The sequence below is a fragment of the Pseudomonas sp. BP6 genome (assembly GCF_017875935.1).
GTDB classification, from domain to species: Bacteria; Pseudomonadota; Gammaproteobacteria; order Pseudomonadales; family Pseudomonadaceae; genus Aquipseudomonas; species Aquipseudomonas putida_Y.
On sequence record NZ_JAGINI010000001.1, the window covers coordinates 850,050 to 1,759,623 of the forward strand.

The 909,574-nt window shown below is 61.7% G+C and carries 804 protein-coding genes, 28 tRNA genes, 3 rRNA genes, 14 pseudogenes and 2 riboswitches (2 of these 851 only partly in view); of the genes and pseudogenes, 495 read left to right on the top strand and 354 right to left on the bottom strand.

The genetic code is table 11. The features are described 5' to 3' along the window. From J3A98_RS03875 to J3A98_RS03885, 3 genes are all read left to right on the top strand, one after another. Positions 1-111, top strand: the 3' portion of a protein-coding gene (locus J3A98_RS03875) for a glycine betaine ABC transporter substrate-binding protein (RefSeq protein WP_176685030.1). It extends 750 nt beyond the left edge of the window; only the last 111 of its 861 coding nucleotides appear in the window; its start codon lies beyond the left edge, outside the window; the stop codon is at positions 109-111. 224 nt (positions 112-335) lie between these two features. Then, on the top strand, positions 336-647 hold the full coding sequence (locus tag J3A98_RS03880; RefSeq protein ID WP_010952786.1) for a DUF485 domain-containing protein: 312 nt from the start codon (positions 336-338) through the stop codon (positions 645-647). After that, entirely contained in the window at positions 644-2,308 is a 1,665-nt protein-coding gene (locus J3A98_RS03885) for a cation acetate symporter (protein ID WP_176685031.1), read from the top strand. The genes J3A98_RS03880 and J3A98_RS03885 overlap by 4 nt, the downstream gene beginning before the upstream one ends. 115 nt (positions 2,309-2,423) lie before the next feature. Here the strand turns inward: J3A98_RS03885 and J3A98_RS03890 are convergent, their stop codons facing one another. Continuing rightward, on the bottom strand, positions 2,424-2,576 hold the full coding sequence (locus J3A98_RS03890; protein WP_003252624.1) for a DUF3309 family protein: 153 nt from the start codon (positions 2,574-2,576) through the stop codon (positions 2,424-2,426). Positions 2,577-2,782: 206 nt separating this feature from the next. Between J3A98_RS03890 and J3A98_RS03895 the strand changes: the two genes are divergently transcribed. Then, entirely contained in the window at positions 2,783-3,592 is an 810-nt protein-coding gene (locus J3A98_RS03895; protein WP_209964131.1) for an SDR family oxidoreductase, read from the top strand. A 120-nt stretch (positions 3,593-3,712) separates the two neighbouring features. Continuing rightward, positions 3,713-3,892, top strand: a complete 180-nt coding sequence (csrA, locus tag J3A98_RS03900; RefSeq protein ID WP_176685033.1) for a carbon storage regulator CsrA — start codon at positions 3,713-3,715, stop codon at positions 3,890-3,892. 14 nt (positions 3,893-3,906) lie between these two features. Here the strand turns inward: csrA and J3A98_RS03905 are convergent, their stop codons facing one another. From J3A98_RS03905 to mnmC, 5 genes are all read right to left on the bottom strand, one after another. Next, on the bottom strand, positions 3,907-4,134 hold the full coding sequence (locus J3A98_RS03905) for a YheU family protein (protein ID WP_004575803.1): 228 nt from the start codon (positions 4,132-4,134) through the stop codon (positions 3,907-3,909). Between the two features lie 83 nt (positions 4,135-4,217). Continuing rightward, the gene (locus J3A98_RS03910) at positions 4,218-5,402 is read right to left on the bottom strand and encodes an osmoprotectant NAGGN system M42 family peptidase (RefSeq protein ID WP_176685034.1); all 1,185 of its coding nucleotides are present in this window, start codon (positions 5,400-5,402) and stop codon (positions 4,218-4,220) included. A gap of 167 nt (positions 5,403-5,569) precedes the next feature. Continuing rightward, entirely contained in the window at positions 5,570-7,315 is a 1,746-nt protein-coding gene (gene ngg, locus J3A98_RS03915; RefSeq protein ID WP_176685035.1) for an N-acetylglutaminylglutamine synthetase, read from the bottom strand. Positions 7,316-7,318: 3 nt separating this feature from the next. Then, on the bottom strand, positions 7,319-9,106 hold the full coding sequence (locus J3A98_RS03920; RefSeq protein WP_209964134.1) for an N-acetylglutaminylglutamine amidotransferase: 1,788 nt from the start codon (positions 9,104-9,106) through the stop codon (positions 7,319-7,321). A gap of 130 nt (positions 9,107-9,236) precedes the next feature. After that, the gene (gene mnmC / locus J3A98_RS03925; RefSeq protein WP_209964137.1) at positions 9,237-11,201 is read right to left on the bottom strand and encodes a bifunctional tRNA (5-methylaminomethyl-2-thiouridine)(34)-methyltransferase MnmD/FAD-dependent 5-carboxymethylaminomethyl-2-thiouridine(34) oxidoreductase MnmC; all 1,965 of its coding nucleotides are present in this window, start codon (positions 11,199-11,201) and stop codon (positions 9,237-9,239) included. 136 nt (positions 11,202-11,337) lie between these two features. Between mnmC and pap the strand changes: the two genes are divergently transcribed. Further along, positions 11,338-12,831 carry a polyphosphate:AMP phosphotransferase gene (pap, locus tag J3A98_RS03930; RefSeq protein ID WP_209964140.1) on the top strand — a complete coding sequence of 498 codons (1,494 nt, stop codon included), beginning with the start codon at positions 11,338-11,340 and terminating at the stop codon, positions 12,829-12,831. Between the two features lie 291 nt (positions 12,832-13,122). Then, a complete protein-coding gene (locus J3A98_RS03935) occupies positions 13,123-14,076 on the top strand; it encodes a DMT family transporter (RefSeq protein WP_209964143.1) in 954 nt (317 codons plus the stop codon). Positions 14,077-14,191: 115 nt separating this feature from the next. On the opposite strand, the gene J3A98_RS03940 is transcribed toward J3A98_RS03935, so the two are convergent. Further along, positions 14,192-15,586 carry a class II fumarate hydratase gene (locus J3A98_RS03940; RefSeq protein ID WP_209964147.1) on the bottom strand — a complete coding sequence of 465 codons (1,395 nt, stop codon included), beginning with the start codon at positions 15,584-15,586 and terminating at the stop codon, positions 14,192-14,194. Positions 15,587-15,740: 154 nt separating this feature from the next. Between J3A98_RS03940 and J3A98_RS03945 the strand changes: the two genes are divergently transcribed. From J3A98_RS03945 to J3A98_RS03975, 7 genes are all read left to right on the top strand, one after another. Then, positions 15,741-16,265 (top strand): DUF2059 domain-containing protein, encoded by a 525-nt coding sequence (locus tag J3A98_RS03945; protein WP_176685042.1) that lies wholly within the window; start codon positions 15,741-15,743, stop codon positions 16,263-16,265. Between the two features lie 10 nt (positions 16,266-16,275). Then, complete coding sequence (locus tag J3A98_RS03950) at positions 16,276-16,572, top strand: BolA family protein (RefSeq protein WP_010952797.1); 297 nt, start codon at positions 16,276-16,278, stop codon at positions 16,570-16,572. Between the two features lie 227 nt (positions 16,573-16,799). Continuing rightward, positions 16,800-17,732 carry a rhodanese-related sulfurtransferase gene (locus tag J3A98_RS03955; RefSeq protein ID WP_209964150.1) on the top strand — a complete coding sequence of 311 codons (933 nt, stop codon included), beginning with the start codon at positions 16,800-16,802 and terminating at the stop codon, positions 17,730-17,732. A gap of 3 nt (positions 17,733-17,735) precedes the next feature. Next, positions 17,736-18,368 (top strand): DsbA family protein, encoded by a 633-nt coding sequence (locus J3A98_RS03960; protein ID WP_209964154.1) that lies wholly within the window; start codon positions 17,736-17,738, stop codon positions 18,366-18,368. Beyond that, positions 18,361-20,193 (top strand): ABC transporter ATP-binding protein, encoded by a 1,833-nt coding sequence (locus tag J3A98_RS03965; RefSeq protein ID WP_209964156.1) that lies wholly within the window; start codon positions 18,361-18,363, stop codon positions 20,191-20,193. Before J3A98_RS03960 ends, J3A98_RS03965 begins: the two co-directional genes overlap by 8 nt. Before the next feature lie 289 nt (positions 20,194-20,482). After that, entirely contained in the window at positions 20,483-22,939 is a 2,457-nt protein-coding gene (locus J3A98_RS03970; RefSeq protein WP_209964159.1) for an EAL domain-containing protein, read from the top strand. A gap of 30 nt (positions 22,940-22,969) precedes the next feature. Further along, positions 22,970-23,755 carry an iron-containing redox enzyme family protein gene (locus J3A98_RS03975; protein ID WP_010952802.1) on the top strand — a complete coding sequence of 262 codons (786 nt, stop codon included), beginning with the start codon at positions 22,970-22,972 and terminating at the stop codon, positions 23,753-23,755. 118 nt (positions 23,756-23,873) lie between these two features. On the opposite strand, the gene J3A98_RS03980 is transcribed toward J3A98_RS03975, so the two are convergent. The 3 genes from J3A98_RS03980 to ubiG all read right to left on the bottom strand — a co-directional run bounded on the left by J3A98_RS03980 (position 23,874) and on the right by ubiG (position 26,144). Next, positions 23,874-24,614: a YciK family oxidoreductase gene (locus J3A98_RS03980; protein WP_176685048.1), complete on the bottom strand. Its 741-nt coding sequence runs from the start codon at positions 24,612-24,614 to the stop codon at positions 23,874-23,876. Between the two features lie 157 nt (positions 24,615-24,771). Beyond that, positions 24,772-25,443: an N-acetylmuramic acid 6-phosphate phosphatase MupP gene (gene mupP / locus J3A98_RS03985; protein ID WP_176685049.1), complete on the bottom strand. Its 672-nt coding sequence runs from the start codon at positions 25,441-25,443 to the stop codon at positions 24,772-24,774. Positions 25,444-25,445: 2 nt separating this feature from the next. Next, positions 25,446-26,144, bottom strand: a complete 699-nt coding sequence (gene ubiG, locus J3A98_RS03990) for a bifunctional 2-polyprenyl-6-hydroxyphenol methylase/3-demethylubiquinol 3-O-methyltransferase UbiG (RefSeq protein WP_012271034.1) — start codon at positions 26,142-26,144, stop codon at positions 25,446-25,448. Between the two features lie 110 nt (positions 26,145-26,254). Here ubiG and mtnA point away from each other — a divergent pair, with 110 nt between their 5' ends. The 27 genes from mtnA to J3A98_RS04125 all read left to right on the top strand — a co-directional run bounded on the left by mtnA (position 26,255) and on the right by J3A98_RS04125 (position 68,779). After that, positions 26,255-27,331: an S-methyl-5-thioribose-1-phosphate isomerase gene (gene mtnA / locus J3A98_RS03995; protein WP_176685051.1), complete on the top strand. Its 1,077-nt coding sequence runs from the start codon at positions 26,255-26,257 to the stop codon at positions 27,329-27,331. 365 nt (positions 27,332-27,696) lie between these two features. After that, positions 27,697-30,468: a DNA gyrase subunit A gene (gene gyrA / locus J3A98_RS04000; RefSeq protein WP_209964162.1), complete on the top strand. Its 2,772-nt coding sequence runs from the start codon at positions 27,697-27,699 to the stop codon at positions 30,466-30,468. 214 nt (positions 30,469-30,682) lie between these two features. After that, the gene (gene serC, locus J3A98_RS04005; protein ID WP_176685053.1) at positions 30,683-31,768 is read left to right on the top strand and encodes a 3-phosphoserine/phosphohydroxythreonine transaminase; all 1,086 of its coding nucleotides are present in this window, start codon (positions 30,683-30,685) and stop codon (positions 31,766-31,768) included. Next, positions 31,761-32,864, top strand: a complete 1,104-nt coding sequence (gene pheA, locus J3A98_RS04010) for a prephenate dehydratase (RefSeq protein WP_010952807.1) — start codon at positions 31,761-31,763, stop codon at positions 32,862-32,864. Before serC ends, pheA begins: the two co-directional genes overlap by 8 nt. A 197-nt stretch (positions 32,865-33,061) precedes the next feature. Next, positions 33,062-35,269 (top strand): bifunctional prephenate dehydrogenase/3-phosphoshikimate 1-carboxyvinyltransferase, encoded by a 2,208-nt coding sequence (locus J3A98_RS04015; protein ID WP_339535341.1) that lies wholly within the window; start codon positions 33,062-33,064, stop codon positions 35,267-35,269. Then, the gene (gene cmk / locus J3A98_RS04020) at positions 35,266-35,952 is read left to right on the top strand and encodes a (d)CMP kinase (RefSeq protein ID WP_176685055.1); all 687 of its coding nucleotides are present in this window, start codon (positions 35,266-35,268) and stop codon (positions 35,950-35,952) included. Before J3A98_RS04015 ends, cmk begins: the two co-directional genes overlap by 4 nt. Positions 35,953-36,076: 124 nt before the next feature. Then, on the top strand, positions 36,077-37,753 hold the full coding sequence (rpsA, locus tag J3A98_RS04025) for a 30S ribosomal protein S1 (RefSeq protein WP_003252673.1): 1,677 nt from the start codon (positions 36,077-36,079) through the stop codon (positions 37,751-37,753). 1,813 nt (positions 37,754-39,566) lie between these two features. Further along, positions 39,567-39,869 carry an integration host factor subunit beta gene (gene ihfB / locus J3A98_RS04030; RefSeq protein ID WP_010952810.1) on the top strand — a complete coding sequence of 101 codons (303 nt, stop codon included), beginning with the start codon at positions 39,567-39,569 and terminating at the stop codon, positions 39,867-39,869. A gap of 19 nt (positions 39,870-39,888) precedes the next feature. Continuing rightward, positions 39,889-40,152, top strand: coding sequence for a lipopolysaccharide assembly protein LapA domain-containing protein (locus J3A98_RS04035; protein ID WP_135192843.1), 264 nt, complete (start codon positions 39,889-39,891; stop codon positions 40,150-40,152). Between the two features lie 102 nt (positions 40,153-40,254). Beyond that, entirely contained in the window at positions 40,255-41,688 is a 1,434-nt protein-coding gene (locus J3A98_RS04040; protein WP_209964166.1) for an MBL fold metallo-hydrolase, read from the top strand. A 387-nt stretch (positions 41,689-42,075) separates the two neighbouring features. Further along, positions 42,076-43,119 carry a Wzz/FepE/Etk N-terminal domain-containing protein gene (locus J3A98_RS04045; protein WP_209964170.1) on the top strand — a complete coding sequence of 348 codons (1,044 nt, stop codon included), beginning with the start codon at positions 42,076-42,078 and terminating at the stop codon, positions 43,117-43,119. 48 nt (positions 43,120-43,167) lie between these two features. Beyond that, the gene (locus J3A98_RS04050) at positions 43,168-44,418 is read left to right on the top strand and encodes an oligosaccharide flippase family protein (protein ID WP_209964173.1); all 1,251 of its coding nucleotides are present in this window, start codon (positions 43,168-43,170) and stop codon (positions 44,416-44,418) included. A gap of 48 nt (positions 44,419-44,466) precedes the next feature. Then, positions 44,467-45,468: a glycosyltransferase family 2 protein gene (locus J3A98_RS04055; RefSeq protein ID WP_209964177.1), complete on the top strand. Its 1,002-nt coding sequence runs from the start codon at positions 44,467-44,469 to the stop codon at positions 45,466-45,468. A gap of 3 nt (positions 45,469-45,471) precedes the next feature. Next, a complete protein-coding gene (locus J3A98_RS04060; RefSeq protein ID WP_209964181.1) occupies positions 45,472-46,497 on the top strand; it encodes an EpsG family protein in 1,026 nt (341 codons plus the stop codon). A gap of 66 nt (positions 46,498-46,563) precedes the next feature. Beyond that, positions 46,564-47,775, top strand: coding sequence for a glycosyltransferase (locus J3A98_RS04065; RefSeq protein WP_209964184.1), 1,212 nt, complete (start codon positions 46,564-46,566; stop codon positions 47,773-47,775). Continuing rightward, positions 47,768-48,802: a polysaccharide biosynthesis protein gene (locus J3A98_RS04070; RefSeq protein ID WP_209964186.1), complete on the top strand. Its 1,035-nt coding sequence runs from the start codon at positions 47,768-47,770 to the stop codon at positions 48,800-48,802. Before J3A98_RS04065 ends, J3A98_RS04070 begins: the two co-directional genes overlap by 8 nt. A gap of 4 nt (positions 48,803-48,806) precedes the next feature. After that, complete coding sequence (locus tag J3A98_RS04075; protein WP_176685062.1) at positions 48,807-49,925, top strand: capsular polysaccharide biosynthesis protein CapF; 1,119 nt, start codon at positions 48,807-48,809, stop codon at positions 49,923-49,925. A gap of 22 nt (positions 49,926-49,947) precedes the next feature. Further along, the gene (gene wecB, locus J3A98_RS04080; RefSeq protein ID WP_176685063.1) at positions 49,948-51,078 is read left to right on the top strand and encodes a UDP-N-acetylglucosamine 2-epimerase (non-hydrolyzing); all 1,131 of its coding nucleotides are present in this window, start codon (positions 49,948-49,950) and stop codon (positions 51,076-51,078) included. A 14-nt stretch (positions 51,079-51,092) separates the two neighbouring features. After that, positions 51,093-52,343, top strand: a complete 1,251-nt coding sequence (locus J3A98_RS04085) for a glycosyltransferase family 4 protein (RefSeq protein ID WP_209964190.1) — start codon at positions 51,093-51,095, stop codon at positions 52,341-52,343. After that, entirely contained in the window at positions 52,343-53,308 is a 966-nt protein-coding gene (locus J3A98_RS04090; protein ID WP_209964193.1) for an SDR family oxidoreductase, read from the top strand. The genes J3A98_RS04085 and J3A98_RS04090 overlap by 1 nt, the downstream gene beginning before the upstream one ends. After that, positions 53,305-54,315: a glycosyltransferase family 4 protein gene (locus tag J3A98_RS04095; protein ID WP_176685066.1), complete on the top strand. Its 1,011-nt coding sequence runs from the start codon at positions 53,305-53,307 to the stop codon at positions 54,313-54,315. The genes J3A98_RS04090 and J3A98_RS04095 overlap by 4 nt, the downstream gene beginning before the upstream one ends. A gap of 64 nt (positions 54,316-54,379) precedes the next feature. Further along, positions 54,380-56,377: a nucleoside-diphosphate sugar epimerase/dehydratase gene (locus tag J3A98_RS04100; RefSeq protein ID WP_209964196.1), complete on the top strand. Its 1,998-nt coding sequence runs from the start codon at positions 54,380-54,382 to the stop codon at positions 56,375-56,377. Between the two features lie 169 nt (positions 56,378-56,546). After that, positions 56,547-57,617 (top strand): dTDP-glucose 4,6-dehydratase, encoded by a 1,071-nt coding sequence (gene rfbB, locus J3A98_RS04105; RefSeq protein WP_209964199.1) that lies wholly within the window; start codon positions 56,547-56,549, stop codon positions 57,615-57,617. Next, positions 57,614-58,519 carry a dTDP-4-dehydrorhamnose reductase gene (rfbD, locus tag J3A98_RS04110; protein ID WP_209964202.1) on the top strand — a complete coding sequence of 302 codons (906 nt, stop codon included), beginning with the start codon at positions 57,614-57,616 and terminating at the stop codon, positions 58,517-58,519. Before rfbB ends, rfbD begins: the two co-directional genes overlap by 4 nt. Continuing rightward, positions 58,516-59,397 (top strand): glucose-1-phosphate thymidylyltransferase RfbA, encoded by an 882-nt coding sequence (rfbA, locus tag J3A98_RS04115; RefSeq protein ID WP_176685070.1) that lies wholly within the window; start codon positions 58,516-58,518, stop codon positions 59,395-59,397. Before rfbD ends, rfbA begins: the two co-directional genes overlap by 4 nt. A 520-nt stretch (positions 59,398-59,917) precedes the next feature. Continuing rightward, positions 59,918-67,417 (top strand): type I polyketide synthase, encoded by a 7,500-nt coding sequence (locus J3A98_RS04120; protein WP_209964205.1) that lies wholly within the window; start codon positions 59,918-59,920, stop codon positions 67,415-67,417. A 9-nt stretch (positions 67,418-67,426) separates the two neighbouring features. Continuing rightward, positions 67,427-68,779 (top strand): aminotransferase class I/II-fold pyridoxal phosphate-dependent enzyme, encoded by a 1,353-nt coding sequence (locus tag J3A98_RS04125; protein ID WP_176685072.1) that lies wholly within the window; start codon positions 67,427-67,429, stop codon positions 68,777-68,779. 9 nt (positions 68,780-68,788) lie between these two features. On the opposite strand, the gene J3A98_RS04130 is transcribed toward J3A98_RS04125, so the two are convergent. From J3A98_RS04130 to J3A98_RS04170, 9 genes are all read right to left on the bottom strand, one after another. Continuing rightward, on the bottom strand, positions 68,789-69,244 hold the full coding sequence (locus J3A98_RS04130; RefSeq protein ID WP_209964207.1) for a transposase: 456 nt from the start codon (positions 69,242-69,244) through the stop codon (positions 68,789-68,791). Between the two features lie 1,517 nt (positions 69,245-70,761). Then, positions 70,762-71,805 carry a phytanoyl-CoA dioxygenase family protein gene (locus J3A98_RS04135; protein ID WP_176685666.1) on the bottom strand — a complete coding sequence of 348 codons (1,044 nt, stop codon included), beginning with the start codon at positions 71,803-71,805 and terminating at the stop codon, positions 70,762-70,764. A 3-nt stretch (positions 71,806-71,808) separates the two neighbouring features. After that, positions 71,809-73,953 carry a capsular polysaccharide biosynthesis protein gene (locus J3A98_RS04140; protein ID WP_209964211.1) on the bottom strand — a complete coding sequence of 715 codons (2,145 nt, stop codon included), beginning with the start codon at positions 73,951-73,953 and terminating at the stop codon, positions 71,809-71,811. After that, the gene (locus J3A98_RS04145) at positions 73,953-74,519 is read right to left on the bottom strand and encodes a GNAT family N-acetyltransferase (protein ID WP_121162019.1); all 567 of its coding nucleotides are present in this window, start codon (positions 74,517-74,519) and stop codon (positions 73,953-73,955) included. Before J3A98_RS04145 ends, J3A98_RS04140 begins: the two co-directional genes overlap by 1 nt. A 4-nt stretch (positions 74,520-74,523) precedes the next feature. Next, positions 74,524-76,059, bottom strand: coding sequence for an LTA synthase family protein (locus J3A98_RS04150; protein WP_209964214.1), 1,536 nt, complete (start codon positions 76,057-76,059; stop codon positions 74,524-74,526). A gap of 7 nt (positions 76,060-76,066) precedes the next feature. Further along, entirely contained in the window at positions 76,067-76,843 is a 777-nt protein-coding gene (locus tag J3A98_RS04155; protein ID WP_209964217.1) for an SDR family NAD(P)-dependent oxidoreductase, read from the bottom strand. Beyond that, positions 76,840-78,159, bottom strand: a complete 1,320-nt coding sequence (locus tag J3A98_RS04160) for a capsular biosynthesis protein (protein ID WP_209964220.1) — start codon at positions 78,157-78,159, stop codon at positions 76,840-76,842. The genes J3A98_RS04155 and J3A98_RS04160 overlap by 4 nt, the downstream gene beginning before the upstream one ends. Beyond that, positions 78,099-80,120, bottom strand: a complete 2,022-nt coding sequence (locus J3A98_RS04165; protein ID WP_209964223.1) for a capsular polysaccharide biosynthesis protein — start codon at positions 80,118-80,120, stop codon at positions 78,099-78,101. The genes J3A98_RS04160 and J3A98_RS04165 overlap by 61 nt, the downstream gene beginning before the upstream one ends. Positions 80,121-80,421: 301 nt before the next feature. Next, on the bottom strand, positions 80,422-81,651 hold the full coding sequence (locus J3A98_RS04170) for a phosphotransferase (RefSeq protein ID WP_348635613.1): 1,230 nt from the start codon (positions 81,649-81,651) through the stop codon (positions 80,422-80,424). A gap of 257 nt (positions 81,652-81,908) precedes the next feature. Between J3A98_RS04170 and J3A98_RS04175 the strand changes: the two genes are divergently transcribed. Together J3A98_RS04175 and J3A98_RS04180 are read left to right on the top strand one after the other, a co-directional pair. Next, complete coding sequence (locus J3A98_RS04175; RefSeq protein ID WP_209964226.1) at positions 81,909-82,841, top strand: KpsF/GutQ family sugar-phosphate isomerase; 933 nt, start codon at positions 81,909-81,911, stop codon at positions 82,839-82,841. 175 nt (positions 82,842-83,016) lie between these two features. Next, positions 83,017-84,132, top strand: coding sequence for a right-handed parallel beta-helix repeat-containing protein (locus J3A98_RS04180; protein ID WP_209964231.1), 1,116 nt, complete (start codon positions 83,017-83,019; stop codon positions 84,130-84,132). Between the two features lie 124 nt (positions 84,133-84,256). On the opposite strand, the gene kdsB (J3A98_RS04185) is transcribed toward J3A98_RS04180, so the two are convergent. Together kdsB (J3A98_RS04185) and kdsA are read right to left on the bottom strand one after the other, a co-directional pair. Beyond that, positions 84,257-85,543 carry a 3-deoxy-manno-octulosonate cytidylyltransferase gene (gene kdsB / locus J3A98_RS04185; protein ID WP_209964234.1) on the bottom strand — a complete coding sequence of 429 codons (1,287 nt, stop codon included), beginning with the start codon at positions 85,541-85,543 and terminating at the stop codon, positions 84,257-84,259. 29 nt (positions 85,544-85,572) lie between these two features. Beyond that, complete coding sequence (kdsA, locus tag J3A98_RS04190) at positions 85,573-86,415, bottom strand: 3-deoxy-8-phosphooctulonate synthase (protein WP_209969732.1); 843 nt, start codon at positions 86,413-86,415, stop codon at positions 85,573-85,575. A 263-nt stretch (positions 86,416-86,678) separates the two neighbouring features. On the opposite strand from kdsA, the gene J3A98_RS26795 reads away from it, so the two are divergent. Beyond that, a complete protein-coding gene (locus J3A98_RS26795) occupies positions 86,679-87,410 on the top strand; it encodes a YqiA/YcfP family alpha/beta fold hydrolase (protein ID WP_209964239.1) in 732 nt (243 codons plus the stop codon). Between the two features lie 39 nt (positions 87,411-87,449). Here J3A98_RS26795 and J3A98_RS04200 read toward each other — a convergent pair whose 3' ends face one another. The 8 genes from J3A98_RS04200 to J3A98_RS04235 all read right to left on the bottom strand — a co-directional run bounded on the left by J3A98_RS04200 (position 87,450) and on the right by J3A98_RS04235 (position 98,081). Next, positions 87,450-90,368 (bottom strand): glycosyltransferase, encoded by a 2,919-nt coding sequence (locus J3A98_RS04200; RefSeq protein ID WP_209964241.1) that lies wholly within the window; start codon positions 90,366-90,368, stop codon positions 87,450-87,452. Continuing rightward, complete coding sequence (locus J3A98_RS04205) at positions 90,349-91,806, bottom strand: mannose-1-phosphate guanylyltransferase/mannose-6-phosphate isomerase (RefSeq protein ID WP_209964244.1); 1,458 nt, start codon at positions 91,804-91,806, stop codon at positions 90,349-90,351. Before J3A98_RS04205 ends, J3A98_RS04200 begins: the two co-directional genes overlap by 20 nt. A gap of 31 nt (positions 91,807-91,837) precedes the next feature. After that, positions 91,838-92,929 carry a polysaccharide biosynthesis/export family protein gene (locus J3A98_RS04210; protein ID WP_209964247.1) on the bottom strand — a complete coding sequence of 364 codons (1,092 nt, stop codon included), beginning with the start codon at positions 92,927-92,929 and terminating at the stop codon, positions 91,838-91,840. After that, the gene (locus tag J3A98_RS04215; RefSeq protein ID WP_209964250.1) at positions 92,922-94,028 is read right to left on the bottom strand and encodes an ABC transporter permease; all 1,107 of its coding nucleotides are present in this window, start codon (positions 94,026-94,028) and stop codon (positions 92,922-92,924) included. The genes J3A98_RS04210 and J3A98_RS04215 overlap by 8 nt, the downstream gene beginning before the upstream one ends. 57 nt (positions 94,029-94,085) lie before the next feature. Then, positions 94,086-94,739, bottom strand: coding sequence for an ABC transporter ATP-binding protein (locus J3A98_RS04220; RefSeq protein WP_209964252.1), 654 nt, complete (start codon positions 94,737-94,739; stop codon positions 94,086-94,088). Positions 94,740-94,752: 13 nt separating this feature from the next. Further along, positions 94,753-95,544 carry an ABC transporter permease gene (locus J3A98_RS04225; protein WP_209964256.1) on the bottom strand — a complete coding sequence of 264 codons (792 nt, stop codon included), beginning with the start codon at positions 95,542-95,544 and terminating at the stop codon, positions 94,753-94,755. A 521-nt stretch (positions 95,545-96,065) separates the two neighbouring features. Beyond that, positions 96,066-97,427 (bottom strand): phosphomannomutase, encoded by a 1,362-nt coding sequence (locus J3A98_RS04230; RefSeq protein WP_209964259.1) that lies wholly within the window; start codon positions 97,425-97,427, stop codon positions 96,066-96,068. A 360-nt stretch (positions 97,428-97,787) separates the two neighbouring features. Then, the gene (locus J3A98_RS04235; protein ID WP_245354943.1) at positions 97,788-98,081 is read right to left on the bottom strand and encodes a hypothetical protein; all 294 of its coding nucleotides are present in this window, start codon (positions 98,079-98,081) and stop codon (positions 97,788-97,790) included. A 770-nt stretch (positions 98,082-98,851) separates the two neighbouring features. Here J3A98_RS04235 and J3A98_RS04240 point away from each other — a divergent pair. Continuing rightward, a complete protein-coding gene (locus J3A98_RS04240; protein ID WP_209964262.1) occupies positions 98,852-99,589 on the top strand; it encodes a hypothetical protein in 738 nt (245 codons plus the stop codon). A gap of 203 nt (positions 99,590-99,792) precedes the next feature. Here the strand turns inward: J3A98_RS04240 and J3A98_RS04245 are convergent, their stop codons facing one another. Both J3A98_RS04245 and wecB (J3A98_RS04250) read right to left on the bottom strand, forming a co-directional pair. Beyond that, complete coding sequence (locus J3A98_RS04245; protein ID WP_176685649.1) at positions 99,793-100,068, bottom strand: DUF3077 domain-containing protein; 276 nt, start codon at positions 100,066-100,068, stop codon at positions 99,793-99,795. A 773-nt stretch (positions 100,069-100,841) separates the two neighbouring features. After that, on the bottom strand, positions 100,842-101,984 hold the full coding sequence (gene wecB / locus J3A98_RS04250) for a UDP-N-acetylglucosamine 2-epimerase (non-hydrolyzing) (protein ID WP_209964266.1): 1,143 nt from the start codon (positions 101,982-101,984) through the stop codon (positions 100,842-100,844). Between the two features lie 429 nt (positions 101,985-102,413). Here wecB (J3A98_RS04250) and J3A98_RS04255 point away from each other — a divergent pair, with 429 nt between their 5' ends. Next, entirely contained in the window at positions 102,414-102,749 is a 336-nt protein-coding gene (locus J3A98_RS04255; protein ID WP_209964270.1) for a helix-hairpin-helix domain-containing protein, read from the top strand. A gap of 91 nt (positions 102,750-102,840) precedes the next feature. Here the strand turns inward: J3A98_RS04255 and J3A98_RS04260 are convergent, their stop codons facing one another. Continuing rightward, positions 102,841-103,008, bottom strand: a complete 168-nt coding sequence (locus tag J3A98_RS04260) for a DUF2897 family protein (protein ID WP_209964273.1) — start codon at positions 103,006-103,008, stop codon at positions 102,841-102,843. A 183-nt stretch (positions 103,009-103,191) separates the two neighbouring features. Between J3A98_RS04260 and pyrF the strand changes: the two genes are divergently transcribed. Next, the gene (gene pyrF / locus J3A98_RS04265; protein WP_010952851.1) at positions 103,192-103,893 is read left to right on the top strand and encodes an orotidine-5'-phosphate decarboxylase; all 702 of its coding nucleotides are present in this window, start codon (positions 103,192-103,194) and stop codon (positions 103,891-103,893) included. A gap of 1,246 nt (positions 103,894-105,139) precedes the next feature. Here the strand turns inward: pyrF and J3A98_RS04270 are convergent. After that, entirely contained in the window at positions 105,140-106,141 is a 1,002-nt protein-coding gene (locus J3A98_RS04270) for an NADP-dependent oxidoreductase (protein WP_209964276.1), read from the bottom strand. A 177-nt stretch (positions 106,142-106,318) separates the two neighbouring features. Between J3A98_RS04270 and J3A98_RS04275 the strand changes: the two genes are divergently transcribed. Continuing rightward, entirely contained in the window at positions 106,319-107,080 is a 762-nt protein-coding gene (locus J3A98_RS04275) for an SDR family oxidoreductase (RefSeq protein ID WP_209964279.1), read from the top strand. Positions 107,081-107,223: 143 nt separating this feature from the next. On the opposite strand, the gene J3A98_RS04280 is transcribed toward J3A98_RS04275, so the two are convergent. Continuing rightward, positions 107,224-107,967, bottom strand: a complete 744-nt coding sequence (locus J3A98_RS04280) for an outer membrane beta-barrel protein (protein ID WP_176685809.1) — start codon at positions 107,965-107,967, stop codon at positions 107,224-107,226. 405 nt (positions 107,968-108,372) lie between these two features. Between J3A98_RS04280 and J3A98_RS04285 the strand changes: the two genes are divergently transcribed. Beyond that, positions 108,373-110,313, top strand: coding sequence for a methyl-accepting chemotaxis protein (locus tag J3A98_RS04285; RefSeq protein WP_176685808.1), 1,941 nt, complete (start codon positions 108,373-108,375; stop codon positions 110,311-110,313). Between the two features lie 104 nt (positions 110,314-110,417). Here the strand turns inward: J3A98_RS04285 and J3A98_RS04290 are convergent, their stop codons facing one another. Further along, a complete protein-coding gene (locus J3A98_RS04290) occupies positions 110,418-111,608 on the bottom strand; it encodes a benzoate/H(+) symporter BenE family transporter (protein WP_209964282.1) in 1,191 nt (396 codons plus the stop codon). Positions 111,609-111,752: 144 nt separating this feature from the next. Here J3A98_RS04290 and J3A98_RS04295 point away from each other — a divergent pair, with 144 nt between their 5' ends. The 6 genes and pseudogenes from J3A98_RS04295 to J3A98_RS04320 all read left to right on the top strand — a co-directional run. After that, positions 111,753-112,355 (top strand): glutathione S-transferase family protein, encoded by a 603-nt coding sequence (locus tag J3A98_RS04295; protein WP_176685806.1) that lies wholly within the window; start codon positions 111,753-111,755, stop codon positions 112,353-112,355. A 150-nt stretch (positions 112,356-112,505) separates the two neighbouring features. Next, positions 112,506-112,571: pseudogene (locus J3A98_RS04300) on the top strand (glutathione S-transferase family protein); the annotation flags it as partial. A 154-nt stretch (positions 112,572-112,725) separates the two neighbouring features. Then, positions 112,726-112,791: pseudogene (locus J3A98_RS04305) on the top strand (glutathione S-transferase family protein); the annotation flags it as partial. Between the two features lie 163 nt (positions 112,792-112,954). Further along, positions 112,955-113,020 (top strand): annotated as a pseudogene (locus J3A98_RS04310) (glutathione S-transferase family protein); the annotation flags it as partial. Between the two features lie 163 nt (positions 113,021-113,183). After that, positions 113,184-113,249 (top strand): annotated as a pseudogene (locus J3A98_RS04315) (glutathione S-transferase family protein); the annotation flags it as partial. Between the two features lie 163 nt (positions 113,250-113,412). Next, a pseudogene (locus tag J3A98_RS04320) lies at positions 113,413-113,478 on the top strand (glutathione S-transferase family protein); the annotation flags it as partial. A gap of 143 nt (positions 113,479-113,621) precedes the next feature. On the opposite strand, the gene J3A98_RS04325 reads toward J3A98_RS04320, so the two are convergent. From J3A98_RS04325 to J3A98_RS04345, 5 genes are all read right to left on the bottom strand, one after another. After that, positions 113,622-113,993, bottom strand: coding sequence for a glutaredoxin (locus tag J3A98_RS04325; RefSeq protein ID WP_010952857.1), 372 nt, complete (start codon positions 113,991-113,993; stop codon positions 113,622-113,624). Between the two features lie 59 nt (positions 113,994-114,052). Continuing rightward, entirely contained in the window at positions 114,053-114,598 is a 546-nt protein-coding gene (gene folE / locus J3A98_RS04330; protein WP_003252789.1) for a GTP cyclohydrolase I FolE, read from the bottom strand. Positions 114,599-114,668: 70 nt separating this feature from the next. Continuing rightward, entirely contained in the window at positions 114,669-115,229 is a 561-nt protein-coding gene (locus J3A98_RS04335) for a Smr/MutS family protein (RefSeq protein ID WP_176685831.1), read from the bottom strand. Positions 115,230-115,403: 174 nt separating this feature from the next. Further along, positions 115,404-115,724, bottom strand: coding sequence for a hypothetical protein (locus J3A98_RS04340; protein ID WP_176685830.1), 321 nt, complete (start codon positions 115,722-115,724; stop codon positions 115,404-115,406). Positions 115,725-115,809: 85 nt separating this feature from the next. Then, positions 115,810-116,400, bottom strand: a complete 591-nt coding sequence (locus J3A98_RS04345; RefSeq protein ID WP_176685829.1) for a cysteine hydrolase family protein — start codon at positions 116,398-116,400, stop codon at positions 115,810-115,812. A 181-nt stretch (positions 116,401-116,581) separates the two neighbouring features. Here J3A98_RS04345 and prmB point away from each other — a divergent pair, with 181 nt between their 5' ends. Beyond that, entirely contained in the window at positions 116,582-117,490 is a 909-nt protein-coding gene (gene prmB / locus J3A98_RS04350) for a 50S ribosomal protein L3 N(5)-glutamine methyltransferase (RefSeq protein WP_021783085.1), read from the top strand. A 193-nt stretch (positions 117,491-117,683) separates the two neighbouring features. Here prmB and J3A98_RS04355 read toward each other — a convergent pair whose 3' ends face one another. Beyond that, positions 117,684-118,466 carry a hypothetical protein gene (locus J3A98_RS04355; RefSeq protein ID WP_209964285.1) on the bottom strand — a complete coding sequence of 261 codons (783 nt, stop codon included), beginning with the start codon at positions 118,464-118,466 and terminating at the stop codon, positions 117,684-117,686. A gap of 65 nt (positions 118,467-118,531) precedes the next feature. Continuing rightward, the gene (locus J3A98_RS04360) at positions 118,532-119,494 is read right to left on the bottom strand and encodes an alpha/beta fold hydrolase (protein ID WP_176685827.1); all 963 of its coding nucleotides are present in this window, start codon (positions 119,492-119,494) and stop codon (positions 118,532-118,534) included. 314 nt (positions 119,495-119,808) lie between these two features. On the opposite strand from J3A98_RS04360, the gene aroC reads away from it, so the two are divergent. The 3 genes from aroC to J3A98_RS04375 all read left to right on the top strand — a co-directional run bounded on the left by aroC (position 119,809) and on the right by J3A98_RS04375 (position 122,733). Continuing rightward, positions 119,809-120,900: a chorismate synthase gene (aroC, locus tag J3A98_RS04365; protein ID WP_129933735.1), complete on the top strand. Its 1,092-nt coding sequence runs from the start codon at positions 119,809-119,811 to the stop codon at positions 120,898-120,900. A gap of 142 nt (positions 120,901-121,042) precedes the next feature. Then, a complete protein-coding gene (locus J3A98_RS04370) occupies positions 121,043-122,197 on the top strand; it encodes an MFS transporter (RefSeq protein WP_209964288.1) in 1,155 nt (384 codons plus the stop codon). Beyond that, complete coding sequence (locus tag J3A98_RS04375) at positions 122,197-122,733, top strand: oxidase (protein ID WP_209964293.1); 537 nt, start codon at positions 122,197-122,199, stop codon at positions 122,731-122,733. The genes J3A98_RS04370 and J3A98_RS04375 overlap by 1 nt, the downstream gene beginning before the upstream one ends. Positions 122,734-122,856: 123 nt before the next feature. Here J3A98_RS04375 and J3A98_RS04380 read toward each other — a convergent pair whose 3' ends face one another. Beyond that, entirely contained in the window at positions 122,857-123,129 is a 273-nt protein-coding gene (locus J3A98_RS04380) for a DUF3509 domain-containing protein (protein ID WP_021783091.1), read from the bottom strand. Positions 123,130-123,395: 266 nt separating this feature from the next. Here J3A98_RS04380 and J3A98_RS04385 point away from each other — a divergent pair, with 266 nt between their 5' ends. Then, positions 123,396-123,920 carry an ankyrin repeat domain-containing protein gene (locus J3A98_RS04385; RefSeq protein ID WP_209964296.1) on the top strand — a complete coding sequence of 175 codons (525 nt, stop codon included), beginning with the start codon at positions 123,396-123,398 and terminating at the stop codon, positions 123,918-123,920. A gap of 60 nt (positions 123,921-123,980) precedes the next feature. Further along, the gene (locus J3A98_RS04390; RefSeq protein ID WP_014591973.1) at positions 123,981-124,511 is read left to right on the top strand and encodes a hypothetical protein; all 531 of its coding nucleotides are present in this window, start codon (positions 123,981-123,983) and stop codon (positions 124,509-124,511) included. A gap of 123 nt (positions 124,512-124,634) precedes the next feature. Here J3A98_RS04390 and J3A98_RS04395 read toward each other — a convergent pair whose 3' ends face one another. Further along, entirely contained in the window at positions 124,635-125,573 is a 939-nt protein-coding gene (locus tag J3A98_RS04395; RefSeq protein ID WP_209964299.1) for a ZIP family metal transporter, read from the bottom strand. A gap of 126 nt (positions 125,574-125,699) precedes the next feature. On the opposite strand from J3A98_RS04395, the gene J3A98_RS04400 reads away from it, so the two are divergent. The 4 genes from J3A98_RS04400 (at position 125,700) to J3A98_RS04415 (ending at position 128,979) form a co-directional block, all read left to right on the top strand. Further along, positions 125,700-125,891: a PLD nuclease N-terminal domain-containing protein gene (locus J3A98_RS04400; RefSeq protein WP_004577083.1), complete on the top strand. Its 192-nt coding sequence runs from the start codon at positions 125,700-125,702 to the stop codon at positions 125,889-125,891. Between the two features lie 139 nt (positions 125,892-126,030). Next, positions 126,031-128,088 (top strand): LTA synthase family protein, encoded by a 2,058-nt coding sequence (locus J3A98_RS04405; RefSeq protein WP_176685644.1) that lies wholly within the window; start codon positions 126,031-126,033, stop codon positions 128,086-128,088. Positions 128,089-128,232: 144 nt separating this feature from the next. Next, positions 128,233-128,469, top strand: a complete 237-nt coding sequence (locus J3A98_RS04410; RefSeq protein ID WP_021783096.1) for a hypothetical protein — start codon at positions 128,233-128,235, stop codon at positions 128,467-128,469. Between the two features lie 177 nt (positions 128,470-128,646). Then, positions 128,647-128,979: a ribonuclease E inhibitor RraB gene (locus J3A98_RS04415; RefSeq protein WP_003252824.1), complete on the top strand. Its 333-nt coding sequence runs from the start codon at positions 128,647-128,649 to the stop codon at positions 128,977-128,979. Positions 128,980-130,079: 1,100 nt separating this feature from the next. Here J3A98_RS04415 and J3A98_RS04420 read toward each other — a convergent pair. Continuing rightward, the gene (locus J3A98_RS04420; protein ID WP_209964302.1) at positions 130,080-130,880 is read right to left on the bottom strand and encodes a cytochrome c; all 801 of its coding nucleotides are present in this window, start codon (positions 130,878-130,880) and stop codon (positions 130,080-130,082) included. Positions 130,881-131,407: 527 nt separating this feature from the next. On the opposite strand from J3A98_RS04420, the gene J3A98_RS04425 reads away from it, so the two are divergent. Continuing rightward, positions 131,408-132,142 carry an amidotransferase gene (locus J3A98_RS04425; RefSeq protein ID WP_209964305.1) on the top strand — a complete coding sequence of 245 codons (735 nt, stop codon included), beginning with the start codon at positions 131,408-131,410 and terminating at the stop codon, positions 132,140-132,142. A 101-nt stretch (positions 132,143-132,243) separates the two neighbouring features. On the opposite strand, the gene J3A98_RS04430 is transcribed toward J3A98_RS04425, so the two are convergent. The 3 genes from J3A98_RS04430 to J3A98_RS04440 all read right to left on the bottom strand — a co-directional run bounded on the left by J3A98_RS04430 (position 132,244) and on the right by J3A98_RS04440 (position 134,885). Continuing rightward, complete coding sequence (locus tag J3A98_RS04430; RefSeq protein ID WP_084852262.1) at positions 132,244-133,215, bottom strand: magnesium and cobalt transport protein CorA; 972 nt, start codon at positions 133,213-133,215, stop codon at positions 132,244-132,246. Positions 133,216-133,282: 67 nt separating this feature from the next. Further along, positions 133,283-133,996 carry a 1-acylglycerol-3-phosphate O-acyltransferase gene (locus tag J3A98_RS04435; RefSeq protein WP_021783099.1) on the bottom strand — a complete coding sequence of 238 codons (714 nt, stop codon included), beginning with the start codon at positions 133,994-133,996 and terminating at the stop codon, positions 133,283-133,285. A gap of 199 nt (positions 133,997-134,195) precedes the next feature. Beyond that, positions 134,196-134,885, bottom strand: a complete 690-nt coding sequence (locus J3A98_RS04440) for a crotonase/enoyl-CoA hydratase family protein (RefSeq protein ID WP_028698250.1) — start codon at positions 134,883-134,885, stop codon at positions 134,196-134,198. 198 nt (positions 134,886-135,083) lie between these two features. Between J3A98_RS04440 and J3A98_RS04445 the strand changes: the two genes are divergently transcribed. Then, positions 135,084-135,173: transfer RNA gene (locus tag J3A98_RS04445), tRNA-Ser, on the top strand. Positions 135,174-135,374: 201 nt separating this feature from the next. Here J3A98_RS04445 and J3A98_RS04450 read toward each other — a convergent pair. The 4 genes from J3A98_RS04450 to J3A98_RS04465 form a co-directional block, all read right to left on the bottom strand. Next, a complete protein-coding gene (locus J3A98_RS04450) occupies positions 135,375-137,507 on the bottom strand; it encodes a TonB-dependent siderophore receptor (protein ID WP_209964308.1) in 2,133 nt (710 codons plus the stop codon). Between the two features lie 60 nt (positions 137,508-137,567). Then, complete coding sequence (locus J3A98_RS04455) at positions 137,568-138,005, bottom strand: hypothetical protein (protein ID WP_209964310.1); 438 nt, start codon at positions 138,003-138,005, stop codon at positions 137,568-137,570. Positions 138,006-138,050: 45 nt separating this feature from the next. Further along, positions 138,051-138,431, bottom strand: a complete 381-nt coding sequence (locus J3A98_RS04460) for a hypothetical protein (protein ID WP_003252855.1) — start codon at positions 138,429-138,431, stop codon at positions 138,051-138,053. A 214-nt stretch (positions 138,432-138,645) separates the two neighbouring features. Further along, positions 138,646-139,833: an MFS transporter gene (locus J3A98_RS04465; RefSeq protein WP_209964312.1), complete on the bottom strand. Its 1,188-nt coding sequence runs from the start codon at positions 139,831-139,833 to the stop codon at positions 138,646-138,648. Between the two features lie 105 nt (positions 139,834-139,938). Here J3A98_RS04465 and J3A98_RS04470 point away from each other — a divergent pair, with 105 nt between their 5' ends. Next, positions 139,939-140,823, top strand: a complete 885-nt coding sequence (locus J3A98_RS04470; RefSeq protein WP_209964315.1) for a LysR family transcriptional regulator — start codon at positions 139,939-139,941, stop codon at positions 140,821-140,823. A gap of 39 nt (positions 140,824-140,862) precedes the next feature. Here J3A98_RS04470 and J3A98_RS04475 read toward each other — a convergent pair whose 3' ends face one another. Next, the gene (locus J3A98_RS04475) at positions 140,863-141,612 is read right to left on the bottom strand and encodes a 3-oxoacyl-ACP reductase family protein (protein WP_209964319.1); all 750 of its coding nucleotides are present in this window, start codon (positions 141,610-141,612) and stop codon (positions 140,863-140,865) included. A gap of 118 nt (positions 141,613-141,730) precedes the next feature. Between J3A98_RS04475 and J3A98_RS04480 the strand changes: the two genes are divergently transcribed. Continuing rightward, a complete protein-coding gene (locus J3A98_RS04480) occupies positions 141,731-142,669 on the top strand; it encodes a LysR family transcriptional regulator (RefSeq protein ID WP_176685637.1) in 939 nt (312 codons plus the stop codon). Between the two features lie 114 nt (positions 142,670-142,783). Here the strand turns inward: J3A98_RS04480 and J3A98_RS04485 are convergent, their stop codons facing one another. Next, positions 142,784-143,254, bottom strand: a complete 471-nt coding sequence (locus J3A98_RS04485; RefSeq protein WP_084852255.1) for a GreA/GreB family elongation factor — start codon at positions 143,252-143,254, stop codon at positions 142,784-142,786. A 2-nt stretch (positions 143,255-143,256) separates the two neighbouring features. After that, positions 143,257-143,655: a hypothetical protein gene (locus J3A98_RS04490; protein WP_209964321.1), complete on the bottom strand. Its 399-nt coding sequence runs from the start codon at positions 143,653-143,655 to the stop codon at positions 143,257-143,259. Positions 143,656-143,784: 129 nt separating this feature from the next. On the opposite strand from J3A98_RS04490, the gene earP reads away from it, so the two are divergent. Together earP and efp are read left to right on the top strand one after the other, a co-directional pair. Continuing rightward, a complete protein-coding gene (earP, locus tag J3A98_RS04495) occupies positions 143,785-144,918 on the top strand; it encodes an elongation factor P maturation arginine rhamnosyltransferase EarP (RefSeq protein WP_209964324.1) in 1,134 nt (377 codons plus the stop codon). 48 nt (positions 144,919-144,966) lie between these two features. Beyond that, positions 144,967-145,536 (top strand): elongation factor P, encoded by a 570-nt coding sequence (gene efp, locus J3A98_RS04500; RefSeq protein ID WP_003252871.1) that lies wholly within the window; start codon positions 144,967-144,969, stop codon positions 145,534-145,536. Positions 145,537-145,760: 224 nt separating this feature from the next. Here efp and J3A98_RS04505 read toward each other — a convergent pair whose 3' ends face one another. From J3A98_RS04505 to J3A98_RS04515, 3 genes are all read right to left on the bottom strand, one after another. Then, positions 145,761-146,189, bottom strand: coding sequence for an organic hydroperoxide resistance protein (locus tag J3A98_RS04505; RefSeq protein ID WP_209964326.1), 429 nt, complete (start codon positions 146,187-146,189; stop codon positions 145,761-145,763). Positions 146,190-146,329: 140 nt separating this feature from the next. Beyond that, positions 146,330-146,785: a MarR family transcriptional regulator gene (locus J3A98_RS04510; protein ID WP_020192084.1), complete on the bottom strand. Its 456-nt coding sequence runs from the start codon at positions 146,783-146,785 to the stop codon at positions 146,330-146,332. 58 nt (positions 146,786-146,843) lie between these two features. Further along, on the bottom strand, positions 146,844-147,797 hold the full coding sequence (locus J3A98_RS04515; protein ID WP_010952891.1) for a LysR family transcriptional regulator: 954 nt from the start codon (positions 147,795-147,797) through the stop codon (positions 146,844-146,846). Positions 147,798-147,910: 113 nt separating this feature from the next. On the opposite strand from J3A98_RS04515, the gene J3A98_RS04520 reads away from it, so the two are divergent. Further along, the gene (locus J3A98_RS04520) at positions 147,911-148,660 is read left to right on the top strand and encodes a sulfite exporter TauE/SafE family protein (protein ID WP_209969736.1); all 750 of its coding nucleotides are present in this window, start codon (positions 147,911-147,913) and stop codon (positions 148,658-148,660) included. A 28-nt stretch (positions 148,661-148,688) separates the two neighbouring features. Here the strand turns inward: J3A98_RS04520 and J3A98_RS04525 are convergent, their stop codons facing one another. Then, entirely contained in the window at positions 148,689-149,540 is an 852-nt protein-coding gene (locus tag J3A98_RS04525; protein WP_209964328.1) for a LysR substrate-binding domain-containing protein, read from the bottom strand. Between the two features lie 96 nt (positions 149,541-149,636). On the opposite strand from J3A98_RS04525, the gene J3A98_RS04530 reads away from it, so the two are divergent. Next, entirely contained in the window at positions 149,637-149,855 is a 219-nt protein-coding gene (locus tag J3A98_RS04530; protein ID WP_209964330.1) for a DUF1127 domain-containing protein, read from the top strand. Between the two features lie 466 nt (positions 149,856-150,321). Here J3A98_RS04530 and J3A98_RS04535 read toward each other — a convergent pair. Both J3A98_RS04535 and J3A98_RS04540 read right to left on the bottom strand, forming a co-directional pair. Continuing rightward, positions 150,322-150,414: pseudogene (locus J3A98_RS04535) on the bottom strand (3-deoxy-7-phosphoheptulonate synthase); the annotation flags it as partial. Positions 150,415-151,104: 690 nt separating this feature from the next. Then, positions 151,105-152,451 (bottom strand): 3-deoxy-7-phosphoheptulonate synthase class II, encoded by a 1,347-nt coding sequence (locus tag J3A98_RS04540; protein WP_209964332.1) that lies wholly within the window; start codon positions 152,449-152,451, stop codon positions 151,105-151,107. Between the two features lie 116 nt (positions 152,452-152,567). On the opposite strand from J3A98_RS04540, the gene J3A98_RS04545 reads away from it, so the two are divergent. Together J3A98_RS04545 and J3A98_RS04550 are read left to right on the top strand one after the other, a co-directional pair. Then, a complete protein-coding gene (locus J3A98_RS04545; RefSeq protein WP_010952896.1) occupies positions 152,568-153,323 on the top strand; it encodes a hypothetical protein in 756 nt (251 codons plus the stop codon). A gap of 317 nt (positions 153,324-153,640) precedes the next feature. Then, positions 153,641-155,354: pseudogene (locus J3A98_RS04550) on the top strand (DEAD/DEAH box helicase). Between the two features lie 141 nt (positions 155,355-155,495). Here J3A98_RS04550 and J3A98_RS04555 read toward each other — a convergent pair. Further along, the gene (locus J3A98_RS04555) at positions 155,496-156,263 is read right to left on the bottom strand and encodes a class III extradiol ring-cleavage dioxygenase (RefSeq protein WP_209964335.1); all 768 of its coding nucleotides are present in this window, start codon (positions 156,261-156,263) and stop codon (positions 155,496-155,498) included. A gap of 101 nt (positions 156,264-156,364) precedes the next feature. Here J3A98_RS04555 and J3A98_RS04560 point away from each other — a divergent pair, with 101 nt between their 5' ends. After that, positions 156,365-157,015, top strand: coding sequence for a thiopurine S-methyltransferase (locus J3A98_RS04560; RefSeq protein ID WP_209964339.1), 651 nt, complete (start codon positions 156,365-156,367; stop codon positions 157,013-157,015). Positions 157,016-157,193: 178 nt separating this feature from the next. On the opposite strand, the gene htpX is transcribed toward J3A98_RS04560, so the two are convergent. Continuing rightward, complete coding sequence (htpX, locus tag J3A98_RS04565; RefSeq protein WP_010952899.1) at positions 157,194-158,081, bottom strand: protease HtpX; 888 nt, start codon at positions 158,079-158,081, stop codon at positions 157,194-157,196. A 526-nt stretch (positions 158,082-158,607) separates the two neighbouring features. After that, a complete protein-coding gene (locus J3A98_RS04570; protein WP_003247100.1) occupies positions 158,608-159,819 on the bottom strand; it encodes a pyridoxal phosphate-dependent aminotransferase in 1,212 nt (403 codons plus the stop codon). 167 nt (positions 159,820-159,986) lie between these two features. Between J3A98_RS04570 and msrB the strand changes: the two genes are divergently transcribed. Both msrB and J3A98_RS04580 read left to right on the top strand, forming a co-directional pair. Further along, positions 159,987-160,382, top strand: coding sequence for a peptide-methionine (R)-S-oxide reductase MsrB (gene msrB / locus J3A98_RS04575; RefSeq protein ID WP_176685760.1), 396 nt, complete (start codon positions 159,987-159,989; stop codon positions 160,380-160,382). Between the two features lie 13 nt (positions 160,383-160,395). Continuing rightward, on the top strand, positions 160,396-160,884 hold the full coding sequence (locus J3A98_RS04580; RefSeq protein ID WP_209964342.1) for a glutathione peroxidase: 489 nt from the start codon (positions 160,396-160,398) through the stop codon (positions 160,882-160,884). Here J3A98_RS04580 and J3A98_RS04585 read toward each other — a convergent pair. After that, entirely contained in the window at positions 160,874-163,231 is a 2,358-nt protein-coding gene (locus tag J3A98_RS04585; protein WP_209964345.1) for a response regulator, read from the bottom strand. The two genes, J3A98_RS04580 and J3A98_RS04585, sit on opposite strands and share 11 nt — an antisense overlap. Before the next feature lie 203 nt (positions 163,232-163,434). Here J3A98_RS04585 and J3A98_RS04590 point away from each other — a divergent pair, with 203 nt between their 5' ends. Then, a complete protein-coding gene (locus J3A98_RS04590; RefSeq protein WP_176685763.1) occupies positions 163,435-164,322 on the top strand; it encodes an ATP-binding protein in 888 nt (295 codons plus the stop codon). Continuing rightward, a complete protein-coding gene (locus J3A98_RS04595) occupies positions 164,323-164,805 on the top strand; it encodes a GAF domain-containing protein (RefSeq protein ID WP_176685764.1) in 483 nt (160 codons plus the stop codon). It abuts the gene before it with no gap. A gap of 1,095 nt (positions 164,806-165,900) precedes the next feature. Here the strand turns inward: J3A98_RS04595 and J3A98_RS04600 are convergent. Continuing rightward, on the bottom strand, positions 165,901-166,668 hold the full coding sequence (locus J3A98_RS04600; protein WP_209964349.1) for a hypothetical protein: 768 nt from the start codon (positions 166,666-166,668) through the stop codon (positions 165,901-165,903). A gap of 333 nt (positions 166,669-167,001) precedes the next feature. Here J3A98_RS04600 and J3A98_RS04605 point away from each other — a divergent pair. From J3A98_RS04605 to J3A98_RS04625, 5 genes are all read left to right on the top strand, one after another. Continuing rightward, a tRNA-Glu gene (locus J3A98_RS04605) sits at positions 167,002-167,077 on the top strand. A gap of 2 nt (positions 167,078-167,079) precedes the next feature. Beyond that, positions 167,080-167,155: transfer RNA gene (locus J3A98_RS04610), tRNA-Gly, on the top strand. A gap of 92 nt (positions 167,156-167,247) precedes the next feature. After that, positions 167,248-167,323: transfer RNA gene (locus J3A98_RS04615), tRNA-Glu, on the top strand. 3 nt (positions 167,324-167,326) lie between these two features. Then, a tRNA-Gly gene (locus tag J3A98_RS04620) sits at positions 167,327-167,402 on the top strand. 85 nt (positions 167,403-167,487) lie between these two features. Further along, a tRNA-Gly gene (locus J3A98_RS04625) sits at positions 167,488-167,563 on the top strand. 168 nt (positions 167,564-167,731) lie between these two features. Here the strand turns inward: J3A98_RS04625 and J3A98_RS04630 are convergent. The 4 genes from J3A98_RS04630 to J3A98_RS04645 form a co-directional block, all read right to left on the bottom strand. Next, a complete protein-coding gene (locus tag J3A98_RS04630) occupies positions 167,732-169,222 on the bottom strand; it encodes a hypothetical protein (protein WP_245354942.1) in 1,491 nt (496 codons plus the stop codon). A 64-nt stretch (positions 169,223-169,286) separates the two neighbouring features. Then, a complete protein-coding gene (locus J3A98_RS04635) occupies positions 169,287-171,479 on the bottom strand; it encodes an autotransporter outer membrane beta-barrel domain-containing protein (RefSeq protein ID WP_209964352.1) in 2,193 nt (730 codons plus the stop codon). A 188-nt stretch (positions 171,480-171,667) separates the two neighbouring features. Then, the gene (locus tag J3A98_RS04640) at positions 171,668-173,677 is read right to left on the bottom strand and encodes a hypothetical protein (RefSeq protein ID WP_209964355.1); all 2,010 of its coding nucleotides are present in this window, start codon (positions 173,675-173,677) and stop codon (positions 171,668-171,670) included. A 76-nt stretch (positions 173,678-173,753) separates the two neighbouring features. Further along, positions 173,754-178,649, bottom strand: coding sequence for an RHS repeat-associated core domain-containing protein (locus J3A98_RS04645; RefSeq protein ID WP_209964359.1), 4,896 nt, complete (start codon positions 178,647-178,649; stop codon positions 173,754-173,756). Between the two features lie 195 nt (positions 178,650-178,844). Between J3A98_RS04645 and J3A98_RS04650 the strand changes: the two genes are divergently transcribed. Genes J3A98_RS04650 through J3A98_RS04675 form a run of 6 tightly spaced genes read left to right on the top strand, consistent with a single transcriptional unit; the run spans position 178,845 to position 192,857 of the window. After that, positions 178,845-180,650 carry a hypothetical protein gene (locus J3A98_RS04650; protein ID WP_209964363.1) on the top strand — a complete coding sequence of 602 codons (1,806 nt, stop codon included), beginning with the start codon at positions 178,845-178,847 and terminating at the stop codon, positions 180,648-180,650. A 38-nt stretch (positions 180,651-180,688) separates the two neighbouring features. Continuing rightward, complete coding sequence (locus J3A98_RS04655) at positions 180,689-183,154, top strand: hypothetical protein (RefSeq protein ID WP_209964366.1); 2,466 nt, start codon at positions 180,689-180,691, stop codon at positions 183,152-183,154. A gap of 59 nt (positions 183,155-183,213) precedes the next feature. Next, on the top strand, positions 183,214-185,562 hold the full coding sequence (locus J3A98_RS04660) for a hypothetical protein (RefSeq protein WP_209964369.1): 2,349 nt from the start codon (positions 183,214-183,216) through the stop codon (positions 185,560-185,562). Between the two features lie 4 nt (positions 185,563-185,566). After that, positions 185,567-188,461, top strand: coding sequence for a hypothetical protein (locus J3A98_RS04665; protein ID WP_209964372.1), 2,895 nt, complete (start codon positions 185,567-185,569; stop codon positions 188,459-188,461). After that, positions 188,458-188,952: a hypothetical protein gene (locus J3A98_RS04670; RefSeq protein ID WP_209964375.1), complete on the top strand. Its 495-nt coding sequence runs from the start codon at positions 188,458-188,460 to the stop codon at positions 188,950-188,952. The genes J3A98_RS04665 and J3A98_RS04670 overlap by 4 nt, the downstream gene beginning before the upstream one ends. Before the next feature lie 41 nt (positions 188,953-188,993). Next, complete coding sequence (locus tag J3A98_RS04675) at positions 188,994-192,857, top strand: RHS repeat domain-containing protein (protein ID WP_209964380.1); 3,864 nt, start codon at positions 188,994-188,996, stop codon at positions 192,855-192,857. 48 nt (positions 192,858-192,905) lie between these two features. Here J3A98_RS04675 and J3A98_RS04680 read toward each other — a convergent pair whose 3' ends face one another. From J3A98_RS04680 to J3A98_RS04705, 6 genes are all read right to left on the bottom strand, one after another. Beyond that, on the bottom strand, positions 192,906-194,000 hold the full coding sequence (locus J3A98_RS04680) for a fimbrial protein (protein WP_209964383.1): 1,095 nt from the start codon (positions 193,998-194,000) through the stop codon (positions 192,906-192,908). Between the two features lie 56 nt (positions 194,001-194,056). Further along, positions 194,057-196,546 (bottom strand): fimbria/pilus outer membrane usher protein, encoded by a 2,490-nt coding sequence (locus J3A98_RS04685; RefSeq protein WP_209964386.1) that lies wholly within the window; start codon positions 196,544-196,546, stop codon positions 194,057-194,059. 33 nt (positions 196,547-196,579) lie between these two features. Then, on the bottom strand, positions 196,580-197,332 hold the full coding sequence (locus tag J3A98_RS04690; protein ID WP_209964389.1) for a molecular chaperone: 753 nt from the start codon (positions 197,330-197,332) through the stop codon (positions 196,580-196,582). A gap of 80 nt (positions 197,333-197,412) precedes the next feature. Further along, positions 197,413-197,952, bottom strand: a complete 540-nt coding sequence (locus J3A98_RS04695; RefSeq protein WP_209964392.1) for a fimbrial protein — start codon at positions 197,950-197,952, stop codon at positions 197,413-197,415. A gap of 219 nt (positions 197,953-198,171) precedes the next feature. Continuing rightward, positions 198,172-198,582, bottom strand: coding sequence for a PA2817 family protein (locus tag J3A98_RS04700; protein WP_010952919.1), 411 nt, complete (start codon positions 198,580-198,582; stop codon positions 198,172-198,174). Positions 198,583-198,650: 68 nt separating this feature from the next. Next, positions 198,651-201,098 (bottom strand): acyl-CoA dehydrogenase, encoded by a 2,448-nt coding sequence (locus J3A98_RS04705; protein ID WP_209964394.1) that lies wholly within the window; start codon positions 201,096-201,098, stop codon positions 198,651-198,653. A 3,118-nt stretch (positions 201,099-204,216) separates the two neighbouring features. Between J3A98_RS04705 and J3A98_RS04710 the strand changes: the two genes are divergently transcribed. The 3 genes from J3A98_RS04710 (at position 204,217) to J3A98_RS04720 (ending at position 206,682) form a co-directional block, all read left to right on the top strand. Further along, positions 204,217-204,840: a glutathione S-transferase gene (locus J3A98_RS04710; protein ID WP_209964399.1), complete on the top strand. Its 624-nt coding sequence runs from the start codon at positions 204,217-204,219 to the stop codon at positions 204,838-204,840. A gap of 133 nt (positions 204,841-204,973) precedes the next feature. Then, positions 204,974-205,906 (top strand): ABC transporter ATP-binding protein, encoded by a 933-nt coding sequence (locus tag J3A98_RS04715; RefSeq protein ID WP_176685446.1) that lies wholly within the window; start codon positions 204,974-204,976, stop codon positions 205,904-205,906. Beyond that, positions 205,903-206,682, top strand: a complete 780-nt coding sequence (locus tag J3A98_RS04720) for an ABC transporter permease (protein WP_003247128.1) — start codon at positions 205,903-205,905, stop codon at positions 206,680-206,682. The genes J3A98_RS04715 and J3A98_RS04720 overlap by 4 nt, the downstream gene beginning before the upstream one ends. Here J3A98_RS04720 and J3A98_RS04725 read toward each other — a convergent pair. Next, positions 206,566-207,198 carry a DUF2062 domain-containing protein gene (locus J3A98_RS04725; protein ID WP_176685447.1) on the bottom strand — a complete coding sequence of 211 codons (633 nt, stop codon included), beginning with the start codon at positions 207,196-207,198 and terminating at the stop codon, positions 206,566-206,568. The genes J3A98_RS04720 and J3A98_RS04725 overlap by 117 nt on opposite strands. 142 nt (positions 207,199-207,340) lie before the next feature. Between J3A98_RS04725 and J3A98_RS04730 the strand changes: the two genes are divergently transcribed. The 8 genes from J3A98_RS04730 to murB all read left to right on the top strand — a co-directional run bounded on the left by J3A98_RS04730 (position 207,341) and on the right by murB (position 214,251). Then, positions 207,341-209,557 carry a DNA internalization-related competence protein ComEC/Rec2 gene (locus J3A98_RS04730; RefSeq protein ID WP_209964402.1) on the top strand — a complete coding sequence of 739 codons (2,217 nt, stop codon included), beginning with the start codon at positions 207,341-207,343 and terminating at the stop codon, positions 209,555-209,557. Between the two features lie 155 nt (positions 209,558-209,712). Further along, positions 209,713-210,348 (top strand): MotA/TolQ/ExbB proton channel family protein, encoded by a 636-nt coding sequence (locus tag J3A98_RS04735; RefSeq protein ID WP_176685449.1) that lies wholly within the window; start codon positions 209,713-209,715, stop codon positions 210,346-210,348. Continuing rightward, on the top strand, positions 210,345-210,779 hold the full coding sequence (locus J3A98_RS04740) for a biopolymer transporter ExbD (protein ID WP_176685450.1): 435 nt from the start codon (positions 210,345-210,347) through the stop codon (positions 210,777-210,779). The genes J3A98_RS04735 and J3A98_RS04740 overlap by 4 nt, the downstream gene beginning before the upstream one ends. Further along, entirely contained in the window at positions 210,779-211,780 is a 1,002-nt protein-coding gene (gene lpxK, locus J3A98_RS04745; RefSeq protein WP_209964405.1) for a tetraacyldisaccharide 4'-kinase, read from the top strand. Before J3A98_RS04740 ends, lpxK begins: the two co-directional genes overlap by 1 nt. 44 nt (positions 211,781-211,824) lie before the next feature. Beyond that, entirely contained in the window at positions 211,825-212,010 is a 186-nt protein-coding gene (locus tag J3A98_RS04750) for a Trm112 family protein (protein WP_003247142.1), read from the top strand. Further along, on the top strand, positions 212,007-212,771 hold the full coding sequence (gene kdsB / locus J3A98_RS04755) for a 3-deoxy-manno-octulosonate cytidylyltransferase (protein ID WP_176685452.1): 765 nt from the start codon (positions 212,007-212,009) through the stop codon (positions 212,769-212,771). The genes J3A98_RS04750 and kdsB (J3A98_RS04755) overlap by 4 nt, the downstream gene beginning before the upstream one ends. Beyond that, a complete protein-coding gene (locus tag J3A98_RS04760) occupies positions 212,771-213,235 on the top strand; it encodes a low molecular weight protein-tyrosine-phosphatase (protein WP_004575950.1) in 465 nt (154 codons plus the stop codon). The genes kdsB (J3A98_RS04755) and J3A98_RS04760 overlap by 1 nt, the downstream gene beginning before the upstream one ends. Next, the gene (murB, locus tag J3A98_RS04765; RefSeq protein WP_209964412.1) at positions 213,232-214,251 is read left to right on the top strand and encodes a UDP-N-acetylmuramate dehydrogenase; all 1,020 of its coding nucleotides are present in this window, start codon (positions 213,232-213,234) and stop codon (positions 214,249-214,251) included. The genes J3A98_RS04760 and murB overlap by 4 nt, the downstream gene beginning before the upstream one ends. A gap of 419 nt (positions 214,252-214,670) precedes the next feature. Here murB and rne read toward each other — a convergent pair whose 3' ends face one another. Further along, positions 214,671-217,943, bottom strand: coding sequence for a ribonuclease E (rne, locus tag J3A98_RS04770; protein ID WP_209964415.1), 3,273 nt, complete (start codon positions 217,941-217,943; stop codon positions 214,671-214,673). Positions 217,944-218,740: 797 nt separating this feature from the next. Between rne and rluC the strand changes: the two genes are divergently transcribed. From rluC to J3A98_RS04785, 3 genes are read left to right on the top strand one after another with little or no spacing between them, the layout of a single operon-like run. Next, positions 218,741-219,697 (top strand): 23S rRNA pseudouridine(955/2504/2580) synthase RluC, encoded by a 957-nt coding sequence (rluC, locus tag J3A98_RS04775; protein WP_176685456.1) that lies wholly within the window; start codon positions 218,741-218,743, stop codon positions 219,695-219,697. Between the two features lie 3 nt (positions 219,698-219,700). Continuing rightward, a complete protein-coding gene (locus J3A98_RS04780; protein WP_176685457.1) occupies positions 219,701-220,375 on the top strand; it encodes an HAD family hydrolase in 675 nt (224 codons plus the stop codon). A gap of 6 nt (positions 220,376-220,381) precedes the next feature. Continuing rightward, on the top strand, positions 220,382-221,371 hold the full coding sequence (locus J3A98_RS04785; protein ID WP_209964418.1) for a S49 family peptidase: 990 nt from the start codon (positions 220,382-220,384) through the stop codon (positions 221,369-221,371). Between the two features lie 225 nt (positions 221,372-221,596). Here the strand turns inward: J3A98_RS04785 and J3A98_RS04790 are convergent, their stop codons facing one another. Next, on the bottom strand, positions 221,597-222,175 hold the full coding sequence (locus tag J3A98_RS04790; RefSeq protein WP_209964421.1) for a nucleoside triphosphate pyrophosphatase: 579 nt from the start codon (positions 222,173-222,175) through the stop codon (positions 221,597-221,599). Positions 222,176-222,271: 96 nt separating this feature from the next. Here J3A98_RS04790 and J3A98_RS04795 point away from each other — a divergent pair, with 96 nt between their 5' ends. From J3A98_RS04795 to J3A98_RS04870, 16 genes are all read left to right on the top strand, one after another. Next, positions 222,272-222,799 (top strand): YceD family protein, encoded by a 528-nt coding sequence (locus J3A98_RS04795; protein WP_010952934.1) that lies wholly within the window; start codon positions 222,272-222,274, stop codon positions 222,797-222,799. 13 nt (positions 222,800-222,812) lie between these two features. Then, entirely contained in the window at positions 222,813-222,995 is a 183-nt protein-coding gene (gene rpmF / locus J3A98_RS04800) for a 50S ribosomal protein L32 (RefSeq protein WP_003247154.1), read from the top strand. Positions 222,996-222,998: 3 nt separating this feature from the next. Continuing rightward, on the top strand, positions 222,999-224,009 hold the full coding sequence (gene plsX, locus J3A98_RS04805) for a phosphate acyltransferase PlsX (RefSeq protein WP_209964424.1): 1,011 nt from the start codon (positions 222,999-223,001) through the stop codon (positions 224,007-224,009). 127 nt (positions 224,010-224,136) lie between these two features. Next, positions 224,137-225,075 carry an ACP S-malonyltransferase gene (gene fabD / locus J3A98_RS04810; RefSeq protein WP_129933675.1) on the top strand — a complete coding sequence of 313 codons (939 nt, stop codon included), beginning with the start codon at positions 224,137-224,139 and terminating at the stop codon, positions 225,073-225,075. Between the two features lie 15 nt (positions 225,076-225,090). Beyond that, complete coding sequence (gene fabG / locus J3A98_RS04815) at positions 225,091-225,831, top strand: 3-oxoacyl-ACP reductase FabG (RefSeq protein ID WP_003247160.1); 741 nt, start codon at positions 225,091-225,093, stop codon at positions 225,829-225,831. 203 nt (positions 225,832-226,034) lie between these two features. Then, positions 226,035-226,271 carry an acyl carrier protein gene (acpP, locus tag J3A98_RS04820; RefSeq protein WP_021784983.1) on the top strand — a complete coding sequence of 79 codons (237 nt, stop codon included), beginning with the start codon at positions 226,035-226,037 and terminating at the stop codon, positions 226,269-226,271. 187 nt (positions 226,272-226,458) lie between these two features. Beyond that, positions 226,459-227,703, top strand: coding sequence for a beta-ketoacyl-ACP synthase II (gene fabF / locus J3A98_RS04825; protein WP_010952938.1), 1,245 nt, complete (start codon positions 226,459-226,461; stop codon positions 227,701-227,703). Beyond that, positions 227,703-228,518, top strand: a complete 816-nt coding sequence (gene pabC, locus J3A98_RS04830; protein ID WP_209964427.1) for an aminodeoxychorismate lyase — start codon at positions 227,703-227,705, stop codon at positions 228,516-228,518. Before fabF ends, pabC begins: the two co-directional genes overlap by 1 nt. A 4-nt stretch (positions 228,519-228,522) precedes the next feature. After that, positions 228,523-229,713 (top strand): endolytic transglycosylase MltG, encoded by a 1,191-nt coding sequence (mltG, locus tag J3A98_RS04835; RefSeq protein ID WP_209964430.1) that lies wholly within the window; start codon positions 228,523-228,525, stop codon positions 229,711-229,713. 9 nt (positions 229,714-229,722) lie between these two features. Next, the gene (gene tmk / locus J3A98_RS04840) at positions 229,723-230,355 is read left to right on the top strand and encodes a dTMP kinase (RefSeq protein ID WP_209964433.1); all 633 of its coding nucleotides are present in this window, start codon (positions 229,723-229,725) and stop codon (positions 230,353-230,355) included. Continuing rightward, positions 230,348-231,334 carry a DNA polymerase III subunit delta' gene (locus J3A98_RS04845; protein ID WP_209964436.1) on the top strand — a complete coding sequence of 329 codons (987 nt, stop codon included), beginning with the start codon at positions 230,348-230,350 and terminating at the stop codon, positions 231,332-231,334. The genes tmk and J3A98_RS04845 overlap by 8 nt, the downstream gene beginning before the upstream one ends. 30 nt (positions 231,335-231,364) lie before the next feature. After that, positions 231,365-232,147: a TatD family hydrolase gene (locus J3A98_RS04850; protein WP_021784989.1), complete on the top strand. Its 783-nt coding sequence runs from the start codon at positions 231,365-231,367 to the stop codon at positions 232,145-232,147. A gap of 673 nt (positions 232,148-232,820) precedes the next feature. Beyond that, positions 232,821-233,456, top strand: coding sequence for a TetR/AcrR family transcriptional regulator (locus J3A98_RS04855; protein WP_021784990.1), 636 nt, complete (start codon positions 232,821-232,823; stop codon positions 233,454-233,456). A 239-nt stretch (positions 233,457-233,695) separates the two neighbouring features. Beyond that, positions 233,696-234,664 carry a radical SAM protein gene (locus tag J3A98_RS04860; protein WP_209964438.1) on the top strand — a complete coding sequence of 323 codons (969 nt, stop codon included), beginning with the start codon at positions 233,696-233,698 and terminating at the stop codon, positions 234,662-234,664. 66 nt (positions 234,665-234,730) lie between these two features. Next, positions 234,731-235,336, top strand: coding sequence for a DUF4823 domain-containing protein (locus J3A98_RS04865; protein WP_209964440.1), 606 nt, complete (start codon positions 234,731-234,733; stop codon positions 235,334-235,336). Between the two features lie 10 nt (positions 235,337-235,346). After that, positions 235,347-235,907, top strand: a complete 561-nt coding sequence (locus J3A98_RS04870) for a DUF1285 domain-containing protein (protein ID WP_209964442.1) — start codon at positions 235,347-235,349, stop codon at positions 235,905-235,907. A 345-nt stretch (positions 235,908-236,252) separates the two neighbouring features. Here the strand turns inward: J3A98_RS04870 and J3A98_RS04875 are convergent. Next, positions 236,253-236,328 (bottom strand) — tRNA-Asn (locus J3A98_RS04875). A gap of 62 nt (positions 236,329-236,390) precedes the next feature. After that, a complete protein-coding gene (locus J3A98_RS04880; protein WP_176685752.1) occupies positions 236,391-237,587 on the bottom strand; it encodes an amino acid aminotransferase in 1,197 nt (398 codons plus the stop codon). Positions 237,588-237,871: 284 nt separating this feature from the next. Between J3A98_RS04880 and uvrB the strand changes: the two genes are divergently transcribed. Then, positions 237,872-239,887, top strand: a complete 2,016-nt coding sequence (gene uvrB, locus J3A98_RS04885) for an excinuclease ABC subunit UvrB (protein WP_176685751.1) — start codon at positions 237,872-237,874, stop codon at positions 239,885-239,887. 127 nt (positions 239,888-240,014) lie between these two features. Here uvrB and J3A98_RS04890 read toward each other — a convergent pair whose 3' ends face one another. Together J3A98_RS04890 and J3A98_RS04895 are read right to left on the bottom strand one after the other, a co-directional pair. After that, positions 240,015-241,505, bottom strand: coding sequence for an MDR family MFS transporter (locus J3A98_RS04890; protein WP_176685756.1), 1,491 nt, complete (start codon positions 241,503-241,505; stop codon positions 240,015-240,017). A 49-nt stretch (positions 241,506-241,554) separates the two neighbouring features. After that, on the bottom strand, positions 241,555-242,610 hold the full coding sequence (locus tag J3A98_RS04895; RefSeq protein ID WP_209964444.1) for an HlyD family secretion protein: 1,056 nt from the start codon (positions 242,608-242,610) through the stop codon (positions 241,555-241,557). Between the two features lie 143 nt (positions 242,611-242,753). On the opposite strand from J3A98_RS04895, the gene gltX reads away from it, so the two are divergent. From gltX to J3A98_RS04955, 12 genes are all read left to right on the top strand, one after another. Beyond that, positions 242,754-244,235, top strand: a complete 1,482-nt coding sequence (gene gltX / locus J3A98_RS04900; protein ID WP_010952995.1) for a glutamate--tRNA ligase — start codon at positions 242,754-242,756, stop codon at positions 244,233-244,235. 280 nt (positions 244,236-244,515) lie between these two features. Then, a tRNA-Ala gene (locus J3A98_RS04905) sits at positions 244,516-244,591 on the top strand. Between the two features lie 72 nt (positions 244,592-244,663). After that, positions 244,664-244,739: transfer RNA gene (locus J3A98_RS04910), tRNA-Glu, on the top strand. A gap of 51 nt (positions 244,740-244,790) precedes the next feature. Then, positions 244,791-244,866 (top strand) — tRNA-Ala (locus J3A98_RS04915). Positions 244,867-244,908: 42 nt separating this feature from the next. Next, positions 244,909-244,984 (top strand) — tRNA-Glu (locus tag J3A98_RS04920). A 61-nt stretch (positions 244,985-245,045) separates the two neighbouring features. Then, positions 245,046-245,121: transfer RNA gene (locus J3A98_RS04925), tRNA-Ala, on the top strand. Between the two features lie 42 nt (positions 245,122-245,163). Next, a tRNA-Glu gene (locus J3A98_RS04930) sits at positions 245,164-245,239 on the top strand. Between the two features lie 171 nt (positions 245,240-245,410). After that, positions 245,411-245,950 carry a TetR/AcrR family transcriptional regulator gene (locus J3A98_RS04935; protein WP_176685749.1) on the top strand — a complete coding sequence of 180 codons (540 nt, stop codon included), beginning with the start codon at positions 245,411-245,413 and terminating at the stop codon, positions 245,948-245,950. Between the two features lie 15 nt (positions 245,951-245,965). Continuing rightward, the gene (locus J3A98_RS04940; RefSeq protein WP_176685748.1) at positions 245,966-246,847 is read left to right on the top strand and encodes an alpha/beta fold hydrolase; all 882 of its coding nucleotides are present in this window, start codon (positions 245,966-245,968) and stop codon (positions 246,845-246,847) included. Between the two features lie 104 nt (positions 246,848-246,951). Then, entirely contained in the window at positions 246,952-247,386 is a 435-nt protein-coding gene (locus tag J3A98_RS04945) for a thioesterase family protein (protein ID WP_003247186.1), read from the top strand. A gap of 51 nt (positions 247,387-247,437) precedes the next feature. After that, positions 247,438-248,409 carry a tRNA-dihydrouridine synthase gene (locus J3A98_RS04950; protein WP_209964446.1) on the top strand — a complete coding sequence of 324 codons (972 nt, stop codon included), beginning with the start codon at positions 247,438-247,440 and terminating at the stop codon, positions 248,407-248,409. Positions 248,410-250,444: 2,035 nt separating this feature from the next. After that, positions 250,445-250,888 (top strand): Hsp20 family protein, encoded by a 444-nt coding sequence (locus J3A98_RS04955; protein ID WP_019437397.1) that lies wholly within the window; start codon positions 250,445-250,447, stop codon positions 250,886-250,888. Positions 250,889-250,974: 86 nt separating this feature from the next. Here J3A98_RS04955 and J3A98_RS04960 read toward each other — a convergent pair whose 3' ends face one another. Further along, complete coding sequence (locus J3A98_RS04960; protein WP_209964449.1) at positions 250,975-254,271, bottom strand: PAS domain S-box protein; 3,297 nt, start codon at positions 254,269-254,271, stop codon at positions 250,975-250,977. 61 nt (positions 254,272-254,332) lie between these two features. Next, positions 254,333-255,211 (bottom strand): LysR family transcriptional regulator, encoded by an 879-nt coding sequence (locus tag J3A98_RS04965; RefSeq protein ID WP_176685815.1) that lies wholly within the window; start codon positions 255,209-255,211, stop codon positions 254,333-254,335. A 131-nt stretch (positions 255,212-255,342) separates the two neighbouring features. Here J3A98_RS04965 and leuC point away from each other — a divergent pair, with 131 nt between their 5' ends. From leuC to J3A98_RS05080, 21 genes are all read left to right on the top strand, one after another. Next, entirely contained in the window at positions 255,343-256,776 is a 1,434-nt protein-coding gene (leuC, locus tag J3A98_RS04970) for a 3-isopropylmalate dehydratase large subunit (RefSeq protein WP_003247191.1), read from the top strand. Then, positions 256,773-257,417, top strand: a complete 645-nt coding sequence (leuD, locus tag J3A98_RS04975) for a 3-isopropylmalate dehydratase small subunit (protein ID WP_003247192.1) — start codon at positions 256,773-256,775, stop codon at positions 257,415-257,417. Before leuC ends, leuD begins: the two co-directional genes overlap by 4 nt. Before the next feature lie 118 nt (positions 257,418-257,535). Further along, entirely contained in the window at positions 257,536-258,300 is a 765-nt protein-coding gene (locus tag J3A98_RS04980; RefSeq protein ID WP_209964451.1) for a class I SAM-dependent methyltransferase, read from the top strand. Between the two features lie 54 nt (positions 258,301-258,354). Next, positions 258,355-259,437 carry a 3-isopropylmalate dehydrogenase gene (gene leuB, locus J3A98_RS04985; protein ID WP_003247194.1) on the top strand — a complete coding sequence of 361 codons (1,083 nt, stop codon included), beginning with the start codon at positions 258,355-258,357 and terminating at the stop codon, positions 259,435-259,437. Positions 259,438-259,500: 63 nt separating this feature from the next. Beyond that, positions 259,501-260,613, top strand: a complete 1,113-nt coding sequence (asd, locus tag J3A98_RS04990; protein ID WP_021784927.1) for an aspartate-semialdehyde dehydrogenase — start codon at positions 259,501-259,503, stop codon at positions 260,611-260,613. 2,236 nt (positions 260,614-262,849) lie between these two features. Next, a complete protein-coding gene (locus J3A98_RS05005) occupies positions 262,850-263,854 on the top strand; it encodes an aspartate-semialdehyde dehydrogenase (protein ID WP_209964454.1) in 1,005 nt (334 codons plus the stop codon). Positions 263,855-263,925: 71 nt separating this feature from the next. Further along, positions 263,926-266,661 carry a FimV/HubP family polar landmark protein gene (locus J3A98_RS05010; RefSeq protein ID WP_209964457.1) on the top strand — a complete coding sequence of 912 codons (2,736 nt, stop codon included), beginning with the start codon at positions 263,926-263,928 and terminating at the stop codon, positions 266,659-266,661. A 194-nt stretch (positions 266,662-266,855) separates the two neighbouring features. Next, entirely contained in the window at positions 266,856-267,716 is an 861-nt protein-coding gene (gene truA, locus J3A98_RS05015; RefSeq protein WP_209964461.1) for a tRNA pseudouridine(38-40) synthase TruA, read from the top strand. Between the two features lie 61 nt (positions 267,717-267,777). Next, positions 267,778-268,398, top strand: coding sequence for a phosphoribosylanthranilate isomerase (locus tag J3A98_RS05020; protein WP_176685797.1), 621 nt, complete (start codon positions 267,778-267,780; stop codon positions 268,396-268,398). A gap of 222 nt (positions 268,399-268,620) precedes the next feature. Continuing rightward, positions 268,621-269,514, top strand: a complete 894-nt coding sequence (accD, locus tag J3A98_RS05025) for an acetyl-CoA carboxylase, carboxyltransferase subunit beta (RefSeq protein ID WP_021784489.1) — start codon at positions 268,621-268,623, stop codon at positions 269,512-269,514. Next, complete coding sequence (gene folC / locus J3A98_RS05030; RefSeq protein ID WP_209964464.1) at positions 269,514-270,821, top strand: bifunctional tetrahydrofolate synthase/dihydrofolate synthase; 1,308 nt, start codon at positions 269,514-269,516, stop codon at positions 270,819-270,821. Before accD ends, folC begins: the two co-directional genes overlap by 1 nt. Further along, the gene (locus J3A98_RS05035; RefSeq protein WP_209964469.1) at positions 270,805-271,449 is read left to right on the top strand and encodes an SPOR domain-containing protein; all 645 of its coding nucleotides are present in this window, start codon (positions 270,805-270,807) and stop codon (positions 271,447-271,449) included. Before folC ends, J3A98_RS05035 begins: the two co-directional genes overlap by 17 nt. 197 nt (positions 271,450-271,646) lie before the next feature. Further along, entirely contained in the window at positions 271,647-272,204 is a 558-nt protein-coding gene (locus J3A98_RS05040; RefSeq protein ID WP_176685794.1) for a CvpA family protein, read from the top strand. A 42-nt stretch (positions 272,205-272,246) separates the two neighbouring features. After that, complete coding sequence (gene purF, locus J3A98_RS05045; RefSeq protein WP_209964472.1) at positions 272,247-273,752, top strand: amidophosphoribosyltransferase; 1,506 nt, start codon at positions 272,247-272,249, stop codon at positions 273,750-273,752. A 16-nt stretch (positions 273,753-273,768) separates the two neighbouring features. Then, entirely contained in the window at positions 273,769-274,980 is a 1,212-nt protein-coding gene (locus J3A98_RS05050; RefSeq protein ID WP_021784493.1) for an O-succinylhomoserine sulfhydrylase, read from the top strand. Continuing rightward, entirely contained in the window at positions 274,977-275,750 is a 774-nt protein-coding gene (locus J3A98_RS05055) for an SDR family oxidoreductase (protein WP_209964475.1), read from the top strand. Before J3A98_RS05050 ends, J3A98_RS05055 begins: the two co-directional genes overlap by 4 nt. Positions 275,751-275,968: 218 nt before the next feature. Then, positions 275,969-276,044, top strand: a tRNA-Val gene (locus J3A98_RS05060). Positions 276,045-276,109: 65 nt separating this feature from the next. After that, a tRNA-Asp gene (locus tag J3A98_RS05065) sits at positions 276,110-276,186 on the top strand. 99 nt (positions 276,187-276,285) lie between these two features. Beyond that, a tRNA-Asp gene (locus J3A98_RS05070) sits at positions 276,286-276,362 on the top strand. Positions 276,363-276,503: 141 nt separating this feature from the next. Next, positions 276,504-276,580 (top strand) — tRNA-Asp (locus J3A98_RS05075). 198 nt (positions 276,581-276,778) lie between these two features. Further along, complete coding sequence (locus J3A98_RS05080) at positions 276,779-277,597, top strand: DUF2242 domain-containing protein (protein ID WP_209964478.1); 819 nt, start codon at positions 276,779-276,781, stop codon at positions 277,595-277,597. A gap of 291 nt (positions 277,598-277,888) precedes the next feature. Here the strand turns inward: J3A98_RS05080 and J3A98_RS05085 are convergent, their stop codons facing one another. From J3A98_RS05085 to J3A98_RS05100, 4 genes are all read right to left on the bottom strand, one after another. Further along, positions 277,889-278,929, bottom strand: coding sequence for an AraC family transcriptional regulator (locus J3A98_RS05085; protein WP_209964481.1), 1,041 nt, complete (start codon positions 278,927-278,929; stop codon positions 277,889-277,891). A gap of 4 nt (positions 278,930-278,933) precedes the next feature. Then, positions 278,934-280,052 carry a nitrilase-related carbon-nitrogen hydrolase gene (locus J3A98_RS05090; protein ID WP_209969741.1) on the bottom strand — a complete coding sequence of 373 codons (1,119 nt, stop codon included), beginning with the start codon at positions 280,050-280,052 and terminating at the stop codon, positions 278,934-278,936. A gap of 189 nt (positions 280,053-280,241) precedes the next feature. Further along, positions 280,242-281,885 (bottom strand): TULIP family P47-like protein, encoded by a 1,644-nt coding sequence (locus J3A98_RS05095; RefSeq protein WP_209964484.1) that lies wholly within the window; start codon positions 281,883-281,885, stop codon positions 280,242-280,244. Positions 281,886-281,910: 25 nt separating this feature from the next. Next, positions 281,911-283,143, bottom strand: a complete 1,233-nt coding sequence (locus J3A98_RS05100; RefSeq protein ID WP_245354941.1) for a TULIP family P47-like protein — start codon at positions 283,141-283,143, stop codon at positions 281,911-281,913. 326 nt (positions 283,144-283,469) lie between these two features. On the opposite strand from J3A98_RS05100, the gene J3A98_RS05105 reads away from it, so the two are divergent. Together J3A98_RS05105 and J3A98_RS05110 are read left to right on the top strand one after the other, a co-directional pair. Continuing rightward, the gene (locus J3A98_RS05105; RefSeq protein WP_209964487.1) at positions 283,470-285,506 is read left to right on the top strand and encodes an NADPH-dependent 2,4-dienoyl-CoA reductase; all 2,037 of its coding nucleotides are present in this window, start codon (positions 283,470-283,472) and stop codon (positions 285,504-285,506) included. Between the two features lie 277 nt (positions 285,507-285,783). Continuing rightward, positions 285,784-286,677 (top strand): pyridoxal-phosphate dependent enzyme, encoded by an 894-nt coding sequence (locus J3A98_RS05110; RefSeq protein ID WP_209964490.1) that lies wholly within the window; start codon positions 285,784-285,786, stop codon positions 286,675-286,677. Here the strand turns inward: J3A98_RS05110 and J3A98_RS05115 are convergent. Together J3A98_RS05115 and J3A98_RS05120 are read right to left on the bottom strand one after the other, a co-directional pair. Beyond that, a complete protein-coding gene (locus J3A98_RS05115) occupies positions 286,668-287,213 on the bottom strand; it encodes a cytochrome b (protein ID WP_209964494.1) in 546 nt (181 codons plus the stop codon). The two genes, J3A98_RS05110 and J3A98_RS05115, sit on opposite strands and share 10 nt — an antisense overlap. 223 nt (positions 287,214-287,436) lie before the next feature. Beyond that, the gene (locus tag J3A98_RS05120) at positions 287,437-288,459 is read right to left on the bottom strand and encodes a DUF1853 family protein (RefSeq protein WP_245354940.1); all 1,023 of its coding nucleotides are present in this window, start codon (positions 288,457-288,459) and stop codon (positions 287,437-287,439) included. On the opposite strand from J3A98_RS05120, the gene J3A98_RS05125 reads away from it, so the two are divergent. The 10 genes from J3A98_RS05125 (at position 288,458) to J3A98_RS05170 (ending at position 300,132) form a co-directional block, all read left to right on the top strand. After that, on the top strand, positions 288,458-289,348 hold the full coding sequence (locus J3A98_RS05125) for an NAD(+) kinase (protein ID WP_003247220.1): 891 nt from the start codon (positions 288,458-288,460) through the stop codon (positions 289,346-289,348). The genes J3A98_RS05120 and J3A98_RS05125 overlap by 2 nt on opposite strands. After that, complete coding sequence (locus tag J3A98_RS05130) at positions 289,348-290,319, top strand: metallophosphoesterase (RefSeq protein ID WP_209964497.1); 972 nt, start codon at positions 289,348-289,350, stop codon at positions 290,317-290,319. Before J3A98_RS05125 ends, J3A98_RS05130 begins: the two co-directional genes overlap by 1 nt. Then, the gene (locus J3A98_RS05135) at positions 290,316-291,203 is read left to right on the top strand and encodes a rhomboid family intramembrane serine protease (RefSeq protein ID WP_209964498.1); all 888 of its coding nucleotides are present in this window, start codon (positions 290,316-290,318) and stop codon (positions 291,201-291,203) included. The genes J3A98_RS05130 and J3A98_RS05135 overlap by 4 nt, the downstream gene beginning before the upstream one ends. 13 nt (positions 291,204-291,216) lie before the next feature. Then, the gene (locus tag J3A98_RS05140) at positions 291,217-291,477 is read left to right on the top strand and encodes a DUF1315 family protein (protein WP_003247224.1); all 261 of its coding nucleotides are present in this window, start codon (positions 291,217-291,219) and stop codon (positions 291,475-291,477) included. Next, positions 291,474-292,304, top strand: a complete 831-nt coding sequence (locus tag J3A98_RS05145; protein ID WP_209964501.1) for a DUF2797 domain-containing protein — start codon at positions 291,474-291,476, stop codon at positions 292,302-292,304. Before J3A98_RS05140 ends, J3A98_RS05145 begins: the two co-directional genes overlap by 4 nt. A gap of 13 nt (positions 292,305-292,317) precedes the next feature. Next, on the top strand, positions 292,318-294,975 hold the full coding sequence (gene pepN / locus J3A98_RS05150; protein WP_209964504.1) for an aminopeptidase N: 2,658 nt from the start codon (positions 292,318-292,320) through the stop codon (positions 294,973-294,975). A 271-nt stretch (positions 294,976-295,246) separates the two neighbouring features. Then, positions 295,247-296,287: a YCF48-related protein gene (locus tag J3A98_RS05155; RefSeq protein ID WP_209964508.1), complete on the top strand. Its 1,041-nt coding sequence runs from the start codon at positions 295,247-295,249 to the stop codon at positions 296,285-296,287. Then, a complete protein-coding gene (locus tag J3A98_RS05160) occupies positions 296,284-298,683 on the top strand; it encodes an RND family transporter (protein ID WP_176684485.1) in 2,400 nt (799 codons plus the stop codon). Before J3A98_RS05155 ends, J3A98_RS05160 begins: the two co-directional genes overlap by 4 nt. A 62-nt stretch (positions 298,684-298,745) precedes the next feature. After that, complete coding sequence (locus J3A98_RS05165; RefSeq protein ID WP_176684484.1) at positions 298,746-299,021, top strand: DUF5629 family protein; 276 nt, start codon at positions 298,746-298,748, stop codon at positions 299,019-299,021. Beyond that, a complete protein-coding gene (locus tag J3A98_RS05170) occupies positions 299,002-300,132 on the top strand; it encodes a lactonase family protein (protein ID WP_245354939.1) in 1,131 nt (376 codons plus the stop codon). The genes J3A98_RS05165 and J3A98_RS05170 overlap by 20 nt, the downstream gene beginning before the upstream one ends. Positions 300,133-301,305: 1,173 nt before the next feature. Here the strand turns inward: J3A98_RS05170 and J3A98_RS05175 are convergent. The 3 genes from J3A98_RS05175 to J3A98_RS05185 are packed head-to-tail and all read right to left on the bottom strand — an operon-like array spanning position 301,306 to position 306,775. After that, positions 301,306-301,899, bottom strand: a complete 594-nt coding sequence (locus J3A98_RS05175; RefSeq protein WP_209964514.1) for a glutathione S-transferase — start codon at positions 301,897-301,899, stop codon at positions 301,306-301,308. Next, positions 301,896-305,540, bottom strand: a complete 3,645-nt coding sequence (locus J3A98_RS05180; RefSeq protein ID WP_209964517.1) for an AAA family ATPase — start codon at positions 305,538-305,540, stop codon at positions 301,896-301,898. The genes J3A98_RS05175 and J3A98_RS05180 overlap by 4 nt, the downstream gene beginning before the upstream one ends. After that, the gene (locus J3A98_RS05185) at positions 305,537-306,775 is read right to left on the bottom strand and encodes an exonuclease SbcCD subunit D C-terminal domain-containing protein (RefSeq protein ID WP_176684480.1); all 1,239 of its coding nucleotides are present in this window, start codon (positions 306,773-306,775) and stop codon (positions 305,537-305,539) included. The genes J3A98_RS05180 and J3A98_RS05185 overlap by 4 nt, the downstream gene beginning before the upstream one ends. 488 nt (positions 306,776-307,263) lie before the next feature. Here J3A98_RS05185 and J3A98_RS05190 point away from each other — a divergent pair, with 488 nt between their 5' ends. After that, positions 307,264-307,695, top strand: a complete 432-nt coding sequence (locus J3A98_RS05190; RefSeq protein WP_003247236.1) for a DUF2628 domain-containing protein — start codon at positions 307,264-307,266, stop codon at positions 307,693-307,695. Positions 307,696-307,767: 72 nt separating this feature from the next. Here J3A98_RS05190 and J3A98_RS05195 read toward each other — a convergent pair whose 3' ends face one another. Genes J3A98_RS05195 through J3A98_RS05220 form a run of 6 tightly spaced genes read right to left on the bottom strand, consistent with a single transcriptional unit; the run spans position 307,768 to position 314,579 of the window. Then, a complete protein-coding gene (locus J3A98_RS05195; protein ID WP_209964519.1) occupies positions 307,768-309,399 on the bottom strand; it encodes a BatD family protein in 1,632 nt (543 codons plus the stop codon). After that, on the bottom strand, positions 309,396-311,114 hold the full coding sequence (locus J3A98_RS05200; protein ID WP_209964521.1) for a tetratricopeptide repeat protein: 1,719 nt from the start codon (positions 311,112-311,114) through the stop codon (positions 309,396-309,398). Before J3A98_RS05200 ends, J3A98_RS05195 begins: the two co-directional genes overlap by 4 nt. Continuing rightward, positions 311,111-312,187 carry a VWA domain-containing protein gene (locus J3A98_RS05205; RefSeq protein WP_209964524.1) on the bottom strand — a complete coding sequence of 359 codons (1,077 nt, stop codon included), beginning with the start codon at positions 312,185-312,187 and terminating at the stop codon, positions 311,111-311,113. Before J3A98_RS05205 ends, J3A98_RS05200 begins: the two co-directional genes overlap by 4 nt. Further along, a complete protein-coding gene (locus tag J3A98_RS05210; protein WP_003247240.1) occupies positions 312,180-312,674 on the bottom strand; it encodes a DUF4381 domain-containing protein in 495 nt (164 codons plus the stop codon). The genes J3A98_RS05205 and J3A98_RS05210 overlap by 8 nt, the downstream gene beginning before the upstream one ends. Beyond that, positions 312,671-313,615, bottom strand: coding sequence for a DUF58 domain-containing protein (locus J3A98_RS05215; protein WP_176684476.1), 945 nt, complete (start codon positions 313,613-313,615; stop codon positions 312,671-312,673). The genes J3A98_RS05210 and J3A98_RS05215 overlap by 4 nt, the downstream gene beginning before the upstream one ends. 4 nt (positions 313,616-313,619) lie before the next feature. Next, entirely contained in the window at positions 313,620-314,579 is a 960-nt protein-coding gene (locus J3A98_RS05220) for a MoxR family ATPase (protein WP_176684475.1), read from the bottom strand. Positions 314,580-314,807: 228 nt separating this feature from the next. On the opposite strand from J3A98_RS05220, the gene J3A98_RS05225 reads away from it, so the two are divergent. Beyond that, positions 314,808-316,118: a DUF2235 domain-containing protein gene (locus tag J3A98_RS05225; protein WP_209964530.1), complete on the top strand. Its 1,311-nt coding sequence runs from the start codon at positions 314,808-314,810 to the stop codon at positions 316,116-316,118. Positions 316,119-316,154: 36 nt separating this feature from the next. Here J3A98_RS05225 and J3A98_RS05230 read toward each other — a convergent pair whose 3' ends face one another. From J3A98_RS05230 to J3A98_RS05250, 5 genes are all read right to left on the bottom strand, one after another. Continuing rightward, positions 316,155-317,372, bottom strand: coding sequence for an MFS transporter (locus J3A98_RS05230; protein ID WP_209964533.1), 1,218 nt, complete (start codon positions 317,370-317,372; stop codon positions 316,155-316,157). Positions 317,373-317,431: 59 nt separating this feature from the next. Further along, on the bottom strand, positions 317,432-318,646 hold the full coding sequence (locus J3A98_RS05235) for a benzoate/H(+) symporter BenE family transporter (protein WP_209964536.1): 1,215 nt from the start codon (positions 318,644-318,646) through the stop codon (positions 317,432-317,434). 149 nt (positions 318,647-318,795) lie between these two features. After that, on the bottom strand, positions 318,796-319,683 hold the full coding sequence (locus J3A98_RS05240) for a dihydrodipicolinate synthase family protein (protein WP_209964537.1): 888 nt from the start codon (positions 319,681-319,683) through the stop codon (positions 318,796-318,798). Positions 319,684-319,727: 44 nt separating this feature from the next. Beyond that, positions 319,728-320,510 carry an aldolase gene (locus J3A98_RS05245; RefSeq protein ID WP_021784050.1) on the bottom strand — a complete coding sequence of 261 codons (783 nt, stop codon included), beginning with the start codon at positions 320,508-320,510 and terminating at the stop codon, positions 319,728-319,730. Between the two features lie 317 nt (positions 320,511-320,827). Next, positions 320,828-322,972, bottom strand: a complete 2,145-nt coding sequence (locus J3A98_RS05250; protein ID WP_209964538.1) for an HAD family hydrolase — start codon at positions 322,970-322,972, stop codon at positions 320,828-320,830. Positions 322,973-323,369: 397 nt separating this feature from the next. On the opposite strand from J3A98_RS05250, the gene J3A98_RS05255 reads away from it, so the two are divergent. Beyond that, positions 323,370-323,666, top strand: a complete 297-nt coding sequence (locus J3A98_RS05255; protein WP_004577437.1) for a DUF3144 domain-containing protein — start codon at positions 323,370-323,372, stop codon at positions 323,664-323,666. A gap of 18 nt (positions 323,667-323,684) precedes the next feature. Here J3A98_RS05255 and J3A98_RS05260 read toward each other — a convergent pair whose 3' ends face one another. Next, on the bottom strand, positions 323,685-324,578 hold the full coding sequence (locus J3A98_RS05260; RefSeq protein WP_003247268.1) for a LysR family transcriptional regulator: 894 nt from the start codon (positions 324,576-324,578) through the stop codon (positions 323,685-323,687). A 146-nt stretch (positions 324,579-324,724) separates the two neighbouring features. Between J3A98_RS05260 and J3A98_RS05265 the strand changes: the two genes are divergently transcribed. The 4 genes from J3A98_RS05265 (at position 324,725) to J3A98_RS05280 (ending at position 329,915) form a co-directional block, all read left to right on the top strand. After that, the gene (locus tag J3A98_RS05265) at positions 324,725-325,804 is read left to right on the top strand and encodes a 4-oxalomesaconate tautomerase (RefSeq protein WP_209964539.1); all 1,080 of its coding nucleotides are present in this window, start codon (positions 324,725-324,727) and stop codon (positions 325,802-325,804) included. Positions 325,805-325,877: 73 nt separating this feature from the next. Beyond that, positions 325,878-327,185, top strand: coding sequence for a dicarboxylate/amino acid:cation symporter (locus tag J3A98_RS05270; protein ID WP_209964541.1), 1,308 nt, complete (start codon positions 325,878-325,880; stop codon positions 327,183-327,185). Positions 327,186-327,293: 108 nt separating this feature from the next. Beyond that, the gene (locus J3A98_RS05275) at positions 327,294-328,598 is read left to right on the top strand and encodes a citrate:proton symporter (RefSeq protein ID WP_209964543.1); all 1,305 of its coding nucleotides are present in this window, start codon (positions 327,294-327,296) and stop codon (positions 328,596-328,598) included. A gap of 63 nt (positions 328,599-328,661) precedes the next feature. After that, complete coding sequence (locus J3A98_RS05280; RefSeq protein ID WP_209964546.1) at positions 328,662-329,915, top strand: OprD family porin; 1,254 nt, start codon at positions 328,662-328,664, stop codon at positions 329,913-329,915. Between the two features lie 52 nt (positions 329,916-329,967). Here J3A98_RS05280 and J3A98_RS05285 read toward each other — a convergent pair whose 3' ends face one another. From J3A98_RS05285 to J3A98_RS05330, 10 genes are all read right to left on the bottom strand, one after another. Further along, complete coding sequence (locus J3A98_RS05285) at positions 329,968-330,216, bottom strand: CsbD family protein (protein ID WP_209964548.1); 249 nt, start codon at positions 330,214-330,216, stop codon at positions 329,968-329,970. A gap of 129 nt (positions 330,217-330,345) precedes the next feature. Next, on the bottom strand, positions 330,346-330,825 hold the full coding sequence (soxR, locus tag J3A98_RS05290) for a redox-sensitive transcriptional activator SoxR (protein WP_209964551.1): 480 nt from the start codon (positions 330,823-330,825) through the stop codon (positions 330,346-330,348). Positions 330,826-331,061: 236 nt separating this feature from the next. Next, positions 331,062-331,799, bottom strand: coding sequence for a GntR family transcriptional regulator (locus tag J3A98_RS05295; RefSeq protein WP_209964553.1), 738 nt, complete (start codon positions 331,797-331,799; stop codon positions 331,062-331,064). A 93-nt stretch (positions 331,800-331,892) separates the two neighbouring features. After that, a complete protein-coding gene (locus J3A98_RS05300) occupies positions 331,893-333,407 on the bottom strand; it encodes a DHA2 family efflux MFS transporter permease subunit (protein WP_209964556.1) in 1,515 nt (504 codons plus the stop codon). Next, complete coding sequence (locus J3A98_RS05305; protein WP_209964558.1) at positions 333,397-334,542, bottom strand: HlyD family secretion protein; 1,146 nt, start codon at positions 334,540-334,542, stop codon at positions 333,397-333,399. The genes J3A98_RS05300 and J3A98_RS05305 overlap by 11 nt, the downstream gene beginning before the upstream one ends. A 207-nt stretch (positions 334,543-334,749) precedes the next feature. Then, entirely contained in the window at positions 334,750-336,168 is a 1,419-nt protein-coding gene (locus J3A98_RS05310; protein ID WP_209964560.1) for a TolC family protein, read from the bottom strand. A gap of 103 nt (positions 336,169-336,271) precedes the next feature. Next, on the bottom strand, positions 336,272-336,982 hold the full coding sequence (locus J3A98_RS05315) for a helix-turn-helix transcriptional regulator (RefSeq protein WP_209964563.1): 711 nt from the start codon (positions 336,980-336,982) through the stop codon (positions 336,272-336,274). A 169-nt stretch (positions 336,983-337,151) separates the two neighbouring features. Next, complete coding sequence (locus J3A98_RS05320) at positions 337,152-337,538, bottom strand: cupin domain-containing protein (protein WP_209964565.1); 387 nt, start codon at positions 337,536-337,538, stop codon at positions 337,152-337,154. A 108-nt stretch (positions 337,539-337,646) separates the two neighbouring features. Continuing rightward, a complete protein-coding gene (locus J3A98_RS05325; protein ID WP_209964566.1) occupies positions 337,647-338,471 on the bottom strand; it encodes an AraC family transcriptional regulator in 825 nt (274 codons plus the stop codon). A gap of 19 nt (positions 338,472-338,490) precedes the next feature. Beyond that, on the bottom strand, positions 338,491-338,934 hold the full coding sequence (locus J3A98_RS05330) for an acetyltransferase (protein ID WP_209964568.1): 444 nt from the start codon (positions 338,932-338,934) through the stop codon (positions 338,491-338,493). Positions 338,935-339,158: 224 nt separating this feature from the next. Between J3A98_RS05330 and J3A98_RS05335 the strand changes: the two genes are divergently transcribed. Next, entirely contained in the window at positions 339,159-340,127 is a 969-nt protein-coding gene (locus tag J3A98_RS05335) for a LysR family transcriptional regulator (protein ID WP_281067760.1), read from the top strand. On the opposite strand, the gene lysA is transcribed toward J3A98_RS05335, so the two are convergent. After that, positions 340,117-341,355 (bottom strand): diaminopimelate decarboxylase, encoded by a 1,239-nt coding sequence (lysA, locus tag J3A98_RS05340; RefSeq protein ID WP_209964573.1) that lies wholly within the window; start codon positions 341,353-341,355, stop codon positions 340,117-340,119. The two genes, J3A98_RS05335 and lysA, sit on opposite strands and share 11 nt — an antisense overlap. A gap of 124 nt (positions 341,356-341,479) precedes the next feature. Here lysA and J3A98_RS05345 point away from each other — a divergent pair, with 124 nt between their 5' ends. Continuing rightward, positions 341,480-342,385, top strand: coding sequence for a LysR family transcriptional regulator (locus J3A98_RS05345; protein WP_176684439.1), 906 nt, complete (start codon positions 341,480-341,482; stop codon positions 342,383-342,385). 66 nt (positions 342,386-342,451) lie between these two features. On the opposite strand, the gene J3A98_RS05350 is transcribed toward J3A98_RS05345, so the two are convergent. Continuing rightward, positions 342,452-342,805 (bottom strand): hypothetical protein, encoded by a 354-nt coding sequence (locus J3A98_RS05350; RefSeq protein ID WP_014591821.1) that lies wholly within the window; start codon positions 342,803-342,805, stop codon positions 342,452-342,454. Between the two features lie 275 nt (positions 342,806-343,080). Between J3A98_RS05350 and J3A98_RS05355 the strand changes: the two genes are divergently transcribed. Continuing rightward, positions 343,081-347,946 (top strand): NAD-glutamate dehydrogenase, encoded by a 4,866-nt coding sequence (locus J3A98_RS05355; protein ID WP_209964575.1) that lies wholly within the window; start codon positions 343,081-343,083, stop codon positions 347,944-347,946. 263 nt (positions 347,947-348,209) lie between these two features. On the opposite strand, the gene J3A98_RS05360 is transcribed toward J3A98_RS05355, so the two are convergent. Next, positions 348,210-349,028 carry a pyruvate, water dikinase regulatory protein gene (locus J3A98_RS05360; protein WP_021785502.1) on the bottom strand — a complete coding sequence of 273 codons (819 nt, stop codon included), beginning with the start codon at positions 349,026-349,028 and terminating at the stop codon, positions 348,210-348,212. Between the two features lie 191 nt (positions 349,029-349,219). Between J3A98_RS05360 and ppsA the strand changes: the two genes are divergently transcribed. The 8 genes from ppsA (at position 349,220) to J3A98_RS05400 (ending at position 357,555) form a co-directional block, all read left to right on the top strand. Next, on the top strand, positions 349,220-351,595 hold the full coding sequence (gene ppsA, locus J3A98_RS05365) for a phosphoenolpyruvate synthase (protein WP_019752139.1): 2,376 nt from the start codon (positions 349,220-349,222) through the stop codon (positions 351,593-351,595). Positions 351,596-351,697: 102 nt separating this feature from the next. Beyond that, a complete protein-coding gene (locus J3A98_RS05370; protein WP_245354938.1) occupies positions 351,698-352,690 on the top strand; it encodes an alpha/beta fold hydrolase in 993 nt (330 codons plus the stop codon). Positions 352,691-353,027: 337 nt separating this feature from the next. Further along, a complete protein-coding gene (rraA, locus tag J3A98_RS05375; RefSeq protein WP_003248652.1) occupies positions 353,028-353,519 on the top strand; it encodes a ribonuclease E activity regulator RraA in 492 nt (163 codons plus the stop codon). A 27-nt stretch (positions 353,520-353,546) separates the two neighbouring features. Continuing rightward, positions 353,547-354,542, top strand: a complete 996-nt coding sequence (locus tag J3A98_RS05380) for a zinc transporter ZntB (RefSeq protein ID WP_176684436.1) — start codon at positions 353,547-353,549, stop codon at positions 354,540-354,542. A gap of 87 nt (positions 354,543-354,629) precedes the next feature. Continuing rightward, positions 354,630-354,902, top strand: a complete 273-nt coding sequence (locus tag J3A98_RS05385; protein WP_028697557.1) for a hypothetical protein — start codon at positions 354,630-354,632, stop codon at positions 354,900-354,902. A 2-nt stretch (positions 354,903-354,904) separates the two neighbouring features. Further along, on the top strand, positions 354,905-355,729 hold the full coding sequence (locus tag J3A98_RS05390; RefSeq protein WP_003248659.1) for a mechanosensitive ion channel domain-containing protein: 825 nt from the start codon (positions 354,905-354,907) through the stop codon (positions 355,727-355,729). 113 nt (positions 355,730-355,842) lie between these two features. Continuing rightward, complete coding sequence (gene sigX / locus J3A98_RS05395; RefSeq protein ID WP_003248665.1) at positions 355,843-356,409, top strand: RNA polymerase sigma factor SigX; 567 nt, start codon at positions 355,843-355,845, stop codon at positions 356,407-356,409. A gap of 111 nt (positions 356,410-356,520) precedes the next feature. Next, positions 356,521-357,555 (top strand): OmpA family protein, encoded by a 1,035-nt coding sequence (locus J3A98_RS05400; RefSeq protein ID WP_176684435.1) that lies wholly within the window; start codon positions 356,521-356,523, stop codon positions 357,553-357,555. A gap of 85 nt (positions 357,556-357,640) precedes the next feature. Here J3A98_RS05400 and cobA read toward each other — a convergent pair whose 3' ends face one another. From cobA to J3A98_RS05425, 5 genes are all read right to left on the bottom strand, one after another. Then, complete coding sequence (cobA, locus tag J3A98_RS05405; RefSeq protein ID WP_209964581.1) at positions 357,641-358,381, bottom strand: uroporphyrinogen-III C-methyltransferase; 741 nt, start codon at positions 358,379-358,381, stop codon at positions 357,641-357,643. 27 nt (positions 358,382-358,408) lie between these two features. Then, positions 358,409-360,079: a bifunctional protein-serine/threonine kinase/phosphatase gene (locus J3A98_RS05410; RefSeq protein ID WP_209964583.1), complete on the bottom strand. Its 1,671-nt coding sequence runs from the start codon at positions 360,077-360,079 to the stop codon at positions 358,409-358,411. Positions 360,080-360,088: 9 nt separating this feature from the next. Next, positions 360,089-361,300: a nitrate/nitrite transporter gene (locus tag J3A98_RS05415; protein WP_209964586.1), complete on the bottom strand. Its 1,212-nt coding sequence runs from the start codon at positions 361,298-361,300 to the stop codon at positions 360,089-360,091. Between the two features lie 183 nt (positions 361,301-361,483). Further along, the gene (locus tag J3A98_RS05420) at positions 361,484-362,059 is read right to left on the bottom strand and encodes an ANTAR domain-containing protein (RefSeq protein ID WP_176684431.1); all 576 of its coding nucleotides are present in this window, start codon (positions 362,057-362,059) and stop codon (positions 361,484-361,486) included. A gap of 15 nt (positions 362,060-362,074) precedes the next feature. After that, positions 362,075-363,289, bottom strand: a complete 1,215-nt coding sequence (locus J3A98_RS05425; RefSeq protein WP_209964588.1) for a CmpA/NrtA family ABC transporter substrate-binding protein — start codon at positions 363,287-363,289, stop codon at positions 362,075-362,077. Positions 363,290-363,426: 137 nt separating this feature from the next. On the opposite strand from J3A98_RS05425, the gene J3A98_RS05430 reads away from it, so the two are divergent. Next, positions 363,427-364,449: a quinone-dependent dihydroorotate dehydrogenase gene (locus J3A98_RS05430; protein WP_176684429.1), complete on the top strand. Its 1,023-nt coding sequence runs from the start codon at positions 363,427-363,429 to the stop codon at positions 364,447-364,449. 147 nt (positions 364,450-364,596) lie between these two features. Here the strand turns inward: J3A98_RS05430 and J3A98_RS05435 are convergent, their stop codons facing one another. Then, a complete protein-coding gene (locus tag J3A98_RS05435; RefSeq protein WP_003248687.1) occupies positions 364,597-364,812 on the bottom strand; it encodes a ribosome modulation factor in 216 nt (71 codons plus the stop codon). Between the two features lie 561 nt (positions 364,813-365,373). Between J3A98_RS05435 and rlmKL the strand changes: the two genes are divergently transcribed. Further along, on the top strand, positions 365,374-367,566 hold the full coding sequence (gene rlmKL / locus J3A98_RS05440) for a bifunctional 23S rRNA (guanine(2069)-N(7))-methyltransferase RlmK/23S rRNA (guanine(2445)-N(2))-methyltransferase RlmL (protein WP_209964590.1): 2,193 nt from the start codon (positions 365,374-365,376) through the stop codon (positions 367,564-367,566). A 94-nt stretch (positions 367,567-367,660) separates the two neighbouring features. Beyond that, positions 367,661-370,051 carry a diguanylate cyclase gene (locus J3A98_RS05445; protein ID WP_209964592.1) on the top strand — a complete coding sequence of 797 codons (2,391 nt, stop codon included), beginning with the start codon at positions 367,661-367,663 and terminating at the stop codon, positions 370,049-370,051. Between the two features lie 103 nt (positions 370,052-370,154). Here J3A98_RS05445 and dacB read toward each other — a convergent pair whose 3' ends face one another. The 8 genes from dacB to J3A98_RS05485 form a co-directional block, all read right to left on the bottom strand. Beyond that, on the bottom strand, positions 370,155-371,609 hold the full coding sequence (dacB, locus tag J3A98_RS05450) for a D-alanyl-D-alanine carboxypeptidase/D-alanyl-D-alanine-endopeptidase (protein ID WP_176684426.1): 1,455 nt from the start codon (positions 371,607-371,609) through the stop codon (positions 370,155-370,157). Between the two features lie 201 nt (positions 371,610-371,810). Next, complete coding sequence (locus J3A98_RS05455) at positions 371,811-372,155, bottom strand: YggL family protein (protein ID WP_176684425.1); 345 nt, start codon at positions 372,153-372,155, stop codon at positions 371,811-371,813. 41 nt (positions 372,156-372,196) lie between these two features. Beyond that, positions 372,197-375,829: a transporter substrate-binding domain-containing protein gene (locus J3A98_RS05460; protein ID WP_209964595.1), complete on the bottom strand. Its 3,633-nt coding sequence runs from the start codon at positions 375,827-375,829 to the stop codon at positions 372,197-372,199. 7 nt (positions 375,830-375,836) lie between these two features. Further along, positions 375,837-376,454: a response regulator transcription factor gene (locus J3A98_RS05465; RefSeq protein WP_176684423.1), complete on the bottom strand. Its 618-nt coding sequence runs from the start codon at positions 376,452-376,454 to the stop codon at positions 375,837-375,839. Between the two features lie 282 nt (positions 376,455-376,736). Further along, positions 376,737-378,068: a deoxyguanosinetriphosphate triphosphohydrolase gene (locus J3A98_RS05470; RefSeq protein ID WP_176684422.1), complete on the bottom strand. Its 1,332-nt coding sequence runs from the start codon at positions 378,066-378,068 to the stop codon at positions 376,737-376,739. Positions 378,069-378,143: 75 nt separating this feature from the next. Beyond that, positions 378,144-378,473: a hypothetical protein gene (locus J3A98_RS05475; protein WP_014591805.1), complete on the bottom strand. Its 330-nt coding sequence runs from the start codon at positions 378,471-378,473 to the stop codon at positions 378,144-378,146. Continuing rightward, the gene (locus J3A98_RS05480; RefSeq protein WP_021785454.1) at positions 378,470-378,844 is read right to left on the bottom strand and encodes a phage holin family protein; all 375 of its coding nucleotides are present in this window, start codon (positions 378,842-378,844) and stop codon (positions 378,470-378,472) included. The genes J3A98_RS05475 and J3A98_RS05480 overlap by 4 nt, the downstream gene beginning before the upstream one ends. Before the next feature lie 9 nt (positions 378,845-378,853). Then, positions 378,854-379,168: a YqjD family protein gene (locus J3A98_RS05485; RefSeq protein WP_021785453.1), complete on the bottom strand. Its 315-nt coding sequence runs from the start codon at positions 379,166-379,168 to the stop codon at positions 378,854-378,856. 312 nt (positions 379,169-379,480) lie between these two features. Between J3A98_RS05485 and J3A98_RS05490 the strand changes: the two genes are divergently transcribed. The 5 genes from J3A98_RS05490 to J3A98_RS05510 all read left to right on the top strand — a co-directional run bounded on the left by J3A98_RS05490 (position 379,481) and on the right by J3A98_RS05510 (position 382,852). Further along, complete coding sequence (locus J3A98_RS05490; protein ID WP_176684421.1) at positions 379,481-380,689, top strand: ammonium transporter; 1,209 nt, start codon at positions 379,481-379,483, stop codon at positions 380,687-380,689. A 73-nt stretch (positions 380,690-380,762) separates the two neighbouring features. Next, positions 380,763-381,002, top strand: a complete 240-nt coding sequence (locus tag J3A98_RS05495; protein WP_176684420.1) for a glutaredoxin family protein — start codon at positions 380,763-380,765, stop codon at positions 381,000-381,002. Between the two features lie 108 nt (positions 381,003-381,110). Continuing rightward, on the top strand, positions 381,111-381,542 hold the full coding sequence (locus J3A98_RS05500) for a D-Ala-D-Ala carboxypeptidase family metallohydrolase (protein WP_176684419.1): 432 nt from the start codon (positions 381,111-381,113) through the stop codon (positions 381,540-381,542). Positions 381,543-381,607: 65 nt separating this feature from the next. After that, positions 381,608-381,916, top strand: a complete 309-nt coding sequence (locus J3A98_RS05505) for a transcriptional regulator (RefSeq protein ID WP_103443928.1) — start codon at positions 381,608-381,610, stop codon at positions 381,914-381,916. A gap of 51 nt (positions 381,917-381,967) precedes the next feature. Beyond that, a complete protein-coding gene (locus J3A98_RS05510) occupies positions 381,968-382,852 on the top strand; it encodes a pseudouridine synthase (protein ID WP_176684418.1) in 885 nt (294 codons plus the stop codon). Between the two features lie 1,256 nt (positions 382,853-384,108). On the opposite strand, the gene J3A98_RS05515 is transcribed toward J3A98_RS05510, so the two are convergent. Continuing rightward, positions 384,109-385,674 carry a PAS domain-containing methyl-accepting chemotaxis protein gene (locus J3A98_RS05515; RefSeq protein ID WP_176684417.1) on the bottom strand — a complete coding sequence of 522 codons (1,566 nt, stop codon included), beginning with the start codon at positions 385,672-385,674 and terminating at the stop codon, positions 384,109-384,111. A gap of 249 nt (positions 385,675-385,923) precedes the next feature. After that, on the bottom strand, positions 385,924-388,665 hold the full coding sequence (acnA, locus tag J3A98_RS05520) for an aconitate hydratase AcnA (RefSeq protein WP_209964598.1): 2,742 nt from the start codon (positions 388,663-388,665) through the stop codon (positions 385,924-385,926). Between the two features lie 224 nt (positions 388,666-388,889). On the opposite strand from acnA, the gene rlmM reads away from it, so the two are divergent. The 4 genes from rlmM to pdxB all read left to right on the top strand — a co-directional run bounded on the left by rlmM (position 388,890) and on the right by pdxB (position 392,277). Continuing rightward, complete coding sequence (gene rlmM, locus J3A98_RS05525; protein WP_209964600.1) at positions 388,890-389,954, top strand: 23S rRNA (cytidine(2498)-2'-O)-methyltransferase RlmM; 1,065 nt, start codon at positions 388,890-388,892, stop codon at positions 389,952-389,954. A 658-nt stretch (positions 389,955-390,612) separates the two neighbouring features. Further along, a complete protein-coding gene (locus tag J3A98_RS05530; protein WP_209964602.1) occupies positions 390,613-390,810 on the top strand; it encodes a hypothetical protein in 198 nt (65 codons plus the stop codon). A gap of 21 nt (positions 390,811-390,831) precedes the next feature. Continuing rightward, on the top strand, positions 390,832-391,074 hold the full coding sequence (tusA, locus tag J3A98_RS05535; RefSeq protein ID WP_209964605.1) for a sulfurtransferase TusA: 243 nt from the start codon (positions 390,832-390,834) through the stop codon (positions 391,072-391,074). Positions 391,075-391,134: 60 nt separating this feature from the next. Further along, positions 391,135-392,277: a 4-phosphoerythronate dehydrogenase PdxB gene (pdxB, locus tag J3A98_RS05540; protein WP_209964607.1), complete on the top strand. Its 1,143-nt coding sequence runs from the start codon at positions 391,135-391,137 to the stop codon at positions 392,275-392,277. Between the two features lie 114 nt (positions 392,278-392,391). Here the strand turns inward: pdxB and J3A98_RS05545 are convergent, their stop codons facing one another. Beyond that, positions 392,392-392,565 (bottom strand): PA1571 family protein, encoded by a 174-nt coding sequence (locus J3A98_RS05545; protein ID WP_209964610.1) that lies wholly within the window; start codon positions 392,563-392,565, stop codon positions 392,392-392,394. Positions 392,566-392,777: 212 nt separating this feature from the next. On the opposite strand from J3A98_RS05545, the gene J3A98_RS05550 reads away from it, so the two are divergent. The 3 genes from J3A98_RS05550 to J3A98_RS05560 all read left to right on the top strand — a co-directional run bounded on the left by J3A98_RS05550 (position 392,778) and on the right by J3A98_RS05560 (position 397,821). Continuing rightward, entirely contained in the window at positions 392,778-394,541 is a 1,764-nt protein-coding gene (locus J3A98_RS05550) for an ABC transporter transmembrane domain-containing protein (protein WP_209964613.1), read from the top strand. Between the two features lie 171 nt (positions 394,542-394,712). Beyond that, the gene (locus J3A98_RS05555) at positions 394,713-396,329 is read left to right on the top strand and encodes a methyl-accepting chemotaxis protein (protein ID WP_209964615.1); all 1,617 of its coding nucleotides are present in this window, start codon (positions 394,713-394,715) and stop codon (positions 396,327-396,329) included. A gap of 181 nt (positions 396,330-396,510) precedes the next feature. Next, entirely contained in the window at positions 396,511-397,821 is a 1,311-nt protein-coding gene (locus J3A98_RS05560) for an IS4 family transposase (protein WP_209964617.1), read from the top strand. A gap of 61 nt (positions 397,822-397,882) precedes the next feature. On the opposite strand, the gene J3A98_RS05565 is transcribed toward J3A98_RS05560, so the two are convergent. Together J3A98_RS05565 and J3A98_RS05570 are read right to left on the bottom strand one after the other, a co-directional pair. After that, positions 397,883-397,959, bottom strand: a tRNA-Pro gene (locus J3A98_RS05565). Positions 397,960-398,039: 80 nt separating this feature from the next. Further along, positions 398,040-398,261, bottom strand: a complete 222-nt coding sequence (locus J3A98_RS05570) for a YgdI/YgdR family lipoprotein (protein ID WP_003248738.1) — start codon at positions 398,259-398,261, stop codon at positions 398,040-398,042. A gap of 187 nt (positions 398,262-398,448) precedes the next feature. Between J3A98_RS05570 and moaB the strand changes: the two genes are divergently transcribed. Then, entirely contained in the window at positions 398,449-398,988 is a 540-nt protein-coding gene (moaB, locus tag J3A98_RS05575) for a molybdenum cofactor biosynthesis protein B (RefSeq protein ID WP_014591793.1), read from the top strand. A 22-nt stretch (positions 398,989-399,010) separates the two neighbouring features. Continuing rightward, positions 399,011-400,198: a gephyrin-like molybdotransferase Glp gene (gene glp / locus J3A98_RS05580; RefSeq protein WP_209969745.1), complete on the top strand. Its 1,188-nt coding sequence runs from the start codon at positions 399,011-399,013 to the stop codon at positions 400,196-400,198. On the opposite strand, the gene J3A98_RS05585 is transcribed toward glp, so the two are convergent. Further along, complete coding sequence (locus J3A98_RS05585; RefSeq protein WP_209964619.1) at positions 400,187-401,434, bottom strand: glycosyltransferase family 4 protein; 1,248 nt, start codon at positions 401,432-401,434, stop codon at positions 400,187-400,189. The two genes, glp and J3A98_RS05585, sit on opposite strands and share 12 nt — an antisense overlap. Before the next feature lie 256 nt (positions 401,435-401,690). Here J3A98_RS05585 and yegS point away from each other — a divergent pair, with 256 nt between their 5' ends. Continuing rightward, positions 401,691-402,578 carry a lipid kinase YegS gene (gene yegS / locus J3A98_RS05590; protein ID WP_209964621.1) on the top strand — a complete coding sequence of 296 codons (888 nt, stop codon included), beginning with the start codon at positions 401,691-401,693 and terminating at the stop codon, positions 402,576-402,578. On the opposite strand, the gene J3A98_RS05595 is transcribed toward yegS, so the two are convergent. From J3A98_RS05595 to J3A98_RS05605, 3 genes are all read right to left on the bottom strand, one after another. Then, positions 402,562-403,221, bottom strand: a complete 660-nt coding sequence (locus tag J3A98_RS05595; RefSeq protein WP_176684839.1) for a response regulator transcription factor — start codon at positions 403,219-403,221, stop codon at positions 402,562-402,564. The two genes, yegS and J3A98_RS05595, sit on opposite strands and share 17 nt — an antisense overlap. Continuing rightward, complete coding sequence (locus tag J3A98_RS05600) at positions 403,211-404,107, bottom strand: sensor histidine kinase (RefSeq protein WP_209964623.1); 897 nt, start codon at positions 404,105-404,107, stop codon at positions 403,211-403,213. The genes J3A98_RS05595 and J3A98_RS05600 overlap by 11 nt, the downstream gene beginning before the upstream one ends. A gap of 366 nt (positions 404,108-404,473) precedes the next feature. Further along, positions 404,474-404,983, bottom strand: coding sequence for a histidine kinase (locus J3A98_RS05605; RefSeq protein ID WP_209964625.1), 510 nt, complete (start codon positions 404,981-404,983; stop codon positions 404,474-404,476). Between the two features lie 351 nt (positions 404,984-405,334). Between J3A98_RS05605 and J3A98_RS05610 the strand changes: the two genes are divergently transcribed. Beyond that, the gene (locus J3A98_RS05610; RefSeq protein WP_003248753.1) at positions 405,335-406,270 is read left to right on the top strand and encodes a chemotaxis protein CheV; all 936 of its coding nucleotides are present in this window, start codon (positions 405,335-405,337) and stop codon (positions 406,268-406,270) included. A gap of 55 nt (positions 406,271-406,325) precedes the next feature. Then, positions 406,326-407,129: an MOSC domain-containing protein gene (locus J3A98_RS05615; RefSeq protein WP_209964627.1), complete on the top strand. Its 804-nt coding sequence runs from the start codon at positions 406,326-406,328 to the stop codon at positions 407,127-407,129. Positions 407,130-407,240: 111 nt separating this feature from the next. Here the strand turns inward: J3A98_RS05615 and J3A98_RS05620 are convergent, their stop codons facing one another. Beyond that, a complete protein-coding gene (locus J3A98_RS05620; protein ID WP_209964630.1) occupies positions 407,241-409,166 on the bottom strand; it encodes a transglycosylase SLT domain-containing protein in 1,926 nt (641 codons plus the stop codon). A gap of 220 nt (positions 409,167-409,386) precedes the next feature. Here J3A98_RS05620 and J3A98_RS05625 point away from each other — a divergent pair, with 220 nt between their 5' ends. After that, positions 409,387-411,315: an ATP-binding cassette domain-containing protein gene (locus J3A98_RS05625; protein ID WP_209964632.1), complete on the top strand. Its 1,929-nt coding sequence runs from the start codon at positions 409,387-409,389 to the stop codon at positions 411,313-411,315. Between the two features lie 107 nt (positions 411,316-411,422). Here the strand turns inward: J3A98_RS05625 and J3A98_RS05630 are convergent, their stop codons facing one another. Continuing rightward, complete coding sequence (locus J3A98_RS05630) at positions 411,423-411,863, bottom strand: universal stress protein (RefSeq protein WP_176684846.1); 441 nt, start codon at positions 411,861-411,863, stop codon at positions 411,423-411,425. 109 nt (positions 411,864-411,972) lie between these two features. Between J3A98_RS05630 and J3A98_RS05635 the strand changes: the two genes are divergently transcribed. From J3A98_RS05635 to J3A98_RS05665, 7 genes are all read left to right on the top strand, one after another. Beyond that, positions 411,973-412,410 (top strand): hypothetical protein, encoded by a 438-nt coding sequence (locus J3A98_RS05635; RefSeq protein WP_003248762.1) that lies wholly within the window; start codon positions 411,973-411,975, stop codon positions 412,408-412,410. Positions 412,411-413,022: 612 nt separating this feature from the next. After that, positions 413,023-415,170: a fatty acid oxidation complex subunit alpha FadB gene (gene fadB, locus J3A98_RS05640; protein ID WP_209964635.1), complete on the top strand. Its 2,148-nt coding sequence runs from the start codon at positions 413,023-413,025 to the stop codon at positions 415,168-415,170. Positions 415,171-415,201: 31 nt separating this feature from the next. Beyond that, on the top strand, positions 415,202-416,377 hold the full coding sequence (gene fadA, locus J3A98_RS05645; RefSeq protein WP_010953128.1) for an acetyl-CoA C-acyltransferase FadA: 1,176 nt from the start codon (positions 415,202-415,204) through the stop codon (positions 416,375-416,377). Positions 416,378-416,453: 76 nt separating this feature from the next. After that, positions 416,454-416,705: a DUF1653 domain-containing protein gene (locus J3A98_RS05650; protein WP_021785428.1), complete on the top strand. Its 252-nt coding sequence runs from the start codon at positions 416,454-416,456 to the stop codon at positions 416,703-416,705. A gap of 100 nt (positions 416,706-416,805) precedes the next feature. Further along, the gene (gene topA / locus J3A98_RS05655; RefSeq protein WP_209964637.1) at positions 416,806-419,415 is read left to right on the top strand and encodes a type I DNA topoisomerase; all 2,610 of its coding nucleotides are present in this window, start codon (positions 416,806-416,808) and stop codon (positions 419,413-419,415) included. A 189-nt stretch (positions 419,416-419,604) separates the two neighbouring features. Continuing rightward, the gene (locus J3A98_RS05660) at positions 419,605-420,120 is read left to right on the top strand and encodes a DUF6586 family protein (protein WP_209964639.1); all 516 of its coding nucleotides are present in this window, start codon (positions 419,605-419,607) and stop codon (positions 420,118-420,120) included. 50 nt (positions 420,121-420,170) lie between these two features. Beyond that, positions 420,171-420,404: a hypothetical protein gene (locus tag J3A98_RS05665; RefSeq protein ID WP_003248777.1), complete on the top strand. Its 234-nt coding sequence runs from the start codon at positions 420,171-420,173 to the stop codon at positions 420,402-420,404. 50 nt (positions 420,405-420,454) lie between these two features. Here J3A98_RS05665 and sulA read toward each other — a convergent pair whose 3' ends face one another. Both sulA and lexA read right to left on the bottom strand, forming a co-directional pair. Then, positions 420,455-420,931 (bottom strand): SOS-induced cell division inhibitor SulA, encoded by a 477-nt coding sequence (gene sulA, locus J3A98_RS05670; RefSeq protein ID WP_209964640.1) that lies wholly within the window; start codon positions 420,929-420,931, stop codon positions 420,455-420,457. A gap of 13 nt (positions 420,932-420,944) precedes the next feature. Continuing rightward, positions 420,945-421,553 carry a transcriptional repressor LexA gene (gene lexA / locus J3A98_RS05675; RefSeq protein ID WP_010953131.1) on the bottom strand — a complete coding sequence of 203 codons (609 nt, stop codon included), beginning with the start codon at positions 421,551-421,553 and terminating at the stop codon, positions 420,945-420,947. A gap of 286 nt (positions 421,554-421,839) precedes the next feature. Between lexA and J3A98_RS05680 the strand changes: the two genes are divergently transcribed. Then, positions 421,840-422,547, top strand: coding sequence for a TetR/AcrR family transcriptional regulator (locus tag J3A98_RS05680; RefSeq protein ID WP_003248784.1), 708 nt, complete (start codon positions 421,840-421,842; stop codon positions 422,545-422,547). 183 nt (positions 422,548-422,730) lie between these two features. After that, positions 422,731-423,729, top strand: coding sequence for a beta-N-acetylhexosaminidase (gene nagZ / locus J3A98_RS05685; RefSeq protein WP_209969747.1), 999 nt, complete (start codon positions 422,731-422,733; stop codon positions 423,727-423,729). A gap of 1,783 nt (positions 423,730-425,512) precedes the next feature. On the opposite strand, the gene J3A98_RS05690 is transcribed toward nagZ, so the two are convergent. The 3 genes from J3A98_RS05690 to mfd are packed head-to-tail and all read right to left on the bottom strand — an operon-like array spanning position 425,513 to position 432,866. Further along, positions 425,513-428,830: a DEAD/DEAH box helicase gene (locus J3A98_RS05690; protein WP_209964641.1), complete on the bottom strand. Its 3,318-nt coding sequence runs from the start codon at positions 428,828-428,830 to the stop codon at positions 425,513-425,515. A gap of 4 nt (positions 428,831-428,834) precedes the next feature. After that, positions 428,835-429,407, bottom strand: a complete 573-nt coding sequence (locus J3A98_RS05695) for a CsiV family protein (protein WP_209964642.1) — start codon at positions 429,405-429,407, stop codon at positions 428,835-428,837. 9 nt (positions 429,408-429,416) lie between these two features. Further along, positions 429,417-432,866, bottom strand: a complete 3,450-nt coding sequence (gene mfd / locus J3A98_RS05700; protein WP_176684852.1) for a transcription-repair coupling factor — start codon at positions 432,864-432,866, stop codon at positions 429,417-429,419. A 167-nt stretch (positions 432,867-433,033) separates the two neighbouring features. Here mfd and J3A98_RS05705 point away from each other — a divergent pair, with 167 nt between their 5' ends. The 3 genes from J3A98_RS05705 (at position 433,034) to sthA (ending at position 437,274) form a co-directional block, all read left to right on the top strand. Continuing rightward, on the top strand, positions 433,034-434,497 hold the full coding sequence (locus tag J3A98_RS05705) for a glyceraldehyde-3-phosphate dehydrogenase (protein WP_176684853.1): 1,464 nt from the start codon (positions 433,034-433,036) through the stop codon (positions 434,495-434,497). Positions 434,498-434,676: 179 nt separating this feature from the next. Continuing rightward, positions 434,677-435,675: an FAD:protein FMN transferase gene (locus J3A98_RS05710; protein WP_209964643.1), complete on the top strand. Its 999-nt coding sequence runs from the start codon at positions 434,677-434,679 to the stop codon at positions 435,673-435,675. Positions 435,676-435,879: 204 nt separating this feature from the next. Next, complete coding sequence (gene sthA, locus J3A98_RS05715) at positions 435,880-437,274, top strand: Si-specific NAD(P)(+) transhydrogenase (protein ID WP_176684855.1); 1,395 nt, start codon at positions 435,880-435,882, stop codon at positions 437,272-437,274. Positions 437,275-437,322: 48 nt separating this feature from the next. Here sthA and J3A98_RS05720 read toward each other — a convergent pair whose 3' ends face one another. Both J3A98_RS05720 and J3A98_RS05725 read right to left on the bottom strand, forming a co-directional pair. Further along, positions 437,323-438,039, bottom strand: a complete 717-nt coding sequence (locus J3A98_RS05720) for a glycerophosphodiester phosphodiesterase (RefSeq protein ID WP_176684856.1) — start codon at positions 438,037-438,039, stop codon at positions 437,323-437,325. 31 nt (positions 438,040-438,070) lie between these two features. Continuing rightward, positions 438,071-438,655, bottom strand: coding sequence for a PilZ domain-containing protein (locus tag J3A98_RS05725; protein ID WP_209964644.1), 585 nt, complete (start codon positions 438,653-438,655; stop codon positions 438,071-438,073). 93 nt (positions 438,656-438,748) lie between these two features. Between J3A98_RS05725 and J3A98_RS05730 the strand changes: the two genes are divergently transcribed. From J3A98_RS05730 to J3A98_RS05740, 3 genes are read left to right on the top strand one after another with little or no spacing between them, the layout of a single operon-like run. Continuing rightward, a complete protein-coding gene (locus J3A98_RS05730) occupies positions 438,749-439,999 on the top strand; it encodes a lipoprotein-releasing ABC transporter permease subunit (protein ID WP_209964645.1) in 1,251 nt (416 codons plus the stop codon). 7 nt (positions 440,000-440,006) lie between these two features. After that, positions 440,007-440,690, top strand: coding sequence for a lipoprotein-releasing ABC transporter ATP-binding protein LolD (gene lolD / locus J3A98_RS05735; RefSeq protein WP_172402812.1), 684 nt, complete (start codon positions 440,007-440,009; stop codon positions 440,688-440,690). A 60-nt stretch (positions 440,691-440,750) separates the two neighbouring features. Continuing rightward, positions 440,751-441,992, top strand: a complete 1,242-nt coding sequence (locus J3A98_RS05740) for a lipoprotein-releasing ABC transporter permease subunit (protein WP_026031816.1) — start codon at positions 440,751-440,753, stop codon at positions 441,990-441,992. 39 nt (positions 441,993-442,031) lie between these two features. Here J3A98_RS05740 and cinS read toward each other — a convergent pair whose 3' ends face one another. Next, positions 442,032-443,384 (bottom strand): heavy metal sensor histidine kinase, encoded by a 1,353-nt coding sequence (cinS, locus tag J3A98_RS05745; protein ID WP_209964646.1) that lies wholly within the window; start codon positions 443,382-443,384, stop codon positions 442,032-442,034. After that, complete coding sequence (gene cinR / locus J3A98_RS05750) at positions 443,381-444,061, bottom strand: heavy metal response regulator transcription factor (protein WP_209964647.1); 681 nt, start codon at positions 444,059-444,061, stop codon at positions 443,381-443,383. The genes cinS and cinR overlap by 4 nt, the downstream gene beginning before the upstream one ends. Positions 444,062-444,263: 202 nt before the next feature. On the opposite strand from cinR, the gene J3A98_RS05755 reads away from it, so the two are divergent. Beyond that, a complete protein-coding gene (locus J3A98_RS05755) occupies positions 444,264-444,773 on the top strand; it encodes a cupredoxin family protein (RefSeq protein WP_209964648.1) in 510 nt (169 codons plus the stop codon). 68 nt (positions 444,774-444,841) lie between these two features. Continuing rightward, positions 444,842-445,672, top strand: a complete 831-nt coding sequence (gene queF, locus J3A98_RS05760) for an NADPH-dependent 7-cyano-7-deazaguanine reductase QueF (RefSeq protein ID WP_209964649.1) — start codon at positions 444,842-444,844, stop codon at positions 445,670-445,672. 30 nt (positions 445,673-445,702) lie between these two features. Here the strand turns inward: queF and J3A98_RS05765 are convergent, their stop codons facing one another. Further along, positions 445,703-445,966, bottom strand: coding sequence for a DUF4404 family protein (locus J3A98_RS05765; protein ID WP_003248815.1), 264 nt, complete (start codon positions 445,964-445,966; stop codon positions 445,703-445,705). 122 nt (positions 445,967-446,088) lie between these two features. Beyond that, on the bottom strand, positions 446,089-446,652 hold the full coding sequence (locus tag J3A98_RS05770; protein ID WP_176684865.1) for a phosphonoacetaldehyde phosphonohydrolase-related protein: 564 nt from the start codon (positions 446,650-446,652) through the stop codon (positions 446,089-446,091). Positions 446,653-446,853: 201 nt separating this feature from the next. Here J3A98_RS05770 and J3A98_RS05775 point away from each other — a divergent pair, with 201 nt between their 5' ends. Next, positions 446,854-447,561, top strand: a complete 708-nt coding sequence (locus tag J3A98_RS05775) for a VacJ family lipoprotein (RefSeq protein ID WP_176684866.1) — start codon at positions 446,854-446,856, stop codon at positions 447,559-447,561. A gap of 34 nt (positions 447,562-447,595) precedes the next feature. Here J3A98_RS05775 and J3A98_RS05780 read toward each other — a convergent pair whose 3' ends face one another. Next, positions 447,596-447,895, bottom strand: a complete 300-nt coding sequence (locus J3A98_RS05780) for a PilZ domain-containing protein (RefSeq protein ID WP_209964650.1) — start codon at positions 447,893-447,895, stop codon at positions 447,596-447,598. 270 nt (positions 447,896-448,165) lie between these two features. On the opposite strand from J3A98_RS05780, the gene rssB reads away from it, so the two are divergent. Continuing rightward, positions 448,166-449,350, top strand: coding sequence for a two-component system response regulator RssB (gene rssB, locus J3A98_RS05785; protein ID WP_176684868.1), 1,185 nt, complete (start codon positions 448,166-448,168; stop codon positions 449,348-449,350). Then, the gene (gene rssC, locus J3A98_RS05790) at positions 449,347-449,829 is read left to right on the top strand and encodes an anti-sigma factor antagonist RssC (protein WP_176684869.1); all 483 of its coding nucleotides are present in this window, start codon (positions 449,347-449,349) and stop codon (positions 449,827-449,829) included. Before rssB ends, rssC begins: the two co-directional genes overlap by 4 nt. Positions 449,830-449,977: 148 nt before the next feature. Here the strand turns inward: rssC and J3A98_RS05795 are convergent, their stop codons facing one another. The 3 genes from J3A98_RS05795 to dusA form a co-directional block, all read right to left on the bottom strand. After that, positions 449,978-451,828: an alkaline phosphatase D family protein gene (locus tag J3A98_RS05795; protein ID WP_209964651.1), complete on the bottom strand. Its 1,851-nt coding sequence runs from the start codon at positions 451,826-451,828 to the stop codon at positions 449,978-449,980. A 180-nt stretch (positions 451,829-452,008) separates the two neighbouring features. After that, positions 452,009-452,935 (bottom strand): transaldolase, encoded by a 927-nt coding sequence (tal, locus tag J3A98_RS05800; RefSeq protein ID WP_021785403.1) that lies wholly within the window; start codon positions 452,933-452,935, stop codon positions 452,009-452,011. A gap of 156 nt (positions 452,936-453,091) precedes the next feature. Next, positions 453,092-454,102: a tRNA dihydrouridine(20/20a) synthase DusA gene (gene dusA, locus J3A98_RS05805; RefSeq protein ID WP_003248827.1), complete on the bottom strand. Its 1,011-nt coding sequence runs from the start codon at positions 454,100-454,102 to the stop codon at positions 453,092-453,094. 103 nt (positions 454,103-454,205) lie between these two features. Here dusA and J3A98_RS05810 point away from each other — a divergent pair, with 103 nt between their 5' ends. Further along, positions 454,206-455,327, top strand: coding sequence for a site-specific integrase (locus tag J3A98_RS05810; RefSeq protein ID WP_209964652.1), 1,122 nt, complete (start codon positions 454,206-454,208; stop codon positions 455,325-455,327). Between the two features lie 436 nt (positions 455,328-455,763). After that, entirely contained in the window at positions 455,764-456,444 is a 681-nt protein-coding gene (locus tag J3A98_RS05815; protein WP_209964653.1) for a hypothetical protein, read from the top strand. A gap of 293 nt (positions 456,445-456,737) precedes the next feature. On the opposite strand, the gene J3A98_RS05820 is transcribed toward J3A98_RS05815, so the two are convergent. From J3A98_RS05820 to J3A98_RS05855, 8 genes are all read right to left on the bottom strand, one after another. Next, a complete protein-coding gene (locus J3A98_RS05820) occupies positions 456,738-457,286 on the bottom strand; it encodes a hypothetical protein (protein ID WP_209964654.1) in 549 nt (182 codons plus the stop codon). Between the two features lie 770 nt (positions 457,287-458,056). Next, positions 458,057-458,320: a pyocin activator PrtN family protein gene (locus J3A98_RS05825; RefSeq protein WP_056806571.1), complete on the bottom strand. Its 264-nt coding sequence runs from the start codon at positions 458,318-458,320 to the stop codon at positions 458,057-458,059. Further along, positions 458,317-458,697: a hypothetical protein gene (locus J3A98_RS26800; RefSeq protein ID WP_245354936.1), complete on the bottom strand. Its 381-nt coding sequence runs from the start codon at positions 458,695-458,697 to the stop codon at positions 458,317-458,319. Before J3A98_RS26800 ends, J3A98_RS05825 begins: the two co-directional genes overlap by 4 nt. Continuing rightward, positions 458,694-459,191: a hypothetical protein gene (locus J3A98_RS05835; protein WP_209964655.1), complete on the bottom strand. Its 498-nt coding sequence runs from the start codon at positions 459,189-459,191 to the stop codon at positions 458,694-458,696. The genes J3A98_RS26800 and J3A98_RS05835 overlap by 4 nt, the downstream gene beginning before the upstream one ends. A gap of 85 nt (positions 459,192-459,276) precedes the next feature. After that, positions 459,277-459,525 carry a pyocin activator PrtN family protein gene (locus J3A98_RS05840; protein ID WP_110740334.1) on the bottom strand — a complete coding sequence of 83 codons (249 nt, stop codon included), beginning with the start codon at positions 459,523-459,525 and terminating at the stop codon, positions 459,277-459,279. Then, on the bottom strand, positions 459,522-460,031 hold the full coding sequence (locus tag J3A98_RS05845) for a hypothetical protein (RefSeq protein WP_209964657.1): 510 nt from the start codon (positions 460,029-460,031) through the stop codon (positions 459,522-459,524). Before J3A98_RS05845 ends, J3A98_RS05840 begins: the two co-directional genes overlap by 4 nt. Then, entirely contained in the window at positions 460,028-460,198 is a 171-nt protein-coding gene (locus J3A98_RS05850; RefSeq protein WP_209964659.1) for a hypothetical protein, read from the bottom strand. Before J3A98_RS05850 ends, J3A98_RS05845 begins: the two co-directional genes overlap by 4 nt. A 137-nt stretch (positions 460,199-460,335) precedes the next feature. Further along, positions 460,336-461,040, bottom strand: coding sequence for a LexA family transcriptional regulator (locus J3A98_RS05855; protein WP_016485749.1), 705 nt, complete (start codon positions 461,038-461,040; stop codon positions 460,336-460,338). Positions 461,041-461,137: 97 nt separating this feature from the next. Here J3A98_RS05855 and J3A98_RS05860 point away from each other — a divergent pair, with 97 nt between their 5' ends. From J3A98_RS05860 to J3A98_RS05880, 5 genes are all read left to right on the top strand, one after another. Continuing rightward, positions 461,138-461,362, top strand: a complete 225-nt coding sequence (locus J3A98_RS05860; RefSeq protein WP_209964661.1) for a YdaS family helix-turn-helix protein — start codon at positions 461,138-461,140, stop codon at positions 461,360-461,362. A 129-nt stretch (positions 461,363-461,491) separates the two neighbouring features. Next, positions 461,492-461,980 (top strand): phage regulatory CII family protein, encoded by a 489-nt coding sequence (locus J3A98_RS05865; protein ID WP_061203477.1) that lies wholly within the window; start codon positions 461,492-461,494, stop codon positions 461,978-461,980. A 1-nt stretch (position 461,981) separates the two neighbouring features. Then, a complete protein-coding gene (locus tag J3A98_RS05870; RefSeq protein ID WP_061203592.1) occupies positions 461,982-462,185 on the top strand; it encodes a TraR/DksA C4-type zinc finger protein in 204 nt (67 codons plus the stop codon). Beyond that, a complete protein-coding gene (locus J3A98_RS05875) occupies positions 462,182-464,935 on the top strand; it encodes a bifunctional DNA primase/polymerase (protein ID WP_209964663.1) in 2,754 nt (917 codons plus the stop codon). The genes J3A98_RS05870 and J3A98_RS05875 overlap by 4 nt, the downstream gene beginning before the upstream one ends. Positions 464,936-465,260: 325 nt before the next feature. Continuing rightward, the gene (locus tag J3A98_RS05880; protein WP_209964665.1) at positions 465,261-465,809 is read left to right on the top strand and encodes a hypothetical protein; all 549 of its coding nucleotides are present in this window, start codon (positions 465,261-465,263) and stop codon (positions 465,807-465,809) included. A 148-nt stretch (positions 465,810-465,957) separates the two neighbouring features. On the opposite strand, the gene J3A98_RS05885 is transcribed toward J3A98_RS05880, so the two are convergent. Further along, the gene (locus J3A98_RS05885) at positions 465,958-466,329 is read right to left on the bottom strand and encodes a hypothetical protein (protein ID WP_209964667.1); all 372 of its coding nucleotides are present in this window, start codon (positions 466,327-466,329) and stop codon (positions 465,958-465,960) included. 47 nt (positions 466,330-466,376) lie between these two features. Between J3A98_RS05885 and J3A98_RS05890 the strand changes: the two genes are divergently transcribed. The 3 genes from J3A98_RS05890 (at position 466,377) to J3A98_RS05900 (ending at position 469,530) form a co-directional block, all read left to right on the top strand. Then, positions 466,377-466,724, top strand: coding sequence for a phage holin family protein (locus J3A98_RS05890; protein ID WP_209964670.1), 348 nt, complete (start codon positions 466,377-466,379; stop codon positions 466,722-466,724). 147 nt (positions 466,725-466,871) lie between these two features. Further along, positions 466,872-467,483: a terminase small subunit gene (locus J3A98_RS05895; RefSeq protein ID WP_209964672.1), complete on the top strand. Its 612-nt coding sequence runs from the start codon at positions 466,872-466,874 to the stop codon at positions 467,481-467,483. A 4-nt stretch (positions 467,484-467,487) separates the two neighbouring features. Further along, complete coding sequence (locus J3A98_RS05900) at positions 467,488-469,530, top strand: phage terminase large subunit family protein (protein WP_209964675.1); 2,043 nt, start codon at positions 467,488-467,490, stop codon at positions 469,528-469,530. A 3-nt stretch (positions 469,531-469,533) separates the two neighbouring features. Here the strand turns inward: J3A98_RS05900 and J3A98_RS05905 are convergent, their stop codons facing one another. Then, the gene (locus J3A98_RS05905; RefSeq protein ID WP_209964676.1) at positions 469,534-469,971 is read right to left on the bottom strand and encodes a hypothetical protein; all 438 of its coding nucleotides are present in this window, start codon (positions 469,969-469,971) and stop codon (positions 469,534-469,536) included. A gap of 281 nt (positions 469,972-470,252) precedes the next feature. Between J3A98_RS05905 and J3A98_RS05910 the strand changes: the two genes are divergently transcribed. The 26 genes from J3A98_RS05910 (at position 470,253) to J3A98_RS06035 (ending at position 493,211) form a co-directional block, all read left to right on the top strand. Next, positions 470,253-470,459 carry a hypothetical protein gene (locus J3A98_RS05910; RefSeq protein ID WP_014756562.1) on the top strand — a complete coding sequence of 69 codons (207 nt, stop codon included), beginning with the start codon at positions 470,253-470,255 and terminating at the stop codon, positions 470,457-470,459. Continuing rightward, positions 470,456-471,946 carry a phage portal protein gene (locus J3A98_RS05915; protein WP_209964678.1) on the top strand — a complete coding sequence of 497 codons (1,491 nt, stop codon included), beginning with the start codon at positions 470,456-470,458 and terminating at the stop codon, positions 471,944-471,946. The genes J3A98_RS05910 and J3A98_RS05915 overlap by 4 nt, the downstream gene beginning before the upstream one ends. Next, positions 471,943-473,088, top strand: coding sequence for a head maturation protease, ClpP-related (locus tag J3A98_RS05920; protein WP_209964681.1), 1,146 nt, complete (start codon positions 471,943-471,945; stop codon positions 473,086-473,088). The genes J3A98_RS05915 and J3A98_RS05920 overlap by 4 nt, the downstream gene beginning before the upstream one ends. After that, positions 473,085-473,432 (top strand): head decoration protein, encoded by a 348-nt coding sequence (locus tag J3A98_RS05925; RefSeq protein ID WP_056804571.1) that lies wholly within the window; start codon positions 473,085-473,087, stop codon positions 473,430-473,432. Before J3A98_RS05920 ends, J3A98_RS05925 begins: the two co-directional genes overlap by 4 nt. 60 nt (positions 473,433-473,492) lie before the next feature. Beyond that, positions 473,493-474,488 carry a major capsid protein gene (locus tag J3A98_RS05930; RefSeq protein WP_039613466.1) on the top strand — a complete coding sequence of 332 codons (996 nt, stop codon included), beginning with the start codon at positions 473,493-473,495 and terminating at the stop codon, positions 474,486-474,488. A 2-nt stretch (positions 474,489-474,490) separates the two neighbouring features. Continuing rightward, positions 474,491-474,805 (top strand): hypothetical protein, encoded by a 315-nt coding sequence (locus J3A98_RS05935; protein WP_209964683.1) that lies wholly within the window; start codon positions 474,491-474,493, stop codon positions 474,803-474,805. Beyond that, a complete protein-coding gene (locus tag J3A98_RS05940; protein ID WP_209964685.1) occupies positions 474,802-475,464 on the top strand; it encodes a hypothetical protein in 663 nt (220 codons plus the stop codon). Before J3A98_RS05935 ends, J3A98_RS05940 begins: the two co-directional genes overlap by 4 nt. Then, the gene (locus J3A98_RS05945) at positions 475,457-476,002 is read left to right on the top strand and encodes a hypothetical protein (RefSeq protein ID WP_209964688.1); all 546 of its coding nucleotides are present in this window, start codon (positions 475,457-475,459) and stop codon (positions 476,000-476,002) included. Before J3A98_RS05940 ends, J3A98_RS05945 begins: the two co-directional genes overlap by 8 nt. Then, the gene (locus J3A98_RS05950) at positions 475,983-476,549 is read left to right on the top strand and encodes a phage baseplate assembly protein V (RefSeq protein ID WP_039613462.1); all 567 of its coding nucleotides are present in this window, start codon (positions 475,983-475,985) and stop codon (positions 476,547-476,549) included. Before J3A98_RS05945 ends, J3A98_RS05950 begins: the two co-directional genes overlap by 20 nt. Positions 476,550-476,634: 85 nt before the next feature. Beyond that, a complete protein-coding gene (locus J3A98_RS05955; RefSeq protein WP_209964690.1) occupies positions 476,635-476,856 on the top strand; it encodes a hypothetical protein in 222 nt (73 codons plus the stop codon). 6 nt (positions 476,857-476,862) lie between these two features. Further along, on the top strand, positions 476,863-477,189 hold the full coding sequence (locus J3A98_RS05960) for a GPW/gp25 family protein (RefSeq protein WP_020192057.1): 327 nt from the start codon (positions 476,863-476,865) through the stop codon (positions 477,187-477,189). After that, the gene (locus J3A98_RS05965; RefSeq protein ID WP_209964693.1) at positions 477,186-478,076 is read left to right on the top strand and encodes a baseplate J/gp47 family protein; all 891 of its coding nucleotides are present in this window, start codon (positions 477,186-477,188) and stop codon (positions 478,074-478,076) included. The genes J3A98_RS05960 and J3A98_RS05965 overlap by 4 nt, the downstream gene beginning before the upstream one ends. Continuing rightward, positions 478,069-478,707, top strand: a complete 639-nt coding sequence (locus J3A98_RS05970) for a phage tail protein I (protein WP_209964696.1) — start codon at positions 478,069-478,071, stop codon at positions 478,705-478,707. The genes J3A98_RS05965 and J3A98_RS05970 overlap by 8 nt, the downstream gene beginning before the upstream one ends. Beyond that, positions 478,704-479,222 carry a hypothetical protein gene (locus tag J3A98_RS05975; RefSeq protein ID WP_209964697.1) on the top strand — a complete coding sequence of 173 codons (519 nt, stop codon included), beginning with the start codon at positions 478,704-478,706 and terminating at the stop codon, positions 479,220-479,222. The genes J3A98_RS05970 and J3A98_RS05975 overlap by 4 nt, the downstream gene beginning before the upstream one ends. Continuing rightward, a complete protein-coding gene (locus J3A98_RS05980; protein WP_209964699.1) occupies positions 479,212-482,052 on the top strand; it encodes a phage tail protein in 2,841 nt (946 codons plus the stop codon). The genes J3A98_RS05975 and J3A98_RS05980 overlap by 11 nt, the downstream gene beginning before the upstream one ends. A 50-nt stretch (positions 482,053-482,102) precedes the next feature. Next, complete coding sequence (locus J3A98_RS05985) at positions 482,103-483,677, top strand: phage tail protein (protein ID WP_209964701.1); 1,575 nt, start codon at positions 482,103-482,105, stop codon at positions 483,675-483,677. Between the two features lie 71 nt (positions 483,678-483,748). Further along, positions 483,749-484,909 (top strand): phage tail sheath family protein, encoded by a 1,161-nt coding sequence (locus J3A98_RS05990; RefSeq protein ID WP_209964704.1) that lies wholly within the window; start codon positions 483,749-483,751, stop codon positions 484,907-484,909. Between the two features lie 11 nt (positions 484,910-484,920). Then, positions 484,921-485,430, top strand: a complete 510-nt coding sequence (locus tag J3A98_RS05995; RefSeq protein WP_209964706.1) for a phage major tail tube protein — start codon at positions 484,921-484,923, stop codon at positions 485,428-485,430. Between the two features lie 11 nt (positions 485,431-485,441). Continuing rightward, positions 485,442-486,029 carry a phage tail assembly protein gene (locus J3A98_RS06000; protein ID WP_209964707.1) on the top strand — a complete coding sequence of 196 codons (588 nt, stop codon included), beginning with the start codon at positions 485,442-485,444 and terminating at the stop codon, positions 486,027-486,029. Positions 486,030-486,179: 150 nt separating this feature from the next. Continuing rightward, complete coding sequence (locus tag J3A98_RS06005) at positions 486,180-488,966, top strand: phage tail tape measure protein (RefSeq protein ID WP_209964709.1); 2,787 nt, start codon at positions 486,180-486,182, stop codon at positions 488,964-488,966. 12 nt (positions 488,967-488,978) lie between these two features. Further along, positions 488,979-489,857 (top strand): phage tail protein, encoded by an 879-nt coding sequence (locus J3A98_RS06010; protein ID WP_209964712.1) that lies wholly within the window; start codon positions 488,979-488,981, stop codon positions 489,855-489,857. Continuing rightward, positions 489,832-490,038 carry a tail protein X gene (locus tag J3A98_RS06015; RefSeq protein ID WP_209964713.1) on the top strand — a complete coding sequence of 69 codons (207 nt, stop codon included), beginning with the start codon at positions 489,832-489,834 and terminating at the stop codon, positions 490,036-490,038. The genes J3A98_RS06010 and J3A98_RS06015 overlap by 26 nt, the downstream gene beginning before the upstream one ends. Positions 490,039-490,062: 24 nt before the next feature. Beyond that, positions 490,063-491,106 (top strand): contractile injection system protein, VgrG/Pvc8 family, encoded by a 1,044-nt coding sequence (locus tag J3A98_RS06020; RefSeq protein ID WP_209964716.1) that lies wholly within the window; start codon positions 490,063-490,065, stop codon positions 491,104-491,106. Between the two features lie 35 nt (positions 491,107-491,141). Next, on the top strand, positions 491,142-491,711 hold the full coding sequence (locus tag J3A98_RS06025; RefSeq protein ID WP_209964718.1) for a glycoside hydrolase family 19 protein: 570 nt from the start codon (positions 491,142-491,144) through the stop codon (positions 491,709-491,711). Then, the gene (locus J3A98_RS06030) at positions 491,711-492,265 is read left to right on the top strand and encodes a lysis system i-spanin subunit Rz (RefSeq protein ID WP_209964720.1); all 555 of its coding nucleotides are present in this window, start codon (positions 491,711-491,713) and stop codon (positions 492,263-492,265) included. Before J3A98_RS06025 ends, J3A98_RS06030 begins: the two co-directional genes overlap by 1 nt. 151 nt (positions 492,266-492,416) lie before the next feature. Continuing rightward, positions 492,417-493,211: a DNA adenine methylase gene (locus J3A98_RS06035; protein WP_110159669.1), complete on the top strand. Its 795-nt coding sequence runs from the start codon at positions 492,417-492,419 to the stop codon at positions 493,209-493,211. A gap of 342 nt (positions 493,212-493,553) precedes the next feature. Here the strand turns inward: J3A98_RS06035 and J3A98_RS06040 are convergent, their stop codons facing one another. The 4 genes from J3A98_RS06040 to J3A98_RS06055 form a co-directional block, all read right to left on the bottom strand. Next, positions 493,554-494,951 carry a nucleotidyltransferase domain-containing protein gene (locus tag J3A98_RS06040; RefSeq protein ID WP_110159670.1) on the bottom strand — a complete coding sequence of 466 codons (1,398 nt, stop codon included), beginning with the start codon at positions 494,949-494,951 and terminating at the stop codon, positions 493,554-493,556. Positions 494,952-495,120: 169 nt separating this feature from the next. After that, positions 495,121-495,327, bottom strand: coding sequence for a hypothetical protein (locus J3A98_RS06045; RefSeq protein ID WP_209964722.1), 207 nt, complete (start codon positions 495,325-495,327; stop codon positions 495,121-495,123). Between the two features lie 213 nt (positions 495,328-495,540). Continuing rightward, a complete protein-coding gene (locus J3A98_RS26805) occupies positions 495,541-496,878 on the bottom strand; it encodes a YaaC family protein (RefSeq protein ID WP_209964724.1) in 1,338 nt (445 codons plus the stop codon). Between the two features lie 841 nt (positions 496,879-497,719). Further along, on the bottom strand, positions 497,720-498,514 hold the full coding sequence (locus J3A98_RS06055; RefSeq protein ID WP_053152181.1) for an aminoglycoside phosphotransferase family protein: 795 nt from the start codon (positions 498,512-498,514) through the stop codon (positions 497,720-497,722). Between the two features lie 1,244 nt (positions 498,515-499,758). Here J3A98_RS06055 and J3A98_RS26810 point away from each other — a divergent pair. Continuing rightward, positions 499,759-499,896 (top strand): annotated as a pseudogene (locus J3A98_RS26810) (site-specific integrase); the annotation flags it as partial. A gap of 251 nt (positions 499,897-500,147) precedes the next feature. Continuing rightward, entirely contained in the window at positions 500,148-500,456 is a 309-nt protein-coding gene (locus J3A98_RS06065; protein ID WP_012053142.1) for a chorismate mutase, read from the top strand. Positions 500,457-500,501: 45 nt separating this feature from the next. Here the strand turns inward: J3A98_RS06065 and J3A98_RS06070 are convergent, their stop codons facing one another. Then, the gene (locus J3A98_RS06070) at positions 500,502-501,128 is read right to left on the bottom strand and encodes a LysE family translocator (protein ID WP_176684876.1); all 627 of its coding nucleotides are present in this window, start codon (positions 501,126-501,128) and stop codon (positions 500,502-500,504) included. A 193-nt stretch (positions 501,129-501,321) separates the two neighbouring features. Here J3A98_RS06070 and J3A98_RS06075 point away from each other — a divergent pair, with 193 nt between their 5' ends. Then, positions 501,322-501,885 (top strand): TetR/AcrR family transcriptional regulator, encoded by a 564-nt coding sequence (locus J3A98_RS06075; RefSeq protein ID WP_209964728.1) that lies wholly within the window; start codon positions 501,322-501,324, stop codon positions 501,883-501,885. After that, positions 501,882-502,856 (top strand): DMT family transporter, encoded by a 975-nt coding sequence (locus J3A98_RS06080; RefSeq protein ID WP_209964730.1) that lies wholly within the window; start codon positions 501,882-501,884, stop codon positions 502,854-502,856. The genes J3A98_RS06075 and J3A98_RS06080 overlap by 4 nt, the downstream gene beginning before the upstream one ends. 71 nt (positions 502,857-502,927) lie before the next feature. Here the strand turns inward: J3A98_RS06080 and J3A98_RS06085 are convergent, their stop codons facing one another. Together J3A98_RS06085 and J3A98_RS06090 are read right to left on the bottom strand one after the other, a co-directional pair. Then, entirely contained in the window at positions 502,928-503,767 is an 840-nt protein-coding gene (locus J3A98_RS06085; protein WP_209964732.1) for an AraC family transcriptional regulator, read from the bottom strand. A gap of 128 nt (positions 503,768-503,895) precedes the next feature. Next, positions 503,896-504,285, bottom strand: a complete 390-nt coding sequence (locus tag J3A98_RS06090) for a GFA family protein (protein WP_176684880.1) — start codon at positions 504,283-504,285, stop codon at positions 503,896-503,898. Between the two features lie 189 nt (positions 504,286-504,474). On the opposite strand from J3A98_RS06090, the gene J3A98_RS06095 reads away from it, so the two are divergent. Beyond that, positions 504,475-505,083, top strand: a complete 609-nt coding sequence (locus tag J3A98_RS06095) for an alpha/beta fold hydrolase (RefSeq protein ID WP_209964735.1) — start codon at positions 504,475-504,477, stop codon at positions 505,081-505,083. A gap of 99 nt (positions 505,084-505,182) precedes the next feature. Here the strand turns inward: J3A98_RS06095 and J3A98_RS06100 are convergent, their stop codons facing one another. Further along, positions 505,183-505,887, bottom strand: a complete 705-nt coding sequence (locus tag J3A98_RS06100; RefSeq protein ID WP_209964738.1) for an SDR family oxidoreductase — start codon at positions 505,885-505,887, stop codon at positions 505,183-505,185. A 99-nt stretch (positions 505,888-505,986) separates the two neighbouring features. Further along, the gene (locus J3A98_RS06105; protein WP_176684932.1) at positions 505,987-506,880 is read right to left on the bottom strand and encodes a LysR substrate-binding domain-containing protein; all 894 of its coding nucleotides are present in this window, start codon (positions 506,878-506,880) and stop codon (positions 505,987-505,989) included. Between the two features lie 214 nt (positions 506,881-507,094). Between J3A98_RS06105 and J3A98_RS06110 the strand changes: the two genes are divergently transcribed. The 10 genes from J3A98_RS06110 to J3A98_RS06155 all read left to right on the top strand — a co-directional run bounded on the left by J3A98_RS06110 (position 507,095) and on the right by J3A98_RS06155 (position 518,191). Continuing rightward, positions 507,095-507,649, top strand: coding sequence for an XRE family transcriptional regulator (locus tag J3A98_RS06110; RefSeq protein ID WP_209964741.1), 555 nt, complete (start codon positions 507,095-507,097; stop codon positions 507,647-507,649). 27 nt (positions 507,650-507,676) lie between these two features. Further along, a complete protein-coding gene (locus J3A98_RS06115) occupies positions 507,677-509,023 on the top strand; it encodes a glutamine synthetase family protein (RefSeq protein WP_209964743.1) in 1,347 nt (448 codons plus the stop codon). Between the two features lie 72 nt (positions 509,024-509,095). After that, the gene (locus J3A98_RS06120) at positions 509,096-509,869 is read left to right on the top strand and encodes a gamma-glutamyl-gamma-aminobutyrate hydrolase family protein (RefSeq protein WP_209964745.1); all 774 of its coding nucleotides are present in this window, start codon (positions 509,096-509,098) and stop codon (positions 509,867-509,869) included. 69 nt (positions 509,870-509,938) lie between these two features. Continuing rightward, complete coding sequence (locus J3A98_RS06125) at positions 509,939-511,297, top strand: aspartate aminotransferase family protein (RefSeq protein WP_209964747.1); 1,359 nt, start codon at positions 509,939-509,941, stop codon at positions 511,295-511,297. 183 nt (positions 511,298-511,480) lie between these two features. Then, on the top strand, positions 511,481-512,035 hold the full coding sequence (locus J3A98_RS06130) for an XRE family transcriptional regulator (RefSeq protein WP_176684887.1): 555 nt from the start codon (positions 511,481-511,483) through the stop codon (positions 512,033-512,035). A 123-nt stretch (positions 512,036-512,158) separates the two neighbouring features. After that, entirely contained in the window at positions 512,159-512,674 is a 516-nt protein-coding gene (locus tag J3A98_RS06135) for a ProQ/FinO family protein (protein ID WP_176684888.1), read from the top strand. A 402-nt stretch (positions 512,675-513,076) separates the two neighbouring features. Then, the gene (locus J3A98_RS06140; RefSeq protein ID WP_209964750.1) at positions 513,077-513,559 is read left to right on the top strand and encodes a formate dehydrogenase subunit gamma; all 483 of its coding nucleotides are present in this window, start codon (positions 513,077-513,079) and stop codon (positions 513,557-513,559) included. Beyond that, positions 513,553-515,112, top strand: a complete 1,560-nt coding sequence (locus J3A98_RS06145; protein ID WP_176684890.1) for a formate dehydrogenase beta subunit — start codon at positions 513,553-513,555, stop codon at positions 515,110-515,112. Before J3A98_RS06140 ends, J3A98_RS06145 begins: the two co-directional genes overlap by 7 nt. Next, the gene (gene fdhF, locus J3A98_RS06150) at positions 515,109-517,991 is read left to right on the top strand and encodes a formate dehydrogenase subunit alpha (RefSeq protein WP_209964752.1); all 2,883 of its coding nucleotides are present in this window, start codon (positions 515,109-515,111) and stop codon (positions 517,989-517,991) included. Before J3A98_RS06145 ends, fdhF begins: the two co-directional genes overlap by 4 nt. Then, complete coding sequence (locus J3A98_RS06155) at positions 517,988-518,191, top strand: formate dehydrogenase subunit delta (RefSeq protein WP_021785376.1); 204 nt, start codon at positions 517,988-517,990, stop codon at positions 518,189-518,191. The genes fdhF and J3A98_RS06155 overlap by 4 nt, the downstream gene beginning before the upstream one ends. Before the next feature lie 114 nt (positions 518,192-518,305). Here the strand turns inward: J3A98_RS06155 and J3A98_RS06160 are convergent, their stop codons facing one another. Continuing rightward, complete coding sequence (locus J3A98_RS06160) at positions 518,306-519,169, bottom strand: universal stress protein (RefSeq protein WP_209964754.1); 864 nt, start codon at positions 519,167-519,169, stop codon at positions 518,306-518,308. A 154-nt stretch (positions 519,170-519,323) separates the two neighbouring features. On the opposite strand from J3A98_RS06160, the gene miaE reads away from it, so the two are divergent. Further along, a complete protein-coding gene (gene miaE / locus J3A98_RS06165) occupies positions 519,324-519,941 on the top strand; it encodes a tRNA isopentenyl-2-thiomethyl-A-37 hydroxylase MiaE (RefSeq protein ID WP_003248869.1) in 618 nt (205 codons plus the stop codon). Between the two features lie 22 nt (positions 519,942-519,963). Here miaE and J3A98_RS06170 read toward each other — a convergent pair whose 3' ends face one another. Beyond that, a complete protein-coding gene (locus tag J3A98_RS06170; protein WP_245354934.1) occupies positions 519,964-520,389 on the bottom strand; it encodes a DUF883 family protein in 426 nt (141 codons plus the stop codon). Between the two features lie 22 nt (positions 520,390-520,411). Between J3A98_RS06170 and J3A98_RS06175 the strand changes: the two genes are divergently transcribed. Continuing rightward, positions 520,412-520,675, top strand: coding sequence for a hypothetical protein (locus tag J3A98_RS06175; RefSeq protein ID WP_003248880.1), 264 nt, complete (start codon positions 520,412-520,414; stop codon positions 520,673-520,675). Between the two features lie 17 nt (positions 520,676-520,692). Here the strand turns inward: J3A98_RS06175 and J3A98_RS06180 are convergent, their stop codons facing one another. Next, entirely contained in the window at positions 520,693-521,175 is a 483-nt protein-coding gene (locus J3A98_RS06180) for an LEA type 2 family protein (protein WP_209964757.1), read from the bottom strand. A 131-nt stretch (positions 521,176-521,306) separates the two neighbouring features. On the opposite strand from J3A98_RS06180, the gene J3A98_RS06185 reads away from it, so the two are divergent. Beyond that, on the top strand, positions 521,307-522,431 hold the full coding sequence (locus J3A98_RS06185) for a sigma-70 family RNA polymerase sigma factor (RefSeq protein ID WP_209964759.1): 1,125 nt from the start codon (positions 521,307-521,309) through the stop codon (positions 522,429-522,431). Positions 522,432-522,659: 228 nt separating this feature from the next. After that, on the top strand, positions 522,660-525,086 hold the full coding sequence (locus J3A98_RS06190) for a TonB-dependent receptor (protein ID WP_209969755.1): 2,427 nt from the start codon (positions 522,660-522,662) through the stop codon (positions 525,084-525,086). A 420-nt stretch (positions 525,087-525,506) separates the two neighbouring features. On the opposite strand, the gene J3A98_RS06195 is transcribed toward J3A98_RS06190, so the two are convergent. Beyond that, on the bottom strand, positions 525,507-526,397 hold the full coding sequence (locus J3A98_RS06195) for a LysR family transcriptional regulator (RefSeq protein WP_209964761.1): 891 nt from the start codon (positions 526,395-526,397) through the stop codon (positions 525,507-525,509). Between the two features lie 102 nt (positions 526,398-526,499). Here J3A98_RS06195 and J3A98_RS06200 point away from each other — a divergent pair, with 102 nt between their 5' ends. The 6 genes from J3A98_RS06200 (at position 526,500) to J3A98_RS06225 (ending at position 532,033) form a co-directional block, all read left to right on the top strand. Then, on the top strand, positions 526,500-527,579 hold the full coding sequence (locus tag J3A98_RS06200) for an extracellular solute-binding protein (protein ID WP_103469263.1): 1,080 nt from the start codon (positions 526,500-526,502) through the stop codon (positions 527,577-527,579). A 25-nt stretch (positions 527,580-527,604) separates the two neighbouring features. Further along, complete coding sequence (speB, locus tag J3A98_RS06205) at positions 527,605-528,570, top strand: agmatinase (protein ID WP_209964764.1); 966 nt, start codon at positions 527,605-527,607, stop codon at positions 528,568-528,570. Positions 528,571-528,803: 233 nt separating this feature from the next. Further along, the gene (locus tag J3A98_RS06210; RefSeq protein ID WP_209964766.1) at positions 528,804-529,121 is read left to right on the top strand and encodes a hypothetical protein; all 318 of its coding nucleotides are present in this window, start codon (positions 528,804-528,806) and stop codon (positions 529,119-529,121) included. A 22-nt stretch (positions 529,122-529,143) separates the two neighbouring features. Beyond that, the gene (locus tag J3A98_RS06215; protein ID WP_209964770.1) at positions 529,144-530,289 is read left to right on the top strand and encodes a PQQ-dependent sugar dehydrogenase; all 1,146 of its coding nucleotides are present in this window, start codon (positions 529,144-529,146) and stop codon (positions 530,287-530,289) included. Positions 530,290-530,331: 42 nt separating this feature from the next. Then, on the top strand, positions 530,332-531,438 hold the full coding sequence (gene zapE, locus J3A98_RS06220) for a cell division protein ZapE (RefSeq protein WP_176684901.1): 1,107 nt from the start codon (positions 530,332-530,334) through the stop codon (positions 531,436-531,438). 13 nt (positions 531,439-531,451) lie between these two features. Beyond that, positions 531,452-532,033: a DinB family protein gene (locus J3A98_RS06225; protein ID WP_021785363.1), complete on the top strand. Its 582-nt coding sequence runs from the start codon at positions 531,452-531,454 to the stop codon at positions 532,031-532,033. Between the two features lie 74 nt (positions 532,034-532,107). Here the strand turns inward: J3A98_RS06225 and J3A98_RS06230 are convergent, their stop codons facing one another. The 6 genes from J3A98_RS06230 to yegQ all read right to left on the bottom strand — a co-directional run bounded on the left by J3A98_RS06230 (position 532,108) and on the right by yegQ (position 538,052). Next, entirely contained in the window at positions 532,108-533,106 is a 999-nt protein-coding gene (locus J3A98_RS06230) for an alpha/beta hydrolase (protein ID WP_209964772.1), read from the bottom strand. Positions 533,107-533,181: 75 nt separating this feature from the next. Further along, positions 533,182-533,619: a YqaA family protein gene (locus tag J3A98_RS06235; RefSeq protein WP_209964774.1), complete on the bottom strand. Its 438-nt coding sequence runs from the start codon at positions 533,617-533,619 to the stop codon at positions 533,182-533,184. Beyond that, on the bottom strand, positions 533,619-534,047 hold the full coding sequence (locus tag J3A98_RS06240) for a DUF411 domain-containing protein (RefSeq protein ID WP_176684904.1): 429 nt from the start codon (positions 534,045-534,047) through the stop codon (positions 533,619-533,621). The genes J3A98_RS06235 and J3A98_RS06240 overlap by 1 nt, the downstream gene beginning before the upstream one ends. 14 nt (positions 534,048-534,061) lie before the next feature. Beyond that, positions 534,062-534,946 carry a copper resistance protein B gene (locus J3A98_RS06245; protein ID WP_209964776.1) on the bottom strand — a complete coding sequence of 295 codons (885 nt, stop codon included), beginning with the start codon at positions 534,944-534,946 and terminating at the stop codon, positions 534,062-534,064. Beyond that, a complete protein-coding gene (locus J3A98_RS06250; RefSeq protein ID WP_209964778.1) occupies positions 534,939-536,639 on the bottom strand; it encodes a copper resistance system multicopper oxidase in 1,701 nt (566 codons plus the stop codon). Before J3A98_RS06250 ends, J3A98_RS06245 begins: the two co-directional genes overlap by 8 nt. 78 nt (positions 536,640-536,717) lie before the next feature. Then, the gene (yegQ, locus tag J3A98_RS06255; RefSeq protein WP_209964780.1) at positions 536,718-538,052 is read right to left on the bottom strand and encodes a tRNA 5-hydroxyuridine modification protein YegQ; all 1,335 of its coding nucleotides are present in this window, start codon (positions 538,050-538,052) and stop codon (positions 536,718-536,720) included. Positions 538,053-538,185: 133 nt separating this feature from the next. Between yegQ and J3A98_RS06260 the strand changes: the two genes are divergently transcribed. Beyond that, positions 538,186-539,247, top strand: coding sequence for an AI-2E family transporter (locus J3A98_RS06260; protein WP_209964782.1), 1,062 nt, complete (start codon positions 538,186-538,188; stop codon positions 539,245-539,247). 1,832 nt (positions 539,248-541,079) lie between these two features. On the opposite strand, the gene phnX is transcribed toward J3A98_RS06260, so the two are convergent. Together phnX and J3A98_RS06270 are read right to left on the bottom strand one after the other, a co-directional pair. Beyond that, positions 541,080-541,907, bottom strand: a complete 828-nt coding sequence (phnX, locus tag J3A98_RS06265; protein WP_209964784.1) for a phosphonoacetaldehyde hydrolase — start codon at positions 541,905-541,907, stop codon at positions 541,080-541,082. A 34-nt stretch (positions 541,908-541,941) separates the two neighbouring features. Beyond that, positions 541,942-543,048: a 2-aminoethylphosphonate--pyruvate transaminase gene (locus tag J3A98_RS06270; RefSeq protein WP_209964786.1), complete on the bottom strand. Its 1,107-nt coding sequence runs from the start codon at positions 543,046-543,048 to the stop codon at positions 541,942-541,944. Positions 543,049-543,160: 112 nt separating this feature from the next. On the opposite strand from J3A98_RS06270, the gene J3A98_RS06275 reads away from it, so the two are divergent. From J3A98_RS06275 to J3A98_RS06330, 12 genes are all read left to right on the top strand, one after another. After that, on the top strand, positions 543,161-544,024 hold the full coding sequence (locus tag J3A98_RS06275; RefSeq protein WP_176684934.1) for a LysR substrate-binding domain-containing protein: 864 nt from the start codon (positions 543,161-543,163) through the stop codon (positions 544,022-544,024). A 57-nt stretch (positions 544,025-544,081) separates the two neighbouring features. Beyond that, positions 544,082-545,104, top strand: a complete 1,023-nt coding sequence (locus tag J3A98_RS06280; protein WP_209964789.1) for an AraC family transcriptional regulator — start codon at positions 544,082-544,084, stop codon at positions 545,102-545,104. Between the two features lie 144 nt (positions 545,105-545,248). After that, positions 545,249-549,694, top strand: a complete 4,446-nt coding sequence (locus J3A98_RS06285) for an NEL-type E3 ubiquitin ligase domain-containing protein (RefSeq protein WP_209964791.1) — start codon at positions 545,249-545,251, stop codon at positions 549,692-549,694. 122 nt (positions 549,695-549,816) lie between these two features. Continuing rightward, complete coding sequence (locus J3A98_RS06290; RefSeq protein ID WP_209964792.1) at positions 549,817-551,463, top strand: acyl-CoA synthetase; 1,647 nt, start codon at positions 549,817-549,819, stop codon at positions 551,461-551,463. A gap of 13 nt (positions 551,464-551,476) precedes the next feature. After that, on the top strand, positions 551,477-552,244 hold the full coding sequence (locus tag J3A98_RS06295) for an SDR family NAD(P)-dependent oxidoreductase (protein ID WP_021785354.1): 768 nt from the start codon (positions 551,477-551,479) through the stop codon (positions 552,242-552,244). A gap of 11 nt (positions 552,245-552,255) precedes the next feature. After that, the gene (locus J3A98_RS06300; RefSeq protein ID WP_209964794.1) at positions 552,256-553,449 is read left to right on the top strand and encodes an acetyl-CoA C-acyltransferase; all 1,194 of its coding nucleotides are present in this window, start codon (positions 552,256-552,258) and stop codon (positions 553,447-553,449) included. A gap of 8 nt (positions 553,450-553,457) precedes the next feature. Next, positions 553,458-554,585: an acyl-CoA dehydrogenase family protein gene (locus tag J3A98_RS06305; RefSeq protein ID WP_209964796.1), complete on the top strand. Its 1,128-nt coding sequence runs from the start codon at positions 553,458-553,460 to the stop codon at positions 554,583-554,585. Positions 554,586-554,598: 13 nt separating this feature from the next. Next, on the top strand, positions 554,599-555,372 hold the full coding sequence (locus J3A98_RS06310) for an enoyl-CoA hydratase (protein ID WP_003250095.1): 774 nt from the start codon (positions 554,599-554,601) through the stop codon (positions 555,370-555,372). A 1,022-nt stretch (positions 555,373-556,394) separates the two neighbouring features. Then, positions 556,395-556,799, top strand: coding sequence for a TraR/DksA family transcriptional regulator (locus tag J3A98_RS06315; protein ID WP_003250099.1), 405 nt, complete (start codon positions 556,395-556,397; stop codon positions 556,797-556,799). Between the two features lie 179 nt (positions 556,800-556,978). Next, entirely contained in the window at positions 556,979-557,173 is a 195-nt protein-coding gene (locus J3A98_RS06320) for a hypothetical protein (protein ID WP_012271507.1), read from the top strand. Between the two features lie 345 nt (positions 557,174-557,518). After that, the gene (locus J3A98_RS06325) at positions 557,519-557,989 is read left to right on the top strand and encodes a hypothetical protein (protein ID WP_003250101.1); all 471 of its coding nucleotides are present in this window, start codon (positions 557,519-557,521) and stop codon (positions 557,987-557,989) included. After that, entirely contained in the window at positions 557,986-558,198 is a 213-nt protein-coding gene (locus tag J3A98_RS06330) for a hypothetical protein (protein ID WP_209964798.1), read from the top strand. Before J3A98_RS06325 ends, J3A98_RS06330 begins: the two co-directional genes overlap by 4 nt. A 12-nt stretch (positions 558,199-558,210) precedes the next feature. Here J3A98_RS06330 and J3A98_RS06335 read toward each other — a convergent pair whose 3' ends face one another. From J3A98_RS06335 to J3A98_RS06365, 7 genes are all read right to left on the bottom strand, one after another. Beyond that, positions 558,211-558,576, bottom strand: a complete 366-nt coding sequence (locus J3A98_RS06335; protein ID WP_003250107.1) for a Na+/H+ antiporter subunit G — start codon at positions 558,574-558,576, stop codon at positions 558,211-558,213. Continuing rightward, on the bottom strand, positions 558,573-558,851 hold the full coding sequence (locus J3A98_RS06340; protein ID WP_021783192.1) for a K+/H+ antiporter subunit F: 279 nt from the start codon (positions 558,849-558,851) through the stop codon (positions 558,573-558,575). The genes J3A98_RS06335 and J3A98_RS06340 overlap by 4 nt, the downstream gene beginning before the upstream one ends. Then, positions 558,848-559,336 (bottom strand): Na+/H+ antiporter subunit E, encoded by a 489-nt coding sequence (locus J3A98_RS06345; protein WP_209964800.1) that lies wholly within the window; start codon positions 559,334-559,336, stop codon positions 558,848-558,850. Before J3A98_RS06345 ends, J3A98_RS06340 begins: the two co-directional genes overlap by 4 nt. Beyond that, the gene (locus J3A98_RS06350; protein ID WP_176684920.1) at positions 559,333-561,012 is read right to left on the bottom strand and encodes a monovalent cation/H+ antiporter subunit D; all 1,680 of its coding nucleotides are present in this window, start codon (positions 561,010-561,012) and stop codon (positions 559,333-559,335) included. Before J3A98_RS06350 ends, J3A98_RS06345 begins: the two co-directional genes overlap by 4 nt. Further along, the gene (locus J3A98_RS06355) at positions 561,009-561,353 is read right to left on the bottom strand and encodes a Na+/H+ antiporter subunit C (RefSeq protein ID WP_003250128.1); all 345 of its coding nucleotides are present in this window, start codon (positions 561,351-561,353) and stop codon (positions 561,009-561,011) included. The genes J3A98_RS06350 and J3A98_RS06355 overlap by 4 nt, the downstream gene beginning before the upstream one ends. Continuing rightward, the gene (locus tag J3A98_RS06360) at positions 561,353-564,268 is read right to left on the bottom strand and encodes a monovalent cation/H+ antiporter subunit A (protein ID WP_209964802.1); all 2,916 of its coding nucleotides are present in this window, start codon (positions 564,266-564,268) and stop codon (positions 561,353-561,355) included. Before J3A98_RS06360 ends, J3A98_RS06355 begins: the two co-directional genes overlap by 1 nt. A 150-nt stretch (positions 564,269-564,418) precedes the next feature. Then, complete coding sequence (locus J3A98_RS06365; RefSeq protein ID WP_176684922.1) at positions 564,419-565,369, bottom strand: DMT family transporter; 951 nt, start codon at positions 565,367-565,369, stop codon at positions 564,419-564,421. 84 nt (positions 565,370-565,453) lie between these two features. On the opposite strand from J3A98_RS06365, the gene J3A98_RS06370 reads away from it, so the two are divergent. Continuing rightward, positions 565,454-566,017 carry an XRE family transcriptional regulator gene (locus J3A98_RS06370; RefSeq protein ID WP_176684923.1) on the top strand — a complete coding sequence of 188 codons (564 nt, stop codon included), beginning with the start codon at positions 565,454-565,456 and terminating at the stop codon, positions 566,015-566,017. A 48-nt stretch (positions 566,018-566,065) separates the two neighbouring features. On the opposite strand, the gene J3A98_RS06375 is transcribed toward J3A98_RS06370, so the two are convergent. Continuing rightward, on the bottom strand, positions 566,066-566,614 hold the full coding sequence (locus tag J3A98_RS06375) for a cysteine hydrolase family protein (protein ID WP_176684924.1): 549 nt from the start codon (positions 566,612-566,614) through the stop codon (positions 566,066-566,068). Positions 566,615-566,696: 82 nt separating this feature from the next. On the opposite strand from J3A98_RS06375, the gene J3A98_RS06380 reads away from it, so the two are divergent. From J3A98_RS06380 to J3A98_RS06390, 3 genes are all read left to right on the top strand, one after another. Continuing rightward, a complete protein-coding gene (locus tag J3A98_RS06380) occupies positions 566,697-567,689 on the top strand; it encodes a helix-turn-helix domain-containing protein (protein ID WP_209964804.1) in 993 nt (330 codons plus the stop codon). Positions 567,690-567,770: 81 nt separating this feature from the next. Continuing rightward, positions 567,771-568,151, top strand: coding sequence for an antibiotic biosynthesis monooxygenase (locus J3A98_RS06385; protein ID WP_209964806.1), 381 nt, complete (start codon positions 567,771-567,773; stop codon positions 568,149-568,151). Between the two features lie 217 nt (positions 568,152-568,368). Then, positions 568,369-570,177 carry an aminopeptidase P family protein gene (locus J3A98_RS06390; RefSeq protein WP_209964808.1) on the top strand — a complete coding sequence of 603 codons (1,809 nt, stop codon included), beginning with the start codon at positions 568,369-568,371 and terminating at the stop codon, positions 570,175-570,177. 39 nt (positions 570,178-570,216) lie between these two features. Here the strand turns inward: J3A98_RS06390 and J3A98_RS06395 are convergent, their stop codons facing one another. Both J3A98_RS06395 and rhtA read right to left on the bottom strand, forming a co-directional pair. Then, a complete protein-coding gene (locus J3A98_RS06395) occupies positions 570,217-570,498 on the bottom strand; it encodes a hypothetical protein (RefSeq protein ID WP_209964811.1) in 282 nt (93 codons plus the stop codon). Between the two features lie 191 nt (positions 570,499-570,689). Continuing rightward, entirely contained in the window at positions 570,690-571,577 is an 888-nt protein-coding gene (rhtA, locus tag J3A98_RS06400) for a threonine/homoserine exporter RhtA (RefSeq protein WP_209964813.1), read from the bottom strand. Between the two features lie 473 nt (positions 571,578-572,050). Here rhtA and J3A98_RS06405 point away from each other — a divergent pair. From J3A98_RS06405 to J3A98_RS06430, 6 genes are all read left to right on the top strand, one after another. After that, positions 572,051-573,587 (top strand): 16S ribosomal RNA (locus J3A98_RS06405). Positions 573,588-573,664: 77 nt separating this feature from the next. Continuing rightward, positions 573,665-573,741, top strand: a tRNA-Ile gene (locus J3A98_RS06410). A 6-nt stretch (positions 573,742-573,747) separates the two neighbouring features. Continuing rightward, positions 573,748-573,823: transfer RNA gene (locus J3A98_RS06415), tRNA-Ala, on the top strand. 234 nt (positions 573,824-574,057) lie between these two features. After that, positions 574,058-576,950, top strand: a 23S ribosomal RNA gene (locus J3A98_RS06420). A gap of 131 nt (positions 576,951-577,081) precedes the next feature. Beyond that, positions 577,082-577,197 (top strand): 5S ribosomal RNA (gene rrf / locus J3A98_RS06425). Together the 16S, 23S and 5S rRNA genes with 2 tRNA genes alongside form the textbook arrangement of a ribosomal RNA operon. Positions 577,198-577,428: 231 nt before the next feature. Further along, positions 577,429-579,237 (top strand): ABC transporter ATP-binding protein/permease, encoded by a 1,809-nt coding sequence (locus tag J3A98_RS06430; RefSeq protein WP_209964815.1) that lies wholly within the window; start codon positions 577,429-577,431, stop codon positions 579,235-579,237. A 93-nt stretch (positions 579,238-579,330) separates the two neighbouring features. On the opposite strand, the gene J3A98_RS06435 is transcribed toward J3A98_RS06430, so the two are convergent. The 3 genes from J3A98_RS06435 to J3A98_RS06445 form a co-directional block, all read right to left on the bottom strand. Continuing rightward, complete coding sequence (locus tag J3A98_RS06435) at positions 579,331-580,242, bottom strand: MBL fold metallo-hydrolase (RefSeq protein WP_209964816.1); 912 nt, start codon at positions 580,240-580,242, stop codon at positions 579,331-579,333. Positions 580,243-580,279: 37 nt separating this feature from the next. After that, positions 580,280-581,482, bottom strand: a complete 1,203-nt coding sequence (locus J3A98_RS06440; protein ID WP_209964818.1) for an NAD(P)/FAD-dependent oxidoreductase — start codon at positions 581,480-581,482, stop codon at positions 580,280-580,282. A gap of 163 nt (positions 581,483-581,645) precedes the next feature. Further along, positions 581,646-582,020 carry a response regulator gene (locus tag J3A98_RS06445; RefSeq protein WP_209964820.1) on the bottom strand — a complete coding sequence of 125 codons (375 nt, stop codon included), beginning with the start codon at positions 582,018-582,020 and terminating at the stop codon, positions 581,646-581,648. 202 nt (positions 582,021-582,222) lie between these two features. Here J3A98_RS06445 and J3A98_RS06450 point away from each other — a divergent pair, with 202 nt between their 5' ends. From J3A98_RS06450 to J3A98_RS06470, 5 genes are all read left to right on the top strand, one after another. Continuing rightward, positions 582,223-582,873, top strand: a complete 651-nt coding sequence (locus tag J3A98_RS06450) for a response regulator transcription factor (RefSeq protein WP_176683979.1) — start codon at positions 582,223-582,225, stop codon at positions 582,871-582,873. Positions 582,874-582,915: 42 nt separating this feature from the next. Further along, positions 582,916-588,012: a trifunctional serine/threonine-protein kinase/ATP-binding protein/sensor histidine kinase gene (locus J3A98_RS06455; protein ID WP_209964822.1), complete on the top strand. Its 5,097-nt coding sequence runs from the start codon at positions 582,916-582,918 to the stop codon at positions 588,010-588,012. 160 nt (positions 588,013-588,172) lie between these two features. Further along, positions 588,173-590,908, top strand: coding sequence for a cation-transporting P-type ATPase (locus tag J3A98_RS06460; RefSeq protein WP_245354933.1), 2,736 nt, complete (start codon positions 588,173-588,175; stop codon positions 590,906-590,908). 67 nt (positions 590,909-590,975) lie between these two features. Beyond that, on the top strand, positions 590,976-591,410 hold the full coding sequence (locus J3A98_RS06465; RefSeq protein WP_176683977.1) for a universal stress protein: 435 nt from the start codon (positions 590,976-590,978) through the stop codon (positions 591,408-591,410). Positions 591,411-591,669: 259 nt separating this feature from the next. Next, complete coding sequence (locus tag J3A98_RS06470) at positions 591,670-592,188, top strand: isochorismatase family protein (RefSeq protein WP_209964824.1); 519 nt, start codon at positions 591,670-591,672, stop codon at positions 592,186-592,188. 117 nt (positions 592,189-592,305) lie between these two features. Here the strand turns inward: J3A98_RS06470 and J3A98_RS06475 are convergent, their stop codons facing one another. From J3A98_RS06475 to J3A98_RS06485, 3 genes are read right to left on the bottom strand one after another with little or no spacing between them, the layout of a single operon-like run. Then, the gene (locus tag J3A98_RS06475; protein WP_103469250.1) at positions 592,306-594,093 is read right to left on the bottom strand and encodes an IlvD/Edd family dehydratase; all 1,788 of its coding nucleotides are present in this window, start codon (positions 594,091-594,093) and stop codon (positions 592,306-592,308) included. A 31-nt stretch (positions 594,094-594,124) separates the two neighbouring features. Continuing rightward, positions 594,125-595,513, bottom strand: coding sequence for an MFS transporter (locus tag J3A98_RS06480; protein WP_209964826.1), 1,389 nt, complete (start codon positions 595,511-595,513; stop codon positions 594,125-594,127). A gap of 52 nt (positions 595,514-595,565) precedes the next feature. Continuing rightward, positions 595,566-596,744, bottom strand: coding sequence for a fumarylacetoacetate hydrolase family protein (locus tag J3A98_RS06485; protein WP_209964828.1), 1,179 nt, complete (start codon positions 596,742-596,744; stop codon positions 595,566-595,568). A 114-nt stretch (positions 596,745-596,858) separates the two neighbouring features. Between J3A98_RS06485 and J3A98_RS06490 the strand changes: the two genes are divergently transcribed. The 4 genes from J3A98_RS06490 (at position 596,859) to J3A98_RS06505 (ending at position 601,873) form a co-directional block, all read left to right on the top strand. Continuing rightward, a complete protein-coding gene (locus tag J3A98_RS06490) occupies positions 596,859-597,803 on the top strand; it encodes a LysR family transcriptional regulator (RefSeq protein WP_209964830.1) in 945 nt (314 codons plus the stop codon). A 101-nt stretch (positions 597,804-597,904) separates the two neighbouring features. After that, the gene (locus J3A98_RS06495) at positions 597,905-599,488 is read left to right on the top strand and encodes an aldehyde dehydrogenase (NADP(+)) (protein WP_209964833.1); all 1,584 of its coding nucleotides are present in this window, start codon (positions 597,905-597,907) and stop codon (positions 599,486-599,488) included. 82 nt (positions 599,489-599,570) lie between these two features. Further along, the gene (locus J3A98_RS06500) at positions 599,571-600,938 is read left to right on the top strand and encodes an MFS transporter (protein WP_209964835.1); all 1,368 of its coding nucleotides are present in this window, start codon (positions 599,571-599,573) and stop codon (positions 600,936-600,938) included. Beyond that, on the top strand, positions 600,935-601,873 hold the full coding sequence (locus J3A98_RS06505) for a 2-hydroxyacid dehydrogenase (RefSeq protein ID WP_209964837.1): 939 nt from the start codon (positions 600,935-600,937) through the stop codon (positions 601,871-601,873). Before J3A98_RS06500 ends, J3A98_RS06505 begins: the two co-directional genes overlap by 4 nt. A 176-nt stretch (positions 601,874-602,049) precedes the next feature. On the opposite strand, the gene J3A98_RS06510 is transcribed toward J3A98_RS06505, so the two are convergent. Continuing rightward, on the bottom strand, positions 602,050-602,982 hold the full coding sequence (locus J3A98_RS06510; protein ID WP_209964839.1) for an NAD-dependent epimerase/dehydratase family protein: 933 nt from the start codon (positions 602,980-602,982) through the stop codon (positions 602,050-602,052). Between the two features lie 314 nt (positions 602,983-603,296). Here J3A98_RS06510 and J3A98_RS06515 point away from each other — a divergent pair, with 314 nt between their 5' ends. Then, a complete protein-coding gene (locus tag J3A98_RS06515) occupies positions 603,297-603,737 on the top strand; it encodes a MerR family transcriptional regulator (protein WP_021785530.1) in 441 nt (146 codons plus the stop codon). A gap of 61 nt (positions 603,738-603,798) precedes the next feature. Here the strand turns inward: J3A98_RS06515 and J3A98_RS06520 are convergent, their stop codons facing one another. Together J3A98_RS06520 and J3A98_RS06525 are read right to left on the bottom strand one after the other, a co-directional pair. Next, entirely contained in the window at positions 603,799-604,701 is a 903-nt protein-coding gene (locus tag J3A98_RS06520; protein WP_245355216.1) for an acetoacetate decarboxylase (ADC), read from the bottom strand. Between the two features lie 265 nt (positions 604,702-604,966). Then, complete coding sequence (locus tag J3A98_RS06525; RefSeq protein WP_209964844.1) at positions 604,967-606,403, bottom strand: coniferyl aldehyde dehydrogenase; 1,437 nt, start codon at positions 606,401-606,403, stop codon at positions 604,967-604,969. A 102-nt stretch (positions 606,404-606,505) separates the two neighbouring features. On the opposite strand from J3A98_RS06525, the gene J3A98_RS06530 reads away from it, so the two are divergent. The 4 genes from J3A98_RS06530 to J3A98_RS06545 all read left to right on the top strand — a co-directional run bounded on the left by J3A98_RS06530 (position 606,506) and on the right by J3A98_RS06545 (position 611,256). Next, a complete protein-coding gene (locus J3A98_RS06530) occupies positions 606,506-607,129 on the top strand; it encodes a TetR/AcrR family transcriptional regulator (RefSeq protein WP_209964846.1) in 624 nt (207 codons plus the stop codon). 77 nt (positions 607,130-607,206) lie between these two features. Beyond that, positions 607,207-607,905: a type 1 glutamine amidotransferase domain-containing protein gene (locus J3A98_RS06535; RefSeq protein ID WP_176683972.1), complete on the top strand. Its 699-nt coding sequence runs from the start codon at positions 607,207-607,209 to the stop codon at positions 607,903-607,905. Positions 607,906-608,355: 450 nt separating this feature from the next. Further along, the gene (locus J3A98_RS06540; RefSeq protein ID WP_209964848.1) at positions 608,356-610,590 is read left to right on the top strand and encodes a TonB-dependent siderophore receptor; all 2,235 of its coding nucleotides are present in this window, start codon (positions 608,356-608,358) and stop codon (positions 610,588-610,590) included. A 126-nt stretch (positions 610,591-610,716) separates the two neighbouring features. Further along, positions 610,717-611,256 (top strand): histidine phosphatase family protein, encoded by a 540-nt coding sequence (locus J3A98_RS06545; protein ID WP_209964850.1) that lies wholly within the window; start codon positions 610,717-610,719, stop codon positions 611,254-611,256. Between the two features lie 3 nt (positions 611,257-611,259). Here the strand turns inward: J3A98_RS06545 and J3A98_RS06550 are convergent, their stop codons facing one another. Together J3A98_RS06550 and J3A98_RS06555 are read right to left on the bottom strand one after the other, a co-directional pair. Beyond that, positions 611,260-612,045, bottom strand: coding sequence for a sulfite exporter TauE/SafE family protein (locus J3A98_RS06550; protein WP_176683969.1), 786 nt, complete (start codon positions 612,043-612,045; stop codon positions 611,260-611,262). A gap of 123 nt (positions 612,046-612,168) precedes the next feature. Then, a complete protein-coding gene (locus tag J3A98_RS06555; RefSeq protein ID WP_176683968.1) occupies positions 612,169-612,762 on the bottom strand; it encodes an XRE family transcriptional regulator in 594 nt (197 codons plus the stop codon). Positions 612,763-612,876: 114 nt separating this feature from the next. Between J3A98_RS06555 and J3A98_RS06560 the strand changes: the two genes are divergently transcribed. From J3A98_RS06560 to J3A98_RS06570, 3 genes are all read left to right on the top strand, one after another. After that, positions 612,877-614,019 (top strand): FAD-dependent oxidoreductase, encoded by a 1,143-nt coding sequence (locus J3A98_RS06560; protein WP_209964852.1) that lies wholly within the window; start codon positions 612,877-612,879, stop codon positions 614,017-614,019. Positions 614,020-614,031: 12 nt separating this feature from the next. Continuing rightward, on the top strand, positions 614,032-614,409 hold the full coding sequence (locus J3A98_RS06565) for a RidA family protein (protein WP_176683966.1): 378 nt from the start codon (positions 614,032-614,034) through the stop codon (positions 614,407-614,409). Between the two features lie 112 nt (positions 614,410-614,521). Next, entirely contained in the window at positions 614,522-615,586 is a 1,065-nt protein-coding gene (locus J3A98_RS06570) for a hypothetical protein (protein ID WP_176683965.1), read from the top strand. 53 nt (positions 615,587-615,639) lie between these two features. Here the strand turns inward: J3A98_RS06570 and mcpA are convergent, their stop codons facing one another. Next, positions 615,640-617,526, bottom strand: coding sequence for a methyl-accepting chemotaxis protein McpA (gene mcpA / locus J3A98_RS06575; RefSeq protein ID WP_209964854.1), 1,887 nt, complete (start codon positions 617,524-617,526; stop codon positions 615,640-615,642). Positions 617,527-617,668: 142 nt separating this feature from the next. Further along, positions 617,669-618,547: a LysR family transcriptional regulator gene (locus J3A98_RS06580; protein WP_209964855.1), complete on the bottom strand. Its 879-nt coding sequence runs from the start codon at positions 618,545-618,547 to the stop codon at positions 617,669-617,671. A gap of 102 nt (positions 618,548-618,649) precedes the next feature. Between J3A98_RS06580 and J3A98_RS06585 the strand changes: the two genes are divergently transcribed. Beyond that, positions 618,650-619,078 carry a PACE efflux transporter gene (locus J3A98_RS06585; protein WP_176683962.1) on the top strand — a complete coding sequence of 143 codons (429 nt, stop codon included), beginning with the start codon at positions 618,650-618,652 and terminating at the stop codon, positions 619,076-619,078. Positions 619,079-619,117: 39 nt separating this feature from the next. Here the strand turns inward: J3A98_RS06585 and J3A98_RS06590 are convergent, their stop codons facing one another. The 5 genes from J3A98_RS06590 to J3A98_RS06610 all read right to left on the bottom strand — a co-directional run bounded on the left by J3A98_RS06590 (position 619,118) and on the right by J3A98_RS06610 (position 623,596). Then, positions 619,118-620,164: a hypothetical protein gene (locus J3A98_RS06590; RefSeq protein WP_176683961.1), complete on the bottom strand. Its 1,047-nt coding sequence runs from the start codon at positions 620,162-620,164 to the stop codon at positions 619,118-619,120. Positions 620,165-620,315: 151 nt separating this feature from the next. After that, entirely contained in the window at positions 620,316-620,984 is a 669-nt protein-coding gene (locus J3A98_RS06595) for a GntR family transcriptional regulator (RefSeq protein ID WP_176683960.1), read from the bottom strand. A gap of 16 nt (positions 620,985-621,000) precedes the next feature. Beyond that, entirely contained in the window at positions 621,001-621,699 is a 699-nt protein-coding gene (locus J3A98_RS06600; protein ID WP_209964857.1) for an FCD domain-containing protein, read from the bottom strand. A 44-nt stretch (positions 621,700-621,743) separates the two neighbouring features. Beyond that, entirely contained in the window at positions 621,744-623,054 is a 1,311-nt protein-coding gene (locus tag J3A98_RS06605; RefSeq protein WP_209964859.1) for a C4-dicarboxylate transporter DctA, read from the bottom strand. Between the two features lie 227 nt (positions 623,055-623,281). After that, positions 623,282-623,596: a helix-turn-helix transcriptional regulator gene (locus tag J3A98_RS06610; RefSeq protein WP_003250216.1), complete on the bottom strand. Its 315-nt coding sequence runs from the start codon at positions 623,594-623,596 to the stop codon at positions 623,282-623,284. A 266-nt stretch (positions 623,597-623,862) separates the two neighbouring features. Here J3A98_RS06610 and J3A98_RS06615 point away from each other — a divergent pair, with 266 nt between their 5' ends. Both J3A98_RS06615 and J3A98_RS06620 read left to right on the top strand, forming a co-directional pair. Beyond that, positions 623,863-625,428: a PAS domain-containing methyl-accepting chemotaxis protein gene (locus J3A98_RS06615; RefSeq protein ID WP_209964861.1), complete on the top strand. Its 1,566-nt coding sequence runs from the start codon at positions 623,863-623,865 to the stop codon at positions 625,426-625,428. Between the two features lie 13 nt (positions 625,429-625,441). Next, positions 625,442-627,130 carry an EAL domain-containing protein gene (locus tag J3A98_RS06620; RefSeq protein ID WP_209964864.1) on the top strand — a complete coding sequence of 563 codons (1,689 nt, stop codon included), beginning with the start codon at positions 625,442-625,444 and terminating at the stop codon, positions 627,128-627,130. A gap of 93 nt (positions 627,131-627,223) precedes the next feature. Here J3A98_RS06620 and folD read toward each other — a convergent pair whose 3' ends face one another. Then, a complete protein-coding gene (gene folD / locus J3A98_RS06625; RefSeq protein WP_003250234.1) occupies positions 627,224-628,078 on the bottom strand; it encodes a bifunctional methylenetetrahydrofolate dehydrogenase/methenyltetrahydrofolate cyclohydrolase FolD in 855 nt (284 codons plus the stop codon). Positions 628,079-628,347: 269 nt separating this feature from the next. On the opposite strand from folD, the gene J3A98_RS06630 reads away from it, so the two are divergent. The 11 genes from J3A98_RS06630 to J3A98_RS06680 all read left to right on the top strand — a co-directional run bounded on the left by J3A98_RS06630 (position 628,348) and on the right by J3A98_RS06680 (position 638,004). Beyond that, positions 628,348-628,424 (top strand) — tRNA-Arg (locus tag J3A98_RS06630). A gap of 41 nt (positions 628,425-628,465) precedes the next feature. After that, a tRNA-His gene (locus J3A98_RS06635) sits at positions 628,466-628,541 on the top strand. 52 nt (positions 628,542-628,593) lie between these two features. Then, positions 628,594-628,678, top strand: a tRNA-Leu gene (locus J3A98_RS06640). 36 nt (positions 628,679-628,714) lie between these two features. Beyond that, positions 628,715-628,790 (top strand) — tRNA-His (locus tag J3A98_RS06645). A gap of 189 nt (positions 628,791-628,979) precedes the next feature. After that, on the top strand, positions 628,980-629,279 hold the full coding sequence (locus J3A98_RS06650; RefSeq protein ID WP_176683955.1) for a DUF6388 family protein: 300 nt from the start codon (positions 628,980-628,982) through the stop codon (positions 629,277-629,279). A gap of 247 nt (positions 629,280-629,526) precedes the next feature. Next, positions 629,527-630,840, top strand: coding sequence for a trigger factor (tig, locus tag J3A98_RS06655; RefSeq protein WP_209964866.1), 1,314 nt, complete (start codon positions 629,527-629,529; stop codon positions 630,838-630,840). 91 nt (positions 630,841-630,931) lie between these two features. Continuing rightward, positions 630,932-631,573, top strand: coding sequence for an ATP-dependent Clp endopeptidase proteolytic subunit ClpP (clpP, locus tag J3A98_RS06660; RefSeq protein ID WP_003259400.1), 642 nt, complete (start codon positions 630,932-630,934; stop codon positions 631,571-631,573). Positions 631,574-631,681: 108 nt separating this feature from the next. After that, a complete protein-coding gene (gene clpX, locus J3A98_RS06665) occupies positions 631,682-632,965 on the top strand; it encodes an ATP-dependent Clp protease ATP-binding subunit ClpX (RefSeq protein ID WP_003250242.1) in 1,284 nt (427 codons plus the stop codon). Between the two features lie 164 nt (positions 632,966-633,129). Next, positions 633,130-635,526 carry an endopeptidase La gene (gene lon, locus J3A98_RS06670; RefSeq protein ID WP_209964868.1) on the top strand — a complete coding sequence of 799 codons (2,397 nt, stop codon included), beginning with the start codon at positions 633,130-633,132 and terminating at the stop codon, positions 635,524-635,526. Positions 635,527-635,678: 152 nt separating this feature from the next. Next, complete coding sequence (gene hupB / locus J3A98_RS06675) at positions 635,679-635,951, top strand: nucleoid-associated protein HU-beta (protein ID WP_003250246.1); 273 nt, start codon at positions 635,679-635,681, stop codon at positions 635,949-635,951. Positions 635,952-636,132: 181 nt separating this feature from the next. Beyond that, positions 636,133-638,004: a SurA N-terminal domain-containing protein gene (locus tag J3A98_RS06680; protein WP_209964870.1), complete on the top strand. Its 1,872-nt coding sequence runs from the start codon at positions 636,133-636,135 to the stop codon at positions 638,002-638,004. Between the two features lie 115 nt (positions 638,005-638,119). On the opposite strand, the gene J3A98_RS06685 is transcribed toward J3A98_RS06680, so the two are convergent. Next, the gene (locus J3A98_RS06685; protein WP_176683952.1) at positions 638,120-639,160 is read right to left on the bottom strand and encodes a patatin-like phospholipase family protein; all 1,041 of its coding nucleotides are present in this window, start codon (positions 639,158-639,160) and stop codon (positions 638,120-638,122) included. A 177-nt stretch (positions 639,161-639,337) separates the two neighbouring features. Between J3A98_RS06685 and J3A98_RS06690 the strand changes: the two genes are divergently transcribed. From J3A98_RS06690 to J3A98_RS06700, 3 genes are all read left to right on the top strand, one after another. Further along, a complete protein-coding gene (locus tag J3A98_RS06690) occupies positions 639,338-639,616 on the top strand; it encodes a hypothetical protein (RefSeq protein ID WP_176683951.1) in 279 nt (92 codons plus the stop codon). 14 nt (positions 639,617-639,630) lie between these two features. Beyond that, positions 639,631-640,410, top strand: coding sequence for a CHAD domain-containing protein (locus tag J3A98_RS06695; RefSeq protein WP_176683950.1), 780 nt, complete (start codon positions 639,631-639,633; stop codon positions 640,408-640,410). Positions 640,411-640,487: 77 nt separating this feature from the next. Then, entirely contained in the window at positions 640,488-641,285 is a 798-nt protein-coding gene (locus J3A98_RS06700; protein WP_209964873.1) for a thioesterase family protein, read from the top strand. Positions 641,286-641,326: 41 nt separating this feature from the next. Here J3A98_RS06700 and J3A98_RS06705 read toward each other — a convergent pair whose 3' ends face one another. From J3A98_RS06705 to J3A98_RS06715, 3 genes are all read right to left on the bottom strand, one after another. Then, positions 641,327-641,695, bottom strand: a complete 369-nt coding sequence (locus J3A98_RS06705; RefSeq protein WP_176683948.1) for an Mpo1-like protein — start codon at positions 641,693-641,695, stop codon at positions 641,327-641,329. A gap of 75 nt (positions 641,696-641,770) precedes the next feature. After that, complete coding sequence (locus J3A98_RS06710) at positions 641,771-643,249, bottom strand: methyl-accepting chemotaxis protein (protein ID WP_209964875.1); 1,479 nt, start codon at positions 643,247-643,249, stop codon at positions 641,771-641,773. Between the two features lie 126 nt (positions 643,250-643,375). Beyond that, on the bottom strand, positions 643,376-644,173 hold the full coding sequence (locus tag J3A98_RS06715; RefSeq protein WP_176683946.1) for a TatD family hydrolase: 798 nt from the start codon (positions 644,171-644,173) through the stop codon (positions 643,376-643,378). A 157-nt stretch (positions 644,174-644,330) separates the two neighbouring features. On the opposite strand from J3A98_RS06715, the gene J3A98_RS06720 reads away from it, so the two are divergent. The 4 genes from J3A98_RS06720 (at position 644,331) to greB (ending at position 647,344) form a co-directional block, all read left to right on the top strand. Beyond that, complete coding sequence (locus tag J3A98_RS06720) at positions 644,331-645,737, top strand: transglycosylase SLT domain-containing protein (protein ID WP_176683945.1); 1,407 nt, start codon at positions 644,331-644,333, stop codon at positions 645,735-645,737. 112 nt (positions 645,738-645,849) lie between these two features. Then, positions 645,850-646,287, top strand: a complete 438-nt coding sequence (locus J3A98_RS06725; protein WP_010953281.1) for a DoxX family protein — start codon at positions 645,850-645,852, stop codon at positions 646,285-646,287. 248 nt (positions 646,288-646,535) lie between these two features. Next, positions 646,536-646,844, top strand: a complete 309-nt coding sequence (locus J3A98_RS06730) for a hypothetical protein (RefSeq protein WP_176683944.1) — start codon at positions 646,536-646,538, stop codon at positions 646,842-646,844. Positions 646,845-646,855: 11 nt separating this feature from the next. Continuing rightward, a complete protein-coding gene (greB, locus tag J3A98_RS06735) occupies positions 646,856-647,344 on the top strand; it encodes a transcription elongation factor GreB (RefSeq protein ID WP_209964877.1) in 489 nt (162 codons plus the stop codon). A 97-nt stretch (positions 647,345-647,441) separates the two neighbouring features. Here the strand turns inward: greB and J3A98_RS06740 are convergent, their stop codons facing one another. Together J3A98_RS06740 and J3A98_RS06745 are read right to left on the bottom strand one after the other, a co-directional pair. After that, positions 647,442-649,949 (bottom strand): FtsX-like permease family protein, encoded by a 2,508-nt coding sequence (locus J3A98_RS06740; protein ID WP_176683942.1) that lies wholly within the window; start codon positions 649,947-649,949, stop codon positions 647,442-647,444. Further along, positions 649,946-650,632 carry an ABC transporter ATP-binding protein gene (locus J3A98_RS06745; RefSeq protein ID WP_021782890.1) on the bottom strand — a complete coding sequence of 229 codons (687 nt, stop codon included), beginning with the start codon at positions 650,630-650,632 and terminating at the stop codon, positions 649,946-649,948. The genes J3A98_RS06740 and J3A98_RS06745 overlap by 4 nt, the downstream gene beginning before the upstream one ends. 10 nt (positions 650,633-650,642) lie before the next feature. Here J3A98_RS06745 and J3A98_RS06750 point away from each other — a divergent pair, with 10 nt between their 5' ends. From J3A98_RS06750 to J3A98_RS06760, 3 genes are all read left to right on the top strand, one after another. Continuing rightward, the gene (locus J3A98_RS06750; protein WP_176683941.1) at positions 650,643-651,248 is read left to right on the top strand and encodes an arylesterase; all 606 of its coding nucleotides are present in this window, start codon (positions 650,643-650,645) and stop codon (positions 651,246-651,248) included. 58 nt (positions 651,249-651,306) lie between these two features. Then, the gene (locus tag J3A98_RS06755) at positions 651,307-651,597 is read left to right on the top strand and encodes a hypothetical protein (RefSeq protein ID WP_003250283.1); all 291 of its coding nucleotides are present in this window, start codon (positions 651,307-651,309) and stop codon (positions 651,595-651,597) included. A gap of 113 nt (positions 651,598-651,710) precedes the next feature. After that, positions 651,711-652,688, top strand: coding sequence for a L,D-transpeptidase family protein (locus tag J3A98_RS06760; protein ID WP_176683940.1), 978 nt, complete (start codon positions 651,711-651,713; stop codon positions 652,686-652,688). A gap of 132 nt (positions 652,689-652,820) precedes the next feature. Here J3A98_RS06760 and J3A98_RS06765 read toward each other — a convergent pair whose 3' ends face one another. Continuing rightward, on the bottom strand, positions 652,821-653,072 hold the full coding sequence (locus J3A98_RS06765) for an Lpp/OprI family alanine-zipper lipoprotein (protein WP_003250288.1): 252 nt from the start codon (positions 653,070-653,072) through the stop codon (positions 652,821-652,823). Between the two features lie 507 nt (positions 653,073-653,579). Here J3A98_RS06765 and J3A98_RS06770 point away from each other — a divergent pair. Continuing rightward, positions 653,580-653,861 (top strand): GNAT family N-acetyltransferase, encoded by a 282-nt coding sequence (locus J3A98_RS06770; RefSeq protein ID WP_003250290.1) that lies wholly within the window; start codon positions 653,580-653,582, stop codon positions 653,859-653,861. Positions 653,862-653,930: 69 nt separating this feature from the next. Here J3A98_RS06770 and J3A98_RS06775 read toward each other — a convergent pair whose 3' ends face one another. After that, positions 653,931-655,007 (bottom strand): 3-deoxy-7-phosphoheptulonate synthase, encoded by a 1,077-nt coding sequence (locus J3A98_RS06775; protein ID WP_176683939.1) that lies wholly within the window; start codon positions 655,005-655,007, stop codon positions 653,931-653,933. A 232-nt stretch (positions 655,008-655,239) separates the two neighbouring features. Here J3A98_RS06775 and J3A98_RS06780 point away from each other — a divergent pair, with 232 nt between their 5' ends. The 3 genes from J3A98_RS06780 to cysB all read left to right on the top strand — a co-directional run bounded on the left by J3A98_RS06780 (position 655,240) and on the right by cysB (position 657,912). Next, on the top strand, positions 655,240-656,187 hold the full coding sequence (locus J3A98_RS06780; protein WP_209964880.1) for a putative 2-dehydropantoate 2-reductase: 948 nt from the start codon (positions 655,240-655,242) through the stop codon (positions 656,185-656,187). A 124-nt stretch (positions 656,188-656,311) separates the two neighbouring features. Further along, positions 656,312-656,809 (top strand): universal stress protein, encoded by a 498-nt coding sequence (locus J3A98_RS06785; RefSeq protein ID WP_176683937.1) that lies wholly within the window; start codon positions 656,312-656,314, stop codon positions 656,807-656,809. Positions 656,810-656,937: 128 nt separating this feature from the next. After that, positions 656,938-657,912, top strand: a complete 975-nt coding sequence (cysB, locus tag J3A98_RS06790) for an HTH-type transcriptional regulator CysB (RefSeq protein WP_010953293.1) — start codon at positions 656,938-656,940, stop codon at positions 657,910-657,912. Between the two features lie 168 nt (positions 657,913-658,080). Here the strand turns inward: cysB and J3A98_RS06795 are convergent, their stop codons facing one another. From J3A98_RS06795 to J3A98_RS06815, 5 genes are all read right to left on the bottom strand, one after another. Further along, on the bottom strand, positions 658,081-658,815 hold the full coding sequence (locus J3A98_RS06795) for a phosphoadenylyl-sulfate reductase (protein ID WP_003250299.1): 735 nt from the start codon (positions 658,813-658,815) through the stop codon (positions 658,081-658,083). A 78-nt stretch (positions 658,816-658,893) separates the two neighbouring features. Continuing rightward, positions 658,894-660,234, bottom strand: coding sequence for an aminodeoxychorismate synthase component I (gene pabB, locus J3A98_RS06800; protein ID WP_209964882.1), 1,341 nt, complete (start codon positions 660,232-660,234; stop codon positions 658,894-658,896). Between the two features lie 199 nt (positions 660,235-660,433). Then, a complete protein-coding gene (locus tag J3A98_RS06805) occupies positions 660,434-661,414 on the bottom strand; it encodes an alpha-L-glutamate ligase-like protein (RefSeq protein ID WP_176683935.1) in 981 nt (326 codons plus the stop codon). Beyond that, entirely contained in the window at positions 661,414-662,949 is a 1,536-nt protein-coding gene (locus tag J3A98_RS06810; protein ID WP_176683934.1) for an inactive transglutaminase family protein, read from the bottom strand. The genes J3A98_RS06805 and J3A98_RS06810 overlap by 1 nt, the downstream gene beginning before the upstream one ends. A 5-nt stretch (positions 662,950-662,954) precedes the next feature. Continuing rightward, the gene (locus J3A98_RS06815; protein WP_021782881.1) at positions 662,955-663,491 is read right to left on the bottom strand and encodes an ATP-dependent zinc protease; all 537 of its coding nucleotides are present in this window, start codon (positions 663,489-663,491) and stop codon (positions 662,955-662,957) included. 306 nt (positions 663,492-663,797) lie between these two features. Here J3A98_RS06815 and J3A98_RS06820 point away from each other — a divergent pair, with 306 nt between their 5' ends. The 6 genes from J3A98_RS06820 (at position 663,798) to prpD (ending at position 672,338) form a co-directional block, all read left to right on the top strand. Beyond that, positions 663,798-664,514, top strand: a complete 717-nt coding sequence (locus tag J3A98_RS06820; protein WP_176683933.1) for a GntR family transcriptional regulator — start codon at positions 663,798-663,800, stop codon at positions 664,512-664,514. Beyond that, a complete protein-coding gene (gene prpB, locus J3A98_RS06825; protein ID WP_012053054.1) occupies positions 664,511-665,401 on the top strand; it encodes a methylisocitrate lyase in 891 nt (296 codons plus the stop codon). Before J3A98_RS06820 ends, prpB begins: the two co-directional genes overlap by 4 nt. A 60-nt stretch (positions 665,402-665,461) precedes the next feature. Then, entirely contained in the window at positions 665,462-666,589 is a 1,128-nt protein-coding gene (gene prpC / locus J3A98_RS06830) for a 2-methylcitrate synthase (protein ID WP_021782879.1), read from the top strand. Between the two features lie 162 nt (positions 666,590-666,751). After that, a complete protein-coding gene (gene acnD, locus J3A98_RS06835; RefSeq protein ID WP_176683992.1) occupies positions 666,752-669,340 on the top strand; it encodes a Fe/S-dependent 2-methylisocitrate dehydratase AcnD in 2,589 nt (862 codons plus the stop codon). Between the two features lie 151 nt (positions 669,341-669,491). After that, complete coding sequence (prpF, locus tag J3A98_RS06840) at positions 669,492-670,682, top strand: 2-methylaconitate cis-trans isomerase PrpF (protein ID WP_209964884.1); 1,191 nt, start codon at positions 669,492-669,494, stop codon at positions 670,680-670,682. Between the two features lie 171 nt (positions 670,683-670,853). Beyond that, positions 670,854-672,338 (top strand): 2-methylcitrate dehydratase, encoded by a 1,485-nt coding sequence (gene prpD / locus J3A98_RS06845; protein ID WP_209964887.1) that lies wholly within the window; start codon positions 670,854-670,856, stop codon positions 672,336-672,338. 71 nt (positions 672,339-672,409) lie between these two features. Here prpD and acnB read toward each other — a convergent pair whose 3' ends face one another. Continuing rightward, entirely contained in the window at positions 672,410-675,019 is a 2,610-nt protein-coding gene (acnB, locus tag J3A98_RS06850; protein ID WP_176683991.1) for a bifunctional aconitate hydratase 2/2-methylisocitrate dehydratase, read from the bottom strand. A gap of 405 nt (positions 675,020-675,424) precedes the next feature. Here acnB and J3A98_RS06855 point away from each other — a divergent pair, with 405 nt between their 5' ends. After that, entirely contained in the window at positions 675,425-675,907 is a 483-nt protein-coding gene (locus J3A98_RS06855; protein WP_176683990.1) for a DUF1289 domain-containing protein, read from the top strand. Positions 675,908-675,917: 10 nt separating this feature from the next. Here J3A98_RS06855 and queD read toward each other — a convergent pair whose 3' ends face one another. After that, positions 675,918-676,274: a 6-carboxytetrahydropterin synthase QueD gene (gene queD / locus J3A98_RS06860; RefSeq protein WP_003250327.1), complete on the bottom strand. Its 357-nt coding sequence runs from the start codon at positions 676,272-676,274 to the stop codon at positions 675,918-675,920. A 445-nt stretch (positions 676,275-676,719) separates the two neighbouring features. Here queD and J3A98_RS06865 point away from each other — a divergent pair, with 445 nt between their 5' ends. After that, positions 676,720-677,451 carry a zeta toxin family protein gene (locus J3A98_RS06865; protein ID WP_209964889.1) on the top strand — a complete coding sequence of 244 codons (732 nt, stop codon included), beginning with the start codon at positions 676,720-676,722 and terminating at the stop codon, positions 677,449-677,451. Positions 677,452-677,754: 303 nt separating this feature from the next. Here J3A98_RS06865 and J3A98_RS06870 read toward each other — a convergent pair whose 3' ends face one another. After that, positions 677,755-678,834 (bottom strand): patatin-like phospholipase family protein, encoded by a 1,080-nt coding sequence (locus J3A98_RS06870; RefSeq protein ID WP_209964892.1) that lies wholly within the window; start codon positions 678,832-678,834, stop codon positions 677,755-677,757. Positions 678,835-679,071: 237 nt separating this feature from the next. Here J3A98_RS06870 and J3A98_RS06875 point away from each other — a divergent pair, with 237 nt between their 5' ends. The 5 genes from J3A98_RS06875 to J3A98_RS06895 all read left to right on the top strand — a co-directional run bounded on the left by J3A98_RS06875 (position 679,072) and on the right by J3A98_RS06895 (position 683,117). Continuing rightward, a complete protein-coding gene (locus J3A98_RS06875; RefSeq protein ID WP_209964894.1) occupies positions 679,072-679,380 on the top strand; it encodes a PepSY domain-containing protein in 309 nt (102 codons plus the stop codon). Further along, on the top strand, positions 679,380-679,694 hold the full coding sequence (locus tag J3A98_RS06880; RefSeq protein ID WP_209964896.1) for a PepSY domain-containing protein: 315 nt from the start codon (positions 679,380-679,382) through the stop codon (positions 679,692-679,694). Before J3A98_RS06875 ends, J3A98_RS06880 begins: the two co-directional genes overlap by 1 nt. Continuing rightward, positions 679,695-680,363, top strand: a complete 669-nt coding sequence (locus tag J3A98_RS06885; RefSeq protein WP_010953307.1) for a response regulator transcription factor — start codon at positions 679,695-679,697, stop codon at positions 680,361-680,363. It abuts the gene before it with no gap. After that, positions 680,360-681,679, top strand: coding sequence for a sensor histidine kinase (locus J3A98_RS06890; RefSeq protein ID WP_209964898.1), 1,320 nt, complete (start codon positions 680,360-680,362; stop codon positions 681,677-681,679). The genes J3A98_RS06885 and J3A98_RS06890 overlap by 4 nt, the downstream gene beginning before the upstream one ends. Before the next feature lie 283 nt (positions 681,680-681,962). Continuing rightward, positions 681,963-683,117: an HPP family protein gene (locus J3A98_RS06895; protein ID WP_209964900.1), complete on the top strand. Its 1,155-nt coding sequence runs from the start codon at positions 681,963-681,965 to the stop codon at positions 683,115-683,117. Here J3A98_RS06895 and J3A98_RS06900 read toward each other — a convergent pair. Beyond that, the gene (locus J3A98_RS06900) at positions 683,091-683,957 is read right to left on the bottom strand and encodes a LysR family transcriptional regulator (protein ID WP_209964903.1); all 867 of its coding nucleotides are present in this window, start codon (positions 683,955-683,957) and stop codon (positions 683,091-683,093) included. The two genes, J3A98_RS06895 and J3A98_RS06900, sit on opposite strands and share 27 nt — an antisense overlap. 178 nt (positions 683,958-684,135) lie before the next feature. Here J3A98_RS06900 and J3A98_RS06905 point away from each other — a divergent pair, with 178 nt between their 5' ends. Then, complete coding sequence (locus J3A98_RS06905; protein WP_209964905.1) at positions 684,136-686,025, top strand: propionyl-CoA synthetase; 1,890 nt, start codon at positions 684,136-684,138, stop codon at positions 686,023-686,025. A gap of 861 nt (positions 686,026-686,886) precedes the next feature. On the opposite strand, the gene zapE (J3A98_RS06910) is transcribed toward J3A98_RS06905, so the two are convergent. Both zapE (J3A98_RS06910) and J3A98_RS06915 read right to left on the bottom strand, forming a co-directional pair. Continuing rightward, positions 686,887-687,957, bottom strand: a complete 1,071-nt coding sequence (zapE, locus tag J3A98_RS06910) for a cell division protein ZapE (RefSeq protein WP_209964907.1) — start codon at positions 687,955-687,957, stop codon at positions 686,887-686,889. A gap of 132 nt (positions 687,958-688,089) precedes the next feature. Continuing rightward, positions 688,090-688,332, bottom strand: a complete 243-nt coding sequence (locus tag J3A98_RS06915; RefSeq protein WP_020193386.1) for a hypothetical protein — start codon at positions 688,330-688,332, stop codon at positions 688,090-688,092. A gap of 259 nt (positions 688,333-688,591) precedes the next feature. Here J3A98_RS06915 and J3A98_RS06920 point away from each other — a divergent pair. Further along, positions 688,592-688,666 (top strand) — tRNA-Gln (locus J3A98_RS06920). 116 nt (positions 688,667-688,782) lie between these two features. Here the strand turns inward: J3A98_RS06920 and J3A98_RS06925 are convergent. From J3A98_RS06925 to J3A98_RS06935, 3 genes are read right to left on the bottom strand one after another with little or no spacing between them, the layout of a single operon-like run. Further along, entirely contained in the window at positions 688,783-691,170 is a 2,388-nt protein-coding gene (locus J3A98_RS06925) for a hybrid sensor histidine kinase/response regulator (protein ID WP_209964909.1), read from the bottom strand. 13 nt (positions 691,171-691,183) lie between these two features. Next, positions 691,184-691,645 carry a response regulator gene (locus J3A98_RS06930; RefSeq protein WP_176683919.1) on the bottom strand — a complete coding sequence of 154 codons (462 nt, stop codon included), beginning with the start codon at positions 691,643-691,645 and terminating at the stop codon, positions 691,184-691,186. A gap of 15 nt (positions 691,646-691,660) precedes the next feature. After that, on the bottom strand, positions 691,661-693,907 hold the full coding sequence (locus J3A98_RS06935) for an ATP-binding protein (protein ID WP_209964912.1): 2,247 nt from the start codon (positions 693,905-693,907) through the stop codon (positions 691,661-691,663). Positions 693,908-694,174: 267 nt separating this feature from the next. On the opposite strand from J3A98_RS06935, the gene J3A98_RS06940 reads away from it, so the two are divergent. From J3A98_RS06940 to J3A98_RS06970, 7 genes are all read left to right on the top strand, one after another. Then, the gene (locus J3A98_RS06940) at positions 694,175-694,702 is read left to right on the top strand and encodes a spore coat U domain-containing protein (RefSeq protein WP_209964914.1); all 528 of its coding nucleotides are present in this window, start codon (positions 694,175-694,177) and stop codon (positions 694,700-694,702) included. Between the two features lie 30 nt (positions 694,703-694,732). Next, positions 694,733-695,269, top strand: coding sequence for a spore coat U domain-containing protein (locus J3A98_RS06945; protein WP_176683916.1), 537 nt, complete (start codon positions 694,733-694,735; stop codon positions 695,267-695,269). 18 nt (positions 695,270-695,287) lie between these two features. Further along, positions 695,288-695,821 carry a spore coat U domain-containing protein gene (locus tag J3A98_RS06950; RefSeq protein WP_209964917.1) on the top strand — a complete coding sequence of 178 codons (534 nt, stop codon included), beginning with the start codon at positions 695,288-695,290 and terminating at the stop codon, positions 695,819-695,821. 3 nt (positions 695,822-695,824) lie between these two features. Beyond that, on the top strand, positions 695,825-696,328 hold the full coding sequence (locus tag J3A98_RS06955) for a spore coat U domain-containing protein (RefSeq protein ID WP_209964919.1): 504 nt from the start codon (positions 695,825-695,827) through the stop codon (positions 696,326-696,328). Between the two features lie 40 nt (positions 696,329-696,368). Then, entirely contained in the window at positions 696,369-697,145 is a 777-nt protein-coding gene (locus tag J3A98_RS06960; protein WP_209964921.1) for a molecular chaperone, read from the top strand. A gap of 108 nt (positions 697,146-697,253) precedes the next feature. Continuing rightward, complete coding sequence (locus tag J3A98_RS06965) at positions 697,254-699,551, top strand: fimbria/pilus outer membrane usher protein (RefSeq protein ID WP_209969759.1); 2,298 nt, start codon at positions 697,254-697,256, stop codon at positions 699,549-699,551. Next, positions 699,548-700,519 carry a spore coat U domain-containing protein gene (locus J3A98_RS06970; protein WP_209964923.1) on the top strand — a complete coding sequence of 324 codons (972 nt, stop codon included), beginning with the start codon at positions 699,548-699,550 and terminating at the stop codon, positions 700,517-700,519. Before J3A98_RS06965 ends, J3A98_RS06970 begins: the two co-directional genes overlap by 4 nt. A gap of 88 nt (positions 700,520-700,607) precedes the next feature. On the opposite strand, the gene J3A98_RS06975 is transcribed toward J3A98_RS06970, so the two are convergent. The 5 genes from J3A98_RS06975 to dkgB form a co-directional block, all read right to left on the bottom strand. Continuing rightward, positions 700,608-701,756 carry a M14-type cytosolic carboxypeptidase gene (locus J3A98_RS06975; protein WP_209964925.1) on the bottom strand — a complete coding sequence of 383 codons (1,149 nt, stop codon included), beginning with the start codon at positions 701,754-701,756 and terminating at the stop codon, positions 700,608-700,610. Between the two features lie 142 nt (positions 701,757-701,898). Continuing rightward, entirely contained in the window at positions 701,899-702,672 is a 774-nt protein-coding gene (locus tag J3A98_RS06980) for a helix-turn-helix transcriptional regulator (protein ID WP_209964927.1), read from the bottom strand. Between the two features lie 36 nt (positions 702,673-702,708). Then, a complete protein-coding gene (locus J3A98_RS06985) occupies positions 702,709-703,941 on the bottom strand; it encodes an MFS transporter (protein ID WP_209964930.1) in 1,233 nt (410 codons plus the stop codon). Between the two features lie 240 nt (positions 703,942-704,181). Next, the gene (locus tag J3A98_RS06990; RefSeq protein ID WP_209964931.1) at positions 704,182-705,369 is read right to left on the bottom strand and encodes an MFS transporter; all 1,188 of its coding nucleotides are present in this window, start codon (positions 705,367-705,369) and stop codon (positions 704,182-704,184) included. Positions 705,370-705,374: 5 nt separating this feature from the next. After that, complete coding sequence (dkgB, locus tag J3A98_RS06995) at positions 705,375-706,178, bottom strand: 2,5-didehydrogluconate reductase DkgB (protein WP_176683907.1); 804 nt, start codon at positions 706,176-706,178, stop codon at positions 705,375-705,377. Between the two features lie 204 nt (positions 706,179-706,382). Between dkgB and J3A98_RS07000 the strand changes: the two are divergent. Continuing rightward, a pseudogene (locus J3A98_RS07000) lies at positions 706,383-710,571 on the top strand (NEL-type E3 ubiquitin ligase domain-containing protein). Positions 710,572-710,617: 46 nt separating this feature from the next. Here the strand turns inward: J3A98_RS07000 and J3A98_RS07005 are convergent. Both J3A98_RS07005 and J3A98_RS07010 read right to left on the bottom strand, forming a co-directional pair. Beyond that, positions 710,618-711,112, bottom strand: coding sequence for a DUF934 domain-containing protein (locus tag J3A98_RS07005; protein ID WP_003250391.1), 495 nt, complete (start codon positions 711,110-711,112; stop codon positions 710,618-710,620). Then, positions 711,096-712,748, bottom strand: coding sequence for a nitrite/sulfite reductase (locus tag J3A98_RS07010; protein ID WP_176683904.1), 1,653 nt, complete (start codon positions 712,746-712,748; stop codon positions 711,096-711,098). The genes J3A98_RS07005 and J3A98_RS07010 overlap by 17 nt, the downstream gene beginning before the upstream one ends. Positions 712,749-712,961: 213 nt before the next feature. On the opposite strand from J3A98_RS07010, the gene J3A98_RS07015 reads away from it, so the two are divergent. Continuing rightward, entirely contained in the window at positions 712,962-714,038 is a 1,077-nt protein-coding gene (locus J3A98_RS07015; RefSeq protein WP_209964933.1) for an ABC transporter substrate-binding protein, read from the top strand. Positions 714,039-715,593: 1,555 nt separating this feature from the next. Here the strand turns inward: J3A98_RS07015 and J3A98_RS07020 are convergent. Then, the gene (locus J3A98_RS07020; protein ID WP_004573790.1) at positions 715,594-715,809 is read right to left on the bottom strand and encodes a DUF2970 domain-containing protein; all 216 of its coding nucleotides are present in this window, start codon (positions 715,807-715,809) and stop codon (positions 715,594-715,596) included. Positions 715,810-715,920: 111 nt separating this feature from the next. Next, positions 715,921-719,628 (bottom strand): methionine synthase, encoded by a 3,708-nt coding sequence (gene metH / locus J3A98_RS07025; RefSeq protein ID WP_209964935.1) that lies wholly within the window; start codon positions 719,626-719,628, stop codon positions 715,921-715,923. A gap of 182 nt (positions 719,629-719,810) precedes the next feature. On the opposite strand from metH, the gene J3A98_RS07030 reads away from it, so the two are divergent. The 5 genes from J3A98_RS07030 (at position 719,811) to J3A98_RS07050 (ending at position 725,271) form a co-directional block, all read left to right on the top strand. Next, the gene (locus J3A98_RS07030) at positions 719,811-722,111 is read left to right on the top strand and encodes a fatty acid cis/trans isomerase (protein WP_209969760.1); all 2,301 of its coding nucleotides are present in this window, start codon (positions 719,811-719,813) and stop codon (positions 722,109-722,111) included. Between the two features lie 194 nt (positions 722,112-722,305). Then, positions 722,306-723,340: an acyltransferase gene (locus J3A98_RS07035; RefSeq protein ID WP_209964938.1), complete on the top strand. Its 1,035-nt coding sequence runs from the start codon at positions 722,306-722,308 to the stop codon at positions 723,338-723,340. A 58-nt stretch (positions 723,341-723,398) separates the two neighbouring features. After that, on the top strand, positions 723,399-723,983 hold the full coding sequence (gene nfuA / locus J3A98_RS07040; protein ID WP_003250416.1) for a Fe-S biogenesis protein NfuA: 585 nt from the start codon (positions 723,399-723,401) through the stop codon (positions 723,981-723,983). Positions 723,984-724,179: 196 nt separating this feature from the next. After that, on the top strand, positions 724,180-724,788 hold the full coding sequence (locus tag J3A98_RS07045) for an SCO family protein (protein ID WP_209964941.1): 609 nt from the start codon (positions 724,180-724,182) through the stop codon (positions 724,786-724,788). After that, complete coding sequence (locus tag J3A98_RS07050; RefSeq protein WP_209964943.1) at positions 724,789-725,271, top strand: copper chaperone PCu(A)C; 483 nt, start codon at positions 724,789-724,791, stop codon at positions 725,269-725,271. It abuts the gene before it with no gap. A 50-nt stretch (positions 725,272-725,321) separates the two neighbouring features. On the opposite strand, the gene J3A98_RS07055 is transcribed toward J3A98_RS07050, so the two are convergent. From J3A98_RS07055 to J3A98_RS07090, 8 genes are all read right to left on the bottom strand, one after another. Then, positions 725,322-725,549 carry a hypothetical protein gene (locus J3A98_RS07055; RefSeq protein ID WP_016393610.1) on the bottom strand — a complete coding sequence of 76 codons (228 nt, stop codon included), beginning with the start codon at positions 725,547-725,549 and terminating at the stop codon, positions 725,322-725,324. A 267-nt stretch (positions 725,550-725,816) separates the two neighbouring features. Beyond that, on the bottom strand, positions 725,817-726,662 hold the full coding sequence (locus tag J3A98_RS07060; protein ID WP_176683898.1) for an AraC family transcriptional regulator: 846 nt from the start codon (positions 726,660-726,662) through the stop codon (positions 725,817-725,819). Then, positions 726,659-726,973 (bottom strand): AzlD domain-containing protein, encoded by a 315-nt coding sequence (locus J3A98_RS07065; protein WP_020193370.1) that lies wholly within the window; start codon positions 726,971-726,973, stop codon positions 726,659-726,661. The genes J3A98_RS07060 and J3A98_RS07065 overlap by 4 nt, the downstream gene beginning before the upstream one ends. Beyond that, positions 726,970-727,662 (bottom strand): AzlC family ABC transporter permease, encoded by a 693-nt coding sequence (locus J3A98_RS07070; RefSeq protein WP_209964945.1) that lies wholly within the window; start codon positions 727,660-727,662, stop codon positions 726,970-726,972. Before J3A98_RS07070 ends, J3A98_RS07065 begins: the two co-directional genes overlap by 4 nt. A 147-nt stretch (positions 727,663-727,809) precedes the next feature. Then, positions 727,810-728,505 (bottom strand): sel1 repeat family protein, encoded by a 696-nt coding sequence (locus J3A98_RS07075; RefSeq protein ID WP_176683896.1) that lies wholly within the window; start codon positions 728,503-728,505, stop codon positions 727,810-727,812. 138 nt (positions 728,506-728,643) lie between these two features. After that, positions 728,644-729,726: a hypothetical protein gene (locus tag J3A98_RS07080; protein WP_176683895.1), complete on the bottom strand. Its 1,083-nt coding sequence runs from the start codon at positions 729,724-729,726 to the stop codon at positions 728,644-728,646. A 39-nt stretch (positions 729,727-729,765) separates the two neighbouring features. Continuing rightward, positions 729,766-730,392, bottom strand: a complete 627-nt coding sequence (locus tag J3A98_RS07085; protein WP_209964947.1) for a LysE family translocator — start codon at positions 730,390-730,392, stop codon at positions 729,766-729,768. 2 nt (positions 730,393-730,394) lie between these two features. Then, complete coding sequence (locus J3A98_RS07090) at positions 730,395-731,183, bottom strand: YqcI/YcgG family protein (RefSeq protein WP_176683893.1); 789 nt, start codon at positions 731,181-731,183, stop codon at positions 730,395-730,397. Positions 731,184-731,343: 160 nt separating this feature from the next. Between J3A98_RS07090 and J3A98_RS07095 the strand changes: the two genes are divergently transcribed. Beyond that, on the top strand, positions 731,344-732,264 hold the full coding sequence (locus J3A98_RS07095; RefSeq protein WP_176683892.1) for a LysR substrate-binding domain-containing protein: 921 nt from the start codon (positions 731,344-731,346) through the stop codon (positions 732,262-732,264). Here the strand turns inward: J3A98_RS07095 and J3A98_RS07100 are convergent. Further along, on the bottom strand, positions 732,245-733,141 hold the full coding sequence (locus J3A98_RS07100) for a LysR family transcriptional regulator (RefSeq protein WP_176683987.1): 897 nt from the start codon (positions 733,139-733,141) through the stop codon (positions 732,245-732,247). The genes J3A98_RS07095 and J3A98_RS07100 overlap by 20 nt on opposite strands. A gap of 117 nt (positions 733,142-733,258) precedes the next feature. On the opposite strand from J3A98_RS07100, the gene J3A98_RS07105 reads away from it, so the two are divergent. From J3A98_RS07105 to J3A98_RS07140, 8 genes are all read left to right on the top strand, one after another. Further along, entirely contained in the window at positions 733,259-734,449 is a 1,191-nt protein-coding gene (locus J3A98_RS07105; protein WP_209964949.1) for an MFS transporter, read from the top strand. A 66-nt stretch (positions 734,450-734,515) separates the two neighbouring features. Then, the gene (locus J3A98_RS07110) at positions 734,516-736,876 is read left to right on the top strand and encodes a DNA polymerase II (RefSeq protein WP_209964950.1); all 2,361 of its coding nucleotides are present in this window, start codon (positions 734,516-734,518) and stop codon (positions 736,874-736,876) included. Positions 736,877-736,954: 78 nt separating this feature from the next. Further along, a complete protein-coding gene (locus tag J3A98_RS07115) occupies positions 736,955-741,376 on the top strand; it encodes an NEL-type E3 ubiquitin ligase domain-containing protein (protein ID WP_209964952.1) in 4,422 nt (1,473 codons plus the stop codon). Between the two features lie 97 nt (positions 741,377-741,473). Beyond that, the gene (locus J3A98_RS07120; protein WP_209964955.1) at positions 741,474-745,967 is read left to right on the top strand and encodes an NEL-type E3 ubiquitin ligase domain-containing protein; all 4,494 of its coding nucleotides are present in this window, start codon (positions 741,474-741,476) and stop codon (positions 745,965-745,967) included. A gap of 227 nt (positions 745,968-746,194) precedes the next feature. Next, the gene (locus J3A98_RS07125; RefSeq protein ID WP_176683887.1) at positions 746,195-746,737 is read left to right on the top strand and encodes a DUF4174 domain-containing protein; all 543 of its coding nucleotides are present in this window, start codon (positions 746,195-746,197) and stop codon (positions 746,735-746,737) included. 174 nt (positions 746,738-746,911) lie between these two features. Further along, a complete protein-coding gene (locus J3A98_RS07130; protein ID WP_176683886.1) occupies positions 746,912-747,403 on the top strand; it encodes an EF-hand domain-containing protein in 492 nt (163 codons plus the stop codon). Positions 747,404-747,477: 74 nt separating this feature from the next. Then, on the top strand, positions 747,478-748,311 hold the full coding sequence (locus J3A98_RS07135) for a DUF692 domain-containing protein (protein WP_209964957.1): 834 nt from the start codon (positions 747,478-747,480) through the stop codon (positions 748,309-748,311). Then, the gene (locus J3A98_RS07140) at positions 748,304-748,999 is read left to right on the top strand and encodes a putative DNA-binding domain-containing protein (RefSeq protein ID WP_176683884.1); all 696 of its coding nucleotides are present in this window, start codon (positions 748,304-748,306) and stop codon (positions 748,997-748,999) included. Before J3A98_RS07135 ends, J3A98_RS07140 begins: the two co-directional genes overlap by 8 nt. A 33-nt stretch (positions 749,000-749,032) precedes the next feature. On the opposite strand, the gene J3A98_RS07145 is transcribed toward J3A98_RS07140, so the two are convergent. From J3A98_RS07145 to J3A98_RS07160, 4 genes are all read right to left on the bottom strand, one after another. Next, positions 749,033-749,521 (bottom strand): DoxX family protein, encoded by a 489-nt coding sequence (locus tag J3A98_RS07145; protein WP_021782826.1) that lies wholly within the window; start codon positions 749,519-749,521, stop codon positions 749,033-749,035. A gap of 14 nt (positions 749,522-749,535) precedes the next feature. Next, a complete protein-coding gene (locus tag J3A98_RS07150) occupies positions 749,536-750,153 on the bottom strand; it encodes a ferric reductase-like transmembrane domain-containing protein (RefSeq protein ID WP_209964959.1) in 618 nt (205 codons plus the stop codon). 169 nt (positions 750,154-750,322) lie between these two features. Further along, on the bottom strand, positions 750,323-751,609 hold the full coding sequence (locus J3A98_RS07155) for an ATP-binding protein (RefSeq protein ID WP_209964961.1): 1,287 nt from the start codon (positions 751,607-751,609) through the stop codon (positions 750,323-750,325). Further along, on the bottom strand, positions 751,606-752,346 hold the full coding sequence (locus tag J3A98_RS07160; protein WP_003250463.1) for a response regulator: 741 nt from the start codon (positions 752,344-752,346) through the stop codon (positions 751,606-751,608). The genes J3A98_RS07155 and J3A98_RS07160 overlap by 4 nt, the downstream gene beginning before the upstream one ends. 219 nt (positions 752,347-752,565) lie before the next feature. On the opposite strand from J3A98_RS07160, the gene J3A98_RS07165 reads away from it, so the two are divergent. Together J3A98_RS07165 and J3A98_RS07170 are read left to right on the top strand one after the other, a co-directional pair. Next, a complete protein-coding gene (locus J3A98_RS07165; RefSeq protein ID WP_004573749.1) occupies positions 752,566-752,841 on the top strand; it encodes a DUF2790 domain-containing protein in 276 nt (91 codons plus the stop codon). A 10-nt stretch (positions 752,842-752,851) separates the two neighbouring features. Beyond that, complete coding sequence (locus J3A98_RS07170) at positions 752,852-753,367, top strand: thioredoxin family protein (RefSeq protein ID WP_021782822.1); 516 nt, start codon at positions 752,852-752,854, stop codon at positions 753,365-753,367. A 118-nt stretch (positions 753,368-753,485) separates the two neighbouring features. Here the strand turns inward: J3A98_RS07170 and J3A98_RS07175 are convergent, their stop codons facing one another. Both J3A98_RS07175 and aroQ read right to left on the bottom strand, forming a co-directional pair. Continuing rightward, positions 753,486-754,334, bottom strand: a complete 849-nt coding sequence (locus J3A98_RS07175) for a shikimate dehydrogenase (RefSeq protein WP_209964964.1) — start codon at positions 754,332-754,334, stop codon at positions 753,486-753,488. Further along, positions 754,331-754,780, bottom strand: a complete 450-nt coding sequence (gene aroQ, locus J3A98_RS07180) for a type II 3-dehydroquinate dehydratase (RefSeq protein WP_003250469.1) — start codon at positions 754,778-754,780, stop codon at positions 754,331-754,333. Before aroQ ends, J3A98_RS07175 begins: the two co-directional genes overlap by 4 nt. A 263-nt stretch (positions 754,781-755,043) precedes the next feature. Between aroQ and J3A98_RS07185 the strand changes: the two genes are divergently transcribed. The 3 genes from J3A98_RS07185 to J3A98_RS07195 are packed head-to-tail and all read left to right on the top strand — an operon-like array spanning position 755,044 to position 760,667. After that, the gene (locus J3A98_RS07185) at positions 755,044-756,297 is read left to right on the top strand and encodes a TolC family protein (RefSeq protein ID WP_176683879.1); all 1,254 of its coding nucleotides are present in this window, start codon (positions 755,044-755,046) and stop codon (positions 756,295-756,297) included. Further along, positions 756,290-757,504, top strand: coding sequence for an efflux RND transporter periplasmic adaptor subunit (locus J3A98_RS07190; protein ID WP_103444101.1), 1,215 nt, complete (start codon positions 756,290-756,292; stop codon positions 757,502-757,504). Before J3A98_RS07185 ends, J3A98_RS07190 begins: the two co-directional genes overlap by 8 nt. Before the next feature lie 16 nt (positions 757,505-757,520). Next, positions 757,521-760,667, top strand: a complete 3,147-nt coding sequence (locus J3A98_RS07195) for a CusA/CzcA family heavy metal efflux RND transporter (protein ID WP_209964966.1) — start codon at positions 757,521-757,523, stop codon at positions 760,665-760,667. A 32-nt stretch (positions 760,668-760,699) separates the two neighbouring features. Here the strand turns inward: J3A98_RS07195 and J3A98_RS07200 are convergent, their stop codons facing one another. The 4 genes from J3A98_RS07200 to J3A98_RS07215 all read right to left on the bottom strand — a co-directional run bounded on the left by J3A98_RS07200 (position 760,700) and on the right by J3A98_RS07215 (position 765,264). Continuing rightward, positions 760,700-762,037 (bottom strand): MFS transporter, encoded by a 1,338-nt coding sequence (locus tag J3A98_RS07200; RefSeq protein WP_021782816.1) that lies wholly within the window; start codon positions 762,035-762,037, stop codon positions 760,700-760,702. A 180-nt stretch (positions 762,038-762,217) separates the two neighbouring features. Next, entirely contained in the window at positions 762,218-762,994 is a 777-nt protein-coding gene (locus J3A98_RS07205; protein WP_209964969.1) for a ParA family protein, read from the bottom strand. Between the two features lie 160 nt (positions 762,995-763,154). Next, complete coding sequence (locus tag J3A98_RS07210) at positions 763,155-764,726, bottom strand: sensor domain-containing diguanylate cyclase (RefSeq protein WP_176683874.1); 1,572 nt, start codon at positions 764,724-764,726, stop codon at positions 763,155-763,157. 58 nt (positions 764,727-764,784) lie between these two features. Next, positions 764,785-765,264 carry a hypothetical protein gene (locus tag J3A98_RS07215; RefSeq protein ID WP_209964971.1) on the bottom strand — a complete coding sequence of 160 codons (480 nt, stop codon included), beginning with the start codon at positions 765,262-765,264 and terminating at the stop codon, positions 764,785-764,787. A gap of 133 nt (positions 765,265-765,397) precedes the next feature. On the opposite strand from J3A98_RS07215, the gene J3A98_RS07220 reads away from it, so the two are divergent. Further along, entirely contained in the window at positions 765,398-765,895 is a 498-nt protein-coding gene (locus J3A98_RS07220; protein WP_176683872.1) for a GNAT family N-acetyltransferase, read from the top strand. A gap of 156 nt (positions 765,896-766,051) precedes the next feature. Here J3A98_RS07220 and J3A98_RS07225 read toward each other — a convergent pair whose 3' ends face one another. The 9 genes from J3A98_RS07225 to lpxO form a co-directional block, all read right to left on the bottom strand. Continuing rightward, entirely contained in the window at positions 766,052-766,486 is a 435-nt protein-coding gene (locus tag J3A98_RS07225; RefSeq protein WP_209964973.1) for a pseudoazurin, read from the bottom strand. Positions 766,487-766,503: 17 nt separating this feature from the next. Continuing rightward, positions 766,504-767,292, bottom strand: a complete 789-nt coding sequence (locus J3A98_RS07230) for an ABC transporter ATP-binding protein (RefSeq protein WP_209964976.1) — start codon at positions 767,290-767,292, stop codon at positions 766,504-766,506. Beyond that, the gene (locus tag J3A98_RS07235; RefSeq protein WP_209964977.1) at positions 767,289-768,305 is read right to left on the bottom strand and encodes an iron ABC transporter permease; all 1,017 of its coding nucleotides are present in this window, start codon (positions 768,303-768,305) and stop codon (positions 767,289-767,291) included. The genes J3A98_RS07230 and J3A98_RS07235 overlap by 4 nt, the downstream gene beginning before the upstream one ends. After that, positions 768,305-769,315, bottom strand: a complete 1,011-nt coding sequence (locus J3A98_RS07240) for an ABC transporter substrate-binding protein (RefSeq protein WP_176683869.1) — start codon at positions 769,313-769,315, stop codon at positions 768,305-768,307. Before J3A98_RS07240 ends, J3A98_RS07235 begins: the two co-directional genes overlap by 1 nt. 111 nt (positions 769,316-769,426) lie before the next feature. After that, positions 769,427-769,625: riboswitch (cobalamin riboswitch) on the bottom strand. A gap of 28 nt (positions 769,626-769,653) precedes the next feature. Next, positions 769,654-770,820 carry a DUF1624 domain-containing protein gene (locus J3A98_RS07245; protein WP_176683868.1) on the bottom strand — a complete coding sequence of 389 codons (1,167 nt, stop codon included), beginning with the start codon at positions 770,818-770,820 and terminating at the stop codon, positions 769,654-769,656. A gap of 109 nt (positions 770,821-770,929) precedes the next feature. Further along, positions 770,930-773,056 carry a TonB-dependent receptor gene (locus J3A98_RS07250; RefSeq protein WP_209964979.1) on the bottom strand — a complete coding sequence of 709 codons (2,127 nt, stop codon included), beginning with the start codon at positions 773,054-773,056 and terminating at the stop codon, positions 770,930-770,932. A 108-nt stretch (positions 773,057-773,164) separates the two neighbouring features. Further along, positions 773,165-773,373, bottom strand: a riboswitch (cobalamin riboswitch). A 156-nt stretch (positions 773,374-773,529) separates the two neighbouring features. Further along, complete coding sequence (locus J3A98_RS07255; RefSeq protein WP_209964981.1) at positions 773,530-774,099, bottom strand: GNAT family N-acetyltransferase; 570 nt, start codon at positions 774,097-774,099, stop codon at positions 773,530-773,532. Positions 774,100-774,177: 78 nt separating this feature from the next. Further along, positions 774,178-774,522, bottom strand: a complete 345-nt coding sequence (locus tag J3A98_RS07260) for a carboxymuconolactone decarboxylase family protein (RefSeq protein WP_014591592.1) — start codon at positions 774,520-774,522, stop codon at positions 774,178-774,180. A 119-nt stretch (positions 774,523-774,641) separates the two neighbouring features. Further along, on the bottom strand, positions 774,642-775,541 hold the full coding sequence (lpxO, locus tag J3A98_RS07265; protein ID WP_209964983.1) for a lipid A hydroxylase LpxO: 900 nt from the start codon (positions 775,539-775,541) through the stop codon (positions 774,642-774,644). A gap of 158 nt (positions 775,542-775,699) precedes the next feature. Here lpxO and thpR point away from each other — a divergent pair, with 158 nt between their 5' ends. Further along, positions 775,700-776,245, top strand: a complete 546-nt coding sequence (gene thpR / locus J3A98_RS07270) for an RNA 2',3'-cyclic phosphodiesterase (protein ID WP_209964986.1) — start codon at positions 775,700-775,702, stop codon at positions 776,243-776,245. 27 nt (positions 776,246-776,272) lie between these two features. Here thpR and J3A98_RS07275 read toward each other — a convergent pair whose 3' ends face one another. Beyond that, on the bottom strand, positions 776,273-777,178 hold the full coding sequence (locus J3A98_RS07275; RefSeq protein WP_209964988.1) for an AraC family transcriptional regulator: 906 nt from the start codon (positions 777,176-777,178) through the stop codon (positions 776,273-776,275). Between the two features lie 181 nt (positions 777,179-777,359). On the opposite strand from J3A98_RS07275, the gene calA reads away from it, so the two are divergent. Continuing rightward, positions 777,360-778,412, top strand: a complete 1,053-nt coding sequence (gene calA, locus J3A98_RS07280; protein WP_209964990.1) for a vanillin reductase — start codon at positions 777,360-777,362, stop codon at positions 778,410-778,412. A gap of 110 nt (positions 778,413-778,522) precedes the next feature. Here the strand turns inward: calA and J3A98_RS07285 are convergent, their stop codons facing one another. Then, complete coding sequence (locus J3A98_RS07285; protein ID WP_209964992.1) at positions 778,523-779,839, bottom strand: hypothetical protein; 1,317 nt, start codon at positions 779,837-779,839, stop codon at positions 778,523-778,525. A 205-nt stretch (positions 779,840-780,044) separates the two neighbouring features. Between J3A98_RS07285 and J3A98_RS07290 the strand changes: the two genes are divergently transcribed. Then, on the top strand, positions 780,045-781,244 hold the full coding sequence (locus J3A98_RS07290; protein WP_209964994.1) for a sugar transporter: 1,200 nt from the start codon (positions 780,045-780,047) through the stop codon (positions 781,242-781,244). A gap of 32 nt (positions 781,245-781,276) precedes the next feature. On the opposite strand, the gene J3A98_RS07295 is transcribed toward J3A98_RS07290, so the two are convergent. From J3A98_RS07295 to J3A98_RS07305, 3 genes are read right to left on the bottom strand one after another with little or no spacing between them, the layout of a single operon-like run. After that, positions 781,277-781,861: a LysE family transporter gene (locus tag J3A98_RS07295; protein ID WP_209964996.1), complete on the bottom strand. Its 585-nt coding sequence runs from the start codon at positions 781,859-781,861 to the stop codon at positions 781,277-781,279. Between the two features lie 50 nt (positions 781,862-781,911). Next, positions 781,912-782,742 carry an AraC family transcriptional regulator gene (locus tag J3A98_RS07300; protein WP_209964999.1) on the bottom strand — a complete coding sequence of 277 codons (831 nt, stop codon included), beginning with the start codon at positions 782,740-782,742 and terminating at the stop codon, positions 781,912-781,914. 48 nt (positions 782,743-782,790) lie between these two features. Further along, positions 782,791-783,714, bottom strand: coding sequence for a LysR family transcriptional regulator (locus tag J3A98_RS07305; protein WP_101196124.1), 924 nt, complete (start codon positions 783,712-783,714; stop codon positions 782,791-782,793). Positions 783,715-783,817: 103 nt separating this feature from the next. Here J3A98_RS07305 and J3A98_RS07310 point away from each other — a divergent pair, with 103 nt between their 5' ends. The 3 genes from J3A98_RS07310 to J3A98_RS07320 all read left to right on the top strand — a co-directional run bounded on the left by J3A98_RS07310 (position 783,818) and on the right by J3A98_RS07320 (position 785,497). Then, positions 783,818-784,471: an oxygen-insensitive NAD(P)H-dependent nitroreductase NfsB gene (locus J3A98_RS07310; protein WP_014591578.1), complete on the top strand. Its 654-nt coding sequence runs from the start codon at positions 783,818-783,820 to the stop codon at positions 784,469-784,471. 142 nt (positions 784,472-784,613) lie between these two features. Continuing rightward, complete coding sequence (locus J3A98_RS07315; protein WP_003250525.1) at positions 784,614-785,063, top strand: antitoxin Xre/MbcA/ParS toxin-binding domain-containing protein; 450 nt, start codon at positions 784,614-784,616, stop codon at positions 785,061-785,063. Beyond that, a complete protein-coding gene (locus J3A98_RS07320) occupies positions 785,060-785,497 on the top strand; it encodes an RES family NAD+ phosphorylase (RefSeq protein WP_209965002.1) in 438 nt (145 codons plus the stop codon). Before J3A98_RS07315 ends, J3A98_RS07320 begins: the two co-directional genes overlap by 4 nt. Positions 785,498-785,504: 7 nt before the next feature. Here the strand turns inward: J3A98_RS07320 and J3A98_RS07325 are convergent, their stop codons facing one another. Both J3A98_RS07325 and J3A98_RS07330 read right to left on the bottom strand, forming a co-directional pair. After that, a complete protein-coding gene (locus J3A98_RS07325; protein WP_209965004.1) occupies positions 785,505-786,659 on the bottom strand; it encodes an aminotransferase class V-fold PLP-dependent enzyme in 1,155 nt (384 codons plus the stop codon). 192 nt (positions 786,660-786,851) lie between these two features. Beyond that, positions 786,852-787,778, bottom strand: a complete 927-nt coding sequence (locus J3A98_RS07330) for a LysR family transcriptional regulator (RefSeq protein WP_176683856.1) — start codon at positions 787,776-787,778, stop codon at positions 786,852-786,854. Between the two features lie 140 nt (positions 787,779-787,918). Here J3A98_RS07330 and J3A98_RS07335 point away from each other — a divergent pair, with 140 nt between their 5' ends. The 3 genes from J3A98_RS07335 to J3A98_RS07345 all read left to right on the top strand — a co-directional run bounded on the left by J3A98_RS07335 (position 787,919) and on the right by J3A98_RS07345 (position 791,091). Continuing rightward, positions 787,919-789,148 (top strand): acyl-CoA dehydrogenase, encoded by a 1,230-nt coding sequence (locus J3A98_RS07335; RefSeq protein ID WP_209965006.1) that lies wholly within the window; start codon positions 787,919-787,921, stop codon positions 789,146-789,148. A gap of 163 nt (positions 789,149-789,311) precedes the next feature. Then, the gene (locus J3A98_RS07340; protein ID WP_209965009.1) at positions 789,312-790,709 is read left to right on the top strand and encodes a PAAR domain-containing protein; all 1,398 of its coding nucleotides are present in this window, start codon (positions 789,312-789,314) and stop codon (positions 790,707-790,709) included. Continuing rightward, a complete protein-coding gene (locus J3A98_RS07345) occupies positions 790,702-791,091 on the top strand; it encodes a hypothetical protein (RefSeq protein WP_064492459.1) in 390 nt (129 codons plus the stop codon). The genes J3A98_RS07340 and J3A98_RS07345 overlap by 8 nt, the downstream gene beginning before the upstream one ends. Positions 791,092-791,098: 7 nt before the next feature. On the opposite strand, the gene J3A98_RS07350 is transcribed toward J3A98_RS07345, so the two are convergent. Next, positions 791,099-792,163: a TerC family protein gene (locus J3A98_RS07350; protein WP_209965011.1), complete on the bottom strand. Its 1,065-nt coding sequence runs from the start codon at positions 792,161-792,163 to the stop codon at positions 791,099-791,101. 321 nt (positions 792,164-792,484) lie between these two features. On the opposite strand from J3A98_RS07350, the gene ahpC reads away from it, so the two are divergent. The 3 genes from ahpC to J3A98_RS07365 all read left to right on the top strand — a co-directional run bounded on the left by ahpC (position 792,485) and on the right by J3A98_RS07365 (position 795,496). Further along, positions 792,485-793,048 (top strand): alkyl hydroperoxide reductase subunit C, encoded by a 564-nt coding sequence (gene ahpC / locus J3A98_RS07355; RefSeq protein ID WP_176683853.1) that lies wholly within the window; start codon positions 792,485-792,487, stop codon positions 793,046-793,048. A 124-nt stretch (positions 793,049-793,172) separates the two neighbouring features. Then, on the top strand, positions 793,173-794,735 hold the full coding sequence (gene ahpF, locus J3A98_RS07360) for an alkyl hydroperoxide reductase subunit F (protein ID WP_209965013.1): 1,563 nt from the start codon (positions 793,173-793,175) through the stop codon (positions 794,733-794,735). 572 nt (positions 794,736-795,307) lie between these two features. Further along, positions 795,308-795,496 (top strand): hypothetical protein, encoded by a 189-nt coding sequence (locus J3A98_RS07365; protein ID WP_209965016.1) that lies wholly within the window; start codon positions 795,308-795,310, stop codon positions 795,494-795,496. Positions 795,497-795,500: 4 nt separating this feature from the next. Here the strand turns inward: J3A98_RS07365 and J3A98_RS07370 are convergent, their stop codons facing one another. From J3A98_RS07370 to nhaR, 3 genes are all read right to left on the bottom strand, one after another. Next, on the bottom strand, positions 795,501-796,148 hold the full coding sequence (locus tag J3A98_RS07370; protein ID WP_209965019.1) for a DUF480 domain-containing protein: 648 nt from the start codon (positions 796,146-796,148) through the stop codon (positions 795,501-795,503). An 88-nt stretch (positions 796,149-796,236) separates the two neighbouring features. Further along, positions 796,237-797,448 (bottom strand): serine/threonine transporter SstT, encoded by a 1,212-nt coding sequence (gene sstT / locus J3A98_RS07375; protein ID WP_176683851.1) that lies wholly within the window; start codon positions 797,446-797,448, stop codon positions 796,237-796,239. A 97-nt stretch (positions 797,449-797,545) separates the two neighbouring features. Further along, positions 797,546-798,439 carry a transcriptional activator NhaR gene (gene nhaR, locus J3A98_RS07380; protein ID WP_209965021.1) on the bottom strand — a complete coding sequence of 298 codons (894 nt, stop codon included), beginning with the start codon at positions 798,437-798,439 and terminating at the stop codon, positions 797,546-797,548. A 132-nt stretch (positions 798,440-798,571) separates the two neighbouring features. Between nhaR and J3A98_RS07385 the strand changes: the two genes are divergently transcribed. Beyond that, a complete protein-coding gene (locus tag J3A98_RS07385) occupies positions 798,572-798,811 on the top strand; it encodes a hypothetical protein (RefSeq protein ID WP_176683849.1) in 240 nt (79 codons plus the stop codon). A gap of 28 nt (positions 798,812-798,839) precedes the next feature. After that, on the top strand, positions 798,840-799,592 hold the full coding sequence (locus J3A98_RS07390) for a TerC family protein (protein WP_003250551.1): 753 nt from the start codon (positions 798,840-798,842) through the stop codon (positions 799,590-799,592). 131 nt (positions 799,593-799,723) lie between these two features. Here J3A98_RS07390 and J3A98_RS07395 read toward each other — a convergent pair whose 3' ends face one another. After that, positions 799,724-799,903, bottom strand: coding sequence for a hypothetical protein (locus tag J3A98_RS07395; protein WP_176683848.1), 180 nt, complete (start codon positions 799,901-799,903; stop codon positions 799,724-799,726). Positions 799,904-800,069: 166 nt separating this feature from the next. Here J3A98_RS07395 and J3A98_RS07400 point away from each other — a divergent pair, with 166 nt between their 5' ends. Continuing rightward, a complete protein-coding gene (locus J3A98_RS07400; protein WP_176683984.1) occupies positions 800,070-800,804 on the top strand; it encodes a peptidase C39 family protein in 735 nt (244 codons plus the stop codon). 89 nt (positions 800,805-800,893) lie between these two features. On the opposite strand, the gene J3A98_RS07405 is transcribed toward J3A98_RS07400, so the two are convergent. Then, positions 800,894-802,177 (bottom strand): FAD-binding oxidoreductase, encoded by a 1,284-nt coding sequence (locus tag J3A98_RS07405; protein ID WP_003250557.1) that lies wholly within the window; start codon positions 802,175-802,177, stop codon positions 800,894-800,896. 203 nt (positions 802,178-802,380) lie between these two features. On the opposite strand from J3A98_RS07405, the gene J3A98_RS07410 reads away from it, so the two are divergent. The 4 genes from J3A98_RS07410 to J3A98_RS07425 all read left to right on the top strand — a co-directional run bounded on the left by J3A98_RS07410 (position 802,381) and on the right by J3A98_RS07425 (position 803,984). Further along, positions 802,381-802,457, top strand: a tRNA-Val gene (locus J3A98_RS07410). 171 nt (positions 802,458-802,628) lie between these two features. Beyond that, a tRNA-Val gene (locus J3A98_RS07415) sits at positions 802,629-802,705 on the top strand. Between the two features lie 131 nt (positions 802,706-802,836). After that, positions 802,837-803,406, top strand: a complete 570-nt coding sequence (locus J3A98_RS07420; RefSeq protein ID WP_176683847.1) for an SPOR domain-containing protein — start codon at positions 802,837-802,839, stop codon at positions 803,404-803,406. A 152-nt stretch (positions 803,407-803,558) separates the two neighbouring features. Further along, positions 803,559-803,984, top strand: coding sequence for a GTP pyrophosphokinase (locus tag J3A98_RS07425; RefSeq protein ID WP_209965023.1), 426 nt, complete (start codon positions 803,559-803,561; stop codon positions 803,982-803,984). A 3-nt stretch (positions 803,985-803,987) separates the two neighbouring features. Here the strand turns inward: J3A98_RS07425 and J3A98_RS07430 are convergent, their stop codons facing one another. From J3A98_RS07430 to J3A98_RS07440, 3 genes are all read right to left on the bottom strand, one after another. Further along, on the bottom strand, positions 803,988-804,680 hold the full coding sequence (locus J3A98_RS07430; RefSeq protein WP_209965025.1) for an endonuclease I family protein: 693 nt from the start codon (positions 804,678-804,680) through the stop codon (positions 803,988-803,990). Positions 804,681-804,686: 6 nt separating this feature from the next. Next, complete coding sequence (locus tag J3A98_RS07435; RefSeq protein WP_004574330.1) at positions 804,687-804,929, bottom strand: DUF1654 domain-containing protein; 243 nt, start codon at positions 804,927-804,929, stop codon at positions 804,687-804,689. 215 nt (positions 804,930-805,144) lie between these two features. Further along, positions 805,145-806,233 carry an asparaginase gene (locus J3A98_RS07440; protein ID WP_021782780.1) on the bottom strand — a complete coding sequence of 363 codons (1,089 nt, stop codon included), beginning with the start codon at positions 806,231-806,233 and terminating at the stop codon, positions 805,145-805,147. Positions 806,234-806,634: 401 nt separating this feature from the next. Here J3A98_RS07440 and J3A98_RS07445 point away from each other — a divergent pair, with 401 nt between their 5' ends. The 7 genes from J3A98_RS07445 (at position 806,635) to J3A98_RS07475 (ending at position 813,570) form a co-directional block, all read left to right on the top strand. Next, positions 806,635-807,594 carry a sugar ABC transporter substrate-binding protein gene (locus tag J3A98_RS07445; protein WP_209965027.1) on the top strand — a complete coding sequence of 320 codons (960 nt, stop codon included), beginning with the start codon at positions 806,635-806,637 and terminating at the stop codon, positions 807,592-807,594. A 20-nt stretch (positions 807,595-807,614) separates the two neighbouring features. Then, the gene (locus J3A98_RS07450) at positions 807,615-809,168 is read left to right on the top strand and encodes a sugar ABC transporter ATP-binding protein (RefSeq protein ID WP_209965029.1); all 1,554 of its coding nucleotides are present in this window, start codon (positions 807,615-807,617) and stop codon (positions 809,166-809,168) included. Continuing rightward, on the top strand, positions 809,165-810,160 hold the full coding sequence (locus J3A98_RS07455; RefSeq protein ID WP_176683841.1) for an ABC transporter permease: 996 nt from the start codon (positions 809,165-809,167) through the stop codon (positions 810,158-810,160). Before J3A98_RS07450 ends, J3A98_RS07455 begins: the two co-directional genes overlap by 4 nt. A 4-nt stretch (positions 810,161-810,164) precedes the next feature. Beyond that, complete coding sequence (locus tag J3A98_RS07460; RefSeq protein ID WP_209965031.1) at positions 810,165-811,187, top strand: LacI family DNA-binding transcriptional regulator; 1,023 nt, start codon at positions 810,165-810,167, stop codon at positions 811,185-811,187. Positions 811,188-811,202: 15 nt separating this feature from the next. Further along, positions 811,203-812,111, top strand: a complete 909-nt coding sequence (rbsK, locus tag J3A98_RS07465; RefSeq protein ID WP_209965033.1) for a ribokinase — start codon at positions 811,203-811,205, stop codon at positions 812,109-812,111. Beyond that, a complete protein-coding gene (gene rbsD / locus J3A98_RS07470; protein ID WP_021782774.1) occupies positions 812,108-812,506 on the top strand; it encodes a D-ribose pyranase in 399 nt (132 codons plus the stop codon). Before rbsK ends, rbsD begins: the two co-directional genes overlap by 4 nt. Before the next feature lie 62 nt (positions 812,507-812,568). After that, a complete protein-coding gene (locus J3A98_RS07475) occupies positions 812,569-813,570 on the top strand; it encodes a nucleoside hydrolase (protein ID WP_021782773.1) in 1,002 nt (333 codons plus the stop codon). Here J3A98_RS07475 and J3A98_RS07480 read toward each other — a convergent pair. After that, positions 813,542-813,754: a hypothetical protein gene (locus tag J3A98_RS07480; protein ID WP_003250649.1), complete on the bottom strand. Its 213-nt coding sequence runs from the start codon at positions 813,752-813,754 to the stop codon at positions 813,542-813,544. The two genes, J3A98_RS07475 and J3A98_RS07480, sit on opposite strands and share 29 nt — an antisense overlap. 274 nt (positions 813,755-814,028) lie before the next feature. Between J3A98_RS07480 and J3A98_RS07485 the strand changes: the two genes are divergently transcribed. After that, positions 814,029-814,349: an I78 family peptidase inhibitor gene (locus tag J3A98_RS07485; RefSeq protein WP_176683837.1), complete on the top strand. Its 321-nt coding sequence runs from the start codon at positions 814,029-814,031 to the stop codon at positions 814,347-814,349. 201 nt (positions 814,350-814,550) lie between these two features. Here J3A98_RS07485 and J3A98_RS07490 read toward each other — a convergent pair whose 3' ends face one another. Both J3A98_RS07490 and J3A98_RS07495 read right to left on the bottom strand, forming a co-directional pair. Then, positions 814,551-814,763 carry a cold-shock protein gene (locus J3A98_RS07490; protein WP_003250656.1) on the bottom strand — a complete coding sequence of 71 codons (213 nt, stop codon included), beginning with the start codon at positions 814,761-814,763 and terminating at the stop codon, positions 814,551-814,553. Positions 814,764-814,925: 162 nt separating this feature from the next. Then, on the bottom strand, positions 814,926-815,231 hold the full coding sequence (locus tag J3A98_RS07495; RefSeq protein WP_176683836.1) for a hypothetical protein: 306 nt from the start codon (positions 815,229-815,231) through the stop codon (positions 814,926-814,928). 338 nt (positions 815,232-815,569) lie between these two features. Between J3A98_RS07495 and thrS the strand changes: the two genes are divergently transcribed. The 9 genes from thrS (at position 815,570) to J3A98_RS07540 (ending at position 823,056) form a co-directional block, all read left to right on the top strand. Continuing rightward, positions 815,570-817,492 carry a threonine--tRNA ligase gene (gene thrS / locus J3A98_RS07500; RefSeq protein ID WP_209965035.1) on the top strand — a complete coding sequence of 641 codons (1,923 nt, stop codon included), beginning with the start codon at positions 815,570-815,572 and terminating at the stop codon, positions 817,490-817,492. Beyond that, positions 817,492-818,043, top strand: a complete 552-nt coding sequence (gene infC, locus J3A98_RS07505; protein ID WP_012052879.1) for a translation initiation factor IF-3 — start codon at positions 817,492-817,494, stop codon at positions 818,041-818,043. The genes thrS and infC overlap by 1 nt, the downstream gene beginning before the upstream one ends. A 60-nt stretch (positions 818,044-818,103) precedes the next feature. Further along, positions 818,104-818,298 carry a 50S ribosomal protein L35 gene (gene rpmI / locus J3A98_RS07510; protein ID WP_003250667.1) on the top strand — a complete coding sequence of 65 codons (195 nt, stop codon included), beginning with the start codon at positions 818,104-818,106 and terminating at the stop codon, positions 818,296-818,298. Between the two features lie 27 nt (positions 818,299-818,325). Beyond that, positions 818,326-818,682: a 50S ribosomal protein L20 gene (rplT, locus tag J3A98_RS07515; RefSeq protein ID WP_003250671.1), complete on the top strand. Its 357-nt coding sequence runs from the start codon at positions 818,326-818,328 to the stop codon at positions 818,680-818,682. A gap of 109 nt (positions 818,683-818,791) precedes the next feature. Then, entirely contained in the window at positions 818,792-819,808 is a 1,017-nt protein-coding gene (gene pheS, locus J3A98_RS07520) for a phenylalanine--tRNA ligase subunit alpha (protein ID WP_176683834.1), read from the top strand. Between the two features lie 31 nt (positions 819,809-819,839). Further along, positions 819,840-822,221: a phenylalanine--tRNA ligase subunit beta gene (pheT, locus tag J3A98_RS07525; RefSeq protein ID WP_004574323.1), complete on the top strand. Its 2,382-nt coding sequence runs from the start codon at positions 819,840-819,842 to the stop codon at positions 822,219-822,221. A 4-nt stretch (positions 822,222-822,225) separates the two neighbouring features. After that, positions 822,226-822,528 (top strand): integration host factor subunit alpha, encoded by a 303-nt coding sequence (gene ihfA / locus J3A98_RS07530; RefSeq protein WP_003250679.1) that lies wholly within the window; start codon positions 822,226-822,228, stop codon positions 822,526-822,528. Beyond that, positions 822,509-822,865, top strand: coding sequence for a MerR family transcriptional regulator (locus J3A98_RS07535; RefSeq protein WP_003250681.1), 357 nt, complete (start codon positions 822,509-822,511; stop codon positions 822,863-822,865). Before ihfA ends, J3A98_RS07535 begins: the two co-directional genes overlap by 20 nt. A gap of 114 nt (positions 822,866-822,979) precedes the next feature. Beyond that, positions 822,980-823,056: transfer RNA gene (locus J3A98_RS07540), tRNA-Pro, on the top strand. Between the two features lie 81 nt (positions 823,057-823,137). On the opposite strand, the gene J3A98_RS07545 is transcribed toward J3A98_RS07540, so the two are convergent. The 29 genes from J3A98_RS07545 to J3A98_RS07680 all read right to left on the bottom strand — a co-directional run bounded on the left by J3A98_RS07545 (position 823,138) and on the right by J3A98_RS07680 (position 839,760). Beyond that, positions 823,138-824,286, bottom strand: a complete 1,149-nt coding sequence (locus J3A98_RS07545) for a tyrosine-type recombinase/integrase (protein ID WP_230685727.1) — start codon at positions 824,284-824,286, stop codon at positions 823,138-823,140. Next, positions 824,187-824,603: a hypothetical protein gene (locus J3A98_RS26815; protein ID WP_232905549.1), complete on the bottom strand. Its 417-nt coding sequence runs from the start codon at positions 824,601-824,603 to the stop codon at positions 824,187-824,189. Before J3A98_RS26815 ends, J3A98_RS07545 begins: the two co-directional genes overlap by 100 nt. Positions 824,604-824,804: 201 nt before the next feature. After that, on the bottom strand, positions 824,805-825,542 hold the full coding sequence (locus J3A98_RS07550) for a metallophosphoesterase (protein ID WP_209965038.1): 738 nt from the start codon (positions 825,540-825,542) through the stop codon (positions 824,805-824,807). A 349-nt stretch (positions 825,543-825,891) separates the two neighbouring features. Beyond that, positions 825,892-826,179, bottom strand: coding sequence for a hypothetical protein (locus J3A98_RS07555; RefSeq protein ID WP_209965041.1), 288 nt, complete (start codon positions 826,177-826,179; stop codon positions 825,892-825,894). Between the two features lie 43 nt (positions 826,180-826,222). After that, complete coding sequence (locus J3A98_RS07560; protein ID WP_209965043.1) at positions 826,223-826,648, bottom strand: hypothetical protein; 426 nt, start codon at positions 826,646-826,648, stop codon at positions 826,223-826,225. After that, on the bottom strand, positions 826,645-826,911 hold the full coding sequence (locus J3A98_RS07565) for a hypothetical protein (protein WP_209965046.1): 267 nt from the start codon (positions 826,909-826,911) through the stop codon (positions 826,645-826,647). The genes J3A98_RS07560 and J3A98_RS07565 overlap by 4 nt, the downstream gene beginning before the upstream one ends. Further along, the gene (locus tag J3A98_RS07570; protein ID WP_245354932.1) at positions 826,908-827,228 is read right to left on the bottom strand and encodes a hypothetical protein; all 321 of its coding nucleotides are present in this window, start codon (positions 827,226-827,228) and stop codon (positions 826,908-826,910) included. The genes J3A98_RS07565 and J3A98_RS07570 overlap by 4 nt, the downstream gene beginning before the upstream one ends. Before the next feature lie 84 nt (positions 827,229-827,312). Next, a complete protein-coding gene (locus J3A98_RS07575; RefSeq protein ID WP_209969956.1) occupies positions 827,313-828,137 on the bottom strand; it encodes a hypothetical protein in 825 nt (274 codons plus the stop codon). Positions 828,138-828,168: 31 nt separating this feature from the next. Further along, complete coding sequence (locus J3A98_RS07580; RefSeq protein WP_209965048.1) at positions 828,169-828,534, bottom strand: hypothetical protein; 366 nt, start codon at positions 828,532-828,534, stop codon at positions 828,169-828,171. A gap of 75 nt (positions 828,535-828,609) precedes the next feature. Next, positions 828,610-829,224 (bottom strand): hypothetical protein, encoded by a 615-nt coding sequence (locus tag J3A98_RS07585; protein WP_209965050.1) that lies wholly within the window; start codon positions 829,222-829,224, stop codon positions 828,610-828,612. 61 nt (positions 829,225-829,285) lie between these two features. Then, on the bottom strand, positions 829,286-829,648 hold the full coding sequence (locus tag J3A98_RS07590) for a hypothetical protein (protein WP_209965052.1): 363 nt from the start codon (positions 829,646-829,648) through the stop codon (positions 829,286-829,288). Then, a complete protein-coding gene (locus J3A98_RS07595; protein ID WP_209965055.1) occupies positions 829,623-829,970 on the bottom strand; it encodes a hypothetical protein in 348 nt (115 codons plus the stop codon). Before J3A98_RS07595 ends, J3A98_RS07590 begins: the two co-directional genes overlap by 26 nt. A gap of 41 nt (positions 829,971-830,011) precedes the next feature. Continuing rightward, the gene (locus J3A98_RS07600) at positions 830,012-830,206 is read right to left on the bottom strand and encodes a hypothetical protein (RefSeq protein ID WP_209965057.1); all 195 of its coding nucleotides are present in this window, start codon (positions 830,204-830,206) and stop codon (positions 830,012-830,014) included. Beyond that, entirely contained in the window at positions 830,203-830,709 is a 507-nt protein-coding gene (locus J3A98_RS07605; protein ID WP_209965059.1) for a hypothetical protein, read from the bottom strand. Before J3A98_RS07605 ends, J3A98_RS07600 begins: the two co-directional genes overlap by 4 nt. Further along, a complete protein-coding gene (locus J3A98_RS07610) occupies positions 830,706-831,335 on the bottom strand; it encodes a lambda exonuclease family protein (RefSeq protein ID WP_209965061.1) in 630 nt (209 codons plus the stop codon). Before J3A98_RS07610 ends, J3A98_RS07605 begins: the two co-directional genes overlap by 4 nt. After that, positions 831,322-832,266 carry a RecT family recombinase gene (locus J3A98_RS07615; protein WP_028697929.1) on the bottom strand — a complete coding sequence of 315 codons (945 nt, stop codon included), beginning with the start codon at positions 832,264-832,266 and terminating at the stop codon, positions 831,322-831,324. Before J3A98_RS07615 ends, J3A98_RS07610 begins: the two co-directional genes overlap by 14 nt. Positions 832,267-832,273: 7 nt before the next feature. Next, entirely contained in the window at positions 832,274-833,398 is a 1,125-nt protein-coding gene (locus J3A98_RS07620; protein ID WP_209965063.1) for a hypothetical protein, read from the bottom strand. Positions 833,399-833,686: 288 nt separating this feature from the next. Further along, positions 833,687-834,142, bottom strand: coding sequence for a hypothetical protein (locus J3A98_RS07625; RefSeq protein WP_209965065.1), 456 nt, complete (start codon positions 834,140-834,142; stop codon positions 833,687-833,689). Beyond that, a complete protein-coding gene (locus J3A98_RS07630) occupies positions 834,139-834,288 on the bottom strand; it encodes a hypothetical protein (RefSeq protein ID WP_209965067.1) in 150 nt (49 codons plus the stop codon). Before J3A98_RS07630 ends, J3A98_RS07625 begins: the two co-directional genes overlap by 4 nt. Next, positions 834,285-834,833: a hypothetical protein gene (locus tag J3A98_RS07635; RefSeq protein WP_209965070.1), complete on the bottom strand. Its 549-nt coding sequence runs from the start codon at positions 834,831-834,833 to the stop codon at positions 834,285-834,287. The genes J3A98_RS07630 and J3A98_RS07635 overlap by 4 nt, the downstream gene beginning before the upstream one ends. Then, a complete protein-coding gene (locus J3A98_RS07640; RefSeq protein WP_209965072.1) occupies positions 834,830-835,033 on the bottom strand; it encodes a hypothetical protein in 204 nt (67 codons plus the stop codon). Before J3A98_RS07640 ends, J3A98_RS07635 begins: the two co-directional genes overlap by 4 nt. Beyond that, positions 835,030-835,446 carry a hypothetical protein gene (locus J3A98_RS07645; protein ID WP_209965074.1) on the bottom strand — a complete coding sequence of 139 codons (417 nt, stop codon included), beginning with the start codon at positions 835,444-835,446 and terminating at the stop codon, positions 835,030-835,032. The genes J3A98_RS07640 and J3A98_RS07645 overlap by 4 nt, the downstream gene beginning before the upstream one ends. A gap of 281 nt (positions 835,447-835,727) precedes the next feature. Then, on the bottom strand, positions 835,728-836,360 hold the full coding sequence (locus J3A98_RS07650; RefSeq protein WP_209965076.1) for a hypothetical protein: 633 nt from the start codon (positions 836,358-836,360) through the stop codon (positions 835,728-835,730). Between the two features lie 280 nt (positions 836,361-836,640). Further along, positions 836,641-836,853 (bottom strand): hypothetical protein, encoded by a 213-nt coding sequence (locus tag J3A98_RS07655; protein ID WP_019751323.1) that lies wholly within the window; start codon positions 836,851-836,853, stop codon positions 836,641-836,643. A gap of 71 nt (positions 836,854-836,924) precedes the next feature. Further along, positions 836,925-837,176, bottom strand: coding sequence for a hypothetical protein (locus J3A98_RS07660; protein ID WP_209965078.1), 252 nt, complete (start codon positions 837,174-837,176; stop codon positions 836,925-836,927). A gap of 61 nt (positions 837,177-837,237) precedes the next feature. Then, complete coding sequence (locus tag J3A98_RS07665; RefSeq protein WP_114942260.1) at positions 837,238-837,423, bottom strand: hypothetical protein; 186 nt, start codon at positions 837,421-837,423, stop codon at positions 837,238-837,240. A gap of 388 nt (positions 837,424-837,811) precedes the next feature. Then, complete coding sequence (gene bamE, locus J3A98_RS07670; RefSeq protein ID WP_209965080.1) at positions 837,812-838,120, bottom strand: outer membrane protein assembly factor BamE; 309 nt, start codon at positions 838,118-838,120, stop codon at positions 837,812-837,814. A gap of 96 nt (positions 838,121-838,216) precedes the next feature. Beyond that, positions 838,217-839,218, bottom strand: a complete 1,002-nt coding sequence (locus J3A98_RS07675; RefSeq protein WP_209965082.1) for a hypothetical protein — start codon at positions 839,216-839,218, stop codon at positions 838,217-838,219. Positions 839,219-839,241: 23 nt separating this feature from the next. Further along, positions 839,242-839,760, bottom strand: coding sequence for a S24 family peptidase (locus J3A98_RS07680; RefSeq protein ID WP_209965084.1), 519 nt, complete (start codon positions 839,758-839,760; stop codon positions 839,242-839,244). A gap of 324 nt (positions 839,761-840,084) precedes the next feature. Here J3A98_RS07680 and J3A98_RS07685 point away from each other — a divergent pair, with 324 nt between their 5' ends. The 40 genes from J3A98_RS07685 (at position 840,085) to J3A98_RS07880 (ending at position 865,766) form a co-directional block, all read left to right on the top strand. Then, positions 840,085-840,318 (top strand): hypothetical protein, encoded by a 234-nt coding sequence (locus tag J3A98_RS07685; RefSeq protein ID WP_209965086.1) that lies wholly within the window; start codon positions 840,085-840,087, stop codon positions 840,316-840,318. 2 nt (positions 840,319-840,320) lie between these two features. Then, positions 840,321-840,632: a CII family transcriptional regulator gene (locus J3A98_RS07690; protein WP_209965088.1), complete on the top strand. Its 312-nt coding sequence runs from the start codon at positions 840,321-840,323 to the stop codon at positions 840,630-840,632. A gap of 1 nt (position 840,633) precedes the next feature. Continuing rightward, positions 840,634-841,617 carry a phage replication protein gene (locus tag J3A98_RS07695; RefSeq protein WP_209965090.1) on the top strand — a complete coding sequence of 328 codons (984 nt, stop codon included), beginning with the start codon at positions 840,634-840,636 and terminating at the stop codon, positions 841,615-841,617. Next, positions 841,607-842,410, top strand: a complete 804-nt coding sequence (locus J3A98_RS07700; RefSeq protein WP_209965093.1) for a hypothetical protein — start codon at positions 841,607-841,609, stop codon at positions 842,408-842,410. Before J3A98_RS07695 ends, J3A98_RS07700 begins: the two co-directional genes overlap by 11 nt. Next, positions 842,410-842,613, top strand: coding sequence for a hypothetical protein (locus J3A98_RS07705; RefSeq protein WP_182337185.1), 204 nt, complete (start codon positions 842,410-842,412; stop codon positions 842,611-842,613). The genes J3A98_RS07700 and J3A98_RS07705 overlap by 1 nt, the downstream gene beginning before the upstream one ends. Beyond that, positions 842,613-842,894 (top strand): hypothetical protein, encoded by a 282-nt coding sequence (locus tag J3A98_RS07710; protein WP_209965097.1) that lies wholly within the window; start codon positions 842,613-842,615, stop codon positions 842,892-842,894. Before J3A98_RS07705 ends, J3A98_RS07710 begins: the two co-directional genes overlap by 1 nt. Further along, the gene (locus J3A98_RS07715; protein ID WP_209965099.1) at positions 842,891-843,064 is read left to right on the top strand and encodes a hypothetical protein; all 174 of its coding nucleotides are present in this window, start codon (positions 842,891-842,893) and stop codon (positions 843,062-843,064) included. The genes J3A98_RS07710 and J3A98_RS07715 overlap by 4 nt, the downstream gene beginning before the upstream one ends. Beyond that, a complete protein-coding gene (locus J3A98_RS07720; RefSeq protein WP_209965101.1) occupies positions 843,061-843,237 on the top strand; it encodes a hypothetical protein in 177 nt (58 codons plus the stop codon). Before J3A98_RS07715 ends, J3A98_RS07720 begins: the two co-directional genes overlap by 4 nt. After that, positions 843,230-843,697, top strand: coding sequence for a recombination protein NinB (locus J3A98_RS07725; protein ID WP_209965103.1), 468 nt, complete (start codon positions 843,230-843,232; stop codon positions 843,695-843,697). The genes J3A98_RS07720 and J3A98_RS07725 overlap by 8 nt, the downstream gene beginning before the upstream one ends. Then, positions 843,694-843,993: a helix-turn-helix domain-containing protein gene (locus J3A98_RS07730; protein WP_209965105.1), complete on the top strand. Its 300-nt coding sequence runs from the start codon at positions 843,694-843,696 to the stop codon at positions 843,991-843,993. Before J3A98_RS07725 ends, J3A98_RS07730 begins: the two co-directional genes overlap by 4 nt. After that, complete coding sequence (locus J3A98_RS07735) at positions 843,984-844,580, top strand: recombination protein NinG (RefSeq protein WP_209965107.1); 597 nt, start codon at positions 843,984-843,986, stop codon at positions 844,578-844,580. The genes J3A98_RS07730 and J3A98_RS07735 overlap by 10 nt, the downstream gene beginning before the upstream one ends. Beyond that, on the top strand, positions 844,577-844,726 hold the full coding sequence (locus tag J3A98_RS07740; RefSeq protein ID WP_209965110.1) for a hypothetical protein: 150 nt from the start codon (positions 844,577-844,579) through the stop codon (positions 844,724-844,726). The genes J3A98_RS07735 and J3A98_RS07740 overlap by 4 nt, the downstream gene beginning before the upstream one ends. Continuing rightward, on the top strand, positions 844,723-845,409 hold the full coding sequence (locus J3A98_RS07745) for a hypothetical protein (protein ID WP_209965112.1): 687 nt from the start codon (positions 844,723-844,725) through the stop codon (positions 845,407-845,409). The genes J3A98_RS07740 and J3A98_RS07745 overlap by 4 nt, the downstream gene beginning before the upstream one ends. A gap of 131 nt (positions 845,410-845,540) precedes the next feature. After that, positions 845,541-845,804 carry a hypothetical protein gene (locus J3A98_RS07750; protein WP_209965113.1) on the top strand — a complete coding sequence of 88 codons (264 nt, stop codon included), beginning with the start codon at positions 845,541-845,543 and terminating at the stop codon, positions 845,802-845,804. 10 nt (positions 845,805-845,814) lie between these two features. Beyond that, positions 845,815-846,204 (top strand): putative holin, encoded by a 390-nt coding sequence (locus J3A98_RS07755; protein WP_064590629.1) that lies wholly within the window; start codon positions 845,815-845,817, stop codon positions 846,202-846,204. Further along, complete coding sequence (locus J3A98_RS07760; protein WP_064590627.1) at positions 846,201-846,518, top strand: phage holin family protein; 318 nt, start codon at positions 846,201-846,203, stop codon at positions 846,516-846,518. Before J3A98_RS07755 ends, J3A98_RS07760 begins: the two co-directional genes overlap by 4 nt. A 40-nt stretch (positions 846,519-846,558) precedes the next feature. Beyond that, the gene (locus J3A98_RS07765) at positions 846,559-846,789 is read left to right on the top strand and encodes a hypothetical protein (RefSeq protein ID WP_015269843.1); all 231 of its coding nucleotides are present in this window, start codon (positions 846,559-846,561) and stop codon (positions 846,787-846,789) included. 47 nt (positions 846,790-846,836) lie between these two features. Beyond that, on the top strand, positions 846,837-847,070 hold the full coding sequence (locus J3A98_RS07770) for a hypothetical protein (RefSeq protein ID WP_209965115.1): 234 nt from the start codon (positions 846,837-846,839) through the stop codon (positions 847,068-847,070). 224 nt (positions 847,071-847,294) lie between these two features. Next, entirely contained in the window at positions 847,295-847,900 is a 606-nt protein-coding gene (locus J3A98_RS07775) for a putative metallopeptidase (protein WP_209969762.1), read from the top strand. Further along, complete coding sequence (locus tag J3A98_RS07780; protein WP_209965117.1) at positions 847,900-848,421, top strand: NUMOD4 motif-containing HNH endonuclease; 522 nt, start codon at positions 847,900-847,902, stop codon at positions 848,419-848,421. The genes J3A98_RS07775 and J3A98_RS07780 overlap by 1 nt, the downstream gene beginning before the upstream one ends. Before the next feature lie 110 nt (positions 848,422-848,531). Further along, positions 848,532-849,053 carry a DUF2280 domain-containing protein gene (locus tag J3A98_RS07785; RefSeq protein WP_209965120.1) on the top strand — a complete coding sequence of 174 codons (522 nt, stop codon included), beginning with the start codon at positions 848,532-848,534 and terminating at the stop codon, positions 849,051-849,053. Continuing rightward, positions 849,028-850,308 (top strand): terminase family protein, encoded by a 1,281-nt coding sequence (locus tag J3A98_RS07790; RefSeq protein WP_209965123.1) that lies wholly within the window; start codon positions 849,028-849,030, stop codon positions 850,306-850,308. Before J3A98_RS07785 ends, J3A98_RS07790 begins: the two co-directional genes overlap by 26 nt. Next, complete coding sequence (locus J3A98_RS07795; protein ID WP_209965125.1) at positions 850,305-852,101, top strand: phage portal protein; 1,797 nt, start codon at positions 850,305-850,307, stop codon at positions 852,099-852,101. The genes J3A98_RS07790 and J3A98_RS07795 overlap by 4 nt, the downstream gene beginning before the upstream one ends. Before the next feature lie 8 nt (positions 852,102-852,109). After that, positions 852,110-853,243, top strand: a complete 1,134-nt coding sequence (locus J3A98_RS07800; protein WP_209965127.1) for a DUF2213 domain-containing protein — start codon at positions 852,110-852,112, stop codon at positions 853,241-853,243. 12 nt (positions 853,244-853,255) lie between these two features. Next, positions 853,256-853,741 (top strand): hypothetical protein, encoded by a 486-nt coding sequence (locus tag J3A98_RS07805; protein WP_209965130.1) that lies wholly within the window; start codon positions 853,256-853,258, stop codon positions 853,739-853,741. 18 nt (positions 853,742-853,759) lie between these two features. Then, entirely contained in the window at positions 853,760-854,719 is a 960-nt protein-coding gene (locus J3A98_RS07810) for a DUF2184 domain-containing protein (protein WP_209965133.1), read from the top strand. A gap of 12 nt (positions 854,720-854,731) precedes the next feature. Next, positions 854,732-855,112, top strand: a complete 381-nt coding sequence (locus tag J3A98_RS07815) for a hypothetical protein (protein ID WP_209965135.1) — start codon at positions 854,732-854,734, stop codon at positions 855,110-855,112. Positions 855,113-855,154: 42 nt separating this feature from the next. After that, positions 855,155-855,673, top strand: a complete 519-nt coding sequence (locus J3A98_RS07820; protein ID WP_209965138.1) for a DnaT-like ssDNA-binding protein — start codon at positions 855,155-855,157, stop codon at positions 855,671-855,673. Then, on the top strand, positions 855,670-856,671 hold the full coding sequence (locus J3A98_RS07825; protein WP_209965140.1) for a phage minor head protein: 1,002 nt from the start codon (positions 855,670-855,672) through the stop codon (positions 856,669-856,671). The genes J3A98_RS07820 and J3A98_RS07825 overlap by 4 nt, the downstream gene beginning before the upstream one ends. Before the next feature lies 1 nt (position 856,672). After that, complete coding sequence (locus tag J3A98_RS07830) at positions 856,673-857,056, top strand: hypothetical protein (RefSeq protein WP_209965143.1); 384 nt, start codon at positions 856,673-856,675, stop codon at positions 857,054-857,056. Next, a complete protein-coding gene (locus J3A98_RS07835; RefSeq protein ID WP_209965144.1) occupies positions 857,056-857,475 on the top strand; it encodes an HK97 gp10 family phage protein in 420 nt (139 codons plus the stop codon). Before J3A98_RS07830 ends, J3A98_RS07835 begins: the two co-directional genes overlap by 1 nt. Further along, positions 857,472-857,885, top strand: a complete 414-nt coding sequence (locus tag J3A98_RS07840; RefSeq protein ID WP_209965146.1) for a phage tail terminator-like protein — start codon at positions 857,472-857,474, stop codon at positions 857,883-857,885. Before J3A98_RS07835 ends, J3A98_RS07840 begins: the two co-directional genes overlap by 4 nt. A gap of 121 nt (positions 857,886-858,006) precedes the next feature. Next, positions 858,007-858,510, top strand: coding sequence for a KilA-N domain-containing protein (locus tag J3A98_RS07845; protein ID WP_209965148.1), 504 nt, complete (start codon positions 858,007-858,009; stop codon positions 858,508-858,510). 65 nt (positions 858,511-858,575) lie between these two features. Next, positions 858,576-859,739, top strand: coding sequence for a phage tail tube protein (locus J3A98_RS07850; protein ID WP_209965151.1), 1,164 nt, complete (start codon positions 858,576-858,578; stop codon positions 859,737-859,739). Between the two features lie 75 nt (positions 859,740-859,814). Further along, complete coding sequence (locus J3A98_RS07855) at positions 859,815-860,288, top strand: hypothetical protein (protein WP_209965153.1); 474 nt, start codon at positions 859,815-859,817, stop codon at positions 860,286-860,288. A gap of 17 nt (positions 860,289-860,305) precedes the next feature. Beyond that, positions 860,306-860,545, top strand: a complete 240-nt coding sequence (locus J3A98_RS07860) for a hypothetical protein (protein ID WP_348635635.1) — start codon at positions 860,306-860,308, stop codon at positions 860,543-860,545. 10 nt (positions 860,546-860,555) lie between these two features. Next, the gene (locus tag J3A98_RS07865; RefSeq protein WP_209965156.1) at positions 860,556-860,738 is read left to right on the top strand and encodes a hypothetical protein; all 183 of its coding nucleotides are present in this window, start codon (positions 860,556-860,558) and stop codon (positions 860,736-860,738) included. Positions 860,739-860,863: 125 nt separating this feature from the next. Then, positions 860,864-861,637, top strand: coding sequence for a hypothetical protein (locus J3A98_RS07870; RefSeq protein ID WP_209965158.1), 774 nt, complete (start codon positions 860,864-860,866; stop codon positions 861,635-861,637). Positions 861,638-861,686: 49 nt separating this feature from the next. After that, positions 861,687-865,352: a phage tail length tape measure family protein gene (locus J3A98_RS07875; RefSeq protein ID WP_209965161.1), complete on the top strand. Its 3,666-nt coding sequence runs from the start codon at positions 861,687-861,689 to the stop codon at positions 865,350-865,352. Positions 865,353-865,373: 21 nt separating this feature from the next. Next, the gene (locus J3A98_RS07880) at positions 865,374-865,766 is read left to right on the top strand and encodes a hypothetical protein (RefSeq protein ID WP_209965163.1); all 393 of its coding nucleotides are present in this window, start codon (positions 865,374-865,376) and stop codon (positions 865,764-865,766) included. Positions 865,767-865,784: 18 nt separating this feature from the next. On the opposite strand, the gene J3A98_RS07885 is transcribed toward J3A98_RS07880, so the two are convergent. After that, positions 865,785-866,000, bottom strand: a complete 216-nt coding sequence (locus J3A98_RS07885) for a hypothetical protein (protein WP_209965165.1) — start codon at positions 865,998-866,000, stop codon at positions 865,785-865,787. Positions 866,001-866,133: 133 nt separating this feature from the next. Between J3A98_RS07885 and J3A98_RS07890 the strand changes: the two genes are divergently transcribed. The 8 genes from J3A98_RS07890 (at position 866,134) to J3A98_RS07925 (ending at position 874,196) form a co-directional block, all read left to right on the top strand. Beyond that, positions 866,134-866,604, top strand: coding sequence for a transposase (locus tag J3A98_RS07890; RefSeq protein WP_209965167.1), 471 nt, complete (start codon positions 866,134-866,136; stop codon positions 866,602-866,604). Then, positions 866,601-867,080 carry a DUF1833 family protein gene (locus J3A98_RS07895; protein ID WP_209965168.1) on the top strand — a complete coding sequence of 160 codons (480 nt, stop codon included), beginning with the start codon at positions 866,601-866,603 and terminating at the stop codon, positions 867,078-867,080. Before J3A98_RS07890 ends, J3A98_RS07895 begins: the two co-directional genes overlap by 4 nt. 2 nt (positions 867,081-867,082) lie before the next feature. Continuing rightward, complete coding sequence (locus tag J3A98_RS07900; RefSeq protein WP_209965170.1) at positions 867,083-867,460, top strand: hypothetical protein; 378 nt, start codon at positions 867,083-867,085, stop codon at positions 867,458-867,460. Then, on the top strand, positions 867,457-870,516 hold the full coding sequence (locus tag J3A98_RS07905; protein WP_209965173.1) for a host specificity factor TipJ family phage tail protein: 3,060 nt from the start codon (positions 867,457-867,459) through the stop codon (positions 870,514-870,516). The genes J3A98_RS07900 and J3A98_RS07905 overlap by 4 nt, the downstream gene beginning before the upstream one ends. Before the next feature lie 55 nt (positions 870,517-870,571). Continuing rightward, positions 870,572-872,347 carry an SGNH/GDSL hydrolase family protein gene (locus J3A98_RS07910; RefSeq protein ID WP_209965174.1) on the top strand — a complete coding sequence of 592 codons (1,776 nt, stop codon included), beginning with the start codon at positions 870,572-870,574 and terminating at the stop codon, positions 872,345-872,347. 16 nt (positions 872,348-872,363) lie between these two features. Further along, the gene (locus tag J3A98_RS07915; RefSeq protein ID WP_209965176.1) at positions 872,364-873,107 is read left to right on the top strand and encodes a hypothetical protein; all 744 of its coding nucleotides are present in this window, start codon (positions 872,364-872,366) and stop codon (positions 873,105-873,107) included. A gap of 97 nt (positions 873,108-873,204) precedes the next feature. Continuing rightward, positions 873,205-873,687, top strand: coding sequence for a hypothetical protein (locus tag J3A98_RS07920; protein ID WP_209965178.1), 483 nt, complete (start codon positions 873,205-873,207; stop codon positions 873,685-873,687). Further along, positions 873,684-874,196 carry a DUF2514 family protein gene (locus J3A98_RS07925; protein ID WP_209965180.1) on the top strand — a complete coding sequence of 171 codons (513 nt, stop codon included), beginning with the start codon at positions 873,684-873,686 and terminating at the stop codon, positions 874,194-874,196. Before J3A98_RS07920 ends, J3A98_RS07925 begins: the two co-directional genes overlap by 4 nt. Positions 874,197-874,479: 283 nt before the next feature. Here J3A98_RS07925 and J3A98_RS07930 read toward each other — a convergent pair. Beyond that, positions 874,480-874,887: pseudogene (locus J3A98_RS07930) on the bottom strand (tyrosine-type recombinase/integrase); the annotation flags it as partial. Positions 874,888-875,198: 311 nt separating this feature from the next. After that, positions 875,199-875,561: an SH3 domain-containing protein gene (locus J3A98_RS07935; RefSeq protein ID WP_209965182.1), complete on the bottom strand. Its 363-nt coding sequence runs from the start codon at positions 875,559-875,561 to the stop codon at positions 875,199-875,201. An 89-nt stretch (positions 875,562-875,650) separates the two neighbouring features. Here J3A98_RS07935 and J3A98_RS07940 point away from each other — a divergent pair. Both J3A98_RS07940 and J3A98_RS26820 read left to right on the top strand, forming a co-directional pair. Continuing rightward, positions 875,651-876,140, top strand: a pseudogene (locus J3A98_RS07940) (hypothetical protein). Continuing rightward, positions 876,137-876,300: pseudogene (locus tag J3A98_RS26820) on the top strand (terminase); the annotation flags it as partial. The pseudogenes J3A98_RS07940 and J3A98_RS26820, both read left to right, overlap by 4 nt. On the opposite strand, the pseudogene J3A98_RS26825 reads toward J3A98_RS26820, so the two are convergent. The 6 genes and pseudogenes from J3A98_RS26825 to J3A98_RS26835 all read right to left on the bottom strand — a co-directional run. Further along, positions 876,277-876,678, bottom strand: a pseudogene (locus J3A98_RS26825) (site-specific integrase); the annotation flags it as partial. The pseudogenes J3A98_RS26820 and J3A98_RS26825 overlap by 24 nt on opposite strands. Positions 876,679-876,846: 168 nt before the next feature. Then, on the bottom strand, positions 876,847-878,142 hold the full coding sequence (locus J3A98_RS07945) for an FAD-binding oxidoreductase (protein WP_176684746.1): 1,296 nt from the start codon (positions 878,140-878,142) through the stop codon (positions 876,847-876,849). A gap of 34 nt (positions 878,143-878,176) precedes the next feature. Further along, positions 878,177-878,599: a RidA family protein gene (locus tag J3A98_RS07950; protein WP_176684745.1), complete on the bottom strand. Its 423-nt coding sequence runs from the start codon at positions 878,597-878,599 to the stop codon at positions 878,177-878,179. A gap of 31 nt (positions 878,600-878,630) precedes the next feature. Then, complete coding sequence (locus J3A98_RS07955; RefSeq protein ID WP_209965184.1) at positions 878,631-879,770, bottom strand: tyramine oxidase subunit B; 1,140 nt, start codon at positions 879,768-879,770, stop codon at positions 878,631-878,633. A gap of 320 nt (positions 879,771-880,090) precedes the next feature. Continuing rightward, positions 880,091-880,438, bottom strand: coding sequence for a hypothetical protein (locus J3A98_RS26830; RefSeq protein WP_245355193.1), 348 nt, complete (start codon positions 880,436-880,438; stop codon positions 880,091-880,093). Positions 880,439-880,605: 167 nt separating this feature from the next. Next, positions 880,606-880,884: an MFS transporter gene (locus tag J3A98_RS26835; RefSeq protein ID WP_245355191.1), complete on the bottom strand. Its 279-nt coding sequence runs from the start codon at positions 880,882-880,884 to the stop codon at positions 880,606-880,608. A gap of 5 nt (positions 880,885-880,889) precedes the next feature. On the opposite strand from J3A98_RS26835, the pseudogene J3A98_RS07965 reads away from it, so the two are divergent. Continuing rightward, positions 880,890-881,698: pseudogene (locus J3A98_RS07965) on the top strand (reverse transcriptase domain-containing protein); the annotation flags it as partial. 124 nt (positions 881,699-881,822) lie between these two features. On the opposite strand, the gene J3A98_RS07970 reads toward J3A98_RS07965, so the two are convergent. The 7 genes from J3A98_RS07970 to J3A98_RS08000 all read right to left on the bottom strand — a co-directional run bounded on the left by J3A98_RS07970 (position 881,823) and on the right by J3A98_RS08000 (position 889,718). After that, positions 881,823-883,133, bottom strand: a complete 1,311-nt coding sequence (locus J3A98_RS07970) for a hypothetical protein (protein ID WP_209965186.1) — start codon at positions 883,131-883,133, stop codon at positions 881,823-881,825. A gap of 184 nt (positions 883,134-883,317) precedes the next feature. Next, positions 883,318-883,758, bottom strand: a complete 441-nt coding sequence (locus tag J3A98_RS07975) for a heme-binding protein (protein WP_176684742.1) — start codon at positions 883,756-883,758, stop codon at positions 883,318-883,320. 11 nt (positions 883,759-883,769) lie between these two features. Then, a complete protein-coding gene (locus tag J3A98_RS07980; protein ID WP_209965189.1) occupies positions 883,770-885,257 on the bottom strand; it encodes an aldehyde dehydrogenase family protein in 1,488 nt (495 codons plus the stop codon). Between the two features lie 195 nt (positions 885,258-885,452). Then, complete coding sequence (locus J3A98_RS07985; protein ID WP_209965191.1) at positions 885,453-886,562, bottom strand: class II histone deacetylase; 1,110 nt, start codon at positions 886,560-886,562, stop codon at positions 885,453-885,455. Between the two features lie 17 nt (positions 886,563-886,579). Beyond that, entirely contained in the window at positions 886,580-887,731 is a 1,152-nt protein-coding gene (locus J3A98_RS07990; RefSeq protein ID WP_209969766.1) for an MFS transporter, read from the bottom strand. 31 nt (positions 887,732-887,762) lie between these two features. Then, a complete protein-coding gene (locus J3A98_RS07995) occupies positions 887,763-888,647 on the bottom strand; it encodes a transporter (protein ID WP_209965193.1) in 885 nt (294 codons plus the stop codon). Between the two features lie 111 nt (positions 888,648-888,758). Then, a complete protein-coding gene (locus J3A98_RS08000; protein WP_176684737.1) occupies positions 888,759-889,718 on the bottom strand; it encodes a helix-turn-helix transcriptional regulator in 960 nt (319 codons plus the stop codon). A 303-nt stretch (positions 889,719-890,021) separates the two neighbouring features. Here J3A98_RS08000 and J3A98_RS08005 point away from each other — a divergent pair, with 303 nt between their 5' ends. The 3 genes from J3A98_RS08005 (at position 890,022) to feaR (ending at position 893,148) form a co-directional block, all read left to right on the top strand. After that, positions 890,022-891,518: an APC family permease gene (locus tag J3A98_RS08005; protein WP_209965195.1), complete on the top strand. Its 1,497-nt coding sequence runs from the start codon at positions 890,022-890,024 to the stop codon at positions 891,516-891,518. Then, a complete protein-coding gene (locus J3A98_RS08010; RefSeq protein WP_176684735.1) occupies positions 891,499-892,083 on the top strand; it encodes a DUF3156 family protein in 585 nt (194 codons plus the stop codon). Before J3A98_RS08005 ends, J3A98_RS08010 begins: the two co-directional genes overlap by 20 nt. Positions 892,084-892,194: 111 nt before the next feature. Continuing rightward, complete coding sequence (gene feaR / locus J3A98_RS08015) at positions 892,195-893,148, top strand: transcriptional regulator FeaR (RefSeq protein ID WP_176684734.1); 954 nt, start codon at positions 892,195-892,197, stop codon at positions 893,146-893,148. Between the two features lie 66 nt (positions 893,149-893,214). Here feaR and J3A98_RS08020 read toward each other — a convergent pair whose 3' ends face one another. Further along, a complete protein-coding gene (locus J3A98_RS08020; protein ID WP_176684733.1) occupies positions 893,215-893,580 on the bottom strand; it encodes a cupin domain-containing protein in 366 nt (121 codons plus the stop codon). 29 nt (positions 893,581-893,609) lie between these two features. Beyond that, complete coding sequence (locus J3A98_RS08025) at positions 893,610-894,908, bottom strand: FAD-binding oxidoreductase (protein WP_176684732.1); 1,299 nt, start codon at positions 894,906-894,908, stop codon at positions 893,610-893,612. A 319-nt stretch (positions 894,909-895,227) separates the two neighbouring features. Between J3A98_RS08025 and tyrS the strand changes: the two genes are divergently transcribed. Together tyrS and hpaR (J3A98_RS08035) are read left to right on the top strand one after the other, a co-directional pair. Beyond that, positions 895,228-896,457, top strand: a complete 1,230-nt coding sequence (gene tyrS / locus J3A98_RS08030) for a tyrosine--tRNA ligase (RefSeq protein ID WP_209965197.1) — start codon at positions 895,228-895,230, stop codon at positions 896,455-896,457. Positions 896,458-896,530: 73 nt separating this feature from the next. Further along, the gene (gene hpaR, locus J3A98_RS08035; RefSeq protein WP_176684730.1) at positions 896,531-896,953 is read left to right on the top strand and encodes a homoprotocatechuate degradation operon regulator HpaR; all 423 of its coding nucleotides are present in this window, start codon (positions 896,531-896,533) and stop codon (positions 896,951-896,953) included. Positions 896,954-896,974: 21 nt separating this feature from the next. Here hpaR (J3A98_RS08035) and J3A98_RS08040 read toward each other — a convergent pair whose 3' ends face one another. After that, on the bottom strand, positions 896,975-897,568 hold the full coding sequence (locus J3A98_RS08040; RefSeq protein WP_176684729.1) for a TetR/AcrR family transcriptional regulator: 594 nt from the start codon (positions 897,566-897,568) through the stop codon (positions 896,975-896,977). Between the two features lie 252 nt (positions 897,569-897,820). On the opposite strand from J3A98_RS08040, the gene J3A98_RS08045 reads away from it, so the two are divergent. Both J3A98_RS08045 and J3A98_RS08050 read left to right on the top strand, forming a co-directional pair. Continuing rightward, positions 897,821-898,990: a p-hydroxyphenylacetate 3-hydroxylase oxygenase component gene (locus tag J3A98_RS08045; RefSeq protein WP_176684728.1), complete on the top strand. Its 1,170-nt coding sequence runs from the start codon at positions 897,821-897,823 to the stop codon at positions 898,988-898,990. Between the two features lie 78 nt (positions 898,991-899,068). Beyond that, positions 899,069-900,010 (top strand): p-hydroxyphenylacetate 3-hydroxylase reductase component, encoded by a 942-nt coding sequence (locus J3A98_RS08050; RefSeq protein WP_176684727.1) that lies wholly within the window; start codon positions 899,069-899,071, stop codon positions 900,008-900,010. 64 nt (positions 900,011-900,074) lie between these two features. Here the strand turns inward: J3A98_RS08050 and hpaI are convergent, their stop codons facing one another. The 8 genes from hpaI to J3A98_RS08090 form a co-directional block, all read right to left on the bottom strand. Then, complete coding sequence (hpaI, locus tag J3A98_RS08055) at positions 900,075-900,878, bottom strand: 4-hydroxy-2-oxoheptanedioate aldolase (protein WP_209965200.1); 804 nt, start codon at positions 900,876-900,878, stop codon at positions 900,075-900,077. Positions 900,879-900,887: 9 nt separating this feature from the next. Next, positions 900,888-901,691, bottom strand: a complete 804-nt coding sequence (gene hpaH / locus J3A98_RS08060) for a 2-oxo-hept-4-ene-1,7-dioate hydratase (protein WP_176684725.1) — start codon at positions 901,689-901,691, stop codon at positions 900,888-900,890. A 17-nt stretch (positions 901,692-901,708) separates the two neighbouring features. Continuing rightward, on the bottom strand, positions 901,709-903,016 hold the full coding sequence (locus J3A98_RS08065; RefSeq protein ID WP_176684724.1) for an MFS transporter: 1,308 nt from the start codon (positions 903,014-903,016) through the stop codon (positions 901,709-901,711). A 43-nt stretch (positions 903,017-903,059) separates the two neighbouring features. Beyond that, entirely contained in the window at positions 903,060-903,470 is a 411-nt protein-coding gene (locus J3A98_RS08070) for a 5-carboxymethyl-2-hydroxymuconate isomerase (protein ID WP_176684723.1), read from the bottom strand. Between the two features lie 57 nt (positions 903,471-903,527). After that, positions 903,528-904,451, bottom strand: coding sequence for a 3,4-dihydroxyphenylacetate 2,3-dioxygenase (gene hpaD, locus J3A98_RS08075; protein ID WP_176684722.1), 924 nt, complete (start codon positions 904,449-904,451; stop codon positions 903,528-903,530). Between the two features lie 91 nt (positions 904,452-904,542). After that, positions 904,543-906,003: a 5-carboxymethyl-2-hydroxymuconate semialdehyde dehydrogenase gene (gene hpaE, locus J3A98_RS08080; RefSeq protein WP_176684752.1), complete on the bottom strand. Its 1,461-nt coding sequence runs from the start codon at positions 906,001-906,003 to the stop codon at positions 904,543-904,545. 5 nt (positions 906,004-906,008) lie between these two features. Further along, on the bottom strand, positions 906,009-906,776 hold the full coding sequence (locus J3A98_RS08085) for a fumarylacetoacetate hydrolase family protein (RefSeq protein ID WP_209965201.1): 768 nt from the start codon (positions 906,774-906,776) through the stop codon (positions 906,009-906,011). Continuing rightward, positions 906,773-907,444 carry a fumarylacetoacetate hydrolase family protein gene (locus J3A98_RS08090; protein ID WP_176684720.1) on the bottom strand — a complete coding sequence of 224 codons (672 nt, stop codon included), beginning with the start codon at positions 907,442-907,444 and terminating at the stop codon, positions 906,773-906,775. The genes J3A98_RS08085 and J3A98_RS08090 overlap by 4 nt, the downstream gene beginning before the upstream one ends. 168 nt (positions 907,445-907,612) lie before the next feature. Between J3A98_RS08090 and hpaA the strand changes: the two genes are divergently transcribed. Both hpaA and hpaR (J3A98_RS08100) read left to right on the top strand, forming a co-directional pair. Beyond that, positions 907,613-908,518, top strand: coding sequence for a 4-hydroxyphenylacetate catabolism regulatory protein HpaA (gene hpaA / locus J3A98_RS08095; protein WP_209969769.1), 906 nt, complete (start codon positions 907,613-907,615; stop codon positions 908,516-908,518). Positions 908,519-908,701: 183 nt separating this feature from the next. After that, positions 908,702-909,124, top strand: a complete 423-nt coding sequence (gene hpaR, locus J3A98_RS08100) for a homoprotocatechuate degradation operon regulator HpaR (RefSeq protein WP_176684719.1) — start codon at positions 908,702-908,704, stop codon at positions 909,122-909,124. Between the two features lie 30 nt (positions 909,125-909,154). Here the strand turns inward: hpaR (J3A98_RS08100) and J3A98_RS08105 are convergent, their stop codons facing one another. Beyond that, positions 909,155-909,574, bottom strand: the final stretch of a protein-coding gene (locus J3A98_RS08105; protein WP_209969772.1) for an MsnO8 family LLM class oxidoreductase. Its footprint extends 465 nt past the window's final position; the window shows 420 of its 885 coding nt (coding positions 466-885); its start codon lies beyond the right edge, outside the window; its stop codon occupies positions 909,155-909,157.

The window sequence follows — 909,574 nt, forward strand, 5'->3', positions numbered from 1 at the left end:
GAGATTGGCGAGGTGATGCTGGCGATCCAGGAAGGGGCCAAGCCTGAAGCGGCGGCCAAGGACTGGGTAGCCAAGCACCCTGATCGTGTGAAGGAGTGGACTGGCAAGTAAAAGCCTTCCAGGGCCAATGTTGTTTCTTCGCGGGTAAACCCGCTCCTACAGGCCTGTGCAAGCCCTTGTAGGAGCGGGTTTACCCGCGAACAGGTTTTCACGTTGTTACGCAATCGGTAAAACACTGTTGCATCTAAGACTAAGGTCGTCTGGTTGGCGTCCATCGGCAGCATAAAGTAAGGGCGTGGGTTCCATCCCGTATCTGTGCTGCTAGGACAAAAACAATGAACGACAGCATTTACCTCTCGATACAAAACAGCCCCCGTTTCAAGGAGCTGGTCACCAAACGCGAGCGGTTCGCCTGGATTCTCTCGGCGATCATGCTCGGCCTGTATTGCGCCTTCATCCTCCTGATCGCCTACGGTCCCCATGTGCTGGGCGCCAAGCTCAGCCCTGAGTCATCGATTACCTGGGGCATTCCCCTGGGCGTCGGTCTGATCGTTTCGGCATTCGTCCTGACCGCCATCTACGTGCGCCGCGCCAACGGCGAATTCGATGAGCTGAACAAGGAAATCCTGAAGGAGGCGCAACAATGATTCGCCCTGTCAAAGCCCTGGCCGTACTGGCCTGCGGAGCTTTTGCACCCGCTGTGTGGGCCGCCGATGCCCTGACCGGCGAGGTGCAGAAACAACCGCTGAACGTTTCCGCCATCGCCATGTTCGTGGCCTTCGTCGCCTTCACGCTCGGCATCACCTACTGGGCCTCCAAACGCAACAAGTCGGCATCGGACTATTACGCTGCCGGCGGCAAGATCACCGGCTTCCAGAACGGTCTGGCGATTGCTGGCGACTACATGTCAGCCGCCTCGTTCCTGGGTATTTCCGCACTGGTGTTCACCTCTGGTTACGACGGCCTGATCTACTCGATCGGCTTCCTGGTCGGCTGGCCGATCATTCTTTTCCTGATTGCCGAACGCTTGCGCAACCTGGGCAAGTACACCTTCGCCGACGTGGCCTCGTACCGCCTCGGGCAAAAGGAAATCCGCACCCTGTCTGCCTCCGGTTCGCTGGTGGTGGTGGCGTTCTACCTGATCGCGCAAATGGTCGGTGCCGGCAAGCTGATCGAGCTGCTGTTCGGCCTGGACTACCATGTGGCGGTGGTTCTGGTGGGTATCCTGATGTGCCTGTACGTGCTGTTCGGCGGCATGCTGGCCACCACGTGGGTACAGATCATCAAGGCTGTGCTGCTGCTGTCCGGTGCCAGTTTCATGGCGCTGATGGTGATGAAGCACGTGGGCTTTGACTTCAACACGCTGTTCACCGAAGCGATCAAGGTACACGCCAAGGGTGAGGCGATCATGAGCCCCGGCGGCCTGGTCAAGGACCCGATCTCGGCGTTCTCCCTGGGCCTGGCACTGATGTTCGGTACTGCCGGCCTGCCGCACATCCTGATGCGCTTCTTCACCGTCAGTGACGCCAAGGAAGCGCGCAAGAGCGTGCTGTACGCCACAGGCTTCATCGGCTACTTCTACATCCTCACCTTCATCATCGGCTTTGGCGCGATCCTGCTGGTCAGCACCAACCCGGACTTCAAGGACGCCGCAGGCGCCCTGCTGGGCGGCAACAACATGGCCGCGGTGCACCTGGCCAATGCGGTGGGTGGCAGTGTGTTCCTCGGCTTCATCTCGGCGGTGGCCTTCGCCACCATCCTGGCGGTGGTGGCTGGCCTGACCCTGGCCGGTGCCTCGGCGGTGTCCCACGACCTGTACGCCAGCGTCTGGCGCAAGGGCAAAGCCAACGACAAGGACGAGATCCGCGTATCGAAGATCACCACTGTCGCCCTGGGCGTGCTGGCGATCGGTCTGGGGATTCTGTTCGAGAAGCAGAACATCGCCTTCATGGTCGGCCTGGCGTTCTCCATTGCGGCCAGCTGCAACTTCCCGGTACTGCTGCTTTCGATGTACTGGAAGAAGCTGACCACCCGCGGCGCCATGATCGGCGGCTGGCTGGGCCTGGTGAGTGCGGTGACGCTGATGATCCTTGGCCCGACCATCTGGGTACAGATTCTCGGCCACGAGAAGCCAATCTACCCGTACGAGTACCCGGCGCTGTTCTCGATGGCCATTGCCTTCGTCAGCATCTGGTTCTTCTCGGTCACCGACAAGTCCAAGGCGGCTGAGGATGAGCGCGCGCTGTTCTTCCCGCAGTTCGTGCGTTCACAGACTGGCCTGGGTGCCAGCGGGGCGGTCTCGCACTAACGTCATTAACCTGCACTGAAAAACGCCCCGCAAGTCGGGGCGTTTTTTATTTCATGCAGGCGACTCGCTTGCCACTCGCCTCAAGTGATTGTCTGAAGTGACTGTCCGCAGCGCGTCATATCATCCCAAGCAACAGTAGTACCAGCAGAATCACCAACACCACGCCGATTATGCCGGAAGGGCCATAGCCCCAGCTGCGCGAGTGGGGGAAGACCGGTAAGCCACCGATCAGCAGCAGAATCAGGATGATGATAAGGATCGTGGTCATGTCAAAGTCCTTGCGTGATTAGGGGGCAAGAGCCTGAGAATGCTGGCCTCTCGATAATTCGGACCGGTGCGGGTTGGTAAAGATTCCATCCCCGTGCAGCCGCCTACCCGGTCATGCCCGCCCATTCACTACCCTGATGAATCCTGCCGGATGGCGACGCCTTGATTAGACTCACCGGACTACTTGTCAGAACAAGGCCTGCGACCATGCAAAAACGCATCATGATCACCGGCGCCGGGTCTGGCCTCGGCCGCGAGATCGCCCTGCGCTGGGCGCGTGAGGGCTGGCGCCTGGCACTGGCCGATGTCAACGAAACCGGCCTGCGCGAAACGCTGGAGCAGGTTCACCAGGCCGGTGGCCGCGGCTTCGTCCAGCGCTGCGATGTGCGCGACTATAGCCAGCTGACGGCCCTTGCCCAGGCCTGCGAAGAGAAGTTCGGTGGGGTCGATGTGATCGTCAACAACGCCGGCATCGCTTCGGGCGGGTTCTTCGCCGAGCTGTCGCTGGAAGACTGGGACTGGCAGATCGCCGTCAATCTGATGGGCGTGGTCAAGGGTTGCAAGGCGTTCCTGCCGCTGCTGGAGCGCAGCAAGGGGCGCATTATCAACATCGCCTCGATGGCTGCACTGATGCAGGGCCCGGGCATGAGCAACTACAACGTGGCCAAGGCCGGCGTGCTGGCATTGTCGGAAAGCCTGCTGGTGGAGTTGCGCCAGATTGAGGTGGCGGTGCACGTGGTGTGCCCGTCGTTCTTCCAGACCAACCTGCTGGACTCGTTCCGCGGGCCGAACCCGGCGATGAAGGCACAGGTTGGCAAGCTGCTTGAAGGTTCGCCGATCAGTGCGGCGGACATTGCCGATTATATCCATCAGCAGGTCGCTGCAGGCGAGTTCCTCATCCTGCCCCATGAGGCAGGGCGCCAGGCCTGGCAACTGAAACGCCAGGCCCCTGAGCGGCTGTATGACGAGATGGCCGAAATGGCAGTGAAAATGCGGGCAAAAGCCCAGTCGCGATGATTGGTCTGTAGGAGAAGTTACTCAAAAGCGTAAGGGGCTTCTGAATCGCAGTGGAGCTATTGAGTAGCTGAATACCTACGGGGCAGGCTCCGGTTTTCCCTTTCGCAGGAGGATCGGAACATGCTGGTAATTGGGCGCGAAGTGGGGGAGGTCATCATGATTGGCGATGATATCCGGATCGTCGTGGTGGAGACCCGGGACGGCGTGGTGCGCTTTGGTGTGGATGCTCCGCGTGAGGTGCCGGTGCATCGAGCCGAAGTTCACAAGCGCATCAAGGCGTCCAAGCAGAGCAAGGCCTGAACAGGCCTTGCCTGCTATTCGAGCAGCTCGCGGGGCACATCATGCTTGGCCAGCAACTGGCATTGCTGGCTTTCCAGGTCGAAAAGGATGAAAGCCTGGCCTTTGGCCAACGCCTGGCGTACCCGCAGCACGCGGGTTTCCAGCGGGGTGTCGTCGCCGTTGTCAGTGCCGTCGCGGGTGACGAAGTCCTCGATCAGGCGGGTCAGGGTTTCGGCTTGCAATTGGTCGTAGGGGATCAGCATGGTCGGGTGGTGTCTGAAATAGGTCTGGGCATGCTACGCGAAACATTCGAGGTGTAGGGGCCGCTTTGCAGCCCCGTGGGCGTTTAGCCTTTGTTTCCGATCAGGCTGTCCACCGCCGGTACCCGCGTGTCGCTTTCCATCTGCGCATCATGCTCCAGTTGGTGGCTGAAGCGCTCGAGCGATGCATTGGCCGGCTGCGAGTCGCTGGCAAACACTGGCGGGCTCAGCAGGTAGGCTGACAACAACCGGCTCAGCGCTGCCAGGCTGTCGATATGGGTGCGTTCGTAACCATGGGTGGCATCGCAACCAAAGGCCACCAGCGCGGTACGAATGTCGTGCCCGGCAGTCACCGCCGAATGGGCATCGCTGAAGTAATAGCGGAACAGGTCGCGCCGCACCGGCAAGTCGTGGTCACCGGCCAGTTTCAGCAGGTGCCGGGACAGGTGGTAGTCGTAAGGCCCCGACGAGTCCTGCATGGCCACACTGACCGCATGCTCGCTGGAAGCCTGCCCAGGCGCCACCGGGGCGATGTCGATGCCGACGAACTCGCTGACGTCCCAGGGCAGGGCGCCGGCTGCTCCCGAGCCGGTCTCCTCGGTGATGGTGAACAGCGGGTGGCAGTCGATCAGCGGCTGGCGACCGCTTTCCACCACCGCCTTCAATGCCGCCAGCAATGCGGCCACGCCAGCCTTGTCGTCCAGGTGACGGGCGCTGATGTGGCCGCTTTCGGTGAACTCGGGCAAGGGGTCGAAGGCCACGAAATCCCCAATGCTCACGCCCAGTGCCTCACAGTCGGCGCGCGTGGCGCAGTAGGCATCCAGGCGCACTTCCACGTGATCCCAGCTGATCGGCATCTGGTCGATGGCCGTGTTGAAGGCATGCCCGCTGGCCATCAGCGGCAGCACGCTGCCACGGAATACCCCGGTATCGGTGAACACGCTAACCCGGCTGCCTTCGGCAAAACGGCTGGACCAGCAGCCGACGGGGGCCAGGGCCAGGCGGCCATTGTCCTGCAACTGGCGCACGCTGGCGCCGATGGTATCCAGGTGGGCAGAAACGGCGCGGTCGGGGGTGGCCTGCCGGCCTTTGAGGGTGGCGCGAATGGTGCCGCGGCGGGTCAGCTCGAAGGGGATGCCCAGTTCGTCAAGGCGTTCGGCCACGTAGCGCACGATGGTGTCGGTGAAGCCGGTGGGGCTGGGGATGGCGAGCATTTCCAGCAGCACGCGTTTGAGGTAGTCGAGATCGGGTTCGGGGTGTCGCTCGGACATGTTGGGGACTCCTTTACTCCTGTGCTGGCCTCTTCGCGGGCAAGCCCGCTCCTACAGGTACAGCGCTGCCTTCGCCGGTAAACCCGCTCCTACAGGTACAGCGCCACCTTCAAGGGCGGTGATATCCCTGTGGGAGCGGGCTTGCCCGCGAAGAGGCCGGCACGGGTTTACGCCAAAGGCCGGCTATGGGGAAACAGCAGGTCGATAAAACGCTCGGCCGTGGGCTGCGGTTCATGGTTGGCCAGGCCGGCACGTTCGTTGGCCTCGATGATCACGTACTCCGGCTGCCCGGCATCACGCACCATGAAGTCCAGCCCCACCACCGGAATTTCCAATGCGCGTGCCGCGCGCACGGCAGCATCGGCCAGCACCGGGTGCAGGCGTTCGGTGACGTCTTCCAGGGTGCCGCCGGTGTGCAGGTTGGCCGTACGTCGCACGGCCAGGCGCTGGCCGGCTGGCAGCACGTCGTCATAACCAACGCTCGCTGCGCGCAAGGTGCGCTCGGTTTCGTCGTCCAGCGGAATGCGGCTTTCGCCACCGGTGGCGGCCTGGCGGCGACGGCTCTGGGCTTCGATCAACTGGCGCACGCTGTGTTTGCCGTCGCCCAGCACCTGCGCCGGGTGACGGATGGCGGCGGCCACCACCTCGTAGCCGATCACCACGATGCGCAGGTCGAACCCGGCATGAAAGCTTTCCAGCAGCACGCGGCTGTCGAACTGGCGGGCGTGCGCCACGGCACGGGTGATGTCGTCGATACAGGTCAGGTTCACCGCCACCCCCTGGCCTTGCTCGCCATCGACTGGCTTGACCACCACCGCGCCATGCTCGTCGAGAAACGCCAGGTTGTCATCGGCATTGCCCGCCAGCTGTTGCGCGGGCACCTGCAGCCCGGCGTTGTGCAGGGCGTGCTGGGTCAGGCGTTTGTCCTGGCACAGGGTCATGGTCACGGCACTGGTCAGGTCGCTGAGCGATTCCCGACAGCGAATGCGCCGCCCGCCCAGGCTCAGGGTGAACAGGCCGCCAGCGGCGTCGTCCACCTGCACTTCGATGCCCCGGCGCAGGGCCTCGTCAACGATGATGCGTGCGTAGGGGTTGAGGTCGGCCTGCGGGCCGGGCCCGAGGAACAGCTGCTCGTTGATACCGTTCTTGCGCTTGACGGCGAAGGTGGGCAGGTTGCGAAAACCCAGTTTCTGGTACAGGCGCTTGGCCTGGCGGTTGTCGTGCAGCACCGACAGGTCCAGGTAGGCCAGGCCACGGCTCATGAAGTGTTCGATCAGGTGGCGCACCAGCACCTCGCCCACGCCGGGGCGGGTGCAGTGTGGGTCCACCGCCAGGCACCACAGGCTGCTGCCGTGCTCGGGGTCATCGAACGCCTTGGTGTGGTTCAGGCCCATGACGCTGCCGATCACCGAGCCGCTGTCTTCGTCCTCTGCCAGCCAGTACACCGGGCCACCCAAGTGCCGGGGGGTAAGCAGTTCGGCGTCGACGGGGAGCATCCCGCGCGCCTGGTACAGGGTGTTGATCGCCTGCCAGTCGGCGGGGTTCTGTGCCCGGCGCACGCGAAAGCCGCGAAATACCCGCTGCGCCGGGCGATAGTCGGTGAACCACAGGCGCAGGGTGTCGGACGGGTCGAGGAACAGCTGCTGTGGGGCCTGGGCCAGCACCTGCTGCGGTGCGGCCACGTACAGGGCGATGTCGCGTTCGCCCGGGTGCTCGTCGAGCAAATCCTCGGCCAGGGAAACCGGGTCGGGGTAGGTGTGGCCTATCAGCAGCCGGCCCCAGCCGCAGTGCACGGCACGCGGTTGGTCGTGGGGCTGGCTGCCGTCGCCGGCCAGGCGCGCTTGCAGGCGCTCGTAGGACGGCGCCTGGCCGCGCAGCAGGCGCTGACCATAAGCGATTTCATGGGCTTTCATCGGTCAGATTCCTTGTTCGCTCAACCACAGGTTAAGCGCTGCCAGTTGCCACAGCTTGGAACCGCGCAATGGCGTCAGTTGACCGTGCGGGTTACTCAGCAGGCGGTCGAGCATGGCCGGGTTGAACAACCCTCGGTCCTGGCTGGGGTCGGTCAACAGCTCACGTACCCAGCCCAGGGTGGCACCTTCCAGATGCTTCAGGCCCGGTACCGGGAAGTAACCCTTCTTGCGGTCGATCACCTCATGCGGGATCACCCGTCGCGCCGCCTGCTTGAGCACCTGCTTGCCGCCGTCGGGCAGCTTGAAGCGTGCAGGTATGCGTGCCGACAGTTCCACCAGGCGGTAATCAAGGAACGGCGTGCGCGCCTCCAGGCCCCAGGCCATGGTCATGTTGTCCACCCGCTTGACCGGGTCGTCGACCAGCATCACGGTGCTGTCCAGGCGCAGGGCCTTGTCCACGGCAGCCGGTGCGCCCGGGCGCGCGAAGTGTTCGCGTACGAAGTCGCCGGCGGCATCGGTTTCCAGCAGCCAGGGGGCCTGCACGGTGTCGCGGTACTCGGCGTGGCTGCGGTCGAAGAACGCATCACGATAGGCCGCATAGGCATCGTCGGCGCCGTCCACCTGCGGGTACCAGTGGTAACCGGCGAACAGCTCGTCGGCACCCTGGCCGCTCTGTACGCCCTTGCAGTGCTTGGCCACTTCCCGCGACAGCAGGTAGAACGCGATGCAGTCGTGGCTGACCATCGGCTCGCTCATGGCGCGGAACGCAGCCGGCAACTGGTCGATGATCTCGTGTTCGGCAATGCGCAGTTGGTGATGGCGGGTGCCGTAGTGCCTGGCGATCAGGTCAGAGTACTGGAACTCATCGCCGCGCTCTCCGCCGGCATCCTCGAAGCCGATGGAGAAGGTCGACAGGTCTTCCACCCCCACTTCGCGCAGCAGGCCGACCAGCAGGCTGGAATCGACCCCGCCGGACAGCAACACGCCAACATCCACAGCAGCCCGTTGGCGGATGGCTACGGCGTCCCGGGTAGCGTCGAGCACGCGGGTGGTCCAGCCTTCCAGGTCCAGTTCATGCTCGTCGGGGTGGGGGCCGTAGTGCAGTTGCCACCAGACCTGGCGTTCCACTTCGCCATGCTGGTCGATGCGCATCCAGGTGCCAGGCTCCAGCTTCTGCACGTTGGCCAGCAGGGTACGCGGTGCCGGTACCACGGCATGGAAGTTCAGGTAGTGGTTGAGAGCCACCGGGTCGAGCATCGGGTCGATGTCGCCGCCCTTGAGCAGCGCCGGCAGGGTCGAGGCAAAGCGCAGGCGCTCACCGTTGCGCGACAGGTACAGGGGTTTGACGCCGAGGCGGTCGCGGGCCAGGAACAGGCGCTGGTTGTCGCGCTCCCAGATGGCCAGGGCAAACATGCCGTTGAGCTTGGGCAGCAGGGCGGCGCCCCAGGCGTGGTAGCCCTTGAGCAGCACCTCGGTGTCGCCGTCGGACCAGAAGCTGTAGCCCAGCGCCTGCAGTTCCTCGCGCAGTTCGGGGAAGTTGTAGATGGCACCGTTGAAGGCCAACGACAGGCCCAGGGTGTTGTCGACCATCGGCTGCGCCGAGCCGTCGGACAGGTCCATGATCTTCAGGCGCCGGTGGCCCAGGGCGATCGGGCCCTGGCTATGGAAGCCCCAGGCATCCGGGCCACGCGGGGCCAGGTGATGGGTAATGCGCTCTACCGCAGCCAGGTCGGCTGGGCGAGGGGCTTGGTCGATGGGGGTGAAACGCAATTCTCCTGCTAATCCGCACATAAGTCCTTACCGGTTTTTCCGTTGGGGAGGTGATGCCCCGGATTAGGGCACCTTAATGAACTGACATGTTTGCTTTTTGAGAGTTTTAGACCTTTTGGTTATAAGTGGATGGGCATACAGCTTGATGCTATCACGTCCCTCGAATCAACCGGCGCAACCCAAACCGGTTCGGATGGCAGGCCTCCACCACCGCCCGCGGCAATGGCAGCGGTTCCCCACATACCCAGGCCGCCACCAGCTCGCCACTCAACGGCGCCGTGATCAACCCGCGTGAGCCGTGCCCGCTGTTCACATACAACCCGCCCAACCAAGGGCAGGGCACATCCGGTACCTGCCGTGCATCACGGCCCAGCACTGCGTAGGCTTCGGCAAACGCCTGCCCGTCGGCGACCGGCCCGACGATCGGCAGGTAATCCGGGCTGGTGCAACGGAACGCTGCACGCCCCTGCAGTTGCTCAGCGTCCAGTTTAGCCACGCCCAGCCGCTGCGCCAGATCGACGGAAATTTCGTCCAGCAGTGCCAGGTTGCCCTGGTGCTCGGCCAGCGTCGGCGCAAGGTCCTCACTGTGGAAGTCAAAACTTGCCCCCAGTGTATGTTCACCCTCGCGCGGCGGTGCCACATAGCCTTCCGCGCACACCACGGTACGCAGTGCCTGGCTGCTGGCGGTGGCCGGCAAGCGGGTGATCTGCCCACGGATGCGCTTGAGTGGTAACTGCGCGCAAGGGGCGAAGCGCCGCACATCCGCTGCACCGGCCAGGACCACCACTGGAGCGCTGGCTAACAGCTGGTCGCCAGCCCAGGCCTGCCACTGTTCACCCACTTTGCGCAGTTCGAGCACTTCCTGGTGGGTCACCAGGTGAATACCTGGGTGCTGCAACTGCTGCTGACACAGTGCCGGCGGGTGCACCCAGCCACCTTCGGGGTAGAACAACCCGCCGCCAGGCAACGCCACGCCGGCGATGGCTTCGGCCTCGGTGCGCTCCAGCGGGTGCAGCAAGCCGCGGTCGAAGGCGGCAGCCAGCTTGCCCTGGCGTTCGGCCTCCTTGCTGTCGAAGGCCAGTTGCAGCACCCCGCAGGCATCCCAGTCACGGCCACGCTGCAAGCGCTGCAGCTGGCGCCGGGTGTAGCCGAACCCGGACAGGATCATCTGCGACAGCGCGGTGCCATGGGCAGACAGCTTGAGGTACAGCACCCCTTGCGGGTTGCCCGAAGCTTCCTGGGCTGGGGCTTCGTGGCGCTCCAGCACGGTAACCTGCCAGCCACGCCGGGCCAGGCTGGCGGCGCTGCTGCTGCCGGCAAGACCGGCACCGATCACCAGCGCCTCGCGCGGCCCCTGTGCAGCAGCGAGGCGTGCGTACCACGGCGCGTGTGGGCCGGGCAGGGGGCCGACGTAGGCGCCGCTCATCACTTCCCACTTCTTGCCGATGCCTGGCACCTTTTTCATGGCGAAGCCGGCTTCGACCAGGCTGCGGCGTACCCAGCCGGTGGTGGTGAAGGTGCCCAGCACCGTGTCCGGATGCGATAGCCGCGCCAGTTGCGCAAACAGCGCCGGGGTCCACATGTCGGGGTTCTTGGCGGGGGCGAAGCCGTCGAGGAACCACACATCGACCTGCGCATCGAGCTGCGGCAGCTGTTCCAGCACATCGCCTATCAACAGGGTCAGGGTGACCCTGCCATCGGCGAAGGTGAACTGCTGAAAGCCCGGGTGCACCGCCACGTACTGCTCCAGCAGCGGCTCGGTATAGGCGGCCAGTTCAGGCCACAAGCTCACTGCGCGGGCCATGTCGGCGTGGCCGAGGGGGTACTTTTCGACGCTGACGAAGTGCAGGCGCGCGTCGCTGTGTGCGTGCTGGTCAAACAGCTGCCAGGCGCAGAAAAAATTCATGCCGGTGCCAAAGCCGGTTTCGCCGATCACCGTACAAGCATGCGGCGCCAGGTTTGCAAAACGTTCGGCCAGGCGGGTCTGACCGAGAAACACGTGCTTGGTTTCTTCGATGCCTTCGTTGACTGCGAAATAGACGTCGTCATAGTGCCGCGAATGGGGGCGGCCCTGTTCATCCCAGTCGATCTGGGCGTGCTGGAGGAGGGTGGGCATGGTTGGCTCGGTTGCAGCGGATGGCGGGATTTTATGCCATCCGGATGAGCTGTGGGAGCGCGTTCATTCGTGAAGAGGCCCGTACAGGCAGAAATGAAATCCGCTAGTCTTGCTTATCCATTGAAGGAGCCAGTGCATGTTCGAATCTGCCGAAATCGGCCACAGCATCGACAAGGAGGCTTACGACGCCGAGGTACCCGCTTTACGCGAGGCCCTGCTCGAAGCCCAGTACGAACTCAAGCAGCAAGCGCGTTTTCCGGTGATCGTGCTGATCAACGGCATTGAAGGCGCCGGCAAGGGTGAGACGGTAAAACTGCTCAACGAGTGGATGGACCCGCGCATGATCGATGTGCTCACCTTCGACCAGCAGACCGACGAAGAGCTGGCCCGCCCGCCCGCCTGGCGTTACTGGCGGGCCTTGCCGCCCAAGGGGCGGATGGGGGTGTTCTTTGGCAACTGGTACAGCCAGATGCTGCAGGGGCGTGTGCACGGGGTGTTCAAGGATGCCGTCCTCGATCAGGCCATTACCGGTGCCGAACGCCTGGAGGAGATGCTTTGCGATGAAGGTGCGCTGATCATCAAGTTCTGGTTCCACCTGTCCAAGAAGCAGATGAAGGCGAGGCTGAAATCGCTCAAGGACGACCCGCTGCACAGCTGGAAGATCAGCCCGCTGGATTGGCAGCAATCGCAAACCTACGACCGTTTCGTGCGCTTTGGTGAGCGCGTGCTGCGCCGCACCAGCCGCGACTATGCGCCATGGCACATCATCGAGGGGGTAGACCCGAATTACCGCAGCCTGGCGGTGGGGCGCATTCTGCTGGAAAGCCTGCAGGCCGCGCTGACCAATAACCCCAAGGGCAAGCACCAGGGCAACGTGGCCCCATTGAGCCATAGCATCGACGACCGCAGCCTGCTTGGCGCCCTGGACATGACATTGCGGCTGGACAAGGCCGACTACCAGGAACAGTTGATCACCGAACAGGCCCGCCTGGCCGGCCTGCTGCGTGACAAGCGCATGCGCCGGCACGCGCTGGTGGCGGTGTTCGAAGGCAACGACGCCGCCGGCAAGGGGGGCGCCATCCGTCGCGTGGCGGCGGCGCTGGATCCGCGTCAGTACCGCATCGTGCCGATTGCCGCACCCACTGAAGAAGAGCGCGCCCAGCCCTACCTATGGCGGTTCTGGCGGCACATCCCGGCACGTGGCAAGTTCACCATCTTCGACCGCTCCTGGTATGGCCGGGTGCTGGTGGAGCGGGTGGAAGGCTTCTGCAGCCCGGCCGACTGGATGCGTGCCTACAGCGAGATCAACGACTTTGAAGAGCAGTTGGTGGATGCGGGCGTGGTGGTGGTGAAGTTCTGGCTGGCGATCGATCAGCAAACCCAACTGGAGCGTTTCGAAGAGCGTGAGCAGATTCCGTTCAAACGCTACAAGATCACCGAGGATGACTGGCGCAACCGCGACAAGTGGGACGAATACTCCCAGGCTGTGGGCGACATGGTCGACCGCACCAGCAACGAGATTGCCCCATGGACGCTGGTGGAAGCCAATGACAAGCGCTGGGCGCGGGTGAAGGTGGTGCGCACCATCAACGAGGCGCTTGAGGCGGCGTTTGCCAAGCACAAGAAATAGCCGAAGGTGAGGTTGCCTGTTCTGGCCCTTTCGCGGGTAAACCCGCTCCTACCGGGGATCGCGTGCTGAGCTGCGCCCCGGATGTTGGACAAAAAATCCAACACCGGGGCGCAGCTCACGCTCCCGTAGGAGCGGGTTTACCCGCGAAGAGGCCAGCACAGGCAACACCTCCCCCCAGCCATGCCCCAAAAGAATGACCTGATGAATTCTTTTCTCGGCACTCTCCACCGTCCCCGTCCTCCAACCCCGTAGAATTCAACAACCCCCACTACGGGCTTGATCGAGGATTTTATGCACACCACTTCTGGCCGCTGGGGCTATGGGCTGTTCCTGGCACTTCTGACAGCGCTGCTCTGGGGCATCCTGCCGATCAAGCTCAAGCAGGTACTGCAAGTGGTCGACCCGATCACTGTCACCTGGTACCGGCTGCTGGTCTCCGGCGGCCTGCTGTTCGCCTGGCTGGCGGCTCAGCGGCGTTTGCCGTCCATCCGCAAGCTGGCGCCCAGGGGCAAGGGCCTGGTGCTGGTTGCGGTGCTCGGCCTGATGGGCAACTACGTGCTCTACCTGATCGGTCTCAAACTGCTTAGCCCGGGTACCGCACAACTGGTGGTACAGATCGGCCCGGTGCTGTTGCTGGTGGCCAGCGTGTTCGTGTTCCGCGAGCGCTTCAGTGTGGGGCAGGGCATGGGGCTGTTGGTGCTGCTGGCAGGGTTTGGCCTGTTCTTCAACCAGCGCCTGGAAGAGCTGCTGACTTCACTGGGTGCCTATACCACCGGCGTGTTGACCATCTTGCTGGCGACCAGCATCTGGGTGTTCTACGCCCTGAGCCAGAAGCAGTTGCTGACCGTGTGGCACTCGCAGCAGGTGATGATGGTGATCTACCTCAGCTGCGCTGGGTTGCTGACACCTTGGGTGCACCCGCTGGAGGTCTTGCAACTGACCCCGGTGCAAGGCTGGCTGCTGCTGGCCTGTTGCCTGAACACCCTGGTGGCGTACGGCGCGTTCGCCGAAGCGCTGGCGCACTGGGAGGCGTCGCGGGTAAGTGCCACGCTGGCGCTGACCCCGTTGGTGACCTTCGTTGCGGTGGCGCTGGCAGCATGGGTGTGGCCTGACTATGTGCATGCCGAGGACATCAACGCCCTGGGCTATGTGGGGGCGGTCACGGTGGTGTTCGGTTCGGCGCTGGTAGCGCTGGGGCCCTCGCTGGTGGCCAGCTGGCGGGCCCGCAGGGCGCGGTTGGCCTAGGTCTGTCGATTGCCTGTACCGGTCCTTTCGCGGGTAAACCCGCTCCTACAATGGATCGCCTCTCGGTGTAGGAGCGGGTTTACCCGCGAAAGGGCCGGTACAGGCTACAGAGCAGTCAGCCCTTGCCCCCCGGCGCCAGCATGTTCTCCGGCCGCACCCACTGGTCGAACTGCTCATTGGTCAGGTACTTCAACGCCAAGGCCGCCTCGCGCAAGGTCTTGCCCTCGCTGTAAGCCTTCTTGGCAATTTCCGCCGCCTTGTCATAACCAATATGCGGGTTCAGCGCGGTCACCAGCATCAACCCGCGCTCCAGGTGCGCGGCCATCTGCTCGGCATCCGGCTCGATACCCGCCACGCAATGCTGCTGGAAGTTGCGGCAACCATCGGCCAGCAACTCGATGGACTGCAGCAGGTTATGGATGATCACCGGCTTGAACACATTCAGCTGCAAATGCCCCTGGCTGGCGGCAAAGCCGATGGCCGCGTCGTTGCCCAGTACCTGGCAGGCCAGCATCGACAGCGCCTCGCACTGGGTGGGGTTGACCTTGCCCGGCATGATCGAGCTGCCCGGCTCGTTGGCGGGCAGGCGCACCTCGGCCAGCCCGGCGCGCGGACCGGATCCCAGCAGGCGCAGGTCGTTGGCGATTTTCATCAGGGCCACGGCCAGGGTCTTCAGGGCCCCCGCCAGGCTGGTCAGCGGTTCGTGGCCGGCGAGGGCGGCGAACTTGTTGGGCGCGGTGATGAGCGGCAGGCCGGACAGCGCCGCCAACTCGGCAGCGATGGCTTCAGCAAAACCCTGCGGGGCGTTGAGCCCGGTACCCACGGCAGTACCGCCCTGAGCCAGTTCGCACACCGCCGGCAGGGTGGCGCGTATGGCGCGCTGGGCATAATCGAGCTGGGCTACGAAGGCCGACACTTCCTGGCCGAAGGTAATCGGCGTGGCGTCCATCATGTGCGTGCGGCCGGTTTTCACCAGCTTGTGGTGACGCATCGACAGCTCGGCCAGTCCCGAAGACAATTCGGTGACGGCCGGCAGCAGCTTTTCATGCACCGCCAGGGCTGCCGCAATGTGCATGGCGGTGGGGAAGCAGTCGTTGGAGCTCTGCGAGCGGTTGACGTGGTCATTGGGATGTACTGGCGCCTTGCCGCCACGGCCTTTGCCGGCCAGTTCGTTGGCGCGCCCGGCGATCACCTCGTTGACGTTCATGTTGCTCTGGGTGCCGCTGCCCGTCTGCCAGACGACGAGCGGGAACTGATCGTCGTGCTGGCCATCCAGCACTTCATCGGCGGCCTGTTCGATCAGCCGGGCGATGTCGGCCGGCAGGTCGCCATTGCGGTCGTTGACGCGCGCAGCGGCCTTCTTGATCAGTGCCAGGGCGTGCAATACCGCGAGGGGCATGCGTTCCTTGCCAATGGCGAAGTTGATCAGCGAACGCTGGGTCTGCGCACCCCAGTAGGCGTCCTCCGGAACTTCGACCGGGCCCAGGCTGTCTGTCTCGATACGGCTCATTCTGTACTCACTCCTGTGTAGTTCGAAATCGCAGTTTAGGCCCTGATTCGACCGAGCGGTTCCGTCGCTCGTCGTGCCACTTGAGCACTTCGCCACCACGGCGCAGAATGCTCTACCCTGAGGTGCCCGCCACCCTCTCTTTGAAGGAAATGCAATGACCCGTCTCCGTGTCCTTTGTGCTGCCGTTGCCCTGGCTTGCGCCAGCGGCCAGGTACTCGCTGCCACCGCCAGCCACAACGCTGCTGCCGAGAAATTCCTGACCCTGGCCAACGCCGACAAGCTGGGCACCCCGGTGTACATGCAAGTGCAGCAGATGTTCGCCCAGCGTTTCGCCCAGACCAAAGCCCCGTCCGCCAAGCAGCCCGTACTGGAAAGCTACCAGGCCAAGGCCAATGCCGCGCTGGACAACGCCATCGGCTGGAAAAAGCTGAAGCCGAAGATGGTCGACCTGTACACCCGCACCTTCACCGAGCAGGAGCTGAAGGACCTGGTGAAGTTCTACGAATCGCCGCTGGGCAAGAAAGTGCTGCGTGAAATGCCCAAGGTCACTCAGCAGTCGGCGCAGCTGACCCAGCAGAGCCTGGAGCCAGCAGTACCGGTGGTGAACAAGCTGCTGGAAGACATGACCAAAGAGCTGGACCCGAACGCAGGCAAGGCCGCCGCCCCAGCGAAGAAGTGAGTACGCCGCAATGACCATGCAACAACGAATCGAACAGCAACTGGCCGCCCTGGCGCCGCAACATCTGGAAGTGCTCAACGAAAGTCACATGCACAGTCGTGGTCAGGAGACCCACTACAAGGCGGTGATCGTCAGCGAGCAGTTTGCCGGGTTGAACAGCGTCAAGCGCCACCAGAAGGTGTACGCCACCATGGGTGAGCTGATGGGCGAGATCCACGCCCTGGCCATCCATACCTACACCGCCGAAGAGTGGGCCAAGGTCGGCGTTGCACCGGCCTCGCCCGTTTGCGCCGGCGGCGGGCACTGAAACCTTTCTGTTGTTCTGGTAGAATCCTGCAAAATCCGGGGGCCGCTTTGCGGCCCTTTCGCGACACAAGGCCGCTCCCACAGGAACCGCACTAGCCATCGGGTTACGCGGTCCCTGTGGGAGCGGCCTTGTGTCGCGAAAGGGGTGCAAAGCGCCCCCATGCTTTTTCTGTACCTGTCAAACCCGGTCCGCCCCTTACGAGGGCAACCACCTGGAGATTCCGTTACATGTCTCAAGCCATCGTCGTCGCGGCGCTGTACAAGTTCGTCACCCTGGAAGACTACGTCGAGCTGCGCGAGCCGCTGCTCAAGACCATGCTCGACAACAACGTCAAAGGCACCCTGCTGCTGGCCCAGGAGGGCATCAACGGTACCGTTTCGGGCACCCGGGAAGGCATTGATGGCCTGCTGGCCTGGTTGCGCGATGACCCGCGTCTGGTCGATATCGACCATAAAGAGTCGTACTGCGACGAACAGCCGTTCTACCGCACCAAGGTCAAACTCAAGAAAGAGATCGTCACCCTCGGCGTGCCGGGCGTAGACCCCAACCAGGCCGTTGGCACCTATGTCGAGCCCAAGGACTGGAACGCCCTGATCAGCGACCCGGAAGTGCTGCTGATCGACACCCGCAACGACTACGAAGTGGCCATCGGCACATTCAAGGGCGCCTTCGACCCGAAGACCGAAACCTTCCGAGAGTTCCCGGAGTACATCAAGGCCAATTTCGACCCGAGCAAGCACAAGAAGGTCGCCATGTTCTGCACCGGCGGCATCCGTTGCGAAAAGGCCTCCAGCTACATGCTCGGTGAAGGCTTCGAGTCGGTCTATCATCTTAAGGGCGGCATCCTGAAATACTTCGAGGAAGTGCCTCAGGAAGAAAGCCTGTGGGACGGCGACTGCTTCGTCTTCGACAACCGGGTCACGGTGCGCCATGACCTGAGCGAAGGCGAGTACGACCAGTGCCACGCCTGCCGCCACCCGATCAATGCAGAGGAGCGCGCGTCCGAGCACTATTCGCCAGGTGTCAGCTGCCCGCATTGCTGGGACAACCTGAGCGAGAAGACCCGGCGCAGCGCCATCGACCGGCAGAAGCAGATAGAGCTGGCCAAGGCCCGCAACCTGCCGCACCCGATCGGTTACAACTACAAAGCCGAGGCTTGAAGCATGTCTGCACGCCTGATCTATGTGATGGACCCGATGTGCTCCTGGTGCTGGGGTTTTGCGCCAGTGGCCGCGGCCCTGATCGCCCAGGCGCGTGAGGCAGGCGTGCCCACCCACTTGGTACCGGGCGGGCTGCGCACTGGCGGCAGCGCCCTGGACAGCTCCACTCGCAAGTACATCCTGGAACACTGGCAGGCAGTGGCTGATGCTACCGGCCAGCCGTTCCGCTTCGAGGGGGCCATGCCTGACGGCTTCGTCTACGACACCGAGCCGGCCTGCCGCGCCCTGGTCACGGCCCGCGAGCTGGATGCCGAGCGCGTCTGGCCGCTGCTGGCGTCGATCCAGCGTTCGTTCTACGAGCAGGGCGTCGATGTGACCACCGCGCCGCAGCTGGTCGAGCTAGCCTCGCAGTGTGGCTTCGACCGTGCCGCGTTCGCCGAAACCTTCGCCCGTGCCGATACCCGCGCCGCCACCGCAGCCGACTTCGCCTGGGCCCAGGACCTGGGTATTGCCGGGTTCCCGACCCTGCTGGCCGAGCGCAATGGCCAACTGGCCTTGCTGACCAACGGCTATCAGCCGCTGGAGCGCCTGCAACCCTTGCTCGGCCGCTGGCTGCAGCAGGCCGCCTGTGCTTGATGTGCCTGGGTCACCCGACCCGGTACCGGGCAAGCCATACACTGCGGGCGATCGACTGAGCTGGGCGGAAATCCGCCGCCTGGCCCTGCATCACAAGAAAAACCTCTGGTCCGCGAACCTCATTGCGTTACTGGCGGCGTGTTGCAGTGTGCCCATTCCGCTGCTGCTGCCGCTGCTGGTGGACGAAGTGCTGCTCGGCCACGGCGATGCCGCGCTGAAGTGGATGAACCACCTGCTGCCGTCCGGCTGGCAGGTGGCGGCCGGCTACATCGGCCTGATGCTGGCGCTCACCCTGTGCCTGCGCCTGGCTGCGCTGGCGTTCAACGTGATCCAGTCCAAGCTGTTCGCCGGTCTGGCCAAGGATATTGTCTACCGCCTGCGCATCCGCCTGATCGAGCGGCTCAAGCGTATTTCGCTGAAGGAATACGAAAGCCTGGGCAGCGGTACGGTGACCACCCACCTGGTCACCGACCTGGACACCCTGGACAAGTTCGTTGGCGAAACCCTAAGCCGCTTCCTGGTGGCCATGCTGACCTTGACCGGCACCGCGGCCATCCTGATCTGGATGCACTGGCAGCTGGCCTTGCTGATCTTGCTGTTCAACCCGCTGGTGATCTACTTCACCGTGCAGTTGGGCAAGCGCGTCAAACACCTGAAAAAGCTCGAAAACGACAGCACCGCGCGCTTTACCCAGGCGCTGGCGGAAACCCTCGATGCCATCCAGGAAATCCGCGCCGGCAACCGCCAGGGCTACTTCCTTGGCCGCCTGGGCCTGCGTGCCCGCGAAGTGCGCGATTACGCCGTGGACTCGCAATGGAAAAGCGATGCCAGTGGCCGTGCCAGCGGCCTGCTGTTCCAGTTCGGCATCGACATCTTCCGCGCGGCGGCCATGCTGACCGTGCTGTTTTCCGACCTGTCGATCGGCCAGATGCTGGCGGTGTTCAGCTACCTGTGGTTCATGATCGGTCCGGTGGAGCAACTGCTTAATCTGCAATATGCGTACTACGCCGCAGGCGGTGCGCTGAGCCGCCTCAACGAGCTGCTGGCGCGTGCCGACGAGCCGCAATACCCAGCCGCCAGCGACCCGTTCGCCGGGCGCGAAACGGTGGGCATTGAAGTGCGCGACCTGCGCTTTGCCTATGCCGACGAGCCGGTACTCGAGCACCTCGACCTGTCCATCGCTGCGGGTGAGAAGGTGGCGATTGTCGGTGCCAGCGGCGGCGGCAAGAGCACGTTGGTGCAGCTATTGCTGGGCCTTTATAGCGCCCAGGCCGGGACCATCCGCTTTGGCGGGGCCAGCCTGCAGGAAATCGGCCTGGAAACCCTGCGCGAGAACGTCGCGGTGGTGTTGCAGCACCCGTCGCTGTTCAACGACAGCGTGCGTGCCAACCTGACCATGGGCCGTGACTGCAGCGATGATGCGTGCTGGCAGGCGCTGCGCATCGCCCAGCTGGATGCCACCATCGCCGCCTTGCCGCAGGGCCTGGACAGTGTGGTGGGGCGTTCAGGCGTGCGCTTGTCCGGTGGCCAGCGCCAGCGCCTGGCCATTGCCCGCATGGTGCTGGCTGAGCCCAAGGTGGTGATCCTCGACGAGGCCACCTCAGCCCTGGATGCTGCAACCGAGTACAACCTGCATCAGGCCTTGGCGCGCTTTCTCAGCGGCCGCACCACGCTGATCATCGCCCACCGGTTGTCAGCGGTGAAACAGGCCGACCGAGTGCTGGTGTTCGATGGCGGGCACGTGGCCGAAGACGGCGACCATCAGCAACTGATTGCCGAGGGTGGGTTATATGCCAAGCTTTATGGGCACCTGCAGCAGAGCTGATTATCTGGTTGCCTTCACCGTACTTGTGGAAGCAACTGTCTTGCTCAATTTCTAAAAGCTGGTGCGATCCCTGTGGGAGCGGGCTTGCCCGCGAACACGGGCGAAGCCTGTGCCATCCACCGCGGTGTCTTCTTCGCGGGTAAACCCGCTCCTGCAATGGCCAGCGCATACGCTGCATAAATCCCCCCGATTCCTTGTCATAAAAATCCCCTCCACAGCAATGGCAAATGGCCTACGCTGTGCTTGTCTGGGTCGATTTACGCCTTATCTGCTCTGTGACAGGGACTCCATGAAGGGAAATCGCACACTCGAAGCGCCAAAGTTGCTCGGCATCACATGGCCTTTCATCGCCGTAGTGGTCCTTCAGGTGGCGTTGGGCAGCCTCAGCCTTTACACGCTCTCGGCCGTGCGCGCCTATGTCGCGGGCGAAAGCCTGTGGTCCAAGGCGCAGAAAGATGCCATCTACTACCTCAGTCTATACAGCGAGACGCGTGACGACAGCACCTACCAACGTTATCGCCAGGCCATTACCGTGCCTCAGGGTGACCAGCGCCTGCGCGAGGTGCTCGACCTCCCCAACCCTGATCTGGACGCCGCGCGACAGGCGGTACTGCAAGGTGGCAACCACCCTGACGATGTCACGCGTATCATCTGGTTCTATCGCTACTTCCGCCATGTCAGCTATATGCAGACAGCCATCGATTACTGGGACATCGGCGACGACTATCTGGCCAAGCTGGATGTACTGGCCGGTGAAATGCGCCAGCGTTTTGCCAGTGGCCCGGTGGATGCAGACACTGTCAGCGAGTGGAAGGCCCGTATTGTCGCCATCAACGAAGGCGTGACCCCGGCGGCCAAGGCCTTCAGTGATGCCTTGGGCGAGGGCTCGCGCGTCGTGCTGCGGGTGCTGCTGATCACCAACCTGCTGACCGCGATGTTCCTGATTGCGATTGCCTGGGGCCGCTCCAGCAAGCTGTTGGCCCAGCGCCAGGCCTTTGCCAGCGCCCTGCAGCAAGAAAAAGAGCGTGCGCAGATTACCCTGCAGGCCATCGGTGATGCGGTGATCACCACCGATGTCGAGGGCAATATCGGCTATATGAACCCGGCCGCCGAACAATTGACCCACTGGCAATCCGGCCAGGCCCAGGGCCTGCCACTGTCGGCGCTGTTCAGCCTGGTGGATGAACACGCCGAGGATGACGGTCGCAGCCTGGTCGAACAGGTGCTCAGCGGCAGCCTCAAGGGCGGCTCCGAGCATGCCCGGCTGATCCAGCGCCTGGACGGCAGTACCGTGTCGATCAACCTGGTAGGCTCGCCGATTGTCAGTGATGGCCAGGTCAGTGGCATCGTGCTGGTGCTGCACGATATGACCCAGGAACGCCAGTACATCGCCAATCTGTCCTGGCAGGCGACCCACGATGCCCTGACCGGTCTGGCCAACCGCCGCGAGTTCGAATACCGCCTGGAGCAGGTGCTCAACGACCTGGCACGCCAGGCTGGGCGGCATTCGCTGATGTTCCTCGACCTCGACCAGTTCAAGCTAGTCAACGACACCTGTGGCCACGCGGCCGGCGATGAGTTGCTGCGACACATCTGTGCTGTGCTGCAATCCGGCCTGCGTGAGGGCGATACGCTGGCGCGGCTGGGTGGCGATGAATTTGGCGTACTGCTGGAAAACTGCCCGCCCGACCAGGCCGAGCGCATTGCCGAACAACTGCGTCAGCTGGTGCAGAGCCTGCACTTCGTATGGAAAGGGCGGCCGTTCGTGACCACGGTCAGCATTGGCCTGGTGCACATGGCCCAGGCCCCCGGCACCCTGGAGGCCTCGCTGCGCGCCGCCGACATGGCCTGCTACATGGCCAAGGAAAAGGGCCGTAACCGGGTGCAGGTGTACCACGCCGACGACAGCGAACTGTCCATGCGGTTTGGCGAAATGGCCTGGATCCAGCGCTTGCATGTGGCCCTGGAAGAAAACCGCTTTTGCCTCTACGCCCAGGAAATCGCCCCGCTTAAAACCTTCGAGGGCCCGGGCCATATCGAAATTCTGTTGCGCCTGCACGACGAAAGCGGCCGCACCATTCTGCCCAGCAGCTTCATCCCGGCGGCCGAGCGCTACGGCCTGATGACCGCGCTGGACCGCTGGGTGGTGCGCAATGTGTTCATGGTCATACGCCAGTGCCTGGAAGAAGGGCGAGAAGGGCCGTTGTCGACCTGTGCGATCAACCTGTCGGGGTCCAGCATTGGCGACGACAAGTTCCTTGAATACCTCCAGCGGTTGTTCGTCGAATACGCCATTCCGCCGCGAATGATCTGTTTCGAAATTACCGAAACCAGCGCCATTGCCAACCTGGGCAGCGCCATTCGCTTCATCAACGAGTTGAAAGGGCTGGGTTGCCGTTTCTCGCTTGATGATTTTTGCGCCGGCATGTCGTCGTTTGCCTATCTCAAGCATTTGCCCGTGGACTACCTGAAGATTGACGGGAGTTTCGTCAAGGACATGCTCGACGACCCGGTCAACCGGGCCATGGTCGAGGTCATCAACCATATCGGCCATGTGATGGGTAAACGCACTATTGCCGAGTTCGTCGAAACACCCTTGATCGAGCAGGCCTTGCAGGAAATAGGCGTGGATTACGCCCAGGGCTACCTGATCGAACGCCCCCAGGTGTTCACCTGTGACAGTCTGCAGCGCCAACGGATCGCCGCCCGGCCTCTGTTGCAGCGAGCACCTGGCACGTTTCGCTAGTTGGAAATCACAAGGATCAAGGAGCTGAAAGTGATTGATGCATTCGTTCGTATCGGGCCTTTGATGGACCCCGCCAGTTACCCTCAATGGGCCCAGCAACTGATTGAAGACTGCCGCGAGAGCAAGCGCCGGGTGGTTGAGCATGAGTTTTATGCGCGTCTACGCGATGGCCAACTGAAGCAATCGACCATCCGCCAGTACCTGATCGGTGGCTGGCCGGTGGTGGAACAGTTTTCGTTGTACATGGCGCATAACCTGACCAAGACCCGCTATGGCCGGCATCAGGGCGAGGACATGGCGCGGCGCTGGCTGATGCGCAACATCCGCGTCGAGCTCAACCATGCCGACTACTGGGTGAACTGGTGCCAGGCGCACGGTGTGCACCTGCACGAGTTGCAGGCGCAAGAAGTGCCGCCCGAGCTGAACGGCCTGAACGACTGGTGCTGGCGGGTGTGTGCCACGGAGAACCTGGCCATTTCCATGGCCGCGACCAACTACGCCATCGAGGGCGCCACTGGTGAATGGTCGGCGGTGGTGTGCTCGACCGACACCTACGCGCAGGGGTTCCCTGAAGAAGGGCGCAAGCGGGCGATGAAGTGGCTGAAGATGCATGCCCAGTATGACGATGCGCACCCGTGGGAGGCGCTGGAAATCATCTGTACCCTGGCCGGTGAGAACCCGACCCTGGGCTTGCGGACCGAGCTGCGCAGGGCGATCTGCAAGAGTTACGACTGCATGTTCCTGTTCCTGGAGCGCTGCATGCAGCTGGAAGGGCGCCAGCAAGGCCGCATGCGGCCGGCGTTGGCAGCCGGCTGATCGTTCGCCTGTAGCGGCCTCTTCGCGGGCTTGCCCGCTCCCACAGGTATGGCTCAGTCCTTGAGGGCTGCGCAGTGCCTGTGGGAGCGGGCAAGCCCGCGAAGAGGCCAGTGCAGGTTTATTGGGCGTTGAACGCCTGCCCGTTCACCCCTGTGCTGTCCGGCCCCATCAGGTACAGGTACACCGGCATGATTTCTTCGGGCAGCGGGTTGTTCTGCGGGTTCTCGCCGGGGTAGGCCTGGGCCCGCATCGCCGTGCGCGTGGCGCCTGGGTTGATGCTGTTGGAACGTACCGGCGCCACGCCTTCCAGTTCATCGGCCAAGGTCTGCATCAGGCCCTCGGTGGCGAACTTCGACACGCCATAGGCGCCCCAGTAAGCCCGGCCCTTGCGCCCGACGCTGCTGCTGGTGAATACCACCGATGCGTCTTCCGACAGCTTCAGCAGCGGCAGCAGGGTGCTGGTGAGCATGAAGGTGGCATTGACGTTGATGTGCATCACGCGCATGAAGTTGTCGCCTGACAGCTGTTCCAGCGGCGTGCGCGGGCCGATGATCGACGCGTTGTTGAGCAGGCCGTCGAGGCGGCCGAACTGGCCTTCGATCATCGCCGCCAGCTCGTCGTACTGGTGTGGCAGGGCGGTTTCCAGGTTGAAGGGGATGACCACCGGCTGCGGGTGACCGGCGGCTTCGATCTGGTCGTAGACCTCGTTCAGGTTGGCCTCGGTCTTGCCCAGCAGCAGCACGGTGGCACCTAGTGCGGCATAGGCCTTGGCAGCCGCGGCACCAATGCCACGGCCGGCACCGGTAACCAGGATGACCCGGCCTTGCAGCAGGTCGGGGCGGGCGGTGTAGTCGAACATGGTTCTGTCCTTCGAGTTCGTGTGGGCGGCCTGGGGCTATCGTAGGAGCGGGTTTACCCGCGAATGCGTCCGATCAGGCGCCAGTGTTGTCTGGGCTGGCGCATTCGCGGGTGAACCCGCTCCTACAAAGAGGCGGTGCCCGGTCATCGGTCTGGGTTCAGCAGCCGCACAGCGCGCTGTCGATCACTTTGCGCAGCTCCAGCGGGTGGTCCACCACCACGTCGGCACCCCAGTTGTTGGGGTTGTCCTCTGGATGAATATAGCCGTAGCGCACCGCCGCCGTGCGGGTGCCGGCGTCGCGGCCAGACTCGATGTCGCGCAGGTCGTCGCCGACGAACAGTACACTGGCCGGGTCCAGGTTCAGCGTCTTGCAGGCCAGGATCACTGGCTCGGGGTCGGGTTTGCTGTTTTTCACATGGTCCGGGCAGATCAACAGCGCCGAACGCTCGGCCAGGCCCAGTTGCTGCATGATCGGCTCGGCGAAGCGCACCGGCTTGTTGGTGACTACGCCCCACAGCAGGTTGCCTTTCTCGATGTCGGCCAGCAGCTCGGCCATGCCCTCGAACAGCTTGCTGTGCACCGCGCAGTCACGCTGGTAACGCTCGAGGAACTCCAGGCGCAGGGCCTCGAAGCCGTCAGCCTCCGGGTCCATGGCGAACGCAGTGGCAACCATCGCGCGGGCGCCACCCGAGATCACGCCGCGGATCAGGTTGTCGTCAACGGCCGGCAGCCCGCGCTCGGCGAGCATGGCCTGGCAAATGGCGATGAAGTCCGGCGCCGTGTCCAGCAAGGTGCCGTCCATGTCGAAGAGTACTGCTCGCAAACGCATGCTTATTCCTCGCGCAGGGTCTGGATCATGTAGTTGACGTCGACGTCGCTGTTGAGCTTGTAGTGCTTGGTCAGCGGGTTGTAGGTGAGGCCGATGATGTCCTTCACCTGCAGGCCGGCATCGCGGCTCCAGGCGCCCAGCTCGGACGGGCGGATGAACTTCTTGAAGTCATGGGTGCCGCGCGGCAGCATCTTCAGGATGTACTCGGCGCCGACGATGGCCAGCAGGTAGGCCTTGGGGTTGCGGTTGATGGTGGAGAAGAACACCTGGCCACCAGGCTTGACCATGCGGTAACAGGCGCGAATCACCGAAGACGGGTCGGGCACGTGCTCGAGCATTTCCAGGCAGGTGACCACGTCGAACTGTTCAGGCATTTCCTCGGCCAGGGCTTCGGCGGTGATCTGCCGGTATTCCACCTGCACGCCCGACTCCAGCTGGTGCAGCTGGGCCACTGCCAGCGGTGCTTCACCCATGTCGATACCGGTGACCGTGGCACCGCGCAGGGCCATGGCTTCGCTGAGGATGCCGCCACCGCAACCCACGTCCAGCACTTTCTTGCCGGCCAGGCTGGCGCGCTCGTCGATCCAGTTGACGCGCAGCGGGTTGATTTCGTGCAGCGGCTTGAACTCGCTTTCGCGGTCCCACCAGCGGTGGGCCAGCGCTTCGAACTTGGCGATTTCGGCGCGGTCGACGTTGCTCATTGAACAGTCCTCTGAAACTTCGCAAAATTGCGTCGGAGTATACCCGAGCGCTCGGCCCCGAGGGTCGCTATAATCGCCGGCTTTTGATATCCGAATGACGGGGAGAGGCAATGCGCGAGCGACTTTTGGCGGCGGAGAAGGTGACCGCGATCCGCTGGCAGGGTGGCGCCTTGCACCTGCTCGACCAGCGCCTGCTGCCGTCGGAGGAGCGTTGGCTGGCCTGCGACAATGTTGCGCAGGTGGCCGCAGCCATCCGCGACATGGCGGTGCGTGGCGCCTCGGCAATCGGTATTGCCGCAGCTTACGGCCTGGTACTGGCCCTTGAAGAGCGGCTGGCCGAAGGCGGCGATTGGGAAATGGACCTGGAAGACGACTTTCTGACCCTTGCCGAAGCGCGTCCTACCGCCGCCAACTTGTTCTGGGCGCTGAACCGCATGCGCGAGCGCCTGCAGCGCCTGCGGCCGGAAGAAGACGCTCTGGCAGCGCTGGAGGCTGAAGCGGCGGCCATTCACGAGAGCGACCGTGAGGCCAACCTGACCATGGCCCAGCAAGGTATCGAGCTGATCCGACGCCATCAGGGCAATGCCCAGGCCCTGCTCACCTTCGGCAATGCCGGCGCCCTTGCCACTGGCGGCTTTGGCACCGCGCTGGGGGTGATCCGTGCCGGCTACCTGGAAGGCATGGTCGAGCGGGTTTATGCCGGTGAAACTCGCCCTTGGCTGCAGGGCTCCCGTCTGACCGGCTGGGAACTGGCCAACGAGGGCATCCCGGTGACCCTTTGTGCCGACTCTGCGCTGGCCCACCTCATGAAGACCAAAGGCATCACCTGGGTGGTGGTGGGGGCGGACTGCATCGCTGCCAATGGCGACATGGCCGGCAAGATCGGCACCTATCAGCTGGCCGTCAGTGCCATGCACCATGGCGTGCGCTTCATGGTGGTGGCGCCGAGCACCAGCATCGACCTGAACCTGGCCACGGGCGAGGATATCCCGCTGGAGGAGCGTGACGCCGACGAGTGGCTGGACTTCGGCGGTACCCGGGTGTCGCCGGGTGTCGAGGTATTCAACCCGGTGTTCGATGTGACCCCGGCCGACCTGATTGACGTTATCGTGACCGAACGGGGTGTTGTCGAGCGCCCGGATACCGCCAAACTGGCCCAGTTGATTTGCCGCAAGCGCCTGCACTGATTTTGTATCGCCTCACCGGCCTTTTCGCGGGCTTGCCTGCTCCCACAGGGATATCGCATGGCCTTAGGGCTGTGGTGAACCTGTGGGAGCGGGCGAGCCCGCGAAGAGGCCGGTGCCGGCAATACAAAAACCAGGTTTCAAACGCGGCTGAGACCAACTGCCACCTCTCCCCACCGCCCCCGCGTTTGTGATAACATCCGGCAGTTTCCAAGACCGCCCATCACGGCGGCCTTCATTGCGCAGATCCATGGCACAACTCATTGATTTGTCGTAAGTCGTCGCACCCTTATGCGCTGCGGCGGCGAGCTTCGTTCGGCCCTTGATGGAGCTGCGAAGTTTCACCAGAAAAAGGAATCAGGCTTCTCATGGGCGAACTGGCCAAAGAAATCCTCCCGGTCAATATCGAAGACGAACTGAGACAGTCTTACCTCGACTACGCGATGAGCGTGATTGTCGGGCGAGCGCTGCCCGATGCGCGTGACGGCTTGAAGCCCGTGCATCGCCGCGTTCTCTATGCGATGAGCGAACTGGGCAACGACTGGAACAAACCGTACAAGAAATCCGCCCGTGTGGTCGGTGACGTGATCGGTAAGTACCACCCGCACGGCGACACTGCGGTCTACGACACCATCGTGCGTATGGCTCAGCCGTTCTCGTTGCGCTACCTGCTGGTCGACGGCCAGGGCAACTTCGGTTCGGTGGACGGCGACAACGCCGCAGCCATGCGATACACCGAAGTGCGCATGACCAAACTGGCCCACGAGCTGCTGGCCGACCTGCACAAGGAAACCGTCGATTGGGTGCCCAACTACGACGGCACCGAGCAGATCCCGGCGGTCATGCCGACGCGTATTCCCAACCTGCTGGTCAACGGTTCCAGCGGTATCGCCGTGGGCATGGCGACCAATATTCCGCCGCATAACCTCGGCGAGGTCATCGATGGCTGCCTGGCGCTCATCGACAACCCGGAAGTCACCATCGATGAGCTGATGCAGCACATCCCTGGCCCGGACTTCCCGACTGCCGGCATCATCAACGGTCGCCAGGGCATCATCGAGGCCTATCGCACCGGCCGTGGCCGTATCTACATGCGCGCCCGCTCCGAGATCGAAGACATCGACAAGGTTGGCGGCCGCCAGCAGATCGTGATCACCGAGCTGCCGTACCAGCTGAACAAGGCGCGCCTGATCGAAAAGATCGCCGAGCTGGTCAAAGAGAAGAAGATCGAAGGCATCACCGAGCTGCGCGACGAGTCCGACAAGGACGGCATGCGCATCGTCATCGAGCTGCGTCGCGGCGAGGTGCCAGAGGTGGTGCTCAACAACCTCTACCAGCAAACCCAGCTGCAGAGCGTGTTTGGCATCAACGTGGTGGCTCTGGTCGACGGCCGTCCGCGCCTGCTCAACCTCAAGGACCTGCTCGAAGCGTTCGTGCGTCACCGCCGTGAGGTGGTGACTCGCCGTACGGTATTCGAGCTGCGCAAGGCCCGTGAACGTGGCCATATCCTTGAAGGCCAGGCGGTCGCGCTGTCCAACATCGACCCGGTCATTGCCCTGATCAAGGCTTCGCCGACGCCGTCCGAAGCCAAGGAAGCCCTGGTTTCCACGCCGTGGGAATCCAGTGCCGTGCAGGTCATGGTCGAGCGCGCCGGCGCCGATTCCTGCCGTCCTGAGGACCTGCCGGAGCAGTACGGTCTGCATGACGGCAAGTACTTCCTGTCGCCGGAACAGGCCCAGGCCATTCTCGACCTGCGCCTGCACCGCCTGACCGGCCTGGAGCACGAGAAGCTGCTGGCCGAGTACCAGGAAATCCTCGAGCAGATCGGCGAGCTGATCCGCATCCTCAGCAGCGCCGAGCGCCTGATGGAAGTGATTCGCGAGGAGCTGGAGGCCATCCGTGCCGAGTACGGCGATGCCCGTCGCACCGAAATCCTCAATGCCAGCCACGACCTCAACTACGGCGACATGATCCCGGAAGAAGAGCGCGTGGTCACCATCTCCCATGGTGGTTATGCCAAGACCCAGCCATTGTCCGCCTACCAGGCCCAGCGCCGCGGTGGCAAAGGCAAGTCGGCGACCGGCGTGAAGGACGAGGACTACATCGAGCACCTGCTGGTCGCCAACAGCCACGCCACCCTGTTGCTGTTCTCCAGCAAGGGCAAGGTGTACTGGAAGAAGACCTACGAAATCCCCGAAGCGTCCCGCGCTGCCCGTGGTCGCCCGCTGGTCAACCTGCTGCCGCTGGAGGAGGGTGAGCGCATCACCGCCATGCTGCAGATCGACCTCGAAGCGCTGCAGCAGAACGCCGACCTCGACGAAGAACTGGAAGAAGCTGAAGACACCGTGCTCGAGGGTGAGCTGGTAGAGGCCGAGGAAGTCGACGAAGAAGACGGTGACACCCCGGAGTGGGTTGCAGAGCCGACCGGCGCGTACATCTTCATGGCGACCGCTTCCGGTACCGTCAAGAAGACCCCGCTGGTGCAGTTCGCCCGTCCGCGTTCCAACGGCCTGATCGCCCTGAAGCTGAAAGAAGGCGACACCCTGATTGCCGCGGCCATCACCGATGGTGCCAAGGAAGTCATGATGTTCTCCGACGCTGGCAAGGTCATCCGCTTTGCCGAGAGCGTCGTGCGTGAAATGGGTCGCAACGCCCGTGGTGTACGCGGTATGAAGCTGGGCAAAGGTCAGCAGATCATTTCGATGCTTATCCCGGAGTCCGGCTCGCAGATCCTCACCGCCTCCGAGCGTGGCTTTGGCAAGCGCACCCCGCTGTCCAAGTTCCCACGTCGCGGCCGCGGTGGCCAGGGTGTGATCGCCATGGGTACCAAGGGGCGCAACGGCTTGCTGATCGGTGCTATCCAGGTGCAGGAAGGCGAGGAGATCATGCTGATTTCCGACCAGGGTACGCTGGTTCGCACCCGGGTTGGCGAGGTATCCAGCCTGGGCCGCAACACCCAGGGGGTTACGTTGATCAAGCTGGCGGCCGATGAGACGCTGGTGGGCCTGGAGCGTATCCAGGAGCCGTCCGAGGACGAACTCGATGAGGTGATCGAGACGGACGAGGAGGGTGTCGAGGCTGTAGCGCCAGACAATGAAAATGAAGAAGCAGCGGGTACCGAAGAGGCCCCGCAAGAGTAATCAAGCGTGAAACCCGAACGGGGCGACCAAGGTCGCCCCGTTTGACTGATAACAGCTGGCAAAGCCCGACCTTGTGGGAGCGGGCATGCCCGCGAAGCAGACACTGCGGTAGATGGCACCGGCTTTGCCGGTGTTCGCGGGCTCGCCCGCTCCCACAGGGTCGCTGCTAACCCATGTGATAGTTTTTGTTCTATTTGGCAGAGCGAGAGTGGATGTGAGCAAACGAGCCTTTAACTTCTGCGCAGGCCCTGCCGCGCTTCCTGACGCTGTCCTGCAGCGCGCACAGGCCGAGATGCTGGACTGGCGTGGCAAGGGCTTGTCGGTGATGGAAATGAGCCATCGCAGCGACGATTACGTGGCCATCGCCGAAAAGGCCGAGCAGGACCTGCGTGACCTGCTGTCCGTCCCCTCCAACTACAAGGTGCTGTTCCTGCAAGGGGGCGCCAGCCAGCAGTTTGCTGAAATCCCGCTGAACCTGCTGCCGGAAAACGGCACTGCCGACTACATCGAAACCGGCATCTGGTCGAAGAAGGCCATCGAGGAAGCGCGCCGTTTCGGCAACGTCAACGTCGCTGCCACTGCCAAGCCTTACGACTACCTGGCCATCCCCGGCCAGAACGAGTGGAACCTGACCCAAAACGCTGCCTACGTGCACTATGCGTCCAACGAGACCATTGGTGGCCTGCAGTTTGACTGGGTGCCGCAAACCGGTGACGTGCCGTTGGTGGTCGATATGTCGTCCGACATCCTCTCGCGCCCGATCGATGTGTCGCAGTACGGCCTGATCTACGCCGGCGCGCAGAAGAATATCGGCCCAAGCGGCCTGGTGGTGGTGATCGTGCGCGAAGACCTGTTGGGTCATGCCCGCAGCAGCTGCCCGACCATGCTCGACTACAAGGTTTCGGCTGACAACGGGTCGATGTACAACACCCCGGCCACCTACTCCTGGTACCTCTCGGGCCTGGTCTTCGAGTGGCTGAAGGAGCAGGGCGGCGTTGATGCCATGGAGCAGCGCAACCGTGCCAAGAAAGACCGCCTTTACGGCTTCATCGACCGCAGCGAGTTCTATACCAACCCGATCAGCGTCAACGCCCGTTCGTGGATGAACGTGCCGTTCCGCCTGGCTGACGAGCGCCTGGACAAGGCCTTCCTCGCGGGCGCCGACGCGCGTGGCCTGCTCAACCTCAAGGGCCACCGTTCGGTTGGCGGCATGCGTGCCTCCATCTACAACGCCCTGGGCCTGGAAGCGGTAGAAGCGCTGGTAGGCTACATGGCTGAATTCGAGAAGGAGCATGGCTGATATGTCCGAACAGGAGCTCAAGGCGCTGCGCGTGCGCATCGACAGCCTCGACGAGAAAATCCTCGAGCTGATCAGCGACCGCGCCCGCTGCGCCGAAGAAGTAGCCCGGGTCAAGACTGCCTCGCTCAAGGAAGGCGAGAAGCCGGTGTTCTACCGTCCCGAGCGTGAAGCTGCGGTGCTCAAGCGCGTGATGGAGCGCAACAAGGGGCCGCTGGGCAACGAAGAGATGGCGCGGCTGTTCCGCGAAATCATGTCGTCGTGCCTGGCCCTGGAAGAACCGCTGAAAATCGCCTACCTCGGCCCAGAAGGCACCTTCACCCAGGCGGCGGCCATGAAGCACTTCGGTCACGCGGTGATCAGTCGCCCGATGGCGGCCATCGACGAAGTGTTCCGTGAGGTGGCGGCCGGTGCCGTCAACTTCGGTGTGGTGCCGGTGGAAAACTCCACTGAAGGTGCGGTCAGCCACACCCTGGACAGCTTCCTCGAGCATGACATGGTGATTTGCGGTGAGGTCGAGCTGCGTATTCACCACCACCTGCTGGTGGGCGAGAACACCAAGACCGACAGCATCACCCGCATCTACTCCCACGCCCAGTCGCTGGCCCAGTGCCGCAAGTGGCTGGACGCGCACTACCCGAACGTGGAGCGCGTGGCTGTATCGAGCAATGCCGAAGCGGCCAAGCGGGTCAAGGGTGAGTGGAATTCGGCGGCGATCGCCGGTGACATGGCGGCCAATCTGTACGGTTTGACCCGTCTGGCCGAGAAGATCGAAGACCGCCCGGACAACTCCACGCGCTTCCTGATGATCGGCAACCAGGAAGTACCGCCGACCGGCGACGACAAGACTTCGATCATCGTTTCGATGAGCAACAAGCCAGGTGCCTTGCATGAGTTGCTGGTGCCGTTCTATCAGAACGGCATCGACCTGACCCGTATCGAGACCCGCCCGTCGCGCAGCGGCAAGTGGACCTACGTGTTCTTCATCGACTTCGTCGGCCACCACCGCGACCCGCTGATCAAGGCGGTGCTCGAGCAGATCAGCCAGGAGGCTGTGGCGCTGAAGGTGCTGGGCTCTTATCCGAAGGCGGTGCTTTGATTCAGGGGCCTTGGGGCCGCGGCGCGGCCCTTCGCGGGCATGCCCGCTCCCACAGTGAGCATGTGATGCCGATCTCTGCGGGAGCGGGCGAGCCCGCGAAGGGCCGCGCCGCGGCCCCAATGGCCCTCACAGGCTACCTAGATTTCTGAACAGGGTTCGCACCAGTGGTAAATGCAGCAAAAACCAAACCCGCGCCCATCATCGACCGCCTGGTCGTGGTCGGCCTGGGCCTGATCGGCGGCTCGTTCGCCAAGGGCCTGCGTGAAAGCGGCCTGTGCCGCGAAGTGGTCGGTGTCGACCTGGATGCCCTCTCGCGCAAGCAGGCTGTGGCCTTGGGGGTGGTCGACCGCTGCGAAGAAGACCTCGCCGCCGCTTGTGTGGGCGCCGATGTCATCCAGCTGGCCGTACCGATCCTGGCCATGGAAAAAGTCCTGGCGCGCCTGGCCCTGCTAGACCTGGGTGATGCGATCATCACCGACGTTGGCAGCGCCAAGGGCAACGTCGTGCGTGAGGCGCGTGCCGTCTTCGGTGCACGCCTGCCGCGCTTCGTCCCGGGCCACCCCATCGCCGGGTCCGAGCAGAGCGGGGTAGAGGCGTCCAATGCCACCTTGTTCCGCCGGCACAAGGTCATCCTCACGCCGCTGGCCGAAACCGACCCCGCCGCGCTGGCCATGGTTGACCGCCTGTGGCGTGCGCTGGATGCCGATGTGGAGCACATGTCGGTCGAGCGCCACGACGAAGTACTGGCCGCCACCAGCCATCTGCCACACCTGCTGGCCTTTGGCCTGGTCGACTCGCTGGCCAAACGCAATGAAAACCTCGAGATCTTCCGGTACGCTGCGGGTGGATTCCGCGATTTCACAAGAATCGCCGGCAGCGACCCGACCATGTGGCATGACATCTTCCTCGCCAACCGCGACGCTGTCCTGCGCACACTTGATACATATCGCAGCGATCTCGACGCCTTGCGCGACGCGATCGCTGAAGGGGATGGGCACCAGCTGCTGGGTGTATTCACCCGCGCACGGGCTGCCCGCGAGCATTTCAGTAAAATCCTGGCCCGCCGGGCCTATGTGGACGCTATGAACGCCAACGATCTGATTTTCCAGGCCCAACCGGGTGGCCGCCTGAACGGGCGGATCCGTGTACCGGGCGACAAGTCGATTTCCCATCGCTCGATCATGCTCGGCTCGCTGGCCGAAGGTACTACCGAGGTCGAAGGCTTCCTCGAAGGCGAAGACGCGCTGGCGACCCTGCAGGCATTTCGTGACATGGGTGTGGTCATCGAAGGCCCCAACCACGGTCGCGTGACCATTCACGGCGTGGGCCTGCATGGCCTCAAGCCGCCACCAGGGCCGCTGTACGTGGGTAACTCCGGTACCTCGATGCGCCTGCTGTCGGGCCTGTTGGCCGGTCAGTCGTTCGATGTCACCATGACCGGCGACGCCTCGCTGTCCAAGCGCCCGATGAACCGTGTGGCCAACCCGCTGCGCGAAATGGGTGCTGTGGTCGAAACCGGCCCGGACGGCCGCCCGCCGCTGACCATTCGTGGTGGCCACAAGCTCAAAGGGCTGACCTACACGCTGCCGATGGCTAGCGCCCAGGTCAAATCCTGCCTGTTGCTGGCTGGTCTGTACGCCGAAGGCAAGACCACTGTCACCGAGCCTGCGCCTACCCGTGACCACACCGAGCGCATGCTGCGCGGTTTTGGCTACTCGGTCGACAGCAATGGCCCGGTGGCCTCGCTGCAGTCCGGTGGCAAGCTGACCGCTACCCGGATCGAAGTGCCGGCTGACATTTCCTCGGCAGCGTTCTTCCTGGTGGCAGCCTCTATCGCTGAAGGCTCCGAGCTGGTGCTGGAGCATGTCGGCATCAACCCGACCCGTACCGGCGTGATCGACATCCTGCGCCTGATGGGCGGCGACATCACCCTGGAAAACCAGCGTGAGGTGGGCGGCGAGCCTGTGGCCGACCTGCGTGTGCGCGGTGCCAAGCTGAAGGGTATCGACATTCCTGAAGCATTGGTGCCGCTGGCCATCGACGAATTCCCGGTACTGTTCGTGGCGGCTGCCTGCGCTGAAGGGCGTACCGTGCTGCGTGGCGCCGAAGAGCTGCGGGTCAAGGAGTCCGACCGCATCCAGGTGATGGCCGATGGCCTGATCACCTTGGGCATCAAGTGCGAGCCGACCCCGGACGGCATCATCATCGACGGCGGCCAGTTGGGCGGCGGCGAAGTGCATGGGCATGGTGATCACCGCATCGCCATGGCCTTCAGTGTGGCCTCGCTGCGCGCCAGTGCACCGATTCGCATTCACGACTGCGCCAACGTCGCCACCTCGTTCCCCAACTTCCTGGCGCTGTGTGCCGAAGTGGGTATTCGCGTGGCAGAAGAGGGCAAGTCGTGAATTCGCTGGCACCGGTTATTACCATCGACGGGCCAAGCGGCTCGGGCAAGGGCACGGTCGCCGGGCTGATGGCCCGCGAGCTGGGCTGGAAGCTGCTGGACTCCGGCGCGCTGTATCGCTTGCTGGCATTCAATGCGAGCAACCACGGCGTCGACCTGACCAACGAAGAGCTGCTGACCAAGCTTGCCGCTCATCTGGATGTGCAGTTCATCGCTGCCGAGCCCGGTAAGCTGCAGCAGATCATCCTTGAGGGTGAGGACGTCAGCAACGTCATCCGTACCGAAACCGTCGGTGCCGGTGCATCGATGGTGGCGTCGCTGCCGGCGGTGCGTGATGCGCTGCTGGTGCGTCAGCGTGAGTTCCGCGAAGTGCCGGGGCTGATTGCTGACGGTCGCGACATGGGTACCGTGGTGTTCCCGGACGCGCCATTGAAGGTCTTCCTCACCGCCAGCGCGGAGGAGCGCGCACGTCGCCGCTACCTGCAGTTGAAGGGCAAGGGTGAAGATGTTAGTCTGTCGAGTCTGCTGGATGAGATTCGTGCACGTGATGAACGTGACACCCAACGTGCAGTGGCCCCGCTGAAACCAGCGGCCGATGCCATTCAGTTGGACTCTACCGAGTTGTCCATCGAGCAGGTGTTGCAACGTATCAGAAGCGAGATCGCCCAGCGCGACCTTATCTGATAGCCAGGAAAGCAGGCAGGGGCACCAGTCAACGTCCTGCCGGCTTTCCTTTACTTAAAACGAACCCACATTGTCTGGAATGTGGTTATGGGCGTTTGTTTCGCCCGAATCTACAGGAATTAAAATGAGCGAAAGCTTTGCAGAACTCTTTGAAGAAAGCCTGAAAACCCTCAATCTTCAGCCGGGTGCGATCATCACCGGTATCGTTGTCGACATCGACGGCGACTGGGTTACCGTACACGCTGGCCTGAAGTCCGAGGGCGTCATCCCGCTCGAGCAGTTCTACAACGAAGCTGGCGAGCTGACCATCAAGGTCGGTGACGAAGTTCACGTTGCGCTGGACGCGGTCGAAGACGGCTTTGGCGAAACCAAACTGTCCCGTGAAAAAGCCAAGCGCGCCGAGTGCTGGATTGTTCTGGAAGCAGCTTTCGCCGCCGAAGAAGTGGTCAAGGGCGTTATCAACGGTAAGGTTAAGGGCGGCTTCACTGTCGACGTTAACGGCATCCGTGCGTTCCTGCCGGGCTCCCTGGTTGATGTCCGCCCAGTGCGCGACACCACCCACCTGGAAGGCAAAGAGCTGGAATTCAAGGTCATCAAGCTGGACCAGAAGCGCAACAACGTTGTCGTTTCCCGTCGCAGCGTGCTGGAAGCCGAGAACAGCGCCGAGCGCGAAGCCCTGCTGGAAACCCTGCAGGAAGGCCAGCAAGTCAAAGGTATCGTCAAGAACCTCACCGACTACGGCGCATTCGTGGACCTGGGCGGTATCGACGGCCTGCTGCACATCACCGACATGGCCTGGAAGCGCATCAAGCACCCATCGGAAATCGTTAACGTTGGCGACGAAGTCGACGTACGCGTTCTGAAGTTCGACCGTGAGCGCAACCGCGTTTCGCTGGGTCTGAAGCAGATGGGCGAAGATCCGTGGGTAGCTATCACTGCCCGTTACCCAGAAGGTACTCGCGTACAGGCTCGCGTTACCAACCTGACCGACTACGGCTGCTTCGCTGAGCTGGAAGAAGGCGTTGAAGGTCTGGTACACGTTTCCGAAATGGACTGGACCAACAAGAACATCCACCCGTCGAAAGTCGTTCAGGTTGGCGACGAAGTGGAAGTCATGGTTCTGGACATCGACGAAGAGCGTCGTCGTATCTCCCTGGGCATCAAGCAGTGCAAGTCCAACCCATGGGAAGACTTCTCCGGCCAGTTCAACAAGGGTGACAAGATCACCGGTACCATCAAGTCGATCACCGACTTCGGTATCTTCATTGGCCTGGACGGCGGCATCGACGGCCTGGTTCACCTGTCCGACATCTCCTGGAACGAAACCGGCGAAGAAGCCGTACGTCGTTTCAAGAAGGGCGACGAGCTGGAAACCGTCATCCTGTCGGTCGACCCAGAGCGCGAGCGCATCTCCCTGGGCATCAAGCAGCTGGAAGACGATCCGTTCTCCAACTTCGTTGCTGTCAATGACAAGGGCGCTATCGTCAAGGGCATCGTGAAAGAAGTTGACGCCAAAGGCGCCATCGTCACCCTGGCCGACGACATCGAAGCCACTCTGAAAGCTTCCGAAATCAGCCGTGACCGCGTTGAAGACGCGCGTAACGTTCTGAAGGAAGGCGAAGAGATCGAAGCCAAGATCATCAGCGTTGACCGCAAGTCCCGCGTTATCAGCCTGTCGATCAAATCGAAAGACGACGCTGAAGAGCGCGAAGCTATCCAGAGCCTGAAAAACGCTCCGGAAGCTGCTGCCGACACCACCATGGCTGCGCTGCTGCGCGAAGCAATGGCCAAGCAGAACTGAGTTCTGTTTGATCGGTAAAAAGGGCGACCCTCGGGTCGCCCTTTTTTATGCGTGCAATCAAGCGGCGCGGCGGTTGTCACCGCTGGACCACGCCAGCTTCAGGCTGGCACAACCCAGTGTACGGTGGATGACACCGGCATCGCCGGTGTTCGCGGGTAAACTCGCGCCTACGCCGATGGCGCCGGACCACGCTAACTTCAGGCTGACACCCCCTCCATTGTAGGAGCGGGTTCACCCGCGAATCAGGCGCCACGGTGGATGGCACCGGCATCGCCGGTGTTCGCGGGTAAACCCGCGCCTACGCCGATGGCGCCGGACCACGCTAACTTCAGGCTGACACCCCCATTGTAGGAGCGGGTTCACCCGCGAATCAGGCGCCACGGTGGATGGCACCGGCATCGCCGGTGTTCGCGGGTAAACCCGCGCCTACGCCGATGGCGCCGGACCACGCTAACTTCAGGCTGACACCCCCATTGTAGGAGCGGGTTCACCCGCGAATCAGGCGCCACGGTGGATGGCACCGGCATCGCCGGTGTTCGCGGGTAAACCCGCGCCTACGCCGATGGCGCCGGACCACGCTAACTTCAGGCTGGCACCCCCCATTGTAGGAGCGGGTTCACCCGCGAATCAGGCGCCACGGTGGATGGCACCGGCATCGCCGGTGTTCGCGGGTAAACCCGCGCCTACGCCGATGGCGCCGGACCACGCTAACTTCAGGCTGACACCCCCATTGTAGGAGCGGGTTCACCCGCGAATCAGGCGCCACGGTGGATGGCACCGGCATCGCCGGTGTTCGCGGGTAAACCCGCGCCTACGCCGATGGCGCCGGACCACGCTAACTTCAGGCTGGCACCCCCCATTGTAGGAGCGGGTTCACCCGCGAATCAGGCGCCACGGTGGATGGCACCGGCATCGCCGGTGTTCGCGGGTAAACCCGCGCCTACGCCGATGGCGCCGGACCACGCTAACTTCAGGCTGACACCCCCATTGTAGGAGCGGGTTCACCCGCGAATCAGGCGCCACGGTGGATGGCACCGGCATCGCCGGTGTTCGCGGGTAAACCCGCGCCTACGCCGATGGCGCCGGACCACGCTAACTTCAGGCTGACACCCCCATTGTAGGAGCGGGTTCACCCGCGAATCAGGCGCCACGGTGGATGGCACCGGCATCGCCGGTGTTCGCGGGTAAACCCGCGCCTACGCCGATGGCGCCGGACCACGCTAACTTCAGGCTGGCACCCCCCATAGTAGGAGCGGGTTCACCCGCGAATCAGGCGCCACGGTGGATGGCACCGGCATCGCCGGTGTTCGCGGGTAAACCCGCGCCTACGCCGATGGCGCCGGACCACGCTAACTTCAGGCTGGCACCCCCCATTATAGGAGCGGGTTCACCCGCGAATCAGGCGCCACGGTGGATGGCACCGGTATCGCCGGTGTTCGCGGGTAAACCCGCGCCTACGCCGATGGCGCCGGACCACGCTAACTTCAGGCTGGCACCCCCCATTGTAGGAGCGGGTTCACCCGCGAATCAGGCGCCACGGTGGATGGCACCGGTATCGCCGGTGTTCGCGGGTAAACCCGCGCCTACGCCGATGGCGCCGGACCACGCTAACTTCAGGCTGACACCCTCCATTGTAGGAGCGGGTTCACCCGCGAATCAGGCAGCGCTGGCCTGTCTAAGCGGTAGACCATTCTTGAATTACTTCAATCTTGAATTTTTTTATTAAGTCAAGATCCACCCTGTTCAAATCCTTCCCGGCGTGCTACAAACTGGTTAAGCAATGATCTAGCTGCTTGATAACGAAGGGAAAAATATGACGAAGTCGGAGCTGATCGAACGTATTGTCACCCATCAGGGGCTGCTCTCGTCCAAGGACGTGGAGCTGGCCATCAAGACCATGCTTGAGCAGATGTCACAATGCCTGGCTACCGGCGATCGCATCGAGATCCGCGGTTTTGGCAGCTTCTCGCTGCACTATCGCGCCCCACGCGTAGGCCGTAATCCCAAGACCGGCCAGTCGGTCAGCCTCGAAGGCAAGTTCGTGCCGCATTTCAAACCCGGCAAAGAGTTGCGCGACCGGGTCAATGAAGACGAGCATGAAGAGGCCCACACCTGATTCCCAAAGGAGCAATCTGATGCGTAACTTCAAGCGCGCCCTGGCGGCGGTCTTCGTGCTGCTATTGGCGGCTGTGGTGCTGTTCTTCGTGCTGGAGAACCAGCAAACCGTGTCATTGGTCCTGTTCGGTTGGGCTGCACCCGCCATGCCGGTTGCTGTCCTGGTATTGGCCGCTTTGGTCATTGGCCTGGCAGTCGGGCCATTGCTGGGGGCCTACGGCGTGCAGCGCAGCAAGCGCAAGATCAGGGCGTCTGCTCGTGAGGCGGCACTGAGCGGCAACTAAGGAAATGTCCTACACCTAATAAAGAAAGGTTCACCTATGCATGCGTCGGCCGTCATGGAGTAATAGTCCACTTCATTTTCGGTCCAGGCGAGTGTGCGCAGCATGGAATATCCCAGCCTTTCCCATCATGGTGGTACCCGCGGCGTCACTGGGTCCTGCCATCAGTTGCACCTTGATCCCTCCGTTAGCCTGCTGATTGATTGCGGCCTTGAGCAAGGGAATGAGGCGCCGTCGGATGCGGAGACCGCGGCGCTCGGCTTCGATATCCAGGGCATTCAGGCACTGGTCATCACCCATGTCCATCTCGACCATGTTGGGCGCATCCCTGCGCTGCTGGCAGCGGGTTACCGTGGCCCTATCCTGTGCAGCGAGCCCTCAGCCCGGCTGCTGCCGCTGGTACTGGAAGACGCCTACAAGCTGAGTATCAGCAGCAAGCCTGCGCAGGTGGCGCGCTATCTCGATTTCATCCGTGACCTCATCGTGCCGCTGCCCTTCGAGCAGTGGTACACGGTGGTCGAGCGCCCGGGTCTTGCCTGTCGTATTCGTCTGCAGCGCGCAGGGCATCTGCTGGGGTCCGCTTATGTCGAGTGCGATATGCAGCATGAGCAAACCAACACCCGGTATGTGTTTTCTGGCGACCTGGGCGCTTGCGGCAACCCGTTGCTGCGCCCGGTGCAGCCTCCGGAGCGCGCCGACGTGCTAGTGCTGGAAAGCACCTACGGCGACCGCCTGCACCCACAGGCAGGCGACCGCCGCCAGCGACTGGAAGACGCCATCGATCGAGCCCTCGCCGACAAGGGCACCATCCTGATTCCCGCATTCAGTCTTGGTCGTACCCAGGAGCTGCTGTATGAACTGGAAGATATTCTTCATCGCAAAGCCCTGCTGAACACTACCGGTCCGGCTCCGGACGGGGAGCCGATCGACTGGTCACAGTTGCCCGTCATCCTCGATTCGCCCTTGGCTCAGCGCATCACCAGCGTGTACCGGGAGCTGCACGAATACTGGAATGCAGAAGCCAAGGCGCGTGTTGAAGCGGGGCGCGATCCACTCGGCTTCAGTCAGCTGATCAGTGTGGACACCCATGCCCGCCACCAGCAGGTGGTCAACTACCTCAAGAGCACAGGGCGCCCTGCAATTGTAATCGCCGGCAACGGGATGTGTTCGGGTGGGCGTATCGTCAATTACCTCAAGGCCATGCTGGGGGATCCGCGGCATGAGGTGATGTTTGTGGGGTACCAGGCTAAGGGGACGCCGGGGGCGGTGATACAGGCGAGTGAGGGGGCTGAAGGGTTTGTGCAGGTTGATTTGGATGGGCGGATGTATGAAGTGCGGCTTAAGGTCATGACGATCGCTGGCTTTGCAGGGCATGCAGATCAGTTTGGGCTCGTGCGCTTCGCTCTGCAGGGGCGGTCTCCTGCAGGACGAGTGTTGCTTGTACATGGTGAGATCAGTGCCAAGCTGCAACTAATACAAGCATTGCGCAGCAGCGCGGCTGCTTCGAACCTCACATTGGAAGTTGGTATACCAAAATAGCAGAACAGATTAATGGTTTTTTTCTCCGGAACTTTTTGAACCAAGCGATCTCTACTTCAACCTTAAACGATCGTCCTGAATACGGTTACCAGATTTTAGATTTTTTGTATAGTCAAAATCCAAGTCTACTCAATTGATATTTATTCGCATTTGTGGAGGGCGTTGCAGTCACTCTTGCTATTGCTTTCGTATGGGATATTCTAGCTCTGAAGAGCCTGCTGGTATGAGGAGTGCATCGAGCAGCACTTTTGGGCAGTAAAATTTCCCCCCCCTTGCGGATGCTGTTCGACATCCGCTGTATTTATTTTCCCCCCGTTTTTGGGTTGCTGGCTCGGCGGTGGGGAGGGGCGAACGCAGCAGTGCAGGTGAAAACAAGGAAAAAATCGAATGGCTAGCGAGCTATACCGGGGTGGCGAGGAAGTTGATCTAAGCGAGCTATTTAAAAGCTTGTTCGAGCAAAAGGTTTTGATAATCGGGTTAACGATCGCATTCTTATTGTTGGCAGTACTTTACGCTTTTACACGTCAGCCTATTTATCAAGCTGATCTAGCAATCGTAGCGCCTTCCCATAACGATATTTCTGCCATAAATTATGGGCGCGGTGAAGCAGTTGGCCTGCCGTTAATTTCCGTTAGGGAGGTGTATGATTTATATGCGCGAGTACTATATTCGGAAAATGCGCGACGCAAAGTGTTTGAAGAAATCTATCTTCTCTCGCTTCCTGAAAGCGAGAAAGCGATGTCTCAGAATGTGATGTTCAGACAGTTTTCTCGTTCGTTTGTAATCAGCAAGGCAGGTGATGATGCGGCTGCACGCTATGTGATCAGCGTCTCTTATTCTGAGCCAGCGGTAGCGGCGGAGTGGGCAGACGCACTTGCGGATACCGCTGCTGAAATGACGAAGAACGAGTTGGTGAAAAATGCCGTTTCAGATGCGTCCTTGCGTGCCGCCATGTTGGGTAGAGAAATCTCCGGTAAACGTGAGGTGGCGCGCAAGGAGCGGGAAGATAGGCTGAGTAAGTTGAAAGAGGCGCTGGCAATCGCCTTGGCTGTTGGCTTGAAGAAGCCTCCTATCATTACGGGGAGTGCTTCGGAGTTGTCGGCGCGAATGGATGGAGATCTCGCCTATATGCGCGGTAGTGATGCTATTCGGGCCGAAATAGATAATATGGAGAGGCGTAACTCCGACGATCCATATATTGATAACTTGCGTCAGCTTGAAGAGCGTATGGCTTTTTATCAGAACTTTAAGGTTAGCGACGATGGCTTTCGTGTTTATCGGCGGGATGGCGTGCTTGCGGTGCCTGATCAACCCGTTAAACCCAGAAAAATTTTGATTATATTGGGTGGGCTCGTGCTGGGGCTAGGTCTGGGAATATTCATTGCACTAATTCGGTTTTTCGTGCGTGGAAAGAAAGAAAGATTTGCATAATGAACGGCTTGGCTCAGGTGCTGGCTGATGTGGTAAAAGGGGCGTAAATTGGACTTGGGTCAGGTTAAAATACTTTATAAGAACAACCTGAAGGTGGTTAGTAATTACCTGCATATGACGGTATTGCAGGTTATGAATTCTTTTTTTTATCTCATTATATATCCCTATGTTATTCACCGGCTTGGGGTGGAAAATTTTGGGCTGTATGTATTTGCATCCGGTGTTGCCATGTATTTCATGGTGTTTGTGAATTTTGGCTTCGATATTCATGCAGCAAAGTTAGTGTCGCTTGAGCAAGATAACAAGCTCGGGCATGGCAGCCTGATGGCTCGCGTGTTGTTGGCCAAAAGCTGGTTAGTCTGTGTCGCTACGGTAATATTCTTGCCGTTGATGATGTTTTTTGAGTTTATGCGTGGGCATTGGCTAGTGTTTGTCTTGGCCTATGCCAATGTGCTGTCCAGTGTGCTTCTGCCGCAGTGGTACTTCCATGGTATGCAGAAGATGAAGGTGTTGACGACTATTCAACTGGTGTTGAAATTGTTGTCATTGCCGTTAATTTTTCTACTTGTTACCCAGGAAGGGGATGTGGTGTTTTACACTGCGATTACTGTCGGGGTCAATGTGCTTGCCAGTCTGCTGGCATTTCTATTTGCAAGTCGGGGGTGCGAGCGCCCTGCGTTTCCGGCTGGTAAAGAGGTAAAGGCATTGTTGTTGGAAGTGCAGCCGTTTTTCTGGTCTACAGCGGCCAACACATTTAAGCAGAAAAGTATTGAAATTATAATTGGTAGTCTATTCGGTATGCGAGAGGTTGCGATCTATGACCTTGCGAACAAAATCTTTTCGGTGCCGAGTCTGTTGGCGTCAAATATTAATGCGGCATTGTTCCCTGTTCTGATTCGCAGCGCACGACGTGAGTTGATTAGCAAGATTATAAAGATCGAGCTCGGCGTAGGCCTGCTGTGTATCTTGTCGGTTGTAATTGGTGGGTATTGGGTGGTGGCGTTTATTGCGCCGCCTGGCATGGAGCAGGCATATTACCTGTCGATCCTGCTCAGCATCAGTATCTTGACTTACCTCATTGTCGGTAGTCATATTTATTTTATCTATGTGCCAAACCAGTGTTATGGTCTAGTGCTAAAAAATCAGATAGTTTCGATTATCTCATTCTATTGCTTTTGTGCGCTTTACTTGAGCGTCCATTGGGATATAAGTTCTGTTGTGTTCGGTTTGGTGAGCTCGGCCATGCTTGAGATTGCATACAGCTATAGCCTTGTAAAGAAAGTGCCTGAATATCAATAGTTTGTCTGGAATTTACGCCCGGTCAAGAAATGAAAGGTAGGCGATTTTATGGAAAGATTCGACGTTCCGGTGGCTTTGTTCTTGTTCAAGCGCATCGACAAACCCCTGGAAATCATCAAGCAGCTTGCCAAAATCGCTCCTGCGCGTCTCTATCTGCTCTCTGATGGTGGGCGAACCGACGACGAGCGGTGTCAGGTTGCTGAGTGTCGTGATGCGATTGAGCGCGCCATTACCTGGGAGTGCGAAGTCGTAAAGAAATATGAGGCTCAGAACGTAGGTGTTTACGAAAATATTGCTGGCGGCGCAAAGTGGGTGCTGCAGCGAGAGCCGTTTGCCATCTTTTTGGAAGACGATAATTTTCCGGAGATTACCTTTTTTCAGTTCTGCAAAGAGCTATTAGAAAGATACGAGAACGATACTCGTGTCTTGTGGATCTGCGGTACTAACTATTTAAAGACGTACGCGCCGCAAGATGGTTCCAGTTATGTATTTACCAAGAACATGATGCCATGTGGCTGGGCGTCTTGGGCAAGTAAGTTTATTCCCTTCTACGACGGTGAGCTTACCCTGTGGCAAGATTCCTATGTGCGTGATCGTATTCGTAAGGAATATGCATGCGAGAAACTCTACTATCAGGATCGGTACAATGTTGAGTATGAATTGGATGCCAAGGCTAAGACTGGGCGGTTCTATTCATGGGACTATCAAATGAGTTTTTCCATCCGTGCCCATAATTTGTATGGCATTGTGCCGGCGTACAATCAGATTACCAACATTGGGGTGGATAATGATTCGACGCACGGTGGCACATCAATGGAGGATGTAATGACCGAGCGATTCTGCGGTCTGCCAACACGGCCTATGGAATTTCCGTTAAGGCATCCAAAGGCGTTGTTGATTGACGATACCTTTGAGGTTGCCGTTGCCAAAATTATTCTCCACCCAAAGTTTTTTTCAGTAAAATCAAGGCTTTCGCGCACCGTTCGAAAGCTGCTTGGTATCCGTAAGACAGAAAGTATTCTTGGTTACTTAAAGAGCAAGTTAGCCTGAGCCATGGCGACGATGCAGAGCAGGTATCTCTCGATTATTTTGTCCATCCCAGTGTTCCTGCTGATGTGGGCGTTGTACGGGTGGAATACTTGGAATGGTGATCGCGATGGTTATGAGTTGTATTATAATACGCGTATTACCCTGGCTAGTTGGGGTAAGGAGGTTGGATATGGCTATCTTAATATAATAGCGAAGCAGGCTGGAATATCATTTGGTCATTTCCAGATTGCCCTTTCACTGGTTACGCTGCTGCTTGTATATCGCTATGTCTTGAAAAAAGCCATTGCGCCCGTGGCATCAATGCTGGCTTATTTCGTGTGCTTCTTCGCGTTAGATTTTGTTTTGATGCGAAATTTTCTAGCTTTTGCTATATGTCTGCAGGCGATGCTGTATTTGTATGAAGGGGGCTGGCGGGGGCGCCTCGCCTACGCGTTTCTAATTTTGCTGGCGACCAGTATCCATCAATCTTCGCTTGTTTACATGGTATTCGTGGTAATGCCTTTGGGGCGGGTGCTACCGTTGAATCGCCTTCTTTTTTTCTGCGGCATCTTCATATCTGCTTACGTCATGGTTCGCTATTTCGTAGCGCTTCCAGACTCGATAGCTGCGCACTTTAGTTACTATGCTACTTCATTGAAAAGTTCGCTTTTCAATTCGGCGGTTCACTTGCTCTCGGTGTTGTCTTTGGTACTGGTTGCGTTGAGTGAGCGGAAGAATTTGTTGCGTGGTGTAGCGGTTGATGAGCGGGATAGAGAGTTGATCTTTATCTGTAATGTCAATTGCTTGTCGCTGCTTTTTATTCCGCTGTATTTTGAGTCGGAAATTTTTATCCGGTTGCTCCGTTTTGTGCTGTTCTTCAATTTATTGCACTGCGTTAATTCACTGTTTATGTGGCGAAAGAGTTATTTTCTTATATTGTGTTATCTGTCATTCTTGATGCTTTACCTCATTTTATTTTTTTTGGTTCCTGTGGCTGAGTATTCGGTCATACCGCTATTTAAGAATAATGCACTGTTAGGGTTGGGTTGATGGGGCATACATAATGGAGCAGATTCTGTTGGGTGCAAGGGTCGACGTTCAGGTTGAGGCGCATTTATGAGAGTAGTATTTCTGGGAGGGGTGTTCACAGATACTGACCGTGAATCAATTGTCAGCTATTCGCAGGGTAGCATTCAGTTTGCGGCGGACACATTGCAGAAAAACTATATCCGTGGTTTCAGCGAATGCCCTGAGATCAGCGGGATAACGGTGGTCAATCTTCCGTTTATAGGTGCGTACCCGCGAAGGTATAAGGAAATTTTCTATTCGCCCGCAGTCGCGCTAGAACAAATGAATGGCGCCACTGTCAAAAACAAGCCCTTTTTCAACCTGACGATCATCAAGAACCTGCACAAGGTCATGGTTGCCTATCGAGGCATACAAGACAGCCTGCCAAAAGGCGGAGGGGAGCGCACGTTACTAGTCTGTTATTCCATGCACCTCCCGTTTCTTATTGCGTGCAGGTTGATCCGTGCAATACGTAAGGATGTGGATTTTTGCGTAATTGTGCCGGACCTTCCAGAGTATATGGCAGCTCGCTCCGGCCTGACTAAGCTTGTCTTTCAGGGTTTGGCGCGGATTTCATACCGAATTGTCAATGGGGCCGACAGCGTCGTCGCGATCACTGATGCGATGCTTGACGTATTTTCACCAAGACTCAAAAAGGTTGTTGTTGAGGGCATAGCAGACAGTGATTATGTCAGCCGTCCGTCTTCGTCCGTGCGCAAGCCCTATTTCTTGTATAGTGGTACCTTGGACAGACGATATGGTATTCGCAAACTGCTGGACGCATTCCTTGCATCCGGCGTTGAGAATTATGAGCTTTATATTTGTGGTGATGGCGATGATCGTGCCAATGTGGAAAGCGCTTCTGCAGAAAATGGTAAAGTGAAATACCTGGGTCAGTTGGACAGAAATGCTGTTCTGAAGTTGCAGCGAGAAGCTACGCTGCTGATTAATCCGCGTGATAATGAGTCGGCGTTTACTAAGTACTCGTTTCCATCAAAGGTAATCGAGTACATGTCTTCTGGTGTGCCGGTCATGATGTATGCGCTTGACGGTATACCTAAAGAATATTATCGTTTTTGCTACCTGGTTCCACCCGGTCCGGAGGGGCTGAAAGAGATGATAGCCAAGGTGGCCTCGTTCGATGTCGATGAGCTCAGCGAAATGGGGCGGTCGGCAAAAAAATTTATTGCAGATCATAAAATGCCCAGTGCTCAAATCGCCAAGGTGCTGGATGCCATAAAAGGGAAAACCTATGTTTGAAGGCAAGAAATTACTCATTACCGGCGGAACCGGATCGTTTGGCAATGCTGTTCTCAAGCGTTTTCTGGATACTGATATTGCAGAAATCCGCATTTTCAGTCGGGACGAAAAGAAACAGGATGACATGCGCAAGCGATATGCCAGCTCTAAGCTGAAGTTTTATATCGGCGATGTGCGTGATTATCAAAGCCTTTTGAACGCGACACGAGGTGTTGATTACATCTTTCATGCGGCCGCGCTGAAGCAGGTTCCGTCCTGCGAGTTCCACCCAATGGAGGCGGTCAAAACCAATGTCATTGGTACCGAAAACCTTCTGGAGGCCGCTATTCAGAACGAAGTACGTCGGGTTGTTTGCCTGAGTACTGACAAGGCGGTCTACCCGATCAACGCCATGGGTATTTCCAAGGCGATGATGGAAAAGGTGATGGTTGCAAAATCGCGTAACGTCGATGAGAAAAAAACTGTGATTTGCGGTACTCGCTACGGCAACGTCATGGCTTCACGCGGTTCGGTCATCCCACTGTTCATCGAACAGATTCGTGCCGCTCAGGCGCTGACACTGACTGACCCTAACATGACGCGATTCATGATGACATTGTCCGATGCCGTCGACCTGGTGCTGTATGCCTTTGAACACGGTAACAACGGCGATTTGTTCGTGCAGAAAGCGCCTGCAGCAACCATCGAAGTGCTGGCCAAGGCGCTGACCGAACTGGTTGGCAAACCGCAGCACCCGATCAATGTCATCGGTACCCGTCATGGCGAAAAACTCTACGAAGCCCTGCTGAGCCGGGAGGAACTGGTATGTGCCGAGGACATGGGTGACTACTACCGTGTGCCGCCAGACCTGCGTGACTTGAACTATGCGAAGTTTGTGGAAGAGGGCGAGACCCGTCTCTCAATTACCGAGGACTATAACTCCCACAACACCCAGCGCCTTGATGTTGCCGGAATGCAGCAATTGCTGCGCAAACTCGACTTTATTCGCGCCATAGAACGCGGCGAGCATGCCACCCCGGAGGAGTGAAGCGATGAAAGTACTGGTCACAGGGGCAAATGGTTTCGTAGGGCGCAACCTGCTGGTGCACCTTGGCGAGCGCAAGGACATCGAGGTAGTGCTTTTCACTCGGGAGCATGCCCTTGAGTCGCTGCGCGAAAAGGTTTGTGGTGTGGACTTTGTGTTCCATCTGGCGGGCATAAACCGGCCGAAAGACCCCGAGGAATTCAAGGTAGGCAATGCTGACCTGACCTTGGAACTGTGCCGGGCTATCAAGGCAACTGGGCGGCAGATTCCTGTCCTCTATACTTCGTCGAGCCAGGCTGAACTGGATAACGCCTACGGTGCCAGCAAGCGTGGCGCCGAAGAGGCTCTGTCAGAGTTACAGTCACAACATGGCTCGGCCGTGCATCTGTTCCGCCTGCCTAATGTGTTTGGCAAGTGGGCACGGCCGAACTATAACTCGGCTGTGGCTACGTTTTGCCACAACATCGTGCATGACTTGGAAATCACCATCAATGACCCTCATGCGCTTATCAACCTCGTTTACATTGATGATGTAATCAAAGCATTTGTCCAGGTGCTAGATGGAGTTAAATCCGGCACGCCGTTTGCTAAGGTAGAGCCGCAATACAGCATCACAGTGGGTGAACTGGCAGACCTACTACGTACCTTCCGCGACAGCCGTGCGAGCATGGTCACGGAGGCAGTGGGTACCGGCTTGATACGAGCCTTGTATTCGACCTACCTGAGCTACGTCCCCCCCGAGAGTTTCACCTATAAGGTGCCCAAGCATGGCGACCCGCGAGGCGTGTTTGTCGAGATGCTAAAAACCAAGGACAGTGGCCAGTTTTCCTACTTCACCGCGCACCCAGGCATCACCCGAGGCGGCCATTACCACCACACAAAGACCGAAAAGTTTTTGGTGATCAAAGGTAAGGCGTGTTTTCGCTTCCGTCACGTGGTATCTGGGGCGTTCCACGAACTGTTCACCTCTGGCGAAGAGCCGGAGATTGTCGAGACTGTCCCTGGTTGGACCCACGACATCACCAACGTAGGTGATGACGAGATGATCGTCATGCTTTGGGCCAACGAAATTTTCGACCGTGAGAACCCTGATACCTACGCTCGGCCAGTAGGCACCGAAGCCTGAACGGGCCCGAGAGGATGAACTGATGAAAAAACTGAAAGTTGTCACTGTTGTTGGCACCCGCCCGGAGATCATCCGGCTATCGCGCGTGATTGCGCGCCTGGATGAATACTGCGAGCACATTCTGGTTCACACCGGCCAGAACTATGACTACGAGCTTAATGAAATCTTCTTCCAGGACTTGGGCATCCGCAAACCTGATCATTTCCTGAACGCAGCAGGCGCGAGTGGGGCTGAAACGATCGGCAATGTGATCATCGCGGTAGACAAAGTGCTGGCTGAGGTCAAGCCGGAGGCCTTATTGGTCCTTGGCGACACCAACAGTTGCATGGCCGTGTTGCCTGCCAAGCGCCGGAAGATTCCGACCTTTCACATGGAGGCGGGCAACCGCTGCTTCGACATGCGTGTTCCGGAAGAAATCAACCGCCGCATTGTTGACCATACCGCTGATATAAATCTTACCTACAGCACCATCGCCCGTGATTACTTGCTGCGCGAAGGTCTGCCAGCCGATCAGATCGTCAAAACCGGCAGCCCTATGTTCGAAGTGCTTGAGCACTATCGCATAGGTATCGAAGCTTCGGACGTTTTGCAACGTCTTGGATTAGAGCCGGGTAAGTTCTTTGTCGTGAGCGCTCACCGCGAAGAAAACATTGATTCCGATAAGAATTTCCTCAAGCTGGTGGATGTACTTAATACCGTGGCGGCAGAGTTTGATCTGCCGGTAATCGTCTCTACCCACCCCCGTACGCAGAAGCGAGTTGATGCCATGGGTATCAACTTCCACGCCAACGTGCGTTTGCTGAAACCGCTAGGGTTCAAGGATTACAACAAGCTGCAGTCCGAAGCACGCGCCGTGCTTTCTGATAGCGGCACTATCAACGAGGAAGCCTCCATTCTAAACTTCCCCGCATTGAACATTCGCGAAGCGCACGAACGGCCTGAAGGGATGGAAGAGGCTGCGGCGATGATGGTAGGTCTCGAGGTAGAGCGCGTACTGCAAGGCCTGGGCATCCTCGAACGGCAGGCGCGGGGCGCTATACGGGACCTGCGTCTGGTTTACGATTACAGCATGCCAAATGTTTCCGACAAGGTTGTGCGAATTTTGCACAGCTATACCGACTACGTGAATCGCGTGGTATGGAAGCGCTACTGAACCGGAAGCTATCGATGCCAGCAGAAAAAATGCGCGTACTGGTTGTAACGCAGTACTTCTGGCCGGAAAACATGCGGATCAATGATATGGTCCGCGACTTCACTGCCAGGGGGCATGAAGTCACGGTACTGACAGGTCTCCCCAACTATCCAGAGGGGCGTATTTTCCAAGACTATAAAGCCAACCCAGAAGCCTATTCATTCTACGAGGGGGCGCAGGTTGTTCGTGTGCCGCTGGTACCCCGTGGCACACGTAGTGTGCAACTGGTGCTCAACTATCTGTCGTTCTGCGTGCTCGCATCTTTGATGGGGGCCTTTAAGTTGCGCGGGCGCAAGTTCGATGCCGTCTTCGTCTATGCCGTTTCTCCCATTCTCGCGGCCATACCCGCTGTTATAATCGGGCGGTTGAAACGTGCTCCGGTATTTGTCTGGGTTCTCGACCTGTGGCCGGAGACATTGCGCGCGGTTAACGTAATCCATGACCAACGATTGCTGGGGTTGGTGGGCAAGGCGGTATCGTGGATCTACAACCGCACTGACTACCTGCTGTTGCAGTCTCGTGGCTTTTTCGACAACGTGCGTCGGTATTGCACCCGGAATATCGAGGACGACCGGTTGGTATATTTCCCCAGTTGGGCAGAAGACGACTTTTCGGCCTCAATGGACAAGCCCTGTACCCTCATCGCTCAGGACAACTCTGTATTTACGGTCGTTTTTGCTGGCAACATCGGTGAAGCGCAAGATTTTCCGGCTGTCCTTGACGCCGCGCAGGCGTTACGTGGTGAGGTTCCTGTTCGCTGGGTCATCGTCGGGGACGGCCGCATGAGCGTCTGGCTGGCCGATGAGGTGCGCAATCGCGGTCTGGACAACGTGCATTTGTTGGGGCGCCATCCTCTTGATGCCATGCCGCCCCTATTTGCCCAAGCTGACGCCTTGTTGGTTTCCTTACGCACCAACGATGTGTTCGAGCAGACAATACCTGGCAAGGTGCAGGCCTATCTGGCTTCTGGTAGGCCGGTACTGGGCATGATCAATGGTGAGGCTGCTCGGGTCATCAACGAGTCTGGGGCAGGTTACGCCTGTGCATCTGGCGATGGCGAAGCGTTAGCAATCATTACTCGCAGGATGGCCAAGCTTGCACCTGAGCAGCGCCAGGCAATGGGGGATAGCGGTCGGCGCTTTTATGAACAGGAATTCGCTCGCCATGTGCTGCTGACACGTCTTGAGCAGTTGTTTGGCAGCGCCACCTTACGAAGGACAACCTGATGAACCACCGTGTATTTCTCACCGGAGCCAGTGGCTTCGTGGGCAGTGCCGTATTGCAAAGGCTGTTGGCCGACGGCATGCCCATCGTGGCTACGATTCGTCGCAACAGCACTTCGCTACCACCCGCGGTAGAGGCGGTGCCCTTCGATTCGTTCGAAGAAGCATGTCAGTGGGGTGAAGCGCTGCTCGGCTGCGATACCGTGATTCATTGTGCAGCTCGTGTTCATGTGATGAATGATACCGAGGCCGACCCGCTTGCTGCATTTCGCAAGATCAACGTGCAGGGCACCATGAGCCTTGCCCGGCAAGCAGTCGCAGCAGGAGTAAAGCGCTTCGTTTATATCAGTTCGATCAAGGTCAATGGCGAGGAGACTGCACTCGGGCAGCCCTATACCGCGCACGACCGTCCACAACCTCAAGACCCATATGGTATCTCGAAGATGGAGGCGGAGGCCGAATTGTGGGCATTGGCGAAAGCGTCCGGGCTGGAAGTCGTAATCATACGGCCGGTGCTGGTGTATGGTCCTGGAGTCAAAGCAAACTTCCAGGCCATGATGCGTTGGTTGAGCAAGGGGGTGCCATTGCCGTTCGGGGCCATTGACAATCGACGTAGCCTGGTTGCACTCGACAATCTGGTTGACCTGATAGCGATCTGCATTGACCACCCAGCGGCCGCAAACCAGGTTTTTCTGGTAAGTGACGGTGAGGACCTTTCCACTACTGCACTTCTGCGCCGCATGGCCCAGGCATTGGGCGCGCCGGCGCGGTTGCTACCCGTACCAGGCTGGCTACTCAGTGGTGGCGCCAACCTGTTGGGCCGGACGGCGCTTTCCAAAAGGTTATGTGGGTCATTGCAGGTGGATATCGAAAAAACGCGTAAGGTACTCGGTTGGCAACCCCCGGTGAGTGTCGACGCGGCGCTCAGGGCCACTGCCCAACATTTTCAGGAATCGTCGAACAAATGATGCTTTGGTGGCTTTTACCCGCAGTGCTGCTGTGCTCGTTAGCCATGACCGGCACATTGAGACGTTATGCTTTGGCCAAGAACATTATCGATGTCCCCAATGCGCGTAGCTCACATTCAATCCCCACGCCCCGTGGCGGTGGAGTGTCGATTGTCGTCGCATTTCTGTCCGCATTGGCAGTAATGGCATTCCAGCCGGAGGGGCAGACTGACGCGTTGGTTGCACTGGGCGGGGCGGGGGCGGTGATCGCAGCGCTTGGTTTTATGGACGATCATGGGCATATCGCCGCTCGTTGGCGGTTGCTGGGGCACTTTGCCGCAGCCATCTGGATTCTGTACTGGCTGGGCGGGTTGCCCGCACTGCAGGTGTTCGGTTGGTGGCTCGACCTTGGGTGGGCCGGTGCAGTATTGGCAGCGATATACCTGGTCTGGCTGCTCAACCTGTACAACTTCATGGATGGTATCGATGGCATTGCGAGTGTCGAGGCAATCACTGTTTGCCTGGGTGCCAGTCTGCTTTACTGGTTGAGTGGGCAGGGGGGGATGACGGCCCTGCCACTCCTGCTGGCCGCGGCTGTGGCGGGCTTTTTGTTCTGGAACTTCCCGCCTGCAAAGATTTTCATGGGTGATGCAGGCAGTGGTTTCCTTGGAATTATCCTGGGTGGGCTGTCCCTACAGGCAGCGTGGCTGTCTTCCCAGCTGTTCTGGTGCTGGCTGATCTTGTTGGGTGTCTTCATTGTCGACGCCAGCTATACATTGGTTCGCCGTTTGTTGCGCGGAGACAAGGTTTATGAAGCTCATCGCAGTCATGCTTATCAGTTCGCATCTCGTCGTCACGGCAGACACCTGCCGGTAACCTTGGCGGTCACCGCATTGAATCTATTCTGGCTGCTGCCGGTGGCGCTGTGCGTTTTGTTGTTGGGGCTAGACGGTGTACTGGGGCTAATCGTTGCGTACGTACCTCTGGCGCTGATTGCAGTCTATTACCGCGCGGGTAGCCTAGAATAACTGTTGTACAGCAGAAGTGTTGAAGAATCGGTTAATACAATCAGAAAAAGAACTCTGGGAGCCTATGAACAAAGTACGCAAAAAACTGCTCGGGTTACCGCGTAGACAGAAGCGTCTGTTGCAGGTGCTGACAGATGTAGTGCTGGTATGGATTGCACTGTGGATGGCATTTGTGGTGCGTTTGGGCATCGACGACATGGCCAACCCCTTGATTGACCATACCTGGTTGTTCCTTTGCGCACCTGTGGTTTCCATTCCTCTGTTTATCCGCTTTGGACTGTATCGCGCCGTCATGCGCTACTTCGGCAACGACGCTCTGATTGCCATCATCAAGGCCGTTACGCTGTCCGCGCTGCTTCTGGGGTTCATCATTTATTGGGCCAGCAACCACCAGAACGTCGTGCCACGCTCAATCACTTTCAATTACTGGTGGCTCAGCCTGATCATGATCGGCGGGCTGCGTCTGGCCATGCGCCAGTACTTCCTGGGCGACTGGTTTGCCGCAGCCGCGCAACATGTACCGTTCGCCCAACGTGACGATGGCCTGCCCAAAGTCGCCATCTATGGTGCAGGTGCTGCCGGTAACCAGCTGGTGGCTGCCTTGCGCATGGACCGGGCCATGCGCCCTGTGGCGTTCATCGATGACGATCCCAGTATCAGTGATCGCGTGATTGCAGGGCTGCAGGTCTACCGTCCAGAGCAACTTGACCAGATGATCAACGTGACGGGGGCCCAGGAAATTTTGCTGGCCATCCCTTCATCAACGCGCACCCGTCGCAGGGAGATTCTCAACTTCCTGGAAGGCTATCCGCTCCATGTTCGCAGTGTGCCGGGCATCATGGACTTGGCCAGCGGCCGGGTGAAAGTCGATGATATTCAGGAGGTCGACATTGGCGACTTGCTGGGGCGGGATACAGTGCCTGCCCAGGCTGATCTCCTGGAGCGCTGCATTACCGAGCAAACGGTGTTGGTGACCGGGGCTGGCGGTTCTATTGGTTCAGAGCTCTGTCGGCAGATTTTGGGGCAGGCGCCCAAGTACTTGCTGCTTTTCGATCACAGTGAATTCAACCTCTACAGCATCCTCTCCGAACTGGAGCAGCGCGTTGCCCGTGAATCCCTTGCCGTCAGCCTGGTACCAATCCTGGGCTCGGTGCGCAACCAGTCCCAGCTCCTCGACATCATGCGCACCTGGCACGTCGACACTGTCTATCACGCAGCTGCCTATAAGCACGTGCCGATGGTGGAACACAACATCACCGAAGGCCTGATGAATAATGTCATCGGCACACTGCACACTGCCCAGGCCGCGTTGCAGGCCGGGGTTGCCAACTTCGTGCTGATTTCCACCGACAAGGCCGTGCGCCCGACCAATGTGATGGGCAGCACCAAGCGCCTGGCCGAAATGACCCTGCAGGCGCTTAGCCGCGAAGTGGCGCCGGTGCTGTTTGGCGACAGCAGCAACGTTTCGCAGGTGAACAAAACCCGCTTCACCATGGTGCGCTTCGGTAACGTGCTGGGTTCATCGGGGTCGGTGATCCCACTGTTCCACAAGCAGATCAAGGCGGGCGGCCCGCTTACCGTCACCCACCCCAAGATCACCCGCTACTTCATGACCATTCCCGAGGCCGCGCAGCTGGTAATTCAGGCCGGCTCCATGGGCAAGGGCGGCGACGTGTTCGTGCTGGACATGGGCGAACCGGTGAAAATTGTGGAACTGGCCGAGAAGATGATTCACCTGTCTGGCTTCAGTGTGCGCTCCGAGCGTAACCCGATGGGTGATATTGCCATCCAGTTCACCGGGTTGCGGCCGGGGGAGAAGCTGTATGAAGAGCTGCTGATCGGCGATAACGTCATTGCTACCCGTCACCCGATGATCATGAGTGCCAACGAAGACTTCCTGCCCTGGGATACGCTCAAGGAGTTCCTACGCCAACTGATGGCGGCAGCGGCGGTTGATGACTTTGTGCGGGTACGGCAGTTGCTGCGCGAAACCGTGAGCGGCTATTCGCCGGAAGGCGAGATTGTCGACTGGATTTACCAGCAGCGGCGCCTGGAGCCTTGAGCTTGCTTCGCAGGTAAACTCGCTTCCACAGGGCCGCGATGCGGCCCCTGTAGCTCCGCCATTCCAGCCTGAATGTCACGTTGCCATCGTCTTCACTCTCGAATCAACCGCCGACAGTCTAGAATCCTGAAAGTGGAAGAGCAGACCCTGACAACGGAAGCAGACAAACATGACCATTCTGGTAACCGGCGGTGCAGGTTTTATCGGGGCGAACTTCGTTTTGGACTGGCTGGCCGGCGATGACGAACCCGTGGTCAACCTGGACAAACTCACCTATGCAGGCAATCTGCAGACCCTGAGCAGCCTGCAGGGCGACAAGCGCCATATCTTTGTGCATGGCGACATTGCCGATAGCGGGCTGGTCGCGGAGTTACTGCATGCCCATCGGCCCCGCGCCATCATCAACTTTGCCGCCGAATCTCATGTCGACCGCTCGATCCATGGCCCGCAAGCCTTTATCGAAACCAACGTCGTCGGCACTTTCCACCTGCTGGAAGCCGTGCGTGCATACTGGGGCGGCCTGAATGAACCGGCGCGGCAGGCATTCCGCTTCCTGCATGTGTCTACCGACGAAGTGTATGGCTCGCTGGCTGCCGACGAAGCGGCCTTCACTGAAACCCATCCGTACCAGCCTAACAGCCCGTACTCGGCCAGCAAGGCTGCCAGCGACCACTTGGTCCGTTCGTATTTCCATACCTACGGCCTGCCGGTGCTGACCACCAATTGCTCCAACAATTACGGCCCTTACCACTTCCCGGAAAAGCTCATCCCGCTGATGATCGTCAACGCCTTGGCCGGCAAGCCATTGCCGGTGTATGGCGACGGTCAGCAGATTCGCGACTGGTTGTACGTAAAAGACCACTGCAGCGCCATCCGCCGCGTGCTGGAAGCCGGCAAAACCGGTGAGGTTTATAACGTCGGGGGCTGGAATGAAAAGCCCAACCTGGAAATCGTCAACCGCGTTTGTGCGCTGCTGGACGAACTGCACCCTCGCACCGACGGCAAGCCCTACGCCGAACAGATCACCTACGTAAGCGACCGTCCCGGCCACGACCGCCGTTACGCCATCGATGCCCGCAAGCTGGAGCAGGAGCTTGGCTGGAAGCCTGCGGAAACCTTCGAAACCGGCATCCGCAAAACCGTGGCCTGGTACCTCGACAACCAGGACTGGGTGCAGAACGTGCAGTCTGGCAGCTACCGCGACTGGGTTGAAAAAAACTACGCAGGGCGTTCTGCATGAAGGTGCTGCTACTGGGCAAGGACGGTCAGGTAGGCTGGGAACTGCAACGCAGCCTGGCCCCACTGGGGCAGTTGCTGGCGCTGAACGCTCGCAGCCAGGCGTACTGTGGCGACCTGGGCAACTTGCCGGGCCTGGCCGAAACGGTCCGAGTCTACGCCCCCGATGTCATCGTCAATGCGGCGGCCTACACCGCCGTGGACAAAGCCGAGAGTGACCGTGAGCAAGCCTTCAAGGTAAACGCCGACGCTGTCGGCGTGCTGGCCCGCGCTGCCACTGACAGTGGCGCACTGCTGGTGCATTATTCCACCGACTATGTGTTTCCGGGGCAGGGCACCCAGCCCTGGCGCGAAGACGACGCCGTTGACCCACTGAATACTTATGGCGCCAGCAAGCTGGCTGGCGAGCAAGCCATCCAGGCTGCCGGTTGCCAGCACCTGATTTTTCGCACCTGCTGGGTGTATGCCGCACGCGGCAACAACTTCGCCAAAACCATGCTGCGCCTGGCTGCGGAGCGTGACAGCCTGGGCGTGATCGATGACCAGCACGGTGCCCCGACAGGCGCCGAACTGATTGCCGACATCACCGCCCACGCCATTGTCGCCACCCGCCGCAACCCATCCCTGGCTGGTCTGTACCACCTGGCTGCGGGTGGGGAAACCACCTGGTGCGGCTATGCCCGTTACGTACTGGAGCAAGCGGCGGTCCATGGCGTGCCGCTGAAAGCTCATGCCGAATACGTCACCCCATTGACCACAGAGGCCTACCCGACGCCGGCCATGCGGCCGGCCAACTCGCGTCTAGATACCCATAAACTGCAGAAGGCCTTTGCCCTGACCCTGCCAGACTGGCGCCTGGGTGTGGCTCGCATGCTGACGGAAATCTACGAGAAAGGACCACTATGAAGCGTAAAGGCATCATTCTGGCGGGTGGGTCGGGTACCCGCCTGCACCCGGCGACCCTGGCAATTTCCAAGCAACTGTTGCCGGTGTACGACAAGCCGATGATCTATTACCCGTTGACCACACTGATGCTGGCGGGCATTCACGACATCCTGATCATCTCCACCCCGCAGGACACCCCGCGCTTCGAGCAACTGCTGGGCAACGGCCACCGCTGGGGCATCAACATCACCTACGCCGTGCAGCCATCTCCGGACGGCCTGGCCCAGGCGTTCCTGATTGGCGAAGACTTCATCGGCAACGCCCCCACCGCGCTGGTGCTGGGTGACAACATCTATTACGGCCACGACTTCCAGCAGTTGCTGCGCAGCGCGATGGACCGCCAAGGCAGCGCCAGCGTGTTCGCCTATCACGTGCAAGACCCTGAACGTTATGGCGTGGTCGAATTCGACGGGCAGGGTAATGCCATCAGCCTGGAAGAGAAACCGGCCAAACCCAAGTCCAACTACGCCGTGACTGGGTTGTACTTCTACGACAATGACGTGATCGAGATTGCCAAAAGCATTCGGCCATCTGCGCGTGGTGAGCTGGAGATTACCGACGTCAATCGCGCGTACCTGGAACAGCACCGTTTGTCGGTGGAGATCATGGGGCGCGGGTATGCCTGGCTGGATACCGGAACGCATGACTCGCTGCTTGAGGCAAGTGGGTATATCGCGACGATCGAGCGGCGGCAAGGGCTGAAGGTAGCATGCCCGGAAGAGGTGGCATTCCGGCAGGGGTGGATCGATGCCCAGCAGTTGGAAACGCTGGCAGCACCGCTGGCCAAGAACGGTTATGGCCAGTATCTGCTGCGTTTGATTCAAGGCACGGTTTATTGAGGTAACAACCTAGGGGGCGGAACCGCCATTCTACGGGCGGTTCAACCCGCGAAAAGGCCGGGCTTGCTGGCCAATTTCCCAGGTCATTCACCGTCGCAGCCGCCACCGTATTCGCGGGTAAACCCGGCGGTGGCCCCCCATCGGAAGTCGAACACAGGACGTCGTAGGAGCGGGTTCACCCGCGAAAGGGCCGGGCCTGCTGGCCAATCTCCCCCCGCCATTCACCGTCGCAGCCGCCACCGTATTCGCGGGTAAACCCGCTCCTACGCCGATCCGTGAACCATCCCTCACCCCAGGGTTTTCCCACCCCGGCAACCCGCGTATCATCCGCATACACAAATCTGAACATTCCCACGCCAGTTCCAGACCATGAGTCTTGCGCCCCCTGTGGGCATGGCAGTTTCAGGTACCCAGACAATCATCAGTGACATATAACGACTGGCCAGTTTCGTGGCCGGGCCAGGCATGCCGGCTGTCCGACGGATGGGACGGTGCCCGATGAGATTTGAAGGAATAGGTTTTGATCAAGCGTAGAAAGGTTGCAATCGTTGGTTGTGCGTACCGTTTTCCTGGCTCTTCCAATGCAGGCTTCTGGCAAAACCTGATGGAGGGGCGCGACCTGGTGACCCAGGTTGACCCGTCGCGTTGGAACAAACGCGAGTTCTTGCACCCGGACAAGGCCAGCCCTGCAACCAGCTATACCTTCGCCTCAGGCACCCTGGGGGATATCAGCGCTTTCGACGCAGGCTTCTTCAGCATCTCGCCGCGTGAAGCCGCGATGATGGACCCGCAGCAGCGCATGCTGCTGGAAATGTGCTGGGAAACCTTCGAAAACGCCGGGGTCAAGCCGTCCAGCCTGCGTGGCAGCAACTGCGGCGTGTACCTGGGCATCGCCGGTGTCGAGCAGTCCTACCGCCTGCTCGAGGACCTGTCGGCCATCGATGGCGCCACGGCGACCGGCAACACCATGAGCATCGCGGCCAACCGCCTGTCGTTCTTCTACGACCTGCGTGGCCCGAGCATGGCCATCGACACCGCCTGCTCGTCGTCGCTGGTGGCCTTCCACCAGGCGTGCCAGGCCATCCTCAGCGGTGATGTCGACCAAGCCGTAACGGGCGGTATCAGCCTGCACATGCACCCGTTCGGCTTCATGATCTTCGCCAAGGCGACCATGCTGTCGCGCACCGGGCGCTGCCAGTCGTTCGACGAAAACGGCGACGGTTATGCCCGCTCCGAAGGCGGCGGGTTGTTCCTGCTCAAGGACTACGACCAGGCAGTGGCCGATGGAAATACCATTTTGGCGGTGGTGGCGGCCAGTGCGGTGAACACCGACGGGCGCAAGTCCAGCCTGACCCTGCCCAATGCCGAGGCCCAGGCGGCGTTGCTCAAGCGCGCCTACACCCAGGCCGGCATCGCCCCCGAGCAGTTGGACTACCTGGAAGCCCACGGCACCGGTACCGCCGTGGGGGACCCGATCGAAACCCGCGCCATCGGCGAGGCGCTGGGCCAGGCGCGCGGCGCCGGCAACCCGCTGCCAATCGGCTCGGTGAAAAGCAACCTCGGGCACCTTGAAGCCGCCTCTGGCGTGGCCGGCCTGATAAAGGCACTGAACTGCCTGGCCGAGCGCACCGTGCCCGCTACCATTGGCGTGCAGGCGCTGAACCCGAACATCGCGTTCGCCGACCTCAACCTGCAAGTGGTCACCGAGCCCCTGCCGCTGAAGGCCGATGGCCAGTTGACCGTGGGGGTGAACTCGTTCGGCTTTGGCGGCGCCAACGCCCACGTCATCCTGCAAAGCCCCGAGCCACAGGCGCCGGCAGCGCAAGCGGCCAGCGCCCCGCGGGTGCCGTTGCTGCTCAGTGCCAAGAGCGAAGAAGGCCTGCGCGCAACCGCTGAACGCTTTGCCGCCTACCTGGCCGAGCAGCCCCAGGCCGACTATTACGATGTGGCCTACCAGGCGATGTATCGCCGCGATGCACACAGCCACCGCCTGCTGCTGGTCTGCGACAACGCAGCCGAAGCCGCCCAGGCGCTGGACGACTATGCCCAGGACCCGACCCTCAGCGAACTGAGCGCAGTGCTGGAGGCCGGCCAGGCCCTGGACGGCGCCTCGGCACCGGTATTTGTCTATTCCGGCAACGGCTCGCAATGGCAGGGCATGGGCCGGGCGATGCTCGACCAGCCGCTGTTCGCCGCCGCCGTGGATGAAGTGGACGCGTTGTTCCAGCCCTTGGCGGGCTACTCGCTGCGCGCCGAGCTGCTGGGTGACAACGGCGAAGGCCGTTATGCGCGCACCGAAATCGCCCAGCCGGCGCTGTTTGCCCTGCAAGTGGCGGTTACCAAAGTGCTGGCTGCCGAGGGCATCCACCCGGTGGCGGTGATCGGCCACAGTGTGGGTGAAGTGGCGGCGGCCTGGGCCAGCGGCGCGTTGAGCCTGGAGGACGCCACCCAGGTCATCTACCACCGCAGCCGCCTGCAGGGCCTGACCCGTGGTACCGGGAAGATGACGGCGGTCGGCCTCTCGGGTGAGGCCACGGCGCAACTGATTGCCGAACTGAAACTGGACGGCCGCCTGGTAGTGGCTGGCGAAAACAGCGCCCGCGGTGCCACTGTGGCCGGTGAGGTTGACGCCCTGGCACTGCTGGAGGCGGCCCTGGAAGAGCGCCAGGTATTCGCCCGTCGCCTGGACCTGGACTACGCCTTCCACTCGCCGGCCATGGACCCGATCAAGCAAGCGGTTATCGACGACCTCGCGCATATCCGCCCGCAGGCTACGAAAATTCCGTTCTACTCCACTGTCGTCGGTGGCCAGTTGAACGGCGAACGCCTGGACAGCCAGTACTGGTGGCAGAACATCCGCTTCCCGGTGCTGTTCCAGGGCGCGCTGGCTGCCCTGGTGCGCAATGGCCTTAACCTGTTCGTCGAGGTGGGCCCGCATGCGATCCTGCGCAGCTACGTCAACGATGTGCTGGCCGAGTGCGAACAACCGGGGCAGGTGATTGGCACCCTCAAGCGCAACGACCACAGCCCGCTGCTGCTGGAACGTACCGTAGCCCGCCTGCAGATTGCTGCCGTCGAGCCACAGTGGCAGGCGCGCTTCCCGGTGGCCGGGCGCCCGCTGCGCCTGCCTAACTACGCGTGGCAGCACGATCACTTCAGCTTGCCGGTCACTGCCGAGGCCTATGGCCCGCTGAGCCACGAGCGCGTGCACCCGTTGCTGGGTTACCCGGTAACAGATCAGGCGCTGACCTGGGAAAACCGCCTGGATACCCAGCAGTACCCGACCCTGGCCGACCACAAGGTGGGTGAGTCGGTACTGTTCCCGGGGGCAGGCTTTACCGAGCTGGCCCTGGCGGTGGCGCAACTTCACCAGCCGGGCGAGTTCGTCGATATCGAAGAGCTGGAAATCCACAACCCTCTGCTGCTGAGCAGCGAGGTCAGCAAGAAAGTGCGCGTGCAGGTCGAAGAGGCCGACGGCACGTTGCGCATCAGCTCGCGCACGTTGATGCAACGCGAAGACTGGGTACAGCATGTGGTCGCACGCTTGCCGGGCGAGGCGCGCGGTGTGCTGCTGGACACCCGGGCACCGGCGTTGCCAGCCCGCCCGGCAGACTTCACCGGCGAGCAGCACCTGGCAATGACCAGCGCGGTTGGCCTGAACTACGGCCCCGCTTACCAGACCGTGGCCGCAGCCTGGCTGGAGGGTGAGCGCGTGCTGGCTCAGTTGGCCGTGCCTGCTGCCATCGAACACGAACTGGCAAGCCTGCACCTGCACCCGGCGTTGCTGGACGGTGCCTTCCAGCTGATTACCGAGCTGCTGGCCAGCCGCCAGGGGCATGACGATGGCCTGGCGTTCATCCCCGTCAAGCTTGGGCGCGTTGCCTTTACCAATGCTGGCGGTGTGCCGGTGCTGGCCGAGGTGCGCCAGCGCAAGCGCACCGCGCATTCGCTGCTGGTCGACTTCACCCTGTTCGATGCCAGCGGCGCTGCCGTGCTGGCGATCAAGGATGCGCGCATGCGTGCCGTGCGCCTGCAGTACGACCGCAGTGGCGATATCAAGCGTATGGGCCATGTAGGGCAGGCCGCGCCAGGCGCGGTTGTGCCTGTGCAGCGTAAAGCCGCGGCCTGCTCGCCGCTGGCCGAGGCCCTGCAGTGCCTGGCGGACGAGCCGGCGCAGGTGCGTTATCTGAATGAAGTGGAGCCACTGCTGGATGTGCTGTGCAGCAGCTTTGTCCTCGATGCGGTGGAACAGGCCGGCGGCTGCATCAGTGCCGAGCAAGTCGCGCAGTGGTCGCAGGGCCAGGGCGACTTCCTGGCGATGCTGTTGCGCCATGCCGAGCACGACGGCAGCCTGCAGCGTAGCGCTGACGGCGGCTGGCAACTGGTCGACCAGGGCGAGCGCCCGACCTCGCAGGCTATCTGGCAAGAGCTGTTCAGGAGCTACCCCGAGTACTTCCAGATTATCCATTCCGTTGGCCGTATCGGCCGTCATCTGTCGGCGTTGCTGGATGGCAGCCAGGCCTTCGACACCCTGCAACCGCGCGAAACCAGCGGCGCCAGCCTGGCGCGCCTGGTGCTGGGTGCGGCAGGGCAGCAGCACCTGCTCAGCGGCATTGGCCAGACCTTGGCCGCGCGCCTGGCGCAACTGCCGCCCGGCCAGCGCCTGCGCGTGCTGGAATTCGGCTTTGGTGGCGCTTCGTTCGCCGAGCTGTTGTACGCCGGTCTGGATTTCGATCGCCTCGATTATGCCTACTGCGTCGCCGAGCCTGAACTTGAGCAGCGCCTGCGTGACGATTGCCCGGCGCTGGAGGTCCTTGGCCTGGAGCAACTGGCCGACGCCGGTACGTTCGACTGGGTACTGGTGCCGACCGATTTTGGCCCCCTTGATACGCTGGGTGACGCCCTGCGCCTGGCCAGTGGCCGGCTCAACCCGCACGGCCAGTTGGCGCTGCTTGGGCAGTACCCGGCGCGCTGGGCCGATTTCGTCTTCGGTGCCCAGCCAGACTGGTGGCTGGCCGGCCCGCAGCAGGCGTTGTCGCGCCAGCAAGGCCCGGCGTTCTGGAGCCATGAGCTGCAGCGGCATGGCCTGACCGCATTGCGCACGCTGGAGGCGTTGCCGGGTAACGCCTGTGGTAGCTACCTGTTGCTGGCGGACAAGCCCGCCGGTGCAGACACTGCTGCACCTGTGGCCGTGCAGCGCTGGGCCGTACTCGCCGAAGCAGGGCAGGGCGCCGCCCTGCGCCTGGCAGAGCAACTGCGCGCCCAAGGCCAGCAGGTTGACCTGTTGCAGCCGGGTGACGCCCAGGCACTGGCCGCCCAGCTTGGCGCCTTTGCCCAGCCCCCTGAGCATGTGCTGCACCTGGCCGGTTTCGACAGCGGCACAGGCCTCGATGGCCAGGCCGAGCGCTGCATGCAAGCGGCCGCGCTGGTGCAGGCCTGTGAGTCGCTGACGATCGCCCCGCAGTGCTGGCTGTTCAGCCGTGGCGCTGCCGAGCACCTGCACAGCGTCGACACCGCCGCTGACGTTGCGGCCATCGGCGACGCCGCCTTGTGGGGCTTTGGCCGTACCCTGGCCAACGAATCTCCGCACTGTCGTATTCGCCTGCTCGATCTGGCCCACGCGGCAGCGGTCGAGCTGGCGGTACCCGCGTTGTTGCACGCCGACAGCGAAACCGAGCTGGCCCTGGACGGCGAAGGCCGTCGCTACGTGCCGCGCCTGCGCGTGCTGGCCGACCAGCCGCGCCGCGCAGTGGGCGATGCGCAGTGGGTGTGCCTGGGCTTCGACCTGCCGGGCCAGCTGCGCAACCTGCGCTGGGAAGTGCGTGAGCCGCGTCAACCGGCGGCGGATGAGCTGGACATTCAGGTGCGCGCGACGGGCCTTAACTTCCGTGACGTGATGTTCGCCCTCGGCCTGCTGTCGGACGAAGCCATCGAAAACGGCTTCTCCGGCCCTACCCTGGGCTTCGAATTTGCCGGTGTGGTGCAGGGCAAAGGCGCCGAGGCAGTGGGCGACTTCGCCCCGGGTGACCGTGTGGTGGGCTTTGGTCCCTGCAGCTTCGCCAACCGCCTGGTCACCAACGCCAACGCCGTTGCACGCATCCCTGAAGGGATGTCGTTCGAAGCGGCGGCGACCATTCCGAGTACCTTCTTCACCGTGTACTACGCGCTGCATCACCTGGCGCGCCTGGAGCCGGGCGAGAAGGTGCTGATCCACGGTGCTGCCGGTGGCGTGGGCATCGCTGCCATCCAGATCGCCAAATGGCTGGGGGCAGAAATTCACGCCACCGCAGGCAGCGACGAGAAGCGCGACTTCCTGCGCCTGCTGGGTGTGAGCCACATCTACGACTCTCGTTCGCTGGCTTATGCCGACCAGGTACTGGCAGCCACCGGTGGGCGTGGTGTGGACGTGGTGCTCAATTCGCTCGCCGGTGAGGCCATCAACCGCAACCTGCAGGTGCTGAAGCCGTTTGGTCGCTTCCTTGAGCTGGGCAAGCGCGACTTCTACCAGAACACCCGTATCGGCTTGCGCCCGTTCCGCAACAACATCAGCTATTTCGGTATCGACGCTGACCAGTTGATGAGCGAGCGCCCCGCGCTCACCCGCCGTTTGTTTGCCGAAATGATGGAGCTGTTCGAGCAGGGCATTCTGCATCCGTTGCCGTTCCGCGAGTTCGACGCCAACCAGGTGGTCGAGGCCTACCGTTACATGCAGCAGGCGCGGCAGATTGGCAAGGTCGTGGTGACTTACGCCAACCCCATCCAGCAAACTGTCGACACCCGTGTGCAGCCGGTGCGGGCACTGCAGCTTGCCAACGATGCCAGCTACCTGGTCACCGGCGGCCTGGGTGGCTTTGGCTTGCGTACTGCGCAGTGGCTGATCGACAAAGGTGCCCGTCACCTGGTGTTGCTGGGCCGTCGTGGCCCGGCCAGTGAAGAGGCCCAACCGCAACTGGCGTTGTGGCACGCCCAAGGTATCGATGTGCAGGCCGTGGCGTGCGACATCACTGACCGTGAACAACTGCGCGGTGTGTTTGATCGCATCGCCGCCAGCCCATGGCCACTGCGTGGCCTGGTGCATGCCGCGACGGTGATTGACGACAGCCTGATCCGCAACCTTGACGGCGAGCAGTTGCGTCGCGTGCTGGAGCCAAAGGCCAAGGGCGCGCAGTACCTGCATGAGCTGGCCCAGGGCCTGGCGCTGGACTTCTTCGTGATGTTCTCCTCGGCCACCACCTTGTTCGGCAACCCCGGGCAGGCCAACTACGTGGCGGCCAACCACTGGCTTGAAGCTCTTGCGCGGCACCGTCGTGCTCAGGGCCAGGCAGCCACCGCCGTGCTGTGGGGCGCCATCGACGATGTCGGCTTCCTGGCGCGCAACAGCCAGATCAAGGACGCCCTGCAGAGCCGCATGGGGGGCTCGGCGCTGCGGGCCGAGGCTGCCTTGGCACAGCTCGAGGCCATGCTGGTGCAGGGTGATAACGGCCATGGCGTACTGGAGCTGGACTTCAAGGCGCTGGCGCGCTTCCTGCCGAGCGCCACTACACCGCGCTTCAGCGAACTGGCCCGCGCCTATGGCGGCGACCATGAGGATGAAGGTGGCGGTGAAGACATCCAGCGCATGCTGGAGGAGCTTGACGATGGCGAACTGCTCGAACGCTTCGTAGACATGCTCAAGCACGAGGTGTGCGAGATTTTGCGCCTGCCGCCGGCACGCCTGGATGCCCAGCGCCCGCTGCAGGAAATGGGGCTCGACTCGTTGATGAGCGTCGAGTTGGTGGTGGCGCTGGAAGAGCGTTTCGGTATTCGCCTGCCGGTGATGGAGCTGAGTGACAGCTCCAGCATCGACAAGCTTGCCGTACGCTTGCTGGAGCTGCTGCGCGGTGAAGCGGGCAGCAGCGAAGAGCAACTGGCGCAGAATGTGCTTGCCCGTCATGGCAGCGAGCACAGTGCCGAAGAGTTGGCGCAGTTGAACGCAGCCTTGGCCGACAGCAACGCGGCACCCAACCGATTGATTGATTAAGAGTGCCAGATGACAGCCAGAACCCCGACCGGCCTTGGTGGCGATGCCAAGCAACGCCTGATCCAGCAAGCCCTCGCCCGACGCCGCCATGTGGCTGCCGAGGGCGAGCAGGGCGCCACCCTGGAGCAGGTGCAGCAGGCTGCCCTGAAGGTGCCCGAGGCGCACTATCGCTTTGACCTGCACCCGGGGTACCAGCAACTGCGGGTTATCCAGCAGAGCGCCATGCAACTGGGCGTGAGCAACCCGTTCTTCCGTATGCACCAGGGCACCGCCGGTGCTCAGACGCAGATTGGCGAGCGCGAGTTTCTCAACTTTGCCAGTTACAACTACCTGGGCTACTCCGGCCACCCGACCGTGGCCGAAGCGGCCAAGGCGGCGATCGACCGCTACGGCACCTCGGTGTCGGCCAGCCGCCCGGTTTCTGGCGACCGCCCGCTGCACCGCGAGCTCGAGCGCGAGCTGGCGCGACTGTACGAGGTGGACGATGCGGTGGTGATGGTCAGCGGCCATGCCACCAACGTCACCACCATCGGCTACCTGTTCGGGCCACGCGACCTGGTGGTGCATGACGAGCTGATTCACAACAGCGTGTTGCAGGGGATCCAGCTGTCGGGTGCCCGCCGTCTGAGTTTTGCCCACAACGACTGGCAGGCGCTGGACCGCCTGCTGGGCGAGCAGCGCCAGCACTTCGAGCGGGTGCTGGTGGTGGTGGAAGGCATCTACAGCATGGACGGCGACTACCCCGAGCTACCCCGGTTCGTCGAGCTCAAGCATAAGCACAAGGTTTTCCTGATGGTGGATGAAGCTCATTCGCTGGGGGTGATGGGTGCGACGGGCAAAGGTATTCGTGAGCATTTTGGGTTGGCTGGCGATGACGTCGACATCTGGATGGGGACCTTGAGCAAGACCCTGGCCAGTTGCGGCGGGTACATTGCGGGCCGCACGGCACTGATCGAGCACCTGAAGTTTCTGGCGCCGGGCTTTTTGTACAGTGTTGGCATGCCGCCGGCGGTCACGGCCTCTGCGTTGGCAGCGTTGAAGCTGCTGGCTGCTGACAGCGAGCGGGTAGCGCAAGTGCAGGCGCGAGGGGAGCTGTTCCTGCGCCTGGCGCGTGAAGCAGGGCTGGACACGGCGACCAGTACCGGGTTGGCGGTGATCCCAGTGATTACCGGTAGTTCGTTCAAGGCCGGCCGCTTGTCCAGCGCCCTGTTCGAGCGTGGCATCAATGCCCAGCCGATTTTGTACCCGGCGGTGCCAGAGCATTCGGCGCGGGTGCGGTTTTTTGTGTCTTGCGAGCATACCGAAGAGCAGATCAGGCATACCGTTGCGGTGGTGGCGGAGGAGATGGCGCGGCTGGGGTGATGGCCACGCCTACAGCCAGATGGCATCCCAGTGCGGGTATTCGCCGACATTGGGTGCCAGGCCGGCCCTGACCGGGTTGGCAATGATGTAGCGAGCGGCGTTGAGCAGGTCATCATCCTTGCGCATGGCGCGATCGCAGTAGCCCGCCTGCCAGATGGGGTTGGTTGTTACGCCGGCCTTGTGCAAGGCATGGCTGGACCTTGATTTGAAGCGGCGCATCAACGTGGCCAGCGTCACCTGTTTCAGTTCTATCAGCCAATGCACATGGTCGGGCATGACCACCCAGGCCAGCGTGACGCAGCTGTTTTCCCGGTCTGCCTGGCGCAAGTGATTGACCACCAGCCTGGCCAGGTTGAAGTTGTGAAACAGCGGGCGACGCTGGTGGGTGACGGTTGTCAGCATGTACAGCCTGCCGGGGTGTGAAACCCGGTGGCGGCGCAGATGGTGGGCATGGGCGTAGTGCATGTGGTCATCCTTGAGGCTTCGATAGTTCGAGCCAGCGTAGACGCCCTCATGATGCCAGCAGCGGTGCAACCATTGCAGAATGTGCCCACCGACCAGGGGGGGCGGTGATTGGCCAGGGATATTGGCCCGCAGGCCCGGCCCTTTCGCGGGTAAACCCGCTCCTACGACGGCGTATGTCCGACCACCGATGCGTTTTCACCCTCCGTGTAGGAGCGGGTTCACCCGCGAATACGGTGGCGGCAGCAACGGTGAACGGCAAGGGATATTGGCCCGCAGGCCCGGCCCTTTCGCGGGTAAGACGGTCGGCGCCCAACCCCCGATCTGTGCCCACCCCCGATCAGCGTAGGAGCGGGTTCACCCGCGAATACGGTGGCGGCGGCAACGGTGAACGGCCAGGGATATTGGCCCGCAGGCCCGGCCCTTTCGCGGGTAAGACGGTCGGCGCCCAACCCCCGATCTGTGCCCACCCCCGATCAGCGTAGGAGCGGGTTCACCCGCGAATACGGTGGCGGCAGCAACGGTGAACGGCCAGGGATATTGGCCAGCAGACCCGGCCCTTTCGCGGGTAAACCCGCTCCTACGACGGTCGGCGCCCAACCACCGATCTGTGTCCCCCCCCGATCAGCGTAGGAGCGGGTTTACCCGCGAATACGGTGGCGGCAGCAACGGTGAACGGCCAGGGATATTGGCCCGCAGGCCCGGCCCTTTCGCGGGTAAACCCGCTCCTACGACGGCCTGCGTTCAACCACCGATCTGTGCCCACCCCCGATCAGCGTAGGAGCGGGTTCACCCGCGAATACGGTGGCGGCAGCAACGGTGAACGGCCAGGGATATTGGCCCACAGGCCCGGCCCTTTCGCGGGTAAACCCGCTCCTACGACGGTCGGCGCCCAACCACCGATCTGTGCCCACCCCCGATCAGCGTAGGAGCGGGTTCACCCGCGAATACGGTGGCGGCAGCAACGGTGACCGGCCAGGGATATTGGCCAGCAGGCCCGGCCCTTTCGCGGGTAAACCCGCTCCTACGACGGTCGGCGCCCAACCACCGATCTGTGCCCACCCCCGATCAGCGTAGGAGCGGGTTCACCCGCGAATACGGTGGCGGCAGCAACGGTGACCGGCCAGGGATATTGGCCAGCAGGCCCGGCCCTTTCGCGGGTAAACCCGCTCCTACGACGGTCGGCGGCCAACCACCGATCTGTGCCCACCCCCGATCAGCGTAGGAGCGGGTTTACCCGCGAATACGGTGGCGGCGGCAACGGTGAACGGCCAGGGATATTGGCCCGCAGGCCCGGCCCTTTCGCGGGTAAACCCGCTCCTACGACGGTCGGCGGCCAACCACCGATCTGTGCCCACCCCCGATCAGCGTAGGAGCGGGTTCACCCGCGAATACGGTGGCGGCAGCAACGGTGACCGGCCAGGGATATTGGCCAGCAGGCCCGGCCCTTTCGCGGGTAAACCCGCTCCTACGACGGTTTGCGCTCAACCACCGGGCCGGGGGGGGGGACTGGGCGTGGGTCAGATATGCGGTGCCTCATACGCATTCAACTGCTCCACAAACCGCCAATGGCTCTTCTTGCCAAACCCCATCAACTGCTTCAACCGGATATCCCAACGCATGTGGTGGTTGGCAATCCATGGCAATGCAAACAGGTGCGCCCCGCGCCAGGGGATGAACGGGTTACGCCGCAGGCTGGCATAAATCTCGACGCGGTGGCTGGCCTGATGGCTCGCGCAGCGGGCATGGAAACCAGAGGTATCCGCCACCACCAGGGTGTTGGCTGGCACCGCAAAGCGACGGGGCGGCGGCAAACCGAGGGCAGCCAGCTCGGGCTCGTCGATACGGAACGAACCCTCACGGTGCATCTGCTCGCTGGAGCGCGCAGCCCCCAGGCTTTGGCGATACTCCCAGGCCAAACGCTCCGGCGTCAGGCGGTGCGACCCCGGCACATAACTGAACGGCCCTTGGTCATCCGCCACATCGTCCAGGAACAACCACGCCTTCGCCGTAGGGTGAAAGGTGTCAGCATGCAGGCGGGTCTGCGGGTCCTGGTCGGCATTGGCGGCGTCGATCACGATCGACTGCAACTGGTAGGTAATGCCACCGGTATTGGACGACGCATACGCAATCAGGTCGCGTACCCCACGGTCCGCCACAAACGCCGCACTGGCCGGGTTTTGCGCCAGCACGTCCTGGTCAAGGCTGACCCGGCGGGTAACCGCACGGCCCTGGCGCATTTCCCAGCCGGTGCTGCGCAATGCACCCAGCTCGGCGCGCAAGGCTGCAAACTGCTCGGCAGGCAGGGCGTTTTCACGGATGAAAAAACCGTTCTGCTCAAAATGCGCGCGCTCACCGGCATCCAGCCGCGAGGCCAGCGCATTGCGACGGTAACCTGCCATGGCCATCGCCAACTGACGACGCTGCACATGCAGGCCCAGGGCATTGAGCCGGGCGCTGCCCAGCACCGGGTTGTTCTCGAACGACTTGGCATGGGTAGCCAACTGCAGGCAATGCCAGGGGAGTGCCGCGTAACGGCCGATGTCCTTGATCGAAACAGGCATGATCTAGTCCTTTGATGGGGCCAATGGCCGGCCACAGCCGAGCATGGTCCGGGTATAGTTGAGCAACGGCGCCACTCGCCGATAGGCCACCCGCGCCGGGTGTGGCGCGTTGAGGCAGGCGAGGGCGTGCCAGGCATCGCAGGGCAGGTCTTGCTGGACGTCGGCATAGCGCGCATAGCGCAACAAGGCGCCGGCTACCAACTGGTCCAGGGTTAAACGCCGGGTGCGGCGCGGCAAGGGCTGATGGTCCTCGGTCAGGCCCCAGCCGGCATAGAACGGCGTGCCATAGGTGACCACCGGCAGCCCGCGCAGCAAGGCTTCGAAACCGGCGGTGGAACTGAGCGTATGCAGTGCATCGACCTGGCCATACAGGCTGGCGATGTCCACACCCGCCAGGACCTGATCGGCCAGCCCCATCAGCTGTGCCGGGGCAATGTGCCCGCGGCGCTTGCCGGCTTCCACGTCGGGGTGCGGCTTGTACAGAATCCAGGCATCCGGCAACCGCGCGCGCACCTGTTGCAGCAGCCGCAGGTTGCACCCGGCACCGCCACCGCTGCACAGCGCCGAGGCATCATCCTCGACCTGGCCCACCACCAGTACCCGCAGCTGCCCCGGCTGCGCCAGCAGGGCCGGGCGCACCTTGCTGCGCAGGTTGAACTTGCTGGTGCCGCTGGCAACGATCTGCGCCCGCAAGCGCGCCGCTTCTGCCAGGCATGGGGCGTCAAATTCGCCCTGCTGCAACAGCTGCTCCAGGTCGCTGGCAGACTGCGCATCGTAATGAATGCCACCCCGGTCCAGCACCAGTGACAGCGCCGGGCTGTTGGTTGCCCCCAACCCCGTGGAGCGCAAGAAACCATCCTCGACCCGCCACAGTGGCACCCCCGCCTGGCGCGCACGTTCGGCCAGGCCGGCCGGCTCGCGCGCAGCCCACACCAGCAGCCGGCCCTGTTCGGCCGCTACCTGGCTTATCAGTTGCGGGCTGTCCACGCTGAAACGCAACTGCCCCCAACGGCTTGCGAAAAACCGCCGGATGTTGTGCTGCTTGTGCCGCTTCACGCCCAGTACCGTGGTGGGGCCGGCAAACGCAGCATCGCGGGCTTTCTTGTTGGCCAGCTGGCGGGCAACGGTCAAGGCATCGGTCAGTTGGCCGCTCAATGGGTCGACATAACGGCAGTAGCGCACATAGGCCGCCGCCACCAGTTGCACAAGGTCTGGCCGGGCCTGCCGGCGAGCAATGGCCATGCGGTCATCGGTCAGCCCCCAGCCTGCATAGAACGGCAGCCCGAAACAGGTCACCGGCACGCCCTGGATCAACGCCTCCAGCCCGGCCTGGCTGGTGCCCACGTACACGCGCCGTGCACGCCGGGCCAGTGACGCCCAGGCTACCGGCCGCGCCTCCAGCGTGACCCCACGGGCCCGCGCGGCATCCAGCAGGCAACTGGGCTTTTGCCCGCCCAGGCAGTCCGGGTGAATGCGCACGCGCACGTCGGCATCCGGGTTTTCTGCCAGGGCCTCATCCAGCATTCGCACGTAGTCGGCTTCGCATAGCCCGCCACCCGGGATCGAATAATCCCCGGCAGTCTGGTCCACCACCAGCACCAGCGGTCGTTCACGGCCTAGCGGGTCGTCGTCGGGCAGGTCCTGGGCGTTGTTGTACTTGCCGATGCCGCTGCTGCGCATCAAGGCAATCAGTTCGCGGGCGCAATCGAGTTCGTATGCGCTGAGCGCCTCGGGCTGCTGCAGGATGTTTTCCAGCAGCGACGGGCGGTCTGCCAGATAGTGGATGCCCACCGGGTCGACCACCATGGACATCGGCGTATCGCCCTCGATGCCAAGCGAAGAAGAGCGCAAAAAGCCGTCTTCCAGCGCAATGTAGGGCAGCCCCCAGCGCTGGCACAGCACCCGGGCATGGGCCGAGGACTGCTTGTAGCCGATACCGGCAATGGCCTTGAGCCCTTTGGGCGCCTTGCGGCCGCGGCGCCACAGCCAGAAGGGCGGGCCTTCCGGGCCGAGGAACTGCGGCAGGTGCAGCACCTTCCAGGCCACCCATTGCGACATGATGCCGATCCAGCCGCTGCCGTCTACCAGGGCATCGGGCGGTACGTAACCTTCGGGCGGGTGGGGTACAAAGGGCGGTGTGTTGTGCATTACACAGCCCGCCACATGTTGCGCACCGGCGGGAACGGCACCCAGCGCTTGCGGCGCAGGGCAAAGCCATTATGCAGGTACAGGTGCTGCGCCCGATGATTGCTCAGCGGCACCTCCAGCTCGACCTGGGTAAAGCCCTGGCCGGCGGCGTGCGCGCAGCACGCCTGCACCAGCGCCGAGCCCACGCCTTGCTGGCGTGCGGCCTTGCTGACCCGCAGCCCGTACAGCAAGAACGGGTAGCGCCATTCGCGCAGCTCGCTCAGGCAGAACCCGATAAACCGCACCCAGCCACTCAACACGCCGAACTCACGCACGAACGGCCGCCAGTGCAAGGCAAACGGCCCGCGCCGGCCATGCTTGAGCGCGGCAAAGCCCAGTGCCTGCTCGCCATCGAAGGCCAGCAGCACACGGTCCCAGTGGATAGCCGCCCCCAGCAGGCGATAGCGGCAGGCCGTATTGCCAATCAGAAACGCCAGCGACCCCCGCCCCTCGGTCAGCAAACGGGCCAAGGCAGGGTCTGCGGCACGCTCCGGCGACAGGTCCGATCCCAAAACGATACGCACCACGTTGTCAGGCTACCCCGGCACTGGCCATAGGCGTGTCCTGGCGGGGTGCCGGCGCCAAGGCATGGGCCAGCAATGTGCTGGAAAGCTGCTGCACCGGCATTGGCCTGGCCCGGCAGCCAGGCTGGCGGCGGTTGGACCACACCAGGTAGTCGGTATCCCCCGCGGGCGCACCGACAGCCTGGTACACCTCGGGCAAAATCGGCACATGGTCGCCAAAGAAGCACAGCAGCGCCTCGTTCGGCTGGGCCAGCAAGGTTTCGCGCAGCATGCCCAGCATGCGGTCGGCATTGCCGATGTGCCGCAGGTAGGGCGCCAGGTCTTCCATGCCCGGTTGCAGCGGGCGGTCGAACCAGGCGGGCAGCTCGTGCGCGGCTACGCTTTCCAGGTGCAACGGGCCATGGTTTTCCATGGTGACCGCATGGATGAACAGCGGCTGGGTGCGGCCTGGCGCCTGCAGCAGCGCGCGGATTTTGTCTGCCACGGCGCAATCACCAATGAACGGCCCGGCCTTTTGCGAAGCGTTGAACGCCTTCACATCGATGAATTCATCAAAGCCCAAGGCCGGCAGCACCTTGTTGCGGCCATAGAAACCACCATCGTACGGGTGGATGCAAATGGTCCGGTACCCCTGCGCCTTGAGCCTGGAGGCGATACTGGGCAGGCCTTGGCGGGCCAGCACCCGGTACGGGTTGAAGCGGTGCACGCCCAGCCGGTCGGCGGGGATGCCGGTAAGGTAGGCGAACTCGGTACGCACCGTATTGGCGCCCCAGGCCGCCACCTGCAGCTTGCCCCGGGCCAGCGCCTGGCTGGCCAACAGGTCGTACTGGTCGAGCACTTGCGGGCGCACGCCAGGCCACAGCCCACGCACATCGAAGAACGACTCGCTCTGCACCGAGACCAAGTCCGGCAGCGCCTCGGCCTGGGCCGCTGGCGGCTGAGAAGAGGCTGGCACAGCCCCACCCGCAAACGGCGAGCCCAGCCCGTCGCGATCCACCGGCGCCCGCGCCGCCCAGAAGTACCGCCACAAACTGGCCGCCAGGCCCCAGCCGCGCACATCCCGCTCGGCATCAAAGCTCGGCCGCACAGGCCGATGCCCCAGGCGCAGCAAGCCCAGGCCCAGCGCCAGTGGCAGCAACGCCTCAAGCCGCGTGCCCGGCACCTCGAAGCTCAACCCCGCCCACAGGTAAACCAGAAAGCCCACCGCCAGCAGCGCGGCCTTGCCAAAGCCAAAGAACGGCAAGTACAACCGCGGAAACTTCACTGCATCGCTGAAATACTCGAAATCTGCACACACAAACGGCTCGCGCAGCGAGTGATACTTGGCGTTGCTTACCAGCACGATCAGCAGCCACAGCAGCAACACATTCACGCCACTGAACAACGGCCGCGCCGTCAGTGCATACAACAGCCCGAAGGCCACACACCACAGCCCCGCGTGCAGCAGCCAGCAATCGGCCGGGCGACGCAGGGCAGGGCGGGGAACCAGCAGGCGCTCGACCGCGACGGTCAAGCCCAGGCCGATCAAGGCGACCGGCAACATGGAAACATCAATCACTGTACTTCAACCCACGCAGGATCATCGAAGAAAGCCACTGCGGGATAAGCCCCAGCAGCCAGGTGCCCAGGTTGAGCGGGAACGGAAAGCTGATACGCGCCTGGTTCGCTGCCAGCCCGCGCTTGATACGCCTGGCCGCTTTGTCGGCGGTCCACAGAAAAGGTTTAGGCCCGGGCATTTCGAAGCACATCTTCGACTCCACATACCCCGGCACAATCACATTCACTTTCACCCCTTCCGGCGCCAGCCAGTCGCGGATGGCCTCGCCGTATACGCGGATGGCGGCCTTGCTGGCGCTGTAGGTCGGTGTGACCGGCAAACCACGCCAGCCCGCCAGCGAGCTGAACAGGGCGATCTGCCCGTCGCCACGGCTGCGCATGGCGGGCAGGGCAGCCTCGACAGTGGCCAGGGCGGCCATCACGTTCACTTCCATCAGGGCGCGGCTGTCGTCCCAGTCTTCCGCTTCGCCATTGGCGCCCACGGCGGTGTTAAGCCCGGCACCCACCAGCACCAGGTCGGGCTGATGCTGTTCGCTTATCCGGCGAACCATGGCCCGCAGGGCGTCCAGATCGCGCACGTCGAGGGCCTCCAGCAACACCTGGGCACCCAGGGCGCGGCATTGTTCGGCCATTTCGGCCAGGCGGTCCTGGCGCCGGCCTTGCAGGATCAGCGTCACCCCCGGGGCGGCGTAGGCAGGCGCCAACGCGCCACCGATACCGCCTGTGGCGCCGGTGATGAGGATGCAGCGGGGTGAGGCATGCGAACTCATAGGTATTTTTCGATTCTTGAGGTTTTCGCCATCAGCACTTCCAGGCAGTTGGCCACGGCCATGTCCATGCCGCAGGCGGTGTAGAAGCCGCCGTTGACCTGGGTGGTGTGGATGACGGTATTGCGGAAGCGTTGAAACAGCGTGTTGTCGGGCGCTTCGGGCTGCTGCCAGAAATCATCCAGCCCGCCCTGGTGGGTTAGCCCCGGCATCGCGTAGATCGGCTCGGCCAGCGTGCAGGTAGGGCGGTGGTGCAGCAATGCAGAAGCCCCCGCGGTACTGTTGACGGTGATCATGCCGGTGATGTGCGAGAGCAGCGTAGGCATGTGCCCGCTTTCCATGAAGTCGACACGCTCGGCCACGTCGTACTTACGCGCCAATTGCTCGGTCACCTTGCGGTAGTTGACCAGCCCAGGTGTCAACGGGTGGTTTTTCACCAGCAGGCGCGCATCGAAGGGCGCGTTGAGCGAGAACGAGTCGATCACATGTTCGATCACCTGGGTCATGTTCTGGAACGGCGAGTGGTCGCGGATTTGCGAATCGCTGTCCAGTTGCAAGGGCAGCAGGAACGTGGGGTGCCGTTCGCGGGCCACTTCGGCCACCAGCGCGTCGTCATGCACACGGGCACTCAGCAGGCGCATGCCCTGGCGAATGAAACCGGCGTACTCCACGGCTGCGTTGAACGGGGCATGGGTGCGGTAGCGTGGGAAGCACAGCCGGTTCAGCGCGCCGCCGGCGTGGTACAGCACATCGTGCGTGGCACGTGCGGCGAACGACAGCTTGAACGGGTTGCCATTCTGGTAGCGCGGAATGTACTTGCCCACATCGCGGTACCACTGTGGGTCACGTGGCAAACGCGAGTTGTTGTTGACCCCGTCGCGTTCCAGCGTCACCCAATACGGCCGAAAGTAGCCTTCCTCGAACACGTGCACGCGGATACCCGACAAGCGCGCCAGGGTCACGGCCGGGCGGTGTACCGGGCGACAGTCGCCGAATAGCACCAGGTCGGTGATACCCAGTTTGTGGAACACCTGTGAATACCAGGCCTGCATGTCTTCCGGGGCGTGCGGGCAGGTCAGCTGCGCGCCGCTGGGGCCATACAGGGCGTCACCGACATTGAAGCGCACACTGTGCACCCGCTGGCCGATATCCCGCAGCCCCTTGGCAAGGCGACTGAAGAAGGGCGAACTGACACCCTGAAGCAGCAGAAAATTGTGTGACGGGATACGCAGCAGCGGACCACGCGTCGCCCTTGCATTCAGTTGGTCGGGCGCTTCATGCCCAACAAACTGCTCAAGCGTCGTTTCAAGTCCTGCCATCGGGAGGGAGCTCCAGGCTGCGGTAAGGCGTGCCAATTTTGAAGTTCGTATAAGGTTCGTTCGGCGGTGGTGAAGCGGTTGGTCACCAGGCTTACGTAAGTGGGGTAGAGCAGCAGCGTGCCCGCTACCAGCTGGTCCAGCGTCAGTTGTCGGCTGCGCCGTGCCTGCACCGGTGCTTGAAGGTCCATGTCGCGGGTCAGCCCCCAGCCGGCGTAGAACGGCTGGCCGTAGGTCGTCACCGGCACACCGCGCAGCAGAGCCTCGAAGCCCGACTGCGAGGTCAGTACATGCAATTCATCGACCACTTCCAGCAATTGCTGCAGTGGCGTATCGCCGATCACTTCATCGCACCAGTGCACGGTTTGCGCTTCGTCGTCACCGCGGGCGCGCGTGCCGGCCAGTACCTCTGGGTGGGGTTTGTACAACACCCATGCATCAGGGTTTTGCTCACGCACGGCGCGCAGCAGTTGCAGGTTGCTGCGGATACGGTTGCCGCCAAAGCGGATGGACGCATCGCCCTCCACCTGGCCAGGCACCAGGATCACCCGTTGCGCATGCGCGGGGCGCTGCCAGCTGGCGCCGGGCAAGTTGTACTTGGTCAGCCCCGCCGCGCAGATGGCCAGGCGCAAAGCATGCGCGCGGGCTAACAACTGCGGGTCGAACGGCTCTTCAGCCAGGATGCGCTCCAGGCGCGAAGGCCGGGTGGCGTCGTAGTAAATACCCAGGTCATCGACCACCCACGACAACGGTCGCGCCTTGCCGGCGCCCAGGCCGACCGAGCGCAGGAAGCCGTCTTCCACTCGGTTGACGGGCAGGGGGTGGGCGCTAAGGTGGGTGTCGTGCTTGCAACCCCAAGACACCACGGGCAAGTCTTGCGCCAGCGGTTGCTCGGGCTTGACGAAGCGAATGGCCGCGCCATTGAAAAACAGGTTTGCCAGCGGTTCTTTCCAGCGGCTGAAACCCAGCATCTGTACGGTGCCTGGCAACACGCTGCGGTGCCGCCGTTGCAGGCCCAGCCAGTTGATCAGCACCTCTGGCGTACACGGCTGCCCACGTTCTGGGCAGACATAGCGCGGGTAGGCCACCAGGCTGGCATGAATCAGTTGCGCCAACGGCACAGGCTTGCGGCGCGAAGGTGCCGGCAAGCGATCGTCGGTCAGCCCCCAGCCGGCATAGAACGGCATGCCCCAGGTGTGCACCGGGACGTTCCAAAGCAGGGCATCGAAGCCCAGTTGCGACGTCATCACGAACACTGCACGCATGCGTGGCAGCAAATCGGCCGGGTGAACATTGTGGGCCAGTACCTGCACCCGCGGGTTGCTGGCCAGCGCTGCCAGGTCGAAGTGCCCGGCCTTGCGCCCGGCCACCACGTCGGGGTGCACCTTGAGCACGATGGTGCTATGCGGGTAGCGGGCCAATGCCGCCTCCAGCATGGCCCGGAAGTCGCCGGCCCCTGCACCTTGCAACGAGGCATCGCCACAGGTCTGGTCGGCCACCAGCACGCAGTCGGCCGGCAACGCTGGCAGTTCGATGCGTGCGTCGTTGTACTTCGACACCCGTTGCTGCTGCCACAGGTCACGTAGCGCCAGGGCACGTTGGGTTTGCTCGGCGTCTAGCGGTGTGGCGATCAACTGTTCGAGGCGGGACGGCTGGGAGGCGTCGTAGTACACGCCCACGTCATCGACGATCAGCGACAGGGGCGGCTCGTCGGCGCCCAGGCCCACGGAACGGATGAAGCCGTCTTCCAGCGTGAGAACGGGCTTGCCAGCCTTGTGCGCCTCGGCCATCGCCTTGATGGCGCTTGGCTTGCGGCCCCAGGCCATTACCCAATCAGCGAGCTCGACATCGCGCACGGCACCGCTTTGCAGCGCGAATTCGGGCAGCAAGGCAGGCAACGTACTGATGCGCTGGGCTCCTTTAGACAGGATCAGCAGGCGAGGGCGGGGCGAAGCGTCGTCCATATACGTGGAGCGGCATCCATTCAGCAAAGGGGCGGCATGGGCCTGTAGCCCTGCGGGTCCGGTGGAAACAAAGGATGGCGAATCTTAATACAAATTCACATTTGTAGGCGCGCCGCTGGGCAAAAATCGCGAAAAGAAATTAGACGATATGTGCAGATGATGACCTATGGCATCAGAATGATATCTGATCCCGACAAACTCCCCCGAAAACGCTGCGTACCACACACCGCTGGGGAACGTACGCACGCCTGTAGGAGCGGGTTTACCCGCGAAGCTTTTTCCCATGGGTACAAAAGCTCACCTACTCCTGATCCAGCATCTCCAGCAAATAGGTGTATTTTTCCAGCAGCAACCCCATCCGGTCGCGCTCCTTGTACTCAGCGACCGTTTCTGGGCGCAAGCAGTGGAACAGAGCCGTGAGGAGAAACACGTAGCGCAAGTTACCTAGCGCCTGTTCCACATCGAAGCGCTCCGGCAGGGCTGCCCGATACGTCTCGATGAACTCGGCCTGCGCTGCCAGGAATACCTTCATGTCCTTGCGCCGGAACAGGCTGCCCAGGTATGCACCGCCGTCAAAGCCTATGCGCCCAACCTTTACCTCGCTCCAGTCGATCAGGTGCAATTGGCCATTGTCGACGAACAGGTTTTTGCGCAGGTAATCCATATGGCTGATGCAGCGTGGGCTGCGTCGGGCCTGGGCTGCCATGCCGCGAGTCACTGGTAAAAAGGCCTTGAAACGCTCAGCCAGCCCTGCAAAGCGTTCGTCTTCGAGACCGAGTTGCGCCAGCGCAGGAAGGCAGCGGGCAAAATTGAAGCGTGGGCGCAGCAGGAACCAAGGCCTGAAGAAGTCCATGCTCCAATACAAGGGCGTTTTGGCGAGTGGTTGCGACTCCAGGTAGTCGTGGCTCAAGCTTTCAAGCTCGACAATGCCAAGCGCCAACTGTTTGGCGATCGCATGCATACGTGGAGGCATGCCGCGCACGAATTCGGTAAAGACCAAGCTTTCCCAAGGCGTATCGATCACGCCTATGCAGGCGGGGTAGTGAAAGTGCGTACTTCCCGCCAACATCCCTTCGGCGCGGTGGAAGCGCGCCTCCTGGCTGCTGATAAACGCAATTTTGCGGATGGACTTTTCCACTATTTCGACGGGTTGCCCGGTGCACGGATCCTTCAGCCGATGGTGACGCACGTAGTTAACGAAGGATGCATTTGCACCTAGGACTTCGGTAGTGATCTCCAGCGTTTTCTGGCCCCAGTGAGGGGCAAGGGCTTGGAGATGGCTCTCGAGTGAGGCGGCGTGCCAGCGGTAGAGGGTCTTGCCTGCTGCGTGCCGTCGTGTAGAGGGATTCATAACATCCATGTTGCCACTGCCATACGTCCAATTTGAAGCTGAGAAAGGGGGGTATGCTGCTGTATGAGCGGCCTGTGTACAACGAAAAGTTACAACAAGATATTGATTTGGAAGGGAAGAGAGGGCTGAACGCCCTGTGGTTCGAGGGTTGCCGCTGGCATCGGGCTTTGTGCAAGGCACCTCGTATAAGGCCCTCCTACGAAGTTAGTTAACTGGTTGCCGGGTGTAAAAGCCTGCAGAGGCTGGGGTGTGAAGAAAAAGATTAAATTTGATATCTCAATGCCATCATTGGCGCAAAGTCGGCGCTTAGTTCTCTGTTCTGCTAGCGTCGCCGCCAGTCAGATTGCTCTGAGACGGGGGCTTCCGCACTATGCTTCCAGCTGTAAAAACTTTAACATTCGCGCCTTCGTATACATTCGCTGTCGTCAGGGACGAAAATGAATCACCTCAGCATCGCCAAAGAAGCCCTTATCGCTCAAGCTCAAGCTGTTACTCAGTTGGCCGACCGCCTGGATGGCGAGTTCCAGAGCGCCGTTGAACTCATCCTTGGTTGCCAGGGGCGTACCGTTGTGTGCGGCATGGGTAAATCTGGCCTGATCGGCCAGAAGATGGTCGCCACCTTCGCATCCACTGGCACCCCCAGCTTTTTCCTGCACCCGGCCGAAGCCTTCCACGGCGACCTGGGCATGCTCAAGCCAATCGATGTGCTGATCCTGATCAGCTACAGCGGCGAAACCGAAGAGTTGATCAAGCTGATTCCTAGCCTCAAGTCTTTCGGTAACAAGATCATCGCCATGACTGGGAACGGCAAATCTACGCTGGCCAAGCATGCAGACATCTGGCTCGACATTTCGGTCGAGCGTGAAGTCTGCCCGAACAATCTGGCTCCCACCACTTCGACGCTGGCGACTATGGCCATGGGTGATGCATTGGCAGTGGCGCTGATTGAGGCTATCCAGTTCAAGCCAATGGACTTCGCTCGCTACCACCCCGGTGGCAGCTTGGGTCGTAAGTTGCTGACCCGTGTTTGTGACGTCATGCACTCGCCGGCGCCTGTTGTTGCCCCATCTACCAGCTTCCATGATTGCCTGCTGGTCATGACTCGTAGCCGCTTGGGCATGACGGCGGTGATGGATAACGACAAGCTGGTCGGTATCGTTACGGACGGCGACCTGCGTCGGGCGCTGCTGGAAGACGAGAGCGTTATTCAAGCCTCGGTTGAGCAGTTCATGACCGCCAGCCCACACACTATCCGCGAGGATTCTCAGCTTTCAGAGGCTGAGGCTTACATGCTGGACAACAAGATTAGAGCGTTGGCTGTGACCGATGCCGAGGGTGCTGTTGTGGGTGTTGTGGAGATTTTTGACTAAGGGTTCGTGCATCTATTCAGAAAAGCCGGCATGCGAAGCATGCCGGCTTTTTTTTGCATGATTTTTATGGTGTTGTTTGATTGATTGTAAATTACATGCGCAGCCGGCTTGAGGGTTAGTGCTGGTTTTTGAGGCTATACTTGTCAATTTTAAGTTGTGCTATGAGGCTGAGTGGATGAAGGGTGAAAATACTGGTCGTTTTATGTTTCGGTTTGCGTTGTGCTGTGGTTTTGCTGGTTGTATGCAGGCGGCGAGTGCAGGCGAAGTCAACTCTGTGTGCGAATTGCCTGGCGGGGGGGATATTAATGGGGATGTTAAATTGGATAGGAAGTGCACTTATAATCAAACGGTTAATATTTCCACCTCAAATACAAAGCTTGATTGTGATGGCGCAACTCTAGATGGAATGGGTAAGTTGAAAGACGGAGTTTCAATTTCTAGCCAGGGGCGGCAGTTGAGAAATGTATCGGTATCAAATTGTAATGTAAAAAATTTCGCAAATAATGGTGTTGCTGTTCGCTCTGGTGTTCCGGATTTTAAGCGCTCAGGTAGTCGTGATCATAATTATAATATTAGTCCAAGTGGTGTGGCTCTCTCTCACTTGCATGTTGAAAATAGTGGGGGGGTTGGGGTTTATCTATATAGCTATGTTTCGAATGTCACGTTGCGTGAGTCGGTAGTAGAAGGATCTCGAGGAGTTGGTGTGTACTTGGAGCAAAGTTCTCGGGAGAATAAGCTAATAAATAATATCATTAAAAATAACGGTGATATGGATGGCCCAAAATCGGGTCAGAGGGAGGGTGTGGCAGTTGATTCTTCCGCAAAAAATCTGATTGAAGGGAATAGCTTTATTGATAATTCTGCCGGAGGTATCTTTCTTTACAAAAACTGCGGGGAGAATTTTAGTAAAGGCATGGCGGTTTTGCGCTGGCAGTCAAGCAATGAAAATGTAATCAGAAATAACAAGTTTGTTGGGGAAAGCGTGGGTGTCTGGATCGCCTCGCGTCAAGGAAGGGACCTGTCACATAGAGACTGTGGTGACGCGTCACTGGATGGAAGAGGTAAATTTTATCGAGATTATGCGGATCACAATACTGTAGAGAATAATAAGTTTTGTGGTGGTGGGGAGGGTGTTAGGGTTGATGGAAATTTTAATATGGTTAGAAATAATAAATCAGATGTGCAAGGCAAATATTGGGTCGTACAGTCGAAAAATATGACGACACGACTAACTGGAGTGCCAGCTGAGGGTAATGTGGTGGAAGGGAATCGGTATGAAAGTTGCAATTGATTAGCTTGTCTTTTATGAGGTGCTAATGGTTAAGGTTCGGGGGTGGCGGGCTTTGTTTTTGGGGCGTTGAGTTTGATATTATATGTATTAAGCGGCAAGCTTCTTCGAGCTTGCCGCTTAATTATTACTGTGCCATTTTTGCCATTATTGTCGAGTATCCAGTGGCCGTGCCTAGTACTGCTTCTTTATTCTGCGCGAACAGAATTGCGTCGGCAACCTCCCTGAATGCGCCATTACCACCAAATGCATCAAGTGTTTGTGTGGCCGCAGCTCGGACATAGCTTGGTGCATCCGCCACAGCGAAGGACATTCCGCAAGCAGCAAAGGCTGGTAGGTCAATGCAATCGTCGCCAATGCAGGCAGTTTGCTTTGCTGTAACGCCAGCTTCAGACATCAGTTGTTCGCATGCGGCCATCTTGTCTTTTACACCGAACTGGCAAAGCGTGATTCCTAGGTCGCTAACACGTTTGCGCAAAGTTGCTGAGTCGCGACCTGATAGCACGGCGACCCTAACACCGTTTTCTTCTAGCAAGCGCATTCCCATGCCGTCTCTGACATGGAAGCGTTTTAGGCACTCGCCGGTGGCGTCATAATAAATTCCGCCATCAGTAAGGACGCCATCTACGTCTGTGATTACTAGCCTAATGTCAGCAAGTGAAGGCTTTGCTGCGGGCGGGCGCCCTGTCATAATTGCGCGAACTCGCTCTAAGCATTCGGGTGTATCAACGCCAGGGCCTGTAGCTTCTACTTTATAGGCGCGAATACAGTACCCGGCTGCAAGTAATCGCAATTGCTCCAACTTTTCAGCTTGCTCCATCATGGGTTGGTGCAAATCTGCGTACTCAGCCAAAACCTCTCTGCGATAAGCATATACGCCCACATGTTTTAAATAACTCGCATGCTCCCCATCGCGAGGATAGGGTATCGGTGAGCGGCTAAAGTAGAGCGCATTTCCATTTGAAGCGAGCACTACTTTTACAGTATTCGGGTTGTTGGCTTCATCTGTATCAATTGGGTGACACAGAGTGCCAACGTTAACATCTTTGTCCGCAAGCATGCCCGCGACCAATGCTTCGATGTCCGTTGGTCGTACGAGAGGTTCATCACCTTGCAGATTGATGTAAATATCTGCAGAGACGTGGCTCATAACTTCGGCCAGTCGATCTGTTCCTGATGGGTGATCAGGAGAGGTCATCACGCATTTGCCTCCGAATGCATGTACTGCAACAGCCACTCGTTCATCGTCGGTAGCAACAACCACTACCTGAACATTTGATACTTGCTGCGCGCGCTCATAAACATGCTGTACCATTGATTTGCCGGCTATATCGGCCAATGGCTTGCCTGGCAGGCGGGTTGAACCGTAGCGGGCCGGTATAACAATAGCGACCCGTTGTTCACAACTTGCCATGTCACAGTCCTTGTTACGTTAAGCCAAATTTACGAAATGGTCAGCGGTGCGAAGGACTTAACCAGATCGTCAAGCGCTTTGATCTGAGCGAGGAATGGCTCTAGTTTATCCAGCGGTAGAGCGCTTGGGCCGTCGCACTTAGCTTTATCAGGGTTCGGATGCGCTTCAAGGAACAGACCTGCCAGGCCAACACCCATACCGGCACGTGCAAGGTCTACAACTTGGTCGCGGCGCCCGCCAGATGCTGCGCCAGATGGGTCGCGGTTTTGCAATGCGTGAGTGACGTCGAAAATGATAGGCAGGTCATCGCAAGTGCGTTTCATAACGCCGAAGCCCAGCATGTCCACAACCAAGTTATCGTAACCCATGCAAGATCCACGATCACACAAGATCAGCTGGTCATTTCCAGCTTCTTTAAACTTGTGAACAATATTCTGCATCTGTGAGGGGCTGAGAAATTGTGGCTTTTTGATATTGACCGGTTTGCCAGTTTTGGCAAGAGCTACGACCAAGTCCGTCTGCCGTGCTAGGAAAGCTGGCAGTTGCAGCACGTCTACAACTTCGGCGACAGGTGCAGCCTGATAAATCTCGTGGACGTCAGTGATGATTGGCACGCCAAACTCAGCTTTTACCTTCTCGAAAATACGCAGACCTTCTTCCATTCCGGGGCCGCGGTACGAGTGGATGGACGACCGGTTGGCTTTGTCGAAGCTGGCTTTGAAAACGTAGGGGATGCCCAGTTTTTCTGTCACGCGGACATATTCTGCGCATGCTGTCAGCGCAAGGTCTTCGGATTCCAAGACGTTGATGCCGCCGAAGAGCACGAACGGGGAGGAGTTAGAGCACTCGATAGAAGGGGTCAGTTTCAAGATATCAGTCCATTATGCGTTGAATACTTCAAGTGCTACTTTAGTATTTTTTTCTCAATGAGTCTATATCGACGTGTATTCGAAATCAGCATTATCAGGAGGTTTTTGTTGATTTTTTGTTAATTTTGGTGTATTTGTGATGGCCGATTACGATTCGATTTCGCTATTGAGCTGCTTGTCGATTGTAAAATACTTGGTGGGTGTGGCGTCGCAAGGCTGGCGTGGTCGTCGACGTTGAAAAAAGATTGTATTGCTGGGGGCTGAGTGTGTCGACAGAGCTGGAAATTGATCTAGAGTATAAAAAAGTTGTAGCGGAACATACTAGGGTGATTCAAGGTGAGGAAGTCGTTTATATAGATCGTGGAAGGGGTAAGAATAAGCTTTTGGTGGGCTTGGCAACCTTGATGAACAAAGGGGTTTACGCCGGTGTCAAAAGTTATTACAAAGATTACCCTGGAGACGTACTCTGCTTGGTTGATCCGGATAATACTTACTATTTGCGTAGTGATCGTGGGTTGCACATCAGAAGTGTTGTCTCTGAGATCGTGAAGGATTATAAACCAGAAAACGTTGTGTTCTGTGGCGCGTCGATGGCGGGATTCGCTGCTATTGACCTGGCGCTTTTTTTTGATGCAAACGCAGTGGTGAATAATCCTCAGGTCAATCTTGATGCTACCTATGAAACAGCTTGGCCTAAGTTGCGGGAAGTTATTGATCAAATAGAGCAAAAGTATAATATTGATGAGCTATCATTTCGCTCTAGGTCGTCTGTGATCGGTGCTGCATTTGGTCAGCATCCTATGGATCTTGTTAATAGAGATGCCCTCTTCAAGCTCTGTGCGCGCACTCCTGGCGTAGGATTGATTTTTGGGAATTCTCATGATGTAGAGCATAAGTACTACTATCAGGGTATTAATGGTTTCTTGAAAATGGTAGATATGGTGTTTTCGCATCGAGAGTTGATGGTAGGGATACATTCAAAGTTCCCTCGCTCTTGAGTTAAATAAAAAAGGGGGCTGCAAATGCAGCCCCTTTTTTTATGCTACTGGGTAGAAGTATTCGTCTACATAGTACTCATTTGGTCCAAGAGTTTTTGGCTTTTTGGCCGTCTTGGAGGGTGTGATCACAATCTTTATAGTGCCACTAGCGAGCGCGACCTGGTCGTTGGCGCTTGTGATCAGTAACTCAGCTTTAGTAGACCTCGCAAAGTGACTTTGAATTAGCTCGTTTGTGAACACTGGGCGAGTATTGCCGTTGAGCCAGAGTCGAGCCTCTGGGTCTAAGGTGTTGCAGATAACAATCTTCTTCGCACCTTTAATGGCTTGGGTGAACGACTTATGTTGCTGCATGTAGCGTGCGGCCAGCTGAGGTGGCTTAGGCTCAGGTAGGGAGCTGTTCACAACGACGCCATTTTTCAGCAGAGTGTTAGCGAGCATTTCCTTGTTCGAATCAGAATCGTTAAGTCGAATCAGGCTGTTACTGAACAGCTGGTGAACGAGGGCTTCTGTACGTAGCGCGGCACCTGCATTGTCGAATTCAGCGCTTAATACCTTCCTAATCGCTGTCTCAATGTGATCCCGGTGGAATGCATCAAGAGTAATGCCCTTGCCAGAATAAACACTGTGTCCGAGTGCGATCGTAGGCTTGCCAAGCAGAATCGATTCAAGACCAACTGTGGAGTTGATCACCACGTTAGCGACTGCATGCTTGAGCATCGTGTGAAGGTGCAGGGAGTTGTCAAAGATTACACCAGGGTGCAGTGCTTTGAGTTCCTCGGGCGTCAGGGAGTACTCAGGGTGCGGCCTGCATACTACCTTCAAACCGGTGCGATTAGCGACTTCCTTCACATCCTCGATAACATCGGCCATTTTTTTGTAAATAGGCGAGTTGATGATGATGTTGGAGTCACCCTCAATTTGCATTGGGAAGAAGATGAACTTGGCTCTCGCCGGTAGACCGATCTTGCGATTTACCTCTTCGCTAGTCAGATCGCGATCAAGATTTTTTCCGACAATGGTCTTTCCTTGAGTGGAAAAATCTTTGATATATGCGCGAGCGACTTTTCGCTCCTCTTCAGTAATGAGGGGGAGGTAACTACCAGCGATATAGCTCTTGAAGTTTACACCCTGAGGGTCGAAGACCAGAGTATCCGGCAACAGGCCGCGCTCGACGTGGAAGACTGGCACGCTGGCAATTTTGGCGGCAACTTTCATCAGGAAGATGAAGTGCGGACCGTTGCCATTCCAGCCAACCAAGAAGTCAGGTGCGGTTTTGGAGATTCGGCGAAGAATCGAATCGAGGATTAACATGGCGTGCGCAATGACATCCACTACCTTCTTGCCTTCGAAATGCTCAGGGAACATATCTCGGTAGGTAGTGATTTCGTCGCTTATGTTCACGCCTTTAAGAGTGATTTCAATGCGGTCGCTTTTTTCAAATTGCTTGCGTAGTTCCGCCTTGATGTCTTCCCGTTTCTTCTTTTCCAGGTCTGGCCGGGTAGGGTGCGCCAAATAGCCTTCGGAAAGGAAGCGGTTGCAGCGAGCTGCATCCATGGTGACAAACTCGGAGTAGATACCCAGTTTTTTGAAGCTTTCAGCAAGCGACAGCTTATAGCCGATAAGGTAGTCTGCGTCAGAACTATAGATCAGTGCTTTGGTGCGCTTGGTGTTGGCCCCAACGGCAGCAGCAATGTGCTTCGCGGTGCTTGTCGCAATAATCTCAGGGCGATACGTGAAATCATTATTGATGATGGCGTTATAGCTACGTGCAGCAGTGGTGCGACTATAGTAGGTTCTGGCCAGCATGTAAGCATTGTGCGAAATTTTCTTGCGCAGTTCAGCATCTTTAAGCAGGTCAATGACAGCTTTGGCGAATTCAGCATTATCATCTTTGATGAAGCAGTTGATGCCATCTTTGCCTTCGATACCGTCCATTGAGAAGGCAGTGGCTACAATTGGCATGCCGTGCGAGAACGCCTCAATGTTTTTAACCTTCATCCCCGCGCCGCTCATGATCGGAGACACTACGATCTTGGATTGAGCGTAGGTTTTGGTGAGGTCGTCTACGCGGCCAAGATAAACGATGTTGTCGTTTTTCAGGGCTTTCACGGACGCGATGTTGCTGACCTCCCCTGCGATGGCAAGTTTAACCTTCGGGAAAGCCTTGCGAACGGCAGGGAAGGAATGCCGAATGAAGTGCTTGATACCTTCCGAGTTGAAGGGGGATGCTGAACCGACGAACAGGATGTCGTAAATTTCTTTGCCGGTAACGTGTTCTGTCTGGAAGTCGTTAAAGGCAGGGAGAGTCAGAATCTTTTGGTTAGGCAGCCGTTTCTGGATTTCCCGAGTTTCGTTTGGATTAATCGAAACGATAAAATCATAGGACGAGAGCAGTTGGAATTCGTCTTGTTCAAAGCTGACCAGATCGACTTTTTTCTTGTAGGTGCCAGCCTTGATTGCGGCCGAAATAATGCTTGTTTGAATGTCGTGTGTATCGACAATTCGCACACCCTTGTAAGACTTTGGAATGGCGCGATCAAGCTTTACATAGTTCACTAGGACGTGAGTTGGGCGCAATTGAGCGACCATCTGGTGGACAAGCTTTTTATAGGCTTCCGGGCAGGCGTCAATGTTGGACACCTGGTTCTTATCCGAAAGCTTCGCCAGCTTCTGAAGCAGGCTTGGTTTTGTTTCTTTGTTGAAGCGTGGGTGACGACGAACCTCCACCTCCCGAATGTTCGGGTAGTGCGCTTTTAGCTCTTGCTGAACGTGTGCCGATGTTCTGGCTTCTTGGTTAAAGTTCAGGACAGCAAGAGAAACATCATGGCCCTCCGCGAGAAGTACCTTGATGGTCTGGTCAATGCGGCTCTGATTGCCCTTGAAAACCGGGTAAGGGATTTCTGGCGTAAGGATGAGAATGTGTTTTTTCTGATCCATTTCAGTGGATTGCTGGTTCATTGTTCAGTACTTTTGCATCAGATTTTTGTTGGGGTGCGCGGCCGTATCGATCTTCAAAGCGAACAATGTCGTCTTCGCCGAGATAAGTGCCAGATTGAACCTCGATCATCTCCAGGGGGATTTTTCCTGGATTTTCAAGTGCGTGCACAACACCAATCGGAATGTAGGTGGACTGGTTTTCAGTCAGCAGGATTTCTTTCTCGGCAATGGTCACTTTTGCTGTGCCGGTGACCACGATCCAGTGCTCGGCACGGTGGTGGTGCATCTGTACCGATAGCTTCTGTCCAGGAGCTACAGTGATACGCTTGACCTGATAGCGCGGGCCATTGTCGATAGAGTCGTAGGCCCCCCAAGGGCGGTAGACTTTTCGATGGCTTGTGGCTTCGGTGCGCTTGGCTTGCTTGATACGATCTACCAGTAACTTGACGTCTTGGGCTTTGTCTTTCGAGGCAACCATTACAGCGTCAGCAGTTTCGACTACGACAACATCATCAAGGCCCAATACCGAGACCATGCGATGCTCCGCATGAACATACGCATTGCTGGTTGCTTCAAGGATTACATCGCCTTGAGTTGCGTTGCCTTGGGCGTCCTTTTCGGTAATTTCCCAAACGGCGGACCAAGAACCGACGTCGTTCCAGCCCGCATTCAGCGGAACTACTGCAACCTTGTCCGAGCGCTCCATGACGGCGTAGTCAATGGAGATATTTTCAGCAGCGCTGAATGCTGCGGCATCCAGGCGAGTGAAGTCGAGGTCGGTTTTCGCAGCTGCCAGTGCATCTTCAACGGTCTGCACCACTTGTGGTGCATGTGAGCGCAGTTGCTCAAGCATTACCGAGGCCTTGAACAGGAACATACCGCTGTTCCAATAGTAACGGCCGTCTTCCAGATATTCTTGGGCCTTGGCAAGATCAGGCTTTTCAACGAACGCTTCTACCGGTTGTACCGCTTGGCCTTTTTCTGCTACGCGGATGTACCCATAGCCAGTTTCGGCTTTGTTGGGGACGATGCCGAAGGTCACGATGTTTCCATCTCGTGCGGCAACGGCGCCTGTCTCGAATGCGCGTTGCAGGGCTTCGATATCTTCGATGGCGTGATCAGCTGGCAGAACCAGAAGTAGTTCATCCTTACCATCGCTGAGTGACTGAAGTACTGCGGCCGCAATGGCGGGCGCGGTATTCCTGCCGCAAGGCTCGAGCAGGATGGCGCTTGGCGAAACGCCCAAGGCCCTGCATTGTTCTGCGACCAGGAAGCGGTGGTCTTCGTTGCTCACAACGATTGGAGTCAGGGCTTCGCCCTGAATCTCAGCCAAGCGCTTCAGCGTCGACTGGAACAGCGAAAATTCACCGCCAATGGAGAGGAACTGTTTCGGGTGCATGGCACGCGAGAGTGGCCAAAGGCGAGAGCCGGAGCCACCGGAGAGTACGACGGGGATCATGTGATTTCCCTATGCCTGATCAAATTGAAATTTATTTGTAAGCGCCGGTCGCACGTCCCAATAGCATGGTCTGAACGATAGGCGAAATCACCTTCTGCCATTCGTATACAGCTGCGTTTGTTACGTAGATAGTGTCGTCCGGTTTCACAGCAATCTGCCGCGCATAAAACACAGCTGCAGGATCGCGCATGTTCAGTCGAAGTACAGTTGGCTTCGACTTGGGGTCGTTTGCCATCCGGAACACGAAAACACCTTCCGGATTGGCATTCGCTTCACGTAAGCCGCCTACGCTGCCCAGCGCATCCAACAAGCTGGTGTTCTGGCTCGGAAGGTCTTTCAGGCCTGGCTCTGCCACGGCACCCATCGCTACAAAACGCTGACGTGCACGATCAAGCACCACTTCCGAGTTCGGGCGTAGCACCATGTTGTTGCCCGATAAAACGTCTTCATAGTTGAACTGTTGAATCTGGGTGCCGGTACGTACAGTCACGTTGACCAGGTGTGGCTCCAGTACAGGGCCGCCTGCTTGGTTCACCGCATCGAGCAGAGTGAGTGGGCCTTGTAGGGTGCTGAAGCGCCCAGGTGTCTTGACGGCACCGGCAACCAGTACCGAGCCCGACAGGTCACCGACCAACTCAACGTGGGTTTGCACGTCAGTGGTAATGCCCTTCAGCTGTCGGCGAATCATGGACTCGACCTCATTGAGGGTCATGCCGGCCACAAACTGACGGCCCACATAAGGGAGCGACAGCATGCCTTGAGCGTCAATACGCGACTTCAGCTGAGTGCCGCCAGTTGCCAAAGGGGCAAACAGGGCGGACTCTGCCGGAGCGGTATCGGCAATCAGCACATTCAGGGTGTCACCTGCGGCCAAGCGTACTTCAGGTGGTTGTGGCTTGGTGACTGTAGCCAGCGAGGCGCGTGGGGCGCCTGCCAGGTATGGGCCGATGGTGCTGGCGTTGATGTCCACGAGGTTGTACGCCTCGTTTTTATTCTCAATCGTGCCCTTGTATGGCCCTGCACCAGACATGGTGCCGCCACAACCCGCCAGGCCCAAGGTCGCCAGCGCCAAAGCAGCCAGTTTCAAGTTGAATGTCTTGGAGACAGCCAGGGATTTAATCACGATGATCCTCGATCGAAGCCAGAATGAAGCGCGTGATGCCATACAGCATCAATAGGCCAAGCAAAATGGTTGCCAGGTTGTACCAGCGCTCTGGGTAGAGCGCGAGCTGGGGGGTGTTAGGGCTGACTACGGTTACCAGGGTGCGGATTTTCTTGCTTGCTTCTACGCGGGCATTATCGAGCGCGGCAACAGCGGTCTTGTAGGTTTCCTCGGCGATGCCGGCGTCCAGGGTCAGTTGCTGGAAGCGCGAGGCAACCACGTTGAGCTGCGAGCCTTGTGGGGACGAAACCAGCAAGCGCTTCTCTTTGGCCAACTGACGGACAATGGCTTCAACCTTCTGCTTCTGCTGGCGGACTTGCGGCGCGTCAGCGCGCAGCTTGAACGACATCTCGGTCAGAACGGCCTGTTCCTTGGTGTACTGGCCTTCCAGGTCGGCAATGATGGTGGCGCGGCTTTGTGCGGAGTTACCGCCGTCCAGCACCTTGTTTACATTTTGGAAGTCCAGCAACTGGGTCTTGCGCTTGGCGTAGTTGACCCGCGCGGTTTCCAGTTCGCCTTGGGCAAACTTCATCTGCTCACGGGCAATGTTGTGGCTGACTTCGTTGACGAAGTGTTCGCTGGCCTGAAGGATGATACGCAGCATTTTCTCGGACAGTTCAGGGGTGAATGCCTGAACCTCAACACGCAGCAGGCCGGTGGTTTCGTCGTAGTGGGCCGAAACCATGCGCTGGTAGTACTTCAGCAGGTCTTCGCGCGCTGCGTCCTTGTCCAGCCAGAAGAATACGTCGCTGCGCTGGGCTGCGAATTGCTCGATCCAGTGCACTTTGTCTTCGAGCAGCAGCATCATGTCCATCGACGTGATGTATTCGCGCAGGTAAAGAGTCTCTTCCCGCGAGGCCGGGTTGGTGCCTGTCAGCAAGGTAGCAAGGCCTGGCATCTGCGCACCTTGATTGTTGCCATCCTGGCGTACCACCACCTGGGCGGAGCTGACAAAGCGGTCAGCGGCAAATAGGCTGTAGTAAACCCCTGCCAGGATCATTGGCAAAACCACCATGGCGATCGCCAGGCGCCAGCCCTTCTTTTTACCCGTACTGCTCATAATTGGATGCATCCTTGAAGTCGAACGGTGCTGCTTAAAATTGGGAATGGGGTTTATTTAGCTGCTGTAGGCCTTGATGCCTTCGGACACGTCGTCGTACACCTGGATTTCGCCATTGCGCACCAGCAGGACCACGTCGCAGAGTTTTTCGACTTCGGACATGGTATGGGTCACTAGCACGACGTTGGACTTCTGCAGTTTTTCCTGGAAAACCTCGTTGCACTTGCGCTTGAATTGCGCGTCGCCAACCGACATCACTTCGTCGATCAGGTAGTAATCGAAGTCGAATGCCATGCTTAGTCCGAAAGCCACGCGTGAACGCATGCCGGAGGAGTAGGTCTTGATTGGCTCGTCGATCCAGTCGCCGATTTCGGCAAATTCCTGGACGTAGCGAATCTTTTCGCGCATGGCGTCGCCAGTTGCACCATAAACGCGGCAGACGAACTTTATGTTGTCGCGCCCTGTCATGCTGCCCTGGAAGCCCCCCGTCAAACCAACCGGCCAGGAAATGCTGCGGTCGGTAATGATGGTGCCAGAGTCGGGCACGTCAGCACCGCCAAGCAGGCGCATAAGCGTGGATTTGCCAGCGCCGTTGCGACCGATAAGCCCAATGTTCTTGCCCGGCGGGATGGCAAGCGACAGGTTGCGGAAGACATACCGCCGACCATTGGGCGTGAGGTACGACTTGGTTACGTTTCTGAGTTCGAACACGTTTGGCCTGTACTTAACCGTTCTTGGTGGAAATCAGGTGCATCCTGCGGGCGCGGTAGGCACCCAGAGATAGGAACAGCAATACCAGGGTGAAGCTGATTACATAAGTCTCGGAGACGCCATCGACCGGGGTGTAATGCGGCAGTACTTCGGCGCGAATCAGTTCGAGGATGTGCAAGAACGGGTTGAGCAGCAGCACCGGCATCATGGCCTGAGGCAAGTAGGATGCGGGAATCAGCACCCCAGAGATAAAGTACAGGGGGAAGAAGGCCATGCGGATGACGATCTTGACGCTGGGAAGGGCGTGAGTGACCAAGGCCAGCATCATGCCCAGACCAAAGGCGAACAGCAGGCCCAGCGACAGAGTGGCGACCCATTGCAGTGGGCTGTGGATCGACATGTCGAAGCCTGCCCAGGCAAAGCCGAACACCAGAATGGCGTACACCGTAACCGCAATGCAGGTTTCTACAATGACGCGGGCAATGTAGGTGTCCAGTGGTTTGATCTGTTTGTAACCGAACAGTGAGCGGTTTTCGCGAAGGCTGTCCATCAGGCGCAGCGCGGTATTGCGGTAGAGCAGGAAGGGCGCCATGCCGACGAGGATGAACACCGGGTATTCAACGCCGGATACTGTGCGACCACGCAGCATTGCAAACAGCAGCGAGAAAAGGAGTAGGTGAACCAGCGGCTCCAGCAGCATCCACAAGGCACCCAGGCGGGTGTCGCCAACACGTGCACGCGCTTCGCGCAGGACCAAAGCGAAGATGACCGATTTCTGTATCTGTAGAGACGAACGAGCTTTCAAGATGGCGACCGCAAAGCAATGCAGCGCGCCTAAGCACGCCGAAATTCATCTTCAGGAAAGGCTCGCCCTGAGGCGATTTCAGATGGTTATTCCGGAAACTTCCCTGTTCTAAGGGGCAGAAGGGTAAGCGTCCAAGGGTATAAGCGTCAAGCGAGGTGCCGCAAATGTGCTCGAAAGTTCCAATCCATTAGCCATAATCGAGACGAAAGGCAGCTGATTGGATGATGGCACAATGATTCCATTTTGAGAAGTGGTAGGTCCAAAGGTTTTCACAGTTGGGGTGCTTTGGAGCTTACGTTGGAGTGGTAATTGTGTAGGTGAACGGGTTCACATTGTGTAAAAAAAAGCAGGTACGTGATGGTCAGCCGCTGACTAGACGGTCTGCCCCTAATGCAGTGGTTAGACCGTTGGGGATGGGGAGGGAGCAAGACAAGGGGCTGCGAGGCAGCCCCCAGAATGCCGAGTTGTGTATGGCACGTGCTCGCGCACGCCCAGATGCACCAGCAATTCCCTCGCCCGGATTATTCCCGGATCAGGCGCGCGATTTCGGCGACGCGCTGGGCCACCAGCGCTTCATCGCCCCGGCTCTCGACGTTCAGGCGCAGCAAGGGTTCGGTATTGGAACCACGCAGACTGAAGCGCCAGTCTGCGAACTCGACGCTGATCCCATCGGTGCGGTCCACGCTGGGGTTGTGTGGCAAGTAGAACGCCAGAATCTTCTCGATGGTGCCCTTCACATCGGCCACTTCGTAGTTGATCTCGCCACTGCATGGGAACGCTGCAATACGCTCGTCTACCAGTTGTGCCAGGCTCTTGCCGGTGTGGCTCATCAGCGCGGCGACCAGCAGCCACGGGATGTTGCCGCTGTCGCAGTAGGCGAAGTCGCGGAAGTAGTGGTGGGCGCTCATTTCACCGCCGTACACAGCGTCTTCGGCGCGCATGCGCTCTTTGATGAAGGCGTGGCCGGTCTTGCTCTGAATGGCCTTGCCGCCGGCGGCACTGACTTGCTCGATGGTGTTCCAGGTCAGGCGTGGGTCATGGATGATCTTGCTGCCCGGGTGCTTGGCCAGAAGCATTTCGGCCAGCAGGCCGACCACGTAGTAGCCTTCGATGAAGCGCCCCTGATTGTCGAAGAAGAAGCAGCGGTCAAAGTCGCCGTCGAAGGCGATACCCATGTCCGCGCCGGTTTCCAGCACTGCTTGGCGGGTAAGATCACGGTTTTCTGGCAGCAGCGGGTTGGGGATGCCGTTGGGGAAGTTGCCATCTGGCTCGCCGTTGATGATGGTGATATCCAGTGGCAGGCGAGCCTTGAGCAGTTCCAGTACCGGGCCAACCGCGCCATTACCAGGGTCGGCCAGGACTTTCAGGGGCTTGAGTGCGCCCAGGTCGATGTAGGTCAGCAGGTGCTCAATGTAGGCGGACTTGTCGAACGCTTCGCGCACGTTACCCGGCGTGGCCGCTTGAGTGCCCAGCTCGCCTGCTTCGACGCGCTGGCGGATATCGTTCAGGCCCGTGTCACCGCTGATCGGGCGCGACTGCTCACGCACCAGCTTCATGCCGTTGTAACCCTTTGGGTTGTGGCTGGCGGTGACCATGATGCCACCATCTGCCTTGTAATGGCTGGTGGCGAAGTAAACTTCCTCGGTGCCGCACAGGCCGATGTCGATCACATCGGCACCGCCTTCGGTCAGGCCCTGCATCAAGGCACGGGACAGGCCCGGGCTTTCAAGGCGCATGTCACGACCGACCACGTAACTGCGTCCGCCCAGTTGGGCCACCAGGGCGCGGCCAATGCGGTAGGCGATGTCGTCGTTGAGGTCGGTCGGCACTTGGCCGCGGATGTCATAGGCTTTGAAGCAACGAGTTTGGATAGGTGCGTACATACATCTCTCATATGCGGTGCCGACTGCAGGCACCGTCTAGAAGGGGATGGTGGGCAAAATGATTAGCCGCATGAATTTTGCTGCGCTACCTCGTTGAGGCAGGTGTAGCCAGGTTGTAATAGCCAAGGCTTGGGTGTTGCCACGAACGGTCAGGCCCATGATGCAGGCGACGGAGCTACTCACGCTGAATGAGCCTTTGCTCTGCACATCGATCAGGGCCGAGGGCATCATAGCTGGACTTTCCAGAGGATGCTCGGGGCGCCGCCAGGTAAGCGCTGCAATTTCTGCCGCCTGCACTTTCGGAAGACGAGTGTAGGCGGCGTTCGGCCCGGCGTTAGGGGCTATAACGAACGTCACGTTTTAGTGAGCGATGTCCATGGGGCCTGACGAGGTGGGTCGGATAATCGCGATGTCGACATGGTAATTGGCATACTCGGTGGATCGGACATCCGTACGCAATGTGGCACTCAATACGACCTCTTGCTGACGGTTGATATCGCTCAAGTAATTCTGGAATTGGTGCTCCTTCACAATGATCAGGACAACGCAGTTTGCACCTTGTGAAAGATGGTCTTTCATTTCTGCTGCGCTGAACGCGACTGCCACGTTACGCTCGTAACTCTCTACCAGATCGCGAGTCGATGTGGTGTCCATAGTCAAAGCCCCAGTGAGTCCACGGCGATTTGCCATCTTGGATTGGGTTAAAACATGACTACACATTTGCAAAAAAAGCGACTCGTACCACTCCACAGCCTTCTCCCTGGGTCGAAAAGGCGTCATAGATACAGCAGATCGCATCAGGTTGCTAGCCTTACGGGATAGCTGGCGTTGTGCTGCTACGCGCAGGGGCTGCGGCTGGCTGAGGGCATGCTGAAGCAGTATAGGGAAGGCTGAGGGGCTATTTGTCTAGTTCATGATTCCTTGTTATGAGGTTAAGCAGGGCGTGAATATTTAAGTGAGGCCACTCATGCAGGTATGAGATCAAAAGGAGCGCTGCTGAGTACAAAATTTTATTTGTTCACCCTGAGCGGCGTTGTACGATTCTCTTTTGGCGCGTAAGAGGATGTATCGCTTTCTCAGATCAAGTCTGTAACCCCACGCAATAGTTTTCACCGCATACCAGCCTTAAGTCTCTGAGGCTATTAAGGGTGATCCACTGATTAAACTGCGTGATGGGTGATAGGGCTGCCAGGCAGGTCCGCTACCGAAGGGGCGCAGCGCGAATGCGAGTGGGCATCAACCGATATTGTCCTTGCGCGGCCGCTGGGTTATTCACTGGAGGGAGCGTAGCGGGCGCAGTGTGGGATGCAACATTGGTCGCGGAGTCTTTGTGTTTTCCAGCAAAATCCGCAAAATTATGGCACTCTGCCAGACCTCGCTAGCCTTCTTGGCTTGACTTGTATCCGTACCAGAGCATCCGCCCGATGCGCCTGCCTGACCGTGAAACGATGAACATCCCTAACTTCAAGAAGTTGTTTATGCCTGATATTTCAGCAGACGCAGCCAGCCTTATCCATGCCATAGCCTCTGCCACTGCGGTAATCGCTGCGCTGATCGCCGCCAGTGCGATGATCATTGCCCATATGACCTCGGATGTAAAAAACCAGCAAGCCGACGTGCCCGTTTCGCGGGGTGCGCAGGCGGTTACTGTCGTCCAGGAGTCGGACGTGCAGGCCAGGCTGGAGATCGAGCAACTCATTGAGCAGAACGACGCGCTCAGGGCCGAACTGGAGCGCGAGAGGGCCGAGCGGTTGAAGTTGGAAGCCAGGCTGAAGCCCAGAACGCTGACGCCGCAGGCACATGATGCGTTCATGGCATTGGCGGGCGAGCTGAAGGCTAAGACGCTGGCACCGGTGGTGCTGCTGAATATTCACAAAGACGACAAGGAGGCTGTGCGCTTTGCCAAGGAAATTGCCGTTGCGCTGACCAAGGCGGGTGTGCAGGTTCAGATCAAGCAGTTGCCCCTGCAGAAGCACAATACCGGTACCCAGGTGGTCGTTTATGGCGGGGTCGGCAGTGACGAGCTTGAGCAGGCGTTCAAGGCCGCTGATTTTGCTTCGGATATCAAACGCTCGGGGCAGAGCCCGCGGGTGAAGGTGGATGATGGGGATGCGATTGCCATTTCGGCGTTTATCAGTGTTTATCCGCGCACGTTGATTTGAGGGGCGGGGCTGGAAGGGGGCTCTGATTCTTTGCGGGATTGTTGGGGATGGCACCGGCTGTGCCGGTGTTCGCGGGCACGCCCGCTCCCACAGTGTGGGCTTGTTCAGCTCAGTGGCCTGCCCTCGGCAGGTCTTGCCTGATATTGCCCATTCCATCTGACTGCAAGCGAGGCATAGCCTCGCCTGGTCTCGCGTCATCCCCTTCAGGGATGCCTGTTCTTCGCAATCTCGATGTCGTTCATCAGGGCTTTTGCGGTGGCCAGCAGGTAATCCGCTGCGCCCAGCATCTTGTGGTCGTCTTCCATATCGCCTTCGCGTACCAAGTGCTTGCAGTAGCCCAGCAGGACCGAGACGTGTTCATAGGCGTCATCGATGGGGACGCCGGGTTGGACGCGGAGCAGGTTCAGGGTGGGGTTGCCGGCTTCGAGGAAGGTTTCGATGCCTGCGGTGAGGAGGGGGGATTGGTTGTGGTTTTTCATGGTGAGACTCCAGTGCGTTGACAGAACCCACCACCTCGATCTTTCTCACGGACAAAGGTGGCAGCCATTGCGCGGGGTGAGAAACCGATGCACTGAAACCGGCCAAGCCGAAGCTTGCCCGCGAATGGCTGCCATTGAACAGTAGAGCAGCAGTGCGCAACGGGTTCTCACACCCGGTCACCAACATGGCGACCCGGTGACGTTATCCCTGAGGCATTTCCCCGACAATTCAGCTGCTTCTGACTGGCGCGTAGGATAGTTCGCTTGGTTGTCCGAGCTGAAGGGGTGGGGCAGGGTTTCAGGAAAGTCTGACGTGCGGAATGTGCATCCCAAGGCAAATCTCTTCGCCGTGATTGTTGACCGTTGTTGGGGTGGGTTTACACGCGGAAGGGGGGCTGCTGGCCAGTTTTTACTGGGTGTTCAGCGGTGCTGCGGCTACCGTATTCGCGGGTGAACCCGCTCCTACGCCGAGCGGGGATGGGTTCAGGGCGGGGTGGGGCTGCTGGCCAGTTTTTACTGGGGGGCAGCGGGGCTGCGGCTATCGTATTCGCGGGTGAACCCGCTCCTACGCCGGGCGGGGATGGGTTCAGGTCGGGGTGGGGCTGCTGGCCAGTTTTTACTGGGTGTTCAGCGGGGCTGCGGCTACCGTATTCGCGGGTGAACCCGCTCCTACGCCGGGCGGGGATGGGTTCAGGTCGGGGTGGGGCTGCTGGCCAGTTTTTACTGGGGGGGCAGCGGGGCTGCGGCTATCGTATTCGCGGGTGAACCCGCTCCTACATTGAGCGGTGGGGGCTGTTCCAGGTGGCCAGGGCTTCGCGTATGCGCGCGCAGGCTTTGCCATCGCCATAAGGGTTATGGGCGAAGCTCATTTCGCGATACGCCGCCTCATCGGTCAGCAAGGTACTCAACGCCCGCACAATCGATGCCACTTCGGTGCCCACCAGCTTCACCGTACCTGCCGCTACGGCTTCTGGCCGCTCGGTTGTGTCGCGCATCACCAGCACTGGTTTGCCCAAGGCCGGTGCTTCCTCCTGAATGCCACCCGAGTCGGTCAGAATCACGTACGCGCGGGTCATCAGGTACACGAACGGCAGGTAATCCAGGGGCTCGACAAGGTGGATGTTGCTCACATCCCCCAACAGCCGGTTGACCGGCTCGCGCACGTTGGGGTTGAGGTGCACCGGGTATACCACGTCCAACTCGGGGAATTGCCGCGCAGTCTGCACCAGGGCCTGGCAGATGCGCTCGAAGCCGCCACCAAAGTTTTCGCGCCGGTGGCCGGTGACCAGCAACAGCCGGCGTTCGGCTGCCAGGTAGCTGAAGTGGCTGGCGAAACGGGCCTTCAGCGCGGGGCTTTGCAGCTTTTGCTCCACCTCCAGCAAGGCGTCGATCACGGTGTTGCCGGTGGTGAAGATGTGCGCCGGGTCGGTGCCTTCGCGCAACAGGTTGTCGCGCGAGGTGGGGGTGGGCGCAAAGTGCAGCGCGGCAAGGGCCCCGGTCAGGCGCCGGTTGCCTTCTTCGGGCCAGGGTGAATACAGGTTGTTGGTGCGCAGGCCGGCCTCTACATGGGCAATGGGGATTTGCTGGTAGTAAGCCGCCAGGCTGGTGGCAAAGGTGGTGGCGGTGTCGCCATGCACCAGCACCACGTCGGGCTTGAACGCGGCCAGCACCGGTCGGATGCCTTGCAAGATGGCAGTGGTCACACCGGTCAGGTCCTGGCCGGCTTTCATGATGTTCAAGTCGTAATCGGGGCTGATGCCGAACAGCTCCAGCACCTGGTCGAGCATTTGCCGGTGCTGGCCGGTGACGCACACGCGGGCTTCGAAGCGGCTGTCCTGGGCCAGTTGCAGGGCTAGCGGGGCCATCTTGATGGCTTCTGGGCGGGTACCGAAAACAGTCAGGGTCTTGAGGGGCACGGCAGTGATCCTCTTGCTCGGGTCCTTGAAGCAGGCCGGTGTCCATTGCTCAAGAAATCTAGCAGGCGGGCAATGGCGTGCCAGTTTGCCGGGGGGATGCTTACCGACTGGGGGAGGGCGGTTTACCGGGCGAGCCTTGTTCGGCGGGCGTTGTAGGACAATGGCCTGGCATGGGTGGGCAGCGGCTATCGGACAAACGGGGATTTGGCTACAGGCACAGGACCAGGGCCTAGTGCATTCAGGGCCGGGGCGAGCGGGGCGTAAACGGCCACGGTTGCTGGGTGGGCGAGGTTGAGCGTTTTGCTGACCGATTCGGTAACCATTCGCCGGGGGGGTTGGGTATTGTGCGGCCGGGTTACCCGCTAGGGTTGGTTGCGCAGCCGAAGGAAAGCGGTTGCTGGAAAATGACCAACCCAAGGAGTGTTGACCATGCGCAATAACGTTCTGTCGTACCTGCTGCTGCCGCTGTTCGCCAGTATGTCGTTCTCCCTGAGCGCCGCCCCGGCCAGCACCATGGCAGTGGCCGAACCGGTGCCGGTGGTGGCCCAGGCTCAGGCACAGCAGGCGCCGAGGCTGGACTTGAATACGGCGGATGCACTCACCCTGCAAAAGGAGCTGAATGGCATTGGCAAGGCCAAGGCGGAGGCTATCGTGGCCTACCGCGAGGCCAATGGGCCGTTTGCTTCGGTGGATGAGCTGCTGGAGATAAAGGGGATAGGCAACGCGTTGCTGGAGCGCAACCGGGACAAGGTGATGGTGGAGTAAGCGGGCAGGGGCCGGGGTGATGCCCTGGCCCGGCCTTTATGTGCCGGGAATGGGGGCTTCCACAGGCGCAGCGCCTGAAGGGCTGGGTGTTTTAACGGTCTTCTGCGTCCTTGGCATCCGCTTCGGCATTGCGCTCATGTACCTTGCGCAGTTGCTCTTCGGTCAGCGGCAGTTTCTTGGCCGTGTCGCGCAGCAGCATCAACCCGCCGACAATCGAGCCGAGGGCTATGATGAGTATCAGCCAGGCATACCAGGGCATTGTCGTTCTCCTTAGATCGGGCCGTGGGCAACGGTTACATGAATTTTGAGCAATTGCCCGTTCCGTTGGTTCAATTATAGGTGCCAGGCCGTGCTGGGCCAATTCCGTGACCTGCGGGCCCCCAAGCCTGCGTCACTTCGTTTACAATGCGCGCCGATTTCGACTTGCCAAGAGACCCTGCCCATGTCCGCCTGCCAGACGCCCCTGATCGTCGCCCTGGATTTCCCTACCCGTGAGGCCGCCCTGAAGCTGGCTGACCAGCTTGACCCTGCGCTGTGCCGGGTGAAGGTTGGCAAGGAGCTGTTCACCAGCAGCGCTTCGGGCATTGTCGAAACCCTGTGTGACAAGGGCTTTGAAGTGTTCCTGGACCTCAAGTTCCACGACATTCCCAACACCACCGCCATGGCGGTAAAGGCCGCCGCCGAGATGGGCGTGTGGATGGTCAACGTGCATTGCTCCGGTGGCCTGCGCATGATGGCGGCCTGCCGTGAAGAACTGGCCAAGCGCAGCGGCCCGCAGCCGTTGCTGATTGGCGTGACCGTGCTGACCAGCATGGAGCGTGAAGACCTGGCCGGCATTGGCCTGGATGTCGACCCCCAAGAGCAGGTGCTGCGTTTGGCGGCGCTGGCGGAAAAAGCGGGGATGGACGGTTTGGTGTGCTCGGCGCTCGAGGCCCCGGCACTGAAGGCGGCGCACCCGTCGCTGCAATTGGTGACCCCGGGCATTCGCCCAGCGGGCAGCGCGCAGGATGACCAGCGCCGTATCCTCACCCCGCGTCAGGCACTGGATGCCGGTTCGGATTACCTGGTGATCGGCCGGCCGATCAGCCAGGCCGCAGACCCTGCGCAAGCGTTGGCAGCGGTGGTGGCGGAGATCCGCGGGTAATTAACCTGCGGTTGTCCAGCAGGGGCCTGCGCCGAACCACCGATGTGGGCCCACCATCGATGCCTGTGTCGAACCCCTGATGTGCCTGCACCCCCGATGCGTGTGTAGGAGCGGGTTTACCCGCGAATACGGTAGCAGCGGCAACGGTGAACGGTTGGTGGAAATTGGCCGGCAGGCCCGGCCCTTTCGCGGGTGAACCCGCTCCTACGACGGGCTGTGCCGAGCCATCGATGTGTGTCACCGCGAATACGGTGGCGGCGGCAACGGTGGGCGGCTGGTGGAAATTGGCCGGCAGGCCTAGCCCTTTCGGGCCACCGATGCCTGTGTCGAACCATTGATGTGGCTGCACCCCCGATCCGTGTAGGAGCGGGTTTACCCGCGAATACGGTAGCGGCGGCAACGGTGAACGGCTGGTGGAAATTGGCCGGCAGGCCCGGCCCTTTCGCGGGTGAACCCGCTCCTACGACGGGCTGTGCCGAGCCATCCATGTGTGTCACCGCGAATACGGTGGCGGCGGCAACGGTGGACGGCTGGTGGAAATTGGCCGGCAGGCCCGGCCCTTTCGGGCCACCGATGCCTGTGTCGAACCATTGATGTGGCTGCACCCCCGATCCGTGTAGGAGCGGGTTTACCCGCGAATACGGTAGCGGCGGCAACGGTGAACGGCCGGTGGAAACTGGCCGGCAGGCCCGGCCCTTTCGCGGGTGAACCCGCTCCTACGACGGGCTGTGCCGAGCCATCGATGTGTGTTATCGCGAATACGGTGGCGGCGGCAACGGTGGGCGGCTGGTGGAAATTGGCCGGCAGGCCGGGCCCTTTCGCGGGTGAACCCGCTCCTACGACGGGCTGTGCCGAGCCATCGATGTGTGTTACCGCGAATACGGGGACGGGGGCAACGGTGGACGGCTGGTGGAAATTGGCCGGCAGGCCGGGCCCTTTCGGGCCACCGATGCCTGTGTCGAACCATTGATGTGGCTGCACCTCCGATCCGTGTAGGAACGGGTTTACCCGCGAATACGGTAGCGGCGGCAACGGTGAACGGCCGGTGGAAACTGGCCGGCAGGCCCGGCCCTTTCGCGGGTGAACCCGCTCCTACGATGGGATGTAGGAGCGGGCTTGCCCGCGAATGCGGTGGCTGCGGCGACGGTGCATGACTGGGGGATATTGGCCGGCAGGTCCGGCCTATTCGCGGGTAAACCCGCTCCTACGACGGGCTGTGCCGGGCCATCGGTGCCATGCAGGGGGGTTAAACCTTCAACACCAACTTGCCAAAATTCTCCCCGCTGAACAGCTTCAACAAGGTCTCCGGGAAGGTTTCCAGCCCTTCCACCACATCCTCTTTGCTCTTCACCTGCCCGCTGGCCAGCCAGCCGGCAATCTCCTGCGCGGCCTTGCCGTAATCTTTGCTGTAATCCATCACCACAAAACCTTCCATGCGCGCGCGGTTCACCAGCAGCGACAGGTAGTTGGCCGGGCCTTTCACCGCTTCTTTGTTGTTGTACTGGCTGATCGCGCCGCAAATCACGATGCGTGCCTTGAAGTTGATGCGCGTCAGCACGGCATCGAGGATGTCGCCGCCCACGTTGTCGAAGTACACGTCCACACCTTTGGGGCATTCGCGCTTCAGGCCGGCCAGCACGTCTTCGGCCTTGTAGTCGATCACGCCGTCAAAGCCCAGTTCGTCCTTCAGGTACTGGCACTTCTCGGCACCGCCGGCAATGCCGACCACGCGGCAGCCTTTGATCTTGGCAATCTGCCCGACAATGCTGCCCACCGCACCGGCCGCGCCGGAGATGACCACGGTGTCGCCAGCTTTGGGTTGGCCGACGTCCAGCAGGGCAAAGTAGGCGGTCATGCCGGTCATGCCCAACGCTGACAGGTAACGGGGCAGGGGGGCCAGCTTGGGGTCGATCTTGTGCAGGCCCTGGGGCTCGCCGGTGAAGTAGTCCTGCACGCCGAGGGCGCCGCTTACGTAATCGCCGGGCTGGTAGCCGGGGTGATTGGAGGCAACCACCTCACCGACGCCCAGCGCACGCATTACCTGGCCCAGGGCCACGGGCGGGATGTAGGACTTGCCTTCGTTCATCCAGCCACGCATGGCCGGGTCCAGCGACAGGTACAGGTTGCGCACCAGTATCTGGCCTTCGCCGGGTTGTTCGGCGGGTACGGTCTCGAAGCTGAAGTCGTCACGGCGCACGGCGCCGACCGGGCGTTTGGCAAGCAGGAAGCGGCGGTTGGTCTGGGTCATGGCGGGTCCTTGTGGGCTGTGGAGGGCGTAAGGCGTTCAATCTACCTTGTTGATGAAGGCGGTTGCTTAAAATCACTGACAAGCATGGTAGCCCAACCGTTGCTGTGATGATGCTGCCCGGCCGAGTGGTGGCTGACTATGCTCTGACCCCTACCCAAACCCTCACAGGAGCACGCGATGAGCATGACCTTTTCTGGCCAGGTAGCCCTGGTGACCGGCGCGGCTGCTGGGATCGGCCGGGCAACCGCCCTGGCGTTCGCCCACGAGGGCATGAAGGTGGTGGTGGCCGACCTCGACCCGGTCGGCGGCGAGGCCACCGTGGCGCTGATCCACGCGGCGGGCGGCGAAGCGCTGTTCATTGCCTGCGACGTTACCCGCGACGCCGACGTGCGCCAGTTGCATGAGCGCCTGATTGCCGCGTACGGCCGGCTGGACTACGCCTTCAACAACGCCGGGATCGAGATCGAGCAACACCGCCTGGCCGAAGGCAGCGAAGCGGAGTTCGATGCCATCATGGGTGTGAACGTGAAGGGCGTGTGGTTGTGCATGAAGTATCAGTTGCCCTTGTTGCTGGCCCAAGGCGGTGGGGCCATCGTCAATGCCGCGTCGGTGGCGGGGCTTGGGGCGGCGCCGAAGATGAGCATCTACAGCGCCAGCAAGCATGCGGTCATCGGCCTGACCAAGTCGGCGGCCATCGAGTACGCCAAGAAGGGCGTCCGCGTGAACGCCGTGTGCCCGGCCGTGATCGACACCGACATGTTCCGCCGCGCCTACCAGGCCGACCCGCGCAAGGCGGAGTTCGCCGCAGCCATGCACCCGGTGGGGCGCATTGGCAAGGTCGAGGAAATCGCCAGTGCCGTGCTGTACCTGTGCAGTGATGGCGCGGCGTTTACCACCGGGCATTGCCTGACGGTAGATGGCGGGGCCACGGCGATCTGAGTGGTTGCCGTGCGGGCTGCTTCGCGGGCAAGCCCGCCCTTTGCAAGTGCGATCACCAGGCCAAAGCCCACAATGTCGCGCATGGACAGGATGGGCGTGCCCAGGCCTTTCCTGAGCAAGCCGCGCAGGCAGCTGGCCCCCGGCTAAAAGCTGACGCCTATCTTCAAGCCATACTCGTCACGGGTTTGTTCGTCCGAGGCGGTCATCTGGAACTGCCCGTCCAGTTCATAGTTGTAGCGGCTGAAGTAAAGCGAAGCGTATACCGGCACAGTACCGTGTTGGTTGAAGAGCACGCTAAGTTCGGCAAAGGGGTTGGTGGTATCTTTCAAATCAACCTCTTCACTGCTGATGCCATGTATTTTCAATTGCGAGTCGCCATTGATGACCTGGCGTATGCCCGCTTCGAAACGCAGGGTGGCATTATTGAAGCGGTAATTGTACCCCGCTGCGAGCTTGGCGAATGGCGTGCGGTTGGTAAGGTCGACATCATGACGGCTGGTATTGGGTTCCAACCGGTTCCATTTGTAGCCGGCGCCCAGCAGCAGGTCGACTGAATGCCGTTCGGCCAGCGCCAGCCGCCAGCCCAGGTCCAGGTCGGCCTGGCCGTCCTTGAGCTTCTGGTCATGCTGTTTCGAGTACATGCCGCTGGCTTCGGCCTGGTAGACAAGGCCTTGCCTGGCCGTCATCTTGTTGCCGTAATTGATGAATAAACCACCTTCGGGCATATCTTCGGTGTCATCCTTGGGGCCGTTCAATTCCAGTTGGGTGTAGCTCCCTTGTAGGCCGAGGGTGAATATCGGTGCGGTGGAAGTATCGGCATATCCAACGGTTGGCACAGTAAACAGCAGCAACGGGGTGACCACAGCAGTAAACATGGCTGTTTTCATTACAAACTCCAGGGTGCACTGCAGGTCCGGAGAACGGGCCAGTTACCGATCACGATAGCGACGTTTTTAATGTGTGCAGGGGTATTTAAAAAAATTTCAGTACCCTCTGTTTGGCGCAAATTTAATGGCGTCAATAGTGTTTTATAAAGTGTGGATTGGAATAAATTAATGGCTTACTTGCGTCGATTTAATATGGGAAAGCACCGTCGCAGGTTGAGGGGCGGGCTATCATTGATGGCCTAGTGATATCGCTTACAGCGGGCACTGAAAGCGACCCCTTTGCAGCCAAAAACGACAAGACATAGCTATTTGACACTATTCTGGCGCCACCCCCTTGTTCATTGGCAGATAACGTTGCCACCCTTAGCCTTCGGGATAACCTCACTGGCTGAAAGGGGATCGGTGATGGGCGCGAGCAAGCACGGTGTGCTGGCCAACCTGGGCATGGCCCGCAAACTTGGCCTGGGCTTTGCCCTGGTGCTGCTGCTGACGCTGGCAGTGGCAGCTATCGGCGTTGTGGCGTTGCAAAGCGTTGGCCAGCGCTTCGACAGTTTGCGTCAGCTGGCCCAGTTCAATACCGACTTGCTGCGTTTGCGCGAGCATGAGCAGGCATTTGCCCTGCGCTCCGACATTCAGCAGGCCGACGCCTTGCGTGGCGGCCTGCAGGGTTTGGTCGAACGCGCCCAAGGCCTGCCGGCGCTGGCCGCGGCGCAAACCGATCTTGCCGCCTATGGCCAGGCATTCGAAGCCTTTGTCGAGGCTGTGCAGGCCAAGGAGCTGGCGCTGGACATGGCCAGCTGGTCGGTGTCCAACGTCTCCAATAACCTTGATGTGCTGCAGGCCGGCCTGGCCGATGACGGCGCATATACCCTCAAGCAGTCCCAAGGCCAGCAGGGTAGCGAGTTTCTTGAGCAAGCCGCGCAGGTGGCCCAGGTGTCGCGGCTGATGCTGCAGGCCATGGACGAAGCACGGGTGCGTCTGGATAAAAGCCGCAAGGGCGAGGAGGGTGTGAGCCAGGAGCGTATTGCCCAGACGGTGGAGGCCGCCGGCCTGGTCAGCCAGTTGCAGGGTGCGGTTGGCGATGCCGGTTACCAGAGCGTGCTGGGTGAAGTGGCTGGGCACATTGGCAGTTTCTCGGAAAAACTCAACGAATACACCGACCAGCTGGCCCGCGAGCAGGGGCTCAAGGCGCAGTTGCAAGCCAGCGCCGAGCGGGTGACCGGGCGTGTCGACCAAGCCTATCTTGGGCAAGAGCAGGCCCTGCAAGGCGAGCTGCAGCGTAATGCCCTGGCCATCGGCCTGGCCACGGCGCTGGCGTTGCTTGTAGGCGTGTTGGCGGCCTGGCTGATTACCCGGGCTGTGGTCGGCCCGTTGAAGCATGTGATTGCCCGCGCCCAGCGCATTGCGGCGGGTGAACTGGGCTTCGACGCCCAGGCACCGCGCCGGGATGAGGTGGGGCAACTGATGCAGGCCATGCAGCAGATGGCGGCGGGGCTTTCGGGCATTGTCAGCGGCTTGCAGCAGGGCATCGAACAATTGGCCGGCAGCGCCCAGGCGTTGTCGACGGTGACCGAGCAGACCAACCGCGAGGTGGGCAGCCAGAAAGAGGAAACCGAGCAGGTGGCGACCGCCATGCAGCAGATGACTGCCACCGTGCACGATGTGGCGCGCAATGCCGAGGAGGCGGCGCAGGCGGCCCAGGCGGCGGACGAGAAGGTCGACTCCGGTCAGCAGGTGGTGCGCCAGAGCATGCAGCGCATCGAGCAACTGGCGTCGGCGGCAGAAGCTGCCAGCGCCGGCATCGACAGCCTCAGTGCCGAAATCCACACCATTGGCGACGTGCTGGAAGTGATCAAGAGCGTGGCCGAGCAAACCAACCTGCTGGCGCTCAATGCCGCCATCGAGGCTGCCCGCGCCGGCGAGCAGGGGCGTGGTTTTGCCGTGGTGGCCGATGAAGTGCGCGCGCTGGCGCGGCGTACCCGGCAATCCACCGAGCAGATCGAAACCTTGGTGGCCAGCCTGCGCGGCAATGCCCAGCAGTCGGTGGCGCAGATCCGTGGTAGTACCGAGTTGGTACGGTTGGCCGTGGCCGATGCCCTGCAGACCGAAAGCGCGTTGGGCAGCATTGCCGCAGCGGTGTCATTGATTCAGCAGATGAACCAGCAGATTGCCGCAGCCGCCGAGCAGCAGAGTTCGGTGGCGGAAGAGATCAGCCGCAGTGTCACGCAGATTCGCGGCAGTGCGGACCAGGCGGCATTGGCGATGCAGGACAATGCCCGGTCCAGTGTCGAGCTGGCGCAACTGGGCACCGACCTGAAGGGCATGGTGGGGCATTTCAGGTTGTAATCTCGTTGTCTGTGGCGGCCTATTCGCGGGTAAACCCGCTCCTACAAAGCCCGTTGTAGGAGCGGGTTTACCCGCGAATAGGCCGCCACAGGCAACAACAACCCTCACCCCCTGCGCGGGTTAAGCATCACCAAGGCCAATACCCCCGCCACAATCCCCCAGAACGCTGAGCCAATCGAGAACAAGGTCAGCCCCGAAGCGGTCACCATGAAGGTGATCACCGCTGCCTCCCGCTCGCGCGCCTCGCTCATGGCCACGGTCAAACCGTTCATGATCGAGCCAAACAGCGCCAGTGCCGCGATCGACAGCACCAACTCTTTCGGCAATGCCGCGAACAGTGCCGCCAAGGTGGCGCCGAACACCCCGGCAATGCCGTAGAAAATCCCGCACCACACCGCCGCGGTGTAGCGTTTGTTCGGGTCTTCATGGGCATGCGGCCCGGTGCAGATCGCCGCGCTGATCGCCGCCAGGTTGACCCCATGCGAGCCGAACGGCGCCAGCACCAGCGAGGCGAAGCCGGTGGCCGAAATCAGCGGCGAGGCCGGTACCTGGTAGCCGTCGGCACGCAGTACGGCCACGCCGGGCATGTTCTGCGAAGTCATGGCCACCACGAACAGCGGAATGCCGATGCTGATGGTTGCCGCCAGCGAGAAGCTTGGCGTGGTCCACACCGGCTTGGCCACTTCCAGGTGGAAGCCGCTGAAGTCCAGCAGGCCCAACGCGCCGGACAATGCCGTGCCCACCAACAGTGCGGCCAGCACGCAATAGCGCGGCGACAGGCGTTTGACCAGCAGGTAGCTGAAGAACATGCCCAGTACCAGCAATGTGCGGTGCTGCGCGGCCACGAAGATTTCGCTGCCGATCTTGAACAGGATGCCCGCCAGCAGTGCCGAGGCCAGCGAGGCCGGAATGCGCTTGACCAGGCGCTCGAAGCTGCCGGTCAGGCCGCACGCCAGCACCAGCAAGGCACAGGTAATGTAGGCACCAATGGCCTCGCCATAGCTGACCCCACCCAGGCTGGTGATCAGCAGCGCCGCGCCGGGGGTGGACCAGGCGATGGTGATCGGTGTGCGGTAGCGTAGCGACAGGCCGATGCTGCACACCGCCATGCCGATCGACAGCGCCCAGATCCATGACGAAATCTGCGCGGTGGTCAGCCCGGCTGCCTGGCCGGCCTGGAACATCAGCACCAGCGAACTGGTATAGCCGGTGAGCATGGCAATGAAGCCGGCGACCACCGCCGACGGGGAGGTGTCTGCCAGGGGCCGCAGACGTGCGGAAGTGGCATCGGTCATGAACAAAATCCTTGTAAAGGTGTAAGCAGTTTTTTCAGACTACAGCGAGCAAGGTTGATCCTTGCCATACAGCGGCCATTGCTTTTAGCCGTACAGTCGCCACATATTGGGCGCAATTGCGAAACTGCTTTGCAGGGAGAGTCGATGTACAAGGTCTATGGCGACTATCAGTCGGGTAACTGTTACAAGGTCAAGCTGATGTTGAGCCTGCTGGGCCGGCCGTATGAATGGCACCCGGTGGACATTCTCAAGGGTGAGACCGAAACGCCCGAGTTTCTGGCGATGAACCCCAACGGCAAGGTACCGGTGCTGGAACTGGAAGACGGTAGTTACCTGTGGGAGTCCAACGCCATTCTCAACTTCCTGGCCGATGGCAGTGAGTTCCTGCCCAGCGAGCCGCGCCTGCGTACCCAGGTGTTGCAGTGGCAGTTCTTCGAGCAGTACAGCCACGAGCCGTATATTGCTGTGGCGCGGTTCATCCAGTTCTACCTGGGCCTGCCGGACGAGCGCCTGGACGAGTACCGCAAGTTGCACAAGGGCGGCTACAAGGCGTTGAGGGTGATGGAGCGACAGTTGCAGATGACGCCTTACCTGGTGGGTGAGCAGTACTCGATTGCCGATGTGGCGTTGTATGCCTACACCCATGTGGCGCAGCAGGGCGGGTTCGACCTGGCAGAGTACCCGGCGGTAAGGGCCTGGCTGGAGCGGGTCAGCAGCCACCCTCGGCATGTGCCGATGGTGGGCTGAAAACCGACCTGTTTTCCAGGCTTGTGGGAGCGGGCGTGCCCGCGAACACGGGCGTAGCCCGTGCCAACCACCGCGGTGCCTGCTTCGCGGGCTCGCCCGCTCCCACAGAGGGATCTGCAGCGTCAGTCAGATGGCAGCAAACCGCTTATTCCGGCGGTAAGGGCCTGGCTTGAGCGGGTCAGCAGCCACCCGCGGCATGTGCCGATGGTGGGTTGAAAACCGACCTGTTTTCCAGGCTCGTGGGAGCGGGCGTGCCCGCGAACACGGGCGCAGCCCGTGCCAACCACCGCGGTGCCTGCTTCGCGGGCTCGCCCGCTCCCACAGGGGGATCTATCTGCAGCGTCAGTCAGATGGCAGCAAACCGCTTATTCCGGCGGTAAGGGCTTGGCTTGAGCGGGTCATCAGCCACCCGCGGCATGTGCCGATGGTGGGCTGAAAACCGACCTGTTTTCCAGGCGCTTGCGCAATCCTTGTGGGAGCGGGCGTGCCCGCGAACACGGGCGCAGCCCGTGCCAACCACCGCGGTGCCTGCTTCGCGGGCTCGCCCGCTCCCACAGAGGGATCTGCAGCGTCAGTCAGATGGCGGCAAACCGCTTATTCCGGCGGTAAGGGCCTGGCTGGAGCGGGTCAGCAGCCACCCTCGGCATGTGCCGATGGTGGGTTGAAAGCCGACCTGTTTTCCAGGCGCTTGCGCAATCCTTGTGGGAGCGGGCGTGCCCGCGAACACGGGCGCAGCCCGTGCCAACCACCGCGGTGCCTGCTTCGCGGGCTCGCCCGCTCCCACAGAGGGATCTGCAGCGTCAGTCAGATGGCGGCAAACCGCTTATTCCGGCGGTAAGGGCTTGGCTTGAGCGGGTCATCAGCCACCCGCGGCATGTGCCGATGGTGGGTTGAAAACCGACCTGTTTTCCAGGCGCTTGCGCAATCCTTGTGGGAGCGGGCGTGCCCGCGAACACGGGCGCAGCCCGTGCCAACCACCGCGGTGCCTGCTTCGCGGGCTCGCCCGCTCCCACAGAGGGATCTGCAGCGTCAGTCAGATGGCGGCAAACCGCTTATTCCGGCGGTAAGGGCTTGGCTTGAGCGGGTCAGCAGCCACCCGCGGCATGTGCCGATGGTGGGTTGAAAACCGACCTGTTTTCCAGGCGCTTGCGCAATCCTTGTGGGAGCGGGCGTGCCCGCGAACACGGGCGCAGCCCGTGCCAACCACCGCGGTGCCTGCTTCGCGGGCTCGCCCGCTCCCACAGGGGGATCTATCTGCAGCGTCAGTCAGATGGCAGCAAACCGCTCATCCAGGTAAGCGATGATCGCCTTGGACTCGTACATCCAGGTCACCTTGCCGGCTTCTTCAATGCGCAGGCATGGCACTTTCACCCGGCCGCCACCTTCTTGCAGGGCCTGGCGGTGCACCGGGTCGTTCTTGGCGTCGCGCAGCGCCACCGGCACGTTCAACCGGTGCAGGGTGCGGCGGGTTTTGACGCAGAACGGGCAGGCGTGGAACTGGTACAGCGCCAGCCCCTTGGCCGCTTGCTCGATGCGGGCCTGGGCGGCGGCGTCGCGCTTGCGTTTGGCCGGACGGCTGATCCAGTCACCGAACACGATGAGCTGGCCGAGGCCAACCCGCAGGGCTTTGACGATCATGGACAACTCCTGAAATGCAAAAGCCGACCCTGAAGGGTCGGCTTGGGGCCAGCAACCAATCACTTGATCAGGCTGAGGAACTCGCTGCGGGTGGCGGCGTTATCGCGGAACTCACCCAGCATCACCGAGGTGATCATGGTCGAATTCTGCTTCTCGACACCGCGCATCATCATGCACATGTGCTTGGCTTCGACCACCACGGCCACGCCCGCAGCACCGGTTACCTGCTGCACGGCTTCGGCGATCTGGCGGCTGAGGTTTTCCTGGATTTGCAGGCGGCGGGCGTACATGTCGACGATACGTGCCACCTTCGACAGGCCCAGTACCTTGCCCTTTGGCAGGTAGGCAACGTGTGCCTTGCCAATGAACGGCAGCATGTGGTGTTCGCACATCGAATACAGTTCGATGTCCCGGACCAGCACCATTTCGCTGTTGTCAGAGCTGAACAAAGCGTTGTTGGTGACTTCTTCCAGTGTTTGCTCATAACCGCGGCAAAGGTACTTCATCGCCTTTGCAGCCCGCTTGGGCGTGTCGAGCAGGCCCTCACGGGAGACGTCCTCGCCAATCTGGCTGAGGATCTCGGTGTAGTTCTGTTCCAGGGACATGGATCTACCTGTGGGAAAAAATCGCAAAAACGAAGGGTACGGCGGTGAGGGCGGCGCTGCAAGCGCGGCGTTACTCGTCGCGGCCTTCGAGCATGGTTCGCTTCAGCATCACATACACCGCGCCAGTGCCGCCGTGGCGGGCACTGCACGAGGCAAAACCGAGCACTTGCGGGTGCTGGCGCAGCCAGGTGTTGACGTGGCTCTTGATCATCGGGCGCTTGCCGTCCAGGCGCGCAGCCTTGCCGTGGGTCACCCGCACGCAGCGGACCTCCAGTCTGGTGGCTTCGGCGATGAAGTCCCACAAGGTTTCGCGGGCCTTTTCCACCGTCATGCCGTGCAGGTCGAGGCTGCCCTCGAACGGGATCTGCCCCAGCTTCAGCTTGCGCAGCTGGCCTTCCTGTACGCCATCGCGGCGCCACATCAGCTCGTCTTCGGCGCCTACGTCGATGACGAACTGGTCGGACATGCCGTCGATGACCAAAGCCTTGTCACTGCGCACGGTTGCCGCCTGGCGCAGGCCGGCCAGCTTTTGGCGATCGGCCTTGGGCTTGCCGACTTCGGCACGATCGTGACGGATCGGTTTTACGCCGCGCACTTCGGCCTTGAACAGGGAAAAATCGTCGTCTTGCATGATGCCTCCACGTAGGCGGCGTAGTTTACGCGACTGTGGGGCCGTGTGCAGCCTGTGCGGGCCTCTTCGCGGGTGAACCCGCTCCTACAGGTACCCCGACGTCTTCAGGCTCTGTGACATCCCTGCAGGAGCGGGTTTACCCGCGAAGAGGCCCGCACAGGTTACGCAAAACCATCAATCGTGCTTCTTCATCAGGTGCGGCGACAGGTTCAGCTCCCGCCCGCGGCGCAAGCGGATACGGCTGCGCCGCCAGAAACGCACGCCCAGCCACAGCAGCAACAAGCCAGCCACGGTGAGGATGCTGGACAGTGGCTTGTTGGTGTTGAGTTCCTGCAGGGCAGGGTAGTTGCCCAGCAGGCCGGCGACGCCGGCCATGGCCAGCAACACGCCCAGCGTCGCCAGCAGGGCCGACAGGCCGGCCGCCAGGCGGGCGCCCCAGTTACGCGGTTCGCGCGGGCGCAGGCGCTTGGCGTCGAAACTGCCTTTAAGCTTCATTCCGCTCTCCTCGGTGGATATCCGGAATTCGACCTGCTGCTGCCCATCGGGTTCCGCCCGGCTGCCGGGCGGTCCTGCAAGCCGCTCAGATCAGGCTGGCGGTGGGGGCCACGCAAGCGAAGTTGTCAGCCATCACGGCCATTTCGCACTGGTGAATCTGCGCGGCCGGAATGACGCCGTCCTTGAATGCCAGGTCGCGGGTGGCCGACGCGTCTTCTACCAGGGTGCACCGATAACCATAGTCCTTGGCGCGGCGAACGGTGGTGCTGACGCTGGAATGGCTCATGAAACCACAGACGATGAGGTCCAGGTGGCCCAGCTCCTGCAATGTTTCGTGCAGCTTGGTGTTCTTGAACGCGTTGGGCATGCGCTTTTCGATGACGATTTCACCTTCCAGCGGCTCCAGCCCCGGAATGAACTCACCAGCCGGCCCCTGGGGGTCGAAGCGGCCCCCGACAGTGCCCAGGTGGCGAACATGGATGATCGGGCGGCCGCTTTTACGGGCGGCGTCGAGCAACCTGGCGATGTTGGCCACGGCCTCGTCCATGCCCGACAGCTTCAGGGGACCGTTGAGGTACTCCTTTTGTGCATCGATGATGATCAGGCTGGCGTGGCTCAGCTTGGCCGGCGGATAGTCGCGGCCAGTGAGGCGAAACATCGTGGTTGGAACGGACATCAAGGGCTCCTTGGATAGGGCTTTTGTATACCTATTCTCCCCTGCCTTGACGCCAATGGGAATGGTTGACAACGCAAGCGGCATGGTTACTGGCTTGTGGCTAGCCTTTGGGCAAGGCAAAGGAACAAATGTGCGGGTGGGGCTGTTAGACTTTTGTCCGGTCTGAAAATAGGAGTACCCCGTGATCACATCCCGTCTGCGCACGCTGCGCGACTACATCCGCTGGGCGGTCAGCCGCTTCCACGAGCATGATCTGTTCTTCGGTCACGGTGCCGATAACGCCTGGGACGAAGCCCGCATGCTGGTGCTCGGTGCCGTGCACCTGCCATGGGAGGTGGCCGACAGCTACCTGGACTGCATGCTCGAGGACGACGAGCGGGTACGCCTTCAGCACCTGCTCAAGCGCCGTATCGAAGAGCGTGTACCAGCCGCCTACCTGCTGGGCGAGGCGTGGTTCTGCGGCATGTCGTTCATCGTCGACGAGCGGGTGCTGGTGCCGCGTTCGCCCATTGGCGAGCTGATCGAAAAACGTTTCGAGCCGTGGCTGGCCAGCGACCCGGCGCGCATTCTGGACCTGTGCACGGGGTCGGGTTGCATCGGCATCGTTGCTGCCGACGTGTTCCCCGAGGCCGAGGTGGTGTTGGCCGATCTGTCGTTCCAGGCCCTTGAAGTGGCCAACCAGAACATCGAACGCCATGGCCTGGACGGTCGCGTGTACACCGTGCAGGGCGATGGCTTTGGCGGTTTGCCGGGGCAGCGTTTCGACCTGATCCTGTCCAACCCGCCGTATGTCGATGCCGAAGACTTCGACGACATGCCGGCCGAGTACCACCATGAGCCCGAACTGGGCCTGGCCTGCGGCAGCGACGGCCTGGACCTGGTACGGCGGATGCTGGCCGAAGCGGCTGACCACCTGACCGAGAAGGGTTTGCTGATTGTCGAAGTGGGCAACAGCCAGGTGCATGTCGAGGCGTTGTACCCCGAGGTGGACTTTGCCTGGCTGGAATTCGAGCGTGGCGGGCACGGGGTGTTCATGCTCACTGCGGAGCAGTGCCGCCAGCATCAGGAACTGTTCAAGGCCCGCGTTTAGGCTATTTGGGGCTGCTGTGCAGCCCATCGCGACACAAGCGTGTGGGAGCGGGTTTACCCGCGAAGAATACACCGCGGTGGATGGCACGGGCTTCGCCCGTGTTCGCGGGCAAGCCCGCTCCTACACGGATCGCGCCAACTTTTAGAAATTGAGCAAGACACAAGCGGCCCAATCTTTACCGGCTGGTGCGCTCTTAGCGGGTTGCAATCCAGATCAACAGCCCTGCCTGGAACACGGCAAACGCCACCAGGCAAGTAATGGTGAAACGCAATCCGCCGTCCTCGCGCTGGTATTTGGCCACGCGCTCATCCCGCTCGCGCAGTTGCCCTTCCTTTTCCAGCAGTTGCTGGTCCGCCTGCTGCAGCAGGTTGGCGGCATCCAGAATCTCCACCCGTTGCAGGCGCTCGCTGCTCCAGACGGCCTTCAGCTGGCCCACCGTCATATCTGCGGTACGGCCCTTCAGGTGCTGGCTGTCCTCGTACTGCACCTCGATACCCACCCCGCGCAAGCAGTGGTCACGGCGCAGGCGTGAGTCCTCGTTCAGGGCGTCCTTGCTAGGCAGCGCCATACCTTCCACCCGGTAGTGCGACCACTTGCGCTGCAACCACTGGGCGGCCTGGGCCAGCATGAAACGGCCGATGCCGCGGTTCACGGGCTCCACTTGCAGGCCATTTTCATTGCCAATACGCACCAGACGCTCGGCATGGTCGACGCGGATGTCCAGGCGGTTCTGCTCTTTGTGCACCTTCTGGCCCGGCAACTGGATTTCCATGCGCAGCAGGCTGTGCGCCTTGTCATGGCGCTCGGCATAGCCGAACTGCACAAAGCGCAGCGGCCGCGCGCCGGTGCTGCGGTCGGTCGGTAGTGCTGCCAGGCGTAGCAGCTGGAAATGTTCGGCGGTCAGCTCGCCCCAGGGCAGGGCGGGGGCTTCCTGGGGTTCTTCGGCCGGCTCGACGGCGGTGGGGGAGGTGGTCATCAGGGGTTGTCCTCAGCTATGCCTGCTGTATCGGCAGGCATGCCCGAGACCTGAGCCTGTTTGACTTACGCCGCAGGCAAATGCTGGATGAACGTCACAATTCGCTCACCCAGTTCGTGCGCCAGCGGCAGTTCGGGGTTGAGGTAGCTGTCGCGTTGCTGGCTCATGCCCTTGGGGCTGATGCGCAGCATGTGATTCATGCCATCGATCAGGACCAGTTGCGCATCTGGCTTGGCCGCTTTCAGCCGTTGGGCGTCGGTCACGTCCACCTGCACGTCATTGCGCCCCTGCACGATCAGCGCGGGCATGGGCAGGCGGGCAAAGGCGGCTGCCGGGTTTTGCTGGAACAGCGAGATCAGGTAAGGCTGCACGCTGGGGCGAAACACCTGGCGCAGCGGCGCTGGCACATCCAGGCTGGTCTGCCCGGCCTGCAGGCGGTCGAGCAGGGCACTGCCACCGGCCAGTTGCGCCGGCGGCAGGCGCTGGGCCAGTTGTTCGCGCAGTACCTCGGCCAGCGGCCGGCCGCTGCCGGCCAGGGTGATGACCGCGCTGGCGCCAGCCTGCTCGGCGGCCAAACTGGCAATCAGCGCGCCTTCGCTGTGGCCAATCAGGATCAGCGGGCCGAAGCGCGGGTCGGCTTTGAGCTTGTGGCTCCAGGCGACCACATCGGCCACATAGCGCTCCACGCTGAGGTCACGCTCGTCAGGCGTGGCCGGCTGGCTGGCGGCCACCCCGCGTTTGTCGTAACGCACGCTGGCAATGTGTTCGTTGGCCAGCAGCAGGGCCAGGCGCTTGAGGTTGTCGACCTTGCCGGAGGCCGGGTTGTTGCCGTCGCGGTCGGTGGGGCCGGAGCCGGCGATGATCAGCACCACGGGCGGCGGGGTGGCCTGTTGCGGCAGCAGCAGGCTGCCGTGCAGCACGCCCTGGCCGGTGTCCAGGTCGATCGGGCGTTGTAGCACAGTGGGTGCGGCGGCCTGGGCCAGGCCGGTGCACAGCAGGAAGAACAAGGCGACGAGGCGCGACATCATGCGGTACTACTTGGGGAGATGTGGGTTTGACCCACTGTTTGCGGGAAGGTTCTGGGGGGCGAATTGCAGGTTCGGCCCTTTCGCGGGCACGCCCGCTCCCACAGGTATTTCACAGCATTTGGATCTGTGGTGATCCTGTGGGATGCAGGTTCGGCCCTTTCGCGGGCACGCTCGCTCCCACAGGTATTTCACAGCATTTGGATCTGTGGTGATCCTGTGGGAGCGGGCGTGCCCGCGAAGAGGCCCGCACAGGCGATCAAACCATCTGTATACTGCTGCTTTCGTCCATTTCAGGCAGAACTCGCGGAGCGTCCATGTCCGGCAATACCTACGGCAAGCTGTTCACTGTCACCACCGCTGGCGAGAGCCATGGCCCGGCGTTGGTCGCCATTGTCGATGGATGCCCACCGGGCCTGGAAATTTCCCTCGCCGACCTGCAGCACGACCTTGACCGGCGCAAGCCCGGCACCAGCCGGCACACCACCCAGCGCCAGGAAGCCGACGAGGTAGAAATCCTTTCCGGCGTGTTCGAAGGCCGCACCACCGGCTGCTCGATCGGCCTGCTGATCCGCAACACCGACCAGAAGTCCAAGGACTACTCGGCCATCAAGGACCTGTTCCGCCCGGCCCACGCCGACTACACCTACCACCACAAGTACGGTATCCGCGACTACCGCGGCGGCGGCCGCAGCTCGGCCCGTGAAACCGCCATGCGTGTGGCCGCCGGCGCTATCGCCAAGAAGTTCCTGGCCACCCAGGGCATCACCGTGCGTGGCTACATGAGCCAGCTGGGCCCGATCGAAATCCCGTTCAAGACCTGGGAGTCGGTGGAGCAAAACGCCTTCTTCAGCCCCGATCCGGACAAAGTACCTGAGCTGGAGGCCTACATGGACCAGCTGCGCCGTGACCAGGATTCGGTGGGCGCCAAGATCACCGTGGTCGCAGAAGGCGTGATGCCCGGGCTGGGCGAACCGATCTTCGACCGCCTGGATGCAGAGCTGGCTCACGCGCTGATGAGCATCAACGCGGTCAAGGGCGTGGAAATCGGCGCCGGCTTCGCCAGTGTGGCCCAGCGCGGCACCGAGCACCGGGACGAGCTGACCCCGGACGGCTTCCTCAGCAACAATGCAGGCGGCATTCTGGGCGGTATTTCCTCGGGCCAGCCGATCGTTGCCCACCTGGCACTGAAGCCCACTTCCAGCATCACCACCCCGGGCCGCTCGATCGATGTCGATGGCAACCCGGTGGACGTCATAACCAAAGGCCGCCACGACCCTTGCGTGGGCATACGCGCCACGCCGATTGCCGAGGCGATGATGGCCATCGCGTTGATGGACCACCTGCTGCGCCACCGCGCGCAGAATGCCGATGTGCAAGTGAATACCCCGGTGCTGGGCCAGCGCTGATCCACCTGCACCGGCCTCTTCGCGGGTAGACCCGCGCCTACATTGGGATATCACTGCCCTCAGGTGCAGTGGCAGGGTGAAGTCCGCGTAGGAGCGGGTTCACCCGCGAAGAGGCCGGCCCAGGTCCCCACAAGGCCATCCCATGCAACCCGTCCCCTACTGGCGCCTGTCCAGCTTCTACCTGTTCTACTTCGCCCTGCTGGGCTCCACCGCCCCCTTCCTGGCGCTGTACTTCGACCACCTGGGCTTCTCCCCGGCGCGCATCGGCGAGCTGGTGGCCATCCCCATGCTGATGCGTTGTGTCGCCCCCAACCTGTGGGGCTGGCTGGGCGACCGCACGGGCCAGCGCCTGTTGATCGTACGCCTTGGCGCGCTGTGCACCCTGGCCACTTTCGCCCTGATTTTCTTCGGCAAAAGCTACGCCTGGCTGGCGCTGGTGATGGCCCTGCACGCGTTCTTCTGGCATGCGGTGCTGCCGCAGTTCGAGGTCATCACCCTGGCCCACCTGCACGGGCAGACGTCGCGCTACAGCCAGGTACGTCTGTGGGGGTCGATCGGTTTCATCCTCACCGTGGTCGGCCTGGGCCGCTTGTTCGAATGGTTGAGCCTGGACATCTACCCGGTGGCCCTGGTCACGATCATGGCCGGCATCGTCGCCGCCAGCCTGTGGGTGCCCAATGCCCAGCCGGTGGAGCAGGGCGGGCGCAGCAGTACGGGGGGCTTCCTGCAGCAGTTGCGTGCCCCGGGGGTGATCGCGTTCTACGCATGCGTGGCCCTGATGCAGCTCAGCCATGGGCCGTACTACACCTTCCTTACCTTGCACCTGGAGCACTTGGGCTACGCGCGTGGTGCCATCGGCCTGCTATGGGCGCTTGGGGTGGTGGCCGAGGTGCTGATGTTCATGGTCATGAGCCGCCTGTTCGCCCGCTTCAGCGTGCAGCGTGTGCTGTTGGTCAGCTTCCTGCTGGCGGCATTGCGCTGGCTGCTGCTGGGCAACCTGGCCCAGGAGCCAGCAGTACTGATCTTCGCCCAGTTGCTGCATGCGGCCACCTTCGGCTGCTTCCATGCCGCCAGCATCGCGTTCGTCCAGGCCAGCTTCGGCGCCCGCCAACAGGGCCAGGGCCAGGCGCTTTACGCAGCCCTGTCGGGTACCGGCGGTGCGCTGGGGGCGCTGTACTCAGGCTACAGCTGGAAGCTGCTGGGCCCCACCTTCACCTTTGGTATGGCCAGTGCCGCAGCCTTGGCCGCAGCCGTTATCATTGCCCTTTGTTCGCAACCGACCAGGACCCGCCCCTGATGAGCATTCTCAGCGTTTTCCACCCCGCCAGCCCGGCACTGCCGAACAAGGTGCTGACTCACCACGATGATATCGCCGCTACGTTGGCCGAGCAGGGCGTGCGCTTTGTGCATGCCGAACCTGGCCTGCGGGTGCGCCCGGGCACCGCCCAGGACGAGGTGCTGGATGTTTGCCGCGAGTACCTGGATGAGTTGATGACGGCGCATGGCAGCAAGGCCTTCGCGTTGCTCAACCGCGACGGTGAAGACCCGGCACAGGTCGATGTGCGTGATGAACATGTGCATGAGGTCGACGAGCTGTTCGCCGTGGTCAGCGGGCGGGCGCAAGTAGGCCTGCGGCTGGGTGACTGGGTGTATTCGGTGCTGTGCGAGAAAGGTGACCAGCTGCTGGTGCCGGCCGGGACGCGGCGCTGGGTTGAGCTGGGGGATGCACCGTTTTGCCTGGCGTTTCGCTTGTACGGCAGCGAGCAGGGCATGCAGGCGCGGTTTACCGGGGATGTAACGGCGCGAGCGTTTCTGGGGATCGACGAGTTGTAATGGCATTGCCGGCCTCTTCGCGGGTGAACCCGCTCCTACAGCGGTTGCGCCGCCCTTAGGCATCGCGCAGTCAATGTAGGAGCGGGTTCACCCGCGAAGAGGCCAGTTCAGGCAATACACCCCTCAGCGGTAAGTCGGCAGGGCAAACCGCTGCTGGCTCTGCAGCATCGAGATCACCGGCAATTCGCTGGCCTCTTCAGCCAGGTCACGACGGATGGCACTGATCGCCCAGGACAGCTGTTCGGCACTGTGCAGTTGCCCATAGGTCAGCACCCGGCGGGTAACCTTGCCATCCGCTGCGCGCAGGGTAAGCAGTACACCGCCATCGGGCCGGGCTTGGGTATTTACCTGATAGGCCGAAAATACCGAGGCGAACTTTTGCTGGATGAGGTCCATATCAACTCCTGGCTGGTGTGTGGCAGACATGAGTTGATGGTTGCAGTGACCGTGCCAGAATCCTGTTTGGCAAAAAACCCAGTAAATACAGGCTGTTACGGAGAATTTTCAGAAGCGGTATCGTGCAAGCTGCATGGTCATGCATTTTGCACAGTGCATTTTGCACGGGTCAGTACTTGCCTATCAGCCTTATAGAATCTGAACCTTTGACCACCATGGCATGCCTGACGAACACTTGGGCCATCAATTATGCCAGGAGGTTCCCTATGTCCAGCCAAACCGCGCCCGCCACCATGACCGATGACGAAACCGCAGCGTTCGCCGAGCAGGTGTTCGAACGTGCCCGCCAGGGCGATGCCGAAATGCTCGGGCGCCTGCTTGCCAGCGGCCTGCCGGCCAACCTGCGTAACCACAAGGGCGATACCCTGCTGATGCTGGCCAGCTACCACGGCCACCACGATGCGGTGCGTGTGCTGCTGGAGCAGGGTGCCGACCCGCTGATTGCCAACGACAATGGCCAGCTGCCGATTGCCGGCGCCGCATTCAAAGGGGACCTGGCGATGATTCGCCTGCTGGTGGAGCATGGCGTGCCGGTGGATGCCGCCGCGCAGGACGGTCGCACCGCGCTGATGTTGGCGGCCATGTTCAACCGCAGCGAAATCCTCGACTACCTGCTGGCACAAGGGGCCAACCCGACGCACCAGGATGCCCGCGGCATCACCGCCCTGATGGCGGCGCAAACCATGGGTGCAGCAGACACCGCCGCGCGCCTGCAAACGCTGGCCGGCTAACCGCCAGGGGGCATTTGCGGCTATCCTTGGCGCCTTTTCACCCGTCGCAGGCCCCCTTTCATGAAAACTCAGTTGCTTGAATTCATCAGCCTCATTGGCGCCGGCTGCATGCGTGAGGCAGACATCGAGCGTATCGCCGACGAGGCCGCCCAGGCCTACGCCGACCCTGTCGCCTTCCTGGCCGCCAACCCCGACATCAACTACGACGACACTTTCCCGATTCCTTTGGGTGAATGGGTGGTGCTGGGCAGCCTGCCGGATACCGTGGTGTTCCAGGCCGACAGCTATCAGGAGCTGTTCCAGCAGATCAGCGACTCGTTCGACAATAGCGTGCCGTTTACCCTCAAGCCCAAGCAATTGGCCCGTACCGAACCACTGACTGCGCTCAACCGCATCCAGGTACAGATGGGCGCGCTGAACAAGGAGGCGGGGGGGTATGTGCTGCTCAACTTCAGCCAGTTGCTGGATGACGAGCTGCAGATGGTCATGGTGGGGCAACAGGACCTGGCGCGGGTAATGGAGCTGGGTGCAGCGCTGGGCATCAAGGTCGAGCCGGCGCTGGAGGCTTTGAAAGTCGCCGTCCACATCTGATACCAGTGATTGCTTGTTCGCGGGCATGCCCGCTCCCACAGGTACTCCAGCGCATCAGGCCCTGTGATAACCCTGTGGGAGCGGGCGAGCCCGCGAAGAGGCCGGCTCACGAAACATCAATCTTCAGCCCAGCGCAGTGTCGAGAAACATCATCACCGCAAACCCGCCCATCAACCCCAGGGTCGCCGCTGTCTGGTGCCCATTGCGGTGGGTTTCGGGGATCACCTCGTGGCTGACCACAAAGATCATCGCCCCTGCCGCCAGCCCCATGCTGATCGGGTAGGCGAGGGCAAAGCCGGTAGAAATCCCCAGCCCGATCACCGCCCCTAGCGGCTCCATCAGGCCCGACCCAATCGCCACCAACGCAGCCTTCAGGTTCGAAAGCCCCGTGGCGCGCAAGGCCAGCGCCACGGCCAGCCCTTCGGGGATGTCCTGAATGGCGATGGCACTGGTCAGCGGCAGGCCGATGTTCATGTCGCCATTGGCAAAGCTCACGCCAATCGCCATGCCTTCAGGCAGGTTGTGCAGGGTTATCGCCAGCACGAACAGCCACACCCGGCTGATGCGCTCGGCTTCAGGCCCGCACGGGCCGGTGCTTTCGTGTTCATGCGGGGTGAAGCGGTCCAGGCCCAGCATCAGCAGCACACCCAGGCCCATGCCCAGCACCACGGTAAACGCGGCGGCCGGGCCGTTGCCGGTGATCTCGCGGGCAGCCTCCAGGCCCGGCAGAATCAGCGAGAACGAGCTGGCGGCCAACATCATGCCGGCAGCGAAGCCCAGCATCACGTCCTGGGTACGCGCGTTGACATCGCGCAGCACCACTGCCAGCACGGCGCCCAGCGCGGTGGCGCCAAAGCCGGACAACCCACCCAGCACGGCCAGGTGCAGGTTGTCGGCATGGTCGCCGTTCACCGCGTTCCAGAGGCTGGCGGCCAGCAGTACGCACACCGCCAGCAGGCTCAGCCCCAGGCCGGCGCTTAGCCAGGGGGTATCGGTGACCTGCTGGCGCCAGGCTTGCAGCAGTGAGGGTGGGGCGGCGCTTTGGCTGTGGGCGGATGTCATGCGAGCCTCGAATCAATGAATGCAGTCAGTCTACCGAGGGACCTGCGACATCCGCCAAGGATTCCCTTCTATTGGCGCGATAGCTGACTATGCTGTGCAGCAAAGCCTCTGGACAGGAATTCAGACATGGGATCTACCTTCAACAGCCTGGTCGGGCTGATCATTCTGGCGCTGGATATCTGGGCCATTCTCAACGTGATCAAGAGTGGCAGCGAGATGGGCATCAAGGTCTTGTGGATCTTGTTGATCGCTCTGTTGCCGGTGGTGGGGCTGGTGATCTGGGCGATTGCCGGGCCGCGGGGGAACGTGCGGCTGTAGGCGCGGTACCGACATAGCCAGTAATGGGACCGTGACACAATTTTCACATTGATTTAAACAGAATCCGCATCCGCATAATGCTGCGTTGGTCTAACGCCATCGCCTCTTCGCAAACCGCAATCCTAGGACCTTCCCATTCATGGCTAATACGGATGCCTTGAAGCAACAGGGTGCGCGAACGTCATTTTCGCCGACCCTGAAATCCCACCTGGCCTACACGCTGCTCAGCGGCCTGGTGATCATGCTGATGCTCAGCCTCGTGCGCCTGGCGTTGCTGGCCTACAACAGCGACATGGTCGGTGATACCCCATATTCGACTGTCGCCGAAGGCTTCCTCAACGGCTTGCGCTTCGACCTGCGGGTGGTGGTGTACATCAGCATCCCACTGCTGCTGGCCATGCTCAGCCCCTGGGCCATGGCCCGGCGCGGGGTGTTCCGTTTCTGGCTGACCCTCGCTTCGAGCGTGGTAATGTTCCTCGGCCTGATGGAAATGGACTTTTACCGCGAGTTCCACCAGCGCCTCAACGGCCTGGTGTTCCAGTACATCCAGGAAGACCCGAAAACCGTCATGAGCATGCTCTGGTACGGTTTCCCGGTGGTACGCTACCTGCTGGCCTGGGCCTTCGGTACCTGGCTGCTGAGCCTGCTGTTCAAAGGTATCGATCGCGCTACCCGTGCCGAAGGCCTGCACCGCGTTGCCCCGTGGTACCACCGCCTGGCGGTGTTCATGGTGATCTTGCTGGTGGCGGTGGCCGCTGCCCGTGGCACCCTGCGCCAGGGCCCGCCGATGCGCTGGGGTGACGCTTTCACCACGGACTCCAACTTCGTCAACCAGTTGGGCCTGAACGGCACCCTGACCCTGATCGACGCCGCCAAAAGCCGCTTCGACGAGGACCGTGCCAACATCTGGAAGCCAGTACTGGAGCAGGACGTGGCCACGCAAAGTGTGCGTGAGCAACTGCTCACCGCCAACGACACGCTGGTCGACGCCGACGAAGCCGCTATCCGCCGCGACTTTGTACCGCCGGCTGATCGTACCCTGCCGATCAAGAACGTGGTGGTGATCCTGATGGAAAGCTTCGCCGGCCACTCGGTAGGCGCGTTGGGCAGCCCCAATAACATCACCCCGTACTTCGACAAGCTGGCCAAAGAAGGCCTGCTGTTCGACCGCTTCTTCTCCAACGGCACCCATACCCACCAGGGCATGTTCGCCACCATGGCCTGCTTCCCCAACCTGCCTGGTTTCGAATACCTGATGCAGACTCCGGAAGGCGGCCATAAGCTGTCGGGCCTGCCGGCCCTGCTCGGCGCCCGTGACTACGACGACGTGTATGTCTACAACGGCGACTTTGCCTGGGACAACCAGTCCGGGTTCTTCGGCAACCAGGGGATGACCACCTTCATCGGCCGTAATGACTTCGTCGACCCGGTATTCTCCGACCCGACCTGGGGTGTATCCGACCAGGACATGTTCGATCGCGGCAACGAAGAGCTGGCCAGGCACGATGGCAAGAAGCCGATCTACGCGCTGCTGCAGACGCTGTCCAACCACACGCCGTATGCGCTGCCGAAGGACTTGCCGGTAGAGAAGGTTACCGGCCAGGGTCGGCTGGACGAACACCTGACCGCCATGCGTTATTCGGACTGGGCGCTGGGCCAGTTCTTCGAGAAGGCGCGTAAAGAGCCTTACTTCAAGGACACCCTGTTCGTCATCGTCGGTGACCATGGCTTTGGCAACCACCAGCAGGTTACCGAACTGGACCTGGGCCGCTTCAACGTGCCATTGCTGCTGATTGCCCCGGGCATTCAGGAGAAATTCGGTGCGGTGAACCACACCGTGGGTACCCAGGTCGACATCGTGCCGACCATCATGGGGCGCCTGGGTGGCAAGGCTCGCCACCAGTGCTGGGGACGCGACCTGCTCAACCTGCCCGAGGGTGACCAAGGCGTGGGCATGATCAAGCCGTCGGGCAGCGAGCAGATCGTCGGGCTGGTGCAGGGTGATCGCATCCTGATCGAGTCCAAGGACATGAGCCCGCGGATGTACCGCTACCAGTTGGGCAGCGAGTTCAAGGCCGAGCTGATCGAAAGCCCGGACCAGCCGGAAATGCTCAAGAAGCTGGAAGCGTATATCCAGACGGCGACCAAGAGCCTGCTGGATAACACCGCTGGCGTGGTGCACGGCACACCGAAGTAAGCGGGTGCCGCGTTGCGGCCCATTCGCGGGCAAGCCCGCGAATGGGCCCGGCACAATTCTCCCGGACTGAACATTCTCCCCGTCCCAAGGTCAGTTATTCAGGCATCACACACCTGGTGTTCGTTGACTGAGAGGGTCCGTTCAATGAAAGAGTGGGAAGTCATCTTTGCCGACCAGAAGGGCGAACCGTCCGCATTGCTCTTGCATGCCGAGCATTGCCCCAGCGAGGAAGACGCTGCGCGGGCCATCCGCTCACACCTGTTTCCGGTGATGGACGAGCTGGACCTCAACGACTTCCAGGACCGTATCATCTCCCCGACCGCTCGCTGGCTCAAAGAGCACAGTGGTGTGACCATCACCAGCATTCACGAAGCACCCTGAACCACTCGTTTGCGTGGTGCCTTGGCAGGCGCTACGCTGGTGGAGGGCCTGCCTGTTCTGTGGGTTGGCGCCGCCTCAATAATTCGCGTCTTGCATCAGCTCGAACTGCCCGGCCGTTGCCGGCAGGTGCGTAGTGCACGGAAAGTCTATCCATTGCTTTATTCAGGAGGACGATTCATGAGCAGCCAGAACGACGATATCAGCAGCAACGTCCTGCGCCAGATGAAAGCAGGCGGTTTCGACTTCACCCAGATCCACCCCATCGAGTTCTATGCCGTATTCCCGGACGAAGCAGGGGCCCGTCGTGCAGCCGGGCAGTTTCGCGGGGAATCGCTCAATGCCCAGGTGAAGGAGCTGGGCGACGGTGCCTGGCACCTGGAACTGAGCAAGGTCATGTACGCCACCCATGGCGGGATTGGCGACTTTGAAGAGGCCTTCGAGCAGTTGGTGACACCGTATGGGGGTGAGGTGGAAGGGTGGGGCGTCAAGCACGAACGGCTCACGGCCTGACAGTTTTGTGTTGGCCCCTTCGCGGGTTAACCCGCGCCTACACATTGATGGATGGTGGACACCACCTGCCGTTGTAGGAGCGGGTTTCACCCGCGAATACGGTGGCGGCGGCAACGATGAACGGCCAGGGATATTCGCCAGCAGGACCGGCCCTTTCGCGGGTAAACCCGATCCTACGACGGTCTGTGTTCAACCCCCGGTGTGTGTCCATCACCTTGTAGGAGCGGGTTCACCCGCGAATACGATGGCGGCGGCAACGATGAATGGCCAGGGGTATTGGCCAGCAGGCCCGGCCCTTTCGCGGGTAAACCCGATCCTACGACGGTCTGTGTTCAACCCCCGGTGTGTGTCCATCACCTTGTAGGAGCGGGTTCACCCGCGAATACGGTGGCGGCGGCAACGATGAATGGCCAGGGATATTGGCCAGCAGGCCCGGCCCTTTCGCGGGTAAACCCGCTCCTACGACGGTCTGTGTTCAACCCCCGGTGTGTGTCCATCACCTTGTAGGAGCGGGTTCACCCGCGAATACGGTGGCGGCGGCAACGATGAATGGCCAGGGGTATTGGCCAGCAGGCCCGGCCCTTTCGCGGGTAAACCCGCTCCTACGACGGTCTGTGTTCAACCCCCGGTGTGTCCATCACCTTGTAGGACCGGGTTCACCCGCGAATACGGTGGCGGCGGCAACGATGAATGGCCAGGGATATTGGCCAGCAGGACCGGCCCTTTCGCGGGTAAACCCGCTCCTACGACGGTCTGTGTTCAACCCCCGGTGTCCATCACCTTGTAGGAGCGGGTTCACCCGCGAATACGATGGCGGCGGCAACGATGAATGGCCAGGGGTATTGGCCAGCAGGCCCGGCCCTTTCGCGGGTAAACCCGATCCTACGACGGTCTGTGTTCAACCCCCGGTGTGTGTCCATCACCTTGTAGGAGCGGGTTCACCCGCGAATACGGTGGCGGCGGCAACGATGAATGGCCAGGGATATTGGCCAGCAGGACCGGCCCTTTCGCGGGTAAACCCGCTCCTACGACGGTCTGTGTTCAACCCCCGGTGTGTGTCCATCACCTTGTAATCGATAGACTCGCCCCCGCCGAGGCCCTCAAGGCTTGCGCGCTGCCATGTGCCCCAAATAGGCCAGCAGCGCATCCAGTTCCTGTTCACTCAACACACTTTCGGCAAACCCCGGCATCTTCGCCTGCGGCCATTGCCGCAGGCTTTGCGGGTCGCGTATCAACTTGCGCAAATAAACCGGCTGAAAATACTCGGTCGGGTTATGCGGCACATTCAAGTCCGGCCCCACCTGCCCATCTCCCGCCCCGTTCAACCGGTGGCACACCAGGCAGTTCTGCTGGAACAGGGCAAAGCCCTGGCGCACCGGGCTGTCGGCCGGCAGTTTCGGGTCGGGCAGCAGCGCGGGAAACCGTTGGTCCACCGGGGCCAGCTTGCGGAGGGTGGCAATCTGGAAGGGCCACTGCTCAGGGCGAATACCGCTGGCCTGCGGTGCAGTCCACACCAGGTAGAACGGCCCGGCACTTGGCTTGCCTTGGCCCAGTGGCGGCCACGGCTTGCCTGGGTCTTCCACGGCCAGCCAGGCGCGTGCCGGCCCTTGCTGCAACAGGGGCGCAGCGGGCATTTCGGCGGCAAAGCCATCCAGCGCCACGGCCTGCAGGTGATCGCTGGCGCGCACACCTTCCAGCAGCGTGGCCAGCGGCACCGCTCGATAGCGCATGGGGCGTTTGTAGGAAACGTCCTGTTCGATGCTGATGTCCTGGGCCTCAGGGTGGCCAAGCAGTTCGGCGCTGCTCCACTGGCGCGGTGTAGCGCCCAGTTCAAGGTGCAGTTGCGCCGCCGACAATGGCAGGCTCAGAAGCAACGCTAGCAGGGCAAGGCAGTGGCGCATAGGCAATCTCCGACCATCAAGGCCAGCAGGTTACCTGTGCGTTGCCCGTTGGCGCCACCGCCGCCGTCAGCCAAACAAACGTGTCAGGTTCGGCAAGATCAATAGCAACGTGGTGGCGAATAAAATGAGCCCGGCTTGGCGAATTTTCGATTGTCTGAACATGGCGGACCGCCTTCTTGTTGTTATTCCTGAATACCCGTTGGCTTCCTTGTCGCGTTTCGGGTCGATCACAGTGGCGTTGCGTGGCGCCTGACTGCTTGCCTCTTGAAAGTGGATATACATCCAACAGTAGGGTGTGCGTTATCCATGCTTGAGAACCCTTTGTTCTAACCAAGTGGTTAAACCATTTCTTCTGGCTATGAGGCCAAGTGCCAGCCAGCTGGCATGCTCTATCTAGACAGTGGCGCAAGTGCCAGGCACGCACCGACGAAATGTGACCGTTCGTCAGCGCAGCCTACTTGCTTGTACGTGCCTTTCGCGGCAGTCTCTACAGCAGATTCCCACCCATGTCGTTCAGGACTACCCCTATGTCGTTACGCATCTGCATCCTTGAAACCGATGTCCTGCGACCGGAGTTGACGGCGCAATACCAGGGCTACGGCAGGATGTTCGAGCAGCTCTTCTCGCGTCAGCCGATTGCCGCCGAATTTTGTGTGTACAACGTGATGCACGGCGACTATCCCGCCGACAGTGAAAAGTTCGATGCCTATCTTGTGACGGGCAGCAAGGCCGATTCGTTCGGTACCGATCCGTGGATCCAGACCCTCAAGGCCTACCTGCTCAAACTGTACGAGCGCGGTGAGAAGCTGCTGGGCGTGTGTTTTGGCCACCAGTTGCTGGCCTTGACCCTGGGTGGCAAGGCCGAGCGGGCCGAGCAAGGCTGGGGCTTGGGTATCCACCGCTACTCGTTGGCGGCGCATGCGCCGTGGATGGACCCGGAGGTGTCGGAGCTGACCTTGCTGATCAGTCACCAGGACCAGGTGACCGAGCTGCCGGAAGGCGCCACGGTGATCGCCTCCAGCGATTTCTGCCCGAATGCGGCGTACCACATTCGCGACCAGGTGCTGTGCTTCCAGGGCCACCCGGAGTTCGTGCACGACTACTCCCGCGCACTGCTCGATGCGCGCCAGGAATACCTGGGTGACGAGGTGTACCACAAGGCCATAGCCAGCCTGGCCACCGAGCATCAGGGCGATCTGGTAGGGGAGTGGATGTTGCGCTTTATCCAGCAGCCGTCAAAGGCCAGCGACAGCGCCGCTTAATCGGTGGCAACCCTTCGCGGGCACGCCCGCTCCCACAGGTTGCGCACAATGCTGAAAATTGTGAGCCACCTGTGGGAGCGGGCGCGCCCGCGAAGAGGCCATCAAAGCCAACCCGATTTCTTGAAGCTGGCATACAACCCGGCACACCCCGTCGCAATCACCCCCAGTACCGCGAAGTAACCATAGTGCCAGCTCAGCTCTGGCATGTTCTGGAAGTTCATGCCATAAACCCCGGCAATGGCCGTAGGGAATGCCAGAATCGCCGCCCAGGCCGCAAATTTGCGCTGCACGATGCTTTGCCGTGACGACTCCAGCAGCATGCCGATCTCGATAGTCTGGCTGGCAATGTCGCGGATGCCGGCCAAGTCTTCCATCTGCCGCGTCACGTGAATCTGCACATCACGAAAATACGGACGCATGTTCTTGTCGATGAACGGGAAGCTCAGGCGCTGCAGTTCTTCGCTCACTTCAACCATGGGCGCCACGTAGCGGCGCAGGCGCAGAATGTCGCGGCGCAGGCTGTGCAGGCGGCGGATGTCGTCTTCCTGCAGCGAGCCGCCCAGTACGCTTTCCTCCAGCTCTTCGATCTCGCCATGAATGGCCTCGCTGACCGGCTGGTAGTTCTCGGTGACGAAGTCGAGCAGGGCGTACAGCACGAAGTCTTCGCCATGTTCCAGCAGCAGGGGCCGAGCCTCGCAGCGCTGGCGGACCATGGCGTAGGATTTGGAGTGGCCGTTGCGGCAGGTGATGATGTAGCCGTTGCCCGCGAAGATATGGGTTTCGATGAATTCCAGCTTGCCTTCGTGGCGCACGGGCGAGTAGGTGACGATGAACAACGCGTCACCGAAGGTTTCCAGCTTGGGCCGGCTGTGTTTTTCCAGGGCATCTTCGATGGCCAGTTCGTGCAGGTTGAACTGGGACTGCAGGTTGGCCAGTTCCTCTGCATTGGGCTCTTCCAGGCCGATCCACACGAAATGCCCCGGCTTGCGCGCCCACTCGCTGCCTTCGTCGATGCTGATGTTGGTGACCTTTCTGCCGGCGCTGTACACCGCCGATGCCACGACTCGACCCATGGTTGTCCGCTTATTCGGTTGAACACGGATACAGCTTGGGCTGTACCCGGCGCCAGAGCAACCCGGATCAGGCCAGTTCTTTTTCCATCCGGTCAATGCACTGCTGCATTTGCCCCCGGCACTGCTCGATCAGCGCTGGCAGATCCTGCGGCGTCATGCCCGTCGTGGCAATGGGCGGCAGCGAACGCACGATTACCGTGCGCTGGCGCCAGCTGTTCAGGCTCAGACGCCTGGCATAGCGGCTGACGCAGACCGGCACGATCGGCACACCGGCCTCGATGGCCATGTGAAATGCGCCTTTCTTGAACGCCAGCAAATGCTCGCCGGCATTGCGGGTGCCTTCGGGGAAAATCCAGATCGAGGTGTCGTCCTGCAAAACCCGGGTGGTCTTCTGGATGGCCTTGCGCGCCTGGTAGGCATTCTTGCGGTCGACCAGCACGTTGCCGCCCAGCCAGAACAATTGGCCGAACAGCGGGATCCAGCCCAGGCTCTTCTTGCCGATGGCGACGGTGCGTTGCGGCACTACCTGGCCCAGCACGAACAGGTCGAAGTTGGACTGGTGGTTGGCCACGATCACACAGCCGGGCGGATGGTCCCACAATGGGCCGACTTCGGCCTTGACCTTGATGCGCATCAGCCAGGTGGCCGGCAAGCTGTAGAGCCGGGCAAATACGCGGCTGTTGTCAGGGTTGAAGGGGCGGCACAGACCAATGATCAGGCCCACGACGCCAACGGCTAGAAAATGCAGCCCCAGCAGGAACATACGCAATGAATAAAGCATGGTACGACTCACACCAGACAGTCGCCGGGCAGTGTACGGGTGTGCACTGGTTGGGGCAAACCTTGGTGCACGCCTGTTCCGGCCTTTTCGCGGGCAAGCCCGCTCCTACACAGGTTGCGTATGCCCGTTGAATTGCGGATTTACCCGCGTAGAGGGCGAATGTGCAGGCGCGGGCTTGCCCGCGAAAGGGGCCGTGCAGCTAGCCCATATGCTGCTGGTCCAGCTCGATCGCCTTGTCCAGCGCCTCCAGCAGCCCTTTGCGCACTTTCAGCTTGGTGTTCTTGTGCGCCAGCATGTTCAGCTTCTTCAGCTCCCGCGCCGCGGTCATTGCCGCTTCCTGCAACTGCTCGGCCGGCACCACCTTGTCGAGGAAGCCGGCATCCACTGCGCCCTGCGGGTCAAACACTTCGGCGTTGATCACCGAGCGGTGGAAGGCCGAGCGTCGCAGGCGGTCGCGGGCCAGTTCAATACCGGCGTGGTGCATGGTCATGCCGATTTGCACTTCGTTCAGGCATACCTTGTACGGCCCTTCGACACCAATGCGGTAGTCGGCCGACAGCAGCAGGAAAGCGCCCTTGGCCACGGCATTGCCGGGGCAGGCGACCACCACCGGGAACGGGTGCGACAGCAGCCGGCGGGCGAGGGTGGAACCGGCGGTGACCAGGCTGATGGCCTCTTTGGGGCCGCTGGTCATCACCTTGAGGTCGTAGCCGCCCGACAGAATGCCCGGCTGCCCGGTGATGATCACGACTGCACGCTCTTCGGTAGCGCGGTCCAGTGCTGCATTGAAGGCAGTGATGACGTCCGGCGAGATGGCATTGACCTTGCCGTTGTTCAGGGTAAGGGTGGCGATGCCGTCTTCGGCGTGGTAGGTAATCAGCTCGCTCATGGCAGAGTCCTTTTGTTGGCGTGGCGACGACGTTACCCAGCGTCAGGGGCGAGGTAAAGCAGCAAGGCTGACTGGTCGGTCAGCGCTCACGGCACCCCAAGTGCAAATACATGAAAAAATTGAAAAAAATGCTTGCCAAAGGGAAAGTCTTTCACTAAATTAGCGCACCTCGACGGGCCGCAAGGCTTGAAGAGAAACGGTGAAGTGTCCGAGTGGTCGAAGGAGCACGCCTGGAAAGTGTGTATACGAGAAATCGTATCAAGGGTTCAAATCCCTTCTTCACCGCCACATTCTACAAAAAGCCCCCGCGCTGAAAAGCACGGGGGCTTTTTGTTTTCAGGGCCATTGGGGCTGCTGTGCAGCCCATCGCAACACAAGCGGGCTTGCCCGCGAAGCCAACACCGTGGTGGATGGCACGGGCTTCGCCCGTGTTCGCGGGCAAGCCCGCTCCCACAGGTCGCGAAAGGGCCGCAGAGCGGCCCCGGCAACCTAGAAGCTGATCGAAGCCGAAAGCCGAGCGGTACGCGGTGCCCCCTGGAACAGGTAGTTATCCCCCAGGTAATCCCCCACATCGCGCCAGTAACGCTTGTCCAGCACGTTATCCACCGTCAGCCGCAGCACCGTGTCATACCCGGCAACACGGGTACTGTAGCGGCTGCCAAGGTCGAACACGGTATACCCGCCAACCTCAACATTGCCCGCCTGGCTCGCATACTTGCTGGCGCTATACCGCGCACCGCCCAGCAGCGCGAGCCCCGGAACCGGCAGGGTATATTCCGCATGCAGCGCCGCCCGGAATTTAGGCACGTTGATCGCCTGGTGCCCTTCATAGGCTTCGGTACCGCTGTTCTGCACCCGCGCCCGAATGGCTGCCGCACTGGCCTGTACCTGCAGGTTCGGGGTCACCCGGCCGCTGGCGCCCAGTTCCAGGCCGGTATTCTTCTGCTGGCCTTGCTGCACGTAGGTGAAGTTGCCGGTGCCGTCCGGGCGCGCGTACTGGTAAGCCTGGCGGATCTGGAACAGGGCGGCACTCAGGCTCAGGCCTTGCCAGTCGTGCTTGACGCCCAGTTCCAATTGGCGGGAGGTGGTGGGCGCCAGGATCTCAGCTGCATTGCTGGCGAACCAAGGGGCCGTGCCTCCGGCAGACAGGCCCTTGGCGTAGCTGGCGTATACCGTGGTGTTCGGCTGCGGCTTGTAGATAAGCGCAGCGTTGGGCAGCAGCTCGTACTGGCGTGTGTGGCGCCCGGCAACGCCGTTCTCGTTCCAGGTCTTTTCATCCAGCCGCACTTCACGGGCGCCCAGCACGGTCTGCCATTGCTCGTTGAAGCTGATGCGGTCGCTGATGAACAAGCCGTACTGGCGGCTGTCCAGTCGACGCTCGCTGGCGCCTACGGGTTTGTCGGACGGGGCGAATGCAGGGGCGCCGGTGTCGATGTTGCCGGTACCAAGCCACTCGTTGTAGTACGGGCGCTGATCCAGCGTACGCCGTTGCGCACTGGTACCGACGGTTAGGTCATGGCCCACGCCCAGCGCATCGAAGTGCCCGTTGAGCATGGCCTGTGCCTCGTCGGTACGGCGTGTATCGTCGGGGCTGCGAAAGTCATAGATGTCGTAGTCACCATTGCTGCCGAAAAACGCCCCCTCGCTCGAACCCCAGGCAAACGCGCTGTAGTCGTCGATCACCACTTTGCTGCGGGAGGCGCTCAAGGTGCCGGTCCAGGTATCGTTGAAACGGTATTCGAAGCGCCCGCCCAGGTTCAGCGAGTCGTTCTGCACGGGCTTTGCCCAATGCTGGTAGGCCAGGCGGTCTTCCGGGTCGATGCCGTGGGGCACTTCAGTGCCTCCGAGCAGTTGGTAACCCGGCACCGACGCCTGTTCGCGGTGCTGGTACTCGGCATCCAGCTGCAGGGTGGCATCCGGGCCGATCTGCCAGTCGAATGCCAGCGAGGCGAAGTCGCGCTTGCCGTCAGCGTGGTCGACGTAGGTGCGGATGTCTTCATGGGCCAGATTGGCGCGCAGGCCGAACTGTTTTTCGCTGCCGAACCAGCCGCCAAGGTCGGTGGCCAGATAGCGTTCGCCTTGTTCGTTGGTCGACACCGTGACGCTGCGTATGTCTTCGGCGCGCTTGGTCACATAGTTGATCAGGCCGCCCGGCTCCGACACACCACTCTGCAGCCCGGACAGACCCTTGAGCAGTTCCACCTGCTGCTTGTTCTCCAGGGCTACGTTCTGCTCGCCGGCAATGGTCTGGCCATTGATGCGATAGCTACTGGCGGCGTTCAGCCCGAAGCCGCGCACATTGAAGTTTTCGTAGTAGCCGATGGGCGCATAGCTTTCGCCGACTGACGCATCGCTTTGCAACACTTCGCTAAGCTTGCGGACCTGGCGGTCTTCCAGCAGCTGCTGGCTGAACACGCTGACAGAGGCGGGAGTGTCGAGCAGCGGCGCGGGCTGGAAACCGCCCACAGCCGCCTGGCGTGCCTGGTAGCCATCGCTGGCGAAGGTGTCGGAGACCTGCAAGGGGGCAAGCACCACGCTGTCTTCGGCAAGCACAAGGGGGCACTGCAGGGCCAGGCCCAGGCTGAGCAGGCTCAGGGGCAGGCGGGGGTGATGCGGGGGCATGCGGTTGGGGCTCCTGGATGCGCGATACCTGTACTGGCCCTTTCGCGGGTAAACCCGCTCCTACACCGGTTGGCGATACACCGGGTGGTGAAACACCGGTTGGCGATACACCGGGTGGTGAAACACCGGTTGGCGATACACCGGGTGGTGAAACACCGGTTGGCGATACACCGGGTGGTGAAACACCGGTTGGCGATACACCGGGTGGTGAAACACCGGTTGGCGATACACCGGGTGGTGAAACACCGGGTGGTGAAACACCGGTTGGCGATACACCGGGTGGTGAAACACCGGTTGGCGATACACCGGGTGGTGAAACACCGGTTGGCGATACACCGGGTGGTGAAACACCGGTTGGCGATACACCGGTTGGTGAAACGCCGGTTGGCGATACACCGGTTGGCGATACACCGGGTGGTGATACCCCAGGTGGTGATATCCCTGTAGGAGCGGGTTTACCCGCGAAGAGGCCGGCACAGGCCATGAAAAAGGCGGCATATTACCAGCCGCCTTCCCCATAAAACGATCAGGGCCCCGTGATAATCAGCCTGTCTTGATCGGCCGCTTGTGCTGCCGCCAGTTGTCATCGATCTTCGACCAGGTCTTGCCATCGGTAATGGCCATCAGCTTGCGTCCATCCTTGAAGGTGGCCAGGAAGGTCGCTTCCTCTTCCTTGCCACCCAACCACAGCCCGGCCAGCAGCCCCACTGGCCCTGCCACCAGGGCGCCGGCCACGCCCCAGCCCAAGGCGCTGCCAAGGCTGCGGTTGGTTTCCAGGCTGGCCAGCCGCAAGTCGCTGATGCGTGCCAGGGAAATCCGCTCACCGGGTGAGGGGCTGCGCGCAGTCTTGAGTGTGAGCGATCCGTTGCGATACTCGCCTTCACCTTGCAAGAAATCGCCGGATTGCACCGTGAGTCTTGTCATAAAGTCATCCTGTCAGGGAAAGGGCATTTTCCAGCGCTTACTGAGCGCTGCCCCGGCAAGCAAGTCAACGGCATTGCGACGGAGGGTAGTGCGGTACTTTGTCGCCGTGGCCAATGGCCTCTTCGCGGGCACGCCCGCAGGTGTATCACTGCCCTGAGGTTGGTGAGGCACCTGTGGGAGCGGGCGTGCCCGCGAAGAATCCAGTGGTCATTTATCAGGCCACCTGCAAGGTGTTCTTGCGCTTACGCTCGGCCAGGCCCCACACCAGCAATCCCAGCCCGCCAATCACCAGCCCGGCCACCACAATCCCCATCCAGCCCTGGCGCTGGAACAGCTGCGTGCCCAGCAACGACCCAAGCGCCCCGCCAATGAAGTAGCAGGTGATATAACCGGCATTCAGCCGCGTACGTGCCTCGGGCCGCAGGGCGATCACCGCGTTCTGGTTGCTCACATGCACCAGCTGTACCGCCAGGTCGAGCATCAGCACGCCCAGCAGCAAGGCGAGCAGCGACTGTTCGGCAAACCCCAGCGGCACCCACGACAGCAGCAACACCACCAGGCCCACGGTGGTACCCAGCGACCCCTTGCCACGGTCCGCCAGGCGCCCGGCCCAGTTGGCCGACAACGCACCTGCCGCACCGGCCAGGCCGAACAGGCCGATCACTGCATCCGAATAGTGGTAGGGGCCTTTTGCCAACAGAAACGCCAGGGGTGTCCAGAACAGGGCGAACAGGCTGAATGCCAACAGACCGAGCAGCGAGCGCAGGCGCAGCACGGGCTCTTCGATGAACAGGCGGAACACGGAGCCGATCAGCGCCGGATACTTCAGCCCGGCGTGGCTGTGGTGCTGTGGCAGGCTGCGGTACAGCGCCACGGCGGTAAGTGCCATCAGCACGGCGGCCAGCACGTAGATACTGCGCCAGCCACCCAGCTCGGCCATGAAGCCGGCAGCAGTACGCGCCAGCAGGATGCCCAGCAGCAGGCCGCTCATCAGCGTGCCGATCGCGCGCCCACGCTGATGCGGCTCGCTCAGGGTTGCTGCCATCGGCACGAGGATCTGTGCCACCACCGAGAACAGCCCGGTCAGCGCCGTGCCGAGCAGCAGCCAGGGCAGGCTGGGTGCACAGGCGCTGATGACCAGGCCCAGGGTGGAGACAACGGTCATCACGGTAATCAACCGGCGCTGCTCGAACAGGTCGCCCAGCGGTGCCAGCAGCAACAGGCCAGCGCCATAGCTGAGCTGCGCGGCAATCACGATGCTGCCGGCGCTGGCGGTGCTCAGGCCAAACTGCTGGGCGATGCTGTGCAGCAGCGGTTGGGCGTAGTAGTTGCTGGCCACGGCCAGGCCTGTGGCGGTGGCCATCAGCAGGATCAAGGCGCGGCTGAGAGTGGGGGTGTGCATACAATTCTCGTGGGGCAGTCGTGTGTGGTGATGATTATCAGCAAGTGCCAGGCATGACACCAATGTATAGTTTTCAACCTATTCATCTTGAAAGCAGATAGATCGATGAACCTCAAGCAGCTCGAATATGCCCTTGCCGTGGCCGACACCGGCAGTTTTACCCGCGCGGCGGAGCGCTGCCATGTGGTGCAGTCGGCGCTCAGCCATCAGGTGGCGCGGCTGGAGGCGCAGTTGGGGGTGAGCCTGTTCGAGCGTAGTTCGCGACGGGTGCGCCTGACACCTGCAGGGGAGGCCTTTGTGCTCAGTGCACGGCCAGCGGTGGAGGCGGCCCGGCGCATTGCCGATGATGTGGCGGCGGCCTGCGGCCAGGTACGCGGGCGGCTGGCGATTGGTGAAATCAGCTCGCTCACCGCGCTGGACCTGGTCGACCTGTTGGCGGTGTTCCACGGTCTTTATCCGGATGTGGATGTACGCTGGCTCACGGCCAAGAGCGAATCGCTGATCGCTGATGTGCTCGAGCGGCGCCTGGACGTGGGTTTTATCGGGCTGTGGCAGGGCGAGGTGGTGCAGGGGGTGCAGCATCGCTTGCTGGCCAGGGAAGAACTGGCCGCTGTGTTGCCGTTGGGGCACCGCTTGGCGGGCAGGGCACAACTGGCGCTGGCTGACCTGGCAGGCGAGGTGTTGGTGGATTTCCCCGAAGGCACCGGGGCGCGACGACAGACCGACGAGGCGTTTCAGGCGGTGGGGTTGCAGCGCAGGGTGCAGTTCGAGATCGGGCATGTTCGTCTGGTGGAGAAATTCGTGCAGCGGGGCATGGCCGTCGGCCTGGTGCCCGAGCGGGTGGCTCAGGGCATCGAAGGGGTGGCCGTGGCGCGGTTGGTGGATGCGCCGGTACGGCACTTGTATGCGGTGTGGTCGTCCAGCCCCACACCGGCTGCCCGGGCTTTTCTGGACGTGATGGAACAAGGCCTGGGGGCAAGGAAAGGCTAAGCCTGTGCCGGCCTTTTCGCGGCACAGGCAACCTTTCAATCAGGCTGCAAACCCACCGTCCACCGTCAGGCTGGCACCGGTGATATACCCGGCTTCAGGCCCCGCCAGGTAAGCGACAAAGCTGGCAATCTCCTCCGGCTCGCCGTACCGCCCAATGGCCATCAGCGGAACCAGGCTCTCGGCGAACTCGCCACTGGCCGGGTTCATGTCGGTGTCTACCGGGCCGGGCTGCACGTTGTTCACGGTAATGCCCTGCGGCCCGAGGTCGCGTGCCATGCCGCGGGTCAGGCCAACCAGTGCCGACTTGCTCATGGCGTACGGTGCACCGCCGGCAAACGGCATGCGCTCGGCGTTGGTGCTGCCAATGTTGATGATGCGACCCCCTTGGCCCATGTAGCGTGCCGCGGCCTGGCTGGCTACAAATACGCTGCGTACGTTTACGGCCAGCATGTGATCGAAGTCGGCCAGGTCGAACTCGGTCACCGGGGCCACTGCCAGCACACCGGCGTTGTTGACCAGGATATCCAGCCGGCCGAAGGCCTTCACGGTGTCATCCACCGCCAGTTGCACGGCTGCCGCATCAGCGCTGTCAGCCCGCAGGGCCAAGGCTTTGCCGCCGTTCTCGGTAATTTCCCGAGCCAGTTCTTCAGCCGGGCCGGCAGAGCTGACATAGGTGAAGGCCACTTGCGCGCCTTCGCGGGCCAGGCGCCGCACGATGGCTGCGCCAATGCCTCGGGAGCCGCCCTGAACCAGGGCCACTTTGCCTTCGAGTATAAGTTGCTTGGACATGCTGTTCTCCTGCTGGAAGCCAGGCCGAAATGCCTTGGATGGGCACAGTATCGGCGCTCGATTGCCTACTGATAAGATGGTAATCACTATCAGCAGAGTAAACCTTTGGTTGCTAATCATGGCCATGGAATCGTTCAGCGCGTTGGAATGCTTTATCCGCAGTGCCGAGGTCGGCAGTTTTGCCGAAGCCGCCAGGCGCCTGAGCCTTACCCCGGCCGCCGTGGGCAAGCACGTTGCGCAGCTGGAAGCGCGCCTGGGTGTGCGGTTGTTCCAGCGTAGTACCCGCAAGCTGACCTTGACCGAAGCGGGGCAGCGTTTTCTCGGCGAGGTCAGTGACAGCTTTCGCACCATTCAGTACGCCGTGGCCAACCTGGCCAGTGCAGAAGGCCAGCCGGCCGGGTCGTTACGGGTGAGCATGGGCACGGTGTTCGGGCGCTTGTACGTGCTGCCGTTGCTGGGGGAATTCTTGCGCCGCTACCCGGCGATTACCCCGGATTGGCATTTCGACAACCGCCAGGTCGACCTGATCGGCCAGGGCTTCGATGCAGCGATTGGTGGTGGTTTTGAACTGCCACCGGGGGTGGTGGCGCGCAAGCTGACCCCGGCGCACCGGGTATTGGTGGCGGCGCCAGCCTATCTGCAGCGGCACGCGCCGATAGAAGACCCGCAGGTGCTGCAACGCCATGACGGCATCCTGGTCCGGTCACCGCAGACCGGGCGGGTGCGCTCGTGGCCGTTGACCAGCCGTTGGCAGGCGCAGCAGCCGCTGCAATTGCGCCAGGCGATGACCATGAGCGATTCGGACGCGGCGTGCGCAGTGGCCGAGCAGGGGCTGGGTATTGCCCTGGTGAGCCTGCCGTTTGCCGTGCCCTACTTGCTGGCCGGTCGGCTGCTGCGGGTGTTGCCGGACTGGTATGTGGACGATGGGTATATCAGCCTGTATTTCGCCGAGCACAAGCTGTTGCCGGGCAAGACCCGGGTGTTCGTCGATTTTGTGGTGGAGCAGTTTGCCGAGCAGGGGCTGGCGGGGCGTTTCGATGCCTTGCAGGCCCTTTAGAGAATTATTGCCTGTGCCGGCCCTTTCGCGGGCCCGCCCGTTCCCACAGGGATATCACAGCCCTGAAGACAGTGGGAACCTTGTGGAAGCGGGCGTGCCCGCGAAGAGGCCGGTTCAGACAACATCGACAATGAACGATACCTGCGCCCCCAGGCTCACCTCGTCATCCACCCGCTTGCCCAGCAACAGCTGCCCCAGCGGCGATCGTGGGGTAATCACCGTCACCAACCCGTCCCCCTCGCCAATCTTCAATCCCGCTGCCTCAGGCCCGAGAAACAGCCGGCGCTGCCCGCCGTCTTCATCTTCCAGGGTCACCAGGTTGCTTACCTGCACGCCGCGCGCCGGGTCGTAGTCACGCAGCAGCAACTGCTGGTAGATCACCAGCGCCTGGCGGATCTCGGCACTGCGGCGGGCCTGGCCGGTGGCCAGGTACGAGGCCTCCAGGCCCAGCGTGTCATACTTGTTCTCGGCAATGTTCTCTTCGGCGGTGGCGGCCTCGTAGGCGGTTTGCGCCGCGCGGGTCAGCACGTCCAGGTCATGCTCGAGGGTGGCGACAATCAGCGCCAGCAGGTGGGGCTTATCCATGGTCAGTAACAGAACTCCAGCACGTTGGCCTGGCTTTTTTCGGTGGGCGCGGTACGGTTTTGCTGTAGCCAGAACTGGCACTTGGGGCTGTTGAGGTTGCGCGGGTTGCCCTGTGCGGCATCGGCGGCCTGTTGCAGCGCCTGTTTGTGCAGGATGTCCTTGTAGCGTTCGAACATCTCGGCCTGGCCATCCTGGGCAGTGGCCGGCGCGGGTGTTGCAGCGGCACGGTAGGCGTGGGGGGCTACAACCTGGGCCAGCGGTTGCACCTGCTGGGGCCACAACTGTTGTGCCAGCCACAGGCTCACGGCAATGGCCATGGCGCCCAGCCACAGGCCCAAGGCAACGCACATGATCAACGGCAACGGCTTGAGGGTGATCTTCAGTTCACGGTGGCGTGGCATGGCAGCCTCCTGGCAGCGTGGTAGGGGGGCATTGTCGCATGCGCTTGGGCATTTTTCTGCGCAGGTGCTTTTGTCAGCGCCAATTTATGCGCAGAATTCGCGGTTTTTGCACCAGCACGGGAGGGGCGCATGAAAGCCACCTGGGACATCTTCTGCAGCGTCGTCGACAACTACGGCGATATCGGCGTGACCTGGCGCCTGGCCCGGCAGTTGGTGGCCGAGCACGGCCTGGCGGTGCGCCTGTGGGTGGATGACCTCAACGCTTTCACGCCCATGTGCCCTGGCGCCGACGCCACGGCTGCGCAACAGTGGCAGCACGGCGTGGATGTGCGCCACTGGCCGGCAGCGTGGTTGCCGGTGGCGCCGGCCGATGTGGTGATCGGCGCGTTTGCCTGCCAGTTGCCGGCGGCGTATGTCGAGGCCATGCGTGCCCGTCCGCAGCCGCCGCTCTGGCTCAACCTCGAGTACCTGAGTGCCGAGGACTGGGTGGAGGGTTGCCATGGGTTGCCTTCGCCGCAGCCCAACGGTTTGCGCAAGGTATTCTTTTTCCCGGGCTTTACCGACAAAACGGGCGGTTTGCTGCGCGAGGGTTCGCTGCTGGCCCGGCGTGATGCGTTCCAGCAGTCGGCGGAGGCGCGCCGTGCCTTTTTGCAGGGGCTTGGTGTAGACCCTGTGCCGGGTGCGTTGCTGATCTCGCTGTTCGCCTATGAAAACCCACAGCTGGGCAGCTGGCTTGATGCCCTGGCCACGGCTGACCAGGCCTGCCACCTGTTGGTCCCGCAGGGGCGCATCGTCGCGGGGCTCAGCCAGTGGCTGGGCGAGGGGCCGCTGCACGTGGGTGATGTGCGCACGCGTGGGGCGCTGACCGTTCAGGTACTGCCTTTCGTCAGCCAGGACGACTTCGACCGGCTGCTATGGAGCTGCGATTTCAATGCCGTGCGTGGCGAAGACTCGTTCGTGCGTGCGCAGTGGGCGGGGCAGCCGATGCTGTGGCACATCTATGTGCAGGACGAGAATGCTCATTGGGAAAAGCTCGAAGCGTTCCTCGCGCATTATCGCTGCGGCCTGTCAGACGATGCCGATGCAGCCCTGTTGGGCCTGTGGCGTGCATGGAACATGGATTTCGACATGGGCCAGGCCTGGCGGGCGGCCCGCCAGCATTGGCCGGAACTGCAGCAGCATGCCCGCCGTTGGGGGGCGCGACAGGCCGCTCAGCCGGACCTTGCCGAAGCGCTAGTACACTTTTACCGAAATTCGCTATGATACGCGGCCTCGATTTTTATAAATCCATCCAGATTCGGATACTTCGTAATGAAAACTGGTAAAGAACTGAAACCCGGTACCGTACTGCGGATCGACAACGACCCGTGGCTGGTTCAAAAAGCTGAGTTCACCAAGTCGGGCCGTAACAGCGCGATCATGAAGACCAAGCTGAAGAACCTGCTGACCGGCTACAAGACCGAAACCGTGTACGGTGCGGACGACAAGCTGGACGACGTGATCCTGGATCGCAAAGAAGCGACCCTGTCGTTCATCAATGGTGACGAGTACACCTTCATGGACACCACCGACTACACCATGTACGAGCTGAACGCCGAAGACATCGAAGCCGTTCTGCCGTACATCGAAGAAGGCATGGAAGACGTCTGCGAAGCCGTGTTCTTCGAAGGCCGTCTGGTGTCGGTTGAGCTGCCGACCACCATCAGCCGTAAAGTTGTCTACACCGAGAACGCTGCTCGCGGTGACACCTCCGGCAAAGTCATGAAGCCTGCCAAGCTGGCGAACGGTACCGAGATCTCGGTTGCCGACTTCATCCAGATCGACGAGTGGATCGACATCGACACTCGCGACAACAGCTTCAAAGGCCGTTCCAAGAAGTAATGCTTCTTGCGAGACGCAAAAAACCCGGCGCAAGCCGGGTTTTTTTATGCCTGTGTGCTCGTGCTTTTGTGGGTGCAACTGTCGTGCTCAATTTCTAAAAGCTGGCGCAGATCCGTGTGGGAGCGGGCTTGCCCGTGAACACGGGCGGAGCCCGTGCCATCCACCGCGGTGTATTCTTCGCGGGTAAACCCGCTCCCATAGGGGATCGCGCAAGCCTTTGCGCCTTAGACGGTTACGTGCAGGCGCACATCCACATTACCGCGGGTGGCATTGGAATACGGGCACACCTGGTGCGCCTTTTCCACCAGCCCTTCGGCATCGGCCTGGGCCAGGCCCGGCAGGTTGATGTGCAGGTCGATGTCCAGGCCGAAACCGCCCGGGATCTGGCCGATGCCCACCTTGGCGGTGATCGAGGTATCTGCCGGCAGGGCTTTCTTCTCTTGCCCGGCCACGAACTTCAAGGCGCCGATGAAGCAGGCCGAGTAACCGGCGGCGAACATCTGCTCGGGGTTGGTGCCGTCACCGCCCGCGCCACCCAGTTCCTTGGGGGTGCTCAGGCTGACGACGAGCTTGTCGTCGCTGGAGCGGGATTTGCCGTCGCGCCCACCGGTGGAGGTTGCTTCTGCGATGTACAGCGGAGTGACCTTTTGCATCTTGAGCCTCGCTAATGTGCTGTGCACTCCCGTTTGCAGGAGGGCGGGGGTTGGTGTGGGATTTAAATTAGCGCGCAATTAGTTAGCGCGCAAGATAAATCATCGCCGTTCATCGGAACGGCCATTTCACAGCATAGCGTTCAGAGGTTTTTTTGCAGGTTGTCGCGCAGGATCAGCAGGTCGGCTTGCAGTTGCTGCAGCTGCTCCAGGCTGCGCCCGCTGGCCTTGAGAATGCATTGCGGCACCTCTTTGGCCTGCTGTTGCAGGGCGCGGCCCTTGTCGGTCAGTTGCACCATCACTACCCGTTCATCTTCGCGGCTGCGGTTACGCTGCAACAGGCCTTCGCTTTCCAGGCGCTTGAGCAGCGGGGTCAGCGAGCCCGGGTCGGTCAGCAGGTGCTGGCTGATTTCGCCCACGGTCAGGCCGTCACGCTCCCAGAGCACGAGCATGGCAAGGTATTGCGGGTAGGTCAGGCCCAGCGCCTGCAGCAGCGGCTTGTAGACCTTGGTCATCAGCAACGAGGTGGAGTGCAGGGCGAAACAGACCTGATTGTCCAGCAGCAGCTCGTCACAGGAGGCTTGGGTGTCGGCGTTCATGCAGGTCCTTGAAAGTGATCAATGGAAAATTCTGGCACGCTGATCATCAGTGCGCGAGTTAATCGCGCAGTTCACTGCGCAAGGCCAGGTCCCAGGGTGGAATCGGGCTGAATCGGCTCTTGAGGAATTCGAGCAGCAAACGGCTGCGAGAGTTCGTTTCATGTGCCAGGCGTAGCGCGTAAATGCCGCTGGTCTCGGCTTCAGGCAAGCCGCCGTCGCAGAACAACGGGATCAGCTCACCGCGCAGCAGGTATTCACTGATCAGCCAGGTGGGAAGGTGGGCTATCCCCAGGCCGGCGAGGGCGCCGAACAACAGGGTTTCGGCGTTGTTGGCGGCCATGCGCATGCGCGCGGGGCGATACAGGCGGGTTTGCCCGGCCACACTGAAGCGCCAGGCGAACGGCGGCGCCAGGCCATCCCAGTCGAGCCCGTCATGCCCGGGCAGTTCGCTGGGGCAGGTGGGGATGCCGCGGCTGGCCAGGTAGGCGGGGCTGGCGCAGGCGATGCGCACCATGTAGGCGAGCGGCGTGGCGACCAGGCGGGTGTCGGCCAAAGGGCCGGCGCGCAGCACCAGGTCGACCTCGCCCAGGTGGCTGCCCTGCAGGTCGACGAAGCTGTCGATCAACCGCAGTTGCACGTCCAGGCCCGGGTAGGCCACCAGGAAGTCGGCAATGGCCGGGGCCAGGTGGCGGCGGCCAAACGCGGCAGGTGCGTCGATGCGGATCAGGCCTTCCGGGGCATTGCTCAGTGACACCGCTTCAGCCCTGGCCAGGCGCAACTCCTCGATGATGCGCCTGGCCCGTTCGGCAAAGGCATTGCCTGCAGGCGTGGCCCGCACCGCGTGGGTGCTGCGGGTGAACAGGCGGCTGCCGACGGCGCTTTCCAGGTTGTCGATGCGCCGTGCTACCGCAGACGGGGTCAGCGGGTGGCGACGGGCGGCGGCAGAAAAGCTGCCGGTTTCCAGTACATCGAGGAACAGGCTCAATTGGTCGGTCAGGGTATCGGGGCTCATGGCTGCCTTGCTTTTGCGAAAAACGCACAGCCATTGTGCGCTGCTGTGCGTTTCCCCGCCAGCGCGCAATCGTTAGCATGCTCGCATTATTGGTACAGGCGGACGAGGCCCTGATGATCGAGTGGTTGTTGTATATCGTGCTGGGCGCAGCCCTAGGCACTATGGGGGGCTTGTTTGGCATAGGCGGCGGGCTGATTGCGATTCCGGCGCTGGGCGTGCTCTTCGGCCTGGACCAGCAGTTGGCGCAGGGGACCGCGTTGGTGATGGTGGTGCCGAACGTGCTGCTGGCGCTGTGGCGGTATCACCAGCGCAACCGCATCGCGTTGCGCCATGCGTTGCCGCTGTCGGCGTGCAGCTTCCTGTTTGCCTGGCTGGGGTCGATCTGGGCGGTGGGGCTTGATGCGCATTCCATGCGCCTGGGTTTTGTCGGCTTTCTGGTGGTGCTGGCGGTGTGGAACGTGGTGCGGATGTTCATGAAAGTGTCGCCGCCGAGTGCCGAGCTGCGTCATTCCTGGCCGTGGCTGGGTGTGCTGGGCAGCTTTGCCGGCACAATGGGCGGCTTGTTCGGGGTGGGTGGGGCCGTGGTGGCCACGCCGGTCCTGACCAGTGTGTTCGGCGCTACCCAGGTGGTGGCGCAGGGGTTGTCACTGGCGCTGGCGGCGCCGAGTACCGTAGTCACGCTGGTGACCTATGGCGTGCACCATAGCGTTGACTGGGGGGTGGGGATTCCGTTGGCGGTGGGGGGCTTGCTCAGCATCAGCTGGGGCGTGAAGCTGGCCCACGCGTTGCCGGAGAAGGCATTGCGGGCAATGTTCTGCGTGTTTCTGGTGGTCTGTGCGGTGATGCTGGGGTTTGAGCTGTGAGATTTTTGGGCCGCTTTGCGGCCCCAGATTACTTGAAACCCTCAACGATGTAGTCGGCCATGCAGTCGGTAATGGGCGAGGGGGTCTGGGTACTGCGCACCAGCATTACATTGGCCATCGGTAATTGCGGCAGCCCTTCGCTCTCACCCAGTACCCGGATGTTGCCCCCGATCAGGCTCTGCAACTGCGCGGTCACTGCCAGCCCGGCTGTGACGATGGCAAAGATTGCCGCCAGGCTCGGGCTGGTGTAGGCAATACGGTAGTCGATGCCCTGTGCCTCCAGCGCATTGCAGGTCCAGGCGCGACAGAAGCAGTCGGTGTTGAACAGCGCCACCGGCATCGGCCGTTGTTCGTGCGGGCAAAAGCCTTCTGCCGCGGCCCACACCAGGCGTTCCTGGCGCAGCAACTGGCCAATCTCGTTGCCGGGCTCGCGGGTGACGATGGTCAGGTCCAGATCCTGGCGCAGCATCAGATGCTTGGACGAGTCGCAATGCACTTCCACCTGCACCAGCGGGTAGGCCTGGGCAAAGCTCGACAGGATGGTCGGGAGGAAGCGCATGGCGTAGTCGTCCGGTGTGCCGATGCGCACCAGTCCAACCATGTGCGGCATGCGCAGGGTGTTGAACACTTCGCCATGCAATTTGAGAATGCGCCGGGCATACCCCAGCAGGACCTGGCCTTCGGCGGTCAGCCGCACCTGACGGCCATCACGTTCGAAGAGCTGGCGCTGCAGAACGTCTTCTTCCAGGCGTTTCATCTGCATGCTGACGGCTGACTGGGTGCGGTTGACCACTTCGCCTGCACGGGTAAAGCCGCCTTGCTCGGCAATGGCGACGAAGGTGCGCAGGACGTCCGCGTCGAGGCTTTGGTACTGGGACATTACATCAATCTCCGAGATGCATCGCATCAGAAACATTCGTTGGATTGATCTTATGCCTGGCGTGAGACTGAGGCCATCAACACGGAGGGCTTCACGATGAAAGGTCATGTCAGCAGCATCCAGCAACCTGCCTTTTCCCTGAGCTACCTGTGGCATGCGGCCCTGCAGCGTCCGGCGCGTTGGCTGGAGCTGTACCGTCAGCGTCAGGAGCTGGCCAGCCTCAGTGATGCAACCTTGCACGATCTGGGGTTGAGTCGGGCGGATATCCAGCAAGAGGCCAAGCGGCATTTCTGGGATGATCCACTGAGGAAGTGATGCCAGGCGTGGCAGTCGCTTCTGCTCCTGCTCTTGCTCTTGCTCTTGCTCTTGCTCTTGCTTTGGCTTTTGCTTCTAAGCGCGCGGTAGTTCAGGCGACGCAGATTGCGACTTCAGGAGGCCGAGCGCCGGTTCTGATCGGGCGTACAGTCCGTTTGCGATGGCGACGCCGACTCACCTTTCCGCCCTTACGGCGGGTCCCTTTTTGTCGTGGCAAAAAGGGACCAAAAACCGTCGGCTCCCATCATCCGGCCCCTGCGCTGCGCTCCGGGGTCCCCTCGCTCCGGCCTTGCTCCCAGGAGCACGCGCTGCAGGCCCCATCCATGGGGCCTCAGCGCTTGACGGGCATCCATGCCCGTCATCTCCCTCCGCAAGGCCTCCACTCGGCCTCCTGAAGTCGCAATCTGCGTCGCCTGAACTACCGCGCGCTTAGAAGCAAAATCAAAAGCGAACTCGGTGATCGGCCGGCACCGCCGATGCATTCGGTGAGGTTCTGCCCGGTCATCTGGATAAGGATATCGCCGGCATGGCTGCCCTCGGCCTGGTGTACTTGGAAGAACGCTGTTGCTCTTGCTTTGGCTTTTGCTTCTAAGCGCGCGGTAGTTCAGGCGATGCAGATTGCGACTTCAGGAGGCCGAGCGCAGGGCTTGCGGAGGGAGGTGACGGGCATGGATGCCCGTCAAGCGCTGGGCCCCAGGATGGGGCCTGCAGCGCGGTCCTCCCGGGAGCAAGCCCGGAGCGAGGGGACCCCGAAGCGTAGCGTAGGGGCCGGATGATGGGAGCCGACGGTTTTGGTTACTTTGGCCACGACCAAAGTAACCCGCCGGAAGGGCGGAAAGGTGAATAGGCGCCAACATCGTGAATGTATGTCTACTTGATGTGAAAGCGCACAACCCAAAGGCCCAAGAGCCCAAAGCTTTAGCGCTGGTTCTGATCGGGCGTACAGTCCGTTTGCGATGGCGACGCCAACTCACCTTTCCGCCCTTACGGCGGGTCCCTTTTTGTCGTGGCAAAAAGGGACCAAAAACCGTCGGCTCCCATCATCCGGCCCCTACGCTGCGCTCCGGGGTCCCCTCGCTCCGGGCCTTGCTCCCGGGAGCACGCGCTGCAGGCCCCATCCATGGGGCCTCAGCGCTTGACGGGCATTCATGCCCGTCATCTCCCTCCGCAAGGCCTCCACTCGGCCTCCTGAAGTCGCAATCTGCGTCGCCTGGACTACCGCGCGCTTAGAAGCAAAAGCGAAAAGCGCTCAGCGCCGCACTTGCTTGAGGGTTTCGGCAATCAGGAACGCCAACTCCAGCGACTGATCAGCATTCATCCGCGGATCACAATGAGTGTGATACCGGTCAGACAACGCATCCTCGGTGATCGGCCGGGCACCGCCGATGCATTCGGTGACGTTCTGCCCAGTCATCTCGATATGGATACCGCCGGCATGGCTGCCCTCAGCCTGGTGCACCTGGAAGAACTGCTTCACCTCATCCAGAATCTGCGCAAAATCGCGGGTCTTGTAACCGCTGCTGGCCTTGATGGTGTTGCCGTGCATCGGATCGGAACTCCACAGCACCTTGCGCCCCTCGCGCTCGACCGTGCGGATCAGCCCCGGCAAGTGGTCGCCAACCTTGCCCGCGCCCATGCGCACGATCAGGTTCAAACGCCCCGGGTCGTTGGCCGGGTTGAGCGTGTCGATCAGGCGGATCAGCTCTTCGGGGTTCATGCTCGGGCCAACCTTGACCCCAATCGGGTTGTGCACGCCACGCAGGAACTCCACATGGGCCCCATCGAGCTGGCGGGTGCGGTCGCCGATCCACAGCATGTGCGCCGAGCAGTCGTAGTAGTCGCCGGTCAGGCTGTCCTGGCGCACGAAGGCTTCTTCATAGTTCAGCAGCAGTGCTTCGTGGGCCGTGAAGAAGCTGGTTTCGCGCAGTTGCGGCGCACTGTCCAGGCCACAGGCACGCATGAACGCCAGGGTTTCATCGATGCGATTGGCCAACTGGTGGTACTTGTCGGCCAGCGCCGAGTTGGCGATGAAGTCCAGGTTCCACTTGTGCACCTGATGCAGGTCGGCAAACCCGCCCTGGGCGAACGCGCGCAGCAAGTTGAGGCTGGCGGTGGCCTGGTGGTAGGCCTGCAGCAGGCGATCCGGGTCCGGAATACGGCTTTTGGCGTCGAAACCTATGCCGTTGACGATGTCGCCGCGGTAGGCGGGGAGGGTGATGTCGCCGATGGTTTCATCGCCAGATGAGCGGGGTTTGGCGAACTGCCCGGCCATACGCCCCACTTTCACTACCGGGCAGCCGGCGGCAAAGGTCATGACAATGGCCATTTGCAGCAGCACCTTGAAGGTGTCGCGGATTTTTGCAGCCGAGAACTCGGCGAAGCTCTCGGCGCAATCGCCGCCCTGAAGCAGGAAGGCACGCCCTTCAGTGACTTCGGCAAACTGCCGACGCAGCTCGCGCGCCTCACCCGCGAACACCAGCGGCGGGTAGCTGGCCAGGGTCTGTTCAACCTTCAGCAGGTGCGCGGCATCGGGGTAGGTCGGTTGCTGCTGGATCGGCAGGGCGCGCCAGCTGTCGGGGCTCCACGGTTGGTTCATCTTGGGCTCGGTATTGTCGGTTGTAGGCTATGGGCCATGGTAACAGTTGGCGCTGCGCTTGTTGCATCCAGGGTGTTGGCGGACAATGCGCGTTTTTGCGCAGGTGGGTGGTGGACATGACGGCGGAACGGCAAGAGCGGCTGCTGGCACGGGTGGAGGATGCTTTTGGCGTCATCAGCGTGTACGAAGTAGACGACTACCGCTTTCTGGAGTTCGGCGATGCGATCGAGCAAAGCTGTGTGTTCACGGCCGACCCCAGCTGGCTGGAGTACGACTATACCCGCGCCATGCTGGTGGGGGCGCTGTGCCACGAATCGCCGGAGAGCGCGCTGTTTCTGGGCCTGGGCGCCGGCACGCTGACCCAGGCCTGCATGAAGTTCCTGCCGCTTGAAGACATCGAGGCCATCGAGCTGCGCCCGGATGTGCCGCGCCTGGCCATGGATTACCTGGGCCTGGACGACGACCCACGGCTGTATGTGCGCATCGGCGATGCCCTGGAGTTGCTGCCCACGGCAGAGAAGGCCGACCTGCTGTTCGTTGACTTGTACACCGACCATGGTCCTGGGGTCGGGCACCTGGCGTGGAACTTTCTGGAAAACTGCCAGCAACACCTGAACCCGGGCGGCTGGCTGGTGATCAACCAGTGGGCCACCGATGATGGCAGGCCGCTGGGCGCAGCGTTGTTGCGCGGGTTGTACCACCGGCATTACTGGGAACTGCCTGTGAAGGAGGGCAATGTGATTCTGCTGGTGCCGGCAGACCTGGAGCAGTCGCTGGACCTGGACGGTTTGAGAGCCCGGGCCGAAGCGCTGGCGCCCCGTTTGGGGTACAGCCTCGATGGGCTGATCCGCGAGATTCGGCCGGCTACCTGAAAGGCTCAACCGCTGCGATACCGAGCGCGCAAGGCTTCAGGGGATTATCGATTCAGCCTGTCGTGCTTGGTGGCCCGATGCTGGCCCTGCACCCGTGAAAATTTTCCTCACGTACGTGACTATTTCAGGTATAGTACGCGCCGGTCTTTTAGCGGACCTCAAAATCAGGTGGTGCAAATCCTCCGAGTCCAGCTTCGGCTGCGCGTCCGCTAGGCGGACCTTCCCAAGTTTTCTTTTTCAATCGTTTTCGCAAATCCCCGCCGCCAAAGCTGCCTGGGTGACCTGACGGTCTTTCAAGGCATGTGCAGCTTTGGAGCATGGGTCTTTGCGGATGCACCTAGAGGCAGACCCATGACCCAGGAAACCGGCGGCTTCGCCGCTCTCGATCTTAATCCGAACATTGTTGCTGCCGTTGTGGCTACCGGCTATGAAGAGCCGTCCGCCATTCAGCAACAATCGATCCCGATCATCCTCGCCGGTCACGACATGATCGGCCAGGCGCAGACTGGCACCGGCAAAACCGCTGCCTTCGCCCTGCCGATCCTGAACAAGATCGATGTGAGCAAGCGCGAACCGCAAGCCCTGATCCTGGCGCCAACCCGTGAGTTGGCGCTGCAAGTTGCTACCGCTTTCGAAACCTACGCCAAGCAGATGCCGGGCGTGAACGTTGTCGCCGTCTACGGTGGTGCCCCGATGGGCCCACAGCTGCGTGCGATCCGCAACGGCGCGCAAATCGTCGTGGCCACCCCGGGCCGTCTGTGCGACCACCTGCGTCGTGACGAAAAAGTCTTGTCGACCGTACAGTACCTGGTACTGGATGAAGCCGACGAGATGCTGAAGCTGGGCTTCATGGACGACCTCGAAGTGATCTTCGACGCAATCCCGGCTACCCGTCAGACCGTACTGTTCTCCGCAACCCTGCCGTCGTCGATCCGTTCGATCGCCGAGCGTCACCTGCGTGAACCCAAGCACGTCAAGATCCAGACCAAGACCCAGACCGTTACCGCGATCGAGCAGGCCCACCTGATGGTCCACGCGGACCAGAAGATCCCGGCTGTGCTGCGTCTGCTGGAAGTGGAAGAGTTCGACGCGCTGATCGCCTTCGTACGTACCAAGCAAGCCACCCTGGACCTGGCCGCCGCGCTGGAAGCCAAAGGCTACAAGGCTGCTGCACTGAACGGCGACATCGCCCAGAACCAGCGTGAGCGTGTGATCGACTCGCTCAAGGATGGCCGCCTGGACATCGTCGTCGCCACCGACGTCGCTGCCCGTGGCCTGGACGTACCGCGCATCACTCACGTATTCAACGTCGACATGCCGTACGACCCGGAGTCCTACGTACACCGTATCGGCCGTACTGGCCGTGCCGGTCGCGATGGCCGTGCACTGTTGCTGGTTACCCCGCGTGAGCGCCGCATGCTGCAGGTGATCGAGCGTGTAACCGGGCAGAAGGTTGCCGAAGCGCGCCTGCCGAATGCCCAGGCTGTGCTGGATGCCCGCATCAAGAAGCTGACCTCGAGCCTGGCGCCGCTGGTAGCCGAAGCAGAAGCCACCCACGGCGAGCTGTTCGACCGCCTGACCACCGACCTGGGTTGCAGTGCGCGTGCCCTGGCTTCGGCCCTGCTGCGCAAGGCCACCAATGGCCAGGCGCTGGACCTGGCGGCGGTAGAGCGTGAGCAGCCGCTGGTGCCGAGCTTTGCCCCGCGTGGTGAGCGTACCGAGCGCGGTGAGCGTGGCGAGCGCCCTGACCGTGGTGACCGTGAGCGTCGTGCGCCGCTGCCGTTGGCCGAAGGCCGCGTGCGTTGCCGTACCGCCCTGGGTGCCCGTGATGGCATCGCTGCCAAGAACCTGCTGGGTGCGATCCTCAACGAAGGTGGCCTGGCGCGTGATGCTATCGGCCGCATCCAGGTGCGCGACAGCTTCAGCCTGGTCGAGCTGCCGGAAGACGGCCTCGAGAAGCTGCTGTCCAAGCTCAAGGACACCCGCGTGGCTGGCAAGCAGCTGAAGCTGCGTCGCTACCGCGAGGATTGATCCTGGCGTAATGAAAGAATCCCCGGCTTAGGTCGGGGATTTTTTTTGCCTGTACCGGCCCTTTCGCGGGCAAGCCCGCTCCTACAGGTACTGAAATCTGTGGGGTACCTGTGGGAGCGGGCAAGCCCGCGAAGAGGCCCTTCAGTCGAACCGATAGATGTCCATCCCCAGCGCGCCCAGGGTAAACCCCTGATGCACCACGCCGAACTTGCTCCCGGCCCCGAGGGCAAAGAACAGCGGCAGCAAATGCTCATCACTGGGATGGTTGCGCAGCGCAAACGGCGCCTGCTGCCGGTAATCCAGCAACGCCGCCTGGTCATCCTCCTGCAGTCGGTCTACCACCCAATCCCTGAACGCCAGCGCCCACGGCTCGATCACATCCGGCCTTGCATGCCAGTCCAGCTCACCCAGGTTGTGGGTAATGCTGCCCGAACCCATCAGCAGTACATCCTCGGCACGCAACCCCGCCAGTGCCTGGCCCACCTTCAGCTGCAGCGCCGGCCCCATGTGGCTGGGCAGTGAAACCTGCACCACGGGAATGCGCGCATCCGGGTACATCAGCGACAGCGGCACCCAGGCGCCATGGTCGAATGGGCGTTGCATGTCCAGTCGCGCGGGTAACCCCGCAGCCTTCAATCGCTCACTGACCTGGCCAGCAAGCCCGGGCTCGCCCGGCGCCGGGTACTGCACTGCATACAGAGCCGGTGGGAAGCCGTAGAAGTCGTGCCAGGTTTCGGGCTGTGCGCTGCCGGTGACCAGCAGCTCGCGGCTTTCCCAGTGTGCGGACACCACCACGATCGCTTTCGGCCGGGGTAGCGCGTTGGCCAACCCGGATAGCGCCGGCCCGCTGGCGCCGGGTTGCAGGGCAAGCATGGGGGAACCGTGGGAAATGAACAGGCTGGGCAGCATGACGGGGTCCTGAAGGTTAAGATGCAACCATCTTCGATTAACTACAGATCGAAATCCAAACCAAGTTTTACCGACAAATCATCTAAAAATCGGGAGTGATCATGGAGCCAGCGTTCTGGCAACAACGGTGGGCCGACAATCAGATCGGCTTTCACCAGGCGCAGGTGAACCCCTATCTGCAGACGTACTGGCCCTTGTTGCAGTTGGCACCGGGCAGCCGCGTGCTGGTGCCTCTGTGCGGCAAGAGCCTGGACCTGGCCTGGCTGGCTGGGCAGGGCTATCGCGTATTGGGTGTAGAGCTGTCGCGGCGGGCGGTGGAGGATTTTTTCCGTGAGCACGGGCTTGAGGCCGAAGTGCGGCAGCAGGGCGCATTCGAGGTTTGGCGCAGTGGAGATGTGCAGCTGTGGTGTGGCGACTTCTTTGCCTTGCGGGCAGAGGATGTGGCTGACTGCGTGGGGCTGTATGACCGGGCGGCGGTGATTGCGCTGCCGGTGCAGATGCGTGCGCGGTATATGCAGCTGTTGTCGGGTTTGCTGCCGGCAAATTGCCGTGGGTTGGTGGTGACGCTGGAGTATGACCAGTCGTTGTTGGCCGGGCCGCCGTTTTCGGTCAGGGATGAAGAGCTGAGACAAGGGTTTGCGGAGTGGCAGGTGGAGCAGCTGGAGGCAGTGGAGGTGATTGAGGACAGCCCGAAGTTCATGCAGGCCGGGGCGTCGAGTTTGTTGGAGCGGGTGTATCAGGTCAGCCGATAAGCAGGTATGGCAGGCTGACGCGGCCCATGTGGGAGCGGGCGCGCCCGCGAAACAGGCGACGCGGTAGAAGGCACCGGCTTTGCCGGTGTTCGCGGGCGCGCCCGCTCCCACAGAAGGCTGCGTAAGGCCGGGAATAAAAAAGGGCGACCGAAGTCGCCCTTTGTTTTTAACAGGTGAATCAGCCGCGCTGACGCAGGGCCTCGATGCGGTCTTCCAGCGGTGGGTGGCTCATCAGCAACCCGGCCAGGCCGTGCTTGAGGCCGCCATTGATGCCGAAGGCCTTCATGGTGTCCGGCATGTGCACAGGCAGGCCTTGTTCCACGCGCAGGCGCTGCAGGGCGCCGATCATTGCTGCGGTACCGGCCAGCTGCGCACCGGCTTCGTCGGCGCGGAATTCGCGGCGGCGCGAGAACCACATCACGATCATGCTGGCCAGGATGCCAAGGATCAGCTCGGCAACGATGGTTGCGACATAGTAGGCAATGCCTTGGCCCTCTTCGTTCTTGAAGATCACCTTGTCGACAAAGTTGCCGATGATACGTGCAAAGAACATCACGAAGGTGTTCACCACGCCCTGTACCAGCGCCAGGGTGACCATGTCGCCGTTGGCAACGTGGCCGATCTCGTGGGCCAGTACCGCACGCACTTCATCGGGCGAAAAACGCTCCAGCAGGCCCTGAGACACCGCTACCAGCGCGTCGTTGCGGTTCCAGCCGGTGGCGAAGGCGTTGGCCTCGTATGCCGGGAAGATACCCACTTCGGGCATTTTGATGCCCGCTTCGCGAGACAGCTCTTCGACCGTTTGCAGCAGCCACTGCTCGTGGCGGGTGCGCGGCTGGCTGATGATCTGGGTGCCGGTGGTCATCTTCGCCATCCACTTGGAGATGAACAGCGAGACGAGGGAGCCGGCAAAGCCGAACACGGCGCAGAACACCAGCAGGCTGCTGAGGTTCAGGTCGACCCCGTTGGCGGCCATGAACCCGTTGAAACCGAACAGGCTCAGGGTAATGCTTGCAACCAGCACCACCGCGAGGTTGGTGGCTACAAACAACAGAATGCGCATCATGGTTGTTACGTTCTCCTGACGGATGAGTTGTCGCTTACTGCGGGGTATATAAGGGGCCTGCCGCGCCGATTCAATCGGGGGACTATTTCAAACTGTGTACGGCGGAGTATGGCAGAGGATGGCCTGCGGGCTGTGGGATAGAGCGTTGCAGGATGTAAGAAACATTCGGCTTGGGGGCTGCGTCATGGCCGCTGGGTGTTTGCCGCAAGTGGTGTGGCGCCTGTGAGATCGAGCGCCGCCCGCGCGGCGCTTCGCGGGTAAACCCGCTCCTACGTTTGTTTCAGGCCAATTATGCCTGTGGGATTTGCGCGCGAACGCCCTGGCGCATGGCTCGATATCGCGTCGTACAAACAAGGCGATCGCGCGCGCCTGGCACAGGATGGACTGGCCCGAAACAAACGTAGGAGCGGGTTTACCCGCGAAGCGCCGCGCGGGCGGCGCTCGATCTACGCCCCACCATCAACCTTTCGTCGAACCCCTCGTCGAAACTCTCGTCGAAACTCTCGTCGTCGCCCCCCGTCGACCCCTACTGCGAATAACCCTTAAGGAAATTGCCGATCCGGCCAATTGCCGCTTCCAGGTCATCCACCCGTGGCAAGGTCACCACGCGGAAGTGGTCCGGCCACGGCCAGTTGAACGCCGTCCCTTGTACGATCAGCAGCTTCTCCGACAGCAGGAGGTCAAGGGCGAACTTCTCGTCGTTGAGGATCGGGCAAACCTTCGGGTCGATCCGCGGGAACGCATACAGCGCCCCCATCGGCTTCACGCAGCTGACACCGGGGATATCGTTGAGCAGTTCGTAGGTGCGGTTGCGCTGCTCCAGCAGGCGGCCCGGTGGCAGCACCAGGTCGTTGATGCTCTGGTAGCCGCCCAGCGCGGTCTGGATGGCGTGCTGGGCCGGCACGTTGGCGCACAGGCGCATGTTGGCCAGCATGTCGATGCCTTCGATGTAGCTGTGTGCGTGGTGCTTGGGCCCGGAGATGATCAGCCAGCCGGAACGGAAACCCGCCACCCGGTACGACTTGGACAAGCCGTTGAAGGTCAGGCACAGCAGGTCCGGGGCCAGCGAGGCGGTGCTGATGTGCACGGCTTCGTCGTACAGGATCTTGTCGTAGATCTCGTCGGAGAACACCACCAGGTTGTGTTGGCGGGCGAGTTCCAGCATGCCCAGCAGCAGTTCTTTGGAGTAGACGGCGCCGGTCGGGTTGTTCGGGTTGATGATCACCAGCGCCTTGGTGTTCGGGGTGATCTTGGCCTTGATGTCCTCGAGGTCAGGGAACCAGTCGGCCTGCTCGTCGCACAGGTAGTGCACCGGCTTGCCGCCGGCCAGGCTCACGGCGGCTGTCCACAGCGGGTAGTCGGGGGCCGGGATCAGCACTTCGTCGCCGTTGTTGAGCAGCGCCTGCATCGACATGACGATCAGCTCGGACACACCATTACCCAGGTAGATGTCCTCGATGGTGACGCCTTCGATTTCCTTCTGCTGGCAGTACTGCATTACCGCCTTGCGGGCGCTGAACAGGCCTTTGGAGTCGCTGTAGCCCTGGGCGGTAGGCAGGTTGCGGATCACATCCTGCAGGATTTCATCAGGCGCCTCGAAGCCAAACGGCGCCGGGTTGCCGATGTTCAGCTTGAGGATGCGGTGGCCTTCCTCCTCCAGGCGTTTGGCGTGCTTGAGCACTGGGCCGCGAATGTCGTAGCAGACATTGGCGAGCTTGTTCGATTTGCTGAACTGCATGATGGGATCCCGATTGAGAAAACGCGCTACGCCCCGCCGAAAGGTTTGAAAGGGCAGGAAGCGGGTGCCAGACTGAACGCCTGGCACACGAAGCCGACTAATATACGTGCCACCCGCGCCCCGGAAAAGACGGTGTGGGGTGAAATTCAGCCTGCCGAGGTCCCTACATGAAAAAGATCGAAAGAACCCTGGACGAATGGCGGTCGATGCTCGACCCCGAGCAGTACCAGGTATGCCGCCTCAAGGGCACCGAGCGGCCATTCAGCGGCAAGTACAACAGCGAGCGCCGCGATGGCATCTACCATTGCATCTGCTGCGGCCTGGCGCTGTTCGATGCGCAGACCAAGTTCGACGCCGGCTGCGGCTGGCCGAGCTTCTACGCGCCGATCGAGGACAGTGCGATGATCGAGATCCGCGACACATCCCACGGCATGATTCGCACCGAAGTCACCTGCGCCCGTTGCGATGCGCACCTGGGGCATGTGTTCCCTGACGGCCCACCACCGACCGGTCTGCGCTACTGCATCAACTCGGTGTGCATCGACCTTCGTCCGCGCGACTGACCGGAGCCCGATCATGGCTGCAACGATGCTGAACATACCCTGCGTGACCCTTGGCGGCGAGCACAAGACGCTCGGCGACTTCCCGGGCAAGGTGCTGTTGGTGGTCAATACTGCCAGCCAGTGCGGTTTTACCCCACAGTACAAGGGCCTGGAGCAACTGTGGCAAACCTACCGCGACCGTGGCCTGGTGGTACTGGGCTTTCCGTGCAACCAGTTCGGCAAGCAGGAACCTGGCGATGCACGGGAAATTGCGCAGTTCTGCGAGCGTAATTTCGGCGTGACTTTCCCGCTGTTTCGCAAGGTCGAGGTCAACGGCCCGGGCGCTCACCCTCTGTTCGTCGAACTCAAGCGGCGCGGCCCGGGCATTCTGGGTAGCCAGAAGATCAAATGGAACTTCACCAAGTTTCTGGTCGACCCGGCCAGTGGCCAGGTCAAGCGCTATGCCCCCACCACCAAGCCACAGGCCCTGGAGGCGGACATCGAGCGTTTGCTCAGCCGCTGAAGGGTACCCAGTGGTCGACCAGGGCCAGTAGCTCTTCGCGGCGGAATGGCTTGGCCAGGTAGTCGTTCATGCCCGCCGCCCGGCAGCGTTCGCGCTCTTCGGGCATCGCGTTGGCAGTGAGGGCGACGATTGGCAACGCGGGCCAGCGGCCGCTTTGGCGGATACGCCGGCTGGCCTCGTAGCCGTCCATCACCGGCATGTTGCAGTCCATCAGCACCAGGTCGAATTCCTCGCGCTCCAGCAGCTCAAGGGCCTCCGCGCCTTGGGTGGCCAGTTGCACCTGGCAGCCGAGCTTGGCCAGCATGCCCTTGGCCACCAGCTGGTTCACCGGGTTGTCCTCTACCAGCAGAATCCTCGCACGGCCTTGCTCCTGGGGAATGGACGGGATGGCCAGCGGGTGTTCGGGCTCATGGCCTCGCAAGGTGCGGCGCAGGGTCTGGTACAGGGCGTTGCGTGCCAATGGCCGGGCCAACTGGTGCAGCGGGGCCAAGGTCAAGGACTGCTCGTTGGGCAGGAAGTTGCCGTAGGCAGTCACCAGCAGAATCGGGGTATTCAATGCCGGGCGCAGCTCGAACAGGTGCTCGACGTCGTCGGTGATCAACAGGTCGATCGCTCCGGCATCCAGCGTGGCGCAACTGTCATGGCGCTGGTAGGTCAGGCCCCAGGCGGGCAGCAAGTGCTGCAACAGTTCACTGAGCCCGCTGCCGGCTGCGCTCAGTGCTGCCACGCGGCCATGCAAGGGCGCCGGCGGGATGGCTTCGGTGTGCACGGTCAACGGCAACTCGGCGGTAAAACAGCTGCCAAAGCCTGGCTCGGAGCGAATGTGCAGGTGGCCCTGCATGGCCTTGCACAGGTTGCGCGTCAGCGCCAGGCCCAGGCCGGTACCACCGTACTGGCGGGTGATGCCGGCACCGGCCTGGGTGAAGGGCTGGAAGATGCGCGCCTGGGCGTCTTCGGGGATGCCGATGCCGGTATCCCGTACCTCCAGACGCACACCGCCGACAATGGCCACCAAGCGCACATCGACGCGGCCAAAGCGGGTGAACTTCAGCGCGTTGGACAGCAGGTTGCTGACGATCTGCCGCACACGCGTGGGGTCGCCGAGCACGCTGCTGGGGAAGTCGCTGGCGATCAGGCAGGTCAGCTCCACGCTTTGCGCGGTGTTCTGCGACAGCAGGTTGGCGGTGTCTTCCACCATCGAGCCCATGTCGAACGCAATGCGTTCCAGTTCCAGTTGGCCGGCATCGAACTTGGACAAATCGAGAATATCGTTCAGCAGCTCTACCAGCACCTTGCCCGAGTCATGGGCGATCGCCAGTTGCTGGCGTTGCTCGCTGGGCAGCGGGTTGTCCAGTGCCAGGGCGATCATGCCGAGCATGCCGTTGAGCGGGGTGCGGATTTCGTGGCTCATGTTGGCCAGGAAGGCGGCGCGTGCCTGGGCCATGTCCAGCGCTCGGCTACGGGCTTGTTCCAGCTCCTGATTGGACAGGCTCAGGCTGCTGTTGCTGGCCTTGAGCTCGTTGGTGCGCGCCGACACGATGTCTTCCAGCTCGTTCAGATACTGGGTCAGACGGTTTTCCGCGGTGCGACGCTGTTCGATCTCGGTGGCCATGCTGACGAACTGCTGGTTGGCGACCTTCACCAGCACGCCGATTTCGTCATGCTCGTGTCCGTGTGGGCATTCCAGGCGAGTTTGCCGGGGTTTGCGCGGGTCGCTGCCGCTGAGTGCGCCGATCACCGTCACCAGCGGCTTGGTCAGCATCATGTAGAACAGCGCCAGCAGGATGCCGGTCAGCACCAGGCTGCGGGCAAAACCATTGAGCAGGGTGATGCCGGCACGGTCGAGAAAGCGGCTGCCGAAGGCGAAGGTGTCGATGTCCAGGTACAGGGTGCCCAGGTACTCCTCTGGCATGTGGGTCAGGTACAGGCGTTCCTTGAACTGGCGCTGCTCGCCGAACAGGAAGTCGCTGAGTGGCCGGTAGCGGTCCTGAAGCTTTGGCCGCTCGACATCGGCCAGTACCGTTTCGTTATTGTCGATCAGCCGTGCGCGGATGACGGCCGGCGACTGCAGCAGGCCGCGGGTCAGCTCCAGCGCCAGCTCCGAGTCGATGTTGTAGGCGATGCGTGAGGCCGGGTTTTGGCTGATTTGCAGCAACGCGCTCACTTCACGGTTGATGGACGCGTCTTCGCTGGCATAATCGATGCCGATCTGGATGAGACTGAGCAATGTTCCCAGGATGAAGCCGACCAGGACTGTCAACCGGGCTTGCTTGTATGACAGGCGATTGGTGAACTTGATATCCATGAGTCCCGAGCCGGTTTCCCGTTCCTTGCGCTGCGCAAGCATAGCCGAATAGCCCCGGCTGCTGGTGGGTCTGTCTGTTCATTTCAGTTGATCGCCAAGCGGGGGCCGCTTTGCGCCCCTTCGCGGGCTTGCCCGCTCCCACAGGTACAGCTTAGCCCCAGGCTGAACGCAGCCCTGTGGGAGCGGGCAAGCCCGCGAAGGGGCGCGCAGCGGCCCCCAAAAAACTGAAATTGTTAGGAGTCGTCATGGACGCTCGCTTGATCGCTTTTCTGGACCGCGCCGAATCGGTACTGGCGCGTCTTGAACCCCTGTTGCCGGCACAGCGCCCGCACATCGACTGGACCACCACACTGGCCGCGCGCTGGCAGCGTGATGGCCGCAGCGGCTACCTGCTGCCACTGGAGGTCAGCCTGGACATCCGTCTGACCGATCTGATCGGCGTCGACAAACAGCGCGACCAACTGGGCCGCAACACCCACCAGTTCATCAACGGCCTGCCAGCCAACCACGCGTTGCTGTGGGGCTCGCGCGGTACCGGCAAGTCGTCGCTGGTGCGTGCTTTGCTGGCTGAGCACGCCAGCGCCGGCCTGCGCCTGATCGAAATCGAACGTGACCACCTGGCCGACCTGCCGCGGGTGGTCGAGCAGCTGCAGAAGCTGCCGCAACGTTTCATCCTGTTCTGCGACGACCTGTCGTTCGAAGCCGGGGAGGGCGATTACCGGGTGCTCAAGAGCGTGCTCGACGGCTCGCTGGAGCAGGCCCCGGACAACGTGCTGCTGTACGCCACCTCCAACCGCCGCCACCTGGTGCCCGAGAAGGAAAGCGACAACGAGAACTGGAAGCGTGTGGACGGCGAGCTGCACCCCAGCGAAGCGGTGGAGGACAAGATTGCCCTGTCTGACCGTTTTGGCCTGTGGCTGTCGTTCTATCCGTTCACTCAGGACCACTTCCTGAATGTTGTGGAGCACTGGATTGGCCAGTTGGCACAACCCGCGGGCCTTGTGTGGCAACGCACCGAAGAACTCGACATCCTCGCCGTGCGCTGGGCCACCGGCCGCGGTAACCGTAATGGCCGTTGTGCCTATCAGTTCGCCCGCTATTGGGTCGGGCTGCAATTGCTGGAGCAAAAGTAAATGATCGACCTCAATGCCAGTGGCGCCGGCCTCGACGGCTACAATCTGCTGGCGGCGCAAGTGCAGGCGCTGTTCGCCGACGAGCGTGACTTCATCGCCAACGCCGCGCAGTTTTCGGCGTTTCTGTATAACCAGGTGGACGACCTGAATTGGGCAGGGTTCTACCTCAATCGCAACGAAGAGCTGGTGCTGGGCCCGTTCCAGGGGCAGGTGGCGTGTGTGCGTATTCCGTTCAGTAAAGGTGTGTGCGGGGCCGCGGCGGCAACGCGACAGACCCAGCGGGTCGAGGATGTACATGCATTCCCGGGCCACATTGCCTGTGACAGCGCCTCCAACAGCGAGCTGGTGATCCCGTTGGTGAAAGACGACAGGTTGATTGGCGTGCTGGATCTGGACAGCCCGACGGTGGGGCGGTTCAGCGAAGCGGACCAGGTGGGGCTGGAGCGGTTGGCGGCGATCTTTCTGGCGTTGACTGACTGCTGATCGATGTTGCCTGTGCCGACCTCTTCGCGGGTGAACCCGCTCCTACGACGGCCTGTGTCCAACCAGGGATGTGTGTCCTCCCCGGTGTAGGAGCGGGTTTACCCGCGAATACGGTGGTGGCTGCAACGATGAATGCCCAGAAATATTGGCCAGCAGGCCCGGCCTCTTCGCGGGTGAACCCGCTCCTACGACGGCCTGTGTCCAACCAGGGATGTGTGTCCACCCCGGTGTAGGAGCGGGTTTACCCGCGAATACGGTGGCGGCTGCAACGATGAATGCCCAGAAATATTGGCCAGCAGGCCCGGCCTCTTCGCGGGTGAACCCGCTCCTACGACGGCCTGTGTCCAACCAGGGATGTGTGTCCACCCCGGTGTAGGAGCGGGTTTACCCGCGAATACGGTGGTGGCTGCAACGATGAACGCCCAGAAATATTGGCCAGCAGGCCCGGCCTCTTCGCGGGTGAACCCGCTCCTACGACGGCCTGTGTCCAACCAGGGATGTGTGTCCACCCCGGTGTAGGAGCGGGTTTACCCGCGAATACGGTGGTGGCTGCAACGATGAACGCCCAGGAATATTGGCCAGCAGGCCCGGCCTCTTCGCGGGTGAACCCGCTCCTACGACGGCCTGTGTCCAACCAGGGATGTGTGTCCACCCCGGTGTAGGAGCGGGTTTACCCGCGAATACGGTGGCGGCTGCAACGATGAATGCCCAGGAATATTGGCCAGCAGGCCCGGCCTCTTCGCGGGTGAACCCGCTCCTACGACGGCCTGTGTCCAACCAGGGATGTGTGTCCACCCCGGTGTAGGAGCGGGTTTACCCGCGAATACGGTGGTGGCTGCAACGATGAACGCCCAGAAATATTGGCCAGCAGGCCCGGCCTCTTCGCGGGTGAACCCGCTCCTACGACGGCCTGTGTCCAACCAGGGATGTGTGTCCACCCCGGTGTAGGAGCGGGTTTACCCGCGAATACGGTGGTGGCTGCAACGATGAATGCCCAGGAATATTGGCCAGCAGGCCCGGCCTCTTCGCGGGTGAACCCGCTCCTACGACGGCATTGATACGCCAGTAGCGAAGAGGCCGGTACAGGTTAACCAATCAGTCGTAGATCACCTTCTTCTTCCAGGTCTCTTCCTCATCGGTCTTGAGCCCATCGGTCAATTCGTTGTGCTCGCCTTCCGCCGGGGCCATGCGGTCCATCACCTGGGCATTGGCCCGGGCCAACAGTTTCTCAAGATACGTCAGTTGCTCTTCATACACCTTCGGCTCGGGCTGCTTGCGCAGATATTGCACGCCGCGCTCGAAGGCCAGGCGCGCCTGGCCAGGCTGGCCTTTCTGCAGGGCCTGCTGGCCCAGGTTGTTGAAGAACTCGATATGCAACAACACCAGGATATGGCGGATCTCCTTGACCCAGTGTTTGGCCTCGGTCGTTGGCAAGAAGCCTTCCTGTGCAGCGCGGGTCACCTGATTGTGCAGCGCCTCCAGCAGGAAGCGTACGTCCTTGGCCTTGATCTCGGTGTGGATCGGGTTAGGGGGGTTGTTGACCGGGATCTTGTCGCCCAGGGCTATCAGCCCTTCCAGTTCGGCGATGCGCGCCTTGAATTCGGCATTGTGCTTGTCCACCGCCAGTAGGCGCTGGTTGAGGTTCAGCTCCAGGCGGGTCAGCAGCAATTTGAGGGCCGGGGTCATGAACTGGCCAGGGAACGTCTCGGTGATTTCGCCACAGCGACGCAGGCGGTCGGCGAACTCGATCTTCGTCCGGGCGCGCTCAAGCTTGCCATTTTCGACCACATTGTTGAGGTAGCCGATCACGATCAGCAACGCGATGCCCGCCACGATGAGCAGGGTGATCAGAAGTGGTGTCACCGTTAATGCCTCATGAATAGGTTTGCATGATTGAGTGTAGGAGCGAGCGTGCTCGCGAGAGGCCCTGACAGCCATTCTCTTTTTCTATCGGCAAACTGTGCCATGACTGGATGCTGGCACATTAATGCTGACTTGACGCCAGAAAATCAACGGCAAACCCCGGCAGGCGCACCAAAACAGCGCTGGGTGTACCCGGAAGTCATTGATTTAAATAAATTTCTACAAAGGGGTTGACGCCTTCCCGAACCATCCATAGAATGCGCGCCACTTGCAGCGTAAAGCACACAGCGAAACGCAGCAGGGAGTGAAAGCAGGCAGTAATGCCAGCAGCGTGTCCCCTTCGTCTAGTGGCCTAGGACACCGCCCTTTCACGGCGGTAACAGGGGTTCGAGTCCCCTAGGGGACGCCAATGCGGGAATAGCTCAGTTGGTAGAGCACGACCTTGCCAAGGTCGGGGTCGCGAGTTCGAGTCTCGTTTCCCGCTCCAGTTTCTCCGGCACTGCTTAGCGGCGGGGCAGGAAAAGAAAATCCAGGCTGAATCGTGAGGTTCATGTTCTGGTGCACTGAAAAGTGTTGTGTGTCCCCTTCGTCTAGTGGCCTAGGACACCGCCCTTTCACGGCGGTAACAGGGGTTCGAGTCCCCTAGGGGACGCCAAATGCGGGAATAGCTCAGTTGGTAGAGCACGACCTTGCCAAGGTCGGGGTCGCGAGTTCGAGTCTCGTTTCCCGCTCCAGTTTAAATACTGTGGCGTCTATGCGGTGCAGTGGTGGTGAAGGTCGTCAAGGCGCTTCACGCCGAAAGCGGTAAAGTTTCACAATGCGGGAATAGCTCAGTTGGTAGAGCACGACCTTGCCAAGGTCGGGGTCGCGAGTTCGAGTCTCGTTTCCCGCTCCAAATCAAGATTTACAACCTTCCACGGAAGTCTGTAGATCCTCGAAAATAGACGCTTCGGCGTCTTTTTTCGTTTCAGTCAAAGCCATCGGGATGCATGGTCATCCCGACATTTGGCTTCAACTGCAAAAAACGCCACTCTTTCGGGTGGCGTTTTTTTTTTGCATCGGGCTACGGCTTGTCTTCCAGTTGGGCTGCCGCATCGGGAAATTTCAACCAGCTCAGCTTATCGTCGAACGACACTTCAACCGACACCCGGAACTGATAGTTGATTGCCAGCCTCAACAGTTCGGTTTTCGTGACGGTACCCAGCACCATAACGCCCGTTTCGCTGGGTACAGGCAGCGCGGTGGCAATCGGCAGCCTGATTTCCCGAGTGACGTTGCCGCTTTCCACCCCGTCGATCCAGGCGTTGACGAATTGCGACGTATGCCGGAACGGCCAGCTTTCCAGGGTAAAGGTGGTGCTTTCGCCCAGTGTGCGCAGGTTCAGTGCGCGGTTGCGGATATCACTGCACTGCACGATTGGCAGTCCTTCGATTTTCCGCACCGTGACATAGTGCGAAGGCGAGGGGGGCACGTCAGGCTTGTCGATTTGGTAATACAGTTCCACCCGGCCGTTCATGTGCGGCGGCACATATAGGCTGGGGATCAGGTATTCAAGTGCGCCTGGCGATATGGGCGTGTTGGTGGAGTAACCGCCGAGCGTCCCAGGTTGGCCCCAGAATACGGTGACAGTCTCATTCGGCCTGATGTCTGCATCGTCGGGTATGACGAATGTGACGCCGTCGGATGCATTGCCAGGTTCCAGCGTGCTGTAGTAATCGCTGCCCTTCGCCTCCTTGATGTGTGGCGGTGGCAATTCGCGTGGTGGTGGGGAAGGGTCGGACTCCAACGCGACCGCTAGCGCACGCTGGGGCTGTGTGCCAGCGCGGTCCTGCACTTCATAACGCACGTAACGCATGCCGTTGCCGGACTGGCGAATGAAAGCGCCCGGGAAGGTCAGCTCGAGCGGTTTGCTGGTGCCTCGCGGGCCCAGTGTTTCGATGTGCTCCTGGGTCAATGTCATCATGTCGACCATTTCCTGCCCGGCACCGTTTTCGCTGTAAAACCACTTCACGACATCGCCTGGCTCCGCACCAATGTACGAGGGGACTGTGCAGGCGAGCTTGTCGCCGTTGGCCGCGAGGTACTCCTCGGTGACACCTTCGCGAATAACGTAGTCGGGAAGCATCAATCGATCATCTGTGGGGAGCAGCGGCGCGGTCTTGTCGATGTAGATATCCAGTGGCCGTGAAGACACATGGGTATCGTTGTACAGCGTGACTGCGTAGTGCAGGCGGTGCGTGCCTTCAATAAGCTTGTCGACCGGTACCAATATGAACAGCTCTTCAGGTTCGATAGGCTTGCTGAAGGTCTTCTTGTCGACCAGTACGTCATTCCAGTAGAGGAAAAGGTATTCCTCATCTATTTCCGGGTGCGAATTTGCCCAGGGGTGGAACTCTACCCGCAGGGGGGAATAGGTTGCCCGGAACTCGACCGTGTTGGGTCTCCCCCCTTCAACATCGGGCACCACGCTTGGTACGGTTGGATGGACAAGAGGGGCCGAGTCCAGTTCAGGGGTTGGAGTTCTGCGGTTACCGGAGCGCTTGTTCTGTGTCATCGTCCTTCTCCATGTGTCACGCATGAATGCAAAAGGGAAGGCGCATTGGCCTTCCCTCGTTTTTTCACCAGTTGTAACGGACGCCGACGCTCACGCCCCATGGCTGTTCAAGCTTGCTGCCATGGCTATAGTCGAAGTCGGCGTGGGCCTGCCATTTTTCGCCCCAGGCGACCGCCACCCCTGCACCGAGTTCACCACGCGAACCGGCCAGGTTGTTGCCGAAGCGGTTGTCGTTGACCTTCACCTGGTTGTCGTTGACGAACTCATGAACTGCCGCCACCCGCAGGTAGGGTTGCACGCTACGGCCTGTGCCCGCGCTGAAGGTGCGCCCGACCGAGGTACCCACTTTGCCCAGCAGCGAGTGGGTACTGTTGCTGTTGGCGCGCATGCCATTGTCCAGGCTGTAGTCCTTGCCCTGGACCACGAGCCCGGACAGTTGAGCGAACGGTTCGAGGAACCAGTCGTCGGCCAGGTTCAGATGACGCCCCACCTCCAGCGAAACGCCAGCACCCAGGTTGCTGTAGTCACCCTTGGTCTTGCTGCCGTCACTCAGGCGCACGTCGGCCTGGTTGCGGAAACGGTTGATGCGCGCCACGGTGTCGATGTAATAGCCGCTTTCGGGATCGAGCCAGGTGGCGTAGGCACCGGCGTGGTAGCTGTCGACGCTGGCCGACGAGCCGCGAGCGAGATTCAGGTCGGAATTGCTGTAGCCGGCCGTGATCCCCACCAGCCAGTTGCCGTCGTCAGCTGCCAGGGGCGCATCTGCGCCGATCGACAGGCCTTGTTGCTGTTGCTGGTACGCCGCGCCAGACGTCGCCGAGACATTGAACCGGTTACCGTAGCTGCGTACCCAGCCACCGGCCTTGCCAGGGTTGCGGCGCAAGTCGCCCATGCGGCTGCGCAGCACGCCGAGCTCGCCGTACCAGATGGTCGGCACGACGTTGGCCAAGGCCATCACCGTTTGTGTGCCGGGGCTGACCGTACGGGTGGTCGCGTCCAGGTACCAGTCGTTGTCGCCGCGTTGCACCAGGTCGTAGGAATAGGCTCCCAGGTCCACGGAGCCACCCAGCAGCGAGAATTGTGAATCGCCAGCAGCGGCATGTACCACATGCAGGCTGTTGTCTGTCAGCGGATCGTTGCCGCTGGCGCTGATCAGCAACTGGTGGTTGCCGCTGGCGGTGCCCGTCACGTCGAGAAAGTCCGACTGCGAGGTGCTGAAATCGGCTTCCATGATGAAGGTGCCGTTGCCGGTGAGGTTTTCTACGGAAAGGGTAAAGAATTCGCCTGGCCCGCCGAAGCGCACGGCACCGTTATCCAGAGACAGGTCGGTCACCTGGCTGTTGTCGACCAGGGTCCATTCGCCGCCGCTGTTGATTCCCAGGCTTGCAACGTTATCCAGCCGGCCTTTGAGGGTGGCGAAGTTTTCCAGCAGCACGTTGGCGGTGCCGCCGTTGGCGGCGACGATATCGCCCACCAGGTGGCTGTTGTTGACACGCAGGTTGGCGGCAGCATCCTCCGCCACCTGCAGCAGCACGCCGTTACCGCCATTGAGGCTGGCACCGTTGATGACGTCGATCTGCGCCGATGCTGCAAAGCCGGCCCCTCGGCCGACGGCGATCGCTGGCCCGTTGCGTCCCTCGATCAGGCTGTTGTCGACCACCAGCGTAGAGCCGCGGCCGTCGTCCTCAAGAATGCGCGCGCCATAATTGCCGCCGCTGATGGTGCTGCCGTCCCTGGCAATCAGGGTGCCGGCAACCAGTCGTGCGCCCTCGCTGCTGGCGCCCGTGCCGCGTAGTTCGCTGCGCTGCAGTTCGGCAGAACTGGCATTGATGGTCGCGCCTTGTACGCCGCCTTCGATCATGCTGTCGTTGATCAAGGCGCGCGAGCCGTTACCCGCCCCTGCAGCACTCAGCGCCAGGCCACGGGCGTCACTGCGGATGGTCGAGCGGTGTACGGTGGCACTGGCACCATTGAGCGCCAGGCCATTGCCATTCGATTCAGCGGTGACCTGGCTATCCGACAGGTTCACGGTGGCGCCCGCCTGGGCGGCGATCTGTAACGTCGTCGCCCCGGTGGCTGTCAGAACGGCTGGGCCGATCACCCGGTAGCTGTCGAGTGTGCTGCCGGCATCCAGCTGAGTATCGGCATCTATGAGGGTTTCTGCCCAGCAGGCACTGGCGAAAAACAGCGGGCCTGCCAGCACGAGATGGGCGGGTGGTGAACAGTGGCGAAGGGTGTGAAAAAGGCGGCTCGGCATTCAGGGAAAACCTCGAAGTGAACAAATTTTTGTAAGACCGTTCTGCTTTTCGTTGGAGAACAATCCGCATACCGCGAGGCTAAGCGCGTTAAGTCGCAAAAAATGTAAGGAAATTCCTACTCTTAAATGGAAAATTCCTGCAAGTGGATCGGCAGCGGACGATTGCCAACGCCGCTGCCGAGGCTTGCTCAAGGTTGGCTCAGGTCACACGAGCCCCCCGTACCCTGATCGGCGACGCTGATCTTGTTGGCCGTGGTATTGGAGGTAATGGGTGGCTGCGTGTTGATGACGTAGCTCACTTCGGCCCGCCCGCCCGACGGCGCGGCGTCATAGATGGGCTTGATGTGCTGATCGTACGGCTCGACTCGCGTGACGAAACCGTTCGCGATCTGCTCGGCGTTCAAGGTCACAGTCCAGGTTTTCTCTACGCCATCGATCAGGTTGCCATCCACAATTTGGTCATACACCACCCACTTCAGTGTCATGGTGGTGTTTGGCGGCACGTTGAAGCGGCTGCAGGGCGGTACCTGCACCCTGATCGCCGGGGCGGCGGAGGGGTCATCAGGGTCCCAGAGGGATTGGCAACTCAGCCAGAGCCGGTCCGTTAAACCCAGGAACTCGAGATCGTCGGGCGTCATGTCGATGGCCGATACCTCTACGAACTGTGGAAGCGACTCCTGTTCATTGAGCGCGTTTTCGTCGCCCCTCACGGTGTAATGCACAGGCAGCCCCAACTTGTTACCTGCAGCCTCGATATAACTCCACGGAATCGTGACGGACTTGTCGGCACCGGGTGCCTCATCGACAACCCAGCGTGCCGGGGTCACCTGCGTGCCGTCCCAGTAGAAGTCCACTACCTGGGGGGCAGCGGCGCCCTCGAATACCGTGAAGGTCAGCGTGGCGTCTTTGCCACGGTCGGCCGGGGGAATGAGGTTCGTATCGCCGCTGAAACTGGTGATTGTGGGGGCGAGCATCTTGTCGTTGACCGGGTCCGGCCAGTCGGGGTCGGGATCAGGGCGTTCCGGGCCAGCAACGGAAAAGTCGACAGCGAAGTCATCGGCCGCCGGTCCGTAGGCGGCGTGGCCACGTAGCACCTGATAGCTGACAGGTGTCGCTACCTCCCCGGGAGCCTTGCCGTATTCGTTACGCAAGATATCGCTGGGTACGGGTATCGAAACAGGGAATGGGCGTGAGCCTACCTGTTCGACGATCAGGGGCGACGTGCCCCACTTGATCGCGATCTTGTCCTCTTTGCGGTAATTGGTGTAAGCCGGTATGTCCACCTGCACACCCGCCTGTGCATCTTTCAGGCTCAGTACGCCGTCATCTGCCGCTAGCGGCACCTCTGGCGGCAGCAGGTCCTTGGGCTCTGGTGTGAGCACCACATCGACCGTCGCCGGTAACCGGATGCGACTGCGGTTCTGGGCTTTGTCGAACAGGTAGTAGACGATGTAGAACCTGCCATCACCCAGGCTGCGTACCACATCTGCCGGAATGGTTATCTTGCGGTCGTCTGTGACGGTGCCATCGACGACAGGGTTATCGTAATCTGCATTTTCTTCAGGCCATTCCTTCAGATAGAACGCCTGGTAGGTATCTTTGGATGCACGTTCCGGGTACTCAGGTATACCCAGTTCAATGCCGGCCCGGTGGTTGGTCAGGTAGGCTTCGTTGATGATGTCCGTAGGCGCGGTCAGCGGGGGAGCAGGCTCATCCCCCCAGGGTGGAACGCTGTCGCAGATCAGCTCGATAGGGTGCGAAACATATTGGTCACCCTTGTGGTCGATGAGTTCGTAGCGAATCCACAGTTTGCCATTGCGTGGAATGGACGCCTGGGGAAAAGCCAGTGCTAACGGAAAGTCTCCTGGCACGAGGGGCGGGAGAAACTTTTCGACAGGGCCAATGGCCCTGAAGGTATTTTCGGCGCCAGTCAAGGTGAACTGCAGTTGTAACGTCGAGTAGTCATTTGGATCACTGCCCGGTGGCAGGTCAGACCATGCGGGGATCTCGACGGTCAGGTCAGTTTTCAAGCGGTCTTTGTGCAGCGTGCCATCGTCACTGTCGATGATGCCTTGGACATTGGGGGCGGTCACCGGTAACGGCGCTGTCTTGACAGGGGCATCTTGCAACTTCAGATACTTGCGCCGGGCTTTGGTGGCACGGTCAGTTTGCTGCGTGCTGAACGTTAGTGGTTTCATTGTTGTCTCCAACAAATATGACTACATGAGGTGTTGAACTGCAGTGACGTGTTTCGTGTTAGTTGCTTCGGGTTATTTAGTGTCTGATTTCTGTATACGGTAAATATATTTTACGGCCGACTGGTATATCCTCGGCTGTGGGGAAGAAATGCTTGGTTTTTGAGACTGGGACGGGGCTTCTTGGGTGGATGATTTGCCTTGCCATTTTTATTTCGGATAGGGTTTTCCCGCTGTTTATTAGAGGGTCATCGGTGATCGTTGTGACTGTATAACTGCCAGCGCGCCATGCAATATTTGGTATTTTTGCAACCAACTGCATCGCGCCCACCGCAAGCCCTAAGATAGCTGCCGAGTAATTCAGGATTGTCCCAATATTGTTCCGCGTTTCATGCCCCGAAAGTATCCCTTCCGTTTGTAGCGTCGTACCGGCGACTGACAACGTGGCTGCTGTCACCGTGGCCGCCAACTTGATGCCGGTGGCGAGCGATACGCTGGCAATCGCCCCGACGCCTGCCGAAAGTGCCGCACCCGTGCCACTGATGCCGCCACCGGCGGCTGACCAGGCAGCCGCCATTGCCGGCGCAGCTACGCCCCCCGTCACCACGACGGCCGCCACCGTGGCGATGGCGGCGAAGAGCATGCCCAGGCCCATGCCGATCCAGCCGATCGCCCCCAAGACCACGCGCGGCGAGATTCTGTGCCTCTGCAGATCTTCCAGCGATCGGCTCTGCCCGCTATAGCCGATGCTGTAATGCCCGGTCGGGTCGCGGAAGGTTATCGGGTTGCCTTGGCAATAGCCGTAGTAGTTCAGCCCCCCCGCGCCGAAGGGGCTGAGTGCGTCAGGGCTGTGAAAGCGCATCAGCACCGGGTTGTAGGCGCGGTAGCCGCTACCGAGCAGGTACCAGCCGCTGTCGGGATCGAGCGCTTCGCCGTTGTAGCCCAGGGTGCCGAGCAGTGGATCGTCGGCGTGCTGCTCGCCATAGGCGGTATAACGGACGGCGCGCGTGCTGCCGGCCTGGCTCTCGGCGATCACGCTGTGGCTGGCACTGGTGTGCAGCAGCAGAGGTGATTGCGCACCACTGCCTTTCTGCTGCTGGCCCAGCGCTTGTTCGTCATGATGCAGGTACAGGGTTTGCAGGCTGTCACGCACGGCCATGCGCAAACGCTGGCCGTCATGCAGCAGCAGCGTGCGCTCGCCGGCCTCGGGCCTGCTGACCAGCAAGCCGCCTGCGTCGTAGCCATAGGTGTCCGGGGCGCCGCTGTCGTTAAGGCCCAGCAACCGGTTCTGGCTGTCGTAGCGAATCGGCCGGGCTTGCTCGTCTCGGGTCAGGTTGCCATTGGCATCATAGCTGAACTCAGGATCGGGCTCGGTGCGCGGCGGTGTGTACTCGATACGCTGCAGCTGGCAGGGGTCGCGTTCGGCATGAATGAAAGTGGCGCGTTCAGCGGCCGGCCCACCTGTGAAGGAAGTGACGGTCAACTCGATGTTGTTGTAGGCATCGAAGTTGAACACCTGCATGGCGATGCTGCGGCCCAGCGCATCGCGAGGTTGGTCCGGCCCTGTGCAGTTGTACATGTTCAGGCGTGCATGGCTGTCGTAACCGAACTTTTCGACCAGTCGCGATACTCCGCCGACCTGCAGGGTGCGGCTGAGCAGGAGGTCATCCTTGTCCCAGACGGTTTCCTGCGTGCGTTCTGGCTGTCCGGGCTGACGCCAGGTGCGTTTGACTTCACGGTCCTGGTCGTCGTACTCGATCTCGGTTTCCAGGGCCTGTGCGCTGGCTCGGTCATGGCTTGTGATGAGTTCTATGCGGCCCAGATCATCGTATTTGAACTCGGCCTGCAGCTGCCCCTGAAGTGTTGAGACCAGGCGGCCCTGGGCGTCGTATTCATGGGTGGTGTCTTCACCATAGGGTTCGTGGGTGTTCTTCAGACGATCCTGCAAGGTGCTGCTATGAATACGGCTCCAGGTCTTGCCGTCGCGCTTGTTCTCCCAATGTTCGGCGGTCAGCTGGTTGGCTTTGTTGTATTCGAAGCGCCGCGCGCATTGCCGGTTGTCGTCGCTCAGCAATCGGGCGCTGACAGGGTCGTAGGCGAAGCTGGCGTGGTCCTCGGGTGCGGTGTTGCTGATCGGCTCATTGGTCAGCTGCAGGTTGTAGTCCAGCTCGATGGTCTCGCCAGCGGGGTTGATGCGTTGGCGCGGTATCGATTCACCGTCGCGGAACAGGAAGTACTCCGTCCGGTCACCAGTGGTGGTACCTATCAGGCGGTCCAGGCCGTCGAAGTACTGCGCACCGATCTGGCGGGCGGGCAACTGCACATTCGCCGGGGTCACCACCAGGCGGGTCGGCAGGTCTTCGGCAGAGTGTTCGGCGTAGGTGCGGGTGAGCAGGGTTTTATTCGGTTGCTCGGTCGTGAGCATCCGGCCCCAGGCGTCGTAGCTGAATGCAGTGGTGTGGTTGCGCTCATCCGTTTCGGTGAGCGTGCGTCCGAGGCCGTCATAGCTGTAGCGGCGTTCGCCAATCAGCTCCCCCAGCGCATCCAGGCGCTTGCGCAGTACCGGCTTGTTGAACAGGTTGAGCCAGGTCTCGGTCTTGCCACTGATGGCCCGTGCCTGGCGGGTGGATCGGACGTTCCTGCCGTTGCGGTTCTGCACCTGGGTTCGGGATTCCAGTCTCCCGCCTTCGCGCCAGCTGTAGCGAATGGCGCCCTGGTGATTGGCGTTGCCGATCGGGTCCAGTACGTTGTGCTGCTCCACGTCATCCGGGCCGATGGTGCAGCATTGCTCGCCCCAGTCGTCGTACCGCGTTTTTGTTACCAGGTGCAGGTACTGCTGGGCTTGCAGCCAGTCGGTAACGCTCTCCTGTACCCGGTTGCCGTAGGCATCGTACTGGATGGCCAGGATTTCGTAGAAAGCGCCCGGCCTCGCCTCGAGCACGTTGTCACGGCTCTCACGTGTCGGCCGTCCGAGGCCGTCCAGCTCGGTTTCGGTGGTGATGCCGCGAGCGTTGGTGACTCGGGCGCGGGCAATGTCGGCATCGCTGGCACAGAGTTCGTAGTCGTAGCGTTTTTTGGCCTCGAACGGTGTCTCTGGCGAAACCCTTTCCTCGGTGACTCGGCGCAGGGCGTCGTACGCCCATTGTGTGTGAACCCCGTTCTCGTTGAGTTCGTAGAGCTTCTCGCCATGCAGCAGCGAGCGCCGTTGAACGGTGGACCGTTGTGCGCCGTCGTAACCAAAGAGGGTCTTGCGGGTCTCCAGTACCTGATGGCCGGCCAGAGGGTCTAGCAGTGAATTGAACTGGTACTGGGTGGTGGTTTCCAGCTTGTTGCGCTTGACCACCTCCTGATAGCGGCGGCCATGCCGCAGGCTGGACTTGGGGGCGTCGAGGTAATAGTAAGTTTTCTCTTCCAGGGGGTGCGCCGGATCGTGCGCATGCGTCAGTGTTTCACTGTGCTCGACAATCATGGGGTTGAGGGTGATGGCGTTGCCTGCCAGTGGCGCCAGCGCCTTGTAGCGGTAGTGCTGAGTGAGAACAGGGGCTTGCCCCCGGCCGCTGCTCGCCGGGGTGGTGGTTTTGCTCTTCAGGTGACGAACGAAACCATTGGCATCACCGGGGTAGCCATCTTCCGCTTGCGTGCCATACCACTCTTGGGTCTCGGTCACGCCGTTGGCGAGTTTGCGCCAGATGATGTTGCCCGATGTATCGTAGGTGGTTTCGACGGTTTCAAGGCGGCTGCGCGTGATGTTGTCCGCCAGCGACCAGCGTGTCTGTTCCCTGATCGGCATTTGCAGGGTCGACACCTGTTGATCGAAGGGGGCGTCCTTGATGTTGTACTGCTTGGTGACTTCATGTACGCAGTTGTTCTGCACGGTTCTGGTCGAGGTCAGCAGATGGAAGCGGTTGAAGGTGCGGGTGATGTCGCGCAGTGCCGTTCCGTCCTCGTCGCGCAAGGTTTCGACCGTTTGATACTCAAAGTCGTACCGTTTCGACTCGTACAGGTTGTCCAGCCCATTGTCAGACCAACCGATCCCGGCGCCGTAACCCAGAAAGTTGTTCGAGCCCGGGTAGGTATAGGTTCGCTGGAACGCAGGTTGGCCACCGCGCGGTTCGATGACGTGCCGGGTCACGCGCGGCAGGGCTGGCCGGGCGTCACCGGGGAACAGATGGCCACGGTCCTGGTAATAGAGATATTCACGGGCACCGGTAGGTGGCTCGACCTTGCTCACGCACAACAGCCCGTTCACCAGGCGGTACTCCAGGCGCCAACTGGCCAGCTCACGGGTTGGCAGAACAATCGATGTGACCCAGTCCGTGTTGATCAGGTTCATCGCATAAAGGGCAACGGGCTGGCCGTTGTCACCCTGATAAGGCCGCTCGCGCAATTCGATACGGCCATCGTTGCGTTCGATTTCCAACAGGATCTCACGCTCGTCGCTGATCGAGCTGAGCATCATGTAAGACGAGTTGAACGGTTGGTACTGGAGGTCGATCCTGTGCCCCGTGGCCGAGTAGATCTCCACGGGCAGGGCGATACGCCCGATCGCGCTACCCATTTCTTCGAGGATTTCCACCAGGCCTGAACGGTGCACCACGCGATAGCGCGCGTTGCCGCCTGGCCCGGCAGGTTCGCGGTAGAAGTGAAAGTGCGCCAGCCGTTGCTCCTGCATTTGCAAGCGTGAACCCGAACTACCGGTCACTTTGAATGATTCACCGCTGTACGTGGTGATGACCTGTGTATGCGGTGCGAACTGCGTCAGTGACAGATTCCATCCCCGCCCCCAACCCGAATCAATCGTATTGAGCGGGTTGAAGTTTAGGCTGAGTTCAAGCTCGGGGCCGGAGAAGTAATTGGCGCCCAACTCGGGAAGTTTGATGGACAGTGTGTATTGTCCGGTGCGGCTGTCGACACCGCTTTCCATGAAACTCATGAAGTTAAGGGCGTTGGAATGCAGTGAAGATTCCGTACTCATAATGAACGTTCTCACTCTGCTTGTCAGGGGGCGGGCGCTGTAAGTCAGGGGTTGCGCGTGCCGAATACGTGTCGACAGTAGTGGAAGTTTCGTGTGTTGACACCTGTCAGTTTTGCTAGGTGTTCAGGTTCCGGGGCGGTGTTATATCTATGCCAACTCTCGAATCGGACATGTGCAAGGCGGAGATATTCATACATGGACATGCCAGATGTTTCACACCTTAATGAACGTATGAACTCTGTCGACCTGGACGCGCTTGGCAGTGCCGATCTGATGACTTGGATTAGCTATCCCGGCATTGCCGAGCACGACCTGGTATATATCAACTGGCGGGGGTGCAAGGCCGACAACAGTGCCGAGGACCTCTTTGGCGAACGCGAAGTATTGAGCCTGGATGCCGGCCGCGGGGAGATCCTGATCGATAACGCACTCGTCACCGCCTTGCGCGGTGGCCAGGTGTTCTATTCGTTCACGCGTCTGGACAACGCCGGCAATCCTGTGGGGCCTGAGTCCAAGCGTCGTTTCTTCTTCGTTGACCGGCCCGCTGAAGGCATATGGGCTTTGCCGGTCGCCCACTTGCAAGATGCTCATGAGGGGGTGATCGACGTCAACCTGCTCAAACCTGAAGGCATATTGCTGGCAACAGCGCCCTATGCCGCCATGGCCAAGGGTGACAAGGTTTTCCTGAGTTGGGAGCCCTGGTTCACCGAGTCCTTGCCAGGTGAGCCGTTCGAGCAAGTACTGGAAGTGCAGGAGTCTGATCCTGGCCGACCACTGCTGTGGCACCTGGATATCGGCGTGGTCTTCATGTATATCGGCGGGTTCGCCTTTTTGCACTATCGCATCGAATTCGCCGATGGCACCAGCAGCCGGTCGCCAGTGCAGCGCTTCGACATCGTTTCGCCCGCCGCCGGCGACCCACCGCCGGCACCTTTGCTGGCGGCGCCACGTATCCCCGGGGCGACGGATGGCGCGCTGGATCCTGATGACGAAACTTATCGCGCCGGCCTTCTGGTGGAGGTGGACCCCTATCCGGAGCTGGAATTGGGCGATTCGCTGGTGCTCTATGCCGTAGGGCCGGAGGTGACGCTGCGCAGCCTGCGTGTGGATGCGAGTTCGGTGGACAGCAAACGCTTGACCTTCCACCTGGAGCGGGAGTGGCTGCAGAGCGAGGTCAACCGCGGCAAGCGGTTCGCGTTCAGCTATGAGTTTTCGCGTCAGGGCGTGCAGATGCGCTCCCAAGTGCTGGATCTGGTCTTGCAGCGCAAGCTTTACCTGCCTTTACCGATAATCCCGGACGCCACGCAGGAAGACGGTGACGCGTCGTACCAGGGCGTGGTCCATCCGAGCAAGTTGGAGTCTGGCGCCGAAGTGCGAATCCCGGCTGAGGCCGAGCTGGGTGATGGCGAGGAGCCGGCGCTGACCGTCAACCTACATTGGGAAGGGCACGGCAGCACGGGGGCGGCCATCATTCCCCGGCCGTCCACTGGTGACACACGCCTGTTCACGGTGCCGCGGTCGGCCATGGCCGCCAATCTGGGTAGACGTCTGTGGGTGTACTACACCGTCACCCGCGCCGGTGAACCGCCACGCACATCAGAAAAGTTCGAGCTGCGGGTAAGCGATTTCGATCAGCGCAGCTACCCGATACTTCAGGTCAAAGGTGCCGAGAACCGGGAATTGAAACTGCACGAAGTTCCAGTGGATGGCGCTTTGTGCACGCTGACTTTTTGGACGTTCATGGCAGAAGGGCAATTGCTGGGTATCGAGGCGCTAGGCCGTTCGAAATCTGGCCAGGATGTCACGCATATTCTGCGTCCCCCCACCGAGGCGGTGACATACGACGAATATTCTGATGGCGTTATTGAAGCCTATCTGCCCAAACAGTTTCTCGGAAACCTGGAATTGGGCAGAGATTTCAGGTTGAGCGTATCTGCAAGTTTTGATGACGGCGAAACCTGGCGGGCATTTCCAATCGTTGATCTTAAGCTGGTTTCTTAAACAGACGCGCCTGCGTGTGTGTAAATGTGAGGTGATTTATGTCGAGCAATTCGAAACAGGATTTGCTGGAGTGGTTGCAGTCTGACTACCGGATGTTGGGGTGGAATACGATTTTCGCTATCCAGAAGGACAAGGCGGACACTTTGTTGACCCAGGAATATATACGGCGCTTCAAGACCAGCTCTTACCTTGACCCTATCAACGGTGAGACGGCGCCGGACAATGGTTACAAGGTTTATATGCAGAACTTTGTTCTGGATCACCCGCGGTTGTCATTCGATAATGCCGATATCACCGGTTCGCGTGCCAGCCTGCGTATGAAAATACTCGGCGGCAACCAGGTAGGGTTGAAGCAGGTAGGGGACCATTGGTACCCACAGCGGATCGATCGGATAGAGCCACTGGTCGGGCCAGAGCTGCGTCTGCGGCTGGAACTGTCCGACGTGCCTGGCTATGTCGCCGACAATGGCGCGTTGACGCTGGACTTGCACAACAGTGATGACTTTGTGGTGACCTTCTCGGATTCCAGGCGCGTTCGCGAGCTGGGGGGGGACTTCTTCAAGGAGCTGTTCCGCGGGTTGCCGGACCATCAACGCGTCTGGTCATTCGGCAGCATCGAACATGGCGAAAATGACCTGATGCGGCCCGAGTCGTTCATCCTGCGTACCCAGCGTAACCCCTCGGTCGCCCTGGCCCCGATGGAGAGCGATGACGCCGATGACGTGGACGGTGCGCTCGTGGGGCTGGTCGCCATGGGGCCCAGTAACGGGCCGCAGAATATGCCTGGCCCGGAATACCGTTACTTGATTCCCGATGACAACGGTGATTACTCGGCGACGGTACTGCTTGATAAAGCCTGGGTCGCGTTGGCTACCGTGTTAAGCAAACTGCCGTTGGAATTTTTCATTAATGTTGAATTTAAATTTGAACGTGCAGAAAACGGTGATCTGACAGCGACTGCCATTGCAGGTGTAATACCCTCAGAGACAGAAAGTTCTGTTCACCCTTACCATGAGCAAAACTTGCGCGGTAGTGTTGATTGTCGGGCGTACCTCGACCTCATTACCGATGAGCTGCCGCTCAAGGATGTGCTGAAGTTTCGGGTGTCAGGGGACCGTGTGGCCATGGAACTGGTCACCGTTCATACAGCCACTGCGGATTTTACCCGATATGAAGAAATCGTCGCCACGCCGCATTCCTGGACGTGGGGGCACGCGTGCGTGGGGCTCTGGCATGCTGAAATCGATGTGAAAATAACGGCTAGCTGGCAGATACAAGACCTGCAAGGCGCTACGTTGAAACTTGAGGAGTATAAGCACTATATATACCCCAAAGAGGACGGTTCCTTTAAATTTGAAGGTGACCCCTACGAAGATCAGATCAGGGCGTTGAGCCTTTTCCATGTACTGTGGGGGGTTGCAGTGCCAAATGTTTCCTTTGCCTCACTGGCTTCCGATCGCGGCCCCCTTGCCGCAGCAAGAGCCGCACTCGCCAAGGACCTTCGTTCAGACCTGTACATGGAGGAATTGATCGATAAGACCATCAAGCTGAACTTTGGTGGCGCGATACTCGCAGGTGAGCGGCACATGCCCCGCGACATTGCCTGTTTTGGCATCGTCGCTCCACAGCTGACCACCTTCGCCGTCACCCCTCTGGAAAAAGTCTTGACCCACGGCAGCACGTTGCAGCTTGCCACCGTCCCGGCGCAAGCCAACGTAACCTGGTCGGCCGAGTCGGTAGAGGGCTCCACGGATGACCCGGGCCATTTCGACCAGCACACCCATGGCCTGTATCTGGCGCCCGGGGCCGCGGGCATCGAAGGTGAATTTACCCGGGTGCGTGTCACTGCCACTGATCCAGGCTCAGGCTTTGCCAGCTCGGCCCTGCTCACCGTGGTCAAGAACGCGCTGCAGGTCAGCCCATTGCTGTCGGTCTGCCAGGTGGGCGATGAGGGTGTCAGCCTCAAGGCGGACAGTGTTGTTGAAGGACCGCTGCAATGGCGCATCCTCGGCGCTTCCCCCCATGGCAGGCTGGCGCAGGAATCGGGCACGGCCAATCGCTATGTCCCCGGCGAGAACCTGCCCGACAAGTCATTCATCGTCGAAGAAGTCGAGGTCCGTAACAACTTGACCGATGAGCACCGGACGCTGTGCATCGTTACCCAGATGACCCTGAAACGTCCCTCTGATGTGGTGGTGGACAAGCGCGATGAACAACACGCCAGGGTCTGGCTGTCGATCCATTTCAGCGGGGTGTCAGGTGTCGACCAGTTGACGGTGGTGCATGGCCCGGGGCAGATCGATATCGATGAAGACGGCAAGCCTTACTACCAGGCCGACGCCGCAAGCCCCGCACATTTCTGCGTGGTTAGCGCCGTCTGGAGGCTTTCCCCCGACTTACCCATCACGCTCGAGGGCTTCATCGTGCTGCCGCTGCCGCTGGGGCAGCACAGTCAAGCCTATCAGGCCCTTGAGCAGGCAGCGCAACGGGCAACGCGCAGGTAGTCAACCGGCGTTCACCTAAACCCATACCTTTCAGCACTCCAGTTGAGCGGGGCCACATCATGCCTACCAATTACCTCTCGGTCATCACGGCCTGGATGAAGCATAACCACAAGCACCTGAACTGGGACCTGACGTTCGCCACGCGTCCCGAGGCCATCAACGACCTGCTCACGTTGGCACATTGCAGCCAACCAGACAGTGCCCTGGGCGATATCGAAGGTGAGATCGCCATGCCAAATTCCGATGTCACCCACATCCTGACGGGCTACCGCATGGGGCCGCCCGCACTGGTGGATATGCAAGCGAACTACGCGTCACCCAAGGTCCGGCAAAGCCTGGCCTTGGAAGGCGGGAGCCATCTGGTCATGGACAAGACCGAGGGGCTGCTGAGCCTGTCGGTTCATGACCTGCTCGACCCGTTGCCGGTCACTCAGACACTGCTGCTGAGCACCGATGCCCAGGGTGTAAGCGCCGACCTGCGTGAAGGCACGGATACCGAGCTGGACCTGGGCGGTGGTTCGCCACTGACCGCCGGGCGATTCTTCAAGGAAGTGCTCAGCGGGTTGGGCAGCGCCCGGCAGGTCTATCCCTTGGTGGACTTCAAGGCGCTGTCTGGCAACCCCTACCTGGCGGTTCGGCACAGTGAAGTACGCACCCACGTCAGCAAAGCCGACGGCAAGTCCGCACTGGTGATATTCGCGGGTATCAACAATGGCTCTGTGGGCAACCTGCCCAGTGAGCAGTCCGATTACCCGTTCCTGCTCCCCGATGATCTTGCGCAACCGGTCGACAGCGCACTGTTGCTGACATCGCGCTTCCTGCACCGTGCAGCTTACGCCACGGGCCTGGCGCAGATGCTCGAGGGTGGCGCGTTCGATGCCCGGTTCGATGAAGACAATAACTTGCAGCGGCTGGATGCCACGGCCGGGCTGTTGGAGGTGTACCCCAGCACTTACGAGAGCGACAAGTATCAGTTTGCCTGCGAGGGTTTCAAAATTGCCGTGGACGCAGGGGCGCCGGCCGGCGATCAGGGGCGGGCTGCCCTGGCGGATTTCCAGCCCCTTCTGAGTGTCACCTTTGAACACGATGAGGTCCGCCAGCACTGGAAGTCCTATTGCACGCTGACGTTCACCTACAAGCCCAAGCCAACAGGTCCCCTTTACAGTCGAACGGCAACGTTCCAGTTCGACCTGCAAACCGTGTTCACCCTGAATGCGCCTGCATCACCTGAGGAAAGCGCTGGCTGTATGTTGCTAGGGCAGGTTTTGTGGCCGTGGCAGGCGGCCGAAGTGATGGAGGTCAGTGGCCTGCCCAGCGACACGCCACCGGCACTGCGAGAGGAGATTTATGCGTTTGTCGCCTTCCTGATCAAGCAGGCGGTACTTGAAGGGCTGGCCAGGGAGTTGACCGCCATGATCCCGGAACAGGTGATGGGCGGTCTGTCGTTGGTAGACGGCAAGCGCCTTGTACCGTTCGACTTCCAGTTACCCGATGGAATGGCTGTGTTCGCCAGCGGCTATGGCACGGCCGGCATGCGCATCGTCGATCGCCCCGTGACGCTGGCACCCGGGCAGCGGCATACGTTCAGCGTTGAACCGCCGCGTGAAGGGCTGACATGGTCCCTGGAGGCTTTGCCAGGCACTGTCGGTGATCTGGGGCGTATCGACCCCGCCAGCGGTGAATACCGGGCGCCGCCTGCGCACGCCATGGCGGAGGAACCCGTGCGGGTCCGGATCATCGCCACCGACCCGGGTACCAACAAGCAGGCCAGCAGCATGGCCTCTGTGGCGCCCGCGACATTGACGGTCAATCCACTGATCCGGGTCTGCTACTTCGACGACACACTGACCCTCACGGCGGGTGCGCTGACCGGAGACCTTGACTGGTCTGTGGTCGACGAGGGCGAAGAAGGACGGGGCTCGGTCGTCGCGCAGGGCGATGGCCGGCGTTGTACCTATACCGCAGGCAGCAAGGTGGATGCCAACGTGGCCTACGTGCTCGATCAGGTCAGGGTACAGAACCGGGAGACCAGCGAGTCGCGTTCAATCTATGTGCTGGTACGCCAGCGGCGGCCTGAACTGGTGATCGACGTCGAGCAGTTGCCCGATGGCGACCTGCAGTTGACGGGTATTTTCGAGGGTGTAGGCCAGCCAGACACCCAGTGGGCATTGCCTATTGCAGGGACTGGCGAGATCGATGAGGCCACTGGCCGCTATTCCCCTGCAGCTGCCGACGCCGATGCCCGTTTCGCGCTGATTACCGCCAAATGGGCGATTCCAGGTTCTGTCTTCATCCTCGAAGGCCACCTCATTCTGCCGCTGCCCCTTTCCTTGCACTTCGACGCCGCACGGCGCGCTGCCAGCCCGACAGGCCTGCGTGTGGCCACATCACCATCCATTGGAGGCTGAGACCATGTCCAATTCACTGGAAGAACTGCTCGAGCTCATGAAAAAGGGCTCAGTAACGCTAGGCTGGGGGGCGGTTGCTGCCTACAGCCGTGACCGGCTCAACCGCTTGCTGGAGCAGCAATACCTGACGCGTTTCAAGGAAAACCGCTACCTCCCGCCTTTCAGTCACACGTTCGCAGGCGTGGGGGTGAAGGAGGCCGTGAGCGTTAAGGCGCTGGAGTTCGGTACGCCGTTGCTGTCGTTCAGCAATGCGTCGACGAGCGATGCCAAAGCAACCCTGACCATGAACATCATCAAAGGTACGGTGAACAACAGTGGCAAGTTGGTCAGCAGCGTCGAGATCACCGAGGCGTCGGGGTACTGGCTGCAGATGGAGGTCGACCTGGAGACCGTGCGCGGTGAGGTTCACCCGTACGGCCTCGTTGCGCTCAACCTTGCCAAGGGGGGGCGGTTCAGCAGCAACCTGTTCGACGATAAACCCGAGCTTGCTCAGCAACTGATCGACGCACTGCAAGCCTGGATGGGCGAGATGCCTGGCCGTTGCGCCAGGTTCGAGCTGGGCACCGTGGACTTTTCCGGTTATGGCCCGCTGACACCTACAGGCTTCATCCTGCGCACCCAGGCGGCACCTGGTGCGCGAGTACGCGATGCCGTCAACTACGGCGATGGCGCAGTGCTGGTGTTCATCCGCCTGCGCGATAGCCTGGTCGATGGTCAGCCGCCAGGCACAAGCTACCCGTATCTGTTGCCCGACGGCGATTACTCGGCAACGCTGGTGCTGAACAAGGACATGCTTGGCCATGCCTCCGACGACGGCCTGGAGCTGCTCGCCCGACTGCTGTTCCCTGAGCTCAATGCCTTTGTCAAGAAGGTGGACAGTACGCCGCTGGACCGCGTCATGTTCGGCAATATCGACCCGTTGCGCACGCAGCTGACGGTGAAACCGACCTTGGGCACCGTGGTGACGGCCGGCAAGACGCAGCAGTTCCGGCTGTACGACGGCAAGGATCAGGTAATCACTGCCAGCGCCTGGTCGGTGATCAACCCGCAAAGCCATGATGACGCAGGGCATGGTTCGATCGATGGAAATGGCCTTTTCACGGCCCCGTCACCGGAAGTGATCGGGCAAGAAGTGCAGACATTCATCATCAAAGCTGAATACAAGCAGGGTGAGGAGACTTACCATGCCGCAGCCCGCGTGCTGGTGATCTCCGAGCCGGTGCTGGCGATGCCTTCCTTCGGCGCATATCGCCCGCAAGAGAGTGCGAACGGGATCGACCTGTGGAATGCAGGTAAAGGCAACGTCAGCTTTGAAATGCTCGGGCAGCCGCTGGGCCAGATAGCCAGCCTGGGCAATGGGCGCGCGCGCTTTGTGCCTGATCAGCAAGCCGGTCGGCGGATTCTGGGCGTGCAACAATTGCAGGCCAGTTCAACGGCAAAGGGCTACAACGCGCTTGTCCTGGTGAACAGCCAGCCACTGGTTTCGGTTGACCCACCTTTCGTACCCAGGGTCGGCCACGGTGAGGCCACCCAGCTGAGCGAGGTGAACCGTATCATGCCCAACGAAGCGCGGCGTTGGCGGATGCTGGCAGGGCCGGGCAGCGTCTCTCCATCGGGCCATTTCCGGGCTTCTGAGCTTGCTGTTTCGCAACCCAACGTAGTGACCTGTGAAGTGGTGCGCAACGGTGTCGTGTTCGCGGCGGGCTACAGCGTGGTGAAAGAGACCGCGGTCAAAGCAGTCAGCGGCTGGGTGGATCTGCAGCGCTTTACCCTCACGGTCGGCAAGAGCCCTGACGGTGTGACCGGCACTGTGGGTTCCAATGGTTACCAGCAACTGGAACTCGAGGTCACCGTCGAAACCATGCAGGCGAATGGCCAGGACTACAAACTGTGTCTGGACGAGATAGCCTCCATCGCGCTGTACGACAGGTCGGGGATGAAAATTCCTTTTCTGTGCGGGGACGGGATTGACTCGGGCTCTGGCAATGTCTGGCGCACAAACCTGAAGCCGAACGATTTCATCCGAGCCAATGAAAGTCTCATGGCGACTGAAGGGCACGGACCGCAGCCCGCAGCGCCACGAGGTGCGGAGGACCGAACCATCCGCCTGCAGCTGTTCTTGCACCGCCGCGGAACCACTTTCTCGGAAGTTTTTTACGCCGGTTTCCAGGCAAAGAGCGGGCGGTTTTTCTACTCGAATGACACCCCCCATCAGAATGCCCAAATCGAGGTCAAGGTACACACGCCGGCCGCCTACAAACCCACAGACTACACGTTGGTTCGCAAGCGAGTGGCGGGGGGCGGCGGTGACTCCGGTGGGGCAGACCCGGAGCACGAAGATTTTGACCTGCACCCGGTGACAGACGATTACTGGGTGTTGGACTACCGCGGCGGGACCTTCTACACGGCCGAATTCGTCAAGGCCAGCGAAAGTGATAACGACAAGGATGTGAATACCTCAATGGTGCGTTGGGAAAGTAGTTATATGGCCGAAAGTTTTTTCAGTTATACCGGGTACATTTTTCAGGCCTATGGCGAGAAAGAGCCTAAGTTCGTCTCGTTCGATCCCAGCTTGAAGGAAATATTATGGGAAGGCGCTTTTGCGCGGGAGGTGAGCACGCAGTATGAAGCCGGACCTCTGACAATTGCGAACTTCCGTAACTACAGAGTAGTGTTCGGCTCGATCTGTTCCAGGCCTGCCTTCAAAAAATTGTCCAAACCGTTACGTGTGCAATTGCGCGATGCTCAAGGCAATCTGCATCTGGTCCAAATCGATTATCTGGCCCCTGACACCATCGGCGATCGTAACGTCCTGGTCCACAGTGTGCCCGCGCGACCGACGGCCAGTGACGGTTCGATCATCCGGCTGAGCAATCACGAACAAGGAGCAAGCGCATGAAACGTTATTGCATGGTAACCCTTCTGACCGGTTTGTTTATCGGCTATCAGGGGCTGGGTCAGGCAGCACCTGTGCCTCCTAAGGGTACGATAATGTTCGCACAGAAAATGGACGCCCCGCAGATGCCCGGTGGCAAGCAGTGTTCGATTGCAGTGGAAGTGGACAAGCCCGTTACCGAAAATATGTCAGATACCGCATGTGGTAATGATGTCGTTAGCTTCTTCAGGTTCAATAATATCCCCTCATCGACACTTGTGAAATTGTCCGCGGATAAAGACTGTAAACATTGGGACTGGATATTTATCGTCGCTGCAATAAAAGAACCCGCCACCACGACCTGGGTGGGTATCCCAGACCTGCAGGGGTTCCTTAATGGCTCGATCGTGGTGCCGGGAATGATGCTTGATACTAACGGATATATTAAAGGTCATATCGAAGGCAAGCTGTCTTGTGTACAGATCTATCCAGCCTTGACCCAGCCCAATCCCTAGTTGCCCCGTAAGTGCCTTTGATATTTTGATGGAGCTAACTGATGAGCACATCCACTTCAGTGCATTCCAATGCCTTTAACTTTTCTTCCTATATTGAAAGCGGCGTTGATCCTCGCACCGGGCAATACACCGTGTCGATCAGGCTGCCTGAACTGCAAGGCAATGATTTGCAAGGCCCAGGTTTCGAGCTGGCGTTGTTCTACAGCCCTTTGAATGGCGAGGACTCCGGATTCGGCAAGGGCTGGAACCTGCAACTGACACAAGTACGCAAGCACATCGTGACGCTGAGCAGTGGTGAAACGTACAAGATTACTGGTAAGTCTTCGGTTACCGGGCGGCTGGAAATGAAAGAACAGAAGCTGCGGCAGTTCGATCTGTATGAGGATCCCCCTGGGCCCGGTGGGGCCGCACGTTTTCGCGTGGAGCACCGCTCAGGGTTGGTCGAGGTGCTGCAAGTGATGGGCTCGGGAGAGGGCGAAGTCGCTTTGCCCGTGGAGCTGCATTCACCGCTGGGGCACATGTTGCACCTGAGTTACCTGCCCTTCGGCAAGGGTCACATGCGTCTGAGCGAGGTCCAGGATGAAAGTGACGTGCTGCTGAGGCTGCAACGCAGCGACAACAGCCGTGTCGAACTGCTTTGCTACCCTTCCGGTGGTGATGATGGTGGCCCGCTGGCCCGGTATGCGATGACGTTGAGCGAAAGCGACAACCGGGTCAGTGAGATCATCCTGCCCACGGCCAATCAGGCCCGCTGGCGCTTCACTTATGAGGACGTGTTGGGGTACTTGTGCGTACGTGAGTGCACAACACCCTATGGTGGGGTGGAGCGCGTGTTCTACGAGGACGCCGGGCATGAGTTCCCACGCAGCGCAGCACGTGACAATCTGCCTCGGGTTACCCGCCATGAAACGGATCCACGCTTTGGTCAGGCGGCGAAAGTGGTGCGGTATGAGTACCCCGGCACGCACAACTTCATCGGCGGTGGCAGCAGCATCCCGTGGTCTGATGAGGGCCTGGACAATCTCTATGAGGTGTCGGAGGACTATACCTACCAGTCACTTCAGATACAGGAAGTGCGCAGGCAGCCGGTGCGTACGATCACGCGTACATTCAACCGCTTCCATTTGCTCACCGAGCAAGCCACCGCTCAGGGTGACAAGCTGTTGCAAGCCTTGACCCGTTACGCTGACAAGGCTGGCACGTTCGAGAGCCAGGAGCCTTATTTCCAGCTGCCCCATGACGAAACCCAGCGTTGGTCGCTGATCAGCAACCCCACCAGGCAGCGAGAAGAGAAGCGAGTCACCCGCTATGACAGCCACGGCAACGTGTTGACTCGCCTGTTGCCGAATCAGGTACTGGAAACCAATGTCTGGTACTCGGCCGAGGAGGAGGGTGATGAGCACGGTTTCGTGCGCAACCTGAAGACCCGGACCGTGCAACCCGCAGCGACAGGACACGGGGCGGCTGCCACCTTGACCCAGGCGTTCCAGTACCGGGCGCTGACCCCGTTGGGTAGCTACCTGAAGCAGCCCTGGCGCTTGCTGGAAAGCGAGACCCTGAGCGAATCAGGTAGCACGCCTGGTACGTTCCTGGAAAAAGTCAGCAAGCTCTACCAGGAAGAATCGGCCGAGCGCTTCAGCTATGGGCGAGTCAGGCAGCAAACCGTCAGTTACCCCGGTGTCGATGGGGGCAGCCCGTTCGACACCCTGACCCATTATGGCTACTCCCTGCCGGACGATGAGCGTGCACTGCAGACGTTGGAAAAGCTGGTGGGTGTTGACGGTGAGTCCAAGACCATCACCTTGCGACATTCCCTGGAAACGGGCGAGCCGCTGCTCAACCTGGACGACAACGGTGTCGAAATCCGATACTACTACGACGCTTTGCGTCGGGTAACACGCGAGGTCGTGGCGCCAGGCAAGCCTTTCGAAGCGGAACGCAATTACAAGTACTTCCTCTGCGCATACGACAACGAGCAGGCCCAGCAATGGGCCTATGACGTGAAGCAAGTCGAGACGCACACACTGCTCGACGGGCTCAGCCGACCCATCTTCGAAGAGCGCGCAGACAAGGACAGCGCGACGTATGCTGGTGCTTTGCGGCCTATCTACCGCGCACGTTACGACGAACTGGACCAGCTGGTCGAGGAAACCGAAATCGACTGGCTGGGTGATGGTTTGCTGGAATTGACCAGCCACATCAGTTACGACGACTGGGGCCAGAGGTACGCTGTCCTGAATCCGGATGGCACGACTCAAGTCGAGGAGATCGACCAGGTGGCGAGCAAGGACGGTCCGGTGCATCGCGCCTGGCGTGAGGTGGAGCACTCACGGGTCAGCGGCATCAACGAGACGTGGTACAACCTGTTCGAGAAGCCGGTGCGGATCGAGCGATTTGCCCTGGATGGAAGCACCACTATCAGCTTGCAGGTCAATGACTACGATGGGCTTGGCCGGCTGAGCAGGGAAGCTCAAGGAAGCGGTACAGGCCAGCGTGTGGTTGAGTATCGTTACGACGCTTTCGACCGTGTCCGCGAGGAACGCCTGGCAGATCGAGTCAACACGGTCTATCGCACCTATGCCGGGCACAGTCGCAATGACCTGCCGGTCAGCATCAAGGTGGGTAACACCGAAAACGCCGCCGTGTTGTTGGGCGAACAGGTGTTCGATGGCCTTGAGCGGCGAACCGTGGCCATCACTGGAGGGCGAGCCCAGACATTCGAATATGATCCAGGTGAGCGGCAACCGCATTGGGTGGAGGCGCCGGATGGTACCCGGATCGAGTACCAGTACCGGCCAGCGTTGGGTGAAGAACCCGTCCTTCGGGTCCTCTCCGGCAAGGAAGCGAAATACGAGTATGACCTGAAAAATGCCAGGCTTACCCATTGCGAAGAGCCTGGGGATGACGAGAATTCCGGTTACACATTGGACCGTAGCCATTTCCTGAGCAACGGCGAGGTCAAGCGCGAGTCGCGTACGGTGGATGGTGAAGTGTTCAGCATGGCCTACGACTACAGTTTTTGCAGTCGCTTGCGTGCCTATGTGGATGTGCTGGGGCAGACACAGCTCTATGATTTCGACGATGTCGGGCGCCTGGAAAAAACCACGCTGCACGCGCCTGAGCCCAAAAGGACTCGCTACCGGCTGCAGCGTGCGCCTGCCGGGCAACTGCTGCTGGAGTCGACGTTCGGGTATGACCGCCAAGGACGCATGGCGTCCATTACCACCACCGATGCAAGCACCGGGAATGCTTTGGCAATTCTGCTCGAGTACGATGAATTCGACAGGGAGATCCTGCGGACCTTCGATTTTGGTGACACCTTGCAAACGTTGGCACAGGACTATGATGAGTTCGATTGTTTGAAGTCCCGCATTCTGAAAGAGCGCCCGAAGGGCAGCGACGAAAGCCAGGCCACGCTGTTGCGGCATGAGACTTACCAGTACGATCGGCGCGGGCGGCTGCAGATATACACCTGTGATGGCCCTGAAGCGCCCGTGGACCCCTCCGGTCAAACCATTGCCAGGCAGATATTCGGCTTCGATGGCCTGGACAACATCCTCTCGGTGATCACCTACCGCCCGGACGGGTCGTGGCAGCGGACCTTGTACGAATTCAAGAATAGCGATCCGGCACAAATGAGCCGTATCATTCCGCCTGATGCGCTACTGGAGACCTATGACGTCGATCACGACCTGGAGGAGTTGTTCAAGATCGTCAAATACGATCCGCAGTTGGCTATCGATTTGCATTACGACGGCAATGGCAACCTGATCAGTGATGAGCAGGGTCGGGTACTGACGTATGACGGGCTCAACCGTTTGCTCAGGGTCGAGACCCCGGACGGTGAACGCTGTCGCTACAACTATGACCCAGAGAACATTCTGTCCGGCACGGCCCCTGGCTAAGGGCACCGGGGGGCGACGAGGCCGGTATAGGGACCGGCCTCGTCGCATTCAGCGGTAGCGAATGGTGAAGTTCAAGGCGCCCTTGGCCAAGCCCGGGCGCAGGTTGCTGTTGGGTTCTGTCTGGAAGAAGCGAGCCTGAAAATTCAAAGGCACGTTATTGCTTGTCAGGGGTACCAGGTCGATCTCTTTGTTCAGGGGCATCGAGACCCCGTTGTACAGCATCTGAATACCTATGCCACGGGCTGCGGAGTCGTCGGTCAGGCTGAACACGTTTTCATCCGCAGGGCCAATCGGTCGAGAACCATTGATGCCATCGAGTTCGATGGTCGCAAGGGTCTCGTTACCCGGGTCAGGGTCCACCTGGCAGTTGCTCAAGCGGACCTGGAATGCTGCAGGAGGCGTGGTGAAGCCTGGGCCCGTGAAGTCGTTGACGCTCCATTCGCCAAGGTCCACCGGGTTGGCACTGACGTCTGCTGAAGCATCGCACTGGGTCTGGATGACCATTGCCCTGAGGGTGTATTCCAGAACTTTGCCAAAGCCTCCCCAGTCCAGATGGCCGGTCACCAGTACGCCATCCAGCTGATGCTCGCCGGGCGGCAGATCGCCGGTCTTGACCAGCGTGATCCTGTGCCTGAACGTGGCTAGCGTGGCCGGGCCCAACTGGGTCTGCTCGTAATAGGCCGTGAACGGCACCCTGGGCGGCCTGCTGTCGGGGATGAACTGGTCGGTGCCACCGAGGAAGGGGTGCAGCAACTCTACGATCGCTCCGATGCCTGGGATGTTGGTCCTGAGGACGGGGGCGTCGAGCAAGCGCCCATCAACCGCAGGCAGCGGAGGATGTACCCCGCGGGCGGCCTGGAAGTTGAAATTTATCCGCTCGCCGTAGGTCCTGCACAGGAGGGCAAGGTTGTTCTGGTCGAGAGTGGCTTCGAACAGCTCTGGGGTGCCGATCGTTGTGCCGATCCGCGCATCGCGTGGCACATAAAGGGTGTTCAGGTCGCGGACATGGACCTTGAGGTTTGCGCTGATCAGCGGTTCGAACTCGCAGCGGGTCTGGTCTACCGGCATGGCCATGGCGTTTGCAGCCGGCCATGCCAGGGTGGTGAGCAGCGCCTGGAAAAGGGTCTTGTTGATGCTTTTCATGGGGGTCCTGAAAGACGCGGTACGGCCGTGGGTACGGCTGCACCGCGTGAAGGTTGCTAGATACAGGTCAGGGTTTGCTGGCGATAGCCGTCGACGACGGGAGCGTCCAGTCCATCGAGATGCACCCGGCAGCCGGCGTTGGGCTGGTCGCCCCAACTCACCTGCAGCGGTTGCTCCTGGCTCGGGTTGGTGAGCATTACCAGGCCCGCCTGCCCGACCATGCCCAGTTGGGTACCGTTCTCGGCCAGCACCTGGGCCCCAAAAGGCAGCGGTTGACCCTGGGTATCGTGCAGGGTCAGTACAAGGCGTGAAACGCGGCGTGCCTCGAAGCGGTGCTTTACCACTGCACCCTGGCGAGGCACTACCTGGGCGATGCCGTTGTCGATTTCCACATCAGGATCGAGACGGTCGGTTTCCAGGACCACCGAATTGGTCCGGTACGGTTGCAGGTAGGGTAAAAGTGCATAGCCGCGTGAATTGGTGCGCGTACCCGTTGCGTTTTGCAGGCCCACATTGGCCACGCCAGGGACTTCGATCAAGGCCGCGGTATCTCCCAGGTATCGGCCGAACTCCAGCCCGTCAGCATGCAGCAGCACCGCACCACTGGCATTCAATGACAGGCTGCGGTAGTTGTGGGCTTCGGTATAGCCAGCACTCACGCTGGCATAGGGCGCCTGATGGCCGAGTGACAGTGCCGCTGTCTTGCGGGCGTGTTCGTCACGGCTCAGGCTGGTGCTGTAGCTCAGCGCGCTGTCACTGCCGCTGAGCGTGGCGCGCTGGCTGTAGCCGTTGGCGTTGTGCTGCAGGTCGAAGGTCGCATTGGCGCGGTGACCGAAATGCAAGGGTACCGTCACGCTCAGGCCGAACTGACGATCACTGCCGTAACGGTCGGTCAACGATTGTGAGGCGAACAGGTTGTAGCCCACACCTCGATGATGGGTATTGAAGTTGAACTGGTATTGCCGTTGGGTGGCATTGCTGCGCCAGTAGTCCTGTTGCGACAGCGTCAGGGTCAGCGAGCTGGTCCTGCCCAGGCTCTGGTGGACCGAGGCCTCCAGGCGGCTGCGGCGACTGCCGCTGAACGTAGTGTCTTGGCTGCGCTGGCGCACCACTTCATCGAAGTCACGGTAGCCTTGGGTCGAATAGCGATATCCGGCAAAGCGCAGGTTGGTTTGGGTGGTGAAGGCCTTGGCATACTTCAGGGCGTAACTGGAACCCTGCACCTCGCGCTCATGGGCATTGTCGATTGCGCTGGACGCCTGCGTTACATCGAAGGCCACTGCACCCAAGTGGCCCAGGTCCTTGCTAAAACCCAGGTTGCCCGCGCGGTAGAATTCGCTGGCCATCAAGCCGCCGTAAACGGTGGTGTCCCAGTAGGAGCCTACGGCCAGCGTGCCTTGCCAGAGCAGCGGGGTCTCGAGGTCGCTGGAGGGGTTGTAGCGCCCGACCGTGGCACTGTAACGCCATACGCCTGGGCGCAGTAGATTGCTCATGGTCGAGTACGGCTGGATGAAGCGGCGGACTTGGCCATCGGCCTCGGTCACGACGACTTCCAGCTCGCCGCTGCCTGCGGTACTCAGGTCGTCGATGGCGTAGGGGCCGGCGCTGACGTACGTCGAGTAGATTGGATAACCATGCTGCCAGATCTCGACTTTCGCCCGGCTCTGTGCCACGCCGCGAATGATCGGGGCATAGCCGCGCTGGTTGTCGGCCAGCATGCCCATGTCCGAGGCCACGCGCACGCCTGATATTGGCACCGAACGGAACACTTCCCTGTCCGTGAAGGTTTCGCCAATCGTCAGATTGGCGAGGGTACCCGGTATATCGCGCTGTGCGTAGGTCTGTGCCCGGGTCCATTCCGTCTTGCCCTGGCTGCCCTGGCGCCAGGACTGGGTGCTGCGCAGGCGCCATTCGCCCAGGTTGATACCGCTGTTCAGGTACAGGTCGTTGCTGCTGTAACGGTCAGAGGAGCGATTGCGGCCGTTCAGGGTGGAGGCCTGATAGTTGATGAAAGCGGCATTGATACCACTGTCCCAGCGGGAAGGGTCGACCTGGTTAGCGGTGTTCCGGCGCATGGCGATCTGCGGAATCGAGATGGCCAGGTGCAGCTCCGCAGGGGTGAAGACGATTTGTGCACCAGGAACGACGGCCAGCAAGTCCAGGCAGGCACTCGCCTGATCCTCTGGATTGGCCAGAGCGTCCAGGCGCATTCCCCATTCGCCAAGCAGCCTGGCTGGCAGGCATGGCTGCAGCTCACCATCCGGGCCTGGCTGGAAGTCCAGCTCATGCTGGCCGGCAGGTTCAAGATTGACCTGTACCTCTACCCGGTAGCGGCCAGGCGCGAGCCCCTGATCGCTGGTCAACATGCTCAGCGACCAGGCACTCGCTGCTTGCGGTTGGCCAGGCACTTGGCGCAGGAAGCCGCTCTGGAACCCGGAGTCTGCCTGGGAGTAGGGCGCTGAGAGCAAGGTGGAGCTACCCAGCAGGCACAGCAATGCGCTGCGCTGGCGGCGCATAATGCGCCAGCGTAGTGGGGGGAGGACCATGATGACGATTCCTGTTTGCGTGCGAGGCAGGCCCTAGTTGGCCAGTTGAATAGGCGCGCTCAGCGGTTCGGTGAAGCCACCGTAGTCATTGACGATGGAAAAACGGGCCTGCAGGCTTGAGGCGCGAGTGATGCCGGTCAGCGGGTAGGCTTTTTCGCCAAAGGGTTCCAGCATGGCGGTGTTTTTCAAGGTGGTTTGCTGGCCTTGGCCATTCACCTCCAGGCGGTTGAAGGTGATGTGGAAAGGCGATGGGTTCTTGACCACCAACTGCTCCACCCCGTTACGTACGCTCAAGGAAAATGTCAGCGAGTTCAGGTGATCGGTCGGCGTACCCTTGAGTGTGTGCGGCCGATAGAACAGTTTGATGCGTGTGCGCAAGGCGATGTTGAGTTGATTGCCCGTGTCGCTGCTGACTTGCGGAATCTCCTGCACGTTGAAGAAGAACAGCGACTCGCGGTCGTGCGGCAGTGTATTGGGCAGTCCAATTATCTTTAGAAGTTGTTCACTGTTGGGGTTGATCTTGAACAGCGGTGGGGACGTTGCAAAGGGGACGCTGGTCGTATTGTCGTCGGCGTCCGTATTTATCCAGGCCTGCACGGCATAGATGCTTTTCGATGGATTTCGAACAACGACGGATGTACTGCGTTTGTCGCCGTTGAAAACGAGGCGCGTGTTGTTTAATGTCAAGGCGGCATGACTGCTTACCGAGAGGGTAAGCATCAATAAGGTCAGGCAGGCGCAAGCAACGACGCGGGCGGGTATCGTGAATGTTGACGGATTGGTCATCGGGTAACTCGCTGCATCCAGACGCACAACTACGCCTGGATGGTTTAACCGTGCAAGGACTGCACAGAATTTATGCGTAATTATTGATAGTCGACGGTGTAACGAACCTGGGCGGATGCAAGGCCGTGCGTCACGGTGCTGGCAGTGGAACGGTAGTAGGCGTCGAACCGGAGGTCGGTTGGGCCTGTCGCGTTGAGTGGGTAATCAACCGAGGTTCCACCGGGTTTGATCGAGGCCTTGGAACTGTCCCTGATGACAATCGAGATGTTTTCTGCCGTGCCGGCACTGGTACCAATGCTGAAATAGTCGCCGCTGGCATCAGCGGCACCGTCAAACTTCACGAAGGCATTGTCTTCGCTGATGCCACAGACTGTTTTGTCGGGTACGCGGATGTTAAAAGATGCGCCACGGACTTCAACGTTGGCATCGGGGAATCGCCCCATGGGAATTTCGCCCATGGCGACGCGGTCACTGACATTGCCGTCACCGGGATTGACGATCTCGATAGGGCACGTTTCGGGCGTGATGCGGCCTTCAAAGAATATCGAGCCGGAAGCGAATGCAGCATTGCTTGCCAGGCCAGTAAGCAGGCCGAGGGATAGTACTAAGGACTTCTTCATGACATAACCTGATTGGGTAAATGGGTCAAGTTTCAGTGCGGGGGTGGGCTGGGTCTTTCCCGTTTCCCGTTTTCGCCCCGGCGCTGATTCTATTTGTCATGAGATTTATCGGGCTGTAGGAATAAGCCGGACAACTTTGCGATCTTTCGCTTTGTTACAAGATCTTGAGGTGTAGGCTTCCACAGGTGCCCTGGCGTTACCAGGGCACGTGAAATCAGGTTAATGGGTACTGCTTGGGCCACTCTGGCTCAGCAGTTGCTTTTCCAGGTTCCAGTCGAATGGCTCTGCGTTCAACTCGGCCTCGTGGCGACGCTCTTCAAGCTGCTGATAAAGCGCCAGCTCCTCGTCTGGCATGAAGTGCAGGCAATCGCCAGCGAAGAACCACAGCAAGTCACGCGGCACCAGATGAGCGATCTGCGGGTAACGCTGGATCACCTGACACATCAGGTCCTGGCCCAGGTACTGGCTCTCAAGCGGATCCTGCGGCAATAGCGTCAGCAGTTCGTCGAAGCGTTCGAGGAACAGGGCGTGGCTTTCTTCTGGCACCTGCTCTGCTTCACCCAGCGCCACCAGAATGGTGCGCAGGTGCTGGAGCAGTTGCAGGTGATATTCCAGGTAGGGGTTGGCCATGGAATGGGTCCTCGGTATGGCTGAAACGGGGGGCGGAGTATACGCCGCCCCCCGTTTCTCGCGAAGGGTCAGCGCACCTTGCCCGGTTCGGCGAGCAACTGCGCCTTGTCGAAGGCATCGACATCGATCACCTTGCGTCGAGCCTGTTCGGCTTCGTGCAGCCGCTGGCCCTCGCCGGGTTGCAGCACGCCTGCCTCGACGGCGGCGTCGATACCGGACTGGCCGGGGGCTGGCTGGACTTTGCCTTCCTTGACGGCTTGGTACAGGGACTTGCTCAACTGTGCCGTGTCTTCGAGCAGGTCACTGGCCCGTTGCAGATCCGCGACCGGGTCGTGTTGTGCCTGCGGGCGGTAGCAGCCGGCCAGCAGTTCCTCCAGTGCCGGATCGCCCTTGCGCCGGCCGATCAGCTCGGCCACCTCGGCATCCAGTTCATCACCGGGGCCTTTATGGCGGCGGCCGAAGGGGAATACCAGCACCCGCAGCGCGCAGCCGACGAAGCGGTTGGGGAAATTGTCGAGCAGGCGGTCCAGCGCACGCTCCGTCTGGGCCAGGCTTTCTTCCATGGCCCAGCGCAGCAGCGGCTGCAGGTATTCGGGCGAGCCTTGATCGTGATAGCGCTTCAGGGCGGCGCTGGCGAGGTACAGATAGCTCAGCACATCACCAAGCCGGGCGCTGAGGCGCTCGCGACGCTTGAGCGCCCCACCCAGCAGCATCATCGAAAGGTCGGCCATCATGGCAAACGCCGCCGCCTGGCGGTTCAAGGCGCGGAAGTAGCCTTGGCTCAGGGCATCGCCCGGCACCCGCTCAAAGCGACCCAGCCCCAGGCCGTAGACCAGGGTGCTGGCCGCATTGCCGGCGGCGAACAGGATGTGTTTCATCAGCAGGTCATCGAATTCCTTGAGTGCCTGATCGCGGTCTTCACGCCCGGCCAATGCCATTTCCTTGAGCACGAACGGATGGCAGCGAATGGCGCCCTGGCCGAAGATCATCAGGTTGCGCGAAAGGATGTTGGCGCCCTCGACCGTGATGAAGATCGGCGCACCTTGCCAGTTGCGACCCAGGTAGTTGTTCGGGCCCATGATGATGCCCTTGCCACCGTGCACGTCCATGGCGTGCTGGATGCATTCGCGGCCACGCTCGGTCAGGTGGTACTTGAGGATCGCCGACAGCACCGAGGGCTTTTCGCCCAGGTCCACCGCCTTGGCGGTCAGCAGGCGGGCACTGTCCATCAGCCAGGCGTTGCCGCCAATGCGTGCCAGTGATTCCTGGATGCCCTCGAAGGCCGCCAGTGGCACGTTGAACTGCTCACGGATATTGGCGTACTGGCCGGTGACCAGGCTGGTGTACTTGGCAGCCCCTGTACCCACGGCAGGCAGTGAGATGGAGCGGCCCACCGACAGGCAGTTCATCAGCATCATCCAGCCTTTGCCGAGCATGGCTTGGCCGCCAATGAGGAAGTCCAGCGGGACGAACACGTCCTTGCCGCTGTTGGGGCCGTTCATGAAGGCGGCGCCTAGCGGCAGGTGACGTCTGCCGATTTCCACACCCGGCGTGTCGGTGGGGATCAGCGCCAGGCTGATGCCCAGTTCTTCCTCATCGCCCAGCAGATGGTCCGGGTCGTAGGCCTTGAACGCCAGGCCCAGCAGGGTGGCGACCGGGCCGAGGGTGATGTAGCGCTTTTCCCAGTTCAGGCGCAGGCCGATCACTTCTTCGCCTTGCCACTGGCCTTTGCAGATGATCCCGGTGTCAGGCATCGCGCCAGCGTCGGAGCCAGCAAGCGGCCCGGTAAGGGCGAAGCAGGGGATGTCCTCGCCACGGGCCAGGCGCGGCAGGTAGTGGTTGCGTTGTTCGTCGGTGCCGTAGTGCAGCAGCAGTTCGGCAGGGCCGAGTGAGTTAGGCACCATCACGGTGGAGGCCAGGTCGCCGCTGCGGGTGGCCAGTTTCATCGCCACTTGGGAGTGGGCGTAGGCGGAGAAGCCCTTGCCGCCGTATTCCTTGGGGATGATCAGGGCGAAAAAGCCATGCTGCTTGATATGTGCCCAGGCTTCGGGCGGCAGGTCCAGGTCCTGACCGATCTGCCAGTCGCTGACCATGGCACACAGTTCTTCGGTCGGGCCATCGATGAAGGCCTGCTCTTCTTCAGTCAGCTTCGGTGCCGGGTAGGCCAGCAAGGTGCGCCAGTCGGGGCGGCCACTGAACAGTTCGCCGTCCCACCACACGGTGCCGGCGTCGATGGCTTCGCGCTCAGTCTGCGACATGGGCGGCAGGGTACGCTGGAACCAGCGGAATACCGGGGCGGTAAACACTTTGCGCCGCCACTGCGGGAGCGCGACCAGGGCGATCTTCAGGGCCAGCACCACCCAGATCAGCGCCAGCAGCCAGCCGGGTGCACTGCTGAAAATGCCCATCAACAGCACATAGGCCGCCACGATGCCGAGAATCTGCAAGGGCGCCAGGCGCCGGTGCGTGAGGTACGCCGCGCCGATCACCAGCACCACCAACCACAACAGCAACATAATCGGTCCTCCTTGGAACCAAGGGCTTGAGCCATTCCAGACAGCTTAGACGCAATGCTGTGAACAGCATGTTCAGAACAGTGACAGGGTGTGGCGGTGGGAGTTTCAGTTCATTTGTTCGCCTGTACCGTTCCATTCCCTCCTACAACGGTATGTGGCGAGCCCCCGATCGATGTAGGAGCGGGCTTGCCCGCGAATGCGATGGTGCTGCGACGCTGAATGATCTGGGACATTGGCCGGCAGGTCCGGCCCTTTCGCGGGTGAACCCGCTCCTACGACGGTACGTGGCGACCCCCCGATCGATGTAGGGCGGGCTTGCCCGCGAATGCGATGGTGCTGCGACGCTGAATGATCTGGGACATTGGCCGGCAGGTCCGGCCCTTTCGCGGGTGAACCCGCTCCTACGACGGTATGTGGCGAGCCCCCGATTGATGTAGGAGCGGGCTTGCCCGCGAATGCGATGGTGCTGCGACGCTGAATGATCTGGGATATTGGCCGGCAGGTCCGGCCCTTTCGCGGGTGAACCCGCTCCTACGACGGTATGTGGCGAGCCCCCGATCGATGTAGGAGCGGGCTTGCCCGCGAATGCGATGGTGCTGCGACGCTGAATGATCTGGGACATTGGCCGGCAGGTCCGGCCCTTTCGCGGGTGAACCCGCTCCTACGACGGTATGTGGCGAGCCCCCGATCGATGTAGGAGCGGGCTTGCCCGCGAATGCGATGGTGCTGCGACGCTGAATGATCTGGGACATTGGCCGGCAGGTCCGGCCCTTTCGCGGGTGAACCCGCTCCTACGACGGTATGTGGCGAGCCCCCGATCGATGTAGGAGCGGGCTTGCCCGCGAATGCGATGGTGCTGCGACGCTGAATGATCTGGGATATTGGCCGGCAGGTCCGGCCCTTTCGCGGGTGAACCCGCTCCTACGACGGTACGTGGCGAGCCCCCGATCGATGTAGGAGCGGGCTTGCCCGCGAATGCGATGGTGCTGCGACGCTGAATGATCTGGGATATTGGCCGGCAGGTCCGGCCCTTTCGCGGGTGAACCCGCTCCTACGACGGTACGTGGCGAGATCACCGAGCGATGTAGGAGCGGGCTTGCCCGCGAATGCGATGGTGCTGCGACGCTGAATGATCTGGGACATTGGCCGGCAGGTCCGGCCCTTTCGCGGGTGAACCCGCTCCTACGACGGGGCGAGCCCCCGATCGATGTAGGAGCGGGCTTGCCCGCGAATGCGATGGTGCTGCGACGCTGAATGATCTGGGACATTGGCCGGCAGGTCCGGCCCTTTCGCGGGTGAACCCGCTCCTACGACGGTATGTGGCGAGCCCCCGATTGATGTAGGAGCGGGCTTGCCCGCGAATGCGATGGTGCTGCGACGCTGAATGATCTGGGATATTGGCCGGCAGGTCCGGCCCTTTCGCGGGTGAACCCGCTCCTACGACGGTACGTGGCGAGCCCCCGATCGATGTAGGAGCGGGCTTGCCCGCGAATGCGATGGTGCTGCGACGCTGAATGATCTGGGATATTGGCCGGCAGGTCCGGCCCTTTCGCGGGTGAACCCGCTCCTACGACGGTATGTGGCGAGCCCCCGATCGATGTAGGAGCGGGCTTGCCCGCGAATGCGATGGTGCTGCGACGCTGAATGATCTGGGATATTGGCCGGCAGGTCCGGCCCTTTCGCGGGTGAACCCGCTCCTACGACGGTATGTGGCGAGCCCCCGATCGATGTAGGAGCGGGCTTGCCCGCGAATGCGATGGTGCTGCGACGCTGAATGATCTGGGACATTGGCCGGCAGGTCCGGCCCTTTCGCGGGTGAACCCGCTCCTACGACGGTACGTGGCGAGCCCCCGATCGATGTAGGAGCGGGCTTGCCCGCGAATGCGATGGTGCTGCGACGCTGAATGATCTGGGACATTGGCCGGCAGGTCCGGCCCTTTCGCGGGTGAACCCGCTCCTACGACGGTATGTGGCGAGCCCCCAGATCGATGTAGGAGCGGGCTTGCCCGCGAATGCGATGGTGCTGCGACGCTGAATGATCTGGGATATTGGCCGGCAGGTCCGGCCCTTTCGCGGGTGAACCCGCTCCTACGACGGTATGTGGCGAGCCCCCAGATCGATGTAGGAGCGGGCTTGCCCGCGAATGCGATGGTGCTGCGACGCTGAATGATCTGGGATATTGGCCGGCAGGTCCGGCCCTTTCGCGGGTGAACCCGCTCCTACGACGGTATGTGGCGAGCCCCCGATTGATGTAGGAGCGGGCTTGCCCGCGAATGCGATGGTGCTGCGACGCTGAATGATCTGGGATACTGGCCGGCAGGTCCGGCCCTTTCGCGGGTGAACCCGCTCCTACGACGGTATGTGGCGAGCCCCCGATCGATGTAGGAGCGGGCTTGCCCGCGAATGCGATGGTGCTGCGACGCTGAATGATCTGGGATATTGGCCGGCAGGTCCGGCCCTTTCGCGGGTGAACCCGCTCCTACGACGGTATGTGGCGAGCCCCCGATCGATGTAGGAGCGGGCTTGCCCGCGAATGCGATGGTGCTGCGACGCTGAATGATCTGGGATATTGGCCGGCAGGTCCGGCCCTTTCGCGGGTGAACCCGCTCCTACGACGGTACGTGGCGAGCCCCCGATCGATGTAGGAGCGGGCTTGCCCGCGAATGCGATGGTGCTGCGACGCTGAATGATCTGGGATATTGGCCGGCAGGTCCGGCCCTTTCGCGGGTGAACCCGCTCCTACGACGGTATGTGGCGAGCCCCCGATCGATGTAGGAGCGGGCTTGCCCGCGAATGCGATGGTGCTGCGACGCTGAATGATCTGGGACATTGGCCGGCAGGTCCGGCCCTTTCGCGGGTGAACCCGCTCCTACGACGGTATGTGGCGAGCCCCCGATTGATGTAGGAGCGGGCTTGCCCGCGAATGCGATGGTGCTGCGACGCTGAATGATCTGGGATATTGGCCGGCAGGTCCGGCCCTTTCGCGGGTGAACCCGCTCCTACGACGGTACGTGGCGAGATCACCGAGCGATGTAGGGGCTTGCCCGCGAAGAGGCCCGTACAGGCGGCGAAGGTCTGGAGTAGACTGTGCCACCTCCGCACTCAAAAGGATGTTGCCATGCTGAAGATCTGGGGCCGCAAGAATTCGAGCAATGTGCGCAAGGCGCTGTGGATCGCCCACGAGCTGGGCCTGGACTTCGAATCCATCGACGCCGGCGGCGCCTTCGGCGTGGTCAACGAGCCGCAATACCGCGCCCGCAACCCCAACGGGCTGGTGCCGATGCTGGAAGACGGCGACCTGACCTTGTGGGAATCCAACACCATCGTCCGCTACCTGTGCGCGGAGTACGGCACGGAGCAGGGCTGGTATCTGGCAGACCCACGCCAGCGCGCCCTGGCCGACAAGTGGATGGACTGGACCACATCGTCCTTCGCTACCCCATTCCGGCCCCTGTTCTGGGGCCTGCTGCGCACGCCGGAAGACCAACGCGACTGGGTGGCGATCAACGCCGCGCACAAGCAGTGCGCGCAATTACTGGCCATTGCCGACGAAACCCTGGCCAATCAGCCGTACTTGTCCGGTGACCAGATCGGTATGGGCGACATCCCACTGGGTAGCTTCATCTATGCCTGGTACGAACTGCCCATCGAGCGCCCGGACATGTACCACCTTCAAGCCTGGTATGAACGCCTGAAGCAACGCCCGGCCTACCAGGCCGCAGTGATGACCGCGCTCACTTGAACCCGCTTCGATAGTCATTATCAATAGATGTGACTGTACTTGTGCAGCCTGGCCTTGCACCATGGCTGCACTCACTGCGCCAGTGACTTTACCTGGCGTGTCCTGCACCTTTTTCTTCGGTAAGTGACCCGCTATGAGTTCCGCCCTGTCCATCCGACAGCTGACCAAGACCTACGGCAATGGCTTTCAGGCCCTCAAAGGCATCGACCTCGATGTTGCCGAAGGCGACTTCTTCGCCTTGCTCGGCCCCAACGGCGCCGGTAAATCCACCACCATCGGCATTCTCTCGACCCTGGTGAACAAGACCAGCGGCACAGTGAACGTGTTCGGTCACGACCTGGACCGCGAGCCCTCCGCGCTCAAGCGTTGCCTGGGCGTGGTGCCGCAAGAGTTCAACTTCAACCAGTTCGAAAAGACCTTCGACATCGTCGTGACCCAGGCCGGGTACTACGGCATCCCGCCCAAGCTGGCCAAGGAGCGCGCCGAGCAGTACCTGACCCAGCTGGGCCTGTGGGACAAGCGTGATGTGCAGTCGCGTTCGTTGTCCGGCGGCATGAAGCGGCGCCTGATGATTGCCCGTGCATTGATCCACGAACCGCGCCTGCTGATCCTGGACGAACCCACCGCCGGGGTGGATATCGAGCTGCGCCGCTCGATGTGGAGTTTCCTCACCGAGCTGAACCAGAAGGGCATCACCATCATCCTCACCACCCACTACCTGGAAGAGGCTGAGCAACTGTGCCGTAACATCGGCATCATCGATCATGGCACCATCGTCGAGAACACCAGCATGCGCCAGTTGCTGGGCAAGCTGCATGTCGAAACCTTCGTGCTCGACCTCAAGCAGGACCTGGTCGCGGCCCCGGTACTGCAGGGCTACCCGTGCCGGCTGCTGACCCCGCATACCCTGGAAGTGCAGGTGGAGAAGGACATCGGCATCACCGCGCTGTTCGGCCAGCTGGCGCTGCAGAACATCGAAGTGCAGAGCCTGCGCAACAAGACCAACCGACTCGAGGAGCTGTTCGTGTCCCTGGTGGAAAAAAACCTGTCGAAGGTGGCCGTATGAGTGTGGAACTGCGCACCAACTGGGTCGCCCTGAACACCATCGTCTACCGCGAAGTGCGGCGCTTCCTGCGCATCTGGCCGCAAACGTTGCTGCCGCCAGCGATCACCATGGTCCTGTACTTCGTCATCTTCGGTAACCTGATTGGCCGGCAGATCGGCGACATGGGTGGCTTCACTTACATGCAGTACATCGTCCCGGGGCTGATCATGATGTCGGTGATCACCAACTCCTACGGCAACGTGGTGTCGAGCTTTTTCGGCAGCAAGTTCCAGCGTTCGATCGAGGAACTGATGGTGTCGCCGGTATCGCCGCACACCATTCTCGTGGGCTATGTGCTGGGTGGGGTGCTGCGTGGTTTGGCGGTGGGTGTGATCGTGACCATCCTGTCGATGTTCTTCACCGACCTGCAGGTACACCACCTGGGCGTGACCGTGGTGGTTGTGCTGCTGACGGCCACCATCTTTTCGCTGCTTGGCTTCGTCAACGCAGTGTTTGCACGCAACTTCGACGACATATCGATCATCCCGACCTTCGTGCTGACGCCGCTGACCTACCTGGGCGGGGTGTTCTACTCGATCAACCTGCTCCCGCCGTTCTGGCAGACCGTGTCGTTGGCCAACCCGGTGCTGCACATGGTCAACTCGTTCCGCTACGGCATTCTAGGGGTGTCGGATATCAGCATTGGCACGGCGATCACCTTCATGCTGGTGGCCACTGCGGTGCTCTACGTTGTTTGCGTTCGCTTGCTGGTCAGCGGCCGCGGCATGCGTGCCTGAAGCCTTGCACCGGCATTGGCGACGACGCCACTGCCGGCCCACCCACGAGCGCCAATAGAGCATGGTGGTGAAGTAGCCAAGGATGCCCAGCACCACGCCGCATACCACCGAACCGAGCAGGAAGGGTTGCCACAGCGTGGCCAGCTGGTCGGTGATCCACTCGAAGGTCAGCTCGTCGGGCAGGGTGCGCGGCGGGATCTGCATCAGCCAGGCACCGGCCATGTAGGTCACGAAGAACACCGGTGGCATGGTCAGCGGGTTGGTCAGCCACACCAGGCTGATGGCGATCGGCAGGTTGCCGCGCACCGGGATTGCCAGGGCTGCGGCCAGTAGCATCTGCATGGGAACGGGAATAAGCGCCGCGAACAGGCCCACACCCATGGCCCTCGCCACCGAATGGCGGTTCAGGTGCCAGAGGTTGGGATCATGCAGCAACTTGCCGAAAAAACGTAAGGACTTGTGTTCCCGAATGCTGGTCGGGTCCGGCATGTAGCGTTTGAAAAGTCGGCGCGGCATGTAGGCTCCCGGAGCGTTGACCCTGGCAGTATGCCCTTAATCCTGCTCGGCCTCGTTTAGAGTTTGTGACAATTGTTGAGCGAGCGTTGCCGGCGATTGGGCTATGCCTCAGAAGGTGATTTGCCTTCTGGAGCTCTACCTCATGCGCACAGGGATGTTTGCGCTCGCGCTCGGGCTATTGTGCCTGGGCTTTCTTCCCGCATTGCCATCGGTCGGATGGTTGATAACCCTGGCAGCCTGCGCTGTCGGCAGCCTGTTTACCCGCGTCTGGCCGTTGGGCTGGTTTCTGCTGGGCTTGTGTTGGGCGTGCGGGTCTGCTCAGCAGGCCCTTGATGATCGTCTGGCTGCCGGCCTGGAGGGGCGCACCTTGTGGCTGGAAGGGCGGGTAGTCGGCTTGCCGGCACGCACTGCACAAGGTGTGCGTTTCGAGCTGGAAGCGCCACGCTCGCGGCGGGCCGAACTGCCTCAGCGTTTGCAACTGAGCTGGTTCGACGGCCCGCCGCTGCGGGCGGGCGAGCAGTGGCGGCTGGCCGTGACCTTGCAGCGCCCGGACGGGCTGCTGAACCCGCATGGGCCTGACCGGGAAGCGCAGTTGCTGGCGCGACGGGTGGGGGCTACGGGTACTGTCAAGGCGGGACAGTTGCTGGCGCCAGTCGCCGGTGGTTGGCGCGATGCGCTGCGTCAGCGCTTGCTGATGGTCGAAGCCAATGGCCGGCAGGCAGCGCTGGTGGCACTGGTGCTTGGCGATGGTGCGGGCCTCGCCCGGGAGGACTGGCAGACGTTGCAGGCCACCGGCACGGTGCACCTGTTGGTGATCTCTGGCCAGCACATCGGTCTGGTGGCCGGTTTGCTCTATGGCCTGGTCGCCGGACTGGCGCGTTGGGGCCTGTGGCCGGCAAGGATACCGTGGTTACCTTGGGCCTGTGGCTTGGCCATGACGGCAGCGCTGGCCTACGGCTGGTTGGCCGGCGCTGGCGTACCGGTGCAGCGGGCCTGCCTGATGCTGGCCGTGGTGCTGCTCTGGCGTCTGCGCTTTCGCCACCTTGGCGCGTTTTTTCCGTTGCTGCTTGCACTGGTCGCCGTACTTGTCTTCGAGCCGCTGGCGGCGCTGTTGCCGGGGTTCTGGCTGTCGTTCGCCGCCGTGGCCACGCTCATCTACTGCTTCAGTGCCCGGTTGGGTGGTTGGCGGCCCTGGCAGGCCTGGACGCGTGCGCAATGGGTGATCGCCATTGGCTTGCTGCCGGTGTTGCTGGCCACGGGCTTGCCGGTGAGCCTGAGTGCGCCGCTGGCCAACCTTGTGGCGGTGCCGTGGGTCAGCCTGGCAGTCTTGCCGTTGGCGTTGCTGGGCACGCTGATGCTGCCGCTGGCGGGCATTGGCGAGGCGTTGCTCTGGCTGGCAGGTGGCCTGCTGGATGTGCTGTTCCGCGGGCTGGCGCTGGTGGCGCAGCAGCGCCCGGCATGGGGGGCGCCGGCCCTGCCGTTGTGGGCCTGGTTGCTGGTGTGTCTGGGCTCTCTATTGGTTTTGCTGCCTCGTGGTGTGCCGCTGCGCGGGTTGGGAGGGGTGATGCTGCTGGCGCTGTGGGTGCCCAGGGAGTCGGTACCGATCGGCCAGGCCGAGGTCTGGCAGCTGGATGTCGGCCAGGGGCTGGCGGTGCTGTTGCGTACCCGGCATCACAGCCTGCTCTACGATGCCGGACCGGCAAGGGGGGAAAGCGACTTGGGGGAACGCGTGGTGCTGCCGACCTTGCGCAAGCTGGGGGTGGGCGGCCTGGATGTGATGGTGATCAGCCATGCGCATGCCGACCATGCGGGCGGGGCCGGGGCCATTGCGCGTGGTTTGCCGATCGAGCGGACAATCGGTGGGGAAGCGCTGGTTGATGTTCCGTTGCAGCCTTGTGCCAGTGGCGAGCAATGGGACTGGGATGGCGTGCGCTTTTCACTGTGGCGCTGGGTGGACGGGCAAAGCAGCAATGATCGTTCCTGTGTGCTGTTGGTCGAGGCGCAGGGCGAGCGCTTGCTGCTGGCGGGAGATATGGAAGCTGCTGCCGAACGGGCCTGGCTGGCGGACACTGAAGTGCCGCGTATCGACTGGCTGCAGGCGCCGCATCATGGCAGCCGCAGTTCGTCCACCGAGGCGTTCGTCCGGGCTACCGCACCGCGCGGGGTATTGATTTCGCGGGGGCGCAACAACAGCTTCGGGCACCCGCACGTGCAGGTGGTCGAGCGGTATAAGCGGCATGGGGTGGTGATGCATGATACGGCAGTGGAGGGGGCATTGCGGTTGGTGTTGGGGCGGCATGGGGAGGTTGAGGGTGTGCGCCGACAGCGGCGATTCTGGCGTGATGTAGGTGGTGGCTGATCTGGCCCTTTCGCGGGTAAACCCGCTGCCACAGGTACTGCACGGCCCAGAGGGCCGACCCGGTAGCCCGACAGCCTAATTCCCTGACCTCCGGCAGATGAGCCCTCGGCGCGCCTATGGTAGAGTGGCGGCCTTTTTCCGAAGGGGCGTTTATTGTGTGGGAATTGGTCAAGTCCGGTGGTTGGATGATGCTGCCGATCATTCTGAGCTCCATCGCTGCCATGGCTATCGTCGTCGAACGCCTGTGGACCTTGCGCGCCAGTCGCGTCACCCCGCCGCACCTGCTGGGCCAGGTGTGGATTTGGATCAAGGACAAGCAACTGACCAGTGACAAGCTCAAGGCCCTGCGTGCCGATTCGCCATTGGGTGAAATCCTCGCGGCGGGCCTGGCCAATTCGCGTCACGGTCGGGAGATCATGAAAGAGTGCATCGAGGAGGCCGCCTCGCGCGTCATCCACGAACTGGAACGCTACATCAGCACCCTCGGCACCATCGCCGCCATGGCGCCTCTGCTGGGCCTGCTGGGCACCGTGCTGGGCATGATCGATATTTTCAGCGCCTTCATGGGCTCGCAGATGACCGCCAACGCCGCCGTGCTGGCCAGTGGTATCTCCAAGGCCCTTGTCACCACTGCGGCTGGCCTGATGGTCGGTATCCCGGCAGTGTTCTTCCACCGTTTCCTGCTGCGCCGCATCGATGAACTGGTGATCGGCATGGAGCAGGAGGCGATCAAGCTGGTGGAAGTGATCCAGGGTGACCGTGAAGTGGAAGTGGCCGGAGGCAAGGCGTGAAGTTCCGGCGCAATCGCCAGCGGGAGAACGTCGACATCAACCTGGCGTCGCTGATCGACGTGGTGTTCGTCCTGCTGCTGTTCTTCGTGGTTACCACCACCTTCACCCGCGAAACGCAACTCCGCGTCGAGCTGCCCGAAGCCACCAGTGCCGAGCGGGCGCCGGCTGACCCGGGCAAACTGGTGGAAATCACCATCAGCGCCGAAGGCGTGTATTCGGTGAACAACCACCTGCTGCCCAAAAGCGACCTGGCCACCCTGAGCGAGGCCATAGAGCGCGAGTCGGGCGGCGACAACAAGTTGCCGCTGGCCATCAGCGCCGACGGCAAGACCCCGCACCAGGCTGTGGTCACCGCAATGGATGCTGCCGGCAAGCTCGGTTTCAGCCAGTTGCGCATGACCACCGTCGAGGCGGCCCAGGGCACGCCTTGATGGCTTTCGCCGACCGCTTGCTCGCCGCCTGGTACGCCGGGCATCCGGCGCTGGTGCTGCTGCGTCCGCTGGAGGCCCTGTATCGCCGCGTGGTCACGCGCAAGCGGGCACGGTTTCTAAGGGGGGACAGTGCCAGCTACCGGGCACCGGTACCGGTCATTGTGGTGGGCAACATCACCGTCGGTGGCACCGGCAAGACGCCGATGATCCTCTGGCTGATCGAACACTGTCGCCAGCAGGGGCTGAAGGTGGGCGTGGTCAGCCGCGGTTATGGTGCCAGGCCGCCGCAGCTGCCCTGGCGGGTGCAGGCCGATCAGGCGGCCGATCAGGCGGGCGACGAGCCGCTGCTGATCGTGCAACGCACCGGCGTGCCACTGATGATCGACCCCGATCGCGCCCGTGCCGTGCAGGCATTGCTGGCCAGCGAACCCCTCGACCTGATCCTGTGTGACGACGGTATGCAGCATTACCGCCTGGCCCGTGACCTGGAACTGGTGCTGATCGACGCTGCCCGCGGCCTGGGCAATGGCCGCTGCCTGCCGGCGGGGCCCTTGCGTGAGCCGGCCGACCGCTTGCGTGAGGCCGACGCGGTGCTGTTCAACGGCGCCAGCGAAGACCGCACCGATGGTTTCGGTTTCCGCCTGCAGCCGTCCGCCCTGGTCAACGTACGCACTGGCGAGCGCCGTGCGCTCGACCATTTCCCCGCCGGCCAGCGCCTGCATGCGGTGGCCGGTATCGGCAACCCGCAACGTTTCTTCAACACCCTGCTGGGGCTAAACTGGCAGCCGGTGCCGCATCCCTTCGCCGACCATGCGCAGTTCAGTGCCCGGAGCCTGGCCTTCAGCCCGCCACTGCCGCTGGTCATGACCGAGAAGGACGCGGTGAAATGCCGGGCCTTTGCCGCTGACGACTGGTGGTACCTGGCCGTCGAAGCGCAGCCTACGCCGGCTTTCAGCGCCTGGTTCGACAGCCAGCTGCAACGCTTGTTGCGCAAACCCTGAGCCCGTTTTCAATTTCCGGCCACCTGGCCTAAAGGAAGCCTCCAATGGACACCAAACTGCTCGATATCCTGGCCTGCCCGATCACCAAGGGCCCGCTCAAGTTGAGCGCCGACAAGACCGAGCTGATCAGCAAAGGCGCTGGTCTGGCCTACCCGATTCGCGACGGTATCCCGGTCATGCTGGAAAGCGAGGCACGCACCCTGACCGACGACGAGCGTCTTGACAAATGAGCCTGGAATTTACGGTAGTAATCCCCGCCCGGCTGCGCTCCACCCGCCTGCCAGGCAAACCGCTGCTGCTGATTGCCGGCAAGCCGATGGTGCAACATGTGTGGGAGCAGGCCCGCAAGAGCGGTGCCAGCCGTGTGGTCATCGCCACCGACGACACCAGCATCCTCGAAGCCTGCCAGGCCTTCGGCGCCGAAGTGCTGATGACCCGTGCCGATCATGAATCGGGCACTGACCGCCTGGCCGAAGTGGCCGCGTACCTCGGCTTGCCGGCTGACGCCATCGTGGTCAACGTGCAGGGCGACGAACCGCTGATCCCACCGGTGATCATCGACCAGGTGGCGGCCAACCTGGCTGCGCATCCGGAAGCGGGCATCGCCACCTTGGCCGAGCCGATCCATGAGCCGGAAACCGTGTTCAACCCTAACGCGGTCAAGGTAGTGAGTGACAAGAATGGCCTGGCCCTGACGTTCAGCCGAGCGCCGCTGCCCTGGGGCCGCGATACCTTTGCCAAGGGCCGCGACGTGCTGCCGGAAGGGGTGCCATATCGCCGCCATATTGGCATGTACGCCTACCGTGTCGGCTTCCTGCACGACTTCGTCAGCTGGGGCCCATGCTGGCTTGAGCAGGCTGAAGCGCTGGAGCAACTGCGTGCCCTGTGGCACGGCGTACGCATTCACATCGAGGACGCCATCGAGGCGCCTGCCGTGGGCGTAGACACCCCGGAGGATCTGGAGCGCGTACGGCGCTTGCTGGAGGCCTGATGCGCGTCCTGTTCGTGTGCCTGGGCAACATCTGCCGCTCGCCCACTGCCGAAGGCGTGCTGCGCCATCAATTGCATGCCGCCGGGCTCGCCGACAAGGTGCAGGTGGCTTCTGCCGGCACCGGCGATTGGCATGTCGGCAAGGCGCCAGACAGCCGCACCTGCAAGGCGGCGCTGGCGCGTGGTTACGACCTGTCGCAGCAACGCGCCCAACAGGTCAAGGCATCGCACTTCGCTGAATACGACCTGGTGTTGGCCATGGATGAGCACAACCTGCGCGATCTGCGGGCCCTGCGCCCGTCCACGGCAGTGGGTGAACTCGACCTGTTCCTGCGCCGCTACGGTGCAGCCCTGGATGAAGTGCCAGACCCTTACTATGGTGGCGCCGACGGCTTCGAGCAGGTGCTGGATCTGGTGGAAGCGGCTTGCCAGGCGCTGGTACTGGAAATCAAGGGGCGTCTATGACAGTGCAGTGGCAGGAGCAGGTATCGCTCAAGCCTTACAATACCTTCGGCATCGACGTGAAGGCGCGCTATTTCAGCCAGGTGCAGGACGACCAGCAGGTGCGTCAGGCGCTGGGCCAGGCACAGCAAAGGGGCCTGCCGGTACTGGTGATCGGGGGTGGCAGCAACCTGCTGCTGACCCGCGATATCGATGCACTGGTGCTGCACATGGCCAGCCGCGGTCGGCGTGTGCTCAATGACGATGGCGAGCGTATCGTGGTCGAAGCCGAGGCCGGTGAACCATGGCACGCGTTTGTGCAGTGGGCGCTGGCGCAGGGCTATTGCGGGCTGGAGAACCTCAGTCTGATCCCCGGCACCGTCGGGGCTGCGCCGATGCAGAACGTGGGCGCATACGGGGTGGAGATCAAGGACGTGTTCGCCGGGCTGACAGCCCTGGACCGTGAGACGGGCGAGCTGCGGGACTTCAGTTTGGTAGAATGTGCTTTCGCCTATCGCGACAGCCTTTTCAAGCGCAACCCCGGCCGCTGGTTGATCCTGCGTGTGCGCTTTGCCTTGACCCGCACTCTGCACGCTCATCTGGATTACGGCCCGGTGCGCCAACGCCTGTCTGAGCAGGGTGTTACCGAGCTGAGCGCGCAAGCGATCAGTGATGCAATCTGCAGCATTCGCCGCGAGAAGCTGCCAGACCCGGCAGAGCTTGGCAATGCCGGGAGCTTCTTCAAGAACCCGGTGGTAACGGCTGATCGGGTCGAGCGTATTCGTGCGCAGTATCCCGGCGTCGTGGCATACCCCCAGGCTGATGGTCAGGTGAAACTGGCGGCGGGCTGGTTGATCGAGCAGGCGGGCTGGAAGGGCCATCGTGAGGGTGATGCTGGCGTGCATCGCTTGCAGTCGCTGGTGCTGGTCAACTATGGGCAGGCGAGCGGGGCGCAGATGCATGCGCTGGCGCGGAAGATTCAGGCGGATATCTTCGAGCGGTTTGGGGTTGAGCTGGAGATGGAGCCTAATCTTTACTGATTTGCCGCCTGTGAACCTCCCGTAGAAGCGGGTTTACCCGCGAAGAGGCCGGGCCTGGTGGCCAATTTCTACCTGCCGTTCACCGTTGCTGCCACCACCGTATTCGCGGGTAAACCCGCTCCTACACGCTGATCGGTGGTGGATATACATCGGGGGTTGGACACAGGCCATTGTAGGAGCGGGTTTACCCGCGAAGAGGCCGGGCCTGGTGGCCAATTTCTACCTGCCGTTCACCGTTGCTGCCACCACCGTATTCGCGGGTAAACCCGCTCCTACACGCTGATCGGTGGTGGATATACATCGGGGGTTGGACACAGGCCATTGTAGGAGCGGGTTTACCCGCGAAGAGGCCAGTCAGGCAAGCCAAAAAAAGCCCCGCCAGTTCGCACTGGCGGGGCTTTTTCATTCAGCTTTGGCTATCAGCCGTGATGAGGTTTGTGCTCATCGGCGGCTTCCAGGGCTGGTTCCTGGGAGGCTGCAGCAGCTTCCTGTGCGGCTTTGGCAGCAGCCTCGGCCTCACGCTTGCGGCGACGCACTTCACGTGGGTCGTTCGGTGCGCGGCCGTTGGCCAGCATGACAGTGGCAGGTTCGACCGCTGCAGGTGCAGGCTCGGCCGCCACTTCTGGCTGGGCTTCGACAACCGGGGCAGGCTGTACAGCAACCGGAGTGACTTCGACCACGGCCGGGGCCTGTTCGATTTCACCGGCTTCCACCGTTGGGGCTTCTACTGGGGTTTCAGCAGTCACGGTTTCTGCAACCACGGCCGACTCAACAGCAGGTGCGTCTTCAGCGACAGGCTGCGGGGCAGTTTCGACCACAGGCTCGGCAGTTGCCTCGGCTGCGGCCACTGGCTCGGTGACCGGCTGCTCGACCGCTGGGGCCACGGACGCTTCTTCAGCTTTGGCGACCGCTTCGACCTGCTCGACCGGCTGGGTGGCTTCGCTGTTGTCGGTTTCTGCAACGGTAGCGACTTCGGCGGTAGCACGCTCGGCCTGCTGGTTGGCCTGGGCTTCTGCGTCGGAGCTGATGTTGCTGCTGGCGACAGCAGCCGTCACGGCAAGGCCGGCAGCCAGTTCGGCACCCAGCTCGGTGGCCTGGTGCTGTTGTGGCTGCTCTTCGCTGCCTTCTTCTTCACTGCCGTCGATCAGTTCGCCATTGGCGTTGCGCTGACGCTCACGACGGTTGCTGCGACGACGCTGGCCACGGGAGCGGCGGCGCGGGCGCTCGCCATCGGTGCCTTCCTGCTCGTCTTGCTGCAGCTCTTCGCTTGGCAGTTGCTCTTCGGCCAGCTCGGCAGCCTGTTCGGCAGCTTCTTCGACAGCGCGTGGTTGGCGCTCTTCGCGTGGTGGGCGCGGGGCGCGTTCTTCACGTGGAGCACGTTCTTCACGAGGTGCGCGCTCTTCACGTGGAGCACGTTCTTCACGAGGTGCGCGCTCTTCACGTGGAGCACGTTCCTCACGAGGTGCGCGCTCTTCACGTGGGGCACGTTCCTCACGAGGTGCGCGCTCTTCACGTTGGGCACGTTCTTCACGAGGTGCACGCTCTTCGCGTGGAGCACGCTCTTCACGCGGCTGGCGCTCTTCGCGTTCGGCTGGTGGCGTAGCGTCCAGCGGCTCGCGCAATTCGCGAACGCGCTCTTCGCCGCGGTTGCTACGGCGGTCTTCGCGTGGCTGGCGTGGAGCACGTTCTTCGCGTGGGGCGCGTTCCTCACGCGGTGCACGCTCTTCACGTGGGGCGCGTTCCTCGCGCGGTGCACGCTCTTCACGTGGGGCGCGTTCTTCGCGCGGTGCACGCTCTTCACGCGGTGCGCGCTCGGCACGCTCTTCGCGCGGCTTGCGTTCTTCGTCGCGGCGGCCGTTGCGGTTGCGGCTTTGCTGGCGGCCGTTGCGGCGTTCTTCGTTGCGCGGGCTGCGCTCGGCGGCCGGTTTTTCGGCGGCGGGAACCACTGGCGCGGCGGCAGGCTCGTCCTTGCCGGCGAACAGGCTGACCAGCGACTTCACCAGGCCTTTGAACAGGCTTGGCTCTGGAGCGCTCGGGGCAGGGGCGACCGGCGCGGCAGGCTGGGGCTCTTCAGCGGCGACCGGTACCGGTGCGTTGGCGCGGGCCGGGGCCGTTTTCACTGCGGCTTCCTGGCGTACCAGGGTGCGGGTGGCGGTCGGCTGCGGCGCTTCTTCGGCTTCGGCGGCGGCGATTTCGTAGCTGGACTGGTTGTTCAGCACTTCAGGGTTGTCGTCGCGCAGGCGCTGGACTTCGAAGTGCGGGGTTTCCAGGTGGTCGTTCGGCAGGATGATGATGCGCGCACGGGTGCGCAGCTCGATTTTGGTGATCGAGTTGCGCTTTTCGTTCAGCAGGAAAGCGGCTACCGGGATCGGCACCTGAGCGCGTACTTCGGCGGTGCGGTCCTTCAGGGCTTCTTCTTCGATCAGGCGCAGGATGGCCAGCGACAGCGACTCGACGTCACGGATGATGCCGGTGCCGGAGCAGCGCGGGCAAACGATGCCGCTGCTTTCGCCCAGCGATGGGCGCAGGCGCTGACGGGACATTTCCAGCAGGCCGAAGCGCGAGATGCGGCCTACCTGCACGCGGGCGCGGTCGGCTTCCAGGCATTCACGAACGCGCTCTTCAACGGCGCGTTGGTTCTTTGCCGGGGTCATGTCGATGAAGTCGATGACGATCAGGCCGCCGATGTCACGCAGGCGCAGCTGGCGGGCGATTTCCTCGGCCGCTTCCAGGTTGGTCTGCAGGGCGGTTTCTTCGATGTCGCTGCCTTTGGTGGCGCGCGCCGAGTTGATGTCGATGGACACCAGGGCTTCGGTCGGGTCGATCACGATCGAGCCACCGGACGGCAGGTCAACCACGCGCTGGAAGGCCGTCTCGATCTGGCTTTCGATCTGGAAGCGGTTGAACAGTGGCACGCTGTCTTCGTACAGCTTGACCTTGCTGGCGTACTGCGGCATCACCTGGCGGATGAAGGTCAGTGCTTCTTCCTGGGCTTCGATGCTGTCGATCAGCACTTCGCCGATGTCCTGGCGCAGGTAGTCGCGGATGGCGCGGATGATGACGTTGCTTTCCTGATAGATCAGGAATGGCGCGGCGCGGTCCAGGGACGCTTCCTTGATGGCGGTCCACAGTTGCAGCAGGTAGTCCAGGTCCCACTGCATTTCTTCGCTGCTGCGGCCAAGGCCGGCAGTGCGCACGATCAGGCCCATGTCGCCCGGCACGGTCAGGCCGTTCAGGGCTTCGCGCAGTTCGTTGCGCTCTTCGCCTTCGATGCGGCGGGAGATGCCACCGGCACGCGGGTTGTTGGGCATCAGCACCAGATAGCGGCCGGCCAGGCTGATGAAGGTGGTGAGGGCGGCGCCTTTGTTGCCGCGCTCTTCCTTCTCGACCTGAACGATGACTTCCTGGCCTTCGCTGAGCACTTCCTTGATGTTGACCCGGCCTTCTGGGGCCTTCTTGAAGTACTCGCGGGAGATTTCTTTCAGCGGCAGGAAGCCGTGACGTTCGGAACCGAAGTCGACGAAGGCGGCTTCGAGGCTGGGTTCGATGCGGGTGATCTTGCCTTTGTAGATGTTGGCCTTTTTCTGCTCGCGCGCGCCGGACTCGATGTCCAGGTCGTAGAGACGTTGGCCGTCCACCAGGGCTACACGCAACTCTTCGGGTTGAGTCGCGTTAATCAGCATTCTTTTCATGTTGTACCGTCGGTTTCCGGGCTGCCGGAAACGGCGTTCGGCACACACGACGTCTCATGGTCGGTGCCAAGGTGCGCAAAGGGTGGCCGGGCCACCCCCGTGTCGAGCGACGTTCGGCACCAGCCGGTTGCCCAGCCTGCCGTTGTCGCGACGACGCGTCCTGTTTGCTGCGGTGCCAACAAGGCCCCGGTGGCTTCGAATAGGTATCCGAATCAACCAAGCGGGCCTTGTGCACTCAGTCAGGAGGAGGAATCAACCGTCAGCCGTGGACGCCCGGAGGGCATCTGTTCAGGACCTTATCCGCTCACCAGCCGTCAGTGGGCTGGTGGCCGGACGCGGTGCTACACGGTCCGAGGGCTGTGCATCTCCACCCTGCACGTATCCCTGATAATTCGGGTGCTGCCGCGCGCTGAATCCGCAACGGGTTGCATTTTTCGCCAGCGCTGGTTCTGCGCTGGCGCCATTCATGTCCAAGGCAGGTATTTCCGAAGCATTCGCCGGGCGATGCGTGGAAGCGACTCGCGGGCAGAGGTGCAGCGAAAAGAATCGGGTAAGCAGGTGAAACACCGCACTTGTCGTTTTTTTTCGGTCTTCTCTACACGGCGCTGGTGGCGATTCCAGGCATTTCGGTAAACTGGCGAAAACCCCGTAGGACGGCCTCGCGTCCTGGAGAATTGCGAAGGTCAGGGACCGGCAAAGAGCCTGATGCCGCTGGCCTGCCGCTTTTGGCGGCGTTCGCGACTATAGCAGCAATGATTAAGTGCTTCAATTCCATAAAAAATTGTTATGATCCCGCAATGACGACCAATACCCCTCCGACTTCCGGCGTTCAGCTGATCGAAGTCGCGCCGGAGCTTGCCGGCCAACGCATCGATAATTTCCTCATCACGGCCCTCAAGGGCGTGCCCAAGACACTGGTCTACCGCATCCTGCGCAAGGGTGAGGTGAGGGTCAACAAGGGCCGCGTCAAGCCGGAGTACAAAATCCAGGCCGGCGACATCGTGCGGGTTCCGCCCGTCCGCTTGCCGGAGCGAGACGAGCCGGCGCCGGTGGCCCAAGGCCTGCTGCAGCGCCTGGAGGCCGCCATTGTTTACGAAGACAAGGCGCTTATCGTGATGAACAAGCCGGCCGGCATCGCCGTGCATGGCGGCAGTGGCCTGAGCTTCGGGGTGATCGAGGCGCTGCGCCAGTTGCGCCCGGACGCCAAGGAGCTGGAGTTGGTGCACCGCCTGGATCGCGACACGTCTGGTCTGTTGATGATCGCCAAGAAGCGCAGCATGCTGCGCCACCTGCATGCCGCCCTGCGCGGCGATGGTGTCGACAAGCGCTACATGGCGCTGGTGCGCGGCCACTGGCCAACCTCGAAAAAGCAGGTCAACGCGCCGTTGCTCAAGAGCAACCTGCGTTCCGGTGAGCGCATGGTTGAAGTGAACGAGGAAGGCAAAGAGGCGCTGACCCTGTTTCGGGTGCTGCGCCGTTTTGGCGACTTTGCCACCATTGTCGAGGCGCGCCCGATCACCGGTCGTACCCATCAGATCCGCGTGCACGCGCTGCATGCCGGGCACATGATCGCTGGCGACAGCAAGTATGGCGACGAAGATTTCAGCCGGGAAATTCGTGAGCTGGGCGGCAAGCGCCTGTTCCTGCATGCCTATGCGTTGACCGTGCCGCTGCCGGACGGCGGTGAATTGAAGCTCGAGGCGCCTGTGGATGAGGTCTGGGCGAAAACCGTTGAACGTCTGAGTGCGTCCTGACCCATGAAAAAAGGCTATGAGCTACTGATCTTCGACTGGGACGGCACCCTGGCCGATTCCATTGGGCGTATCGTCGAGGCCATGAGTGTCGCCGCCGAGCGTGCCGGCGAGGCGCAGAGCAGCGACGCTGCGGTCAAGGGTATCATCGGTCTGGCCCTGGACGAGGCGATCCACACCCTGTACCCGCACCTGGCGCCTGCAGGGGTTGCCAGCTTCCGTCAGCACTATGCCGATGTCTACGTTGCGCTGGATCAGCAGCCTTCGCCGCTGTTCGAAGGCGTGGTCGAGTCGCTGGATGCCTTTCGTGCCGAGGGTTACCGCCTGGCGGTGGCCACCGGCAAGGCCCGTCGCGGGCTGGATCGGGTGCTCAAGGCCAATGGCTGGGAGCGGTTCTTCGATATCACCCGTGCCGCTGACGAGACCCGGGGCAAGCCGCACCCGCTGATGCTCGAGGAAATCCTCGGTCATTGTGGCGTCGAACCGACGCGTGCACTGATGGTCGGAGATTCGGCATTCGACCTGCAGATGGCCAGCAATGCCGGCATGCATTCGGTGGCGGTTGGCTATGGTGCCATGTCGCTGCAGGCGCTGGCCGAGTTTGGCCCGCAGGTATGCATCGATCACTTTTCCCAGTTGCGCGAGTGGCTGGGTGGTTCCGCAACTCCACTTCCAAGGTAGGTAAGCATGGCAGACGAATGGAAAGCCCCAGAGGCCGAGCCCGGGGAGCGCGAAGAGCGCAACAGCTGGAAGCTGCTGGAAAAGACCTTGCTGGCCAGTGTGCAGGAGCAGCGACGGTCGCGGCGCTGGGGGATCTTCTTCAAGCTGCTGACCTTCGTCTACCTGTTCGGCATTCTGGCGTTGTTCTCGCCGCTGATGGACATGGACAAGGCCGCTTCGCGCGGTGCCAGCCATACCGCGCTGGTCGAGGTGCGCGGGGTGATTGCCGATCAGGAGGCTGCCAGCGCCGATAACATCGTCAAGAGCCTGCGAGCGGCGTTCAGGGATGACAAGACCAAGGCTGTGGTGATGCGCATCAACAGTCCGGGTGGCAGCCCGGTGCAGGCGGGTTACGTGTATGACGAAATTCGTCGCCTGCGTGCCGAATATCCCGCTATCAAGCTGTATGCGGTGATCGCCGACCTGGGTGCTTCCGGTGCCTATTACATCGCCAGTGCGGCGGACGAGATCTATGCCGACAAGGCCAGTCTGGTGGGTTCCATTGGTGTGACGGCGGCCGGTTATGGCTTTGTCGGCACCATGGAAAAGCTGGGGGTCGAGCGGCGTGCCTATACATCGGGTGAGCACAAGGCGTTCCTTGATCCGTTTTCGCCGGAAAAACCAGAAGAGACCCGGTTCTGGCAGGGTGTGCTGGATACCACGCACCAACAGTTCATCGCCATGGTGAAGCAGGGGCGGGGAGAGCGCCTGAAGGATAAGGAGCACCCGGAGTTGTTCAGCGGCCTGATCTGGTCGGGTGAGCAGGCCAAGGCGCTGGGGCTGGTGGATGGCTTGGGCAGTGCCAGCTATGTGGCGCGTGAAATCGTGGGCGAAAAGGAGTTGGTGGACTTCACTGTTCAGGAGTCGCCTTTCGATCGCTTCTCCAAGCGCGTGGGGGCCAGCGTGGCTGAGCACCTGGCGATGTGGATGGGGTTCCAGGGGCCGCAGTTGCGTTGAGTCCGTCGCAGTTTGTGTTGCCTGGCAGATCGAGCGCCGCCCGCGCGGCGCATTGCGCTCAGGCTCGCTCATCGATCGGGGCGCCCGGCGGTGCGGTGGAATCGCCACGCACCGTTGTAGGAGCGGGTTTACCCGCGAATAGGCCGGACCTGCCGTCCAACATCCCCGATCGTTCACTCTCCCGGGCGGCGCTCGATCCGCCGGGCGCCCAAATCCCCGGCCAGGTTACGGAACCATCACCTCTTCCCTGGTCAGCATATCCACCAGCCGAATCAGCGGCAGCCCGATCAGGCTGGTCGCATCGCACCCATGCGTGCTCTGGAACAGGCTCACCCCCAGGCCCTCTGCCTTGAAGCTCCCTGCGCAATCCAGCGGCTGTTCTGCTGTCACGTAACGCTCTACCTGTTCCCTGCTCAATTCGCGCAGTGTCACGGTAAAAGGCACGCAATCTACCTGGCAGTGCCCGGTGGCGCTGTTCAGCAGTGCCAGCCCGGTCAGGAAGTTCACCTGTTGCCCGCTGCACTCCAGTAGTTGCTCGCAGGCGCGCTCGAATGTATGTGGCTTGCCCAGCACCTGCTCACCCAATACTGCAACCTGGTCCGAGCCGATAATCAGGTGCCCGGGATGGCTGCCTGCCAATACCTCGGCCTTTTGCCTGGCCAGCCGGCGCACCAGTTCTACGGGCGGCTCGCCATCCAGGCGTTGCTCGTCTATGTCGGGGCTTGCCCAGGTGAAGGGCAGGTGCAGGCGTGCGAGCAGTTCGCGGCGATAGGCAGAGCTGGAAGCCAGTAACAAAGGAAGCATGGTAGACTCCGGGTTCGGTTGAACCAATTCTATCACGCACGATGCCGCCTAATTTCCTTTGACAGGGGCGGGGGGCATCCCTAGAATGCTGCGCCTATGTTGAATGACCCGATTCCACCTCACGTTGACCCGCGCAAATTAGCCGATCGTGGCGTAACCCTTAACGGTTCGCTGCAACTCGCTGATTTGGAAAGACTCTGCGACCCGCTTTCCGACAATGTCGGTACGGTGCAGGCGAAGTTCGATTTTGAACGAGATGAGCAGCACGTGGTGGTTATCCACAGCGAGCTGGACGTCGAAGTCAAGATGGTTTGCCAGCGTTGTCTTGAGCTGGTCACCCTGCCGATCCACAGCGAATGTACTTACGCGGTGGTGAAGGAGGGTGCGAATACCCAGTCGTTGCCGAAAGGCTATGACGTGCTGGAACTGGGCGAAGATCCTTTGGATCTGCAGGCATTGGTCGAGGAGGAGCTTTTGCTCGCCTTGCCAATCGTGCCTGCTCATCATCCGGAAGAATGCCAGCAGCCGGCGGGCGCAGACGAGCCCGAATCGAGCAAGGACGAGGTATCGCGGTCCAACCCGTTCAGTGTTTTGGCGCAGTTAAAGCGTGACCCAAACGTTTAGGAGTTAATCAATTATGGCTGTTCAGCAGAACAAAAAATCCCGCTCTGCCCGTGACATGCGCCGTTCGCACGACGCTCTGTCGGAAAACGCGCTGTCGGTAGAGAAAACCACTGGTGAAGTTCACCTGCGTCACCACGTTTCGCCAGAAGGCGTATACCGTGGTCGTAAAGTGGTTGACAAGGGCGCTGACGAGTAATCCTTGTCCGCTCAGGTCATCGCGATCGACGCAATGGGCGGGGACTTCGGTCCCCGCAGCATTGTCCAGGCTAGCATTGCCTGCCTTTCGGCTACCCCCTCGCTCCACCTGACCCTCGTCGGTCAACTCTCCCTCCTTGAAGATCTCGTCAGTGGCCTGCCAGCTGCGGATCGCGCGCGTCTGCAGATTGTTGCCGCCAGTGAGGTAATCGGTATGGACGAGCGGCCATCCCAGGCGTTACGTGGCAAGCCGGATTCGTCGATGCGCATCGCCCTCGAACTGGTGCGCGACGGAAAAGCCCAGGCCTGCGTCAGTGCCGGCAATACCGGGGCGCTGATGGCGTTGTCGCGCTTTGTGCTCAAGACTCTGCCGGGTATCGACCGGCCGGCCATGGTGGCGGCGATCCCGACCCAAACGGGTTACTGCCAACTGCTCGATCTGGGCGCCAATGTCGACTGCAGTGCCGAAAACCTCTACCAGTTCGCCGTGATGGGCTCGGTGGCCGCTCAGGCCCTGGGTGTGCACCGGCCACGCGTGGCACTGTTGAATATCGGTACCGAGGACATCAAAGGCAATCAGCAGGTCAAGCTGGCTGCCACGCTGTTGCAGAACGCCCGCGGCCTCAACTATGTCGGTTTCGTCGAAGGGGATGGCCTGTACCGGGGTGAGGCGGACGTGGTGGTGTGCGATGGTTTTGTTGGCAACATACTGCTCAAATCCAGCGAGGGTCTGGCGACGATGATCGGTGCGCGCATCGAAAAACTGTTCAAGGGCGGTGCTTTTTCCCGCATTGCCGGGGCCGTGGCCATGCCGCTGCTCAGGCGTCTGCAGGCCGACCTGGCGCCGGCGCGGCACAATGGGGCGAGCTTCCTGGGGCTGCAGGGTATCGTCATCAAGAGTCATGGCTCTGCGGGCGTGCAGGGGTTTCAGAGTGCCATCCAGCGGGCGCTGATCGAAATTCAGGAAAACCTGCCGCAGCGGCTGCACGGCCGCCTTGAAGACTTGTTGCCTTAGGCATTTCGCCGATGAAGTGCTTAAATGTGACCGCTTGGTCTGTGTTTTCATCCAAGTTTTCAGATTCCGCGCTTGGCCTCGGGCCTGGCGCACACTATCCGACGACAAGATCATAAGGGCTTGTTCAATGTCTGCATCCCTCGCATTCGTCTTTCCCGGTCAAGGTTCCCAGTCGCTGGGCATGCTCGCCGAGCTCGGCGCCGAGAAGCCAGTGATCATCGAAACCTTCAAGGAAGCGTCCGAAGCGCTCGGCTACGACCTGTGGAAGCTGGTCCAGGACGGCCCGGAAGAGCAACTTAACCAGACCGACAAGACCCAGCCGGCGATCCTCACCGCGTCCATCGCGTTGTGGCGTCTGTGGCTGGAAGAGGGCGGTGCCAAGCCTGCCTTCGTGTCCGGTCACAGCCTGGGCGAATACAGTGCCCTGGTCGCCGCTGGCAGCATCAGCCTGAAAGATGCCGTTCGCCTGGTCGAGCGCCGCGGTCAGCTGATGCAGGAAGCCGTACCGGCCGGTCATGGCGCCATGGCTGCCATTCTCGGTCTGGACGATGCCGTGGTCGTGGAGCTCTGCGCCGAAGCCGCTGAGGACGAAGTGGTCAGCGCCGTGAACTTCAACTCGCCTGGTCAGGTGGTCATCGCCGGTAACAAGGCAGCGGTAGACCGTGCCATGGAGCTGTGCAAGGCCAAAGGTGCCAAGCGCGCCCTGCCGCTGGCGGTCAGCGTTCCGTCGCACTGCGCCCTGATGAAGCCGGCCGCCGAGCGCTTTGCCGATTCGGTCAATGCCATCGAATGGAAGGCCCCGCAGATTCCGGTGGTGCAGAACGTCACTGCTGCCGTCGCCGCCGACCTCGATGCCCTCAAGCACGACCTGCTGGCACAGCTGTACCAGCCGGTACGCTGGGTCGAGTGCGTGCAGACCCTGGCCGCCAACGGTGCGGTCAACCTGGTCGAGTGTGGCCCGGGCAAGGTCCTGGCTGGCCTTAACAAGCGTTGCGCCGACGGCGTGACCACCTACAACCTCAACACCCCTGACGCCGTTGCTGCCACCCGCGCGGCACTGGCCTGACTTGGAGAAGCTTGCATGAGCCTGCAAGGTAAAGTTGCACTGGTCACCGGCGCCAGCCGTGGCATTGGCCAGGCCATCGCCCTCGAACTGGGCCGCCAGGGCGCGACCGTGATCGGCACCGCCACTTCGGCGTCCGGCGCCGAGCGCATCGCTGCCACCCTGAAAGAGCACGGCATCACCGGCACCGGCATGGAGCTGAACGTGACCAGCGCCGAATCCGTTGAAGCAGTACTGGCCGCCATTGGCGAGCAGTTCGGTGCGCCGGCCATCCTGGTCAACAACGCCGGTATCACCCGCGACAACCTCATGCTGCGCATGAAAGACGACGAGTGGTTCGATGTCATCGACACCAACCTGAACAGCCTCTACCGTCTGTCCAAGGGCGTGCTGCGTGGCATGACCAAGGCACGTTGGGGTCGTATCATCAGCATCGGCTCGGTCGTCGGTGCCATGGGTAACGCTGGTCAGGCCAACTACGCGGCTGCCAAGGCCGGCCTGGAAGGTTTCAGTCGCGCCTTGGCGCGTGAAGTGGGTTCGCGTGGCATCACCGTCAACTCGGTGACCCCGGGCTTCATCGATACCGACATGACCCGCGAGCTGCCGGAAGCTCAGCGCGAAGCCCTGCAGACCCAGATTCCGCTGGGCCGCCTTGGCCAGGCTGACGAAATTGCCAAGGTGGTTTCGTTCCTGGCGTCCGACGGCGCAGCCTACGTGACCGGCGCCACCGTGCCGGTAAACGGCGGGATGTACATGTAATACTGCAACTCAATGTGACGGGTTTCGTAAAAAAAGAGTCATACTGCGAGCCTAAAATCCGTTATAAAGCTGCAACCAGATTCCAGGCAGCGGGTGTGGTGACTAGCCTGAAGGTGCGTTTCGCTTGAAAAGCGAACGTCTTTCTATAAAATTAGCCACCGGCCAGCTGCCTGACATATATCCATTAGGAGTGAAAACTAGGTATGAGCACCATCGAAGAACGCGTCAAGAAAATCGTCGCCGAGCAACTGGGCGTCAAGGAAGAAGAAGTGACTAACTCCAAGTCCTTCGTCGATGACCTGGGTGCCGATTCGCTTGACACCGTTGAACTGGTGATGGCTCTGGAAGAGGAATTCGAGACCGAAATCCCTGACGAAGAAGCCGAGAAGATCACTACCGTTCAAGCTGCTATCGACTACGTCCTGGCCCACCAGGCCTAAGACGCTACAGTCGACGCTACTTGTCGGGGAAAACCGCACTGCCTTCGCTGGCGTGCGGTTTTTTCTTTGCGAGCGCCTCGCATTCTTCAGGCCGCTTCGTTCACCGCGCACCAAGAGTCTGTTGCCATTGCATTCCTGCGCTTGAATGCAATGGCAAGAGACTCTGTTATTAGAAAAGGAGAGTACTGTGTCGCGTAGACGCGTCGTGGTCACCGGTATGGGTATGCTGTCGCCACTGGGTACCGATGTACCGAGCACCTGGCAGGGCATTCTGGCTGGCCGCAGTGGCATTGGTCCGATCGAACACACGGACCTGTCTGCCTACTCCACCCGTTTTGGCGGCTCGGTGAAAGGCTTCGAGGTTGAGCAGTACCTGTCGGCCAAAGAGGCCCGCAAACTCGATCTGTTCATCCAGTACGGCCTGGCGGCCGGTTTCCAGGCGGTGCGTAACGCCGGCCTGGAGGTCACCGACGCCAACCGTGAGCGTATTGGCGTGGCCATGGGCTCGGGCATCGGTGGCCTGACCAACATCGAAGAAACCAGCCGCACCCTGCACGATTCGGGGCCGCGCCGCATTTCGCCGTTCTTCGTGCCGGGTTCGATCATCAACATGATCTCCGGTTTCCTGTCGATCCACCTGGGCCTGCAAGGGCCGAACTACGCCATCGCCACCGCTTGCACCACCGGCACCCATTGCATCGGCATGGCCGCGCGCAATATCGCCTACGGTGAAGCTGACGTGATGATCGCTGGTGGCGCCGAAATGGCCGCTTGTGGTCTGGGCATGGGCGGTTTTGGCGCTTCGCGCGCGTTGTCCACCCGCAACGACGAACCCAGCCGGGCCAGCCGGCCGTGGGACAAGGGTCGTGACGGCTTTGTGTTGTCCGACGGTGCCGGAGCCCTGGTGCTTGAGGAGCTGGAGCACGCCAAGGCCCGCGGTGCGACTATCTATGCAGAGCTGGTTGGCTTTGGCATGAGCGGCGACGCCTACCACATGACCTCGCCACCCGACTCTGGCGAGGGCGCTGCCCGCTGCATGGCCAACGCTTTGCGCGATGCCGGTATCCAGCCGGAAGAAGTCAGCTACATCAACGCCCACGGCACTTCTACCCCGGCGGGCGATGTGGCCGAAGTGGCGGCGATCAAGCGCGTGTTCGGCGAGCATGCCTACAAGCTGGCGGTCAGCTCGACCAAGTCGATGACCGGTCACTTGCTGGGCGCCGCGGGCGCGGTGGAGGCGATCTTCAGCGTGCTGGCCATCAATAGCCAGATGGCCCCGCCGACCATCAACCTGGACGAGCCGGACGAGGGGTGTGACCTCGACTTCGTTCCCCACCAGGCGCGCAGCATGCCGATCGACGTGGTGCTGTCCAACTCGTTCGGCTTTGGCGGCACCAACGGCTCGCTGGTATTCCGCCGGTTTGCCGGCTGATGCACAGCTGGATCGACGGCCAGCCGGCGACTGCACTCAACCTGCAGAACCGCGGCCTGGCCTACGGCGATGGCCTGTTCGAAACCATCGCTGTGCGAGGCGCCCGGCCCAGCTTGCTGGACGGCCACCTCGCACGCTTGGCACTGGGCTGCCAGCGCCTGGCAATCAACGCCGACCTGGCGCTGGTACGCGACGAGTTGCTGCGCTATGCCAGCCAGTTGGGCGAGGGTGTCGTCAAACTCATTCTGACCCGTGGCGATAGCCAGCGTGGCTATGCGCCCGCTGTCGATGCCGCTCCGCGGCGGATCCTGCAAGGCAGCCCATTACCCCGCTATCCTGCCGAGCATGCCGAGCATGGCGTGCGCTTGTTCCCTTGCCAGACCCGGCTTGGGGAACAACCACTGCTGGCCGGCCTCAAACACCTCAACCGCCTGGAGCAGGTGCTGGCCCGTGCCGAATGGCAGGACAGCGGCCATGCCGAAGGCCTGATGCGTGACGCGCAGGGCAGGGTGATCGAAGGGGTATACAGCAATCTGTTTCTGGTGCGTGATGGCGTGCTGCTTACTGCCGACCTTAGCCGTTGCGGTGTGGCGGGAGTGATGCGTGCCGCACTGCTGGAACAGGCCCCGCTGCTGGGTATTGCGGTACAAGTCTGCGACCTGTCATTCGACGCGCTGGAGCAAGCAGATGAAGTATTTGTTTGCAATAGCGTTTACGGCATTTGGCCTGTGTGTGGCGTAGCCGCGTTAAACTGGTCGCCAGGCCCGCTCACTCGTAAACTGCAGGCCGTTGCCCGTACGTTACTGGAAACCTGAATTCGTGAGACGTAAATTCCTGCTGTTGCTGGAAATGGGCTTGATCCTCGCCGGCCTGGCGTTTGGCTGGTCGGCCTGGAAGGTCAACTCGGTCCTGGAGCAGCCCTTGCACGTCACGCAGGAACGCCTGCTCGATGTGCCCAATGGCACCAACCCCAACCGCATGTTCTACAGCATGCAACGAGAAGGGTTGCTCGACGATGCCGTCTGGTTGCGTTTGTACTGGCGCTTCAACATGGCCGGCACCCCCCTGCACACCGGCGAGTACCGTCTTACCCCAGGCATGACCGTCGAGCAGTTGTTCGACGCCTGGCGCCGTGCCGACGTGGTGCAGTACAACCTCACTCTGGTCGAAGGCTGGACCTTCCGCCAGGTGCGCGCGGCCGTGGCCAAGCATGAAAAGATCAAGCATACCCTTGATGGCTTGTCGGATGCCGAGGTCATGGACAAGCTCGGCCATACCGGCGTATTCCCCGAAGGCCGCTTCTTCCCCGACACGTACCGCTTCGTGCGGGGTATGAGCGATGTCGAGTTGCTGCAGCAGGCCTACATGCGCCTGGACGAAGTGCTGGCCAAGGAGTGGGCCGAGCGTTCCACAGACCTGCCGTATCGTGACCCTTACCAGGCGCTGATCATGGCCTCTCTGGTCGAAAAGGAAACCGGCATTCCGCAGGAGCGCGGGCAGATCGCCGGCGTCTTCGTGCGGCGCATGCGCCTGGGTATGATGCTGCAGACCGACCCGACGGTTATCTATGGCATGGGCGAACGCTACAACGGCAAGATCACCCGCGCCGACCTGCGCGAGCCTACGCCCTACAACACCTACACCATGACCGGCCTGCCGCCGACCCCGATCGCCATGGTTGGCCGCGAGGCGATTCATGCGGCGCTGAACCCGTCCAATGGCACCAGTCTTTACTTCGTCGCCCGCGGCGACGGCAGCCATGTGTTCTCCGACGACCTCGGCGGCCACAACTCGGCGGTGCGCGAATTCCAGCTCAAGCGCCGGTCGGACTACCGCTCCAGCCCCGCGCCGCAGCAAGAGGCAAAGCCAAGTGCCGATGATGCCGAGCAGGCGTCGGGCGCCGATGACGCGCAGCGCCCTGAGCCCGCTCCCGAGGAAGCGCCTGCGCAGGATGCCCCTGTCGGCGGTGCGCAAGCGGCCGAGCGGCCGATGCCTGACGAACAACATTAAGGACTGCCTGTGAGCGGCTTGTTTATTACTTTGGAAGGCCCCGAAGGTGCGGGCAAGAGCACCAACCGCGACTACCTGGCCGCGCGCCTGCGCGAGCACGGCCTGGACGTGGTGCTGACCCGTGAGCCAGGCGGCACGCCGCTGGCGGAAAAGGTGCGTGAACTGTTGCTGGCCCCGAGCGACGAAGGCATGGCGGCCGACACCGAGCTGCTGCTGGTGTTCGCCGCTCGCGCCCAACACCTGGCGCAGGTGATCCGTCCGGCGCTGGCCCGCGGGTCTGTGGTGCTGTGTGACCGTTTCACGGACGCTACCTATGCCTATCAGGGCGGCGGTCGTGGCTTGTCGGTCGAGCGTATCGCTGCCCTGGAGCAGTTCGTCCAGGGCGACCTGCGCCCGGACCTGACCCTGGTCTTCGACCTGCCGGTAGAAGTCGGCCTTGCCCGAGCCGCCGCCCGTGGCCGCCTGGACCGATTCGAACAGGAAGGGCAGGCCTTCTTCGAAGCGGTGCGCCAGGCGTACCTGCAGCGCGCCCAGGGTGCGCCACAGCGCTACAGCTTGCTCGATGCAGCACAATCCCTGGAGGCTGTGCAGCGTGACATTGATGCACTGCTGCCAGGCATTCTGGAGCGTTGCCGTGGCTGAGGCCTACCCTTGGCAGCAGGCGCTGTGGCAGCAACTGGCCGGTCGCGGCCGGCACGCCCACGCTTATCTGCTGCATGGGCCGCAGGGTATTGGTAAGCGGGCCCTGGCCGAGCGTCTGATGGCGCGCCTGTTGTGCCAACAGCCGCAGGGCCTGGACGCTTGTGGGGCGTGTAAGTCGTGCCTGTTGCTCAAGGCCGGCAGCCACCCGGACAACTTCGTCCTTGAGCCTGAGGAGGCTGACAAGCCGATCAAGGTCGACCAGGTCCGTGAACTGGTGGCCTTTGTGGTACAAACCGCGCAGCTGGGCGGGCGCAAGGTGGTGTTGATCGAGCCGGTGGAGGCGATGAATGTCAACGCCTCCAACGCCCTGCTCAAAAGCCTTGAAGAACCTTCCGGCGATACCGTGTTGTTGCTGGTTACGCACCAGCCCAGCCGCCTGTTGCCGACGATCAAGAGCCGCTGCCAGCAGGTCGTCTGTCCGCAGCCCAGCCTGGCCCAGAGCCAGGCATGGCTGGCTGGCGCGTTACCCGACTGCGACGAGGTCGAGCGCGATGAGTTGCTGACGCTGGCCGCGGGTTCGCCATTGATGGCGGTCAGCTTGCAGGCGCAGGGTGTGCGCGAGCAACGTGCGCTGGTTACTGACGGGGTGAAGAAGCTGCTCAAGCAGCAGCAATCGCCCAGCCAGCTGGCCGATGCCTGGAGCGGTGTGCCGTTGTTACTGCTGTTCGACTGGTTTTGCGATTGGTCGCACCTGATCCTGCGCTACCAGTTGACCCAGGACGAGGAAGGGTTAGGCTTGGCCGATATGCGCAAGGTCGTGCAGTACCTGGCGCAGAAGAGCCGCCAGACCAAGGTGCTGGAGGTGCAGGCATGGATCCTCGAGCAGCGCCAGAAGGTGCTGGGCAAGGCCAACCTCAACCGTGCCTTGTTGCTTGAATCGCTGCTGGCTCACTGGCTGCAACTGCCGGGTGCCCGCTGATTTTCCATTTTTCATGTGTGCCGTTATCCCATGCTCGTAGATTCCCATTGCCACCTCGACCGTCTTGACCTCAGTGCCCACCAGGGCTCCCTCGATGCTGCCCTGCAGGCGGCGCGTGAGCGTGGGGTTGGGCATTTCCTGTGCATTGGCGTCAGTGCCGAGAATGCGGGTGCAGTGAAGGCGCTGAGCGAGCAGTACGCTGACGTCGACTGCTCGGTGGGCGTGCACCCGCTGGACCTGGCCCCTGGCGAAACCCCGGCGTTGGAATGGCTGTTGCGCGAATTGGCCCACCCGCATGTGGTGGCGATTGGTGAAACCGGGCTGGATTACCACTACGAGCCGGAGGCTGCGGAGCTCCAGCAGGCCTCGTTCCGCCTGCACCTGGAGGCCTCCAGGCAGACTGGCAAGCCGGTGATCGTGCATACCCGGGCGGCGCGCGCCGATACCCTGGCGCTGCTGCGTGAGGCCAACCTGCCGCAGGCTGGCGTGCTGCACTGCTTTACCGAGGACTGGGACATGGCCAAGGCCGCGCTGGACCTGGGCTATTACATCTCGCTGTCTGGAATCGTTACCTTTCGCAATGCCGAGGCGTTGCGTGAAGTGGCGCGACAGGTGCCTGTCGATCGCTTGCTGGTGGAGACCGATTCACCCTATCTGGCGCCGATTCCCCATCGCGGCAAGCCGAACCTGCCGCAGTACGTGCGGGAGGTGGCGGAGTATGTGGCTTCGTTGCGTGGGGCCAGTTATGAGCAGTTGGCGGAGCAGACTACCGCCAACTTCAAGCGGCTGTTCCCGTTGGCGCGGGTGGATTGATTCACCGGGGTTAGAGATTGCGTGAGGGTCACAAGGTGCCTGCCACAGCCCTTGCAGCGCCTATGAGATCGAGCGCCGCCCGCGCGGCGCTTCGCGGGTAAACCCGCTCCTACGTTTGTTTCGGGCCAGTCCGTCCTGTGCCAGGCGCGCGCGACCGCCTTGTTTGTACGACGCGATATCGAGGCGTGCGCCAAGGCGTTCGCGCGCAAATCCCACAGGCCTAATTGGCCCGAAACAAACGTAGGAGCGGGTTTACCCGCGAAGCGCCGCGCGGGCGGCGCTCGATCTCACAGGCGCTGAAACTCTTGCGTCACGCACCTGACAGCCGTCACACCATCCTCCCCACAAAAACACAAAAAAAACCCGGGTTCTGGGGGAGGAATCCGGGTTAAGACCATTAGGAGTAAAACAAAGGTACGCGGTCCCTGAGCACCTTTATCGGCGCGCCACTGGGGGGGATGCGCCGCGCCAACACTTCAAGTATTGGTCAGGTTTGGCGCAGTGCCAGTGCATAGTGGACGTTTTTTAAACAGATTTGGAATACGCCAACGTTTCATTCCTCCCGCAGCGCATGGCCGTATGCATCGTGAAACACAGACATGTGTGGATGATCCGTGCAATTTCCCGCAAGTTAGGCATAATAAACCGCTTCGATTGTCATCCAGTCCTTCCCATGCAGAAAGAACCTCGTAAGGTCCGTGAGTTTCGCCGTCGCGAACAGGAAATCCTCGATACCGCGCTCAAGCTGTTTCTCGAGCAAGGTGAAGACAGCGTCACTGTCGAGATGATCGCCGACGCCGTGGGCATCGGCAAAGGCACGATCTACAAGCACTTCAAGTCCAAGGCGGAGATCTACCTTCGCCTGATGCTCGATTACGAGCGTGACCTGAACGAGCTGTTGCACTCGGCCGACGTCGACCGTGACAAGGAAGCCCTGTCGCGCGCCTACTTCGAGTTCCGCATGCGCGACCCGCAGCGCTACCGGCTGTTCGACCGCCTTGAAGAAAAGGTGGTCAAGGGCAACCAGGTGCCGGAAATGGTCGAGCAGTTGCACAGCATCCGTGCTTCCAACTTCGATCGCCTGACCCTGTTGATCAAGGGCCGTATCAGCGAAGGCAAGCTCGAAGACGTGCCACCGTATTTCCACTACTGCGCTGCCTGGGCGCTGGTGCACGGCGCTGTAGCGCTGTACCACTCGCCATTCTGGAGCAATGTGCTGGAGGATCAGGAAGGCTTCTTCCAGTTCCTGATGGATATTGGCGTGCGGATGGGCAACAAGCGCAAGCGCGACCCGGAACCCTCGAACTGAGCATTGCACGGAACTGCGCGGGCCCTGTGGCAGCGGGCGCAGCCGGTGCCAGCCACCGCGTTTGATTCTTCGCGGGCACGCCCGCTCCCACAAGTACTGCGTCGTGGGTTCTCTACTCGGCAGCGCAGTCTGAAGCGTTCGGCTATTGCTTGAACATTCGGCATTGTTCATTGGGGCTTGCAAAAACCTGATTTATGAGTCAGGTTTTGCCAGCCCCTTCATCCATGCCGGAGTCATTCATGATTGTCGATCGTCAAGGCAGGCGCTTTCGTAACCTGCGCGTCAGCCTGACGGCTGCCTGCAACTACGCCTGTACCTACTGCGTACCTGACGGCAAGCGGTTGGTGGCGGCGCAGGACGAGCTGTCAGCGGATGCCTTGGCCCGTGGCGTGGCCTACCTGATCGAAGCTGCCGGTATCGAGCGCCTGCGCATTACTGGCGGTGAGCCATTGGTTAGCCCGCGTCTGGATGCCTTTCTGGCTGCCGTGGCCAAACTCGACCTTGACGACATCTCGCTGACCACCAATGGCCAGTTGCTGGCGCGCAAGTTGCCGCAACTGCAGGCGGCTGGGATTCGTCGGCTGAACGTTTCCCTCGACACCCTCGACCCCCTGGCTTTCCGCCAGATTGCCCGCGGCGGCGACCTGGGCACTGTGCTGGACGGAATGGAGCAGGCCAGCGCCTTGGGCATGCGAATCAAGGTCAACATGGTGCCGATGCGCGGGAAAAACCTCGATCAGGTACTGCCGCTGCTGGATTACTGCCTCGCGCGCGGCTTCGAACTGCGCTTCATCGAACTGATGCGCATGGGGCACCTGGCCCACGATCGTAACGCCTTTCTCCAACAGTTTGTCGGCCTCGACCAACTGCTTGCGCTGATCGGTGGCCAGTATGCCTACGCCCAGGTGGATGCGCCGCTGGACGCCACTGCCATGCGTTACCACATCCCCGGCAGGGGCCACTTTGGCGTTATCGCCAACGAAAGCGTGCCGTTTTGCCGTACCTGCTCGCGGCTGCGCCTGTCTTCCACGGGCTGGCTGCATGGCTGCCTGTCGTCTGGTAACCGGCACTTCGTCGGCGACCTGCTGGAAAAGCCGCGTCATCAGGCGTTGCCGGCCTTGCAGCGGTTGTTGGTCAAGGCATTGGCAGACAAACAGGACCTGGCCTTTTCCGGCGGCGTGACGGTCATGAAAGTGATCGGTGGCTGAAGCTGGCGCAAAAGCTGCATCCGCCGGCTATTCGCCGGTTTTTCGTCGCCGGCCACTGGAGGAAAGATGCGTAGCCTGGTCTTGCTGCTGGCGCTGATGGCGCTGGGCGGCTGCATGAATGTCAGTGATATGGGCGAGGGTGTCCGCTATCACATGAGCGATGCCGGTCTGCTGGACCACAGCGAAACCCGTCGCACCTTGTCGATCCGCCTGCAGCCTGATTCATTCATTTTCATTGGCCAAGGTGCGTTCGTGCCGCCGGGCAAGGGGCCGGTGCCTCGGCAGAATGCAGTGGCCCAGCAGGCCTTCAAGAGCTTTGTCGAATACTTCCCGATGGTGCGTCGCGCCCAGGGCCCGCTGGGCCTGGAAGAGGCCATTGCCCAGGCGCGCTCGGTAGGCGCTGACTACCTGCTGTACACCCGCTTCGCGCGGACCGACGATCGAATCGGCAATGGTGACGAGTGGTATGACGAGCAGGCCGTCGACCGCTTGGGCTGGGACTCTGGCGTGGTGCAGATGATGCTGATCGAAACCAATACCCGCTATCTGATCGACACTGCGCGTATCAAGAGCCGTGGCGGTTTGTTGACGTTCCACGACAACACCCCGGAGGATTTGCTTGGCGCGCCGATGCGCGAGTACGCTCGTAGTCTCCTGGGCATGAGTGAATGAGGCAAGCGTGATGAGTGACTCCGGCAAGGCCAATGACCTTCTGGCGCAGATCCCCAAGGCCAAGGGGCTGCCGCCGGTGCACCTGTGGAACCCGGATTTCTGTGGTGACATCGACATGCGCATCGCCCGTGATGGCACCTGGTACTACCTGGGCACGCCGATCGGGCGCAAGCCGATGGTGCGGCTGTTCTCGACCATCATTCGCCGCGATGGCGATGACTATTTCCTGATCACCCCGGTAGAGAAGGTCGGCATTCGTGTCGATGATGCGCCGTTCGTGGCCGTGCTGCTGGAAGTGCAGGGGGAAGGCGAACAGCAGGTGCTGCGCTTTACCAGCAATGTCGAGGACCAGGTCGAGGCCGGGCCGGATAACCCCCTGCGGGTGGTGATCGACCCGGTGACGCAGGAGCCATCACCGTATGTGCTGATGCGCAGCAACCTGGAGGCGCTGATACATCGCAATGTGTTTTACCAACTGGTGGAGCTGGCGGTGCCGCGTGTGATCGATGGTGAGGAATGGCTTGGGGTGTGGAGCCGGGGGGTGTTTTACCCGATCGGGCGCAGTGATTGAGGCCTCTGTTGGCGATGCCGGCTTCTTCGCGGGTAAACCCGGTCCTGCACACGCATCGGTGATTCGGCACCGGCCGTTGGCGCCGGGTCACCCGTAAATGGGCCGGGCCTGCGGGCTAATCTCCAGCGTCCTTTCACCGTTGCGGCCGCCACCGTATTCGCGGGTAAACCCGCTCCTACACACGTATCGGTGATTCGGCGCAGGCCGTTGTAGGAGCGGGTTCACCCGCGAAAGGGCCGGGCCTGCTGGCCAATCTCCGCCCGCCGTTCACCGTTGCTGGCCAATAATTTCAGCGCAACGAAAAAGCCCCCGGTTGCTTGCGCATCCGGGGGCTTCTTCAATGTCTGGCTCCGCGACCTGGACTCGAACCAGGGACCCAATGATTAACAGTCATTTGCTCTACCGACTGAGCTATCGCGGAATCTGCGCGTATCTTACTGATTGCCTGGGAGAAGTCAACCCACCCCCAGGCAAAACAATGAGTTACAGCACTTCCACGATAGCTTTGGTCACCACGTGGATGTTGCTCTGGTTCAGCGCGGCCACCGCGATACGGCCGGTGTCCAGGGCATAGATGCCGAAATCGTTCTTCAGGCGGGCGACCTGTTCAACGGTCAGGCCCGAGTAGGAGAACATGCCGACCTGGCGGCCAACGAAGCTGAAGTCGCGGTTGGCACCGTATTCGGCCAGCAGCGATACCATCTGCTTGCGCATGCCGTGGATACGCTCGCGCATTTCGGCCAGTTCGGTTTCCCACATCTGGCGCAGCTCTGCGCTGTTCAGCACGGTGGCAACAATGGTTGCGCCGTGGGTTGGCGGGTTGGAGTAGGTGGTGCGGATCACGCGCTTGACCTGCGACAGCACGCGGGTGCTCTCGTCCTTGGAGGCGGTGACGATCGACAGTGCGCCGACGCGCTCGCCGTACAGCGAGAACGATTTGGAGAACGAGCTGGAAACAAAGAACTCCAGGCCCGACTCGGCGAACAGGCGCACGGCGAAGGCGTCTTCGGCGATACCGTCACCAAAGCCTTGGTAGGCCATGTCGAGGAACGGCACGTGGCCCTTGGCCTTGACCACTTCCAGGACGTTCTTCCAGTCGTCCAGGTTCAGGTCGACACCCGTCGGGTTGTGGCAGCAGGCGTGCAGCACCACGATCGAGCCGGACGGCAGGGCGTTGAGGTCTTCGAGCATGCCAGCGCGGTTGACGTCGTTGGTCGGCGCATCGTAGTAGCGGTAGTTCTGCACCGGGAAGCCGGCCGATTCGAACAGCGCACGGTGGTTTTCCCAGCTCGGGTCGCTGATGGCAACCACGGCGTTTGGCGAGAGGCGCTTGAGGAAGTCGGCGCCGATCTTCAGCGCGCCAGTACCACCGACGGCCTGCACGGTGACCACGCGGCCAGCGGCCAGCAGTGGCGACTCGGCGCCGAACAGCAGCTTCTGCACAGCCTGGTCGTAGGTGGCGATGCCGTCGATCGGCAGGTAGCCGCGCGAAGCGTGCTGGGCGGCACGCTGGGTTTCGGCTTCGATCACGGCGCGCAGCAGCGGAATGCGGCCTTCCTCATTGCAATACACGCCTACGCCCAGGTTGACCTTGTCGGTACGTGGGTCGGCGTTGAATGCTTCGTTGAGGCCCAGAATAGGGTCGCGGGGTGCCAGCTCGACAGCGGAAAACAGGCTCATTGTTACCTTGGCTCTGATTGGAGTGTGATAGGGCGTACACGCTCCAGCCGAATGCACTGAAGCGGTGCACAAACGGGGAGTCAGTATAGTGATACCGACCGGTCACCGCGACACTCTGGCGCAGCTTTTAGGGCTATTTGCGCAAATATTTTTCGACCATTGGTCCAATTGCCGTGTCCACCGTTGCACACGCCCACTCCTGTGCCTTGAAAGCGCCCCCGAACGGGCGCATTTGGGTATAGACTACTGGCTAAATTTACAGCTGCTGCACCGCGAGGTCCTTCATGTCCGAGTTCCAGCTCGTCACACGTTTCCAGCCGGCCGGCGACCAGCCCGAGGCTATCCGCCAGTTGGTCGAAGGCATCGAGGCGGGGTTGTCGCACCAGACGCTGCTCGGGGTGACTGGCTCGGGCAAGACCTTCAGTATTGCCAACGTCATCCAGCAGGTGCAGCGCCCGACGCTGGTGCTGGCGCCCAACAAGACGCTGGCCGCGCAGTTGTACGGGGAGTTCAAGGCGTTCTTCCCCAATAACGCGGTGGAGTACTTCGTTTCCTATTACGACTACTACCAGCCAGAAGCCTACGTGCCGTCGTCAGACACCTTCATCGAGAAGGACGCCTCGATCAACGACCACATCGAGCAGATGCGCTTGTCGGCGACCAAGGCGCTGCTGGAGCGGCGTGACGCGATCATCGTGACCACTGTGTCGTGCATCTACGGCCTGGGCAGCCCCGAGACCTACCTGAAAATGGTCCTGCACGTGGACCGTGGCGACAAGCTCGACCAGCGCGCGCTGCTGCGCCGCCTGGCCGACCTGCAGTACACCCGCAACGAAATGGACTTTGCCCGTGCCACTTTCCGGGTACGCGGCGACGTGATCGACATCTTCCCGGCCGAATCGGATCTGGAAGCCATCCGTATCGAACTGTTCGACGATGAAGTGGAGAACATCGCCGCTTTCGATCCGTTGACCGGTGAGGTTTTCCGCAAGCTGCCACGTTTCACTTTCTACCCCAAGAGCCACTACGTCACCCCGCGGGAAACCCTGCTGGAAGCAGTGGAGGGCATCAAGGACGAACTGAAAGAGCGTCTGGAATACCTGCACAAGGCCAACAAGCTGGTCGAAGCGCAGCGCCTGGAGCAACGCACCCGCTTCGATCTGGAGATGATCCTCGAACTGGGCTACTGCAACGGCATCGAAAACTACTCGCGTTACCTGTCCGGGCGCCCGGCCGGGGCGCCGCCGCCCACCCTTTACGATTACCTGCCGCCCGATGCGCTGCTGGTGATCGACGAATCCCACGTCAGCGTTCCGCAGGTCGGTGCCATGTACAAGGGCGACCGTTCACGCAAGGAGACCCTGGTCGAGTACGGCTTCCGCATGCCTTCAGCGCTGGACAACCGGCCGATGCGTTTCGACGAGTGGGAGGATGTCAGCCCGCAGACCATTTTCGTTTCGGCCACCCCGGGCCCCTACGAGGCTGAGCATGCCGGGCGCGTGGTGGAGCAGGTGGTGCGCCCGACCGGGCTGGTCGACCCGCAGGTAGAGGTGCGCCCGGCGTTGACCCAGGTCGACGACCTGCTGTCCGAGATCCGCAAGCGTGTCGCGGCAGGCGAGCGAGTGCTGGCGACCACGTTGACCAAACGCATGGCCGAGGACCTCAGCGATTACCTGGCCGACCACGACGTGCGGGTACGCTACCTGCACTCGGACATCGATACGGTGGAGCGGGTGGAAATTATCCGCGACCTGCGCCTGGGCACCTTCGACGTGCTGGTGGGCATCAACCTGCTGCGCGAGGGCCTGGACATGCCCGAGGTGTCGCTGGTGGCCATCCTCGATGCGGACAAGGAAGGTTTTCTGCGTTCCGAGCGCTCCCTGATCCAGACCATTGGCCGCGCGGCACGTAACCTCAATGGCCGGGCCATTCTGTACGCCGATAACGTAACAGGCTCCATGCAGCGAGCCATCGACGAAACCGAGCGCCGCCGCGAGAAGCAGATCGCCTTCAACGAAGCCAACGGCATCGTGCCCAAGGGCGTGGTCAAGGACATCGCCGACATCATGGAGGGTGCCACCGTGCCCGGTGCGCGCAGCAAGAAGCGCAAGGGCATGGCCAAGGCGGCGGAGGAGAGCGCCCGTTACGAGGCCGAACTGCGTACGCCGGGCGAGATCACCAAGCGCATCAAGCAGCTGGAAGAGAAAATGATGCAGTTCGCCCGCGACCTGGAGTTCGAAGCTGCGGCGCAGTTGCGTGACGAGATTGCGCAGCTGCGGGAGCGGTTGATTAGCAGCTGAAGCCGGGCGCGGGCCCTGTGGGAGCGGGCGTGCCCGCGAAGAATTCAACGCGGTGGCTGGCACCGGCTGCGCCGGTGTTCGCGGGCATGCCCGCTCCCACAGGGACCGCATCTAATCTGTAATAGCCTCAATGGGCTTCCCCAGCCTTCAACCCCTCCGGCAACTTGCGGGTCAGCAACACCGCCACCATGCTCACCGCCAACCCGATTCCGACAAAGTGGAAGGCATCGTTGTACGCCATGATCATGGCCTGTTGGTGGGTAATCTCGCTAAGTTTGCCCAGCGCTGCATTGTCACTGCCCAACCGTTCCGCCAATTGCGCCAGCCGCTCAGCCACCTGCGGGTTGCTCGGCACCACCGATTCGCGCAGGTAGTCGAAATACACCTTGGTCCGCGCATCCAGCAGGGTGGCCAGCAAGGCAATACCAATCGCGCCACCGAGGTTACGCAGAATATTGAACAGGCTCGACGCGGACCCGGCATCCTGTTGTTGGATATACGCGGTGGCAATCAGCGAGATGGTCACCATGATCATCGGCTGGCCCAGGGCGCGGATGATCTGGATATGGTTGAACTGCGGCCCGGCAAAGTCCGGGTTGAGCACCCCCGAACCGAAACTGGCAGCGCCGAACAAGCAAAACCCCAGCGCGCATAGTACCTTGGGCGATATCACCTTCATCAGTTGCGGCACCAGCGGGATCAGGAACAGCTGCGGAATCCCCATCCACATGATCACCTCGCCAATCTGCAAGGCGTTGTAACCCTGTACCTGCGCCAGGTACAGCGGTAGCAGATAGATCGACCCGTACAGGCCCACGCCCATGCCCAGGCTGGCGATGCTCGACAGGCCAAAGTTGCGGTTGCCGAGGATCCGCAGGTTGATCAGTGGGTGTGGCTTGGAAAACTGCAGGATGACGAAGGTGATCAGGCTGACCAGGGCAACGCTGCCCAGGCCGACGATCAGGTGCGACTCCAGCCAGTCCTTGCGATGGCCTTCCTCGAGAAACACCTGCAGGCAGCCCAACCCAAGGCCGAGGGTGACGATCCCGGCGTAATCGGTACTTTTCAGCAGCTCCCAGTGCGCCTCCTTCTTCTCAAGCCCGTATAACAAGCCGGCGATCATTAGCAGGCCCGGCGGGATATTGATGTAGAAGATGTACTCCCAGCCCCAGTTCTCGGTCAGCCAGCCGCCCAGGGTGGGGCCGATGGAGGGGGCAAAAGTGGCGGTCATGGCGAACATCGCCATGCCTTTGGCGCGGTGATGCTCGGGCAGCTTGATCAGGGTCAGGGTAAAGGCCAGCGGGATCAGTGCGCCGCCGGTGAAGCCCTGCAAGGCACGGAACAGGATCATGCTCTCCAGGTTCCAGGCCATCGAGCATAGCAGCGACGACAGCAGGAAGCCGCCGGATACCCACACTGCCAGGCGCCGCGCCGACAGCAGCTGCACCAACCAGGCTGTTAGCGGGATCATGATGATTTCCGCTACCAGGTAAGAGGTGGAAATCCATGAGCCTTCTTCCAGGGTCGCCGACAGGGCGCCCTGGATGTCCTTCAACGAGGAGTTGGTGATCTGGATGTCCAGCACTGCCATGAAGGCGCCGAGCATCACGCTCATCACTGCGATCCAGTCGCGCCGGGTTGGCTCCGCCGTGGGGCGGAGCAGTTGGTCACCGGCCATTGTGGCTTTCGTCTTCGCTGCGCAGGTCGACAGTGGCGGTCACCGACATGCCGGGGCGAATACGCCCATGCAACGGGTTGTCGGCGCGGAACGTGAGTTTTACCGGGATGCGCTGCACAACTTTGGTGAAGTTACCGGTGGCGTTGTCCGGTGGCAGCAGGCTGAACTGCGCACCGGATGCGGCGAACAGGCTGTCCACCCGGCCTTCGATCGGTGTGTCTGGGTAGCTGTCGAACAGCAGCTCTGCGCGCTGGCCGGGGTGCATGCGGCCGATCTGGGTTTCCTTGAAGTTGGCCTGCACCCAGATGTCTTCATCCGGCACGATCGACAGCAGGTAGGCACCGGCCTGCACCACCTGGCCATTGCGCGCATTACGCTGGCCGATGGTGCCGCTGATCGGCGCATGGATTTCGCAGCGGGTCAGGTTCAGTTCGGCCTGGGCCAGGTCGGTGCGGGCATTGGCGATTTGCGCATCGAGGCGCTTGAGCTCGGCGTTCAGGGCGGTGACCTGCTGGCGCTGGCTTTGCAGGTCGGCGCGGGCCTTGTCGACCTGGGAGCCGGCGACATGGCTGTCCGCCGACAGGGTAGTGACCCGCTCTTCGGAGACAAAACCCGGTTTGCGCAGCTTCTCCGCGCGGCTCAGGTCCAGCCGCGAGCGGTCGAACGTGGCCTGGGTGGCCGCCAACTGGGCCTGGCCGGCGGCAATCAGGCTGCCTTGTTGGGTGAGGCGGCTTTGCGCTTGCGCATACTCGGCTTCGCGGGTGGCCAGGGCGGCACGGGCGCGTTCGACCGCCAGCTCGAAGTCGGCGGCTTCCAGGCGCACCAGCAAGCTACCCTTGCTGACGTGCTGGTTGTCCTCGACCGGCACTGTTTCGATACGTGCGCCGAGCTGGCTGGAGATACGGGTGATCTCGCCCTGCACGTAGGCGTTGTCGGTGCTTTCGTAGAAGCGGCCCTTGAAGTACCAGTGGGCCAGGAAGGCAAGGGCAATGATGGCCACCAGGGTGAAGAAGATCGTCAGGCGGCGTTTGAGTTGGGCAGGCATGGGGACTATCGTTCCAGAAATGTAAACAAATTTAACAGCGGCGCCGGGCCTGTCGACAAGTGACGTTCGCGCCATTGCTGGAGCCCGGTGCCCGCCTCCTGCTAACATCCCGCCTTTGTTTCATCTTTCGTTCGAGACTCTCCATGACCACCGTACGCACGCGTATTGCGCCATCGCCTACCGGCGACCCCCATGTCGGCACTGCCTACATCGCCCTGTTCAACTACTGCTTTGCCAAGCAGCACGGCGGTGAGTTCATCCTGCGCATCGAAGACACCGATCAGCTGCGCTCCACGCGCGAGTCGGAGCAACAGATCTTCGACGCTCTGCGCTGGCTTGGCATCGAATGGAACGAAGGCCCGGATGTCGGCGGCCCGCATGGCCCTTACCGGCAGAGCGAGCGTGGCGAAATCTACGCCAAGTACGCCAAGGAACTGGTAGACGCCGGCCACGCCTTCTACTGCTTCTGCACCGCCGAAGAGCTGGAGCAGATGCGTGCCGAGCAGCAGGCCCGCGGCGAAACCCCGCGTTACGATGGCCGTGCGTTGCTGATGAGCGCCGAAGAAGTGCAGCGCCGCCTGGACGCTGGCGAGCCGCACGTGATCCGCATGAAGGTGCCGAGCGAAGGCATCTGCGTGGTACCGGACATGCTGCGCGGCGATGTCGAGATCCCGTGGGACCGCATGGACATGCAGGTACTGATGAAGAACGACGGCCTGCCGACGTACTTCCTGGCCAACGTGGTCGACGACCACCTGATGGGCATCACCCACGTGCTGCGTGGTGAAGAGTGGCTGCCATCGGCGCCCAAGCTGATCAAGCTGTACGAGTACTTCGGCTGGGAGCAGCCCAAGCTGTGCTACATGCCGCTGCTGCGCAACCCGGACAAATCCAAACTGTCCAAGCGCAAGAACCCGACCTCGGTCACCTTCTACGAGCGCATGGGCTTCATGCCTGAAGCGATGCTCAACTATCTTGGCCGCATGGGCTGGTCGATGCCTGACGAGCGCGAGAAGTTCTCGCTGGCCGAAATGGTCGAGCACTTCGACCTGTCGCGTATCTCGCTGGGCGGCCCGATCTTTGACATCGAGAAGCTGTCCTGGCTCAACGGCCAGTGGCTGCGCGAGCTGCCGGTAGAGGAATTCGCCGCACGCCTGCAGAAATGGGCGTTCAACAGCGACTACATGATGAAGATTGCCCCGCACGTGCAGGGCCGGGTAGAAACCTTCAGCCAGGTTGCCCCGTTGGGCGGGTTCTTCTTCGAAGGCGCGCTCAAGCTGGACGCCAAGCTGTTCGAAAGCAAGAAACTGTCGGCCGACCAGGTGCGTCAGGTGATCCAGCTGATCCTGTGGAAGCTTGAAAGCCTGCGCCAGTGGGAAAAAGAGCGCATCACCGGTTGCATCCAGGCCGTGGTCGAGGCGCTGGAGCTGAAGCTGCGTGACGCCATGCCGCTGATGTTCGCCGCCATCACCGGCCAGGCCAGCTCGGTTTCGGTGCTGGACGCCATGGAAATCCTCGGTCCTGACCTGACCCGCTACCGCCTGCGCCAGGCCCTGGACCTGCTGGGTGGTGTGTCGAAGAAAGAAAACAAAGAGTGGGAGAAGCTGTTGGCTTCCATCGCCTGATTCAGCTTTGCACCTAACCTGTGGGAGCGGGCGTGCCCGCGAATGCAATGGTAAATTCAATACCGCATTTGCGGGCACGCCCGCTCCCACAGGCCAACTAAGCCCCAAAAAACCGGGGCAGGGCGGTAAGTGATTGTTATCTGTGAAAAAATTTTTGAACATTTTTGAAAATTAGTTTGACAGCCCTGCAATCCGATCTTAATATGCGCCCCGTCCACAGCGATGAACGAAAACGAAACGCCAGGCACCCAGCCAGCGGTTCAGTTCAAAGCGACATTGTGGGGCTATAGCTCAGCTGGGAGAGCGCCTGCATGGCATGCAGGAGGTCAGCGGTTCGATCCCGCTTAGCTCCACCAAATTCCGCTTAGCAGCCAAGGCTGATAAGCAAGACCGGGTCCAGCAACCGGGTCTTGAAGGTAAGAAGGTTCGTCCCCTTCGTCTAGTGGCCTAGGACACCGCCCTTTCACGGCGGTAACAGGGGTTCGAGTCCCCTAGGGGACGCCAGTTTTAAACAAGCGATGTTGGTATGTCGCTGGGCCGCGAGGCTAGAAATCCGGGGCTATAGCTCAGCTGGGAGAGCGCCTGCATGGCATGCAGGAGGTCAGCGGTTCGATCCCGCTTAGCTCCACCAATTTTGCCGCGGTTCGCGTTAGCGGATCGGCACGAAGGTTACGTCCCCTTCGTCTAGTGGCCTAGGACACCGCCCTTTCACGGCGGTAACAGGGGTTCGAGTCCCCTAGGGGACGCCACTTTTCCTGCGTTTTGCAGGGCTTAAAAAGGCTCGTCGATTATTGATGAGCCTTTTGTTTCGGGGCTATAGCTCAGCTGGGAGAGCGCCTGCATGGCATGCAGGAGGTCAGCGGTTCGATCCCGCTTAGCTCCACCATTTCTGCCAGGGTTCACACGAGTGGATCTTCGCGAAGGTTACGTCCCCTTCGTCTAGTGGCCTAGGACACCGCCCTTTCACGGCGGTAACAGGGGTTCGAGTCCCCTAGGGGACGCCACGTTTACCCGCGTTTTGCGGGACTTTAAAGGCTCATTCGCTTATTGAATGGGCCTTTTGTTTTTTCCTTCCCCAATAATTTTCCCTCCGACAAGCGGTCGCAGATTCTGCTTGCCAAAAAATATGATGAGAATAATATTTCGATCATCATATTTTGTTTGGTGCGTGCCCGATGAGCGACAAGAAGAGCAGAACCCGCGAACGCATTCTGGAGGCTGCGCGCACTGCGCTGATCCAGCACGGCCCGGCCGAGCCCAGCGTCAGCCAGGTGATGGGTGCGGCAGGCCTGACCGTCGGCGGCTTCTACGCACACTTCGACAGCAAGGACGAGCTGATGCTCGAGGCGTTCCGCCAGTTGTTGGGTGAGCGCCGAGCCTTGCTCGCCCAGATCGACCCCAGTCTCGATGGCGCCGGGCGGCGAGCGCTGGCTGGCGCCTTCTACCTCTCGCGCAAGCACCGGGACTGCGAAGTGCATGCTTGCCCGCTGCCTAACGCGTTGGGCGAAATGCAGCGCCTGCCGGAGGTCTTCCGCGAGGTGCTGGCCGAGCACATCGAGTTGATGACTGCCGCGATGGTTGACCGCCCTGAGGATGCCGACAAAGCGCTGGCCGACCTGGCCCTGATGGTTGGGGGGCTGGCGCTGGCCCGGGCCTTGGGGACCAGTGACCTGTCTGACCGTATTCTGCGCGCCGCCAAATCGGCGGTGCTTTAAACCTGGAGCATGGCGATGACCACCCTGAGCTGGATTCGCGGTGTCAATGGCACCTTGGGCCGCCTGGCCCCCGAGCATGTCGCGGGCAAGATGCGCCGAGCCTTCATGACTCCGCGCAACCTGCCGCCGCGGGATTGGGAACTGCCTGTGCTGGCCAGCGCCGAGCGCATTACGCTGCGCTTCGGTCTGTCTGCCTTGCGCTGGGGTCAAGGGCCGACCGTGCTGCTGATGCACGGTTGGGAGGGGCGCCCGACGCAGTTTGCCGCCTTGATCGAGACCTTGGTTCAGGCGGGGCATACGGTGGTGTCGCTGGAAGGGCCTGGGCATGGTCGTTCGCCTGGCGAGCAAGCGAATGTGGTGCTGTTTGCCCGGGCGCTGCTTGAGGCTGCGGCTGAGTTGCCGCCCTTGCGTGCAGTCATTGGCCATTCCATGGGTGGGGCGAGCGTGCTGCTGGCTTTGCAGATGGGGCTGCGTACAGAGGCGGCTGTCAGCATTGCAGCGCCGGCGCGGTTGCTCGGTGTGTTGCGTGGTTTTGCCCATCGCCTGGGGCTGCCAGCCCGGGCACGGGCAGCGTTCATTCGCCAGATCGAGCGCGATGTGGGCATGCAGATTGCGCGGCTGGATGTCACGGGTTACCAGCTGGAGCTGCCGGGGCTGGTGGTGCATGCTGCCGATGATGCTCTCGTGTCCGCAGATGAGGCACATGTCATCCACAAGGCCTGGTTCGACAGCCGGCTGATGCTGCTGGAAGAGGGTGGTCACCAGCGAGTGCTGGCCGACCCGCGGCTGAGTGAAGCCGTGCTCGAATTGCTGGCTCGGGCTGAGGCGGTCAGTGTCGGCGCGGCTTCAGCGGCGAATATCGGTATCGCCGCCGGGGCCATCCACCGCGGTGTCTGATTCGCGGGCAAGCCCGCCCCTATAACGACCGCCTCAGGCTCACAGGGGCTGGACATTGCCCCGCAGATCGCTGCTAAATCGCCTTTTGCGCCAAGGAAGCGAAAATGAGCTGGGACCTGGCAACACCCTTCGTCATCGACCTGCGCGTCGGCAGCGAGGACATCGACGGCCTTGGCCACGCCAACAATGCGGTCTACGTGACCTGGCTTGAGCGTTGCGCCTGGCGCCATTCCCAGCGCCTGGGGCTGGACCTGGCCGAATACCGGCGCCTTGACCGGGCGATGGCCGTGGTGCGCCACGAAATCGACTACCTGGCCGCTGCCTATGAGGACGACGAGCTGCAACTGGCCACCTGGATCATTGACTGGGACCAGCGCCTGCGCATGACCCGGCGTTTTCAGCTCAAGCGCCCGCGCGATGGTGTGACACTGCTGCGCGCGCAAACCACCTTTGCCTGCATCGAGCTGTCCAGCGGCAAGCCCAGGCGCATGCCGGCGGAATTCGTCGAGGGTTACGGTCCGGCGCTGATCGGTGCCTGAGTCGCCGGCAATTTTTGTTAAACTGCCGGCTTTTTCCGCTGAGACCCCGACATGCAAATTGCCCTGGCCCCCATGGAGGGGCTGGTCGACAACATCCTGCGCGACGTATTGACCCGCGTGGGCGGTATCGACTGGTGCGTCACCGAGTTCATTCGCGTGTGCGACCGTCTGTTGCCGGCGTCCTCGTTCCACAAGCTGGCGCCTGAACTGCGCCAGGGCGCGCGCACCGCTTCCGGTGTGCCCATGCGTGTGCAATTGCTGGGTTCGGACCCGGTATGCCTGGCGGAAAACGCCGCACTGGCTTGCGAGCTTGGGGCGCCGGTGATCGACTTGAACTTCGGTTGCCCGGCAAAGACAGTGAACAAGTCGCGAGGTGGTGCGGTACTGCTCAAAGAGCCAGAGTTGCTGCACGCCATTGTGCGTGAGGTGCGGCGTGCAGTACCGGCGAATATCCCGGTGACCTCGAAGATGCGCCTGGGCTTTGACAGCCCCGACGGGGCGCTGGAGTGCGCCACGGCGCTGGCCGAGGGCGGTTCGGCACACCTGGTGGTGCACGCGCGGACCAAGGTTGAGGGCTACAAGCCGCCAGCGCACTGGGAGTGGGTGGCGCGGGTACAGGATGTGGTCAAGGTGCCGGTGTTCGCCAATGGCGAGATCTGGACGGTTGATGACTGGCGGCGTTGCCGCGAGGTCAGTGGCGCTGAAGACATCATGCTCGGGCGTGGGCTGGTATCGCGCCCGGACCTGGGCCTGCAGATTGCGGCGGCGCGGGACGGGCGCGACTATCAGCCGATGAGCTGGCAGGACTTGTTGCCTCTGTTGCGTGAGTTCTGGCGTCAGGCTCAGGCCAAATTGTCGCCGCGTTATGCGCCGGGGCGGATGAAGCAGTGGCTGGCGATGCTGACTCGCAGTTACCCTGAAGCGGTGGTGTTGTTTGCCGAGTTGCGCCGGGAAGATGACTGCGCGCGGATCAGCCGGTTGCTGGGGGTAGAGGCTCAAGCCCTGGAGGCTTGCGTCGCCTGAGCAGGCCTCTGGTACTGCACCTGTAGGAGCGGGTTTACCCGCGAAAGGGCCGGCCCTGCTGGCCAATTTCCACCCGCCGTTCACCGTTGCCGCCGCTACCGTATTCGCGGGTAAACCCGCTCCTACGCCGGATCGGTGGTGGACACATGTCGGTGATTGGGCGCAGGTCCTCGTAGGAGCGGGTTTACCCGCGAAGAGGCCGGCCCTGCTAGCCAATTTCCACCCGCCGTTCACCGATGCCGCCGCTACCGTATTCGCGGGTAAACCCGCTCCTACGCCGGATCGGTGGTGGACACATGTCGGTGATTGGGCGCAGGTCCTCGTAGGAGCGGGTTTACCCGCGAAGAGGCCGGCCCTGCTAGCCAATTTCCACCCGCCGTTCACCGTTGCCGCCGCTACCGTATTCGCGGGTAAACCCGCTCCTACGCCGGAGCGGTGGTGGACACAGGTCGGTGGCGGGGCACAGGCCGTGGTAGGAGCGGGTTTACCCGCGAAAGGGCCGGGCCTGCTGGCCAATCCCCACCCGCCGTTCACCGTTGCCGCCGCTACCGTATTCGCGGGTAAACCCGTTCCTACGCCGGATTGGAGGTGGACACAGGTCGGTGATTGGGCGCAGGCCCTCGTAGGAGCGGGTTTACCCGCGAAAGGGCCGGGCCTGCTGGCCAATCCCCACCCGCCGTTCACCGTTGCCGCCGCTACCGTATTCGCGGGTAAACCCGCTCCTACGCCGGAGCGGTGGTGGACACAGGTCGGTGGCGGGGCACAGGCCGTGGTAGGAGCGGTGGTGGACACAGGTCGGTGGCGGGGCACAGGCCGTGGTAGGAGCGGGTTTACCCGCGAAAGGGCCGGGCCTGCTGGCCAATCCCCACCCGCCGTTCACCGTTGCCGCCGCTACCGTATTCGCGGGTAAACCCGCTCCTACGCCGGATCGGTGGTGGACACAGGTCGGTGGTTGGGCGCAGGCCCTCGTAGGAGCGGGTTTACCCGCGAAGAGGCCGGCCCTGCTAGCCAATTTCCACCCGCCGTTCACCGTTGCCGCCGCTACCGTATTCGCGGGTAAACCCGCTCCTACGCCGGATCGGTGGTGGACACAGGTCGGTGATTGGGCGCAGACCCTCGTAGGCGAGGGTTTACCCGCGAAAGGGCCGGCCCTGCTGGCCAATCCCCACCCGCTGTTCACCGTTGTCGCCGCTACCGTATTCGCGGGTAAACCCGCTCCTACGCCGGATTGGTGGTGGACACAGGTCGGTGATTGGGCGCAGGCCCTCGTAGGAGCGGGTTTACCCGCGAAAGGGCCGGGCCTGCTGGCCAATCCCCACCCGCCGTTCAGCGTTGCCGCCGCTACCGTATTCGCGGGTAAACCCGCTCCTACGCCGGATCGGTGGTGGACACAGGTCGGTGGTTGGGCGCAGGCCCTCGTAGGAGCGGGTTTACCCGCGAAGAGGCCGGCCCTGCTAGCCAATTTCCACCCGCCGTTCACCGTTGCCGCCGCTACCGTATTCGCGGGTAAACCCGCACCTACGCCGGAGCGGTGGTGGACACAGGTCGGTGATTGGGCGCAGGTCCTCGTAGGAGCGGGTTTACCCGCGAAGAGGCCGGCCCTGCTAGCCAATTTCCACCCGCCGTTCACCGTTGCCGCCGCTACCGTATTCGCGGGTAAACCCGCTCCTACGCCGGATCGGTGGTGGACACAGGTCGGTGATTGGGCGCAGGCCCTCGTAGGAGCGGGTTTACCCGCGAAGAGGCCGGCCCTGCTAGCCAATTTCCACCCGCCGTTCAGCGTTGCCGCCGCTACCGTATTCGCGGGTAAACCCGCTCCTACGCCGGAGCGGTGGTGGACACAGGTCGGTGGCGGGGCACAGGCCGTGGTAGGAGCGGGTTCACCCGCGAAGAGGCCATCAAACCCCGTGCAAAAAAATCTAATTTTTTCTATTTACCCCTTGAAAGCATTTCCCTCGGCCATATCTTTTGAGTACGCGATGCCGAAGTCGGGTCGCGTAATGACCTACTTGCTGAATCTCAGGAGTTTATGACCATGACTACTGCTTTCTCTCTTGCTCCACTGTTCCGCCATTCCGTTGGTTTCGACCGTTTCAACGACCTGTTCGAATCCGCGGCACGTAACGAGGCCGGTAGCAGCTACCCGCCCTATAACGTGGAAAAGCATGGCGATGACCACTACCGCATCGTGGTTGCTGCAGCCGGTTTCCAGGAAGAGGACCTCGACCTGCAGGTCGAAAAAGGTGTCCTGACCGTGACCGGTGGCAAGCGCGACAACAGCGCCGCTGAAGTGACCTACCTGCACCAGGGTATCGCACAGCGCGCCTTCAAGCTGTCGTTCCGCCTGGCTGATCACATCGAAGTGAAGGCCGCCGGCCTGGCCAATGGCCTGCTCAGCATCGACCTGCTGCGCATCGTGCCAGAAGAAGCCAAGGCCAAGCGCATTCCGATCAATGGCGAAAAACCAGCGCTGAACTGATCGCACTGCAATGAAAAAGGGCACCTCCAGAGGTGCCCTTTTTCGTGCTTCTCGCGCCGTTCCGTAGGTGCGCGAGAGCCATGCCATCAGTAATCTGCCGGCGCCTCCAGCAACATCTGCCGAAACTCCGGCAACGGCAATGGCCGGCTGTGCAGATAACCCTGGTACAGATGGCACCCCAGTCGCTCGAGAAACGCCAGCTGTTCGGTCAGCTCTACCCCTTCGGCAATCACCGCCAGGTCCAGACTGCGCGCCATGGCGACAATGGCGCGGACAATCTCTGCGTCGTTGGGGTCGACAGGGGCGTCGCGTACGAAGCTCTGGTCGATTTTCAGCGCATCCACCGGCAGGCGCTTCAGGTAAGTCAGCGAGGAATAGCCGGTGCCGAAGTCATCCATGGCAAAACTCACCCCGTAGCCTTTCAGCTCGCGCATCTTGCTGATGGTGTCTTCCAGGTTCTGGATGACGATGCCTTCGGTGATTTCCAGCGTCAGCATCTGCCGCGGCAGGCGATAATCGTCCAGGCTGCGCAGCACCCGCCCGACAAAGTCGTTCTGGCGGAATTGTCGCGGGCTTATGTTCACACACAGGCTGAAATCATCAGCGTCGATCAGCCCGTCGGTGAGCATGCGGGCGCAGGCGTCGCAGGCCTCGTCGAGAATCCAGCTGCCGACTTCAAGGATCAGGCCGCTTTCTTCCAGTACCTGGATGAACTGCGAGGGCGGTTGCTGACCCAGTTGCGGGTGGTGCCAGCGCAGCAGTACTTCGGCGCCGACGATGCGGTTGTCGCGGGCATCCACTTGCGGCTGGAAGTGCAGCGCCAGTTCGCCACGGGCCAAGGCCAGGCGCAGGTCGTTTTCCATGCGCAGGCGCTCGCTGGCGGCCTTCTGCATGGTGGTGTGGAACAGCTGGGTGGTGTTGCGACCGGAGTCCTTGGCCCGGTACAGGGCGATATCGGCACGCTTGAGCAGGTCAGCCGGTGTGGTGCCGTGGTCGGGGATCAGCGCCACGCCGATGCTGGGCGTCACTTGCAGGCGCTGGCCATCCAGTGACATGGGCTCGGCCAGCAGTTCGCGCAGGGTGTCGGCCAGCTCGCGCACTTTCTCTTCCACGTGTTCGCGGCTCCCTTCCAGGCCGCTGAGCAGTACCACGAACTCGTCGCCCCCCAGGCGCGCTACGGTGTCCTCCAGACGCACGCTGGCCTCCAGACGGGCGGTGATGATCTTCAGCACGGTGTCGCCCACCGGGTGGCCCAGCGAGTCGTTGATGTGCTTGAAGTGGTCAAGGTCGAGGAACAGCAGGGCGCCACGCAGGTTATGGCGCTTGAGCAGGGCGATCTGCTGGCTCAGGCGGTCCATCAGCAAGGCGCGGTTGGGCAGGTTGGTCAGCGGGTCGTGATAGGCCAGGTGGCGTATCTGCGCCTGAGCGTTCTTCAACTGGCTGACGTCGCGGGCAGTCAGCAGCAGGCAGTCCACTTCGTTGAGGGTGATCGGTTCCACCGAAACCTCCACCGTGAGGATATCGCCACGCTTGTTTCGCCCGAGCATCTCGCGGTGGTGTACCCGGCCGCGCTCGCGCAATTCGGCCAGCAGCGCGCTGCGCTGCTTGTCGTCGGCCCAGATGCCGATCTCATACACCGTGTGGCCGATCACGTCGGCAGTGCTGTAGCCGGTCAGGCGGCAGAAGCCGTCGTTGACTTCCAGGTAGCGGCCGCTGTGGCGTTCGGTAATGGTGATGGCGTCGGGGCTGGAGTGGAAGGCCTTGGCGAACTTCTCCTCGCTGGACTTCAGCGCTGCTTCGGCGCGTTGTTGCTGGGTGATGTCGCGCAGGGTGGTAACGCTGCACGGCTGGTCGTCGACGGTGATCAGGCGGCTGGAAATCACGCAGGTCAGTGGGGTGCCATTGCGGTGGTTGAGTATCACTGCGACGTTGCTTAACGCCTGTTCGCGGATCACCTGCTCGATACGTTGCGCGCGCTCAACGGACTCGGCCCACAGGCCGATCTCCTCTGCGGTACGCCCAAGCACCTGCTCGCTGCTCCAGCCGAAGGTCTGGGTGAACGCCGGATTGATCTCGATGAACTGGCCGGTGTCCTGACGGGTGACGCAGATCGGGTCGGGACTGACCTGGAACAGGCTGGCAAACTTCTCTTCCGAGGCGCTCAGGCGCTGCTCGCGTTCCACCTGGTCGGTGATGTCGAGCAAGGTGCCAGCCATGCGCAAGGGGATGCCCTGGTCGTCGCGGTATAGCCGCGCGCGGCTTTCGATGTAGCGTGAAGCGCCGTTTTCCAACTGTACCCGGTAGGTGATCTGATAGTTGCCGGCAGGCCCTTCGCGCAGGCTACGGTAGGCCTGACGCATCGAGTTGCGCTCTTGCTCCGGCACGCCCTCGAAGAATGCATCGAACGATTCATGAAAGGGGATGGGCGGCAAGCCATGCAGCTGCGCGGCGCGGGCCGAACCGTAGAGCATTCCGCTTGGAATGTGCCAGTCCCAAGTGCCCAGTTGTGCCGAATCCAGGGCCAGGTCCAGGCGCTCCTGGCTGTCCTTCAGGGCCTGCTCGGCGCGCTTGCGTTCGGTGGTGTCGACGAATGTACTGATCAGGAAGGTCACGCCTTCCAGTTCGATGCCCTGGGTGCACAGAATGCCGTCATGCACCTTGCCGCTGGATGCGCGGAATTGCACCTCCATCGTCAGCGGGCCGCCGTTGGCGCGGGTCGACTCGATTATCTGGTGGCGCTGTTCGGGGTTGACCCACAGGCCCAGTTCCAGGCTGGTCTTGCCGATCACCTGGCTGCCGGGCCAGCCGAACATGTCTTCGAAGTGCTGGTTGACCTCGAAGATCATGCCATCGTGGCGGCGGGTCAGCAAAATGGCGTTGGGGCTCAGGTGGAACAGTGTGGCAAAGCGCTTTTCCGAATTGATCAGCGCCGTTTCTCGCTCGCGCTGGCGGGTTATCTCGCGGATCACACCGATCATCTGCGGCCGGCCGTGCAGGTCATGGGTCAGGCTGCCGTTGATCTCCAGCCAGTGCAGGCTGCCATCCGGCCAGCGGATACGGTGGCGCATGGCCTGTTCCACTGGCTCGCCGTTGACCACCGCCTGGAACACCTGGCGCGTACGGGCGCGGTCTTCCTGGGGCAGCAGGTCGAGGTAATCGATGTCGGCAGGCAGTGGCTGCTGTGGGTCGAAACCGAACAGGGCCTGGGTGCCCCGCGACCAACTGACCCTGCCGCTTTCGATATCCCATAGCCAGGCGCCCAGGCGCGCACCGTTGAGCGCTGCCAGCAGCTGCGGGGCGTTCTGCCAGGCCTGCTCGGATTCCTGTGGATCAGCTGCAGGTATTCGCGGCAGGCGCAAAAAGCGGTTTGCTGATTTGGGCATTGGTACCAGACCTGTGGCGTATGGCGTGTCCTTGGAATCGGAATGGCTGGCTGACAACCGGTCAGGTGGGCCCTGAGTGGCTGTCGAGCAGGGCCATGAATGCCCTGGCCGCATTCGATAGCGTACGCTCCGTGTGCAGAATGTAGCCTAGCTGGCGCGACAGCTGTATGCCGGGCAAAGCGATGGGTGCAACCTGCTCGTCGAGCATGGTGCGTGGCAGTACGCTCCAGGCCAGGCCGATCGACACCATCATCTTGATGGTTTCCAGGTAGTTGGTGCTCATGGCGATGTTCGGCGTCAGGCCCTGGCTTTCGAACAGGCGCTGGACAATATGGTGGGTAAAGGTATTGCCACCGGGGAATACCGCCGGGTGGCGGGCGACGTCAGCCAGGCTGACCGCCTGGTTGCTGGCCAGCGGATGCTCGGGGGCGGCGACGAAGTCCAGGGCGTCGTCCCACACCGGCACAGCCTTGACCAAGTGGTGTGGCTCGGGCGCCAGGGTGATAACGGCGATTTCGGCGCGGCCATGCAAAATCTCGTCGTAGGCCTGTTCCGAATCCATGAACTGAATATCCAGCGCCACTGCCGGGTACTGGCGGGTGAAGACCCGTAACAACGGGGGCAGGCGGTGCAGGCCGATGTGATGGCTGGTGGCCAGGGTCAGGCGACCGCTCACGGCCCCGGTCAGATTGGTCAGCGCCCGTCGGGTATCATCAAGGACGTTGAGGATCTGGTAGGCCCGCGGCAGCAGGGCACGTCCGGCTTCGGTCAGGGTCACCTCGCGCCCCAGGCGGTCGAACAGGCGCACGTCCAGTTGCTGCTCCAGGCCGGCGATACGTTTGCTGATGGCCGGTTGAGTCAGGAACAGGCGTTCGGCTGCGCCGGAAAAGCTGCCGGTTTCAGCAATGGCGATGAAAGCACTGAGGTTGGCCAGGTCCATGGTGGTGTATTCCTTTGGGTTATCCAAAGCATAAAAATTATGAATTTGAGTTATTCAATCTAACCCCATAGCATCGTCCGTACAAGCCAAGGGGTCTTTGGCATAGAAAGACGCTGATGAGGAACAGTCTGATGGCTGGCAAAACGCTCTACGACAAACTCTGGGAAGCCCATGAGGTCAAGCGCCGTGATGACGGCTCGTCCTTGATCTACATCGATCGCCACATCATCCACGAAGTGACGTCGCCCCAGGCCTTCGAAGGCCTGCGCCTGGCCAACCGCAAACCGTGGCGTATCGACGCCAACATTGCCACGCCGGACCACAACGTGCCGACCACGCCAGAGCGCAAGGGCGGTATCGAGGCGATCGTCGACCAGGTGTCGCGCCTGCAGGTGCAGACCCTCGACGAGAACTGTGACGAATACGGCATCGTCGAATTCAAGATGAACGACGAGCGCCAGGGCATCGTCCACGTCATCAGCCCGGAGCAGGGCGCCACCTTGCCGGGCATGACCGTGGTCTGCGGTGACTCGCACACCTCCACCCACGGCGCCTTCGGTGCCCTGGCCCACGGCATCGGCACCTCCGAGGTCGAGCACGTGCTCGCCACCCAGTGCCTGGTCGCCAAGAAGATGAAGAACATGCTGGTGCGCGTGGAAGGCCAATTGCCGGCCGGCGTTACCGCCAAGGACATCGTGCTGGCCGTGATCGGCAAGATCGGCACCGCCGGTGGCAACGGTCACGCCATGGAGTTCGCTGGCAGTGCCATTCGCGAATTGTCGATGGAAGGCCGCATGACCATCTGCAACATGTCCATCGAAGCCGGTGCCCGCGTGGGCCTGGTGGCGACCGATGCCACCACCGTTGCCTACGTCGAAGGCCGTCCGTACGCGCCGAAGGGCGAGCAGTGGAAGCAAGCGGTCGAATCGTGGAAAGACCTGGTGTCGGATGACGACGCCGTATTCGACACCGTGGTGGAACTGGATGCCAGCCAGATCAAGCCACAAGTCAGCTGGGGCACTTCGCCCGAAATGGTTCTGGCTGTCGACCAGCGTGTGCCAGACCCGGCTGCCGAAGCCGACCTGGTCAAGCGTGGTTCGATCGAGCGTGCCTTGAAGTACATGGGGCTGACCGCCAACCAGGCGATCACCGATATCAAGCTTGACCGTGTGTTCATCGGCTCGTGCACCAACTCGCGAATCGAGGACCTGCGCGCAGCGGCGGAAATCGCCAAGGGCCGCAAGGTGGCTGCCAGTGTCAAGCAAGCCATCGTCGTACCGGGCTCGGGGCTGGTCAAGGCTCAGGCCGAGCGTGAAGGCCTGGACAAGATCTTCCTCGAAGCCGGTTTCGAATGGCGTGAACCAGGCTGCTCGATGTGCCTGGCGATGAACCCGGACCGCCTGGAAAGCGGCGAGCACTGCGCGTCCACCTCCAACCGCAACTTCGAAGGCCGTCAGGGCGCCGGTGGTCGTACCCATCTGGTCAGTCCGGCCATGGCCGCCGCTGCTGCTGTAGCTGGCCACTTCATCGATGTCCGCGAGTTGATCCAAGGGAGCGCAGCATGAAAGCCTTTACCCAGCACACTGGCCTCGTCGCACCGTTGGACCGTGCCAACGTCGACACCGACCAGATCATCCCCAAGCAGTTCTTGAAGTCGATCAAGCGCACCGGCTTTGGCCCGAATCTGTTCGACGAGTGGCGTTACCTGGATGTGGGGCAGCCCTACCAGGACAATAGCAAGCGCCCGGTCAATGAGGAGTTCGTGCTCAACCACGCGCGCTACCAGGGTGCCAGCGTGTTACTGGCGCGGGAGAACTTTGGTTGCGGCTCCAGCCGTGAGCATGCCCCTTGGGCGCTGGACGAGTACGGCTTCCGCAGCATCATTGCGCCGAGCTTTGCCGACATTTTCTTCAATAACAGCTTCAAGAACGGCTTGCTGCCGATCATTCTGAGCGATGAGGAAGTTGACGAGCTGTTCAAACAGGTCGAAGCCAACCCGGGCTACCAGCTGACCATCGACCTGCAGGCGCAGGCGGTGACCCGCCCGGATGGCAAGGTGCTGCACTTCGAGATCGATGCGTTCCGCAAGCACTGCCTGCTCAACGGTCTGGACGATATCGGCCTGACCCTGCAGGACAGCGACGCGATCAAGGCCTTCGAAGCCAAGCACCGTGCCAGCCAGCCTTGGCTGTTCCGTGATGCCTGAAGTTCGTAGGTGAAAGTGCCGGCCTCTTCGCTCCTACAGAGGGTTACGCGGTCGTTGTAGGAGCGGGTTTACCCGCGAAGAGGCCGGCACAGGCAACAAAAATCTAAAGGAACGAGACATGACCAGCACCCAGCACACCGATGTGGTCCAACGCCAGTTCGGCGAACAGGCCAGCGCCTACCTCAGCAGCGCCGTGCACGCCCAAGGCAGTGAATTCGCCCTGCTGCAGGCCGAGCTGGCAGGGCAGGCCCATGCCCGCGTGCTGGACCTGGGCTGCGGTGCCGGTCATGTCAGCTTCCACGTCGCCCCGCTGGTTAACGAAGTGGTCGCCTACGACCTCTCTCAATCCATGCTCGACGTGGTCGCCAGCGCCGCCGCCGAACGCGGCTTGGGCAATATCATTACCGAACGCGGCGCTGCCGAACGCCTGCCGTTCGCCGATGCTTCGTTCGACTTCGTCTTCAGCCGTTATTCGGCCCACCACTGGAGCGACCTGGGCCTGGCCCTGCGCGAAGTGCGCAGGGTGCTCAAGCCCGGTGGTGTGGCGGCGTTCATCGACGTGATGTCGCCGGGCAGCCCGCTGCTCGACACTTACCTGCAAACGGTCGAAGTGCTGCGCGACACCAGCCATGTGCGCGACTACTCCGTCGCCGAGTGGCAACGCCAGGTCAGCGAGGCCGGCCTGCGCGTGCGCAGCCACACCCGCCAGTCGCTGCGCCTGGAGTGGAGCACCTGGGTTGAGCGCATGCGCACCCCCGAGCCGATGCGCGTGGCCATCCGCCAGTTGCAGCAAGCCATGGGCGAAGAAGTACGGCAGTATTACCAGATCGAGTCCGACGGCTCGTTCAGCACCGATGTGCTGGTGTTGTGGGCCGAGCGTTAAGCACTTTTCGGTGGGGCCCGCTTGGCCACACCGCGTGAATGGATAGAGGAAAGCATGAGCAAGCAGATTCTGATTCTCCCAGGTGACGGTATCGGCCCGGAAATCATGGCCGAAGCGGTCAAGGTACTGGAACTGGCCAACGACAAGTTCCAGCTCGGCTTCAGCCTGGCGCACGACGTGATTGGCGGTGCCGCCATCGACAAACACGGTGTGCCGCTGGCCGACGAAACCCTGGAGCGTGCGCGCAAGGCCGATGCGGTGCTGCTGGGGGCTGTGGGCGGGCCGAAGTGGGACAAGATCGAGCGAGACATCCGCCCGGAACGAGGCCTGCTGAAGATCCGCTCGCAACTGGGCCTGTTCGCCAACCTGCGCCCGGCCATCCTTTACCCGCAACTGGCCGATGCCTCGTCGCTGAAGCCGGAAATCGTGTCGGGCCTGGACATTCTCATCGTCCGTGAGCTGACCGGCGGCATCTACTTCGGTGCCCCGCGCGGCCAGCGCGAGCTGGAAGGCGGCGAACGCCAGGCCTACGACACTCTGCCGTACAGCGAAAGCGAAGTGCGCCGTATTGCCCGTGTCGGCTTCGACATGGCCCGCGTGCGCGGCAAGAAACTGTGCTCGGTGGACAAGGCCAACGTTCTGGCCTCCAGCCAGCTGTGGCGTGAAGTGGTCGAGGACGTGGCCAAGGACTACCCGGACGTGGAACTGAGCCACATGTACGTCGACAACGCTGCCATGCAGTTGGTGCGTGCACCCAAGCAGTTCGACGTGATGGTGACCGACAACATGTTCGGTGACATTCTGTCGGATGAAGCTTCCATGTTGACCGGTTCTATCGGCATGCTGCCTTCGGCGTCCCTGGATGCCGACAACAAGGGCATGTACGAGCCGTGCCACGGCTCGGCACCGGACATCGCAGGCCTTGGCATCGCCAACCCATTGGCGACCATCCTGTCGGTGTCGATGATGTTGCGTTACAGCTTCAATCAGTCGGCTGCCGCCGAGGCGATCGAGAAGGCCGTGAGCCTGGTTCTGGACCAGGGTCTGCGCACCGGCGACATCTTCTCGGAAGGCTGCCGCAAAGTTGGTACGCAGGAAATGGGCGACGCAGTAGTCGCAGCGCTGCGGAATCTGTAATCTCTCTGGCCCGCCCCCCAAAATTCCCGGTGGCGGCCCACTTTTAGCAAAGGTGTAGTTGCGATGAAACGTGTAGGTCTGATCGGTTGGCGCGGTATGGTCGGTTCCGTGCTCATGCAGCGGATGCTGGAGGAGCAGGATTTCGACCTTATCGAGCCGGTGTTCTTCACTACCTCCAATGTTGGTGGCCAGGGTCCGAACGTGGGCAAGGATACAGCGCCCCTCAAGGACGCTTATTCGATTGAAGAACTCAAGACCCTCGACGTTATCCTGACCTGCCAGGGCGGCGACTACACCAACGAGGTCTTCCCCAAGCTGCGTGAAGCCGGCTGGCAGGGTTACTGGATCGACGCCGCTTCGTCCCTGCGTATGCAGGATGACGCGGTGATCATCCTTGATCCGGTCAACCGCAAGGTCATCGACCAGCAGCTGGACGCCGGTACCAAGAACTACATCGGTGGCAACTGCACCGTCAGCCTGATGCTGATGGGCCTGGGTGGCCTGTTCGAGGCCGGTCTGGTCGAGTGGATGAGCGCCATGACCTACCAGGCGGCTTCGGGTGCCGGCGCGCAGAACATGCGCGAGCTGATCAAGCAGATGGGTGCTACCCACGCCGCAGTGGCCGATGACCTGGCCAACCCGGCCAGCGCCATCCTCGATATCGACCGCAAGGTTGCCGAGACCATGCGCAGCGAAGCGTTCCCGACCGAGAACTTCGGCGTGCCGCTGGCGGGCAGCCTGATCCCCTGGATCGACAAGGAACTGCCGAACGGTCAGAGCCGCGAAGAGTGGAAGGCCCAGGCCGAAACCAACAAGATCCTTGGCCGCTTCAAGAGCCCGATCCCGGTAGACGGCATCTGCGTGCGCATCGGCGCCATGCGCTGCCACAGCCAGGCGCTGACCATCAAGCTGAACAAGGACGTGCCGATCGCCGACATCGAAGGCATGATCAGCCAGCATAACCCTTGGGTGAAGCTGGTGCCGAACCAGCGTGAAATCAGCATGCAGGAGCTGAGCCCGACCAAGGTCACCGGCACCCTGAACATCCCGGTTGGCCGCCTGCGCAAGCTGAACATGGGTTCGCAGTACCTGGGCGCGTTCACCGTGGGTGACCAGCTGCTGTGGGGCGCCGCCGAACCGCTGCGCCGCATGTTGCGGATTCTGCTGGAGCGTTGATCGTTCAGGCTTCACCTGAAAAATACCGCACTGGTGACAGTGCGGTATTTTTTTATGCCTGAAAGTATGCATTTGGGTCGCGGGCCTAATCGCCAGATAATTCATGCCGCTGTTTAATGGCGAAATGTCTGCTCTGGCAGACCCCTTGCTCTCGCCGTTGCCGTTGCCGTTGCCGTTGCCGTTGCTTTTGCTTCTAAGTGCGCGGTAGTTCAGGCGACGCAGATTGCGACTTCAGGAGGCCGAGCGCAGGGCTTGCGAAGGGAGGTGACGGGCATGGATGCCCGTCAAGCGCTGGGCCCCGGGATGGGGCCTACAGCGCGGTCCTCCCGGGAGCAAGCCCGGAGCGAGGGGACCCCGGAGCGCAGCGCAGGGGCCGGATGATGGGAGCCGACGGCTTTGGTTACTTTGGCCACGACCAAAGTAACCCGCCGGAAGGGCGGAAAGGTGAATAGGCGCCAACATCGTGAATGAATGTCTGCTTGATGTGTAAGCGCACAACCCAAAAGCTCAAAAGCTCAAAAGCTTAAGCGCCGGTTTTGATCGGGCGTACAGTCCGTTTGCGATGGCGACGCCGACTCACCTTTCCGCCCTTACGGCGGGTCCCTTTTTGTCGTGGCAAAAAGGGACCAAAAACCGTCGGCTCCCATCATCCGGCCCCTACGCTGCGCTCCGGGGTCCCCTCGCTCCGGCCTTGCTCCCGGGAGCACGCGCTGCAGGCCCCATCCATGGGGCCTCAGCGCTTGACGGGCATCCATGCCCGTCATCTCCCTCCGCAAGGCCTCCACTCGGCCTCCTGAAGTCGCAATCTGCGTCGCCTGAACTACCGCGCGCTTAGAAGCAAAATCAAAAGCGAAAAGCGAACTCGGTGATCGGCCGGCACCGCCGATGCATTCGGTGAGGTTCTGCCCGGTCATCTGGATAAGGACATCGCCGGCATGGCTGCCCTCGGCCTGGTGTGCCTGGAAGAGCGCCGTTGCTCTTGTTCTTGCTTTGGCTTTTGCTTCTAAGCGCGCGGTAGTTCAGGCGACGCAGATTGCGACTTCAGGAGGCCGAGCGCAGGGCTTGCGGAGGGAGGTGACGGGCATGGATGCCCGTCAAGCGCTGGGCCCCAGGATGGGGCCTGCAGCGCGGTCCTCCCGGGAGCAAGCCCGGAGCGAGGGGACCCCGAAGCGTAGCGTAGGGGCCGGATGATGGGAGCCGACGGTTTTGGTTACTTTGGCCACGACCAAAGTAACCCGCCGGAAGGGCGGAAAGGTGAATAGGCGCCTACATCGTGAATGAATGTCTACTTGATGTGAAAGCGCACAACCCAAAGGCCCAAAAGCCCAAAGCTTAAGCGCTGGTTCTGATCGGGCGTACAGTCCGTTTGCGATGGCGACGCCGACTCACCTTTCCGCCCTTACGGCGGGTCCCTTTTTGTCGTGGCAAAAAGGGACCAAAAACCGTCGGCTCCCATCATCCGGCCCCTGCGCTGCGCTCCGGGGTCCCCTCGCTCCGGCCTTGCTCCCGGGAGCACGCGCTGCAGGCCCCATCCATGGGGCCTCAGCGCTTGACGGGCATCCATGCCCGTCATCTCCCTCCGCAAGGCCTCCACTCGGCCTCCTGAAGTCGCAATCTGCGTCGCCTGAACTACCGCGCGCTTAGAAGCAAAATCAAAAGCGAAAAGCGAACTCGGTGATCGGCCGGCACCGCCGATGCATTCGGTGAGGTTCTGCCCGGTCATCTGGATAAGGACATCGCCGGCATGGCTGCCCTCGGCCTGGTGTGCCTGGAAGAGCGCCGTTGCTCTTGTTCTTGCTTTGGCTTTTGCTTCTAAGCGCGCGGTAGTTCAGGCGACGCAGATTGCGACTTCAGGAGGCCGAGCGCAGGGCTTGCGAAGGGAGGTGACGGGCATGGATGCCCGTCAAGCGCTGGGCCCCAGGATGGGGCCTGCAGCGCGGTCCTCCCGGGAGCAAGCCCGGAGCGAGGGGACCCCGGAGCGCAGCGCAGGGGCCGGATGATGGGAGCCGACGGTTTTTGGTCCCTTTTTGCCACGACAAAAAGGGACCCGCCGTAAGGGCGGAAAGGTGACGATGCGCCACCTGCGCGAATGAATACCTACTCGGTGTGAGTGCGCACATCCAAGAAGCAAGACGCAACCGAGCAACAGCAACAGCAGCGCCGGCTGGGCACAGACAAAACCCTACAATCCGAGTAAAGTGCCGCCCCCGCCGTTTACAGCAAAAGGATCCCTTCCATGACACACCCTTTGGATATCGCCGTCGTCGGCGCCACCGGCAGCGTCGGTGAAGCCTTGGTGCAGATCCTCGAGGAACTGGCATTCCCGGTTGCCACCCTGCACCTGCTGGCCAGCATGGAATCGGCGGGCAGCAGCGTGATGTTCGCCGGCAAGAAGCTGAAGGTCCGCGAAGTCGACAGCTTCGACTTCGCCCAGGTCAAGCTGGCCTTCTTCGCCACCGGCGCCGCCGTCAGCCGCAGCTTTGCCGGCAAGGCGCTGCAGGCGGGCTGCACGGTCATCGACCTGTCCGGTGGCCTGGACGACGCCCTGGCCCTGGTGCCGGAAGCCAACGCCGAACGCCTGGCCAGCCTGTCGTTGCCAGCGCGTATCGTCAGCCCATGCTCGGCCGCAGTAGCCCTGGCCGTCGCGCTGGCGCCGCTCAAAGGCCTGCTGGACATCGAGCGGGTGCAAGTGATGGCTGCATTGGCGGTGTCGGCGCAAGGCCGTGAAGCGGTCAGCGAGCTCGCCCGGCAAACCGCCGAACTGCTCAATGCCCGCCCGCTGGAGCCGCGCTTCTTCGACCGTCAAGTGGCGTTCAACCTGCTGGCCCAGGTCGGTGCTGCCGACGAGCAGGGCCATACCGCGCTGGAGCGCCGCCTGGTCAGTGAACTGCGCGTGCTGCTGGGCCTGCCTGACCTGAAGATTTCCGTGAGCTGTGTTCAAGTCCCGGTGTTTTTCGGCGATAGCTTCAGTGTGGCCGTGCAAAGCCGTCGCCCGGTAGACCTGGCAGCGGTCAACCAGGCCCTGGACGCAGCCGACAGCGTCGAGCGGGTGGAAAACGATGATTATCCGACCCCGGTAGGTGACGCAGTAGGCCAAGACGTGGTCTATGTTGGACGTGTACGTCACGGTGTTGATGAAGACCAGCAACTCAACCTCTGGCTGACCACCGACAACGTGCGCAAAGGCGCCGCGCTCAATGCCGTGCAAGTGGCGCAAATGTTGATTAAACACATGCCGTAAAAGATACTGGCGAGCACTTTTGTCCTGCTCCGCATGCAGGTTTCGGGACGATTCATACAAGGGAAGAGGTCATGCTTCGAATTCGCAAACTGGTTCTGGCCATGGCTGCAGCATCCGCGCTGTCGTCTGGCATGGCGAATGCGCTGGGCCTGGGGGAGCTGACCCTGAAGTCGGCACAGAATCAGCCGCTGGACGCCGAGATCGAATTGCTCGACGTGCGCGACCTCAAAGCCACCGAAGTGGCGCCGAGCCTGGCGCCACCGGAAGAGTTCAGCAAGGCCGGGGTGGCGTTTCCGACCTACCTCGAAGACCTGACCTTCACACCGGTGATCAACCCCAACGGCAAAAGTGTGCTGCGCGTGACGTCCAGTCAGCCGCTGCCAGGTCCGGTGGTCAAGTTTTTGGTGCAGGTCATGTGGCCGCAGGGCCGCCTGTTGCGTGACTATAGCGTGCTGCTCGACCAGGCCAAGGCACAGGGCGAAAAACCGGCAGCAGGCAATGTCACACCGGCCATGACCGGTGCCAGCAACTACACCACCCAGCGTCGCGACACCTTGTGGCAGATTGCCGCGCGTAACACCCAGGGTGGTTCGATCCAGCAGACCATGATCGCGATCCAGGCTTTGAATCCGGACGCCTTCATCGGCAACAACATCAACCTGCTGAAGGTTGGCCAGGTACTGCGCTTGCCCGATCAGCAGCAGATCCAGAGCATCGCCCAAGGCGAGGCGAACCGCGAGGTGGCCGAGCAGTATGCCGCCTGGCGAGAAGGCCGTCGCCTGGGGCCACGTGCCCGCCAGCTGGATGCCACCCGCCGTGGCGCCGCCGAGGCTGCACCGTCGCGTATCGCCCAGGGCGACAACCTGCGTCTGGTCAGCCCGGGCAGCCAGGCCGATGCCGGCCAGGCCAAGGCGTTGAGTGACAAACTGGCCATGGCCCAGGAAAGTCTGGACACCAGCCGTCGCGACAACGAAGAACTGAAAAGTCGCATGGCCGACCTGCAGAGCCAACTGGACAAGCTGCAGCGCCTGATCGAGTTGAAGAACAGCCAGTTGGCGCGCCTGGAAGGCCAGGGCGCAGCCACGTCGGCAGCGGCTGCCGCTACCCCGGACCAGCCAGCGGACAAGCCGGCGCCTGCTACTGCCGATACCGCACCCGAGCCTGTGCCGGCCGCTCAGCCTGTACCCGCCAGCCAGCCGAAGGGTGCGCTCGACGCAGTCCTGGGCAATCCGTGGCTTTTGGGGATGATTGCCGGTTCCAGCATCCTGGTGCTGGCACTGCTGCTCTGGCTGCTGGCGCGCAAGCGCAAGGCCCAGCAAGAAGCTGAGAAGCACCTGCGCATGGCGCGGGCGCTGGAAGAAGAGCAGGGCACAGGTTTCGACAGCGATACCGAGAGCTTCGACGGCGTCGAAGCCCCGGAGCCGGGTGTAACCCTGTCGCCGGCTGTGGTCGCCGCTTCGGCTGCAGCTGCCGTCGCTGCGGAAAAAGTGGCTGAACCGGTCGCCGAGGCAGATCCCCTGACTGAGCCGCAAGCAGATCCGCACGCCGCGCTGTTGGCGCAAGTCGACCAATGCCTGGCCGAAGGCCGCCTGAATCGTGCCGCCGACCTGCTGGAGCCCGCTGTGGCTGCTGCACCGGAGCGGGACGACCTGCGCCTGAAGCTGATGGACGTGTACGCCCGCCAGGGTGACCAGAGCGCGTTTGCCGAACAGGAGCGTCAGCTGCCGGCCAGCGAACAGAACGTTGCCGAAGTCGCCGGGCTGAAAGAGCGTTACCCCGCCATGCTCGGCCTGGCTGCTGCCGGCCTGGGTGCGGCGGCGCTGGCTGCCGAAATGGATGAGCAGTACGTGCAAGAGCTGCTGCACGATGAGCCCGAAGCGCCGGTGGTTGCCGATGTGGCGCCTGACGAGGTGTCTGGGTTCGAGCCACAAGTGGAGGCTGAGCCAGAGGTTGTCGCGCAAGCAGAGCCTGACGCAGAGCTGGATGCCTTCGATGAAGTGCCAACGCTCGATGTTTCCGGCCTCGATGAGCAGGATCTGGACAGCGCCTTCGACCTGAGCCTGGGCGAAGACCTGGCCGAGGAAGACCCGCTGGCCACCTCCATGCTGGACGAGCCGGTGGTACAGGGGGGCGTTCCCGACGAGCTGGTAATCGCAGAACCTGTGCTGGACGAGCCCGTACAGGAAGAAACTCAGCCTGAAGAACAGCCATTTGCCGTGGATGCAGAGCTGCAGGCCGACGCCGATGCTGATTTCGAGGCCATGCTGGCACAAGCCGAGCCTCAGCCTGCCGTGGACCTGTCTGATTTCGACCTCGACATCAGTGAGCCTGTGGCTCCAGCCACTCCGGACACGGTGGAGCAGGGGCCGGTCGATGTCGCCGCCGAACTGGCAGCCTTCGACAGTGAGCCGGAGTTTGACCCGGTCTCCGAGTTCGACTTGCCGTCGGACTTCGACTTGCCCCTGTCGCTGGAAGACGATTCGCCGGCCGCCAAGAGCTTTGCCTCGGAGCTCAATGACGTCAACGCCGAGCTGGACAAGTTGTCGCAGAGCCTCGAAACGCCTTCGTTGGAGCCGCACTTCACCAGCGAAGACGCGGTTGCGCAGCCCGAGCCCGAGCCCTTGGACGACCTGGACTTCGACTTCTTCTCCGGCAGTGACGAAGTCGCCACCAAGCTCGACCTGGCCCGTGCCTATATCGACATGGGTGACAGTCAGGGCGCGCGCGACATCCTCGATGAAGTGGTCAAGGATGGCGACGATAGCCAGCGTCAGGAAGCCGAGGACCTGCTCTCTCGTCTGGTCTGATGCAAGTAGGGCAGGCCTTTTCGCGGGCTTGCCCGCTCCCACAGGATCCCCACACATTTCGACCTTGTGAGTGACCTGTGGGGGCGGCGGGGCACCCGCGATTAGGCCCGCAAATGCAGTGCGCATCCACCGGCAGCCCTACGAGGCTGCCGTTGTCGTTATAATCTCGCCATTCCGTACACCCCACAGGTTTCATGCTCTTGGACATCATCGACACCGCTACCGCCGAATCCGCGGCCGAAGGCTTCTCTCGCATCGCCCTGGGCGTGGAATACAAAGGCGCGCGCTACCGCGGCTGGCAGCGCCAGGCCAGCGGCGTGCCGAGTGTCCAGCAAGCCCTGGAGCAAGCGCTGTCCAAGGTCGCTAACGAGCCGATTTCGGTGATTTGCGCCGGGCGTACCGACGCAGGCGTTCACGGCTGCGGGCAGGTCGTGCACTTCGATACCCGTGCCGTGCGTGACGAGCGCGCCTGGACCATGGGCACCAACTTCAATCTGCCGCACGACATCAGTGTGGTCTGGTCGCGGCCAATGCCGGCCGACTTTCATGCCCGCTTCAAGGCCTGCGCCCGGCGCTACCGCTACGTGATCTACAACGACCCGATTCGCCCGGCGCACCTGGCCGAGGAGGTGACCTGGAACCACCGTCCGCTCGACGTCGATCGCATGGCCGAGGCCGCGCAGTTCCTGCTCGGCACCCACGACTTCAGCGCCTTCCGCGCCAGCCAGTGTCAGGCCAAATCACCCATCAAGCATATCTACCACCTGCGTGTTACCCGCCATGGCCAGATGATCGTGCTGGACGTGCGTGCCACCGCCTTCCTGCACCACATGGTGCGTAACATTGCCGGTGTGCTGATGGCCATCGGCGCCGGCGAGCGTCCGGTTACCTGGGCCCGCGAGGTGCTGGAAGGGCGCAACCGCCGCGAAGGAGGGGTAACGGCCCACCCCTACGGGCTTTACCTGGTGCAGGTGGAGTACCCCGAAGCGTTTGCGTTGCCCAAGCGTTACATCGGCCCACACTTTTTGAGTGGTTACGAGACGTTGGCAGACTGACGGGCGAAAAGCCATTTGCTAACATCCGCCCTTTCGCCGCAACAATCAGGGTTCGTGTTCCATGAGCAATGTTCGCAGCAAGATCTGCGGGATTACCCGCATCGAAGACGCACTGGCCGCTGCCGAAGCGGGTGCCGATGCCATTGGCTTCGTCTTCTATGCCAAGAGCCCGCGGGCAGTGGACGTGCGCCAGGCGCGGGCGATCATCGCCGAGTTGCCGCCATTCGTGACCACGGTCGGGTTGTTCGTCAATGCCTCGCGCTGCGAGCTGAACGAGATCCTCGAAGTGGTTCCGCTGGACCTGCTACAGTTTCACGGCGATGAAACCCCGCAGGACTGTGAAGGCTACCACCGCCCCTGGATCAAGGCCCTGCGTGTGCGCCCTGGCGACGACCTGGAGGCGGCCTGCCAGCTTTATGCGGGTGCCCGTGGCATTTTGCTGGACACCTATGTGCCGGGCGTGCCCGGGGGAACCGGCGAGGCGTTCGACTGGTCATTGGTGCCGGCGCGGCTTGGCAAGCCGATCATCCTCGCGGGCGGGCTGTCGGCCGATAACGTTGGTCAGGCCATTGCCCAGGTAAAGCCTTACGCGGTGGATGTCAGCGGTGGCGTCGAGCAGGCCAAGGGCATCAAGGATGCGGCAAAGATCGAGGCCTTCATGAAGGCGGTGAAACAGGCTTGATGGCAGATGTGACGGCTGGCTGCGCGCCATCGTCCATAGCTTTCGCAGCCCTGCTGGGCCGCCGCCAGTAGCTGTGGCGGCAAGAAAATACATTAGCGGTGGAGTGGCGCGCTGGAAGCCCCGGCGGCCGGTCCACCATCGTTTCATAAAAGATTTTGAGCTCAAGGGCAGGGCAGGGACGGTGACGCTGTCCCCCGCCTGCCAATACTGGAGAAAGAAAGCATGAGCAACTGGTTAGTCGACAAACTGATCCCTTCGATCATGCGTTCCGAGGTGAAGAAGAGCTCGGTGCCCGAGGGCCTGTGGCACAAGTGCCCGTCCTGCGAGGCCGTGCTGTATCGTCCGGAGCTGGAAAAGTCCCTGGATGTCTGCACCAAGTGCAATCACCACATGCGTATCGGCGCACGTGCGCGCATCGACATTTTCCTTGACGCTGAAGGCCGGGCCGAACTGGGCGCTGACCTGGAGCCGGTCGACCGCCTGAAGTTCCGTGATGGCAAGAAATACAAGGACCGCCTGACCGCTGCGCAGAAGCAGACCGGCGAAAAGGACGCGCTGATCTCCATGAGCGGCACCCTGATGGGCATGCCGATCGTGGTTAGCGCCTTCGAGTTCTCGTTCATGGGCGGCTCCATGGGTGCCATCGTCGGCGAGCGCTTCGTACGCGCGGCCAACTATGCCCTGGAAAACCGCTGCCCAATGGTTTGCTTCTCCGCTTCGGGCGGTGCGCGCATGCAGGAAGCGCTGATCTCGCTGATGCAGATGGCCAAGACCTCGGCCGTGCTGGCGCGTCTGCGCGAAGAAGGCATCCCGTTCATCTCGGTCCTGACCGACCCTGTGTATGGTGGTGTTTCCGCCAGCCTGGCGATGCTCGGCGACGTCATCGTCGGTGAACCGAAGGCCCTGATCGGCTTCGCCGGCCCACGCGTGATCGAGCAGACCGTACGCGAGAAGCTGCCTGAAGGCTTCCAGCGCAGCGAGTTCCTGCTGGAGCACGGTGCTATCGACCTGATCATCTCCCGTGGCGAACTGCGCCCGCGTCTGGCCCGCCTGCTGGCGCAGATGACCGGCCAGCAAACCCCGGAAGAAGCGCGTGAGGCGGCTGCCGTCGCGTGATGAAACAACGATCCCTGGGCGAATGGCTCGCCTACCTCGAGCAGTTGCACCCCTCGGCCATCGACATGGGTCTGGAGCGGTCGCAGAAGGTGCTTGCCCGCCTGGCGCTGGGCAAGCTGGCGCCGCGCGTGGTGACGGTGACCGGCACCAACGGCAAGGGGTCGACCTGCGCCTTCGTGGCTTCGTTGCTGCGTGCCCAGGGGCTCAAGGTCGGTGTGTACAGTTCGCCGCACCTGTTACGTTACAACGAACGGGTGATGATCGATGGCCAGGAGGCCAGCGATGAGCGCCTGTGCGAAGCCTTCGCCGCCGTCGAGGCGGCACGGGGCGATATTTCCCTGACCTACTTCGAGATGGGTACGTTGGCCGCGTTCTGGTTGTTCTATCAGTCGCAGCTGGATGCCGTGGTGCTCGAGGTGGGCCTTGGTGGTCGCCTGGATACCGTGAACGTAGTGGATGCCGACTTCGCCCTGGTGACCAGCATTGGTGTCGACCATGTTGATTACCTGGGTGATACCCGCGAGCTGGTAGCCTTCGAGAAGGCTGGCATCTTCCGCCCGGGCAAGCCGGCCCTGTGCGGTGACCTGGACCCGCCCAAGCCGTTGCTGGACAAGGCCGCCGAACTGGCCGCGCCACTGTTCCTGCGCGGGCGGGAATTCGATCTGGCCAGCGCCGATGGCTGCTGGAGCTGGCGTGGTACTGCGGCCGATGGCACGCAGGTAGAGCTGCATGACCTGCCTTTGCTTGACCTGCCCATGGAAAACGCCACGCTGGCCCTGCAGGCTTACCTGCTGATGGGGCTGCCGTGGGGCGCGGAGCAAGTTCGCCAGGCGCTGCTGGATACCCGTATCACTGGGCGTCTCGACCTTCGTAATTTGAACTGGCAGGGCAAAGCGGTAGCGTTGCTGCTGGATGTCGGGCACAACCCGCATGCGGCGCAGTACCTGGCCAGGCGCCTGGCGGCCCGGCCGCTGAAGGGGCGCCGTCTCGCGGTATTTGGCCTGCTCGCCGACAAGGATCTGGATGGCGTTATCGCGCCGCTGCAGGGCCTCATCGACGACTGGGCAGTGGCGCCGCTGGATACTCCGCGCAGTCGCCCGGCCGCGGAGCTGGTCACGTCCTTGGCGAACCTCGGTGCCGCGGTGAAGTCTTATGCCAGTGTCGACGCCGCCCTTGAGGGGCAATGTGCGCAGGCGACGGCGGATGATCAGATCCTGCTGTTCGGTTCGTTTTTCTGTGTCGCCCAGGCGCTGGAATGGCTGGAGCGGCACGCCCAGGAGGGTGGAATAGATGGCTGTGCTGGATAAAGGGATGAAACAGCGCATGGTGGGTGCGCTGGTGCTGGTGGCGCTGGCGGTTATCTTCCTGCCGATGCTGTTCACCCGCGAGGACGAGATGCGCCAGGTGCACGTCGAAGCCCCGCAGGCACCGGCCATGCCCAGCCTGCCGGAAGTGAAGGTGGAGCCGGTTGCCGTGCCGGAGCCGCAGGTTATTCCGGAGGCGCCGCAGCAGGCGCCCGTGGTGATCGACGAGTCGACTGCCCCGGCGAGTACACCCCGCCAGCCAATCACACCGTCGCCACAGACCCAGGCGCAGGTTCAGCCGCCCAAGCCGCAGGCCCCCGCGCCCAAGGTGGAGGCCAAGGCCGCTGCAACACCCGCGCCTGCCGCGCCATCGAAGATCGATGCCAATGGCCTGCCAGTCAGTTGGTCGATCCAGCTGGCCAGTCTGTCCAACCGCGCCGGTGCCGAGAAGCTGCAGCAAACCTTGCGTCGCCAGGGTTATAACGCCTATATCCGTACAGCGGGTGGCATGAACCGCGTGTACGTGGGGCCGTTGATCGAGCGCGCCGAGGCCGAGCGCGTGCGTGACGCGGTCAACCGTCAGAACAGCCTCAAGGGCTTTGTGGTGCGCTTCCAGCCCGAGCGCAGCTGATTCCCCGGGGCGGCCATGCCGCCCATTTGCGAGTTGGACCCGCTCTTACAGGTACCGCGTCGCTGCAAGGCGCACACAGAACCTGTGGGAGCGGGCTTAGCCGCGAATCGCCCAACACCAATCCAGCTGACATTCCGCTTACTCCCGGCCCGCCGCTCTGGTAAAATGCGCCGCCTCAAACGTCTGCAGGCAGCACCGTGGCATTTACCTTGGTTGATTGGGCGATCATCGCGATCATCGCCGTCTCCACATTGATCAGTCTCAAGCGCGGCTTCGTCAAGGAGGCCTTGTCCTTGCTCATCTGGATCATTGCCGGTGCGGTTGCCTGGATGTTCGGCGGTTCGCTCTCGGTGTATCTTGAGAGTTATATCCAGACGCCATCGATGCGCGTCATCGCTGGCTGCGCCATTCTTTTCGTCGCCACCTTGCTGGTGGGGGCCATGGTCAACTTCCTTGTCGGTGAGCTGATCCGCGTGACCGGGCTGTCCGGCACCGATCGTTTCCTGGGCATGGCCTTCGGTGCCGCGCGCGGGGCCTTGCTGGTAGTGGTAGCCATAGGTCTGATCAGCCTGGGGCCGGTTCAACAAGACACCTGGTGGCAGGAATCACGCCTGATACCACAGTTTCTCTTGGTCGCCGACTGGTCGAAAAACCTGATTCTGGGTTTTTCCGACCAATGGACGCCCAGTGGCCTGATCAGCACTCCGGCTGATCTTCCGTTCAAGGAACAGTTGCTCGGGCCGTCCAAGCCCTGAGCGCTATTCAATCAAGTTTCATCAAAGTAGGGGTTGCGTCGCATGTGTGGCATCGTCGGTATCGTCGGTAAGTCGAACGTCAATCAGGCGCTGTATGACGCGCTTACGGTCCTCCAGCACCGCGGCCAGGACGCTGCCGGTATCGTGACCAGCCATGACGGCCGGTTGTTCCTGCGCAAGGATAATGGCCTGGTGCGCGACGTGTTCCAGCAGCGCCACATGCAGCGCCTGGTAGGCAACATCGGCATCGGCCACGTGCGCTACCCGACTGCGGGCAGCTCGACCTCGGCCGAGGCCCAGCCGTTCTACGTCAACTCGCCTTACGGCATCACCCTGGCTCACAACGGCAACCTGACCAACGTCGAGCAGTTGGCCAAGGAGATCTACGAGTCCGACCTGCGTCACGTCAACACCAACTCCGACTCGGAAGTGCTGCTGAACGTGTTCGCCCATGAGCTGGCGGTGCGCGGCAAGCTGCAGCCGACCGAAGAAGACGTGTTCGCTGCGGTCTCCCATGTGCACAGCCGCTGCGTTGGCGGTTACGCCGTGGTGGCCATGATCACCGGCTACGGCATCGTCGGTTTCCGCGACCCCCATGGCATTCGCCCGGTGGTGTTCGGTCAGCGTCACACCGACGAAGGCGTGGAATACATGATCGCCTCGGAAAGCGTCGCCCTGGACGTGCTCGGCTTCACCCTGATCCGCGACCTGGCACCGGGCGAAGCGGTGTACATCACCGAAGAAGGCCAGCTGTTCACCAAACAGTGCGCCGAAGCGCCAACGTTGCAGCCGTGCATCTTCGAGCACGTCTACCTGGCTCGCCCGGACTCGATCATCGATGGGGTCTCGGTTTACAAGGCGCGTCTGCGCATGGGTGAAAAGCTGGCCGACAAGATCATGCGCGAGCGCCCCGATCATGATATCGACGTGGTCATCCCGATCCCGGATACCAGTCGCACTGCCGCGCTGGAGCTGGCCAACCGGCTGGGCGTCAAGTTCCGCGAGGGTTTCGTCAAAAACCGTTACATCGGCCGTACCTTCATCATGCCCGGCCAGGCCGCGCGCAAGAAGTCGGTGCGTCAGAAGCTCAACGCCATCGAGCTGGAGTTCCGCGGCAAGAATGTGATGCTGGTGGACGACTCGATCGTGCGCGGCACCACCTGCAAGCAGATCATCCAGATGGCCCGCGAAGCCGGCGCCAAGAATGTCTACTTCTGCTCCGCGGCCCCTGCTGTACGCTACCCCAACGTCTACGGCATCGACATGCCGAGTGTTCACGAACTGATCGCCCACAACCGCACCACCGAACAGGTGGGTGAGTTGATCGGCGCCGATTGGCTGGTCTATCAGGACCTGCCAGACCTGATCGACTCGGTCGGTGGCGGCAAGATCAAGATCGAGCAGTTCGATTGCGCGGTGTTCAACGGTGAGTACGTCACTGGCGATATCGACGAAGCCTACCTCGACCGCATCGAGCAGGCCCGTAATGACCTGGCCAAGGTCAAGAACCAGGCCGTCAGCGCGATCATCGACCTTTACAACAACTGATTTGGGGAGCGACGGCATGACGGATCAATGGGATGCCGGGCGACTGGACAGTGACCTCGAGGGTGTCGGTTTCGACACCCTGGCGGTACGCGCTGGCCAAAACCGTACCCCGGAAGGCGAGCACAGCGAAGCGCTGTTCCTGACCTCCAGCTATGTGTTCCGCACGGCAGCCGATGCTGCTGCGCGCTTTGCCGGTGAAACACCGGGCAACGTCTACTCGCGCTACACCAACCCGTCGGTGCGTGCCTTCGAGGAGCGCCTGGCGGCCATGGAAGGGGCCGAGCAGGCCGTGGGTACGTCCACTGGCATGGCGGCGCTCCTGGCCGTGGTCATGTCGCTGTGCAGCGCCGGTGACCATGTGCTGGTGTCGCAGAGCGTATTCGGCTCCACCATCAGCCTGTTCGAGAAGTACTTCAAACGCTTTGGCGTACAAGTGGACTACGTGCCACTGGTCGACCTCACCGGTTGGGAAAAGGCCATCAAGGCCAACACCAAACTGCTGATCGTCGAGTCGCCATCCAACCCGCTGGCCGAGTTGGTCGATATCACTGCGCTCAGCGAAATCGCCCATGCCCATGGTGCCATGCTGGTGGTGGATAACTGTTTCAGTACCCCGGCGTTGCAGCAGCCGCTGAAGCTGGGTGCCGACATTGTGTTCCACTCGGCCACCAAGTTCATCGACGGCCAGGGCCGCTGCATGGGCGGTGTGGTTGCCGGCCGTACCGAGCAAATGAAAGAAGTGGTCGGTTTCCTGCGTACCGCAGGTCCAACCCTCAGCCCGTTCAACGCCTGGATCTTCACCAAGGGCCTGGAAACGCTGCGCCTGCGTATGCGTGCGCACTGCGAAAGCGCTCAGGCCCTGGCCGAATGGCTGGAGCAGCAGGACGGCGTGGAGAAGGTGCATTACGCCGGCCTGCCCAGCCACCCGCAGCACGAACTGGCCAAGCGCCAGATGAGCGGTTTTGGTGCAGTGGTCAGCTTTGAGGTCAAGGGTGGCAAAGAGGGCGCGTGGCGTTTCATCGACGCTACCCGAGTGATTTCCATCACTACCAACCTGGGTGACAGCAAAACCACCATCGCTCATCCGGCGACCACCTCACACGGTCGTCTGTCGCCGCAGGAGCGTGAAGCGGCGGGTATCCGCGATAGTCTGATCCGCGTTGCCGTGGGCCTGGAAGACGTGGCCGACCTGCAGGCTGACCTGGCGCGTGGGCTGGCAGCATTGTGATCGAAATCAGCGGCAGTACCCCGGGCCACAATGGCCGGGTAGCCTTGGTCACAGGTGCCGCCCGCGGCATCGGTCTGGGCATTGCCGCATGGCTGATCTGCGAAGGCTGGCAGGTGGTGCTGAGTGATCTGGACCGCCCGCGTGGCACCAAAGTGGCCAAGGCGCTGGGCGACAACGCCTGGTTCATCACCATGGACGTTGCCGACGAGGCCCAGGTCAGTGCCGGAGTGTCCGAAGTGCTCGGGCAGTTCGGCCGGCTGGACGCGCTGGTGTGCAATGCGGCCATTGCCAACCCGCACAACCAGACGCTGGAAAGCCTGAGCCTGGCGCAATGGAACCGTGTGCTGGCGGTCAACCTCAGCGGGCCCATGCTGCTGGCCAAGCATTGTGCGCCGTATCTGCGTGCGCACAACGGGGCGATCGTCAACCTGACCTCGACCCGTGCTCGGCAGTCCGAACCGGACACCGAGGCTTATGCGGCAAGCAAGGGCGGGCTGGTGGCTTTGACCCATGCCCTGGCGATGAGCCTGGGCCCGGAGATTCGTGTCAATGCGGTGAGCCCGGGCTGGATCGATGCCCGTGATCCGTCGCAGCGCCGTGCCGAGCCGTTGAGCGAAGCTGAGCATGCCCAGCACCCAGCGGGCAGGGTAGGGACTGTGGAAGATGTAGCGGCCATGGTTGCCTGGTTGCTGTCACGCCAGGCGGCATTTGTCACCGGCCAGGAGTTTGTGGTCGATGGTGGCATGACCCGCAAGATGATCTATACCTGAGCACCTTGTTTAAACTGCGCCGGCCTCTTCGCGGGTAAACCCGCTCCTACGACGGTTAATTCCGACTGTAGGAGCGGGTTTACCCGCGAAGAGGCCGGCACAGGCAATCACATCACGTTGCCTTTTTGAAAAAAATTCAATGGGGCTATTGACTTAGCTTCGCCACCTGCGTAAATTTCGCGGCCTCAGCGAAGCAAACGCAACAAGCAACATCGCGAGGGTGATTAGCTCAGCCGGGAGAGCATCTGCCTTACAAGCAGAGGGTCGGCGGTTCGATCCCGTCATCACCCACCACTTCCTGAGATGTTCCTGGAGCATCGGGTTCGCAAGAAGCCGATAGCCAGAGAGGAACGCACTGCGCAGCGGTAGTTCAGTCGGTTAGAATACCGGCCTGTCACGCCGGGGGTCGCGGGTTCGAGTCCCGTCCGCTGCGCCATTTTTCAGTAACAGATGGGTGCCTTGCACCGGTCTGAAGCCACAAGGCGAACGCCTTGGGCTGATCCCAGTTTCAATCGGGCGCAAGCCTGAACGATACGCAGCGGTAGTTCAGTCGGTTAGAATACCGGCCTGTCACGCCGGGGGTCGCGGGTTCGAGTCCCGTCCGCTGCGCCATCTTCGTTTCAAGGTCCCTAGAACGCCTTGAAGCAAACACAAAAGAAGCGATCACGTTATCGCTTTTTTTGTGCCTGCCCTGAGGCCATTGCGCCGGAAGGGTAGACCCAGTTTTCAAACGGGCGAAAGCCTGAATGATACGCAGCGGTAGTTCAGTCGGTTAGAATACCGGCCTGTCACGCCGGGGGTCGCGGGTTCGAGTCCCGTCCGCTGCGCCATCTTCGCGTCAAGGCCCCATGAACGCCTTGAAGCAACGTTAAAGCGACCTTCGGGTCGCTTTTTTCGTTGGTGCACCTGGCAAATGCCGGCCTTTGCCAGGCTTTACACCAACCTGACAGATTCTTCACCGACCAGCGGTTCCTGTGCCTGCCTGCTGTGTTGCACAATAGGCACTTTCCATATACCCGGAATTCGCAATGACCAGATCTTCCGTCTTTGGTGCGCTCGGGCTGGCCCTGGTGCTGGCGGGCGTGACCGGTTGTTCCTCGAAAAAAGCGGCCGTCTACGAGCACGAGAACTTCGATGACTCGGGCACCTTCTCGCGCAGCTTCCCGGTGAGCGATGCCGGCTCTTGCGAAGCCGCCCGGCGTGCCTTGCTTAGTCAGGGATACATCATCACCAGCAGCGGCGCCAACCAGGTGGTGGGTAACAAGAGCTTTCAGCAAAACAGCGAGAACCACCTGCAGATCAGTTTCAATGTCACCTGTGCACCGGACGTGAGCGACGACCAGCACTCGACCATGTTCGCCAACGCCCTGCAGGACCGCTATGCGCTGAAAAAGTCCAACACCTCGGCCAGCCTGGGCGTGGGGGTGCTGGGTTCGGTGTCGATGCCGATCGGCTCCAGTGACGACTCGATGGTCAAGGTAGCCAGTGAGACGGTGACTGCGGCGCAGTTCTATGACCGCTATTTCGCCTTGGTGGAGAGTTACCTGCCCAAGCCGAAGAAGGTCGAAAAGGCCAAGGTCGAGGCGCCCAAGGTGGAAAAGCCGGCGGTGGACCTGGGGCTGCCGGAGCAGGCTGCGGTGAACCCGGTGGCACCGGCTCCGGCAGCAGCACCGTTGATTGAAGCGGCACCTGCACCCGCGGGCGTAGCCCCGGCCAGCGAGGCGGCAGCGGCGCCGGTGGTGGATGACAGCCAGGGTTCGCAGCCGGTGGCCCCGCCGGTGGAAGCTGCACCCATTCAGGTACAGCAGGATGCCCAGCCGGCCGAGCCTGCTGCCCCCTCCCTTTGATTGGTCGCCTGAACCGGCCCTTTCGCCGTCAGCCCGCGAAAGGGGCCGGTTCAGGCTGTCAACATCCCCTGTTACAGACGCCCCGCGATAACTTCCTGAACACCTGCTACGTTTACCTCTCATAAGCTTGTCATCATCCCTTCATCCCACCTGCTTAGGCTGAAGGCGATACCTACAAAGGCAAAATGAGCAAAGAGGACGCAGGGCAATGGACGAATACCAGGAAGAACTACTCGAAACCCAAGCTTACGAACTGGACACCCCGGAACCGGCCGACGACGCCACCGAACTCTAGCCCGGCTGCCGCTGGCTGCGGCGGAACTCCCCCGGCGTGAGGCCCGTCCAGCGCTTGAATGCGCGCTGGAAGGCCTCGGCCGAAGCAAACCCCAACAGATAGGCAATCTCGCCAAAGGCCAGCGCCGTGTCACGGATGTAGGTCTCGGCCAGGTCGCGCCGGGTTTCGTTGAGCAGGTCGCGAAAACGCGTGCCTTCCTCGGCGAGCTTGCGGCGCAAGGTCCAGCTTGGCAGCTGCAAGTGCAGCGCCACTTCTTCCAGGTTCGGTTCACGGCCGCCATTGAGCAGCGGGCCCAGCAGGTGAGTAATGCGCTCACCCAGGCTGCGCACCCGCGTGCGCTGCAGCAACTCTGCTTCGCACAGCTGCAACAGGTGCTGCCAGGTACTCGGGCAATGCCCGGGGTTGGCCAGTTGCAAGGTGGCGCGGCTCAGGCGCAGCTGATTGCCGTCGGCGGCGAACTGCACAGGTGTGCTGCAGAGCGGTTGATAGCGCGCGGCATAGGAGGGCGCGGCAAACTCGATCTCCAGGCGTTCGGCCTGCACCGGGGTGCCGGCAAGGTCGGCCAATTGGGCCAGCCACCCGGCCAGCAGTGAGTCGACCACAAAGCGGTTGTAGTCGTTATATGGGCTGATGGAGTAGAAACGCAGCCAGGCGCCCTGGTCATCTTCCTGAAAGCTGGAATGGCCACGGTAGTTGGCCGCGTAAAGCGGCTCGAAACGCAGCAGGGTGCGCGCGGCCTCGCCGAGAGTGGGGGCCTGGGCCGCAGTGACCCCGGCCAGACCTGTATGTGCCAACCGGCTCAGGCGCCCTATGCGCAGACCTAAAGCGGCCTCACCGCTCATTTCGATAGCGGCGTGGCCCAGGTGCATGTAGCGGGGGATGGACAGGCGTGCGCCGGCCTCGCTCAGGCGTGTCGTGTCCAGGCCGTAGCGCCGCAGCAATGGTTCAGGGTCGTGGCCCAGTTCGCGCAGGGCTTCGCTCAAAGGCTGGACAAAACCAACCGACAGTTCGCCCAGGCGCACGCGGGGGCGGGCCATGGGCTTACAGCCACACATTTAGCAGGCGGGCACCCGGGCTGGGGGGGGCGGCGAGCAACGCTCCCGACTGGTGAGCAAAGCCCTGGCCATCGCTGCCCTGTTCCCAGAACTGCCCGCGCATGAACACGCTCATGCTGCTGATGCCGGCTCCAGCCACTTCGGTCAGGCGTTGCCAGGCCGCCTGTTCACTGACTTCGCCGCGCTGCAAGGCCAGCCCGGCGCTGGCATCCTGGTGGCGATTTCCCCGCCAGGGTGCTTGCCAGCTGCCCTTGCCACTGAGAAACGCCGGGTTGGCGACCAGTTGTACGGCTTGTTCAGTCAGTTGCTGGTGGTTGTCCGGGTACCAGCTGTCACTGCCCACCAGCACCCCCAGGCGCCCGGCCGGGGTCTGCACGACCTGCAGCGGGTGCTGGCGGCCGTCGTGGATGTAGCGGCGCATTTCACTGTCGGGATATTGCTGACGCTGCGGCTCGCCCAGCAGCGAGCCATCGCCGGCAAACACCACACTGCTGTTGAACAGTGGGCCACGGCCGGCATGCAGCACGCCCTGTTTCACATAGGGTTCGGGCAGCACGATCGAGCCGGCCACCAGGGTGACGCCAAATTCCTTTGCCAGGCTGCCAAACAGTTGCTGGTAGTCTGTGGCCATCTGTTCGGCCTTCATGCGCAAGTGCGCATCGGCACGCCAGTCGTCGCCCTCAGCGCCAAGAACCGCGAGGCCATAGCGAAGCGGGTTGCTCAGTTCCAGCCATTGCAGGGCCTCGCGGCTGTGGCTGACCTGGTACAGCTCGTTCTTCTCACCACGCGCCCACAGCCAGGTACCGATATGCTCCGGCAGTACCACCACGGTGCGCGGCCCCACCAGCCCCTGGGCACGGGCTTGCTCCAGATAAGCGGCGAGCTTGCGGTGCAAGCGCTGCAAGTTCTGATAGTCGCCTGGGAACAGCAGTGGTTCGACACCGAGCAGGTTGCCGTGCTCGCCCGGTACGCCATGGTTAAGCGCCAGTTCGATGCGCAGGTCGGACAGGTAGTGGCCTTCCGGGCGCTGTTGGGTCCAGAAACCGTAGCCGCAGACGGCGGCGATCATCACCAGCGCCAGGGCGCTTGCCAGGAGTTTTCGCATCAAGCGTGGGTATTCGCTAAAAGTGGAGTGGCCATGCGGAGCGATGAAGCCGCAATCTCGCGCCTTTTGATCGGTCTGAGCAGCGCACTGCATTGATCCATGCACAATCGACTTTTGATCATACCAAAGGAATGGCGGTGGGCGTGCAACGAACCCCGGGCGTTGAGGCCCGGGGTTGTGTAGGCAAGGTCAGGCGGCCAGCGTCGCCAGGGCGAGGCGTTTGTCCTGGATGCAGAACTTTTCGAGCAACTTGAGCGAGCCACCGAATATCAGCGCACCGGAGTAGGTGATGTCGGTCAGGACAAAGGCATCCGGTTCACTGAATGGCCATTTGACCTGGTTCGCCGCCACTTTGACCATGGGCGCTATGGACGGAATGTTGTTGGTTACCCCACCCGCCACCACGCGCTCGATGATCACGTGGATGACGATGCTGACAATGGCCACCACCAACGCTGCGATGATGCCGACGATCAACGCCATCACCTTGCCGCCCACACCACCAGCCACCGCAGTGGCCACGGCGGCAATCGCGCCTAGAATGGCTTCGGTGACGACCACCCAGGTGGCGATGTCTGTTGTGTTTTGGACATCCGGGTCTCCGACCATGGCATATACCATCACCTGTTCGCCCTTGTCGTTGACGCCCAGTTGTAGCGTCTGCTTGGTGACGATGCGGGTATAGGCCACGATACCGGGTGAGATGTCGGTGCGTACCTTGCATTCGGTACGGATATAAGACTCGTCGAAGTTGATATCGAACTTTTCGGCCACGGGATGATAGGTGATGGCCCCAAACTTGACGCTGTCGAGCTTCAGGTCGTTGGCAGTGATGGATGTGCCCGCCGCATCCAGGGCGAAGTTGGCCTCGGTGGTACCCTCGAAGATGAACGGCAATGCCGCCAGCAACTGGTACTTGACGAAGATCTCCCGGCTGATGAGGAAGTTGGCATTGTTGTCCGCAGCCAGCATCACGGCAGGCAACTGGTTCGGCAACCCCGTGGAGTCACGCTCGTTGGTCATGGCCAGCACCCCGAAGATGCTGCTTTCCTCACTGTTCTTGTCGGTATAGGCATAGCTCATGGAGGTGGCCCGCAGCCATTTGAATTCCTCGCTTTCCTTGCCCATGTTGTTGATCAGTACGGTACTGAACAGGGTGTCGAACTTCTTCAGGTTCTCGGGCTGGTTCAGCCAGTCTTCGAGTACGCCGCGCATCACGCTCTGGTCAATGCCGCTCAAGACGTTGTTCGGGTCCCTCAGGGCAATCACCGCAGCGATCGGGTCATCCGGGTCCGTCGCCTGGGTGTTGACTTGCAGTTCGTACGTGCCGTCTGAAGCTGATACTGGATTGGGCGCCGGGAAGTAACTGAGCTTGACATAGACATCCGCGGACATCCCCTGGACCTGGTAGGTTTTGCCATTCAGGCCTTTGTATGTGCCTGAGCCGAAGGGGATGCGTACCTTGACATTGCGTCCGTCGCCGCCGGTGGTAATCGACCAGGCGTCGAAGTCGGCCTTGAGCGAGAAGCTGTCGACCCCGGCGTCGATGTTGGCAGGGTAGGTTTTTTCCAGGGCGATACGCTGGTTGAGCGCAGAGACCCGGCAGATGCTCACGGTATCCCAGCCATTGGTCGTGACCGTACTGGCCAGCGTTCCGGCATTGGTCAGTAACTGCGCGGAGCGCAAGGTGTCTTCGGAACTGTGTACAAGCGCCGCGTTGCGGTACAGCGGCGATTCGCGCAGGGTCTGGCGCGCGGTTTCATTGAGGTGATCGAGGCGCAGCGAGATGGGCTGGGCAAACCCGGCCAGCATGACCTTGCTTTCATTGCTCATGATACGGCTCCTTGTGGTGGTGGGGTCACACGTAATTGATGACAAGGGCCTCGGCGAGGTAGCTCGACGAAGCGGTATGCGTGTCGTTGCTCCAGGACACGCAATCGATGGTGTCGGCCTTGACCGAACCGCCACGCGCGGCGATGGCATTGATCAGGTCGTCGGAGATCACAGCGGTGACGATGTGGGTGATCAGGCTGACGATGGGCGAGAGCCAGGCCAGGTACCAGGGAATATGCACTTCCTTTCTGAAGTCGGACGATTGCTTGACGAAGGTGATGGTGTTGCCATCGAGCACCAGCTTCATCCTCAGCCAGCCATTCCACTTCATGTCGATACCTGCGTGCAGGTCGCAGTCGCCCTGATAGTCGACGGTGATGAAGTCACCGAGCATTCGTGCTGGGTTGCAGCCGGCGAAGACAACGGGGGTGTACCAGATCGCCCCTGATTTGATGGCCTTCATGCGCAAGGTCGGTATGTTGACCATTTGCGTATTGTCGACGCGGTAGTCCTGCGCCGTGGCGCCCTGGTAAAGCTGAAGCAGCCCGGGCAGTACCAGGTGCTCCAGTACCAGGCGTGGAGACAGCACGTAGCTCGACTGCCCACCCTGGCTGATGCCTGACACATCGATATCCAGTGGCAGCTCACTGATGTCGCGCTCGGTACATACGGCCATGATCGCCAGGAACCCCGAATCGAGGTAGGCATAGGTGCATTTGCGTGGCCTGGCCCATTCCGGGGCGGTGGCTTTGCTGAAGTTGATGGTCGCGAAGGTGTGGGTGAACTGTAGGGGATGCTCGACCAGGTAGTTGCAGATACAGTCCAGCACCACGGTGGCGAAAGGGCCTAGCGAGCCGTCGGGGTCTTGCAGGGTGATGCCGCGTAGCCAGCCACCTTCGTTGTCCTGAAGGGGTTGAGTGGCTCCGGCCTTGCGCAGGAAGGCCGACTTCAACTGCATCTGGCCGTCGCCTTGTGGCAACAGCGACAGGGTGACCTCGATGATGGCAACCGCGCTGGCCAGCGAGCGGCTGGTGCCACTGGCCTCGAAAAAGCCTGAGCGTATAGGCATGCGCAGGCGCAGCAAGCGACCGCCGCCACCGTTGACGACCGACCAGCAGTCGAACACCCCGTGGCAGGCGTAGCCTTCATCCGAGGTATAGGAAAATTCGTGGTCGAGGCTGTTCCAGCTGGCTGCCAGGTCACTGTTCACGCTCTCTTGGCGAACGATGCTGATGGTGTCCCATCCTTTTGTCAGCATGAGCGAACCCTCCGGGCGCACTGAGTAGGCGCCACGTTCCATGGGTGGATGATCAAACGTGCTTGAAGAGTCTGGCAGAGCCGCGTTGTCTGGCAAATGCGCGGGGAGACTGTTTGGCGATCAAGCCAGGCGAACCTTATAGCGCTGAAGTTCTGGAGCCTTCCCGACAGTCGCTGCCTCTGCTGTTCATCACGATCATTAACTTGTCAGTTTTGATCATTGAGGCAATTCAAACGGCTGTTTAATGTCGCAGACAGACAAACGACGGGGCCCGCCACCCAGTGAGGTGCCCGCATTCCGTGATCACGCCATCAGGGGACCTTTCCATGGCCGCCGACCGCTACCCGCACCTGCTTGCCCCGCTGGACCTGGGCTTTACCACCTTGCGCAACCGCACCCTGATGGGCTCGATGCACACCGGCCTCGAAGAACGCCCCGGCGGCTTCGAGCGCATGGCAGCTTACTTTGCCGAGCGCGCCCGCGGTGGCGTTGGCCTGATGGTCACTGGCGGCATTGCGCCCAATGATGAAGGTGGGGTGTATTCCGGTGCGGCAAAGCTCAGCACCGAGGAAGAGGCCGACAAGCACCGCATCGTCACCGAGGCGGTGCACGCCGCCGGTGGCAAGATCTGCCTACAGATCCTGCACGCTGGGCGCTACGCCTACAGCCCGCGCCAGGTGGCACCTAGCGCGGTCCAGGCGCCGATCAACCCGTTCAAGCCCAAGGCGCTGGACGAGGAGGGTATCGAGAAGCAGATTGCCGACTTCGTCAATTGTGCGGTGCTGGCCCAGCGTGCCGGTTACGACGGTGTCGAAATCATGGGGTCGGAAGGTTACTTCATCAACCAGTTCCTCGCCGCGCACACCAACCATCGCACCGACCGCTGGGGTGGCAGTTATGAAAACCGCATGCGTCTGGCGGTGGAAATCGTCAGCCGGGTACGCGACGCGGTTGGCCCGAATTTCATCATCATCTTCCGCCTGTCGATGCTCGACCTGGTCGAGGGTGGCAGCACCTGGGACGAGATCGAGCTGCTGGCCAAGGCCATCGAGCAGGCCGGCGCTACCTTGATCAACACCGGAATCGGTTGGCACGAGGCGCGCATTCCGACCATCGCCACCAAAGTGCCGCGTGCGGCCTTCAGCAAAGTCACCGCCAAGTTGCGCGGCGTGGTGAGCATTCCTTTGATCACCACCAACCGCATCAACACCCCGGAAGTGGCCGAGGCGGTGCTGGCCGAGGGCGATGCCGACATGGTCTCGATGGCCCGACCGTTTCTCGCCGACCCTGACTTCGTCAACAAGGCCGCTGCCGGTCGCGCGGATGAAATCAACACCTGCATCGGCTGCAACCAGGCCTGCCTGGACCACACCTTCGGCGGCAAACTGACCAGTTGCCTGGTCAACCCGCGGGCCTGCCACGAGACCGAACTCAACTACCTGCCTGTACGTGCGGTGAAGCGCATTGCCGTGGTCGGCGCCGGCCCGGCTGGCCTGGCGGCGGCCACCGTGGCGGCCGAGCGGGGCCACGCGGTGACCCTGTTTGACGCCGCCAGCGAAATCGGTGGCCAGTTCAACGTGGCCAAGCGGGTGCCGGGCAAGGAAGAATTCTTTGAAACGCTGCGTTACTTCCGCAACAAGGTCAACAGCACAGGTGTGGACCTGCGCCTGAATACCCGCGTCGATGTGCAAGCACTGGTGGGGGGCGGCTTTGATGAAATCATCCTGGCTACCGGCATCGCTCCGCGTACCCCGGCCATTGCGGGCGTGGAGCATGCCAAGGTGCTCAGCTACCTGGACGTGCTGCTCGAGCGCAAGCCGGTGGGCAAGTCGGTGGCCGTGATTGGCGCGGGAGGTATCGGCTTCGATGTGTCCGAGTACCTGGTGCATCAGGGCGTGGCCACCAGTCAGGATCGAGGGGCATTCTGGAAAGAGTGGGGCATCGATACCCATCTTCAGGCGCGAGGTGGCGTGGCCGGGATCAAGGCCGAGCCGCACGCCACGGCACGGCAGGTGTACCTGCTGCAGCGCAAGAAATCCAAGGTGGGTGACGGGCTCGGCAAGACGACTGGCTGGATTCACCGCACCGGGTTGAAAAACAAAGGGGTGCAGATGCTCAACAGCGTCGAGTACCTGAGTATCGACGATGCTGGCTTGCACATTCGTGTGGACGGCGGCGAGCCGCAGGTGCTGGCAGTGGATAACGTGGTGATCTGTGCCGGGCAAGATCCGCTGCGCGAACTGCAGGAAGGGCTGGCGGCGGCGGGGCAGTCGGTGCACCTGATCGGCGGCGCGGATGTGGCGGCCGAGCTGGATGCCAAACGGGCGATCAACCAAGGCTCGCGGTTGGCGGCCGAACTCTGAGGGCGTCGAGGCTGCGTGAGCCCGATACCTGCACGGTAAACGGAGGGAGCGGGCATGCCCGCGAATTCGATGGCGGTGGCAACGGTGAACGGCGAGTGGAGATTGGCCAGCAGGCCCGGCCCTTTCGCGGGTGAACCCGCTCCTACGACGGTCTGTACCGGGCCGTCGATGCCTGTGTCGAACCACTGATGCGCGTCCACCCTGGCACTGTAATGCCCTGGCGGGGCGAGTTCATCGATTACAAGCGCTTGCGGGATTACCCTGTAAACTGCGATCCATGCATGTATTCGACCTCCCCCAAGCCCCGCTGCAATTTCTGGACTTGCCCTGGCTGAATCAAGCCCAGGTCCAGGCCGCCATTCTGCGCCTGGACCTGATCGACCCACTGATCAGCGGCAACAAGTGGTTCAAACTACGCCACCACCTGCAACAGGCTGGCGCCAGCAATGCCCCGGGCCTGATCAGCCTCGGCGGCAACCATTCCAATCACCTGCACGCCTTGGCCGCTGCCGGCAAGCGTTTCGGCTTCGCCACCGTCGGCCTGTTACGCGGCCATGCCCAGGACACGCCAACCGTGCGTGACCTGCAGGCGCTGGGCATGGAACTGCATTGGCTAGGCTACGGCGGCTACCGTGCACGCAACGAACCCGGCTTCTGGGAACCTTGGCAAGCGCGCTATCCAGGCTGGCACTGCATCCCTGAAGGGGGCGGCGGGCTGGCCGGTGCGCAGGGCTGCGCACTGATCATGCAGCAGGCGCGCGCGCAGATCGCGGGATTGGGCTGGTCAGACCATGACGCCTGGTGGCTGGCTGCCGGAACGGGGACTACCTTGGCCGGCCTTGTACTGGCCGAGGTGGGTGCACATGCCGTACATGGTGCGCTGGCAGTGCCCAGGGATCATGGGGTGCCAGAGACGGTGGCAGCACTGGCCGGCACGCACGGCTACCAGCTACACGACGCCTGCCGTGGCGGTTTCGGAAAATTCGACGATGAGCTACTGACCTTCATCGCCGACTGCGAGCGGCGCACTGGCGTGCCGCTCGAAGCCCTCTATACCGGCAAGGCTCTGCTGGCCTTGCGTGATCAGGTTGCTGCCGGGCTGTTCAAGCCCGGCAGCAACCTGATCTTCGTGCACACGGGTGGCCTGCAGGGCCGACGCGGTTACTTGTAGGGCAGTATGCGCAACAGCGTGTTGTCGCGCTGCACATAGTGGTGGTAAAGCCCGGCCAGTGCATGCAGGCCGATCAGCCAGTAGCCCCAGCTGCCAATACGCTCATGCCACCCTTTGATGAACTTGGCCTGGTCCGGGTTCGGGCCGATCAGATGTGGCAGCTCCAGGCCGAAGAACGGCACCGGTTTGTCGGCGGCGCTGAGGATCAACCAACCGGCCAGCGGCAGACCGATCATCAGCAGGTAAAGCGCCAGGTGCATCAGGTGCGCCAGGCCGGTCTGCCAGGCTGGTGGTTTTGGCACGATGGGCGGAGTCGGACGGCTAAGGCGCATGGCCAGACGCAGCCAGACCAGCACGAACACGCTCAGCCCCAGCATGAAGTGCAGGTCCTTCATCAGGTTGCGTTCGGCGCTGTCCTTGGGGAACAGGCCACGCAGTTCGATAAGGGCATAGACAGCAGCCAGCAACACCAGCATCAGCCAATGCAGGGCGATGGACAGGCGCGCGTAATGGGTCGCGGGGTTGGATGAAACCATGATCGGTCCTCGTCATCAGGTCGGAAAGGCGCTCTTGCTGGCGCTCAGGTGCCATTGTAATGGTTACCAGAAACGAATCTTTGCGCTGGGTCTGTGAAAATTGTGTTGCCAGCCACCGGCCCCTTCGCGGGCACGCCCGCTCCCACAGGTACTGCACAGTCTTTGAAGCCGTGCAGTACCTGTGGGAGCGGGCGTGCCCGCGAAGGGGCCGGAACAGGTGACATCAGTTACCGGGCAGATACGGCCAGTCATCAGCCACAAGAAACACCCGCTCCACCTCCTGCCAGGCGCCATCGGACTCCTGCTCCAGTCGCACCAGCAACTGCGCCGGTGCCTGCTGCTCCAGCATATGCAACCAGGCTGCAAACTGCTCCGCCAGCCAGCATTCGCCTGCCTCGAACCGCGCAGGTGCCAGCCAGGCATGCCGTTGCAGCGGCTGCCACCGTTCACCTTCAGCCAGCACCCAGTCCTGCCGTCGCACCCAGCGCCCGTGCAAATGCTGCGGGTTGGCGCCGGTGGGTGGCTTGGCATGGCCCGGCCACGGGTAGAAAAGATAGCCGCCCAGCCACACATGTGCCTGTACCTGCTCAATCCCCAGCTTGGCCAGCATCTCGCGGCTGTGCGCGCCCTTGGACATGGGCAACTGGTGCCCTGCCAGGTGTGCAAGCTTGGTCCCCAGCCGATCATGGCAACCAGGCCCCAGCCAGGCATGCGGGTCGTGCCCGGCGTCTTCCGGGCCCAGGTACAGCTTGATCGCCAGTTCCAGGTGATGCACGCCGTCGTGGTCGCGCAGCACCACGTCGAGCTCGCCCAGGGTGCGCCCGCCGTCGCGAATCGCCAGGTTGGCGGCCAGCAGCTCGATGCCTGGCGCCTGGCCCAAGGCAAACTGCCACAGGCGTTCGTAGTAATGCCCCAGGCGCCGGCTGCCCAATTGCGCCAGCCACGCGCGCAACGGTCGGTCATCGGCATCCAGGGCCCGCAACCATTGTTCAAGGCGTTGCGGCTGCTGCGCCCACAGGCTGCCCGCCAGCGGGTGTCGCTGGGGGCAGGGCGGGTCGCTGAGCAGGGGCGGTGACAACAGGGTCCATGCCAGGTCACGCACGGTGGCGCGCTGCAATTGTCGGGGCAGGTCGTGGAGCTGGGCGAATGGCGTCATCCTGCGAGCATAGCCGGTTTGCCGCTGCCCGGTGGTTTCGCCCATAATCGGCGCATCGTCACCCGCCGCAAAGCCTTGCAGGAGCCCCATGGAGCAATTTCGCAATATCGGTATCATCGGTCGCCTTGGCAGCTCGCAGGTGCTCGACACCATTCGCCGACTTAAAAAATTCCTCCTCGATCGCCACCTGCACGTGATCCTCGAGGACACCATTGCCGAAGTGCTGCCCGGCCATGGCTTGCAAACGTCCACCCGCAAGCTGCTGGGCGAGGTCTGCGACCTGGTCATCGTGGTCGGCGGCGACGGCAGCCTGCTGGGCGCAGCCCGCGCGCTGGCCCGGCACAACATTCCGGTGCTGGGTATCAACCGTGGCAACCTGGGTTTTCTCACCGACATCCGCCCCGACGAGCTGGAGCAGAAGGTCGCCGAAGTGCTCGACGGCCACTACCTGGTGGAAAACCGTTTCCTGCTGCAGGCCGAGGTGCGCCGCCACCACGAGGCCATCGGCCAGGGCGATGCGCTGAACGACGTGGTGCTGCACCCGGGCAAGTCCACGCGCATGATCGAGTTCGAGATCTACATCGACGGCCAGTTCGTCTGCAGCCAGAAAGCCGACGGCCTGATCGTCGCCACCCCCACCGGCTCCACCGCCTATGCGCTGTCGGCCGGTGGCCCGATCATGCACCCCAAGCTCGATGCCATCGTCATCGTGCCGATGTACCCGCACACCTTGTCGGGCCGGCCGATCGTGGTCGACGGCAACAGCGAGCTGAAGATCGTGGTGTCCAAGGACCTGCAGATCTACCCGCAGGTGTCCTGTGACGGCCAGAACCATTTTACCTGTGCCCCCGGCGACACCATCACGGTCAGCAAGAAGCCGCAGAAACTGCGTCTGATCCACCCGCTGGACCACAATTACTACGAGGTCTGCCGCACCAAGCTGGGTTGGGGCAGCCGCCTGGGGAGCAGTGACGACTGATGCTCGATCCGGCGCGAAGTTTTGACATCATCGGCGACGTGCACGGCTGTGCGCTGACCCTTGAACGCCTGCTCGACGCCCTCGGATACAAGCGCGTGGCCGGCGTGTGGCGCCACCCGCGACGTCAGGCGTTGTTCCTTGGCGATATCGTCGACCGCGGGCCACGCATTCGTGAGGCGTTGCACATCGTCCACGACATGGTCGAAGCCGGCCAGGCGTTCTGCATCATGGGCAACCACGAATACAACGCCCTGGGCTGGGTCACCCCGGCACTGCCTGGCAGCGGCAAGGCCTATGTACGCGAACACACGCCGCGGCATGCCCGGCTGATTGACGAAACCCTGACCCAGTTTGCCCAGCACCCTGGCGACTGGCACGATTTCGTCAACTGGTTCTACCAGTTGCCGCTGTTCGTCGACGCTGGCCGCTTCCGTCTGGTGCACGCCTGCTGGGACCCGCGGCTGATCGAGCCGCTGCGCCAGCAATACCCCAACGGACGCATCGATGAACATTTCATCCAGGCCTCGGCCGTGAGTGGCAGTTTTGCCGACACGGTGTGCAACCGCCTGTTGCGCGGTACCGACATGCGCCTGCCGGACGGGCTGACGCTGACCGGCGGCGACGGCCTGACCCGCGCGTTCTTCCGCACCAAGTTCTGGGAAGAAGACCCGAAAACCTACGGTGACATCGTGTTCCAGCCCGATGCCTTGCCCGAAGACGTGGCCAGCACCCCGCTCAGCCACAGCCAGAAGAACGCCTTGCTGCGTTATGACGAAGACCAGCCGATGCTGTTCGTCGGGCATTACTGGCGCAGCGGTCGCCCGGCACCGATCCGCGCCAACCTGGCCTGCCTGGACTACAGCGCCGTGCTCTACGGCAAGCTGGTCGCTTACCGGCTGGATGATGAAACCCGTATCGACCCACACAAGTTCGTTTGGGTCGACGTCGACCGCCCACAGGCCAACCAATGAACATTATCGAAGTGATGCGCCTGCCGCTGTCGGTCGACCTCAGCGGCTTCGTCCACCTGTTGCAACGCCTGCAGGTGCCGCACCGGGTCAGCGAGGAGGGCGATGCCCAGGTCCTCTGGGCTCCCGACACTCTGGCCGAAGATGTGCTGCAGCTCTACCAGCGCTACCCGGACGGCAACGCCGACCTGCCGGCCAGCGCCGACCCTGTAGGGGCGGGTTCACCCGCGAATGCCCCCGCACAGCCTTCCCTGGCAGCCCAGGCCAAGGCCTGCAAAATCACCACCCTCACCCTGCTGCTGTGCTTCATCGTCGCCGGCCTTACGGGGCTTGGTGACAACTTCACCACCATCAGCTGGTTCACCTTCCTCGACTTCCGTGTCCAGGGCGACTACCTGTACTTCACCTCGCTGGCGCAAACCCTCGACCAAGGCCAGTGGTGGCGACTGGTGTCGCCCATGCTGCTGCATTTCGGTGTGCTGCACCTGGCCATGAACAGCCTGTGGTACTGGGAGCTGGGCAAACGCATCGAACTGCGCCAGGGCCCGTGGGCGTTGCTGGGCCTGACCCTGCTGTTCAGCCTGGTGTCCAACCTGGTCCAGCACTACACCAGCGGGCCGAGCCTGTTTGGCGGCCTGTCCGGCGTGCTGTACGGCCTGCTCGGGCACATCTGGCTGTACCAGTGGCTGGCGCCCGACCGTTACTTCAACCTGCCCAAGGGCGTGCTGGTGATGATGCTGATCTGGCTGGTGGTGTGCCTGACCGGCGTGGTCGGCACCCTCGGCCTTGGCCAGATCGCCAATGCCGCCCACGTCGGCGGGCTGCTCATCGGATGCCTGACCGGGCTCTTGGGTGGGGCGCTGGCCCGGCGTAAACTGTCGGCTTGAATCAGGAGACACTATGTCCACTTTCGCGCAAATGATTGAAAACATCACCCCGGAAATCTACCAGAGCCTGAAACTGGCGGTGGAAATCGGCAAATGGTCCGACGGCCGCAAGCTCACGGCCGAGCAGAAAGAACTGTCGCTGCAGGCGGTCATCGCCTGGGAGATGAAGAACCTGCCCGAAGACCAGCGCACCGGCTACATGGGCCCACAGGAATGCGCGTCGAAGTCCGCGCCCATCGCCAACATTCTGTTCAAGTCGGACTCGGTACATTGATCGAACTCGCTCGTGGCTCGTTGAGCAAAATGGCCGTCAGCCTGCAGGCACCGGTGGTGCAGTACAGCTTCCGCCTGGATGACACGCAGGTGCCGGTCAACCCCATGATCGGCCAGCGCCTGCGCCTGGAATACCTCGGCGCCATTCATTGCAGCCATTGCGGCAAGCGCACCAAGACCAGCTTCAGCCAGGGTTACTGCTACCCGTGCATGACCAAGCTGGCCCAGTGCGATGTGTGCATCATGGCCCCGGAAAAATGCCACTACGACGCCGGCACCTGCCGGGAGCCGTCGTGGGGGGAACAGTTCTGCATGACCGACCACATCGTGTACCTGGCCAATTCGTCGGGGATCAAGGTCGGCATTACCCGTGCCACCCAGCTGCCCACCCGCTGGCTCGACCAGGGTGCCAGTCAGGCGTTGCCGATCATGCGCGTGGCCACCCGGCAGCAATCGGGCCTGGTCGAAGACGTGCTGCGCAGCCAGGTGCCGGACCGTACCAACTGGCGCGCGCTGCTCAAGGGCGATGCCGAGGTGCTCGACCTGCCGGCCATCCGGGAGCAGGTCTTCGAAGCCTGCGCCGACGGCCTGCGCGAGATGCAGGGGCGCTTCGGCCTGCAGGCGATCCAGCCGCTGCCGGACGCCGAAGTGGTGCAGATGAACTACCCGGTCGAGGCGTACCCCAAGAAGATTGTCAGCTTCAACCTCGACAAGGACCCGGTGGCCGAGGGCACGCTGCTGGGCATCAAGGGCCAGTACCTGATCTTCGACACCGGTGTGATCAATATTCGCAAGTACACGGCCTACCAGTTGGCCGTGCTCCAGTAAAAAGGACCTGCACATGCGTACCGAACAACCGCAAGTGATCTACCTCAAGGACTACCAGGCGCCGGAGTACCTGATCGACGAGACGCACCTGACCTTCGAGCTGTTCGAGGACCACACGCTGGTTCACGCGCAACTGGTCATGCGCCGCAACCCGGCACGCGGTGCCGGCCTGCCGCCACTGGAACTCGATGGCCAGCAGCTGGAACTGCTGCGCGCCTCGCTGGATGACCAGGAACTGCAGCCAGGCGACTACCAGCTCGACGCCGACAGCCTGACCGTACAGCCCAAGGCCGAGCGCTTCACCCTCGACACCAGCGTGAAGATCCACCCGGAAAGCAACACCGCCCTGGAAGGCCTGTACAAGTCGGGCAAGATGTTCTGCACCCAGTGCGAGGCCGAGGGCTTCCGCAAGATCACCTACTACCTCGACCGCCCGGACGTGATGAGCACCTTCACCACCACGGTCATCGCCGAGCAGCATCGCTACCCGGTATTGTTGTCGAACGGCAACCCGATCGGCAGCGGGCCGACCGAAGATGGCCGCCACTGGGCGACCTGGGAAGACCCGTTCATGAAGCCGGCCTACTTGTTCGCTCTGGTGGCCGGTGACCTGTGGTGCGTTGAAGACAGCTTCACCCGTCAGTCCGGCCGTGATGTGACCCTGCGCATCTACGTCGAGCCCGAGAACATCGACAAGTGCGACCACGCCATGGTCAGCCTGAAAAAGTCCATGCGCTGGGACGAAGAAGTCTATGGCCGCGAGTACGACCTGGACATCTTCATGATTGTTGCGGTCAATGACTTCAACATGGGCGCCATGGAAAACAAGGGCCTGAACATCTTCAACTCCAGCTGTGTGCTGGCCCGTGCCGAAACCGCCACCGATGCTGCGCACCAGCGCGTCGAAGGCGTGGTCGCCCACGAGTACTTCCACAACTGGTCGGGCAACCGCGTTACCTGCCGTGACTGGTTCCAGTTGTCGCTGAAGGAAGGCTTCACAGTATTCCGCGATGCCGAGTTCAGTGCCGACATGAACTCGCGCACGGTCAAGCGCATCGAAGACGTCGCCTACCTGCGCACCCACCAGTTCGCCGAAGACGCCGGCCCCATGGCCCACCCGGTGCGCCCGGAAAGCTTCATCGAAATCTCCAACTTCTACACCCTGACCGTGTACGAGAAGGGCGCCGAAGTGGTGCGCATGGTCCGTACCCTGCTGGGTAGCGAAGGCTTCCGCAAAGGCAGCGACCTGTACTTTGAACGTCATGACGGCCAGGCGGTAACCACCGACGACTTCATCAAGGCCATGGAGGACGCCAACGGCGTCGATTTCACCCAGTTCAAGCGCTGGTACAGCCAGGCTGGCACTCCGCGCCTGGAGGTCAGCGAGGCGTATGACGACGCCGCGCAGACCTACAGCCTGACGTTCCGCCAGAGCTGCCCGCAGACCCCGGACAAGACCGAGAAACTGCCGTTCGTGATCCCGGTGGAGCTGGGCCTGCTGGATGCCGCCGGCAACGACCTGCCGCTGCAACTGGTCGGTGAAGCGGCTGGGCAAGGGACCAGCCGCGTGCTGTCGGTGACCGAGGCCGAGCAAACCTTCACCTTCCAGGGTATCCAGGCCAAGCCGCTGCCGTCGCTGCTGCGTGGCTTCAGCGCCCCGGTGAAGCTGAGCTTCCCGTATGACCGCGACCAGCTGATGTTCCTGATGCAGCACGACAGCGATGGCTTCAACCGCTGGGAAGCGGGCCAGCAGCTGTCGGTGCAGGTACTGCAGGAACTGATCGGCCAGCATCAACGCGGCGAAGCCCTGAAGCTCGACCAGCGCCTGATTACTGCCCTGGGGACTGTGCTGGGCAATGCATCGCTGGACCCGGCCATGGTGGCCGAAATGCTCTCGCTGCCAGGTGAGGCGTACCTTACCGAGATCAGCCAGGTGGCCGACGTCGACGCCATCCACGCCGCCCGCGAGTTCGCACGCCAGCAGATCGCCGAACACCTGTTCGACGCCCTGTGGGCGCGTTACCAGGCCAACCGTGAGGTGTCGCGCAGCACTGCCTATGCGGCCGAGGCCAAGCACTTTGCCCGCCGCAGCCTGCAGAACATCGCCCTGTCGTACTTGATGCAGAGTGGCAAGCAACAGGTGCTGGAGGCGACCCTGGAGCAGTTCGAGCACTGCGACAACATGACCGAGCGCCTTACCGCGCTGGCGGTACTGGTCAACTCGCCGTTCGAGGCCGAGCGCGCGAAAGCGCTGGAGGCGTTTGCCGAGCACTTCAAGGACAACCCGTTGGTCATGGATCAATGGTTCAGCGTGCAGGCTGCCAGCACGCTGCCGGGCGGGCTGGCGCGGGTCAAGGCATTGATGCAGCACCCGGCCTTCACCCTGAAGAACCCGAACAAGGTGCGTGCGCTGATCGGTGCCTTTGCCGGGCAGAACCTGGTCAACTTCCATGCTGCCGATGGCTCCGGGTATCGTTTCCTGGCGGACCTGGTGATCGAGCTGAATGCACTGAATCCGCAGATTGCATCGCGGCAACTGGCGCCGCTGACCCGCTGGCGCAAGTATGACGATGCGCGTCAGGCGCTGATGAAGGGTGAGCTGGAGCGCATTCTGGCGTCTGGCGAGCTGTCCAGTGATGTGTATGAAGTGGTGAGCAAGAGCCTGGCGTAATTCTTGTGAATTGGGGCTGCTTTGCAGCCCTTCGCGGGTGAACCCGCTCCTACAGGGGGACGTAACCTTTGTAGGAGCGGGTTCACCCGCGAAGGGCCGCCCAGCGGCCCCGGCTTTCCCCGGCCGACAACAAAACATAACACCCCGCCCGTTGTACTCCCGCCAACATCCCCGCTACGATCCCCTCAAGCTATTGCAGGCCTCTAGATCAGGCATTCGCAAGGCCTGCAAGGCATTGACCCACCAAAAAGAACACAACAAGGGGGCAGTCATGAGGGAACAGTTACGTACGCCAGCCAGGCGTGGTGCCTGGCCATGGGCAGCCAGCGCGATGCTGGCACTGGCATTGGGTGTGTGGGCCGACAGCGCCCAGGCCGCGGCAGCCGACGAATACTCCACCGAGTCGGCCAAGGCCAGTGAAAGCCTGTTGATCGACACCACCCATGCCGGCAAGCGTCTGGTGGTGGTCGGTGATCGCGGCCACATTCTGTTCTCCGACGACCAGGGCAGTACCTGGACCCAGGCCCGGGTACCCACCCGGCAATTGCTCACTGCCGTGTTTTTCCTCGATGACAAGCATGGCTGGGCCGTCGGCCATGACGCGCAGATACTTGCCAGCAGCGACGGCGGCGCTACCTGGAGCAAGCAGTTCGAAGACCTCGCCCGTGAAGCGCCCTTGCTCGATGTGACCTTCCTCGACGCCCAGCACGGGTTTGCCGTGGGGGCCTATGGCGCCTTGCTGGAAACCACCGATGGCGGGCAGCACTGGCAGGACGTGGCCGAGCGGCTGGACAACCCGGACCAGTTGCACCTCAACGGTATCGCCCAAGTGCGCGATGCCGGCCTGTTCATCGTGGGTGAACAGGGCGGCATGTACCGCTCCACCGACAAGGGCCAGACCTGGGCCAAGGTCCAGGGCCCCTACGAGGGCTCGCTGTTCGGCGTGATCGGCACCGCCAGGCCGCAGACCCTGCTGGCCTACGGCCTTCGCGGCAACCTGTTCCGCTCCAGCGACTTCGGTGACAGCTGGCAGCCGATCGAACTCAAGGCCGCGCGCGGTACGCTGGAGTTCGGCCTGGCAGGCGCTACGCTTGTCGATGATGGCACTCTGGTGCTGGTCGGCAATGGTGGCAGCGTGCTGCGCAGCACGGACGACGGCCAGACTTTCAGCGTGTACAACCGTGCCGACCGCCTCGCCCTGGCCGGCGTCAGTGGCCTGGCCAACGGCGGCCTGCTGCTGGTAGGGCAGGGTGGTGTGCACCTGACCAGCGCCGAAGGGGCTGATCAGGCTGCCCGGGAGGTGCGTCCATGACCAGCAGGGAGAGCATTGCCATGCACCCGCATCATCAGGATCAAGCCACGCTGCTCGAACGCCTGATCTTCAATAACCGCCCAGTGGTCATCGCCCTGTGCGTGCTGGTCAGCATTTTCCTGTTCTGGCAGGCCACGCAGATTCGCCCGTCCACCAGCTTCGAGAAGATGATCCCGCTGCAGCACCCGTTCATCGAGCAGATGATGGAGCACCGCAACGACCTGGCCAACCTCGGCAACACCGTGCGCATCTCGGTGGAGGCGGTGAACGGTGACATCTTCGACAAGGACTACATGGAGACCTTGCGTCAGATCCATGACGAGGTGTTCTACATTCCCGGTGTCGACCGGGCCGGGTTGAAGTCACTGTGGAGCCCCAGCGTGCGCTGGAGCGAGGTCACCGAGGAGGGCTTTTCCGGTGGCGAAGTAATCCCTAACACCTACAACGGTTCGCAGGACAGCCTCGATAGCTTGCGCGACAACGTGCTCAAGTCAGGCCAGGTGGGGCGCCTGGTAGGCAATAACTTCAAGTCCAGCATCGTCGACGTGCCGCTGCTGGAGAGCTACCCGGACCCGCAGGACCCTGGCAAACAGGTGAAGCTGGACTACCAGCAGTTCTCTCACCTGCTGGAAGAGAAGATACGCGACAAGTTCCAGGCGCAGAACCCCAATGTAAAAATCCACATCGTCGGCTTTGCCAAGAAGGTCGGTGACCTGATCGATGGCCTGGTGATGGTGGCGATGTTCTTCGGCGTCGCTCTGGCGATCACCTTGGTGTTGTTGTACTGGTTTACCTGGTGCATCCGCAGCACTGTCGCCGTGCTCATTACCACGCTGGTGGCGGTGGTCTGGCAGTTGGGGCTGATGCATGCGGTGGGCTTTGGCCTGGACCCGTACTCGATGCTGGTGCCGTTCCTGATCTTCGCCATCGGCATTTCCCACGGGGTGCAGAAGATCAACGGTATCGCGCTGCAGTCGAGTGATGCCGACAATGCCCTAACCGCTGCCCGGCGCACATTCCGTCAGTTGTTCCTGCCGGGAATGATCGCCATTCTTGCCGACGCAGTGGGCTTCATTACCCTGCTCATTATCGACATCGGGGTGATTCGCGAACTGGCCATCGGCGCCTCCATCGGTGTGGCGGTGATCGTGTTCACCAACCTGATCATGTTGCCGGTGGCCATCTCCTACGTCGGCATCAGCAAGAAGGCCATCGAGCGCAGCAAGAAAGACGCGACCCGCGAGCACCCGTTCTGGCGCCTGTTGTCGAACTTCGCCAGTGCCAAGGTGGCGCCGGTGTCGGTGGTGCTGGCACTGCTCGCCTTCGCCGGCGGCCTGTGGTACAGCCAGAACCTGAAGATCGGTGACCTCGACCAGGGTGCACCGGAGCTGCGCCCCGACTCGCGCTACAACCAGGACAACAACTTCATCATCAGCAACTACTCGACCAGTTCCGATGTGCTGGTGATCATGGTCAAGACGCCGTCGGAGAAGTGCTCGGTCCACTCGACCATGGCGCCGATCGACGAGCTGATGTGGACCATGGAAAACACCCCTGGCGTGCAGTCGGCGATTTCCCTGGTCACCGTTTCCAAACAGGTGATCAAGGGCATGAACGAGGGCAGCCTGAAATGGGAAACCCTGTCGCGCAACCCGGACATCCTCAACAACTCTATCGCCCGGGCCGATGGCCTTTACAACGGCGACTGCTCATTGGCACCCGTGCTGGTGTTCCTCAATGATCACAAGGCTGAAACGCTGGAGCGCGTCACCGCCGTGGCCAAGGCGTTTGCCGACAGCCATGACAAGGAAGGCCTGCAGTTCCTGCTGGCGGCGGGCAACGCGGGCATCGAGGCCGCGACCAACGAGGTGATCAAGTCGGCCGAGCTGACCATCCTGATCCTGGTGTACATCTGCGTGGCCGTGATGTGCCTGATCACCTTCCGCTCGTTCGCCGCCACGCTGTGCATCGTGCTGCCCCTGGTGCTGACCTCGGTGCTGGGCAACGCGCTGATGGCCTACATGGGCATCGGGGTGAAAGTGGCGACCTTGCCGGTGGTGGCGCTGGGTGTGGGGATTGGTGTGGACTATGGCATCTATATCTACAGCCGCCTGGAAAGCTTCCTGCGTGCCGGTTTACCGTTGCAGGAGGCGTATTACCAGACCCTGCGCTCGACCGGCAAAGCGGTGCTGTTCACCGGGCTGTGCCTGGCCATTGGGGTATGCACCTGGATTTTCTCGGCGATCAAGTTCCAGGCGGACATGGGTCTGATGCTGACCTTCATGCTGCTTTGGAACATGTTTGGTGCGTTGTGGCTGCTACCGGCATTGGCGCGGTTCCTGATCAAGCCTGAGAAGATGGTGGGCAAGGAGGGTGGGTCGATCTTTGCCCATTGATTGAAGGGGCCGCAATGCGGCCCCAAGGTTATACTGCCAATCCATTTCAGATTGGTACCCCTATGTCCCCCCTCGCTACCGCCCTGCAGGCCTGCGATATGCTTCTGATCGACGGCCTGCACGCCTTCGACTTCACCGCCGATGAAGCCGGCCTCACTGTCGAATGCATGGACGGCCGCCAATTGCGCCGCTGGTCGTTCACGCCTGAGCAAATCGCTGCCGCCATCGCCACCGGAGACGAGTGGCAACTCGACGATGCCAACGGCGCGCATCGACTAGTCTGTATGAGTGCCTTTCGCGCCCCGGATGATGAGCAAGATGAACCGCACTTGGACTAACCTGCTGACCGCTAGCCTGATGAGCCTGACTATCCACGCCCACGCCTCGACGTTGCTGGTGGGCAGCTACACCGATGGCGCCAGCCAGGGTATCTACCGCTACCAGTTCGACGACAAGGCCGGCCGCATCGACCCCACACCGCAACAAGTGGTCAAGAACGTCAACCCTTCCTGGCTTGTGCTGTCGGCCGACCAGCGTCAGCTGTTCGTGGTCAATGAAACCCCGGGTGGCCATGCCAGTAGTTTCAGCGTCAGCACCAAGGGCGAAATCAAGCCGCTCAATCAGATGGTCACCCAAGGTGACGAACCGACTCACGCCAGCCTCAGTCGTGACCAGCGTTATCTGTTCGTGGCCAACTACGCGGTCAAGCCTGACCCCGGCGGCAGCCTGGTGGTCATCCCGGTGGCCAGGGACGGCAAACTCGAGCCCGCGGTGCAACAGGCCCGGCACAAGGCGAGTGGCGTCAACCCCGAGCGCCAGGCCGGTGCCCATGTGCATGCACTGGTGCTGTCGCCCGATGGCCAGCATGTCTATGCCTGCGACCTGGGCGCGGACAAGGTATTCATCTACCGCTACGACGGCGCCAGTGTGGACAAGCCGTTGAGCCCGGCAATCCCGGCCTCGGTGGCCTTGCCGCCAGGCAGTGGGCCCCGTCACCTGCTGTTCGACGCCAAGGGCCAGCATGCTTACCTGACGTTGGAGATGAGTGGCGAAGTGGTGATGTTCGACGTTGAGGACGCTGCTTTGCTTGAGCGTCAACGCCTGCCGCTGACCGAGCAGCAGGATGCAGCGGCCAAGGCAGCGGGAGGCCTGCACCTGTCGGCGGACGGCCGCTTCCTGTACGTGAGCAACCGTGGCACGGCGAATGAAATCCTGGTGTTTGCGGTTGGCAAGAATGACGGCCAGTTGACGTTCGTGCAGCGCCGTTCCGTGGAAGGCGATCACCCCCGTGAATTTGCCCTGGACCCTAGCGGCAATTTCCTGCTGGTAGCCAACCAGAAGAGCAACCAGATCGTGGTCATGCGCCGTGATCTCTTGACTGGCAAGTTGGGGGAGACCGTGCAGACCATGGCGCAGGACGCGCCTTCGGACCTGAAGTTCATCGATTAAGAGGTTGGGAGGGTTCGCTCATAGGTGAACTGGCCAGACACACCGTGCAAGAAGTGGATTTACCCGCGAAAGGGCCGGGCCTGCTGGCCAATTGTCACGCGCCGTTCACTGTTGCCGCCGCCACCGTATTCGCGGGTAAACCCGCTCCTACACACAGATGGTGGTGGACACAGGCTGTCGTAGGAGCGGGTTTACCCGCGAAAGGGCCGGCCCTGCTGGCCAAATTTCCACCCGCGATTCACCGTTGCCGCCGCCACCGTATTCGCGGGTAAACCCGCGCCTACACGCAGATCGGTGGTGGACACAGGCCGTCGTAGGAGCGGGTTCACCCGCGAAAGGGCCGGCCCTGCTGGCCAATTGTCACGCGCCGTTCACTGTTGCCGCCGCCACCGTATTCGCGGGTAAACCCGCGCCTACACGCAGATCGGTGGTGGACACAGGCCGTCGTAGGAGCGGGTTCACCCGCGAAAGGGCCGGCCCTGCTGGCCAAATTTCCACCCGCTATTCACCGTTGCCGCCGCCACCGTATTCGCGGGTAAACCCGCTCCTACACAGATCGGTGGTGGACACAGGCCGTCGTAGGAGCGGGTTCACCCGCGAAAGGGCCGGCCCTGCTGGCCAAATTTTCACCCGCGATTCACCGTTGCCGCCGCCACCGTATTTGCGGGTAAACCCGCCGCGCCTACACACAGATCGGTGGTGGACACAGGCCGTCGTAGGAGCGGGTTCACCCGCGAAAGGGCCGGCCCTGCTGGCCAAATTTCCACTCGCGATTCACCGTTGCCGCCGCCACCGTATTCGCGGGTAAACCCGCGCCTACACGCAGATCGGTGGTGGACACAGGCCGTCGTAGGAGCGGGTTCACCCGCGAAAGGGCCGGCCCTGCTGGCCAAATTTCCACCCGCGATTCACTGTTGCCGCCGCCACCGTATTCGCGGGTAAACCCGCTCCTACACACAGATGGTGGTGGACACAGGCCGTCGTAGGAGCGGGTTCACCCGCGAAAGGGCCGGCCCTGCTGGCCAAATTTCCACCCGCCATTCACCGTTGCCGCCGCCACCGTATTCGCGGGTAAACCCGCGCCTACACGCAGATCGGTGGTGGACACAGGCCGTCGTAGGAGCGGGTTCACCCGCGAAAGGGCCGGCCCTGCTGGCCAAATTTCCACCCTGTTCAGCGAACCATGATCGCTTTGAACAGCTCCGAAGCCAGCCACCCCTCCAGCCAGCTCCGCACCCGCGGATAAGCCGCCTCGGCGAACCACTGCGGTTCGACCCCGGCAAACTGGCGCATCAGGGGCAGCAACGCGGCATCGGCCATGCTCGGGTGGTCGGCCAGCAGGTAAGCCCGCCCCACCAGCAAGCCTTCGAGCTCCGCCAGCCAGGCCTCGGCCTGCTGGCGGTAATGTTCGCGGGAATGCTCCGGGTAACGTTCGGCATACTTGTACAGGTTCACGTGCGCCTTGAACGTGGTGTCATTGCGCGCAATCAGCGTTTCAGCCTGCTGTGCAGCCACAGGGTTGGCCTGTAGCCGCCAGTCCTGCGGGTCGTTTTGCGTCAGCGCCCAGCGCATGATGTCCAGGCTCTCTTCCAGTACCCCGGCACCGGTGTCCAGCACCGGTACCGTGCCCTTGGGCGACAAGGCCAGCAGCTCCGCCGGCTTGTTCTTCATCGCCACTTCGCAGATCTCCACCTCGCAGCCGGCATAGCGCAGGGCCAGGCGCGCGCGCATGGCCCACGGGCAGCGGCGGAACGAGTAGAGGATCACCCGCACACCTCCACGTCACTCAGGCCATTACCCTGGCGCCGTACCTGGATCTGTACCGGAATGCGCTCGTGCATTTCCTGTACGTGGGAAATCACCGCCACTTTGCGGCCCTGGGCTTGCAAGCCGTCGAGGGCGTCCATTGCCAACTGCAGTGACTCGGGGTCGAGGCTGCCGAAGCCTTCGTCAATGAACAACGATTCGATACGCAGGGTACTGGAAGCCATCGACGCCAGGCCCAAGGCCAGGGCCAGCGACACCAGGAAGGTTTCCCCGCCCGACAACGAGTGCACCGAACGCAGTTCGTCGCCCATCTCGGTGTCCAGCACCAGCAGGCCAAGGGCACTGCCGCCGCGCTTCAGGCGGTAGCGGCGGGCCAGCTGACGCAGTTGGGCGTTGGCGTGGTGCAGCAGCAGGTCGAGGTTGTAGCCCTGGGCGATCTTGCGGAACACATCGCCCGAGGCCGAACCGATCAGGGCATTGAGGCGGGCCCAGCGTTGCCACTGCTGGTGGGCCTGTTCGATTTCTGCCGTCAGCGCCTGGTGGGCCTGCTGCCGGCGCTGGTCGTCGGCCTGTTGCGCGCGCAGTTCGGCGCACTGCTGCTCATGGTTGGCCAGGCGCCCGCGCAGTTCGGCCAGGGCCTGCTCCAGGGCTTCGGCCGAGGTGTCCACGGTCATTTGTGCGGCGTGTTGTTGCAGGCGCTGCTCACGTTCCTGCAGCAGCACGCGGCCTTGTTCGATGGCCTTCTCGGCACCTTGTACACGCTGACGCAGCTCATTCACCTGGGCGTCATCCATGGCCAGCAGGCGATCCAGCCCGGCGTCGTCCAGCTCCGGATGCTCGCTGCGCCATTGCGCGATCTGGCCCTGCAATTGCTGGCACTCGCTTTCCAGCGCCTGTTGCTGCTGGGCATTGGCCTTGAGTTCGCTGGCCAGTTGTACACCCTGGGTGCGCAGCGCCTGCAGGCGCTGGGCGGTGTCGGCGTCAAGGGCGCGGGCGTGTTCCAGCGCGGTGTCCATGTGCTGTTGCCAGGCTTCGGCGCTGGCATGTTCGCCGAGCAGTTCGCCGAGTGAGGCCAGGGCTTGCTGGCGTTGCTCGTCGAGGGCGGCCAGTTTCTGTTGCAACTGCTGCTGGCCTTGCAGGCGCGTCTGTTGTTGATCACGCAGCTTGTCCAGCTGGGTTTGGCGGGCTTGCTGTTCTTCCAGTTCGTCCTTGCGCTGGTCCAGTTGCTGCAGGCGCTGGGCAATCTGCTGGTCGAGGGCGAGGAAGGCATTGGCCGGGTCTTCGTTCAGGGCCTTGAGGGCTTCCTTGGGCAAGACGCCGGCCAGGTCGTCAAGACCTTGCTGCAACTGCTGCTCATCGTTGGCCAGGGCCTGGTGCTGTTGCTCCAGATGGCGCTGGGCCTGTTGCTGGGCGTCGTAGGCCGCCTGCAATTGCTGGTTCAGACGGGCGGCGTCTTTTTGCAGAGCCAGCAGGGCGCTCTGGCGTTTCTCGTCCTGGCTGATTTCTTCATCCAGGCGACGTAGCTGGCCGTCGAGCCAGGTGCTACGGGCCTTGTCGTCCTGCGGGGCGAGGGCTGGCCACAGGCTGTGTGCCTGCACCTGAGCCACCAGCGGTTGCAACTGTTCACCCAGTTGCTGCTGTTGCTGCTGGGAGTCCTTGAGCTGGGCGTTGACCACCCCCAGTTGGGTACGCAGTTCCACCAGCTTGCTGTTGAGGGTTTCGACCTGTTTCTGCGCGGCGTGCTCTTCGGCCTGGTCATGGCGACCCAGGCTCTGCAGTAGCGCTTCTGGCTGATGGAACGGGTGTTCGGCGCTGCCACAGACCGGGCAGGGTTCGCCGTCACGCAATTGTCCACGCAGTTCTTCGACGCTGGTGTTGCGTGCCAGGCGTTGCCGTTCCAGCAGTTGACGGGTGAGGACCAACGCCTGTTCGGCGGCCTCCAGCTCGGCCTTGGCGGCAGTGCCTTCGGTAATCAGTTGCTGGCGTTGCAGCATGGTCTGCTGCTGCCGTTCACGCAGGGCGTCCAGCTGCTGGCGCAGCTCCTGTTCACGGCCGTGCAGGCGTGACATTTCCTCTACGGCGCGCTGCTGTTTGCGGTTGTCCTGCAGCATGCCGCCGAGCAGGTCGATCTGCTCGGCAAGGGCCTGGGGTTCGGCCTTGGCTTCACGGAACAACAGGTCGTAGGCGTCGCGCTCGGCCTGCAGGTGCGCATTGGCCTGGCTGGCCTGGGCCTGCAGGCCGGGTAACTCTTCTCGGCCCTTGGTCAGGCGGCCACCGATCAGCATTACCTGCTTCAGTTGCGGCAGGTAGGCGTGCCAGGCATTGGCCAGGCCCGCCAGGTGCTGGCTGTCGGCAAGCGCGGTTTCGATCTGCGCCAGTTGCTGCACGCTGCGCTGCTGGTTGTCTTCCAGCTGCTGCAGTTGCTGCTGGCCGTCAGCGAGCTGCTGTTGCGCCTGCTGGCTGATGTTGCGCTCGGCGGCCAGTTCCTGGTCCAGGCGTGCCAGACTGTCCTGCGCGGCAAAAGCCTGGCGCAGGCGCGGCGCGTTCTCGACGTGCTGGGCCTGGCGCTCGGCAAGCGCTTGGCGCGCATGGTCCAGCGCCTGTTCGAGCTCGCGGGTACGCACCTGCAGTTCGGCTTGTTGCTGTTGCTGCTCGGCAATTTTTGCCGCCACTGGCGCCAGCTGTGCGCTCAGTGCCTGTCGGCGGTGGAACTGGTGACGCTGTGGGGCCAGGCGCTCCAGGCGTACCAGGTCCAGGCGTGGTTCGGCCAGCTGTTGCCAGTCCAGTTCGGCGGCCTGCAGCGTGGTGCTGGCTTCGGTGTGTTGGGCCTGTAGCTGGCGTTGCTCATTCAGCCAACTGCGTTGCTGCTCCAGCTGACGCTCGCCGGCCTGGTCGGTCTTTAACTGCTGCTGCGCCTGCTCCAGGCGCTGGTCGAGCTCGGCACGGGCCTCGGCAGCCATCGGCAGCAGGTGGCTGGCGCGTTCTTTCAGGGCGTTGTGTGCCTCGCCGGCTTCGCGTGCCTTGCTGAAGGCACGCTGGCCCAGGCGGGTGTAGATGGCAGTGTTGGTGAGCTTTTCCAGCAGCTCGCTGCGGTCTTTGTCATCGGCCTTGAGGAACGCGCCGAACTCGCTCTGGGCCAGCATCACCGCACGGGTGAACTGTTCGAAGTTCAGGCCCAGGCGGGCTTCGACCAGTTGCTTGTATTCGTTCTTGCCACTGCCGAGCACCTGCTCGCTGTCGAGGTCGTAGAAGCTCTGGCGGCTGTGCTGCAGTTTGCCGTTGGCCTTGTCGCGGGCACGGTTGGCTTCCCAGCGGGCGCGGTAGCGGCGGCCGTCGATGCCGACGAAATCGACCTCGGCAAAACCGCTGCCGGTGCCACGGCGCAGCAGGTTGCGCGGGTCGGAAGTGGGGATTTCGCCGTCGGCGTCTGGCACCTTGGCCTCACGGCCAATGTCATTGAGGCGCGGCACGGTGCCAAACAGCGCCAGGCACAGGGCGTCGAGCAGGGTGCTCTTGCCGGCGCCGGTAGGCCCGGTGATGGCGAACAGGCCAGCGCTGGCCAACGGTTCTGCGGTGAAATCGATGTCGATCGGACCGGCCAGCGATGCCAGGTTCTTCAGGCGGATGGCGAGAATTTTCATGGCTGTTCCTCCTCCTGCAGCACGTCCTGCAACAGCAGGGCGAAGTCGGCCAGGGTCTGCTCGTCGGCGGGGTTGCCGTAGGCTTGCTCCCAGGCGCGACTGAACAGGTCTTGCGGGGTCATCTGGGCCAGCTCGACAAAGGCCAGGCCATCGTCTTCGGCGTTGTTGCGGCCAGCGTATTCGGCGCTGATGCGGATCAACCGTACCGCCTTGCCTTCAAGCGCGGTTTCGATCTGCTGGCGCAGGTCGGGTTGCGGCTCGTCGAGCATCACCCGCACCTCCAGCCAGGGCTGGCGGTTGGGGTCTTCAAGCAGGTCGATCACTGGCAGGTCGGCCAGTTGCTGCAACAGCTCGCCCAGCGGTGCCGGGCCCACCCGTTGCAGGGCCACGGCGCGTGGTACGGGGCGTGGCTCGACGCTGACCAGGCCGTTGCCGTCCAACTCCACTTCCAGGACCTGGTGCGGGTAGTTGATTTCGGCGAACGACAGCGGGATTGGCGAGCCGCTGTAGCGGATGCGTTCTTCGCGGTTGACCTTCTGCGGCTTGTGCAGATGGCCCAGGGCGACGTAGCTGATAGCCTTGTCGAACAGCTTGGCCGGCAGCGCCTCGGCGTTGCCGATGATCAGGCTGCGTTCGGAGTCTTCCGACACCGCGCCACCTGCCATGTGAGCATGGCTGATGGCAATCAGCGCCTGGTCTTTCTTGCGCTTCTTCTGCGCGGCGGCGATCAGTTGCTGGTGCACCTGGGTGATGCCTTGCAGGTAGTCGTCACCCAACTGCGGGCCGGTCACTTCGGCCGGGCGCAGGAACGGCAGGGCCAGGCACCAGGCGGCCACCTTGCCACGGCCGTTGGTCAGCGGAATCAGCAGGCGCTCGGCATCCAGCTGGCCCTCGTCCAGCCAGTGCACACGGCCCAGGGCATGGGTGCGCAGGCGGCGCATGAGCGCGGCGGGCAGCTCGATGCGCGAACCGGAGTCGTGGTTGCCGGCGATCATCACGATGTCCAGCTTGGGCTGCTGCTCGTGGGCCTGGACGATGAAGTCGTAGAGGCGTTCCTGGGCTTTGACGGGCGGGTTGACGGTGTCGAAGATGTCGCCCGCAATCAGCAGCGCATCCGGCTGGCGCAGGTGTAGCTGGCCGAGCAGCCAGTCGAGGAAGCAGGCGTGTTCGAAATCGCGTTCCTGGCCGTGCAGGCTTTGGCCCAGGTGCCAGTCGGAGGTATGAAACAGACGCATGGATGACCTGTTGGTGTCGAGTCGAGCAAGCGAGGGCTTGGCTTGGGTGATGGGTGTTGCGCAAGGGCGGTATGGTAACCCATGCACGGGGCCGCTGTGCGGCCCGAAAGTTCAGCGCTTGATCTCATGGGCGCACGGTGCTGGTTGTCCTGCAGGCAAGCCCGCGCATTGAACCCCTTGTTCATGGATGGCATTGGCTTATCGCAGTAGCGTCCTGCGACTCCAGGCGTTGACGCGGGTTGCCACGTTGGTTCCATGAAAAGCTGACATTGATAGCAGGGTGTCGCGCATCTCGGTTTGCCCCACGGACGTGTCGCGGCAAAGCATCGAGCACACGCTCGGCGACTTCCGCCTTGAACGTTCTGTGAGCTGGCTCTCGCTTTGCACCAGGGGTCAAGCTTGCCCTCAAAAGTATGCTGATTTACCCTCCGAAACGGCCATGATCACGGCTATTCGAAACCCACGGACGACAATCACAGGAGTCACCAATGGAAGGCATCCCTCAGACCCAATCTTCCCCGGATAACCTCAAGCCAAAATGGCGGGAGCGTTTCGCCTTCTTCGATCAGTACGGTGCCCCCACCTCCGAGTCATACAAAGCCGCATTCCGCGCCTTGCCATTCGGGAAGAAGTTGCTGATCAACAACAATTTCATAGCCTTTTTCTTCGGCCCGATCTATTGGTTCGTGCTGGGGCTGTGGAAGAAGAACCTGGTCATGCTGGCCATCATCATCGGCATCGGGCTGCTGCTGAGCGTCTATGAGGTCGCGACGGGCAGCGAAATCCCGCGTCCTCTGGATAACGGTATCAGCATGGGGTTTGCGTTTTTGTACAGCTTCCTGACCAACCGGGCCTATTACCTGAAGCAGGCCAAAGGGCAGCAGAGCTGGAACCCGTTCGAGGGGCAGCGGTTCATCTGACTCGGCTGGTACATTCGGCAAGTGTTGTCAGGGGCGGCCATGAGCTGAAAATTCGCAACCAGCCACTGCGCATCACTTGGGGTAGAGCGGCGGCAAACTGCCGTTCTCACCCGCCGGCAGCAATACCTGCTCCGCCGGCGGAATGGTACCAATCGCCCGCCACAAATCCTCCCCCTGCCAATACTGCCCGCTCTCGCTGTACAACGCCCCGTTCAAACCATCCAGCGCATCCGACAACGGTACGAAGCGCGCTGCCATCTCGGCCAGGGTTTCCGGTTGTTGCCGGGCCCAGGCATCCAGCGCCTGGCGCGTAGCCTGGGGGTCGTTGGCCTGGCACGCGCGCTTGAGGTCGTCCAGCAAGGTGCGTGGGCTTGGCCCGTTCTGCGCGGTGCGCAGTACCGCTGGTCGTGAGCGGGCGCGCCACCACAGGGCAAAGCCCAGCACAGTGGTCAGGGCGAACACCAGTGTGGACAACTGCCACGGCCACAGCAGGGTGCTGGCGCTGCTGCTGTCGCCCACCGGGGTGTCGGCGCTCAGTGCCGGGTTGTCCTGCACGTTCAGCGTGCGCGCCGGCAGGCTGCTGTGCTCCAGGTGGTCTTCGCGGGTGTTCCACCAGGCCACTTCCAGCGCCGGCAAGGCCAGCGTGCCGCTGTGGGTCGGCACCAGGGCCTCGCGCTCTTCGCGGTTGGCGGTCATGCCCCGTTCGCTGATTTCGTTGCGCAACAGCGGTTGGTCAGGGTAGCGGCGCAGGCCGATGATCTCTGTGGCCGGTAGCGGCGGCAGTTGGGTGCTGGACAAGCCTTCGGCACGCAAGGTGATGTTGCGCGTCAGCGAGTCGCCAATCTGTACCTGTTGGCTGCCGGGGTCGGGGCTCCAGTGCTCTTCCAGGGTCAGGCTGCTGGCTGGCAACCACGGCAAGCCAGCCGGCCAGGCTGCCGGAATCGGCCGTACGTCAAGGCGCAAGGGCAGCGAGCTGACCTGGACCTGGTGGCCGGCGCGGGCCGTGCCATTGGCCTGCGCTGCTTCGTCGTTGCTGGCGGCTGCCGTGGCGGTGAATGTCAGCGGCGGGATGTCGAGGGTACCGCTTTGCTGGGCATACACCGCATAGCGGGTTTCGATCACGCCATGACGCACGCCGTTGATTTCCTTTTCATACGTGCGCGACTCGCCCAGCGGCTCGACCTTGGCGTTCTCCAGTTGTAGGGGGCTGAGGCTGCTGTCGTCGTACAGCGCGACCGAGTGGTAGATGCGGACGGTCAGCATGGCTTGGGCCTGGACATAGACGTCGTGGTTGTCGAGGGTCGCTTCGATGAATACCTGAGCGTTTTCCTGGCGGCTGGCATCGGCCTGCAGCACTTGCAGTTCGATGGCCTGGCTGTGCGACTGGCCCAGTTGCAGCTCGGGGATGCGCAGGCTACCGCTGCGCCGTGGCAGCAGGGTAATGATCCAGCGGGTGCTGGCGCGAGTTTCGCCGTCGAGGGTGTGCAGGCTGTTCAGCTGGCGCGTGCCGCGCACTTCGAAGTCACCTTCCAGAGCGCGCAGGTCGGGCTTGCCGAACTGGGTGACGTCCTGGCTTTCCAGGGTCAGTTCCAGGCTTTCGCCCGCTTCCAGGCGGGTGCGGTCGACGCTGGCCTGCAGCAGCGGTTCGGCGTGGGCCAGCACGGCCCACAGCAGGGTGAGGAGCAAGACGCCGAAGCGACTCATCGTGATTTTTCCTGATGCAATTGCTGTTCATACCAGAATTTGCGTCGCAGCAGCTCTGCCGGGTTGTCCGGGATCTCCCGTAGCCATTGTTCCAGGGCTTGGCGCTGTTCGCCGTCGAGGCTGGTCGATACCGGGCGCTGGGGCGGCTGGATGACGCTGTCGTCGCCCCCGGCCTGGTTGCCGGGGGCGGCCTGGCTGTTGCTGCTGCTTTCGCCGGGTTGTTCGGGGCTGGCCTGTTGGTCGTTGCCGGGTGTGCCTTGGGCCGGGCTGCTGGCCGAGCTGCTGTTGCCTTCGGTTTCGCTGCCGGGCGTGTCTTGGGCATCGTTGCCGGGCGGCTGTTCCTCGGCCTTGGCTTCACGTTGCTGCAGCAGTTGCTGCACCAGCGCCTGGTTGTCCAGCGCGGCTTGCAGGTCGGGCTGGCGCTCCAGGGCTTGTTCGTACGCATCCAGGGCGGCTTCCAGCTCGCCACCATGGGCCAGGGCATTGCCCCGATTGTAGTGGGCTGCTGCTGTGTCGCCTTGGGAAAATGCCTCGGCAGCACCGGCGTAGTCGCCGGCCTGGTACAGGGCCATGCCGCGCCATTGCGGGTTCTGGAAGTGACGCGCAGCGCTGGCCGGGCGGTTTTGCTCCAGCAGCTTCTGGCCTTGCTGGTCGGGGCGCAGCCACAGGTCGTTGAACTCGAAAGCGTGGCCGGGCTGCGGCAATGCCAGCAGCAGTGGCAGGCAGAACAGCCAGCCGCGCCGGCCTGCGCAGGCGGCCAGCAGCAACAACGGAATCAGCAGCCAGTAACCTTGGTCGGCCCAGCTGTCCAGTTGCAGGGTCTGGCCGTCATTGCGCCCGCTCCGCGGGTTGTCGAACAGGCCCAGGCCACGCAGGTCGAGGTCGTCGATGCGGGCGTGCCGGTAGCGACCACCCGTGCCGCTGATAAAACCTTTCAGGCTGGCACTGTCCAGGCGAGGCAAGAGGATGCCGCCCTGGTCGTCTTTAAGGTATTCGCCATTGGCCTGGCGCACAGGGACGCCTTCGCGGCTGCCGATGCCCAGCATCAGCAGGCTGGGGCCCTGGCGGCCGAGGGCCTGGGTGATGCCCTGGCGCTCGGCGTCGCTGAGCGCCGAGCCTACCAGCAGCAGGCGGCCTTGGCCGAGGCCGCTCTGGGCCAGCAGCGCCAGGCCTTTTTGCACAGCCAGGTCGGCACGCTGGCCGGGTTTTGGCATGATCGACGGGTCGATGGCCTCGAGCAAATTGCGGGTGGTGGCCAGGTCGTCAGACAGCGGCACCAGGGTGTGCGCGGAGCCGGCATACACCACCAGCGCCGTCTGGCTGTCGCGGCGGTGTTCAAGCAGGTCGAGGATCTTGCGCCGCGCCTGTTCCAGGCGGTTGGGCGGGCTGTCCTCGGCGAGCATTTGCGGGGTCAGTTCGAGCAGGATCACCAGGGGGTCGGCCGGGCGCTGACGGCTTTCTTCCAGGCGCTGCCAGCTGGGCCCGAGCAGCGCCAGGACCACCAGCAACCAGGCAAGGCCCAATGCCACCCACGGCAGTTTGCTGGTGCTGCCGCTGCCGCCACCCAGCAGTACGCCATGGAAGGCTGGCGGCAGAATCATCTGCCAGCGCCCGGCACGTTTGCGCCGGTGCCACAGCTTGTACAGCAGCCAGCCGAGCACGGGAACTGCCAGCAGCCAGAGTGGGCGCAGCCATTGGGGCCACAAGTCGATCATCGCCGCCTCCTTAAACGCAAACGCTTCAAGCGTTGGCGCCATTCCGGGTGCGGCTGCAGGAAGCGCGGCTTGCGCAGCACGCGTTGCAACAGGTTGTCGGGCCACTGCACGGCCACCACCAGCAGCACGCTGAGCAGCAGCGCCAGCGCCAGGGGCCAGGCGTAAAGAGCCTGGGCTGTGCGTGCCTGGGTCGGTTGCTGGGCCACGGGCTCCAGTTGGTCGAGGGTATCGCCGATAGCGTCCAGTTCGGCGCCGTCATGGGCGCGGAAGTAGGCGCCGTGGGTGATGTCGGCAATTTCCTTGAGCGCGGCTTCGTCCAGGTCCAGGCTCGGGTTGAGGCCGAGCAGGCCTGGGGTGCCACTGGCTTCGGGGTTGGCGCCGATACCGATGGTGTAGATGCGTACGCCTTCCTGGGCCGCCAGGCGGGCGGCTGTCAGCGGGTGAATCTGCCCGCCGTTGTTGGCGCCGTCGGTGATCAGCACCAGCACCCGGCTTTGTGCCGGGCGCTCGCGCAGGCGTTTGACCGCCAGGCCAATGGCGTCGCCGATGGCGGTGTTCTTGCCGGCGATGCCGATCTGCGCCTCGATGAGGAAGGTGCGCACGGTGCGCCGGTCAAAGGTGAGCGGCGCCTGCAGGTAGGCCTGGCTGCCGAACAGGATCAGGCCCACGCGGTCGCCTTCACGGTCTTGCAGGAAGTCGCCCATCAGCGCCTTGACCAGATCGAGGCGGCTGATGTCCTCGTTCTTCCACTGCATGTCGGGGAAGTCCATCGACCCGGACACGTCCACCGCCACCAGCAGGTCGCGGCCGCTGGCGGCGATCGGCACCGGTTCGCCCAGCCATTGCGGGCGAGCGGCGGCGCACAGCAGCAACAGCCAGATGACGACGAACGGTGCCTGCTGGCGCCAGGTGGGCAGATTGAGCCGCGCGCGGCGCCCGGCCAGGCCTTCCAGCTCGCTGAGGAAACCCACCCTGAGCACCGGTTCACCGCTATCGGCTGCAGGCAGCAGCAGGCGCGCCAGCCATGGCAGCGGCAACAGGGCGAAGACCCACGGCCAGGCCAGTTCAAACATGCTTGCGGATCCAGGTTTCGACGGCTTGGCTGAGCCCGGCGATGGCCTTGTCGTCGAGCTTGCACTCGGGTTTATAGGCGCCTTCGACCAGTACCATCCAGCGGGTCAGGCCGGCGGCCGGGCAGCGGTTGTCGAGAAAGGCCAGCCACTGGCGGCCGTTGAGGGTGTGGCTGTTGGCGCCTGGGTAGTGGTTGCGGCACAGGCGCTTGAGCAGGGCGTTGATCTGTTGCAGCCAGGCGCCTGCCGGGGCGCCGTCATACGGACGTGGCAGGCGTGCCAGCTCGGCCAAGGCCTCCAGGCGCACCGGGTCCAGGGGTTGTTCGGCGCGCACGATGCGGCGTTTGCCAGGGCGCCAGCGGCGCAGCCGCCACAAGCCCCAGCCCAGTAGCGGCAGGACGGCCAGCAGCAGCCACCAGCCCGGTGCGGGAGGCCACAGGCTGACCGGTGCCGGGGCGATCAGTGGGTGCAACTGGTCGAGCGGGTTCATGACGCGCTCCGTGGCCGCTGGGCGCTCAGGTACTCGCGCAATTGTTCGACCATTTCGCTTTGCGTGCTCAGTGGCATCAGTACCACCCTCAGCTTTTGCGCCATCAGCTCCCAGCGCTCGATTCGGGCTTCAGCCTGCTGTCGGTAGGCCTGGCGCAGGTTGGCGTCGAGGGTATCGAGCTCCAGCTGGGCGCTGCGCTGAGCGAAGCGCAGCAGGCCGGCGGCGGGCAATGCGTGGTCGAGCGGGTCGGATACCGGCAGCAATAGCAGGTCGCAATGCCGTGAGAGCATGGCCAGGTGCTGTTCCACTTGGGCGCTGAGCGAGCGTTCATCGCAGATCACGATCGCCAGGCTGCCGGGGCGCAGCACTTCGCGGGCGCGGCGCAGGGCCAGGCCGAGGCTATCGGCCCCCGGTACGGCTTCGGTGTGCAGTGACTGGTTGACCTTTGCCAAGCGGTTGAGCAGTTGCAGCAGGCTCTGTTTGCTGCGCCGGGGTTTGACTTCGTGGTGTTCGTTGTCGCCGAACACCAGGCCACCGATGCGGTCGTTGTGGCCCAGCGCTGCCCAGCCGAACAGCGCCGCCGCCTGGGCCGCCAAAACGGACTTGAACATCAGCCCCGAGCCGAAGAAAAGCCTTTGGCTTTGTTCGACGAGGATGAAGATCGGCCGCTCGCGTTCTTCGTGGAACAGCTTGGTGTGCGGCTCCTGGGTCCGCGCAGTGACACGCCAGTCGATGTTGCGCACATCATCGCCGGCCTGGTAAACGCGCACCTGGTCGAAGTCGACGCCGCGCCCGCGCAGCCTCGAATGGTGCAGGCCAACCAGCGGGCTGCGTTGGCCGGGCTTGGAAAACAGCTGGATTTCGCGCACGCGGTGGCGCATGTCGATCAGATCGGCAAGGCCAATGCGGATGCCATGTTCGGCCAGCTGCGCAGTGGGCATGGGCTCAGGCAACGGCGACGACGTCAAGGATGCGCTGGATCACGCGGTCCTGGTCGATCCCTGCCGCCTCGGCCTCGAACGAGAGGATGATACGGTGGCGCAGTACGTCGAACAGCACGGCCTGGATGTCTTCGGGGCTGACGAAGTCGCGCCCGGCCAGCCAGGCGTGGGCGCGCGCGCAGCGGTCCAGCGAGATGGAGCCGCGCGGGCTGGCGCCGTAGGCGATCCAGTCGGCCAGCTCGGTGTCGAACTTGGCCGGAGTGCGGGTGGCCATGACCAGTTGCACCAGGTATTCCTCCACTGCGTCGGCCATGTACAGGCCAAGGATTTCCTTGCGCGCGGCGAAGATGGCCTGCTGGCTGACCCGGCGCTCAGGCTTGGTCTCGCCGCCCAGAGCTTCACCCCGGGCCTGCGCCAGGATACGCCGCTCTACGGCGGCATCGGGGAAACCGATTTTTACATGCATCAGGAAGCGGTCGAGCTGGGCTTCGGGCAGCGGGTAGGTGCCTTCCTGCTCGATCGGGTTCTGCGTGGCCATGACCAGAAACAGCGGCGACAGGTCGTAGGTGCTGCGGCCCACGCTGACCTGGCGCTCGGCCATGGCTTCGAGCAGCGCCGACTGCACCTTGGCCGGCGCGCGGTTGATTTCGTCGGCCAGCACCAGGTTATGGAAGATAGGCCCCTGCTGGAACACGAAGCTGCCGGTTTCCGGGCGGTAAATCTCCGTGCCGGTGATGTCGGCCGGGAGCAGGTCGGGGGTGAACTGGATGCGATGGAACTGCGCTTCGATGCCTTCTGCGAGTTCTTTGATGGCTTTGGTCTTGGCCAGGCCAGGTGCCCCTTCGACCAGCATGTGGCCGTCGGCCAGCAGCACGATCAACAGCCGTTCGACCAGTTTTTCCTGGCCTAGGATCTGGGTAGAAAGAAAAGTGCGCAGCGCGATCAGCGCTTCACGGTGTTCCATCGGCGACGGTTCCTGGTAGGGGGCCTGAGGCGGCGTGAGGCAGCAGCCTTGGCAAGGGGTGATACTTTAATCTATCCGGGGGGGCGGCGACCAATGGCGGCGGGTAAATTTATCGTTGCAGTCGGGCATGCGGGTAAAGAAATGTCCCACGTATGGCTGGCCATTGCCTGATGTTCCGTGACGGCGTGCTGGCGCCTGCTTGTGCTTTTTGGGCAAGCAGAAGGCACGATGATGAAAATGAGCAGCGGCAGCACGCCAAACCTTACGCCGGTCACCCTGCGTTTTGGCGTGTTCTTCGATGGCACCGGTAACAACCTGCACAATGCCACGACGGTGGGTGAGCAGGAGGACAAAGGCGGCAGCTATGGCAACGCCTTGAGCAATGTGGCCCTGTTGCATGCGCTGTATCCGGCTGATGCGGTCAGTGCCGACGGGGCCCAGGCGTTCTTGAAGCGCTATGTGGAAGGCGTGGGCACGTTGGCGGGTGAAGCCGACCATGTCTACGCCTCGGCCACCGGGCATGGGCGCACGGGTGCCGAGGCGCGGGTGGCCGAGGCGTTGCAGGGGATGGCCGAGCAACTGCAGGCGTGGCGCCGGGCGCATCCGCAGGCAACGCTGGAAGGGGTCGAGTTCGACCTTTTCGGTTTCAGCCGCGGCGCGGCAGCGGTGCGGCATCTGGCCAACCTGCTGCACGATGGCGCGGGCGGGCTGTTGTCGGTGGCGTGCGAAACCTCGATCAACTTTATTGGCCTGTTCGACACCGTGGCGGCAATCGTCGCGCCCCTACAGGGTGACTTCGACCCTGCAGACGACCGCCACGGCGGCCTGCGCCTGGGCCTGGGTGCGGATATTGCCCGGCACATGGTGCAGTTGGTGGCCGAGGACGAGCGGCGGCATAACTTCCCGCTGGTGCGCAGTGGCCACGACATCGTGCTGCCGGGCGTGCACTCGAACATTGGTGGTGGTTACCCGGAGACCCTCCTGGAGCAGGTGCTGCTGTGCAAGCCGCAGTCCCAGCGGGTGCCCGCAGGCATGTGCGTCGAGCAGTGCCGCGTACATGCCAAGGTGAGTGCCTTGCTGGCTTCGGCGTTTGCCGACATGGGCGAACCCAGGCCGCGCGTGATGACCTGGGAGGAGCCGATTGCCGGTGGGCGGCGGGACGAGGCGCAAAAGCAGGTCTATGCGGCGGTGTACCGGGAGCGGCAAGTGGCGGGGCACCTGTCCCGGGTGTACTTGAGCGTGATGCGGGCGTTGGCGGTGCGCGCTGGCGTGCCGTTTGCGCCGTTGGGGGCGCAGGCTGAGCATCGGCTGCCGGAAGAGTTGTCGGGCATCAGCCGAAAACTGCATGCCTTCGCCTTGGGGGAAACTGGCCAGGTGGGGTTGAGCGAGGAAGAACAGCGGCTGTTGCGCGACAGATACGTGCATGCGTCAGCGAACTGGAATGCACTGAAGGGCTTGCGCAACAGTGTGCTGGATGTGCTGTTTGTCAATCGGCCGGGGGCAGGCGGGCGAGTGACGCATGCCAACCCGGCGCAATGAATGATTGTTCGTGGCCTGGCAATGTTGCACCGGGTCCTACTGGGCGCGCGCCAACTGTTCTGTCGCGCGTCTCCTGGCTGAATACGTCTCCTGTGCCAGGGTCAACAGCACCGTCAACAGCATGAACACCACCGATGCGATGAAAATCCCGTTGGGCAGGCGCTGATCGAGCATCCAGCCGAACGCCACAGGCCCGATGGCACCGCCAACGTTGAACCCGGTCGACACCAGGCCGAAGGTTTTGCCCTCGGCCCCGGGTGGCGCCGCCGCCTTGACCATCATGTCCCGTGATGGGGCGATGACCCCGGTGAGCAAGCCGATGGCACCCAGTACGGCCACCAACGCCCAGCCCTGCAGCAGCCCCAGCGCCACCAGTGCGGTGAGTGCAGCCGCCAGTGCGAAGGCCAGTGCCGCCACCAGTCCATGGCGCCGGGTACGGTCGGCCAAAGCGCCCCCGCACAGCACGCCGGCTGCGCTGCTCAGCAGGAAAGCGGTGAGCGCGGCGTTGGCCCAGGCCAGTGTCAGGCCTTGGCCCTGGACCAGGGCCGCTACGGAGAACTTCTCGATGGCACTGGTGCTCAGGTTGAGCAGGATGAACAGCACCGTCAGCACGCCGATCATGGGGGTGAACAAGCGTACGCGGCCTGTAGCTGCGGCCGGGCCTGCGCCTTGTTGGTTGGCAGGCCTGGCGACCCGGTAAACGCCACTGCCTGGTATCGATATCAGCAGCAGCGCGGCTACCCCGAATACTGCGCCCGCCGCCAGGGCTGCCCGCGTGCCGAACGCTGCGGCGATGCCGAGGAATACTGCAGGTGTAACGGCCGAACCGAGGAAGCCGGCAAAGGTATGAATAGAGAACGACCGCCCCAGGCGTGCGGGCTCGATGCCGTTGGCCAGCAGCGCATAGTCGGCCGGGTGATACACACCATTGGCCAGGCCAGCCATGGCCATCGCCACCAGCAATACCGCGTAACCGGGGCTGGCCGCCAGCAGCACAAAGCTGAGGCTGCCCAACAGCAGCCCGGCCTTGAGCATTTTACGTGCACCGTAGTGGTCGACGGCGTAACCCAGCGGGGCCTGCACCAGCGCGGAGACGATGTTGAACACTGCCAGGGCTACGCCGAGCTCTACGAAGCCCACGCCCAGCAGGCCGGGCAGCACCGGCAGTAGCGCCGGGATCAGCATGATGTGCACATGGCTGACGAAATGCACGGCAGCAATTTGGGTCAGCAGCTTGGGGCCAGGGTGGGGCATGTCGATACCTGTTGAACAGCGTGCGCCCCTGGCGCACGGCAGGATGGTGGAAAGCCCGCTTAGCGGGAGGCGCCCCTCAAACCGGGGAGGCGGCCGTTGAGTACAACATGGGCCAGCAGACCAATGACCAGGCCCCAGAAAGCCCCGCCAATGCCCAACAGGCTGATGTTGGCCGCCGCTGCCAGGAAGGTGATCAGTGCTGACTCGCGTGAGCGGGCATCGGCCATGGCGCTGGCCAGGCTGGCGCCGATGGTACCCAGCAGGGCAAGGCCCGCCAGGGTGGTGATAAAGGTGCCCGGCAGGGCCATGAAGACACTCGCGAGCGTGACGCCGAACACCCCGACCAGGATGTAGCAGACACCGGCAGCGATGCCCGCTACCCAGCGCTTGTCCGGGTCTTCATGGGCTTCCTTGCCGGTGCAGATGGCCGCGGTGATGGCGGCGATGTTGAACGCGTGTGAACCGAAGGGCGCCATCAGCAACGAGCCGATGCCGGTGACGGCGACAATCGGGTTGGCGCTGGTCTTGAAACCATCGTTGCGCAGCACCAGCATGCCGGGCATGTACTGGCCGGTGAGGGTGATCAGGAACAAGGGTAGGGCCACGCTGAGGGCCGCGTTGAGGGAGAAGGTGGGCGCAGTGAAAACCGGTGAGGCGAATTCCAGCCGCAACGTCGTCAGGCCCACTTGCCCCTGCAGCAACAGGTAGCCCAGGCCCAGCAGCAGTATGGCGACCACGGCGTAACGGGCGGTGAAGCGTTTGAAGGCCACATAGGCTGCAATCAGCAGCCCGGCGAGGACGGGGTCGACCGACAGGCTGGCAAAGGCACCGATGCCGAACTGCAGCAGGATGCCGGCCAGCAGGCCGGCGGCAATGCCGCCGGGCACGACGCGCACCAGGCGCTCGAAGCACCCGCTAAGCCCCAGCACCACGAAGCCGGCGGCCGACAGCAGGTAGGCACCTATGGCCTCGCTGTAGGGCACGCTGGCAAGCGCGGTGACCAGGAACGCGGCGGCTGGCGTGGACCAGGCTGTGATGACCGGCTCGCGGGTGTACCAGGACAGTGCCAGGCCGCTGAGGCCGACGCCGATCGACACCGCCCAGACCCACGATGACGTCAGTTCCGGGCTCAGCCCGGCCACTTTGGCTGCCTGGAACACCAGGATGAACGTGCCGCCGTAGTTGACGATCACCGAAACGAGTCCGGCAATCACCGGGTGAAGGATGTCTGTCAGCCTCAGTGGGATAGCAGAGCTTTGTGCAGGCGCGTCCATGGTTGCCTCTGGGAATGGTCAGATGAGGAGCAGTTTTGTGTGGCGAAGGGGTAATGCGACTGCAGCGTCATTGGCCCCTTCGCTGTAAAAGGCTGTTTCTGAAGAAAAAGGCTGCCCGACAGCGACAGGCTGCCGGGCAGTTTTGTGCGTCAGTTGGTCAGCGCCACCAGCAGGCTTTTCAGGTGGTTGCTGCCTTGCGCATCCAGTGGCCGCAGGGGCAGGCGTGGGGCGCCGACATCCTGGCCGAGCATTTTCAGGCCGGCCTTGATGGTGGTCGGCAGGCCACGGCGGGTGATGTATTCCAGCAGTTCGTACTGGCGATAGAACAACGCACGGGCTTCGGCCAGATCGCCTTGTTGTACGGCGTCCCACAGCGCCAGGTTGAGTGCCGGGATCAGGTTGGGCGCGGCGGTACACCAGCCCGTGGCACCGGCCACCAAGGCTTCCAGGGTCAGCGGGTTGCAACCGTTGTAGAACGCCACCTGCCCATCCGTAGCCTTGAACAGGCGGTGCATGCGCTGGATGTCACCGGTGCTTTCCTTGACCATGGTCACATTGGGCACCTCGCCGAGGATACGCAGGATCAGCTCGACCGACAGGTCGGTGCCGCTGGTGCCCGGGTTGTTGTAGAGCATGATCGGAATGTCGATGGCGGCGCCGACCGCCTTGTAGTGGGCGACCACTTCGGCTTCGGTGAGTTTCCAGTAAGAGATGGGTAGCACCATCACCGCCGTAGCGCCGCAGGCCTGTGCCAGGCGGGCACGCTGCACGGTGCGGGCGGTGGTCAGGTCGGAGACGCTGACCACGCTGGGTACGCGCCCGGCAATGCGTGCCTGGCTGAAGCGCACCACGGTTTCCCATTCGCTGTCGGACAGGTAAGCCCCTTCGCCGGTGCTGCCCAGCGGCGCGATGGCGTGCACGCCGTCTGCGATCAGGCTATCGATGGACGTGCCCAGGGCATCCAGGTCGAGTGTGCCGTCTGCCGTGAAGGGGGTGATGGTGTAGCCGATAACGCCGCGAATTACAGGTGTAGACATGACCAGGCACCTTTGCCGTTGTTGAGGAAAGAGTACAGCTTCGATCAGCCCAGGCAGTCGCCATGGGCACGCAAGGCACGGCGCGCGTAGTAGCTGAAGGCGGCGCCGTGACGTTTGGGGGTGGAAATCCAGTCGTGGGCTTCTTTGCCCAGTGCTTCGGGGATGGGGCGGATGTCACCGGCGCCCATGGCCAGCAGTTGCATCTTTGCTGCGCGCTCGAACAACAGGGCGAGCACGCAGGCTTCCTCGATCGAACGGCCAGCGATCAGCAGGCCATGATGGGAAAGCAGGATTGCGCGCTTGTCGCCAATCGCCTTCGCGATGATTTCGCCTTCTTCGTTGCCCACCGGCACACCGGGCCATTCCTTGAGGAATGCACAGTCGTCGAACAGTGGGCACAGGTCCATGTGCGAGATGGCCAGCGGAACTTCCAGCATCGACAAGGCGGCGCTGTGCAGCGGGTGGGTGTGGATGATGCAGTTGACGTCGGGGCGGGCGCGGTACAGCCAGCTGTGGAAGCGGTTGGCCGGGTTGGCCATGCCACGGCCTTGCAGCACCGTCAGGTCTTCGTCCACTACCAGCAGGTTGGAGGCGGCAATTTCGTCGAAGCCAAGCCCCAGTTGTTGGGTGTAGTAGGTGCCAGGTTCCTGCGCGCGCGCAGTGATCTGCCCGGCCAGGCCAGAGTCGTGGCCGCCGTCGAACAGGATACGGCAGGTGAGGGCGAGCTTTTGTCGCGCGGTGTAGGTGTTGTCGGCCAGCGCCGTCAGCATCTGTTGCTGGGCGAGTTTGACAAGCTGGTCCTTGGGGGTGTGCATGGTGGTCGTCATGGGCGGTACCTGCTTGAGGAAAAGATGAAGTGACATCGGGATGTCGTCAGGACACTTGGCGATCATAATGACACTTTGTGTCATGTTCAAGCGTGGCGTGACACAAAAGCGCGACGCCTTTGCAGCATCTCGCTCGCCGGGTATTCATCTCTCGTGTGCAGGGGGCAGCGTTGAACAAGTGGAAGCGGCTTTAGCCGCGAAGCATCCAACTCGGTGGATGGCACCGGCTACGCCGGTGTTCGCTGCTAAAGCCGCTCCTGAAGGGGTTTAGGCAGGCGTGCGGGTTTTGCGCAAGGCCGTTCTGCTCCATCGATGGCTCATGCGCCTATACAAAGGCCGTCCAGATTGGTTGCCGGATCTCTTCGCGGGTACTGCCGGAAGGCATCTGAAATTGCAGTGATCAGTTGTGCGTCACGTATCGGGTGCAACCCTGGAAAGCCTTTACCATTGCAGTTGCCGTCATGGGTAAGCACGGCCTCGACACTGGCATCGTGGTCTAGATAAACCTGCCTGATCGCCTGAGCTTCCTGATCCTTGTCGTCTTCGCATCGCAGGGCATGGTGAATGGCCAGGGCTGCGCCAAACGCCAGGGCCGGGGTTGCAATACCGTGCTTGCGGGCAAGGTCGATGCTGCTGAGGATGCGTTCGTTGCGTTGCAGCTTGCGCAAGGGGTCGCGGCCTACCCGGGCGCACGGGTCTTTGAACGAGGTTTTGCAGCGCTCGAGGAATGCCTCGGCAAAGCGGCTGACCACCTCGGCCATCTGTGGGTATTCGGCCACCAGTGCAGGCGCGACCTCCTGGCGAATCAGGCGCTCGGCCAGTTCACTCACTCGCGTATCGCCCATGCCCTGGCCGACCCAGGCATGGCCCAGCAGGCTGGCGTACCAGGCCACGATGGCGTGCGGGCCGTTCCACAGGCGGTTCTTGATGATCTGGATCTGGGCAATGTCTGGGACTGTCTTCACCTGGCGCAGGCGTTCGAGCAGATCGCTGCCGCGCTCGGCGTAAAGCGGCATGTCGGCTTCGCTGTTGAACAGCACCAGATGCAGCTGGCTCATGGCGCTGCTGGGCTGTGCAAAGGGCCTGAAGTGGCCGATCAGCCGTTCGTACTCTGGTAGCGGCGCCGAGGGCTTGCGGGTGCTTGCAGGCTCGTCTTCCAGGCTGTTCTGGAACATCTGCGACTTGATGCGCAGTTGCCTTACCAGCGCGTCGTTGCCCAGTTTGGACACGATACGGCTGACCACCGTTTCGGCGAAATGGGTCTTCTGCAAAACCTGCTCGCTGATCGCAGGCGGGCACAGTAATGCCAACTCGGCTTGCACATGACGCCGCACGAACGCCGCACCGCCAACCTTGTTCAGCACGATCAACAGGGTCAGCTCGCGGCCTCGGCGCTCGAAGCGTTGCAGCAGGCCTTGGGCGATCACCCTGGCCTGGCTTCTGATGGCCTGCTCGGGCAGGCTCAGGCCAATGATTTCGGCAGTGGTGTACATGCCGATGACGGCGTCGTCATCGTCCATGTCGATCATGCGCACGTTGTCGATGGTCTGGTCGAATGACGTGGCACCGTAGCGCACGCTGTAGCGGCCGAAGGCGCTGACGCTTTCGCGCAGCATGCGTGAGCGGGTTGCGGCAATGATTTCACGCGGTCGGGTGTAGCCGTCCCAATGGGAAAATACCTGTGTCAGGTAACCGCCGCCGATGGCGCCGAAACCATGAATGCCCACGCTGAACTGGTTCATCGAGGCCGGAAACGGCTCGCTCAATGCAGGCATGCCCAGGTCGGGTACGCACTCGCTCAGGTCGGCGAGAAATTCATGCATGCTGCGGTAGGCTTTTAGCGCGCCCGCCTTGATTTCCGGCGCAGGCGGCTTGATGTCCTCGATCAGGATCGCCTGCCCTTCAGCACGCATCGCCGACAGCATGCCGTTTTCCGAGTCCTCGACCATGAAGCACTGGCCTGGCTCGCAATTGAGCGCGCGGGCGGCTTTCAGGAAAATCTCGGGGTGGGGTTTGCCTTGGCTGACTTCATCGCCACAAACGGTGATGTCGAAGTACTTCAGCACGTTGGCGTTGATCAGGTATTCCTCGGCAATGGCACGGCGGCTGGAAGTGGCCACCGCCATGGTCAGGCCTGATTTGCGCAAGCGCTCCAGCACCTCCAGCAGGCCGGCCTTGATTGGTACGCCGTGATTGCGCACGTACTCCAGTTCAAGTTCATCCGCGCGTTGGCGGATTTCGGCGTACGGGAAGTCGTCGCCGTTATGCGCCTTGGCAAGGGCCTCGGCCTTCTTTGCGCTCAGGCCCAGCGAGCCAATCAGGGTCTGCTCGCTCAGCGCTTTGCCGAAGATTTCCAGAGAAGCTTGCTTGAGTGTCTTGAAGCGCAGGCGCTCGGTGTCGAAGAGGGTGCCATCCATATCGAAGATGGCGCTGAAAATGTGTTTACCGTGAAAGAAAAGCATTGGCTGTTGCCCCTTGTCGTTGCGTCAGGCACTCCGCCTGCAACAGGCGAGTACGGTGTGTGAGCTGCCGAGGAGGCAGTCAGGTCGGAGGCACACGTTCGACAGCGGGACGCTCAGGGGTGACACAGAGGTAAGGCGGGGCGGAGCGGGGGGTGCAGAGAAGGTTGGCAACCTTCGAGGCGAGGCGGGTGGCGCGTTTGGCCTTGAGTTCACGCCCACTGGCTGCGGTCGGTTTCGCAGGCAGTGGGCGCAAATAGCGATGGATACGTGTGATTCCAAGCATGAGGTGCTTTGCTTCCTTTTCGTCATGGGTGATCCCTTTTTCAGCCTTGCACGTATGCGCCGTGACATGCAAGGCTTGGCCTCCCGCGCGAATTGCGCAACAAGGTGAACCCCAATGACCCAAGCTACCGACCAGGCCTTTTACGATCGTGCCGATGCGCACATCGAACTGGCGAACCAGCAGATCGAAAAGTTCGAAGACCTGGGCAAGGTAAGCGCCTCGCTGACCTTCGGTGCAGCGCGCTTCAGCGCCTGGATGAGCGCCCGCAGCTTCAAGAGCGGCGCGGAACTGGGTGCGGCACGGGAAGAGATTCTGAAGTACTTCTGCGACCAGTACCGGATGATGCTCGAGGACAACCTCGATGAGCATATCGAGCATTTTGACCGGTACATGCTGGGCAAGAACGACTAAGCCAGGCGCGCCGCTCCCTCAGCGATTTGGCCATTTCTGCAGCAGGATCGAAACGAATTTTTCCGCAGCCGGCGACAACGATGCGCCGCGCCGGTACACCAGCCCTAGCGTGCGGGTGACTTGCGGCTCGATCAACGGCACGCTCACCAGCGTGGGGTGGTCGGCATTGGGCATGGCCAGGCTGGGCATGGCGGACACGCCCAGCCCGGCCTCGACCATGCCCAGCGACGTGGACAGGTGTTGCACTTCGTAGAACCACTTGGGCCGCAGGTTGAGCCCGGACAACGCATGGTCCAGCAGCATGCGGTTGCCACTCAGGCGGCCGACGCCGATCAGGCGGTAATCAGCCAGCTCTGTCCAGGTAACGGAGGCACGATTCGCCAGTGGGTGGTCACGCCGGCAGGCCAGTACAAAGTGCTCCTGCACCAGCGAGACAAACTCGATGTCCGGGTGCTGGCCACTCATCATGTTGATGCCGAAGTCGGCCTCGCCGCGCAGTACGGCTTCGAGCCCGTCGTTGGCGCTAAGGTCCAGCAGGCGAATGCGGATTTTCGGGTATTGCTCGTTGTAATCGCGGATCACCGACGGCAGGAAGTAGAACGCCGCGGTAGGAATGCAGGCGAGGGTAACCTGACCGGTCTGGCGCTCGGCCAGTTCGCGGATGCTGAGGATCGAGTCTTCAAAGTCATCCAGCAGGCGCCTGGCCTTGGGCAGAAAGTCGCGGCCCACGCTGGTCAGGCTGACCCGGCGAGTGGTGCGTTCCAGTAGCGAGGTGCCCAGGCCTTCCTCCAGTTTCTTGATCCGCCGGCTCAGGGCCGGCTGGGACAGGTGAAGCGCTTCGGCGGCTTCATGAAAGCTGCCAAGTTCGGCGATTTTCACGAAAGATCTGATGTCTTGCAGCTCATATTCCATAAAAAACCTTCGACTGGCCTGGTGCTTTATTGATGTTTAAATCGCAATAATAGCTACGATATTTGCATTGGAATGATTTATCCATCCCTGTCACTCTTTTGCCCACAGCATCAATGATGTCCATTGATCAACAAGAGTGCGAAATCATGCAACGAATTCCTTGCGTACTCATGCGCGGCGGTACCTCCAAAGGGCCGTTCTTCCACGCCTGGGACCTGCCTGCCAATGTGGTCGAGCGCGACGAGTTGCTGATCAACCTCATGGGCTCTGGCCATGAGCTGGAAATCGACGGCATCGGTGGCGGCAGCCCGCAGACCAGCAAGGTGGCGATCATCAGCCCGTCACTGCACGCCGACGCTGACGTCGACTACCTGTTCGTGCAGGTCATGGTCGCACAGCGCCGCGTCGATACCGCCCCCAACTGCGGCAACATGCTGTGTGCTGTTGGGCCATTCGCCATCGAACAGGGGTTGGTAAAAGGCCAGGAAGGCAAGACCTTGGTGCGCATTCGCAACCTGAACACTGGCACCTTCGTCAATTCGCTGGTCGAAACGCCCGGCGGGATCGTGCGCTACGAAGGCCGCACGGCGATCGATGGGGTACCGGGCACCGCCGCCCCGGTGCACCTGACTTTCCTCGACGCGGTCGGCAGCAAGACCGGCAAGCTGTTCCCCACGGGCAAGGCCCAGGACGTGATTGATGGCGTGCCGGTGACCTGCATCGACATGGCCATGCCGATGATGGTGGTAGAGGCTAGCCAACTGGGGATCAGTGGCTCGGAAACCCCTGCTCAGCTGGACGCCGACAGCGCGCTGCTCGAACGCCTGGAAGCGTTGCGGCTGAAGGCCGGAAAGGCCATGGGCCTGGGTGATGTCAGTGGCATGGTCATCCCCAAGCCAGTGCTGGTGTCCAAGCCTCGCTATGATGGCACGCTGCAGGTTCGCTATTTCATGCCGCACAACTGCCATCGTGCCTTGGCGATCACTGGCGCCGTGGGGCTGGCGACTGCCTGCGTCAGCCCTGATACCGTGATTGCCGACCTGTTGGGCGAAGGTGCACAGCAACTGGCCGAGGTCCGCCTGGAGCATCCAAGTGGCGGCATCGATGTTGCGCTGACGCGCAGCGGTGCCGATGGCCAGACGATCCAGGCTTCGGTGGTGCGAACCGCCCGGCGGCTCTTCTCAGGGTTCGTCTACGCCCCTACATTCCGCAGGTTGGCCGGGTAGCTCCAGGCGCTGATCCAGACCTGCACATTCGTAACAAGCGCATCCGCACAATTTCAACAATGGGTGATGCCTCATGAGACTCGCCAAATCGCTGTATTTCCAGATTCTCTGCGCCGTCCTGCTGGGCGTGGTGGTCGGACACTTCTGGGCGCAACAGGCCGTGGCCCTCAAGCCGCTGGGTGATGCGTTCATCAAACTGATCAAGATGATGATCGCGCCGGTGGTGTTCTGCACCATCGTCACCGGCATCGCCGGCATGACCGACAAACGTTCCCTGGGGCGCTTGATGAGCAAGACCCTGCTGCTGTTCCTGGGCCTGACGGTGGTCAGCCTGGTGATCGGACTGGCGGCGGTCTATCTGTTCAAGCCAGGTGCCGGCATGAACATCGATCCCGCCACCCTGAGTACGGCGGGCCTGAGCCAGTACACCGCCTCGGCCGCCAAGCTGAGCGTGGTGGACTTCTTCATGCACATCATCCCGGACACCTTCGTAGGTGCCTTCAACAAGGGTGAGGTCTTGCCTGTACTGTTCATCGCCGTACTCAGCGGGTTCGCCCTTTCGTCGATGGGCGAGAAAGGCAAGCCGGTCCTGGACGTGCTGGAGTCGGCTTCGACCATGGTGTTCCGCATCTTCGGCTACCTGATGCGCTTTGCCCCGGTCGGCGCTTTCGGCGCACTGGCATTCACCGTGGGCCAGTACGGCATTACATCCCTTGGCGCGCTGGCCAAGCTGGTGGGGACGTTGTACATCGCCTGCGCGTTCTTCGTGCTGGTGGTGCTCGGTGGCATCTGCCGGGCCCATGGCTTCAGCCTGTGGAAGCTGCTGCGCTATTTCCGCGAAGAGTTCCTTGTGGTGCTGGGGACTTCTTCAACCGAGCCGGTACTGCCGCGAATGCTCGAGAAACTCGAGAAGCTTGGGTGCAAGAAAGGCGTGGTTGGGCTGGTGCTGCCCACTGGCTACTCGTTCAACCTGGACGGTACTGCCATCTATCTGTCGTTGGCAGCCGTGTTCATCGCACAGGCCTGCAACATCGACCTGAGCCTGGGCCAGGTGGTCACCATGCTGGCGATCATGTTGCTGTCCTCCAAGGGCGCGGCAGGTGTCACCGGCAGCGGTTTCGTGGCCTTGGCCTCGACCCTCACCGTGATCCACGACATTCCCCTGGCCGGCCTTGCCCTGTTGATCGGGGTCGACCGCTTCATGTCGGAAGCCCGTGCGCTGACGAGTCTTGCCAGCAACGCAGTGGCTACGGTGGTGGTTTCGCTGTCGGAAAACGCCTGTAACCGCCAGACGCTGCACAGCCGCCTGAACGGCGAGCCGGTGGTCAGCCCCGTCGCTGAAACAGCCGACTGGGTCGCCGAACCGCGCCGTCACGGCTGAGCCCCGACACCCTCAAGCTTTTCACAGACCCCCACCAGGCGTTGCCGGGGGGTAGGGGGCCGTCTGCGCTGCAGGTGGCCACAGACAATAAAAACAAGAGAACAAACCATGCTCGCACTTCTGGGCCTGATCATGGTGGTGACCTTCACCTACCTGATCATGAGTAAACGCCTGTCCCCTATCGTCGCGCTTACCATCGTGCCGATTGTTTTCGCCGTTATTGGCGGTTTCGCGCCAGACCTGGGCAAGATGATGCTCGATGGGCTGAAAATGGTCGCACCGTCTGCCGCGCTGCTGCTGTTCGCCATCCTGTTCTTCGGCCTGATGATCGACGCCGGCCTGTTCGACCCGTTGATCCGCAAGATTCTCAAGCGGGTGAATGGCGACCCGATAAAGATCGCTATCGGCACCGCCCTGCTGTCGCTGCTGGTTGCGCTGGACGGTGATGGCACCACGACTTACATGATTACCTGTGCCGCCATGCTGCCGCTTTACAAGCGCATCGGCATGAACCCGATGATCCTGGCTACCGTATCGATGCTGTCATTGAGCATCATGAGCGGCATGAGCCCGTGGGGTGGTCCCGCCACCCGTGCCATTGCCGCGCTTGGTCTGGATGCGACCGAGTACTTCATTCCGATGTTGCCCACCGTCATCGGTGGGGCGGCGTGGGTCGTGTTTACCGCTTATCTGCTTGGCCGTGCCGAGCGTCGGCGTATCGGCAATATTGCCCTGGAGTCCGGCGGAGGCAACTGCTACATCAAGGAAATCCTCGGCGACAACCCGCACAAGCGCCCGCGTCTGGCCTATGTGAACCTGGTGTTGGTGATTGTCGTCATGACTGCGCTGGTGCTGGGCCTGATGCACGCAGCCATCCTGTTCATGATCGGTTTCGTCGCCGCGCTGATGATCAACTACCCGCAGCTGAATGTGCAGAAAGAACGCATTCTCGCCCATTCGGGCAACGCCATGACTGTGGTGCTGCTGGTGTTCGCCGCAGGCATCTTTGCGGGTATTTTCTCGGGCACCAAGATGGTCGACGCACTGGCGCAGACCCTGGTGGACTGGATTCCGGCAGCCTGGAGCCACTGGTTCCCGCTGGTGGTGGCGCTGACCAGCATGCCGCTGACCTTCGTGCTGTCCAACGACGCCTACTACTTCGGCGTTGTGCCGATCCTGGCGAACGCCGCTGCCGCCTATGGTATCGACCCGGTGGAAATTGCCCGCGCCTCGGTGCTGGGGCAGCCTGTGCACCTGATGAGCCCTCTGGTGGCCTCCACCTTGTTGCTGGTGGGCATGGTCGACCGGGATATCGGTGACTTCCAGAAAGCCACCGTGAAATGGGCCGTGCTCACCTCTTTGGTGATCACTGCGCTGGCACTGCTGACGGGCGCCTTGTCCTTCATGGTTTGAAGCACCCAGGGCGCCGCTCGGCGCCCCTCTGAATCACCCAAGAACAACAACAGAGTAACCATCATGTCCCGATTTCTTTTCCGTGGGGCCACTTGTGGCCTGCTGTGCGGCTGGCTGCCTGTGGCCGGTGCCGCCGGTTTCATCGAAGACAGCAAGCTCAAGCTGCAGTTGCGCAACGTGTATTTCAACGAGAATTTCCGTGACGAGCAGGGTATGAGTGCCCGCGCTGCCGCCACGGCCAAAAGCGAACGGGTGGAATGGGCTCAAGGCTTTCTGCTCGACTACCAGTCAGGTTTCACCCAAGGTACGTTGGGTGTGGGGCTTGATGCACTGGGCCTGCTGGGCGTACGCCTTGATTCCGGCCGCGGGCGCAGCGGTACCGGGTTGTTGCCGGTGCACGACGATGGCCGTGCGGCGGGTGAGTTCGCCAGTGCCGGAGTCACGGCCAAAGCCCGCCTGGGCAGCACCGTGGTCAAGCACGGCACCTTGCTGCCAAAGACACCGGTGCTGGTCTACAACGATGCGCGGGTGCTGCCACAGACCTATCAGGGCACTCAGCTGACCAGCACGGATATCGACGGGCTGACCCTGACGGCCGGGCACCTTGACCGTTTCAAGCAGCGTGACTCGTCCAACAGCACCGGCATTTATCTGGATGGCTATGGGGGCGGCAAGTCGGGTGACTTCAGCTTTGCCGGTGCCGACTATGCCGTCAGCAAACAGCTGCGCCTGAGTGTCTACCATGGCCAGCTAGAGCACTTCTATCGCCAGGATTTTGCCGGGCTGGTACATGACCTGCCGCTGGCCGGCGGGGTTCTGACCACAGACCTGCGCTACTTCAAAAGCCGCGACAGCGGGGCGGCCTACGGCGGCGGCATCGACAACCAGATGTTCAGTGGCCAGGTGGCGTATGCGCATTCCGGCCATACCTTGGGGGCCGGTTATCAGGTGCTCGATGGAGATGCCGGTTTGCCGTATATCAGCGGTGCGACCGTTTATTCGTTCAGCAACGTCGGCATCGGCAAGTTCATCGAGGAGGAAGAGAAAACCTGGATGGCCAGCTATGCCTACAACTTCGCTGCCGCCGGGGTGCCGGGGCTGACCTTCATGACGCGCTACCTGAGTGGTGACAATGGCCGTTCAGGTGGCGAGGGCATCAAAGAATGGGAGCGTGACGCCGAGATTGCCTACGTGGTGCAGGGCGGGCCACTGAAAGGTCTGGGCGTGAAACTTCGCAACTATGTCTATCGTTCGGATTTTGCTCGCGGCCGCGACAGCAACCGCCTGTACCTTACCTACGATATCGCCATCTGGTGATGGCGCGGGCCGGGTCACATACCCGGCCCAGGCCTTGCTTGCGGTACCCCGCTCAGCGGCGCAGCAGGCGAGAGACCAACAGTGTGACGGCGGCTGTGATGGCCAGTGCGGCGAAAGGCTTTTGCTTGACGTATGAAGACACCGTGTCCAGCGTGTCACCATAGGACTTGGTCAACTGACCTGCGGCCTGACGCCCATCGCCTTCGGCCTCCAGTGCCGGATCTTCGACCAGTCGGCCTACAGCGCTCTGCGCCTTGCCTGCGAGGTTTTCAGCAACACCTTCGATCTGTTCACGTTTCATGATGTTTGTGTTCCTTCCTGTGAGCGACTGAGTGTCAACAACACAGGCTTAGGGCGGTGGCGCGTCGCAATGGTTCCAACGCAAGCAAGATCGAAGACAACCAGGCAGGCTTATCGAGCATTTTGATCGTTACGTACTGGGCAAGTTTGTAGCCTGGCGGGCCTTCTTCTCGAGTATCCGCGCCCCGGTTCCTTCTTTGGCCAGCACATCCTCGGGGTTGCGCAGCGGGCAGTCTTCAAGCGACAGGCAACCGCAGCCAATGCAGTTGTCCAGGCTGTCGCGCAATGCCTCCAGTGTGCGAATGCGGGCATTCAGGTCTTCACGCCAGGCCGTGGACATCTCGCTCCATTGTGCTGCCGTGAGCTTGCTGTTGGGGGCATAATGGCTGAAGGCCTGTTTGATTTCCTCAAGCGGAATTCCCGTGCGCTGGGCTACCTTGATGATCGCCAGGGTACGCAGCACCAGCGAGGGATAGCGGCGCTGGTTGCCTGCCGTACGGACGCTGGCGATCAGTCCCTTGGTTTCGTAGAAGTGCAGCGCAGATACCGCCACGCCGCTGCGCTTGGCTACTTCACCCACTGTGAGCATCCGTGTGTTGTCCGCTGCCATGCCTGTTGACCTAAAGTTAAGTTGAGCTCTTATAGTCCTGCCCGATCTTTCCTGCAACCGCTTTCCCTGTGATCGGAGCAGTGCATGAACAAACGGACGTTACTGGCCTGGGCACGTCTCGCCTTGCAACCGCCGGGCGCATCAGGGACAGTCCCTAGGCGCTGGCGATACCATCGTCAGCCTGGCCGACATCAGCCAGTTGGCGCGCCAGGAGCGACGGCCTTGTTCAAAACTGATCAGGCAGGGGAGCGGTCGCGGCGCATCTGGGTGACCAAGGTAAAGCGGTCATCCGGGTGCACGGTCTCTGAAACCGCCATCAAATCACCATTTTCCTCGCGGTAATGGCGGATGATCTTCAGCGCTGGCGAGCCCGCCTCGGCCTTCAGCGCCCGGGCTATTTCCGCTGTCAGCAACACCGCGCGCACCTGCTGGTCGACCACTGCGATTGCCCGGCCATAGTGTTGTTCGATCAACCCGATAATCAGTTGGTCAGGGTGCTCGCGTGCGAGCTCGATGACCGCGGTGTAATCGCGCGGCGCATACACGTCAGTCCAGCACATTGGCGCGCCATCGTGCTGCCGGTCGACGCGGAGGCTCGACACGCAGAAGTAATGCTCCCCTGGCACCAGCCCCAGCCTCGCCGCCTCGCTCAGGTCGGCGACAAAGTGGCGCACGCCCTGGACTTCCCGCTGCTGGGTGTCTGCCAGGTGCGCCAGGTCGGCCACGCTGGCCAACGATTGCGAATAGCCCCCGCGCGGGCTGCTGGCCTCCACGCGGGTGCCCACCCGCTTGCGCCGCGACACCAGCCCCTGAGTGAGCAGCTGGTTGATAGCGGCACGCACCGTGTGCCGGCTCACATTGTAAAGGTCGCACAGCTCGAACTCGGTGGGCAGCAGGCTGCCCACCGGGTAGCGGCCGCTGGCAATGGCTTGCATCAAGTCCTTTGCCACGGTGGAGTAGCGCGTCGGGTTCATACCTTTGCTCGGGCTCGTAAAACTCATCGGTTGACAGTGTAACAGCGGCAGAATGCCGAGCGCTCCAGCCGCCCGCAGAGGTCGATACCGCCGTCAATGCGGCTGCCTGGCCCGCAGCAGCAACGCTGCCAGTGCACACCCGACCAATGCCAGGCACGCCAGGTAGAACGCATCACTGTAGGCCATCAGGTAAGCCTCTCGCCGGATGGTCGCCGCCAACGCTTCCAGCATTTGCTGCTGATGCGGCAGCCAGCTTTGCACCGTCTGGTTGATGCGCGCCTGCACGCTTGGCTCGAACAGCGTCACCTGCTCGTGAATGCGCTCACTGTGAAAGCGTTCACGGGTCGCCACCAGTTGCGTCAACCCGGCCGTACCGATAGCGCCACCCAGGTTGCGCAACATCGAGAACACCGCTGAGGCTGAGCCGGCTTCACGCTTGTCCAGCCCGGCCACCGCCAGCACTGATAACGCGACCATGATGAAAGGCTGGCCAATACCGCGTACCACCGTGGACGGGATGATCACGTTGTCGGCACTGTCGGCGCTCAGGCTAGCCCCCAGCCAGCAGCCCAGCGCCATGATCAAAAAGCCGCTGGCGACCATGAACTTGGCACTGGTCCAGCCCATCAGCCTGGGCATCAACGGCGCCAGCAGCAACTGCACCACGCCATAGGCGATCAGCGCCACGCCCACGTCGTGTGCGCTGAACCCCTGCAACTGCGACAGGTAGTTGGGCACCAGGAATACCAGGCCGAACGTGGCAGCGCCAAAGATGAACATCGCCACGCTGGCAACCCCGAAGTTGTAGTGCCCGAGCAAGCGCAGGTTGATGAACGCGCGCTGGCCGAACAGCTGGGTCACCACGAACACCATCAACGCAATGGCGGCGACCACGCTCATGCCGACAATGAGCGGAGAGCCGAACCAGTCCAGCCGACCGCCTTCTTCCAGCACGATCTGCAAGCCACCCAGGCCGATCACCATGGCCGCGATACCCAGCCAATCACCTTTTCGTAGCAGCTCGAGCTTCATCGGTTTGGCCTCGATCGACCAGGCGATGGCAAGCAGCAGGGCAATGCCGGGGAAAAGTTGCAGATAGAAGATCCAGCGCCATGAATGGGCATCGGTCAGCCAGCCGCCAATCGACGGCCCGGCGGCCTGCGCCACGCTGTTGGCCAGGCTGAACAGTGCCATACCCATGGCCATCTTGCTGGCCGGCAGTTCGGTGATGATCAGCTGGAAGGACAGGGGAATCAGCACCGCGCCCGCAGCACCCTGGATCACCCGAAGTACAATCATCGCCTCCAGGTTGGGCGCCCAGGAACAGGCCACCGAGGCGATCAGAAAGATGAGCGAGCCGGTCCACATGACCCGACGCAGCGAGAACACGTCCACCAACCATGCAGTCAGCGGAATCATCACGATTTCTGCCACCAGGTAGGCGGTGGAGATCCATGAGCCTTCCTCGAAGCTTGCACCCAGCGAGCCGCGGATTTCCGGCAGTGCGGCGCTGGTGACATGCACGTTCATACCCGCCATGAAGCAGCCGAACAGGCCGCCAAGCACCGCCACCCAGGCACGCAGCGAGACCGTTTGCTCAGTGCGCATCGGCAACCTCTGCAGGGCGTGTGTCGACTGTACTCACCACCGACATGCCGGGCAGTACCTGCGGGCCATCCAGCGGTTTGTCGAGCAAAATGCGCACAGGGAAACGCTGGACGATCTTGGTGAAGTTGCCTGTGGCGTTGTCCGACGGCAGCAATGCGAAGACATTGCCCGAGGCTGGCGAAAAACTGGCCACATGGCCCTGCAGTGGCTGGCTGGCGAAGCTGTCTACACGTATTTCTACCGGTTGCCCGGGGCGCATGCGGGCCAGTTGGGTTTCCTTGTAGTTGGCCACCACATAGGCCTGCTGCAGCGGCACCACGGCCAGCAGTGGTTGGCCCGGCACCACGTACTGGCCGGTGCGCACCCGGCGTTGGCCGACCACGCCGGTGATCGGCGCACGAATCACGGTGTCCTGCTCGTCCTGCTCGGCGAGCCGTTGGTGGGCCTGGGCACCTGCCAGCGCCGCTGCGCGTTGTTGCAACTCGGCCTCGGCCTGGACTGACCGGGCCTTGGCCATGGCCAGTTGTGAGCGCTGTTGGCGCAGCGCGGCCCGGGCACCTTGCAGCGCGGCTTGTGCCTGGGTGGCATGGGCACTGGCGGTTTCCAGACGCTGCATGGTCGCTGCGTCGTCACGCACCAGGCCACGGTAGCGTTGGACATCCAGTTCACTGCGGCGTTGTTCGGCGGTGGCGCTGCGCACGACGGCCTCAGCCTGCAGGATGGCTTGCTGTTGCTGGTCGATGCGTGCGGTCGCTACCTGTTGGCTGGCTTGGGCGGCGGCCAGTGCCGCCTGTGCGGCGGTCACGCCAGCCTGGGCCTGGTCGAGGCGGGCGCGGTAGTCGCGGTTTTGCAGGCGCACCAGCACATCACCGGCTTTCACCGGCTGGTCGTCAGCCACCTCGACCTCGGCTACGTAGCCCGCCACGCGTGGGCTCAGGGCCACCCAGTCGGAGCGGACGTAGGCATCGTCGGTGGTTTCCAGGTAGCGGCCGGTGCTGAACCAGTAACTGGTGAAGGCCAGCAGGGTGATTGCGGCCAGGCTGCCGCTGGCGGTGTATGCCAGGCGGCGATGGGTTTTAGCGCTCGGCCGCTGTTCAGTTTCGGAGGGTGAGGGTTTGTCTACGGCGACATTCATGGTTGGTTTCCATTCTCGAATTGGGGCTGCTGGCTGTCCGTTGTGGGAGCAACTGCCTTGCTCAATTTCTAAAAAGCTGGCGCGATCCGTGTGAGAGCGGGCTTGCCCGCGAACACGGGCGAAGCCCGTGCCATCCACCACGGTGTATTCTTCGCGGGTAAACCCGCTCCTACAGTGGGCGGTGCTCGCTGTTGGTCTTGCTTCTCGCTACCACCGCCCGCCCAGCGCGCGGAACAGGTTTACCTGCGCTTGCGCCAGGCGCCCTCGGGCTTCTGTGTGGCTGGCCCGCAAGCTGATCATTTCGCGCTCGCTGTCGAGCAGGGCCAGCCCGTCCACGGTGCCGGCACGGTAGTTACGCTGGGCCAGGGCAAAGCTGTGCTGGCTGTGCGCCAGGGCTGCGTCCAGCGCCTGCAACCGTTGTCGCTCGCCGTCGTAGCGGGCCAGTGCCTGGCGCACGTCTTTCAGCGCGCTCAGCGCCACGCCGTGGTAACGGGCGAGCTGCGCCCGCTGCAATGCCTCGGCTTTGCTCACCCGTGCGCGATTGGCCTTCAGGTTGGGAAACTCCCAGCGGACCAGCGGGCCAATGCTGAACATCACCGCGCGGCTGTCGCCGAGGTTGGCAAGGTGATGGTCCGAAGACGTCAACGAAGCGCCGAAGCTGACCTTTGGGTAAAGGTCGGCCCGCACGATGTCGGTCTCCAGGGTGGCCGCCTGCAGTTCCCGTTCGGCCTGGCGCACATCTGGCCGGCGTTCGAGCAAATGCCAGCCATCGCCAGCCGGCAGCGGCACCGACAGCGTGGGGATGGCTACGCAGGTCGTGGCCTCGGCCACCGAGGCCTGGCCACTGAGCATGCTCAGTTCGTACAGCGCCATTTGCCGCCGGGCTGAGAGCATCGGCAGTTGCGCACGCACCTGCTCCCGCAAGCCCAACAGGCGCTCGCTGTCGAGGGCAGTGGCCACACCGGCCTGGCGCTGGCGCTGGCGGAGTTGCACGCTGTGGTCGAGGGTTTGCAAGGCCTGCTTTGCTGCCTCCAGACGCGCCGCGTAGGTGCACTGGTCGATGTAGGCGCGGGTGGCCTGGGCGACCACCTGCAGGCGTACCAGGTCTAGCGCCGCAGCACTGGCTTCGGCTTGCACCCGGGCACGTTGAATGGCGGCGCGTACCTGGCCCCAGATATCCACCTGATAGGCCAGTTCGATGCCCGGGTTGAATTGCCATTGTGACGGTGCGTTGCTGTCGGTCGCCTCGGCCAGCGTCTGGTCATCGGCGCGCTTGCCATAAGTAGCGGCAACGCCCATGGAGGTGGACGGCCAGCGCCTGGCGTCGAACTCGCCGATAGCGGCCAGCATGGCCTGCACGTTGGCCTCGGCCTGTGCCAGGCCTTGGTTGTGCGCCAGGGCTTGCTGTACCCAGCGGTTGAGTTGGGGGTCTTGATACAGTGCCCACCAGCGTTCGGGCAGGGGCTGTTTGCTGACGCCGGCCGGCATATTCGTCAGCGGGGCTGCCTGCAGCGCTACAGGTGGTTCGGCAGGTGTCGGTTGGTGGCCGCACGCGGCGAGTGCAGCGAGCATGCCGAGGGCTGTGGCAAGCCGGGCAGGGCCGGGAAATGAGTGCAGTAAGGGCATCACGATTGTCGCTCAAAGGTCGTGATGCGAGGTTAACGAGGCTTGCATGGGCGTCGCTGTCGCAAGCGGGACAACCCTGCGCGCAAGCGGGACAACCTGAGGCTCAGTACTCGCGCACGGTACCGTTTTGCCACTCACTCGGCGCATAGCCGAGGATGCGCTTGAACATGGCAGCAAAGGCGCTGGCGCTCTGGTAGCCGTGCTCCAGCGCAACGTTCAGGATCGGCTGCCCATCGGCCAGGCTCCGCTGGCTGAGCATCACCCGGGCACGGGCGCGCCATTGGCCATACGACATGCCCACCTCGCGCTGGAAAAGCCGGGCCACGCTGCGGGCACTCATGTTCAGTTGCGCGCCGCATTGCTCCAGGGTCAGGTCCTGGGCCGGGTCCTGCAGGAAGCGCTCGCACCAGGCACGCAACCGTGCGTGCTGCGGCGTCGGGACGAAGGCATCGATGCGCCGGGCGGCGGCGAGTTCATGCAGGATCAGCGCCCGAGCATGCGCGCCGTCGCGCAGGTTCAGCATTCGTGACGCAGTCAGGATCAGTTCGCGCAGCAGGCCGGACACGACGATGACCTGGCAGCGTTCGATGTGGGCATCGAGCAGCAAGGTCCGCATGCTGACCACGCCCTCCATGCGGATGGCATGGCTGACCCCGGCAGGCATCCACAAGGCATGCCCGCCGGGGATCACCCAACTGCCGCCCTCGCTGCTGACCCGCATCACGCCACTGGCGGCGTAGATCAGCTGGTCTTCGGCGTGGCAGTGGCTGGCCACTTCATCGCCGTGTCCGTAGTCCCTTTCCAGTGCTTGCATGCAGGCCACCCTCGTTATTGGATCCAATTATATCGAGGCGAACCTGTGCCGGGTTGCGAAGTGTGGGCTGCGAGCGAATTGCCATGGTTACAAATGGCTGTAAGGCGATTATTTATGGTTAATTATTGCTGTGAGGTCAGCTACTACAGCTTTAAAGTGGTGAATGTTGTTAAATCCAGACATCGCTCTCTGCTGTGCGATCCCCCCCTTCATGACCGGTATTCAGAATGCCCCGCGGTTCGATCATCATCAGTTTCGCTTCGCCTTGCGCGGCGGTCCGGTGCTCGACGCCGCGTGGTACAACATAGAGTTCCCCGGGGTTCACATGCACGCAGCCATCCGGCAGGTCGATACGCAGAGTGCCTTCCAGCACCAGGAATGCTTCGTCGGTCTCCGGGTGCGCGTGCCAGATGAATTCGCCTTCGATGCGCACGACCTTGAACTGGTAATCGTTCATTTCAGCAACGACCCTGGGGCTCCATTGCTGTTCGATAAGCGCTGCCTTGTGGACCAGGTTCACTGGCAGGGAGGGATGTGGGTGACGGGCTTCAGGCATGACAGTTCCTCGGAAAGTGGAGTGGTCAGCCTATCGCTCCGGGTGAGTCCGGTTCTTGTACGATCCTGCAAGCCTGTTCCCACGGGGCACGCGGGCGACTGTGGTCTCTCAGCGTGACGCTCGCAAACGCTCCAGCCAGCGTAAAGGCGGTACGCCGTAGCAGCGGGTGAAGTGCCGGGTCATGTGGCTCTGGTCATGAAAGCCTGCAGCAAGGGCAGCCTCGACCAAGGTGAAGCCATCCAGGATCATCCGGCGAAAGCAGTCGAGGCGGCGCAGGGTGACAAAGCGATAGGGGCTGGTGCCGTACAGCGTGCGAAAGTCCCGCGACAGGCTCCAGCGTTCGCGGCCGCTGGCCTGTTCCAGCATGTCCAGTGTTATGCCCACATGCAGGTGTTCCATGATGAAGGCCCGGGCGCGTTCGGCTGCCTGGTAATCCAGGCGCTTGCGCCCGCGCGGCTTGCCGCCGACAGCCCGCAAGGCGATCGCCAGGTCATACAGGGCGTCCTGTTCTTCCAATGGCTCCAGCGCGTGGTCCACTGTCTGCACGAACGCTTCGCTGGCGTGGTACAGGCGCGGGTCGCTGGACAGCCCACCCGCGATGAAGGGCAAAGGCTGGCCACCCAGCACGTTCTGGATCAGTGCCGGGTCGACGTAGGCCATGCGGTAGCGAAAGCCTGCGTCGGTGCCCGCCATGCCGTCATGCAGTTCGTCCGGGTGCAACACCAGCGTGTTGCCCGGTATGCCGTGGCGCAGCGAACCTTTGTAGTGGAAGCTTTGCACGCCGGCCAGCGTGCGGCCGATCGAATAGGTATCGTGGCGATGCGGGTCGTAGCCGTGGCTACCGAACCAGGCTTCGATACGCTCGATACCGCCCGGTTGGGCGCTACGGATGACCCAGTCGGATGGCGGTACGGGCTTCGCTTTGCGGGCCATTGCAGTGCGTGCCTCCTGCTCACGTCCGAGAGGGCAAGCTCATATGCAGCAAAGGGAACGGGCGACCTTCGCCATCCAGCGGTGAACGGCCGGTCTGGACGAAGCCATAGCGCAGGTAGAACCCTGTTGCCTGCGGGTTCTGCTCGTTGACATCGACACTCATCGCACTGCGCGACTGGCGGCCGAAATCCAGCAATGCACGGCCAATGCCCTGGCCGTGACGCGCTGGATCGACGAAGAGCATTTCCACATGGTTTTCATTGAAGCCGATAAAGCCCAGTGGCTGGTCATCGGTGTCTACCGCAACCCACAGCTCGACGGCCGGGAAGTACACGTCGCGCAGCTGTGGCAATAGTGCGTCGATGTCGGAGGGTTGCAGAAAGTGGTGCGTCGCGCGAACAGCGCGCAGCCAGATGTCGAGCAGCTGCGGGTAATCTGCAGCGATGCCTTGGCGAATGATCATGTTGTCATCCTGAGTGCATTGATGGCGGATGGGCGCGCCAGTGAGCGGCGGCCATGCAAGTGTCGGCATCATGAATGACCGCTTCGCGAGTCAACGCCTGGGCGGTGCACGGCAGGGGAGGCCGGAAGGGAAGAAAGCGGAAGATTACCCCGGTCGCTCAGTAGAGGGCAATGGCGATTGGGTAGGGTGCAGTGCAGGTTTCGACTCGGCTAGGATGCATGTCGATGCTGGTATTGAACCCGAACAACAAGCACGGCCCGGGAGCGCCCATGAACCGCAACGAACTGCGCAAAGCCGATATCAACCTGATGGTGGTGTTCGAAGCGCTGATGCAGGAACGCAACCTCACCCGTGCCGCGGAGAAGCTGTTCGTCGCCCAGCCCACGGTCAGCGCCGCGCTGGCCAGGTTGCGTGCGATGTTCAACGACCCGTTGCTGGTTCGAGTGGGCAACCGCATGGAGCCCTCGGCCAGGGCCGAAGAGGTGATCAAGTACCTCACGCCAGCCTTGGATGCGATGTCCGTCGCCCTCAGCATGACCCATGATTTCGACCCGCTGACCAGCAAGATGACCTTCCGCATCGGCTTGTCCGATGATGTCGAGTCGGGCCTGCTGCCGCCGCTGTTGCGGGCGCTGCGGGTGGAGGCGCCAAACGTGGTGGTGGTCGTGCAGCATGTGGACTACTGGCGCATTCCGGACCTGCTGGCGGCGGGCGACGTGACGGTGGGTATCAGCCAGACCAAGGGCCTGCCCGCCAATGCCAAACGCAAGGTGCTACGCACCCTGCAAGCCAGGGTAGTGCGGGCCGACAAATCCACCACGCCGCTTTCGCTGGATGAGTTTTGTCAACGCCCGCATGTTCAGGTCTCGCCGACCGCCAACACCCAGGGTGTGGTCGACGACTGGTTGAAAGACATCGGCCGTGAACGCAAGGTGGTGTTGTCGGTGCCGCAGTTCAGTTCGCTGCCGGCGATTCTGGCCGGTACCGACCTGCTGGCCTGCTGCCCGGACTATGCCGCACAAGGCATGGAGCGTTGGGGCAACCTGCAGGCCGAGACGCTGCCGTTCGAGACTGCTGCACTGGAGCTGGCCATGGTCTGGTTGAGCACCACCGACAGCGACCCGGCCGAGCGTTGGCTGCGTAGTCGCCTGGAGCACTACATGGGCGGACTACGGGAAGCGGTCATGGGATGATGTCGGTCTCCAGGCTCAGCAGATCCTGCACCGTCTGCCGCCGGCGGATCATCCGCAACACCCCGCCCTCGATCAGAAACTCCGGCAGCAGCGGCCGGCTGTTGTAGTTCGACGACATCGACGCGCCATAGGCGCCGGCATCGTGGATCACCAGCAGGTCGCCTACCTGTGCCTGAGGCAGGTCCTGCGGGGTCAGTTCCTGGTCATTCTGAGTGAACACGTCACCCGATTCACACAACGGCCCGGCCACCACCGTCGGTTGCCGTGGGCGGTCCACCGGCTGACCGTTGGCATCGAGCAGGGTCATGCCGTGGTAGGCGCCGTACATCGCCGGGCGCATCAGGTCGTTGAAGCCGGCGTCGATCATGACGAAGGTATTGCGGCCCACTTGCTTGACAGCGCGCACTTCGGCCACCAGGTAGCCCGACTCGGCCACCAGGAAGCGCCCTGGCTCGATTTCCATGCGCACGGGGTGGCCGAGCAGCGCTTCGATTTCCTTGCGCGCTATCGCCCAGGTCTGCGCATAGCGCTGCAGGTCGACCGGTTTGTCGGTGCTGCGGTAAGGGGTAGAAAGTCCACCGCCGATGGAGAACGCCTCGATGTCCACGCCCAGGCGGCCGATCAGCTCGATCATCGAGCGGGCCACCTGTTCCAGGTGCTGGTAATCCACCCCGGAGCCAATGTGCATGTGCACGCCCACCAGGTGCAGGCCATGGATCTTGATGCACGCCAGCGCCTCGTCCAGTTCTTCGTGCCAGATACCATGCTTGCTGTTTTCGCCGCCGGTATTGGTCTTGCGGCTGTGGCCATGGCCGAAACCCGGATTGATGCGGATCCACACACGGTGGCCGGGCGAGCGTTCACCCAGTTGGCGCAGCATGTCGATGGAGCCAGCGTTGACTTCGATCTTCGAGGCCACCACCCGCTCCAGGGTGGGGCGGTCCAGTGCGTCACAGGTCAGCACCACGCCGGCTGGGTCACCGTCAACGCTCGCGCCGGCGGCGAAGGCCCGCTCCATCTCACCCAGCGACACTGCATCCAGCACCAGGCCATGGGCGCGCATCAGGCGCAGCACATGCACGTTCGGGTTGGCTTTCTGGGCGAAACGTACGGTTTCGAATACGTTCAGTTGCTCGACGCGATCGGCGATTGTGCGGGTGTCGTATGCCCATAGCGGCGAGCCGTGCTGGCGAACAGCCTCGGCCAGGAGGGTGAAGGGTGCGGTCATGGTGGCGTCACTCGTATAAGGAAGGCCACGAGGATGAGCCAAAGGGTGAATTCAGAAAAATAGCTATTCTTCTGCCAGCCATTCATATCTGATATACCTATTGTCAACGCTTCGGGTATTTGCCGTGAAACTGTCCGTCCGCCACATCGAAGTGTTCCGCGCCATCATGGCCGCTGGCAGTGTCACGGGTGCCGCGCGCCTGCTGTTCACCTCGCAGCCCACCGTCAGCCGCGAGTTGGCCCGGTTGGAGCAAGTGACCGGCCTGAATCTGTTCGAACGCGAGGGAGGGCGCCTGGTGGCCACCGCCCAGGCGTTGCTGCTGATCGAGGAGGTCGAGCGCGCCTACGTCGGGCTGGAGCGGATCGATCGCTTTGCCCAGGCCATCCGCAACTTCGAGCAGGGCCGGCTGGCCATCACCTGCCTGCCGCTGTTCTCGCAAACCTTGTTGCCCAAGGCTTGCCAGCGCTTTCACCAGCAGCACAGGGGCGTGAGCGTGAGCATTCTGGCGCAGGAGTCGCCTTTGCTGGAGGAGTCACTGGTTGCCCAGCAGCATGACCTTGGCCTGACTGAAGTCGAACAGATACCGCGTGGCGCGTATGGAGAATTGCTGTTCAGTGCCAACATGGTGTGCGTGTTGCCCGAGCATCACCCGCTGCAGGTGAAGGCTGAACTGGAGCTGAGTGATTTCCATGAGGTCGATTTCATCAACCTGGCCAGCCTGGATACCTACCGGCAGCGTCTTGATCAGCACTTTCGTGCGGCCGGGGTCAACCGCCGCACGGTCATCGAGACCACCAGTGCCGCGTCGGTGTGCGCCATGGTCAGGCAAGGCCTTGGGGTGGCGATCATCAACCCGCTGAGCGGGCTGGAGGCGGCGCAAGGCGGGTTGCCGATCCGCCGGTTACGGGTATCGGTGCCCTATCAGGTGATGCTGATACGCCCGGACCATCGGCCGGCATCGGCAGCGGTGGAGCCGTTTTGCGAGGCGTTGCGGGTGCAGGCGCAAGAAATGCAGGCAGCATTGGGCTAGGGCTTTCCGGGGCACTCAGATTCCATGCCACCCACCGCTGTGCCTGCTTCGCGGGTAAACCCGCTCCTACAGCTCGCAGACCAAGGTTCCAGTACCGGCCAGGATGTTTTCAAGGGTTTCCTTCACTTCATCCATGTCACTCAACTCGCTGGTCAGGTTGATCTCCAGCACTTCATCCCCCTTCAGCGCGTCCCGGTCACCGGCCGCCACTTCGATCAGCAGGCGCTTGGCGCTCAGGGTCACTTTAAGGCCATCCAGCGTCGACGGCTCGTCATCCAGGGTCAGGTCGACGGTGTCCTCGTCCGGGTAACGGGTAAGCAGGAACATCTGACCCTTGTCGCTGTGGCAGCACAGGGTCGCCATGTTGTCTTCCTCGTCATCGCAAGGGGTGGCGAACAGCAGGGCGGTGTTGATTTGCATGAGCAGGCTCGGGTCAAAGGAAACGGAAGGGAATTCTGACAGTCTTGCGTACAGGCATAAACGTAAAGTTACCGCCCCTTGACCGAAATTGTCGCAGCGCTGCAAGCGTAGATGACCGATCAGTCGTTAAGCTTCGGCGAGCCCTGAGCGTGCCTGCGCACGTTCAACGTCTGGTTTTTTACCGTCCGCCATGCCACGGGTTGGCTATCGTTGATCCGAACACGGCGCACGCAGCGACGCTTCAATTATTACAAAGCCCAAGCGGAGTACCACAGATGGCGTTCTTCACCGCAGCCAGCAAAGCCGACTTTCAGCATCAACTGCAAGCGGCCCTGGCGCAGCACATCAGCGAGCAGTCCCTGCCACAAGTGGCGCTGTTCGCCGAGCAGTTCTTCGGCATCATCTCTCTGGACGAACTCACCCAACGCAGGCTTTCCGACCTGGCCGGCTGCACCCTGTCAGCCTGGCGCATCATCGAGCGTTTCGACCCCGAATATCCGCAAGTACGGGTGTACAACCCTGATTACGAACGCAATGGCTGGCAGTCGACCCATACCGTGGTCGAAGTGCTGCACCATGACCTGCCGTTCCTGGTCGATTCGGTGCGCACTGAGCTCAATCGCCGTGGCTACAGCATCCACACCCTGCAAACCACCGTACTCAGCGTGCGCCGTGGTGCCAAGGGCGAGCTGTTGGAACTGCTGCCCAAGGGTACCCAGGGCGAAGGCGTGTGCTACGAGTCACTGATGTACCTGGAGATCGACCGCTGCGCCAACGCCGCCGAGCTGACAGTGCTGACCCGCGAAATCGAGCAGGTGCTGGCCGAGGTACGGGTGGTGGTGGCCGACTTCGAACCGATGAAGGCCAAATTGCGTGAAGTGGTGGCGCAGGTGGAGCAGACCGCCTTTGGCCCTGCCCAAAACGAAAAGAGCGAAGTCAAGGCCTTCCTCGAGTGGCTGCTGGATAACCACTTCACCTTCCTGGGCTATGAAGAATTTACCGTCAAGGGCGACGCCGATGGCGGCCAGATGGTCTACGACGGGCAGTCGTTCCTCGGCTTGCCGCGTCGCCTGCGCGTGGGTTTGAAGGCAGAAGAGCTGCGCATCGAAGACTATGCCGTGGCCTACCTCAACGAGCCGCTGTTGCTGTCGTTCGCCAAGGCCGCGCTGCCCAGCCGCGTGCACCGCCCGGCCTACCCGGACTACGTGTCGATCCGTCAGCTGGACGCCGATGGCAAGGTGATCAAGGAGCACCGCTTCATGGGGCTGTACACCTCGTCGGTGTATGGCGAAAGCGTGCATGCCATTCCGTACATCCGCGTGAAGGTGGCCGAAGTCGAGCGCCGTTCGGGCTTCGATCCCAAGGCCCACCTGGGCAAGGAACTGGCCCAGGTGCTGGAAGTGCTGCCGCGCGACGACCTGTTCCAGACGCCGATCGACGAGCTGTTCAGCACAGTCATGGCGATCGTGCAGATCCAGGAGCGCAACAAGATCCGCGTGTTCCTGCGCAAAGATCCGTACGGCCGCTTCTGCTACTGCCTGGCCTACGTCCCGCGGGAAATCTACTCCACCGAAGTGCGGCAGAAGATCCAGCAGGTGCTGATGGAGCGTCTGAAGGCCAGCGACTGCGAGTTCTGGACCTTCTTCTCCGAATCGGTTCTGGCCCGTGTGCAACTGATTCTGCGGGTCGACCCCAAGAACCGCATCGACATCGACCCGCAGCAGCTGGAACGCGAAGTCATCCAGGCCTGCCGCTCGTGGCATGACGATTACTCGGCACTGGTGGTAGAGAACTTCGGCGAAGCCCAGGGCACCAACATCCTTGCCGAGTTCCCCAAAGGCTTCCCGGCCGGGTACCGCGAGCGCTTCGCTGCACACTCGGCGGTGGTCGACCTGCAGCATGTGCTGAGCCTGTCGGAAAGCAAGCCGCTGGCAATGAGCTTCTACCAACCATTGACCCAGGTTGGCGAGCGCACGCTGCACTGCAAGCTGTACCACGCCGACACCCCGCTGGCGCTGTCCGATGTGCTGCCGATTCTGGAAAACCTTGGCCTGCGCGTGCTCGGCGAGTTCCCGTATCGCCTGCGCCATGCCAATGGCCGGGAATACTGGATTCACGACTTCGCCTTCACCTACAGCGAAGGCCTGAGCCTGGAGATCCAGCAGCTCAACGACACCCTGCAGGACGCTTTCATCCACATCGTCCGTGGTGACGCCGAGAACGACGCCTTCAACCGCCTGGTACTGACTGCCGGCCTGCCATGGCGCGACGTGGCCCTGCTGCGCGCTTACGCCCGTTACCTGAAGCAGATTCGCCTGGGCTTCGACCTGGGTTACATCGCCAGTACCCTGAACAACCACACCGATATCGCGCGCGAGCTGACCCGGTTGTTCAAGACCCGCTTCTACTTGGCACGCAAGCTCACCCAGGACGACCTTGACGACAAGCAGCAGCGCCTGGAGCAGGCCATTCTGGCTGCGCTGGACGACGTTCAGGTGCTCAACGAAGACCGCATCCTGCGGCGCTACCTGGACCTGATCAAGGCCACCCTGCGTACCAACTTCTACCAGCCCGACGCAAACGGCCAGAACAAGTCGTACTTCAGCTTCAAGTTCAACCCCAAGCTGATCCCCGAACTGCCCAAACCGGTGCCAAAGTTCGAGATATTCGTCTATTCGCCACGCGTCGAGGGCGTGCACCTGCGCTTTGGCAACGTCGCCCGTGGCGGCTTGCGCTGGTCCGACCGGGAAGAAGACTTCCGCACCGAAGTGCTGGGCCTGGTCAAAGCCCAGCAAGTGAAAAACTCGGTCATCGTGCCGGTCGGCGCCAAGGGCGGCTTCCTGCCACGGCGTCTGCCGATTGGCGGTAGCCGTGACGAGATTGCCGCCGAAGGCGTGGCGTGCTATCGCATCTTCATTTCCGGCCTGCTCGACATCACCGACAACCTCAAGGACGGTGGCGTGGTGCCGCCGGCCAACGTGGTGCGTCATGACGATGACGACCCGTACCTGGTGGTGGCGGCCGACAAAGGCACCGCGACGTTCTCCGACATCGCCAACGGCATTGCCATCGACTACGGCTTCTGGCTCGGCGACGCCTTTGCCTCGGGCGGCTCGGCCGGTTACGACCACAAGAAAATGGGCATTACCGCACGCGGCGCCTGGGTGGGCGTACAGCGTCACTTCCGCGAGCGTGGCATCAACGTGCAGGAAGACCCGATCACCGTCATCGGGGTGGGCGACATGGCGGGCGACGTGTTCGGCAATGGCCTGCTGATGTCCGACAAACTGCAGCTGGTGGCAGCGTTCAACCACCTGCATATCTTCATCGACCCCAACCCCGAGCCTGCCGCCAGCTTTGCCGAGCGCAAGCGTTTGTTCGATCTGCCGCGTTCGGCCTGGAGCGACTACGACACCAGCATCATGTCCGAAGGCGGCGGGATCTTCCCGCGCAGTGCCAAGAGCATCGCCATCAGTGCGCAGATGAAGGAGCGCTTCGCCATCGAAGCCGACCGCCTGACCCCGACCGAGCTGCTGAACGCGCTGCTCAAGGCCCCGGTGGACTTGCTGTGGAACGGCGGCATCGGAACCTACGTGAAGGCCAGCACTGAAAGCCACGCCGATGTGGGCGACAAGGCCAACGATGCGCTGCGGGTCAACGGTAACGAACTGCGCTGCAAGGTGGTGGGCGAGGGTGGCAACCTGGGCATGACCCAGCTCGGCCGGGTCGAGTTCGGCCTGAACGGCGGCGCCACCAACACCGACTTCATCGACAACGCCGGCGGCGTGGACTGCTCCGACCACGAGGTCAACATCAAGATCCTGCTCAACGAAGTGGTGCAGGGTGGCGACATGACCGAGAAGCAGCGCAACCAGCTGCTGGGCAGCATGACCGACGAAGTGGCCGGCCTGGTGCTGGGTAACAACTACAAGCAGACCCAGGCGCTGTCGTTGGCCGCCCGCCGCGCCCGCGAGCGGATTGCCGAGTACAAGCGCCTGATGGCCGACCTCGAGGCGCGGGGCAAACTTGACCGCGCCATCGAATTCCTGCCGTCCGAGGAGCAGTTGGCCGAACGCCTGGCTGCCGGCCATGGGTTGACCCGCGCCGAGCTGTCGGTGCTGATCTCGTACAGCAAGATCGACCTCAAGGAGCAACTGCTCAAGTCGCTGGTGCCGGACGACGATTACCTGACCCGTGACATGGACACCGCTTTCCCGCCGTCCCTGGTCAGCAAGTTCGCCGAGGCCATGCGCCGCCACCGCCTGAAGCGCGAAATTGTCAGCACCCAGATCGCCAACGACCTGGTCAACAACATGGGTATCACCTTCGTTCAGCGCCTGAAGGAGTCGACCGGCATGAGCCCGGCCAACGTGGCCGGCGCTTATGTGATCGTGCGCGACATCTTCCACCTGCCGCACTGGTTCCGCCAGATCGAGGCACTGGACTATCAGGTACCAGCAGAAATACAGCTCACCCTGATGGACGAGCTGATGCGCCTGGGCCGCCGTGCCACCCGCTGGTTCCTGCGTAGCCGCCGTAACGAACAGGACGCTGGGCGCGATACCGCGCACTTCGGGCCGAAGATCGCGCAGTTGGGTCTGAAACTTGATGAGCTGCTCGAAGGCCCCACCCGCGAACGTTGGATGGTGCGCTACCAGGGCTTTGTCGAGGCCGGTGTGCCGGAGTTGCTGGCGCGTATGGTGGCAGGTACCAGCCACCTGTACACCCTGCTGCCGATCATTGAAGCGGCCGACGTTACCGGCCATGAGCCGGCGCAGGTGGCCAAGGCATTCTTCGCCGTGGGCAGTGCGCTGGACCTGACCTGGTACCTGCAGGAAATCAGCAACCTGCCGGTGGAAAACAACTGGCAGGCGCTGGCCCGCGAGGCATTCCGCGACGATATCGACTTGCAGCAGCGGGCGATCACCATTTCGGTCCTGCAGATGGTTGATGCACCGGAAGACATGGATGCTCGTGTGGCGTTGTGGGCAGAGCAGCACCGGGGAATGGTGGAACGCTGGCGCGCCATGCTCGACGACCTGCGCAATGCCACGGGTATTGACTATGCGATGTACGCGGTGGCCAACCGCGAGCTGGTCGACCTGGCCATGAGCGGGCAGGCGGCGGTGGTGCCGTCCTGAGCCTTGTGGTGAGGTAAAACAAAGCCCCGGCAGTGATGCCGGGGCTTTTTTGTATGCCTGGGCTGGCCCTTTCGCGGGTGAACCCGCTCCTACAACGGCCTGTGTCCAACCCTCGATGTGTGTCCAACACTGATCTGTGTAGGAGCGGGTTTACCCGCGAATACGGTAGCGGCGGCAACGGTGGGCGGCCGGGGAGATTGGCCAGCAGGGCCGGCCCTTTCGCGGGTGAACCCGCTCCTACAGGGGAGCGGGCCCGGACAGGTTTACTTGAACCGCCTTTCCACGCCTTTTTCGACCAGGATCTTGGCGGAAATTTCTTCCACCGAAAAATGCGTGGAATTGATGTTGGGAATGTTCTCCCTGCGGAACAGGCTTTCCACTTCACGTACTTCGAACTCGCACTGGGCAAAGCTGGAATAGCGGCTGTTGGGCTTGCGCTCGTGGCGGATGGCGGTGAGGCGGTCGGGGTCGATGGTCAGGCCGAACAGCTTGTTGTGGTGCTTTTTCAGCACCGCCGGCAGTTGCAGGCGCTCCATGTCGTCCTCGGTCAGCGGGTAGTTGGCGGCACGGATGCCGAACTGCATGGCCATGTAAAGGCAGGTTGGGGTCTTGCCGCAACGCGACACGCCAACCAGAATCAGGTCGGCTTTGTCGTAGTAGTGGGTGCGTGCACCGTCGTCGTTATCCAGGGCGAAATTCACCGCCTCGATGCGTTCCATGTAGTTGGAATTGCCGCCGATCGAGTGGGATTTGCCCACGGAATACGACGAATGGGCAATCAATTCCTGCTCAAGTGGGGATAAAAACGAAGAAAAGATGTCGATCATGAAGCCATTCGAGGTCGCCAGGATCTCGCGGATGTCCTGGTTGACGATGGTGTCGAAGATGATCGGACGGACCCCATCCCGCTCGGCCGCAGCGTTGATTTGCTGGACCATGGCCCGCGCTTTGTCCGGTGAATCGATGTAGGGACGGGTGAATTTGTTGAAGGGAATGCTCTCGAATTGCGCGAGCAAACTCTGGCCCAGGGTTTCGGCAGTGATACCCGTGCCGTCGGAGATGAAGAACGCGGTTCGTTTCATTTGCGATCTGGGCCTTAAGCTGATGACGATTCTTGGATATGATAAGTTCGGTTTGCCGAATGCGGCTGTCGACATTCTGCCACATTTGCAGAGCCTATTTTCCAGGTACAGGCCACAAACGCCCGGCCAAGTCAAAGAAGACAGGCGGGCGCCTTTTGAGCTTTTCCAACACAGTTAGTGGAGAGATCACCTTGGTAGAGTACGTAGTTTCCCTCGATAAGCTCGGCGTCCATGATGTGGAGCATGTGGGGGGCAAGAACGCATCCCTGGGCGAGATGATCAGCAACCTTGCCGGTGCTGGTGTATCGGTGCCGGGCGGCTTTGCCACTACGGCGCAGGCGTACCGCGATTTTCTCGAACAGAGTGGTCTGAACGACAGGATTCACGCTGCGCTCGACGCACTGGACGTAGATGACATCAACGCCCTGACCAAGACCGGCGCGCAGATTCGCCAGTGGGTCATGGAAGCCGAATTCCCGCCGCGTCTGGATTCGGAAATCCGTACGGCCTTCGCCGAAATGGCCGCCGGCAATGACAACATGGCCGTTGCCGTGCGTTCCTCGGCTACCGCCGAAGACCTGCCGGACGCCTCGTTCGCCGGCCAGCAGGAAACCTTCCTCAACATCCGCGGCGTCGATAACGTGATCCGCGCGGCCAAGGAAGTGTTCGCTTCGCTGTTCAACGACCGCGCCATCGCCTACCGCGTGCACCAGGGCTTCGATCACAAGCTGGTTGCCCTGTCTGCCGGTGTGCAGCGCATGGTCCGCTCCGAAACCGGCACCGCCGGCGTCATGTTCACCCTCGACACCGAGTCGGGCTTCCGCGATGTGGTATTCATCACTGGTGCCTATGGCCTGGGCGAAACCGTCGTACAGGGTGCAGTCAACCCTGACGAATTCTACGTGCACAAGAACACCCTGCAGGCCGGCCGTCCGGCCATCTTGCGCCGCAACCTGGGCAGCAAGGCGATCAAGATGGTCTATGGCGACGAAGCCAAGGCCGGCCGTTCGGTCAAGACCGTCGAAGTCGACCGCGCCGAGCGCGCACGCTTCTGCCTGACCGATGCCGAGGTCAGCGAGCTGGCCAAGCAGGCCATGATCATCGAACAGCACTACCAGCGCCCGATGGACATCGAGTGGGCCAAGGACGGTGACGACGGCAAGCTGTACATCGTCCAGGCCCGCCCTGAAACGGTGAAGAGCCGTTCCAGCGCCAACGTCATGGAGCGCTACCTGCTCAAAGAGAAAGGCACCGTGCTGGTCGAAGGCCGTGCCATTGGCCAACGTATCGGCGCTGGCAAGGTTCGTGTCATCAACGACGTATCGGAAATGGACAAGGTCCAGCCGGGCGACGTACTGGTCTCCGACATGACCGACCCGGACTGGGAACCGGTGATGAAGCGCGCCAGTGCCATCGTCACCAACCGCGGTGGCCGTACCTGCCACGCGGCGATCATCGCCCGTGAGCTGGGTATTCCGGCGGTAGTCGGTTGCGGCAATGCTACCCAGGTACTGAAAGACGGCCAGGGCGTGACCGTTTCCTGTGCCGAAGGCGATACCGGCTTCATCTTCGAAGGCGAACTGGGCTTCGACATCAAGCAGAACTCGGTCGATGCCATGCCGGAACTGCCGTTCAAGATCATGATGAACGTCGGCAACCCGGACCGCGCCTTCGACTTCGCCCAGCTGCCCAACGCCGGTGTCGGTCTGGCACGCCTGGAGTTCATCATCAACCGCATGATCGGCGTGCACCCCAAGGCGCTGCTGAACTATGCGGGCCTGCCTGCCGACCTGAAAGACAGCGTCGACAAGCGCATCGCCGGCTACAACGACCCGGTCGGCTTCTACGTCGAGAAGCTGGTAGAAGGCATCAGCACCCTGGCGGCGGCCTTCTACCCGAAAAAGGTCATCGTGCGCCTGTCGGACTTCAAGTCCAACGAGTACGCCAACCTGATCGGCGGCAAGCTGTACGAGCCGGAAGAAGAAAACCCGATGCTGGGCTTCCGCGGTGCTTCGCGTTACATCAGCGAATCGTTCCGTGACTGCTTCGAGCTCGAGTGCCGTGCACTGAAGCGTGTGCGCAACGAGATGGGCCTGACCAACGTCGAGATCATGGTGCCGTTCGTGCGCACCTTGGGCGAAGCCAGCCAGGTTGTCGACCTGCTCGCAGAAAACGGCCTGGCCCGCGGCGACAACGGCCTGCGCGTGATCATGATGTGCGAACTGCCGTCCAACGCCATCCTCGCCGAAGAGTTCCTGGAATACTTCGACGGCTTCTCGATCGGCTCCAACGACCTGACCCAGCTGACCCTGGGGCTGGACCGTGACTCGGGCATCATTGCCCACCTGTTCGACGAGCGAAATCCTGCGGTGAAGAAGCTGCTGGCTAACGCCATTGCCGCGTGCAACAAGGCCGGCAAGTACATCGGCATCTGCGGCCAAGGCCCATCGGACCATCCGGACCTTGCCAAGTGGCTGATGGAACAGGGCATCGAAAGTGTATCGCTGAACCCGGACTCGGTACTCGAGACCTGGTTCTTCCTGGCCGAAGGCCAAGGCGCGGCCTGAGGCTGTAAAACGCAGGGGGACGTCTGGCGTCCTCTTGCCTGGTTTTTTCCAGGGCGAGCTCCAGCAATGGATCCCGCCCTTTTTTGTGCACCAAGCAACCTTATGCAAAGCAGCAGCACTCTATTCCCCGTGGCCCTGCTCAGTGCCGAGCGCCGCGGCGATCTCAGCGAAGACGTGTATCGGATCAAGGCCGGTAATGGCCCGGACCCCAGCGTCGAGCTCGCCATCACCCGTCTGGGGCTGGCCGACCAGGGTCAGGCCCAAGGCGTGCCGGTCGTTCTCCTGCACGGCAGTTTTTCCAATCGGCGCTTCTGGTATTCGCCCAAAGGGGTTGGCCTGGGTGCCTATCTTGCGCGCGCCGGTTTCGATGTCTGGATCCCGGAAATGCGCGGCCATGGCCTGTCGCCGCGTAACCAGGACTGGAAGCACAACAGCGTTGCCGCCTACGCCCGTGATGACCTGCCGTTGATCAACGCATTCGTGCGCGAGCAGTCGGGCCAGGCGCCGCACTGGGTTGGCCATTCCTTGGGTGGCACCACCCTGGTAGCTGCGCTGGGCGGTGGTTTTCTGGCTGCCGAGCAAGTGGCCAGCGTGGCGTTGTTCGGCACCCAGATCAGCCGTGTCTATTGGCCGTTGAAAGTGCCACCGCTGGCTTGGGGTGCGAAGCTGGTGCTCAAGCGTTGGGGGCAGATATCCGGGCCACGCTTCAAGCGTGGGCCTGAAGACGAGCCGATAGGCCTGGCCCTGGAGAGCATGCGCTGGCACGGCCTGTTCGGGCGCTTTGGCGACAAAAAGCACGATTGGTGGGCGGGGCTGGCAGAGGTGGATGTGCCGCTGCTGGCGGTGGCCGGCGTTGGGGACTTCCAGGACCCGGTGTGGGCCTGTCGCAAGCTGTTCGAGCAGTTGGGCGGCGAGCGCAAGCAGTTCCTCCGGCTGGGGCGTGAGGAGGGCTTCGAGGCCTTTGGGCATGTCGACATGCTGGTGAGCAAGGCCGCGCAGGTGCAGGTGTGGCCGCTGGTGGAGCGCTGGCTGCGCAATCCGCTGCTGCCGGTGCATGCGTCCACTGTGGTTGCGGAACCTGTGCCTGCCAGCTGACTTTGCTGCACCTGTCATGGCCTCTTCGCGGGTGAACCCGCTCCTACACAGATTGGTGGTGGACACAGGCCGTCGTAGGAGCGGGTTTACCCGCGAAAGGGCCGGCCCTGCTGGCCAATTTCCCCCCGCCGTTCACCGTTGACGCCGCCACCGTATTCGCGGGTAAACCCGCTCCTACACCTGGATAACGGCGCGTTCCTGTGCAGGAACGGGTCACGCGTGGAAGGGCCGAGACAGGATGAATACAAATGACTGCCCGGTCCCGGATGACTGCGACAGCCTCCAAGGTGTAGCCTTGGCCGATACCCGCTTTCGTTGTGACTGACAGGAGCTTCCCATGCAGCATTACGTAACGCCCGACCTGTGTGACGCCTACCCGGACCTGGTACAAGTACTGGAGCCGATGTTCAGCAATTTTGGTGGCCGCGACTCGTTCGGTGGCCAGATCGTCACCATCAAGTGTTTCGAGGACAATTCGCTGGTCAAGGAGCAGGTTGAACTCGACGGCAAGGGCAAAGTACTGGTAGTCGATGGCGGGGGGTCGCTACGCCGTGCGCTGCTCGGCGACATGCTCGCCGAAAAAGCCGCAAAAAACGGTTGGGAAGGCTTGGTGATCTACGGCTGTGTGCGTGATGTCGACGTGCTGATCCAGACCGACGTCGGCGTGCAGGCCCTGGCCAGTCACCCCATGAAGACTGACAAACGCGGTATTGGCGATCTCAACGTGGTGGTGACCTTCGCCGGGGTAACCTTCCGCCCGGGCGAGTATGTATATGCCGACAACAATGGCGTGCTGGTTTCGCCGAGCCCGCTGAAAATGCCGGAGTAATGCGCTGCACGCGCTGATGGAGCTTTGATGCTGGAGGAAGACAACGCGCAGTGGGGGCTGGTGCATGCCCTGGTGCTCGATGGCAAAGGCGGCGCGCGCTCGATTGCCCGTACTGAACTGGATGACCTGCAGCTGCAACCGGAGCAGAGCCTGTGGCTGCACTGGGACCGCAGCCATCCGCAAACCCGTACCTGGCTGTTGCACGACAGCGGCCTGAGCGAGTTCGCCTGCGAGCTGCTGCTGGAGGAAAACACCCGGCCGCGCCTGCTGCCCTTGGCGGACGAACAGCTGTTGCTGTTCCTGCGGGGCGTCAACCTCAACCCGGGTGCCGAGCCCGAAGACATGGTTTCGGTACGCATCTTTGCCGAGGCGCAGCGGGTTATCTCGCTGCGCCTGAGGCCGTTGCGCGCCAGCGATGAAATTCTCCAGCTGCTGGAACAGGGCAGGGGACCGAAATCGGCCTCGGAACTGTTGCTGTTGATGGGCGAGTTGCTGACCGAAAAGGTTCAGGGCCTGGTCAGCGACCTGGCCGAGCTGGTCGACCTGGAGGAAGAAAAGGTTGAATCCGACGAGCGGTATACCCCGGAACAGGGCAGCCTGCAGCAGATCCGCCGTCGCGCCGCTGGCTTGCGCCGCTTTCTCGCCCCGCAACGGGAAATCTACGCGCAGTTGTCGCGCAGCAAATGGAGCTGGTTCGCCAATGCCGACGCCGATTACTGGAATGAACTCAACAACAGCCTGATCCGTTATCTCGAAGAGCTGGAGCTGGCCCGCGAACGCGCTGCACTGGTGCTGGAAAGCGAGGACCGGCGGCGCAGCGAGCGGATGAACCGCACCATGTACCGCTTTGGCATCATCACCTGCATCTTCCTGCCCATGAGCTTTGTCACCGGGCTGCTGGGCATCAATGTCGGCGGCATCCCCGGGGCGCAAAACCCTTTGGGCTTCCTGTTCGCCTGCATCGTCGTGCTGGGGTTGGCCGTGGGGCAGTGGTGGCTGTTCCGGCGGTTGCGGTGGGTATAGCTGTGCAATTTGAAACATTCGTCCCAACGGGATGTGTGACCCGTTGCCCGGCCATCTCGTCTCTTGCTGACACTGCGCGAGGTGCCCATGCACGATCCGTTTGAAGAATCCCTGCGCGACCTGCTCAAGGCGTCACCCTCCGGCAATGACCGGGACGACCGGGATGACGCCGCTTGCCTGGGTCGCGTGCTGAAAACCGCCAACCGCCAGGTTGGCGCGGGTGATCTGTTCAGCTTGCTTGGCCGCTGGTGCCAGGCGCTGCTGATTGCCGTGAACAATGGCTCGGCGCACGTTGCGCCGGTGCGTCGACACTCTTCCCGCAACGCTGCCAGCGGCAGCAAAGCAGATAAGGCCGATTGAATATGGAACTCGATCTCTGGACCCAGAGCCTGGTCACCGCGATGACTGCCCTTTGGACCAAGGTAGCGAACTTCATCCCCAACCTGTTTGGCGCGCTGGTCGTGGTGCTGCTCGGTTTCGTGGTGGCCAAGCTGCTCGACACGCTGCTGTCCAAACTGTTGGCCAAATTTGGCCTGGACCGCCTGATGGCCGGCACCGGCCTCACCAAAATGCTCGGTCGGGGCGGTATCCAGGTGCCGATCTCGACCCTGATCGGCAAGATCGTCTACTGGTTCGTGCTGCTCATTTTCCTGGTCTCGGCCGCGGAATCGCTGGGCCTGGAGCGGGTTTCGGCAACCCTCGACATGCTCGCCCTGTACTTGCCCAAGGTGTTCGGCGCGGCCCTGGTGCTGCTGGCCGGCGTGCTGCTGGCGCAGGTGGCCAACGGCCTGGTACGTGGCGCTGCCGAAGGTATCGGCCTGGAATACTCGGCGGGCCTGGGGCGCATCACCCAAGGTCTGGTGATCATCATCAGCATCTCGGTGGCCATCAGCCAGTTGGAAGTGAAAACCGACCTGCTGAACCACGTCATCGTTATCGGGCTGATTACCGTTGGTCTGGCCGTTGCCTTGGCCATGGGCCTTGGCAGTCGCGAAATCGCCGGGCAGATCCTGGCCGGCATCTACGTACGCGAGCTGTACCAAGTGGGCCAGCAGGTGCGGATTGGAGAGGTCGAAGGGCATATCGAGGAGATCGGTACGGTGAAGACGACGCTGCTGACCGATGATGGCGAACTGGTGTCGCTGTCTAACCGCGAGCTGCTTGAACAGCGAGTCAATAGCCGCTAACCGCACAAAAGCTGTTAATGTATGCCGCCGCGAAATTCGACCCACGGGGTCGCGCGGCGACATTGACCTGACTGTCGGCCAGATCCGTTTTGAATAAAGTTCATTCGCCGCCCATGCGCTATGACCCCCGCGAGCTCACAGACGAAGAGTTGGTGGCGCGTTCGCATGAGGAGCTGTACCACGTTACCCGCGCCTATGAGGAGCTCATGCGGCGCTACCAGCGGACCCTGTTCAACGTCTGTGCGCGTTATCTGGGGAACGACCGTGACGCGGACGATGTCTGTCAGGAAGTGATGCTGAAAGTGCTGTACGGGCTGAAAAACTTCGAGGGTAAGTCGAAGTTCAAGACCTGGCTCTACAGCATCACCTACAACGAGTGCATTACCCAGTACCGCAAGGAGCGCCGCAAACGTCGGTTGATGGATGCCTTGAGTCTGGACCCTGTTGAAGAGGCGTCCGAAGACAAGGCTCCGAAACCGGAAGAAAAAGGCGGGCTGGACAAGTGGCTGGTGCATGTGAACCCGATTGACCGGGAAATTCTGGTGCTTCGTTTTGTCGCAGAGCTGGAGTTTCAGGAAATTGCCGACATCATGCACATGGGCCTGAGCGCCACGAAAATGCGTTACAAGCGTGCGCTAGACAAGCTTCGGGAGAAATTTGCCGGCCTTGATGAAACTTAGAGGCGTGCAAGTATCTCTAACGAACCGGCGAGTTCTGCTAGACTCGCCGTCGAGTTGTCCCTCTTGTTTGTGGTGGGACTGCTTAACTATCACCAGATGGGGATTTAACGGATGAAATTGAAAAACACCTTGGGCTTGGCCATTGGTTCGCTTGTAGCCGCCACTTCGATTGGCGCTATGGCACAAGGTCAAGGCGCCGTCGAGACTGAAATCTTCTACAAGAAAGAATTCTTCGACAGCCAGCGCGACTTCAAGAACGACGGCAACCTGTTCGGCGGTTCGATCGGTTACTTCCTGACCGACGACGTTGAGCTGCGTCTGGGCTACGACGAAGTGCACAACGCTCGTGGCGAAGACGGCAAGAACATCAAGGGCTCGAACACCGCCCTGGACGCCGTTTACCACTTCAACAACCCGTACGACGCTATCCGTCCATACGTTTCCGCTGGTTTCTCGCACCAGTCGCTGGGCCAGACCGGCCGTGGCGGTCGTGACCACTCCACCTTCGCCAACGTTGGCGCTGGTGCCAAGTGGTACATCACCGACATGTTCTACGCCCGTGCCGGCGTAGAAGCTCAGTACAACATCGACCAGGGCGACACCGAGTGGGCCCCGAGCGTTGGTGTTGGCCTGAACTTCGGCGGTAGCCCGAAGCAAGCTGAAGCTGCTCCGGCTCCAGTTGCTGAAGTCTGCTCCGACTCCGACAACGACGGCGTGTGCGACAACGTCGACAAGTGCCCAGACACCCCGGCCAACGTTACCGTTGACGCCGACGGCTGCCCGGCTGTTGCCGAAGTCGTTCGCGTTGAGCTGGACGTCAAGTTCGACTTCGACAAGTCGGTCGTCAAGCCTAACAGCTACGGCGACATCAAAAACCTGGCTGACTTCATGAACCAGTACCCACAAACCACCACCGTGGTTGAAGGTCACACTGACTCCGTGGGTCCAGACGCTTACAACCAGAAGCTGTCCGAGCGTCGTGCCAACGCTGTCAAGCAAGTCCTGACCCAGCAGTACGGCGTAGAATCCAGCCGTGTTGACTCGGTTGGCTACGGCGAAACCCGTCCGGTTGCTGACAACGCCACCGAAGAAGGCCGTGCTATCAACCGTCGCGTTGAAGCTCAGGTAGAAGCCCAGGCCAAGTAATTGGTGTGAAGCTTCATGAAAAACCCGGCCTCGGCCGGGTTTTTCTTTGCCTGGGTTTTAACCGACCTCAAAGGCTGCCCCCAGGTCAGCCTGCGATTGCGATGCGCCCCGGAGCCAGTTGCTCACCGACCACCTCCCCAATCACCAAGATCGCCGGGCTACGTAAGCCAAGCCCGCGCGCAGCTTCCACCATTCCCTGCACATCGCTTCTGCACTCCCGCTGCTGCGGCAACGAGGCATTTTCGATCATCGCCACCGGCATCCCCGGCGCCATGCCTCCCGCCAGCAATCCCTGGCGCACCTGCTCCAGCCGCGCTACCCCCATGTATACCACCAGCGTTGTTCCGCCCTGAGCCAAGGCCGCCCAGTTCAGCTCGCTATCGTCCTGTGTGTGGGCCGTCACCAGCGTCACCCCTCGGCTCACACCCCGTGAAGTCAGGGGAATCCCACATTGGGTGGCCCCGGCAAGGCCGGCGGTGATGCCGTTGATCACCTCTACCTCGATGCCATGCCCCTGCAACCACAGCGCCTCTTCACCGCCACGGCCAAAGATGCAAGGGTCGCCGCCCTTGAGTCGCACCACGCAACGACCCTGTCGCGCGTGGCGCAGCATCAGGCGCTGTATGAACGCTTGCGGTGTAGAGCGGCAACCGCCGCGCTTGCCCACGGTCATTACCCGGGCCTGCGGGCAATGCTCAAGCACTGCCGGGTTGACGAGGTCGTCGACCATGACCACGGCGGCTTGCTGCAACGCACGCACTGCCTTGAGGGTGAGCAGTTCAGGGTCGCCAGGGCCGGCACCGACCAGCCATACTTTTGCATTCATCAGGGTTTCCTCATCGGCAAGGTGCGGTCAGCCCTTGAGCAGGGTGAACAGCAGTATCAGGTTGATCAGCAACGACAGCAGGGCCAGGGTGCGCCACACCTTCAGCGGCTCGCGTTCCAGCAGCGGCCGTGGTCGGCTGGGCAGATCCTGGCGGTCGCCGCGCTCGAGCAGCAGCAACCAGTGTTCGGCGGTTTCGAAGCGCTGCGCCGGGTCGCTTGCCACAGCCTGCAGCAGATTGTGCTGCAGCCATTCCGGCAGGTCGGGTCGGTAGCGCGCGGCGTTGACCGGCTGGCCGAAGCGCGGGCGCTGGAAGGCCTCGACCTCGCCGTACGGGTAGTGTCCGGTCAGCAGGTGGTACAGGGTTACGCCGACTGCATACAAGTCCTGACGCGGGCTGGGCGGGTGGCCGTCGAATGCTTCCGGGGCGATGTACGAGGGCGTGCCGGGCAGCTCGTGCAGCGGGTCTTCGGACAGGCCCGGGCAATAGGCCAGGCCGAAGTCCAGCAGGCGCAGTTGCCCATCGCGGCCCAGGTGCAGGTTGTCTGGCTTGATATCGCGGTGCAGCAAGTTGCGCCGATGCAGCACGCCGACTGCCTGCAGCAGCTGCCGGGCGACCTCCAGCCATTGCGGCAGGGGCAGCGGGCCTTGTTCGGCCAGCAACGCCGCCAGGTTTTGGCCGGGATATTCGCGCATTACGTAGTACAGGTGCTGGCGCTGACTGGCGGTGTGTAGCTCGGGGAAGTGCCGGCCGGCGATGCGGCGCAGAAACCACTCTTCCAGCAACAGCCCTTGGGCCGCCCCCGGCTCCTGTTCGCGTGCAGTGGGGAGGGTCTTGAGCAGCCAAGGATGGTTCTGGCGATCGCGTACTTTGTACAGCAAGGACTGGCGGCTGTGCGCGTGCAGTGTTTCGACCTGCCAGCCGTCGATCACCTGGCCCTCGCGCAGGGGGCCGGGCACTGGCCACTGTTGCAGTTGCGCCAGGGTATCGCCCAGGTTGGCCGTGCCCAGTTGCTCGACTTGCACCAGCAAGGCGCTGGCGTTGTCCTTGCTACCGTTGAAGTGGGCGCTGGCCACCAAGGTGTCGGCGGCCAGTTGCAGGTCAGTTTGCTCGCGCAGCACGGCCTGTATGTGTTGTTCGCCCAGGCTGGCCCAGACCCCGTCGCTGAGCAGCAAGAAGCACTCGCCCGCTTGCAGCTCGCCCTCCAGGTAATCCACCAGCAGGTGCTGGTCCAGGCCCAGCGCCCGTTTCAGTACATGCTGCATGCCCGGTTGGTCCCATACATGGTCTTCGCTCAGGCATTGCAGGTGCCCCTCGTGCCAGCGGTACACCCGGCAGTCGCCGACATGGGCCAGGGTAAAGCGCCTGCCGCGCAACACCAGCGCGCTAAGCGTGGTCAGCAACGGCTGGCCGCTGCCCTGGGCGCGCAACCAGCGGTTCTGCGCCAGCAGCAGGCGGTCGAGGGCCTGGGCCACGCTCCAGGTGGCCGGGGTGGCGTAGTAATCCAGGGCCAGTGCCTGCAGGCTGGCCCGCGCCGCGAGGCCACCATCGGCACATTGGCTGACGCCGTCGGCCAAGGCGAACAGGTAGCCTTTGCTGGCGGCCAGCTCTGGTGCCGGCGTGACCAGGCGCAGGGCGTCCTGGTTTTCCGCGCGCGGCCCGGTGGCGCTGGCCTGGGCAAAGCTCAGTTGCAGACTCATCGGCGTGCCTCAGACCCGCGCTGCGGTGACTGCAGTCGAGCCCCAGGTGGTGCGCCAGCGCTGTTTCACACCGTGCAGGCCGAACCAGGCCAGCAGGCCCAGGCTGGCGAACAGCCACAACCCCATCTGGTAGTCACCGGTGTGCTGTTTGATGGTGCCCAGCCCGGCCGCCAACAGGAAGCCGCCGATGCCGCCGGCCATGCCGATCAGGCCGGTCATTACCCCGATCTCTTGGCGGAAGCGTTGCGGTACCAGTTGGAATACCGCGCCATTGCCCGCCCCCAGGCCGAGCATGGCGCTGACGAACAGCGCCAGTGCGGCCGCGGCAGAGGGCAGGTTGAAACCGACTGCGGCAATGCAGATGGCGGCCACGCCGTACATGCCCAGCAGGGTGCGGATGCCGCCAAAACGGTCAGCCAGGGCGCCGCCGAGCGGGCGCATCAGGCTGCCGGCGAACACGCAAGCGGCGGTGTAGTAGCCGGCGGTGACCGGGCTCAGGCCGTATTGGTCGCTGAAGTAGCCGGGCAGGGCGCTGGCCAGGCCGATGAAGCCGCCGAAGGTGACGCTGTAGAAGAACATGAACCACCAGCTGTCACGGTCGCCCAGTGCCTTGAGGTAGTCGGCCATGGCTTTCGGCTTGGGCCGTTGTGGGGCATTGCGCGCCAGCAGGGCGAACACCACCAGCGCCAGTGACAGCGGGATCAAGGCAAAGCCGAATACATTGTTCCAGCCAAAGGCCGCTGCCAGTGCCGGTGCCAGCACGGCAGCGAACACCGTGCCGGAGTTGCCCGCGCCGGCGATGCCCATGGCCTTGCCCTGGTGCTGTGGCGGGTACCACTGCGAGGCCAGCGGCAGCGAGACGGCGAAGGAAGCACCGGCAAAGCCCAGGAACACGCCTAGCAGCAGTGCCTGTTCATAGCTGTGCACGCCAAGGTGCCAGGCCGCAGCCAGGGCGACGATAACCACCACCTGGGCGATCAGGCCGGCAGTCTTGGGCGACAGGCGGTCGACCAGAACGCCCATGGCAAACCGCAGGAGCGCCCCGGCCAGGATCGGCGTGGCGACCATCAGGCCCCGTTGTTGTGCGCTCAGTTGCAGGTCGGCAGCAATCTGCACCGCCAGCGGGCCCAGCAGGTACCAGACCATGAAGCTGAGGTCGAAGTACAGAAACGCGGCGAACAGCGTGGGCACATGCCCGGATTTCCAGAAGCTGGTACTCATCGAACACCTCACTCGGTAGTACAACGGAACGAAAAAGACGTCGCCACCCGCTCCACGAGGTGGAGGGGCGAGCGACGTCTTTGTCGGGATTCAAGTGGGGTAACCGCCGTTGGCTACCGGTAGGATTTGTCGAGCAAGAGATGGGCCAACTTCTGGCGCGGCTGGCAAGAGATTTTCAGCGCGTCAGCCGAGCATCTCATGCATGGCAATGATCTGTTCGGCCACCTGGATCAGCTTCTGCTGCCGGCTCATGGCCTGGCGACGCATCAGGGTATAGGCCTGCTCTTCGTTGCAATCCTTCATCTTCATCAGCAAACCCTTGGCCTGCTCGATGCGCTTGCGTTCGGCCAATTGCTGGTCGCGCGCAAGCAGCTGCGCCTTGAGTGCCTGGTCGCTTTCGAAGCGGGCCATGGCCACGTCCAGGATCGGCTGCAGCCGCGCAGCGTGGATGCCCTCGACGATATAGGCGCTGACCCCTGCCTGAATCGCCTGGCGCATCATCCCGGGGTCGTGCTCGTCGGTGAACAACACGATGGGCCTGGGCTGGTCACGGCTGACCAGCACCACCTGTTCCATCACATCGCGGTCTGGTGAGTCGGTATCGATCAGCACCACGTCCGGGCGCACCGTTTCGACGCAGGCGGGCAGGTCGATGGTCAGGTCCGGGGCTTCGATGACCTCGAAGCCGGCCTCACTCAACGCCGCCCTGAGACGACCAAGCTTGCTCTGGGTATCGTCGATCAGCAGGATGCGCAACATGTTCGTCCCCCTCCCTCACGCGCCGACACGGGCATCGGGCAGGTCGCCCAAGGCATGCAAGCTGAAACTGCGGGCATAGCCGAAGGGGTCGCTGCCGTCCCAGCGGGAGCCATCGATCAGCAGGCTGCTGCGCATCGGTTGGTCCGGGCAAGCGATGCCCAGGCTCTGTGCGGCCTCGCTGTACAACTGCAGTTGCTGGACCTGCCGGGCCACGCCGAGGTAGTCGGGGTCTTCGCGCAGCAGGCCCCAGCGGCGGAACTGGGTCATGAACCACATGCCGTCGGACAGGTAGGGCAGGTTGGCCCGGCCTTGGTCGAACAGGCGCAGGGCGTGTGGGTCTTGCCACTCATTGCCCAGGCCATCCTCATAGTGGCCGAGCAGGCGGGGGGCTATGCTGTCCAGCGGGGTGTCCAGGTAGGCGCTTGCGCTCAGCAGTTGCGCGGTGCTGCGGCGGTTTTCCGGGCTTTGCTCGATGAACCGGCTGGCGGTGAGGATCGCCTTGATCAGCGCACGGGCGCTGTTGGGATATTGCCCGGCAAAGGCGCGTGTGCAGGCCAGGACCTTTTCCGGGTGATCCGGCCAGATCGACTGGCTGGTGGCCAGGGTGAAGCCTTGGCCTGTGGCCACGGCGTCGGCGGCCCAGGGCTCACCGACGCAGAAGCCGTCAATGCGCCCGGCTTGAAGGTGTGCAGCCATCTGCGCCGGTGGCACCACGACGCTGTCGACGTCGCGCAGCGGGTGGATGCCGTGGCTGGCCAGCCAGTAATACAGCCACATGGCGTGGGTGCCGGTGGGGAAGGTCTGGGCGAACGTCAGGCGCGCTCCATGCTGGTGCACCAGGCGTGCCAGTGCCTCAGGGTTGGTCACGCCCTTGCGCTGCAGGGCAGGGGACAGGTTGATAGCCTGGGCGTTCTGGTTCAGCCCCATGAGCACGGCCATGTCGTTGGCAGGTACGCCGCCAATGCCCAGGTGCACGGCGTAGACCAGGCCATACAGGCAGTGCGCGGCGTCCAGTTCGCCGCTGACCAGCTTGTCGCGCAGCCCGGCCCACGAGCCTTGGCGCTTGAGGTTGAGGGTAAGGCCGTGCTGCTGGGCGAAGCCCTGGGTGGCGGCGACCACTACCGAGGCGCAGTCGGTCAGGGCCATGTAGCCGATGTTCAGGCTGGTTTTTTCCGGCGCGTCGCTGCCGTTGACCCAGGCCAGGGGCGTTGCTCGGGGTACAGTGTTCACAAGAGTCCTCGCCCTTACTGATAAGGCTGTGGGCTGAAAGGGTGCAACCGATGTGCCAAGCGCTCCACGATTTGCTGTCCTGCCAGCTCCTCGCTGGCTATAATCGCCCCCTCACTCACCCTGAGCCTTGCCCGCCCATGTATACCCTGGCCCGCCAGCTGCTGTTCAAGCTTTCCCCGGAAACTTCCCATGACCTGTCCCTGGACCTGATCGGCGCCGGTGGCCGTATGGGCCTCAACGGCATGCTGTGCAAGCAACCGGCGTCATTGCCGGTTTCGGTCATGGGCTTGAACTTCGCCAACCCGGTGGGGCTCGCAGCCGGCCTGGACAAGAACGGCGCGGCCATCGACGGCTTCGCCCAGCTGGGCTTCGGTTTTGTCGAAATCGGCACTGTCACCCCGCGTCCGCAGCCTGGCAACCCCAAGCCGCGGTTGTTCCGTCTGCCGGAAGCCACGGCCATCATCAACCGCATGGGCTTCAACAACCTGGGCGTTGATCACCTGCTCGAGCGCGTACGCGCTTCGCGCTACAAGGGGGTGCTGGGCATCAACATCGGCAAGAACTTCGATACACCGGTCGAGCGTGCCGTCGATGACTACCTGATCTGCCTGGACAAGGTCTACACCGCCGCCAGCTACATCACGGTCAATGTCAGTTCGCCAAATACCCCGGGCCTGCGCAGCCTGCAGTTCGGGGACTCGCTCAAGCAGTTGCTCGACGCCCTGGCCGAGCGCCGCGAGCAACTGGCCGGTACACATGGCAAGCGCGTGCCGCTGGCAATCAAGATTGCGCCGGACATGAGCGACGAAGAAACGGCGCTGGTGGCCGCCGCGCTGATGGAGTCGGGCATGGATGCGGTGATCGCCACCAACACCACGCTGGGCCGTGAAGGTGTCGAAACATTGCCGTACGGTGGCGAGGCGGGTGGCCTCTCGGGCGCACCGGTGCTGGAGAAAAGCACTCATATCGTCAAGGTGCTGGCAGGTGAGCTGGGCGGCAAGTTGCCGATCATTGCCGCCGGTGGCATTACCGAAGGCCGCCATGCTGCCGATAAGATCGCGGCCGGGGCGAGCCTGGTGCAGATCTACTCGGGCTTCATTTACAAGGGGCCGGCGCTGATTCGCGAAGCGGTGGATGCTATCGCGGCAATGCCGCGGTGACCTGACAAGCCCGCCCCAGCAGGGGCAGTGTGGGTACAGCTGATGAGATTTGCCAAGGCATAAAAAAGGGCCCCTTCAAGGGGCCCCTGGGCCTTCGCCCGCCGCCCGGATGGGGCGTGCATGGTAAATCGAATTCAGTGTCCTCGTTCAGCCAACGGCGTGATTTTCGTTGAGTCTATGGATGCCAGCGGTGCCAGTCATTCCGTCCCAGTTATCACCGCGACCTTCACGCCAGCCGTTGATCCAGGCTTGGCGAACAGAAGGAAGATTGAAGGGGCAAAGTTCGCGGGATTTGCCGGTGACCCCGTATTGGTAACCACGTGAATATGCTCTTTCCAACGGATCACGCTTAAGTCTTCTCATAGGGTGTTGCCCTCACTTGTTGACTGTAATGTCCCGTCGGCCTCTCCGAGGCCGGGCAGAGTCGTTCTGCCGGTTTGCGCTCGCTGCCGGCGTGGCGAGCTGAAAGTGCCGCCTCGTTGCGAAGTGGCCTGAGACCAGTTCTATCGAATGCGAGTCACGGTGTGAATGACCGATTTGTCATAAGCACGTAACCTTTCCAAGGGTGAGGGGATAAGTAAATAAATGCGACTCAACCTTGTTTGCTGTTTAGCCCCGTATTGATCGGGTTTTGCCGTTCTTTGACGTCATTTCGCCAGCGTTGATGCGGATGACAGAAATAATTTGAAATGCGACGAAGGGTCACATCGGCCCGCAGATCGCCAGAATTTCTCGTACTGCCTGATGATCTAAGCTGTCTTTGCCACTGGGCCAAGCACGGATCGGTCAGGCGGCCCGGCTTTTCTGCCGCACGTTGTGTGCCGCAGAAGGCCACCCGCACGCCTGCTGGAAAGGTGTACGGGCAAACATCGCGGGGCGATGCGTCGCCCCGTCAGTCAAATAGCCCAAGGCGCTGGAATACTCATGTCGGACCGTTTCGAACTTTACCTCACCTGTCCCAAAGGCCTTGAAAGCCTGCTCGCCGAAGAGGCCAAAAGCCTCGGCCTTGACGAGGTGCGCGAGCACACCTCGGCCATTCGCGGCGCCGCCGACATGGAAACTGCCTACCGCCTGTGTGTCTGGTCGCGGCTGGCCAACCGCGTATTGCTGGTGCTCAAGCGCTTCTCGATGAAGAACGCCGACGACCTTTACGACGGTGTGCACGCGGTTGACTGGGCCGACCACCTGGCAGCCGACGGCACCCTGGCTGTGGAGTTCAGCGGCCATGGCTCCGGCATCGACAATACCCACTTCGGTGCGCTGAAGGTCAAGGATGCCATCGTCGACAAGCTGCGTAACCGTGAAGGCCTGCGCCCGTCCGTGGAAAAGATCGACCCTGACGTGCGTGTGCACCTGCGCCTGGACCGCGGCGAGGCCATTCTGTCCCTCGACCTGTCCGGGCACAGCCTGCACCAGCGTGGCTACCGCCTGCAGCAAGGTGCCGCGCCGCTGAAGGAAAACCTGGCGGCAGCGGTGCTGATCCGTGCTGGCTGGCCGCGTATCGCGGCCGAAGGTGGTGCCCTGGCCGACCCGATGTGCGGTGTGGGTACCTTCCTGGTCGAGGCCGCGATGATCGCCGCCGATATCGCCCCCAACCTCAAGCGCGAACGCTGGGGCTTCAGCGCCTGGCTCGGCCATGTGCCGGCGCTGTGGCGCAAGGTGCATGACGAGGCTCAGGCGCGCGCGCAGGCCGGCCTGGCCAAGCCACCGCTGTGGATCCGTGGCTACGAGGCTGACCCGCGGCTGATCCAGCCGGGTCGCAACAACGTCGAGCGTGCCGGCTTGGGCGACTGGGTGAAGATCTACCAAGGCGAAGTCAGCACCTTCGAGCCACGCCCGGACCAGAACCAGAAAGGCCTGGTCATCAGCAACCCGCCCTACGGTGAGCGTCTGGGTGACGAAGCCAGCCTGCTGTACCTCTACCAGAATCTGGGCGAGCGCCTGCGCCAGGCCTGCATGGGCTGGGAAGCAGCGGTATTCACCGGCGCGCCGCAACTGGGCAAGCGCATGGGCATTCGTAGCCACAAGCAGTACGCGTTCTGGAACGGCGCATTGCCATGCAAGCTACTGCTGTTCAAGGTGCAGCCTGACCAGTTCGTCACGGGTGAACGCCGCGAAGCGCAGCCTGAAGGCACCGAAACCCGTCAGCAGGCGCCGCAGGCCAGTGAGCCAGCGCGGCTGTCGGAAGGGGCGCAGATGTTCGCCAACCGCCTGCAGAAGAACCTCAAGCAACTGGGCAAGTGGGCCCGTCGCGAGCAGGTCGACTGCTACCGCCTGTACGATGCCGACATGCCCGAATATGCCTTGGCGGTCGACCTGTACCAGGACTGGGTACACGTGCAGGAATACGCCGCGCCACGTTCGGTCGACCCGGACAAGGCTCAGGCGCGTCTGCTCGATGCACTGGCGGCCATCCCGCAGGCGCTGGGCATTTCGCCGCAACGTGTAGTGCTCAAGCGTCGCGAGCGGCAAAGCGGTACGCGCCAGTACGAACGTCAGGCTACCGAGGGCCGCTTCCAGGAGGTGAACGAAGGTGGCGTCAAGCTGCTGGTCAACCTCACCGACTACCTGGATACCGGCCTGTTCCTCGACCATCGCCCGATGCGTATGCGCATCCAGCGCGAGGCCGCTGGCAAGCGCTTCCTCAACCTGTTCTGCTACACCGCCACGGCCACCGTGCACGCGGCCAAGGGCGGTGCGCGCAGCACCACCAGCGTCGACCTTTCGAAAACCTACCTGGACTGGGCACGGCGCAACCTGGCGCTCAATGGCTATTCCGAGCGCAACCGCCTGGAGCAGAGCGATGTAATGGCCTGGCTGGAAGGCAACCGTGACAGCTACGACCTGATCTTCATCGACCCGCCAACCTTCTCCAACTCCAAGCGTATGGAAGGCGTATTCGACGTGCAGCGTGATCATGTGCAACTGCTGGACCTGGCCATGGCCCGTCTGGCGCCGGGTGGCGTGCTGTATTTCTCCAACAACTTCCGCAAGTTCCAGTTGGACGAACACCTGATGGCGCGGTACGTGGTAGAAGAAATCAGCGCCCAGACCCTGGACCCGGACTTCGCCCGTAATAACCGCATCCATCGCGCCTGGCGTATGCAGCTTCGGTGAGGCGACGAGGTACATTGCGCGGCTAATGGCCAATAGCTATAACTGAGGGCAGGGCAAGATAATCCGCAGGACGCTGACGTGACGAGATGGGTGTATGTCAAAGTGTGGCGTGCGTGCGCGGTTGCTTGGCTTGTGCACAGAGAGGGCGTCCGCCTGGGTGATGGCGCTGATCGCACTGGTGGCCGGCGGCTTGTTGACCGCTGTCTTGGCATTTGCCGCGCACACCTTCTACAAGCAGCAGCTGCGCCAGCGCTTCGAGTTGCTGGCCAGCGAGCGCTTCAGCCGTATTGCCGAGCGCTTTGACGAACAGCAGCAGCGCCTGGATGGGCTTCGGCGGTTTTTCAGCTTTTCCAACGAAATCACCCCGCGCGAATTCGAAGGTTACGCTCGGCCATTGCTGCAACGCACTCTGGCCTATGCCTGGGCGCCCCGCGTCGAGGCTGCGCAACGCGCCGAATTCGAGCGTCTGGCCAGTGCCCATACCGGCCCAGGCTATGTGATCCGTGACCAGGACGCGCAAGGCCAATGGCGCCCGGCGTCGCAGCGCGACCATTACTTTCCGGTGCTCTATACCCAATCGGGCGAACGGCCTGGGTTGCCTTATGGCCTGGACCTCGCTGGTCAAAGCGGGCCCCAGGCGGCCCTGGCGCGGGCGCTGGGGCCGGGCAGCATGGCGGTGTCCGAGCCATTGGCCCTGTTCGATTCCCGCTCGGCAGAGCGCGGCCTGCTGATGGTGGCGCCGGTATTCTCCGATGCCGATCCTCGCGGTGCGGCAGCCGGTTATGTGGTGGCCTTGCTGAGCATGCGCGAGCTGGTCGGCGACGGTCGGCCGGTCGCGGCTGATGACAACCTTGTCGTGCGCATCACGGACCCGTCTGGGTTACAAGGCCCGGTCGTGATGTTCGATTCGCAAAATCCGGTCGCGCCCTTGGCCCTGGCCAGCAATCAGTTGTTGCGCCTGGCCGATCACCATTTCCAGCTGAGCATTCAACCGAGCCAGGCGTTCGTGCAGTGGAACCGCTCCTCGGCAGTGCTGGCGGTCGGTTTGTTGGGCGGATTGTTGAGCTTGTTGCTCAGCGTGCTGCTCTACAGCCTGTTCAGCCAGCGTCAGCGCGCCCTGGCCCTGGTGGCGCAGCGTACTGCAGAGTTGCAGGTCAGCGAGCAGTCGTTGCGTGGCACCCACAACCAACTGCGCAGTGTGCTGGATGCCGCGACCCAGGTGGCGATCATCGCCACCAACCTCAAAGGGGTGGTCAGCACGTTCAACGCCGGTGCCGAACGCATGCTCGGTTACGCGGCCAGCGAAGCGATCGGCCGGTTGCGCCTTGAAGACCTGGTACTGCCGGAGGAGCTCAACCTGCGTGCCCAGGCCTTGAGCTTGCGCTTTGGCCGCGCCATTGCTGGCGGCCAGGCGATGTTCGCTGAAACGGTGCAGGCGCATGGGGCCGAGCCCGGCGAGTGGACCTTGCTACGTGCCGATGGCAGCCAGCTGGTCGCCAACATGCTGGTGACTGCCATGCTCGACGAACAGGGGTTGTGGGTTGGCTACCTGGCCATCTGCATTGACGTTACCGAGCGGTGCCGGGTGCATGAGGCGTTGGCTGCACGTGACCGGTTGCTGGAAAAGCTCAGCGCCGAGGTGCCGGGCGGCATCTACCAATACCGCCTGGACGCCAATGGCCATTCGTGCTTTCCATACGCCAGCATGGGCCTGTATGACATTTACGAGGTCGACCTGATGCAGTTGCGTGAGGATGCCGCGGCGGTGTTCGAACGTATCCACCCTGATGACCTGGAGCGTGTGCGCCGCTCGGTGCGCTATTCGGCCGAACACCTGTCACCCTGGCGCGAGGAGTATCGTGTCTGCCTGCCACGGGCGGGGCTGCGCTGGGTGCGTGGCGAGGCAACGCCGGAAGTGGGCGAGCAGGGCTGCACCCTGTGGCATGGCTACCTGACAGACATCTCCGACCTGAAGGGCGTGGAGGAAGAGTTGCGGGCGCTGTCGGTCACCGACTCGCTGACCGGAATCCATAACCGTCGCTACTTCCAGGAGCGGCTCAAGATCGAACTGGAACGGGCCCAGCGCGATGGCTTGGCACTGTCGGTGATCATGCTCGACATCGATCACTTCAAGCGCATCAACGACCGTTTTGGTCATGCCGTCGGCGACCGGGTGTTGCGGAGCCTGTGCCAGCGCATCGGTCAGCGTCTACGCCGTACCGATGTGTTCTGCCGCTTGGGCGGGGAAGAGTTCATGGTGCTTTGCCCGGGCAGTGATGTCGACCAGGCGCGGCTGCTGGCGTTGGAGTTGTGGCAAGGGGTGCGCAATGTGCCGGTGGAAGGTGTGGGCCAGGTGACCGCGAGCTTTGGTGTGGCGCAGTGGCGGTCGGGCGAGGGCGCCGATGCCTTGCTGTTGCGCGCCGATGCCGGCGTGTACGCGGCCAAACAGGCCGGCCGGGACCGGGTGGAGGGAGAGCCGGTATAAAACAGTGCGCGCGGTCGGCGTAGGGGCCGCTTTGCGGCCCTTGCGCGACGCAAGGCCGCTCCCGCGTCGACCGCGGAAGCCGGCCCGGGTAATGCCGGTGGAGTCAGTTGGACGCTGTGCTGCCAGCCAGCTTCGGCTGGCGATACAGGTCAAGCAACACCTGGTCCAGCACCTGCGAGGCTCCCCACGGTTTCGGGTCGTTGAGGATCGCCGCCACCGCCCAGGTATGCCCGTTGCGGTCACGGCTGAAGCCGGCAATCGCACGCACAGTGTTCAGTGTGCCGGTCTTGATATGGCCTTCACCGGTCATCGCAGTGCGCTTGAGACGCTTGCGCATCGTGCCGTCCATGCCCACCAGCGGCATCGAGCTCATGAACTCGGCCGCGTAAGGGCTCTTCCAGGCGGCTTTGAGCATCTCGGCCATTTCCCGGGTACTGACCCGTTCGGCACGCGACAGGCCAGAGCCGTTTTCCATCACCAGATGCGGCGCGGTAATGCCCTTTTTCGCCAGCCATTGGCGTACCACGCGTTGGGCAGCACGGGCGTCGTCGCCATCGGCATCGGTGCGGAACTGCGCGCCAAGGCTCAGGAACAGCTGCCGGGCCATGGTGTTGTTGCTGTACTTGTTGATGTCGCGGATCACTTCCACCAGGTCGGGCGAGAAGGCGCGGGCCAGCAGGCGAGCGCTCTTGGGCACATTCTCGATGCGGTCGCCACCCTGGATGTTGCCACCCAGTTCGCTCCAGATCGCGCGCACGGCACCGGCGGCGTAGGTTGGGTGGTCGAGCAGCGACAGGTAGGTTTGCGAGTTGCAGCCGTCACCCAGTTGGCCGCTGACCGTTACACTGATGCCGTCGGCCTGAGGCACCGGGTTGTAGCGCACATCACCGGTGCATTTCTTCGAGGCTACCGCCTTGACCTGGTTGTCGATGCGGATGCGGGCAATAGGCGGCTCGACTGCGACGGTGACTTTGCCACCGTCATTGCGGGCCACGAAACGCAGGGCCTTGAGGTTGACCAGCAGCGAGTCGGGCTTGACCAGGAACGGCTTGTTCTCATCACCGCCGTCGTCGTTGAACTGCGGCAGGTTGGGTTGCACGAAGTGGCTGCGGTCCAGTACCAGGTCACCGGTGACGGTGCGCACGCCATTGGCGCGCAGGTCACGCATCAGCAGCCACAGCTTTTCCATGTTCAGTTTGGGGTCACCGCCACCTTTAAGGTAGAGGTTGCCGTTAAGCACGCCGTTGTTCAGGGTGCCGTCAGTGTAGAACTCGGTTTTCCACTGGAAGGTCGGGCCAAGCAGCTCGAGGGCGGCGTAGGTAGTAACCAGTTTCATGGTCGACGCCGGGTTCACCGACACATCGGCATTGAATACGGTCGGGGTGCCGGGGCCGTCCAGCGGCAGCATCACCAGCGACAGCGCTGTGTCCTGCAGTTTGTTGGCCTTGAGCGCCTGCTGCACTTTGGCAGGCAGGGTGGTATTGACGGCGGCGTGGCTGGGCAAGGCAAGCGGCAACAGCAGGCCGGCAAGAACGAGGGGACGAAGCATTTTGATCATAGTGAGCGAATACCCTGCGGCGAGGGAAAAGGGCTTTGGGGCTGTAAGAGATGATGGCCCCACGACGTAAACAGTACGCATTATGCCCCAAGCGCAGCCGCGATGCGTCACGTTCGACGGAAAAGCATCGTCAATAAAAAGGCCACCCGAATGGGGTGGCCTTTTCAGCAGTCAACCTTCTCAGCCCGAAGCTGACAAGTATCACTCAGCCTTGTTGATCGGCTTTTCCGGGTACCAGGCGTCCAGCAGCGGGCTGACTTCGACCTTGGTCAGTTCGCCACGGCCCTTCAGCCAGGCCTCAACGGCAGCGCGCTGTTCTTCGCTGACCGAGCCGCGCTTGACCGAGCACACCAGGCCGAAATCGTCACCGCCTACATAATCCAGGCCGTTGGCGTCCATGGCTTCTTCCAGGAACGCGTCGAGGAAAGCATCGATTGCCTGGTCGTCCAGATCTTCCTTGAATTCCAGGTTCAGCTCGAAGCCCAATTCCTGAAACTCGTCGACACACAGCTTCTTGCGCAGACGACGGGAGCGGTTTGTGGCCATGAAACAATCCTCTTAGGTAATAACGCCGCGCAGTCTACCAGTTAACATGGCTGGCTGCCTGCCTGAGTGTCTGTGCTTGTGGCCAATTCCTTGGCCAGCGCACGTTCCACTCGGCACATATGCCGTGCCAGTGCCTGGCGCCGCAGGCGCACCTGGGCAGTGGACAAGCCGCTGGCCTCGAGGGCTTCACAGGCCGCCATCAGGTCAGGGGCTTCCAGCATCCGCGCGGCGCTGAGCACCTTGTGGGCCTGCTCGGCAATGGCGCCGCTGTCATGCTGCGGGTGCAGCGCCATCAGGCTGGCCAGGTCGGCCTGAAGGCTCTGATGCAAGGCTTCCAGGAAGCGCTGACGGTCGACCGGGTCAGGCCCGACCACGGCGGCCAGGCCGTCCAGCTGGTACAGCCTGCGGCGGGGGCGGCGCTGGCGGCGCGGGCGAATGCCAGCCAGGCGCTGGCTGAGGGTGCTCAGGCTGATGGGCTTGAGCAGGCAGTCGTCCATGCCGGCGGTCAGGCACTTGCGGCGTACTTCGGGCTGTGCGTTGGCGGTATAGCCGAGGATGGTGCAGCGTGGCCGCTTGCCATGGCGTTCTTCGGCGCGCACGGCAGTCGCCAGCTGGTAACCATTCATGTGCGGCATGTTGCAGTCGAGTACCAGTACATCGAACTCGCCTGTGCGCCAGGCGGCCAGGCCTTCTCGCCCATCGCGGGCGCTGGCGTGCTCCAGGCCCAGGTAGCCAAGTTGTTGCGCCATCAGTTGCAGGTTGGCCGGGTGGTCATCAATGACCAGCACGTTCAGCCGTGGGTCGGGCACGTCGAGCTGCTCGGGCAGCGGTGTCGGCTGCGCTGCGCCATCAACCCGTTGCAGCGGCATCTTCAGGCGTACCTGGGTACCGACATCCTCCAGGCTTTTCATGGTCAGGCTGCCGCCCATCATTTCGCACAGGTTGCGGCAGATGGCCAGGCCCAGCCCGGTACCTGCACGGGCGCCCTGGCTGTGCGGGTTGGCCTGGATGAACGGGTTGAACAGGCGCTGCAGGTCATCGGGGTGGATGCCAATGCCACTGTCGCGCACCTCCAGCTCCAGTACTGCCGGTGTGCTGGTACCATCATCCAGCAAGCCGACGCAGATGCGCACCTGACCATGCTCGGTGAACTTGATGGCATTGCTCACCAGGTTGGACAGCACCTGCTTGAAGCGCAGCGGGTCAAGCAGGACATGGCAGCGTGCGGCCGGGGCTATCTGCACCTCCAGGACCAGGCCTTTCTGCCGCGCCTGGCCATCGAACATGCGCCCCACCGATTCGACCAGCGCCGCCAGGTCGACCACCTCCGGGGCCAGGGACAAGTGCCCGGACTCGATGCGTACGATGTCGAGAATGTCACCGATCAGGCCTAGCAGATCTTTGGCCGAATGGTGCGCCAGTTCCAGCGCGCTGCGGTCCACCCGGCCCTGGTCGGCGCGCTTTACCGCCAGTTCCAGCATGCCGATCACGGCGTTCATCGGGGTACGGATTTCGTGGCTGATGGTTGCCAGGAACGTGCTCTTGGCGCGGTTGGCATCGTCGGCCTGCTGCTTGGCCTGGCGCAGCTCCATGACCAGTTGGCGGCGTTCGCTGATGTCGATCCAGCCACCGATGATCCCCTGCACCTCACCCAGGGAGTCGCGGTACGGCAAGATCCAGTGGTAGATGGTCAGGTCCCGGCCCTTGATCCGTAATGGACGGTCCTTGATCAGCGGCGAGCCAGCAGCCATGACTTTCTGGTAATCAGCCTGGATCTGCAGGGCCTGCTCGGAATCGGCAAACAGGCTGTCGTTCAGTTTTCTGCCGATCACTTGATCGGAGCGGGCCTGCACCGCTTCAAGGTAGCTGTAGTTGCAACTTTTCAGGCAACCCTCGCGGTCACGCACATACATGGGGTGGGGCGTACCGTTGAGCAGGGCGCGCATGAATGCCAGTTGGTCGTTCAGCGCGCGTTCGGCGCGCTGGCGTTGGCGAATCTGCAGGCGCAGGCGGGCATTCCAGAGCAAGGCCAGCAGCAGAAGTACGGCCGTGGCCAGCACCACCTGCAGGGCAAGCCGGCTGTAGCCTTTGGTGTTGTCATCCTCATGCCTGCCAAAGCCGCGCCAGCGGTTGTTGATTATCCCCAGCTCCTCCGGTGAGATGCTCAGCAAAGCCTTGTCGAGGATAGACAACAGCGCCGGTGACGGGGCTGTGGTGGCCATGGCGAAGTTGGCGGGTTCGCTGTCGACCGAGGTGCGGATGACCAACTCGGGGTTGCTGGCCAAGGCGTGGTTGGCGTCGATCAGGGTGGTGATCACCGCATCGACGGCCCCGCTGTTGAGCAACGCCATGGCGTAGAACGCGCTTTCGGTCTCGACCCAGCTTATCTTTGGATAGTCCCGGGACAGCATGGCGTTCAGGGTACTGTAGCGGGTAATGGCGATGCGATGCCCCTGCAACTGCTCCAGTGAACTCAGTGTGTTGTTGCCCTTGCGGTTCACCAGCACATAGGCGCTTTCGAGGTAGGGGCGGCTGATTTGCAGATCGTCCCCTGCTTTCCCGGCACTGGCCAGTGCGGCGATGACATCAGCCCGGCCATCCTTGAGGCGGGCGACCATGTCGGCAATGCCATTGGCGCGCTGCACTTCGAAACGCAACCCGGTGCGCAGGCGAATGAGCTCCAGCAGGTCGGCGGTGATGCCTCGGAAATGCCCCGAATCATCGAAATAGGACAGAGGCGCAGCCGCGTCATCTGCCGCCACCCGCATCACGGGATGCTTCTGCAACCACTGTTGCTCGGCCTCGCTCAACTGCAGTTGGCGATCGCTCAGCAGCAGGTCGCTGCCAGCACTCCAGCGTTTGAAGATACTGGAGCGTATGGCCGGGCTCTGCCTGTCCAGGATGGAGTTCACCAGGTCCAGCAGCACGGTATCTTGCTGGCGCAAGGCAAAACCGAAGCCGATGGCCTCGTGCTTGCCGAAGTTGGCCATGCGCAGCCCGGGCAGATGGCCGCGGTTGAGCTGATAGTGCGTGGAGATGGTATCGCCGATGAACACGTCGGCCTGGCCGAACGCGACGGCATTCAGTGCCTGGCTGGAAGAACCGAAGGCCAGTAGGTCGGCCTTTGGGTAGACGCTGAGGACTTCCTGTCTGGGCAAATAGTGGTAGAGCATGCTCAGGCGCATGCCGGCAAGGTCCATGTCCAGCGCCCGGTTCTCGTCTTCACGCGTTACCAGTACGGGTTGGTCGACGGCATAGGGCTGCGACAGTACCAGGCCGTCACTGGCCGCTTCGTAGCCATTGGCGCTGCCCAGCAGGTCGATATCGCCGTGTCGTAGCGCCTCCACCGCTGCCTGCCGGCTGGAGAAACGCAGCACCCTCACTGGTAACTGCAAGGCCTTGCCGATCAGGCTTGCATATTCGGCGGTCAGGCCCTGGTAGTCGTTGCCGCCACCGGTGATGTCGAACGGCGGATAGTCGGGTGCCGAGGTGCCCAGCACCAGTTCCTGACGGTCTTCGAGCCATTGTCGTTGTTCGGACGTGAGCACGGGCTGGACCGGTCGGGCCGATGAGCGCGCGATCAACGTAAAGGAAGCGGCTTCGCGGTGGCTGGCCTGTGCTGCGCCGCTGAACAGCAGCAGGGCGAGCAGCAGACGATTGATAGATCGGGCCATGACCACGTTAGACCAGCGCGTTGCGCTTGGCCATCTCGATCAGGTCGACCAGCGTATTGACTTGCAGCTTGTGCATGAGGCGCTTTTTGTAGGTACTGACAGTCTTGCTGCTGAGGAACATGCCCTTGGCAATTTCCTTGTTGCTGCGGCCTTGGGCGAAGAGTTGAAGTACCATCAGTTCGCGGTCATTTACCTGGCGGAAAAGTTGCAGGTCACTGTCGGTCGCCTGGTTGTTTTTTATTGCCTGGCTGGGGAAGTAGTTATAACCGGCCAGTACGGCCTTTATTGCGCTGAGCAGTTCACTCAGGTCTTCCTGCTTGCAGACATAACCTGCTGCGCCCGAGTGCATGCAACGTACCGCAAACAATGCCGGGGACTGTGCAGTCAATACCAGAACCTTCAAGGGCAGGGCCATGCTCTGAAAGCGGGCCAGCACCTCCAGGCCGTCTAGCTTGGGGATGCTGATGTCCAGGATGACCAGGTCGGGGTTGCTCTCGCGGATCATCTGCATGGCGTCTACGCCGTTGTCCGACTCGCCGACAATCTTGTAATTCTGGTTTTCCAGCAACATACGGACGGCCAGGCGAATGACCGGGTGGTCGTCAACGATAAATATGGAGTGCATGTTCAACTTCCCTGCGATCGATTGAGGGTGACAGAAGGCACCTTATCGCAGTTGGAAGTCCTCGGGCGTGCGAGGAATGGCTGTTAGGCTCATATGGGAAACGGCTTACAGGATAAAACAAAATAGACTACGTAATAGGCGCGTTTAACTAGATGTCAAAGCGATTTTGGTAACTTTTCATTAGTTTTTATTCGTGCTGTTTAGTTTGGCCCCCGTTGGTGTAGGAAGTCTCCTGCAAGCGTGGTGCAGCGTCTGGCCTGGCCCGCGCTGCACCTACGCGTTTCAGGTCGGGCTGGAGCGCCCGGTCATCTCCCGGGCCATTTCGCTGGCATAGCTGTCGGTCATGCCGGCGATGAAGTCGATCATGCGCAGGAAGGCGCTGTGCAACGAGGCGTGCGGGTCTGGTGCATTGTTGCCGATCAGGTCCAGCACCCTGCGACTCTTGAACGATGGCGTACGTCCACCGTGCTGTTCCAGGGCTGCACCGCAGAACGTGTTCAGCAGAATCTCCAGGGTGGTGTAGGCGCCGATTTCGTGCAGGGTCTTGCGCTTGTCCTGGAAGATCTTGTTGCGTGCCATGTCCTTGGCTTGCAGTACGCAGCGTTTGGCTGGGCCATGCATGTGTTCCACCAGGTCGCCCGCCAGTTGCCCGGCCAGCAACGCCTGCTGTTGTTCGACGAAGGCGTGGGCGGCGGCGTTGGTCAGGTGTTCGATGGCCTTGCCGCGCAGGATGGCCAGTTTGCGTCGGCGGGAGTCGCGTGGGCCGAGCTGGCGGTAGGTTTCTGGCAGGTCATCGCCGACCAGATCGAGCAACAGCGCTTCGACTTCGGCGTATTGCAGCAGCTCCATTTCCAGGCCGTCTTCCAGGTCGATCAGCGCGTAGCAGATGTCATCGGCAGCCTCCATCAGATACACCAGTGGGTGGCGCGCCCAGCGCTGGTGTTCCAGCTGCGGCAGGCCGAGCTTGCGGGCGATCTGTTCGAGCAGGGGCAGTTCGCTCTGATAGCTGCCGAACTTGTGTTTCTTGTAGCCCAGGGCGTCGGCATGGCGGGCGCTCCAAGGGTACTTGAGGTAGGTGCCGAGGGTGGCATAGGTCAGCCGCGTCCCCCCATCGAACTGGTGGTATTCCAGTTGGGTGAGCACGCGAAAGCCTTGGGCATTACCTTCGAAGTTGAGAAAGTCGGCCCGCTCGTCATCGCTCATGTCGTCCAGCCAGCCACGCCCGGCGGCCTGCTGGAACCAATGGCGAATGGCGTCCTCGCCGGAGTGGCCGAATGGCGGGTTGCCGATGTCGTGGGCCAGGCAGGCTGACTGCACGATCATCCCCAGATCACTGGGGGCGCACCAGTCCGGCAGGTTGTCGCGCAGGGTTTCGCCGACGCGCATGCCCAGCGAGCGGCCGACGCAGCTGACTTCCAGCGAATGAGTCAGGCGCGTATGGATATGGTCGTTGCTCGACACCGGGTGCACCTGGGTCTTGCGGCCGAGGCGGCGGAAGGCGCCGGAGAAAATGATGCGGTCATGGTCTTTGTGGAAGGGGCTGCGCCCGAGTTCATCGGCGCTGTACAGGGCTTTGCCCAGCCGTTCGCGGGTAAGCAAGGTGTGCCAGTCCAAGGCGCGTTCTCCTGTAGTTTGAAGGCAGCAGCATAACCCGCAGCAAGGGCATTGTGCTGCCGGGACGCGCACTGGTCAGGGGCGGCGGCTGCCTTGCAGGTACAGGCGTACCAGCGGCAGCAGGGTGCTGCCCAACCGTACCAGGCGCGTCAGGTTGCCGCTGCGTACGCCCTTGCCGGTGAGAAAGCCCAGCGCCACCACGGCGCCGATGCCCCACAGTGGCGCATGCTTGATACCCAGGCCTTCATGTAACGAGCTGCCCATACCGCGCACGCGGCGCAGTGGTTCAAGCAACTGCCCGGACTCATGGCGGATTTCCTGGCGGTGCATCTCCATGCGCAGGCGCAGCAGCGCCTTGCGCAGTTCGCGCGGGTTACGCGTGTTTGGCAGTTCTGGCAGGCTCATGGCAACAGGCGCTCCCTGTCCTTGGCAAGTTCTTCGAGGGTGGCGCCGAAGGGCGATGATTCGTCGAACACCGCCGCCTTCAGGCGCATGGCACAGTACAGTGCGGCAATGCCATAGAACACGCACAGGCCAATGATACCGGCCAGTCGATAGCTGTCCCACAGCAGCACCAGCAGCAGCCCGGACAGTGCGGTCAGCAGCAGTAGGGCGAACACCAGCGCCAGGCCAGCGAACAGCAGCAGGCTCAAGGTGCGGCCCTTCTGCTCCTGTAACTCGATACCGAACAGCTCGATGTGACTGTGCAGCAGCCCCAGCATGGCTGCGCCCAGGCGCTTGCCCGAAGCGCCGGCGCCGTTGGCGTCATTCTCCATGGGTTCCCCTTAGCGCCGGTTGGCCAGCAGACCGATCAACAGGCCGACACCGGCCGCGATGCCGATCGCCTGCCACGGGTTTTCCTGCACGTACTGCTCGGCGCTGCCCAGCGCCGCCTGACCGCGTTCTCGTACCGAGTCCTGGGTCAGCTGCAGGGTTTCGCGGGCCTGGGCCAGGCGCTCGTGAATCTGCTCGCGCAATTCGTCGGCCTGGTCGCCGGCCAGGTTGGCGGTGTCGGCCAGCAGCTTCTCGGTGTCGCGCACCAAGGCCTGGAAGTCAGCCATCAATATCTCTTGTGCATTCTTTGCCGATTTGCTGGCCATGGGTCTCTCCCTGTCGATGAGTGTTGGTAGTTCGAGTGACAGCACGCATTGAAGGTTCAAGTGCGGGTGCTGGTATGGGCCTTGCTAAGTCTTTGCCACGTTGCGGAGCGCCTGTGACCGGTTTTGCGCCGATTCAGGGCGCCCACGCAGCGGATACCGATAAACCTTAACCCAATCCACGACAAACCCAAGAAAAAACCACGCAGGCTTCACCCCGCTCACCTGAACAGGGTAGGGGCTGGCACCGTTTCGGTGCAGGGATGCAGGTTCTTGAACTGTCCTGGTGCCTTTTTCAGCAGGTCTGCCTATTTCATGGAAAACATGCACAGCGCTATGGACTCTCTGGTCCACGGTTCCAATACCCTGTTCATTCTCATGGGCGCCATTCTGGTGCTGGCCATGCATGCCGGCTTTGCGTTTCTTGAAGTGGGCACGGTGCGCCACAAGAACCAGGTCAACGCCTTGTCGAAGATCCTCAGCGACTTTGCCATCTCGGCGCTGGTTTACTTCTTTATAGGCTACTGGATCGCCTATGGGGTCAACTTCTTCCAGCCGGCGACGACGCTGGCTGTCGACCATGGCTATGCGCTGGTCAAGTGCTTCTTCCTGCTGACCTTTGCGGCGGCGATTCCGGCGATCATTTCCGGGGGCATCGCCGAGCGGGCGCGATTCGTGCCGCAGTTGTGCGCCACGGCGTTGATCGTGGCGTTCGTCTATCCGTTCTTCGAGGGTGTGGTGTGGAACGGCAACCTGGGCGTGCAGGCTTGGCTGCAGGCTCGCTTCGGCGCACCGTTCCATGACTTTGCCGGGTCCGTGGTGGTACACGCCATGGGGGGCTGGCTGGCGCTGGCGGCGGTGCTGCTGCTGGGAGCGCGCCGTGGGCGTTACCGCGATGGCCGCTTGGTGGCGTTCGCGCCGTCGAGCATTCCCTTTCTGGCGCTGGGCTCGTGGATCCTCATCATCGGCTGGTTCGGGTTCAACGTCATGAGTGCTCAGACCTTGCAGGGCGTCAGCGGCCTGGTGGCGATCAACTCGCTGATGGCCATGGTGGGTGGGACCCTGTCAGCGTTGCTGGCCGGGCGCAACGACCCGGGCTTCCTGCATAACGGCCCGCTGGCCGGGCTGGTAGCGATCTGCGCAGGTTCCGATCTGATGCACCCGGTTGGAGCGCTGGTCACCGGCCTGGTGGCGGGGGCTCTGTTTGTCTGGACCTTCACCGCAGCGCAAAATCGCTGGAAAATCGACGATGTCCTGGGTGTGTGGCCGTTGCATGGCCTGTGTGGCGTGTGGGGGGGCATCGCCTGTGGTGTGTTCGGCCAGGTGGCGTTGGGCGGCATGGGCGGTGTCAGCCTGGTCAGCCAGCTGCTGGGCAGCCTGATGGGTGTGCTGGTGGCCTTGGCTGGTGGCTTTGCCGTGTACGGAGCAATTCGTGCGCTGCATGGCCTTCGCTTGAGCCATGAGCAGGAGTTCCAGGGCGCGGACCTGTCGCTGCACCGAATCGGTGCTACCAGCCAGGATTGAGCCAGGTCAGGTGCAGGGTGGGCGTAGCGGGCCTAGAATAGGCTTCTGTGTACGCCAACCCGGGACCTGCCCCATGCTGCCTGAATGTCAACTGTTCGGTACCCTCGGCTGCCACCTGTGCGAAGTGGCCGAGGCCGTGTTGATGCCTCTCGTCGATCATGGCCTGCTGGTAGAGCTGGTCGACATCGCCGAGAACGAGCTTTTGTTCGAGCGTTATGGCCTGATCATTCCGGTGCTGAGGCGCTGTGACAACGGCGCCGAGCTGCACTGGCCGTTCGATACCGAACAAGTGGTGGCCTTTCTTGGGCAATGATGGCTGCAGAGGAGTTGCAACCCTGCTCCATGATCTGTGAAGCGAGCTGATGATCGGGTGGAGGCGCACCGTCGCCGGTAACCTTCTCCATCATCGGAATAGCTCGCCATGTTGATCACTCCACATTTCACCTTCGATGAAATGACCGTCTCCCAGCTCGCTGCCCGGGACGGGTTCGATAATGCACCGCCCCTCGAAGCCAGGGCCAACCTGCAGTTGCTGTGCTGTGCGCTGGAACAGGTACGTGCATTGTTCGACGCGCCCATCATCATCAGCAGCGGGTATCGCAGTGAAAGGGTCAATCAGTTGATCGGTGGCGCCTCCGGCAGCCAGCACGTGCAAGGGCTGGCGGCGGACTTCACGGTGATCGAGGTCAGCCCGCGCGAGACCGCCCGGCGCATCAGCGAAAGTGCGGTGCCCTTCGATCAGTTGATCCTGGAATTCGACAAATGGGTGCATCTGTCGGTGACGCGCGGCACGCCGCGCAGGCAGGTGCTGACCCTGCGCAAAGGCAGCGGCTACCTGGCGGGTCTGCAATGAAGCGCATTGACGGCAGCAAGGGGATGTTCGTATGCTGTATATAAATACAGTATCGAGGTAAAGCCATGCTCAATGTCGAGCAACTCAAGTACAGCGTCAACCGCATGCCCGTGGAGCGGGTGGCTGACGCCGTTCTGGAACTGCGCCTCGAAGGCCTGGTGACCGGCGACTGCACGCCGTTCGGCAAAGTCCACTTCAACACCTGCTTCGCCGAGATCGAGGCCTTGTTCCAGCGGGCCGGTTACCACCGAGGACTGGATGTGGTGGGCTATCAGGGGTTGCTCTATGCACTCTACGACCCTGGGCGCTGGGAGCCGGTGCAGGTGCTGCGCTGGCTGAAGGAACGCTGCGAGGCGATGGCCCGGGCTGGTTGAGGGGGCGGGCTTGGGCGATAATGCGCGGCCATGAACGTCTCGAGCCCAGCCATGATCACGCCTTTCGACCCTGCCCGCCAGCAAGCCAGTACGGTGTGCCTGCCACCTGGTAACTGGGTGACGGTGCTCGATTGTTTGTGTGACCATTTCAAGGCCATCGACCGCGCCCAGTGGCTTGACCGTTTTGCCCGTGGCCGAGTGCTGGATGCCGCGGGGCAGGCAGTTGCCGCTGACCTGCCTTACAAGCGTGGCATGCGTTTGCATTACTTTCGCGAGGTGCCGAACGAACGGCCGATCCCGGTGCAGGAGGTGGTGCTGCATGTGGACGAGCACCTGGTGGTGGCCGATAAACCGCATTTCCTGCCGGTGACACCGACCGGTGAATACGTCGAGCAGACCTTGTTGCGCCGCCTGATCCGTCGCCTGGACAACCCGCACCTGGTGCCATTGCACCGCATCGACCGGCACACCGCGGGGCTTGTGCTGTTCTCCGCCAACCCGCACAGCCGCAGCGCCTACCAGCGGCTGTTCCCCGAGCGGCGTATCGACAAGCGTTATCAGGCCATTGCCGCTGCCATGCCGCAGCATGCCTTTCCGCTGGTGCACAAAAGCCGCCTGGTGCATGGCGAGCCATTTTTCCGCATGCATGAGGTGGAGGGTGAGGCCAACAGTGAAACCCTGGCCGAGGTGCTGGAGAAGAACGGTGAACGATGGCGCTATGGGCTGTCGCCAGTGACCGGCAAGACCCATCAGTTGCGTGTGCACATGGCAGCCTTGGGGGCAGGGATCAGCAATGACCCGTTCTATCCGCAATTGCTCAACGAAGAGGATGACTACCAGCGGCCGCTGAAACTGTTGGCGCAGAGCCTGCGTTTCGAGGACCCGCTGAGTGGCGAAGAGCGCTACTTCGAGAGCCGCTTGCGGTTGGACTGGTAACACAGCAAGCGGGCTTGCCTGCGAAAGGGCCCGACCTGCGGGCCAATCTCCACCCGCCGTTCACCGTTGCCGGCGCTACCGTATTCGCGGGTAAACCCGCTCCTACATACGTACGGTGGTTCGGCACAGCCGTTGTAGGAGCGGGTTCACCCGCGAATGGGCCGGGCCTGCGGGCCAATCTCCACCCGCCGTTCACCGTTGCCGGCGCTACCGTATTCGCGGGTAAACCCGCTCCTACATACGTACGGTGGTTCGGCACAGCCGTTGTAGGAGCGGGTTCACCCGCGAATGGGCCGGGCCTGCTGGCCAATCTCCACCCGCCGTTCACCGTTGCCGGCGCTACCGTATTCGCGGGTAAACCCGCTCCTACATACGTACGGTGGTTCGGCACAGCCGTTGTAGGAGCGGGTTCACCCGCGAATGGGCCGGGCCTGCTGGCCAATCTCCACCCGCCGTTCACCGTTGCCGGCGCTACCGTATTCGCGGGTAAACCCGCTCCTACATGCGTACGGTGGTTCGGCACAGCCGTTGTAGGAGCGGGTTCACCCGCGAATGGGCCGGGCCTGCGGGCCAATCTCCACCCGCCGTTCACCGTTGCCGGCGCTACCGTATTCGCGGGTAAACCCGCTCCTACATACGTACGGTGGTTCGGCACAGCCGTTGTAGGAGCGGGTTCACCCGCGAATGGGCCGGGCCTGCGGGCCAATCTCCACCCGCCGTTCACCGTTGCCGGCGCTACCGTATTCGCGGGTAAACCCGCTCCTACATACGTACGGTGGTTCGGCACAGCCGTTGTAGGAGCGGGTTCACCCGCGAATGGGCCGGGCCTGCGGGCCAATCTCCACCCGCCGTTCACCGTTGCCGGCGCTACCGTATTCGCGGGTAAACCCGCTCCTACATACGTACGGTGGTTCGGCACAGCCGTTGTAGGAGCGGGTTCACCCGCGAATGGGCCGGGCCTGCGGGCCAATCTCCACCCGCCGTTCACCGTTGCCGGCGCTACCGTATTCGCGGGTAAACCCGCTCCTACATGCGTACGGTGGTTCGGCACAGCCGTTGTAGGAGCGGGTTCACCCGCGAATGGGCCGGGCCTGCTGGCCAATCTCCACCCGCCGTTCACCGTTGCCGGCGCTACCGTGTTCGCGGGTAAACCCGCTCCTACATTCGCATCGGTGGTTCGGCACAGCCGTTGTAGGAGCGGGTTTACCCGCGAACACCGGCAGAGCCGGTGTCACCCCCAGCGGAAGTCTCGAGCTTCAGCGGTTGAAGCGCTCCACCAGCGAATACTGGCTGCCCGCCGTGCTGGTCAGTTCCTCGCTCAGCAGTGCCGAGTGCTGCGCCTGTTCGGCGGTCTGGTCGGCCAGTTCGGCAATGGTGCTGATGTTGCGGCTGATCTCGTCAGCCACAGCGGTCTGCTCCTCGGTTGCAGCTGCAATCTGCGTGGCCATGTCGGTGATATTGGCCACCGCTTCGCTGATGCCTACCAGCGCCTCGTCGGCCTGCATAACCCGATCAACACCTTCCTGTGCCTGGCGGTGGCCGGTTTCCATGGTCAGCACTGCGTTGCTGGCGGTCTGTTGCAGCTTGGCGATCAAACCGTGAATCTGCCCGGTGGATTCGGCGGTGCGCTGGGCCAACTGACGCACTTCATCAGCCACCACGGCAAAACCACGGCCCATTTCACCGGCGCGCGCCGCTTCAATGGCTGCGTTCAGCGCCAGCAGGTTGGTCTGGTCGGCGATGCCCTTGATCACGTCGACCACGCCTCCAATCTCGTCGCTGTCTTTGGCCAGTTGCGTAACCGTCTGGCCGGTCTCGCCCACAGCCGCCGACAGACGTTCGATGGCCTCGCGGGTTTCTCCGGCAATCTGCCGGCCCTGGCTGGTCAGGCGGTTGGCTTCCTGGGTAGCATCGGCGGTGCGCTGCACATGGTTGGCCACTTCCTGAGTGGTGGCAGCCATCTGGTTTACCGCAGCGGCGACTTGCTCGGTCTCCACCCGCTGGCGCTCCAGCCCCGAAGAGCTCTTGTGCGCCAAGGCATCGGACTGGCGTGCCTGGTCGCTCAGGTGTTCGGCACTGTCTTGTAGGCGCGTCAGGCAGGTTTTCATGCGTGCGTCCTGGCTGAGCATCGCCATTTCCAGGCGCGCCTGCACGCCACGGCTGTCGGTGTACATCTGCGCGATCAGTGGGTCGGAAGTGGTTTGCTCGGCCAGTCGCAGCAGGCGCTTGAGGCCGCGTTGCTGCCAGCTCAGACCAAGCAGGCCCAGTGGTACCGAAAGCCCTGCGGCCAAGGCAAAGCCCCAGGAATGACCCAGCCAGTTGCCGATCAGGAAGCCCATCTGGCTGATCAGGATGAACGGTAGCCAGTCCTGCAGCACCGGCAGCCACTTGTCGCGGCGCGGTACCGGCGGCTTGCCCTGGTTGATGCGCTGGTACAGGGCCTCGGCGCGGCGGATCTGCTCGGCGGTGGGCTTGACCCGCACCGACTCGAAGCCGACGACCTGGTTGTTATCGAAGATGGGGGTAACATAGGCGTTGACCCAGTAATGGTCACCGGACTTGCAGCGGTTCTTGACGATACCCATCCACGGCTGGCCCTGCTTGAGGGTTTGCCACATATGGGCAAACACGGCAGGCGGTACGTCGGGGTGGCGCACCAGGTTGTGCGGTGCGCCAGTCAGCTCCTCGCGGGTGAAACCACTGATTTCGATAAAGGCATCGTTGCAGTAGGTGACCACACCCTTGGCGTTGGTGGTGGAGATCAACCGCTGCTGGGCAGGGAAAGTCCGTTCTCTCTGGGTAATCGGCTGGTTGTTACGCATGGGTGATAGTCCGCAGGGCTTTCGACAGGTATCGGCAAGCCGCTGGTTTTATTGAATGGATATTTGGTTCATTGATTGCCATCAATGACGGGTGAGTCAGATGATGACCGAATGGGTGGCCAAGGGCCAGCCCTGTCGCGCGGGACTAGGACGCTTGCGGTGTGGGGCATCGGCGCCCATGTAACCAAGCGCCGCCCGCGCGGCGCTCGGTTTAGAGAACGGCACAAATCTTGTGCCAGGCTATCCGTCTCAGTCAGCGATCATCTGGCGCAACACATAATGCAGAATTCCCCCCGCCTTGAAGTACTCCACCTCGTTCAGGGTATCAATCCGGCATAGCACCTCGATCTGTTCCTGCTGGCCATCCTCGCGGGTAATGCGCAAGGGCAGGCTCATGCCGGGGCGGATATGTGCGCCGTCCAGCCCCAGTACGTCGATCTGCTCCTTGCCGGTCAGCCCCAGCTGTTTGCGGTTGTGCCCGGCCTTGAATTGCAGCGGCAACACGCCCATGCCTACCAGGTTGGAGCGGTGAATACGCTCGAAGCTTTCTGCCAGCACGGCCTTGACCCCCAGCAGGTTGGTGCCCTTGGCTGCCCAGTCGCGGCTCGAGCCGGTGCCGTACTCCTGGCCGGCAATCACCAGCAGCGGGGTGCCTTCCTGCTGGTAACGCATGGCTGCGTCGTAGATCGACAGCTTCTCGCCAGTGGGCACATGCAAGGTGTTGCCGCCTTCTTCACCTGGCAGCATTTCGTTGCGGATACGGATGTTGGCGAAGGTGCCGCGCATCATCACTTCATGGTTGCCACGACGCGAACCGTAGGAGTTGAAATCGCGTGGCTCCACACCCTGTTCTCGCAGGTAGCGCCCGGCCGGGCTGTCGGTCTTGATGTTGCCGGCGGGGGAAATGTGGTCAGTGGTCACGGAGTCGCCCAACAGTGCCAGCACCCGTGCGCCGTGAATATTGGCAATTTGTGGCGGCGGCCCGCCGATGCCGTCGAAGAACGGTGGGTGCTGGATGTAGGTGGAGTCAGCCTGCCACACGTAAGTGGCGGCCTGTGGCACCTCGATGGCCTGCCATTGCGCATCACCGGCAAACACTTCGGCGTATTCCTTGTGGAACATCGCCGTATCGACCTTGGCCACGGCCTCGGCAATTTCCTGCTGGCTCGGCCAGATATCCCGCAGGTAGACCGGTTGGCCGTCCTTGCCTGACCCCAGCGGGTCGCGCGTCAGATCCAGGCGCACGCTGCCGGCCAGGGCGTAGGCCACCACCAGCGGGGGCGAGGCCAGCCAGTTGGTCTTGACCAGTGGGTGCACGCGGCCCTCGAAGTTGCGGTTGCCCGATAGCACCGAGGCCACGGTGAGGTCGGCGCTGCCAATGGCTTTTTCGATCGCCTCGTCCAGCGGGCCGGAGTTGCCGATGCAGGTGGTGCAGCCATAGCCGACCAGATCAAAACCGAGTTGGTCGAGGTAGGGCGTGAGCCCGGCTGCCTTGAAGTAGTCGGTGACGACTTTGGAGCCCGGCGCCAGCGAACTCTTGACCCAAGGTTTGCGTTGCAGGCCCTTTTCCAGTGCTTTTTTCGCCACCAGCCCGGCAGCCATCATCACGCTGGGGTTGGACGTGTTGGTACATGAGGTGATCGCAGCAATCACCACGGCCCCATCGCGCAGGGTGTGGGTCTGGCCCTGATGGCTGTAGTCGATTGCGCCGGTCTGGTCGGCGTTGCCCACCGCCACACCGCCGCCGCCCTCGCTTTCCAGGCGGCCAACTTCTTTGGCCAGCGGTTTGGGCTGCAGCTCGATGAAGTGGTCGAAGGCTTGGCTGACCTGGCCCAGTGCTACGCGGTCCTGCGGCCGTTTGGGCCCGGCCAGGCTGGCTTCGACCTCGTCCATGTCCAGTGCCAGCGTGTCGCTGAATGACGGCTCATGGCCGGGCAGGCGCCACATGCCCTGCGCCTTGCAGTACTGCTCCACCAGCTGCACGGTCGCTTCGGGGCGGCCCGAAAGGCGCAGATAGTCCAGGGTGACCTGGTCGACCGGGAAGAAACCACAGGTGGCGCCGTATTCCGGTGCCATGTTGGCGATGGTCGCGCGGTCGGCCAGGGGCAGCTCGGCCAGGCCGTCACCATAGAATTCAACGAACTTGCCCACCACGCCTTTCTTGCGCAGCATTTGCGTCACGGTCAGCACCAGGTCAGTGGCAGTGATGCCCTCCCGCAGCTTGCCGGTCAGCTTGAAGCCGATCACTTCGGGGATCAGCATCGATACCGGCTGGCCGAGCATGGCCGCTTCCGCTTCGATGCCGCCGACACCCCAGCCGAGTACGCCCAGGCCGTTGATCATGGTGGTGTGCGAGTCTGTGCCTACCAAGGTATCGGGGAAGGCATAGGTGCGGCCATCAGCCTCACGGGTCCACACCGTGCGGCCCAGGTATTCCAGGTTGACCTGGTGGCAAATGCCAGTGCCCGGGGGTACCACGCGGAAATTGTCGAAGGCGCTCTGGCCCCAACGCAGAAAGGCATAGCGCTCACCATTGCGCTGCATTTCGATGTCGACGTTTTCGGCGAAGGCGTGCGGCGTGCCGTAGCGGTCGACCATTACCGAGTGGTCGATCACCAGGTCGACCGGTGACAGCGGGTTGATCCGTTGCGGGTCGCCGCCAGCCTTGGCCATGGCGGCGCGCATGGCCGCCAGGTCGACCACGGCGGGTACGCCGGTGAAGTCCTGCATCAGTACCCGCGCCGGGCGGTACTGGATCTCGCGGTCGGAGCGCCGTTCGCCCAGCCAGTGGGCAATGGCGCGCAAGTCGTCGCCGGTGACGGTCGCACCATCCTCCCAGCGCAGCAGATTTTCCAGCAGCACTTTCAGCGACATGGGCAGACGCTGCAGGTCACCCAGCTGGCGGGCGGCCTCGGTGAGGCTGAAGTAATGGTAGGTCTGGTCGCCGACCTTGAGGGGCTTGAGGGTGTTCAGGCTATCGAGCGAGGGCATTGCCAACTCCTTCTGCACCGGTGCCCGGCAAATATTCACGGTTTGCCGGCAGCACCGCTCTATATCGGTCCGCACGGCACGGACCTGGCTGAATGGTCAGGTTAGACCGGTTTACGCTACCTGACCCTTTTCTGGACCGGCGGGGCGTGTCGCAGGTTCCGAACTTCCTTTATCATCGCCGCCCTGCCGGCGCCTGTGGTGCGCCAGCCGTAGTGGAGTGAGAGATGAATACCCTGTTCATGCATTGCCGGCCCGGTTTCGAGGGCGAGGTTTGCGCCGAGATCAGCGAACATGCCGCCCGCCTGGGCATTGCCGGCTATGCCAAAGGCAAGCCGCAAAGTGCCAGCGCCGAGTTTGTCTGTAGCGAGGAGGGCGGTGCCGAGCGCTTGATGGGGGAGCTGCGCTTCAACCAGCTGATTTTCCCGCGGCAGTGGGCACGTGGCGGTTATGTCGAACTGCCGGAAAGTGACCGCATCAGTGTGCTGCTGGCGCAGTTGGCCGACTTCCCGGTGTTCGGCAGCCTTTGGCTGGAGGTGCTGGACAGCAACGAAGGCAAGGAATTGTCTACCTTTTGCCGAAAGTTCGAAGTGCCGTTGCGCAAGGCCCTGGAGAAGGCCGGCCGCCTGGTCGACGACCCTGGCCGCCCACGTTTGCTACTGACCTTCATCAGTGGCCGGCGGGTATTTGTCGGCGTTGCGTCGGCCAGCAACAGCGCGTTGTGGCCCATGGGCATCCCGCGCCTGAAGTTCCCTCGCGAGGCACCTAGCCGTTCGACACTCAAGCTGGAAGAAGCCTGGCACCAATTCATTCCGCGTGAGCAGTGGGAGCAGCGCCTGGGTGACGACATGACCGGTGTCGACCTGGGCGCTTCACCGGGTGGTTGGACCTACCAACTGGTGCGCCGCGGCATGCTGGTGACAGCCATCGATAACGGGCCGATGGCCGAAAGCCTCATGGACACCGGCCTGGTCCAGCACTTGATGGCCGATGGGTTTACCTGGCAGCCGAAGCAGCCGGTAGACTGGATGGTGTGCGATATCGTCGAGAAGCCGGCGCGTACCACCTCGCTGATCGAAACCTGGCTGGGTGAGGGGTTGTGCCGCGAGGCAGTGGTCAACCTGAAGTTGCCGATGAAGCAGCGTTATGCCGAAGTACGGCGCCTGCTCGACCGTATGGAGGCAACATTCAAGGCACGCAAGATCAGGGTGTCGATTGCCTGCAAGCAGCTGTACCACGACCGTGAAGAAGTAACCTGCCACCTGCGGCGGCTCGATTTGAAGCCACGCTGAGGCCAGCGCGTCGTTCTGTTTCTGTTTCTGTTTCTGTTTCTGTTTCTGCTTTTGCTTCTAAGCGCGCGATAGTTCAGGCGACGCAGATTGCGACTTCAGGAGGCCGAGTGCAGGGCTTGCGAAGGGAGGTGACGGGCATGGATGCCCGTCAAGCGCTGGGCCCCAGGATGGGGCCTGCAGCGCGGTCCTCCCGGGAGCAAGCCCGGAGCGAGGGGACCCCGGAGCGCAGCGCAGGGGCCGGATGATGGGAGCCGACGGTTTTTGGTTCCTTTTTGCCACGACAAAAAGGGACCCGCCGTAAGGGCGGAAAGGTGACTATGCGCCACCTTCGCGAATGAATACCTACTTGATGTGGATGCTCACATCCAAGAAGCAAGAAGCAAGAAGCAAGAAGCAAGAAGCAAGAAGCAAGAAGCAAAGAGCGAACTCGTCTGTTTTGACTCGGCGAACCGTCCATTTGCGATGGCGACGCTGACTCACCTTTTCGCCCTTACGGCGAGTCACTTTTTGTCAAACGCGACAAAAAGTAACCAAAAAACGCTGCGCTCCCATCATCCGGCCCCTGCGCTGCGCTCCGGGGTCCCCTCACTCCGGCCTTGCTCCCGGCAGGACCGCGCCGAAGGCCCCATCCTGGGGCCTCAGCGCTTGACGGGCATCCATGCCCGTCACCTCCCTCCGCAAGGCCTGCGTTCGGCCTCCTGAAGTCGCGAAGATCAAGATCAAGATCAAGATCAAGATCAAGATCAAGATCAAGATCAAGATCAAGATCAAGATCAAGATCAAGATCAAGATCAAGATCAAGAGCGCTGGGTTTGAAAGCCGTGCTTGGACCGCGTCGCGCTATGCGCGACAATAGCGATCATTTTCGGAGCCCCCCATGACCGATTTCACTCCCGACGCCATCCTCGATGCCACCGGCCTGAACTGCCCAGAACCCGTGATGATGCTGCACCAGCACGTACGCAACCTGGCCGCCGGTGGCCTGCTCAAGGTCATCGCCACCGACCCGTCGACCCGCCGCGACATCCCCAAGTTCTGCAACTTCCTCGGCCACGAGCTGCTGCTGCAGCAAGAGGACGCCGGCACTTTCCTGTACTGGATCCGCAAGAAAGCCGACTGAATCGCTCTGGAACACGCCCGGCGTTGCGCCTACACTGCGCTCCCCAGACAGGAGAGCGCCATGCTGATAGTTGCCGACGAGAACATCCCGCTGCTCGATGCCTTCTTCCAGGGTTTCGGTGAAATTCGCCGCTACCCCGGCCGAAGCCTCGATGCTGCCAGCGTCAAGGACGCCGATATCCTGCTGGTGCGCTCCGTGACCAAGGTCGACCGTCAGCTGCTCGAAGGCAGCCGTGTACGCTTTGTAGGCACTTGCACCATCGGCACTGATCACCTGGACCTGGATTACTTTGCAGAAGCCGGCATCCGCTGGAGCAGCGCACCTGGCTGCAATGCCCGCGGCGTGGTCGATTACGTGCTGGGCAGCCTGCTGACCCTGGCCGAGCTGGATGGCGTGGCATTGCCTGAGCGCGTGTATGGCGTTGTGGGCGCGGGTGAAGTGGGTGGCCGTCTGGTGCGGGTGCTGCACGGCCTGGGCTGGAAGGTGCTGGTGTGCGACCCGTTGCGTCAGGCGGCCGAGGGCGGCGATTACGTCAGCCTCGAAACCATCCTGCAGCAGTGCGATGTGATCAGCTTGCATACCCCATTGCAACGCGGCGGCGAGTACCCGACCTGGCACCTGCTGGGGCAGGCGCAGCTGGCACAGTTGCGCCCAGGTGCCTGGCTGGTAAACGCCAGCCGTGGCCCGGTGGTGGACAACGTCGCCCTGCGCGAGCTGCTGCTGGACCGCGAAGACGTGCACGCAGTGCTGGATGTGTGGGAAGGGGAGCCGCAGGTGGACCTGCAGTTGGCCGACCTGTGCACACTGGCTACGCCGCACATTGCCGGCTATAGCCTCGATGGCCGCCAGCGTGGTACGGCGCAGATCTACCAGGCGCTGTGCCGCTTCCTGGCTGTGGACGAGCAGGTGCGACTGGCCGAGCTGCTCCCCAGGCCGCCGCTGGCGCAGATCGATCTGGATGCCAGCACCGACCTGTCCTGGGCCTTGGCCACCCTGTGTCGCGCCGTGTATGACCCGCGCCGCGATGATGCCGATTTCCGCCGTAGCCTGAGCGATGATCCGCAGCAGCAGCGAGCGGCGTTCGACCAGTTGCGCAAGCAATACCCGCCACGGCGCGAGATCGAGGGGCTGGCCGTGCGCTTGCACGGGGAGGCGCCGCAGTTGGCGCAGTTGGTCAGTGCCCTGGGTGGGGTGTTGGTCTAAGCAAACCTTGTCGTGACCTTGCAGGTATCTACGGTTACCCGTGGGGGTGGCCAAGCCCACTGGCTGGGCAGATAAAAACCCGGCGCAAGCGCCGGGTTGCAAAAAAATCGCCGATCAACCTTTGCGTACGCGCTCGACACGGCTTTCTTCCAGGGCATTGCAGGCCTGCTGGATCATCTGCTCGGTGATCGGCACTTCGCGCCCCTTGGCATCGATGATCGAACCGCATACTTGCGGTTGCGGGGAGGTCTGGGGCTTCTGGTTATCATTGCCATGCTGCAAGCTCATGCACTGTCTCCTCTTCAGGTTCAAGCTCAGGGTAGCCCTGCGCCGTGACTGGCCTGTGACAGCTTCTGGGTCACGGCAGCAACAGTCCAGCAGAAACCCTGTGAAAGCTCCATAATCTGGTTAGATCGATGCGTTATAGCAACCTGCATGCAGTCTCCCGACCGGGATGAGTGGTAGGCTGCGGCTTCCCCACCCTTTGTGGTTGTGTTGTCATGCCTGAATCGGTTTCCCCACGCCAACGCCGTGCCTTGCGCCTGGCTTGGCAGTTCGTTCGCCCTTATCGCCGGCAGGTGCTGCTGGCATTGCTGGCGCTGGTAGTCACCGCTGCCATCACCCTGTCGATGGGCCAAGGAATCCGCTTGCTGGTGGATCAAGGCTTCATGACCCGCTCCGCGCATCAGCTCAATCAGACTATCGGGCTGTTCCTGCTGCTGGTGCTGGCGCTGGCAGTGGGTACCTTCAGCCGTTTCTACCTGGTGTCGTGGATTGGCGAGCGCTGTGTGGCCGATATCCGTCGTGCCGTCTTCGACCACCTGATCGGCCTGCACCCAGGTTTTTTCGAAGACAACCGCAGCTCCGAGATCCAGTCGCGGCTGACAGCGGACACCACCTTGCTGCAATCAGTGATCGGTTCATCGCTGTCGATGTTCTTGCGCAACGCGCTGATGGTCATTGGCGGTGTGGCATTGCTGTTCATCACCAACCCCAAGCTCACCAGCATCGTGGTGGTAACGTTGCCGCTGGTGCTGGCACCGATCCTGTTGTTCGGCCGTCGGGTGCGCAGCCTGTCGCGGCAGAGCCAGGACAGGGTCGCCGATGTGGGCAGCTACGTGGCTGAGACGCTGGGGCAGATCAAGACCGTGCAGGCCTACAACCACCAGGCGCACGACCGCGAACTGTTCGCCGATACGGTCGAAGCAGCGTTTACTGTTGCCCGCAAGCGGATTACCCAGCGTGCCTGGCTGATTACCCTGGTGATCGTGCTGGTGTTGGGGGCGGTGGGGGTGATGCTGTGGGTCGGCGGCATGGATGTGATCGCCGGGCGTATATCCGCAGGTGAGTTGGCTGCATTCGTGTTCTACAGCCTGATCGTCGGCAGCGCTTTCGGTACCCTCAGTGAGGTGATCGGCGAGCTGCAGCGGGCCGCGGGTGCCGCCGAGCGCATTGCCGAACTGTTGGCCGCGCGAAGTGCCATCCTGCCGCCCGTCGTGGCGCAGGTGCTGCCACAGCAGCGGGCGAGTGGGCGTATCGAACTGCAGCAGGTGGTGTTCGCTTACCCTTCACGGCCCACGGTGGCGGCTGTCGACGGCCTGAGCCTGACCATCGAGCCCGGCCAGACCGTCGCCCTGGTAGGCCCTTCCGGGGCAGGCAAGTCGACCCTGTTCGATTTGTTGCTACGCTTTTACGACCCCCAGCAAGGCCGCATCCTGCTTGATGGCCAGCCAGTTACCGAGCTTGATCCCGACCAGCTGCGCCGGCAGTTCGCCTTGGTAGCACAAAACCCCTCGCTGTTCCGTGGCACGGTGGAGGCCAACATTCGGTATGGCCGGCCCGAGGCGACCTTGGCTGAAGTCGAAGCAGCAGCCCGCGGCGCCCATGCCGACGAATTCATCCGGCAACTGCCCCAAGGCTACCAGACACAACTGGGGGAAGGTGGCATAGGCCTTTCCGGCGGGCAGCGTCAGCGCTTGGCGATCGCCCGGGCTTTGCTGGTCGATGCGCCGATCCTGTTGCTGGACGAAGCCACCAGTGCCCTCGATGCCCAAAGCGAATACTTGATCCAGCAAGCGCTGCCCAGCCTGATGGCCGGCCGTACCACGCTGGTGATCGCCCATCGCCTGGCCACGGTGCAGCATGCCGAGCGCATCGCGGTCATCGACCAGGGCCGGCTGGTGGCGGTGGGCACCCACCGTCAGTTGATCGAGGACAGCCCGCTGTATGCGCGGCTGGCAGCGCTGCAGTTCACCACGGGCTAGCGTGTCGTGGCTTTGTAACATTTCTGTAGTAATTGCCTGAGAAGATTTGCCTCAACTGTTGCGTAAGTGCTCGACCTGGCTGCCATTGCGTGATGGCAGCTTTTTTTTGGCCTGCCAGTAATGAGGCTGTACAGCGGCCTCAGCCTACTCCCTCTGGTTCCGAGACCCTCGATGTTGCGTAAATCCCTCAGAGTGCAAATTCTCTCGCTGCTCGGCGGCAGTGTGCTGGCGATGCTGCTGATCGCCTTGGTGTGTTTCCAGTTCCTGTCGTCCAGCGTGCGTGGCTACGCCGAGCTGGTCGACGGGCCACTGCGGGCCTCGCAATTGATTGACGAAGCCAACCTGCAGTTCAAGATCCAGGTGCAGGAATGGAAGAACGTGCTGTTGCGCGGGCGCCAGCCTGCGGAGATGGACAAGTACTGGCAGCAGTTCCAGGCCCGCGAACAGCAAGTACAACAACTGCTCGGGCAATTGATCGACAATAGCGATGCCAGGCTCAAGGCGTCGCTGCAGGAATTGCGCGACAGTCACCGCCAGTTGGGCCAGGCCTATGCGCAAGGCCGCCAGGCCTTCCTTGCGGCAGGCGGCGACCCGGTAGCGGGCGACCGGGCGGTCAAAGGCGTGGATCGTGCTGCCAGTGAGCAGATGAGCGAACTGGTGGAGCAACTGCGCGCCGATGCCCACCAGCGTGCAGCCAGCATCAATGCCAGTGCCGAGCGCACCGTATGGTTGGGCCTGCTGGTGATGCTGGCTTCTGCGGTGCTGGTGGGGCTGCTCAGCCTGTGGCTGGTCAACCGTAGCCTGATCGAGCCGATCCGCCAGTTGATCGAGTACGTCGCGCAGCTCAGTCAGGGCCGCTTTGCTGCCCGGGTCGACAGCCGTCGGGAGGATGAGTTGGGGCGCCTGGCGCGGGCAGCCAACACCCTGCGAGACTTCCTTGCCGACACAGTCGGCCGGCTGCAGGACAACGCTCAGGAGCTGGAAGGCGCCAGCGGCCAGTTGCGCAATATTGCCGGTGACATGGCCCGCGGTACCCATGACCAGTTCCAGCGTACTGACCAGGTGGCCACGGCCATGCATGAAATGTCCGCCACTGCCCAAGAGGTCGCTCGCCACGCCGCCGAGGCTGCCCGTGCGGCCGATGACGCCGACCACAGCGCCCAGGCGGGCGAGCAGGTGATGCAGCAGACCATCGACATCATCGGGTTGGTCAACCGCGAAATCGCCGGCACGGCGACGGTAATTCGCGATCTGGAGCATGACAGCACACGTATAGGCAAAGTGCTGGAAGTGATCCGCGGCATTGCTGAACAGACCAACCTGCTGGCGCTTAACGCGGCCATCGAAGCGGCCCGTGCTGGCGAAGCCGGGCGTGGTTTTGCGGTGGTCGCCGATGAAGTGCGTAGCCTGGCCCAACGCACGGCAGCGTCGATTGCAGAGATCCACCAGATCATCGAAGCGGTACAGTCGGGGGCTGTGGAGGCGGTCAAGGCCATCGAAAGCGGCCAGCAACGTAGCCAGGAAGGGGCTGAGCAGGTCGAGCAGGCCGGGCAGATGTTGCAACGTATCACTCAGGCCGTGGAGGCGATTCGTGACATGAACCGGCAAATCGCCACAGCGGCCGAGGAGCAGACCAGCGTGGCCGAAGATATTTCGCGCAACCTGATCGAAATTACCCGCATTGCCACAGCCAACCAGGAAGCGGTCCAGCATACCGAGCAGGCGGGGCAGCGCCTGCATGGTTTGTCAGGGCAGTTGGGTGAAGTCACCTCCCGCCTGACCGCCTGACCGCCTGACTCGGCCTGCAGTGGATGCAGGTGCCCACGGCGGCTTAAGTTGCGCACAGAGGTATTTTTAACACAACAAAAAGCCCGCACATGGCGTAATGCCAGTCAGTTAAGACTGACGCATTGACCTTTAGCCCATAGGCCGCAAAATCCGATGCTTGGAAACGAGCATCGGATTTTTTATGCGCCTGTCAAAAGCCCTGTCCCTCACTCATGAAATGGCATCGCGGCCACATGCCCTCGAAGGGCTTGGAGCGTTGCTTGATCCAGACATTGTGAAACAGGCCTTCGAAACGGCAGGCGTCTCGACTATACGCAAGCGCCGGCTGCCGTTGGAAAGCCTGGTCTGGTGCATCATCGGCATGGCGTTGTTCCGCCGGATGTCGGTCTGGGATGTCGTGAATCACATGGACATCATGCTGCCGGGCAAGCGACCCCTGGTGGCGCCCAGCGCTGTTGTTCAGGGACGGCAACGACTGGGTAGCGAAGCTGTTCGCGAGGTGTTCTCGCTCACCCAGCAACGATGGCATGCAGAAGTTCAACACCCGCAATGGTTGGGGTTAACGCTTTTGGGCGTGGATGGCGTGGTCTGGAATACCCCCGACACCACAGAAAACCGGGCGTGCTACGGCGGCGCGACCAACCAGCATGGCGATGGCAGCTACCCTCAAGTCCGAATGGTCTGCCAGATGGAACTGACTAGCCATCTGCTGATAAGCAGTACTTTCGAGAGCTATCACAGTAGCGAAATGAAGCTGGCCGAACAGCTGAGTGCTACCACGCCTGATCACTCGCTGACCCTGTTCGATAAAGGTTTCTACTCGTTGGGTTTGCTGCATCACTGGCAATCACAAGGCGAGCAGCGTCATTGGCTTATTCCTTTGAAGAAGGGTACCCAGTACGAGGTCGAGCACAAGCTTGGGCGCAATGATGCCGTGGTCGTTCTGCGCACCTCGCCGCAAGCCCGTAAGCAATGGCCCGGCCTGCCGCTGGAGATTCGAGCGCGGCTGTTAAGCAAGACGATCAAAGGCAAGGTGGTGAATGTACTGACCTCAATGGTCGATCCGCTGCGTTTCCCAGGTGATGAGATCGTCGACCTTTACAGTCAGCGCTGGGAAATCGAACTGGGATACCGAGAGATCAAGCAAGGGCTTTTAGGCGGTGAATATACGCTGAGAAGCAAGACGCCGGAGATGATTGCACAAGAGCTATGGGGCGTACTGCTGGGCTACAACCTGTTGCGTTATCAGATGGTGCAGATGTCTCGACAGTGCCCCGGTGTGTACCCATGCGAGATGAGTTTTACTGCCTGTAGCTGGGCAATACTGGGCTTGCTGCATGGCACATCCTTGAACCACCCCGGGAATTTGCCGGGATTTTTGTCGGATCTGCAGGCTTCGGCGGCACAATATGTTTTGCCACATCGACGGCCTGACCGATGGTTTCCGCGAACGGTGAAGCAACGTCCAGCGAAGTACCCCACCCGAAAATGAAAAATGCCAGTCAGCTTAACTGACTGGCATTACGCACATGGCGGGCTTTTTGACAAGGATTTGGTCGGAGAGACAGGATTCGAACCTGCGGCCTTCTCGTCCCGAACGAGACGCGCTACCTGGCTGCGCTACACTCCGATGACCAAAATCCTACTGCATCCCGTTTTTGCCCGCAAGCCCTTGTTGTTTAAAGGGCCATGGCCTGAACGGGGCCGTGATCAGAGCTCTTTGACGGTGCGGATCTGGTCCTTGTTCAGGCGTGTGCGCTTGCCGTCGAGTTGCTCGAATTCATAGAAGCCCGAGTCTTCGTCGTAGGAAGGTTTGTCGGTTGCCTGGATCTCCCGGCCATCGTTCAGGGTAATGACGGTTGGGGTCGAGCAGCCAGCGAGGGCGCCCAAACCCAAGGCGAGCAGGAAGGCGGGTAGGGTCCGTTTGATCATCGTGTTTCTCCAAGTGCGATGGTGCTAGATGACATTTATGACGCAGGACGTTAGTGCAAGTTCACTCCAAGTGCAGCATAGCGACTAATTCGTCCCCTTGACCCAGGGCAAGGCTGATGGGGGCAACGCCGGAAAAGGTGCGCTGTGATATAACTGCGTCCATCTCATCCTGTTGTGACGGACACCCATGAAAGCCAAGGCAGATACCCCCTTCGTGGCGCTGAGCATCGCCGTGCTCACGGTCAGCGACACCCGTACCTTCGACACCGACACCTCTGGCCAGATGTTCGTCGACCGCCTGAGCGCCGCCGGTCATCGCCTTGCCGAGCGTGTGCTGCTCAAGGATGACCTGTACAAGATCCGAGCCCAGGTCGCCACGTGGATCGCCGATGACAACGTGCAAGTGGTGCTGATTACGGGCGGCACCGGGTTTACCGGTCGCGACAGCACCCCCGAGGCGGTGGCCTGCCTGCTGGACAAGCAAGTGGACGGTTTTGGCGAGCTGTTCCGGCAGATTTCAGTGGCCGACATTGGCACCTCCACCGTGCAGTCGCGTGCCTTGGCCGGGCTGGCCAACGGCACGCTGGTGTGCTGCCTGCCGGGCTCGACCAACGCTGTGCGCACCGGTTGGGATGGCATCCTGGCCGAGCAGCTTGATGCCCGTCACCGCCCATGCAACTTCGTGGCGCACCTGAAGCAGGCAGCGGCCTGTGACAGCCGTGGCTGAGGTCAGCCAGGCCCGGCCGCTGATGCCGGTGGAGCAGGCGCTGGAGCAATTGCTGGCATTGGCCGAGGCTGCGCCGATCCGCGAGATCGAAAACCTGCCGCTGGCCGAAGCCGAAGGCCGCGTGCTGGCCACCGACCTGGTGGCCTCGCTCGACCTGCCGCCTTGGCCGAACAGCGCCATGGACGGTTATGCCTTGCGCCTGGCTGACTGGCAGGGCCAGCCGCTGCCGGTCAGCCAGCGTATTTTCGCCGGCCATGCGCCCCAGCCGCTGCAACCGGGTACCTGCGCGCGGATCTTCACCGGTGCGCCTGTGCCGGAGGGGGCCGACTGCGTCGAGATGCAGGAAAACACCGAAGTACTCGACGATGGCCGGGTGCGCTTTCTCGAAGGGTTGCGGACCGAGCAGAACATACGCCCTCAAGGCCAGGAAACCCGCAACGGCGAGCAGGTGATGAGCGCCGGCACCCGCCTTGGGCCGATCGAACTGGGCTTGGCGGCGACCTTGGGGTATGGCCACCTGGACGTGGTACGCAAGGTGAAAGTGGCGGTGCTGTCCACCGGCGACGAACTGGTCGAGCCCGGCCTGCCGCTGGGGCCCGGGCAAATCTACAACAGCAACCGCAGGCTGCTGGTCAGCTGGTTGCAGCGGCTGGGTTGCGAAGTGGTCGATGCCGGCATCTTGCCGGATGACCTGGCGCGCACTCGCGCCTGCCTGGCTGAACTGGGTGGCGTAGACCTGATTCTGTCCACCGGAGGCGTCTCGGTGGGGGAAGCCGACTACCTCGGCGCTGCCCTGCGCGAGGCCGGCGAACTGGCGTTGTGGAAGCTGGCGATCAAACCGGGCAAGCCGCTGACCTTCGGCCACTTCCAGGGCGTGCCGGTGATCGGCTTGCCGGGCAATCCGGCCTCGACCTTGGTCACCTTCGGTCTGCTGACCAGGCCCTACCTGCTGCGTCGTCAGGGTGTAGTTGACGTCACGCCGCTACGTTTCGACGTGCCGGCTGGGTTTGACTGGCCCAAGCCTGGTACGCGCCGCGAATACCTGCGCGCGCGCATCGAGCAGGGTCGGGTGCGCATCTACAAGAACCAGAGCTCGGGTGTGCTGCGTAGCGCAGCCTGGGCCGAGGGGCTGGTGGAAGTGCGTGAAGGCAGCACGCCGAAACAGGGCGACAGCGTGCCATTCATCCCCTTCAGCGAGCTACTTGGCTGAGCGGCCCAGCCAGGCACTGGCCAGCGGCGCGGCTTCGGCCGGTGCCGCCTGGGTCAGGCGTATGTGCACATTCTCCAGTTGTTGGGCGGCCACGCTCCAGTCGTGGCGCTGGCGGGCAAACTGGCGCCCGGCAGCGCTCAATTGGCTCATGCGCCAAGGCTGGTTGAGCAGTTGGGTGATCAGCAGCGCCAGCAGATCACCGTCGTCACTGCCCAAGTAGTGCTCGCCGTTATTCACGCTCAGGCCTGAAACGCCCTTGTCGGTGGTGATCACGGGTAAGCCGGCGGCCATCGCTTCGAGGATTTTCACCTTCGAGCCACCGGCATAGCGCAGGGGGGCGAAGAACAGCGCTGAACATCGTTGCAGTTCACGCAGGTCGGGTCGGTAGCCGAACCATTCGATGCGTGGGTCGTTCCAGTGAAGTTTCCAGTTGGCCGGCATGGCATGCCCGGCAATAGCCAGACGCACCGCCGGGTTGCTCATCCACACCTTCGGCATGATGTCGTCCAGTGCCCACTCGATGGCCTCCAGATTGGCGCCATATTCGAAATTGCCGACGAACAACAGACGCTGGCTGTGCATCGCAGGTTGCACTTGCTGGTAGTAGTCACAATCCACGCCGTTGACCACCACATTCACCGGACGCCCGCTGATCTGCGCGATCAGCTCGGCATCGTGGGCGCAGACGGCCACCAGTTCGGTGGGTTGGCGCAGCACACGGTGTTCCCAGCGCCGGTAGCGCCAGCGGTCGAAGGCGTTGAGCGGGCGCAGCCACAGCGGCAGGCGGTCGTGGCAGGCACCGCCCATTACCGACTCCAGGTTGTGCTCGCTAAGCATGTAGGGCAGCCCGCGAGCCTGCAGGGCTTTTTCGAACGGCTGGAAGCTGTAACTGTGCTCGATCTGGATCACGTCCCAGGGTTCGTCCAGTAATTGCTCGAACCGGTGCCGCAGGCGAGGCGCCAGGCCATTGATGATTGCCCGCATGGGGTAGTCGATGATGGGTGAAGCGAGCAGGTTGAGTGGACTGTGCAGTGGTCTGCGGGGTAGCACGACAATGCGTTCGAGGAGTGGCTCCAGGGCCTCACGTGCTGCATCGCTGAGAGGGATTTTCGACTGCACCAGCAGGGTGATCCGGTGGCCGCGCTGCGCCAGTGCGCGCAGCAGATGGTATTGCCGGGTTTTGTGGCCGCTGGTGGTCGGCCAAGGCAGGTAGGGCAGTGTCCAGAGAATGCGCATGACCCGAAGTCCTCGCGAAAGGCTGCAGATAGCAAAACGCGCCCGTTGGCAGCAGTGGGGTAGCCACTGCCGGGCGCGTCCATGGCAATAGGGGTATCTGCTGAGCATAGCCGGGATTGCCACATGTGGAAAAAATGACCGGCAACGCGATCAGTCGCAGAAGCGCCGCTTGGCCAATGTTTTTTCCAGGGCATGCAACGATCCGGGCGGGCCAGTGGTCGAGATTTGGGTTGGTCCATTTTACGGAGATGCGCACATGCAAGGGCGCAAGGCAATGCTGGTGCTGCACGGCAAGCAGGCGATGAACGAAGAGGTGCGCAGCGCCGTGCGCGACCTGCGCGAGAGTGGCTGGGTGCTGGATGTACGGGTGACCTGGGAGGCGGGCGATGCGCAACGGCTGGTCGCCGAGGCACTGGCGGCGGGTTACAGCCATATCGTCGCCGGTGGCGGGGACGGCACATTACGTGATGTGGCCGAGGCCATGGGATTGGCTGCTACCAAAGCCAGCCTGACCTTGTTGCCATTGGGCACTGCCAACGATTTTGCCAAGGCCGCTGGCATTCCCCTGGAGCCGGCGTCGGCGCTGGCCTTGCTGAATGTCGCGCCACAACCCATAGACCTGGGGCAGGCTGGCGATCAGCTGTTCCTCAACATGGCCACGGGTGGCTTTGGCAGCCAGGTCACCGCCAATACCTCCGAAGACCTCAAGAAAGTGCTGGGCGCTGCCGCCTACCTGTTCACCGGATTGTCCCGCTTCAGTGAGCTTCAGGCCGCTTCGGTGGAGCTACTGGGGCCGGGCTTCCATTGGCAAGGGGATTTACTGGCGCTGGGTATCGGCAATGGCCGCCAGGCCGGGGGCGGGCAGGTGTTGTGCCCCGAAGCCCTGGTCAACGACGGCTTGCTTGAAGTCGCCATTCTGCCTGCGCCACAGGAGATGGTGGGAGCTCTGCGTGACCTGTTGGGCGGTGACGGCCTGTTCATTCGGGCCAGGCTGCCATGGGTCGAGATCAAGAGTTCGCAAGGGTTGGACATCAACCTCGATGGCGAGCCGTTGCAGGCCGCCAACCTGCGCTTTCAGGCGAGAGCGGCGGCGTTGCACCTGCACCTGCCAGCCGGGTCGCCGTTGCTCAGTCATCCAGGCTGATGATTTTTTCGCGTACGGCGAACAGCACCAGGCCGGCCACGTCGTGAATCTGCAGGCGCTTCATGATTTGCGATCGGTGAGTTTCCACGGTTTTGATCGACAGGCCCAGGCCCGCAGCGATTTCCCGAGTGGACTTGCCGCGTACGATCAGGCGCAGGATCTCAAGCTGCCGTGAAGTCAGATTATGCCGTTCGCCAGCGCTTTGCTTGCCCTGCTTGGTGTGCCGCAGCGCCTGGTTGATGACGGTGTGGGCGATGGCCGGGCTGAGGTAGCGCTCACCATGGCGTACTGCACCCAGGGCCTGTTCCAGCTCCGTGGCGCTGGTATCCTTGAGCAGGTAGCCGTGGGCGCCGCTTTCCAGGGCGCGCATGATCAGGTCCGGGTCGGTGTGCATGGACAGGATCAGCACTTTGCAGGTACTGCCGCTGGCCCGCAGTTGGGTGAGCGCGTCCAGGCCGCTGGTCGAACGCATGGAGATGTCCAGCAAGATGATGTCGGGCGTCAGTGTGCGTACCTGGTCGAGTAGCTGGTTGCCGTCGTCGGCTTCGCCGATCACGTCATAGCCGGGGATATCGCAGACCAGTGCGCGCACCCCGGCGCGGATCAGCGAGTGGTCATCTACCAGCAGTAGTCTACAGGTCATGGTTGGTAATACTCCTGGCGCGTTGCTGGGTGCGCGGGGACCACGGGAACATCGCTTCGATCTGCGTGCCTCGGCCAGGCTGACTGGTGATGTCGAGGCTGCCCTGCAGCGCGATTACCCGCTCCTGCATGCCGGCCAGGCCGCGCTGACCGGCCTCGGCCGGGTGCCGGGCAGGGGCGAAACCACGACCATCGTCGTGGATCGACAGCGCCAGCCCCTCAGGGGTGCGTTGCAGGCGGATGACCAGGTTGTGTGCCTGGGCGTGGCGCAACATGTTGGTCACCGCCTCCTGGGTAATACGGAACACTGCCATGGCCACGGCTTCGTCGATGCCGCCCAGACGCTGGTTGCACGCCAGGCTCCAGTGCACGCCGCTGCTGGCCAGGGTGCGTACCAGGTGCGCGCGCAGGCTGGCTTCCAGACCAAGGCTGGCCAACTGTCGGGGGTTGAGCAGCGCGGAAACATCGCGCACATTACCAAGGGTGTCATCCAGCGTGCTGCGCAGGGCGTCGCAGTGCCCCTGCAACTCGTCGGGCATTCGCCGCTGCAGCCACTGCAGTTGCAGCTTGGCAGCGGTGAGCAGTTGACCGATGTCGTCGTGCAGTTCCCGGCCCAGATGCTGACGCTCGTCTTCTTGCACCTTGAGCATGCGCTCGGCCAGCTCAGCCGGGCGCAGGTGGATTGACCTGGCGCCCAGGCCCAGTTGCACAGCAGCGCCCAGCGTGGCGACCAACTGAAGCACCATCAGGCTGGCCGGGATTGTCTGGTTGGCCAGGTACAGCGCCATGTTGGCAACCAGTGAGGCCACGCACAGCCCGACCGTTGCCCAGCGCAGCACGGCGGCGCGGGAGCAGCAATGCAAAGAAGTCTTCAAGCGTGGAAACATAGGTAGGGAGGCCACTGAAGTATTGCTGATGGAGGCCTTGCACAATGCTGCTCAGAGGCTTTGGCGCAGTACTTTCGTTGTTTTTTTGAACACGTATTCTTGCCACCTTTGTTCCGGTCGCAAGCGTTTGTGGGGGCGCATATTACCACTTTGCATTGCATCGGTCGCGGCCGGGTAACGCGTTGAAGCGCCTACTGGTCGGGCGCTTTCGGGTAGCAAAGTGCCACCCTTTAATCGCGCTGTACCCACTTGTGCTGTAACTAGTGCGGCAATGATTCAACGGCATGCACCGAAAGCCTGGTGAACTTTCCAAGTTCGACCATGGTCGGGTTTCAATAAAGTTGCTTAGTTGCACTTTGCGTCAGGTTAATGCGTGCGGTTAGAGGGGTTAGAGCGGGTGCCGGTTGCCGCGTCACTGTGCGGGTGAATGCAGGTGCTGCCTTCTTCATCGCAGGACGCACAGGCTGGCGCAAAGGGGGGGTGTACGACCTTGGCCAATTCACCCAGCAGCACCAGTTGCTCGCCGATGTCCAGGTTCAGCCGCCCTGTACGGCTATCGACCAGCTCCAACTGCCAGGCCAGCAAGGTCAGGCACGCCCCTATCGCGGGCAGGGCTTCACGCTGCAGGCAACCACCGTGACAGGCCGGGGCGAGCAACTGTTGCAGGGCGGTGGTGTAGTGGGCAACTTCACGCAGGCCCAGGCGCGTAGCTTGACGGGCGATAGTGTCGAGGGCGCTGCTCAGGCAACTGCAGGCATCCGGATCATTGTCTATCAGCTCCAGATGCTGCAGGCATTCCTGGGCCTGGGTCAGCAGTACCTGGGCATCCAGCAGGAAGCCCTGCAGGGCGTCATCGAACGATAAGGCAGTGTCCATCATCAAGTCCCCGCGCGTGGGGTAGGCGCAGGGGGCGGGCACGCCGAAACGATAGCTAGCAAAAGCCTGACTCCATTCATGCAATGAGAATGGCGTCACATTAATGGCTAAAGGATATCGCGAACATCAGGTTGCACCCGATTGCCGCTAAGGGTTTCCCTGATCAAGGGCTAGGGTAGGGAACTTTTGCCGTGCCCCTGATTTGCCCCGATGTGTCGGCAGTAAAGCATGATGTTAAAGTGATATCAATTATCCGCGCGGCATTTTCCCGCAGGGGTCAAGGTGTGCGTGAAGCCGCCGATACAGGGTAAATGATTTCACCTTTTTCGACTCAAGCCTGGGGGCTTTCCAATGGCTGGCATTCTCGACACGGTAGACCAACGCACGCAACTGGTGGGTGAGAACCGCCTGGAAATTCTGATGTTTCGCCTGGCCGGTCGCCAGCTGTTCGCGATCAACGTGTTCAAGGTGCAGGAAGTACTGCAACTGCCCAAGCTGACCCTGATGCCCCAGCGGCACGCCTATGTCTGCGGTGTGGTCAACCTGCGCGGGCAGACCCTGCCGGTGATCGACCTGTCCCAGGCGATCGGTATGCGCCCGCTACAGCCGGGGCCGGACAGCACCATCATCGTCACCGAGTACAACCGCTCGGTGCAGGCCTTCCTGGTGGGCGGTGTCGACCGCATCGTCAACATGAACTGGGAGTCGATCATGCCGCCGCCTTCCAGTGCCGGTCGCCAGCACTACCTGACTGCCATCACCAAGGTCGATGAGAAGCTGGTGGAAGTGATCGACGTGGAAAAAGTGCTGGCCGAAATCGTGCCCTACAACGCCCGGGTTTCTGGCGACAAGCTCGCCGACCCGGTGCTGGCCCGGGCCCGCGGCCGCGAGGTGCTGCTGGTGGACGACTCCAGTGTGGCCTTGGCGCAATTGCGCGACACCCTGTCCCAACTGGGCATGAAGCTGCATGTGGCCAGTGATGGCCTGAAGGCGCTGCGCATGCTCAAGGGCTGGGCCGATGCTGGCGAGGACGTGTGCGAGAAACTGCTGATGGTGTTCACCGATGCAGAAATGCCGGAAATGGACGGCTATCGGCTGACCACCGAGATCCGCAGCGATGCCCGCCTGCGCCAGCTCTATGTGGTACTGCACACGTCGCTGTCAGGCAGTTTCAACGAATCCATGGTGAAGAAGGTGGGTTGTGACAACTTCCTTTCCAAGTTCCAGCCTGATCGCCTTGTCGATGTGGTCAAGCAGCGCCTGTTGCTGGATACCACCGCTGCGTGAACGTTGTGCCTGCCAGGTATAAGCTTGGCTTTTGGCATGACGCGAGGCAGCAGGGATGTTTCTCAGTGAGTTGTATCGATACCCGGTGAAGTCGGGGCAGGCGCAAAGCCTGAAGGCATCACCGGTGGGGTTGCTGGGGTTGCAAGGCGACCGGCGCTGGATGGTGGTCGAGGAAGAAAACGGACGCTTTCTGACCCAGCGTGCCTGGCCACAACTTGGCCAGATCGACGCGAGCGATGACGACAGCGGCCAGTTGCTGCTGCAAGCCCCTGGACAGGCGCCGTTGCGGGTGCCTGTACCGCCAGCCGATGACGCCCTGCGCGGCGTGACGATCTGGCGCGATACCCTGCGTGTGCCGGACGCTGGCGATGCGGCGGCGGCCTGGTTGAGCGAGTTGCTGGGCAAGGCCGTACGCCTGGTGCATTGCCCGGAGCAGCGTGCGCGATACCTGCCCAATGGTTATGGCTTCAACAGTGACCGTGCGGCGTTTCCAGATGGCTTCCCCTTGCTGCTGATTGGGCAGGGCTCGCTGGATGAGCTTAATCGGCGTATTGGCCGGCCCATGTCGATGCTGCGCTTTCGGCCCAACCTGGTGGTGCACGGCGCGGAGCCGTTTGCCGAGGATGGCTGGAAGCGGATTCGCATCGGCAGCGTGGCGTTTCGCGTGCTCAAGCCCAGTGTGCGGTGCATCTTCACGACCATCGATCCAGCCACTGGGGAGCGCAGCGCTGACCGTGAGCCGATGGCTACGCTGAAGACTTTCCGCGAAAAAGAAGGCGACGTGCTGTTCGGCCAGAACCTGGCGGTGGATGGCAGTGGGTGGCTGGAGGTGGGGATGGAAGTAGAAATCCTGGAATAGGTGTGTTGCCTGTACCGGCCTCTTCGCGGGTGAACCCGCTCCTACAACGACCGCGTAACCCTTGTAGGAGCGGGTTCACCCGCGAAGAGGCCGGTACAGGCTCAACAGCAATCACATGTCATCGAAATACCGCTCATGCCAATCCACCAGCGGCTGCGGCGAATTCAGCTTTTGCCCGTAGATCACCGAATACGACAGCACGTTCTGCACATATTGGCGTGTTTCGTCGAACGGGATCGACTCTACCCACACATCGAAGCTCAGGTGCTTGGCGCCTTTGAGCCACTGGCGAACGCGCCCGGGGCCGGCGTTGTAGGCTGCCGAAGCCAGCACCCGGTTGCCGTTGAACTGGCTGTGTACCTGGCTCAGGTAGGCTGCACCCAGCTGGATGTTCTTGTCCGGGATCAGCACTTGCGCCGGTGATGTCAGCGGGATACTGAACTTGCGTGCGGTTTCCTTGGCCGTGGCCGGCATCAACTGCATCAGGCCGCTGGCGCCCACGGGAGAGCGTGCGTCCTCCATGAAGGCGCTTTCCTGGCGAGTGATGGCGAATACCCAGCTCGAATGCAGGCCGCGAACCTTGGCTTCACGCACCAGCGTGTCGCGGTGGGCCATGGGGAAGCGGATGTCCAGGTCGTCCCAGTAGCGGGCCTGGCTGATGGTGCGGATGGCTGGAAAGTACCAGCGCAGCTCGTAGGCCAGGCGAGCCTGTGCAACCATTTCGTCACGGGTGAAGTGGCGGCTGACGTGGTACCACTCACGGCGGCCGTCGACAATCTGGCCACGGGCGTGGAATTCCAGTGCGCGCTGGATACCGGGCGTGTTACGGACCTTCTTGACCAGTTGCGGGCTCAGCAGCAGCGGCTTGTTGTTCAGCTGGTACGGTGCCTGTGCCCGGTCGGCGGCGAGAAAGCCATAGAAGTCACGCTCACGCGCTGCGGCCTTGTAAAGCAGCGGAACCTGCGGGTTGTTTGGCTGTGCCAGTTCCAGGCTGCGAGCCTGCCAGTACCTCCAGCGGCTGGTGCTGGCCAGGTCCTGGGGAAGGCGCTTGGTCAGCTCGTAGGCGTCCTCCCAGCGGCCCAGGCGCAGCAGCAGGCGAAGGCGCCATTCGCTGACGGTGTTGTCACGCAGCTCGGGGTCGTAGCGGGTCATCAGGCCGAGCGCGCGTGGGTCGTAGCGGCGTGCGAGGGTCAGGCCGATTTCGCGGGCGATGGCCACCTTTTCATCACGCGAGAAGTGCATGCGCTGGGCGTAATCGTCGAGCAGTGCCATGGCCCGCTCCGGGTTCTGCCGGGCCAGGCGGCGAAGGCCGAGGCTGACCACGTCGGACATGGCCTCGTTGACCGGGGTAAAGCGCGACGGCTGGTTGAGCAGCTCAGGCTTCTGCGCTACGTCGACCAGCAGGCGCCCCTGCGGGCGGAGGGTGGTCAGGCCCTTGGCCAGCGTGTTTGCCAGGCCGTAGTTGCGCGCCTGGGCTGCCAGCTTGGTGCGTGCCCAGCGCTTGGCTTCGGTCAACTGGCCTTCGGCTGCCCACATGCCGAACAGCGCGTCGCAGGCGGCAGGTTGCGATTTGCCGACGTTCCACAGCTTGTCGGCGGTGGCGTAACCTTCGGCGCGCAAGCCGTGGCTGAGCTGGTATTGGCCGTTGAGGCAGTCCAGTTCGGTAAAATTGAGCTTGGGGTCGTAGTACTTGACGAAGGTATCCCACTCGCCACGTTCGGCCAGCCAGCGCAACCAGCGCAGCTTCATCCAGTTGGCCTGAGGCAGGTCGCCATGCTTGGCAAGAAAGCCTTCGATTTCCTGGTTGCTGGCGCTTTTCAGGCGTGCGGTGAGTTCATCGTAGGCCAGGTAGGGCGTCAGCGGGTAGTCCTTCAAGGCCTGGGCATAGCGCAGGTACGGGCCTTTGTCGCCTTTGGCCAGCGCTCGCTTGGCCTCGTCGTAGTACTGGCGTTGCAGGGTCAGGTCGGCGGCCTGCGCCACGCAGGTGGCGGCGGTAAGCAGCAGGCAGGATGCAATATGTAACAGGCGGCTGCGCATGATACGTCCGGGCAGTTGAACCATGGGGAGTGTCGGCGGAGCCAGCACTGTTGGAAGCTATTGCCTTAGCTTAGCCGTTTGCCGGCGGTGGGTGAAAGCGCTGTGCGTGTATCGGGATATTAAGTTCGACCAGATGTCGCCAGGCGTTCGCCGGTTGGCCTGGCGGATGCCGTCGGGGCCCAAGTCAGGTAGAATGCGCGCCCGATTTATGGAGACCAACATGACCCTGCTCAAATTCAGCGATGTGTCCCTCGCATTCGGCGCCATGCCGCTGCTGGACAAAGTGTCCTGGCAGATCGCTCGTGGCGAGCGGGTGTGCATCATCGGCCGCAACGGCACCGGCAAGTCGAGCATGCTGCGCCTGGTCAAGGGCGAGCAGAAGGGCGACGACGGCGAAATCTGGCGTGCCCCGGGCCTGAAGATCGGTGAGCTGCCACAGGAGCTGCCGGTGGCCGACGAGCGAACGGTGTTCGACGTCGTAGCCGCTGGTCTGGACGGCGTGGGCGAGTTGCTGGCGCAGTTCCACCACCTGAGCATGAACATCCAGGGCGATGAAGACCTGGAAAAACTCATGCACGTCCAGCATGAGCTGGAAGCCCGCGACGGCTGGCGCCTGCAGCAGGTGGTGGAAAGCACGCTCAGTCGCCTGCAACTGCCGGCCGACAAGACCCTGGCCGAGCTGTCCGGTGGCTGGCGCCGCCGCGTGCTGCTGGCCCAGGCGCTGGTGTCCGAGCCCGACCTGCTGCTGCTCGACGAACCGACCAACCACCTGGACATCGGTGCCATTGCCTGGCTCGAAGAGGCCCTGCGTGGCTTCAACGGCGCGGTATTGTTCATCACCCACGACCGTTCGTTCCTGCAGAACCTGGCCACCCGCATCCTCGAGCTGGACCGTGGCGGCCTGATCGACTGGAACGGCGACTACGCCAGCTTCCTGGTGCACAAGGAGGCCGCACTGGCCGCCGAGGAAACCGCCAACGCGCTGTTCGACAAGCGCCTGGCCCAGGAAGAAGTGTGGATTCGCCAGGGTATCAAGGCCCGCCGTACCCGCAACGAAGGCCGTGTGCGTGCACTGAAGGCCCTGCGTGTGGAGCGTGGCGAGCGCCGCGAACGACAGGGCAAGGCCAACATTCAGATCGAAGCAGCGGACAAGTCCGGCAAGCAGGTGATGGTGCTGGAAAATGTCAGCTTCCATCACCCGGACGGGCCTCTGCTGGTCAAGGACTTTTCCATGGTCCTGCAGCGGCAGGACCGCATCGGTCTGCTGGGCGCAAACGGCACTGGCAAGACCACTTTACTCAAGATGATGCTGGGCGACCTTGAGCCTACTGCGGGCAAAGTGGAGCGCGGTACCAAGCTCGAGGTGGCTTATTTCGACCAGATGCGCCACCAGCTCGACCTGGAAAAGACCGTGATCGACAACCTGGCTGAAGGCCGTGATTTCATCGAGATCGATGGTCAGAACCGCCACGTGCTGAGCTACCTGGGCGACTTCCTGTTCAGCCCCCAGCGTGCGCGCACGCCGGTCAAGGCGCTGTCGGGTGGTGAGCGTGCGCGGCTGCTGCTGGCCAAGCTGTTCAGCAAGCCGGCCAACCTGCTGGTGCTCGACGAACCGACCAACGACCTGGACGTGGAAACCCTCGAGCTGCTGGAGGAGGTGCTGTCCAACTACAAAGGTACCGTGCTGATGGTCAGCCACGACCGGGCCTTCCTCGACAACGTCGTCACCAGCACGCTGGTGTTCGAAGGTGAGGGCAAGGTGCGTGAGTATGTGGGCGGCTACGAGGACTGGATTCGCCAGGGCGGCTCGCCGAAATTGCTGGGTGTGACCGAGAGCAAGGGCGGCAAGTCTGCGCTCAACAGCGCGGTGGTTGAGAAGGTCGAGGCCAAGCCTGAACCTGTTGTTGCGGCGGTGGTGGAAGAGCCTTCGAAGAAGAAACTCAGCTACAAGCTGCAGCGTGAGCTGGAAATGCTGCCGGGGCAGATCGACGAGCTGGAACAGCGGATGGCCGAGGCTCAGGAAGAAGTGAATGCGGCGGGCTTCTATCAGCGGCCAATTGCAGAAACTTCGGCGGTGCTGGCACAGATCGAGAAGCTGCAGGGCGAGCTGGATGTATTGGTAGAGCGCTGGGCTGAGCTGGAAGGCTGATTGGCGTTAGCCTGTTCCGGCCTCTTTGCGGGTAAACCCGCTCCTGCAGGGATCGCCATACCCTTGCAGGCGCAGGCTTGCACGCGAAGAGGCCGGTTCAGGTCGAATCAATCCTTCTTCAGCAAGCGTACCGCCAGCACGTCACACGGCGCGCCGTGCAGCACATCGTTGGCCGTGGAGCCCAGCAGCAATGCCAGGCCGTGACGACCATGGCTGCCGACCACGATCAGGTCGCAGTTCTGGTCCTTGGCCAGCTGGTGGATTTCCTGGCGCGGTTGGCCGTAGGTCAGGTGCGAGTCGCCGCGGTTGATTTCCGGGTATTTGTGGAACAGGCGGTCCATGCGCTCCTTGGCCTGGTCGAACTGCTGCTGTTGCAACTGCGACAGGTCCATCGGTACGTCACCGCCGAAAGCCATGGCCATCGGCTCGACAATGTGCACCAGGGATACCTTGGCATTCGAAGGTTCTGCCAGCGCCATGGCGCGCTTGATCACCGGGTCGCACTCTTCGGTCAGGTCGACAGCGACCAACAAATGTTCGTATTTCATGAGCGGTACTCCTGACAATCGCGATAGAAGAAGTATGGTCGCTTTAGGGCGGGTCCACCGTGAAAATGGCTAACCAGCTCATTTGCAACGTTTTATGGGAACTACTGATATGACGGTATTGCTGGTGGTGTCAATCCTTGCGCTGATTCTCAGCCCGCTTTCCTGGCTGCGCAGTTCGCGCAAGCAGAGCGAGCAGATGAAGTTGCGCCTGGAGGCTCGGCGCATGGGGCTGGCCATGCAGCTGGCGCCTCAGCAGTGGCCGCACTGGCTGGAAAAAGAGCCGCCAAGCCCCTGCCCGCAATATCACCGAGCCCGGCGTCGTGGGCATGAGGACAGTTTCAGCTTCTGGCAGGTCAGCCCCGGGGTGTGGTGGAATCAGTGGCGCGAGCCCTGCGAAGACCCACGCTTCATGGGCGCCTTGTCGCGTTTGCCGGCGAGTGTGTACAAGGTGGAGGCCGATGCTCGGATGATTGCCTTGTACTGGACCGAGCGCGGCGATACTGCTGTGTTGCAGGATGTTGCCTACGCCCTCGAAACCTTGGCTTGAGCTCAGCCCATATGCGCCCCTGTAGGCGAGGATTCATCTGCGAACACCGGCAGGGCCGGTGCCAAGCTCCGCGGTGCCTGCTTCGCGGGTAAACCCGCTCCTACGGGGGCGGAATCCAGCCTGGTCAATCTGTTCTATAACGACAAAGCGGCGGCTCGGCATGACCCTGAAGGGGTGGGGTGCCAAGTCGCCGCTTTGCGTTCTGCTGCGCAGAAAAGGCCAGGCAGGCCGGGTATTCATGCAAGCAAGTGCCAGTGTAGTCGCCCTGGCTCGCCGCGCAAGCGCAAAGCACTCCAGCCAATACGTGTGGTCAATCGCTGACATGAATGACCGGCGATCACTGTCATCATGTTTTGTACCCGGGCGATAGAAAATGACTGGAAAGTCGCGCTTTCGCCGTGCTCGTGAGCATTTGACAACGCCCATCTTTTCGGAGAATGTGTGCACACCCAAATCAAACGGGCGTATGAATTGAGCGTTTGTATGTCATCACGCCAAGCCATACTTCCGACTAGCGCGCTGACGGGTGTGCCTGGGGCAGGGCAGCTAGGCCTGCTTTTGCTGCAGCGATCGGCGTGTACAGTTCAGCTTCCATATCGTGGAGATCAGTTGATGATTTACGAAGGTAAAGCCATCACGGTTAAGGCTCTTGAAAGTGGCATCGTCGAGCTCAAGTTCGACCTCAAGGGTGAGTCCGTCAACAAGTTCAACCGCCTTACCCTGAGCGAGCTGCGCCAGGCCGTCGATGCCATCCAGGCCGATACCTCGGTCAAGGGCGTGATCGTCAGCAGTGGCAAGGACGTGTTCATCGTCGGCGCCGACATCACCGAGTTCGTCGACAACTTCAAGCTGCCTGAGGCCGAGCTGGTCGCTGGCAACCTGGAAGCCAATCGCATCTTCAACGCCTTCGAAGACCTCGAAGTGCCGACCGTTGCCGCCATCAACGGCATCGCGCTGGGCGGCGGCCTGGAAATGTGCCTGGCGGCCGACTACCGGGTCATGTCCAGCAGCGCCAGGATCGGCCTGCCGGAAGTCAAGCTGGGTATCTACCCGGGCTTTGGCGGTACCGTGCGCCTGCCGCGCCTGATCGGCTCGGACAACGCCATCGAGTGGATCGCCGCCGGCAAGGAAAACCGTGCCGAAGACGCCCTGAAAGTGGGGGCCGTCGACGCCGTGGTCGCCCCTGAGCTGCTGCTGGCCGGTGCCCTCGACCTGATCAAGCGTGCCATCAGTGGCGAGCTGGACTACAAGGCCAAGCGCCAGCCGAAGCTGGAAAAGCTCAAGCTCAATGCCATCGAGCAGATGATGGCCTTCGAGACCGCCAAGGGCTTCGTCGCAGGCCAGGCCGGGCCGAACTACCCGGCCCCGGTCGAAGCGATCAAGAGCATCCAGAAAGCCGCCAACTTCGGTCGCGACAAGGCCCTGGAAGTCGAAGCCGCGGGCTTTGCCAAGCTGGCCAAGACCTCGGTCGCCGAGAGCCTGATCGGCTTGTTCCTCAACGATCAGGAACTCAAGCGCAAGGCCAAGGCGCATGACGAGATCGCCCACGACGTGAAGCAGGCCGCCGTCCTCGGCGCCGGCATCATGGGCGGCGGTATCGCCTACCAGTCGGCGGTCAAAGGTACGCCGATCCTGATGAAGGACATCCGCGAGGAAGCCATTCAACTGGGTCTGAACGAGGCCTCCAAGCTGCTCGGCAACCGCGTCGAGAAGGGCCGCCTGACCCCGGCCAAGATGGCCGAGGCCCTCAACGCCATTCGCCCGACCCTGTCTTATGGCGATTTCGCCAATGTCGACATCGTCGTCGAGGCTGTGGTCGAGAACCCGAAGGTCAAGCAAGCGGTACTGGCGGAAGTGGAAGGCCAGGTGAAGGACGATGCGATCCTCGCTTCCAACACCTCCACCATCTCCATCAACCTGCTGGCCAAGGCGCTCAAGCGTCCGGAAAACTTCGTCGGCATGCACTTCTTCAACCCGGTGCACATGATGCCGCTGGTTGAAGTGATCCGTGGCGAGAAGTCCAGTGAAGTGGCGGTTGCCACCACCGTGGCCTACGCCAAGAAAATGGGCAAGAACCCGATCGTGGTCAACGACTGCCCGGGCTTTTTGGTCAACCGCGTGCTGTTCCCGTACTTCGGCGGCTTCGCCAAGCTGGTCAGCGCCGGCGTCGATTTTGTGCGTATCGACAAGGTCATGGAAAAGTTCGGCTGGCCGATGGGCCCAGCCTACCTGATGGACGTGGTCGGCATCGACACCGGTCACCATGGCCGCGATGTGATGGCCGAAGGTTTCCCGGACCGGATGAAGGACGAGCGTCGCTCGGCCGTTGACGCGCTGTACGAGGCTAACCGCCTGGGTCAGAAGAACGGCAAGGGCTTCTACGCCTACGAAACCGACAAGCGCGGCAAGCCGAAGAAGGTTTTCGATGCCACCGTGCTCGACGTGCTCAAACCGATCGTGTTCGAGCAGCGTGAAGTGACCGATGAAGACATCATCAACTGGATGATGGTCCCGCTGTGCCTGGAGACTGTGCGCTGCCTGGAAGACGGCATCGTCGAAACCGCCGCCGAAGCCGATATGGGGCTGGTCTACGGCATTGGTTTCCCTCCCTTCCGCGGTGGTGCGCTGCGTTACATCGACTCGATCGGTGTGGCCGAATTCGTTGCCCTGGCCGATCAGTACGCCGACCTGGGGCCGCTGTACCACCCGACCGCCAAGCTGCGTGAAATGGCCAAGAACGGCCAGCGCTTCTTCAACTGAGCGGTCAACGAGCTAGAGCGAGAGATTTGATATGAGCCTGAATCCAAGAGACGTGGTGATTGTCGACTTCGGTCGCACGCCAATGGGCCGCTCCAAGGGTGGCATGCACCGCAATACCCGCGCTGAAGACATGTCGGCGCACCTGATCAGCAAACTGCTGGAACGCAACGGCAAGGTCGACCCGAAAGAAGTCGAGGATGTGATCTGGGGCTGCGTCAACCAGACCCTGGAGCAGGGCTGGAACATCGCCCGCATGGCGTCGCTGATGACCCCGATCCCGCACACCTCTGCGGCGCAGACCGTCAGCCGCCTGTGCGGTTCGTCGATGAGCGCCCTGCACACGGCTGCCCAGGCGATCATGACCGGTAACGGTGATGTGTTCGTGGTGGGTGGCGTGGAGCACATGGGCCACGTCAGCATGATGCACGGCGTCGACCCCAACCCGCACCTGTCCTTGCATGCCGCCAAGGCTTCCGGGATGATGGGCCTGACTGCGGAAATGCTCGGCAAGATGCACGGCATCACCCGTGAGCAGCAGGACCTGTTCGGCTTGCGTTCGCACCAGCTGGCCCACAAGGCCACTGTCGAAGGCAAGTTCAAGGATGAAATCATCCCGATGCAGGGCTATGACGAAAACGGCTTCCTGAAGGTGTTCGATTTCGACGAAACCATTCGCCCGGAAACCACCCTCGAAGGCCTTGCGTCGCTCAAGCCTGCGTTCAACCCGAAAGGCGGTACTGTCACTGCCGGTACCTCGTCGCAGATTACCGACGGCGCATCGTGCATGATCGTGATGTCCGGCCAGCGTGCGATGGACCTGGGTATCCAGCCATTGGCGGTCATCCGCTCGATGGCGGTGGCGGGTGTCGACCCGGCGATCATGGGTTACGGCCCGGTGCCATCGACCCAGAAAGCCCTCAAGCGTGCCGGTCTTACCATGGCTGACATCGACTTCATCGAGCTCAATGAAGCCTTCGCTGCACAGGCTCTGCCAGTGCTGAAAGACTTGAAAGTGCTCGACAAGATGGATGAGAAGGTTAACCTGCACGGCGGCGCGATTGCCTTGGGCCACCCGTTCGGTTGCTCCGGGGCGCGGATTTCCGGCACCCTGCTCAACGTCATGAAGCAAAATGGCGGTACTCTGGGTGTTGCGACCATGTGCGTCGGCCTGGGCCAAGGTATCACCACTGTCTTCGAACGCGTCTGATCGCGTAGCGGGACAGCAACCGGGGCCTTGTGCCCCGGTTTTGTTTTTTTCAGGTTTTATTCAGGAGGTGTGCAACATGCAGATACAACCAGGCGTCTACCGGCATTACAAAGGGCCTGAGTACCGTGTCTTCAGTGTTGCGCGGCACTCCGAAACCGAAGAGTGGATGGTGTTCTACCAATGCCTGTATGGTGATTACAGCTTCTGGGTACGCCCCCTTTCGATGTTCGAGGAGTCCGTAGAAGTTGACGGCGAGCAGGTGCCACGCTTTGCTTTGGTCAAGGCCGAAGAAGGGCTGCCCGGGTTGCTGGGCAAGTCGCACGACTGATCGTCCGAGCTTGACCTCACACTTTTGCCACTATATATAGCGGTGCCGCGTCTGGCACTTGGCGCGTTTTTTATCTTCAGATTCAGGAATACTCCGATCCATGGGCAAATCGCTGGTCATTGTGGAATCCCCGGCCAAGGCCAAGACCATCAACAAGTACCTGGGCAACCAGTACGTGGTGAAGTCGAGTATCGGCCATATCCGAGACCTCCCCACCAGCGGTTCGGCCAGCGCGAGCAAAGAGCCGGCCGCCAAGCGTGGCAAGGCTGCGGGTGAGGCGCCGGCGCTTTCGCCGAAAGAAAAGGCCCGCCGCCAGCTGGTGGCGCGCATGGGCGTCGACCCCGACCATGGCTGGAAGGCCAAGTACGAGATCCTGCCTGGCAAGGAAAAGGTGATCGAAGAGCTGCGCCGCCTGGCCAAGGATGCCGACACCATCTATCTCGCAACCGACTTGGACCGCGAAGGGGAAGCCATTGCCTGGCACCTGCGCGAGGCCATCGGGGGTGACGACACCCGCTACAAGCGCGTGGTGTTCAACGAAATTACCAAGAAGGCCATTCAGGAGGCCTTTTCGCAGCCGGGCGAGCTGGACATCGACCGGGTCAACGCCCAACAGGCACGGCGTTTCCTCGACCGCGTGGTCGGTTACATGGTTTCGCCGCTGCTGTGGGCCAAGATTGCCCGCGGCCTGTCCGCTGGCCGTGTGCAGTCGGTAGCGGTAAAGCTGGTGGTGGAGCGCGAGCGCGAGATCCGCGCGTTCATCCCGGAAGAGTACTGGGAGATCCACGCCGACCTCGGCACCGCCAAGAACGCCAAGGTGCGTTTCGAGGTGGCGCGCGAGAAGGGCGAGGCCTTCAAGCCGTTGAACGAAGCTCAGGCCATGGCGGCGCTGGATAAGCTCAAGGCTTCCAGCTACAGCGTGGTCAAGCGCGAAGACCGTCCGACCAGCAGCAAGCCATCGGCACCCTTCATTACTTCCACCTTGCAGCAAGCGGCCAGTAACCGCCTGGGCTTCGGTGTGAAGAAAACCATGATGATGGCCCAGCGCTTGTACGAAGCCGGTTACATCACCTACATGCGTACCGACTCGACCAACCTGTCGGCTGACGCCCTGGATATGGCACGCAGCTACATCGAGCGGGAGTTCGGCAAGCAGTACCTGCCGGAGGCGCCACTGGTTTACGGCAGCAAGGAGGGCGCCCAGGAGGCACACGAAGCGATTCGACCTTCTGACGTGAATACCCACCCGGCCAAGCTCAGCGGCATGGAGCGTGATGCCGAGCGCCTGTACGAGCTGATCTGGCGCCAGTTCCTGGCTTGCCAGATGCCGCCAGCGCAGTACCTGTCCACCAGCGTCACCGTCGCGGCCGGCGATTTCGAGCTGCGTGCCAAGGGCCGCATCCTCAAGTTCGACGGCTACACCCGTGTGCTGCCCCAGCAGAGCAAGCCGGGCGAAGACGACGTGCTGCCAGAAATGGTTCAGGGTGAAGCGCTTAAACTGATCCAGATCGACCCGAGCCAGCACTTCACCAAGCCGCCGGCGCGCTTCACCGAAGCCAGCCTGGTCAAGGAAATGGAAAAGCGCGGCATTGGCCGCCCATCGACCTACGCGGCGATCATTTCCACCATCCAGGACCGTGGCTATGTGACGCTGCACAACCGCCGCTTCTACTCCGAGAAGATGGGCGACATCGTCACCGAGCGCCTGTCGGAGAGCTTCTCCAACCTGATGGACTATGGCTTTACTGCCGTCATGGAAGAGAACCTCGACGACGTGGCCCAGGGCGAGCGTGACTGGAAAAACGTGCTCGACGAGTTCTACGGCGACTTCAGCAAAAAGCTGCAGACTGCCGAGTCCAGCGAAGACGGCATGCGCGCCAACCAGCCGACCATGACCAACATTCCATGCAAGGAATGTGGTCGGCCGATGATGATTCGCACCGCCTCTACAGGCGTGTTCCTGGGTTGCTCTGGCTACAGCCTGCCACCGAAAGAGCGCTGCAAGGCTACCGTCAACCTGGTGCCGGGCGACGAGATCGCCGCTGACGACGAGGGCGAGTCGGAATCGCGCGTACTGCTGGGCAAGCACCGTTGCCCGATCTGCGCCACGGCGATGGACGCCTACCTGCTGGACGAGAAGCACAAGCTGCACATCTGTGGTAACAACCCGGATTGTGTAGGTTACGAGATCGAGGAAGGCAACTACCGCATCAAGGGCTACGAAGGGCCGAGCCTGGAGTGCGACAAGTGCGGCAGCGAGATGCAATTGAAGACCGGCCGTTTCGGCAAGTTCTTCGGCTGCACCAACCCGGCGTGCAAGAACACCCGCAAGCTGCTCAAGAGCGGCGAGGCGGCGCCGCCGAAGATGGACAAGGTAGACATGCCGGAGCTCAAGTGCGAGAAGGTCGACGATACCTACGTGCTTCGCGACGGTGCTTCGGGGCTGTTCCTGGCTGCCAGCCAGTTCCCCAAGAACCGCGAGACCCGTGCGCCGCTGGTGCTGGAGATTGTGCCGCACAAGCATGAGATCGACCCGAAGTACCACTTCCTGTGCGATGCGCCGCAGAAAGACCCGGATGGCCGCCCGGCGGTGATCCGCTACAGCCGCAAGACCAAGGAGCAGTACGTGCAGTCCGAGGTCGATGGCAAGCCGACCGGTTGGAAGGCGTTCTACGACGGCAATGCCTGGAAGGTTGAAGACAAGCGCTGATCCATCGGTGCTGTGATATGGGGCCGCTTTGCGCCCCTTCGCGGGCTTGCCCGCTCCCACAGGTATCGCGCCGCCCTTGAATGTGGCGCTGTACTGGTGGGAGCGGGCAAGCCCGCGAAGGGGCGCAAAGCGGCCCCAATCATTTATGATGCAGATATCCGCCTTGTAGCCTTATGGGAGGGCACTGAAATGGCCCAGGAACTCTACACCCGTACCAACCAGAAACTGTTCTTCGCCGGCCTCGCCCTGGAGTCCATGGCCAAGGCTGAACAAAGCCAGGCCATGAATGCCCAAGGCCTGGTTCAGGCTGAACGCGAGTCGGCGCTGTTCCACCTGTATGGTGCTCTGTTGGGGCTGTGCCATGAAATCGGGGGCTTCTACCGCCTGCCGGTTGTCGCAACGGTGGAGCAAGCCCTGGCCGAGGATGCCCTGAACGGTATAACCATCCCGGAAGTGGCCGAGTTGCTGGAGCTGGCCCGCCAGCGTGAAACCTGGCTGGCGCAAATGCTCGGTGCTTATGCCGATTTGTTCCGACCACCGGTCGCCAGAAAAGCGCCGAAAACCGACGTTACCCAGCCACTGATTCAGGCCGTCAATCTGGATGAGCCTGAGCATCCAGCGCTGTCGCGTGTCGAGCTGGAAAGCTGGCGCAACGACCTCAAAAGTTTGGTGAGACGTTTCCGCGACGCGTTGAGTGAGTGCTGATAACCGCAACGGCTGGTACAATAATCGCCTTTCGCGGAGAACTGCCATTTATGTCTACGTCTTTTCTGGAAATTGTCGAGTTGCCTGACGGCCGCATCGAACTTCGTCGCGCCGAGGATGAGGGCTCTCTGGTAACCCTGGATTTCTCGGAAGACGCCAAGGTGTTCCTGCAGGGTCAGCATGTGGAAGTGGCCAAGGCCATGCTCAGTGTGGGCGTGCAGATGGCCGGTCGCCTGATGGATGGCGAGCTCGAGCGTGATGAAGGGCCGCGTGTGCTGCACTGAGGGTGCAGCAGCGTATCAGGCTAGTTGAAGTGACAGGCAAAGCCTGAACATCAGCCGAGGCGGATGTTCAGGCTTTGTGCGTTTCCGGCACTGGCAGCACGTAGCAGTTGCTGACGTGCAGTGGCATTGACGTTACCCAGCCAGCTCACCACTGTGTGGCTGAGGCCCAGGCGCAAAGCCTCACAGGCCAGTTGCAGCGAGCTTTGATTGCTGCGGGGTTGCAGCAGCAGAATGCGTTCACGGTTGAGTCCGGCATCGCGCAGCCAGGCCTGGGTCAGGCTTGGCGGTGGGGCGATCAGGGTCAGCCAGCGGGCCTCGTCCTCTTCGCTCAACTCGCGCAGCACTGGCGCCAGCAGGCTTTGGCAGTGGCCAGGGGCACCGCGCAGCGACAGTTCGCTGAACAGTTCGGGCTGGCTGCTCTTGCGCGCCAGTTCCCTGGCTTTTAGGCCTGGCAGCACGGGCTGGGCGAGGAATGCTTCGAACAGGGGCAACTGGGCTTGCTCGGGTGCGTGAATGAACTGCTGCATGACGCCTCCTGGATCAGCGGCGAATGACGCCGACGCTCAAGCCCTCGATCACCAGTTCCTGTTCTTTCAGGTCGACTTCGATGGGGGCGAATTCGGGGTTTTCGGCAAGCAGCCAGACTTTGCTGCCTTCGCGCTTGAAGCGCTTGACTGTGACTTCGTCGCCGATGCGCGCCACCACGATCTGGCCGTTGCGGGCTTCACGACAGGTGTGCACAGCCAGCAGGTCACCGTCGAAGATGCCGACGTCCTTCATGCTCATGCCGTGTACGCGCAGCAAATAATCGGCTTGGGGGTGGAAGAAGGCAGGGTTGATGTTGCAGGATTGCTCGATGTGCTGTTCTGCAAGGATCGGCGCACCGGCAGCTACCCGGCCGATGATGGGCAGGCCGGCTTCTTCGGCCTTGGCTTCCAGGCCAGGGATGCGGATGCCGCGGGAAGCGCCCGGCGTCATTTCGATCGCGCCCTTGCGGGCAAGGGCCTTGAGGTGCTCCTCGGCGGCATTGGGCGACTTGAAGCCCAGCTCCTGAGCAATCTCCGCGCGGGTGGGCGGGAAGCCGTTGTCTTCCAGGCAGCGCTTGATGAACGCGAGAATTTCGGCTTGGCGTGGCGTCAGTTTCAACATGGTAAGCGCTCTGTCTTTTTGTACAGTGACTGGGATTATATACAGTGTCAGGCCCGCTGCAAGCTCCAAGCTGCAAGAAAGGGCGAAACGGCAGTCCTCCCATGCTTTTCAGTCACCCCTGGACGCGATTTTGCGATATCCGGCCGGTGTTGCTGTCACATCGCGCTTGCAGCTTCCAGCTTGCACCTTTTAAATGGCGACCGCCCAGTCACCGAGCCTTGACAGAAGCAGGGCTGAAACGTATGTTTCAAACACCTGTTTGTCTGGCGGAGTAGTCGGAGTAGTCATGGCCCAATCGGAAACCGTTGAACGCATTCTCGACGCTGCCGAGCAGCTGTTCGCGGAAAGGGGGTTCGCCGAAACCTCGTTGCGGCTGATTACCAGCAAGGCCGGGGTCAACCTGGCGGCAGTCAACTATCATTTCGGCTCCAAGAAGGCGCTGATCCAGGCCGTTTTCTCGCGTTTCCTTGGCCCATTCTGCGCCAGTCTCGAGCGTGAGCTGGAGCGCCGCCAGGCCAAGCCGGAGCAAAAGCCCAGCCTCGAAGAACTGCTGGAAATGCTCGTAGAGCAGGCGCTGGCCGTGCAACCGCGTAGCAACAACGACCTGTCGATCTTCATGCGCCTGCTGGGTCTGGCGTTCAGCCAGAGCCAAGGGCACCTGCGGCGCTATCTGGAAGACATGTACGGCAAAGTGTTCCGCCGCTACATGCTGTTGGTGAACGAGGCAGCGCCACGCATTCCGCCACTGGAACTGTTCTGGCGTGTGCACTTCATGCTGGGTGCCGCGGCCTTCAGCATGTCCGGTATCAAAGCCCTGCGGGCGATTGCCGAGACCGACTTCGGCATCAACACTTCGATCGAGCAGGTGATGCGCCTGATGGTGCCGTTCCTGGCGGCAGGCATGCGCGCTGACAGCGGTGTGACCGACGAGGCGATGGCCACTGCGCAGCTGCGCCCGCGAACAAAGACCAGCTCGGCTACCGCCAAGGCCTGAAGGCTGGGCGTGGCAGGGCGCTTCCGCTAAGCTAGCGCCCATGCCCGATCTACTTCACATTCCCCTTGCTGACCAGTGCCTGTGTGGCTTCGCTTGTGGCCAACGGCATGTGTCTGCCGGTGTCTGCTGCCCCCCGGTGGGCCGCTCTCTGTCTTCAATGAAGGATTACCCATGACTGTCAGCCTGCAAGGCTCCCTGATGGTGGATATCGCCGGTAAATGGCTGACCGCCGAAGACCGTCAACTGCTGCGCCAGCCCGAAGTGGCTGGCCTGATCATCTTTGCCCGCAATATCGACAGCCCGCGCCAGGTGCGCGAACTGTGCGCGTCCATCCGCGCCATTCGCCCCGATCTGATCCTGGCAGTGGACCAGGAAGGCGGGCGCGTACAGCGTCTGCGCCAGGGCTTTGTTCGCCTGCCGGCCATGCGTGCGCTGGCCGATAACGACAATGCCGAATACCTGGCTGAGCAGTGCGGCTGGCTGATGGCGACCGAGGTACTGGCGGTTGGCCTGGACCTCAGCTTCGCTCCTGTGCTCGACCTGGACCACCAGCGTAGCGCCGTGGTGGGCAGCCGCGCGTTCGAGAGTGACCCGCTGCGTGCAACGCAACTGGCTGGCGCGTTCATCCGTGGCATGAATGCGGCGGGTATGGCCGCCTGTGGCAAGCATTTCCCGGGGCATGGCTGGGCCGAAGCCGATTCGCACGTGGCTATCCCCACCGATGAGCGCAGCCTGGAACAACTGCGCCAGGCCGACCTGGTGCCGTTTACCCGCCTGAGTGGGCAGCTTGCGGCAGTGATGCCGGCGCATGTCATCTACCCGCAGGTCGACAACCAGCCAGCCGGCTTCTCGCGGCGTTGGTTGCAGGACATCCTGCGTGGCGAGCTGGGCTTTGACGGGGTGATCTTCAGTGATGACCTGTCGATGGCCGGTGCGCATGTGGTGGGCGATGCGGCCAGCCGTATCGAAGCGGCGCTGAGCGCCGGCTGTGATATGGGCCTGGTGTGCAATGACCGGGCGGCGGCGGAGCTGGCGCTGAGTGCGGCGCAGCGGTTGAAGGTCAAACCGTCGCCGAGGATTGCGCGGATGCGCGGGCAAGGTTTTGCGCGGACCGATTATCGCCAGCAGCCGCGCTGGCAGGAGGCGTTGGGGGCGTTGAAGGAAGCTCAGCTGGTCGATTGACTGCGCGGGCCTGTTCGCTGCCACCAGTCGGGTTTGCCCGCGAATACGGTGGCAGCGGCAACGGTGAACGACGGGTGGAAATTGGCCAGCAGGCCTGGCCCTTTCGCGGGTAAACCCGCTCCTACGACGGCCTGCGTCCAACCTCCGATGTGTGCCCACCACCCATTGCGTTGTAGGAGCGGGTTTACCCGCGAATACGGTAGCGGCGGCAACGGTGAACGACGGGTGGAAATTGGCCAGCAGGCCCGGCCCTTTCGCGGGTAAACCCGCTCCTACGACGGCCTGCGTCCAACCGCCGATGTGTGCCCACCACCCATTGTAGGAGCGGGTTTACCCGCGAATACGGTAGCGGCGGCAACGGTGAACGACGGGTGGAAATTGGCCAGCAGGCCTGGCCCTTTCGCGGGTAAACCCGCTCCTACGACGGCCTGCGTCCAGCCTCCGATGTGTGCCCACCACCCATTGTAGGAGCGGGTTTACCCGCGAATACGGTAGCGGCGGCAACGGTGAACGACGGGTGGAAATTGGCCAGCAGGCCCGGCCCTTTCGCGGGTAAACCCGTTCCTACGACGGCCTGCGTCCAACCTCCGATGTGTGCCCACCACCCATTGCGTTGTAGGAGCGGGTTTACCCGCGAATACGGTAGCGGCGGCAACGGTGAGCGGCAGGTGGAGATTGGCCAGCAGGCCCGGCCCTTTCGCGGGTAAACCCGCTCCTACGACGGCCTGCGTCCAGCCTCCGATGTGTGCCCACCACCCATTGCGTTGTAGGAGCGGGTTTACCCGCGAATACGGTAGCGGCGGCAACGGTGAACGACGGGTGGAAATTGGCCAGCAGGGCCGGCCCTTTCGCGGGTAAACCCGCTCCTACGACGGCCTGCGTCCAACCTCCGATGTGTGCCCACCACCCATTGCGTTGTAGGAGCGGGTTTACCCGCGAATACGGTAGCGGCGGCAACGGTGAACGACGGGTGGAAATTGGCCAGCAGGCCCGGCCCTTTCGCGGGTAAACCCGCTCCTACGACGGCCTGCGTCCAACCGCCGATGTGTGCCCACCACCCATTGTAGGAGCGGGTTTACCCGCGAATACGGTAGCGGCGGCAACGGTGAACGACGGGTGGAAATTGGCCAGCAGGCCTGGCCCTTTCGCGGGTAAACCCGCTCCTACGACGGCCTGCGTCCAGCCTCCGATGTGTGCCCACCACCCATTGTAGGAGCGGGTTTACCCGCGAATACGGTAGCGGCGGCAACGGTGAACGACGGGTGGAAATTGGCCAGCAGGCCCGGCCCTTTCGCGGGTAAACCCGTTCCTACGACGGCCTGCGTCCAACCTCCGATGTGTGCCCACCACCCATTGCGTTGTAGGAGCGGGTTTACCCGCGAATACGGTAGCGGCGGCAACGGTGAGCGGCAGGTGGAGATTGGCCAGCAGGCCCGGCCCTTTCGCGGGTAAACCCGCTCCTACGACGGCCTGCGTCCAGCCTCCGATGTGTGCCCACCACCCATTGCGTTGTAGGAGCGGGTTTACCCGCGAATACGGTGGCAGCGGCAATGGTGAGCGGCAGGTGGAGATTGGCCAGCAGGGCCGGCCCTTTCGCGGGTGAACCCGCGCCTACGACGGCCTGCGTCCAGCCTCCGATGTGTGCCCACCACCCATTGCGTTGTAGGAGCGGGTTTACCCGCGAATACGGTAGCGGCGGCAACGGTGAGCGGCAGGTGGAGATTGGTCAGCAGTCCCGGCCCATTCGCGGGTGAACCCGCTCCTACGCTGTATCCCCTTTGGCCTACCGCCCGCGTTTTCCAGGCAATGGCGCAAACAGGGCCTCGATTTCTTCATCGCCAAGCCGCCATTGCCCAGCCTGCCCGCCGTCCAGCAGGCTGGCTGCCAGTGCTGCCTTTTCCTGCTGCAGCAGCTGGATCTTCTCTTCCACCGTACCCCGGGTAATCAACTTGAACACGAACACCGGCTTGTCCTGGCCGATGCGGTAGGCACGATCGGTAGCCTGGTTTTCGCTGGCCGGGTTCCACCAGGGGTCGAAGTGGATCACGGTGTCCGCTGCCGTCAGGTTCAAGCCAACGCCCCCCGCCTTGAGGCTGATCAGGAACACTTCGCTGTTACCTTGCTGGAACTGCTGCACTGGCGTGCGACGGTCGCGAGTGTCACCGGTCAGCAGGCTGTAGCGGATCTTGCGCTTCTCGAGTTCCTGCTCGATCAGCGCCAGCATCGAGGTGAACTGTGAGAACAGCAACACCCGGCGCCCTTCGCTGAGCAGTTCTTCGAGCATTTCCAGCAGCGCCCCCAGCTTGCCCTTGTCGGCCTGGTTGCCTTTGCTTTCTACCCCCTTGACCAGGCGCAGGTCGCAGCACACCTGGCGCAGCTTGAGCAACGCGTCGAGGATCACGATCTGGCTGCGTGCGGCGCCATTGCGGGCGATTTCATCGCGGACTTTCTGGTCCATGGCCACTCGCACGGCCTCGTAGGTATCGCGCTGTGCATCACTGAGCTCGACCCAGTGCACCATCTCGGTCTTGGCCGGTAGCTCGGTGGCCACCTGCTCTTTGGTGCGACGCAGCAGGAACGGCCGGATGCGGCTGGCCAGGTGGGTCATGCGCTCGCTGTCACCGTGGCGTTCGATCGGGTTGCGGTAATCCTGATTGAAGCGCTTCAGGTCGCCCAGCCAGCCAGGCATCAGGAAGTGGAAGATCGACCACAGTTCGCCCAGGTTGTTTTCCATCGGCGTGCCGGTCAGGCACAGGCGCTGGCCGGCCTGTAGCTCGCAGACGGCGAGGGCGGCCTTGCTGCTACTGCTCTTGATGTTTTGCGCCTCGTCCAGTATCAGCATGTGCCAGGCCTGGGGGCGCAACTGTTCGAGGTCGCGTGGCATCAGGGCGTAAGTGGTCAGGACCAGGTCGTACTCATGGAGCTTGGTGAAGTACTTGCTGCGCCCCGGCCCATGCAGTGCCAGGACGCGCAGGTCGGGCGCGAAGCGCTGGGCTTCGTCCAGCCAGTTGGGTATGAGGCTGGTTGGCATGACCACCAGGGCCGGTGTACTCAGGCGCCCGGATTGTTTCTCCAGCAGCAGATGGGCCAAGGCCTGCAGGGTCTTGCCCAGGCCCATGTCGTCGCCGAGGATGCCGCCGGTACCCATCTCGCGCAGGGCCTGCAGCCAGTTCAGGCCTTGCTGCTGATAGGGGCGCAAGCTGGCCTGCAGCCCGGTGGGCGGTTCTACCTGCAGGTCGCGGGCATCGCGCAGGCGGCGACCCAGATCGCGTACATGCTCGCCACCTTCCCAGTGCAGGGGCAGGCCTTCGATTTCGTTCAGGCGCGCGGCGTCGGCGCGCTCCATGCGCAGGGACGGGCCTGCCGTGTCCTCATGCAAGTAGAGCTCGCCCAGGGTGCCCATGACGGCCTTGATGCGGCCGTAAGGCAGGGCGACGCGCAAAGCGGGGGCATCGAGACGGCCGCGGTTGAGGTCGATCAGCAGGTGTTCATCGTCACTGCGCCGGGCCAGTTCGCTAGGGCGTAGCAGCTCCGGGCTGCTGCGCAACAGTTGCAACACGATCGGCAGCAGGCTGTGGCGCTGGCCATCGACCACGATGCCTAGTTCCAGGTCGAACCATTCATGGCCGGGCGCTTCGTTGATGGTCGCATACCAGTCGTCCACCTCCTGCAGGTTGAAGGCGAAGTCGCGGTGAATGTCGATGTCCCAGCCGGCTTCGCGCAGGCGCGGCAGGCCTTCGCGGGCAAAGTGCAGCCAGGCTTCGTCGTCCGGCAACTGGTACATTTCGCCGGCGCTGTCGGGTAGGGCCTTGCTCTGGCGTGTGGCGGGTTTGAAACCGAAATCGCGCAGCATCTGGCGCAGCGCCTGCTCGGCTTGAGTCTGGCGGCGAATGCGCTGGCTGGTGCTGCCCGCCAGGCGGGTCAGCGGCTTTTCGTCGGTGCCGCTGGCCTGCAAACCGTCATAATCGAACGCCAGTGCGGCGCGATGTTGCATTTGCCGCTGCATGCGACCGGTTTTTGGCATGTAGGCGGTGTATTCAAGGCTGCCGAGAGCAAGAAGGGGCTTTGGCTGGATGTTATCGAGCAGTTGCTCTTGCACTTGCGTCGGGGTCGGCACCTTGTGGCTGAGGGCATTGAGCTTGTGGCTCAAGGGTACGACAAGGTGTTCCGGTACATCGGGTGCGATGGTCAGCTGAACGGCGACGTGCGGATCCAGGCTGTGTTCGACCTTGCCCACTTCACGGGTCAGCAGGTTCAAGTAGTAAAGCGGCAGCAGCGGGATGACGCAGCGCAGCGTCTCTTCGCCGCTGTACCACCGCCCCCGGTAGTTTCCGTTGTCCAGGCGTACCCAGCGAAACTCGGCATGGCGCACCGGGCCTTCGTGAAGCAGGGGGAAGTCGGTATCGAAGAACATTCGCCCGGTTTCGAGGGCGCGCTGGAACAACTCGCCACCTTCGTGGCCCTTCAGTCTGTAGCCGCGATCCTGGCCGCCACCCTGATTCAGGGCCGAGAGCAGACGCAGAATGCGGGTGTCTTCGTCTGTTACGAAGCGCGGTGGCTCGTAGAGAAAATCGTAAAGTGACTGGACGCGGCTGAAGCGGATGCCATCCTCCGTACGCGTGCCCTTGCGGACAAGCAGGGCGCAGCCGGCATCGTCGGTGAGCTGGAGCTGATAGCACACCATGCGTCCACGCTTGTCTTCGGTAGCGTCGGCTTTGGGCGGGGCCTGCTCCAGGCCGCTCAACCAGTGCTGCAGTTCGGCGGACAAGGTGCCCGGGTTGGCTTGCGTTACCTCACTGTTGGAAAAGCGGTCGCTCACGCAGAAAAGTGCAGCGGCGCAATGCTTGCAGTTGTGTCGTACCGGGCAATCGCATTCGCCGCGCACATGGCACCGGCCGGCCGCAACGTGCAACTCGATGTGTTGCCGGTAGTGGTTGTTGCCGCTTCCCTGGCAATTGGCCGTTATGCTCTGCCCATGAATGCCTTCCAGTTCGACCCTGCCTTCCTCGGCATAGCGCTCACCGCGCTGCAGGGTAGCCTTGCTGAATGATTGAATCCAGTTCGGATAGGCGTTCACCATCTCGGCAGCATCGTGCTTCATGGGCTTACTGCTCCATCATCTCCGGGGCCATCACCGGCATTTTCGGCGTGCCCGGTGGTGTCACCTTCAGCAGCACTGCCAGGTGCCCACCGTCGAGAAAGGTCAGCTGGCCGCCCTTGACGTTGCTGTTGCTCTGCCTGAACTGCTCGCTTTGCAGCACGTTGCCGTTGCCATCCAGCTGGTTGACCCAGAAGTTGGCCTCGACTGTGATGAAGCGGCCTTCAGCGATGCTCAGGTTGCCTTCGATAGGGAAGTGCCCGAACTGTTCGGTGCCTTCGCCCACGGCGATGCGGCTGGGTTCGCTGCCCACCTGCTGCTGCCAGGCTTTGTGCATGAGCACGGTGTAGTCGGCGGTGGCTGCCAGGCGGGTGGCTTCATCTTCCAGTGCCAGGCGGTGCTCGGCGTCTTTGCTCAGGCGTGGGGCGCCAGCGCTCCAGTCTTCGGGGGCGAACGGGCTGGTGAAGGCGGGCACGCTGTTCTGCCGCACCAGAATCATTTCTACCTGATACAGGCCTTCGCCGAAGGCAGCCGGGGCGAACAGCGCCAGCAGCAGGGTCAGGCAACGGATGGCACGCATGGGTCTTCCTTAGGCAGGCTGTGGGGTCAGGCGCTCGAACAGCGCCTCCAGGGTATTGAAACGTTCGTCGGGGCGCTCCATCGGTACCAGGAAGCGGAACTGGGTAGCGCCTTCGAACTTGTAACGTTTGGGCTGGCCCTGGATCAGCTTGATCAGGGTCAGTGGGTCGACCGGGGTTTCGGCTTCGAACTCGAGCTTGCCACCGTTGGGCCCCGCATCGACTTTCTTGATGCCGAGCTTTTCCGCGTGCAGCTTGAGCGACGTCAGGCGCATCAGGTTCTTGGTCGGCTCCGGCAGCAAGCCGAAGCGGTCGATCATCTCGACCTGCAGGTCCTTGAGGCCTTCCTCGTCGGCAGCCGAGGCAATGCGTTTGTACAGGATCAGGCGCGCATGCACGTCAGGCAGGTAGTCTTCGGGGATCAGTGCCGGCAGGCGCAGGTTGATCTCCGGGCCGCCGCCCAGTGGCTGCTCAAGGTTCGGCTGGGTACCTTTACGGATTGCCTTGACCGCACGCTCGAGCATTTCCATGTACAGGGTGAAGCCCACCGCCTGGATCTGCCCGCTCTGGCCTTCGCCCAGCAGCTCGCCGGCCCCGCGGATTTCCAGGTCGTTGGTGGCCAGCACGAAGCCTGCGCCCAGGTCTTGCGTGTTGGCGATTGCCTCCAGGCGCTTTTCGGCGTCGGCGCTGACCTTCTGACGGGTAGGTGTGAGCAGGTAGGCGTAAGCCTGGTGGTGGCTGCGGCCAACCCGGCCACGCAGCTGGTGCAGCTGGGCCAGGCCGAACTTGTCGGCGCGCTCGATGACGATGGTGTTGGCGCTGGGCACGTCGATACCGGTTTCGATAATGGTCGAGGCCACCAGCACGTTGAAGCGCTTGTGGTAGAAATCGCTCATCACCTGTTCCAGCTCGCGTTCGCGCATTTGCCCGTGGCCGATGCCGATGCGTGCCTCAGGCACCAGTTCGGCAAGGTCGGCGGCGCATTTTTCGATGGTTTTCACATCGTTGTGCAGGTAGTACACCTGGCCACCGCGCAACAGTTCGCGCAGCAGCGCCTCCTTGACCGTGCTCTTGTTCTGCTCCATGACGAAGGTGCGCACCGACAGGCGGCGTGCTGGCGGTGTGGCGATGATCGACAGGTCGCGCATGCCCGCCACCGCCATGTTCAGCGTGCGCGGAATCGGCGTGGCAGTCAGGGTGAGGATGTCGACCTCACTGCGCAGCGCCTTCAATTGTTCTTTCTGGCGCACGCCAAAGCGGTGCTCTTCATCGATGATGGCCAGGCCCAGGTCTTTGAAACGCACGTCGTCCTGCAACAGCTTGTGGGTGCCGATAAGGATGTCGATCTTGCCTTCGGCAAGGTCCGCGGCGGCGGCGGCCACTTCCTTGGCCGACTTGAAGCGGCTCATCACTTCCACGGTCACGGGCCAGTCGGCAAAGCGGTCGCGGAAGCTGTTGTAATGCTGCTGGGCAAGCAGGGTGGTGGGCACCAGTACGGCCACTTGACGGCCACTGTGCACGGCGATGAACGCTGCGCGCATGGCCACTTCGGTCTTGCCGAAGCCCACGTCGCCGCAGACCAGGCGGTCCATTGGCTTGGGTGCCAGCATATCGGCGCGCACGGCCTCGATGGCGGCCTGCTGATCCGGGGTTTCCTCGAACGGGAAGCCGGCGCTGAAGGTGGCGTAGTCGACGGACGGGTCGGCAAACGCGTAGCCCTTGCGTGCGGCGCGGCGAGCATAGATGTCGAGCAGTTCGGCGGCCACGTCGCGGACCTGTTCGGCGGCCTTGCGCTTGGCCTTCTGCCAGGCCTCCGAACCCAACCGGTGCAGCGGTGCCAGGGCGTCGTCGCTGCCGGTGTAGCGGGCGATCAGGTGCAGGTTGGCCACCGGCACATACAGCTTGGCGTTTTCGGCGTATTCCAGCGTCAGGAATTCGGCGGCCTGGCCGTCGATTTCCAGGGTGGCCAGGCCCAGGTAGCGGCCGACGCCATGGTCGATGTGCACCACCGGCGCACCTTCGCGCAGCTCGGTGAGGTTCTTGATGACCGCGTCGTTGGCGGTTTCGCCGCGCTTGTCACGGCGCCGGCGCTGCATCACCCGCTGGCCGAACAGTGGGCTTTCGGCAATCAGGGCCAGGCCTGGGTCGTCCAGCAGCAGGCCGTCGTCCAGCGGGGCGATGGTGATCGCCAGGCGCTCGGCACCGGTAATGAAATCGTCCCAGCCTTCGACGGTCTGTGGGCGCAGCTTCAGCCGTTCGAGCAGCTCCAGCAGCACTTCACGACGGCCTGCTGATTCGGCAGTGAACAGTACGCGGCCGGGGAACTGGTCGAGGAAGTTGGCCAGCTCGGCCAGCGGCTGGTTGGCCTTGGCCTCGATGGCCAGGTTGGGCAGGGCGCGCGCCGGGAAGCGCTCGCGGCCCGCGCCAGGGTCGAGCGCTTCGCTGCTGACCACCACCCGGGGCCACTGCTTGAGCTGGGCGAAGCAATCTTCCACCGGCAGGAACAGCTCGGCCGGCGGCAACAGCGGCCGGCTGAGGTCGCCGCGGCGGTCTTCATAACGCCCGCGCACGTCGTTCCAGAAGTGCTCGGCGGCCTGTTCCACACCGGGTAGCGAGAACACCTGGGTGTCGGTCGGCAGGTAGTCGAACAGGGTCGAGGTTTCTTCGAAGAACAGCGGCAGGTAGTACTCGATACCGGCGGGGATGATGCCGCTGGCCAGGTCCTGGAAGATTGCACTGCGGCGGAAGTCGACGTCGAAGCGCTCGCGAAAGCGTGCCTTGAAGCGGGTCACTTCTTCCTTCTGCATCGGGAATTCGCGTGCTGGCAGCAGGCGCACCGAATCCACCTTGTCGATCGAGCGCTGGGTCTCGGGGTCGAAGGTGCGCAGCGTCTCGATCTCGTTATCGAACAGGTCGATGCGGTAGGGCAGTTTGCTGCCCATCGGGAACAGGTCGATCAGCGCGCCGCGCACGGCGAACTCGCCATGCTCGTAGACGGTGTCGACGCAACGATAACCGCTGGCCTCCAGGCGCGTGCGCATCTGCTCCACGTCGATGGTCTGGCCCACATCCAGCACCAGGCTGCTGCCCAGCAGAAAACGCGTGGGTGCCAGGCGGTGCAGGGCGGTGGTGATCGGCACCACGAGGATGCCGTGGCTCAGCTCCGGCAAGCGGTACAGGCTGGCGATGCGCTGGGAGATGATGTCCTGGTGCGGCGAGAACAGGTCGTAGGGGAGGGTTTCCCAATCGGGGAACGGCAGCACGGGCAGGTCCGGGGCAAAGAAGCGCAGCTCCTGCTCCAGACGGTCGGCGGCCTGGCTGTCGGCCGTCAGCAGCAGGGTGAAGCGGCCAGCGCTGCTGGCGGCTTCGGCGATGGCAAGGCTGAGGGCGGCACCGGGCAGGTTGCCCCAGGTTTGTTTGCCGGCCGTGGCCGACATTTGCGGTAGGCGCAGAACTGACACGGGAGATTGCACTCCAAGCGTTGCGGCAAAGAGACCGATTGTACCGGTGACAGTGCCGGCTGTCAGGCTCGAAAGGGCATGAGCACTGGCTTGCGTCGCTGCGACAGGCACTCATTGCCGGTTCCGCGTTGGGGCGTCATAATGTAGCCCCTTTTTTCTGTCCCTACATGTGGAAGGTTCCCGTGACTCAGAAGCCCGACCAGTGTCTTGGTGAGTGGATTGATCGTGAAGCCCTGGCTGAAGCGATGATCCCGCTTATCGGTCAGCTCTACCGCAATAACAACGTGGTGAGCTCGATTTATGGCCGCAGCCTGATCAACCGTTCGGTTATCTCGATCCTCAAGGCGCACCGCTTTGCGCGCCACCGCCAAACCGACGAAACCGAACTGTCCGTCCACGAGACATTCCCCCTGCTCAAGGCCATGAGCGAGCTGAAACTGGGCGCCGCATCGGTCGACCTGGGCAAGCTGGCCAACAAGTTCAAGCAGGAAGGCAATGGCCGCACTGCCGAGCAGTTCGTCCGTGAAGAGCTGGCCGACGTGGTTGGCCAGCAGAACGCGTCGGCGCGCAAAGGCACCGACGTTGTCCTGTACGGTTTCGGTCGCATCGGCCGCCTGCTGGCGCGCATCCTGATCGAGAAGACCGGTGGTGGTGACGGCCTGCGTCTGCGTGCCATCGTCGTGCGCAAGGGCGCCGAAAACGACCTCGTCAAGCGTGCCAGCCTGCTGCGCCGTGACTCGGTGCACGGTCCGTTCGATGGCACCATCACCATCGACGAAGCCAACAACACCATCACTGCCAACGGCAACCTGATCCAGGTTATCTACGCCAAGAACCCGAGCGAAGTCGACTACACCCAGTACGGCATCGACAATGCGCTTATCGTCGACAACACCGGTGTCTGGCGTGACGCCGACGGCCTGGGCCAGCACCTGGCCTGCCCGGGTGCTGCCCGCGTGATCCTCACCGCGCCTGGCAAGGGCGCGCTGAAGAACATCGTGCACGGAATCAACCACGGTGACATCACTGCCGATGACAAGATCATCTCGGCGGCCTCCTGCACCACCAACGCCATCGTGCCGGTGCTCAAGGCCATCAACGATCAGTACGGCATCGTCAACGGCCACGTCGAAACCGTTCACTCGTTCACCAACGACCAGAACCTGATCGACAACTTCCACAAGGGCAGCCGCCGTGGCCGTGCCGCGCCGCTGAACATGGTAATCACCGAAACCGGCGCCGCCACCGCTGCTGCCAAGGCACTGCCAGTGCTGAAGGGCAAGCTGACCGGCAACGCCATTCGTGTCCCGACGCCGAACGTTTCGATGGCCATCCTGAACCTGAACCTGGAAAAGGCCACCACCCGCGACGAGATCAACGAGTACCTGCGCCAGACCGCCATGCACTCGGAGCTGCACAAGCAGATTGACTACGTGGCTTCGCAGGAAGTGGTTTCAACCGACTTCGTGGGCTCGCGCCACGCCGGTGTGGTTGACGCAGAGGCGACCATCGCCAACGACAACCGCGTTGTTCTGTACGTCTGGTACGACAACGAATTCGGTTATAGCTGCCAGGTGGTTCGTGTGATGGAAGACATGGCCGGTGTGAACCCGCCAGCGTTTCCACGCTGATTCGCTTGTAAGGCAATGAAAAAACGGGAACCTTCGGGTTCCCGTTTTTTTTATTCTGAATGTGTGTTGTCAGTGCCGGCCCTTTCGCGGGTAAACCCGCTCCTACAGGATTATCGCTGCCCCTGTAGGAGCGGGTTTACCCGCGAAGAGGCCAGCACCGGCAACCGAGAAACCCTACTGTGCGCACAGCCCTACTGTTCATTCTGCTGCTACTCACCGCCTGCAATCAGGGCCCCACCCTGGAGCGCCTGGGTGGCCCGACCATGGGCAGCAGCTACAGCATCCAGTACGTCCGCGAGCCTGGTGGTCCGGTGCCAGCACAGGTGCAGAGGGCGGTTGAAACCATCCTGCATGACATCGACCACCACTACTCGACCTACCGCGGCGATTCCATCGTCAGCCAGTTCAACCGGTTACCCGCCGGCCAGTGCCTGGCCCTGCCGCCCGATATGCTCGAATTGGTCAGCCTCGGCCAGCACCTTGCCGAACAGAGCGATGGCGCTTTCGATCTCACGGTGGAGCCTTTGCTCGACCTGTGGGGCTTCGGCCCTCAGGCCCGTCACGAGCAGGTGCCCGAACCACAGGCACTGGCCCAGGTACGCCGGCGTGTGGGTTACCAGCACCTGCGCGTCAAAGGTCGAGCCCTGTGCAAGGATGCCCCGGTGCAGCTCGACTTCAACAGCATCGTCGCCGGCCATGCTGTCGACTTGATCGCTGCGCGCCTGCAGGCCATGGGTGTCAGCAGTTTTGTTGCCGAGGTCACTGGCGAGTTGAAGGCGGTTGGCCGCAAGCCTGACGGCGGCCCTTGGCGCATTGCCCTGGAACTGCCCCGCGAAGACCGGCAGGTCGCCCGCCAGATCATCCCGGTCAATAGCCTTTCAGTATCAACCTCGGGTGACTATCGGCACTATTTCGAGCAGAATGGCCGGCGCTATTCGCACACCTTCGATGCCCGCCTCGGGCGCCCGGTCGAGCATGACCTGGCGGCCGTCACGGTGCTGGACGCCTCAGCACTGCAGGCCGACGGCTATTCGACGCTGCTGCTCATCCTGGGGCCGCAGCGAGGCTGGGATTTTGCCGTGGCGCATGACCTGGCGGCGGTTTTGGTGACTCGGGCGGAGGGTGGCTTCGTCTCCCGAGCTACGCCCGCGTTCGAACGGGCAGTGAAAGGCCAGTGAAAGCACAAGCAGGGATGATTGCCGCCAGGGAATGGGTGAAGCATATGTAGTGCGGGCGAAATTGGCCTACGACGCGACCAAGGGTTAATGTGCGCGGCGTTCAGGGTTGATTAGACTGCACCCGAATTTTCTCATGGCGCCCCGGCGGCATGATCGTGCCCCGCGAGCGACCGTGGCTTGCGGGCCAGTTCTGAAGGAGTACGCATGGCTGTCTACAACTACGACGTAGTGGTGCTGGGTTCCGGCCCGGCCGGTGAAGGCGCGGCAATGAACGCCGCCAAAGCAGGGCGCAAGGTAGCGATGGTCGATGACCGTCGCCAGGTCGGTGGCAACTGCACCCACTTGGGTACCATTCCGTCCAAGGCACTGCGTCACTCGGTGCGGCAGATCATGCAGTTCAACACCAACCCGATGTTTCGTGCCATCGGTGAGCCACGCTGGTTCTCGTTCCCGGACGTGCTGAAAAGCGCCGAGAAGGTCATCGCCAAGCAGGTGGCATCGCGCACTGGCTACTATGCCCGTAACCGCGTCGACGTGTTCTTCGGCACCGGCAGCTTCGCCGACGAGCAAACCGTGGAAGTGGTGTGCCCGAACGGGGTGGTCGAGAAACTCAACGCCAAGCACATCATCATCGCGACTGGTTCGCGCCCCTACCGCCCGGCCGACATCGACTTCCACCACCCGCGCGTCTACGACAGCGACACCATCCTCAGCCTCAGCCATACCCCGCGCAAGCTGATCGTGTACGGTGCCGGCGTGATCGGTTGCGAATACGCTTCGATCTTCAGTGGCCTGGGCGTATTGGTCGAGCTGGTCGACAACCGTGGCCAACTGCTGAGCTTCCTCGATTCGGAAATTTCCCAGGCACTGAGCTACCACTTCAGCAACAACAACATCACCGTGCGTCACAACGAAGAGTATGAGCGCGTCGAAGGTTTGGATAACGGGGTGATCCTGCACCTCAAGTCGGGCAAGAAGATCAAGGCCGACGCCTTGCTGTGGTGCAACGGTCGTACCGGCAACACCGACAAGCTGGGCCTGGAAAACATCGGCATCAAGGTGAACAGTCGCGGCCAGATCGAGGTCGACGAGGCCTACCGCACCGCCGTGCCGAACATCTATGGCGCCGGTGACGTGATCGGCTGGCCAAGCCTGGCCAGCGCGGCCCATGACCAGGGCCGGTCGGCCGCTGGCAGCATTGTCGACAATGGCAGCTGGCGCTTCGTCAACGACGTGCCGACCGGTATCTACACCATTCCGGAGATCAGCTCGATCGGCAAGAACGAGCAGGAACTGACCCAAGCCAAGGTACCGTACGAAGTGGGCAAGGCCTTCTTCAAGGGCATGGCGCGTGCGCAGATCGCCGGCGAGCCGCAGGGTATGCTGAAGATCCTGTTCCACCGCGAAACCCTGGAAATCCTCGGCGTGCATTGCTTCGGCTACCAGGCTTCGGAAATTGTCCACATTGGCCAGGCGATCATGAACCAGCCAGGTGAGCACAACAACCTGAAGTACTTCGTCAACACCACGTTCAACTACCCGACCATGGCCGAAGCCTATCGGGTAGCTGCCTATGACGGCCTGAACCGGCTTTTTTGAGCGGCTCCGACCGGTGGCCTGAGCCGGTCGGAGAGACCGATTTCAACCCTACCCGAGGGTGGTCTTGGCCAAACCGGGAAAGTCTGTAATCAGGCTGTCCACACCAAAGTCAGCCAGCCGGCGCATCAGTGCCGGCTCGTTGACCGTCCACACCGACACATGCAAACCCTGGCCCTGTGCTTTGAGCAGGCGCTCGGGGGTGCACAGTGTCCAGTTCAATGCCAGCAGCTCGCAGCCATAGTTATGTGCCACCTTCAGCGGGTCGAGCCAGGCGTATTCGGCCACCAGCCCGCGCTTCACGTCTGGCACCAGTTCCAGGGCGGCGCCCAGTACTTCGCGTGAACTGGAGGTGATGGTCACCTTGTCCAGCAGGCCATATTGCTGGGCCAGTTCACGGATCGCCAGGACAGTGGTAGCCGCACGGGTGCGCGAGGCGCTTTTCACTTCCAGCTGCCAGTGCTCGAACGGGCATTTTTTGAACAGCTCTTCCAGTTTCGGGATCGGGCAGGGCTGCACATGGCCCGGGCCGCCTTTGCGGGCATCGATCATGACCAGTTCGGCGGCCGGGTGCTCGACTACTTTGCCGCGCCGGCCAGTGGTGCGCTTGAGGGTGGGGTCGTGGATGACCATCAGTTCGTTGTCGGATGACAGGTGCAGGTCCAGCTCGCAGCGGGTCACGCCATGTGCCAGGCATTGCTGAAAGCTTTTCAGGGTGTTCTCGGGTGCTTCGCCCTTGGCGCCGCGATGGCCGTAGATCAGGGTCACGTTCGTTCCTTCAAATCAGGGAAAAATTGGCTCAGGAGGCGGGGTCGTTCAGTTCCAGCTGCTGGCGCCGTTGTTGTTGCTGGCGCTGCAGGATGTAACGGGCCAGCAGTTGTCGTTGGGCGTCGGTCATGTCGATGAACTCGGTGCCGACCTCGAAGCCGCCCTCCGGGCGAGGGTCGCAATGGCTGACTCTGCCGCGCAGCAGCAGGCCATGGGCGCGCGGCATCAGCACCATTTTTACTTTCACCCGGGTACCGGGGGCAATCGGTGTGGCTTGGGCGGATTCGATGCCGCCTTCGGAAATGACCACCGGTAGTGGCTCGCCGACTTCGCCAAGCAGGGTTTGCGCAACCACCGCGCTGAGCAAGTCGAGGCGCTTGCTCTGTGCTCGCAGGAAGGCGGCGAGGGTGCGGTCCTTGTCGCTCAGCTGGCGCAACAGGTGTTGCGACTCGAAGTCGGACAGGTGCAGCTCGCTGAGCAGGTTGAATAACGGCGAATCATCTTGCAACACATCTGGCTCGAGGGCTTCGGCCGCGCTAAGGGGGCTTATTTGAAGTGCGATCCGATCTTCGATGCGGTAGTATTCGCGGCGATCTTCTTCGTCTAATGTCGTCATGGCGAACCCAAGGTAGCGGCGGTGGTCCGAGTGTAAAGCCGCCGTAGGCGCCTCGCCACAAGGACGTTCCCTTTCATCCGAACAAGCCCCGACATGTTCAGACCTCTTTTCGCATTCATCGGCACGCGTTATACCCGTGCCAAACGTCGCAATCACTTCGTCTCGTTCATTTCCCTGACCTCGATGATCGGCCTCGCCCTGGGCGTGGTGGTGATGATCGTGGTGCTGTCGGTGATGAACGGTTTCGACCACGAGATGCGCACCCGCGTGTTGGGCATGATTCCCCATGCCACGCTGGAGAGCGGCCAGCCCATTGCCGACTGGCAGGCCCTTGCCCAACAAGTAAAGCAGAATCCGCAGGTGGTAGCGGTTGCGCCGTTCACCCAGATGCAGGGCCTGCTGACCCATGATGGCAAGGTGCAGAAGGTGCTGCTCAATGGCATCGACCCCGCTCGCGAGCGCGAGGTGTCGATCATCGACAACTTCGTCCAGCAAGGCCGCCTTGACCAGTTGGCACCGGGCGAGTGGGGCATCATGATCGGTGACAAGGCGGCGGCCAAGCTGGGCGTTGCCATCGGCGACAAGCTCACCTTCGTCGCCCCCGAGGTCAGCGTGACTCCTGCCGGCATGTTCCCGCGCATGAAGCGCTTCACCGTGGTCGGCACCTTCCACGTTGGCGCGGGCGAGATCGATGGCTATCTGGGCCTGACCAATATCAGCGACCTGTCCCGCCTGCACCGCTGGAAGCCCGACCAGGTCCAGGGCCTGCGCCTGAAGTTCGACGACCTGTTCCAGGCGCCGCGCGTAGCCTGGAGCATCGCCCAGCAACTGGGCGACCAGGAATTCTATAGCCGTGACTGGACCCGTACCCACGGCAACCTGTACCAGGCGATCCGTATGGAAAAGGCCATGATCGGTCTGCTGTTGCTGCTGATCGTGGCGGTGGCAGCGTTCAACATCATTTCCACCCTGGTGATGGTGGTGAACGACAAGCGCGGCGACATCGCCATCCTGCGTACCCTGGGCGCCACGCCCGGGCAGATCATGCTCATCTTCATGGTTCAGGGCACGGTGATCGGGGTGATCGGTACCCTGATCGGCGCCGTGGTCGGGATTTTCGCGGCGCTGAACGTGAGCGCGGCGATCGCTGGCATCGAGAAACTGATCGGGCACAAGTTCCTCAACGCCGACGTGTACTTCATCGATTACCTGCCGTCGCAGATCCTGGCCCAGGACGTGTACATGGTCTGCGGTGCGGCACTGGTCCTGAGTTTCTTCGCCACCCTGTACCCGGCCTGGCGTGCGGCCCGCACCCAGCCTGCAGAGGCGCTACGTTATGAGTGAGTCGCGCATGAGTGATAAAGCCGTTCTGAGTTGCCGCAACCTGGGCAAGTCCTACGACGAGGGCCCGGAGTCGGTGCAGGTACTGTCCGGGCTCAACCTGGAGCTGCAGGCCGGTGAGCGGGTGGCCATCGTCGGCAGTTCCGGCTCTGGCAAGAGTACCTTGCTCAACCTGCTGGGCGGCCTCGACCGGCCGACCCAAGGCAGCGTATGGCTGGCTGGCGAAGAGCTGTCGGCACTGGGCGAGCGGGCCCGTGGCCTGCTGCGCAACCGTGAGTTGGGCTTTGTCTACCAGTTTCACCACCTGCTGCCGGAATTCACCGCCATCGAGAACGTGTGCATGCCGCTGCTGATCGGCCGAACGCCCATCCCCGAGGCCCGGGAGCGTGCCGAGGCGCTGCTCAAGCGGGTAGGCCTGGGCCACCGCTTGAACCACAAGCCGGCCGAGCTGTCCGGCGGCGAGCGCCAGCGCGTGGCGATTGCCCGGGCGCTGGTCAATCGCCCCGGCCTGGTGATGCTCGACGAGCCGACCGGCAACCTCGACCACCATACCGCCCAAGGCATCCAGGAGCTGATGCAGGAGCTGTCCGGTGCCTCGCGCACGGCATTCCTGGTGGTCACCCACGACCTCAACCTGGCGCGGCAGATGGACCGCGTGTTGAAGCTCGACGATGGCCACCTGGTGGCAATTTGATCGACTGTCGGGGTGGCAAGTGCTGCCCCGTTTTCCTGTTTTCATTGGGTGATTTCGTACATGTTCAGACCCTTGCCCATCTTTATCGGTGCGCGCTACACCCGAGCCAAGCGTCGCAACCACTTCATTTCGTTCATCTCGATGACTTCGATGATCGGCCTGTCGCTGGGCGTGCTGGCGATGATCGTGGTGCTGTCGGTGATGAACGGCTTCCAGCGCGAAATGAGCTCGCGCATTCTCGGGCTGGTGCCGCATGCCGCCATCCTTGGCGTGCAGCCGCTGGACGATTGGCACAAGGTGGCCGATGCAGCCATGAAGAACCCGGCGGTGATGGCAGTGGCGCCGATTACCGAGATGGAAGGCATGCTGTCGTACAAGGGCGCCATGCAGCCGATCCAGGTCGGGGGTATCGACCCGGCCGAGGAGGGCAAGGTTTCCATCGTTGGCCAGCACATCGTCCAAGGCCGCCTGCAGGGCTTGCAACCAGGTGAGTTCGGCGTGGTCATCGGCGAGCTGACCGCACGCCGTTTCCGTCTGAATACCGGCGACAAGCTGACCTTGATCGTGCCGGAAATCAGCAAGGAACCGGGTGGCATCACCCCGCGCATGCAGCGCCTCACCGTGGTTGGCATCTTCAAGGTCGGCGCCGAGCTGGATGGGTCGCAGGCCTATATCCATGTTGCGGATGCCGCCGAGATGCAACGCTGGGCGCCAGGCCAGGTGCAAGGTGTGCGGCTGAAGCTGCACGACCTGTATGCCGCTCCGCAGGTGTCCAAGGCGATTGCTGCCGGGCTTGGTGACGCCTACCGCGCCGATGACTGGTCGCATACCCAGGGCAGCCTGTTCAGCGCCATGAAGATGGAAAAGACCATGATCGGTCTGCTGCTGATGATGATCATCGCGGTGGCGGCGTTCAATATCATCGCCACCCTGGTGATGGTGGTGAACGACAAGGGGCCGGACATTGCCATCCTGCGTACCTTGGGTGCCACGCCGGCGCAGATCATGGGTACGTTCATGGTCCAGGGCAGCCTGATCGGCATTGTCGGCACGCTGATTGGTGGCGTACTGGGCGTGATTGCGGCGTTCAATGTCAGTCAGATTGTCGGTTGGCTGGAGCGGGTGAGCGGGCAGCACATCTTCACGTCGGATGTGTATTTCGTCAGCAGCTTGCCGTCGCAGTTACAGTGGGGGGATGTGGCGATCATCTGCACCGCCGGCCTGGTGATGAGTTTCCTGGCGACCATTTACCCGGCCTACCGGGCGTCGCAGGTGCAGCCGGCGATTGGCCTGGCGGTTTGATGCTTGCCTGAGATCCTGGGGGCGTAAAGCGCCCCAGGGTTACCGATCTTGAGTGAAGTCGATCACGAATCGGGTCCACCCACCCTCGCACTCCGCCCGTATGCGCCCGCCATGGGCCTGCACGATCGACCGGGTAATCGCCAAGCCCAGCCCTGCATGCTCGCTGCTGCCTTCCCGTCGAGCCGGGTCCACCCGGTAGAACCGGTCAAACAGCCGCGGTAGCGCCGCCGGGTCGATAGCCAGCCCGGTATTGGCCACGTTGATCGTCGGTCCCGGCCCCAAGGTTACCTTTATCTGTCCTCCTGCCGGCGTGAAGCGCATGGCGTTGTCCAGCAGGTTGGACAGCGCCCGGCGCAGCATATGCTGGTCACCGAGCAGCACGGCTTCACCCTCGCGCAGCATTTTCACGTCGCTGTCTTCGGCCAGCGGCGCATAGTACTCCAGCAGCGCATCCACCTCGTCATGCAGCGCCAAAGGCGCGTGGCCCGGTACCAGCAGGCCGTGGTCGGCCTTGGCCAGAAACAGCATGTCGTTGATCATCTGCGCCATCCATTGCAGTTCTTCCAGGTTGCCATGCAGCGCCTCGCGGTATTCTTCGAGGCTGCGTGGGCGGGTGAGGGTGACCTGGGTGTGGGTCAGCAGGTTGGACAGCGGCGTACGTAACTCGTGGGCGATATCGGCCGAAAACGCTGACAGGCGCTGGAAGGCATCGTCCAGGCGCTGCAGCATCGCGTTCATGCTGCTGGCCAGTTCGGCCAGTTCTTCGGGCATCTGCGCCACCGGCAGACGGGTGGTGAGGGAGCGCGCTGACACGCTGGCGGCCACCTGGCCCATCTGCCGCAATGGTCGCAGGCCGCTGCGGGCGGCCCAGGCACCCAGTAGTGCGGTGGTTAGCGCCGACAGGCCGACCGTCAGCCATATCAGCCGTTGCATGCCTTGGAGGAAGTGCTGGTGGTGGGTGATGTCGAGGTACAGGGTCAGTCGCGGCGACTGCATGGCGCTCTGCATCAGGGGTACGGACAGGCTGCGGTAGTCGATGCCTGGCGCATGCAGGGTGGCCAGCCCGGTGGCCTGCGCTGCAAGCGGCAGCCCGCTGCGGCTTTCGAACCAGGTAACGCCATTGCTGGCGCTGATACGCAGGGCCAGGTCTGCCTGGTGACTCAGTTCATCGTGCAGGGCAGGCAGGCGGGCCTGGAGTTCATCAGCCGTGCTGACGCCAGCCAGTTGCGTACGGAACAATGACAGGCGCGAGTCCAGCAGTTGTTGGTCGAGCTCGATGAAGTGCTGCTCGCTGGCCCGGCTGAATAACAGGCCGGCGCCCAGCGAGACGGTGGCGGTGCAGGCGGCGAACAGCAGGGCCAGGCGGCTGCCGAGGGAAATCCGGCGCATCACTCGGTGCGCTCTTCAAGTACGTAACCCATGCCGCGTACGGTGTGGATCAGCTTGTTGGGGTGCGGGTCGTCGATCTTCAGGCGCAGGCGGCGGATGGCCACTTCGATCACGTTGGTGTCGCTGTCGAAGTTCATGTCCCATACCTGCGAGGCGATCAGCGATTTTGGCAGCACCTCGCCCTGGCGGCGCAGCAGCAGTTCAAGGAGTGAAAACTCCTTGGCGGTCAGGTCGATGCGCAGCCCGGCACGCTTGGCACGGCGGCGGATCAGGTCCAGACGCAGGTCGGCCAGGCACAGGGTGGTGTCCTGGCTCGGGCTGGTGCCTCGGCGCAGCAGGCTGCGTACCCGGGCCAGCAGTTCGGAAAAGGCGAACGGCTTGACCAGATAATCGTCGGCGCCCAGTTCCAGGCCATGCACACGATCCTCGACGGCGTCGCGGGCGGTCAGGAACAGCACTGGGGTATCCAGGCCAGCCTGGCGCACGGCCTGAAGGATCTGCCAGCCGTCGCGGCCGGGCAGCATCACGTCGAGGATCAGCAGGTCGTGGTCGCCAGTCAGGGCGAGGAACTGGCCGGTCTCGCCATCGGTAGCCAACTCGGTGGCAAAGCCGGCCTCGCTCAGGCCTTGGCTCAGGTACTGGCCGGTGCGGGCCTGGTCTTCGACGATCAGCAGTTTCATGCACTGTCCATAATCTGAAAGTTAGCGTAGCCAATGGGCGTTGTTTTACCCTGCTAGCACAGGAGCAATGTGATGGCTGAAATGATACGTGACGATGTGCCCGCTCGCCCAAGCTGACAAAGTTGTAATGTGCCTGTCAGGTAGCTGCCAGTCGCCCCCGGCTAATGTGGCTTCATCCCGATTGTGTAACCCCGGAGTCATCATGAAACACCTGTTCATTGCCGCCACCCTTGCTTTGGGCAGCCTGCCGGCTTTTGCTGGCCAGGCGCAGACCTTCGCCTTCGGCGAGCCTGCCCCGGCGGCCAAGGCCACCCGTACGGTCAACGTGGTGCTCAAGGACATCGCCTTCGAGCCCAAAAGCCTGCAGGTAAAAGCCGGCGAGACGGTGCGCTTCGTGCTGGTCAACGAGGGCAAACTGCCACACGAATTCAACCTGGGCGACAAGGCCATGCATGCCGAACACCAGAAGGAAATGGTCGCCATGCAAGGCAAGATGTTCACCCAGGCCATGAACCACGAAGGCATGGATCACGGCAAGATGATGAACCACGGTGACGGCCATGGTCACGGGGCTGGCAATACCGTGCTGGTCATGCCCGGCCAGCGCGCCGAGCTGACCTGGACCTTCCGTCAGTCGGCACCCATCGAGTTTGCCTGCAACGTGCCGGGGCATTACCAGGCGGGTATGGTCGGGGCATTGACCATTGAGTGACTGGCCCTGCAAGGCGGGGTGCAAAACCGTTAGACTAGAGGTAAATCCGAACCTCTAGGTCAGTTTCCATGCATCCCGCTGCCGAACATTCCCCGCTGGGCAAGTCCAGCGAATACATCGCCACCTACTCCCCGGAACAGCTGTTCCCGATCCCGCGCACTGCCAAGTGGGCCGAGCTGGGCGTCACTGCACAGACGTTGCCCTGGCAGGGTGTGGATTACTGGAACTGCTTCGAGCTGAGCTGGCTGCTGCCTTCGGGCAAGCCGGTGGTGGCGATCGGCGAGTTCGCCATCCCGGCTGACTCGCCAAACATCATCGAGTCCAAGTCATTCAAGCTGTACCTCAACTCGCTGAACCAGACGGTGTTCGCCTCGCTGGGCGAGTTGCAGGCATGCCTGCAAAAAGACCTGTCCTCCGCTGCCGGCAAGCCGGTGGGGGTGAAGGTTCGCACGTTGGCCGAGGTTGAAGCCCAGGGGGTGGTGGCTTTGCCGGGGCAGTGCATCGATGCACTGGACGTGGCCATCAGCAACTACGAGCAGCCACAGCCAGAGCTGTTGCGCTGCAACCCGGAGCGGATGGTGGAAGAAACCCTGCACAGCCATCTGCTGAAGTCCAACTGCCCGGTCACCGGCCAGCCGGATTGGGGCAGCGTGGTGGTCGAGTACAAGGGGCGGGCACTGGACCACGCCAGCCTGCTGACCTATCTGATCAGCTTCCGCCAACATGCCGACTTCCATGAGCAGTGTGTGGAACGGATTTACCTGGACTTGAAGAATCTGCTGCAGCCGGAGCACCTGACGGTCTATGCGCGCTATGTGCGCCGCGGTGGGCTGGACATCAACCCGTATCGCAGCACCGGGGCGATCAGCCCGGATAACAAGCGCCTGGTTCGGCAGTAATACAGGGGCCGCTTTGCGGCCCCCGTTATTTCAGATCCCCATGCTGTGCAGCGAGTTGGCAATGCTGCGCAGGGTGGCAGTGAGGTCGGGGTGGTCGGCCTCGAAGCGTTCGATCGCCAGGTTCACGCCGTCCACCAGGTTGTTGTCTGGCGTGGCTTCTTCAAGTTTCAGTTGCGCCTCGATCTGGCGCGCCTCTTCGTGCAGGGCAGCCAGCTCTTCTTCCGAAAGCGGTACGTTGCGGTCCAGTTGCTCGCGCAAGCTGTTCAGGCGCTCTTGCAATTCGCGGGCAGGCATTGGTTATTCTCCATCAATGGCTTGGCAAGCCATGGACCTCGGCGACGTGGCAAAGGTTCTGGCCTGTCTTCAGGGTAATCTACCTGCTGCCGATTTGCATGATCCGCGTCAAGGCTGCTGTATCAGGGTTTTTCACCCTTGCGTCGGCGCTGGGCGATGTCCTGCAGGCAGGTGTCCAGCGCTTCCAGATGGTCGATCACCGAGTGCACGCCCAGGCTGAACAGCGCCAGCGTCGCCTTGCTGCGTGCCAGATCCTGCTCTTGCGGGCCCAGGGCTTGCCATTGTGCAGACGTGCGGTCGCATAACGGGCTGCAGGCGGCCAGGCCTATCGTCCACAAGCCGGCGTTAAGGCCAGACTGCAGCAGGCGCGGGTCGCCGCTGACCAATACGCAGCCATCCAGGCGCTCGCTGTCCAGCGCCATCAGTGCCTGCCAGCAAGCGTTTGGCGCTGGCCAGGGCACGCCGTTGACCGCATGCCCTGGCAGCCAGTCGGGCAGCACATGGGCCAGGTGCTCGCTTTGCGTGGTATTGAGGTCATCCAGCCAGATGCACGGCACTTGGCGCTGACGCAGGCTGGCAAGCGTGGCCAGGGCGCCGGGGGCGGGGGAGGGAGCGCCATTGGCGGCCTGCACCAGGCAGCCGCGCAAGCCGAACAGTACAGCAGTGAAGGCAGGCGCAGTGTCCATGGCAACTTCCCCCAAATAGTTCGCAGGCTATGCGTTGATTGTTACCGTCCTGTGACGCCGCCCGCTGTGCAACAGTTGTTCACAAAATATTGAGCAAAAATGTGTAAGGCTGTTTATCAGCCCGCAAGTCTCTATACTGCCGCCTTGATAGCAGCGCGACCTGTTGCGCTTGCGGCCGAGAAATTCGATGGAGAAATATCTATGCGTAGGATCGGTGCCAGTGTGATCGAACGAGTCACCCAGGCCTGTGTCTGCGCCAGCATGCTGCTGGCGCCCGTGGCTGCCACCCAGGCCGCCACCGAGGAAGATCCCTGGGAAGCGGTCAACCGCCCGATCTTCCGCTTCAACGATACCCTCGACACCTATGCCCTCAAACCATTGGCCAAGGGCTACCAGGCGGTCACTCCCCAGTTCCTCGAAGATGGCATCCACAACATCTTTCGCAACCTGGGTGACGTGACCAACCTGGCCAACAACGTGTTGCAACTCAAGCCGCATGCGGCGGGCGTGGATACGGCGCGGTTGATCGTCAACACCACCTTCGGCCTGGGTGGCTTCTTCGATGTGGGTACCAAGATGGGCCTGCAGCGCAACGACGAGGACTTTGGCCAGACCCTGGGCTACTGGGGGGTGCCGAGCGGGCCGTATGTGGTCATCCCGCTGCTGGGCCCAAGCACTGTGCGTGACGGCGTGGCCAAGTACCCGGACACCTACACCAAACCCTATCGCTATATCGACCACGTGCCTACGCGCAACTCGATTTTTGCGCTGGACGTGATCGACACCCGCGCCAGCCTGCTCTCGGCCGAAAAGCTGATTCAGGGTGACAAGTACATCTTCATTCGTAACGCCTACCTGCAGAACCGCGAGTTCAAGGTGAAGGATGGCGAGGTCGAAGACGACTTCTGACTTGTGAACCCGGGGCCGCAACGCGGTCCCTTGTTCAATGCATGGCCAGAATCCTCAGCCCGAATCTCTGCTGCCCGCCCGGCTGGTCGGCGATCCATACCACTTCGGTACTGGCATGCAACCCCTTCAGTGCCGGATGGTCGGAGTCGATCCGTACCTCAATGCGATCACCCACCAGAAAGCGCTGCGGCGCCTGCACCTGCATGCCGCCGCTGGACAGGTCCAGGCACACCGCCGTAATCACCTGGCCTTCGTGCAAAAGGCTGATCTCGGTGTCGATGCGCATACGAATGAAGTCGCGTTTCTCGCTGTGGCTGGAGGGCGTGTGGGGCATGCTGCATCCTTCCCGTCGGGTTGCGCTGGTCGACTTTCTTATAACTCCCGGTGATTTGCCCTGTAAAGAGCAGCGAGGTCGACCCCAGCATGCTTGAAACCCCTGCCGGATGGGAGTACCGTCTGCGCCTTACAAGGTACCTCTGACAGTTGCCGGGCAGGTGTTCTTGTCCTACAACTCAAGTAGAGTGTGACCATTAAGAATCCCCGTAGCTGGCCGTCTGCCTTGCCGACACCGCTGCACCAACCTAAATCGGCGCCGTTCGCCCACATGCAGAAAACCAGTGCAACGCTGCTGATCATCGATGACGACGACGTGGTCCGTGCCAGCCTCGCCGCCTACCTTGAAGACAGTGGTTTCAGCGTCCTCCAGGCCGGTAATGGCCAGCAGGGGCTTCAGGTCTTCGAAGAACACCAGCCCGACCTCGTGATCTGCGATCTGCGCATGCCGCAGATGGGCGGCCTCGAACTGATCCGTCAGGTCAGCGAGCGTGCGCCGCAGTTGCCGGTGATCGTGGTGTCCGGTGCCGGCGTCATGAGTGATGCGGTGGAAGCGTTGCGCCTGGGCGCCGCCGACTACCTCATCAAGCCGCTGGAAGACCTGGCCGTACTCGAGCATTCGGTGCGCCGCGCCCTCGACCGCTCGCGCCTTGTGCTGGAAAACCAGCGCTACCGCGACAAGCTCGAAGCCGCCAACCGCGAACTGGAGGCCAGCCTGCACCTGCTGCAGGAAGACCAGACCGCCGGTCGCCAGGTGCAGATGAACATGTTGCCCGAAAGCCCCTGGGTAGCCGGCGAGTTTGCTTTCGAGCACCAGATCATCCCGTCGCTGTATCTGTCGGGTGACTTTGCCGATTACTTCCGCGTGGACGAACGGCGTATTGCCTTCTACCTCGCCGATGTTTCCGGGCATGGTGCATCATCAGCGTTCGTCACCGTCCTGCTGAAGTTCATGACCACGCGGCTGTTGTTCGAATTCAAGCGTGGCGGCAAGATGCGCGAGTTCAAACCTTCGCAGGTGCTTAGCCATATCAACCGTGGGTTGATCAACTGCAAGCTGGGCAAGCATGTGACCATGGTGGGTGGGGTGATCGACGAAGACACCGGCCTGCTGACCTACGCCGTTGGCGGCCATCTGCCGCTGCCGGTGCTGTACACCCCCGAGCACACCCGCTACCTGGAAGGCCGCGGCCTGCCGGTGGGGCTGTTCGATGAGGCCAGCTACCAGGACCTGGTGGTGGAACTGCCCCCGCAGTTCAGCCTCAGCCTGATGTCCGATGGCATTCTGGACCTTTTGCCGGGTGATACGCTCAAAGATAAAGAAGCCGCCTTGCCGGAGATCGTCAAGGCAGCAGGTGGCAGTCTGGATGGGCTGCGTCAACGATTTGGATTGGCTACGCTTGGGGAGATGCCGGATGATATCGCCCTATTGGTGTTGAGCAGGAACCTTCAATGAGTACCGGTAGAATTCAGTTCGCCGAGCAGAGCGGTACCTTCGTACTGAAATTCGTTGGTGAAGTGCGCCTGACCCTGTGTTCGGCGCTGGATGCGACGATCGAGAAGATTTTCACTGCGCTGAACTTCTCGGCGATTGTCATCGACCTGACTGAAACCGAGAGTATCGACAGCACCACACTGGGCCTGCTGGCGAAGCTGTCGATCCTGTCGCGGCAGAAGGTAGGCCTGCTGCCGACCGTGGTGACTACCAATCCAGACATTTCACGGTTGTTGCAGTCGATGGGCTTCGATCAGGTGTTCAACATCGTCGATCGGCCAATTCCATGCCCCGAATGCCTGACCGACCTGCCGTCGCAGGACCAGAGTGAAGATGTGGTGCGTTCCAAAGTGCTGGAGGCGCACAAGATCCTCATGGGCCTGAATGACTCCAACCGCGAAGCCTTCCATGACCTGGTCAATGCGCTGGAGCGGGGGTGATCTATAGCCTGTGCTGGCCTCTTCGCGGGTAAACCCGCTCCTACGACGGCCTGCGCCCAAACACCAATGTGTGTCCACCCCCAATCAGGTGTAGGAGCGGGTTTACCCGCGAAGAGGCCGGCACAGGCTGTAAAAACTCTGAATCTCACTACTCCCGGTTTCTAAACTCTGTAGCCTCACCCCCGCCCGCATCCAGCTGATACACCCGCGCCGGCCGCCCCTGTTCATCGAAAAACACCTGTCCCAGCCCGGCACCATTCCACAACCGTTCCCCCGCCTTGCTATGGTTCGGCGTGCGCGGCACCACTTCCATCTCCCGCCGCTTGGTAAACCAGTTCAGGGGTGAACGCGGCGCGTACAGCCAGCGGTTGAGCCGGTCGAGCACATCCAGCAAGCGCCGGGGAAACTCGTTCTTGATTCCGCTGCTGGTCACCTGCCACAAGTGCGGGCTGCGCTGGCGGTGGCGAATCAGCACCTCATACACGAACGAGTAATGCACATCCCCCGACAGCACCACGTAGTGCCCCGGTGTGCGCGAGTGGCGGAAAATATTGAGGATGACCTGTGCTGAACCGCGGTGGGCCATCCAGTTCTCGGCATCCACCAGCAGCGGGTAGCCCAGCCAGCTGAACACCTTCTGCACCGTTTCAATCAGCTTCACCCCGAAAATCGGCGCTGGTGAGACGATGACCGCCGAGGGATGATCGAGCAGTGCTTGCTGCAATTCACTCAGCGCTTCCCAGTCCAGCAGGCCGGACGGCTTGGCCAGGCTGCTTTCACTGCGCCAGCGGCGGGTGCGAGTGTCCAGGACCAGCAGCGGTGGCTCGGTAGGCAGGCTGAACTGCCAACCCTGGAAGCGCAGCAGCTCGCCAATCAGCTCATCCTGGTTCTGGCGGGTCAGCGCCTGGCACTGCTTGATCAGCGGATTGCAATCGTCCGGGCTGTTGCCCCAGGCCTGGCAGAGCAGGTAGCCGAGCAAGGCGTTGCCGATGATCCTTCGCGAGAATGGGTGGCCGTAGGCCGTTTCCTCCCACTGCGCCGAGAGGTTCCAGTCGTCGGTGATGTCGTGGTCGTCGAAGATCATCAGGCAGGGCAGGTGGGCCATCACCCGCGCCACCTGACCGAGATTGTCGGCAAACCCCTGGATCAGCGGCAGCTCTTGCCGATATCGGGCTTGATGCTCGTCGCTGAGCCCGCTGGGGATGCCCAGGTCCACCAGCTGCCAAGGCACCGGCGACCACACCAACAGGTACATGGCCATGACTTCGGCCAAGGTCACCAAGTGGTTGTCGGCGTTGCTGGACGAGAAGATCGGCTTGCGCTTGCCGCCGAAGAAACGCTCGCGCAGGGTGTCGTTGCGCTCCAGCGCCGGCAGCAGGTCGGCGCGGTGGTAGTAGCTGGCCGGGTGCTGGTACAGCGCCTGGCTGTCGCCTACCACCGCACCCTCCAGTTGCTCGTCGAACAGGCCCAGGCGCGAGATCAGGCTATGAATGGCGCGCAGCATGGGGCCAGCGACATCGTCGGCGTAAACCTGGTCGCCCGTCATCAATAGCACGGCGGGGCGGTCTTCGGGCCTCTTGCACGCCTGCAGCAGGCGGTCGGCGCACAGCAGGCCATCGGCCGCAGGGTGGTGCGGCTTGCGGCAGGAGCCGTGCAGCAAATGGTCGAGGCGCTCACGCAGCACCAGGCTCGGGCGTGGGTTGCCGGGGTAGAGCAGGTGTGGGGCCCAGTCGGCGATACCCTGGCCGTTGATCAGCAGGTCGTAGTCGAGCAGCTGGTTGCAGGGCAGGGGGCTGGCGAATCGGATGTCCAGCAGGTGAACGTGGGCGTGCCGGCCTATCGGCACCACCTGGCAATCGACTTGGGCCGCGCTTGCCAGGCAGACGAATTCGGGCTGCAGCGGTTGGGTAGTGACCAGCCAGATGGCCAGACGCTGGGGTTCCAGGCGGCGCAGTACCGGGCCAGCGAGTACGAGGGGCAACGGGTTAGGGGAGGTCATCGACAGCTCGGGTGGCTATGGCGGCCTGTTCGTGGGCAAGCCCGCCCTTACATCGATCGGTGTAGGAGCGGGCTTGTCCGCGAGCAGGCCCGAGAATTCAATACACAGCTAAGGCGTGGCAAAACAAAACGGGCGGAAAATACTGAACACTTCCCGCCCGTCGGGCAAACCCGAACTGTATCAGGCCTTTTCAGCCATCAACTTCTCCAGCTTTTCCTGGTCCCGCGCAAACTGGCGGATACCTTCGGCCAGTTTCTCGGTGCCCATGGCGTCTTCGTTCATCGCCCAGCGGAACTGGCTTTCGTTCAGGTGCTGCTTGGCTTCACCGGCGTTGCCCGGTTTCAGCACCTGCGGCAACTCACCTTGGTCATCACTGAGCTGCTGCAGCAGCTCGGGGCTGATGGTCAGGCGGTCGCAGCCGGCCAGTTGTTCGATCTGGCCGATATTGCGGAAGCTGGCGCCCATGACCACGGTGTTGTAACCATTGGCCTTGTAGTAGTTGTAGATGCGCGTGACCGACTGCACGCCCGGGTCCTCGGCGCCCACGTATTCCTGGCCGGTGCTCTTCTTGTACCAGTCGTAGATACGGCCCACGAACGGCGAAATCAAAAACACCCCGGCATCGGCGCAAGCCTGGGCCTGGGCGAAGGAGAACAGCAGGGTCAGGTTGGTCTGGATGCCTTCCTTCTCCAGCTTCTCGGCGGCGCGAATGCCTTCCCAGGTGGAGGCCAGCTTGATCAGCACACGCTCTTTCGGCACTCCGGCCGCCTCGTACAGGGCGATCAGCTGACGAGCCTTGTTCAGCAGGGCTGGCTCATCGAACGACAGGCGTGCATCCACCTCGGTGGAGATACGCCCCGGGATGACCTTGAGAATGCCCGAGCCCACGGCCACCGCAAACTTGTCGCAGGCCAGGTCGACATCACCCTTGGCGTCGGCCTTCACCTGTTTCAGCAGATCGGCGTAACCCGGGATGGCAGCAGCCTTTAACAGCAGCGACGGATTGGTGGTGGCATCGACCGGCTTCAGGCGGGTGATGGCGTCCAGGTCCCCGGTGTCGGCGACCACGGTGGTGAACTGCTTGAGTTGTTCCAGCTTGGAGGTCATGGGCGTGCTCTGTCCTGTGCATTTACTCGACATTACCCGAGCCCCGGCAGCCGCTCAAGGGCCGCCGAAACCCTGCGGACCCGCTGGTCCGCACAGGGCTGTGCGAAAGGTGAAGATTCGAGTCGCAAGCAAGCCCGAGGTTCCCTCCTTCTGAGGTCACCGCCCCTGCAACAACTCCACGGCCTGGTCAAACACCGCCAAGGGTTCAGCCGCCTTGTGAATGTCTGCCGACAGCAACTGGCGGAAGCGCCGCGCCCCTTTGAATCCTTGGGCCAGCCCCAGAATATGCCGGGTAACGTGGTGCATCGCACCGCCACTTTCCATATGCGCCACGATGTAAGGCCGCAGCTGCGCCAATGCCTCGCTACGGCTGACCACCGGCGCATCGCTGCCAAACAGTTGCTGGTCCACCTCGGCCAGCAGATAAGGGTTGTGATACGCCTCGCGCCCCAGCATCACGCCATCGAAGGTTTCAAGGTGCGCCTGGCACTCGTCCAGGGTCTTGATCCCGCCATTGAGCACGATCTCCAGGTCCGGGAAGTCCCTCTTCAACTGCGCTGCGATGTCATAGCGCAGCGGCGGGATCTCGCGGTTCTCTTTCGGCGACAGCCCTTCCAGAATCGCGATGCGGGCATGCACGGTAAAACTCCGGCAGCCGGCCTCACGCACCTGGCCGACGAAATCGCTCAATTCGGCGTAGCTGTCACGGCCGTTGATACCAATGCGGTGCTTCACCGTCACAGGCGTCGATACGGCGTCACGCATGGCCTTCACGCAGTCGGCCACCAGCGCCGGGTGAGCCATCAGGCACGCGCCGATCATGTTGTTCTGCACCCGGTCACTCGGGCAGCCAACGTTGAGGTTGACCTCATCGTAGCCCGCTTCTTCAGCCAGGCGCGCACACGCGGCCAGGTCGGCCGGCACACTGCCACCCAGTTGCAGGGCCAGCGGGTGCTCAGAGGCATCGTGGCGCAGGAAACGGTGGGCGTCGTTGTGCAGCAGGGCACCGGTGGTGACCATTTCGGTGTAGAGCAGGGTTTGCCTGGAGAGCAGGCGCAGGAAGAACCTGCAGTGCCTGTCGGTCCAGTCCATCATCGGTGCAACGCTGAAGCGGCGGGATGGCTCAGGGCGCGTGGTTTGTGGCTTTGAGGCTGATTCTAGGGGCATTCTGGTCTACGCATTTTGTACCATTTTTCGGGGTTTTTGGGCGTTTTTGATGTGACGGTGGTACGATGTACCACCGCCAGCCACGCTTGTACCACCGGAAATCATGGCAACGATTAGAGCAAGGAAAAAGGCCGATGGAACGGTTAGCTATACCGTCCAGATCCGCCTCAAGAAAAAGGGTGTCATAGTCTACCAAGAAGCCCAGACGTTCGCCCGCAAGCAGGCAGCTCAGGCCTGGGCGAAGCGACGAGAGACAGAATTGGCAGAGCCGGGCGCGATCGAGCGGGCCAACCGTGGTGGGCACGCAGTCAAGGACATGATTGATCGCTATCTGGTGGAAGCCGAGAAAGCCCGGCCGCTGGGTAAGACGAAGCGGCAGACCCTCTTGGCTATCAAGAACAGTTACCTCGGGGAAGTGGTCGACTCAGACATATCTCAGCAGGTGCTAGTGGACTATGCCCTCTGGCGTATGAGCCCTGAAGGCGGTGGTATCAAGCCGCAGACAGCCGGCAATGATCTGGCTCACCTTGGGTCAGTGTTGTCGCTGGCCAGGGCAGCGTGGGGGTACGAGATAAACCCCCAGGCTATGCCCGACGCACGGCTTGTCCTGAAGCGTCTAGGCTACAACATGAAAAGCCGTGAGCGGGATCGCCGGCCAACGCTCGAAGAGCTCGACAAGGTGCTTAAGCATTTTTTCGAGATGCTTGGACGGCGTCCGACAGTCATTCACATGCCGAAGGTCGTGGCGTTTGCCATCTTTTCTACGCGTCGTATGGACGAGATTGCTCGCATCATGTGGGAGGATCTGGATGAGCACCGCCAGGCGGTGAAAGTTCGGGACATGAAGAACCCCGGGCAGAAGATCGGCAACGATGTGTGGTGCCATCTGCCGGATGAGGCGTGGGCGATTGTGCAAAGCATGCCTCGTCAGTGCACTGAGATCTTCCCTTACAACACCGACTCTATTGGCACGGCCTGGTCCAGGGCATGCAAGATGGTTGGCGTGGAGGACCTGCATTTTCACGATCTGCGCCACGAAGGTGTGAGCAGGCTGTTCGAAATGGATTGGGATATCCCGCGCGTATCGAGTGTTTCCGGTCATCGTGACTGGAACTCGCTGCGGCGTTACACCCATCTGAGGGGGCGTGGGGATAGATACCTGGAATGGAGTTGGTTAGAGCGGATTACCCAGGCCCCGGTCACCCTAGGCGCCCGGGTTGAGTAATTGGTCGGAGTATGCGCAGAATTGACCATCACTGTACTCGTTTTGACCACCCGGCTGCATCGGGCCTGATTAGCGTTCGATGGGTTGATGGGGACGGAGAAGCCATGATCTGCCCTGTACGTCACACCGCTTTGGGTCGATTCGTCTGTCTGACTTGGCCGCTTTTGACGCGAAGCGGCTAGTGAATACAGGAAGGAACCGACCGAAATGCATAAGCACTTTCCTCTAGCGGCTGAGTTTAATTTTGGCTTTCGAGTTCCAGGTAAGGGAACCGTTGCGCATTCATACGCCAGAAAGAGCGTGACCAGCTTGAATTTATGTGAGAGTCATTGCCAAATAAAAAGAGCAGGGGGTGCAGCTTCTTCAGTCTGATGGCGTATTGCTCAAACTTAAGTACAATGGGAGCTCGAGTGAGCTTAAGGCTGGAGGCGTAAGCATGCCACATACTACCGAAAAATTGACTGCAGATGAGTATGATAAAAAATTTAAAGGCAAACAAGAGAAAGCTCTAGTTCAAGCGCTAGATATCAGAAAGTTTGAGATTGACCTTTACTGGAAGAGGGCAGCGTATTTTTGGACATTCATAGGAGCCACATTTGCTGGCTTTATCGCCGTTCAAGCCTCTAGCGCATCAAATAAGCAAGATTTGGCAGTAATATTGGCAAATCTTGGTTTTGTCTTTTCTTTTGCTTGGTTTTGCGCAAATAAAGGTAGTAAATTTTGGCAGGAAAACTGGGAAAAACATGTAGACGTACTTGAGGATGATGTCATGGGTCCTCTATATAAGGTGGTGCTTTCTCGAAATGTCAGTACCTCGGCTTATGAGAAGGCAGTGGACCTTGTAACAGGGCCATCAAAGATATCGGTCTCTAAAGTAAACCAAATCATTAGCTTGTACGTTTCGATGCTTTGGGTGTGTTTGTACTTCTATTCTTTGCCTGAGTTTTCAATGGGTAAGCCCGTGAATTGGTTTTACGTAACCATATCAACAATAAGCTTGGTGGTGAGTGGGAGCTTTTTGTGCTTTGGGCGCTCCTATGGAGGTGGTTATTATCACTCCGCTGAGATTCGTAAGTCTCGCGTGAAACCTGTAGAAACTGATAAGTTAGGAATTTGAGAGTCGGCCCTCCATAAATACAGTGGAACAGCCGTTTTTGGCCGTTTGCACCCCTCGGTCAAGGGCTGATTCTGATCGAAAGCAGCCAGTCGCGACGGACCGCTATGGAATCAAAGCGGACGTTCGCGGAGGGCAATAAATGCCCAATAGCTGCTGTTCATGGAATGCAGCATGCCCCTCGCCCCTCGCGACGCATGGCTAGTTTACTGGTTGTTATTTTAGGATAGCAACTAAAATAGCCGAGCAAGATAGTGAACCCTTCATGTGAAATTCATGCCCAGTACTAAGTGCTATCATGTAGCAATGTAGTCGGTTCCTACAAGATGCAAGCGAATAACTTGACTATGAGGATCACCCTCCTCATCAAGAGAAATAACTTTCACGGCTATCTCTTGGGGGAGGTCATCCCCCCCGAATGCGAGGACAAAAGATTTTGAGCCATGCCGATTTATGTCTTGTAGTTCAATAGGGCTTCGAAGGATAGAGCCTGTCACTGCAACATTAAATGCCTTGCCGCCGCTATTTGTAACCTTGAACTCGTAGTCCTTAACAGGGTTATGCCCGCCTGTAAAGCTGAGCCTGGTCCGTATCAATTTGAAATTTGGTACTTTTAGCGGATTTTTTTTGCTTGGCGGCTCTGATATTTCTAGTGGCAGATTACTCTTTGTTTGTTTTGGGCTTTCCTCCGTCAGCTTTCGAAGTTTTACTGTTGTGATTATTTTTTTTGCCGTATAAAATATTCCCGTAGTTATTGCTACAATAATCGTAACGCCCAGCCCGCTGAACAATACATCAAACTTTTTCATTATCAAGTTTGCTATTTTATTGAATAGTTCCATCATTGCCTTTCTCGTTCATTGGTTTGCCTTCTAAATTCCGCGAAATTAACAGAGTAGGGCTTCCATCTGGAGTAGCCTATTCTTCCTTCCGCCCCCCATTGTGAGGGATTTTAAAGCAGTGAGCGGGCCATCGAACCGTTCATTTTTTTCCAGAATCTAGTAGACACCGCTTTCTTAAATAGTGGCACACAAAAAGTGGCTTCATTATACCGAATGTAGCCGGCTTTCCTATCCGGTCAGGCCAGCAGCACCTATCCCTCACGGAAGCTGCGGGGGTACGCAGGCTACGGTGTACATGTATGCCGAGTATGCAGGAGGAGAAATTCCCGACTGAGTGTGATAGAAGAATAAAACCGCCCTGGGGGCGGTATATGTGTCCTGCGGGAAGTCAGACTAGACGGGTGACCCCATTGGACATGGCCACGGCCACGCCTCGTTTAGAGAGTTTCCGTTTTTTGTACTCAGCCCATGTAAACACTGCCGTTGCTCAAAGCTCTGCCGCGAGCCACTGGCTGTTTTGTCCGGTTTCTACATAAGTTGGCTGGCTGCAATGGGCGAAAGCGGTCGCTATCACGTAATGGATTTGGGTATTTCTGCCGTTCCGATCCAGCCGGTTCAGGGGGGCGGGTTGATAGCCGCCGATCGTAGGCGGCCATCGAGGCAAGGAGGCTGAAGCGTATTCGACGGGGTGGAGGGGGCGGATGCAGCCAGATGTTCCGTGCGTGCGGTTGACACTGATCATTCAGGGTTCAATCTCCGTATCAGCCTGCCGATCACCTCTTATTCAATTGCGCACACTCTTTGCGCGCAGCATCCCGCTGCTGGTCCAGATAGAGCGCAAGATCGGCAATGTGTATGCCTCGGGCGCTCTTCTGGCTCGGTTCAAGTCGGGTGATGGGCAGCTTGATCTCCCCGGCCAGCACCTTGCGTTGGAATACGAGCGGCGTGAGGTGCGTGAAGTAGTCAGCGCATACCTGTTCGAGCGAGATAATCGCCGTGCCGTTGTACTGCGCCATCAAAACAAAGGCTGTGTTCACGCATGGCCCTCCTGTTCCTGCGAATTCGTCCCTGCGTTGCTGGGCCGAGCGGATTGCTGACCCTCATTGAGCTGACTTAGCACCTGCTTGCTAGCAAGGTTGAACAACTCGTTGGCGGTAACCGGCGCTACGGACTGCTCGAAGTTGCGCACGGCCTCAAACCTAGTTCGATACAGCCCGGCCTGGCCGAGCCAAGCGACGGCGTGATACTCGGCGTCGGACACGGGGCAAGGAGTCGCAAGGCGCTCGCCTTGAGAGCCGAGTTTGCACTTCTTGCAGATGTGATAACCGCCGTCGTAAGGGTCCACTGTTTCCCAGAGATGCTTGTGCGTGGTTATGCGGCCATCAAGGCAGTTTTGTTGGATAACGGTTGTCATGCTGCAGCCTCCGCAGTCGATGCCGTGGCTGGGGTGCTGCGCAGCTGGGCGTGAATGCGCTTGGCGAGCGAATCAACACTGAGTGCCTGTGCTGTAGCCAGGCTCGCCTGCTGATCCGACTTCAAGGCTTTCATGGTGCGATGAGCGAGCTGCAGTGTTTCGCCGACCTTTGTCAGCAGCTCGTAATCGACCCTGGTCACCGGCATGCCGGTGTAGGACATCATCCGCTCCTCGAGCTCGCTGATGGTGAGCTTGAGGTTTGCCACGGTTTTGAGGTGTTTGCGCTGGTCGGCTTCGCGTTGTACGGCGAGTTCTGCCAGTTCTTCGTTCAGCGTTCTGAGCCGCTGGGCATGCGTGGCATTGCGTTCCGCCAAGCCAATTTCCTTGCCTTCTTCATATGCCCGGCGACGGGCTCCAGCGAGCAAGTAGGGCAGGATCGCCAAGACGAAGAGTAGGACGATCCCGGCGCTGAGTGCGTATTGGTAGGGTTGCATGTGCTGTGCTCCGAACTGCCCGCCATCGGTATAAGTGAGAGGTCGACGGCGAGCTGGTTGCCCCTGTAGACCGGGGCCGTCTGGTTCAAGCCGACTGCTTCGTCTCTTCCGCCTGGCGGTCGAGGTACTCGGCCAGGTCGTGGAGGTAGATCACGTGTTGTGCCTTTGCCGAGTTGTGCAGCTTCTTGAGCTTCAACTTGATCTGGCCTTTATTGATCAGCTCCCGGAAGCGGCGGTCAGTCCCGATGTGGGAGAAGTAGTGCTCCCTTACAGCCGTCAACGTGGGGCAGGGCGTGCTCCACTGGCTGCGCAATTGCTCCAGTGTGCTGCTCATGCGCGCTCCCCGAGCCCCTCTTGGGCGGGCCGGAGCTGGGTGCGGATGACTTGAGCGAGGTGCTCTTTGCAAGTGCCGGTGGCGGCTGCGCAGATCTCACCCAGGTCATTGGTCACTACTGCGCCAACCGGTAGCTCAGGGTTGGTGGTAGCAGTGATGTAGGCGATTTGATCGGCGCGGATGACGGTGTTTACGCTGTCTAGCGCCTCCCTCAAGTCGATGTCTTCCTGCGAGAGTTGGCCAGTTTCGGTTCGGCCGTTCGCCACGTCTTGGAGGAAGTCCCGCAGGGCCATGTACTTGGCAGAGTCGCCACGCTTGAGCGTGATTGAGCTAGTGAGCGGGCCAAAGCGAACGCTCAAGCGGTGGGCCTGGCTGTCGTTCTCGACTTCAATCTCCGCGTCCATCGTCGTTTCTGGTCGGCGCAGCGGGCAGGTAGTGGTGCCGCCGTCTTCCAGCGTCTTTTGCAGCAACATCACTCGCTTCAGAGAGAGCGTGTATTCGCTCATGCGGCACCCCCTGCGCATGGCGAGGGGACGGCTTGAACGGTACCGGCCTCGGTGATGACCAGCTGCAAGCCGGTACGGCGCTGGAAGGCCAGGATTTTCTGCAAGCTGCTGCAGGCTGTGGGGTGGATCAGAACCGTTCCCGGTCCTTTGTGCTGTGCTGTTCTCATGGTCCGTGTCCTTTGCGTGAGAGGGTGACACGGGGCGAAATTAGCAAAAGCTAAAATACTCGGCAATAGCAAATGCTAAATATTTTTGGCATAGCAGTACCTGCCTGATGGCCGGTACCTGCGGAAAGAGGTGAGCGTTAGAGCTTTTTAGCGTTCCAGGCGAGCAGCACGCGGGCCTGAATATGCATGCGGTCGATCATCGATAGGTCGATGGTGATGGGAGGATAAATCGGGTTGTCCGAGATCATTCTCAGCTGTCCACCTGTAAGCCGCTGCAGGCGCTTGATGTATAGATCTCCGTCCAGTGTGAAGACGTAGATGGCGTCTGTTTTGACCTCGGTGATTCCTCGGTCAACCAGCAGCGCGTCACCATCTGCAAACGTCCCAGTCATGCTGTCGCCGTTACCAGAGATGATCGCCAGGTTGTCGACCTTAGAGAACGTAAGGCCCTGCATCCTCAGCCAGTCGAGGTGCACGGTCATGTCGCGGATCACTTCAATGTGCATATAGGGGGCTGCCTTGCCATGCCCCATCGATGCCGCAATGTCGAGGTACGGGATCAGGACGAAGTTCTTGTCTTTGGTGGCTCGCGCCGAGAGCTGAACGACGTTATCCGGGGCTTTGTGAGTGGGACCCTCCGGTTGCGGAGAGGTTAGCGTCCCTGCAGTAAGCCCGATCTTGAGCTCTAGATTGAGCGCAGCTTTCTCCCCCAGCTTGCGATGGCCGTTCAATAGTTGCGACAGATACGACGCGTCCAGGTCATGAGCCTCGGCAAATTCCTTCTGGCTCATGGTCCCCATGATCTTGCGGAGGGAGGCGATACGCCTTTCGTTGATATCCATCCGGTGATGATTGCTTTCCGTTAGCAAACAGTAAATTACAAGATGCTATTGTTTTGCTGATTAGCAATTGCTAATCTCGCCGCCAATGGAGGTGTGTATGACGCTTAGCGACTACTTGAAAACGATGGACAAGGAAGGGCTTGCGGCCTTTGCACGCCGCTGCGGGACGTCTGCGGGCCAGCTGAAACAAGTGGCTTATGGGAATCGTCGTGCGAGCGCCGGCTTGGCTGTAAGCCTGGACCGGGAAACGAGCGGAGTGATCCGTTGTGAAGTGATGCGGCCTGATATCGATTGGGCCTACTTGAGAAAAGCCAGAAAGTAAGGTGCTGGACCGGGGCCTCTCACCTCCCCAGTCCAGCGACGACGACGCACAGCACAGCACATCGGTCGTGGTTGTAGGATAGGTCCTACCTGTTCCTGTGACTACACCGTAAATCGAGGTTTTACGGTTATGAGTCGCATCGATCTATTGCCGGGCGCTGGCCCGGTCCTCACCTTGCGGCAGGCGCTTTACCGCGCTGGTCGTGATTATCGCGGTGGTATCACCAAGCTGGCCTTCGACATGGGGCTTGAGGTGGATACCCTGCAGAAGAAGCTTCACCACAACGAAGAGCGTCGCTGGCCCACCCCGGATGAGCTGGAAGAGATCGTGCAGTGGACCGCGGATCCGCGCCTGCTCGACGCCTTGGTCCGTCCGGCAGGAGCCGTGTGGTATCGCCCTGAGCCGGTACCGGCAACGAATGATGCACTGAAGGCGGTCGCCAAGCTCCTTGAGGAGTCGGGTGAGTTCGTAGGTAGTCTGCACGATGGGGCCTCCGATAACGTCTGGACTCCGGCAGAGGTTCTGGACCTGGAGCAACGGGGGATGGATGTTATCCGCCAGGTGCTATCCATCATGGCCGGTGCGCGCCAGGCGATGGAGGATCGTTGCAATGGCTAACATTCCCGATCCGTTGGACATGGCCAGCGAACAGGCCGAGTACTTGCTGCAGGCTGCGCTTCGGCGGCATGCGAACCGCCCCGTTAAGCCAAGCGCCCAGTTCTGTGATGACTGTGGTGAGGCTATCCCTCTGAAGCGGCAGCAACTGGTACAGGGCTGCGAAACTTGCATCAGTTGCCAAGAGTTGCGGGAGCGCCGCAGATGAGCGAGCGCCCAACTCCTACGACAGCTGATTGGGCGCGGCGTTACATTGAAACCTTCGGTCTTGCCCTGGTTCCCATCGAGCCGGGCAAAAAGGGGCCGACGGGTGACGGCTGGAACAGGCCTGGTGGCTACTTCACTGATACCGCGAGTGCCGATCAGTTCTGGAAGGCTAACCCGAGCCACAACCTTGGTGTTGTGCTTGGGCCAAGTAATGTCTGCTCGCTGGATGTGGATGATGTCGAGTTTACCCGGTTGGTTTTGCAGCAGACGCATGGCCTCGACGTCGATGCGCTCGCTGCTGCCTACCCGACATCGGTGGGCAATCCCGCGCGCTTCCGCATCATGTTCCGCGTCCCCGAGGGCGTGGAACTGAAGAAACACGCATTGGTGTGGCCAAATCAAAATGACCCCGATGGCACTATCCATAAGGGGCTCATGGTTCAAGTAAGGGCCGCTATTGAACAGAAGGACGCGGGCCGTGAGGCCGCTTTCCGCTTGGCTGCTGAACCGTTCAAGAAGCTCACGGTGTTCGAGTTGCGCGCGGGCCTGGTGCAGGACGTGCTGCCGCCATCCATCCACCCTGGCACCGGTAAGCCGTACACGTGGCGAAATGCACCTGATGCAAAGGGCATCCCTGAGCTGCCTCCTGAGCTGCTGGCTGTCTGGCAGGGGTGGGAAGACTTCAAGCCGACAGGAGAGGCTCTTTGCCCGTGGCGACCTAAGCAGGTCACTTCGGCTCGACCAGTCACCATGCCGAGGCCCGTAGTCGCCCGATCGGGCGACTCACTGCCAGAGGTGATCCCCGAGTTCAACCGCCGCCATGACATCGCCACGATCATTGAGGCGCATGGCTATAAGCGTGTGGGCGGGAAGTGGTTGTGCCCGCAAAGCAGCTCGGGGCTGCCGGGCGTGAGCATCACGGATGACAAACTCTACTCGCACCACACCTCGGACCCGCTGGCCAACGGCCACAAAAACGATGCATTCGACGTCTTCTGCATCTTGGTGCACAACGGTGACCAGCGTGCAGCGACCAGGGCGGCTGCGCAGATTCTCGGCATCGACGCCAAGTCACGCCCGCCAGCGCCGCCGCCGCTGGGTGATCTTCCCCGTGCCCCATCGATGGTCGAGCAGGCCGGGCACGGCGAAACCGCTGCTGATGCAGCTGTCCAGCCTGACACTAGCGTTCCGACCGTTGCCAGTTCGGCCGGCTCCTCGGCCGATGGGGGGGCAGGGGGAGAGGGCCTGGTTCTGAAGAGTGCTATGCGCCGATTCGCCCTGGTCGAAGGCACCACGAATGTGTGGGACATGGACAAAGGGCAGTCGATGAAGCGATCAGGCTTTGAGGCGCTGGTCGGCAAGCCCCTTGCGAAGCAATGGATGGAGAGGACTGACAAGAAGTTGGTCTCCGCCGAGCAGGTCAAGGAGCTCGAACAGGGCCGCAAGATGTCGAGCAAGAAGGGCGGGGCGCTGAATCTCGACCCGCTGGATCGGTATGTCTACATCGACGGCACCAAAGAGGCTTGGGACCGGGAGAAGAAGCGTCGTCTACCCGAGGGCAGCGTCAAGATGGCCCTGGGCGATGCCTATCAACTCTGGCTGAACAGCCCGAATCGCCGAGTGGTTGATGTCGACCATATCGTGTTCGACCCGACGATGACCAAAGACCCAGCTATCTACATCAACACTTTCGAGGGCTTACCCCATCAGCCGGTGCGGGATGACGCCGCCTGTGAGAACTTGCGCTGGCTGATCTCGTTCCTCTGCAACCATGACGCTGAGGCGCTGGAGTGGCTGGTGAACTGGCTCGCCTATCCGCTGCAGAACATGGGGGCGAAGATGGATACCGCGATCCTGTTCCATTCCACCATGGAAGGCTCGGGCAAGAGCTTGCTGTTCGCGGACATCATGGGTGAGCTCTACGGTCGTTACGGCGCCACGGTTGGGCAGACGCAGCTGGAAGGTAACTTCAACGCCTGGCAGAGCGGCAAGCTGTGGGCCGTCTTCGAAGAAGTCGTTAGCCGCGACCAACGCTACAACCAGGTCGGCAAGATCAAGCACATGATCACCGGCAAGACGGTCCGAATGGAGTCGAAGTTCATCAACGGTTGGGAGGAGGCCAACCACATGAACTCGGCGTTTCTGAGCAACGAGATCATGCCGTGGCCGATCAGCGAAGATGATCGCCGAATGCTGGTGATGTGGCCCCTGGAGACCTTGCCTCCCGAGCGGCAGAAGGCGATTGCGAGAGAGCTGGCCAACGGCGGGGTAGCGGCCCTGTACGGCTGGCTGCTGGACGTCGACCTCGGTGACTTTAACCAGCGCACACGCCCGCCCAAAACAGAGGCCCGTCAGCGGTTGGTTGAGCTGAGCCGCACTGCCTGGCAAACCTTCTTTTATCTCTGGCGCGCAGGCGAGCTCGGGCACGGCCTATGGGGCTGCTGCCTGACTTCGGATGTGTACGCCATGTTCCTTGAGTGGTGCTCTCACAACAAAGAGAACGCAATGAGCCACACCAAGTTCTCGCTCATGCTCAGTGCGAAGGTGGAGAAGACACGCGCTATCCCCTGGACGGATGGCAGCGCGCGGCGTTTCGCGGCGTTCTTCTTCCCCAGTGACGGTGATCCTTCCCTGCCCCCATCCATGAAGTCGGCCGAGCTGGGCAAGAACGTCGTCGAGTGGCGTGCTCGAGCGAAGCTAGCGGGATGGAGCGTGGACGGTTGGGACCACATCAAGAGGCTTGCAGCATGACTACGCCGGTAAGTGTGTTGGGTGTGTTGGGTTGGTGTTGGGTTGATTCCTGCAAGCCAACACAATTCAAAGCCCCGGATTTCTTGGCGTCGCGGGAGTGTGTGTTGGGTGTGTTGGGTTTTCGCACGCGCGCGCGCACGCGATTTTTTTCTAACAGCGTTATCGAGGGGGTAAGAAATCTCTATGTGAACCCTGAAAAACCCAACACACCCAACACACTCAACACGGATAGATCTAATCCATTGAATTTATTGGGTTTCGAGTGTGTTGGGTTTGTGTTGGGTTGGCTAAATATGTGTTGGGTACTGCTAGGCGAGGGCGGGCAATGACGAAAGATCTGGAATTGCGCATGCAAAGCCAGGTGCAGCTCATGCTTCACCAGGTCGAAATGGCGCAGCTCATCGATCAAACCGAGCGCCTGCGCCTGATCGGAGAGCTGATGAAGCATTGGGGGGAGCGCCGAGCACAGCTTGGGCTGGAAGCCAGCCTTGGTAGCCAGATGGGCAGCATCATGGAATGGAAGGGCGCTGCACCGCGTGGTGGATCGTCAGGGTCGCGCATCTTGGTCGGTGGTGCTGGTCTTGATCACGCGGCAGCAGAAGTCGACGCAGCGGTAGTCCAGCTGGAGCGGCGTGATGGACGAGGGGCAACCCTGGCCAAGCTGGCACACCTACGTTACCTGCATGGGGCAACGGTGCGGGAGCAGATGCGCGAGGTTGGGCTGGCTGAGGACGCCGACCGAACCTACCGGAACTGGGTCAAGGCCTTGCACTTGCAGGTCTTTGCCATCTTGGCAGCAAGGGCTGGACGGGTACGTGAGCAAACCGTTCGTCGGGTGACTATGCGACATGTGAGCAACATCGACGCCCCATAGCCACCACATTGCGACGAACCGAAAACAGGCCCTTTTCGGTTTTTCCGGTGGCATGTACAAAGGCGTCACGATATCAAAAATGCGCTTAGGCATAGCTCGAATGAACCCTGCCAAATGGCGGGGTTCATCGTAAGTGCACTTAAAGAATTTAGGTCTGTGAGTCCATTGGGAAATCGCGCGGGTGAACTTCTTTACGCCACAACGTGAACAGGGCAACGCCCGATGCGAAATAGATCAATGCGTTCCAGCAAGTGATGATCAAAAAGACGATCTCGCCTCTTGAAGGGGCTGTCTCAGCGACTGTGAAAAGATAGATCTCTCGGACGTTTGCTCCAGCAGTGAGCAAAGCTCCTATCACTACCAGTGCTTTGAATGAATGAGCCCAGAATGCAGCTATGTGGTTCTTAAGCTCTATACGCTTATCAGGGGGCAGCGCGACCCAAGTGGCTAACCCTCCGACTATTCCTCCGATGGAGCCGAGTGCTCCAAGTAAGCTCATCACGAACGTAATACTGTTCATCCTCTTCCCTGCTTTCAGATCTTAAAAAACCAATAGTGGAGTCTCTGATGACTAATGAGCAACACGCCCTGATCGATATGCCTCTATGGCTTGTCATTGTGATTTCGTTGGTGGGTGGCGTTTCTGGTGAGATGTGGCGTGCTGACAAAGCAGGAGTCCGAGGCTGGCCTTTAATCCGCCGAATCGCATTGCGATCCGGGGCATGCATCGTCTGCGGCCTATCGACCATCATGCTGCTCTACTCGGCGGGCATGTCGATCTGGACGGCAGGCGGTATTGGGTGCCTGACCGCAATGGCCGGTGCCGATGTGGCCATTGGCTTATACGAGCGTTGGGCCGCGAAACGCTTGGGCGTATGTGAAATGTCCAAGGCCCGAGCAGGGGAGGTGGAATAGGGCGATGCCGGGGACCCTGGCGACATGGCCGGAGTACGGGGCAGGAAACCCGCGGCTTTACGCTAGCGGACAGTTCGCCAGCTTACTGAAATTCAACCCGTTGAAATTGAAAATTATTTGTTGAAATGCCATTGAAATGGAGGGCTCATGACGGATCCGAACTTCTTGTCAAAGAGCGCCTTCGCTGCACGCATAGGGCGATCACCCAGTTACATCACCTGGTTGAAAGACAACGGCCGCCTGGTGCTTTCACCCGATGGGAAATTGGTGGATGTGCTGGCCACCGAGGCCAAGATTCAGGAGACAGCTGATCCGGCCAAAGCAGCCGTCGCGGCTCGGCATGAAGAAAAACGCATCGAGCGGGACGTCCGGGCCCACATCCAGCCAAGCGCCGACACACCTGCGGTGCAGCCAGCGGATCACGCGCCGAGCGGAGGCCCCAACTTCCAGCGATCGAAGGCGCATCGGGAGTTCTACCTTGCTGGGCTGGCAGAGACCGAGTTCTACAAAGTTCGAGGCAATCTGGTTGAGCGCGCCGCTGTCGAAGATGCCGCGTTCGCTGCTGGCAGGATGCTTCGCGAACAGTTTTTTGGGCTTGCTCCGCAGCTCGCCGGCGAACTGGTCGGGATGAGCGACCCATGGGACATCGAGAAGCACCTCACCGACACCTTCCGTCGACTGTTCACCGAGGCGGCCAAGATGAATAGCGTCGATCTAGAGAAGGCCATTGCACAAAAACGAACTGCCAAACAGAGCTGAGCCTATGCACACCGGATACGCAGACGGTGCAGAGGTGTACCGCGATGCGTTTTGCCGAGGGCTAATGCCAGACCCTGATTTATGGGTCGACGAGTGGGCTGATGAGTACATGCGAATCCCGCGTGATACCGGTGCAGCAGAGCCTGGCAAATACCGCACTGCACGTACCCCGTATGCCCGCGAACCCATGCGCTGCCTGTCGCCTGCCCATCCGTGTAAGCGGGTGGTGACAAAAATTGCGTCGCAGCTGATGAAGACCCAGATTGCCCTGAATTGGATCGGAGCACTGATCCACATGGCGCCGGCCAACATCTTGACGCTACTGCCCACTGGAGGGCTGGCGAAGCGGGTGTCCTCGCGAATCGGCAAGACCATCGATGCAGTGCCGGAGTTGAAGGCCCGCGTGGCGACGGCACGTTCCAGAGATGCCCGTAACACCTTGGACACGAAGGAGTTCGATGGTGGTGCACTCTTTGCCACCACGGCCGGCTCGGCGGCTAACCTTTCAGAGCTGACGGCCCGTTATGTCTACGGTGATGAAGTCGATCGCTGGGAGGTGGACGTCAATCAGGAAGGCGATCCAATCAAGTTGGCCGAGGCGAGGGGTAGTACGTTCGGGCGCAACGCCAAGTTCTACTTTTCCAGTTCTCCTCTCATCAAAGGCATGTCTCGGATCGATGATCTCTTCAAAATGGGGGATCAGCGACACTACTACGTGCCTTGCCCGACCTGCGGTCACATGCAGGTGTTGACCTGGGAGCGGCTGTTGTACTCGGCTGACTTTAGTACCACGCATTACCAGTGCGCTGGACCCGAGTGTGACGTGCTGATCGAGGAGCATCACAAGGCAGAGATGCTGGCCAAAGGTGAGTGGCGTGCCCATGCGGAGGGTGATGGCGAGACGGTTAGCTTTCACCTCAATGCGTTGTATGCCCCGCTAGGTTGGCATTCTTGGGCGACACTGGCCCGCGAGTTTGATGAGGCTAAGCGTGCCCAAGCTCGTGGCAACCAGCATCCTATGCAGGTTTTCTACAACACCCGGCTGGCAGAGGTTTGGGACAGCGCGCTTGAGCAAACCAAGGCCGAGGTACTGCAGGCTCGTGCTCAGCAGGAAGACTATGTACTCGGAACCTTGCCAGTGGGAGCGCTCGCTCTAACGGCCTCCGTCGACGTTCAGGCCAACCGCCTGGAGTTGATGGTCATGGGCTGGGGCTCTGGTATGGAGCGCTGGGTGGTAGATCACCAGGTGTTGCCTGGCGATCCGGCTGATGAGCGTACCTGGTCGCTGTTGGACGAGCGGCTGAAGGTTCGGTACCGACATCCCTGCGGTGTGAGCCTAGCGATCCTAGCCACAGGCATCGACTCCGGCGGTCATCACACCCACGAGGTCTACCAGTTCACTCGCGTGCGTCGCTGGCGCAACGTGTTTGCACTCAAAGGTGCGAGTAAGCCAGGCAAGCTTGTGATCGCTCAGCGTCCGTCGCAGGTGGATGTCACCTGGAAGGGCCAGACCGAACGCAACGGCGCCGAGCTGTGGATCGTTGGTACCGACACGGCAAAGGATTGGATCTACAACCGATACAACTTCGAGACAGGGCCTGGTGCGCTTCACTTCGCCAAGGACCTTCCCGACGAGTTCTTCCAGCAGTGCGTGGCCGAACGGAAGATCGTTCGCTACGTGAAAGGTAAAGAGCGTTTCGAATGGGTCAAGAGCAAGGCCGAGCGCAACGAGGCGCTTGACCTGATGGTGTACAACCTGGCCATGGCCAACTTCCTCGGCCTTCACCGCTATGGCGAACAGGACTGGGACAAGCTGCGGCAGGCGCTCGCGCAGGCCAACCTGTTCGAGCAAGGCGAACCGGAGCCAGCCCGGCCCCCGGCGAACGAGCCTGATGACGACCAGGACGACGAGGCCGGTTCACCCGCTCCTGCAGCTGTTCCGGTCAAGCGCAACGATCCACCGTCACCACCACCAACGACTCCCCGAGCCGTACCCAACCCCATGCAACGCCGCAGTTCAAGCAGCGGTTACCTGAAGAGGCGTTAAGTGCTAGCTCAGCCCGATCATCGGACTGATGAATCTCGCACCTAATGCCAAGGCTTCTGTAACCAAGCCTTTGGTTGCTTCTCGACCTTGCTCCTTTGCGAGGCTGGAAAGCTGCTCGCCTATAGAGTCCTTCGAGCTGACGCTGTCAGGTACAGCTTTCAGAACCTCAAGCCCCTTTGCAGTGAGGACCGCCTCACTGAACGAGGTATAGGGGTGCGGCTTAGCGGTTAGGTAACCAGCGTCCATCAGCCACTTGCCTGTTGCGAAGAAAAACTCTGCTTCCTTTGTGGGGACTTCCATTCCCAGCCCTTCGTCGAAATGCATGGCATTACTCACGAAGTCTTCGGCTGTTAGGTATGTCGGTAAGGGGAACTGCAGGTACAGCTTCGCGAAGAGCTTCCCGGTGATTTCGTCAAACATCTCAATATTGGAGACAGCCATGTCACAAGATTCCACTTCAAAGGTTGAAAAGGTAAAGGCATCCGCTGAACTTCAAGGCGAGCTAAGGCGCGTGATAGCCGACCAACTTACCGGAAGGATGGATTGGGTCAGGGCCCGAACCTACTGGACCCTCCGACTGCCTGGCATACCTGCTGAAGAACTGGCGGATGCTCTATCGCACGTCCTCGCCGGAGGATGTTTCCGGCAGGAAATAGGCTCTCGGCATCAGAACTTCCTCTAATACCTAACGCAGTCGGCAACACTGCTGCAAGAGGCATTTAATGGCTTATACAAAAGCACACCTCGACGCTGTCGAGCGGGCGATTGCGCGCGGTGAAAAGATTGTTCGCTACTCGGATCGCACCGTCGAGTATCGAACGGTGGACGAGCTGATCAAGGCTCGCGACCTGATCCGCACCGAGCTGACGAATGCCGCCGGGCCACGCTCGCGCGTAGTGCGCGTATTCCACGGAGGCAAGGGGCTGTGAGCGGACGCTACTTGTCCCTCGGTCGTTCGGGCATCTTGGTGCCCGAGCGGATCAAAGCCAGCTACGAAGGCGCCGCCGAGGGACGGCGCTCATCAAACTGGGATGCGCCGGATACTGGCGTGAACAGCTTGATCATGCCGGCCTTGCGTAACCTGCGCTCCCGCTCCCGCAGCGCGGTGCGCAATGACCCTTACGCTGCCAACGTCATCGACAAGCGCGTCAGCAACCTGATCGGTACCGGCATCACGCCGCACCCTCGGCTGCTCGACAAGGCGGTCCGCAAGGTGATGCAGGAGCTGTGGGAGGACTGGGTTGATGAGGCTGATGCCGATCAGCTCACGGACTTCTATGGCCTGCAGGCGCTGGTGGCGCGTACGGTAGAGCAGTCGGGCGAGTGCTTCATTCGTCTGCGCCCCCGCCGGCTGGAGGACGGCTACGCGGTACCGCTGCAGCTGCAGTGCCTATCGCCAGAGTTTGTCCCCCATGACAAGTTCGAAATAACCCGCTTTGGCAACGTCATTCGAGCCGGTATCGAGTTCAACGCCATGGGGCGGCGCGTGGCGTATTGGTGCTACCGCAACCATCCCAGCGACAAGTCCTCTCTCAATGTGGGCTACAACCAGCTGGTGCGAATCCCTGCTGAGCAGATGTTGCACGTGTTCGAGCCCTTGGAGCCCGGACAACTGCGAGGTGTGCCGCGCTTGGCGCCGGTCCTGAAGCGTCTGCGTAGCCTGGATAACTTCGACGACGCGGTGTTGTTCCGCCAAGAGGTTGCCAACCTGTTTGCCGGCTTCGTTCGCAAGCCAACCCCGGACGGCCCGCCGCAACTCGACCCGCTCACCGGGGCGCCTGTCAGGTACGACCGGGATGGCTTCACCCCAATGGTAGGGCTGGAACCCGGCACGATGCAGGAGCTGTTGCCTGGTGAGCAGGTCGAGTTCTCAGACCCGCCGGACGCCGGCAACAACTATCCAGACTTCATGCGGCAGCAGCTGATGGCCGCTGCCGCCGGCTCGGGGCTGCCGTACGAACTCATGACCGGCGACATGCAAGGCGTGAACGACCGCGCGATCCGCGTGGTGCTGACCGAGTTCCGTCGACGGTTGGAGCAGCTGCAGTTCCAGGTGTACGTCCATCAGTTGTGTCGGCCGGTGCGCAAGGCCTGGTTGGACATGGCCGTGCTTGCCGGGGCGCTCGACCTGCCGGACTACGCGCAGCGTCGCCGCGAGTACCAGCGTACCCGTTGGGTACCTCAGGGCTGGGCCTACATCCACCCGGTGCAGGATGTCCAGTCACGCAGTATGGAGATCGCTGCGGGCTTCGCGTCGCGAAGCGAGGTATGCCTGCGCAACGGTACGGACGCGGAGGTGGTCGACGAAGAAAACGCCGCCGATATCGCCCGGGCAAAGGCTCTGGGTCTCAACTACAGCAGCTTGTCGGCCGTCGAGGATGACCCTGATGAGTCCGGCGACAAGGGGAAGAAATGAAAAAGCTGATGCCGTTTCGCATCTACAACATGGCGTCCTCGGTGCAGCAGGTCGAAGACCAGCACTGGTACAGGATCAGCGCGGCGACTGAAGGGCAGGGCGATCCCGCTCCCATCGAGATCTACATCTACGGTGAGATCGGGGGCTGGGGCATCACCGCGAACGAATTCATTCAGGACCTGAAGGCGATCGATGACGGTGTTTCACCGGTAGTGGTGGCCTTCAACACCATCGGTGGCGATCTGTTCGACGGGTTGGCTATTCACAACGCGCTAAACCGGTTGGGTGAGCGCTGCACCGCACGTGTTGATGCTCTGGCGGCCAGCGCAGGAAGCGTCGCTGCGTGCGGCGCCCACCGCCTTGTGATGGCTTCGAATGCGATGCTGATGGTGCACAACCCTTGGACCTGGACCAGCGGTGATGCCGATGACTTGCGCCGGGTGGCTGACGTCCTCGACCAGACCTTCGAGGCGATCATCGCGGCATACAAGGCCAAGGCGCCGGCCATCGACGATGCCGAGCTGCGCCGTATGGTCAACGATGAAACCTGGTTGACTGCCCAGGAAGCCCTCGCGCTGGGCCTGGCTGACGACGTGGGTAACGGGGTCGAGGTCAAGGCGTGCCTTGGCCAGGGCGCGGCGATGCAGCGCTACCGTCAGACACCCAAGGCGCTGCTGGATCAGTTGGCCGATCAGCCGGAGGCTACGGGTGGCCAGCCGGCAACACCGCCTGACTTGCCGGCCACTGAGCCTGGCGACTCTACCGCGCTGGCATTGATGATCGCCCAAGACTGCGCTAAGGCGGGAATCAGCAACCTGGTCGAGCCCTTGATTGCCTCCACCAAACTGGCCGACAAGGCCACTGTGCAGGCTGCCTTGACGCGTGCGAAGGGTGTCCGTGATCTCTGCGTAGCCGCTCGGCTGCCAGAGCTAACCGTTGAATTTGTGCAGGCCGGCCTGGAGCCTGATGCAGTGCGGGCGCGCCTGTTCGAGAAGCTGGTCAGCTCCGGCAAGGGTTTTGAGATCGACAACAGCCTGCCGCCGGCCGATGACGAGCCAGAGAAGGTCAAGGCGCAGTTACCCAATCCATCCAGCATCTGGGCTGCCCGCCGGCAGGCCGCCAATAAAGGAGCACGACCATGAGTAACATCCGCCAGGAGCCGGTGCACGCCGGTGAGTTCCTGCTTTCCGAGGGCGCAGGAAAGATTTCCCGCGAAGCCATCAACGTCGCTGCTGGTCCTGGTCTGGTCGCTGGCCAAGTGCTTGGTCTGGTAACGGCAAGTGGCGAATTCACGGCCTACGACCCCGCTGCAGAAGACGGCAGCGAAAAAGCCGTGTGCATTCTCTATGCCTCTCTCGGCGAGTCCGAAACCGTTCGGCGTGGCCGCGCGGTGGTTCGGCTGGCCGAGGTCAGTGAGGCCCTGCTGACCGGCATCGATGCTGATGCGGAACAGGCCTTGGCAGCGCATTTCATCATCCTGCGCTGACCCGACTCTCTCTCACCCCAACCCCGCCCTGAGCGGGGTTCTTACTTTTTGGAGTACCTCATGGCTGAGATTGCCATTTTCCAAGACGACGCCTTCGGCGTTGCAGCCCTGACCGCTGCTATCAACGAGCAGGAGTACGTGCCAGGGCGCCTTGCGGCTCTTGGACTGTTCCAGGAGGAGGGTGTCGCCACCCTTACCGTGCAGATCGAGAAGGACGGTGACACGCTCGCCCTCGTGCCGGCGGGGGAGCGCGGCACCTCTGGCCTGGTGGTGGGCGGTAGCAAGCGCACGCTGATCCCGTTCAACACCGTTCACCTGCCGCAGCGCTTTGCGATCAAGGCGGACGAGATCCAGGGTATTCGCGCGTTCGGCACGCTGACGGAGCTGCAGGCCGTACAGGATGTGGTCAACAAGCGTCTGGCCAAGGCGAAACGCCAACTGGATGCCACTCACGAGTTTCATCGGATGGGGGCAATCAACGGCAAGGTGCTCGACGCAGACGGCTCGTCAGTGCTGTTGGACATCTACAAGGTCTTCGGGGTGTCGCAGCAGAAGCAGTCGATGGGGCTGAATGACCCGAATGCCAACATTCAGGTGCAGTGCGTGGATGCCCTGGACATGCAAGAAGATGCGCTTGGCAACGTGACCACCACTGGTGCCCGCGCTTTCTGCGGCAAGACCTTCTGGAAGAAACTCATCGCCCACTCATCGGTTGTCGATACCTACAAGGGTAGCCAGCAGGCTGCAGCGCTTCGTGGCGACGGGCGTGAAACGTTCGAGTTCGGTGGTATCAGCTGGGAGCGTTACCGAGGCAAGGTAGCGGGTGTTCCATTCGTCCCTGACGATGAAGCGCGCCTGGTACCCGAGGGGGTTTCTGAACTGTTCCTGTCGGTCTATGCGCCGGCAGACTACATGGAAACCGTCAACACCGAGGGCTTGCCGTATTACAGCAAGCTGGAGGAGATGCCTTTCGGTAAGGGGGTTGCGGGCGAGGCTCAGTCCAACCCGTTGCACATCTGCACGCGTCCCCGTGCAGTCATCCGCCTGACCGCCTGATCATGGCCTTTCGCGACCTGATCGATGATCTGGACGAGGTGGTGTTCGATGTCCTCGGCGATCTTGCGCATATCGAAGGTCGCGAGGTTCTCGGGATGTTCTCGGCACCGTGGCTGCAGCCCAAGCTCGGCCAGATTAATACCGGCCTGCGTGAGCCGCACTTGGTCATCCGCGTTGGTGACACCGCGGGTGTCGATACGCGGCAGAGCGTGATGATCGATCTACCGCCCGAGGACGGTGGTGGGAATTTCACCATCGCCCGAATTGAGCCTGGTGGCGACGGGCTTGTAACCCTGGTGCTGAGGAAATCGGCATGAGCGTAGGCAGTTACCAGAAACAGTCGTCTAGTTCAGGTCTCATTACACTCCAGGCGAACGTGCAGCAGGCTTCAAACTTCGCAAAGTTCGCCGCTTTGATGCCGAAAGCCATCAAGGCGGCTGAACGACGGGCAATCAATAAGACCATTCGTTGGTTGCGCACGCACATTGCCAGATCGGTGAGCCAACAAGAGCGAATCGCGGTTACGGCGGTTCGTCAGCGCTTGAGAGCTTTCCCAGCGGCCAGCAATGGCCAAGGCAAGCTCTGGTTCGGTTTGAATCCCATCGAAGCCAGTCGAGCAGGGCGCCCTCGACAATCCCGCTCAGGTGTGTCCGTAGCCGGACGTTCGTACCAGGGTGCGTTTTTCCGGACTGTGTATGGCAGTAAGCCGGATATCTGGATCCGCACTGCCAGTAAACACTTCAACGCTGATGATTATCCTACCAGCCAAGTCTCTGCCAGAGGCGGTGCGAGTTCAGGATGGGTCGGTGAGAACGGCAGCCGATTTCCATTAGCTAAGGCGAAGATCTCGCTGGAAGAGGTTAGGCCGCATTTCGAGTCATGGACGAGAAAGGCGCATCAGCGGTTGCTTGTGGTGATGGAGCAGGAGCTGAACTTCGAGCTGTTGAAGTATCTACGGAGATTGGGCAATGGATGATGATCCAATACCTCTTGAGCAGTTATATGCCGCTATCGAGCAACATATCAAAGACGCCATTCCAGGGCTGGCCTACGTCGGTACCATGCCTGACGGGATTGAGGTCGTTCCACCTCCAGCCGTTGTACTGGAACTGGCCGGATTCGACCGTGTGGATATGGATCCGGGGACTGGCGAGACCGCCGTGGAGGCGCGCTTTGAGGCCCGTGCAATTGTCCCGGTAGAGGAGAAAAACTGCCTTCGCGTTGCTGCCTTCGTTGCCGCGCAGCTTGCGGTTCTACTTCGCGGGCAATCGTGGGGACTCCCTATCGGGTTTGCTGAATTTGTCCGTGCAGAGCGCGACTGGAGCCGTCCCGAGCTGGACGTCTTCGCGGTCTGGGTCGTCGAGTGGACTCAGGTCATCTATCTCGGGGAAGAGGAGTGGCCGTGGCCCACTGAGCTCGGCCCGGCCGCTGCAGGCAATACTGGAGATGGAGGACCGCTTTCCGAAGGTTATATAGAGATCGAGAGGGTTTCGGATGAGCTACCCGCTGGCTGAGCATGACCGAATGATCGCCGGCATGATTCGTAAATGCCGGGTCGTCGCGCTCGACCTCGCCGCCGATCCGCCGGTGTGCCGGGTTTCGGATGGCGAATGGACCAGCGCCTGGGTGCGCTGGCACAGCCTGGGTGCCGCACCTGGTGCGCGGCACTGGCTTGCCCCTGGCATGCATGAGCAGGGGGTGTTGATCAGTACCAGCGGCGATGTAAGTCAGGGCACATTCCTGCCTGGGCTGTACAGCGGCCCTGCGCCGGCGCCGGATGACCGCGACCATGTCCAGCGCTGGCTGTTCGAGGACGGCGGTTCGCTTACCTATGACTGGCAAGCCAAGCGTTACAGCATCGAGCTGCCGGCCGGCCAGGTAGATATCAAGGTGGGCGGCTCGGTCGTTACCGTAACGGAATCGGCCATTGAAGCGATGGCGCCCATGCTGCGTTTCATTGGGCCGATGTTGATTCAAGGCGCGTTACGCGTAACGGGCGATATCTACGGTGACGCCCGAATCATCGACACGGCCGGCAACACCGCCAACCACAAGCACTGATTTACAGCGGGCCGGCGCTCATGCGCCGTATCCCTGATAACTACCAGCCCGCCGCGCGCGGGCTTTTTCATGCCAGGAGGAACCCATGGCGACCCAAAAGGCGGCTGCGGCCGCTTCGGAGGCCCCTGTGGCCGTCGACCCCCAACGAGTGTTGTACCGAGACGCGGCGTTCCGCTCCCGCTCCATTTTCACCCCCACCGGCGCCCAGTTCGATGTGGTCAATTTCGAGGTGCGGGTGCCGGCCTCGGACGACGAGGCGCTGGCCACCTTCGATGATCACCCGGATTTCAAGCGCGTGCAGGAGTAACTCCCGATGATCGGAATGGACCGCCACACCGGCGCCGTGCTGTCCGGGGTCGATCACTTGCGGCAGTCCATCGTGGACATTCTGACCACACCGGTGGGGTCGCGGCTGATGCGCCCGGAATACGGCAGCAAGCTGCGCCGGTTTGTCGACCAGCCAGTTAACGCGGGCTGGAAAAGCGCGGTACAGGCTGAGGCCGCGCGGGCGCTGCAGCGCTGGGAGCCGCGTCTGGTCCTGCAGAGCGTGCAGGTGGTTTCCGCAGTGGGCGGTCAGATCGGCTTTCGCATCACTGGCACCTATTCCGAGGACAGCGTGAACCTTGAGGTAAGCATATGAGCACCATTGACCTGGCCAGCCTGCCGGCGCCTACGGTGATCGAGGAGCTGGACTTTGAAACGTTCTATCAGGAAGGCCTGACAGGCTTTCGCGCCCTGATGGGCAACAACTGGAACGCCGAGTTGCTATCTGATCCGGTAGTCAAGCTGCTGGAGCGTGCGGCCTATGAAAAGGTCATGACCCGCGCCCGCATCAACGACGCGGCCAAGTCGCAGTTCATTGCCTTTGCCCAGGGTGCTGACCTCGACCAGCTGGCCGCCAACTACAACGTCAAGCGTCTGGTGATCGTCGCGGAGGACCTGAGCGCGGTACCGCCGGTGGCCGAGCAGCTGGAAAGCGACGAATCACTAGCCGAGCGCACCTTGCTGGCCTTCGAGGGCATGGCGGTGGCCGGGCCGGCCGGCGCGTATGAGTTTCACGCCCGATCCGCTGATGGGAGGGTGGCCGATGTGAAGGCCAGCAGCCCGTCGCCGGCCACCGTGCTGGTCAGCGTCCTTAGCCGGGTAAATGGCGGGGTGGCTACCCAGGACTTGCTCAACAAGGTTGCCCAGGCACTGACGCCTGAGAATATCCGGCCGGTGGGCGACCGGGTACTGGTGAAGTCGGCCGAGCTGGTCGACTACGAGATCGAGGCGGTGCTGTACATGTTTCCGGGTGCCGAGAACGAGCTGGCCCTGGCGCAGGCCAAGATTTCCTTGGATACCTACATCAACGCGCAGCGCCGGCTGGGGCGGGATATTCGCCGCTCGGCCATCCATGCCGCGCTGCATGTACCTCGCGTGCAGCGGGTGGAGCTGATCAAGCCCGCTGCAGACTATGTGATCGAGGACCACCAGGCATCCAACTGCATCGGCTCCAGCGTTGTGATGGGTGGTACCGATGAGTGACACCAGCCTGCTGCCGATCAACCGCACCGCGCTGGAGGATGCCCTGGCGCAAGTGGGGCTGGAGCCGGCCGACCTGGCCAACGTGTTGCGCTCGATGAAGCGACCAGAAACCTGCCCGGCCGACATGCTGCCATGGCTGGCGATTGAGCGCAGCGTGGACCGCTGGGACCCGGCATGGTCCGAGGAAATCAAGCGCAAGACGGTGCGCGACTCGTTCGAGGTCCATCAGCGCAAAGGCACCATCGCCTCGCTGCGACAGGTCATTTCGCCTTTTGCCGACATTATCGACATTGTCGAGTGGTTCGACCTGACCCCCATGGGGCCGCCCGGCACGTTCAGCCTGAGCCTGGCGCTGCTGAATACCGGCCTTAGTGACCGTGGGATTGCCGAGCTGGAGCGCATGATTCTGTCGACCAAGCCGGTCAGTCGGCACCTGGTCGGGTTGAGCATCACTTACAGCCCCAACGGCCAGTTCTACATGGGCGCGGCCGTGTCCTCGGGTGACGAAACCGAGATTCTATCGGCCGACCTGCAGGCTGAGGCCTTTGCTGACCTGGAGCTGATGATGCTGGCCAATGACCTGCATTACTTCGCCAACCACCGAATGCCTGAATTACTGGAAAAGCCATGAGCGAACTATCCGACCGCCAAGCGGCCGCCATCGCCCTGATGGAAGCCGCCGCACAGACGGCCCATGACATTGTGCATGGCGCGGCTGACGCCACGGTTGAGACGGCTTCGGGGCCGTCGCCTACCTACCTGGCGCTGGCCAAGATGATCACCGACCTGACCGGCGGGCTGCTGCTGCCGCGCCGCAAGGCCATCGCCGCTGCTGGCAGCGCTTTGGCGCTGGATGTGGCGTATACCGCCGGGGTGTCCTTTTTCGATGTGACGCTAGACCAGCCGCAGTGCGCGCTGACCTTCACCAACTCGGCCGTGCCGCCGGGTTATACCTGGTCGTTCTCGGTGCGCCTGCAGCAGGGCACTGGAGCCAACCGGGTGACGTTCCCGAACAACGTCCGCTGGCCGGCCAACCGCCCGCCGGTGCTGTCGTTTGAAAAGGGCTCGGCCGACCTGCTGACGTTCCTGTGGGATGGGGTGCGCTGGTCCGGGTTCTATGACGGGGGGTGGATCAATGTTTCTTAATCCGCTCAACAGCCGGCGCCCGGTCAGCCAGCGCACGGCGCTGGCCAATGCCATCAGCCTGATCGAGGGCCATCACCGCTTTCTGCGCAACAACACCGGCGACACCGTCGATGCGACGGTGCAGCACTATGTGCAGAACAACCAGGGCGTGCTGTCGAACAACCGGCATTTCATCGCCCATTCGCAGATGGAGTACCAGCCCAACGGCGACGGCACCACCGAGGGCCAGGCGCTGCATGTGCTGGGCTATGCCCATGCCTACCTGGCCACCCAGGACCCGCGTTATCTGGAGGCCGCCATATGGCACTGGGAGGCCTACGAGAAGTATTTCTATGCCGGCCAGCCGATCCCTGACACACCGCAGCGGCGTATCTGTAACTGGATCATCAACTCAAAGGAGCCGGTGCTGGCCAATTGGCCGGTGGACCCGGTCGAGCCGACGCACAGCGGCTTCAAGGGTGTGCCGTTCGCCTTCACCAATGGCGCCCTGTCGATTCCGCACGGCGCGCCGCACTGGGGCGAGTATCTGGACAAGGCGACTTTTGCCTTCGACGGTGCACTGGCCTGGGGCGCGATTAATGCCGGCGTGCGGGCGCTTCGCGAAGACGGCTCGACCGACTGGGACAAGGACGGCACGGTGTATGAGGTGGATTGGATCATTGCCCATACCGGCCAGAAAATCACCGATGACGGCCGGGTGTTGTCAGAGGGGCACACCGGCGCCGATATCGGCCGGGTGCAACTCAAGGACAACAGCCTGAACGGTACCCACCTGTTCAACTATGCCACCCGGCAACCGGTCGAGCATGGCGGCTACCTGATCCCGCGCAACGCCGTGCAGCACAATCGCCCGCTGCATGTTCCCCTGCTGGGCGGGGTCAACCAGATGGGCAACGCTGCAGACGGCGAGCTGTGGTACATGGACGCCTGTTATCTGCTGTGGCGTATCACCGGCGAGGAACGCTACAAAAAAGCCATGGATGCCTGCCTGTATACGGCGCATGAGTACACCCTGATTGACTCGACTGACCGATTTTTCCGGCAGAGTACGGTGGCCGCCACGCCGTTTACAGACGGCATTTCCTACGAGTTCGCGTACCCCAGCGAGGCAAAGCGGGAGTACGGCCGCGACTCGCAGGGCTACATCACGCTGCAGACCGATGTGGGCGCCCAGGTATCCATCGAGCAACAATCGGTATGGTTCCGCGTCGGCAAGGATTCCAAGGTGCGGACCTGCTTCGGCGGCGTCGACCAGGCCAACGGCGCGCTGACTGCCAAGGTCGAGGTCACGATTGCCCCGGAGAAAGTCGAAAACACCGGCACCCGTTACTGCTACATGCTGCCGGAGTCGACCTCCAGCTGGCAGGTGCTGCAGCACGATATCCCGCTGTCGCAGTTCTACCGGGTGGCCAAGGATGATGGGGCCGAATACATCATGGCGGACCTGCGTGCGGTGGTGCACTCGGCCGACATTACGTCGCAAGAGCGGCATGTGCCGGTGATCTTTCCCGGTCGAGCGGGCAACGTGGTGCGCTCGTTCTTCCCGGGTGGCGGCAATGGCGGGTGGTATGTGATCGGCAATTACCTGCAGCCGACCAAAAAGGCGCCGCTAAAAAGCATTACCTACCGGGCGGACGGCAATTTCAACGTCCGTATTCAGGACAAGGACGGCTGGCGGTGGTGGTGGATGCTGCCGGCCACCGATGGCGCGTTTTCCACCGTGCAGATTCGCCCCGAGGACGGCACGCTGTCAGGCTACCAGCCCAACGCGGCTGGCCGGCCTAACCCGTCAGCGCCTAACTACGACGAGCTGGCGGAAATGGACATTCTGCTGGACAACGATGCCGACACGAACCTGACGTTTGAGTATTACTGCATCAACGAGCTGCCCGACCTGTACGACGGGGTCGACGGCTACACGATGCTGTACCGGCTGACCCTCAACGGTCAGCAGGCTTTTCGCGGCCTGGTGGGCGATTGCACGGTGGTTGGCTATCGCAACGACTCGTTGGCCTACAGCCCTGGGGTGATTCCGTTTTCCAATATCTACTCTGACGGCACCGAGCAGATTGGCGCGTGGCACGGCATGCCCTATCCCGGCTATCAGTACCCGCTGATTTTTTGCCTGGACCCTGAGACGTACAGCGTCGAGCTGGGGAACATGATCGATTTCCTGTACGACTCGCAGCAGTGGTACCAGCAGAAATTCGGTGTCCTCGGACCTGGTGCAGCGGCGTACATCTGGAACCGCTGGGACAACTACCGCTACGGCCCGGCCGACACCTGGACCCAGTATCACTGGGGTGATGGCAACGCCTGGGCCGGCTACCAGCCCAGGGCGATGATGGGCGCCTGCAGGGCGTGGTACGAGCTGGTGCACCGGGGCAAGCCCGTGCCGCCCAAGCTGGTCACCTACGCCGAGAACTGGCTGCGCTGGCTGGTGCAGTTCGTCAAGGACTCCAAGGGCATCTTGCCGACCGACTTCCCGACCAACAGCGTGCCCAAGCCGGTGGAGGATGACTTTACCGGGCACATGACCGGGCTGTGGCTCGCCGGTGCCTGCCTGGCAGCGATGGCCGGCAGTCAGGTGGCTGACCTTGATGTGCTGATCGAGGCGTGCATGGACGAGCTGCAGGCGAACTACACGGTAACCCCCATTCCTGGTCATGCCATGAACGGCAGCTGGACCCCCGACCCGCGCCTGGGGACAGACAACGGGATGTTCTTTGGTTTTTGGGCCGGAGAAATCCTGCGCGGCCTGGGCCTGTACATCCAGTATCGGACCTTGGGCGTCGGGGCCAACATCTACGGCGGACCTGTGCCCGCTTAGCGCTTCACGGCCTGCCGCGAGGGCAGGCCCCTTACTTCAAGAGCGAACCAATGGCAGATACAGACGCGATTTACGTCGCCATGCTGACTGACGCGGGCGCGGCTGCGCTGGCGAAAGCCATCGCCACCAAGACCACCCTCAAGATTACCCGCATGGCGGTAGGGGATGGCAACGGCAGTACGCCGCTGCCCTCCAAGCTGCAGAAAAAGCTGATTCATGAGGTGTTCCGGGTCAACCTCAACCGCCTTTCAGTGGAGAGTGGGAGGCCGGTGATTGTGGCCGAGGGCATCCTGCTGCCGGAGGTTGGCGGCTGGTGGGTGCGAGAGGTCGGCCTGTACGACGACACCGGCGTGCTGGTTGCGGTGGCGAGCTACCCGGCGACCTTCAAGCCGCTGCAGGAGCAGGGCAGCGGCCGCACTCAGGTGATCCGCCTGCTGATACAGGTGAGCAGCACCGCCAACGTGCAGATTCTGCAGGACCCCAACACGGTTACGGCCACCCTGGCAGTGGTGCAGGAGGCCATCAGCCAGGGCGAGGCCGCCACGGCCCGCGCGCTGGCCACTGAGCGCACCATTTCGCTCAAGGGTGATGCCACCGGTGCGGCCAAGTTCAACGGCGCCGGTGACGCGGCGATCAATGTCACCCTGGCCAATTCGGGAGTGCAGGCTGGGACCTATTCCAAGGTGCGGGTCAGCGCCAAGGGTCTGGTACTGGAGGGGGCGGAGCTGACAGCCGCTGATATCCCCAGCCTGGACGCGGCCAAGATCATCACAGGCACCTTGAGCCGGCCGACCACGGGCAACGCCGGCAGCGCGACCAGGCTGCAGACGCCACGACTGTTCACCTTTGAGGGGGATGTGGGCGGACAGGCCCAGTTCGATGGCGCCAAGGATGTGGCCATTTCCCTCACTCTGGGCAGCACAGGGGTGCAGGCCGGCACTTATTCCAAGGTGCGGGTCAGTGCCAAGGGCCTGGTGCTGGAGGGGGCGGCGCTGACGGCCGCTGATATCCCGAGCCTGGACGCGACCAAGATCACCACCGGCACCCTCAGCCGGCCGACCACGGGCAATGCCGGCAGCGCAAGCAGACTGCAGACGGGGCGCGCGCTGAGCTTCACCGGCGATGTAACCGGGCAGGGGGTGTTTGACGGCTCGCAGAACCTGTCGATTGGCCTGAGCCTGGCGGGCCTGGACGCGAGCAAGGTCAATAGCGGCATCCTGCCCATCATCCGGGGCGGTACCGGCGGAAATACGGCTGACAGTGCGCGAAACGCGCTCAACGCGGCGGTTCGCTCGCAGTTCTCAGGGGCGCAGAACGGGTTCTACTGGGACACCGACAACGGCTTTATGGCCCAGTGGGGGCGTGTGGGGATAGGTGATTTGCCCTCCCAGTTTTACGAGTACCAAATCTGGTTTCACTCGGGTGGGTTTTCGTGGGCGCCGTTCATTATCATTCCAGTGATTTACCACAACAGCAATCCAGGGGTGCCGGCGGCCACCTTGACCCCGGCCATCATGGAGGGCAAAACCACGGGGCAAAGTTTCAACATCATGATCGGTGAATGGGCGAACTCTCAGCAGGATTTCACGCTGTACTGGTTCGCCATTGGCTTTCGAGCGGGCTAACGCTCACCACATTTCCAGCTGTTCAACTCGACCGCCCATTGGCGGTTTTTTCGTTTCTACGGGGAGCATTTATGGCTAACTTTTTTCATGGCGTGACCACCTCGCTGGTCAATTTGGGTGGGCGCACCATCAGCGTGCCCTCGTCGTCGGTGATCGGCATTGTCGACATTTACACCCCTGGGGTGGGCTTGGCTGAGCCCAATACGCCGGTGATGGTCGTTAGCGACCGCGAGGCCGTGGCGGCGTTCGGGCCTAACTCGCCGCTGACCAAAGCCTGCCTGCAGATTCTCGACCAGGCCAAGGCCGTGATCATCGCCGTGGGTGTTACGTCTGCCGGCACGCCGGCCAGCATTACCAGCGCCGTGATTGGCGGTGTGGCGGCCGATGGCAAGCGCAGCGGCCTGCAGGCCTTGCTCGATGCCAAAAGCCTGTTCAACCAGCAACCACGCCTGCTGTTGGCACCCAAACACACCGCCACCAAGGCGGTGGCCACCGCTCTGGACACCTTGGCGGACAAGCTGGAAGCCATCGGCCTGATCGACGGGCCGGGTACTACTGACGAGGCGGCCATTGCCTATGCCACCGAGTTTGGCAGCAAGCGGCTGTATATGGTCGATCCCGGCGTCAAGAAGTGGAGCGTTACCAGTAATAGCGATGAGGGCCTGGCGGGCTCGCCGGTGGCGGCCGGTCTGTTCGCGCAAACCGACGCGAACATTGGTTTCTGGGCTTCGCCGTCCAACAAGGAAATCAAGAACATTACCGGCACCGTGCGGGCGGTCGAGTACCTGGACAACGACCCGACTTGCCGGGCCAACCTGCTCAACAACGCCAATATCACCACCATCATTCGCGACGGCGGTTATCGCCTGTGGGGCAACCGCACGCTGTCGAGCGATAGTAAGTGGGCATTTGTCACGCGGGTGCGCACCGTGGACATGGTGATGGCGGCCGTGCGTGCCGGCATGAAATGGGCCGTCGACCTCGGGATCACCAAAAGCTATGTCAAGGATGTGACCGAGACGGTGCAGGCCTTCATGCGCGACCTCAAGGCCGCCGGGGCGGTGATCGACTTCGAGGTTTACGCCGACGCCGAGCGCAACACGGCCAGCCAGTTGGCCCAGGGCAAAATCATCTGGGTGATCCGCTTCACTGATGTGCCGCCTGCCGAGAACCCGATTTTTGAAATCGAGGTGACCGATGAATACCTGACCCAAGTTCTCGACGTAGCTTAAGGAGGCGCGCAATGGCTGTTATTCCAGAAGTTCTGTTCAACATGAGTGCCTCGGTGGGCGGTGTCAGCTTGCAGGGCGATGTGCCATCGCTGACCTTGCCCAAGCTCACGATGAAGACCGACGAATATCGCGGCGGCGGCATGGACGCGCCGATTGAAATGGATATGGGCCTGGAGAAGCTGGAGGCCAGCTTTACCTCCAACGGCATGCGCCGGGAAACCCTCAAGTACTTCGGTGACTTTGACCTGTCCGGCTTCAACTGCGTGTTCCGGGGCAGTTTCAAAGGGCGTGGCGGGGCCACCAAGGCGGTGGTCGCCACCCTGCGTGGCGCGCTCAAGGAAGTCGATCCGGGGGACTGGAAGGTTGGCGATAAGGCCGAAATGAAGCACAGCATCGCGGTGAGCTACTACAAGCTGGAAGTTGGCGGCCGCGTCATCTACGAAATCGATCCTGTGAACTGCATCCGCGTTATCGACGGTGTCGACCAACTGGCCAGCGTTCGCGCTGACCTCGCCATTTAAGGAGCCTGAGCATGTCCATTACCAACAATACACCTACCTGGCTCAACATCGAGGGCGGTCATGCCGTGGTATCCCTGAGCGTGCCACTGGACGTTTACGGCGAGGTGCGCCCGGCGCTGACCATGCGCTGCCCGACCGTGCGCGAAGATCTCATGGTGGGGCATCAGGCGGGGGACAACGACGAGCAGCGCGAATTGCTCATGCTTGGGTCGCTGTGCGAGCTGACCGAGGATCAGTTGACGGCCCTACAGGTGCGCGACTACCGCCGCCTGCAGCGGGCCTACAAGGAACTGCTGGGCGATGACAGCGGCGAGAATCCGGCCTGGCTCAAGCTGACTCTGGAGCATGCGGTGGTGCGCCTGGTGGAGCCTATCGAACGCGAAGGCGTGAAGGTCGACCGCCTGACCCTGCAATCGCCCTCGATCCGTCTGAGCCGAGAGGTGGAGGCCGAGGCGGGTGACGACAACGGCAAGCTGGAAATGCTGCTATTCCAGCACCTGACCGATACCTCCCCGGGCGAGCTGCATTCGCTGACCATCCGCGATTACAACCGTGTGCGCGCGGCCTACTTTCGCCTGGTCCACCAAGACGGGGTTTAACACACCCGGATTCCAAAAGTCGCTTGCCAAGCGCCTGGCGCGAGAACTGGGGTTCTCGGCCAGCGAGCTGGAGCAAATGCCATTCGCGCGCATGGTCTGGTGGCTCTCTGAGTGAGCCGCCGGGCTGTGCCTGCGTGGGAGTGAGAAACCATGGCCAACAACAAGTTTTCCATTGGCCTTGTGATCGGCGGGGTGGTCAGCGCAACGGTCGGCGCCGCGTTCAAAGACGTTGAGGGCCGGCTCGGCAAGCTCAAGAAGCGCGGCGAAGAGGCCAAGGTGCTGCAGGGCGTCATTGGCGAAACCATGCGCCTGCGCGATGAGTGGAAGAAAGCCAGCGAGGCGGGAGAGGCGAGTGCGCGCAGTCTGCGCAACCAGCTGGACCGCAACCTTGATGCATTGCGTAAACAAGGCATTGAGGTTGGCCGGCTGGAGGATCATTACCGCACGCTGGGGCGCACGGCTCAAACCGCTGCCCGGCAGGCCAAGGGGTTGCAGCAGATCGAGGCGGGTAAAGCCGGCCTGCGGTCCACCGTTGTGCAGGCTACGGTCGGCACCGCGGCATTGGCGGTGCCCACCAAGGTCAGTGCCGATTATCAGGCGATAGTGCGGGATATCGCGATCAAAGCAGGGGTGGCCAACAAGGCCGAGGAGGTCGAGCTTAATCGGGGCATCATCAGCACGGCCAAGGATACCGGCCTGGCGCGCAACGGGGTGGCGGAGGTCCTCAACCAGCTGGTGGGTGCCGGTATGGACCTGCAGGAGGCCGCGCGCTATTCCAGCGTGGCCGCCAAGTTTGTGGTGGGGCAGGGCGCGGACGGTACCGACACTGCCCGAATGATCAACGCCCTGGGGCAAAACGCCAAGATCACCGACCCCGTGGTGATGCAGCGTGCGCTGGAGGCCATCGCCTACCAGGGCCAGGCCGGTAGCTTCGAAGCCAGCGACATGGCCAAGTGGTTCCCCGAACTGTTGGCCGGTATGGCGAAGCAGGGTATTTACGGCATGGACGCCGTCACCCAGCTGGGCTCGATGCTGCAGGTGCAGATCAAATCCGCCGGCAGCGCCGACGAGGCGGCCAACAACCTCAAGAACTGGATGGAAAAGATCGGCTCAAGCGAGACGGTCAAGGCGTACAAGGACGCCGGTATCGACTACCAAAAGTCGCTCAACACCGGGCTACAGAATGGCATGTCGACACTGGAGTCGAGCTTTGCGCTTGCCCAGCAGTACATCCAGAAGACCGACCCCAAAAAGGCCGCAGCCATGGCCGAGGCGGCGGCCAAGATCAACCAGGAGACGGACCCCGAGAAAGCCAAGCGCATGATGCAGGCGCTGGAAGAGTCCATGCGTACCGGCGACCTGTTCGCGGACATGCAGGTCAAATCCGCGCTCATGGCTTACATGCAAAACAAGGCGCTGTATGAGGACCTGAAAACCAAGTCTGCAGACGCGGCGGGCATTCTCGACCAGAACCTGGCCGAGCGCCGCGAAACGTCCTCGCAGAAGTGGAAAGAAACCGCCAACGCGGCTGACGACGCGCTTCGTGCCATCGGTGACGGTCTGCGGCCGCTGACGGACGGCGCCGCCGATGTACTACGGACGACGGCCAACGGCATCGGCTGGATTGCTGAAAAAGTGCCTTCGTTGGCTCTTGGGGCTACTGCCCTGGCGGCAGGTGGCTTTGCCATCACCAAGGCTGTGGCCGCCATCCGGGTGGCCCGAGGCTTGTACAACGTCGCCAAAGGGGCTGCAGGTGCTGCCGGGGTGCAGCGTGTGTTCGTCACCAATCCCCAGGCAGGCGGCGGTAAGGGCAGCGGTCCGGTTGAGAGCGGCGTGGGCGACACCGCACGACGCAACCCACGGCGCAGTCGGTGGGGGCGTGTCGGCGGCTTCGTGGGGCGCGCTGGACGCCTGGCCAGCCTTGGCAAGGGGGTGCCGGTGCTGGGCACTGCGCTGGCAGCGCTACAGGTTGGTAGCGCTATGGCCAGCGATCAGCCGCCTGAGCAAAAGGCCGAAAGTGTCGGCGGAGCGGTAGGAGGTTTGGCCGGAGGTATCGCCGGCGCAGCCACGGGCGCTGCCCTGGGCTCGATCATTCCTGTGGTCGGCACGGCCATTGGTGGCCTGGTGGGCGGCATCTTTGGGAGCATTGGCGGTGACGCACTCGGCGCCAAGGTCGGGAGCTTGTTTGCCGACAAGCCGCAGCCTGATCCAACGGCTGTGCCGGCGGAGCAGGGGGCGCCTGCAGAAGGTCGCGAAGGCGGGGCGGTGAAAGCTGCGCCCGCCGAGTCGCCTGTTACGCGTAACGACCCTGAGGCGCAGCGGGTGGTGCCGGCGCCTGCCGGGTCGGCGGTTTCCTACGATCCGAAGGGCCCCAATTCCAAGGACCCGTTCCGGGTGCCGGCGCTGACCGTCGACCAGGTGCGTTTCCCTGATGCACCGCTCACGCGGCCGCCGGTCGCGCCGCTCGTTACGCGTAACGATCCTGAGTCGCTGCGAGTGGAGCCAGCGCCTACCAAGCCGGTGGCTTCCTACGATCCAAAGGCCCCCGATTCCAAGGACTCGTTCCGGGTGCCGGCGCCGACCGTCGACCAGGTGCGTTACCCCGGGGTCCCCCTCGCGCTGCCGTCGGCCGGCGATTCGGCGGCCTTGCTGGGCAACCTGCAGCCGGCCGGCGCAGTCGGGCCTGGCCTGGCTCAGGCGGGCCAGATGCTGGGTGACTACCAGCGTGCAGCGGATAAGCCGGCGCCGGTCAAGGCTGAGCCGGCATCCCTCAAGCTCGACCAGCGGTTTGAGCTGAGCATGCCGGTGACGGTGAAAGGCGATGTATCAGACCGCCAAGCGCTGGCCAATGAGCTGCGGCCTTATTTCATGAAAATGATTGAGGACGCGACCCGCGACCTTAACGCGCGTCAGCTGTACGACGCGCCACACTTGTAGGGAGGATAAACGATGGCGTACATGGAGCAGCTGCAGGGCAGCTTAAAGTCGCTTGCCGCTGCGGGAGAGGCTGGCCGCCGCACGGTGGACGGCATGCTTGGCCCCATGAATGGGGCCGTTACTCAAATGAAAGGCGCGGTTTCCGAGCTGGAAACCCTGCCGGTGGTGGGGGAGCTGATCGGTGGCCAGTTGAACCGGGTCATGGGCAGCATCACCCAAGCCCAGGCCAAAGTCGGCAAGGTGTTGGCCGTTTACAACCAGGCCAGCAACGCGGTCACGCAAGTGCAGGAGCGAGTGGCCGAGTTTGGCGAGCAGGCGGAGAGGGCCAAGAAGGCCATTTCCAACATTGCGGACAAGTACAACCAGGCCGGCGGTATCAGCGGCATGCTGTCCAATTTCTCGCTGTCGGAAATGTTCTCCAGCGCCTCGATCCGCCCCAAGGAAGACCCGCCCAAAGAATCTATCAAGGCGTTTCCCCACCTGCTGATCCTGCAGCCTCTGAGCGTCAAGGCGGAGCCGTTCTACTTCAACCTGGACACGGCGGCCTTTGACGAGCTGCGGCGCAAAACCTCCTTCCGCTGGGCGGCTCAGGAGCGCCTTACCCGGCGCTCTGCGCAGCAGGCAGTCGGGATTGGTGATGAGCGCCTGACACTCAAGGGCGCAATTTTCCCCTCGTTCCGGGGCGGCCTCGGCCAGCTCGACACCTTGCGCAGCATCGGTGGCCAGCTGCAGCCGCTGGGACTGACCACCGGCTATGGCCAGGTGCTGGGCAATTGGTGCCTGACCGACATCGAGGAAGAACAACCCACGCTGCTGCAGGGCGGAATCCCGCGCAAGCAGGCATTCACCCTGGAGTTCACGCGTTATGGCGATGATCTGTCGAACGTCTGACGGCGATGTACTCGACGCTATCTGTTTCCACTACTACGGGCACTTGAGTGGCACGGTGGAGGCCGTGCTGGGCGCCAATCCGGGCCTATCCGTCGAGCCGCAACCCTACCGCGCCGGGGTGCTGATCACCCTTCCCGAACTGGCTAGAACTGACCAGCTGACCGTCCAGCTGTGGGACTAGCATCCCGCCTAACTGGAGCTTTCCATGAAACCGCAATTTCGTATCGTCGCTGACGGTACCGATATCACGCGCCTGATCAATGATCGCCTGCTGATGCTGCGCACCCTCGACAAGCCCGGCATGGAGTCGGACGAGTTCGAGCTGCGTATTGATGACCGGGACCAGGCTGTTTCGCTGCCGTCGCGCGGCGCCAAGGTCGAGATTTTCTTGGGCTATGACGGCGCGCAGCTGACCCGCATCAACAGCTATACGGTAGATGAGGTGGAGCTGACCGGACCGCCGGACACGCTGGTGATCCGAGGTAAAGCCAGCGACATGCGCGGCAGCGGCAAGACCACCCGCAACGGCAGTTTCGAGGGCAAGACCTTGGCCGAGATTGTCGCCACGGTGGCCCGCCGCAATGGCTGGGTACCGGCCTGCGATGTGCAGACCGTTGTGCCGCGAGCGGACCAGCTGGGCGAGTCGGACTACAATTTTATTACCCGCATTGCCCGGTTGCATGACTGTACCGCCAAGGTGGCCAACGGCAAGTTGCTGGTCCTCAAGCGGCAGGCGGGTGTCACGGCCAGCGGCAAAACGCTGCCGGCGATCACCATCCGCCGCTCGGACGTTAGCCGCTATTCGTTCCGCCTCGGGGACCGAGCGACCCACAAGAGCGTCAAGGCCACCCACCACAATGCCAAGACCGGCACCCTGGACGTTATCGAGCTGAAAAACGACGACGCCCCGGACGGCCTGCCTCCGGTGCATACGGACCGCCATATACACCCGAACAAGACCGCTGCCGAGCAGGCCGCCAAGGCGCGCCTGGCGGCGTTCAATCGCTCGACCGCCGGGGTGCGCTTGGAAATGCCGGGGCGCGTCGACCTGTTCGCAGAACGCCAGATCAATGCCCAGGGCTTCAAGGATGGCTTTGATGGCGAGTACCTGGTGGATTCCCTGGAACAGGTATTCACCCAATCGGGCTGGTCGACCACCGTTGAATGCAATGGCGGCAAGAAGGGCAAGGCCAAGGCCGCTGGGAAGAACAAGAAAACCTCAACACCTCTCGAAGTCGTGCAGCTTTAACTGCACAGACAAAGAGACCATCACTGGAGACTTAAATGGCTATCTCTGTACAGCAGCTGCAACAGATCCTCCCCAACGCCGGCCGAAAAGCCGGCGTTTTTGTTCCCGGCCTCAACGCAACAATGGGCAAGTACTCGATCATCACCCCTCGGCGTATGGCTGCGTTCCTTGCGCAAGTCGGCCATGAGTCTGGCCAGCTGCTATATGTGCGAGAGCTCGGTAGCGATGCCTACCTGGCCAAGTACGACACTGGGCGCCTGGCGCAGCGCCTCGGCAACACCCCGGAGGCTGATGGTGATGGGCAGCGATACCGTGGCCGTGGGCTTATCCAGATCACCGGCCGCGACAACTATGAGGCCTGCAGCGAAGCACTGTTCGGCGACAGCCGCTTGCTCAACACCCCCGACCTGCTAGAGCAGCCGGTCTACGCGTCGCTGTCGGCCGGCTGGTACTGGCAGCGGGCGGGGCTCAATAGCCTCGCGGACAAGGTGCTGCAGGCCGATGACTCGGTGTTCGAGCTGATCACCCGCCGTATCAATGGTGGCCTGAATGGCTTAAAGGATCGCCAGGCACTCTACAAGCGTGCGCTCGAGGTGCTGCAGTAGTGCCGATGAATTGGCGTATTGCACTTCTGGCCGTGGCGGTCGGGCTCTATACCGGCGGGCGTGGGGCCTGGGTATGGCAGGCCAGCGAATACGGAAAGCGGTTATCTGACCAGGCAGCAGATTATGTCCAGCAGTTGGCGGATAAGGATCGGGCTTACGGTCGTGAGCGTGAGGAAGCTTCAGCTGCAGCCCTGGAGCATTTGGCTGAGCAGAAAAGTCAGCGCAAAGACCTGGAGGATCGCCTGCAGGAGCAGGGCAAAACACATTGGAAGGAGATGAACGATGCGCAACAGATTCAGGCTCGCCTGCGTGACAGGCTGGCTACTGCTGACATGCGGCTGTCAGTCCTTGTCGACGCCGGGACCTCTGCCGCCTCGGGTTGTGATGGTGGGATGCGAGAAGCCGCCTGCACCGGAGGCGTGGTTCATGGAGCCGTTCGCGCCCGACTTGACCCAGCGCATGCTCAACGAATTATCGGCATTACCGACGACGGTGACCGAGGACTGATCGCACTGAAGGCCTGCCAGGCCTACGTTCGCACAGTCACCAAATGAAAAGAGGCGAGCCGGGTAGATGCGCCAACATCCAGCCCGGCCCGCCGAACCCGCAGACCCTTCCTGCAAGTCCAGCCGCAGCCTCTGCCTTGTGCACAAAGCGCGGCGAGCCTAACACCTGTTTATTCATACAGTAAAGACTTGCATACCTATGACCTCTCCAATTATTCCCTGGATGGGTGGCAAACGCCGCCTGGCCGACCGCCTGATCCCTCTCTTTCCCCCTCATGAATGCTATGTCGAAGTCTTCGCCGGCGGTGCCGCGTTGTTCTTCATGCGTCCCCAGCCCGCGCCAGTGGAGGTGCTGAACGATCTCAACGGTGACCTGGTCACCCTCTACCGCGTTGTGCAGAACCACCTAGAGGAGTTCGTCCGCCAGTTCAAATGGGCGCTCAGCTCCCGGCAGATCTTCGAGTGGCAGAAGATGACGCGCCCCGAGATCCTGACCGACATCCAGCGTGCTGCTCGTTTCTACTATCTTCAGCAACACGCTTTCGGCGGGAAAGTCACTGGGCAGACGTTCGGTACCGCCACCACTGGGCCGGCCATCAACCTGCTGCGCATCGAAGAGAACCTGTCCGCCGCGTGGCAGCGTCTCGCCGGGACGTACGTTGAACACCTGCCTTGGCTTGACTGTGCCGAGCGCTACGATCGAGCGCACACGTTCTTTTACATGGACCCGCCGTACTGGCAGACCGCCGGCTACGGGGTGGGTTTCCCATTTGAGGAGTACGAGCGCATGGCCGAATTCATGCGTCGGTGTAAGGGCAGGGTGATGGTCAGTATCAATGACCACCCAGATATCCGACGAGTCTTCGACGGCTTCCACTTTGAGTGCCTAGACATCCGCTACAGCACCACCAATCAGCGGCAGTGTAAAGCCGAGGTGACCGGCGAGTTGGTGATCATGAACTGGCAACCATTATCGCTTGGGGGCTTGTTCTAAATGGCCGATGTTAAAAAAAGTTCGTACCAAACCCCTGTCACACAGTACACATCACCCTTGCTTAGCAAGTGACTACACTGAGCCATCATCCTTAATGGAGCAGCCCCGATGGAAACTTTGACAGTTTATGACGACATCCAGGCAGACCGCGTACTAAAGTTGGAGGGTGTGCGCTGAATGTAGAGTGGTTGATAATGGTGTTCGCGCTATCTTCAGTAGTTGGTGTTGAATAGGATGAATATATGTTTTAAAATGCATGCATGCTATAGCCCCGATCTCAATCCAACAATTGTGGTTTCGAGGCTATTTGCTTTGGGTCTCAGATTTAGAGGTGTTATAATATTATCCTGGATAGGAGCGAGTCATGTTGTCTTGTTGAAGCTTTAGTGTGGCAAACTCTTCGCTTGAGGCAATGGTGATGTCTAAAATATCTTTACTCAAGGTTGTGCTTTTTCTTAAATTCGCTTCAAGGGAAATCATAGCGGATTTTGCGGACTGCGCTGAGTAGACGATCATAATATCAATATCGTTGTATGCTTTTTGGCGGAGATAGGAGCCAAATAGATAGACGGCAGTGCCAGCAGGCGGGCGAAGTGCTTGAACTTCTCTTCTCACTCTTTCGACACGATCTGTCTTTTCAGCGTTCAGCAGATAATTAAGGTACTTCTCCCCAGTTAACCTAATGGCCCCCATGAATTCATTAAGCATGAATAACCCTATACCTTTTTCAATGCAGAGGGTTTTGGCTGATGGGGCGTATTGTCCCGACGGGCATGAACAAATTATCGCGTCAATAGCAGGGTCGATCTCGATGACCTTGTCTAAGGTATATTCTGTAAAGTAATAGGTGTTGGTGACAAATACTTTCAAGGATCGACCATCTTGAAGGTCAACTATCATAGTAGACTTATTGAGCTCTTCAAGTTTGGTAATGGAGCTATGATCGGATAGGAATCTATTGATGAAGGTTTTAATTTGGTTGTGTCGAAATTCAAGCTCTTCATCTTTAACTCGCTCGATCGGAAGCGTAGGGATCCCTAGCTTTGTTTTGATGAAGTGGTCGAACTCGATTGGGAAAGTTTTATAGTCGCTAACTTTCCGGTCGCTCAGGCAGTTATCTTGAAAGGCATCTGCATGCATTTTATATTTGAGCATCTGCCTGTAGGTGTCCCAGGGGTAGCCGAAGCGGTTTTTGTGACTCTCAATTAGTGTGATTATCTTTTGATTGTTGGGGATTATAGTTTCAAGGCTTCGCTTTCGCCAAGTTGTCAAGGCGTCACCGGAGTCGCTATGGATAACCAAGTCGGAATATGGTCCGTACTCTTGGAAAATGATTCTGTTTTCTTCGAGCAAATCATTGATTGTTCGTAGGAGATGAGCTTCGGTGTTGTAGCTAGGTGTGGTAAATAATGTGGAGATCTTGCTGGCATGCTGGGTTTTCCATTGTTGCATTTGTTCAACTGGATACTGTGATTCAAGTTCGTCGACTATTTTATGACATGCTAAACAAAGCATTATAAGATTGTCGAAGCCGTCTTTATCAATTTCCTTGGCTAGTTCATGTTCACTACGAGGACCGTCGACACCATGACCTATGATATGTGCCACGTTAACAAGGCTTACGCTTACGCCTTCACTCTCAGCAAAGAGGGGTTGGTTGCAGTCGGGCCTCTGGCAGTACCCTCCGCATTGTGCCCATAGCTTACGAGAGATATTGGCTGGAAGTGATTTTCGAGTCATTGATAATCCTTGCGTTTGAAATTGTTCTAAGTGGTTGAGAATAGGTTTTCTAGTGCCGATTTTTTCCGGCTGCTCTAGAGTGTGGGCTAATCCTGCACCGCCCAATCGCCGTCAAGCTTTGTTTCTGTATGCGCTAAGCTCACGCAGCCGCAGCTAGGTGTATGATCGCTCACGCCCGCAGTCTTTTTATGCTGGATGAGATCGCTTCAGCATGGAGATCGAGGGTCGCTAACGCAGCCATGACGTTTTCATGAATGTGGACGGAGCCGCGATGGCTCACCCATAGCGAGAGCTCCTCCAGCGCTGCTCTGATCGCGACCTGGTTCATAAGCAGCAGCTCAAGCGTGTCGGCCGTGATCGAGGCTTGTTCATCCATGAGCTTGCTCCAATTCGAGAATTATCAGTGCTAATTTAGGGGAGATTTGTTGATAATGCCAGGGATTATGAGGTCTAAGTAGGTAATCAGCTAGCCCTAGAACAATCTATCATTCAGGCTAATCTTGATCAAATATATCGACTTCGGACTAGAGGCCATTTCCGAATTAACTGAATTGACCTCTTGAACCTAAAGCTTAGACCTTTAAAATTATTAACTCTCGCTTGAAACAGTTGGGTAGAATTTTGATATTGATCTTAATAATAGTATAGGCATCTTGAGCTCGAATGAGGAGAGATACTTATTCATGATGAGCGACACGTTGGTGTTAACTTGGTTGAGTAGTACCTCCCCCCAGTGGTCCGGCGAGTACCTCATCAAATTGCTGAACATGCTAGATAACAAAAAGTGGACACATATCTCTGGGAGCACAACCGGGAAAAATGGATTTTCAATGTACCATAATTTACCCCGTATGTCGGCGTAGATGGTCGCTTGCGCGGTATGTTCTTCGGCGGTAGGTATTACTACAATGTATTTTCCGTGACGTTCAGTTACTTTAAAATTCTGGAAGGTTTGAGAGATATCAGCGGCTGGCGGGCGGGTGATGCCATCGCCAATCTGTAACTCCCACGATGTTGAGCGCCGGTCTGTTATGGCGTTTATTTCAAGTGGGTGTGCTCTTGAGTCACGTCCGGTAGTGATTTTGTAATATTCTCGTATTTCAGGGATCATACTCAGTAGCGTGCCAGCGCTTACGGTAAATCTATTATTATAAAACTCAAGGATAGAATTTAAGTTGCTTTGGGAGTAGTCTACGTCGCGTGTTCTTATGGAATTTGTCGGGAATGATGTAACTAGATCGCTGAACGTCCCGTGTGGCATGTCGCCACCAAACTGTGCCCTTATAGGGTTCGGGAGGTAGTTCATTCCGTGCGAGCCAGGTAAACTGTCCAGCTTGAATCTGATGGGGTTGTTGAGAATTATTATTGCATACGTGTAAGCAGTAAGTGAGTAGAATAGATTTAATGGTTTTACCATGACCGGTCCGCTTCTGCTGCTCAGATAAAGCTCTCGTCCTTGTCTTAAACAGTTCTTGATTCTTCGCGCCTCATCCTCAGTAATGCCAGAATTTTTTTCGCTGCCAGTTGTTCGTTTTCGGATTTTATAAAGATCCCGAATGTGACTTGAGTTTTCAATGTTTGCCAGCAGTTCAAGCGCTGGGGCTGGAAAATTTATGTCATCTAGCAAAATTAAATCGAGGTTGCTACGTGAGCCCAGTCTTGCTTCGATTTCACTGTTTAGCAAAAACAAATTCCTGCCATTTGTGAAATTCTGGTCTTCTTCGGGAACCAAATTTTTTTCTTGGTAAAATACTCTCAAGTTTGAGCGGTATTGTTTTTGTCCCTCACCTCCCAGTGCTTTCCATTCAATTAATGCTTCTTCCTTACTTTTCCTGAAAGTTTGGTAGTCAAATGTTGTTTCGAATGGCGGCCTGTTTTGCGCCTCGACCCGCTCTATGTCGTCGTGTAAAATAGCTTCGATATCCACTTTTGCTAAAGCCTCGTTTTTACTTGATTGTATAGTTGTAATTTAGTTAAGTGCTTTCGCCCAGCCATCAAGATTCTGCAGTGAGGGGGTGAAGGCATTATGCCATGCCTGGGCGTAATGAATAGTAGTGAGGGAAGCACGCGGCCTTCGCTTTGTAATGGAAGACAGTAGTCCCTTAATACTCACGCGGCATAGCTCTGCCCCGGTGTTTTTGCTCCTTCTCTCCATGCAACCGGGTCAAGCTGCAATTTTTGCCTGAGGGATAGCAGATGCAGTGGAGGATGTCAGAGTTCACGAGGGTTGCTACCGCATGGGTGGTCTGCTGGCATGCGACAGGCCCAAGGGGGCTTGTGCTAAACAGGAAGGTGAGAGGATGAGCATCGCGAATGTGAATTATCTTTCTTGATATCCTAGGGTTTTAGAGGAAATCAATGCTCACCTATGGGCTGCCCGTTGGTGACACGAGTGGAGGCTCGCCAGAGGTTGATCGAAGCCGCATACCCTTACGCGTACAAGCTCAGCCATGAACCAGTAGCATTTTGGTCGCGGTTAGCTTGGTACAAAATTGGTACAGGTTGATGTAGAGATCCTTCAACAGCACTGCAGTGCATGGCCTGTGAGTAGACCCTGCCCAATCCATCACATGGAGCTTAGCCACTGTCCATTCTCGATTCTGGTGCGAGGATATGAGGCAGGGGGTTGCTTGTGGGAAGATCCACTTCCGACCCAGAGCTGACAGTGGCTAAAGGCAGCATTCGGCCAAAAGTAGTCTATCGAGACCATTAGCTATCGCAACCCAAGGTTGACAGAAAAGTATTCTGGCCTCGCCCTACCGTAAAACTCACAAACCGAGCGCCAACGCTGCAAGCTTCGCCACCTCAAGGGGGGCATCCGGCTCAATGTCGTCCTCGAGCATCCAGGCTGCTGACAACCCCGCCCATGCGAGCACCCACTGCAACAACCTGTGGCGATCAATTTCGGAGGCGTGTGCCACGACCCCTATACGGCGCTCGAAACACCCTGGAGCCAAAGCGCTTTTGCTATCCGGATTGCAGAAAATATTCGCGTAATCGAAGCCGCGCTCACCGTACAGTCCCTTAGGATCGATAGCGAGCCATCCCTTGGCGCCAAAGTCCAAGACATTTCCGTGATGGATGTCGCCATGCAGTACCGTGACTTCGCGAGGTGCGCCTAAAAGTTGGCGGGCGGTTTCTGCACACTGTTCAAAGACTCCTCTGTGCGTTGCCGCTGCGCTCCATAAGGCTTCGAACCGGTTAACCAGGGGGACCAAAGCAGGCAGCGGTTTTGTACTTGGTATGTGGAGGCGGCGGACCACCGAACAGATAATACGAGTAGCCTCGTCGTCCTGGCCGCAGCTCACCATGTGCGCCAGGGAGACCGAGCCGTTCGCACGCTCCATGAGTAAGGCCTCACCGTCATGTGCCAGCACTGGAGCTGCTCCTTCACCGTCCCACCAAGCCATGAGCAGATTGCCTGCCCGCTCTTCCAGCGCTTGCGAAATTTTGAGCATGGCTGGTAGGCCGTGGTGGCGAACGGGCAGTAGATGTCCATTCAGCGAGGCGAAAGCATCACCGTCGATGGTCAGTTCCCATCGTTTCAAGTATTGATCAAACATGAATTCATTAACTTTCGCACTTTCCGGAGCAGCATTATGAATGATTGAGACGTGAGACTAAACGTCTGGTTTTGGCGGGCTGCTGCCTTCTCCGACCGGCCGCTTTGGGTCGTTAGCTGCCGCAACGTCCGTTGACCGTGGATGAAAACTCGAGTAGGGGGTGGTTCAAAATTGGTAAGAGAAGGCGGTGGTTGCTCTGTAACCTTTTGCTTTAAAGGGGCTGCCATTAATTGGTCCAATCCATCACGGATTTGGGGGCTAATTTCTGCATCCATGGCAGCAGTCGAGCAAAGCAGACGCAGATCTGAGCGGGTAGACTCTTGGGTGACCCATTGGAATTGCGCGAGGCCCAAGTGTGGACGGAGTGGTAAAAATCCGCAGAGCATGTGTAGACGATGCTGAGGTGTTAGGAGTGATTGGTCCTGCTGCTTATGCAGCGTCCTATCATTACCTATGGAATGACTGCGTAGCTTTAGCCCATCAACTCGATACCTTTAGTACGTCAGCATTTTTGATGCTGCTGCGACAAGCTGAATCAAGGCTTTGGGTAGCCGAGGTTGCTGGGGTTGTGGTTGGATTCTTAACCATGATGGTTGACTCTCGAAACCCGATCACGCACGAATGCGGGGGAGCGGAGATTTCTAGGATCTATCTTCTACCGGGCAGTCAGAAGTCGGGGTTAGGGTTTCGACTTGTGTCTGCAGCAATCGAGCACGCGAAAGAGTTAGGGCTGACGCACGTATGGCTGGATGTAATGGCGTCTGCAGTAAATGCAAGAAACGCCTATCTCAAGTGGGGCTTTTCAGAGATAGGAAGTAAAAATTTTCCTCGTCAAGTCAAAGCGGAGTATTCACAAATGGTTGTACTGAGGATGGACCTCCGTACCAGCGTCTCGTAGTGGCGCCTGGTCTCAAAGTGTAGTCGTACCTTTCGCTGTCGACCTCTGAACGAAAAGTGGTAGGTTACAGCTCGGCGCTAACAGGTGAAGTGGTAAAAAATTGGTACACAGTCTGATGATGATCAACAGAGGCCTTTAAAATTAAGGCTTACAGCGTGTGTGCGTCCAATCCATCATGGGTGCAACGCTGAAGCGGCGTGAGGGCTCAGGGCGCGTAGTCTGTGGCGTTGAAGCGTTTTCTAGGGACATTCTGGTCTACGCATTTATGTACCATTTTCGATGGGCGTGCTGGGTTAGACGGTGGTGAGATGTATCACCGCCATTCACGCTCGTACCACCGGAGATCATGGCAACGATCAGAGCAAGGAAAAAGGCCGATTCGACGGTTAGCTATACCGTCCAGATCCGCCTCAAGAAAAAGGGTGTCCTAGTCTACCAAAGGTCCCAGACATTCGCCCGCCAGCAGGCGGCCCAAGCCTGGGCGACAGATGGTTGGCGTGGCGGATCTGCATTTTCGCGATCTGCGCCACGAAGGTGTGAGCAGGTTATTCGAAATGGACTGGGTATCCTGCGTGTATCAAGGGTTTCAGGTCATCGTGACGGGCACTCCTGCGGCGTTACACCCCCTCGGTAGAGCGTGAAGCAGACCTAGCATAGAAGCTACACTGCATGACCCGATCACCATCCACAGCCTGCTCCAATCCGTCGCAGGCTCATGAAAAGGAAGTCAAGCAAATGGATGTACCTTGCACCTCTCTGGACGAAGTCCGTCAACGGATCGATGAAATCGACCGCAGCCTCGTTTCGCTTCTCGCCAAACGTGGAAGGCTCGTGACGCAAGCAGCCGGCTTCAAGAAAACCACCGATGATGTGCGTGCGCCTGCTCGGGTCGAGCAAGTGATCAAGAAGGTTCGTGAGATGGCTGACGAAACCGGTGCCTCGGCTGAGGTGGTGGAGCAGGTCTATCGGGCGATGATTTCGGCCTTCATCGCTGAGGAACTGAACACCCATGCGAAGCTGGCCGACGAGGCTTCAGCATCGTGATGAAGCGCGGGGTTCATACGCAGCCCCGCCGCTTTCTCCTGCTTGCTATCTCTGGCTCAACGCCGCAATCGAAACGCCAGAGGCGACGAAGGTGAGGCCTGCGCCCACGTTCAGCCCATTCACCAGCCGTGGCCGCCGGTACAGGTAGCGAGACAGCCCCGTGGCGAAAATGCCCATCAAGGCAAACCCCAATGCCGTGAGTGCAGCGAACCACACGCCGTAAACCATCATCTGCACACTGACCGACCCGCGTGCGGGGTCGACGAATTGGGGAATGAACGCCAGCACGAACAAACCTGGCTTGGGGTTGAGCGCAGCCGACAGCAGACCGGTCAGAAAAATGCTGGACAGAGATTGCCTGGACGCCGGCTGAAAGCTTATCAGGCTACGAGCGCGCAGAACCTTGATCCCTAGCCAGAGCAGATAGCCGGCACCAATGAGCTTGATCACCCAAAATGCGAGCACTGAGGTTTGCATCAGTAGGGTCAAGCCTAACGAAGCGGCTGCAACGTGAAACAGAATGCCTGCGCCTGATGCCATGCCGGATACGGCCGCTGCGACTTTACCCTGGCTGAGACCGCGGCCAATGGCCAACAAGTTGTCAGGGCCCGGTGCCAGCACCAACAGCACGCAGGCGGCGGTGTAGGCGAACCACACGTTCATGGGAAACACAGCTCTCTCCTTAAGCCTGATGAAGCATCCATCCTGACGGTGGAATCAGCCCAGCGCTACCAAAAATGCCGACGTCCTACGTTTTACTGCTGCGGTCTATGTCGTAGCGGCCATGCTTCAGGTCGTATCTGGATGCACCTGAATCTTACCGGTCAGTATAGTCAACTCCGTACCTTTGCCGGAGTGCCTTGAATTGGACAACACCCGTGAGCGCTTGATTGATGCCGCGCTGAAGCTGTTTCTGTCGCAAGGTGTGTACGTCACCGGGGTAACGGCCATTGCCGCGATGGCGGGCGTTACCAAAATGACGCTCTACAGCCATTTTCCCTCCAAGGATGCGCTGATAGTGGCGTGCCTTGAGGAGCGTGACCGACGCTGGCGTGAAGAGGTAGCGCGCACCCTGGCTGGGCATCCTGATCCGGTCAGTGGCATGCTCGCCTTTTTCGATTTGTATGAACGCTTTCTTTTGAAAGATAGCGAGCGCGGGTGCCTGTTCGTTAACAGTGCGGCTGAGTTCCCCCAGTTTAGCCACCCCGTGCATTTGGCGGTGAGCCGGCATAAGCAAGGGATACGCGAAAACCTTGCTGCCTTGGCCATGAGCGCCGGTATAAACGATCCTGACGGCGTTGCCCAAGGGTTGTTTATCTTGCTGGAGGGCAGTTTTGTCAGCGGTGCGATGGGCCAGGACATGCGGGTATTCGACACTGCCCGGCAAATAGCTCATTGCTGGATCCAGCGGCAGGAGCAGAGCGTATGACCCTGGGTTTGTTAGCGGCCATTGCCGCCACCTTTTCCTGGTCGCTGCTCTATATCTTTCCGGGGTTGGTCGGCGACTACAGCCTTTTTGACCTGGCGGTGGTGAGCTATGCCTTTGCCGGGTTAGGTAGCCTGCTGGTGCTGTTCGTTTACCGCAGCGAAGTGCGGCAATTGCGACTGAGTGACTGGGCCTGTGCCGCACTGCTGGGCTTCTTGGGATACATTGGCTACTTCTTCCTGATCACCACTGCGGTTTTGGCAGCCGGGCCGGTGATCCCTCCGGTGATGATGGGCTCAGTACCGATCGTGCTCGCGATTGCCGGCAACATGCGCAGCGCCAGCGTGCCTTGGCGTGCCATTGCCGGGCCACTGTTGGTGGCGGCCCTGGGCATCAGCCTGGTCAATCTGAGCGTGTTTGATGCTAGCCGTGCGTCGGTAGTGCTCCCGACCGCGTCGTTACTGCTTGGGTTGCTTGCATCGTTGCTGGCAATCGCATTCTGGACCGGTTTTGGCCTGTTGAATGAAAGTGCGTTGGCTCGACGGCCAAGCATGTCTCCCATGTTGTGGTCAGCCATGTTGATCTTCATGTGCAGCGTCGAAATGCTGGCGTTCATCCCGGTTGGGCTGTACTTGAAACTGTCTCATTTCGCTAGCCATCCGAGCGGTTCGGCAGGTACTCAGGCACTGATCGTCTGTGGGCTGATTCAGGGGTTAGGGGCCACCCTTGCAGGTGCCTGGGCATGGTCAATCGCAACGCGGCGTCTTCCGCTGGCGCTGAGCGGGCAATTGATCGCCAGCGGGACCATTTATGCAACTACGATGGGCCTGCTCATCAACCAACGCTGGCCGTCTCCTATGGAAGCGCTTGGTACAGCCTTGTTGTTCGTAGGGGTGGTGTGGGCTATTCACGCCTTTTATCGCAAGCAAACACGCCTCCAGACGCATGGCGAGGCACCCAGGGTACGTATCTGATCCCCGGCCCGGTTGCCCTGCCATGCGCCTGGGCCGGCCGAGTTGGCTACGCCCGCTACCCATGGCCCAGCCTACTTCAGCGGCACGTAGATGTCCGTTTGCCATTGCTCCAGTGGTGTTTCCGGGTAGGCGCTCAGGTAATGAAAGAACAACGGATGATCACGCAGTTCTTCGTTGCTCGATGGCAGCCAGTCACGATAAAGCGGGTAGATGGTTTCGCCAATGTAGTCAGGCGAGCCGGTATGTCGAATCACGGCACAACGCCCTGCCGGTATAACCCGTTCTTGCACGCCGAAATCGTTGGGCTGCACCGCCTCTTCTATCTCGCCGCACACGGCAAAGCGAAAGGCGTGGGCCGGGGTGGTGTCGGGGTTGTCGTAAGGGATACCGAAAGTACGGCTGCTGGTCACAGGCGACTGGCCGCTTTGCATGCGCCATTGGCGAAAACGCGCGACGCTTTCGCTGACCAGGCCGGGCGGCCCCTGGTGTTCGAGCGCGGCCACGCGGGTTTCGGCGAAATGCACGATACGGATCTGCATGGTGATACTCCTGGATCGGTGAGGAACATTGAATACCGCACTCCAGGCCTGCCAGTTCGGCGCCTTGGCGAACGCGCTCGGCGCCATGCCGAAGGCGCGCCTGAACGCTCTGGCAAAGGCTTCGGGGCTTTCGAAGCCGGCGCCGAATGCGGCCTCCAGTATGGGCGTCGCGGGCGAGGCGACCAGTTGATGCGCTGCGCGTCGAAGCCTCATCAGTTGCACATACCGTGAAACCGGAACACCCATGTAAGCCGTGAACTGCCGGTGGAAGTGAAACGTCGAGAAGTTGGCGATGCGGCTCAAGGCGTTCACCGACAGGTCACCTTCGAGGTGGCTGTCGATGTAGGCAAGCACGGTTTCGAACCGTTTCATGTAGCTTGGGTTGTGCTGTGAGTCAGTCAACGAACGGAATCTCTGGAAGGTGCGGTAAGCGCTAGCATCCGTTGTTCAGGCACTGAGGTGCCTAGCCGTGATTGCTCTATTGGTCCTGCGCTGGGTGATCAGTCAGGGTTGCAGGGTGAGTACCAAGGGGCAGCAGCGTCGACGTGAACATGTTTCTGCTTCCTGGGCAGGAACGGCGTATCAAGCGTTCCCAGCGCTATCGAAATCCAGTCGGCAAACTCACCCTGGGCGCGTGACCAGAACAAGGTCGAGCCGCACTCCGTGCAGAACTCGCGCGTAACCGTCGGTGATGAAGAGAAGGCCTTGATGCTGGCAGCGCCGCGCAGTATGCGCAGCATGCTGCGCGGAATGCTGCCGTACGAAGCGAATGCGGCGCCGTGACTTTTGCGGCACTGGCTGCAGTGGCAGTGGCTCACTGCCTTGGGTGGGGTGAGTAACAGGTAAGAGACTGCTGCGCACAAGCAGCTTCCTTGGTATGTCTCTGTCATTAGCGCTTCCGTGCAGGTGGGAAAACGCCAGCGTAAACGCCTTGGCCTGATCAGTCGACTGGCCTGCGATCACGGGCGAGCAAAGCTGTTCAGCCCGATCCTGAGGCGCTGACTGCCCTGAGCGGACATCATTTGCGAACAGCGCTGAATGGCCGTAAGTTTCTTTATCCCTGACTCAAGGACCGAGCCATGACTAATACCCCCGAAAAGATTCTGTTTCTTCCCGGCGCCTCCGGCAACACACAATTCTGGTGCCCGGTCGCCGAAGCCCTCGAAACGTCAATTGCCGTGCAACACATGGGCTGGCCTGGATTTGGCAATACGCCAGCCAAACCGAACATCACCGGTTTGAAGCATCTCGCCGCGATGGCGATCGAAGAAATCGACAGGCCCACGGCCTTGGTGGCGCAATCAATGGGCGGGGTCGTCGCCGTGCTTATCGCACTTGCGCGCCCCGACTTGATTACTCACTTGGTTCTGGCCGCCACCTCGGGCGGCTTGAACCTCCCTGCTTTGGGTGCTACGGACTGGCGCGAGGCGTTCGAAGCAGATCACCCAAACCTGCCACGCTGGTTCCTGGATGATCGCACCGACCTGTCCAGCCGTTTGCACGAACTGCAACTTCCGGTACTGCTGCTTTGGGGCACAGAGGACGCGATCAGTCCGATCACGGTTGCTCAGCGGCTAGCGCAATTGATACCTGATGCCACGCTGGAGGTGTTCCCCGGGGCCGGCCATGACCTCGGACATACGCATGCCAAGGCTATCGCGCGACTGATCGACAAGCATCTTGGCTGAAGGCCGCGTTGGTGTAAGGCTGGGTGCTCCCGTCTACCAGGCCAGCTCCGTCATCCTCGCAGGAAGCGACGGCAGCAACGCATGCAGGCCGACAGACAATCAAACGCTACGTGTCACGCCGCCATCGACCTTGATGTTCTGCCCGGTGATGTAGGCAGCGCCTTCGCTGGCGAGAAACGCAATGGTGGCGGCGATTTCCTCGCGGGTGCCATAGCGTTTGAGTGGCACGCTGTCGCGGCGCTGTTCGGTGGCTGGCAGGCTGTCGATCCAGCCGGGGAGGACGTTGTTGATCCTCACGTTGTCCTCCGCGAATTGGTCGGCGAAGATTTTGGTGAATGCGGCCAGGCCCGAGCGGAACACTGCAGACGTCGGGAACAGCTCAATCGGCTCGAACGCCCAGGCCGTGGAAATGTTGATGATCACGCCCCCTTTCTGGCGCTGCATGTAGGGCGTTACCAGGCGCGTCGGGCGGATGACATTGAGCAGATAGGTGTCCATGCCCTTGTGCCAGTCTTCGTCGCTGATGTCCAGGATTGGCGCGCGCGGACCATGGCCGGCGCTATTGATCAGCACGTCGATGCGCCCCCACTTTTCCACCACGGCATCGACCAGGCGTTTCAGGTCCTCAACCGACTGGTTGCTACCTGTTACGCCAATACCACCAAGCTCGGCAGCCAGTGCTTCGCCCTTGCCCGAGGAGGAAAGGATGCCAACCTTGAACCCGTCAGCGGCCAGGCGCTGTGCCGCTGCCGCGCCCATGCCACTGCCACCTGCTGTGATGATCGCAACTTTTTCTACTGACATGCTGCCTCCGTAACGCGAATGGATGATTGCCTGGAAGCACTAAAATTAGCAGCAGAAGTGGCGGCGAGGGAGACAGCTAAACTTTACTGATGCAGTAGATTATCTATTGCTGGCTTGTTGCTTGAACCAGTGCCGGACAATGCCTAGCGACTCCGGCTGCTGCATCTTTCGTGGCCACACAAGATAGAACGCCTTATCGAGCCTGAGCTGCTGAGCGAAGACCTGGGTCAACCTGCCCGCGACGATGTCATCACTGACGAACGCCAGGCTTGCCAACGCAATACCCTGACCACTGATGGCCGCATCGATGGCCAATGAGGTCTGATTGAAGCGCAGGTTTTTGGCAGTCGCTTGCCCGTGCTGCGGGAACAGTTGTGCGAGGTACCGAGGCCAGAAATCATGGGCATCGTGAAGCAGGGTGAACGCTTGAAGCTGCTCGAAGATGGCGGGGGCTTTGCCGGCTTCGAACAACGTTGGGCTGGCCACGGCGACGATACGGTCGTCCATCAACAGTTCGCTGTTCAAACCCGCACCGAAGTCGGGCTTGCCATAGCGGACTGCGATATCCACGCCGTCAGTATTGAAGTGGGACAGCCGATCTGTGGCCAGTACACGTAAATCGATGTCCGGATGGCTTTGCGCAAAGTTGCCCAGCCGGGGAATTAGCCATTTGGAGGCAAAGGTCGGTGTCACGCTGACCGTCAGGTGAGCCGCCTGTGGCCGCAGCAGGCGGGTTGCCTCATCGATCATCGCCAAGGCGTTGCGAATGCTGCCGCTGTAGCCCAGGCCCGCATCGGTCAGTGCCAGGCCCCGGGGCAGGCGCTCGAACAAACGAAGGTCCAGGCTCGCTTCCAGCCCGCGTATCTGCTGTGCCACTGCCGCCTGGGTCACCCCCAGCTCTTCGGCGGCCAGGCGGAAATTCAGGTGGCGGGCAACCACTTCGAACACACGTAGCGCATTGAGCGAGGGCAAATCAGGGAAACCGTTTGGCATGGCGATGGACGTGGTCGGGCTGGAGGAATTCACCCACGAGGCTACTCGCCGAGCGCCTGTAAAGAAACCCGCGCCACCGCAGTCAATCCGGCACGCGGCGCAGCAAGCCCTCTGTTGGCGGCTGCACATTTCCATCGTTTGGCTTGACGCGTGAAAATTTTCATGTAAATTTTCATGAAAAATAAGTCTAAAAATTTCACGGCAGTCCGAAACGATGAAGATGCACGAAGAGGTTGAAGCCCTCGCGATCCTTATTCACGACCTGCGCAAATTCAAGAACCTGACCTTGAGTGAACTGGCCGAGCGCATCAACCGTTCGGTGGGCTTCCTCTCCCAGGTCGAACGCGGCGTTTCGCGCCCGACCGTGGCAGACCTCACCGCTATCAGCGAAGCGCTCGGCGTATCAACCGCGTACTTCTACAACCTGAGCAAGCCCCGCAGCATTGGTTGGGTCACGCGTCCCCACGAGCGGCGCACGCTGTACCTGGAGTCGGGCATCACCGACGTGCTGGCTTCGCCGACCATCACAGGCGCCTTCGCCATGCTCGACAGCCATCTCGAGCCGGGCGCCACCAGTGGGGAGGCGTACTTGAGCGACCGTTCCGAGCAGGGCTGTTTCGTGCTCGAGGGCGAACTCACGGTGTGGCTGGACCAGGGCGATGCCGTGACCCTGCAGGCCAACGACTGCTTCCAGCTGCAACCCCATGCGCCGTTCCGTTACGCCAACCTGACGGATAAAGCCACCCGTGTGCTCTGGGTCTTCAATTGAATTCGTTCACCTCACAAGGATAAGAAGATGAGTGTCATCTTTCCGGATCTGCTGGCTGAAGTGCGCTCGTTCCGAGCAGAACACCCGGCAATTCGCTATGTCGACCTGATTGCGCTGGACATCCCCGGGCACTTCTACGGCAAGCGCTACCCCATGGAGATGCTGGAGAAAGTCGCAGCCGGTGCGCCACTGAAGCTGCCGCAGAACTGCGTGCTGCTGGGTACCCAGGGTGGCCTTTACCCGATTGGGGACTATTGCTTCGCCGACGGCGACCCGGATGCCGTCCGGCGCCTGGTGCCGGGTACACTGAAGCCGGTGCGCTGGGAAAAGGAAGTGATCGCCCAGATGCTGATCACGTCCGACGGCACTGCAAAGCCGATCGAGTTCGAGCCCCGTGAAGTGCTGGCGCGTGTGCTTCAGCGTCTGGCCAAACGTGGCATCCGCCCGGTGGTGGCGTTCGAACTGGAGTTCTACCTGTTCGACCGCAAGCTTGACAACGGCCTGCCACAGTATCCGCGCGACACGGCAACCGGGGATGAAGACGATCAGCCGAACATGCACATCGAGCGGCTGTCGCGCTTCTCGTCGGTCCTGCACGAGATGGTCGACGGCGCCAACGAGCAGGGCGTACCGGCGAACGTCATCACCGCAGAGCTGGGCCCAGGCCAGTTCGAGATCAACTTCTCGCACAGCGACGATGCCCTAAGTGCGGCGGACTGGTCGGCACTGTTCTGCCGCAGTACCCGCGGTATCGCGATGAAGCATGGCTACCGTGCCAGCTTCATGAGCAAGCCGTACCTGGACGCGCCAGGCAGCGGCATGCATGTGCACGTCAGCCTGTACGACGCCGCCGGCAATAACATCCTGGCGGGAAGCGAACAGCGCAAGCTGCGCCATGCGGTGGCAGGCTGCCTGGAACTGCTGCCGCACTGCATGCCGATCTTTGCCCCCAACCACAATGCCTACCGACGTTATGGCGCCATGGTCAACGCGGCGAGCAAGGCCAGCTGGGGGTTCGAAGACCGTGACGCGTGCATCCGCATCCCCGAGTCCGACCCGCGCAACCTGCGCATCGAGCACCGCCTCGCTGGCGCCGACGCCAACCCGTATCTGGTACTGGCGGCCATTTTGACCGGGATGGAGCATGGCCTGGACCGCGGCGTGGAGCCCATCGCCCCGCTGAACGACAACCGCCAGAGCGGCATCGACTTCCCCAAGGATGCCCTCAGCGCCCTGGCCGCCATGCGTCACCACCCGGTGGTCAACCAAGGCCTGGGCAGTGAGTTCGTGATGGTCTATTGCGAAAACAAATACCAGGAGCAGCTGGACTTCATGCACCACATCGATGCCCGCGAATACCGCTGGTTCCTGTAGGTGCAGCGACGCTGCACCCTCCCTTTCTACCGTTTCAATACAACGCGCAATATGGATTTGCCGGAGGAAGATATGCCACGTGTGCCCGTGATTGGCATTACCGCATGCACCAGCATGATTGGGCTGCATGCAACCCAGACCATCAGCGAAAAATACGCGCGCGCGGCAGCCAAGGCAGCGTGTGGGCTGCCCATCGTCATTCCCAGCCTCGGTGAGCTGATGGACAGCGCCGATATTCTCGAAGTGGTGGATGGGCTGATCTTCACCGGTTCGCCGTCCAACATCGAACCGTACCACTACAACGGGCCGGCCAGTGCTGCGGGCACCCATCATGACCCTCTGCGCGATGCCACCACGTTGCCGCTGATGCGCGCGGCCATCGCCGCCGGCGTACCGATACTCGGCATTTGCCGTGGCTTCCAGGAAATGAACGTGGCGCTGGGTGGCACCCTGCATCAGAAGGTCCACGAGACCGGCATGTTCATGGACCACCGCGAAGGCAAGGGTGAGCCTCTCGACAAGCAATATGGGCCGCGCCACACCCTGCATGTAGAGCCTGGCGGCATGCTCGACCGCATGGGCCTGCCGGCGATATTCGACGTCAATTCCATCCATGGCCAAGGCATCGACGTATTGGCCCCCGGGCTGAGGGTGGAAGCGCTGGCACCCGATGGCCTGGTGGAAGCGGTTTCGGTCGAGAACAGCAAGGGTTTTGCCCTGGCCGTGCAATGGCACCCCGAGTTCCAGGTCATGGATAACCCACATTACCTGGCCATCTTCCAGTCCTTTGGCAAGGCCTGCCGGCATCGCTCGGTCCTGCGTCAGAGGCTGTTGCTGTCTGCCTGAGCAGCGACCTTTCCCACCTGTAAAAAGTACCCTCGCAGCACGGCTGCGCAACTTGATGGAGTGAAGTCAATGAGTGAACAGAATTCGCAGACCCTCGCCTGGCAAACAATGAGCCGCGACCATCACCTGGCCCCGTTCAGCGATGTCAGGCAACTGGCCGAGAAAGGCCCGCGCATCATCACCTCGGCCAAGGGTGTGTACCTGTGGGACAGCGAGGGCAACAAGATTCTCGATGGCATGGCCGGCCTGTGGTGCGTGGCAGTCGGGTATGGCCGCGATGAGCTGGCCGAGGTCGCCAGCCAGCAGATGAAGCAGTTGCCTTACTACAACCTGTTCTTCCAGACCGCGCACCCGCCCGCGCTGGAGCTGGCCAAGGCCATCGCCGAGGTGGCCCCGCAAGGCATGAACCACGTGTTCTTCACCGGCTCCGGCTCCGAAGGCAACGACACCGTGCTGCGCATGGTCCGCCATTACTGGGCACTGAAGGGCCAGAACAACAAGAAGGTTATCATTGGCCGTATCAACGGCTACCACGGCTCTACCGTGGCGGGCGCGGCCTTGGGCGGCATGAGTGGCATGCACCAGCAGGGCGGGGTGATCCCGGATGTCGTGCACATCCCGCAGCCATACTGGTTTGGCGAAGGCGGCGATATGGCCGAGGCTGACTTCGGCGAGTGGGCGGCCGAGCAACTGGAGAAGAAGATTCTCGAAGTTGGCGTGGACAACGTTGCCGCCTTCATTGCCGAGCCGATCCAGGGCGCCGGTGGCGTGATCATTCCGCCGCAGACCTATTGGCCGAAGATCAAGGAAATCCTGGCCAGGTACGACATCCTGTTCGTCGCCGACGAAGTGATCTGCGGGTTCGGCCGTACCGGTGAGTGGTTCGGCACCGATTACTACGACCTCAAGCCTGACCTGATGACCATCGCCAAGGGCCTGACCTCCGGTTACATCCCCATGGGCGGGGTGATCGTGCGTGACGAGGTGGCCAAGGTCATCAGCGAAGGCGGCGACTTCAACCACGGGTTTACCTATTCCGGCCACCCGGTGGCGGCAGCGGTAGGCCTGGAGAACCTGCGGATCCTGCGTGACGAGCAGATCATCCAGCAGGTGCACGATAAAACCGCGCCTTATCTGCAACAACGCCTGCGCGAACTGGCCGACCACCCGTTGGTAGGCGAAGTGCGCGGCCTGGGCATGCTCGGGGCGATCGAGTTGGTGAAAGACAAGGCCACCCGGGCCCGTCATGAAGGCAAAGGTGTCGGCATGATCTGTCGCCAGCACTGCTTCGACAACGGCCTGATCATGCGCGCGGTGGGCGACACCATGATCATCGCGCCACCGCTGGTGATCAGTGTCGAAGAGATCGACGAGCTGGTGGAGAAAGCCCGCAAGTGCCTGGACCTGACCTATGAGGCTGTTCGGTAAGGGCAGAACGCTTGGTTAGCTGTTCTCAGCACCTGTGAGATCGAGCGCCGCCCGCGCGGTGCTCGATCGGTGCCTCAATCGTACATCTCACCTCAGGCACCTCCCGCAAAGCATTTTGCTTTGTGAAATGAATCCTGTACTTTTCCGGGCATCCATTTCCCGTCTGAAAGTCGCGATTCAACCATGAAAGTGCACGAAGAAATCGAAGGCCTGGCAGTACTGATTCGCGACCTGCGCAAGTTCAAGGGCCTGACGCTGGGCGAACTGGCACAGCGCATTGGCCGTTCGGTGGGCTTTCTGTCCCAGGTCGAACGCGGCGTATCACGCCCGACCGTGGCCGATCTCACAGCCATCAGCGAAGAGCTGGGTGTATCGACAGCCTACTTCTACAAGCTGGACAAACCCCGCGAGCTCGACTGGGTGACCCGCCCGCACGAGCGTCGCACGCTGCACCTGGCGGGAGGCATCACCGATGTGCTGGCATCGCCCTCGATAACGGGCGCGTTCTCCATGCTCGATAGCCATTTGCAGCCGGGGGCCAGCAGTGGCGAGGAGTACCTGGACGACAGCTCGGAGCAGGGCTGCTTCGTGCTCGAAGGCGAACTGACCGTGTGGGTGGGCGATGCTGAGCCGGTCACGCTGCACGCCAATGACAGTTTTCAGCTGCAACCCCACGCCCGTTTTCGTTACGCCAACCTGACCGACAAGCCCACACGCGTGCTTTGGGTGTTCAGCTGAGGGCCTTCGCACTGGCATGTACGTTGTGCCTCGGCTAGCCGGGAAAGTTGGCCTGCAAGCAATGTGCAGGCTGCATGGGGTATCCTTGCACCACGCAATCAACTTCGAAGCAGTGAATGAACAATGGGTTTTGAACAACTAGCTGAGCTACGAGACCGCCTGCGGGCGGAAAAAGGGCAGGTAAAGGCCGATAGCGCGAAACCGCCCAAGCGCAAGTCGCCCCCGCAGGCGAAGCCGCGTGAGATGGACCCGGCGGTGGCAGCGATCTGGCCCCTGCAGAAGCATTTTCCCTTGGCTTTCCCGGTCAACCCGGCCCCCAAGGTGCCGCTCAAGGAGGGCATCTTCAAGGATGCCGAGCAACACCTGGAGCTGCTTGGGTTGACCCGCGAACAGCTCAAGCTGGGCATTTCCACGTGGTGCCGGGGCGCTCGATACTGGGCGAGCATGGTGGAGAATGCTCCGCGCCTTGACTTGAACGGTCAGGCCGCGGGTACTGTGACCGCCGCTCAGGCGCTGCATGCCAAGCAGCAAGCTGCGCGGCAACGCAGCCAGGACCGACGCAATCGCGCGAAGTCAAAGGCCCAGGCCCAGGCTCCGGCACCCGCCGCCGACACCGCGGCGGTGCAGTCCACCGACTGAATTCAGTCGCGTTCTGTCCCGTAGCCACGCTGGATGGCAGCCCATTGCCGGGGCTGCCGTCTGGCAGGCCCGGCAATGGGCCAGGTCCGGTTTCGAGTACTTGGCGCCATGCAACGATGGTTTCAAGACACACCTGACCGGCAAGCCGCGGCATAGGATGCCGGGGCGCAAATACGTGCGTCGGTTTCAGAATGCGCCTGGTCGCTCGTATACAACCCCTCGGCGCCACAAGTGCCATGCTAGCAGGATGCCCAAGGGTCAGTGCGCGCAGACGTGCGGCCGTGGGCGAGGAGGCCGCCAGTACCACGCAACTGTGACGTGGACGGTGCGCCGCAGCAGAACACGCCGGAAACCTGCCCTTTCAACCATTCAGGCAGGGTCCGTGATGCCGAGGTCCGCTGTATGCCTGATGAATTGCTCCACCTGCCTGTGATCCAGCGTATTCTGGACCGCGACAAGGACACCCCAGGTGCCCTGTTGCCGATCCTGCATGCCGTCCAGCACGAGATTGGTTACATCCCTGATGCCTCGGTCCCCGAGATCGCCCATGCGCTCAACCTCAGCCTGGCTGAAGTGCGTGGGGTTATCAGTTTTTATCACGACTTCCGCACCGCGCCGCCCGCTCGTCACACCCTGCGCCTGTGCCGTGCCGAGTCGTGCCAGAGCCGTGGCGCTGAAGCCCTGGCCGCGCAGTTGCGTGAACAGTTGGCACTGGACGACCACGGCACCAGCGCTGACGGGGCCATCAGCCTGCGCCCGGTGTACTGCCTGGGTGCCTGTGCCTGCTCGCCAGCGCTGGAGCTGGACGGCCAGGTGCACGCGCGCCTCACCCCTGAGCGCCTGCGGGACTTGGTCAACGGTTGCCAGGAGGACTCAGCATGCTGAAGCTGTATATTCCCTGTGATTCGGTTGCCCGCGCCGTGGGTGCCGATCAGGTTGCCGAGGCCCTGCTGCGCGAGGCCGAGCGCCGCCAGTTGCCGCTGGACATCCAGCGTACCAGCTCGCGCGGGCTTTACTGGCTGGAGCCGCTGATCGAGTGCGACAGTGCACAAGGGCGCCTGGGTTTCGGTCCGGTTACGCCACACGATGTGCCGTCACTGCTTGATGCCCTGGCGGGCGAACCCGGTGGCCACTCGCTGGCACTGGGGCCGGTCGAAGAAATACCCTATCTCAAGACCCAGCAACGCCTGCTGTTCGCTCGCGCTGGCATTACCCGGCCATTGTCGCTGGACGACTATCGTGCCAATGGCGGGTTCGCGGGCCTCGAGGCTGCCGTTGCGCTGGACGGTGCCGAAGTGGTTGCCGCAGTACTCGATTCCGGGCTGCGTGGCCGTGGTGGTGCGGCGTTCCCGGCCGGCATCAAGTGGCGCACCGTGCGTGACGCTGGTGCCGGGCAGAAGTACGTGGTGTGCAACGCCGACGAGGGTGACTCGGGCACGTTCGCTGATCGCATGCTGATGGAGGGCGACCCCTTCCTGCTGATCGAGGGCATGATCATTGCCGGCCTCGCCGTGGGTGCCGACAAGGGCTACATCTATGTGCGCTCGGAGTATCCCGACGCCATCCGGGTACTCGACCAGGCCTTCGCCATCGCGCGTGACGCTGGCTACCTGGGGGCTGACGTAGCCGGCAGCGGCCAGGCGTTCGACCTGGAAGTACGGGTGGGCGCCGGCGCCTATATTTGCGGCGAAGAAACCGCGCTGCTCGAATCCATCGAAGGCAAGCGTGGCATCGTCCGCGCCAAGCCACCGCTGCCTGCACTGCAAGGGCTGTTCGGCCTGCCAACGCTGGTGCACAACGTGCTTACCCTGGCCTCGGTGCCCATCATTCTGGCCAAGGGTGCAGCATTCTATCGCGATTTCGGCATGGGCCGCTCGCTGGGCACCATGCCGTTCCAGCTGGCCGGCAACATTCGCCAGGGTGGCCTGGTAGAGCGCGCGTTCGGCCTGACCCTGCGCGAGCTGGTGGAAGGCTATGGCGGTGGCACGGCCAGTGGCCGCCCGCTGAAGGCTGCGCAGGTCGGTGGCCCGCTTGGTGCCTGGGTACCCCCCAGCCATTTCGACACCCCATTGGACTATGAAGCGTTTGCTGCCGTGGGCGCGATGCTCGGCCACGGCGGTGTGGTGGTGGCCGACGATACGCTGAACATGGCCAGCATGGCGCGTTTCGCCCTGCAGTTCTGTGCCGAGGAGTCCTGCGGCAAGTGCACCCCGTGCCGCATTGGCTCCACCCGGGGTATGGAAGTGGTTGACCGGCTGATCGCCAGCAGCGACATCACCGAGCGCCACGACCAGGCGCTGTTGCTGCGCGATCTGTGCGACACCCTGCAGTACGGTTCGCTGTGTGCCATGGGCGGTATGACTGCCTATCCGGTGGCCAGCGCGCTCAAGTACTTCCCCGCCGATTTTGGGCTGACCACCACGGAGGCCGCACAGTGATCAATTTCTTCGACCCCGCTTCTGATAAAAGCAGCGACCTCGGCACCCCGGCCCGCGAAAGCGAAGTGCAGGTCAGCCTGAGCATCGACGGCCGCGCCATCAGCGTGCCGGCTGGCACCTCGGTCATGCGCGCCGCCGCCATGCTGGGCACCAGCATCCCCAAACTGTGCGCCACCGACAGCCTCGAAGCCTTCGGCTCCTGCCGCATGTGCATGGTGGAAATCGAAGGCATGCGCGGCTACCCGGCATCCTGCACCACGCCAGTCAGCGAAGGCATGGTGGTGCGCACCGAAACCCCGCGTCTGGCCGGCCTGCGTCGCAACGTGATGGAGCTGTACATTTCCGACCACCCGCTGGACTGCCTGACCTGTTCGGCCAACGGCAACTGCGAGCTGCAGACCGTGGCCGGCCAGGTGGGCTTGCGTGAGGTGCGCTACGGCTATGACGGCGCCAACCACCTGGACGAGAAAAAAGACGTTTCCAACCCGTATTTCGACTACGAGCCAAGCAAGTGCATCGTCTGCAGCCGCTGTGTGCGCGCCTGCGAGGACATCCAGGGTACGTTCGCCCTGACCATTACCGGGCGTGGTTTCGAATCGCGGGTGGCGGCAGCGGGGGGCGAAAACTTCCTTGCTTCCGAATGCGTGTCGTGCGGCGCCTGCGTGCAGGCCTGTCCGACCGCGACCCTCACGGAAAAGAGCCTGGTGCAGCTGGGCCAGCCTGAGCGTTCGGTCATTACCACCTGCGCCTACTGCGGCGTTGGCTGCTCGTTCCGCGCCGAAATCAAGGGTGACCAGCTGGTGCGCATGGTCCCGGACAAGAACGGTGGCGCCAACCACGGCCACGCCTGCGTCAAGGGCCGCTTTGCCTGGGGCTACGCCACCCACCCGGACCGCATCACCAAACCGATGATCCGCAAGCGCCTGGAAGACCCGTGGCAGGAAGTCAGCTGGGACGAGGCCGTGACCTATGCTGCCAGCGAGTTCCGCCGCATTCAGCTCAAGTACGGGCGCGACTCCATCGGCGGCATCACCTCCAGCCGTTGTACCAACGAAGAAGCCTATCTGGTGCAGAAACTGGTGCGCACGGCGTTCGGTAACAACAACGTCGACACCTGCGCACGAGTATGCCATTCGCCCACCGGTTATGGCCTGAAGCAGACCCTGGGTGAGTCAGCCGGCACGCAAAGCTTCGACTCGGTGATGCAGGCCGACGTTGTGCTGGTGATCGGCGCCAACCCCACCGACGCCCACCCGGTGTTCGGCTCGCAACTCAAGCGCCGCCTGCGCCAGGGGGCGCGGCTGATCGTGATCGACCCACGGCGCATCGACCTGGTCGACTCGCCGCACGCCCGCGCCGACCTGCACCTGCAACTGCGCCCGGGCACCAACGTGGCCATGCTCAACGCCCTGGCCCACGTGATCGTCACCGAGGGCCTGCTGGCCCAACGCTTCATCGATGCCCGCTGCGAAACCGAAGACTTCGCCCGTTGGCGCGACTTCGTCAGCCTGCCAGAAAACGCCCCCGAGGTGCTCGGCCCGGTTTGTGGTGTGCCCGCTGAGCAGATCCGCGCTGCGGCCCGGCTGTATGCCACCGGCGGCAACGCGGCAATCTACTACGGCCTGGGCGTGACCGAGCACAGCCAAGGCAGCACCGCAGTGATGGGCATTGCCAACCTGGCCATGGCCACTGGCAACATCGGCCGAGAAGGGGTAGGGGTGAACCCGCTGCGCGGGCAGAACAACGTGCAGGGCTCGTGCGACATGGGGTCGTTCCCCCACGAGCTGCCCGGCTACCGGCATGTCTCCAACGAGGGCGTGCGCGCCGAGTTCGAACAGGCCTGGGGCGTGACCCTGCAGCCCGACCCGGGTCTGCGCATTCCCAACATGTTCGAAGCGGCGCTGGATGGCAGCTTCAAGGCGCTGTACTGCCAGGGTGAGGACATCGCCCAGAGCGACCCCAACACCCAGCACGTCACGGCGGCCTTGCTCGCCATGGAGTGCGTGGTGGTGCAGGACATCTTCCTCAACGAAACTGCCAAGTTCGCCCATGTGTTCCTGCCGGGCAGTTCGTTCCTGGAAAAGGACGGCACCTTCACCAACGCCGAGCGGCGTATTTCGCGGGTGCGCAAGGTCATGGAGCCGCTGGCCGGCAAGGCCGACTGGGAAGCTACCGTGGCCCTGGCCAACGCCCTGGGCTACCCGATGAACTACCGCCACCCTTCCGAGATCATGGACGAGATCGCCCGCCTGACGCCGACCTTCCGTCGTGTCAGCTACGCTGAAATCGACCGTCATGGCAGCCTGCAGTGGCCGTGCAACGACGCCGCGCCAGACGGCACGCCGACCATGCACATCGACCAGTTCGTGCGTGGCAAGGGCCGCTTCATGCTCACCGGCTATGTGCCCACCGACGAAAAGGTCAACAACCGCTACCCGTTGCTGTTGACCACCGGGCGCATTCTCAGCCAGTACAACGTCGGCGCCCAGACCCGGCGTACCGGCAACGTCGCCTGGCATGACGCCGACCGCCTGGAAATCCACCCGACCGACGCTGAAAGCCGTGGTATCCACGACGGTGACTGGGTCGGTATCGGCAGCCGCGCCGGGCAGACTGTGCTGCGTGCCAAGGTCAGTGCGCGCGTGGCGCCGGGCGTGGTGTACACCACCTTCCACTTCCCGGAGTCGGGGGCCAACGTGATCACCACCGACAACTCCGACTGGGCCACCAACTGCCCCGAGTACAAGGTGACGGCAGTGGAAGTGGTGAAAGTGTTCCAGCCATCGCAATGGCAAAAGCGCTATCAGGACTTCAGTGATGAACAGCAGCGCCTGCTGAAAGAGCGCCGTACTGCGGAGAAAGCCGAGGTTCGCCGATGAGCAGCGAAAACCTGGTCAAGATGGCCAACCAGATTGCCCATTACTTCGACAGCGAGCCAGACCGGGCGCTGGCGGTGCAAGGGGTGCGGCAGCATATGAAGAGCTTCTGGACGCCGGCGATGCTCCGGCAGTTGGCAGAGTGGAACGAGGCCCACGCGGGGGAGGGGCTTGACCCAAAAGTGCGGGAGGCGTTGGTCTAGATTCCCAGGCGGCAACGGAACCTTGGGGGCGGGTTTGCCTGCGAATGTGGCGTTGAAATCAATGACGCATTCGCGGGTGAACCCGCTCCTACAAGGGGCCTGCATGTTGCATACTTAGCCGCGGGCCAGCTCCGCCAGGTGGGCGATGGCTTCCTCGCTCTTGAGCACCAGCACATCACCCTGCAGCGCATCCAGCACCACTTCCGAGGTATTACCGATCAACGCCCCGGAAATCCCTGTGCGGCACACCGTGCCTATCACTGTCACCACTGCATCGAGCTTCTGTTCGGTATGTGGAATCAACACATCCGCCGGCCCTTCGGCCACATGCAGGCACTCTTCGCTGATGCCGTATTCGATCTGGAACGCCTTGCACGCTTCACGGTAGCGCTTTTCGATCGTATCGCTCAGCTGGTACGTCGGGTCCGCCGCTGACAGCATCGGCGAGGGGTGGGCGCTGATGACATGCAGTTCTCCCTTGGCCAGTTTGGCAATCTCGAAGCCGTGGTCGATGATGCTGGCATGCAGGCGGCGGTGGTCTTCGTCCTGGTTGCCCACGTCCACCGCCGCCAGGATCTTGCCCCCGGTCCACGGCCGCTCGCTCTTGACCATCAGCACGGCACACGGGCATTGGCGCAGCAGCTTCCAGTCGCTGGGGGTAAGCAGGGCCTTTTTCAGCGGGTTGTCCGGACGGTGATCCTTGATCACCAGTTCGCAGCCTTCGGCCTGCTGTACATGGATGATGGTGTCGTGCAGGTTGTCGCGCCAGCCCTCTTCATGGGTGACATTGTCGAAGCCGTCATCATGCAACTGGCTGCTCAGCAGGCTCAGCAGCGCACTGTGATCATGCCGTTTGTCGCACATCAGCAAGTGCAGGCGTGCGCCGGTGATGCCAGCGATCAGCTTGGCCCGCGTAAGCGCCCGGCTATGGGCGTGTGTGGGGTCGAGGACGACGAGGATGCTGCGGACGGCTTGCATGGGCGTTAACTCCCTTCGATGATGGCGACCAGTGCCTGACTATAGTCGGCGCTTTCCCCTCCAGCGCTTGATGTACATCAAGCATAGTCACTGGCGTCGCCAGCCGCCGCCGGTATAATCGCCGACCCTGCCTGTTCTGTGTGGTTGCACGCTTATGTCCCTGATCCCCGAAATCGACGCCTTTCTTGGCTGCCCGACGCCAGACGCCTGGATCGAAGCGGCGCTCGCCGACCAGGAAACCCTGCTGATCGACCACAAGAACTGCGAGTTCAAGGCCGCCAGCACGGCCTTGAGCCTGATCGCCAAGTACAACACTCACCTTGATCTGATCAACATGATGTCGCGCCTGGCCCGCGAGGAGCTGGTGCATCACGAACAGGTGTTACGCCTCATGAAGCGTCGCGGTGTGCCGTTGCGCCCGGTGTCGGCGGGGCGTTATGCGTCAGGGTTGCGCCGGCTGGTGCGCGCCCACGAGCCGGTCAAGCTGGTGGATACGCTGGTGGTGGGGGCGTTCATCGAGGCGCGCAGCTGTGAACGTTTTGCCGCGCTGGTGCCGCATCTGGATGAAGAACTGGGCCGCTTCTACCACGGGCTGCTGAAAAGCGAAGCGCGCCACTACCAGGGCTACCTGAAACTGGCGCACAACTACGGAGACGAGGCGGACATCGCCCGCCGCGTCGAGCTGGTGCGCGCTGCGGAAATGGAGCTGATCCAGTCACCAGACCAGGAACTGCGCTTCCACAGTGGCATCCCGCAGGCTTTGGCCGCCTGATGTGCACCAGGCGGCGCAGGCCTTAATGGCGCCGACCCAGCAGCAGCCCCACTACCAGCCCGAGGCCGGCGGAAATGGCAACGGTTTGCCAGGGGTGGCCGCCGATGTAGTCCTGGGTGGCGTCCACCACCGGTTGCGCCTTGTTGCGCACGTTGCTGGCCGCCTGGCGAGCCTGACGAAGTTTCAGGCTTACCTGGGCGCGCAGCGTCTCTGCTTCTTCGCCGACCAGGGCGGCACTTTCGTTCAGCAGTTTTTCCGATTCTTCTATCAGCGATTGCAGTTCGCTGAATACCTGGTCCTTGATCTGATCGCTGTCCGTCAGCGTGGCGTTTTTCCGGGCCATGAACTCGTCCTCGTCAATGGGGGTGTGAACAATGGATGCCGCCACGTCGGGAAAGTTGCGGCGGCTTTCCGATGATGGGTTGCCTGGGTGTAAGATAGCGGCCATTTTCAAACCTGCAGGTAACTTCATGAGTTTCAATCTGGCCAACATGAGCTTCGAGGAACGGGCGCAGATCGAGGCAGAGAAGGCCCGGCTGTTCGAGATGTGGCAGAACAACCTGGGCAAAGCCAAGGGCGAAGCCGCCCGGCTGATTGCCGAAAAGCCACGGCGCAAGGGCAAATGGGCCGAGTGGGTGCGCGCCGAACTGGACGGCATGACGCCGCCTGAATACGCCAGCATGGTGCGCAGCGAAGTCAACAAGCTGATGGCCGCAGCCAGCGCCAACCGCTGAGCACTCCCGCTTGGCGCTTACCAGTAGGTGCCCTTGGGCAGGTCCAGCCTGCCTTCATCGGTAAAGCGCACGGTCCCCAGCGGCCCGCCGGCCAGTTTGCCGCGCAGCTTGTAGGGCAGCCCCTGCAGCGAATCCAGCTTGCCCAGCCCATAGGCCTGGCGAAGGAAGGAAAACGCCGTGATGCTGACCGGCACCACGATCACCGCTTCGTCGTAACGGCCAATGTGCCCCTGCTGGTCGCTGACCCCGGCGGCCAGCGGCTGGCCGTTCACTTCCAGGTTCAAGGCGATGCCGTTGTAATCGATCGGCGCCTCATTGGGGTTTTGCACCCGCATTTTCACCGCCATGCGCAGTTCCAGCTCCTGCCCGGGCAGTGGTTCGATGCCGATCACGCTGATGTTCACCGGGTCACGTGGCTGGAACAGCGCACAGGCCGCCAGGCCACAGGCCAGCAGCAGGACCAGGAACAGACGGGTATAGCGGTACAGACAGGCAGTCATGGGCTGTGACCTTGCCGGAGTGGAGCTGGCAGTGTGGCAAATGCGCGTCGACGTTGAAAGTATCGGTTGATATGAAAGATACTGTTTCTCATTAACGCCCGATAACCTCTCTTACTGGCTGTTCCCCAATCATGCTGACTTCACCCATGTCGGGCCTGCTGGCAAGTTTCCAGGAGCACTACGACGACCTGCTGCAGTTTCTGACGCGACGCATGAGCGACCGCCAGCGCGCGGCCGACGTGGCGCAGGAAACCTACCTGAAGCTGGTGAACATCGACGAGCAGGCAGTGCCTGTGTTGCACGCGCGCAGTTTCATCTTCCGCGTGGCCGGCAACCTGGCAATTGACGCCTTGCGCCGTGAGCAACGCATCGCCGCCAGCCACGACGACAGCGACGGAGCCTGTGAGGTGGCCTGCCCGGCGCCGGCACCCGAGGCGGCGTTGCTGGCCCGTGAGCGCTTGCAGATTCTTGACCAGGCGCTGTTGCAGTTACCGGACAATGCCCGCCAGGCGCTGTTGCTCAACCGTGTCGAGGGCCTGACCCAGAAGCAGGTCGCTCAACGCCTGGGGGTTTCCGAGAGCATGGTGGCGAAGTACATCGGCCAGGCCCTGCGCCATTGCCGCGGCCGACTGAAACAGGCGGGTGTGGCGGCATCGGTGGTATTGCTGGTCGCCGCGGTGGCGGGTTGGCAGCAAGCCCCGATGCTGCTGGCCGATTATCACACCGCCGTGGGCGAGCGGCAGGTCATTACCCTGACAGATGGCACACGGGTGACGCTGAACAGCGCCAGTGCCTTGAGCGTGGCGTTCAACGAGCATGAGCGGCGTGTGGTACTCGATGCGGGTGAGGCACTGTTCGAGACCGCCGATGATTCACGACCGTTTGTGGTCGATACGGCCGGTGCGCGGGTGCAGGGCAATGCCGCCACCTTCAGCGTGCAGCGCGATGGCCACGTCGTGTTGGCTCGCGGTGAAGCCAGGGTGGGTGAACATCAACTGGCGGTGGCGGCCGATGCCGTCACGCAGATGGCCTGGCAGCGGGGCAAGCTGATCTTCAACGGCAAGCCGCTGGGGCAGGTGCTGACGGAGCTTGAGCGTTACCGGCATGGGCGCATTGTGTTGTCCGACAGCAAGCTGGCTGCGATGGAGGTGAGCGGGGTGTTCGACCTGGATGAACCTGAGGCCCTGTTGCGGACGTTGGAGCAGCGGTATGGCCTGAAGGTGACCTACCTGCCGTGGTTGGCCGTAGTGCATTGATGAGCTTGTACCGTCCTCTTGGCGGGCAAGCCCGTTCCTGCACAGGTCGCACGATATTCAGGCGGGCGCAGTCGTTGTAGGAGCGGGCTTGCCCGCGAAGAGGCCGGACAGAAATAAAAATATTTTTCATTTGGCACTGCAAGTTCCTGCAAGCCAGATCGTCGTAGTGAGACTGATCAGCAACCCATTCTCATTTACGACTTGTCAGGAAGCTCATTCGTGCCTCTGATGCTCAAGCCCTTGCACCGCCGTCGCGGTTCTTTTCACCATGCCTTGATGTCTTGCAGTGCCTTGGCCTTGTTGTTCGGTCCCCTGCACGCAGGGGCCGCGACGACCGCCGAACAGACCCAGATGCAAGCTCGCCAGGTCCAGCTCGACCTGCCAGCCCAACCACTGGACCAGGCGCTGACCACCTTCGCCGACCAGGCCGGCCTGCACCTGCTGTACACCACAGGCGATGTCGCCGGCCAGGTCAGCCCGGCGTTGCAGGGTAACTACAGTGTCGAGCAGGCCCTGCAGCAGTTGCTGGCCGGCAGCGGCATGAGCTGGCAGTTCAGCGAGGCTCGCACCGTCACCCTGCGCAAGGCCGAGGCCGCGCCGCAGGCGGTCAACCTCAAGCCGATCGAAGTCAGCGTAGCCTCGCGCACCAGCACCGCCATCAGCGAAATTCCCGGGACCGTCTGGGTGGTCGAGCAGCAGCAATTGCGCGAGCAGATCGACAGCGGCGTCAGCCTGAAGGAAGCCATCGGCAAGCTGGTGCCGGGCCTTGACCTGGCGCCGGAAGGGCGCACCAATTACGGCCAGAACATGCGTGGGCGCAACGTGCTGGTGATGATCGACGGGGTCAGCCAGAACAGCTCACGCGGCCTGTCGCGTCAGTTCGACAGCATTTCGCCGTTCAACGTCGAGCGCGTCGAAGTGCTGTCTGGCGCCAGCGCCATCTACGGCGGTGGTGCCACCGGCGGCATCATCAACATCGTGACCAAGAAGGGCGAACCCGGCCCGGCGCGCTTCGAGACCCAGCTGGGGGCCAGCAGCGGTTTCAACAACAGCGACGACCTGGCTACGCGCTTCGCCCAGTCGGTCAGCGGCGGCAACGAGCGGGTCAATGCCCGGTTGGGCGTTTCCGGTGAGCAGAACGAAGCCTTCTACGATGGTGCTGGTGACCAGATCTTCATCGACAACACCCAGACCGACCTGCAGTACAACCGCACCATCGACGTACTCGGTACCTTGGGCCTGCAGCTGAACGACCAGCAGAGCCTCGACCTGTTGGCCCAGTACTACGACTCGGGAAACCACGGCAGCACGGGTATCTACTTCCCCAACCTGAACTACAACGCGCCATCCGACCTGGAAGACGCCGAGCTGCGCAGCGGTTATTCATCGGACCTGGAGCCGCGTACGCGGCGCCTGCTGCTCAATGCCAATTACCACCACACCGACGTGCTGGGCCAGGACTTCTACCTGCAGGCCTCGTACCGCAAGGAAGACGACAACTTCTACCCGTTCCCGTACTACAACCGTGCCACACCCACCGGCTCGCGCGGGGTGTACTTTGCCGCCTCGCAGCAGAACTTCGAGGTCACCAGCCTCAAGGGCCTGTTTGCCAAACAGTGGGATACGCTGAAGCTGACCTACGGCGTTGATCTGGATCGTGAGCGCTTCAACGCCGAGCAGACCACCTTCAACGCCCAGACCTCGTCCGAGTCGGGTGGCCTGGAGCTGGAAAAAGAAAGCAAGGCCGCACGCTACCCCAGCTACCGGGTGGATGGTGTGTCGGTGTATGCCCAGCTGGACTGGCATGCCACCGACAACCTGACATTGTCCGGTGGTGCCCGGCGGCAGCAGATGGACGTTGATGTCAGCGACTTCAAGGGTGTGTCAGGTGGCAGTAACGACTATCAGGTCAACCTGTTCAACGTCGGTGCCATCTACGACTTCAAGAACGGCCACCAGGTGTGGAGCAACTATGGCGAAGGCTTCGACCTGCCTGACCCGGCCAAGTACTACGGCAAGCCGGGCCTGAGCGTGGCCGATAACCCGTTGGCGGGTATCAAGAGCCGCCAGGTGGAATTGGGCTGGCGCTATGCCGACCTGGACTGGGATGCACAGGCAGCGCTGTACTACATCTGGTCGGACAAGATCATCAACGTCGATTCGCAAACGCTGACCATCGATGTGGAAGATCAGAAAAGCCGCGACTTCGGCTTTGAAGGAGCACTGACCCGGCACTTCCAGACCGGCTGGGAAGCTGGCGGCACATTGCACATGACACGCTCCGAGGAAGAGGCCGCCGACGGCGGCTGGATCAAGCGCGATGCCCGATACGCTTCGTTATCCAAGGCCACCGCGTTCGTCGGCTGGAAGGCCGATGGGCGCAGTGCGCGGTTGCAGGCCAACCATGCCTTCAGCCTGAAGGACGATGCCGATCACGAGATTGATGGCTACACCACCTTCGACCTGCTGGGCAGCCAGGACACCGGTTTCGGCACCTTCAGTGCCGGTATCCAGAACTTGCTGGACAAGCAGTACAGCACGGTATGGGGACAGCGTGCGACGTTGTTCTATTCGCCGACCTACGGGCCGGCCTACCTGTATGACTACCAGGGGCGTGGGCGGACCTACACGCTGAGCTGGAGCATGGCTTACTGATGGTGGTCGCCTGAACGGGCCTGTTCGCGGGTAAACCCGCTTGCTCCTACCACAGCGCCGTCTTCAGACGTTGTGAGCCCCTGTAGGAGCGGGTTTACCCGCGAATACGGTGGTGGCGGCGACGGTGAACGGCAGGTTGAAATTGGCCAGCAGGGCCGGCCTCTTCGCGGGTAAACCCGCTCCTACACGACGGCCTGTGCCCAGCCACCGACCTGTGTCCACCCCCGATCCGGCGTAGGAGCGGGTTTACCCGCGAATACGGTAGCGGCGGCAACGGTGAACGCCTGGTGGAAATTGGCCAGCAGGGCCGGCCTCTTCGCGGGTAAACCCGCTCCTACACGACGGTGCCTGTGCCCAGCCACCGACAGGTGTCCACCTCCGATCCGGCGTAGGAGCGGGTTTACCCGCGAAGGGGCCGGTTCAGGCAAACGCCGCCAGCAAATCCTGCGCAAATACATGGGCTGCCTCGCCAACCCCCTGTGCCCGGTGCCGGGCCAGGGTAAACGGCACCTCAAAATCAAGCGCAGGGTCCAGCGCCCATAACAGTCCTTCGGCCTCCCAGGCCTGTGCACAATGGCATGGCAAGTAGCCAATATGCCGCCCAGACAGCATGAACGTCAGCACGCTTTCGATCTGCTCCGCCACTGCCGTGCTGCGTCTGCTCTGGAACGGTTCGCCCCCTTTGAGAAAACGGTACGGATGGCGCACCTGGTCCATGTCCAGCAACCGCTCAAGCCCAACATCCGTTTCGCCGTACAGCACATGCCCCCTGCCGCAATACAGCCGCTGCCGCTCCGCGAACAAGGGCTGGTAATCAAATGCCGCCTGGTTGCCGGAAAAGTAGCTGATGGCATAGTCCAGCCGCTGCTCCAGCAACAGCCGTTCCAGCTCCGCCGGCGGTGCACTGACTAGCTCCAGTTGCACCGATTCCTCTCGCCTGCGAAATGCCGCAATGGCCGCCGCCAGTTTCAGGCTCACCGCCTTGTCCTGATTTTCCGCCATGCCTATGCGCACAGTTCCCAGCAGCCGCCCGGCAACGCCGTTGGCCTGCTGGCGAAACTGCTCGATGTTCAGCAGTAGCCCACGCGCCGCGTCCAATAGCAGTTCACCTTTTTCCGTCAGGCGAAAACCACCTTTGCCGCGGCTGCACAGGCGGTAACCCAAGCGTGCCTCCAGTTGCGCCATGCGCTGGCTGATGGTGGGCTGGCTCAGGCCCAGCACGCCTTGAGCGGCGCTGAAGCCACCTGCCTCGACTACAGTGACGAACAGCCGCAGCAGGTGCAGGTCGGGATCGTGCACTTGTCCCAGCATTACATTGCTCCTGGTGAATGTCAGCTTTTCAAACTTGCCATTGGTGCAATGTAACCCGGCTGGCATGCTCGCGGCATCCACCCATTTACCGAGGTGTCCGCCATGCGTCGATCGTTGTGCCTTTTGTCTCTGGTTCTGGCCCTGCCGCTGCAGGCCGAAGAAAAGGTCGTCAACCTCTACAGTTGGGCCGATTACGTTGCCCCGCAAACCCTGCAGCGCTTCGAACGGGAAACCGGCTACAAGGTGCGTTACGACACCTTTGACACCCCCGAGGTACTGGAAACCAAGCTGCTGACTGGTGGTAGCGGCTATGACGTGGTGGTGCCGTCATCCACCGTGCTGGCCCGGGCGCTCAAGGCCAATGCCCTGCAACCGCTGGATGCTCAGGCCATGCCTGGCTACGGCAACCTCGACAAGGACCTGCTGGGCAAACTGGCCGAGGTTGACCCCGGCAACCGCCATGCTGTGCCGTACACCTGGGGCACGCTGGGCCTGGGGGTAAATGTGGAGGCGGTACGCCAGCGCCTTGGCGATGTACCGCTGGACAGCCTCGACCTGTTGTTCAAGCCCGAGTACGCCGCCCGCCTGAAGGGTTGCGGCATCGCTATACCCGACTCGCCCCAGGAGGTGATCGGCGTAGCCCTGAACTACCTGGGCAAGGACCCTTACAGCCAGAACAAGGGTGATCTGGCCGCCGCGCAGAACCTGCTCAGCCAGTTGCAGCCGTCGATCAGCTACGTCGCCAACGGTCGGCAGATCAACGACCTGGCCAATGGCAGCGTGTGCCTGGCGCTGACCTACAACGGTGATGCCGCGATGGCCGCCGACCAGGCCCGCCGTGCCGGCAAGCCGTTCGAGGTGATCTACCGCATCCCCCGCGAAGGCACGCTGGTATGGCAGGACAACCTGGTCATCCCCAAGGACGCCCCGCACCCCGAGGCCGCCCGGGCGTTCATCGCCTTCATGCTCAAGCCAGAGTCGGTGGCAGCGCTGACCAACACGCTGTTCTTCGCCAACGCCAACCAGGCTGCCACGCCGCTGGTGGACGAAGCGGTGCGCAACGACCCGGATATCTACCCGTCGGCCGAGGTGCGTCAGCGCCTGTATGCCGACCGCAGCATGGCCCTGGCCGACCTGCGCCAACGCAACCGTCTGTGGACCGCCTTCCGCAGCCGGCAGTAGCCCATGACAATCAAGGAGCCCGACCGTGGACCAAGCCGCAAGCAACGACCAGGCAATTACCCGCGATAGCCTGTATGGGACCGCCGCAGAAAGCACCTACGCCGGTGTTGTCAGTTTTTCCCGCCGCCGCTACAGCCGCGACTTGCGCGGTGTGGATGTGGTGGTCAGCGGTGTGCCGTTCGACACGGCCACCAGTAACCGCCCCGGCGCGCGCTTCGGCCCGCGGGCGATCCGTACTGCCTCGGTCCAGCAGGCCTGGGCCCGCCACTGGCCGTGGGCGTTCGACCCGTTCGACCACCTGGCGGTGATCGACTATGGTGACTGCCCCTTCGACAGCGGCACGCCGCAGTCGGTACCGGACAGCATCGAGGCCCATGCCGAGCATATTCTGCAGGCGGGTTGCGCCATGCTCACCCTCGGTGGCGATCACTTCATCAGCTACCCGCTGCTCAAGGCTCACGCCCGCCGCCATGGCCCGCTGGCGCTGATCCATTTCGATGCGCACAGTGACACTTGGCCGGACGAGGCGGGCAAGCGCATCGACCACGGCACCATGTTCTGGCATGCCGCCCGCGAAGGCCTGGTTGACCCGGCCCACTCGGTGCAGATTGGCCTGCGCACGACCAATGACGACAGCCAGGGTTTTGCCATTCTCGATGCTCGGCAGGTGCACCGCCAGGGCACAGAGGCGGTGATTGCGGCGATTCGCCAGCGGGTGGGCGAGCGGCCGGTGTACCTGACCTTCGACATCGACTGCCTCGATCCGGCCTACGCACCCGGTACCGGAACGCCTGTGTGTGGCGGGCTGAGCACGGTGCAAGCGCTGGAGATTCTGGGGGGGCTGCGTGGCATCAACCTGGTAGGCATGGACTTGGTGGAAGTGGCGCCAGCCTATGACCATGCCGATATCACCGCTTTGGCCGGGGCAACCTTGGCCATGGAGATGCTGTGCCTGTATGCGGCGCGGCACAAGGTGGACAGCGGCCAGTAGATTTTGCGGCCATTCGCGGGCAAGCCCGCTCCCACACGTGTCTCACAGGCCCAGAAATCTGTGGGTGACCGTGGGAGCGGGCGCGCCCGCGAATGGCTGCAAAGCAGCCCTCCGAGGCCCATACTGAAACATCAGGAATCATCTCCACCCGCATTCACACTTTTGCCGCGAACCCCTCGCGCCTTAGGCTATCAAATCCACCAGGCGCGGCATTTTCGTACAGGAGGTGAAGCATGACCCCGACATTGCCCATCCTGGCCCTCGGCCTGGCCTTGTGCCTGCCCGCGCACGCGGCGGCGCAGCAGCCCGTGCCACGTGCTGCCGGCAACAACAACCCTTACAACAGCCCGATCCAGCGGGCCAACCCCAACAGCCGTCAAGGCAGCATGCCGCCTGCGCCACCGGTACGTGGCCCATCCACCGCCCCGTACCAGCGCCCACCCACCCTGGACAATCGTGGCATCGGCAATGGCGACAACCTGCGCCGCCAGCAGCAAACCCCGAACCTGGAACCCACCCGGCCACCGCGCGACAACCCACGTGCGCCTTAAGCCCACTTGAAAGGAATCCGGCATGCTACGAACACCCTGGCTGGCCAGCCTGACGGCCGCCGCGCTATTGCCCTTGTGGGCGCATGCGGCGGCCGAACAGCGGTTTCCCAGCGAAGAAGGTACCTTGACCGTCAGCACGCTTGCCGATGGCCTGCGCAATCCCTGGGCACTGGCCTTCCTGCCCGGCGGCAAGGACATGCTGGTGACCGAGCGCGCCGGCAACCTGCGGCTGGTCAATGCCGAAGGCAAGGTCGGCCCGTCGATCAGCGGTGTACCCAAGGTCTGGGCCGAGGGCCAGGGCGGCTTGCTGGATGTGGCGCTGTCACCGGAGTTCGGCAAGGACCGCACCGTCTACCTGTCCTACGCCGAGGAGGGCAGTGACGGCAAGGCCGGAACTGCGGTCGGCCGCGGGCAGCTGTCCGAAGACCGCGCCCGGCTGGAGAACTTCACCGTGATCTTTCGCCAGCAGCCCAAGCTGTCGGTGGGTAACCACTTCGGCTCGCGGCTGGTGTTCGACCGCGACGGCTACCTGTTCATCGCCCTGGGCGAGAACAACCAACGCCCCACTGCCCAGGACCTGGACAAGTTGCAAGGCAAGGTCGTGCGTATTCTGCCGGACGGCGAAGTGCCCAAAGACAACCCCTACGTCGGCAAGGACAACGTGCGCCCGGAGATCTGGTCATACGGCCACCGTAATCAGCAAGGTGCCGCGCTCAACCCCTGGACCGGCCAGCTGTGGACCCATGAACACGGCCCGCGCGGGGGGGATGAAATCAACATTCCAAAGCCTGGCAAGAACTATGGCTGGCCGATTGCGACCCACGGCATCAACTACTCGCTGCTGCCCATCCCCGAGGCCAAGGGCGAGCATGTGGACGGCATGGTCGACCCGCACCATGTCTGGGAAAAGTCACCGGGTATCAGCGGCATGGCGTTCTACGACAGCCCGACGTTCAAGGCCTGGGACCACAATCTGTTCATCGGTGCGTTGGCCACTCAGGAATTGATCCGCTTGCAACTGGACGGCGACAAGGTGGTGCATGAAGAGCGGTTGCTCGGTGACCTGAAGGCGCGTATCCGTGATGTGCGGCTGGGGCCGGATGGGTACCTGTATGTACTGACGGAAGACAAGGATGGCGCGCTACTCAAGGTCGGCCTGACCGACTGACGCGCTCCTGCACCGAGGGTGGCAGTCGGGTAGAATGCGGCCATGGCCATCGACCCCCAAACCCTCTACCAGCAAGCCCTGAGCACTCAGGGCTACGTTGCTGACCCCGCCCAGGCCCGCGTCGTCGAGGCCTTGCAAGGCTGCTTCCAGTCCCTCGAGCAGGGCCGCCCCACCCAGGGCCTCTACCTCTGGGGCCCGGTCGGGCGCGGCAAGACCTGGCTGATGGATCAGTTCCACCAGTGTCTGCGCATACCGAGCCGGCGCCAGCACTTCCACCACTTCATGGCCTGGGTGCATCAGCGCCTGTTTCAGCTCAACGGCACCGCCGACCCGCTGCTGGCCCTGGCGGCAGAGCTGGCGCGGCAAATCCGCGTGCTGTGCTTCGACGAACTGTTCGTCAACGACATCGGTGATGCGATCATCCTCGGCCGCCTGTTCCAGGTATTGTTCGATCAGGGTGTGGTGATCGTCGCCACCTCCAACCAGCCACCCGAGCAGCTCTACCGCGATGGCTTCAACCGCGAGCGGTTCCTGCCGGCCATCGCTGCCATTGGTCGTCACATGCAGGTACTGCCAGTAGTGGGCGAGCAGGATCACCGCCTGCACCCCGGTGAAGCGCGGCAGCGCTATTGGGTAGCCGAGGCGGAGCAGGCCAGCCAGTTGGGCAAGGTGTTTCGCCAGCTCAGCCCTGAAGATACCGGCACTGATCAGCCTTTGGTTATTGGCTCAAGGCACATTCAAGTCGTGCGGCGCAGTGAGCAGGCTATCTGGTGTCGTTTCACCGATCTGTGCGATCAACCCCTGGCGGCCATGGAGTTCATGGCCTTGTGTGACCGTTTTTCCTCGATTCTGGTATCCGGCATTCCGGCGCTGGGCGGGGAACAGCGGGCGGGGCGTATTGCCCGTGGCACCGAAGATGGCGCGGCGAGGGTAGTGGCGGGCGACCGTGAACTGCCTGCACTGTCGCCCAAGGACGATGCGGTTCGCCGCTTCATTGCCCTGGTCGACGAATGCTATGACCGCCGGGTGGCGTTGTACCTGGAGGCACAGGTGCCGCTCGATGCGCTCTACACTCAAGGTTATCTGGCGTTCCCGTACCAGCGTACCCTGAGCCGGCTGCGGGAGATGCAACTGCAACGCTTCGCCTGAAAAGGAGCCGACCATGCAGCCGTTATCGCATCATCTGCTGACCCAGGCCTATAACAATGGCTGGGCCAATCACCGCCTGTACAAGGCCTGCCTGCAACTGACCCAGGACGAGTTCGTCGCCCCGCGTTGTAGCTTCTTCCCGTCGATCAAGGCCACCCTCAACCATTTGCTGACGGTGGATTGGTTTTACCTGCATATGCTGGAGTGCGAGCAGCGCGGCGAGCAGCCCGATACCGACGGCGAACGCTTTTTCGACCCGGAGCAGCCGTTTGCCACCTGTACCGACCTGCATGCCGAGCAGGCCCAGGCTGACCACCGTTTGATCGCCTACTGCCGGGGGCTGAGTGATGGCGACCTGGGCCGCTATGTGAGCGTCGTTCGGCCCGATCGGGTGCAGCGCGAGCAGCGGCTGCGTTTGCTGGCGCATCTGTTCGAACATCAGGTGCATCACCGTGGGCAGGTGCACGCAATGCTCAGTGATACAGCGGTCAGGCCACCACAGCTGGATGAGTTTTTCTGCGAGGAAGAGGCCGAGTTGCGGGCGGGCGACTTTGCCGAGCTGGGCTGGACAGAAGCGCTGGTCTGGAACGTGTAGAGGAACCCTGTGGCAGCAGCGGGCTTGCGCAAAATTCCAAAGCCTGCGCGCTCCCACAGGGGCCAATCATTGGCTCACTTGCCCAGCCATTCGACCAGGGTGCGATTGAACCGCACCGGTTCCTCGATTTGTGGCGCATGCCCCATGCCTTCGAAGGTGATCAGCTCACCTTTGGGTATCAGCTTGGCCACCTGCGGCCCTAGCTCGGCATATTTGCCCAGCTTGGCCTTCACCTCCGGCGGCGCGATATCGCTGCCGATGGCCGTGGTGTCCTTGTCGCCGATCAGCAGCAGGGTTGGCATCTGCAGGTGCTTGAACTCGTAGTACACCGGCTGGGTAAAGATCATGTCGTAGATCAGTGCCGAGTTCCACGCCACCGCTTCATGCCCGGGCCCTTTGTTCAGGCCCACCAGCATCTGCACCCAGCGTTCGTATTCAGGCTTCCAGCGCCCGACGTAATAGGTTTTGCGTTCATAGGCGCGTACGCCTTCGGCATCCAGCTTGAGCTCGCGGGCATACCACTGGTCCACGGTGCGGTAGGGCACGCCCAATGCTTTCCAGTCCTCCAGACCGATCGGGTTGACCATTGCCAGGCGTTCCACCTGCTGTGGGTACATCAGCGCATAGCGGGTGGCGAGCATGCCGCCGGTGGAGTGACCGAGCACAATGGTTTGCTTCACACCCAGCCGTTCGAGCAGGGCATGGGTGTTGTTGGCCAGTTGCTGAAAGCTGTACTGGTAATGCGCCGGCTTGCTCGACGTACAGAAACCGACCTGGTCGGGGGCGATGACCCGGTAGCCGGCCTTGCTCAGGGCGTCGATGGTGGTTTCCCAGGTGGCGGCGCAGAAGTTCTTGCCGTGCATCAGCACCACGCTGTGGCCATTGGCCTGGCCTTGGGCGGGCACGTCCATGTAGCCCATCTGCAGGGCCTGGCCTTGGGAGGTGAAGTCGAAATGCTTGAGTGGGTGCGGGTAGCTGAAGCCTTCGAGCTGGGGGCCGTAGGTCGGCGACTCGGCAGCGATGGCCGAACTGCTGGCAAGGCAGGCCAGGGCAAGGGCGGATGCGCGCAGCATGGGGGTACTCCGTGTAGGGCCGGGTTGATTGGGGCGACTGTAACAGCCAGTGGACCACGCGAAACCTGAAAGGTGTTACCAGGCCTGAAACCAGCCTAGGGTAATCATCGCAAGCACTGCATAGCGGCCAGCCTTGGCCAGGGTCACCAGCAACAGGAAGCGCCAGAACGGCTCACGCATGATCCCGGCGATCAGCGTCAGCGGGTCGCCGATCACCGGCATCCAGCTGAGCAGCAGCGACCATTGCCCCCAGCGTTGGTAGCGCTGCTGCGCACGCGCCAGCTGGGCAGCGCTGAAAGGAAACCAGCGTTTGTCGCGCAGGTGCTCGATGGCCCGGCCCAGCAGCCAGTTGACCACCGAGCCGAGCACGTTGCCCAGGGTGGCTACCAGCAGCAGGATGGCCCATGCCTCGGGCTGGCGCAGTAACAGACCGACCAGCACGGCCTCTGATTGCAGCGGTAGCAGGGTGGCGGCACCAAAGGCGCTGAGAAACAGCGCCCCCAGGCTGAGCATCAGTAGTTGGCGACCACGGTGTCCTGGCCATTCTGGGTCACCCCGATGACCTGGTAGGCATCCTTGTGGTCACCCATCTCCATGCCGGGCGAGCCCATGGGCATGCCCGGTACCGCCAGGCCCTTGAGGTCGTTGCGCTTGGCCAGCAGGCGCACCTGCTCGGCCGGCACGTGGCCTTCGACAAACTTGCCGTCGATCACCCCGGTGTGGCACGACGCCAGGCGCGGCGCCACGCCCAGGCGTTGCTTGACGGCGCTCATGTTTGGCTCGACGTGGTCATTGACGATAAAACCGTTGTCACGCAGGTGACTGATCCAGGCCTTGCAGCAGCCGCAGTTGGGATCGCGGTAGACGTCGATGGTCTCGGCGGCCTGGGCCAGGCCGGTGACGGCCAGCAGGCTCAGGGTCAGCAGGTGTTTGCGCAGCATGGTGAAGCACTCCTTTAAAAACGCAGGCGGATACCGGCGACCAGGCGGGTCTGGCCCAGGTCTTCGCCGTCTTCGCGGGCCTGGCTGGCACGCGAGCCGTGCAGGCGGTTGAAACTGAGCCCTACGTAGGGGGCGAAGCCGCGCGTGATCTCGTAGCGCAAGCGCAGGCCCACCTCGCTGTCGGCCAGCCCCGCGCCTTGCTCGCGCCCGGCGTCGTTGCGCCCGTAGAGGTTGGCCTCCAGGGTCGGCTCCAGTATCCAGCGGTTGGTCAGCAGCATAGCGTAAGCGGCTTCCAGACGCAGCGCGGTCTGTTGCCGTTCGCCTGCATAGGCGGTGGCTTGCAGCTCCAGGCCATACAACGGTGTGCCCTGGATGCCGAGGGCGGCCCAGGTTTGGCCACTGGCAGGCTTGAAGTCCTGGCGTACGCCGGCCACCAGTTCCCACCACGGGCTCACGGCATGGCCCCACAGCGCCTGCAGCTCGGCCTTGTGGGTCTTGCCCTGTTCGCGTTCGCCTTCGGTGCGCAGCCACAAGCGGTCGATATCGCCGCCGACCCAGGCGGTGGCGTTCCAGTTCAGGGCGCTGCTGCTCTCGAAATTCTGGTATTCGAGCTTGTCCACGATCACTGCCCAGTTCAGCGCCCGGTCATGCACCTGGTGCCCTGGCAATGGCGGGAATGCGGCGCGGCGGTCGGCGTCGGTGATGGCAGGCAGGGGTGTGCGAGGCTGGCTGAGGGAAGGCTGGCCATGGCCCATGCTTTCATGGTTCATGGGCATGGCCTGATGGCCCATCTGGCCGTGGTTCGTGTGTTCGAAACCCGCGGCCATCGCCCGTTCACTGGCGAGCAAGGTCAGTAGCGTCACGCCTGCCACGATGCTGCGGTTGCGGGTGTCATTCATCGACGCGTACCTCGCGGAGCATGCCGCTCTCCATGTGGTAGAGCAAGTGGCAGTGGTAGGCCCAGCGGCCCAGCGCGTCGGCGGTCACCCGGTAGGCGCGTCGGCTGCCGGGCGGGATGTCGACGGTGTGCTTGCGCACCAGGAACTGGCCATGCTCGTCTTCCAGGTCGCTCCACATGCCGTGCAGGTGGATGGGGTGGGTCATCATGGTGTCGTTGACCAGGGTGATGCGCACGCGCTCCCCGTAGGTCAGCCGCAGCGGTTCGGCGTCGCTGAACTTGATGCCGTCGAACGACCAGGCGAAGCGCTCCATATGGCCGGTCAGGTGCAGCTCGATGTCACGCGATGGCGGGCGGCCGTCCGGGTCGGGGTAGGGGCTGCGCAGGTCGGCGTAGGTCAGCACGCGGCGACCATTGTCACGCAGGCCTATGCCAGGGTCGGCCAGGTTGGGGCGCGGTGCCATGGTCTGCATGTCCACCAGCGGGTTGCCGGTTTCACTGACCGGGTGTTGCTGCATGGCCGGCATGGCGGCGTGGCTCATGCCGGCCATGTTGCCGTGGTCCATGCCCGTCATGGCATCCATGCTGCCGTGGCCCATGTCGTCCATGCTCAGCACCGGGCGCGGGTCGGGGGCTGGCACCGGTGCCTGCAGCCCGGCCGCACGGGCCAGGGTGCCGCGGGCGAAGCCGGTGCGGTCCATGCTCTGGGCGAACAGGGTGTAGGCGGGTTGGTCACCCACGGTCACCAACACGTCGTAGGTCTCTGCCACGGCAATGCGCAGTTCATCCACGCTCACGGGGGTCACCGGCAAACCGTCGGCGGCGATCACCGTCAGCTTCAGCCCAGGGATGCGGAAGTCGAAATAGGTCATGGCTGAGGCGTTGATCAGCCGCAGGCGCACGGTTTCGCCTGGCTGAAACAGGCAGGTGAAGTTGCCTTGCGGTGGTTGGCCGTTGAGCAGGTAGGTGTAGGTGGCGGCGCTGATATCCGCGAGGTCGGTTGGGCTCATGCGCATGCGCGCCCAGGCCGTGCGTTCGGCGACGGTGGGGCTCCAGCCGTTTTCGGCCACGTCCTCGATGAAATCGCCAACCGTGCGCTTGTGGAAGTTGTACGCGTCGGACTGCTTTTTCAGCGTCGCCATCAGTTGCTCCGGCGCCTGGTCTGACCAGTCGCTGAACAGCAGCACATGATCGCGCTGGTAGCGGTGCGTTTCGGGCTCGCGTGGCTCGATCACGATTGCCCCGTATACCCCGGCTTGCTCCTGCAGCCCCGAATGGCTGTGGTACCAGTAGGTGCCGCTCTGGCGCAGGGTGAACTGGTACAGGTAGTCGCCGCCGGGCTCGATGCCAGCGAAGCTCAGGCCAGGCACGCCGTCCATGTTGGCTGGCAGGATGATGCCGTGCCAGTGGATCGAGGTGTCCTGCGCCAGTCGGTTGCGCACGCGCAACGTCACAGTGTCACCTTCGCGCCAGCGCAGTAGCGGGCCGGGCAGGCTGTTGTTGACGGTCAGTGCGGTACGCGGCCGGCCTGTGATGTTGACCGGGGTCTGGCCAATGAACAGCTCGAAATGCTGGCCGGCCAGGTCTCGGCCTTCGGCGGCCTGGGCCAGCGGGCGCCACAGCCCCAGGCCCGCCAGCGTGCTGGCGGCGCCCAGGCCTTTGACAAACGTACGGCGGGAGGGGTTGCGCAACATGGCGTGGCCTCATGCAAAAGAGCCACGATGTTCGCTGCCGCCGGCTGTCAGGTAGCTGAGGTGCACATTACAGTGTTGTCAGCTTGTTGCTTCGTCGATGCGGAGGTCGCGCATCAGCAGGCCGTAGTCGAGGGCAACCTGTTCCGGGATCGGCAGATACACCACATGGCCATCGCCCGGTGCGACCTCGATGGCGTGCTGCTGACGGTTGCACAGGCGGTGCAGGTCGAAGTGGTAGTTACCGCGCGGGGTCATCAGCTCCAGATGGTCGCCCACGGCGAAGCGGTTCTTCACCTTGACCTCGGCCAGGCCGTCGACGCGCACGCCGGTCAGCTCTCCAACGAATTGCTGGCGCTCGGACACCGAGTTGCCGCGCTGGTAGTTCTGGTACTCGTCGTGCACGTGGCGACGCAGGAAACCTTCGGTGTAACCGCGTTGCGCCAGGGATTCGAGGTTGCCCATCAGGGCGTGGTCGAATGGCCGCCCGGCCACCGCGTCGTCGATCGCCTGGCGATACGACTGCACCGCGCGGGCACAGTAGAAGTGTGATTTGGTGCGGCCCTCGATCTTCAGCGAATGCACACCCATCAAGGCCAGGCGCTCGACGTGCTGGATGGCGCGCAGGTCCTTGGCGTTCATGATGTAGGTGCCGTGTTCATCCTCGAACGCTGGCATTTCAGTGCCGGGGCGGTTGCTTTCCTGCAGCAGGAACACCTGGTCGGTGGGTGCACCCAGGCCCAGGGTGGGCTGCACATGGCGCACGATGTCACCGGTGGCGTTCTCGGTGGCCGGCGTGGCGTCGTATTTCCAGCGGCAGGCATTGGTGCAGGTGCCCTGGTTGGCGTCACGCTTGTTGAGGTAGCCCGACAGCAGGCAACGGCCGGAATAGGCCATGCACAGGGCGCCGTGCACGAACACTTCCAGCTCCATGCCCGGCACCTGCTGGCGGATTTCTTCGATTTCGTCCAGCGACAGCTCCCGCGACAGGATCACCCGGCTCAGCCCAAGTTGCTGCCAAAACTGCACGCTCGCCCAGTTGACGGTGTTGGCCTGCACTGACAGGTGCACCGGCATCTGCGGGAAGTGCTGGCGCACCAGCATGATCAGGCCGGGGTCGGACATGATCAGCGCGTCCGGCGCCATCTCGATCACGGGTGCCAGGTCCTTGAGGAAGGTCTTGAGCTTGGCATTGTGCGGGGCGATGTTGACCACCACGTAGAAGCGCTTGCCCAGGGCATGCGCCTCCTCGATCCCCAGCGCCAGGTTGGCGTGATCGAACGCGTTGTTGCGCACCCGCAAGCTGTAACGTGGCTGGCCGGCGTAGACCGCATCGGCGCCGTAGGCAAACGCGTAGCGCATGGTCTTGAGAGTGCCGGCGGGGGCCAGCAGTTCGGGCTTGGCAGTAGGGCTCATGTGCGCACCGGGGCAAAAAGGCGGCGATGCTAGGGGGGATGGACAGGGTGCGTATTGATTTGCGTCAAGTGAGCGCGGCACTTTTGTCCAAGTGCGGTGCACTAATCACTCATAAGCCATGTGAGGAACTGCGATGAACGAAACCGCGCTACAGAACAAGGCCCTGGCAGTACTCTTGGCGTTGGTGACCATTGCCTTCTTCTGGATTCTTCTGCCGTACTACGGCGCAATCTTCTGGGCGGTGATCCTCGGCATCCTGTTCGCCCCGCTGCAGCGTAACTTGCTGATCCGCTGCGGGCGTCGGCGTAACCTTGCCGCAATCACCTCCACGCTGGTGTGCCTGCTTGTGGCGATCCTGCCGGTGATCATCACCAGCGCGCTGCTGGTACAAGAGGGCGCCACGCTTTACCAGCGCATCGAAAGCGGGCAACTGGACATCGCAGGTTACGTCGAGCGCGGCAAGGACATGCTCCCGGCATTCGCCCAGCGTGGCCTGGACAACATGGGCATGGGTAACCTCGACGGGTTGCGTGACAAGATCACCAAGTGGGCAACCCAGGGTAGCCAGGTATTGGCCAGCCAGGCGTTCAGCTTTGGCCAGGGCACGTTCGAGTTCCTGATCAGTTTCGGCATCATGATGTACCTGCTGTTCTTTTTCCTGCGTGATGGCCCGGACGTCGCGCGCCGGGTGCGCATGGCCGTACCGCTGCCCGAACACCAGAAGCGTCGTTTGCAGTTGAAGTTCAATCGTGTGGTGAGGGCGACGGTGAAGGGCAACGTGCTGGTGGCCATTACCCAAGGTGCGTTGGGTGGCTTTATTTTCTGGGTGCTGGACATCCCGAGTGCGCTGGTGTGGGCGGTGCTGATGGCATTTCTGTCGCTGCTGCCGGCGGTGGGCGCGGGCATCATCTGGGCGCCGGTGGCGGCGTATTTCCTGCTGACCGGGGCGATACTGCCAGGGGTGGTGCTTACCGCGTTCGGGGTGCTGGTGATCGGCCTGGTGGATAATGTGTTGCGGCCCATCCTGGTGGGCAAGGATACCCGCATGCCGGACTACCTGATCCTGGTGTCGACCCTTGGCGGGCTGGCGGTGTTCGGCCTCAACGGCTTCGTGATCGGCCCGTTGATCGCGGCGCTGTTCGTCTCCAGTTGGGCGATCTTTGCCGCGACCAAGCCGCAGATGCAATTGCCGTAATAGCGTTCTAGCTCAGGTTTGTCGGTCGTAGGAGCGGGTTTACCCGCGAATAGGCCGGGCCTGCTGGCCAATTACCACCCGCCGTTCACCGTTGCCGCTGCTACCGTATTCGCGGGTAAACCCGCTCCTACGCCGGATCGGGGGTGGACACAGGTCGGTGGTTGGGCACAGGCCGCGTGTAGGAGCGGGTTTACCCGCGAATAGGCCGGGCCTGCTGGCCAATTACCACCCGCCGTTCACCGTTGCCGCTGCTACCGTATTCGCGGGTAAACCCGCTCCTACGCCGGATCGGGGGTGGACACAGGTCGGTGGTTGGGCACAGGCCGCGTGTAGGAGCGGGTTTACCCGCGAATAGGCCGGGCCTGCTGGCCAATTACCACCCGCCGTTCACCGTTGCCGCTGCTACCGTATTCGCGGGTAAACCCGCTCCTACGCCGGATCGGGGGTGGACACAGGTCGGTGGTTGGGCACAGGCCGCGTGTAGGAGCGGGTTCACCCGCGAAAGGGCCGGGCCTGCTGGCCAATTTCCACCAGGCGTTCACCGTTGCCGCTGCTACCGTATTCGCGGGTAAACCCGCTCCTACGCCGGATCGGGGGTGGACACAGGTCGGTGGTTGGGCACAGGCCGCGTGTAGGAGCGGGTTTACCCGCGAATAGGCCGGGCCTGCTGGCCAATTTCCACCAGGCGTTCACCGTTGCCGCTGCTACCGTATTCGCGGGTAAACCCGCTCCTACGCCGGATCGGGGGTGGACACAGGTCGGTGGTTGGGCACAGTCGCGTGTAGGAGCGGGCTCACCCGCGAAAGGGCCGGCCCTGCTGGCCAATTACCACCCGCCGTTCACCGTTGCCGCTGCTACCGTATTCGCGGGTAAACCCGCTCCTACGCCGGATCGGGGGTGGACACAGGTCGGTGGTTGGGCACAGGCCGCGTGTAGGAGCGGGTTTACCCGCGAATAGGCCGGGCCTGCTGGCCAATTACCACCCGCCGTTCACCGTTGCCGCTGCTACCGTATTCGCGGGTAAACCCGCTCCTACGCCGGATCGGGGGTGGACACAGGTCGGTGGTTGGGCACAGGCCGCGTGTAGGAGCGGGCTCACCCGCGAAAGGGCCGGGCCTGCTGGCCAATTCCCACCAGGCGTTCACCGTTGCCGCTGCTACCGTATTCGCGGGTAAACCCGCTCCTACGCCGGATCGGGGGTGGACACAGGTCGGTGGTTGGGCACAGGCCGCGTGTAGGAGCGGGTTTACCCGCGAATAGGCCGGGCCTGCTGGCCAATTTCCACCAGGCGTTCACCGTTGCCGCTGCTACCGTATTCGCGGGTAAACCCGCTCCTACGCCGGATCGGGGGTGGACACAGGTCGGTGGTTGGGCACAGGCCGCGTGTAGGAGCGGGTTTACCCGCGAATAGGCCGGGCCTGCTGGCCAATTTCCACCAGGCGTTCACCGTTGCCGCTGCTACCGTATTCGCGGGTAAACCCGCTCCTACGCCGGATCGGGGGGGGACACAGGTCGGTGGTTGGGCACAGGCCGCGTGTAGGAGCGGGTTTACCCGCGAAAGGGCCGGGCCTGCTGGCCAATTTCCACCAGGCGTTCACCGTTGCCGCCGCTACCGTATTCGCGGGTAAACCCGCTCCTACGCCGGATCGGGGGTGGACACAGGTCGGTGGTTGGGCACAGGCCGCGTGTAGGAGCGGGTTCACCCGCGAAAGGGCCGGGCCTGCTGGCCAATTTCCACCCGCCGTTCACCGTTGCTGCCGCCACCGCATTCGCGGGTAAACCCGCTCCTACACAGATTGGTGGCGGACACACATACAGAGAAACCGCAGGTGTCAGAAGGCTTGCGGCATCTCGCCCTTGGCCAGGCGTCGGTTGATGTCGGCAATCACTTCGGGCAGATCGTTGATGGTGTCGATCAGGTAGTGTGGGCGGGAGCCGGCAAACAGTGCATGGATGCGCTGGCGCTCGCTTTCCAGTTTTTCGGCACTCAGCGCTCGGAAGCCTTCCCAGGTCAGGCCCAGGGCATTGCCCGAGCAGACCAGCGCCACGGTCCACATGCCGGCACGGCGGCCTTCAAGAATGCCTGGCACGGTGTCGTCCACCTTCACGCAGGCCGCTACATCGTCAATCCCCAGCGCAATCACGTTGGCCAACGCCTGGGCCGGCCATGGGCGGCCGTTCGGGGTTTCATCGGTGGCCACTACATGGTCGGCTATGTAGCCGTTCTGCGCCGCCAGTTCCACCACCTTGTCCATCACCACTTTCGGGTAGCCCGAGCACGAGCCGATCTTCAGGCCGTCCTGGCGTAGACCGGTGAGGGTGTCCAGCGCACCGGGGATCAGCGCCGAGTGCACGGCGATCTTCTCGATCTGCAGCGGCATGAAGCGGTTGTAGATGGCGGTGACGTCATCATCGGTCGGGGTGCGGCCGAACACCTTGCGGTAGCGCTCGGCAATCTCCGGTACGTCGCACAGGGTGCGGATATGGTCCCATTTGCCCATGCCCATCGGGCCTCGGGCTTCCTCGATGGACACCTGCACGTCGAACTCGGCAAAGGCCTCGACAAAGATCTGGGTGGGGGCGAATGAGCCGAAGTCGACCACGGTGCCAGCCCAGTCGAGGATGGCCGCTTGCAGTTGGGTGGGGTTGTTGTAGTTCATGTGCGCAAGTTCCTGAGTAGGGGTGGGCAAAGCGTCAGATGTCCAGCACTTCCATTTCCCGCAGCACCTCGGCCACGGCATTCACGGCGGCCTGCATGCCGTCCGCCCCGACCACACCGATACAGCCGACGCGGAAGGTTTCGACCTGGGTCAGCTTGCCCGGGTAGAGAATGAATCCCTTGGCCTTGACCCGCTCGTAGAAGTCCTTGAACTGGTAGCGGGCATCGGTGGGGGCGTGGAAGGTGACGATGATCGGCGCCTGGATTTCGGCGGGCAGAAAACTGCGCAGGCCGATGGCTGCCATGCCGTCGAGCAGCGTCTTGCAGTTGTCTGCGTAGCGCTGGTGGCGGGCCGGAAGGCCACCTTCCTCGTTGTATTGCTGCAGTGCTTCGTGCAGGGCCGCGACAACGTGGGTAGGCGGGGTGAAGCGCCATTGCCCGGTCTTGGCCATGTAGGCGTGCTGGTCGTGCAGGTCCATGGCCAGCGAGTGGGCGTTGCCTTCGGCGGCCGCCAGGGCGTTTTTTTCGGCGAAGACGAAGCCCATGCCGGGTACGCCTTCCAGGCACTTGCCGGAGGCTGCGATCAGCGCTTCGAAGGGGATTTCGCGGGCATCGATCGGCAATGCTCCGAACGAGCTCATGGCATCGATGATCAGGCGCTTGCCTTGGCGTTTGATCACCTGGGCGATTTCGGGCAGCGGGTTGAGGATGCCGGTGCTGGTTTCGCAGTGGATCAGCGCCACATGGGTGATGGCCGGGTCTTCGGCCAGCAGCCGGTCGACGTCGGCGGCCGTGGTCGGCTGGTCTTCGGCCGTTTCGAAGGTGCTGTAGGTGCGGCCCAGCACTTTGCAGATCTTCGCCAGGCGCTGGCCGTACGCGCCGTTGATCAGTACCAGAACCTTGCCATCGCGTGGCACCAAGGTGCCGATGGCCGCTTCCACGGCGAAGGTGCCGCTGCCTTGCAGGGGAACGCAGTGGTGGCTGCTGGCGCCGTCGATGATGGCCAGCAGTTGTTCGCAGACGCTGGCAGTCAATTGGTTGAAGTCACGGTCCCAGGAGCCCCAGTCCACCAGCATGGCTTGGCGGGTGCGGATTGATGTGGTCAGGGGACCTGGGGTCAGCAGAATCGGGGCGTTGCTCATTCCGTTATTCCTCGCAAGCGGTGGGCTGAAACTACGGGGCCTAGGTTGCAATTCGCGCTGCCATCAATCAAATTGTTTGTTGTTATCCCAGCTATAAGTCAGGCCGATAAATATGAACCTGTTCCAGCTACGCGCCTTCGACGCCGTGGCCCGTGAGGGCAGCTTTACCCGTGCTGCCGAGCGCCTGTTCATCAGCCAGCCGGCGGTGACCGGGCACGTCAAGGCCCTGGAAGAGCACTACCAGATCACCTTGCTGCGGCGTACCGCACGGCGCGTGGAACTGACCGAAGAGGGCACGCGCCTGGCGGCCATCACCCGCGCCATGTTCGGCCTGGCCGAAGAAGCGCAGGCCATGCTCGAGGCCAACCGCCAGTTGCTGACCGGGCGCCTGGAGGTAGCCGCCGACGGCCCGCACCGGGTCATGCCTATGCTGGCGCTGCTGCGTGAACGGTACCCAGGCGTCACCGTCAACTTGCGCCTGGGCAATGCTCAGGAGACCTTGGCTGCGCTGCTTGGCGAGCATGCCGACGTGGCGGTGCTGACCGAAATCGAGCCGCGCAAGGGGCTGCATCTGCAAACGCTCTGTGAGTCGCGCCTGTGTGCGTTGTTACCCGTGGGGCATGCCTGGGCTAGCGAGCGGGAGGACTTGCCGTTGGCCGCGCTGCACCAACAGATCATGGTGCTGCGCGAACCCAGCTCCACCACGCGGCGCACCTTCGACAAAGCCTGTATCAAGGCGGGGGTGCAACCGCGCGTACTGCTGGAGTTGGACAGCCGGGAGGCAGTAACCGAGGCAGTGGCCTCGCAACTGGGGATTGGCGTTGTTTCTTCCACTGAAGTGGCCAATGATCCCCGGGTGGTGGCACGGCCCTTAGCCGGCGAGGGCCTTGTCAACCAACACGTGATCGGCTGCCTGGAGCGTCGTCGCGAACTGCGCCTGATTCAGGCATTCCTGAGTCTGGCCGCGGGGCTGTGATGGCTGTTTGCTGCGGGGCACCCTAATATGGCCGGCAATCAGCCGACAGGACCGTCGATGAGCGACAAAGACACCATTTCCATGCAACTGGTGCGCGAAGCGCTGTTGCAGACCTGCCCTGCCGGTGAGCCTGACAGTGGCTTGCTGGCCAGGGCGGGCATCGCCGTTGAACAACTGCACCTGCCAGAGGCAAGGGTCAGTGCCGAATCCTATGCCCGCCTGTGGCGCTTGCTGGCCCGGCGCTGCAACGACGAATTTTTCGCGATGGACCCGCGCGGTCTGTGCAGCGGCAGCCTGGCGTTCATGTGCCGTGCCAGCATGGGCCAACCGACCCTGGGCGCAGGCCTGGAAACCTCGCTGGCATTTCTGTCGCTGATGCTTCAAGACATGCAGCCCAGCCTGGTGCGCCAGGAAGGCCTGGCCGAAATTGTCATCAATGAACCGCGTGACGAACCGCGCCGCGCGTTCACCTATTTCACGTTCTGGATGATCGTGCATGGTGTGGCTTGCTGGCTGGCCGGGCGGCGCATCCCGATTCTGAGCATCGATCTGCGTTGTGCCGAACCCCCCTTTTGCGACGACTACCGGGTCATGTTTTCGGAGAACCTGCATTTTGAGCGTCCACGCACACGCATGATCATTGCTTCGCAATGCCTCGACTTGCCCCTGCGCCGCAGCGAGGAGGAGTTGCAGCGTTTTCTGGCCGAAGCGCCGGGCAATATCCTGGTCAAGTACCGTGACCCGGCCAGCCTCGGGCGGCGTATCCGCACCGACCTGTTGCGCCTGGCCCCTGAGCAATGGCCTGATGCTGACAGCCTGGCCCGGCAGCTGTGCCTGTCGCCATCGACCCTGCGGCGGCGCCTGGCAGAAGAGGGGCAGAACTACCAGGGCTTGAAGGACAGCGTACGACGGGAGCTGGCGATCGCCTGGCTAAGCCAGGAAGACGTGGCCATGGGCGAGCTTGCCGAGCGCTTGGGGTTTGCCGACAGCAGCTCGTTCTATAAGGCATTTCGCAAGTGGTTCGGCTGCAACCCAGGGCATTATCGGGCATTGATCCAGGCGCGAGGGGCTGGGCACTGAAGGGCGAACACTTCCCGCTGTAGTGCATTACCGCGCGGGCCCAGAAGGCTTACCGAGCAGGCGCCGATCGAACCCGTTCCCCCTGCATCCTGGTCCGGCATTTGAACAACATGGTTGGCTTCGCCAATAGCTGTGGAACCCACCATGAACATCAACGCTACTGCCCATGACCCATTCATAGGTGCCCGATTACCTGAGTGGCTCAAACGCGCGTCAAGGGGCCAGATCAACACACTGCGCACCACGCTGAACGCGCACCATGCCAACCAAGCACGCTTGAGTGGCCTGACGCTCGAGCTACTGCCGCTCCAGCAGTTTGCCGAGAAACACCTGGCGGCTTTGCTGGATGCACCGTTGCCGGACGGGCAGGTATTTGCCCAGCTCGAATGGCTGCGGGTCGCGCCGCGCTTCGGCACATTGCCAGGTACCTTGCAACAGACATACGCATACAGCCAGACGCGTGTAAATGGGTTACTGCGGCTGATGCGCAACTTTGCTGCGAACACCCGCTACTACGAGGGCACGGGGTTGGTTTTGCCAGGCAGCGATAAACCATTGAATGCATCGCTGGAGGCATTGATTACCGCCTGTCGTGATCTGGACGTTGGTCAGCGCTATCAGGACGCGTTGCAACGGGTCTTCCAGCCAGCGACCCAGGCGATGCTGGCTGAAGACAAACGTTCGGGGTTGAAGCTGGCGACCGAACTAGCGGCTTTGCAGGGAAACATAAGCGTCGATGTGCAGCTTGCCTTGCGTGAGGTGGTGGACCACGGTCAGGAGAAGCGACAACAAGGGCTCGAATGCAAACCCATGCTGCTGAGGGCAATAGGGCAACCTGTGGTCGATGGCTTGCTGATCCACCTGCATGACAAGGCGGGAAATGAACGGGGCATCGTACTTTACCTGCCTGGTGATCCCCGGCAGGCATTGCGGTTCTTCGACAATGCCCCCTCCATGAACAATACCGTGGCGATGTTGTTGCAAGATCCGGGTTACTGGCAGTACTTCACGCAGCTCATCAGCCTTGAGCACCGTGCAGGTTTTGTCAGTACCCTTGGCAAGCGCTTGAAAGACAAGGTGCCGGACCTGGAGCTTGAGGGTGAAACACCTGGAGGGGGGATCTTCACGCAACTGGCTACTCGGCAAGTGCAACAGGTCAAGGAAGATGCCCGGTTGCTGCTGGTACCGACCGCTGACGCTGATAGCCGGGCGGTAAGCGCCAGGCACGCTGAGTGGAAGGCGGCAGGTCTGGACCTGGTAAACCTCGCCGGCCTTTTCATCCCGGCTGTGGGGGGCGTGCTGCTGGGTCAGGTGGTTACCCAGACTTGCGCTGAAGTGTTCGAAGGGGCAAGGGACTGGTCGAAGGGGCACCAACACGAAGCGCTGCAGCATCTGCTGGGGGTCGCCGAAACCTTGGCGGCCACCGCGGCGACGGTGGCGGGTGTCAGTTTTGTGCGCAGTGCGTTTGTCGCGAGCCTGGAGCCGGTAAGCCTTGGGAACGGGCAGGGTCGCCTGTGGCAGTTCAACGCCAGGAATTATCGATCATTGCCGGACCCTATCGATCTGCTCGGAGAGGGACGCAATGGCGAGACAGGCCACCGCGGGGTCCGTATCGATGGACGCTACTTCGAAGTGCATCAGCCTGTCGCCGATGGCCCCTATCGCCTGCGCCATGCTGCGAGTGAGGGCGGCTACGGGCCGGTCGTGCTGCACAACGGTGAGCGTGGCTGGCAGTTGATGCGTGAGCAACCACTAAGCTGGCAGGCGCCTGCTCGCATGCTGGATGCATTATGGCCACAGCATCCCCCTGTCGACGCGCATCAGGCCGAGCAGATAATGCGGGTGGCAGGTATCGATGAAGACCTGTTACGCGGCGTTCTCGTGGAGAATCGCCCGGCTCCGGTGAGCCTTGGTCAAACCTTGCGTGCTTTCCAGGCGCATGCGCGCATTCAAACGTTTTTCGAGCGTGTTCGGCTGAAGGCGTTGATGCCAGCGGACAGTGAACTGCTGGCCTGGTGTGAAGCAAGGCCTGGCGTGGGCGCCGGACTGGAGCAGATGCAGGTGCATGAGGCCGGGTTGCGGCCGCCATTGTTTGCCCACCTGACAGAGCAGTCACTTGCAGCAGACCCGCTGAGCATGTTGGTCAAGCGGGACTTCCCGGGTTTGCCTTCGGCCTACATAAATGAAGTAACCGGCCAAGCGCATGAGCTTGAGCACCAAATGGCGCGGGTCGAGCGGCGGCTGCCATTGCCGTGCGCGAACAACGCCCGTTCGCTCTTGCGTCTGGCTCGCCTGAGCCGGGGGCTGGCGGGATTGTATCTGAGCACAGCGTACAGTGATGTCACCGGCGAGTTGGCCCTTGCGTTGCTGGATAGCTTCGAACTCGAGCAACTTGACCTCGACTTGCGTGACGGCGGGTTGGAGGGGCGGTCTATCAGGCGCCTCGGTAGCGGCGGGCAAACCGAAGCAAAAAGAATAGTGGTCCGGCATGAAGGCAGGTTTCTGATCTACAACGGGTCAGGTGTGCCACACGAGCTTATCGCTGACGAGCCTGGATGTATCTTCGAGGCGCTATTTACCGCACTTACGTCGGAGCAGCGGGCAGCGATGCAACTGGTGGGCAGCGCGGCGGCGAGCCAACTGCGCGAGAAGCTTCTGGCGCGATTACCCGCTTCCCATTGGGATATCGCGCGCATGCTCGGCTGGCCAGAGGAGCAGCCCTGGCTCAATCCAGGGCGTCGCATGGATGATGGGCGCGTGGGATACCCGCTAAGTGGCCGCCCTGGCGCTGCACCCAGGGATGAGCGGGTGATCATTCGTGACCAGCTACGGTCGCTTTATCCTGGCCTGGACGAGGCAGCGCTCGATTTAGAGCTGGCGCGTGTGCAGCAAGGTTCGCAGCCAGTCTTCGAGCGCCTGGTCGAACTGCAGGAAGCACATGACCAACTGGTGCTATACCTGAATCGCTGGGTCGGTGCCGAGTTGCAGCAAGGTCGGCAAGCCGCCCGCAGGTTGGCGGCCGACAGCATCCTGCGAGCCTGGCGACTGCAGGGCGAGCCTGTTTCGGTCGGCGGAGGGCAAACACAAGGGCAGCGCTTGTCGATGAGTGGTTTGAGTCTGCGCACACTGCCGGCACTACCGCCGCACATCGATTTCCATCGCATTACCCTGCTGAGCGTGACCGACACCCTGATCACTGACATTCCGGCCGACTTCCTTCGCCCGTTCACTGCCTTGACGCACCTGAACCTCAACAACAACGCGTTGATGCGTCTACCAACAGGCATTGCCTATTTACCGAATATTCAATCGCTTCGGTTGGCGCATAACGAGATACGCCTCGATGCCCAGGCGATCGGCGTTGTGCATGGTTTGTCCAACCTTGCGCATCTTGATCTCAGTCATAACCGGCTGGAAGCGCTGGACATGAGTTTCCACCAACTTTCTCGGCTGACAAGTCTGAACCTGCGTCATTGTCGCCTGGGTAGTTGGCCGCGTCGCCTGGAACTCTGTGGTCTACTCGAGCGTGCTGACCTGCGCAACAACCAACTCCGCGAAGTGCCCACCGAGATTCAGCTGATGCCTTATGCATTTCGACGCGCCATCCTGATAGAGGACAACCCCTTGTCGGTCATGCAGCAACGAAGGTTGTATGCACTCGATGTGATCGAAGAACACCGGCACTCGCCTGAGCAGTTGGGGTCAGTTGACCTGGTCAGGGCCCGTACGCGTTGGGTAGGCCATACGGATGCGACGGTTCGGGCCGAGCGGGAGGACATGTGGCTGCGGTTGCTGGAGCAAGCGGGTAGCAGCGGGTTGTTCAGGTTGTTGGCTCGCCTGGAAATGACAGCGGACTGCAGCGAAGCGGGTGAAGGGCGGGATGCGCTGGTTGACGGCGTATGGACACTGCTGGGTGCGCTGGACGGCGACCCGGTGCTGTGCCGGCGGATCTTTGAGCGGGCCGGCCTGCCGCTGTCATGTTCGGACGCCGTTGCCAGCCATTTCAGTGCATTGCAGGTATTGGTAAGGCAGGCGCAGGCCGAAGCCGCCGCAGTCAACCCTGAACGCAGGGGCGAGTTGCTTGAGCTGGGCAGGCAACTGTTCCGGCTGGATCAACTGGAAGGGATAGCCTACCGGGATGGCCGGCAGCGTCTGGCTGCCAGTGAACATGTTGACCAGTTGGCATTGGGGTTGGCTTACAGGGTGCAACTTCGTAGCCGTTTGCGGTTGCCCAACCAGCCGCATGCCATGCGCTATCCCGATGCTGTCGCGCTGACACAGGCCCAGGTAGAGGATGCATTCCTGCGGGTTACGCGCGCGCAGACCATAGAGGGCCTGACCGATAGCCTGAGCCAGCGCGCGTTCTGGCGCCGATACCTGCGCCAGCAGCATGACCAAATGTTCGATGCCCTCAGTGCGGATTACACTCGACGCACGCTTGAGCTGCAGGCTCAACGTCCTGTCTTGGCGCCGGCGGCCTTCGAGCAGCGACTACGGCGGCTGCAGGAACAGCAGGTCCTTGATGTCGAGCGCCTGGTCGCAGGGCTCACCCAGTCCTATCTGCGTGCAGCCGAGCGCGCAGAGGGGTGATGGGCGGCGGCCAAACCAGTCATCCAGATTGACAGCTTTGGCCATTGCCGCCGCGCATGAGCGGCGCGAACATCGTCGGACCGATGCTTCAACTCCAAAAACAAGAAACCAGGAGTCCGATGATGCGCGATTACGCCGAGGCCGCTCGTACGTTTGCCCATGACCAGGCCGTTGTGGCGGCATTGCACGGCAACCTTGAAGCCCTTAATGCCTGTGTCGAATGCTGTGACCGGCATGCCGGTGACGGCAAGCTGGCGCTGATTCATGAGGACCGCGATGGCAACAGCGCGCGTTATAGCTTCGATCAGCTTCAGGCGCAGGCTGCCCGGTTCGCCAATGTGCTAAGGGCGCAGGGGGTAGGCGCCGGAGACCGGGTTGCCGGCTTGATGCCGCGCACCCCCGAATTGCTGGTGACCATCCTCGCTACCTGGCGCCTCGGGGCGGTTTACCAGCCCTTGTTCACCGCGTTCGGCCCCAAGGCCATCGAGCACCGGCTTGAGCAATCCCATGCCCGAGTGGTGGTCACCGATAGCCACAACCGCGCCAAGCTGGACGAGGTGCACGCCTGTCCGACCATCATCACTGTCAAGGCCCGCAGTGGTGAGCTGGACTTCCAGCAATGCCTGGAGCGCGCAGCGGATGTATGCGAGCCGGTGATGCGCTCAGGCAACGATCCGTTCCTGCTGATGTTCACCTCTGGAACCACTGGCCCGGCAAAACCCCTGGAAGTGCCACTGCGTGCGATTGTCGCGTTTCAGGGCTACATGCGTGATGCCATCGAGCTGCTGCCCGAGGACAACTTCTGGAACCTGGCCGACCCGGGTTGGGCTTACGGCTTGTATTACGCCGTTACCGGTCCGTTGTCGCTGGGGCACGCCACCACGTTCTACGATGGCCCGTTCAGTGTCGAGAGCTGCGCCCGGGTGATCGACAAGCTGGGTATCACCAACCTGGCCGGCTCGCCCACCGCGTATCGCTTGCTGATTGCGGCGGGCAAAGATTTCTCGGCACCGATCAAGGGCCGCCTGCGGGTGGTCAGCAGTGCCGGCGAACCGCTTAACCCCGAGGTGATCCGCTGGTTCGCCGACGAGCTGGGCGTGACCATTCACGATCACTACGGCCAGACCGAACTGGGCATGGTGCTGTGCAACCACCATGGCCTGCAGCACCCGGTGCACCTGGGCTCAGCCGGCTATGCCATCCCCGGCCACCGCATCGTGGTGCTGGACGAGCAAGGCAACGAACTGCCAGCCGGCCAGCCAGGCATCCTCGCCGTTGACCGCGAGCAGTCGCCGCTGTGCTGGTTCGGTGGTTACCACGGTCTGCCGACCAAAGCTTTCGTCGGCAAGTACTACCTCAGCGGCGACACTGTCGAGCTGAACCTGGATGGCAGCATCAGCTTCGTTGGCCGCAGCGACGACGTGATCACCACCTCCGGTTACCGGGTGGGTCCGTTCGATGTGGAAAGCGCGTTGATCGAGCACCCGGCGGTGATCGAGGCAGCGGTGATCGGCAAGCCAGACCCGGAGCGCACCGAGCTGATCAAGGCGTTCGTGGTATTGGCCAGCGGCTATGCCGGCAGCGTCGAGCTGGAAGAAACCTTGCGCCAGCACGTACGCCAGCGCCTCTACGCACATGCTTACCCCAGGGAAATCGAATTCGTCAGCGAACTGCCCAAGACCCCGAGCGGCAAGCTGCAACGCTTCATCCTGCGCAACCAGGAAGTCGCCAAACAACAAGCGCACCAGGCCACCCCTGTCAGCGTCTGAAAGGAAAGTACTCATGCACATCGCCAATAAACATTTCATCGTCAGCGGCGCCGCTTCCGGGCTGGGTGCCGCGACTGCACAGATGCTGGTCGAGGCTGGCGCCAAGGTCATGCTGGTCGACCTCAATGCCCCGGCTGTCGAAGCCAAAGCCCGCGAGCTGGGCGACAACGCCCGTTTCGCCGTGGCGGATATCAGTGACGAGCAGGCGGCCCAGTCGGCTGTCGATGCAGCTGTCAGCGCCTTTGGCAGCTTGCATGGGTTGGTCAATTGTGCCGGCATCGTCGGTGCCGAGAAGGTACTGGGCAAGCAGGGCCCGCATGGCCTGGCCAGCTTCGCCAAGGTCATCAACGTCAACCTGATCGGCAGCTTCAACCTGTTGCGTCTGGCTGCGGCGGCCATGGCCGAAGGGGCTGCCGATGAGAGCGGCGAGCGTGGGGTCATCATCAACACGGCCTCCATTGCCGCCTATGACGGCCAGATTGGCCAGGCCGCCTACGCTGCCTCCAAGGGGGCCATTGCCAGCCTGACCTTGCCGGCCGCGCGCGAACTGGCGCGCTTCGGCATCCGTGTGATGACCATCGCCCCGGGCATCTTTGAAACCCCTATGATGGCCGGCATGAGCGAAGAGGTACGTGCTTCGCTGGCTGCCGGCGTGCCGTTCCCTCCCCGCTTGGGCCGCCCGCAGGAATACGCCGCGCTGGCCCGCCACATCATCGAGAACAGCATGCTCAACGGTGAGGTCATCCGCCTCGACGGTGCGCTGCGCATGGCTGCCAAGTAAGGAGAGCGAACATGACCCTCGCCAATGATCCCATCGTTATCGTCAGCGCCGTGCGCACGCCCATGGGCGGGTTGCAGGGCGACCTCAAGAGCCTGACTGCGCCGCAACTGGGCAGCGCGGCCATTCGTGGTGCCGTGGAACGTGCCGGCATCGATGCCGCCAGTGTCGAGCAGGTCCTGTTCGGCTGCGTGCTGCCGGCCGGCCAGGGCCAGGCGCCGGCACGCCAGGCTGCGCTGGGCGCCGGGCTGGACAAGCACACCACCTGCACCACCCTGAACAAAATGTGCGGCTCGGGTATGCAAGCCGCGATCCTGGCCCATGACCTGCTGCTGGCCGGCACCGCAGACGTGGTAGTGGCGGGTGGCATGGAAAGCATGACCAACGCGCCGTACCTGCTGGACAAAGCCCGTGGCGGCTACCGCATGGGCCACGGCAAGATCATCGACCACATGTTCATGGACGGCCTCGAAGACGCCTACGACAAAGGCCGCCTGATGGGCACCTTCGCCGAGGACTGTGCCCAGGCCAATGCCTTCAGCCGCGAAGCCCAGGACCAGTTCGCCATCGCCTCGCTGACCCGAGCGCAGGACGCCATCAGCAGCGGCCGTTTTGCCGCCGAGATCGTGCCGGTGGAAGTCACCGAGGGCAAGGAAAAGCGTGTCATCAAGGATGACGAGCAGCCACCCAAGGCGCGCCTGGACAAGATTGCGCAGCTCAAACCGGCGTTTCGTGAGGGCGGCACCGTGACGGCGGCCAACGCCAGTTCGATTTCTGACGGCGCTGCGGCACTGGTACTGATGCGTCGCTCCGAAGCCGACAAACGTGGCCTCAAACCATTGGCCGTCATCCACGGTCACGCCGCCTTTGCCGACACCCCGGCGCTGTTCCCGACCGCCCCGATTGGCGCGATCGACAAACTGATGAAGCGCACCGGCTGGAACCTGGCCGAAGTCGACCTGTTCGAGATCAACGAGGCCTTCGCCGTGGTCACCCTGGCGGCCATGAAACACCTCGATCTGCCACACGACAAGGTCAATATCCACGGCGGCGCCTGCGCCCTCGGTCACCCGATCGGCGCTTCTGGCGCACGTATTCTGGTCACCCTGTTGTCAGCCTTGCGCCAGAACAATCTGCGCCGGGGTGTGGCGGCCATTTGTATCGGCGGTGGCGAGGCCACGGCCATGGCTGTTGAATGCCTGTACTGAGGTGAACCATGCTGGTAACTGACGAGCAACAACAGATCGCCGACGCGGTACGTGCCTTCGCCCAGGAGCGCCTGAAGCCGTTTGCCGAGCAATGGGACAAGGACCATCGCTTCCCGAAAGAGGCCATCGACGAAATGGCCGAACTGGGCCTGTTCGGCATGCTGGTGCCGGAGCAGTGGGGCGGTAGCGACACCGGTTATGTGGCCTATGCCATGGCCTTGGAGGAAATCGCTGCGGGCGATGGCGCCTGCTCGACCATCATGAGCGTGCACAACTCGGTGGGGTGCGTGCCGATTCTGCGCTTCGGCAACGAGCAGCAGAAAAAGCAGTTCCTCACCCCGCTGGCGACAGGTGCGATGCTCGGTGCTTTCGCCCTGACCGAACCACAGGCTGGCTCCGATGCCAGCAGCCTGAAGGCCCGCGCACGCCTGGAGGGCGACCACTACGTGCTCAATGGCAGCAAGCAGTTCATTACCTCGGGGCAGAACGCCGGGGTAGTGATCGTGTTTGCAGTCACCGACCCGGAGGCTGGCAAGCGTGGCATCAGCGCCTTCATCGTGCCGACCGATGCGCCGGGCTACCAGGTAGCACGGGTCGAGGACAAACTCGGCCAGCACGCCTCCGACACCTGCCAGATCGTTTTCGACAATGTGCGCGTGCCAGTGGCCAACCGGTTGGGCGCGGAGGGTGAAGGCTACAAGATCGCCCTGGCCAACCTTGAGGGCGGCCGTATCGGCATCGCTTCCCAAGCGGTGGGTATGGCCCGCGCGGCGTTCGAAGTGGCGCGTGACTACGCCAACGAGCGCCAGAGCTTTGGCAAATCGCTGATCGAGCACCAGGCCGTGGCGTTTCGCCTGGCCGACATGGCGACGAAAATTTCTGTTGCCCGGCAGATGGTATTGCACGCCGCCGCCCTTCGTGATGCGGGGCGCCCGGCGCTGGTGGAAGCATCGATGGCCAAGCTGTTTGCCTCGGAAATGGCCGAAAAGGTCTGTTCGGATGCCTTGCAGACCTTGGGCGGTTATGGCTATCTGAGTGACTTCCCGCTGGAGCGGATCTACCGCGACGTTCGGGTTTGCCAGATTTACGAAGGCACCAGCGACATTCAGCGCATGGTCATTGCGCGCAATCTTTGAAGGAGCAGACTGCATGGCATTCGAAACCATCCTGTTGGACATCCACGGCAAGGTTGGCCTGATCACCCTCAACCGCCCGCAGGCGCTCAATGCGTTGAACGCGCAGATTGTTGGCGAGATCAACCAGGCCCTGGACCAGCTCGAGCGCGACCCGAACATCGGCTGCGTGGTGCTGACAGGCTCGGCCAAAGCCTTTGCCGCTGGCGCCGACATCAAGGAAATGGCCGAGCTGCAATACCCGCAGATCTACGTCGACGACCTGTTCAGCGACGCCGACCGCATTGCCAATCGCCGTAAGCCGATCATTGCTGCAGTGTCTGGATTTGCCTTGGGCGGCGGCTGTGAGCTGGCGATGATGTGCGACTTTATCCTCGCTGCGGACAACGCCAAGTTTGGTCAACCGGAAATCAACTTGGGCGTGCTGCCGGGCATGGGCGGTACCCAGCGCCTGACGCGTGCGGTGGGCAAGGCCAAGGCCATGGAGCTTTGCCTGACCGGCCGTCTTATGGGGGCTGAAGAGGCCGAGCGTGCAGGCCTGGTGGCGCGGATCGTGCCGCAGGCAGAGCTGGTGGAAGAGGCGTTGAAGGTGGCGGCGACCATTGCCAGCAAGTCGATTCCGGTGAGCATGATGGTCAAGGAGAGCGTCAACCGAGCGTTTGAAGTCACCCTCAGCGAGGGGGTACGCTTTGAGCGTCGGGTCTTCCATGCGGCTTTCTCCACCGAAGACCAGAAAGAAGGCATGGCCGCATTCATCGCCAAGCGCGAGGCACAGTTCAAGGACCGTTGATCAGACTCGGTTCGTTGCCGTTGCCGTTGCCGTTGCCGTTGCCGTTGCCGTTGCCGTTGCCGTTGCCGTGGCTTTTGCTTCTAAGTGCGCGATAGTTCAGGCGACGCAGATTGCGACTTCAGGAGGCCGAGCGTAGGGCTTGCGGAGGGAGGTGACGGGCATGGATGCCCGTCAAGCGCTGAGGCCCCATGGATGGGGCCTTCGGCGCGTACTCCCGGGAGCAAGACCGTAGCGAGGGGACCCCGGAGCGCAGCGTAGGGGCCGGATGATGGGAGCCGACGGTTTTTGGTTCCTTTTTGCCACGACAAAAAGGGACCCGCCGTAAGGGCGGAAAGGTGACTATGCGCCACCTGCGTGAATGAATACCTACTCGATGTGAATGCCCACATCCAAGAAGCAAGAAGCAAGAAGCAAGAAGCAAGAAGCAAGAAGCGAACTCGTCTGTTTTGGCTCAGCGAACAGTCCATTTGCGATGGCGACGCTGACTCACCTTTTCGCCCTTACGGCGAGTCACTTTTTGTCAAACGCGACAAAAAGTAACCAAAAAACGCTGCGCTCCCATCATCCGGCCCCTGCGCTGCGCTCCGGGGTCCCCTCACTCCGGCCTTGCTCCCGGCAGGACCGCGCCGAAGGCCCCATCCTGGGGCCTCAGCGCTTGACGGGCATCCATGCCCGTCACCTGCCTCCGCAAGACCTGCGTTCGGCCTCCTGAAGTCGCGAAGATCAAGATCAAGATCAAGATCAACGGCAACGGCAACGGCAACGGCAACAGTAGGCGAATGGGGCCTACCGGAATCACAGTTTACTACTGACCCTGCAGCTGAGCTGGGGTGCCGACCGGCGGATTGTCAGCAGTGGAAGCAAATTCGCACCCATTTGCAGTTGCTCCACGCCGCGTGGCGCCTTAGACTGCCGCCCCCTGTAAAAGAGTGCCGGTTGGCGCTTGAAGAATTTCGCTGCCGATGCATAGGCATCGGCGGCACATGAATCGCCCAAATGCACATTTTTTCATAGAGAAATCGATGACCAAGGAACAGTTGCTGGCCATGTCGGCCGATGACTACATGAACGCCGACCAGCTTGCCTTCTTTACTGAGCTGCTGCAGGCGATGAAAGTCGAAACCCATGAACGCATCGAGCTCAGCCGCACCACCATCGAAGGCCTGGACACCCCGTCTGACCCTGCCGACGTGGCGTCGGTCGAAGAAGAACGTAGCTGGCTGGTAAATGCCATCGACCGCGACCAGCGCCTGCTGCCACAGCTGGAAATGGCCCTGGACCGTATTGCCGATGAAAGCTTCGGCTGGTGCGATGACAGTGGTGAGCCCATCGGGCTGAAGCGCTTGCTGATCAGCCCGACCACCAAGTACTGCATCGAAGCCCAGGAGCGCCACGAGCAGCTCGATCGCCACCAGCGCCAGGTATAAATCCGCGCGCGGTGCCAAGCCCCTCGGAGCAAATCCCAGGGGCTTTTTGCGTTTCTCGTCGATACCGTTTTTGTTGCGCCATAAGAAACACTGCTGTACCAGGATGTGCTGTTTCCGCGCCACTGTCAGGCGTATCATGGCTTTATCGTTAGGGTGCTAATTAAATTCCGGAGGGAATGATGAATAGCCGAGTCGATGTGGCTGTGATGATAGGGTCGGGTGTGCCGGCCACCTTGCAGGCGCTGGGCAAGCGTATTTGCTGGGTAGTGCTGGTCAATGGCGAGCGCCGCGGCACCGCCTTCGCCACGCGCGAAGAAGCGCTTGAGTGCCAGGCTGCCTGGCAGCAGCAACTGAAGAAAGGACTGGCTGCCTGAAAATGTTTATTGCCTCTCGACGGGTTTCGGTGTTTTCGGGCATATTTGTCCTACAGTAATGCGCACATGGATGCCAGGGCTTGTCCTCTTGCAGGCTCACGCCATTGGTTGCGTTTTCTGGCGAGTGATTTCAGGCATCACGCTTCCCAAGCCGGGAATGAGCCAAACGCCTTCGGTTGAGGGCGAATCTGGCAAACCAGAGTAAAGATTCCTGCACGCTGCATCGTCAGCGAGCACAGACATTTCGCATATCGCTTTATTACTCTTTTTGCCTATCGATAAGAAATGGCCGTGCCTCCCCGAGCTTGGGTGAGGGCGGGTTGTAACCGGTTGAGGATTACTTCATTGGCAGTCAGCACACTTGATACGCATGCGTTGTTCGCCCTGGGCGACTTGCGCGGTAAATTGGCCCAACTGTTTCAGGGCCGCTTCATCTATGTCACCGAACAGAGTCCCGAAGGCTTGTACATGGCCGAAATCGACACCGAGAGTGCCCTGGTGGTCGATGACAAGCAGCGCCTTGAATTGAAAGTCGGCGACCACTTCCGTGCTGCCGTATTGCCTAGCCGCGAAGGTGGCAAGCTGGAAATGCGTTTTCGCGAAATCAAGTTGAATGTGTATGGCGTGGGCGACTACGCCTTCGTTTCTGTGCCGGAAGGCGAGGGCATCGTGTTTCGTGAAGGCCATGGCGTGATGCTGGTATTCGCCGCGCAGCAGCAAGTGCAGGAAGGCCTGGGCAAGTTGCTTAAAGCAGTGACTGGCAAGGTCGCCAAATGGCGCAAGGGTGAACTGACCACCTTCAAGGCCAGTGAATGACCGAAACTGACGACGCACCGGCCTCGCGGGCCGAGTTTCATCGGCAGCACCAGGCAGATGCCGTGGCTGAGGCAGAACGTTTGCTGGCCGGGCGTGAGAAGCTGCAAAGCGCCTGGTTGAACTGGGTGGCGGCTGAGCTCTATCGCCTCAGCCCGCCGCCGTATGCCGCCATGGTCCGGCGCGAGTTGCAGCGCCTCAGCCAAGGTTGAGACGGCAAACCTTCAATTGCCACGGTCTCGGCCGCTGCTGACTTCTTCAGGCACCGGCTCTTTCGACATGCGCTTGCGGAACAGCGCCGCCCGCGCCAGCAACAGCGTGGTTATCGGCACGGTGATCGACAGCAGGATAGGAATCAGCCACGCGTGCAGCACAGGGGTGCCCTTGAGCCACGAAAAGTAGATGATCGAGGCCAGTGCAACGCACCATGCACCAAGGGTCGAGGCCAGCGCTGGCGGGTGCATGCGCTGGAAGTAGTCTTTCAGGCGTACCAGGCCTATAGCGCCGACCAGGGCGAACAGGCTGCCGGTGAGCAGTAGCGCGGCCGTGACCAGTTCCAGCCAGAACGGCAGTACCAGGGCTTCAGTCATTCGATCACCTCTCCGCGCAGCAGAAACTTGGCCAAGGCAAACGAGCCGACGAAACCAAACAGCGCAATCAGCAGGGCACCTTCGAAGTAGGTGTCACTGGCATAACGGATACCCAGCACCAGCATGGTGAGCATGGCCAGGATGTACAGGTAGTCCAGGGCCAGCACGCGGTCTTGGGCGGACGGGCCACGGAACAGCCGGATCAGCGTCAGGCCCATGGCCAGGGCGAAGATGAACAGGCTGGCGAGGACGGCGTTGGCGAGCAGGCCTGTCATTGGAAAATCTCCATCAGCGGGCGTTCGTAAGTGTCCTTGAAGTGCTGTATGAAGGCCGCTTCATCGTCCAGCTCAAACACATGCACCAACAACACACTGCGGTCCAGTGCCAGTTCGGACCAGACTGTGCCAGGTACCACTGTGGTGATCATCGACAGCGCTGCCAGGCCGTGGGGGTCACGCAATGCCAGTGGTACGTGAACGAACGCCGAGCGTGGCGGCTGCTTGCCGGCCCGCAGCACACCGCGGGCCACCAGCAGGTTGGAGATGACCACATCGATGCCGACCCGGCCGATCAGCCTGGCGATGACCAGGGGACGCCGTACGTGGGCATGCTGCGGGCGCAGGGGTGCCATCAACAGTGGCGCCAGTATGCCAAGTGCGGCGCCCAGCAGCAGGTTGCCGGGGCTGACCGAGAGGTTCAGCAGCAGCCACAGGCCGAACAGCGAGACCGATAGCAGCGGGGCGGGGAACAGTCGGTTCATGGCTGCACCTGTACGTCGCGCGAGGTGGGGCCAGGAATCGGCCGGGCGGCCATCACGGCTTCGATATAGGCATCGGGGGCCTGCAGGCTGGCGGCAGTGTCCTGGGTGTAGCGCAGCAACGGCTCGGCCTTGAGGCTGAGGATGAGGCACAGGCCGAGCAGGATGACGATGGGTAGGCATTCATAGCGCCGCAGCACCGGTGACGGGCGCTCTTCGGGCTTCCAGAATCGCTGGATACCGACGCGGCCGAAGGCGATCAGCGAGGCCATGCCGGACAGGATCAGCAACGCCACCAGGCCCCAGCCGGCGGCACTCAGCGGCTGCTCGGCCGGCACGCCCAGGCCCAGTGGATTGAACAGCGCGCTGATCAGGTTGAGCTTGCCGACAAAGCCCGACAGCGGCGGCATGCCGATGATCAGCAGTGCGCAGGCGATGAAGCTGAGCCCGAGGAAGGCCATGGTCCACGGGATGATCTGGCCGATTACCACCTGCTGTTCATCGTCGAGGTTGATGCCCTTGGGCGGGTGCAGCGATTCCAGTGGCGGCGGCATGGCGTCCTCTTCTTCGTCCAGCGGCGCTTCATTGGCCGAGCGCGAGCGCTCGACCAGTTCGGCGAGCAGGAACAGTGCGCACAGCGCAAGGGTCGAGTTGACCAGGTAGAACAGCGCCGCGCCGGTCAGTGCCGCCTGGGCAAAACCCACCGCGCCAAGCAGGGTGCCGGCCGAGACCAGGATACTGAGTGCCGCCATCCGCTCCAGGCGCTGTGCCGCCAGGATCGATACCGCTGCCACCGCCAGGGTGACCAGGCCGCCGTAAACCAGCCATTCACCGCCGAAATGCGCCGAGGCCCCGGCCTGCCCGGAGAACAGCAGCGTCCACAGGCGCAGCACGGCGTACAGGCCGACTTTGGTCATGATGGCGAACAGTGCAGCCACCGGCGCGCTGGCTGACGCGTAAGCTGGCACCAGCCAGAAGTTCAGCGGCCAGATGCCGGCCTTGACCAGGAAGGCCACGGCCAGGATTGCCGCGCCGGCATGCAGCAGGCCACGGTCGGCCTCCGGTACCAGTGGAACCTTCAGCGCCAGGTCGGCCATGTTCAGGGTGCCGGTCACGCCATACAGCATCGCTGCGCCGATCAGGAACAGCGACGAGGCAAACAGGTTGATGGCGATGTAGTGCAGGCCGGCGCGCACCCGCGCCCGCCCCGAACCATGCAGCAGCAAGCCATAGGAGGCGGCCAGCAGCACTTCGAAGAAGACGAACAGGTTGAACAGGTCGGCGGTGAGGAAGGCGCCGTACAGGCCCATCAGCTGGATCTGGAACAGCGCATGGAAGCTGGCCCCTGCACCGTCCCAGCGGGCCCGGGCAAACAGCAGGGCGCTGAAGCCGATGACCCCGGTCAGGCTCAGCAAGAGCGCGGACAGGTGGTCCACCACAAGCACGATGCCAAACGGCGCTGGCCAGTTGCCCGGCAGGTACACGCCGATCGAGGCTGCCTGGCCCTGGGTGCGCACCCACAGCAGCAGAGAGACCGCGATTGCCAGGCCGGTGAATGTTGACAGCAGGTTAAGCCTGGCCTTGATATGCCTGTGCTTTTCACCCAGCAGCAACATTATCGCCGCTGTAATCAGCGGCAGCAGGATGGGGGCGACAATCAGTTGGCTCATACCACTCATTCGTCACGCTCCCGGCCATCCACGTGGTCGGTACCGGTCAGGCCGCGCGAAGCCAGCAGCACCACGAGGAACAGCGCGGTCATGGCGAAACTGATGACGATGGCGGTGAGCACCAGTGCCTGTGGCAGCGGGTCGGTGTAATGCAACAGGTCCTGGGTAACGCCATCCTTGATGATCGGTTCCTTGCCGATGAACAGGCTGCCCATGCTGAAGATGAACAGGTTGACCCCGTACGAAAGCAGACACAGGCCCATGATCACCTGATAGGTGCGCGGGCGCAGGATCAGCCACACCCCGGAGGCAGCCAGTACGCCGATGGCGACTGCAATCACTTCTTCCATCAGGCGGCTCCTGCTTGGCTGGTTTTTGCCGGGTTGCCCGGGCGATAGGCGCGCACCGACTGGTGCGCCAGGGCCGTGAGGATCAGCAGGGTCGAGCCGACCACAACGGTGTATACGCCGATATCGAAGAACAGCGCGCTGGCCACGTGCACATCACCCAGCAACGGCAGGTGCAAGTGGGCGGTATGAGTGGTAAGGAACGGGTAACCCAGCAGCATGGCGCCGACCCCGGTCAGGGTCGCGCACAGCAGCCCGGTTCCCATCCAGCGCAGCGGCCGCAGGCTCATCTGCGCCTCGACCCACTGGGTGCCGGCCACCATGTACTGGAGGATGAATGCCACCGACATCACCAGGCCAGCGACAAAACCGCCACCGGGCTGGTTGTGCCCACGCATGAACAGATACATGGACACCAGCAAGGCGATCGGCAGCAGCAGGCGCACCAGCGCTGCAGGCACCATCATGAAGCCCAGTGCGGTATCGGTGGCATGCCGCGGGTTGATCAGGTCGGTGACTACGTCCGGCGCCAACTGACGTTGTTGCGCTGGCAGTTGCATGCTCTCTTTCGGAGGACGGAAGCGCCGTAGCAGGGCGAACACCGTCAGGGCCACAGCCACCAATACGGTGATTTCACCCAGGGTATCGAAGCCGCGGAAGTCGACCAGCATGACATTGACCACATTGGTGCCGCCGCCCTGAGGCAATGCCCGGCTCAAGTAGAACGAGGAAATGTCATTGGGCGTCGGTCGGGTCAGCATGGCGTACGACAGCACGGCCATGCCGCCACCCACCAGCACGGCCAGCAGCAAGTCGCGCAGGCGGCGCATGCGCGCGCGCTCCAGGCTGCCAGGCAGCGGCGATACGCCTTCGATACGCCGTGGCAGCCAGCGCAGGCCAAGCAGAATCAGCACGGTGGTGACCACTTCCACCACCAACTGGGTCAGTGCCAGGTCGGGCGCAGAGAACCAGACGAAGGTGATGCAGGTCATCAGGCCGCAGACGCTGACCATGATCAGTGCCGCCAGGCGGTGGTACTTGGCCTGGTAAGCGGCGCCGATGGCGCAGGCAATGGCGATCAGCCACAGGGCGACGAACACGCCCGAACCCGGAATCTTCGGGCGATCACCCCAGCTCAGGCCGCTATACAGCATCGGCGTGAGGCCCGCGAGGAACGCGGCGAATACCAGCATGAACAGCTGCGACTGCAGTCGCCGGGTGGTGAGCACGCGCTCGATGCGACGCGCCAGCAGCATCAGGTGAACCTGGCCGTGCTCGAACAGTCGCTTGCCATTGAAGCGCTCGATCACCGGCGGGTAGGGGAAGCGGCCCAGGCGCAGTTGCTTGCGCAGCAACAGGTACAGGACGATGCCGCCGCTCATGGCTACCAGGCTCATGATCATCGGCGCGTTCCAGCCATGCCAGATGGCCAGGCTGTATTCCGGCAGGGTACCGCCAACCACCGGCAGGGCCGCAGCGGCCAGCAGGGGGCCGACCGACTGGGTGGGGAAGATGCCCACTACCAGGCACGTGAGCACCAGCAGCTCCACCGGAGCACGCATCCAGCGTGGCGGCTCGTGTGGGGTATGGGGCAGGTCCTGGGCCGTCGGCCCGAAGAACACATCGACGGTAAAACGCAGGGCATACGCCACGCTGAAGGTGCCGGCCAGAGTGGCGATTACCGGCAGCGTGGCCTCGACCCAGGCAGTGGAACTGATGAACACCGTTTCGGCGAAGAACATTTCTTTCGACAGGAAGCCGTTCATCAGCGGCACGCCGGCCATTGAGGCGCTGGCGACCATGGCCAGGGTCGCGGTGTAGGGCACCAGGCGGATCAGGCCGCTGAGGCGGCGAATGTCACGGGTGCCGCTCTCGTGGTCGATGATGCCGGCGGCCATGAACAGCGAGGCCTTGAAGGTGGCATGGTTGAGGATGTGGAATACCGCGGCGACGGCAGCCAGCGGGCTGTTAAGGCCCAGTAGCAGGGTAATCAGGCCCAGGTGGCTGATGGTCGAATAGGCCAGCAAGCCCTTGAGGTCATTTTGGAACATGGCGGCGAAAGCGCCGAGCAGCAGGGTGAGGGCGCCGGCACCGCCGACGATCCAGAACCACTCCTCGCTACCGGAAAGTACCGGCCACAGGCGTGCCAGCAGGAACACCCCGGCCTTGACCATGGTTGCAGAGTGCAAGTAGGCCGACACCGGTGTGGGCGCTGCCATGGCGTGGGGCAGCCAGAACTGGAAGGGGAACTGTGCGCTCTTGGTCAGTGCGCCAACGAGGATCAGGGGCAGCAGCACCGGGTAAAGCGCATGCTGGCGGATGATATGCCCGGCAGCCAGGACCTTGTCCAGGTCATAGCTGCCGACCACATGGCCGAGCAGCAGGGCCCCTACCAGCAGGCACAAGCCGCCTGCACCGGTTACCATCAGCGCCATGTAGGCGCCACGACGGGCGTCGGCGCGGTGGTGCCAGTAGCCGATCAGCAGGAAGGAGAACAGGCTGGTCAGTTCCCAGAAGAACACCAGTTGGATCAGGTTGCCGGAGATGACCAGGCCGAGCATGGCCCCCATGAAGGCCAGGAAGAACGCGAAGAAGCGTGGTACCGGATCTTGCGGTGACATGTAATAGCGGGCATACAGCGACACCAGAGCGCCAATGCCCAGTACCAGCAACGAGAACAGCCAGGCAAAGCCGTCCATGCGCAACACCAGGTTCATTCCCAGGCTGGGAAGCCACAGGAACTCTTCGCGAATGACGCCACCATGGGCAATCTGAGGGTACAGAAGTGCTACCTGGACGGTACCGACCAGGGCTACGAGCCCGGCAAGAATGGACTCGGCGTTACGTGCGTTGTGCGGCAGCACAGCTGCCAGGCAACTGCCCACGAACGGCAGAAGCAATAGCACTATCAAGGACATAGCGGCCTATTCTGGAGAAGTTTGCAAAGAATCATACGTGCCGAGGTGTTTATCACCAACACGCAAGCTGTCGCAGGATCCTACAAACAGGCTGTGACAAGCGGTTTTTTTATAACAGCTTTTTACAATGAATGGCCGCTGTTGACCGCTTTACAGCCCGGCCTGGCGTTCGCCTTGATGCTGCACATCGCGTGCTTCGACCGTTTCGCGAGGGCGCCGCACCTTGAGTTCACTGACCACCACCGCGACCACGATCAGCAGGCCGCCGAGCAGCGCCACACCCGGCAGGCGCTCGCCAGCCAGGCGCCCAACGATGCCGGCCCACACCGGTTCACCGGCATAGATGAGCGTGGCGCGAGTAGGCGAAACCGACTTCTGTGCCCAGTTCATCGCCACTTGGATCACCGCACTCATTGCGCCCAGGCCGACTGCGCTGGCCAGCAACAGCCAGGAAAAGTCGGGGATGCGCTCCTGGGTCGGCACGATCATCAGAAACGCCAGCAACGATGCGGTGGCAAGTTGCACCACGGTAACCCGGCGCACATCGACCTGGCCGGCGTAGCGGCTGATCAGAATAATTTCACCGGCGATGGCCACGGCACTGACCAAGGTGACCAGCTCGCCCTCGCTGAAACGCAGGCTGCCCCCTTCCGGGCCAGCCAGCAGCATCAGGCCGATGAAAGCCAGGCAGATACCCATGCTGGGCATCAGGCCAGGCCGCCGCCCCAGCACCAACCACTGCAGCAGCGGCACGAACGGCACGTACAGCGCAGTGATGAACGCTGACTGGCTGCTGCTAATGGTTTGCAGGCCCATGGTCTGCAGGCCATAGCCGAGCATGATCGACACGCCGATCAGCATGCCTGCCTTCAGTTCGGTGAAGGTAAGGCCGGGCAGCGCTCGCGCCGAGACCACGCCAACGAACAGCGCGGCTGCCGCGAAGCGTAGACCGACGAAGAACATCGGGCCGCTGACGGTCATCACGTTGTGCACCAACAGGAAAGTGCCGCCCCACAACATGGTGATGAATACCAACACCAGTTCGGCCTTGCTCAGGCGGAAGGTGACGGCAGGGGTAGGCTTGCTGCTGGGCTGGTTCATGGTCTTGCACACTCGGAAAGGGCGGCGCACAATCGCCGCAAAAGTGGGCAGTATACTGCGCAATCCTGATCAGTGAGCAATATAGTGCACAAGGATTCTTCGCACCGGGCATCGGTGCTGCAACATGTCAGCCTCAATGTGCGCAGTCTGCGCAACGCTGCCGGCTTGAGTCAGGCGGCGCTCGCCGAGCGTTCAGGGGTCAGCCGGCGCATGCTGGTCGCGATCGAGGCGGGCGAGAAGAATGTCAGCCTGACCACATTGGACCTGATTGCCGAAGCCTTGGGCGTGGCCTTCAGTACCCTGATCCAGGCGCCAGACCTGCGCGACCCCGGGCGCATTGAAGAGCTGGCCTGGGCTGGTGAACACCCCCAGAGCAGAGCGGTGTTGCTGGGTAGCAGCCCGGCAAGGCGCGAGGTGGAACTTTGGGAATGGACCCTGGCACCGGGGGAGTGCTATTGCAGTGAGGCCGATGCCGAAGGCTGGAGTGAGCAGATTTACGTGGTCGATGGGCAGTTGACGCTGATCATCGAAGATGTCGAGCATCGCTTGCAGGCGGGGCGGTTCCATGTGTTCCCCAGCAATTGCCGGTATGCCTACCGCAACGATGGCGTGGCGGCTGTGCGGTTTGTGCGCAATGTGGTGATTTGAGTCTGCAGGCTTTGGGGCTGCTGTGCGGCCCCAAAGGTCTCAAGCCGATCAGTTTTTCAGCAGATCATCGGTCTTCACCACATTGGCATAGGCAAACGCCAACGCCGCCATCGCCGAGTCATGCACATGAGCCGCCGGCACCTGCTTGCCGTCGAACGCCAGTGGCAGGGTTGCGCAGGCATCGTGCGCCACGGTCACTTGATAGCCCAGATCGGCCGCAGCCCGGGTGGCGGCGTCAATGCACATGTGGCTCATGCTGCCGACGATGGTCAGCGCCTCGACGCCATGCCGGTCCAGCGTGTGCTCGAGATCGGTGCCGAGGAAGGCATTGACCTTGTGCTTGAGCACCACGGGCTCCCCCGGTAATGGCTCGACCTTGGCGTGGATGGCCGCGCCTTGCGAACCGGGGGTAAAGAATGGCGCATCGGCAGTGTCGAACTCATGCCGCACATGCACTATCAGGTCGCCGCGCTGGCGTGCTGCTGCCAGCAGGCGGGCAGCGTTGTCGGCCGCCTGGTCGGCACCATCGAGGGTCCATTTGCCGCCCGGGAAGTAGTCGTTCTGGATGTCGATGATGATCAGTGCCTGCTTGCTCATGCTGCCTCCTGTGGCAGTAGTCGTCGAGAGACGTTAGTTATAGGCTGTGTTTACTCACCTGAGGATTGGCGCGAACGACACTATGCGGGCAAAAACTGACACCTCAGCCTACCTGGATATCGGCTTGCTGCTGTACCCCGGCGTGCAGCGCGCTGCCGTGCATGGGCTGGCCGACCTGTTCCTTGTGGCCAACCGGGTTGCGGCTGAACTGGGGGCCGTCGAACTGCCGCACATTCGCGTCACTTGCTGGCAGGCAGATGAGACGGGGCAGTTGTTGGCAGCGTCGGATGGTTCATCTATCACCGCGCCGAGCCTGCGCGTACTGATCATTCCACCAAGCCTGGAGTCAGCTCCGCAGGCCGCGTTGCTCGAGCGTCACCGCGTGCCGCTGTGCCTGCTGCACGGGCGTGGTACGGTGCTGGCGTCGGTATGCATCGGTGTATTTTTCATTGCCGCCAGCGGTTTGCTCGACGGGCGCCCGGCCTGCACCCACTGGAACTATGTGCATGCGCTTGCCCAGCGTTTCCCCAAGGTGCGGGTAGAGGCCCAGCAGCCGTTGCTGGATGACGGCGACATCGTGACCTCGGCAGGTTTGATGGCCTGGACCGACCTGGGATTGCGTCTGCTGGAGCGTTTTGTGGGGGCTACGGTGGCACAGGAAACCGCCCGCTATCTGGCCGTCGATCCGGTTGCAGCGCCGCTGCCCGGAGCTGTATTCAACCCGCGTCTTGACCACGGCGATGAGGCGGTGTTGAAGGTGCAGCACTGGTTGCAGGGCAATGGCGGGCAGGATGCCGACCTGGCCACGATGGCTGCCTGCGCGGGGCTGGAGGAACGCACTTTCTTGCGGCGCTTTCGTGCCGCTACCGGGCTGCGCCCGACCGAGTATTGCCAGCAGGTTAGGGTTGGGCGGGCGTGCCGTTTGCTGGAGTTCACCCGGCGCAACGTCGAACAGATCGCGTGGGGAGTCGGCTACCAGGACCCGGGTGCGTTTCGCAAGGTGTTCCAGCGGGTCACCGGCCTTACCCCGAGTGATTATCGGCGACGGTTTGCGGTGTCCGGCCAGGGTATGTAGAAACCACTTGACCTTGACTTTACTTGAGGTTTTACCCTGCACGGCATCGCGCTGCATGCGTCCGTAGCCAGGAGACTGTCGATGTTGGCAAAACCTCATGCCTTGTGGTTCACCCAGATGATCGAATACGAAGTGCCCAGTATGTGCCAGCAGGCATTGGCCCAGGCCCTGGTGGTGCGTAGTGAAGCGCTGGCTGCGCGGTGCGAAGGGCTGCAGGGTGTGAGTATCCAGGCCAGCGACGATGGCAGCCGGGTGTTGCAATACCTGCAATGGCAGTCACGCCAGGCCTGGGCTGCGGCAGCCGCGCACTTCGTCGAGGCGTCGTTTCTTGACCTGTTGGGCAAGCATCAGGCACGAGGCGTCAACTTCGCCGCCTACCAGGCCCTGCGCAGCCTGGTGCGCGGGGACGATGGCGTCCTGCATTGCCAGGTGGGCGGGCCTCAGGCATACCAAGGTGCGTAGCGCTGTGTGCAATGATTGTGCTGCATGTGAAGTCTTCGTCCTGGGGCGTTCAGCGGAACTTGATCAATGATCCTTGCCCGGTTGTAGGAAGTGTCCTATTGGCACAGGGCGTGGCGGGCAATGCATGCCGTATCTTGGTCGTCGCGATTGCAGCGCTCTGGCGGCTGTTCCATTATCGGTCTATTGGATAAACCGTTATGAAGCCGCAGGAGAGCGCATGAACGTCCAGACGACCCTTGAGCAAAGCGTGCCGCAGCGACTGGTGCACGTGCGCCAAGCCATGGCGGCAGAGGGCATCGATGCCTTGCTGGTACCCTCTGCCGATCCCCATCTTTCCGAATACCTGCCCGGTTACTGGCAGGGGCGTCAGTGGCTTTCGGGGTTTCAGGGCTCGGTCGGTACGTTGGTGGTCACCCCCGGGTTTGCCGGGTTGTGGGTCGATAGCCGGTACTGGGAGCAGGCGGCTCACGAGCTGGAGGGCAGCGGCATCGAACTGATGAAACTGTTGCCGGGCAAACCCGGGGCGCTGGAATGGTTGGGCGAAAACATCGCGCCCAACGGTCGCGTGGCAGTGGATGGTGCGGTCATGGCCCTGGCTTCGGCGCGCCAACTGGGTGAGCGGCTGAAGGCGCGTGGAGCGCAGCTGGTGACTGACATGGACCTGCTGGGTCAGGTCTGGGATGGGCGCCCGGCGCTGCCAGGTAACCCGGTGTACCAGCACTTGCCGCCACACGCCACGGTGAGCCGGGCGGAAAAGCTCGCGCAATTGCGCCAGGGCATCCAGGCCAAGGGGGCCGACTGGCACTTCATCGCGACCCTGGATGACATTGCCTGGCTGTTCAACCTGCGCGGAAGCGATGTCTCCTACAATCCGGTTTTCCTGGCCTTTGCCCTGATCAATCAGCAGCAGGCCATCCTGTTCGTGGGCCAGGACAAGGTGGACGCGCACCTGCGTCAGGTGCTGGAGGTCGACGGCATCGAGGTGCGTGACTACAGTGAAGCAGGCAAGGCGCTAGGCACCGTTCCCGCGGGGGCGCGGCTGCTGGTGGATCCGGCCCGGGTCACCTGCGGCCTGCTGGACAGCTTGGTGGCAGAGGTGGTGCTTGTCGAGGGGCCCAACCCCACCACGCTGAGCAAGTCTTGCAAGGGTGACGACGACCTGGTGCACATTCGCCAGGTCATGGAGCAGGACGGCGCAGCCTTGTGCGAGTTTTTCGCCTGGTTCGAGGCGAACCTCGGCCGGGAGGTCATTACCGAGCTGACGGTTGACGAGCAATTGAGCGCCGCGCGTGCTCGGCGGCCGAACTTCGTGTCGCTGAGCTTTTCTACCATCGCCGCCTTCAATGGCAATGGCGCGATGCCACACTACCGTGCCACCGAGCAGTCGCATGCGCTCATCGAGGGTAATGGCTTGCTGCTGATCGACTCGGGCGGTCAATACCTGGGCGGCACTACCGACATCACCCGCATGGTGCCGGTCGGTAGTCCCAGCCAGGCACAGAAGCAGGACTGCACCCGTGTGCTCAAGGGCATGATTGCCCTGTCGCGTGCCACGTTCCCGCGGGGGGTGCTGTCGCCGTTGCTCGACGCTATTGCCCGGGCGCCGATCTGGGCTGACCAGGTCGATTATGGCCATGGTACCGGCCACGGGGTGGGCTACTTCATGAACGTGCATGAGGGGCCTCAAGTGATCGCCTACCAGGCGGCACCTGCACCGCAGACGGCGATGCAAGCGGGGATGATCAGCTCGATCGAGCCGGGTACGTACCGCCCGGGGCAGTGGGGTGTACGCATCGAGAACCTGGTGGTCAACCGCGAAGCAGGAAAGAGTGCCTTCGGTGACTTCCTGCAATTCGAGACCTTGACCCTGTGCCCTATCGACACCCGCTGTCTGTTGCCCGAGTTGCTGACCAAGGAAGAGGTGGAGTGGCTGAACAGCTATCACGCCCGCGTGCGTGAGCGCCTGGCACCCTTGCTACAAGGGGATGCGCTAGCTTGGTTGGAGGTGCGTACCGCACCGCTGTAACGCAGATGAAAAAGGGCAGTTTGCGAGCTGCCCTTTTCTCTATTTACAGATGATGATCATGCTACGGCTGGTGTAACCCGCAGGGTTTATGCCGAACAAGTAGTCACCGGCTTCCTCATCGCTATCGCCCGAGCGTGCAATGACCCGGTAGCCGCGCGTGCTGCAGGAGCTTGCGGCCTTGCTGTAGCAATTCTCCCATGAGGAAGAAAGGCCGGAGCAATTGATATGCAGGCCCTTCTTGCCCCTTTTGACCTCGGTCTTGGCTGTGGCGGCACATCCAGCAATAGCCAAGATGGCCAGGATGAGAAAAATTCGTTTCATTCCTGTCCTTAAATGCAGGGCAAATCATTTGTCACGACCCTGTCGTTGTCGCTTCGGTTCTTCCTGAACCTTCCCCAGCGTCCGTGTTCGGCCCAGTAGATAGCGTAAAGATGATGATTCTGTGACAGCTTAATCAGCGAGACGGGCTGCTACAATCACTAATCCTTTCTCAAATGAAAATATTTCTCATATCAGTCTGCTGCGATCGCCGGGCTGGGCGCCTTGCGCATGGACAGGGTGGTGCCGACCGAGGCGGTAATGATTGCCAGAATCGCCAGCCATTGAGTAAGCGTCAGCACTTCGCCAAGGAACAGCAGGCCGGACAATGCGCCAAATGCCGGTTCGATGCTCATCAGGGTGCCGAACGTGCGCGCCGGAATTCGCGTGAGGGCAACCATTTCCAGGCTGTATGGCAGCGCGGTGGACAGTATTGCAACCGCCAACGCCATGGGGATCACTGCAGGTGTGAGCAGGGCGCTACCGGCGTGGGCGATGCCGATGGGGGCGACGAACAGGGCCGCAACTACCACCCCCAGGGCCGCGCTCTGGATGCCGTGCTCGGCCCCTGCACGTTGTCCGAACAGGATGTACAGCGCCCAGCACACACCCGCCCCCAGCGCATAGGCGGCGCCCACTGGGTCGAGTGCCTGGCCGCTGTGGCCTGCCGGCAGTAACAGCAGCAGGCCGGCGATGGCCAGGGCAATCCACAGGAAATCGATCGGTCGCCGCGAGGAGAAGATCGCCACGGCCAACGGGCCAGTGAATTCCAGGGCGACGGCGATACCGATCGGTACTGTCTGCAAGGCCATATAAAAGAGGAAGTTCATGCCACCCAGCGCCATGCCGTAGATGACCACGTTGCGCAACGTGTTGGCGGTCATGCGTACCCGCCACGGGCGCAATATAAGCAGCATGATGATGCTGGCGAAAATCAGGCGCAGGGCGGTGGTGCCTTGTGCGCCGATGATCGGGAACATGCTTTTGGCCAGAGAGGCGCCGGACTGAATCGATGCCATGGCGATAAGCAGTAGGCCGATCGGGAAAAGGGTGGCGGCCAGGCTGCGGGGCTGGGTGTTCATTTAAGTGCGGCAATCCTTGGGTGGGGAGGTGGTGAGCAATATAGTGCGCAATTGGTGGGGTGGGTGGTAGCCCTCAAGCGGGTTTGGCAGAAATATTTCAACTCATTGAAATTAAAGGTTGACCTTCTCGATAGCCTCCCTATAATGCGCACCACTCCAACGCGGTAGCGAAGCAAGGCTAGCGACTGTGTTGAGTCAAGTGTTTGAAGTGAAACGAGTTTCTCGCAAAAAACTTCAAAATAAACGCTTGACAGGCTATGAGGAAAGCGTAGAATGCGCACCTCGGTTGAGGCGAAAAGCTCTTAACCAAATGCTCTTTAACAAATCGAATCAAGCAATTCGTGTGGGTGCTTGTGAGTACGGACTGATAGTCAAAAAGATTATCAGCATCACAAGTGGCCATGCGAGAAATCACATAGTCATTTGAGATTGCTGAGCCAAGTTTAGGTTTTCTTAAAAACCCAAGCAGTATTGAACTGAAGAGTTTGATCATGGCTCAGATTGAACGCTGGCGGCAGGCCTAACACATGCAAGTCGAGCGGATGACGGGAGCTTGCTCCTTGATTCAGCGGCGGACGGGTGAGTAATGCCTAGGAATCTGCCTGGTAGTGGGGGACAACGTTTCGAAAGGAACGCTAATACCGCATACGTCCTACGGGAGAAAGCAGGGGACCTTCGGGCCTTGCGCTATCAGATGAGCCTAGGTCGGATTAGCTAGTTGGTGGGGTAATGGCTCACCAAGGCGACGATCCGTAACTGGTCTGAGAGGATGATCAGTCACACTGGAACTGAGACACGGTCCAGACTCCTACGGGAGGCAGCAGTGGGGAATATTGGACAATGGGCGAAAGCCTGATCCAGCCATGCCGCGTGTGTGAAGAAGGTCTTCGGATTGTAAAGCACTTTAAGTTGGGAGGAAGGGCAGTAAGTTAATACCTTGCTGTTTTGACGTTACCGACAGAATAAGCACCGGCTAACTCTGTGCCAGCAGCCGCGGTAATACAGAGGGTGCAAGCGTTAATCGGAATTACTGGGCGTAAAGCGCGCGTAGGTGGTTTGTTAAGTTGGATGTGAAAGCCCCGGGCTCAACCTGGGAACTGCATCCAAAACTGGCAAGCTAGAGTACGGTAGAGGGTGGTGGAATTTCCTGTGTAGCGGTGAAATGCGTAGATATAGGAAGGAACACCAGTGGCGAAGGCGACCACCTGGACTGATACTGACACTGAGGTGCGAAAGCGTGGGGAGCAAACAGGATTAGATACCCTGGTAGTCCACGCCGTAAACGATGTCAACTAGCCGTTGGAATCCTTGAGATTTTAGTGGCGCAGCTAACGCATTAAGTTGACCGCCTGGGGAGTACGGCCGCAAGGTTAAAACTCAAATGAATTGACGGGGGCCCGCACAAGCGGTGGAGCATGTGGTTTAATTCGAAGCAACGCGAAGAACCTTACCAGGCCTTGACATGCAGAGAACTTTCCAGAGATGGATTGGTGCCTTCGGGAACTCTGACACAGGTGCTGCATGGCTGTCGTCAGCTCGTGTCGTGAGATGTTGGGTTAAGTCCCGTAACGAGCGCAACCCTTGTCCTTAGTTACCAGCACGTTATGGTGGGCACTCTAAGGAGACTGCCGGTGACAAACCGGAGGAAGGTGGGGATGACGTCAAGTCATCATGGCCCTTACGGCCTGGGCTACACACGTGCTACAATGGTCGGTACAGAGGGTTGCCAAGCCGCGAGGTGGAGCTAATCTCACAAAACCGATCGTAGTCCGGATCGCAGTCTGCAACTCGACTGCGTGAAGTCGGAATCGCTAGTAATCGCGAATCAGAATGTCGCGGTGAATACGTTCCCGGGCCTTGTACACACCGCCCGTCACACCATGGGAGTGGGTTGCACCAGAAGTAGCTAGTCTAACCTTCGGGAGGACGGTTACCACGGTGTGATTCATGACTGGGGTGAAGTCGTAACAAGGTAGCCGTAGGGGAACCTGCGGCTGGATCACCTCCTTAATCGACGACATCAGCCTGCTGATGAGCTCCCACACGAATTGCTTGATTCATTGTCGAAGACGATCAAGACCCTATATAGGTCTGTAGCTCAGTTGGTTAGAGCGCACCCCTGATAAGGGTGAGGTCGGCAGTTCAAATCTGCCCAGACCTACCAATATGCGGGGCCATAGCTCAGCTGGGAGAGCGCCTGCCTTGCACGCAGGAGGTCAGCGGTTCGATCCCGCTTGGCTCCACCACTTAGTGTACCTCGATCAAACTCAGAAATGAGCATTCGCATCGAATGTTGATTTCTGGCTTTTGTCAGATCGTTCTTTAAAAATTCGGATATGTGATAGATATAGACTGAACACCAGTTTCACTGCTGGTGGATCAGGCTAAGGTAAAATTTGTGAGTTCTGCTCGAAAGAGCGACGTACGAATTTTCGGCGAATGTCGTCTTCACAGTATAACCAGATTGCTTGGGGTTATATGGTCAAGTGAAGAAGCGCATACGGTGGATGCCTTGGCAGTCAGAGGCGATGAAAGACGTGGTAGCCTGCGATAAGCTTTGGGGAGTCGGCAAACAGACTGTGATCCAGAGATCTCTGAATGGGGGAACCCACTCAGCATAAGCTGAGTATCTTGTACTGAATACATAGGTGCAAGAGGCGAACCAGGGGAACTGAAACATCTAAGTACCCTGAGGAAAAGAAATCAACCGAGATTCCCTTAGTAGTGGCGAGCGAACGGGGACCAGCCCTTAAGTTGGTTTGAGATTAGTGGAACGCTCTGGAAAGTGCGGCCATAGTGGGTGATAGCCCCGTACACGAAAATCTCTTGTCAATGAAATCGAGTAGGACGGAGCACGAGAAACTTTGTCTGAATATGGGGGGACCATCCTCCAAGGCTAAATACTACTGACTGACCGATAGTGAACCAGTACCGTGAGGGAAAGGCGAAAAGAACCCCGGAGAGGGGAGTGAAATAGAACCTGAAACCGTATGCGTACAAGCAGTGGGAGCCTACTTTGTTAGGTGACTGCGTACCTTTTGTATAATGGGTCAGCGACTTATATTCAGTGGCGAGCTTAACCGAATAGGGGAGGCGTAGCGAAAGCGAGTCTTAATAGGGCGTTTAGTCGCTGGGTATAGACCCGAAACCGGGCGATCTATCCATGGGCAGGTTGAAGGTTAGGTAACACTGACTGGAGGACCGAACCGACTACCGTTGAAAAGTTAGCGGATGACCTGTGGATCGGAGTGAAAGGCTAATCAAGCTCGGAGATAGCTGGTTCTCCTCGAAAGCTATTTAGGTAGCGCCTCATGTATCACTGTAGGGGGTAGAGCACTGTTTCGGCTAGGGGGTCATCCCGACTTACCAAACCGATGCAAACTCCGAATACCTACAAGTGCCGAGCATGGGAGACACACGGCGGGTGCTAACGTCCGTCGTGAAAAGGGAAACAACCCAGACCGTCAGCTAAGGTCCCAAAGTCATGGTTAAGTGGGAAACGATGTGGGAAGGCTTAGACAGCTAGGAGGTTGGCTTAGAAGCAGCCACCCTTTAAAGAAAGCGTAATAGCTCACTAGTCGAGTCGGCCTGCGCGGAAGATGTAACGGGGCTCAAACCATGCACCGAAGCTACGGGTATCATCTTATGATGATGCGGTAGAGGAGCGTTCTGTAAGCCTGTGAAGGTGAGTTGAGAAGCTTGCTGGAGGTATCAGAAGTGCGAATGCTGACATGAGTAACGACAATGCGAGTGAAAAACTCGCACGCCGAAAGACCAAGGTTTCCTGCGCAACGTTAATCGACGCAGGGTTAGTCGGTCCCTAAGGCGAGGCTGAAAAGCGTAGTCGATGGAAAACAGGTTAATATTCCTGTACTTCCAGTTATTGCGATGGAGGGACGGAGAAGGTTAGGCCAGCCTGGCGTTGGTTGTCCAGGTTTAAGGTGGTAGGCTGGAATCTTAGGCAAATCCGGGATTTCAAGGCCGAGAGCTGATGACGAGTTGCCTTTAGGCGACGAAGTGGTTGATACCATGCTTCCAAGAAAAGCTCCTAAGCTTCAGATAACTGGGAACCGTACCCCAAACCGACACAGGTGGTTAGGTAGAGAATACCAAGGCGCTTGAGAGAACTCGGGTGAAGGAACTAGGCAAAATGGCACCGTAACTTCGGGAGAAGGTGCGCCGGCGAGGGTGAAGGACTTGCTCCGTAAGCTCATGCCGGTCGAAGATACCAGGCCGCTGCGACTGTTTATTAAAAACACAGCACTCTGCAAACACGAAAGTGGACGTATAGGGTGTGACGCCTGCCCGGTGCCGGAAGGTTAATTGATGGGGTTAGCGCAAGCGAAGCTCTTGATCGAAGCCCCGGTAAACGGCGGCCGTAACTATAACGGTCCTAAGGTAGCGAAATTCCTTGTCGGGTAAGTTCCGACCTGCACGAATGGCGTAACGATGGCGGCGCTGTCTCCACCCGAGACTCAGTGAAATTGAAATCGCTGTGAAGATGCAGTGTATCCGCGGCTAGACGGAAAGACCCCGTGAACCTTTACTATAGCTTTGCACTGGACTTTGAATTTGCTTGTGTAGGATAGGTGGGAGGCTTTGAAGTGGGGACGCCAGTTCTCATGGAGCCATCCTTGAAATACCACCCTGGCAACTTTGAGGTTCTAACTCAGGTCCGTTATCCGGATCGAGGACAGTGTATGGTGGGTAGTTTGACTGGGGCGGTCTCCTCCCAAAGAGTAACGGAGGAGTACGAAGGTGCGCTCAGACCGGTCGGAAATCGGTCGTAGAGTATAAAGGCAAAAGCGCGCTTGACTGCGAGACAAACACGTCGAGCAGGTACGAAAGTAGGTCTTAGTGATCCGGTGGTTCTGTATGGAAGGGCCATCGCTCAACGGATAAAAGGTACTCCGGGGATAACAGGCTGATACCGCCCAAGAGTTCATATCGACGGCGGTGTTTGGCACCTCGATGTCGGCTCATCACATCCTGGGGCTGAAGCCGGTCCCAAGGGTATGGCTGTTCGCCATTTAAAGTGGTACGCGAGCTGGGTTTAGAACGTCGTGAGACAGTTCGGTCCCTATCTGCCGTGGACGTTTGAGATTTGAGAGGGGCTGCTCCTAGTACGAGAGGACCGGAGTGGACGAACCTCTGGTGTTCCGGTTGTCACGCCAGTGGCATTGCCGGGTAGCTATGTTCGGAAGAGATAACCGCTGAAAGCATCTAAGCGGGAAACTTGCCTCAAGATGAGATCTCACTGGGATCTTGAATCCCCTAAAGGGCCGTCGAAGACTACGACGTTGATAGGTTGGGTGTGTAAGCGCTGTGAGGCGTTGAGCTAACCAATACTAATTGCCCGTGAGGCTTGACCATATAACACCCAAGCAATTTGCTGACGCAGGTTGCGGTGGTGAAGACGAAAGACCCGAAAATTCGTAAGACCACAAATATCGCATATCCGGATTCGCTGGGCTGTCCATCTGGACATTCTGGCTACAGAATTTCTTGACGACCATAGAGCATTGGAACCACCTGATCCCATCCCGAACTCAGCAGTGAAACGATGCATCGCCGATGGTAGTGTGGGGTTTCCCCATGTGAGAGTAGGTCATCGTCAAGATTCATTTCGCAAAACCCCTATCTGCGCATGCAGGTAGGGGTTTTGTCTTTATGGGCCAAAAAATCTGGCCTTGCTCGAATCCCGGGAGCAGGCAGCTTCGTAGATGGCACCGGCGTTGCCGGTGTTCGCGGGTAAACCCGCTCCTACAAATCATGAAATGTGCGTCATTTATACCTGAAGCATGACAGCGTAGTGCTACGCTCGCGGAAATACTCAGCACGGATACTTACCATGGAAATGAACTGGCATCAGGCCCTGCAAGAGAGCCTAAGCTGGCTGGCAATTGCCTCGTTCATCACCCTTGTCAGCTTCACTGCAGCCGCGACTCTGGCTGTGCGTTGTACACGCTGGGGCAGCCAGTTCTGGCAGCTTGCGGGACCCTATTTCAGTTTCAGGCGCAGTTGGCGGCCGTTGCTGGTATTCGCCCTGCTGCTGGTCCTGACGCTGTTTTCGGTTCGCCTCAACGTGCTGTTCTCGTTTTGGTATAACGGCTTCTATAGCGCCTTGCAGGGCCTTGACCAAGCGGCGTTCTGGTACCTGCTCGGCGTTTTCGCGGTGCTGGCCACCATCCATGTGCTGCGCTCGCTGTTCACCTTCTATGTCAGTCAGGCATTCAGCATCAAGTGGCGGGTCTGGCTGACCGAGCGCCTGACCCACGACTGGATGCAGGGCGATGCCTATTACCGTGGCCAGTTCCTTGCCGAGCCAGTGGACAACCCTGACCAGCGTATCGAACTGGACGTCAACGCTTTCGTCACCAACTCGGTCACCCTTGCCTTGGGCGCAGTCAGTGCGCTGGTTTCACTGGTGGCGTTCACCGGCATCCTCTGGGGGCTGTCGGCACCGTTGACGGTGGCCGGCGTGGAGATCCCTCGGGCGATGGTGTTTGCCGTGTACCTGTATGTCATCGCCGCCACCTGGGTCGCCTTCCGCCTCGGGCGCCCGCTGATCCGGCTTAACTTCCTCAATGAGAAACTCACCGCCAACTTCCGTTACACGTTGATGCGTCTGCGTGAGAACGCCGAGAACATTGCCTTCTACCAAGGTTCGCAAGTCGAGCGGGGCACGTTGCTGGGCCGCTTTGCTTCCTTGATCGTGAATGTCTGGGCATTGGTGTACCGGAACCTGAAGCTCAGTGGCTTCAACCTGGGTGTCAGTCAGGTTGCCGTTGTGTTTCCGTTCATTCTTCAGGCGCCGCGCTTCTTCAGTGGGGCGATCAAGCTGGGCGATGTCATGCAAACTTCCCAGGCCTTTGGGCAGGTGCAGGATTCTCTGTCGTTCTTCCGTGAGTCGTACGATGCGTTTGCGCAGTACCGCGCAACCCTTGACCGTCTCACCGGCTTTCTGGATGCCAACCAGCAGGCAAGTGCGTTGCCGCGCGTCGCTACCGAAGACCAGGCGCATGCGCTGCAGATCGCGGGCTTTCAGGTGCTACGCCCGGATGGGCATGCCCTTATCGCCGACCTGGACCTGAGCCTGCACGCCGGTCAGGCGTTGTTGATCAAAGGGCCGTCAGGCAGTGGTAAAACCACGCTGCTGCGTGCCCTGGCGGGCCTTTGGCCGTATGCCGAAGGCAAGGTCAGGCGGCCTACGGGCCATCAGGCATTGTTCCTGTCGCAACGCCCGTACCTGCCGCTGGGTGACTTGCGTACCGTCATTGCCTACCCGGCAGCCAGCAACACCAAGGATGAACTGCTCATGCAGCAGGCATTGCGCCAAGTCAACCTGGCCCACCTCGCCGAGCGTCTGGACGTCAGCTGCGACTGGTCACACATCCTCTCGGTGGGCGAGCAGCAGCGCCTGGCGTTCGCCCGGGTGCTGTTCAACCGGCCACAGGTGGTGTTCCTCGACGAGTCCACCTCGGCGATGGATGAAGGGCTCGAGCATGCCTTGTATGCGTTGCTGCGTTCGGAAATGCCGAGTGCATTGCTGGTCAGTGTCGGCCACCGCAGCACGCTGGCGGCGTTCCATACCCACCGGCTTGAGGTGGATGGGCATGGCGGTTGGTCGTTGCTGGAGCAGGAGGCTGCGCTGGCCTAGTTCGGCTTGAGTTCCGGGAGCCCCTCACCAGAGCAGCGCATCTCGTGTCTAGCACTGTCATGTGTGAGGGGCGGTCGAGCATCACGATGTTTTTCAATAATTCCAGAATCCTGCAACCCAGCGGAACCCTTCACCGTCGACCGCTACCCGCCCTACAGAAGGGAAGGGCAAGTGTGTCGCGACGAACAGCTCGCCACTGGTTGCGGCATCGTGTAGCAGCGCCATCCTCACCCGCACTGATTCCTCAGGGTCGTGTTCGAAGCCGTTGTGCCAATCCGGGTGATCAAAGGCTACCGGGAACAATGCGTCGCCGGCGAAGGTCAGCTGCTCTTCGTTCGAGTTGATGTACACCACGCAGTGCCCCGGTGTATGACCGCCGGTAAGGCTTGCGACGACACCGGGGGCCACTTCATGGTGCAGCTCAAAGGTGCGGATCCTGTCGCCGTAGGCTTGCATGAACGCTTTTGCCGTGGACCGCAGTACATCTGGTACCGGTTGAGGCATGTCCGTTTGCGAAAAGTCCGGTGCAGCCCAGAAGTCTACTTCTGTCGCGGTGACATGGATCTTCACGTCCGCACGCAAGCGCTTCTTCACCTCCTCCACCAGCAGGCCGCCGATGTGATCCATGTGCATGTGGGTGATGATGATATCGGTGATCGACTCCAGCGCGATGCCGGCCGCCGCCAGCCGCTTCGGGAACAGTCCGGCCCGCGGGAACCCAGGGAACTGCCCACCCAGCCCGGCATCCACCAGGATGACCTGCTCGCCGCTGCGCACCAGCAATACATTCAGCGCCCAGTCGAAGGTTTCCGGCCCCAGGAACATGTCCTTGAACCAGGCCGCGCGGGCGGCTGGGTCGGCGTTGGTCGACATGGTTTCGGTGGGCAGTGGCAGTACACCGTCACTCACCACCAGCACCTCGATGTCACCGACTTTCACGGCATAGCGCGAGGGCACCAGTTCTTCGGTCTCGGTCGGGACGACATTGTTCATTGGCATTGTCATGGTCGTTCTCCTGCTGGATGGGAAGGTCGTGCGGGGCTCAAGCCACTGGAATCGACGGGTCGGCGGAAGCCAGGGCGGTAGCGCGCTCGGCTGCCGGCGGGTAGATCCACACGGTGTTGATCTGGGTCTTGAGCTCCTTGGCTTCGCCTTTCACCAGTTTCAACTGGCGGTCCCAGCCCTCGCTGTATACGGCGCCCCAGGCGCCTAGGTCCAGGCAGGTCACGTACTTGGGCTGACGGTAATTCGTGGGTGCCACCCCCAGCAGATCGGCGGCTGCGTTATTGCCGGCATGGCGACCGAGGCTGATGGCATGCTGGCAGGACATCACCGCGAAATTGCCGATCTCGTCAGTGGCTGCATAAGCCACATCGCCTGCAGCAAAGACATGGTCCAGGCCGTGCACCTTGAGGTTGCCGTCCACATGCAGGCGCCCTTGGTGGTCACGGGTACCGGTCAGTTGTTCGGTCAGCGGGCTGGCGCGCATGCCGGCGGTCCAGACCACGGTCTGGCTTTCGATATGTCGGCCATCAGCCAGCGTTACGCCATTGGCATCCACCGCGGTTACGGTGGCCCCGACAATCCATTCGATACCCAGTTCATCCGAGGCTTCAATGATCGAAGGTCTGATACCCTCACCCAGGGCGGCCCCGATGCGCTCGCCACGGTCGACAAGTACCACCCGGATCTCCGCGTCTTCGCCCAGAGCCGCACGCAGGCGTGCAGGCATCTCGGTAGCGGTTTCGATACCGGTGAAGCCGCCGCCGGATATCACCACGGTATTGCGGGCGCTGCTTGCGGGGCGTTTGCCCAGCGCCATCAGGTGCTGCTCCAGGCGCGCTGCTGATTCGATCTGATCCACGTCGAAGCTATATTGGTTCAGGCCAGGCACGGGGGGACGGGCCAGCAGGCTGCCACTTGCCAGAATCAGGCGGTCGTAGGCCAATTGCGCCTGTTGCCCAGCTTCGTCGCGGTAGCTGACGCGGCGGGCCAGCTCGTCGATGCTTTCGGCGCAGCCCTTGATGAAGTTTACGTCGACAGCATCGAAGAGCGCCTGGAGCGGGGCGAACATGCTATGCACGTCGGCCTCATAGAAACGCGGGCGGATACGCAGTTCAGCCTGTGGCGCCAGCACGGTGATTTGCACGTCTTGCCGACCATGCATATCGAGCAGGCGCGCGGCGCTCAGGGCGCTCCACAATCCGGCGAATCCTGCGCCAATAACCAGAAGTTGCTGTTTCATGATCGTGCTCCTGTCTTGAACGGTTAAGGTTCTTTTCTTCGGCCCTCGCGGGACGCTGTAGGTCGATGTTATGCAGGGGCAGGGATGCGCACACTTCTCCATGGGTGTGCAGTGGATTACGCATGGGGCGTAAGCAGCTATACGATCGTATCGAAGGGACTGTTCAGTGGTGCAGGGCGGTCTCGATGCAGTCCAGCAGCTGCTGGGCTTCGAATGGTTTTGGCAGACAGCTGACTACGCCTGCCATGCCCGGGGTGATGCGTGAGCGTTGGCCCGGGTGGGCGCTGATGAAGATCACCGGAATGTCGAACCCACGTACCTGTAGTTGCGTCAACAGCTCGACGCCACACATGCCGGGCATCTGGATGTCGGAGATCAGGCAGCCTGCCTGGCTCGGGCCATCAGAGGCAAGGAAATCAATGCCGCTGGCAAAGGTGCGGGTACGGTAGCCGGTGGCGCGCAACAGGCCGTCGAGCGCATCGCGCAGGGACTCGTCGTCGTCGACAACGGCAATCAGAGTTGCGGTGGGCTGCTTCATGCGCGGTCTGCTCCTGGCGGCCTGTGCCATTGTTTCAAGATACCCGGTCGCGCAAGTGGCAGAAGTATACCTAGGTATAGCTGGGCTATACCTGCGTCTGGTATTGCCGGTTTCCGGTGGCCAAACCGGTGAACCTTGCCCAACAATAGGCTAGATTTTTAACCTGCCAACAGCACGCGGCGTCACGGCTGAAGGAGCGCAAATGGCCTTACAGAGCACACACGGCCCGAATGAGCCGGTGGTGTATATCGTTGATGACGACGAGTCCATGCGCCTGGCACTCGACGGGTTGTTCCGTTCGGTGGGCTTGCAGGTGCAAAGCTTTGCTTCCACCCAGGAATTTGTTGCCTTCCCCCGCAAGGCTGTGCCCGGTTGCCTGGTGCTCGATGTGCGTCTGCGTGGCGAAAGTGGCCTGGCGTTCCAGGCACAGATGGAGCAGGGAGGGGTGCACATTCCGGTGGTATTCATCACAGGGCATGGTGATATCGCCATGTCGGTCAAAGCGATGAAGGCTGGCGCGGTAGACTTTCTGACCAAACCGTTCCGTGACCAGGACATGCTCGACGCGGTGGCCAGTGCCCTGGCTCGCGACCGCGAGCGTCTGGCAGGTGAACAGGCCGGCGGGGCATTGCGCAGCGCTTTCCAGACGCTAACGTCCAGGGAGCGGCAGGTGCTGGCCTTCGTTATCGCCGGCCTGATGAACAAGCAGATCGCTGCTGAGTTGAACCTCAGCGAGGTCACCGTGAAAGTGCATCGTGGGCAGATGATGAAGAAACTCGGCGCTCGCTCGGTCGCCGACTTGGTGCGCATGGCCGAGGCGCTGGGTGTCGAGCCGTTGCGTCGCATGGTCTGACACAGCTCGCATTGTTCCAACTTGACGAAGGGGCCCGGACCCATGCCAGGTAGACAGCAAGTCCTGTGGAACGATGGTGATCGCCTGTTTTGCCGGCTACGGCGCCCGGACGGCACCCGCGTGCTGCTGATGCAGCCGGCCAATGAGCAGCCTACGCCCGCCACCGTCGACCGCTTGGCGCATGAGTATGGTCTACGCGATGAGCTTGAGGATAGCTGGGCGCTGCAGCCCCAGGCCTTGGAGCGCTTCAATGGCAAGCCGCGCCTGGTGCTGAGCGACCCGGGCGGCCAACCGTTGTCGGCCTTGCTGATGTCACCGCTGGACATCGAAACCTGCCTTGAGCTGGCTGTGGCAATTAGCGTTGCCTTGGGCCGCCTGCACTTGGCCGGGTTGGTGCATAAGGACCTCAAACCCCACCACATCCTGGTCGACTGCGATGATGGCAAGGTCCGCCTTACCGGTTTCGGCCTGGCGTCACGTTTGCCCCGCGAGCGGCAAGCCCCCGAACCGCCGGAGACCATCGCCGGTACCTTGGCATACATGGCGCCTGAGCAGACAGGACGGATGAACCGCTCCGTAGACTCACGCAGTGACCTCTACGCGCTGGGGGTGGGCCTGTACCAGATGCTCACTGGTTCGCTGCCCTTCAATGCCACAGAACCTATGGAGTGGGTGCACTGCCACATTGCTCGCAAACCACTGCCACCCAGCGAGCGCGTTGCCACCGTGCCGCCGCTGCTGTCCCGACTGGTGATGAAACTCCTGGCCAAGACCGCTGAAGATCGCTACCAGAGTGCTGCCGGCCTTGAGCAAGACCTGCGCCGGTGCCTTGCCGAGTGGCGACAAAACCGGAGCATCAAGGCCTTCAGCCTGGATGAACAAGGCGCCCCCGACCGCCTGTTGATCCCGGAAAAGCTATACGGTCGCGAACGCGAAGTGCAGATTCTCGAAGATGCCTTCGCTCGCATGGTGCGCAGCAGCGTGCCGGAGCTGGTGCTGGTCTCCGGTTATTCGGGTATCGGCAAATCCTCGGTGGTCAATGAGTTGCACAAGGTACTGGTACCACCGCGAGGACTGTTCGCAAGTGGCAAGTTCGACCAGTACAAGCGCGATATCCCGTATTCCACCCTGGTGCAGGCGTTTCAGGGGCTGGTGCGCACGTTGCTTGGGAAAAGCAGCGAGGTGCTGGCCGGATGGCGTACGGCATTGCTGGCGGCGTGTGGGCCCCACGCACGGCTGATGACCGACCTGATTCCGGAGCTGCGGCTGATCATCGGCGAGCCTGCGCCAGTGCCGGTGCTTGATCCGCAGCAGGCGCAACGGCGGTTTTTGCTGGTATTGCGACGCTTCATCTCGGTGTTTGCCCGCGCCGAGCACCCGCTGGCGCTTTTTCTGGACGACCTGCAGTGGCTGGACGCGGCGACCCTCGACCTGCTCGAAGACCTGCTTACGCACCCGGAACTGCGCTATCTGATGGTGGTGGGCGCCTACCGCGACAACGAGGTGGATGCCCACCACCCATTGACCGCCAGGCTCCAGGCGATTCGCCAGGCAGGCGCCCCTGTGCATGAGGTTCGCCTTGCGCCCCTGGCACGCCCGCATATCGAACAGCTGATCGCCGAGTCACTGCACTGTCCGGCCCCGAGCGTGATGGGCCTGGCCCAGCTGGTGCAGGACAAGACCGCCGGCAACCCGTTTTTTGTCATCCAGTTTCTCCAGGCGCTGGCCGAGGAGTCGCTCCTGGCCTACGACCACGCAGCCCGGCGCTGGCGTTGGGATTCGCAGCGTATCCATGCCAAGGGTTACACGGACAATGTCGTCGACCTGATGGTTGGCAAGCTCGCCCGACTGCCGTTGGCAACCCGTCAGGCACTTCAGCACCTGGCCTGTCTGGGGAACGTGGCGCATACGCAGACGCTTGCCCTGGTGCTCGATCTGCCGATGGAGCGTGTACAGGCGGTTTTATGGGCGGCAATCCGGCTGGAGCTGGTCGCCCACCATGACGGCACCTGCGCGTTCGTTCATGACCGCATCCATGAAGCCGCCTACTCGCTGATCGCCGAACAAGACCGCGCTGCCATGCACCTGCGCATCGGTCGCCTGCTGGCCAACCAAGTGCCGGGCAAGCACCGCGATGAAGCCATTTTCGAGATCGTCGGGCAGCTCAACCGCGGTGCGACGCTGATCGATGCCCCTGGCGAACGCGAGCAGTTGGCCGAACTCAACCTGCTTGCCGGGCGGCGGGCCAAGGCCGCATCGGCCTACGGATCGGCCTTGGCCTACCTGAGCGTGGGCGAGCAATTACTGGAGGGGCCGTGTGCCGCTTATCCGCATGAATTGAGCTTTGCCCTGGCGCTGAACCGGGCTGAATGCGAGTTTCTCACCGGCCAGCTCGGGTGCGCGGACGCGCGCCTGATCGGCCTTGCTCGGCGCGCCAGGACCGCAGCTGAAGGCGTTGCGGTAGCGTGCTTGCATATGGATGTTTGCCTGATGCTCGACCGCAGCGATCGCGCGGTGGCGGTTTGCCTCGCCTGGCTGCGGCAGGTGGGCATCCACTGGGTCGCGCGGCCGAGCGATGACGAGGTACGTGGTGAATATGACCAGATCGCGTTGCGGGTAGGCGCGCGTAGCATCGAGCAGTTGATTGACCTGCCGCTGATGGAGGACGCGACCTCCCTGGCCACCCTGGATGTCTTGTGCAAGCTGTTCGCCCCGGCTGTGCAAACCAATGCCAACCTGGCCTGCCTGACCATATGCAAGGCTGTAAGTTTGAGCCTCGAGCATGGCAACTGTGATGCATCGTGCATGCTCTACGCCAATATCGGGCGGGTGTCCCGGCGCTATGGCGACTACCAGACCGGTTACCGATTCGGGCGTCTTGCTTGCGAGCTGGTCGAGCGGCGCGGCCTGCAACGCTTTGAAGCCAGTACTTTCCTGTGTTTCTCGATGTTCGTGGTGCGCTGGACGCGGCCGGTCAGCGAGTGTCGCGAGTTGCTGCGCCGGGCCTTCGTCGCGGCCAACCGGGTTGGTGACCTGCCGTATGCCGCTTATGCAGGCAATGGGCTGATATCCGATCAGTTGTTCACTGGTGAACCGCTGGGCAGCATGCAACCGGAGGCCGAGCAAGGATTGGCCTACGCAGAAAAAGTGCATTTCGGGCTGGTGATCGACTTCATGAACACGCAGCTGGCGCTGATCCGCACGCTGCGCGGGCAAACGCCGGTGTTTGGAAGTCTGAACGACGAGCACTTCAATGAAGCGCGCTTCGAGCAGCACCTGGACGCTGCTCCGGACCTTGCCTTGGCGGCCGGCAAATACTGGGTGCGCAAGCTGCAGGCGCGCTACCTGGCAGGCGACTATGCGGCGGCCGAAGCCTGTGCGGCGCGGGCCAAGGCGCTTAAATGGGTGATCACCTCGTTTTTCGAGGAGGCGGAGTACCACTTCTTTGCCGCACTGACGCTGGCGGCCGGGCAGAGCGTTGATGATGTCACGTTGCAGGCGTTGGCCGAGCACCATCACGAGCTGCAGACCTGGGCCCGGCAGTGCGCAGAAACCTTCGCCAGTCGGCAGGTGCTGCTGGAGGCCGAAATCGCGCGCTTGCAGGGGCACGTGGTCGACGCCGAGCACCTCTATGAGCAGGCCATCCAGCTCGCGCGTGACAGCGGCTTTGTACATGTCGAGGCGCTTGCAAACGAATTGGCATCGCGCTTCTACGGCAGCCGCGGGCTTGCCCGGATTGCCCGCGTCTACCTTCGAGATGCGCGTTATGGCTACCTGCGCTGGGGTGCCGATGGCAAGGTGCGCCAGTTGGACAGCCGTCATCGCTATCTGCGCAGCATCGAGCCAGAGCCAGGCCCCACGGCTACCATCGCCACCCCGGTCGAGCACCTGGACCTCGCGACGGTGCTCAAGGTGTCCCGCGCCGTGTCGGGCGAAGTCGATCTGCAGAAACTAATCACCCAAGTGCTGCGCACGGCGATCGAGCAAGCCGGTGCCGAGCGGGGCGTGTTGGTCCGCGCCCGAGGGAGCGAGCCGCATATCGTCGCGCAGGCAAGTGTGGGGCAGGGTGAAGTGATGATTTGCAACGAACCGGTGAGCAGTACGCTGCTGGCCGAGTCCGTGCTTTACCAGGTACTGCGCACCGGGGAAAGTCTGTGCCTGGACGACGCCATGGGTGACGCTGCGTTCATGGCTGACGACTACATCCGCCGATGCTCGGCTCGGTCGCTGCTATGCCTGCCGCTTAGCAATCAGGCGCGGCTGGTTGGGGCGCTGTACCTGGAGAACAATCTCAGTGCCGGCGTGTTCGACCCCGCGCGTATCGCGGTGTTGCGGCTGGTCGCGTCACAGGCCGCTATCTCGCTTGAGAACGCCAGGCTGTATCACGAGGTAGCGGAACGGGAGGCCAAGAATCGCCAGGTACAGGCCGAACTGGCGCATGCCAACCGTGTCGCTACCATGGGCCAGTTGGCCGCTTCGATCGCCCATGAAGTCAATCAGCCGATCGCTGCCACGGTCACCAATGCCAATGCCGCCATCCGCTGGTTGAGCGCAAAGCCACCGGCGCTGGATGAAGTAGGCCTGGGGCTGGGACGGATCATCAAGGACGCCAACCGCGCGGCGCAGGTGCTGGGCCGTATTCGTGAGTTGATCCGCAAAGCCCCGCCGCAGAAGCAGGCGGTGGGCGTCAACGCAGTGGTGCTGGAGATGGTCGACTTTACCCGTGGCGAGGCCGTGAGGGCGAGGGCACAGGTGCATACCGCCCTTGCCGAGGGCTTGCCGCAGGTGCTGATCGACCGCGTGGAGTTGCAGCAGGTACTGCTGAACCTGATCCTCAACGCGCTGGAGGCGATGCTGGAGGTTGAAGGTGCTCGTGAGCTGCAAATAAGCACGGCCCTCGACCAGGAGGGGGTGCGGGTAACCGTGGCGGACAGCGGGCCCGGATTCGTAGCGGAAAACGTAGAGCAGGTTTTCGAGCCTTTTTACACCACCAAGGCGACCGGCCTGGGCATGGGGCTGTCGATATGCCGCTCGATCATCGACAGCCACGGCGGCCGCTTCTGGGCCAGCCCCAAGCAGAGTCCTGGCGCCCAGGTGCAGTTCTCCTTGCCGGCGCTTCTGGTTGATTCAGGTCAATAGTTATCAAGCTGTCGGTTGCATGTTTCTTATAGTTCGTATCAGCTAGATGGCAAAGAGAACCTAAGCGTGACGAGCGACTTATCAGCATGCTGATACAGCGACGACCGCTCATGTCCACCTAAGCCCGTTACAGTCGAGCTGTGCGCACAGGGGAGTCTCATTGAAAACGCCAGTGGTCGACGCAGTCGTTGAGCAAACACCAATCCCTGCGCATTCTGTGGCCTGGCACACCCTGCCAGCCGAGCAGGTGACAAACCTGCTCGAGGTCAATGCGCATGTCGGACTGGAGGTTGCCGAGGTTCAAGCCCGTCTTGACCGCGCTGGTTTCAATCGCCTGCCAGAGGCAGCAAGGCGCCCGGCCTGGTTTCGATTCTTGCTGCAATTTCACAACATCCTGATTTACGTGCTTTTAGGATCCGCTGCGATTACCGCGATGCTGCAACATCTGTGGGATACAGTAGTGATCCTGGCGGTGGTAATTGCAAACGCAATCATTGGCTACATTCAGGAAGGCAAAGCAGAAAAGGCGATGGATGCTATCCGGCAGATGCTGGCACCGCGCGCCGCAGTGATTCGCGCAGGCGAACGCTTGAGTATTGCGGGTGAGGAACTGGTACCGGGCGATATCGTATTGCTGGAGGCGGGAGACAAAGTCCCTGCTGATTTACGCTTGCTGCACGCGAATAGGCTTCACATTCAGGAAGCCATTCTTACCGGTGAATCCGTACCCGTAGAAAAGCATACCCAATCAGTGCCCCTTGACGCAGCCTTGGGTGATCGTACGTGCATGGCGTTCAGCGGTACGCTCGTGACTTGCGGACAGGCAACAGGCGTTGTAGTGGCTACCGCAGCAGCAGCCGAGATCGGGCGTATCAGCTCTCTGCTTGCAGGTGTAGAAACGCTGACCACCCCGCTGGTGCAGCAAATGAACGTGTTTGCCCGCTGGCTGACGATCCTGATTCTGTTAGTTGGCGGCTTATTGCTCGTGTTCGGCCATTATGTCGGGCACTACGCCTTCACCGAAATCTTCATGGTCGTGGTGGGGATGTCGGTAGCGGCGATACCTGAAGGGCTGCCTGCCGTTCTTACCATTACGCTGGCCGTCGGAGTTCGGGCAATGGCCCGACGCAACGCTATCGTGCGCCGTCTGCCTACCATCGAAACGCTAGGCTCGGTCTCCGTCATCTGCACTGACAAAACCGGCACACTGACCCGCAACGAAATGATGGTGGCAACGGTCGTCACGAACGATCTGGTCTTCACGGTCGATGGCGCGGGTTATCAGCCTGTGGGAAGCATCAGTCTTGCCGATCGGTCAATTGACCTATCGTCTCACCCCGCGCTGTCGGACCTGGGACGAGCAGCAGGTCTTTGCAATGATGCCGTACTGCGTCTGCATGACGATGTATGGACGGTGGAAGGTGATCCGATGGAGGGGGCCTTGCTGGCATTCTCCGGAAAAACCGGAATCGATCGAGATGAAGATCGTCGGGCTTGGCCTCGCACTGATGCCATACCGTTTGACGCTAAACACCGCTTCATGGCGACACTGCATCACAACCATGATGGACAAGCTTTTATCTACGTGAAAGGTGCGCCAGAGCAGCTACTGGCCATGTGCACGCATCAGCTTGCAAGCACTCGCGAGACTGAACCGCTCAATGTGGACTACTGGCACGCAAAGGCGAACGCCATTGCTGCCAAGGGGCAGCGTGTATTGGCGTTTGCAGTAAGGCCGGTTCGGACCGAGCACACCGTGTTGGCGTTCGGGGACGTGCAAGGAAAGTTGACGTTGCTGGGCATGGTCGGTCTGATTGATCCACCTAGACCCGAGACGTTAGAGGCGGTTCAGCAATGCCAAAAAGCGGGCATTGCCGTAAAAATGATCACTGGCGATCATGACGGTACCGCCGCCGCTATCGGTCGCCAGATAGGCCTGCAAAATCCCGACAAGGTGCTGACTGGGGTGGACCTGGACGCCATGAACGATGCCGCCCTCAAGGAGGCGGTAAAGGGCATCAACATTTTTGCTCGCACCAGCCCCGAACATAAGCTCAGGTTGGTAATGCTGCTGCAATCGAACGGCATGACCGTGGCCATGACCGGCGATGGCGTTAACGACGCACCGGCGCTAAAGCGTGCCGACGCCGGTATAGCCATGGGTGGAAAAGGCAGTGAGGCCGCCAAGGAGGCCGCAGACCTGGTGTTGGCCGATGACAACTTCGCCTCCATCGTCGCTGCAGTACGCGAAGGCCGAACAGTCTATGACAACATCAAGAAAGTGTTGAGCTGGACGCTGCCTACCAACGCAGGCGAGACCATGACCATCATTGTCGCGCTGCTCCTCGGCATTACGCTGCCGGTGACGCCGATACAGATTCTGTGGATCAACCTGATAACCGCAGTGACCCTCGGCATCGCGCTCGCGTTCGAGCCCACCGAAGAAAACACCATGCTCAGACTGCCCCGTTCACGTAAGGAACCACTCATAAGCGGAGCCCTGGTCTGGCATATGGTGCTTGTTTCCATTCTTTTCCTCTGTGGTGTTTATGGCATTTTTTCGTATGCACTCGACCGTGGCTACTCTGTTGAGTTGGCCCGCACCCTCGCGGTGAACACGTTAGTCGTGATGGAAATATTCCACCTGTTCTTCATTCGTAACCTCTACAGCACATCGCTTACCTGGAAGGGTATTCGCGGCACCAAGGTCGTGTGGATGACCGTCATGGTGATTACCTTCGCTCAGTTCGCCATCACGTATGCGCCACCGCTGCAAAAGGTATTTGCAACGGAGGCAATCCCCTTCCTTGATGGCCTGCTGATCATCGGGGTTGGCGTTGCGCTATTTGCGGTTATCGAGATAGAAAAACAGATTCGAATTCGCTTGTCCGAGTAGAACGGGTTGAATGCTGGCGGCACCCGGAACGACAAGCACCTTCATGACCTGAAAGAGGATTTGGAACATGCACAAAATACTGGTTGCGGTCGATGGTTCCGAGCATTCGGAACGCGCCGTGCGTTACCTTATTGGGCTTATCCAGGAGGGTGGGTTGCTGGGCGGCAATGTTGAGGTACATCTGTTGAATGTACAGCCACTTTTACCCACTCGAATCGCAAATGGCATGAGCGAGGATGAGCGTGATCGCTACTATGGGGATAGAAGTGCCGAGGATTTACGAAAGGCTGAGGTGCTTCTGAAGCAAGAAGGGATTGCATTCGCACTCCATACCCTGCAAGGCGATGCAGCCAGTCAAATTGTGGCGTGTGCGCATTTCCTTGGATGTGACAGCATCATCCTGGGTTCGCATGGCAATGGTTTTTTGGCAGGGATTTTTCTGGGTTCTGTCGCGGCAAAGGTGATTCAGCTCTCGGATTTACCCATCACCTTGGTCAAATAAGAGATCGTGGTGCGCGTTCAGTTGACCGAGCCGGCCATTGCTCACTCCAGGATCCTGGCTTGTCGGCTCGCTGCGCTATTGCTAGTGTCGATCTATGACTGACTATTGCCTCACCTCGACTACCACCACGACCGCTGAAAGCGGAGCGTGCGAGGTGTCGTGAGCCAATAGCAAACGAACTTCAAAGGCCCGCCAGCGATGGACAGGGCCTTTTTATGGCTCCCTTGTGTCGCTGGTTCAAACGCAAGGAGATGCACCCATGTACGCCCTGTTGATACTCGATATCCAAGTCGGGCTTGTTCACGGCCCGGAAAAACCATGGCGCTGCGAAGCGTTGTTGGAAACAGTGAATACCCTGATGGACAAGGCACGCAGCGCTGGCGCTCCGATATTTCTCGCGCGCCACATCGGGCCCGCGGGATCTCCAATCGAACCAGACAGCCCGTTGACGATGGTTGCGCAAGAACTGAAGCTTCTGGGTGGAGAGGTGGTATTCGAAAAGCGGCGACCCAACGCCTTCGAAATGACTGGCCTGGCGGACAATTTGCGGTCTCGCGGGGCTACCGGTGTGGTCATCACTGGCATGAAAACTCAATACTGTGTAGACAGCACCTGCCGTGCTGCTCGTGACCTTGGCTTTGATGCGGTACTTGTCGCCGAAGGTCATACCTGTTCAGACACGCCAATGATGAAAGCTAAGGACATCGTTGCCCATCACAATGCAACGCTTGACGGGCCGTTCTGCCGGCTAGTTCGGGCTGAGGAGTGGCACTTCTAGCGGAGCCCGAAACTACAGGAATGCACGTTACTTGCCATCCTGAGCAACTCATCGAACCCAATCGTGGATCTGCCACCTTTACTCGATACGGTGGCAGACCCAAGTCCTAAAGGCCGCTCAATGGGAATGCCGCGGCATCCCACCTTCGCGGGCGATCACACGCATGTGCAGGGTGGCCGGTTCCAGGCAACCACCGGTGGACAACTGCCCGACCAATTGGCGGTAGAGCTCTTGCCACGGTGTCTGAGAGGCTGGAATGTTCGGCTTCCAGGCAGCGCGACGGCGCGCCACTTCGTTATCGTCTACCAGCAGGTCGACGCGACGCTGGTTGAGGTCGACACGCAGCAAGTCATTGGTCTGAAGCAGTGCCAGGCCGCCACCGACCGCCGCTTCCGGCGACATGTTAAGAATCGACGGGCTGGCCGAGGTGCCGCTCTGGCGACCGTCGCCTAGGCACGGCAACGAGTCGATGCCCTTTTTGATCAGCGCCGCCGGTGGCGCCATGTTGACCACCTCAGCACTGCCCGGGTAACCCACGGTGCCGGCGCCACGGATCACCAGAATGCAACGCTCGTCGATGTCCAGTGCTGGGTCGTCGATGCGGGCGTGGTAGTCCTCGGGGCCCTCGAACACGATGGCCCGCGCCTCAAAGCTGTTTTCCTTGCCTGGCTCGGACAGGTAGGTCTTGCGGAAGGCTTCGCCGACTACCGACATCTTCATGATCGCGCTGTCGAAGAAATTGCCGCTGAGAACGATGAAACCAGCGCTGTGCTTGAGCGGCTCGTCGAACGGCAGGATCACGTCGCGGTTGCTGGTGACGGTGTCGCTGACCACCTCGCCGATGGTCTTGCCACTGACCGTGGCGCAGGCTTCATGCAGGCGACCTGCCTTGCGCAGCTCGTGCATCACCGCCGGTACGCCGCCGGCACGGTGGAAACCTTCGCCCAGGTACTTGCCGGCCGGCATGCAGTTGACCAGCAGCGGCACGTCTTCACCGATGCGCTGCCAGTCGTCGAGCGACAACTCGATGCCCATGTGCCGGGCAATGGCGATCAAGTGGGGCGGGCAATTGCTTGAGGCGCCAAGGGCCGAGGCTACTGCGATGGCGTTCTCGAATGCTTCGCGGGTCATGATCGATGAGGGGCGTACGTCTTGCATTACCAGTTCGCAGATGCGTCTGCCGGTGACGTAGGCCATTTGCCCGCGTTCCCGATAGGGCGCGGGGATGCTGGCGCAACCGGGCAGCGACATGCCCAGGGCTTCGGCCAGGGCGTTCATCGACAGCGCCGTGCCCATGGTGTTGCAGTGGCCTACCGACGGTGACGCGGCGGTGGTCATTTCCATGAAACCTTCGTAGTCGATTTCACCGGCAGCCATCAGATTGCGCGCATGCCACAGCACCGTGCCCGAGCCGATCAGTTGGCCCTTGTGATGGCCGTCTAGCATTGGTCCGCCGGACAGCACAATGGCCGGCAGGTCGGTGGTGGCGGCGGCCATCAGGCAGGCTGGAGTGGTCTTGTCGCAGCCGGTGGTCAACACCACACCATCCAGCGGGTAGCCGTGGAGGATCTCCACCAGCCCCAGGTACGCCAGGTTGCGGTCGAGCGCGGCGGTTGGCCGACGACTCTGTTCGGCGATCGGGTGCACCGGGAACTCCATCGGAATGCCGCCCGCATCACGGATACCGGCCTTGACCCGCTGAGCCAGTTCCAGGTGATGGCGGTTGCATGGCGTCAAGTCGCTTCCGGTCTGGGCGATGCCGATGATCGGCCGCCCCGATTGCAGTTCAGCGCGGGTCAGGCCGTAGTTCATGTAACGCTCCACGTACAGCGCGGTCATGTCGGCGTGGCTCGGGTCGTCGAACCATTGCTGACTGCGTAGCGAGCGTTTTGGGGTATCGGTCATATCGATCTCTCTTGTATTTTTTGGCCACTGGTTAGCGTTGCGGCACACCGACGCCTAAATGGCTGTGTTGGGATGAAGCCGCACTTCCCACTGCGTCGTCCAGTGCCGTCAGGTCGCGGCCACGGGTTTCGATGGACAGCCAGGTGCCGATCAAGGTCAGCCCAGTCAGCGCCAGGGTGTATAGCGCCAGCACCCAGTAGGCACCACCGGCCAGACCGACCAGGAATATGCCCAGGAGCGGTGCCACGCCGCCGGACAGCATCGCGCCGATTTCTCGGGACAGAGCCACGCCGGAGTAGCGGTAGCGGTTGCCGAACAGTTCGGTGAAATGCGCACACTGTGCCCCGAGCATGCTATTTGCAGCCAGGGCGAAGCCACCTATCACCGCGATGTACACCAATGTCGAATTGCCGCTGTCGATCATCCACCACGAGGGGAATGCCCATAACGCGCCGAACAAGGCGCCGCCACGGTACACCGCCAGGCGTCCGATACGATCGGACAGAGCGCCGAACAATGGGGTGGTGAATACGCTGAGGATACTGGCGACGAGCACCGCATTGGTACCAATGGTGGCCAGGTTGGCACCTTCCTCGCTGAGATGGCTGCTGGCGAAACCGGTAAGGAAGGCGATGGATACAGTGGCATAGAGGGTCGAGCAGCCCGTTTCCGCCATGCGCATCAACGTAGTCGCTGCCAGTGGCCGACGTGCATTACGCAGCACGGCGCGCATCGGCGATTCGATCACTTGCTGGTTCTGGCTGAGCTGCTGGAACACCGGGCTTTCCTTGAGCTTGAGGCGGATCCAGATGGCCATGAATATCAGCACTACGCTGGCCAGGAAGGGGATCCGCCAGCCCCAGTCGAGCAATTCTTCCTGTGTCAGCGAGCTCTGCATCACGCGGAAAGTGATAGTGGCAAGGGCCAGGCCGCTGAATACCCCAATGAAGGGCAGGGCGGCATAGAACCCTCGTCGCTCCCGCGGAGCCAGTTCGGCCATGAGTGTCGCCGCGCCGGTCTGTTCGGCACCCGCACCGAAACCTTGCAGCAGGCGCAGCAGTACCAGTAGCACAGCACCCGTGGCGCCAGTCGGTAGCAGGCCAATCAGGGTAGTAGCTGTACCCATCAGGGCAATGGTCAGCAACAAGACCAGCTTGCGCCCTTTGCGGTCACCCAGCGAGCCAAAGAAAAGCCCGCCGAACGGTCGCGCCAAGAATCCTGCACCATAGGTGGCGAAACTGGCGAGCAATGCGCCAGTGGTGCCGAGGGTGGGGAAGAATATATGGCCGAAGACAAGCGCCGCGGCTAGCCCATAAATGGCGAAATCGTAGTACTCCAGAGCACTGCCGATTGCGCCGGTATAGATCGCCCGGCGCAGCTGACGGGGGTCGGGCACGACGTCCTTGGCTTGGGTTTGCATGTGTTGCCTCGCTTTTTTGTTGTTATGGACCCGGCGGAAATCCTGAGTGTCGCTACTTCAGGAGTCCTCGAGCGGCTAGGTTGTGCATCATCGCGCCGAGACCGAACGTCCAAGGGCGAGCTTGGTCGCTTGTCGTGACTTGGTTATGCAGTTGGCCCAGGAACGGGCTGGCAATGCGCACGTGGTCGTCGGGTTTGTGCGTGAAGCCGGCACCCGGCTGGTCGCGGTCCTCGGTGGGGGCGAAAAGCGTGCCGAGGAACAGCATGAAGCCGTCTGGGTACTGATGATTTTCGTTGAGGGTCTGCCGCACTAGATCTTCGGGGTCGCGGCTGATCTGGTCCATCGAACTGCTGCCAAGCAGGCGGTAGCCATCGCGACCCTGGACTTCCAGATCGACCACGCAGCGGCGCACAGTGTCCAAGTCGAAGGTCTCATCGAACAGGCGAATGAACGGGCCGACGGCGCAAGAGGCGTTATTGTCCTTGGCCTTGCTCAGCAGCAGTGCGCTGCGGCCCTCGAAGTCGCGCAGGTTGACGTCGTTGCCCAAGGTCGCGCCATGAATCCGGCCGCGGCTGTCGACCGCCAGCACCACCTCCGGTTCGGGGTTGTTCCATGCCGATTTCGGGTGCACGCCGATTGCGCTGCCGCTGCCGACAGCTGCCAACACCGGGGCTTTGGTAAATATTTCCGCATCCGGACCGATCCCGACCTCCAGGTATTGGGACCACATTCCCTTTTCCAGCAGCAGTGCTTTCAACGCCATGGCCTGTTGAGAGCCTGGCCGCACCGCACGCAAGTTGTCACCGATCACCGTGCGCACTGTGGCACGCACCGCTTCGGCTTTGCTGGCGTCGCCGCCGGCTTGCTCCTCGATCACCCGTTCGATCATGCTGGCGGCGAATGTCACGCCTGCGGCCTTGATGACTTGCAGGTCGGCTGGCGCGAGCAGATAGGGCTTGCTGGCATCGAAAGCGGCACCGCTGTTGCTCAGCAGCGCCTCGACGCTACCCAGAAACTGGCCCGGCGTGCTGCGTACTGCCTGTAGCGGATCTTCATGCTCAAGCAACTGACTGAGGGTGGCGAAGCGTTCGGAGAGGTCGAACACACCGTCATTACGCAGCACTATCGGCGAGGGGCCGCCGGGTTCACCGGGCGTCCAGGCGCGGCCGACAAGGGTGCCGGCCAGGTTGTCCTCGGGAAGAGTATTAGCGGAAGTGAGCGTTATCGGCATGGCATCTAGGTCTCCTGGATCTGAAAGCTGAACGCTAGGGCAAACCGTGCGATAAACTCCAATGGCATCTTTTCACTATTCGATAACATGTGGTTATTGCCCAAAGGTGGATTCATGTCGGACCTATCTTTTTCTCACGTCTGCAACTGGCTTAAATTCCGCCACCTTCTGCTCATCGACACACTCGGCCGCACACACAACATGCATCTGGCAGCTCAGCAGATGAACCTCAGCCAGCCGGCGATCAGCAAGATGCTCAAGGAGATCGAGAACCTGCTCGGCTTCGCCCTGTTCGAGCGTCTGCCACGCAGCATGCCGCCCACTGCCCTGGGCGAGCAGGTGGTGCGCTATGCCCAGGTCGCACTCAATGATGCACGCACCTTCGTCGACCAGATCGACAGCCTGCGCCAAGGCGGCCACGGGCATCTGAAGGTTGGCGGCATCTTTGCCGCCACCGCCGTGGCGCTGCCAGAAGCCATCGTCGAGATCAAGCAGCGCAAGCCGTTGCTATCGATTGAGGTGGTGGAGCAGACCAGCGACCATCTCATGGCGATGCTGGAGGACAAGAACCTGCACCTGGCGGTAGCACGATTCACCGATGTGGCGCAGCACCAGCGCTTCGACTTCCAGCCGCTGGCGCCGGAGCCGTTCTGCTTCGTGGTCAACGACCAGCATCCTTTGAGCGATGCCGGGCCGGTGACCCTGCCTCAGCTGCTTGAGTGGCCGTGGATCCTCTACCCGAAGGGCACGCCAATTCGTGGTCGTATGGAACGCGCGTTCGCCGAGGCCGGGGTCGCGGTGCCGCGCAACACCATCGACACCATTTCAATGCAGACCTTCCTCAAGGTGCTGTTGGGCGGCCCGATGATCGGCATGCTGCCCCAGGCGATGGTCGAGCCACACATTGACAGCGGGGTACTTATCAACCTCGATACGCCGTTGCACCTGGATCCCCAGGATTACGGCATCTTGACCCGCAAAGGCGAGCCCTTGACCGGAGCGGCGTTGGAGTTTGCCGAGATACTGCTGGCCAACGCACGAAGGGTGCAGTCGGACTGATAACAAGCGGTTATCAAATGATCCCCAAAAGCCATTGGGCAAGAATCGCAGAGCCGCATAGATTAGTGCCCACTGTCTTACGCGACGCGAAGGTACCCTTCATGACTTCATTTGCAGGCCAACAATTCATCGGCGGTAGCCGACGTGCTAACGGGACTGCTTCATTGCATAGCGTGGATGCGCACACCGGGCAGGCGCTACCTGGTGCGTTTTTCCAAGCTACCGAGCAAGAAGTGGATGCGGCTGCTCTAGCCGCTGCCGCTGCCTATCCGATCTACCGGGCGTTTCCCGCTCTGCGCCGGTCCGAATTCCTCGATGCCATTGCCGATGCGCTGGATGCGCTGGGCGATGACTTCATTGATACCGTATGTAGCGAGACCGCCTTGCCAGCAGCAAGAATCTTGGGCGAGCGGGCGCGGACCAGCGGTCAGTTGCGGTTGTTTGCCTCGGTGTTGCGCCGAGGTGATTTCGCCGCTGCGCGTATCGACCGCGCACAGCCCCAGCGCACCCCGCAGCCACGGCTGGACATCCGCCAGTGCCGCATGGGCCTGGGGCCGGTGGCGGTATTTGGCGCCAGTAACTTCCCTCTGGCGTTTTCCACCGCCGGTGGCGATACCGCCGCAGCCCTGGCTGCAGGCTGCCCAGTGGTGTTCAAGGCCCACAGCGGCCACATGGGGACTGCGCAATGGGTGGCCGAGGCGATTGTAGGGGCCGCCGAGCGTTGTGGCATGCCTGCCGGCGTGTTCAACATGATTTTCGGCGGTGGCGTGGGTGAGGCCTTGGTCAAACACCCTGCCATACAGGCGGTTGGTTTCACCGGCTCGCTCAAGGGCGGCCGTGCCCTTTGCGACATGGCCGCGGCGCGGCCACAACCGATCCCGGTTTTCGCCGAAATGAGCAGTATCAACCCGGTGCTGGTGTTGCCCGGCGCGCTGGCGGTTCGCGGCGAGGCCGTGGCCTGCGAGTTGGTCGCCTCGGTGGTACTTGGGTGTGGGCAGTTCTGCACTAATCCCGGTTTGATACTGGGCGTGCGCTCTCCCGAATTCAGCACCTTTGTCGAACACATGCGTGTGCAGGTAGCCGACCAGTCACCGCAACCCATGCTCAACAAAGGCACCTTGGCCAGCTATGCCCACGGTGTGGCCACCCTCAAGGCACTGCCCGGCATTCGCCATCTGGCGGGTGCCGAACAGCAGGGCAACCAGGCCTGGCCGCAACTGTTCGCGGCAGATGCGCAGTTGCTGCTTGAGGGTGAGCCGTTACTGCAAGAAGAAGTCTTTGGCCCGGCCACGGTGGTGGTCGAACTGGCCGACCAGGCCCAGTTGCTTGCTGCACTGCATGCACTGGGCGGGCAACTGACCGCCACGCTGATCGGCGAGCAGAGCGATCTGGCCGCTGCCGCGCCACTGGTAGCGGTACTGGAGCAGAAGGCCGGTCGGATCCTCGTCAACGGCTACCCGACTGGTGTCGAGGTCTGCGACGCCATGGTGCACGGCGGCCCGTACCCAGCCACTTCTGACAGCCGTGGCACCTCAGTCGGCACACTGTCGATCGACCGCTTCCTGCGCCCGGTGTGCTACCAGAACTTCCCCGATGCGCTGTTGCCCGAAGCCCTGCGCGACGCCAATCCACTAGGGCTGCTGCGGCTGGTCGATGGCCAGCCCAGCCGCGAAGCGATTCGCTGACAGGTACTACCATCGGGCACTCGTGCCCGATGCTCTCTAAATAACAACAATCAGGCGTGCACGACATGCCAAGAGGTTGGTTATGGCTCATCAAGTTGTCGACCCCATGCGCGATCAGGCTTTCGAAGATCGCACCTATCGCAAGGTAATCATACGAATCCTGCCTGTCCTGTTGCTGTGTTACATGGCGGCCTATCTCGACCGGGTGAACATCGGCTTCGCGAAACTGAGCATGCTGGAGGATCTGCAGTTCAGTAATACGGTCTATGCCTTGGGCGCGAGCGTTTTCTTCTGGGGTTACTTTCTGTTTGAAGTACCGAGCAACTTGCTGCTGCATCGATACGGCGCACGGTTCTGGATCGCCCGCATCATGCTGAGCTGGGCCATCATCTCCATGGCTGTCGCATTTACCCAGCCACTTGCCGCGTTCTTCCATGTCGAGTCCAGTACCATGTTTTACGTGCTGCGCTTCCTGCTCGGGATCTGTGAGGCAGGCTTCTTCCCTGGAGTGATTCTTTACCTCAACTACTGGTTCCCGACCCATCGGCAAAGCCGGGTGATGTCTGGTTTCCTGATGGCAATGCCTGTCAGCCTGACGCTGGGCGGCATTTTGTCTGGTTGGCTCATGACCAGCATGGATGGCTGGCACGGTATGGCGGGTTGGCAGTGGATGCTGCTGGTCGAGGGTGTACCGTCGGTGATCATGGCGGCCATCGTTTATTGCTGCTTGTGCGACAACATCGACAAGGCGGCTTGGTTGTCCCAGCAGGAAAAGGAACTGCTCAAAGCCAACTTGAAGCAAGAGGAGTACGGCAAGGTTTCACGCCTCAAAGATGTCTTCTTCAGCCCACGTGTTTGGCTGCTCGTATTCATCCTGCTCACGTTCAACACAGGTTTTTATGGCCTGGCCTTCTGGATGCCCTCGATCATCAAGAGCGCGGGAGTGACCAGCACCCTGGAAATCGGCTTGCTGACCGCCATCCCCTATGGCGTTGCGGTGATCGCCATGTTCCTCAACGCGCGCCACTCCAACCGCACTGGAGAGCGTCGGCTGCATGCCGCGATCCCGGCGTTCATCGGTGGCTGCGGGTTGATCCTGAGTGCTGTTTTTGCACACAACGTTGTCCTTTCAATCGTGTTCCTGACCGTGGCGGCATCCGGGGTGCTTAGCCTGATGCCTATCTTCTGGACGTTGCCGGGCACGGTGCTCTCAGGTGTCGCAGCGGCGGCAGGCATTGGCATGATCAACGCGTTCGGCAACCTGTCCGGTTTCACCGGTTCGATGATTACAGCAGTGGCGGAGAACCTCACCGGCGACATCAACAACGGCACTTATGTCTTGGGCCTGTGCCTGTTCATCAGTGGAGCATTGATCATGGCGATCCCCGCCGCGATGTTGAAGCGGCCCGACTCGCAGCCCCGCGCGCAGTTGAACCTGGAGGCAGCATGAACATCAATCACCGAGCAAGCCCGCGGCATGCCCTGCTGATGTTGGCGCCGTTGCTCGACGAGCACGAAAGTCAGCTCGCCAGGCAGTTCGACTTGGTACGCGCTTTTGATTCGCATGCCTTGGCGGCTGTTCTAGCCGACCGGCCGGAACGTTTCCGTGCGCTGGTGACCAACGGAGTAGTGGGGGCGCCAACCCCTGTCATGCGCGCACTGGTCAACCTGTCATTGATCGCTGTGAACGGTGTGGGCGTTGATTGCATTGATCTGGGCCAGGCGAAAGCCCGCGGCATTCAGGTCGAAACGACAGTCGATATCCTCACGGATGCCGTGGCGGACCAAGCAGTAGCTTTGCTCTTGAGCTTGCTGCGCCAGGTTTGCGTGGCTGACCGCTTCGTTCGGGCGGGCCTGTGGCGCGAGGCCGCATTCCCATTGCTAGGCACCACGTTGCGAGGGCTGCGCGTCGGCATCATAGGTCTCGGCCGTATCGGCCAAGCGATTGCCAGTCGCCTACTGCCGTTCGGAGTCAAGCTGGCGTATCACAATCGCAATGAGCTGCAGGGCTGCAGTTACACCTATTACCCCGACGCTAGCAGCCTGGCCGCGGACAGCGACATTCTTATCCTCGCTGCCGCAGGAGGAAGTGCGACGTCACGCCTGGTCAATGCGCCAGTGCTGGAAGCGCTTGGCGCGAAAGGGGTGATTGTAAACGTGGCGCGGGGAAGCGTGATCGACGAAGTGGAACTGGTTGCTCGCTTGCAGGATGGGCGACTTGCAGGGGCGGCCTTGGACGTGTTCGTAAATGAACCGCAAGTGCCCACCAGCTTGTTTGACCTGGATAACGTAGTGCTTCAGCCGCACATAGGCAGCGCTACTCTGCAGGCTAGGAAGGCTATGGGGGACTACGTCGTTACTGCGATTTGTCGAAGTACACTTTGAAGGAAAGGCAATACGGCAAGCTTGGGCCATTGAACATGACTGCTTGTTCAAATCGATGTCCAGTTTGGGTCGTATAGCGACGGTCATACCTCGACCGTCGCTATACATTTTGAGACCTCTGTTTGCTCCGCCATCTCCAATGCGTCATCGACTTCAACCCTCGCTATGGAGCCGTCTCAGCAGCTACCAGACACATTGAAGACTTGAGTCAGCCCTTGACGGTAAGTCGTGACTTTGAAATCGGGAAAACGCTGCTTGTACTTCGAAGAGTCGAACAGGTTGTCGTGCGCGTACCGTGGCAGCAGCTCCCGCAGCTCACGAACTTGCTTGGATATCAGGCCTACAGCTGTCAGGGTCAATTTGCCTAGAATTTTATAAGTAGCGTCCTTGCCAGAGATCTGAGAAGCCAGCGTGACAAGTTGTTTGTAGGTCAGCCGCTCATCGTCACAGGGCAGGTGCCAGGTTTGCCCGAACGCATCTGGCGTGTTCCCCAGCGCTGCCAGTGCCCGGCTTGCATCCGGCGTCCAGATGAGTGTTCGCTGAGTATCGTCTCGCACAGGGACGCGTGGCGTCTTGCCGGCCTTCATGTTGTCGAGGACCAGGGTATTGGTGATGCTCTGCGTTTTGCCGGGCCCATAGAACTCTGGAGCTCGCCCTATGACCACAGGAATGTCGCCTCGCGCCATCTCCTGCAACACCATCGATGCCATTCGCGCACGAACCTGCCCTTTACGACCGACCGGTTCGAAGGGCGTGTTCTCCGTCAGCAGACGATCATCCTGCGGGTACATATACGTGTTGTCGAAATAGACGAAGCTGGCATCGGATGCGCGAGCCGCATCAAGCGCGTTTCGCAGCATCACTGGAAACTGCGTTTCCCAAAGCTGTGTATCTGGCGGGAGTCCGGCCGTGAAATAAACGATGCTGCTACCCTTTACGGCCTTGGCCGCCTGGCTGGCGTCTAGCAGGTCCGCCGCAGTCAGCGTGTCAGAGTCGCTGACTTTGCGCGGATTACGGCTGACCAGCCTGATATCTTCGGTAAATATCCGGTTCAGTTCCCGTGCCAGCTCTATGGCTATCTGGCCAGTTGCGCCTAAAACGGTTTGCATTTGGTCTCCTGGAAACCTCGGTAGAAGGTTTCTCTCTACTAACTGCGATGATGATGGCCCGTTTACGTATGCCGGGCGCGACGCTGTGGCTGCCGCCCTTGGGCGCGGTTCAGCAAAGTCCATGTAGCCCAGGTACTTACCTTAGGCTTAAAGTAAACTTTAAGGTCAAGTCCTTATCGTAAGAGTAGGCGCGGGATGGCGGGTTGGGCCGATTTGATCAGGCCCACGATTGGAGATCCGTAATGGAAGTTGGCTCTCGGGTGCCCGGGGGGTTAAAGTGAGCTTTAAGGTCAGAACTTCTGTGAAGGTGTGGTATGAGGATTGGAGCGCTTGCGAAAATCACGGGTCTTGCCGCTTCGCGCATCCGTTTCTATGAGGCAAGTGGGCTGATTCAATCAGTTGAGCGAAAGGCCAATGGCTACCGCGACTATTCCGATGATGCCGTCTGGATACTGGAGATGATCACCAGCGCACAGGCAGCAGGGTTTACTCTGGAAGAAATCCGGCACCTGTTGCCGATGAGTTCGCAAGGTTGGCGTCATGACGAGCTACTTTCCGGGTTGAAGCGCAAGGTCGAGGAGATCGAGGTGCTGCAGCAACGCTTGGCTCGCAACAAGGAGCAGTTGCTGATGGTGATCGACGGCATTGAAAGCAAGCCAGACGGCATGCCGTGCGTAGACAACACCCAACGGGTGCTTGGCCGTCTGCGCGAAGACATCGCTTTGAACAAGGTGGGCGCTTCACCTGCCAAGTGAAGCATGCCAGCGTCTGATGCGGAGCAGGGCGCCGGCCCAGGGGCCGGCGCTGATAGAGCGTTCAGTTACCGCTATTCAATGCTGCCAGCGGCTTTGGAGCATAGAGGGCGCTCTGGAATTCGGGCACGTATTCGTATTTCACCATCTTGCCCAACTTCAAAGAACGGATGTAGGTCGACAGGCTACCGTCGCCGAGCACCAGGTGAGCCGAGTCAGCGCTCATGCTCGATCCATGACGGGTCTGCCGAGACGTCGCATAGCCATAACTCAGCTGTCCAGCGTGATCGAGGTTGGTGAAGCTGTTAGTCACCAAGCCGGCTTCACTGGATACGTCCTCGAGCTTTTTTGCCCTAAAGACGACGTCAATGTTGCCAGTCTGCGCGTCGACGATGTCATAGGACACGGTCGCGGCGTCCTCTCGGCGGTTGATCTCTGTCAGCCATTTCGGCAGGTTGTAGCCCACTACGCCACGGACACGGGCAAGCTCGGTATTCACCGGCAATTTGAGCACGTAGCCCCAGAAGTCCTTGGACATGGATTGTCCGATCAAGCTGAATGGCCCGAGATTGGACTTTCCTGGTTTGTTGGTGATGATCGACAAGGCAATTTCGTTGTAGCTGTCGTTGTCGCAATAATCGTAGGTGTAAGCCGTGAACGCTACCAGGCCGCGGCCTGGCCATACCTGCAGGGGTTGAACCTGCTTGAGTACTTCGGCAGGCATCAGCTCGCGCAGGCGATCGAGGTCTGCGGTGTAAACGGCTGTAAACCGGCTGTTCTTGTAGTAGAAGTTGGGCGAGTACGACTCGAAGCCCATATCGACCTTGGTCTTTTCCAGGCCTTTGAACCAACTGAGGTCCATGCCTGGCGCTTCGGCCTGGATCACCGACAGGGGAGGGTTGGAGCGGTATCGGTCGTACAAACCGCCTTTGACGACGGGTACCTGGTGGCCTGCGATCTCTATCATCGCGGTTTCGGCATGTTTGGGGATGCCGGTCGTGTCCGCCAGGGTGGCGTTGGCGATGGGTGTCAGGAGTGCACCTGCCACTGCGGCGACGGTTCCGAGTTTCACTTTTCAGTCTCTCCGGTGAATTGCATCACGCATTGATGAATGCGACCAGGCATCTCGCTTGGCGCCGAACTAGGTGGACCTTACACACGCACCTTAACTTTCAACTTAACTTTAATGTCAAGGCGCTGTTGGTGGGCTTTATCCGCCACTGGACCTGCTGTCATGGCCGGGGGCGCAAGGTGTAGGCGAGGGCTAAATCAGCCAGTTTTCCGAAAGGTGCCCGGAGCAGCCTTGGCAAGTTCCAACGACCTTGCACGAACACGCCCTTGGCATGACTCATCGAGCGAAAACCTTCGATACCGTGGTAAGCCCCCATGCCACTGGGACCCACGCCGCCGAACGGCAGGTCGTCCACCGCGACGTGCATCAGGGTGTTGTTGATGCCGACGTTGCCGGAGGTGGTGCACCTGAGCAGCGCTTCGCTGTCGGCCCCCACATTGCCGAAGTAGTAGAGCGCTAGCGGACGTGGCCTGGCATTGATATGGCCGATCGCTTCGTCGAGGGAGCGGTAGGTACGCACGGGTAGCAAAGGCCCGAAGATTTCTTCGTGCATGACCCGTGCATCGTCACCAGCCCCCACGATCAGCACCGGAGCCAGTGTTCGCGGTCGCTCTGCTGCGCGCTCTGGCGTCACGCCAGTCTCGATCACCTTGGCGCCCCTGGTGCGGGCGTCTTCGACCAGCGACTGCAACCGCGTGTAGTGCCTGTCGCTGACGATGGAGGTGTAGTCCGGGCTGGTCGGGCCTTGCGGATAACTACGGGCGACAGCCGCGCGGTACTGGGAGATGAACTCATCCAGGTCATCCTCATGGACCAGCGCGTAGTCCGGTGCCACGCAGGTCTGGCCGGCGTTGGCCAGTTTGCCGAAGACGATGCTGTCGAGGGTGTTGCGTCCGGCATGCCCAGGGGCCACGAACACAGGGCTTTTACCGCCCAGTTCAAGGGTCAGCGGCACCAGGTTGTCACTAGCCGCCCGCATCACCATCCGGCCAACCTGGGTACTGCCGGTGAACAATAGGTGGTCGAAGGGGAGAGCGCTGAAACTTGCGCCTATCTCAGGGCCGCCGAGTATCACCGCCACCTCTTCGACGGTAAAACTGCCCGCCAGAATGCGCTGAATCAGCTCACTGGTGCGTGGCGTCAGTTCGGAGGGCTTGATCATCACCCGATTGCCAGCCGCCAGTGCGGTGGCCAGGGGGATGAAGGTCAACGCTATTGGGTAGTTCCACGGCGCCATGACGCCGATCACGCCTTTGGGCTGGTACTCCACATGCGCGCGGCCAGTGCGGTGAAACGCCGCGACGTGACGACGCTCGGGTTTCATGAAACGGCGCAGGTGCCGCAGCAGGTAGTCGATCGACTGGACCACGCCAAGCAGTTCCATGATGTCTGTCTCATACCTTGAGCGGTTGCCGAAATCGGCGCTGATCGCTTCTTCCACGTCGCGGCGATGGGCAAGCAACGCCGCGCGCAACTTGATCAAGTTGGCTTTGCGTAGCTCAACGCTGGGTGGCCCGTCATTGAGAAACGCACCCCGCTGCTGTTCCAGCATGGTTGCGGCGTCGATAGCCGGGATGGACGTTGCGGCGATAGTCATCTTGCACCTCTCAAGGTTATTGCAATGTAGACACTGTAAACTTGATTTGCGCCGATCATAGGAAGACAATGTTTTCACTGTCAACATGAGGGGAGCAGCCGTATGTCATCCGATGAAATTTGCGAAGCAAAGCCCTACCACCATGGCGATTTGCGTCGCACCATCATCGACACTGCTTTGGCGACCCTGAAAGAACAGCAAGGCTGGCAATTCACCTTGCGCGAAATAGCCCGGCGAGCCCAGGTGAGCCATTCGGCGCCATATCGGCATTTTCCGGACAAGGTGGCGCTGCTCCACGAGTTGGCGCTACTGGGCTTCGAGCGATTGAATGCGGCGATGCAAGACGCGATGGGGCCAGCAATGTCAGCACCAGAGCGCTTGCGGGCGATGGCCTACGCCTACCTGGCGTTTGGCGAGGAAAATCCGGATTTGTACCGGTTGATGTTTTCGACACAGGCGGGAGACCCCGCGCAGATCCATGTCGACCCCCGGGCCCAGGCACCGTTCTCCTTGGTGATCGAGGTGCTGGAGCGGGGTCAGGAGGAGGGTACTATTCGCGCCCGTTCTGCCTTGGGACAGGCTACCGCAAGCTGGGCGCACCTTCACGGGTTGACCCTGCTTTCGATCGATAGCCGGTTGGTGCCGGCGAAAGTCGGCGACCATGCCATCGAGGATGCCTTGACGACCTTGCTTGACGGTTTGGTCAGTGATCAGACGGCTCGATGACCTGCGACTCTACAGAGAACTGCTCGCCCGTATGAAGGCGATGCTTGGCCCAACCACCTAGGATCAGGTACTCAGGCATGACCAAACGCATCCTGCACGTCGTTACCAACGTTGCCCATTACAGCGACCCAAGTCATCCCACGGGGTTGTGGTTGAGTGAGCTGACGCATGCCTGGCATGTGTTCGCTGGCAGAGGTTACGAACAGCACTTGGTGAGCCCGCAGGGTGGAAAATCCCCACTCGAGCCGCGTTCGCTCAAGTGGCCATTGCTCGATGGCACGGCCAAAGCCTGGTTGAACGACCCGGCGGCAATGGCACGTCTTGGCAACACCTCAAGTCCGCAAGCGTTAGTGTCATCAGACTTCGACGCCATCTATTTCACCGGTGGCCATGCGGTGATGTGGGACTTCCCTGAAGACGAGGGTTTGCAGCGGCTGACCCGCGAGATCTACGAGCAGGGTGGCGTCGTTTCTTCGGTTTGCCATGGGTATTGCGGGCTGCTCAATACTCGGCTGTCTGATGGCCGTCTCCTGGTAGAGGGGCGTCGTCTGACGGGCTATGCCTGGATCGAAGAAGTGCTGGCGGGCGTTGCGAGCAAGGTCCCATACAATGCCGAGCAAGAGATGAAGCGCCGTGGGGCGCGCTACGAGAAAGCACTCTTGCCATTCACTTCCCATGTGGTTGTCGATGGCCGCTTGGTGACAGGCCAGAACCCACAATCCGCCAAAGCAACTGCCGAGCAGGTAGCTGCACTGCTCCAGCGGAAGGCTGCGTGAGATCCCTCGCTTAACGAGAGGCGCGACGTCTTCGCCATAGAGTGGTACGGCTGACACTTCGGTGATTCGGCACAGGCTGTTGTAGGAGCGGGTTCACCCGCGAAAGGACCAGGCCTGCCGGCAATTTCCACCAGCCGTTCACTGTTGCCGCCGCCACCCCATGCGGGTAAACCCGCTCCTTGCCGGCGACCGCGCACGCCTTTCAGATGTTGAGCAAGACAGTTGCTCTCACAGCGGGGCGGGTAAGCCTCGCGATGCCAAAGATCACGGTTCAGCAAAGTTCAGTTACAAACATGTAAACTTCGTAAATAAGATTTACTCGCATTTGCGATTCTCTATATTTATCAACCCTGTTGGCCGCCAGACTGAGTGTGCGGGGCCGGTGGGCGAGGGCTCCCGGTTTCCGACAGGGATGTGCCTTTTCGCTCATGAATCGCAGGAGATGTACCCATGCAGTGCAGAACTTCACCCAACAGCCTGGCCCTGGCGTTCGTCGCGCTGGCGTCGCCGGCCATGATGGCGACCGCGGCAGAGTCCGAGGAGCGACGTGCGGGTGAGGTACTGGAAGTGCCCGTCGCCGACAACGCACTGGTGATCCAGGACACCCTGATCACCGCCGAGCGCGAGGCGCGACAGGCCCTGGGCACGTCGATCATCACCGCCGAAGACATCAAACGCCACCCGCCGGCCAATGACCTTTCCGACATCATCCGCCGCGAGCCCGGGGTTAACCTGACCGGCAACAGTGCCAGTGGCGCACGCGGAAACAACCGCCAGATCGACCTGCGCGGCATGGGCCCGGAAAACACGCTGATCCTCATCGACGGCAAGCCATCCAGCGCGCGCAACGCCGTGCGCTATGGCTGGAACGGTGACCGTGATACTCGGGGTGAAACCAACTGGGTGCCGGCCGAAGCGGTCGAGCGCATCGAGATCTTGCGTGGCCCGGCCGCCGCACGCTACGGCTCCGGCGCCATGGGCGGGGTGGTCAACATCATCACCAAGCGCCCTTCCGACGAGTTGAAAGGCAGCGTCAGCCTGTACACGCAGCTGCCCGAAGACAGCGCAGAAGGCGCCAGCCGCCGAGCCAACTTCAACCTCGGTGGCGGCCTGACCGATAACCTGGGTTTCCGCCTGTACGGTGGCCTGGCCAAGACTGACGCCGACGATCTGGACATCAACGCCGGGCATGCCACCAGCGCCCTGGTAGCGGGGCGGGAGGGGGTGCGCAACAAGGACATCAACGGCCTACTGAGCTGGAAACTGAACGACGAGCACCGCCTGGAAGCCAGTGCCGGCTACAGCCGTCAGGGCAACATTTTTGCGGGTGATACCATGAACAGCAACGGCGGCGGCGACGTCGACTTCGTCTCCAGCCTCTACGGCCACGAAACCAACGTGATGCAGCGCAGTACTTACGACCTGACCCACCTCGGTGATTTCACCTGGGGTACCAGCAAGACCACGCTGGCCTACGAGTACGTGCGCAACTGGCGCCTGAACGAGGGCCTGGCAGGCCGCACCGAAGGTGCCCCCAACGACGAAGGTGGGGCCATGTCACGTTTGCGCAACACACGTCTGAGCAGTGAAGTGAACCTGCCGTTCGCCATGGGCAGCACAGAACATGTGCTTACCGTGGGTGGCGAGTACCTGTACGAAACCCTCAACGACCAAGGTTCGTTGCGCCCGCAAAGCTCCGACCCCACCAACAATGACGGCCTTGTCGGCTTCGATCGCAGCAGCTCGAAGATGACCGCACGCAGCTATGCGCTGTTTGTCGAAGACAACATCATCGTTGGCGACACCACCATTACGCCGGGCCTGCGTTTCGACCACCACGAAACCTTCGGTGACAACTTCAGCCCCAGCCTGAACCTGTCGCACAAGCTGACCGCAGCGCTGTCGGTAAAAGGCGGCATCGCCCGTGCCTACAAGGTTCCGAACCTGTACCAGTCCAACCCCAACTACCTGCTGTACAGCCGCGGTAACGGCTGCAGTGTGCAACAGACCAACAACGGTGGCTGCTACCTGCAGGGCAACGCCGACCTCAAGCCAGAGATCAGCGTCAACAAGGAAATCGGCCTGTTGTACGACCGTGGCACCTGGCGCACCAGTGCCACCTACTTCCGCAACGACTACAAGAACAAGATCATCGGTGATACCGATGTGCTTTACACCATCGGTACCGGCAGCCGCGTGACGCAGTGGGACAACGCCGGCAAAGCGCGGGTGGAAGGTGTCGAAGGCAACTTCTTCATCGAGTTGACTCCGACCCTGGACTGGAACACCAACCTGACCTGGATGCTCGACAACGATAATCGTGAAACGGGTGAGCCGCTCTCGGTGATCCCGGAATACACCGTCAACACCAGCCTCGACTGGCGCGCCACCGAGCAGCTGTCATTCCAGCTGGCAGGTACCTACTTCGGCAAGCAGAAATCACCGACCTACAACTACCGCACCCAGCAGGACTACGACAAGACCGCCCAGCAGGACGTCGAGGCCTATGGCCTGGTGGACGTGAGCGCCGGGTACAGGTTCAATGCCAACTACGATGTGCGTGTAGGTGTGAACAACGTGTTCGACAAGCAGATCCTGCGTGGCGGCAATGCCAGCAGCTCGGGGGCAAACACGTATAACCAGCCGGGCAGGGCGGTGTTTGCTGCGCTGAATATCAGCTTCTGATCCCATGGGCCGCCATGCGGCCCAATCGCCGGTAAATCAGGTCGCGGATGGCAGACGTCATTGTTGCAGCCAAAAGCCCCGCATCGTGCTAAACCATGCACCCCAGCCCGCTGCGAGAAATGCCTGGTGAAAGCCGTCCGCCTGACCCTGATCTGCCATGCCCTGACCCAGGCCCAGAAGACCGGGCGCCTGCACCATTCTGACGATGGCATCCTGCCGCTAGAGCAAGAGTCAGGCGCCGACCGTTCAGGCGCGCAGTTACTGAGTGCGCCAGAGCGGCGGGCCTGCGAGACGGCGGCGTGGTTAACGGGGGCGGTACAGATCGAGCCGGGATTGGCCGATTGTGATCTCGGGCGTTGGCAGGGTTTGTCGCTGAAGCAGCTGCAAGCCGAGCAACCGCAGGCGTTGGCAGAATGGCTGCAGGATCCGGCCAGTGCCGTGCATGGTGGCGAGTCGTTCGCTGCGCTATGCCAGCGCCTGGCCGCCTGGCTGGCGGCCTTCGACAGGCCGGGTGACTGGCTGGCGGTGACTCACCCGATGGTCATACGCGCCATGCTGGTAGAGGTGCTCGGGTGTCCGATGATTGCCGGGCAGCGTATCGACGTGCTGCCCTTGTCACGCCTGGAACTGAGCTTTACCGGGCAGTGGCGGTTGCGCCTGGGCTAAGGCTCAGAACGCCAGCTTGTAACCGATCAGCAGCAGCATGGCTGCCAGGCAAGGGCGCAGCACGCGGTCGGAGATTCGCCCGGTGAGGTGGCTACCCAGATAGATGCCTGGCAGCGAGCCCAGCAGCAAGTAGCCCAGCAGCGACCAATCCATGTTGCCCATGCCGGCGTGGCCCAGGCCTGCGACCAAGGTCAGTGGCACGGCGTGGGCAATTTCGGTACCGACCAGGCGACGGGTGACCAGGAACGGGTACAGCAGGAACAGCGCCACCGTACCCAGGGCGCCGGCCCCGATGGAGGTGAGGGTGACCATTACCCCAAGCACCACGCCGGTCAGCACTGTGAGGGTGTTCAGGCTGCGGTCGCTGAGGTGGTAGTGATCACCGGCATGGCGGCTGGCGAAGGCCTGCAGGCGCGATTTGAACAGGATGGCCAGCGCGGTCAGGATCAGCACCACCGCCAGGCCTTGCTTGATGATGGCGTTGAGCGCCGAGGTGTCGGCGTGCAGGGTGCTGAGGAACCACAGGGTCAGCGCCGCTGCGGGCACGCTGCCCATGCTGAGCAGGCCGGTGATCTTCCAGTCGATGTTCTTGTTGCGTGCGTGGACCCAGACGCCACTGGCCTTGGTGATGGCTGCATACAGCAGGTCGGTGCCGACAGCGGTCGCTGGGTGGATGCCGAACCATAACAGGATCGGGGTCATCAGCGAGCCGCCACCGACGCCGGTCATACCGACGATGAAGCCCACGAACAGGCCAGCAATGGTGAAACCGAAAGAACCTACATCCATACGCTACTCGACTGCCCAACTTTGCCCGTTATCGGATGCCAGTCAGCATATAGATTTTTTTATAGCCAAATAGACTTGTTCGTTATTAGGTTATAACCGCGCATGCCTGGCAGGCGCACCCGATCAACGATCGGTCATCACCACCATGACATGGGCATCGCCACCGTCATCGCTTTCCGACAGGTAGATGTGCCCCACCTGGCTGTCGAAATACGCCGTCTCCTGCGGTCCGATGCTTACCGCTTCTCCGGTCTCGAACTCGATGCGCACGCGTCCGCTCAGCACCAGAGCGAACTCTTGCCCGGGGTGGCGGATAAAATCGTCGAACTGGCCGCGCTCGCGGGCAATGATGCGGGCATAGGCCGGTGTCATGCGCCGCCCGGGGAAGTCCCCGGCAATCGGGTAGTAGTCATAGGTGCCGGTCGAATAGCCCGCCGCCGCTGGCAGTGAATCGACCACCACGGTCACCGGCACAGGCGCACTGACCGTTCCACTGGCGCGAAACAGCTGGGCAATATCGACATTCAGCGCCCGCGCAGCAGCGGCGAGTTTTTCATAGCTGACCGACACCTGCGCCAGTTCCATCTTCGACAACGTGGACAGCGGCACGCCACTGGCCTCGGACAATTGCTTGAGGGTCATCTGGCGCGCCTTGCGCACCTGGCGCAGGCGCTGGCCCACTACTGCACGGTCAAGCTGGGGTAGAGCTGAGGGCATTCAGGGATCTCGGCATGCGGCGTTGGTCGGGCATCTTACCTTGGACACTTGCGCATTTCTAAATTCTCATATATTAGAATTCTCATAAATGATAATTGTCTGGCAGGAACGTGCATGACCCCGACCTACGACACCCTGATCATCGGTGCTGGCATTGCCGGCGCCTCACTGGGCTATCGCCTGGCCGTGGCCGGCCAGCAGCGTGTGCTGTTGCTCGAGCGTGAATCGCAGCCTGGCTACCACTCCACAGGGCGTTCGGCGGCCATGTTCATGGAGGCTTACGGCACCCCACAGATCCAGGCGCTGACCCGCGCCAGCCGGGCCTTCTACGAAGCGCCACCGCAGGGCTTCTGCGAGCACCCGCTGCTGGAGCCGCGAGGCTGTCTGTATGTGGCCGGCCTGGAGCAGCGTGAACTGCTTGAGCAAACTTACGCGCAGAACCTGGCCAATGGCACAGAAGTCAGCCTGCTTGACCGGGACGCGGCCTTGGCACAGGTACCCAGCTTGCGTGGCGAAGCCCTGGCCGGCGCGGTGCTTGAGCCGGGTGCGATGGACCTTGATGTACATGCCTTGCACCAAGGCTTCTTGCGTGGTTATCGCACTGCTGGCGGTGAACTGCGCTGTAACGCCGAGCTCATCCAGGCCAGATACCTGGACGGCGTGTGGCAGGTGGAGTTGGCCGATGGCAGCCGGCTGCAGGCCCGCCGCCTGGTCAATGCTGCTGGGGCCTGGGCGGACCGTGTGGCCGAGCAGTGCGGGGTGGCGCGCATCGGCTTGCAACCGTGCCGCCGTAGCGCCTTCACCTTCCCCGGCCCGGCGGAACAGGACTTTACCGGCTGGCCTGCGGTGATTGGCGTCGATGAAAGCTTCTACTTCAAGCCGGATGCCGGCCAACTGTTGGGGTCGCCAGCCAATGCCGACCCGGTTGAACCACAGGATGCCGCGCCTGAGGAGTTGGACGTGGCCATGGGTATCTACAACATTGAAGCCATGACCACCCTGGCGATCCGCCGACCCAGCCACACCTGGGCCGGGCTGCGTTCGTTCGTTGCCGATGGCGACCTGGTGATCGGTTTCGATGCGCATGTCCCCGCGTTTTTCTGGCTGGCGGCCCAGGGAGGCTATGGCATCCAGTCGGCAGCGGGCGCCTCGCGCCTGGCCGCCGACCTGCTGCTGGGCCAGCCCTTGTGTCCCGACCTTGTCAGCCAGGGAGTGGCGCCCGAGCGCCTGTCCCCGGCCCGTTTCCAGCAACCCTGAAAGGAGCATCCCATGAGCAATGACATTCAGCGTTTCCCCAGTAGCCTGCCGTTCCCGTTTTCCCGCGCGGTAAAGGCCGGTGGCTTTCTGTTCCTTTCCGGACAGGTGCCGATGAGCACCGACGGCGAAGTGGTGCGCGGTGATATCCAGACCCAGACACGTGCTGCCTGCGAGCGTATCGCCGAAAGCCTGGCGGCCTGTGGTGCGCGTTTCGACCAGGTGGTAAAGGTCACGGTCTGGCTGTCGGACATGCGCCATTTCGCCGGCTTCAACGAGGTGTACAAGGCGTTCTTCGGCGCGGCGCTACCAGTGCGCTCCACCGTCGCTTCGGCGTTGGCCCTGGGCGTGGATGTGGAGATCGAGGTGCAGGCGTTCGTCGGCGACGCCTGACCGGGCAAAGAGCCCGTGTAGAGGCGACCGTGTGTCGCGCTGTGCTGCAAGGCCGCCCCTACGACAGGTATGCGACGGCAATGACAAAACAACAATAAATCCAGAGGTTCACATGCAAGAGCAGCTGAAGATTGCCGGCGCATTTGTCGGCGTGATCGTGGGGGCGGGGTTCGCTTCAGGGCGGGAACTGTTGTTGTTCTTTGTCGATTTCGGCGTGTGGGGGTTGGCTGGCGCGTTGGTCAGCGCCGCCTTGTTCACCTTCCTCGGCATGGCGTTGGCGGGGCTGGGCAATCGCCAGCAGGCCACCTCGCACAAGGATGTGATCCTGGCCATCTGCGGCCGCCACCTGGGCATGTTCGTCGACTGGTTGATCACCTTTTTCATGTTCGCCGTCACCGTGGTCATGCTGGCCGGTGGTGGTGCATTGCTGGAGCAGCAGTTCGGCATCCCGGCCCTGACCGGCAGCGTGCTGGTGACGCTGGTGGTGGTCGGCATCGTGTGTCTGGACGTGCGCAGGATGATTCTTGCGATCGGCGCCATCACCCCCTTGCTGATCCTGGTGGCGTCGGCGATAGCGCTGTATGCCGTGATCACCCGCGAGCAGAGCTTTGCTGCGCTCGATCAGGTGGCCAGCCAGCAACAGGCCGGCACCCGCCACTGGTTGCTGGGTGCGTTCCTGTATGTGTCGTATAACATCGTCGCGGGCGCGCCGATCCTGGCCATTCTGGGCGGTTCGGCCAAGGGCGAGAAAGCGGCGGTGTGGGGAGGCCTGCTCGGTGGTGCGGCGTTAGGTGGCCTGATGCTGGTGATGAGTGCCGGGCTGCTGTCGCGCCTGGACAGTGTGGCCGACCAGCCGATGCCAATGCTGTCGATTGCCAACGAAGTGTCACCACTGCTGGGGCTGGTGATGTGCCTGATCATCTTCGGCATGATCGTCAACACCGCGGTGGGCACGCTGTTTTCCTTCCTCTCGCGGCTGTTGCCGGCGGGCACGACGACGTTCCGCTGGGGCTCGGTGGTGACCGGGGTGGTGGCGTTCGGCTGTAGCCTGGTGGGGTTCATCAACCTGGTGGGTGAGGTGTACCCGTTCTTCGGTTACCTGGGCTTTGTGCTGATGACGGCGGTATTGCTGGCCTGGGTACGGCGGGGCAGGGCTGCGAAGGCGGTGGCTGCATAAGGGGCTGGTACAGGCGACAACAGGCATAGGCCGTTGCCGCCTGAACCCGGCGTTTAAATCCTGAAGCTGCCCACCAACTGCTTCAAACGCCCAGCCTGCTGGGCCAGCTGATCGCAATGGCGCAGGGTCTCGTTGAGGTTCTCCACCCCCTGCTGGTTCAGGGCGTTGATCTGGGTGATGTCCAGGTTGAGGCTCTCGACCACGGCGGTCTGTTCTTCGGTCGCTGTCGCCACCGACTGGTTCATGCCATCGATTTCGCCAATGCGCTGGGTCACGCTGGCCAGGCGTTCGCCGGCCTGGTTGGCCACCTGCACGGTCTGCTCGCTGGAGACCTGGCTGGTGTTCATGGTATGCACCGCTTCGCGCGAGCCTACCTGCAGGCTGGTGATCATGCGGTGGATTTCTTCCGCCGACTCCTGGGTACGGTGCGCCAGGTTACGCACCTCGTCGGCTACCACGGCAAAGCCACGGCCGGCTTCACCCGCACGGGCCGCTTCAATGGCCGCGTTCAGTGCCAGCAGGTTGGTCTGCTGAGAAATGCCCTTGATCACGTCGAGGATCTTGCCGATTTCGTCGGTGCTGGCGTTGAGCGTTTCGATCTGCGCGCACGACTCGCTGATCCGTTGCGACAGGGCAGTCATGGCGCTGATGGCTTCTTCAACCACTTCACGGCCACCGTGCGCCTGTTCGCTGGCACCGCTGGCATGTTGCGAAGCATCTGCGGCGTTGCGGGCGATTTCCTGGGTGGCGGCGCCCAGTTCGTTGATGGCCGCAGCGACGCTGTTGGTGCGCATGCTCTGTTCTTCAGAGCCGTTGATCGACGCATTGGACGCGCTGACCACTTTCTCCGAAAGGTCATGTACCAGGCGGGTGGCCGAGGACACTTCGCTGATCGAGGCATGGATGCGCTCGACAAAGCGGTTGAACGAGGTAGCCAGTTCGCCGAACTCGTCCTTGTTCTGCACGGCCAGGCGGCGGGTAAGGTCACCTTCGCCTTCGGCGATGTCGCGCATGGCGCGGCCCATGGTGGTCAGCGGGCTCATCAGCACCGGAATCAGCAGGCCGAGCAGGCCGGCAATGGCGGCCACGGCGATCAGCATGGCAATGATCGCCGAGGTGCGAAACTGGCTGAGCGCGGCATAGGCCTTGTCCCTGTCGATCGACAGGCCGATGTACCATTGCGCCGAAGGCAGGCCGGCCACCGGAGCGAACGAGATGATGCGGTCCTGGCCGTCGAGGGTGACATCCTGCATGCCGGCGGCGACCCGCAGGTTGCTGCCTGGGTAGATGTCCTTGAGGTTCTTCATCACCTGGTCTTTATTGGGGCTGACGATCACCTGGCCATTGGCGTCGGCCAGGAAAGCGTGACCGATGCCACCGAAGTCGACCGAGTTGATGATCTCGACGAGGGTGTCGAGGGTCACGTCACCGCCGACCACACCGATCAGTTCGCCATTGCTCTTGTTCTTCACCGGCGTGGCGATGGTCACCATCAGGCCACCGACTGCACCCTGGTACGGGGCGGTCAGCACGGTCTGCCCGGCGTTGGCGGCGGCGCCATACCAAGGGCGCTGGCGCGGGTCGTAACCGGCGGGCATCTGGGCATCCGGGCGCTGGGTGAATTCGCCGTTGGCCTGGCCCAGGTAGGTGAACAGGAAATTACGCGTGTAGGACGGCTGCTCGATCAGCCCTGCCAGGGTGTCGCCGGCGCCTTGCTGGCCGATGTCCTGGGCCAGGTTCTCCAGCACCAGAATGCGCCCGCTCATCCAGTTCTGCACGCTGCTGGCGGTCAGCGCACCGGACTGTTGTACCGAGGCTTCGATGTTCTGGCGGATGGTGTTGCGTTGCAGGTAGTCGTTGTAGAGCGTGAACAGGGCAAATGCCAAAACCACGACGCCGCAGGCGCTGAGCAGGATCTTGTGGCGAAATTTCAGGTTCATGTTTCGAGACCTTGAGCCAATGAGGGGAGGGCGCAGCGCGCTCATGACGCGATGCGGGGCCTGTCGACCGAGATATCGGCTCAAGGGGTAAAAGATTGAAGTGCTTAGAGAAAATTCTTACAGACGTTTCGACGGACGGCAGTCACCGGTCAGCCAGCTGTTCGATCAGCAGGCGTGCGGCCTGCTGCAGCGGCTGTTGTTTGCGCCACAGGATATGTACGGGCAGTTGCAACTCGTTGCGCGTATTGCGGAAAGCCAGGCGTACCAGGCGGCCGCTGGCCAACAGCGGCGCGACCCGCGACAACGGTAGATCACCCCAGCCCAGGCCAGCTTCCACCATCTGCAAAGCCAGGTCGAAGCTGTCGCTGGACCAGTGCGTGGCGCCGATCAGCGGGCGAGGGTCAGCCAGCGGCAGGTCGCGGCTGCGCACCAGAATCTGACGCACCTGGGTCAAGTCCTCGAGGTAGTGGATACGCCCCTCACGCAAGGCCGGGTGGCCCGGCGACAAGGTGGCTACCAGCGACTCCATGCCGATGTGCTGAAAGCCGCGGCGGGCATCGACCTGCAGGCCGGCAAAGGCTACGCAGAGGTCGGCACGGCCACTGTCCAGCAAGTGCAGGGCTTCTTCCTGCGGGGCGCTGAGCAGGGCAATGTCCAGCAACGGGTGGCGCTCGCCGAGACTGGTGATGGCCGCCAGCAGCGGACGGTGATCAATGTCAGGTACCACAGCCAGGGTCAGGCTGCTCTCGAGCCCTTGGGACAGCTCCAGGGCATGAACCTGCAGCAGCCCCAGTTGTTCGGCAATCAGTCTGGCGTGTGGCTCCAGGGCCATGGCCTGTGCGGTTGGGCGAACTTCTCGCGGGCCACGTTCGAACAGGTTGTAGCCAAGTTCTGCCTCAAGGTTGCCAATGGCCATGCTTACGGCTGAAGGCACCCGCTTGAGGGCGCGCGCCGCGGAAGAAAACGAGCCGTGGTCGAGCACGGTCAGAAACAGCTGGACGTTGTCGCTGGAAAAGTTCATGGCAGCCTCCTGTCAGCAGATCTGATAGCTGCTGACTTTTGCTGTCAAGTACGTTGAAGCATGATCGCCCCCTTCGCTTTTTGTCTTTGGAGGGAACCCTGGGTGCAGGGATTGAAACGCAAGCTGGTCTACGTGACTTTCTATGAACTGATCGGGCTGTGCATGTCGACCCTCGGGCTGGCCTACCTGTCAGATACGCAGGCGTCGCATACCGGGCCGCTGGCGGTGATGATCACCACCATCGCCATGCTCTGGAACCTGATCTACAACACCCTGTTCGAGTACTGGGAGCGCCGCCAGGCCAAGCGTGGACGCAGCGTGGCGCGGCGTGTGGTGCATGCCATCGGCTTCCAGTTGACCCTGGTGGTGTACTTGATTCCGCTGATTGCCTGGTGGCTGGGCATGACATTGCTGGAGGCGCTGCTGGTGGATATGGCGTTCATCATACTGGTGCCGTGCTACACCTTTGCCTACAACTGGGCGTTTGATCGGGTGTTTGGCTTGCCAAGCTCTGCCCTGGCCACAACTTGACACAGCCTTGCGCGGCGAAGAGGCCGGTACAGGTTGCCACTAAGGTGGCAGGCGAATGATCAAAGGCGCCTGCTGCTCTACCTGCTGCTCCACCGGCCGCGGTGCACTGGCCAGCAAGCTGTCCTCAACCTGTCCCGACAGGTAATAGACCCCGGCCATGGTCCCGCTCTGGCGGTTCTCCATCAACTCCTGCCATTCCTGGTTCAATGCCACGTTGAGGATCACCCGCAGCTGTTCGACCATCTGCGGGTGGTCACGGTCATGGGTCATCATCCCGTAACCGGCCGTAGCAATTGAAATCATCGCCCCTGCCACCTTGCCCACTGCCGATGCCACCGCACTGGCGATACCGCGTGGGGCCAGGCTGGCGCCGAGCTTTTCGCTGGCCTGGGTGGCCACCGAGTTCAGTCCGACATCGGTCCTGCCAGGGCCTTTGCTGGCCTGCTGATGCAAGTGCTGGCGCATCGCTTGCCAAGCCGGTTGCTGGTCCAGTGACTTGGCCCGCAGCAGCTGATACAGGCTGGCATTGCGCGTATCCGGTGGCCCCAGGGCGATGGCGGGGATACGGTTGAGACGCTGGCTGAATTGTTCCGGCGGCGCGTTGTAGCGGCGGATGATGGCCGGCAGTTGCTGGCCGAGCAGTTGCAGGTACAGCTCGCAGGCGCGGTCGCGGATGCCCTCGGGGTTGATCTGCTCGGCCACCGGCTCGATCACCCGCGCGCGATACTGCTCCTGCAGGTACAGGGCCAGGCGTTTTTCTGCCGGTTCCCGACCCTTGCCGCTGTCGAGCTTGTACCAGGCCACCTTGAGGGTGAGCCATTGCTGGGTCCAGTAGCCCGTGAACCAGGGAATGAAGTCGCGCTCGGTGCGTTGTTGCACCTGCTCCTTCCAGACCCGCATGGAGCGACGGGCATAGTCGTTGGCCGAGCCGGCGGCGCCGGCCGAGGCGTCGATCAGTTCCTGATCGATGCGTTGCCAGGCCGCAGGGGTGAGTATTGTGGGCGGCGGCGGGGCAGGGGGGCGCTTGCTGGCACAACCGCCGAGGGCCAGCAGAAGGCATAGCAGCAGGAGGATTCGAGAGCTCACGCGACCGCCTCCCTGGTAGAGGCTGGGCTGGTTCTCGCAGTATAGGGTGGGGTTATCGGGGCTGCTGTGCAGCCCATCGCCCGCCCAGCATCGCTGCAAAGGGTTGCGTGAGCGCGGCCTGGGTGGGAGCGATCGCGTCAGCCTGGTCGGGTTATTCCAGGTCCAGCTTTTCTTCCAGGCGGTCAAGGTGCCTGTGCATCAATCCCAAGGCCGCCTCGGCATCACCTTGCTCCACGGCATCGATGATCGCCGCATGCTCTTCCCACGCACAATGATCGCAGCACGGCGATTCGTAGCGAGCGATGATCAGCGAGGTCATCGGCACCAGCCCATTGAGAAACCGCGCCAGCGGCGCATTGGCCGCCACCTGCGCCAGTTTCAGGTGGAACTCGCCGCCCAGGCGGATCGCCGCGCAGCGTTCGCCACGCTCATGGTGCTGGCGCTCGCGCTCCACCAGTTGCCGTAGCTGGCGTACCTGCACCGGCCGGGCGCGTTGCGCGGCCAGGGTGATCAGCGTGGTTTCGGCCAGACGCCGGGCACTCAGCACCTGGCGTGCCTGGTCTGGGTCAGGCGCGGCCAGATGTGCGGTGTGACTGGGGCGCTGTACCACCACCTGCTGGTCGGACAGGCGCCCGAGCACGCGGCGGATCACCGTGCGGCTGACACCAAATGCATGGCCCAGCGCCTGTTCGGGCAACAGGCTGCCCGGTGGCAGGCGCTGTTCGAGAATGGCGTCGAACAGCCGCGGGTAAATCTGCTCGGCCGACAGACGGGTTTCGCCGGCCGCGAGCAGGGCAGGCAAGTGGGGGACGGCGTTCATGGTCACTCTCCTGAGGTCATGGATGCGGATGTTCGTCCGGGATATTCAGCGCAATGCCCATGCGCAGCCCTTCGGCCACGATGTGCTGACGCATCTGGGCACTGGCCTGGGCGCTGTTGCGTTCGCGAATGGCGCGCACCACCGCTTCGTTCTCCTTCAGTCGCGCGGCCAGGTGCTCTGGCGAGTTGCGCAGCATGTCGGCGCTTTGCTTCAGCGCATTCCCGGTCTGCTGCACCACGCTCTGGAAGATCGGGTTGGTGGTCAGGGCAAACAGCGCTTCATGGAAGGCAATGTAGGCTTTGACCCCGGCTTCGCTGTCATCGGCCTCCAGCGCTTCGCGCATGTCCATCAGGGTCAGGCGCAGCTGGCCGATGTCCTGGCTGTTGGCCGATTGCGCCACCAGGCCGACGATGAACGGTTCGAGTGTGTAGCGCAGTTCCAGTACGTCGGCCAGGCTGGCCGCAGCACTGACTTCCCCACCCGACGCCTGGGCATCGGCATCCAGCACCAATACGCCCTTGCCTGGCAACGAGCGCACCAGGCCCAGTGTTTCCAGCACGGTTACCGCTTCGCGCAGGCTGGGGCGGCTGATGCCCAGTTGTTCGGCCAGTTCGCGCTGGCCTGGCAGCATGTCGCCGGTGCGCCATTGGCCGCGGGCCAGGGCCTGGCGGAGCTTTTCGACCACTGAGTTGACGACGGTTGATGAGCTGATCACGTTTCGCTCCTGGAAGGGCCGGCGTCAATGCCGGCCACGTTCGCTCAGAATTCCTGTTGATGGGCGGTGGGTTGCTTGCGGGGTGTGTGGGCAAAGCCAGGCTTGCCGTCGAGCACGTTCTGCGCGCGCTCCAGGTCAATGTCCTTCTCCCAACGGGCAATGGCCACGGTGGCCACGCAGTTGCCGATCAGGTTGGTCAACGCCCGGCCGATACCCATGAACCAGTCCACCGCCAGCACCAGTACCAGGCCTACCACAGGGATCGCCGGTACCGCAGTCAGGGTGGCGGCAAGAATCACCAGTGCCGAGCCTGGGATGCCGTGAGCCCCCTTGGATGTCACCAGCGACACCAGCAGGATGGTCAGCAGGTCGGTCATTTCCAGTGGCGTGCCGGTGGCGTTGGCGATGAACACGATCGCCAGGGTCAGGTAGATGGAGAAACCATCGAGGTTGAACGAGTAACCTGTGGGGATCACCAGGCCGACCGTGGAACTGCCGATGCCCAGGTGCTCAAGCTTGCGCATGATCTGTGGCAGCACGGCGTCGGAAGAGGCAGTGCCCAGGACGATGGTCAGCTCTTCACGCAGATACTTGATCAACGGCAGCAGTTTAAGGCCCGACAAGCGCATGACGGTGCCCAGCACGATCAGCACGAAGCCGGCACAGGTGAGGTAGAACAGCGCCACCAGCCCGCCCAGGTGCTGCAGCGACTCCAGGCCATACTTGCTGGTGGTGAAGGCGATGGCGCCGAACACGCCGATCGGCGCCAGGCGCACGATCATGCCCATGATGCGGAAGATCACATGGCTCAGTTCATTGATCAGTCGCGAGATGCCGGCGGCTGAGTCACCCACCAGGTTCAGCGCGCTGCCGAACAGCACCGAGAACAGCAGCACCTGAAGAATGTTGTTGTCGGCGAAGGCACCGATCACCGAGGTGGGGATCAGGTCCATGAAGAACGCCGTGGCGCCGTGGATGTGCTGGCCGCGCTCGGCCAAGCCGTTGGCATCGGCGGCGGACAGTTGATCCAGATGAATATTGGCACCGCTGCCAATGCCACTGCTGAAGGCGAACACCAGGCCGATCACCAGCGCCAGGGTCGTCAGTACTTCGAAGTAGATCACCGACTTCAGGCCGATGCGCCCGACCTTTTTCAGGTCGCCCGCACCCGAAATGCCGCTGACCACCACGCAGAACACGATCAGGCCGATGAGCATCTTGATCAGCTTGATGAAGCCGTCGCCGAGGGGTTTGAGTTGCAGGGAGAGGTCGGGGAAGCTCAGACCGCAGGCGATGCCAAGGGCAAGGCCGAGTACGACTTGCAGGAAAATCGAACGCGAGCACCATTTGAGCATGGGAGGAGTCTCTGATCGGTGTCCTTGCTTCGGTAGCCGCACGGGGCGAAAGAGCGCAGGACTTAATTATTGTGGTCTTACCGGTTTGTTCAGCGCGAGGCCATAAAAGCGCGAAAAATCCCTGATTGCAAGGATTTTTGGCCTTACCGGTCTGACCAGTTGTGGGGCAATCCGGCCTGCCATGCTCTAGTTCGGTGCGTGCCGTGAAAGTGGGCGCGTGAAATAGCTCAGGGCTTGGCCAGTGCCTGGTCGACTGCTGCAATCAGCTTGCCAAGATCTTTAGGCGGGGCGTTGTGGATGACGCCGAACAGGTAGGCGCGCTGCTCCTCTTCGTCGTCCGGTTCTGCGAAGAAGTCCTTGGGCTTGACGCCCAGCACCTGGGCAAACGCCATGATTGCATCAATGCTGGGGGTGTAGGTGCTGGTTTCGAAACGGCTGATGGTCTTGGGGTCGAAGCCGGTCCGTTCGGCCAGTTGTGCCTGGGTCAGCCCCGCCAGCTTGCGGTAGCGGCGCAGGGCGATACCCAAAGCTGATCTCGTCATCGCTTAATTCCCATTTAGAATCAAGAACTTAACGATATCTATCAATGTGGCGCAACGCCATGATCGATCACCTTTGTTTTATTTATGTGATGAATTTCGTAGAATTCATGGCCTGACCGGTTAGTCATCGTCCTCTTCCTTGTACCGTTCGGCCTCGTGCCTCAATGGCGGGAAGCGCTTTTGCCCATTGGAACTGATCGCCATGAATCGGTTCCGGCGGCCGTCGATGAACTGGGTACCGGCTTGTCATTGAATGGAGTCTCATCGTGCGCCTCAACTTGCCGGTAACCCCGGTCGAGCAACGTTTCCCCCCTCATCAGCGGCTGATTTCTGCTACCGATACCGCCAGCCTGATCACCTACTGCAACCCTGAGTTTGCCGCCATCAGTGGCTACAGCGAGGCCGAACTGATCGGCAGCCCGCACAACCTGGTGCGCCACCCGGACATGCCGCCAGCGGTGTACGAGTTGATGTGGCGCTACCTGAAAGCCGGCAAGAGCTGGATGGGTATCGTCAAGAACCGCTGCCGTAACGGCGACTACTACTGGGTCAATGCTTACGTCACGCCCATCCTCGAAGGTGGGCGGGTTGTGGGTTACGAGTCGGTGCGCGTATGCCCCACGCGGGAGCAAGTCGCCCGTGCCGAAGCGCTGTATGCGCGGCTGCGAAATGGTCAGGCGGCATTGTCGGCGCCGCGCCGGCTGAGCTTGCTGATGCAGGCCTTGGCCTTGCCACTGGCCGGCGGGCTGCTGGCGGTGGGCGCCAACCAACTGTGGCCCGGCCTGGTGGGGCAGGGGCTGACCCTGGGTCTGTTCGTGGCCTGTGGCCTGTGGGCGCGCAACGCCCTCGGGCGGCAGCTACAGCAGATTGTGCGGGGCGCCGACGGTGCCTTCGCCGACCCGGTTGCAGCCTTGACCTACAGCGACCTGACGGGTGCTGCCGGGCAGTTGCAACTGATGCTGATCAGCGAAGAGGCACGTCTGAAAACCGCCTTGACGCGGCTAAGCGACCTGGCCGGGCAAATGGCCGTGGCTGCTCGCGATGCCGGGCAGTTGTCGCGCAGCACCGAGGCGGCATTGCTGGAGCAGCGCGCCGAAACCGACCTGAGCGCCACCGCAATGAACCAGATGACCGCCTCCATCGGCGAAGTGGCCAACCACGTGCAGTTGACCGCTGCCGAGGCACACACGGCCCACCTGCTGGCCGAACAAGGTAGCCAGGTAGCCGATGCCAGCGGTGCGGCCATTCGTAACTTGGCCAGCACTGTGACGCAGATCAACCAGGCGGTCAGTCACCTGGCTGGTCAGACCGGCGCCATCGCCGAGGCAGCCGGGATGATCCGTGGCATTGCCGAGCAGACCAACCTGCTGGCCCTCAACGCCGCCATCGAGGCAGCCCGTGCGGGCGAGCAGGGCCGCGGCTTTGCCGTGGTCGCCGACGAGGTGCGGGCACTGGCCGACAAGACCCGCCAGTCCACCCTGCACATCCAGGCCATCATCGATGCCCTGCGCAGTGGCGCCGAGGAAGCCGTGGCGATCGCCAGCCGCGGCATCGACGGTGCCGAGCAAGGCGTTGCCCAGGTCCAGGAGGCCCGGCAAGCGCTGCATGGCATTCGTGATGCGGTGCAGCGCATCAGCAATATGAGCCAGCAGATGGCCGCCGCCTCGCAGCAACAGTCGACGGTGGCAGAAGACGTTTCGCGACAGATCAACGGCGTAGCCGGTATTGCCCAGCACAGCGCCCACAGTGCCAACGCCGCCGCTTCGCGCGGCACCGAACTGGAACATGTATGTGCCGGATTGCGCGCCCTGGTGGAGCGCTTCAACCGCTAAGGCAGGATGCTTTATGGATGATAACTATCGCGCGGCCGTGGACGCGGCCGCGATCTTTTCGGAAACCGACCTGCGTGGGAACATTACCTACGTCAATCAGCAGTTCTGCAGCATCTCGGGCTACAGCCGCGAGGAACTGCTGGGGGCCAATCACCGCATCCTCAATTCCGGCCTGCATGAGCCGACGTTCTTTGTCGGCATGTGGCGGGCTTTGGTCGCCGGGCGGGTGTGGAAGGGTGAAATCTGCAACCGCTCCAAGGATGGATCGTTGTATTGGGTCGACAGCACCATGGTGCCACTGGTCGATCCGCTTACAGGCCAGGTGCGCAAGTATGTGTCGATCCGCTTTGACGTCACCGAGAAGCGTCAGCTGCTGCATACCTTGCAGTGGCGGGTGGGCCACGATGTGCTCACCGGCCTGCCCAACCGCGCCTATCTGTCCGACTTGCTGAACCAGGCCCTGGCCTGTTCGCGCCGTGAAGGCATCTCGCTGGCGGTGTGCATGCTCGACCTGGATGGTTTCAAGGCGGTCAACGACGGCTACGGGCATGCTGTGGGTGACCTGCTGCTGGTGGAAGTGGCGCAGCGCTTGAAGAGCATCCTGCGCGGTGGTGATGCCGTGGCCCGGCTGTCGGGCGACGAGTTCGTGCTGATCCTGCGCGACGTCGACGATGAGTGTCAGTTGCATGCAGCCCTGCAGCGGGTATTGCGTGCCTTGGCGGCGCCCTATGTGGTGCGTGAGCATACGCTGTCGCTCAGCGCCAGTATCGGCGTGACCCTGTACCCGCAGGATGACGAAGATGCCGACACCCTGGTGCGCCACGCCGATCAGGCCATGTATGTGGCCAAGCAGCGCGGGCGCAACCGTTACCATCTGTTCGACGTGACGCAGGAGCAGGAGCTCAAGGCCACCCACCAGACCGTGGCACGCGTGCGCCGGGCGCTGCGCAACGGTGAGCTGTGTCTTTACTACCAGCCCAAGGTCAACCTGCGCAGTGGCAAGGTGCTGGGCTTCGAGGGTTTATTGCGCTGGCAGCGGCCAGGCCGTGGCGTGGTGCCGCCTGGCGATTTCCTGCCATGGGTAGAGCGGACCGACCTGATCGTCGAAATCGGCGAGTGGGTGATCGGGCAGGCGTTGAGCCAGTTGCAGGCCTGGCAGCTGCAAGGGCAGTCTTGGTCGTTGAGCGTGAATATTGCCGCGCGGCATTTGCAGCGCAGTGACTTTGCCGAGCGCCTGCAGCAACTGCTGGCAGCGTACCCGACGGTGGACCCGGCGCTGCTGGACCTGGAAATCGTCGAGTCAGTGGCCATCGACAACCTGCAGCACGTCAGCCGCTGCCTGGACGCCTGCCGTGCGCTGGGTGTGCGTTTCTCGCTGGACGATTTCGGCACCGGTTATTCGTCGTTGAGTTACCTGAAACGCTTGCCGACCCAGACGATCAAGATCGACCAGTCGTTCGTGCGGGACATCCTTCATGACCAGGACGACCTGGCGCTGACGGAGGCGGTGATCGGCCTGGCCCGGGCGTTTGGCCGCGAGGTGGTTGCCGAGGGGCTGGAGAGTGTCGAGCACGGGCGGGTACTGATGGGCCTGGGCTGCGAGCTGGCGCAGGGTTACTGCATTGCCCGGCCGATGCCAGCCAGTGAAGTGCAAGCTTGGGCGCAGGCCTACCGGCAGCCAGTGGAGTGGCGTGACCCTTGAAGGCCATCAGCGGTCGGTGGTCTTGACCCGTATCATCAATCACGGGCAAAAAAACGGCACCTGCAAGAGGTGCCGTTTTTGCATCACGCGGTATTACTTGTGCAGTTCTTCTGCTGCATACAGCGTGTTCTCCAGCAGGCACGCCCGGGTCATCGGCCCGACGCCGCCCGGCACCGGTGTGATCCAGCCGGCGCGTGGCAAGGCAGTCTCGTAGACCACGTCGCCGACCAGCTTGCCGTCTTCCTGGCGGTTGATGCCCACGTCGATGACGATGGCGCCTTCCTTGACCCACTCACCCTTGACCAGGCCCGGCTTGCCGGCAGCCACGACCACCAGGTCGGCACGCCCGACATGGCCGGCCAGGTCCTTGGTGAAGCGGTGGCAGACGGTCACGGTGCAGCCGGCCAGCAGCAGCTCCATGGCCATCGGGCGGCCAACGATGTTGGACGCGCCGACGATCACCGCGTTCATGCCGTACAGGTCCTGGCCGGTGCTTTCCAGCAGGGTCATGATGCCTTTCGGTGTGCACGGGCGCAGCAGCGGAATACGCTGGGCCAGGCGGCCGATGTTGTACGGATGGAAACCGTCCACATCCTTGTCCGGGCGAATGCGCTCGAGCAGCAGCGAGGCGTCCAGGTGCGCCGGCAGCGGCAGTTGCAGCAGGATGCCGTCGACGGCCGGATCGTCATTGAGACGGTCGATCAGCTCGGTCAGGGCTTGTTGCGTGGTCTCGCTGGGCAGGTCGAACGCCTGCGAAATGAAGCCGACTTCTTCGCAGTCCTTGCGCTTGTGCGAGACATAGACTTGGGAGGCGGGGTCGGTGCCGACCAGGATCACTGCCAGGCCCGGCGTGCGCAGGCCTTGCTGGCGACGCTCCACGACACGTTGAGCGATCTGCTGGCGCAGGCTGGCGGCGATAGCCTTGCCATCGATTAGGTGTGCAGTCATAGACGCGTGATTAACCATCGAGAAGGAACAATAAAGAACGCGCATTCTCGCACGACATGGGCCAAGGGCAAAGGCGGGTGGTCGGGCAAATCCCCTAACCCCTTAAATAATTTAAATTTTTTCGAAAAAGGTGTTGACGACTTTCGGGGTCGACTATAAGATTCGCCGCACTTGTCGGGCACAGCCTAGCACTGGTTGGCTAAGTCGGGCAGAATGAGTGGTTTAACAGTTCCTTGTTAGCGTCTCGTTCGGTTAGGCTTCAAGCTTAAGCGCCCGTAGCTCAGCTGGATAGAGCATCCGCCTTCTAAGCGGATGGTCGCAGGTTCGAGTCCTGCCGGGTGCGCCATTAGGCAGCTTTGGCAAGCAAGTAGGCTGTAATGCAATATGGTGGGCGTAGCTCAGTTGGTAGAGCGCTGGATTGTGATTCCAGTTGTCGTGGGTTCGATTCCCATCGTCCACCCCATATTCTTCAAGGGCGCCTCGATAGCATCTGGCGCCTTTGTTTTAAGCGTTACGCGGACGTGGTGAAATTGGTAGACACACTGGATTTAGGTTCCAGCGGCGCAAGCTGTAAGAGTTCGAGTCTCTTCGTCCGCACCATGCTTCTGTAAAGTTGTACCGCAAGACCGCAATATGGTGGGCGTAGCTCAGTTGGTAGAGCGCTGGATTGTGATTCCAGTTGTCGTGGGTTCGATTCCCATCGTCCACCCCATATTCCTGAAAGGCGCCTTGATCGTGAGATCGGGCGCCTTTTTGTTTTGGGTCTGCGTGGCGGTGGTGAGTCGCGTCCCGACCAAAACACCTCCTGCCCCCTTGTAATCCTCTGGTGGCACCCCAATAAAAGCTGTTAGATTTCAGCCGGTTGAAACACCGGCCCGTTTGGCCGGCAAAGGACACCACCATGATTGCGAAAGAAGCCCGTCAGGCCCTGGCGCTGCAGCGCTTTGCCGAAGCCAGTCCGCAGTTGCTCGAGGAGATCCGCGAGCTGGATGCGCGCGAGCAGGCTCAGCAGATCGAATGGGCGTTCGAGGATGCAGCCGCGGAGCAGGGTATCGAGCCTTGGGAGCTGGCGCTGCAATTGATTGCCGAGTCCCCGGAGCAGCTGCAGGCCATGCGCCTGGAAACGCACCGTGAAGTGGCCGAGGCGCTGGGGCTGGAATGGGAGGAATACTGCCAGTTCAACGAAATCGATCCTGAATAAAGGAAGCGAATGCGTTGCTGGTAGTTGTTTGACAAGGTATTTCGGCTGCAGGCCGCCCCGGGCGTCGTGCAGCCCCGATTGGAAGCAGGCTCGGCGGTGCGCCGTGCGGGCCTTTAAGTTAATCGACCGGCGTTGTTTCCCGTCGTCCCGTGTGGGGTGACTTCTGCTGCGTGACTCACTAGAATGTTTGCCCTTGATTCTGGAGTCGGGCTAACGCCGGCTAACGTCTGTGCAACGAGGAATATCCATGCAAGTTTCTGTTGAAAACACTTCCGCTCTCGAGCGCCGCATGACCATCGCCGTTCCGGCCGAGCGCGTCGAGAACGAAGTCAACAAGCGTCTGCAGCAGACTGCCAAGCGCGCCAAGATCGCGGGCTTCCGTCCTGGTAAGGTACCGATGACCGTGATCCGTCAGCGTTTCGAGGCGGACGCCCGTCAAGAGGCTTTCGGTGACCTGGTGCAGGCCTCCTTCTACGAAGCCATCGTCGAGCAGAAGCTGAACCCGGCTGGTTCCCCGGCCGTAGAGCCGAAGTCCTTCGAAAAGGGCAAGGATCTGGAATTCGTCGCCATCTTCGAAGTGTTCCCCGAGTTCACGGTTGCAGGCCTGGAGTCGATCAAGGTCGAGCGCCTGAGCGCCGAAGTGGCTGACAGCGACCTGGACAACATGCTGGAAGTGCTGCGCAAGCAGAACACCCGCTTCGAGGCCGTCGAGCGCGCTGCGCAGAACGACGACCAGGTCAACATCGACTTCGTCGGCAAGGTCGACGGTGAAGTGTTTGCCGGTGGTTCGGCCAAGGGCACCCTGCTGGTGCTGGGTTCCGGCCGCATGATCCCAGGCTTCGAAGAAGGTCTGGTTGGCGCCAAGGCTGGCGAAGAGCGCGTTGTCAACGTGACCTTCCCAGAGGACTACCAGAACCTGGACCTGGCTGGCAAAGCCGCTGAGTTCACCATCACCGTCAACAGCGTTTCGGCACCTGTACTGCCAGAACTGAACGAAGAGTTCTTCGCCCAGTTCGGCATCAAGGAATCGACGCTGGAAGGCTTCCGCGCCGAAGTTCGCAAGAACATGGAGCGTGAGCTGCGTCAGGCGATCAAGACCAAGGTCAAGAACCAGGTCATGGACGGTCTGCTGGCCGCCAACCCGATCGAAGTGCCAAAAGCCCTGCTGGAAAACGAAGTCAACCGTCTGCGCGTGCAGGCTGTTCAGCAGTTCGGTGGCAACATCAAACCTGAGCAGTTGCCAGTCGAGCTGTTCGAAGAGCAAGCCAAGCGCCGCGTTGTGCTGGGCCTGATCGTGGCCGAAGTGGTCAAGCAGTTCGAGCTGAAGCCAGACGACGCCAAGGTTCGCGAGATGATCGAAGAAATGGCTTCGGCTTATCAGGAGCCTGAGCAGGTCATCGCCTGGTACTACAAGAGCGACCAGCAACTGAACGAAGTGCGTTCGGTTGTGCTGGAAGAACAAGTTGTAGATACTGTTCTGCAGAAAGCGACTGTGACCGACAAGTCGGTCTCGTACGAAGAAGCCGTTAAACCAGCCGAGGCTCCTGCCGCTGCTGAGTAACAGGCTTCTCTCGTAGGAAACCTCCACAAGCCAGCCTTCGAGCTGGCTTGTGCGTATTCAAGCCATGACTATTTGGGAGTGAGCGCAGGACATGTCCCGCAATTCTTATATTCAGCAGAGCTCTGACATCCAGGCCGCAGGCGGCCTGGTCCCGATGGTTATCGAGCAGTCCGCCCGTGGCGAACGCGCTTACGACATCTACTCGCGCCTGTTGAAGGAGCGTGTGATCTTCCTGGTTGGCCCGGTAGAGGACTACATGGCCAATCTCGTCGTTGCGCAACTGCTGTTCCTTGAGGCGGAAAACCCGGACAAGGATATCCATCTGTACATCAACTCGCCGGGCGGTTCCGTCACTGCCGGCATGTCGATCTACGACACCATGCAGTTCATCAAGCCGGACGTTTCGACCATCTGCATCGGCCAGGCCTGCAGCATGGGCGCCTTCCTGCTGGCGGCAGGTGCCAAGGGCAAGCGTCATTGCCTGCCGAACTCGCGCGTGATGATCCACCAGCCGCTGGGCGGCTTCCAGGGTCAGGCCACCGATATCGAGATCCACGCCCAGGAAATCCTCAATATCAAGGCCCGTCTGAACGAGCTGCTGGCCTATCACACCGGCCAGGACCTCGAGACCATCAAGCGTGACACCGAACGTGACAACTTCATGAGCGCCTCGCGCGCAGCCGAGTACGGCCTGATCGACTCGGTCTATGACAAGCGGCAACTGGCCTCCTGAACCGGGGGGTCAGAGCAGGTGGGCGTCGAAAGCGCCTACCTGCGGACTTGAAAAAGCCCGCAATTGCCTTCATCTTGTGTTGCAAGCCTACCGGATTGGATCGATCGAATGACTGACACCCGTAACGGCGAGGACAGCGGCAAATTGCTTTATTGCTCCTTCTGCGGCAAAAGCCAGCACGAAGTGCGCAAACTGATTGCCGGGCCCTCGGTATTTATCTGCGACGAGTGCGTCGACCTGTGCAACGACATCATCCGTGAGGAGGTGCAGGAAGCCCAGGCCGAGAGCAGCGCGCACAAATTGCCTTCGCCGAAAGAAATCAGCGGCATCCTGGACCAGTACGTCATTGGTCAGGAGCGCGCAAAGAAGGTGCTGGCCGTAGCGGTGTACAACCACTACAAGCGCCTGAACCAGCGTGACAAGAAGGGTGACGAAGTCGAACTGGGCAAGAGCAACATCCTGCTCATCGGGCCGACTGGCTCGGGCAAGACCCTGCTCGCCGAAACCCTGGCACGTCTGTTGAACGTACCGTTCACTATTGCTGACGCCACCACCCTGACCGAGGCCGGTTATGTGGGTGAGGACGTCGAGAACATCATCCAGAAGCTGTTGCAGAAGTGCGACTACGACGTTGAGAAGGCCCAGATGGGCATTGTCTACATCGACGAAATCGACAAGATCTCGCGCAAGTCGGACAACCCGTCCATCACCCGTGATGTTTCCGGTGAGGGCGTGCAGCAGGCACTGCTGAAACTGATCGAGGGCACCGTGGCCTCGGTTCCGCCGCAGGGTGGCCGTAAGCACCCGCAACAGGAGTTCCTGCAGGTTGATACCCGCAACATCCTGTTCATCTGTGGTGGTGCGTTCTCGGGCCTGGAAAAGGTCATCCAGAACCGTTCCACCAAGGGTGGCATCGGTTTTGGAGCTGAAGTGCGCAGCAAGGAAGAGGGCAAGAAGGTTGGCGAATCCCTGCGTGAGGTCGAGCCGGACGATCTGGTCAAGTTTGGCCTGATTCCGGAATTCGTCGGCCGTCTGCCGGTACTGGCTACCCTTGACGAGCTGGATGAGGCTGCGTTGATGCAGATTCTCACTGAGCCGAAGAATGCCTTGACCAAGCAGTATGCCAAGCTGTTCGAGATGGAAAGCGTTGACCTCGAGTTCCGTAGCGATGCGCTCAAGGCCGTTGCACGCAAGGCCCTGGAGCGCAAGACTGGCGCTCGTGGCCTGCGTTCGATCCTCGAAGGCGTGCTGCTCGATACCATGTACGAGATTCCTTCGAAAAAGGATGTCAGCAAGGTAGTTATCGACGAGAGCGTCATTGAGGGCACCTCGCAGCCGCTGATGATTTACGAAAACAGCGAACCGCAAGCCAAGGCCGCGCCAGACGCCTGATTCAGGCAAAGGCCGGTTCTCGGTTGCAAGCAAGATGGGGGCCTACGGGCCCCTTTCTGCTTTTCCTGTGCAAGCGCTTGTAATTTCCCAAGCGTGCCCCCACATTAGGTCCAAGCATCATTTCCACCGGTTTCCGGCCATAAGGCCGCTGTAGAGGCGAAATCATGAAGACCACCCTCGACTTGCCTCTTTTGCCATTGCGCGATGTCGTTGTTTACCCGCACATGGTTATCCCGCTGTTCGTGGGGCGTGAAAAGTCCATCGAAGCCCTCGAGGCGGCGATGACGGGCGAAAAGCAGATCCTTCTGCTGGCCCAGAAGAATCCAGCCGACGACGACCCGGGTGAGGACGCCCTGTACCGCGTCGGTACCGTTGCCACCGTGCTGCAACTGCTGAAGCTGCCTGATGGCACCGTCAAGGTGCTGGTCGAAGGCGAGCAGCGTGGTGCGGTCGAGCGCTTCTCCGAAGTTGAAGGGCACATCCGTGCCGAAGTCTCCCTCATCGACGAAACCGACACTGCCGAACGCGAGTCGGAAGTCTTCGTGCGCACGCTGCTGTCGCAGTTCGAGCAGTATGTTCAGCTGGGCAAGAAAGTGCCTGCCGAAGTGCTGTCTTCGCTGAACAGCATCGAAGAGCCAGGGCGCCTGGTCGACACCATGGCCGCGCACATGGCCCTGAAGATCGAGCAGAAGCAGGAAATTCTTGAAATCGTCGACTTGACTACCCGTGTCGAGCACGTACTGGCACTGCTGGATGCCGAAATCGACCTGCTGCAGGTCGAAAAGCGCATTCGCGGCCGGGTCAAGAAGCAGATGGAGCGCAGCCAGCGCGAGTACTACCTGAATGAGCAGATGAAGGCCATTCAGAAAGAGCTTGGCGATGGTGACGAAGGCCACAATGAAGTCGAAGAGCTGAAAAAGCGCATCGAAGCCGCAGGTCTACCTAAAGATGCCCTGGCCAAGGCCCAGGCGGAGCTGAACAAGCTCAAGCAAATGTCTCCGATGTCGGCCGAAGCTACCGTGGTGCGCTCGTACCTCGACTGGCTGGTGCAGGTGCCGTGGAAGGCACAGAGCAAGGTGCGTCTGGACCTGACCAAGGCCGAGGAAATCCTCGATGCCGACCATTATGGCCTGGAAGAGGTCAAGGAACGCATCCTCGAGTACCTTGCCGTGCAGAAGCGCGTCAGGAAAATCCGCGGCCCGGTGCTGTGCCTGGTCGGCCCACCCGGCGTCGGCAAGACCTCGCTGGCCGAGTCGATCGCTGCCGCCACCAACCGCAAGTTCGTGCGCATGGCCCTGGGTGGCGTGCGTGACGAGGCCGAGATCCGTGGCCACCGCCGTACCTATATCGGTTCCATGCCGGGTCGCCTGATCCAGAAGATGACCAAGGTGGGCGTGCGCAACCCGTTGTTCCTGCTCGACGAGATCGACAAGATGGGCAGCGACATGCGCGGTGACCCGGCCTCGGCGCTGCTGGAAGTGCTCGACCCTGAGCAGAACCACAACTTCAACGACCACTACCTGGAGGTCGACTATGACCTCTCGGACGTGATGTTCCTGTGCACCTCGAACTCGATGAACATCCCGCCGGCGCTGCTGGACCGGATGGAAATCATCCGCCTGCCTGGCTACACCGAGGACGAGAAGATCAACATCGCGGTCAAGTACCTGGTGCCCAAGCAGGTCAAGGCCAACGGCTTGAAGAAGGAAGAGCTGGAAGTCGACGTCTCGGCGATTCGCGACATCATCCGCTACTACACCCGTGAAGCCGGTGTACGGGGCCTGGAGCGGCAAATTGCCAAGGTCTGCCGCAAGGTGGTCAAGGAACATACCGGGCAGAAGCAGGTCAAGGTCAAGGTGGCCAGCGAGCAGCTGGAGCACCTGCTGGGCGTGCGCAAGTTCCGCTATGGCCTTGCCGAGCAGCAGGACCAGATCGGCCAGGTTACCGGCCTGGCCTGGACCCAGGTGGGCGGCGAGTTGCTGACCATCGAGGCCGTGGTCATCCCCGGCAAGGGCCAGTTGATCAAGACCGGCTCGCTGGGCGATGTCATGGTCGAGTCGATTACTGCCGCGCAGACCGTGGTGCGCAGCCGCGCCCGCAGCCTGGGGATTGCCGCCGACTTCCACGAGAAGCACGACGTGCACATCCACATGCCTGAGGGCGCCACGCCGAAGGACGGCCCTAGTGCCGGTATCGGCATGTGCACCGCATTGGTGTCGGCGCTGACGCAGATCCCGGTACGTGCCGACGTGGCCATGACCGGCGAAATCACCTTGCGTGGCCAGGTATTGGCCATTGGCGGGTTGAAGGAAAAACTGCTGGCGGCACACCGTGGCGGGATCAAGACGGTGATCATTCCCGAGGAGAATGTTCGCGATCTCAAGGAGATTCCTGAAAATATCAAACAGGATCTTCAGATCAAACCGGTCAAATGGATTGACGAAGTCCTGCAAATTGCGCTGCAATACGCCCCGGAGCCCTTGCCAGATGTGGCTCCGGAGATTGTCGCGAAAGATGAAAAGCGCGACGGCGATGCCAAGGAAAGAATTAGCACGCATTAGTAGTTTTCGGCTGGGGGGCTTTCCTTGACAGTTTTTTCGAGGCCTTGCTATAAAGCGGCACGCTATTGTCGTCAGGCCGCCCAGCACACGTTTCATAAGCTTTTCATTACATACTTAGAAACAAACTCAATAGAGAAATAAGGGGACTTAGAGTGAACAAGTCGGAACTGATTGACGCTATCGCCGCATCTGCTGACATCCCGAAAGCTGTAGCCGGCCGTGCGCTGGACGCAGTCATCGAATCCGTCACCGGCGCCCTGAAGCAAGGTGACGATGTGGTACTGGTTGGCTTTGGTACCTTCTCGGTCAAGGAGCGCGCCGAGCGTACCGGCCGCAACCCGCAAACCGGCAAGGCCATCAAGATCGAAGCCGCCAAGGTTCCAGGTTTCAAGGCAGGCAAAGGCCTGAAAGACGCCGTCAACTAAGTCGTCTTTCAGCCGGGCCCGGCCTGGCCTGGTCCGAGCACGGTGATGGCGGGGCGCAAACGTTCCCGCCTGACACGTTTGCTAAGAAAAGGCGCATCCTCGGATGCGCCTTTCTTTTATCAGGATTCTACCCACGCTCCGCGGTTGTCGACGCAGTGGTACAGCCGTTTCTGGGGGACGCATGCTGCAAAATATCAGGGACAATTCACAAGGTTGGATTGCCAAGACCATCATCGGCCTTATCGTCGTGTTGATGGCATTGACCGGTTTCGAAGCCATTTTCCAGGCCGCCACTCATAGCCAGGACGCCGCCAAGGTGAACGGCCAGACCATCAGCCAGAACGAACTGAGCCAGGCGGCCGAGATGCAGCGCCGTCAACTGATGCAACAGTTGGGCAAGGATTTCGACCCGGCGCTGCTGGATGACAAGTTGCTGCGTGAAGAAGCACTCAAGGGGCTGATCAGCCGCAAGCTGCTGCTACAAGGCGCTGAAGATGCCAAGTTCGCTTTCTCTGACGCCGCACTGGATCAGGTGATCTTGCAGACCCCTGAATTCCAGGTGGACGGCAAGTTCAGCGCTGAGCGTTTCGATCAGGTGATCCGCCAGATGGGCTACGGCCGCATGCAGTTCCGCGAGATGCTTGGCGAGGAAATGCTCATCGGCCAACTGCGCACCGGCCTGGCCGGTAGCAGCTTCGTCACCGATCAGCAGGTCGATGCCTTTGCTCGCCTGGAAAAGCAGACCCGCGACTTCGCCTCCCTGACCTTCAAGGCCGACCCGGCCGCAGTCAAGGTCAGCGACGAAGAGGTCAAGGCGCACTACGACCAGCACGCCAAGGAGTTCATGTCGCCTGACCAGGTCGTGATCGACTACATAGAGCTGAAGAAGTCGGCCTTCTTCGACCAGGTCAAAGTGACCGACGAAGAGCTCAAGGCTCAGTACGAGAAGGAAATCGCCAACCTGGCTGAACAGCGTCATGCCGCGCACATTCTCATCGAGGTCAACGACAAGGTCACCGACGCCCAGGCCAAGGCCCGCGCCGAAGAGATCGAGCAGCGTCTGGCCAAGGGTGAGGACTTTGCCGCACTGGCCAAGGAGTTCTCCCAGGACCCAGGCTCCGCCAACAGCGGTGGTGACCTCGGCTTCGCCGGCCCGGGCGTCTACGACCCGGCCTTCGAAGAGGCGCTGTACAAGCTTCAGGATGGCCAGGTATCTGCTCCGGTGCGCACCGAGTTTGGCTACCATCTGATCAAGCTGCTGGGCGTGCAGGCGCCAGAAGTACCGAGCTTCGCCAGCTTGAAGGACAAGCTGACCCGTGATCTGAAGATGCCGCTGGTCGAGCAGCGTTATGTCGACGCCAGCAAGCAGTTGCAGGATGCTGCCTACGAGGCTTCCGACCTGGCTCAGCCGGCCCAGGACCTGAACCTCAAGGTACACACCTCCGCCGCCTTCGGCCGCGAGGGTGGTGAAGGCATTACGGCGAACCGTTCGGTGGTGCAGGCTGCGTTCTCAGAAGAAGTGCTGGATGAGGGTGCCAACAGCAACGCCATCGAACTCGACCCTGAGACCACCGTGGTGCTGCGCGTCAAAGAGCACCGCAAGCCAGAGCAACTGCCGCTGGAAGCTGTGGCCAAGAACATCAGGGAGCACCTGGCCAAAGAGAAGGCGACTGCCGAGCTCAAGGCCAAGGCGGACAAGCTGATTGCCGGCCTGCGCGACGGTTCCATCGCAGCAGGCAGCGTGCACGAAGGGCAAGGCTGGAAAGCCTATGAAGCCGTCACCCGTGGTGAGGACGGTATTGATCCGGTCGAACTGCAGGCACTGTTCCGTCTGGGCAAGCCGCAAGCCAAGGGCAAGCCTGTTTACGGCAGTGTAGTGCTGCGTGACGGTAGCCTGGTGGTGTTGCAGCTCAAGGGTGTGAACGAAGGCGCTACCGCCACCGACGAAGAGAAGCAGCAGATTCGCCGCTACCTCGCGTCACGTGCTGGCCAGCAGGACTTTGCCGCTTACCGCAAACAGCTGGAAGCCAATGCAGACATCACTCGTTACTAAGGTGTTCGTTGCATGAAGAAACAGGCCGCTTCGTGCGGCCTGTTTCGTTTTCGCCAGCCGCGCGGACGGTGATTGTCGAAGACCACACCGCCTCAGGGGCGGCGCCGACCAGGTTCTACCGCTTCACCCCTTCATAACTATCCAGCGTATCGCGTGCAATCTCTCGCCCCAGGGCGATCAGCTCCGGCGCCTTGTAGAACTCGAAAAACCGGCACACCCGCTTGGGCACGTTGATCAGCACATCCGGTGGATAGCCGGCAATCTTGTACTGTGCCAACGAAGTCTGCATGACCTCGAAGCTCTGGTTGATCAAGTCCAGCAGCGAGGCCGGCCCCACGTTGTCGATGATGAAAGAACCGGTGGCCGACTTAGGCGCGCCCTCGCGCTCCGGGGCCGCCGCTGATTGCTGGCTTTCCGGGTCGGCGCTGTCGGTCAGCCACGGACTTGGTGGTGCCAACCCTTCGGCGACGATTTCCTTTTCGATGCGGATCAGCTCTTCCGCCGGTTTACGCCGGAATGGCAAGCGTGAGCCCAGCGAGCTCAGCAAGGCGTCAAAACGCATCTTGAAGGCCGCCGGACGCTCGATCACCGGCAACTGGTACTGCTTCTGGTTGGTGGCGTTAAGGTTGACTGCGATGATCAGGTCGCAATGGCTGGACACCACAGGCACGATTGGCAGCGGGTTGAGAATGCCGCCGTCGACAAGCATACGGTTGCCTTGCATCACCGGCGTGAACAGGCTGGGAATGGCCGCCGAGGCACGCATGGCCTGGTGCAGGCAACCCTCCTGGAACCAGATTTCCTGCTGGTTGGTTAGGTCGGCGGCCACTGCGGTGTAGGGGATGCGCAGTTGCTCGATGTTTATCTCGCCGACGATCTTGCGGATCTGCCCGAACACCTTGTCGCCGCGAATCGCACCGAGGCGAAAGCTGACGTCGACCAGGCGCAGCACATCCAGGTAGTCGAGGCTCTCGATCCAGTTGCGATAGTCGTCCAGCTTGCCAGCGGCATAGATACCGCCAATCACCGCACCCATGGAACACCCCGCGACGCAGGCTATGTCGTAGCCGCGGCGCTCGATTTCCTCTATTACGCCGATGTGCGCATACCCTCGGGCTCCGCCCGACCCCAGTACCAGTGCCACACGTTTACTCATGAACATTCCCCGGCCAGTGCCATCATGGTCCTACAATGCACCCATCGCTGCCTGTGCTTCAATGTAGATCGTGCTGAGCTACTGTAATAAAACTGGCCAGGCAACGCCGGCTGGGCATGGCACTTTCCAGCTGTCGGCGCGTCGAACAGCCACCGTTTTTCCATAGAGGTATTACTGATGAAAGCCTGGATTTGCCTTCCACTGATTGCCTTGGCCCTTGCTGGCTGCGCGGGCAAGACGGCCTACCGTGACAGCTGCGCGACCCAGCTGGATGCCGCCTGGAAGGAGCTGGACCTGGCCAAGGCCGAAGGCTTCGCCGGTGCCGTCAGTTACTCCAAAGCCTTGTCTTTGCTGACGGGGGCCAAGACCCAGCAGCAGTTCGAAGGCTTTGAAAGCTGTACCCGCAAAGCCGAAAAGGCCCGCTTCTACATTCGCGAATCTCGCGCCGGGCGCTGATCAGGGAGCATCGTATGTCTGCCATGCTCGACCATGTAGTTGTCCAGATACTGACCTTGCAGGTGCGGTTGCTGGCCTGTCGTGAACGCCTGGCTGCCAATACCGACAGCGAAGCCTTGCACGACCTGCGTGTCACCTTGCGGCGCCTGCGCAGTCTGTTGAGGCCGCTGCGTGGGCTGCCTGGCGTGGAGCAGCTCGAGGATGCTGCAAGGTCGCTGGGTACCCTTACCACGCCCTTGCGTGATCGCGAGGTAGTGGCGGCCGAGCTGATCGGACGCGGTCATGCGGCAGCCGGGCAGCGGCGTCTGCAGGGGCGTGACAGGACCTTCGCCAGCGTCGCTGCCAGCCCACAGCTGGCCAGGGTATTGGCGATTCTCGACGCCTTTCCATTGTTCCTGCGGGCGGCGGGCCGGGAGGGGTTGGTCAAGTCGCTGGGCAAGCGCATCGACAAGCGTCTGGTCAAGCAGTGGCGCAAGTTGTACGAAGCGTTGCAGGACCCGGCCCACGATCGCCACCGCCTGCGTTTGCTGATCAAGCGTGCGCGGTATGGTGATGAGGCCTACCCGCAACTCGATCACGCTGGGAAAAAACTGCAACGTCTGCTGAAAAAGGCACAGGGCGACCTGGGCGATTGGCACGACCGCCTGCAATGGCTGCTGCAAGCGCGTGACCAGGCCGACCTGCTCCCCTGCAGGGCCGATTGGGAGCAGGAACTGCATGAGGCGGAGCGTCAGTCAGATATGACGCTGGACGCCCTGCAACAGGCACTGACGCGGCGTTATCACGGAAAATGACCGATATGCGGGCTGATTCCCCGGGGTTTGCTGGCTAGGATGAGCGGACCTTTTCCTTTGCAGGCAGGAGCCGGCCAATGAATTTCAACCAACTGCTCGACGCCGTGCGGGCCAACCCGGATTCCGTCAGCATCCCGCCCAGTTGGGCCCAGGGGCGCGCTGCTTTTGGCGGCTTGATGGCGGCCATGGTGTATGAATCCATGCGCCTCAAGATCTGCGACAACCGCCCGGTACGCTCATTGGCCATCAGCTTTGTGGCACCCGCGGCGGCGGATGTACCCATCCGCTTCGAGGTGGAGGTTTTGCGCGAAGGCAAGGCGGTTAGCACGCTGCTGGGCCGCGCCGTTCAGGCTGGCCAGGTGGTGACCTTGGTGCAGGGCAATTTCGGTGCGGGCCGGCCTTCGGTGGTGGAAGTGCCGGCGTTACCGGCCATTGAAATGCCTGCGCTCGACGAGGCGGCCCCGGAGTTGCCCTATATCAAAGGCGTTACCCCTGAGTTCATGCGGCATGTTGCCCTGCGCTGGGCTGTGGGCGGGTTGCCGTTCAGTGGCAATCAGTCGCGCAGGATGGGCGGTTGGGTACGCTTGCGGGATGTGCTGGAAGAACCGGTGAGCGAGGCGCACGTGCTGGCGTTGGTCGATGCCTGGCCGCCCAGCCTTATGCCGTTTCTCAAGCAGCCCGCTGCGGGCAGTACGCTGACCTGGACCATCGAGTTCATCCAGCCAACAGCGAAGCTGTCGACCTTGGATTGGTGTCGGTACTGCGTGGAGACCGAGCATGCGCGGGATGGCTATGGGCACGCTGCTGCGGCGTTGTGGACGGCGCAGGGCGAGTTGTTGGCGTTGAGCCGGCAGACCGTCACCGTTTTCGCCTGACCCTTGCAAGGCTGCTCACAAGGAGTGCTCCGGCAACTGACTCAGTGTCGGTGCTTGTGCCGCTCCCGCCAGGCCTTCCACCAGGCCCCGCTCAGCACGAAGCGCGGAAAGGTGATGAACTGCTCGGTCAGTAAGCGCTGCACGGCATCCTGGCGGTTGGCGAACGGCTCGGGCTGCTCGGCTTCAAGGCGGTGCCCTTGGCGCTGTAGGCCCAGCGCGGCGACCAGGGCAATCACACCCACCGCGATCTGGCCGAGGTCGAAACCGAACAGGCCGGACAGCACCAGTAGTGTCCCCAGAATGAACAGCGGCACAGCAATCAGGTGCAGCACCAGGTTGGCCGGGTGGCGGTGATTGTGGTGATAGCCGCGCCATTGCCAGGCGGGAAGATTGGGCAGGCGTTTGCTCATGGGGATTTCCTCTCGGTCATGCCCAAAGCTTAGTGCGGCCCCCGAGTGGGGGTCAATCGAGGCTAGCTATGCTGACTATAGCTTGAGCTGGCCAATGGCCTTGTTAAGTTCGCCGGCCAGGGTCGCCAGTTCGCTGCTGGTAGTCGCCGAACCGACCGTCTGCTGCACGGTCCGCTCGGTGACATCGCGGATGCTGACCACCGCGCGGTTCATTTCCTCGGCTACCTGGCTTTGCTGCTCGGCCGCTACAGCGATCTGGGTATTGCTTTCGCGCATCTGCGCCACGGCACCGGTAATTTCAGCCAGCGCCTCACCGGCTTCCTGTGCCTGACGCACGCAGTCGTCGGCCTTGTACGAGCTTTCCTGCATGAACTCCACCGCATCGCGGGTACCCGACTGCAGGGCCGAAACCATGGTAGTGATTTCATCCGTGGAGGTTTGCACGCGTTTGGCCAGGTTGCGCACTTCATCGGCCACCACGGCAAAGCCTCGGCCGAGGTCGCCGGCGCGCGCGGCTTCGATGGCAGCATTGAGCGCCAGCAAGTTGGTCTGTTCGGCAATACTGTGGATCACACTGACTACACCGTTGATCTTCTGGCTGTCTTCGGCTAGCTGTCGAATCATCTCGGCAGTTTGCTGCACGCCGCTGGAAAGCCCGGAAATCGAATCCTGCACTCGGCTGACCACCGCTTGGCCGCTGCCGGCCAAGGTGTCGGCGGTTTGTGACAAATCGCGGGTGGCACCGGCGTGCTGGGCGATGTGGTGCACGGTCGCCGACATTTCGTTGATGGCAGTGGCGGCCTGGTCGGTCTCACTCTGCTGGCCGAGCATGCCATGGCGTACGTCGCTCATGCTGGCGGCCAGGCGTGCAGCGCCCGAGTCCAGTTGTGCTGCGCTGTGGGCGACGGTGCTGACCACGCGGTGATAGGTGGACTGCATGGCGTTGAAGGCCCCGGCCATCTGGCCGACCTCGTCGCCACTGGCCAGTGGTACGCGGGCCGACAGGTCGCCGGTTTTTTCCACGTGCAGCATCACGTCCTTGAGGGTGTTGAGCTGGCTGAGCAGGAAGCGGATCAGCAGTTGGGAGGCGCCGAGCATGGCCAGCATCAGGATCAGTACACACACCGCGTAATTGCTGAAGCGATCGAAGAAAACCTGACGCAGACTGGGGGACTGAGCCAGCACAGCCAACTGCCGGTCGCCGTTGCGCAGCACCTGTGCGCCACGCAGCGGGTTTTCACCGAGGATCCAGGCGCTCGGCAGTTCTACCCAGCCTTGGGTGTTGCGCAGGGCATCGAGCGCCTCCCCGGCGTAGGTTGGCGTTTGCCCTGTTGACCAACTGATGACGTTGGCCGGGCGTGGCAGTGCTTGCCCGGCTGGCCAGGCGGCCAGCAACTGAGCTTGTGCGGCCGCCTGGCTCTGAGCCGCCTCGGCACGTGCGCGTTGCTCCAGGTGCACGGCGTACAGCACCAGCAGCAAGGTGGTGACAAAGGCCACTGCGTTGACGGCCCAGAATTTGTACTTCAGGGAAACATTGCTAAGCCAGGCACCCATGGGCAGGTCTTCTCTGAGTTGAGCGGAAACAATATTGGCAAGGTGCCATCATTGTGCCCGCATCCTCGACGGGATTTGTTGATGCATATCAACGGCGTTCACCCGCCCCGCAGAAACCCGCAAGAATCAGGGGAGCTGGAAAAAGTCGCGCGCCGTTGCCGTGGTATGCGCCGCCGTGTGCTCGGCTGACTCACCGCGATGCGAGGCCACCTCGCGCAGTACCTCCGGCAAGAACGCCGGCTCGTTGCGCCCACTCTTGGGCTTGGGTCGCAAGCTGCGCGGCAGCAGATAGGGTGCGTCGCTTTCCAGCATCAGCCGGCCTTGAGGGATGTTGCCCACCAGCGGGTGCAGGTGAGTACCGCGGCGTTCGTCGCAGATCCAGCCGGTAATGCCGATGTGCAGGTCCAGGTCCAGGTAGGCGAACAGCGCCTCGCGCTCACCGGTAAAGCAGTGCACCACCGCGCCGGCCAGGTGGTCGCGGTAGTCCTTGAGAATCGCCAGCAAGCGCTCGCTGGCATCGCGCTCGTGCAGGAACACCGGCAGGCGCAGCTCCGCAGCCAGTGTCAGCTGGGCTTCCAGGGCTTTTTCCTGCAGCGGGCGAGGGGAAAAGTCGCGGTTGAAGTCCAGGCCACATTCGCCCACAGCGCGTACGCGCGGTTCACTCAACAACAGTCGCAACTGGCGCTCGCTGTCGGCATCCCAGGCCTTGGCATCGTGAGGGTGCACGCCGGCCGTGGCGAAGAGGTGCGCGCCGCTGGCATCCAGTTGTTGGCACAGCTCCAGCGCTTGTTCGCTGACCGCCAGGCTGGTGCCTGTCAGCAGCATTTGCGTAACGCCGGCCTCCAGTGCGCGCTCGACGATTGCTGCCTGTTGGTCATGGAAACTGCTGTTGGTCAGGTTGACGCCGATATCGATCAGTTGCATGGTGCTGTCTCGTGCCGCGGGACGGCCAGCATAGCAAATGCCGCGTTTTTCTGAAAAAACCAAGAACTTCATGCTGTTGCCGTGGTCATTTGCCGTCGTTCATCACTTGGCGGTGCACCCCATGGATGCCGCTCACCGACCACGGACACGTTTTCGCATGCTGCGATGCTGGCTCATTTTTCTGCTGACGCTCGGGTTGATCTTTACCGGCCCCGCCCAGGCGCGTACGCCGGGGCCACAGCAGAACATACCGCCTGCCAAGGTGCGTGACCTGCTGCAGATTCGCACCAGCAAAGTACTGCGAGTGCTGGTCAACCAGAGCCGCAACAGCTCGGGGGAGGTCAAGGGCGAGCCAGTAGGCATCGAGTATTATCGCCTGCGTGCCTTGGAGCATTTCCTCAATGCTCGTACCGCCGACGACCAGCAGATTCAGCTAAAGCTCATCCCGCGAGCCAAGGAGCAGTTGTTGGGCGCCCTGGCCCGCGGCGAGGGTGACCTGGCCGCGCCAGGCGAGCTGCTTGACCCCACGACGGTGGGCGCTGTCAGCAGCAGTGCGCCGATACTCGACCAGGTGCCGCTGACGCTGGTCGGGCGCAAAGGCGAGCGAAGTTTCAGCAAGGTCGAACAGCTGTCAGGGCGTACCGTCGCCTTGACCAGCGCCAGTGCCGCCGGGCCGCTGATCCAGCAGGTCAACCAGCAACTGGCACTGCGCAAGCGGCCGCTGATCAAAGTGGAGTGGGTCGATTCGACACTGGCGGTGGAGGATGTGCTGGAGATGGTACAGGCGGGTATCTACCACCTGACCGTGGTCGAGCAGCCCATTGCCCGGCGTTGGGCCCGGGTTATGCCGCGCTTGCGCCTGGACAGCCGGGTGCGCCTGGGGCCGCCGCAAGCCATGCGCTGGTATGTAGGGCGTGATGCGCCGCAACTGTTGGCAACAGTCGATCACTTTCTGCAAGGTTACCGCGCGCCAGACAACCAGGATGCGGCGTTCGAGCGTATCTACCGCCGCCAGTACCGGGTACACAACCCGTTGGCCAGCAAGGGCCGCCAGCGTCTGGCCTCGGTACGGGCAGTGTTGCAGAAACACGGCCAGGCGCAACAGATCGACTGGCTCAACCTGGCTGCACTGGCCTTCAAGGAGTCGACGCTCAACCCGGCTGCACGCGGCACTGGCGGTGCCCATGGCCTGATGCAGATTACCCCCGCGGCGGCCCAGCGGGTAGGGGTGAGCAATACCGCGACGGTAGATGGCAATGTCCTGGCCAGTGCCCGTTATCTGGCGCTTATCCGGCGCAAGTTTTTTGCCAGTGCCAAGATCAATGAGCGTGAGCGCATGGCCTTTGTGCTGGCAGCCTACAACCTTGGCCCCGAGCGGGTTCAGGCCATGCGCGCAGAGGCCCGACGGCGAGGGCTCAACGGTAACCAGTGGTTCTTCCAGACCGAGCGTATCGCCATGGAGCAGGTGGGGATGGGACCGGTCAATTTCGTCAATAGCATCAACAAGTACTACCTGGCGTTCAACCGCGAACGCACAGCACTGGAGCGCGTAGCGAAGCGTTAATAATCGATTACATCGATTGTTATGTTGGGTTTTTTGCGATTTTCATATCTATTGAATTGATTATGATGGCGCCCATCCCAACACAACTGCTTCGCTTCAAGGACGCTTCCACATGAACAACACTACCCTCAACGCACTGTTCTCTACTCGTGCTGGCGCAGGCCTAAGCGTTATCCGCATCCTGGTCGGCATCATCTTCATGGCCCATGGTGCGCAAAAACTCTTCGGCCTGTTCGGCGGCTACGGCCTGGAAGGCACCGGCCAATGGATGGAAAGCATCGGCCTGGCGCCGGGTTATCTGATGGCCTTGCTGTCCGGCAGTGCCGAATTCTTCGGTGGCCTGGCCTTGGTGGTCGGCCTGCTGGCTCGCCCGGCGGCCCTGGCGCTGACGGTGACCTTGATAGTGGCGATCGTTTCGGTGCACATCGGCAACGGCCTGTTCATGTCCAACAACGGCTATGAGTTCGCCCTGGCGCTGTTGGCCGGCACTGTTGCAGTCATGATCGAAGGCGCCGGCCGCTTTTCGCTCGACCGCCTGATCGCCCGCTAATCACCTGTATGCTGCGAGCAACGAGCCGCAGGCAAGCGCGGGCCAATACTCGGCTTGTTCTTGCTTGCGGCTTGTAGCTTGCAACTTGGGGCTCATCGCTCTAGCATACCGCCTGCGCCGATTTAAACAGCTACTTGCGGGGCGCAGGAAAGCCCCACCTCCGGGTCGTCCGAAATACCGCTAAAGCGCTGGTTCGGTGACGCCTCCCACCGCTGCCCAGCGGGATTCGCGAGGCGGAGAGAAACTCCATGAGTTGCCCACGTACCAGTGTCTGTTTGAGCCCTTTGCCTGCCAGCCAGGCGTCCCGTACACCGCGCATCCTGCTCGGCGGTCGGCATCAGCCCACCCTTTTGCGTCATCTTGAAGGCCTGTCACGGCGCAAGGGGCAGGCACGTGCCTTTCTGATCCAGTTTGCCGATAGCGGCTGCCACCTCGCGCAGTATGGCAATGACCGTTTCGATCTGGCTGTGATCCAGGCGCCGGTGCCGGATGAGGCCGCCGAAGTCATAGGCCATCTTACCCGCATCGCGCGTCAAGGCCTGATTACCCGCCGCTGAGGAATGCGCTATTGAGCACCAATATCATTACCACAGAAGGCCATGAGGCACTGAAGAAAGAGCTGGACCACCTGTGGCGGGTTTATCGCCCGGAAATCACCCAAAAGGTTGCCTGGGCGGCGTCGTTGGGTGACCGCAGCGAGAACGCGGACTACCAGTACAACAAGAAGCTGCTGCGCGAAATCGACCGCAGGGTGCGGTACCTGCGCAAGCGTCTTGAAGATGTGAAAGTGGTGGCCTATTCGCCTGAGCAGGAAGGTAAAGTATTTTTCGGTGCCTGGGTTGAGATCGAGAACGACGAGGGCGAGACCATGAAGTTTCGCATTGTCGGCTACGACGAGATCTACGGGCGCAACGATTACATTTCGATCGATTCGCCCATGGCTCGCGCCTTGTTGAAGAAGGAGGAGGGTGATGAGGTGGTGGTGCATACACCTACCGGTGAAGCGACCTGGTATGTGAGCAGCATCAGTTACGGCCAGGGCGTCTCGACGGACTGACTGGGCCCGTTTTGCGCCGCCCTGAGGCATGTGCTGTCCTTTTAAGGAATCGCCCAGCCCTCAGGGTCGGTCCTGCAGAAGCTCTGACAGCCAGGCCTCAAGCCTCGCGCAACACCGCCAGCGGGCTGGCATTCAGCGCCCGCCGCGTTCCCAGCACCCCCGCACCACCCACCAGCAGCGCCCCCGCCAGCGGCAACACCAGCAACCACGGGTGCGGGCTCCACTGCAAGTCGAAGGCATAACGATACAGTACCCAGGTAATCAGTTCGCAGCCCACGGCCGCCAATAGCCCGCTGGCCGCACCCAGCAGGCCGAACTCGATACGCCGTGCCTTGACCAGCAACGGCCGCGCCGCACCCAATGCCCGCAGCAGTGCGCCTTGGCGAATGCGCTCGTCCAGCGTGGCCTGCAAGCCAGCGAACAGCACGGCCAGCCCGGCGGCCAGCACGAAAAGCAGCACATACTCCACCGCCAGGGTGACCTGGGCGAGGATGCTGCGCAGCTGGTCGAGCAAGGCATCCACCTGCAGGATGGTCACCGCCGGAAACGCCCGTGACAGTGCCACTACATCCAGGTCATGCCCCGGTGCCAAATAGAAGCTGGTCAGGTAAGTGGTCGGCAGCCCCTGCAGCGTACCGGGCTGGAAGATCATGTAGAAGTTCGGCTGGAAGCTGTCCCAATGCACGCTGCGCAAGCTGCTCACGCGGGCTTGGCGTTGCTGCCCGCCAATATCGAACGTCAGCAGGTCGCCCATCTGCAGTTTCAGGCTGCTGGCCAGTTCCGCTTCCACCGAAACCCCGGGGATGTCGTTGTCGGCTGGCAAGGCTTGCCACCAGCTGCCGGCGCTCAACACATTGCCTTCGGGTAACTCGGCGGCCCAGGTCAGGCTAAGGTCGCGCTGCACCGCGCGCTCGCCTGCCGAGTCCTTGCTGACCATCTGCTGTACCGGTTTTTCGTTGATTTGCACCAAGCGTCCGGGTGTTACTGGGTAGAGCGGTGCCGAAGCGGCATTGACCTGGTGCAGGCGTTGAGCGAACAGCTCACGGTCATCTGGCAGGATGTTCAGGGCGAAGTGGTTAGGCGCATCCTTGGGTAACTGTGCTTGCCAGGTGTCGAGCAGCTCTGCGCGCAGCAGGGCGACCAAGGCCATGGCCAGCAGTATCAGGCCGAAGGCCAGTGCCTGGCCAGCCGCAGCCATGGGGTGGCGTAATAGCTGGCCCAGCCCCAGACGCCAGGTGAGTGGCGCTCCGGCCAGCAGTTGGCGCAGGCTGCGTAAACCGAGCAACAGCAGCCCGCCGAGCAGAAGTGCAGCGACCAGGCCGCCACCGAGCAGGGCGAAGGTGAGCAGCAGGTCGAGGCTCAGGCGCCACATGATGAGGCCCAGGGCGAGGAGGGCGGCGCCGTACACCAACCAACTGCGCGCAGGTATCGGCAGCAGGTCACGGCGCAGCACGCGCAGTGGCGGCACCTGGCCCAGCGCTGCAATCGGCGGCAGGGCGAAGCCAGCCAGTGCCACCAACCCGGTACCGATACCTGCCAGCGCTGGAATGATGCCGCCGGCGGGCACCACGCTCGGCAGCAAGCCGTGCAGCAGGCGGAACAGGCCCAGCTGAGCCAGCCAGCCGAGCAGGGCGCCGGCCAGGGCAGCGACCAGTCCGAGCATGGCCAGTTGCAGGCAATACAGGCCCAACGCCTGGTGGCGCGACAGGCCCAGGCAGCGCAGCAGGGCGCTGGCGTCCAGCCGGCGTGCAGCATAGCGGCTGGCCGACAGAGCCACGGCTACGCCTGCCAGCAGCACAGCCACCAGGCTGGCCATGTTCAGGTAGCGCTCGGCTTTGCCCAAGGCGCCGCCGATCTGCTGGTTGCCATCGCGAGTGTCACGCAGGCGCTGGTTGGCGGCCAGGTCTTTTTCCACGGCCTGACGGTACTGCGCCAGCGCCTCGGCATCGCCGCGCCACAGGTCGCGGTAGGTGACCCGGCTACCCGGCTGGATCACACCGGTGGCTTCCAGGTCGGCCAGGTTCATCATCACGCGCGGGGTAAGGCTGTAGAAGTTGTTGGCGCGGTCCGGTTCGTAGGTAAGCACACGGCTCATGCGCAGGGATTTCATGCCCACGTCGATGCTGTCGCCGATCGCCAGCCCCAGTGCCGCCAACAGGCGCGGTTCTACCCACACCTCGCCACGGGCAGGGCCGCCGCCGGGTGTTTCTTCGGCATAGGGTGCCGGAGCGCTGCGTACTTGCCCGCGCAATGGGTAGGCGCCGTCGGCGGCCTTGACGCTGGACAGCTGGATGCCATTGTCACCGCCGACCACGCTGGTGAACTCGACCACGTGTGCATGGCGCAAGCCCAGTGCCTTGCCGGCATCGAGCTGTTGTCCGCGGGCCGGGGCGCTGCCCTGCAGTACCAGGTCGGCGCCAAGGAACTCGCTGGCACGCAGCTGCATGGCGCCGTTGAGGCGGGCGCCGAAATAGCCGATGGCGGTGCTGGCGGCTACCGCCACCAACAGGGCAAAGAACAGCACGCGCACTTCACTGGCGCGAACATCGCGCAGCAACTGGCGCAGTGCCAGGCGACACAAGCGGGACAGCGGCATATGGCTCACCGGGCCTCCATCGGCGCCACAAGGCGGCCCGCGTCCAGCCGGATCTGGCGCCGGCAGCGGCGGGCCAGGCGTTCGTCATGGGTGACCAGCACCAAGGTAGTGCCGCGCTCCTTGTTCAGCTCGAACAACAAGTCGCTGATGCGCTCGCCGGTGTGGCTGTCGAGGTTGCCGGTGGGCTCATCGGCAAACAGCACCGCAGGCTGCGCGGCGAAGGCGCGGGCGATTGCCACGCGTTGCTGCTCGCCGCCCGACAACTGCCGAGGTGTGTGGCTCAGGCGCTTGCCCAGGCCGACCCGTTCCAGCAAGGTGCGAGCCTGTTCGCGGGCATCGCGGCGGCCGTCCAGTTCCAGTGGCAGCATGACATTTTCAAGGGCATTGAGGCTGTCGAGCAGCTGGAACGACTGGAACACGAAGCCCACATGTTCGGCACGCACACGGGCACGCTGGTCTTCATCCAGTGGCCCCAGGTCGTGGCCGGCGAGCATGACTTTGCCGGCGCTGGGCCGGTCGAGGCCGGCGAGCAGGCCGAGCAGGGTCGATTTGCCGGAGCCCGAGGCGCCGACGATGGCCAGGCTGTCGCCTTGGGCCAGGTCGAGAGAAAGCGCGTGGAGGATGGTGAGGTCACCTTCCGCGCTGGGGACCACTTTGCTAAGGTTCTGCGCAACGAGAATGCTGGGGCTCATGGAGAATCCGATGCGAGTGTGGTGGTTGAGTGCCGGTCTGGCCCTGTATTGCCTGGCCCAGAGCGCAGCGGCAGGAACACTGCTGATTGTTGGCGATAGTATCAGTGCCGGTTTTGGCCTGGATAGCCGCCAGGGCTGGGTGTCTCTCTTGCAGGCCCGCCTCAGGGAGGAAGGTTTTGACGATAAAGTGGTCAATGCGTCAATCAGTGGCGACACCAGCGCAGGCGGCCAGGCGCGGCTGCCGGCGCTGCTTGCAGCACATAAACCAAGCCTGGTGGTGCTGGAGCTGGGCGGCAACGATGGTCTGCGCGGGCAGCCGCCTGCTCAATTGCAACAAAATCTTGCCTCGATGATCGAGCACTCGCGCGAGGCAGGTGCCAAGGTGCTGCTCTTGGGCATGCGCCTGCCGCCCAATTATGGTGTGCGTTACACCACTGCATTTGCCAAGGTGTATGAACAGCTGGCGGTGGACAAACAGGTTCCTTTGGTGCCGTTTTTCCTCGAAGGGGTAGGGGGTGTACCTGAGTTGATGCAGGCTGATGGCATCCATCCGGCCCAGGGTGCTCAGCAGCGGCTGCTGGAAAATGCCTGGCCAGCGATAAAACCCTTGCTGTGACGCTTTAAACGGGGACGCCTTTCGGCTAATGTTGCGCCCCCCGTTTCGAGTGCTCCAAATGCCGCGCCCTGCCTGGTCCCTGTATGCCTATCAACTGATCGAGCCCGATGAGCAGCTCGACCTGTTCGCCTGCCAGGAAATTCGCGTCCACCTCGTGGCCCGCCAGCTTGAGCTGGGCGTGCCGGTCGACCGTACTTTGTGCGGCGGCCTGCTGCCAGCCCAGCCGCGTTGGTCGGGGGTGCCGCGATCGATCTATCGCGATGGCCGCCTGTGTGAGCTGTGCCGTGCCATCCTCGATGCCCAGCGACGTGGCATGCGCCCGGTGTGGCCAGAGCTGCACGGCAGCTGAACGACAAGCGCCTTTCATCATCTGAAACGTTTGCAACGTGCCAATGCCTCCCGCTTGCATCGGCGCGGGTGTACAATCGATCCTCTTGACCCACCTTTCGAAGGATTTACCGGATGTTGCCGCGCTTTCCTGCCGTCACCCGTAGCCTGTCCCTGGCCGCCCTGTTGGTAGCGGGCCCCGCTGCTGCGCTGGAGCTGCCACTGCCACCGCCCGGTGAAGACATCGTCGGCCAGGTGCATGTGATCAAGGCAAAGTACGAGGACACGTTCGCCGATATCGGCACCGCAAACGACCTTGGCTACCTGGAAATGATCGCCGCCAACCCGGGCGTGGACCCTTGGCTGCCGGGCGCCGGCACCGAGATCATCCTGCCGACCCGTTTCGTCCTGCCGCCGGGCCCGCGCGAAGGCATCGTCATCAACCTGGCCGAGTACCGCTTGTACTACTTCCCTAAGGGGCAAAGCGTGGTGTACACCTTCCCGCTGGGTATTGGTCGCGAGGGTTGGGGGTCGCCGATCGCCAACACCAGGATCACCGCCAAGACGCCCAACCCGACCTGGACGCCGCCCGCTTCGATTCGCAAAGAGCACGCAGCTGACGGTGACATCCTGCCGACCGTCGTGCCGGCTGGCCCGGACAACCCGCTTGGGCCGTTCAAGTTCACCTTGGGCGTGCCGGGCTACCTGATCCATGGTTCGAACAAGAAGTTCGGCATTGGCATGCGCACCAGTCACGGCTGCTTCCGCATGTTCAACAATAACGTGCTTGAACTGTCGAAGATGGTGCCGGTAGGGACTCCGGTGCGCATCATCAACGAGCCTTACAAGTTCGGTATCAGTGGCGGCAAGGTCTATCTTGAGGCACACACGCCGCTGGATGACCACGGCAACCCGTCGGTGGTCGACAAACACACCGCCGTTATCAATACCTTGCTCAAGCGCGAAGACCTGGCCAATAACCTACGCATGAACTGGGACATGGTGCGTGATGTGGTGGCCGCTGAAGATGGTATGCCGGTAGAAATTGCCGTGCCGGTGGATAACCAGGCGGGCGCACCGATGGTGACGAGCATTCCGCCCGAACTGCAGTAAGGTAATTTCGACACACCCAGTCCTGCCTTAGTGCAGGCCTTTTCGTACCTGCTGGCCGCGTTTGCCGGTTTCAAAGGCAATAAAAAAGCCGACCCACAAGTGGGTCGGCTTCTTAACAATCCGTGAGGATTATTACTTGCGGCTGGCTTTGTCCAGCATACGCAGAGCGCGCTCGTTGGCTTCGTCAGCGGTCTGCTGAGCCTTCTGAGCGGCTGCCATTGCGTCGTCAGCCTTACGGTAGGCTTCGTCAGCACGAGCTTGAGCGCGAGCTGCTGCGTCTTCAGTCGCAGTCAGACGAGCTTCGGTTTCTTTGGATACGCTGCTGCAACCGGTAGCCAGAACTGCGGCCAGAGCCAGAGCAGAGAATTTCAGAACGTTGTTCATCGTGTTCCCCTTCAAGGACTTTCTATTAAATAGCCATCTCTCAGGAAAGAGAAACTGGCCGGCGTACATAGTACCCATTACTTGTAGTAAGTAAACTGACAGAGCGCAAGAACTGCAAAAAAAATGTTGCTTGACCCTGCGCCGACAAGATTTGCGACGTGTCTGTGAAAAAAATGTGCAGGGTTCGCAAGCGATTGTGGTACTGGAACTTTTTTGTTGAACTAAGGGTGACTTTAACTGTCGATCAGCGTCTTAAGCCCTAGAACATCCGGTGGCTGTTGGGCGGGCTTGGGAAAGTCGCCCGGGCGGCGTTTTGAGCATTTTTAACCGCCACCACCTTGAGCAATCCCGCTTGCGGTGCCTACTATCTTGTGAGTGCCAGAGGATCCGAACGATTACAATCGTCCAATCGTCGAAGCGGCAACAGGTGGCGTAGAGGATTCTGTGCCGGATAAACCACCATCGGTTAAGGTATGGGTCTGCCGAGAAGACCTGCGAGGAGTAGTGATGAGCGAAGCGCTGACCATCCACCATGACCAGGCCGGTCATCAGTTCGAGACCAACGTGGACGGTCATCGTGCCTATCTGACGTACATGGATCTGGGCAAGCAGACGCTGGACATCTATCGCACCTTCGTGCCCAATGCCCTGCGCGGCCGCGGGATTGCTGCCGCCCTGACCGAGCGTGCCCTGGAGTACGCCGAGCAGATGGGCTACACGGTGATCCCGTCTTGCTCGTATGTGGAACGTTACATGGAGCGCCAACAGCGGCATTCGAGCAAGGCCTGAGCTGACGACAGGTACCAGACACAACAAAAAACGCCGGGCAGTGCCCGGCGTTTTTTGTTCGCGCAATATTCAACTGCGCTTACGCTGCGGCAGCACATCCTTGAGCTTGGCATGCATGCTGCGCAGGGTTTTCTCGGTGGCCGACCAGTCGATGCAGGCGTCCGTGATCGACACCCCATACTGCAGATCGTCCAGGTTTTTCGGAATCGACTGGCAGCCCCAGTTCAGGTGGCTTTCGACCATGAGGCCGATGATCGACTGGTTGCCTTCGAGGATCTGGTTGGCGACGTTCTCCATCACCAGCGGTTGCAAGGCTGGGTCCTTGTTGGAGTTGGCATGGCTGCAGTCGACCATGATGTTGGCCTTGATCTTGGCCTTGGCCAGGTCCTGTTCGCACAGGGCGACGCTGACCGAGTCGTAGTTCGGCTTGCCATTGCCGCCGCGCAGTACCACGTGGCCGTATGGGTTGCCCTTGGTGGTGACGATCGACACGCCGCCTTCCTGGTTGATGCCCAGGAAGCGGTGCGGCTTGGACACCGACTGCAGGGCATTGATGGCAACGGTCAGGCCGCCGTCGGTGCCGTTCTTGAAGCCCACCGCCGAGGACAGGCCCGAGGCCATCTCGCGGTGTGTTTGCGACTCGGTGGTGCGGGCGCCGATGGCCGACCAGCTGATCAGGTCTTGCAGGTACTGTGGGGAAATCGGGTCGAGCGCTTCGGTGGCAGTCGGCAGGCCCATTTCGGCCAGGTCCAGCAGCAACTTGCGGCCGATGTGCAGGCCGTCCTGGATCTTGAACGAGTCATCCAGGTACGGGTCGTTGATCAGCCCTTTCCAGCCGACGGTGGTGCGCGGCTTTTCGAAGTACACGCGCATGACCAGGTACAGCGTATCGGACACTTCTTCGGCCAGCACTTTCAGGCGCTCGGCGTATTCGTGGGCAGCCTTGATGTCGTGGATGGAGCAAGGGCCGACCACGACGAACAGGCGATGGTCCTTGCCGTCGAGAATATTGCGCACGACTTCACGGCCGGCAGTCACGGTCTGCAGGGCCTTGGCGCTGAGGGGGATTTCCTTCTTGAGCTGATCAGGGGTGATCAGGGTCTCGTTGGAGGCAACGTTCAAGTCATCGATCGGTAAATCAGCCATCGTGTTACTCGTCAGGTCACGGGTGCCGGCCGCCAACTAACCCCGTGCGGCCCAGCAGCAAGAATAATCGCAGCGGGGAGCCGAACCTTAGCGCGTTACAGGTGGCACGACAATGGGCTTGACCCAGTCATTGTGGGGTTTTTACCTGAGCGAGGGTGTTGCGTGCGAATGGACTGCCCAGCGCTGCGTAACCTGTGTAAAAAGAGCGCTGACTATAGACCTGGAGATTGGCATGCATTCTCACCCCCCTCGCATCGGCATCATCGGCAGCGGTGCCATTGGTGGCTTTTATGGGTTGATGCTGGCCCGGGCCGGTTTCGACGTGCATTTTCTGTTGCGTAGTGAGTATCAGGCCGTTTGTGAACAAGGGCTGAGCCTGGACAGTGCCGTGCATGGCGCATTGCAGATGAGGGTGCAGGCGTATGCCAGTGCCACCGACATGCCGCCCTGTGACTGGCTCCTGATCGGGGCCAAGGCCACCAGCAACGAGCAGTTGGCTCCGTTGATCGTCCAGGCCGCTGCGCCCGGCGCCAAGGTGGTGCTGTTGCAGAACGGCCTGGGTGTAGAGGAACAGTTGCGTCCGGCCTTGCGGAGCGACATGCACCTGCTCGGCGGCCTGTGCTTCATCTGCGTTAACCGCCAGGCACCAGGTGTCATTCGTCACCAGGCTTTGGGTGCGGTCAACCTGGGTTATCACAGCGGGCCGGCCAGCGATTGTGGTGTCGCGCTGGTGAATGAAGGCGCCGGGTTGTTCCAGGCTGCGGGGATCGACTCGCAGGTCATGCCGAACCTGGCCTTGGCACGCTGGCAGAAGCTGGTGTGGAACGTGCCTTACAACGGCCTGTCGGTGCTGCTGGGGGCCAGCACTTCGCCACTGATGGCCGACAGCAATGCCCGCGCGCTGATACAGGCCTTGATGGCCGAGGTGGTGCAGGGCGCGGCAGCCTGTGGCCATGTGCTGCCCGAAGGCTATGCCGAGCACTTGTTCCAGGTGACCGAGCGCATGCCTGACTACTGGCCGAGCATGTATCACGACCACGTCCACAAACGCCCGTTGGAGCTGGGGGCCATCTATGCCGAGCCGCTGGCACGCGCACGGGCGGCAGGCTGCAACCTGCCGCGCATTGAGATGCTGTACCAGGCGCTGAGTTTCATCGACAGCGGCAACAGGCCTGCCTGAAGGGGGCGGAGGCTTCGGCGGGGCGCTACAGCCCGCGGCCACAGCGCGCCGGACGGCAAAGCGAGCGTCCGGCGCGCTGCTAAGCTGAAGCTTGCTCTGCCGCTGCGGCAGTCGAGGAGGTCGAATGATCCGCTCCATGCTGTACGCCACCGACCTCGGTGTCTACGCCCCTTTCGTGATGCAACACGCGCTGGCCCTGGCGCGCACGTTCAGTGCCGAGCTGTATGTGATCCACGCGGTAGAGCCGATGGGGCAGTTCGCCGAATCCCTCCTGCAAAGTTACCTTGATGAGCAGACGCTCGACCAGTTGCATCGCCAGGGGGTGAACACAGTGATGGCGAACATAGAGCAGCGTGTGCTGGAAAACTTTCGTGACGAGCTGGGCGAAGAGGCTGACCTGGCGGTGATCAAGGCCGTGCGGGTGCGTCAGGGTGACCCGGCGCAGGTGATTCTCGACCAGGCTCAGCGGCTAAGCGTCGACCTGTTGATATTCGGTAGCCACAGTGCGGGTGCCGGGGTGGATGTACCGTTGGGGCGTACGGCGGTGCGGCTGCTGCAGCTGTCGCCGGTGCCGGTGTACATGGTGCCCTTGGCGCAGCATCTGGGGCGTAGGAAAGCATGAAGATAGGTGTAGGCCGTCTCCGTGGGCATGTAACAAAATAGTTCTAGATTTATTTCAAGAACCACTAATATAGTTATATATCGTCGCTGCCTGCTGCCGCGGACTCATCGCTGAACCGAGGGAAACCTATGAAGCTTCAACAACTGCGCTACATCTGGGAAGTGGCGCACCATGACCTCAATGTCTCCGCGACGGCGCAGAGCCTGTATACCTCCCAGCCAGGTATCAGCAAGCAGATCCGCCTGCTCGAAGACGAATTGGGTGTTGAAGTATTTGCCCGCAGCGGCAAGCATCTGACCCGCGTTACCCCGGCCGGTGAGCGCATCATCAACACAGCAGGCGAAATCCTGCGCAAGGTCGAGAGCATCAAGCAGATTGCCCAGGAGTTCTCCAACGAGAAGAAGGGCACGCTGTCCATCGCCACCACCCACACCCAGGCGCGCTATGCGTTGCCGCCGGTTATCAGCAGCTTCATCAAGCAGTATCCGGAAGTGTCCCTGCACATGCACCAAGGTTCGCCCATGCAGATTGCCGAGATGGCAGCGGACGGTACGGTCGACTTCGCCATCGCCACCGAGGCGCTGGAGCTGTTCGGCGACCTGATCATGATGCCGTGCTACAAGTGGAACCGTTGCGTCGTGGTGCCACAAGGTCACCCGCTGGCCAAGCTGCCGAAATTGACCCTGGAAGCAGTCGCCGAATACCCGATCGTCACCTACGTGTTCGGCTTCACCGGGCGCTCGAAGCTGGATGAGGCTTTCAATCACCGCGGCCTCACGCCAAAAGTGGTCTTCACCGCGGCTGACGCCGACGTGATCAAGACTTATGTACGCCTGGGGCTGGGCGTGGGTATCGTTGCCGGCATGGCTGTGGACGCCAAGCTCGACAGTGACTTGGTGGCGCTGGATGCCAGTGAGCTGTTCGAAGCCAGCATCACCAAGATCGGCTTCCGTCGTGGTACCTTCCTGCGCGGCTTCATGTGCGACTTCATCGAGAAGTTTGCCCCGCACCTGACTCGTGAAGTGATGGCCAAGGCCATTCAGTGCCACAACAAGCAAGAGCTGGAAGAGTTGTTCGAAGGTGTCGAGCTGCCGGTGCACTGATTCGGGAATGCTGGGGCCGCTGTGGGAGTAACTGTCTAGCTCAATTTCTAAAAGCTGGCGCGATCCCTGTGGGAGCGGGCTTGCCCGCGAATACGGGCGAAGCCCGTGCCATCCACCGCGGTGTCTTCTTCGCGGGTAAACCCGCTCCTACAGAGCGCCAGGACTAGCTCAAGCCTTGCTGATCAGGTTGCCCGCATGCAACCCGCATTCCTTCTGCGTCGACTCTTCCCACCACCAGCGCCCTTCACGCTCATGCTGGTTTGGCAGCACCGGGCGGGTGCACGGCTCGCAGCCAATGCTGATGAAGCCACGCTCGTGCAGGCTGTTGTACGGCAGCTCGAGCATGCGGATATAGCCCCATACCTCTTCACTGCTCATCTGCGCCAGTGGGTTGAACTTGTACAGCGTGCGCTCAGGCGTGGAGAAGGCGCTGTCGATTTCCAGTGCTGCCACCTGGCTGCGGGTGCCGGGGCTTTGGTCGCGGCGCTGGCCGGTAGCCCAGGCGCTGACGGTGGCCAGCTTGCGTCGCAGTGGCTCGATCTTGCGAATGCCGCAGCACTCGCCATGGCCGTCCTTGTAGAAGCTGAACAGGCCCTTTTCCTTGACGAACGGGTCGAGCTTGGCGCGGTCGGGGCTGAGAATCTCGATCGGCAGGTTGTACTGTTCGCGTACCTGGTCGATGAACCGGTAGGTCTCCGGGTGCAGGCGCCCAGTGTCGAGGCTGAATACCTTTACCTGCTTGTTCAGCTTCCAGGCCATGTCGACCAGCACCACATCCTCGGCGCCGCTGAAGGAGATCCACAGGTCATCACCGAAGTGCTCGAAGGCCAGCTTGAGGATGTCTTGCGGGGACTTGTTGGCATAGGTCGCGGCCAGGGCGGCGACGTCGAAGGGTTGGCTCATCAGGCGGTTTCCATCTTGGCTGTGGCGCTGTGCGCTCGTAGTGGTGTGATGGTAACAAAAAACGCGGTCTAGAAGGGCTTACAAGCCCTGCAGGGTCTGCATCAGCACCCGCACTTTGGCTATCGACTCTTCATATTCGGCCTGCCACTGCGAATCGGCTACCACCGCGCCGCCGCCCCAGCAACTGACCTGGCCATCTTTGATCAGCAAGCTGCGAATGGCGATCGAACTGTCCATTTCGCCACGCACATCCACATACAGCAGCGAGCCGCAGTACAGCGCACGGCGTGCTGGTTCCAGTTCGTCGATGATCTGCATGGCGCGGATTTTCGGTGCGCCGGTGATCGAGCCGCCTGGGAAGCTGTCGCCGATCAGGTCCAGCGCATCCTTGTCGCTGGCCAGCTGGCCGGTGATGCTGCTGACCAGATGGTGCACGTTGGGGTAGCTCTCCAAGCTGAACAGTTCCGGGACCTTCACTGAGCCGATCTCACACGTGCGCCCAAGGTCGTTGCGCAGCAGGTCGACGATCATCAGGTTTTCCGAGCGGTCCTTTGGGCTGTGCAGCAGCTCTTCGGCGTTACGCTTGTCTTCAGCCGGGTCGCTGGCGCGCGGGCGGGTGCCCTTGATCGGCCGGGTTTCCACCTGGCCTTGGCTGACGCGGATGAAGCGCTCGGGCGAAAAGCTCAGCAGGGTACTGCCGTCGGCCAGTTGCTGGTAGCCGGAGAAGGGTGTCGGGCAGGCTTGGCGCAGGGCCTGGTAGGCCCGCCATGGATCGCCTTGGCAGGGCGCACGAAAGCGCTGGGTGAGGTTGATCTGGTAGCAGTCACCGGCCTGGATGTAGCGTTGTACCTGGTCGAAAGCTGTTTTGTACTGCTCGGGCTCCAGGTCACCGGCCATCGGCGCGAGTAGGCGGAAGTCGCCGGTGGTGGCGGTGGTGTCCTGGAACAGGCTGATCAGGCGTTCGCGTTTGTCGCCTGCCAGGCTCGGGTGGAACACCAGCTGGCTGGTGCCGAGCAGATGATCGCTGACCAGTGCCCAGTCATACAGGCCCAGTTGTGCGTCTGGCAGGCCGAGGTCGTCCACGGCCAGACTTGGCAGGTGTTCCAGGCGGCGGCCGAAGTCGTAGCTCAGGTAGCCGATCAGGCCGCCGGCGAAGGGTAGTTCTATACCGTTGGGCAAGTCCGCGTGGCCCAGTTGTTCCAGGCCAGCACGCAGGCGCTGGAGGAAGACGCGGCCCTCTTCATCGGGCTGCGCCTGCAGTTGTTGCAGCGGCCATGCGCTGAGCAGGTCGAACCGGCCGCGTTCGGCGCCGGGGCGGGCGCTGTCGAGCAGGATCGCACCGGGGGCCTGGCGCAGGTGGGCGAAATAGGCGGCAGGGTCGGGCTTGTAGGGCAGGGGGTGTAGCGTGCAGGTCGGCATCAGTATGGACGGCGATGTAAAAGCGAGGAGGGCGATTGTAGACCTGTGCAGGAAAAGCGCCTAGCGCTGGGTACGACATTCAACGCTGTGTTTGGCCCATGCGCAGCACAAGGCAGCCCCTGCAGGTCGAGTGAAGCACTTGAACCCCGTGCAGTGGCAGCCTTGTGCTGTGAATGGGCTGCAAGGCAGCCCCTGTATTTCAGCGGTTAGGCACATGCCCGAACAAACCCTGCGCTACCCGTACCCGCTGCTCGGCGTCTTCGCTCACACCCTCCTTGGCCAGTGCTTCGATGTGTGCCTCGATGGCATGGGTGCGTTGAGTCAGGCCGCAATCGTTGGCAATCTGGATGTTCAGCCCCGGGCGGGCGTTGAGCTCCAGAATCAGCGGGCCTTTCTCCTGGTCAAGCACCATGTCCACACCGATATAGCCCAGGCCACACAGTTCATAGCAGCCAGCGGCCAGTTTCATGAAACCGTCCCAGTTCGGCAGTTGCACGCCGTCCACCGCGTTGGTGGTGTCCGGGTGCTTGCTGATGATGTTGTTCAGCCAGGTGCCGCGCAGGGTCACGCCGGTGGCCAGGTCGACACCCACGCCGATGGCGCCCTGGTGCAGGTTGGCCTTGCCGCCGGACTGGCGAGTCGGCAGGCGCAGCATGGCCATCACCGGGTAGCCCATCAGCACGATGATGCGGATGTCCGGCACGCCTTCGTAACTGATGCTCTTGAATATCTGGTCCGGGGTCACGCGGTACTCGATCAGTGCGCGGTCGCGGTGCCCGCCGAGAGAGTACAGCCCGGTGAGGATGCTGGAAATCTGGTGTTCGATTTCCGCATGGCTGATGATCTTGCCCGACACCGTGCGGTAGCGGTCCTCGAAGCGGTCGGCGATTACCAGGATGCCATCACCGCCGGCGCCTTGCGCCGGCTTGATGACGAAATCGCTGCGCCCGCCAATGATCTGGTCGAGCTTCTCGATCTCTTTTTCGGTCTCGATGATGCCGTACATTTCCGGCACATGGATGCCGGCCGCCAGCGCGCGTTCCTTGGTGATGATCTTGTCGTCGACGATCGGGTACAGGTTGCGCTTGTTGTACTTCAGCACATAGTCCGCGTTACGCCGGTTGATCCCCATGATGCCCCGGGCCTCCAGGGCTTTCCACGTCTTGATCAGGCCAAACATCAGGTGTCAGCCTTATTCAGGAAAGCCTTGAAGCGCACGAGCTCGGTCAGGCGGTAGCCGCGATAACGGCCCATCGCCAGCATGAAGCCCACCAGGATCAGCAGCACTGCCGGGAAGGTGAACACGAAGTACACCAGTTCCGGCACCATCATCAGCAGGTGTGCCAGGGCAGCGGCGAACAGGGTGCCGACGGCCACTTTCATGGCATGTCCACCACCACGCTCCTCCCAGGTGATCGACAGGCGCTCGATGGTCATGGTCAGGATCACCATGGGGAACAGTGCTACCGACAGTCCGCGTTCAAGGCCCAGCTTGTGGCTGAACAGACTGATGGCGGCAATCAGCACCACGACAAAGGTCAATACCACCGACAGGCGTGGCAGCATCTGCAGCTTGAGGTGTTCCAGATACGAGCGCAGCGACAGGCCCAGGGCAGTGATCACCGTGAACAGCACAATACCAAAGCCCAGCTGGGTTTCGCGGAACGCCAGGGCAATCAGCACCGGTGTGAATGTGCCCAGGGTCTGGATACCGATCAGGTTGCGCAGCACCAGGATCACCAGCACGCCGATCGGGATCATGACCATGATCATGAAGGTCTGCTGGGTTTGCAGCGGCAGGCCGTACAGCGAGTATTCGAGGAAGTCGGCGTCAGTGTTCTCGTCGGTCAGCTTGGCCAGGCGGATGGCGTTCATCTCGCTGTTGTTCATGCTGAAGGTGACGTTGGCCTTCTTGCCGCCATCGACGGTGATCAGGTTGTCGTCACCGGTCCACCACAGCAGGCGGTCGCTCGGCAGGCCTTGCTCACCGGTGTCCGGGTTGAAGTACAGCCAGTCGTCACCGTTGAAGCTGCGCAACCACAGCTCCGGGGTTTGCGGGGTGTCGGCCAGCAGGCGGATGGTGTGCACCCGTTCCATTGGCACGTGGGCGATCGACAGCAGCAGGTCGATGACCTCGGCTTTCTTCATCGCCGAAGTGTCGCCGGCCAGCAGTAGCTTGACGTTGTCGTCGTTTAGGTTGTTGACCCGCTTGATGGTCTCGCTGACGAAGGTCTCGACGTCAGCCGAGTGCTGACGTATAGGCGCCATCAGCGCTTCGGCGGCGATCTTTTCGGGGCCTTCGACGGCCAGGCTGTCACGGAAGGTCGGGCCTTTGACCTTGGTCTTCTCGCTGCTGTAGCGCTTGGTCAGTACCAGGCGGTAGTAGAGGGTCTGTTTGCCACTGGCGCGACGTGCCGACCAGGTAACCTTGCGGTTGCCGTCTGCACGGTTGATGCTGACCCCGTAGTTGTTGGAGATGAAGCTCTCGTTGAGGCTGACGTAGTCGCGGTTCAGCGGTGGCACGAACATCTGCACCTTGACCGGATCCTTGCTGTTGGCCACGAACTCGACCTTGGCGTCGATGTTCCACAGGTCGTCGGTTTCATCCTCGGTCACCGGGATGCCGAGCACGAAGATCTGATAAGCCGTGACCGCCACGCCCAATAGCACCAGCACGGTGATCAGGGCTTTCAGATGGAGGGTAAGAGAGCGCATCGGGATTACTCTGCTTTGGGAGCGTCGGTGGCACAGGCAGGTTTGCCGGCCGCGTATTTAAGGCTTGGGTCAACCAGTGCGTCGAAGTGCTTGAGCGCCTCGGAGCCGATCAGCAGCGGGAACTGGAAGGCGCTGCGGTCGGTGAGGTTGACTTCGATGGTGCGTCTGGCCTGGCCCATGCAGATTTCGAGTTCGATGACCGGACGGGCCGTGTAGGCCTTGCCCGATTCGGCATCATAGTCGCCAGCCCGGCGCTTGATCTTGCTGACGCGTGCCAGTGGGCGTTCGATCGGGTGCGAATGGGCCGCATCGATCGCGAGGTAGAAGCGTACCCAGCTTTCGCCATTGCGCTTGAACCGTTTGATGTCGCGGGCGCTGAGCGATGCGGTCTTGGCGCCGGTGTCGAGCTTGGCGGCCACTTCCAGATCCAGGTCGCCCAGATGCGCGTATTCGTTGAGACCATACACGGTCTTGCCCGCAGCCTGGCCAAGGGCCGGCAGCAGGGTGAGGCATAACAGCAATAAAACGGGTGTAAGTCTCATATTCCTGGCGCGGTGCTTTGCAAGGTTCTAGGCAAGGTTCAGGGCAAGAAGACTGGCAATTACTGCGCAAGCTTCCTCGTTTATCTGTCAACAAGCATGCATGCATGACAGACAGGCTATCCATACCCCATCGGAGGCGCGGCATTCTATCACGCCGACGTCTTGACGCCAGCGGTGCGCGATCTGACAGCGTAGAAGTGGTGATAGTTCGCGATTAGACGATTGTCGACAATATTCATTTTGTCTTTGACTTGGCGGTCTCATTTAGCTAGTTTCTGACGAGTAGTTTTAAAAGGTGTCGACAATATGCAGGACCTTTCCACCCCCGGGCCGGTGCTGGCAGACGAAACGGAAACCCTCTCCGAAAACGTCTTCCGGCGCATCCAGGCGGCCATTGTCAAGGGTGATATCGCCCCCGGTAGCAAAATTTCCGAGCCGGAGTTGGCGCGCACCTATGGCATCAGCCGTGGGCCGCTACGCGAGGCTATCCACCGCCTTGAAGGCCAACGCCTGCTGGTACGCGTGCCGCATGTGGGCGCGCGGGTGGTATCGCTCAATCACGCCGAGCTGATCGAGCTGTACGAAATCCGTGAGTCGCTGGAAGGCATGGCCTGCCGTCTGGCCGCTGAACGCATGAGCCAGGCTGACATCGACGAACTGCGCCGGGTGCTCGACACCCATGAGCGCGACGCAGCGTTCCAGGCGGGCCTGGGCTACTACCAGCAGGAAGGCGACTACGACTTCCATTACCGGATTATTCAGGGTAGCGGCAACCAGACCCTGGTCAAGATGCTCTGCGGCGAACTGTACCAACTGGTGCGCATGTACCGTATCCAGTTCTCCGCCACGCCCAACCGGCCACGCCAGGCCTTTGCCGAGCACCATCGCATTCTTGATGCAATCGCCGACCGCGACGGCGAACTGGCCGAACTGCTGATGCGTCGTCACATCGGCGCGTCCAAGCGCAATATCGAGCGTCACTACCTGGACGCCCACAACAACAGCACACGAGGTGAGAAATGACAGTCAAGAGCACCCCCGGTCAGCGTTTCCGTGACGCCGTTGCCGCTGAACATCCGCTGCAGGTGGTTGGCGCCATCAATGCCAACCATGCCCTGCTGGCCAAGCGTGCCGGCTTCAAGGCCATCTACCTGTCTGGTGGTGGCGTGGCCGCCGGCTCCCTGGGCCTGCCAGACCTGGGCATCACTGGCCTGGACGACGTGCTCACCGACGTGCGCCGTATCACCGACGTGTGCGACCTGCCGCTGCTGGTGGATGTCGACACCGGCTTCGGCGCTTCGGCCTTCAACGTCGCCCGTACCGTGCGTTCGATGAGCAAGTTCGGCGCTGCCGCCATCCACATCGAGGACCAGGTTGGCGCCAAGCGTTGTGGCCACCGTCCCAACAAGGAAATTGTCAGCCAGCAGGAAATGGTCGACCGTATCAAGGCTGCCGTCGATGCCCGCAGCGATGACAGTTTCGTGATCATGGCGCGTACCGACGCGCTGGCCGTCGAAGGCCTGAACGCCGCCCTGGACCGTGCCGAGGCGTGCGTCGAAGCTGGCGCCGACATGATCTTCCCGGAAGCCATCACCGAGCTGCAGATGTACAAGACCTTCGCTGATCGGGTGAAGGCACCTATCCTGGCCAACATCACCGAGTTCGGTGCCACGCCGCTTTATACAACCGAAGAGCTGGCCTCGGTCGACGTGTCGTTGGTGCTGTACCCGCTTTCGGCGTTCCGCGCCATGAACAAGGCGGCTGAGAACGTGTACACCGCGCTGCGCCGTGACGGCACGCAGAAGAACGTGATCGACACCATGCAGACCCGCATGGAGCTCTACGATGCCATTGGTTATCACGCCTTCGAGCAGAGCCTCGATGCACTGTTTGCCCAGAAGAAGGGCTAAGCGCCAACTCCCGAATTAGCCGGAAAGCATCCATAACAAATTCAAGAAAGGAGAAACACCATGGCCGAAGCAAAAGTACTCAGTGGCGCAGGCCTGCGTGGCCAGGTGGCCGGCCAGACTGCACTGTCGACCGTGGGCCAGGCCGGTGCCGGGCTGACCTACCGTGGTTATGATGTGCGTGACCTGGCTGCCGGTGCCGAGTTCGAAGAAGTCGCCTACCTGCTGCTATATGGCGAGCTGCCCACCCAGGCCGAGCTGGCCGACTACAAGCACAAGCTCAAGGGCCTGCGTGACCTGCCGCAAGCCTTGAAGGAAGTGCTTGAGCGCATCCCGCGCGATGCCCACCCGATGGACGTCATGCGTACCGGTTGCTCGGTAATGGGCACCCTCGAGCCAGAACTGACCTTCGAAGCCCAGCGCGACAAGACCGACCGCCTGCTGGCGCTGTTCCCGGCCGTGATGTGCTACTGGTATCGCTTCACCCACCATGGCGTACGCATCGACTGCACCAGTGATGAAGACACCCTGGGTGGCCACTTCCTGCACCTGCTGCACGGCAAGAAGCCGAGCGAGCTGCACGTCAAGGTCATGAACGTGTCGTTGATTCTCTACGCTGAACACGAATTCAACGCCTCGACCTTCACTGCCCGTGTCTGTGCCTCGACCCTGTCTGACTTGTACTCCTGCGTTACCGCAGCCATCGGCTCGCTGCGTGGACCGCTGCACGGCGGTGCCAACGAGGCAGCGATGGAACTGATCGAACGCTTCCAGAGCCCGCAGGAAGCCACCGCCGAGCTGCTGCGCATGCTCGAGCGCAAAGACAAGATCATGGGCTTTGGCCATGCCATCTACAAAGAGTCCGACCCGCGCAACGAGGTGATCAAGGGCTGGTCGAAACAGCTGGCTGACGAAGTGGGTGACAAAGTGCTGTACCCGGTTTCCGAAGCCATCGACAAGACCATGTGGGAGCAGAAGCGCCTGTTCCCCAATGCCGACTTCTACCATGCCTCGGCGTACCACTTCATGGGTATTCCGACCAAGCTGTTCACCCCGATCTTCGTCTGCTCGCGGCTGACCGGCTGGGCGGCGCACGTCTTCGAGCAGCGCGCCAACAACCGCATCATCCGCCCGAGCGCCGAGTATGTCGGCGTCGAGCAGCGCCAGTTCGTGCCGATCGAGCAGCGCTGAATAGCTACAGAGAGGCAGCCCGTTTCCCTTGTGGGAGCGGGCGTGCCCGCGAATGCGCCCAGCCTTGCAACCTCTGTGCACCTGCTGACGCATTCGCGGGCACGCCCGCTCGTACAGGTACGGTGAAACCTTCCGAACCCTGTGACCGAGCCTGATTCCATGATGAACACTGCATACCGCAAGCACCTGCCAGGCACCGACCTGGACTATTTCGATGCCCGCGCGGCGGTCGAGGCGATCAAGCCCGGCGCCTACGACGGCTTGCCTTACACGTCCCGCGTGCTCGCCGAGAACCTGGTGCGCCGCTGCGACCCTGCTACGCTCGATGCCTCGCTGAGCCAGCTGATCGAGCGCAAGCGCGATCTCGACTTCCCGTGGTTCCCGGCACGCGTGGTGTGCCACGACATCCTCGGCCAGACTGCGCTGGTCGACCTTGCCGGCCTGCGTGACGCCATTGCCGACAAAGGCGGCGACCCGGCCCAGGTCAACCCGGTGGTGCCGGTGCAGCTGATCGTCGACCATTCGCTGGCCGTCGAGTGCGGTGGTTACGACCCGCAGGCCTTCGAGAAGAACCGCGCCATCGAAGACCGCCGCAACGAAGACCGCTTCCACTTCATCAACTGGACCAAGAAGGCGTTCAAGAACGTCGACGTGATCCAGCCGGGCAACGGCATCATGCACCAGATCAACCTGGAGAAGATGTCACCGGTGGTCCACAGCGACCACGGCGTCGCCTACCCGGACACCTGCGTCGGCACCGACAGCCACACGCCGCATGTCGATGCGCTGGGTGTGATCGCCATCGGCGTAGGCGGCCTGGAAGCCGAGAACGTGATGCTCGGCCGCGCCTCCTGGATGCGCCTGCCGGAAATCGTCGGCGTCGAGCTGACTGGCAAACTGGCCCCGAACATCACTGCCACCGACCTGGTCTTGGCCCTGACCGAGTTCCTGCGCAAGCAGAAAGTGGTCGGTGCTTACCTGGAGTTCCATGGTGAGGGTGCACGTGCCCTGACCTTGGGCGACCGCGCCACTATTTCCAACATGGCCCCGGAATACGGCGCCACTGCGGCGATGTTCGCCATCGACCAGCAGACCATCGACTATCTGCGCCTGACCGGCCGTGAAGAGCAGCAGGTCAAACTGGTGGAAACCTACGCCAAGGCCACCGGCCTGTGGGCCGACAGCCTGGGCGCTGCCGTCTATGAACGCACCCTCAGCTTCGACCTGTCGAGCGTGGTGCGCAACATGGCCGGCCCGTCCAACCCGCACGCCCGTGTCGCCACCAGCGACCTGGCCGCCAAGGGCATTGCCGGCAACTGGGAAGAGGTGCCGGGGCAAATGCCTGACGGTGCGGTGATCATCGCTGCCATCACCAGTTGCACCAACACCAGCAACCCGCGCAACGTGATTGCTGCAGGCCTGATTGCACGCAATGCCAACAGGTTGGGCCTGGCCCGCAAGCCGTGGGTGAAGTCGTCGCTGGCGCCCGGCTCCAAGGCCGTGCAACTGTATCTGGAAGAAGCCGGCCTGGAGAAAGAGTTGGAGCAACTCGGTTTCGGCATCGTCGCCTTCGCCTGCACCACCTGCAACGGTATGTCCGGTGCCCTGGACCCGGTGATTCAGCAAGAAATCATCGACCGCGACCTGTATGCCACCGCCGTGCTGTCGGGTAACCGAAACTTCGACGGGCGTATCCACCCGTATGCCAAGCAGGCCTTCCTCGCCTCGCCACCGCTGGTGGTGGCCTATGCCATAGCCGGTACCATTCGCTTCGACATCGAGAAGGATGTGCTGGGCGTGGTCGATGGCAAGGAAATCCGCCTGAAGGATATCTGGCCCAGTGATGAAGAGATCGATGCCGTGGTGCGTGCAGCGGTCAAGCCGGAGCAGTTCCGCAAGGTGTACATTCCGATGTTCGCCATCGAGGAAGACCGTGGGCCGAAGGTGGCGCCGCTGTATGATTGGCGCCCGATGAGCACCTACATCCGCCGCCCTCCCTACTGGGAAGGCGCCCTGGCCGGCGAGCGTACGTTGCGTGGCATGCGCCCGCTGGCGGTGTTGCCGGACAACATCACCACCGACCACCTGTCGCCGTCCAACGCCATCATGCTCGACAGTGCCGCCGGTGAATACCTGGCGAAAATGGGCCTGCCGGAAGAGGACTTCAACTCCTACGCTACTCACCGGGGTGACCACCTGACGGCCCAGCGCGCCACCTTCGCCAACCCCAAACTGTTCAACGAAATGGTGCGCAACGACGACGGCAGCGTGAAGCAGGGTTCGCTGGCGCGTATCGAGCCGGAAGGCAAGGTTACCCGCATGTGGGAGGCGATCGAGACTTACATGCAGCGCAAGCAGCCGCTGATCATTGTCGCCGGTGCCGACTACGGCCAGGGTTCGTCCCGTGACTGGGCGGCCAAGGGCGTGCGTCTGGCCGGTGTCGAGGCGATCGTGGCCGAAGGCTTCGAGCGTATTCACCGCACCAACCTGGTAGGCATGGGCGTGCTGCCGCTGGAGTTCAAGCCGGGCACCGACCGCAAGACCCTGGACCTGGATGGCAGCGAAACCTATGACGTGCTGGGTGCGCGTACGCCACGGGCGACCCTGACCCTGGTGGTGACCCGTGCCAATGGCGAGCGCCTGGAAGTACCGGTGACCTGCCGTCTGGACACCGCCGAGGAAGTGTCGATTTACGAAGCGGGCGGGGTGCTGCAGCGCTTTGCCCAGGACTTCCTCGAAGCGACCGCCTGAGCATGAATCGGGGGCCGCTTTGCGGCCCTTTCGCGACACAAGGCCGCTCCCTCAGCGGGCGGCGCAGTACCTGTGGGAGCGGCCTTGTGTCGCGAAAGGGCTGCAAGGCAGCCCCAGGGTATTTCACCGGACTATCAGGATGCCCAAGAAAATGGCACATGTACCCCAGATCAAAATCCCCGCCACCTACATCCGCGGCGGCACCAGCAAAGGCGTGTTCTTCCGCCTGCAAGACCTGCCTGAGCAGGCGCAAATTCCAGGTCCTGCCCGCGATGCGCTGCTGCTGCGGGTAATCGGTAGCCCCGACCCTTACGGCAAGCAGATTGACGGCATGGGCGGCGCCACGTCGAGCACCAGCAAGACCGTGATCCTGTCGCAAAGCATCAAACCCGAACACGATGTCGACTACCTGTTCGGCCAGGTCAGCATCGACAAGGCCTTCGTCGACTGGAGTGGCAACTGCGGCAACTTGTCCGCTGCGGTCGGTTCGTTTGCCATCAGCAGTGGCCTGGTCGACCCGGCGCGTGTTCCGCGCAACGGTATCGCCACGGTGCGTATCTGGCAGGCAAATATCGGCAAGACCATCATCGCCCACGTCCCGATCACTGAAGGTGAAGTGCAGGAAACCGGCGACTTCGAGCTGGACGGGGTCACCTTCCCGGCGGCCGAGGTGCAGTTGGAGTTTCTCGACCCTGCAGCCGATGAAGACGGCGCTGGCGGTGCCATGTTCCCAACCGGCAAGCTGGTCGATGACCTGGAAGTACCGGGGGTCGGCACGTTCAAGGCAACCTTGATCAATGCCGGTATCCCGACCATTTTTGTCAATGCTGCCGATATCGGCTACACCGGTAGCGAACTACAGGACGCCATCAACGGCGACCCGCAAGCGCTGCTGCGCTTCGAGACCATTCGCGCCTATGGCGCCGTGCGCATGGGGCTTATCGACAACGTCGACCAGGCTGTCGGGCGTCAGCACACGCCGAAAGTGGCGTTCGTCGCACCGCCGAGCACCTACACTGCGTCCAGTGGCAAGGCGGTGCAGGCCGGTGATATCGACCTGCTGGTGCGGGCCTTGTCGATGGGCAAGCTACACCATGCCATGATGGGTACGGCTGCGGTGGCAATTGGCACTGCGGCGGCCATTCCGGGCACGCTGGTCAACCTCGCCGCTGGCGGGGGCGAGCGCAGCGCTGTGCGTTTCGGTCATCCTTCGGGCACCCTGCGGGTCGGGGCCGAGGCGCGCCAGGTGAATGGTGAGTGGACGGTAACCAAGGCAATCATGAGCCGCAGTGCTCGCGTGCTGATGGAGGGCTGGGTTCGCGTGCCTGGCGACAGCTTCTAACGCACCACCGGCGCTCGGCTTTAGTTCGTTGGGGCCGCTTGGCGGCCCTTCGCGGGCTTGCCCGCTCCCGCAGGGTAACCACAGGTTCTGAATGCTGTGGTCAACCTGTGGGAGCGGGCAAGCCCGCGAAGGGCTGCACGGCAGCCCCGGCAATTCTGAAGGGAGCTGGATATGAGCGCCAACGTAGACCTCAACGACCGCCCGGACTACGACCGGGTACTACAGACCCTGGCCGATTACGCCCTCGGTTATCGGGTCGAATCCCGCGAGGCCCTGGACACCGCGCGCAACTGCCTGATGGACACCCTAGGTTGCGGCCTTCTCGCCTTGCGCTTCCCTGAGTGCACCAAGCTCCTTGGCCCTCAGGTAGAAGGCACGCTGGTCCCAAATGGTGCTCGCGTCCCCGGCACCTCCTATCGCCTCGATCCGGTCAAGGCTGCCTGGGACATTGGCTGCACGGTGCGCTGGCTGGACTACAACGATACCTGGCTGGCCGCCGAATGGGCTCATCCCTCGGACAACCTTGGCGGCATCCTGGCAGTGGCTGATCACCTGTCACAGAAGCGTCTTGCCGCGGGTGAAAAGCCACTGCCGATGCGTGATGTGCTCGAGGCCATGGTCATGGCGCATGAAATCCAGGGGGTGCTGGCGCTGGAAAACGCCTTCAACCGCGTCGGCCTCGATCATGTGATTCTGGTGAAGGTCGCCTCGACCGCCGTGTGCGCCAGGTTGATGGGGGCCAATCGTGAGCAGATGCTCTCGGCCTTGTCCCACGCCTTCGTAGACGGCCAGGCCCTTCGTACCTATCGCCACGCGCCCAACGCCGGTTCGCGCAAGTCCTGGGCCGCGGGTGACGCCTCCAGCCGAGGAGTGCAACTGGCTGACATCGCCTTGCGTGGGGAAATGGGCGTGCCGGGCGTGCTCACGGCTTCGCAGTGGGGGTTCTACGATGTTTCGTTCAGCCATACCAACAAAGACCTGGCACTCAAGCCCGCGGGGCAGTACGAGCTGCGTCTGCCCCAGGTGTTGGGCAGCTATGTGATGGAAAACGTGCTGTTCAAGGTCAGTTTTCCTGCCGAGTTCCACGCCCAGACCGCCTGTGAGGCAGCAGTAACCCTGCATCCACTTGTGCGTAACCGTCTGCATGAAGTCGACCGCATCGTCATCACCACCCAGGAATCAGCGATCCGCATCATCTCCAAGAGCGGCCCGCTGGCCAATGCCGCCGACCGTGACCACTGTCTGCAGTACATGGTGGCCGTGCCGCTGATCTTTGGCCATCTGGTGGCCGAACATTATGAGGACGCCTTCCATGCCAACCACCCAAGTATCGACCGCCTGCGCGAGAAGATGGAGGTGGTGGAAGACCCGCGCTTCAGTCGCGAGTACCTGGAGCCGGACAAGCGTTCGATCGCCAACGCGCTGCAGGTGTTCTTCAAGGATGGCAGCAGCACCGAGCAAGTGGTGGTGGAATACCCGATCGGGCATCGTCGGCGGCGCGGGGAAGGTATACCGTTGCTGGAGGCCAAGTTCAGGGCCAACCTGGCGACCCGCTTTGCCCGGCAGCGGTGTCAGCAGATTTTCGAACTGTGCAAGGACCAGCAGAAGCTGGAAGGCATGGCGGTGCACAGGTTCGTGGATTTGTTTGTGATATGAGCTTGCCTGCGCATAAAACAACAAAGCCCCGGCATCGCTGCCGGGGCTTTGCTTACAACCTGTAACTCAGCTTACGCCTGGACCACCGGGATCTTGGCGTTGGCTGCCGCTTCGCGGAACTCGGCGATCTGGTCGAAGCTCAGGTAGCGGTAAACGTCGGCAGCCATGCTGTCGATGTCTTTCGCATACTGCATGTACTCTTCGACGGTCGGCAGTTTGCCGATGATCGAAGCGACAGCGGCCAGCTCGGCCGATGCCAGGTACACGTTGGTCGCGTCGCCCAGACGGTTCGGGAAGTTACGGGTCGAGGTGGAGACCACGGTCGAGCCGGTCTGCACACGTGCCTGGTTACCCATGCACAGCGAGCAGCCTGGCATTTCCATGCGAGCACCGGCCTTGCCGTAGATGCCGTAGTAGCCTTCTTCGGTCAGCTGGTGAGCGTCCATCTTGGTTGGCGGAGCCAGCCACAGACGGGTCGGAATGCCACCCTTGACCTTCTCCAGCAGCTTGCCGGCAGCGCGGAAGTGACCGATGTTGGTCATGCACGAACCGATGAACACTTCGTCGATCTTCTCGCCTTGTACCGAGGACAGCAGGCGGGCATCGTCCGGGTCGTTCGGCGCGCAGAGCACAGGCTCTTTGACGTCGGCCAGGTCGATTTCGATGATTTCGGCGTATTCGGCATCGGCGTCGGCCGACAGCAGCTCAGGCTTGGCCAGCCAGGCTTCCATGGCCTGGGCGCGGCGCTCCAGGGTGCGGGCATCGCCGTAGCCTTCGCCGATCATCCAGCGCAGCAGGGTGATGTTGGACTGCAGGTACTCGGCGATGGCCTTTTCCGGCAGCTTGATGGTGCAACCGGCAGCGGAACGCTCGGCCGAGGCGTCGGACAGCTCGAAGGCTTGCTCGACGGTCAGTTCGTCCAGGCCTTCGATTTCCAGGATGCGGCCGGAGAAGGCGTTTTTCTTGCCTTTCTTCTCAACGGTCAGCAGGCCTTGCTGGATGGCGTAGTAAGGGATGGCATGAACCAGGTCACGCAGGGTGATGCCTGGCTGCAGTTTGCCCTTGAAGCGCACCAGGATCGATTCTGGCATGTCCAGCGGCATGACGCCGGTGGCGGCAGCGAAGGCCACCAGGCCGGAACCGGCCGGGAACGAGATGCCGATCGGGAAGCGGGTGTGCGAGTCGCCACCGGTACCTACGGTGTCAGGCATCAGCATGCGGTTCAGCCAGCTGTGGATGATGCCGTCGCCCGGGCGCAGCGACACGCCGCCACGGGTGCGGATGAAGTCTGGCAGGGTGTGGTGGGTGGTGACGTCGATCGGCTTCGGATAGGCCGCGGTGTGGCAGAACGACTGCATGACCAGGTCAGCAGAGAAGCCCAGGCATGCCAGGTCCTTCAGCTCGTCGCGCGTCATCGGGCCAGTGGTGTCCTGGGAGCCGACGGTGGTCATTTTGGGCTCGCAGTAAGCGCCTGGGCGCACGCCCTGGCCTTCTGGCAGGCCACAGGCACGGCCGACCATTTTCTGCGCCAGGGTGAAGCCCTTGCCGGAATCGGCAGGCTGCTCTGGTTTCTTGAACAGGTCGGAGGCACCCAGGCCCAGCTCGGCGCGGGCTTTCTCGGTCAGGCCACGGCCGACGATCAGCGGGATACGGCCGCCAGCGCGGACTTCATCCAGCAGCACTTCGGTTTTCAGCTCGAAGGTGGTGACCAGTTCGTCGCTGTCGTGACGACGTACTTCACCTTTGTATGGGTAAACGTCGATGACGTCGCCCATGCCCAGGTTGGTGCAGTCGAATTCGATCGGCAGGGCGCCGGCGTCTTCCATGGTGTTGTAGAAGATCGGGGCGATCTTGGTGCCGAAGCAGAAGCCACCGGCGCGCTTGTTCGGCACGTACGGGATGTCGTCGCCGAAGAACCACAGTACCGAGTTGGTAGCGGATTTACGCGAGGAGCCAGTACCGACCACGTCGCCGACATAGGCAACCGGGAAGCCCTTGGCCTTGACGGCTTCGATCTGGGCCAGCGGGCCGACCGAACCAGGCTGCTGCGGTTCGATGCCGTCGCGGGCCATTTTCAGCATGGCCAGGGCGTGCAGCGGAATGTCAGGGCGCGACCAGGCGTCCGGGGCAGGCGACAGGTCGTCGGTGTTGGTTTCGCCAGGCACCTTGAACACGGTCAGGGTGTACTTGTCGGCGATGGCCGGACGCGAGGTGAACCACTCGCCGGCAGCCCAGGATTCCAGGACGGCCTTGGCGTGAGCGTTACCGGCCTTGGCTTTTTCGGCCACGTCGTGGAAGGCATCGAACATCAGCAGGGTGTGCTTGAGCTGTTCGGCCGCGACGGCGCCCAGTTCGGCGTCATCCAGCAGTGCGACCAGCGTTTCGATGTTGTAGCCGCCCTGCATGGTGCCCAGCAGTTCGGTGGCGTGCTTGCGGTCGATCAGTGGCGACGTGGCTTCGCCCTTGGCGACGGCGGAGAGGAAAGCGGCCTTGACGTAGGCAGCTTCGTCGACCCCTGGCGGTACGCGGTTGGTGATCAGGTCTACGAGGAAGGCTTCTTCGCCGGCCGGCGGGTTTTTCAGCAGCTCGACCAGGCCTGCAGTTTGTTCGGCGTTCAGCGGCTGGGGAACGATACCCAGGGCGGCGCGCTCTTCGATGTGTTTGCGGTAGGCTTCAAGCACAGTTATTTCCCTCATCAGTGGTCCCTAAAGGGGGTCCGGGACGCTTATCCAGCATTCAATGCACCCATGCGCTGCCGCGGCTTTGTGGGCCGCCCAGCCAGGGTCGCAAAGAATCCTTACAGAAGCTGCTTTCAAAGTTTTACGCCTGCAGAACGGGGGCTGATGAGGGCTGGCGCGGGCATGCGAGGGATGCATGGCCCGGGCCAACGCCGTTCTACCGGATCAACTGTGCTCGTGACGCTTTGAAAACAGCTTCCAACGGACATTGTTGCCTTTGAAAAGGCCGGGTGATTCTACGGTAAAAAAAGCCCGAAGGTAAGGCGGTGTACATGACTTTAACGAGTGACCCCGGTTAGACAAAGGGCTAACATGGGCCTGTATTCCATCGCCAAGCTGTTGTTTTTCATGTCCAACAAGTCCATCAAAACCCCTTGCGTCGGCCTGTGCTCCACGGTGTACGGGGACACGGTGTGCCGTGGTTGCAAGCGTTTTCACCACGAAGTGATCAACTGGAACGGTTACGACGACTCGCAAAAGCGCGCCGTGTGGTTGCGCCTTGAGCAGCTGCTGGTGCAGGTGATGATGGCCAAGCTTGAGGTGTTCGACAAAGGCCTGCTGCGCCAGCAACTGGAGCAGCGCTCCATCCGCTTTGTCGAGCAGCAGTCGGAATATTGCTGGGCTTACCAGCTGATTGCCCGCGGGGCGCGGATGATCCGTGACCTGGAGGCCTATGGCATGGCGTTGCTGCCGGAGTTCCGTGACTGGGAACTGCCCCAATTGCGCGATGCGATCGATCGCGAGTTCTTCCTGCTTTCAGAGGCGCACTACCAGCGCTACATCGCCCCCAGCTTCCTGCGCGATGCCATGGGCAGCGCGCAGGGCCAGTGAGCCGGGCGAATCAGTCGCCGGTGTATTCGCAACCGCTGGTGCAGGTTTCGTGGATGCGAACCTTGGACAGCTCCGGCATCAGCGGCTTGACCTGGTCCCAGATCCACTTGGCGATCACTTCGCTGGTGGGGTTTTCCAGGCCGGGGATGTCGTTCAGGTAGTTGTGGTCCAGCTGATCATAGATCGGCTTGAAGATCGCCTTGACCTCGGCGAAGTCGCGGATCCAGCCCGTGTGCGGGTCGAGCGGGCCGGTCAGGTGCAGGCCTACCTTGAACGAGTGGCCATGCAAACGGCCGCATTTGTGCCCTTCAGGGACGTGGGGCAGGCGGTGGGCCGATTCGAATGTGAATTCCTTGAAAATTTCCACTGGTGGACCTGTATAAGCTGGTGGGATAAGGGCTTGGGCAGAAACTGGTGTTTCAGTGGACTGCTCAATGTACTGATTGGTCGTCGCTGGCGCCAGGCAACCGAATTGCGCGTATCTTAACCTGTTTTGTAAACGTGCCCTCACGGATTCCGCGATAGGCGGTGTCCCGGTCTATCCTCGCCAAGTGCAGCAACATGTCGAGGCGCAGGAAGCGGTCGAGGTGCTCTGCATGTCGCATGGGCTTCTCTTATATGGCCGGTCAGGCCTTGAGCGGTTCACTGCCGGCCAGGTACAGCTGCAGGCTGGACTTGCGTGCCATGAAGAACGAGACGTTGGCGGTGATAGCTGCGGGTACAGATTCGATTCGTCTGCTCGTCCCGCCTCTCCTGGGTGCGGAGAATAATGCTGCAGTGGTACATTTCCTGATCGTCAAAAGGACTGAGAAATGACCCAAGAAGAACAGGAGATTTCTAGCCGCGCTCTGCAGTTCGCAAAAGAGAATCGTACACGCATCGCTCGTGAACTGACTTGCATTGAAACCTATCCGGCAGATGAATACCCGGTGTCAGTTTTTATGGCAGGATCTCCTGGCGCTGGGAAAACCGAGGTTTCAAGAGCTTTTATCGGTCACATGCAGTCCACAGGATCTAGTGCGCTACGTATCGATCCTGACGATTTCAGGGAGTATTTTCCCGACTACGACGGCAAAAATTCCAGCCTTTTCCAGCGTGGGGTAACCACGTTTGTGGAGAGAACCCTGGATCTGGCGTACAAGCAGCGGCAGTCTTTTCTCCTGGATGGCACCCTCGCCAACCTTGATGTCGGAAGAAGAAACATCGCCCGCGCGCTTGAAAAAGTGAACAGGTCGGCCCAGGTCATCTACGTGTACCAGCGACCTGAGCTGGCTTGGGAGTTTGTTCTGGCGAGAGAGAAGAAGGACGGAAGGAACATCCCGTGCTCGGAATTTGTAAGACAGTTTTACGCGGCCAAGGTGTCGGTATGTGCACTGAAACGTGAATTTGATGGCAGGCTGCAGGTAGATGTGATCATCAAGGATAACGATGGCAGCAACAGTGACATCGGTATCGACCTTTCAGCTGACGAAATTGACGCATTTGTCAACCAGCCCTATGATCACCATGAGCTTGAGCGTGTTTTGAACGGAGAGTCCCAATGAAAGGCGAAAAGGTAGCAGGCGTGTCGACTAAGCCCCACGAGGCATCGACTATGTCTGAGTTTTTCCGCCACGGGTCCGTGGAGGAGAGGCTATCTGTGTATCGAATGGCTGCAACGGCTGCCATCGACGAGCAGAAGGATGTGATTCGCTCAGCAAAGTCTGGGGAATTCAGTATGGCCAAATGCAAAATGTGAGCGTTCACTCCGCCTAGTAATTCCAAGCCCAGCGCCGTGCTGGGCTTTTTGCATCTGCGGTCTGCCGTGCTGCAAGCTTTCCAATCAACGATAGGCTTGTGACATGGCGCTACAAGGCTTGCAGGCGTTCATGCAGCCGCCCGGTGGCGGTCAGTTCCAGAAGTTCATCACCCAGGCGCTGGCTTTCGGCAATGGCCTTGTACCAATAGCGCTTGCGCCCTGGCGCATCGCCCATGAAGCGCTTGAAGTCGTTGCGGTCGGGCAGCTTGCCGTAGGGCAGGGCGGCCAGGTATTGCGGCGAAGGCGTCATCAGCAGCACGTTTTGCAGGCGGGTGGCATCGCCCTTGCGCCAGGGCAGGGCCTTGTCGAACCAGCCGGGTACGACCTTGTCGGTGAAGTGCGGGTACAGCACCAGGTCGTCACCGCGATAGGGCAGGTCGAGGTGGTAGTCGAGCAGGCCGCCGTCGCGGTAGGTGCCGGCGCCGGCACCGGGGATGTCTTTTACGCCCTGCATGACCATCGGTATCGACCCGGAAGCGAGCAGGGCATGGCGCAGGTTGGCCAGGTCCAGCGGCAGGTAGCGTGAGGGGAAGTCGGTCAGGGTGTCGAGCGGAGGGGCGGCGCGCCCATCGTGCAGAATGATGCGCTCGAAGTGGCGGGCCAGGCGCGAACGGCCCAGAAGGTTGCTGGCAACCACCGAGCCCAGGCCCAGCCCCAGGCGGCCGCGATGGTCGTGAGCGAGCTGGCCATGGCTTTTCACCACCAGGATGTTCAGGCGGTAGTGCGGGTTGGCCAGCAGCTGGCCGTCGCGGCCCTCCAGCAGGTCATCGAGCATGCGTTGGCAACTGCGGCTGATTTCGGCCGGAGTGACGCCCTTGGCGAAATCCTGCTCGGTGTACAGCTCGCCAAGACGGCGGATGCCGGCGACCGGGTCGTCGAGGCAGGCGCTGGCGAAGCGCCAGGCACCGATCGATGCGCCGATCAGGGCACGCTGACGGGGTGCCGAGGGTAGCCACTCGCCGAACAGCGCCAGGTCAAGGCCCTGGATGCCCAGCGGCTTCGGCCCACCCGCCGCGCCCGGCAATACCCCGACATCGGCCGCCTGCAGGCCGCGCTCGCGGATGTGTCGCAAGGCACGCTGGCCGGCCTTGAAGGTGAGGGCGGGGTATTTGATGTGGATGGCGCTCATGGCGGGTCTCTTGGGCATAGGAGCAGCCTTGTGCTGCGAGGGGCCGTTACAGATAACATAACTGCATGTGCCTGTATTGGCCCTTTCGAAGCACAAGGCCGCTCGTTGAAGGCTGCCGAGCCTGGCTAGCGCCGTAACTGCGCTATCATGCCGCCAGCTGTTTTCAGGTTGAATTAAGGACCGGTGGTTAATCTTAACCCCGTAGACAACTTGTACAGTTCTCAGGAGAGAAGAACGATGAAAACCTTGACTGCCCTGATCACCGCCGCAGCCCTTGCCCTGGGCGCCAATGTCGCCTTCGCCAGGGACGTTCAGCCTGACGAGGTGGTGAAACTGGTCAACGCCAAGACCATCAAGTCGCTGGACGAGCTCAAGGCCGCTGCCGTGGCCAAGCACCCAGGCGCCACCGTCACTGATTCGGAACTTGAAGACGAGTACGGCCGCTACATCTACAAGGTCGAGCTGCGTGATGCGCAGAACGTCGAATGGGACGTCGACATGGATGCCAAGACCGGTGAGGTGCTCAAGGACGAACGAGACAGCTGATGATCCATGTATCCCGGCCGGCACGTTACCTGGCACTCTCGCTGCTGGCCGTCTGCTCCCTGGCTGTGGCCCGCGACCTGGACCAGGATGAAGCCCTGAAGCTCCGTCAGAAGGGCGTCATTCTGCCGCTCGAACAGCTGCTCGAGACCGCCCTGGGGCGTCACCCCGGGGCGCGTCTGCTGGAAGCCGAGCTGGAAGAAGACGATGATCGCTACGAATATGAAGTCGAGTTGCTGACGACTGAAGGTGTGGTGCGCGAGATCAAGCTCGATGCCAGCACCGGCGCCCTGCTCAAAGACGAGGAAGATGACTGAATGCGCCTGTTGCTTGTCGAGGACAACGTACCGCTGGCCGATGAACTGACCGCCGGCCTGCAGCGCCAGGGCTATGCCGTGGACTGGCTGGCTGATGGCCGTGACGCGGTTTACCAGGGGCAAAGCGAGCCTTACGACCTGATCATCCTGGACCTCGGCCTGCCTGGCTTGCCCGGCCTGGACGTGCTGGCCCAGTGGCGTGCCGCCGGCCTGGCCACACCGGTATTGATCCTCACCGCCCGCGGCTCCTGGGCCGAGCGCATCGAAGGGCTGAAGGCCGGGGCTGACGATTATCTGAGCAAGCCCTTCCACCCCGAAGAGCTGCAACTGCGCATCCAGGCCTTGTTGCGCCGCGCCCGTGGCCTGGCCAACCAGCCTAAGCTGGAAGCGGCCGGCCTGCACCTTGACGAAAGCCGTCAGTGCGTGAGCCGCGACGGGGTGGATGTGCAACTGACCGCCGCCGAGTTCCGCCTGCTGCGCTACTTCATGCTGCACCCGCAGCAGATCCTGTCCAAAAGCCACCTGGCCGAGCACCTCTACGACGGTGAAACCGAGCGCGACTCGAACGTGCTCGAGGTCCACGTCAACCATTTGCGCCGCAAGCTGGGCCGCAGTGTGATCGAAACCCGTCGCGGGCAAGGCTACATCTATGCCGGGAGCGGCGAGTGAAGTCGATCCAGGCGCGCCTGAGCCTGGGCCTGGTGGCGGTACTGGTGGTAGTCGGCGTGGTGCTGGCGCAACTGACGCTGTGGCTGTTCGAGGCCGGCCTGCAACGTTATCTGGAAAACGGCCTGCGCAAGGAAAGCGAGAACCTTCTGGTGGCATTGGTGCGTGGGCCTTCCGGCCTGCAGCTGGATGAGCGGCGCATCTCGGCTGCCTATCAGCGGCCGTTCTCCGGTTACTACTTCCGCATCGATTTCGACCAGGGTACCTGGAGGTCTCGTTCGCTGTGGGACCTGGACATGCCCAAGCCCGCAGCGCCCGGGCTTTCCGATAGCCATGAACTCGGCCCGGAAGGCCAGCAACTGCTGGCCCTGCGTGCCGACTACCGGCGCCTGGGCCAGGACATTTCGATCAGTGTGGCTCAGGACTATTCACCGGTGCGCGAGGGTTTCCGACGCTTGCAGCAGATCGGCCTGGGCATGGGCCTGGTGGCGCTGATCCTGATTCTGGTGCTGCAGCGCATCACAGTTACCCGCTCGTTGCGGCCGCTGGAGCGGGCACGCCAGCAGATCGCCCAACTGCAGCAGGGGCAGCGCTCGCAGCTGGATGCCGAGGTGCCCAGCGAGTTGGTGCCGCTGGTGGGGCAGATCAACCACTTGCTTAGCCATACCGAAGACAGCCTGCGCCGCTCACGCAACGCCCTTGGTAACCTCGGCCATGCGCTGAAGACGCCGCTGGCGGTGCTGCTGAGCCTGGCTTCCAGTGAACGCCTGCAGGGGCTGCCGGAGGTACGCGCGCAAATGCGCGAGCAGTTGCAGCAGATTCAGGAACGCCTGGCGCGTGAGCTGAACCGTGCACGCCTGGCAGGGGATGCGCTGCCGGGCGCGCAGTTCGATTGTGATGCCGAACTGCCGGGGTTGCTCGGGACCTTGGGCATGATTCATGGCGAGGGCGTGCTGTTGGCAAGTGATGTGCCGCCCGGGCTGTTGTTGCCATGGGACCGCGAGGACGTTCTGGAACTGTTGGGTAATCTGCTGGACAACGCCTGCAAGTGGGCTGACAGCGAGGTGCGCGTGGGTATCGCGTCGAACGCCGAGGGCTACCGGCTGTGGGTCGATGACGATGGCCCGGGTATTGCGCAAGACCAGCGGCAGCAGGTGCTTGAGCGAGGTTCACGGCTGGACGAGCAGGTGACTGGGCATGGGCTGGGGTTGGGTATCGTGCGCGATATCGTTGATGCCTGGGAAGGGCGCCTGGCCTTGCTGGAAAGCCCGCTGGGCGGCCTGCGGGTGAGCATCGACCTGCCGCGCAAGGCTCGTTAATGCCGGGGCCGCTGTGCGGCCCATCGCGACACAAGGCCGCTCCCACAGGTCTACGCAATCCCCTTTGGCCCTATCAGTACTACAAAAAAATTGCAGTACAGCCGCAGTTTTTTGAATTAGCCCAAATTCCCCCCACCCGGCAAAATCCTCCCCACGAAACCCTGCGGTTTCCATCTCTCCACGGACGGAGCCCCTTGTGATATTGCATGCGCAATACGAGGCCCAGGCCAACTCGGCTGGGCTTTCTTTTTAATCAGAAAAACCAAAGATCCCGATTGCCCACATGTCTGCCTCGCGTTCCGAAAGTCGTCTGCAGCGGCTGTTGCCGGCCCCCCTCAACATCCCCCCAAAAGAATGGTTGCGTGCCGGTATCGGTGCGCTGCTTGGCCTGTTCCTCGCGGGCTGGCTGACCAGCATGGCCTATGGGCCCAGCATCGCCCTGCACTTGCTCGGCCCGCTGGCTGCTTCAGCGGTACTGGTGTTTGCCGTGCATTCCGGTCCATTGGCCCAACCTTGGCCGGTGTTGGGCAGCTACGCCCTGGCCGGCGCTGTAGGGCTGGCGATGCGCGAAGGCTTCGGCCCCGAGCTGTGGGTGGCTGCTGCGGCGCTCGGCATCTCGATCCTGGTCATGTGCCTGTTGCGCTGCCTGCACCCGCCGGGTGGTGGTGTGGCAGTGAGCGCGGTGCTGGCCGACACGGGGTTGACTGCCATGGGCGATCACCTGCTGGAGCCGGTGCTGCTCAATGCGCTGATCCTGGTGACCGTGGCAATCGCCTACAACCGTTTGACGGGTGTGCGCTACCCGAAAGGCGCGGTGCCACGCAAAGACCTGCACCACACCCATGACCCGCTGCCCGGCGAGCGGGTCGGCATCCGCAGTGAAGACCTGGACCAGGCCCTGGAAGACCTGGGCGAGTTCGTCGACGTCACCCGTGACGAGCTGGAGCGCATCATCCTCGCCACCGAGCAGCACGCCCTGCAGCGAAGCCTTGGTGGTATCACCGCGGCCTCGGTGATGTCCCGCGATGTGCAGTTCGCCACGCCTGATACCACGCTGGAGCAGGCCTGGAAAATGCTCGCCAGCCATCACCTGAAAACCCTGCCTGTCCTGCAGCACGGCAAGCTTGTGGGCATCGTCAGCCTCGGCGACCTGATTGGCCCGGCGATGCAGCGTGGGCGTTTCAGCTGGCGCGGCCTGTTCGGCCGCAAGGCGGTGCGCATGGCGCAAGTGATGAGTACGCGGGTTGTCAGTGTCAGCAGCCAGCACCCGCTGGAACGCCTGCTGCCCTTGTTGTGCGAACAAGGCCTGCACTGCTTGCCGGTGCTTGATGCTGACAAGCTGGTGGGGGTGATCACCCAGACCGACCTGATCGCCGGCCTCAAGCGCCAGTTGCTCAGCAAGATCGAGGCATCAGATAACCGGGTCCCAGCGTTGTGACCAGTCGCTGGCGCCGGTAGCTACCAGTCGGCGCAGGATGGCGAAGGCCTGTTGCAGGGCTTCGCTGTCGCGTTTGCGTGGGTACACCAGGAAGGTCGGGTAGGTGAACTCCGGTGCCTGTGGCACCCGCTCGAACACGCCGCTGTCCAGATAGGCTTGCACCACCCGCGTGCGGAAGTAGCCACTGCCACCTTGGTCGAGTATGAACTGCAGGGCCAAGGGGCCAAGGTTGAAGCTTAGCGCCGGGCGCGCACAGTCGGGCAGGGCCGCATCATGCTGGCGGCGGAAGGCCTCGCCCCAGTCGATGTAGATGTATGGTTCGGGCCGGTCGACCCGGCGCACGCGAATCAGCTTCTCTTCCATCAACTGCTCCACCTGCAGGCCTGGGCCGTAGGTCGGCTGGTAGACCAGCGCGGCGTCCAGCAAGCCCATTTCGACCTTGCGCAGGAGCGACTCTCCATCGCTGACCTCGCTGCGGATGGCATGGCTGGGCAGTTCGCGGTGCAGGGCACTTACCCAGTCGAGCATCATCGGGTTGCCCAGGCTCACCTCGCCGCCGACATGCAGCACCTGTTGGCAACCTTCAGGCAGCGGCAGGTCGCGGCGCGCGGCCTCCCAGGTTTGCACCAACTGGTTGGCATAACTGACGAACGCTTCGCCATCGCTGGTCAGGCTGGCGCCGCTGCGGCTACGCACGAACAGCTGGCAACCCAGTTGCTGCTCCAGGCGCTGCACGCGCGCGGTGATCGCGGTTTGTGACACGAACAGGCGTTCGGCTGCGGCGACCAGGCTGCCGCAACGCACAATTTCCAGGAAGGTACGGGCCTGATCGATGTCCATGGGCTGCTCGGTGTTTGTGGGGGGCCTATTCTAGAGGCTTTGCACCGTTATGGGGCGTTATTGCGTTGTCTGCAAATTTGCAGGTCGGTTGTGACTTTAGTCCCATGGCAGGGTGGGTGTAGCGGTCCATACTCAAGTTTCGCCCTTCAATAACAACAAGTACCGGGTTTCTGACGATATGAGCTACCAGCACAGCTACGCCCATTCCATTTCCGACCCTGCCGCTTTCTGGGCGGAACAGGCCGCACACCTGGCCTGGCACCGCAAGCCTGCCCTGACCCTGCAAGACAACGCTGACGGGACCCACCGCTGGTTCGCTGATGGCCGCATCAACAGCTGTTACCTGGCCCTCGATCACCAGATCGAGCAGGGCCGGGGCGAGCAGTTGGCGCTGATCTACGATTCGCCAGTGACTGGCGTGCAGCAGACCTACACCTACAACCAGTTGCGTGATGAGGTCGCGCGCCTGGCCGGTTTGCTGCGCCAGTTGGGGGTGAACAAGGGCGATGGGGTGATCATCTACATGCCCATGGTGCCGCAAGCGGCCATGGCGATGCTGGCCTGCGCGCGGATCGGCGCGGTGCATTCGGTCGTGTTCGGTGGTTTCGCCGCCAACGAGTTGGCCCTGCGCATCGATGACGCCCGGCCCAGTTTGTTGCTGACGGCATCGTGCGGGCTGGAGTTCGACCGGATCATTGCATACAAGCCGCTGGTTGACCGCGCCTTGCAACTGGCCCGGCACCAGCCGCGCAATGTGCTGGTGCTGCAGCGGCCGCAAGCGCACGCTGAACTGCTGCCAGGCCGCGACCTGGACTGGCAGGCGGCCTTGGCCGGTGCCGAGCCGGTGGCGCCTGTGGAGCTGGATGCCGGCGACCCGCTATACATCATGTACACCTCAGGTACCACCGGTAAGCCCAAGGGTATCGTCCGGGAAAACGGCGGCAATGCCGTGGCGCTGTGTTATGCCATGCGCCATATCTATGGCATGCAGGCCGGCGATGTGTGGTGGGGCATTTCCGACGTCGGTTGGGTGGTCGGCCATTCACTGATCGTCTATGGGCCGTTGATGAGCGGCTGTACCACGGTGTTCTACGAAGGCAAGCCGATCCGCACCCCGGATGCTTCGGCCTATTGGCGAGTGGTGGAGCAGTATCAGGTCAACGCGCTGTTCTGTGCACCGACGGCCATGCGCGCCATCCGCAAGGAAGACCCGGAGGGCGAACTGATCCGCAAGCATGACCTCAGCTCGCTGCGGCAACTGTTTCTGGCGGGGGAAAAGCTGGATTCCAGCACCCATGAATGGCTGGAGCGGGTGAGTGGCAAACCGGTGCACGACCACTGGTGGCAGACCGAGACCGGCTGGCCGGTCACCGCGCCTTGCGTCGGGCTGGAGGGCAGTGCGGCGAAGCCAGGGTCGAGCAACCGGGCGGTGCCGGGTTACAACGTTCGCGTGCTGGATGACGAAGGCCACTTGCTCGGGGCCAACCATCAGGGTTCGATCGTGATTGCCCTGCCATTGCCACCCGGTTGCAGTCAGACGCTGTGGGGGGATCACGAGCGCTACCTGCAGGCCTATCTGCGCACGTATCCGGGGTACTACCACACGGGCGATGGCGGCTATCTGGATGATGATGGTTTCGTCTACATCATGGGGCGCACCGATGATGTGATCAACGTTTCCGGTCATCGCTTGTCCACCGGCGAAATGGAAGACCTGGTTGCCCGCCACCCGGCGGTAGCGGAGTGCGCGGTTATCGGCGTGCATGACGAGATCAAGGGCCAGGTACCGCTGGCGCTGGTAGTACTCAAGGATGGCGAGGGCATTGCTGAAGCGCAGTTGCTGGTGGAGCTGGTGGGCAGTGTGCGCGAGGAAATCGGCCCGCTGGCCTGCTTCAACCGGGTTCGGCTGGTGAAGCGTCTGCCCAAGACCCGTTCCGGCAAGATTCTGCGGGCGGTGCTGCGCAAGATTGCCGATGGCCAGGATTATGTGCCGCCTTCGACCCTGGATGATCCGGCAGTGCTGGGCGAGATCGAAGCGGTGCTGGCGGATTTGCCCAGGGCGGGTTGATGGTTTGACCTCGATGGCCCTTTCGCGGGCGGGACACGCAACGGTGGTTCGGCAGAGGCCGTGGTGTAGGAGCGGGTTTACCCGCGAAAGGGCCGGGCCTGCTGGCCAATATTCCTGGGCATTCATCGTTGCAGCTACCACCGTATTCGCGGGTAAACCCGCTCCTACAACCTATCGGGGGGGGACACACATTGGTGATTGGGCGCAGGCCGTCGTGTAGGAGCGGGTTTACCCGCGAAAGGGCCGGGCCTGCTGGCCAATATTCCTGGGCATTCATCGTTGCAGCTACCACCGTATTCGCGGGTAAACCCGCTCCTACACCTATCGGGGGTGGACACACATTGGTGATTGGGCGCAGGCCGTCGTGTAGGAGCGGGTTTACCCGCGAAAGGGCCGGGCCTGCTGGCCAATATTCCTGGGCATTCATCGTTGCAGCTACCACCGTATTCGCGGGTAAACCCGCTCCTACACCTATCGGGGGTGGACACACATTGGTGATTGGGCGCAGGCCGTCGTGTAGGAGCGGGTTTACCCGCGAAAGGGCCGGGTCTGCTGGCCATTTACCACCCGCCGTTCACTGTTGCCGCCGCCACCGTATTCGCGGGTAAACCCGCTCCTACACCTATCGGGGGGGACACACATTGGTGATTGGGCGCAGGCCGTCGTGTAGGAGCGGGTTTACCCGCGAAAGGGTCGGGCCTGCTGGCCAATTTCACCCGCCTTTCACCGTTGCCGCCACCACCGTATTCGCGGGTAAACCCGCTCCTACACCTATCGGGGGTGGACACACATTGGTGATTGGGCGCAGGCCGTCGTAGGAGCGGGTTCACCCGCGAAAGGGCCGGTTCAGGCACTGCAGTCTCAGGGGGCAATCTGGTGCAGTTGCCCCAACCGGCTGCGGGTACGCATCAGGTCGGCCAGTGGGCCGCCCAGGCTCTCTTCCAGCGGTCGTTTACCGATCACGACCACCCGCCGATCCTGGTCATACAGCACATCCACCAGGTTGACGAAGCGCTGCTGAGCCGCAAGCGAACACTCCGAGAGGTCATCCAGCCCATCGATCACCCACTCGTCATAGTCCCTGGCCAGCACCAGGTAGTCGATGACCGCGGTGGCCTTCTCGCACAGATCGTCAAAGCCAAGCACCACCCGCCGGCCATCGACGGCCAGCGCCCGCAGCGGGCGCTTGTTCACGTCCAGTATCACCGGTTGCTCGTTCGGCACGTTCAGCGCCTGGCGCTGCGCCGCATCACCCGGCCAGACATAATGGCCCTGGGTAAAACGCTGATGCTCGCGGTTGGCCGGCAAGCTGCGAAAATCAGTGTCGCCACCGACTTCGAGCACTTGCATCGAGCTGTTGATCAGGCGAATGACCGGCAGAAAACGCTCGTGATACAGCGGGTTGGGCAACAGCCCTTCGGGCGCATAGTTAGAGGTCACCAGCAGGTACACGCCACGGGCGAACAAGGCGTTGAACAGCCGGGTGAGCAGCATGGCATCGCCTATGTCATGCACATGGAATTCGTCGAAGCACAGCACCCGGCAGCCGCCCACCAGTTCGTCCAGCGTTGCGCCCAGCGCGTCGTCCAACGCCCGGTGGCGATGCATGCCCAGATGCAGGCGGGCAAAGAAGTCATGAAAGTGCAGGCGCAGCTTGGCGGCTATCGGCACGGCCTGGAAAAAGCCATCGAGCAGCCAGCTTTTACCACGGCCGACCGAGCCGTACAGGTACAGGCTGCGCGGTTGGCCCTGTTCAAGCTGCTTCAGTTGTTCGGCCATGCAGTGGATTACCCGCCGCTGACCGTCACTCAGCTGATAACCGCGGCTGTGCGCCTTGTCCTCGAACCAGCCGAGCAGCTCGCTCTGTTGATTGGCGGTGCCGCGCAACCGTTGGCCAAGCTGGCGCAGCGGGGTAGGGATCCAGGCAGACAAAAGCAACGCTCCTTGGGCGATGGTGGGGCAGCCTGCAGCTTGCCCGAGGGCGGCCATTTTGACTAATAGAGAAAGTGCCGGGCAATCATCACTTCTTGCGATAGGTCTGACCGCCTGTTGTACCTGTACGGGCTATGCCTTGCGCTCCAGCTGGCGCTCGATCATGTACTTCACCGCCAGGCGACGCTCCTTGAGGTGGCGCAGGTCTTCGTCGACGAAGTTACCGGCCGAAATCGATTCGGCAGCCAGCACCTGGTTGTCGATGTCCACGTATTCGTCCAGCAGGCGGTCCAGCGCCTTGTCCTGCTGGCGGCGCTGCTGGACGATTTCACGCGGGTAGTGCAGGTCCTGGTAGAGGTCGTGAGAGACAGGCATGGGGTCCTCCTTGGTCAATGCAATGGGCTTATCTGATTGGAAGTGCGGAATGCGATTGTGTTGAAGCGAGGCAGGCGGAAACCGACGGACGGTCGCTGCACCAGAGCCGAAATGACTAACTCGCTGTTTTTTGGCAATTTTTTTTATCAGGGGGGTTCACAGACCGAAAGTTTGTTGTTAAAGTGCCGCGCATTCCAAGACAACAACCCAGTTGTCACTCACTTGGAATTGTCAGGGCAGCAAACGCTGCATCCGATACAGGGGCGTCGCCAAGCGGTAAGGCAGCAGGTTTTGATCCTGCCATGCGTTGGTTCGAATCCAGCCGCCCCTGCCATTTTTCAGATTCAAACGTACTTCACCCAGTGCCAGGAAAGATGAGCGCTGGGTTTTCGCGTTTGTGTGGTTTTGCGCGCCACCGCGCCTCCTGAGCGCGGTTCGTGCCGTACCGGATTACCCGGCAATCCCCAGCATTTCGTTCAGCGCCCTGGCCAGTTCATCAGCCTGCACCGGCTTCTGGATCACCAGGCTGCCCGGCAGTTCCAGCCCCTGCAACTCCGCATAACCTGTAAGAAACACCACCGGCACGTGGGGGTACCGTTCGCGGGCCGCCAGCGCCAGTTGTGCGCCGTTGAACTCGGGCATGGCGAAATCAGTCAGCAGCAGGTCAATATCGTCATCCAGCAAGGCCAATGCCTGCTCGCCGCTGTGCGCCTGGCGCACCTGGTAGCCGTATTGGCGTAACACATCGCCAAGCATGTCGCGCACCAGGTGGTCGTCGTCCACCAGTAGCACCGTGCGGTTATGGCCGCTTTCGCTGATCGACTGACTGAGCGCGGCTGCCACGGGTTCGTTCACCATCTCCTCTTTTACCGCTGGCAGGTATACCGCCACTTCGGTACCGCGACCGAGTGTGGTGTCGATGCGCACGCCGCCACCGGACTGCTTGGCGAAGCCGAATACCTGGGCCAGGCCCAGGCCCGAACCTTTGCCGATGTCCTTGGTGGTAAAGAAAGGCTCGAATACCTTGGCCTGCACGTCTTCGCTCATGCCGCACCCCGTATCGCGGATGCTCAGCATCACGTACTCGCCCGGGTCCGGGTCTTCCGGGCGTTGCGGGCGCTTGTCGATACGGGTGTTGCGTGTTGTCAGGGTCAGCTGGCCGCCGTTGGGCATGGCGTCGCGGGCATTGATCGCCAGGTTGAGGATGATCATCTCGGTCTGGGTGGGGTCGGTCAGTGCCTGCCACAGGGCCAGGTCAAGGTCCAGACGCACCGAGACGTTGCCACCCAGGGTGCGGCGCAGCAGTTCTTCCAGGCCGGCCAGGGTACGGTTGAGGTTCAGCGGCACCGGCTCCAGACGCTGGCGGCGGGAGAAGGCCAGCAACTGCGAGGTCAGCTTGGCGCCACGCTCGCCCGCTTCGCGGATATGGGTGAGGCGAGTGCGGGCCTTGTCCAGGTCGGCCTTGGCCAGATCGCGCTCCAGAAAGCTGGCACCGGTGAGTATCACTGTCAGCAGGTTATTGAAGTCATGCGCCACGCCGGCCGTCAGTTGCCCGACCGCTTCCAGCCGCTGCATCTGCTGCAGAGCGGCCTCGATGCGCTCGCGCTCGTTGATCTGTTCGCGCAACCGGGCGTTGGCATCTGCCAGGCCCAGGGCGGCTTCGCGCTCGCTGGTGATGTCGCGTGCCACCACGTACAGCAGGGTGTCCTCCGGCACCACCACCCACGACAGCCAGCGCTGTTGGCCGCCGGCATGCAGGATGCGACCGACAAAGCGTGCGCTGGTGCGGCCATGGGACAGGGCGGCCAGTTCGGTGAGTAACTGTTCCTGGTCCTGCTCAGGCAGCAGGTGCAGCAAGGACGACTGGCTCAGGCGTTCGCGTGAGAAACCCAGGCTGGCTTCCCAGGCGGGGTTCAGTGCGACCGGGGTCAGGTCTTTGTTCAGCACGGCGAGCAAATCTTGCGACAGCTCCCAGGCGCGGTCGCGTTCGCGGGTACGGCGCTCGACCCGCTCGCCGAGCATCTCGTTCAGCTGACGCAGCGCCTGGGTGGCCTGGCGTTGCGCGTGGATGTCCTGCAGTACGCCTGAGAAGCGAACGCACTGATCATCGACGAACTGGGTCTGGCCGCTGCTCAGCAGCCAGCGTGGCTCCAGGCCATTGGGTTGGGCGATCCGAAACTCCACGCGGTAATGACCGTCACTTTCCGGGCGCATGGCATGTTCCACCGCCTCGCGCACCAGTGGCAGGTCGTCGGGGTAGATGCCGGCGTAGAACACTTCAAGGCTCATTTCGGTGCTGGTGGGCAGGCCGAACAAGGTCTTGCAGCGGTCATCCCACAGCAGCAGGCCCTCTTGCGGGCGCAGGTCCCAGGTGCCCATGCCGGCAGCGTCGATGGCAATGCGAGCACGTGCTTCGACGTCCGCCAAGGCCTCTTCGGCGCGGCGACGGCGCTGGCGTTCCTGCACTTCGCTCAGGGCTCGGCGCACGGCTTTGGGCAGCAGTGGCAGGTTCTTCTTCAACACATAGTCGGTCGCGCCCAGGCGGATCATTTCCACCGCGTGCTCTTCACCGTAAATGCCGGACAGGAATATGAACGGGATGTCGGGTGCCAGGCGTTGGGCGATGGCCAGCACTTCGGTGCCGGACGAGCCTGGTAGTACGCAATCACACAAGATCAGGTCGTAGCGGGCCTGGCGCAGGGCATGTTCGACACCCGCATGGTCGAACACCAGCTGCGACTGTACATGCAGCCCGCTGCGCTCCAGGCGCATCAGGGTAAGCTCGGCGTCCATCGAGCTGTCTTCTACCATCAGTAGTTTCAACGGCGTTTGCTGCATCGTCGCGGCGGCCTCAGTTGCTACCGCGACGGTTCAGTCGCAGTGAGCCGGGTGGCGGTTCGTTTAGCACTGCCCAGAATACTCCGAGGTCGGAGATGGCGGCGACGAATTCCTTGAACTCCACCGGTTTGACCACATAAGCGTTTACCCCCAGCTCGTAGGCACGCAACAGGTCGGGCTCTTCGCGCGAGGAGGTCAGCATCACGGTGGGGATGCTGCGCAGTTCGGCAGTGGCGCGCACTTCCTTCAGCACTTCCAGGCCGTCGACCTTGGGCAGTTTCAGGTCGAGTAACAGCACGGCAGGGTTGCCGTCGTCGCGCTTGGCATAGGCGTTGCGGCGCAGCAAGTAGTCGAGCGCATCGGCGCCGTCACGCAGCACGATGACCTCGTTGGCCAACTGGCTGCGCTCCAGGGCCAGCAGGGTCAGCTCCAGGTCTCGGGGGTTGTCTTCGACCAGCAGAATGGGCTTGAGCATGATGGTAGCGATGCCTCAGGTAGCAGTGTTTCGGGGTAGGGTGAAATGGAAGCTGGCGCCCTGGTCGATCTGGCCAGTGGCCCAGACTCGACCGTCATGGCGCTCGATGATGCGGCGTACGCTCGCCAGGCCAATGCCGGTGCCTTCGAAATCTTCCATGCGGTGCAGGCGCTGGAAGACGCCGAACAGCTTGTTGGCGTAGGCCATGTCGAAGCCCACGCCATTGTCGCGGATGCAGACCTCGGTTTCGTCAGGGTGCTGTACGGCACTGATGCCGATGCGAGCAGGGTGGCGGCCGCGGGTGTACTTGATGGCATTGGCTATCAGGTTGTGCAAGGCCATGTTGATGAATGCCGGGTCGCCGATCACCTTGGGCAGCGGGGCGATGTCCCAAACGATTGCGCGGCCTTCGTAATCGGGTGCCAGCTCGCTGCGAATGGCCTCGACCAAGGCGTTGAGGTCGACGTCGGACAGGCGCAAGGCCGAGCGGCCCATCTGCGAGAAGTTGAGCAGGTTGTCGACCAGGCTGCCGGCAAAGTGCGCCGCTTCACCGATATGCTGCAGGAAGCGCTTGCCGCGTTCGCTCAGGCCCTCGCCTTCGATTTCGCCAAGCAGTTCGGTATAGCCGGCGATGTGCCGAAGCGGTGCGCGCAGGTCGTGGGAAACACTGTAGGAAAACGCTTCGAGCTCCTTGTTGGAACGGCGCAACTCGCCAGCCAGCTGTGCCAGTTCTTCGGCCTTGCGCAGGACAATGCCCAGCACAGCGGTGCGCAGTTCCATCACGCCCTCGATCACCAGTGGGTCCCACGCCTGGCAATAGCCGCGCAGTTCTTCCTGCCAGCGTTCAAAGCTGTGCCGTGGGTCGAGGTTGCCCTGTGGCCCGACCTGCTTGGTCGGCTGGCCGGCCCAGTTGACCGTGCGTATCTGCTCGGGGCGGAACCACAGCAGGTAGTGCGAGTGGATCTGCGAGATGGCCACTGCCAGCACCCCGCCAGCATGCTTTGCCAGCTCGGGCAGCTCAGTGATGTCACGGCGCAGGTTGTCGCTATGGAACACGCTGTCTTCGTCACGTTGGCCGAGCCAGTGCACCAGCGCCGTCACCTGGGCCTCGGGCGGGGTCTGGCCGATCAGGTCGCAGCGCTCGGCCGAGATCACTGCTGCGCCCTGAGCGTCGGCGAAGGCCAGCAGCACGTGGGGCAGGTCGCGCAAGCCGTCACTGACGCTGTCGTGGTCGGCCATGGACGAGATCATGCGTACGATGTGCTGGCGCAGCGCCAACAGCTTGCGCGTGCTGGCATGGGACTCGCGGGACTCTATCTGCAACGACAGCACGCTGGCCAACAGCTCGCAGGCCGTGCGGGTGCGCAGGTCCACCGGGCGTGGCTGCTGATGGTGGCAGGAAATCAGCCCCCACAGCTCGCCGTCGACCACGATCGACAGTGACATCGAGGCCAGCGTGCCCATGTTGCGCATGTACTGCAGGTGCACGGGCGACACGCTGCGCAGTACAGCGAAACTCATGTCCAGCGCCTTGCCGGTGCGCGGGTTGGTTGCGGGCAGCAGCGGCGAGGGCTGATAGTTGGCATCTTCGATCACGCGGATACGGTTGACCCGGTACAGCTCGCGCGCCTGGCGCGGGATGTCTGCAGCCGGGAAGCACAGGCCTGCGTAGCTGGGGTAGCCCGGGTCGGCTACCTCGGCCAGCACCTGGCCATTGCCTTCGGCATCGAAACGGTAGGCCTTGACCCGCCCGAAGCCGGTGATGCGCTTGAGCTGCAACACCGTTTGCTGCAGCAGGTCTTCGATACTGCTGGCCAGTTGCAGACTGGCGACAAAGCTGCGGACCAACGGGTAATAGTCACCTTGCCCGGCCAGGTCTGCTGGCAGGCGGGGTGGTTCGAACTCGGCAATCAGCACCTGGTCGTGGCAATGGACCAGCACATGCAGCAGGGCACTGACGGGTGCGCCCTGGCGCAAGCACACGTCGCCAATGTGGAATGGGAAGACCTCATCTTCGGGAAGCCGTGAGAGGTGTGCGTGCAGGTCAAAGCCATCGTGAACCAGGTCGGAGAAGTGACAACCGATCAGTTCACGGGCTGGCAAGCCCAACCAGTGCTCGACATTTTCACTGGCCTGCAGCACGCACAGGTCGGTGGCATCCAGCACCAGCAGAAAGCCGTGAGGCTGGATGCTGCCCGGAACCTGGATCGGTTCCTGGGCACAGCGCTCCATGGCGTCTGCCAGTGAGTTGTCTGCAGTCATGATTGAAAAAGCTCCTGTCATGTCCGTCCGTGTACGGCACAGGTGTCTGGCGCAGGACGAGTACGATTCACCCTAACAGAATCCCGGTGAATTTACCGGCTCCTGGCCATTGGAGGCACGGGTTGGCCGCGGGTTCTGTGCGACACAGGCTTTTTTTGCTACCACGGTATCGCTTTGTCGCTAATACAAAAAAATGGCTTAGTGCTACTTCGGCTGCGCTGCCTCGCTGCTACGCTCAGTTCAAGACACCTCGACAAGGATAACAAGGTGACGGAGCGCATGCTGGCCGCGCTGTTCGGCCTGTTGTTCAGCGGCAGTACCGTGGCTGCGGATTTCCTCGTGGAAGTTCGGGTGCTGGTGCAACGTGGCTGCATGCTGGTCAACCAGCCCCGTGATGCGGGAGCCCAGGCCCTGGGGCGAATCGACCTAGGTGCGGCGGCGCGCCTGGATGGCCCTGGTGCGCCCTTGAGCGGCGTGCTGCTGAGCCAGCGCCCGCCGCGGCTCGAGTGCAACCCGGATACGCCCTATCAGGTGCGCGTCGATGGTGGCCAGCATGGTGGCGTCGGCGAGCTGCGCTATCTGGCCAGCCACGACCGCCTGGCGCGGCCCATTCCTTATCGCTTGTACCGTGACGCTGCCTGGCGTGAGCCGCTGGCGGTGGGGGTAGCCCTGTCGGCGCGTGTGCCGGGCAGTGGTTCGGTTGAATTGCCGCTGTACGCACGTATCGACAAATTGGCCTGGGTGCCGGAAGCAGGGGCTTACGCCGACCTGCTCAAAGTCACCGTTACCTGGTAGTGACGCCACCATGCACAAGGACGCCATGTCATGAGCCGCACTTCGATCCTGTTGCTCACCCTCGGCCCGCTGCTGATCCCCGGCGGTGCGGTGCATGGCAGCACCACCGGTTTCATCCAGGCACGGCTGGTGATCAGCGCGTCTTGCCAGATCAGCAGCAACGAGACGCAACCGGCGGTGCTGGGTGACCCAGGCGTAATGGACTTTGGCGAGCGCGGTCCGAACTGGGACCAGCCGTTGCGCAGCCAAGTGGACGAAGTGGGCGGTGAGGGCAGCTTGCAGATCAGTTGCACGCCTGAAGTTCGGGCCTTCAACGTGCGTATCAATGGTGGCCTCAATGGCGACGATGGCATACGCCGCCTGAGCAACGGCCGTGAACTGATTCCATACCAGTTGGCGGTCGACCCAGGCGGCAACAGCCGCTACGGCGTCGGCCAGGCACGGGCCTTCACCATCAGCAGCAGCCAGCAAGTACCGATTCCCATCTACGGTGTGGTAGTGGCGCAACCACGAGCGCTACCGGCCGGGCTTTACCGCGACACCCTCAGAGTGACCCTGGACTGGTAACCACGCAAGGAGACTCCGATGCGAACGAACCTTTCATATTGCGTCCTCGCAGGCCTGGGCCTGGCGTTGGCTTCCCAGGCCCAGGCGGCCACGGTTACGGGGAGTATCAGCTCGACCCTGACGCTGACTGCGGCGTGCCAGGTCAATGGCTCGTCGGGCACGTCGGGGCTTGACTTCGGTGCCTTGGACTTCGGTACCCAGGATGCCTTGTTCGCCACCGCCGATGCCCAGGTGCTGGGAGGCGGGGGAGGCGCCATGAGCATCCTGTGCTCTGCAGGTACGGTGCCTGTGATCAAAGTGAGTGCAGGCCTGCATGATGGCCAGTCGAGCGGGGGCACCCGTGCGCTCGCCGATGGTTCTGGCAACTTTGTACCGTATGACCTCTATACCGACGCTGGGCGTACGGCGTTGCTGGCGGTCGACGACACCATCACCCTGCCGACCAGTACCGGCGCCGCTCAAACGGTCAACCTTTACGGCAAGGCCGTCGGCAAGGCGGGCCTGCCTGCCGGGGTCTACAGCGACACGATCTCGGTCGAGCTGTCGTTCTGATCCATGCGCGGCTGGCTGGCAGGAGGCCTGACTGGCGTCAGCATGTTGTTGACCGCCCCGTTGGGGGCAGTGACCACCAGTACCTTCACGGTGATGGCGCAGGTTGTCGCCGGATGCCTGGTGGTAGGCGGTGTCACCAGTTACGGCACGCTCGATTATGGCTCGCAGTCGGCGCTGTCCACGGGGCTGCTCAGCACATCCCTGGGGGGTTCTTCCGTGACGTTCCAGTGCACGCCGGGCGTGGCCATGAGCATGAGCCTGGACGGCGGGCAAAACAGTGCCAGTGGCACACGCAACCTGAAGCGCACCAGTGGTGCGCAAGTGCTGGCCTACCAGTTGTACCGGGACGCGGCCTATACCCAGGCTTTGGGCATCGGCCAGAGCGTGGCGGTGAGCTATTCCGACCCGACGGCGATCAAGCTACCGGTCTACGGGCGAGTCCAACTGACCGGCACGCAGCCGGCAGGGACTTACACCGATGTGGTGCAAGTGACGGTGACCTGGTAACTGCCAGTGCCACCCATGACAAGTGTCTAAGGAGAGCTGCATGCGGGCAGGCGCGAAGTGGACGCGTGGATTGACTGGATTGTTGTCGCTGGCAAGCCTGCCGGCCTGGGCGGCCACTTCGGTGCTGATCTGGCCGATCGACCCGGTGCTGGAGGCCGACCAGAAGGCAGGTGCGTTGTGGCTGGAAAACCGTGGCACTGCGCCGGCAAACCTGCAGGTGCGGGTATTCGCCTGGCGTCAGGGTGATTATAAGGAGCAGTTCCAGGCGCAGCGCGAGATTATCGGCAGCCCGCCGGTCGCCAACATCGCTCCCGGGCAGAAGCAGTTGATCCGCCTGACCCGTACCGGCCCTTCACCCGCCGGCCAGGAGCAGGCCTACCGCATCATCATCGACGAGATTCCGCCCGCCATCCCGGTCGACAAGGCTGAGCCTGGCGCGACGGCGGCCATTCGTTTGCAGATGCGCTATTCGGTGCCGCTGTTTGTCTATGGCGAGGGGCTGTGGGGCAAGGCCGACCCTGAAGGCAAACGCAACGCCGAGGGGGTGGGCAAGCCGCAGCTCAGTTGGCGCCCGGTGACGGTGCAAGGCAAGCCCTACATTGAACTGCGTAACACGGGCCCGGTACATGCGCGGCTGACCGATGTGGTCGTGCAGCAAGGCAGCCAGAGCAAGCCACTGGCTGAAGGCCTGCTGGGTTATGTGCTGCCGGGGGCAAGCATGCGCTGGCCGGCTCCCGTGGCATCCGGCAGCGTCAGCGTGCTGAAGGGCAGGGTCAATGGTCAGCGCTCGGCGGACGCCATCCGCCAAGGCCAATGAGCCAACGGCTGAATGAAGTGCAGGGGCCAGGGAGGACCCGGCAATGGTTGGAAACCGTGTGTGAAATGGCTCCCGGCGACGACGTGCCGCTGGTGCCTGGGGCTGGCCATGGTCAGCCCCGCACTGGTGCTGGCCGACGACTTGCCCCCACCGCCCACGGAGATGTCCGCCATCGCCGAGGCCACCCTTTACCTCGATCTGGTGGTGAACCAGATGCCCAGGGTTGAACTGATACCGGTGCAGCAGCGGGCCGGGCGCTTGTACCTGGACAGCGACGTATTGCGTGCAGCTGGCGTCTCGCTGCCGGGCAACCCCCAGGGGGAGGTGGCCCTGGACAGCATCGCGGGGCTGCACACCGACTACGACAGTCAGAACCAGCGCCTGCTGCTGCAGGTGCCGCCAGCCTGGTTGCCAGAACAGCAAGTGGGTGATCGCAACCTTTACCCGGCCAGCGATGCGCGCAGCAGCTTCGGCGCCTTGTTCAACTATGACCTGTATCTCAACGACACCGATGAAGGCGGCACCTACCTGGCCGCCTGGAACGAGCTGCGCCTGTTCGACAGCTGGGGTACCTTCTCCAGTACCGGCCAGTGGCGCCAGTCTTTCAATGGCGCACAGGCGGACGATACGCGCCGAGGCTTCATGCGTTACGACACCACCTGGCGCTTTACCGACGAGCAGCGCCTGCTGACCTACGAAGCCGGTGACTTCGTGACGGGCGCCTTGCCCTGGAGCAGCTCGGTGCGAGTGGGCGGAGTGCAGCTGTCACGCGACTTCGCTGCGCGCCCGGATCTTGTCACTTACCCCTTGCCTGCGTTCGCCGGCGAAGCGGCGGTGCCCACGTCGCTCGACCTGTTCATCAACGGTTTCAAGTCCAGTACCACTGAACTGCAGCCAGGGCCGTACACCCTGACCAACGTGCCGTTCATCAACGGTGCCGGGGAAGCGGTGGTGGTCACCACTGATGCCCTTGGCCGGCAGGTGTCGACCACCTTGCCGTTCTATGTCACCAGCAGCTTGCTGCAGAAGGGCCTGTCGGACTACTCGGTGGCCGCCGGCAGCCTGCGCCGTGATTATGGCGTACGCGATTTCAGCTATGGGCCGGGTATTGCCTCGGGCAGCTTGCGCTATGGGCTCAGTGACATCTTCACCCTGGAAACCCACGCCGAAACGGCTGAGTCGCTGATGCTGGGTGGGCTGGGCGGCAACATGCGCATGGGCAACTTTGGCGTGCTCAACGCTGCCTTGGCGCAAAGCCGGTTCGAGGGCGACAAGGGCCATCAGGTCGCCCTTGGCTACCAGTACAACAGCCAGCGCATCGGCTTCGGTTACCAGCGCCTGCAACGCCATGGCGACTATGCCGACCTGAGTCGGGTGGGCTCCCCGGACATGCAACTGAGCAAAAGCAGCGAACAGGTCACCCTCAGTGTCAACCTGAACGAGTACGGCAGCATTGGCGCTGGCTACTTCGACGTGCGCGCCGGTGACGGTACGCGTACCCGGTTGATCAACCTGAGCTACAGCAAGCCACTGTGGGGCAGCAGCAGTGTGTACCTCTCGGCCAACCGTGAAGTGGGGGACAGCCAGTGGGCGGTGCAGGCGCAGTTGGTGATCCCGTTCGACCTGCACGGCACCCTGGCGCTGAGCATCGAACGCAGCAATGAAGGCGAGACCCTGCAACGGGTCAACTACAGCCGTGCGGTGCCAGCCGGTGTCGGCGTCGGTTACAACCTGGGCTATGCCGCAGGCAGCGACCGTGATGCCTATCGCCAGGCCGACGTCACCTGGCGCCTGCAATCGGTGCAACTGCAGGCCGGTGTGTATGGCAGCAGCGGTGAGATGACCCGCTGGGCCGACGCCAGTGGTTCTCTGGTGTGGATGGATGCCGGCGTGTTCGCTGCCAACCGTATCGATGATGCCTTCGTGGTGGTCAGCACCGCAGGTTACGCGGATGTACCGGTGCGTTATGAAAACCAGGAAATCGGCCGTACCGATGCCAAGGGGCACTTGCTGGTGCCTTACAGCAGCGGTTACTACCGGGGCAAGTACGAGATCGATCCCATGAACCTGCCACCGGATGTCCTCGCGCCGGACGTTGAGCAACGTGTAGCGGTGCGACGGGGCAGTGGCTACTTGCTGGAATTCCCCCTCAAGCGGGTCATGGCGGCCAGTGTCGAATTGGTGGATGGCAACCAGCAGGTGCTCAAACTGGGTAGCCGTGTCACCCACGCAGAGAGCGGCACCCAGGCGGTGGTGGGGTGGGACGGGTTGGTGTACCTGGAGAACCTGTCGTCGTATAACCGCCTTCAGGTGGCGCTTGAAGGGGGTGGGCATTGCGAAGTGGCGTTTGACCTGCCCGAAGCGCAAGGCTCGATCCCTCTGATTGGTCCGCTGGTGTGCCGATGAGCGCCTGGCGGCGGGGCCTGGTGGCGAGCGTGCTGCTGTTGCCGAGTGGCACGGCCTTGGCGCTTTGTTCGTCGGTGGCCACGTTGCCGGCAGCGTTTGGCAGCCTTAATTCAACGCAGGTTCGCAACACGGTACAGACGGCTTCCAGCCTCAACTCCGGGTTGCAGTGCACCGGTTCGCTGCTGACCTTGCTCAGCAGCGGTGATCATTTCTACGCCACGATCACGCCCGCCTCGGGTGGCCTGGTCGGCCCGACAGGCGATGTCATTCCCTACACGCTGTATGCCGACAACACCACCCGCTACCCGATTACCCGCGGTGTGGCCTACGACTTCGCCCGCAACGGCATCCTCGACTTGCTGGGGCTGCTCGGCGGTACCACACCCAAGGCGGTGCCGATCTACCTGCGCACCCAGATTGGCAGCAATGTCGCGGCCGGGTTGTATCAAGAGGCCCTGACCGTGGCCTGGAGCTGGGATTATTGTTCGGGGATTGGCGCGTTAGGGATATGCCTTGGGCGCGACATCGGTTCGGGTAGCCAGCTCTTGAACGTGAGCCTGACGGTGACCAACGATTGCCAGATCACCACGCCTGACATCAGCTTCGCCAGTGCACCGGTGGTGGCGGGGTTCGGCACGGTGAGCCAGGGCATAAACGTGTCATGCACCAAGGGCAGCAGCTACACGGTAGGGCTGGATGACGGGCAGAACGTGTCGGGTGGGCGGCGGCGGATGAAGTCTTCGGCCAACAACTACCTGGCCTATGACATTTTCAAAAGTGCCGGGACCGTGCGCTGGGGGGCGTTAGGAGCTGCCAGGCGTTCCAGTACGGATGCCGACATCAACCCCGGGGTGGGTACCGGCACGGGTAGCCAGGTGTTCAACTACAACGCCAAGGTCTATACCGATCAGGCGACACCGCCGGCTGCGACCTATACCGACAGTGTGATATTGGATGTGCAATTCTGAACCCGTCATCCCTGCGGCAGTCAATACCCCCGAAGGAGCCGCCGCGTGTCGCGACGGGCTGCTTCTTCAGGGGCACGCAAGGCGGGGTTCAGCGCAAATCGTCTACCATGTTGGCCAGGGTCTCCAGCACCGCTCCGGCCAGTGCCTTGGAGCGCGCCCCAGACCACCCGGTGACTGCATCGGGCGCGTCGTCATGGTCCTTGAACGGCATTTCCAGCGTCAGTGACAGGCAGTCATGGGCCATGCCCACCGCATTGCAGGCCAGTGTCGTATTCGCCTGTCCGGGTTCGTCACGGGTATAGCCATGCACCGTCTGGAAGTCGCGGGTCAGGCTGCACAAGGTGCTACGAAACTGCTCTTCGAGCTTGGCCAGCCGAGGGGTGTAACCCGGGTTGCCCTCGCATGCGGCCGTGAACACGTGGGGGATCTCCTCGTCACCGTGCACGTCGATGAAGGCATCCACACCGTACTGCTTCATCTGCGCCTGTGCAAAGAACACTTCCGGGCTGAATTCGACGCTGGCGTCCTGCCAGGCGCGGTTGAGGTCCTTGCCCTTGAAGTTGGTGCGCAGGTGGCCGAGGAAGGCGCCGTCGGGGTTCATGTTGGGGATCAGGTAAAGGTCGGCTTTGGCCAGCAACTGCTGGACCACTGCGTCGTTGGCCTGCAGGCGGTCGATCACGCCTTCCATGAACCATTCGGCCATGTGCTCGCCCGGGTGCTGCTGGGCAATCAGCCACAGCTTGCGTTTGCCTTCGGCACCGTCACCTGCCCGCAGCAGCGGGATATCGCGGCCCTGGATACTGCGGCCGCTGGCCAGCAACTCGACCCCCGGGAGTTGGCAGGCACGTTCGATCAGCTGGTTGTGGCGGGCCCGCGGGTAGGGCTCGAAGTAGGCGAACCAGATCTGGTCCTGTTCAGCCTTGACCTCGAACGATAGCGCCGTACCGTCGAACTGGCTTGGCACACGGAACCAGCGCTGCTGGTCGTAGCTGGCCACAGCGTTGTAGCCGCTCCACGCGTTCTTGTACGAGGAGCCGGAAGCGTTGTCCAGGCTGAAGCGATGGACCTGCCCCGGTGTCAGCCCGCTGACCTTGAAGTGGAACCACTGGTAGTGGCCGCTGTGGGTGTCCGGGCGAATGGCCAGGTGTACCTGGGCCGGGTTGCTGGCATCCAGTACCTGTATGTTGCCGGAGTCGAAATCGCAGTCGATCTGCAGGGGGGACAGCGTCACGGTCATGTGCCGGGCTCCTTTGCGGGCATTGTTGTAGGGGTACTGTATACGGCTTGGCGGGGATGCTGTGCAAGATCAGGCAGGGCGAGCCGCTAGCGGACAGCCCTTATGCAGCAAGCTGATGGCCGGCAAATGTGTGGACTTCAGGTTATTTGAAGAACTGGCTGGGCGTGGTACCGAACTGGCGCTTGAACATGCTGGCGAAGGCACTTGGGCTGTCATAGCCCAACGCGCCCGCCACATCGATGATTCGCTCGCCCAGCGCTATCCGCTCCAGTGCCTGCATCAGCCGCGCCTGCTGGCGCCACTGGCCGAAGGTCATGCCGGTTTCCTTGCGGAACAATCGCTGGATGGTCTTTTCGTCCACCCCTAGTCGCGCGCCCCAGTCGGCAACGGTGGCGTTATCCTCGGGCCGTTCATGCAATGCCGCGCAGATCACCCGCAGGCGCTGGTCGCTGGGCTGCGACAGCTTCAGCGGCAAGGTCGGCAGTACGCAGATTTCGTCGAGGATCAGGCGCATGACCCGGGCTTCGCGCGAGTCCTCGGCAAACGGTGCGGTGAACCCCACCGAGGCCTTGATCAGTTCGCTGAGCAAGGGCGAGATGCTGATGGCCTTGCTCTGTAGGGGCAGGCCCGTTGCCGCGTCGATGCGCACGAACACACTGCGCATCTTCACGTCGCCGACACAGCGAATGGCGTGCACCTGGCCGCAAGGCATCCACACACCGCGGCTGGGTGGCACCGTCCAGCATTCGTTGCCGGACTCGACGATCATCAGGCCTTTGATGGCATAGATCAGTTGATGCTTGGTATGGCTATGGGGCTCGATGAACCAGTCGCTTGGGTAGTCTGTCGCACGGCTACCGACTTCCCAGGTCCACTCATCGACCTCCACCAACAATTCACGCTGCGGCTTTACCATCGTGACCTCATATCGGAGCAGCCTGGCAGCGCCACTTTAGCAGCAACGGCCAGGGCGGGCCCGCGAGCGGGTGGCCGGCAGCAAGGCGGTGGCCAACCCGAGCAGCGGCAGGAACGCGATGGCTTGGTACACCCATTCGATGCCATGCTGGTCGGCCAGTGTGCCCAGGCCGGCTGCACCCACGCCGCTGATGCCGAACATCAGCCCGAACATCACCCCCGAAACCATGCCGACCCGGCCTGGCACCGCCTCTTGGGCATACACCACCAGGGCAGCGAATGCCGAGGACATCACCAGGCCGATGGCCACCGCCAGTACGGCTGTCCAGGCGAGGTCGGCATGGGGCAGGGCCAGGGCGAAGGGCGCCACGCCGAGGAACGAGACCCAGATCACGGCCTTGCGCCCGATGCGATCACCCACCGGGCCACCGGCAAAGGTGCCCAGCGCAACGGCTGCGAGGAACACGAACAGGTACAGCTGGCTGTGCTGCACACTCAGGCCGAAATGCTCGATCAGGTAGAAGGTGAAGAAGTTGGTGAACGAAGCGATGTAGACGAACTTGGCGAACATCAGCACGGCGATCACCACCACCGCGCGCCACATGGCACCCCGCGACAGGCCAGGGGCCTGTTGGCCCGCGAAGCTCTTGAGCCGGGCCTGGCCGTGGCGCACGCTCCAGCCCGTCACCCGCAGCAGCACCAGAACAGCCAGCGCAGCGGCCAGCATGAACCAGGCAATGGCCGGTTGCCCGTGCGGAATGATGATGGCAGCGGTGAGCAGCGGGCCGAGGGCCGAGCCGGTATTACCGCCGACCTGGAAGGTTGATTGCGCGGTGCCGAAGCGCCCGCCGGAGGCCATTCTGGCCACCCGCGAGGCCTCTGGGTGGAAGGTGGCCGAACCCACGCCGACCACGGCGGCAGCCACCAGCAGCATTTCATAGCTGCCGGCAAAGGCGAGCAGGGCGATGCCCACCAGCGTCACCAACATGCCGGCAGGCAGCAGGTAGGGTTGTGGGTGCTTGTCGGTGAACATGCCGACCCAAGGTTGCAGCAGGGAAGCAGTCACCTGATACACCAAGGCGATCCAGCCGATCTGGGCGAAGCTCAGCGCGAAATCGCTTTTCAGCATGGGGTAAATCGACGGCAGTACGGCTTGAATCAGGTCGTTGAGCAGGTGGGCGAATGCAGCCGCACCGACGATGCGCACGACAAAGCCCTGAGGCTGGTCGGCAGGCGTGGCGGCGGCTATGGAGGCGGCGGAGGTTGTCATGGGCAAGGTTCTTCTATGGCAAGGGAGCAAGGCGTTGCCGCAGCAGGTTATCCAGTGCCCAGGTGGCCTGTCTCACGCCGAACAGGCAGCCAATGTCGCGTTTCGGGCATCCGTGCCCACTGCCTGGCAAGAGAACGGAGGCGCCCGGTATTCCATCATTACAGCGTGAGGAAATCAGGCGCGGCCCGTGTGCAGGAACGGCCTGGTGTCGCGATGGGCCGCTCCTGCAGGTGACTGCCTTCAGGCCATATCGGCTGCGGTCTTGCCGGCGACCTTGCTGCGCCCGCCCAGCCATACCAGCAACAGCCCCGCAGCCGCCAGCACACCTCCGGCCATTGGCACGGCGGCGTAGCCCAGGTTCAGGCTGATAACCGCACCGCCCAGCGCCGCGCCCACGGCGTTACCCAGGTTGAACGCACCCACGTTGATCGACGATGCCAGGCCTGGCGCCTCGATGGCGGCAGTCATTACACGCATTTGCAGCGGCGGTACCACGGCGAAGGTGAACATGCCCCAGACCAGCAGGGCTATGGCGGCGCCGATGTGGCTACCCAGTACCAGGGGCATCGCCAGCATGATCAGCGCCAGCACGGCGAGGAAGATCTTCGCCGCGCCATCCAGCGACCAGTCGGCCAGGCGGCCACCCAGGCTGTTGCCAAGGGTGAAGCCAACCCCGATCAGTACCAGCCCCAAGGTTACGAAGCTGTCCGAGGCGCCGGTCAGTTCGGCCAGCACCGGCGCCACGTAGGTGTACAAGGTGAACATGGCGCCGGCACCGAGCACGGTGGTGGCCATTGCCAGCAACACGCTGGGGCGGGCAATGACCGCCAGTTCCTTGCGCACATGCGGCACGCTGCCGCGTTCACCCTTGGGCAGGGCGTACCACAGTGCGGCCATGGCCAGCAGGCCGAGTACGGCGGTGCCGGCAAATGCCATGCGCCAGCCAATCTGCTGGCCGATCCAGGTGGCGGCCGGCACGCCGCCGATGTTGGCGATGGTCAGGCCCATGAACATGGTGGCCACGGCGCTGGCCTGTTTCTCCTTGGGCACCACGCTGGCTGCCACCACGGCTCCCAGGCCGAAGAACGCACCATGGTTGAGGCTGGTGACCAGTCGCGAAGCGAGCAGGGTGTAGTAGTCCGGCGACAGCGACGACAGCAGGTTGCCAAGGGTGAAGATGGCCATCAATGCCATCAGCGCAGCGCGCCTCCCAAAGCGGCTGAACAGCAGGGTCATGATCGGCGCGCCGACCATCACGCCAATGGCATAAGCGGTGATCAGCATGCCGGCGCTGGGGATGCTCACCTCCACGCCCTGGGCGATGACCGGCAGTAGCCCCATCGGGGTGAACTCGGTAGTACCGATGCCAAAGGCACCAATGGCCAACGCGAAGAGCACGCGGCCGGGTCTCATTGTTTGAGCAGTCATCGGTGTCAGTCCCAGGTTGGCGCCAGGCCGTCAGGGCTGACCTCGCGGCCATTGCGCTCCAGCTCGGCGATGCGTGCCATGTCATCGCTGTCCAGCTTCAGGCCACGGGCAAGCAGGTTGCTGGCCAGGTTTTCACGCTTGGTCGACGACGGGATCACGGCATAGCCCAGTTGCAGGGCCCAGGCCAGGGCAACCTGGGCGACGGTAGCCTTGTGCTTGGCGGCGATCTGGGCCAGTACCGGGTCTTTCAGCACTTTGCCGTAGGCCAGGGTCATGTACGAGGTCACGGTGATCCCTTGTTCCTTGAGGAACGCGGTCAGCTTGCTGTTCTGCAGATAGGGGCTGAGCTCGATCTGGTTGGTGGCGATTTCCCCTTTGCCGACCACGGCAATGGCCTGCCTGGTCAGCTCGATGTTGAAGTTGGAAACGCCGATCTGGCGAGCCAGGCCTTGCTGCTTGGCGTCGGCCAGGGCCTTCATGTACTCGGGCAGTTCTACGCCGTTGCCCGGCGCTGGCCAGTGGATCAGCAGCAGGTCGACGTAGTCGGTGCGCAGTTTCTGCAAGCTGTCACGCAGGCTGGGGATCAGCTTGTCGGCGGCGTAGTTGTCGACCCAGATCTTGGTGGTGATGAACAGCTCGCTGCGCGGCACGCCGCTTTCGGCGATGGCCTGGCCGACTTCGGCTTCGTTCTTGTAGATCTGGGCGGTATCGATGACGCGGTAGCCGACTGCCAGGGCAGACTTGACCGAGTCGATGACGGTTTGGCCGGTGAGGCGGAAGGTGCCGAGGCCGAAGGAAGGAACGCTCATGGGGTTGCTCCTGAATAGGGGGAGGATCATGTGGTGCCCAGTGTGCAGGTTTGAACGGCAGCGAATAAGCCGCTACGGCGCCAAAGTCATTTGACCTGTAGGCACAAATACATTTTCAAGCTGTGCATTCACTACATAAATAGGGCCAGAGGGGCTTGGAACCTTGTTCAGCTAGCGCTTTTTTATCAAGCGTTGAGGCTGCCCATGACCCCTTCCCTAATACCTGCCGATTCCATCGATGCGCTGATTGCCCGTCAGCTGCCAGGCTGGCTCAAGCGCGCATCTACCCAAGAGCTGACAGGGCTGCGTGCCGCTGCTTTGCGCCAACAGCGGGCGCAGGACCAAGTAGACGCCTGGTTAGGGGCCATAACCCCCTTGGATGAGTTCGCCGAGTCGTTGCTCAAAAGAGCACTTGAGGCCCATTCGATCAGGCAGGTCGACCTGCGCCAGGCCCAGCTCAGGCTGGTGACCCTGCAGCCAAAACCGTCGATATCACCTGCTTTACCAAGCACTTCAACACGACTTGTCAGCACCCAGACGCTGCTCTCGGCGGCACTGCACAACTTCCACGAAAAGGAAATGCAGCCTGGCTGGTTCGCGGCCGGGTCGCAGTTGGTCACTGCAAGTGGGCACCTGCTGCCACTCAGTGCGCAAGCCTTTGTCCGTCTTTGCAGAGACATTGATATCGGCAGGCGTTATCAACGCCATTTGCAATCGAAGCTTGAAGGCGAGGGGGTGGCCGTCGAGAGCACCCTGGAGGAGGCGATGAGCGCGAACCTGGCGCTTGCTGCAATCGCCGCAAGGATCAAGGGTGAAATCGATGAGCAGACCTGTCAGTGGATCAACCAGGTTGTGGGCACAGGGTCTTTTCTGCCAGCCGACAACACCGTGTTGAAGTGTCACACCCTGAGGCTGCTGGGTAAGAAGGTCATTGGCGCACTGATGATCGAAGTGCGTCAGAACGGCCGCCTGCTTGGCGTTATTGCGTGGTTGCCTGAGGACCCGTATGCCCCGGTGAGTTGGCACACCCACTGGGTGCTACTGTACATGACCCTTGGCATACGCTTGCGTAATGAGGCGTATCGGCGGTACTTCCAGCGCTTCGTCGCAGAGCGCGATCGCGTCGCCTTCTGCGCGGCGCTGAACGCGCTGCTCAACCAAGGCAACACTGTTCTTCCGCTTGAGCTGGATGGCCGCTGTTTTGCGATCGAGGGTGACGTGTTCGCCGCGCTGCGCCAAGCCCGGATCGAAAAAATGCTGGATGACGCGCGGGTATTGGCGGTATCGACAGAGGATGAGGATATCGCCGACCGCCGCGCACGTTTGCAGGGCTATCTGGACTTGGGGTTGAGCGTGGCAGGCCTGGCAGCGCTGTTTGTGCCTGTGTTGGGGCAGGCCCTGCTGGGGCTTACGGTGGTGCAACTGGCGGGTGAGGTGTACGAAGGCTACCAGGATTGGCAGTTGGGTGATCGCGACGCCGCATTGGGCCACCTGTTCAACGTGGCCGACACGGTCGTGATAGCGGCGGTGACGACGGCCGGGACGGCGGCTCTTGGCAAGCTGGCACAGCGAGTGGCGCGGGTGGATGCCATGGTGCCGGTAAGCCTGGGCGATGGCCAGTTGCGCCTGTGTGATCCGTCCTTGTCGGGTTATCAACGTGAGGGCGTCGATCTGATGGTAGGACAGGCCGTGAATGAAACTGGCCGTTCGCTGAGGCGCCTGCACGATGCTGTCTATGAGGTGAGCGAAGGGGACGACGGCGCATGGCGTATTCATCACCCATCAAGGCCAGGGGCGTATTCACCGGCGCTTGAGCACAATGGTGCCGGAGGATGGGTGCATGAGTTCGAGCAACCGCAGCGCTGGCATGACCCCGCCTACATGGTGCGTCGCCTTGCCAGTCGCACGGCGCAGGTGCCCGATGAGGCGGTATCTGTAGCGCTGCAGACCACCGGCTTCGAGGCTGACTGCCTGCGCCGTTTGCTGTTGGAGAATTCGCCCCCGCCGGCACGCTTGCTCGATGCCATCGAACGCCAGCAATTGCACCGTGATTTTCCGACGTTGCGGGGTGACGCTTTCGAGGAGGTCTTCAACGAGCGACAGATCAGCCCGCAAGCAGCGGACCGCGTATTGATGCGAGACTTCCCGGGCCTTTCCCATCGCTGCGCACGGGAAATCGTCGAGGGGGCCAGCAGCGTCGAGATGGAGAGCCTGACGGGTGCAGGCCGGGTGCCCTTGGCCTTGGCGGAGCGTGCACGCTGGGCAATACGCGACAGCCGGATAGACCGTGCCTGCGCAGGGTTGCGCCAGGCCGCCGCAGAAAATGACGATACCGGTAAGCTCGCGCTGGGCCTGATCGATGCCATCGCCCCTTGGTCGACCGGGGTCAACGTTGAGCTGCCTGCCGCGGGCAGGGGTGGGTTGCTGCAGACGTTGAGACAGCAACTGGACAGCCGTCAGCGACAGTTGCTTGGTATGAGCCAGATGACGGATGACGCACTGGGTGAGCGGCTTGGGCGTGAGGCACTCGCAGACCGTGAGTCGGCGGCCCGGATGATTGGGCTGGCCCGTGTGGGGCAGGGGATTCGCCCTCCTGTGCGGTTGTTCGATGGGCGTTTGGGCTACCCGCTCAGTGGCCACCTGACAGGGACCCGCCAGGCACTGCGCCGCACGTTGAACCACGTGTATCCGGTGATGAGCAGTGAGCAGCTGGAGGTCTACCTGCAAGACCTGGCGCAGCGGGGGGGGGGACCCGTGGAACCATGTCAGCCAACTGCTACAGGCCAAGGTCAGCCTCAAGCAGGCATTGCAAGCCTGGCGAAATGACGCAGGGCTGAACATTGTCCGCCGCCTGCGTCGTATCAAGGTTGCCAGGCGCATTACGGCAAGCTGGCAGCGCTTTACCCCTGGGGAGGTGGCGGGTGACTACCACCTGACCCTCGTGGGTGAGCGGGTGGGTGACCTGCCGGCCTTGCCTGACAATGTGAGTTTCGACCACATCACGCACCTGACCCTGCGCGATATGCAGGTGACGAGCCTTGATGCGGGCTTTCTTGGTCGCTTCAGCAAGGTGCGCAACCTGGACTTGCGGAACAACCGGCTGACTCGCCTTCCTGCAGGTATCGAGCAACTGACCGAATTGAAAAACCTGCGCCTTGGCGGCAACCAGATCGTGCTTTCCAGCGAAGATAACCTGCGTTTGAGCCAGCTTGTGGAGCTGCGCCGTCTGGAGCTCAACGGTAACCCGGTCGGCCTGCTGCCACCCTTGGCGTCTTTCCCCCTGCTGCGCCGGCTGTCCTTGCGCAATACCGGGCTGGGCGAACTGCCCGCTGATCTGGCCAGGCACGGTAATCTGGAGTTGCTGGACATGCGTGACAATCAGATCCGGACACTGCCTGAAGCGCTGTCTTTAGTGCCGCTTCGCTTGTTGCGGGGACTGGAGCTGCACGACAATCCGCTCTCGGACGAAACCTTGCAGCGCTTGCAGTTGGCCAGGGCGTCAGCCGGGGCGGCTGAGCGTCGGCGTGCGGCTCATGCCTCTTCGATCCCGAACGCTGCAGCCCCTTGGTTTTCAGGGTTCACGCCAGCCCAGCGCGAGGTGCGATTGGCGCGCTGGAACCGCTTGAGCCAGGAAGCCGGGGCGCAGGATCTGTTCCGCTTTTTCTCTGATTTACGTGCCCTGCGTGAATACGACGCACAACCCCGCGACCTTCAGGCGCGGGTGTGGCATATCCTCGAAGCCTGCGAGCAGCACGCTGAAGTACGCGCGAGCCTGTTCGAGCAAGTTGCCCGGCCGCGCAGTTGCAGCGACGAGTTGCTGCTGACGCTCAGCGAGCTGGAGGTTGGCGCGCTGGTCGCCAAGGCCGGTACAGCCGGTACCGGGTTACAGAAGGAGCGGGCGCTGGTCAGGCTGGGGCGTTCGTTGTTCCGCCTGGACAAAGTCAACGCAATTGCCGCGCGGCATATTGCGGATTACTTTTCGAACGATCCCGTTGAGGTTTACCTGACCTATCGCGTCAGGCTGGCGGATAGCCTCGACCTTCCCGTGCAGCCCAGCCATCTTTCGTATGAGAGTTTCAGCGGCGTTGGCCGTGAAGACCTGGACGCCGCGCGCAGCGAGGTGCTGCGGCAGGAAACGCCACAAGCCTTGGCTCAGGCGCTGGCAGATCGATCCTTCTGGCAGGACTATCTGCACGAGCAGCAGGCGGCGCGCTTCAGCCGCCTGGACGAGCCTTTTCAGCAGCGCCTGGATGCGTTGCTCGAACAATCGAAAACGCTGAGCGATGGCGACTATTTTGCCCAGGTCGAGCATATCTGCGCAGCGCGTGAGGTCGCGAAACGGCAGCTTTTGCTTGAATTGAGCCGAGAGGCAATTCAACGCCACGGCCTATGAACGAAACAGCCCGCCGAGAGGCGGGCTGTTCGCTGGGGCGGGACGATCAGCGGCGGCGGAACAGCGGCAGCGGTTCGTCGGTGGCGGCCTGGTAGGTCACCGAGAAGTCCTTCAGGCTTTGCAGCGCGTCTTCCGGGTCCTTGTCGGCACGGATGGCGAATGCGTCGAAGCCGCAGCGGGCCATGAAGAACAGCTGGTCGCGCAGCACATCGCCGATGGCGCGCAGTTCGCCTTTGAACTTGTAGCGGTCACGCAGCAGGCGCGCATTGGAGTAGCTGCGGCCGTCGGTGAATGCCGGGAAGTTCAGGGCGATGACCTGGAAGTGGTGCACGTCTTCGCCGATTTCCTCCGCTTCCTGGTCGCTGTCCAGCCATACACCCAAGCCACCATCGCGGGCCTTGAGCACATGGGCATGGTCGCGCCACATCTGCAGCGGGACGATGTAGTCGTCGCAGTTGGTCAGCTCGTCGAACGAGGTTTCCTTGGGCAGCAGGTGCCAGGTTTCGTCGACGATCTGGTTGTTCTTAATGATTCGCTGCATAGACGCGTTCCTTGAAGGGGTCGATGCCGATACGCTGGTAGGTGTCGATGAAACGCTCTTCCTCGGTACGTTGCTCGACGTACACGGCGATCAGCTTCTCGATCACATCGGCCATGTCATCCTGCGCGAAGGACGGGCCAAGGATCTTGCCCAGGCTTGCGCCGCGCGCGGCGTTGCCACCCAGCGACACCTGGTAGAACTCCTCACCCTTCTTGTCCACGCCGAGGATGCCGATGTGGCCCACGTGGTGGTGGCCGCAGGCGTTCATGCAGCCGGAGATGTTCAGGTCGATTTCGCCGATGTCGAACAGGTAGTCCAGGTCGTCGAAACGGCGCTGGATGGACTCGGCAATCGGGATCGACTTGGCGTTGGCCAGTGAGCAGTAGTCACCACCCGGGCAGCAGATGATGTCGGTCAGCAGGCCGATGTTCGGGGTGGCGAAGCCGCCCTCGCGCAGTTCCAGCCACAGCGCGTGCAGCTGGCGCTGCTCGACGTCGGCGAGGATGATGTTCTGCTCGTGCGAGGTGCGCAGGAAGCCGAAGCTGTAGCGTTCGGCCAGGTCGGCCACGGCGTCCAGCTGCTTGTCGGTCAAGTCACCCGGGGCAACACCGGTCGGCTTGAGTGACAGGGTCACAGCCACGTAACCCGGGCGTTTGTGGGCACGGGTGTTGCGCGAGCGCCAGCGGGCGAACCCTGGGTACTCGGCATCCAGTGCGGTGTAGTCGACGTTGTCGAGTGCGAGGTACTCGGGGTCGACGAAGTGGCGCGACACACGCTGCACTTCGGCCTCGGTCAGGGTGGTGCTGCCGCCCCGCAGGTGGACCATTTCGGCCTCGACCTTTTCGGCGAACACTTCCGGGGTAAGGGCCTTGACCAGGATCTTGATCCGCGCCTTGTACTTGTTGTCACGGCGACCGTAACGGTTGTACACGCGCAGGATGGCGTCGAGGTAGCTGATCAGGTCCTGCCACGGCAGGAACTCGTTGATGAACGAGCCCACCACCGGGGTACGGCCCAGGCCGCCACCGACCAGCACACGGAAGCCCAGTTCGCCGGCAGCGTTGCGCACCGGCTCCAGGCCGATGTCGTGCACTTCGATGGCCGCGCGGTCTTCCTGCGAGCCGTTGATGGCGATCTTGAACTTGCGTGGCAGGTAGGCGAATTCCGGGTGGAAGGTGGTCCACTGGCGGACGATTTCACACCATGGGCGCGGGTCGACGATTTCGTCTGCGGCCACACCGGCGAACTGGTCGGTGGTGGTGTTGCGCAGGCAGTTGCCGCTGGTCTGGATCGCGTGCATCTGCACGGTGGCCAGCTCGGCGAGAATGTCCGGGATGTCTTCCAGCGCCGGCCAGTTGTACTGCACGTTCTGGCGGGTGGAGATGTGGGCATAGCCCTTGTCGTAGTCGCGAGCGATCCTGGCCAGGGTGCGGACCTGGTTGGCGTTCAGCTGGCCGTACGGCACCGCGACACGCAGCATCGGCGCGAAACGTTGGATATAAAGGCCGTTCTGCAGGCGCAGAGGGCGGAATTCTTCTTCGCTCAGCTCACCGGCCAGGTAGCGGCGGGTCTGATCACGGAACTGCTTGACGCGGTCCTCGATGATCCGCTGATCGTACTCGTCGTATACGTACATAAAAGTCCTGTCTCAGGCATGCAGCTATTCGCGCGCACGGCCGCGCACTCCGGTACGGAGCCGGGGAACGATATCAGGTTGCAGTTATGCGCTAAAGTGATGTTTTTGCATATGAAAAGAACCAAATGGACTATGTGAGATTGACTGCCATTTGTGCGTTGAGCGTCGCCAGGCGTTTATAATCCGACGTTTGCTTCGCAGAGATGTGACCCCATGCTCAAGGCCCTGTGCCAAAGCTTGTGCCTTGTCTTGCCACTGGTGGCAAATGCGCAACCGGCTTCGGTGGTGTTCCTCAACCCGGGGCTGTCCACCGAGACGTTCTGGACCAGCTACACCCGCTTCATGCAGGCCGCCGCGGACGAGCTGGGCATGACCCTGCAGGTGCAATACAGCGAGCGCCGCGCCGACCTGACACTGACTCAGGCTCGGGCGATCCTGAGCGCGCCGCATCGGCCCGATTACCTGGTACTGGTCAACGAGCAGTACGTGGCACCGGAAATCCTGCGCCTGTCGCGTGGCACCGGGGTGAAGCTGCTGCTGGTCAACAATGGCCTGACCACCAGCCAGCGCCTAAGCATCGAGGCTCAGCCCGACAAGTATGCCGAGCCGCTGGGTACCTTGATGAGCAACGACGAGCAGGCGGGCTACCAGATGTTGCACTCGATGCTCGCACAACTGCCTCGCAACGCAGGGCCGGTGGATCTGCTTGCCTTTGCCGGGGTCAAGACCACCCCGGCCTCGCAGTTGCGCGTTGAGGGCATGCGCCGCGCCTTGGCCGATTTCCCTCAGGTGCGCTTGCGGCAGGTGGTATACGGCGGCTGGAATCGTCAGCGCGCCTATGAGCAAGCGACGCAGTTGCTGGAGCGTTACCCGGCCACCCGCCTGGTGTGGTCGGCCAATGACCAGATGGCTTTTGGTGCCATGCAGGCGTTCGAGGAGGCCGGGTACACGCCGGGGCGTGACGTGCTGTTCGGTGCCGTCAACAGCTCGCCCGAAGCCTTGCGCGCGCGTATCGATGGGCGCTTGAGCGTGCTGATGGGTGGACATTTCACCCTTGGCGGTTGGGCCATGGTGATGCTGCACGATGATGCCCACGGGCTGGCGTTGAACCGCGACGGCCTGCGCGAGCGCCGTGTTCCGGTATTGCAGGAAATCGATCAGGCCAAGGCCCGGCGTTGGCTGAAGCTACTGGAAAGGGACGACTACGGCGTCGATTTTCGGCGTTACAGTGCCGAAGGGCGACCGCCCGGTTACCGTTACCCGTTTCTGGCGTCACCGGTCGAATATTGAATGACCCTGCTTGAGGGAAGGGCATTGCTCGTCTTAACTGCTGGTGGTGAAGTGCATTCCCATAACCACTACAAGAGGCAATGCAATGGGAAACCTAACCAAGGTCCGCAAAGCTGACAGCAGTGTCGATGCCTGGGCGATCCTCTGTCTGATCGTTCTGGTGGTGGTCACTGCCGTGTATTGGGTCAGCCACCAGTGACTTGAAACTCAAGACCGTGATGTAGCAGGGGCGCCTGCGGGAGGGAATCTCGCAGGCGCTTTATTATTGCCTGTGCCCGCCTCTTCGCGGTGGAAACATCTGCCTTGAGAATGACGCAGGACCGTCGTAGGAGCGGGTTTACCCGCGAAAGGGCCGGCCCTGCTGGCCAATCTCCACCCGCCGTTCATCGTTGCTGCTGCCACCGTATTCGCGGGTAAACCCGCTCCTACACAGATTTGGTGGTGGACACACATCGGGGGTTGGACACAGGCCGCCGTAGGAGCAGGTTCACCCGCGAAAGGGCCGGGCCTGCTGGCCAATTACCACCCGCCGTTCACCGTTGCCGCCGTGACCGTATTCGCGGGTAAACCCGCTCCTACACAGATCGGTGGTGGACACACATCGGGGGTTGGACACAGGCCGCCGTAGGAGCGGGTTCACCCGCGAAAGGGCCGGGCCTGCTGGCCAATTACCACCCGCCGTTCACCGTTGCCGCCGCGACCGTATTCGCGGGTAAACCCGCTCCTACACAGATCGGTGGTGGACACACATCGGGGGTTGGACACAGGCCGCCGTAGGAGCGGGTTCACCCGCGAAAGGGCCGGCCCTGCTGGCCAATTACCACCCGCCGTTCACCGTTGCCGCCGTGACCGTATTCGCGGGTAAACCCGCTCCTACACAGATTGGTGGTGGACACACATCGGGGGTTGGACACAGGCCGCCGTAGGAGCGGGTTCACCCGCGAAAGGGCCGGGCCTGCTGGCCAATTACCACCCGCCGTTCACCGTTGCCGCCGCGACCGTATTCGCGGGTAAACCCGCTCCTACACAGATCGGTGGTGGACACACATCGGGGGTTGGACACAGGCCGCCGTAGGAGCGGGTTCACCCGCGAAAGGGCCGGGCCTGCTGGCCAATTACCACCCGCCGTTCATCGTTGCCGCCGTGACCGTATTCGCGGGTAAACCCGCTCCTACACAGATTGGTGGTGGACACACATCGGGGGTTGGACACAGGCCGCCGTAGGAGCGGGTTCACCCGCGAAAGGGCCGGGCCTGCTGGCCAATTACCACCCGCCGTTCACCGTTGCCGCCGCGACCGTATTCGCGGGTAAACCCGCTCCTACACAGATCGGTGGTGGACACACATCGGGGGTTGGACACAGGCCGCCGTAGGAGCGGGTTCACCCGCGAAAGGGCCGGGCCTGCTGGCCAATTACCACCCGCCGTTCATCGTTGCTGCTGCCACCGTATTCGCGGGTAAACCCGCTCCTACACAGATTGGTGGTGGACACACATCTGGGGTTGGACACAGGCCGTCGTAGGAGCGGGTTTACCCGCGAAGAGGCCAGCACAGGTTAGCGGGTCAGGTGCAGGGCCAACTGCACCAGCCCGATCAATACCGCAATGAACACCAGGGTGAACAGCGCCCCCAGCGCAATGAAGTGGCTGGCCTTGCCGTGGGTGAAGTCGCGTGCGCGGTTTTTGCCGCTTTGCACGCCGAAGGCGGCAGCGAGGATGCTGTGCAGCATCTGCCAGAAGGTCGGGGGTTTGCCCTGGCTGGAATCGTCCATGGTGGCTCCTGGGGAAATCAGAGGCAATCAGGGACAGTGTAGGCAATGGTTGCGAGGTTGCCTGTGCCGGCCTCTTCACGGGTATACCCGCGAAGAAGCCAGCGCAGTCGTTTAGCTGTCATACCCCAGGTTAGGCGCCAGCCAGCGCTCGCTCACGCTGATGTCCTGGCCTTTGCGCGCGCTGTAACGTTCGATCTGGTCCTTGTCGACCTTGCCGACGGCAAAATACTTCGCCTGCGGGTGGGCGAAGTACCAGCCGCTGACCGCCGCCGCCGGGAACATCGCGAAGTGCTCGGTGAGGTATACCCCGCTCGGCCCGGTTTCACCGATGGCAGTGCCATCGAGCAGGCGGAACAGGGTTTCCTTTTCGGTGTGGTCGGGGCAGGCCGGGTAGCCCGGAGCAGGGCGGATGCCGCTGTACTGTTCCTTGATCAGCGCCTCGTTGTCCAGGTGCTCGTCGCGGGCATAGCCCCAGTGCTCTTTACGCACCTGCTCGTGCAGCCATTCGGCACAGGCTTCGGCCAGGCGGTCGGCCAGGGCCTTGACCATGATCGAGCTGTAGTCGTCGCCCTTGTCCTGGTAAGCCTTGGCTACTTCCTCGGCACCGATGCCGGCGGTGGTGATGAAACCACCTACGTAGTCGGTAACGCCGCTGTCTTTCGGTGCGACGAAGTCGGCCAGCGACCAGTTGGGCTTGCCGTCCGGCTTGATGGTCTGCTGGCGCAGGTGGTGCAGGGTGGCCAGTGCCTGGCCGTCTTCGCCGTAGACTTCGATGTCGTCATCGTCCACCTGGTTGGCCGGCCAGAAGCCGAATACCGCGCGGGCGCTGATCAGCTTCTCGTCGATCAGTTTGTCGAGCATCTCGCGGGCATCCTTGTACAGCGCCGTAGCGGCCTCGCCAACCACCTCGTCGGTGAGGATGCGCGGGAACTTGCCGGCCAGGTCCCAGGAGATGAAGAACGGCGTCCAGTCGATGTACTCGGCCAGGGTGCGCAAATCGATGTCCTCCAGCACCTTGACGCCGGTGAAGGAGGGCGCCGTTGGCTGGTAGCCGGCCCAGTCGTACTGCGGCTTGGCGGCGATCGCCTGGGCGTAGCTGAGGCGCTCGGTACGGGCGCTGCGGTTGGCGGTGCGCTCGCGCACGTCCACATATTCCAGGCGGGTCTTCTCGACAAAGCCCGGCTTCAGTTCTTTGGACAGCAATTGGGTGGCCACGCCGACCGCGCGCGAAGCGTCGGTGACGTAGATGACCGCGTCGTTGCTGTACTTGGGCTCGATCTTGACCGCCGTGTGCGCCTTGGAGGTGGTGGCGCCGCCGATCATCAGCGGCAGTTCGAAGCCCTGGCGCTGCATTTCGCGGGCAACGTGGACCATTTCGTCCAGCGACGGGGTAATCAGGCCGGACAGGCCGATGATGTCGCACTTCTGCTCGCGGGCCGTCTGCAGGATCTTCTCCGCCGGCACCATCACGCCAAGGTCGACGATGTCGTATCCGTTACAGCCCAGCACCACGCCGACAATGTTCTTGCCGATGTCGTGCACGTCGCCTTTTACCGTGGCCATCAGGATCTTGCCCTTGGCTTCCGGTTTGTCGCCTTTCTCGGCTTCGATGAACGGGATCAGGTGAGCAACGGCCTGTTTCATCACCCGGGCTGACTTGACCACCTGCGGCAGGAACATCTTGCCCGCACCGAACAGGTCGCCGACCACGTTCATGCCGTTCATCAGCGGGCCTTCGATCACTTCGATGGGGCGCGCGCACTGCTGGCGGCATGCTTCGGTGTCTTCGACGATGAACGCGGTAATGCCTTTTACCAGCGCGTGCTCCAGGCGTTTCTCCACCGGCAGCGAGCGCCACTCTTCGTTTTCCACTTCCTTGGTTGCGCCGCCGCCCTTGTAGTCGTCGGCGATGGCCAGCAGTGCATCGGTGCCATGCGGGGTGCGGTTGAGCACCACATCCTCGACCTTTTCACGCAGTTGGGCCGGGATCTCGTCGTAGATCTCCAGCTGACCGGCGTTGACGATACCCATGGTCAGGCCGTTCTGGATCGCGTGATACAGGAACACCGAGTGGATCGCCTCACGCACCGGGTTGTTGCCGCGGAACGAGAACGACACGTTGGACACACCGCCCGAGCTCAGGGCGTGGGGCAGGTGGTCGCGGATATAGGCACAGGCCTCGATGAAGTCGACGGCGTAGTTGTTGTGTTCGTCGATACCGGTGGCGACGGCGAAGATGTTCGGGTCGAAGATGATGTCTTCTGGCGGGAAGCCCACTTCGTTGACCAGGATGTCATAGCTGCGCTGGCAGATTTCCTTCTTGCGCGCGGCAGTGTCGGCCTGGCCGACTTCGTCGAAGGCCATGACCACCACGGCAGCACCATAGCGCTTGCACAGGCGGGCGTGGTGCTTGAACTGCTCGACGCCTTCCTTCATGGAAATGGAGTTGACGATGCCCTTGCCCTGGATGCACTTGAGACCGGCTTCGATCACTTCCCACTTGGACGAGTCGATCATGATCGGTACACGCGAGATGTCCGGTTCACCCGCGATCAGGTTGAGGAACCGGACCATGGCCGCCTGGGAGTCGAGCATCCCTTCGTCCATGTTGATGTCGATTACCTGGGCGCCGGCCTCGACCTGTTGCAGGGCGACTTCCAGGGCTTCGGTATAGTTCTCTTCGCGGATCAGCCGGGCGAACTTGGCGGAACCGGTGATATTGGTGCGCTCACCGACGTTGACGAACAGCGACTGGCGGTCGATGGTGAACGGCTCCAGGCCCGACAGGCGGCAGGCCTTGGCGATTTCCGGAATCTCGCGCGGCTTGTACTTGGCCACGGCTTCGGCAATGGCCTGGATATGCCCCGGCGTGGTACCGCAGCAGCCGCCAATGATGTTGAGGAAGCCGCTGGCAGCGAATTCCTCGACCACCGCAGCCATCTCGGCCGGGGTTTCGTCATACTCGCCAAAGGCGTTCGGCAGGCCGGCATTGGGGTGGGCGGACACATGGGTATCGGCCTTGGTCGCCAGCTCTTCCAGGTACGGGCGCAGGTCCTTGGCGCCCAGGGCGCAGTTCAGGCCCACGGAAATCGGCTTGGCGTGACGCACCGAGTTCCAGAACGCTTCGGTGGTCTGGCCCGACAGGGTCCGGCCGGAGGCGTCGGTGATGGTGCCGGAGATCATGATCGGCAGTTCGACGTTGTCGTCCTCGAACACTTGCTGCACGGCGAAGATTGCCGCCTTGGCGTTGAGGGTGTCGAAGATGGTCTCGATCAGGATCAGGTCGGCGCCGCCTTCGATCAGGCCGCGGGTGGCCTCGATGTAGTTTTCTACCAACTCGTCAAAGGTGACGTTGCGGAACCCTGGGTCATTGACGTCCGGGGAAATCGAGCAGGTCCGGCTGGTGGGGCCGAGCACGCCGGCGACGAAGCGCGGCTTGTCCGGCGTCTCCAGGGTCTTGGCATCGGCAACCTGGCGAGCGATGCGCGCGCCTTCGACGTTCAGCTCGTAAACCAGTGACTCCATGCCGTAGTCGGCCTGGGAAATCTGCGTGGCGTTGAAGGTGTTGGTTTCGAGAATATCGGCACCGGCATCCAGGTAGGCCTTCTCGATGGCGGCGATCACGTCCGGGCGGCTGAGCAGCAAAAGGTCGTTGTTTCCCTTCACATCGCTTGGCCAATCGGCAAAACGCGTGCCACGATAGTCGTGTTCCTCTAGACGGTAGCTTTGGATCATAGTACCCATGCCGCCGTCGAGGATCAGGATGCGCTCTTTGAGTGCGTTCTGGAGTGCTTGGAGACGAGCGCTGCGGTCGGACATAGGAACTACCTGGTCGGGCAAATATCAGAAGGTGCCGAATCATAACAAAGCTGCGCGGTTTTTAGGCATGTCGCCCATTTGCATGAAAACTGCTCATGTTGGACGGGCGCTGACAGCGCAAAGCACCCAGGATGACCAGGCAACAAATCGTGATGGCTTTCAAGAACCAGGACTTTCCGCACATGGTGCATCGTATCCTTGCCGGCGCCTTTGCCCTGCTCATCAGCGGCGCGGCATTCGGGCAGGCCCCCCAGTCGAGCCCGGCTATCTCCTACACCCGGGACATTCAACCGATCTTTACCGAGAAGTGCGTGGCCTGCCACGCCTGCAACGACGCCGCCTGCCAGCTGAAGCTGGAAAGCCCTGAAGGCGCTGTACGCGGGGCCAGCAAGGTCCCGGTGTACCAGGGCGAGCGGAGCAAGGCGGTGCCCACCACGCGGCTTTTCTACGACGCACACAGCGAAGAGCAATGGCGCAAGAAAGGCTTCTACTCGGTGCTCGACAACCAGGGCGGTCAGGCCGCGCTGATGGCGCGCATGCTGGAGTTGGGCCACAAGACCCCGCTTACGCCCAACGCCAAGCTGCCCGAAGAGATCGTCCTGGGCCTGAGCCGCAACAATATGTGCCCGTTGCCCTATGAGTTCGACGCCTATGCCGGTGCACATCCCAAGGAGGGCATGCCGCTGGCGGTGACCGGGCTGACCGACGACGAGTACACCACCATGCGCCGCTGGCTGGCGGCCGGTGCGCCGGTGGAGTACCAGCCGATCCAGCCGAGCGCGGCCGAAGCCAGGCAAATCGCAGAGTGGGAAGAACTGTTCAACCGCCCGGGTTCCACCGAGGCGCTGGTGGGTCGCTGGCTGTACGAGCACCTGTTCCTGGCGCACATCTACTTCGTTGGCGGCGAGCAGGGCCACTTCTTCCAGTGGGTGCGCTCGCGCACGCCAAGTGGCAAGCCGGTCGATATCATTGCCACCCGCCGCCCCAACGACCCACCGGGCACGGACTTCTACTACCGGTTGATCCCGGTGCAGGGTGTGATCGTGCACAAGACGCACATCACCTACCCGATGGGGCCGCAGAAACTCAAGCGCGTGAAGCAGCTGTTCTACGCCGGCGATTGGCATGCCACCGCGCTTCCGGGTTACGGCCCGCGCCACCGGTCCAACCCGTTTGAAACCTTCGAAGCGATCCCGGCAGTGGCGCGTTACCAGTTCATGCTGGATAACGCCGAGTACTTCGTGCGCACCTTCATCCGTGGCCCGGTGTGCCGCGGGCAGATTGCCACTGACGTGATCCGCGACAACTTCTGGGCGCTGTTCCAGGAGCCGGCCTTCGATCGCTACATCACCGATGCCGAGTACCGGGGCGAGGCCACGCCGTTGCTGGCCATGCCTGGCCAGATCGATGACGTGGGCAGTGTACTGAGCCTGTGGCACGCCTATCGGGACAAGCGCAACGACTACGAGAAACTGCGCCGTGAAGCCTATGCCGAAATGCCGGCACCGAGATGGTCGACGCTGTGGGCCGGTAACGACAATGCGCTGCTGAGCATCTTCCGCCACTTCGACAGCGCATCGGTGACCAAGGGCCTGGTGGGTGATGTGCCGCTGACCGTGTGGCTGTTCGACTACCCGTTGTTCGAGCGCACGTATTACCAGTTGGCGGTCAACTTCGATGTGTATGGCAACGTTTCGCACCAGTTGCAGACGCGCCTGTACTTCGACCTGATCCGCAATGGTGCCGAGGTCAACTTCCTGCGCCTGATGCCGGCCGACCAGCGCAAGGCGATCCTTGGTGACTGGTACCAGAACAGTGGCAAGGTGAAAATGTGGATGGATTATGAAGACATCGACACCGACACCCCGAGTGGCATCAAGCTCGACCCGCGCAACCCCAAACGCGACTTTGGCCTGAAGCTGCTGCAGCGCACCGGCAGCCTGAATGCCGCGCCGGACCCGATCAATCGCTGCCAGGGCGCGTTCTGCTCACGGCCGCAGATCAGCGAAGAGTTCCGCAATGCCGAGCAGTCGCTCAGCCGGCTGGTGTCGCGCCCGGCGGCCGGGCTGAAGGTGATCAACCAGTTGCCCGAGGCGACCATGCTGCGTATCGAAGGGCAGGACGGCCAGCGTCAGGTGTACAGCCTGCTGCGCAACCGCGCGCACAGCAACGTGGCGTTCCTGCTGGGTGAGGCTTACCGCTACCAGCCGGGGCTGGATACCCTGACCCTGTACCCGGGGGTGCTCACCAGCTACCCGAACTTCATCTTCAACATCCCGACCACGGATGTGCCGGAGTTCGTCGAGGACATGGAGTATGCAAAAGATGACGCGGCGAAGTTCGAGCGCATTGTCATGCGCTGGGGTGTGCGCCGCAGTCACCCGGCGTTCTGGCACTACTTCCACGACCTGAACAGCTATATCAAGGAGACCGAACCGGTCGAGGCGGGCGTGCTGGACATGAACCGCTACGAGAACCTCTGATCGGGTTGGCTGACTTTTCCGAGTACCTTGCGGTCGGAACGGGTGGGTGGTCTTGATCGATTGCAAAGGGGGCTGCTTTGCAGCCCTTCGCGGGTGAACCCGCTCCTACAACAGGTACGGCGCTGCTCTCAAGGCTGGCGCTGGCCTCTGCACTCGATACGGGCCTCAATGCACCGCCTAGCGCAGGGTATTCCATGCTGTATTCGCTTCAGGCACTGCGGGCGTTCGCCGCCTGGGTGGTGGTCTGCCACCATTTCATGCAGATCTTCTTCGACTTCCACGCCACCGGCCCCATCGGCCAACTGCTTGCAGACCGCGGCGCCGTAGGTGTCGACATCTTCTTCGTCATCAGCGGGCTGGTCATCTACCTGTCGACCCGCGACAAAGCCATCGAACCGCGCCAGTTCCTGCTCAATCGGGCGCTGCGCATCGTCCCGGCCTACTGGTTCTACACCGCCCTGATGGCCATGTTGCTGCTGGCATTCAGCCAATGGATGCCACATCAGGCGTTTGCCTGGCCGCACCTGTTCCTGTCGCTGCTGTTCATTCCGGCGGAAAACCCCGGTGGTTATGGCCTGTACCCAACCCTGAACGTGGGCTGGACGCTGAACTTCGAGATGTTCTTCTACCTGCTGTTCGGCCTGGCCTTCCTGGTACGCCAACGGCATCACCTGCTGTTGGTGACTGCCGCACTGTTGCTGGTCAGTGAGGGGCTGGGGCGCATGGGCGTGGTCAGCCGCTTCTACAACAACGACATCATCTACGAGTTTCTGCTGGGCATCGGTGTGGGCGTACTGTATCGCCGCGGACTGATCCGGCAGGGCAGGGTGTTGCCGCTGGCGTTGTTGGGGATGGCGGGCCTGGCGATCTACTATCTGGACGCGTCCCAGCGCTTGCTGTACTGGGGGGTGCCGAGCGCGATGATCGTCCTGGCCTTCGTGGCCATGGAGCCGCTGTTCCAGGGCAATCGGCTGCTCAAGGCCCTTGGCGACTGTTCGTACTCGGTGTACCTGATTCATGTGCTGGTGCTGTATGCCGGTTGGTTCGCCACCCAGCGGCTGCAGCTGAACCCGTTCCTGACATTTGCCCTGTGCGTGCCGTCCATTGGACTAATGTCGTGGTTCAGCTACCAGTGGCTGGAGCGTGGCCTGTACCGGCGAATGCAGGCCTGGCTGACGGCGCAACGGGGGCCGGCCCCGGAATATGCGCTTTCCCGAGTCAATTGCTAGGACTTTGTTCAAAGGCCGGGTTGGCGTACACTTGGCCGCAAGTCTGTGAGGAACCTACATGAGCGCTATAACCATTACCGACGCCGCCCATGACTACCTGGCCGATCTGCTCTCCAAGCAGAATACGCCCGGCATCGGCATTCGCATTTTCATCACCCAGCCGGGCACCCAGTACGCCGAAACGTGCATCGCCTACTGCAAGCCGGGCGAAGAGAAGCCTGACGACACCGCCGTGGGTCTGAAAAGCTTCACCGCGTACCTGGATGCAGTCAGCGTGCCGTTCCTGGAAGACGCGCTGGTCGACTACGCCACCGACCGCATGGGCGGCCAGCTGACCATCAAGGCGCCAAACGCCAAGGTGCCGATGGTCAACGAAGACAGCCCGATCAACGAGCGTATCAACTACTACCTGCAGACCGAGATCAACCCCGGCCTGGCCAGCCATGGTGGCCAGGTGAGCCTGGTGGACGTGGTCGATGACGGCATTGCCGTGCTGCAGTTCGGTGGGGGCTGCCAGGGTTGCGGTCAGGCCGATGTCACCCTGAAGGAAGGTATCGAGCGCACCCTGCTCGAGCGTATTCCGGAGCTGAAGGGCGTGCGCGACGTGACTGACCACAGCCAGAAAGAAAACGCCTACTACTGAGTTGAAGGCGGCTCCCTTAGCAACAAAGTGTTACGGTTTCAACCCCTGCGACAACAGGCCGCAGCCCGTATTCAAAGGGCTGCAGGCCATCCCCGCGTTGGTCGGGTAGAACCCCTCTGGGTGTCATGCCAGAATGCCCCGGTTTTTCGACCGGCCCGTCCCGAGGGCCGGCACCTTCCCTGTAAAGGATGGTTTCATGAATGATCTTTTGACCCGGCGTGCGGTTGTCGCCGGCATGGGCGTTCTCGGGCTTGGCCTGCTGGCAGGCTGCAGCCCGGCCCGGGGGCTCGAGTTCAAGTACGGCAAGAACATGAGCAACGAAATCCTCGGGCGCAAGTTCAGCCTCAAAGACCCGCAAGGTAACGTGCGCACCCTGTCGAGCTTCTACGGCAGCATGCCGATGGTCTTCTTCGGCTTCACCCAGTGCCCGGCCGTCTGCCCGACCACGCTGGCGCGTGCGGCGCAGATTCGCAAGCTGCTGAGGGGCCGCGACCGCGACCTGTTCCAGGTGGTGTTCATCACCCTGGACCCGGAGCGCGACACGCCCGAGGTGCTCGATGCCTACCTCAAGGCCTTCGACCCGACGTTCACCGCGCTGACCGGCACCCCCGAGGAAATTGCCGCTGTGGCCAAGGAGTTCAAGGTGTTCTACGAGAAGGTTCCGGCCGGAGACACCTACACCATTTCTCACTCGTCCACCAGCTACGTCTACGATACACGTGGCACCCTGCGCCTGAGCCTGGGCCATTCCTTGAACGCCAAGGAATGCGCCGAAGATCTGGTCACCCTGATGGAGATCTGCTGAATGTCGATGCAACCGATCAAACGCGGTTTGACTGCCCTGGTACTGATGGGGCTGGCGCTGCCGGCCCTGGCCCAGACCACCGTGAGTGATGCCTGGGTGCGTGCCAGCGTGCCGCACCAGCAGTCTACCGGTGCTTTCATGGTCCTGACTGCCAGCAGCGACAGCAAGCTGGTGGGCGTGGCTTCGCCCGTGGCCAAGACCGTGCAGGTGCACGAGATGACCATGAACGGTGACGTGATGGGCATGCGTGAGGTCAAGGCTGTCGAGTTGCCAGCCGGCAAGGCAGTGACCCTGGACCCGAATGGCCTGCATGTCATGCTGATGGGCCTGCACAATCAGGTGAAGGAAGGGGAGAAAGTGCCACTGACCCTGACCATCGAGGATGCCAAGGGCGCCAAGGAAACCCTGGAAGTTCAGGCACAAGTGCGTGCGCTCAACGCCGAAGCGGGTGGTGGGCATGATCACATGCACATGAACCACTGACAGATCAAAGGGCCGCGTTCAGCGGCCCTTTTCTTTTTCAACTGTGCCTTTCAGCTACGAAAGCGCGGCAGCGGTCTGTCGAGGGTCAGCGACGTCAGGGTCTTTCGAACCTGGGCCTCATCGGCCTCCAGTGCCTTCAGGCTAGCGCGGATCTTGCCGGCGGCGGGCACATCGCCCTGCCGGTCGATCCAGTCGGCAATCTCCTTGCAGGCACTGCTCAGACAGGCCTGGCGCTGGGTCATCAGCGACAGAAGGGTGGTGAGCTCTCTTTCGGACATGGCAGGATCCTCCGTTCAGCCTTGTCAGTGTAGCAGAGGGTTGGCCAGGCCCTTGCGACCTTTACAAGGCGCGCTGCGGCAGCTGCCAGTGGCTGCTCCCGCGGCTCAGTCACAACTCGTTACTTATAAACAGCATGTTTAAAGTTGATGCTCGTTCCGTGCGAGGGATTCAAGGCTCGGGATCTGAAAGTGCCTGTTGAAGTGCTCAACTGCACAATCTGGTAGCTGCTGGCGGGTCTGCATGCTCGAGAGGGCGCTGCCGCCCTTTCACGCGCGTAGGGCAGAGTGAACGCAGGCTTGCCGATACGCCCCCGGGGTCACCCCATAGGCTTGCTTGAACTGCCGGCTCAAATGGCTCTGGTCAGCAAAGCCGAGGTCGAACGCCACTTGCGAAGCGGCCAGGCCGTGCTTCAGCATTTCGCGGGCGCGGGCCAGGCGGCGTTGCTTCAGCCAGGCATGGGGTGGCAGTCCGGTGGCCTGGCGGAACACCCGGGCGAAGTGGAACGGCGACAGGTTGACTGCTGCCGCCAGCGTTTCCAGTGAGGGCGGGTCGGCCAGTTGGCTTTCCAGCAGTTCGCGGGCGCGGGCTACGGCCAGGGGTTCGTGGCCAGGGGCCGAAGGCTCGGCGCACTGCCCGTGCCGCTGGACCAGGGCCAGCACCGCCTGGCGCCAGGCCGTCTGCTGCTGCAAGGCGCTGGCGCTGGCTTCGGACAACTGATGCAGCTGGCTGAAGGCGATGGCCAGGGCCGGGTCATGGATCACGCTGTCCTTGAAGCTGGGCATGCCGTGGCGGCCCAGTTCCAGTTCGTCGAGCACACCGGTCACCCGCTCGTGCTCGGGATAGAAGCCGCGATAACGCCAGCCGGCTTCATGGGCCGTAGCGCCGGTATGCAGTTCGTCGGGGTTGATCAGCACCATGCTGCCGACCGGTGCCAGGTGCTCGCTGCCGCGGTGCCAGAAGCGCTGGGCGCCCGACTCGATCACGGTGAATACATAGCCCTCGTGCACATGCGGGGCAAAGCGCTGCTGATAGTAGCGAGCGTGCAGCATCTCGACGTCGCCAAGGGCTGGCGCCTGCCAGAGGTGTGTCTGCTCGGGCAAGGGCATGCTCATGCCAGCCAGCTGCGCAGAAGGAAGAAGATCAACATGCTCACCAGCATGCTCAGCAATACGCTGCGGGTCAACAGCACCAGGGCGATGGCCACAAGGGAGCCCAGCAGGTAGGGGTTGAGCAGGCTCAGGTTGAGCTGGTGGTCAGCCATGAAGATGATCGGGCCGCAGATGGCGGTGAGCATGCCCGGCACGGCAAAGCCGAGAAACTGCCGGGCATTCGAGCTCAGGCGCAAGGGCAGGCGTGGCTCCAGGAACGCGTAGCGGTTGAGGAACACGATGGCACCCATGGCGAAAATCAGGATCCAGGTCATGCGCGGGCTCCGGCAAATTTCTGGCAGATGAACCCGGCGCTCATGCCCAGCAGGCCTGCGACCACCAGGGCGGTTTCCCAGTGCCAGTAGCTGAACAGCACCGAACAGAGCAGCGACACGGCTACGCACACTACGGTGGCCAGGTTGCGCACCAGCGGCGCGATCAGGGCGACGAAAGTGGCGACAATGGAGAAATCAAGGCCGAATTGGTCGAGGTGTGGAATGTTCTGGCCCAGCAGTATGCCGGCCAGGGTGAACAGGTTCCAGGCGATGTAGAAGGTCAGGCCCACCCCCAGGGCATACCAGCGGTTGAATTGCTGCTGGTCGTACTGGCTGGTCAGGGCGAAGAATTCGTCGGTCAGCAGAAAGCCCAGGCCGAGCCGCCAGCGCAAAGGCTGGCTGGACAGCACTGGGCGCATCGACAGGCCATACAGTAGGTGCTGCGAAGTCAGCAGCAGGGTGGTGAGCAGGATAGATGCCAGGTTGGCACCCCCTTTGAGCATGCCAATGGCCACCAACTGCGCGGCACCGGCGAAGACGATGGCTGACAGCCCTTGCCCTTGCCAGGCACTGAGGTTGGCCTCAATGGCCATGGAGCCGGCCAGCAGGCCCCAAGGGGCAACGGCCAGGGACAACGGGATAATGGCAATGGCGCCGTGAAGAAAGGCTTGGCGGGCGATGTGGGGCATGATGGCTGCATTACGGCTACGTGGCAGGCCAGCATGACAGACGGTGCAGGGGATGGCTTGAACGATCTTGCTGACCGACGTGTGTTCGCCCCAACCTCAGTGGCCACCTGACAACAGGGCCGCAAAGCGGCCCCGAATGAGCCTGGGTTATGGGCGGCTGGTCAGCAGCTGGTGCGCCGTTGCGCAGCCATTGATGTCTACGGCTTTCTGCAGCAGGCTCGTGCGGTGCTGTGGGTCGAGGTCGCCAAGCAGGCGGTACACCTCGGCCTGGTAGTCGCGCTGACGCCCCCACAACATTTCCAGGCCTTGTGGCCGGCTGCGGTTGCAGGCCAGGCGTGTGGCCGGTTGCGGGTAGTAGGGGGCGTACACGGTGGCCATGCTGGGGATGGCCTCCAGCGCTGTACGGTACTCGCTGCTGACGTTGTAGGGCCGGCACCAGGTGGCGATGGCTGGCGCCGGCGCGGCAAACCCCTGTTTGAGGCTGGCTTCGAGCAACGGGCAGGCGGCCTCCGGGATTTGCGCGGCGGGCAGGTACGTCATGTAGTACAACGCCAGGCGGTACTGTGCGACCGGGTGGCCAAGCGCTACCGATTTTTTCAGCAGGGCAACCGCTGTCGGCAAGGTGTGAGCCATGGCCTGGCCCTGGCGGCTAAGCTCAGGGTCACGCCCCACTGCTGTGCGCAGCGTGCTGGCAGCGTCGCTCTGGTCATCGGCCTGCTCCAGCAGCGGCAAGGCCTGCCGGTAGAGCAAGTCGGCATGAGGGTCGATGCGTACCTCCAGCGCTTGTGCGGCCAGCGGCATCAGCGCAGCCAATAGCGGGGGCAGGCGCCGCACAAGGCTCACAGGCAAACCCCATGGATGGCCAGGTACGGAAGGACGGCTTCGGTGTTCATGGCGGTCAAGCGTGCGCCTCGGGCAAATCGTAACGACGACGTATTCTAGCCACCCAAGGGGGGTTGCCGAAAGACCACCCGGCAACTGTCAGACGAGCTTGATCGGCGTGACCTTGCGCTGCGCATGTTTTTCCTGGGCCAGCCCAAGCTTGGCGGTGATCACCTTGGCCAAGGCATTGTTGCCCAGATCGTTCAGGTGCAGGCGGTCGATGAACAGGTCGGCGCTGAACACTGGCGAGCTGTCGAGCATGCAGTTCATGTCGTAGCAGGGCACCGGGTCGGCCTGGCTTTTGATGCGGCGGAAAAATGCCGAATGCAACTGTCTGTCGAATGCGCCCTCCAGCAGCCGGTCGAAGTTCGCCGGTTGTTGCTGTAGCGCGGTCAGCATGGCTTGCTCGCCGGCGGGCAGAGTATCCCGGCACCAGGGCAGCAAGGGTTGCAGGATGAAGGTGAGCGTGGCGTGGCTGTCTGCCAGGAGGCGGTCCCATTGGCGCAAGGTACGGCCGATGTTGTCGGCGGCACGGGCCAGTCGTTTTTCCGGGGGCGACAGTGGCCAACTGACCGGAGCTGCGACCACGGGAGGGGCCAGCGCCTGGCCGATGCGCCGCCACAGCGACTGCCGACGGGGTGGTGCGCAGGGCTGCAGGCCTTCGCTGAAACTGTTGAGAAAGGCCTGGTAGGCCTTGGCGTGCTGCGGGTCGTTGGTCCCCGCGAGGACCTCGCGCAGGGCTTCGTGGGCCAGGCTGTTGAGGCCGCTGAGCACCACCACATGGCCGAGCTGGCCAAGGCGGTGCTGGTGGGTCAGGAACATCATCAATTCCTGGCTGGCATTGAGCCCGCAGCCGGCCAGGCTCAGCCACACTTCGCCCGTGAGCATCGACAGGTGCGAGGCCACGGTGTGTTCGTCGGAGCTGGCGCCGATGCCCAGGGCTGTGGAGCCGCCGACCAGCAGGTTGATGCGCGACGCACCACCGTGCTCGGCCGCTGAAAAGCGCTTGCCGGCGCAATGGCTGTAACGCAAGCCAAGGGCATCGGTGTTGATGGTGCCGGAGCGGTAGCCGGTTTCGTGCACATGCAGGGTATAGGGTGCACGGCGACTGCCCAGCAGGAGAAAACGCTGGTAGTCCTGCTGCAGCGGCGAAGGAGACGGGCGCGTGTCAGTCGTGGTCATGGTCTCTCCTTCGCTGATGCCGGGTGCTTAGCAGCAGGTTCAGGCCGCCAGTTCCTTGAGGTTGTACAGCAGGCCGCCGCCGGCGATCAGCAGCAGGGCGACGCCCGAGGCCAGGCTGATGAGGCGGTTGCTGCGCTGCGAAGCGATCTTGCCGATGGCGAAGATGTACAGGCTGAGCACGGCGAAATCGATGGCCACCCACAGTAGCGACAGCACCACCATGCTCTTGCCGAACGATTCGGTGATCTGGATGAACTGCGGGAAGAAAGCGATGAAGAAAATGATGTCTTTCGGGTTGGAAATGCCCACCATGAAGCCTTGCATCAGCCCGCCGCGCCCAGCCTTGGGGGCCTCGCTCGTCGCGTCTGACGCGGGTGCCTGCAGGGCGTCCCTCAGCGTGCCGATGGCAATGTAGCCGATGAACAGGCAGCCCAGCAGGCTCATGGTGCTGAGCCATGCCTTGTCGATGGCGGCGCTGGTGAGGATGATCCAGGCTGCCGCGCCGATCAGCACCAGTGATGCCCAGTTGGTGCCGACGGCGGTGAACATGGCCTTGCGCGAGCCGGAGGCGGCCGCAGTGTTGACGATCAGTGCCACCACCGGGCCGGGAGTGGCGATCAGTAGCAGCACGGTGAGGGCGTAGGTGGCGGTGAGTGCGGTATTCACGGTCAGTTCTCGATCAGTATGTCGGGTGTCGCCTGGTGTGCGGCATGGGCGTGGAACGGGCAGCGTGACGGGTTGAGCGAGCCTGTCTCCTGCAGTTGATACTGCTTCCACTCGTAGTTGTCGGTATCGCCGAAAAAGCCAAGGGTGTCGGGCACAACGCCGTCGTTGTAGTGATGCACGCGCTCGCGAATGCGCTCGCGGATGCGCTTGCCACTCTCGGTGTTGGCGTTGGCCACTTCGTCGAAGTTCTCCCGCGGGTTGATGACGAAGGTGATGTGCTGGCCCAGATTGCGGCTTTTCATCTGCTGATGGCCGGGGAAGTTCATGTTGATGAACAGCGGCATGCCGGCATAGCAGAACGACCAGCCGGTATCGTCGGGATCGGTCGGGATGCCTTGAGGCCAAGGGTGCGGGTCGCGCGCATGCACGCCGCGCAGTACCTTCCAGGCCAAGGCCTGCTGCTCGGCCAGGCTGCTGCCGGCTGCGGTTTCGAGAAACACCACCAAAGGGCTGCCGATGCGCTGCTTGGGGGCGATCGGTGCGACGGTGCGCACATAATTGGCCAGGCCCTGTGCGATATCATCAGCCAGTTGCTCGGCGCGGGCGAAGAGAATATGGCAGGTTTCGCCGTTTACCGCCTTGCGGCCGAACAGGCAGGGGAATTCGGGGTTGGCGAGAATACTGCGAAAGTGTTCTATGGTTTTGAACGTCCAATGTTGCATGTTGTAACCATGTTCAGTGGCGAGCTCCAGCGCATCCAGGCGATAGCAATTTCCATATCCCGTAAACATGATTTCCCCAGGCGTTGATTTAAGTGAACGTTCCAGTCACATGCAGGCAGGATCTTGGTTATGTTTGTTATTTACCTGCATTTTCCGAGACGCTCTTGACGTTGTAAAACGCGTGGAGTTATGACCTACTATTAGTCTTACTCATGCTCGGGACACCGCCATGTCGGAACGGATTCAGGCCTTGCACGCGTTGCGTGCCTTCGAGGTGGCCTCTCGCTATGGCTCATTCACCCGTGCGGCTGAAGAGCTGGCCCTGACTCAGGGCGCCGTCAGCCACCACATCAAGACCCTCGAAGCCCTGTTCGGCTGCGACCTGTTCGAGCGTCGGGGCCCCAAGCTGAGCCTGACCGAACACGGCCGTCTGCTGGCTCAAGAGCTGAAGGTCGGCTTCAAGATCATCGAAAATGCCTGCGCACTGCTGCGTCAGGATCGCTACGGCCTGCGCCTGAAGGCGCCTTCCACGCTTACGGTGCGCTGGCTGCTGCGGGCGCTGGATGCGTTCAAGAAGGTCGAGGACAACTGCAGTGTGCAACTGTCCAGCGTGTGGATGGATATCGACAGTGTGGACTTCTATTCCGAGCCCTACGATTGCGCCATTCTCCTGGCCAGCGGGCGTTTTCCCGCCGATATCGAGAGCTTCAAGCTCTTCGATGAATGGCTGATCCCGGTATGTCATCCGGATTACATGTCACAGGTGCAACCGCAACTGTCCGACCTGCCCCGATGCGAGTTCCTGCACCCGTCACCCGACCGGCGTGACTGGCGGCGTTGGCTGGCGCGAATGGATGCGCTGGACATCAGCATCGACCAGGGGCAGGTGTTCGATACCCTCGACCAGGGCATATCGGCCGCCCAGCAAGGCTTGGGTATTTCAGTGGTCGATCTGGTACTGGCCAGCACCGACCTGGCCGCCGGGCGCCTGGTCACGCCTTTCAAGCATGCCGTGGCCACCGGCGACGGTTACTACATGACCTGGCTCAAGGCCAGCCCAAAAGCGCGGCAGATGCACAAGCTGCGTGACTTCCTGCTCGGCCAGGTACCGCCGCTGGCCTACAAGGACATCAACTACCTGTACGGTTGAACACCCGATCGAGCATGAAATCGATGAATACCCGCAACTTTGGCGGCATCTGCCGCCCGGACGGCCACAGCAGGTAGAAGCTGCCGCGCCGTTCCATGAAGTCGTCGAGGACACTGACCAGTGAGCCATTGCCCAGTTCACGACCCACGTTGAAGTCCGGCAGACAGGTAATGCCGCGGTGGTTCAAGGCAAAGCAGACGCGTGTTTCGACGTGGTTGCAGACCATCGAGATGGGGATGTCATAGGTTTGCTCGGGGTGCTCCTGGCGCAGCGGCCAGGTTTCCAGCTTGCCGTTGCTGGGGAAGCGATAATGCAGGCAGGTATGCGCCGCCAGGTCGCGTGGGTGCAAGGGTGTGCCACGTTCGCGCAGGTACTCGGGCGAGGCTACCAGACGGTGCTGAAAGTGCCCCAGGAATTTGGCGCTGAGCCGAGAGTCCGCCGGCTGCCCGCCGCGCATCACCACATCGAAGCCTTCGCCGACGATATCTACCATGCGGTCGGAGAAGTCCAGGTCCAGTTCAACCTGTGGGTACAGGGCCATGAACTCGGCAAGTGCCGGCATTACCAGTCTGGTCACCTGCGGCATGCTCACCCGCAGGCGCCCGCGTGGGGTTTCGCTGGCCTGCGACAGCTCCTGCTCGGTGGCTTCGATTTCGGCAAGGATGCGCCGGCTGCGTTCGAGGAACATCGTGCCCTCGGCGGTGAGGGTGATGCTGCGCGTGCTGCGGTGGAACAGGCGCACGCCCAGGCGGCTTTCCAGGCGCGCCACGCGCTTGCCCACTGCCGAGGCACTGATCCCCAGTGACTGGCTGGCGGCAACGAAGCTGCGTGTTTCGGCCACCCGGTTGAAGACCACGAAACCGCTGAGGCTGTCCATGTCCCACTCCTGATTGCGGACGCTGATGTCCTGGGTGAGCGGCATTGTAACCGTCTTTTTCCGCAATGGCCTGGTCTTGCAGACTGTCCGCCTCGTTTCCCACTCAAGGCGTTTGCAATGTCCCAGACATCTTCCCCACCGTTGCTGGCCGCCAGCAACGAACGTCTGCCCGTTGGCGGGCTGCTGGCGCTGGCCATGACCGGTTTCATCGCCATTCTCAGCGAAACCCTGCCTGCGGGTCTGCTCGACCAGATCGCCGATGGTATGCACATCAGCCAGGCCATGGCTGGGCAATGGGTCACGGCGTATGCCTTGGGCTCGTTACTGACCGCCATCCCGTTGGTTACGTTGACCCAAGGCTGGTATCGGCGCCGGGCGCTGTTGCTGGCGATCATCGGCTTCGTGCTGTTCAACGGGCTGACGGCCTTGTCGAACTCCAACACGCTGACCCTGGTGCTGCGCTTTTTCACGGGGGCTGCGGCCGGCCTGGCATGGGGCCTGATCGCTGGCCATGCCCGGCGCATGGTGCCGGTACCGTTGCAGGGCCGGGCCATGGCGCTGGCCATGCTCGGGCAGCCGATTGCCTTGTCGCTCGGCTTGCCGATTGCGACCTGGCTGGGGGCGGGGCTGGGCTGGCGCGCGACGTTCGTGGTCGTCACGCTGGCGGCGTCGCTGCTGGTGGTGTGGGTGTTGCGATCCGTGCCGGACTACCCGGGGCAGGCTGCCGGCAAGCGCCCGGCGGCCATGCAGGTATTGCGCACGCCGGGGGTGTTGATCGTATTGCTGGTGATCCTCACCTGGATCCTTGGCCATAACATTCTCTACACCTATATCGTGCCGTTGCTGGCGGCAGCCGGCATGGCTGCGGACATTGGCCCTGTGCTGATGGTGTTCGGTCTGTCGGCGCTGGCCGGGATCGGCCTGGTCGGGCTGCTGGTCGACCGGCACCTGCGCAAGCTGGTGTTGCTGAGCCTGGGCGGTTTTGCCTTGGCCACGCTGGCATTGGGGCAGGCATCGTCGTGGCTTGTGTACTTGAGCATCGCCTTGTGGGGAATGACCTATGGCGGCGCCCCGACCCTGCTGCAGACAGCGTGCGCCGACGCCGCAGGCCCGGGTGGTGACGTAGCGCAGTCGATGCTGGTGACGGTGTGGAACTGCGCCATTGCCCTGGGCGGGATCATTGGCGGCTTGCTGCTGGCTGGGGCTGGCGTGGAGTGGTTTGGCGGGGTGGTGCTGGTGTTGATCGCCTTGGCCTGGCTGCTGGCCGTGGCCGGGCGGGGGAGCGGTTTTGTGGCGGGGAGGCGCTAAAACACTCATGCCAGGCACGACACAGGTAGAATAACGCCATCTACAGACAATCCAGAGGTCGACGCAGTGGAGTTGCAGCAGGGTTTTGTCCTGACCCGGCACTGGCACGATACGCCGGAAGGCACCTGTGTAGAGTTCTGGCTGGCCACCGATGCCGGGCCGCGGCTGTTGCGGCTGGCGGCGCAGGAGTCGGTGGCCTTCATTCCTCAGGCGCAGGCCGAGCATGCCCGTGTGCTGCTGGCCAACGAAACCGGGACCCAGCTCAAGCCACTGCGTCTGAAGGACTTCGAGCATCGCCCGATGCTCGGCCTCTATACCCGCCAGCATCGCCAATTGATGCAACTGGAGCAGCGTCTGCGTACGGCCGGTATCGACGTGTTCGAGGCCGATATCCGGCCGCCGGAGCGTTACCTCATGGAGCGCTTCATCACGGCGCCGGTGCAGTTCACTGGCCAGCCGGATGCGCAGGGCGTTTACCGGGAAGCCCAGCTCAGGCCGCTGCCAGGCTATCGCCCGGCGCTGCGCCTGGTGTCGCTGGATATCGAGACCAGCGAGCGTGGTGAGCTGTACAGCATCGCGCTGGAGGGCTGTGGCCAGCGCCAGGTGTACATGCTCGGCCCGGCCAACGGCGATGCCAGCGGGCTTGACTTCGACCTGGAGTATTGCGCCGATCGCGCCGCCTTGATCACCCGGCTCAACCAGTGGATGGCCAGGCATGACCCGGACGCGATCATTGGCTGGAACCTGGTGCAGTTCGACCTGCGCCTGCTGCATGAGCACGCCAAGTCGTTGCAGGTGCCACTGGCCCTGGGGCGCAACGGTGCGGTCATGACCCTGCGCAGCCATTCCGGTGGCGGCCATGTCTTCGCCGATGCGCCGGGGCGGCTGCTGATCGATGGCATCGAGGCGCTGCGTTCGGCTACCTGGAGTTTTCCCTCGTTCAGCCTGGAGAACGTTGCCCAGACCCTGCTGGGTGAAGGCAAGTCCATCGACACGCCGTACCAACGCATGGACGAAATCAATCGCCGCTTCGCCGAAGACAAACCGGCCCTGGCGCGCTACAACCTGAAGGACTGCGAACTGGTCACGCGCATTTTCGCCCATACCCGGCTGCTCGACTTCCTGCTCGAACGTGCGTCGGTGACGGGGTTGGCCGTGGACCGCAGCGGGGGGTCGGTAGCCGCGTTCTGTCACTTGTACATTCCACAGATGCACCGCCTTGGCTTCGTCGCGCCCAGTCTTGGCAGCCGCCCAGACGAAGCCAGCCCCGGCGGCTTCGTCATGGATTCGCGGCCAGGGCTTTACGACTCGGTGCTGGTGCTGGACTACAAGAGCCTGTACCCGTCGATCATTCGTACCTTTCTGATCGACCCGGTAGGGCTGATCGAAGGCCTGCGTCAGCCTGACGACGCACATTCGGTCGAGGGCTTTCGCGGTGGGCGTTTTTCACGCACACAGCACTGCCTGCCAGCCATCGTAGAACGGGTGTGGCAGGGCAGGGAAGCGGCCAAGCGCGAGGGCAATGCGCCGCTGTCACAGGCCTTGAAGATCATCATGAATGCCTTCTACGGAGTGCTTGGCTCCAGCGGTTGCCGTTTCTTCGACCCGCGCCTGGCGTCGTCGATCACCATGCGCGGCCACCAGATCATGCGCCAGACCAGGTCCCTGATCGAGGCGTGCGGCTACGATGTGATCTACGGGGACACCGACTCCACCTTCGTCTGGCTCAAGGGCGCCCATGCCGAGGCAGACGCGGCGCGCATAGGCCGCGAGCTGGTGGCAAAGGTCAACCAATGGTGGCAAGCCCATCTGCACGAGACCATGAACCTGCAGAGCGCCCTCGAGTTGCAGTTCGAGGTGCATTACCGGCGCTTTCTGATGCCCACCATCCGCGGTACCGACGAAGGCAGCAAGAAGCGCTATGCCGGCCTGGTGCAGCGGCCCGACGGTGCTGAAGAAATGGTTTACAAGGGCCTGGAATCGGTGCGCACCGACTGGTCACCGCTGGCCCGGCAGTTCCAGCAGGAACTCTACGGCCGTGTGTTCCGCAGCGAGCCCTACCGTGATTACGTGCGCGAGTATGTGCGGCGCACGTTGGCGGGCGAGCAGGACGAACTGCTGGTTTATCGCAAGCGCCTGCGTCGCCCGCTGGCCGATTACCAGCGCAACGTGCCACCGCATGTGCGTGCCGCACGCCTTGCCGACGACTACAACAAGCGTCTGCAGCGCCCTCTGCAGTATCAGCGAGGGGGCTGGATCAGCTATGTGATCACCACCGCCGGGCCTGAACCGCTGGAAAACCTGCAGGCACCGATCGACTACGATCACTACATCAGCCGTCAGCTTTTGCCGGTGGCCGACGCCATCCTGCCCTTTGTCGGCGATGATTTCACGCGCCTTACCGACCATCAGTTACTGCTGTTCTGAACGGGTGGTAGATAGCTAGGCGTCAGCATGACGCAACAGTCTTCAGACTCGGTCCTCCATGTCGTCGCGGAGGCAGAGATGCAGAACAATAGCAGTCAACCATCGGCTGTGGTCGATACCCTTGCCATGGCACAAGCATGCCAGGATCACTACATCGCACAGCGGCTGCCGGCCTGGATGAAGCGGCTGAGCATGGCCGAATTCACCCTGCTGAGCGAGGCGCTGGCTGAACTGCTGGCCTGCCGCGCAGGCTTGTCGTCAGCGCTGGCACGGCTACGCAACCTGAATGCATTTACCCAGCCCTTGCTGCAGCAGGCGCTCGGTGCCCACGGCGACCTTGACGTCGATCGCCTGTACTTTCGCCAGTGGTACACCTTTCCCTCACACACGATCCATTATGTAACCAGTCGGCTTCCGGTTGTCGGTAGCGACTACTACGACATTCCTCTGCTCGAAGCCGCTTTGAGCAATTTCACCGCGGAACAGCAGCGCGACCAGCCACAGGGCAATTGTCTGGTGAGCGTGCGCGGCGCAGAGCGTCGTGAACTGTCTGCAACGGGCTTCGCCAGGCTGTGTCGAGCGCTGGATCTTGGGCAGAAATACCAGGCGCATCTGGATTCGGTACTCCAGCCCCAAGTCAGGGGATTGCTGACACGCCGGCAACGCTACAGCATGCTGGTGGATGCCCTGCAAGCCAGGGCGCAGGGCGTATTGAGCGCAGACGAACTGCAGTGGGTGGTGGCGCTGTGCACCAAGGACACGCTCGGCAAGCTCGAAGGCGCATCGGTTCGCGTGCGACAGTTGGCGTTGTTCGGCTGCCGCTTGCAGGAGATCGTCGTGCTGGACGTGATCGACGCGGGCGTGTTGTTCAACACCAGCAAGCGCGTGCTGGTCTATGTGCCGGGTGACCCGCGCGGCCCCTGGAGCGTGCGCAGCGACCTGGAAGATTACGCCCGCCGGGTGCTTGGCAAACGCCTGCGCGAAGATGACTACCGGCGTTTCTTCAACCGCTTCGTGCGCCGGCGCGATAGCCAGCGATTCTTCTCGGCTGTCAGTGAGCGCCTCGATGACGTGCCCGGCTGGGCAACCCGGGACCTTGATGAGCAGACCTTTGCCTATCGCCTGCCACTGTTCGAACACCTTGCTGACGACTGGATTGCGCGGATCAAGGACGATGCTGCGGTCATCGCCCCGCCCGTGGCCTTGCTTGATCGCGAGGTCCAGGCCGAACACGCCCGCCGTTTGCGTGCTGAAGGCTGGACCCTGTTGGGTGTTGCAGGGTTCTTCGTTCCGGGCATCGGCGCGGTGTTGCTGGGGGTGATGGCCTGGGAACTGCTTGAGCAGACGTTCCAGGCTGTAGGGGACTGGCAGGACAACGAACGCAATGCGGCACTGGCGCACCTGCTGAATGTAGGCAAGGGGCTGCTGGCTGTCGGGGCAACCGTTGCCGTCGTTGCCACGGCCCGGCGCGCCTGGAGCGTGGTGGACAAGCTGGTACCCGCGCAGCTGGAAAACGGTGAGGAGAAACTGTGGAACGCAGACCTCAGCCCCTATCGCTGCGAAAGCCCGCCAGACACGGCGGAGCCGGACATGGAGGGTATGCACCGCCTGGGCGAGCGCCGCTGGATCAGCATGGACGGGCACTGGTATGAGATGACCTGGCACGACCACGATGAACAGTGGCAATTGCTCCCTTATCAGGGCTATGCGCCGTCGCTGCGTCACAATGGGGCCGGTGCCTGGCGGCTGTGGTGCGAGCAGCCCGCCGAGTGGGGCGACACACGCCAGTTGTTCCGCCGCCTGGGCGGGCCATTCAGCGACCTTGACGATGCGCAGATCGACCGGTCGCTGGTGATCCATGGCCTCGATGATCAGCACCTGCGAGCTTGGCATGTGTATGGCCGACCGCCTGAGGCAGCGTTGGTCGATACCGTCACGCGCGTGCGGCTCGCTGGCAGGATTGGTACGTTGGTCAACCAGCTGCGCGAGGGCGGTGTAACTGCAGACCCGCAACTGCTGGAGCGGGTCATGCGCCTTCCACAAGCCGCCGGCAAGGACGGAGCAGCGTTAGCCGATGTGGCTTGGATCGGGCGACGAGAACTTCTACAGGCGGTGTACGAAGAGCAGAATCCCGACACGGAAACGGGCCGTCTCTTACGGCAGAATTTTGCCAGCCTGCACCGCTTGGCCGCGGATGAGGTGCTGCGCGATGCCAGCGAGGATGACCTGCAGCTTTTACGTGAGACGGGGCGTGTGCCGTTGCTGATGGCCGAGGCAGCAAGGTTGCAGGTTGCGCGAATCCGAATGGCGCGTGTGTATGAGGCGCTGTGCATCGATACGCCGCAAAACCTCGACCTGGCGCGTGTGGTCCTGAATCTGCTGGTGCATGTGCCGGGGGCTGGCGGGCCGGGGTGGCGATTGTACGACGGTGATGCCAGCGAGCCGTTACTGACGGTCGAGGGATCGACGCAGACGTTTGACTTGCTTCATCGTCATGGGTTGTTCCGCCTGCGTGCCCGAACGCACACGGTTGTCGGTGAGAGGGGCGAGTTGTTCGAGACCTTGGCCGCAGCCTATGACGACGCATCGCAAGCGGCCATCGGCCAAGGCCAGCCCTTTGTGCCTGCGCTGCGCCAGGCGCTGACCAACCTGGCTTTCGACCAACGCCAGACCGTGGTGAACCTGCTCAGGCTGGAACAGCCGAGCGGCTCGTTTCTCGCGCCGCAACGTCTGGCTGATGGCCGGATTGGTTACCCCATGGCGGGCGGCAGGCTCTGGGGGGCGTCAGGGCGAAACAGGCCAAGGGCGCTTCAGGCCCGGTTGCGAGACCTGTACCCGGCCTTTACCGACGAACAGATCGGGCGCTGGTTGGCCTCAGGTGACGCGCAGGCCAGGTTATCTATGCTGGAGCAGCAATATGGGGTGCTCAAGAGACACTTGACCCAGTGGGCACGCAGTGCCTTGCTGTCACCAGAACTGGCCGCCCGGCGTGAGTTCAGAAAGGGGCTGATCAACTGCTGGCGCTGTCTTGTGCCGGAATTGCAAGGGCAAGCAGCACTGGAGGACGGGCGCTTCATGCTGACCCAGACCATCAGCCGCTTGCGCCAGCTGCCGGTCCTGCCCGCGCAAGTGGGCTTTCCCCACGTCTCGATCCTGGCCTTGCGCGCCATGCGCGTGGAGCACGTTCCGGACGAGTTTCTGCGGGCGTTTCCCAACTTGCGCAACCTGGAAATCACCAACTGCCGACTCACGCGTTTGCCATTGCCTCTGATGCTTGTCCAGAGGCTGGAGGTACTCGACTTGTCTGGTAACCAGATCACGCTCGACCAAGGCCAGGCGTTGGTCTTGGCAGATTGCCGGTCCCTGGTGTACCTGAACCTTTCGGACAACCCGTTGCGCAGGGCATTTTCCGTCCAGGCAATGATCGAGCTGAATGCCCTCTACCTGTCGAACACTCAGTTACCCGAGTGCCCCTACGGGCTGATGGACGCGCCAGAACTGCACACCCTGAACCTCAGCGACAACCGTATTTCTGAACTGCCCGAGGGTTTTCATCAGTCGCAGTTGTGGCGTTCGGGCAGGGTCGAGCTTTCCGGCAATCCGCTGGGGGCAGCATATGACGGGGTTTCAACCTGGCATTTGCTTGAGGCCAGTCGCGTGCCTTACCGGTTGCGCATTCTGGATGCGTTGCCTGGCGAACGTCGAGATGAAATGGCGGCACTGTGGGCCCATCTGGAGGCCGAGGAGCAATCGGAAGAGTTTTTCAATACCCTGTCGATGCTGACAGAATCCGGCGCCTTCAGTTTCTCATCGACGGCATCCGCGTTGGCGGCCCGTGTGTTCGACATGCTCCAGGCGATGTCTGAGCATGATGCCCTCAGGCAAGAGCTGTTCGAGCACGCAGCGGCGACCGGTTGCCAGGATAACGCCACCGCGCGTTTCGCCGACCTGGAACTGCGAGTGATGATATGGCGCACGAGGCACAGCGGATCTGCCCGGCCTGAACGGGCCTTGCTGAAGCTCGGTGCCCGGATGTGGCGGTTGGCGGTGCTTGAGCAAATTGCCGCTGAACATGCTTATCGGGTGGGGGCGGGTGCTGAATCGATCGAATTCGCCTTGGCCTATCGAATCGGCTTGCGCAAGTCTCTGGACTTGCCTGCCCAACCCGGTGAAATGCTTTATGCAGGGATCCCTGCCTTGAGTAATCAGGACCTTCTCCTGGCCCGTGAAAGGATCCTGGCGCGACAGACTCGGGAGGGCATTGCTGATTACCTGTCACGCCAGTGGTTCTGGCAGGATTACTTGCGCAAGGCCTCCGCGGTTCGCTTGCAAGTGCCCCAATCCATGCACGCTGAGCTGGAACGGCTGATGGCGCTGGGGAATCGGGACGAGGAAATCGCGCGGCTGCAGATCCGCAATCAGCAACGCGAGCATGCGGTGTTGCTGCAGTTGACGCTGGAGGCGCTGGAACGGAATACGGTGCAGCGTCCGCTCAGCTAGCGGGTTGGCGGTTGTCTGATTGCAGGCATTAGCTATATAGCGCCTGGCGGGGAGCAGGCAACCTAGTCTGGCCTCTTTTCATGAAGAGGCCCCCGCTATGGACACCACTTTGCCGTCAGATGCGCAGGCCGCCATCGATGCCTTCCAGGACGGCATCATCGGCAGGCGCCTGCCACCCTGGTTGCGTCATGCACCTGCTGAGCAACTGCCTGAGATCGGCAGGGCATTGTCAAACAGCCTTCGCTGCTGTGAGCAAGTGAACACGGTGCTGCGAGGTATCGAGGGCATCGACCGTTTCGTCGCATCAGCCCTGGGGAAGGCCCTCGACGAGCGTTACGGGCTTGGCCGTAACCCTTACTCGCTCAGGTTTCTGGAGGGCCGCCGGGAAGCTGTGATCAACAGTCAGCCGGTGGGCGCGCACCTGACGGCCGTGGTCTATGAAGAAAAGCCGCTGCTCGAAGTGGCATTGCGCAACTTCACGGCCGCCCAGGCGCAGGAAGGTGGCCAGCCGCGTGGTAACCGCCTGCTGCTTCCACGCCACGGCACGGTCAAACCCCCTACAAGCATCGAGTTTGCCGGACTGTGCCGTGAGCTGGACCTGGGTGAGTGCTATCAACGTCATCTGGATGCCATCCTCACGCCCGCTGGCAGTGCCGAGCGCCTGGTATCGCAGCTTGTAGATGCCACGCGCTATACCATGCTTGTGGACGCCTACAAAGCCAGGCAGGAGGGAACGCTGGATGCCAGCGAACTCAATGTGATGGTGGCTGTGTGCGAGAAGGGGGAGCTGCCGCGCTTGGCGGGCGACCTTGTGCTGGCCAGGCAACTTAAATTGCTGGGTTGCCAGATCGAGCAGGTGACCGTGTTCGTTGTCATTGAGCAGGGCGTCCTGTTCAACACGACGCGTCGGGTGTTGCTTTACGTGCCTGGGGACCCTTTTTCGCCTTGGCGCGCGTTCGAGAGCATCGACAAACTGAACCGCGAACTGGGCCGTTGCTTGCGAGACAAGGCCTATCAGCGTTTTTTCAGCCGCTTCGTGCTGCGGCGTGACAGCCAGGCTTTTTTCGCCCAGGTCGCGGAGCGCTTCGATGACCTGCCGAGCTGGGCCTTTCGCGATCTCGAACCGCGCTTGCAGGCTTACCCGCAGCCGTTGTTCATCAGCCTGGCACGGGCACGTATCCACCAGATCAAGGACGATGCGGCGATGATCGCGGTCCCTGTGGCCAGGCTGGATCGTGAGGTTCAGCGCCAGCATGACCTGCGCCTTGCAGCCGAAGGGTGGGCGCTGCTCAACCTGGCCAGCTTCTTTGTGCCTGGGGTTGGCCTGGCGCTGCTGGCCGTGACGGCCTTTGAACTGCTGGGTGAGGTCTACCATGGCGTCGAGGCCTGGCAGGAAGGCGATCGCCAGGAGGCGCTCGACCATTTGACCCATGTGGCGACAGACCTTGCCCTGCTGGCGACCACGGTAGCCGGGGTGGGTGTGGCTCGACGGGTTTGGGCACGCTCTGCGAAGGTCGATGCCATGGTGCCGGCTCGGCTGGAGGACGGCACTGAGAAACTCTGGCAACAAGACGTGACCCCGTTTCAAAGCCAGGCACCCGTTGCCGCCTCAAGCCCGGACGCCTTGGGTATTCGGCGTCAGGACGGGCTTGCCTGGATCGAAATGGACGGGCATCACTATCGCGTGACAGAGGCGGGTGATGATCAATGGCAGTTGTATCCGGTCGACGGTCATGGACCGTTGCTGCGCCACAATGGCGCAGGTGCCTGGCGGTTGTGGAGCGAGCAACCGGCTCGGTGGACCGACAAATACCGCATGTTCCGGCGTTTGGGCGAACCCTTCAATGGGCTGAATGACGAACAGATCGATCAGGTTCTGCTGTTCCACGGCCTTGATGGCGACGACCTGCGTGGCCTGCATGTACACGCCCAGGCACCGAGCCCCGGGATGATCGACAGCGTGGCGCGGGTCAGGCTTGATCAACGCATCCGCAGCATGATTGGCCGTTTGCGCAGTGGCGAGCCGGTAGAAGATACAACAGTGCTCGATCACGCTCGGCGTCTGCCAGGCGCGAGTGGCCTGACAGATCGGGCATTGGCAGCGTTGGCATGGACGCAGCGCCGAACACTGCTGCAGCACCTTTTCGAAGCCTTGCAGCCCAGCGACACCCCTGGCAGCGCAGTGCTGCGCCGGGTCTTCCCGGGGCTGAGCGCGCGCACTGCGCAAGCACTGGTACAGGCCGCCAGCAGCATTGATCGCACGCGGCTGCTGTCCAGCGGCAGGGTTGCACTGGGGCTCGCCGAAGCGGCAAGGGGCAGTTTGCTGGCTACCCGTCAGGCTCGGGTATTTGAAGCGTTGTACCTTGATACCCCGCAGCAAGCAGACCTGGCACGGGTGGCCTTGGGCTTGCTGCGGTATCTACCCGGAGGCGAACAAGGTGTGCGCTGGCGCCTGTACGAAGGCTGCCTGGGCGGGCCGATACTGGCGAAGACCGAGCAAGGGCCGCGGGCGTTCGATCTGGTGCACGTTAACGGCAGGTTTCAACTGCATGGCAGCCAGGGCACGGTGCTGGGTGAGGCAGGTGAGTTGTTCGACGTCATGGCGCCAGCCTATACCGAAGGGCAACGGCAGGCGATGGGGATCGGCGATCCATTCGCGCACAACCTCAGGGTGATGCTGGCGCGCGAAGCGGTACGCCATCGTGATGAGATCAGCCGTTTGCTTGGCGCGGTACGCCCAGGTGCTGTGCGAGGGCCCATGCGCTTGGCCGATGGACGTATTGGCTACCCGTTGGGTGGTGGCGGAGTAAGTGGTTTTGCATCAAGGGGCAGTGCCCTGAGGGCAACGCTGCGTGATCTCTTTCCGTGGTTGAGTGATGAGCAGGTCGAGACCTTCGCCGATGACGCCAGGCGTTCAGGGCATCAGATTGAACACGTACTGGCTGACCTTCGCAATGAGTTCGCAGTCCTTCGCGCCACACTGAATACCTGGGTGGCACGAGGGCAGGGCGATGTCAGGGAAGACCGAGAGGCTTTACGCCAGACGTTGTTCAATTGCTGGCGGCGGTCGGTGGGCGTGGGGGAACTGCAGATCAATGCACAGGAAAACCTCCACGTCATGTTCTGCAATTTCAGATCGAGCGGCTTGCCCAACATACCCGCACAGGTCAGCTTCAGAGGTGTGACCAGCCTGTCGCTGCTGCACCTTGACCTTCTGGAGGTGCCCAGCAGCCTGCTGCTGGCCTTCCCTAACCTGCAAACCCTCGATCTGGGTGGGAACCTGTTGACGCGCCTTCCTCAGCCGTTGCTGCAGATAGCGCAGCTGCGGCATCTGAGCCTGACCAACAACCGGATCGTCCTGAACATTGCACAAACCGCCACGCTGGCCAGTTGCACGCGCCTGCAGTTTCTCGACCTGTCCCACAACCCTCTGGGGAGCAGGTTCACGCTGGCGGGTTTGGCTGAATTGCGTTGGCTGAACTTGCGCGACACACAGATCTCGCAGTTTCCACTGGGCGTGTTCGACAACGCTCAGTTGGTATCCGTTGACTTGCGGGATAACCGGATCAGGCACATTCCAGAGGGTTTCTACCAGTTGCCCGTGTGGCAGCGGCGGCGGTTCCGCTTGAATGCGAACCCCTTGGGCGAGGCCCAGACGTTACGCTTGCAGGCTTCGTTGAGTAGCGTCGATCCGGCCCTCGACGAGGAGCAAGTGCTTCTGCGGCTGCAGCACGCGCGTGAAGTATGGGGGGATGCCGTGGCTCCGGAGCATCGCGGCTTGATGCTTGCTGCCTGGGACTCGCTGGATTCAGGGCAGGACGCCGAGCGTTTCTTCCGGGTGCTTCGCCAGTTGTTGTTGTCCGAAGACTTTCGTGTCAACGCGCGTGCACTGGGCAATCGGGTCATGGCGGTATTGCAAGCGATGGCCATTACGCCAGCGTTGCGGCAGAACTTGCTGTCAGTGGCCAATGATGAGTGGGGGTGCCAGGACGGTGCAACCTGGTGCTTGAGCAACCTTGAACTGAATTTGCTGGTTTGGCAGGTTGAGCACGCGGCTCAGGGAGAAAGCGAACAAGCCTTGCTAGACCTGGGCAGACGTTTATGGCGCCAGGATGCAGTCGACATGTTCGCTACCCGATGGGCGCTACAGCATGGCAGGACGCTGGAAGGAAGCGAGGTGGGGTTGGCTTTCAGGGTCGGGCTGAGGGAGCGTCTCGACTTGCCGCTGCAGGTGGGAGAAATGAGCTTCCTGGCGATCTCAGGCGTCCTGGATGCGGACCTGGCAGAAGCAGAGGCTGCGGTGCGGGATGCAGAAACCCCGGAAGAGGTTGCCCGCTCCATGGTTGACCGTGAATTCTGGCAGGCGCACCTGGAGCGTTCTCATCCTGAGCGATTCGCTGCGGTCGACCTGCCGTTCAGAAGGCAGCTTGAAACGGTGCTTGACGATGAAGCGCTGAGCGAAGGGGCCAGGATCGACCAGGCGGATGCCATTCGCGATGCGCAGCGCGCTGCACGCAGAGGGCTGATGCTGGATATGACGGTTCAAGCGATGGAAGTGGGACCCAAGGGGCCATCGATCGATGTGCGTTGACGTGTGCTCAGGGCAAGGGGGGGCTGGCCCTGCCAAAGCGGCTTTGGGCTATGCTCAATCAAGCTGACAGCGGTTTGTACCAGCGCCGTAGTCCTGGCTTCAGGTGGCTCGGAAATCGACAGTTACTTTTGCACACCCCGTTCTGGAATGAAGTGGTTTAGGCTCCCTGTCGGATTTTTCTCCGTGATCTGTAGTCATTGGTATATCGAGACAATAAGGAGATACGCATGCTTGTCCGGTCACTGACCCTCGCAACCTTGCTTGCTGTTGCCGGCCCCCTGTTTGCCGCAGACAGTGATGCGCCTCTAGCCAAGGAACTGGGCAAGACCAGACCATTGGTGGTTATCGCTCCCAGCAGTGCCGACCCGACGTTGCGAGGGCTGAACAAGGCGCTCGAGGACCCGGCCACTCAGGCTGCGTTCAAGGAGCGCAACCTTGTCCTGTACAGCGTCGCCAACATGATGGGCAAGCGAGAGGACAAGAACCTCGAGCAGCAGACCACAATGGCCCTGATTCGGGAACTGAAGCTGGGTGCGAGCAAGGGTACCAAGGTGATTCTGGTGGGCAAGGACGGTGAGCGGCACATGCTCAAGGACGACGACAGCGGCGAGGTCATCGACCCGCAGGTGATCTTCAAGGCGGTCGATGAACTGCCTGCCAGTGAAAAGGCACTGGCGGCGCCCGAGCCCGTAGCGGCGACCCCGCAAGGCAAGGCCAAGGACAGCAAGCCGGCCAAGCCCGCAGCCCCGCCCAAACCGCTGGAAGACTGATCACACCTCATGGCCCCAAGGCACCTTGGGGCCAGTTGCCGGGTGTCGTGTATCGCACTGTATCTGCCTGTGCAGCAGACCTACTGCCATACAAAAGCACGCCTGACACGATACATCCCCGACAAACCGCAACGGCCTAATGGCTCCACTATCCAACCCCAGTGGAGCTGCATCATGACTCAAGCAAAAAACACCCTCGGCCTGCTCGGCGCCGCCCTGATCGGCAGCATGGCATTGAGCAGCAGTGCGTTCGCCGTCGAGCCGCTGGCCCAAGGTTACCAGCTGGCTTCGGCCAAAGTGGCCGGCGAGGGCAAGTGCGGTGAAGGCAAGTGCGGCGGCAGCGGCAAGGCTTCCCAAAGCGAAGGCAAGTGCGGTGAGGGTAAATGCGGCGCCGGCGCCAAGGCCGGGGCTGAGGGCAAGTGTGGTGAAGGCAAGTGTGGCGACGCCTCGTTCGCCAAAACCGACAGCAATCACGATGGCAAGGTCTCGCGCGATGAGTTTCTGTCGGTGGCCAAGGACCGTGCCCGTGATTTCGACACGATCGACCGCAACCATGACGGTTTCATCTCCGAGCAGGAAGCGGCGGATCACCTCAAGGCGATTTATCAGGCCAATGGCAAGGCCATGCCTGATGGCTTGTTCAGCCACCTGACCGGCAAGCCCTGACTTTCTACCCCATGAAACGCCACAACGCTCCTCCTGCTGGCCAGGTGGGGCGTTGTGCCTGTTGGAGAGCTTTTATGTTTCCTGCAATGTTGAACATCGGGCTAGGCCTGCGTCGCGGCCTGTTGCCGGAACTGCTGGCCATGGAGGCGGGTGCAGTGGACTTTCTCGAGTGTGCGCCGGAAAACTGGATTGCCGTGGGCGGCGCCTACGGCAAGGGCATGGCCCAGCTGGCGGAGCGCTTTCCTGTCACCTGTCATGGGTTGTCTTTATCGCTGGGTGGCAGCGCGCCGCTGGACCGCCATTTTCTCGAGCAGACCCGGCAGTTTCTTGACCGGTATCAGGTGCGACTGTACAGCGAGCACCTGAGCTACTGCAGTGATGACGGGCACCTGTACGACCTGATGCCCATCCCGTTCACCGATGAAGCCGTACGCCATGTGGCTGCGCGCATACGCCAGGCTCAGGAGCAGCTGGAGCGGCGCATTGCCGTGGAGAACATCAGCTACTATGCCGCGCCGTATCAGGCGATGAGCGAACTCGACTTCATCCGGGCGGTGCTTGATGAAGCCGATTGTGACCTGCTGCTGGACGTCAACAACGTCTATGTCAACGCCTGCAACCATGGTTACGACGCCCGGCAATTCCTTGCAGGCCTGCCCCAGGCGCGCGTGGCCGGGATGCACGTTGCCGGGCATTACGATGAAGCGCCGGACCTCAAAGTGGATACCCACGGGGCCGCCGTGAAGGAAGATGTCTGGACGCTGTACGCCACCGCTTGTGCGCGCTTCGGCGTACGGCCGACGGTGCTGGAGCGTGATTTCAACTACCCACCCTTGGCCGAACTGTTGGCCGAGACGGCGCGTATGCGTGCTGTGCAATGCGCTGCCGGAGGGCAAGCAGATGAATGAGACCTTGCGTGCGCAGCAGTATGCCTTGGCCCGTCACCTGCGCGACCCGCAGCGCCATGCCCCGCCGCCCGGCGTCGAGGCCCGCCGCCTGAGGGTTTACCGCGAATTGTTCTATGGCGCCATCGAAGGCTTGCTGGCTGGCAGCTTCCCGGTCATGCGCCAGGCGTTGGGCGAGCAGCGCTGGCATGCGCGAGTAGGTGATTTCTACGCCAGTTACCGTTGCCAGACGCCATTGTTTACCGAAATTGCCGAAACCTTCGTCGACTACTTGCAAGGTGTGGCGCTGGACACCCCTTGGCAGTTGGAGCTGGCGCATTATGAGTGGGTCGAGGCGCAGCTGTACCTGAGCGACGCCGAGGACCCGGCGCATGACCCTGATGGTGACCTGCTGGATGGGCAGCCGTTGTTGTCTTGTGTGGCGCGCGTGTTGGCCTATCGTTGGCCGGTGGACAGCATTGGCGTGGACTACCAGCCAACGGCTACCCCGGCGTCGCCAACCTTGCTGCTGGTTTATCGCGATGCCCGGTTGCAGGTGCGCTTTGCCCGGTTGGCCCCTATGGCGTACCGGTTGCTGGTGGAGCAGGGGACTGGAAGAGAGCGGCTGCAGGCATTGGGCGGGGATGTGCAGCAAGGGTTGGCATTGTTGCAGGCATTGCGCGAGCAGGGTGTCATTGTCGGAACCGTTTGAAGGCATTGGGGGCTGCGCAGCAGCCCCCGGTCCTCATCTGCCGAACCGCGTGCCAAGCCAATGATCGAGGCTAAGGCGCCCGGCGCCCTTGAGTAGCAGTGGCAGCAACGCTATCAGGTAGATCAGCGGCAACTTGTAATTGCCGAAGCCCTGGTCGGTAATGGCATAGCCTTGGGCCAGCTCCGCCAGGCCCGACCAGTGCGCCGGCCAGTGCACTGCCGCTATCGCTACAACGGTCACCACCATCAAACCCAATGATGCCAGCCGGGTACCCAAGCCCAGCAACAGCAGCAACGGCAGTACCAACTCGGCCCACATCGACAGCTGCCAGTTCAGCTCTGCGGGCAGCAGGTTGAAGGGGAACGGGAAGCTGGACTGCAGGTCGGCGAACCAGTTGCTGCCGTTGAATTTCTCCAGGCCGGATTCGAAAAACTCCCAGGCCAGAAATACCCGTAATGGCAAGTCGGCGCTCCAGCTGCCGATGCGATCAACGGTGGTCAGGGTACGGGTCAAGGTCGTCATGTGCGGTGCTCTCTTCAGGCAAGGGCGCGGGTGCTGCGGCGTTGTTTACGGGCCACTTTGGCGGTGAGCTTGACGGCGATGGCGCTGAACATCAGGGCGAACGCCAGCGGGTACCAGCCCCCCATGGGGATGCGTTTGTAGAACGACAGGCAGAACACTCCAGCCAGTGCCCACATGCCGCTGCTGTGCAGCGCTTGCCAGGCACGACCGCCCAACAGCCGCATGGGGGCCTTGAACGAGGTGGCGGTGAGCAGCAGCAAGAACAGGTAGCCGACCGTACCGGGCAGGCTGGACGTGAGCGTGCGGCCTGCCCAGAACAGTTCGGGGAATTGCTGGGCGTAGCGATAAATCAGCACGCCATGCACGGTGTGGGAGAACGCGAATGCCAACCCCAGGTAGCGTCGCTCCTGAAGGATGCGGCGGCTTGAGGTGCCAGGCAGCAAGGTCACCAGCGACGAGGCCAGGAACGCCAGCAAGAACAGTGCGAACGAGCTGCGTGCGGTGGCACGAATGGCACTGCGCAAGCCGTCCGGGTCAGGTTGGCTGGCCAGGACCACGGCGCTCATCGCCAGGGTCAGGCCGGCAAGGGTGGCGAACAGCTTCCAGCCGGAGGGCAAGGTGAAGGCTTTCATGAGGGTCTCCCGGGGTGTGGTTGTGTGACCGGGAGTGTCTCGAGGCGGGGTATCTGCAGTGTGTCAGGGGGATGCAGTTGTGTATCTGTTTGTAGAGGCGACCTCGCTTTTTACAGGAGCGGCCCGATCGAGATCCAAGGCCGTTCCTGCCAACGATCGCAGATGCACTTCAGGTGAGTTCGATCTGCGCGCACAATCCGCCCTGTTCGCGGTTGCTCAATGTCAGCCGCCCCCCCATGGCCTGGATCAGCTGGTGGGCAATGGCCAGTCCCAGGCCGGTGCCACCCGTGCTGCGATTGCGTGAGCCTTCCACCCGGTAGAACGGCTTGAGCACTTCATCCAGCTCGTCACCGGGTATCCCTGGCCCGTTGTCGAGCACGCGGATGATGGTGGTACTGCCCTCGCGGGACACTTGCAGCTCGGCAGCACCTGCAAACTTCAGGGCGTTGTCGACCAGGTTCACCAGTACCCGACGCAGCGCATGCGGGCGGGTTTCCAGCAGGGTACCGCTGTTGCCGTGGCGTTCGACCTGGGCGCCGCTGTCCTGGTAGTCGAATACCAGGCTGTCGAGAAAGGCATCAAGGTTGACCCGGCATGTCGCTTCGGTGCTGCTGTCCATGCTGCGGGCATAAGCCACGCCTTCGCGCACCAAGTGTTCCATTTCATCCAGGTCGTTCCAGAACTTGTCCCTTTCGACCCCCTCATCCATCACTTCGACCCGCAACTTCATGCGAGTGATCGGTGTTTGCAGGTCGTGGGAAATGGCCGCCAGCAACTGCATGCGTTCCTTGAGGTGGGCAGCAATGCGTGCCTGCAGGGCGTTGAAGGCCACGGCAGCGTAGCGCACTTCGCGCGGGCCGCTTTCATCCAGTTGCACACCGGGCTGGTCCGGGTCGAGGTTGTCCACTGCCTGGGCCAGACGGGTTAGCGGGCCGATGGCCAGGCGTACGGCCAGCCAAGTGCACAGCAACAGCACAGCGAGCTGAATCAGCAGCACCACGGGCAACCAACGGGCTACCGGGACTGGTGTTGGCGTTACGTCGATGGTCAGGGGCGCGCCGTCGGCCAGGTTCAGGTGTGCCTGGAAATGCGCATTGGGCCCAGGGATTTCCAGAAAGGTCAGGCGGTAGTCGCTGCCAATGGCCTTGACGATCGACGCGGCGGCCATCGGTGGGTCACTGCTCGGCATCGCTTCGCCGGCCAGGCCTTGGTCGAGGCGATAGCGATAGGTGCGCCGTTCCAGGCGCGGCAGCCAGGCGGCACGCTCGGCGGCGGGCAGGCGGTCAAGGATGGCAACCGAGGTCGCCACGTCCTGCTCGAGGTTGCTGAGCATCATCGAGCGGCTGCTGATATAGCGCTCATAGGCCTGCAGGCCAAACGACAGACCATAGGCCAACACCAGGCCGGTGAAGAAGATCAGTGCCAGGCGCGAGGCCAGGGTGCGTGGCCATTTCATGAGGGGGACTCGAGCAGTTGCACCGGCAGCGAGAACACGTAGCCCTCGCTGCGCACGGTCTTGATGCAGCTGGGCTCGCGGGCATCGTCACCCAGGCGCTGGCGCAGGCGGCTGACCAGCAAGTCGATGGAGCGGTCGAAGATGTCGGCTTCGCGGCCCTGGGTCAGGTTAAGCAACTGTTCGCGGCTGAGCACCCGCTGCGGGTGGTCGAGGAACACCCGCAGCAGGCGGTACTCGGCGCCGCTCAGGGCCACCAGGGTGCCTTCGCTGTCGAGCAGGTGGCGCGCGGTGGTGTCCAGGCGCCATTGACCGAAACCCAGCAGGCGGCTGCTTTCACTGATGGTCAGGTTGGGTGGCAGCATGCGTGTGCGGCGCAGCACGGCGTTGATGCGGGCGAGCAGTTCGCGGGCCGAGAACGGTTTGGTCAGGTAATCGTCGGCGCCCATTTCCAGGCCGATGATGCGGTCGGTTTCGTCATTGCGGGCGGTCAGCATCAACACCGGCGTGTTGCGGTGCTTGCCGGCGCGCAGCTCGCGGCACAGCAGCAGACCGTCGTCGCCGGGCATCATGATGTCGAGCACGATCAGGTCGACGCTGTTGGCTTCGAGAAAGGCGCGCATCTGCCGGCCGTCGGCAACGATGCTGGTGCGCAGGCCGTTCTTCTTCAGGTAATTGCCGACCAGTTCGCGGATCTCGCGGTCGTCGTCGACGATCAAAATGTGATCGACGTGTTCCATGCGCTGGGTTCCTGTGCAAAGGGGGTTGGGCGCAGTGTACCGAGCGCGTTCGCCCTTGCCTGCGGGAGTTTGTATTGCAGTGTATCTGGCACGGGCAGGGATACAGCAGGAAGCACATCACAACGTTGGGCGACACATGCGCGATACCTGGCAGGCGTGAAATGGCTCTCGACCGGGGAGCAACACTCCCCAACCCCAAGAGTTACCAGGAGAGATGCCATGAACGTCAAGACTATCGCCAGCGCCAGCCTGTTCGCCGTGCTCAGCTTCGGCGCTATCGCTGCCCAGGCCGCCACTGCCCCGATGCAGGATGGCGGGGTCATGCAGTACCGCTACGGTGAGCCTCTGGATGTGAAGAAAGTGCTGTCGGTGCAGGATGATCAGAGCAACGCGTGTGGCCTGGTGAATACCCGAATGGACTACCTTGACTCCCATGGCCAGCGGCAGAGCGTGCAGTACCGCACCTACGCCACGGGCGGTTGCCATGACAACTGATCGCCGCCGGATGCTCAAGGCTGGCGGTTTTGCGCTGGCGCTGATGGGGCTTGGATTGGCTGGGCACCTGAAGGCCCGCGACAGCTACGGCGCCATGCCGTCGCTGTCCGGCGCCAGCCAGTGGTTGAATTCGGCGCCTCTGGATGCTCCGGGGCTCAAGGGCAAGGTGGTGCTGGTGGACTTCTGGACCTGGGACTGCATCAACTGCCGGCGCAGCCTGCCGCATGTGAATGAGTGGGCGCGGCGCTATGCCGATCAAGGGCTGGTGGTGGTAGGAGTGCACACACCCGAGTACGACTACGAGCATGATGTCGGCACTTTGCGGAGCAAGGTTGCCCGGTTGGGTATCGGGTATCCGGTGGCGGTAGATAACGACTACAAGGTGTGGAATGCCTGGGGCAACCAGTTCTGGCCGGCGCATTACTTTGTCGACCGCAAGGGGCAGGTGCGCCATGTGCACTTTGGCGAGGGGGATTATGGCGGGCAGGAACAGGTGATACAGGCTTTGCTGGATGAAAAAGAGTGAATCTCCTGTACCGGCCTCTTCGCGGGCATGCCCGCTCCCACAGGGAGCGTGCAATCAGTAACGTTTGCGCAGTACCTGTGGGAGCGGGCGTGCCCGCGAAGAAGCCAACACTTTTCTATCAGGTGAAACTGGCAAAGTGCGCCTGCATCCGCGCCGCATCCGCCTGCCGCCCGCTGAACAGCTCGAATGCCTTCACCGCCTGGAACACCGCCATGTTGCTGCCATCCAGCGTGCGGCAGCCCAGTGCCCGGGCTGCGCGCAGCAGTTCGGTCTCCAGCGGGAAGTAGATAATCTCGGCCACCCACAGGCGGGGATGCAGCAACTCCACCGGCAGTGGCGTGCCCGGTAGCTTGGCCATGCCCACTGGCGTGGTGTTGACCAGCCCGTCCGCCTCGGCCAGGGCTGTGGCCAGGTCGGTGCCAAGCACGGCGCGCCCTGCGCCGAAATGGCCGTTCAGGTTATCCACCAGCGCCTGCGCACGGGCTGCGTCCACTTCGAACAGCACCAGCCGCTCTACCCCTTCACCCAGCAGGGCGTGGGCCACGGCCGAGCCAGCGCCACCGGCACCCATCTGCACCACCTGGCGCCGTGCCACACCGGGCAGGCCACGGCGCAAGCCTTCGGCAAAGCCCAGGCAGTCTGTGTTGTGGCCGACGCGCTTGCCGTCCTTGAGCACCACGGTGTTTACTGCGCCGATACCACGGGCCTCGTCGGAGAGTTCGTCGAGCAACGGCAGGATAGCCTGCTTGAACGGGTAGGTAATGTTCAGCCCGGTGAAACCGGTATGTTGCGCGGCTTCGAGCAGGCCGGGCAGGGCGCTGTCGTCCAGTTGCAGCTGGTCGGCGTCGATCAGCCGGTACAGATAGCGCAGGGCCTGGGCGTCGCCTTCGTGTTCGTGCAGGGCCGGCGTACGTGACAGTTGGATGCCGCGGCCGATCAGGCCGGCGAGGATGGCTTGCTGGCTCATGCCGCACGCTCCTGCAACAACTCGGCGAAGTGGCTCAGCGCCATGCGGTAGCCGTGGCTGCCCAGCCCGCAGATGACACCGACGGCGATGGACGATACGAACGACAAGTGACGGAACGGCTCGCGTTTGTGCACATTGGACAGGTGCACCTCGATCACCGGCAGTTCGCTGGCCACCAGGGCATCGCGGATGGCCACCGAGGTGTGCGTCCAGGCGCCGGGGTTGATCACGATGCCGGCGCAGCGGCCACGGGCAGCGTGGATCCAGTCGATCAGTTCGCCTTCGTGGTTGGTTTGGCGAAACTCGATTTCCAGGCCGTGGGCGTGGGCAGTGTCGGCACATCCCTGAGCCAGGTCAGCGAGGGTTTCGTGGCCGTACTGGGCAGGCTCGCGGGTGCCCAGCATGTTCAGGTTGGGGCCGTTGAGCACGAGAATAAGGGGCTTCATGACGGGCATCGCTTTGTTGTTGTTGAATGTCCGTAGTTTTGTACTGACTGGTTAGTTTCGTCAATTGGACAAGATCCTCGCACCGGGAAAGTGGGCGATTATCGAACTTCTTGGGCGTTCACCGTCCTGTGCCCAGCAGCACAAGGCTGCGCCTGCAAAGGCCCGCAGTGCGTCATTACAAAATTGTAATCTTGCCGCCACCGCCCCGATAACCGGCCCTTTCTACAGTCCCTCGCCAATGCTTCGCCGAGAGGACCTGTGTCGTGCCCATCCCCCGCAAGATCGCCTTGCTCTGTCTGTTGCTGGCCAGTGCCACCGGCGCCCAGGCCAGCCAGGCGCTGAGCCTGCCCCAGGCGCTTACCGCCGCTTTCGCCCAGAACCCGGAGCTGGCTGCAGCCGGCCGTGAAATTGGCATTGCCGATGGCGAACGGCGCCAGGCCGGGTTGATTCCCAACCCGGAGCTGGCCTGGGAGGTCGAGGACACCCGTCGCGACACCAGCACCACCACCGTCACCCTCAGCCAGCCGCTGGAACTGGGCGGGAAACGCGGCGCGCGTCTCGCCGTGGCGGGGGCCGGCCAGGCCATTGCCCAGCTCGACCTGGAGCGCCAGCGCAACGCCCTGCGGGCCGATGTGGTGCAGGCTTTCCACGCTGGCGTGCGTGCGCAGACCGCGCTGGAGCTGGCGCAGCAGTCGCAGGTATTGACTGAACGCGGCCTGCGGGTGGTGCAAGGGCGGGTTACGGCGGGCCAGTCATCACCGGTGGAGGCCACCCGTGCCCAGGTGCAACTGGCCCAGGCCCAGACCGAAGTGCGCCGCGCGAAAACCCAGCGCAGCGTGGCCTACCAGGCCTTGGCCCGGCTGATGGGCAGCCCGCTGGCAAGCTTCGACCGGTTACAGGCGGCCAACCTTTCGCCAGGCATCGCGCCGGGTGCCGACACCTTGCTCGAACAGGTCGAACAGACCGTCGAATGGCGCCTGGCCGCTGCCCAGGTCGAGCGCGGCGATGCGTCCCTGGGTTCGGAGAAAGCCCAGCGTATCCCCAACCTCACCGTCAGCCTTGGCAGCCAGTACAGCCGCGAAGACCGGGAGCGGGTGAACGTGGTTGGCCTGTCCATGCCGTTGCCGCTGTTCGACCGCAACCGGGGCAATGTCCTGGCGGCTGCGCGCCGTGCCGACCAGGCGCGCGACCTGCGCAATGCCGTGGAGCTGCGTCTGCGCAGTGAAACCCGTAGCGCCATCAGCCAGTGGGAGACGGCGATGCAGGACGTTGAAGCCTATGACCGCACCATCCTGCCGGCTGCGCAGCAGGCCGTGGACACCGCCACCCGCGGTTTTGAAATGGGCAAGTTCGCGTTCCTCGATGTACTCGACGCCCAGCGCACGCTGATCGAGGCGCGCGGGCTGTACCTCCAGGCGCTGGCCTCGGCGACCGACGCCCGCGCACACGTGGAGCGGATCTACGGCGATCTCGATGGCCTGAGCAACAAACCCGATAGCAGGAGCAACAATGACTAACCCACGCAAGCTAGCCCTTCTGGCCACTGCCGTTGCGGCGCTTGGCCTCGCTGGCCTGGCCTGGACCGGCACCCTCGGCCAGGCGTCCAAGGCTCAAGCCCCCCATGACGACCATGGTCAAGACAGCCACGGCCACGCTGCAGAGCAGGCCGCCGAAGGCCATGCAGAGGAGGGGCATGGCGAAGAAGAAGGCCAGTTGCACCTGTCTATCGCCCAGATCGAAACGGCTGGCGTGCAACTGGCTGCCGCTGGCCCCCGTGAGTTGGGCACCGCCATCAGCTTCCCGGGTGAGATCCGCTTTGACGAGGACCGCACCGCACATGTGGTACCCCGCGTGCCGGGTGTGGTCGAAGCGGTGCAAGCCGAGCTGGGCCAGGCGGTCAGGCGCGGCCAGGTACTGGCGGTGATTGCCAGCCAGCAGATCTCCGACCTGCGCAGCGAACAGCAGGCCGCCCAGCGTCGTCTGGAACTGGCGCGATTGACCTTTCAGCGGGAGCAACAGCTGTGGCAGGAGCGAATCAGCGCCGAGCAGGATTACCTGCAGGCGCGCCAGGCCCTGCAGGAGGCCGAGATCGCTCTGGCCAACGCTCGGCAGAAGGTCGCGGCGGTGGGCCCGGCCGGTGCCGGCAACCGCTATGAACTGCGCGCACCCTTCGATGCGGTCGTCGTGGAAAAGCACCTGACCGTGGGGGAGGTGGTCGACGCGACCAGCAACGCGTTCACCCTGTCCGACCTGAGCCGGGTGTGGGCGACCTTCGCCGTGGCCCCTCGTGACCTGGACAAGGTGGTAACCGGCCGCGATGTCACGGTCAGTGCGCCGGACCTGGGCGCCCAGGTCCAGGGCAAGGTCAATTACGTCGGCAGCCTGCTCGGCGAGCAGAACCGCGCCGCCACTGTGCGCGCCACACTGGCCAACCCCAATGGCGCCTGGCGCCCCGGGCTGTTCGTCAATGTGGCGGTCAGCGTCGACCGCTTCGATGCCGCCGTGGCGGTGCCGGAAAGCGCCCTGCAAACCTGGGAGGCGCAGACCGTGGTGTTCGCCCGCACTGCGGAAGGCTTCGAGGCGCGCCCGGTGAAGACTGGTCGTCGCGATGCTGGCCAGGTGGAAATCACCAGCGGCCTGGCCGCCGGTACTCAGGTTGCGGCCGCCGGCAGCTTTGTCCTCAAGTCGGAACTGGGCAAGGGCTCGGCCGAGCACAGCCACTGATCACGGGGACACCTGCATGTTCGAACGCCTGATTCAATTTGCCATCGAGCAGCGCCTGGTGGTGATGCTGGCCGTGGTCCTGATGGCCGCGGTGGGTATCCACAGCTACCAGAAACTGCCGATCGATGCTGTGCCGGACATCACTAACGTCCAGGTGCAGATCAACACCGCCGCCCCCGGCTATTCGCCGCTGGAGACCGAGCAGCGCATCACCTTTGCCATCGAAACCGCCATGGCCGGCCTGCCAGGGCTCAAGCAGACCCGCTCGCTGTCGCGCTCGGGCCTGTCGCAAGTCACGGTCATTTTCGATGATGGCACCGATATCTTCTTCGCCCGCCAACTGGTCAACGAGCGCCTGCAGGTGGCCCGCGAGCAATTGCCTGAGGGCATCGAGGCGGGCATGGGGCCGATCTCCACCGGGTTGGGGGAAATTTTCCTGTGGACGGTGGAAGCCCAGGAGGGGGCGCTCAAGGAAGACGGCACACCGTACACCCCAACCGACCTGCGAGTGATTCAGGACTGGATCATCAAGCCGCAGCTGCGCAATGTGCCGGGTGTGGCCGAGGTCAACAGCATCGGTGGCCATGCCAAACAATACCTGATTGCACCAGAGCCCAAGCGCCTGGCGGCCTACAAGCTCACCCTCAACGATCTGATTGCAGCGTTGGAACGCAATAACGCCAACATTGGCGCTGGCTATATCGAGCGCAATGGCGAGCAGTTGCTGATTCGCGCGCCCGGCCAGGTGGCCTCGGCCGAAGACATCGCCAACATCGTTATTTCCAGCGTCGACGGCACGCCGATCCGCGTCAGCCATGTCGCCCAGGTTGGCCTGGGCCAAGAGCTGCGCTCGGGGGCTGCCACCGAAAACGGTCGGGAAGTTGTGTTGGGCACGGTGTTCATGCTGATTGGCGAGAACAGCCGTACGGTGTCGCAGGCGGTCGCTGCAAAACTGGTCGAGATCAATCGCAACCTGCCCAAGGGCGTGGTTGCAGTCACGGTTTACGACCGCACCCACCTGGTGGAGAAAGCCATCGCCACGGTGAAGAAGAACCTGATCGAAGGTGCAATCCTGGTGATTGCCGTGCTGTTCCTGTTCCTCGGCAACATCCGTGCTGCGCTGATCACGGCCATGGTTATCCCGCTGTCGATGCTGTTCACCTTTACCGGCATGTTCAGCAACAAAGTCAGTGCCAACCTGATGAGCCTGGGCGCGCTGGACTTCGGCATCATCGTCGACGGCGCCGTGGTGATCGTGGAAAACGCCATCCGTCGCCTGGCCCATGCCCAGCAGCGCCACGGTCGCATGCTGACCCGCACCGAACGGTTCCATGAGGTGTTTGCCGCCGCCCGCGAAGCACGCCGGCCGCTGATCTATGGGCAGTTGATCATCATGGTGGTGTACCTGCCGATCTTTGCCCTTACCGGGGTCGAGGGCAAGATGTTCCACCCCATGGCCTTCACCGTGGTCATGGCCCTGTTGGGTGCGATGGTCCTCTCGGTCACGTTCGTACCGGCGGCCATTGCCCTGTTCGTCACCGGCAAGGTCAAGGAGGAGGAAGGCCTGGTGATGCGTACGGCACGTCAGCGCTATGCCCCGGTGCTGGCCTGGGTGCTGGGCCGGCGCAAACTGGCGTTTGCTGCTGCCGCTGCCCTGGTGCTGCTGTCCGGCGTGATGGCCAGCCGCATGGGCAGCGAGTTCATCCCCAGCCTCAGCGAGGGTGACTTCGCCCTGCAGGCCCTGCGAGTGCCGGGCACCAGCCTGTCGCAGTCGGTGGACATGCAGCAGCGTCTGGAGCAGGCGATCATGGCCCAGGTGCCCGAGGTGGAGCGGGTGTTTGCCCGCACCGGTACTGCCGAGATTGCCTCCGACCCGATGCCGCCGAACATTTCCGATGCCTACGTGATGCTGCGCCCGCGCGAACAATGGGTTGACCCTGGCAAGCCACGGGATGAACTGATCGCCCAGGTGCAACGCGCCGCTGCCAGTGTGCCGGGCAGCAACTACGAGCTGTCGCAGCCCATTCAGTTGCGCTTCAACGAGCTGATTTCCGGGGTGCGCAGTGATGTGGCGGTGAAGCTGTTCGGTGACGATATGGAGGTGCTCAACCGCACTGCCGCGCAGATCGCCACCAGCCTGCAAGGGGTGCCAGGCGCGTCCGAGGTGAAAGTGGAGCAGACCACGGGCCTGCCGGTACTGACCATCGACATCGACCGTGACAAGGCCGCCCGTCATGGCCTGAATGTGGGTGATGTGCAGGATGCCATCGCCATTGCCGTGGGTGGCCGCACCGCCGGTACGCTGTATGAGGGCGACCGCCGTTTCGACATGGTCGTGCGCCTGTCGGAGACCTTGCGTACCGATGTCGACGGGTTGGCCAGCCTGCTGATTCCCGTACCGGCCAGTGCTGCTGAGGGGGCCGGGCAAATCGGTTTCATCCCGCTGTCGCAGGTAGCCACGTTGAACCTGCAACTGGGCCCGAATCAGGTGAGCCGTGAGGATGGCAAGCGCGTGGTGGTGGTCAGTGCCAATGTGCGTGGACGTGACCTGGGCTCGTTTGTGCAAGAGGCCGAGCAGACCCTGATCGGCCAGGTGCAGGTGCCACCGGGGTACTGGACGCGTTGGGGAGGCCAGTTCGAGCAGTTGCAGTCGGCGGCCGAGCGCTTGCAGGTGGTGGTGCCGGTGGCCTTGCTGCTGGTCATGGCGCTGTTGCTGATGATGTTCAACAACCTCAGGGATGGCCTGTTGGTGTTCACCGGCATCCCCTTTGCCCTGACCGGCGGGGTGCTGGCGCTGTGGGCGCGTGATATTCCGCTGTCCATTTCTGCCGGGGTCGGGTTCATTGCATTGTCGGGAGTGGCAGTGCTGAACGGGCTGGTGATGATTGCCTTTATCCGCGGGCTGCGCGAGGAAGGGCGCACGCTGCGGGCGGCGGTCGAGGAGGGTGCGCTGACCCGATTGCGGCCGGTACTGATGACGGCGCTGGTGGCCTCGCTGGGGTTCATTCCGATGGCCTTGGCCACCGGGACCGGGGCGGAGGTGCAACGGCCACTGGCAACGGTGGTGATTGGCGGGATCTTGTCCTCTACAGCGCTGACGTTGCTGGTGTTGCCGGCGTTGTATCAGTGGGCGTATCGGCGGGAAGAGCAGCAGGAAGGCTGAGCAGTTGGGGCTGCAAGGCAGCCCCGGAAATTTCAGACGGTGTTTCGGGTTCCGGCCCGCACACCGTCCATGCTCATGTCCTCATGCAAAGAAATCCGCGAAGTTTCCGGCAACGCCAAGCCGCCTACCAACGCCACCAGCGCAATCACCACCAGGTAGAACGCCGGTGCCAGGCTGCTGCCGGTTTGGCCGATGAGCCAGGTTGCCACCAGCGGCGCAGTGCCGCCAAATAGCGTGTAGGCCACGTTGTAGGTAATCGCCGAAGCGGTATAGCGGGTACGGGTAGGGAAGCTTTCAGACAGCAATGCCGCGGTAACCACACCGCTGCACAACGCCCCCACCGCGAGCAGGATCACCCCCAGCAACGCACCTGACATCGAGCCAGAGCTGGCCAGCCAGTACGCCGGGAACACGCTAAGCATCATCCACAGGCAGGTAAAACCGATGGTCTTGCGCCGCCCCACCCGGTCTGAAAATGCCCCGGCCAGCGGGCAGCCGACGGCGGCGAACAGCAGGGCCACGGTGGTCACCAGCAGTGACTGCGCACGGGTCAGGTTGCCGACCAGTTGCAGGTAGGTGGCGAAGTAGGTGGTGAACATGTAGAACGACAACGCGGTCAGCGAAATGAACGCCCCCAGGTTGCGTATGACCCGGCCATGGTGGCGCAGGGTTTCCTTCAGCGGTGAGTGCTCGTGCTCCTTGCCCTGGGCGACGGCTTCGCGGAACGCCGGGGTTTCCTCCATGCGCCAGCGCAGGTACAGGCCGACCAGGCCCAGCGGTGCGGCAATCAGGAACGGAATGCGCCAGCCCCAGGCATTCATCGCCTCGGTCGACAGGCTGGCCTCCAGGCCATAAGCGATCACCGCTGCGCAGGCAAAGGCGGAAAAGGTCGACACAGGTACGAAGCTGCCATAAAAGGCGCGCTTGTCGTCAGGCGCGTGCTCCATCAGGTAGGCGCAGGCCCCGGCATATTCGCCACCGGCAGAAAACCCCTGCAGGCAGCGGGCCAGGGTCAGCAGCGCCGGGGCTGCCAGGCCGATGCTGGCGTAGGTCGGCAGCAGGCCGATCAACGTGGTGGAGCCGGCCATCAGCAGGATGGTCAGCGACAGGATGCGCTTGCGACCCAGTCGGTCGCCCAAGGCACCGAAGACGATGCCGCCCAAGGGGCGCAGGGCGAAGGCCACGGCGAACACCGCGAAGGTTTTGAGCAAGGCCACGCTGGCGTCTTCGCTGGCAAAGAACTGGCTGGCGATCAGCGTGGCGAGAAAGCCGTACACGGCGAAGTCGAACCATTCGACGAAGTTGCCGATGGCCGAAGCGGCTATCACCCTGCGCAGGGTGGCGGGGGATACCTCATGATGTGCGGACATGCGGGAGCTCTCCGGTTTCCTTTGGCAGCCATGATGAAAGTGGCGCGGTAGGGCCGCGCCATCGTTATTGTGCTTGCCAGTAGATAGCCGGGCGCTGCAAGGCGCTTTGTCGAGGGCGACCTCGGTATACCTGATTCGACCGGTGCAGCAGGTAACAGCCGGAGTGCCTCAAAAGGCCTGTCAGGCCGCACGCTCAAGCACATCCAGCAAATCGACAAATTCCAGGGCCAGTTTATGCCGTGGCGCCAAATGCACCAATGGCACCGAGGCATGGTGCGATTCACGCATCTTGATCGAACTGCTCAGGTACACCGGCAGCACCGGCAGGCCTTCGCTGCGCAGTTGATCGACCAGGGTCTGGTGCAGTGCGGTGCGGCCGGCGAACTGATTGACCACCACACCTTCCACCTGCAGCGCGGGGTTGTGGTCCTGGCGCAGTTCTTCGACTTCGGCCATGACACAGTGCAGGGCCTGGCGCGAGAAACTGTCGCAGTCGAACGGAATCAACAGACGCTCGGCCGCCACCAGCGCGCTGAAGGTGTAGAAGTTCAGTGCGGGCGGGGTGTCGATGTAGATCCGCTCGTAGTCCTCGCCCAGCGCCACCAGCAACTTGCGCAGCTTGTTGATCTTGAACTTGCTCTCCAGCTTGCTTTGCAGGTCGCTGAGGTCAGGGCTGGCGGTGACCAGGTGCAGGTTGCTGTAGCGGGTTTCGGTGATTGCCACGCGGTGCTTCTTGCCGGCGGCAGTAACCGGCGACAAGGTCTGGCGGAAGAAGTCGGCGATGCCGGCAGGAATGGTGTCGTTGGCCAGCCCGGTCAGGTAGAAGGTGGCATTGGCCTGTGGGTCGAGGTCGACCAGCAAGGTCCGGTAGCCCTCGGCGGCACTGGCTGCGGCGAGGTTGCAGGCAATGCTGGATTTGCCGACGCCACCTTTCTGATTGAAAACCACACGACGCATGAGACGCTCATCCATGAAGTGAAAATGTCAGGTCGAGGTCAATCCTATGACTGAAACGCTGCAGTTTTATGACAGGAATTGTTACAAGCCACCGATTCATCGTTGCCTGTATCGGCATTTTCACGGGCAAGCCCGCCGCCATGGTTACAACATAAGGCGTTCAGGCAAAAGCGACCCGGTTGCGCCCCTCTTGCTTGGCCTGGTAAAGCGCCCGGTCAGCCTCGCCCAATGCGTTCATGGGCTCGCCGTGCGTCTCGCCATCCCAGTGCGTCACCCCCAGCGAAATTGTCACTGCCCCCACCGGTTCCACCGGCATATCCTGTACGGTCACACGCAACCGTTCAGCCACCGCGGCCGCCACGTTCAGGGGGGCCCCAGGCAGCAATATCAGGAACTCCTCGCCGCCGGTCCGACACAACAGGTCGCCCTCGCGGCAACAACGGCGCATGAGCTCCGCCAGGTGGCGCAGCACCTGGTCGCCCACTTCGTGTCCATGGCTGTCATTTACCCGTTTGAAATGGTCGATATCCAGCGCAATGACTGCAAACTCCCGGTTTTCAGCTTCCAGTAACGACAGGCTGAATTCCAGGCTGCGGCGGTTGCCCAGGCCGGTCAGCGGGTCGGTCTGGGCGTCCCGATTGAGCCGGCCGATGCGCTCTTGCAGCAAGTTCAGGCCGAACAGTAACGCGCGTTTGAGCTCTGCCGCCTCAAAGTACCAGGCCCGCACATGATGCAAATGTTCGGCGGTACCGGCGCGGTCCATCGTGCGGGCACTTGCGGCCAGTTTCCACAGCGGCCGGGCGATGGTGCGGGCCAGCCACCACAGCAGCAGGCTGCCAACCAGCGCCAAGGGCGCCGAACTGGCGACCACGTTCAGCACCAGATGGTTCAGCGGCGTCACCGTCTGCGCCAATGGCTGCTGCGCTACCACGCCCCAGCCGGCGCTGGGCACAGTGGCGAAGCCGGCGAGCATTTCCACGCCCAGGCTATTGGTCAGCTGCCGGGTACCGCTGTCCAGTGTCCCCAGCTGGTCGACCAGCGCATTGCCCTCCACCACCGTGCCTACCCGTTCGCTATTGGGGTGGTACAGCAGGCGTCGTTTGCGGTCGACTACATACAGGTACGAACCGTTCTTGTAGAAATGCTCACCCAGCAGGCTGTTGAGGATGTTGTGTTCACGCAGGTACAGGCTGCCACCCACATACCCCAGGTAGCGGCCGTTGTCGTCGAAAATGGGTTGCGACAGCACCACCATCAGGTTGTCGGCCGCCGACAGATAGGGTGTGGAAACCAGTGGACGGCGTTCGTGCAGGGCTTCCTGAGCACCGGGCGACTGCACGTGGGTGCCGAGCAGGTGGCGTAGCGGGGCGGGGGATACCGCCAGCAGTACACCGTTGGCATCGATCACGAAGGTGGAGTTGAAGGCCATGCTCTGGCCCAGTACGCGGTCGGTTTCCACCTGCAGCGCTGCGGTGTCGCTCAACTGCCGGCTTTGTACGCCGGCGCTGAACATCAGTTGCTGCAAGGCGTTGCCAATGAAGGTGTCGGTAATGCTGGCCAGCTTTCTCGCATACACCCGATTGGCTTCCAGGGCATTGTCGATCAGTAGCTGGCGCTGCACCCGATAGCTGGCGAAATAGCTGGCGCACAGCATGACCACTGCGGTCAGGGCGCAGAGCACCAGAATGAGTGTACGTAGATCCAGGCGCAATCCGTGCTTGGTATGTGGCAATCCTGACCTCTGTGATCGTAAAGGGCTGCTGAACGGAAGTTACCTTGGCGGGCAGCGCTCAAGAGCCTGCCTTGTCCAGCGCATCAAGCTCATCTTCCACCTGTTGCATGCGCTGCTCGACCAAGGCCTGCACGTTCACATCGCGGGCGGTTTCGCGCATCAGGGCGGTGAGTTTTTCGCTCAAGCGTTTGCCGGCTTCGGTGTCTTCCAGGGCGCGAGCTTTGGCGGGGTCCTGGGTGGCGGCGACGATGGTTGCGAACTCGGCGTCGCTGAAGTTCTTTTCGCTGTACAGGCGGAACAGGTCCCGGCGTTGGTCCTCGACGGTGAGGTGCTTGCGCAGTACGTCCTGGATGGTCGCTTGCGACAACTGCGGGTGAGTGCGGCCCAGCAGCGCGGACATGCGCTCGATGTTGTGCGTGTAGGCGTCCTGCAGCGGCAGCTGGGCGAGGATCTGTTCTTCACGGGAGGGCTTCTGGTCGCAGGCGGTGAGTGCAGCAGCCAGCAACAGGGGTAACAGCAACTTCGGGAGGCGAGGCATGGTATGGCCTGGTCGGGCAGTGAAGGCTGCCGATTATACCGATGTCCGCCTTGCCGCGACGAGCCCTGTGATTTGCCTTGAGCGGCACGCTGCGGTAGAACCGTACGCTCCCAACCACACTGGCAACCGCCCAATGCCGAACTGGACCTTGCAACCCGTGGCGCGTGACGCCATTGCCGAAGTGCTGGCGTTTGTCGACAGTGCCCGCCGCGCGCTTTTTCCGATGCTCGCCAATGCACCCTTGCCGCGTGACCTGGCGCAGTTCGCTGACACTTACCTGGACGGCGCGGGCTGTTTTCTGGAAGCCCGTGAGGGTGGGCGGCTGGTCGCGGTGATAGGTTACTTGCCCTATGACCATCGCTTTGCCCAGCTTGATTACCGCGCTGAGCGGGTAGTCGAGGTGGTGCGGCTGTTCGTGTTGCCGGCCTACCGCAGGCATGGGCTGGCGGCTGCCTTGTTTGGCGCCTTGCGCGAACGGGCGATGCAAGCCGGCTTCGACTGCCTTTACTTGCATACTCATCCGTTTCTGCCGGGTGCCATCGCGTTCTGGGAGCGGCAAGGGTTTACGTTGGTGGATGTGGAGCAAGACCCGGTGTGGCAGACCACGCACATGCAGTTGCGATTACGCTGACCGCTGGGAACGTGCCTGTTGGCGATGAAGATCACGCCGCGCGTCACTGGATCGAACACGTTGCGGTTGAGAAGCTTCCAGTTGCCATCCTCGGTAAAGCCATTGCTTTGCAAGTGGGCGACGCCGGCCAGGGCGTGAGCGACCCGAATAGCTGGCTCATTGCCCAGCTTCGAGCTTTTGCAACTGTGCGGCAAAGCGGGCTTTGGCCCGCGCCGGCAAGCTGGTCGGCAATTCGGCGGCAGGCGCGTCACCGACCTGGATCACCATGACCATGCCCATGGCCACGTGCGGAATGCATTGGATACCGTACACGCCCGGCACGCTGAAGGTGTGCTCGAACGGCTGGTTCAGCCTGCTCTTGAACGGCTCGGCCCCGGTGGGTAGCAGGCCCGCCACGCTGGCGGCATTATGCCCGTTCTGGGTCGGCAGGAAGCGAACGCTGTCGCCGGGTGCAATGCGCAAGTGGTCGGGCTCGTAGACCATGGCACCGTCGCTGCCACGGTTGAGCATTTTCACTTCATGCACTTCGGCCAGTGCGGTCGGGGCATGCAGGGTGCTGGCGAGCAGCAGGGCGACAGGGCGCAACAGCATGGGCAGGGCTACCTGGTTCAGGGGGCGCGAAAGCGCAGGATGCGCGCGCCGTCGAAAGGGTCGGTGAGGTAGTGGGCGTGGACGCCGAAGGTGCTCAGCAGGCGCTTGGCGGTAAGCACTTCGAAGGGTTTGCCAAGGGCGACCAGGCGGCCCTTGTCGATGACCGCGACACGGTCGCAGGTCAGTGCCTGGTTGAGGTCATGCAGCGCTACCAAGGTGGTAACCGGCAGCGCCTGCACTTGTTGCAGCAGGCTCAGCTGATGCTGGATGTCCAGGTGGTTGGTCGGCTCGTCCAGCAGCAGCACCTGCGGCCGTTGGGCCAGCGCGCGGGCGATGTGTACACGCTGGCGCTCGCCACCGGACAGCGACCCCCACAGGCGCGTGCGCAGGTGCAGGGCGTCGAGGTCGGCCAGGGCTTGCTCGACGATGGCGCAGTCTTGCCGGGAGAACGGTGCCAGGGCCGAGAGCCACGGCGTGCGGCCCAAGGCAACCGCGTCGAACACACTGATCGCATCGAGGGTGTCGGCCTGTTGCTCGACCAGCGCCAGCGCTTGGGCAACACGGCGGCGGGGCATCTGTGCCAGTGGCTCACCCATGAGCTGCACGCTGCCGCAGGCCGGTTTGCGCAGCCCTGCCAGCAACTTCAGTAGCGAGGATTTGCCCGAGCCGTTAGGGCCGACGATGCCCAGGGTTTCACCGGCGACAACGCTGAGGTCGATATCGCTGAGCACGGTATTGCCGGCCAGTTGCAGCCCCAGCCCATGGCAGGCCAGCGGGGGGATGCGAACAGTTGTCATGGCTGTCATGGTCGCCCCCGACGGCTGACCAGAATCAGCGCGAATACCGGGGCACCGATCAGCGCCGTAACCACGCCCACCGGGATCACCTGGCCGGTGATCAGTGTGCGCGAAAGAATATCTGCCGCAATCAGGAACAGTGCACCGCCCAGTGCGCTGGCGGGCAACAGACGGCTGTGCCCGGGGCCGAGCAGAAGGCGCAGGGCATGGGGTATAACCAGCCCGACAAAACCGATGGCGCCGACAATGGACACCATCACAGCCGTCACCAGCGCTGCACAACTGATCAGCAGCAACTGGGTGCGCCGCACCGGGATGCCCAGCGAGGCGGCCGAATCGGCGCCGAAGGTGAAGGCATCCAGCGCACGGCGATGCCACAGGCACACCAGCAAGCCGAAAATCGCCACCGGCACAGCCAGCCACACCGAAGGCCAGCGCACGCCGCTCAGGTTGCCCAGCAGCCAGAACAGGATACCGCGCGCCTGCTCGGCGGTGGCCGACTTGGTGATCAGGAAGGCGGTCAGTGCATTGAACAGTTGCGAGCCGGCGATACCGGCAAGGATCACTTGGGCATTGTTGCTGCTGGGGCCGGCCGCGCGGGCCAGCACCAGTACCAAGGCGAATGCGGCCACGGCACCGATGAAAGCCCCTGCGGACATGCTTAATGCCAGGCTACCCAGGCCCAGCAGGCCGACGAGTACCGCGCCGGTCGAGGCACCGGCAGACAGCCCCAGCAAGTAGGGCTCGGCCAGTGGGTTGCGCAACATCGCCTGCAGGATGACACCGCAGGTGGCCAGCCCGGCGCCACAAGCGGCTGCGACCAGGGTGCGGGTCAGGCGGTAGTTCCAGACGATGCCGGCGTCGATCGGGTCCACCGGGTAGGCAGCTTGCCACAGGTGGTTGGCCAGCACCTGGCCGACCACGCTGGGCGACAGGTTGGTTTCGCCGATGGCGGTGCCGGCCAGCAGGGCGGCCAACAGGGCGCCCAAGGCAACCGCGATGCAGGGTAACAGGCGGATCATCACGGGGCTGCTTTACCGCTGGCGAAGGCCGTGGAGAGCGTCTGCACGCCCCGGAACAGGCGGATGCCGGCCTGCATGGCGTCGGCGTCGAGGATAATGATGCGGTCGTGCTTTACCGCGTCCATGTTGCGGGTTACTGGATCACTGCGCAGGAATTCGAGCTTTTTCTGGTAGTCGTCGGCGGGGAAACGGCGGCGGTCCATGCGTGCGATGATCAGCCAGGTCGGATTGGCCTTGGCCAGGGTTTCCCAGCCAACGCTTGGCCATTCTTCGCTGGACTCGACCACGTTGCGCACACCGAGGGTGCGCAACATGAAGTCGGCGACACCCTGGCGGCCGGCCACATAGGGGTCGATGTCCAGGTCGGCGCTGGAGAACCAGAACAGCGCCGAAGTTGCCGACAGGTCCTTGCCGGCCAGTTGTGCCCTGGCGCTGTCGAGGCGCCCTTGCAACTCGGCGTTCAGTGCTGCGCCGCGGTCCTGAACGTCGAAGATCTCGGCCAGTTGGCTGACGCTCTTGTAGATGCTGTCTACCTGGAACGCTTGCAGGCGGGTGCCGTCTGCACCGACCAGGTTGTCCTTGCCCTCGCAGTCCGATGGCAGCACGTAGGTGGGGATCTTCAGTTCATCGAACTGCTCGCGGGTGGCGACCACGCCCTGGGCACCGACCATCCATTCGAACTGCACCGCGACCAGCTGCGGGCGCTTGCCGACCACCGCCTCGAAGCTGGGGTCGTTGTCGGCCAGGCGCGGCACCTTGGCGTTCACCGCCTGGTATTCCGGCAATACGTTGTTGAACCACAGCGACGTGCCCGCCAGCTTGTCACCCAGCCCCAAGGCATAGAGCAGCTCGGTTCCGGCCTGGCCGATGGTGACGGCGCGCTGCGGTGCCTGGGCAAAAGTCTGCGGCTTGCCGCAGTTGTCGACCGTCAGCGGGTAGTGGGTAGCAGCGGCCTGGGCCAGGCCGGTGAGGCCTAGGCCCGCGAGCAGGGTGGCGAAACGGGGCAGCATGCTGGGCGATCTCCTATCGGACAGTTCTGGTGAGGAACGCACGGACAGGCATCGCCAAGCCCCCAGCGGGTGGCTGGGGCAACACGGATGGCCAATCCCGGACACCCCGCCGGTTGGTGAATGAAGGCCGGCAGGTCTCCTGACTGGTGCGTCACGGCCCGGCTCCCGCCTTCCCGGGCGGTAGGCCCAGTGGCATCGATGGAGCAGGCTCGGCACCTACAGTTGCGGGGGCAGTTCCGATTGGCCTGTATTGGCAGGCCTGGGATTCCCTGTTAGTTCCATGGTGGAAACCGGCGGCCCGCATGGTAGACCATCGCGCCGCCAGGTGAAAACGCTTTTCAGAAGTACTTCAGCCAACGGATGTCGCGGCGACGCTGCTTCAGGCGGGCGAACCCGCGCACTGGCAGGTACAGCGAAACCGCCAGCAGCACCGCGCCCAGCCACACCGCTGCAATACCGTCGAAACCGAAGTAGTCGCCATGGTTGAGCCCGAACAGCGCCACACAGGCCAGGTACAGCAGCTTCAGCACATACAGGTGCAGCAGATAGAAGAACATCGGTGCCGCACCGAACACTGCCAGTGCAGTGATCCAGCGCGCCTGGCCGGCCCGTTCGAACGTGCGCAACAACAACAGGCCGCAGCCCAGGGTCAGGGTCAGGAACAGAAGCGACGGTGGGTATTTGGTGATGTTGAAGAAGCTCATCAGGGTTTGCGTGAAGGTTGGGTAACCGCTCCACGGTGCCTCACCGTAACCGTTGAACATGCGCAGCAGGATAAAGCCAAGCAGCGCGAGCAAACCGGCCACCAGCAGGTGTTGCTGGCGTTGTCCGGCATCGCTGCCGCGACCGAACCAGGGCCCCAGGCCGTAGCCCAGGGCGATGACGCCGATCCACGGCAGCACCGGGTACGACGTGCGCAGGTGCAGGTTCTCGGAAAACGCCAGCCAGCCACGATCATGCAGGATTGCCCACGGCACATGCAGGGCTGACTCTACGCCGAAGTGCACGCCGTCGAGCAGGTTGTGGCCGGCGACGATGATGGCGCCCAGGGCGAGCAGCGCGGCGCGTGGCAGCCACACCAGCAGCGACAGGGCGATCATGCTGACGCCAATGGCCCAGATCACTTGCAGGTAGATCACGCTGGGGGGCAACTGGAAGGTCCAGGCGAAGTTGACCAGGGTGAACTCCAGCAACACCAGGAACAGCCCGCGTTTGAACAGGAAAGCCGAGACGTCGCCACGGCCCTGATGCTTCTCGCCATACAGCCAGGCCGATAGGCCGGTCAGCAGGACGAACACAGGCGCACACAGGTGGGCGAGGGTGCGGCTGAAGAACAGCACCGGTTCCGTGGTGTCGATGGCCATGGGGTCGCTGACCTGGCGGTGCAGGAGGAAAGTCTCGCGGACATGGTCCAGGAGCATGAACAGGATCACCAGGCCACGCAGGGCGTCGATGCTCTGCAGCCGCTGGGTGATCAGAGTGGGCGTGGCGATGGCGCTTGTCATGGGTGAACGCTAATAGTAATGAATGTCATATAAAACGTTATCTTATAACTAGCCGGTGACGGGTTGGTAGCGGTTTTTGTGCTATCCGTGCCGTGAAGAGGTATTCAGGTCAGAAGCTGTAATCCACCGTCGCGAAGTACGACCGCGGCATCCCCATCAACCACTGCTGCCCGCTGAACGCCGACTGCACATACTCGCGATCGAACAGGTTGTTCAACTGCAACCCCAACTTCACATCCGGCAACACCTGCCAGGCGATGTTGGCATCGACCACGGTGTAGCCGGGGGCGCTTTGGGTATTGGCGGTATTGGCATAACGCTCATCCACATAGCGCGCCCCCAAGCCGGCCTCTACCTGCTGGCCGAAGCCTTTGCTCAACCAAAGGTTGGCGGTACGCCGTGGCACGTTGGCTGGCCGGTTGCCTGCGCGGTCCTGTGGCAGGCCGCCGACCATTTCGTCGAAGTCGTCGTACTTGGCGCGTACCAGCGATGCATTGGCCGACACCTGCCACTGATGGGCCAGGGCCAGCTCCAGCGTCGCTTCCAGGCCATCGGAGGTCTGCTGCCCGGCTTGTTGCTTCTCGTGCGTGATCGGGTCGTCGACCAGCAGTTTTTTCTTGACGATGTGGTAGGCGGCAAGCGTCCATTCGCCACGCCCCTCCCAAAAGCGCTGCTTGATGCCGGCCTCGGTCTGCTTCGCCTCGGTCAGGTCATAGTGCATCTGTGCGGGGCTGAGGCTGATGAGGTTGTTGACCCCTTCCTCGCTGGTTGAGTACTGGCCGTACAACGACAGGTCGTCGTTGAGTGCATACACCAGCCCCACGCGCCAGTTGCCACCTTGCAGGCTACGATCGCTGCGGCTGTCGTTGGTCAAGTTGTTGCGGTCGATGTGGTTCTGGTCGCGACGCAGGCCGGTAACCAGCGACAGGCGATCGCTCAATTGCAGGCGGTTTTCGGCAAACAGGGCAAAGGTATGGGTGGTCGAGAGCGTTTGCGGCCGCAACGGCGAGGCACTATGGAACCCGCCTGGCTGTGGCTGCCACGGGTCGACGTAGTCGCCGCCGACATCGTTGTAGGGTGAATTGCTGTCGACGTTGAAGCGCACCTTGTTGTACTCGGCACCGAGCACGGTCTTGCTGGCCAGGCCGAACAGGGTGTGGTCGAAGGTGAAGGTCTGGCGGTCGCCGAACTGCTCCTGGTTGTGCTTGATCTCCAGGTAGCTGCCGCGCAGCAGTTGCTGACGCTCTGCGTCCCAGCTGTAGTCCTCGGCGTTGCGCCAGTGGCGGCGGCTTTTGATGTAGTACAGCTGGTTGCTGGCGCTGATCTGGTCGTTCAGCTCCCAGTCGGTTGTCAGCCGGGTCCATTCATCAACGTACTGCTGCACGTCGTTCTGTACGTTGTAGTTCTTTTTGCGCAGGCTGCTGCGGTAGTGGCCGTCGATCAGCGGGGTGCCATAGTAGTTGGCAGGTTGTGCATCGCCGCGGTCATGGGCCAGCGTGAAGCTGAGGTCATCACTGGCATCGAAACGCAGCGCGGCGCTCATGGCCAGGCTACGTGAAGCGGTGCGGTCGACCCAGCCATTGCCGGCCTGCTGGTTCAGCGTCAGGCGGTAGCTCAGGCGCTCGCTGAGGCTGCCGCCGCTGTCCAGGCCGAGTTGCTCGCGGTCCCACGAGCCGTAACCCAGGCGCAGGTGGTTGCGCACCTCGCCGGCAAAAGGTTTTTTCGGGATCACGTTGATCACCGCGCCGGTGGCGCCTTCGCCATGCAGTACCGAGGCCGGGCCGCGAATCACCTCGATGCGTTCGACCATCCACGGGTCGACCGGGAAGGTCTGGGTGCCGGCACCGGTGTACAGGCGCGCGCCGTCGAACAGGGTCATCACCGAGCTGTGGCCGGCAAAGCCGCGGGCAGACAGGCCAGTACCGCCGTCCCCCGGGGAGCCGACGAAGGTAATGCCCGGCGAGCGGGTCACTGCATCCTGCACTGTGATGTTGTTGCGCTGCTGAATCTGCCGTTCGCTGATACTGCTGGTGCTGGCCGGCGTCTCCAGGGCACTGAGGCCAAGGCGCGAGCCGGCCTGGGTCGGCGTGGCCAGGTCGATGGTGCGGCTGTCGAGGGTGTCGGTGATGGCCGTGGAAGGCAGGGCCAGAGGCTGCGGGACGCGGTCATCAGCCAGCGCCGGCAGGGTGACGGCCAGGCAGGCCGCCAGAGGGTGAAGCTTGAACATACGGGACATGTCGTTCCACTGCTGCAGGAATGAATGGATCCCGGTGGAAAACACGCAAAGGCGAACCATGCAGGCAGGCGCGCGCACGGATTCCGGCCTGCGCCCGCCCACCGCGGGTTGCCAAATGAAGCTCCAGGCCGGTCTCCGGGCTTGCGAGGGGCATGAAACCTTCACCTTCCCATGCTTGAGCACAGTGGTATCTCGAAGGATTCGCTCGCTTACCGTTGCGGGGGCAGCACCGGACTTGTCGTGGGCAACACGACGCACCGGTTTCCCGTTTCACCCTGCGCGCGGCGGCGCAGGGCACCTGAAACTGGCGCGCATCTGACCACTGAAATGCTGGGGCGTCAAATGTTGGTGTGCTGTGAATGCTGAGAAAAAACAACAAGTTGTGCGTTTTTGCGGCGCCGAGACCAAATGTGGCTTGAACACCAGGCCCCAGCTTGACGAGCTTGGTGTGAAGGCAGGCTTGCCTGAAATCGCTAGCGTCCGCGGCGGCGCGATACCCGTGCCTCGATGTTCTTGCGCCCGATCAGCAGGGGGGGCTTTTCCACCACCGGCTCATCCGCCAGCCACTTGTACATCACCAGGCAGTCCACCAACCCCAGGCGGGCATGACGATAGGCCTTGGGCAAACGGCCGACTGTTTCAAAGCCCAGTTTGTGCCATAGCGCCACGGCCACTGCGTTGCTGGCTACCACCGAGTTGAACTGCAAAGCCAGAAAGCCTTCCTGGCGCGCCAGCTTTTGCGAGTGCTCGCACATCAAGCGCGCCACGCCCCGGCCGCGCGCCTGTTCGCAGACCATGTAGCCGCAATTGCCCACATGCGCACCAGGCCCGGCAGCATTGGGCTTGAGGTAATACGAACCCAGTAGCTCGCCATCTTCTTCAGCCAGCAGCGTGTGCAAGGGCAGCTCCAGCCACAGCTGGCGGGCCTGTTCGAAGCTCAGGGCCGGGTCGAAAGCGTAGGTTTCACGGGCTTGGACAATGGCCTGGAAGGTGGGCCAGAAACGATCGAAATCGTCCGGCGTCATGGGGCGAATGTGGATCATGCGGGTTCCTGCGCGGGGTGAGCCGCTCAGTCTGGGTGGCGCGGCGTCGTCGCGCAAGGGCGACGACGCCGTTTGTGCTCAACCGTTGGCCTTGCCCACCGCATCCATTGCACGGGCCGAGTACACCAGCGCGGCACCGGCGTTCATGGCCACGGCCACGCCGAGGGCCTCGGCAATTTCCTCGCGGCTGGCACCCGCTTTGACGGCCTGCTGCGAATGCACGGCGATACAGCCGTCGCAGCGGGTGGTCACAGCCACAGCCAAGGAGATCAGCTCGCGGGTCTTGGCATCCAGGTGGTTGGTCTTGGCGCCTGCACCGCTGGCGGTCATGTAGCCGGCTACGGTGTCGGGTGAGAGTTGCTTGAGATCGCCGATGCCGGCCATCAACTGCTTACGGTAGGCGTCCCAGTCCATCATGCTCATCGTCTTCACCTTGGGGTGGTTGCGAGTGGAGCTTTCAGGCTAGTCGAAGCGTGGCACGTGCGAGGCGGTACTTTGGTGGGTAAACGCAGGCCAGTCGTACAGTGGCCTGCGTTGAGCCTTCAGATGTAGATGAACACCAGCACCAACGCCGCGACCACTGCCCATTTTTCCAGGTAGTAGCGCATGCGGTTGCGCTTTTTCAGCGCCTTGCCACGCTCGCGGATCTTGTAGATGCGGGTGAACAGGCGGTTGATACCGCCGGTTTTGTCGCTGGCATCGTTGGGCGCAGCGGCAGCGGCCATCACGTTGCGGCTGAACCAGCGGTTGAACGCGGTTGCCCAGCGGTATTTGAGCGGGCGTTCGACGTCGCAGAACAGGATGATGCGGTTGTGCTCGGTGGTGTTGGCCGCATAGTGGATGTAGGTTTCGTCGAAGATCACCGCCTCACCATCGCGCCACGCGTACTTCTCGCCGTCCACATCGATGTAGCAGCCATCGTCATTCGGGGTGTCCAGGCCCAGGTGGTAGCGGTACGAGCCGGCATACGGGTCACGGTGGCGCACCAGCTTGGCACCCGGTGGCAGGGTGGCGAACATGGCGGCCTTGACCGTGCCGATGCCTTGCAGCAGCTCGGTCGTGCGTGGGCAAAGGGCCATCGCGGACGGGTGGCTTTCGCCATACCACTTCAGGTAAAAGCGCTTCCAGCCAGTCTTGAAGAACGAGTTGAAACCGACGTCATCGTAATTCTCGGACTTCTTGATTTCGCCTACGTGCAGCAACTGGCGGCCTTCCTCGCGGATCTCCTGCCAGTGGTCCTGCAGCGGTTTCAGTTCTGGAAAGGCCTCGACCGGCAGGTAAGGCTTGGCCGGGTGTTTGGAGAACAGGTACAGGAAACTGTTGATCGGGGCCAGGAAGCTGGAGTGGTCGCCCAGTTGGCGAGTCAGCTTGTGGCGAACCCGACCGCGCAGGTGAACATAGGCGATCGAGAGGACGAAGATAAGTACGAGAGCAATTTTCATGGACGTTTACTGGTCGAAGAATGGCCATGCGCCAGGGCATGAGCCCGCCAGCATAAACAATCATGGGGGTAGTTTGTACTGATTGTTACGAAACTGTGGGGCGACATTGGTGTAATACCCTACAGTCTTGCGCAAACGTTTCATGTCAGGGAGTTAGTATGGTTCAGGATATACGCCCCAGTGGTAGCCCGTTCAAGCGGCTGTTCTTCGCCTTGCCGGTCAGCGACGCCCAGCGCCGTGACCTGGCCCAGTGGCGGCGAGGGCTGAACCTGCGCAGCGGCAAACCGGTGCCGGCAGCCAACTTCCATGTCACGCTGCTGTTCCTCGGTGATGTGGACGCCGCGCAGGTGCCTGCGATTTGCGCGGCGGTCGACCAACTGGCGCTGCCAGCCTCGGCGCCGCGGCTGTTGCTCGACCGTTTGCAGGTGTGGCAACGGGCCAGCGCCCTGGTGCTGGAGGCGCAGCAGGTACCACCGGCCCTGTTGCAACTGGTGTACGGTTTGCAGCAGGCGTTGCTGCCGTTGGGGGTGGAAGCGGCCAAGCGGGAGTATCGACCGCACCTGACGCTGTCCAGGGGTTACCGCGGGCAGCCGCCCGAGGCCAGCAGCGCGCCGGCGTTTTACCTCACCACGCGACACTTCACGCTCTACGAGTCGCACAAGGGGGCTTACTGGCCATTGGCGCAGTGGCCGCTGGCGGACTGACCTGCAGGGGCCGTTCAGGTCAGGCGATTACACCGGCAGGCTCTGGTAAGGCAGTTCATCCCCCGGGCTACGTTCGAACTGACGCTTGTACTCGCGGCTGAACTGCGAGGTGCTCTGATAGCCCACCCGGTGCGCAGCCTGTGCTACGCCCAGGCCTTCGCCAATCAGCATCTGCTGCGCCTTGAGTAGCCGCAAACGCTTCAGGTACTGCATCGGCGCCATATCGGTGCAGCGCTTGAAATGTTCGTGGAAGGTGGAAACGCTCATGTTGGCACGCGTAGCCAGTGCCTCCACGCTCAGTGGCTCGCTGTAGTGCTCGCGCAGATGGGCGAGGGCGGCGCCGATGCGGGCGAAGTGCCCCTGTTGCTCCACCAGTGCCCGCAGCACACCGGTCTGGGGGCCGCGCAGGGCGGTGTACAGCACTTCGCGTACCCGCGCCGGGCCCAGCACCTTGGCGTCCAGCGGGTCGTGCAGGCAGCGCAGCAGGCGCTCCACGCTTTCGCGCATGGGCTCATCCAGTGCCGCCGACGTCATCGATTGCGGGGTTTGCGCCTGCACTTCAGCGTCCGGTGCCAGGCCCATGCTCTGCACCAACTCGCCCAGCACGCCACGGTCGATGCCCACCGCCACGCCCAACAGCGGCGCCTCGCGGGTGGCAAAGGTTTCACACATGAACGGCACCGACAACGCCTGCACCAGGTAATGCCCTGCACCGTACTCCAGGGTACGCGGCCCCAGGCGTGCCAGCTTGCTGCCTTGGGCCAGGATCATCAGGCTTGGTTCGTAGATCTGCGGGCTGCTGGCCACATAGTGGTCCCAGCTCAGCACCTGCACCTGGGGCAGGTGCGTGGGCACGAAGCCCGGGCGCGTGGTGAGGCTGCGGATCAGTGAGCAGAGCGGCGCATTGGCATCGACGTGACGGGTCAGTTGCATGGTGGACCAGGGGCAGAGAATCAGACAGCTTGATCATCGCAGATTGAGGGCGTGGCGCCAGCCATGGCTTGGCATCTTCGTAGAATCAGGCATGCATGCCGGAGAATCAGCCGTGGGCGAGGCGGCGAACGACGCGCAAAATGCGTCGCCTGAATCGTTTCACTTCACTGCGAGGCCCTGCATGTATACCGCCATCGGTTATGCCGCTCAAACCCCCACCAGCCCCCTGGCCCCCATGACGTTCCAACGCCGCAGCCCGCGCTCGGATGACGTCGCCATCGACATCCTGTACTGCGGCGTGTGCCACTCCGACATCCACCAGGCGCGCAACGAATGGGGCATTGCCGTGTACCCGCTGATGCCGGGCCACGAGATCATCGGCCGGGTCACCGCGGTGGGCGACAAGGTCACCGCGTACAACGTCGGTGACCTTGTGGGCGTTGGCTGCATGGTCGACTCGTGCCGTACCTGTGAAGCCTGCGCCAAGGACCTGGAGCAATACTGCCTGGAAGGCCCGACCATGACCTACGCCACCCCGGACCGGGTCGACGGCAGCAACACCATGGGGGGGTACTCCAGCAGCATCGTGGTCAGCGAGCACTTCGTGGTGCGCATACCGGCCGGCATGGACCTGCCCAGCGCTGCACCTATTCTGTGTGCCGGCATCACCACCTATTCGCCGCTCAAGCACCACGGCGTTGGCCCCGGCCACAAGATCGGCATCCTCGGCATGGGCGGCCTGGGCCACATGGGCATCAAACTGGCCAAGGCCCTGGGGGCGGAGGTGACCCTGTTCACGCGCTCTCAGGCCAAGGCCGAGGAAGCGCGCCGCCAGGGGGCCGACCATGTGATCGTCTCCACCGATGCCGAGCAGATGCGCGCCGCTGCCGGCCGTTTCGATTTCCTGCTCGACACCATTCCGGTGCAGCACGACCTCAACCCGTACCTGGAAACGCTGAAGTTCGACGGTGTGCACATCCTGGTCGGCCTGATCGAACCGATCGACCCGGCATTGCATGCGGCCAACCTGGTGATGAAGCGCCGGGTGCTGGCGGGGTCGTTGATCGGGGGGATTGCCGAGACTCAGGAAGTGCTGAACTTCTGCGCCGAGCACGACATCCGTTGCGATATCGAGATGCTGGATATCCGCAACATCAACCAGGCCTATGAGCGGATGATTGCCGGTGATGTGAAGTACCGGTTCGTGATCGACATGGCCACGTTACAAGGCTGATTGATCGGTTGCCTGTACGGGCATCTTCGCGGGCAAGCCCGCTCCTGCACAGGGGTGATGTAGGGCTTGCTTGCGGTGGGGGAGGCACAGGCAGCAACGATGCAGCCGTTTTACCAGGCCATCGGCTTGTCCCAGCCCTTCCAGAACAACCATCGCCGCACCTCGCCGTGCGCGCCGGTACCGATCTGCCACTCGGGCCGCCCGCTATCCAGCGCAATCACCGAAATAACCCCCGCATGGCTCGCCGCCACCAGCGTTTGCCCGTCGGCGCTGATATCCATCGCACTGATGGTCGATCCCAGGTAGTGCTGCCAGTGCTCCGTACCCTTTTCGCCAAACGCCCGCAGGTAGCCATAGGCATCACCCACAATGTACTCGCCATCGCGCGCAACCCCTGCATACACCCTTGCGCCCTCCTGCACCAGCGGGGTACGCGGGTCCTGGCTGTAGTAATCGGTATCCAGCCCGTGCAGGTCTGCCACCCTCACGGCCAGCGTGGCACCGCTGTAGAAATGGCAGGCATTGACGATCAACTGGTCACCGGCGCGGTTGAACAAGGCAAAGTGCGGGTATTCGCTGCCCGGGCCGATGTGCGCCAGCGGCTTGAGCTGTTCGTTCAGAACAAGGTGCCGGCTGCCTTGCTCACCCACGACGATCAGCCGGCCATCCGCCGACACTGCACCATGCTCCATGCTCAGCCCCAGGCTGATGTCGTCCGGGTCGGTGCCCTCGGCCAGCTCTTCGAGCACGCGTGCCTGCTGTGGCAGCAGGCGAGTCGCACCTTGAGTGGCCAGCACGAAGATACCTTCGGCGCTCACCAGCAGCACGCGCTGGCCATCGGGGAAGGGGATCAGCGCGGTCGGTGTGGGCGGCAGGTCGAACGGCTCGAACGGGTAACCTGGCGGCAACCCCTCCAGCCCGGTGGGCCAGGCCAGGCGTTGCACTTGCGGGCCGCCCCAGCCATCGGTCACCCGCACGCCCTCGGCATTGGCCAGGGCGAAATAGCGCCGCGCCGGGCAGCGGCCAAAGTGTTCGATGCCGATGACCGGGGTTACCCCATGGTGGTCGATACGCACCACCTGGCCCTTGTCGTATGGCATGCCGATGCGCGCCAGCAGGCTGCCATCTTCCAACAGCAGGACATTGCTGATGCCTTGGCCGTGGTCTTCGAGCAACGGTATCAGGGGGTGGTGCGCCGGTGGCCAGGCGTCGCGGAATGCCTGGCGCTGCTGTTCGTCGATGTCAGGGCGGTTGGCTGCCTGCAGGGCTGCCAGCCACGCGTCAAGCAGGTGTTTGGTGGTGGGTGCCTGCGGCTCTTCGAGGTTGTCCCAGCCGTGCGCACGGCCCTGCGCGACATAGTCGTTGACGGCCTGGGCATAGGCGGTAACTGCCTGCTGCCACTGCTGCTGGGGGGGCTGCTTGTCCATGAGCGGATCGGGCTCCTTGTTGCACACGCGTTTCATACAAAGTGCGCATGGTACTCCTTCTGCCTGTGCTGCGGTTGTGAGGCCCCCGCTTGACGCGTACCATGCCGGGCATTCCTATCCATAACAAAACGTACGTTGGCACCCCGGCAAGCGGGTCGCTGGCGTGCGGTTTGTTGCGTTGCCTGCGGAGAAGCAGTTTCCACCCATGAACGAACCCATACCCACGCACCTGCCGCCCACAACAGGCAGCGGCAGCTGGCTGAGCGTCATCGCCCTGGCCTTGGCGGCCTTCATTTTCAACACCACCGAGTTCGTCCCGGTGGCGCTGCTCAGTGACATTGGCCGCAGCTTCGACATGAGCACTGCCCAGGTCGGCCTGATGCTGACTATCTATGCCTGGATCGTGGCGCTGGCCTCGTTGCCCATGATGTTGCTGACCCGCAACATCGAACGGCGGCGTCTGCTGCTGTTCGTGTTCCTGGTGTTCATTGTCAGCCACTTGCTGTCGTGGCTTTCGCAGAGCTTCGCCATGCTGCTGGTCAGCCGTATCGGCATTGCCCTGGCGCATGCGGTGTTCTGGTCCATCACTGCCTCGCTGGCGGTGCGTGTGGCGCCGCCGGGCCAGCAGGCCAAGGCGCTGGGCCTGCTGGCCACCGGTACTACCCTGGCCATGGTCCTGGGCATCCCGCTGGGTCGTGTGGTGGGCGAGGCACTGGGCTGGCGCATCACGTTCCTGAGCATTGCCGGGGTAGCGCTAGCCACCATGCTGTGCCTGATGAAATCGCTGCCGCTGCTGCCCAGCCAGAACTCCGGTTCGTTGCGCAGCCTGCCGGTCCTGTTCAAGCGCCCGGCACTGGTCATTACCTACTTGCTGGTGACACTGGTCATTACCGCGCAGTTCACGGCCTACAGCTACATCGAACCGTTCGCCCTGCACGTAGCGCAGATCGGCGGCGACCGTACCACGCTGTTGCTGCTGTTGTTCGGCGGTGCCGGGGTTTTTGGTTCGTTGTTGTTCAGCCGCTACAGCGATCGCTTCCCGCATGGCTTCCTGGTGGGTTCGATCGGAGTACTCGCCGCGTGCCTGTTGCTGATGTTGCCGCTGTCGGGCAATTTCTATGCGTTCGCAGTGCTGAGCATGTTCTGGGGCGTGGCGATTCTCAGCTTCAGCCTGGCGCTGCAGTCCAGGACCCTGAAGCTGGCGTCCGACGCCACCGATGTGGCCATGGCGCTGTTCTCGGGTATCTACAACATCGGCATTGGCGGTGGTGCGCTGCTGGGCAGTATCGTCAGCAGCCAGATGAACGTGGCTGATATCGGCCTGGTGGGCGGCAGCGTGGCAGTGGTCGGGCTGGTACTGGCCGTTGCCAGTACCCGGCGTTTTCGCGAGGCGTTGACACGTTGAGCCGAGGCGCCCCTTGCCGGTCAAGCAGAGACTCAGGCCAATACTGCAGCCCATGCCGATATCAACAAAACCCCCGCCAACACCTGATTGAACACCCGCAACCGCCCCGGTGCCTGCAGCCACCGGGCGCTCCCCACCCCCAACACCGCCCATGCGGTCATGCTCGGTAGAGCGATCAGCCAAAACACCAGCGCCAACTGCCACACTGGCAGTGACGGCGCGGCAAATACCCCGACCACCGCCACGGCCATCAACCACACCTTGGGATTCACCACCTGCAACGAGGCCGCGCTGAGCGCACTGAAGCCTGGCGCCGTGGTCGTGTGGAGCGGGGTGGCGGCACTGCGCAGCATCTTCCACGCCAGGCTGCTCAGCCACAACACCCCGGCCCAGCTCATCAGCTGTTGCGCCAAGGGGTGACGCAGCAGCAGTTCGCCCAGCCCCAGCCCGACGAGCAGCACAATGGCTGCTGCCGCGCCACACGCCGCCACGATCGGCGCCAGGCTTGCGCGCAGGCCCCGGCGGGCGCCATGGGCCAGGATCAACAGGTTGGTCGGCCCCGGGCTGATGCTGGACACCAGGGCGAACAGAATGAAGGGCAACAACGACTGCGACATGGTTCAGGGCTCCGTAAACGCGGAGCACCATGCTCGCTGCCTGCCGGCACTCAGTCTGGAAGGTTTGAGCAGCGCCTGCGGTAGTCAGCCGGGGTCAACTGGTAGGCGCGGCGGAACCAGCGCCCCAGATGGCTCTGGTCGGCAAAGCCCAACGCCACGGCCACTTCAGCAGGTGTCTGACCTTGGGCAAGCAGGCGCCGCGCGCGGGCCAGGCGCAGCTGGATCAGGTAGGCATGGGGTGCAATGCCGAACGCTGCCTTGAACGCACGGGTCAGGCGAAAGCGGTCGATGCCGCAGGCCTGGGCCAGGTCTTCCAGGCCGATGTCGCGCTCCAGGTTGGCGTGCAGGAAGTCCCGGGCACGCTGTGCGGTCAGCGGCAGGCGCGGGTCGGGGTTGATGCGGCGGCGCCAGTGCAAGTGGCGGGTCAGGCAGGCCAGCAGATCGTCCATGGCCGTTTGCCTGACGATGCGCAAGTCCTGGCCATGCACGGCCTGGAAGGCCTGGGCGGTGGCCCGCGCCAGACGTTCGTCATGGCACAGGGTGTCGGCAAAGCTGGGCAGGCTGTCGCCTGGCGCGTGCTCGTACAGCGCGCGCAGCTGTTGGTCGAGCCAGGCGGGCTCCAGGTACAGCGTCGAATAGGTGAAGCCTTCTTCGGTGGGCGCCAGGCCATCGTGGATGTCGCCAGGCTCAAGTAAAAACACCTGCCCCGGCGTGCTGCGGTGGCGCACGCGACGGCAGTTGAACTGCTGCACGCCCTGCTCGGTCACACCGACCAGGAAGCTGTCGTGCCAGTGGGGGTCATAGGCATGCCCGACAAAATGCGCCCGGACCGACTCGATGCCGGTGTCGGCGTCTTGTTTGAAGTCGATCCAGTTGCTCATGGACGTGTACCGTGGGGTAAATCGCTACCTTAGCGCAACGCCCCCGGCTCAGTCTGGAACGATTGTGCAGCCGTTGGTCAGTGCCCGGGCGCGCAGGGCCTCGAAGCGTTCGCGCAGCCACAGGTGCAATTGCGTCACGGCAGGCGTGAGTTGCTTGCGATGAGGGCAAACCAACGTGAGCGGGGTAGACTCGCCGAGCAATTCGGGCAGGACGATTTCCAGTTCCCCGGCCGCAATATTGGCGCTGACATCCAGCCACGACTTGTAGACGATACCTTCCCCCTGGATGGCCAGGCGGCGGATGACGTCGGCATCGTCACTGACCAGCGGCCCACGCACCTGCACCGTGCGATTACCCAACTGCCACTTGTCGTACACCCGGCTGTGCTGCATGTACAGCAGGCAGGCATGCTGCTGCAGCGCGTCGGGGGTGAGCGGGCGGCCGTGGCGGGCCAGGTAGTCGGGCGAGGCCACCAGCACTCGGCGGTTCCATTCGGCCAGCGGCAGGGCGATGTAGTTGGCATCCTGATTGAGGCCATAGCGGATGGCCACATCCACAGGGTCGCGGTTGAGGTCGGCCATCTGGTCGGACAGAAAGAAGCGCAGTTGCAATGCCGGGTGGTCGCGGCGGAAAGCGCTGAGCCAGGGCAGCAGCATGTTGCGGCCCATGTCGGAAGGGGCCGACACCTGCAGAGTGCCGCGCAGGCTATTGGGGTTGCCATGCAGATCTTCATGGCCCTGGCGCAGGCTTTCCAGCACATTCAGCGCGGTTGGCAGGTAGCGCTCGCCCTCGGCGGTCAGGCGCAGGCTGCGGGTGGTGCGGGCGAACAGGCGTACATCCAGGTCGCGTTCCAGGCGTTTGATCGCGGCAGCCACCTGGCCCGGCAGCAGGCCTGCTTCATGGGCGGCGGCAGTGAAGCTGCCCAGCACGCTGCTGCGGGCAAACAGTTCGAGGTCGGTGATGCGCAGCATTTTCATTCCAGGGATGAAAGTGTTGTTACATTGTGCCGCTTTTTCTTTTTTGCTGGAAAGATAAGATGCGCGGCACATCCACTGTTCATTCCGGAGTTGTCGCATGGATACCGTATCGCTGGCCAAGCGCCGTTACACTACCAAAGCTTACGATGCCTCACGCCGCATTCCCCAAGCCACTGTCGACGCCCTGCTCGAACAACTGCGCCACAGCCCGTCGTCGGTCAATTCCCAGCCCTGGCATTTCATCGTCGCCGACACGGCCGAAGGCAAGGCCCGCCTGGCCAAGAGCACGGCGGAGGGTTATGCCTACAACACGCAGAAGCTTCTCGATGCCTCGCATGTGATCGTGTTCTGCACCCGTACCGAAATGACTGAAGAACACCTGAACGCCGTGCTCGATCAAGAGGCTGCCGATGGCCGTTTCCGTGATGAGCAAGCGCGCGCCGGGCAAAACCAGAGCCGCCGTCACTACGTCAACCTGCACCGCTTCGACCAGAAGGATGTGCAGCACTGGATGGAAAAGCAGACCTACCTGGCGTTGGGTACTGCCTTGCTGGGTGCGGCAGCGCATGGGCTGGATGCCACGCCGATCGAGGGCTTCGACAGCAAGGTCCTCGATGCCGAACTGGGCTTGCGTGAGCGTGGGTTCACCAGTGTGGTGATCCTGAGCCTGGGTTACCGCAGCGAGGCGGACTTCAATGCCGGGCTGAACAAGTCGCGGTTGCCGGCATCGCAAGTGTTCACCTTCCTGTGAGGTTTCCGGGGCCGCTTTGCGGTCCTGGCAATGCTGGCGGTCAATCTGGCAAAGCCCTGGCTTCGATTGCCCGCCCCGGCAAACTGGCAATGACCCGGCATATACCGCATACTTATCGGCAAATGCCGAAAAGGAGCGTGCCATGCTTGCCGAAGTGCTTCGCGACAACGGTTACCACGAGTACCGGGCGCGCCTGCAGGCGCTGCTGGACATTCCCGAGCTTGCCAGCGACTTCGAAATTCACACCCGCATCACCGATGGTTTTGCCGCCACCTGGTTGGTGAAACTGACCGAACGCGGTGTGCTCACGCCGGTGGAGCGCGACCAGATCATCCCGCTGCGCACGCTCAAATCCCGTATCGAGCGTGACCAACCGCTGACCGTGGATGAGAGCGACCGGCTGTTCCGCTCGGCCCACATCACCGCCATGGCAGAGGCCGTGTTCGGTGAAGCGGGCAAGGCCAAGCGCTGGCTGTCCAAGCCCAAGGAACGCTTCTCGGGGCTGACGCCGATGCAGATGCTCACCACCCAGCAAGGCACCACTCAGGTCGAAGAAATGCTGCTGCAGATTGCCGAGGGCTATGGCCTGTGATTTTGTGGCGAATCAGCGCCTATGCAGACTTGAGCGGTACGGGGGGCTTGCGTGTGAGTGGCCGCTGGCACCAGGCGGGTCGACCGGTGGTGTATGCCGCCACCAGCCCTCCCGGGGCGATGCTGGAAGTGTTGGTGCATCTGGAGATCGACCCCGAGGATTTCCCTACCACCATGCGCTTGCTTCGCATCGAACTGCCTGACACGGTTTCCCAGGCGCAGTTGCCCGCTTTGCAGCCCGGCTGGTCCGCCCAGCCTGAGTTGACCCGTACGTTGGGCAATCGCTTTCTGGATGACTGTTCGGCATTGCTGCTGCCGGTGCCAAGCGCGATCATGCCCAGCACCACCAATTACCTGTTCAACCCACGGCACCCGCAGGCGCAGAGCGCGAAAATCCTGGTTGAGGATTTCACGCCGGACAGCCGCCTGTTCTAGGGCATGGTCACCACAGTGCGGCCGATGCTGACGCCTGCACCCGGCCAAACACTTCGAGCGCCTTGTCCACGTCAGCCTCGGTGCTGAAACGGCCGATGCTCAAGCGCACACTGTTGCGTGCCTGGCGTTCATCCAGCCCCAGTGCCAGCAGCACATGCGAGGCAGCGTTGCTCGCCGAATTGCAGGCCGAGGTGGTCGACAAGGCCAGTTCGCTGGCCAGCGCAGTGCTGTTGAAGCCTTTGCTGTCGATGCACAGGTTCAAGGTATGGGGAATACGTTGCTTGGCGCAGCCATTCAGGGTAACGCCGGGCATGGCCAGCAGGCCTGTGCGCAGGCGTCTTGCCAATTGCTCAAGGCGCTGGTACTCGCTGTCGCCGGGTTGGCCGGCCAAGGCAAAGGCGCTGCCCATGCCAGCGATCTGATGGGTCGCCAGGGTGCCGGAACGCAAGCCTTGCTCATGGCCGCCGCCGTGCATCTGGGCACGCATCAGCGCGCGGGCGCGTGGCCCTACATACAGCGCACCGATACCTTTGGGCCCGTAGACCTTGTGCGCCGAAAAAGACATCAGGTCCACGGCCATCTTATGCAGGTCGATAGCCAGTTTGCCCACAGCCTGCGCGGCATCCACGTGCAGCAGGGCACCGTGGGCACGCACCTGCTCGCCGATCGCGGCAAAGTCGGTGACCGTACCCAGTTCGTTGTTGACCGCCATCAGCGATACCAGGCGGGTGTCAGCGCGCAACGCTGCCTGTACGCTTGTAGGCTGGATCAGGCCGTCGGCATCCGCTGCCAGGCGCGTAACGGCCCAGCCCTGGCGTTCCAGTTCGGCCACGGTGTCAAGCACGGCCTTGTGTTCCAGCTGGCTGGTGATCAGGTGTCCGGGCTGGCCGATGCCTTGGGCAATACCCTTGAGCGCCAGGTTGTTGGACTCGGTTGCGCCCGAGGTCCACACCAGTTGCTCGGATTGCGCACCGACGCACTCGGCTACTTGCTGACGGGCCTGTTCCACGGTGTGACGTGCAGCTTGGCCGTAGGCGTGGCCGCTGGACGCCGGGTTGCCGAAGTTGGCCTGGTTTCCCAGGCAGGCGAGCATGGTTTCGATGACCCGGTCGTCGACCGGGGTTGTGGCGGCGTAATCGAAGTAGAGCGGGGCGCTAGGCATTGGGGCGGGTCCGTGTCAGTGGCCGTGAAATCGTTAATCATTGACGTAAGCGTACCCGCCAGCAGCGAGATATTTTTCCCTTCCCTTGTTCGATTCTCGGTTCTTGTAGAAAAAAAATCTCTACGGAATAAATTTACGGGAATTTTCTACTTTCTTTGCTGAGGAGCCATGAATGGCTCCGCGCCAGCTTTTTCAGGCGGGCTCCAGCGCCTTCTCTTCCTCGGCCACCACGCGCTCGCACAATTCGGTGATCTGCTCGCGCATCCAGCGGTTGGCCGGGTCCTGGTCGGTGCTTTCATGCCAGTACAGGTGCGTTTCCAGTGCAGGCACCTCCACCGGCAGCGCCTGATAACGCAACTGATGGCGACGGGCGAAGCGCTCGGGAACCGTCATCGCCATGTCGGTCTGCTGCAACACCTGCGACGCCATGAGGTAGTGTTGCGAACGCAGAGCGACCTTGCGTTGAACCCCCATCTTGCCCAGCGCCAGGTCGACGTAACCCAGGCCGTTGCGCCGGCTGGAGATATGGATATGGGTCATGCCCAGGTAGCTGTCGAGGGTCAGCTTGCTGTCGGCCAGCGGGTGGCCCTGGCGCAGGGCGCAGACATAGCGGTCCTGCATCAGTTTGATGTGGCGCACCTGCGGATCGGTGTTCAGTGGCGCGTCGATGGCAAAGTCCAGGCGGCCGGCGGCGAGTTCCTTGGTGGTCTCGCGGCGCTTGCACAGGAAGCTCTCGATCATTACCGCCGGTGCCAGGCGGCGCAGGCGCTGGAACAGCGGCGGCAAGATGACCGCCTCGGTCAGGTCGGTCATGCTGATGCGGAAGGTCTTGTTGGCCTGCTGCGGGTTGAACGTGCGGCTTTCCTGCACCGAGGTCCGCAGCAGCGCCAGGGCGTTGCGCACCGGACCGATGATGTTCTGCGCCATGGGTGTGGGCACCATGCCTTGCGCGGTGCGCACGAACAGCGGGTCATTGAAGGTTTCGCGCAGGCGCGACAGGGCATTGGACACTGCCGGCTGGGTAATGCCGACGATCTGCCCGGCGCGGGTCAGGTTGGCTTCGGTGTAGATCGCATCGAACACGATGAACAGGTTGAGGTCGACCTTGGTGAGGTTCATGGGCGCCGCTCTTTGTTGGAATTATCGGTCGATCATATATCGGTTATGAATGTTTATACACGCGGAAAATAGACTAGGTGGATGGAGCAATGCTGCTCTAGGCTCTGCCCCACGTACTCCGAACTGTGAAGGTAGCCCAGATGGATTTCGCCTATTCGCCCAAGGTCCAGGCACTGCGCGAGCGTGTCACTGCGTTCATGGACGCTCATGTCTACCCCGCCGAGGCCGTGTTCGAGCGCCAGGTCGCCGAGGGTGACCGCTGGCAGCCCACTGCAATCATGGAGGAGCTCAAGGCCAAGGCCCGCGCCGAAGGGCTGTGGAACCTGTTCTTGCCAGAGTCGGAATACGGCGCCGGCCTGAGCAACCTGGAGTACGCACCGCTGGCAGAAATCATGGGCCGCTCGTTGCTCGGGCCGGAGCCGTTCAACTGCTCGGCGCCGGACACCGGCAACATGGAAGTGCTGGTGCGCTATGGCAGCGAGGCGCAGAAACGCCAGTGGCTGGAGCCGCTGCTGCGTGGCGAGATCCGCTCGGCGTTTGCCATGACCGAACCGGACGTGGCCTCCTCGGACGCCACCAACATGGCTGCGACCGCCATACGTGACGGTGACGAGTGGGTGATCAACGGCCGCAAGTGGTGGACTTCCGGCGCCTGCGACCCGCGCTGCAAGGTCATGATCTTCATGGGCCTGTCTGACCCTGAAGGGCCACGCCACCAGCAGCATTCCATGGTGCTGGTGCCTACCGACACGCCGGGCGTGAAGATCGTCCGCCCGCTGCCGGTGTTCGGTTATGACGATGCGCCCCATGGTCATGCCGAAGTCCTTTTCGAGAATGTGCGGGTGCCGTACGAAAACGTGATCCTTGGCGAAGGCCGCGGCTTCGAAATTGCCCAGGGCCGACTGGGCCCAGGCCGTATCCACCACTGCATGCGCTCGATCGGCATGGCCGAGCGCGCGCTGGAGCTGATGTGCAAGCGCTCGGTGGAGCGTACTGCCTTTGGTCGGCCACTGGCACGCTTGGGCGGCAACGTCGACAAGATCGCCGACTCGCGCATGGAAATCGACATGGCCCGGCTGCTGACGCTCAAAGCGGCCTACATGATGGACACCGTCGGCAACAAGGTGGCCCGTAGCGAGATCGCCCAGATCAAGGTGGTGGCGCCGAACGTGGCATTGAACGTGATCGACCGGGCTATCCAGCTACATGGCGGGGCAGGGGTAAGCGGCGATTTCCCGCTGGCCTACATGTATGCCATGCAGCGCACCCTGCGCCTGGCTGACGGGCCGGATGAAGTGCACCGGGCGGCGATTGGCAAATACGAAATTGGCAAGTATGTGCCGGTGGAGATGTTGCGTAGCGGGCGGTGAACGCGTCAGCCTGCGCCGGCCCATTCGCGATCAAACCCGCGCCTGCAGTGATTGCGCAAAGTCCTGCAACTTGTAGGACGTATCTGAATTTTGGCTGAGGCCACTTGAATCTCCCTTGCTGGTGATAGGTTTCCAACCTGGATCAAGTACAGGGAGTTCATATATGCGCGTCAATCTAGAGGGGAAAGGTCAGGCGGTAGATGGCGATGTCACCACAACGGGTGCTGTCTGTATTGCTACGGGGGCCGGCTATCTAGACGAAGGCCGAATGGTGCTCCGTGAAGGCGACCACACCACGCCATGCCCTCTTTGTGGGCAGGCGGGAACTGTCGCCGAAGGTGTGGATCACTTTATTTCAGATGGCCAGCGGGTGGCTATGGATGGTGCGTTGGTTGTCTGTGGCTGTTCGCCGGGCACCAACCGGGTAGTCGCGCCCTTGTATGAGGCTCCGCCGTCCATGCACTCCATTGCAGGGCGTGCCAATACCCACGCTGCCGAGCTGTCACCCACCTTCAACCCCGAGCGCTTCTCCCAACCGGTAATAGGTGCACTGCCTGGTTCGCTGGAGCCTGGCTTCTACGTGGTTCCACGACGCATGTCGTTTCCCCAGATACTGCTTCAACTGGCCGGTCACGATTCCACGTTGCCGGTCTCACGGTTACAGCGGCTCAACCCCACGTATGCGCAAGGGTTCAAAGCTGGGGAAATCTTCGTTATCGGTGATCCTGACAATGGAAATGCCTGCAAGCGCGAAGAGGGAGAGCTTATGGCGGCTGCGCAGCATGCGCGGCGTGCGCTGGAGGCACTCGACTACGTCGAAGCGGATTTCATGATGCAGCACCAGGCCGAAATCGCCGGCTTGCTCAGCAACGCCAGTCTGTCCATGGGCGTGGGCAAGGACATGCTGGATCAAGGCTTGAAACAAGTAAGCAATACCTTGACCAGCATCGAGCAATTGCACCAGCGTGAGTTCATGCACCATGGCCATTTGAATAGTCCGGGTTTCTTCGCCGAGCGCAGGCGGTTGTTGCAGCAACTGGATGGCCAGTTGAAAGCGGCGTTGCTTAATAAGCAACTGAATCTGGGGAGCTATGAGCGGCTGAAGAAGAGCTTGAGTATCTCTACCAAGAGCCTGGTGCACCATTGGTCGAAAGCGGGCGGACCGGGGCAGATTCCGGGGTATGCGACACATCTTGAGAAGGTGGCGCGGTTAAGTAAGTACCTTCAATACGGAGGGTATGCAGCGATTGGGCTGGGCGGGACCTCGTCTTATCTGAAAGTAAAAGAAGTCTGTCGGGCCGGGGAGACTCGTGCTTGTCGAAAGGTTCGGTTTACTGAAGCGGGAAATTTTGTAGGGGGTCTAACGGGAGGGTTGGTAGGCGCCTCTGGTGGAGGTGCTGCAGCAGCTGCGTTATGCGGTATTTTTGCGGTGGGTACCGGTGGGTTTGGTGCAGTGTGCGGGATTGCGATCGTTGGCGCCGCCTCTTCTGCAGGCGCTATTGGTATTGGCGCCCTCGGAGAGCAAACCGGTGAACTCCTTCATGAGGTGACTGATGATTGACTTTGACAATTGGTCCCCATTGTTGCAAATAGGATTCCTGATTGCGCCTTTCGTTCTGGGCCTTGCGGGGATCGCTATCAATGTGAAAATTGCTTTGTCGAGTGATTTTGATGTCGCCCTTTCAGCGATCACGAGCAACCCCTATCTTGAGCAGATGAAACCCGTATGGGGCGGACGAAACCTAAGGCATCGATGCCTACTGATGAGTACAGTAAGCGCTTTGGTCACATTCCCTAGGTTACATTCACGCCTCGGATGGTTGAACGAAGCGGAGCTTGACAATTTTCCCCCAAAGTTGAGGCGAGATATGGGAGCAGCCCTTTGGTTGATCTTGATTGCCTCACTTTGGGGAGCGGTTGGTTACTTCATCATCAAGCAATGATTGCAACTCAGACCCGTAACTGTGGGTCATTCTTTTTTTGTCCCGTTGTTTTCTTCTCGTTAGCTGCTTTTTCTATCGTCTTGTCGTCTTTATTCAACGTCTGCCCCCGCGTCTTGATCAACGAAATCACCACCCCACCCAGCAACAACCCGAATGTCACGCCCAACGACAGCAGCGCCGGCACCTTGCCCACCATGCCGTGGTAGAAAATCTTGCAGCCAATGAAGATCAACACCAGCGCCAGTGCGTACTTGAGGTAAACGAACCGGTGCATCAGCGCCGCCAGCGCGAAATACAGCGAGCGCAGGCCGAGGATGGCGAAGATGTTGGAGGTGTAGACGATGAACGGGTCCTGGGTGATGGCGAAGATCGCCGGCACGCTGTCGACGGCAAACACCAGGTCGGCCAGTTCGATCAGTACCAGCGCCAGAAACAGCGGGGTGGCATAACGCAGCGCCTTGCTGTGCCCGGGCGGGGTCTGGCGTACGAAGAAGTGCGAGCCATGGATCTGGTCGGTAACCCGCATGTGCCGCCGCACGAACTTGAGGATCGGGTTGTTGGCCAGGTCCGGGCGGCTGTCTTCCTTCGACAGCGCCATCTTCACCCCGGTAAACAGCAGGAAGGCACCGAAGATGTACAGCACCCAGGCAAAGTTCTGTACCAGCGCCGCGCCCACGCCGATCATGATGGCCCGCAGGAACACCACGCCCAGGATGCCCCAGAACAGCACGCGGTGCTGGTAGCGACGGGGGATGGCGAAGTAGCTGAAGATCATCGCCATGACGAACACGTTGTCCATCGACAGCGACTGTTCGACCAGGAAGCCGGTGTAGAACTCCAGCGCAGACTGCGCACCCAACTGGTACCAGACCCCCGCGCCGAACAGCACACCGACACTGAAATAGCCCGAATACAGCAGCAGGCTCTCGCGCATTTCAATTTCCCGGTCGTGGCGGTGCAGCACGCCCAGGTCGAGCACCAGCAAACCGATGACGATGGCCATGAACACCAGCCACAACCAGGCGCTGGTACCGAGGACAGGTGTTGTGAGGAATGCTTGCAGAGCTGTCATGAGCCCCTCCTTGAATGTCGACGTTGCATGGCAACAGTGATCCGACATGGCGGCTTGGCAGCCGTCAGAGGGGCCCGGTATCACATGAGCTTGAGCCTAGACCCGTTTGCCAGTGGTGCCGAATGGGTAGCTGTTACATTTCTTTGCCAGTGCAGCGCTCAAGCCCGCAATCCTTTGCTCAGCCCTTTCCCTTCTATTAAATAACCCCGGTTATAGCCAAAACCAATCGAAAGCATGAGCTTTGCCAATGAGCCTTCCGCGGGATGATTAGTTAGGATTCTATCCATCAACTGATTCCAACCCCATGAAGGAGCGTCTCTCATGCCAATCATCAACAGCCAGGTCAAACCCTTCAACGCCACCGCCTACCACAAAGGCGAGTTCGTTCAGGTCAGCGAAGCCGATCTGAAAGGCAAGTGGTCTGTCGTGTTCTTCTACCCGGCCGACTTCACCTTCGTTTGCCCGACCGAGCTGGGTGACCTTGCTGACAACTACGCCGAGTTCCAGAAGCTGGGCGTGGAAATTTACGGTGTTTCCACCGATACCCACTTCACTCACAAAGCCTGGCACGACACTTCGGACACCATCGGCAAGATCCAATACCCGCTGATCGGTGACCCGACTCACGTCATTTCGCGCAACTTCGACGTGCTGATCGAAGAAGCCGGCCTGGCCGACCGCGGTACCTTCGTGATCAACCCGGACGGCCAGATCAAGATCGTCGAGCTGAACGACGGTGGTGTAGGCCGTGATGCTGCCGAACTGCTGCGCAAGGTCAAGGCTGCCCAGTACGTTGCCGCTCACCCAGGCGAAGTGTGCCCGGCCAAGTGGAAAGAAGGCGAAGCCACTCTGGCGCCGTCGCTGGACCTCGTAGGCAAGATCTAAGGTCATGCCCACAGCGCGGGCGGTAAGCAGCCGCCAAAGCTGAAATACCCACCGCCCCGTCAAACGCCCGGGCGACCTCGCCTGGGCGTTTTTGTATCCGAGTTTTGAAAAAGGAATCGCCCGTATGTTGGACGCCACGCTTAAATCGCAACTGAAAACCTACCTGGAGCGGGTCACCCAGCCGATCGAGATCGTTGCCTCCCTCGACGACGGCGCGAAGTCCCGCGAATTGCACGACCTGCTGGTGGAAATTGCCGGCCTGTCGAACCTCATTACCTTCAGCGCGGAGGGTACCGATGCCCGTCGCCCTTCGTTCTCGCTGAACCGCCCGGGTGCCGATATCAGCCTGCGCTTCGCCGGCATCCCCATGGGCCACGAGTTCACCTCGTTGGTGCTGGCGCTGCTGCAAGTCGGCGGCCATCCGTCAAAGGCCAGTGCCGAAGTGATCGAGCAGATCCAGGCCCTGGAAGGCGAATTCAACTTCGAAACCTACTTCTCGCTGTCGTGCCAGAACTGCCCGGACGTCGTCCAGGCACTGAACCTGATGGCGGTACTCAACCCCAACGTGCGCCATGTGGCTATCGACGGTGCGCTGTTCCAGGAAGAAGTGGAATCGCGCAAGATCATGGCGGTACCGAGTATCTACCTCAACGGTGAAGTGTTTGGTCAGGGCCGTATGGGCCTGGAAGAAATCATTGGCAAGATCGACACAAACGCCGGCGCCCGCCAGGCCGAGAAGATCAACGCCAAGGATGCCTTTGACGTGCTGGTTGTCGGCGGTGGCCCCGCTGGCGCCGCTGCTGCCATCTACGCTGCCCGCAAGGGCATCCGCACCGGTGTTGCTGCCGAGCGCTTCGGCGGCCAGGTGCTCGATACACTGGCCATCGAGAACTTCATCTCGGTGCAGGAAACCGAAGGACCGAAGCTGGCCACGGCGCTGGAAGAGCACGTCAAGCAGTACGACGTCGACATCATGAACCTGCAGCGCGGTGAAGCGCTGATTCCTGCTGCCGAGGGCGGTCTGCACGAAGTGCGTCTGGCGGGGGGCGCTTCGCTGAAGGCCAAGACTGTGATCCTGGCCACCGGCGCCCGCTGGCGCGAAATGAACGTGCCAGGTGAGCAGGAGTACCGCGGCCGCGGCGTGGCCTACTGCCCGCACTGTGACGGCCCGCTGTTCAAGGGTAAACGCGTGGCGGTGATTGGCGGCGGCAACTCGGGTGTGGAGGCGGCCATCGACCTGGCCGGTATCGTCGCCCAGGTGACGCTGATCGAGTTCGACAGCCAGCTGCGTGCCGATGCGGTGTTGCAACGCAAGCTGCACAGCCTGCCGAACGTCAACGTGATCACCAGCGCGCTGACCACCGAGGTGCTGGGCAATGGCGAGAAGGTGACCGGCCTGCGCTACAAGGACCGCACCACGGATGAACAGCACGAAGTGGCACTGGAAGGCATCTTCGTGCAGATTGGCCTGTTGCCCAATACTGACTGGCTGAAGGGCACCGTCGAGCTGTCGCCGCGTGGCGAAATCATTGTCGACGCCAAGGGCCAGACCAGCATCCCGGGAGTGTTTGCCGCAGGTGACGTGACTACCGTGCCGTACAAGCAGATCGTCATTGCGGTGGGTGAGGGGGCCAAGGCATCGCTGGCGGCCTTTGACCACCTGATTCGGACTTCGGCGCCGGCGTAAGCCTGTACCGGCCCTTTCGCGGCTAAAGCCGCTCTCGCAGGAGTGCGCAGTTGTTGAAACTGTGAAGATCCCCGTAGGAGCGGGTTTACCCGCGAAGAGGCCGGCCCTGCTGGCCAATTTCCACCCGCCGTTCACCGTTGCCGCTGCGACCGTATTCGCGGGTAAACCCGCTCCTACACAGATTGGTGGTGGACACACATCGGGAGTTGGACACAGGCCGTCGTGTAGGAGCGGGTTCACCCGCGAAGAGGCCGGGCCTGCTGGCCAATTTCCACCCGTCGTTCACCGTTGCCGCCGCTACCGTATTCGCGGGTAAACCCGCTCCTACGCAGATTGGTGGTGGACACACATCGGAGGCCGGGCCTGCTGGCCAATTTCCACCCGCCGTTCACCGTTGCCGCTGCGACCGTATTCGCGGGTAAACCCGCTCCTACACAGATTGGTGGTGGACACACATCGGGAGTTGGACACAGACCGCTGTAGGAGCGGGTTTACCCGCGAAAGGGCCGGTTCAAGCAAAGCAGCATCTGAAGGTGTCTATGCTTACAGCAGACCTCTCAGGAACCACACCCATGACCCTGATCAGCCGCGAACCCTGGTGGCTAGTCCCCCCAAAGCCCGGGCAGCAAGAGCAGGACCTGCACTGGGGCTACCTGGAAATCTACGCCGACGGTCGCGCTGTGTTCGTCGACCAGCGCCCCACTGACCGGGAGCTGGCCGAGCGCAAGAGCTGCCGCAATTTCCCCGACCCCGAGCTGTGACGGCTCAGCCTTCCAGCTCGGCCAGGCGCGCTTCCAGCGCCGCAATGCGGGCTTCGAGGGCTTCGATGCGGTCTTCTGACACACTGCCGCCACTGTTGCGCGCGCCGCCTTCCTGTTGGCGTGCAGCGAGAATCGCCTCGATTTCCGCCGGGTCGCCCAAGGCATGGGTGTAGCGGTCTTCACGCTGGCCGGCCTGACGTGGCAGGTGCAAAGCCAGGTCCCGCGAGATCAGGCGCTCCAGCTGATGCTGGATCTGCTCGGTGTCGTCAAAGTCGTGCAGGCGGTTGCTACGGGTCAGCAGTTCGTTGAGGGTTTGCGGGCCCCGCAGGAACATCAGGCCCATCAGCACCAACTGTGCTGGCACCAGCTCCAGTGCCTTGTCTACCCGATGTTCCCAGCGGTCGGCACGGCTGCCCATCTGCAGGCGGGTCATGCCCTGACCTTCGAGGGCGCGCAGCGCCCGGCCGACCTGGCCTTGGGTGAGGTTCATCACCGGCTCGCGGCTGGTCTTCTGGTTGCAGGCCAGGACCAGGGCATTGAGGGTCAGCGGGTAGCTTTCCGGGCTGGTGGCCTGCTTTTCGATCAGCGAGCCGAGAACGCGGATTTCGATGCTGTTGAAGCGGCCTTCACCTGCGGTTTCGTGTTCTGACATGGCCCTGTCTCGTGGCTGGGGAAAGGCCACTAGGGTAGGTAATGCCACCGCGTAAGGCAATTGGGGCCGCAATGCGGCCCCGGCGCGCTTAGCCGTTACGCTGCTCTTCAGCCTGACACGCCGCTGCAGTGAACAGCACATCGGTCGAAGAATTCAGCGCCGTTTCGGCCGAATCCTGTAACACGCCAATGATGAAGCCCACCGCCACTACTTGCATGGCTATTTCGCTTGGGATGCCAAACAGGCTGCACGCCAGCGGAATCAGCAGCAGCGACCCCCCGGCCACGCCCGAGGCGCCGCAGGCGCACACTGCCGCCACCACGCTGAGCAGCACGGCAGTGGGCAGGTCCACCTGGATACCCAGGGTATGCACTGCGGCCAGGGTCAGCACGGTAATGGTGGTTGCCGCACCGGCCATGTTGATGGTCGCGCCCAGCGGGATCGACACCGAGTAAGTGTCTTTATGCAGGCCAAGGCGTTCCGACAATGCCAGGTTGACCGGGATGTTGGCGGCCGAACTGCGGGTGAAGAACGCAGTAATGCCGCTTTCACGCAGGCACAGCAGTGTCAGTGGGTAGGGGTTGCGGCGGATCTTCCAGAACACGATCAGCGGGTTCATCACCAGCGCCACGAACAGCATGCAGCCAATCAGTACCGCCAGCAGGTGCAGGTAGCCGAGCAGGGCGTCCAGGCCAGACTGTGCCAGGGTGGAGCTGACCAGGCCAAAGATACCCAGCGGGGCGAAGCGGATGACCATGCGCACGATCAGGGTGACGCCATTGGACAGGTCTGCGACCACGGTTCGGGTGGTTTCACCGGCATGGCGCAGGGCCACGCCCAAGCCGATGGCCCAGGTCAGCACGCCGATGAAGTTGGCATTGAGCAGGGCATTGACCGGGTTGTCTACCGCGCTCAGCAGCAGGTTCTGCATCACCTCGGCGATGCCGCCTGGCGCGCTCAGCGTGGCTTCGCTGGTGCTTAGCGCCAGGTGCGAGGGGAACAGCATGCTGGCAACCACGGCCACCACTGCAGCGGCAAAGGTGCCCAGCAGGTACAGCCAGAGGATCGGGCGAATGTGGACTTCCTGGCCGTGACGATGGTTGGCGACCGAAGCCATGACCAGAATGAACACCAGCACGGGCGCAACCGCCTTCAGGGCACTGACGAACACCTTGCCAAGAAAGGCCAGGTCACGGGCGATGGCAGGTGCCAGCAGGGCGAGGGCGATACCGGCGAGCAGGCCGATGACGATCTGGGTCACCAGGCTGGTGCGGTTGAGGAGGCGGAGAAAAGGGGTCATGTGCAGCGGTATCTCGGAATCTGGAAAGGGCGGACTTTACCATAGAGCACCTATAGCGCATGCCGGCCCGTGCTCGTAGTCAATCAGGCTTTTACGGCTACCAGTGAAACAACTCCCGCCGCGCACCCTCGGTAATCGCCACGATCCCTGGGTGCTTGACTTTGCGCTCCACCGAAATGGCGTAGAACGACTCGTGCACGGCCTCGGTCTGTCCGATCAGTTGCACGCCGTACTGACGGCACACCTCCTCGGCGATTACGCTGGGAGCAACGAAAATGCCGCTGCCCGACTGCCCGAACGCTTGCATCAAGGCACTGTCATCGAACTCTCCCACGATCCGTGGCTGCACCTGCTGCTCACCCAACCACCGCAGCAGCCGGCTGCGTACCACGGTCTCCTGACCGGGAACAAGCAGTGGAGCATCCTGCAGACAAGCTGGAAAAGGACCGTCCAGCCGTTGTACCAGCGCCGGGGTGGCGAAGAAGCTCAGCCCGCACTCGCCCAGCTTCTGGCTGTAGCACTTGATGTCCAGGTGGTTAGGCATGGGGCTGTCGGAAATCACCAGGTCCAGGCGCTGGATGGCCAGGTCTGCCAGTAACCGCTCAAGTTTGTCTTCGCGGCAGTTGATGCGCAGCACCTCCTCCAGGTCCATGGTCGGTGCCAGCAGGCGGTAGACAATGGATTTTGGCACTACGTCAGCCACCCCCACACGGAACAGGATCTGCTCCTGCGGGCCGGCGCGCAGCATGGCCTCAAGCTCGCTGCCGATCTGAAACATCTGTTCTGCATACACCAGGGCCTGGCGGCCGGTTTCGGTCAGTTCCAGCTGCCGGCCGGCGCGCTGGAACAGTTCCAGGCCGTAGGTTTGCTCGAACAAGGTGATCTGCCCGCTGATGGTTTGCGGTGTGAGGTTCAGCTGTTGGCTGGCGCGGGTGATGCTGCCCGTCTTGGCCACGGCCCAGAAGTAATGCAGCTGGCGATAGTTAAGCACCGTCGGTCGTTCCGATTCGTAAAAACCGAAGTATATGCCATGAAAATACGAATTTTCCTGAACTATTGCCGTCTCTAGAATGCACGGCTATCAGGCGCCATGCGCCGCCGGGTTATTTTAAGCGAGGACACCATGCTGCAATTCAAATCCATTGGCACCCCGTTGGTGCTGGCTTTGGCCCTGTTCACCCTGGCAGGCTGCGACCAGGCCGAGAAATCCGCACAGCAGATGCTCGATCAGGCGGCGCAGTCGGCCAAGCAGGCTATCGACGACACCAACAAGGCTGCCCAGCAGGCGCTGAGCGAAGCCATAGGCAGCGAAGGGCAGAAGCCCAAGGATGCCGAGAAGAAAGAAGAAACCCAGGAAATCTGACCCCAACCGCCGCTGCAGGATTTGAACAATGGAATATTTGCTGGAACTCGCCGCTAGCCCTACCGCCTGGGTTGCCCTGGCTACGCTGGTGGCCATGGAAGTTGTACTGGGCATCGACAACCTGATCTTCATCTCGATCCTGACCAACAAACTGCCGGTGGAGTACCGCTCCAAGGCGCGACGTATCGGGATCAGCATGGCCTTGGTCATGCGACTGGCCTTGCTCAGCACCGTGGCCTGGATCGTCCAGTTGACCGACCCAGTGTTCGAAGTGTTCGGCAATGCCTTCTCGTGGAAGGATGTGATCCTGATTGCCGGTGGTCTGTTCCTGCTGTGGAAGGCGACCAAGGAAATTCACGAAAACGTCGACCCGCATGGCGCCAAGGAGGAAGCCAAAGTCTCCTCCACGGTTACCCTGGGCTTTGCTGCGGCGATCTTCCAGATCCTGTTGCTGGACATCGTTTTCTCGGTAGACAGCATCATCACCGCCGTGGGCATGACCGAGCATCTGCCCATCATGATTATCGCCGTTATCACGGCTGTGATCGTGATGATGGTGGCAGCCGACCCGCTGGCCAATTTCATCAACGACAACCCGACCGTGGTGATGCTGGCGCTGGGCTTCCTCATCATGATCGGCATGACGCTGATCGCCGAGGGCTTTGGCGCCCATGTACCCAAGGGCTATGTGTATGCGGCCATGGCGTTCTCGACGGCTATCGAGGTCCTCAACATTCTGGCCCGCCGGGCGCGTCTGAAGCGTGAGGCGGCTGAAGGCTGATGCAAAAAAGGGGCGCTTTGCGCCCCCATTCGTGAACAAGCCCGCTTTCACAGGTACTTCGAGCCGCGCTGGCATCGCGAAATACCTGTGCAGCGGGCTTGTCTGCGAGTGGGCTTCAGGAAATCCTGAGGTCAGTTCACCCCCGCATGCCGCCGCGCCCGTCTTACCGGCTGTGGCCTGGGCGGGGCCTGCGGTGGCAAGTGGTGATGGTGTGCGTGACGCCGCACGATACGCAGTACACCCCACAGCATGGCGGCTGCGACGCTCAGCCACATGCCTACCAGCATGAGAATTGCCATGGTCAGGCTCATCTGTGCCTCCATCTCTACGGCAAGCGCTTGATTGGCCCGCGTTTACCTTCCAGACACTGCTTTAGTCTAGCCCTTCGCCTGTGACGTTCCATCGAACAATGGTCAATCTCTAGTGCCGATTCGCTCCAAGGCGCTGTCGGACTATACCCGCGCCGCTGTCGGACCTATGATCGGTGGCCAGAGCCGGGCGCTGCCTGCCTGGCGTTGGAACAAGCGAGTGCCCATGGAGCAACATTCCTTCAAGGCTGCCCCCCGGCGGCTACTGGCTGCCTGTCTGCTGGCTGCCACCCTGGCCGGCTGTGCCAGCGCACCGCCCGGCAATCTCAAAGGCTTGCCGCAGCGAGTCGAGATCAGCAGCGTGCCGTTCTACCGTGGCAACGCCAACCACAGCGGGGCCATGGCGCTGGCGGCAGTGCTGTCGCAGCAGGGGGCGCCTATTACGCCAGGCTTGTTGGATAAACCGCTGAACCTGCCTCAGGGGGCCGAAACGCTGGATACCGCTATTCCCCGTGTGGCGCGGGACTACGGTAGGGTGGTGTACCCGCTGGACAAGCAACTGGACGCGCTGCTGACCCAGGTGGCGGCGGGCAACCCGGTGCTGCTGCGTTACGAGGAAGGTTCGGCCTGGTGGAGCGGGCCCCGCTATGCAGTGTTGATGGGTTATGACCGTTACAAGCAGCGGGTGCTGCTGCGTTCGGGCATGCACCGGCGGCAGGTGCTGGCATTCGATGAGTTTGCATCGGCGTGGGAGAAGCAGGGGAGTTGGGCGGTGCTGGTGCAGCCACCTCGGCAACTGCCGGCCCAGGTTGATCGCCAGCGCTGGTTGCGTGCTGCGGATGAATTGGCCAAGGCGGGGCAAGAGAGTGCGGCGAAACAGGCTGTGAATAGCCTGAACAAATAGCGTTGCCTGTGCCTGCCCTTCGCAGGTAAGCCCGCGCCCACACGGACTGTGCAAGCAGCACAAATCCTGTGGGCGCGGGCCTGCCTGAATCAGAAGCCCAGGCGATCGCGCAGGCTGTAGTACCAGGCACCGATGGCGCTGAAGGGTACGCGCAGCATCTGGCCACCCGGGAACGGGTAGTGCGGCAGGCCGGCAAAGGCGTCGAAACGCTCTGCCTGGCCGCGCAGGGCCTCGGCCAGTACCTTGCCCGCCAGGTGGGTATAGGTCACGCCGTGGCCCGAGCAACCCTGCGAGTAGTAGATGTTGTCGCCGATCCGGCCAACCTGTGGCAGGCGCGACAGGGTCAGCAGGAAGTTACCGGTCCAGGCGTAGTCGATCTTCACGTTCTTCAGCTGCGGGAAGGCCTTGAGCATTTTCGGGCGGATGATCGCCTCGATGTTGGCCGGGTCACGCGCGCCGTACACCACGCCGCCACCGAAAATCAGGCGCTTGTCGCTGGTCAGGCGATAGTAGTCGAGCAGGTAGTTGCAATCCTCGACGCAGTAGTCCTGCGGCAGCAGGGTGCGTGCCAGTTCTTCGCCCAGTGGCTCGGTGGTGATTACCTGCGTGCCGCATGGCATGGACTTGGCGGCCAGCTCGGGTACCAGGTTGCCCAGGTAGGCGTTGCCGGCAACGATGATGAACTTGGCGCGGACCTTGCCCTGCGGGGTATGCACCACCGGGTTGGCACCACGTTCGATGCGCACGGCCGGGGTTTGCTCATAGATGATGCCACCCAGCGACTCGACCGCAGCAGCTTCGCCCAGGGCCAGGTTCAGCGGGTGGATGTGGCCGCCGCTCATGTCGAGCATGCCGCCGATGTAGCTGTCGCAGGCAACCACTTCGCGGATGCGCTTCTGGTCCATCAGCTCCAGCTGATTATGGCCAAAGCGTTCCCACAGGCGCTTTTGCGATTCCAGGTGGCCCATCTGCTTGCTGGTAAGGGCGGCGAATACGCCACCATCTTTCAGGTCGCACTGAATGTTGTACTTGGCCACGCGCTCACGAATGATGCGCCCGCCCTCGAAGGCCATGTGGCCCAGCAGTTGTGCCTGCTTGGGGCCAACGGTGCGTTCGATGACATCAATGTCGCGGCTGTAGCTGTTGACGATCTGGCCGCCGTTGCGGCCCGATGCGCCAAAGCCGACCTTGGCCGCTTCGACGATGCTTACCTTGAAACCGTTCTCCAGAAGGAACAGGGCGCTGGACAGGCCGGTGTAGCCGGCACCGATGATGCACACATCGGTTTCCACCTCACCCTGCAGCGCCGGACGTGGCGGCACCGGGTTGGCCGAGGCGGCGTAGTAGGACTGGGGGTAGGGGGTGTTAGCCATGCTGCAGGAACCTCGTGTTTTATATTTTTAACGAATGTACCGATGCTATCAATAATAATAAACACCCGCTAGTCGTCTGGTGAAAATCCTTTACGGGATACCCTCCAGCCCGCCTTTATATAAAGAGTTTAAGATTCAGTAGGTTAGCGCGAAAAAAAGTGTTGACAGGGTTTTTGTAATGCGTAGAATGCGCACCACACGACAGGCACATAGCTCAGTTGGTTAGAGCACCACCTTGACATGGTGGGGGTCGTTGGTTCGAGTCCAATTGTGCCTACCAAATCGAAAAAGGGGTGATCCGAAAGGGTCACCCCTTTTTTCATTGTCCATTGCCATGTGGGTCGAAAACCGCGGTATGGGCACGAAGCGCTTGCATGCGAAAGTTTTTGATTTTTCTCAAAAAAAAGCTTTACAGGTGCGTATCGGATCACTAATATGCGCACCACACGACAGGCACATAGCTCAGTTGGTTAGAGCACCACCTTGACATGGTGGGGGTCGTTGGTTCGAGTCCAATTGTGCCTACCAAATCGAAAAAGGGCGATCAGAAATGATCGCCCTTTTTGCATTTGCGCCCGAAGCAGCGTGTAACGTTTGGTCGCGGTTCGGGCATACCCCGGCGTGCTAGAATCCGCCCCTTCGAATCTGGAGGTACACGCGTGCGCAAACTGGCTGTGGTAATGGCAGTGCTCGCCCTGGCGGGCTGTGAGAACGAGGTCGAAGGCGTGCACAAGCAGGTGGCCGAACACCTGAACAACCCCAAGACCGCCAAGTTCGGCAACGTGCGGATCGACACCCAGGGCACCATCTGCGGTCAGGTCCGCGGCAAGGACGATGCCGGGCAGTACGAAGCCTACCGCAGTTATGTGGCGATCAAGCGCGACGGCCAGTACGACATCATCGTTGACGATACCGGCAATAACCTGCGTATCCGCGAGCTTTGCGGCGGCGCCGACCTGCAGCGGCGTGCCGAGGCCCTGGCAGACCAGCCGGCGCCCCAGGGTTGGGATGTGGAAGTGGTGCAGGGCGCCAACATGGGTGCCCTCAGCGACATGACGGCGCGCCTGATCGAAAAGGGCATCCCGTCTTCGGTGGAGTACCGCGACGGCAAGCCGGTGGTGCTGCTGGGGCCGTTCCCCACCCGCGAAGAGGCGCAAGCGCGCAGGGACGAAGTGATGGCCAAGCTGGGTACCGATTCGGTGGTCATCCAGCACGGCGCATCACGCTAGGGTCTGTTTACAACGCAGCATGAACAAGTATCAAGGCTTTTCCTGCAGAGTCTAAGCCTGGGTGGAGGCGCCGCAGCCAAGGTTTGTGTCAGGCGCTGTTCACACAAGTTTGGCTATGCTTGGGTGGGTAGCGGCCAAACGGGGAGGGCCTCATGTCTACACTGGAGCGGGCCATTGCCGTGGCCGCCAGGGCGCATGAAGGGCAATACGATAAGGGTGGGGCGGCTTATATCCTCCACCCGTTACGCGTGATGATGCGGGTTACCACACCTGAACAGCGGATTGTGGCGGTGCTTCACGATGTGATCGAAGACACCCCGCTGACCCTGTCTGACCTGGCGCGCGAGGGCTTCGCGCTGAAAATCCTGGCCGCGTTGCTGGCGCTTAGCCGCCGCGAGGGCGAGCCTTACCAGGATTTCGTGGTGCGCCTGGGTGATGACCCGTTGGCGCGCACCGTCAAGCTGGCCGATCTGGCCGACAACAGTGACCTCTCGCGCATCCCCTGCCCGGGCCCCGCCGACCTGGCGCGGCTGGCCCGTTACCGGGAGGCCAGCGCCTATTTACAAGCGCTGGCCTGAGGATCAACCGCACGCTTTGAGGTTGACCGGCCCTACGAACGCGTTTCCCCGCCCCATCACGCAGGCGACCTGTTGGTTGCGTTGCCGCTCCCAGGCTTGCGGCGGGTAGGTCTTGTTCCAGGCTTCGAACAGCTGGCGATCCTGTTTGGACAGGCGCAGGTTGTACTGCTTGCTCATGTAGAAGTAGGTGCGGGCGATCATGCCGCGGATCGATGGGCGCGGCATCACTTTCCTGGCCTTGAAATCGACCTGGGTCAGGCAGCGGCCATACTGGCCGCGTTGCTCCGGCAGCCAGCCGAAACTGAAGTTGCTGCGGTCGCCGTTGACCTCACCGATGCTTGGCACCAGGTTGTGCAGGTCGGCTTCGGCGCGCTGGTACACTTCGTCATGCTGCGAGCACTGCTTGCGCCCGCCACTCTGCCAGCATTGGCGCTGATGGCCGATCTGCCAGGCGGGTACGATGTGTTCCCATTCGATGCGCGAGGCGCGCCGGGCATTCTTGCGCGGGGTATAGCCGCAGGACGCCAGGTCGACCTTGTTGCCCTTGTATTTGCACCCGCAATAGAACTCGGTCGATTGCGGTGCATAGAGCTTCCAGGCGACCTTCTTGGCCTCCTGGAAGGTACGCGGGGCGTCGGCTTGAGCAAACGGCGTGGTCAGTAACAGGCAAGCGGCTGCGAAAAACGAAACTTTCATGCGCAGTCAGTCTTCCTTTGGTACGGTCCAGAAAATCTGCACGCCGCCATCGTCACGGTGGGCGAGGGTGACGTTGTCGTTCTCGGCAATCTCCTGAAGCAGGGTTTCCCAGTCATCCGGGCTTTCCTGTTCCAGGCGGAAGATCAGCGCCGCGCGGCTGCGCTGGGCGGTGGGGCTGTTGATGATCTTCTGGATGCGTACACCCAGCTGTTCATAGCTGCTCGGGGTGGCGGAGGCGGTGCTGGACACAGGAATTTCCTTGTTTTTGCTGTATGCACGTACAGTATTTCACTGTAAGTAAATTCGCAACAGCTTGTCAGGAGAAATCCAGTGTTGGCCTGTAAACCATGAGGCCGGTCAGAAAGGTAAGCGATGTCGCCGGTTTTTACCCTCAGTGTCTGTGCGGTTCAGGAGAGGGCAGTGAGGCCCTCAGAGCCGGCGCACCGGCCCTGAGGGGGGAACACTCAGTATTCCCAGAAGATGCGCTGCAGCTCCTTGCTGTCCTGGGTCTTGGTCATTGCCACCATCGCCAGGATCCGCGCCTTCTGCGGGTTCAGGTCGTGAGCCACGACCCAGTCGTTTTTGTCATCCGGCTGTTCGGCGTTACGCAGTACGAAACCACCCTGGTTGACATGCGACGAGCGGATGATCTGCACGCCGTTCTTGCGCAGTTCTTGCAGTGCCGGGACTACCCGCGACGATACCGAACCGTTGCCGGTACCGGCATGGATCAGCGCCTTGGCGCCGTTTTGCGCCAGCGCCTTGTAGGCGGTGTCGGTGACGTTGCCATAGCCATAGGCAATGTCTACCTGCGGCAGGCTGCTGATCTGCTTGATGTCGAACTCGGAATTGACCGTATGGCGCTTGGCCGGCAGGCGGAACCAGTACGATTTGCCTTCCACTACCATGCCCATCGGGCCCCAGGCGCTCTTGAAGGCTTCGGTCTTGATGTTGACCGCCTTGCTCACATCGCGGCCGGACTGGATCTCGTCGTTCATGGTCACCAGTACGCCTTTGCCACGCGACTGCTTGTCGCTGGCTACGGCCACGGCGTTGTACAGGTTGAGCATGCCGTCGGCGGACATGGCGGTACCCGGGCGCATCGAGCCGACCACCACGATTGGCTTGTCGGTCTTCTCTACCAGGTTGAGGAAGTAGGCAGTTTCTTCGAGGGTGTCGGTGCCGTGGGTGATGACGATACCGTCGACGTCCTTGCTTTCGGCCAGCTCGGCGACGCGCTTGCCCAGTTTCAGCAGGTCGTCATTGCTGATGCTCTCGGAGGCGATCTGCATCACTTGTTCGCCGCGTACGTTGGCGATGTCGGCCAGTTCTGGTACACCGGCGATGAGCTTGTCGACGCCCAGCTTGGCAGCCTGGTAAGTGGCGCTGTTGGCAGCGCTGGCACCGGCGCCGGCAATGGTGCCACCGGTGGCGAGGATGACCACGTTGGCCAGCTTCTGTTGGGTTTCGGCTTCTTTGGCCGAGGCACTGGTTGGCAGGATCAGCAGCAGGGCGAGTGCGCTGGGGGCGAAGGTTTTCAGTGCGGCATTCATCGTTATTGTTCTCGCTTCCTAGTGAGATAGTTATTGAGTCGCGCACGGCTACAAGCATTTTTCGTACCAAGGCACCACGCGCTGCCTGGGTGGGAGCGGCCTGGCGTTGCAATGGGCTGCTTGGCAGCCCCGGCAATGCGTGGTGTTGCACCGAGTCGGGGGCGCCGCGCGACGCATTCGTGACGCGAGACCGCGCCTGCAAAAAGGGGGGGGCGCATTCGCAATTCCGAACAAAAAAGGTAAAGGTGTTCGGGTTTTCGGAAATTCTGCATAATCGGCCTCAGCAGCACTCTGGCCTCCGATAGCCAAACGGATTTGACAAACAACGGTCCTGTTACCATAGTTGGTCAACGCAAACGTTTGCGATCCGATAAAAAACACAAGATTCGGAGTCATCGTCCATGAAGCTGCCGTTCCCCGGTCGTCTGCTGGCCCTCGCTGTCATTTCCTCGCTTAGCCTCGCCTTGCCATTGTCTGCTGCCCACGCCGAAGACAAGCCCAAGGTCGCCCTTGTCATGAAGTCGCTGGCCAACGAGTTCTTCCGCACCATGGAAGACGGCGCCAAGGACTACCAGAAGTCCCACGCCGACGAGTTCGACCTGATCGCCAACGGCATCAAGAACGAAACCGACACTGGCGAGCAGATCCGCATCGTCGAGCAGATGGTCAATGCCGGCGCCAAGGCCCTGGTCATTGCTCCGGCTGACTCGAAGGCACTTGTGTCGGCAGTGAAGAAGGCCATGGACCAGGGGGTGGTGGTGATCAATATCGACAACCGTCTGGACCCTGATCTGCTCAAGAGCAAAGGCATCAGCGTTCCCTTCGTCGGCCCCGACAACCGTAAAGGCGCGCGCCTGGTTGGCGATTACCTGGCCAGCCAGAAGCTCAAGGCCGGCGACCAGGTGGGCATTATCGAAGGCGTGCCGACCACCACCAATGCCCAGCAGCGCACCGCCGGCTTCAAGGACGCCATGAATGCCGCGCAGATGAACATCGTCTCGGTACAAAGCGGCAATTGGGAGATCGACAAAGGCAACGCCGTCGCTGCCTCCATGCTCAACGAATACCCTGACCTCAAGGCCTTGCTGGCTGGCAACGACAGCATGGCGCTGGGCGCTGTGTCCGCCGTGCGTGCCGCAGGCAAGACCGGCCAGGTGCAAGTGGTGGGCTATGACAACATCAATGCCATCAAGCCAATGCTTGCAGGCGGTCGCGTGCTTGCCACCCTCGACCAGGCCGCCAGCCAGCAGGCGGTGTACGGCATTCAGGCGGCGCTGAAAATGGTCAAGGGCGAAAAACCTGATGTGGATGCCGACAACGTCATCCAGACCCCGGTCGAACTCATCACCAAGAAGCCCTGATGCTGCCAGGAGAATCGGCCATGCCTGCATCGGCCAATGAAGTAGTGCTCGCCGCCAGCGGCCTGGGCAAGACCTACGCCCAGCCCGTGCTCGGCGAGGTCAGCCTGAACCTGCGCGCCGGTGAAGTGCTGGCCCTGACCGGCGAGAACGGCGCTGGCAAGAGCACGTTGTCCAAGCTCATCAGTGGCCTGGAGGTGCCCACCACCGGGCACATGACCTACCGCGGCCAGGCCTACGCGCCCGGCAGTCGCGGCGAGGCCGAACGCCTTGGGGTGCGCATGGTCATGCAGGAGTTGAACCTGCTGCCGACGCTGACCGTGGCGGAAAACCTGTTTCTCGACAACCTGCCCAGCCGTTTCGGCTGGATCAGCCACAAGCGCCTGCGCCAACTGGCAATGGCCGCCATGGCCCGGGTCGGGCTCGACGCCATCGACCCGGACACCCCGGTCGGCGAGCTGGGCATCGGCCATCAGCAGATGGTCGAGATTGCCCGCAACCTGATCGGTGACTGCCACGTACTGATCCTGGACGAACCCACAGCCATGCTCACTGCGCGCGAGGTGGAGTTACTGTTCACCCAGATCGAGCGCCTGCGTGCGCGTGGCGTGGCCATCGTCTATATCTCGCATCGCCTGGAAGAGTTGCAGCGTGTGGCCCAACGCATCGTTGTACTGCGCGATGGCAAGCTGGTGTGCGACGAGCCGATCCAACGCTACAGCAGCGCCGAGCTGGTGAACCTGATGGTCGGCCGCGAGCTGGGCGAGCATATTGACCTGGGCCGACGGCAGATGGGGGCACCGCTGCTCAAGGTCGACAAGTTGTGCCGCGGCGACAAAGTGCGCGAGGTGTCGTTCGAAGTCAGGGCAGGGGAGATTTTTGGCATCTCCGGCCTGATCGGCGCCGGCCGTACCGAGCTGCTGCGCCTGATCTACGGTGCCGATCGCGCCGACAGCGGCGGTATCGCGCTGGGCCAGCCGCCGCAGGCGGTAAACATCGACTCGCCCAAGGCTGCAGTGCGGGCCGGTATCGCGCTGATAACCGAAGACCGCAAGGGCGAGGGCCTGCTGTTGACGCAGTCGATCAGCGCCAACATTGCGTTGGGCAACCTGGGCGCGGTATCGCGGGCCGGCGTGCTCGATGGCGAGGCGGAAAAGGCCTTGGCCGAACGCCAGATCCAGGCCATGCGCATTCGCAGTGCTGGCGCGCAGCAAGTGGTGGGCGAGCTGTCTGGCGGTAACCAGCAGAAGGTGGTGATTGGCCGCTGGCTGGAGCGCGATTGCCAGGTGCTGCTGTTCGACGAACCCACGCGTGGCATCGATGTGGGCGCCAAGTTCGACATCTATGGCCTGTTGGCCGAGCTGGCGCGTCAAGGCAAGGCCTTGGTGGTGGTGTCCAGTGACCTGCGCGAACTGATGCTGATTTGCGACCGCATCGCCGTGCTGTCCGCCGGCCGCCTGATCGACACCTTCGCGCGTGATCATTGGAGCCAGGACCAGTTGCTTGCCGCCGCCTTCGCCGGTTATCAGAAACGTGACGCGCTGCTGCATGATGCAGCCCCCAGGATGGATGCATGAAAACCACCCCGCTAAACAACCCGGGCGCCGCCCCCGTGCGCCGCAGCGGTACGTACTTTGGCCTGGGCACCTACCTGGGCCTGGCTGGCGCCTTGCTGGCGATGATTGTGCTGTTCTCGTTCCTCAGCAGCCACTTCTGGTCGTATGGCACCTTCAGCACGCTGGCCAACCAGATCCCGGACCTGATGGTGCTGGCGGTGGGCATGACCTTCGTGCTGATCATCGGCGGCATCGACCTGTCGGTGGGTTCGGTGCTGGCGCTGGCCGCCTCGACGGTGAGCGTGGCGATACTCGGCTGGGGCTGGGGCGTGCTGCCCTCGGCGCTGCTGGGCATGGCCGTGGCCGCGCTGGCCGGCAGCATTACCGGTAGCGTCACCGTGGCCTGGCGCATCCCGTCGTTCATCGTTTCGCTTGGTGTGCTGGAGATGGCCCGTGGCCTGGCCTACCAGTTCACCGACTCGCGCACCGCCTATATCGGCGATGCCTATGCCTGGTTCTCCAACCCGGTCGCCTTTGGTGTTTCGCCAGCGTTCATCATCGCCTTGTTGGTGATCGTGCTCGCCCAGTTGGTCCTGACGCGCACGGTATTCGGTCGTTACCTGATCGGTATCGGCACCAACGAAGAGGCCGTGCGCCTGGCCGGTATCGATCCGCGCCCCTACAAAGTGCTGGTGTTCGCCCTGATGGGCCTGCTCGCCGGCCTGGCCGCGCTGTTCCAGATCTCGCGGCTGGAAGCGGCCGACCCCAATGCCGGCTCTGGCCTGGAGCTGCAGGTCATTGCCGCCGTCGTGATCGGCGGCACCAGCCTGATGGGTGGGCGTGGCTCGGTCATCAGCACCTTCTTTGGCGTACTGATCATTTCCGTATTGGCCGCCGGGCTGGCGCAGATCGGCGCCAGCGAGCCGACCAAACGTATCATCACCGGGGCGGTGATCGTCATCGCCGTGGTGCTCGACACTTACCGTAGCCGGCGCGCGGGCCGGCGGAACTGACAACATGGCAACCATCAAAGACGTCGCGGCACTGGCGGGTATTTCTTATACCACTGTGTCCCATGTACTCAACAAGACCCGTCCGGTCAGCGAGCAGGTGCGGCTGAAAGTGGAAGCCGCCATCATCGAACTGGATTACGTGCCCAGTGCGGTGGCGCGCTCGCTGAAGGCGCGCAGCACGGCCACCATCGGGCTGTTGGTGCCCAACAGCGTCAACCCGTACTTTGCCGAGCTGGCGCGGGGTATCGAAGACGCCTGCGAGCGCAACGGCTATTGCGTGATTCTGTGCAATTCCGACGACAACCCGCAGAAGCAGCGCAGCTACCTGCGCGTGCTGCTGGAAAAGCGCATCGACGGGCTGGTAGTGGCCTCGGTGGGCCAGGACGACGACCTGCTGCAAAGCCTGGCCAGTGTGCGCACGCCAATGGTCATCGTCGACCGTGAGCTGGAAGGCGTCGATGCCGACCTGGTGCGTATTGACCACGAGCAGGGGGCATACCTGGCCACCCGGCATTTGCTGGAACTTGGCCATCGCGACGTCGCCTATATCGGCGGTCCCGCCGAAACCGGGGTTACCCAGCTGCGCCTGAGCGGCTTCCGCCGTGCCATGGCCGAAGCCGGGGCGCCTGTGCCGGGCAGCCGTGTACTGCACTGCGACTTCACCAGCCCGGGTGGCCATGCGGCGGCGGCGCAGGTGCTGGAAGGCAAGCGGCCCTCGGCGATTTTTGCCGGCAACGACATGATCGGCTTTGGTGTGCTGCGGGCTGCAGCCGAACGCAATATCAGCGTACCCGGCGCGCTGTCGGTGATCGGCTTCGACGACATCGAGCTCAGCCGCTACGTGTACCCGCCACTGACCACGGTGGGCCAGTCGATCCGCGAGCTGGGCGAAAGCGCTGCCTCGTTGCTGCTGACGCGTATCGCTACGCCCCGGCAAGGCGCAGCGGAGCAGCGCATTGTCGCCCCGCGTATCGTCTTGCGTGAGTCCACCGGGCCGCGCCCGGACCTGTTCAATGATTACCGCTAACGCTAAGGAAACGTCATGAATGCCAAGGTTGTGGTGGTCGGCAGCCTCAATATGGACTTGGTGGCTCGCGCCCAGCGCCTGCCTCGGGCCGGCGAAACACTCCCCGGCGATAGCTTTTTCACGGTACCGGGCGGCAAGGGTGCCAACCAGGCCGTGGCGGCTGCGCGGCTGGGCGGCAGCGTGGCGATGATCGGCAATGTTGGGGATGATGATTACGGTCGGCAACTGCACCGGGCCTTGTATGTCGAGGGGATCGACTGTCAGGGCGTCAGCACCTGCCCAGGTGTGTCCAGCGGTGTGGCGCTGATCACGGTGGATGCTGCCAGCCAGAACTGTATTGTCATCATTCCCGGCGCCAACGGCCTGCTGACGCCGCAGTCGGTGCTGCGCTTCGATGCGCTGCTGCAGGCCGCCGAGGTGGTCATCTGCCAACTGGAAGTGCCGACTGACACTGTGGCTTGCACGCTGGCCAGGGCGCGTGAACTGGGCAAGCAGGTCATCCTGAACCCGGCGCCTGCTACCGGCCCCTTGCCAGCGGACTGGTTTGCGCATATCGATTACCTTACCCCTAACGAAAGCGAGGCCGAAGCCTTGACCGGTGTGGCGGTGACCGATCAGGACAGTGCCCGGCGCGCCGGCGAGTGCTTGCTGCAGCTGGGGGCAGGCAAAGTGATCATTACCTTGGGTGCGCAAGGTGCCTTGCTGGTTACCGCCCAAGGCCATCAGCACTATCCTGCGCCGCACGTGCAACCGCTGGACACTACCGCTGCCGGCGATACCTTCATTGGTGGCTTTGCTGCCGGCCTGGTACGTGGGTTGGAGGAGGGTGAGGCGATCATCTTTGGTCAGCGTGCCGCAGCATTGTCGGTTACCCGTGCCGGTGCCCAACCGTCGATTCCCTACCTGGCGGAGCTGACGCCATGAAGAAAACCCCACTGTTGAACGTTGCCCTGTCGCGGGTCATTGCCGGCATGGGGCATGGCGATATCCTGGTGATCGGCGATGCCGGGCTGCCGGTGCCGCCGGGGGTGGAATTTATCGACCTGGCCATTACGCCTGGCCTGCCGGACTTCGCCAGCGTGCTGCGAGTGGTGCTGAGCGAATTGCAGGTTGAGCGGCACGTGCTGGCTGAAGAAATGCAAAAAGTGGTGCCACCCGCGCTGGTCGAAATCGAGCGATTGAAGGGCAAGCTGGGCAAGCGCGAATGGCTGGCCCATGAGGATTTCAAAGTGCTTTCGCGCAGTGCCCGTGCGGTGGTGCGTACAGGCGAGTGCCAGCCCTACAGCAACATTGCACTCATCTCCGGCGTCACCTTTTAGCCGTTTCCACAAAAGACACCGGGGGGCAAACGAATGATTCATAGGCAACAGGAGTGCCACCCATGCTCAAGTCCCTGCTACAAGGAATCGTCTTCATGGCCACAGCCTCGACCCTCCAGGCCGCACCCATCGACCTGATCATTGACACCGATCCCGGCGCCGACGATGTGGTTGCGCTGTTTCTGGCCATGGCTTCGCCCAAAGAGCTCAATATCCGCGCCATCACCACCGTGGCCGGCAACGTGCGCCTGGACAAGACCTCGCGCAATGCCCGTCTGGCCCGCGAATGGGCCGGGCGCGAAGACATCCCGGTGTACGCCGGTGCCGGCCGCCCATTGGTGCGCACGCCTATCTACGCCGCCGACGTTCATGGCGAAGAAGGCCTCACCGGTGTCCAGGTGCACGAGCCGAAAGCGCCCTTGGCCCAGGGCAATGCCGTGCAATACCTGGTCGATACCCTCGGCGCAGCCAAACCGCACAGCATCACCGTCGCCATGCTCGGCCCGCAGACCAACCTGGCCCTGGCGCTGATCCAGCGCCCAGGCATCGTCAAAGGCATCAAAGAGGTGGTGGTCATGGGGGGAGCGCATTTCAACGGCGGCAACATCACCCCGGTGGCGGAGTTCAACCTCTATGCCGACCCGCACGCCGCCGAAGTGGTGCTGGCCAGCGGCGTGCAGCTGACCTACCTGCCTCTGGACGTCACCCACAAGCTGCTGACCAGCAACGCCCGCCTGACGCAACTGGCAGCCGTGAACAACCAGGCCAGCAAGCGCGTGGTGGACATCCTCAATGCCTACATCACCCACGACATGGACCTGTACGGCATGCCCGGTGGCCCTGTGCATGACGCCAGTGTCATCGCCTACCTGTTAAAGCCCGAGCTGTTCAGTGGTCGGCGCATCCACATGAGCATCGACAGCCGCGAAGGGCCCACTTTCGGCCAGACAATTGCGGACTGGTACGGCGTGCTCAAGCAGCCAGCGAATGTGCTGTGGGTGGAGCAGGGTGATGCCCAGGGGCTGTTCGACCTGCTCAGTGCCCGTCTGGCGCGATTGGAATAGCTGCGTGCGGCGCGTAGCGCTCGAACACCTGGTCGATGAAGCTGCGTGCCGCCTCGGCACCGTTGTCGCGCACCAACAGGTCGATGGCGATCAACAGCAACTCTTCCGGAGTGCCAGGGCTGTACGCGCTCTGGCCCTCGGCCCATTTGACCTTGATATCGGCATCGATGCTGTGGGTGCTCATGAAAAGCTCTCGCTGGGGGCCCGGAACGAAGGAAGAACACCTGACCCTGGTGTTCGATGGAGGCGGGATGCGCTCCACTTCTTGCAGCAAATCATGGCTTTGCGCCGGTGACCGTGCGGGCTAAGCATATGGCAAACACAGCACGTTGTGCAAAATCCGGTCACGATTGCTTTTCGCCTCCCTGCTACAGTTCAGGCAGACTTGACAGGTTTTGCAACAAATGATGAGCGGAGCTGTCGGATCAGGCAGTTCCCGGACCGATTTAGGAGGCTTCATGTTCCGTACCCGTGCTTACCTGGCAACTTTGGCTGTGGCTGCTGTCCTGGCGGGTTGCAGCACTGGTGGCAACGCTGATGGTGGGGCTGCGCCGGCCGCCCCAGCTGGCAACGATGGTCGCTGCCAGGCCAGTGGTGCCGACTTTGCCATTGGCAAACAGGCCAGTGCCGAATTGCTGGAGCAGGCACGCAAGGCCAGCGGCTCGCAGATGGCGCGCATTCTCAAGCCGCGCGATGTGGTCACCCTGGAGTACCGCTCAGAGCGCCTGAACCTGAACGTGGACGAGCAGGGCAGGGTAACCCGCGTCAACTGCGGTTGATGCACGCGGGGGCAACTGCCTTGCGCAAAATGTGAACAGCCTGCGCAGTCGCCTGTAGGAGCGGGTTCACCCGCGAACACGGGCGAAGCCCGTGCCATTCACCCTAAAGTCTGTTTCGCAGGCAATCCCGCCCCACTCAGATGATGCAATCGCCCATAAAAAAACCCGCCACAAGGGCGGGTTTTTTTACAGCTATCCGAATTACTCCGGACGAACCTGTGCAGCCTGCATGCCCTTCTGGCCGCGCTCGGCGACGAAGGAAACAGTCTGGCCTTCTTTCAGGCTCTTGAAGCCGTCAGATTCGATGGCTTTGAAGTGTACGAACAGGTCGTCGCCGCCGCCTGCTGGGGTGATGAAGCCGTAGCCTTTCTCATCATTGAACCATTTGACGGTGCCTTGTTGGCGATTGGACATGGGTGAATCTCCAGAACATTTAGTTTTTTCATTGGTGCAATGCGGCCGAGGCTACGGAGCACGGGATACATCATAGTCTAATTCTGCGCATCTAGCGCCTTTTACCTTCGCAGGATATTGATCCAGCTCAAAGAATGGCTGGTCGTTGCTGGCTTTAAGGTTTCAGCTCTTCGGTGCGCAGGCCTGTTTTACCACCATCTGCGCCCTCTGCATCAGCTTGGCGTCAACGCCGTCTTTGCTGTCGAGGTCGGCAATCTCGGCGTCGGTAAAGTTCTTTTTGATGGCTTGCGCGCCACAGTCGCAGTGCTTTTTCGCGGTGGCAGCGTCAACGCCCTGGCCGCTGGCCACTTGCGTGCACTGGGTCATGTAGCCGGCCTCCTTCCCGGGGGGGAAGTTGCCGGCGTTCGCAGCCACGGGCAGCAGCAGGGCGCCAGCGGCCGCCAGGGCCAGAAGAGACGGAACTCGCATCACCAGTTACTCCTTGGGTTAAGGTCTCATCAAGAGTAGGTTGCTTCCCAAAGTCTGAGCGGTATTTTTCCGCGTTAGTTCACCGCTGCGGTGCAATTTCCAAATATTTCTGCCTGGGGTGCAACCCCCGTGCTAGCATGCTCGGCTTGCGGTCGCGCTGTTGCCGGCTGCAGCTATCTTTTTTCTTTCCAGTCACTCTGGTTCGTCCCTGACAAGCCGAAAGGCTTCTGCCACTGTGGGGCAGGCTTCCTTTTACCGGAAGGCAGGTCGGATCTTGTACTGGCTCATCCCAACCCACGTGACCTTTGGTAGGGGTCACCACTAGGAGAGGAGGCGCCATGCCCGTTATTACTCTTCCCGATGGCAGTCAACGTTCGTTCGATCACGCCGTATCCGTAGCCGAAGTAGCCGCTTCCATCGGCGCTGGCCTGGCCAAGGCCACCGTTGCCGGCAAGGTCGACGGCAAGCTGGTCGATGCGTGTGACCTGATCAGCAACGACGCCACCCTGCAGATCATCACCCCTAAAGATGAAGAGGGACTGGAGATCATCCGTCACTCGTGCGCCCACTTGGTCGGCCACGCCGTGAAGCAGCTGTACCCGACCGCCAGGATGGTGATCGGCCCGGTCATTGACGAAGGCTTCTATTACGACATCGCCTACGAGCGCCCCTTCACTCCAGAAGACATGGCCGCCATCGAAAAGCGCATGATGGAGCTGATCGAAAAAGACTACGACGTGGTCAAGAAAATGACCCCGCGCGCCGAAGTCATCGATGTGTTCAAGGCCCGTGGTGAAGACTACAAACTGCGTCTGGTCGAAGATATGCCGGATGAACAGACCATGGGTCTGTACTACCACGAAGAATACGTCGACATGTGCCGTGGCCCGCATGTTCCGAACACCCGCTTCCTCAAGGCATTCAAGCTGACCAAGCTGTCCGGCGCCTACTGGCGTGGCGATGCCAAGAACGAGCAACTGCAGCGCGTGTACGGCACGGCCTGGGCTGACAAAAAGCAGCTGGCTGCGTACATCCAGCGCATCGAAGAAGCCGAAAAACGCGATCACCGCAAGATCGGCAAGCAGCTCGACCTGTTCCACCTACAGGAAGAAGCCCCGGGCATGGTGTTCTGGCACGCCAACGGCTGGACCGTCTACCAGGTACTCGAGCAGTACATGCGTGGCGTGCAGCGCGAAAACGGCTACCAGGAAATCAAGACCCCGCAGGTTGTCGACCGCATCCTGTGGGAGCGTTCCGGCCACTGGTCCAACTATGCCGAAAACATGTTCACCACTTCGTCGGAAAGCCGTGACTACGCGGTAAAGCCGATGAACTGCCCGTGCCACGTGCAGGTGTTCAACCAGGGCCTGAAAAGCTACCGCGACCTGCCGCTGCGTCTGGCCGAGTTCGGTGCCTGCCACCGTAACGAGCCGTCCGGCGCACTGCACGGCATCATGCGCGTGCGTGGCTTCGTACAGGACGATGCGCACATTTTCTGCACCGAAGATCAGGTGAAGAAAGAAGCCGCCGACTTCATCAAGCTGACCCTGGACGTGTACAAGGACTTCGGTTTCAGCGACATCGCCATGAAACTGTCCACTCGTCCGGCCAAGCGTGTCGGTTCCGAAGAGTTGTGGGACCGTGCTGAAACTGCGCTGGCCGACGCCCTGAACGAATCCGGCCTCGAGTGGGAGTACCAGCCAGGCGAGGGCGCCTTCTACGGCCCGAAAATCGAGTTCACCCTGCGCGACTGCCTCGGCCGTAACTGGCAGTGCGGTACCCTGCAGTACGACCCGAACCTGCCAGAGCGTCTGGATGCCAGCTATATTGCCGAAGATAACAGCCGAGTACGCCCGGTCATGCTGCACCGCGCCATCCTCGGTTCGTTCGAGCGCTTCATCGGCATGCTGATCGAGCACTACGCTGGCGTGTTCCCGGCGTGGCTGGCCCCAACCCAGGCGGTGATCATGAATATCACCGACAAACAGGCCGATTTTGCCCTCGAGGTTGAGAAATCTCTGAACGGAAGCGGTTTCCGTGCCAAGTCGGACTTGAGAAATGAGAAGATCGGCTTTAAAATCCGCGAGCATACTTTGCTCAAGGTCCCGTACCTTTTGGTTATAGGGGACCGCGAAGTCGAAACGCAAACCGTCGCTGTGCGTACTCGCGAAGGCGCAGACCTGGGCTCCATGCCCGTCGCCCAATTCGTTGAGCTACTGACACAAGCGGTTTCCCGGCGTGGTCGCCAAGAATCGGAGTAATGACTATTAAGCGTGAAATGAGAAACGATAAGCGTGCTGTACCGAAGGCCCCGATCAACGAGAATATCTCGGCCCGCGAGGTTCGGTTAATTGGCGCAGACGGCGAGCAGGTTGGCATCGTCTCGATTGATGAAGCGCTGCGTATCGCTGATGAAGCGAAGCTGGACCTGGTAGAAATCTCTGCAGACGCGGTACCGCCCGTCTGCAAGGTCATGGACTACGGCAAGCACCTCTTCGAGAAGAAGAAGCAGGCTAACGAAGCCAAGAAAAACCAGAAGCAGATCCAGATCAAAGAAATCAAGTTTCGTCCAGGGACGGAGGATGGGGATTACCAGGTAAAACTACGCAACCTGGTACGTTTCCTTACCGATGGGGACAAGGCCAAGATCTCTCTGAGATTCCGTGGTCGTGAGATGGCCCACCAGGAGCTGGGCATGGAGCTGTTGAAGCGGGTCGAAGCCGACCTCGCCGAATACGGCACCGTTGAGCAGCATCCGAAGATGGAAGGACGCCAGCTTATGATGGTCATCGCCCCCAAGAAAAAGAAGTAATCTCCCGGGCACGGCAGGCCTGATGATTATGTGTAATTTTATCGAATGCGGAGTTCCAACATGCCAAAAATGAAAACCAAGAGCGGTGCTGCGAAGCGCTTCCTGAAGACAGCTTCGGGCTTCAAGCACAAGCACGCTTTCAAGAGCCACATCCTGACCAAAATGTCGACCAAGCGTAAGCGTCAACTGCGCGGTGCCAGCTTGCTGCACCCGTCCGACGTCGCAAAAGTCGAGCGCATGCTGCGCGTTCGTTAATTCTGGTTAAGATAGAGGAAGTTACTCATGGCTCGTGTTAAGCGCGGCGTTATCGCTCGTAAGCGTCACAAAAAAATTCTGAAACTGGCTAAAGGTTACTACGGTGCACGTTCGCGCGTATTCCGTGTAGCCAAGCAAGCGGTCATCAAGGCAGGCCAATACGCCTACCGCGACCGTCGCCAGAAGAAGCGTCAGTTCCGCGCACTGTGGATCGCTCGTATCAACGCCGGTGCCCGCACCAACGGTCTGTCCTACAGCCGTCTGATTGCTGGCCTGAAAAAGGCTTCGATCGAAATCGACCGTAAGGTTCTGGCTGATCTGGCAGTGAACGAAAAAGCGGCGTTTGCTGCGATTGTCGAGAAAGCTAAAGCCGTTCTGGCTTAAGTACCCGCGACAATCACCCGGCGGTGCTAGCGCTGCCGGGCATTGAACGTCATCGATAGGGGAAGAGCCTTCAAAGCTCTTCCCCTATTTTCGTATCTGGAGTCTGTACATGGAAAACCTGGATGCGCTGGTCTCCCAAGCCCTAGAGGCCGTGGAACGCGCTGAAGACATCAACGCCCTGGAACAGATCCGGGTTAATTATCTCGGCAAGAAGGGCGAGCTGACCCAGGTGATGAAGACCCTGGGCAACCTGCCAGCCGAAGAGCGGCCGAAAGTCGGCGCGCTGATCAATGACGCCAAAGAGCGCGTCACCGTTGTGCTCAATGCCCGCAAGGCAGCCTTTGAAGAAGCGGAGCTCAGCGCTCGCCTGGCTGCCGAATGCATTGACGTCACCCTGCCAGGCCGCGGCCAGGCCACCGGTGGCCTGCACCCGATCACCCGTACACTCGAGCGCATCGAGCAGTTCTTCACCCACATTGGCTACGGCATTGCCGAAGGCCCAGAGGTGGAAGACGACTACCACAACTTCGAAGCGCTCAACATCCCTGGCCACCACCCGGCGCGGGCGATGCACGACACCTTCTACTTCAATGCCAACATGCTGCTGCGTACCCACACCTCGCCGGTGCAGGTGCGGACCATGGAGTCCACCCAGCCGCCCATCCGCATTGTGTGCCCGGGCCGCGTATACCGCTGCGACTCGGATATCACCCACTCGCCGATGTTCCACCAGGTCGAAGGCCTGCTGGTCGATCGCGATATCAACTTCGCCGACCTCAAGGGCACCATCGAAGAGTTCCTGCGCGTATTCTTCGAGAAAGAACTGGCGGTCCGTTTCCGCCCATCGTTCTTCCCCTTCACCGAGCCGTCTGCAGAAGTCGACATCCAGTGCGTGATGTGTTCCGGCAACGGCTGCCGCGTGTGCAAGCAAACCGGCTGGCTGGAAGTGATGGGCTGCGGCATGGTGCACCCGAACGTGTTGCGCATGTCCGGCATCGACCCAGAAGAGTTCCAGGGCTTCGCCTTCGGCATGGGTGCCGAGCGCCTGGCCATGCTGCGTTATGGCGTCAACGATTTGCGTCTGTTCTTCGACAACGACCTGCGGTTCCTAGCCCAATTCCGCTAGGCCCAATCGACGCAACTTTCAGGAGAACAGCATGAAATTCAGTGAACAGTGGCTGCGCGGTTGGGTCAACCCGCAAGTCTCCCGTGACGAACTGGTCGCCCGCCTGTCCATGGCCGGCCTCGAAGTTGACAGCGTTACCCCCGCTGCCGGCCAGTTCAGCGGCATCGTCGTGGGCGAAATTCTCGCCACCGAGCAACACCCGGACGCCGACAAGCTGCGCGTGTGCCAGGTAAGCAGCGGCCAGGAAACCTTCCAGGTTGTGTGCGGCGCCCCTAACGCCCGCCCAGGCATCAAGATCCCGTTCGCCATGATCGGTGCCGAACTGCCAGGCGACTTCAAGATCAAGAAGGCCAAGCTGCGCGGTGTCGAGTCCTTCGGCATGCTGTGCTCGGCTGCCGAACTGCAGATCAGCGAAGAAAACGACGGCCTGCTGGAGCTGGCTGCCGACGCTCCGGTTGGCGAAGACATTCGCACATACCTGAGCCTGGATGATGCCAGCATCGAAATCGGCCTGACCCCGAACCGCGGCGACTGCCTGTCCATCGCCGGCCTGGCCCGCGACGTCAGCGCCCTGTACGACACCCCGGTCACCCGCCCGGTGGTGCCAGCCGTAGCGGCCGCCCATGACGAAGTGCGCCCGGTCGAAGTCAGCGCCCCGGCTGCCTGCCCGCGCTACCTGGGCCGCGTTATCCGTAACGTCGACCTGAGCAAACCAACCCCACTGTGGATGGTGGAGCGCCTGCGCCGCAGCGACGTTCGCAGCATCGACGCCGCCGTCGACATCACCAACTACGTGATGCTCGAACTCGGCCAGCCGATGCACGCCTTCGACCTGGCAGAAATCAACGGCGGCATCCGCGTGCGCATGGCCGAAGAGGGCGAAAAGCTCGTCCTGCTCGACGGCCAGGAAGTTGCCCTGCGGGCCGACACCCTGGTCATCGCCGACCACACCCGCGCCTTGGCCATCGCCGGCGTCATGGGTGGCGAGCATAGCGGTGTGAATACCGAAAAAACCCGCGACCTGTTCCTGGAAAGTGCCTTCTTCGAGCCGATCTCCGTCGCCGGTAAAGCCCGTTCCTACGGCCTGCACACCGATGCCTCGCACCGCTACGAGCGCGGCGTCGACTCGCAACTGGCCCGCGAAGCCATGGAGCGCGCCACCCAGTTGCTGCTGGACATCGTTGGCGGCGAAGCCGGCCCTGTGGTCGAAGCGGTCAGCGAACAGCACCTGCCACAAGTAGCCCCGGTTACCCTGCGCGCCGAACGCATCACCCAGATGCTTGGCATGGAAATGGACCCAGCCCAGGTCGAGCAGTTGCTCAACGCCCTCGAGCTGACCACGACCAAGAGCGGGGAAGGGCAGTGGACCGTCAGCGTACCAAGCCACCGCTTCGACATCAGCCTGGAAGTGGACCTGATCGAAGAGCTGGCCCGCCTGTACGGCTACAACAACCTGCCGGTTCGTTACCCGCAAGCCCGCCTGGCCCCACAGGGTAAGCCGGAAACCCGCGGTGACCTGCCGACCCTGCGCCGCCTGCTGGTTGCCCGCGGCTACCAGGAAGCCATCACCTACAGCTTCATCGACCCGAAACTGTTCGAACTGTTCAGCCCGGGCGTAGAGCCGCTGCTGCTGGCCAACCCCATCTCCAGCGACATGGCCGCCATGCGCGCCTCGCTGTGGCCGGGCCTGGTCAAGGCACTGCAGCACAACCTGAACCGCCAGCAAGACCGCGTGCGCCTGTTCGAAAGCGGCCTGCGCTTCGTCGGCCAGCTGGGTGACCTGCAGCAGCAGCCAATGATTGCCGGCGTCATCACCGGCAGCCGCCTGCCAGAAGGCTGGGCCAACGGCCGCGACGGCGTCGACTTCTTCGACGTCAAAGCCGACGTGGAAGCCCTGCTGGGTTACTCCGGCGCCCTGAGCGACTTCACCTTCAGCGCCGGCAAACACCCAGCCCTGCACCCAGGCCAGACCGCTGCCATCGAGCGTGACGGCAAACTGGTCGGCTACCTCGGCGCCATCCACCCAGAGCTGGCCAAGGCCCTGGGCCTGGACCGCCCGGTGTTCCTGTTCGAGCTGGTGCTGGGCGACGTGGTCGAAGGCCGCCTGCCGAAATTCAGCGAACTGTCCAAGTTCCCGGAAACCCGCCGCGACCTGGCTTTGATCGCAGGACGTGATGTGGCTTCTAGCGCGGTGCTTGAATTAATTCGTGACAATGCAGGCGAATGGCTCACAGACCTCAGGCTGTTTGATGTGTACCAAGGTAAAGGCATTGATCCTGATAGAAAAAGCCTTGCCGTCGGCTTGACCTGGCAGCATCCATCGCGCACTCTTAACGACGATGAGGTGAACACTACCCTGCAAAACATCCTCACCTCGCTCGAACAAAGGTTGAACACCACGTTAAGGAAATAACGGCATGGGTGCTCTGACGAAAGCTGAGATGGCCGAAAGGCTGTACGAGGAGCTGGGGCTTAACAAGCGTGAGGCCAAGGAGCTGGTCGAGCTGTTTTTCGAAGAAATTCGGCACGCACTTGAAGAGAACGAGCAGGTCAAGCTGTCCGGTTTCGGCAACTTCGACCTTCGCGACAAACGCCAGCGGCCGGGCCGCAACCCCAAGACTGGGGAAGAGATCCCGATCACCGCACGGCGCGTCGTCACCTTTCGTCCAGGGCAGAAGTTGAAGGCCCGGGTTGAGGCCTATGCTGGAACCAAGCCATAACGACGAACTGCCCCCCATACCGGGCAAACGCTACTTCACCATTGGTGAAGTGAGCGAGTTGTGTGCCGTAAAGCCACACGTGCTGCGGTATTGGGAGCAGGAGTTCGACCAGCTGAACCCTGTGAAGCGGCGGGGGAACCGGCGGTATTACCAGCGCCAGGATGTGCTGATGATCCGCCAGATTCGTGCGCTGCTGTATGATCAGGGGTTCACCATTGGCGGGGCGCGGTTGAGGCTCTCCAGTGATGAGGCTAAAGATGAATCCAGCCAGTACAAGCAGCTGATTCGGCAGATGATTGTTGAATTGGAGGATGTGTTGGTGGTGTTGAAGAAGTAAGCCGGGTTTCTGATGAATGGAAAATTTTTTGAGAAAAAGCTTTCATTTATCAGAGGGTTAGGGTAAATTCTTCAACGTTCTCGGCAAGATTGAGAACATGCTTCAAAGCCCAGTCGGGGCGTAGCGCAGCCCGGTAGCGCACTTGCATGGGGTGCAAGGGGTCGAGTGTTCGAATCACTCCGTCCCGACCATATATTTCAACGACTTAGCCACCTTCGGGTGGCTTTTTCGTTTCTGGGCATAGTGACTTTTCGAGTGACTTCGCCTTTTCATCACCCAATTCTCCTCTTCAGTATTGTCAGCACAGGTCCGCGTGAATCTGTGGCCGATACCTTGTTTGCTGCCTCGATCAGTTGACCGATCTCCGCGCCGGAGTAGTGACTGGTCACGCTGCCATTCTTGTGACCCAGAAGCGATTTGCGATCTTCTTCTGAAACACCGGCTGCCTTCAGGCGCCTGCCGAAGGTATGCTTAAGGTCGTGAATCCTGATAGAAGCGAACCCAGGGTGTGCCGGCCGTAGATGCTGCTCCTGCCAGAGCTTTGCCGCGCGCACCCGCGCTTTCTTCCAGGCCGAATCGTTCATCCGGTGCATCGCGGTGCCGTTGTAGGGGAACACCCATTCCCGTGAAAGCCCGCGCTGCTTCTCTATGATCGATCTGGCCACGTCGTTCAGCACCACCAGACGCTCGTCCCGGTTCTTGACACCAGAGTTCTCATGCCTGCCGCCGAACTCGGCTGGTATGAGAAACACGCTGGTGCCAAGCTCTGGCACAGAGATCTCCCAATCCCACCTCAGTTTGCAGACCTCCTGCTCGCGGCAGCCCGTGTTCACCTTGAACAGGGCCATCCGCTGCAAATGGTCTGGCAATTCACCGAAGAGAACCGATTGCTCCTCCCACGACATGGGGTAGGGCTTTCGGCTCGCCTTCTTCTCTTCCAGCTTGGTTAGCAGCGGCACGCTGTCCAGCCACGGCCGGCGCTCCTCGTCCCGCCATTTCCTGCACGCCAGCGATAGAACACGGATCGCGCGTTCGATTGCGATGTTGACTGTCCTGTTGCTCACTCCTTTTTTCACCTTCCCATCCGGCAGCACTACATCGGCCTTCCTGTCGCGAATGAACGGGGCCAGGGCCTCATCATCGATATGCGTCAGCGGCAGGTGGCCGATATAGTCGTCCAGCTGGTTCAGGTACAGCGCAGTGATCCTGAATGAGGGCTGATCCTTGTGCTCGACCAAGTACTTGGCCGCTGCGGCGCTGAACGTCTTGATCTCGCGCACGCCATAGACTTTGCGCAGGCGCATCTTCTCCAGTAAATGGATCAGGTATTGCTCTGCTTCTTCCCGGTCACAAGTGCCAGTGCTCTCTTGAATTCGCTCTCCCCTGTAGATTTTGTCGATTTTCCAGATGCCGCTCGGCATTTTCTGGAGGCCTGTGATTGCCTTTTTGGCCATGGATTCTCCTTGGAGGTCACGGCCAGACGCTCGCTGCGAGGCCGATTGTTGTCTTGATCGGCGGCCTTTTCAACGGCCATCGCCTCGATGTACGCGTCGACCCAGGCGTCCAGCTCAAGTCGATCAAACCCAATGCCTTGCTTTCCAATCGGAAATTCGCGCACGAATGGGCGGACGGTGTTCTTGAATTCGTCTCTGCACATGCCGAGATATCCGGGCGCATCACCGGCCCGGATGATTCTCGGCAGCAAGCCTGGCTGCACTGCAGCGGTGGCGTTTGCCATGTGGGCCTCCTCAGGCCGTGAAGTGGTGCCCGACCTGCGCCGCGCGTGCGGCTTCCTCGGTGCGGAACATGAGCTGGGTTTTGCTGGTGCTGCCCTAGCTGTCGTATTCAACGTCGACCCACCAGTGGCCGAACTTGCGGTACGGCTCGCCGAGGATCTTCGTGACGTAGCAGTCGATCAGGTTCATGGGTGTCTCCTGGCTCAGTCCCAGCCGAGCTTCGCGGGTGTGGGCGGGATGGTTTCAAGGGTGGCGAGGTTGAGCAGCGTGAAATAGCCGCCGTCCTGCGGTCGCCATCCCATGGTGTCGATGTGGATGACGTTGCCGAGGGCTGCCGGCTTGCGCAGAGGGGTGTGGCCGACCACCAGCGCCCGCAGGCCATGCACGCCTTCGGTCTCGCCCAGTTCGATCCGGCTGCGCGACCACATACAGGTGTTTTGGGTCAGCCGCAGCTGCTTGGCGGTTTCCGGCGCCTCAAGCGCGGCCCGCAGCTCATCCCAGGACGGGAATGGGCAGTCGGCGTGCACGACACCGACCAGGCCGCCGGTCGTCTCCACCTCGAAGGCGATCGGAAGCTCGCGGAACTGGGCGGCGAACTCACGTTGCTCATCCCAGGGCAGGCCGGCGAACCAGGCTCCGCCGTTGTAGACCCAGTTGTCTACGTCGCAGGTGTCGAACCGGCATACGTAATCGTCGTGGTTGCCGCGCACCGGGTTGAACCATGGCTTGGCCAGCCAGGTGAGCACGTCGCGGCACTCAGGCCCGCGATCGACCAGGTCGCCAACGCTGAACAGCCGGTCAACTGCCGGATCGAAGCCGGCCGCGTCCAGGGCGGACTGGAGCCGGGTGAAGTGCCCGTGAATGTCGCCGACCGCGAAATCGCGGCCAGCCGTGTTCCTGGCGAAGCGCTTGATGCGCACCACCTCGATGTTTTCGAGCATGCAGAGATCCTCGCCCGCGCATGTCGGCGGGCTTGAGTTGTAGGAGGGAGGGATTAGCGCCGGTGGCGCGGTCTGTCAGCTGGGCGCTGGAAGGCCGAGAGGTATTCCACGCATCCCATGCAGAGCGGTTGTCGCCCTTGGTTGTAGTCTGTGGGGCCGCTGCGAATCAGTTCTCCGCAGCCGCTGCACATGAAGTGCACCATCTTGAGCTGCCTGGTGTTGCTCCGATTACATGCCTTTTGCCGCGTTCGCGCCTTCCGCCATTCCATGTAGCAAACGCATAGTGTTGCGAAGATGCAGAGGACCATCACAACGAGAGCGATGCCAGCAATAATTTCGGGGATAGTTATCAAGGCTCGATCTCCTTGGCCATGGCTGCGTCGATCGCCTCACGAAGGGTCGGCCCATGCTTCCCGCAGCAGTTGATGATCTCGCTCCCGGACAGAATGAGGTCAACCTGGCCGCTTTCATCAAGCCAGGTAAGCCGATCAGCATCCCTTCGCAGGTCGAAGTTCTCGGCGTTAAGCTTTGCTCGCGCTATCCAGAAGAGATTGAGTGCCTCGTTCATGGCCTCGTTCTCAGACCTGAGGCGGACGATCTCTCCCTCATAGCGTGCGATGATTGTTTCCTGGTTCATCGCGGCCCCCTGTAGATCAGGTAGGCCATGTAGGCGAGGGCGATCATGGATGGGCCTCCGGGCTGGGCTTTGGATCGGGTATCGGCTGAAATGCGACGATGTCGCTGCCGAAGTCCTTGCGGGTGAAGTTGAACTGGCCGAACGGCCAGCGGTAGGCGAAGGCTCCAGTTCGGACGCATCCGGCCAGCACACTGCCGCAGCGCAGGCGCACATCAATCCATTCGGATTCTGGGTCGTTGTCGTGGCTGGCGCTGAGCCATTGGCCCTTCAGCTGCTCCACGGCCTCGACCACTTCGGATATCTCGAAATCTCGGCCGCGCCGGCCGACGATGCTGTGGATCCGGTGAATGCCTTGCTCCCAGCGATCCTTGCGGACAAGGGCGCCGTCCCTGCGGAACTCGTAGTCCTCGACTTTGGCGTCGCGGAACTCGGGCCGGCGGAAATCTTGCTCTGTGACTGGTCGACTCACAGCTGATACCTCTCATCAATCCAGCGCCCAGGCGCCAGTGCGGGTGTAGGTTCTGGTTGTGTTTCGTGCGGGGAGAGCTGGCGCTGGTTGCCGGCCTGCAGCTGGCTGTCGGGGATGCAGCTGATGCCGCCTTGATTCCCGCCTTGGTAAAGCCAGCAGGTGGCGCCGTGCTCATCGTCATGGAAGACGCGGACCCCGTACGGCAAAGGGGCTGCGCTGGCGCCGGTGGCCAGCAGCAGGAGGCAGAGGGCGAGGCGCGTCATGGCTTGAACTCGACTGCTGGCGTGACTTGGCGGGCGTAGTCGAGCAAATCCTTCGACCACTCCGTGCCGACACCGTCATCGAAGGCAAACAGCATTCCGCCCAAGGCCCGTCGAAGGGCTTTGATTTCCGTGATGAGACCGGCAACCACGGCAGGGTCAGCCAGGACCAGATAGCGTTCATCGGTTCCCAGCAGGTCGGCGTCTTCGATCATTCCTTTCCAGCCGTGGGAGCGGATCACATCCACGGCAGCGGCCTTGGCGGCGACATGCAGGGCGTCCAGATCGATAGAGTCGAGAGCAGTTTTTTCTACAGGCACGATTATTCCTTGGCCGCCATATCGCGGCAGTGAATAGAGGGGAGAGGGGTTGCAGCGGGGTGGAGTACATTTGTACTCCGGCGATCAGGCAGGATTTCGCTCCAGGGCGGCGCGGGCAGTTTCAACGGCCTCAGACAAATTCCCTAAGCCCTGGCTGCGTAGCACGCAAACCGCAGCCACAAGCGCATCACGGTCGATCTCAGTCGGAGCGCTCGGCTCTGCGATGGCGGATAGTGCGTTGCGCGCGACAGTGCCATCCTCGATGAAGTCCGGCTCTTCGCCACACCAGAGAATGTTCAGCGGCTCGCCGCTCACTGTGTCCCAATTCCCGCTTTCGAAGTGGTAGTGCTCGCGGTCAGCGTAGAACTTCAAGGCAGCGCGCAGCCGCGCGACCTCAGCACGCAAATCGCAGATCTTCTTCCAGTGCTTGGATATGCCCTCCCGGTACCACTCAATTGAGTGTTGAAAATTGGGTTCGCCCATGAAAGTAGCGCCATCCAGGCATACCGGCTCGCTTAGGTGCCGCTCAGCAGGAGCGATTCCAGTCATCGGCCCCAGTCCAACAATCGGCAGCCCAGTCGCCGCCGCATCCCGCTCAGCCTCTTCTTTGGTCCACCAGATGGCAGTACCAACCATCCAGGCTAAAGGCTCTGGGTGGGGCCGCTGAGTCATGGCCTGGATGATATTCAGCAGATCATGCCGCTCAAGTTCGTCGCAGTCGCCCAGGCACAGGCGGTCACCAACGTGGCGCGTGCACTGGGCATCGTCCTCGGTTAACTCTTCGGAGCTGCCAACCCAACCGCAGCGTCGGCATTGGGCGGGGTAATAACGTCCAACCAGCGGCTCCAGGCCAATGTATGGCGGCACGCTGACTTTCTCTGTGTTGCTGGATCGGTTTTCTGTGGGCATGGGATACCTCAAGCCTGGGTGGCGTGACTGTTTAAAGGGTGATTTCGCCGGAGTCGATCTTGCGCAGCTCGACGACTTCGATCTTTTGGGCGCCATCGGTGATCACCCAGCAGGGCAGGTCGAGGTTCTGGAAGGTGCCGCGGTAGTTCCGGTATGCGCCCAGTGCTGCCTTGCGAAAGCAGCTTGATGCGACCTTGCCGATCAGCATCGGCTTACCACCCCCTACCAGCTGCAGATCGAAAACCGCGATCTTGTCGATGCGCTTGGCTGCCGCTCGCACGGTGTTGGGCGAGAGCCTGAATTCCTCTGCGACCTCGGCCACGCGCTTGTAGATCAGGGCATCGTGTATCGCCTGATCGCGGGCGCCGTTTCGCAGGCCTGCATAGATGACTTGCATGGGTAAGCCTCCTGGCCTGCATGGCCTGGTGCGTTATCGTTGAATAGGGAAGGCGCTGGAGGGCAGCGCTTGGTGTTACGGGCGATTGTCGTGATCGCAGTGGCGGCAGTCTTCGTAGCAGGGCGAAGGCACGAACCGGCCACAGCCTCCGCAGTTCTGGATGCTCGCAGGCGCCCGTCGTCGCTTCGGCTTGGCCAGGACAATGCCGGTACCTTGCAGGGCCTCGTTGATGTTCACATCCCGCTTGTGCACCAGGCGCCTAGCCTTGGCCTCGAGGTACGACAAGGGCCAGATCACCGCTTCCTCTGGCGTGTTGCCAATGGCCTCGGCAGCCTCAAGCGTGAGGTGGTGTGCTTTGTCGAATCGGAAGGTGTGGCCTATTGGCCACCTGGCCAAGGCAATGTCGTTCCCGTTCCAGTGCCCAGGGGTCTGCAGGACAACAGTGCATCCCGGGGTCATCTGGCCGCGGGCTTCATCCAGGCTGATGTACTGATGATCAACGCCGAGATGTGCGCGGGCGTCGACGTAGTCCTTCGGCCATGGAATGTCTGTTTCCCGGTGGCCACAGGCCTGCGCCTGGGTGAAAAGTTCGGCCTTGTCGAGGTTGGTGGTGTAGCCGCCACCAAGGGCCCAGAACATGAGGCCGTCACCCGTGTTGCTGCGGCTGTCCTGCAGGTAGAACTGGGTCATGGCTTTCTCCATGCATGCGCCGCCCTCCGTGGCCGGATGCGGCATGGTGGAATATATGGGGTCAGGCCCGTTCTGCGAGCAGGATCAGGCCAGTATCGTCCGGGTCGCTGCCAAGCATCAGGTCCGGCGTGCGGAGTTCTCGGCTGATTCGGAACCGGTCTAGCTTTCGCGCCACAGCAGGACTCAATTCAATCGTGTGGCGCGGAGGTTTGAGCAGCTTTATCGCTTCTCCTCGGGTCAGCTCATGCAGGCGATGAATCATCAGCGTCATCGCCTCGCCCTGTTCCTCGATCCCGGCCCACTCCATCAGTTCCAGCAGGGCCTGCTTAGTCCCTGGTCTAACCTTCAAGCGCAGGTCTTCTTCCTGCAGGCGCTCGGCCTTGGCCCTGCGCTTCTCGTCACGCTGCTGCTGCGTCAGAGCCATCATCGCCCCCATTTCGCACGAAGGTGGTGCCCGGCCCGATGTCGAGCAGTTCGCACACCCGATTGATGATCTTGAGCGCAGCCGCAAACACCTCGGCATCGTCCGGCTCGCGGGCCAGGCGCTTCATGTTCGGCTGATGCTCCAGGCAGACCTTGTCGACCAGGCGCCTGGCCAGCCTGCGCAGGTGATCGGCGCTGTCGTGCATGCGCAGGCTCGACGCAAAGGCCAAGGCAACATCATCAGGCCGGTACTGGCCGCCGCTGCGGGTTATGTAAAGCTTTCGCACCGGCTTGCGCATCGATGCGTCGAAAAGGGATGCCATGCTCGACCTCCTGCAGGCCGCTTGGGGGAATGGTTAGGTGCTCACGCCGCCTTGTTCTTTGCAGCGCGCTTCGGATTTTTCTGCTCAATCTCAAGGTCCATGTCGTTCCAGCCCGCAAGAAACCATGCGCCGTGGAATGAGTGAGGGGCGAAAGGGTTGGCCAGCTTGCTGCCACCACTGCGGCGGCAGTCCCGGCCATCGTAATAAACGCCTGGATGTTCTCCGCGATCGCTCATGGCCGCTTCCCTTGCCGCTGAAGCGGGAAGTCGATGCCGAACTTCTTGATGATCCGGCTCATGGTGCTGTGCCCGATTGCGAGGTGCTTGATCGCTTGGTTCTTCGAAACGCCAACGTCGCGCAGCGCAGTGATTCGCTCTGCGAGTTTTGCATCGGCCTCTTCGTCGTACTTTGACTCTGTCCGCCGAAATCGGGGAGCCATGACAAACGAGAAGCCGTACCGCTTGGCCATGCTGTAGAGCGAGTCAGTAGTTACGTCCAGCGCCTTTGCTGCCTCGCTGCAGGTCATGGTCTTGGCCATCTCTGCGATCATGTCGGCTCGGGACTGGGCGCTCTCTTGGTTCGTAAGGCGCTTCGGAGCTTCCCGCTTTTCCTTCGGCTTCGGATCAGGGTGATGACGCTGGCGGAAGGGCACGTACTGGAAACCCTCCAGCACAATGATCCGGCCGCCAGACGAGAAGAAGGCCGCTTTGGCGGCCTCCAGGTCGATGGATTGGTTCATGCTGCCTCCTTCATTCGCTCGCGCATCTCCTTCTCCAGGTCGCTGAGCTCTTCCAGAAACGCCTTGATCTCAGCCTCCATTTCGCGGATGCGCTTGAAGTCGCGCTCGAAGCGGTGGCACACGTACTGAAGCGGCTCAGGAAGGCGGTCGTCGTAGCTGACGAAATCTGCCCAGGCCCTACCGGTGCATGCCATCTGGGCCAGCATCTGCCACTCGTACTGAGGGTCGTGTCGCTCAGACTGCATGGTGGCTATGTGGGTCGCAGTATTCGGGCACTTGATCTCCAGCACACCATCGTCGCCGACCAATCCATCCGGCGAAGCGCCGAAACCCGGAATGCTCGGGTGCATCACCAGGCCTGTTTCAACCACCATCAGGCCTTTGTCGGCCTCGTAGGCCATGCAAGCAAATGGCTCAAGCTCGACGCCGCGCTGCACGGCAGGCTTGTTGGACAGGTCAGGTCCGCTTTGCTGGCCGGTGAGGCGCTCGCACAGCAGCTCCATCATGTAGTTCTTGCGGGTCGCAGACGGCGCGCCACCTCGGCCGCTAGCCATAACGTCTTTCACCCGGCTGGCGGTCACGCACCCAAGTCGTGCCGCGAACCATTCAGCGCTACGCTGCTCCATCTAACACCTCCTCAGATTCACCTTCGATGGGCGCCGACTGGGCCTTGAGTGCGTCGGCGCGCTTGGTCACCTCGGCCTTGAACCGGGCGTGTCCAGTTGCATCCTTGGCCTGCTTCATGGCGGCCGTTGCCTGCTGGTACACGTCGGTCAGCGCCTCAAGGCTGCCTGCCTTCTGCGCCAGGGCGATCCAGTTGTTCACCATCTCCGGATCGGTCGGAGCCGATCCAGCCAAGCTGGCCAGACCTTCGCCACCATCCGTGTTCAAGTGATGAATTGCTTGTTCCAGGCGCTCAGTCTTTGGCCAGTACTTGTAACCGCGCTTGACCACGGTCTTCTTGGCCATCTCGCCCGGGTCGGTGACCCATGGGCAGGATTTGTTCTTGCTGACCCATGCTTTCCAGGCGCTGGAGCGGTCACGGATGGCGTTCACATCCTCGATGCTCATGGTTTCGGTCAGGTAGTCGCCGTCAGCAGTCTTAACCACCACGTAGACGCCGATCACCTCGCCGCGATCCTTGGCGAACGGGTTGTAGGAATGGGTCGGCGGCTTGTCGAAGCCGTTCAGGCTGAAAGCGTCTGCGGCGTAGACCAGTTCGGCCTGGGCCCAGCGGATGGCGCCGGTCGACATGGCCAAGTCCATCAAACCGATGTAGCTGATGTCCAAGCAGATGCGGCCGTCTCGCGGGACCAGGTATGCCTGCTTCTTGGCCGGGTTCAAGCTGATGCCGATGGCGGCGATGTTGGTGATGGCATTGGCCACCGACTGCCGGTTCTGCATGGCCACCTTGGTGGCGTACTCGCTCGAGGTGATCACCTGGATGGCGAATTCGGCCTCGCGCTCGAAGTTAAGCGAGCGGTCAGTCAGCACATTGGCGAACTGGTTCCGCTGCGCGTAAATGTCCTGCGAGATTATGGCTACTGCTTGGCTCATAGCGACCTCAGTAGGAAATGGCGATGTTCGGGATCTTGCGCTGGGCGATCAGGGTGATCGCCTGTTTGGCGCATTCCTCGGTCATGCCGCCGGCGACGAAGGCCTCCAGTGCGGCGCGGTTGATGCTGGCCCGGTGCGCCTTGTCAGCCTCGCGGGCTTCTTGCTGGCGAAGGATCTCGGCGGCAGCGGCATCGGCGCGGCGGCGTTCTTCCTGGCGGGCCTGCTCGGCTGCTTCCTCTTGCCTGCGGGCGGCGGCCAGGCGTTCTTGCTCCATCCGCTGCTCAGTAGCAACGCGGTCAGCCTCTGCCTGAATTCGGGCGAGCTCGGCTTGCTCGGCCTGCAGCTTGAGTTGCAGCCGCTGGCTCTCAGCTTCGCGCTCTTGTGCGGCGGCCTGGTCCTTCAGGTCTTGCTCGCGCTTGGCGGCGGCTTCACGCTCTGCCTGCTGTTCCTGGGCCACGCGCTGACGCTCAGCCTCGACGGCGGCCTCCTGGGCTGCCCGAATGCGATCCTGCTCGGCGCGCTCTTCTGCTTCGCGGCGCAGGCGGGCCAGTTCGGCCTGCTCAGCTTCGAACTGCTCGCGCTTCTGGAGCGCTGCCCGCAGGGTGGAAAGCACCTTGTCCTTGGCGTTTGCCGCCTCGGCCTCGAACTCTTCCCAGTGAGCGCCAAGCTGCATGCCTTCAGCCTCGGCGATCAGGCCCTTGATGTGCAGTGAGGACAGCTCGCCCAAGTCATCTGCCAGCGTCTTCAGCCAGTTCAGGCGGTCGTCGTGGCGATCGATCCGCGCATCCTCGGCGGCTTCCCACTCGGTTAGCGGGCGGCGCGTTTCGTCCCGCAGCGCATCCATCTTGGTCACGAAGTCGCGAAGCTCAGCCTCGACCACCTTCGGCATTTCCTTGAGTCGGCGCAGGTAGTCGCGCCCGGGCTTCTCGACGGCGGTCTTCGACTTGCTGACCTTGGCGGCCAGGCTGGCGATGCGCTCGCGGCCTTTGCGGGTGGTCAGATCGGGAACTTCGCCCTCGATCTCACCCTTCACCAGGTCGATAAATTGCTTCAGGCCGCCGGCCACGTAGATGGCCGGGGCGTTCTCCTCGCTGATCTCTTCGATCGCGATCAGTTTCTGTTCTGCGGACATTAGAAAACCTCGCGCCAGGCCGGCGCCGTCAGTTGGGATAGGGAAATGCCAGGTCACCCAGGCACGGAGGTACGCTCCAGGCCCTGGCTGCGGTGGATGGTTGCGCGCTCTCGCCGCTTACGCTCCCGCATGGGGTACGGTTATCCCGAAGGGCCGCCGTGCTCGGCTACGTGATTCAGGAAGTGATGCTGCCCGCCAGTGCGCTGGCGAGCATGAAGAAGGTGCAGGCGAAGAGCATGGAGAAGGAGCCGCGCCAAGCCGCGATGCGGCGGGCCCGCTGGTAGCGGGTCATCGCTTCGGCTCAAGGGATTTGATGGCTGACTTGCCCAGTGCGCGCAGAGAGCGCCTGAAGTTGCCGAGGTCGCGGCGCGCTTTCTTGCGCTCTCTGACGAAGTAAAAGGCCCTGGTGCAATGTACGCATCCTTGCTTGAGCAGGTAATCCATCACCTCTTTGTCATTCAGGCCGCGATCTTCGTCTTGCGACCATTCTCGGAATGCGTCCCACATGTGCGTCTTGCGGCGATTTTTCTCGTCGTACAGGATCTGAAAATGCTCTTCGCTTCCATTCGGCCAAGGCAGGTCGCCAAGTTCGGGGAATTCATTGGCAGGCTTCGGGCCAATCAAATCGAAGCGGTTTTCACACCGACCAAGATGAAGCCCGATCTCGGCCGTCAACGACTTGATCCGCTGCAAGACTGATTCGTGAGCGGCCAGGGTGATGAGTATCGAGCGCTCAAGCTTCATGGAAACCTCACAACGAACATTCCGCGGCGAATGCGGATGGTGGTGCCCAGCGGCAGATCCCTGAACAAAACAAAGCCCTGGCTATGCAGGGCTTCGATCATATGGCGGGCTGTGGGGGCGATGAAGCCCCGGCACTTACTGGTCATGACGCCTCCTGCTTGCGGTATCCAAGGCGATACAGCTCCTCGCCAATTTCGTAGTAGGCGTTGTATTCGCTGCTCAGGCCGATTTTTAGGTCTTTGATCAGTGTGCGTGCGAACTCTGATCGCTCCTCTTCCTCGATCTGCTCTGGCGTCTTCAACGGCATGAACACCTGCGTGCCAGAGGCCGTGCGCAGCACGTCAGCCTGGAATTCGTACTTCTTCGGGCCCTCCTCGAAGCGATGGATCGGCTGCCCGTGCTCGTTGATGCCGAAGATCTTCGTCTTGAAGTACTCAAGGCGTGACTCGTTCCAGAGCACCTCGCAGATCGTGCCAACAGGTGGCGGGCCTTCACCATCCCACTCGGGGCGTTTTATCAGGGGCCGATGGCAGTCCTCGATGGTGAACCCGTTCGAGGTGTGAACCGGAACCGTCCAGCCCTTGTTCTTGTTGAACAGCAGAAGGGCGCTTCCGACTTCGCGCAAGAAATTCTGATCAACCGGGTCAAAGTGGGTTGCCTCGGGGTTGCCTTCCCAGTCAATTCTGTTCATGCAGCCTCCTTGCGCCGCTCAGCAATGCGCCGAATGCGCTCGCAGTAGTGTTTGAACTCGTTGGAGTCGATGGCCAGCAGAGAGAAGTAGGCGACCACCAGGGTTTCGGCCTTGGCGTCCTCCACCGGGCCAGAGCCCGGCAGAAGCATCGTTTCGATTGCCGCCTCGATGGCGCTGACTGCAACGCTGTGCGCGGTCATTGCGCCTCCTCGGCCTGGGCCAGAACTCCTTCTTTGGCGAAAGGGGTGAGCAGCTGGCGGGCGATCTCTTCAAGCGCCGACTCAGGGTTGGCCACGCTCATGATCTCGTCAGCCGCGGCCTTTGCGTCGCTGGTGACCTTGCAGCGCGCCGCCAGAACCAGGCGGCCCAGCACCGAGTTGCTGATGCCATTCAGGCCCAGCTGGCCCATCACGAACTCATCAACTGCCTGGGCGAAGCGCTCATAGGTGACACCCTGCTTCGGGCGCATGCGGCGCTGGAACACTACGTCGCGGCGAGCCATCAGCTCAGCGATGCCGTCGTCGATCCAAGTGGATTCCGCGTCGGCAACCTCGCTCACCGCCGGCGGCATCCGGTTGTCGTACTCAAACTGTGCTGCTCGAAGTGCGCCCATGGTCGCCTCCAGTTACTGTTGGGATGCTCGATAGCGCCGCATGAGGCCTTTAGTCAGGCGCTTCATGATTCGCGGGTATCGGTCGGGGTGATGGAGTCGGCAGTAGAGATGCTCTCTGCCATAGCCTTCGTGATCGCAGTAGTCGCAATCGCAGTGCTTATTGAGCAGTGCACGTGCCTCAGCTGCGCATGCGGCGCGAAGGGTGAACCAGCGACGACCGCCGCCACGGAAGACGGCAGCAGTCTCGACTGTGACGGCCATAGTCGCCTCCAGGTGGTGGGTTACTCGGTGGGTGGGGAAGGGAGGGGCTGGTCGCTCGCATAGAGCCCCCTCAAAGCGTTAGCTACACGCTGGTCTGCTTGTTCTTGAGCCAGGATCTCGGCCTGATCGCGCTTGAATCTGAGCCAGACTAAATGCGCCTCGGCTGGCGTTGCGAAATACCCAAAATGGTTTCTTTTCCCGGTGATTACGCAGTGAGCTCGTGAGCGGTATTTCTGGAGCTTCGGATCGAAATCGACCCCAGGCGGAAGGCTGTGCTCTTTCTTGGCGTTCTTGGCGATTTCCCTTACCAGGCAGTTGATTGACCGACTTATCAGGCAGCAGGTGTCAGGGCCGTAAACCTTGTTTCCCTTCACCAGCAGGTCTTTATCAACGTCCTTTCCCTGCCAGTCTTGGCTTTCCATCCAACTCTTGAATGCGCTGAACCGATGCCATTCATTGGCAACAGTGCAGCCCTCGTAACTGGGCCTGCTGGGCCTGCTCGGAGCGTGGTAACAGCGCCTGAGAATCGCTACCCACCTGGCGTAAATAGGACATATGTACTTGAAGGTGATCTTCCCGTTTTCGCTTCGAGACGGGGAGACCACGTAGCCGGCGTCGTTCACGCCAACGCCAAAGACAAGTGGGTGGCTCATGGAAAACCTCTGGGCTTGGGTTGCTCCTCGCAAGCGGGTGACCAAACCCACCGTGAAAGGTGGCCTGGCGCCTGCCAATGCGGTCGATGTGAAGGGAAGGGGATGCGGGATGCATCGGGGGCAACTCTCCGGGGCAAACCGGGTGTCGGGACGCCTCACCAAAGGGCGAGACGCTATCCACGCTCACAATTCGCGGCGATCAACTCGCGTTCAGAGTGGCCACCGATACAGCCTGCGATGGGGAGCAGGGCATCGGGCCGTCTTTCCGGCTGTCAGGGAATCAGCGCTTGCCCAGGACCGCCTTGGTGACGACCTTTGGGAATTTCTTGGTGCGGATCTCGTTCGCCTGCTTGTCGGTCAGCAGGCCGGCAAGATACAGCGTGGTGATCGAAGTGTTGATGTGGTCGAGGCGCTTGGCCTCGTCAGCGTTCATTTCTGGAAACTGCTGCGCGAAGGGCCGCGCCGCCCAGCCTTGTTCAAACGTGCCTGACATAGTCTTACCCTCTGCTATTCAGTGGATTCCCCCTGATGCGCCCCGCTTGAGGCGCACCGGGGAATCGTCTGTCATGCCCGCTGTTCTTCGAGCCAGGCGGCCACTTTCACCGCAGCGTCATGCTGGCCTGCATTCTCGAGCTCTTGCACATAGGTGCGGGCTTCTTGGATGAACAGAGGCCTGGCCTTGGTGACGTCCATCGAATGCTTCAGGGAATGCAGGACCCCACCTACCAACCAATCAACTTGGCTCATGGTCGAGTAACGCTCCCGGCAGATGCGGGCCGTACGGATGTGGCTTTCAACAACCATCTTCACGCTCATGCTCTATCTCCAGTGGATTCCCAAAGCACCTGGTCGCCCAGGTGCTTCAGTGAATCGCCGGTCATGCAGCGCGGCTGTAGTAGTCGGCCTGCAAACCCCAGTGCAAAACGTCCTTCTGGGCCATGCGATGCTGAATCCAGTCGGCCTCGGCGCCGCTGACTTGCGCCTTCAACTGCCAGCGGCGGGATTCAGCCTGCGCCAAGTCGCGCTGGTGGTTGGCATTGCGGAGCGCTTCTCGGTTGGTCATTTCGGTGATCTCCAGTGGATTCCCAATGCCGCCTCATCGAAGCGGCATCAGTGAATCGTTCTGTTCTCTCTCAGGCCCCGGTCGCTCACCCGGTATCGCGCTTCCTGCATCTGTCGAGGCATGCGCGCCGCTTGGATGCCGCTCTATTGCGGCACACCTGATCGCACCAGAGCCCTGCGGGGATGGTGGCCTGCTATGCCTGCAGGCTCGGCGGTCTTGATTTTTAAAGAGCGGTGAGGCTTGAGGGCCTCCCGAGGGGCTGTGTGGCTTGCCGTCTCGATGGAGAAAAGATACCCGCAGGTAAAACATTCAGTCAATACCCCAAGGTAAATAATTTCACGCGCCCACAAAAAAGCCCGCGCTAGGCGGGCTTCATGGGATTGCTGGATCACTCATCCGGGCTTGGTTTGGCGATGTAATCCTTTGGAATGTACGGGACCTTTGTCACCTTTCCGTCTTTGGTTTCGAACGAAACTGACTTGGCCCCGCTAAACGCTGTGGCGTGTGTGTAGATGAAGCGCTGACCGTCTTCCTGCGAGACAACCATGTATGGATTGCCCATGATCTCGTAGAGCTGATCTTCGGTCATGCCGACCTTGACCTGGCTGGCCTGGCCAAAGGTGAATGGCGTGCCGGCGCAACCAGCCAGGCCTACTAATACAGCGGCGAGAAGGAATCGGTGGATGTGGCGAAGCATGGCAACCTCCCTGTGAATTGAGCAGCCATCCTACCACCATGGCCATAAGCCATCACGCAGACATGGGAAAAGCCCGCTTTGGCTGGTGGCTAGTGCTCACGGTAGGCTTATTTGTTGAACAGCTTTAGCCTTCCCTGCGGTAATGTCATCCACGGCAAGCACATCAGTTCTCAGGATGCGGTCCTTCTGCTCGGACGAGTAATGGTAAAGGCGAATGGGGCTTGAATCACGGAGGGAGTCGAACAGCCTATTCACGTTCGCCTGATCGAATTTAGACAAATCAACCCGACCGGGGAAGGTGCGATCTGAGCCGGGCAGCCTCAACGTCAATGATAGGTAATCTGGATGACGCTTCACCATATCGATGTAGACATCCTCTCTACGTTCCTTGCGACTTTTTGGGAGCGGATCCTGCGACCTGATTTTCTCTAATTCATCAGCGTTGAAATGCTGGCCTTGAATGTCCATCGACGTCGCATCAGGGGCCCCAGCCACAATCGCTCTGTAGCCCTCTGCTGCTCTGTCCTTGATAGCCACTGCTTCTGGCGGCAAGCTCTTTGACGCGAGCGCGTCTGCTAGCTTGCCAATGAGCATTGCTTGCGTACTAGATTGCCGCTCTGCGCTGGCAATTTTAGCCTTTTCAAGATCTGCTTGGTTCCATTCAGAGAAGACCATGTAACCAGCAACGCAGAGCACGGCGATGATCAGCAACGCCGTTACATTCCCTCCGCTCATTTTGTTCATTGGCAGCGCCGAAATGATTTTGTTGAGCACTTCATCAAGCGGGCCTTGGCCATCGGTGCTCCCCTTAGTGATCGCTAGGACTATCTCAAGATCTGCCTTATCGGCAGCGCTTAGCTTACCAATCGAAGAGGAACCATAGCGAATTTCCGCGTAGGTGCGCAGAAGCTGATCCTGAAACTCAATGAGGCCAGCCATCAATTTCGGTGTAAGGGTGCCATTGTAACGATCACCTTCGACCTTGACGTTGAATTTTGGCCAGCCGTTGAATAGGGGAAGAGAATCACCGAGCAGCTCTATTCGATCCAGAGCCATTAAAAAGGACTCAGGGCTATCAACGACAACTACTTCATTCATCGAATGCATTCCGTGCTCGGTGGTCAGAAGCTCCGTCCGGTCCACCAGTAAATGATCTGCGCAAGGATCTTGATGTCATCCTCACGATCGCCAGGCACCTCAATCGGCGGGTACTGCCCGTTGTCCGAAATGATCGTCAGGCCGTCCAGCCCTCGCTGGATGCGCTTGATCTGCAGCTTCCCGCGCATGAGGAAGAAGTAGATGGCATCGTCCTCGACGGTGGTAACACCAGCATCGACCAGAACGGCATCCCCGCTGCGTATCGTCGGCGCCATGCTGTCGCCACGGCCCGAAATCAGCTTCAGGTTCTCCAGCTTGGTGTAGGTCAGGTTCTGCCGTACCCAGTTCGCATCCAGGCTCATGTGCTCAACAACCATGTTGATGTCAGGCGGCTCCGAGCCTGGGCCCATGGACCCCTCTACGTCGTAGCGGGGCACGTCCACCAGGTTGCGGTAGCTTTTGATCTTCTGGGCCAGCGGGGCAGGCAGGCCCTCGACGCTGATCGTTTCCGATTCATCCAGGCCTAGCCCTGGCTTGTCCATTGAGTACTGCGGAATCTGAAATTCCCTCTCGATCTCTCGGGCGAAATCCTCGCCCACTCCTTTCCCGCCCTTCTTGCCAGGTGGATAGAGGCATCGCGATATATAGTCAGCTTGCTTATCTAGCCGCCTTGCAAACTCAGCCTTGGCGCCATGCTTGCCAGGGCCGAATTGGCGGTCGATGAGAAGCTGAAGGTTGGCCTTTCTTACTAGGTTGATATCCATCTCGCAAATATGCTTTCCCGTTACTTATGGGTAAATGGCCTGCGGGTATTGCTTTGTACTTACCTATGGGTAAGAATTGGCGCATCACAGAGGAGATTCGTGATGCGAACCAAGCACACCAAGTTGTTGGAGTGGCTGAAAACCGCCTCGGACGCGGACGTTGAGAAGACAGGCACCAGCCGCGGCTACCTGAAGCAGATTGCGTATGGCAACAAGCAGGCTTCGGCGATGCTGGCGTCCTCCCTTGAGCGCGTGAGTGATGGGTTTCTGACCCGTAAATCTCTGCGCCCAGAGGATTGGGATGTGATCTGGCCTGAGTTGCAGTGGGTGGCCTGATCATGTCTGAGAGCCAATTAAGCCTCAGCGAAGGCGATATCGCCCGAGAGATCGAGACCCTGATCTTGCAGCGGGTTGCACAGGTCAGCCAAAAGCGCATTGCCCTGGAAACGGGTTGCAGTGAGTCGACGGTTTCCCGCTGGAATGACGGCGAGTACCAGCGCTGGGCGAAAGTCCTGGCCATGCTGGGGCTTCGGGTTGTTCCGCAGACTGCCGTGGTCGTAACCGCTGAGTACCTGTCCGCATTGGAAACCATGGCCAGGATCGGGCTGAAGGCTGAGAAGAAGCGGCCAGGCCCGCTGGGGTGGGACTGATATGCAATTTACCGTCACGATCAACCAGGCGAAGGCGCTCGACTGGGGGCTGAATGCCCAACAGGCTCTGCTGTTCGCGTTCGTCTACGAGTGCCCAAGCTGGGCCAAGTTGGTCAAGACGGACAAAGGCGATTTCTACGCTTTGAGCAAGTCGAAGATCGTCGAAGAGCTGCCGCTGCTCACCGACAAGCCGGACACTGCCTATCGCCTCCTGAAAGCGATTGCGGGTGCCGGCCTGATCAATCTCTCCAGCACCAACAACATCACGCTGGTGCAGCTCACTGCCAAGGGCAAGGAGTGGAACAAGAAACTGGACGGTTCGGAAAAATATCCGACCAAACAAGAGAGGGTCGGAAAAAAATCCGAGCCTGCACCTCGGAAAAAAATCCGATCAGGGTCGGAAAAATCTCCGAGCAAGGTCGGAAAAAAATCCGAGCCTGGGTCGGAAAAATCTCCGACAAATCAGGATACCAGTAATCAGGATACCAATCAGGGTACCAGTCACAGTGTGCAGGAAGCCCCGGCTGCGCCGTCGCAACCTGCCGCGCTGACGCTGGTTTCGTCCGCCGCGCCGCGCTGTGAAATCCCAGCCGACATGCCAGGCCCGAAAGACCCGTCCTGCAAAACCTTCAAGGCCTGGGCCAACTACGCCATGGCCTACCGAAGCCGCCACGGCGCATGGCCGGTGTGGAACGCCAAAGCAGGCGGGCAGATTGGTCAGCTGGTTGACCGCCTGGGTGTCGATGTTGCCCACCACGTCGCCGCCTACTTCGTCCGAATCAACGACAGCAAGCTGGTCAACCGCATGCACAGCCTTGGCGACCTGCTCCAGAACGCCGAGGCATACCACACCCAGTGGGTCACCAATCGCCAGATGACTGGCACCACTGCCCGCCAGATCGAGCAAACCCAAGCCAACTACAGCGCCGCCGAGCAAGCCCTGGAAGCGCTTCGAGCCAAGAGGGCTGCAACCCATGCTGAATGACACCCAGCAAGATCAATTGCTGCTGTCCCTGTTTGCCACTGCCGAGGTGATGGGCCAGCAACTCACCCAAGGCGCCGCGCTGCTGATGGTCGATGACCTGCGCGAGTACAGCGAATCCGTGCTGACCAATGCTCTACGCGCCTGCCGTCGTGAAGGTGGTCGCCTGACCGTGTCCGCGATCCTCAAGCATGCCCAGGCCGCTGATGGACACCCCGGCAAGGACGAGGCCTGGGCCATTGCCCTGTCGGCCAGCGACGAAAGCGAAACGGTGGTGATGACCGCCGAGATACGCCAGGCCATGACCGCGTCCTGCCCCGTGCTTGAGGCTGGCGACAAGGTGGGCGCACGTATGGCCTTCATGAGCGCCTACGAGCGGTTGGTCACCGCCGCCAGGGCTGACGCTCTTCCTGCCAAGTGGGAAGTCTCTCTTGGCTACGACCCGGCACGCCGCGTCACGGCTATCGAGTCTGCGGTCCGCTCGAAGCTGATCAGTCAGGAGGCGGGAGCCAAGCATCTGGCTCACCTGTGCATTGCCCCTCCCACTGAGGATGGCCGCGCCATCGCCGGCCTGATCACTGGTGAAGTGCGAGCCAAGGTCAGCCCCAAGGTCCGCGAAAAGCTGGCTGAGGTGCGCTGCATCCTCACAGCCGCCAAGGCCAAGAAGGACCGCGAGCGCTCCAAGGAATCCCAGCGCCGCCGGGTCGACACATACCTGCGCAAGCGGCAGACACGCGTCGCCATTGCTCAGTTGAACATCAAGCGCGCCGGGCAGCCGGCCGGGGAGGCTTTGTGATGGCCAAGGTTCTTGTAATTGCGTGGCTGGTGGGATGTGCGGCCTTTGTGATCGGGAAGTGGTGCATGTGGGTGACCGACCTGGTTGCTGACTGGCCAGTGAGTGGTTTTTGGTTCCTCGCTATCGGCCCCGGGCCTTTCATTTTGCTGATGGCGGTACTGATGGTCCGCTTCATTTCGCGCATCGAGAAGGAGAAGCACTGATGGACACCAACAAGATGATGCCCGAGGCGATGAAATCCGAGTTTGAAGCTGCCTTTCTCCAGGTGTTTGGTTTTGGGGCAGCTGAAGCGATAGCGGCCAAGGATGATACCGCTATGGCGATTATGGGAGCAGCCGCATGGGCCTGGCAGGCCTCCCGCGAGGCCGTGGTGGTGGAACTACCTAAGCCTCATTACGAGTTTGAAGGTGACCCCGCGCCAGAAATGTTCGCTTCGCAGGTTGTCGCCGCCATCGAGGCCCAAGGCCTGAAGGTGGCGCAATGATCGCCGCCTACTTCCTGATCGTTCTGTTCACTGCCGGCAAGGATTCGGCGATGACCTCCGTCCCGATGGATTCTGCCGAGGCTTGCCAGCAGGCCGCTGTGCAGGCCAAGGCCGACCTTGAGGGCGCATTCAGCATCGTTCGCACCAGCTGCGTAAGGGGCAAGCCATGACCATGAATAATTTCGCTCAACTCGTTGGCTACGCGGTCATGGGCGCCGGCGGCGCGATGCTGGCCATGTACGCGCTGTACCTGGCCTGGGCGATGTTTTGCGGAACTGCCAGCGGCTTCATCAGGGCGGCCAGGGTTATCAGGGCGGGATGCAAGGGGGTGAAGCGTGGCTGAAGCAATCGCAAAACCTCGCCACTTCTGGTCCTCGGGCCCGAGTCGTGTCCGTGACGTGTGTCGGCTGGCCTACCTGTTCGCCACCGAACTTGCCGTGGCTGGGGCCATCGAGATCATCGTCCGGCCGGTCAAGTCCCGCCGAACCCTGGAGCAGAACGCGAAGCTCTGGGCCATGTTGGCCGATATTGCCCACCAGGTTGAATGGCCGGTGAACGGTGTCATGCAGAAGCTCGATAGCGAGGACTGGAAGGCGCTGATGACCGCGGCAGCCCGCCAGGAGGTGCGCATGGCCTCTGGCATCAACGGCGGTGTCGTGATGCTGGGCGTCAGCACCCGGCGCATGTCCGTGGCTGAGCTGGGCGACGTGATCGAGTGCATGTACGTGTTCGGCTCCGAGCGCGGTGTGCGCTGGAGCGAGCCGAAAGGGCAGATGCCTGAGCAGTGGGAGGCGGCGGCATGAAGAGCCAGGAAGCAAATCTCAAGCGAAACAAGGACCAAGGCGTTTTCGCAGCGCCCGGCTGGCGAGGGCTGTATGGCCATGGCCTGACGCGGCGCGGGGTGCAGTGTGTGGTTCTTGCTGCAACAGGGAAGAGCGGCAAGCAGATCGCTCGCGAGCTCGGCATTTCGCCAGGAACGGTCAGCAGCAGGATGGTAGATGCCCGCCTGCATCTGAACGCCACAAACCGAACAGAGCTCGTCGCTAAGGCAGTCGCGGCCGGAATCATCTACGCATCGGAGGCCGAGCCATGCGCGTAGCTGAGATCAAACTGAAGAAGTGCAAGGCACCAGGTTGCAGCCAGCGCTTCAAGCCGACCATGACCACGCAGAAGGTGTGCAGCATCGCCTGTGCCAAGGCCATGGCCAAAGATCCGAAGCTACAGAAGGTTGCGGCCAAGGCTATCACCAAGCAGGCCCGCCAGGACCTGCAGGAGCGCCGGGAGAAGCTGAAGACGAAGGGTGACCACCTACGGGAGGCTCAACAGGCGTTCAACGCGTATATCCGCGAGCGGGACCGTTTGGCGGGGTATCGCTGCATCTCCAGCGGGCGGCCGCTCGACTGGAACGGCAACGCGGTCGACGCTGGCCACTATCGCAGCACCGGTGCCGCCCCGCACCTGCGCTTCGACGAGAACAACTGCCACGCCCAGTCGAAGCACGACAACCGATACCTATCCGGGAACGTAGCGGACTACCGGATCGGCCTCATCGAGCGCATCGGCCTGGAAGCTGTAGAGGCCCTGGAAAGGGACCAATCAGCCCGCCGCTACACCATCGAAGACCTGCAGGCCATCAAGGCCCTGTACAGGCAGAAGCTCAAAGACCTGAGGAGGGCTGCAGCATGACACCAGCATGGGGATTTCTGATTTTGGCCACCCTCATGGCGGTGGGTGGTGTGTCGCTGTCCTGGGCGGGCGCGGTGCGCCGCAAGCGCAGCTACGAAGAATTTCTGTTGAAGAAGAACAATCGAATCCAGGGGGAGCAACCATGAAAGTAATCAGCGCCCGCCAAGTTTGGCACGACGCACTGCACGAGAACCGCGCATCCGCCCTGGCCGTGGCCGCAGAGCAGGCAGCCCTGGGCAAGAAGGGTGGCTCCGCCGACGTGAAGATCATGGTCATGCTCGAGAACCACGACGGTCAGGAGGTCTGCAAAGTGTACGAGGTTCGCAAGGAAGGGGTGCAGGAAACCCGCCCGGGCCGACGCCTCACCAACGACCGCTGCGCCCACATGCTGACCGCCGGCCTGGTGCTTCAGGCCATCGACTCGCTGCCGAAGTCATTGCGCCACCTCGGGCACTTCCTGTACTCGCCCGTGGCTAGCGGTAACGACCTGAGCATCTCCCATGGCCTGGTATGGCTTGGAAGCGGCCTGGAAGCGCTCACAGACCGCAAGAAGCAGCGAGCCTACTGGATGGCCATGGCAGCGCTTCAGTCGCACAAAATCCTCGTCCACGGCGGCGAGGCGATGGGGCCGGGGGCGGTGTGCATGTTCGTCGAGGACCGGACTGGCGAGAAGATGAACCCTCAGAACTGGGCAAGGGATTGGCAGGAGGTATGGGATGCCCTCTGCAGCCAGGTGGACAAGCTCGACAAGCAGGCGCTCAAGCCTGTCGCCCGGGTGGTGGAAAGGCTCCGTGAACGCAATGACGAGACGCAGGAAATAGCCGCTTGACAGTTTGAGGAGTGTTTTGGCACTATTTCGCCATCGTCATAATTTCGCCTATGGCGAAAACATCCTGAACCCGGCCCAAAAAGCCGGGTTTTTTATTGCCCAAAGAGGCCCTCAACAGTCCCGGAGGCAGAATGTCCCGGTCAACGTGCTGGAGTCTCCTGGCCTTCGCCATGGCTCTTGCCAGCTACGCCATGCATCGCGACATCAGCGCGAACATCTTCCTCGGGTGCCTCTTCATCATCCAGGGCCTCAAAAGACCCGACGGCTCACCCCAAGAGCGCCGGGCACTCTTCCTGGCTGCAGCGCTCAGCGTTGGCATCCTCATCTTTGCGGTATGGGCACTTACCACGGGCGTGGACTTCCGCGGCCCTGCGCCATTCCGCTACAAGCACTAAGGGACTGAACATGGTCGATGCCGCTTCTGCAGCTGCCTGCACGGTTGTAGGGCTTGGCGGCATTGCCCTGGCAAGCTGCCTTCCCACGATTGATCTGAACGCTGTTGTCTGCGCCTTCGGTGGCGCACTGCTCTTCATCCTGTGGGCCAAGGACATCACCCTCTGGCAGCGTATGGGCTACCTGCTCGCCGGCTGGATCGGCGGGTACTACGGCTCTGCCGAGATCCTGGCCCAGGCCTGGACCAAAACCAGCGGCATTGCCGCATTCAGCTGTGGCCTCGCCACCGTCCTGGTGAGCATCAGCGTTCTGGAGTCGATCACCACCGGCAAACTGCCGAAGTGGGTAACCGAGCTGCCAGCAGCAATCGGCAGCCTGTTCCCCAAGCGAGGGGGCCAATGACCCTAGACCAAACCATCACCCTGGCGCACGCCGGGTTCTGCGGCGGGATCTGCTTTGTCATCGCATTCATGTACCGGAGGGGCGGGTCCAGCTACAAGTTCCTGCCCAGCCTGTGCGCCTTCTGCCTCGCCTCCCTGTTCGGCCAGGAGTGGCTGAGCATCATCGGTGCAATCCTGCTGTACGGGCAGTGGCCTGCTACATCACTCCCCAGCACCCTGATATTCGGGATCCTGTTCATCCTGGCGCTGCGCTCAAGGGGCAATGTGGCCCGGCTGTTCGATCAGTCCAGGCAAAGGCCGCGCGCCACAAAATAGACATGCGCCGTTTCGTGGCGCGACCACCAGAGGATCCACCATGGACAACCAGCACAAGAAGATCACCGGCTACCGCGACCTCACCCAAAGCGAGATTGACGGGATGAACTCGATCAAGGCCCTGGAGGCCGACGCCGGCGAGCTGTTTAAGCAGATCGGCCAGATCGAAGGCGTGGACCAACGTACCTTGGCCCTGGCCAAGACCAACCTGCAGCAGGGCTTCATGTGGTTTGTGCGCTCGATCGCCAAGCCGGCTGATCCGTTCGCCTGATTCACCTACCCATCACGCTCAGCCTGTGCGCAGGCCGGAGATATCCCATGAAGACCGAATACCAAGTTCGTCCCGTTACCCGCTACATCGTGAGCCGCTACGCCTCCGACGCTGATAGTGCTTCATCCTCGATGGTTGGAGAGTTTCCCAGCGGCCAGCAGGCCGACATGGTTGCTGACGCAATGGTGGCAAAGGATCAAGCTGATGGAGTCGAGTCCAGCCGCACCCGTCACGGGTTGAGCCTGGGCGAGGTTATCTCTGGCCGACGTATTGGAGTCTGACCTATGCCTGCGCCATCCAGCTTCCATCGCCACTCTGACGGACGCGGACTGCGCTGGGTGTTCGTCAACGGTCACAAGGTGGAGAACGTTCTCTGGTGCGATACCGCTGCCGGAGTGTGCGTGTATGCCCCGCGGCCTGTGAAGACGAAACGTCCGGCCCGCGAGGAGATCTACACCCGTAGGCTTCGCGGGGTAGTCACGGTGCAGCCGGCGTGAGCAGGCCAATGCCGCCGGCCGACCTGCTCGAATCGCCATTCCTCATCCTCACGCCTGCACCCGAAGTGTGGGAATGGATACAAGCCGAGATCCTCGCCACCACTGGCAGCATCCACAACGAAGAGCATGCCCATCTGATCGATGCGAGCATCGGCGTCATGTGGGCGTCATCCAGCTTCGCGAAGAAGGGAAGGTCAGTGCTGGGCCAGGCTGAGAAGCTGATGATCCGCGCGGGAGGCTGGCAGAAGGCGCGCCAAGAGCAGCAGATGCGTGACTGGTTCGGCGAAGAGCCGGAGTTCCTCATCACCCTGGCCGGCGACTACTGCGCCCAGTGCACCGAGGCTGAGTTCTGCGCCTTGGTCGAGCATGAGCTGTACCACATCGGCCAATCCGAGGACGAGCACGGTGCACCGAAGTTCACCCAGGAAGGGCTACCAAAGCTCTACCTGCGCGGACATGACGTCAGCGAGTTCGTCTCGATTGTCCAGCGTTATGGCGTAGGGCATCCAGAAGGCGACCTGGCTCGGATGGTTGAAGCTGCCAGGTCCCCACCATCCGTCAGCCGAGCGTCAATAGCCAATGCATGTGGTACATGCATGTTGAGGTCTGCGTAATGCTTGAACAATGGAAAACGATCGCTGCTTATCCAGACTACGCCATCAGCAACCATGGACGAGTGAAAAGGCTGACATCGAGGACCTGCGCCAAGGCCGGGTCAATCCTCAAGACCCCAGGCAGAAGCAAGTCTAGGCCTTACCTGAGTGTCGACCTCTGCTTCCCGGGAGGTAAGCGCACAGAGCTGGTTCATCGGCTTGTGGCAATTGCTTTCCTTGGTGAACCTCCATTTCCAGGGGCTGAGGTCAACCACATCGACGGCAACAAGGGCAATGCTTCTGTTACCAACCTGGAATGGATCACCTCATCTGCGAACCAGCAGCATGCATACGCGGCCGGACTTCAGAGCGCGAAGGGCGAACTGAACGGCCAGGCGAAACTGCGCGAAGTCGAAGTGCTGGAGATGCGCAGCCTGCACGCCTCTGGATCAGCCAGCGTTGAATGCCTTGCTGACCGATACGGGGTGCACAAGCGAACGGCGCTAGATGTCGTGAACAGGAAGTCCTGGGCGCATATCTGACGCTGCAAGCCGGCCGCCTGAGGTGGCCAAGATCAACATTTCGAGGGCCTGCGGAACCTGCCTGCTTAAGTCGGCTTGATATTTGACAGGCAATTGACGGAACCCAATCTATGGCAGCCCTGAGCAACGAGGTGAAGGCCTTCATCGTTCAGGCGCTGGCCTGCTTCGATACGCCATCGCAGGTGGCCGAGGCCGTCAACAAAGAATTCGGCATTGAGATCAGCCGCCAGACGGCGGAGAGTCACGACCCAACCAAGCGGCAGGGCAAGAACCTGGCCAAGCGCTGGGTAGTCCTGTTCGAGGACACCCGCAAGCGTTTCCGCGAGGAGACAGCTGATATCCCCATTGCCAACCGGGCCTATCGGCTCCGTGCGCTCGCCAGGATGGCCGAAAAGGTCGAAGGCATGCGCAACTACGGGCTGGCCCTGCAAATCCTTGAGCAGGCAGCCAAGGAGGTCGGGGATGCGTACGTCAACCGCAAGGTCGAGCCTGACAAGTCACTGGACGATGAGATCAAGCGGCTGAACATCCAGAAGCTTCAGCGCGAACTGGCAGATCCAGACAAGGATGTGCCAGAGCCCAAGCAAGTAATAATTGGGGTTGAAGATGCAAGCGACCCTGAAGCTGAATAAGCCCCAGTTCGATTTCATCAGCCACCCGAAGAAGTTCTCTGCGTTCGTGGGCGGCTACCGCAGCGGAAAGACGTTCGTCGGCTGCGTGAGGCTATGTATCAACGCGCTGGAGCACCCGCGAATCCCGCAGGGCTACTTCGCACCGACTTATCCGCACATCGCGGACATCTTCTACGACACCATTCCGGTCGTTGCTGAGGCGTTCGGCCTTGTGGCTGACATAGTGCCCAGTAACAAGCGCGTGCACCTCAGAGACCGGCGCGGGCGCCTGCTGTCCACCATCATCTGCAAGAGCATGGAGCATCCCCACAAGATCGTGGGCTTCAACATCGCTCATGCACTGGTGGATGAGATCGACTGCATGCCGATCAAGAAGGCCGACAGCGCCTGGAAGAAGATCATCGCGCGTATGTCGACGGTCTGGCCCAGCCGGGCCGAGAACACCATCGACGTGACCACCACGCCGGAGGGCTTCAACTGGGTCTATCGCAAGTTCGTCAAGGAGCTGGCCTCCGACCCGGCGCAGAAAGAGTTCTACGGAATCGTGCACGCTTCCACGCGGCAGAACGCCAAGAACCTGCCAAAGGACTACATCCCATCGCTGCGCAGGTCTTACCCGGCCAACCTGGTGGATGCCTACATCGACGGCCTGTTCGTCAACCTGACCTCTGGCAGCGTTTACCCGAACTTCTGCCGGCACAAGAACCACACCAACGCCACGATTCGGCCTGGTGAGCAACTCCATGTGGGTATGGACTTCAACATCAACCGGATGGCAGCGACGATTCACGTCATCCGTGACGGCCTGCCAATGCTACTGGAAGAGGCTACGAGCCTGTTCGACACGCCGGCGATGATCGCAGAACTGAAGCGGCGCTTCCCGGGGCACAGCATCACGGTGTACCCGGACGCCAGCGGGAAAAACCGCAAGAGCGTCAACGGGAGCGAGTCAGACCATACGCTGCTGAGGGCCGCTGGTTTCCCTGTGATGGTCAATCCATCCAACCCAGAGGTCCGGGATCGAGTCCTGGCCGTGAACGCCATGCTCTTGAACGGTGAGGGCCATAGGCGCTACCTGGTGAACACCGACAACTGCCCGGTCACCACCCAGGTGCTGGAGCAGCAGGCCTACACAGACAAAGGCGAACCAAACAAGGACGGCACTGAAGACCCGGTCGACGCACTGGGATACTTCATTGTCCAGCGCTTCCCGATTGCGGGCGGCTACACACTCGCAAACGTGAGCAACCAATGAGCGCATACACCTTCCTCAAGGACAGCCTGCAGAACCTTGTCGCTGGACTGGGTACTGCGCGCGACAAGGCATCCCACTCGCACTACGCGATTCCGGAGATGGACGACCTGCAGCTGCTGAACGCCTTTCGCGGTTCGTGGACTGCGCAGAAGGGCGTCAGCATCCCTGCCATTGATGCGTGTCGTAACTGGCGCAGCTGGCAGGCCAAGAACGAGCAGATCGAGCTCATCGAGGCCGAGGAAGAGCGGCTGAGCGTCAGGGGTAAGATCCTTGAGGCGCTGCTGAAGGCTCGCTTGTTCGGCGGTGCAGCTGTGTTCATCGGCACAGGTGATCGCGACACGGCCTCCGAGCTTAAGCCTGATCGGATCAGGCAGGGCGGCATCAAGTACCTGGCTGTGATGACCCGGCGTCAGCTCAGTGCCACGGAAATCGAGCAGGATCCGCAGAGCCCGCGCTACGGGAAGCCAAAGGCCTACCGCTTGCCTGGGTCGATGGTTGAGATTCACCCGTCTCGCCTGGTGATCTTTGTCGGCACGCCTCACCCAGACCCTGATCTGGCTGTAGGTACTGCATTCGGGTGGGGCGATTCGGTGCTGCTGGCTGCGCTGCCTGCCGTGCGTCGCTACGACGAGACCGTGGCCAACGTGGTCAGCCTTGTCTACGAGGCCAAGATTGACGTCATCAATATCCCGAACCTGATGACGAGCATGCAGGACAAGAATTACGAGCGGCAGCTGCTCGAGCGTCTGCGCCTGGCGGCCACGGCCAAGGGCATTAACGGCACGCTGATTCTGGATGGCCAAGAGACCCATACCTCCAAGTCGGCCAGCTTCAGCACGCTGCCTGATGTCATTGCCAAGACGGAACAGGGCGTGGCCGGGGCATTCGATGTTCCCATCACGCGCATGTTTGGCCAGCCATCGAGCGGCCTGGGCGCGAATGGTGAAGAGAACACCCGCAACTACTACGACAACGTCGCGTCCCGGCAAAAGCTGGACATCAAGCCGGCCATGGGCGTGCTGGATGAGTGCCTGATCCGCTCCGCGCTTGGTGACCGCCCGAAAGAGATTCACTACACCTGGGCACCACTCTGGCAGCCAACCGCCAAGGAGCGCGCCGACATCGGCAAGACCACGGCGGACACCATCAAGGTGCTCAAGGACTCTGGGCTGTTCCCGGACGATGCGCTATCGCAAGCGTCGGTAAACCTGCTGGTCGAGCAAAGCGTCATGCCTGGGCTTGAGGCGGCTATCAAGAAGTTCGGCGCCGAACTGCCGGACGAGGAAGATCCGGAGACCGACGATGAGGGTAACAAGACCCCGTCGCGCACTGCCTCTCTCGGTGACGCAGCCCCGCGGCCGCTGTACGTGCAGCGCAAGGTCACCAACGGCTCCGAGATCCTGGCATGGGCCAAGGCCCAGGGCTTCGAGTCCACGGTCCCGGCAGATGACCTGCACGTCACCATCGCATACAGCCGGCAGGCGCTGGACTGGATGAAGGTTGGTGGCGATTGGGGCAGCCGGCAGGACGGCGGATTGACCGTCGCCCCGGGCGGTGCGCGCCTAGTCGAGCCGCTGGGCGGTGAAGGCGCGGTCGTGCTGCTGTTCAATTCGTCCGAGCTGGCCTGGCGACACATGCAGATCCGGGAAGCCGGAGCCTCGTGGGATTACGAGGAGTACCAGCCTCACGTGACCATCACCTACGCCGCTGGCGACCTTGACCTTAGCAAGGTTGAGCCGTACCGCGGGAAGATCGAATTCGGGCCGGAAATCTTCGAAGACCTGCATCCCTGAGGTAAACCATGATCCTTCAAGACTCTGTCACCGCTTCCAATGTGCGGCGGACGGCGGACGGCTACCTGGTGGCCGAGGCCCGAGTCGCTCGCACCGGCATCCAGGACTACCTGGGCACCGAGATCGACCCGGACAACGAGCACGGCCTGCGCGACAAGCCGATCGTCAAGGTGTACCGGCCAGAGAGCTCGGTATTCCACAAGGACGCCATGCAGTCCTACGCCTACCGGCCCATGACCAACGGCCACCCGGGCGGCGAGGGCGTCAACGCCAAGAACTGGAAAGACCACGCAATCGGCCAGACCGGTGGTGAGGTCGTCCGCGATGGCGAGTTCGTCAAGGTGCCGCTGGTGCTGATGGACGCCAAGGCCATCGAAGACTACGAAGCCGGCAAGCGTGAGCTGTCCATGGGCTACGGCGCCGAAGTGGTGTTCCAGGACGGAAAGACCCCGGATGGCGAGCACTTCGACGTCTACCTCGGCCCCATGAAAATGAATCACCTGAGCCTGGAGCATCGCGCTCGGGGCGGCGAAAAGCTTCGCATCGGTGATAACGACCCCACACCCCCAAAAGGAGGCCATCAAATGGCTGATTCCCTGCGCACGGTCATTGTTGATGGCCTTTCCGTTCAAACCACCGACCAGGGCGCCCAGGCGATCGACAAGCTGACCAAGCAGCTGAACGACTCGGCGACCACCATTCAGCAGCTGAAGGATGCCCATGCGACCGCGCTGGCAGCCAAGGATGCAGACCTGGCCAAGAAGGATGCCGAGCTCGACGGCCTGAAGGCCAAGCAGCTCAGCGACGCCGACATCGACAAGCGTGTCCAGGCGCGTGCCGACCTGATCACCAAGGCCAAGTCCATCGCCGACGCCGACTACACCGGCAAGGGCGATGCCGAGATCCGCAAGGCCGTGGTCGTCGCCAAGCTGGGCGACGCCGCCATCGCTGGCAAGACCGAAGCGTACATCGACGCTCGCTTCGACCTGCTGGTCGAGGACGCCGCGAAGAACGCCTCGGGCGACCCGTTCCGTCAGCACATGATCCAGCAGGACAGCAAGACCACCGGCGACGACGCTGAAAAGGCGCGTCTGCAGATGATCGCTGACATGCAAACCGCCCACCGCCCGGCCCAGGCCTAAGGAGAACCAGCGATGGCTACCTACCAAACCACCTATACCAATGCCCCGGCCAAGGGCCTGGTCGGCCAGATCGCGAGCGAGGAGAAGTGCAACAAGATCTCCCGCACCGTAGAGAACGCTGAGGGCATCCGCTTCGGTGCCCCGGTCCAGCGCGGCTCCGGCGACCACGGCGTTGTTCCGCTGTCCGCCGGCGTGTTCATCGGCTTTGCGGTTCTGAATCCAGCCGTTCCGCCGGTTGCCCAGGGTTCGACTCTGGTTGACGGATACCCGCAGTACTTCACCGGCGCCTTCATGACCCAGGGCCCGATGAAGGTCCAGGCTGGCGGCGATGTCGTGGACGGCGGCGAGGTGTTCTACAACCCGACCACCCACCGCTACGTCGCTGCAACCGGCGCTGGCATCGTCGGCCCGCTGCCAGATGTCGTGTTCGACACCTCCGGCGCGAACGGCGACATCGTCGAAATCTCCATGGGCCTGCGCCCGATTGCTTACGCCTAAGGCCGAGGGAACTACAACATGACTCGCTTCGAAGACGCTCAGGCGGCGCTCCCGTTCGTTCTGGCCCAGGGCCGCAACATCGAGACCCGCGTCTACCAACGCCGCTACCCAGCCTTCAACTACGCCGCGCACGTGCCGGTCGTGACCGAAGGCCAGCCGTGGGCTATCGGCACCACTTTCTTCACCGTCGATACCGCCGGCGAGGCCAAGTTCCTCAGCGGCGCCGGTACCGACATGCCGTTCAACCAGGTGACCCGCGATCAGGCGTCGCACGACTTCGCCATGATCGGCTCCGGCTGGGAGTGGAACCTGGAAGAGATCAACCAGGCTGCCCTGTACGGCGTCAACCTGAACGACACCAAGGCCATGAGCGCCGCGGACAAGGTTGAGCGCCTGCTGAACGACATCGCGATGCGCGGCTCGACCGAGAAGAACTGGACCGGCCTGCTGAACAGCACCATCGTTTCCCGCACTGACGCGGCCGCTACCGGCACCGGCAGTTCGACTTTCTGGGCGAGCAAGACTGTTGACCAGATCCTGGCTGACATCAACGGCGTGCTGAGCAGCGTCCGCACCAACACCAGCGAGGTGGAATGGGCGGACACCCTGCGCATGCCGCCAGACGCCTTCCGTGACTTGGCCACCCGCCGCATGGGGGCTGGTGACGGCTTCATGACCGTGCTGGAGTTCATCCGCCGCAACAACATCTACACCGCCGAGACCGGCCAGGCGCTGGACATCCAGCCGCTGCGCGAGGCCCGCAACGCCTCCCAGGACGGCGGTGGTCGTTTGGTTGCTTACCGCAAGGACCCTGAGGTGGTTCGCTTCCACCTGCCGATGCCTCGCCGTGTACTGGCGCCGCGCCAGAAGTCCATCATGGGCTTCGAGACCGGCATCATCGCCCGCACTGGCGGTACCGAGATCCGCCTGCCAGGCGCTTTCGCGTACCTCGACGAAATCACCGCCCCGGCTGCCTGATAGGAGATCACCATGAAAGTGACCAACAACTCCAAGGCGCCGCAGGGTGTGCACACAGCCACTGGCGTGGTGTTCCTCACGCCAGGCGAGTCCCGCGAGGTCGATCTGACCGAGCAGGGCCACAAGCTGGCCTCCCGCCTGGACTTCCTGAAGGTCTCCGGCACTGCGCCGAAGGCCGACGATGGCGACAAGGAAGCGCTGTTCGCCAAGCTGAAGGCGCTGGGTATCGAGGCTGGCAAGAACTCCAGCCTGAAAACCCTGCAAGAGCGCCTGGTCGAGGCTGAAGCCAAGGCCAAGGAAGAGGCCATCGCCAAGCTCAAGGAAAAGGGCATTGATGTCGGCGACGACGTCACCCTGGAAGAGCTGCAGGCCGAACTGGCCAAGCAACCGTAACAACCCCGGGCGGTTCGCCGCCCACTTATTCGAGACATCCCGATGCCAGAATTCTACGGATCCGTCGCAGGCGCCGACGCCTACCACTCTGCCCGGGCGAATGTTGCCTGGGCCGGCAGTGACGAAGCGAAGCAGGCGGCGCTGATCAGGGCATCGGCCTACATCGACGGAAAGTACCAGCAGCAGAACAGCTGCGGTCGCTGGGATTCGATGTTCTCCGGCGTGAAGACCGGTGGCCGGGCGCAGGAGCTCCAGTGGCCCCGCACCGGCGCAACGGACAACGAAGGCGCGGCTATCCCGCCTGACGAGGTGCCAGCGGAGATTGAACGGGCCACCTACGAGGCGGCGCTGCGCGAACTGGTGAATCCTGGCAGCCTGAGCCCTGACTACGTGGCTGCCGAGGCCATCAAGCGCCAGAAGGTCGACGTGCTGGAGATCGAGTACCAGGCCTCGACTGATGGCGGCGTCCCGACGCGCCCGGTGTTGACCGTAGTGGATGAGTTGGTGGCACCGCTCCTGCGCAGTAACAGGCTGTGCGGTGTGGCGGTGTTTGTCGTATGAAGGCCTCCGAGGTAGAGGCTGAGACCGAGCGCCTTGAAATCGAGGTGCAGCAGGCCTACCTGGATCAGGTCGCGCAGACCGTGCGCTATGTGAGCATCAGCGAGCTTGAGCAGGCGGTCGAGGACAACGACGAAGACCGGATAGCCGAGATCCTGTCCCTCGGGCTATTCGCGCTGCTGGTCGAGCGTCTCCGTGCAGTGTATGCCCGGGGCGCAAGCAAGGAGCTGGTGGCGGTCATCATCCCAGGCGTACGCCGGGAGGTCGACATGGGCCATCCTGACGTTACCTCGTTCCTGGCCAACCAGGCCGACGCGCTGCGCGAGCAGGCTGCCCGCGAACAGGCTGAAGCTGTGCGGGTGGTGCTGTCCATGGGGCGTGACCGGGGCGATACGGCGCGCACCGCTGCGCTGAACCTGGCGGGCCGGATGAGCAAGCAGACTGGGCGGCGCACCGGCGGCGTAGTGGGCCTGAATGGGCCGGCTGCCGAGGCATCCCAGCGAGCGCGCGACCAATTGGCCAGTGGTGACCCTGTGCGCATGCGCGAGTACCTGACCCGGCTGCGTCGTGATCCAGCCTTTGATGCGGCAGTACGCGAGGCGATCGAGCAGAAGCGGCCGGTGCCGAAGGCGATCATCGATCGCGCTGCCTCAGCCTACGCCCAGCGCCTGCTTGGCACCTATGCCGAGGCGCTGGCCCAGACCAACACCGCCGAGGCCTACAACAAGGGCCGGGAGGAGGGCTGGAAGCAGCTCACTGCACGCAGTAACGGCGTGTACACCTTCGCCAAGACCTGGCGCTCCATGCGAGACAGCAAGGTCCGGCACACCCATGCAGCAATGAATGGGCTGGTGGTCATGGCCGATCAGCCGTTCACCTCTCCGAGCGGCGCAATGCTGATGTTCCCCTGCGACACCTCGCTTGGTGCTCCGCTCAATGAGCGCATCCGCTGCCGCTGCGTCGTCGAATACTCACTCAGGAAGACCAGCCAGGCGGTGTGACATGCCGATCAAGAGCACCATGCAGTCGTCGTTCGGGCGACTGTTCGATACAGCATTCGCTGAGGCGGTGCGCGACTTCACCGGCACCTACCCGGGCGAAGGCGTCTTGGATCCGGTAGAGGAGGTGACCACCGCCCAGCCGGTCACCTACACCGGCCGCGGCGTGCTGAGCCGCTACAAGAAGGACCAGGTAGACGGAATCAACATCCTGGCCACCGATGTTCGACTGATTGCTCTGGTGAACGAAGTGACTGACAAGCCGGCGCCCGAGCACATCGTCACCGCGCCGGACCTCATCACCGGCCAGCCCAAGCAGTACCGGGTTATGGAAGCCACCACCGACCCGGTTGGCGTGCACTACCAGATTCAGCTGAGGGCGACCTGATGGCCGGCTGGTCGCTGTCGCCCGTGCTGTTCGCCGACCAGATCGAGGAAGACCTGGTGGAGATGCAGCGCAGCATCGTCATCGAGCTGGTGGACGAGATCACTATCCATGCGCCGATCGACAGCGGCAACTACATGGCCAACAACATCGTGTCGATAGGCGCCGAGGACTACAGCGTCAACACCAGGCTCGACATCCTCGGCACCGAAACCAGAAGCGCAGCCCGTGCCGCGCTGACCGATCTGAAGCCTTTCAGCACGGTCTTCGTGCAGAACAACAGCGTGTACGGCGAGATCATCGAGTTCGGCGGCTATCCAAGCGGCCCAAGCGTAAAGATCACGCCTGACGGATACAGCCGCATGGCGCCCAAGGGTGTGTACGAGATTTCCTTTATCGCTGTGACCGAGAAGCTGATATGACCGTACCCTTCGAGACAGTCCGCAAGACGCTCACGGCCCGCATGGCGTCGTTCACTGGCATCGAGCAGGCGCGTATTGAGTATGCGAACGCGCCGCAGCCGGGTGGCGGGGTATTCAAGCCTCCCGCCACCGGTGTCTGGTGTGCGTTCGAGATCCAATACGCCACCGCTGGGTTCGCGGGTATGGCGGACAAGCCGCACTACCGCCGGCCTGGCCAAGTGGTGATTCAGTGCTTCTGCCGGATGGCTGTCGGCCTGTCGGACATCAACAAGCTGGCCGACGCTCTGTCGGACCACTTCCAGTCCTGGCAGGACGGCCATATCGAGTGCCTTGAGGCATCCCCGATCGTGGTAGGCGACTTCGAGAGCTACTACCAGATCAACGTGAACGTCCGGTTCCGCGCCGGCTGACCAATTTCTGCCGCAAGGCAACCAAACACGCAGCCTAGGCCCGTACAGCCGAAAGGTGGATGTTCGTTCATCCGTCCGCCCCGGCTGCGTCTCTATTCGCCTGATGAACGAGGTGTCACAGATGATCGAGAGCAACGTCATTCCGTTTCACTACCAAGGTCAGGCAGTTCGCTTCAACAGCGAGGGCTGGATCAATGCCACCGATGTGGCAAAGCGCTTCGGTAAGCGCCCAGTCGATTGGCTAAAGCAGGATGAAACCAAGCAGTACATGGGTGTTCTAGCCGAGGCTCTTAATTGTGATCCTGAGTCACTTTTAGAAACGCGTCGGGGTCGCTACCAGAGCGGTACATGGCTGCATCCGAAGCTAGGCGTTGCCTTTGCTCGATGGCTCGACCTCAAGTTCGCTGTATGGGCCGACCTGCACATTGATGCCTTGCTGCGCGGTGAGCTGAACGAGAAGCAGCAATTTGACCGCGCTTGCCGTGCCCTTGATGACGCGAAGGCTGTTGCAAGCCTGAGCGGCCGTGAATTGGCTCGCTGGCGGAACAAGAAGCCAGGCCTAGAGCACCAGGTCGAATACTGGCGTGACCAACTGCAAATGACCCTGGGCTTCGAAGCAGCCTGAGGTTACCAATCCAGAAGTCCCGCCTTGAGCGGGTTTTTTTATGCCCGCAGAAAGGAGACATGCGCATGTCCTCTGGCGCCCGCGTCACCAGTTACCTCATTCCCGAGGTCACCCCCGGCATCACCCCGACCACAGGCAACTGGGATACCCTGCGCCTGACCAGCAACACCCTGTCGCCGACCGTGAACACGCAGGTCAGCGACGAAATCACCGAATCGCGCATCAGCCAAGGTTCGGTGGTCTCCAGTACCGATATCCAAGGTGATCTGGTAGGCGAACTGTCCTACAGCACCTTCGACAAGTTGCTGGAAGCGGCCTTCTACGGAACCTGGGACGATGACGTCCTGACCGTAGGCAGCACGCGCCGGACCTTCACCGTCGCGAAGAACTTCAACGACGTGAACGTTTACGCCCTGTTCAAGGGTATGCACGTCTCGGTCTTCGCCCTGGATATCCCGTCTGACGGGAAGATCACTGCCACCTTCACCATGGCCGGCCTGGACTATGCCGATGGCGACACCAATACCGTGGCGTCCATCAGCCCGCCGACCACCACGCCGTTCATGAGCAATCAGAACGTCGGCTCCATCACGGTGGATGGCCAGAGCCTGGAGGGTCAGGCGTGTGTGTCTGCTCTGACCGTCAACCTCGACAACAGCCTGCAGGCGCAGCGCTGCATCGGTAACGGCAAGCTTGGGCCTGGCGCACAGATCGCCACCGAGGCGGCGATCACCGGCTCCATCACCCTGGCCTGGTCACCGCTGGCTTGGCAGATCTGGAAGAACACCTTCACTCGGAAAACCGTAGCGGTTGAATTTCCGATCATCGACAGCCTGGGCAACCGCTATGACCTGTCGTTCCCGGCGCTGGAGGTCGACGGCGACCTGCCGAGCGGCGGCAAGCGCGAACTGATCGAGGTCACGCTGAACTACACCGTGGCCAAGCAGGCGCCGACCATTACCCGAGTTCCGTTCGTGCCAGTCACCAGCGTGTCGGTAACCCCGACCACTGCTTCGATTGCCGTTGCAGCGACTCGCCAGCTGGCCGCTTCCGCGCTTCCATCAGGCGCATCCCAGAGCGTCACCTGGAGCAGCTCGGCGCCGTCGATTGCCACGGTCAACTCGACAGGCCTGGTCACCGGCGTTGCCGAGGGCTCGGCCGTCATCACCGCCACCAGCGTGTCGGACCCGACCAAGACCGCCACCTCGGCGATCACGGTCACAGCGTAACCAGAATCACCTTTGGCCGTCCCGGGATAACGCCGCCCGGGCCGGCCCTTTTATGGCGTGGCGTGAGGAAGATTCATGGCTCTCAAGCTGAAAAAGATCGACACCACCAAGAACGCTGAGGCGCGCTGGGAAGAGTTCGATGCCGATACCAAGATTCTGCTGATGCCGCTGGACAACCAGCAGTACCAGATCGCCCTGGAGCGCATGCGCCGCCGCCTGGCCCGCAACGATGCCCAGTTCGGCCAGGAGGCGGTGGGCGTGATCGAGGGCGAAAAGACCGAGCACGATAACCACTGCCTGCTCCTGGCGTCCTTCATCGTCCAAGACTGGCAAGGTGCCCAGGACGAGAACGGCAAGCCCCTGGCCTACAGCGAAAACACCTGCGCCGAGATGCTGCGTGGTGATTCCGAGTTCTTCTACTTCGTCCTGCGCCGCGCCGCGGCCATTGCCGCCGACAACCGGGCAGAGCAGGACGAGATCAAGGGAAAGCAGTCGCCCGCTTCGAATGGGAGCGGGAGTGGGGCCAGCGAACCGCAAAGCGAAGCCTGATCTACCAGAAGCTGCGCATTGCGGTGCCGGATGAGCCTGAACTGGATGTGATCACTGGCAGCCTGCTGAACGTGTTCCGAAATGCGGCACGCGGCCGGCGCTACCTGGTTGGTGCAGCAGCAGTTCAGCCGTTGAGGCTATCTGCCCGCGAGATCACTGACTGGCTTGAGGCTCACCCGCTGCCGCTGCCCAGGCGGCTCGTCGACGAGGTGATATTCGCCTTGGACGAGGCCGCACTGGCAGAAGAAGAGGATTAACGGAGGAGCCATGGCAGAACAGCAGGGCCTGACTGGCGATCAAGCGGCGCAAGACGATATCCCGCTTTCGCCCGAGGCAATGATCGAGGAAAAGCGCAAGGCCGATGAGCTGCTTGAGCGCCGGCTGTCCCGGCTTGAAGAGGCTGCTGGGCTGTCGAAGCTGAACTCCGATGATGGTAGATTGCTGCCATAAATATGGAGAGGGTTCATTCAATGCTCAGGGCGGCAATACTCCTTTCGTGCGTTTTCCCGATTTCAGCAAATGCTGGATGGGAGCGCTCAGAAATCAATGATGAAATGCGATCGACTAGTACGACCATGTACAGGCAGGGTGCAGTACCCATCGGTGGCGGTGGCCCTACACTGAATCTGATCATTTTTGATAAGGGTGACGGAGCACCCTCGGCAATGCTCGGGCTTGCCGGTGCGTCAGTTGAAGGATGTCCGAAAAAGGATATGGCAACCTGTGATGTTCCTGTCAGATTTGATGTTGGCGCTGTAAATGAGGTTCCGTTCGGTACTAGAGACTCGCGAAACCTTGTCCCTGAGCTATCAGTTGCATTTGTCGGTTCAATTCTTGGTTCCAAAGTAATGTATGTAGAGCTCCCAGTTTTAGGGATAAAGCATCAATACAAATATGATCTTTCTGAACTGCCTGTAAAGTATGACCCGAACCCGAAAATATCGATTCTTGGGTTTGAGCTAGGTAAATCTTATCCCGTAAGAGACCTAGACATACCAGTAACAAGGGAGGTCGGGGATCACGTTTGCTATGCAGGGAAAAGCGCAAAGAACGCGCTTGGTGACGCTCCTGCAGCAAAGGTGAACCTGTGCTTCTACAGGGGCGTCTTCTATCAGGCCATAGTGACACCTGGATCTAAAGGTTCTTACGACGCAGGGTTTAGATACTTCAACAGCAAGTTTGGTCAACCGGATCGTGACGGTCTAATGCCAAGCTGGCCGAAAACAGAAAAAGTCATCAGCAAATTTGTAGTCACCGCGTCGTACTTCGAACTGAAAAAAAATGACTACACAAGAGAGTTCATCGTGACAGACGAGGCATGGAGATTACTTATCCCCAAGCTTGAGTAGATGCAAGAAAAGCCGCCGAAAGGCGGTTTTTTTTATTCCGGAGAGTGACATGGCTTTGAAATCTAGGCTTGAGCTGGAGGTTGATGGCAGAAGCGCTGAGCAACAAGTCAACAGCGTCAGGGCAGCGCTTGAGGCTTTGGAGCAGGTCGGTGTTAGAGCAAATTCCACGCTGCGAAAATCGGGTGGCGAGTACTCTAATCTGGCCATGTCTCTGGCCAAGGTGCAGGCCGCGAATGACAAGACCACTTCAGCCAGCGATTCTGCAGCAAAAAGCGCTGAAGCCGCAGCTAAAGCGGCTGCAGCTCAGCGAAAAGAACTGGACAGCCTGCTGGGCAAGATCGAGCCTCTGACAAAGAAGCTCAACGACCTTGCTGCTCAAGAATTGGCGCTTGTCAAAGCCAGGGATTCCGGTCAGATCAACCAGGCGGCCTACGAATCTTACAATAGGAAATTGCAGGAATCACTGAATGCGCTTGCGGGCGTATCAAATGCTCAAAAGGTAGTTGGCGAAACAGCCGAACAGGCCAGGGCGAGAATCCTGGCGATTGCCGAAGCGTCGGTAAAGGCAGCCCAAGAACAGCGCAACTTAGCAAGCGTGGCCACCGGGCTGTCTGAAGCTGAGCAGGGGCTGCTTTCTGGGACAATGGTTCTGGCCGCAAACCAAGGCAAACTTGCTGACTCCAGCATGAAAGTTGCCGAGGCGAACCGCCAAGCACAAGTGAGCACGGCTGCGCACGCCGCAGAACTTCAGGAGTTGCTGGCCAGCATTGACCCTACTACCAAGGCGCTGAATCGGCTCGACGAGCAGGAGCGCAAGCTGGCTCAGCAGAAGAAAAGAGGCGCTCTTGATGCAGAGACCTTCAGTCTGTATCAAACAAAGATTGACCAGGCCCGCGCGGCCCTCACGGGGTTCGATCAATCTCTGAGCCGTACCGGGAACACTGCGAAGCAGAATGCCGCGGCGCTCAGAATGTTGCCGGCGCAGTTCAGCGACGTTGTGATCAGCTTGCAGGCCGGACAGTCGCCGCTGACAGTGTTTTTGCAGCAAGGTTCGCAGATCAAGGATTCGTTTGGCGGGATGGGCCAGGCTGCCAGAGCAACAAGCAGCTATATCCTTGGGCTGGTCAACCCGTTCACGGTAGCAGCAGCGGCCGCGGCGGTTCTTGCGCTGGCCTACAAGCAAGGAAGCGATGAGGCAACAGCGTTCAACGCTTCCCTCGCCATGACCGGCAATACGGCCGGCACGACTACCGAGCAACTTGCCGGGATGGCCCAGCAGGTTTCTGCAACCGGCGGCACAGTGGGTAAAGCCGCGGCCGTATTGGCCCAACTTGCTGCCTCGACCCGCATATCGGTTTCGTCGTTTGAGTCGATCACCAGGGCGGCTATCGACTTCGAGTCAGCTACGGGCCAGGCCGCAGAGGAGACTGTCAAGAACTTCGAGAAGATCGCCAAAGATCCAGTGGCCGAGATCCTGAAGCTCAACGAGTCGATGAATTTCCTTACGACTTCGACCTACGCGCAGATCAAGGCACTGCAGGAGCAGGGGAAAACCCAGGAAGCCGCGCAACTTGCTAACGATGCTTATGAGCAGGGCCTGAGCAGGACCTCGAAAGGCGTCCGGGAGAACCTCGGTTATATCGAGGCGAGCTGGAAAGCAGTAACCGGAGCCGCCAAGGCGGCTTGGGACGCTGCTCTCAATGTCGGACGCGAGAAGACTCTTGACGAAAAGCTCAAAGAATTGCGCGCCCAGCTTGACGCTATTGCCGAAAGCGAGTCACTCAGAAGTAAGCGGAATCCCCAGGGAAGGCAGGCCGATCCATTCGCGAACCTAACCCCGAACGACGATTATCGGAAGCAGTCCCTTCAGGCTGAAGAAACTCAGTTGCTGATACAGAAGGCTGAGAATGACAGGCGGGCAATGGCCCAAGGATTTGCCAAGCAACAGCAACAACAAGCGCTGGACGATCAAGTCGCATTGGATAGGCTTCGCAAGGAGACCGAGGACAACGCCACCAAGCGCGCCCGCGAGCTTGGTGAATACCGACTATTGGTCGAGCGCAGGGTTGCGCAGGCTCGTGCTTCTGGCGACAAGTCGCTGCTTATCTCCGCCGAGCAACAAGCCAAAGATATCGCGGCGATCAACGAGAAATACAAAGACCCAAGGACGCCAAAAGGTCCGCAGTACAGAGAGGACGCCGGCCAGCGCATGCTGGATGACGCCCGGCAGCGGTATGCCGTGCTGCAGCAACAGAGCCGCGTAATTGCCGGCGAGGTCGACCAGACCCAGAAGCTGGGCACTGAGGCGCGCAAGCTGATCGAGCTCGAAACCGAGATCGCCAACCTCAAGGAGAAAAAGACCCTCACCACGTCGCAGAAGCAGGTTCTGGCGATGGCTGAGCTGAACCTGGCGCAACAGAAACAGAATGCTGAACTGGAGAAGGCCAACCAGCTGACCCAGGCGCGACTTGAGAACGAGGCAAAGCTGAAGGCTTTCAGGGAGAACCTGCAGTCGCAGCTTGAGCTTTCGAGAGAGGGGCAGGCGGTAGAGTTGGCTGGTGCAGGGCAAAGCGACCGCCTGCGTCGACGCCTGCAGGACGATCTGAAGATCCGCCAGGACTATCAGAAGCAACTGGACAAGCTGACCCGCGACTACAACAAGATCAAGAACCCCACCGCTGAGGACACCGACCTCTACAAGGGCGAGACCGAGGCGCTGCGTGCGGCGTTGGCCACGCGCATGGTTGATCAGCAGAACTACTACGCAGCGCAGGATGCAATGCGTGGTGAGTGGCTGATCGGTGTGTCGGAGTCCTGGCAGAACTACGTCGATCTCGCCACCAACTACAACGAGCAGGCCAGGGACGCGACCGAGTCGATTCTGGGTGACGCCACCTCGTCGATTTCCGGCAGCATCCAAGGGCTGGTCAAGGGCACGGAAAGCCTCAGTGATGCCTTCGGCAATCTTGCCGGAGACATTGCCAACTCGATGCTCAGCGCTTTCTCGGAAATCACAGCTCGCTTCCTTGTCATGCAGGCCCTCAAGCTTGCAGGGATCGAAGCTGAGGCAACTGAGACGGTCGCGGCGGAAGGCGTCAAGACCACGGCCAAGCTGACCACGGACGCTGTCACGACAGCCAGTAGCCTGTCGTCGATCGGCACTGTCCTGACCGCCAACCTGGCTGCAGCAGCTGAGACGCTGGCGTCTTGGGCTCCGGCTGCGCTCACGGCATCGATTGGTACCTTCGGCGCCGCGGCTGTTGTGGGCGGCAGCGCGTTGGTTGCGGCGTATGCCCTGCTCAAAGGCTTCTCCGAGGGCGGCTACACCGGTGCGGGCGGTAAGTATGAGCCGGCCGGCGTGGTGCACAAAGGTGAAGTGGTCTGGTCCCAGGCTGACATCCGCCGCTTTGGCGGTGTCTCTGCAGTCGAGGCGCTGCGTACCGGCAACGTCACGCCCATCACCTCGGCGCGCATGGCCGGCGGATCTCAATCCGGGACCGCCAACGCAGCTGGGATGCAGCAAAACATCAACGTCCACAACTACACCAACAGCCAGGTAGAGACACGCCAACGCTCGAACGGAGATACGGACATCATCATCAGAGCTGCCGTTAAGGGGGCTGTCGAAGAGGTGGCAAACCAGTTCGCGACAGGATATGGCGATGTCGTGGATGCCTATGATGGCGCATACGGGGCTCGGCGAACCGGCAGCTAATACACAAATCAGGAGATTCACATGGAACAGCAAGTCGCAGCAGAAACCAAATTCCCGGCTGGCCGGGCGATGTCATTCCTCTTGGATCATGACTGGGTCGAGATCACCCGCGGTGAACTGGTCGACCTCGCTGATTTTGATCTTGGCGTGTGTTTCCAGTGGGGGCTGGCAACCATCACCCGAGATGGCGAGATCCTGCCTGCTACGTCCGAGGTCGAAGTAGAAACGTCTCAGAACGGTTCTGATTGGGCGCCTGCATTCAAGGGGGCATGGACCCAGCAGTCGCTGGATAGCAGCGAGCACGGGATTCAGGTAGAAAGCAAAGGTCTCGTGCACATTCGTGCTCGCAAGTCGATTCAGGAAAACCGTGACGTGCGAGATGACGCAGCTATCAGGGTTCGGCGCAAGGCATAGGCCTAGCGCCGAGCTGTGTTAGTTCTGCTGACCCACCTCCTGAGTACTCGACCTTTCGTCGTTGATGCGCTCGATGTCCTTCAGGATGAGATCGATCGCAGAGCCTAGGCGGCCCAGGGCTTGATGAAGGAATGCGTTGCACCTCTCATCCTTAGAATCAAGTTCCCCGTATTCGCCCAGTAGTGATTTGAACTTGTTCAGTTCGTCTCTGGCGACGTTGTGTCGTCCGGTCATGTTTCTCTCCTTATTTACCTAGAAACCCCACCTCCCTTGCTGGGCCCTCACGCCCGGGAAGCGGAGGCGGTCGAGCATAGGTCAGATAGCTGTCAAATTGCTATCTAGGCCATGCCCTTGAAGAGGAATGGCAATGATTCAATACCCGGCAGAATTGCCACTTCCTCTGCAGGAGGGGTATGGCCTGAGCACGGTTGATCCGATGCGGGCTACGCAGATGGTCACGGGGCGGTCGCGGTATCGACGGGTAACCAGCAATCCCCCGACCTCCGCTCAGTTCACATTCAACTTCAGCCAGGAAGAGGCTGCGCTGTTCGAGGGTTGGCATACCTGGGCTCTGAACCTTGGCGTCGAGTGGTTCGAGATGCCACTTCAGACCCCGCTGGGTATGCAGGTGCACCTGGTGCACTTCAAAGGTATGTATACCGGCGGTGAACTGGCTCAGATCAAGCGCTGGCGGTTCTCTGCTCGCTTGGAGTTCAAGAAACGGCCGGTCTACACCGAGGACCAGTACCTCGGCGCCTACCTGGGCATGCCGCTTGACCAGTTCAACGCCGGCCTGCAATCCATCCTTGAGAAATGGCATACGGATTACTTCGGATGAGCCTGATAGAAGAATGCTACGCCTCGGGGCGTGGGGAGCTGGTCGACACGATCGAGGCGAGGAAGGAGGGCGGCACGGTCTCTCACTGCTACTGCTCTGGCTGGGAAGACCGGGTGTGCATCACCGAGGACGGCCGCACGCTGACCTTCGTCGCAATGGCCATGGACCTGGCCCTGCCGAAGAACGACAACAGCGCGTTCCAGAACTTGGTGCTTGGCCTGGACAACGTCACGGGCGAGGTACAGGAGGTCGTGGAGGAGGCCAAAGCAGCCGACGATCGCTTCATCATCACTTTCCGACGTTACCTGGCCGAAGACCTGACGTTCCCGCAAGAGCGGTACCGCATGACGCTGCTCAGCCGGGAGTACGAAGACGATGTGGCCAAGCTCACCGCCGGCTTCTTCGACCTGCTCAACACCAACGGTCTGCGCACCGTGCTGACCACTACCTTGGCACCTGGCCTGAAGTACCTCTAACCATGATCGAGAAATTCATGCGCGCCCCGTATCGCGAGGGTGCACGGGGGCCTATTGCCTTCGATTGCTGGGGCCTGTGCATCGCTGTTCGCCATGAGGTGTTCGGCCTGCCGCTGCTGCCCAGCTTGGGCGCCGTGGGCAAGAACAAGCTCAGGGCCAACACCGAGGCGTATCACGACCTGCGACAGGGCATGGAGGAGTGCTCTCCGGAGCCCGGGGCCATTGCTGCCGTGTTCCGCGGCGCTCTGTGCCTGCACGTCGGCGTGGTGGTGGAAAGCGAGGGAAGGCTGAAGGTGCTGGACACAAACCCCGGCGGCGCCTGCCTCCGGACAACTGGCGACTTTGAAGCCGCATTCCCAAGGGTGGTGTACTACCGATGACTGTCGAGTTCTATCCGAACAAGATGTCTAATACTGCCCCGATGGGCACGTGGAAGACAGATCGCCGCATGACGATCGAGGAGTGGCTGAAGTCCCTGGCCAAGTCCTACGAGCGCCGGGAAAGCCCGCCAATCAGCGTGGTGCTGAACGACGAGATTATCGAGCATCGTCTATGGCACAAGGTCAAATTCAAGCCTTCTGACCTGCTCCAGATCTACCGAGAGCCGAAAGGACTGGAGCAGGCATTCATGGGTTTCACCCTTTTTGCTGGGGTGAAAGCGTTTGCCAAGCTAGTTACGCCCAAGATGCCCGGCATGCCATCCAGCGCCGGCACCCAGCAGGGTGACCCCCTGACCGAGGCCAGCGCCAAGGGCAACAAGGTCAAGCTGGGTGACCCAGTGCGCCAGATCGCCGGGCACCAGCGGGTCTATCCGTCGTACCTGACCCAACCCCGCCGGGCGCATGTCGCCCCGCGTGACCAGCGCGTGGAAATGCTGCTGTACATCGGCGAAGGCGAGTACGAGGTACCGCTGGCCAAGGTCAAGGTAGGCGAAACCCCGCTGATCTCTCTGGGATCCGATGCAACGTTCACGATTTACCCGCCAGGCGCTGATCTGTCGGGCGACCCGGCCCATATCAACTGGTTCAACGTTCCTGAGGTAGGGGCAAGCTCCAGCGGCTCAGCCGGCCTGGAACTGACCATGGCCACCGACCTCACCAGGTCGGCCACGGCTTCGGCGTACCAGTTCGTTGGCGACACCATAAGTGTGCCGGCTGGCTCCGGCCAGTTCCCAGCCGACTGGTCGAACGGCATCATCGTCCGTGTGCTTGCGCCGTATACCTACACGGTGATTGACGGTGGAGCCGGGCGCGACATCATCCGTGGCCCGCTGGAAATGCTGAACCCAACGGCGGGCATGCTCATCGAGGTGGCTGGGGCGAATGCGGGCCTGTATGTGGTGCACAGCTACACGCCATACAGCCCAGCAGTGCCGGCCAACCCTGGAACCGCGTCGACGCTGACCGGCTCAGCCGCACCGAGCCGGTATGACTTCGACGTCACGCCGCTGAGCTTTAGCCTGGTCCGCGGCGCGTCGACGTATCCGATCACGCTCAACACGGCGACGACCGACCTCACCGGCCTGGTGTCTGCGTTGAATACCCTGCTCAGCGGGACGCCATTCCAGGCGCAGCAGAGCAGCGGACTTCTGCGCTTCGTTGAGCTGACCCCGTTTGCGGGCCAGACCATCACTGCGACCGGTGCATCTACCATTCTGGGGTCGTCTCCTGTCGGCGTTACCGGCACAGCAACGACCAGCGCTATTCCCGAGCAGCCAGCGGAAATGACGCTGGACTACGACGGAGGATCTCCGGTGGTAGGCCTGGCGCTCGGGCAGGGCCTGGCCACCATAGGGCCGCGCGGCCTGCGTTACCGGATCACTGCCTACAGCACGAACCTGCTCGAGGTGGAGCGCCTGACCTCGTCCGGATCGACCGACGCCGGCTGGCCCGGCTTCAACGTCATGCAGACCGTGAACGGCCTCATCACGCTGGACGCTTCGAACCTGCAGGGCGGCTACCGTGGGCCATTCGCCTGCTGCCCGGAAAACGAGAAGGTCACCCAATTGGAGTGGACTGTCACCTACGCCAATGGCCTGGCCGGTATCGGTCGGGAAGGGCAGATTTACGAGATCCCAACCTACTACGTGTTCGAGTACCGCGACATGGACGTGGCCGGTGCCTGGACGCAGCTCCAGTACATGAACGTGGGCGGCTCACTTGATGCTCAAGGCTTCACCGAGCGAATCACGCTGCCATACGCAATGCGAGCCGAGGCCCGTATCCGCAAGCAGTACGTGGACCGGCCCGGCCGGATCAACGATGAAGCGCGGGATGACGCCACCTGGACGGACCTGCGCGGGCGGATGCAGAACTCACCCACCAGCTACCCCGGCCTGACGGTGATGACCTGCAACATCCGTGGCGGTGACCGGCTTTCTGCGCAATCCGAGAGCCAGGTCAGTGTAGAGGTGACCCGCATTCTGCCGCTGATGGAAGGTGGTACCGGGCTAAGCCGCGACATCGTGCCTTGGTGCATCTACCAGCTGAAGCAGCGCGGGTACACGGATGATGACCTGGATCTGCCGGAGTGGCAGGCGTTCCACAACATCTGCGTAGCCCGGGGTGACACCTACGACGAGACGCTGGAGTCGACGATCACCGTCAAGGACATGATCAACAACGCCCTGGCGTGCGGTTTCGGGGAGCTGGTGACCTTCCGGGGCCTGTTACGCCCGGTTCGAGACAGTGCCCGGGCCGCGTTCGACGTGACCTACGGCCCGAAAACGCAGACCTACTCGCCACAGAACATGACCAAGATGCTCAAGATCAGCGGCGCTATGCCGTCGATCAACGACTTCGACGGCGTAGATGTGGAGTTCTTCTCGCGTACCACCTGGGCGTGGGAAACGGTCGAGTGCCGGTGGCCAGGTGACCTTGGCACCAAGGTCGAGAAGGTCAAGATGCCGGGTGTCAGCGATAAGGCCAGAGCCTGGCGCATCGGCATGCGCCGGCGTGGCCACCAGAAGTTCCGGACCGACATCTACACCTGGGAAACCGAGATGGACGGCAGCAACAGCGGCTACTTGAGCTTTGCAGCCGTTGCAGATGACGCGCCAAAGCGGTGCCAGAGCGCGATTCTGCTGGCCTTTGAGGTGACGGGGTCGGGAACCCTGCTGACCTCTTCGGAGCCGTTGGACTTCAGCGCCGATGGAGAGCACCGGATTGGCGTGCGCAGGCTCGACGGCACGCTATCCGGACCATGGACGGCCACTCAGGTGGACGAATACACCGTTCGGGTCGATGCGCTGGACTTCACGCCAGTGGTCGATCCTCCGCTTGAGCCACCGCACATCCTGTTTGGCCCGGCCACCCGATGGGCATACCCAACATTGATCACCAGTTCAGACCCAGGGAAGGACGGAAACGTCTCGATGAAGGGCATGCCCTACGACGCCCGCGTTTACACCTACGACGACCAGTTCCCGCCGGCATGACGCCGCAGCAGTTACCAGGCCCGCCACGTGCGGGCTTTTTATTGAGGAAGATTTGATGAGCGGCCAACAGACCCTTCAGGAGCTGGACCGAATTGTCGGGACGACAAACGAGCTACTTCTGTCGCCCGAAGTGAAGATGATGGACGTTGGTGGTGGCGTGATGCGGCCAACCAACGCAATGGTGATGACCAATCTGTCCACTCTGCTCGGCGGCGCTATGCCGTACCCATCGTTGGCAGAGGGCTTGGCTGGGACCGGAGATGGCACAAACTTCAGCGTTCTATCCAGCGTTGAAGACGAGTATGTGAACGTCTACCGGAACGAGGGTGGCGTCGGCGTTTTTGTCGACAGCTACCCGAATACCGACGCGCTTCGCAAAGCTGTTGGCCGTATCAAGGGCTATACGCCATCTGCTGAAACGGAAACCACTTCAGTTCTGGTGGCCAACAAAGAGGGTGGTAGGCTCGCCAGAATCACCAACAAAAGCGTAATTCTCCCGAGCCTGAGGCTGACGACAGAAGACGGCCGAACGGTGATTCGCAACAATGAAGGCGGCGCTGTTCTTTATGCTGACGCTGCCAGAGCGCTTTTCGGCTGGCTTGAGCAAAGACCCACAACTCGTGACGGGGCCTATGTCACCAACCGGGAAGGCGGCCTGATCAAGGATCTCTCAGGCACGATCGATGTTGAGCAAGTGGCTGATGATCCATTTGCTTCGGGGCTGATGTTCACGCCACTGCTGGTCACAGCTGAAGGCTTTGAACAGACGCTGTACCTTAAAAACTTGCTGCCGAAGCGAAGCCTGGCTGGCTCGGTAACTGCGACGCTGAGTAGCACCACCACCTCTGCTAGCGAGACTGGCCCTGACCTTAAAATCGCGCCTGGAAAACTCGGTGCCAACGCAGTCTTGAACCTTCGCAGCAACTCCCTTCCATCTGCCAGGCATTTCTTGAATGTGGCTGTGAAGAACGTACCGGTTCAGTCGACGCCTACGTCCGTCAAGGTGTTGATGATCGGCGATAGCATCGTGAATCGGCAGGGTGGCTTTCTGCTGAAGCAAGTACTTCAAGCGCTTAACATCACTGCTACCTGCATTGGCACGCTGCGTGGCTCTTCAAGTCCGACGAATCCGAACGATTTCACTGGCGAGCTCGGCGAGGGCCGCGAGGGCTGGGAAACCGGTGACTTTACGTACGCCATCACCGATCGGGCGCTGGTAATCGCCCCAGGTGATGAAACAAATTACCTGGAGAACATGACCAAGTCAGAGCAGATGCTGCGGAATCCATTCCTGCGTGCAGCTACTGGATCTGATCCAAGCTCAATCGTCAGGAACGGCTATGTATTCGATCCGGCTTTCTACCAGAGCCGTTTCGGGCTTGAAGCACCGGACGTCGTGGTCTACTCGGTTGGAACCAACGATGTTCGGGATCGCACTGCAGGTACCATTTACGATGTGGTGCTGGCTAACGACACCATCATCCAGGCTCAAATCCGGGCCGCATGGCCATCCGCAAAAATAGTTCGCATGTTCCCAGGTACTGCAATAAACACTGAGCGTGACGCTCTTTGGGAAACGCATTACTTGCCCATGCTCCGTGCGATTCAGCAGGCCGCCGCTAACCTTGCTGATCCAAAATTGATAATAGCCCCAACCTGGGCCCTTACCAATCCGGAGTCCGGATACGCCTTCTCGGCAACATCTCCAGGGGCTGATGGTTTTTACACCGGTGATTGGACTGATGCGATTCACCCAATTCAATCGTCACGGCAACGCTTGTACGAAGCGGTCGGCGCATATACAGCAGCCGCATCTCTGAACATCATCTGAAAAAGGATACAGGATAATGGGTGTAGCAATTATTACCGACGGTCCAATCACGCCCACTCGCTTCGTTGTCCCTAATGTGGATCGAGGGCTTGAGCTGTGGCATGAATTCGACTCCAGCGTGTCGAATTTCAACATCAACAAGGCGCCCGGCAAATCCAACTCGGTCGTAATGGGCTCTCCGACTGCTTTCGCATCACATGCGAGATTCAAAGGTGGGTTGAACTTCATTCAAACCATGGTGGGCGATACTGACGAGATCACTATCATCGTGGTTGGTCGAAGTGTTCTGCTCCCTACCGGCAACGCTGACGGATCCATTCTGGTAGGCGGGTACACCGGTACGTCGGTAACGCCAGGCATTACAGGCCAGGCAGCCGGCGCAAACATCTACTTGGCCAACCCTACATCCGCCACTGGTTCAGCGAGCCGAAACGATGGCTCAGGTGTTGCGGCTGCTGCTGGGGTGAGTGGTAACGGCATCGTTCCGACCAGTTGGGCTATTCGTAGCGTTCGCGCGAAAACTGGCGAGTTTACGGTTCTGACTGATCACACGGCCGGCGTATCGTTCACAGGTACTACCAAACTCCAGCGTGCCTTGAACGGCAACAAATACCGGATCGGTTCTGGGACCTCTGGCTTTGCCGGTGAATGCGATATCACCATGGCTGCGATCTTCTCGGCTTATCACAGCCCAGAAGAAATTCAGGCAAATATCGACATGGTTCGAGTTCGCTTGGCAAGGCTGGGCATCAACGCCTGAATTTGATCGCAGGGTATCGGCCGCCATTGGCGGTTTTTTTGTGCCCGAACTTCGCCAGCCCGCCCAGAGCGGGCTTTTTAACAACTGGAGAACACATATGCCACTTGATAGCGACATCCGCCAGGGACTAGCCCTGCTTCCTCCGCAGATGGGTTCTCGATCTGCCCGGGTGCTGCTGCATGCCATCAGCCTGCAAGAAAACCCCAAGCGCCTCGAGCAGCAGGTCAAAGGTCCAGCCCGCGGCGACTATCAGTTCGAGAAGGGCGGCGGCGTTGTCGGCGTGATGACTCATGCCGCATCGAAGAGACTGGCAGGGGAGGTGTGCCGCGCACGTGCCGTGGCCTTCAACGCCGATTCGATCTACCAGGCCGTAGGCCGCGACCCGATTTTGGCTGCTGCGCTGGCGCGCCTGCTGATCTGGACCGACCCCAAACCGCTGCCCGCTACCACGGATGAGCAGGGCGCCTGGGAGTTGTACCTGCGCACCTGGCGTCCCGGCGCATACGCTCGCCAGCCCGAAGATCTGCGCGCCAAGTTCAAGCGCAATCATGCGGCCGCTGTGGCAGCGGTGGCAGCGTGAGCCTGCCGCTTCCCGCCTGGGTCTGGTGGCTGGTAGCTCTGTTGCTGGTTGCCGGTGGACAGCAGTACCGGGTGATGCTGACGCAACTGAATGTAGCGAGCGCCCAGGCCGATCTGGCGAACTACCGCCTTCAGGTCGCCGAGCGTGATCGGCGCGCGGCTGCCCAGACCAGAACCGAAGAACAGCGCCGCCAAGCCGTGGCGGACAAGGAGGGTGAGAATGCACGACAACAACTGGAGCTGGCCCAAGGCCGGGCCGCTGCTGCTGAGTCTGCTGCTGGTGGGCTGCGCGGTGAAATCGCCCGACTGCGCGCCGGCAGAACAGCAACCTGCGGTGCCATCGCTACCCAGCAGCGCAAGGCAGGAACCCCTGCCGTCGTGGTGCTTGGGGGATTGCTTGAGGAGTCTGACCGAATGGCGGGAGACCTCTCGACAGCGCTTGAGCGAAGTCGAATAGCTGGGCTGGCGTGCGAGGCGGTTGTGGATGGAATCCGCCGTGGCGGTGGGTAGCTATATAAAGGAAGGGAAACGGTCGGCAGAACGCCGGGGGCGGGCTGGCCTGGGCCAGTGACTTTTGAAGTGACTTTGTTCTGTTCGGTTCTTCATCGTTAGACATCGTTGCAGCGAGCGTCTGGCGGAAAAACCAATGCTTTCAAGCAGCTACGGCTGCCTGCCACGCATGGGGTGCAAGGGGTCGAGTGTTCGAATCACTCCGTCCCGACCATATATTTCAACGACTTAGCCACCTTAGGGTGGCTTTGTCGTTTTTGCATGTGGGGAGTTTTTCGGGACTTCATCCGATTTTCCTCTTCAAGATCGTCAACACCGGCCCGCGGGAGTCAGTTGTTGATACCATGTTCGCAGCCTCAATCAGCTTGTCCAGCTCAGCGCCGGAGTAGTGGCTGGTGATGCTGCCGTTCTTGTGCCCGAGCAGTGACTTCCGATCCTCTTCAGTAACGCCTGCTGCCCGCAGTCGTCGACCGAAGGTGTGCTTTAAGTCGTGAATCCTGATCGAGGCATATCCAGGGTGAGCGGGGCGAAGGTTTTCCTCCTGCCAGAGTTTCGCCGCTCTCACCCGTGCCTTCTTCCATGCCGAGTCGTTCATCCGGTGCATCGCGGTGCCGTTGTATGGGAATACCCACTCCTTGCTGATCCCGCGCTGCCTTTCAATGATCGACTTGGCCACGTTGTTCAGCACCACCTGAGTGTCGCCTTCTACCTGGTGGCCATCAGCGGGTTCGGCGCGTTCGTCACCACCCTGCAAGGCCATTGGGTAAACCCATTCGGCGTGATGCTCAGCGCTGGGTTGGTCGCATATGCCTGGGCCCGTCGCGGTCACGCCTTCAGCTGATCCGCGCCACAGAATAGACGTGCGCCGTTTCGTGGCGCGGGAGTGAGTATGAGCAGACTGATGCCACCGGACGACCTGCTCGATTCACTCTGGCTCACGCTGCACCCGGCCACTGGTGTGTGGGATTGGGTCCAAGGCGAGCACTTGCCTAGACAGGCGATCTAATTTTGAGGTTGTATATTTGCTAAAGGCACCCATCCAGTTGCGCCGTCTGAAGTCCTTGCCGCCCAAAGCCAGCCGTTCAACTGACGCTCGCCTTTCAGTATTTGCCCCTCGACAACATCCAGCTCTCTGTTGGTGAAGTCCTCCAGCATCTTTGCAGAACCATCCACCTGGCGGTCAAGGAGCTGCCCCGGCACAAAGCCGGATTGTTGGCCAGGAACAGTACAGAAATACCAGTCGGGCCAGCCTTCGGGTCCTTCATATCGTTCTCCAACCAAAATCCGATCTCCGGTTTTTAGGGTCATGGGCTCTGGAAATTCGCTGATATGTGAGTGAGTTACCACATAGCTCAATTTGGTCATCTTGGCTTCCTTGGATGGTGTGGGCTCCAACCAATACTGGCAGCACACCACTATTTCAATCCTGCCTTTAGGTCTACTTGAGACAATTTATGACAACGAAGCAACCCGACTGGGAGGTAATCGAACGAGCCTACCGGGCCGGGGCGCTTTCCATCCGTACCATCGTTGACCGCAACGGGGTGAGCGACACCGCGATCCGGAAGAAGGCCAAGGCGTTAGGCTGGGAGCGGGACCTTTCCAAGCAGGTCCGCAAAGAGGTTCGCAACACGCTGGTTCGCGGCGAGGTTCGCGAAGATCAATGTGCGAACCCTGAGCGGGACGCCGAGATCATCGAGGAGGCGGCAGAAGAGGGCGCGAGGGTTGTTCGCAGTCACCGCCGCGACATTCGCACAGCCGCGAACCTTGCAAACCTGCTGATGGATGGCTTGCTCACCAACCCTTTTCCAGCTGTCCTCGGCCATGAAGAACCTGCAGGTGCTTGAGCGCACCGCATTCGGCCTGGACGACTAGGAGCAGTCGAAAGACGCCGACGAGCTATCGCAGTTGATGGATGAACTATCGAAGGATGCCTGGCCATGAAGCCCGAGCACCTGAAACTGCTCCGGGATCGGTTTTGGCGGCTGAACAACCTGTACTTCATCACGGATAAGCAGGGCAACAAGGTCCGCTTCCGCAGACGCAGGAACAGATCGATTACTTCCAAGGGATGCACACGCACCTCTTGCTCCCGGCAGCCCGTGTTCACCTTGAAGAGTGCCATCGTATGCAGGTGGCCAGGCAGCTCGTTGAAAAGGATCGACTGCTTTACCCATGACATTGGGTAGGGCTTGCGGCTCGACTTCTTCTCTTCGAGCTTTCTCAGCATGAGCACACTGTCGAGCCATGGCCGGCGGTCATCGTCTCGCCACTTCCGTGCGCATAGGGTCAGCACCCGAACAGCGCGCTCAATTGCGATATTGATCGTCCGATTGCTTACGGCATTTGCAATGGTCTCACCTGGCAGAACCTTTTCTGTCTGCCGATCCCTGATAAAAGGCTCCAGCGCCTGGTCATCGATGTGCGTCAGCGGCAGGTGGCCCAGGTGCGGTTGAAGCTGCTTCATGCACAAGGCGGTCACGACTCACAACGAGCATCCGGCCAAGCCGTACAAATGGAACAAGGCGGCAGAGGCCATCATCAGCTCGGCACACATGGCAAAGCTGAGGTTGATGAAAAATAAGCTAATGAATTAAGCGCTCAGAACACTAGGTTCCTCACATTCTGCAAGAGCGGCTTTTACATCAAATTAGTTAAACCGTTCGAATCGATAGGGGCGTGGGTCAATCAACGGCGTCCGCTGCGCCACCAGGTCCGCCGCCAGTTGCCCGGCAGCTGGCGAGGTGCCAAATCCATGTCCGGAAAACCCGGTCGCCAAGGTCAACCCCGGCAAGCTCGGCACCGCGCCAATCACTGGGTTCGAATCCGGCGTCACATCAATGGTCCCCGCCCAGGCCGAAGCAATCCGCGCTTGCTCGAACACCGGCCAGGCATTTCTCAGATTGCGCAGCGCCTCATTGTTCAGCGCGGTGTTAGCCGCTGGATCCTGCACTCGCACCCGCTCGAACGGGCTGGCGTCTGTCGCCTTCCAACGCCGGGCCAACGCCAGGTCCTTGAAGAAGTACTTGCCCAGGCTGATCTTCAAAAAGTCACGCTGTGCCCGCAACTGTGGCAAGTAACGTTTACCCAGCAGCAGATGGTCAAAGGTCAGGAAGGCATCGAGCTTGCCCCGCTGGGTAATGATGAAACCCCCATCCTTGTGTTTGCGGAACGAAAAGTCCGGCGCGCCGACGGCAATATCCGTCGGCCCCTCCATGGCCTCGGTCCGCAACACCGAACAGGTCAGCGGCAAGGTCGGCAGGTCAATCTTCAAGTTGCCAAGAAACTTGCGCGACCACAGCCCGCCCGCCAGCAGCACCTGGTCACAGCGAATCTCTCCCTGTTCGGTCACAACGCCACTGACCCGTCCCGCATGGGTCTGCAACGTGCGCACCGCGCAGTGCTCGATAATCTGCGCGCCCTTGGCCATCGCCGCGCGGGCAATGGCGCTGGCGGCCAGGGTCGGCTCGGCGCGGGCATCGGAGGCGGTGTACAGCCCGCCGGCCCAGGTGCTGCTGCCGCCCGGCACAAGACGGGCGATTTCGCCGTTGCTGAGCAAGCGCGAATCCAGCCCCAGGTGCGCTACGCTCTTCAGCCAGCGCTCGTGCATGTCCATCTGCGCGTCATTGCGCCCGATGAACATGATCCCGGCTTGCCGGTAACCCACGTCGCTGCCGACCCGCTGCGGCATCTCGGCCCACAGCCGATCGGCCGCAAGCGCCAGGGGGATGTCGTCGGCGTGGCGGTTGGTCTTGCGTACCCAGCCGAGGTTGCGCGACGACTGTTCGCCGGCGATGCGGCCCTTTTCCAGCACCACCACCGGAATGTTGCGCTCGGCGAGGGTCAGCGCGGCGGTAAGGCCGATGATGCCGCCGCCGATGATCACGACGGTAGTCGCGTCCGGGTGGCGGGGGCAGGTGAAGACGGGATCGATGGCGGGGGACATGGCGTTACTCGGCGGAGAGAAGGGTGGGTGGCGGTTATTGGCCGAGGCGGATCAGCCTGACGTCGGCGCGTGAGGCGCCGCGGTAGGCGGTGACCTCCAACTCGACCTTGTAAACAGTCGAACCCAGCGGTGGACAGGTGACGGTGGTGGCGGGATCGATGCCGCGGAACTTGGCGCCAATTACTTCCATCACGGCCGGCACGTCTTCTGGTTGCTGGATGAACACCCGGGAGCTGATGACGTCAGCCAGGCTTGCATCGACAGCGGCGAGGGCGGTTTCGATGTTGGCGAACACCTGGTGGGTCTGTTCGATGACGTCGTCGGCGATCAACTGCGTCTGCGGGTTGCGCCCGGCGGTGTTGGAGACGTGGATCCAGTTGTCTACCGCCACCAGGCGGGAGTAGCTGGCCATGTCTTCGAACTTGGAGCCGGTCTTGAGTTTGGTGATTTGGGTCATGGAAATAGCCTTGGCGGTAGGTAAGTGGAGATCAGTTGAGAACGGGCTGTTCCCAGAGGTTGAGCTTGACGCCGATGCCTTGCGCGATAGCGTTGCGGTACACCACGGTGCCCCAGGCGACGTCCTCCACCGGCATGCCGCCGACGGACATTAGGATGATTTCTTCGTCGTTCAGGCGTCCCGGTGCTTCACCGGCGATGATCTTGCCGATGTCCTCGACCTGCTCGGCCTGCAGGGTGCCTTCGGCGATCATGTCCATGAAGCGCACGCCCACCAGCGGCACGTGGTTGTGGGCCGGCTTGGGCAGCTCTTCGAACCAGGCTTCGTAGAGGCCGGTGTTGTCAACCACCTTGCGCACGTCGGCCTGTTCCATGCCCGCGTCGATGCTGCACGGGGCGGGCATGGCGAGGAAGGCGCCGGGCTTGACCCATTCGCGCTTCACCAGCGGATACAGCGACGGGTCGCCGACTTCGCCGGAGCTGCAGTAGCTGACCAGGTCGGACCCACGGACCACCTCTTCCAGGGTCTGCACCACCTGCACATTGGTGATTTGCGGGAAGGTGGCGTTCAACCAGCTGACGAAGGCGTCTAGGTTCTTCTGGCCGCGGCCCTTGATCTTGATGGTGTCGACCTGCGGGCACACGGCCATGAAAGCCGCGACGGTGGTCTTGCCCATCACGCCCGGGCCGGCCAGGCCGATGATCTTGGCATCCTTGCGCGCCAGGTGGCGGGCGCCGACTCCGGGGATCGCACCAGTGCGGTAGGCCGACAGCAGGTTGGCCGACATGTGCGCCAGCGGCGCGCCGGTGTCGGCGTCGTTGAGGGTGAGCATCAGGATCGAGCGCGGCAGGCCTTTTTCTCGGTTGGCGATATTCGAGCCGTACCACTTGGCGCCTGCCGTCTGGAAGCTGCCACCCAGGTACGCCGGCATGGCCATCATGCGCCGGTCGGCGGTGGGCTTGGGCATGCTCGGGAACGGCGAGTGCTCGGGGAAGGTGATCATCGCGCCGTGCGAGTCACTGTTCGGACCGGCCATGCGGTAGTCGCCGTGGTAGAGCAAACCGAACATTTCTTCCATGGTGTCGACGCAGGCGGGCATGTCCGTCACGCCTGCGCGGATCATGTCCTGTTCGGAGAGGTAGATGAAATCGATGCGGGTGTCGAAGGTCATAGCGGGTCTCACTGCACGGACGGTATCTGGGGGGCCGCCGTATTTGGGTTTTATTGTTGTGTTACCCGGCTGGACCGGGCGGACAGGTGATCTCAAGGTTATGGGCAGTTTCGCTAACGACTGGTAGGTCGTCTTGTTTGTGTCTGCCAGAGCAATTGACCCCCTGTGCCAGCTCAGTCGGTTCGTCTTCAATTCAGGTCGTCAGGTGGGGGGCGCGGCCGTTCGGTACGTATCCATTCGCTTAGGTGGTACACCACGCCAAGCAAGATAATTCCGCTGCAAATCAAGTAGCCCAAGACGTGATTGTTCATTGCACTTCCTCAATGCCCAGCCAATGAATAGCTTGCTGGCACGTCTCGTAGGCTCAAGGTGGTCAACACACAGACCAGCAGTGTGCTCACTGCTAGAAGTGCGGTCCATGCAACCGGGCCGTGATGCAGCACTACCGCAGCCAATGGAGAGGCGCTGGACGACACCGATAGCTGGATGGCGCCGAGCAAGGCGGCGGTCGAGCCCAGGGATTTTTCCTGCGATGACATTGCCAGCGACATCAGCGTCGGTTCTGCTATGCCTAATCCGAACAGAGCTAACGCCATGCCATCGGCTACACCGGGCAATCCCAGGCCTACCATTGCACCAACCAAGGTCAGCAGGGCGCCAGCAACCATGCAACGCACGCCCTAGCGTACTGAGCTTGTTCAAGCCAAGGCGGCCGATCAGTCGGCTGTCAAACATAGCGTCCAGCATCACTGACACGCCGGTGGCACCGAAAAGCAGGCCGAGGACTTGTGCGGTCATGCCAAAGTGCTCTGTACACCAGCGTTACGTCGCCTATTTAGGCGAGCAGGAAGAAAAACACGGCAGCCATCGCCAAGGCTGGGCGTAGGAGAAGTCGGTCAGCGAGGATGGTCAGGTAGGTTCGGCAAGCGCTGCTAAGGCTTAATGTTTCACGCTGGTGGTGTGGCAGGGTCTCCGGCAGGTTTAACAGATTGTTGATCCATACCATTAGTCCCATGCCGGCCAGTACGAGCATCACAGCCCGCCAGCCGAAATACGCGTCGATCATGCCGCCCAAAGCTGGCGCGAGGATCGGAGCTACACATTCAATGGTCATCAGGCGTGGAACTCGATCTGGAGAAGTTTTTCGATCGGGTCAATCACGACATCCTCATGGCCTGCATCGAACGTCGGGTCAAAGACAAGTGCGCACTCAGGCTTATCCGTCGCTACCTTGAAGCCGGGATCATGTCGGGCGGTGTCGTCAGCCCACGGCAGGAGGGGACGCCGCAAGGCGGCCCGCTTTCGCCGTTGCTGTCGAACATCCTGCTCGACGAACTCGACCGCGAGCTGGAGCGACGGGGCCATCGCTTCGTACGTTATGCCGATGATGCGAACATCTATGTACGCAGTCCCCGGGCCGGCGAACGGGTGTTGGTCAGCGTCGAGCGCTTCCTGAGAGAACGTCTGAAGCTGACGGTGAACAGGAAGAAAAGCCAAGTGGCAAGGGCGTGGAAGTGCGACTACCTAGGCTATGGGATGAGCTGGCACCAGCAGCCAAGGCTGCGCGTGGCAAGGATGAGCCTAGACCGCTTACGCGACCGGCTCAGAATGCTGCTGCGCAGCGTACGGGCTCGCAAAATGGCGACTGTCATCGAGCGGATCAACCCCGTCCTGAGAGGCTGGGCTGGCTACTTCAAGCTCAGCCAGAGCAAGCGGCCTCTTGTGGATTTGGACGGCTGGGTCAGGCGCAAACTTCGCTGCGTTATCTGGCGCCAATGGAAGCGGCCCTCCATGAGGGCGCGCACCTGATGCGTCTTGGGCTGGGTCAAGAGCGTGCCTGTAAGTCGGCCTTCAATGGCCGCGGCCCATGGTGGAACTCTGGAGCGCCACATATGAATCAGGCGCTGCCGAAGAAGCTCTGGGATTGACTCGGGCTTGTCTCGATACTGGATATGATCAACCGGCTTAGCCGCATGATCTGAACCGCCGTGTACGGAACCGTACGCACGGTGGTATGAGAGGACGGCGGGTGTGAGCCCGCCTCCTACTCGATCAGAACGGCACCGCCACGGTCAGTTGGCTGTACACATTGGTACCATTGCCGCCAACCTGGTTACCACCGTTATCCTGATCCTTGCGCGGTTTGTACAGACCTACCAGAGGGCTGATGATCAGGTGCTCGTTGACGGCCCACTCCAAGTACAGGTCGAGTTCGCGGGCATCGAGGTTCAAGCTGTCGCGGGTACGCAGCGTATCAAAATCAAAGTAGAGGGCTCCGACTGTGAGGTTTTCCAAGGGGTTGGCTTTCAGGCCAATATGATGAATGCCAGTGTTGCTGTTGAACGGACCGGCATAGTTGGCAGCAACTTCCCCTTGGAACCAGGTGCCGTAACCACTGGACAAGCCGCTGAATAGAGGATCCCATTCGGCAGAGTAGCGGGTGTAGCGGTAGGTCAACTGCGGAGCCCAAGGCAAGTCTGTAAAGGTGTAACCCGCCTGCAGGTACCAAGCATTTTCTGGTCCGCCGTGTTTATCCTGCCAAGCATATTCAAAGGCGAAGCTAGCGTTTTCGACGCCAGCGCTACCTTCGCCACGCACGCTGTATACATCCATGCCTTCGCGAGCCTTCTGGAAGTCGCTGGCCCACTGGTCGGTGACATCGATGCCGTGAATCCAGTTCAGGCCCAGGGTGCCCAGAGCGTGGGTGTAGTCCAGCGTACCGGCAGCAAGTTCGGTTTCGGCCTGGGCACGGTTGTCGGATTTGAGCCACAACAGGCTGCCGTGCAAACCGTCTTGGCCGCCCAGGCGCAGTATTGCAGTGCGGTCGAAAGCATGGCGCGCTGCCAGGTAGTAGGCGCCCCCCCGATCCAGAGCACCGTCGGCTACACCGTTGCCCAGGTTCGGCCCGTCGTCGTTGATCAGGAAGCCACTGCCCAGGCGGATCACCTGGCGGCCGGCGGAAACATCTACACCATCCTTACCCAGTAGCGGCACCAGGTCGCCCGAGCGCCAGCCCAAATAGGCGTCCTCGATCTTGGTGGTGCGTTCTGAGCCGTCAGTGTAGCCGACGGCATCACCGTCACCCCACGTCGCGGAACTTACCCAGTTCAATGCTCCATACAAGGTACCATTGCCAGCGAGGCCCTGGTCGCCACTGAGCCCATACTTGATGAAGCCCTCCCGCCAGGTTGAGCCTCCTGACGTGCCATCATAGTTCTTGCGGCTGTTGAACATACCCCAGACCGCGAGCATGTCAGCATTCAAATGGCTGTCCTCGTCGGCGTACAGTTCGTAAGCCGGCGCGACCTGGCTGGCGAGCAAGGCCGCTAGGGCCAGGCTCGACAGCGTTTGCGGTTTGACCATTGCACTTCCCTCGTTGTCAGTCGCCTTTGACAAGACGCTTTCTTGTACGTGGGCACCCGCATTGGCGGGCGCCGTCGCGGTTGGCTGCGACGGCTTATTAGTGCGTGAGGTGCAGGTCGAGGTCTTGTTTCTGGCTGCCAAGACGCTTGCACGCCTTGGCCACGCACAGATTTACAGCGTTCGATCAGGCTTGTAGAAGGGCTGCAACATGATGGGCGCCGGCCTTGGCGCAGAGTGTGTCGATGGCCTCGCTGGCACCAGACACGCCTATCGCCCCGATGACCTGTCCGGCATGGAGCAAAGGTTCACCGCCACCGAACAGGGCCATCCCTGGTTGCAGCGGTAAACCATTGCGCACCGCCTCGGAGCAGTGCTCCAAGCGTTGCCCCCAGTCAGCTGTGGCAATGCCGAAACTTGCAGCGGTAAGCGCTTTGCGCAGCGCTATGGCATGTGCAGGAAGTGGTGCACCGTCCATATGCGCAGTGTGGATCGGCAGGCCACCACCATCAACGATTGCCAGGCTGACCCTGACCTGCTGCTGAGTGGCTGTGTCGAGCGCCGCCTGTAGCGCCTGCATGGCCAGGGGGAGGGTGAGGGTGAGTTTTTCGCGTAGCCAATGCGACATGTCATGCCCCCTCAATAGCGGATCATGACCGATTTGAGCTCGGTAAAATCGTCGATGAACGCCGAACCAAACTCACGGCCGATGCCGGAAGCCTTTATGCCACCAAACGGTACAGCTGGGTCGAGGAGGGTGTGCATGTTGACCCACAGTGTGCCGGCTTGGATTTCCGGAATAAGGCGCATGGCCTTGCCCAGGTCGTTGGTCCACAGGCTGGCACTGAGTCCGTACGGCGACGCGTTCATCAATTGAAGCAGTTCTTCTTCCGTGTCATAAGGCAGGAAGGTCGCCACCGGGCCAAAAGTTTCCTGATTGAGCAAGGTATCGCTGGCGGATTTGGCAAGAATCACTGTCGGCTCGACGAAGCATCCTGGGCCATCTCCGATGCGCCCACCGTGGATGATCTGGCTACCCTCTGCGCGAGCCGTGGAGAACAGTTCTGCAAGCTTCAGCTGGTGCGGCTTGTTGGCTACCGGGCCGAACTGCGTGGTTTCGTCTAGCGGGGACCCTACCTTCAACTGGCTCAGGCGTTGGGAGAGGGCTTCGAGCAGTGGGTCGATGCGGGAGCGGTGCACATAGAAACGCTCACCGGCGGCACAGATCTGCCCCGAGTGCAGGAAGCCGGCCTCGATAATGCCGTCGACGGCTTTGTCCGGGCCAACGTCTGGCAGGAACGCCACGGCGTTCTTGCCGCCCAGTTCTAGAGTGGCACGGGTGAGCTTCGCGCCCATGGCAGCTTGGCCGACAGCAATGCCCGTAGGTACGGAGCCGGTGAACGATACCTTGTCGGTGCCCGGGTGCTCGATCAGTGCCTTGCCCACATGGCCAGCGCCAGTCAGCACGTTCAACGCACCCGCCGGTAAGCCTGCTTCAGTGGCAAGCTCGGCGATACGCAAAAGCGTCAGGGGCGTGAACTCGCTGGGCTTGATGATGATGCTGCAGCCGGTGGTCAGCGCCGAGGCCAACTTCCAGATGGCGATCATGGTCGCGAAGTTCCATGGCACGATACCGACGACCACGCCGATTGGCTCGCGCAGGGTGTAGGCGCTGTAGCGCTCACCAGCGAACGAAGGCAGAGATGGGGTGATGGTCTGGCCAGTGATCTTGGTCGCCCAGCCAGCGTAGTAACGTAGGAAGTGTGCGGCCTGCTCGACTTCGAATGCGCGCGAAATGCCGATCAGCTTGCCCGATTGCAGGGTTTCCAACTGGGCCAACTCTTCACGATTGGCTTCAAGCAGGTCGGCGAGCTTGAAGAGTACACCAGCACGTGATGCTGGGCTGGTATGCGACCAATTGGTGAAACCCTGGCGCGCCGAGTCCACTGCACGGTCGACATCGGCTTGGTCGGCGTCGGCGATTTGAGCGATGGTTTGGCCATTGGCTGGGTTGACTACCGCTAAGCGGTTTGAGGACTCGCCGACGACAGTCTGGCCATGAATGTACAGGCCATGATCACGCGCCAGGAAGGCGGTGACTGCAGGCAGCAGGTTGATATCGCTCATGGTGCGCAAACTCCGGGCAGTGTAGAAGGGAATGCTGGAGCCTAGCGTGTTGTCCCGCTCGACATCTTGTCTGAGCCTGTCACCCGCATGACGCTGAGTGCCAGCGTCTTGGGGGGCGTCCGTTTTGGTACGCCGCACGACGGCGACTGCCTGCGTGATACGTCGCAAACCCAGAGCTTGCGACGTATCTTTGACTCAGGCCAGTTGCAAGGCCAGTGTGTCCAGCAACTCGCGTTGAAACGCGCACGCCTGCGGATTCGGCTGTTGAGACTGGATAAATTCCAGCATGGGGTCGATTACTCCTGTGCGAACTCCGCTGAGCGCTTCGAGTGTCGCCAGTCCGCAGAAGGGCACATAAGCTTCGGAATACCCGCCTTCATGCACCAGCACCAAACGTCCGCCACACAAACGGTCGGCAAGGTCGCGCATGCGCTGAGTCATGGCCCGGAAGGACTCGCTGTGCAGCAACATCCGCGCCAGCGGGTCAACGGCATTGGCATCGTACCCACATGCAACGACGATCAGCTCTGGCTCGAAGCGTTCGATGGCAGGGATGATCAGCTTATCCATCGCATGCAGGTAGGCATCATCACCGCTTCCCGGCAGCAGTGGGACATTGAGATTGGTGCCCCATCCATCGCCTTGACCCCGGTCGGTTTCGCCACTGTACCCCGCCGGAAAGCAGCCCTGCTGGTGCAGAGATATGGTCAGTACATCGCCACGTTGCTCGTAGATCGATTGGGTACCGTTGCCATGGTGCACATCCCAATCCAGCACTACCACTCGACCCAGCCCGTATCGGGCTTTTGCAGCTTCGATCGCTACAGGAATATTGGCAAGGAAGCAGAAGCCCATGGCTTGGTCGGCCAGGCAATGATGTCCTGGAGGTCGTGATAGAGAATAGGCATTGCTGGCTTCACCCAGAAGCACGCACTCGACGGCAGCGATGGCCAGACCAGCTGAGAGCTTGGCGATCTCGTAGCTGCCTGGACCGATGGGCGCATGAGGTCCCAGGGTGCCTCCGCCCGCATCGCTCAGTGCCTTGAACTGCTCGAGATACCGTTCGGTATGTACTCGCAGCAGGTCTTCCTCGCTAGCGGGCGCTGCGCTTCTAACGTCCAGTTGACGAGTCAGCCCGCTGACATCCATGAGATTCTTCAGACGGCGCTTGGTCTCGGGAGACTCGGCATGCCCTGCAGCAGCAGGTGGCTGCACCCAGCCCCCGACCGGGATGGTAAGTGCGTGTAGTCCAGCACTATGCCAGAGGCTCAATTCGTCGAAAAAGAATGCAGTCTTTTGAGTCATAAGATCTCCATTGAGCATTAAAGTGGGGTAGGGGTGCGGCAGGCCATGGCGAGCAGCAGGGATATCAACGTCAGGAAGGCGGCCCCAAGCAGGGTGGACTGATATCCCCCACTGTTTTGTATAAGGTGCCCAGCGACCGCCGGCCCGGTCGCCAGGCCGGCGCCGATCACCAGGTTGGAGAGATTCATCAGGCGGCCCGAAGGATCGAGTTCAGCTATGCTGGCGAGGACCATCGGAAGGACGAAGGTCCAGGTGAATTTGAAGGTCAGCGCGGCGAGCGCGAACCGTTGCGGCTCAGGCTGACCTTGCAGGAGCAACACGGCAAGGATCATCAGGCCATATCCCCCCAGTAAGGAGAGCGTCCGCGGCAGTCGGTCACCAACCCACGACGCCAAGCCTGCCCCTAGAATTCCCATTACAGTGGCTATGGCCAGAATCCGGCCGCTATCGTAGGCACTGATCGAGGCAGACTCGGCCAGTGAGCCTATGAACGTCCAGACACCGCTCAGGCTCAGATAGAAGGTGAAGATGGCTGCCATCCCAAGCAGTGCCTTGCCAGTACGAAGCTGTCGAATATTGCCAAGGGCACTTTGCAACAGGTGTCCGGGGAATGCGCATGTCATTGGCAGAAGCAAGAGCATCAGCGCTGCCAGAATCAGATAGCACGCCCCCAGTCCGTACACGGTGAACAAGCCTGGCAGGACCTGCAGGCCAATGGTGCCCAGCACCAGTTGCCCCAGCACCCACAGCGCATAGATCCGGCTGGAGTTGGGCAGTGATGCTGCGCAGCTCATGCAGAGGATCATTAGTGAGCCGCCCCCTAGAGCTGTCATGCCCCGCAGGATGATCAATGGCGCGTAGCGCTCGGCTTGAGCGGATAGCAGGTTGCCGATGATAAATAGCAAGGCCGAAACCAAGGCAGCGTGGCGCAGATTGACACGCTTGAGCCAAAAGGCTGCAGGGATCGTCGCAAGGCTCATGGCACCAAGCTCGACCATGAACAAGTTGCCGATCTGCGAGGGCGTCAATCCCCATTGACTGGCTAGCTGAGCGGCCAAGATCGGCGCAGTCATCAGGACGGATGGCACAACGGCGGCAAACAGGACAATAGCACTCAAAAGCCTCCATCGCGGGACTATGCGCAAAGGAGAGGTAGCTGGTGTTTCCATCGGCTGGGTCATTGACGGAGCTCCGAAAGGGTCAGAAGACATGGACAAGGCGCAACAGCGTCTGGCTGCCGTGGTAGCTGTTATCGCTGTCCACATCCTGGGTGAAAGCGACCAGCGCCTGATTCTGCCGATCAAGCCAATGCCCAACCTCAAGCCCCACCTGGGTCACGCGCTTATGGGTGTTGTCGATGCGTTGGCCGTTGATACGTAATTCACCACCGTCGGCGTGGATCAGCCGCAGCGCGCCGTAGGTCTTCTGGCTGAAGTCATATGAGGCGAACGCCTGTAGGCGATAGAGAGGGTCTTGTTCGAGATCGCTGCCGAAGTAGTCATCGTTCTTGCCATACACTTGGGCTTCCAGGTTCGCCTCTAGCACCCATCTGTCACCCACGCCTTGGGTATGGTTGAGGATGAAATGTCCCGCCCAGCGATTTGCCCCGGGCGATACGTCAGGGTTGTGGCTGTGGTATTCGCCCACAGGCAAGGTGATGAGGCTGAGGAGGCCGGTGTAAGTTCGGGTGGCCGGCTCATTCACTAGAAACAGCGTGCCACCGACCTGCGGATCGCCGATCCCGCTTTCCTCACTACTCTGCGAGGCGCCTGGCAAGCGAGCGTCAATGTCTACCAGTGGCACGATGAACTGTGGCGTGCACAAAGTTCCGCACACATCGGTGAAGACCAGTTGGCGCCAAGCGAAGGCGTTTACCTGGAGGTTTGCTTTGCCATTGCTATCTGCCGCCCCGTGGTACTCGCTGTTGCGAGTCATTGGCATGTAGAGCACGCCTAGCGTGGTGCCAACCGGGGCGCTGAAGAAATCCCTGGCGTTAAGGTCAGCAGCCTTGCACGCGCCACTTGTCAGACCAGTTATCAGTGTGAGCTGGAGAGCGCCGGCCAGCCAATTCGTATGCTTGTTCATTACGCATTCTCTTGTGATTATTGGATCGAACTTCCCGGCAGATTTCAGGCACGAACGTGCCTGGGCCGCTCAAGACGAGCAGCAAAAAAGGGGGCGGAGGATTAGCGATTGTCAGCCAGAGTTATTGCGCAACAGTTGCCCGATACGGGCCTTGTCCTTGACGCCGAGCTTGCTGTAGATGGAGCGAATATGGTGGCGCACGGTGTTTGGGGCTAGTCCTAGGTCACGGGCGACCTCCTTGTATGTCCTGCCTTCACCGAAGCTTGAGGCGACCTCATGCTCGCGTGGGCTGAGCGTTTCCAGCGGGTTCTGCTGCCGCCCTGCGATCAGGAAAAGGTCACCGGCATTTGAGATGCTTAGGTGTATTCGGTCGATGGCGGTTTCACCAGTCTCAATGGCAATAGGCAGACTAGGTCCGCTCCACTTTGGCCAACCTTGCAGCAGTAGCGCGATGAAGCCAGGTTCGGCGCAATGCAGCGTACCGTGGCGGTCACACACGGCTAGTGCAAGGTTCTGAGGGTTGCTCAGGGTTTCGCGGGCAGCAATCAACGTTCGGATGCGGTTGGCCGCGACAGCTGCGGACAAGTGAGGCATGAGGGTTTCCAGGAGCAGACCGTCCTGCGGACTGAACGATGCAGAGTCCGGGCTGCGATACAACGTCAGATGCTCGGAAAGCCGAGTTATCGGATCGCTCACGATGATGCACATCAGTTGGCCGATGTGGTGCTTGGCTCCGAGCCAGGTCAGGCCAGGTGTAGTGCCCATGTCGATGACCACAGCGTGGCCAGGGTGGCTGTGCACACTCTCGATGGTGACGTCGTCGTGGCTGATTGATTGCCAGTCCAGGAGATACTGAACTGGAAGCTTGAAAAGCTGCGTACTGCGTTCCACCGGCACCCCGTTGATCAAAGCGGCCAGCCCCCACCATGCCTTGTCGAACGTAATGAGTTCACTTAGACGTTCAATCATCAGGCTATGGAAGTGCTCAATGCTCTGGCTCTGTGCCAAGCGCTGGATGTCTAGCACGGTGCTACTGAAAGCACTCAGTGTTTGGGCGAGGCGATCGCTCATACGGGGAGTCTCCGGGCGATTTTTTATTATTGCTGGCAGGCACTTCGAATGTGTTCATGTCGAGTGGCTTGGTTACCAGTATTTGACCAGGCAGCCGTGGGTGCCATCCTACAGATGCGGGATAAGCGGGTCTCTGGTGAACTGGCCATCTGGCAGGCTGTAACAAGAGTTCAGGCAGGCAAAGGCAAGACTGCGGGGCACGCAGGGCGCACAGTGCAGGTACATGGAGGTAGGTCGGGCCTGCATGTGGAATGGTCCGCTTACCCTCTACCAGCCAACACTGAAGCCAGGGTCTTGATCAAGATGTCATTCAACAATAAGCTCACTGAGCACCTCAACCAAGGCACAGTCGGTTTCCCTACCGCACTCGCCAGCACCGTCGGGCTGATCATGGCCAGCCCCGTAATACTCACTGCGACCATGGGCTTCGGCATCGGTGGCGGCGCGTTTGCCATTGCCATGGTCATCGCCGCGTTGATGATGTTGGCGCAGTCAACCACCTTCGCCGAGGCGGCCTCGATACTGCCGACCACCGGCTCGGTTTACGACTATATCAACTGCGGCATGGGCCGCTTCTTTGCCATTACCGGCACGCTTTCAGCCTACTTGATCGTGCATGTGTTCGCTGGCACTGCCGAGACCATCCTGTCTGGGGTGATGGCGTTGGTGAATTTCGAACACCTCAACACGCTCGCTGAGTCCGCAGGCGGTTCTTGGCTGTTGGGAGTCTGTTTTGTGCTGTCGTTTGCGGTACTGAACGCGTTCGGCGTCAGCGCTTTCAGTCGCGCTGAGGTGATCCTCACCTTCGGCATGTGGACGACCCTGATGGTGTTCGGTGTGCTGGGTCTGATCGCCGCCCCTGCGGTGGAGCTGGAGGGCCCGTTTGGCGCCTCTCTGGTAGGCTCTGATGTGATGACCATCCTTTCACTGATCGGCATGGCCATGTTCATGTTTGTCGGCTGCGAGTTCGTGACGCCGCTTGCGCCCGAACTGCGTCGCTCGGCCTGGGTATTGCCACGCGCCATGGCGTTGGGCCTGTTTGGTGTGGCCAGTTGCATGTTCATCTACGGCGCGGCAATGAAGCGCCAAGTGGAAAACGTCGTACTCGATGCCGCCACCGGCGTACACTTGCTGGACACGCCCATGGCCATTCCGCGCTTTGCCGAGCAGGTGATGGGTGACATCGGCCCAGTTTGGCTGGGTATCGGCTTTTTGTTCGCCGGTGCGGCAACCATCAACACGCTGATGGCCGGGGTGCCGCGCATTCTTTACGGGATGGCGGTAGACGGAGCGTTGCCTAAGGTCTTCACCTACCTGCATCCGCGCTTCAAGACGCCATTGCTGTGCATTCTGGTGGTTGCACTGATCCCGTGCCTACATGCCTGGTACTTGGGTGGCAATCCAGACAATATTCTGCACTTGGTGCTGGCTGCCGTATGCGCTTGGAGCACGGCCTACTTGCTGGTGACCTTGTCGGTGGTGATCCTGCGTATCCGTCGCCCAGATCTGCCGCGGGCCTACCGTTCGCCGCTGTTCCCGTTGCCGCAAATCATTTCAAGTGCGGGCATCATCATCGGCATGCTGTTTATCACACCGCCTGGAATGAACCCGGCGGACGTTTACGTGCCGTTTGCCATCATGCTTGGCGGCACGGCAGCCTACGCGCTGTTCTGGTCTCTGTGTGTGCAGAAGGTCAACCCGTTCAGGCCTGCCCGGGTTGAGGATGTACTGGAAAAAGAATTCGCCGCCGAACCAGGCCACGCTCCGGAGCGTCCGCAACATGATCAGACATTTGCGTGAAAGGCTGCTGGTGCCTCAGGCGCCTTCAGGTTATAGGCCCGGTGTCACCTTGGGGCATTTGCTGCGTAATCTTGGGCCGCTGGAAATACAGCGGACGGAAGCGGGTGTCGCGCAGGTGCGTCTGCGCCCTGGGGGGGGGCAGGTCGAGGTACGTGAGGACGTAGAGGCGCACCTGCTAATGCATGTGGTGACCTGCGAGTTTCGCTTGAGCGTGCCTGCCCTGCAGCAGGGCGAAGTACGGTTGGAGCTGCGCCATACCGGGGCATTTCGGCGCACCGGCATAGCTTGCGTGTTCCGGGGCGGCGAGCAGGCTTTCTTTGCCCGAATACGCGATCATTTTGACAGAGATGCGGCCTTGTTGGCGGCGCTGATGCCGCTGGACTTCAAGCGGCTGACTCTGGAGTGCAGCAAGGGCCAATGGCAACTTGCCCTGGAGCATATGGGCGGAAGCGAGGTGGTCAACCGGATGCCGGCGTTTCGTCGCTACATTCAAGTAAGTCCGCAGCAGCGTTCTCATTTGCTCGCCAGCCTGTCTAGCTTCACTGAGATTCTGCAACGCATCTGAAGCGAACTGGCATATCCTTTGCTGAGTGTACTCGACTAACTGTGACAGTTGTGCGGACATTGTTAACATGTTATCAATGGCCGCATAACAACAATTCGCGTCGAGGCCACTATGCAGACTCAACAACCCGACCATCAGGGACTTGATCGCTGGACCGCTGCCATGCAGGGCATTTGCGGCCGTTTTGAAACGGAATTGGCTGGTAATCATTCACTCTTCATTGGAGATGTCTCAGCTCATACGCGTGCTGGCTTGCCAGTCGCATCTTTGCGCACGAATGCCGGCGTCATTCGGAGGCTGGGTGATAATGCGGCCCTGGATGATGACCAGCACTGTTTTCTTGTCCTGCAGCGGTCGGGCCGCTCTACGGTCGAGCAGGGCGGTTTGACCATTCACCTGTCGCCCGGTGATCTCATGCTCATGGATTCGGTGGGGCGCTGCGAAATCAAACCAGTTGGCCTGATTGAGCATGTTTCGTTGGCGCTATCACGCGAGCAGGTGCGTAAACAGGTTCTCGGCAGAGGGAATCTGGTAGGAAAGATCTCATCCAGCAACGCGTGTGGGCGCATGCTTCATGTGTTGATGGATCAGATGTGCAAGGATGAGAATACCGGCGAAGACTGTACCCAGGGCGCTGCGTTAGAAGCAGCATTCACCGCTCTTTTAGAGCCGGGCCTTGAGTTTGGAGAAGGAAACCTTTGCAGCGTAGACGCGCTTAACGGCGGCAATATGCGTAGTTATGTGCAGAAGGTGATTGATAAATCGTTGTCACAGCCCGGATTGACGCCTGCTGCTTTGGCTAGCGGGCTTAACATTTCAGTGCGTCACCTCTATCGTTTGTTCGAAGAGGAAGGTGACAGCGTGTGCCGGTACATTCAACGTGCCCGGCTCAAGCGCAGTGCCGAAGATCTCGCCAATCCGTTCTTCATGAGTGAGTCGATTACGTCAATCGCCTACAAGTGGGGCTTCACTGACTCTGCTCATTTCAGCCGTTCGTTCAAAAAGCAGTATGACCAATCTCCAAAGGACTACCGTGCCACAGCTATGGGGACCTCCTTGCGCTAACTCACCGCAAAAACTAAACGGCGCCAGCGCTTGTAGCGCTGGTGCCGTTTTTATTACCTGTTTCCGTTACGCCACGGCAAAGTAGTGCTTGACGAACGACTCGGTCAAAATCTCCCACAGCACTGGCGTGCCCTTGGTCACGAACCAGGCATCACCGGCTTTGTAGCGAGTGACCTTACCTGTGGACTCGTCAGTCAGTTGGATTTCACCTGTGACGATTACCGCCTGCTCGTTAAACGGGTAGACCATGCGGAATTTGCCGCGCGTGGTGCCAAAGTAAGCGCTGCTGACGGGGTCGGTGGGCGCTCCGTGGGTCATTTTGCCAAAGGCTTTGACTTCGCCTTCCAGGATTTCCGAGCCCAGATCGGCAACGGTGCCCCAGGCATCGAGTTCGGACAGTTGTATGCCTTGCTTGGCAGCAGTGAGGGTCATGGCAGTTCTCCAGTGGGTGAAAGATACGGTCAGCGGCGGCCGTTGAAATAGCCCGAAAGCTGGTGCACGGTCTTGCCGGCGGTTAGCAGCAGTGGGCGAAAGTGGTCCTTGCCGAGGATCCGTGCATGCTTGACCGAACTGATCAGGTCGTAGCGCGATGAGCCTTCGTGCATGCCCTCGGCGAGAATCTTGCAAATGATGTGGCTGGGGGTGACCCCGAAGCCGGAATAACCCTGCACGTAAAATGCGTTGGGGCGATTGCTGAGGGTGCCGATCTGCGGGAACAGGTTGGCGCTTGTGGCCATTGGACCACCCCAGGCGAGGTCGATCCGCACATCCTTGAGGTAGGGGAAGATCTTCAGCATCAAAGCGCGGTTCCAGGCCTTGAGATCCAGCGGGATGTGCTCGATGAACGGCGTGGCGGCACCGAACAGCAGGCGGTTTTCGCGGGTGACGCGGTAGTAATCGATCACCGGGCGGATATCGCTGTAGGCGCCGCGGATCGGGCTGATACGCTGTATCAGTTCTTCCGACAGTGGCTCAGTCATCATCTGGAAGGCGTAGGTGTTGATGGTGCGCGCGTGCAGCTCCGGTTCCATTTTGTTGAGGAAGCTATCGCAGGCCCACAGCAGCTTGCTGGCTCGCACCGAGCCGCGGCCGGTGCGCACCTTGATGCGCTCGCCATAGGTCACTTCCAGCGCCGGGCTATGCTCAAAGATTCGCGCACCATGGCCTATCAAAGCTTGGGCTTCGCCCAACAGCAGATTGAGCGAATGAACATGGCCGCCGCCCATGTGCAGCAGGGCGCTAGTGTAGGCGTCGCTGCCGATGATCTGCTTGACCTCAGCGCCACCCAAAAAGCGGATCTCGTCATGGGTGTTGATCGACTTGAAGTCTTTCTCCCATGCCCGCAAGGTTTTTTCCTGGCGTTTGTTGAAGCCCATGTAGCCATAGCCATGGCAGAAGTCGGCATCAATGTTGTAGCGCGCTATGCGCTCCTTGATGATGCCGGCGCCCAGTTCGCTGATCTCGAAAATCTGCTTCAGCCCTTGGTCACCGACGCTGCTTCTGATCTTTTCCAGGTCATGGCCAATGCCGGCCATGATCTGCCCCCCGTTGCGCCCGGTACCGCCAAAACCCAGGTAGCGGGCTTCGAGCACCACAACATTGGTGACACCTTTTTCCGCCAGTTCCAGTGCTGTGTTGATACCCGAGAAGCCGCCACCGATGACCACGACATCGGCGTCGATGTCGCTTTCTAGGGTGGGGAAGCTAAGGTTGTATTTTTTGGTCGCGGTGTAGTAGGTCGGGGTCTCGATGTTGATCATGACGCAGCCTGCTGAATTGGAATTGTGATAGGGCCTTTGCCGAGGCGGTGCACGTGGTGCCATTGAGCACCTAACGATAGGTAGGCGTCTTGCCTTAGCCTGCCATGGACTTTTATCTGCCTGCCACCTGGCAGTGTAAGGGGAGGCTTGACGTCTGCCGCAGACTCCTTGATGATGGATGTCATGAACATGTTAATAAATCTACCACGTTACCGTCGTTACGCCACCTCAACCTGAGGCGGTCGTGGCTGCGTGCACGTCATCCGCCCGAGGCGGCTGGACGTGTGTCTCGCTCCTCGGGCTTCACCCAGGAGTTGTCATGAGCGACCAACATTACGATCTGATAGGCCACCTGCAAGCCAGAGGCTTCATTCACCAAAGCACGGACCTCGAAGGATTGCGCACACATTTGCAGGAAGGACCGCGCACGTTCTACTTGGGCTTTGATGCCACAGCCGACAGCCTGCATGTCGGCCACCTGCAGGGTTTGATGCTAATGCGCTGGCTGCAGAAGGCCGGGCACCGTCCGATCCTGCTGATCGGTGGCGCGACAACGCGTATCGGTGACCCAAGCTTCCGGGACGAGAGCCGACCGATACTCGATGAGGCGCAGATTCAGGCCAATATCGCCGGCATCACGCGGACTTTCGGGCGCTACCTGCATTTGGGTGAGGGCGCGGGCTTCGTGGTCGACAACGCGCAGTGGCTCGATGGTATCGGCTATCTGCAATTCCTCGACCAGGTCGGGCGGTACTTCTCGATTAATCGTCTGTTGACGTTTGACTCGGTGCGGCAACGCTTGGATCGGGAACACTCGCTGTCATTTCTAGAGTTCGGTTATACCCTGCTGCAGGCCCATGACTTTACCGAGCTGGCTCGCCTGCACGACTGCACCCTGCAACTGGGCGGTGCCGACCAGTGGGCCAACATCATCAACGGCGTCGAGCTGGCCCGGCGCCGTGATCAACGTCAGTTGTTCGGTCTGACCATGCCATTGTTGACCAATAGCGATGGCAAAAAGATGGGCAAGTCGCTCAACGGCGCAATATGGCTTGACGAGCGTCGCTTGCCGAGTTTCGACTTCTGGCAGTTCTGGCGTAATTGCGACGATCGGGACGTACCGCGCTTTCTGGCCCTGTTTACTGAACTTTCGCTGGAGCGGATCGCCGAACTCACGCGCGAGGGTGGTGCGGCCTTGAACCAAGCCAAGGCCCTGCTGGCCGATGGGGTGACTGCATTGGCGCACGGCGCTGAGGCAGCGAATGCTGCGCGAGAGGCTGCCAGCGGCGTGTACGGGGAGGGTATTGGCAATGGATTGACCACCATTACCGTGGCTCGCAGCGCGCTGCAAATCCCGAGCCTGGCTGAGGTACTTGTGCAGGCCGGCCTGCAACCGTCGCGTGGTGCGGCAAGGCGTCTGGCGCAGGGCGGTGGCTTGCGCCTGGATGGTGAGGTGGTGCAATCAGTGGACGCCGATCTACCACCTGGCCAGCAACAATGGCGTGTCAGCTTGGGCAAGAAGCGCCATTACCACCTGCTTATCGAGTAATTGATTAATGTATTAATGAGCGCGTGCTGGCATACTCGCCGGCACGCTTTTTATCGACGAGCTCGAAGCACGCATGACCACGCCACGACCCTCACTTACGCTGACGCTACTGCAGGCTCGCGAAGCCACCATGGCGTTCTTCCGCCCTGCGCTGAACGCCCACGAGCTAACCGAACAGCAATGGCGAGTCATTCGTATCCTGCGTCAGCAGGGTGAGTTGGAAAGCCATCAGTTGGCAGAGCTTGCCTGTATTCTCAAACCGAGCATGAGCGGCGTGCTCAAGCGCCTTGAGCGCGACGGTATTGTCGCACGGCGCAAGTCTTCTGAAGACCAGCGGAGGGTGTTCATCAACCTCACGGTCAAGGGACAACAGGTGTTTTTGGCCATGAGCGAGGAAATGGGCCGCAACTATGACAAGATCCTGAGTCAGTTCGGCGAGGAAAAGCTTCAGCAACTGACCCGACTGCTCGAAGAGATGAAGAGGATCAAGCCTTAAGCCGCGTGACTGGCCCTCGCCTCAGTGGTTCAGCGACAATGAGTCGTCAAGGATTTTCAATAGCGATGCCGCACGTCGTGCATAGACGGCGGGGTCGGCGTACATCAGTTCCACATGCAGGCTGTCGATGATGCCCAGATAGGCATCGGCATAGACCTCCAGGCGAGTGCTTGCCAAGTCAGCCCAGCTGTAGCGCGCATGGAGCGCTTGGCAAAAACCTTCGCGTACGCCGTCCAGATATCGCTCGAACCCTGAGGTGACAGCCACCTTGATATCGACCGGAGGCAGAAACGCTGTGCGCAGGATGAAACGCAGGTTCTGCGACTCTCGGTAGCGCTCGGCGAGGTGAAGCACAAGCCAGTGCCCAGGTGCCACAGCGCCCGCCGCCTCCTCTCGAAAAGCGCTCTCGACGAAACGGGTTTCAACTTCCAGTGCCCGCTGAAATGCTTCTAGGAACAAAGCATCCTTGTTAGCGAAGTGCGCGTAGAGCGAGGCTTTACGCATGCCTGCCAGTTGAGCGATCTCATTCAACGAGGAGGCGTCGTAACCGAATGCCGCGAAGTGGCCGACAGCGGCGTCGCAAATACGTGCCGCAGAGGGGGAAAGCGCTTTCAACGAGGTCACTCCATCAATGGCGCGGGTAGGCCACGCGCGCTTCGAGGGGATTGTGGTGGCGACTGGAGCAGGGGTCAATCGCTTCGAAGCGAAGCAGGGGGCGATACCATGGAAAGTGCAATTTTCCCCTCGTAACGTGCATTTCTCGACAACTGCCACCGCCACATACTGAACGCGTCATTGAGACTATTCGGCTGCCCGCTGCCGCACAGAGGGTTGCACGCTGGTTATCCAATAATAAAGAGACCGTTCATGAAAAAGCCAAATCCTTTGCTGGAAGACCTCAAAGCCATCCTGCCGGCCATTGCTGCCAATGCCTTTAAGGCTGAGCATGACCGCAGTGTTCCAGCAGAGAACATCGCCTTGCTGAAGAGTATCGGCATGCATCGCGCTTTTCTGCCTAAGCAGTACGGTGGCTTGGAAATTTCCTTGCCGCAGTTCGCCCAGTGCATCGCTTTGCTGGCCGGCGCGTGCGCCAGCACCGCTTGGGCTATGAGCCTGCTGTGCACCCATAGCCACCAGATGGCGATGTTCCCGGCAAAGTTGCAGCAGGATGTATGGGGCAGCAACCCGGACGCCACGGCCAGCAGCAGCATCGCGCCTTTCGGCCGCACCGAAGAGGTGGAAGGTGGTGTGACTTTCAGTGGCGAAATGGGCTGGAGCTCCGGCTGCGATCACGCCGAGTGGGCGATATTGGGCTTCCGTCGCCCTAACGCCGAAGGTTCTCAGGATTACTGCTTCGCTGTATTGCCTCGCAGCGATTATGAAATCCGTGATGACTGGTATGCGGTGGGCATGCGTGGCAGTGGTAGCAAGACGCTTATCGTACGCGACGCTTTCGTGCCCGAGCACCGTATCCAGAAGGCCAAGGACATGATGGAAGGCAAGTCCGCCGGCTTCGGTATGTACCCAGACAGCAAGATTTTCTTCGCTCCATATCGCCCTTACTTCGCAAGCGGTTTCTCTACCGTCAGCCTGGGCATTGCTGAGCGCATGCTGGAAGTGTTCCGCGAAAAAACGCGCAACCGCGTGCGTGCCTACACCGGTGCGGCGGTCGGTGCAGCCACGCCAGCCCTGATGCGCCTGGCTGAGTCCACCCACCAAGTTGCTGCCGCACGGGCGTTGCTGGAAAAGAGCTGGGACGAGATCGCGGAGTACAGCGAACGTCATGAATACCCATCGCGCGCCACCTTGGCGTTTTGGCGCACCAACCAAGGCTACGCGGTGAAAATGTGCATCCAGGCGGTCGATCGCCTGATGGAAGCAGCCGGTGGCGGCGCTTGGTTCGAGACCAACGAACTGCAGCGACTGTTCCGTGATTCGCACATGACCGGTGCACATGCCTACACCGACTATGACGTCTGTGCGCAGATCCTTGGCCGCGAACTGATGGGGCTAGAGCCTGACCCGGCGATGGTTTGATCGCCAAGCGGCTGATCCCCCACAACAACCACAACAACAAACAGTGGCAGGCCCGTTCGGCCTGCCCGGGAGTCTTGCATGTCCAATTCAACCTCTGTGACCGATTTCGATACCCGTGCCTTCCGCCGTGCCTTGGGTAATTTTGCTACTGGCGTGACCGTGGTCACCGCAGCCGGGCCGAGTGGCCGCAAAGTTGGCGTCACAGCTAACAGCTTTAACTCGGTGTCACTGGACCCTGCACTAATTCTCTGGAGCATCGACAAACGTTCCACCAGCCACGAGGTTTTCGAGGAAGCTTCACATTTTGCTGTGAACATCCTCGCGGCTGATCAGATCGACCTGTCCAACAATTTCGCGCGTCCCAAGGAAGATCGTTTCGCCGGCATTGACTACGAGGAGGGGGCCGGTGGTGCGCCGCTGTTCGCCGACTGTTCGGCGCGCTTCCAGTGTGAAAAGTTTCAGCAACTGGACGGCGGCGATCACTGGATTCTGGTCGGTAAGGTTGTGGCCTTCGATGACTTCGGTCGCTCGCCGCTGTTGTATCACCAAGGTGCTTACTCGATGGTGCTTCCGCACACCCGCATGACCCAACGGGCCGAAGGGCAGGCGCCGAGCAGTCACTTCCAGGGTCGTCTGCAGCACAACCTGTACTACCTGATGACTCAGGCCTTGCGTGCCTACCAAGCCGACTATCAGCCACGCCAATTGTGCACCGGCCTGCGCACTAGCGAAGCGCGCATGTTGATGGTGCTGGAGAACGATGCTGGACTCAGCGTGAGCGACCTGCAGCGCGAAGTGGCGATGCCCGTGCGTGAGATCGAAGAGGCCGTAGCCAACCTCAAGCGCAAGGGGTTGATCGCTGACGACGACGGCCGTGTGCGGCTGTCTGAAAAAGGGGTGGATGAAACCGAAGCGTTGTGGGGCATTGCCCAGGAGCAGCAGGATAAGGTGTTCGGGCAATTCAGTGCAGAGCAGTTGGATACCTTCAAGACCGTCCTCAAAGCCATAATCCAGATGTGAGAATGGCCTTGAACGACAACGGCGCCTATCGGGCGCCGTTGTCGTTTTCAGTGGTAGCGAAGACTTAGTAGACACCGTCGCCGGTACTGTTCACCGCAGGTGTATCCTTGAACTTGCCCGCCAAGTCCCGCAGTCCGCGCATGAGCACGGTGGTATCGACGCCGACTGCGACAAAGGCTGCACCCAGTTCGATATAACGACGAGCCAACTTCTCGTCGGCGCTGAGAATGCCTGCCGCTTTACCGGCCTTACCGATGCGCACAATGGCATCTTCGATCGCTGCCTGCACTTCAGGGTGCCCTGGATTACCACGGTGGCCCAGGGCAGCACTGAGGTCAGCAGGGCCGATGAACACGCCATCGACCCCGTCCACTGCGACGATTTCGTCCAAGTTGGCTAGGCCTTCCTTGTTCTCTATTTGCACCAGCAGACACATCTGCGCGTCCGCGTGGTCCAAGTAGCCGGCGATGCTGTTCCAGCGCGACGCCCGCGCCAATGCACTGCCCACGCCTCGTACGCCGGTCGGCGGGTAGTGCACGGCTTTGACCAGTTGCCGCGCCTGCTCGGCGCTTTCGACCATCGGTACCAGAAGGGTTTGAGCACCTATATCCAGCACTTGCTTGATCAATGCGGTATCGCCGACCACTGGACGTATCACGGCCTGGCTAGGGTAGGGCGCCACTGCCTGTAACTGCGCGAGCATGCCGCGCAGGTCGTTGGGTGCATGTTCACCATCGATGAGCAGCCAGTCGAAGCCGGCATTGGCGGCCAGTTCGGCGCAATAGGCATCGGCCAGGCCGAGCCATAGGCCGATCTGAGCCTGGCCGCTGCGCAGGCGTTTTTTGAAATGGTTGATAGGCATGTCCATGGTCAGTCCTCAGATGAAGCGGCAGGCGATTGAGCCAAGCATGTCGTAGTCGACGTGGAAGGTGTCTCCAGGACGAGCGGCTACAGGGCGAGTGAACGAACCACCGAGAATGATCTGGCCAGGCTGCAGGGTGACGTCGTACGGCGCCAGTTTGTTGGCCAGCCAGGCGACACCTTTGGCTGGGTGGTTGAGCACCGCGGCACTCACACCGGACTCCTCGATCACGCCATTGCGGTACAGCACAGCCGGCACCTTGCGCAGGTCTATGTCTGTGGGGCGCACTGCCCGCCCCCCCATGACCACACCAGCATTGGCGGCGTTGTCGGAGATGGTGTCGAACACCTTGCGGGTGACTTGGGTCTGCGGGTCGACTTGTTGGATACGGGCGTCGATGATCTCCAGTGCCGGGATCACCCACTCAGTGGCTTCCATTACATCGAAAACGGTGACGTTGGGGCCCTTGAGTGGTTTGCCCAAGATGAACGCCAGCTCTACCTCTACCCGTGGCACGATGAAACGATCAAAGGGGATGTCGCTTCCTTCGTCGAACAACATGTCGTCGAGCAGGGCGCCATAGTCGGGTTCGGTGATGTTCGAAGATACCTGCATGGCGCGTGAGGTCAGGCCGATCTTGTGTCCTACCAGCTTGCGGCCAGCAGCGATCTTCTTGGCTACCCAGGCGCGTTGGATGGCGTAAGCGTCTTCGATGGTAATCGCTGGCTGCTCAATGGAGAACTGGCGGATCTGCTCGCGCGAGCGCTCTGCTTGGTCGAGGCGTTCGGCGGCCTGCTGGATGAAAGCGTTATCAAGCATGGTGACAATCTCTGTGTTCAAGGGTTGACGATGGCGGCCCGGGTGCGCAGCACCAGCAGGCCACCTAGGGTGATGAAGCAGGCGAGCGCGTAGAGCGCGAGACTTGCACTTTGCGTGGTGTCGCGCACCCATCCGATGAAATAGGGCGCCGCGAACGAGGCGATGCTGCCCAGTGAACTGATCAGGGCAATACCGGCAGCCTGGGTGCGAGCATTGAGGAACGCTGGTGGTAACTGCCAGAACATCGGCAAGGCCGCGCTGGCTCCCATGCCCGCCAACACCAACCCGCCCAATACTGGCCAAGGTTGCTGCGGGGCCAGGCCGGTGATGCCGATACCGGCTGCGGCCATCAGAAGCGGCACGCACAGATGCCAGCGGCGCTCGCGCTGGCGGTCGCTGGAGCGGCCGCACGCGAGCATGAACACGCAGCCAGCCAGGTAAGGTAGGGCGCTGAGCATACCGACGCTCGCGTCGCTGCCGATGCCAGCACCATGAATAAGGCTGGGCATCCAGAAGGCCAACGTGTTGACTGCCAGCATCACAGCGCAGTACACAGCCACCAGCAGCCAGATCGCCGGGCTGGAAAAGACGCCGCCCAAGGATGTCACGGTTTTGCGCTGCTCTTCGCTGCCGAACTGGGCGCGCAATGCAGCCTTCTGCCGGTCGTCGAGCCAGTGCACCAGCTCGAAGCGTTCAGGCAGTGCAGCCAGCACCAACAAGCCCAGTAGGATCACTGGCGCGCCTTCGAGTAGGAACATCCACTGCCAGCCACGCAGACCAGCTGCGTCGTGCATGAATGACAGGATCGCCCCTGACAACGGCCCGCCAACCACCCCGGCAAGCGGCACGGCGATGGCGAACAATGCGGTGACCTGGGCTCGGCGTCCGGCGGGGTACCAACGATTGAGGTAGACCAGGATGCCCGGAAAGAAACCAGCCTCTGCGGCACCCAGAGCAAAGCGCAGCAGGTAGAAAGCGCTGCTGCTCTCGATCAGCAGCATACTGGCCGACAGCGCCCCCCATACCACCATCAGCGTGGCGATCCAGCGGCGTGGGCCGATGCGCTCGAGCATCAGATTGCTAGGCACGCCGAATAATGCATAGGCAATGAAAAACAGCCCGGCGCCCAGCCCGTAGACCGTGTCGGACAGCTGCAGGTCTTGGCTCATCTGCATCTTGGCAAAGCCGATGTTGATGCGGTCGAGGTGGGCGAACAGGTAGCAGATCAGCAGCAACGGCATCAGCCGCCAGGTGACCGCGCGGTGGGTCGCGTCGGCCAGTTCGGCCTGAGTGTGGGCCGGAGAGGCATGTTCGAGTGTGCTCATTTTTTTGTACTTGTTGTGTGATGAAGCAACGGGCGGCCTGAAATCAGGCCGGGCGATTGAACAGCGGGTGCAAGGTGCTGTGTTTGGCGTCATAGACTTGCTGAGCGCTTTCGTCGATCTGCAGGGTGATGCCAATCGGCCGCTGCAGCAGCAGTGCATCCAGACGCTGCTTTAAAACCTGCAGCAGGCTATCGCCGACCGTTTTATGTACGGCGGGGCTTCGGCCACTGCCCATGCGCAGGTTGGCGTACATGAACCCGTAGTCGCCGTTACCGTCTGCCACTGCGCAATGGGCGGCAGGGTAGGCAAGTACGCGGGTTCCACCGGTTGGGAAGACCGACTTGCCGGTTTCGTCGTGCTGTTCGAGCATGCAGTCGGCGAGGGCGCGGCACAGGCCGGGGATATCGGCATCGGCTTCCAGGTCGGGGGTGTAGAGCAGAACCAGGTGTGGCATGAGGTGCTTCCTTGTGGCGAGGGCACCAGGCCGCCAAGCGGTGGCCTGGCAAATGAGTCAGAGTCGGCTGGTGGAAACCACACCCGCCGGATTTGCTGCTTGCGCAGGCGGTATCGCCGAGCCGTCCTGAGGCGTGATCGGGAAGATAGCGTTGATCTGCCCGGTACCCGATGAACCGAAGTACGGGGTCACCACCTCAGCCCTACCGTCGTACTTCGACCAGCCGAGTACACCCAGCAGCATCGCCGTATCGTGCATGAACCCTTCACCGTGGCCTTTGGCCGCGTACTCAGGAAGCATCCCGCAGAACGCTTCCCATTCTGCGTTCTCCCACATTTTCACCACACGGTGATCCAGAGTTTCGAGGAACGGGCTCCAGACTTTGGTGGCAAAGTCTGGCGCCTGGCCGTTCTGGGCGAAGCGGTGGGAAAGCGAGCCACTGGCAAAGAACGCCACGGTGCCGTCGTAGTGGTCTTCCACTGCCTTGCGCATGGCCCAGCCGAGACGGGCGCTGTCGGCCAGGTAGTGCGATGTGCACAGCGCCGAGACCGAAATCACTTTGAAGTGCTGGTCCTGGTTCATGTAGCGCATCGGGACAAGGGTGCCATATTCAGGCCCCAAAGTAGTGGCGTGGTGGGCCATGGTCTCGATGCCGAAGCGATTGCAGGCTTCGCTCAAGATCAGGCCCAGGTCCTTGTTGCCAGGGAACTCATAGGCCATGTTGCTGATGAAGTGAGGCAGTTCGTTGGAGGTGTATACCCCCTGGAAGTGCTCGCCACACAGAATGTGGTAGTTGGCATTGACTAGCCAGTGGGTGTCGAACACGACGATGGTGTCCACACCCAGCTCACGGCAGCGGCGGCTGATCTCGTAATGCCCGTCGATCGCGGCCTGGCGAAATCCCTGGCGAGGGCCAGGGATTTCCGACAGGTACATGCTGGGCACGTGAGTGATCTTTGCCGCTAGGGCCACTTTACCCATGATCAGACTCCTTATTGTTGGAAATCCCGCGGCGCTGAGCGGATCAGGTTGTCGTCAGAACATTGGCCCGCCCGGCGCGTTGGGTTAAAAGTCACACGCCCCAGCGCGGGATGTGGTGGCTACCCATGGAAATGCAGACGTTTTTGATTTCGGCGAACACTTCGAAGCTGTACTGTCCACCTTCGCGGCCGGTGCCCGAGCCCTTCACACCACCGAACGGCTGACGGAGATCGCGCACGTTCTGGCTGTTGATGAACACCATGCCGGCTTCAATGCTGCGGGCCAGGCGATGAGCCTTGCCAATGTCCTGGGTCCAGATGTAGGAGGCCAGGCCGTACTCGGTGTCGTTGGCCAGTTGCAACGCTTCGGCTTCGTCTTTAAATGGGATAAGGCAGACTACTGGGCCAAAGATTTCTTCTTGGGCAATGCGCATTTTGTTGTTCACATCAGCGAACACAGTAGGCTGAATGAACTGCCCCTTGGAAAGGTGTGCCGGCAGGTTTGCCGGGCGCTCTAGGCCGCCCGCGACCAGGCGCGCGCCTTCCTCCATGCCGATCTTGATGTAGCCAGTCACCTTGTCGTAGTGCGCCTGAGTGATCATCGAGCCGACTTGGGTCTTCGGATCGGTTGGGTCACCAACAATCAGGCGCTTGGCGCGGGCTGCGAACTCAGCGACGAACTGCGGGTACACGCTTTCCTGGATAAAGATGCGGCTGCCGGCAGTGCAGCGCTCACCATTGAGCGAGAAAATGGTGAACAGAGCGGCGTCCAGGGCGCGGTCCAGATCGGCGTCTTCGAAGATCACCACTGGCGACTTGCCGCCCAGTTCCATCGAGTATTTTTTCAGGCCCGCGGTCTGCATGATCTTGCGCCCGGTAGCGGTGCCACCGGTGAAGGAGATCGCGCGAACGTCCGGGTGACGCACCAGGGCGTCGCCAGCCGTGGCGCCGTAGCCCTGGATCACGTTGAGCACGCCATTCGGGATGCCGGCCTCGACCGCGAGGCGGCCCAGTTCGTTGGCAGTCAGCGGCGACAGTTCGCTCATCTTCAGTACCGCAGTGTTGCCCAGAGCCAGGCACGGCGCGGTCTTCCAGGTGGCGGTCATGAACGGCACGTTCCACGGCGACACCAGACCGCACACGCCGACCGGCTGGTACAGGGTGTAGTTGAGCATCTGGTCGTCCACCGGGTAGGTGTGGCCGTCCATGCGAGTGCAGACTTCGGCGAAGAAGTCGAAGTTATGCGAGGCACGCGGGATCAGTACGTTCTTGGTCTGGTGGATCGGCAGGCCGGTGTCGAGGGTCTCCAATTCCGCCAGCTTCGGAACGTTCTGGTCGATCAACTCACCGAGCTTGCGCATCAGGCGGGCACGTTCCTTGGCGGGGGTGTTGGCCCACTTGGGGAACGCTTCCTTTGCCGCGGCCACAGCTTGAGCCACTTCCTCGGCGCCGCCGCTGGCGACTTCGCAGATGGCTTCGCCCGTGGCAGGGTTGTAGTTGACGAAGGTGTCTTTGCTTTCGACCTCACGGCCGTTGATCCAATGTTTGATCATGCTGCTCATGCCTTGTTGTTCTTGAAGAAGTCAGCTTCGCTGACGATGCGGTTGACCAGGCGTCCGACGCCTTCCACTTCCACCACCACTTCGTCGCCCGGTACCACGTCGGCCAAGCCCTCTGGCGTGCCAGTGGCGATCATGTCGCCTGGTTGCAGGGTCATGAAGCTGGAGAAGTATTCGATCAGGTATGGAATGTCGAAGATCATGTCCGCCGTGGTGCCTTCCTGCTTCAGCTCACCGTTGATCCAGGTGCGTAGTTTCAGGTTGCTCACATCTGGCACTTCGGCTGCGTCGACGACCCACGGGCCAACGGGCGTGGTGGCGTCGCGGTTCTTCACCCGCAGGTTGGGGCGATAGTAATTTTCCAGGTAGTCGCGGATGGCGTAGTCGTTGCACACGGTGTACCCGGCCACGTACTCCAAGGCGTTCTCGCGCTTGACGTTCTTCGCCGGCTTGCCTATGACAGCAACCAGCTCACACTCGTAGTGCATGTACTCGACGTTGTCCGGGCGCCAGGTGACCTGGTTGTGTCCGGTGTAGGTGCCGGGGGACTTGATAAACGCCAGCGGCTCGGTGGGCGGAGCGAAGGCGAGCTCCTTGGCGTGGTCGGCATAGTTCAAGCCGAGGGCGAACATGCTTCCGTTTGCCGGTGGCAGCCACTCGAACTGGCTTTCATCGAGCATTCGACCGTCGGCCAGGCGAACGGTGGTGTCGGCTTCGACGGTAACAGCATGGACGCTGCCTTCATAACGGATACGCGCGTGTTTCATGCTGGCTCCCCCGGCTCTGCAACGATGGTGTTGGCCAGACGGCCAAGGCCGGTGATCTCGACTTCGACGAGGTCACCGGGATGGACGTCGACACGGCCCTCCGGGGTGCCGGTAATCAGTACATCCCCAGCGTGCAGGGTCATGAACTCGCTCAATTCTGCAATCAACTGCGGAATGCTGCGCACCAGGTTGGCGGTAGTGTTTTCCTGCATCACGACGCCGTTCACATAGAGCTTGAGGGTCAGCTGGTGCGGGTCGGTGACTGCGGAAACCGGGATCAGGTCGGGACCAATGGCGCAGAAGCCATCGCGGCACTTGGCCTTGACCGCCGGACGGTAGTAGCTGTCTTCCGGCAGGCTGTACTCGTTGACGATGGTGAAGCCGGCCACATGGGTCATCGCATCGGCGGCACTCACCCGGGTGGCGTCTTTGCCGATCACCACGCCCAGGGCTGGACCTGGTTGCAAGCGTTCACCGGCTGGGTGGATCACATTGCGACCGTGGGCATTGCGGGTGTTCGGCGTCTTGATGAAGAGCACCGGCTTGACTGGCGCCTGCTTGTACGGCGGCTTTTCGAACTCGGCCAGACGCTGCTCTAGCAGACCGTTGTAGTTCAGCGCAACGCCGAACACGGTGCCGTTCGCAACGTCATGCAACGCATGGCTCATGCTTTTCTCCTGGCAGTGGTGGAGCAGGCTGCTGCTCCGAATATCGTTAATGTGTTAATGTTATAGTTAATATGTTAACAATGGTCAAGGCTTCCCTTGTAGCTCCCGCTTGGCGGGTGCACCATGAGCCTTGGCAACTCGGGTCAAGTCATTGGCGGACAACCAGCAATGAGCAATCGGCATCCCATTCCGAACATCAACATCGGTCAGGTTTACGACCAGCGCTACAGCGAGAGCGAGGTGCATCACGACCGGCTTGGCAACCTCGCCGGATTTTTTGGGCGCAACATGCCGGTGCACCGCCACGATCGCTTCTTTCAAGTGCACTACGTAAAGTCTGGCACTGTGCGGGTGTATCTGGACGACCAGCAGTTCATCGAATCGGGGCCGATGTTCTTCCTTACGCCTCCGACCGTGACTCACTCTTTCGTCACCGATCCGGACAGCGACGGGCATGTACTCACGGTACGCCAGCAGTTGGTTTGGCAATTGATCGAGGCAGATGCCAGCCTGTTGCCGGCGGGAATGCAGGTGCGGCCTGCTTGCGTGGCGCTGACCAAGGTGCCGGCGGCGGATCATGCCGAGGCGCGGCGCCTGGAAATATGGCTGGAGGCTCTCAGCGATGAGTTCGCCGGCTCTAGTCCGGGACGCGATGCGGCGTTGCAATCGCTCACGCGGCTGATCATGATCAGCTTGTTGCGGCTTTGTCCCAACTCGCGCGAGGCAACTCCGGCCCGTCATGAAGACTTGAAGATATTTCACCGCTTCAACGCTTTGATCGAGGCGCACTACCTTGAGCACTGGCCACTGGCGAGCTATGCAGCACAGATCGGGGTCACTGAAGCGCGGCTCAACGACATTTGCAGGCGTGTCGCCGATCTGCCATCCAAACGCCTGGTGCTGGAGCGGCTGATGCAGGAGGCCAGGCGCTTGCTGCTTTTCTCCGGCAGTTCGGTGAATGAAATTTGCTACCAGCTCGGCTTCAAGGACCCGGCCTATTTCAGCCGTTTCTTCAATCGGTATGCGGGCCTTACACCAGGCGAGTATCGGCAGCGGCAGGCGGAGTTGCAGTGAGGTAGCCACGTGACGATACCTGCAAGAATTGTCGTTGTTTGATAGCGATGCTCGCAGCTTGCAGGGTGGCCTTAAATGGGTTTTCCGTGGAACAGATTGCACTTTTCATAGAGTGCAGCAGTTGTCGCACTCGTCAGATTCTCCTAATCTTATCGATTGAATCAAAAGGCACAGGCTTTACTCATGACCGAGATTCGCCCTTCATTAACGCTGAGCTTGCTGCAGGCCCGTGAAGCCGCAATGGCATTTTTCCGGCCGTTGCTCAATGAGCACGATCTGACAGAACAGCAATGGCGGGTTATTCGCATCTTGCACCAGCAGGGTGAGCTGGAAAGTCACCAGCTAGCACACTTGGCCTGTATCCTAAAGCCGAGCATGACCGGGGTTCTCAGCCGCCTGGAGCGGGACGGACTGGTGTGCAGACGTAAGGGCACCGAGGATCTACGTCGAGTATTCGTGACGCTGACTCACTCGGGCCGCGCGAGTTTCGAAGCCATGCGTGAAGGAATGGAAGCCAACTACCGCAGAATTCAGGCGCAATTCGGTGAAGATAAGCTCAAACAACTACTGCAACTGCTTAACGAGCTAAAACGCATTGAGCCTTGAGCTCACGCTCTGGGCTCATCAGTCAAAAGCTCAGGGCTGGTCTCCCGCCAGCAATTGATAACTGCGTAGTCGGTCTTCGAAGCGGTGGGTAACGGTGACGATGCCAATTTCATCGCATTGGAAATCTCGCGCGAATTCGCTAATCCTGCGCCGGCAGGTCTGCGCTGAGCCCACTACCATACCAGCCAAGGTTTCATCGTACTTGGCACGTTCAACTGGGCTCATCTGCCTGTAGCGTCGCTGCACCTCGGCTGGGCTGAGGAGAACCTCGCGTGGAGCCTTGCCAGCGCCAAGCTTTCGGTACACCGCAGTGCCGGCGATGTAGCGCGCTTCTTCATCCGTATTCGCGCAGATAGCCGCGACTGCTAGAAGACGGGGAGGAGGGCTGGCAAGTCCAGCACGTTGCCATGCCCGTCTGTGATCGTCAAAAATTCGCGGAGTGCAGGCATT

What these genes read in the sequence shown, in the direction of transcription:
- J3A98_RS26830 (WP_245355193.1), bottom strand. Translation starts at nt 880,438, where the DNA reads ATGGTTGCTGGCGCCCTGCTGACCTTGGTTGGTGCAATGGTAGGCCTG.
- J3A98_RS05315 (WP_209964563.1), bottom strand. Translation starts at nt 336,982, where the DNA reads ATGCAAGCACTGGAAAGGGACTACGGACACGGCGATGAAGTGGCCAGC.
- J3A98_RS05910 (WP_014756562.1), top strand. Translation starts at nt 470,253, where the DNA reads ATGGCTTATACAAAAGCACACCTCGACGCTGTCGAGCGGGCGATTGCG.
- hpaH (WP_176684725.1), bottom strand. Translation starts at nt 901,691, where the DNA reads ATGCTTGATAACGCTTTCATCCAGCAGGCCGCCGAACGCCTCGACCAA.
- J3A98_RS07775 (WP_209969762.1), top strand. Translation starts at nt 847,295, where the DNA reads ATGCCGCCGGCCGACCTGCTCGAATCGCCATTCCTCATCCTCACGCCT.
- J3A98_RS07260 (WP_014591592.1), bottom strand. Translation starts at nt 774,522, where the DNA reads ATGAGCATGATGGACTGGGACGCCTACCGTAAGCAGTTGATGGCCGGC.
- J3A98_RS07055 (WP_016393610.1), bottom strand. Translation starts at nt 725,549, where the DNA reads ATGTCCGAAAGAGAGCTCACCACCCTTCTGTCGCTGATGACCCAGCGC.
- J3A98_RS06885 (WP_010953307.1), top strand. Translation starts at nt 679,695, where the DNA reads ATGCGCCTGTTGCTTGTCGAGGACAACGTACCGCTGGCCGATGAACTG.
- J3A98_RS07100 (WP_176683987.1), bottom strand. Translation starts at nt 733,141, where the DNA reads ATGGACAGCCTCAGCGGTTTCGTGGTCTTCAACCGGGTGGCCGAAACA.
- J3A98_RS06760 (WP_176683940.1), top strand. Translation starts at nt 651,711, where the DNA reads ATGTTGCCGCGCTTTCCTGCCGTCACCCGTAGCCTGTCCCTGGCCGCC.
- J3A98_RS07455 (WP_176683841.1), top strand. Translation starts at nt 809,165, where the DNA reads ATGAAAACCACCCCGCTAAACAACCCGGGCGCCGCCCCCGTGCGCCGC.
- J3A98_RS05190 (WP_003247236.1), top strand. Translation starts at nt 307,264, where the DNA reads ATGGAAGGCATCCCTCAGACCCAATCTTCCCCGGATAACCTCAAGCCA.
- J3A98_RS05995 (WP_209964706.1), top strand. Translation starts at nt 484,921, where the DNA reads ATGGCTGTTATTCCAGAAGTTCTGTTCAACATGAGTGCCTCGGTGGGC.
- J3A98_RS07015 (WP_209964933.1), top strand. Translation starts at nt 712,962, where the DNA reads ATGCTCAAGGCCCTGTGCCAAAGCTTGTGCCTTGTCTTGCCACTGGTG.
- J3A98_RS04285 (WP_176685808.1), top strand. Translation starts at nt 108,373, where the DNA reads ATGGGCGCGAGCAAGCACGGTGTGCTGGCCAACCTGGGCATGGCCCGC.
- J3A98_RS07790 (WP_209965123.1), top strand. Translation starts at nt 849,028, where the DNA reads ATGCAAGCGACCCTGAAGCTGAATAAGCCCCAGTTCGATTTCATCAGC.
- J3A98_RS07550 (WP_209965038.1), bottom strand. Translation starts at nt 825,542, where the DNA reads ATGCTCGAAAACATCGAGGTGGTGCGCATCAAGCGCTTCGCCAGGAAC.
- efp (WP_003252871.1), top strand. Translation starts at nt 144,967, where the DNA reads ATGAAAACTGGTAAAGAACTGAAACCCGGTACCGTACTGCGGATCGAC.
- J3A98_RS07005 (WP_003250391.1), bottom strand. Translation starts at nt 711,112, where the DNA reads ATGCAGCGAATCATTAAGAACAACCAGATCGTCGACGAAACCTGGCAC.
- J3A98_RS06245 (WP_209964776.1), bottom strand. Translation starts at nt 534,946, where the DNA reads ATGAATGACACCCGCAACCGCAGCATCGTGGCAGGCGTGACGCTACTG.
- J3A98_RS06500 (WP_209964835.1), top strand. Translation starts at nt 599,571, where the DNA reads ATGGCTCATCAAGTTGTCGACCCCATGCGCGATCAGGCTTTCGAAGAT.
- J3A98_RS06315 (WP_003250099.1), top strand. Translation starts at nt 556,395, where the DNA reads ATGACCAAGGAACAGTTGCTGGCCATGTCGGCCGATGACTACATGAAC.
- J3A98_RS07840 (WP_209965146.1), top strand. Translation starts at nt 857,472, where the DNA reads ATGACCGTACCCTTCGAGACAGTCCGCAAGACGCTCACGGCCCGCATG.
- J3A98_RS06470 (WP_209964824.1), top strand. Translation starts at nt 591,670, where the DNA reads ATGTACGCCCTGTTGATACTCGATATCCAAGTCGGGCTTGTTCACGGC.
- J3A98_RS04555 (WP_209964335.1), bottom strand. Translation starts at nt 156,263, where the DNA reads ATGCTGCCCAGCCTGTTCATTTCCCACGGTTCCCCCATGCTTGCCCTG.
- J3A98_RS04125 (WP_176685072.1), top strand. Translation starts at nt 67,427, where the DNA reads ATGACAGCCAGAACCCCGACCGGCCTTGGTGGCGATGCCAAGCAACGC.
- J3A98_RS05305 (WP_209964558.1), bottom strand. Translation starts at nt 334,542, where the DNA reads ATGAATGTCGCCGTAGACAAACCCTCACCCTCCGAAACTGAACAGCGG.
- J3A98_RS06285 (WP_209964791.1), top strand. Translation starts at nt 545,249, where the DNA reads ATGAACATCAACGCTACTGCCCATGACCCATTCATAGGTGCCCGATTA.
- J3A98_RS07240 (WP_176683869.1), bottom strand. Translation starts at nt 769,315, where the DNA reads ATGCTGCCCCGTTTCGCCACCCTGCTCGCGGGCCTAGGCCTCACCGGC.
- J3A98_RS05815 (WP_209964653.1), top strand. Translation starts at nt 455,764, where the DNA reads ATGCCACATACTACCGAAAAATTGACTGCAGATGAGTATGATAAAAAA.
- J3A98_RS04720 (WP_003247128.1), top strand. Translation starts at nt 205,903, where the DNA reads ATGAGTGTGGAACTGCGCACCAACTGGGTCGCCCTGAACACCATCGTC.
- J3A98_RS05510 (WP_176684418.1), top strand. Translation starts at nt 381,968, where the DNA reads ATGATCACGCCTTTCGACCCTGCCCGCCAGCAAGCCAGTACGGTGTGC.
- J3A98_RS05585 (WP_209964619.1), bottom strand. Translation starts at nt 401,434, where the DNA reads ATGCGCATTCTCTGGACACTGCCCTACCTGCCTTGGCCGACCACCAGC.
- J3A98_RS05480 (WP_021785454.1), bottom strand. Translation starts at nt 378,844, where the DNA reads ATGGAGAATGACGCCAACGGCGCCGGCGCTTCGGGCAAGCGCCTGGGC.
- folD (WP_003250234.1), bottom strand. Translation starts at nt 628,078, where the DNA reads ATGACTGCACACCTAATCGATGGCAAGGCTATCGCCGCCAGCCTGCGC.
- J3A98_RS04290 (WP_209964282.1), bottom strand. Translation starts at nt 111,608, where the DNA reads ATGACCGATGCCACTTCCGCACGTCTGCGGCCCCTGGCAGACACCTCC.
- J3A98_RS06155 (WP_021785376.1), top strand. Translation starts at nt 517,988, where the DNA reads ATGAGCAGCGAAAACCTGGTCAAGATGGCCAACCAGATTGCCCATTAC.
- J3A98_RS05280 (WP_209964546.1), top strand. Translation starts at nt 328,662, where the DNA reads ATGTCCCGATTTCTTTTCCGTGGGGCCACTTGTGGCCTGCTGTGCGGC.
- hpaE (WP_176684752.1), bottom strand. Translation starts at nt 906,003, where the DNA reads ATGATCAAACATTGGATCAACGGCCGTGAGGTCGAAAGCAAAGACACC.
- rpmI (WP_003250667.1), top strand. Translation starts at nt 818,104, where the DNA reads ATGCCAAAAATGAAAACCAAGAGCGGTGCTGCGAAGCGCTTCCTGAAG.
- J3A98_RS04215 (WP_209964250.1), bottom strand. Translation starts at nt 94,028, where the DNA reads ATGAGCAGTACGGGTAAAAAGAAGGGCTGGCGCCTGGCGATCGCCATG.
- J3A98_RS07915 (WP_209965176.1), top strand. Translation starts at nt 872,364, where the DNA reads ATGGGTGTAGCAATTATTACCGACGGTCCAATCACGCCCACTCGCTTC.
- lpxK (WP_209964405.1), top strand. Translation starts at nt 210,779, where the DNA reads ATGGCTTTCGCCGACCGCTTGCTCGCCGCCTGGTACGCCGGGCATCCG.
- J3A98_RS05165 (WP_176684484.1), top strand. Translation starts at nt 298,746, where the DNA reads ATGTCCCCCCTCGCTACCGCCCTGCAGGCCTGCGATATGCTTCTGATC.
- mupP (WP_176685049.1), bottom strand. Translation starts at nt 25,443, where the DNA reads ATGCGTTTGCGAGCAGTACTCTTCGACATGGACGGCACCTTGCTGGAC.
- J3A98_RS07160 (WP_003250463.1), bottom strand. Translation starts at nt 752,346, where the DNA reads ATGGAACACGTCGATCACATTTTGATCGTCGACGACGACCGCGAGATC.
- J3A98_RS04545 (WP_010952896.1), top strand. Translation starts at nt 152,568, where the DNA reads ATGACGGCGGAACGGCAAGAGCGGCTGCTGGCACGGGTGGAGGATGCT.
- J3A98_RS06430 (WP_209964815.1), top strand. Translation starts at nt 577,429, where the DNA reads ATGGAAATGAACTGGCATCAGGCCCTGCAAGAGAGCCTAAGCTGGCTG.
- J3A98_RS05820 (WP_209964654.1), bottom strand. Translation starts at nt 457,286, where the DNA reads ATGATGGAACTATTCAATAAAATAGCAAACTTGATAATGAAAAAGTTT.
- J3A98_RS07585 (WP_209965050.1), bottom strand. Translation starts at nt 829,224, where the DNA reads ATGACCCAGTTCTACCTGCAGGACAGCCGCAGCAACACGGGTGACGGC.
- J3A98_RS06365 (WP_176684922.1), bottom strand. Translation starts at nt 565,369, where the DNA reads ATGAACCAGCCCAGCAGCAAGCCTACCCCTGCCGTCACCTTCCGCCTG.
- J3A98_RS06100 (WP_209964738.1), bottom strand. Translation starts at nt 505,887, where the DNA reads ATGTCAGTAGAAAAAGTTGCGATCATCACAGCAGGTGGCAGTGGCATG.
- J3A98_RS04790 (WP_209964421.1), bottom strand. Translation starts at nt 222,175, where the DNA reads ATGCTTCCTTTGTTACTGGCTTCCAGCTCTGCCTATCGCCGCGAACTG.
- J3A98_RS04710 (WP_209964399.1), top strand. Translation starts at nt 204,217, where the DNA reads ATGCTGAAGATCTGGGGCCGCAAGAATTCGAGCAATGTGCGCAAGGCG.
- ngg (WP_176685035.1), bottom strand. Translation starts at nt 7,315, where the DNA reads ATGAAAGCCCATGAAATCGCTTATGGTCAGCGCCTGCTGCGCGGCCAG.
- J3A98_RS05615 (WP_209964627.1), top strand. Translation starts at nt 406,326, where the DNA reads ATGTTTCTCAGTGAGTTGTATCGATACCCGGTGAAGTCGGGGCAGGCG.
- J3A98_RS04580 (WP_209964342.1), top strand. Translation starts at nt 160,396, where the DNA reads ATGGCTGCAACGATGCTGAACATACCCTGCGTGACCCTTGGCGGCGAG.
- J3A98_RS06555 (WP_176683968.1), bottom strand. Translation starts at nt 612,762, where the DNA reads ATGCCCTCAGCTCTACCCCAGCTTGACCGTGCAGTAGTGGGCCAGCGC.
- J3A98_RS06915 (WP_020193386.1), bottom strand. Translation starts at nt 688,332, where the DNA reads ATGCCTGTCTCTCACGACCTCTACCAGGACCTGCACTACCCGCGTGAA.
- J3A98_RS05625 (WP_209964632.1), top strand. Translation starts at nt 409,387, where the DNA reads ATGACCCTGCTCAAATTCAGCGATGTGTCCCTCGCATTCGGCGCCATG.
- J3A98_RS05320 (WP_209964565.1), bottom strand. Translation starts at nt 337,538, where the DNA reads ATGCCTGAAGCCCGTCACCCACATCCCTCCCTGCCAGTGAACCTGGTC.
- fabG (WP_003247160.1), top strand. Translation starts at nt 225,091, where the DNA reads ATGAGCCTGCAAGGTAAAGTTGCACTGGTCACCGGCGCCAGCCGTGGC.
- J3A98_RS05780 (WP_209964650.1), bottom strand. Translation starts at nt 447,895, where the DNA reads ATGCCCCACACGCCCTCCAGCCACAGCGAGAAACGCGACTTCATTCGT.
- J3A98_RS05900 (WP_209964675.1), top strand. Translation starts at nt 467,488, where the DNA reads ATGCACACCGGATACGCAGACGGTGCAGAGGTGTACCGCGATGCGTTT.
- J3A98_RS04295 (WP_176685806.1), top strand. Translation starts at nt 111,753, where the DNA reads ATGTACAAGGTCTATGGCGACTATCAGTCGGGTAACTGTTACAAGGTC.
- J3A98_RS04490 (WP_209964321.1), bottom strand. Translation starts at nt 143,655, where the DNA reads ATGCCACGCCACCGTGAACTGAAGATCACCCTCAAGCCGTTGCCGTTG.
- hpaA (WP_209969769.1), top strand. Translation starts at nt 907,613, where the DNA reads ATGAGCAATCGGCATCCCATTCCGAACATCAACATCGGTCAGGTTTAC.
- J3A98_RS05380 (WP_176684436.1), top strand. Translation starts at nt 353,547, where the DNA reads ATGCTGGAGGAAGACAACGCGCAGTGGGGGCTGGTGCATGCCCTGGTG.
- J3A98_RS05005 (WP_209964454.1), top strand. Translation starts at nt 262,850, where the DNA reads ATGACACACCCTTTGGATATCGCCGTCGTCGGCGCCACCGGCAGCGTC.
- J3A98_RS06225 (WP_021785363.1), top strand. Translation starts at nt 531,452, where the DNA reads ATGCAGCCGTTATCGCATCATCTGCTGACCCAGGCCTATAACAATGGC.
- J3A98_RS05400 (WP_176684435.1), top strand. Translation starts at nt 356,521, where the DNA reads ATGAAATTGAAAAACACCTTGGGCTTGGCCATTGGTTCGCTTGTAGCC.
- J3A98_RS06115 (WP_209964743.1), top strand. Translation starts at nt 507,677, where the DNA reads ATGAGTGTCATCTTTCCGGATCTGCTGGCTGAAGTGCGCTCGTTCCGA.
- J3A98_RS04505 (WP_209964326.1), bottom strand. Translation starts at nt 146,189, where the DNA reads ATGCAAAAGGTCACTCCGCTGTACATCGCAGAAGCAACCTCCACCGGT.
- rhtA (WP_209964813.1), bottom strand. Translation starts at nt 571,577, where the DNA reads ATGAACACCCAGCCCCGCAGCCTGGCCGCCACCCTTTTCCCGATCGGC.
- J3A98_RS07865 (WP_209965156.1), top strand. Translation starts at nt 860,556, where the DNA reads ATGGCAGAACAGCAGGGCCTGACTGGCGATCAAGCGGCGCAAGACGAT.
- J3A98_RS04660 (WP_209964369.1), top strand. Translation starts at nt 183,214, where the DNA reads ATGCCTACCAATTACCTCTCGGTCATCACGGCCTGGATGAAGCATAAC.
- J3A98_RS07485 (WP_176683837.1), top strand. Translation starts at nt 814,029, where the DNA reads ATGTTCCGTACCCGTGCTTACCTGGCAACTTTGGCTGTGGCTGCTGTC.
- J3A98_RS07625 (WP_209965065.1), bottom strand. Translation starts at nt 834,142, where the DNA reads ATGAAGCTTGAGCGCTCGATACTCATCACCCTGGCCGCTCACGAATCA.
- J3A98_RS03945 (WP_176685042.1), top strand. Translation starts at nt 15,741, where the DNA reads ATGACCCGTCTCCGTGTCCTTTGTGCTGCCGTTGCCCTGGCTTGCGCC.
- J3A98_RS07460 (WP_209965031.1), top strand. Translation starts at nt 810,165, where the DNA reads ATGGCAACCATCAAAGACGTCGCGGCACTGGCGGGTATTTCTTATACC.
- J3A98_RS04950 (WP_209964446.1), top strand. Translation starts at nt 247,438, where the DNA reads ATGCAAATTGCCCTGGCCCCCATGGAGGGGCTGGTCGACAACATCCTG.
- lexA (WP_010953131.1), bottom strand. Translation starts at nt 421,553, where the DNA reads ATGTTGAAACTGACGCCACGCCAAGCCGAAATTCTCGCGTTCATCAAG.
- prpD (WP_209964887.1), top strand. Translation starts at nt 670,854, where the DNA reads ATGAGCGCCAACGTAGACCTCAACGACCGCCCGGACTACGACCGGGTA.
- J3A98_RS04390 (WP_014591973.1), top strand. Translation starts at nt 123,981, where the DNA reads ATGAAAACTCAGTTGCTTGAATTCATCAGCCTCATTGGCGCCGGCTGC.
- acnA (WP_209964598.1), bottom strand. Translation starts at nt 388,665, where the DNA reads ATGCCCTCGCTCGATAGCCTGAACACCCTCAAGCCCCTCAAGGTCGGC.
- J3A98_RS07045 (WP_209964941.1), top strand. Translation starts at nt 724,180, where the DNA reads ATGAATGATCTTTTGACCCGGCGTGCGGTTGTCGCCGGCATGGGCGTT.
- folE (WP_003252789.1), bottom strand. Translation starts at nt 114,598, where the DNA reads ATGTCCCTGGAACAGAACTACACCGAGATCCTCAGCCAGATTGGCGAG.
- J3A98_RS06020 (WP_209964716.1), top strand. Translation starts at nt 490,063, where the DNA reads ATGAAACCGCAATTTCGTATCGTCGCTGACGGTACCGATATCACGCGC.
- J3A98_RS05160 (WP_176684485.1), top strand. Translation starts at nt 296,284, where the DNA reads ATGACCAGCAGGGAGAGCATTGCCATGCACCCGCATCATCAGGATCAA.
- J3A98_RS04865 (WP_209964440.1), top strand. Translation starts at nt 234,731, where the DNA reads ATGCGTAGCCTGGTCTTGCTGCTGGCGCTGATGGCGCTGGGCGGCTGC.
- J3A98_RS05250 (WP_209964538.1), bottom strand. Translation starts at nt 322,972, where the DNA reads ATGCTTTTCTTTCACGGTAAACACATTTTCAGCGCCATCTTCGATATG.
- tal (WP_021785403.1), bottom strand. Translation starts at nt 452,935, where the DNA reads ATGACCTCCAAGCTGGAACAACTCAAGCAGTTCACCACCGTGGTCGCC.
- J3A98_RS07165 (WP_004573749.1), top strand. Translation starts at nt 752,566, where the DNA reads ATGAACGTCAAGACTATCGCCAGCGCCAGCCTGTTCGCCGTGCTCAGC.
- J3A98_RS05490 (WP_176684421.1), top strand. Translation starts at nt 379,481, where the DNA reads ATGGAAAACATGCACAGCGCTATGGACTCTCTGGTCCACGGTTCCAAT.
- J3A98_RS04760 (WP_004575950.1), top strand. Translation starts at nt 212,771, where the DNA reads ATGCGCGTCCTGTTCGTGTGCCTGGGCAACATCTGCCGCTCGCCCACT.
- murB (WP_209964412.1), top strand. Translation starts at nt 213,232, where the DNA reads ATGACAGTGCAGTGGCAGGAGCAGGTATCGCTCAAGCCTTACAATACC.
- J3A98_RS04090 (WP_209964193.1), top strand. Translation starts at nt 52,343, where the DNA reads ATGAACCACCGTGTATTTCTCACCGGAGCCAGTGGCTTCGTGGGCAGT.
- sstT (WP_176683851.1), bottom strand. Translation starts at nt 797,448, where the DNA reads ATGACCCCTTTTCTCCGCCTCCTCAACCGCACCAGCCTGGTGACCCAG.
- J3A98_RS06970 (WP_209964923.1), top strand. Translation starts at nt 699,548, where the DNA reads ATGAGCGCCTGGCGGCGGGGCCTGGTGGCGAGCGTGCTGCTGTTGCCG.
- J3A98_RS04650 (WP_209964363.1), top strand. Translation starts at nt 178,845, where the DNA reads ATGGACATGCCAGATGTTTCACACCTTAATGAACGTATGAACTCTGTC.
- pabC (WP_209964427.1), top strand. Translation starts at nt 227,703, where the DNA reads ATGCACAGCTGGATCGACGGCCAGCCGGCGACTGCACTCAACCTGCAG.
- J3A98_RS04385 (WP_209964296.1), top strand. Translation starts at nt 123,396, where the DNA reads ATGTCCAGCCAAACCGCGCCCGCCACCATGACCGATGACGAAACCGCA.
- J3A98_RS06945 (WP_176683916.1), top strand. Translation starts at nt 694,733, where the DNA reads ATGAGCCGCACTTCGATCCTGTTGCTCACCCTCGGCCCGCTGCTGATC.
- J3A98_RS05260 (WP_003247268.1), bottom strand. Translation starts at nt 324,578, where the DNA reads ATGGAATATGAGCTGCAAGACATCAGATCTTTCGTGAAAATCGCCGAA.
- J3A98_RS07155 (WP_209964961.1), bottom strand. Translation starts at nt 751,609, where the DNA reads ATGAAATGGCCACGCACCCTGGCCTCGCGCCTGGCACTGATCTTCTTC.
- truA (WP_209964461.1), top strand. Translation starts at nt 266,856, where the DNA reads ATGCTCTTGGACATCATCGACACCGCTACCGCCGAATCCGCGGCCGAA.
- J3A98_RS04045 (WP_209964170.1), top strand. Translation starts at nt 42,076, where the DNA reads ATGGCTAGCGAGCTATACCGGGGTGGCGAGGAAGTTGATCTAAGCGAG.
- J3A98_RS05940 (WP_209964685.1), top strand. Translation starts at nt 474,802, where the DNA reads ATGAGCGTAGGCAGTTACCAGAAACAGTCGTCTAGTTCAGGTCTCATT.
- htpX (WP_010952899.1), bottom strand. Translation starts at nt 158,081, where the DNA reads ATGATGCGCATTCTGTTGTTTGTAGCCACCAACCTCGCGGTGGTGCTG.
- J3A98_RS05335 (WP_281067760.1), top strand. Translation starts at nt 339,159, where the DNA reads ATGCTGGTATTGAACCCGAACAACAAGCACGGCCCGGGAGCGCCCATG.
- J3A98_RS07830 (WP_209965143.1), top strand. Translation starts at nt 856,673, where the DNA reads ATGCCGATCAAGAGCACCATGCAGTCGTCGTTCGGGCGACTGTTCGAT.
- J3A98_RS05770 (WP_176684865.1), bottom strand. Translation starts at nt 446,652, where the DNA reads ATGGACACTGCGCCTGCCTTCACTGCTGTACTGTTCGGCTTGCGCGGC.
- hpaR (WP_176684719.1), top strand. Translation starts at nt 908,702, where the DNA reads ATGACCGAGATTCGCCCTTCATTAACGCTGAGCTTGCTGCAGGCCCGT.
- rplT (WP_003250671.1), top strand. Translation starts at nt 818,326, where the DNA reads ATGGCTCGTGTTAAGCGCGGCGTTATCGCTCGTAAGCGTCACAAAAAA.
- J3A98_RS05265 (WP_209964539.1), top strand. Translation starts at nt 324,725, where the DNA reads ATGCAACGAATTCCTTGCGTACTCATGCGCGGCGGTACCTCCAAAGGG.
- J3A98_RS07910 (WP_209965174.1), top strand. Translation starts at nt 870,572, where the DNA reads ATGAGCGGCCAACAGACCCTTCAGGAGCTGGACCGAATTGTCGGGACG.
- J3A98_RS07535 (WP_003250681.1), top strand. Translation starts at nt 822,509, where the DNA reads ATGCTGGAACCAAGCCATAACGACGAACTGCCCCCCATACCGGGCAAA.
- J3A98_RS04075 (WP_176685062.1), top strand. Translation starts at nt 48,807, where the DNA reads ATGAAAGTACTGGTCACAGGGGCAAATGGTTTCGTAGGGCGCAACCTG.
- J3A98_RS05630 (WP_176684846.1), bottom strand. Translation starts at nt 411,863, where the DNA reads ATGAAATACGAACATTTGTTGGTCGCTGTCGACCTGACCGAAGAGTGC.
- J3A98_RS06335 (WP_003250107.1), bottom strand. Translation starts at nt 558,576, where the DNA reads ATGACTGAAGCCCTGGTACTGCCGTTCTGGCTGGAACTGGTCACGGCC.
- J3A98_RS07475 (WP_021782773.1), top strand. Translation starts at nt 812,569, where the DNA reads ATGCTCAAGTCCCTGCTACAAGGAATCGTCTTCATGGCCACAGCCTCG.
- J3A98_RS05460 (WP_209964595.1), bottom strand. Translation starts at nt 375,829, where the DNA reads ATGGCCCGATCTATCAATCGTCTGCTGCTCGCCCTGCTGCTGTTCAGC.
- rfbB (WP_209964199.1), top strand. Translation starts at nt 56,547, where the DNA reads ATGACCATTCTGGTAACCGGCGGTGCAGGTTTTATCGGGGCGAACTTC.
- J3A98_RS06550 (WP_176683969.1), bottom strand. Translation starts at nt 612,045, where the DNA reads ATGGATGTAGGTTCTTTCGGTTTCACCATTGCTGGCCTGTTCGTGGGC.
- rlmM (WP_209964600.1), top strand. Translation starts at nt 388,890, where the DNA reads ATGAATACCCTGTTCATGCATTGCCGGCCCGGTTTCGAGGGCGAGGTT.
- J3A98_RS06105 (WP_176684932.1), bottom strand. Translation starts at nt 506,880, where the DNA reads ATGCCAAACGGTTTCCCTGATTTGCCCTCGCTCAATGCGCTACGTGTG.
- J3A98_RS05975 (WP_209964697.1), top strand. Translation starts at nt 478,704, where the DNA reads ATGAGCGAACTATCCGACCGCCAAGCGGCCGCCATCGCCCTGATGGAA.
- tyrS (WP_209965197.1), top strand. Translation starts at nt 895,228, where the DNA reads ATGAGCGACCAACATTACGATCTGATAGGCCACCTGCAAGCCAGAGGC.
- J3A98_RS04060 (WP_209964181.1), top strand. Translation starts at nt 45,472, where the DNA reads ATGGCGACGATGCAGAGCAGGTATCTCTCGATTATTTTGTCCATCCCA.
- J3A98_RS07825 (WP_209965140.1), top strand. Translation starts at nt 855,670, where the DNA reads ATGAAGGCCTCCGAGGTAGAGGCTGAGACCGAGCGCCTTGAAATCGAG.
- J3A98_RS05660 (WP_209964639.1), top strand. Translation starts at nt 419,605, where the DNA reads ATGGCCCAGGAACTCTACACCCGTACCAACCAGAAACTGTTCTTCGCC.
- cysB (WP_010953293.1), top strand. Translation starts at nt 656,938, where the DNA reads ATGAAGCTTCAACAACTGCGCTACATCTGGGAAGTGGCGCACCATGAC.
- J3A98_RS04570 (WP_003247100.1), bottom strand. Translation starts at nt 159,819, where the DNA reads ATGCAGTTCAGCAAATCGAACAAGCTCGCCAATGTCTGCTACGACATT.
- J3A98_RS06780 (WP_209964880.1), top strand. Translation starts at nt 655,240, where the DNA reads ATGCATTCTCACCCCCCTCGCATCGGCATCATCGGCAGCGGTGCCATT.
- J3A98_RS04590 (WP_176685763.1), top strand. Translation starts at nt 163,435, where the DNA reads ATGGACGCTCGCTTGATCGCTTTTCTGGACCGCGCCGAATCGGTACTG.
- J3A98_RS04420 (WP_209964302.1), bottom strand. Translation starts at nt 130,880, where the DNA reads ATGCGCCACTGCCTTGCCCTGCTAGCGTTGCTTCTGAGCCTGCCATTG.
- J3A98_RS05980 (WP_209964699.1), top strand. Translation starts at nt 479,212, where the DNA reads ATGTTTCTTAATCCGCTCAACAGCCGGCGCCCGGTCAGCCAGCGCACG.
- J3A98_RS07975 (WP_176684742.1), bottom strand. Translation starts at nt 883,758, where the DNA reads ATGTCGCATTGGCTACGCGAAAAACTCACCCTCACCCTCCCCCTGGCC.
- J3A98_RS07805 (WP_209965130.1), top strand. Translation starts at nt 853,256, where the DNA reads ATGGCTACCTACCAAACCACCTATACCAATGCCCCGGCCAAGGGCCTG.
- J3A98_RS05530 (WP_209964602.1), top strand. Translation starts at nt 390,613, where the DNA reads ATGCCCGTCACCTCCCTCCGCAAGGCCTGCGTTCGGCCTCCTGAAGTC.
- J3A98_RS05415 (WP_209964586.1), bottom strand. Translation starts at nt 361,300, where the DNA reads ATGAGTACCAGCTTCTGGAAATCCGGGCATGTGCCCACGCTGTTCGCC.
- fadB (WP_209964635.1), top strand. Translation starts at nt 413,023, where the DNA reads ATGATTTACGAAGGTAAAGCCATCACGGTTAAGGCTCTTGAAAGTGGC.
- J3A98_RS05275 (WP_209964543.1), top strand. Translation starts at nt 327,294, where the DNA reads ATGCTCGCACTTCTGGGCCTGATCATGGTGGTGACCTTCACCTACCTG.
- J3A98_RS04785 (WP_209964418.1), top strand. Translation starts at nt 220,382, where the DNA reads ATGGCAGACGAATGGAAAGCCCCAGAGGCCGAGCCCGGGGAGCGCGAA.
- lon (WP_209964868.1), top strand. Translation starts at nt 633,130, where the DNA reads ATGAAGACCACCCTCGACTTGCCTCTTTTGCCATTGCGCGATGTCGTT.
- J3A98_RS06865 (WP_209964889.1), top strand. Translation starts at nt 676,720, where the DNA reads ATGACCCAAGAAGAACAGGAGATTTCTAGCCGCGCTCTGCAGTTCGCA.
- J3A98_RS07580 (WP_209965048.1), bottom strand. Translation starts at nt 828,534, where the DNA reads ATGCAAGTCATCTATGCAGGCCTGCGAAACGGCGCCCGCGATCAGGCG.
- J3A98_RS05515 (WP_176684417.1), bottom strand. Translation starts at nt 385,674, where the DNA reads ATGCGTAACAACCAGCCGATTACCCAGAGAGAACGGACTTTCCCTGCC.
- J3A98_RS06080 (WP_209964730.1), top strand. Translation starts at nt 501,882, where the DNA reads ATGACCCTGGGTTTGTTAGCGGCCATTGCCGCCACCTTTTCCTGGTCG.
- J3A98_RS06055 (WP_053152181.1), bottom strand. Translation starts at nt 498,514, where the DNA reads ATGTTTGATCAATACTTGAAACGATGGGAACTGACCATCGACGGTGAT.
- J3A98_RS05285 (WP_209964548.1), bottom strand. Translation starts at nt 330,216, where the DNA reads ATGAAACGTGAACAGATCGAAGGTGTTGCTGAAAACCTCGCAGGCAAG.
- J3A98_RS07590 (WP_209965052.1), bottom strand. Translation starts at nt 829,648, where the DNA reads ATGGCTCTGACGCAGCAGCAGCGTGACGAGAAGCGCAGGGCCAAGGCC.
- fabD (WP_129933675.1), top strand. Translation starts at nt 224,137, where the DNA reads ATGTCTGCATCCCTCGCATTCGTCTTTCCCGGTCAAGGTTCCCAGTCG.
- J3A98_RS06490 (WP_209964830.1), top strand. Translation starts at nt 596,859, where the DNA reads ATGTCGGACCTATCTTTTTCTCACGTCTGCAACTGGCTTAAATTCCGC.
- J3A98_RS06595 (WP_176683960.1), bottom strand. Translation starts at nt 620,984, where the DNA reads ATGAACGCCGTCCCCCACTTGCCTGCCCTGCTCGCGGCCGGCGAAACC.
- J3A98_RS04135 (WP_176685666.1), bottom strand. Translation starts at nt 71,805, where the DNA reads ATGCCTGTTTCGATCAAGGACATCGGCCGTTACGCGGCACTCCCCTGG.
- J3A98_RS07050 (WP_209964943.1), top strand. Translation starts at nt 724,789, where the DNA reads ATGTCGATGCAACCGATCAAACGCGGTTTGACTGCCCTGGTACTGATG.
- J3A98_RS07635 (WP_209965070.1), bottom strand. Translation starts at nt 834,833, where the DNA reads ATGAACAGAATTGACTGGGAAGGCAACCCCGAGGCAACCCACTTTGAC.
- J3A98_RS05885 (WP_209964667.1), bottom strand. Translation starts at nt 466,329, where the DNA reads ATGAACAGTATTACGTTCGTGATGAGCTTACTTGGAGCACTCGGCTCC.
- J3A98_RS07800 (WP_209965127.1), top strand. Translation starts at nt 852,110, where the DNA reads ATGATCCTTCAAGACTCTGTCACCGCTTCCAATGTGCGGCGGACGGCG.
- J3A98_RS06270 (WP_209964786.1), bottom strand. Translation starts at nt 543,048, where the DNA reads ATGAGCAACGCCCCGATTCTGCTGACCCCAGGTCCCCTGACCACATCA.
- J3A98_RS07230 (WP_209964976.1), bottom strand. Translation starts at nt 767,292, where the DNA reads ATGACAGCCATGACAACTGTTCGCATCCCCCCGCTGGCCTGCCATGGG.
- J3A98_RS06295 (WP_021785354.1), top strand. Translation starts at nt 551,477, where the DNA reads ATGCACATCGCCAATAAACATTTCATCGTCAGCGGCGCCGCTTCCGGG.
- J3A98_RS07315 (WP_003250525.1), top strand. Translation starts at nt 784,614, where the DNA reads ATGCTTGCCGAAGTGCTTCGCGACAACGGTTACCACGAGTACCGGGCG.
- J3A98_RS06565 (WP_176683966.1), top strand. Translation starts at nt 614,032, where the DNA reads ATGAGCAATGACATTCAGCGTTTCCCCAGTAGCCTGCCGTTCCCGTTT.
- J3A98_RS04345 (WP_176685829.1), bottom strand. Translation starts at nt 116,400, where the DNA reads ATGTCCGTTCCAACCACGATGTTTCGCCTCACTGGCCGCGACTATCCG.
- J3A98_RS05155 (WP_209964508.1), top strand. Translation starts at nt 295,247, where the DNA reads ATGAGGGAACAGTTACGTACGCCAGCCAGGCGTGGTGCCTGGCCATGG.
- dacB (WP_176684426.1), bottom strand. Translation starts at nt 371,609, where the DNA reads ATGATCAAAATGCTTCGTCCCCTCGTTCTTGCCGGCCTGCTGTTGCCG.
- J3A98_RS04960 (WP_209964449.1), bottom strand. Translation starts at nt 254,271, where the DNA reads ATGCCCAAATCAGCAAACCGCTTTTTGCGCCTGCCGCGAATACCTGCA.
- J3A98_RS07445 (WP_209965027.1), top strand. Translation starts at nt 806,635, where the DNA reads ATGAAGCTGCCGTTCCCCGGTCGTCTGCTGGCCCTCGCTGTCATTTCC.
- J3A98_RS05775 (WP_176684866.1), top strand. Translation starts at nt 446,854, where the DNA reads ATGCGTAGGATCGGTGCCAGTGTGATCGAACGAGTCACCCAGGCCTGT.
- J3A98_RS05300 (WP_209964556.1), bottom strand. Translation starts at nt 333,407, where the DNA reads ATGCGCACTGAGCAAACGGTCTCGCTGCGTGCCTGGGTGGCGGTGCTT.
- J3A98_RS06385 (WP_209964806.1), top strand. Translation starts at nt 567,771, where the DNA reads ATGTTGGCAAAACCTCATGCCTTGTGGTTCACCCAGATGATCGAATAC.
- topA (WP_209964637.1), top strand. Translation starts at nt 416,806, where the DNA reads ATGGGCAAATCGCTGGTCATTGTGGAATCCCCGGCCAAGGCCAAGACC.
- J3A98_RS06010 (WP_209964712.1), top strand. Translation starts at nt 488,979, where the DNA reads ATGGCGTACATGGAGCAGCTGCAGGGCAGCTTAAAGTCGCTTGCCGCT.
- J3A98_RS05505 (WP_103443928.1), top strand. Translation starts at nt 381,608, where the DNA reads ATGCTCAATGTCGAGCAACTCAAGTACAGCGTCAACCGCATGCCCGTG.
- J3A98_RS07710 (WP_209965097.1), top strand. Translation starts at nt 842,613, where the DNA reads ATGGACACCAACAAGATGATGCCCGAGGCGATGAAATCCGAGTTTGAA.
- J3A98_RS06140 (WP_209964750.1), top strand. Translation starts at nt 513,077, where the DNA reads ATGCCTGATGAATTGCTCCACCTGCCTGTGATCCAGCGTATTCTGGAC.
- J3A98_RS07575 (WP_209969956.1), bottom strand. Translation starts at nt 828,137, where the DNA reads ATGCCCACAGAAAACCGATCCAGCAACACAGAGAAAGTCAGCGTGCCG.
- J3A98_RS07990 (WP_209969766.1), bottom strand. Translation starts at nt 887,731, where the DNA reads ATGGAAACACCAGCTACCTCTCCTTTGCGCATAGTCCCGCGATGGAGG.
- J3A98_RS26815 (WP_232905549.1), bottom strand. Translation starts at nt 824,603, where the DNA reads ATGGCAAACGCCACCGCTGCAGTGCAGCCAGGCTTGCTGCCGAGAATC.
- J3A98_RS07105 (WP_209964949.1), top strand. Translation starts at nt 733,259, where the DNA reads ATGTCCCAGACATCTTCCCCACCGTTGCTGGCCGCCAGCAACGAACGT.
- J3A98_RS07340 (WP_209965009.1), top strand. Translation starts at nt 789,312, where the DNA reads ATGCGCGTCAATCTAGAGGGGAAAGGTCAGGCGGTAGATGGCGATGTC.
- J3A98_RS05325 (WP_209964566.1), bottom strand. Translation starts at nt 338,471, where the DNA reads ATGGCCCGCAAAGCGAAGCCCGTACCGCCATCCGACTGGGTCATCCGT.
- J3A98_RS05010 (WP_209964457.1), top strand. Translation starts at nt 263,926, where the DNA reads ATGCTTCGAATTCGCAAACTGGTTCTGGCCATGGCTGCAGCATCCGCG.
- J3A98_RS05840 (WP_110740334.1), bottom strand. Translation starts at nt 459,525, where the DNA reads ATGAGCAGCACACTGGAGCAATTGCGCAGCCAGTGGAGCACGCCCTGC.
- J3A98_RS06875 (WP_209964894.1), top strand. Translation starts at nt 679,072, where the DNA reads ATGAAAACCTTGACTGCCCTGATCACCGCCGCAGCCCTTGCCCTGGGC.
- dusA (WP_003248827.1), bottom strand. Translation starts at nt 454,102, where the DNA reads ATGCCCCTAGAATCAGCCTCAAAGCCACAAACCACGCGCCCTGAGCCA.
- J3A98_RS04715 (WP_176685446.1), top strand. Translation starts at nt 204,974, where the DNA reads ATGAGTTCCGCCCTGTCCATCCGACAGCTGACCAAGACCTACGGCAAT.
- J3A98_RS07730 (WP_209965105.1), top strand. Translation starts at nt 843,694, where the DNA reads ATGAAGAGCCAGGAAGCAAATCTCAAGCGAAACAAGGACCAAGGCGTT.
- J3A98_RS07495 (WP_176683836.1), bottom strand. Translation starts at nt 815,231, where the DNA reads ATGCGAGTTCCGTCTCTTCTGGCCCTGGCGGCCGCTGGCGCCCTGCTG.
- J3A98_RS04635 (WP_209964352.1), bottom strand. Translation starts at nt 171,479, where the DNA reads ATGCCGAGCCGCCTTTTTCACACCCTTCGCCACTGTTCACCACCCGCC.
- J3A98_RS06960 (WP_209964921.1), top strand. Translation starts at nt 696,369, where the DNA reads ATGCGGGCAGGCGCGAAGTGGACGCGTGGATTGACTGGATTGTTGTCG.
- accD (WP_021784489.1), top strand. Translation starts at nt 268,621, where the DNA reads ATGAGCAACTGGTTAGTCGACAAACTGATCCCTTCGATCATGCGTTCC.
- J3A98_RS06025 (WP_209964718.1), top strand. Translation starts at nt 491,142, where the DNA reads ATGGCTATCTCTGTACAGCAGCTGCAACAGATCCTCCCCAACGCCGGC.
- thpR (WP_209964986.1), top strand. Translation starts at nt 775,700, where the DNA reads ATGGTTCAGGATATACGCCCCAGTGGTAGCCCGTTCAAGCGGCTGTTC.
- J3A98_RS04695 (WP_209964392.1), bottom strand. Translation starts at nt 197,952, where the DNA reads ATGAAGAAGTCCTTAGTACTATCCCTCGGCCTGCTTACTGGCCTGGCA.
- miaE (WP_003248869.1), top strand. Translation starts at nt 519,324, where the DNA reads ATGTCCCTGATCCCCGAAATCGACGCCTTTCTTGGCTGCCCGACGCCA.
- J3A98_RS07970 (WP_209965186.1), bottom strand. Translation starts at nt 883,133, where the DNA reads ATGGTCAAACCGCAAACGCTGTCGAGCCTGGCCCTAGCGGCCTTGCTC.
- J3A98_RS07145 (WP_021782826.1), bottom strand. Translation starts at nt 749,521, where the DNA reads ATGACGACCTTGACCCGTACCCTGACCACCGTTGATCGCATCGGCAGC.
- cobA (WP_209964581.1), bottom strand. Translation starts at nt 358,381, where the DNA reads ATGAATGCAAAAGTATGGCTGGTCGGTGCCGGCCCTGGCGACCCTGAA.
- J3A98_RS05240 (WP_209964537.1), bottom strand. Translation starts at nt 319,683, where the DNA reads ATGTCTACACCTGTAATTCGCGGCGTTATCGGCTACACCATCACCCCC.
- J3A98_RS06705 (WP_176683948.1), bottom strand. Translation starts at nt 641,695, where the DNA reads ATGAGCAAACGCCTGCCCAATCTTCCCGCCTGGCAATGGCGCGGCTAT.
- J3A98_RS05050 (WP_021784493.1), top strand. Translation starts at nt 273,769, where the DNA reads ATGACGGATCAATGGGATGCCGGGCGACTGGACAGTGACCTCGAGGGT.
- J3A98_RS06475 (WP_103469250.1), bottom strand. Translation starts at nt 594,093, where the DNA reads ATGACCGATACCCCAAAACGCTCGCTACGCAGTCAGCAATGGTTCGAC.
- J3A98_RS06905 (WP_209964905.1), top strand. Translation starts at nt 684,136, where the DNA reads ATGAGCTACCAGCACAGCTACGCCCATTCCATTTCCGACCCTGCCGCT.
- J3A98_RS05130 (WP_209964497.1), top strand. Translation starts at nt 289,348, where the DNA reads ATGCTCGATCCGGCGCGAAGTTTTGACATCATCGGCGACGTGCACGGC.
- J3A98_RS04380 (WP_021783091.1), bottom strand. Translation starts at nt 123,129, where the DNA reads ATGGACCTCATCCAGCAAAAGTTCGCCTCGGTATTTTCGGCCTATCAG.
- J3A98_RS05435 (WP_003248687.1), bottom strand. Translation starts at nt 364,812, where the DNA reads ATGAGAAGACTTAAGCGTGATCCGTTGGAAAGAGCATATTCACGTGGT.
- J3A98_RS05690 (WP_209964641.1), bottom strand. Translation starts at nt 428,830, where the DNA reads ATGAAGCACGATGCTGCCGAGATGGTGAACGCCTATCCGAACTGGATT.
- J3A98_RS07850 (WP_209965151.1), top strand. Translation starts at nt 858,576, where the DNA reads ATGTCCTCTGGCGCCCGCGTCACCAGTTACCTCATTCCCGAGGTCACC.
- J3A98_RS06000 (WP_209964707.1), top strand. Translation starts at nt 485,442, where the DNA reads ATGTCCATTACCAACAATACACCTACCTGGCTCAACATCGAGGGCGGT.
- leuC (WP_003247191.1), top strand. Translation starts at nt 255,343, where the DNA reads ATGGCTGGCAAAACGCTCTACGACAAACTCTGGGAAGCCCATGAGGTC.
- J3A98_RS04245 (WP_176685649.1), bottom strand. Translation starts at nt 100,068, where the DNA reads ATGAAAAACCACAACCAATCCCCCCTCCTCACCGCAGGCATCGAAACC.
- J3A98_RS06355 (WP_003250128.1), bottom strand. Translation starts at nt 561,353, where the DNA reads ATGGAAGAAGTGATTGCAGTCGCCATCGGCGTACTGGCTGCCTCCGGG.
- J3A98_RS07715 (WP_209965099.1), top strand. Translation starts at nt 842,891, where the DNA reads ATGATCGCCGCCTACTTCCTGATCGTTCTGTTCACTGCCGGCAAGGAT.
- mnmC (WP_209964137.1), bottom strand. Translation starts at nt 11,201, where the DNA reads ATGCCCACCCTCCTCCAGCACGCCCAGATCGACTGGGATGAACAGGGC.
- J3A98_RS07555 (WP_209965041.1), bottom strand. Translation starts at nt 826,179, where the DNA reads ATGAACCAGGAAACAATCATCGCACGCTATGAGGGAGAGATCGTCCGC.
- J3A98_RS06710 (WP_209964875.1), bottom strand. Translation starts at nt 643,249, where the DNA reads ATGGGTGCCTGGCTTAGCAATGTTTCCCTGAAGTACAAATTCTGGGCC.
- J3A98_RS07190 (WP_103444101.1), top strand. Translation starts at nt 756,290, where the DNA reads ATGACTAACCCACGCAAGCTAGCCCTTCTGGCCACTGCCGTTGCGGCG.
- J3A98_RS04400 (WP_004577083.1), top strand. Translation starts at nt 125,700, where the DNA reads ATGGGATCTACCTTCAACAGCCTGGTCGGGCTGATCATTCTGGCGCTG.
- J3A98_RS07130 (WP_176683886.1), top strand. Translation starts at nt 746,912, where the DNA reads ATGACTCAAGCAAAAAACACCCTCGGCCTGCTCGGCGCCGCCCTGATC.
- J3A98_RS06135 (WP_176684888.1), top strand. Translation starts at nt 512,159, where the DNA reads ATGGGTTTTGAACAACTAGCTGAGCTACGAGACCGCCTGCGGGCGGAA.
- J3A98_RS04750 (WP_003247142.1), top strand. Translation starts at nt 211,825, where the DNA reads ATGGACACCAAACTGCTCGATATCCTGGCCTGCCCGATCACCAAGGGC.
- J3A98_RS07890 (WP_209965167.1), top strand. Translation starts at nt 866,134, where the DNA reads ATGATTCAATACCCGGCAGAATTGCCACTTCCTCTGCAGGAGGGGTAT.
- J3A98_RS04200 (WP_209964241.1), bottom strand. Translation starts at nt 90,368, where the DNA reads ATGAACCAGCAATCCACTGAAATGGATCAGAAAAAACACATTCTCATC.
- sthA (WP_176684855.1), top strand. Translation starts at nt 435,880, where the DNA reads ATGGCTGTCTACAACTACGACGTAGTGGTGCTGGGTTCCGGCCCGGCC.
- J3A98_RS05740 (WP_026031816.1), top strand. Translation starts at nt 440,751, where the DNA reads ATGTTCAGACCCTTGCCCATCTTTATCGGTGCGCGCTACACCCGAGCC.
- J3A98_RS07705 (WP_182337185.1), top strand. Translation starts at nt 842,410, where the DNA reads ATGGCCAAGGTTCTTGTAATTGCGTGGCTGGTGGGATGTGCGGCCTTT.
- J3A98_RS08020 (WP_176684733.1), bottom strand. Translation starts at nt 893,580, where the DNA reads ATGACCCTCACTGCTGCCAAGCAAGGCATACAACTGTCCGAACTCGAT.
- J3A98_RS06170 (WP_245354934.1), bottom strand. Translation starts at nt 520,389, where the DNA reads ATGGCCGCTATCTTACACCCAGGCAACCCATCATCGGAAAGCCGCCGC.
- J3A98_RS06505 (WP_209964837.1), top strand. Translation starts at nt 600,935, where the DNA reads ATGAACATCAATCACCGAGCAAGCCCGCGGCATGCCCTGCTGATGTTG.
- J3A98_RS07365 (WP_209965016.1), top strand. Translation starts at nt 795,308, where the DNA reads ATGACCCTGATCAGCCGCGAACCCTGGTGGCTAGTCCCCCCAAAGCCC.
- yegQ (WP_209964780.1), bottom strand. Translation starts at nt 538,052, where the DNA reads ATGAGCCCTACTGCCAAGCCCGAACTGCTGGCCCCCGCCGGCACTCTC.
- J3A98_RS06880 (WP_209964896.1), top strand. Translation starts at nt 679,380, where the DNA reads ATGATCCATGTATCCCGGCCGGCACGTTACCTGGCACTCTCGCTGCTG.
- J3A98_RS05095 (WP_209964484.1), bottom strand. Translation starts at nt 281,885, where the DNA reads ATGAGCAATGAAAGCAAGGTCATGCTGGCCGGGTTTGCCCAGCCCATC.
- J3A98_RS07175 (WP_209964964.1), bottom strand. Translation starts at nt 754,334, where the DNA reads ATGAGCCAGCAAGCCATCCTCGCCGGCCTGATCGGCCGCGGCATCCAA.
- J3A98_RS07750 (WP_209965113.1), top strand. Translation starts at nt 845,541, where the DNA reads ATGTCCCGGTCAACGTGCTGGAGTCTCCTGGCCTTCGCCATGGCTCTT.
- J3A98_RS04935 (WP_176685749.1), top strand. Translation starts at nt 245,411, where the DNA reads ATGAGCGACAAGAAGAGCAGAACCCGCGAACGCATTCTGGAGGCTGCG.
- J3A98_RS06045 (WP_209964722.1), bottom strand. Translation starts at nt 495,327, where the DNA reads ATGGATGAACAAGCCTCGATCACGGCCGACACGCTTGAGCTGCTGCTT.
- J3A98_RS05930 (WP_039613466.1), top strand. Translation starts at nt 473,493, where the DNA reads ATGGCTGAGATTGCCATTTTCCAAGACGACGCCTTCGGCGTTGCAGCC.
- J3A98_RS06980 (WP_209964927.1), bottom strand. Translation starts at nt 702,672, where the DNA reads ATGGTAAAGCCGCAGCGTGAATTGTTGGTGGAGGTCGATGAGTGGACC.
- J3A98_RS06090 (WP_176684880.1), bottom strand. Translation starts at nt 504,285, where the DNA reads ATGACAGAGACATACCAAGGAAGCTGCTTGTGCGCAGCAGTCTCTTAC.
- J3A98_RS07070 (WP_209964945.1), bottom strand. Translation starts at nt 727,662, where the DNA reads ATGCCCCACATCGCCCGCCAAGCCTTTCTTCACGGCGCCATTGCCATT.
- J3A98_RS04640 (WP_209964355.1), bottom strand. Translation starts at nt 173,677, where the DNA reads ATGAAACCACTAACGTTCAGCACGCAGCAAACTGACCGTGCCACCAAA.
- J3A98_RS07010 (WP_176683904.1), bottom strand. Translation starts at nt 712,748, where the DNA reads ATGTACGTATACGACGAGTACGATCAGCGGATCATCGAGGACCGCGTC.
- feaR (WP_176684734.1), top strand. Translation starts at nt 892,195, where the DNA reads ATGCAGACTCAACAACCCGACCATCAGGGACTTGATCGCTGGACCGCT.
- J3A98_RS07745 (WP_209965112.1), top strand. Translation starts at nt 844,723, where the DNA reads ATGAAAGTAATCAGCGCCCGCCAAGTTTGGCACGACGCACTGCACGAG.
- J3A98_RS07060 (WP_176683898.1), bottom strand. Translation starts at nt 726,662, where the DNA reads ATGAGCATGCCCTTGCCCGAGCAGACACACCTCTGGCAGGCGCCAGCC.
- J3A98_RS05755 (WP_209964648.1), top strand. Translation starts at nt 444,264, where the DNA reads ATGAAACACCTGTTCATTGCCGCCACCCTTGCTTTGGGCAGCCTGCCG.
- J3A98_RS06495 (WP_209964833.1), top strand. Translation starts at nt 597,905, where the DNA reads ATGACTTCATTTGCAGGCCAACAATTCATCGGCGGTAGCCGACGTGCT.
- J3A98_RS07345 (WP_064492459.1), top strand. Translation starts at nt 790,702, where the DNA reads ATGATTGACTTTGACAATTGGTCCCCATTGTTGCAAATAGGATTCCTG.
- J3A98_RS04085 (WP_209964190.1), top strand. Translation starts at nt 51,093, where the DNA reads ATGCCAGCAGAAAAAATGCGCGTACTGGTTGTAACGCAGTACTTCTGG.
- J3A98_RS07035 (WP_209964938.1), top strand. Translation starts at nt 722,306, where the DNA reads ATGCTGTATTCGCTTCAGGCACTGCGGGCGTTCGCCGCCTGGGTGGTG.
- J3A98_RS04255 (WP_209964270.1), top strand. Translation starts at nt 102,414, where the DNA reads ATGCGCAATAACGTTCTGTCGTACCTGCTGCTGCCGCTGTTCGCCAGT.
- J3A98_RS07760 (WP_064590627.1), top strand. Translation starts at nt 846,201, where the DNA reads ATGACCCTAGACCAAACCATCACCCTGGCGCACGCCGGGTTCTGCGGC.
- J3A98_RS07545 (WP_230685727.1), bottom strand. Translation starts at nt 824,286, where the DNA reads ATGCCGAGCGGCATCTGGAAAATCGACAAAATCTACAGGGGAGAGCGA.
- J3A98_RS04235 (WP_245354943.1), bottom strand. Translation starts at nt 98,081, where the DNA reads ATGGACACCACATCGACTCGCGATCTGGTAGAGAGTTACGAGCGTAAC.
- J3A98_RS04510 (WP_020192084.1), bottom strand. Translation starts at nt 146,785, where the DNA reads ATGAACGCCGACACCCAAGCCTCCTGTGACGAGCTGCTGCTGGACAAT.
- J3A98_RS06510 (WP_209964839.1), bottom strand. Translation starts at nt 602,982, where the DNA reads ATGCAAACCGTTTTAGGCGCAACTGGCCAGATAGCCATAGAGCTGGCA.
- J3A98_RS05545 (WP_209964610.1), bottom strand. Translation starts at nt 392,565, where the DNA reads ATGAGCTTGCAGCATGGCAATGATAACCAGAAGCCCCAGACCTCCCCG.
- J3A98_RS08065 (WP_176684724.1), bottom strand. Translation starts at nt 903,016, where the DNA reads ATGAGCACACTCGAACATGCCTCTCCGGCCCACACTCAGGCCGAACTG.
- J3A98_RS06085 (WP_209964732.1), bottom strand. Translation starts at nt 503,767, where the DNA reads ATGAAACGGTTCGAAACCGTGCTTGCCTACATCGACAGCCACCTCGAA.
- J3A98_RS07295 (WP_209964996.1), bottom strand. Translation starts at nt 781,861, where the DNA reads ATGTCGCAGTCGTTGTTGCCCTTCATTCTGTTCGCCCTGGTGTCCAGC.
- J3A98_RS04520 (WP_209969736.1), top strand. Translation starts at nt 147,911, where the DNA reads ATGATCGAGTGGTTGTTGTATATCGTGCTGGGCGCAGCCCTAGGCACT.
- rfbD (WP_209964202.1), top strand. Translation starts at nt 57,614, where the DNA reads ATGAAGGTGCTGCTACTGGGCAAGGACGGTCAGGTAGGCTGGGAACTG.
- J3A98_RS07250 (WP_209964979.1), bottom strand. Translation starts at nt 773,056, where the DNA reads ATGTCCCGTATGTTCAAGCTTCACCCTCTGGCGGCCTGCCTGGCCGTC.
- J3A98_RS05455 (WP_176684425.1), bottom strand. Translation starts at nt 372,155, where the DNA reads ATGGCCACAAACCGCTCCCGTCGTCTGCGCAAGAAGCTGTGTGTCGAC.
- J3A98_RS06855 (WP_176683990.1), top strand. Translation starts at nt 675,425, where the DNA reads ATGTCCAACAAGTCCATCAAAACCCCTTGCGTCGGCCTGTGCTCCACG.
- J3A98_RS06895 (WP_209964900.1), top strand. Translation starts at nt 681,963, where the DNA reads ATGTCTGCCTCGCGTTCCGAAAGTCGTCTGCAGCGGCTGTTGCCGGCC.
- J3A98_RS05215 (WP_176684476.1), bottom strand. Translation starts at nt 313,615, where the DNA reads ATGCCCACTGCGCAGCTGGCCGAACATGGCATCCGCATTGGCCTTGCC.
- J3A98_RS07905 (WP_209965173.1), top strand. Translation starts at nt 867,457, where the DNA reads ATGACTGTCGAGTTCTATCCGAACAAGATGTCTAATACTGCCCCGATG.
- folC (WP_209964464.1), top strand. Translation starts at nt 269,514, where the DNA reads ATGAAACAACGATCCCTGGGCGAATGGCTCGCCTACCTCGAGCAGTTG.
- J3A98_RS07020 (WP_004573790.1), bottom strand. Translation starts at nt 715,809, where the DNA reads ATGGACGATTCCAGCCAGGGCAAACCCCCGACCTTCTGGCAGATGCTG.
- J3A98_RS05835 (WP_209964655.1), bottom strand. Translation starts at nt 459,191, where the DNA reads ATGCAACCCTACCAATACGCACTCAGCGCCGGGATCGTCCTACTCTTC.
- clpP (WP_003259400.1), top strand. Translation starts at nt 630,932, where the DNA reads ATGTCCCGCAATTCTTATATTCAGCAGAGCTCTGACATCCAGGCCGCA.
- J3A98_RS05725 (WP_209964644.1), bottom strand. Translation starts at nt 438,655, where the DNA reads ATGACGACATTAGACGAAGAAGATCGCCGCGAATACTACCGCATCGAA.
- J3A98_RS05605 (WP_209964625.1), bottom strand. Translation starts at nt 404,983, where the DNA reads ATGGACACTGCCTTATCGTTCGATGACGCCCTGCAGGGCTTCCTGCTG.
- J3A98_RS07665 (WP_114942260.1), bottom strand. Translation starts at nt 837,423, where the DNA reads ATGACCAACCGAGAAGCGCTCCGCAATGCCAACCACCAGCGCGACTTG.
- J3A98_RS07765 (WP_015269843.1), top strand. Translation starts at nt 846,559, where the DNA reads ATGGACAACCAGCACAAGAAGATCACCGGCTACCGCGACCTCACCCAA.
- J3A98_RS05110 (WP_209964490.1), top strand. Translation starts at nt 285,784, where the DNA reads ATGCATGTATTCGACCTCCCCCAAGCCCCGCTGCAATTTCTGGACTTG.
- J3A98_RS04275 (WP_209964279.1), top strand. Translation starts at nt 106,319, where the DNA reads ATGAGCATGACCTTTTCTGGCCAGGTAGCCCTGGTGACCGGCGCGGCT.
- J3A98_RS07650 (WP_209965076.1), bottom strand. Translation starts at nt 836,360, where the DNA reads ATGAGCCACCCACTTGTCTTTGGCGTTGGCGTGAACGACGCCGGCTAC.
- J3A98_RS04455 (WP_209964310.1), bottom strand. Translation starts at nt 138,005, where the DNA reads ATGCCGCCTTTTTCATGGCCTGTGCCGGCCTCTTCGCGGGTAAACCCG.
- ahpC (WP_176683853.1), top strand. Translation starts at nt 792,485, where the DNA reads ATGCCAATCATCAACAGCCAGGTCAAACCCTTCAACGCCACCGCCTAC.
- J3A98_RS04340 (WP_176685830.1), bottom strand. Translation starts at nt 115,724, where the DNA reads ATGAAGCTTAAAGGCAGTTTCGACGCCAAGCGCCTGCGCCCGCGCGAA.
- J3A98_RS05595 (WP_176684839.1), bottom strand. Translation starts at nt 403,221, where the DNA reads ATGACCTGTAGACTACTGCTGGTAGATGACCACTCGCTGATCCGCGCC.
- J3A98_RS04160 (WP_209964220.1), bottom strand. Translation starts at nt 78,159, where the DNA reads ATGGCAGGACTTGAAACGACGCTTGAGCAGTTTGTTGGGCATGAAGCG.
- J3A98_RS07780 (WP_209965117.1), top strand. Translation starts at nt 847,900, where the DNA reads ATGCTTGAACAATGGAAAACGATCGCTGCTTATCCAGACTACGCCATC.
- J3A98_RS04280 (WP_176685809.1), bottom strand. Translation starts at nt 107,967, where the DNA reads ATGAAAACAGCCATGTTTACTGCTGTGGTCACCCCGTTGCTGCTGTTT.
- hpaR (WP_176684730.1), top strand. Translation starts at nt 896,531, where the DNA reads ATGACCACGCCACGACCCTCACTTACGCTGACGCTACTGCAGGCTCGC.
- fadA (WP_010953128.1), top strand. Translation starts at nt 415,202, where the DNA reads ATGAGCCTGAATCCAAGAGACGTGGTGATTGTCGACTTCGGTCGCACG.
- J3A98_RS06730 (WP_176683944.1), top strand. Translation starts at nt 646,536, where the DNA reads ATGAGTTGCCCACGTACCAGTGTCTGTTTGAGCCCTTTGCCTGCCAGC.
- J3A98_RS05120 (WP_245354940.1), bottom strand. Translation starts at nt 288,459, where the DNA reads ATGGGGCTCCTGCAAGGCTTTGCGGCGGGTGACGATGCGCCGATTATG.
- J3A98_RS05560 (WP_209964617.1), top strand. Translation starts at nt 396,511, where the DNA reads ATGCGCCTGTCAAAAGCCCTGTCCCTCACTCATGAAATGGCATCGCGG.
- J3A98_RS04705 (WP_209964394.1), bottom strand. Translation starts at nt 201,098, where the DNA reads ATGTTGCTGTTGTGGTTGGTGGTGCTGGTGATCGGCGCGGCGTACCTC.
- J3A98_RS06360 (WP_209964802.1), bottom strand. Translation starts at nt 564,268, where the DNA reads ATGTCCTTGATAGTGCTATTGCTTCTGCCGTTCGTGGGCAGTTGCCTG.
- J3A98_RS07115 (WP_209964952.1), top strand. Translation starts at nt 736,955, where the DNA reads ATGCAGAACAATAGCAGTCAACCATCGGCTGTGGTCGATACCCTTGCC.
- J3A98_RS06990 (WP_209964931.1), bottom strand. Translation starts at nt 705,369, where the DNA reads ATGACTGCTCAAACAATGAGACCCGGCCGCGTGCTCTTCGCGTTGGCC.
- J3A98_RS07845 (WP_209965148.1), top strand. Translation starts at nt 858,007, where the DNA reads ATGATCGAGAGCAACGTCATTCCGTTTCACTACCAAGGTCAGGCAGTT.
- J3A98_RS04035 (WP_135192843.1), top strand. Translation starts at nt 39,889, where the DNA reads ATGCGTAACTTCAAGCGCGCCCTGGCGGCGGTCTTCGTGCTGCTATTG.
- J3A98_RS05105 (WP_209964487.1), top strand. Translation starts at nt 283,470, where the DNA reads ATGGCCGCCGACCGCTACCCGCACCTGCTTGCCCCGCTGGACCTGGGC.
- J3A98_RS04700 (WP_010952919.1), bottom strand. Translation starts at nt 198,582, where the DNA reads ATGGCCAACCCCTACCTGGAATATCACCTGCAACTGCTCCAGCACCTG.
- J3A98_RS04040 (WP_209964166.1), top strand. Translation starts at nt 40,255, where the DNA reads ATGGAATATCCCAGCCTTTCCCATCATGGTGGTACCCGCGGCGTCACT.
- J3A98_RS03940 (WP_209964147.1), bottom strand. Translation starts at nt 15,586, where the DNA reads ATGAGCCGTATCGAGACAGACAGCCTGGGCCCGGTCGAAGTTCCGGAG.
- J3A98_RS07215 (WP_209964971.1), bottom strand. Translation starts at nt 765,264, where the DNA reads ATGCCTCGCCTCCCGAAGTTGCTGTTACCCCTGTTGCTGGCTGCTGCA.
- J3A98_RS07600 (WP_209965057.1), bottom strand. Translation starts at nt 830,206, where the DNA reads ATGAGCGATCGCGGAGAACATCCAGGCGTTTATTACGATGGCCGGGAC.
- J3A98_RS07615 (WP_028697929.1), bottom strand. Translation starts at nt 832,266, where the DNA reads ATGAGCCAAGCAGTAGCCATAATCTCGCAGGACATTTACGCGCAGCGG.
- J3A98_RS07955 (WP_209965184.1), bottom strand. Translation starts at nt 879,770, where the DNA reads ATGACCTTCGACACCCGCATCGATTTCATCTACCTCTCCGAACAGGAC.
- J3A98_RS05370 (WP_245354938.1), top strand. Translation starts at nt 351,698, where the DNA reads ATGCAAAGCAGCAGCACTCTATTCCCCGTGGCCCTGCTCAGTGCCGAG.
- J3A98_RS05855 (WP_016485749.1), bottom strand. Translation starts at nt 461,040, where the DNA reads ATGGATATCAACGAAAGGCGTATCGCCTCCCTCCGCAAGATCATGGGG.
- J3A98_RS08005 (WP_209965195.1), top strand. Translation starts at nt 890,022, where the DNA reads ATGTCATTCAACAATAAGCTCACTGAGCACCTCAACCAAGGCACAGTC.
- J3A98_RS05385 (WP_028697557.1), top strand. Translation starts at nt 354,630, where the DNA reads ATGCACGATCCGTTTGAAGAATCCCTGCGCGACCTGCTCAAGGCGTCA.
- J3A98_RS05420 (WP_176684431.1), bottom strand. Translation starts at nt 362,059, where the DNA reads ATGTTGCGCATCCTGCTGATCGACGATACCCAGAGCAAGCTTGGTCGT.
- mtnA (WP_176685051.1), top strand. Translation starts at nt 26,255, where the DNA reads ATGCGCGAGCGACTTTTGGCGGCGGAGAAGGTGACCGCGATCCGCTGG.
- glp (WP_209969745.1), top strand. Translation starts at nt 399,011, where the DNA reads ATGCCGGTGGAGCAGGCGCTGGAGCAATTGCTGGCATTGGCCGAGGCT.
- J3A98_RS07820 (WP_209965138.1), top strand. Translation starts at nt 855,155, where the DNA reads ATGCCAGAATTCTACGGATCCGTCGCAGGCGCCGACGCCTACCACTCT.
- tig (WP_209964866.1), top strand. Translation starts at nt 629,527, where the DNA reads ATGCAAGTTTCTGTTGAAAACACTTCCGCTCTCGAGCGCCGCATGACC.
- J3A98_RS05255 (WP_004577437.1), top strand. Translation starts at nt 323,370, where the DNA reads ATGACCCAAGCTACCGACCAGGCCTTTTACGATCGTGCCGATGCGCAC.
- J3A98_RS06330 (WP_209964798.1), top strand. Translation starts at nt 557,986, where the DNA reads ATGACCGAAACTGACGACGCACCGGCCTCGCGGGCCGAGTTTCATCGG.
- J3A98_RS05680 (WP_003248784.1), top strand. Translation starts at nt 421,840, where the DNA reads ATGGCCCAATCGGAAACCGTTGAACGCATTCTCGACGCTGCCGAGCAG.
- J3A98_RS04655 (WP_209964366.1), top strand. Translation starts at nt 180,689, where the DNA reads ATGTCGAGCAATTCGAAACAGGATTTGCTGGAGTGGTTGCAGTCTGAC.
- J3A98_RS06120 (WP_209964745.1), top strand. Translation starts at nt 509,096, where the DNA reads ATGCCACGTGTGCCCGTGATTGGCATTACCGCATGCACCAGCATGATT.
- J3A98_RS05905 (WP_209964676.1), bottom strand. Translation starts at nt 469,971, where the DNA reads ATGGCTGTCTCCAATATTGAGATGTTTGACGAAATCACCGGGAAGCTC.
- J3A98_RS03885 (WP_176685031.1), top strand. Translation starts at nt 644, where the DNA reads ATGATTCGCCCTGTCAAAGCCCTGGCCGTACTGGCCTGCGGAGCTTTT.
- J3A98_RS06720 (WP_176683945.1), top strand. Translation starts at nt 644,331, where the DNA reads ATGCTGCGATGCTGGCTCATTTTTCTGCTGACGCTCGGGTTGATCTTT.
- J3A98_RS07335 (WP_209965006.1), top strand. Translation starts at nt 787,919, where the DNA reads ATGGATTTCGCCTATTCGCCCAAGGTCCAGGCACTGCGCGAGCGTGTC.
- J3A98_RS04355 (WP_209964285.1), bottom strand. Translation starts at nt 118,466, where the DNA reads ATGACCACCTCCCCCACCGCCGTCGAGCCGGCCGAAGAACCCCAGGAA.
- J3A98_RS05960 (WP_020192057.1), top strand. Translation starts at nt 476,863, where the DNA reads ATGATCGGAATGGACCGCCACACCGGCGCCGTGCTGTCCGGGGTCGAT.
- J3A98_RS06750 (WP_176683941.1), top strand. Translation starts at nt 650,643, where the DNA reads ATGCGAGTGTGGTGGTTGAGTGCCGGTCTGGCCCTGTATTGCCTGGCC.
- J3A98_RS07400 (WP_176683984.1), top strand. Translation starts at nt 800,070, where the DNA reads ATGATCGGTGGCCAGAGCCGGGCGCTGCCTGCCTGGCGTTGGAACAAG.
- J3A98_RS06160 (WP_209964754.1), bottom strand. Translation starts at nt 519,169, where the DNA reads ATGCAAGCCGTCCGCAGCATCCTCGTCGTCCTCGACCCCACACACGCC.
- J3A98_RS05210 (WP_003247240.1), bottom strand. Translation starts at nt 312,674, where the DNA reads ATGAACCCGCTCGACCAGTTGCACCCACTGATCGCCCCGGCACCGGTC.
- J3A98_RS05970 (WP_209964696.1), top strand. Translation starts at nt 478,069, where the DNA reads ATGAGTGACACCAGCCTGCTGCCGATCAACCGCACCGCGCTGGAGGAT.
- J3A98_RS05270 (WP_209964541.1), top strand. Translation starts at nt 325,878, where the DNA reads ATGAGACTCGCCAAATCGCTGTATTTCCAGATTCTCTGCGCCGTCCTG.
- J3A98_RS03890 (WP_003252624.1), bottom strand. Translation starts at nt 2,576, where the DNA reads ATGACCACGATCCTTATCATCATCCTGATTCTGCTGCTGATCGGTGGC.
- pap (WP_209964140.1), top strand. Translation starts at nt 11,338, where the DNA reads ATGTTCGAATCTGCCGAAATCGGCCACAGCATCGACAAGGAGGCTTAC.
- zapE (WP_176684901.1), top strand. Translation starts at nt 530,332, where the DNA reads ATGGCCATCGACCCCCAAACCCTCTACCAGCAAGCCCTGAGCACTCAG.
- J3A98_RS06465 (WP_176683977.1), top strand. Translation starts at nt 590,976, where the DNA reads ATGCACAAAATACTGGTTGCGGTCGATGGTTCCGAGCATTCGGAACGC.
- J3A98_RS07285 (WP_209964992.1), bottom strand. Translation starts at nt 779,839, where the DNA reads ATGGACAAGCAGCCCCCCCAGCAGCAGTGGCAGCAGGCAGTTACCGCC.
- yegS (WP_209964621.1), top strand. Translation starts at nt 401,691, where the DNA reads ATGCAAGGGCGCAAGGCAATGCTGGTGCTGCACGGCAAGCAGGCGATG.
- J3A98_RS04850 (WP_021784989.1), top strand. Translation starts at nt 231,365, where the DNA reads ATGCTCGTAGATTCCCATTGCCACCTCGACCGTCTTGACCTCAGTGCC.
- J3A98_RS07855 (WP_209965153.1), top strand. Translation starts at nt 859,815, where the DNA reads ATGGCTCTCAAGCTGAAAAAGATCGACACCACCAAGAACGCTGAGGCG.
- J3A98_RS06395 (WP_209964811.1), bottom strand. Translation starts at nt 570,498, where the DNA reads ATGAAACGAATTTTTCTCATCCTGGCCATCTTGGCTATTGCTGGATGT.
- J3A98_RS04410 (WP_021783096.1), top strand. Translation starts at nt 128,233, where the DNA reads ATGAAAGAGTGGGAAGTCATCTTTGCCGACCAGAAGGGCGAACCGTCC.
- dkgB (WP_176683907.1), bottom strand. Translation starts at nt 706,178, where the DNA reads ATGAGCGTTCCTTCCTTCGGCCTCGGCACCTTCCGCCTCACCGGCCAA.
- J3A98_RS07385 (WP_176683849.1), top strand. Translation starts at nt 798,572, where the DNA reads ATGCTGCAATTCAAATCCATTGGCACCCCGTTGGTGCTGGCTTTGGCC.
- J3A98_RS07080 (WP_176683895.1), bottom strand. Translation starts at nt 729,726, where the DNA reads ATGACCACGACTGACACGCGCCCGTCTCCTTCGCCGCTGCAGCAGGAC.
- pheS (WP_176683834.1), top strand. Translation starts at nt 818,792, where the DNA reads ATGGAAAACCTGGATGCGCTGGTCTCCCAAGCCCTAGAGGCCGTGGAA.
- J3A98_RS04665 (WP_209964372.1), top strand. Translation starts at nt 185,567, where the DNA reads ATGTCCAATTCACTGGAAGAACTGCTCGAGCTCATGAAAAAGGGCTCA.
- J3A98_RS06900 (WP_209964903.1), bottom strand. Translation starts at nt 683,957, where the DNA reads ATGGACATCGATCAGGCCCGTACCTTCCTGGAAATTGTGCGTTGCGGC.
- J3A98_RS05895 (WP_209964672.1), top strand. Translation starts at nt 466,872, where the DNA reads ATGACGGATCCGAACTTCTTGTCAAAGAGCGCCTTCGCTGCACGCATA.
- J3A98_RS07720 (WP_209965101.1), top strand. Translation starts at nt 843,061, where the DNA reads ATGACCATGAATAATTTCGCTCAACTCGTTGGCTACGCGGTCATGGGC.
- J3A98_RS06310 (WP_003250095.1), top strand. Translation starts at nt 554,599, where the DNA reads ATGGCATTCGAAACCATCCTGTTGGACATCCACGGCAAGGTTGGCCTG.
- J3A98_RS06035 (WP_110159669.1), top strand. Translation starts at nt 492,417, where the DNA reads ATGACCTCTCCAATTATTCCCTGGATGGGTGGCAAACGCCGCCTGGCC.
- J3A98_RS26835 (WP_245355191.1), bottom strand. Translation starts at nt 880,884, where the DNA reads ATGACCATTGAATGTGTAGCTCCGATCCTCGCGCCAGCTTTGGGCGGC.
- J3A98_RS04375 (WP_209964293.1), top strand. Translation starts at nt 122,197, where the DNA reads ATGAGCATTCTCAGCGTTTTCCACCCCGCCAGCCCGGCACTGCCGAAC.
- J3A98_RS05935 (WP_209964683.1), top strand. Translation starts at nt 474,491, where the DNA reads ATGGCCTTTCGCGACCTGATCGATGATCTGGACGAGGTGGTGTTCGAT.
- J3A98_RS07690 (WP_209965088.1), top strand. Translation starts at nt 840,321, where the DNA reads ATGTCTGAGAGCCAATTAAGCCTCAGCGAAGGCGATATCGCCCGAGAG.
- J3A98_RS04630 (WP_245354942.1), bottom strand. Translation starts at nt 169,222, where the DNA reads ATGACACAGAACAAGCGCTCCGGTAACCGCAGAACTCCAACCCCTGAA.
- J3A98_RS07300 (WP_209964999.1), bottom strand. Translation starts at nt 782,742, where the DNA reads ATGAGCAACTGGATCGACTTCAAACAAGACGCCGACACCGGCATCGAG.
- J3A98_RS05945 (WP_209964688.1), top strand. Translation starts at nt 475,457, where the DNA reads ATGGATGATGATCCAATACCTCTTGAGCAGTTATATGCCGCTATCGAG.
- J3A98_RS07310 (WP_014591578.1), top strand. Translation starts at nt 783,818, where the DNA reads ATGGATACCGTATCGCTGGCCAAGCGCCGTTACACTACCAAAGCTTAC.
- J3A98_RS08010 (WP_176684735.1), top strand. Translation starts at nt 891,499, where the DNA reads ATGATCAGACATTTGCGTGAAAGGCTGCTGGTGCCTCAGGCGCCTTCA.
- J3A98_RS06715 (WP_176683946.1), bottom strand. Translation starts at nt 644,173, where the DNA reads ATGCAACTGATCGATATCGGCGTCAACCTGACCAACAGCAGTTTCCAT.
- J3A98_RS06130 (WP_176684887.1), top strand. Translation starts at nt 511,481, where the DNA reads ATGAAAGTGCACGAAGAAATCGAAGGCCTGGCAGTACTGATTCGCGAC.
- J3A98_RS06300 (WP_209964794.1), top strand. Translation starts at nt 552,256, where the DNA reads ATGACCCTCGCCAATGATCCCATCGTTATCGTCAGCGCCGTGCGCACG.
- lysA (WP_209964573.1), bottom strand. Translation starts at nt 341,355, where the DNA reads ATGACCGCACCCTTCACCCTCCTGGCCGAGGCTGTTCGCCAGCACGGC.
- J3A98_RS07740 (WP_209965110.1), top strand. Translation starts at nt 844,577, where the DNA reads ATGACACCAGCATGGGGATTTCTGATTTTGGCCACCCTCATGGCGGTG.
- gyrA (WP_209964162.1), top strand. Translation starts at nt 27,697, where the DNA reads ATGGGCGAACTGGCCAAAGAAATCCTCCCGGTCAATATCGAAGACGAA.
- J3A98_RS04730 (WP_209964402.1), top strand. Translation starts at nt 207,341, where the DNA reads ATGCGCACAGGGATGTTTGCGCTCGCGCTCGGGCTATTGTGCCTGGGC.
- J3A98_RS03920 (WP_209964134.1), bottom strand. Translation starts at nt 9,106, where the DNA reads ATGTGCGGATTAGCAGGAGAATTGCGTTTCACCCCCATCGACCAAGCC.
- J3A98_RS05220 (WP_176684475.1), bottom strand. Translation starts at nt 314,579, where the DNA reads ATGGAACACCGTGAAGCGCTGATCGCGCTGCGCACTTTTCTTTCTACC.
- J3A98_RS05330 (WP_209964568.1), bottom strand. Translation starts at nt 338,934, where the DNA reads ATGATCATTCGCCAAGGCATCGCTGCAGATTACCCGCAGCTGCTCGAC.
- J3A98_RS05090 (WP_209969741.1), bottom strand. Translation starts at nt 280,052, where the DNA reads ATGCGAAAACTCCTGGCAAGCGCCCTGGCGCTGGTGATGATCGCCGCC.
- kdsB (WP_209964234.1), bottom strand. Translation starts at nt 85,543, where the DNA reads ATGGCAAGTTGTGAACAACGGGTCGCTATTGTTATACCGGCCCGCTAC.
- ihfB (WP_010952810.1), top strand. Translation starts at nt 39,567, where the DNA reads ATGACGAAGTCGGAGCTGATCGAACGTATTGTCACCCATCAGGGGCTG.
- J3A98_RS04405 (WP_176685644.1), top strand. Translation starts at nt 126,031, where the DNA reads ATGGCTAATACGGATGCCTTGAAGCAACAGGGTGCGCGAACGTCATTT.
- J3A98_RS04980 (WP_209964451.1), top strand. Translation starts at nt 257,536, where the DNA reads ATGACCAGCACCCAGCACACCGATGTGGTCCAACGCCAGTTCGGCGAA.
- J3A98_RS05765 (WP_003248815.1), bottom strand. Translation starts at nt 445,966, where the DNA reads ATGCCTGCCCGCGAATTGCAAGAGCGCCTGAACAGCTTGCGCGAGCAA.
- J3A98_RS07815 (WP_209965135.1), top strand. Translation starts at nt 854,732, where the DNA reads ATGAAAGTGACCAACAACTCCAAGGCGCCGCAGGGTGTGCACACAGCC.
- J3A98_RS06110 (WP_209964741.1), top strand. Translation starts at nt 507,095, where the DNA reads ATGAAGATGCACGAAGAGGTTGAAGCCCTCGCGATCCTTATTCACGAC.
- J3A98_RS07225 (WP_209964973.1), bottom strand. Translation starts at nt 766,486, where the DNA reads ATGCTGTTGCGCCCTGTCGCCCTGCTGCTCGCCAGCACCCTGCATGCC.
- J3A98_RS07125 (WP_176683887.1), top strand. Translation starts at nt 746,195, where the DNA reads ATGCTTGTCCGGTCACTGACCCTCGCAACCTTGCTTGCTGTTGCCGGC.
- J3A98_RS04860 (WP_209964438.1), top strand. Translation starts at nt 233,696, where the DNA reads ATGATTGTCGATCGTCAAGGCAGGCGCTTTCGTAACCTGCGCGTCAGC.
- J3A98_RS06095 (WP_209964735.1), top strand. Translation starts at nt 504,475, where the DNA reads ATGACTAATACCCCCGAAAAGATTCTGTTTCTTCCCGGCGCCTCCGGC.
- J3A98_RS07640 (WP_209965072.1), bottom strand. Translation starts at nt 835,033, where the DNA reads ATGACCGCGCACAGCGTTGCAGTCAGCGCCATCGAGGCGGCAATCGAA.
- aroQ (WP_003250469.1), bottom strand. Translation starts at nt 754,780, where the DNA reads ATGAAGCCCCTTATTCTCGTGCTCAACGGCCCCAACCTGAACATGCTG.
- J3A98_RS05845 (WP_209964657.1), bottom strand. Translation starts at nt 460,031, where the DNA reads ATGAGCGAATACACGCTCTCTCTGAAGCGAGTGATGTTGCTGCAAAAG.
- J3A98_RS07200 (WP_021782816.1), bottom strand. Translation starts at nt 762,037, where the DNA reads ATGTCCGCACATCATGAGGTATCCCCCGCCACCCTGCGCAGGGTGATA.
- J3A98_RS06380 (WP_209964804.1), top strand. Translation starts at nt 566,697, where the DNA reads ATGCGGGCAAAAACTGACACCTCAGCCTACCTGGATATCGGCTTGCTG.
- rfbA (WP_176685070.1), top strand. Translation starts at nt 58,516, where the DNA reads ATGAAGCGTAAAGGCATCATTCTGGCGGGTGGGTCGGGTACCCGCCTG.
- J3A98_RS04140 (WP_209964211.1), bottom strand. Translation starts at nt 73,953, where the DNA reads ATGCACAACACACCGCCCTTTGTACCCCACCCGCCCGAAGGTTACGTA.
- J3A98_RS07770 (WP_209965115.1), top strand. Translation starts at nt 846,837, where the DNA reads ATGAAGACCGAATACCAAGTTCGTCCCGTTACCCGCTACATCGTGAGC.
- J3A98_RS06345 (WP_209964800.1), bottom strand. Translation starts at nt 559,336, where the DNA reads ATGAACCGACTGTTCCCCGCCCCGCTGCTATCGGTCTCGCTGTTCGGC.
- J3A98_RS06190 (WP_209969755.1), top strand. Translation starts at nt 522,660, where the DNA reads ATGCTCAAGCCCTTGCACCGCCGTCGCGGTTCTTTTCACCATGCCTTG.
- J3A98_RS05705 (WP_176684853.1), top strand. Translation starts at nt 433,034, where the DNA reads ATGTGGAAGGTTCCCGTGACTCAGAAGCCCGACCAGTGTCTTGGTGAG.
- wecB (WP_176685063.1), top strand. Translation starts at nt 49,948, where the DNA reads ATGAAAAAACTGAAAGTTGTCACTGTTGTTGGCACCCGCCCGGAGATC.
- J3A98_RS06560 (WP_209964852.1), top strand. Translation starts at nt 612,877, where the DNA reads ATGACCCCGACCTACGACACCCTGATCATCGGTGCTGGCATTGCCGGC.
- J3A98_RS06065 (WP_012053142.1), top strand. Translation starts at nt 500,148, where the DNA reads ATGGATGTACCTTGCACCTCTCTGGACGAAGTCCGTCAACGGATCGAT.
- J3A98_RS03910 (WP_176685034.1), bottom strand. Translation starts at nt 5,402, where the DNA reads ATGTCCGAGCGACACCCCGAACCCGATCTCGACTACCTCAAACGCGTG.
- J3A98_RS06445 (WP_209964820.1), bottom strand. Translation starts at nt 582,020, where the DNA reads ATGAAGCAGCCCACCGCAACTCTGATTGCCGTTGTCGACGACGACGAG.
- J3A98_RS05390 (WP_003248659.1), top strand. Translation starts at nt 354,905, where the DNA reads ATGGAACTCGATCTCTGGACCCAGAGCCTGGTCACCGCGATGACTGCC.
- J3A98_RS04395 (WP_209964299.1), bottom strand. Translation starts at nt 125,573, where the DNA reads ATGACATCCGCCCACAGCCAAAGCGCCGCCCCACCCTCACTGCTGCAA.
- J3A98_RS07065 (WP_020193370.1), bottom strand. Translation starts at nt 726,973, where the DNA reads ATGACCTGGATCCTGATTTTCGCCATGGGTGCCATCGTGTTCCTCAAC.
- J3A98_RS07480 (WP_003250649.1), bottom strand. Translation starts at nt 813,754, where the DNA reads ATGAGCACCCACAGCATCGATGCCGATATCAAGGTCAAATGGGCCGAG.
- J3A98_RS07885 (WP_209965165.1), bottom strand. Translation starts at nt 866,000, where the DNA reads ATGACCGGACGACACAACGTCGCCAGAGACGAACTGAACAAGTTCAAA.
- J3A98_RS08085 (WP_209965201.1), bottom strand. Translation starts at nt 906,776, where the DNA reads ATGAAACACGCGCGTATCCGTTATGAAGGCAGCGTCCATGCTGTTACC.
- J3A98_RS05600 (WP_209964623.1), bottom strand. Translation starts at nt 404,107, where the DNA reads ATGTTTCCACGCTTGAAGACTTCTTTGCATTGCTGCTCCCGCGCCGCC.
- J3A98_RS07195 (WP_209964966.1), top strand. Translation starts at nt 757,521, where the DNA reads ATGTTCGAACGCCTGATTCAATTTGCCATCGAGCAGCGCCTGGTGGTG.
- J3A98_RS04515 (WP_010952891.1), bottom strand. Translation starts at nt 147,797, where the DNA reads ATGAGCCCCGATACCCTGACCGACCAATTGAGCCTGTTCCTCGATGTA.
- J3A98_RS05200 (WP_209964521.1), bottom strand. Translation starts at nt 311,114, where the DNA reads ATGATCGACTTGTGGCCCCAATGGCTGCGCCCACTCTGGCTGCTGGCA.
- J3A98_RS08090 (WP_176684720.1), bottom strand. Translation starts at nt 907,444, where the DNA reads ATGAGCCATGCGTTGCATGACGTTGCGAACGGCACCGTGTTCGGCGTT.
- kdsB (WP_176685452.1), top strand. Translation starts at nt 212,007, where the DNA reads ATGAGCCTGGAATTTACGGTAGTAATCCCCGCCCGGCTGCGCTCCACC.
- J3A98_RS05100 (WP_245354941.1), bottom strand. Translation starts at nt 283,143, where the DNA reads ATGCTGACAAAAGGATGGGACACCATCAGCATCGTTCGCCAAGAGAGC.
- J3A98_RS04370 (WP_209964288.1), top strand. Translation starts at nt 121,043, where the DNA reads ATGCAACCCGTCCCCTACTGGCGCCTGTCCAGCTTCTACCTGTTCTAC.
- J3A98_RS07895 (WP_209965168.1), top strand. Translation starts at nt 866,601, where the DNA reads ATGAGCCTGATAGAAGAATGCTACGCCTCGGGGCGTGGGGAGCTGGTC.
- J3A98_RS04585 (WP_209964345.1), bottom strand. Translation starts at nt 163,231, where the DNA reads ATGCTTGCGCAGCGCAAGGAACGGGAAACCGGCTCGGGACTCATGGAT.
- J3A98_RS06745 (WP_021782890.1), bottom strand. Translation starts at nt 650,632, where the DNA reads ATGAGCCCCAGCATTCTCGTTGCGCAGAACCTTAGCAAAGTGGTCCCC.
- J3A98_RS04485 (WP_084852255.1), bottom strand. Translation starts at nt 143,254, where the DNA reads ATGGATAAGCCCCACCTGCTGGCGCTGATTGTCGCCACCCTCGAGCAT.
- hpaI (WP_209965200.1), bottom strand. Translation starts at nt 900,878, where the DNA reads ATGGACATGCCTATCAACCATTTCAAAAAACGCCTGCGCAGCGGCCAG.
- J3A98_RS06805 (WP_176683935.1), bottom strand. Translation starts at nt 661,414, where the DNA reads ATGTTTGGCCTGATCAAGACGTGGAAAGCCCTGGAGGCCCGGGGCATC.
- nfuA (WP_003250416.1), top strand. Translation starts at nt 723,399, where the DNA reads ATGAGCGCTATAACCATTACCGACGCCGCCCATGACTACCTGGCCGAT.
- J3A98_RS05985 (WP_209964701.1), top strand. Translation starts at nt 482,103, where the DNA reads ATGGCAGATACAGACGCGATTTACGTCGCCATGCTGACTGACGCGGGC.
- J3A98_RS06390 (WP_209964808.1), top strand. Translation starts at nt 568,369, where the DNA reads ATGAACGTCCAGACGACCCTTGAGCAAAGCGTGCCGCAGCGACTGGTG.
- J3A98_RS06200 (WP_103469263.1), top strand. Translation starts at nt 526,500, where the DNA reads ATGCGTCGATCGTTGTGCCTTTTGTCTCTGGTTCTGGCCCTGCCGCTG.
- J3A98_RS06175 (WP_003248880.1), top strand. Translation starts at nt 520,412, where the DNA reads ATGAGTTTCAATCTGGCCAACATGAGCTTCGAGGAACGGGCGCAGATC.
- J3A98_RS07140 (WP_176683884.1), top strand. Translation starts at nt 748,304, where the DNA reads ATGAATGAGACCTTGCGTGCGCAGCAGTATGCCTTGGCCCGTCACCTG.
- rluC (WP_176685456.1), top strand. Translation starts at nt 218,741, where the DNA reads ATGACGACCAATACCCCTCCGACTTCCGGCGTTCAGCTGATCGAAGTC.
- J3A98_RS04095 (WP_176685066.1), top strand. Translation starts at nt 53,305, where the DNA reads ATGATGCTTTGGTGGCTTTTACCCGCAGTGCTGCTGTGCTCGTTAGCC.
- J3A98_RS07875 (WP_209965161.1), top strand. Translation starts at nt 861,687, where the DNA reads ATGGCTTTGAAATCTAGGCTTGAGCTGGAGGTTGATGGCAGAAGCGCT.
- J3A98_RS05355 (WP_209964575.1), top strand. Translation starts at nt 343,081, where the DNA reads ATGGCGTTCTTCACCGCAGCCAGCAAAGCCGACTTTCAGCATCAACTG.
- J3A98_RS07795 (WP_209965125.1), top strand. Translation starts at nt 850,305, where the DNA reads ATGAGCGCATACACCTTCCTCAAGGACAGCCTGCAGAACCTTGTCGCT.
- J3A98_RS04070 (WP_209964186.1), top strand. Translation starts at nt 47,768, where the DNA reads ATGTTTGAAGGCAAGAAATTACTCATTACCGGCGGAACCGGATCGTTT.
- J3A98_RS04440 (WP_028698250.1), bottom strand. Translation starts at nt 134,885, where the DNA reads ATGAGCGAGCTGATTACCTACCACGCCGAAGACGGCATCGCCACCCTT.
- J3A98_RS05230 (WP_209964533.1), bottom strand. Translation starts at nt 317,372, where the DNA reads ATGCCCCACCCTGGCCCCAAGCTGCTGACCCAAATTGCTGCCGTGCAT.
- J3A98_RS07630 (WP_209965067.1), bottom strand. Translation starts at nt 834,288, where the DNA reads ATGACCAGTAAGTGCCGGGGCTTCATCGCCCCCACAGCCCGCCATATG.
- J3A98_RS07395 (WP_176683848.1), bottom strand. Translation starts at nt 799,903, where the DNA reads ATGAGCCTGACCATGGCAATTCTCATGCTGGTAGGCATGTGGCTGAGC.
- J3A98_RS07945 (WP_176684746.1), bottom strand. Translation starts at nt 878,142, where the DNA reads ATGTCCCCCGCCATCGATCCCGTCTTCACCTGCCCCCGCCACCCGGAC.
- J3A98_RS05850 (WP_209964659.1), bottom strand. Translation starts at nt 460,198, where the DNA reads ATGAGAACAGCACAGCACAAAGGACCGGGAACGGTTCTGATCCACCCC.
- J3A98_RS07900 (WP_209965170.1), top strand. Translation starts at nt 867,083, where the DNA reads ATGATCGAGAAATTCATGCGCGCCCCGTATCGCGAGGGTGCACGGGGG.
- J3A98_RS06690 (WP_176683951.1), top strand. Translation starts at nt 639,338, where the DNA reads ATGAAAGCCTGGATTTGCCTTCCACTGATTGCCTTGGCCCTTGCTGGC.
- J3A98_RS07735 (WP_209965107.1), top strand. Translation starts at nt 843,984, where the DNA reads ATGCGCGTAGCTGAGATCAAACTGAAGAAGTGCAAGGCACCAGGTTGC.
- J3A98_RS06180 (WP_209964757.1), bottom strand. Translation starts at nt 521,175, where the DNA reads ATGACTGCCTGTCTGTACCGCTATACCCGTCTGTTCCTGGTCCTGCTG.
- J3A98_RS06650 (WP_176683955.1), top strand. Translation starts at nt 628,980, where the DNA reads ATGATTGCGAAAGAAGCCCGTCAGGCCCTGGCGCTGCAGCGCTTTGCC.
- pabB (WP_209964882.1), bottom strand. Translation starts at nt 660,234, where the DNA reads ATGCCGACCTGCACGCTACACCCCCTGCCCTACAAGCCCGACCCTGCC.
- J3A98_RS06375 (WP_176684924.1), bottom strand. Translation starts at nt 566,614, where the DNA reads ATGAGCAAGCAGGCACTGATCATCATCGACATCCAGAACGACTACTTC.
- J3A98_RS03960 (WP_209964154.1), top strand. Translation starts at nt 17,736, where the DNA reads ATGTCTGCACGCCTGATCTATGTGATGGACCCGATGTGCTCCTGGTGC.
- J3A98_RS07120 (WP_209964955.1), top strand. Translation starts at nt 741,474, where the DNA reads ATGGACACCACTTTGCCGTCAGATGCGCAGGCCGCCATCGATGCCTTC.
- J3A98_RS05555 (WP_209964615.1), top strand. Translation starts at nt 394,713, where the DNA reads ATGTTGCGTAAATCCCTCAGAGTGCAAATTCTCTCGCTGCTCGGCGGC.
- J3A98_RS06725 (WP_010953281.1), top strand. Translation starts at nt 645,850, where the DNA reads ATGAACAACACTACCCTCAACGCACTGTTCTCTACTCGTGCTGGCGCA.
- J3A98_RS04430 (WP_084852262.1), bottom strand. Translation starts at nt 133,215, where the DNA reads ATGGGTCGAGTCGTGGCATCGGCGGTGTACAGCGCCGGCAGAAAGGTC.
- J3A98_RS05465 (WP_176684423.1), bottom strand. Translation starts at nt 376,454, where the DNA reads ATGCACTCCATATTTATCGTTGACGACCACCCGGTCATTCGCCTGGCC.
- J3A98_RS08025 (WP_176684732.1), bottom strand. Translation starts at nt 894,908, where the DNA reads ATGATCAACATCGAGACCCCGACCTACTACACCGCGACCAAAAAATAC.
- J3A98_RS05140 (WP_003247224.1), top strand. Translation starts at nt 291,217, where the DNA reads ATGTCCACTTTCGCGCAAATGATTGAAAACATCACCCCGGAAATCTAC.
- J3A98_RS04465 (WP_209964312.1), bottom strand. Translation starts at nt 139,833, where the DNA reads ATGCACACCCCCACTCTCAGCCGCGCCTTGATCCTGCTGATGGCCACC.
- J3A98_RS05550 (WP_209964613.1), top strand. Translation starts at nt 392,778, where the DNA reads ATGCCTGAATCGGTTTCCCCACGCCAACGCCGTGCCTTGCGCCTGGCT.
- tusA (WP_209964605.1), top strand. Translation starts at nt 390,832, where the DNA reads ATGACCGATTTCACTCCCGACGCCATCCTCGATGCCACCGGCCTGAAC.
- J3A98_RS05950 (WP_039613462.1), top strand. Translation starts at nt 475,983, where the DNA reads ATGAGCTACCCGCTGGCTGAGCATGACCGAATGATCGCCGGCATGATT.
- J3A98_RS07490 (WP_003250656.1), bottom strand. Translation starts at nt 814,763, where the DNA reads ATGTCCAATCGCCAACAAGGCACCGTCAAATGGTTCAATGATGAGAAA.
- J3A98_RS06195 (WP_209964761.1), bottom strand. Translation starts at nt 526,397, where the DNA reads ATGCTGGGACAAGTGCACGATCCCGACCTGCACCTGCTGCGGCTGTTC.
- J3A98_RS07350 (WP_209965011.1), bottom strand. Translation starts at nt 792,163, where the DNA reads ATGACAGCTCTGCAAGCATTCCTCACAACACCTGTCCTCGGTACCAGC.
- J3A98_RS07440 (WP_021782780.1), bottom strand. Translation starts at nt 806,233, where the DNA reads ATGAATGCCGCACTGAAAACCTTCGCCCCCAGCGCACTCGCCCTGCTG.
- J3A98_RS06340 (WP_021783192.1), bottom strand. Translation starts at nt 558,851, where the DNA reads ATGACAGGCCTGCTCGCCAACGCCGTCCTCGCCAGCCTGTTCATCTTC.
- J3A98_RS03895 (WP_209964131.1), top strand. Translation starts at nt 2,783, where the DNA reads ATGCAAAAACGCATCATGATCACCGGCGCCGGGTCTGGCCTCGGCCGC.
- J3A98_RS07655 (WP_019751323.1), bottom strand. Translation starts at nt 836,853, where the DNA reads ATGTCAGGCACGTTTGAACAAGGCTGGGCGGCGCGGCCCTTCGCGCAG.
- J3A98_RS04460 (WP_003252855.1), bottom strand. Translation starts at nt 138,431, where the DNA reads ATGACAAGACTCACGGTGCAATCCGGCGATTTCTTGCAAGGTGAAGGC.
- J3A98_RS04525 (WP_209964328.1), bottom strand. Translation starts at nt 149,540, where the DNA reads ATGTCCCAGTACCAAAGCCTCGACGCGGACGTCCTGCGCACCTTCGTC.
- J3A98_RS05925 (WP_056804571.1), top strand. Translation starts at nt 473,085, where the DNA reads ATGAGTAACATCCGCCAGGAGCCGGTGCACGCCGGTGAGTTCCTGCTT.
- J3A98_RS05730 (WP_209964645.1), top strand. Translation starts at nt 438,749, where the DNA reads ATGTTCAGACCTCTTTTCGCATTCATCGGCACGCGTTATACCCGTGCC.
- J3A98_RS06015 (WP_209964713.1), top strand. Translation starts at nt 489,832, where the DNA reads ATGGCGATGATCTGTCGAACGTCTGACGGCGATGTACTCGACGCTATC.
- J3A98_RS05650 (WP_021785428.1), top strand. Translation starts at nt 416,454, where the DNA reads ATGCAGATACAACCAGGCGTCTACCGGCATTACAAAGGGCCTGAGTAC.
- J3A98_RS05475 (WP_014591805.1), bottom strand. Translation starts at nt 378,473, where the DNA reads ATGAGCCTGCCAGAACTGCCAAACACGCGTAACCCGCGCGAACTGCGC.
- J3A98_RS07430 (WP_209965025.1), bottom strand. Translation starts at nt 804,680, where the DNA reads ATGAAAGTTTCGTTTTTCGCAGCCGCTTGCCTGTTACTGACCACGCCG.
- J3A98_RS05225 (WP_209964530.1), top strand. Translation starts at nt 314,808, where the DNA reads ATGATGAAAATGAGCAGCGGCAGCACGCCAAACCTTACGCCGGTCACC.
- J3A98_RS04065 (WP_209964184.1), top strand. Translation starts at nt 46,564, where the DNA reads ATGAGAGTAGTATTTCTGGGAGGGGTGTTCACAGATACTGACCGTGAA.
- hpaD (WP_176684722.1), bottom strand. Translation starts at nt 904,451, where the DNA reads ATGGGTAAAGTGGCCCTAGCGGCAAAGATCACTCACGTGCCCAGCATG.
- J3A98_RS05195 (WP_209964519.1), bottom strand. Translation starts at nt 309,399, where the DNA reads ATGAGTCGCTTCGGCGTCTTGCTCCTCACCCTGCTGTGGGCCGTGCTG.
- pyrF (WP_010952851.1), top strand. Translation starts at nt 103,192, where the DNA reads ATGTCCGCCTGCCAGACGCCCCTGATCGTCGCCCTGGATTTCCCTACC.
- J3A98_RS06955 (WP_209964919.1), top strand. Translation starts at nt 695,825, where the DNA reads ATGCGCGGCTGGCTGGCAGGAGGCCTGACTGGCGTCAGCATGTTGTTG.
- moaB (WP_014591793.1), top strand. Translation starts at nt 398,449, where the DNA reads ATGAAAGCCAAGGCAGATACCCCCTTCGTGGCGCTGAGCATCGCCGTG.
- lolD (WP_172402812.1), top strand. Translation starts at nt 440,007, where the DNA reads ATGAGTGATAAAGCCGTTCTGAGTTGCCGCAACCTGGGCAAGTCCTAC.
- J3A98_RS07835 (WP_209965144.1), top strand. Translation starts at nt 857,056, where the DNA reads ATGGCCGGCTGGTCGCTGTCGCCCGTGCTGTTCGCCGACCAGATCGAG.
- J3A98_RS06235 (WP_209964774.1), bottom strand. Translation starts at nt 533,619, where the DNA reads ATGCTCAGCCTGGGGGCGCTGTTTCTCAGCGCCTTTGGTGCCGCCACC.
- J3A98_RS07660 (WP_209965078.1), bottom strand. Translation starts at nt 837,176, where the DNA reads ATGAGCGTGAAGATGGTTGTTGAAAGCCACATCCGTACGGCCCGCATC.
- sulA (WP_209964640.1), bottom strand. Translation starts at nt 420,931, where the DNA reads ATGCAGCAGTTCATTCACGCACCCGAGCAAGCCCAGTTGCCCCTGTTC.
- J3A98_RS07325 (WP_209965004.1), bottom strand. Translation starts at nt 786,659, where the DNA reads ATGCCTAGCGCCCCGCTCTACTTCGATTACGCCGCCACAACCCCGGTC.
- J3A98_RS05445 (WP_209964592.1), top strand. Translation starts at nt 367,661, where the DNA reads ATGTCAAAGTGTGGCGTGCGTGCGCGGTTGCTTGGCTTGTGCACAGAG.
- J3A98_RS07405 (WP_003250557.1), bottom strand. Translation starts at nt 802,177, where the DNA reads ATGGCTAACACCCCCTACCCCCAGTCCTACTACGCCGCCTCGGCCAAC.
- leuB (WP_003247194.1), top strand. Translation starts at nt 258,355, where the DNA reads ATGAGCAAGCAGATTCTGATTCTCCCAGGTGACGGTATCGGCCCGGAA.
- J3A98_RS08000 (WP_176684737.1), bottom strand. Translation starts at nt 889,718, where the DNA reads ATGAGCGATCGCCTCGCCCAAACACTGAGTGCTTTCAGTAGCACCGTG.
- J3A98_RS04130 (WP_209964207.1), bottom strand. Translation starts at nt 69,244, where the DNA reads ATGCACTACGCCCATGCCCACCATCTGCGCCGCCACCGGGTTTCACAC.
- rlmKL (WP_209964590.1), top strand. Translation starts at nt 365,374, where the DNA reads ATGTCGGACCGTTTCGAACTTTACCTCACCTGTCCCAAAGGCCTTGAA.
- J3A98_RS04360 (WP_176685827.1), bottom strand. Translation starts at nt 119,494, where the DNA reads ATGATGTCGCGCCTCGTCGCCTTGTTCTTCCTGCTGTGCACCGGCCTG.
- J3A98_RS06795 (WP_003250299.1), bottom strand. Translation starts at nt 658,815, where the DNA reads ATGAGCCAACCCTTCGACGTCGCCGCCCTGGCCGCGACCTATGCCAAC.
- J3A98_RS04325 (WP_010952857.1), bottom strand. Translation starts at nt 113,993, where the DNA reads ATGATCGTCAAAGCCCTGCGGGTTGGCCTCGGCCAGCTCATCGTGTTC.
- J3A98_RS06435 (WP_209964816.1), bottom strand. Translation starts at nt 580,242, where the DNA reads ATGACAATGCCAATGAACAATGTCGTCCCGACCGAGACCGAAGAACTG.
- J3A98_RS07610 (WP_209965061.1), bottom strand. Translation starts at nt 831,335, where the DNA reads ATGGAGCAGCGTAGCGCTGAATGGTTCGCGGCACGACTTGGGTGCGTG.
- queF (WP_209964649.1), top strand. Translation starts at nt 444,842, where the DNA reads ATGCATCCCGCTGCCGAACATTCCCCGCTGGGCAAGTCCAGCGAATAC.
- J3A98_RS04450 (WP_209964308.1), bottom strand. Translation starts at nt 137,507, where the DNA reads ATGCCCCCGCATCACCCCCGCCTGCCCCTGAGCCTGCTCAGCCTGGGC.
- J3A98_RS05080 (WP_209964478.1), top strand. Translation starts at nt 276,779, where the DNA reads ATGACCAGATCTTCCGTCTTTGGTGCGCTCGGGCTGGCCCTGGTGCTG.
- J3A98_RS06280 (WP_209964789.1), top strand. Translation starts at nt 544,082, where the DNA reads ATGAGCGACAAAGACACCATTTCCATGCAACTGGTGCGCGAAGCGCTG.
- J3A98_RS07645 (WP_209965074.1), bottom strand. Translation starts at nt 835,446, where the DNA reads ATGGGCGCACTTCGAGCAGCACAGTTTGAGTACGACAACCGGATGCCG.
- J3A98_RS03955 (WP_209964150.1), top strand. Translation starts at nt 16,800, where the DNA reads ATGTCTCAAGCCATCGTCGTCGCGGCGCTGTACAAGTTCGTCACCCTG.
- J3A98_RS06770 (WP_003250290.1), top strand. Translation starts at nt 653,580, where the DNA reads ATGAGCGAAGCGCTGACCATCCACCATGACCAGGCCGGTCATCAGTTC.
- J3A98_RS06765 (WP_003250288.1), bottom strand. Translation starts at nt 653,072, where the DNA reads ATGAACAACGTTCTGAAATTCTCTGCTCTGGCTCTGGCCGCAGTTCTG.
- J3A98_RS07935 (WP_209965182.1), bottom strand. Translation starts at nt 875,561, where the DNA reads ATGACCAAATTGAGCTATGTGGTAACTCACTCACATATCAGCGAATTT.
- J3A98_RS05570 (WP_003248738.1), bottom strand. Translation starts at nt 398,261, where the DNA reads ATGATCAAACGGACCCTACCCGCCTTCCTGCTCGCCTTGGGTTTGGGC.
- J3A98_RS05495 (WP_176684420.1), top strand. Translation starts at nt 380,763, where the DNA reads ATGCTGCCTGAATGTCAACTGTTCGGTACCCTCGGCTGCCACCTGTGC.
- J3A98_RS06005 (WP_209964709.1), top strand. Translation starts at nt 486,180, where the DNA reads ATGGCCAACAACAAGTTTTCCATTGGCCTTGTGATCGGCGGGGTGGTC.
- cinR (WP_209964647.1), bottom strand. Translation starts at nt 444,061, where the DNA reads ATGAAACTGCTGATCGTCGAAGACCAGGCCCGCACCGGCCAGTACCTG.
- J3A98_RS05795 (WP_209964651.1), bottom strand. Translation starts at nt 451,828, where the DNA reads ATGACCTCCCCTAACCCGTTGCCCCTCGTACTCGCTGGCCCGGTACTG.
- rssB (WP_176684868.1), top strand. Translation starts at nt 448,166, where the DNA reads ATGCAGAAAACCAGTGCAACGCTGCTGATCATCGATGACGACGACGTG.
- lpxO (WP_209964983.1), bottom strand. Translation starts at nt 775,541, where the DNA reads ATGAAAATTGCTCTCGTACTTATCTTCGTCCTCTCGATCGCCTATGTT.
- J3A98_RS06290 (WP_209964792.1), top strand. Translation starts at nt 549,817, where the DNA reads ATGCGCGATTACGCCGAGGCCGCTCGTACGTTTGCCCATGACCAGGCC.
- J3A98_RS06605 (WP_209964859.1), bottom strand. Translation starts at nt 623,054, where the DNA reads ATGCTCAAATGGTGCTCGCGTTCGATTTTCCTGCAAGTCGTACTCGGC.
- pdxB (WP_209964607.1), top strand. Translation starts at nt 391,135, where the DNA reads ATGCTGATAGTTGCCGACGAGAACATCCCGCTGCTCGATGCCTTCTTC.
- rpmF (WP_003247154.1), top strand. Translation starts at nt 222,813, where the DNA reads ATGGCTGTTCAGCAGAACAAAAAATCCCGCTCTGCCCGTGACATGCGC.
- J3A98_RS05295 (WP_209964553.1), bottom strand. Translation starts at nt 331,799, where the DNA reads ATGAACCCGACGCGCTACTCCACCGTGGCAAAGGACTTGATGCAAGCC.
- rne (WP_209964415.1), bottom strand. Translation starts at nt 217,943, where the DNA reads ATGAAAAGAATGCTGATTAACGCGACTCAACCCGAAGAGTTGCGTGTA.
- J3A98_RS07605 (WP_209965059.1), bottom strand. Translation starts at nt 830,709, where the DNA reads ATGAACCAATCCATCGACCTGGAGGCCGCCAAAGCGGCCTTCTTCTCG.
- J3A98_RS05125 (WP_003247220.1), top strand. Translation starts at nt 288,458, where the DNA reads ATGGAGCAATTTCGCAATATCGGTATCATCGGTCGCCTTGGCAGCTCG.
- rssC (WP_176684869.1), top strand. Translation starts at nt 449,347, where the DNA reads ATGAGTACCGGTAGAATTCAGTTCGCCGAGCAGAGCGGTACCTTCGTA.
- J3A98_RS07785 (WP_209965120.1), top strand. Translation starts at nt 848,532, where the DNA reads ATGGCAGCCCTGAGCAACGAGGTGAAGGCCTTCATCGTTCAGGCGCTG.
- J3A98_RS05360 (WP_021785502.1), bottom strand. Translation starts at nt 349,028, where the DNA reads ATGAAACGAACCGCGTTCTTCATCTCCGACGGCACGGGTATCACTGCC.
- J3A98_RS06870 (WP_209964892.1), bottom strand. Translation starts at nt 678,834, where the DNA reads ATGAGCGCCATCCACATCAAATACCCCGCCCTCACCTTCAAGGCCGGC.
- J3A98_RS07220 (WP_176683872.1), top strand. Translation starts at nt 765,398, where the DNA reads ATGCCGAACTGGACCTTGCAACCCGTGGCGCGTGACGCCATTGCCGAA.
- J3A98_RS04870 (WP_209964442.1), top strand. Translation starts at nt 235,347, where the DNA reads ATGAGTGACTCCGGCAAGGCCAATGACCTTCTGGCGCAGATCCCCAAG.
- J3A98_RS04965 (WP_176685815.1), bottom strand. Translation starts at nt 255,211, where the DNA reads ATGGACCTGGCCAACCTCAGTGCTTTCATCGCCATTGCTGAAACCGGC.
- J3A98_RS04415 (WP_003252824.1), top strand. Translation starts at nt 128,647, where the DNA reads ATGAGCAGCCAGAACGACGATATCAGCAGCAACGTCCTGCGCCAGATG.
- J3A98_RS07205 (WP_209964969.1), bottom strand. Translation starts at nt 762,994, where the DNA reads ATGCGTCGTGTGGTTTTCAATCAGAAAGGTGGCGTCGGCAAATCCAGC.
- asd (WP_021784927.1), top strand. Translation starts at nt 259,501, where the DNA reads ATGAAACGTGTAGGTCTGATCGGTTGGCGCGGTATGGTCGGTTCCGTG.
- J3A98_RS06125 (WP_209964747.1), top strand. Translation starts at nt 509,939, where the DNA reads ATGAGTGAACAGAATTCGCAGACCCTCGCCTGGCAAACAATGAGCCGC.
- J3A98_RS05410 (WP_209964583.1), bottom strand. Translation starts at nt 360,079, where the DNA reads ATGAGTCTGCAACTGAGCTTTGCCCAGGCCAGCGCCACCGGGCCGCGC.
- J3A98_RS07870 (WP_209965158.1), top strand. Translation starts at nt 860,864, where the DNA reads ATGTACAGGCAGGGTGCAGTACCCATCGGTGGCGGTGGCCCTACACTG.
- prpB (WP_012053054.1), top strand. Translation starts at nt 664,511, where the DNA reads ATGACAGTCAAGAGCACCCCCGGTCAGCGTTTCCGTGACGCCGTTGCC.
- J3A98_RS06230 (WP_209964772.1), bottom strand. Translation starts at nt 533,106, where the DNA reads ATGCTGCGCGCATCCGCCCTTGCCCTGGCCTGCCTTGCCAGCAGTTCG.
- J3A98_RS04155 (WP_209964217.1), bottom strand. Translation starts at nt 76,843, where the DNA reads ATGAGTTCGCATGCCTCACCCCGCTGCATCCTCATCACCGGCGCCACA.
- J3A98_RS06985 (WP_209964930.1), bottom strand. Translation starts at nt 703,941, where the DNA reads ATGACAACCTCCGCCGCCTCCATAGCCGCCGCCACGCCTGCCGACCAG.
- J3A98_RS04230 (WP_209964259.1), bottom strand. Translation starts at nt 97,427, where the DNA reads ATGTACGCACCTATCCAAACTCGTTGCTTCAAAGCCTATGACATCCGC.
- J3A98_RS07595 (WP_209965055.1), bottom strand. Translation starts at nt 829,970, where the DNA reads ATGGCATCCCTTTTCGACGCATCGATGCGCAAGCCGGTGCGAAAGCTT.
- J3A98_RS04880 (WP_176685752.1), bottom strand. Translation starts at nt 237,587, where the DNA reads ATGAGCCTGTTTTCCGCTGTCGAGCTGGCACCCCGCGACCCTATTCTG.
- J3A98_RS07565 (WP_209965046.1), bottom strand. Translation starts at nt 826,911, where the DNA reads ATGACGCGCCTCGCCCTCTGCCTCCTGCTGCTGGCCACCGGCGCCAGC.
- infC (WP_012052879.1), top strand. Translation starts at nt 817,492, where the DNA reads ATGACTATTAAGCGTGAAATGAGAAACGATAAGCGTGCTGTACCGAAG.
- J3A98_RS05170 (WP_245354939.1), top strand. Translation starts at nt 299,002, where the DNA reads ATGAACCGCACTTGGACTAACCTGCTGACCGCTAGCCTGATGAGCCTG.
- prpC (WP_021782879.1), top strand. Translation starts at nt 665,462, where the DNA reads ATGGCCGAAGCAAAAGTACTCAGTGGCGCAGGCCTGCGTGGCCAGGTG.
- J3A98_RS04855 (WP_021784990.1), top strand. Translation starts at nt 232,821, where the DNA reads ATGCAGAAAGAACCTCGTAAGGTCCGTGAGTTTCGCCGTCGCGAACAG.
- J3A98_RS04270 (WP_209964276.1), bottom strand. Translation starts at nt 106,141, where the DNA reads ATGACCCAGACCAACCGCCGCTTCCTGCTTGCCAAACGCCCGGTCGGC.
- J3A98_RS04795 (WP_010952934.1), top strand. Translation starts at nt 222,272, where the DNA reads ATGTTGAATGACCCGATTCCACCTCACGTTGACCCGCGCAAATTAGCC.
- J3A98_RS26800 (WP_245354936.1), bottom strand. Translation starts at nt 458,697, where the DNA reads ATGACAACCGTTATCCAACAAAACTGCCTTGATGGCCGCATAACCACG.
- J3A98_RS04780 (WP_176685457.1), top strand. Translation starts at nt 219,701, where the DNA reads ATGAAAAAAGGCTATGAGCTACTGATCTTCGACTGGGACGGCACCCTG.
- J3A98_RS05430 (WP_176684429.1), top strand. Translation starts at nt 363,427, where the DNA reads ATGTATACCCTGGCCCGCCAGCTGCTGTTCAAGCTTTCCCCGGAAACT.
- J3A98_RS05635 (WP_003248762.1), top strand. Translation starts at nt 411,973, where the DNA reads ATGACGGTATTGCTGGTGGTGTCAATCCTTGCGCTGATTCTCAGCCCG.
- J3A98_RS06925 (WP_209964909.1), bottom strand. Translation starts at nt 691,170, where the DNA reads ATGCAGCAAACGCCGTTGAAACTACTGATGGTAGAAGACAGCTCGATG.
- J3A98_RS06145 (WP_176684890.1), top strand. Translation starts at nt 513,553, where the DNA reads ATGCTGAAGCTGTATATTCCCTGTGATTCGGTTGCCCGCGCCGTGGGT.
- J3A98_RS05810 (WP_209964652.1), top strand. Translation starts at nt 454,206, where the DNA reads ATGGCAACGATTAGAGCAAGGAAAAAGGCCGATGGAACGGTTAGCTAT.
- J3A98_RS04150 (WP_209964214.1), bottom strand. Translation starts at nt 76,059, where the DNA reads ATGTTGCCGGTCGCCTTGATCGGCCTGGGCTTGACCGTCGCGGTCGAG.
- calA (WP_209964990.1), top strand. Translation starts at nt 777,360, where the DNA reads ATGTATACCGCCATCGGTTATGCCGCTCAAACCCCCACCAGCCCCCTG.
- J3A98_RS07305 (WP_101196124.1), bottom strand. Translation starts at nt 783,714, where the DNA reads ATGCTGCGCATCACCGACCTCGAACTGTTTGCCCGCAGCAGCGTGCTG.
- ihfA (WP_003250679.1), top strand. Translation starts at nt 822,226, where the DNA reads ATGGGTGCTCTGACGAAAGCTGAGATGGCCGAAAGGCTGTACGAGGAG.
- J3A98_RS06695 (WP_176683950.1), top strand. Translation starts at nt 639,631, where the DNA reads ATGTCTGCCATGCTCGACCATGTAGTTGTCCAGATACTGACCTTGCAG.
- J3A98_RS04055 (WP_209964177.1), top strand. Translation starts at nt 44,467, where the DNA reads ATGGAAAGATTCGACGTTCCGGTGGCTTTGTTCTTGTTCAAGCGCATC.
- prpF (WP_209964884.1), top strand. Translation starts at nt 669,492, where the DNA reads ATGGCACATGTACCCCAGATCAAAATCCCCGCCACCTACATCCGCGGC.
- csrA (WP_176685033.1), top strand. Translation starts at nt 3,713, where the DNA reads ATGCTGGTAATTGGGCGCGAAGTGGGGGAGGTCATCATGATTGGCGAT.
- J3A98_RS06260 (WP_209964782.1), top strand. Translation starts at nt 538,186, where the DNA reads ATGAACGAAACCGCGCTACAGAACAAGGCCCTGGCAGTACTCTTGGCG.
- J3A98_RS07425 (WP_209965023.1), top strand. Translation starts at nt 803,559, where the DNA reads ATGTCTACACTGGAGCGGGCCATTGCCGTGGCCGCCAGGGCGCATGAA.
- J3A98_RS04595 (WP_176685764.1), top strand. Translation starts at nt 164,323, where the DNA reads ATGATCGACCTCAATGCCAGTGGCGCCGGCCTCGACGGCTACAATCTG.
- J3A98_RS06480 (WP_209964826.1), bottom strand. Translation starts at nt 595,513, where the DNA reads ATGCAAACCCAAGCCAAGGACGTCGTGCCCGACCCCCGTCAGCTGCGC.
- J3A98_RS05020 (WP_176685797.1), top strand. Translation starts at nt 267,778, where the DNA reads ATGAGCAATGTTCGCAGCAAGATCTGCGGGATTACCCGCATCGAAGAC.
- J3A98_RS03905 (WP_004575803.1), bottom strand. Translation starts at nt 4,134, where the DNA reads ATGCTGATCCCCTACGACCAATTGCAAGCCGAAACCCTGACCCGCCTG.
- J3A98_RS06305 (WP_209964796.1), top strand. Translation starts at nt 553,458, where the DNA reads ATGCTGGTAACTGACGAGCAACAACAGATCGCCGACGCGGTACGTGCC.
- J3A98_RS06810 (WP_176683934.1), bottom strand. Translation starts at nt 662,949, where the DNA reads ATGCGCTCTCTTACCCTCCATCTGAAAGCCCTGATCACCGTGCTGGTG.
- pheA (WP_010952807.1), top strand. Translation starts at nt 31,761, where the DNA reads ATGGCTGATATGTCCGAACAGGAGCTCAAGGCGCTGCGCGTGCGCATC.
- J3A98_RS06685 (WP_176683952.1), bottom strand. Translation starts at nt 639,160, where the DNA reads ATGAGTAAACGTGTGGCACTGGTACTGGGGTCGGGCGGAGCCCGAGGG.
- J3A98_RS06570 (WP_176683965.1), top strand. Translation starts at nt 614,522, where the DNA reads ATGCAAGAGCAGCTGAAGATTGCCGGCGCATTTGTCGGCGTGATCGTG.
- rbsD (WP_021782774.1), top strand. Translation starts at nt 812,108, where the DNA reads ATGAAGAAAACCCCACTGTTGAACGTTGCCCTGTCGCGGGTCATTGCC.
- J3A98_RS06450 (WP_176683979.1), top strand. Translation starts at nt 582,223, where the DNA reads ATGGCCTTACAGAGCACACACGGCCCGAATGAGCCGGTGGTGTATATC.
- J3A98_RS04470 (WP_209964315.1), top strand. Translation starts at nt 139,939, where the DNA reads ATGAACCTCAAGCAGCTCGAATATGCCCTTGCCGTGGCCGACACCGGC.
- J3A98_RS05115 (WP_209964494.1), bottom strand. Translation starts at nt 287,213, where the DNA reads ATGGTTTCATCCAACCCCGCGACCCATTACGCGCGCCTGTCCATCGCC.
- J3A98_RS07755 (WP_064590629.1), top strand. Translation starts at nt 845,815, where the DNA reads ATGGTCGATGCCGCTTCTGCAGCTGCCTGCACGGTTGTAGGGCTTGGC.
- J3A98_RS05245 (WP_021784050.1), bottom strand. Translation starts at nt 320,510, where the DNA reads ATGACGACCACCATGCACACCCCCAAGGACCAGCTTGTCAAACTCGCC.
- J3A98_RS04675 (WP_209964380.1), top strand. Translation starts at nt 188,994, where the DNA reads ATGAGCACATCCACTTCAGTGCATTCCAATGCCTTTAACTTTTCTTCC.
- J3A98_RS06210 (WP_209964766.1), top strand. Translation starts at nt 528,804, where the DNA reads ATGACCCCGACATTGCCCATCCTGGCCCTCGGCCTGGCCTTGTGCCTG.
- J3A98_RS04680 (WP_209964383.1), bottom strand. Translation starts at nt 194,000, where the DNA reads ATGAAAAGCATCAACAAGACCCTTTTCCAGGCGCTGCTCACCACCCTG.
- J3A98_RS07390 (WP_003250551.1), top strand. Translation starts at nt 798,840, where the DNA reads ATGGAATATTTGCTGGAACTCGCCGCTAGCCCTACCGCCTGGGTTGCC.
- J3A98_RS07135 (WP_209964957.1), top strand. Translation starts at nt 747,478, where the DNA reads ATGTTTCCTGCAATGTTGAACATCGGGCTAGGCCTGCGTCGCGGCCTG.
- J3A98_RS05085 (WP_209964481.1), bottom strand. Translation starts at nt 278,929, where the DNA reads ATGGCCCGCCCCCGCGTGCGCCTGGGCGAACTGTCGGTTGGTTTTGTC.
- J3A98_RS07330 (WP_176683856.1), bottom strand. Translation starts at nt 787,778, where the DNA reads ATGAACCTCACCAAGGTCGACCTCAACCTGTTCATCGTGTTCGATGCG.
- J3A98_RS06250 (WP_209964778.1), bottom strand. Translation starts at nt 536,639, where the DNA reads ATGTTGCGCAACCCCTCCCGCCGTACGTTTGTCAAAGGCCTGGGCGCC.
- J3A98_RS06440 (WP_209964818.1), bottom strand. Translation starts at nt 581,482, where the DNA reads ATGAAACAGCAACTTCTGGTTATTGGCGCAGGATTCGCCGGATTGTGG.
- J3A98_RS05235 (WP_209964536.1), bottom strand. Translation starts at nt 318,646, where the DNA reads ATGGACGCGCCTGCACAAAGCTCTGCTATCCCACTGAGGCTGACAGAC.
- J3A98_RS05865 (WP_061203477.1), top strand. Translation starts at nt 461,492, where the DNA reads ATGAGTCGCATCGATCTATTGCCGGGCGCTGGCCCGGTCCTCACCTTG.
- J3A98_RS06785 (WP_176683937.1), top strand. Translation starts at nt 656,312, where the DNA reads ATGATCCGCTCCATGCTGTACGCCACCGACCTCGGTGTCTACGCCCCT.
- rpsA (WP_003252673.1), top strand. Translation starts at nt 36,077, where the DNA reads ATGAGCGAAAGCTTTGCAGAACTCTTTGAAGAAAGCCTGAAAACCCTC.
- soxR (WP_209964551.1), bottom strand. Translation starts at nt 330,825, where the DNA reads ATGGCAGCGGACAACACACGGATGCTCACAGTGGGTGAAGTAGCCAAG.
- J3A98_RS07095 (WP_176683892.1), top strand. Translation starts at nt 731,344, where the DNA reads ATGTCGGAACGGATTCAGGCCTTGCACGCGTTGCGTGCCTTCGAGGTG.
- msrB (WP_176685760.1), top strand. Translation starts at nt 159,987, where the DNA reads ATGAAAAAGATCGAAAGAACCCTGGACGAATGGCGGTCGATGCTCGAC.
- J3A98_RS05620 (WP_209964630.1), bottom strand. Translation starts at nt 409,166, where the DNA reads ATGCGCAGCCGCCTGTTACATATTGCATCCTGCCTGCTGCTTACCGCC.
- ubiG (WP_012271034.1), bottom strand. Translation starts at nt 26,144, where the DNA reads ATGAGCAACGTCGACCGCGCCGAAATCGCCAAGTTCGAAGCGCTGGCC.
- J3A98_RS07995 (WP_209965193.1), bottom strand. Translation starts at nt 888,647, where the DNA reads ATGAACAAGCATACGAATTGGCTGGCCGGCGCTCTCCAGCTCACACTG.
- J3A98_RS04645 (WP_209964359.1), bottom strand. Translation starts at nt 178,649, where the DNA reads ATGAGTACGGAATCTTCACTGCATTCCAACGCCCTTAACTTCATGAGT.
- J3A98_RS06815 (WP_021782881.1), bottom strand. Translation starts at nt 663,491, where the DNA reads ATGAGACTTACACCCGTTTTATTGCTGTTATGCCTCACCCTGCTGCCG.
- J3A98_RS07680 (WP_209965084.1), bottom strand. Translation starts at nt 839,760, where the DNA reads ATGGACAAGCCAGGGCTAGGCCTGGATGAATCGGAAACGATCAGCGTC.
- J3A98_RS06520 (WP_245355216.1), bottom strand. Translation starts at nt 604,701, where the DNA reads ATGATAGAGATCGCAGGCCACCAGGTACCCGTCGTCAAAGGCGGTTTG.
- J3A98_RS05610 (WP_003248753.1), top strand. Translation starts at nt 405,335, where the DNA reads ATGGCTGGCATTCTCGACACGGTAGACCAACGCACGCAACTGGTGGGT.
- J3A98_RS06775 (WP_176683939.1), bottom strand. Translation starts at nt 655,007, where the DNA reads ATGGCTGATTTACCGATCGATGACTTGAACGTTGCCTCCAACGAGACC.
- J3A98_RS04945 (WP_003247186.1), top strand. Translation starts at nt 246,952, where the DNA reads ATGAGCTGGGACCTGGCAACACCCTTCGTCATCGACCTGCGCGTCGGC.
- acpP (WP_021784983.1), top strand. Translation starts at nt 226,035, where the DNA reads ATGAGCACCATCGAAGAACGCGTCAAGAAAATCGTCGCCGAGCAACTG.
- J3A98_RS06535 (WP_176683972.1), top strand. Translation starts at nt 607,207, where the DNA reads ATGACCAAACGCATCCTGCACGTCGTTACCAACGTTGCCCATTACAGC.
- J3A98_RS06610 (WP_003250216.1), bottom strand. Translation starts at nt 623,596, where the DNA reads ATGACGAGATCAGCTTTGGGTATCGCCCTGCGCCGCTACCGCAAGCTG.
- J3A98_RS04955 (WP_019437397.1), top strand. Translation starts at nt 250,445, where the DNA reads ATGACTACTGCTTTCTCTCTTGCTCCACTGTTCCGCCATTCCGTTGGT.
- J3A98_RS07950 (WP_176684745.1), bottom strand. Translation starts at nt 878,599, where the DNA reads ATGACCCAAATCACCAAACTCAAGACCGGCTCCAAGTTCGAAGACATG.
- purF (WP_209964472.1), top strand. Translation starts at nt 272,247, where the DNA reads ATGTGTGGCATCGTCGGTATCGTCGGTAAGTCGAACGTCAATCAGGCG.
- J3A98_RS05180 (WP_209964517.1), bottom strand. Translation starts at nt 305,540, where the DNA reads ATGAAAATTCTCGCCATCCGCCTGAAGAACCTGGCATCGCTGGCCGGT.
- J3A98_RS04540 (WP_209964332.1), bottom strand. Translation starts at nt 152,451, where the DNA reads ATGAACCAACCGTGGAGCCCCGACAGCTGGCGCGCCCTGCCGATCCAG.
- J3A98_RS04530 (WP_209964330.1), top strand. Translation starts at nt 149,637, where the DNA reads ATGAAAGGTCATGTCAGCAGCATCCAGCAACCTGCCTTTTCCCTGAGC.
- J3A98_RS07245 (WP_176683868.1), bottom strand. Translation starts at nt 770,820, where the DNA reads ATGACAAGCGCCATCGCCACGCCCACTCTGATCACCCAGCGGCTGCAG.
- metH (WP_209964935.1), bottom strand. Translation starts at nt 719,628, where the DNA reads ATGTCCGACCGCAGCGCTCGTCTCCAAGCACTCCAGAACGCACTCAAA.
- J3A98_RS06040 (WP_110159670.1), bottom strand. Translation starts at nt 494,951, where the DNA reads ATGACTCGAAAATCACTTCCAGCCAATATCTCTCGTAAGCTATGGGCA.
- J3A98_RS07980 (WP_209965189.1), bottom strand. Translation starts at nt 885,257, where the DNA reads ATGAGCGATATCAACCTGCTGCCTGCAGTCACCGCCTTCCTGGCGCGT.
- J3A98_RS04175 (WP_209964226.1), top strand. Translation starts at nt 81,909, where the DNA reads ATGAATCACCTCAGCATCGCCAAAGAAGCCCTTATCGCTCAAGCTCAA.
- leuD (WP_003247192.1), top strand. Translation starts at nt 256,773, where the DNA reads ATGAAAGCCTTTACCCAGCACACTGGCCTCGTCGCACCGTTGGACCGT.
- pepN (WP_209964504.1), top strand. Translation starts at nt 292,318, where the DNA reads ATGCGTACCGAACAACCGCAAGTGATCTACCTCAAGGACTACCAGGCG.
- J3A98_RS05310 (WP_209964560.1), bottom strand. Translation starts at nt 336,168, where the DNA reads ATGCCCTTACTGCACTCATTTCCCGGCCCTGCCCGGCTTGCCACAGCC.
- J3A98_RS04690 (WP_209964389.1), bottom strand. Translation starts at nt 197,332, where the DNA reads ATGACCAATCCGTCAACATTCACGATACCCGCCCGCGTCGTTGCTTGC.
- J3A98_RS05880 (WP_209964665.1), top strand. Translation starts at nt 465,261, where the DNA reads ATGACGAAAGATCTGGAATTGCGCATGCAAAGCCAGGTGCAGCTCATG.
- J3A98_RS04165 (WP_209964223.1), bottom strand. Translation starts at nt 80,120, where the DNA reads ATGGACGACGCTTCGCCCCGCCCTCGCCTGCTGATCCTGTCTAAAGGA.
- J3A98_RS04725 (WP_176685447.1), bottom strand. Translation starts at nt 207,198, where the DNA reads ATGCCGCGCCGACTTTTCAAACGCTACATGCCGGACCCGACCAGCATT.
- J3A98_RS06930 (WP_176683919.1), bottom strand. Translation starts at nt 691,645, where the DNA reads ATGCTCAAGCCCATTCTGCTGGTCGAAGACAACCCCCGAGACCTGGAG.
- clpX (WP_003250242.1), top strand. Translation starts at nt 631,682, where the DNA reads ATGACTGACACCCGTAACGGCGAGGACAGCGGCAAATTGCTTTATTGC.
- J3A98_RS07620 (WP_209965063.1), bottom strand. Translation starts at nt 833,398, where the DNA reads ATGTCCGCAGAACAGAAACTGATCGCGATCGAAGAGATCAGCGAGGAG.
- J3A98_RS08045 (WP_176684728.1), top strand. Translation starts at nt 897,821, where the DNA reads ATGAAAAAGCCAAATCCTTTGCTGGAAGACCTCAAAGCCATCCTGCCG.
- J3A98_RS07235 (WP_209964977.1), bottom strand. Translation starts at nt 768,305, where the DNA reads ATGATCCGCCTGTTACCCTGCATCGCGGTTGCCTTGGGCGCCCTGTTG.
- J3A98_RS06320 (WP_012271507.1), top strand. Translation starts at nt 556,979, where the DNA reads ATGAATAGCCGAGTCGATGTGGCTGTGATGATAGGGTCGGGTGTGCCG.
- J3A98_RS05695 (WP_209964642.1), bottom strand. Translation starts at nt 429,407, where the DNA reads ATGCGTGCCATCCGTTGCCTGACCCTGCTGCTGGCGCTGTTCGCCCCG.
- J3A98_RS04475 (WP_209964319.1), bottom strand. Translation starts at nt 141,612, where the DNA reads ATGTCCAAGCAACTTATACTCGAAGGCAAAGTGGCCCTGGTTCAGGGC.
- uvrB (WP_176685751.1), top strand. Translation starts at nt 237,872, where the DNA reads ATGTCCGAGTTCCAGCTCGTCACACGTTTCCAGCCGGCCGGCGACCAG.
- J3A98_RS07170 (WP_021782822.1), top strand. Translation starts at nt 752,852, where the DNA reads ATGCTCAAGGCTGGCGGTTTTGCGCTGGCGCTGATGGGGCTTGGATTG.
- phnX (WP_209964784.1), bottom strand. Translation starts at nt 541,907, where the DNA reads ATGAACTACAACAACCCCACCCAACTGCAAGCGGCCATCCTCGACTGG.
- aroC (WP_129933735.1), top strand. Translation starts at nt 119,809, where the DNA reads ATGTCCGGCAATACCTACGGCAAGCTGTTCACTGTCACCACCGCTGGC.
- J3A98_RS03950 (WP_010952797.1), top strand. Translation starts at nt 16,276, where the DNA reads ATGACCATGCAACAACGAATCGAACAGCAACTGGCCGCCCTGGCGCCG.
- J3A98_RS07450 (WP_209965029.1), top strand. Translation starts at nt 807,615, where the DNA reads ATGCCTGCATCGGCCAATGAAGTAGTGCTCGCCGCCAGCGGCCTGGGC.
- J3A98_RS06820 (WP_176683933.1), top strand. Translation starts at nt 663,798, where the DNA reads ATGCAGGACCTTTCCACCCCCGGGCCGGTGCTGGCAGACGAAACGGAA.
- J3A98_RS04240 (WP_209964262.1), top strand. Translation starts at nt 98,852, where the DNA reads ATGCGCCTGCCTGACCGTGAAACGATGAACATCCCTAACTTCAAGAAG.
- J3A98_RS06540 (WP_209964848.1), top strand. Translation starts at nt 608,356, where the DNA reads ATGCAGTGCAGAACTTCACCCAACAGCCTGGCCCTGGCGTTCGTCGCG.
- J3A98_RS05485 (WP_021785453.1), bottom strand. Translation starts at nt 379,168, where the DNA reads ATGGCCAGCAAATCGGCAAAGAATGCACAAGAGATATTGATGGCTGAC.
- J3A98_RS04260 (WP_209964273.1), bottom strand. Translation starts at nt 103,008, where the DNA reads ATGCCCTGGTATGCCTGGCTGATACTCATCATAGCCCTCGGCTCGATT.
- J3A98_RS05860 (WP_209964661.1), top strand. Translation starts at nt 461,138, where the DNA reads ATGACGCTTAGCGACTACTTGAAAACGATGGACAAGGAAGGGCTTGCG.
- ahpF (WP_209965013.1), top strand. Translation starts at nt 793,173, where the DNA reads ATGTTGGACGCCACGCTTAAATCGCAACTGAAAACCTACCTGGAGCGG.
- pheT (WP_004574323.1), top strand. Translation starts at nt 819,840, where the DNA reads ATGAAATTCAGTGAACAGTGGCTGCGCGGTTGGGTCAACCCGCAAGTC.
- J3A98_RS04205 (WP_209964244.1), bottom strand. Translation starts at nt 91,806, where the DNA reads ATGATCCCCGTCGTACTCTCCGGTGGCTCCGGCTCTCGCCTTTGGCCA.
- J3A98_RS06525 (WP_209964844.1), bottom strand. Translation starts at nt 606,403, where the DNA reads ATGACTATCGCCGCAACGTCCATCCCGGCTATCGACGCCGCAACCATG.
- J3A98_RS03980 (WP_176685048.1), bottom strand. Translation starts at nt 24,614, where the DNA reads ATGTTCGACTACACCGCCCGCCCCGACCTGCTGCAAGGCCGGGTCATC.
- J3A98_RS07030 (WP_209969760.1), top strand. Translation starts at nt 719,811, where the DNA reads ATGGTGCATCGTATCCTTGCCGGCGCCTTTGCCCTGCTCATCAGCGGC.
- J3A98_RS06950 (WP_209964917.1), top strand. Translation starts at nt 695,288, where the DNA reads ATGCGAACGAACCTTTCATATTGCGTCCTCGCAGGCCTGGGCCTGGCG.
- J3A98_RS03935 (WP_209964143.1), top strand. Translation starts at nt 13,123, where the DNA reads ATGCACACCACTTCTGGCCGCTGGGGCTATGGGCTGTTCCTGGCACTT.
- J3A98_RS07880 (WP_209965163.1), top strand. Translation starts at nt 865,374, where the DNA reads ATGGAACAGCAAGTCGCAGCAGAAACCAAATTCCCGGCTGGCCGGGCG.
- J3A98_RS06530 (WP_209964846.1), top strand. Translation starts at nt 606,506, where the DNA reads ATGTCATCCGATGAAATTTGCGAAGCAAAGCCCTACCACCATGGCGAT.
- J3A98_RS07255 (WP_209964981.1), bottom strand. Translation starts at nt 774,099, where the DNA reads ATGATCCACATTCGCCCCATGACGCCGGACGATTTCGATCGTTTCTGG.
- bamE (WP_209965080.1), bottom strand. Translation starts at nt 838,120, where the DNA reads ATGCTTCGCCACATCCACCGATTCCTTCTCGCCGCTGTATTAGTAGGC.
- J3A98_RS05350 (WP_014591821.1), bottom strand. Translation starts at nt 342,805, where the DNA reads ATGCAAATCAACACCGCCCTGCTGTTCGCCACCCCTTGCGATGACGAG.
- J3A98_RS04100 (WP_209964196.1), top strand. Translation starts at nt 54,380, where the DNA reads ATGAACAAAGTACGCAAAAAACTGCTCGGGTTACCGCGTAGACAGAAG.
- J3A98_RS07810 (WP_209965133.1), top strand. Translation starts at nt 853,760, where the DNA reads ATGACTCGCTTCGAAGACGCTCAGGCGGCGCTCCCGTTCGTTCTGGCC.
- J3A98_RS04180 (WP_209964231.1), top strand. Translation starts at nt 83,017, where the DNA reads ATGAAGGGTGAAAATACTGGTCGTTTTATGTTTCGGTTTGCGTTGTGC.
- J3A98_RS05035 (WP_209964469.1), top strand. Translation starts at nt 270,805, where the DNA reads ATGGCTGTGCTGGATAAAGGGATGAAACAGCGCATGGTGGGTGCGCTG.
- sigX (WP_003248665.1), top strand. Translation starts at nt 355,843, where the DNA reads ATGCGCTATGACCCCCGCGAGCTCACAGACGAAGAGTTGGTGGCGCGT.
- J3A98_RS05920 (WP_209964681.1), top strand. Translation starts at nt 471,943, where the DNA reads ATGAAAAAGCTGATGCCGTTTCGCATCTACAACATGGCGTCCTCGGTG.
- J3A98_RS05990 (WP_209964704.1), top strand. Translation starts at nt 483,749, where the DNA reads ATGGCTAACTTTTTTCATGGCGTGACCACCTCGCTGGTCAATTTGGGT.
- J3A98_RS07675 (WP_209965082.1), bottom strand. Translation starts at nt 839,218, where the DNA reads ATGAATGAAGTAGTTGTCGTTGATAGCCCTGAGTCCTTTTTAATGGCT.
- J3A98_RS04670 (WP_209964375.1), top strand. Translation starts at nt 188,458, where the DNA reads ATGAAACGTTATTGCATGGTAACCCTTCTGACCGGTTTGTTTATCGGC.
- J3A98_RS07370 (WP_209965019.1), bottom strand. Translation starts at nt 796,148, where the DNA reads ATGTCAGAACACGAAACCGCAGGTGAAGGCCGCTTCAACAGCATCGAA.
- J3A98_RS05955 (WP_209964690.1), top strand. Translation starts at nt 476,635, where the DNA reads ATGGCGACCCAAAAGGCGGCTGCGGCCGCTTCGGAGGCCCCTGTGGCC.
- J3A98_RS06580 (WP_209964855.1), bottom strand. Translation starts at nt 618,547, where the DNA reads ATGAACTTTTCCAGCGACAACGTCCAGCTGTTTCTGACCGTGCTCGAC.
- J3A98_RS06240 (WP_176684904.1), bottom strand. Translation starts at nt 534,047, where the DNA reads ATGCTGCGCAAACACCTGCTGACCCTGAGCCTGCTGGCCGTCACCGGC.
- rbsK (WP_209965033.1), top strand. Translation starts at nt 811,203, where the DNA reads ATGAATGCCAAGGTTGTGGTGGTCGGCAGCCTCAATATGGACTTGGTG.
- J3A98_RS06755 (WP_003250283.1), top strand. Translation starts at nt 651,307, where the DNA reads ATGCCGCGCCCTGCCTGGTCCCTGTATGCCTATCAACTGATCGAGCCC.
- J3A98_RS06975 (WP_209964925.1), bottom strand. Translation starts at nt 701,756, where the DNA reads ATGACCGTGACGCTGTCCCCCCTGCAGATCGACTGCGATTTCGACTCC.
- J3A98_RS06275 (WP_176684934.1), top strand. Translation starts at nt 543,161, where the DNA reads ATGAACCTGTTCCAGCTACGCGCCTTCGACGCCGTGGCCCGTGAGGGC.
- J3A98_RS07700 (WP_209965093.1), top strand. Translation starts at nt 841,607, where the DNA reads ATGCTGAATGACACCCAGCAAGATCAATTGCTGCTGTCCCTGTTTGCC.
- J3A98_RS05500 (WP_176684419.1), top strand. Translation starts at nt 381,111, where the DNA reads ATGTTGATCACTCCACATTTCACCTTCGATGAAATGACCGTCTCCCAG.
- J3A98_RS04435 (WP_021783099.1), bottom strand. Translation starts at nt 133,996, where the DNA reads ATGCTTTATTCATTGCGTATGTTCCTGCTGGGGCTGCATTTTCTAGCC.
- J3A98_RS06515 (WP_021785530.1), top strand. Translation starts at nt 603,297, where the DNA reads ATGAGGATTGGAGCGCTTGCGAAAATCACGGGTCTTGCCGCTTCGCGC.
- J3A98_RS05875 (WP_209964663.1), top strand. Translation starts at nt 462,182, where the DNA reads ATGAGCGAGCGCCCAACTCCTACGACAGCTGATTGGGCGCGGCGTTAC.
- J3A98_RS07685 (WP_209965086.1), top strand. Translation starts at nt 840,085, where the DNA reads ATGCGAACCAAGCACACCAAGTTGTTGGAGTGGCTGAAAACCGCCTCG.
- J3A98_RS04335 (WP_176685831.1), bottom strand. Translation starts at nt 115,229, where the DNA reads ATGCAAGACGACGATTTTTCCCTGTTCAAGGCCGAAGTGCGCGGCGTA.
- J3A98_RS05965 (WP_209964693.1), top strand. Translation starts at nt 477,186, where the DNA reads ATGAGCACCATTGACCTGGCCAGCCTGCCGGCGCCTACGGTGATCGAG.
- J3A98_RS05205 (WP_209964524.1), bottom strand. Translation starts at nt 312,187, where the DNA reads ATGTTTGAACTGGCCTGGCCGTGGGTCTTCGCCCTGTTGCCGCTGCCA.
- J3A98_RS03880 (WP_010952786.1), top strand. Translation starts at nt 336, where the DNA reads ATGAACGACAGCATTTACCTCTCGATACAAAACAGCCCCCGTTTCAAG.
- J3A98_RS07985 (WP_209965191.1), bottom strand. Translation starts at nt 886,562, where the DNA reads ATGACTCAAAAGACTGCATTCTTTTTCGACGAATTGAGCCTCTGGCAT.
- J3A98_RS05665 (WP_003248777.1), top strand. Translation starts at nt 420,171, where the DNA reads ATGTCTACGTCTTTTCTGGAAATTGTCGAGTTGCCTGACGGCCGCATC.
- acnD (WP_176683992.1), top strand. Translation starts at nt 666,752, where the DNA reads ATGAACACTGCATACCGCAAGCACCTGCCAGGCACCGACCTGGACTAT.
- J3A98_RS05890 (WP_209964670.1), top strand. Translation starts at nt 466,377, where the DNA reads ATGACTAATGAGCAACACGCCCTGATCGATATGCCTCTATGGCTTGTC.
- J3A98_RS04940 (WP_176685748.1), top strand. Translation starts at nt 245,966, where the DNA reads ATGACCACCCTGAGCTGGATTCGCGGTGTCAATGGCACCTTGGGCCGC.
- gltX (WP_010952995.1), top strand. Translation starts at nt 242,754, where the DNA reads ATGACCACCGTACGCACGCGTATTGCGCCATCGCCTACCGGCGACCCC.
- J3A98_RS04895 (WP_209964444.1), bottom strand. Translation starts at nt 242,610, where the DNA reads ATGCCTGCCCAACTCAAACGCCGCCTGACGATCTTCTTCACCCTGGTG.
- J3A98_RS06935 (WP_209964912.1), bottom strand. Translation starts at nt 693,907, where the DNA reads ATGACTGCAGACAACTCACTGGCAGACGCCATGGAGCGCTGTGCCCAG.
- J3A98_RS06700 (WP_209964873.1), top strand. Translation starts at nt 640,488, where the DNA reads ATGAATTTCAACCAACTGCTCGACGCCGTGCGGGCCAACCCGGATTCC.
- J3A98_RS05135 (WP_209964498.1), top strand. Translation starts at nt 290,316, where the DNA reads ATGAACATTATCGAAGTGATGCGCCTGCCGCTGTCGGTCGACCTCAGC.
- J3A98_RS06455 (WP_209964822.1), top strand. Translation starts at nt 582,916, where the DNA reads ATGCCAGGTAGACAGCAAGTCCTGTGGAACGATGGTGATCGCCTGTTT.
- rraA (WP_003248652.1), top strand. Translation starts at nt 353,028, where the DNA reads ATGCAGCATTACGTAACGCCCGACCTGTGTGACGCCTACCCGGACCTG.
- J3A98_RS05185 (WP_176684480.1), bottom strand. Translation starts at nt 306,775, where the DNA reads ATGCGTCTGTTTCATACCTCCGACTGGCACCTGGGCCAAAGCCTGCAC.
- J3A98_RS07290 (WP_209964994.1), top strand. Translation starts at nt 780,045, where the DNA reads ATGAACGAACCCATACCCACGCACCTGCCGCCCACAACAGGCAGCGGC.
- J3A98_RS04480 (WP_176685637.1), top strand. Translation starts at nt 141,731, where the DNA reads ATGGCCATGGAATCGTTCAGCGCGTTGGAATGCTTTATCCGCAGTGCC.
- earP (WP_209964324.1), top strand. Translation starts at nt 143,785, where the DNA reads ATGAAAGCCACCTGGGACATCTTCTGCAGCGTCGTCGACAACTACGGC.
- J3A98_RS07275 (WP_209964988.1), bottom strand. Translation starts at nt 777,178, where the DNA reads ATGCAACTGACCCGTCACGTCGATGCCAATGCGCCGCTCTGCTCACTG.
- J3A98_RS04425 (WP_209964305.1), top strand. Translation starts at nt 131,408, where the DNA reads ATGTCGTTACGCATCTGCATCCTTGAAACCGATGTCCTGCGACCGGAG.
- J3A98_RS07090 (WP_176683893.1), bottom strand. Translation starts at nt 731,183, where the DNA reads ATGTTTACGGGATATGGAAATTGCTATCGCCTGGATGCGCTGGAGCTC.
- J3A98_RS08070 (WP_176684723.1), bottom strand. Translation starts at nt 903,470, where the DNA reads ATGCCACACCTGGTTCTGCTCTACACCCCCGACCTGGAAGCCGATGCC.
- J3A98_RS07150 (WP_209964959.1), bottom strand. Translation starts at nt 750,153, where the DNA reads ATGAAAGCCTTCACCTTGCCCTCCGGCTGGAAGCTGTTCGCCACCCTT.
- J3A98_RS06965 (WP_209969759.1), top strand. Translation starts at nt 697,254, where the DNA reads ATGGTCAGCCCCGCACTGGTGCTGGCCGACGACTTGCCCCCACCGCCC.
- J3A98_RS04560 (WP_209964339.1), top strand. Translation starts at nt 156,365, where the DNA reads ATGGAGCCAGCGTTCTGGCAACAACGGTGGGCCGACAATCAGATCGGC.
- mcpA (WP_209964854.1), bottom strand. Translation starts at nt 617,526, where the DNA reads ATGAACCTGAAATTTCGCCACAAGATCCTGCTCAGCGCCTGCGGCGTC.
- J3A98_RS06350 (WP_176684920.1), bottom strand. Translation starts at nt 561,012, where the DNA reads ATGAGTGGTATGAGCCAACTGATTGTCGCCCCCATCCTGCTGCCGCTG.
- J3A98_RS06215 (WP_209964770.1), top strand. Translation starts at nt 529,144, where the DNA reads ATGCTACGAACACCCTGGCTGGCCAGCCTGACGGCCGCCGCGCTATTG.
- J3A98_RS04685 (WP_209964386.1), bottom strand. Translation starts at nt 196,546, where the DNA reads ATGGTCCTCCCCCCACTACGCTGGCGCATTATGCGCCGCCAGCGCAGC.
- J3A98_RS06185 (WP_209964759.1), top strand. Translation starts at nt 521,307, where the DNA reads ATGCTGACTTCACCCATGTCGGGCCTGCTGGCAAGTTTCCAGGAGCAC.
- J3A98_RS08050 (WP_176684727.1), top strand. Translation starts at nt 899,069, where the DNA reads ATGTCCAATTCAACCTCTGTGACCGATTTCGATACCCGTGCCTTCCGC.
- J3A98_RS07695 (WP_209965090.1), top strand. Translation starts at nt 840,634, where the DNA reads ATGCAATTTACCGTCACGATCAACCAGGCGAAGGCGCTCGACTGGGGG.
- J3A98_RS07920 (WP_209965178.1), top strand. Translation starts at nt 873,205, where the DNA reads ATGCCACTTGATAGCGACATCCGCCAGGGACTAGCCCTGCTTCCTCCG.
- J3A98_RS06680 (WP_209964870.1), top strand. Translation starts at nt 636,133, where the DNA reads ATGCTGCAAAATATCAGGGACAATTCACAAGGTTGGATTGCCAAGACC.
- J3A98_RS06620 (WP_209964864.1), top strand. Translation starts at nt 625,442, where the DNA reads ATGGATGATAACTATCGCGCGGCCGTGGACGCGGCCGCGATCTTTTCG.
- J3A98_RS06485 (WP_209964828.1), bottom strand. Translation starts at nt 596,744, where the DNA reads ATGCCGATAACGCTCACTTCCGCTAATACTCTTCCCGAGGACAACCTG.
- thrS (WP_209965035.1), top strand. Translation starts at nt 815,570, where the DNA reads ATGCCCGTTATTACTCTTCCCGATGGCAGTCAACGTTCGTTCGATCAC.
- J3A98_RS03970 (WP_209964159.1), top strand. Translation starts at nt 20,483, where the DNA reads ATGAAGGGAAATCGCACACTCGAAGCGCCAAAGTTGCTCGGCATCACA.